The organism is Limosilactobacillus mucosae (genome assembly GCF_013423865.1).
Classification (GTDB): domain Bacteria; phylum Bacillota; class Bacilli; order Lactobacillales; family Lactobacillaceae; genus Limosilactobacillus; species Limosilactobacillus mucosae.
The window spans coordinates 1,153,432-2,049,443 of the sequence record NZ_CP058954.1 but is presented as its reverse complement, the minus strand read 5'-3'; the positions used below and the strand labels follow the sequence as shown (position 1 = coordinate 2,049,443).

Annotated in this window: 888 protein-coding genes, 34 tRNA genes, 6 rRNA genes, 1 other RNA gene, 10 pseudogenes, 5 riboswitches and 3 other annotated features (1 of these 947 running past the window's edge); of the genes and pseudogenes, 684 read left to right on the top strand and 255 right to left on the bottom strand. The window is 46.1% G+C overall.

Annotation, left to right across the window (positions count from 1 at the left end):
• Positions 1–506: 506 nt before the first annotated feature.
• The 12 genes from rpmH (at position 507) to H0G69_RS10075 (ending at position 14,951) form a co-directional block, all read left to right on the top strand.
• Positions 507–641: a 50S ribosomal protein L34 gene (gene rpmH / locus H0G69_RS10130; protein ID WP_003665227.1), complete on the top strand. Its 135-nt coding sequence runs from the start codon at positions 507–509 to the stop codon at positions 639–641.
• 116 nt (positions 642–757) lie between these two features.
• Entirely contained in the window at positions 758–1,102 is a 345-nt protein-coding gene (gene rnpA, locus H0G69_RS10125; RefSeq protein WP_180304863.1) for a ribonuclease P protein component, read from the top strand.
• A gap of 14 nt (positions 1,103–1,116) precedes the next feature.
• Positions 1,117–1,950, top strand: coding sequence for a YidC/Oxa1 family membrane protein insertase (locus H0G69_RS10120; RefSeq protein ID WP_033934551.1), 834 nt, complete (start codon positions 1,117–1,119; stop codon positions 1,948–1,950).
• A 57-nt stretch (positions 1,951–2,007) separates the two neighbouring features.
• Complete coding sequence (gene jag, locus H0G69_RS10115; protein WP_180304862.1) at positions 2,008–2,814, top strand: RNA-binding cell elongation regulator Jag/EloR; 807 nt, start codon at positions 2,008–2,010, stop codon at positions 2,812–2,814.
• A 153-nt stretch (positions 2,815–2,967) separates the two neighbouring features.
• Complete coding sequence (gene mnmE / locus H0G69_RS10110; protein ID WP_180304861.1) at positions 2,968–4,359, top strand: tRNA uridine-5-carboxymethylaminomethyl(34) synthesis GTPase MnmE; 1,392 nt, start codon at positions 2,968–2,970, stop codon at positions 4,357–4,359.
• Between the two features lie 11 nt (positions 4,360–4,370).
• Positions 4,371–6,293 carry a tRNA uridine-5-carboxymethylaminomethyl(34) synthesis enzyme MnmG gene (gene mnmG / locus H0G69_RS10105; RefSeq protein WP_180304860.1) on the top strand — a complete coding sequence of 641 codons (1,923 nt, stop codon included), beginning with the start codon at positions 4,371–4,373 and terminating at the stop codon, positions 6,291–6,293.
• Between the two features lie 109 nt (positions 6,294–6,402).
• Positions 6,403–7,629, top strand: coding sequence for a carboxylate--amine ligase (locus H0G69_RS10100; protein WP_006500867.1), 1,227 nt, complete (start codon positions 6,403–6,405; stop codon positions 7,627–7,629).
• Between the two features lie 27 nt (positions 7,630–7,656).
• Positions 7,657–9,573 carry an asparagine synthase (glutamine-hydrolyzing) gene (gene asnB, locus H0G69_RS10095; RefSeq protein ID WP_048345673.1) on the top strand — a complete coding sequence of 639 codons (1,917 nt, stop codon included), beginning with the start codon at positions 7,657–7,659 and terminating at the stop codon, positions 9,571–9,573.
• The gene (murE, locus tag H0G69_RS10090) at positions 9,574–11,103 is read left to right on the top strand and encodes a UDP-N-acetylmuramyl-tripeptide synthetase (RefSeq protein ID WP_180304859.1); all 1,530 of its coding nucleotides are present in this window, start codon (positions 9,574–9,576) and stop codon (positions 11,101–11,103) included. It abuts the gene before it with no gap.
• A 221-nt stretch (positions 11,104–11,324) separates the two neighbouring features.
• Positions 11,325–12,854, top strand: coding sequence for a UDP-N-acetylmuramyl-tripeptide synthetase (murE, locus tag H0G69_RS10085; RefSeq protein WP_180304858.1), 1,530 nt, complete (start codon positions 11,325–11,327; stop codon positions 12,852–12,854).
• 64 nt (positions 12,855–12,918) lie between these two features.
• Positions 12,919–13,527 (top strand): signal peptidase I, encoded by a 609-nt coding sequence (gene lepB / locus H0G69_RS10080; protein WP_006500863.1) that lies wholly within the window; start codon positions 12,919–12,921, stop codon positions 13,525–13,527.
• Between the two features lie 98 nt (positions 13,528–13,625).
• Positions 13,626–14,951 carry a C1 family peptidase gene (locus H0G69_RS10075; RefSeq protein ID WP_180304857.1) on the top strand — a complete coding sequence of 442 codons (1,326 nt, stop codon included), beginning with the start codon at positions 13,626–13,628 and terminating at the stop codon, positions 14,949–14,951.
• Positions 14,952–15,003: 52 nt separating this feature from the next.
• On the opposite strand, the gene H0G69_RS10070 is transcribed toward H0G69_RS10075, so the two are convergent.
• The 4 genes from H0G69_RS10070 to H0G69_RS10055 form a co-directional block, all read right to left on the bottom strand.
• A complete protein-coding gene (locus H0G69_RS10070) occupies positions 15,004–16,443 on the bottom strand; it encodes a C69 family dipeptidase (protein ID WP_143112527.1) in 1,440 nt (479 codons plus the stop codon).
• Between the two features lie 162 nt (positions 16,444–16,605).
• Entirely contained in the window at positions 16,606–18,411 is a 1,806-nt protein-coding gene (thrS, locus tag H0G69_RS10065; RefSeq protein WP_034541113.1) for a threonine--tRNA ligase, read from the bottom strand.
• A 337-nt stretch (positions 18,412–18,748) separates the two neighbouring features.
• Positions 18,749–19,570 carry a hypothetical protein gene (locus H0G69_RS10060; protein WP_180304856.1) on the bottom strand — a complete coding sequence of 274 codons (822 nt, stop codon included), beginning with the start codon at positions 19,568–19,570 and terminating at the stop codon, positions 18,749–18,751.
• Positions 19,571–19,719: 149 nt separating this feature from the next.
• Entirely contained in the window at positions 19,720–21,348 is a 1,629-nt protein-coding gene (locus H0G69_RS10055) for an Nramp family divalent metal transporter (protein ID WP_180304855.1), read from the bottom strand.
• A 353-nt stretch (positions 21,349–21,701) separates the two neighbouring features.
• Between H0G69_RS10055 and H0G69_RS10050 the strand changes: the two genes are divergently transcribed.
• The 6 genes from H0G69_RS10050 (at position 21,702) to H0G69_RS10025 (ending at position 27,849) form a co-directional block, all read left to right on the top strand.
• Positions 21,702–22,712, top strand: a complete 1,011-nt coding sequence (locus H0G69_RS10050; RefSeq protein WP_006500856.1) for a zinc-dependent alcohol dehydrogenase family protein — start codon at positions 21,702–21,704, stop codon at positions 22,710–22,712.
• A gap of 140 nt (positions 22,713–22,852) precedes the next feature.
• A complete protein-coding gene (locus tag H0G69_RS10045) occupies positions 22,853–23,371 on the top strand; it encodes a TetR/AcrR family transcriptional regulator (protein WP_180304854.1) in 519 nt (172 codons plus the stop codon).
• Between the two features lies 1 nt (position 23,372).
• Positions 23,373–24,431 (top strand): ABC transporter permease, encoded by a 1,059-nt coding sequence (locus tag H0G69_RS10040; protein ID WP_180304853.1) that lies wholly within the window; start codon positions 23,373–23,375, stop codon positions 24,429–24,431.
• Between the two features lie 11 nt (positions 24,432–24,442).
• Entirely contained in the window at positions 24,443–25,123 is a 681-nt protein-coding gene (locus H0G69_RS10035; protein ID WP_180304852.1) for an ABC transporter ATP-binding protein, read from the top strand.
• 159 nt (positions 25,124–25,282) lie between these two features.
• Positions 25,283–27,265: an ABC transporter ATP-binding protein/permease gene (locus tag H0G69_RS10030; RefSeq protein WP_180304851.1), complete on the top strand. Its 1,983-nt coding sequence runs from the start codon at positions 25,283–25,285 to the stop codon at positions 27,263–27,265.
• A 122-nt stretch (positions 27,266–27,387) separates the two neighbouring features.
• Positions 27,388–27,849, top strand: coding sequence for an arginine repressor (locus H0G69_RS10025; protein WP_006500851.1), 462 nt, complete (start codon positions 27,388–27,390; stop codon positions 27,847–27,849).
• A 33-nt stretch (positions 27,850–27,882) separates the two neighbouring features.
• Here H0G69_RS10025 and H0G69_RS10020 read toward each other — a convergent pair whose 3' ends face one another.
• Both H0G69_RS10020 and H0G69_RS10015 read right to left on the bottom strand, forming a co-directional pair.
• The gene (locus tag H0G69_RS10020; RefSeq protein ID WP_045025473.1) at positions 27,883–28,179 is read right to left on the bottom strand and encodes an ArsR/SmtB family transcription factor; all 297 of its coding nucleotides are present in this window, start codon (positions 28,177–28,179) and stop codon (positions 27,883–27,885) included.
• Positions 28,180–28,371: 192 nt separating this feature from the next.
• A complete protein-coding gene (locus H0G69_RS10015) occupies positions 28,372–30,405 on the bottom strand; it encodes a LysM peptidoglycan-binding domain-containing protein (protein ID WP_180304850.1) in 2,034 nt (677 codons plus the stop codon).
• Positions 30,406–30,815: 410 nt separating this feature from the next.
• On the opposite strand from H0G69_RS10015, the gene H0G69_RS10010 reads away from it, so the two are divergent.
• From H0G69_RS10010 to H0G69_RS10000, 3 genes are all read left to right on the top strand, one after another.
• The gene (locus H0G69_RS10010; RefSeq protein ID WP_180304849.1) at positions 30,816–32,045 is read left to right on the top strand and encodes an MFS transporter; all 1,230 of its coding nucleotides are present in this window, start codon (positions 30,816–30,818) and stop codon (positions 32,043–32,045) included.
• A 23-nt stretch (positions 32,046–32,068) separates the two neighbouring features.
• The gene (gene gtfA, locus H0G69_RS10005; protein WP_180304848.1) at positions 32,069–33,526 is read left to right on the top strand and encodes a sucrose phosphorylase; all 1,458 of its coding nucleotides are present in this window, start codon (positions 32,069–32,071) and stop codon (positions 33,524–33,526) included.
• 145 nt (positions 33,527–33,671) lie between these two features.
• Positions 33,672–34,622 (top strand): LacI family DNA-binding transcriptional regulator, encoded by a 951-nt coding sequence (locus tag H0G69_RS10000; RefSeq protein ID WP_180304847.1) that lies wholly within the window; start codon positions 33,672–33,674, stop codon positions 34,620–34,622.
• 114 nt (positions 34,623–34,736) lie between these two features.
• Here the strand turns inward: H0G69_RS10000 and H0G69_RS09995 are convergent, their stop codons facing one another.
• Both H0G69_RS09995 and H0G69_RS09990 read right to left on the bottom strand, forming a co-directional pair.
• Positions 34,737–34,928: an LBP_cg2779 family protein gene (locus H0G69_RS09995; protein WP_033934534.1), complete on the bottom strand. Its 192-nt coding sequence runs from the start codon at positions 34,926–34,928 to the stop codon at positions 34,737–34,739.
• A 96-nt stretch (positions 34,929–35,024) separates the two neighbouring features.
• Entirely contained in the window at positions 35,025–35,558 is a 534-nt protein-coding gene (locus H0G69_RS09990; RefSeq protein WP_180304846.1) for an HdeD family acid-resistance protein, read from the bottom strand.
• A 264-nt stretch (positions 35,559–35,822) separates the two neighbouring features.
• On the opposite strand from H0G69_RS09990, the gene H0G69_RS09985 reads away from it, so the two are divergent.
• On the top strand, positions 35,823–36,446 hold the full coding sequence (locus tag H0G69_RS09985; RefSeq protein ID WP_180304845.1) for an LVIS_2131 family protein: 624 nt from the start codon (positions 35,823–35,825) through the stop codon (positions 36,444–36,446).
• Between the two features lie 198 nt (positions 36,447–36,644).
• Positions 36,645–37,202, top strand: a complete 558-nt coding sequence (gene efp / locus H0G69_RS09980; protein ID WP_006500841.1) for an elongation factor P — start codon at positions 36,645–36,647, stop codon at positions 37,200–37,202.
• An 86-nt stretch (positions 37,203–37,288) separates the two neighbouring features.
• Here efp and H0G69_RS09975 read toward each other — a convergent pair whose 3' ends face one another.
• Positions 37,289–37,954 carry an NAD(P)H-hydrate epimerase gene (locus H0G69_RS09975; RefSeq protein ID WP_180304844.1) on the bottom strand — a complete coding sequence of 222 codons (666 nt, stop codon included), beginning with the start codon at positions 37,952–37,954 and terminating at the stop codon, positions 37,289–37,291.
• 100 nt (positions 37,955–38,054) lie between these two features.
• On the opposite strand from H0G69_RS09975, the gene H0G69_RS09970 reads away from it, so the two are divergent.
• A complete protein-coding gene (locus H0G69_RS09970) occupies positions 38,055–38,459 on the top strand; it encodes a DUF6508 domain-containing protein (RefSeq protein WP_180304843.1) in 405 nt (134 codons plus the stop codon).
• Positions 38,460–38,469: 10 nt separating this feature from the next.
• Positions 38,470–38,796, top strand: coding sequence for a DUF7671 family protein (locus H0G69_RS09965; RefSeq protein ID WP_180304842.1), 327 nt, complete (start codon positions 38,470–38,472; stop codon positions 38,794–38,796).
• A gap of 60 nt (positions 38,797–38,856) precedes the next feature.
• Here the strand turns inward: H0G69_RS09965 and H0G69_RS09960 are convergent, their stop codons facing one another.
• Entirely contained in the window at positions 38,857–39,222 is a 366-nt protein-coding gene (locus H0G69_RS09960) for a DUF488 domain-containing protein (protein ID WP_180304841.1), read from the bottom strand.
• 67 nt (positions 39,223–39,289) lie between these two features.
• On the opposite strand from H0G69_RS09960, the gene H0G69_RS09955 reads away from it, so the two are divergent.
• From H0G69_RS09955 to H0G69_RS09930, 6 genes are all read left to right on the top strand, one after another.
• On the top strand, positions 39,290–39,922 hold the full coding sequence (locus H0G69_RS09955; protein WP_180304840.1) for a DNA-3-methyladenine glycosylase: 633 nt from the start codon (positions 39,290–39,292) through the stop codon (positions 39,920–39,922).
• Positions 39,923–39,927: 5 nt separating this feature from the next.
• Positions 39,928–41,088, top strand: coding sequence for an ATP-binding protein (locus H0G69_RS09950; protein ID WP_180304839.1), 1,161 nt, complete (start codon positions 39,928–39,930; stop codon positions 41,086–41,088).
• A complete protein-coding gene (locus H0G69_RS09945; RefSeq protein WP_180304838.1) occupies positions 41,089–42,351 on the top strand; it encodes a vWA domain-containing protein in 1,263 nt (420 codons plus the stop codon).
• A 2-nt stretch (positions 42,352–42,353) separates the two neighbouring features.
• The gene (locus H0G69_RS09940) at positions 42,354–42,650 is read left to right on the top strand and encodes a hypothetical protein (protein ID WP_006500833.1); all 297 of its coding nucleotides are present in this window, start codon (positions 42,354–42,356) and stop codon (positions 42,648–42,650) included.
• An 87-nt stretch (positions 42,651–42,737) separates the two neighbouring features.
• Positions 42,738–44,639 carry a M13 family metallopeptidase gene (locus H0G69_RS09935; protein ID WP_420890836.1) on the top strand — a complete coding sequence of 634 codons (1,902 nt, stop codon included), beginning with the start codon at positions 42,738–42,740 and terminating at the stop codon, positions 44,637–44,639.
• 21 nt (positions 44,640–44,660) lie between these two features.
• Positions 44,661–45,164: an O-acetyl-ADP-ribose deacetylase gene (locus H0G69_RS09930; protein ID WP_180304836.1), complete on the top strand. Its 504-nt coding sequence runs from the start codon at positions 44,661–44,663 to the stop codon at positions 45,162–45,164.
• Positions 45,165–45,491: 327 nt separating this feature from the next.
• Here the strand turns inward: H0G69_RS09930 and greA (H0G69_RS09925) are convergent, their stop codons facing one another.
• Positions 45,492–46,001, bottom strand: coding sequence for a transcription elongation factor GreA (gene greA / locus H0G69_RS09925; RefSeq protein ID WP_180304835.1), 510 nt, complete (start codon positions 45,999–46,001; stop codon positions 45,492–45,494).
• Between the two features lie 105 nt (positions 46,002–46,106).
• Here greA (H0G69_RS09925) and H0G69_RS09920 point away from each other — a divergent pair, with 105 nt between their 5' ends.
• On the top strand, positions 46,107–47,177 hold the full coding sequence (locus H0G69_RS09920) for a hypothetical protein (RefSeq protein ID WP_180304834.1): 1,071 nt from the start codon (positions 46,107–46,109) through the stop codon (positions 47,175–47,177).
• A 17-nt stretch (positions 47,178–47,194) separates the two neighbouring features.
• Entirely contained in the window at positions 47,195–47,521 is a 327-nt protein-coding gene (locus H0G69_RS09915) for a hypothetical protein (protein ID WP_006500828.1), read from the top strand.
• Between the two features lie 139 nt (positions 47,522–47,660).
• Here H0G69_RS09915 and H0G69_RS09910 read toward each other — a convergent pair whose 3' ends face one another.
• Genes H0G69_RS09910 through H0G69_RS09900 form a run of 3 tightly spaced genes read right to left on the bottom strand, consistent with a single transcriptional unit; the run spans position 47,661 to position 49,757 of the window.
• Positions 47,661–47,885 (bottom strand): hypothetical protein, encoded by a 225-nt coding sequence (locus H0G69_RS09910; RefSeq protein WP_006500827.1) that lies wholly within the window; start codon positions 47,883–47,885, stop codon positions 47,661–47,663.
• A 59-nt stretch (positions 47,886–47,944) separates the two neighbouring features.
• The gene (locus H0G69_RS09905; protein ID WP_143112537.1) at positions 47,945–48,736 is read right to left on the bottom strand and encodes a tyrosine-protein phosphatase; all 792 of its coding nucleotides are present in this window, start codon (positions 48,734–48,736) and stop codon (positions 47,945–47,947) included.
• A gap of 52 nt (positions 48,737–48,788) precedes the next feature.
• Complete coding sequence (locus H0G69_RS09900) at positions 48,789–49,757, bottom strand: SGNH/GDSL hydrolase family protein (RefSeq protein WP_180304833.1); 969 nt, start codon at positions 49,755–49,757, stop codon at positions 48,789–48,791.
• Positions 49,758–49,963: 206 nt separating this feature from the next.
• Between H0G69_RS09900 and H0G69_RS09895 the strand changes: the two genes are divergently transcribed.
• The 5 genes from H0G69_RS09895 to msrB all read left to right on the top strand — a co-directional run bounded on the left by H0G69_RS09895 (position 49,964) and on the right by msrB (position 54,982).
• A complete protein-coding gene (locus H0G69_RS09895) occupies positions 49,964–51,133 on the top strand; it encodes a galactokinase (protein WP_006500824.1) in 1,170 nt (389 codons plus the stop codon).
• 35 nt (positions 51,134–51,168) lie between these two features.
• Positions 51,169–52,623 (top strand): UDP-glucose--hexose-1-phosphate uridylyltransferase, encoded by a 1,455-nt coding sequence (locus H0G69_RS09890; RefSeq protein WP_180304832.1) that lies wholly within the window; start codon positions 51,169–51,171, stop codon positions 52,621–52,623.
• 31 nt (positions 52,624–52,654) lie between these two features.
• Positions 52,655–53,641 carry a LacI family DNA-binding transcriptional regulator gene (locus H0G69_RS09885; protein ID WP_180304831.1) on the top strand — a complete coding sequence of 329 codons (987 nt, stop codon included), beginning with the start codon at positions 52,655–52,657 and terminating at the stop codon, positions 53,639–53,641.
• Positions 53,642–53,812: 171 nt separating this feature from the next.
• Positions 53,813–54,415 (top strand): nitroreductase family protein, encoded by a 603-nt coding sequence (locus H0G69_RS09880; protein WP_180304830.1) that lies wholly within the window; start codon positions 53,813–53,815, stop codon positions 54,413–54,415.
• A 150-nt stretch (positions 54,416–54,565) separates the two neighbouring features.
• A complete protein-coding gene (msrB, locus tag H0G69_RS09875; RefSeq protein WP_180304829.1) occupies positions 54,566–54,982 on the top strand; it encodes a peptide-methionine (R)-S-oxide reductase MsrB in 417 nt (138 codons plus the stop codon).
• Between the two features lie 68 nt (positions 54,983–55,050).
• Here the strand turns inward: msrB and H0G69_RS09870 are convergent, their stop codons facing one another.
• Positions 55,051–57,264, bottom strand: coding sequence for an alpha-galactosidase (locus H0G69_RS09870; protein WP_180304828.1), 2,214 nt, complete (start codon positions 57,262–57,264; stop codon positions 55,051–55,053).
• A gap of 99 nt (positions 57,265–57,363) precedes the next feature.
• Positions 57,364–59,322, bottom strand: a complete 1,959-nt coding sequence (locus tag H0G69_RS09865) for a sugar MFS transporter (RefSeq protein ID WP_033934520.1) — start codon at positions 59,320–59,322, stop codon at positions 57,364–57,366.
• A gap of 600 nt (positions 59,323–59,922) precedes the next feature.
• On the opposite strand from H0G69_RS09865, the gene H0G69_RS09860 reads away from it, so the two are divergent.
• Both H0G69_RS09860 and pepF read left to right on the top strand, forming a co-directional pair.
• The gene (locus H0G69_RS09860) at positions 59,923–61,200 is read left to right on the top strand and encodes a dicarboxylate/amino acid:cation symporter (RefSeq protein ID WP_180304827.1); all 1,278 of its coding nucleotides are present in this window, start codon (positions 59,923–59,925) and stop codon (positions 61,198–61,200) included.
• Positions 61,201–61,275: 75 nt separating this feature from the next.
• Entirely contained in the window at positions 61,276–63,072 is a 1,797-nt protein-coding gene (gene pepF / locus H0G69_RS09855) for an oligoendopeptidase F (RefSeq protein WP_180304826.1), read from the top strand.
• Positions 63,073–63,128: 56 nt separating this feature from the next.
• Here the strand turns inward: pepF and H0G69_RS09850 are convergent, their stop codons facing one another.
• Positions 63,129–63,587 (bottom strand): Lrp/AsnC family transcriptional regulator, encoded by a 459-nt coding sequence (locus tag H0G69_RS09850; protein WP_006500815.1) that lies wholly within the window; start codon positions 63,585–63,587, stop codon positions 63,129–63,131.
• A gap of 189 nt (positions 63,588–63,776) precedes the next feature.
• Here H0G69_RS09850 and H0G69_RS09845 point away from each other — a divergent pair, with 189 nt between their 5' ends.
• Positions 63,777–64,271, top strand: a complete 495-nt coding sequence (locus H0G69_RS09845) for a universal stress protein (RefSeq protein ID WP_006500814.1) — start codon at positions 63,777–63,779, stop codon at positions 64,269–64,271.
• 198 nt (positions 64,272–64,469) lie between these two features.
• Here H0G69_RS09845 and H0G69_RS09840 read toward each other — a convergent pair whose 3' ends face one another.
• Entirely contained in the window at positions 64,470–65,609 is a 1,140-nt protein-coding gene (locus tag H0G69_RS09840) for a tyrosine-type recombinase/integrase (RefSeq protein WP_180304825.1), read from the bottom strand.
• 246 nt (positions 65,610–65,855) lie between these two features.
• On the opposite strand from H0G69_RS09840, the gene H0G69_RS09835 reads away from it, so the two are divergent.
• The 8 genes from H0G69_RS09835 to H0G69_RS09800 all read left to right on the top strand — a co-directional run bounded on the left by H0G69_RS09835 (position 65,856) and on the right by H0G69_RS09800 (position 72,773).
• The gene (locus H0G69_RS09835; protein ID WP_180304824.1) at positions 65,856–66,044 is read left to right on the top strand and encodes a helix-turn-helix domain-containing protein; all 189 of its coding nucleotides are present in this window, start codon (positions 65,856–65,858) and stop codon (positions 66,042–66,044) included.
• Positions 66,045–66,129: 85 nt separating this feature from the next.
• Entirely contained in the window at positions 66,130–67,746 is a 1,617-nt protein-coding gene (locus H0G69_RS09830) for a DNA primase family protein (protein ID WP_180304823.1), read from the top strand.
• 490 nt (positions 67,747–68,236) lie between these two features.
• Positions 68,237–68,566: a MobC family plasmid mobilization relaxosome protein gene (locus H0G69_RS09825; protein ID WP_180304822.1), complete on the top strand. Its 330-nt coding sequence runs from the start codon at positions 68,237–68,239 to the stop codon at positions 68,564–68,566.
• Positions 68,548–70,116 (top strand): relaxase/mobilization nuclease domain-containing protein, encoded by a 1,569-nt coding sequence (locus H0G69_RS09820; protein ID WP_180304821.1) that lies wholly within the window; start codon positions 68,548–68,550, stop codon positions 70,114–70,116. The genes H0G69_RS09825 and H0G69_RS09820 overlap by 19 nt, the downstream gene beginning before the upstream one ends.
• A complete protein-coding gene (locus H0G69_RS09815) occupies positions 70,113–70,412 on the top strand; it encodes a hypothetical protein (RefSeq protein WP_048345704.1) in 300 nt (99 codons plus the stop codon). The genes H0G69_RS09820 and H0G69_RS09815 overlap by 4 nt, the downstream gene beginning before the upstream one ends.
• A gap of 104 nt (positions 70,413–70,516) precedes the next feature.
• Positions 70,517–70,693, top strand: a complete 177-nt coding sequence (locus H0G69_RS09810; RefSeq protein WP_180304820.1) for a hypothetical protein — start codon at positions 70,517–70,519, stop codon at positions 70,691–70,693.
• A 3-nt stretch (positions 70,694–70,696) separates the two neighbouring features.
• Positions 70,697–71,182 (top strand): GtrA family protein, encoded by a 486-nt coding sequence (locus H0G69_RS11175; RefSeq protein WP_053069130.1) that lies wholly within the window; start codon positions 70,697–70,699, stop codon positions 71,180–71,182.
• A 1,054-nt stretch (positions 71,183–72,236) separates the two neighbouring features.
• Positions 72,237–72,773, top strand: coding sequence for a GNAT family N-acetyltransferase (locus H0G69_RS09800; protein ID WP_052088953.1), 537 nt, complete (start codon positions 72,237–72,239; stop codon positions 72,771–72,773).
• A 118-nt stretch (positions 72,774–72,891) separates the two neighbouring features.
• On the opposite strand, the gene gndA is transcribed toward H0G69_RS09800, so the two are convergent.
• The 3 genes from gndA to H0G69_RS09785 all read right to left on the bottom strand — a co-directional run bounded on the left by gndA (position 72,892) and on the right by H0G69_RS09785 (position 77,599).
• Entirely contained in the window at positions 72,892–74,331 is a 1,440-nt protein-coding gene (gene gndA, locus H0G69_RS09795; RefSeq protein WP_006500812.1) for an NADP-dependent phosphogluconate dehydrogenase, read from the bottom strand.
• A gap of 320 nt (positions 74,332–74,651) precedes the next feature.
• Positions 74,652–76,130 (bottom strand): glucose-6-phosphate dehydrogenase, encoded by a 1,479-nt coding sequence (zwf, locus tag H0G69_RS09790; RefSeq protein WP_033934973.1) that lies wholly within the window; start codon positions 76,128–76,130, stop codon positions 74,652–74,654.
• Between the two features lie 302 nt (positions 76,131–76,432).
• Positions 76,433–77,599 (bottom strand): CynX/NimT family MFS transporter, encoded by a 1,167-nt coding sequence (locus tag H0G69_RS09785; protein ID WP_006500810.1) that lies wholly within the window; start codon positions 77,597–77,599, stop codon positions 76,433–76,435.
• Positions 77,600–77,857: 258 nt separating this feature from the next.
• On the opposite strand from H0G69_RS09785, the gene H0G69_RS09780 reads away from it, so the two are divergent.
• Complete coding sequence (locus H0G69_RS09780; RefSeq protein WP_006500809.1) at positions 77,858–78,289, top strand: VOC family protein; 432 nt, start codon at positions 77,858–77,860, stop codon at positions 78,287–78,289.
• A gap of 53 nt (positions 78,290–78,342) precedes the next feature.
• Here H0G69_RS09780 and H0G69_RS09775 read toward each other — a convergent pair whose 3' ends face one another.
• Both H0G69_RS09775 and nrdI read right to left on the bottom strand, forming a co-directional pair.
• Positions 78,343–79,272 carry an aldo/keto reductase gene (locus H0G69_RS09775; RefSeq protein WP_074503716.1) on the bottom strand — a complete coding sequence of 310 codons (930 nt, stop codon included), beginning with the start codon at positions 79,270–79,272 and terminating at the stop codon, positions 78,343–78,345.
• 92 nt (positions 79,273–79,364) lie between these two features.
• The gene (gene nrdI / locus H0G69_RS09770) at positions 79,365–79,823 is read right to left on the bottom strand and encodes a class Ib ribonucleoside-diphosphate reductase assembly flavoprotein NrdI (protein ID WP_033934976.1); all 459 of its coding nucleotides are present in this window, start codon (positions 79,821–79,823) and stop codon (positions 79,365–79,367) included.
• Positions 79,824–79,978: 155 nt separating this feature from the next.
• On the opposite strand from nrdI, the gene H0G69_RS09765 reads away from it, so the two are divergent.
• From H0G69_RS09765 to H0G69_RS09755, 3 genes are all read left to right on the top strand, one after another.
• Positions 79,979–80,842 carry an ATP-binding cassette domain-containing protein gene (locus H0G69_RS09765; RefSeq protein ID WP_180304819.1) on the top strand — a complete coding sequence of 288 codons (864 nt, stop codon included), beginning with the start codon at positions 79,979–79,981 and terminating at the stop codon, positions 80,840–80,842.
• Between the two features lie 17 nt (positions 80,843–80,859).
• The gene (locus H0G69_RS09760; RefSeq protein WP_180304818.1) at positions 80,860–81,384 is read left to right on the top strand and encodes a saccharopine dehydrogenase related protein; all 525 of its coding nucleotides are present in this window, start codon (positions 80,860–80,862) and stop codon (positions 81,382–81,384) included.
• Positions 81,385–81,473: 89 nt separating this feature from the next.
• Positions 81,474–81,992 (top strand): DUF1836 domain-containing protein, encoded by a 519-nt coding sequence (locus H0G69_RS09755; protein ID WP_006500804.1) that lies wholly within the window; start codon positions 81,474–81,476, stop codon positions 81,990–81,992.
• Here H0G69_RS09755 and H0G69_RS09750 read toward each other — a convergent pair.
• Positions 81,989–82,810, bottom strand: coding sequence for a sugar phosphate isomerase/epimerase family protein (locus H0G69_RS09750; protein WP_180304817.1), 822 nt, complete (start codon positions 82,808–82,810; stop codon positions 81,989–81,991). The two genes, H0G69_RS09755 and H0G69_RS09750, sit on opposite strands and share 4 nt — an antisense overlap.
• A 401-nt stretch (positions 82,811–83,211) precedes the next feature.
• On the opposite strand from H0G69_RS09750, the gene H0G69_RS09745 reads away from it, so the two are divergent.
• Positions 83,212–84,585: a Na+/H+ antiporter NhaC family protein gene (locus tag H0G69_RS09745; RefSeq protein ID WP_034541159.1), complete on the top strand. Its 1,374-nt coding sequence runs from the start codon at positions 83,212–83,214 to the stop codon at positions 84,583–84,585.
• A 54-nt stretch (positions 84,586–84,639) separates the two neighbouring features.
• On the opposite strand, the gene H0G69_RS09740 is transcribed toward H0G69_RS09745, so the two are convergent.
• The 3 genes from H0G69_RS09740 to ybaK form a co-directional block, all read right to left on the bottom strand.
• Positions 84,640–86,073, bottom strand: coding sequence for a C69 family dipeptidase (locus H0G69_RS09740; RefSeq protein WP_034541160.1), 1,434 nt, complete (start codon positions 86,071–86,073; stop codon positions 84,640–84,642).
• 80 nt (positions 86,074–86,153) lie between these two features.
• Positions 86,154–86,894, bottom strand: a complete 741-nt coding sequence (locus tag H0G69_RS09735; protein WP_180304816.1) for a hypothetical protein — start codon at positions 86,892–86,894, stop codon at positions 86,154–86,156.
• A gap of 6 nt (positions 86,895–86,900) precedes the next feature.
• A complete protein-coding gene (ybaK, locus tag H0G69_RS09730) occupies positions 86,901–87,401 on the bottom strand; it encodes a Cys-tRNA(Pro) deacylase (protein ID WP_006500799.1) in 501 nt (166 codons plus the stop codon).
• Between the two features lie 269 nt (positions 87,402–87,670).
• Between ybaK and H0G69_RS09725 the strand changes: the two genes are divergently transcribed.
• From H0G69_RS09725 to ptsP (H0G69_RS09705), 5 genes are all read left to right on the top strand, one after another.
• Complete coding sequence (locus H0G69_RS09725; protein ID WP_033934983.1) at positions 87,671–88,399, top strand: GntR family transcriptional regulator; 729 nt, start codon at positions 87,671–87,673, stop codon at positions 88,397–88,399.
• Positions 88,400–88,409: 10 nt separating this feature from the next.
• The gene (locus tag H0G69_RS09720) at positions 88,410–89,213 is read left to right on the top strand and encodes a Cof-type HAD-IIB family hydrolase (protein WP_180304815.1); all 804 of its coding nucleotides are present in this window, start codon (positions 88,410–88,412) and stop codon (positions 89,211–89,213) included.
• Positions 89,214–89,507: 294 nt separating this feature from the next.
• On the top strand, positions 89,508–91,907 hold the full coding sequence (locus tag H0G69_RS09715) for a phosphoketolase family protein (RefSeq protein ID WP_034541162.1): 2,400 nt from the start codon (positions 89,508–89,510) through the stop codon (positions 91,905–91,907).
• Between the two features lie 181 nt (positions 91,908–92,088).
• Positions 92,089–92,751 (top strand): Crp/Fnr family transcriptional regulator, encoded by a 663-nt coding sequence (locus H0G69_RS09710; protein ID WP_056968711.1) that lies wholly within the window; start codon positions 92,089–92,091, stop codon positions 92,749–92,751.
• Between the two features lie 135 nt (positions 92,752–92,886).
• The gene (gene ptsP / locus H0G69_RS09705) at positions 92,887–94,614 is read left to right on the top strand and encodes a phosphoenolpyruvate--protein phosphotransferase (RefSeq protein WP_180304814.1); all 1,728 of its coding nucleotides are present in this window, start codon (positions 92,887–92,889) and stop codon (positions 94,612–94,614) included.
• A gap of 88 nt (positions 94,615–94,702) precedes the next feature.
• Here ptsP (H0G69_RS09705) and H0G69_RS09700 read toward each other — a convergent pair whose 3' ends face one another.
• Positions 94,703–95,161 (bottom strand): universal stress protein, encoded by a 459-nt coding sequence (locus tag H0G69_RS09700; protein ID WP_006500793.1) that lies wholly within the window; start codon positions 95,159–95,161, stop codon positions 94,703–94,705.
• A gap of 135 nt (positions 95,162–95,296) precedes the next feature.
• Here H0G69_RS09700 and H0G69_RS09695 point away from each other — a divergent pair, with 135 nt between their 5' ends.
• Complete coding sequence (locus tag H0G69_RS09695; RefSeq protein WP_052133617.1) at positions 95,297–95,704, top strand: hypothetical protein; 408 nt, start codon at positions 95,297–95,299, stop codon at positions 95,702–95,704.
• Between the two features lie 3 nt (positions 95,705–95,707).
• Positions 95,708–96,175, top strand: a complete 468-nt coding sequence (locus H0G69_RS09690) for a hypothetical protein (protein ID WP_006500791.1) — start codon at positions 95,708–95,710, stop codon at positions 96,173–96,175.
• A gap of 236 nt (positions 96,176–96,411) precedes the next feature.
• Here H0G69_RS09690 and H0G69_RS09685 read toward each other — a convergent pair whose 3' ends face one another.
• Positions 96,412–97,269, bottom strand: coding sequence for an SAM-dependent methyltransferase (locus tag H0G69_RS09685; protein WP_180304813.1), 858 nt, complete (start codon positions 97,267–97,269; stop codon positions 96,412–96,414).
• Between the two features lie 3 nt (positions 97,270–97,272).
• Positions 97,273–97,689: a helix-turn-helix domain-containing protein gene (locus H0G69_RS09680; RefSeq protein WP_033934985.1), complete on the bottom strand. Its 417-nt coding sequence runs from the start codon at positions 97,687–97,689 to the stop codon at positions 97,273–97,275.
• 139 nt (positions 97,690–97,828) lie between these two features.
• Between H0G69_RS09680 and H0G69_RS09675 the strand changes: the two genes are divergently transcribed.
• Positions 97,829–98,788: an alpha/beta hydrolase gene (locus H0G69_RS09675; protein WP_180304812.1), complete on the top strand. Its 960-nt coding sequence runs from the start codon at positions 97,829–97,831 to the stop codon at positions 98,786–98,788.
• A gap of 77 nt (positions 98,789–98,865) precedes the next feature.
• On the opposite strand, the gene hxlB is transcribed toward H0G69_RS09675, so the two are convergent.
• Genes hxlB through H0G69_RS09645 form a run of 6 tightly spaced genes read right to left on the bottom strand, consistent with a single transcriptional unit; the run spans position 98,866 to position 103,368 of the window.
• Positions 98,866–99,408 carry a 6-phospho-3-hexuloisomerase gene (gene hxlB / locus H0G69_RS09670; RefSeq protein ID WP_056968582.1) on the bottom strand — a complete coding sequence of 181 codons (543 nt, stop codon included), beginning with the start codon at positions 99,406–99,408 and terminating at the stop codon, positions 98,866–98,868.
• Position 99,409: 1 nt separating this feature from the next.
• Positions 99,410–100,033: an orotidine 5'-phosphate decarboxylase / HUMPS family protein gene (locus H0G69_RS09665; RefSeq protein ID WP_180304811.1), complete on the bottom strand. Its 624-nt coding sequence runs from the start codon at positions 100,031–100,033 to the stop codon at positions 99,410–99,412.
• The gene (locus H0G69_RS09660; RefSeq protein ID WP_006500784.1) at positions 100,033–100,992 is read right to left on the bottom strand and encodes a sugar kinase; all 960 of its coding nucleotides are present in this window, start codon (positions 100,990–100,992) and stop codon (positions 100,033–100,035) included. Before H0G69_RS09660 ends, H0G69_RS09665 begins: the two co-directional genes overlap by 1 nt.
• Positions 100,993–101,019: 27 nt before the next feature.
• The gene (locus H0G69_RS09655; RefSeq protein WP_006500783.1) at positions 101,020–102,309 is read right to left on the bottom strand and encodes a transporter permease; all 1,290 of its coding nucleotides are present in this window, start codon (positions 102,307–102,309) and stop codon (positions 101,020–101,022) included.
• A 28-nt stretch (positions 102,310–102,337) separates the two neighbouring features.
• The gene (locus tag H0G69_RS09650; RefSeq protein ID WP_033934987.1) at positions 102,338–103,084 is read right to left on the bottom strand and encodes a sugar phosphate isomerase/epimerase family protein; all 747 of its coding nucleotides are present in this window, start codon (positions 103,082–103,084) and stop codon (positions 102,338–102,340) included.
• A 26-nt stretch (positions 103,085–103,110) separates the two neighbouring features.
• Positions 103,111–103,368 (bottom strand): hypothetical protein, encoded by a 258-nt coding sequence (locus H0G69_RS09645; RefSeq protein WP_006500781.1) that lies wholly within the window; start codon positions 103,366–103,368, stop codon positions 103,111–103,113.
• 281 nt (positions 103,369–103,649) lie between these two features.
• On the opposite strand from H0G69_RS09645, the gene H0G69_RS09640 reads away from it, so the two are divergent.
• Positions 103,650–104,645, top strand: coding sequence for a LacI family DNA-binding transcriptional regulator (locus H0G69_RS09640; RefSeq protein WP_180304810.1), 996 nt, complete (start codon positions 103,650–103,652; stop codon positions 104,643–104,645).
• A gap of 157 nt (positions 104,646–104,802) precedes the next feature.
• Here H0G69_RS09640 and H0G69_RS09635 read toward each other — a convergent pair whose 3' ends face one another.
• The 4 genes from H0G69_RS09635 to H0G69_RS09620 are packed head-to-tail and all read right to left on the bottom strand — an operon-like array spanning position 104,803 to position 107,824.
• Entirely contained in the window at positions 104,803–105,162 is a 360-nt protein-coding gene (locus H0G69_RS09635) for a magnetosome magnetite crystal formation protein family (protein ID WP_180304809.1), read from the bottom strand.
• A 44-nt stretch (positions 105,163–105,206) separates the two neighbouring features.
• Positions 105,207–105,860 carry an energy-coupling factor transporter transmembrane component T family protein gene (locus H0G69_RS09630; protein ID WP_006500778.1) on the bottom strand — a complete coding sequence of 218 codons (654 nt, stop codon included), beginning with the start codon at positions 105,858–105,860 and terminating at the stop codon, positions 105,207–105,209.
• A complete protein-coding gene (locus tag H0G69_RS09625) occupies positions 105,861–107,246 on the bottom strand; it encodes an ABC transporter ATP-binding protein (protein WP_180304808.1) in 1,386 nt (461 codons plus the stop codon). It abuts the gene before it with no gap.
• Positions 107,246–107,824 carry an ECF transporter S component gene (locus H0G69_RS09620; protein WP_074503748.1) on the bottom strand — a complete coding sequence of 193 codons (579 nt, stop codon included), beginning with the start codon at positions 107,822–107,824 and terminating at the stop codon, positions 107,246–107,248. Before H0G69_RS09620 ends, H0G69_RS09625 begins: the two co-directional genes overlap by 1 nt.
• 89 nt (positions 107,825–107,913) lie before the next feature.
• Positions 107,914–108,003: riboswitch (TPP riboswitch) on the bottom strand.
• Positions 108,004–108,260: 257 nt separating this feature from the next.
• Between H0G69_RS09620 and hemH the strand changes: the two genes are divergently transcribed.
• Positions 108,261–109,277, top strand: coding sequence for a ferrochelatase (gene hemH, locus H0G69_RS09615; RefSeq protein WP_180304807.1), 1,017 nt, complete (start codon positions 108,261–108,263; stop codon positions 109,275–109,277).
• A gap of 49 nt (positions 109,278–109,326) precedes the next feature.
• Here hemH and H0G69_RS09610 read toward each other — a convergent pair whose 3' ends face one another.
• Complete coding sequence (locus H0G69_RS09610) at positions 109,327–110,286, bottom strand: nucleoside hydrolase (protein ID WP_006500774.1); 960 nt, start codon at positions 110,284–110,286, stop codon at positions 109,327–109,329.
• A 180-nt stretch (positions 110,287–110,466) separates the two neighbouring features.
• Here H0G69_RS09610 and H0G69_RS09605 point away from each other — a divergent pair, with 180 nt between their 5' ends.
• Entirely contained in the window at positions 110,467–111,474 is a 1,008-nt protein-coding gene (locus H0G69_RS09605) for an NAD(P)/FAD-dependent oxidoreductase (RefSeq protein WP_180304806.1), read from the top strand.
• Positions 111,475–111,515: 41 nt separating this feature from the next.
• Here the strand turns inward: H0G69_RS09605 and H0G69_RS09600 are convergent, their stop codons facing one another.
• The 4 genes from H0G69_RS09600 to H0G69_RS09585 all read right to left on the bottom strand — a co-directional run bounded on the left by H0G69_RS09600 (position 111,516) and on the right by H0G69_RS09585 (position 115,191).
• Complete coding sequence (locus tag H0G69_RS09600; RefSeq protein WP_006500772.1) at positions 111,516–111,842, bottom strand: heavy metal-binding domain-containing protein; 327 nt, start codon at positions 111,840–111,842, stop codon at positions 111,516–111,518.
• Positions 111,843–111,857: 15 nt separating this feature from the next.
• Positions 111,858–112,526, bottom strand: a complete 669-nt coding sequence (locus H0G69_RS09595) for an NAD(P)H-dependent oxidoreductase (protein WP_180304805.1) — start codon at positions 112,524–112,526, stop codon at positions 111,858–111,860.
• A gap of 142 nt (positions 112,527–112,668) precedes the next feature.
• Complete coding sequence (locus tag H0G69_RS09590) at positions 112,669–114,801, bottom strand: LTA synthase family protein (protein ID WP_039946140.1); 2,133 nt, start codon at positions 114,799–114,801, stop codon at positions 112,669–112,671.
• A gap of 129 nt (positions 114,802–114,930) precedes the next feature.
• Positions 114,931–115,191 (bottom strand): hypothetical protein, encoded by a 261-nt coding sequence (locus H0G69_RS09585; protein ID WP_048345733.1) that lies wholly within the window; start codon positions 115,189–115,191, stop codon positions 114,931–114,933.
• 129 nt (positions 115,192–115,320) lie between these two features.
• On the opposite strand from H0G69_RS09585, the gene H0G69_RS09580 reads away from it, so the two are divergent.
• Positions 115,321–115,977, top strand: coding sequence for a histidine phosphatase family protein (locus H0G69_RS09580; RefSeq protein WP_180304804.1), 657 nt, complete (start codon positions 115,321–115,323; stop codon positions 115,975–115,977).
• Positions 115,978–116,052: 75 nt separating this feature from the next.
• Here H0G69_RS09580 and H0G69_RS09575 read toward each other — a convergent pair whose 3' ends face one another.
• The 3 genes from H0G69_RS09575 to H0G69_RS09565 all read right to left on the bottom strand — a co-directional run bounded on the left by H0G69_RS09575 (position 116,053) and on the right by H0G69_RS09565 (position 120,087).
• The gene (locus tag H0G69_RS09575; protein WP_006500767.1) at positions 116,053–117,495 is read right to left on the bottom strand and encodes a C69 family dipeptidase; all 1,443 of its coding nucleotides are present in this window, start codon (positions 117,493–117,495) and stop codon (positions 116,053–116,055) included.
• Between the two features lie 85 nt (positions 117,496–117,580).
• On the bottom strand, positions 117,581–118,936 hold the full coding sequence (locus tag H0G69_RS09570; RefSeq protein ID WP_048345736.1) for a nucleobase:cation symporter-2 family protein: 1,356 nt from the start codon (positions 118,934–118,936) through the stop codon (positions 117,581–117,583).
• 61 nt (positions 118,937–118,997) lie between these two features.
• A riboswitch (purine riboswitch) is annotated at positions 118,998–119,095 on the bottom strand.
• Positions 119,096–119,166: 71 nt separating this feature from the next.
• Complete coding sequence (locus H0G69_RS09565) at positions 119,167–120,087, bottom strand: magnesium transporter CorA family protein (RefSeq protein ID WP_048345737.1); 921 nt, start codon at positions 120,085–120,087, stop codon at positions 119,167–119,169.
• Positions 120,088–120,212: 125 nt separating this feature from the next.
• Here H0G69_RS09565 and H0G69_RS09560 point away from each other — a divergent pair, with 125 nt between their 5' ends.
• From H0G69_RS09560 to fucP, 6 genes are all read left to right on the top strand, one after another.
• Positions 120,213–121,115, top strand: coding sequence for an RluA family pseudouridine synthase (locus H0G69_RS09560; protein WP_180304803.1), 903 nt, complete (start codon positions 120,213–120,215; stop codon positions 121,113–121,115).
• A gap of 30 nt (positions 121,116–121,145) precedes the next feature.
• On the top strand, positions 121,146–121,925 hold the full coding sequence (locus tag H0G69_RS09555) for a TerC family protein (RefSeq protein WP_180304802.1): 780 nt from the start codon (positions 121,146–121,148) through the stop codon (positions 121,923–121,925).
• A 4-nt stretch (positions 121,926–121,929) separates the two neighbouring features.
• Positions 121,930–122,247: a thioredoxin gene (trxA, locus tag H0G69_RS09550; protein WP_006500762.1), complete on the top strand. Its 318-nt coding sequence runs from the start codon at positions 121,930–121,932 to the stop codon at positions 122,245–122,247.
• Between the two features lie 244 nt (positions 122,248–122,491).
• A complete protein-coding gene (rbsK, locus tag H0G69_RS09545) occupies positions 122,492–123,412 on the top strand; it encodes a ribokinase (protein WP_180304801.1) in 921 nt (306 codons plus the stop codon).
• A 51-nt stretch (positions 123,413–123,463) separates the two neighbouring features.
• Positions 123,464–123,859 carry a D-ribose pyranase gene (gene rbsD / locus H0G69_RS09540; RefSeq protein WP_033934837.1) on the top strand — a complete coding sequence of 132 codons (396 nt, stop codon included), beginning with the start codon at positions 123,464–123,466 and terminating at the stop codon, positions 123,857–123,859.
• A 13-nt stretch (positions 123,860–123,872) separates the two neighbouring features.
• Positions 123,873–125,231, top strand: a complete 1,359-nt coding sequence (fucP, locus tag H0G69_RS09535; protein WP_109588085.1) for an L-fucose:H+ symporter permease — start codon at positions 123,873–123,875, stop codon at positions 125,229–125,231.
• A 112-nt stretch (positions 125,232–125,343) separates the two neighbouring features.
• On the opposite strand, the gene H0G69_RS09530 is transcribed toward fucP, so the two are convergent.
• Positions 125,344–126,573 carry an ammonium transporter gene (locus tag H0G69_RS09530; RefSeq protein ID WP_180304800.1) on the bottom strand — a complete coding sequence of 410 codons (1,230 nt, stop codon included), beginning with the start codon at positions 126,571–126,573 and terminating at the stop codon, positions 125,344–125,346.
• A gap of 268 nt (positions 126,574–126,841) precedes the next feature.
• Here H0G69_RS09530 and H0G69_RS09525 point away from each other — a divergent pair, with 268 nt between their 5' ends.
• The gene (locus H0G69_RS09525) at positions 126,842–128,170 is read left to right on the top strand and encodes an MATE family efflux transporter (RefSeq protein ID WP_180304799.1); all 1,329 of its coding nucleotides are present in this window, start codon (positions 126,842–126,844) and stop codon (positions 128,168–128,170) included.
• A gap of 60 nt (positions 128,171–128,230) precedes the next feature.
• Here H0G69_RS09525 and H0G69_RS09520 read toward each other — a convergent pair whose 3' ends face one another.
• Entirely contained in the window at positions 128,231–128,617 is a 387-nt protein-coding gene (locus H0G69_RS09520; RefSeq protein WP_033935003.1) for a winged helix-turn-helix transcriptional regulator, read from the bottom strand.
• 108 nt (positions 128,618–128,725) lie between these two features.
• On the opposite strand from H0G69_RS09520, the gene H0G69_RS09515 reads away from it, so the two are divergent.
• Positions 128,726–129,595, top strand: coding sequence for an aldo/keto reductase (locus tag H0G69_RS09515; protein ID WP_240164352.1), 870 nt, complete (start codon positions 128,726–128,728; stop codon positions 129,593–129,595).
• 59 nt (positions 129,596–129,654) lie between these two features.
• Here the strand turns inward: H0G69_RS09515 and H0G69_RS09510 are convergent, their stop codons facing one another.
• The 3 genes from H0G69_RS09510 to trpX are packed head-to-tail and all read right to left on the bottom strand — an operon-like array spanning position 129,655 to position 132,300.
• A complete protein-coding gene (locus tag H0G69_RS09510; protein ID WP_033935004.1) occupies positions 129,655–130,419 on the bottom strand; it encodes an ABC transporter ATP-binding protein in 765 nt (254 codons plus the stop codon).
• Positions 130,412–131,311, bottom strand: coding sequence for an ABC transporter permease (locus tag H0G69_RS09505; protein WP_006500753.1), 900 nt, complete (start codon positions 131,309–131,311; stop codon positions 130,412–130,414). Before H0G69_RS09505 ends, H0G69_RS09510 begins: the two co-directional genes overlap by 8 nt.
• Positions 131,308–132,300, bottom strand: coding sequence for a tryptophan ABC transporter substrate-binding protein (gene trpX / locus H0G69_RS09500; RefSeq protein WP_033935005.1), 993 nt, complete (start codon positions 132,298–132,300; stop codon positions 131,308–131,310). Before trpX ends, H0G69_RS09505 begins: the two co-directional genes overlap by 4 nt.
• Positions 132,301–132,650: 350 nt before the next feature.
• On the opposite strand from trpX, the gene H0G69_RS09495 reads away from it, so the two are divergent.
• Positions 132,651–133,880 carry an aminotransferase class V-fold PLP-dependent enzyme gene (locus H0G69_RS09495; protein ID WP_180304798.1) on the top strand — a complete coding sequence of 410 codons (1,230 nt, stop codon included), beginning with the start codon at positions 132,651–132,653 and terminating at the stop codon, positions 133,878–133,880.
• The gene (gene sufU / locus H0G69_RS09490; protein ID WP_180304797.1) at positions 133,861–134,298 is read left to right on the top strand and encodes a Fe-S cluster assembly sulfur transfer protein SufU; all 438 of its coding nucleotides are present in this window, start codon (positions 133,861–133,863) and stop codon (positions 134,296–134,298) included. The genes H0G69_RS09495 and sufU overlap by 20 nt, the downstream gene beginning before the upstream one ends.
• Before the next feature lie 94 nt (positions 134,299–134,392).
• On the opposite strand, the gene H0G69_RS11095 is transcribed toward sufU, so the two are convergent.
• Both H0G69_RS11095 and H0G69_RS09480 read right to left on the bottom strand, forming a co-directional pair.
• A complete protein-coding gene (locus H0G69_RS11095; RefSeq protein ID WP_275691263.1) occupies positions 134,393–135,478 on the bottom strand; it encodes a C40 family peptidase in 1,086 nt (361 codons plus the stop codon).
• A gap of 194 nt (positions 135,479–135,672) precedes the next feature.
• Positions 135,673–136,182 carry a flavodoxin family protein gene (locus H0G69_RS09480; protein WP_006500748.1) on the bottom strand — a complete coding sequence of 170 codons (510 nt, stop codon included), beginning with the start codon at positions 136,180–136,182 and terminating at the stop codon, positions 135,673–135,675.
• Positions 136,183–136,350: 168 nt separating this feature from the next.
• Between H0G69_RS09480 and H0G69_RS09475 the strand changes: the two genes are divergently transcribed.
• Positions 136,351–137,898 (top strand): ABC-F family ATP-binding cassette domain-containing protein, encoded by a 1,548-nt coding sequence (locus tag H0G69_RS09475; protein WP_180304796.1) that lies wholly within the window; start codon positions 136,351–136,353, stop codon positions 137,896–137,898.
• Between the two features lie 197 nt (positions 137,899–138,095).
• Positions 138,096–139,040 carry an L-lactate dehydrogenase gene (locus tag H0G69_RS09470; RefSeq protein WP_180304795.1) on the top strand — a complete coding sequence of 315 codons (945 nt, stop codon included), beginning with the start codon at positions 138,096–138,098 and terminating at the stop codon, positions 139,038–139,040.
• A 75-nt stretch (positions 139,041–139,115) separates the two neighbouring features.
• Here H0G69_RS09470 and H0G69_RS09465 read toward each other — a convergent pair whose 3' ends face one another.
• Entirely contained in the window at positions 139,116–140,447 is a 1,332-nt protein-coding gene (locus tag H0G69_RS09465) for a DUF2325 domain-containing protein (RefSeq protein ID WP_180304794.1), read from the bottom strand.
• 199 nt (positions 140,448–140,646) lie between these two features.
• Here H0G69_RS09465 and H0G69_RS09460 point away from each other — a divergent pair, with 199 nt between their 5' ends.
• Complete coding sequence (locus H0G69_RS09460; protein WP_180304793.1) at positions 140,647–141,732, top strand: DHHA1 domain-containing protein; 1,086 nt, start codon at positions 140,647–140,649, stop codon at positions 141,730–141,732.
• Between the two features lie 32 nt (positions 141,733–141,764).
• Here the strand turns inward: H0G69_RS09460 and H0G69_RS09455 are convergent, their stop codons facing one another.
• Complete coding sequence (locus H0G69_RS09455; protein ID WP_180304792.1) at positions 141,765–142,757, bottom strand: LacI family DNA-binding transcriptional regulator; 993 nt, start codon at positions 142,755–142,757, stop codon at positions 141,765–141,767.
• A 415-nt stretch (positions 142,758–143,172) separates the two neighbouring features.
• On the opposite strand from H0G69_RS09455, the gene H0G69_RS09450 reads away from it, so the two are divergent.
• Positions 143,173–144,051, top strand: coding sequence for an L-ribulose-5-phosphate 3-epimerase (locus H0G69_RS09450; protein ID WP_205311113.1), 879 nt, complete (start codon positions 143,173–143,175; stop codon positions 144,049–144,051).
• 12 nt (positions 144,052–144,063) lie between these two features.
• Positions 144,064–144,795 (top strand): L-ribulose-5-phosphate 4-epimerase, encoded by a 732-nt coding sequence (locus tag H0G69_RS09445; RefSeq protein ID WP_180304790.1) that lies wholly within the window; start codon positions 144,064–144,066, stop codon positions 144,793–144,795.
• A 139-nt stretch (positions 144,796–144,934) separates the two neighbouring features.
• Here the strand turns inward: H0G69_RS09445 and H0G69_RS09440 are convergent, their stop codons facing one another.
• Positions 144,935–145,942: a LacI family DNA-binding transcriptional regulator gene (locus H0G69_RS09440; RefSeq protein WP_180304789.1), complete on the bottom strand. Its 1,008-nt coding sequence runs from the start codon at positions 145,940–145,942 to the stop codon at positions 144,935–144,937.
• Positions 145,943–146,361: 419 nt separating this feature from the next.
• Between H0G69_RS09440 and H0G69_RS09435 the strand changes: the two genes are divergently transcribed.
• The 8 genes from H0G69_RS09435 (at position 146,362) to H0G69_RS09400 (ending at position 154,921) form a co-directional block, all read left to right on the top strand.
• Positions 146,362–147,105, top strand: a complete 744-nt coding sequence (locus tag H0G69_RS09435; protein WP_180304788.1) for a sugar phosphate isomerase/epimerase family protein — start codon at positions 146,362–146,364, stop codon at positions 147,103–147,105.
• Between the two features lie 37 nt (positions 147,106–147,142).
• Positions 147,143–148,597, top strand: coding sequence for a PTS galactitol transporter subunit IIC (locus H0G69_RS09430; RefSeq protein WP_034540588.1), 1,455 nt, complete (start codon positions 147,143–147,145; stop codon positions 148,595–148,597).
• A gap of 30 nt (positions 148,598–148,627) precedes the next feature.
• A complete protein-coding gene (locus H0G69_RS09425; protein WP_048345750.1) occupies positions 148,628–149,617 on the top strand; it encodes an amidohydrolase family protein in 990 nt (329 codons plus the stop codon).
• Positions 149,618–149,638: 21 nt separating this feature from the next.
• Positions 149,639–150,595, top strand: coding sequence for an NAD(P)-dependent oxidoreductase (locus H0G69_RS09420; protein WP_006500737.1), 957 nt, complete (start codon positions 149,639–149,641; stop codon positions 150,593–150,595).
• An 83-nt stretch (positions 150,596–150,678) separates the two neighbouring features.
• Positions 150,679–151,686: a hypothetical protein gene (locus tag H0G69_RS09415; protein WP_180304787.1), complete on the top strand. Its 1,008-nt coding sequence runs from the start codon at positions 150,679–150,681 to the stop codon at positions 151,684–151,686.
• Positions 151,687–151,698: 12 nt separating this feature from the next.
• A complete protein-coding gene (locus H0G69_RS09410) occupies positions 151,699–153,234 on the top strand; it encodes an FGGY-family carbohydrate kinase (RefSeq protein WP_180304786.1) in 1,536 nt (511 codons plus the stop codon).
• Between the two features lie 55 nt (positions 153,235–153,289).
• Positions 153,290–154,174, top strand: a complete 885-nt coding sequence (locus tag H0G69_RS09405; RefSeq protein ID WP_006500734.1) for an L-ribulose-5-phosphate 3-epimerase — start codon at positions 153,290–153,292, stop codon at positions 154,172–154,174.
• 18 nt (positions 154,175–154,192) lie between these two features.
• Positions 154,193–154,921: an L-ribulose-5-phosphate 4-epimerase gene (locus H0G69_RS09400; protein ID WP_006500733.1), complete on the top strand. Its 729-nt coding sequence runs from the start codon at positions 154,193–154,195 to the stop codon at positions 154,919–154,921.
• A gap of 133 nt (positions 154,922–155,054) precedes the next feature.
• Here the strand turns inward: H0G69_RS09400 and H0G69_RS09395 are convergent, their stop codons facing one another.
• Positions 155,055–155,822 carry a DeoR/GlpR family DNA-binding transcription regulator gene (locus tag H0G69_RS09395; RefSeq protein ID WP_180304785.1) on the bottom strand — a complete coding sequence of 256 codons (768 nt, stop codon included), beginning with the start codon at positions 155,820–155,822 and terminating at the stop codon, positions 155,055–155,057.
• A 252-nt stretch (positions 155,823–156,074) separates the two neighbouring features.
• Between H0G69_RS09395 and ulaG the strand changes: the two genes are divergently transcribed.
• The 6 genes from ulaG to ptsP (H0G69_RS09365) all read left to right on the top strand — a co-directional run bounded on the left by ulaG (position 156,075) and on the right by ptsP (H0G69_RS09365) (position 162,107).
• Positions 156,075–157,148 carry an L-ascorbate 6-phosphate lactonase gene (ulaG, locus tag H0G69_RS09390; protein WP_034540598.1) on the top strand — a complete coding sequence of 358 codons (1,074 nt, stop codon included), beginning with the start codon at positions 156,075–156,077 and terminating at the stop codon, positions 157,146–157,148.
• 91 nt (positions 157,149–157,239) lie between these two features.
• Entirely contained in the window at positions 157,240–157,698 is a 459-nt protein-coding gene (locus H0G69_RS09385; RefSeq protein WP_034540600.1) for a PTS sugar transporter subunit IIA, read from the top strand.
• 11 nt (positions 157,699–157,709) lie between these two features.
• Entirely contained in the window at positions 157,710–159,212 is a 1,503-nt protein-coding gene (locus tag H0G69_RS09380; RefSeq protein ID WP_034540601.1) for a PTS ascorbate transporter subunit IIC, read from the top strand.
• 65 nt (positions 159,213–159,277) lie between these two features.
• Positions 159,278–159,583, top strand: a complete 306-nt coding sequence (locus H0G69_RS09375) for a PTS sugar transporter subunit IIB (RefSeq protein WP_034540603.1) — start codon at positions 159,278–159,280, stop codon at positions 159,581–159,583.
• Between the two features lie 26 nt (positions 159,584–159,609).
• The gene (locus tag H0G69_RS09370; protein ID WP_034540605.1) at positions 159,610–160,245 is read left to right on the top strand and encodes a 3-keto-L-gulonate-6-phosphate decarboxylase UlaD; all 636 of its coding nucleotides are present in this window, start codon (positions 159,610–159,612) and stop codon (positions 160,243–160,245) included.
• Positions 160,246–160,379: 134 nt separating this feature from the next.
• Positions 160,380–162,107, top strand: a complete 1,728-nt coding sequence (ptsP, locus tag H0G69_RS09365) for a phosphoenolpyruvate--protein phosphotransferase (RefSeq protein WP_180304784.1) — start codon at positions 160,380–160,382, stop codon at positions 162,105–162,107.
• Between the two features lie 138 nt (positions 162,108–162,245).
• Here the strand turns inward: ptsP (H0G69_RS09365) and H0G69_RS09360 are convergent, their stop codons facing one another.
• Together H0G69_RS09360 and H0G69_RS09355 are read right to left on the bottom strand one after the other, a co-directional pair.
• Positions 162,246–162,887, bottom strand: coding sequence for an HAD family hydrolase (locus tag H0G69_RS09360; protein ID WP_048345752.1), 642 nt, complete (start codon positions 162,885–162,887; stop codon positions 162,246–162,248).
• A gap of 135 nt (positions 162,888–163,022) precedes the next feature.
• The gene (locus H0G69_RS09355) at positions 163,023–163,601 is read right to left on the bottom strand and encodes an NADPH-dependent F420 reductase (protein WP_180304783.1); all 579 of its coding nucleotides are present in this window, start codon (positions 163,599–163,601) and stop codon (positions 163,023–163,025) included.
• A 153-nt stretch (positions 163,602–163,754) separates the two neighbouring features.
• Here H0G69_RS09355 and H0G69_RS09350 point away from each other — a divergent pair, with 153 nt between their 5' ends.
• Positions 163,755–164,141, top strand: a complete 387-nt coding sequence (locus tag H0G69_RS09350) for a winged helix-turn-helix transcriptional regulator (protein ID WP_180304782.1) — start codon at positions 163,755–163,757, stop codon at positions 164,139–164,141.
• Between the two features lie 142 nt (positions 164,142–164,283).
• Here the strand turns inward: H0G69_RS09350 and H0G69_RS09345 are convergent, their stop codons facing one another.
• The 3 genes from H0G69_RS09345 to H0G69_RS09335 form a co-directional block, all read right to left on the bottom strand.
• The gene (locus tag H0G69_RS09345) at positions 164,284–165,195 is read right to left on the bottom strand and encodes a proline-specific peptidase family protein (RefSeq protein WP_056967656.1); all 912 of its coding nucleotides are present in this window, start codon (positions 165,193–165,195) and stop codon (positions 164,284–164,286) included.
• Positions 165,196–165,317: 122 nt separating this feature from the next.
• Positions 165,318–167,729 carry a Xaa-Pro dipeptidyl-peptidase gene (locus H0G69_RS09340; protein WP_180304781.1) on the bottom strand — a complete coding sequence of 804 codons (2,412 nt, stop codon included), beginning with the start codon at positions 167,727–167,729 and terminating at the stop codon, positions 165,318–165,320.
• Between the two features lie 160 nt (positions 167,730–167,889).
• Positions 167,890–168,255: an RDD family protein gene (locus H0G69_RS09335; RefSeq protein WP_180304780.1), complete on the bottom strand. Its 366-nt coding sequence runs from the start codon at positions 168,253–168,255 to the stop codon at positions 167,890–167,892.
• 270 nt (positions 168,256–168,525) lie between these two features.
• Between H0G69_RS09335 and H0G69_RS09330 the strand changes: the two genes are divergently transcribed.
• Positions 168,526–169,320, top strand: coding sequence for an SDR family NAD(P)-dependent oxidoreductase (locus H0G69_RS09330; protein WP_180304779.1), 795 nt, complete (start codon positions 168,526–168,528; stop codon positions 169,318–169,320).
• Between the two features lie 111 nt (positions 169,321–169,431).
• Here the strand turns inward: H0G69_RS09330 and H0G69_RS09325 are convergent, their stop codons facing one another.
• Entirely contained in the window at positions 169,432–170,040 is a 609-nt protein-coding gene (locus tag H0G69_RS09325) for an Lreu_0056 family protein (protein WP_240164351.1), read from the bottom strand.
• Positions 170,041–170,335: 295 nt separating this feature from the next.
• On the opposite strand from H0G69_RS09325, the gene H0G69_RS09320 reads away from it, so the two are divergent.
• From H0G69_RS09320 to H0G69_RS09305, 4 genes are read left to right on the top strand one after another with little or no spacing between them, the layout of a single operon-like run.
• Positions 170,336–171,442 (top strand): ABC transporter ATP-binding protein, encoded by a 1,107-nt coding sequence (locus tag H0G69_RS09320; RefSeq protein ID WP_006500558.1) that lies wholly within the window; start codon positions 170,336–170,338, stop codon positions 171,440–171,442.
• Positions 171,439–172,254 (top strand): ABC transporter permease, encoded by an 816-nt coding sequence (locus H0G69_RS09315; RefSeq protein WP_006500557.1) that lies wholly within the window; start codon positions 171,439–171,441, stop codon positions 172,252–172,254. The genes H0G69_RS09320 and H0G69_RS09315 overlap by 4 nt, the downstream gene beginning before the upstream one ends.
• Entirely contained in the window at positions 172,251–173,069 is an 819-nt protein-coding gene (locus tag H0G69_RS09310; protein WP_034540649.1) for an ABC transporter permease, read from the top strand. The genes H0G69_RS09315 and H0G69_RS09310 overlap by 4 nt, the downstream gene beginning before the upstream one ends.
• Positions 173,066–174,139 (top strand): ABC transporter substrate-binding protein, encoded by a 1,074-nt coding sequence (locus H0G69_RS09305; protein ID WP_056967571.1) that lies wholly within the window; start codon positions 173,066–173,068, stop codon positions 174,137–174,139. The genes H0G69_RS09310 and H0G69_RS09305 overlap by 4 nt, the downstream gene beginning before the upstream one ends.
• A 49-nt stretch (positions 174,140–174,188) precedes the next feature.
• Here H0G69_RS09305 and H0G69_RS09300 read toward each other — a convergent pair whose 3' ends face one another.
• Entirely contained in the window at positions 174,189–175,577 is a 1,389-nt protein-coding gene (locus tag H0G69_RS09300; protein WP_180304778.1) for an amino acid permease, read from the bottom strand.
• A 198-nt stretch (positions 175,578–175,775) separates the two neighbouring features.
• Between H0G69_RS09300 and H0G69_RS09295 the strand changes: the two genes are divergently transcribed.
• From H0G69_RS09295 to H0G69_RS09275, 5 genes are all read left to right on the top strand, one after another.
• The gene (locus tag H0G69_RS09295; protein ID WP_180304777.1) at positions 175,776–176,192 is read left to right on the top strand and encodes a bis(5'-nucleosyl)-tetraphosphatase; all 417 of its coding nucleotides are present in this window, start codon (positions 175,776–175,778) and stop codon (positions 176,190–176,192) included.
• On the top strand, positions 176,192–176,752 hold the full coding sequence (locus tag H0G69_RS09290) for a guanylate kinase (protein WP_048345838.1): 561 nt from the start codon (positions 176,192–176,194) through the stop codon (positions 176,750–176,752). Before H0G69_RS09295 ends, H0G69_RS09290 begins: the two co-directional genes overlap by 1 nt.
• A gap of 38 nt (positions 176,753–176,790) precedes the next feature.
• Positions 176,791–177,237, top strand: coding sequence for a Fur family transcriptional regulator (locus H0G69_RS09285; protein WP_180304776.1), 447 nt, complete (start codon positions 176,791–176,793; stop codon positions 177,235–177,237).
• Positions 177,238–177,326: 89 nt separating this feature from the next.
• Positions 177,327–177,770 carry a hypothetical protein gene (locus H0G69_RS09280; protein ID WP_180304775.1) on the top strand — a complete coding sequence of 148 codons (444 nt, stop codon included), beginning with the start codon at positions 177,327–177,329 and terminating at the stop codon, positions 177,768–177,770.
• A 14-nt stretch (positions 177,771–177,784) separates the two neighbouring features.
• Positions 177,785–178,606, top strand: a complete 822-nt coding sequence (locus tag H0G69_RS09275) for a DUF6681 family protein (protein ID WP_180304774.1) — start codon at positions 177,785–177,787, stop codon at positions 178,604–178,606.
• 79 nt (positions 178,607–178,685) lie between these two features.
• Here H0G69_RS09275 and H0G69_RS09270 read toward each other — a convergent pair whose 3' ends face one another.
• The gene (locus tag H0G69_RS09270) at positions 178,686–179,351 is read right to left on the bottom strand and encodes a type 1 glutamine amidotransferase (RefSeq protein ID WP_180304773.1); all 666 of its coding nucleotides are present in this window, start codon (positions 179,349–179,351) and stop codon (positions 178,686–178,688) included.
• 89 nt (positions 179,352–179,440) lie between these two features.
• Complete coding sequence (locus H0G69_RS09265; RefSeq protein WP_180304772.1) at positions 179,441–180,484, bottom strand: aldose epimerase family protein; 1,044 nt, start codon at positions 180,482–180,484, stop codon at positions 179,441–179,443.
• 216 nt (positions 180,485–180,700) lie between these two features.
• Here H0G69_RS09265 and H0G69_RS09260 point away from each other — a divergent pair, with 216 nt between their 5' ends.
• Positions 180,701–181,267 (top strand): TetR/AcrR family transcriptional regulator, encoded by a 567-nt coding sequence (locus H0G69_RS09260; protein WP_109588098.1) that lies wholly within the window; start codon positions 180,701–180,703, stop codon positions 181,265–181,267.
• Between the two features lie 49 nt (positions 181,268–181,316).
• Here the strand turns inward: H0G69_RS09260 and hflX are convergent, their stop codons facing one another.
• The 3 genes from hflX to H0G69_RS09245 form a co-directional block, all read right to left on the bottom strand.
• On the bottom strand, positions 181,317–182,597 hold the full coding sequence (gene hflX / locus H0G69_RS09255) for a GTPase HflX (protein WP_180304771.1): 1,281 nt from the start codon (positions 182,595–182,597) through the stop codon (positions 181,317–181,319).
• 30 nt (positions 182,598–182,627) lie between these two features.
• Complete coding sequence (locus H0G69_RS09250; RefSeq protein WP_034540672.1) at positions 182,628–183,275, bottom strand: histidine phosphatase family protein; 648 nt, start codon at positions 183,273–183,275, stop codon at positions 182,628–182,630.
• A 79-nt stretch (positions 183,276–183,354) separates the two neighbouring features.
• Entirely contained in the window at positions 183,355–184,002 is a 648-nt protein-coding gene (locus tag H0G69_RS09245; protein WP_180304770.1) for a VTT domain-containing protein, read from the bottom strand.
• 177 nt (positions 184,003–184,179) lie between these two features.
• Between H0G69_RS09245 and helD the strand changes: the two genes are divergently transcribed.
• From helD to coaA, 3 genes are all read left to right on the top strand, one after another.
• On the top strand, positions 184,180–186,483 hold the full coding sequence (helD, locus tag H0G69_RS09240; protein WP_180304769.1) for an RNA polymerase recycling motor HelD: 2,304 nt from the start codon (positions 184,180–184,182) through the stop codon (positions 186,481–186,483).
• 186 nt (positions 186,484–186,669) lie between these two features.
• Positions 186,670–188,763, top strand: a complete 2,094-nt coding sequence (locus tag H0G69_RS09235; RefSeq protein WP_033934721.1) for an LTA synthase family protein — start codon at positions 186,670–186,672, stop codon at positions 188,761–188,763.
• A gap of 287 nt (positions 188,764–189,050) precedes the next feature.
• Positions 189,051–189,974 (top strand): type I pantothenate kinase, encoded by a 924-nt coding sequence (gene coaA, locus H0G69_RS09230; protein ID WP_180304768.1) that lies wholly within the window; start codon positions 189,051–189,053, stop codon positions 189,972–189,974.
• 399 nt (positions 189,975–190,373) lie between these two features.
• On the opposite strand, the gene H0G69_RS09225 is transcribed toward coaA, so the two are convergent.
• Positions 190,374–190,643 carry an ATP-binding protein gene (locus H0G69_RS09225; protein ID WP_180305441.1) on the bottom strand — a complete coding sequence of 90 codons (270 nt, stop codon included), beginning with the start codon at positions 190,641–190,643 and terminating at the stop codon, positions 190,374–190,376.
• 370 nt (positions 190,644–191,013) lie between these two features.
• On the opposite strand from H0G69_RS09225, the gene guaA reads away from it, so the two are divergent.
• Positions 191,014–192,567, top strand: a complete 1,554-nt coding sequence (gene guaA / locus H0G69_RS09220; protein WP_006500536.1) for a glutamine-hydrolyzing GMP synthase — start codon at positions 191,014–191,016, stop codon at positions 192,565–192,567.
• 147 nt (positions 192,568–192,714) lie between these two features.
• Here the strand turns inward: guaA and H0G69_RS09215 are convergent, their stop codons facing one another.
• Positions 192,715–193,209 (bottom strand): hypothetical protein, encoded by a 495-nt coding sequence (locus H0G69_RS09215; RefSeq protein WP_180304767.1) that lies wholly within the window; start codon positions 193,207–193,209, stop codon positions 192,715–192,717.
• A gap of 183 nt (positions 193,210–193,392) precedes the next feature.
• Between H0G69_RS09215 and H0G69_RS09210 the strand changes: the two genes are divergently transcribed.
• Positions 193,393–194,259 (top strand): TrmH family RNA methyltransferase, encoded by an 867-nt coding sequence (locus tag H0G69_RS09210; protein ID WP_033934716.1) that lies wholly within the window; start codon positions 193,393–193,395, stop codon positions 194,257–194,259.
• A gap of 42 nt (positions 194,260–194,301) precedes the next feature.
• Here the strand turns inward: H0G69_RS09210 and H0G69_RS09205 are convergent, their stop codons facing one another.
• The 3 genes from H0G69_RS09205 to thiW all read right to left on the bottom strand — a co-directional run bounded on the left by H0G69_RS09205 (position 194,302) and on the right by thiW (position 195,757).
• Complete coding sequence (locus tag H0G69_RS09205; protein WP_180304766.1) at positions 194,302–194,805, bottom strand: prolyl-tRNA synthetase associated domain-containing protein; 504 nt, start codon at positions 194,803–194,805, stop codon at positions 194,302–194,304.
• A 125-nt stretch (positions 194,806–194,930) separates the two neighbouring features.
• Positions 194,931–195,164, bottom strand: coding sequence for a cytochrome b5 domain-containing protein (locus tag H0G69_RS09200; protein ID WP_006500721.1), 234 nt, complete (start codon positions 195,162–195,164; stop codon positions 194,931–194,933).
• Positions 195,165–195,262: 98 nt separating this feature from the next.
• Positions 195,263–195,757 carry an energy coupling factor transporter S component ThiW gene (thiW, locus tag H0G69_RS09195; protein WP_180304765.1) on the bottom strand — a complete coding sequence of 165 codons (495 nt, stop codon included), beginning with the start codon at positions 195,755–195,757 and terminating at the stop codon, positions 195,263–195,265.
• 112 nt (positions 195,758–195,869) lie between these two features.
• Positions 195,870–195,962, bottom strand: a riboswitch (TPP riboswitch).
• A 236-nt stretch (positions 195,963–196,198) separates the two neighbouring features.
• Between thiW and H0G69_RS09190 the strand changes: the two genes are divergently transcribed.
• Genes H0G69_RS09190 through H0G69_RS09180 form a run of 3 tightly spaced genes read left to right on the top strand, consistent with a single transcriptional unit; the run spans position 196,199 to position 199,144 of the window.
• Positions 196,199–197,263: an efflux RND transporter periplasmic adaptor subunit gene (locus H0G69_RS09190; RefSeq protein WP_180304764.1), complete on the top strand. Its 1,065-nt coding sequence runs from the start codon at positions 196,199–196,201 to the stop codon at positions 197,261–197,263.
• Complete coding sequence (locus H0G69_RS09185) at positions 197,256–197,942, top strand: ABC transporter ATP-binding protein (RefSeq protein ID WP_034540751.1); 687 nt, start codon at positions 197,256–197,258, stop codon at positions 197,940–197,942. Before H0G69_RS09190 ends, H0G69_RS09185 begins: the two co-directional genes overlap by 8 nt.
• The gene (locus H0G69_RS09180; protein ID WP_180304763.1) at positions 197,939–199,144 is read left to right on the top strand and encodes an ABC transporter permease; all 1,206 of its coding nucleotides are present in this window, start codon (positions 197,939–197,941) and stop codon (positions 199,142–199,144) included. Before H0G69_RS09185 ends, H0G69_RS09180 begins: the two co-directional genes overlap by 4 nt.
• A 99-nt stretch (positions 199,145–199,243) precedes the next feature.
• Here H0G69_RS09180 and H0G69_RS09175 read toward each other — a convergent pair whose 3' ends face one another.
• On the bottom strand, positions 199,244–200,083 hold the full coding sequence (locus H0G69_RS09175) for a prephenate dehydratase (protein ID WP_180304762.1): 840 nt from the start codon (positions 200,081–200,083) through the stop codon (positions 199,244–199,246).
• 136 nt (positions 200,084–200,219) lie between these two features.
• Here H0G69_RS09175 and yaaA point away from each other — a divergent pair, with 136 nt between their 5' ends.
• The 4 genes from yaaA to H0G69_RS09155 all read left to right on the top strand — a co-directional run bounded on the left by yaaA (position 200,220) and on the right by H0G69_RS09155 (position 204,050).
• Complete coding sequence (gene yaaA / locus H0G69_RS09170; protein ID WP_180304761.1) at positions 200,220–200,963, top strand: peroxide stress protein YaaA; 744 nt, start codon at positions 200,220–200,222, stop codon at positions 200,961–200,963.
• A 21-nt stretch (positions 200,964–200,984) separates the two neighbouring features.
• Positions 200,985–202,235, top strand: coding sequence for a chloride channel protein (locus H0G69_RS09165; protein WP_240164390.1), 1,251 nt, complete (start codon positions 200,985–200,987; stop codon positions 202,233–202,235).
• A 22-nt stretch (positions 202,236–202,257) separates the two neighbouring features.
• Entirely contained in the window at positions 202,258–202,956 is a 699-nt protein-coding gene (locus tag H0G69_RS09160; RefSeq protein ID WP_180304760.1) for a class I SAM-dependent methyltransferase, read from the top strand.
• A gap of 182 nt (positions 202,957–203,138) precedes the next feature.
• Entirely contained in the window at positions 203,139–204,050 is a 912-nt protein-coding gene (locus H0G69_RS09155; RefSeq protein ID WP_180304759.1) for a DMT family transporter, read from the top strand.
• A 60-nt stretch (positions 204,051–204,110) separates the two neighbouring features.
• Here the strand turns inward: H0G69_RS09155 and H0G69_RS09150 are convergent, their stop codons facing one another.
• Positions 204,111–205,511: an amino acid permease gene (locus H0G69_RS09150; RefSeq protein ID WP_180304758.1), complete on the bottom strand. Its 1,401-nt coding sequence runs from the start codon at positions 205,509–205,511 to the stop codon at positions 204,111–204,113.
• A 296-nt stretch (positions 205,512–205,807) separates the two neighbouring features.
• On the opposite strand from H0G69_RS09150, the gene H0G69_RS09145 reads away from it, so the two are divergent.
• Positions 205,808–208,345 (top strand): M1 family metallopeptidase, encoded by a 2,538-nt coding sequence (locus H0G69_RS09145; RefSeq protein WP_180304757.1) that lies wholly within the window; start codon positions 205,808–205,810, stop codon positions 208,343–208,345.
• A gap of 663 nt (positions 208,346–209,008) precedes the next feature.
• Here the strand turns inward: H0G69_RS09145 and H0G69_RS09140 are convergent.
• The gene (locus tag H0G69_RS09140; RefSeq protein ID WP_006500707.1) at positions 209,009–209,374 is read right to left on the bottom strand and encodes a HesB/YadR/YfhF family protein; all 366 of its coding nucleotides are present in this window, start codon (positions 209,372–209,374) and stop codon (positions 209,009–209,011) included.
• A gap of 431 nt (positions 209,375–209,805) precedes the next feature.
• Between H0G69_RS09140 and H0G69_RS09135 the strand changes: the two genes are divergently transcribed.
• Positions 209,806–210,924 carry a D-alanyl-D-alanine carboxypeptidase family protein gene (locus H0G69_RS09135; RefSeq protein WP_180305440.1) on the top strand — a complete coding sequence of 373 codons (1,119 nt, stop codon included), beginning with the start codon at positions 209,806–209,808 and terminating at the stop codon, positions 210,922–210,924.
• A gap of 90 nt (positions 210,925–211,014) precedes the next feature.
• Here the strand turns inward: H0G69_RS09135 and H0G69_RS10960 are convergent, their stop codons facing one another.
• Entirely contained in the window at positions 211,015–211,398 is a 384-nt protein-coding gene (locus H0G69_RS10960; RefSeq protein ID WP_240164349.1) for a serine hydrolase, read from the bottom strand.
• Positions 211,399–211,935 (bottom strand): serine hydrolase, encoded by a 537-nt coding sequence (locus H0G69_RS10955; RefSeq protein WP_240164348.1) that lies wholly within the window; start codon positions 211,933–211,935, stop codon positions 211,399–211,401.
• 197 nt (positions 211,936–212,132) lie between these two features.
• On the opposite strand from H0G69_RS10955, the gene H0G69_RS09125 reads away from it, so the two are divergent.
• A complete protein-coding gene (locus H0G69_RS09125) occupies positions 212,133–214,991 on the top strand; it encodes a DEAD/DEAH box helicase (protein WP_180304756.1) in 2,859 nt (952 codons plus the stop codon).
• A gap of 61 nt (positions 214,992–215,052) precedes the next feature.
• Here the strand turns inward: H0G69_RS09125 and H0G69_RS09120 are convergent, their stop codons facing one another.
• Positions 215,053–215,706, bottom strand: coding sequence for a hypothetical protein (locus H0G69_RS09120; protein ID WP_034540710.1), 654 nt, complete (start codon positions 215,704–215,706; stop codon positions 215,053–215,055).
• Positions 215,707–215,914: 208 nt separating this feature from the next.
• Between H0G69_RS09120 and H0G69_RS09115 the strand changes: the two genes are divergently transcribed.
• From H0G69_RS09115 to H0G69_RS09105, 3 genes are all read left to right on the top strand, one after another.
• Entirely contained in the window at positions 215,915–216,805 is an 891-nt protein-coding gene (locus tag H0G69_RS09115) for a PPK2 family polyphosphate kinase (RefSeq protein WP_180304755.1), read from the top strand.
• Between the two features lie 15 nt (positions 216,806–216,820).
• Positions 216,821–217,438 carry a hypothetical protein gene (locus H0G69_RS09110; protein WP_180304754.1) on the top strand — a complete coding sequence of 206 codons (618 nt, stop codon included), beginning with the start codon at positions 216,821–216,823 and terminating at the stop codon, positions 217,436–217,438.
• Positions 217,439–217,705: 267 nt separating this feature from the next.
• The gene (locus H0G69_RS09105; RefSeq protein ID WP_109588112.1) at positions 217,706–218,380 is read left to right on the top strand and encodes a TVP38/TMEM64 family protein; all 675 of its coding nucleotides are present in this window, start codon (positions 217,706–217,708) and stop codon (positions 218,378–218,380) included.
• Positions 218,381–218,441: 61 nt separating this feature from the next.
• On the opposite strand, the gene H0G69_RS09100 is transcribed toward H0G69_RS09105, so the two are convergent.
• The 3 genes from H0G69_RS09100 to H0G69_RS09090 form a co-directional block, all read right to left on the bottom strand.
• On the bottom strand, positions 218,442–219,827 hold the full coding sequence (locus tag H0G69_RS09100) for a DUF2252 domain-containing protein (protein ID WP_180304753.1): 1,386 nt from the start codon (positions 219,825–219,827) through the stop codon (positions 218,442–218,444).
• Between the two features lie 17 nt (positions 219,828–219,844).
• Complete coding sequence (locus H0G69_RS09095; RefSeq protein ID WP_180304752.1) at positions 219,845–221,308, bottom strand: sucrose-6-phosphate hydrolase; 1,464 nt, start codon at positions 221,306–221,308, stop codon at positions 219,845–219,847.
• 81 nt (positions 221,309–221,389) lie between these two features.
• Entirely contained in the window at positions 221,390–221,836 is a 447-nt protein-coding gene (locus H0G69_RS09090) for a GNAT family N-acetyltransferase (protein WP_180304751.1), read from the bottom strand.
• 87 nt (positions 221,837–221,923) lie between these two features.
• Here H0G69_RS09090 and H0G69_RS09085 point away from each other — a divergent pair, with 87 nt between their 5' ends.
• From H0G69_RS09085 to H0G69_RS09050, 8 genes are all read left to right on the top strand, one after another.
• A complete protein-coding gene (locus H0G69_RS09085) occupies positions 221,924–222,970 on the top strand; it encodes a zinc-dependent alcohol dehydrogenase family protein (RefSeq protein WP_180304750.1) in 1,047 nt (348 codons plus the stop codon).
• Between the two features lie 216 nt (positions 222,971–223,186).
• Entirely contained in the window at positions 223,187–225,121 is a 1,935-nt protein-coding gene (locus H0G69_RS09080; protein WP_180304749.1) for a sucrose-specific PTS transporter subunit IIBC, read from the top strand.
• A 983-nt stretch (positions 225,122–226,104) separates the two neighbouring features.
• Positions 226,105–226,695: a peptidylprolyl isomerase gene (locus H0G69_RS09075; protein ID WP_034540716.1), complete on the top strand. Its 591-nt coding sequence runs from the start codon at positions 226,105–226,107 to the stop codon at positions 226,693–226,695.
• Positions 226,696–227,026: 331 nt separating this feature from the next.
• Positions 227,027–228,424: a class II fumarate hydratase gene (locus tag H0G69_RS09070; RefSeq protein WP_056967594.1), complete on the top strand. Its 1,398-nt coding sequence runs from the start codon at positions 227,027–227,029 to the stop codon at positions 228,422–228,424.
• A gap of 16 nt (positions 228,425–228,440) precedes the next feature.
• Positions 228,441–229,829: a flavocytochrome c gene (locus tag H0G69_RS09065; protein ID WP_180304748.1), complete on the top strand. Its 1,389-nt coding sequence runs from the start codon at positions 228,441–228,443 to the stop codon at positions 229,827–229,829.
• 198 nt (positions 229,830–230,027) lie between these two features.
• A complete protein-coding gene (locus H0G69_RS09060; RefSeq protein ID WP_180304747.1) occupies positions 230,028–230,948 on the top strand; it encodes an L-lactate dehydrogenase in 921 nt (306 codons plus the stop codon).
• 40 nt (positions 230,949–230,988) lie between these two features.
• Entirely contained in the window at positions 230,989–232,407 is a 1,419-nt protein-coding gene (locus tag H0G69_RS09055; protein WP_180304746.1) for a DASS family sodium-coupled anion symporter, read from the top strand.
• 56 nt (positions 232,408–232,463) lie between these two features.
• Positions 232,464–233,252 carry an alpha/beta fold hydrolase gene (locus tag H0G69_RS09050; protein ID WP_180304745.1) on the top strand — a complete coding sequence of 263 codons (789 nt, stop codon included), beginning with the start codon at positions 232,464–232,466 and terminating at the stop codon, positions 233,250–233,252.
• Positions 233,253–233,287: 35 nt separating this feature from the next.
• Here H0G69_RS09050 and H0G69_RS09045 read toward each other — a convergent pair whose 3' ends face one another.
• The gene (locus H0G69_RS09045) at positions 233,288–234,238 is read right to left on the bottom strand and encodes a sugar-binding transcriptional regulator (protein WP_180304744.1); all 951 of its coding nucleotides are present in this window, start codon (positions 234,236–234,238) and stop codon (positions 233,288–233,290) included.
• 178 nt (positions 234,239–234,416) lie between these two features.
• On the opposite strand from H0G69_RS09045, the gene H0G69_RS09040 reads away from it, so the two are divergent.
• From H0G69_RS09040 to H0G69_RS08990, 11 genes are all read left to right on the top strand, one after another.
• Positions 234,417–235,580: an NAD(P)-dependent malic enzyme gene (locus H0G69_RS09040; RefSeq protein ID WP_180304743.1), complete on the top strand. Its 1,164-nt coding sequence runs from the start codon at positions 234,417–234,419 to the stop codon at positions 235,578–235,580.
• A gap of 14 nt (positions 235,581–235,594) precedes the next feature.
• A complete protein-coding gene (citC, locus tag H0G69_RS09035) occupies positions 235,595–236,656 on the top strand; it encodes a [citrate (pro-3S)-lyase] ligase (RefSeq protein WP_180304742.1) in 1,062 nt (353 codons plus the stop codon).
• Positions 236,646–236,939 carry a citrate lyase acyl carrier protein gene (citD, locus tag H0G69_RS09030; protein WP_006500680.1) on the top strand — a complete coding sequence of 98 codons (294 nt, stop codon included), beginning with the start codon at positions 236,646–236,648 and terminating at the stop codon, positions 236,937–236,939. Before citC ends, citD begins: the two co-directional genes overlap by 11 nt.
• A 2-nt stretch (positions 236,940–236,941) precedes the next feature.
• Positions 236,942–237,856, top strand: a complete 915-nt coding sequence (gene citE, locus H0G69_RS09025) for a citrate (pro-3S)-lyase subunit beta (protein WP_006500679.1) — start codon at positions 236,942–236,944, stop codon at positions 237,854–237,856.
• Positions 237,846–239,384: a citrate lyase subunit alpha gene (gene citF, locus H0G69_RS09020; RefSeq protein ID WP_006500678.1), complete on the top strand. Its 1,539-nt coding sequence runs from the start codon at positions 237,846–237,848 to the stop codon at positions 239,382–239,384. Before citE ends, citF begins: the two co-directional genes overlap by 11 nt.
• An 86-nt stretch (positions 239,385–239,470) precedes the next feature.
• On the top strand, positions 239,471–240,355 hold the full coding sequence (locus H0G69_RS09015) for a triphosphoribosyl-dephospho-CoA synthase (RefSeq protein WP_006500677.1): 885 nt from the start codon (positions 239,471–239,473) through the stop codon (positions 240,353–240,355).
• Positions 240,355–241,245, top strand: a complete 891-nt coding sequence (locus H0G69_RS09010) for a LysR family transcriptional regulator (RefSeq protein WP_180304741.1) — start codon at positions 240,355–240,357, stop codon at positions 241,243–241,245. Before H0G69_RS09015 ends, H0G69_RS09010 begins: the two co-directional genes overlap by 1 nt.
• 160 nt (positions 241,246–241,405) lie before the next feature.
• Positions 241,406–242,776: a threonine/serine exporter family protein gene (locus tag H0G69_RS09005; RefSeq protein WP_180304740.1), complete on the top strand. Its 1,371-nt coding sequence runs from the start codon at positions 241,406–241,408 to the stop codon at positions 242,774–242,776.
• A 66-nt stretch (positions 242,777–242,842) separates the two neighbouring features.
• Complete coding sequence (locus H0G69_RS09000; protein ID WP_180304739.1) at positions 242,843–243,508, top strand: uracil-DNA glycosylase; 666 nt, start codon at positions 242,843–242,845, stop codon at positions 243,506–243,508.
• A gap of 76 nt (positions 243,509–243,584) precedes the next feature.
• Complete coding sequence (locus H0G69_RS08995) at positions 243,585–244,571, top strand: alpha/beta hydrolase (RefSeq protein ID WP_180304738.1); 987 nt, start codon at positions 243,585–243,587, stop codon at positions 244,569–244,571.
• Between the two features lie 36 nt (positions 244,572–244,607).
• Positions 244,608–245,183: a DJ-1 family glyoxalase III gene (locus tag H0G69_RS08990; protein ID WP_180304737.1), complete on the top strand. Its 576-nt coding sequence runs from the start codon at positions 244,608–244,610 to the stop codon at positions 245,181–245,183.
• Positions 245,184–245,224: 41 nt separating this feature from the next.
• Here H0G69_RS08990 and H0G69_RS08985 read toward each other — a convergent pair whose 3' ends face one another.
• The 3 genes from H0G69_RS08985 to mprF form a co-directional block, all read right to left on the bottom strand.
• Positions 245,225–246,571 carry an aspartate aminotransferase family protein gene (locus tag H0G69_RS08985; protein WP_006500671.1) on the bottom strand — a complete coding sequence of 449 codons (1,347 nt, stop codon included), beginning with the start codon at positions 246,569–246,571 and terminating at the stop codon, positions 245,225–245,227.
• A gap of 31 nt (positions 246,572–246,602) precedes the next feature.
• Positions 246,603–248,036, bottom strand: a complete 1,434-nt coding sequence (locus H0G69_RS08980; RefSeq protein ID WP_039946083.1) for an APC family permease — start codon at positions 248,034–248,036, stop codon at positions 246,603–246,605.
• 363 nt (positions 248,037–248,399) lie between these two features.
• A complete protein-coding gene (gene mprF, locus H0G69_RS08975; RefSeq protein ID WP_180304736.1) occupies positions 248,400–251,006 on the bottom strand; it encodes a bifunctional lysylphosphatidylglycerol flippase/synthetase MprF in 2,607 nt (868 codons plus the stop codon).
• 192 nt (positions 251,007–251,198) lie between these two features.
• On the opposite strand from mprF, the gene H0G69_RS08970 reads away from it, so the two are divergent.
• The 3 genes from H0G69_RS08970 (at position 251,199) to H0G69_RS08960 (ending at position 252,761) form a co-directional block, all read left to right on the top strand.
• Positions 251,199–251,274, top strand: a tRNA-Asp gene (locus H0G69_RS08970).
• Positions 251,275–251,338: 64 nt separating this feature from the next.
• Complete coding sequence (locus tag H0G69_RS08965) at positions 251,339–252,214, top strand: RluA family pseudouridine synthase (protein ID WP_180304735.1); 876 nt, start codon at positions 251,339–251,341, stop codon at positions 252,212–252,214.
• Positions 252,215–252,284: 70 nt separating this feature from the next.
• Positions 252,285–252,761: an S-ribosylhomocysteine lyase gene (locus H0G69_RS08960; protein WP_180304734.1), complete on the top strand. Its 477-nt coding sequence runs from the start codon at positions 252,285–252,287 to the stop codon at positions 252,759–252,761.
• Positions 252,762–252,850: 89 nt separating this feature from the next.
• Here the strand turns inward: H0G69_RS08960 and H0G69_RS08955 are convergent, their stop codons facing one another.
• Positions 252,851–253,573 carry a DUF4811 domain-containing protein gene (locus tag H0G69_RS08955; RefSeq protein WP_180304733.1) on the bottom strand — a complete coding sequence of 241 codons (723 nt, stop codon included), beginning with the start codon at positions 253,571–253,573 and terminating at the stop codon, positions 252,851–252,853.
• Positions 253,573–255,003 (bottom strand): MDR family MFS transporter, encoded by a 1,431-nt coding sequence (locus tag H0G69_RS08950; RefSeq protein WP_240164389.1) that lies wholly within the window; start codon positions 255,001–255,003, stop codon positions 253,573–253,575. Before H0G69_RS08950 ends, H0G69_RS08955 begins: the two co-directional genes overlap by 1 nt.
• A gap of 266 nt (positions 255,004–255,269) precedes the next feature.
• Between H0G69_RS08950 and H0G69_RS08945 the strand changes: the two genes are divergently transcribed.
• The 6 genes from H0G69_RS08945 (at position 255,270) to H0G69_RS08920 (ending at position 261,880) form a co-directional block, all read left to right on the top strand.
• A complete protein-coding gene (locus tag H0G69_RS08945; RefSeq protein WP_034539119.1) occupies positions 255,270–256,460 on the top strand; it encodes an IS256 family transposase in 1,191 nt (396 codons plus the stop codon).
• Positions 256,461–256,599: 139 nt separating this feature from the next.
• Positions 256,600–257,046 (top strand): MerR family transcriptional regulator, encoded by a 447-nt coding sequence (locus tag H0G69_RS08940; protein ID WP_180304731.1) that lies wholly within the window; start codon positions 256,600–256,602, stop codon positions 257,044–257,046.
• A 73-nt stretch (positions 257,047–257,119) separates the two neighbouring features.
• Positions 257,120–257,467, top strand: coding sequence for a hypothetical protein (locus H0G69_RS08935; RefSeq protein ID WP_006500663.1), 348 nt, complete (start codon positions 257,120–257,122; stop codon positions 257,465–257,467).
• Positions 257,468–257,706: 239 nt separating this feature from the next.
• Complete coding sequence (rnjA, locus tag H0G69_RS08930; RefSeq protein WP_006500662.1) at positions 257,707–259,584, top strand: ribonuclease J1; 1,878 nt, start codon at positions 257,707–257,709, stop codon at positions 259,582–259,584.
• Positions 259,585–259,732: 148 nt separating this feature from the next.
• Positions 259,733–260,944, top strand: a complete 1,212-nt coding sequence (locus H0G69_RS08925; protein WP_034540738.1) for a CPBP family intramembrane glutamic endopeptidase — start codon at positions 259,733–259,735, stop codon at positions 260,942–260,944.
• 81 nt (positions 260,945–261,025) lie between these two features.
• Positions 261,026–261,880, top strand: coding sequence for an undecaprenyl-diphosphate phosphatase (locus H0G69_RS08920; RefSeq protein WP_080890455.1), 855 nt, complete (start codon positions 261,026–261,028; stop codon positions 261,878–261,880).
• Between the two features lie 168 nt (positions 261,881–262,048).
• Here H0G69_RS08920 and H0G69_RS08915 read toward each other — a convergent pair whose 3' ends face one another.
• Positions 262,049–263,587, bottom strand: a complete 1,539-nt coding sequence (locus tag H0G69_RS08915) for a multicopper oxidase family protein (RefSeq protein WP_180304730.1) — start codon at positions 263,585–263,587, stop codon at positions 262,049–262,051.
• 237 nt (positions 263,588–263,824) lie between these two features.
• Here H0G69_RS08915 and H0G69_RS08910 point away from each other — a divergent pair, with 237 nt between their 5' ends.
• The 3 genes from H0G69_RS08910 to H0G69_RS08900 all read left to right on the top strand — a co-directional run bounded on the left by H0G69_RS08910 (position 263,825) and on the right by H0G69_RS08900 (position 265,845).
• A complete protein-coding gene (locus tag H0G69_RS08910; protein WP_006500657.1) occupies positions 263,825–264,301 on the top strand; it encodes a universal stress protein in 477 nt (158 codons plus the stop codon).
• 161 nt (positions 264,302–264,462) lie between these two features.
• Entirely contained in the window at positions 264,463–265,143 is a 681-nt protein-coding gene (locus H0G69_RS08905; protein ID WP_006500656.1) for a VIT1/CCC1 transporter family protein, read from the top strand.
• A 15-nt stretch (positions 265,144–265,158) separates the two neighbouring features.
• The gene (locus H0G69_RS08900; protein ID WP_034540744.1) at positions 265,159–265,845 is read left to right on the top strand and encodes a VIT1/CCC1 transporter family protein; all 687 of its coding nucleotides are present in this window, start codon (positions 265,159–265,161) and stop codon (positions 265,843–265,845) included.
• A gap of 93 nt (positions 265,846–265,938) precedes the next feature.
• Here the strand turns inward: H0G69_RS08900 and H0G69_RS08895 are convergent, their stop codons facing one another.
• Positions 265,939–266,652, bottom strand: coding sequence for a glycerophosphodiester phosphodiesterase (locus H0G69_RS08895; RefSeq protein WP_056967621.1), 714 nt, complete (start codon positions 266,650–266,652; stop codon positions 265,939–265,941).
• Between the two features lie 123 nt (positions 266,653–266,775).
• Positions 266,776–267,678, bottom strand: a complete 903-nt coding sequence (locus H0G69_RS08890) for a cation diffusion facilitator family transporter (RefSeq protein WP_180304729.1) — start codon at positions 267,676–267,678, stop codon at positions 266,776–266,778.
• A gap of 169 nt (positions 267,679–267,847) precedes the next feature.
• Between H0G69_RS08890 and H0G69_RS08885 the strand changes: the two genes are divergently transcribed.
• From H0G69_RS08885 to H0G69_RS08870, 4 genes are all read left to right on the top strand, one after another.
• Entirely contained in the window at positions 267,848–268,513 is a 666-nt protein-coding gene (locus H0G69_RS08885; RefSeq protein ID WP_033934673.1) for a metal-dependent transcriptional regulator, read from the top strand.
• A gap of 107 nt (positions 268,514–268,620) precedes the next feature.
• A complete protein-coding gene (locus tag H0G69_RS08880) occupies positions 268,621–269,373 on the top strand; it encodes a threonine/serine exporter family protein (RefSeq protein ID WP_034539447.1) in 753 nt (250 codons plus the stop codon).
• Between the two features lie 12 nt (positions 269,374–269,385).
• A complete protein-coding gene (locus tag H0G69_RS08875) occupies positions 269,386–269,847 on the top strand; it encodes a threonine/serine exporter family protein (protein ID WP_180304728.1) in 462 nt (153 codons plus the stop codon).
• Positions 269,848–269,914: 67 nt separating this feature from the next.
• Positions 269,915–270,592 carry a phosphatase PAP2 family protein gene (locus H0G69_RS08870; protein ID WP_180304727.1) on the top strand — a complete coding sequence of 226 codons (678 nt, stop codon included), beginning with the start codon at positions 269,915–269,917 and terminating at the stop codon, positions 270,590–270,592.
• 62 nt (positions 270,593–270,654) lie between these two features.
• Here the strand turns inward: H0G69_RS08870 and H0G69_RS08865 are convergent, their stop codons facing one another.
• Positions 270,655–271,467, bottom strand: a complete 813-nt coding sequence (locus H0G69_RS08865; protein ID WP_180304726.1) for a lp_1002 family arylesterase — start codon at positions 271,465–271,467, stop codon at positions 270,655–270,657.
• 42 nt (positions 271,468–271,509) lie between these two features.
• Between H0G69_RS08865 and H0G69_RS08860 the strand changes: the two genes are divergently transcribed.
• The 8 genes from H0G69_RS08860 (at position 271,510) to H0G69_RS08825 (ending at position 278,834) form a co-directional block, all read left to right on the top strand.
• On the top strand, positions 271,510–272,013 hold the full coding sequence (locus H0G69_RS08860; RefSeq protein ID WP_180304725.1) for a GNAT family N-acetyltransferase: 504 nt from the start codon (positions 271,510–271,512) through the stop codon (positions 272,011–272,013).
• 216 nt (positions 272,014–272,229) lie between these two features.
• Positions 272,230–273,753, top strand: a complete 1,524-nt coding sequence (locus H0G69_RS08855) for an amino acid permease (protein ID WP_045025299.1) — start codon at positions 272,230–272,232, stop codon at positions 273,751–273,753.
• Positions 273,754–273,803: 50 nt separating this feature from the next.
• A riboswitch (Lysine riboswitch) is annotated at positions 273,804–273,978 on the top strand.
• A gap of 106 nt (positions 273,979–274,084) precedes the next feature.
• Complete coding sequence (locus H0G69_RS08850) at positions 274,085–275,581, top strand: amino acid permease (protein ID WP_180304724.1); 1,497 nt, start codon at positions 274,085–274,087, stop codon at positions 275,579–275,581.
• Between the two features lie 255 nt (positions 275,582–275,836).
• Positions 275,837–276,478 carry a deoxynucleoside kinase gene (locus H0G69_RS08845; protein ID WP_180304723.1) on the top strand — a complete coding sequence of 214 codons (642 nt, stop codon included), beginning with the start codon at positions 275,837–275,839 and terminating at the stop codon, positions 276,476–276,478.
• Between the two features lie 64 nt (positions 276,479–276,542).
• Positions 276,543–276,615, top strand: a tRNA-Val gene (locus H0G69_RS08840).
• An 18-nt stretch (positions 276,616–276,633) separates the two neighbouring features.
• A tRNA-Leu gene (locus tag H0G69_RS08835) sits at positions 276,634–276,715 on the top strand.
• 114 nt (positions 276,716–276,829) lie between these two features.
• Positions 276,830–278,173 carry a TrkH family potassium uptake protein gene (locus H0G69_RS08830; RefSeq protein WP_180304722.1) on the top strand — a complete coding sequence of 448 codons (1,344 nt, stop codon included), beginning with the start codon at positions 276,830–276,832 and terminating at the stop codon, positions 278,171–278,173.
• Entirely contained in the window at positions 278,166–278,834 is a 669-nt protein-coding gene (locus tag H0G69_RS08825) for a potassium channel family protein (protein ID WP_006500641.1), read from the top strand. The genes H0G69_RS08830 and H0G69_RS08825 overlap by 8 nt, the downstream gene beginning before the upstream one ends.
• Positions 278,835–278,901: 67 nt before the next feature.
• On the opposite strand, the gene H0G69_RS08820 is transcribed toward H0G69_RS08825, so the two are convergent.
• A complete protein-coding gene (locus tag H0G69_RS08820; protein WP_180304721.1) occupies positions 278,902–280,722 on the bottom strand; it encodes a heavy metal translocating P-type ATPase in 1,821 nt (606 codons plus the stop codon).
• A gap of 224 nt (positions 280,723–280,946) precedes the next feature.
• Between H0G69_RS08820 and H0G69_RS08815 the strand changes: the two genes are divergently transcribed.
• The 6 genes from H0G69_RS08815 to H0G69_RS08790 all read left to right on the top strand — a co-directional run bounded on the left by H0G69_RS08815 (position 280,947) and on the right by H0G69_RS08790 (position 281,449).
• A tRNA-Gly gene (locus H0G69_RS08815) sits at positions 280,947–281,018 on the top strand.
• Between the two features lie 17 nt (positions 281,019–281,035).
• Positions 281,036–281,109 (top strand) — tRNA-Arg (locus H0G69_RS08810).
• 5 nt (positions 281,110–281,114) lie between these two features.
• A tRNA-Pro gene (locus H0G69_RS08805) sits at positions 281,115–281,188 on the top strand.
• Between the two features lie 18 nt (positions 281,189–281,206).
• Positions 281,207–281,278, top strand: a tRNA-Gly gene (locus tag H0G69_RS08800).
• Between the two features lie 19 nt (positions 281,279–281,297).
• A tRNA-Arg gene (locus tag H0G69_RS08795) sits at positions 281,298–281,371 on the top strand.
• Between the two features lie 6 nt (positions 281,372–281,377).
• Positions 281,378–281,449, top strand: a tRNA-Gly gene (locus H0G69_RS08790).
• A gap of 93 nt (positions 281,450–281,542) precedes the next feature.
• Here H0G69_RS08790 and H0G69_RS08785 read toward each other — a convergent pair.
• Complete coding sequence (locus H0G69_RS08785; protein WP_180304720.1) at positions 281,543–283,315, bottom strand: oleate hydratase; 1,773 nt, start codon at positions 283,313–283,315, stop codon at positions 281,543–281,545.
• Between the two features lie 112 nt (positions 283,316–283,427).
• Here H0G69_RS08785 and H0G69_RS08780 point away from each other — a divergent pair, with 112 nt between their 5' ends.
• Positions 283,428–283,946 carry a TetR/AcrR family transcriptional regulator gene (locus tag H0G69_RS08780; protein ID WP_006500638.1) on the top strand — a complete coding sequence of 173 codons (519 nt, stop codon included), beginning with the start codon at positions 283,428–283,430 and terminating at the stop codon, positions 283,944–283,946.
• 64 nt (positions 283,947–284,010) lie between these two features.
• Here the strand turns inward: H0G69_RS08780 and H0G69_RS08775 are convergent, their stop codons facing one another.
• Positions 284,011–285,597 (bottom strand): amidohydrolase, encoded by a 1,587-nt coding sequence (locus H0G69_RS08775; protein ID WP_006500637.1) that lies wholly within the window; start codon positions 285,595–285,597, stop codon positions 284,011–284,013.
• Positions 285,598–285,975: 378 nt separating this feature from the next.
• Here H0G69_RS08775 and adhP point away from each other — a divergent pair, with 378 nt between their 5' ends.
• From adhP to H0G69_RS08740, 7 genes are all read left to right on the top strand, one after another.
• Complete coding sequence (gene adhP, locus H0G69_RS08770) at positions 285,976–286,998, top strand: alcohol dehydrogenase AdhP (RefSeq protein WP_006500636.1); 1,023 nt, start codon at positions 285,976–285,978, stop codon at positions 286,996–286,998.
• Between the two features lie 162 nt (positions 286,999–287,160).
• On the top strand, positions 287,161–287,628 hold the full coding sequence (locus H0G69_RS08765; protein WP_006500635.1) for a CtsR family transcriptional regulator: 468 nt from the start codon (positions 287,161–287,163) through the stop codon (positions 287,626–287,628).
• Between the two features lie 22 nt (positions 287,629–287,650).
• Positions 287,651–290,149 carry an ATP-dependent Clp protease ATP-binding subunit gene (locus H0G69_RS08760; RefSeq protein ID WP_180304719.1) on the top strand — a complete coding sequence of 833 codons (2,499 nt, stop codon included), beginning with the start codon at positions 287,651–287,653 and terminating at the stop codon, positions 290,147–290,149.
• A 189-nt stretch (positions 290,150–290,338) separates the two neighbouring features.
• Positions 290,339–290,947 carry a TetR/AcrR family transcriptional regulator gene (locus H0G69_RS08755; protein WP_006500633.1) on the top strand — a complete coding sequence of 203 codons (609 nt, stop codon included), beginning with the start codon at positions 290,339–290,341 and terminating at the stop codon, positions 290,945–290,947.
• Between the two features lie 226 nt (positions 290,948–291,173).
• Positions 291,174–294,734, top strand: a complete 3,561-nt coding sequence (gene rpoB / locus H0G69_RS08750; protein WP_180304718.1) for a DNA-directed RNA polymerase subunit beta — start codon at positions 291,174–291,176, stop codon at positions 294,732–294,734.
• Positions 294,735–294,766: 32 nt separating this feature from the next.
• Complete coding sequence (rpoC, locus tag H0G69_RS08745; RefSeq protein ID WP_180304717.1) at positions 294,767–298,405, top strand: DNA-directed RNA polymerase subunit beta'; 3,639 nt, start codon at positions 294,767–294,769, stop codon at positions 298,403–298,405.
• A 96-nt stretch (positions 298,406–298,501) separates the two neighbouring features.
• Complete coding sequence (locus H0G69_RS08740) at positions 298,502–299,668, top strand: ABC transporter permease (RefSeq protein ID WP_180304716.1); 1,167 nt, start codon at positions 298,502–298,504, stop codon at positions 299,666–299,668.
• A gap of 26 nt (positions 299,669–299,694) precedes the next feature.
• On the opposite strand, the gene H0G69_RS08735 is transcribed toward H0G69_RS08740, so the two are convergent.
• Positions 299,695–300,378 (bottom strand): prepilin peptidase, encoded by a 684-nt coding sequence (locus H0G69_RS08735; RefSeq protein WP_180304715.1) that lies wholly within the window; start codon positions 300,376–300,378, stop codon positions 299,695–299,697.
• A 263-nt stretch (positions 300,379–300,641) separates the two neighbouring features.
• On the opposite strand from H0G69_RS08735, the gene rpsL reads away from it, so the two are divergent.
• The 50 genes from rpsL (at position 300,642) to H0G69_RS08485 (ending at position 337,783) form a co-directional block, all read left to right on the top strand.
• Complete coding sequence (gene rpsL / locus H0G69_RS08730) at positions 300,642–301,055, top strand: 30S ribosomal protein S12 (RefSeq protein ID WP_006500627.1); 414 nt, start codon at positions 300,642–300,644, stop codon at positions 301,053–301,055.
• Positions 301,056–301,074: 19 nt separating this feature from the next.
• On the top strand, positions 301,075–301,545 hold the full coding sequence (gene rpsG, locus H0G69_RS08725) for a 30S ribosomal protein S7 (protein WP_006500626.1): 471 nt from the start codon (positions 301,075–301,077) through the stop codon (positions 301,543–301,545).
• 136 nt (positions 301,546–301,681) lie between these two features.
• Positions 301,682–303,766: an elongation factor G gene (gene fusA / locus H0G69_RS08720; RefSeq protein WP_033934656.1), complete on the top strand. Its 2,085-nt coding sequence runs from the start codon at positions 301,682–301,684 to the stop codon at positions 303,764–303,766.
• Between the two features lie 525 nt (positions 303,767–304,291).
• Positions 304,292–304,600: a 30S ribosomal protein S10 gene (gene rpsJ, locus H0G69_RS08715; RefSeq protein ID WP_033934655.1), complete on the top strand. Its 309-nt coding sequence runs from the start codon at positions 304,292–304,294 to the stop codon at positions 304,598–304,600.
• Between the two features lie 37 nt (positions 304,601–304,637).
• Positions 304,638–305,297 (top strand): 50S ribosomal protein L3, encoded by a 660-nt coding sequence (gene rplC, locus H0G69_RS08710; protein ID WP_006500623.1) that lies wholly within the window; start codon positions 304,638–304,640, stop codon positions 305,295–305,297.
• Positions 305,298–305,319: 22 nt separating this feature from the next.
• Positions 305,320–305,943, top strand: coding sequence for a 50S ribosomal protein L4 (gene rplD / locus H0G69_RS08705; RefSeq protein WP_033934653.1), 624 nt, complete (start codon positions 305,320–305,322; stop codon positions 305,941–305,943).
• On the top strand, positions 305,943–306,236 hold the full coding sequence (gene rplW / locus H0G69_RS08700) for a 50S ribosomal protein L23 (RefSeq protein WP_006500620.1): 294 nt from the start codon (positions 305,943–305,945) through the stop codon (positions 306,234–306,236). Before rplD ends, rplW begins: the two co-directional genes overlap by 1 nt.
• A gap of 23 nt (positions 306,237–306,259) precedes the next feature.
• A complete protein-coding gene (gene rplB / locus H0G69_RS08695) occupies positions 306,260–307,108 on the top strand; it encodes a 50S ribosomal protein L2 (protein WP_033934652.1) in 849 nt (282 codons plus the stop codon).
• A gap of 40 nt (positions 307,109–307,148) precedes the next feature.
• Entirely contained in the window at positions 307,149–307,430 is a 282-nt protein-coding gene (gene rpsS / locus H0G69_RS08690; protein WP_033934651.1) for a 30S ribosomal protein S19, read from the top strand.
• Between the two features lie 16 nt (positions 307,431–307,446).
• Positions 307,447–307,794 (top strand): 50S ribosomal protein L22, encoded by a 348-nt coding sequence (gene rplV / locus H0G69_RS08685; RefSeq protein ID WP_006500617.1) that lies wholly within the window; start codon positions 307,447–307,449, stop codon positions 307,792–307,794.
• A gap of 11 nt (positions 307,795–307,805) precedes the next feature.
• On the top strand, positions 307,806–308,459 hold the full coding sequence (gene rpsC / locus H0G69_RS08680) for a 30S ribosomal protein S3 (protein WP_006500616.1): 654 nt from the start codon (positions 307,806–307,808) through the stop codon (positions 308,457–308,459).
• Positions 308,460–308,475: 16 nt separating this feature from the next.
• A complete protein-coding gene (gene rplP, locus H0G69_RS08675) occupies positions 308,476–308,907 on the top strand; it encodes a 50S ribosomal protein L16 (RefSeq protein ID WP_033934650.1) in 432 nt (143 codons plus the stop codon).
• A complete protein-coding gene (gene rpmC / locus H0G69_RS08670) occupies positions 308,897–309,103 on the top strand; it encodes a 50S ribosomal protein L29 (protein WP_006500614.1) in 207 nt (68 codons plus the stop codon). Before rplP ends, rpmC begins: the two co-directional genes overlap by 11 nt.
• Before the next feature lie 24 nt (positions 309,104–309,127).
• Complete coding sequence (gene rpsQ, locus H0G69_RS08665) at positions 309,128–309,388, top strand: 30S ribosomal protein S17 (protein WP_006500613.1); 261 nt, start codon at positions 309,128–309,130, stop codon at positions 309,386–309,388.
• Positions 309,389–309,454: 66 nt separating this feature from the next.
• Positions 309,455–309,823, top strand: coding sequence for a 50S ribosomal protein L14 (rplN, locus tag H0G69_RS08660; protein ID WP_006500612.1), 369 nt, complete (start codon positions 309,455–309,457; stop codon positions 309,821–309,823).
• Between the two features lie 31 nt (positions 309,824–309,854).
• Complete coding sequence (gene rplX / locus H0G69_RS08655) at positions 309,855–310,163, top strand: 50S ribosomal protein L24 (protein ID WP_006500611.1); 309 nt, start codon at positions 309,855–309,857, stop codon at positions 310,161–310,163.
• Positions 310,164–310,191: 28 nt separating this feature from the next.
• The gene (gene rplE, locus H0G69_RS08650; protein WP_006500610.1) at positions 310,192–310,734 is read left to right on the top strand and encodes a 50S ribosomal protein L5; all 543 of its coding nucleotides are present in this window, start codon (positions 310,192–310,194) and stop codon (positions 310,732–310,734) included.
• A gap of 17 nt (positions 310,735–310,751) precedes the next feature.
• On the top strand, positions 310,752–310,937 hold the full coding sequence (locus H0G69_RS08645; RefSeq protein WP_074504970.1) for a type Z 30S ribosomal protein S14: 186 nt from the start codon (positions 310,752–310,754) through the stop codon (positions 310,935–310,937).
• A gap of 30 nt (positions 310,938–310,967) precedes the next feature.
• Positions 310,968–311,366, top strand: a complete 399-nt coding sequence (gene rpsH, locus H0G69_RS08640; RefSeq protein WP_033934649.1) for a 30S ribosomal protein S8 — start codon at positions 310,968–310,970, stop codon at positions 311,364–311,366.
• A gap of 28 nt (positions 311,367–311,394) precedes the next feature.
• Complete coding sequence (gene rplF / locus H0G69_RS08635; protein ID WP_034539406.1) at positions 311,395–311,931, top strand: 50S ribosomal protein L6; 537 nt, start codon at positions 311,395–311,397, stop codon at positions 311,929–311,931.
• 57 nt (positions 311,932–311,988) lie between these two features.
• Positions 311,989–312,354: a 50S ribosomal protein L18 gene (gene rplR, locus H0G69_RS08630; RefSeq protein ID WP_033934647.1), complete on the top strand. Its 366-nt coding sequence runs from the start codon at positions 311,989–311,991 to the stop codon at positions 312,352–312,354.
• A 21-nt stretch (positions 312,355–312,375) separates the two neighbouring features.
• Positions 312,376–312,885, top strand: a complete 510-nt coding sequence (gene rpsE, locus H0G69_RS08625; RefSeq protein WP_033934646.1) for a 30S ribosomal protein S5 — start codon at positions 312,376–312,378, stop codon at positions 312,883–312,885.
• Positions 312,886–312,899: 14 nt separating this feature from the next.
• Positions 312,900–313,082 (top strand): 50S ribosomal protein L30, encoded by a 183-nt coding sequence (rpmD, locus tag H0G69_RS08620; protein ID WP_006500605.1) that lies wholly within the window; start codon positions 312,900–312,902, stop codon positions 313,080–313,082.
• Between the two features lie 32 nt (positions 313,083–313,114).
• On the top strand, positions 313,115–313,549 hold the full coding sequence (rplO, locus tag H0G69_RS08615; RefSeq protein ID WP_006500604.1) for a 50S ribosomal protein L15: 435 nt from the start codon (positions 313,115–313,117) through the stop codon (positions 313,547–313,549).
• Complete coding sequence (secY, locus tag H0G69_RS08610) at positions 313,550–314,848, top strand: preprotein translocase subunit SecY (RefSeq protein WP_180304714.1); 1,299 nt, start codon at positions 313,550–313,552, stop codon at positions 314,846–314,848.
• Between the two features lie 27 nt (positions 314,849–314,875).
• Positions 314,876–315,526: an adenylate kinase gene (locus tag H0G69_RS08605; protein ID WP_278499236.1), complete on the top strand. Its 651-nt coding sequence runs from the start codon at positions 314,876–314,878 to the stop codon at positions 315,524–315,526.
• A 137-nt stretch (positions 315,527–315,663) separates the two neighbouring features.
• On the top strand, positions 315,664–315,882 hold the full coding sequence (infA, locus tag H0G69_RS08600; protein WP_006500601.1) for a translation initiation factor IF-1: 219 nt from the start codon (positions 315,664–315,666) through the stop codon (positions 315,880–315,882).
• Between the two features lie 39 nt (positions 315,883–315,921).
• Positions 315,922–316,038, top strand: a complete 117-nt coding sequence (gene rpmJ, locus H0G69_RS08595) for a 50S ribosomal protein L36 (RefSeq protein WP_006500600.1) — start codon at positions 315,922–315,924, stop codon at positions 316,036–316,038.
• A 29-nt stretch (positions 316,039–316,067) separates the two neighbouring features.
• Entirely contained in the window at positions 316,068–316,433 is a 366-nt protein-coding gene (gene rpsM, locus H0G69_RS08590; RefSeq protein WP_006500599.1) for a 30S ribosomal protein S13, read from the top strand.
• 30 nt (positions 316,434–316,463) lie between these two features.
• Complete coding sequence (gene rpsK / locus H0G69_RS08585; RefSeq protein ID WP_006500598.1) at positions 316,464–316,853, top strand: 30S ribosomal protein S11; 390 nt, start codon at positions 316,464–316,466, stop codon at positions 316,851–316,853.
• Positions 316,854–316,935: 82 nt separating this feature from the next.
• Complete coding sequence (locus H0G69_RS08580; RefSeq protein ID WP_006500597.1) at positions 316,936–317,880, top strand: DNA-directed RNA polymerase subunit alpha; 945 nt, start codon at positions 316,936–316,938, stop codon at positions 317,878–317,880.
• A 30-nt stretch (positions 317,881–317,910) separates the two neighbouring features.
• Positions 317,911–318,294, top strand: coding sequence for a 50S ribosomal protein L17 (rplQ, locus tag H0G69_RS08575; RefSeq protein ID WP_033934643.1), 384 nt, complete (start codon positions 317,911–317,913; stop codon positions 318,292–318,294).
• Between the two features lie 213 nt (positions 318,295–318,507).
• Entirely contained in the window at positions 318,508–319,332 is an 825-nt protein-coding gene (locus tag H0G69_RS08570; protein WP_180304713.1) for an energy-coupling factor transporter ATPase, read from the top strand.
• A complete protein-coding gene (locus H0G69_RS08565) occupies positions 319,311–320,186 on the top strand; it encodes an energy-coupling factor transporter ATPase (protein WP_180304712.1) in 876 nt (291 codons plus the stop codon). The genes H0G69_RS08570 and H0G69_RS08565 overlap by 22 nt, the downstream gene beginning before the upstream one ends.
• Positions 320,179–321,000, top strand: a complete 822-nt coding sequence (locus H0G69_RS08560; protein ID WP_180304711.1) for an energy-coupling factor transporter transmembrane component T family protein — start codon at positions 320,179–320,181, stop codon at positions 320,998–321,000. Before H0G69_RS08565 ends, H0G69_RS08560 begins: the two co-directional genes overlap by 8 nt.
• 18 nt (positions 321,001–321,018) lie before the next feature.
• The gene (gene truA, locus H0G69_RS08555) at positions 321,019–321,813 is read left to right on the top strand and encodes a tRNA pseudouridine(38-40) synthase TruA (protein WP_180304710.1); all 795 of its coding nucleotides are present in this window, start codon (positions 321,019–321,021) and stop codon (positions 321,811–321,813) included.
• Positions 321,814–321,897: 84 nt separating this feature from the next.
• On the top strand, positions 321,898–322,341 hold the full coding sequence (gene rplM / locus H0G69_RS08550) for a 50S ribosomal protein L13 (RefSeq protein ID WP_039946059.1): 444 nt from the start codon (positions 321,898–321,900) through the stop codon (positions 322,339–322,341).
• Between the two features lie 13 nt (positions 322,342–322,354).
• Positions 322,355–322,750, top strand: a complete 396-nt coding sequence (gene rpsI, locus H0G69_RS08545; RefSeq protein WP_006500590.1) for a 30S ribosomal protein S9 — start codon at positions 322,355–322,357, stop codon at positions 322,748–322,750.
• A 214-nt stretch (positions 322,751–322,964) separates the two neighbouring features.
• Positions 322,965–323,588 (top strand): glycoside hydrolase family 73 protein, encoded by a 624-nt coding sequence (locus H0G69_RS08540; protein WP_180304709.1) that lies wholly within the window; start codon positions 322,965–322,967, stop codon positions 323,586–323,588.
• An 18-nt stretch (positions 323,589–323,606) separates the two neighbouring features.
• Positions 323,607–324,179, top strand: a complete 573-nt coding sequence (locus tag H0G69_RS08535; RefSeq protein WP_033934636.1) for a xanthine phosphoribosyltransferase — start codon at positions 323,607–323,609, stop codon at positions 324,177–324,179.
• 20 nt (positions 324,180–324,199) lie between these two features.
• Positions 324,200–325,369, top strand: coding sequence for an ATP-grasp domain-containing protein (locus H0G69_RS08530; RefSeq protein ID WP_180304708.1), 1,170 nt, complete (start codon positions 324,200–324,202; stop codon positions 325,367–325,369).
• A 130-nt stretch (positions 325,370–325,499) separates the two neighbouring features.
• Complete coding sequence (pcrA, locus tag H0G69_RS08525) at positions 325,500–327,740, top strand: DNA helicase PcrA (protein ID WP_180305439.1); 2,241 nt, start codon at positions 325,500–325,502, stop codon at positions 327,738–327,740.
• 14 nt (positions 327,741–327,754) lie between these two features.
• A complete protein-coding gene (gene ligA / locus H0G69_RS08520; protein ID WP_006500585.1) occupies positions 327,755–329,800 on the top strand; it encodes an NAD-dependent DNA ligase LigA in 2,046 nt (681 codons plus the stop codon).
• Between the two features lie 49 nt (positions 329,801–329,849).
• Entirely contained in the window at positions 329,850–330,929 is a 1,080-nt protein-coding gene (locus tag H0G69_RS08515; RefSeq protein ID WP_052133594.1) for a CamS family sex pheromone protein, read from the top strand.
• 114 nt (positions 330,930–331,043) lie between these two features.
• Positions 331,044–331,358: an Asp-tRNA(Asn)/Glu-tRNA(Gln) amidotransferase subunit GatC gene (gatC, locus tag H0G69_RS08510; protein WP_006500583.1), complete on the top strand. Its 315-nt coding sequence runs from the start codon at positions 331,044–331,046 to the stop codon at positions 331,356–331,358.
• Positions 331,358–332,830, top strand: coding sequence for an Asp-tRNA(Asn)/Glu-tRNA(Gln) amidotransferase subunit GatA (gene gatA / locus H0G69_RS08505; RefSeq protein ID WP_128512834.1), 1,473 nt, complete (start codon positions 331,358–331,360; stop codon positions 332,828–332,830). The genes gatC and gatA overlap by 1 nt, the downstream gene beginning before the upstream one ends.
• Position 332,831: 1 nt before the next feature.
• A complete protein-coding gene (gene gatB, locus H0G69_RS08500; protein ID WP_056967646.1) occupies positions 332,832–334,256 on the top strand; it encodes an Asp-tRNA(Asn)/Glu-tRNA(Gln) amidotransferase subunit GatB in 1,425 nt (474 codons plus the stop codon).
• Between the two features lie 24 nt (positions 334,257–334,280).
• Positions 334,281–335,294 (top strand): diacylglycerol kinase, encoded by a 1,014-nt coding sequence (locus H0G69_RS08495; protein ID WP_180304707.1) that lies wholly within the window; start codon positions 334,281–334,283, stop codon positions 335,292–335,294.
• Positions 335,295–335,360: 66 nt separating this feature from the next.
• The gene (gene rlmD / locus H0G69_RS08490; RefSeq protein WP_180304706.1) at positions 335,361–336,743 is read left to right on the top strand and encodes a 23S rRNA (uracil(1939)-C(5))-methyltransferase RlmD; all 1,383 of its coding nucleotides are present in this window, start codon (positions 335,361–335,363) and stop codon (positions 336,741–336,743) included.
• Between the two features lie 182 nt (positions 336,744–336,925).
• On the top strand, positions 336,926–337,783 hold the full coding sequence (locus tag H0G69_RS08485; protein WP_100184016.1) for a restriction endonuclease: 858 nt from the start codon (positions 336,926–336,928) through the stop codon (positions 337,781–337,783).
• Between the two features lie 49 nt (positions 337,784–337,832).
• Here the strand turns inward: H0G69_RS08485 and H0G69_RS08480 are convergent, their stop codons facing one another.
• From H0G69_RS08480 to H0G69_RS08350, 27 genes are all read right to left on the bottom strand, one after another.
• Positions 337,833–339,413: a recombinase family protein gene (locus H0G69_RS08480; protein ID WP_180304705.1), complete on the bottom strand. Its 1,581-nt coding sequence runs from the start codon at positions 339,411–339,413 to the stop codon at positions 337,833–337,835.
• A complete protein-coding gene (locus H0G69_RS08475) occupies positions 339,414–339,827 on the bottom strand; it encodes a serine integrase family protein (RefSeq protein ID WP_180304704.1) in 414 nt (137 codons plus the stop codon).
• A gap of 5 nt (positions 339,828–339,832) precedes the next feature.
• Complete coding sequence (locus tag H0G69_RS08470) at positions 339,833–341,350, bottom strand: recombinase family protein (RefSeq protein WP_180304703.1); 1,518 nt, start codon at positions 341,348–341,350, stop codon at positions 339,833–339,835.
• Between the two features lie 62 nt (positions 341,351–341,412).
• Positions 341,413–341,580, bottom strand: a complete 168-nt coding sequence (locus H0G69_RS08465; RefSeq protein ID WP_180304702.1) for an SHOCT domain-containing protein — start codon at positions 341,578–341,580, stop codon at positions 341,413–341,415.
• Positions 341,581–341,680: 100 nt separating this feature from the next.
• Positions 341,681–342,583, bottom strand: coding sequence for a GH25 family lysozyme (locus tag H0G69_RS08460; protein WP_180304701.1), 903 nt, complete (start codon positions 342,581–342,583; stop codon positions 341,681–341,683).
• Between the two features lie 5 nt (positions 342,584–342,588).
• A complete protein-coding gene (locus H0G69_RS08455; protein WP_180304700.1) occupies positions 342,589–342,996 on the bottom strand; it encodes a phage holin family protein in 408 nt (135 codons plus the stop codon).
• Between the two features lie 4 nt (positions 342,997–343,000).
• Positions 343,001–343,390, bottom strand: a complete 390-nt coding sequence (locus tag H0G69_RS08450; protein WP_180304699.1) for a phage head closure protein — start codon at positions 343,388–343,390, stop codon at positions 343,001–343,003.
• Positions 343,390–343,686: a head-tail connector protein gene (locus H0G69_RS08445; RefSeq protein ID WP_180304698.1), complete on the bottom strand. Its 297-nt coding sequence runs from the start codon at positions 343,684–343,686 to the stop codon at positions 343,390–343,392. The genes H0G69_RS08450 and H0G69_RS08445 overlap by 1 nt, the downstream gene beginning before the upstream one ends.
• A 10-nt stretch (positions 343,687–343,696) precedes the next feature.
• A complete protein-coding gene (locus H0G69_RS08440) occupies positions 343,697–344,887 on the bottom strand; it encodes a phage major capsid protein (protein ID WP_180304697.1) in 1,191 nt (396 codons plus the stop codon).
• 19 nt (positions 344,888–344,906) lie between these two features.
• Positions 344,907–345,581 carry a head maturation protease, ClpP-related gene (locus H0G69_RS08435; protein WP_180304696.1) on the bottom strand — a complete coding sequence of 225 codons (675 nt, stop codon included), beginning with the start codon at positions 345,579–345,581 and terminating at the stop codon, positions 344,907–344,909.
• Positions 345,578–346,837, bottom strand: a complete 1,260-nt coding sequence (locus tag H0G69_RS08430) for a phage portal protein (RefSeq protein WP_180304695.1) — start codon at positions 346,835–346,837, stop codon at positions 345,578–345,580. The genes H0G69_RS08435 and H0G69_RS08430 overlap by 4 nt, the downstream gene beginning before the upstream one ends.
• Entirely contained in the window at positions 346,834–348,399 is a 1,566-nt protein-coding gene (locus H0G69_RS08425; protein WP_083213904.1) for a terminase large subunit, read from the bottom strand. Before H0G69_RS08425 ends, H0G69_RS08430 begins: the two co-directional genes overlap by 4 nt.
• A gap of 101 nt (positions 348,400–348,500) precedes the next feature.
• Positions 348,501–348,707, bottom strand: a complete 207-nt coding sequence (locus tag H0G69_RS08420) for a DUF5049 domain-containing protein (protein ID WP_066024067.1) — start codon at positions 348,705–348,707, stop codon at positions 348,501–348,503.
• Between the two features lie 20 nt (positions 348,708–348,727).
• Positions 348,728–349,378 carry a hypothetical protein gene (locus H0G69_RS08415; RefSeq protein WP_066024066.1) on the bottom strand — a complete coding sequence of 217 codons (651 nt, stop codon included), beginning with the start codon at positions 349,376–349,378 and terminating at the stop codon, positions 348,728–348,730.
• A 62-nt stretch (positions 349,379–349,440) separates the two neighbouring features.
• Positions 349,441–350,682 carry a site-specific DNA-methyltransferase gene (locus tag H0G69_RS08410; protein ID WP_180304694.1) on the bottom strand — a complete coding sequence of 414 codons (1,242 nt, stop codon included), beginning with the start codon at positions 350,680–350,682 and terminating at the stop codon, positions 349,441–349,443.
• A complete protein-coding gene (locus H0G69_RS08405) occupies positions 350,682–351,224 on the bottom strand; it encodes a P27 family phage terminase small subunit (protein ID WP_180304693.1) in 543 nt (180 codons plus the stop codon). The genes H0G69_RS08410 and H0G69_RS08405 overlap by 1 nt, the downstream gene beginning before the upstream one ends.
• A 142-nt stretch (positions 351,225–351,366) precedes the next feature.
• Complete coding sequence (locus H0G69_RS11200) at positions 351,367–351,546, bottom strand: HNH endonuclease (RefSeq protein ID WP_478219583.1); 180 nt, start codon at positions 351,544–351,546, stop codon at positions 351,367–351,369.
• A 340-nt stretch (positions 351,547–351,886) separates the two neighbouring features.
• Complete coding sequence (locus tag H0G69_RS08395; protein ID WP_180304691.1) at positions 351,887–352,357, bottom strand: restriction endonuclease; 471 nt, start codon at positions 352,355–352,357, stop codon at positions 351,887–351,889.
• A complete protein-coding gene (locus H0G69_RS08390) occupies positions 352,354–353,712 on the bottom strand; it encodes an SNF2-related protein (RefSeq protein WP_180304690.1) in 1,359 nt (452 codons plus the stop codon). The genes H0G69_RS08395 and H0G69_RS08390 overlap by 4 nt, the downstream gene beginning before the upstream one ends.
• The gene (locus tag H0G69_RS08385; RefSeq protein WP_066024061.1) at positions 353,693–353,974 is read right to left on the bottom strand and encodes a VRR-NUC domain-containing protein; all 282 of its coding nucleotides are present in this window, start codon (positions 353,972–353,974) and stop codon (positions 353,693–353,695) included. The genes H0G69_RS08390 and H0G69_RS08385 overlap by 20 nt, the downstream gene beginning before the upstream one ends.
• A 244-nt stretch (positions 353,975–354,218) precedes the next feature.
• Positions 354,219–356,477, bottom strand: a complete 2,259-nt coding sequence (locus tag H0G69_RS08380; protein ID WP_180304689.1) for a phage/plasmid primase, P4 family — start codon at positions 356,475–356,477, stop codon at positions 354,219–354,221.
• Positions 356,474–356,902, bottom strand: a complete 429-nt coding sequence (locus H0G69_RS08375) for a DUF7768 domain-containing protein (protein ID WP_180304688.1) — start codon at positions 356,900–356,902, stop codon at positions 356,474–356,476. The genes H0G69_RS08380 and H0G69_RS08375 overlap by 4 nt, the downstream gene beginning before the upstream one ends.
• Before the next feature lie 100 nt (positions 356,903–357,002).
• Entirely contained in the window at positions 357,003–358,937 is a 1,935-nt protein-coding gene (locus H0G69_RS08370; protein WP_180304687.1) for a DNA polymerase, read from the bottom strand.
• Between the two features lie 53 nt (positions 358,938–358,990).
• Entirely contained in the window at positions 358,991–359,575 is a 585-nt protein-coding gene (locus H0G69_RS08365) for a DUF2815 family protein (RefSeq protein ID WP_180305438.1), read from the bottom strand.
• Complete coding sequence (locus H0G69_RS08360) at positions 359,556–360,695, bottom strand: DUF2800 domain-containing protein (RefSeq protein ID WP_180304686.1); 1,140 nt, start codon at positions 360,693–360,695, stop codon at positions 359,556–359,558. The genes H0G69_RS08365 and H0G69_RS08360 overlap by 20 nt, the downstream gene beginning before the upstream one ends.
• The gene (locus tag H0G69_RS08355; RefSeq protein WP_180304685.1) at positions 360,695–361,003 is read right to left on the bottom strand and encodes a hypothetical protein; all 309 of its coding nucleotides are present in this window, start codon (positions 361,001–361,003) and stop codon (positions 360,695–360,697) included. Before H0G69_RS08355 ends, H0G69_RS08360 begins: the two co-directional genes overlap by 1 nt.
• 262 nt (positions 361,004–361,265) lie before the next feature.
• On the bottom strand, positions 361,266–361,796 hold the full coding sequence (locus H0G69_RS08350) for a hypothetical protein (RefSeq protein WP_180304684.1): 531 nt from the start codon (positions 361,794–361,796) through the stop codon (positions 361,266–361,268).
• A 383-nt stretch (positions 361,797–362,179) separates the two neighbouring features.
• On the opposite strand from H0G69_RS08350, the gene H0G69_RS08345 reads away from it, so the two are divergent.
• From H0G69_RS08345 to H0G69_RS08315, 7 genes are all read left to right on the top strand, one after another.
• Positions 362,180–363,499, top strand: coding sequence for a HamA C-terminal domain-containing protein (locus H0G69_RS08345; RefSeq protein ID WP_240164347.1), 1,320 nt, complete (start codon positions 362,180–362,182; stop codon positions 363,497–363,499).
• A gap of 4 nt (positions 363,500–363,503) precedes the next feature.
• Positions 363,504–366,116, top strand: a complete 2,613-nt coding sequence (locus tag H0G69_RS08340; RefSeq protein ID WP_180304683.1) for a DEAD/DEAH box helicase — start codon at positions 363,504–363,506, stop codon at positions 366,114–366,116.
• Positions 366,117–366,127: 11 nt separating this feature from the next.
• A complete protein-coding gene (locus tag H0G69_RS08335) occupies positions 366,128–366,349 on the top strand; it encodes a helix-turn-helix domain-containing protein (RefSeq protein ID WP_180304682.1) in 222 nt (73 codons plus the stop codon).
• A gap of 2 nt (positions 366,350–366,351) precedes the next feature.
• Positions 366,352–367,884 carry a class I SAM-dependent DNA methyltransferase gene (locus tag H0G69_RS08330; protein ID WP_180304681.1) on the top strand — a complete coding sequence of 511 codons (1,533 nt, stop codon included), beginning with the start codon at positions 366,352–366,354 and terminating at the stop codon, positions 367,882–367,884.
• On the top strand, positions 367,874–368,968 hold the full coding sequence (locus H0G69_RS08325) for a restriction endonuclease subunit S (RefSeq protein ID WP_180304680.1): 1,095 nt from the start codon (positions 367,874–367,876) through the stop codon (positions 368,966–368,968). Before H0G69_RS08330 ends, H0G69_RS08325 begins: the two co-directional genes overlap by 11 nt.
• A gap of 71 nt (positions 368,969–369,039) precedes the next feature.
• Positions 369,040–370,008 (top strand): site-specific tyrosine recombinase/integron integrase, encoded by a 969-nt coding sequence (gene xerA, locus H0G69_RS08320; RefSeq protein WP_180304679.1) that lies wholly within the window; start codon positions 369,040–369,042, stop codon positions 370,006–370,008.
• A 5-nt stretch (positions 370,009–370,013) separates the two neighbouring features.
• Positions 370,014–370,526, top strand: coding sequence for a restriction endonuclease subunit S (locus H0G69_RS08315; RefSeq protein ID WP_180304678.1), 513 nt, complete (start codon positions 370,014–370,016; stop codon positions 370,524–370,526).
• On the opposite strand, the gene H0G69_RS08310 is transcribed toward H0G69_RS08315, so the two are convergent.
• On the bottom strand, positions 370,523–371,152 hold the full coding sequence (locus H0G69_RS08310) for a restriction endonuclease subunit S (protein ID WP_180304677.1): 630 nt from the start codon (positions 371,150–371,152) through the stop codon (positions 370,523–370,525). The two genes, H0G69_RS08315 and H0G69_RS08310, sit on opposite strands and share 4 nt — an antisense overlap.
• A 31-nt stretch (positions 371,153–371,183) precedes the next feature.
• Here H0G69_RS08310 and H0G69_RS08305 point away from each other — a divergent pair, with 31 nt between their 5' ends.
• Both H0G69_RS08305 and H0G69_RS08300 read left to right on the top strand, forming a co-directional pair.
• Positions 371,184–374,303: a type I restriction endonuclease subunit R gene (locus H0G69_RS08305; protein WP_180304676.1), complete on the top strand. Its 3,120-nt coding sequence runs from the start codon at positions 371,184–371,186 to the stop codon at positions 374,301–374,303.
• A gap of 17 nt (positions 374,304–374,320) precedes the next feature.
• Complete coding sequence (locus H0G69_RS08300; RefSeq protein WP_180304675.1) at positions 374,321–374,551, top strand: hypothetical protein; 231 nt, start codon at positions 374,321–374,323, stop codon at positions 374,549–374,551.
• 393 nt (positions 374,552–374,944) lie between these two features.
• On the opposite strand, the gene H0G69_RS08295 is transcribed toward H0G69_RS08300, so the two are convergent.
• Entirely contained in the window at positions 374,945–375,754 is an 810-nt protein-coding gene (locus tag H0G69_RS08295; RefSeq protein ID WP_240164388.1) for an IS3 family transposase, read from the bottom strand.
• Between the two features lie 38 nt (positions 375,755–375,792).
• Positions 375,793–376,506, bottom strand: a complete 714-nt coding sequence (locus H0G69_RS08290) for a helix-turn-helix domain-containing protein (RefSeq protein WP_180304674.1) — start codon at positions 376,504–376,506, stop codon at positions 375,793–375,795.
• A gap of 93 nt (positions 376,507–376,599) precedes the next feature.
• Here H0G69_RS08290 and H0G69_RS08285 point away from each other — a divergent pair.
• Positions 376,600–377,181 (top strand): annotated as a pseudogene (locus tag H0G69_RS08285) (transposase); the annotation flags it as partial.
• A 94-nt stretch (positions 377,182–377,275) separates the two neighbouring features.
• Here the strand turns inward: H0G69_RS08285 and H0G69_RS08280 are convergent.
• Entirely contained in the window at positions 377,276–377,476 is a 201-nt protein-coding gene (locus tag H0G69_RS08280; RefSeq protein ID WP_180304673.1) for a cold-shock protein, read from the bottom strand.
• Positions 377,477–377,686: 210 nt separating this feature from the next.
• On the opposite strand from H0G69_RS08280, the gene H0G69_RS08275 reads away from it, so the two are divergent.
• The 12 genes from H0G69_RS08275 to H0G69_RS08220 all read left to right on the top strand — a co-directional run bounded on the left by H0G69_RS08275 (position 377,687) and on the right by H0G69_RS08220 (position 385,934).
• Positions 377,687–378,136 carry a HEPN domain-containing protein gene (locus H0G69_RS08275; RefSeq protein ID WP_180304672.1) on the top strand — a complete coding sequence of 150 codons (450 nt, stop codon included), beginning with the start codon at positions 377,687–377,689 and terminating at the stop codon, positions 378,134–378,136.
• A gap of 301 nt (positions 378,137–378,437) precedes the next feature.
• Entirely contained in the window at positions 378,438–379,016 is a 579-nt protein-coding gene (locus tag H0G69_RS08270) for a DUF6933 domain-containing protein (protein ID WP_180304671.1), read from the top strand.
• Between the two features lie 27 nt (positions 379,017–379,043).
• Positions 379,044–379,622: a DJ-1/PfpI family protein gene (locus H0G69_RS08265; protein ID WP_180304670.1), complete on the top strand. Its 579-nt coding sequence runs from the start codon at positions 379,044–379,046 to the stop codon at positions 379,620–379,622.
• Positions 379,623–379,814: 192 nt separating this feature from the next.
• Positions 379,815–380,327, top strand: a complete 513-nt coding sequence (locus H0G69_RS08260) for a GNAT family N-acetyltransferase (RefSeq protein ID WP_180304669.1) — start codon at positions 379,815–379,817, stop codon at positions 380,325–380,327.
• Positions 380,328–380,380: 53 nt separating this feature from the next.
• Positions 380,381–381,550 carry an MFS transporter gene (locus H0G69_RS08255; protein WP_180304668.1) on the top strand — a complete coding sequence of 390 codons (1,170 nt, stop codon included), beginning with the start codon at positions 380,381–380,383 and terminating at the stop codon, positions 381,548–381,550.
• Between the two features lie 152 nt (positions 381,551–381,702).
• Positions 381,703–382,716 (top strand): NAD(P)-dependent oxidoreductase, encoded by a 1,014-nt coding sequence (locus tag H0G69_RS08250; protein ID WP_180304667.1) that lies wholly within the window; start codon positions 381,703–381,705, stop codon positions 382,714–382,716.
• Between the two features lie 201 nt (positions 382,717–382,917).
• Positions 382,918–383,325, top strand: coding sequence for a MerR family transcriptional regulator (locus H0G69_RS08245; RefSeq protein ID WP_180304666.1), 408 nt, complete (start codon positions 382,918–382,920; stop codon positions 383,323–383,325).
• 157 nt (positions 383,326–383,482) lie between these two features.
• Positions 383,483–383,656: a hypothetical protein gene (locus H0G69_RS08240; RefSeq protein WP_180304665.1), complete on the top strand. Its 174-nt coding sequence runs from the start codon at positions 383,483–383,485 to the stop codon at positions 383,654–383,656.
• Positions 383,646–384,002 (top strand): IS66 family insertion sequence element accessory protein TnpB, encoded by a 357-nt coding sequence (tnpB, locus tag H0G69_RS08235; RefSeq protein ID WP_180304664.1) that lies wholly within the window; start codon positions 383,646–383,648, stop codon positions 384,000–384,002. Before H0G69_RS08240 ends, tnpB begins: the two co-directional genes overlap by 11 nt.
• 72 nt (positions 384,003–384,074) lie before the next feature.
• On the top strand, positions 384,075–384,413 hold the full coding sequence (locus H0G69_RS08230; protein WP_109588161.1) for an IS66 family transposase: 339 nt from the start codon (positions 384,075–384,077) through the stop codon (positions 384,411–384,413).
• Positions 384,414–384,418: 5 nt separating this feature from the next.
• Positions 384,419–384,808, top strand: coding sequence for an IS66 family transposase (locus H0G69_RS08225; RefSeq protein WP_180304663.1), 390 nt, complete (start codon positions 384,419–384,421; stop codon positions 384,806–384,808).
• A 172-nt stretch (positions 384,809–384,980) separates the two neighbouring features.
• Positions 384,981–385,934, top strand: a complete 954-nt coding sequence (locus tag H0G69_RS08220) for a hypothetical protein (protein ID WP_180304662.1) — start codon at positions 384,981–384,983, stop codon at positions 385,932–385,934.
• A 111-nt stretch (positions 385,935–386,045) separates the two neighbouring features.
• Here H0G69_RS08220 and H0G69_RS08215 read toward each other — a convergent pair whose 3' ends face one another.
• From H0G69_RS08215 to H0G69_RS08170, 11 genes and pseudogenes are all read right to left on the bottom strand, one after another.
• Positions 386,046–386,906, bottom strand: a complete 861-nt coding sequence (locus tag H0G69_RS08215) for an ABC transporter permease (protein ID WP_180304661.1) — start codon at positions 386,904–386,906, stop codon at positions 386,046–386,048.
• Complete coding sequence (locus H0G69_RS08210; RefSeq protein ID WP_180305436.1) at positions 386,903–387,817, bottom strand: ABC transporter ATP-binding protein; 915 nt, start codon at positions 387,815–387,817, stop codon at positions 386,903–386,905. Before H0G69_RS08210 ends, H0G69_RS08215 begins: the two co-directional genes overlap by 4 nt.
• Positions 387,818–387,920: 103 nt before the next feature.
• Entirely contained in the window at positions 387,921–388,370 is a 450-nt protein-coding gene (locus tag H0G69_RS08205; protein ID WP_180304660.1) for a hypothetical protein, read from the bottom strand.
• Between the two features lie 613 nt (positions 388,371–388,983).
• Entirely contained in the window at positions 388,984–389,271 is a 288-nt protein-coding gene (locus H0G69_RS08200) for a PTS sugar transporter subunit IIB (protein ID WP_033934801.1), read from the bottom strand.
• 31 nt (positions 389,272–389,302) lie between these two features.
• Positions 389,303–390,609, bottom strand: a pseudogene (locus H0G69_RS08195) (PTS galactitol transporter subunit IIC).
• A gap of 73 nt (positions 390,610–390,682) precedes the next feature.
• Complete coding sequence (locus H0G69_RS08190) at positions 390,683–391,138, bottom strand: PTS sugar transporter subunit IIA (RefSeq protein ID WP_034539478.1); 456 nt, start codon at positions 391,136–391,138, stop codon at positions 390,683–390,685.
• A 10-nt stretch (positions 391,139–391,148) separates the two neighbouring features.
• Entirely contained in the window at positions 391,149–391,559 is a 411-nt protein-coding gene (locus H0G69_RS08185; RefSeq protein ID WP_180304659.1) for a PTS sugar transporter subunit IIA, read from the bottom strand.
• A complete protein-coding gene (locus H0G69_RS10950) occupies positions 391,546–392,121 on the bottom strand; it encodes a BglG family transcription antiterminator (protein ID WP_240164344.1) in 576 nt (191 codons plus the stop codon). Before H0G69_RS10950 ends, H0G69_RS08185 begins: the two co-directional genes overlap by 14 nt.
• Positions 392,082–393,026, bottom strand: a complete 945-nt coding sequence (locus tag H0G69_RS10945) for a BglG family transcription antiterminator (RefSeq protein ID WP_240164343.1) — start codon at positions 393,024–393,026, stop codon at positions 392,082–392,084. Before H0G69_RS10945 ends, H0G69_RS10950 begins: the two co-directional genes overlap by 40 nt.
• 233 nt (positions 393,027–393,259) lie before the next feature.
• The gene (locus tag H0G69_RS08175; protein ID WP_006499444.1) at positions 393,260–394,597 is read right to left on the bottom strand and encodes an SLC45 family MFS transporter; all 1,338 of its coding nucleotides are present in this window, start codon (positions 394,595–394,597) and stop codon (positions 393,260–393,262) included.
• Positions 394,598–394,605: 8 nt separating this feature from the next.
• Positions 394,606–396,300, bottom strand: a complete 1,695-nt coding sequence (locus H0G69_RS08170) for a glycoside hydrolase family 13 protein (RefSeq protein WP_180304658.1) — start codon at positions 396,298–396,300, stop codon at positions 394,606–394,608.
• Between the two features lie 155 nt (positions 396,301–396,455).
• Here H0G69_RS08170 and H0G69_RS08165 point away from each other — a divergent pair, with 155 nt between their 5' ends.
• From H0G69_RS08165 to H0G69_RS08155, 3 genes and pseudogenes are all read left to right on the top strand, one after another.
• Positions 396,456–397,442, top strand: coding sequence for a LacI family DNA-binding transcriptional regulator (locus tag H0G69_RS08165; protein ID WP_180304657.1), 987 nt, complete (start codon positions 396,456–396,458; stop codon positions 397,440–397,442).
• 155 nt (positions 397,443–397,597) lie between these two features.
• A pseudogene (locus H0G69_RS08160) lies at positions 397,598–398,158 on the top strand (Y-family DNA polymerase); the annotation flags it as partial.
• Positions 398,159–398,310: 152 nt separating this feature from the next.
• A complete protein-coding gene (locus H0G69_RS08155) occupies positions 398,311–399,483 on the top strand; it encodes an iron-containing alcohol dehydrogenase (protein WP_180304656.1) in 1,173 nt (390 codons plus the stop codon).
• Between the two features lie 178 nt (positions 399,484–399,661).
• Here the strand turns inward: H0G69_RS08155 and H0G69_RS08150 are convergent, their stop codons facing one another.
• Together H0G69_RS08150 and H0G69_RS08145 are read right to left on the bottom strand one after the other, a co-directional pair.
• Positions 399,662–400,384 (bottom strand): IS66 family transposase, encoded by a 723-nt coding sequence (locus tag H0G69_RS08150; protein ID WP_240164342.1) that lies wholly within the window; start codon positions 400,382–400,384, stop codon positions 399,662–399,664.
• A gap of 17 nt (positions 400,385–400,401) precedes the next feature.
• A complete protein-coding gene (locus tag H0G69_RS08145; RefSeq protein ID WP_180304655.1) occupies positions 400,402–400,575 on the bottom strand; it encodes a hypothetical protein in 174 nt (57 codons plus the stop codon).
• 74 nt (positions 400,576–400,649) lie between these two features.
• On the opposite strand from H0G69_RS08145, the gene H0G69_RS08140 reads away from it, so the two are divergent.
• Entirely contained in the window at positions 400,650–401,021 is a 372-nt protein-coding gene (locus H0G69_RS08140) for a hypothetical protein (RefSeq protein ID WP_180304654.1), read from the top strand.
• Positions 401,022–401,264: 243 nt separating this feature from the next.
• Here H0G69_RS08140 and proC read toward each other — a convergent pair whose 3' ends face one another.
• Both proC and H0G69_RS08130 read right to left on the bottom strand, forming a co-directional pair.
• A complete protein-coding gene (gene proC / locus H0G69_RS08135) occupies positions 401,265–402,038 on the bottom strand; it encodes a pyrroline-5-carboxylate reductase (protein ID WP_180304653.1) in 774 nt (257 codons plus the stop codon).
• A 46-nt stretch (positions 402,039–402,084) separates the two neighbouring features.
• Positions 402,085–402,795, bottom strand: a complete 711-nt coding sequence (locus tag H0G69_RS08130) for a MucBP domain-containing protein (protein ID WP_048345818.1) — start codon at positions 402,793–402,795, stop codon at positions 402,085–402,087.
• A 162-nt stretch (positions 402,796–402,957) separates the two neighbouring features.
• Between H0G69_RS08130 and H0G69_RS08125 the strand changes: the two genes are divergently transcribed.
• Complete coding sequence (locus H0G69_RS08125) at positions 402,958–403,560, top strand: ECF transporter S component (protein ID WP_039945899.1); 603 nt, start codon at positions 402,958–402,960, stop codon at positions 403,558–403,560.
• A gap of 76 nt (positions 403,561–403,636) precedes the next feature.
• Here H0G69_RS08125 and H0G69_RS08120 read toward each other — a convergent pair whose 3' ends face one another.
• The gene (locus tag H0G69_RS08120) at positions 403,637–405,892 is read right to left on the bottom strand and encodes an ATP-dependent Clp protease ATP-binding subunit (RefSeq protein WP_240164341.1); all 2,256 of its coding nucleotides are present in this window, start codon (positions 405,890–405,892) and stop codon (positions 403,637–403,639) included.
• 281 nt (positions 405,893–406,173) lie between these two features.
• On the opposite strand from H0G69_RS08120, the gene H0G69_RS08115 reads away from it, so the two are divergent.
• The 23 genes and pseudogenes from H0G69_RS08115 to H0G69_RS08010 all read left to right on the top strand — a co-directional run bounded on the left by H0G69_RS08115 (position 406,174) and on the right by H0G69_RS08010 (position 419,406).
• Positions 406,174–406,362, top strand: coding sequence for a protein YkzS (locus tag H0G69_RS08115; protein ID WP_006500175.1), 189 nt, complete (start codon positions 406,174–406,176; stop codon positions 406,360–406,362).
• 130 nt (positions 406,363–406,492) lie between these two features.
• On the top strand, positions 406,493–406,759 hold the full coding sequence (locus H0G69_RS08110) for a phosphocarrier protein HPr (RefSeq protein ID WP_033935213.1): 267 nt from the start codon (positions 406,493–406,495) through the stop codon (positions 406,757–406,759).
• A gap of 1 nt (position 406,760) precedes the next feature.
• On the top strand, positions 406,761–408,494 hold the full coding sequence (gene ptsP, locus H0G69_RS08105) for a phosphoenolpyruvate--protein phosphotransferase (protein WP_143112774.1): 1,734 nt from the start codon (positions 406,761–406,763) through the stop codon (positions 408,492–408,494).
• Positions 408,495–408,655: 161 nt separating this feature from the next.
• Positions 408,656–409,864 (top strand): glycosyltransferase family 4 protein, encoded by a 1,209-nt coding sequence (locus tag H0G69_RS08100; RefSeq protein ID WP_180304652.1) that lies wholly within the window; start codon positions 408,656–408,658, stop codon positions 409,862–409,864.
• Positions 409,865–409,866: 2 nt separating this feature from the next.
• Complete coding sequence (locus H0G69_RS08095) at positions 409,867–410,889, top strand: glycosyltransferase family 4 protein (RefSeq protein WP_039945896.1); 1,023 nt, start codon at positions 409,867–409,869, stop codon at positions 410,887–410,889.
• A 4-nt stretch (positions 410,890–410,893) separates the two neighbouring features.
• Positions 410,894–411,913: a lysylphosphatidylglycerol synthase transmembrane domain-containing protein gene (locus tag H0G69_RS08090; RefSeq protein WP_180304651.1), complete on the top strand. Its 1,020-nt coding sequence runs from the start codon at positions 410,894–410,896 to the stop codon at positions 411,911–411,913.
• 79 nt (positions 411,914–411,992) lie between these two features.
• Positions 411,993–412,241 carry a DUF1797 family protein gene (locus H0G69_RS08085; protein WP_006500168.1) on the top strand — a complete coding sequence of 83 codons (249 nt, stop codon included), beginning with the start codon at positions 411,993–411,995 and terminating at the stop codon, positions 412,239–412,241.
• A gap of 506 nt (positions 412,242–412,747) precedes the next feature.
• Positions 412,748–414,324: ribosomal RNA gene (locus H0G69_RS08080) — 16S ribosomal RNA — on the top strand.
• A gap of 91 nt (positions 414,325–414,415) precedes the next feature.
• Positions 414,416–414,489: transfer RNA gene (locus tag H0G69_RS08075), tRNA-Ile, on the top strand.
• Between the two features lie 5 nt (positions 414,490–414,494).
• Positions 414,495–414,567 (top strand) — tRNA-Ala (locus tag H0G69_RS08070).
• A gap of 150 nt (positions 414,568–414,717) precedes the next feature.
• A 23S ribosomal RNA gene (locus H0G69_RS08065) occupies positions 414,718–417,639 on the top strand.
• 85 nt (positions 417,640–417,724) lie between these two features.
• Positions 417,725–417,841: ribosomal RNA gene (gene rrf / locus H0G69_RS08060) — 5S ribosomal RNA — on the top strand.
• Together the 16S, 23S and 5S rRNA genes with 11 tRNA genes alongside form the textbook arrangement of a ribosomal RNA operon.
• 51 nt (positions 417,842–417,892) lie before the next feature.
• Positions 417,893–417,983, top strand: a tRNA-Ser gene (locus H0G69_RS08055).
• An 8-nt stretch (positions 417,984–417,991) separates the two neighbouring features.
• A tRNA-Glu gene (locus H0G69_RS08050) sits at positions 417,992–418,063 on the top strand.
• A 5-nt stretch (positions 418,064–418,068) separates the two neighbouring features.
• Positions 418,069–418,141 (top strand) — tRNA-Val (locus H0G69_RS08045).
• A gap of 30 nt (positions 418,142–418,171) precedes the next feature.
• Positions 418,172–418,244: transfer RNA gene (locus tag H0G69_RS08040), tRNA-Phe, on the top strand.
• Positions 418,245–418,250: 6 nt separating this feature from the next.
• Positions 418,251–418,331: transfer RNA gene (locus H0G69_RS08035), tRNA-Tyr, on the top strand.
• Between the two features lie 7 nt (positions 418,332–418,338).
• Positions 418,339–418,409: transfer RNA gene (locus tag H0G69_RS08030), tRNA-Trp, on the top strand.
• A 17-nt stretch (positions 418,410–418,426) separates the two neighbouring features.
• Positions 418,427–418,501, top strand: a tRNA-His gene (locus H0G69_RS08025).
• Between the two features lie 60 nt (positions 418,502–418,561).
• A tRNA-Cys gene (locus tag H0G69_RS08020) sits at positions 418,562–418,632 on the top strand.
• Between the two features lie 16 nt (positions 418,633–418,648).
• A tRNA-Leu gene (locus H0G69_RS08015) sits at positions 418,649–418,733 on the top strand.
• 103 nt (positions 418,734–418,836) lie between these two features.
• Positions 418,837–419,016 (top strand): annotated as a pseudogene (locus H0G69_RS11170) (CapA family protein); the annotation flags it as partial.
• Positions 419,017–419,025: 9 nt separating this feature from the next.
• Positions 419,026–419,406 (top strand): hypothetical protein, encoded by a 381-nt coding sequence (locus H0G69_RS08010; protein WP_240164340.1) that lies wholly within the window; start codon positions 419,026–419,028, stop codon positions 419,404–419,406.
• A gap of 893 nt (positions 419,407–420,299) precedes the next feature.
• On the opposite strand, the gene H0G69_RS08005 is transcribed toward H0G69_RS08010, so the two are convergent.
• On the bottom strand, positions 420,300–421,454 hold the full coding sequence (locus tag H0G69_RS08005; protein ID WP_180304650.1) for a tyrosine-type recombinase/integrase: 1,155 nt from the start codon (positions 421,452–421,454) through the stop codon (positions 420,300–420,302).
• A 346-nt stretch (positions 421,455–421,800) separates the two neighbouring features.
• Positions 421,801–422,532, bottom strand: coding sequence for a helix-turn-helix domain-containing protein (locus tag H0G69_RS08000; protein WP_180304649.1), 732 nt, complete (start codon positions 422,530–422,532; stop codon positions 421,801–421,803).
• A gap of 166 nt (positions 422,533–422,698) precedes the next feature.
• On the opposite strand from H0G69_RS08000, the gene H0G69_RS07995 reads away from it, so the two are divergent.
• The 15 genes from H0G69_RS07995 to H0G69_RS07925 all read left to right on the top strand — a co-directional run bounded on the left by H0G69_RS07995 (position 422,699) and on the right by H0G69_RS07925 (position 432,898).
• Entirely contained in the window at positions 422,699–422,902 is a 204-nt protein-coding gene (locus H0G69_RS07995) for a helix-turn-helix domain-containing protein (RefSeq protein WP_180304648.1), read from the top strand.
• Between the two features lie 2 nt (positions 422,903–422,904).
• Positions 422,905–423,165 (top strand): helix-turn-helix domain-containing protein, encoded by a 261-nt coding sequence (locus H0G69_RS07990; protein WP_180304647.1) that lies wholly within the window; start codon positions 422,905–422,907, stop codon positions 423,163–423,165.
• Positions 423,166–423,216: 51 nt separating this feature from the next.
• Positions 423,217–423,402, top strand: coding sequence for a hypothetical protein (locus tag H0G69_RS07985; RefSeq protein ID WP_180304646.1), 186 nt, complete (start codon positions 423,217–423,219; stop codon positions 423,400–423,402).
• Between the two features lie 69 nt (positions 423,403–423,471).
• Positions 423,472–424,170: a Rha family transcriptional regulator gene (locus H0G69_RS07980; protein ID WP_180304645.1), complete on the top strand. Its 699-nt coding sequence runs from the start codon at positions 423,472–423,474 to the stop codon at positions 424,168–424,170.
• 187 nt (positions 424,171–424,357) lie between these two features.
• Positions 424,358–424,618, top strand: a complete 261-nt coding sequence (locus H0G69_RS07975; RefSeq protein WP_180304644.1) for a hypothetical protein — start codon at positions 424,358–424,360, stop codon at positions 424,616–424,618.
• On the top strand, positions 424,569–424,904 hold the full coding sequence (locus tag H0G69_RS07970; protein ID WP_180304643.1) for a hypothetical protein: 336 nt from the start codon (positions 424,569–424,571) through the stop codon (positions 424,902–424,904). The genes H0G69_RS07975 and H0G69_RS07970 overlap by 50 nt, the downstream gene beginning before the upstream one ends.
• Positions 424,905–425,112: 208 nt before the next feature.
• Positions 425,113–425,388, top strand: a complete 276-nt coding sequence (locus tag H0G69_RS07965) for a helix-turn-helix domain-containing protein (RefSeq protein ID WP_180304642.1) — start codon at positions 425,113–425,115, stop codon at positions 425,386–425,388.
• A 110-nt stretch (positions 425,389–425,498) separates the two neighbouring features.
• Positions 425,499–426,848 (top strand): helix-turn-helix domain-containing protein, encoded by a 1,350-nt coding sequence (locus tag H0G69_RS07960; protein WP_180304641.1) that lies wholly within the window; start codon positions 425,499–425,501, stop codon positions 426,846–426,848.
• Positions 426,849–427,006: 158 nt separating this feature from the next.
• On the top strand, positions 427,007–427,345 hold the full coding sequence (locus tag H0G69_RS07955; protein WP_180304640.1) for a hypothetical protein: 339 nt from the start codon (positions 427,007–427,009) through the stop codon (positions 427,343–427,345).
• Positions 427,346–427,433: 88 nt separating this feature from the next.
• Positions 427,434–427,898 carry a hypothetical protein gene (locus tag H0G69_RS07950; RefSeq protein ID WP_180304639.1) on the top strand — a complete coding sequence of 155 codons (465 nt, stop codon included), beginning with the start codon at positions 427,434–427,436 and terminating at the stop codon, positions 427,896–427,898.
• 64 nt (positions 427,899–427,962) lie between these two features.
• On the top strand, positions 427,963–428,490 hold the full coding sequence (locus H0G69_RS07945) for a hypothetical protein (protein ID WP_180304638.1): 528 nt from the start codon (positions 427,963–427,965) through the stop codon (positions 428,488–428,490).
• 86 nt (positions 428,491–428,576) lie between these two features.
• Positions 428,577–429,011 carry an ArpU family phage packaging/lysis transcriptional regulator gene (locus tag H0G69_RS07940; RefSeq protein ID WP_180304637.1) on the top strand — a complete coding sequence of 145 codons (435 nt, stop codon included), beginning with the start codon at positions 428,577–428,579 and terminating at the stop codon, positions 429,009–429,011.
• Positions 429,012–430,138: 1,127 nt separating this feature from the next.
• Complete coding sequence (locus H0G69_RS07935) at positions 430,139–430,636, top strand: prolyl-tRNA synthetase associated domain-containing protein (protein ID WP_180304636.1); 498 nt, start codon at positions 430,139–430,141, stop codon at positions 430,634–430,636.
• Positions 430,637–430,988: 352 nt separating this feature from the next.
• Complete coding sequence (locus H0G69_RS07930) at positions 430,989–431,675, top strand: hypothetical protein (RefSeq protein WP_048345232.1); 687 nt, start codon at positions 430,989–430,991, stop codon at positions 431,673–431,675.
• A gap of 449 nt (positions 431,676–432,124) precedes the next feature.
• Positions 432,125–432,898 (top strand): (S)-acetoin forming diacetyl reductase, encoded by a 774-nt coding sequence (locus H0G69_RS07925; RefSeq protein ID WP_109588286.1) that lies wholly within the window; start codon positions 432,125–432,127, stop codon positions 432,896–432,898.
• Positions 432,899–433,139: 241 nt separating this feature from the next.
• Here H0G69_RS07925 and H0G69_RS07920 read toward each other — a convergent pair whose 3' ends face one another.
• Positions 433,140–433,679 (bottom strand): methylated-DNA--[protein]-cysteine S-methyltransferase, encoded by a 540-nt coding sequence (locus tag H0G69_RS07920; RefSeq protein WP_240164339.1) that lies wholly within the window; start codon positions 433,677–433,679, stop codon positions 433,140–433,142.
• A 271-nt stretch (positions 433,680–433,950) separates the two neighbouring features.
• On the opposite strand from H0G69_RS07920, the gene asnB (H0G69_RS07915) reads away from it, so the two are divergent.
• Positions 433,951–435,537, top strand: coding sequence for an asparagine synthase B (asnB, locus tag H0G69_RS07915; RefSeq protein WP_006499918.1), 1,587 nt, complete (start codon positions 433,951–433,953; stop codon positions 435,535–435,537).
• A 340-nt stretch (positions 435,538–435,877) separates the two neighbouring features.
• Positions 435,878–436,126, top strand: coding sequence for a hypothetical protein (locus H0G69_RS07910; protein WP_180304635.1), 249 nt, complete (start codon positions 435,878–435,880; stop codon positions 436,124–436,126).
• Positions 436,127–436,218: 92 nt separating this feature from the next.
• Here the strand turns inward: H0G69_RS07910 and H0G69_RS07905 are convergent, their stop codons facing one another.
• Positions 436,219–437,655 carry an MFS transporter gene (locus tag H0G69_RS07905; RefSeq protein ID WP_180304634.1) on the bottom strand — a complete coding sequence of 479 codons (1,437 nt, stop codon included), beginning with the start codon at positions 437,653–437,655 and terminating at the stop codon, positions 436,219–436,221.
• Positions 437,656–437,982: 327 nt separating this feature from the next.
• On the bottom strand, positions 437,983–438,342 hold the full coding sequence (locus H0G69_RS07900) for a HesB/YadR/YfhF family protein (protein ID WP_180304633.1): 360 nt from the start codon (positions 438,340–438,342) through the stop codon (positions 437,983–437,985).
• A 323-nt stretch (positions 438,343–438,665) separates the two neighbouring features.
• Between H0G69_RS07900 and H0G69_RS07895 the strand changes: the two genes are divergently transcribed.
• Positions 438,666–440,189, top strand: a complete 1,524-nt coding sequence (locus H0G69_RS07895; protein WP_180304632.1) for a glutamate--cysteine ligase — start codon at positions 438,666–438,668, stop codon at positions 440,187–440,189.
• 92 nt (positions 440,190–440,281) lie between these two features.
• Positions 440,282–441,208: a lactate/malate family dehydrogenase gene (locus tag H0G69_RS07890; RefSeq protein ID WP_180304631.1), complete on the top strand. Its 927-nt coding sequence runs from the start codon at positions 440,282–440,284 to the stop codon at positions 441,206–441,208.
• A 224-nt stretch (positions 441,209–441,432) separates the two neighbouring features.
• Here H0G69_RS07890 and H0G69_RS07885 read toward each other — a convergent pair whose 3' ends face one another.
• Positions 441,433–442,002 (bottom strand): LOG family protein, encoded by a 570-nt coding sequence (locus tag H0G69_RS07885; protein ID WP_180304630.1) that lies wholly within the window; start codon positions 442,000–442,002, stop codon positions 441,433–441,435.
• Positions 442,003–442,415: 413 nt separating this feature from the next.
• The gene (locus tag H0G69_RS07880; protein WP_006499909.1) at positions 442,416–442,784 is read right to left on the bottom strand and encodes a DUF4828 domain-containing protein; all 369 of its coding nucleotides are present in this window, start codon (positions 442,782–442,784) and stop codon (positions 442,416–442,418) included.
• Positions 442,785–442,942: 158 nt separating this feature from the next.
• Between H0G69_RS07880 and H0G69_RS07875 the strand changes: the two genes are divergently transcribed.
• The 3 genes from H0G69_RS07875 to H0G69_RS07865 all read left to right on the top strand — a co-directional run bounded on the left by H0G69_RS07875 (position 442,943) and on the right by H0G69_RS07865 (position 445,562).
• Positions 442,943–443,953 carry a Gfo/Idh/MocA family protein gene (locus H0G69_RS07875; RefSeq protein WP_033934960.1) on the top strand — a complete coding sequence of 337 codons (1,011 nt, stop codon included), beginning with the start codon at positions 442,943–442,945 and terminating at the stop codon, positions 443,951–443,953.
• 34 nt (positions 443,954–443,987) lie between these two features.
• Positions 443,988–445,313: a DEAD/DEAH box helicase gene (locus H0G69_RS07870; protein WP_180304629.1), complete on the top strand. Its 1,326-nt coding sequence runs from the start codon at positions 443,988–443,990 to the stop codon at positions 445,311–445,313.
• 176 nt (positions 445,314–445,489) lie between these two features.
• Positions 445,490–445,562: transfer RNA gene (locus H0G69_RS07865), tRNA-Arg, on the top strand.
• A gap of 873 nt (positions 445,563–446,435) precedes the next feature.
• Here the strand turns inward: H0G69_RS07865 and H0G69_RS07860 are convergent.
• Together H0G69_RS07860 and H0G69_RS07855 are read right to left on the bottom strand one after the other, a co-directional pair.
• A complete protein-coding gene (locus H0G69_RS07860; RefSeq protein ID WP_006499906.1) occupies positions 446,436–446,870 on the bottom strand; it encodes a GtrA family protein in 435 nt (144 codons plus the stop codon).
• A complete protein-coding gene (locus tag H0G69_RS07855; protein ID WP_033934958.1) occupies positions 446,870–447,322 on the bottom strand; it encodes a flavodoxin in 453 nt (150 codons plus the stop codon). The genes H0G69_RS07860 and H0G69_RS07855 overlap by 1 nt, the downstream gene beginning before the upstream one ends.
• Positions 447,323–447,452: 130 nt before the next feature.
• Between H0G69_RS07855 and map the strand changes: the two genes are divergently transcribed.
• The 24 genes from map (at position 447,453) to H0G69_RS07735 (ending at position 477,948) form a co-directional block, all read left to right on the top strand.
• Positions 447,453–448,310, top strand: coding sequence for a type I methionyl aminopeptidase (gene map / locus H0G69_RS07850; RefSeq protein ID WP_033934957.1), 858 nt, complete (start codon positions 447,453–447,455; stop codon positions 448,308–448,310).
• Between the two features lie 88 nt (positions 448,311–448,398).
• Positions 448,399–451,368 carry an LTA synthase family protein gene (locus H0G69_RS07845; protein WP_180304628.1) on the top strand — a complete coding sequence of 990 codons (2,970 nt, stop codon included), beginning with the start codon at positions 448,399–448,401 and terminating at the stop codon, positions 451,366–451,368.
• Positions 451,369–451,526: 158 nt separating this feature from the next.
• The gene (locus H0G69_RS07840) at positions 451,527–452,447 is read left to right on the top strand and encodes a YihY/virulence factor BrkB family protein (protein ID WP_056968661.1); all 921 of its coding nucleotides are present in this window, start codon (positions 451,527–451,529) and stop codon (positions 452,445–452,447) included.
• 82 nt (positions 452,448–452,529) lie between these two features.
• Positions 452,530–453,330 (top strand): recombination regulator RecX, encoded by an 801-nt coding sequence (gene recX, locus H0G69_RS07835; RefSeq protein WP_180304627.1) that lies wholly within the window; start codon positions 452,530–452,532, stop codon positions 453,328–453,330.
• Positions 453,331–453,484: 154 nt separating this feature from the next.
• Complete coding sequence (locus H0G69_RS07830) at positions 453,485–454,132, top strand: sugar transferase (RefSeq protein ID WP_205311112.1); 648 nt, start codon at positions 453,485–453,487, stop codon at positions 454,130–454,132.
• A gap of 17 nt (positions 454,133–454,149) precedes the next feature.
• Positions 454,150–454,920 carry a DUF4422 domain-containing protein gene (locus H0G69_RS07825; protein WP_033934954.1) on the top strand — a complete coding sequence of 257 codons (771 nt, stop codon included), beginning with the start codon at positions 454,150–454,152 and terminating at the stop codon, positions 454,918–454,920.
• 160 nt (positions 454,921–455,080) lie between these two features.
• Positions 455,081–455,950, top strand: a complete 870-nt coding sequence (rfbA, locus tag H0G69_RS07820) for a glucose-1-phosphate thymidylyltransferase RfbA (RefSeq protein ID WP_180304625.1) — start codon at positions 455,081–455,083, stop codon at positions 455,948–455,950.
• An 11-nt stretch (positions 455,951–455,961) separates the two neighbouring features.
• A complete protein-coding gene (rfbC, locus tag H0G69_RS07815; RefSeq protein ID WP_006499898.1) occupies positions 455,962–456,543 on the top strand; it encodes a dTDP-4-dehydrorhamnose 3,5-epimerase in 582 nt (193 codons plus the stop codon).
• An 11-nt stretch (positions 456,544–456,554) separates the two neighbouring features.
• Positions 456,555–457,595, top strand: a complete 1,041-nt coding sequence (gene rfbB, locus H0G69_RS07810) for a dTDP-glucose 4,6-dehydratase (protein WP_006499897.1) — start codon at positions 456,555–456,557, stop codon at positions 457,593–457,595.
• 73 nt (positions 457,596–457,668) lie between these two features.
• Positions 457,669–458,514 (top strand): dTDP-4-dehydrorhamnose reductase, encoded by an 846-nt coding sequence (rfbD, locus tag H0G69_RS07805; protein ID WP_180304624.1) that lies wholly within the window; start codon positions 457,669–457,671, stop codon positions 458,512–458,514.
• A 90-nt stretch (positions 458,515–458,604) separates the two neighbouring features.
• The gene (locus H0G69_RS07800; RefSeq protein ID WP_180304623.1) at positions 458,605–459,816 is read left to right on the top strand and encodes a hypothetical protein; all 1,212 of its coding nucleotides are present in this window, start codon (positions 458,605–458,607) and stop codon (positions 459,814–459,816) included.
• A 2-nt stretch (positions 459,817–459,818) separates the two neighbouring features.
• Positions 459,819–460,454: a YveK family protein gene (locus H0G69_RS07795; RefSeq protein WP_180304622.1), complete on the top strand. Its 636-nt coding sequence runs from the start codon at positions 459,819–459,821 to the stop codon at positions 460,452–460,454.
• Between the two features lie 115 nt (positions 460,455–460,569).
• Positions 460,570–461,322 carry a glycosyltransferase gene (locus H0G69_RS07790; protein WP_240164338.1) on the top strand — a complete coding sequence of 251 codons (753 nt, stop codon included), beginning with the start codon at positions 460,570–460,572 and terminating at the stop codon, positions 461,320–461,322.
• A 14-nt stretch (positions 461,323–461,336) separates the two neighbouring features.
• A complete protein-coding gene (locus tag H0G69_RS07785) occupies positions 461,337–462,332 on the top strand; it encodes a glycosyltransferase family 2 protein (protein ID WP_240164337.1) in 996 nt (331 codons plus the stop codon).
• A gap of 8 nt (positions 462,333–462,340) precedes the next feature.
• Positions 462,341–463,264 (top strand): glycosyltransferase, encoded by a 924-nt coding sequence (locus tag H0G69_RS07780; protein ID WP_180304619.1) that lies wholly within the window; start codon positions 462,341–462,343, stop codon positions 463,262–463,264.
• Positions 463,265–463,278: 14 nt separating this feature from the next.
• Entirely contained in the window at positions 463,279–464,049 is a 771-nt protein-coding gene (locus H0G69_RS07775) for a DUF4422 domain-containing protein (RefSeq protein WP_143113407.1), read from the top strand.
• 110 nt (positions 464,050–464,159) lie between these two features.
• Complete coding sequence (gene glf, locus H0G69_RS07770) at positions 464,160–465,281, top strand: UDP-galactopyranose mutase (RefSeq protein WP_180304618.1); 1,122 nt, start codon at positions 464,160–464,162, stop codon at positions 465,279–465,281.
• 3 nt (positions 465,282–465,284) lie between these two features.
• Positions 465,285–466,706, top strand: coding sequence for a flippase (locus H0G69_RS07765; RefSeq protein ID WP_180304617.1), 1,422 nt, complete (start codon positions 465,285–465,287; stop codon positions 466,704–466,706).
• Between the two features lie 267 nt (positions 466,707–466,973).
• Positions 466,974–467,843 (top strand): hypothetical protein, encoded by an 870-nt coding sequence (locus tag H0G69_RS07760; RefSeq protein WP_180304616.1) that lies wholly within the window; start codon positions 466,974–466,976, stop codon positions 467,841–467,843.
• Between the two features lie 233 nt (positions 467,844–468,076).
• Positions 468,077–470,821, top strand: coding sequence for a peptidoglycan DD-metalloendopeptidase family protein (locus H0G69_RS07755; protein ID WP_180304615.1), 2,745 nt, complete (start codon positions 468,077–468,079; stop codon positions 470,819–470,821).
• Between the two features lie 489 nt (positions 470,822–471,310).
• Positions 471,311–474,310, top strand: coding sequence for a GH25 family lysozyme (locus H0G69_RS07750; protein ID WP_180304614.1), 3,000 nt, complete (start codon positions 471,311–471,313; stop codon positions 474,308–474,310).
• 111 nt (positions 474,311–474,421) lie between these two features.
• Positions 474,422–474,907 (top strand): hypothetical protein, encoded by a 486-nt coding sequence (locus tag H0G69_RS07745; RefSeq protein ID WP_143113569.1) that lies wholly within the window; start codon positions 474,422–474,424, stop codon positions 474,905–474,907.
• A 259-nt stretch (positions 474,908–475,166) separates the two neighbouring features.
• Entirely contained in the window at positions 475,167–476,141 is a 975-nt protein-coding gene (locus H0G69_RS07740) for a glycosyltransferase family 2 protein (RefSeq protein ID WP_180304613.1), read from the top strand.
• A 112-nt stretch (positions 476,142–476,253) separates the two neighbouring features.
• Positions 476,254–477,948, top strand: coding sequence for a 6-pyruvoyl-tetrahydropterin synthase-related protein (locus H0G69_RS07735; protein ID WP_180304612.1), 1,695 nt, complete (start codon positions 476,254–476,256; stop codon positions 477,946–477,948).
• A gap of 66 nt (positions 477,949–478,014) precedes the next feature.
• Here H0G69_RS07735 and H0G69_RS07730 read toward each other — a convergent pair whose 3' ends face one another.
• From H0G69_RS07730 to H0G69_RS07700, 7 genes are all read right to left on the bottom strand, one after another.
• On the bottom strand, positions 478,015–478,686 hold the full coding sequence (locus H0G69_RS07730; RefSeq protein WP_240164336.1) for an IS3 family transposase: 672 nt from the start codon (positions 478,684–478,686) through the stop codon (positions 478,015–478,017).
• 175 nt (positions 478,687–478,861) lie between these two features.
• A complete protein-coding gene (locus H0G69_RS07725) occupies positions 478,862–479,575 on the bottom strand; it encodes a helix-turn-helix domain-containing protein (RefSeq protein WP_180304611.1) in 714 nt (237 codons plus the stop codon).
• Positions 479,576–479,934: 359 nt separating this feature from the next.
• Positions 479,935–481,464: a glycosyltransferase-like membrane protein gene (locus H0G69_RS07720; RefSeq protein ID WP_180304610.1), complete on the bottom strand. Its 1,530-nt coding sequence runs from the start codon at positions 481,462–481,464 to the stop codon at positions 479,935–479,937.
• A gap of 482 nt (positions 481,465–481,946) precedes the next feature.
• Positions 481,947–483,695 (bottom strand): 6-pyruvoyl-tetrahydropterin synthase-related protein, encoded by a 1,749-nt coding sequence (locus H0G69_RS07715; RefSeq protein ID WP_180304609.1) that lies wholly within the window; start codon positions 483,693–483,695, stop codon positions 481,947–481,949.
• Between the two features lie 9 nt (positions 483,696–483,704).
• Positions 483,705–485,285 (bottom strand): peptide chain release factor 3, encoded by a 1,581-nt coding sequence (locus tag H0G69_RS07710; protein ID WP_006500570.1) that lies wholly within the window; start codon positions 485,283–485,285, stop codon positions 483,705–483,707.
• A gap of 116 nt (positions 485,286–485,401) precedes the next feature.
• Positions 485,402–486,505, bottom strand: a complete 1,104-nt coding sequence (locus tag H0G69_RS07705; protein ID WP_180304608.1) for an AI-2E family transporter — start codon at positions 486,503–486,505, stop codon at positions 485,402–485,404.
• Positions 486,505–487,437, bottom strand: a complete 933-nt coding sequence (locus tag H0G69_RS07700) for a glycosyltransferase family 2 protein (RefSeq protein ID WP_180304607.1) — start codon at positions 487,435–487,437, stop codon at positions 486,505–486,507. The genes H0G69_RS07705 and H0G69_RS07700 overlap by 1 nt, the downstream gene beginning before the upstream one ends.
• A gap of 217 nt (positions 487,438–487,654) precedes the next feature.
• Here H0G69_RS07700 and H0G69_RS07695 point away from each other — a divergent pair, with 217 nt between their 5' ends.
• Entirely contained in the window at positions 487,655–488,902 is a 1,248-nt protein-coding gene (locus H0G69_RS07695) for an LCP family protein (protein ID WP_180304606.1), read from the top strand.
• A gap of 172 nt (positions 488,903–489,074) precedes the next feature.
• Here the strand turns inward: H0G69_RS07695 and H0G69_RS07690 are convergent, their stop codons facing one another.
• A complete protein-coding gene (locus H0G69_RS07690; protein WP_034539119.1) occupies positions 489,075–490,265 on the bottom strand; it encodes an IS256 family transposase in 1,191 nt (396 codons plus the stop codon).
• Positions 490,266–490,434: 169 nt separating this feature from the next.
• Between H0G69_RS07690 and H0G69_RS07685 the strand changes: the two genes are divergently transcribed.
• From H0G69_RS07685 to H0G69_RS07595, 19 genes are all read left to right on the top strand, one after another.
• On the top strand, positions 490,435–495,330 hold the full coding sequence (locus H0G69_RS07685; protein WP_180305432.1) for a pectinesterase family protein: 4,896 nt from the start codon (positions 490,435–490,437) through the stop codon (positions 495,328–495,330).
• 91 nt (positions 495,331–495,421) lie between these two features.
• Entirely contained in the window at positions 495,422–496,369 is a 948-nt protein-coding gene (gene rfbB, locus H0G69_RS07680; RefSeq protein ID WP_205311107.1) for a dTDP-glucose 4,6-dehydratase, read from the top strand.
• Positions 496,370–497,408: 1,039 nt separating this feature from the next.
• Entirely contained in the window at positions 497,409–499,640 is a 2,232-nt protein-coding gene (nrdD, locus tag H0G69_RS07675; RefSeq protein ID WP_180304605.1) for an anaerobic ribonucleoside-triphosphate reductase, read from the top strand.
• A gap of 316 nt (positions 499,641–499,956) precedes the next feature.
• Complete coding sequence (gene nrdG, locus H0G69_RS07670; RefSeq protein ID WP_006500163.1) at positions 499,957–500,544, top strand: anaerobic ribonucleoside-triphosphate reductase activating protein; 588 nt, start codon at positions 499,957–499,959, stop codon at positions 500,542–500,544.
• A gap of 10 nt (positions 500,545–500,554) precedes the next feature.
• Entirely contained in the window at positions 500,555–501,325 is a 771-nt protein-coding gene (gene sufC / locus H0G69_RS07665; RefSeq protein WP_205311111.1) for a Fe-S cluster assembly ATPase SufC, read from the top strand.
• Positions 501,322–502,515, top strand: coding sequence for a SufB/SufD family protein (locus H0G69_RS07660; protein WP_240164335.1), 1,194 nt, complete (start codon positions 501,322–501,324; stop codon positions 502,513–502,515). The genes sufC and H0G69_RS07660 overlap by 4 nt, the downstream gene beginning before the upstream one ends.
• A complete protein-coding gene (gene sufB / locus H0G69_RS07655) occupies positions 502,508–503,941 on the top strand; it encodes a Fe-S cluster assembly protein SufB (RefSeq protein WP_180304603.1) in 1,434 nt (477 codons plus the stop codon). Before H0G69_RS07660 ends, sufB begins: the two co-directional genes overlap by 8 nt.
• A gap of 654 nt (positions 503,942–504,595) precedes the next feature.
• Positions 504,596–505,519 (top strand): IS30 family transposase, encoded by a 924-nt coding sequence (locus tag H0G69_RS07650; RefSeq protein ID WP_180304602.1) that lies wholly within the window; start codon positions 504,596–504,598, stop codon positions 505,517–505,519.
• A gap of 35 nt (positions 505,520–505,554) precedes the next feature.
• Positions 505,555–506,376, top strand: a complete 822-nt coding sequence (gene apf, locus H0G69_RS07645; protein ID WP_180304601.1) for an aggregation-promoting factor — start codon at positions 505,555–505,557, stop codon at positions 506,374–506,376.
• Positions 506,377–506,823: 447 nt separating this feature from the next.
• A complete protein-coding gene (locus H0G69_RS07640; RefSeq protein ID WP_180304600.1) occupies positions 506,824–507,321 on the top strand; it encodes an acyl-CoA thioesterase in 498 nt (165 codons plus the stop codon).
• 1,309 nt (positions 507,322–508,630) lie between these two features.
• Positions 508,631–509,254 (top strand): aggregation-promoting factor, encoded by a 624-nt coding sequence (gene apf, locus H0G69_RS07635; RefSeq protein WP_180304599.1) that lies wholly within the window; start codon positions 508,631–508,633, stop codon positions 509,252–509,254.
• A gap of 433 nt (positions 509,255–509,687) precedes the next feature.
• Positions 509,688–510,497: a Cof-type HAD-IIB family hydrolase gene (locus H0G69_RS07630; protein WP_180304598.1), complete on the top strand. Its 810-nt coding sequence runs from the start codon at positions 509,688–509,690 to the stop codon at positions 510,495–510,497.
• A gap of 489 nt (positions 510,498–510,986) precedes the next feature.
• Positions 510,987–512,015, top strand: coding sequence for an N-acetyl-gamma-glutamyl-phosphate reductase (argC, locus tag H0G69_RS07625; protein ID WP_074504998.1), 1,029 nt, complete (start codon positions 510,987–510,989; stop codon positions 512,013–512,015).
• Positions 512,016–512,033: 18 nt separating this feature from the next.
• The gene (gene argJ / locus H0G69_RS07620; protein WP_155519156.1) at positions 512,034–513,260 is read left to right on the top strand and encodes a bifunctional glutamate N-acetyltransferase/amino-acid acetyltransferase ArgJ; all 1,227 of its coding nucleotides are present in this window, start codon (positions 512,034–512,036) and stop codon (positions 513,258–513,260) included.
• Between the two features lie 9 nt (positions 513,261–513,269).
• Positions 513,270–514,007 carry an acetylglutamate kinase gene (argB, locus tag H0G69_RS07615; RefSeq protein WP_180304597.1) on the top strand — a complete coding sequence of 246 codons (738 nt, stop codon included), beginning with the start codon at positions 513,270–513,272 and terminating at the stop codon, positions 514,005–514,007.
• A 4-nt stretch (positions 514,008–514,011) separates the two neighbouring features.
• Positions 514,012–515,172 carry an acetylornithine transaminase gene (locus H0G69_RS07610; RefSeq protein WP_180304596.1) on the top strand — a complete coding sequence of 387 codons (1,161 nt, stop codon included), beginning with the start codon at positions 514,012–514,014 and terminating at the stop codon, positions 515,170–515,172.
• A gap of 358 nt (positions 515,173–515,530) precedes the next feature.
• Complete coding sequence (locus H0G69_RS07605; RefSeq protein WP_006500148.1) at positions 515,531–515,968, top strand: Hsp20/alpha crystallin family protein; 438 nt, start codon at positions 515,531–515,533, stop codon at positions 515,966–515,968.
• A 200-nt stretch (positions 515,969–516,168) separates the two neighbouring features.
• Positions 516,169–517,647, top strand: a complete 1,479-nt coding sequence (locus H0G69_RS07600; RefSeq protein ID WP_180305429.1) for a YfcC family protein — start codon at positions 516,169–516,171, stop codon at positions 517,645–517,647.
• Between the two features lie 30 nt (positions 517,648–517,677).
• Positions 517,678–519,021 carry a M20 family metallopeptidase gene (locus H0G69_RS07595; protein WP_180304595.1) on the top strand — a complete coding sequence of 448 codons (1,344 nt, stop codon included), beginning with the start codon at positions 517,678–517,680 and terminating at the stop codon, positions 519,019–519,021.
• A gap of 63 nt (positions 519,022–519,084) precedes the next feature.
• On the opposite strand, the gene H0G69_RS07590 is transcribed toward H0G69_RS07595, so the two are convergent.
• Together H0G69_RS07590 and H0G69_RS07585 are read right to left on the bottom strand one after the other, a co-directional pair.
• The gene (locus tag H0G69_RS07590) at positions 519,085–519,252 is read right to left on the bottom strand and encodes a hypothetical protein (RefSeq protein WP_006500145.1); all 168 of its coding nucleotides are present in this window, start codon (positions 519,250–519,252) and stop codon (positions 519,085–519,087) included.
• Between the two features lie 16 nt (positions 519,253–519,268).
• Positions 519,269–519,805 carry a VanZ family protein gene (locus H0G69_RS07585; RefSeq protein WP_180304594.1) on the bottom strand — a complete coding sequence of 179 codons (537 nt, stop codon included), beginning with the start codon at positions 519,803–519,805 and terminating at the stop codon, positions 519,269–519,271.
• 123 nt (positions 519,806–519,928) lie between these two features.
• Here H0G69_RS07585 and H0G69_RS07580 point away from each other — a divergent pair, with 123 nt between their 5' ends.
• Entirely contained in the window at positions 519,929–521,296 is a 1,368-nt protein-coding gene (locus tag H0G69_RS07580) for an amino acid permease (RefSeq protein ID WP_180304593.1), read from the top strand.
• A 52-nt stretch (positions 521,297–521,348) separates the two neighbouring features.
• On the opposite strand, the gene H0G69_RS07575 is transcribed toward H0G69_RS07580, so the two are convergent.
• Positions 521,349–521,489 (bottom strand): hypothetical protein, encoded by a 141-nt coding sequence (locus tag H0G69_RS07575; protein WP_180304592.1) that lies wholly within the window; start codon positions 521,487–521,489, stop codon positions 521,349–521,351.
• 168 nt (positions 521,490–521,657) lie between these two features.
• Here H0G69_RS07575 and H0G69_RS07570 point away from each other — a divergent pair, with 168 nt between their 5' ends.
• The 3 genes from H0G69_RS07570 to H0G69_RS07560 all read left to right on the top strand — a co-directional run bounded on the left by H0G69_RS07570 (position 521,658) and on the right by H0G69_RS07560 (position 524,333).
• Positions 521,658–523,475: a heavy metal translocating P-type ATPase gene (locus H0G69_RS07570; RefSeq protein ID WP_180304591.1), complete on the top strand. Its 1,818-nt coding sequence runs from the start codon at positions 521,658–521,660 to the stop codon at positions 523,473–523,475.
• A gap of 70 nt (positions 523,476–523,545) precedes the next feature.
• The gene (locus H0G69_RS07565) at positions 523,546–523,773 is read left to right on the top strand and encodes a heavy-metal-associated domain-containing protein (protein ID WP_039945889.1); all 228 of its coding nucleotides are present in this window, start codon (positions 523,546–523,548) and stop codon (positions 523,771–523,773) included.
• Between the two features lie 2 nt (positions 523,774–523,775).
• Positions 523,776–524,333, top strand: coding sequence for a DNA-binding protein (locus H0G69_RS07560; RefSeq protein WP_074505006.1), 558 nt, complete (start codon positions 523,776–523,778; stop codon positions 524,331–524,333).
• A gap of 430 nt (positions 524,334–524,763) precedes the next feature.
• Here the strand turns inward: H0G69_RS07560 and H0G69_RS07555 are convergent, their stop codons facing one another.
• Together H0G69_RS07555 and H0G69_RS07550 are read right to left on the bottom strand one after the other, a co-directional pair.
• A complete protein-coding gene (locus H0G69_RS07555) occupies positions 524,764–525,216 on the bottom strand; it encodes a Fur family transcriptional regulator (protein WP_074505020.1) in 453 nt (150 codons plus the stop codon).
• A gap of 153 nt (positions 525,217–525,369) precedes the next feature.
• Positions 525,370–526,107 carry a hypothetical protein gene (locus H0G69_RS07550; protein WP_180304590.1) on the bottom strand — a complete coding sequence of 246 codons (738 nt, stop codon included), beginning with the start codon at positions 526,105–526,107 and terminating at the stop codon, positions 525,370–525,372.
• 98 nt (positions 526,108–526,205) lie between these two features.
• Positions 526,206–526,311: riboswitch (SMK box riboswitch) on the top strand.
• On the opposite strand from H0G69_RS07550, the gene metK reads away from it, so the two are divergent.
• Entirely contained in the window at positions 526,309–527,496 is a 1,188-nt protein-coding gene (gene metK, locus H0G69_RS07545) for a methionine adenosyltransferase (RefSeq protein ID WP_180304589.1), read from the top strand. Its footprint overlaps the riboswitch before it by 3 nt.
• A 143-nt stretch (positions 527,497–527,639) precedes the next feature.
• On the opposite strand, the gene H0G69_RS07540 is transcribed toward metK, so the two are convergent.
• The gene (locus H0G69_RS07540) at positions 527,640–528,665 is read right to left on the bottom strand and encodes an FAD:protein FMN transferase (RefSeq protein ID WP_180304588.1); all 1,026 of its coding nucleotides are present in this window, start codon (positions 528,663–528,665) and stop codon (positions 527,640–527,642) included.
• A 282-nt stretch (positions 528,666–528,947) separates the two neighbouring features.
• Between H0G69_RS07540 and H0G69_RS07535 the strand changes: the two genes are divergently transcribed.
• The 11 genes from H0G69_RS07535 (at position 528,948) to H0G69_RS07485 (ending at position 541,278) form a co-directional block, all read left to right on the top strand.
• The gene (locus H0G69_RS07535; RefSeq protein WP_180304587.1) at positions 528,948–529,862 is read left to right on the top strand and encodes an ROK family protein; all 915 of its coding nucleotides are present in this window, start codon (positions 528,948–528,950) and stop codon (positions 529,860–529,862) included.
• 55 nt (positions 529,863–529,917) lie between these two features.
• Positions 529,918–530,131 (top strand) — a binding site (T-box leader).
• A gap of 68 nt (positions 530,132–530,199) precedes the next feature.
• Positions 530,200–532,617 carry a leucine--tRNA ligase gene (leuS, locus tag H0G69_RS07530; RefSeq protein ID WP_180304586.1) on the top strand — a complete coding sequence of 806 codons (2,418 nt, stop codon included), beginning with the start codon at positions 530,200–530,202 and terminating at the stop codon, positions 532,615–532,617.
• A gap of 75 nt (positions 532,618–532,692) precedes the next feature.
• Positions 532,693–532,956, top strand: coding sequence for a type II toxin-antitoxin system HicB family antitoxin (locus H0G69_RS07525; RefSeq protein WP_034539212.1), 264 nt, complete (start codon positions 532,693–532,695; stop codon positions 532,954–532,956).
• A 396-nt stretch (positions 532,957–533,352) separates the two neighbouring features.
• Positions 533,353–534,012: an amino acid ABC transporter permease gene (locus H0G69_RS07520; RefSeq protein ID WP_033934504.1), complete on the top strand. Its 660-nt coding sequence runs from the start codon at positions 533,353–533,355 to the stop codon at positions 534,010–534,012.
• Entirely contained in the window at positions 533,993–534,673 is a 681-nt protein-coding gene (locus H0G69_RS07515; RefSeq protein WP_039945886.1) for an amino acid ABC transporter permease, read from the top strand. Before H0G69_RS07520 ends, H0G69_RS07515 begins: the two co-directional genes overlap by 20 nt.
• 12 nt (positions 534,674–534,685) lie before the next feature.
• Complete coding sequence (locus tag H0G69_RS07510) at positions 534,686–535,426, top strand: amino acid ABC transporter ATP-binding protein (RefSeq protein ID WP_270359624.1); 741 nt, start codon at positions 534,686–534,688, stop codon at positions 535,424–535,426.
• Between the two features lie 27 nt (positions 535,427–535,453).
• Positions 535,454–536,311 (top strand): transporter substrate-binding domain-containing protein, encoded by an 858-nt coding sequence (locus tag H0G69_RS07505; RefSeq protein ID WP_180304585.1) that lies wholly within the window; start codon positions 535,454–535,456, stop codon positions 536,309–536,311.
• 470 nt (positions 536,312–536,781) lie between these two features.
• A complete protein-coding gene (locus tag H0G69_RS07500) occupies positions 536,782–537,927 on the top strand; it encodes a trans-sulfuration enzyme family protein (RefSeq protein WP_180304584.1) in 1,146 nt (381 codons plus the stop codon).
• A 108-nt stretch (positions 537,928–538,035) separates the two neighbouring features.
• Positions 538,036–539,181: a trans-sulfuration enzyme family protein gene (locus H0G69_RS07495; RefSeq protein ID WP_180304583.1), complete on the top strand. Its 1,146-nt coding sequence runs from the start codon at positions 538,036–538,038 to the stop codon at positions 539,179–539,181.
• A 112-nt stretch (positions 539,182–539,293) separates the two neighbouring features.
• On the top strand, positions 539,294–540,934 hold the full coding sequence (locus tag H0G69_RS07490; protein WP_180304582.1) for a putative polysaccharide biosynthesis protein: 1,641 nt from the start codon (positions 539,294–539,296) through the stop codon (positions 540,932–540,934).
• Between the two features lie 137 nt (positions 540,935–541,071).
• On the top strand, positions 541,072–541,278 hold the full coding sequence (locus H0G69_RS07485) for a hypothetical protein (protein ID WP_006500124.1): 207 nt from the start codon (positions 541,072–541,074) through the stop codon (positions 541,276–541,278).
• Between the two features lie 59 nt (positions 541,279–541,337).
• Here the strand turns inward: H0G69_RS07485 and H0G69_RS07480 are convergent, their stop codons facing one another.
• Positions 541,338–542,204 carry an NAD(P)H-hydrate dehydratase gene (locus H0G69_RS07480; RefSeq protein WP_180304581.1) on the bottom strand — a complete coding sequence of 289 codons (867 nt, stop codon included), beginning with the start codon at positions 542,202–542,204 and terminating at the stop codon, positions 541,338–541,340.
• Between the two features lie 115 nt (positions 542,205–542,319).
• Between H0G69_RS07480 and pepV the strand changes: the two genes are divergently transcribed.
• From pepV to H0G69_RS07460, 4 genes are all read left to right on the top strand, one after another.
• Positions 542,320–543,720 (top strand): dipeptidase PepV, encoded by a 1,401-nt coding sequence (gene pepV / locus H0G69_RS07475; protein WP_180304580.1) that lies wholly within the window; start codon positions 542,320–542,322, stop codon positions 543,718–543,720.
• Between the two features lie 100 nt (positions 543,721–543,820).
• Positions 543,821–544,321, top strand: coding sequence for a universal stress protein (locus tag H0G69_RS07470; protein ID WP_180304579.1), 501 nt, complete (start codon positions 543,821–543,823; stop codon positions 544,319–544,321).
• A 455-nt stretch (positions 544,322–544,776) separates the two neighbouring features.
• Positions 544,777–546,162, top strand: a complete 1,386-nt coding sequence (locus tag H0G69_RS07465) for a L,D-transpeptidase family protein (RefSeq protein ID WP_180304578.1) — start codon at positions 544,777–544,779, stop codon at positions 546,160–546,162.
• A 219-nt stretch (positions 546,163–546,381) separates the two neighbouring features.
• Positions 546,382–547,581 carry a glycoside hydrolase family 73 protein gene (locus H0G69_RS07460; protein ID WP_180304577.1) on the top strand — a complete coding sequence of 400 codons (1,200 nt, stop codon included), beginning with the start codon at positions 546,382–546,384 and terminating at the stop codon, positions 547,579–547,581.
• A gap of 99 nt (positions 547,582–547,680) precedes the next feature.
• Here the strand turns inward: H0G69_RS07460 and H0G69_RS07455 are convergent, their stop codons facing one another.
• Positions 547,681–548,313: a deoxynucleoside kinase gene (locus H0G69_RS07455; protein WP_006500118.1), complete on the bottom strand. Its 633-nt coding sequence runs from the start codon at positions 548,311–548,313 to the stop codon at positions 547,681–547,683.
• A 210-nt stretch (positions 548,314–548,523) separates the two neighbouring features.
• Between H0G69_RS07455 and H0G69_RS07450 the strand changes: the two genes are divergently transcribed.
• The 9 genes and pseudogenes from H0G69_RS07450 (at position 548,524) to H0G69_RS07410 (ending at position 559,479) form a co-directional block, all read left to right on the top strand.
• Positions 548,524–549,132, top strand: a complete 609-nt coding sequence (locus H0G69_RS07450) for a hypothetical protein (RefSeq protein ID WP_006500117.1) — start codon at positions 548,524–548,526, stop codon at positions 549,130–549,132.
• Between the two features lie 104 nt (positions 549,133–549,236).
• Positions 549,237–550,244, top strand: coding sequence for a ribose utilization transcriptional repressor RbsR (gene rbsR / locus H0G69_RS07445; protein WP_180304576.1), 1,008 nt, complete (start codon positions 549,237–549,239; stop codon positions 550,242–550,244).
• Between the two features lie 118 nt (positions 550,245–550,362).
• Positions 550,363–551,283 (top strand): ribokinase, encoded by a 921-nt coding sequence (rbsK, locus tag H0G69_RS07440; protein ID WP_034539192.1) that lies wholly within the window; start codon positions 550,363–550,365, stop codon positions 551,281–551,283.
• A 105-nt stretch (positions 551,284–551,388) separates the two neighbouring features.
• Positions 551,389–552,925 (top strand): annotated as a pseudogene (gtfA, locus tag H0G69_RS07435) (accessory Sec system glycosyltransferase GtfA).
• Complete coding sequence (gene gtfB, locus H0G69_RS07430; RefSeq protein WP_180304575.1) at positions 552,922–554,250, top strand: accessory Sec system glycosylation chaperone GtfB; 1,329 nt, start codon at positions 552,922–552,924, stop codon at positions 554,248–554,250. The pseudogene gtfA (H0G69_RS07435) and the gene gtfB overlap by 4 nt, the downstream one beginning before the upstream one ends.
• Before the next feature lie 23 nt (positions 554,251–554,273).
• Positions 554,274–554,954: a CPBP family intramembrane glutamic endopeptidase gene (locus H0G69_RS07425; protein WP_180304574.1), complete on the top strand. Its 681-nt coding sequence runs from the start codon at positions 554,274–554,276 to the stop codon at positions 554,952–554,954.
• 909 nt (positions 554,955–555,863) lie between these two features.
• Entirely contained in the window at positions 555,864–557,036 is a 1,173-nt protein-coding gene (locus H0G69_RS07420) for an MFS transporter (protein WP_006500111.1), read from the top strand.
• A gap of 422 nt (positions 557,037–557,458) precedes the next feature.
• On the top strand, positions 557,459–558,775 hold the full coding sequence (locus H0G69_RS07415) for an MFS transporter (protein ID WP_180304573.1): 1,317 nt from the start codon (positions 557,459–557,461) through the stop codon (positions 558,773–558,775).
• A 98-nt stretch (positions 558,776–558,873) separates the two neighbouring features.
• Positions 558,874–559,479, top strand: a complete 606-nt coding sequence (locus H0G69_RS07410) for a hypothetical protein (protein ID WP_180304572.1) — start codon at positions 558,874–558,876, stop codon at positions 559,477–559,479.
• Between the two features lie 63 nt (positions 559,480–559,542).
• On the opposite strand, the gene H0G69_RS07405 is transcribed toward H0G69_RS07410, so the two are convergent.
• Positions 559,543–560,151: a cadmium resistance transporter gene (locus H0G69_RS07405; RefSeq protein ID WP_180304571.1), complete on the bottom strand. Its 609-nt coding sequence runs from the start codon at positions 560,149–560,151 to the stop codon at positions 559,543–559,545.
• A 125-nt stretch (positions 560,152–560,276) separates the two neighbouring features.
• Positions 560,277–560,777, bottom strand: a complete 501-nt coding sequence (locus tag H0G69_RS07400) for a TetR/AcrR family transcriptional regulator (RefSeq protein ID WP_180304570.1) — start codon at positions 560,775–560,777, stop codon at positions 560,277–560,279.
• 150 nt (positions 560,778–560,927) lie between these two features.
• On the opposite strand from H0G69_RS07400, the gene H0G69_RS07395 reads away from it, so the two are divergent.
• Together H0G69_RS07395 and H0G69_RS07390 are read left to right on the top strand one after the other, a co-directional pair.
• Complete coding sequence (locus H0G69_RS07395; RefSeq protein ID WP_180304569.1) at positions 560,928–561,068, top strand: hypothetical protein; 141 nt, start codon at positions 560,928–560,930, stop codon at positions 561,066–561,068.
• Between the two features lie 225 nt (positions 561,069–561,293).
• On the top strand, positions 561,294–562,049 hold the full coding sequence (locus H0G69_RS07390) for an NADPH-dependent oxidoreductase (protein WP_180304568.1): 756 nt from the start codon (positions 561,294–561,296) through the stop codon (positions 562,047–562,049).
• 270 nt (positions 562,050–562,319) lie between these two features.
• On the opposite strand, the gene H0G69_RS07385 is transcribed toward H0G69_RS07390, so the two are convergent.
• The 5 genes from H0G69_RS07385 to H0G69_RS07365 form a co-directional block, all read right to left on the bottom strand.
• Positions 562,320–562,403 (bottom strand) — tRNA-Leu (locus H0G69_RS07385).
• 33 nt (positions 562,404–562,436) lie between these two features.
• A tRNA-Leu gene (locus H0G69_RS07380) sits at positions 562,437–562,520 on the bottom strand.
• Between the two features lie 33 nt (positions 562,521–562,553).
• Positions 562,554–562,637, bottom strand: a tRNA-Leu gene (locus H0G69_RS07375).
• A 33-nt stretch (positions 562,638–562,670) separates the two neighbouring features.
• Positions 562,671–562,754, bottom strand: a tRNA-Leu gene (locus tag H0G69_RS07370).
• Between the two features lie 93 nt (positions 562,755–562,847).
• A complete protein-coding gene (locus H0G69_RS07365) occupies positions 562,848–563,135 on the bottom strand; it encodes a heavy metal-binding domain-containing protein (protein WP_006500104.1) in 288 nt (95 codons plus the stop codon).
• Positions 563,136–563,251: 116 nt separating this feature from the next.
• On the opposite strand from H0G69_RS07365, the gene folB reads away from it, so the two are divergent.
• From folB to folP, 6 genes are read left to right on the top strand one after another with little or no spacing between them, the layout of a single operon-like run.
• On the top strand, positions 563,252–563,617 hold the full coding sequence (folB, locus tag H0G69_RS07360) for a dihydroneopterin aldolase (protein WP_180305427.1): 366 nt from the start codon (positions 563,252–563,254) through the stop codon (positions 563,615–563,617).
• Positions 563,610–564,092: a 2-amino-4-hydroxy-6-hydroxymethyldihydropteridine diphosphokinase gene (folK, locus tag H0G69_RS07355; RefSeq protein ID WP_180304567.1), complete on the top strand. Its 483-nt coding sequence runs from the start codon at positions 563,610–563,612 to the stop codon at positions 564,090–564,092. The genes folB and folK overlap by 8 nt, the downstream gene beginning before the upstream one ends.
• Positions 564,093–564,100: 8 nt before the next feature.
• Complete coding sequence (folE, locus tag H0G69_RS07350) at positions 564,101–564,673, top strand: GTP cyclohydrolase I FolE (protein ID WP_180304566.1); 573 nt, start codon at positions 564,101–564,103, stop codon at positions 564,671–564,673.
• Positions 564,670–565,944, top strand: coding sequence for a bifunctional folylpolyglutamate synthase/dihydrofolate synthase (locus H0G69_RS07345; RefSeq protein ID WP_180304565.1), 1,275 nt, complete (start codon positions 564,670–564,672; stop codon positions 565,942–565,944). The genes folE and H0G69_RS07345 overlap by 4 nt, the downstream gene beginning before the upstream one ends.
• Position 565,945: 1 nt before the next feature.
• Positions 565,946–566,548, top strand: coding sequence for a non-canonical purine NTP pyrophosphatase (locus tag H0G69_RS07340; RefSeq protein WP_006500099.1), 603 nt, complete (start codon positions 565,946–565,948; stop codon positions 566,546–566,548).
• Complete coding sequence (gene folP, locus H0G69_RS07335) at positions 566,545–567,684, top strand: dihydropteroate synthase (RefSeq protein WP_180304564.1); 1,140 nt, start codon at positions 566,545–566,547, stop codon at positions 567,682–567,684. Before H0G69_RS07340 ends, folP begins: the two co-directional genes overlap by 4 nt.
• Before the next feature lie 89 nt (positions 567,685–567,773).
• Here the strand turns inward: folP and H0G69_RS07330 are convergent, their stop codons facing one another.
• Entirely contained in the window at positions 567,774–568,112 is a 339-nt protein-coding gene (locus H0G69_RS07330; protein ID WP_180304563.1) for a hypothetical protein, read from the bottom strand.
• Positions 568,113–568,266: 154 nt separating this feature from the next.
• On the opposite strand from H0G69_RS07330, the gene H0G69_RS07325 reads away from it, so the two are divergent.
• The 8 genes from H0G69_RS07325 (at position 568,267) to H0G69_RS07290 (ending at position 577,091) form a co-directional block, all read left to right on the top strand.
• Positions 568,267–568,617 carry a hypothetical protein gene (locus H0G69_RS07325; RefSeq protein ID WP_180304562.1) on the top strand — a complete coding sequence of 117 codons (351 nt, stop codon included), beginning with the start codon at positions 568,267–568,269 and terminating at the stop codon, positions 568,615–568,617.
• A gap of 81 nt (positions 568,618–568,698) precedes the next feature.
• Positions 568,699–568,769: transfer RNA gene (locus H0G69_RS07320), tRNA-Gly, on the top strand.
• Between the two features lie 508 nt (positions 568,770–569,277).
• Entirely contained in the window at positions 569,278–570,174 is an 897-nt protein-coding gene (locus H0G69_RS07315) for a M48 family metalloprotease (RefSeq protein WP_180304561.1), read from the top strand.
• Positions 570,175–570,494: 320 nt separating this feature from the next.
• Complete coding sequence (argS, locus tag H0G69_RS07310; RefSeq protein ID WP_074505204.1) at positions 570,495–572,183, top strand: arginine--tRNA ligase; 1,689 nt, start codon at positions 570,495–570,497, stop codon at positions 572,181–572,183.
• A 284-nt stretch (positions 572,184–572,467) separates the two neighbouring features.
• Positions 572,468–574,567 (top strand): PBP1A family penicillin-binding protein, encoded by a 2,100-nt coding sequence (locus tag H0G69_RS07305; protein WP_180304560.1) that lies wholly within the window; start codon positions 572,468–572,470, stop codon positions 574,565–574,567.
• 66 nt (positions 574,568–574,633) lie between these two features.
• Complete coding sequence (locus H0G69_RS07300) at positions 574,634–575,011, top strand: YlbF family regulator (protein ID WP_006500091.1); 378 nt, start codon at positions 574,634–574,636, stop codon at positions 575,009–575,011.
• A gap of 53 nt (positions 575,012–575,064) precedes the next feature.
• A complete protein-coding gene (locus tag H0G69_RS07295) occupies positions 575,065–576,030 on the top strand; it encodes a 3'-5' exoribonuclease YhaM family protein (protein WP_180304559.1) in 966 nt (321 codons plus the stop codon).
• 101 nt (positions 576,031–576,131) lie between these two features.
• Complete coding sequence (locus H0G69_RS07290; RefSeq protein WP_338124761.1) at positions 576,132–577,091, top strand: peptidylprolyl isomerase; 960 nt, start codon at positions 576,132–576,134, stop codon at positions 577,089–577,091.
• A 96-nt stretch (positions 577,092–577,187) separates the two neighbouring features.
• On the opposite strand, the gene H0G69_RS07285 is transcribed toward H0G69_RS07290, so the two are convergent.
• Both H0G69_RS07285 and H0G69_RS07280 read right to left on the bottom strand, forming a co-directional pair.
• Entirely contained in the window at positions 577,188–577,412 is a 225-nt protein-coding gene (locus H0G69_RS07285; RefSeq protein WP_180304557.1) for a hypothetical protein, read from the bottom strand.
• A gap of 2 nt (positions 577,413–577,414) precedes the next feature.
• Positions 577,415–577,843 carry an HIT family protein gene (locus H0G69_RS07280; protein WP_033935318.1) on the bottom strand — a complete coding sequence of 143 codons (429 nt, stop codon included), beginning with the start codon at positions 577,841–577,843 and terminating at the stop codon, positions 577,415–577,417.
• Positions 577,844–577,974: 131 nt separating this feature from the next.
• Between H0G69_RS07280 and H0G69_RS07275 the strand changes: the two genes are divergently transcribed.
• The 9 genes from H0G69_RS07275 to H0G69_RS07235 all read left to right on the top strand — a co-directional run bounded on the left by H0G69_RS07275 (position 577,975) and on the right by H0G69_RS07235 (position 587,519).
• The gene (locus H0G69_RS07275) at positions 577,975–578,712 is read left to right on the top strand and encodes an ABC transporter ATP-binding protein (protein ID WP_270362035.1); all 738 of its coding nucleotides are present in this window, start codon (positions 577,975–577,977) and stop codon (positions 578,710–578,712) included.
• Positions 578,705–579,898: an ABC transporter permease gene (locus H0G69_RS07270; RefSeq protein WP_180304555.1), complete on the top strand. Its 1,194-nt coding sequence runs from the start codon at positions 578,705–578,707 to the stop codon at positions 579,896–579,898. Before H0G69_RS07275 ends, H0G69_RS07270 begins: the two co-directional genes overlap by 8 nt.
• Positions 579,899–579,907: 9 nt before the next feature.
• Entirely contained in the window at positions 579,908–580,552 is a 645-nt protein-coding gene (trmB, locus tag H0G69_RS07265; protein ID WP_006500083.1) for a tRNA (guanosine(46)-N7)-methyltransferase TrmB, read from the top strand.
• Between the two features lie 386 nt (positions 580,553–580,938).
• Positions 580,939–581,613 (top strand): deoxyribose-phosphate aldolase, encoded by a 675-nt coding sequence (gene deoC, locus H0G69_RS07260; protein WP_033935315.1) that lies wholly within the window; start codon positions 580,939–580,941, stop codon positions 581,611–581,613.
• 47 nt (positions 581,614–581,660) lie between these two features.
• The gene (locus H0G69_RS07255) at positions 581,661–582,857 is read left to right on the top strand and encodes a phosphopentomutase (RefSeq protein ID WP_180304554.1); all 1,197 of its coding nucleotides are present in this window, start codon (positions 581,661–581,663) and stop codon (positions 582,855–582,857) included.
• A gap of 23 nt (positions 582,858–582,880) precedes the next feature.
• Positions 582,881–584,179, top strand: a complete 1,299-nt coding sequence (locus H0G69_RS07250) for a pyrimidine-nucleoside phosphorylase (protein ID WP_048345306.1) — start codon at positions 582,881–582,883, stop codon at positions 584,177–584,179.
• Positions 584,180–584,211: 32 nt separating this feature from the next.
• Positions 584,212–584,931, top strand: a complete 720-nt coding sequence (deoD, locus tag H0G69_RS07245) for a purine-nucleoside phosphorylase (RefSeq protein ID WP_006500078.1) — start codon at positions 584,212–584,214, stop codon at positions 584,929–584,931.
• Between the two features lie 102 nt (positions 584,932–585,033).
• A complete protein-coding gene (locus H0G69_RS07240; protein ID WP_420890829.1) occupies positions 585,034–585,999 on the top strand; it encodes a DNA-binding transcriptional repressor DeoR in 966 nt (321 codons plus the stop codon).
• On the top strand, positions 585,999–587,519 hold the full coding sequence (locus H0G69_RS07235) for a helix-turn-helix domain-containing protein (RefSeq protein ID WP_180304553.1): 1,521 nt from the start codon (positions 585,999–586,001) through the stop codon (positions 587,517–587,519). The genes H0G69_RS07240 and H0G69_RS07235 overlap by 1 nt, the downstream gene beginning before the upstream one ends.
• Positions 587,520–588,064: 545 nt before the next feature.
• On the opposite strand, the gene H0G69_RS07230 is transcribed toward H0G69_RS07235, so the two are convergent.
• Entirely contained in the window at positions 588,065–588,400 is a 336-nt protein-coding gene (locus tag H0G69_RS07230; RefSeq protein WP_033935312.1) for a hypothetical protein, read from the bottom strand.
• 153 nt (positions 588,401–588,553) lie between these two features.
• On the opposite strand from H0G69_RS07230, the gene H0G69_RS07225 reads away from it, so the two are divergent.
• The 25 genes from H0G69_RS07225 to H0G69_RS07105 all read left to right on the top strand — a co-directional run bounded on the left by H0G69_RS07225 (position 588,554) and on the right by H0G69_RS07105 (position 609,334).
• Positions 588,554–588,871 (top strand): thioredoxin family protein, encoded by a 318-nt coding sequence (locus tag H0G69_RS07225; protein ID WP_006500073.1) that lies wholly within the window; start codon positions 588,554–588,556, stop codon positions 588,869–588,871.
• Between the two features lie 156 nt (positions 588,872–589,027).
• Entirely contained in the window at positions 589,028–589,663 is a 636-nt protein-coding gene (ytpR, locus tag H0G69_RS07220) for a YtpR family tRNA-binding protein (RefSeq protein WP_180304552.1), read from the top strand.
• A 26-nt stretch (positions 589,664–589,689) separates the two neighbouring features.
• A complete protein-coding gene (gene murC / locus H0G69_RS07215; RefSeq protein WP_275691272.1) occupies positions 589,690–591,000 on the top strand; it encodes a UDP-N-acetylmuramate--L-alanine ligase in 1,311 nt (436 codons plus the stop codon).
• A gap of 103 nt (positions 591,001–591,103) precedes the next feature.
• On the top strand, positions 591,104–591,826 hold the full coding sequence (locus H0G69_RS07210) for a Bax inhibitor-1/YccA family protein (protein ID WP_180304550.1): 723 nt from the start codon (positions 591,104–591,106) through the stop codon (positions 591,824–591,826).
• Positions 591,827–591,974: 148 nt separating this feature from the next.
• Positions 591,975–594,638, top strand: coding sequence for a DNA polymerase I (polA, locus tag H0G69_RS07205; protein WP_180304549.1), 2,664 nt, complete (start codon positions 591,975–591,977; stop codon positions 594,636–594,638).
• 133 nt (positions 594,639–594,771) lie between these two features.
• Positions 594,772–595,611 (top strand): DNA-formamidopyrimidine glycosylase, encoded by an 840-nt coding sequence (mutM, locus tag H0G69_RS07200; protein ID WP_039945839.1) that lies wholly within the window; start codon positions 594,772–594,774, stop codon positions 595,609–595,611.
• Positions 595,608–596,210, top strand: a complete 603-nt coding sequence (coaE, locus tag H0G69_RS07195; protein ID WP_180304548.1) for a dephospho-CoA kinase — start codon at positions 595,608–595,610, stop codon at positions 596,208–596,210. Before mutM ends, coaE begins: the two co-directional genes overlap by 4 nt.
• Positions 596,211–596,261: 51 nt before the next feature.
• Entirely contained in the window at positions 596,262–596,735 is a 474-nt protein-coding gene (nrdR, locus tag H0G69_RS07190) for a transcriptional regulator NrdR (RefSeq protein ID WP_033935305.1), read from the top strand.
• Positions 596,736–596,751: 16 nt separating this feature from the next.
• A complete protein-coding gene (locus H0G69_RS07185) occupies positions 596,752–598,140 on the top strand; it encodes a DnaD domain protein (RefSeq protein ID WP_180304547.1) in 1,389 nt (462 codons plus the stop codon).
• A 15-nt stretch (positions 598,141–598,155) separates the two neighbouring features.
• Positions 598,156–599,082: a primosomal protein DnaI gene (gene dnaI, locus H0G69_RS07180; protein WP_180304546.1), complete on the top strand. Its 927-nt coding sequence runs from the start codon at positions 598,156–598,158 to the stop codon at positions 599,080–599,082.
• A 49-nt stretch (positions 599,083–599,131) separates the two neighbouring features.
• Positions 599,132–599,266, top strand: a sequence feature (ribosomal protein L20 leader region).
• A 44-nt stretch (positions 599,267–599,310) separates the two neighbouring features.
• Positions 599,311–599,823, top strand: coding sequence for a translation initiation factor IF-3 (gene infC / locus H0G69_RS07175; protein ID WP_006500063.1), 513 nt, complete (start codon positions 599,311–599,313; stop codon positions 599,821–599,823).
• Positions 599,824–599,847: 24 nt separating this feature from the next.
• Positions 599,848–600,045, top strand: coding sequence for a 50S ribosomal protein L35 (rpmI, locus tag H0G69_RS07170; RefSeq protein WP_033935301.1), 198 nt, complete (start codon positions 599,848–599,850; stop codon positions 600,043–600,045).
• Positions 600,046–600,097: 52 nt separating this feature from the next.
• Positions 600,098–600,451, top strand: a complete 354-nt coding sequence (gene rplT, locus H0G69_RS07165) for a 50S ribosomal protein L20 (RefSeq protein WP_006500061.1) — start codon at positions 600,098–600,100, stop codon at positions 600,449–600,451.
• Between the two features lie 142 nt (positions 600,452–600,593).
• Positions 600,594–601,121: a YqeG family HAD IIIA-type phosphatase gene (locus H0G69_RS07160; protein WP_033935300.1), complete on the top strand. Its 528-nt coding sequence runs from the start codon at positions 600,594–600,596 to the stop codon at positions 601,119–601,121.
• Positions 601,122–602,246, top strand: coding sequence for a ribosome biogenesis GTPase YqeH (gene yqeH, locus H0G69_RS07155; RefSeq protein WP_039945837.1), 1,125 nt, complete (start codon positions 601,122–601,124; stop codon positions 602,244–602,246). It begins immediately after the preceding gene.
• 26 nt (positions 602,247–602,272) lie between these two features.
• Positions 602,273–602,584, top strand: coding sequence for a ribosome assembly RNA-binding protein YhbY (yhbY, locus tag H0G69_RS07150; RefSeq protein ID WP_006500058.1), 312 nt, complete (start codon positions 602,273–602,275; stop codon positions 602,582–602,584).
• Between the two features lie 37 nt (positions 602,585–602,621).
• Positions 602,622–603,236 (top strand): nicotinate-nucleotide adenylyltransferase, encoded by a 615-nt coding sequence (locus H0G69_RS07145; RefSeq protein ID WP_045025495.1) that lies wholly within the window; start codon positions 602,622–602,624, stop codon positions 603,234–603,236.
• The gene (gene yqeK / locus H0G69_RS07140) at positions 603,229–603,843 is read left to right on the top strand and encodes a bis(5'-nucleosyl)-tetraphosphatase (symmetrical) YqeK (protein WP_180304545.1); all 615 of its coding nucleotides are present in this window, start codon (positions 603,229–603,231) and stop codon (positions 603,841–603,843) included. Before H0G69_RS07145 ends, yqeK begins: the two co-directional genes overlap by 8 nt.
• Complete coding sequence (gene rsfS, locus H0G69_RS07135) at positions 603,843–604,199, top strand: ribosome silencing factor (protein ID WP_006500055.1); 357 nt, start codon at positions 603,843–603,845, stop codon at positions 604,197–604,199. The genes yqeK and rsfS overlap by 1 nt, the downstream gene beginning before the upstream one ends.
• Before the next feature lie 2 nt (positions 604,200–604,201).
• Positions 604,202–604,951, top strand: a complete 750-nt coding sequence (locus H0G69_RS07130) for a class I SAM-dependent methyltransferase (protein WP_180304544.1) — start codon at positions 604,202–604,204, stop codon at positions 604,949–604,951.
• A complete protein-coding gene (locus H0G69_RS07125) occupies positions 604,951–606,096 on the top strand; it encodes a nucleotidyltransferase (protein WP_180304543.1) in 1,146 nt (381 codons plus the stop codon). The genes H0G69_RS07130 and H0G69_RS07125 overlap by 1 nt, the downstream gene beginning before the upstream one ends.
• A 61-nt stretch (positions 606,097–606,157) precedes the next feature.
• Positions 606,158–606,712 (top strand): YceD family protein, encoded by a 555-nt coding sequence (locus H0G69_RS07120; RefSeq protein ID WP_180304542.1) that lies wholly within the window; start codon positions 606,158–606,160, stop codon positions 606,710–606,712.
• A 51-nt stretch (positions 606,713–606,763) separates the two neighbouring features.
• Positions 606,764–606,940: a 50S ribosomal protein L32 gene (gene rpmF, locus H0G69_RS07115; RefSeq protein WP_006500051.1), complete on the top strand. Its 177-nt coding sequence runs from the start codon at positions 606,764–606,766 to the stop codon at positions 606,938–606,940.
• A gap of 203 nt (positions 606,941–607,143) precedes the next feature.
• Entirely contained in the window at positions 607,144–607,830 is a 687-nt protein-coding gene (locus H0G69_RS07110) for a response regulator transcription factor (protein WP_006499995.1), read from the top strand.
• A 19-nt stretch (positions 607,831–607,849) separates the two neighbouring features.
• Positions 607,850–609,334 carry a HAMP domain-containing sensor histidine kinase gene (locus H0G69_RS07105; RefSeq protein WP_180304541.1) on the top strand — a complete coding sequence of 495 codons (1,485 nt, stop codon included), beginning with the start codon at positions 607,850–607,852 and terminating at the stop codon, positions 609,332–609,334.
• A 68-nt stretch (positions 609,335–609,402) separates the two neighbouring features.
• On the opposite strand, the gene H0G69_RS07100 is transcribed toward H0G69_RS07105, so the two are convergent.
• From H0G69_RS07100 to H0G69_RS07085, 4 genes are all read right to left on the bottom strand, one after another.
• Complete coding sequence (locus H0G69_RS07100; protein WP_180304540.1) at positions 609,403–610,761, bottom strand: MATE family efflux transporter; 1,359 nt, start codon at positions 610,759–610,761, stop codon at positions 609,403–609,405.
• Positions 610,762–610,920: 159 nt separating this feature from the next.
• On the bottom strand, positions 610,921–611,331 hold the full coding sequence (locus tag H0G69_RS07095; RefSeq protein WP_180304539.1) for a peptide deformylase: 411 nt from the start codon (positions 611,329–611,331) through the stop codon (positions 610,921–610,923).
• Between the two features lie 85 nt (positions 611,332–611,416).
• Positions 611,417–612,367, bottom strand: coding sequence for a membrane protein insertase YidC (yidC, locus tag H0G69_RS07090; protein WP_180304538.1), 951 nt, complete (start codon positions 612,365–612,367; stop codon positions 611,417–611,419).
• A gap of 89 nt (positions 612,368–612,456) precedes the next feature.
• Positions 612,457–612,729, bottom strand: a complete 273-nt coding sequence (locus H0G69_RS07085; protein ID WP_180304537.1) for an acylphosphatase — start codon at positions 612,727–612,729, stop codon at positions 612,457–612,459.
• Between the two features lie 94 nt (positions 612,730–612,823).
• On the opposite strand from H0G69_RS07085, the gene H0G69_RS07080 reads away from it, so the two are divergent.
• The 10 genes from H0G69_RS07080 to H0G69_RS07035 all read left to right on the top strand — a co-directional run bounded on the left by H0G69_RS07080 (position 612,824) and on the right by H0G69_RS07035 (position 622,613).
• A complete protein-coding gene (locus tag H0G69_RS07080) occupies positions 612,824–613,597 on the top strand; it encodes a TrmH family RNA methyltransferase (protein ID WP_048345322.1) in 774 nt (257 codons plus the stop codon).
• A gap of 128 nt (positions 613,598–613,725) precedes the next feature.
• Entirely contained in the window at positions 613,726–614,253 is a 528-nt protein-coding gene (locus tag H0G69_RS07075) for an HD domain-containing protein (protein ID WP_006499988.1), read from the top strand.
• Between the two features lie 21 nt (positions 614,254–614,274).
• Positions 614,275–614,613 (top strand): winged helix-turn-helix transcriptional regulator, encoded by a 339-nt coding sequence (locus tag H0G69_RS07070; protein ID WP_006499987.1) that lies wholly within the window; start codon positions 614,275–614,277, stop codon positions 614,611–614,613.
• Between the two features lie 306 nt (positions 614,614–614,919).
• Positions 614,920–615,966, top strand: coding sequence for a phenylalanine--tRNA ligase subunit alpha (gene pheS / locus H0G69_RS07065; RefSeq protein ID WP_006499986.1), 1,047 nt, complete (start codon positions 614,920–614,922; stop codon positions 615,964–615,966).
• Positions 615,967–615,971: 5 nt separating this feature from the next.
• Positions 615,972–618,404 carry a phenylalanine--tRNA ligase subunit beta gene (gene pheT / locus H0G69_RS07060; protein WP_180304536.1) on the top strand — a complete coding sequence of 811 codons (2,433 nt, stop codon included), beginning with the start codon at positions 615,972–615,974 and terminating at the stop codon, positions 618,402–618,404.
• Between the two features lie 69 nt (positions 618,405–618,473).
• Positions 618,474–618,842, top strand: coding sequence for an endolytic transglycosylase MltG (locus H0G69_RS07055; protein WP_033935284.1), 369 nt, complete (start codon positions 618,474–618,476; stop codon positions 618,840–618,842).
• Between the two features lie 66 nt (positions 618,843–618,908).
• Complete coding sequence (gene udk / locus H0G69_RS07050) at positions 618,909–619,562, top strand: uridine kinase (RefSeq protein ID WP_033935283.1); 654 nt, start codon at positions 618,909–618,911, stop codon at positions 619,560–619,562.
• A gap of 96 nt (positions 619,563–619,658) precedes the next feature.
• On the top strand, positions 619,659–620,135 hold the full coding sequence (gene greA, locus H0G69_RS07045; protein WP_033935282.1) for a transcription elongation factor GreA: 477 nt from the start codon (positions 619,659–619,661) through the stop codon (positions 620,133–620,135).
• Between the two features lie 190 nt (positions 620,136–620,325).
• Complete coding sequence (locus H0G69_RS07040) at positions 620,326–620,703, top strand: cupredoxin domain-containing protein (RefSeq protein WP_180304535.1); 378 nt, start codon at positions 620,326–620,328, stop codon at positions 620,701–620,703.
• Positions 620,703–622,613: a copper-translocating P-type ATPase gene (locus H0G69_RS07035; RefSeq protein ID WP_180305425.1), complete on the top strand. Its 1,911-nt coding sequence runs from the start codon at positions 620,703–620,705 to the stop codon at positions 622,611–622,613. Before H0G69_RS07040 ends, H0G69_RS07035 begins: the two co-directional genes overlap by 1 nt.
• A 66-nt stretch (positions 622,614–622,679) precedes the next feature.
• Here H0G69_RS07035 and H0G69_RS07030 read toward each other — a convergent pair whose 3' ends face one another.
• A complete protein-coding gene (locus tag H0G69_RS07030; RefSeq protein ID WP_180304534.1) occupies positions 622,680–625,307 on the bottom strand; it encodes a YfhO family protein in 2,628 nt (875 codons plus the stop codon).
• Positions 625,308–625,541: 234 nt separating this feature from the next.
• On the opposite strand from H0G69_RS07030, the gene H0G69_RS07025 reads away from it, so the two are divergent.
• Positions 625,542–627,608 (top strand): peptidoglycan D,D-transpeptidase FtsI family protein, encoded by a 2,067-nt coding sequence (locus H0G69_RS07025; protein ID WP_048345328.1) that lies wholly within the window; start codon positions 625,542–625,544, stop codon positions 627,606–627,608.
• Positions 627,609–627,752: 144 nt separating this feature from the next.
• On the top strand, positions 627,753–627,902 hold the full coding sequence (rpmG, locus tag H0G69_RS07020) for a 50S ribosomal protein L33 (RefSeq protein WP_033935278.1): 150 nt from the start codon (positions 627,753–627,755) through the stop codon (positions 627,900–627,902).
• A gap of 7 nt (positions 627,903–627,909) precedes the next feature.
• Here the strand turns inward: rpmG and H0G69_RS07015 are convergent, their stop codons facing one another.
• Positions 627,910–628,077 (bottom strand): hypothetical protein, encoded by a 168-nt coding sequence (locus H0G69_RS07015; protein ID WP_006499977.1) that lies wholly within the window; start codon positions 628,075–628,077, stop codon positions 627,910–627,912.
• A 179-nt stretch (positions 628,078–628,256) separates the two neighbouring features.
• Here H0G69_RS07015 and H0G69_RS07010 point away from each other — a divergent pair, with 179 nt between their 5' ends.
• From H0G69_RS07010 to H0G69_RS06990, 5 genes are all read left to right on the top strand, one after another.
• Positions 628,257–628,811 carry a 5-formyltetrahydrofolate cyclo-ligase gene (locus tag H0G69_RS07010; protein ID WP_180304533.1) on the top strand — a complete coding sequence of 185 codons (555 nt, stop codon included), beginning with the start codon at positions 628,257–628,259 and terminating at the stop codon, positions 628,809–628,811.
• Positions 628,812–628,813: 2 nt separating this feature from the next.
• Positions 628,814–629,476: a rhomboid family intramembrane serine protease gene (locus tag H0G69_RS07005; protein WP_006499975.1), complete on the top strand. Its 663-nt coding sequence runs from the start codon at positions 628,814–628,816 to the stop codon at positions 629,474–629,476.
• Positions 629,473–629,712, top strand: a complete 240-nt coding sequence (locus H0G69_RS07000) for a YqgQ family protein (RefSeq protein ID WP_006499974.1) — start codon at positions 629,473–629,475, stop codon at positions 629,710–629,712. The genes H0G69_RS07005 and H0G69_RS07000 overlap by 4 nt, the downstream gene beginning before the upstream one ends.
• Positions 629,713–629,750: 38 nt before the next feature.
• The gene (locus H0G69_RS06995) at positions 629,751–630,725 is read left to right on the top strand and encodes an ROK family glucokinase (protein ID WP_006499973.1); all 975 of its coding nucleotides are present in this window, start codon (positions 629,751–629,753) and stop codon (positions 630,723–630,725) included.
• A 93-nt stretch (positions 630,726–630,818) separates the two neighbouring features.
• Positions 630,819–631,244, top strand: a complete 426-nt coding sequence (locus H0G69_RS06990) for a rhodanese-like domain-containing protein (RefSeq protein WP_225431384.1) — start codon at positions 630,819–630,821, stop codon at positions 631,242–631,244.
• Positions 631,245–631,298: 54 nt separating this feature from the next.
• Here H0G69_RS06990 and H0G69_RS06985 read toward each other — a convergent pair whose 3' ends face one another.
• The gene (locus tag H0G69_RS06985; protein ID WP_006499971.1) at positions 631,299–631,475 is read right to left on the bottom strand and encodes a DUF3042 family protein; all 177 of its coding nucleotides are present in this window, start codon (positions 631,473–631,475) and stop codon (positions 631,299–631,301) included.
• 87 nt (positions 631,476–631,562) lie between these two features.
• Between H0G69_RS06985 and miaA the strand changes: the two genes are divergently transcribed.
• Both miaA and glnA read left to right on the top strand, forming a co-directional pair.
• The gene (gene miaA / locus H0G69_RS06980; protein WP_039945797.1) at positions 631,563–632,486 is read left to right on the top strand and encodes a tRNA (adenosine(37)-N6)-dimethylallyltransferase MiaA; all 924 of its coding nucleotides are present in this window, start codon (positions 631,563–631,565) and stop codon (positions 632,484–632,486) included.
• 204 nt (positions 632,487–632,690) lie between these two features.
• A complete protein-coding gene (glnA, locus tag H0G69_RS06975; RefSeq protein WP_006499969.1) occupies positions 632,691–634,034 on the top strand; it encodes a type I glutamate--ammonia ligase in 1,344 nt (447 codons plus the stop codon).
• A gap of 113 nt (positions 634,035–634,147) precedes the next feature.
• Here glnA and H0G69_RS11090 read toward each other — a convergent pair whose 3' ends face one another.
• Entirely contained in the window at positions 634,148–634,279 is a 132-nt protein-coding gene (locus H0G69_RS11090) for a hypothetical protein (RefSeq protein WP_006499968.1), read from the bottom strand.
• Between the two features lie 199 nt (positions 634,280–634,478).
• Between H0G69_RS11090 and H0G69_RS06970 the strand changes: the two genes are divergently transcribed.
• Genes H0G69_RS06970 through H0G69_RS06960 form a run of 3 tightly spaced genes read left to right on the top strand, consistent with a single transcriptional unit; the run spans position 634,479 to position 636,946 of the window.
• Positions 634,479–635,363 (top strand): hypothetical protein, encoded by an 885-nt coding sequence (locus tag H0G69_RS06970; protein ID WP_006499967.1) that lies wholly within the window; start codon positions 634,479–634,481, stop codon positions 635,361–635,363.
• Complete coding sequence (locus H0G69_RS06965; RefSeq protein ID WP_034540496.1) at positions 635,353–636,393, top strand: hypothetical protein; 1,041 nt, start codon at positions 635,353–635,355, stop codon at positions 636,391–636,393. The genes H0G69_RS06970 and H0G69_RS06965 overlap by 11 nt, the downstream gene beginning before the upstream one ends.
• 1 nt (position 636,394) lies before the next feature.
• A complete protein-coding gene (locus H0G69_RS06960; RefSeq protein ID WP_033935194.1) occupies positions 636,395–636,946 on the top strand; it encodes a dUTP diphosphatase in 552 nt (183 codons plus the stop codon).
• Positions 636,947–637,606: 660 nt separating this feature from the next.
• Here the strand turns inward: H0G69_RS06960 and H0G69_RS06955 are convergent.
• Positions 637,607–637,680, bottom strand: a tRNA-Arg gene (locus H0G69_RS06955).
• 200 nt (positions 637,681–637,880) lie between these two features.
• On the opposite strand from H0G69_RS06955, the gene H0G69_RS06950 reads away from it, so the two are divergent.
• The 5 genes from H0G69_RS06950 (at position 637,881) to citX (ending at position 640,303) form a co-directional block, all read left to right on the top strand.
• Positions 637,881–638,516 carry a TetR/AcrR family transcriptional regulator gene (locus tag H0G69_RS06950; RefSeq protein ID WP_033935193.1) on the top strand — a complete coding sequence of 212 codons (636 nt, stop codon included), beginning with the start codon at positions 637,881–637,883 and terminating at the stop codon, positions 638,514–638,516.
• A 110-nt stretch (positions 638,517–638,626) separates the two neighbouring features.
• Positions 638,627–638,697, top strand: a sequence feature (ribosomal protein L21 leader region).
• A gap of 16 nt (positions 638,698–638,713) precedes the next feature.
• A complete protein-coding gene (rplU, locus tag H0G69_RS06945) occupies positions 638,714–639,022 on the top strand; it encodes a 50S ribosomal protein L21 (RefSeq protein WP_006499564.1) in 309 nt (102 codons plus the stop codon).
• 12 nt (positions 639,023–639,034) lie between these two features.
• Positions 639,035–639,355, top strand: a complete 321-nt coding sequence (locus H0G69_RS06940; protein WP_006499565.1) for a ribosomal-processing cysteine protease Prp — start codon at positions 639,035–639,037, stop codon at positions 639,353–639,355.
• 29 nt (positions 639,356–639,384) lie between these two features.
• Positions 639,385–639,666 (top strand): 50S ribosomal protein L27, encoded by a 282-nt coding sequence (rpmA, locus tag H0G69_RS06935; RefSeq protein ID WP_006499566.1) that lies wholly within the window; start codon positions 639,385–639,387, stop codon positions 639,664–639,666.
• 97 nt (positions 639,667–639,763) lie between these two features.
• A complete protein-coding gene (citX, locus tag H0G69_RS06930) occupies positions 639,764–640,303 on the top strand; it encodes a citrate lyase holo-[acyl-carrier protein] synthase (RefSeq protein ID WP_048345333.1) in 540 nt (179 codons plus the stop codon).
• Between the two features lie 57 nt (positions 640,304–640,360).
• Here citX and cysK read toward each other — a convergent pair whose 3' ends face one another.
• From cysK to H0G69_RS06900, 6 genes are all read right to left on the bottom strand, one after another.
• The gene (cysK, locus tag H0G69_RS06925; protein ID WP_180304532.1) at positions 640,361–641,287 is read right to left on the bottom strand and encodes a cysteine synthase A; all 927 of its coding nucleotides are present in this window, start codon (positions 641,285–641,287) and stop codon (positions 640,361–640,363) included.
• Positions 641,288–641,300: 13 nt separating this feature from the next.
• A complete protein-coding gene (locus H0G69_RS06920; protein ID WP_180304531.1) occupies positions 641,301–642,122 on the bottom strand; it encodes a homoserine O-acetyltransferase/O-succinyltransferase family protein in 822 nt (273 codons plus the stop codon).
• A 350-nt stretch (positions 642,123–642,472) separates the two neighbouring features.
• Positions 642,473–643,336: a 1-acyl-sn-glycerol-3-phosphate acyltransferase gene (locus tag H0G69_RS06915; protein WP_006499570.1), complete on the bottom strand. Its 864-nt coding sequence runs from the start codon at positions 643,334–643,336 to the stop codon at positions 642,473–642,475.
• Positions 643,333–644,301 carry a glycosyltransferase family 8 protein gene (locus tag H0G69_RS06910; RefSeq protein WP_180304530.1) on the bottom strand — a complete coding sequence of 323 codons (969 nt, stop codon included), beginning with the start codon at positions 644,299–644,301 and terminating at the stop codon, positions 643,333–643,335. Before H0G69_RS06910 ends, H0G69_RS06915 begins: the two co-directional genes overlap by 4 nt.
• A gap of 11 nt (positions 644,302–644,312) precedes the next feature.
• On the bottom strand, positions 644,313–645,173 hold the full coding sequence (locus H0G69_RS06905; protein WP_180304529.1) for a glycosyltransferase: 861 nt from the start codon (positions 645,171–645,173) through the stop codon (positions 644,313–644,315).
• The gene (locus H0G69_RS06900; protein WP_180304528.1) at positions 645,139–645,912 is read right to left on the bottom strand and encodes a lysophospholipid acyltransferase family protein; all 774 of its coding nucleotides are present in this window, start codon (positions 645,910–645,912) and stop codon (positions 645,139–645,141) included. Before H0G69_RS06900 ends, H0G69_RS06905 begins: the two co-directional genes overlap by 35 nt.
• A 124-nt stretch (positions 645,913–646,036) precedes the next feature.
• Between H0G69_RS06900 and H0G69_RS06895 the strand changes: the two genes are divergently transcribed.
• From H0G69_RS06895 to H0G69_RS06805, 19 genes are all read left to right on the top strand, one after another.
• Positions 646,037–646,627, top strand: a complete 591-nt coding sequence (locus H0G69_RS06895) for a TetR/AcrR family transcriptional regulator (protein ID WP_180304527.1) — start codon at positions 646,037–646,039, stop codon at positions 646,625–646,627.
• Between the two features lie 48 nt (positions 646,628–646,675).
• The gene (locus tag H0G69_RS06890; RefSeq protein ID WP_180304526.1) at positions 646,676–647,755 is read left to right on the top strand and encodes a M24 family metallopeptidase; all 1,080 of its coding nucleotides are present in this window, start codon (positions 646,676–646,678) and stop codon (positions 647,753–647,755) included.
• A 1-nt stretch (position 647,756) separates the two neighbouring features.
• Positions 647,757–648,437: a 2'-5' RNA ligase family protein gene (locus tag H0G69_RS06885; RefSeq protein ID WP_180304525.1), complete on the top strand. Its 681-nt coding sequence runs from the start codon at positions 647,757–647,759 to the stop codon at positions 648,435–648,437.
• A 76-nt stretch (positions 648,438–648,513) separates the two neighbouring features.
• The gene (locus H0G69_RS06880) at positions 648,514–648,951 is read left to right on the top strand and encodes an Asp23/Gls24 family envelope stress response protein (protein WP_006499577.1); all 438 of its coding nucleotides are present in this window, start codon (positions 648,514–648,516) and stop codon (positions 648,949–648,951) included.
• Positions 648,951–649,358 carry a transcription antitermination factor NusB gene (gene nusB / locus H0G69_RS06875; RefSeq protein ID WP_006499578.1) on the top strand — a complete coding sequence of 136 codons (408 nt, stop codon included), beginning with the start codon at positions 648,951–648,953 and terminating at the stop codon, positions 649,356–649,358. The genes H0G69_RS06880 and nusB overlap by 1 nt, the downstream gene beginning before the upstream one ends.
• 105 nt (positions 649,359–649,463) lie before the next feature.
• On the top strand, positions 649,464–650,327 hold the full coding sequence (locus H0G69_RS06870; RefSeq protein WP_006499579.1) for a bifunctional methylenetetrahydrofolate dehydrogenase/methenyltetrahydrofolate cyclohydrolase: 864 nt from the start codon (positions 649,464–649,466) through the stop codon (positions 650,325–650,327).
• Positions 650,320–651,687, top strand: coding sequence for an exodeoxyribonuclease VII large subunit (gene xseA, locus H0G69_RS06865; protein ID WP_180304524.1), 1,368 nt, complete (start codon positions 650,320–650,322; stop codon positions 651,685–651,687). Before H0G69_RS06870 ends, xseA begins: the two co-directional genes overlap by 8 nt.
• A 3-nt stretch (positions 651,688–651,690) precedes the next feature.
• Positions 651,691–652,005, top strand: coding sequence for an exodeoxyribonuclease VII small subunit (locus tag H0G69_RS06860; RefSeq protein ID WP_006499581.1), 315 nt, complete (start codon positions 651,691–651,693; stop codon positions 652,003–652,005).
• Positions 652,006–652,032: 27 nt separating this feature from the next.
• The gene (locus tag H0G69_RS06855; protein ID WP_180304523.1) at positions 652,033–652,908 is read left to right on the top strand and encodes a polyprenyl synthetase family protein; all 876 of its coding nucleotides are present in this window, start codon (positions 652,033–652,035) and stop codon (positions 652,906–652,908) included.
• 12 nt (positions 652,909–652,920) lie between these two features.
• The gene (locus H0G69_RS06850; protein WP_033935204.1) at positions 652,921–653,742 is read left to right on the top strand and encodes a TlyA family RNA methyltransferase; all 822 of its coding nucleotides are present in this window, start codon (positions 652,921–652,923) and stop codon (positions 653,740–653,742) included.
• A gap of 17 nt (positions 653,743–653,759) precedes the next feature.
• Positions 653,760–654,209, top strand: a complete 450-nt coding sequence (locus tag H0G69_RS06845; protein ID WP_006499584.1) for an arginine repressor — start codon at positions 653,760–653,762, stop codon at positions 654,207–654,209.
• Positions 654,210–654,224: 15 nt separating this feature from the next.
• Positions 654,225–655,904, top strand: a complete 1,680-nt coding sequence (recN, locus tag H0G69_RS06840) for a DNA repair protein RecN (protein ID WP_180304522.1) — start codon at positions 654,225–654,227, stop codon at positions 655,902–655,904.
• Between the two features lie 734 nt (positions 655,905–656,638).
• Complete coding sequence (locus H0G69_RS06835) at positions 656,639–656,983, top strand: PadR family transcriptional regulator (protein WP_180304521.1); 345 nt, start codon at positions 656,639–656,641, stop codon at positions 656,981–656,983.
• Positions 656,973–657,578, top strand: a complete 606-nt coding sequence (locus tag H0G69_RS06830; protein ID WP_180304520.1) for a DUF1700 domain-containing protein — start codon at positions 656,973–656,975, stop codon at positions 657,576–657,578. Before H0G69_RS06835 ends, H0G69_RS06830 begins: the two co-directional genes overlap by 11 nt.
• Positions 657,575–658,546: a DUF4097 family beta strand repeat-containing protein gene (locus tag H0G69_RS06825; RefSeq protein ID WP_180304519.1), complete on the top strand. Its 972-nt coding sequence runs from the start codon at positions 657,575–657,577 to the stop codon at positions 658,544–658,546. Before H0G69_RS06830 ends, H0G69_RS06825 begins: the two co-directional genes overlap by 4 nt.
• 10 nt (positions 658,547–658,556) lie before the next feature.
• Positions 658,557–658,793: a PspC domain-containing protein gene (locus H0G69_RS06820; protein WP_006499589.1), complete on the top strand. Its 237-nt coding sequence runs from the start codon at positions 658,557–658,559 to the stop codon at positions 658,791–658,793.
• 349 nt (positions 658,794–659,142) lie between these two features.
• Positions 659,143–660,573 (top strand): amino acid permease, encoded by a 1,431-nt coding sequence (locus H0G69_RS06815; RefSeq protein WP_006499590.1) that lies wholly within the window; start codon positions 659,143–659,145, stop codon positions 660,571–660,573.
• 1 nt (position 660,574) lies between these two features.
• On the top strand, positions 660,575–661,003 hold the full coding sequence (locus H0G69_RS06810) for a universal stress protein (protein WP_006499591.1): 429 nt from the start codon (positions 660,575–660,577) through the stop codon (positions 661,001–661,003).
• Positions 661,004–661,043: 40 nt separating this feature from the next.
• Positions 661,044–662,228, top strand: coding sequence for an aminotransferase class I/II-fold pyridoxal phosphate-dependent enzyme (locus H0G69_RS06805; protein WP_048345345.1), 1,185 nt, complete (start codon positions 661,044–661,046; stop codon positions 662,226–662,228).
• Positions 662,229–662,390: 162 nt separating this feature from the next.
• On the opposite strand, the gene H0G69_RS06800 is transcribed toward H0G69_RS06805, so the two are convergent.
• The 4 genes from H0G69_RS06800 to H0G69_RS06785 form a co-directional block, all read right to left on the bottom strand.
• On the bottom strand, positions 662,391–662,693 hold the full coding sequence (locus H0G69_RS06800) for a hypothetical protein (RefSeq protein ID WP_180304518.1): 303 nt from the start codon (positions 662,691–662,693) through the stop codon (positions 662,391–662,393).
• 376 nt (positions 662,694–663,069) lie between these two features.
• Positions 663,070–666,483: an MMPL/RND family transporter gene (locus tag H0G69_RS06795; protein ID WP_180304517.1), complete on the bottom strand. Its 3,414-nt coding sequence runs from the start codon at positions 666,481–666,483 to the stop codon at positions 663,070–663,072.
• A gap of 63 nt (positions 666,484–666,546) precedes the next feature.
• Positions 666,547–667,107 carry a TetR/AcrR family transcriptional regulator gene (locus H0G69_RS06790; RefSeq protein WP_074504609.1) on the bottom strand — a complete coding sequence of 187 codons (561 nt, stop codon included), beginning with the start codon at positions 667,105–667,107 and terminating at the stop codon, positions 666,547–666,549.
• A 162-nt stretch (positions 667,108–667,269) separates the two neighbouring features.
• Positions 667,270–667,602: a hypothetical protein gene (locus H0G69_RS06785; RefSeq protein ID WP_074504608.1), complete on the bottom strand. Its 333-nt coding sequence runs from the start codon at positions 667,600–667,602 to the stop codon at positions 667,270–667,272.
• A gap of 419 nt (positions 667,603–668,021) precedes the next feature.
• Here H0G69_RS06785 and gmk point away from each other — a divergent pair, with 419 nt between their 5' ends.
• From gmk to rplS, 31 genes are all read left to right on the top strand, one after another.
• Complete coding sequence (gene gmk, locus H0G69_RS06780; RefSeq protein WP_006499602.1) at positions 668,022–668,642, top strand: guanylate kinase; 621 nt, start codon at positions 668,022–668,024, stop codon at positions 668,640–668,642.
• A complete protein-coding gene (gene rpoZ / locus H0G69_RS06775; protein ID WP_006499603.1) occupies positions 668,639–668,932 on the top strand; it encodes a DNA-directed RNA polymerase subunit omega in 294 nt (97 codons plus the stop codon). Before gmk ends, rpoZ begins: the two co-directional genes overlap by 4 nt.
• A 74-nt stretch (positions 668,933–669,006) precedes the next feature.
• A complete protein-coding gene (gene coaBC, locus H0G69_RS06770) occupies positions 669,007–670,209 on the top strand; it encodes a bifunctional phosphopantothenoylcysteine decarboxylase/phosphopantothenate--cysteine ligase CoaBC (protein ID WP_180304516.1) in 1,203 nt (400 codons plus the stop codon).
• Positions 670,210–672,633 carry a primosomal protein N' gene (priA, locus tag H0G69_RS06765; RefSeq protein ID WP_180304515.1) on the top strand — a complete coding sequence of 808 codons (2,424 nt, stop codon included), beginning with the start codon at positions 670,210–670,212 and terminating at the stop codon, positions 672,631–672,633.
• Positions 672,634–672,653: 20 nt separating this feature from the next.
• Complete coding sequence (gene fmt / locus H0G69_RS06760; RefSeq protein ID WP_180304514.1) at positions 672,654–673,610, top strand: methionyl-tRNA formyltransferase; 957 nt, start codon at positions 672,654–672,656, stop codon at positions 673,608–673,610.
• The gene (gene rsmB, locus H0G69_RS06755) at positions 673,600–674,946 is read left to right on the top strand and encodes a 16S rRNA (cytosine(967)-C(5))-methyltransferase RsmB (protein ID WP_180304513.1); all 1,347 of its coding nucleotides are present in this window, start codon (positions 673,600–673,602) and stop codon (positions 674,944–674,946) included. Before fmt ends, rsmB begins: the two co-directional genes overlap by 11 nt.
• Before the next feature lie 16 nt (positions 674,947–674,962).
• Positions 674,963–675,706, top strand: coding sequence for a Stp1/IreP family PP2C-type Ser/Thr phosphatase (locus H0G69_RS06750; RefSeq protein ID WP_180304512.1), 744 nt, complete (start codon positions 674,963–674,965; stop codon positions 675,704–675,706).
• A gap of 5 nt (positions 675,707–675,711) precedes the next feature.
• Positions 675,712–677,649, top strand: coding sequence for a Stk1 family PASTA domain-containing Ser/Thr kinase (gene pknB / locus H0G69_RS06745; RefSeq protein WP_180304511.1), 1,938 nt, complete (start codon positions 675,712–675,714; stop codon positions 677,647–677,649).
• 13 nt (positions 677,650–677,662) lie between these two features.
• Entirely contained in the window at positions 677,663–678,532 is an 870-nt protein-coding gene (gene rsgA, locus H0G69_RS06740) for a ribosome small subunit-dependent GTPase A (protein WP_033935165.1), read from the top strand.
• Between the two features lie 22 nt (positions 678,533–678,554).
• On the top strand, positions 678,555–679,208 hold the full coding sequence (rpe, locus tag H0G69_RS06735) for a ribulose-phosphate 3-epimerase (RefSeq protein ID WP_034540451.1): 654 nt from the start codon (positions 678,555–678,557) through the stop codon (positions 679,206–679,208).
• A gap of 61 nt (positions 679,209–679,269) precedes the next feature.
• Positions 679,270–679,953, top strand: a complete 684-nt coding sequence (locus H0G69_RS06730; protein ID WP_143112673.1) for a thiamine diphosphokinase — start codon at positions 679,270–679,272, stop codon at positions 679,951–679,953.
• 116 nt (positions 679,954–680,069) lie between these two features.
• Entirely contained in the window at positions 680,070–680,255 is a 186-nt protein-coding gene (gene rpmB / locus H0G69_RS06725) for a 50S ribosomal protein L28 (RefSeq protein WP_006499613.1), read from the top strand.
• Between the two features lie 154 nt (positions 680,256–680,409).
• Positions 680,410–680,775, top strand: coding sequence for an Asp23/Gls24 family envelope stress response protein (locus H0G69_RS06720; RefSeq protein WP_006499614.1), 366 nt, complete (start codon positions 680,410–680,412; stop codon positions 680,773–680,775).
• A gap of 24 nt (positions 680,776–680,799) precedes the next feature.
• A complete protein-coding gene (locus H0G69_RS06715) occupies positions 680,800–682,497 on the top strand; it encodes a DAK2 domain-containing protein (RefSeq protein ID WP_180304510.1) in 1,698 nt (565 codons plus the stop codon).
• An 87-nt stretch (positions 682,498–682,584) separates the two neighbouring features.
• Positions 682,585–684,615, top strand: coding sequence for an ATP-dependent DNA helicase RecG (gene recG / locus H0G69_RS06710; protein WP_180304509.1), 2,031 nt, complete (start codon positions 682,585–682,587; stop codon positions 684,613–684,615).
• Positions 684,616–684,629: 14 nt separating this feature from the next.
• Entirely contained in the window at positions 684,630–685,658 is a 1,029-nt protein-coding gene (gene plsX / locus H0G69_RS06705; protein WP_180305424.1) for a phosphate acyltransferase PlsX, read from the top strand.
• Positions 685,659–685,707: 49 nt separating this feature from the next.
• Positions 685,708–685,959, top strand: a complete 252-nt coding sequence (gene acpP / locus H0G69_RS06700; RefSeq protein ID WP_006499618.1) for an acyl carrier protein — start codon at positions 685,708–685,710, stop codon at positions 685,957–685,959.
• A 54-nt stretch (positions 685,960–686,013) separates the two neighbouring features.
• Positions 686,014–686,739, top strand: a complete 726-nt coding sequence (gene rnc, locus H0G69_RS06695; RefSeq protein ID WP_034540448.1) for a ribonuclease III — start codon at positions 686,014–686,016, stop codon at positions 686,737–686,739.
• 16 nt (positions 686,740–686,755) lie between these two features.
• The gene (gene smc / locus H0G69_RS06690; RefSeq protein WP_180304508.1) at positions 686,756–690,319 is read left to right on the top strand and encodes a chromosome segregation protein SMC; all 3,564 of its coding nucleotides are present in this window, start codon (positions 686,756–686,758) and stop codon (positions 690,317–690,319) included.
• Positions 690,320–690,339: 20 nt separating this feature from the next.
• A complete protein-coding gene (gene ftsY, locus H0G69_RS06685) occupies positions 690,340–692,181 on the top strand; it encodes a signal recognition particle-docking protein FtsY (RefSeq protein WP_180304507.1) in 1,842 nt (613 codons plus the stop codon).
• 12 nt (positions 692,182–692,193) lie between these two features.
• A complete protein-coding gene (locus H0G69_RS06680) occupies positions 692,194–692,535 on the top strand; it encodes a putative DNA-binding protein (protein WP_033935160.1) in 342 nt (113 codons plus the stop codon).
• A 124-nt stretch (positions 692,536–692,659) separates the two neighbouring features.
• Complete coding sequence (ffh, locus tag H0G69_RS06675) at positions 692,660–694,111, top strand: signal recognition particle protein (RefSeq protein ID WP_006499623.1); 1,452 nt, start codon at positions 692,660–692,662, stop codon at positions 694,109–694,111.
• Between the two features lie 315 nt (positions 694,112–694,426).
• Positions 694,427–694,810 (top strand): GntR family transcriptional regulator, encoded by a 384-nt coding sequence (locus H0G69_RS06670; RefSeq protein WP_006499624.1) that lies wholly within the window; start codon positions 694,427–694,429, stop codon positions 694,808–694,810.
• The gene (locus H0G69_RS06665) at positions 694,791–695,648 is read left to right on the top strand and encodes an ATP-binding cassette domain-containing protein (protein WP_180304506.1); all 858 of its coding nucleotides are present in this window, start codon (positions 694,791–694,793) and stop codon (positions 695,646–695,648) included. The genes H0G69_RS06670 and H0G69_RS06665 overlap by 20 nt, the downstream gene beginning before the upstream one ends.
• Positions 695,649–695,658: 10 nt before the next feature.
• A complete protein-coding gene (locus H0G69_RS06660) occupies positions 695,659–696,405 on the top strand; it encodes a hypothetical protein (protein WP_180304505.1) in 747 nt (248 codons plus the stop codon).
• 288 nt (positions 696,406–696,693) lie between these two features.
• A complete protein-coding gene (rpsP, locus tag H0G69_RS06655; RefSeq protein WP_033935155.1) occupies positions 696,694–696,972 on the top strand; it encodes a 30S ribosomal protein S16 in 279 nt (92 codons plus the stop codon).
• A gap of 12 nt (positions 696,973–696,984) precedes the next feature.
• A complete protein-coding gene (locus tag H0G69_RS06650) occupies positions 696,985–697,245 on the top strand; it encodes a KH domain-containing protein (protein WP_033935154.1) in 261 nt (86 codons plus the stop codon).
• Positions 697,246–697,302: 57 nt separating this feature from the next.
• On the top strand, positions 697,303–697,812 hold the full coding sequence (gene rimM, locus H0G69_RS06645; RefSeq protein WP_034540435.1) for a ribosome maturation factor RimM: 510 nt from the start codon (positions 697,303–697,305) through the stop codon (positions 697,810–697,812).
• Positions 697,812–698,570, top strand: a complete 759-nt coding sequence (gene trmD, locus H0G69_RS06640; protein WP_180304504.1) for a tRNA (guanosine(37)-N1)-methyltransferase TrmD — start codon at positions 697,812–697,814, stop codon at positions 698,568–698,570. Before rimM ends, trmD begins: the two co-directional genes overlap by 1 nt.
• Positions 698,571–698,579: 9 nt before the next feature.
• Positions 698,580–700,028 (top strand): APC family permease, encoded by a 1,449-nt coding sequence (locus H0G69_RS06635; protein ID WP_056968542.1) that lies wholly within the window; start codon positions 698,580–698,582, stop codon positions 700,026–700,028.
• A 117-nt stretch (positions 700,029–700,145) separates the two neighbouring features.
• A complete protein-coding gene (gene rplS, locus H0G69_RS06630; RefSeq protein WP_074504589.1) occupies positions 700,146–700,508 on the top strand; it encodes a 50S ribosomal protein L19 in 363 nt (120 codons plus the stop codon).
• Between the two features lie 126 nt (positions 700,509–700,634).
• Here rplS and H0G69_RS06625 read toward each other — a convergent pair whose 3' ends face one another.
• The 9 genes and pseudogenes from H0G69_RS06625 to H0G69_RS06585 form a co-directional block, all read right to left on the bottom strand.
• Entirely contained in the window at positions 700,635–701,765 is a 1,131-nt protein-coding gene (locus tag H0G69_RS06625; RefSeq protein ID WP_180304503.1) for a tyrosine-type recombinase/integrase, read from the bottom strand.
• A 71-nt stretch (positions 701,766–701,836) separates the two neighbouring features.
• On the bottom strand, positions 701,837–702,820 hold the full coding sequence (locus H0G69_RS06620; protein ID WP_180304502.1) for an Abi family protein: 984 nt from the start codon (positions 702,818–702,820) through the stop codon (positions 701,837–701,839).
• Positions 702,821–703,189: 369 nt separating this feature from the next.
• Positions 703,190–703,360: pseudogene (locus tag H0G69_RS11165) on the bottom strand (sunset domain-containing protein); the annotation flags it as partial.
• A 389-nt stretch (positions 703,361–703,749) separates the two neighbouring features.
• Positions 703,750–704,145, bottom strand: a complete 396-nt coding sequence (locus H0G69_RS06610; protein WP_180304268.1) for a hypothetical protein — start codon at positions 704,143–704,145, stop codon at positions 703,750–703,752.
• Between the two features lie 235 nt (positions 704,146–704,380).
• Positions 704,381–705,172, bottom strand: coding sequence for a DUF4393 domain-containing protein (locus tag H0G69_RS06605; RefSeq protein ID WP_180304501.1), 792 nt, complete (start codon positions 705,170–705,172; stop codon positions 704,381–704,383).
• A 45-nt stretch (positions 705,173–705,217) separates the two neighbouring features.
• Positions 705,218–705,778, bottom strand: coding sequence for a hypothetical protein (locus tag H0G69_RS06600; RefSeq protein WP_180304500.1), 561 nt, complete (start codon positions 705,776–705,778; stop codon positions 705,218–705,220).
• A gap of 50 nt (positions 705,779–705,828) precedes the next feature.
• Positions 705,829–706,254 carry an ImmA/IrrE family metallo-endopeptidase gene (locus tag H0G69_RS06595; RefSeq protein WP_240164332.1) on the bottom strand — a complete coding sequence of 142 codons (426 nt, stop codon included), beginning with the start codon at positions 706,252–706,254 and terminating at the stop codon, positions 705,829–705,831.
• 264 nt (positions 706,255–706,518) lie between these two features.
• Complete coding sequence (locus tag H0G69_RS06590) at positions 706,519–707,379, bottom strand: DUF6414 family protein (RefSeq protein WP_180304499.1); 861 nt, start codon at positions 707,377–707,379, stop codon at positions 706,519–706,521.
• A gap of 31 nt (positions 707,380–707,410) precedes the next feature.
• Positions 707,411–707,767 (bottom strand): helix-turn-helix domain-containing protein, encoded by a 357-nt coding sequence (locus tag H0G69_RS06585; RefSeq protein WP_240164331.1) that lies wholly within the window; start codon positions 707,765–707,767, stop codon positions 707,411–707,413.
• Between the two features lie 181 nt (positions 707,768–707,948).
• Here H0G69_RS06585 and H0G69_RS06580 point away from each other — a divergent pair, with 181 nt between their 5' ends.
• Positions 707,949–708,128 (top strand): helix-turn-helix domain-containing protein, encoded by a 180-nt coding sequence (locus H0G69_RS06580; RefSeq protein ID WP_033935094.1) that lies wholly within the window; start codon positions 707,949–707,951, stop codon positions 708,126–708,128.
• A 38-nt stretch (positions 708,129–708,166) separates the two neighbouring features.
• The gene (locus H0G69_RS06575; protein ID WP_240164330.1) at positions 708,167–708,994 is read left to right on the top strand and encodes a phage antirepressor KilAC domain-containing protein; all 828 of its coding nucleotides are present in this window, start codon (positions 708,167–708,169) and stop codon (positions 708,992–708,994) included.
• Positions 708,995–709,121: 127 nt separating this feature from the next.
• On the opposite strand, the gene H0G69_RS06570 is transcribed toward H0G69_RS06575, so the two are convergent.
• Complete coding sequence (locus H0G69_RS06570; protein WP_034540198.1) at positions 709,122–709,367, bottom strand: hypothetical protein; 246 nt, start codon at positions 709,365–709,367, stop codon at positions 709,122–709,124.
• A 58-nt stretch (positions 709,368–709,425) separates the two neighbouring features.
• Here H0G69_RS06570 and H0G69_RS06565 point away from each other — a divergent pair, with 58 nt between their 5' ends.
• The 14 genes from H0G69_RS06565 (at position 709,426) to H0G69_RS06505 (ending at position 715,526) form a co-directional block, all read left to right on the top strand.
• A complete protein-coding gene (locus H0G69_RS06565; protein WP_180304498.1) occupies positions 709,426–709,680 on the top strand; it encodes a hypothetical protein in 255 nt (84 codons plus the stop codon).
• A gap of 10 nt (positions 709,681–709,690) precedes the next feature.
• Positions 709,691–709,822: a hypothetical protein gene (locus H0G69_RS11085; RefSeq protein WP_270631398.1), complete on the top strand. Its 132-nt coding sequence runs from the start codon at positions 709,691–709,693 to the stop codon at positions 709,820–709,822.
• Positions 709,800–710,018 (top strand): hypothetical protein, encoded by a 219-nt coding sequence (locus tag H0G69_RS06560; RefSeq protein ID WP_180304497.1) that lies wholly within the window; start codon positions 709,800–709,802, stop codon positions 710,016–710,018. Before H0G69_RS11085 ends, H0G69_RS06560 begins: the two co-directional genes overlap by 23 nt.
• A 36-nt stretch (positions 710,019–710,054) precedes the next feature.
• Positions 710,055–710,273 carry a hypothetical protein gene (locus H0G69_RS06555; RefSeq protein WP_180304496.1) on the top strand — a complete coding sequence of 73 codons (219 nt, stop codon included), beginning with the start codon at positions 710,055–710,057 and terminating at the stop codon, positions 710,271–710,273.
• Positions 710,266–711,237, top strand: a complete 972-nt coding sequence (locus H0G69_RS06550) for a recombinase RecT (protein WP_180304495.1) — start codon at positions 710,266–710,268, stop codon at positions 711,235–711,237. Before H0G69_RS06555 ends, H0G69_RS06550 begins: the two co-directional genes overlap by 8 nt.
• Positions 711,170–712,042: a PD-(D/E)XK nuclease-like domain-containing protein gene (locus tag H0G69_RS06545; protein WP_240164329.1), complete on the top strand. Its 873-nt coding sequence runs from the start codon at positions 711,170–711,172 to the stop codon at positions 712,040–712,042. Before H0G69_RS06550 ends, H0G69_RS06545 begins: the two co-directional genes overlap by 68 nt.
• A gap of 13 nt (positions 712,043–712,055) precedes the next feature.
• On the top strand, positions 712,056–712,808 hold the full coding sequence (locus tag H0G69_RS06540; protein ID WP_180304494.1) for a DnaD domain protein: 753 nt from the start codon (positions 712,056–712,058) through the stop codon (positions 712,806–712,808).
• A 9-nt stretch (positions 712,809–712,817) separates the two neighbouring features.
• Positions 712,818–713,189 carry a hypothetical protein gene (locus tag H0G69_RS06535; protein WP_180304493.1) on the top strand — a complete coding sequence of 124 codons (372 nt, stop codon included), beginning with the start codon at positions 712,818–712,820 and terminating at the stop codon, positions 713,187–713,189.
• A 2-nt stretch (positions 713,190–713,191) separates the two neighbouring features.
• Positions 713,192–713,377: a hypothetical protein gene (locus H0G69_RS06530; RefSeq protein ID WP_180304492.1), complete on the top strand. Its 186-nt coding sequence runs from the start codon at positions 713,192–713,194 to the stop codon at positions 713,375–713,377.
• Positions 713,370–713,684, top strand: a complete 315-nt coding sequence (locus H0G69_RS06525) for a DUF6275 family protein (RefSeq protein ID WP_205311106.1) — start codon at positions 713,370–713,372, stop codon at positions 713,682–713,684. The genes H0G69_RS06530 and H0G69_RS06525 overlap by 8 nt, the downstream gene beginning before the upstream one ends.
• The gene (locus H0G69_RS06520) at positions 713,641–713,829 is read left to right on the top strand and encodes a sporulation protein Cse60 (protein ID WP_180304490.1); all 189 of its coding nucleotides are present in this window, start codon (positions 713,641–713,643) and stop codon (positions 713,827–713,829) included. Before H0G69_RS06525 ends, H0G69_RS06520 begins: the two co-directional genes overlap by 44 nt.
• Before the next feature lie 183 nt (positions 713,830–714,012).
• Positions 714,013–714,525, top strand: coding sequence for a DUF1064 domain-containing protein (locus H0G69_RS06515; protein WP_240164328.1), 513 nt, complete (start codon positions 714,013–714,015; stop codon positions 714,523–714,525).
• A 110-nt stretch (positions 714,526–714,635) separates the two neighbouring features.
• Positions 714,636–714,968, top strand: a complete 333-nt coding sequence (locus H0G69_RS06510; protein ID WP_180304489.1) for a hypothetical protein — start codon at positions 714,636–714,638, stop codon at positions 714,966–714,968.
• 9 nt (positions 714,969–714,977) lie between these two features.
• Positions 714,978–715,526, top strand: coding sequence for an ArpU family phage packaging/lysis transcriptional regulator (locus H0G69_RS06505; protein ID WP_180304488.1), 549 nt, complete (start codon positions 714,978–714,980; stop codon positions 715,524–715,526).
• 234 nt (positions 715,527–715,760) lie between these two features.
• Here H0G69_RS06505 and H0G69_RS06500 read toward each other — a convergent pair whose 3' ends face one another.
• On the bottom strand, positions 715,761–716,639 hold the full coding sequence (locus H0G69_RS06500) for an IS3 family transposase (protein ID WP_180304329.1): 879 nt from the start codon (positions 716,637–716,639) through the stop codon (positions 715,761–715,763).
• A gap of 23 nt (positions 716,640–716,662) precedes the next feature.
• On the bottom strand, positions 716,663–716,950 hold the full coding sequence (locus H0G69_RS06495) for a transposase (protein WP_003688751.1): 288 nt from the start codon (positions 716,948–716,950) through the stop codon (positions 716,663–716,665).
• 562 nt (positions 716,951–717,512) lie between these two features.
• On the opposite strand from H0G69_RS06495, the gene H0G69_RS06490 reads away from it, so the two are divergent.
• The 31 genes from H0G69_RS06490 to H0G69_RS06340 all read left to right on the top strand — a co-directional run bounded on the left by H0G69_RS06490 (position 717,513) and on the right by H0G69_RS06340 (position 741,824).
• Positions 717,513–717,603 (top strand) — tRNA-Ser (locus H0G69_RS06490).
• Positions 717,604–717,816: 213 nt separating this feature from the next.
• Positions 717,817–718,641 carry a hypothetical protein gene (locus tag H0G69_RS06485; RefSeq protein WP_180304487.1) on the top strand — a complete coding sequence of 275 codons (825 nt, stop codon included), beginning with the start codon at positions 717,817–717,819 and terminating at the stop codon, positions 718,639–718,641.
• A gap of 222 nt (positions 718,642–718,863) precedes the next feature.
• Positions 718,864–719,346, top strand: coding sequence for a hypothetical protein (locus tag H0G69_RS06480; protein WP_180304486.1), 483 nt, complete (start codon positions 718,864–718,866; stop codon positions 719,344–719,346).
• A 184-nt stretch (positions 719,347–719,530) separates the two neighbouring features.
• Positions 719,531–719,710: a hypothetical protein gene (locus H0G69_RS06475; protein WP_180304485.1), complete on the top strand. Its 180-nt coding sequence runs from the start codon at positions 719,531–719,533 to the stop codon at positions 719,708–719,710.
• Positions 719,697–720,197: an HNH endonuclease gene (locus H0G69_RS06470; protein ID WP_180304484.1), complete on the top strand. Its 501-nt coding sequence runs from the start codon at positions 719,697–719,699 to the stop codon at positions 720,195–720,197. Before H0G69_RS06475 ends, H0G69_RS06470 begins: the two co-directional genes overlap by 14 nt.
• A 203-nt stretch (positions 720,198–720,400) precedes the next feature.
• The gene (locus tag H0G69_RS06465) at positions 720,401–720,856 is read left to right on the top strand and encodes a phage terminase small subunit P27 family (RefSeq protein WP_074504334.1); all 456 of its coding nucleotides are present in this window, start codon (positions 720,401–720,403) and stop codon (positions 720,854–720,856) included.
• The gene (locus H0G69_RS06460) at positions 720,857–722,722 is read left to right on the top strand and encodes a terminase large subunit (RefSeq protein ID WP_180304483.1); all 1,866 of its coding nucleotides are present in this window, start codon (positions 720,857–720,859) and stop codon (positions 722,720–722,722) included.
• 12 nt (positions 722,723–722,734) lie between these two features.
• Positions 722,735–722,896: a DUF1056 family protein gene (locus H0G69_RS06455; protein WP_081345172.1), complete on the top strand. Its 162-nt coding sequence runs from the start codon at positions 722,735–722,737 to the stop codon at positions 722,894–722,896.
• 14 nt (positions 722,897–722,910) lie between these two features.
• Complete coding sequence (locus H0G69_RS06450) at positions 722,911–724,056, top strand: phage portal protein (protein ID WP_180304482.1); 1,146 nt, start codon at positions 722,911–722,913, stop codon at positions 724,054–724,056.
• Positions 724,043–724,750, top strand: a complete 708-nt coding sequence (locus H0G69_RS06445) for a head maturation protease, ClpP-related (RefSeq protein WP_240164327.1) — start codon at positions 724,043–724,045, stop codon at positions 724,748–724,750. The genes H0G69_RS06450 and H0G69_RS06445 overlap by 14 nt, the downstream gene beginning before the upstream one ends.
• Complete coding sequence (locus tag H0G69_RS06440) at positions 724,737–725,909, top strand: phage major capsid protein (RefSeq protein WP_180304480.1); 1,173 nt, start codon at positions 724,737–724,739, stop codon at positions 725,907–725,909. The genes H0G69_RS06445 and H0G69_RS06440 overlap by 14 nt, the downstream gene beginning before the upstream one ends.
• Before the next feature lie 9 nt (positions 725,910–725,918).
• The gene (locus tag H0G69_RS06435) at positions 725,919–726,263 is read left to right on the top strand and encodes a head-tail connector protein (protein ID WP_180304479.1); all 345 of its coding nucleotides are present in this window, start codon (positions 725,919–725,921) and stop codon (positions 726,261–726,263) included.
• The gene (locus H0G69_RS06430; protein ID WP_180304478.1) at positions 726,226–726,585 is read left to right on the top strand and encodes a phage head closure protein; all 360 of its coding nucleotides are present in this window, start codon (positions 726,226–726,228) and stop codon (positions 726,583–726,585) included. The genes H0G69_RS06435 and H0G69_RS06430 overlap by 38 nt, the downstream gene beginning before the upstream one ends.
• Complete coding sequence (locus tag H0G69_RS06425) at positions 726,578–726,973, top strand: HK97-gp10 family putative phage morphogenesis protein (protein WP_180304477.1); 396 nt, start codon at positions 726,578–726,580, stop codon at positions 726,971–726,973. The genes H0G69_RS06430 and H0G69_RS06425 overlap by 8 nt, the downstream gene beginning before the upstream one ends.
• On the top strand, positions 726,970–727,356 hold the full coding sequence (locus H0G69_RS06420) for a DUF806 family protein (protein WP_240164326.1): 387 nt from the start codon (positions 726,970–726,972) through the stop codon (positions 727,354–727,356). The genes H0G69_RS06425 and H0G69_RS06420 overlap by 4 nt, the downstream gene beginning before the upstream one ends.
• Positions 727,357–728,037, top strand: coding sequence for a phage tail protein (locus H0G69_RS06415; RefSeq protein WP_180304476.1), 681 nt, complete (start codon positions 727,357–727,359; stop codon positions 728,035–728,037).
• Between the two features lie 63 nt (positions 728,038–728,100).
• A complete protein-coding gene (locus H0G69_RS06410; RefSeq protein ID WP_180304475.1) occupies positions 728,101–728,526 on the top strand; it encodes a hypothetical protein in 426 nt (141 codons plus the stop codon).
• A 180-nt stretch (positions 728,527–728,706) separates the two neighbouring features.
• A complete protein-coding gene (locus H0G69_RS06405; protein ID WP_180304474.1) occupies positions 728,707–732,657 on the top strand; it encodes a phage tail tape measure protein in 3,951 nt (1,316 codons plus the stop codon).
• Positions 732,658–732,672: 15 nt separating this feature from the next.
• Entirely contained in the window at positions 732,673–733,515 is an 843-nt protein-coding gene (locus H0G69_RS06400) for a phage tail domain-containing protein (protein WP_180304473.1), read from the top strand.
• Positions 733,512–734,771, top strand: coding sequence for a phage tail protein (locus H0G69_RS06395; RefSeq protein WP_180304472.1), 1,260 nt, complete (start codon positions 733,512–733,514; stop codon positions 734,769–734,771). The genes H0G69_RS06400 and H0G69_RS06395 overlap by 4 nt, the downstream gene beginning before the upstream one ends.
• Positions 734,749–735,915, top strand: a complete 1,167-nt coding sequence (locus tag H0G69_RS06390; protein WP_180304471.1) for a GH25 family lysozyme — start codon at positions 734,749–734,751, stop codon at positions 735,913–735,915. Before H0G69_RS06395 ends, H0G69_RS06390 begins: the two co-directional genes overlap by 23 nt.
• Before the next feature lie 14 nt (positions 735,916–735,929).
• Positions 735,930–736,337, top strand: a complete 408-nt coding sequence (locus H0G69_RS06385; protein WP_180304470.1) for a hypothetical protein — start codon at positions 735,930–735,932, stop codon at positions 736,335–736,337.
• A 2-nt stretch (positions 736,338–736,339) separates the two neighbouring features.
• Entirely contained in the window at positions 736,340–737,206 is an 867-nt protein-coding gene (locus H0G69_RS06380; RefSeq protein WP_180304469.1) for a BppU family phage baseplate upper protein, read from the top strand.
• Positions 737,207–737,298: 92 nt separating this feature from the next.
• Positions 737,299–737,712, top strand: a complete 414-nt coding sequence (locus H0G69_RS06375) for a hypothetical protein (protein ID WP_180304468.1) — start codon at positions 737,299–737,301, stop codon at positions 737,710–737,712.
• Positions 737,713–737,739: 27 nt separating this feature from the next.
• On the top strand, positions 737,740–738,156 hold the full coding sequence (locus H0G69_RS06370; RefSeq protein WP_180304467.1) for a hypothetical protein: 417 nt from the start codon (positions 737,740–737,742) through the stop codon (positions 738,154–738,156).
• A gap of 14 nt (positions 738,157–738,170) precedes the next feature.
• A complete protein-coding gene (locus tag H0G69_RS06365; RefSeq protein WP_180304466.1) occupies positions 738,171–738,722 on the top strand; it encodes a YomQ N-terminal domain-containing protein in 552 nt (183 codons plus the stop codon).
• 17 nt (positions 738,723–738,739) lie between these two features.
• Positions 738,740–738,934 carry an XkdX family protein gene (locus tag H0G69_RS06360; RefSeq protein WP_240164325.1) on the top strand — a complete coding sequence of 65 codons (195 nt, stop codon included), beginning with the start codon at positions 738,740–738,742 and terminating at the stop codon, positions 738,932–738,934.
• Between the two features lie 74 nt (positions 738,935–739,008).
• Complete coding sequence (locus H0G69_RS06355) at positions 739,009–739,335, top strand: hypothetical protein (protein ID WP_180304465.1); 327 nt, start codon at positions 739,009–739,011, stop codon at positions 739,333–739,335.
• Positions 739,332–739,685: a phage holin, LLH family gene (locus H0G69_RS06350; RefSeq protein ID WP_180304464.1), complete on the top strand. Its 354-nt coding sequence runs from the start codon at positions 739,332–739,334 to the stop codon at positions 739,683–739,685. Before H0G69_RS06355 ends, H0G69_RS06350 begins: the two co-directional genes overlap by 4 nt.
• A 1-nt stretch (position 739,686) precedes the next feature.
• Positions 739,687–740,601 carry a GH25 family lysozyme gene (locus tag H0G69_RS06345; RefSeq protein ID WP_180304463.1) on the top strand — a complete coding sequence of 305 codons (915 nt, stop codon included), beginning with the start codon at positions 739,687–739,689 and terminating at the stop codon, positions 740,599–740,601.
• Positions 740,602–740,612: 11 nt separating this feature from the next.
• Positions 740,613–741,824 (top strand): hypothetical protein, encoded by a 1,212-nt coding sequence (locus H0G69_RS06340; RefSeq protein WP_180304462.1) that lies wholly within the window; start codon positions 740,613–740,615, stop codon positions 741,822–741,824.
• Positions 741,825–741,928: 104 nt separating this feature from the next.
• On the opposite strand, the gene H0G69_RS06335 is transcribed toward H0G69_RS06340, so the two are convergent.
• Complete coding sequence (locus tag H0G69_RS06335; RefSeq protein WP_180304461.1) at positions 741,929–742,435, bottom strand: Ltp family lipoprotein; 507 nt, start codon at positions 742,433–742,435, stop codon at positions 741,929–741,931.
• A gap of 34 nt (positions 742,436–742,469) precedes the next feature.
• The gene (locus tag H0G69_RS06330) at positions 742,470–742,784 is read right to left on the bottom strand and encodes a hypothetical protein (protein WP_180304460.1); all 315 of its coding nucleotides are present in this window, start codon (positions 742,782–742,784) and stop codon (positions 742,470–742,472) included.
• A 644-nt stretch (positions 742,785–743,428) separates the two neighbouring features.
• Between H0G69_RS06330 and H0G69_RS06325 the strand changes: the two genes are divergently transcribed.
• Together H0G69_RS06325 and H0G69_RS06320 are read left to right on the top strand one after the other, a co-directional pair.
• On the top strand, positions 743,429–743,581 hold the full coding sequence (locus tag H0G69_RS06325; protein ID WP_160248879.1) for a hypothetical protein: 153 nt from the start codon (positions 743,429–743,431) through the stop codon (positions 743,579–743,581).
• A gap of 561 nt (positions 743,582–744,142) precedes the next feature.
• A complete protein-coding gene (locus tag H0G69_RS06320; protein ID WP_180304459.1) occupies positions 744,143–744,577 on the top strand; it encodes a DUF2325 domain-containing protein in 435 nt (144 codons plus the stop codon).
• A gap of 272 nt (positions 744,578–744,849) precedes the next feature.
• On the opposite strand, the gene H0G69_RS06315 is transcribed toward H0G69_RS06320, so the two are convergent.
• On the bottom strand, positions 744,850–745,317 hold the full coding sequence (locus H0G69_RS06315; protein WP_180304458.1) for a pyridoxamine 5'-phosphate oxidase family protein: 468 nt from the start codon (positions 745,315–745,317) through the stop codon (positions 744,850–744,852).
• A 294-nt stretch (positions 745,318–745,611) separates the two neighbouring features.
• Between H0G69_RS06315 and H0G69_RS06310 the strand changes: the two genes are divergently transcribed.
• The 4 genes from H0G69_RS06310 to H0G69_RS06295 all read left to right on the top strand — a co-directional run bounded on the left by H0G69_RS06310 (position 745,612) and on the right by H0G69_RS06295 (position 749,063).
• The gene (locus H0G69_RS06310; RefSeq protein ID WP_048345364.1) at positions 745,612–747,012 is read left to right on the top strand and encodes a DHA2 family efflux MFS transporter permease subunit; all 1,401 of its coding nucleotides are present in this window, start codon (positions 745,612–745,614) and stop codon (positions 747,010–747,012) included.
• A gap of 193 nt (positions 747,013–747,205) precedes the next feature.
• Complete coding sequence (locus H0G69_RS06305; protein ID WP_034540553.1) at positions 747,206–747,742, top strand: phenolic acid decarboxylase; 537 nt, start codon at positions 747,206–747,208, stop codon at positions 747,740–747,742.
• A gap of 48 nt (positions 747,743–747,790) precedes the next feature.
• Entirely contained in the window at positions 747,791–748,324 is a 534-nt protein-coding gene (locus tag H0G69_RS06300) for a PadR family transcriptional regulator (protein ID WP_180304457.1), read from the top strand.
• A 178-nt stretch (positions 748,325–748,502) separates the two neighbouring features.
• Positions 748,503–749,063 carry a hypothetical protein gene (locus H0G69_RS06295; RefSeq protein WP_180304456.1) on the top strand — a complete coding sequence of 187 codons (561 nt, stop codon included), beginning with the start codon at positions 748,503–748,505 and terminating at the stop codon, positions 749,061–749,063.
• Positions 749,064–749,112: 49 nt separating this feature from the next.
• Here H0G69_RS06295 and H0G69_RS06290 read toward each other — a convergent pair whose 3' ends face one another.
• Positions 749,113–750,759: a phosphoenolpyruvate carboxykinase (ATP) gene (locus H0G69_RS06290; protein ID WP_180304455.1), complete on the bottom strand. Its 1,647-nt coding sequence runs from the start codon at positions 750,757–750,759 to the stop codon at positions 749,113–749,115.
• A gap of 169 nt (positions 750,760–750,928) precedes the next feature.
• On the opposite strand from H0G69_RS06290, the pseudogene H0G69_RS06285 reads away from it, so the two are divergent.
• The 10 genes and pseudogenes from H0G69_RS06285 to H0G69_RS06240 form a co-directional block, all read left to right on the top strand.
• Positions 750,929–751,453 (top strand): annotated as a pseudogene (locus H0G69_RS06285) (aryl-sulfate sulfotransferase); the annotation flags it as partial.
• Positions 751,454–752,340: 887 nt separating this feature from the next.
• A 16S ribosomal RNA gene (locus H0G69_RS06280) occupies positions 752,341–753,917 on the top strand.
• Between the two features lie 91 nt (positions 753,918–754,008).
• Positions 754,009–754,082 (top strand) — tRNA-Ile (locus H0G69_RS06275).
• A gap of 5 nt (positions 754,083–754,087) precedes the next feature.
• A tRNA-Ala gene (locus tag H0G69_RS06270) sits at positions 754,088–754,160 on the top strand.
• Between the two features lie 150 nt (positions 754,161–754,310).
• Positions 754,311–757,232: ribosomal RNA gene (locus tag H0G69_RS06265) — 23S ribosomal RNA — on the top strand.
• A gap of 84 nt (positions 757,233–757,316) precedes the next feature.
• Positions 757,317–757,433 (top strand): 5S ribosomal RNA (gene rrf, locus H0G69_RS06260).
• 5 nt (positions 757,434–757,438) lie between these two features.
• Positions 757,439–757,511, top strand: a tRNA-Val gene (locus H0G69_RS06255).
• Between the two features lie 11 nt (positions 757,512–757,522).
• Positions 757,523–757,594: transfer RNA gene (locus H0G69_RS06250), tRNA-Gln, on the top strand.
• A 724-nt stretch (positions 757,595–758,318) separates the two neighbouring features.
• Positions 758,319–759,141, top strand: a pseudogene (locus H0G69_RS06245) (oxidoreductase).
• A gap of 467 nt (positions 759,142–759,608) precedes the next feature.
• Entirely contained in the window at positions 759,609–760,763 is a 1,155-nt protein-coding gene (locus H0G69_RS06240; protein WP_006499119.1) for a 5-methyltetrahydropteroyltriglutamate--homocysteine S-methyltransferase, read from the top strand.
• Positions 760,764–760,963: 200 nt separating this feature from the next.
• On the opposite strand, the gene ribB is transcribed toward H0G69_RS06240, so the two are convergent.
• Positions 760,964–761,632: a 3,4-dihydroxy-2-butanone-4-phosphate synthase gene (gene ribB, locus H0G69_RS06235; RefSeq protein ID WP_148313130.1), complete on the bottom strand. Its 669-nt coding sequence runs from the start codon at positions 761,630–761,632 to the stop codon at positions 760,964–760,966.
• 407 nt (positions 761,633–762,039) lie between these two features.
• Positions 762,040–763,410, bottom strand: coding sequence for a ClC family H(+)/Cl(-) exchange transporter (locus H0G69_RS06230; protein WP_412138302.1), 1,371 nt, complete (start codon positions 763,408–763,410; stop codon positions 762,040–762,042).
• Between the two features lie 377 nt (positions 763,411–763,787).
• Here H0G69_RS06230 and hdhA point away from each other — a divergent pair, with 377 nt between their 5' ends.
• Positions 763,788–764,600 (top strand): 7alpha-hydroxysteroid dehydrogenase, encoded by an 813-nt coding sequence (gene hdhA / locus H0G69_RS06225; RefSeq protein ID WP_240164324.1) that lies wholly within the window; start codon positions 763,788–763,790, stop codon positions 764,598–764,600.
• Between the two features lie 71 nt (positions 764,601–764,671).
• Here the strand turns inward: hdhA and H0G69_RS06220 are convergent, their stop codons facing one another.
• Both H0G69_RS06220 and H0G69_RS06215 read right to left on the bottom strand, forming a co-directional pair.
• Entirely contained in the window at positions 764,672–764,866 is a 195-nt protein-coding gene (locus tag H0G69_RS06220; protein WP_180304454.1) for a hypothetical protein, read from the bottom strand.
• Positions 764,867–765,062: 196 nt separating this feature from the next.
• A pseudogene (locus tag H0G69_RS06215) lies at positions 765,063–766,309 on the bottom strand (RNA-guided endonuclease InsQ/TnpB family protein).
• 110 nt (positions 766,310–766,419) lie between these two features.
• Between H0G69_RS06215 and tnpA the strand changes: the two are divergent.
• Positions 766,420–766,830 (top strand): IS200/IS605 family transposase, encoded by a 411-nt coding sequence (gene tnpA / locus H0G69_RS06210; RefSeq protein WP_240164387.1) that lies wholly within the window; start codon positions 766,420–766,422, stop codon positions 766,828–766,830.
• A 46-nt stretch (positions 766,831–766,876) separates the two neighbouring features.
• Here the strand turns inward: tnpA and H0G69_RS06205 are convergent, their stop codons facing one another.
• A complete protein-coding gene (locus H0G69_RS06205; RefSeq protein WP_180304453.1) occupies positions 766,877–767,947 on the bottom strand; it encodes a helix-turn-helix transcriptional regulator in 1,071 nt (356 codons plus the stop codon).
• Positions 767,948–768,076: 129 nt separating this feature from the next.
• Here H0G69_RS06205 and H0G69_RS06200 point away from each other — a divergent pair, with 129 nt between their 5' ends.
• The gene (locus H0G69_RS06200) at positions 768,077–769,591 is read left to right on the top strand and encodes an alpha-N-arabinofuranosidase (protein ID WP_180304452.1); all 1,515 of its coding nucleotides are present in this window, start codon (positions 768,077–768,079) and stop codon (positions 769,589–769,591) included.
• A gap of 405 nt (positions 769,592–769,996) precedes the next feature.
• On the top strand, positions 769,997–770,731 hold the full coding sequence (gene pnuC / locus H0G69_RS06195; protein WP_033935703.1) for a nicotinamide riboside transporter PnuC: 735 nt from the start codon (positions 769,997–769,999) through the stop codon (positions 770,729–770,731).
• Between the two features lie 566 nt (positions 770,732–771,297).
• Here the strand turns inward: pnuC and H0G69_RS06190 are convergent.
• Both H0G69_RS06190 and H0G69_RS06185 read right to left on the bottom strand, forming a co-directional pair.
• Positions 771,298–771,768 carry an LPXTG cell wall anchor domain-containing protein gene (locus H0G69_RS06190; protein WP_180304451.1) on the bottom strand — a complete coding sequence of 157 codons (471 nt, stop codon included), beginning with the start codon at positions 771,766–771,768 and terminating at the stop codon, positions 771,298–771,300.
• Positions 771,769–771,801: 33 nt separating this feature from the next.
• A complete protein-coding gene (locus tag H0G69_RS06185; protein ID WP_180304450.1) occupies positions 771,802–772,098 on the bottom strand; it encodes a YSIRK-type signal peptide-containing protein in 297 nt (98 codons plus the stop codon).
• Between the two features lie 629 nt (positions 772,099–772,727).
• Here H0G69_RS06185 and H0G69_RS06180 point away from each other — a divergent pair.
• From H0G69_RS06180 to glpK, 3 genes are all read left to right on the top strand, one after another.
• Positions 772,728–772,877, top strand: a complete 150-nt coding sequence (locus H0G69_RS06180; RefSeq protein ID WP_155403341.1) for a hypothetical protein — start codon at positions 772,728–772,730, stop codon at positions 772,875–772,877.
• A gap of 269 nt (positions 772,878–773,146) precedes the next feature.
• Positions 773,147–773,332, top strand: coding sequence for a 2-hydroxymuconate tautomerase (locus H0G69_RS06175; RefSeq protein ID WP_006499107.1), 186 nt, complete (start codon positions 773,147–773,149; stop codon positions 773,330–773,332).
• Between the two features lie 222 nt (positions 773,333–773,554).
• A complete protein-coding gene (glpK, locus tag H0G69_RS06170) occupies positions 773,555–775,060 on the top strand; it encodes a glycerol kinase GlpK (RefSeq protein WP_180304449.1) in 1,506 nt (501 codons plus the stop codon).
• 317 nt (positions 775,061–775,377) lie between these two features.
• Here the strand turns inward: glpK and H0G69_RS06165 are convergent, their stop codons facing one another.
• Positions 775,378–775,542, bottom strand: coding sequence for a hypothetical protein (locus H0G69_RS06165; protein ID WP_180304448.1), 165 nt, complete (start codon positions 775,540–775,542; stop codon positions 775,378–775,380).
• Between the two features lie 341 nt (positions 775,543–775,883).
• Between H0G69_RS06165 and H0G69_RS06160 the strand changes: the two genes are divergently transcribed.
• Positions 775,884–776,744, top strand: a complete 861-nt coding sequence (locus H0G69_RS06160; RefSeq protein ID WP_180304447.1) for an SPFH domain-containing protein — start codon at positions 775,884–775,886, stop codon at positions 776,742–776,744.
• 348 nt (positions 776,745–777,092) lie between these two features.
• On the opposite strand, the gene H0G69_RS06155 is transcribed toward H0G69_RS06160, so the two are convergent.
• Both H0G69_RS06155 and H0G69_RS06150 read right to left on the bottom strand, forming a co-directional pair.
• Positions 777,093–777,374: a hypothetical protein gene (locus tag H0G69_RS06155; RefSeq protein WP_180304446.1), complete on the bottom strand. Its 282-nt coding sequence runs from the start codon at positions 777,372–777,374 to the stop codon at positions 777,093–777,095.
• A 60-nt stretch (positions 777,375–777,434) separates the two neighbouring features.
• Entirely contained in the window at positions 777,435–778,487 is a 1,053-nt protein-coding gene (locus tag H0G69_RS06150) for a nuclease-related domain-containing protein (protein WP_180304445.1), read from the bottom strand.
• A gap of 230 nt (positions 778,488–778,717) precedes the next feature.
• Here H0G69_RS06150 and H0G69_RS06145 point away from each other — a divergent pair, with 230 nt between their 5' ends.
• The gene (locus H0G69_RS06145) at positions 778,718–778,900 is read left to right on the top strand and encodes a hypothetical protein (RefSeq protein ID WP_180304444.1); all 183 of its coding nucleotides are present in this window, start codon (positions 778,718–778,720) and stop codon (positions 778,898–778,900) included.
• A 193-nt stretch (positions 778,901–779,093) separates the two neighbouring features.
• Here H0G69_RS06145 and H0G69_RS06140 read toward each other — a convergent pair whose 3' ends face one another.
• Positions 779,094–780,485, bottom strand: a complete 1,392-nt coding sequence (locus H0G69_RS06140) for an amino acid permease (RefSeq protein WP_420890835.1) — start codon at positions 780,483–780,485, stop codon at positions 779,094–779,096.
• Between the two features lie 91 nt (positions 780,486–780,576).
• On the opposite strand from H0G69_RS06140, the gene mmuM reads away from it, so the two are divergent.
• Positions 780,577–781,494: a homocysteine S-methyltransferase gene (gene mmuM, locus H0G69_RS06135; protein ID WP_180304442.1), complete on the top strand. Its 918-nt coding sequence runs from the start codon at positions 780,577–780,579 to the stop codon at positions 781,492–781,494.
• Between the two features lie 163 nt (positions 781,495–781,657).
• Here mmuM and H0G69_RS06130 read toward each other — a convergent pair whose 3' ends face one another.
• The 4 genes from H0G69_RS06130 to H0G69_RS06115 form a co-directional block, all read right to left on the bottom strand.
• Positions 781,658–782,302, bottom strand: a complete 645-nt coding sequence (locus tag H0G69_RS06130) for an HAD hydrolase-like protein (protein WP_180304441.1) — start codon at positions 782,300–782,302, stop codon at positions 781,658–781,660.
• 228 nt (positions 782,303–782,530) lie between these two features.
• A complete protein-coding gene (locus tag H0G69_RS06125; protein ID WP_180304440.1) occupies positions 782,531–784,441 on the bottom strand; it encodes a SpaA isopeptide-forming pilin-related protein in 1,911 nt (636 codons plus the stop codon).
• Positions 784,442–784,799: 358 nt separating this feature from the next.
• Positions 784,800–785,309, bottom strand: coding sequence for an ECF transporter S component (locus H0G69_RS06120; RefSeq protein ID WP_180304439.1), 510 nt, complete (start codon positions 785,307–785,309; stop codon positions 784,800–784,802).
• On the bottom strand, positions 785,287–786,288 hold the full coding sequence (locus tag H0G69_RS06115; protein WP_180304438.1) for a bifunctional hydroxymethylpyrimidine kinase/phosphomethylpyrimidine kinase: 1,002 nt from the start codon (positions 786,286–786,288) through the stop codon (positions 785,287–785,289). Before H0G69_RS06115 ends, H0G69_RS06120 begins: the two co-directional genes overlap by 23 nt.
• 205 nt (positions 786,289–786,493) lie before the next feature.
• Between H0G69_RS06115 and H0G69_RS06110 the strand changes: the two genes are divergently transcribed.
• From H0G69_RS06110 to H0G69_RS06095, 4 genes are all read left to right on the top strand, one after another.
• Positions 786,494–786,567 (top strand) — tRNA-Pro (locus tag H0G69_RS06110).
• Between the two features lie 898 nt (positions 786,568–787,465).
• Positions 787,466–787,936, top strand: a complete 471-nt coding sequence (locus H0G69_RS06105) for a hypothetical protein (protein WP_180304437.1) — start codon at positions 787,466–787,468, stop codon at positions 787,934–787,936.
• 255 nt (positions 787,937–788,191) lie between these two features.
• On the top strand, positions 788,192–790,018 hold the full coding sequence (locus H0G69_RS06100; protein ID WP_180304436.1) for an FAD-binding protein: 1,827 nt from the start codon (positions 788,192–788,194) through the stop codon (positions 790,016–790,018).
• A 654-nt stretch (positions 790,019–790,672) separates the two neighbouring features.
• Positions 790,673–790,861 (top strand): DUF2116 family Zn-ribbon domain-containing protein, encoded by a 189-nt coding sequence (locus H0G69_RS06095; protein WP_180304435.1) that lies wholly within the window; start codon positions 790,673–790,675, stop codon positions 790,859–790,861.
• 71 nt (positions 790,862–790,932) lie between these two features.
• Here the strand turns inward: H0G69_RS06095 and H0G69_RS06090 are convergent, their stop codons facing one another.
• A complete protein-coding gene (locus tag H0G69_RS06090; protein WP_180304434.1) occupies positions 790,933–791,346 on the bottom strand; it encodes a hypothetical protein in 414 nt (137 codons plus the stop codon).
• A gap of 132 nt (positions 791,347–791,478) precedes the next feature.
• Here H0G69_RS06090 and H0G69_RS06085 point away from each other — a divergent pair, with 132 nt between their 5' ends.
• From H0G69_RS06085 to H0G69_RS06060, 6 genes are all read left to right on the top strand, one after another.
• On the top strand, positions 791,479–792,048 hold the full coding sequence (locus tag H0G69_RS06085; RefSeq protein WP_180304433.1) for a hypothetical protein: 570 nt from the start codon (positions 791,479–791,481) through the stop codon (positions 792,046–792,048).
• A gap of 401 nt (positions 792,049–792,449) precedes the next feature.
• Positions 792,450–793,391, top strand: coding sequence for a LacI family DNA-binding transcriptional regulator (locus H0G69_RS06080; protein WP_006499231.1), 942 nt, complete (start codon positions 792,450–792,452; stop codon positions 793,389–793,391).
• Between the two features lie 277 nt (positions 793,392–793,668).
• Positions 793,669–795,021 carry an SLC45 family MFS transporter gene (locus H0G69_RS06075; protein WP_180304432.1) on the top strand — a complete coding sequence of 451 codons (1,353 nt, stop codon included), beginning with the start codon at positions 793,669–793,671 and terminating at the stop codon, positions 795,019–795,021.
• 57 nt (positions 795,022–795,078) lie between these two features.
• The gene (locus H0G69_RS06070; protein ID WP_180304431.1) at positions 795,079–797,331 is read left to right on the top strand and encodes a glycoside hydrolase family 65 protein; all 2,253 of its coding nucleotides are present in this window, start codon (positions 795,079–795,081) and stop codon (positions 797,329–797,331) included.
• Positions 797,332–797,343: 12 nt separating this feature from the next.
• Positions 797,344–798,006 carry a beta-phosphoglucomutase gene (pgmB, locus tag H0G69_RS06065; RefSeq protein ID WP_006499227.1) on the top strand — a complete coding sequence of 221 codons (663 nt, stop codon included), beginning with the start codon at positions 797,344–797,346 and terminating at the stop codon, positions 798,004–798,006.
• 296 nt (positions 798,007–798,302) lie between these two features.
• Positions 798,303–798,770: a nitroreductase family protein gene (locus tag H0G69_RS06060; RefSeq protein WP_180304430.1), complete on the top strand. Its 468-nt coding sequence runs from the start codon at positions 798,303–798,305 to the stop codon at positions 798,768–798,770.
• 129 nt (positions 798,771–798,899) lie between these two features.
• Here the strand turns inward: H0G69_RS06060 and H0G69_RS06055 are convergent, their stop codons facing one another.
• From H0G69_RS06055 to H0G69_RS06035, 5 genes are all read right to left on the bottom strand, one after another.
• Complete coding sequence (locus H0G69_RS06055; protein WP_143113511.1) at positions 798,900–799,733, bottom strand: Cof-type HAD-IIB family hydrolase; 834 nt, start codon at positions 799,731–799,733, stop codon at positions 798,900–798,902.
• 171 nt (positions 799,734–799,904) lie between these two features.
• Positions 799,905–800,999: a tyrosine-type recombinase/integrase gene (locus H0G69_RS06050; RefSeq protein WP_180304429.1), complete on the bottom strand. Its 1,095-nt coding sequence runs from the start codon at positions 800,997–800,999 to the stop codon at positions 799,905–799,907.
• Positions 801,000–801,083: 84 nt separating this feature from the next.
• The gene (locus tag H0G69_RS06045) at positions 801,084–801,947 is read right to left on the bottom strand and encodes a DUF5067 domain-containing protein (RefSeq protein ID WP_180304428.1); all 864 of its coding nucleotides are present in this window, start codon (positions 801,945–801,947) and stop codon (positions 801,084–801,086) included.
• Between the two features lie 138 nt (positions 801,948–802,085).
• Positions 802,086–802,355: an ImmA/IrrE family metallo-endopeptidase gene (locus H0G69_RS06040; RefSeq protein WP_180304427.1), complete on the bottom strand. Its 270-nt coding sequence runs from the start codon at positions 802,353–802,355 to the stop codon at positions 802,086–802,088.
• A gap of 2 nt (positions 802,356–802,357) precedes the next feature.
• On the bottom strand, positions 802,358–802,696 hold the full coding sequence (locus H0G69_RS06035; protein ID WP_180304426.1) for a helix-turn-helix domain-containing protein: 339 nt from the start codon (positions 802,694–802,696) through the stop codon (positions 802,358–802,360).
• A 154-nt stretch (positions 802,697–802,850) separates the two neighbouring features.
• Here H0G69_RS06035 and H0G69_RS06030 point away from each other — a divergent pair, with 154 nt between their 5' ends.
• The 65 genes and pseudogenes from H0G69_RS06030 (at position 802,851) to H0G69_RS05720 (ending at position 841,468) form a co-directional block, all read left to right on the top strand.
• On the top strand, positions 802,851–803,081 hold the full coding sequence (locus H0G69_RS06030; RefSeq protein ID WP_180304425.1) for a helix-turn-helix transcriptional regulator: 231 nt from the start codon (positions 802,851–802,853) through the stop codon (positions 803,079–803,081).
• Between the two features lie 29 nt (positions 803,082–803,110).
• Complete coding sequence (locus H0G69_RS06025; RefSeq protein WP_180304424.1) at positions 803,111–803,941, top strand: ORF6N domain-containing protein; 831 nt, start codon at positions 803,111–803,113, stop codon at positions 803,939–803,941.
• Between the two features lie 74 nt (positions 803,942–804,015).
• The gene (locus H0G69_RS06020; RefSeq protein ID WP_180304423.1) at positions 804,016–804,171 is read left to right on the top strand and encodes a hypothetical protein; all 156 of its coding nucleotides are present in this window, start codon (positions 804,016–804,018) and stop codon (positions 804,169–804,171) included.
• Positions 804,172–804,183: 12 nt separating this feature from the next.
• Positions 804,184–804,375 carry a hypothetical protein gene (locus H0G69_RS06015; RefSeq protein WP_180304422.1) on the top strand — a complete coding sequence of 64 codons (192 nt, stop codon included), beginning with the start codon at positions 804,184–804,186 and terminating at the stop codon, positions 804,373–804,375.
• Between the two features lie 8 nt (positions 804,376–804,383).
• Positions 804,384–804,710: a DUF771 domain-containing protein gene (locus H0G69_RS06010; protein WP_180304421.1), complete on the top strand. Its 327-nt coding sequence runs from the start codon at positions 804,384–804,386 to the stop codon at positions 804,708–804,710.
• Between the two features lie 3 nt (positions 804,711–804,713).
• Positions 804,714–804,848 carry a hypothetical protein gene (locus H0G69_RS11080; RefSeq protein ID WP_275691261.1) on the top strand — a complete coding sequence of 45 codons (135 nt, stop codon included), beginning with the start codon at positions 804,714–804,716 and terminating at the stop codon, positions 804,846–804,848.
• Positions 804,835–805,005 (top strand): hypothetical protein, encoded by a 171-nt coding sequence (locus H0G69_RS06005; RefSeq protein ID WP_180304420.1) that lies wholly within the window; start codon positions 804,835–804,837, stop codon positions 805,003–805,005. Before H0G69_RS11080 ends, H0G69_RS06005 begins: the two co-directional genes overlap by 14 nt.
• Positions 805,006–805,041: 36 nt before the next feature.
• The gene (locus tag H0G69_RS06000) at positions 805,042–805,488 is read left to right on the top strand and encodes a hypothetical protein (RefSeq protein ID WP_180304419.1); all 447 of its coding nucleotides are present in this window, start codon (positions 805,042–805,044) and stop codon (positions 805,486–805,488) included.
• A gap of 137 nt (positions 805,489–805,625) precedes the next feature.
• Positions 805,626–806,126, top strand: a complete 501-nt coding sequence (locus H0G69_RS05995) for a siphovirus Gp157 family protein (protein ID WP_180304418.1) — start codon at positions 805,626–805,628, stop codon at positions 806,124–806,126.
• Positions 806,127–806,825, top strand: coding sequence for a Sak single strand annealing protein (locus tag H0G69_RS05990; protein ID WP_180304417.1), 699 nt, complete (start codon positions 806,127–806,129; stop codon positions 806,823–806,825). It begins immediately after the preceding gene.
• The gene (gene ssb / locus H0G69_RS05985; protein ID WP_180304416.1) at positions 806,825–807,268 is read left to right on the top strand and encodes a single-stranded DNA-binding protein; all 444 of its coding nucleotides are present in this window, start codon (positions 806,825–806,827) and stop codon (positions 807,266–807,268) included. The genes H0G69_RS05990 and ssb overlap by 1 nt, the downstream gene beginning before the upstream one ends.
• Entirely contained in the window at positions 807,268–807,951 is a 684-nt protein-coding gene (locus H0G69_RS05980; protein WP_240164323.1) for a putative HNHc nuclease, read from the top strand. The genes ssb and H0G69_RS05980 overlap by 1 nt, the downstream gene beginning before the upstream one ends.
• A complete protein-coding gene (locus tag H0G69_RS05975; RefSeq protein WP_180304415.1) occupies positions 807,944–808,168 on the top strand; it encodes a hypothetical protein in 225 nt (74 codons plus the stop codon). The genes H0G69_RS05980 and H0G69_RS05975 overlap by 8 nt, the downstream gene beginning before the upstream one ends.
• Positions 808,168–808,962, top strand: coding sequence for a conserved phage C-terminal domain-containing protein (locus H0G69_RS05970; RefSeq protein ID WP_180304414.1), 795 nt, complete (start codon positions 808,168–808,170; stop codon positions 808,960–808,962). Before H0G69_RS05975 ends, H0G69_RS05970 begins: the two co-directional genes overlap by 1 nt.
• A 41-nt stretch (positions 808,963–809,003) precedes the next feature.
• Positions 809,004–809,834: an ATP-binding protein gene (locus H0G69_RS05965; RefSeq protein WP_180304413.1), complete on the top strand. Its 831-nt coding sequence runs from the start codon at positions 809,004–809,006 to the stop codon at positions 809,832–809,834.
• Positions 809,835–809,847: 13 nt separating this feature from the next.
• Positions 809,848–810,279 carry a hypothetical protein gene (locus tag H0G69_RS05960; protein ID WP_180304412.1) on the top strand — a complete coding sequence of 144 codons (432 nt, stop codon included), beginning with the start codon at positions 809,848–809,850 and terminating at the stop codon, positions 810,277–810,279.
• 11 nt (positions 810,280–810,290) lie between these two features.
• Complete coding sequence (locus H0G69_RS05955) at positions 810,291–810,515, top strand: hypothetical protein (RefSeq protein ID WP_180304411.1); 225 nt, start codon at positions 810,291–810,293, stop codon at positions 810,513–810,515.
• Positions 810,516–810,519: 4 nt separating this feature from the next.
• Entirely contained in the window at positions 810,520–810,693 is a 174-nt protein-coding gene (locus H0G69_RS05950; RefSeq protein ID WP_180304410.1) for a hypothetical protein, read from the top strand.
• Entirely contained in the window at positions 810,693–811,112 is a 420-nt protein-coding gene (locus tag H0G69_RS05945) for a RusA family crossover junction endodeoxyribonuclease (protein WP_240164322.1), read from the top strand. The genes H0G69_RS05950 and H0G69_RS05945 overlap by 1 nt, the downstream gene beginning before the upstream one ends.
• A gap of 17 nt (positions 811,113–811,129) precedes the next feature.
• Positions 811,130–811,630 carry a hypothetical protein gene (locus tag H0G69_RS05940; protein WP_180304409.1) on the top strand — a complete coding sequence of 167 codons (501 nt, stop codon included), beginning with the start codon at positions 811,130–811,132 and terminating at the stop codon, positions 811,628–811,630.
• Between the two features lie 2 nt (positions 811,631–811,632).
• Positions 811,633–811,911, top strand: a complete 279-nt coding sequence (locus H0G69_RS05935; protein ID WP_180304408.1) for a hypothetical protein — start codon at positions 811,633–811,635, stop codon at positions 811,909–811,911.
• Positions 811,895–812,164 carry a hypothetical protein gene (locus H0G69_RS05930; RefSeq protein ID WP_180304407.1) on the top strand — a complete coding sequence of 90 codons (270 nt, stop codon included), beginning with the start codon at positions 811,895–811,897 and terminating at the stop codon, positions 812,162–812,164. Before H0G69_RS05935 ends, H0G69_RS05930 begins: the two co-directional genes overlap by 17 nt.
• Before the next feature lie 146 nt (positions 812,165–812,310).
• The gene (locus H0G69_RS05925; RefSeq protein ID WP_180304406.1) at positions 812,311–812,490 is read left to right on the top strand and encodes a hypothetical protein; all 180 of its coding nucleotides are present in this window, start codon (positions 812,311–812,313) and stop codon (positions 812,488–812,490) included.
• Positions 812,491–812,503: 13 nt separating this feature from the next.
• Complete coding sequence (locus H0G69_RS05920; RefSeq protein ID WP_180304405.1) at positions 812,504–812,791, top strand: helix-turn-helix domain-containing protein; 288 nt, start codon at positions 812,504–812,506, stop codon at positions 812,789–812,791.
• A 2-nt stretch (positions 812,792–812,793) separates the two neighbouring features.
• Positions 812,794–813,102: a helix-turn-helix domain-containing protein gene (locus H0G69_RS05915; RefSeq protein WP_180304404.1), complete on the top strand. Its 309-nt coding sequence runs from the start codon at positions 812,794–812,796 to the stop codon at positions 813,100–813,102.
• A gap of 13 nt (positions 813,103–813,115) precedes the next feature.
• Positions 813,116–813,484 carry a hypothetical protein gene (locus tag H0G69_RS05910; protein ID WP_180304403.1) on the top strand — a complete coding sequence of 123 codons (369 nt, stop codon included), beginning with the start codon at positions 813,116–813,118 and terminating at the stop codon, positions 813,482–813,484.
• Positions 813,477–813,716: a hypothetical protein gene (locus H0G69_RS05905; protein WP_180304402.1), complete on the top strand. Its 240-nt coding sequence runs from the start codon at positions 813,477–813,479 to the stop codon at positions 813,714–813,716. Before H0G69_RS05910 ends, H0G69_RS05905 begins: the two co-directional genes overlap by 8 nt.
• Positions 813,706–813,876 carry a hypothetical protein gene (locus H0G69_RS05900; protein WP_180304401.1) on the top strand — a complete coding sequence of 57 codons (171 nt, stop codon included), beginning with the start codon at positions 813,706–813,708 and terminating at the stop codon, positions 813,874–813,876. Before H0G69_RS05905 ends, H0G69_RS05900 begins: the two co-directional genes overlap by 11 nt.
• 88 nt (positions 813,877–813,964) lie before the next feature.
• Positions 813,965–814,504 carry a hypothetical protein gene (locus H0G69_RS05895; protein WP_180304400.1) on the top strand — a complete coding sequence of 180 codons (540 nt, stop codon included), beginning with the start codon at positions 813,965–813,967 and terminating at the stop codon, positions 814,502–814,504.
• A 2-nt stretch (positions 814,505–814,506) separates the two neighbouring features.
• A complete protein-coding gene (locus tag H0G69_RS05890; protein WP_180304399.1) occupies positions 814,507–814,998 on the top strand; it encodes an ArpU family phage packaging/lysis transcriptional regulator in 492 nt (163 codons plus the stop codon).
• A 575-nt stretch (positions 814,999–815,573) separates the two neighbouring features.
• Positions 815,574–815,641 (top strand) — tRNA-OTHER (locus H0G69_RS05885).
• A gap of 342 nt (positions 815,642–815,983) precedes the next feature.
• Entirely contained in the window at positions 815,984–816,481 is a 498-nt protein-coding gene (locus H0G69_RS05880) for a ParB N-terminal domain-containing protein (RefSeq protein ID WP_180304398.1), read from the top strand.
• Positions 816,478–817,374, top strand: a complete 897-nt coding sequence (locus H0G69_RS05875; protein ID WP_180304397.1) for a hypothetical protein — start codon at positions 816,478–816,480, stop codon at positions 817,372–817,374. The genes H0G69_RS05880 and H0G69_RS05875 overlap by 4 nt, the downstream gene beginning before the upstream one ends.
• A complete protein-coding gene (locus H0G69_RS05870) occupies positions 817,329–817,817 on the top strand; it encodes a QueT transporter family protein (RefSeq protein ID WP_180304396.1) in 489 nt (162 codons plus the stop codon). The genes H0G69_RS05875 and H0G69_RS05870 overlap by 46 nt, the downstream gene beginning before the upstream one ends.
• Positions 817,818–817,827: 10 nt before the next feature.
• A complete protein-coding gene (locus H0G69_RS10940) occupies positions 817,828–818,001 on the top strand; it encodes a hypothetical protein (RefSeq protein WP_240164321.1) in 174 nt (57 codons plus the stop codon).
• Between the two features lie 35 nt (positions 818,002–818,036).
• Positions 818,037–818,327 carry a hypothetical protein gene (locus tag H0G69_RS10935; RefSeq protein WP_240164320.1) on the top strand — a complete coding sequence of 97 codons (291 nt, stop codon included), beginning with the start codon at positions 818,037–818,039 and terminating at the stop codon, positions 818,325–818,327.
• The gene (locus H0G69_RS05860; RefSeq protein WP_180304395.1) at positions 818,290–819,519 is read left to right on the top strand and encodes a PBSX family phage terminase large subunit; all 1,230 of its coding nucleotides are present in this window, start codon (positions 818,290–818,292) and stop codon (positions 819,517–819,519) included. Before H0G69_RS10935 ends, H0G69_RS05860 begins: the two co-directional genes overlap by 38 nt.
• Positions 819,520–819,569: 50 nt before the next feature.
• Positions 819,570–820,973: a phage portal protein gene (locus H0G69_RS05855; RefSeq protein WP_180304394.1), complete on the top strand. Its 1,404-nt coding sequence runs from the start codon at positions 819,570–819,572 to the stop codon at positions 820,971–820,973.
• Positions 820,963–821,982 carry a phage head morphogenesis protein gene (locus tag H0G69_RS05850; protein WP_338124759.1) on the top strand — a complete coding sequence of 340 codons (1,020 nt, stop codon included), beginning with the start codon at positions 820,963–820,965 and terminating at the stop codon, positions 821,980–821,982. Before H0G69_RS05855 ends, H0G69_RS05850 begins: the two co-directional genes overlap by 11 nt.
• A gap of 161 nt (positions 821,983–822,143) precedes the next feature.
• Positions 822,144–822,785 (top strand): DUF4355 domain-containing protein, encoded by a 642-nt coding sequence (locus H0G69_RS05845; protein WP_180304393.1) that lies wholly within the window; start codon positions 822,144–822,146, stop codon positions 822,783–822,785.
• A 2-nt stretch (positions 822,786–822,787) separates the two neighbouring features.
• On the top strand, positions 822,788–823,621 hold the full coding sequence (locus tag H0G69_RS05840; RefSeq protein ID WP_180304392.1) for a N4-gp56 family major capsid protein: 834 nt from the start codon (positions 822,788–822,790) through the stop codon (positions 823,619–823,621).
• A gap of 13 nt (positions 823,622–823,634) precedes the next feature.
• Positions 823,635–823,994, top strand: coding sequence for a phage head-tail connector protein (locus H0G69_RS05835; protein ID WP_180304391.1), 360 nt, complete (start codon positions 823,635–823,637; stop codon positions 823,992–823,994).
• Positions 823,995–824,303: a hypothetical protein gene (locus H0G69_RS05830; RefSeq protein ID WP_180304390.1), complete on the top strand. Its 309-nt coding sequence runs from the start codon at positions 823,995–823,997 to the stop codon at positions 824,301–824,303.
• Positions 824,296–824,667 (top strand): HK97-gp10 family putative phage morphogenesis protein, encoded by a 372-nt coding sequence (locus tag H0G69_RS05825; protein ID WP_240164319.1) that lies wholly within the window; start codon positions 824,296–824,298, stop codon positions 824,665–824,667. The genes H0G69_RS05830 and H0G69_RS05825 overlap by 8 nt, the downstream gene beginning before the upstream one ends.
• A gap of 12 nt (positions 824,668–824,679) precedes the next feature.
• Entirely contained in the window at positions 824,680–825,072 is a 393-nt protein-coding gene (locus tag H0G69_RS05820; RefSeq protein WP_180304389.1) for a gp17 family tail completion protein, read from the top strand.
• A gap of 10 nt (positions 825,073–825,082) precedes the next feature.
• Positions 825,083–825,670, top strand: coding sequence for a phage tail protein (locus H0G69_RS05815; RefSeq protein ID WP_180304388.1), 588 nt, complete (start codon positions 825,083–825,085; stop codon positions 825,668–825,670).
• A gap of 130 nt (positions 825,671–825,800) precedes the next feature.
• Positions 825,801–826,028 carry a tail assembly chaperone gene (locus tag H0G69_RS05810; RefSeq protein WP_240164318.1) on the top strand — a complete coding sequence of 76 codons (228 nt, stop codon included), beginning with the start codon at positions 825,801–825,803 and terminating at the stop codon, positions 826,026–826,028.
• A 41-nt stretch (positions 826,029–826,069) separates the two neighbouring features.
• Positions 826,070–826,462, top strand: coding sequence for a hypothetical protein (locus tag H0G69_RS05805; protein WP_180304387.1), 393 nt, complete (start codon positions 826,070–826,072; stop codon positions 826,460–826,462).
• 1 nt (position 826,463) lies between these two features.
• Positions 826,464–829,181, top strand: coding sequence for a tape measure protein (locus H0G69_RS05800; protein ID WP_180304386.1), 2,718 nt, complete (start codon positions 826,464–826,466; stop codon positions 829,179–829,181).
• Positions 829,181–829,783, top strand: a complete 603-nt coding sequence (locus H0G69_RS05795) for a phage tail family protein (RefSeq protein WP_240164317.1) — start codon at positions 829,181–829,183, stop codon at positions 829,781–829,783. Before H0G69_RS05800 ends, H0G69_RS05795 begins: the two co-directional genes overlap by 1 nt.
• 157 nt (positions 829,784–829,940) lie before the next feature.
• Positions 829,941–832,231, top strand: a pseudogene (locus H0G69_RS05790) (phage tail protein).
• A complete protein-coding gene (locus tag H0G69_RS05785) occupies positions 832,231–832,407 on the top strand; it encodes a hypothetical protein (RefSeq protein WP_006500007.1) in 177 nt (58 codons plus the stop codon). The pseudogene H0G69_RS05790 and the gene H0G69_RS05785 overlap by 1 nt, the downstream one beginning before the upstream one ends.
• A gap of 14 nt (positions 832,408–832,421) precedes the next feature.
• The gene (locus tag H0G69_RS05780; protein ID WP_180304385.1) at positions 832,422–833,783 is read left to right on the top strand and encodes a BppU family phage baseplate upper protein; all 1,362 of its coding nucleotides are present in this window, start codon (positions 832,422–832,424) and stop codon (positions 833,781–833,783) included.
• A gap of 20 nt (positions 833,784–833,803) precedes the next feature.
• Entirely contained in the window at positions 833,804–834,313 is a 510-nt protein-coding gene (locus H0G69_RS05775; RefSeq protein WP_180304384.1) for an Ig-like domain-containing protein, read from the top strand.
• Between the two features lie 15 nt (positions 834,314–834,328).
• Positions 834,329–834,778, top strand: a complete 450-nt coding sequence (locus tag H0G69_RS05770) for a fibronectin type III domain-containing protein (protein WP_240164316.1) — start codon at positions 834,329–834,331, stop codon at positions 834,776–834,778.
• Between the two features lie 11 nt (positions 834,779–834,789).
• Positions 834,790–835,233: a hypothetical protein gene (locus H0G69_RS05765; RefSeq protein ID WP_180304383.1), complete on the top strand. Its 444-nt coding sequence runs from the start codon at positions 834,790–834,792 to the stop codon at positions 835,231–835,233.
• Positions 835,234–835,249: 16 nt separating this feature from the next.
• Complete coding sequence (locus H0G69_RS05760) at positions 835,250–835,624, top strand: hypothetical protein (protein ID WP_180304382.1); 375 nt, start codon at positions 835,250–835,252, stop codon at positions 835,622–835,624.
• Positions 835,625–835,692: 68 nt separating this feature from the next.
• Complete coding sequence (locus H0G69_RS11160; protein WP_420890834.1) at positions 835,693–835,773, top strand: XkdX family protein; 81 nt, start codon at positions 835,693–835,695, stop codon at positions 835,771–835,773.
• A 70-nt stretch (positions 835,774–835,843) separates the two neighbouring features.
• A complete protein-coding gene (locus H0G69_RS05750) occupies positions 835,844–836,293 on the top strand; it encodes a phage holin family protein (protein ID WP_240164315.1) in 450 nt (149 codons plus the stop codon).
• Positions 836,271–837,206 carry a GH25 family lysozyme gene (locus H0G69_RS05745; RefSeq protein WP_240164314.1) on the top strand — a complete coding sequence of 312 codons (936 nt, stop codon included), beginning with the start codon at positions 836,271–836,273 and terminating at the stop codon, positions 837,204–837,206. Before H0G69_RS05750 ends, H0G69_RS05745 begins: the two co-directional genes overlap by 23 nt.
• Before the next feature lie 135 nt (positions 837,207–837,341).
• Positions 837,342–837,686, top strand: coding sequence for a hypothetical protein (locus H0G69_RS05740; RefSeq protein ID WP_180304381.1), 345 nt, complete (start codon positions 837,342–837,344; stop codon positions 837,684–837,686).
• A gap of 12 nt (positions 837,687–837,698) precedes the next feature.
• Positions 837,699–838,265, top strand: a complete 567-nt coding sequence (locus H0G69_RS05735; protein ID WP_180304380.1) for a hypothetical protein — start codon at positions 837,699–837,701, stop codon at positions 838,263–838,265.
• A gap of 12 nt (positions 838,266–838,277) precedes the next feature.
• Positions 838,278–838,859: a hypothetical protein gene (locus tag H0G69_RS05730; RefSeq protein WP_180304379.1), complete on the top strand. Its 582-nt coding sequence runs from the start codon at positions 838,278–838,280 to the stop codon at positions 838,857–838,859.
• 401 nt (positions 838,860–839,260) lie between these two features.
• On the top strand, positions 839,261–840,058 hold the full coding sequence (locus H0G69_RS05725; RefSeq protein WP_180304378.1) for a Fic/DOC family protein: 798 nt from the start codon (positions 839,261–839,263) through the stop codon (positions 840,056–840,058).
• 42 nt (positions 840,059–840,100) lie between these two features.
• Positions 840,101–841,468, top strand: coding sequence for an RsmB/NOP family class I SAM-dependent RNA methyltransferase (locus tag H0G69_RS05720; protein WP_180304377.1), 1,368 nt, complete (start codon positions 840,101–840,103; stop codon positions 841,466–841,468).
• Between the two features lie 138 nt (positions 841,469–841,606).
• Here the strand turns inward: H0G69_RS05720 and H0G69_RS05715 are convergent, their stop codons facing one another.
• Positions 841,607–842,041, bottom strand: coding sequence for a Spx/MgsR family RNA polymerase-binding regulatory protein (locus tag H0G69_RS05715; RefSeq protein WP_006499222.1), 435 nt, complete (start codon positions 842,039–842,041; stop codon positions 841,607–841,609).
• Between the two features lie 13 nt (positions 842,042–842,054).
• Positions 842,055–842,666, bottom strand: a complete 612-nt coding sequence (locus H0G69_RS05710; protein ID WP_180304376.1) for a TetR/AcrR family transcriptional regulator — start codon at positions 842,664–842,666, stop codon at positions 842,055–842,057.
• A 136-nt stretch (positions 842,667–842,802) separates the two neighbouring features.
• Between H0G69_RS05710 and scrK the strand changes: the two genes are divergently transcribed.
• The gene (scrK, locus tag H0G69_RS05705; RefSeq protein WP_180304375.1) at positions 842,803–843,681 is read left to right on the top strand and encodes a fructokinase ScrK; all 879 of its coding nucleotides are present in this window, start codon (positions 842,803–842,805) and stop codon (positions 843,679–843,681) included.
• A 648-nt stretch (positions 843,682–844,329) separates the two neighbouring features.
• Here the strand turns inward: scrK and H0G69_RS05700 are convergent.
• The 8 genes from H0G69_RS05700 to mvk form a co-directional block, all read right to left on the bottom strand.
• Positions 844,330–844,995 carry an ABC transporter permease gene (locus tag H0G69_RS05700; protein ID WP_180304374.1) on the bottom strand — a complete coding sequence of 222 codons (666 nt, stop codon included), beginning with the start codon at positions 844,993–844,995 and terminating at the stop codon, positions 844,330–844,332.
• Positions 844,995–845,936: an osmoprotectant ABC transporter substrate-binding protein gene (locus tag H0G69_RS05695; protein WP_180304373.1), complete on the bottom strand. Its 942-nt coding sequence runs from the start codon at positions 845,934–845,936 to the stop codon at positions 844,995–844,997. Before H0G69_RS05695 ends, H0G69_RS05700 begins: the two co-directional genes overlap by 1 nt.
• A complete protein-coding gene (locus H0G69_RS05690) occupies positions 845,923–846,573 on the bottom strand; it encodes an ABC transporter permease (RefSeq protein WP_006499217.1) in 651 nt (216 codons plus the stop codon). The genes H0G69_RS05695 and H0G69_RS05690 overlap by 14 nt, the downstream gene beginning before the upstream one ends.
• Positions 846,573–847,769, bottom strand: a complete 1,197-nt coding sequence (locus H0G69_RS05685) for an ABC transporter ATP-binding protein (protein ID WP_033934877.1) — start codon at positions 847,767–847,769, stop codon at positions 846,573–846,575. Before H0G69_RS05685 ends, H0G69_RS05690 begins: the two co-directional genes overlap by 1 nt.
• A 221-nt stretch (positions 847,770–847,990) precedes the next feature.
• Positions 847,991–849,031, bottom strand: coding sequence for a type 2 isopentenyl-diphosphate Delta-isomerase (fni, locus tag H0G69_RS05680; RefSeq protein ID WP_180305406.1), 1,041 nt, complete (start codon positions 849,029–849,031; stop codon positions 847,991–847,993).
• A gap of 60 nt (positions 849,032–849,091) precedes the next feature.
• Complete coding sequence (locus H0G69_RS05675) at positions 849,092–850,195, bottom strand: phosphomevalonate kinase (protein WP_180304372.1); 1,104 nt, start codon at positions 850,193–850,195, stop codon at positions 849,092–849,094.
• A 26-nt stretch (positions 850,196–850,221) separates the two neighbouring features.
• The gene (gene mvaD / locus H0G69_RS05670) at positions 850,222–851,202 is read right to left on the bottom strand and encodes a diphosphomevalonate decarboxylase (protein ID WP_180304371.1); all 981 of its coding nucleotides are present in this window, start codon (positions 851,200–851,202) and stop codon (positions 850,222–850,224) included.
• Complete coding sequence (gene mvk, locus H0G69_RS05665; RefSeq protein ID WP_180304370.1) at positions 851,202–852,149, bottom strand: mevalonate kinase; 948 nt, start codon at positions 852,147–852,149, stop codon at positions 851,202–851,204. The genes mvaD and mvk overlap by 1 nt, the downstream gene beginning before the upstream one ends.
• Before the next feature lie 182 nt (positions 852,150–852,331).
• Between mvk and H0G69_RS05660 the strand changes: the two genes are divergently transcribed.
• The 6 genes from H0G69_RS05660 to H0G69_RS05635 all read left to right on the top strand — a co-directional run bounded on the left by H0G69_RS05660 (position 852,332) and on the right by H0G69_RS05635 (position 860,245).
• Positions 852,332–855,175: a helicase C-terminal domain-containing protein gene (locus H0G69_RS05660; RefSeq protein ID WP_180304369.1), complete on the top strand. Its 2,844-nt coding sequence runs from the start codon at positions 852,332–852,334 to the stop codon at positions 855,173–855,175.
• A 51-nt stretch (positions 855,176–855,226) separates the two neighbouring features.
• Positions 855,227–855,745 carry a cell wall elongation regulator TseB-like domain-containing protein gene (locus tag H0G69_RS05655; protein ID WP_039944952.1) on the top strand — a complete coding sequence of 173 codons (519 nt, stop codon included), beginning with the start codon at positions 855,227–855,229 and terminating at the stop codon, positions 855,743–855,745.
• Positions 855,746–855,769: 24 nt separating this feature from the next.
• Positions 855,770–857,068 (top strand): asparagine--tRNA ligase, encoded by a 1,299-nt coding sequence (gene asnS, locus H0G69_RS05650; RefSeq protein WP_180304368.1) that lies wholly within the window; start codon positions 855,770–855,772, stop codon positions 857,066–857,068.
• A 235-nt stretch (positions 857,069–857,303) separates the two neighbouring features.
• Positions 857,304–858,008 (top strand): DnaD domain protein, encoded by a 705-nt coding sequence (locus H0G69_RS05645; protein ID WP_180304367.1) that lies wholly within the window; start codon positions 857,304–857,306, stop codon positions 858,006–858,008.
• A 163-nt stretch (positions 858,009–858,171) separates the two neighbouring features.
• Positions 858,172–859,179, top strand: a complete 1,008-nt coding sequence (locus H0G69_RS05640) for a DUF1002 domain-containing protein (protein WP_180304366.1) — start codon at positions 858,172–858,174, stop codon at positions 859,177–859,179.
• A 145-nt stretch (positions 859,180–859,324) separates the two neighbouring features.
• Positions 859,325–860,245: a DMT family transporter gene (locus H0G69_RS05635; protein WP_180304365.1), complete on the top strand. Its 921-nt coding sequence runs from the start codon at positions 859,325–859,327 to the stop codon at positions 860,243–860,245.
• 669 nt (positions 860,246–860,914) lie between these two features.
• On the opposite strand, the gene H0G69_RS05630 is transcribed toward H0G69_RS05635, so the two are convergent.
• Positions 860,915–863,167, bottom strand: a complete 2,253-nt coding sequence (locus tag H0G69_RS05630; protein ID WP_180304364.1) for a PBP1A family penicillin-binding protein — start codon at positions 863,165–863,167, stop codon at positions 860,915–860,917.
• Between the two features lie 17 nt (positions 863,168–863,184).
• Positions 863,185–863,802, bottom strand: coding sequence for a Holliday junction resolvase RecU (gene recU / locus H0G69_RS05625; protein ID WP_033934870.1), 618 nt, complete (start codon positions 863,800–863,802; stop codon positions 863,185–863,187).
• Positions 863,803–863,912: 110 nt separating this feature from the next.
• Between recU and H0G69_RS05620 the strand changes: the two genes are divergently transcribed.
• The 11 genes from H0G69_RS05620 to msrA all read left to right on the top strand — a co-directional run bounded on the left by H0G69_RS05620 (position 863,913) and on the right by msrA (position 878,536).
• Positions 863,913–864,488, top strand: a complete 576-nt coding sequence (locus H0G69_RS05620) for an SLOG family protein (RefSeq protein WP_143113528.1) — start codon at positions 863,913–863,915, stop codon at positions 864,486–864,488.
• A gap of 87 nt (positions 864,489–864,575) precedes the next feature.
• Entirely contained in the window at positions 864,576–864,935 is a 360-nt protein-coding gene (gene gpsB / locus H0G69_RS05615) for a cell division regulator GpsB (RefSeq protein ID WP_179944428.1), read from the top strand.
• Between the two features lie 30 nt (positions 864,936–864,965).
• Positions 864,966–865,342, top strand: an RNA gene (gene rnpB / locus H0G69_RS05610) — RNase P RNA component class B.
• Between the two features lie 633 nt (positions 865,343–865,975).
• Positions 865,976–867,949, top strand: a complete 1,974-nt coding sequence (gene glgB, locus H0G69_RS05605) for a 1,4-alpha-glucan branching protein GlgB (RefSeq protein WP_180304363.1) — start codon at positions 865,976–865,978, stop codon at positions 867,947–867,949.
• A 35-nt stretch (positions 867,950–867,984) separates the two neighbouring features.
• Positions 867,985–869,130 carry a glucose-1-phosphate adenylyltransferase gene (locus tag H0G69_RS05600; RefSeq protein WP_039945028.1) on the top strand — a complete coding sequence of 382 codons (1,146 nt, stop codon included), beginning with the start codon at positions 867,985–867,987 and terminating at the stop codon, positions 869,128–869,130.
• Positions 869,120–870,283: a glucose-1-phosphate adenylyltransferase subunit GlgD gene (gene glgD, locus H0G69_RS05595; RefSeq protein WP_240164313.1), complete on the top strand. Its 1,164-nt coding sequence runs from the start codon at positions 869,120–869,122 to the stop codon at positions 870,281–870,283. The genes H0G69_RS05600 and glgD overlap by 11 nt, the downstream gene beginning before the upstream one ends.
• A gap of 2 nt (positions 870,284–870,285) precedes the next feature.
• The gene (glgA, locus tag H0G69_RS05590) at positions 870,286–871,713 is read left to right on the top strand and encodes a glycogen synthase GlgA (protein ID WP_180304362.1); all 1,428 of its coding nucleotides are present in this window, start codon (positions 870,286–870,288) and stop codon (positions 871,711–871,713) included.
• Between the two features lie 35 nt (positions 871,714–871,748).
• On the top strand, positions 871,749–874,148 hold the full coding sequence (locus H0G69_RS05585) for a glycogen/starch/alpha-glucan phosphorylase (RefSeq protein WP_180304361.1): 2,400 nt from the start codon (positions 871,749–871,751) through the stop codon (positions 874,146–874,148).
• A gap of 12 nt (positions 874,149–874,160) precedes the next feature.
• Positions 874,161–875,996: a glycoside hydrolase family 13 protein gene (locus H0G69_RS05580; RefSeq protein ID WP_180304360.1), complete on the top strand. Its 1,836-nt coding sequence runs from the start codon at positions 874,161–874,163 to the stop codon at positions 875,994–875,996.
• Between the two features lie 1,131 nt (positions 875,997–877,127).
• On the top strand, positions 877,128–877,979 hold the full coding sequence (locus H0G69_RS05575) for a MetQ/NlpA family ABC transporter substrate-binding protein (RefSeq protein ID WP_180304359.1): 852 nt from the start codon (positions 877,128–877,130) through the stop codon (positions 877,977–877,979).
• 35 nt (positions 877,980–878,014) lie between these two features.
• Complete coding sequence (gene msrA, locus H0G69_RS05570) at positions 878,015–878,536, top strand: peptide-methionine (S)-S-oxide reductase MsrA (RefSeq protein ID WP_033935574.1); 522 nt, start codon at positions 878,015–878,017, stop codon at positions 878,534–878,536.
• An 84-nt stretch (positions 878,537–878,620) separates the two neighbouring features.
• Here the strand turns inward: msrA and H0G69_RS05565 are convergent, their stop codons facing one another.
• Together H0G69_RS05565 and H0G69_RS05560 are read right to left on the bottom strand one after the other, a co-directional pair.
• Positions 878,621–880,114, bottom strand: a complete 1,494-nt coding sequence (locus H0G69_RS05565) for a glycosyltransferase (RefSeq protein WP_180304358.1) — start codon at positions 880,112–880,114, stop codon at positions 878,621–878,623.
• 20 nt (positions 880,115–880,134) lie between these two features.
• On the bottom strand, positions 880,135–881,958 hold the full coding sequence (locus tag H0G69_RS05560) for a collagen-binding domain-containing protein (protein ID WP_180304357.1): 1,824 nt from the start codon (positions 881,956–881,958) through the stop codon (positions 880,135–880,137).
• Between the two features lie 205 nt (positions 881,959–882,163).
• Here H0G69_RS05560 and H0G69_RS05555 point away from each other — a divergent pair, with 205 nt between their 5' ends.
• From H0G69_RS05555 to H0G69_RS05545, 3 genes are all read left to right on the top strand, one after another.
• The gene (locus tag H0G69_RS05555; protein ID WP_180304356.1) at positions 882,164–882,640 is read left to right on the top strand and encodes an NUDIX hydrolase; all 477 of its coding nucleotides are present in this window, start codon (positions 882,164–882,166) and stop codon (positions 882,638–882,640) included.
• 127 nt (positions 882,641–882,767) lie between these two features.
• Complete coding sequence (locus tag H0G69_RS05550) at positions 882,768–883,943, top strand: MFS transporter (protein ID WP_180304355.1); 1,176 nt, start codon at positions 882,768–882,770, stop codon at positions 883,941–883,943.
• 93 nt (positions 883,944–884,036) lie between these two features.
• A complete protein-coding gene (locus H0G69_RS05545) occupies positions 884,037–885,170 on the top strand; it encodes a THUMP domain-containing class I SAM-dependent RNA methyltransferase (protein ID WP_180304354.1) in 1,134 nt (377 codons plus the stop codon).
• Positions 885,171–885,271: 101 nt separating this feature from the next.
• Here the strand turns inward: H0G69_RS05545 and H0G69_RS05540 are convergent, their stop codons facing one another.
• The gene (locus H0G69_RS05540) at positions 885,272–885,928 is read right to left on the bottom strand and encodes an HD domain-containing protein (protein ID WP_034539260.1); all 657 of its coding nucleotides are present in this window, start codon (positions 885,926–885,928) and stop codon (positions 885,272–885,274) included.
• Between the two features lie 212 nt (positions 885,929–886,140).
• On the opposite strand from H0G69_RS05540, the gene H0G69_RS05535 reads away from it, so the two are divergent.
• Positions 886,141–887,007: a glycosyltransferase family 8 protein gene (locus H0G69_RS05535; protein ID WP_180304353.1), complete on the top strand. Its 867-nt coding sequence runs from the start codon at positions 886,141–886,143 to the stop codon at positions 887,005–887,007.
• A 185-nt stretch (positions 887,008–887,192) separates the two neighbouring features.
• On the top strand, positions 887,193–887,831 hold the full coding sequence (locus H0G69_RS05530) for an NAD(P)H-binding protein (protein ID WP_180304352.1): 639 nt from the start codon (positions 887,193–887,195) through the stop codon (positions 887,829–887,831).
• Between the two features lie 859 nt (positions 887,832–888,690).
• Here H0G69_RS05530 and H0G69_RS05525 read toward each other — a convergent pair.
• The gene (locus H0G69_RS05525; protein WP_420890833.1) at positions 888,691–889,500 is read right to left on the bottom strand and encodes an alpha/beta hydrolase; all 810 of its coding nucleotides are present in this window, start codon (positions 889,498–889,500) and stop codon (positions 888,691–888,693) included.
• A 161-nt stretch (positions 889,501–889,661) separates the two neighbouring features.
• On the opposite strand from H0G69_RS05525, the gene H0G69_RS05520 reads away from it, so the two are divergent.
• The 4 genes from H0G69_RS05520 to H0G69_RS05505 all read left to right on the top strand — a co-directional run bounded on the left by H0G69_RS05520 (position 889,662) and on the right by H0G69_RS05505 (position 892,449).
• Entirely contained in the window at positions 889,662–890,183 is a 522-nt protein-coding gene (locus H0G69_RS05520; protein ID WP_006499181.1) for a GNAT family N-acetyltransferase, read from the top strand.
• A gap of 80 nt (positions 890,184–890,263) precedes the next feature.
• A complete protein-coding gene (locus H0G69_RS05515) occupies positions 890,264–891,115 on the top strand; it encodes an alpha/beta hydrolase family protein (RefSeq protein ID WP_006499180.1) in 852 nt (283 codons plus the stop codon).
• 295 nt (positions 891,116–891,410) lie between these two features.
• Positions 891,411–892,136 (top strand): AzlC family ABC transporter permease, encoded by a 726-nt coding sequence (locus tag H0G69_RS05510; RefSeq protein WP_180304350.1) that lies wholly within the window; start codon positions 891,411–891,413, stop codon positions 892,134–892,136.
• Positions 892,123–892,449 (top strand): branched-chain amino acid transporter permease, encoded by a 327-nt coding sequence (locus tag H0G69_RS05505; RefSeq protein WP_180304349.1) that lies wholly within the window; start codon positions 892,123–892,125, stop codon positions 892,447–892,449. Before H0G69_RS05510 ends, H0G69_RS05505 begins: the two co-directional genes overlap by 14 nt.
• Positions 892,450–892,532: 83 nt before the next feature.
• On the opposite strand, the gene H0G69_RS05500 is transcribed toward H0G69_RS05505, so the two are convergent.
• The gene (locus H0G69_RS05500) at positions 892,533–893,009 is read right to left on the bottom strand and encodes a flavodoxin family protein (protein ID WP_048344837.1); all 477 of its coding nucleotides are present in this window, start codon (positions 893,007–893,009) and stop codon (positions 892,533–892,535) included.
• Positions 893,010–893,086: 77 nt separating this feature from the next.
• Between H0G69_RS05500 and H0G69_RS05495 the strand changes: the two genes are divergently transcribed.
• From H0G69_RS05495 to ylqF, 5 genes are all read left to right on the top strand, one after another.
• The gene (locus tag H0G69_RS05495; protein ID WP_180304348.1) at positions 893,087–893,776 is read left to right on the top strand and encodes a DUF2238 domain-containing protein; all 690 of its coding nucleotides are present in this window, start codon (positions 893,087–893,089) and stop codon (positions 893,774–893,776) included.
• Positions 893,777–893,973: 197 nt separating this feature from the next.
• Positions 893,974–894,903 carry an SGNH/GDSL hydrolase family protein gene (locus H0G69_RS05490; protein ID WP_045025318.1) on the top strand — a complete coding sequence of 310 codons (930 nt, stop codon included), beginning with the start codon at positions 893,974–893,976 and terminating at the stop codon, positions 894,901–894,903.
• A gap of 16 nt (positions 894,904–894,919) precedes the next feature.
• Entirely contained in the window at positions 894,920–895,522 is a 603-nt protein-coding gene (locus H0G69_RS05485) for a YpmS family protein (protein ID WP_180305404.1), read from the top strand.
• 14 nt (positions 895,523–895,536) lie between these two features.
• Entirely contained in the window at positions 895,537–895,761 is a 225-nt protein-coding gene (locus tag H0G69_RS05480; protein ID WP_006499170.1) for a YozE family protein, read from the top strand.
• 18 nt (positions 895,762–895,779) lie between these two features.
• Positions 895,780–896,012: the 5' portion of a ribosome biogenesis GTPase YlqF gene (gene ylqF / locus H0G69_RS05475; protein WP_048344839.1), read on the top strand. Its footprint extends 640 nt past the window's final position; only the first 233 of its 873 coding nucleotides appear in the window; the start codon lies at positions 895,780–895,782; the stop codon falls past the right edge of the window.

Here is an 896,012-nt window from a genome sequence, read left to right as displayed (position 1 = left end):
GTAAATTCCTCCTCATGCTAATTAAAAATCCAAAGAATATTTTAGCATTGTCTGGTAGTTTTCCACAAGGCTGTGTAAAAACTATTAACAAAATCCACAGACATGTTGATAAGTTTTCCACAAGGCTGTGGATTTGTGGAAAAAGAAAAGACAAAATCAAGTTAATCACTGGTGATCTGTGGATAACTTTAGCGAATTAAAAGCGTACTAGTCATGTTTTCATAATTATCCACAGATATGTTGATAACTTTTTCCACAACCTGTGGGGAACTCTTTTTGCTTTGGATAACTCTGTGGATAAATATAAAAGTCCCCAGTTTTGTTTTGGTACTTGTGGAAAAAACTGGGGATAACTGGCCGCTTCTGTGCAGTAAAAAACGCTAAAATAACGCAAGATAATCATTTATTCTTGGCGTAGGATGTGTTATACTTCAAAAGTATGTTTGAAGAGATTGTCTTTTTGGACTGTAAATAAAATAATAAATACAAGCGAGGAGGTGCACTCAATGAAGCGCACATTTCAACCAAAGAAGCGTCACCGCGCACGCGTTCACGGCTTCCGCAAGCGTATGAGCACGAGCAACGGCCGTAAGGTATTGGCTCGTCGTCGTCAAAAGGGCCGCAAAGTATTATCTGCATAAAATCGGCCACTATTTAATTAGTGGCTTTTTTTCTAAAAGGGGCCGGGGCATTCATCCACTGCATTATGTGCGGTTGTGCCTCAGTCCTTTTTGTATTTTTAAAGGTTGGAGCGAACATGCGAAAGTCATACCGAATAAAAAAGGAAAGTGAATTTCAGCGGGTCTTTGAAACTCATGATTCCGTAGCCAATCGAAAATTTATCATCTATCAAATGCAAAAACCAGGTCAGAAACATTTTCGGGTCGGCATCTCAGTCGGCAAGAAAATCGGTAATGCCGTACACCGCAATTGGCTGAAGCGGCGGATCCGCCAAACGCTGCTGGAGGTTAAGCCGGCAATCAAGCCTGACGTTGACTTCTTGATTATTGCGCGGCCAGCTGCTGATGGCTTGGAAATGGCAGAAGTTAAAAAGAATCTGGTTCATGCACTGAAATTGGCCCATCTGTTAAAAGAAGATTAAGAGAGGATCGCACTTTGAGAAAAGGACACAAGAAAATCCTAAGCCTGGCGGGGATTATGAGTCTGGCAGTCTTTTTGGCTGCTTGTTCCAATTCACCAATTACCAGCCACAGTACCGGCTTTTGGGATCATTACATCATCTATAACTGCTCACGGTTCATAATCTGGCTGTCCAACAATTTTGGCGGCTATGGAATGGGGATCATCATCTTTACGATTATCGTGCGGATTATCATTCTGCCATTGATGGTGTACCAGACCAAGATGTCGGTCAAGATGCAGGAATTAACGCCGCAGCTTAAGGAGATTCAAAAGAAGTATCCTGGACGCGATCGTGAATCACTGGAAAAGATGCAGGCAGCGCAACAAAAGCTTTATAAGGATGCTGGCGTGCACCCGTTTGCTTCGATGCTGCCTCTGCTGGTTCAGCTGCCAGTTATGTGGGCATTGTATCAAGCCATCTGGCGGACGCACGTTTTGCGCAGTGGGAGCTTCTTATGGCTGCAGCTGGGCCACAATGACCCATACTACGTGCTGCCGATTTTGGCGGCCCTGTTTACGTTTATCAGTTCCTGGCTGTCAATGGCTTCAATGCCGGAACAAAATGCCATGACCAAATCAATGACCTGGTTTATGCCGATCATGGTCTTTTTCATGGCACTGGGCTTTAGTTCGGCAATTACGCTTTACTGGGTAGTATCCAACGCTTTCCAGGTTCTGCAGGTACTGATCTTCCAAAATCCGTTCAAGATTCGTCGCGAACGTGAAGAAAAACAGGCTGCTGAACGTCGCCACCGCAACAAGATTGCCAAGGCTAAGCGCAAGGCCTACCGCAGCAAGCGGAAATAATTGAGCAACGAGGGCGGCTTGACCGCTCTTTTTTGATAATGATTGAGGGGGAGCTTTATGGAAACTTTTGAGGCGCAGACAATTGATGAAGCAATCGCAGCCGCATCAGCTGCCTTTAAAGCCGATCGTGATCAATTAGATATTCAGGTTTTGGAGCAGCCGCGGCATGGCTTTCTTGGATTTGGCCGTCGGAACGCCAAAATTCAGGCTGAATTAAAACGGCCGGTGCAGCCGCAAAAGCCAATCGTAAAAAATTCGGCCGTTAAGTCCCAGCCAGCTAAAAAAACGGTCGTGGTCAAAACTGCCAAGCCGACAGACAAAAAACAAAACGTCAAACCGGCAGCAAATGATTCAAATGAGCCAGATGCCTTGGAAATGGAGCATCGTCATCAAGCCAACGTGCAGAAGATGAATCAAGCGGCCCAGGCACTTTGCGGCTATCTGAAAGACGTGCTGGCAGCGCTTGGGGTAACGGCTAAGCCTAAAATCGTCAAGCTGCGGACTCATGAATTGGTCGTTGATCTGCAGGCCGACAATTCAGGACGAGTCATCGGCTTTCATGGGCGACGGATCAATGCCTTGGAACAGTTGGGAACGGCCTTTTTAAGCTATCATGGCGTCGATGATCCGGGGCTGATCCTGGATACGTCGAATTACCGTCAGAAACGGCAGCAGTCATTGGAAAAACTGGCTGCTCGCTGCTTCACCGAGGTAATTGCTACTGGTCAAGCCGTCTTTTTGGACCCAATGCCGGCTCGTGAACGCAAATATCTGCACCATGTCTTGGAAGACAATCCGCGGGTCAAGACCTATTCACATGGTCGTGATCCGTATCGCAGCGTCGTGGTAGCACCAAAGAATTAATTGATTGACAACCAAACGCTGAAAAACTAAAATAGCGATGTTAATTGAATTTACCGTTAGTTAGAGTAGTGAAAGTGCTTTGACCATGTTGATCCCAAAGCGGGGAGAGCGTGGACTCGGCACTTTTTTTATTGCGGCGGAAAGGAGCAGAAAATGGCAAATTCAGAATTTGATACAATTGCAGCCATCTCGACCCCAGTTGGCGAAGGGGGCATCTCGATTATTCGGATCAGCGGCGAGGAGGCCGTTGCCGTTGCCAAAAAGCTGTACCATGGCAGCAAGGATCTGGCAAAGGTGGCAACCAATACCATTAACTATGGGCATATCGTTGATCCCGACAGTGGTGCGGAAGTTGATGAGGTCATGGTTTCAATCATGCGGGCACCTCATACCTACACTAGAGAAGACGTTGTCGAAATCAACTGTCATGGCGGACTGCTGGCTACCAATCGGATTCTGCAGCTGACGCTTAGTCATGGCGCCCGACTGGCAGAACCGGGTGAGTTTACCAAACGAGCCTTTTTAAACGGTCGGCTGGATCTTTCACAGTCGGAAGCCGTGATGGATCTGATCCGCGCCAAAACCGACAAATCAATGAAGGTGGCGCTAAACCAGCTGGATGGCGATCTGTCTCGCTTGATCAAGGCTTTGCGCAAGGATATTCTGGACGTCTTGGCGCAGGTTGAGGTCAACATTGACTACCCAGAATATGACGCGGTTGAAGAAATGACGACCAAGATGCTGAAAGAAAAGGCCCAAGAGGTTCAGCAGCGCATTCAGGCACTTTTAAAAACCGCCAAGCAGGGCAAGGTGTTAAGAGATGGTCTGGCAACGGCAATCATTGGGCGGCCAAACGTCGGCAAGTCCAGCCTGCTCAACACGCTTTTGCATGAGGACAAGGCAATCGTAACCAACGTGGCCGGAACCACGCGTGACGTGATTGAGGAATACGTCAACGTAGAAGGCGTGCCTTTAAAACTGATCGACACGGCTGGGATTCGCCATACTGAGGATACGGTCGAAAAAATCGGCGTTGAGCGCAGTCGTCAGGCGATCGATACGGCTGACTTGGTGCTGCTTTTGATTGACAGTTCCAATGCATTGACCGATGAGGACCGAGAACTGATCAAGCTGACGGCTGGCAAGCCACGCATCGTCATCTTAAACAAAACCGACCTGCCGAACCGAATCGATCTAAATGAGCTGCGTCAGCTGACGGCTGGCGATCGCGTCATCAAGACCTCGATCGTTGAGCATGAGGGAATGGAAGAATTGGGCCGGACGATCAGCCATATGTTCTTTGATGAAGGAATCGAAAGCTCGCAAAGTACCGTTATGGTTACCAACGCCCGGCATATTGGACTGCTTCATCAAGCCAATGACGCCTTGAATGACGTTTTGAGCGGGATTGCAGCTGGAATGCCAGTCGACTTGGTCCAGATCGACATGACGCGGTGCTGGGAACTGTTGGGTGAGATTACCGGCGACAGCTATCAAGATGAGCTGTTGGATCAATTGTTCAGCCAGTTCTGTCTAGGAAAGTAAAGGAGATAAAAATGCAGATTTCACAAGGTAAGCCGTTTGATGCCGGCAGCTTTGACGTAATCATCGTTGGAGCTGGTCATGCGGGATCAGAAGCGGCATTGGCGGCAGCACGCATGGGCAACAAGACGCTGCTTTTGACGATCAGTCTGGAAATGGTTGCCTTTATGCCATGCAATCCATCAGTGGGGGGACCGGCTAAGGGAATCGTAGTTCGTGAGATTGATGCCTTAGGCGGTGAAATGGGCCACAATATCGACAAGACCTATGTTCAGATGCGGATGCTCAACACGGGGAAAGGTCCAGCCGTCCGTGCGTTGCGGGCTCAGGCTGACAAGCACGCCTATCACCGAGCCATGAAGCAGACGATGGAAGAAACGCCTAATCTGACGCTGCGGCAGGCCACCGTTGATCAGCTGGTGGTTGAAGATGGCGTCTGCAAAGGAGTCATTACCAATACCGGGGCCCGCTATTTTGCCAAGGCCGTAGTATTGGCAACGGGAACGGCAGCCCGCGGCAAGATCATTATTGGCGAATTGATGTATGAATCTGGTCCAAACAATACGCAGTCAGCCACTAAGCTGTCTGAGAATCTAGAAGAGCTGGACTTTGATCTGCAGCGATTCAAGACCGGGACGCCGCCACGCATCAACGGCAATACGATTGATTATTCAGTTACCGAAGAGCAGCCTGGTGACGAAAAACCGCATCATTTCAGTTTTGATACGCCGGACAGTCAATATATCGCAGTCACTGATCAGATTTCCTGCTGGCTGACCTACACCAACCCAACCACGCATCAGATCATTCGCGACAACCTTGATCGGGCGCCAATGTTTACTGGGGTGATTGAAGGGGTTGGTCCGCGCTACTGTCCTTCAATTGAAGACAAGATCGTGCGGTTTGCCGATAAGGATCGCCACCAGGTCTTCTTGGAACCAGAAGGCCGCGATACTGACGAATGGTACGTGGACGGTATGTCAACCTCGATGCCTGAAGAAATTCAAGAAAAGATGCTGCATTCTGTAAAAGGGCTGGAAAAAGCCAAGCTGATGCGGCCAGGCTATGCAATCGAGTATGACGTGGTGGCGCCATATCAGCTGCATCCAACCCTGGAAACCAAGCTGGTCAAGAATCTGTTTACGGCTGGCCAGACCAATGGCACCTCGGGTTATGAAGAGGCAGCTGGTCAAGGACTGATCGCGGGCATCAATGCCGGGCTGCGTGCTCAAGGCAAGGGGCCGTTCGTGTTGAAACGCTCGGATGCTTACATTGGCGTAATGATCGATGACTTGGTAACCAAGGGAACCAAAGAACCATATCGGCTGTTGACCAGTCGTGCCGAATACCGGCTGATCCTGCGTCATGACAATGCCGATCTGCGCTTGATGGAAAAAGGACACGCGATTGGATTGGTTTCTGATGAGCGCTTGGCTAAAATGGAGCATAAAAAGGCCTTGGTTGAAGCTGAGATTGCTCGACTCAAGAAGATTCGCATCAAGCCAACCAATGAGGCAGCCAACAACCTGATTGAGGCTCACGGCGACAATCCTTTGAAAGATGCCATCGCGGCCGCTGATTTCTTAAAACGACCATATGTTGACTATCAGACGCTGATGAACCTGATTCCTGATCCAGATGAACCGCTCAGTCGAGAAGTGATCGAACAGGTCGAGATTCAATTGAAGTACGAGGGCTACATTAAAAAAGAAGAGGTCAAGGTTGAACGGCTGAAGCGCATGGAAGCCAAGAAGATCCCGGCTGACCTGGACTATTCGGCAATTGATGGTCTGGCTACTGAAGGCCGTCAGAAGCTGGAGAAGATTCGGCCTGAAACTTTGGCGCAGGCATCGCGGATCAGTGGGGTCAATCCAGCTGACCTGGCGATTTTGAGCGTTTATCTGCGTCAAGGACGTTTAGCTAAGCTTAAGGATTAGAGAATATCTTGAAGGTGCCTTGGGTTTGGATTATCATTAAGGTTTCAGAGGGCGTTTTTTATAATCGCCGTTGACAGTATCACTAGGAAAATATGAGGATGATTTTAAAGTGAATGATCAAATTGATTTCCAGCCAATTCTGCTGGGAACGGACTTTAACTGCTATGGCATGGCACGTTCTTTTTATGAAGCCTATGGAATCAAAAGCATTGCCTATGGAGTTACGCACATGGCGCCAACTCGCTACACCAAGCTGGCTGATGTGCATGTAATTGAAGGCTTTAACGAAGATCCAGGCTTTATCAAGTCGATGCGTGAGATTGCCAAGAACTTAAAGCCGGATAAAAAATACCTGCTGCTGTCCTGTGGGGATGGCTACACGGAACTGATCGCCAAGCACTTAGACGAGCTGAAGCAATGGTTTGTCTGCCCATATGTTGACTATGACATGTTCCAAAAACTGGGGACCAAAGAAACTTTTTACGCTGCTGCGGAAAAGTATGGCCTGCCTTATCCAAAGACCAAGCTGATTGAAGCGGCTGAATTTACGAAGCCAAAAGAAATTGAGCTGCCATTTGATTTTCCGATTGCCTTGAAGCCTTCCGACAGTATCGCCTGGCTGGACATTCATTTTGCTGATCGTAAAAAGGCCTATGTCTTGGACACGCGGGCTCAGTTTGATAAGCTGCTGCCTGAGATTGCTCAAGCTGGCTATACCGGAAAGCTGATCGCCCAGGACTTCATTCCCGGCGATGATTCCAACATGCGCGTGGTAAATGCCTATGTTGGTCAAGATCACAAGGTACGCATGATCTGCCTTGGTCATCCCCTGCTGGAAGATCCATCGCCAGTGGCAGTCGGCAACTATATGGTGATCATTCCAGAAAAGAACATGGAAATCTACCAAACGATTCAAAAGTTCTTGGAAGAAATCAATTACGTCGGGTTTGCGGACTTTGACATGAAGTACGACCGGCGCGATGGCAAATTCAAGATTTTTGAGATCAATCTGCGTCAGGGCCGCAGCAGCTACTACTGCACTTTAAACGGCTACAATCTGGCTAAGTACGTGGTTGATGATGCCATCTACCATCGTCCATATGACCATACCGATTATGCAGACGGCAACAAGCTGTGGCTGAGCGTTCCTAAGAAAGTCTTCTACAAGTACGCTAAGGAAGGCCCAGATAAGGAGCGTGCCAAGCAGATGCTTGAATCAGGCAACTGGGGTACGACGGCCTTTGACAAGCATGATACGCTCAAGCAGCGGCTGCTGATGCACTACGCCTTTTCGTTAATGCCTAAGAAGTACAAGGAATACTTCGTGCAGCGCTAATTTAGTCAAGAACATAGGAGAGTCATTATGTGTGGAATTGTTGCATTTGTGGATAATGAAAAGCCACAAGTCAAAGAAAGCCTGATTCAAAAAATGATGGACCGGATCATCCACCGTGGTCCCGATGATGCCGGCCAATTCGTCGATGAACACGCGGCTTTGGGACATAGGCGTCTAAGTTTCGTTGACGTTAAGAGCGGTAAGCAGCCGATCTTTAATGAAAACGAAAACCTGGCCATTTTATTTAATGGTGAAATCTACAACTTCCAGCCGCTGCGCGAGGAATTGATTGCTGCTGGGCACCATTTCTCAACCAAGACGGACACGGAAGTCATTCTGCATGGCTATGAGCAATGGGGCGATGACGTCTGCAAGAAGCTGCGGGGGATGTTTGCCTTTGTCATCTGGAACCGACAAACCCAAGAAATGTTTGGGGCCCGCGATCACTTCGGCATTAAGCCGCTGTATTACGCCAAGATGAATGGGACGTTCTTTGTCGGCTCAGAAATCAAGGCCTTCTTGGAACACCCGAACTTCGACAAGCAGCTGAACAAAGAAGCCCTCAAGCCATATCTGACGTTCCAATATCCAATTACCCGGGAAACGTTCTTTAAGGGCGTCTACAAACTGCCAGAAGGTCATTCGTTCCACTACACCAAGGATGGTCAGTTCTCAATGACTGAATACTGGGATGAAGACTTTGAACCAGCCGATGAAACCTTTGATCAAGCCGTTGATCGGATCGAGGCTGCCGTTACCGAATCAGTCAAGGCGCACTCTTTTGCTGACCAAGGCATTAAAGTCGGTTCGTTTCTTTCGGCTGGGGTTGACTCCAGCTACGTTACGGCGATGATGCGGCCTGACAACACGTTCTCAATCGGCTTTGACAGCACCTACGATGAAACCAAGGAAGCACGGGAACTGGCAGCTAAGCTGAATCTTAAGAATACGGATGCCAAGCTGACCAACGAGGAAGCCTTCCATACCTTCCCATTGATTCAATACTATCTGGACGAGCCCGACTCCAACCCATCCGTCGTGCCATTGTACTTCTTGACCAAGCTGGCTAAGGACAATGGCTACAAGGCAATGCTTTCTGGTGAAGGCGCCGATGAGCTGTTTGCCGGCTACATTGATTATGGCTTCTACACCAAGTCAAAGCTGATTCGCTGGATTACCGATCAGCTGAAGAAAAAGCCGCGGCAAAAGCGCTATGAGATTGCCGAAAAGATCAAGAACAAGCATTTCCATGGCCAGGCGCATATGTATGCCAACCTGGCGCCAGCTCGCGATACTTTTATCGGTGAGGCCTACATCTTCAGTCCAGAACAGGCTCAAAGCATTCTGCAGCCTGAATTTGACTGTGGTCCAACGGTTAAGCAGATCGTTGACCCATACTACGACAAGGTTGAAGACAAAGATATTGATGAGGTTGCCAAAAAGCAGTACCTGGATCTGCACTGCTTTATGCCAGGCGATATTCTGCTGAAGGCCGATAAGATGAGTATGGCCAACTCGCTGGAACTGCGGGTGCCTTTATTGGATCGGGAAATGATGAAGGTTGCTCAGACCACGCCAACCAAGTACCTGTTCAACGCTAAGGGTACCAAGTGGGCTTTCCGGATGGCGGCCAACCGTCACCTGCCAGAAGAATGGGCAACGCGGCCTAAGATGGGCTTCCCTACGCCAATTCGGGCCTGGCTGCGTGAAGACAAGTATTACCAAGAAGTTCGTGAATTATTCAGCCAGGATTTTGTCAAAGAGTTCTTTGATCAAGACAAGATCCTGAAGATGGCTGAAGACAACTTCCAAGGCAAGACTGACGACCGGCGCAAGATCTGGACCGTCTACACGTTCTTGGTCTGGTACAAGCTGTACTTTATCGACAACTTCAAGCCGGATGAATCTGCAATTGATCAAACCAAGCAAAAGGCGGCGAACTAAATGCTGACGGTTAAACAGACGGTAGCCGCTCTCAAGGAACGGGACCTGTTTAAGGAAATCATCGTTGACGGTCAGTGGCTGTATGATGTACCGGAAAAAATTGCCGATTTGGAGTTCAGACAGCTTTCGTATGACTCGCGTGTAATTGAGCCGCAGACGCTTTTTATCTGCAAGGGACAGCGCTTTAATCCGCAGTATCTGGTGGATGCAGTCAAAAAAGGCGCCACGGCTTGTCTGACTCAGCAGGTGTATGATGAGGAGCTGGCTGGTCAGACCGTCTGGCAGCTTGTCGTTACTGATGTCCAAAAAGCCATGGCGACAGTCGCACGGGCATTTTATGGCGATCCGGAAAAAGAACTGACACTGATCGGCTTTACCGGTACCAAGGGCAAGACGACCTCAGTCTACTTTACGCGGCATATTTTAGCGCATGTCTTTGACAATCAGGTGGCGCAGCTGTCATCGATTGCCGAATGTCTGGATGGTAAAAACTTTATTGAATCGCACCTGACTACGCCCGAATCATTGGATCTGTACCGGATGATGCGTCAAGCCGTTGATAACGGCATGAAGTATCTGGTGATGGAGGTTTCCAGTCAGGCTTATAAGAAGTCGCGCGTTGATGGGCTGCATTTTGACATTGGCGTCTTCTTGAATATTTCGCGTGATCATATCAGTCCCGTTGAGCATCCAAGTTTTGACGACTATCTTTGGTGCAAGAGCCAGCTGGTAAAAAATGCCGATAAAGTAATCATCAACCGCGAGATCCCTTACTTTGAGCTGCTGGCCCAAAAGACGCGTGCATTCGGCAACCAGCTGATTACCTATGGCAGTGATCAATCAGATGCCGATTATCGCTTTACTTTAGGCGAGCATGGTCATTTCCAGGTTGCTTCGTTTAATGACCAGCTGCCGACAGTTGCAGGCGATTTTCGGGTCATGCTGCCGGGATCGTTTAACTGCAGCAATGCAACGGCGGCTTTGGCAGTCGCCGCGCAGCTAAGCGATAAAACCAGTGAGTTTGCGGCGGGACTTTTAGAAACTAAGGTACCGGGCCGCATGGAGATCTTAAAGAACGAAAAAGGCTATGTGGCTTGTGTTGACTATGCTCATAACTACCTGAGCATGAGTGAGAGCTTCAAGTTCTTAAAGCATGAGTATCCAGACGGCCGCTTGATCGTGGTTACCGGTTCAGTGGGCAGCAAAGCTGAGTCACGGCGCCAGGATATCGGTCGCGCACTGTCAGAGTATGCCGACGTGGCCATCCTGACTGAAGATGACAACTACTTTGAGGATCCCAAAAAGATTATTCAGGCAATTCACGATCATATCGTGGATCCCCACGTTGAGGTTCATGAGATTCTTAACCGTGAAGAGGCCATTAAAACAGCCTTTCAGATGGCGCGGCCGGGCGATGTCATGTTTATGGCTGCCAAGGGGCGGGAGCAGTTCCTGCGCGAAAATGGCCATGACAAGCCTTATGTCGGCGATTACCAGCTGACAGAGCAGTTGATGAAAGCGTATAATTAAATATGACTGTTAGGGAAGTCGATACCTTGACAGTTAATTGAAGATAAGGTCCAGTCTGCGGTGCGTTTGCAGACTGGACCTTATTGTCGCTTTTTTAAGACATCTTAAAAGCAAGTTCTTGATGCTTTCGTTGGGATTTCGCATTTTTTTCATAATCTTGTGTCAGAATACGAAACATGATCGAAAGACAATGAACGTTTAAATGAAAGGTGGGGGGAGAAATGCTGACGCTTAATCAAGCTGCCAACATTTTAAAACAGGATCAATTGCTGCGTGAAATCGTAATCGGTGATGATTGGCGCTTCAAGGTTCCAGCCAATCTCAAAGATCGCAGGCTCCAATTCTTATCTTATGATTCGCGCCGTATTGCACCTGATACGCTGTTTATGTGCAAGGGACTGCATTTTAACGAAAAATATCTGGAGGACGCAATTGATAAGGGAGCCGTTGCCTGTGTGACTGAAAACGTCTATGCCGGCAAAGACCAGCATCAAGTCGTGCAGCTGGTGGTCAATGACGTTCAAAAGGCAATGGCTCTATTGGCGCGCGAGTTTTACAACAACCCGCAACAGGAACTGAAAGTGATTGGGTTTACTGGGACCAAGGGAAAAACGACTTCGGTATACTTTGCCCGCCATTTGATGAATGAGGTTTTTGATCATAAGGTAGCCCAATTATCCTCAATTGCTGAATGTCTTGATGGCGAGCATTTTGAAGAAGCTCATTTAACGACGCCAGAGTCACTGGACCTGTTCCGGATGATGCGTCAGGCTGCCGATAATGGCATGAAGTATCTGATTATGGAGGTTTCCAGTCAGGCCTATAAGAAGTCAAGAGTCTATGGTCTGCATTTTGATATTGGTGTCTTTTTAAATATTGCTGCCGACCACATTAGTCCGGTAGAACACCCAAGTTTTGAAGACTATCTGTACTGTAAGAGTCAGCTGATGCTTAACTCATCCAAGGTGATCATCAATCGTGAGTGTCCTTATTATGATCTGCTGGCTCAAAAAGCGCTGGCTGCTGGCAATCAGGTAATCTCATTTGGCAACAGTCAGTCCAATGCCGACTATCGCTATGTAGTTGATTCGCCGCATGAGTTTCACGTAGCTACGTTCAGCAGTCAGCAGCCGCAGTTGACTGGCCGCTTTAAGATCAATATCCCAGGTACGTTCAATGACAGCAATGCCTTGGCCGCGCTGGTCGTAGAACGGCAGTTCAGTGATGATACGGCGGCTTTTGCCAAGGGACTGGAAGAAACCACCGTTCCTGGCCGCATGGAAATGCTGAGCAATCAGCGGGGACTATTGGCCTGCGTTGACTATGCTCATAACTATCTGAGCCTGAATGAAAGCTTCAAATACATGAAAAACACTTATCCCAATGGCCGTTTGATCGTAGTGATCGGTGCGGCTGGCGGTAAGGCTGAGTCGCGCCGTAAGGATATTGGCGAGGCGCTGGCCAAATATGCTGACGTGGCCATTCTAACCAGTGAAGACAATTTCTTTGAGGATCCGTACAAGATCGATGAAGAAATCAAATCACACATTGATAATCCTGATGTTGAGGTACATATCAACGTTGATCGCGCCAAAGCCATTCAAGATGCATTTAACATGGCGCGGCCCGGCGACGTCATGTTTATGGCTGCCAAGGGACGCGAGCAGTTTATGCATGAAAAAGGCCATGACATTCCATATGTTGGCGATTATCAGCTGACCAAAAAATTGATGCGCGAATATGATGAATAAGTTGTTAGTTGCTGGCAAAGTGTATTAAAATTGCCGTTAGAAATCTAATCTGGGAGCAATTTTGATGAAAGCTTTTAAAGAATTAATGAGTTGGATCGTGCCGATTGCGATTGGTCTGCTGCTGGCATTGCTGATCAAGCAGTTTGCTTTTCAGTTTGTCCGAGTTGATGGTCCATCCATGCAGCCTAATCTGCAAAACAACGAGCGCGTGGTCTGCTTAAAGCAAGCCAAGATTCATCGCGGCAGCGTAGTGGTTTTTGATGCCAATGGCGTTGATCCGCAAGTTTCAGTAAAGACTGAGTACGTAAAGCGGGTTATTGGTCTGCCAGGCGATACGGTTGAGGCTAAAAACGGCAATCTTTACGTTAACGGTAAAAAGGTTGATCAAAGCTACATCAGCAAGAGCGAGCGTTCCAGCGGTACCGGAACCTGGACTTTGCACAGTATTTCCCAGGAAAACAGCTGGGTGCTGCATAATGGGGCCTACAAGGTACCAAAAGGCGAGTACTTTGTCTTGGGTGATCACCGCAGCGTCTCTAACGACAGCCGCTACTGGGGATTCGTACCTAAGAGCAAGATCGTCGGCGTCGTCAAGGTAGGTTTCTGGAATCGTACGCAGCCGGCTAAAAACAATATCAATCAGCAATGGAAGCATTTCTTTGCCGATAACTAACAATGAGCAGCGTTCTTTAGCAAGGGCGCTGCTTTTGAGTTGTTGATGATTTTGCTTTAGAATGATTCACAAAAGACTGTAAGTGAGGAAGATTCAACATGTCAGAGTTTGAAAAGTTAACGTCGCAGCAGCTGCAGGGCTACGAAGCCGATTTCAAAAAGCGGCCAGATGCTGCCGTAATCGCGCGGGCCGTGATGAAAAATGGCATCAAGGCAACCAGCGAGGACCAAAACGTCAGTCAGCGCAATCACCGCGTTTTTTCGTATGAAGTCAAGACGGGCAAGGTATCCAATCAGCGGCATAGCGGTCGCTGCTGGTCGTTTGCCACGCTGAACACGCTGCGGCATCTTTTTGCCAGCCAGTACAACTTCAAGGATTTTGAATTATCGCAGAATTATTTGTTTTTCTGGGATCGTGTTGAACGGGCCAATATGTTTTTGCAAAATATCATTGCTACGGCCGCACTGCCATTTCATGATCGGCTGGTCGATTTTTATGTGGCATTTGCGGAAAATGATGGCGGGCAGTGGGCCAATGCTGCCTCGATCATTGAAAAATATGGCGTCGTACCGGAATATGTAATGCCTGACACCTACAATACCAAGAATACTGACGATATTGCCGGGGTAATGAAGGATCTGATGCATAAAGACGCGTTGGTACTGCGGAAGATGATCAATGAGCAGCATGCTGATCGGGCTGCGGTTCAGCAGGTTAAAGAAAAGATGGTCAGTGAGGTCTATCGATTGGCCGTTTATGCTTTTGGGATGCCGCCTAAGCAGTTTGATCTGGAATATCAGGATGACGATCATCAGCTGCATCGGCAGGCCAATCTGTCGCCACTGGAATTCTTTCATCAATATTGGCAGCTGAATCTGCGTGACTATGTAGTTTTGACCAACGCGCCGGATCATAAGCTCAATCAGGTCTACTCAATGCCGCAGCAGGAAAATGTCGTTGGTGGAATCCCGCTGCAATTCGTCAACGTGCCGTTTGAAGAACTGCAGAACAGCGCGGTCAAGCAGCTGAAAGCAGGAGAAACCGTGTGGGTCGGCAATGACGTCTTACAGCAGATGGATCGCAAGCGGGGCATTATGGATGCTGAGCTGTACAAAACAGAAGCGCTTTTGGGCATTGACTACGTTATGAACAAAAAAGAACGGCTGGAAACCAGACAGGCCTGCGTTTCTCATGCCATGACGCTGACTGGATTTAATGAGGCTGACGGTCAGATTGATCGCTGGAAGATTGAGAATTCATGGGGTGAAGAAAATGGCGAAAAAGGCTATTTCGTCATGACGCAAAAATGGTTTGAAGACTATACCTATGAAGCCGTGATCAACAAGCGCTACCTTAGTTCCGAACTGTTGCAGCTGACTAAGCAGCGGCCGGTTCAACTGACGGCTTGGGATTCGCTGCAGTAAAAAACAGCCCTGATCAGAATTTGATCAGGGCTGTTTGCGTGTCAAGAAATGCCTAAAGATTAGGATCCATCTTGAAGGTCAGCTTGGACAGTTCAGCTCCCTTGGTCAGCAGGTCAAACAGGTGCTGCTGTGCACGGGTGTTAAAATGCTTGGCGATATCATGATTCTGCGAGGTCAGATAGCTGGTCAGTCGTTGCCCGTCAAGCTGACTGATCTGGTCATCGACAGCTTTGATCTTGCGTCTTGCCCAGGCCTGCAGCTCATCTTGAAAGTCCAGATTGTCCTTGGCAAATTCAGCATAATGGCTTTCAACGACGCTTGCCAGGGCCTCATTTAGCCAATAGGCATTGTTCAGATCCATTTTTTCTGGAAACTCGCGGTATGAGGCATCGGTATCATCGGCGTTGGCAAAGAAGGGCACATAGGCGCAAAAAGTCGGGACGCCGAACTCAACCCATTGAATGGCTTGAGCGGCACCATATGAATCATTGCGCGCCTGCAGAATATGCGACTGTGCCGTGCGGGAAAGCGCGATGGAACGGTAGCGCCGCCGCTGCTCTAAAGTACCGCTGCCCAAGGGATCATAAGGCGTTTCATTATAGTGTGATTTTAAAACGTACTGGATGTCTTCAACGCTGATTTTATGATCGGGCTTGCGAATAAAAGGCATATCAGCTGACTCGGGCGTTTGATCCTTGGTCAGACTGGGACTCAGATAGTGCTGGGCAAACCAGACGCGGGGCGTATTGTAGTGGTGGTCCTGTTTGGTATTGGTGCCGAAGATATGCCGAAAGTTCCAGCGCTCATCATCGGGATTGAGGTGGTTCTTTTCCACAAATGGTCGAATGCCATCTGCCCAGGCAAAATTCTGGCTGTCGCCAAAGTCAATGTCTTCAATGGCAATCTGATTGGCCGCCACGGCATAGCAGTCATCAGGAATACGCACGGCAACCCAGTAGTGGCCAGTAGCAATTTCCATGTACCAGACCTCATCTTGATCAATGAACTGAATGCCGTTGCCTTCCGCTGAACCGTATTTGGCAATCAATCGTCCCAAATAGTCAACTCCTTCGCGTGCCGAATGGATATAGGGCAAAACCAGGGTTGTCAGTGAATCTTCGGCCAGACCGTTTTTGACGTATGGATCATAGGCCAGCACCTTTGGATTGGCATAGACGGATTCCGTGGCACTTTCGCCAACGCCAGCCTCGTTAAAGCCGTCCTCTTCGTTGGGTCCCTGCGTCTGATCAACGCTTGGCGTAGCCGTATAGCGCATACTGTCAGCTGGCAGCGGCACGGTCAATTGATTATAAGCTGAGACATAGGCTGCCTGGCGATTCTTGACGGCCGGCCGAACCAGGAAGCGTTTGGGCTCAATTGCCTTGACGCGGTCCTCATTGCGCGAGATAAAAGTAGAGCCATCAGTTGAAGCATGCTTGCCGACCATCATTGACGTGCAGGCTGAATTTTTGAAACGATTCCATGGAGACATTTGATTCGCGACCTTTCTGATTTGAAATTTTCCCTATTATAACGCGTTTGATTCTAAAATGATGAAAGATCCATTTTATCATCCAAACGGCGAAAAAAAGCGCTTAATGAGGCTGAGAAGATAATAAAAAGCTGTCTGGCATCTGCCAAACAGCTTTTTTGATTAGTCTTCGCGTGAGTAGGTAGCAATATCGTGCAGAATTTCATCCATGAAGGCATCCACAGTCATGCCGTTTTGATCCTTTTCACCATACTTACGAACGGAAACTGAGTCGTTGGCCATTTCATCTTCACCGACAACCAGCGTGTATGGAACTTTTTGCGTTTGAGCTTCCCGAATCTTGTAGCCCATCTTTTCATTGCGGTGGTCAACCTTAGCCCGAATCTGAGCGGCCTTGAACTTCTTAGCCAGTTCGTCAGCGTAGGCACCGTGCTTTTCATCAGAAACTGGGATGATTACGACTTGTTCAGGTGACAGCCAGGTTGGGAAGGCACCCTTGTAGATTTCCGTCAGGTAGGCTACGAAACGTTCCATCGTGCCGACAACCCCACGGTGAATCATGACTGGCCGGTGCTGCTTGCCGTCTTCACCAACGTAGTGCAGATCAAACTTTTCAGGCAGCATGAAGTCCAGTTGAATCGTGGACATCGTTTCTTCGTTGCCCAGGGCCGTCTTGGTTTGAATATCCAGCTTTGGACCGTAGAAGGCAGCTTCACCCTCAGCTTCGTAGTAGTCCAGACCCAGTGAGTCCATGGCAGCCTTCAGCATGGATTGCGAACGTTCCCACATTTCATCGTTGGCAAAGTACTTTTCCGTGTTCTTAGGGTCACGGTATGACAAACGGAACGTGTAGTCGGTAATGTCAAAGTCTTTGTAGACGTCCATGATCAGTTTCAGAATCTTGGCAAATTCGTCTTGAATCTGTTCCAGAGCAACGAACGTGTGGCCATCATTCAGCGTCATTTCCCGTACCCGCTGCAGACCGGAAAGTGCGCCAGACTTTTCGTAGCGGTGCATCATACCCAGTTCGGCAATCCGCAGTGGCAGTTCACGGTAGGAGCGAATGTGGTGCTTGTAGACTTGAATGTGGCTTGGGCAGTTCATTGGCCGCAGTTCAAGCATTTCGCCATCACCCATGTCCATTGGCGGGAACATGTCTTCGCGGTAGTGAGCCCAGTGACCAGAAGTCTTGTAGGCATCCAGGTTCATCAAGACTGGCGTGTAGACGTGCTCATAGCCGTCAGCCAGTTCCTTGTCAATGATGTAGCGTTCAATCGTCCGGCGAATCGTTGCCCCTTTAGGCATCCAGTATGGCAGACCAGCACCAACCTTAGGATCAACGAAGAACAGGTCCAGTTGGTTCCCAATGACGCGGTGGTCGCGTTCCTTGGCTTCTTGACGAGCCTTCAGATCAGCTTCCAGATCGTCTTTTTTGTAGAAGACCGTTCCATAGATCCGTTGCAGCATTGGGTTGGATGACATACCCTTCCAGTAGGCGCCAGCCACGCTGAGCAGCTTGTAGTTCTTAACCAGGTTGGCATATACCAGAACCGGTGCATTGGCAACAGCCAGCACGCCATCCAGATCGTACATGGCTACCTTGCCGTCCTTAGCGTTTTCGTTGATCAGTTCGGTTGAGAATGGGTCGTCCTTGACGCTGGCCAGGGCTTCTTCAACGCTGAGCTCTTTAAACTCAACCTTGGCTTCGGACTTGGCAATTGCCTTGATGGCAGCTTCCAGTTGTGGCAGTTCGTCAGCGGAAACCTGCTGTTCGTCTTTGTCAGAGTCAACGTAAAAACCGTCTTCTTCAGCAACGTCGGCACCCAGACGAATACCGGCAAATTCCTTTTGCAGAGCCGCTTTCAGCATCAGAGCGGACAGTTGACGCAGGGCGTCCAAACTTTCTTTTGAGTCGCGGTCAATCTTGTTGACTGAGCCATCGACGTTCATAACAGCAACTTGAGCCATGTAAAATCTCTCCTTTGTGGTAATAAAAAAACGTCCCTTTGATTGCCAAAAGCAATCAAAGGGACGTTGGTTGATAACATAATCAGCGTGGTTCCACCCTAATTTACGGCGCACTAATGGCGTCGCCTCATAAGTGTGGTAACGGGCACGACCCGACTGACCTTATCTCGGCCAGTGACAATTCAAAAAGGTGGTACGCTGATGTGCTTGGTCAACGGTACTTCCAGCCAAGGTACCGACTCCCTGGATAACCAGCCGCATCAGGCATGTCCTTTGTCATTAGTTTGAATTATATGCACCTGACAAGAGCGTGTCAAGACCGTTTTATAAATCCTGGCTACTGTGCAGCACTGGATTGAGTCGGGGCACCGGTATTGCTGCTGACAGATTCTGAAGACGTATTGTTGTTGGCAGTAGATGAACCGCCGTTGCCGCTGCCGGTATTGTCAGCGTTGCCGCCTTGATAGCTGCTGTTGCCATTGCCAGCCGTCTGATTATTGTTGTTGATAGTCGTCTGGCTGGATGAGCTGGCTGCTGGAGCAGATGATGAATTCGTCGTAGTGTTTGGTACGTAATAGGAATCCTGATCATTGGTGTCGTAATTGGCTTCATAAGATGAGCTGGAAGAAGAATGCTTCTTTTTGTGACTGCTGGACTTCTTTGAGCTGCTGGATTTTTTCTTAGAAGACGTGGAGACGGTCGTATCACTGGAATTATCGGTTACGGGGTCCTGCTGCTTGACGGCAAAGACGATGACCATGACGACCAAGACTGCCAAAAGGATTCCTAGGGCAATTTTAAATGGGCGATGGCTAGGCTTTTTGTTTTTTGGCTGTTTGTTTTTGCCGGATTTAGCACCTAAGCCAGTTATTTTAGCGGCACTTGCCTGACCATTGCGAGCGCTCAGCCGTTCCTGACTGCGGCTGGAACGCGTACCATTAGTGGTTAGCTGAGCTTTGATATTCGGATCGGCATTGCTCTGTGATGAGCGCTTGGCTTGCTTATCAAGCTTAAACGTTGGCGCAGCTTCTTTTTTAGCCGTACGGTCAGCTTTTTTATCGAAGAAGAAATGCGTCTTTTTTTCTGGGCGCTTGTTTGGTTGATCATATAGTTCAACTCGGGTTGGGCGCCGCTTTTCTTTATTATCGTGGTTGTCCAAAATATTCACCTCAAAGTTATTTTGGCCGCGCAGTCAGCATAACGCGGCTGATGCCTAAACACAGGCTATTATACACCAAAAATATCAAAAACCGCTCGAACCAAGGCGTTCAAACGGTTTTTTATTGATAAATTAAAATATTTGTTTTATTAATCTTGACTGGCTGGTTTTTGACCATCCTTATGTTCCCAAGGATGATGGATACCTTCTGCGATCAAGCGCTGGTTACCCTTGTACATGTCGTAGATCGTCCAGGCCAGTAGCATGATAATGACTACAATGGCAATCCAGGCCAGCAGATCAGACGTACTCTTTTGCCAGATGCCAAAGCTTTCAAAAGTATTTGGCAGGTTGTAGAGGTTTAAGAATGCCAGCGAAATAACTGACAGCCAGCCGCAGACTTTGACCCAGCCGGTATTTCTGAACTCGCCCATCTCGTCTTTACTGTCAGTCATCAAAAGCAGTGGCAGCATTGAGAATGGCAAAGCGAAGGCCAAGAAGACCTGGGAGTTTTCCATCAGCATGTTTAAGGCCGCGTGTTGTTGAATAGCATTGTCTTTTGCAGTAAAGGCCACGCACAGCAGCACGGGAACGACTGAGATCAGACGCGTGACCAGCCGCCGAGCCCACAATGGCATCTTCATGTGCACAAAGCCTTCCATGATAACTTGACCAGTCAAGGTACCGGTAATCGTAGAGTTTTGACCAGAAGCCAGCAGCGCAACCGCGAACAGCGTTGACAGCAGACCGGACTTGGCTACTGAGATCAGAATCGGGTTGCTCAGCATTGACGTGTTGCTCAATGCCTCGTATAGGCCAAAGAAAGAAGTATCCTTAACCGTACCAGACTTAAATACGGCAACCCCCATGATCAAAAGCAGACAGTTGACCAAGAAGGCCGCTGACAGCTGAATGTTGGAGTCCCAAGCCGTAAAGCGAATCGTCTGCTTGATGTCTTCAGCATTGGTGTGGTCGATCTTGCGCGTTTGTGAAATAGCTGAGTGCAGGTAGAGATTGTGAGGCATTACAGTTGCCCCGATGATCCCCAAAGAACCTGACAAAGGAGTAATGCCTAAGCGTTCCGGACTGGTAGCAACGGCCTGAGATGAAGGAAGCAGACCAGCAAAAGCAGCACCCCAGTTTGGATCGGACAAGGCAACCTCATAAACAAAGACGAACAGGATAACCAGGATCAAACAGACGACAATGGCCTCGATCTTGCGGAACCCAATCTTAGTTAAGAGCAGCAGCACCAGAACGTCCAACACCGTGATGAAAACGGCAACGGTCAGTGAAATATGGAATAAAAGATTTAAGGCGATGGCTGCCCCAATAACTTCAGCAATATCGGTTGCCATAATTGCAAGCTCGGTCATAATCCATAAGACAATCCCGAGCGCCTTCCCTGTACGAGCTCGAATGGCTTGCGCCAAGTCCATTTCACTCACGATCCCAAGTTTAGCAGCCATGTATTGAAGCAGCATCGCAATCAAACTTGAAATCAGGATGGTCGTCATTAAAGTATAACCGAATGCCTGACCACCAGTGATCGAAGTAGACCAGTTGCCGGGATCCATATAGCCGACAGCCACTAATGCGCCAGGTCCAGAATAGGCTAAAAGAGTCTTCCAGAAACCTTTACCTTTTGGAACTTCAACGGTGCCGTTGATTTCTTCAAGTGATTTGCCGTTAGCATACTCAATCAGTTTGTGCTTGCGGCGTTGGTCATTCGTGTTGTTATCCACGGTAAACCCACCTTTCTTAATTAAACTTTGCATTACCCAATAAAAAACGTTTAATGCAATAAAACACCTTTGTTAGGCTAACATAAAAATTAAAGTCCCGCAATGTAAGAATGCCTATCTAACGGTATTTTACAGCATTTTTACATTGATAATCAAATGATAGCAGTCTTGATATGCTTAATATTGAAACGCTTACGTTTTTTTGTCGCGAAAACTTCAAAAAAAATTAACCACTGAAAATCAAGCGTTATCATATGGTTAAACGATTGCTGAATGTCAAACGATTATCAAAAAAGATGATAACCGGTTGACACATACTTGAGATCTGGATTATACTATTGGCAAAATTTAAATTAATGTTTTCACAAAGAAAGAGGTATAAATCGATGAAGGCACTTGTATTACAAGGTATTAAAGATCTTGCCGTTCAAGAATATGACGTTCCTGAAATCAAGCCAGATGAAGTTTTGATTCACACGGCCTACGCTGGTATCTGTGGTACTGACAAGGCACTGTACGCTGGTCTGCCAGGCTCTGCTTCAGCCGTTCCACCAATCGTACTAGGTCACGAAAACTCTGGTGTTGTAGCCAAGGTTGGGGATGCCGTTACCAATGTCAAGGTTGGCGACCGTGTGACCGTTGACCCTAACATCTACTGTGGTCAATGCAAGTACTGCCGCACCTCACGTCCAGAACTGTGTGAACACCTGGATGCCGTTGGGGTTACCCGTGACGGTGGTTTTGAGGAATACTTTACTGCTCCTGCCAAGGTTGTCTACCAAGTTCCTGACAACGTTTCTTTAAAGGCCGCTGCCGTTGTTGAACCAATTTCTTGTGCAATGCATGGTGTTGACCTGCTGACGACGCACCCATACCAAAAAGCACTGGTTCTGGGTGATGGCTTTGAAGGTCAGCTGTTTGCACAGATCCTGAAGGCGCGTGGAATTCATGAGGTAACGCTGGCTGGCCGCTCTGATGAAAAGCTGGCTAACAACCGTGAACACTTTGGCGTTAAGACGATCAACACGACCAAGGAAGAAATTCCAGCCGATGCGTTTGACATTGTCGTTGAAGCCGTTGGTCTGCCACAAACGCAGGAACAATGTCTGGCAGCCGCTGCTAAGGGTGCTCAAGTACTGATGTTTGGTGTTGGTAACCCTGACGCTAAGTTCTCCGTCAACACTTATGATGTCTTCAAGAAGCAACTGACGATTCAAGGTGCCTTCATCAACCCATACACGTTTGAAGACTCAATTGCTCTGCTGGCTAGCGGCAAGGTTGATCCATTGCCACTGTTCTCTCACGAACTGGCATTTAATGAAGTTGAAGACTTTGTCAGCGGCAAGTTGGGCAAGGTTTCCAAAGCCGTTGTCAAGGTTGGTGGCGAAGAAGCCTAACTCCTTTAGATAAAATGTTCAAAACGGTCGTCAAAATGACGGCTGTTTTTTTTTGTTCCTCAAAGTTGACACGGTGTCACTATCGCGGTATGATCACATGGTAGATGACACGGTGTCACTCAATAGGGAGGGAAATTCAGATGCCAACCAGTACTTTTGAAAATTTAAATCATGAAAAACGGCAAAAAATTGAGCAGGCGCTGCTGCATGAGTTCAGTGAGCATTCACTGGCAACGGCACAGGTAGCACGGATCGTTAAAGAGGCTGAAATTGCTCGTGGTGCATTCTATAAGTATTTTTCCGATTTAAAAGATGCCTATCAGTATCTGTATGCCAAGGCAATGCGAGATATTCACCAAAACGTGGCAACTACGCCGCATCAGTTGATGAGTGCCCAGGATTATTTTGAACAGACGCGTGAATTCGTCCAAAAGGTCCATGGTAGTCGCTATTATGATCTGATCAAGCTTCATCTGCGGTGCAATGAAGGAATGCTGCCGCTGCGCCCGGTCTCAAGGATTCCGGCTTTGCAGTGGACCATCATGACGATCAATCATGAGGCAATCAAGGAGTGTCTGAATTTTCCCGCTGAACAGACAATGATTTTACAGCGTTTGTTGCAGGCTCTGCAGCGCTTATTAGAAAACGAAGGTGATTAAAATGTTTCTGGCCGTTAAGGAAATTCGTCATGAGAAGTTAAGATATGGTCTGATTATTGGCATGATCGTCTTGATCGGTTATTTGATGTTTATGCTGATGGGCATGATGCTGGGGCTGGCCAATGAAAATACGGCCGCAATCGATTCATGGGATGCCAAGAGCGTGGTTTTAAACAAAAATTCTAATATCAGCCTGAGCCAGTCGCTGATCGCCAAGCAGGATCTGCCTAAGCCGAATAATCACCAGGCATTAGTCGGCCAGACGCCGGCAGTGATTGAAAGAGCCAAGGGAGCGACTGACAAGCAGACGATTCAGTTTGTTGGTCTGGACAGCTCGCAGTTTATCTACCAAAAGAAAATGAAGCTCAGCAGCGGTCACAAGCCGCATGGTAAAAATCAGGTCGTCCTCGATGAAGGATTAAAGAGTAAAGGCTATCGGTTAGGCGATCAGATCACGCTTAACGGCAGCACGCAAAAATATCGGGTCGTGGGTTTTGCCAAAGATGCCAAGCTGAATATCGCCTCAATCGTCTATGGCAGCCTGACAACCTGGCAAACGCTTAAAGGAACGGGTGATCAGTTCGCGGCCAGCGGAATTTTTTCTGATCAGAAGCAGACGGTCGAAAATAAGAATCTCAAGCAATACTCCATCGGTACCTTTATTGAAAAACTGCCCGGCTATGCAGCGCAGAATATGACCTTTGAGTTTATGATCGCCTTTTTGATGGTGATCTCGCTGATCGTTATCACCGTTTTCCTATATATTCTGACGATGCAAAAGATTCCTAACTATGCAGTCTTAAGAGCACAGGGAATTCCGGCAGCTTATCTGATCGGGGCAACGATTGGTCAGGCGGTGATCTTGATGGTCAGCGGTACGCTTGGCGCATTGCTGCTGATGATCGTTTCCAAGGCAGCAATGCCAAGTTCGGTGCCAATGCTGATCAATTGGCCGCTGACTGGGATCTTGAGCCTGGCATTGGTTGTATTAGGCGTTGCCGGTTCATTGCTGCCGGTCCGCATGATCAGTCGAATTGACCCCTTAGATGCAATGAGATAGAGGTGAGCAGGATGACGGCAATTGAATTAAAAAACATTAACAAAGACTATGGAACGGGCATCAGTAAGGTTCAGGTGCTTTCAGACGTCAGCTTCAAGGCGCACAGCGGCGAACTAAGCTTGGTTTTAGGACCTTCTGGATCAGGCAAGAGTACTTTTTTGACGATTGCTGGTGGCTTGCAGCGGCCAACCAGCGGGCAGGTGCTGATTGATGGTCAAGACATCAGTCGATTTTCTGAAAAGCAGCGAGACGAGATTCGCTTAAATCAAATCGGGTTTGTACTGCAGTCTTATAATCTGCTTTCCTACCTGAGCGTTGCGGATCAGTTTGCCCTGGTTGATCGCGTTCACAAAGGAAACCTTAGTCCGGATCGGCTTGAGAAGCTGCTGCAGGAACTGGGGATCGATCAGCTGGTCAACAAATTCCCCGATGAGCTTTCAGGCGGACAGAATCAGCGGGTCGCCATTGCCCGTGCGCTGTATACCGATCCGGCAATTATCCTGGCTGATGAACCAACGGCTGCCTTGGATAGTGAGCGGGTCAAGGTTGTAGGACGCTTGATGAAAGAAATGGCCAAGCAGTATGACAAGGCAGTGGTCGTTGTTACTCACGATTTGCGGTTAAAGGATTTTGCTGATCGCATCTATCAGATTATGGATGGCAAGATGATCGAGCAGCCGTTGAATGCTTAGATAACTGCAGATTTTATATTAAAGCGCATTATACCGGTCAATGACTGGAGTAATGCGCTTTTGACTTTACAGGCTGACAAGAATAATTGCCCGAATAGACTGGATCTTTTACAATTTGAGAGACAGTTTTTGAAGACAGCAGAATGTAAGGAGTTTGTTATGGCATATTTGGAGCTTCATGATATCCATAAGTCATATTTCCTGGGAAAAGAAGAGTTTCCGGTTCTAAAAGGGATCAATCTTGAATTTGAACGGGGAGAATTTGTCTCAATCCTTGGAGAATCTGGGGGCGGAAAATCGACGCTGATGAACATCATTGGCGGACTAGATCGTGAATTTGATGGTGAAGTCATTGTTGATGGTCAAAAGCTGGATCATCGGCAGGAAAAACAGATGGATAACTATCGGCGGGCAACGATTGGCTATATCTACCAAGCCTATAACCTGATCGCGCATCTGACGGTTTTAGAAAACGTACTGATTTCTTTGGATATGACGGACCTAACGGCAGAAGACCGCAAAAAGCGTGCAGTATCGCTGTTAGAAAAAGTTGGCCTGAAAGATCAGCTGCGTAAATATCCGCATCAGCTATCCGGCGGTCAAAAACAGCGCGTTGCCATTGCCCGAGCCTTAGCCAGCGATCCACAGGTCATTATCGCTGATGAGCCGACTGGAGCCCTGGATCGGCAGAATACGCAGGAAGTATTGGAATTGCTGGACAGCATTGCTAAAGACGGCAAGCTCGTGATTGCGGTAACCCACTCTCAAGACGTTGCCAACCACGGGACACGGATCGTTCATTTGGCAGATGGCGTTATTGATGGCGATCAGCGCTTGCGGCCAGCCTATGATCTGCCGCAGGACCCCACGCAGCTTAATTCGCGTCCGTTACCGGCATTGGCCAGCTTTAAGACGGCTTTTAAGCATTTTAAATATAATTTTTGGCGCAACTCGCTGATTATGCTGGGAACGGCGATCGGTTTGTTTGCCGTGCTGCTGTTCAGTGGTCTGGGCAATGGCGTCAACGGCTACATTGAAAATCAGATCAATTCGCTGGCTAATCCACAGGTTATTACGGTTCTGCGCAATACCAACGGCAAAAAGATGAATCAGGATCAGCTGCAGGCTTCAATGCAGAACATGGCAGCCAATCCACAGGCAATGTTTTTGAAAAATCAAGACTTAAACCGCTTGAAAAATATTGCCGACGTAGCAAAGGTTCAGCCGGGGTACTCGATTGCGGCTTATAAGATAAACTATCAAGACAAGGTGCAAAGCGGTACCAACCTTAACAGCTGGAGCAAGGCCTATACCACGAACTCAATCAAAAAAGGCCACGTACCGCATGCCAATCAGATTGTTTTAAATAAGCAGCAGGCGATTCAGCTGGCCGGCGCAAAACATTATCAGCGCTTGTTGAATCAAACCGTGACGATCACGTTTAACTGGGTCAATGCTGACGGCCAACCAACGCAGTCAACGCGGGCCGTGAAGGTAGTCGGCTTTACTTCGGGAGTTTCGGCAACCACGGCGATGAGCTATCAGACAATCAAGAGCATGCTCAATGAAAGCGGCGCGTCAACGCAGCCCAACTATGCTGCCGTCAGTGTGAAATCGCTGGACCGGGTTGATAAGACGGCGACTAAGATCAATAATCTGCGGGATATAAAGACCAACAAGCGAATTTTAGGCGCCATTACGGTTGGTTCGATGCTTAAGACGGTCAACACCTACGTTCAGCTGGCAACGATCGTCTTGGCAGCAATTGCCGGGATCTCCTTATTGGTATCGGCTTTGATGATTATCGTAACCATGTACATGTCGGTTTCAGAACGAACCAAGGAGATCGGCGTGCTGCGGGCATTAGGTGAACGCAAGGTGGACATTAGGCGTCTGTTTACCGCTGAATCACTGTTTATCGGCTTTTTCGCAGCGATTTTGGCTTTGGTCCTGGCGTATGGCGCGCAGCTGATCTTGAATCATGAGCTGTACCACTTGATCAAGTACGATATCGTTCAGATTTCACTGGGCAACGTCTTGTTTGCTTTGGTCAGCGCCTTGCTGATTGCTTTTCTGGCGGCCCTATTGCCAGCCCGGCGTGCCGCAAGATTAAATCCAATCAAGGCTTTGGCGGCTGATTGATTGCATAATATTCAAGCACCAGCTGAAAAAAAGCCGGATAAAAACGGCAGACTGGCTTTTAAGTGCTTTCAATTCATAGTATTATAAAAGCAGTGAATTATTATGCATATTGGAGGGGTACAATGGATCGTAAAGAAAGACGTCAATTGATTCAAGAACTGGTAACGCAGCAGCGGATCAACACGCAGCATGATTTGTTGGCAATGTTGGCTGAGCATGGCATTGATGCTACCCAAGCCACGATTTCTCGCGATATTCACGCTCTGAACATCGTCAAGGTTAGTGATCAGCATGGACATACCTACTATTCAATCCTGCATACCCATGCGGATGAATATCAGCGGCTGTTTGATGGCATCAGTCACAACGTTGAGAAGGTCACCAACGTTCAATTCATCAATGTTATTCAAACGACATTGAACTCCAATTATGCAACCGTACTGGCGGGCCTGTTCGATAATGCGCAGCTTCCGGAAGTCGTTGGTACGCTTGCCGGTAATGATACGCTTTTGACCATCAGCAAAAATAATGAGGATGCTCAGGCAATCAATCGTTTGATTAAAGAGCACATGACCGAAGACTAAAAAAGCGCACTGGATTTTTTCCAGTGCGTTTTTTTATGATGATTTAACGATTTTTTCAGCATGACTGACGACATCGGCAATCAAAGTCATGACTTTAGGATCCTGTAAATGATAGATGATGGTCTTGCCATGCCGAATCTGCTTAACCAGCCCATATTTGCGCAGCAGCTGCAGTTGATGAGAAACAGCTGACTGTTCCCAGTTTAAGGCTTTGCTGATTTCGGAAACGCTCATTGAATGCTGAATCAGCAGATACAGCAGCTGCAGTCGTTTGGGATGTCCTAAGAGCTTGAACAAACGGCTGATTTCATCCAGGTCTTCGATTTCCATTGAACGGTAATTGATCACAACACCACTTACTTTCTTGGTAACGATGTACTAAATGTTATGCTTTCAATAATAGGTCGCTGCCATTTAAAATTCAAGCAGCGTAAACGGCGTGCCAAACGTTAGACATGATTTTGGTAAAACAGCCAGACGGAAGCGAATCCGACTGGCTGTTAAGCTTCAAATACGATGAATTTACAGGCTCAGCTTCTGACCAACGAATATGACGTTTGGATCGCTGATGCCGTTTTGCTTGGCCAACGTCTGCCAGTTTAAGCCATTAGCCAAAGCGATGCCGTAAAGCGTGTCGCCGGACTTGACCGTGTAGCTGCCGTTGCTGCTGGTTGAAGAAGCAGCTTGAGAACTGGCGGCAGTTGCCGTTGCGCTGACCTTGATTACCTGACCCACGTAAATGTCATTCGGGTTGCTGATGCTGTTGGCTGAGGCCAGTGCCTGATAGGTCGTCCCGTATTTGGCAGCGATGGCAGACAATGTGTCGCCAGCCTTGACCGTGTAGGAAGCGGCAGTCGTTACAGTACTGTTTGCTGAAGAACTGGTTGAGCTGTTGGTCGAGGCATTTGAGCTGACTTTAAGGACTTGCCCGACATAAATCAAGTTGGGATTGCTCAATGAGTTCAGTGAAGCCAGCGTGCTGCTGGAGGTACTGTAGCGAGATGCAATGGCAGACAGCGTATCGCCAGCCTTAACGGTATACGTATCGGCAGTCGTTGCAGCAGTCGACGATGATGATGACGATGACAAGTTGGTTGTCTGGCTGTTTTTAAGCTTCAAGACCTGACCAACATAGATCAGATTTGGATTGCTCAGCTGGTTAAGCGAAACGATCTGGTTAACCGTCGTATTATACTGGCTGGCAATTCCAGACAGCGTGTCGCCTGATTTAACGGTGTAGCTGGCAGCTGATGCTTCCGTATTCGTCGTAGTAGAACTGGACTGACCAGAGGAGCTGGAGTTTGAGTTGCTGCTCTGGTTGACCAGCAGGCGCTGTCCGACATAAATCAGGTTCGGATTAGAAATGCTGTTCAACTGTGCCAGCTTGCTGGAAGTCGTGGAGAACTTCAAGGCAATTCCAGACAGCGTGTCGCCGCTTTGAACGGTGTAGTAGCCGTTGGAGCTGTCGGCATTGCCACTGTTGGAGTAGTTGTAGTCATTCTTGTTGTTGATAACGGGCTGCTTGCCAGAAAAGGCGATGTTGTCAAGCTGAGTCAGATTGTACATCTCTACCAGCTTGATCAAAGATGAGGCATATGATGGATCGGTAGCATAGCCGTCTGCCTGCAGCTTGCGCGCTACGCTGGCATAGGACTGATCGCCCAACAGATTGGCGTAGCGGCTGTTGCTGTAAAGGAAGTTGCCGTGATCTTCAACGGATTCAGAGTTGTTGGCGTATTTACGGAAGTTGTCATAGATGTAGTAGCTTTGACCATTGTAGACTTCCCGCGTCTGCATCGTAACATACTGACCGTTATAGCTGCCCTTGATCCCAAACAGGTTGTGAGCTTGAGTGGAAAGTGCTGATTGTCCCCAGCCGCTTTCCAAGATAGCCTGGGCAACGGTAACTGAAGGCAGAACGCCATACTTGGTCCAGCCGTTGATGGCACCTTGCGCTACGCTTTCGATGAAGTTTTGCGACTTGGCATTGCTGCTGAAGTAAAGCGAGCTCAAGTCGACCTGATTGCTGGCAGTGTCGGTATTGGCAGCCGCTACAGTCGTAGTTGCGGCTGCTGCTTGGCTGGCACTGGATGCAGCATCACTGGTCTGAGTGGCAGCCAAGCTTTGAACCGCACTGCTGGAACTAGCAGCGCTGACGCTGGATGCAGCAGCCGTAGCTGATTCAGCAGCTGAGCTGGCTTGAATGGCGGTGCTGGCAACGGCGCTGGCAGCTGAAGCAGAACTTTCAGAAGTCGCTTGAGCACTAGCGGTACTTTCGGCACTGGCCTGGCTGGTGCTGGATGCGGCAGCGCTGGTCTGACTGGCTGCTGAGCTGTCAGCTGCAGAACTGCTGTCAGAATCTTGACTGGCATTCGAGCCATTGGCACTGCCAGAGACCGTAATCTGATGAGTGGTTTGATCAGTCTGATCGGCGTGGGCAACTGAGCCGGCCGCCGTCAGCATGGTTAAAGCGGCGATGCTGGCAAAGACCCATTGCCGGCCGCTCTTGTACATCTTATAATGCTGATGCGTTTCGTCGATGATTGGATTTTTCATACGTGAGCATACTCCTTTAAAAACTAGCTGATCAGTGGTTAAGTCGGCTATATATTTAGAATTTATATTTTTTAATAATTCGTTAAGAATAGCAGCTAATTAAAAAGTAGCATTCACAACGGGTTACGTCAATTGATTTTTAAATGAAAACGACCAAAATCTACTATAAATTAATAGACTTTTATGCTTGAGAAATTTCTTCACTGATCGAACTATTAAACAAAGAATTACTTTTTGACTATTAAAAGTGTGAAAATAAGATTTAAGAGCCGCGAAAGCAATTCAAATCTTTTTGATAAACGATTGACAAAAGAAACTAAAACAAGTTAAAATAATCCTCGATGAAATTGATAAACGTTTATCAAAATGTCTGTTGAGAACGTTAAATACAACTTTTAGGGGAAAACAACATGGACAACAAAAAGTCGATTGTGACGAAACTGGCTTTTCTGTCGGTTTCTTTCATGGTGACCAGTGCATACGCGATTCAGGGATCGCTGCCACAGTTGAAGGCGGCTTTGCATATCACGCAAACGCAGTCTGAATACCTGGTTACCACGCCATCTTTTGCCGTTATGATCTTTGTGGTGCTTTCACCGCTGCTGCAGTCTTGGTTCCACATTTCTGATAAGAAGATCATCATGCTGGGGGTCTTCATCGTTGGCCTGGCTGGGCTGGTACCAATGTTTGTCAACAACTATGGCATCGTCTTGGCATCGCGATTGGTCTTAGGGGCTGGTTATGGTCTCTATAACTCGCAGGCCATTTCAATGATCTCAGTTTGGTATGAAGGCAATGAGCGAGCTCAAATGCTGGGCTGGCGGGCAGCTGCTGAACAGATCGGTCAAGCCACGACCCTGTTTATTGCCGGCCTGCTGCTGAGCTCATTTGGCTGGCGGCAGTCATTCTTGGTCTACGCACTGGCCTTCTTGGTTCTGCTTTTCTTTGCTGCCCGCGTTCCAGACGACAGCAAGGTAGAAGCAGCTGAGAAAAAGGAAGAAAAACAGGAAGCAGAATTGAAAGAAGCTGTTGAAGGCGAAGACAAGGGCAAGATCAGTCCAGTCGTCTATCTGCTCATCTTATTTGCCTTCCTGCTGGTTGTTGACTATGTCGGCATGGAAAATCGTTTCTCTGGGGTAGCGGTTGCCATTAAAGGTGCCAGCTACACTGGATCTTCCAACTTCTTGTCGTTGATGCTGATTGGAGCAACGCTGGGTGGTTTGTTCTACGGCTCAATCAAGAAGGTCATGGGATTTGGGACGGTTTACTTTGGTCTGATTCTGATGGCCATCTCGAACTTCTTGTTTGCCTATGGTGCCAGTCACCGCAGCTTCGTGATGCTGGTCATTGGTCTGCTTTTGATTGGGTTCCCATTACAGCTGGTCTCTCCTTTGATTTTTAACCTGCTGCCTGATCTTGCGCCTGCTAATCGGCAACCGCTGATTACCTCGATGGTTCTGATCGGTTTTAACTTTGGGGCCTTCTTCTCGCCAACGATTGCTGAATGGACCAACCACATTATGGGACAGCCGCAAGCTGGGTTGAGCCTGGCAGCGCCTTTCGTACCATACGGAATCGGCCTGCTGGTGATTGCCTTGGTTATCTTTATTGCTACTCGTCGTCAAGCTAAGAAAAACTAATTTACATTTTTGGAGGATTAAACATGCCAATTAAAAACAAAGCCATGCTGATCACCTACTCTGACTCGCTGGCTAAAAACATCAAGGAAACGCATGAAGTCTTGAACGAATACATCGGTTCAGCAATCGGGGGCGTTCACTTGCTGCCATTCTTCCCATCAACTGGTGACCGTGGCTTTGCACCTTATGACTACACGGTTGTTGATCCAGCTTTTGGTAACTGGGCTGACGTTGAAGCATTGGGTGAAGAATACTACCTGATGTTTGACTTCATGATCAACCACATTTCCAAGAAGTCGGTTATGTACCAAGACTTCAAGAAGAACCATGACGACTCCAAGTACAACGACTTCTTCATTCGTTGGGAAAAGTTCTGGGCAGCTGCTGGTCCAGATCATCCTACCAAGGAAGACGTTGACTTGATCTACAAGCGTAAGGACAAGGCACCAATGCAGGAAATCAAGTTTGACGATGGTTCCGTTGAACACCTGTGGAACACGTTTGGTGAAGAACAGATCGACATCAACGTTAAGAGTAAGGTAGCCCAAGAATTCTTCAAGCAGACGCTGACTGACATGGTTAAGCATGGGGCTGACCTGATTCGTCTGGACGCCTTTGCCTACGCCGTTAAGAAGATCGGTACCAATGACTTCTTCGTTGAACCAGAAATCTGGGATCTGTTGAATGAAGTACGTGAGATCCTGGCTCCTTACAATGCAGAAATTCTGCCAGAAATTCACGAACACTACACGATTCCTGAAAAGATCTCTCAACACGGCTACTTTGTATATGACTTCGCTCTGCCAATGACGACGCTGTACACGCTGTACTCTGGCAAGACCAACCGCCTGGCTAAGTGGCTGAAGATGAGTCCAATGAAGCAGTTCACGACGCTGGACACTCATGATGGGATCGGGGTCGTTGACGCGCGCGACATCTTGACTGATGAAGAAATCGACTACGCTTCCAACGAACTTTACAAGGTTGGTGCCAACGTTAAGCGCAAGTACTCTTCAGCTGCCTACAACAACCTGGACATCTACCAGATCAACTCAACGTACTACTCCGCATTGGGCGATGACGACCGTGCATACCTGCTGGCACGTGCCTTCCAAGTATTTGCCCCAGGTATCCCAATGGTTTACTACGTTGGTCTGTTGGCTGGCTCCAATGACCTGGAACTGTTGGAAAAGACTAAGGAAGGCCGGAACATCAACCGTCACTACTACACTAAAGAAGAAGTGGCCAAGGAAGTTCAGCGTCCAGTCGTTGCCAACCTGCTGAAGCTGCTGAGCTGGCGCAATGAATTTGCTGCCTTTGATCTGGATGGTTCGATCGACATTCAAACACCGACCGAAACGACGATTACGATTACTCGTAAGGACAAGGAAGGCCAAAACGTAGCAGTTCTGGAAGCCGACGCAGCCAACAAGACGTTTACGATTACGGCTAATGGCGAAAAGGTCATGGAACAAAACTAATTAAAGGTCTGTTTCAGCTGATCTGCCGAATAGTTCACAAAAATCGCATGAGCTTAAAGCTGATGCGATTTTTTATTTTAAAAATGACGAATTGTCGTAAATTGGTCTATAATAGTGTGACAATCATTTCAACGAGGTCAAGAATATGGTAGCTAAACTAAAAGATGTCGCCAAGCTGGCGGGCGTTTCAGTCACGACGGTTTCCCGCGTCATCAACAACTATGGATCGCTAAGCGAAAAAACCATTAACAAGGTGCATGAGGCAATGCGTGAGCTGAACTATCAGCCCAATGCTCTGGCGCGAGCGATGCAGGGGAAGCCATCCAAATTTATCGGCCTGATCTTCCCGAACATTATTAACCCGTTCTATGCGGAATTGGTAAATGATCTGGAATATCGTCTGTTTGCTAAGGGCTATAAAACGATTATTGCCTCATCAGCCCAAAATCCAGATATCGAGCATGATTACCTGGCGATGCTGATGGCGAACCAGGTCGATGGCATTATTTCGGGCTCGCATAATCTTGGAATTGAGGAATATCAGCGAATCAAGGCCCCAATCGTATCGTTTGACCGCTATCTGGCCGACAATATTCCAATCGTGTCGGCTGACAGCTATCGTGGCGGAAAGATGGCTGCTGAGTACCTGATTGCTAAAAACGTCAGCCATCCAGCAATTCTGATTGATGAGGATACCTCGGTCTCGCCAACGCTTAATCGAGTCCAAGGGGCAATTGACTGTTTTTCTGCCCACCAAATTGAGTATGTGCCGCTGGATGCCAAGGAAACGAATCTTGAAACGACATTTCCTGGAGAATATGATGGCGTGATGGCAACCAATGACGTTGATGCCTTGAAGATCATGCGCCTAGCGATACGAGCCGGCAAACGAATCAATGAGGACTTCCACGTTACAGGGTATGATGGCTCCAAGATGATTTGCGAGCTGACGCCAGAATTGCCAACGGTTCAGCAGCCGACTGCCGAGTTGGCGGACCTGCTGATCGATACATTGATGGAACGCATCAAGAATCCAGATGCCAAGCTGACGCCTGCGCCATTAGCGGTGGCTTTTCACTATCCAGAAGACCGATAAACGAAAATCAAGGTATAATTGCTCGATTTTGACGTTTTACGGCCGTTCAATGAAGAATTTGATAAATTTATACGCAAATAAAAAACGCGCCTGTTAAGACGCGTTTTTTGTTTGCTAGTGCTTGGCCTGCATGAAACGCCGCAAGAGACTGGCTTCCTCATCAGTAGCGAGATCGCTTTGTGACTTGATATCATGCACGCGCTCAACCGACAATTGGCTGCCAAATGCGACTTGGTTGTCGGTCATTGCATGGACCCGTTCGAATTCGATGATTTCTGCTGCAAGACTGTTGACTGGTTCGCTCATTAAAACTTTCTCCCTTCCTGGTCATCATTCATAATGACGATGGCTGCATACGTACGATATTACAATATTTATTGTAAACTTTTCTTTTCGTAGATGCTAGAAGGCTTGAATAATCTTTACGATTCCAATCACGATCAAGTAGAAAGAAATCAGCCAAACCATGGTGATTGCCGAAAGCACCGGCGAGAAGAGCAGAACTACGCCGATGATCAGTCCCAGAATGTCGAGAATGAACAAAAGCCAGTAGTAACCAACGTTTAGCTGATGGAAGAAACCGGCAATCGTTAATTCATTGGCTGAGCTGATAATGAACCAGAGTGCGAAGATGACGGCAATTACGGTTGTACCAAAGTTTTGATATACCAAAAAGACGATCCCCAAAACAATGTCTAGAATACCGGTACCGAGCAGCCAGCCGGAACGATAGCCGAGCCATTCCTGCATCTTGCTGCGGGCCCAAAGCTCATAGATCCCTAACAGCAGTAAGCCAACGCCAACTAAGATACAGAGCAGGTGCAGCGATTTGTCTGGGTGCATGATTGAAACGCAGCCCAGTACCACCAATACGATTCCCAAAATCAAACTGGCCCAGTCAAAACGCTTTTTGTATCCGTCCATTTCCATAATCATTACCCCCTTAGCGATCGGAATGCAAACACATCATGGATAATTGCAAAAATATAAAGAGACAATAACTAATCAAATGTTAACTACACTAGCCACATCACCACTTTTATGGGTGAAAGCGTTTTTATTTATACTTCTATTGTAACTTATTTTATTAATAACGGCATGAGAAATAAGGAACAATTGCCGCGATGTGTTACAATTTATGTATAGATTTTTATGTTGTCTGACGCACGAATACGGTCATTGATTTAGGAGCAAAAAATTATGAATTGGAACTGGTTGGGATGGCTGCTTTGGATCGCGGCCATTGTTTTTATGATCTGGGTTACTCACTACATCCGCGTCAAGCAACTGATGCTGATTGCCAAGACGAAGCGCCGTTTTGACAAAAAATTGTTTGCACGTTATGTAGTGCTGGTCGTCTTGGCGATTGGATGGCTGGTCGGAATGGCATATCTGTCGTTTTTCCGGCGCGTTTCCTACGACGATACCCAAGCCGTTAAGATAACGACTGAATATGAGGCATTGCAGCTGAACAGTCAAGACAATGATTACTACTATGTGATTGCCAAACATGCTCAGGGTGGTACGCGGCCGATCGTTTCCTACACCTACTGGACGGATAATGCCAAAATGACGACTGACGCGCGGGGCACCACGATCGTTGACAGTGATCGCCTGGTTACTGGTCAGGCAGCCGGCTATCCTTGGAATATGAAAAAGCTGAAGTCCTATGACTCAAAAACGGGTCATGCTTTCGTTGCCGTAATGACGATCAAATATCGCAATACGGTCTTAAACGGGATGGGCGTTCGCTGCGGCAAGCTGGCTGATACGCATACGCTGATCAGAATTCCGGCCGCCAACATGGTTGATCAAAAAAAGTAAATAAATAAGTGGGTTTGTCAAGGCAAATCAACTGATTACATGATATAGTAAAAGGTGGATGCTAAAATTGCGACAGTGCAATGGCGAGCACACGATAAAAGGCGATGAACGACGCCTCGATCGCGAAGATTTGAACGATCAAAAGCTCACGGTACGCGTGGCCAAGTTCAGTAATTAATAAAAGGAGTACTTAGTACAATGATTCAAACGATTGATTTGAAAAAGGGCATGGTTTTTGAACGTGGCGGCAAGCTGCTGAAAGTTTTGCAAATCAACCACCACAAGCCAGGCAAGGGTAACACGTTGATGCAAATGGACATCCAAGACGTTCGGACTGGCTCCATTGTGCACACGACGATGCGTCCTTCCGAAAAGGTTGAACAAGTCAACGTGGACAAGAAGAATGCTCAATACCTGTACGATGAAGGCAACACGGCGGTCTTCATGGACATGGAAACCTACGAACAATACGAAATCAGTGATGAACAGCTGACTGAAGAAAAGAAGTACTTGGTTGAAAACATGCAAGTGCAAATGGACTTTGTTGGCAGCGAACTGGTTGGTATTGAACTGCCAACGACGGTCGTTCTGACGGTTGAACACACGGAACCAATGATCAAGGGTGCAACGATTGATGGCGGTGGCAAGCCTGCTACGATGAGCACTGGTCTGGTTGTCAACGTGCCAGCCTTCATCAAGAACGGTGACCAAATCATCGTCAACACGATGGATGGCAGCTACAAGTCACGGGCCTAACTAATAAAAAACGATTCGTCAAAACGGCGAATCGTTTTTTTTATTGGGCAAAAAAGCGCGGTTAATGACCTTGGCCGCGATTAAAACTAATCCTGATTATCAGCCGGCGCATGCTCATCAATCCAATAAGTTCCCATATCATCGGCAATGACGACGCGACCGGCATGCTGGCGACCTTCGTTTTGGGTAAGCCCGATTTTGTTGAAGGCAAACGTAACGGTTAGATGGGCTTTGACGGCAATTCCCATGACCGCGCCAGTATCAGTGTTGATTCCAGAAGGCATATCAACGGCGACGCGAAAAGCCTTTGTATCATTCATGGCTTTGATAACGTCGACGTAGTGTCCAGCAACCGGCCGATCAATGCCAATACCAAAGATTGCATCCACGATCAGTGAGGCCTCATCCAAAATGCTCAAGTCGCTGGTTTGAGGGATACGATAGTATTGGCAGATATGGGCTTGAACCTGGTGCTCTTGGGAGGCATGATCAGGATTGCCAACGTTGAGAATCGTCACTCGGGCACCGGCAATCTTCAGCAAGCGGGCAACGGCCAGACCATCGCCACCGTTATTGCCGCTGCCGGCGACAACGACAACATGGCTTAAATAGATCGGCAGGGCATTGAGAATCTCATCGCGAACGGCCAGCGCAGCTCGTTCCATCAAAACTAATGAAGGAATGCCGATGTGATTGATGGTGTAGCTGTCGCAGCGTTTCATCTGGGCTGCGGTAACGATTGGTTTTTCCATAAAAACTACCTCCAAAATTGGTTTTCTTTTAGCCTACCACTTTATTGAACCAACCTAAAAGCGGTACACTAAACATACTTAGACAAAAGAGGGTGAGCCTATGGATTTAAATGCATACCTGCCATATTTCAAAAGCATGATTGATCGTAAAATTGGCTGGACCATCAGCAATCCAGAAGATGGTATCGTACGTGTTGGCTATCCGCTGTATGACAAACCGATGCTGGAATTTACGCGCAAGTTCCGTGCCAGTGCGGAATATGACCCCCATTACCGCAAGACTTTAAAGGATAATCGAATTAAGCCACGCGTTGATGAAGCAACGATTGCGCAAGTCTTAAAGTCAGATGATGTCAGCTTGATTGGCGCGATGATTTCTTTAATCGTGGACTGGGAAGAAGTTGAGGAAGGAACCTGGGCTCAGGCGCTGCAGTCCGGTGAATTGTATCGTTTGACCAAGCGTTTGGCAGAACTGACCAGTCAGCGTCCACAGCTAGAAAAGTAGAGGGAATTTGATGAGCAAAAAAGATCAATATCCGGTCAGTCGCTATACGGGGCTGTCGGTTGAAGATGATGGCAATGGCGGCTATCAGCTGCATTATGATGCCAATGGTCAGATCAGGCTGCATACCTGGCGGACGGGGAAACACACCAAAGGAAGATTTCGGCGGATTGGTCAATTGATGCTGACGGAAAACGGCTTGATGGTCATGATCGTTAAAAGCGAACCGATGGCATTCAAGGATCGTCACAGCGAGGTACCGCTGGGACGATTCCTTTCAGCGAATGTTGATTCAGCAACACTAGCCAAGGGACTGGCCATTTTGGATCAGCAGTCATAAGACAAGGCGCAATCGTAACGGCAACGATTGCGCCTTTTATGGTAAACAGCGTTAAAATAGTTATAAATTCAGCTCTTGTTTGATAAGCTCAGCTAAGATGATTCCTTGGTTATGCCGCCGATCTTTTGCGCCATAAAGCAGAATCACGTTATCGGTCGGCAGATGTTTTTTGACGCTTGCCAATAAGTCTAAATAAGCAGGATTGCTGGCTAGTTCCTGCAAGTAGCGTTCCTTGAATTCGGCAAATCTAGCGGGATCATGATTGAACCATTTGCGCAGCTCTTCGCTGGGGGCGGCTTCTTTAGCCCATTCATCCAAGTGGGCGTTAACTTTAGAGATGCCGCGGGGCCAGCGCCGATCGATCAGAATGCGCCAGCCATCCAGATCAGCGGGCTTATCATAGATGCGTTCTAGTTTTAATTTCAATTCCTGTCACCTCTTGGAAAAATAAATCATAAGACTATTAAAGCACTTTTCAAAAGGATGGTTTCGAATGCTTTCAGAATATCAAAAATTTTTTACGGCCCGCCCAACCCCACAGATCGCCAAGGACCTTTTAGGACGGCTTTTGGTTTTCCATGGTCGCAAAGGCGATGTTGGCGGCTGGATCGTTGAAACCGAAGCTTATGTCGGCGAGCAGGATTCGGCATCGCATGCTTTTGGGGGACGGCGAACTGACTATTCAGAGTCGCTTTACGGCATGCCTGGTAATCTTTATATTTATCAGATTCGCTCGCATTACTGTGTCGATATTGTAGTTCAAGACCCAGAAGAGCCGCAGGGCATCTTGATTCGCGCGCTGGAGCCGGCGTTGGGCATTGAGCAGATGGTTGAGAATCGTGGCCGGGATGGCTTTGACTTAACCAATGGACCAGGCAAGCTGATGCAGGCGCTTGGCGTGCAGTCGCGGTCAATGGATGGTCAGCCGATGGAGCATGCCGCGCTGCAGATTGACTTACGCACTGAACGGCGGATTCCTGCAAAAATCATTGCTGGACCACGAATTGGGGTTAATGCGCAAGGAAAGGATGCCTTGAAAGACTACCGCTTTATCGTGGCCGGCAATCCATATGTCTCAAAGATGAAACGCCGTGATGCAGATGATTTAACGCATGGTTGGAGATGATTTGAATGTCGCTTAGCTATCAGCAAATGAAGATTGCAGTACCATTGGTGATCAAGGCTGGCAACGTGCCCAGTATCGTTGGTGAAGCCGGCATCGGCAAGTCGGCGCTGGTTCAGGAAATTGCCGCGTCAATGGGGGCGAAGCTTTATACGACGGTTGTCAGTCTATCAGAAAAAGGGGACCTGGCAATTCCGGTGCCACCGTTGACGGAGCGCTCATTTGTGACCACTCAGCATTATGGCACGCTGGCTAATGTTCAGTTTGGCTATTCAGAGACGCTGGTGGCAATCGTCAAGCAGGCTGAAGCGCACCCTGACCAGCCGATTATCTGGTTTTTGGATGAGTTTAATCGTGGTACGCAGGCCGTGCAAAGCGAATTGATGAACCTGGTTCTGCAGCGACAGGTCAACTCGCTGAAATTGCCGGATCAGGTCCATATCGTTATTGCCGAAAATCCGGACAGTACGATGGAAAATTTTGCTGACAGCGACTATGGCGTAACAGCTGGGGATGCTGCCATTCGCGACCGAACCGTGCGCTTGGTCATGAAAGCCGCGGTTGATGACTGGCTTTTGTGGGCCCGGCAGCTTCAATCAGATGGTCAGCCGCGGATTCATGAATTGGTTGCCAAGTATATTCGGCTGCACCCTAATCTTTTGGCGCCAGTCGATCATGAAAAGGACCTTTATCCAACACCGCGCGCCTGGGCCCGGGTTTCTGGCAATCTACGGCAGCTGGAACAATTAGATGAGGAAACGCAGACAACGCTAGCGGCTGATCTGTTCAGTGGTGATCTGGGATCGGAAGTCGGGGCTGCTTTTGCCAAATTTGTTGCGCAGCATGGTCAGCAGCTATCGGTTGCTGATTTGATCGATCATTCAACGCAGCTGCAGTTTGTTGCCGAAGTGGATCGATTAACAGCAGTAAGACAGTGGGTTAAGGAATTGACCAAGTATCCAATCACGCAGTATCCGGCTCAGTTTAAGAACTGTCTGTACGCACTGAGTCCAGATGGCCGGTTTGCCGTAGTTCAGGATCTGGGGGAACAAGCAGCTGCTGCTGAACAGATTAAGGCACTCTATCAGGCTGCCAATGAAAATCCTGGCGGCGACCAAGAACAGCTGTATCGGCTCTTGGAACAGATTACGGTTGAAGCTGGTGATTAGATGACTGATTTGAATGAAACAGCAAGACAGCGGCTGACTAAGGCCGTCGTCAGTCTGTTGACAACGCAGCGGCTAAGCGGTGAGGTGCTGCTTGAGATGCCGCGGACCAGAAATCAGGATCTGGATGCACCAATTGGCTTGGCATGGCAGCATAATCAGCTGGTCTTGGAATATAATGACCGCCAGTTGAATGAGCTGACAGCCGATCAATTAGGCGTCAGACTGCAGCATGAGGTTCTGCATGCAATCTGGCAGCACCCATTACGATACGTCAGCAGTACGCATCCGCGTAGAGTGGCCTTAGCAACGGATATTGCCGTCAATCAATATTTAAAAACGCCGCCCCAGGGAACCATGACGCTGGCTGACCTGGAAAAACTGCTGCAGCGGCCTTTAGCAGCGCATCGTGATTCCAGGTACTATCTGCGGATCTTGACGCATCTGACGCCGGCTGAGCAGGGACGGATTGAAAAAGTCTGGGGAAAGCTGGATGACAATGATCAAAGCAAACCGCAGCGCAGTGAAAAAAAGGCTGGCAAAGCGCAAAAAGCTGCCGCGAGTCACCAAGGCTGGCAGACAGATCAGTCGGTTGACAATCCAGACCTGCAAAAGGCGCGATTAAAGGCGCTGCTGTCTAAAGCATGGAAAAGTCTCAGTCAGAAGAATCGTGGCCGGTTACCGGGTGAGATTCAAGAAGAGCTTGAGCGTCTAAGCAATCCTGAGCCGTTAAACTGGCGTCAGCTTTTGGTGCGGCTGCTGGGTAGGATCCCAAGCGGCAAACAGGATACCCGCGCCAGGTTTAATCGTCGTCAGCCACTAAGAATGGAGCTGCCAGGACAGATTGATCGCTTAAATGCTGATATCTATGCATTTGTTGATAATTCTGGTTCAATGAGCGATCAAGAAATTGCGGGTGTATTAACCGAACTGCAGTATTTGACTGTTCAGCTGAATTCTCAGGTTGAGATCATTCCTTTTGATGCCAAGGTGCACAGTGAGCAGGCAACCCGTCTGCAGCCCGGAAAAAACGTGTCATACCAGCGAACTGGCGGTGGCGGGACTTGTTTTCAGGCTGTTTTTGACTGGCTGCAAAAACAGCACGTCAGTCGACAGCAGGCAACGGTTGTGATTCTAACGGATGGCTGGGGCGAAAGCGAGCTTGCAGTGCATGGCTATCGCAACGTCTTGTGGCTGCTGAGTACGGAAAGCGAATTATCGGTAAAGAGTCCGGTGATGCGTTCCGTTAAGATTGGAGGAATTTAAAGATGAACGAGTATCCATTGCTTTCGCCAAGCTATCTAATGGCAGCGATGCGACATGATCAAACTTTCCAGCATGCAGCAGCAATGCTTCATGATGACTGGGATCCCAATGAAGGTGGCCTGTTTCGAGAAATGCTGCAGGCACCTGACATTGAAATGGCACGGGCACTGCAGCAAGCCGGCATGGTTAAGGGAAGGTGGCAATTAGATGACTACGGACAGGTAAAAGATCTATTGGCGCTGCATGCTGAGTGGTTCTCGCCAACGGCCCGCAATGCGCTGCTGGCCCCATTTGAGTAGCCAGAATTCTGCCTGGTGATTTTGTTTCACGTGGAACTTAAAAATTGTTATGATTGTTTTCATAAAAACGATGGATGGAGTGATATGATGACGATTGATTTGGCAAAGGCTAAAGATGACCTTTATGAAGCCGTCAATGGCGAATGGCTAAAAACAGCCAAGATTCCTGCAGATCGGTCAGCAACTGGCGGATTTAACAGTTTGGTTGATGATATTGACAAGACGCTGATGGATGATTTTGATGCGTTTTTGAACAACCAAAAAAACAGTTCGGATGCTCGCTTTAACGAGATGATCAAACTGTATGGCTTAGCCAAGGATTTTAAGCGCCGTGATCAAGAAGGCACGGCCCCATTAAAAAAGGCCCTGCTGCCAATTGAGAATCTGCAGAGTTATGCTGACTATCAAGCTCACTGGGCCGAGTTGATGCTTAATGGCGTGGCTTCTCCCGTGACTTTTGATATTGATGCTGATATGAAAAATGCACAGGTTTATGCTTTGTTTGCCGGCGCTCCCAGTTTGATTTTGCCAGAAAAGAACTACTATGATCCTAAAAATCCCCAAGGCCCACAATTAATGCAGCTTTGGACGGCGATGATGACCACGCTGCTGGCTAAGCTGGGCTATGAAACGGCAGCGGCTCAAAAGCTGATTGAAGAGGCCAAGCGGTTTGATGCACTGCTGGTTCCCCATGTCAAGAGCGCGGAAGAATCAGCTGACTACAGCAAGATGTACAATCCACAAACGCTGGCAGAATTTGCCGATCATACCAGTCAATTGAACCTGGCCGCGGTAGTTGAGGAATTGATTGGCGCCAAGCCAGAACAGGTTATCGTAATGGAGCCGCGATATCTGGCCGCGCTTGATGAAATCCTGGCTGGTCATTTTGAATGGTTCAAGAGCTGGCTTTTGGTTAATGAAATCAGTTCAATGGCTGGCCTTTTGACTGATGAGCTGCGTGAGATCAGCGGTCGCTTTAGCCGAGCACTTTCAGGAGCCAAGCAGCCTGCCGACCAGCGTAAATTTGCCTATCGCCTGGCGCGGGGCACGTTTGATCAGGTAGTTGGCGACTATTACGGCAAAACTTATTTTGGACCTCAAGCCAAGGCTGACGTTCATCATATGGTTGAACAGATGGTGAAAATCTATCAGCAGCGACTGGCCCAAAACGACTGGCTTGGCGAAAAAACGCGTGCCAAGGCAATTCTTAAGCTTGATCGGCTGGGAATTCAGGTCGGCTATCCTGATCAGATTCCAGCGCTTTATGATCAATTAAAGGTTGACGAGCAGGCCACGCTTTTGGAAAACATGATTAAATTGGGCAAAACGGCCGCTAAGGAAATGTTCAGTCGTTGGAATCAGCCGGTTGACCGCCTGCGTTGGGAAATGAGCGCCGCTACGGTTAACGCATACTACCACCCGTTTAAGAATATTATCGTTTTTCCAGCGGCGATTCTGCAGGCGCCATTCTACAGCTTAAAGCAGACCAGCAGCGAAAACTATGGCGGGATCGGCGCGGTAATTGCACATGAGATCTCGCATGCCTTTGACAATAACGGGGCTTTGTTTGATGAATATGGCAATCTGAATAATTGGTGGACGGAAGCCGATTTGGCGCACTTTAAACAGCTGGCGCAAAAAATGATTGCTGAGTTTGATGGCCTGCCGTTTGCTGGGCAAAAGGTAAACGGCAAGCTGACTGTTTCGGAAAATATTGCTGATGCGGGTGGCTTGAGCTGTGCCCTGGCCGCTGCCAAAGAAGAAGATAGCTTTGATGCTCGGCAGTTCTTCATCAACTGGGCCCGAATCTGGCGAATGAAGGCAACCGACCAATACATGCAGCTGCTGCTTTCAATTGACGTTCATTCGCCAAACAAGCTGCGTGCCAACGTTCAAGCGCAAAACCAAGCTGAGTTCTACCAAGCCTTTAACGTTCAAGCAGGCGATGGCATGTACCTGGCTCCAGAAAAGCGGGTCAATATCTGGTAGCAGCTTTGAAAGGCGGATAAAATGGCTAAAACGATTAAAGTAGAGCGCGGTGATATTACCAAATATCAGGTTGACGCCATCGTTAATGCTGCTAATACGACACTGATGGGTGGTGGCGGTGTTGATGGCGCTATTCATCGGGCGGCTGGTCCAGCTCTCTATGCAGCCTGTGAAAAATTTTATGGCTGTCCAACGGGGGAGGCTCGGATCACGCCAGGTTTTCAGCTGCCGGCTAAATACATTATCCATACGCCTGGGCCGATTTGGCGTGGTGGTGAGCATGGTGAGGCTGATCTATTGAAAAACTCATACCGCAATAGTCTGCAGCTGGCGGAGCACTATCATTGCCAGACGGTCGCCTTTCCGTCAATCAGCACGGGTGTCTATGGCTTTCCCGTTGAGCAGGCGGCAGTCATTGCGATTAAAACGATTCGTGAATTTTTGACAGCCAGTCGCTGGGTTCAAGAAGTCATTATGGTGGCTTTTGATCCCAAAACCGAGGCTGCCTATCAAAAAGCACTTTAAAAAGACCCCTGGTTGGACAAGCCAGGGGTCTTTTGAAACAGAGTAGAAATCAGATGGTGTAAGTTAGGCAGACTGAATCTGAGCGGACAATTCAGACTCAGTTTGCCACTTATCCACAATATCTTGTGGATAAGTGGCGATATCTGTGGAAAACCCACAATATCTTGTGCTGCCAACCTGCAACGTCATTTAGTATAACGGTATCAAAATCAATTCGCAAGCAGCAAGAATTCAAATTGATCAAGCGACCAACGCAATTCAAGCTATCGTTTAAACCTTTATGCCGATTGAAGAATTTTTGGATTTGGTCAATCTGGCTGGTTTGGCTTAATCGACTTCATCTTGATTTACCCTGACGGAAACGACTTTAACCTGATATTCTCCCTGCGGCGCGGCAACCAAGGCAGAATCTCCCGCACTGAGCCCGGTAATTGCTTTGCCCAGTGGCGAGTCAAATGCCAGCTTGCCTTGCAGAATATCGGCTTCTTGACGACCAACCAGCGTATAGGTCTCAGTTTCATCGTCATCGTCATACTGCAGCTCAACCGTGGACCCCATGCCAACTTTACCAGTATCCTGCGGTGTGATGATTTTGGCATAGGTCAGCTGTTTGTTCAGATAGCGCAGTCGGCTTTCCAAATGTCTTAGATCCCGTTTGGCAGTACTGTATTCAGTATTTTCGGAAAGATCGCCCAAAGCTCGAGCAGCCTTGAGCCGTGCAATCTTTTCAGGCCGTTGTTTCTTGAGGGCCTCAATCTGGTCTTCAATTTGCCGGTAGCCGGCTGCCGTCATTTCTTGATAATAGAAGTCAGGGACTTTGATTTTTTTGGATGGCATTTAAATTCCTCCAATTTTATAGATCGTAAGCGAACGTGTGTACTAAGTAATTATGTTATGATAGTTATTGAAATTCAAGTTGAAGCAACAGGAGTGAAAGTTTTAATGGAGTATCAACAGAATCAAGCCCACGTACAAGCATTCTTAGTCGACGCGGCGTTTGATCGGTTGTCAAAAAATCAGCAGGAACATGCACAAAAAATCTTGCAGCAGGTCAATCAATTGATGGCCGATCGTCATCAGCTTGATGATTGTCACTGGACTGGTGCGGCATTGGCAGCCGTTTTGGATCACGAGCTCTATCAGGATGGGCAGGCGCCATATCGTCAGGTGATTTCGACCATTCCAGTTTTAAAGGCCTATCAAAAGTTTTTAAAAGTTGAGCATGTTAAAGAGCTGGCTCAGGTAATGGATGAGCACCGCAAGACCATGCAGGCAAACTGGAAAGCGGCTGCCGACCAACCAGCTGCTGGAAAGGCACCGCGAGAATGGACGCCAGAAAACTACCTGGCCTGGCAAAAAACAATGGTCGCTGTGGCCCCTAAAGCTGCCCTGCTTAAAAATATCGAGGGCCTTGATGAAACTGATGAGCAGTACCTGATCGATGAGTTTTTGACTCTGATGAACCAAGAAGCGCACCAGTGGCCTGATGGCTGGACTTTTGAGGCGCTGCAGCAGGTGCTGGGGATGACGATGCCATTGGACCCGCACATCAAGCCGTATCAAATCATCAAGATCGTGGCTTTATTTGATGCCTTTTTTGACTATCTGCATCAGCAAGGCGATCTTAACGATGATCAATATGCCATCGCTAAGCGGACGCTGTTGCACATGCAGCCAGCTCAAGAAGCACTGGCCTCGCTTGATCGCAAGGATCGTTTGACGCAGCTGGTATTGTCACTGGCTCAGGCAGAAGGCGTTGATATTAATGATCGTGAAACTGCGCAAAAATGGATGGCAACCCATCGGACGCTTTTGACCAGTTTTGTTGGGACGATCATGCATCCATGGCGTGACTATGATGCTCGTGAACAAAACAACGAGATGGCTAAGCGCGTTGCTGAAAAAAGAACGGCTTCCCAAACGCCAGCGGCTAAAACCGTTAAGGGCAAAAAGCACCCGCCAGTTGGCATTTCATTTCGGAATCGTCGGCAGAAAAGTCGTCGCAAACACTAGAAACCGAGGGGATTTTTATGAGTATTCAAATTCCAGAAAATATGGAAGAAGTTGCAATGAAGATCGCACAGTATCAAGTTCATGGCCAGCATTTGGAAATGGATGACGTCATTAAGGATGCCGTGCGTGATACCTTGCAGGAATTTATGGACGAAGCCTTGGAAGGTCATTATGACGACGTTGCCTGGGTAGGCGAAGATCTAGTGGTAACCGATATCATGGGTGAAAAAGTTGGCTCAGCCTCACCGATTCATGCCAGCTTTATTGAAGATTTTAAGGCTGATGCCGATGAATTGGTGCTGCGCTTAGAACAACAGGCAGCGCAGATTGTCGGCGGCCGCTAAGCTGTTGGAGTCGACCATATCTTGACATGACCTTAAATAATGACGAGGGACCTTGCCAAGCAACGGGGCACTCATTATTAATCGTGACTATTCAATAAAAAACGTCGAATCAGCTTGCTGACTCGGCGTTTTTATTTGACTAGAGATGCTCTTTGACGTCATAAGGCTGGGCTTTGGCGTGATCGGCCGGCAAGGCGTCCTTGGCATAAAAGATGGCATATTCTTCATCATCAGGACCTTTGGCAATGACCAGGTCGTCGATTTTACGCTCTTTTTTAAAAATCTGTCCCTTGCGTACGGCTTCATTGTAGTCATGAATATTGGCAATCGAGTCGCCGGGATTAAAGAAGATTCTTGTCTCCATATTGACACCTCCATCAGCATTAGTTTCCAGAAAACGCTTGCTTTTGGTTTATTATACCATTAGTCGCGGTACTTATGACGCAATGCCTGCAGATCAGAATCAGAAAGCTGCATGACTTCTTTAAGATACTGGTCAACGGAGCCACTGATTTTTTGAATGGCATCCTGGGCCGTCTGCAGGTATTCCCGCTTAACGCTGGCCATATCAAGCGAATTTTGGATGTAGTTTGACGAAAAATGACCAGCAGTCAGTTTCTGCTTGATGTCTTGCTGAACGTCTTTAACGAGCTCATTGGTCAGCAGGTAGTCTTTGATGATGACATCAGGCTGCACTTCTAGGGCGTTTAACAGCAGATAGGCGCCAATACCGGTTCGATCCTTGCCAGCAGTACAGTGAAACAGAACGGGGCGATCAGCCGGCGCGCTTAGCAGCTGTTGGAAAAAGTCGCGGTAGGCCTGTTGTGGACCAGGCTCAGCGACCATTTCATGATAGACGGTGCGCATATGCTGGCGGCCACGGTTCGGATCAGCATTCAATTCATCGCTAAAAGATGAGATTGGCTGCGAGGCTCTGGTTTCGTCGGTTGAAAAGATTGGATTGGCGATGTATTCAGTGGCACCTGGGACTTGGTCAGGCTCTTTTTTGGTTTCTCGCGGTGAGCGCAGATCAATGTCTTTAGCCAGCTTCATATCAGAAAAGTATTGCAGATCCTGACTGGTCAGGCGGTGCAGACTGCCAGACCGCAGCAGTCGGCGCCACTTGATGGTATGGCCGTCAAGTGTTGGATAGCCGCCAAGATCGCGATAGTTGTAACCGCCATTGATTGGCAGCCGACGAGTAGGAATTGGCATGAAAATCTCTCCTTTGTTTGGCTTGGCAGAAGCGTGCTGAAGTGCCCAGATGCTATTGCCGGTTTTGGTTCAGCAGCTCTGCCAAAACCGGCGTTAAATGCTGGGCAATCTGTAAAGAACCTTGCTGATCGGGGTGCAGACCATCAGTAAATGACTGACACCAGTTTTTGGTAGGAACGAATTCAGTATGACATTCCAAAGCGGTTTCTTCAATGATATCGGCATAGGTCTGAGCAAAAGGCACCATTAAGGCCAGTGGAACGTTTGGATAGGCGGCTTTTACCTGTTTGACAAACGCTGAGTAGGCTTTTTGAAACTGCTGGCTGGCAAAACGCCGATCATTGACGCCCAGATTGATCAAAACCAGTTTAGGCATGACGCTGGGGTGCCATGGCGTTTGGGCGTCCAGATGGCTCAAGAACTGGGCGGCCGGGGGGACGTTGCCTACCGCGGCTCTTAAAACGCCGCCTGCTGAATAGGCGATCCGATCGACATCGATTCCCAAGGCGTCACTAACAAGGCCGATATAGCAGCTTTCTGGGCGATAGTCGGTGCTGGGCCGTTTGCCATTTACCCAACAGCCAGCCGTAATTGAATCGCCAATGACAGTCACGCGTTTTTGCGGCTTAGGCGGGGTCATGACGGCTTGATCAGCAATCGAAATCGCGGCCACAGCCAGTCCCTGATTGCTAAGCCAGACATCATCAAGGTCGGTATTGCCAGCCGCGATGATCTCAACTTCAGCATTATCAGGCAGCGACAGCTCAAAAGGAGCATTGCGGGTTGAACAGCGCTGCCAATTTCCATGATTGACTCGCACGGCCCAGTATTGTGGCGGCATTTGCGGATTGCCGTTATCTAAGGCCTCAATTTTCAAAACTGGACTGGCTTGCAGATGGAATTTGATCAGACTGCCAAGATTGGTCGTGTATAAGACGCTTTTCCCATGCAGCTGTTTAATGGTCCAGCGACCGAGCAGCAGAGTCTGTTTTTTTAACTGAGCTGGGAGAATTTTTTTCATAGACGGCCATCCTTTCTCAGATTCTTTTGTTAAGTAAAATTTATTTTAGCATAAAAAATGGCGCAAACAGTTGCTAAATAAGGATTGTTAAAAAAACTACAAACCCCTTAAAAATAATAATGAAAGCGCTTATTGACAAATCGGTAAGGTGAGCGTAAGCTAATATTTAGTAAAAGTTTACTAACCGTTTATGGAGGTAGCTAGAGATGGATAAGCAAGAATTACTGAAAGAATATCAAGATGTTTTTAAGGGTGAAGCTAAGGATGTCTTCTTCTCACCTGGTCGAATCAATGTAATTGGCGAACACACCGATTACAATGGCGGTCATGTTTTCCCATGTGCCATCAGTCTGGGTACGTTTGGCGTCTACGGTCCGCGTGATGATGACAAGGTTCAGCTCTACTCAGCCAACATGGAAGGCAGCACGGTCGTTGAATTCAGTATCAACGACGAAAAGCCAGAAACGGATGCCGACAAGACCTGGACCAACTACTTTAAGGGGATGCTGGTCTACTTAAAGCAGGCTGGCTACCAGATCGACCATGGCTTCAATCTGCTGGTACACGGCAATCTGCCATACGGCGCGGGGCTTTCTTCATCAGCTTCCATTGAACTTTTGATGGGTAATCTGCTGAAGGATGAATTCAATCTGGATATTGACGAAATCTCGCTGGTTAAGCTTGGTCAAAAGACGGAAAACGATTTTGTCGGCCTGAACTCCGGAATTATGGACCAATTTGCCGTTGGGATGGGTAAGAAAGACAACGCCATCTTCTTGGACTGCAGTACTTTGGAATATCAATACCTGCCATTGAAGCTGGGCGACTACGAAATCGTGATCATGAGTACCAACAAGAAGCACTCGCTGGCTGGCTCCAAGTATAACGAACGCGTTGAACAATGTGAAGAAGCCGTTAAGCGCCTGAACCAAAAGCTGAACATCAAGAAACTGGGCGAACTGGACGAAAACACGTTTGACGAATACTCCTATTTGATCAATGACGATGTTTTGATTCGTCGGGCTCGTCATGCAGTTGCCGAAAATCAACGGACGCTGCGGGCGATTGAAGCTATGAAGGCAGGCGACCTTGAAAAGCTGGGCCGTCTGATCAATGCTTCTCACGTTTCGCTGCATTTTGACTACGAGGTAACTGGCAAGGAGCTGGACACGCTGGCAGAAACGGCATGGGAACAACCAGGCTGCCTGGGTGCGCGGATGGTCGGCGGCGGTTTTGCCGGCAGTGCCATCGCAATCGTTAAGAAGGACCAAGCCGATGCATTTAAGGAAAACGTCGGCAAGGTCTACCGGGAAACGATTGGCTACGACGCCAGCTTCTATGATGCCGAAATCGTTGATGGTCCCCACAAGATCTAGTCTTAAGGTCAGTTTTTGAGAAAGAGGTTTGCGACATGGAACTCATTGAAGGATTTGCAGAAAAGGCGATTGCCAGCGGTGCTTTTCAGCCAATGGACAAGATCTATGTGATGAACAAGATTCGGGCGCTGGTGGGTGATGAAGATGCTGAGGCCCAACCGGATACGCCACTGGCCAGTCAGTTGGTGGAACTGGCAGTTCAGCGCGGCAAGATTGAAGATGGCCAGACAGCGCGTGAAATCTTAAACGATCAGCTGTATGATCTGCTGACGCCAACACCGGCCAAGGTTAATGGGACGTTCTGGCAAAAGCATGAACAATCCCCCCAACAAGCTACGGACTGGTTTTATGATCTGTGTACCAGCAATGACTATGTAAAGGTATCCGCAATCAAGAAAAATATTGAGTTTACTAAAAAAGTCAATGATGGCAACGAGCTGGAGATTACGATCAACCTTTCCAAGCCCGAAAAAGATCCTAAGGCGATTGCTGCTGCTGCCCATGATACTCAAAAGAAGTATCCGCAGTGCGCGCTTTGTATGGAAAATGAAGGATATCTGGGACGCTTGGGGCATGCTGCCCGCAGCAACCACCGCATCGTTCGCATGACGATCGGCGGCAAGCAGTGGGGCTTCCAATACTCGCCATATGCCTACTTCCATGAACACTGCATTTTCTTGGATGCCAAGCACGAACCAATGGAGATCAATCAACAGACACTGATCAACTTGATTGAGATCGAAAAGCAGCTGCCACACTACTTTGTGGGCAGCAATGCCGATCTGCCAATCGTTGGCGGCTCCATGCTGGCTCATGAGCACTATCAAGGCGGTCGGCACACCTTCCCAATGATGAAGGCGCCAATCAAACAAGAACTGGACTTTAAAGACTATCCAGACGTCAAGGCCGGCATTGTTGACTGGCCAATGAGCGATCTGCGTTTGATCAGCAAGAACGATCAAGCTTTGATTCAACTAGGGACGCATATCATCAACGTCTGGGACCATTATGACGACCCAGAACTTTCATTGAAAGCTTTCGACGGCAATATCAGACACCACACCGTTACGCCAATTATGCACCGTAATGGCGATGAATTTGTTCTTGACTTGGTTTTGCGAGACAATAATACTAGTAAGGAGTACCCATTGGGCATCTTCCATCCTCATGAAAAGCTCTGGCACATTAAAAAGGAAAACATCGGTCTGATTGAAGTGATGGGCCGGGCCATTCTGCCAGCTCGTTTAAAGAGTGAATTGGAAGAAGTTAAGAAGTACTGGCTCAATGAACCAAACAAGATTGCCGACAGTCATCTGCCATGGGCTAAAGAAGTTCAGGCACGGCATGATGACATTAATGCCGACAACGTTGAAGAGATTTTAGAACAAGAAGTTGCTCAGGTCTTCGGCGATGTTTTGGCGGATGCCGGCGTCTTTAAGCGCGATGCTCAGGGTCAAGCTGGCTGGCAGCGGTTCGTTGAACGACTGTAACCTATTTTGACCAAGGAAAGGATGGTTTTTGATGGCAGTAACGCTAAAGGACATTGCAGATCGTGCGGGGGTTTCACTGGCAACGGTATCGAGAGTTTTAAACAATGACCCTCAGCTGTCGGTTGGTGAAGAGACACGGCGCAAGATTCTAACGATTGCCGAAGAGCTGTCCTATACCAAAAAACATCGACGCAGCGCAGCCACCGGTCACAAGATTGCCGTTATTCAGTGGTATTCGCCAGCTCGCGAACTGGATGATCTTTACTATATGAACATTCGCCTGGGCGTTGAAAAAGAGGCCCAGCAGGTTGGCTATACAACGGCGACAGTTTTTGACACGCATTTGGAACAGATTCCTAATGACGTCAGCGGGATCGTTGCGATCGGCAAGTACAGTCAAAAACAGATCGATCAGCTGCAGCGTTTCAACAAGCCGATCGTGGTGATTGACTATGATGAATTGTCCAATGGCTGTGACTCGGTTTTGCCAGACTTTGATGGCGGCATTAAGCAGGCTGCTGATTTTCTGGCTGCCAGATATGCCAAGATCGGCATGATTGCTGGTCAGGAAAAAACGACTGACCAAAAACCGGTTAGCGATTCACGGCGCGATACTTTCGCCAAGACTTTAAAAGCTAAAAATCTTTACCACTCAGAATGGTTTATGATGGGTGATTACTCAGAAAAGAGCGGCTTTGACCAGATGCAGCGCCTTTTGCAGCTCGATGATCGTCCTCAAGCCGTTTTGGTTGCCAATGATGCGATGGCAGTCGGTGCTTTGCGTGCCCTACACGAAAAACAGATCGACGTGCCACATGAAATGGCGCTGATCAGTTTTGACGACACGTCAATTACTCACTATACCTATCCAACGCTGACCTCAATTCACGTCCCGACCGATCAAATGGCGGCAATGGGACTTGAATTGCTGGGACGCCGCCTGCAGAACCCGGATCTGGCTCCGCAGCGCGTAGTAGTCGGTACTAAGCTGGTTTTGCGGCAAAGTACCGAAAAATGATCAAAAAATCCTAAGTTACACATCAATAATTGCCGACTCCTGCCGTGCCGTTTTGGCCAGCAGGAGTTTTTGTTTGGCTAATACTTACTTTTTATAAGATAAAATCATTTACAAAAAGTAAGTAACAAGTTATAATACAAATAACAAATCTTCAGAAAAAGAGGAACGACTATGACAAATCAATTTAATCAACTTCAAGAAAAACGCCGCTCCATTTATGCATTAGGCAAAAACGTCAAGGAAGACAAGCAGACGTTGGTTGACCTGATCGAAAAGACGATCGAACTGTCGCCATCTGCTTTTAACAGTCAGACGGTACGTGCGGTGATTGCTTTTGGCCAAGATTCCGATCGAATTTGGGATATCGTATTGGCTGAGCTGCGCAAAGTCGTAAAAGATGATGAAGCTTTTGCCAAGACGCAAGCTAAGGTCAACAGCTTTAAGGCGTACGGAACGATTCTGTACTTTACTGAAACGGCGACCGTAAAGCAGTTGGAGGCTGACTTCCCAACGTATGCCGCCAACTTTGCTGGCTGGGCTGAACAGGCAATTGGCGGTGCTCAGCAGGCGGTCTGGGAAGCCTTGGCCGTTCAAGGACTGGGTGCATCGCTGCAGCACTACAACCCGCTGATCGATGAAGCAATTGCCAAGGCGTTTAACATTCCTGAAACTTGGCAGCTGCGGGCTGAAATGCCGTTTGGATCCGTTGAGGCACCAGCTGGCGAAAAAGACGTCCTGCCTGCTGAAAAGCGGTTTAAGGTATTTGGTGCTTAATAATCGAGCGATCCGCGCAATACGGGTCGCTTTTTTGATAGCGTAGGCATATTTTTACGTCAAAACGATGCCAGATGATACAATGACCAAAATCAAAATGCTGAATGACAAGCAATCAATCGTTCAGCAGGTATGAAATGAGGGATTGCGATGACTGATAAAAACAAGCTGACTGAAATGCAGTACCGCGTTACGCAAGAGGCTGCTACCGAACCGCCATTTACCGGCAAATATGATCAGTTTTTCGAAAAAGGCATCTATGTCGATGTTGTGAGTGGCGAGCCGCTGTTTTCTTCACTGGACAAGTTTGATTCGGGCTGCGGCTGGCCGGCATTTACCAAACCAATTACCAAGCTGAAAGAAAAGCGCGACCAGTCATTTGGCATGGAAAGAACCGAGGTGCGCAGTCTGAAGGCTGATTCGCATCTAGGACATGTTTTTTGCGATGGACCGCTGGATCGCGGCGGTCTGCGCTACTGCATCAATTCGGCCGCCCTGCGTTTTATTCCGTTTGATCAGTTGGCAGAAGCTGGTTATGGCGAGTACCGAAAGCTGTTTGTCGACTAATTAACACTGACACTAAATCAAAAACCGCACTGTCATTAGACGGTGCGGTTTATTTGTTTGATGCGGAATCAGTCAACGGCTTTAACGATAAACATGTCAGCGTGGAAATCAGATGGTACCTTTGGCGATTGCAGGCGGTTCATGACGCGTGGCACGAAATACCCAGCATTCATCAATTCAGCGCCCGAGAAGACTTCTGAGCCATCATTGACCGTGTAGCGCCGTTCTGGATCCAGGCCTTTGAAGTAGTAGCGGATGTAGGCGGGGTTGGCTCCGTTTAGAATCTGATAGCGCATGCCAATGGCAGTCTTTTGATCTGGGCTGACGGTTTCCCAGGCGTAGACGTTATCGCTGGTATCCGGAGTTTCCAGCCGGTAGAACGTTCCAAACTGGAAGAGCTTGCGGTATTGCTTATAGAAGGCCACCTGCTGCTTGATGGTAGCCTGTTCTTCATCGCTGAGCTCAGTGACGTCCAGTTCATAGCCGAATGCACCGAAGTAGGCCACTTTAGCCCGTGTGTCGATTGAGGTCAGTCGGCCGACTTGATCGTTTGGCACGGCTGAAACGTGGGCGCCCCACATAGAAGGCGTGTAGCCATATGAGGTGCCGTCTTGAATCTTGATGCGTTCAATAGCATCGGTATCATCGCTGCACCAGGCCTGTGGCGCATAGTACATCATTCCCAGATCGAAGCGGCCGCCACCAGAGGCACATGATTCAAACAAGACGTCTGGGAAGGCTTTGGTCAAGCGGTCATAGAGATCGTATACGCCTAAGATATAGCGGTGCGAGAATTCCAGCTGCTGATCGGCAGGCAGGTCGGCGCCGTACATTTCGGTGATATTCCGATTCATGTCCCATTTGATGTAGTCCAGCTTGGCATCTTGAATAATGTGACTCATCAATTCAAACAGATAGTCAACGACTTCCTTACGGCTCATGTCCAAGACGAATTGATGGCGCCCCGGTGTCTGACCACGATCTGGCGTCTTGATCATCCATTCTGGGTGGGTCTGATAGAGCTTGCTGTCAATTGAGATCATTTCCGGTTCAAACCAGAGCCCAAACTTCATGTCGAGATCGTGAACGCGCTTGGCAAATCCAGCAATGCCATGATTGAACTTCTTTTCGTCAACAAACCAATCACCCAAGCTGGAGCGGTCGTCATCGCGATGTCCAAACCAACCATCGTCAAGCACGAACATTTCAATTCCCAGTTCCTTAGCACGCTTAACGATTGGCATTAACTTGTCTTCGGTAAAGTCCATGAACGTGGCTTCCCAGTTGTTGATCAGAATTGGCCGTTCCTGGTGGGCAAAATGAGGGTTAATCAAGTGCTGAGCATAAAAAGCGCCCAACTGCTGAGAAAGTGCGTTGAAGCCATTGTCGGTATAGCTGAAGATGGCTTCTGGAGTTTGGAAAGAGTCGCCTTTATTAAGCTTCCAGCCGAATTCATCCGGGTTGATGCCAATCAGGACACGCGTGGTATCAAACTGGTCGACCTCGACGGAATCCAAAAAGTTGCCTGAGTAGACAAAGTTAAAGCCGAAAACCGCCCCTTGGTTATTGTCGGTGTGTGGCCGGGCCAGCATAAAGAATGGATTTTCCTGATGACTGGAAGCCGTTCGCAGACTCGAAATACTTTGTGTGCCGGGACGCAGGCGATTGCGGTGCAGGTGCCGTTCCCGCGACCAAGAGCCGGCAAATTGAATGAAGTCGTAATCCGCATCCGGCAGATCCAGCTGCGCGCTCAAGGCTCGGTTTAAAAAGACAGTTTTGCCATGGTTGACAAACGTTGTACTGCGGACAATCACGTCTTCATCAGCAAAAATAGTGTAGTGCAGCTGCAGCTCTAAATCGCCATCCGCCAGTTTAACGGTCAGCGTCTGAGAATCATTGCTGTCATCGGCAAATGTTGAAGGCAGGCCAGTCAGCCGCTCTTTACCGTCCTTAAGCTCATAGTCGCGGTATTGGAATTCAGAGGTCCGTGAGCCGTTTGGATAGGTAATCTGGAAGGCTGGATAACGGTAGTCGCCCTTACCCAGTCCGGCATATTCCTGTTTTAGCAGCTCAGCTTGAAACTCAACGTCTTCATCAGTGCGCGTGTTGGTACAGTCGTGTTCTTCACGTGTGTTGAGGTTGGTGTAGTCGTCTTTGAATGGAATCTTAGGACCATAGTAGAGCTGACCTAGCGAGCCGTCCTCAATAACGTGGAAGACGTAGCTGGTATGCTTGGTCTGCAGGTGAAATAATCGATTGCTGGCATTAACTTGGATATTCATGTTCAAATTCCTCCATGATTAAATGACAAACAAAAAGCCCGACTGCTGCAGCCGAGCTTTTTTAGGCCAACAGACTTTTTGATCATTCAATTAGTCTAATTAGTCTTTCTTGACTTCGATTTGCATAATGGTGTCGCCAACTTTGACTTCACCATCCTGCTTGACATAGGTCAAAGTGTAATCAGGTGCCTTTTCAGACTTGGTAAAGGCAATCATGACCGTATCATCGTGACCCGCCTTCTTGATTGCTGGGGCCCAGAATTCCATCAGCTTTTCGCCGGCTGCCACGTGCTGACCTTTGACGACATAGTTGATGAAGCCAGTCCCGCGCATCTGAACGGTATCAACACCAACGTGAATCAAGACCGGAACGCCATTGTCGGTTTCCAGACCAATTGCGTGACGAGTGGTTGGGAAGTCAGCAACAACGGTCCCGGAGAATGGTGCAAAGACTTGGCCGTCAGATGGCTTGATGGCAATACCTAAGCCCATGGTACCATCAGCAAATGGCTTGGAGCCTACTTGAGACAATGGCATCAAAGTACCACTGACTGGTGCCTTGAAATCGATAACCAGATCCTTGGCCAGGCTGGCGTCTTCAGCCAGTTCTTCACGAACGCTGTCATTGCCTTCCAGGTGTTGGTGCCAGGATTGTTCCAGTTCGTCAACGATTTGAGCGTGCATCTTTTCATCCAGCTTAACCTTGCTCTTAAAGCACAGGACACCCAAAAGAATCAGAATTGCAGGAACGACGAACATCATGAGCTTAAAGATCCCCGCACCGTGAGCAGTAATGTCGGATGCCGTAGCACCAGAGATCATGCCGGCAGCCGTAGCCGTCATCCCAACGACACCACCAGCAACGGCACCACCGAACTTGTCCAGCAGTGGACGAACGGAAAGCGTAACGGCTTCGTCACGGTGACCAAGCTTCAATTGACCATATTCAACCGAGTCAGTGATGATCATCAAAACAACCATGAAAATCAGTGGCTGTGGCAGCATGTAAATGGCACCACCAAGAATAACCATTGGCAGAGATTGACCAGCAAAGGCGAAGATTGCCAAACCGATCAACAGAACCAGGATTGAGTAATAGAAGACCTTCATCCGACTGAACTTCTTAGCCAGAGCAGGGAACAGAGCAACCGTAACGGCACCGATAACGCCGTTGATCAGTGCATACAGCGTGTAGGTGCTTGCCCGACCAAGAATGTAGGTGAAGTAGTACAGTTGGAAGGAATTAACGATCTGAATCCCAGTCGTGTAAACCAGGTAGGTAACAGCAATTGCCATTAATTGGTCATTGTGAAGCAGAACCCCAAAGACCTTCTTGAAAGTCGTGTTTTCCTTGTTTTCACGCAGTTCGTTCTTCTTTTCATGAGTGAAGAGACCAACCCCGCAGGACGTAATTGCTGAAATAGCAGCTACGATTGCGGCAAATGCGAACCAACCGCGACTGTCACCAGAGCCACCGTTTGAACTGATAGAAAATGCCAAGACGATTGGCATTACGACAACACCGACCAGCTGACCGCCAAGCGTTGAACCAACCCTGGCGAAGGTAGCCGTCTTTTCACGTTCTGCCGAGTCAAATGAGATTGCAGGAATCATTGACCAGAAAGCCACGTCGTTAAAGGAATAGAAAATATCCATCGTAATATATAAAATTGCAAATACGACGAGGTACAAAACTGGATTCTTGTAGGTCAGACCCCACAGATTAGTGAACAGCAGGGCAATTGCAACGGCAGAAACGATCCCACCAGCAACGACCCATGGCTTAAAGTGACCCCATTTGGTATCGGTCTTATCGATAACGTTACCGATAAATGGGTCAATTACCAATTCAACGATCCGCAGCACCATGATGGTAATCGTAATGAAAGAAACCATGTGGGCTGCTTGGCCACCACTGTTGCTGTTGAACAGGTGGCCGGTAACAAACATCATAAAGTAAGTCGACAGCATCCCATAGAACATATCATGCCCGAAAGCACCAAATGAATATGCAATCCGAGAAGCCATTGATTGTGACTTAGAACTCGCCTCATTCATAATCTAGCCTTCCTCCTTAGAAAAGACATTTACTTAAAACTCTCTGGAATTATATTAAGCGCTTTCAAAAATTAAATCAATAAAAAATAGTAAAAAATTTAGTTAAAAATACTTGTTAAAAAATGATCAAAACGTTTCCAAGGCGTCCTAATAGCTTTTATACCCTGGATAAAAAATAATAAAAAATTTTGCGAACCTTATTATTTTAAAGTTAAATAATTTTCGGAAATTCTTAAGAAACGGTTTTTAGAAATCGTTTACAATAAACGCAAAATCCGGACTCTATACAACTTGTTACCGAACAAATCGACTTAATCTAAAATTAATTGTTCACTTTTTATAAATAACAGTGTAAAATAAGCTTTCGGATACAGATGAACTTAATTTGTGAGCGAAATAACGATACGAAAACCAAAACTTTTACGTACTTTTGCGACCGCATGCTTTTAATAATTCGTACAAGATGGGATGGGCTTTGCTGGAATTGATTCTGGTACGGCCCATTAATTGGAAATAATTTAAACGCGGCCGGTTATTCAACCATAAACTTATGAATGCATCGTTATGACAATCCAAATAAGCGGAAGGATGGAACATCATATGAAACGTTATCGCTTTGGCCGGCTGTCGCTAGGCTGGCAGATTATGATCGGACTGATTTTAGGGATTATCGTTGGGGCCATGACCTATCAAAATACTGGCGCCATCAAGGTAATGCAAAGCCTCGGTACGATCTTTCTGCGGCTGATCCAGATGATTGTAATGCCGATCGTAATCTCTTGCTTGACGGTAGGGATTGCCAATATCGGCGACATTAAGAAGCTTGGCCGAATCGGGGTTAAGACCTTGATCTACTTTGAGGTTTTGACGACGATTGCGCTGTTGTTGGGGATGATCGTGGGCAATATTTTGCATCCTGGTACCTACATCAACATCCATGATCTGCATGCCTCAGACATCTCTCAATATCTGACCACGGCAAAATCGGCTTCCAAGCACAGCGGTATCTGGGACCTGCTGATCTCAATCGTGCCGACCAACATCTTTAAGTCGATTGCAGACGGCGATATGCTGCCGGTAATCTTCTTCTCAGTCTTCTTTGGGCTGGGGGTTGCCTCGCTGGGTGAAAGCGGCAAGATCATCATCGACTTTATGAATGCCGTTTCGGAAACCATGTTCAAGGTAACCAACTGGGTAATGAAGTTCTCGCCAATTGGGGTCTTTGGCCTGATTGGGATGACGATTGCCGAAATGGGTCTGAAAGCATTGCTGCCATTGGGACTGTTTGTGGTGATCGCCTATGCAACGATGATTATTTTCGTGGTGGTCGTCTTGGGAATCGTCGCCAAGATTTTCCATCTGCGCTATTGGAAGACGATGCACGTAGTAATGGAAGAAATTGCGATTGCCTTTTCAACGGCCAGTTCTGAAGCAACCTTGCCGCGTCTGATGGCTAAAACGCAGAAGATGGGGGTCGACAAAGGGATTGCCTCATTCGTTATTCCAACCGGCTACACGTTCAACCTGGATGGCTCGGCAATCTACCAAGCACTGGCTGCCTTGTTCTTGGCGCAGGCTTATGGCATTCATCTGACGATTGCCCACCAGATTACGCTACTGGTGGTCTTGATGATTACTTCCAAAGGGATGGCTGGGGTGCCAGGGGCTTCGTTTGTCGTGCTGCTGGCTTCGGTCTCAACGATTGGCGTACCGGTTGCCGGGCTGACGTTTATTGCCGGAATTGATCGGTTTGTCGACATGGGCCGGACAGCGGTCAACGTGGTCGGCAACACGATTGCAACTTTGGTAATCGGTCAATCCGAAAAATCATTGGATCACGAAAAATACAACCAATACCTGGATAGCTATCAAGGCTAAAAATAAAGCATCGCTGAGAAACTTAGCGATGCTTTTTTTGTATAATTAAGTTAAATGAGGAAAGGACGGAAGACAATGGAAAAACAGCTTAAACGCAGCGAAGTACCTGAAGCGCTCAAATGGGATCTGACGCTGCTGTATGAATCAGATGAGGCAATGGAACAAGCACTTGCCAAAACGCAGCAGAAGGCCTCTGAACTTGCCAAGACGGCAGGGCATTTTGCCAGTGATGGTCAGACCTTTTTAAGGAATCTCAACGAAAACAAAGCGATTAGCGAGGAACTGGAACGTGAATTTGTCTATGGTATGCTGCGGCGAGACAGTGATACGACGGATTCGACGGCAGTCACGCTCTATGGTCAAGTCGTCAATGCCGCGACGACGATTGAAGCTGAGCTGGCCTTTATTCAACCAGAACTGACAGCCATTGACGATGCGGACTTTGCCAAGCTGATGCAAAGCGAGCCGGGACTGGCCGAGTATCAATATGAGATGACCAAGCTGCGGCGGCAGAAAAAGCACGTGCTCTCTAAAGCCGAAGAAACGCTGCTGGGCCATTTGAACAAGTCGCTGGACAGTGCTGAAGAAATCTACAATACGCTTAACGATGCGGATCTGAAATTCGGCAAGGTTCATGATGAAAAGGGGCAGTTAGTTGAACTGACGCATGGCAATCGCAGCCAGTTCAATGAATCGCAAAATCGTTCCGTGCGCAAGGAAGCCGTTTTGGCATATGAAAAACCGTACCATGAGCTGCGCAATACCTTTGCTCAAACGCTGAACAGCTTTATCGGCACAGAAAATGCACTGGCTAGGATTCGTCACTATCCAAGTGCGCGCGCGGCCGCTTTAGGAGCCAATAATATTCCAGAAAGCGTCTATGATACGCTGGTGGCAACCGTCAATCAGCATCTTGATCTGGTTTATCGCTGGTATGAGCTGAAGAAACGGGTTCTGGGCCTGGACAAGATGTATAAATATGATGTTAATGTCCCATTGGCTGGCGAGGATATGCTGAAGACGACTTTTGAACAAGGTAAGCAGCTGACGTGGGATGCATTGCAGGTGATGGGTCCAGAGTATCTGAAAGGCCTGAAAAACGAGTTTGAGCATCGCTGGATCGACGCGGCTGAAAATCTAGGCAAGCGCTCTGGTGGCTATCAAATAGGCGTCTATACGGCAAATCCATTCATTTTACTTAACTGGACTGATAAACTTTACAGTACGTTTGTTTTGGCACATGAATCTGGTCATGCCATGCACAGTTGGTTTGCTCAACAGGCTCAGCCATCGGAATATGCTGATGCACCGATTTTTTTGGCAGAAGTGGCATCAACGTTTAATGAAAACATCTTAACCGACTATCTGCTGGAAAAATACCAGGATGATCCTAAAAAGCTGATCTTTATCCTGGAACAATATATTACCGGCTTCATTGGTACGATCTATCGGCAGACGCAATTTGCTGAATTTGAAGATGCCGCCTACAAAGCAGAGCAAAAAGGACAGACGCTGACGGCCGACTATCTGGATCAATTAAGCGGTGAGCTGGTTAATAAATACTATGGTCCCGCAGTTGAGGAAACCGGCACGCGAACGCAGAGCTGGGCCTATGTACCGCATTTTTACATGAACTACTATGTCTATCAGTACGCAACTTCCTGGGCGGTCTCAACGGCGCTTTCCGAGGCAGTCTGGCAGCATGAGCCGGGTGCTCTGGAACGCTACCTGGATCTATTGCGGGCAGGGGGCAGTGATGATCCGGTAACACTGTTAAAGCATGCGGGAGTTGACGTTACCGACAGCCAATATCTGGAACGGGCTTTTGCGCTGTTTGAAAAGCGTCTGAATCAGATCGAAAAGCTGCTTTAATTATCATTATCGGTTTTGAAAAACGCCTGCGATCGTCTATGACCGCAGGCGTTTTCTTAGTCTTTAACTTCTTCGGGCTGTGGCAGTTTGACGCCTCGGTGATCGACACTGGTTGAAAAGACGATCTGAGTACTGGTTTTGCCAAAGCGCTGCTGAATTTCATTGATAAAATCATCGAGATCTGAAGTGGAAGGGAAAACAACTTCCATGACCTCGGAAAAATCGCCGGTGACGCAATTGCATTCAATGACGTTGGGAACCTGGGCAATGTAAGGATAAAATTCCTTCTTTTGGCGTGGTTCCAGTTGCAGCTGAACGAAGGCCTTAACGTGATAATCCAGTTTTTCTAGATTTACGCTGGTGTGGAAGCCGGTGATGATGCCAGACTTTTCCAGTTTGTTGATCCGAGCGGCAATAGCTGGTGAAGAGATGTAGCAGGCTGCTGAAAGCTCCTTTAATGATACCCGAGCGTTTTCCTGCAGCATGTTGATAATTTGACGATCGATCTTGTCCAATGAAATCCACTCCTTTTAACTAATCACAAAATAATGTCTTTAAATTGTGAAAAAATACAATGTAAATGGTTTATTGTCAAAATAATTTAACTAATTATTGCTTTTTCACCCATAAAAATCAAATGATTCCGCTGTCATTATGGTACAATAAGAATAACAATTAAGTCGTGTGAATTGGAGGTCATAACTATGAATCAAGAATATCAAAACATTCTCGTCCCTGTTGATGGTTCCAAGCAGGCAGAACGGGCACTGAACAAGGCAATTGCCGTTGCTAAGCGTAACGATGCACACATTGACATCCTTAATGTTATCGACACGCGAGCAATGGCTTACAACTTTGCCGGTATGTCAGACAGCAGTATTGCTTACCAGTTGGTCGACAAGTCAAAGGACTATCTGGATGAACTGTACGACAACGCTAAGCAAAAGCAGGGCTTTGACAACATTGACATTCACATCCGGCTGGGGAACCCGAAGACGGTTATTTCCTTTGATTTCCCACGCGATCACCAAAACGATCTGATCATGATGGGTGCTTGCGGGCTGACTCGTCTGCAGCGGGCAATGGTTGGTTCAGTTACGTCCTTTGTTAAGCGGAATGCTCCCGTTGACGTTTTGGTAGTGCGGACCGACTTAAACAACGAGGTACCAGCTGACGAAAAGGACGCTAAGAAGAAATAAGCTTAATTAAATAAACCATTCAAAGGTCGTAATCCAAGCAATTGGGTTACGGCTTTTTGATATTTTAACACTCATTTTAAAAACTGACGATTAACTTTCTTATAAAACTCTAATTTTTGTTTCATAAGTGCTGTAATATCAATGCTTTCAGCGGTTACAGATCTGTTAAAAAACTGCGAGAGACATTGAAGGGGAAAATCATACGTCAAAACTATTAATCAGACCGCTGTATCGTTCAGCGGTCTTTTTTGTGACATGGAGATAAATCTGGCGCGTAATGGCGGAATCTTTATGACCCAACCGCTTTGAGATCAGCTCAATTGGAACACCTAGCTCAGCTAATTTAGAAGCGTGGGTATGGCGAAAAATATGGGTTGATAACGGTTTGGGCAAATCTAATGCTTTTTGAATTTTTTTAAGCTGATTGTCCATTGAAAGGGGGTGAAGAAAAGCACCGGTTTTGGTTTCAATGCTAAACAAAACGTCATCAGGCTGCTTGTTTAGAGAATACTGGCGATAAATTTTGACTGCCTTATCTGGCAGAAGAATAGTACGGTTGCTGCTTTGAGTTTTGGGGGTATTGCTAATTGTAAACTCGCTTTTGCGTTTGTAAGAGTACTCCAATGTACAGTCAATTTTAACAAACCACTTGCCATTTTCGAGAAATACATTCTTGACTTGTAGAGCAAGAACCTCACCGATCCGCATACCAGTAAGATATTGCCACATGAGGACGTCAGCATGTACTGGATTGATGGCTCGAACAGCTTCTAGCACCTGTTTAACCTCATCATCATCAAGATACTTATCTTCAATGCTTTTCGCTGAGTTATTGCGTTTCCAATTGATCTCAAGCTGACCAATTGGGGCTGCGGTATAGTCATGCCGGTACGCATGGCGCATCAGCTGATTAATCTTAGACTTGATTTGACTAACATAAGCGTTGTTGTATCCGCGCTGATAGATCATGGCTTCTAACGTATTGGTCAGATATTTATTAGTGATTTTGGAAACAAGAATATTTGAATCAAAATTTTTCAGAATACAAGCTTTGAGTCTTTTCCAAGACGCAAACGTTGAAGGCTTAACCGTTTGCTGATAGTAATTATCAAATTCTTCAATCAGCTCACCGAATGTAACACCTTCTTTGATTTGACCGTCTTCAAGATGACGAAGCTTTTCTTCAATCCGCTTATTCAGGGTCTGCTGCGCCAGCTTGCGCGTGGTATTGGTTTCCTTGTCCATCGTGATTGATACGCGCATGTACTTAAGCGTCAGAGGGTTTTTGAATTGTTCGACAAACTTAACTTTGCCGGTTTTTGTGGGTTCAGTCCACATGATTGATCCTTCTTTCTATGAATTTACGGCTGCCGGGCACGCGCATAGCTAAAGGATCAATCAAAATTCTAACGATTTAATCTAATAATACTACTTTTGCCTCAACCTCGTTCCACATTTGGAACGAGGTTAAAGTAAAACAACTTCAGTCCAAATTTGGACCGAAGTTGATCGATGTAATGTGGCGAAACTTGTCTAATGCCAAAATTTATTTAATTTTGAAGAAAAGAAAGGAGGCGTGAAAACATGACACCTGAATATATGAGTTTGACTGATGCTGCGAAGTACCTGGGTTACGGGTCAAAGCACGTTGTTTATGACCTGATTAAAGCAGGCCTTCCTGTAATTAAGGTTGGAAAAACAATGAGAGTTAGCAAGACAGCTATTGATAGCTTTATGAAAGCCCATGAAGAAGTAATTACTGACGAAAAGTAAGTAAAAAGGGCAATAAAAAAAGCCGAGTATGCAAGCACTCGACCAGACATCTAATTATTATCGCCCAGAAAGGAAGGACAACAATATGCAAAGTAATTATAAACAATTTGCTAATGAATTAAAAGAGGATTCAACATTTTTAGGAGGAGTTGATAAAGAACCATACACTGTTAATCAATTAATTGGATTGCTGAAAAAGGCGAAGAAGCAGTATCTGACCGAAAAAAACAGTATGAGTAGCTCGAAAAAGAAAATTTATCGTTTAAGCACGCTTGAGACAGCTTATATATTGTCCAAATACTGCCATTTTTGCTGGTACGACAATAATGATGACGAACGGTTGCACATGTCAACATATGACCCAGAAGCTGGAATCTTTCGTGATGGTGAACGACAACTACGCCAATTTATCTTTGCGGTTGAACCGTCGTTTAATAAAAACCGCGCATCAGACGTTATCTATCAGTTAAACCAAATTCATGGTAGAAAAAAACCAGTAGATCCACTCAGCAATCCGCGTTATGTACCAGTTGGCAACGGTATTGTTGACTTGGAAACAAAGCAGATCCTACCCTACACGCCCGATGCTCACGTTAAAACCAAAATCGAAACACCACTACCAACAGCAGAATATGGTACTGGCCGCGTTTTAAAACCCGTACCATTGATTGAGCCAAAAGAACCAGTATTTAACAATGCTGATGGAACGACTTGGACTTTTGACGAATGGCTTAATTCAATCGCTTGCGGTGATGGCGAGATTGTCGAATTGTTATGGCAAGTATTGCATGCAGCGTGCAATACAAACAAGGCAGTTGCGCTGCACAAAGCTATCTTTTTGCTTGGAAATGCCGCCGGAAACAATGGCAAAGGGACGTTCCAAACCGTCCTGCAAAACCTGGTAGGCCGTCATAATTATGGCCTTAAAAAAGTGGCAGAATTCGAAGAACGCTTCGCCATGGAATCACTGGTCAATAAGTCAGTCGTTATTGGCGACGACAATCCGGCTAACACGGTGATTGCTGACAAGTCAAACTTCAACAGCATCATTACCGGTGATCCAGTGATCGTTGAACAAAAACACCATACAGAATACCCGGCACAGATTCGTGCATTAGTGATTCAATCATGTAACAAAATGCCACGCTTCAGCGACGATGGCGGGGTTTACCGGCGACTGCTGATCGTGCCATTCAATGCTGATTTCAACGGCACGAAAGAAAATCCAGCGATTAAGAACCGTTATCTGGCAGATCCAAAACTGCTGCAATACGTTCTTTACAAAGCGTTGATCGAAAAAGGCAGTTTCAACCATTATCTGAATACTGCTGCTTCAGCAACAGCACTTAATCAATATGAACACACTAACAACAGCGTATGGACGTTCATTGACGACGTGTTCGTTGATGGCGACATTGCATCATGGTTGAAAGATATGGACACCATTCCAACAGCCTACCTATATCAAATTTGGTGTCAGTATGCCAAACAGTACGGCTATCAACCAGGTAGTCAAAATACCTTCAACGAAAAAGCTGTTAATAGGCTGCAGAAAGTTTACCATAAGTGCGAACTGAAAAAATGCTGGTTGCCAAAAGCAGATCGTGAGATTATTGAAAATCACCAAAATACTAATTATGGATATATGCCGAACGAAATCAGTAATACAAACCAATCGATTAAATTTAAAAAAAATCCGTAAAAAGCGGTGAAGCGGTGAGGTTTTCGCCAAAAGCCTTGGGAGAGTAAGCGCTAGGTACATTACCGGCGCGGTGAGGTTTGGTGAGGTAGTGTATTGTTTTGGTGAGGCTTTTCGCCAAAAGCCTTGGGAGAGTAAGTGTTAGGCACATTACTGGAGCGGTGAGGTTGAACATAAAACCTCACCGAATCTTATCAAACATTACCGAACCTCACCGGTAACGGAATGCTTGAAACCCTTGGTGCTGTAAGCATAGAGCCAAAACCTCACCGCATTACCATATTTATCTAGAATTTTTTCAAATATTTACCTACCAAGAGATATTTGGAATCAAAAAAGTTACCTTCTGTAATAAAAATAGTGTCTGATCCGGCGTAGTCGCCGGAATACCACTAAATGAGACCGGTGTTGCATGTTGCAAACCTAACCTCATTTAGTGGTGAGTGATAAGAAAGATAGCACATTATGCTATCCAGAGAGAGGAGGCAGGAAGATGCGAACTGACAATCACCAGGTCAACATACGTGTGAATGAAGCCGAATATGCTAAAATCCAGGCTTCAGCGCGTATTATGGGCTTGTCTGTGCCTAAATACTGCAAGCACTTAGTAATGCAATCCAAATTGAAAGAACCGAAACTTGCTGATGATGAATATCATCATATAATCGTTGATCTGTCACGCATTGGTAACAACATTAATCAGATTGCTAGGCGGCTCAACCAGGCTCAAGACGAATTGGCTGAGGAGGAATGGTTAGCTGTTAAAGACCAGTTGGAAGCACTAGACAAGGAGGTGGCTCATGTTTGGGAACGATTAAAATGAATCGCGCCAAGAGTGCAGCAGCAGCTATCAGTTATGCCTTAGGTCGAAATCGCATGAAGTCAGAGACAAAAGAATGGCTAATAGAGCATGGCTGCCCGCCTGGAGCGTTGAAAAACAATGATCGGGCGGTTGTCAGAAGCGGAATTAACATCAGTCCAACCTATGCCAATGCTGAAATGAAAGCAGTGAGACAGCATGCCAACGGGGACACCATCAAAAATCAGGCTATCAGAATCATACAATCATTCGCAGCTGATGATCTGGACATTACCAACCCAGAGAATTGGCAGATATGCAATGAGATCGGCTATGAATTTGCCCGTCGTGCTTTCGGTGGGCTTGATGATGAAAACCAAGACGGCTATTACCCACCATACCAAATTGCCGTATATACGCACGTTGACGGTAAGGGCCACAAACTGCATAACCATATTATTGTAAACAAGACCAATCTTAATGACGGTAAGCAGTGGATTGTTGACAATCTAAACGAAGAATGGCGTAGTTTTCGAGAGATTAACGATGCTGTCTGTCGTGAATACGGGCTTGAGATCACTCAGGAGCGTTCAAAGAAGGTTAAAAAAACTATTAGCGAGCGTGAGTTGGAGCTAAAGGGCCAATATGTTTGGAAGAATGATCTGAGAGCTAGGATTGACGACGCGTTGGCCGAGATCAAGAAGAAGAATATTAATCTGGAAGATTCGCTAAAAGCAAGAGGTGTTGACGTTAGAAGGCGTGGGCAGAATGGGATAAGCTATGCTTTTGTGGACAAGGAAGGTAAAAAGCGGATCAGCCGTGGGAAGCGGTTGGGCACAATATACGAAAGGAAGAGTGTTGATGAATATGAAGAAGGAATCAAACAACAACGAGCAGAGCGAGCAAGAGAAGCTGCTAGATCAGTTCGTTTTGAGTATAGACAACAAGCAATTACTGCAGTTCGAACACATCAGCAGCAATTGGAACAGAGTATTGGAGCATCAAGAGGAAGAATTGAAAGAGCTGGAGCAAGAAAACAGTCGCTTACTACGCTTGTTAGAAGCCTTCAACAGGCAATTAACCGATCAATTGCCTTAATAAAGCGTCTGAGAGCTGATTTTGAGCGTCGAAAAGCTGAAATGAAACGCTTCCAAGTCAAAATGAGGAAGTTTGACGTGAAAAGCTATCAGGATCTGGTACAACAAATGCGTCTGGTTGCTGAGCATGAGCAAAAATCGAAAAAGACTGCTCCTGAAGCAATCGTGGCGGTAACGCTGAGGGACAAGTTGCCGGAGAACAGTAGTAATCAGCTAATAGCTGCTACGGCCGACATGACGCGATACCTGGTTATGATTGATCAAGGTACATGGTCAGGAGGGCAGTTTGAATTTTCAGCTAAAGAGAAAGAGACCCTGGCGAATGCAACACCTGAGCAATTGAAGAAAATCAACGGTATTGCCAAAAGACAGGCCAGGAGACTATCTGGCGTTGTTGATAAGGCTGTTGAACAACAGAAGAAGAACGCTGAACGGCTTAGAGCTATTAATCAAGGAAAAAAGAGGTACAGAAGATGACATCAAGATATGACATTGCTGCGATCAAAAAGCAATTGGTGGCTGCAGAAAAGCACGATAAAGAAATCTACGGCGAAAAGGTGCGGAAGCTGCTGTTGGAGAAGACGAATCTAGACAGCTTGAAGGACGTTTTGCATGACTATGATATTATTGTTCGACCAAAAAAGAAAAATGACGTACCAGTAAAAACAGAGAAGCCCCATTTGAAGTCTAAAAATGTTCCATCTGTTGATGAATGGAATAATAGGGAAGATATTTCAAAAACAGATTTTGGAACAGAGGAAAGACTTTTCTAACTTTTTAAAAGTACACAATTGTAGTCATTTGTTAAAAATAGGACTTTTAATAATTATTTTGGTCATTATGTGGTACACTTTCGGAATTAAGGAGGTGAGTAATCTTGAAACTGAATAAAATGAGTAAGGCTTGCATTGTTGCCGTTATGGTTGCTGTTTTTGCAGTTGTCCCATTAGTGCAACTTAATGCTGGACAAAACGCTAACTATGCTAGTGCTTCTTCTAAAAAAGTAATGAAGCATTACTGGGACGCAGGTTGGCAATGGTTTCATGGTATTTAGATCTTGTCAGTAAATAAATCTGTACTTAAGCTTATCAAGAATGAAAAGATAAAGTATTTATTCTGGGGAATTGTAACAACAGTATTTTATTTTGTCGTCAGATTATTATTAGATACATTTGTAACACCTGTTCTTTCAGCAACAATCACTGAAATTTTGACTATTTTCTTTGCTTTTTATGTAAATAGGAGATTTGTTTTTACTAAACAAAAATCAAAATCTCTAGTTTACCAGCTAATTACATTTTTTAGCGGACGAATAGTTGTTATGTTTGCTGATATGTTAATTACCTTTTTAGCAATAGAAAAGTACTATGCTTTTTTTATCGCTGTGTTTAAATTAAATACGTTGGCTTATGCTTTGGATTCTATTATAGGTATTAATTATTTGACAGGTTATAGATTGAATAATTTATTTTGGATATGCATAATCCAGATCTTTGCAATAGTGTTCAACTTTATAGTATCAAAATATTTATCATTTAAATGATGACAGAACATAAGAGGCTGAGAAACAGTCTCAAAACAAAAAATGTTAGAAATTACGTTGCTGAAAACGTTGATTTCTAGCGTTTTTTTTTATTCAACTGAAATTATGACGAAACTTTGACGCTAGAATCTCTTTATTCGGGATCATAACACTTCTAATTATCTATTGATTTAAAAGAATACGACGCCTGAACGCTCATTACGCAATCGCGTTCCTGCTTAGCGTTCTAAGCCCTCAGCACTCGCTTTTCGCTCATGCTGCTGGCAAGAACGAAGCACCTTAACGCTCATTATTCAATCGCGTTCTTGTGCTAGTGTTCTTAATCTCCAAGCTTCGCTAACCGCTCGCTTGTCAATAAAGAACACTATATTGAAGGCAAGCACCCTCTTTTGTAGACTATATTACATATAGCTACAAAGATGCTTGCAAGGAGACTGCTTCGCTCCCCTTGACCCCTTAGACAAACTTTTTAACAAAAAGTTTGATCAAAAAGCTCGGCCTAATTGACTCTTCAAGTCAATTACTAGCCTCGCTAACGACAACAATTTGCGCGAAATGATAAAATCATTTCAGCAAAAAAGTTGTCGTTTTTGCCCTGCAACCATGAGCGACTATGCTATACTGGTTGCAGCTGATCAACGAATATCATTGATCAGCAGGACAAAAAAACCGTTACCTGAAATGAAGGTAACGGCCGTGCCCGACAGTTTGATCCATCAATTAAAATTTTTCCTAATAAACTGCCAAGTTTGGCCGTGATCTCTTCAATTTTCTTCATAAGGAATACCGAAGGGGGAAAAAGGGGAAATTTTTGATAAATTATTACATCATTTGATGATTTGGGTGGTTATTAAAAGCCCATAATATCAGCGTTTTGATGATTTTTGATAGTATATGATATTCCCTCTTAAAATACTTATAAATTTTTAATCTTTCCTTGCCAAAAAGTTGGCTTTTCCCATATAATGAGCTTGCATCAAACAAATTTGGAGGGATATTTATTTATACGATTCGCAAGGCCGAGCCTGAAGACGCCGGCCAGATAGTACCGTTAATGTCTTTGATTTATGATGAAATGGAACTGGAGGAATTTGAGTCGGTTCCCGACGAAGACCCCCAGAGGATGATTTATAATGCTTACCGCGACCGAGCCTTACTTGGCTATGTGGCAACCACGTTTGTTGCTGAGGCTGATGGGCAGGTCGTGGGGGTAGCGTTTGGCTATCCAGACAACAACGAAAATGCGGTCAACCGAGTATATCAAGAAGCTGCAGCGCCAATTCCGTCGATTCGCGATGTCGATTTCTTCGCGGACCCCGAATCATTTGCCAATGAGTTTTACCTAGACTCATTGGCGGTTGATGCTGATTATCGCGGAATGGGGATTGCAACGGCTCTGATTGATGCGATTATAAAACATGCTGCTTCCTTGGAATACGAGACGATTGGCTTAAATGTCGATGTCGCCAACCCCAAGGCAGAACGGCTGTATCGTCGCTTAGGATTTGATGACGCGGGTCAGATCATGATAGGCGATCACTGGTATCGTCACCTCCAGCGTTCAACTTCCCAAGTACTGTTAACTGAATAATAAATAAAGCGTCCTGCCAGCCGCGGGACGCTTTTTGAGTTCTTAGATTACGATAATAGTATAAAAAAAAGCGCCGAACACTAAGGATCGACGCTTTGAAATCAAGTCTAACTGATTTTTATTGTTCAACGTACCAGCTGTAGTGGAAGTTGCCTGGGCGGTCAACACGTTCGTACGTGTGAGCACCGAAGTAGTCACGTTGTGCTTGCAGCAGGTTAGCAGGCAGAACTTCAGCACGGTAGGAGTCGTAGTAGTTGATGGCAGCAGCCAGGGATGGTACAGGAATACCAGCGTTGATGGCCATGGATACGACTTCACGCGTAGCCTTTTGGTACTTCTTGGCAATGTCCTTGAAGTAGTCGTCCAACAGCAGGTTCTTCAGTTCAGGATCCTTTTCAAAGGCATCCGTGATCTTTTGCAGGAATTGAGCACGAATAATGCATCCTTCACGCCAGATTTGAGCCAGTTCACCGAACTTCAGGTTCCAGTCGTAGCGTTCGGAGTCGATCCGCATTTGTTCGAAGCCTTGTGCGTAGCTCATAACCTTACCGAAGTAGAGGGCTTCACGAACCTTTTCAACCAGTTCCTTCTTTTGGTCTTCAGAAACAGTTGGCTTTTCAACGTCTTCTGGCAGAACCTTGCTTGCAGCAACACGTTCGTCCTTCAGCATGGAGATGTAACGAGCATAAACGGCTTCCGTGATAACGGATTGTGGAGCACCACCGTCAAGGGCAGTTTCAGAACTCCACTTACCAGTACCCTTGTTGGCACCACGGTCAAGGATCATGTCAACGATTGGCTTGGACTTGTCTTCGCCCAGGTCATCCTTGCGAGTCAGAATGTCGGCAGTGATTTCAACCAGGTAGCTGTCCAGTTCGCCCTTGTTCCATTCAGCAAAGATGTCAGCCATTTCGTCAACGGAAAGACCCAGAACATTACGCATAATGTTGTAGCTTTCGTCGATCAGTTCTTCGTCACCGTATTCGATACCGTTGTGAACCATCTTTACGTAGTGGCCGGCACCGTTAGGACCGATGTAGGAAACACATGGCTTGCCGTCTTCAGCCTTGGCAGCGATTTGCGTCAGGATAGGTTCAACCAGGTCGTAAGCTTCCTTTTGGCCACCAGGCATCAGGGAAGGACCTTGCAGGGCACCCAGTTCACCACCGGAAACACCCATGCCGATGAAGTTGATGCCGGATTCGTCCAGCTTAGCGTTCCGTGCCATCGTGTCGTGGAAGTTGGTGTTACCACCGTCGATCAGCACGTCACCCTTGTCCAGCAATGGCAGGAGTTCTTCAATAACAGCGTCAGTTGGCTTGCCGGCCTTAACCATCATCAGGATTCGACGAGGCTTTTCCAGAGAGTTGACGAATTCTTCAACCGTGTAGCTAGGAATCAGCTTCTTGTCGCTGTGGTCACGCATCATTTCATCGGTACGTGAACGACTACGGTTGTATACACCAACAGTAAAGCCGCGGCTTTCAATGTTCAGTGCCAGGTTCTTGCCCATAACGGCCAAACCAACAACACCAATTTGCGCTTTTTGATCTGACATTGTGTTGTCACACTCCTTAAAAACTTAATTACATCATTTACAGAAACTATTATACCAGAAAGCGCTAAAAGTTGAAGAAATATTTGCTAAGGTTTGCACAATCTTTACAGTAATCTAACTAGTTTAATTCCTAAGAAAATATAAAAATTAACTAAATTTTAGTAATTTAGAAGTAGTTTAACGAAACAGATTTAAGAATGTTAAGAAAAAACTTAATCCACTAAAGATAATTGAGAGGGCTAAAAAATTAAAGCCCCCTCGCTTCAGGATTCTGAAACGAGGGGGCTATCCTTTACCAGATTGGCAAAGGTTTTAAAATTTTAGTGATTCAGATGGTAAACCCATTGACGGCCATCGCGAGCCAGCAGTTCGTCAGAAGCAGCTGGGCCCATTGAACCAGGCGTGTAGTTAGGGAATTGAGGTTCTTCAATGTCCCAAAGCTTGCGAATAACGTCAACGAACTTCCATGCGTAGGCAATTTCAGCCCATGATGCAAAGTTGGTGTGGTTGCCTTCCAGTGCATCGTGGAAGAGACGTTCGTATGGTTCTGGTGATTCATTCTTGGCTTCGTCGCTTTGCAGGTACTTCAGGTCAACTGGTTCAGTCGTGAAGCCTTGGCCGGCGCGCTTAGCGTTCAGACGCAGTGAGAAGCCGGAGTTTGGTTCAACGAAGATCGTCAGAACGTTGGAGTTCAATGATTGTTCGCTCTTCATCCGTGGGTTGGCAAAGATGTCGATCAGCGGCTTCTTGAAGACAACGTCGATACGGGTAAACTTGTCAGCCAGCTTCTTACCAGTCCGTACGTAGAATGGCACGCCAGACCAGCGATAGTTGTCAAACATCAGCTTGGCAGCAACAAAAGTTTCCGTAATGGAGTTTGGATCAACACCGTCTTCATTGCGGTAGGCATGCGTGTCATCGCCAGCACCGTATTGGCCACGAACAAAGTTGGCAGCTGCTTCGGATGGGGTGTAGACTCGCAGTGAACGCAGTGCTTTAATCTTTTCAACCCGAACGTCGGTGTCGGTAAAGGCAACTGGTTGTTCCATTGCCAGTTGAGCAACGATCTGCATGATGTGGTTTTGCAACATGTCACGCAGCGCACCGGATTGGTCGTAGTAGCCGGCACGTTCTTCAACACCCAGTTTTTCACTCAGCGTTACTTGGATGTTGTCGATGTAGCGGTTGTTCCACAGCGATTCGATAATCGTGTTGCCAAAACGCAGTGCTTGAATGTTTTGAACCATTTCCTTACCCAGGTAGTGGTCAATCCGGAAGATTTGGTTTTCGTTGAACGTTTGTGACAGTTCATCGTTCAGCTTCTTAGCGGATTCGTAGTCACGACCAAATGGCTTTTCGATCACCAGACGGTTGAAGCCATCCTTGGTCAGCAGGTCCTGCTTCTTCAAGTTCAAGGCAATCGTGCCAAAGAATTGAGGAGCCATGGACATGTAGAACAGGCGATTGCCTTCAGCACCAAATTGCTTGTCCAGTTCTTCCAGGCGTTGCTTAAGCACAGTGTAGTGTTCAGGCTTGGTAACGTCATGGGATTGGAAGAAGAAGTGCTTGGCAAATGCCTGAGCTTGCCCTTCTTCGTTTTCCATACCGTTGACAGACTTCAAAACCATTTGTTGGAAGTCCTCATCGCTCAGCGGACGCCGAGAAGTACCGAGCAGAGCAAAGTGTTCTGCCAGGTAGCCTTTCTTGTAAAGGTTGAATAATGATGGGTACAGCTTGCGTTGTGCAAGGTCGCCGGCTGCCCCGAACAGCGTAATTAAAGCTTTATTTTCCTTAGCCAAAATGTTCACTCCTTCTGAAAATATCAGAAAATCACTCTAACGCTTAAATTATATACTTTTATGTTCAAAACTGCACTAGAAAGCGTCCCCACTTTTTGCGGAATTCTCAAATGGACCACGCCGAAAAAAAGCGCGTTCTGGGGTTTTGTTAAACGCTTATCAGACAATGGTATAGGCCGAAAATAAAATTTTATTTTAGCGTTTAGCGTTGATCTAACGTTAAAGCAATCGCTTGCACATATCTGATTTTTTAGTAAAAAAACACGCCTGCTTCAAGCACGCGTGTTTTTGATGATCAGTAATTAGTCGACGTAAGGCTTGCGTTCGCTCAAAACGCCAAAAATGGTGAAGACAACGGCAACCAGCATGGTAGTCAGTTCACCGGCAAACCATGAACCGCTGGCAGCCTTAAGATTACCGACGAGCATCGGACCAAATGCGGCCAGCAGATAGCCCAATGATTGAGCCATGCCGGACAGTTTTCCCGTGTTAACCGGCGTCTTGGTCTTTAAACTGAACAGCGTCATGATCAGGGCAAACGTTGCCGAGGTTCCGATTGCCAAGATCAAACTGACAAAGACAAACCAGCCAAAGCTATGAAATGGCATCATCAAGCCAAGATACCCCAGAATCGTGAAGATACCGGCACCGAGAATCAGCGGTGTTCGATTGCTTAGCTTGGTTGCCCATAATGGCGCCAAAAAGGCTCCTGGCATGGAGAACAGCTGGAACAGCCCCGCGATCAGACTTGACTGATTGCTGCTTAAACCGGCACTGATTGCAATTGATGGCAGCCAGGCAACCGTTGTATAAAAGACGAATGATGACAGACCAAAGTAGACCAAAATCAGCCAAGCCGTCTTGTTTTTCCACATGTTGATGCCAGTACTGGTGGCTTCGCTGGTTCCACGCTGGTTGAAACGCAGATTTGGCAGCCATAATACCAATGTCGCCAACACCAGCATGCTGAGGAGCATTACTGAGAACTGCCAGCTGCTGTTTTGCGCAACTGGGGTAATGGCATAAGCACCAATTGCTGAGAAGAGCGCTAATGAAACATTATAAAGACTGGTCATTGAACCGATCTTGTCAGGCAGGTTTTCAGTGATGATGGCAGGCAGGAGCACATTCAAAAAAGTAATCCCAATGCCGACCAGCAGCGTGCCGATCATTAATGAAGCATAGTTGAGAACCCGCAGCCAAGAGCCGGCAAATAAGATCAGCAGGGCAATGGCAATCGTCAATTCATTGCCAAGCTTTTGTCCGATCATTGGTACTACGACCGCGACCAAACCAAAACAGATTAAAGGAATCGTAGTTAAAATCCCCAGACTGGTAGTGGCAACGTGAAATGAGGCGGCAATCTCGCCAACGATTGAAGGGATCGAGGTTACCGGCGTCCGCATGCAGGCGCCCAGCAGGAAAATGCCTAAAACCAGAAAGGCGCTGTGTTTGCGCGTGTTGTTCAAAATATCATTCCTTTCTTGATTAATGAATAGTTGGTTATTTATTTCCGCTTTTTTCTAAGACCACGTCATTGTAACATGAATCTGCACAAAGTTTAACGATTTACATGCAACAAAATCTATATGAACGTCAAAATGCAGTATTCGTCGCAATAAACGACCATTAGCGCTTACCTAGCTCTTTTTTGAATCGAAGTCGTGATTTGACGAATGACCCATGGCTCCCTATAATTTAAAAGAACACTTTATCGGAGGAAAATTATGACGGCAAAAATCTATCCGTATTTGACTTTTGAAAATGCGCGCGAAGCCATGCATTATTACGTGGAACAATTTGGCGCCGAGATCATTTACCGTCAGCCGCTTTCAGCAGAACAAGCTGAAAATCTTGGCTTGGCATTGGATGATCTGGATGCCACGACAGCGCACGGTGAATTTTCAATTGTCGGACAGAAAATCGTCTGTGCCGATGCAACGATGGGCAATCCCCAGACTTCTTCGCTGATTTCCCTGCTTTTGGATTTTGGCGGTGATGAAGCAGGTGCCAAGGAATTATTTGATCGTTTGGCTGCCAGCGACGCACAGCGCGTAACCCTGCCTTTTGGACCGCATGAACTGGGCGGCAATCTGGGACAAATCGTTGATCAGTACGGCATTACCTGGCTGATCAGCGCAGGAATCCCACAAGAATAAATTGACGAAGCAAAAAAGCGAATCTGGTCATTGACGACTGGATTCGCTTTTTACTATTCAAAGCTGGCGGGATCGGCAATCACGTTATCGATGCCATTAGGATTGCCTGACCATTTGAATTTATCGTACCAGATGGCATGTTCTTCGGTATCCAAAGTATCGATCTGCATGCATTCGGCTGGTGACAGTTCAAAATCAAAAAGATCGGCATTTTCCCGCATGCGTTGTGGGTGCGTGGTTTTAGGGATTACGATCAGATCATGCTGCAAAGCCCAGCGCAGTTCAACTTGAGCTGGCGTTTTTTGATGACTTTGCGCAATCTTTTCGATAATCGGTTCGTGAAGGAGCGTACCATTCCCCAGTGGCGACCAGGCTTCCATTTGGATATCATGCTGCTGGCAGAAATTGACGATGGCTGGCTGATGAATCTTGGGATTGAACTCGATTTGATTAATGGCGGGCGTGATTTGGGCATGGTCCAATAGATCACGCATGCGCTCAACATCGAAATTGCAGACACCGATTGCCTTGGCCTGACCATCGGCATAGATTCGTTCCATTGCCTGCCAGGTCTGGTTGTATAAGTCGTTGACCGGCCAGTGCATCAGTAACAGATCAACGTAATCGGTCTGCAGAGCTTGCAGCTGGCCTTCAAATCCTTTGCGTACGCGGTCGTAGTCGCCTTGATCGCCATTGTAGATCTTGGTAGTCAAGAAAACGCTGGCTCGGGTACGCCCGGTAGATTGAAAGGCATCCTGCATTCCTTGACCAACCGCGCTTTCATTGCCATACTGCTTGGCCGTGTCCAGCAGCACATAGTCGTTTGCTAGGGCATCGCAAACCATCTGCCGGGTCGTTTCAAGCGGGGTCTTCCAAACGCCCAGGCCAATCTGCGGCATTAAAAGACCATTGTTTAGCCGAACTTTTGGCTGCAAATTTTGATTCAAAAAATCATCTCCATTACTGCATGAAATCGATACCATTACTAATGCTATTATAAAACTATTTGTTAACGTGAAATATTAAGAATTAAAAAAAGCATGGCTAAAGACTGCCATGCCGAAAATATTGTTGATTAGGCGTTGACCTGTTGCCAGCGCTTGGTCAGAATAGCGTAGATCTGCTCAACATCCTGACTAGTACCACGCAGCTCGTAGTCAGCCAAGAATGGTACCTTGAATTCATAGGCATACTTGCGGGCTGTCAGACAGTACTGTTCGTTGAAATTGCGATTGCCGCTGCCAACCACGCCTAAGCACTTTTTGGCATTATCGTTTTCTGCGATGTATTCACCCAAAGCATTGGTCATCAGTTCTTTAACGCCAGAGTCAAAGCCATTGCCACCGTCCAGATAAGTTGGCACGAAAGCAAAAAATGGTTCGCTTTCGGCTGCCGGCAGTGTTTGATCGGTGATTTCCTTTAGATTGATGGTGGGCAACTGTGGGTTGAAACTGTGCTGCTGTTGGGCGTATGCCTGCAAGCGGGTCAGAAATGAGCGGGTGTTGCCCTCGATAGAGATAAAAAGGATGTTCATGTCGTTTGATTTCCTCTTTCTTATTAATTAATAGTCGATAACTTATATTTTAGCCGATTTTTAGAGCAGTTGACACTGTCTTTTTAGTTTAAAAATGGTTTGGTGCCGCAACCACGTTATAATAAAAGCAAACGACTTAGAAAGGATGATTTTCCATGGTCGAAATAGTCACGCATAATTTGACGATTGAAGCCGATAATGGCAGTCGGTTGTCAAATATCGACCTGACGCTGCAGTCGCCTAACGTAGTAGCTTTTTGCAGTGATGATCCGCTGTTTGGTGAGACGCTGTTTTCATTGCTGCGCAAACATGGTCAGCCAACCAGTGGTATGATTCAGATCAACGACCAGCCTTTAAAGACTTTTCGCCATCCAGAAAAGTCGCTGGTGATGCTGGATGATCTTAGATTTAAGGATCGTTGGACGATTCAGCGTGCGATTCGTCAAGCGCAAAAAGGCAGTGCCAATTCAATTGATGATGAACAGGCCCGTCAGATTCTAAGCCAGTTTGATCTGGATTGGCAGCTTGTAATCAGAGACCTCAATCGAAACCAAAAAATTGAGCTGAGCATAATTCTGCTGCTGGTCAAACAGCCGTCTGTTCTTTTGCTTGACCACGCAACGGATGGCTTGACACCGCGGGAAGCAAAGGCAGTTTGGCAGCTGTTGCGCAGTTATGCTCAAAAGACTGATGCATTGATCTTGATGACCAGCAGCAATATGACGACCATGATGAGCTGCGCTGATGACATTTATTATTTCAGCCGCGGCTATTTGACCTCGACACGCCATTTGCATCCCCAAAGCGGCGTTGACTGCGTAGTCACGGTTTTCGGCACTGGATTTCCGATTGAGACGGCCCAGAAGCTGGGAGCCAGAATTCTGGAAGAAGCGCCGCAAGAAACCCGTTTTTTATACGCGGGCAATATTCAAGCAATTCTGCCGCTGCTGGAGCAAAGCACGATTGCTGACGTTCGGATTGAGGATGCCACGGTAGCAGACGAACTGATGACCTACTAGTAAAATGAGGTGAGATTATGAATCGAATCGTATTGATTGGGCGGCGTAATGATGGTTTGCGCGAGCGCCTGCTGTCATTGCTGCCGGATGCTGTGGTAGAGCCAAGTTTTCATTTTAAGCTGCAAAGCCAAGACGTCTTGTGCTGGCTGCCTAAGCCTGACGATCCGGTTGACCAGGATGTCTATGACCTGGTTGACCTGATTGATGACAGTAACGTAACGCCAGCAAAGATCGTAATGCTCTCAATTGCCGGCACAGCCGATGATGCCACTGATGAACAGCTGCAGAAATGGTATGGCAAATCGGCTTTGGATATGGTATTGGCTCATCAATATGCGATTAAGATGATTGACGAGCTGGAGTTTCCATATGTGATCGTGCGGGCGCTGCCAATTGTTCCACGCGAAACAGCCTTAAAGATTATTGGCGAGGGCCAGCCGCTAACGGGACAGACAGTTGGTTTAGCTCAGGCTGCCAATGTATTGAAGATGGCATTGACGACTGATCAATACCGCAATCAATCTGTGGGCATCGAAGACTAAATTATGAATGCTTTAACGACCAATCAAATGTAGTAATGCTGTATACTGGTTTCAAAGACTATCTAATTACTCGAAATGGAGGAACCAAAATGACGAGTTTTGAACGCTGGCAGGCTAACCTGGGCAAGATTCAGCTGCCACACTGGGATGAGCTGCCAGACTTGGATCTTTATGTCGACCAGGTTGTTGCCTTGGTTAATGATCGCGCTATGGGAATGGGCATCGCGCCGATTACCAAGTCGATGATCAACAACTATGTTAAAAAAGGCATCATCATGGCGCCAGTAAAAAAGAAGTACTCGCGCTACCAGCTGGCCGCGGTGATTATGATTGCCATGCTTAAGGGCAGCTTTTCGATTCCTTCAATTCATGAGGGCATCAAACAGGTTACGATCAATAATTATCCGCAGCAGGCCTATGATCGCTTCGTCGACTTGATGAATGCCCGGCTGCATAATGAATCAGCAGCGGTCGACAATCAGCTTGACCCGGTGAATGACCAGCTGATCAATTACGTTGTGGAAACGCTGTTCAACCGGATGCAGGCTGCCGAGCTGCTAAAGACCATGCAGGAAACTCAACAGCCGCGCGACGTCAAGAAGGGCTAATCAAGTGCTTGAGCCAGTCTGGTTAGATAAGCATGACTCTGCAGCTGTTCTTGGCAGTCTTCCTGGTTGGAGAGATTGATCTCGTAAATGCTGGTAGCATCAGGATTCAAGCATGGCAAGACACCGCGCCAGTCAATCTTGCCGGTTCCCAGTGGCAGACTGTCATGGGTTTGCCCCATTGAATCGACCAAATGATAATGAACGATCTGGTCCTTTAAATGCCGCAGCGATTTTTGCAGGCCTTGATTATTGCCGTGCAGCCAGATGAAGCAATGCGAGGTATCAAAGGCCAGCCGATAATGATGACTTAAAATCTCGTCTTCCATTGCTGGATCGCCATAGGCAAATACCGGCGCGATGGAGTTTTCAAACATGATGTGACTGCCGCCAGCTTTGGCAAAACGATCCAGGCGATCAAATGCAGCTTGCTGGGCGGCCGTCAGATTAGGGTAGCAGTCGATGTATTTGGTGGTTTCCTGAGCATAGGCGCCGTGAATCAGACATTGAACGTCAAGATCCTTAGCCAAATCGATCAGCTGCATTGTGGTTTCTTCAACAAAACGATACAGTTCAGGAAACTGTTTTTCAGGGGCTACGATCTCAGCGTGGGTAGCGCCAAACTTCATTGGATGGTGCAGAACGATCCTGCTGACGCCACGGCTCTGCACGTATTGAACGGCTTCATATAAGTGCTGATAGCCATTGGGCGTGAAGTCGCTTGCGTCGGTGTAGAATTCATAGACGTCGGGATGATGCTGCAGCCGGTCGTCGATCTGAGCGCGTTGGCTGCTGCCCTTTAGTCCAAGCAGTATTTTCATTTTTTAATCGCCATCCTCTAAAACAGATTATCTTAATTATTATAGGGCAATCAGCGTGGAATACACGAGCTGATTGTTTTGCCAAGCCAAAGCACCATTACTAAAATTAAAAAAGTCTAATTTTATATTGAATTTCTAATTTAATGGTTTTATAATGATGCCAATAACTTGGAAAACGGAGATGAAATCATGGTTCAAGCATTTGCTAAGTCAACGTCTTATCAACGCTATCTGTAAATGATAGTGGTTGTGTTCGTTATGGATGCAGGCACGCAACAGCTTGTATCCGCGGAAGCTTGACATGATGCCGCCGCGGGCCGTCCCGTGGCGATTGATGATTCATCAAATTTGCCGTCACGGAGCAGCGTGGCGGTTTTTATTTTGGAAAGGATGAATGGTCAATGGAACAGCGGCATTTGAAAATGACAGAAAGTTTCGGCGTAATCGTCGTTATGTTTTTGATTTTGGGAACTTTAATCATCAAATACAAAATGAGCCCGCAGATTCCGATTCTCTGCGTCTTTACGCTGCTTTTATTTTACGGCAGGTTGCGCGGCTTTACCTGGGAGCAGGTTATCGATGGGATTGCTGAAGGGATCAAACCAGGAATTATTCCGATGATGATCTTTATGATGATTGGGCTGTTGATCAGTACCTGGCTGGCCTCAGGAACGATTGCGACGATCATGGTTATTGGCTTTGATTTGGTTTCGGTCAAATTTTTTATCCCTACTGTCTTTTTGGCTTGCGGCATCGTTGGCATCATCGTGGGTAATGCATTTACGACGATTTCAACGCTGGGCCTGGCCTTTATGGGAATTGGCCACGTTCTAGGCTTTAGCGATGCAATGACGGCTGGGGCCATCGTCGCGGGCGGCTTTTTGGGCAATAATCTATCACCGCTGTCCGATACTTCCAATCTAACCACGAGTCTGATCGGTAATCGCGTTCCGGAACATTTGAAAAACACCGCTAAATCCGCGATCCCCGCAGCAATTGCGGCTGCCGTGATCTACGCGGTAATCGGCTTTAAAAATATCAATGCGGACCTTTCACGTGTTGACGTTATCAGCAGCGCGCTCAAATCCAGTTTTCATGTTGGCGCTTGGTCGCTGCTGCCGATTCTGGTACTTTTGGTTATGTCGTTAAGACAGGTGCCGGCAATTCCTACTTTATTGGCTGGCTCGTTTACGGCCCTGGTCTTGACCAAGATCTGGACGCCATCGCTCTCGTTTGCTCAGATCAGCAGTTTGTTGATGAATGGCTTTCAGATGCATGGGAGTAAGCTACTTGACTCGTTGATGTCTGGTGGCGGCATTACTCATATGCTGAACTCGATTGCGCTGATCCTTTGTGCCTTGTCGATGGGCGGGCTTTTGATGAAGTACGGAGTCGTCGATCAATTGCTGATTGCCTTGCAGAAACTGGTCAATACGCCATTTAAGCTGGTTTTGGCAACGATCGTCAGTGGGGTCGCCGTCAACGTGATGATTGGCGAGGAATACCTTTCTGAAATTCTGCCAGGCACGGCTTTCAAATCAGCTTACGAAGAACAGCAGCTTTCCCAAAACATGCTGACGCGCTCATTAGTAGCTGGCGGGGCCGACATCAATCCACTGGTACCCTGGAGCGTCAGTGGCATCTTCATTGCTGGAACCTTAAGCCTGCATGACTACGGCTACGTTGCCTTTACGCTCTACCCGCTGCTTAATCCATTGGTGACTCTGCTTTTAGCAGCATTGCCAAAATCGAAAAAACAGCAGGCAACGGCTTGATCAAAAACAGTCAAAACCCCCGCATCTCGGCTGAAATGCGGGGGTTTAGTAATGTTAGAGGTTCTTATCCATAATGAAGGTCAGTTTTGAAAGTTCCAGACCGTGCATGATCAGCTGGCTCATCAGCTCTTTGGTGCGTTTAGCCATTTCAGCAACCATTTCATGCGTCTTCTCGCTTAAAACGTCACTAGCTTCATTGTTGTCCATTCCTTCAGCAAGTGGGGCAGTTTCATCGATCCACTTGTAGAAGTATTGGCGGGCGTCTTTGAGGTAGTCAAGATCAGCCTGCAAAAACTCTGCATGATGGCTTTCAACGATCATAGAAAGTGCCCGGTACATCCAGTAGGCGCTCTTCAGATTCATGTTGAGCTCTTTAGGCGTGTTCTTGTAGCTGGCATCGACATCCGCGGCATTGCCAAAGAATGGAACGTATGGCGTGAACGTTGGAATCCCAAAGCTCATCCACATGATCGTTGAGGCCGCTTCTGGCAGATCAGGGCGAACCTGCAGAATGTGCGAGTTTTGGGTTCGATTCAAAGAAATTGGCCGGAACATGTGCTTTTCTTCATCCGTACCGTGGCCCAGCGGATCGTAAGGCGTGTTTTGGTAGTGACTGCTCAAAACTTCTTCAACGTCTTCCAGAGTAATCTTGTGGTCGGCTTTCATAACAAATGGCAGGTCAAAGTCCAGGGGATCCATCTCAACGTCTGGGCTCAGAACCTTGTGACCATACCATTGCCGAGGCGTGTTGTAGTGCTGGTCAAAAACGGTCGCCGTACCAAAAATGTGGCGGAAGTTCCAGCCATCGCGATCCGGATTCAGATGATGTTCTGCCACGAACTCGCGAATCGTGTCATCCCACATAAAGTTATCAGGATCATTGAAATCAACTTCTTGAATGGCGATGCGGTTGCCGGTTACCGCGTAGCAGTCATCAGGAATTCGCTGGGCAACCCAGTGATGACCAGTAATGATTTCCATATACCAGACATCGTTTTTGTCACTGAAGATTACGCCATTGCCTTCTGCAGAGCCGTATTTTTTGATCAATTGTCCCAGGTACTGAACCCCTTCGCGCGCGCTGTTGATAAACGGCAGAGTAGCAGCAACGATCAGATCTTCGTTGATGCCGGTATCTTCAACCAAAGGATCAAAGGCCAGCACCCGTTCATTAGAATAGGTGCTTTCCGTGGCGCTCATGCCAACGTTCTTTTCGTTAAAGCCGCTTTCATCAAAGACGCCTTCCGTTTTGTAGTTGACGTTGGGCGTTCCTTGGTAGCGATAGCCGTTGGCAGGACGATCAACCACGCATTTGTTAAGGTAGGCCTTAACCTGGTTGGGCTGATTATGGTATGCCGGGTAGGTAACGAAGCGCTGTGGAGTCAGGGGACCAAACGTATCATCGTTACGGGCAGCCATGGTTGAGCCATCAATGGTAGCATTTTTACCGACCAAAACCGTGGTGCAGGCAGACAGATTTTTCTTCATTCTTTAGACCTTCTTTTTTCTACAAAGATTCCTAATTGCATTATAAAAACAATTCTAAGCGTATCTGAATAGCAGGTCAATTATCCCAAACGGCTCAGCAGACTCAAAATTCCCAGCATCAGCAGATTGATCAACAGGGCAAATGCCAATGACCAATAAAAAGGAGCCAGCCAGGCTCGCAAAGTCTGGGCAACGACTGGTCCCGTCGTAAACTGACGAAGAATCAATGCCGCTGCCAAAAAGGCAATAAGCAAAGTCATCAGACCAGTGGCGGAGTTTTCCAGATCGGCACTGCTAAGATCAAAACCGCCAATGGCAATGTTGCCGATCAAAATCAGCCATAGAATCGTGCGGCCAGCCGCCAGATGAATCTGCGGCGCCTCAGTCTGAGTAATCAGGGCATGCCAAAGCGTAAAGATTCCAGGAACCAGCCATTGGGTCAGACCAATGATTGCCAGCGTACAGCCAACAACTGGAGCAATCCCGATAAAGACATTGCCAACACGCTGATAAAAACTGCGCTCGTTCCAGGCGTGATTGACATAGCCAAGAGCGTTGTCAGCTGGATTATGCGGATCAGGCACATGCAGCAGCCGAAAACTGACGATCTGATGGCCGAAAAACAATGCCGTCAGCAGATGACTCAGCTCATGAATGACAACGCCAATGCCGCCAAGAAGGATCTGAGCATAAAAGCCGCCGATGACAACAGACAGGGCCTTGTTGCGGCGACTGATCATAACGGTTAATGTCCCTAAGAGTACTGGGATCATTACCAAAAAGAGTCCCAGCGCGCCTAAGACTTTAAAATAGCCGTTCATGATCTTTTAATGCTGCTGCAGGTCGGCAAACTGGGCATGAACCAATTCAGCCAGTGCTTCGGCATTGACGGCGACAGAACGACCAATCTGACCAGATGAGACGTATATCTGCTCGCTGGCTTTGGCATCATTATCGATAAAGATCGGGTACTTATGCTTTTCCCAGATGCCAACGGGGGTATTGGCGCCGTGAACGTAGCCGGTCGTCTTAAGCAGATTTTTCAGCGGCACCATGTCGACTTTTTTGTTGCCGGAAACCCGCGCTAAGGCCTTTTCATCAAGGTGGCTGTCAATTGGCACTACGCCGACTAATGGTCCGGTGGTTGGCCCTTCCAGTACCAGCGTCTTATAGATCAGATGCTCATCGATGCCCAGGTGATCAACTTGCAATGACCGGACATCGCCATCTTCAAATGTTGGAAAGACTATTTGCTGATAGGGGATGTGGTGCTTATCAAGAATCTGTTCGACTTGAGTTTTTTTAATGCGTTGTTTTTTCTTACTCATAAAGGGTCTCCTTAAATAAATTGAAATATCAGCCAGGTAATTAATCAAAAACCGCAAGCCCATTATGACATGAGTTGCCAGAATTGATAAGGCGATGATTAGGTGTCCAATTAAAGATTGGGTATTAAATTTCAAGTTTTTGTCAAATCTGGGACGGACCAATTAACGTAAAAATGGTAACCAATTATCATGAGATTTGATATACTATGAACTGATTTAGATACTACAAGTTAAGACAGGGGTCGATGGACCGACCGAGGGGTAATTACATGGCAGACTTAGTATACCGCTCAGTAATGCGCGATATAAAACATAAGATACTCAATGGCGACTATGCGAATATGAAGCTTCCCGATGAACGCAGCCTTAGCAGCGACTACGGGGTCAGCCGCAGTTCCATCAAGCGGGCATTGGGAATCTTGGCGCAGCAGGGCATCATTTTTAAGAAACGTGGTTCGGGGACCTTTATCAACCCGCTCTATTTAAAAAATCAAGCGATGTTTCGCTATGAGGGCAGTAATCTAGGGATTACCGACAGTTTCAAGCTTGATGGCAAGAAACAGGGCATCAAGCTTTTGAACTATCAAGTCGTGCCGGCCAGCCAAGAAATTCAACAGGATCTTTTTTTAAACGACAATGATTTTGTCTATCAAATCAAACGGCTGCGCTTGATTGACGATCAGCCGTTCATGATTGAAACGGGTTATATTCCAATTAAAATCATGCCGACGCTTTCGCCAGCCATTGTCGAAGGATCGATCTTCAACTATTTGGAAGAATCACAGAATAAAACCGTTACGCGCTCATTTATGACGATTTCGGTTTCGCCTTCCAATGATGAGGACCAAAAAGAGCTGCATCTGAAACCTACCGAGCCAGTCGGTATTATGGAAGGTGTTTTTTTCCTGGATGATGGAACGCCATTTGAAGTCTCAAACATGCGCGTGCATTATCAATACATGAAATACAATACGTTTGTTAATCTAAACCAGGATTAGGGGGATCAATTTGATTAAGGCAATTGCCGTTGATATGGACGGTACTTTTTTAAATTCACAAAGCACGTTTGATCGACCACTGTTTGAAAAAGTCTATGCTAAGCTGCAGGCAAAAGACGTTGAATTTGTCGTCGCCAGCGGCAATCCAATCTATCAGCTGGTTGAAAAACGCTTTCCCAAAGAAGCAGATGGCATGGCTTTCGTTGCTGAAAACGGGGTTGAGCTGATTGATCGTGGTCAAGAGATCTACTGTGGTCAGTTTACTAAAGAACAGGTTGAGACGCTGGTTGCGTTTTTCCGCTCTATCCCAGGCGGCCATTTGATTATTTCGGGACGGCATCATGCCTTTGCATTTGCCGATGAAGACCCATTATTTGTAAAACGCGTTCAGCCGCATTATATCCACATGCAGCAAATCAATTCATTGGCTGATATTGATGATCCGGTAGTTAAGTTTATGATGGATGTGCCACCAAAAGAAACCAGATTTTGGATGGATGAGGTCATCAAGCGGTTTGGCAAGATCGTTCATCCCGTATCAAGCGGCTATGGCAACATGGACTTGATCATTCCTGGGATGGATAAGGCAACCGGCTTGAAGCGGCTTTTGGCAGCTCGTGGTTGGCAGCCCAGTCAGCTGATGGCGTTTGGGGATGGACAAAACGATGCCACCATGCTGAAATTAGCCGGCGAGAGCTATGCCATGGCGCAAAGTGCTCCTGAAGCCATTGCGGCCGCCAAATTCCGCTGCGGCAGCAATGATGAGAACGGCGTGTTAAATAAGATCATTGAACGTTTTGATTTGAACGTTTAAAAGCCGGCCCGATTTGAGGCGGGCTTTTTTGGTTTCTTAGCAAAAATTTAGAGTGAAAAACACGCCTTTTTCGCAGAAATTCTGCTAAAATTTGGGTGTTCAATCAATCGGAGCAGCTTTGGTAAAGCCTTTTATAATAAAGGCTGAAATGGATTTTTGATAATTGGACCGTATCAATTTTCAAAAAGGTTGACTTTTAGAAAAAATCCTATATCATAGATAGCGTAAATTGATTGAGGTTTACGAGACGTTATAGTCAGAACGTAGTTATTTTATTTAAGGAGTGTAATATCGATGGCAGTAAATTACGATTCCAAGGAATACTTGGAAACTGTTGACGCTTACTGGCGGGCAGCCAACTACCTTTCTGTTGGTACGCTGTTCCTGATGCACAACCCACTGCTGCGTCGCGAACTGAAGCCTTCCGACGTTAAGCCAAAGCCAATTGGTCACTGGGGTACGATTGTTCCTCAAAACTTCATTTATGCACACTTGAACCGTGTTATCAAGAAGTACAATGTAAACATGTTCTACATTGAAGGTTCAGGTCACGGTGGCCAAGTTATGGTCAACAACTCTTACCTGGACGGTTCCTACACGGAAATCTACCCAGAAATCACCCAAGACGAAGCTGGTATGGCTAAGCTGTTCAAGCACTTCTCCTTCCCAGGTGGTACTGCTTCACACGCTGCTCCTGAAACGCCAGGTTCACTGCACGAAGGTGGGGAACTGGGTTACTCCCTGTCCCACGGTGTAGGTGCAATTCTGGACAACCCAGACCAAATCGCAGCTGTTGAAATCGGTGACGGTGAAGCCGAAACTGGTCCTCTGGCTGCTTCCTGGTTCTCTGACAAGTTCATCAACCCAATCAAGGATGGTGCCGTTCTGCCTATCCTGCAAATCAACGGTTTCAAGATCTCCAACCCAACGATCCTGGCTCGGATGAGCGATGAAGAACTTACTAAGTACTTCGAAGGTATGGGCTGGAAGCCATACTTCGTTTCCGCTTACAACGGCGAAGGCTTTGATGGCTACAAGGACACCATGGAAGTTCACGAAGAAATGGCTAAGACGATGGATGCTGCTATTGAAGACATCCTGGCTATCCAAAAGCACGCTCGTGAAACTGGTGACGACTCTATGCCACAATGGCCAATGGTAATCCTGCGCGCACCTAAGGGTTGGACTGGTCCTAAGAAGGACTTGGATGGCAATCCAATCGAAAACTCATTCCGTGCTCACCAAATTCCAATTCCAGTCGCACAAGACGACATGGAACACAAGGACATGCTGATCAACTGGCTGAAGTCCTACAAGCCAGAAGAACTGTTCGACGAAAACGGTGCTCCAGTTGCCAAGGTTACGGCTAACACGCCAGAAGGCAACAAGCGGATGGCTATGAACCCAATCACTAACGGTGGTTTGGATCCTAAGCCACTGGTTATGCCAGACTACCGCAAGTACGCTGTTGACGTACAAGGCCATGGTGTTGTTAAGAAGCAAGACATGATCGAATGGGGCAAGTACCTGGACGAAATGTTCAAGCTGAACCCAGACAACTTCCGCGGCTTTGGTCCTGACGAATCCAAGTCCAACCGTCTGTACGCTGTTCTGGACAACGACAAGCGTCAATGGATGGAAGACATTCACGAACCAAACGATGAAGACTTGGCACGTCAAGGTCGGATGATCGACTCACAACTTTCCGAACACCAAGCAGAAGGTTGGCTGGAAGGTTACACGCTGACTGGTCGTCACGGTTTCTTCGCTACTTACGAATCATTCGGTCGTGTCGTTGACTCCATGCTGACTCAACACCTGAAGTGGATGCGTAAGGCTAAGGAACAATACTGGCGTCATGACTACCCAGCATTGAACTTTGTTGACACTTCTACGGTATTCCAACAAGACCACAACGGTTACACTCACCAAGATCCAGGTCTGTTGACTCACCTGTACGAAAAGGAACGTGCTGACCTGGTTAAGGAATACCTGCCAGCCGACACTAACGAACTGCTGGCCGTATCCGACAAGGCCTTCAACGACCGCGAATGCATCAACGTCTTCGTTACGTCCAAGCACCCACGTCTGCAATGGTTCTCCATCGACGAAGCTACTAACATCGTTAACCACGGTCTGGGCTACGTTGACTGGGCATCTACTGACCAAGGCGCAGAACCAGATGTTGTCTTCGTATCTGCTGGTACGGAACCAACTGAAGAAGCTCTGGCAGCTATCGACATTCTGCACGACAACTTCCCAGAACTGAAGATTCGTTACATCAACGTTGTTGAAATCATGAAGCTGATGACGCCTGACAAGAACGCTGAAGGTCTGACTGACGAAGAATTCGACCGTTACTTCACGGCTGACAAGCCAGTTATCTTCGCATGGCACGGTTTCCGTGACATGATCCAAAGCCTGTTCTTTGACCGTCACAACCACAACGTTCACATCCACAGCTACCAAGAAAATGGTGACATCACGACGCCATTTGACATGCGTGTGCTGAACGAACTTGACCGGTTCCACCTGGCTAAGGACGCTATCCTGAGCGTACCTGGCTACGAACAAAAGGCTGCTGCCTTCGTAAACGAAATGGACAACATGGTTGACAAGCACAACCACTACATCCGTACTGAAGGTAAGGACCTGCCAGAAGTTGAAGACTGGACTTGGAAGGGTCTGAAGTAATTTAACTTCGCTCGACTAAAACCTTAATATGAAAGCCGCTCGATTCATTTGAATCGGGCGGCTTTTGTTTTGCGATTTTTTAGGTCGATATCAGTGCAAAGAATGTTTATTGATCTAAATCAATTTTTTGTCGAATCAGCTTCGTTTATACTTGGGATACCAACTTTAAGGGGCGACAATTATGACAAATCACATTCATCATCATCAACAGCATCTTTGTGTTGCGACCGTACCGTTGTTTAATCAGCTGGCTTTATCTGATCAGCAGAAAGTCGAAAGTCTGGTGCGTCATCATCGGTTTAGTCGTGGTGACCAGATTTTAACGCCGGCTCAAGCAGGGAAAATGATTATTGTAGAAAGCGGCGCGGTCAAGATCTATCAACTTTCGCCATCTGGACAGGAACAGATGCAAAGAATGCTGGCAGCCGGTGAACACGACGGCGAGGCCTGGCTGTTTGGAATTGAGAATACCGATACCTTTGCCCAGGCAGAGCAAACTTCTGAGATCTGTACAATATCCTATGAAGACTTTGCTAAGTTACTGAACCAGTACCCTTCGATTGCCATGCGGCTGCTGCAGCTGACTTTAAAAAGGAATCGGCAGCTGGCGATGCAAAATCATCTGTTGGGGATGGATTCGGTTGAAGAACGGCTTAAGGATTATTTGAAAGAACAGATGCAGGCAAAACATTCAAGCGAGTTTATGCTGTCAATGAAGCTAAAAGACCTGGCGACCTATCTTGGTACAACGCCAGAAACGATTTCGCGCAAGCTTAAGGTTCTTGAGCGTCAAGGATTGATCAGGCATTCAGCCCGTAAGATTGAAATCTTGACCGAGTTTTAAGATTCGGTGCTGCAGTAACGCCTATGCAAACGCTTAAATAATGGTGGAAATGAAAATGATAACGGTTTATAATATACGAAGTTAATATATGTCAAACGGTTGACATTTAGAGAATTGATGAGGGGGACAAAAATTATGCCACAAATCATTAAAGGAATTGCCGCCAGTGACGGTATTGGAATTGCTAAAGCATATCTGCTGATTGATCCGGATCTGAGCTTTGAAAAGAAAACGATTGATGATCCGGCTGCGGAATATGAGCGAGTTGAAAAAGCCTTCAGCGCCTCGATTGCTGATTTGGCGACCATCAAGCAGAACGCCAAGAGCCGCTTGAGCGATGAGGAATTGGAAGTCTTTGACGCGCACATTGCCATTTTGTCCGACCCGGAAATGAAGAGTCAGATCAAAGATGAAATCGAAAGCCAGCACGTTTCCGCCGAAGAAGCCATGACGGACGTAACGACCAATTTTGCCAATGTTCTGGCCGCCATGACCGACAACAAGTACATGCAGGAGCGGGCCGCTGACGTTAAAGACGTTGCCAAGCGGGCGCTGAGCCATCTGCTGGGCAAGCAGCTGCCAGACATCGCCTCCATCAGTGAGCCAGTCGTAATCATTGCTAAGGAGATCACGCCATCCGATACCTCACAGATGGATGCCAAGTTCGTCAAGGGGCTGGCAACCGATCTGGGCGGCCGGACCAGCCACGCGGCAATCATGGCGCGGACATTGCGGATCCCAGCCGTGGTTGGTGCCGAAGACGTTACGAGCACGATCAAGAACGGCGATATGGTCATCGTAGATGGGCTGCACGGCGATATCATCGTTGATCCAAGCCAGGCTCAGATCGATGAGTATCAAGCCAAGGCGGACTCATTTGAAAAAGAGCGGGCTGAATGGGCCAAACTGGTGGACGCGCCATCTGTTTCCAAGGACGGCCAGCATTTTGAGATTGCGGCCAATATCGGCACGCCCGATGACGTAGCTGATGCCCTCAAGCAGGGGGCTGATGGCGTCGGCCTGTTTAGGTCTGAATTCCTGTACATGAGCAGCGATCACCTGCCAACCGAAGACGAGCAGTTTGAAGCCTACAAAAAAGCAGTCGTGGGCATGCAGGGCAAGCCGGTCGTCGTGCGGACGCTGGACATCGGTGGCGACAAACCGCTGAACTACCTGCCGCTGCCCGAAGAGATGAACCCGTTCTTGGGCTACCGGGCGATTCGAATCTGCCTGCACCGGCCTGACATCTTCAAGACGCAGCTGCGCGCCTTGATTCGGGCCTCTGAATTTGGTCCCGTTGAGATCATGTTCCCAATGATCGCGACCCTGGCTGAGCTGCGTCAGGCCAAGGCAATCTACCAGGAATGCAAGGATGAGCTGCAAAAGGATCACCCGGGTCTAGGCGACAACGTCAAGATCGGAATGATGATCGAAGTACCGCTGGCGGCGCTGTATGCTGATCAATTAGCTAAGGAGGTCGACTTCTTCAGTATCGGGACCAATGACCTGATTCAGTACTGCTTTGCGGCCGACCGGGGCAATGACGCGGTTTCCTACCTGTATCAGCCGCTCAACCCAGCCTTTTTGCGGCTGATCAAGCACGTGATTGACGCCGCTCATGCCAACAACACCAAGGCGGCCATGTGTGGCGAAATGGCCGGTGATCAGCTGGCTATGCCATTATTGCTGGGCATGGGACTGGACGAGTATTCCATGAGTGCCAGCTCGATTCTGCGGACGCGGAGCATGATGAAGAATCTGGATACCAAGGAATGTGCCAAGTGGGCCAGCGATGCCATCAACCTGTGCTACACGGCTGATGAAGTGGAAAAGATGGTTAAGACACGGCTGGGCTTAGACTAAGCGCCTGTTTTCCGCTAAAATGCAAAAAAGAAGGACATGCATCCAATTCCAAATGGGGCATGTCCTTTTATGATTAATTGAATAATTGCTATTTTTGCGTCCGAGCAACCATGACGTCGGGTTTGGCAACACGAATTACATAGCCGGTTACTGAGCCTAAGACGATGCGTTCAAAAGCTGATAAGCCCGTTGAGCCGATTACGATCAAATCGTTGTTGTGGTCTTTGGGAAAGTCGCGGCCGATAACCTGCTTAGGATTGCCAAACCGCACGTGAATGTCGACTTTGGCAACGCCAGCATCGATTGCCCTTTGCTTAAGGTCTTCCAGGCGTTCTTGAGTCGTCTTAACCAAGTCATAGGTTTGGTCGGGTGAAAGCGAGCTGGCAGGCGCGTAACCATCGGAAAGCTGCGTAACCTGAACGACATTTAAAATATCCAGGTGAGCATCGCAAGCCTTAGCCATCGCAATGCCTTTTTCCAAAACCTGAGCCGTGACCTTTGATCCATCGACTGGTACTAAAATGTTGTGATATTGTCCATCTGCCATTGTTGATCCCTCCCGATTTCTATAAATTTAGTATACAATATTTTTGGCCAGCAATCGGCAGAGTAATTGAGGTTTACAGCGCTTTCTAGTAGAATGGTGATGTTGCCAAGCAAATTATGAGGAGATTTTTTTAAAATGAAGAAAGTGTCGAACAACGTCATCAAAGTGATTGCCATTTCCACGGTTACGATGCTGATTGCACTGACTTTGGAACTGCTGATGTATCATCAACACGGCACGTCGCTGGTCAGCAGCACGGTTTTATGGCGTGCCGGACTGATCGTTGCGCTTTCAGTAGTCGTTGATTTTTTGGCGGCACTGGACTGGCGTTTTGATGGTTATGTAACGGTATTGGTAATGCTGTATTATGCCGCCGCAGATTGGGGAGCTTTTGAGGTGGTGCGGCCTAAAGCTTCCGTCTACGGGATGTTCGTACAGGTGCTGGCAATCCTGGGGATCATTCTTTGTATTGCCGGAATCTGGTATGGCATAAAACAGCGTCACTATTACTCAATCCAGGAAATCAACAAAATGGGGCGATAAGCGATGGAATTAACGGTTAATGATTATCTGACCCAGCTGGATAAGGCAAAAACGCAGACGGATACTGCCGATGCAGCTCAGATTCAACAAGCTGCGACTTTGACAAAAGGGCTGCAGTTCGTAATCGATCAGCTGGATGCCGGCTATCTGGCTCGTTATGTGTGGCAAGTCGCCATGCCAAGCGGTGATTCGCTTGAAGTAGCTCTAGAAACGAACTTGATCAATATTCCAATGCAGGAGGCCATGCGTCTTGACCCTAAGCTATTAGAAGGTGCCGATGCCAAACCAGTTAATCTGTATCTGGTGGCTACAGGAACCGATTTGAATGCTTCGGGCTTACGAATTGATGAGTTGGCTGCTGCTGACGAGCTAAACGGCTCAACCACGGCCCTGACTGAAAAAATGCAGGCCTGGGTGACGAAGCAGCTGGCACAGACTAATGAGAATCGCGCGGCCAAGGCGGCTGAATAGTTTGCATGAAAGCTTTAAGTGTGCTATTCTAGCCATTGCGATGAGTCGAGAGGTCAGGCAGCCGACCCTTGTTTGGCTGCCCCGCGCGAGCGGAAATGACATTTCGAGCGGGGCCCGTTAACTTGCCGGATTGCAAGGGGCCTGGCAATGGCGAAAGTGGACGTTCGTCACTAGCCTGAGATAATATCAATACGCAGAAAGACCACCGGAGGATTTTTCCTCCGGTGGTCTTTTGTTTACTGAGCCAAATAGATCTGTTCGTCAATCAAGTCAAATGAGTGGAGCTGTTCATTAACTTTTTTCAGCTCGTCATCCTGGGTTAGATGAGCATTTTGCCAGAATTTAGCTGAATCAGTAGCACCGTTTTTCTCACCAATGACCAATAATTTGACTTCTGGATAGTCTTTACGCAGCAGCTGCAAGACTTCCCAATCAATTTCCAGCTTGTCGGGCGACCATGACATGATGACATAATCGACTTGACTGCCATACTTTTTAATTGCGGCCAAGGCATCCAGAGGCTCAATCGTGGTGACGGGATGCTTGCCGGTCTCGTTTTCCTTGGTCCAATCGGTACTGTCGGTGGCAAAGATCGTCTGTGCTGGCCGCAGATTCCGCAAGCCGCTGGAAATATAGCCATTGCCAGCCATGATCTCAAGCGTTGGCCGTCCATGCAGGTATTCTGAAAGGGCCTTGATGTAAGGCGCGTTGACGTAGGACCACATGCCATAGGTCGCTTCCAGATAGTCGCGATAATTACGCAGAAGCCGGTCCAGTTTTGGCAAGGTATCCACGTAGCGATTCCAGAGCCGGTCGCCTTCTGGGTTGCCTTGTGGGTACTGCTCGTTGACTTTTTTAAAGATGATGTCTTGAATATTGTCGGGCAGCAGCAGTTTAGGTAATGGCTGCGGTAAAAGACCATTTTTGATCAGCCGATCGCTTTCCAAGACGTTATTGATCAGAAATTTAATCTGCGGAAAATCGTCGAATAGATCACGATAGGTCATCAATTGCTCGATATATGGCTGCTTTTTAACGACTTGATGGGCTTTTTTAACTTGTTTTTTGAGTTTCTTTAACTGCTTGGGGTTCATCGTTTACTCCTTAAAATCAAGATTCAGTTCTTCCTGCTTGCCATAAAAGGTGTCAGTTTCACTGCGCTGGCTGCGTCCCTTTAAGTAGCCATTGATTAATTGAAAAATTTCATAGCGATCCTGGCTGGTTAGGACGGTACCTTCAAACAGCAGGTCTTGATTTGAGAAGAAAAGTTTTGCCAAGTCGTGACCATCACGTTCGGTTCGGCCGCATAGATAATCCATGCTGACGTCAAAAAATTCGGCTACTTTACGAACCTCAACGAATGAGGGATTGCGGATGCCACGTTCCCAGTTGCCGATCTGAGTTGGCGTGTTGGGTCTTTCGCCAGGTCCCAGATGCTCGTTCAACGCTTGGGCAAGTTCATTTAGGGTGAGGTTTTGGCCTTTTCTTAAAGCACGCAGACGTTCTGGAAACATACGCTCACTTCCTTAATTAGTTTGTTACGATTATTTTATCATTATTTGAGCAACAGAGCGTGTAAAAAGAATTTCGACAATCAAAATAAAATCTGCTAAACTGGTAGTCATTGTGAATTTGAGAAAAAGAGGGATAATTTTGCATAATCAATCTAGGAAGCATCGGTGGCTGCGCTGGCTGATCGGCGTGGCGGCAACGCTTTTGATCATGATTTTTGCTGCTGGCGGCTACTTTTTTCACGTGGCAATGGTACCGGGGCACAAAGACTTTATCAATAACAATACGAAAATCGTTAAGAGCGATCCCTTGTATCAGCAGAAAAAGTGGTATCAAGACGTTCATAAAACGCGCTGGACGATCAAATCCGCAACCGGCAACTATCGGCTGGATGCCTGGTACGTCCCAGCCGCAAAAAAGACTAATAAGAGCGTCTTGATCGCGCATGGCTTTATGGGCAATAAGGATCAGATGGGGGCCTATGCCGCGCTGTTTCATCAGCTGGGCTATAACGTTCTGGTTCCCGATGCCCGCGCGCAGGGACAAAGCGAGGGTAAATATATTGGCTACGGCTGGCCGGAACGTTATGACGAGCGCAAATGGATCAACAAGCTGATCAAGTATAATGGTCAAGACAGCCAGATCGTGATGTTTGGCGTCAGTATGGGTGGAGCAACGACCATGATGACCAGCGGCATTCAGCTTCCGCGTCAGGTTAAGGCTTTTGTTGAAGACTGCGGCTATTCCAGTCTGGCTGCTGAGATCGACTATGAGGCACAGAATCTCTATCATCTGCCATGGCTGGTCCGTAAGCCGCTGGAAGGATCATTGAGCATCATCAACCGCATTGCCAATGGCTTTTATCTGCATGATGCCAGCTCAACGGCAATGCTGAAGCAAAATCATCGCCCAATGCTGTTTATTCATGGAGCTGATGATGATTTCGTGCCAACGCGGATGGTATATCAAAACTATCAAGCAACTCGTGGTCCCAAGCAGCTTTGGGTCGTTAAAGGCGCAGCCCATGCCAAGTCGTTTGCTACGAATCCTAAAGCCTATCAAAAACACGTCCAGAAATTCTTGGACCAATACGTAAAATAGGAAAACCCTAATGATCATCAACGATCATTGGGGTTTTTGGGAGTTTGAGGATAGGGAGTTGGTTGCAGGTTGAACGATTATTCCATGTTGCTGTGTTCTTTGGCTGCCTGATCATTAGAGGTATGGTCGCGGCGGCTTAGTTTCAGGCACAAAACATCTAAAACGATATGGACGGTCTGGTCAAAAAGGGTGCTTAAGAGTTGGATGGATTTAACCCCATCGCCAGCTTTGGTAGCACCTGGAACGACGATGACGCCATCGCCAAGTTCACTTAGTTTTGAGTTGGCGTTGCTGGTAACGGCGATGATTTCAGCACCGTTTTGCTTGGCTTTTTCTGCCAGTTCAACGATGCTCTTGGTATTGCCAGAACCTGATACGGCAACTAAGACATCCCCAGCCTGCACAGAAGGAGTGATGGTTTCACCGATGACATAGGGCGTATAGCCGATGTGCATCAGCCGCATGGCAAAGGCACGCGCCATTAAACCAGACCGGCCAGCACCCAGGACAAAGATGCGCTTTTCTTTGGTCAGCAAAGGTGCAACGGCATCCAGCTGAGTTTCGTCAACTAAATCTAAAACGGTATCGATTTCTTGTTTGACTTGTGCAATTAAGCTCATGTTATTTAACCTCTTTCATAAATTCCTTAGCAGCGGCCACCGGATCAGCAGCCTTGACGATCTTAGAGCCAACGATTACGGTTTCCGCAATTCCCTGTGCCTTGAGTTTTCGTGCCTGATTCAGGTCAATGCCGCCAGCCACGTTGATGCGCTTGATCTGCGGATATTTTTGATGGAAGCTGGCAACTGAGTCAGCGGCATCAAAGGCACCGGTATCATCTTTGGCATGATGCAGGCCATAGATTGCATTTTCAAATTGATCAATGGCTGCCAGTTTTTGATCATTGACTTCCATTAGGTCGATAAACATTTGCCGACCGTACCGTTCGGCAACCTTATAAGTAGTTTCCAGCGTTCCTTGCGAAGCCGCGCCCATAACGGTTAGAATGTCGGCTCCGGTTTCAAAGCCCTTTTCAAACTCGTACTGTCCCTCATCAATCGTTTTGGCGTCCAACAGCAGCTCGGCATGCTGCAGTCCTAATGCTTCTTTATTCAATGCGTAAAAGTCGTAATCCTTGATCAATGACGTTCCCATTTCAATGATGTCAACGATTGGATCAAGCTGACGCGCTAAATCCTTAGCCTGTTCTAAGGTAACGCGGTCAATTGCTGCCTGTAGTTTCATTAGTCTTCAGCAACTCCTTCCTGAGTATAAAATGCTTTTAGCTCATCAGGAGTTGGGTAGCCATCGTTGTCGCCGGGCGTTTGAATCTGGAGTGCGCCAACGGCATTGCCCCGCATTACTGCAGAGCGGAGCGATTTGCCTTCAAGCAGGGCAGTAATGACACCCAGGGCGAAACCATCACCAGCGCCAACCGTGTCGACGATATGGTCAACGTGGAAGCCCTTGACCGTGTACTTGTCGCCATTGCTGGTTTTTACGAACGCGCCTTCTGCACCGATCTTAACGATCACCGTATTGGTTCGTTCTCCCTTGAGGTAGAAGTCGGCAATTGCTTCTGGATCATCAGAGCCCATCAAGATCTTGCCTTCCTCGACGCCAGGCAGCACGATATCAGCGTAGCCGGCCAGTTCATTGATCGTCTTGACCATATAGTCGTGACTCTTCCAAAGCGGCCGCAGATTAGGATCAAAGGTAGTAAGAATATTGTTTTCATTCAGTCGTTTAAACAGCGCGCGGAACGTTTCTTCTGCGGTGTCAGAGATGCCGGGGAAAATTCCTGACATGTGGGCGATTTTGACGTCGCTTAAGTCAACTTTTTCAATGACTTCCTTGCTGAGATGGCAGGCTGCGGAGTTCTTCCGGTAGTTGAAGGTTTTAGGGTCGCCCTTGGTAACGAGCTCTTTTAGCTGATGACCGGTCCAGTAGTCGGGGTCAGAAGAAACGTAGCGGGTACCGACCTGATGACTGGCAATCGTCTTTTTGGTGTATTCGCCAAATGGATCCTCGCCGACACGCGAGATGTATTCAACCGAATGGCCAAGACGCTTGACGCCAATTGCTACGTTAAGCTCAGCACCGCCAAGGATTTTGTGCCATTCTAAGGCATCAGCCATTGAAACATCGGGTTCTTTGGAACAAAAAGTGACGATTGGTTCACCGATAGTAATTACTTCACTCATGATTCATATACCTCTTTTTAAATTAGTTTAGCCGAAGAAATGGAATACCAGCAGCTCATTAATGATACTTACAATCCACATAACGGGTACGCCATTCTTCAAGAATTTCTTAGAATCAACCTTCATGTAGTCCAGGCCCCAGACGTTCCATGACTGAGTAATATCAGTTGAAACGGCTAATAACGTTGGCACGTACATTAAAGGCAGCAACAATGCATCCGAGAACAGACCGATTCCTGAAAGAACGGCTGCGGTTGCGGCGCCGGCACCCCAGACATGGAGCGGACCACGGAACAATGCTAATGGTGCCAGGATTCCCATTGCCAGACACAGAATTAAGGTGTTGTGCGGCAGAATGGCAGCAAAGATTGGACGGAAACGAACGGCATTCATTGAAGCGGCACCGCTAAACATGGTCAGTGCCATCAAGAACATAATCAATCCGGCAATATCGCTGATAGCAGTTTTGATCGTGTCATTCATAAATTGAATCGAGTGCTTGTAATCTTTAAACTGTCCCGTCAGCAGCATTGCAATTAAAGTACCAAGCGTTAGGGCCGGAACCGCATCCCATTTGAAAAGCATGTTCATGACAACTGGGATGATCGGCACAAGATATGAAATCACCGGTACCGACTTGACTTCATCAGCGTTGTCAGCCGCGCCGATAATTGCCAGATTTTCATCTGCTTTGGCAGGGTCAATCTGTTTGCGATGAACGAATAAAAAGATCAATACAGCAACCATCTGAACGATCATGGCAGCAATGCCGAATTCAAGGTATTTGCCACCGTAGACCGCCTTTGGGAAGAATGCTTTCATTTGGTTGTACAAGACAACGTTCAGATACATAGGAGCACCGATCGACAAAACGAATACCGAGAGGGCCAGATCACGGGGTAAACCGACCGACAGCAGGATTGGCAACAGGATAACGCCGATTGCGATTACCGAGCCAACCCCATAGGCACTGACAAAAATCAGGCATGTGACCAAGGCAACCAACACCGCGGCCAAAAGCGGCTTTTTCTTACCGACTTTATTGGTAGCGGCTGAGATGGCTGGTGCGATGCCACTGTCAACCAAGACGCGTCCGAACCAAGAACCAAAAACAATGTAGATGATCGTTGGGCCGTAGTTTAGGGCTGGCTCAGCGAAGATTTTTTTAATGGCAACATTGAATGGCACTAATCCAATCACGGCCCATAAAATAGCCATGATGAAAAAACCAATCATCAAATTGCCGCCTTTAAGAATATAGACAATAAAACCAATAAATGTGATCAAAAGCAAGATCGCAATGATAGTAGAAGACATAATTGCTCACCCTAGACTTTCTGATGAATTAAATATTTTCTTGAAACAGTTTGATTTGTGCGGCAACGTCTTGGTCGGAAGCCATTGGGAATTCCAAAGCAAATTGAACGTCATGCGGCAGATAGCTGCAGATGATCTTCCAATTGAACATGCCCTTATCCAAATCATCGGTGGTGATCATATGACCTTCGCTGTCCAGCATGGAGTTTTTAAGATGGATGTAGTCGCAATAAGGTGCAAGCTGCTTGGCGGCCAAAACGGCATCGAAGCCGGTAAAGGCCCAGTTGCCAAGATCGTAAACGTAGCCGATGCTGTTGAGGCCAGCGTTTCTTGCTGCAGTCAGGAATTTAATGATTGCATCAGGAGTTCCTGAGACTGGTGTTTGGTCATTTTCAACATTCATTTTGATTTCAGCCAATGGCAGTTTGCTTAAATCTTTTGCCAGGTCGCCATGGTAGCTTGAGAAGTTGCCAGTGTTGAACTTGATTTTGGCGATGCCCATCTGCTTGCCTTCCGCAAAGTATTGTGGCAGCTTAGGATTGATCGTGCCATCAGCTTCAAAGATCACATCCGGCACACTGTAGTTGACGATCAAATCATTTTCGCGGGCGGCTTTGGCAACGGCGGCTAATTCAACATCAAAGTCTTTGAAGTATTCGCGACGAACTTCGATGCCATCTGCACCCAAAGCGGCAACCCGCTTAACCAGGTCAACTTGACTGACACCTTTCTTAACATCATTTTCAAAAATCCAAGTGTTTAAGATTAAAGTCATTTTTTTCGTCCCCTTTTTAAAATGTCTCAGTACTTGTTTAATGATTTGACTCGATTCAGCAATTCTTCAAAAGTCAGATCTTGAAATTTTTTCTCATCAACCCGCTTGAAATTGGTTCTTTCAATGGCGTTAAAATCGTCAACCAGATAATAGGCGGTTAGATAGCTCAGTAGAAACTTCTTAGCGGCAATGGCCAGGTCTTTGTCTGCGATTGCTTCCGTTTGGGCGGTTTGGGCAAACTTCAAGGCAAAGGCTTCTGGATCGATTAGTGTTCTTTCGTTCAAGATCGCACCTCCAAAAATGATTTCGCTTTCAACGATTTATAGTGTAACCTGTTAACCTAAAATATTCAATACTATTTTTAGCTTGCAAATCCCTTTTGCTTCATGTGGTTAACCTGTTACCTGTTGATATTAAAGGGTTTATAAAGGTTAACCCGTTACCTTAAATTTATCAAAAAAATTTAAGGGCTTACAAAAAGAGAGATGAATTAGGGCTAAATTGTCATCAACAGTCGCCATTGTTATAATTAAGTGTTTAGAGGATTAGCGAAAGAGTGAATTTTATGTCGATAAAAGATGCAAGTAAAAAACGCCCTACGATTAGAGATGTTGCTAAAGTTGCTGATGTTTCAGTGGCAACGGTTTCGCGATTTTTAAATGGCAAAACGCAAAAAATGTCAGACCAGACTGCTGAGCGAATTCGGGTTGCCATTAAAAAAATGAATTACGTTCCCAACTCAGCAGCACGAGAGATGGCGCGCAATAGCAGTCGAATTATTGCGGTTCTGGCGGCTAATATTGCAGATTATTTTTCAGTTGAAATCTATCGTGGCATATCAAGTCGGGTTGAAGAGGCAGGATACATATCGGTCCTTTTAAATTCCGGCTCAAGTCTGACTCATGAACGTCAGCTGCTGCATTCAATCAACCAGCATGGCTTTGATGGCTTGGTTTTTCAGCCATTAACCAGCGATACGGAGCAGGTCGCTGGTGAGCTAACGCGTGATTTTCCAGTCGTAGTTGTGGATCGTGACTTACCACGCTCAACATGGCCCAAAGTAGTAACTGACAACTATGAGGCTGCGCGCAGTACGACGGAATATTTCGCTGATCAAGGCTTTCAAAGGGTTGTAGTTTTGACTTCGACGATTGAGTTGGCTTCAACGCGAATTCAGCGTTTTCAAGGAATCAGTCAAGCAGCGTCGACCATTGAGACGATTGAAATTGATGAGAACAACTTTCAGCCGGATGCAGTCTATGGTGCACTCAAAAAAGCCTTGAGTCGACCAGGTAAATGTCTTTTGTTTGCCCTCAAAGAACGCTGGTTGCTGGAATTTCTGCCGCGATTGATGAAAGAGCATGTCATTGACGAAGCAAGAACCGCGGTAACTGGCTTTGCCGATACTGCGTTGATTGGCAGTATCTGTCCTTATGCCAAGGTAGTTTCGCAAAATCCTTTTTTGATGGGGCAGCGTGCCGGTGAGATTTTGCTGCAGATGCTGAAGGGTGAAAAGAACATTCCAGAAGAATCAGTCATCAAAGCTCAATTCAAGCACTAAATAAACGTAATCAAAAAAACAGCACTATGCTAAGCACGACAAAGCTTGGCATAGTGCTGTTTTTGCTTAATTAGTATGCTAATAATCTGTTTTTACAAATATGCCAAAATAAAAAATCCCTGCCTCAGTGCTGAGACAAGGATTACTGACTTGTAAACTAGAATTCCTGGTGATGATCTTGTGGCTTGCGTCCCAACAAAACCGCGATTCCCATCGCAACGTTGTAGATCAAAAGTATTAAGGCCAGCAGCAATGCAAAAGCTGCCAGAATGCTGAACAAGCCGCCTAAATGAGCCAGATTCTGCATGTTGGCTGCGCCAATGATTACAAAGATGGCAATCATGTACAGCAAGGGGAAAATCTGGCTCCAGAAGGCCTTAACAGCGTTTTTACGCACCTCGTTGAAGCCTTGGTATTTTGCGATAATCCAGACGATCAATGGGAAGATGACCGGTAAAAAGAAAATGCTGAAGTAGGCTAGCGCGCTAACGATTCGCTGACCGAATTTGTTATCCATGAATTGGAATCCTCCAAATATTTTCTTTAATTATATCGAATCTGCTATGGTAGGGCAAATGTGATAATCTGTATTAAAATAATACTTATTATCAATATCGACCAATCGCGAGCCGTTAATGTAATCTGATGAACGCTGGTCCGCGCGCGATCCTCAACGTAGCCGTGTGATTCCATAGCCTGCGCCAGTTGGTCCGACCAGGTGATGGCATGCAGGATTGCCTTGAAATAAAGCGTTGGTGACCACCAAGACAGATTGATGCCTCGCATTTGACCAGCCGCGCGAATCGTTTTAACCGCCATTTTAATCCGTGGAATCAGATTGACGGCCGCCAGCGTTCCATAAGCAAACTTGCTGGGCAGATGCAGATTTTGTTCCAAAGAGCGGGTGAGCTCCAGTGGACTGGTAGTCTGCGTAATAGCCGCGCCGGTAAAAACGTAGACATAGATTCGTGAAAACAGCACCCAGGCATAAAAATAGTCATGGCCGGGACTGAACCAGGCAATCGTGATAAATACCGCGACTGCTGGAAATAGCGGCATTAAAAACAGCCAGCCAAACAAGCGGGGCCGAATGCGCTTAGTCAAAAGATAGATTATGGCAACGGCAACTAAGACCAGATTGATCGTTAAATGGCGCGTAAACGAGACTTCTAAGGCAATGATCAGCACCAACAACAGTTTAAAACTTGGATTCATTTAAAATTCCTCCCGATAGCTGAGCTGACAGTCTGTCAGTTTTACGTGCCGATCAATCAGCTTTTCCAGGCCCTCCAACTGATGGCTGATAATGATCATTGTTTGCGGGTAGACTTTTTGGCTGGCCTTGATCAGATCAACGACATTGTGCAGCGAATGAAGGTCAAGGCCGCTAAAAGGCTCATCCAACAGCAGAACCGGCTGCCCCATAATCAGCATTAAAAGCAGCTGCAGCTTTTTTTGCTGACCGCCAGAAAGCGAGTAGACTACGCGATCCTGCAATTTATTCAAATCAAGCAGCTTAAGTGCCGCGGCTAGGTGATCCTCGTCAAAGTAGGGATTACGGCCTTTTTTAAGACTCAGCGCCAACTCCTCTTTAACCGTTACGCTAAGAAACTGGTCGACGGCATGCTGGAAGACGTAGCCGACCTGTTGAGCATAACGGCGCGGTTTGATTTTTTGGGTGTCCTGGTCATTATAGATGATCGTTCCCTGGTAGGCCGCCAAGTGTGTAATAGCCTTAAACAATGAGGATTTCCCGGTTCCCGTGGCGCCGGTCAGCAGCGTCGTTTGATTTTTGAAAAATGAAAAGTCATTTGCCATGATCAGCTTTTGATCCCCATGTTCAATCACTACTTTTTTGAGCGTTAGAATCGGCTGGTCGCTGGCAGTCGGCAGTTTGACATGGTGGACTGTGGCGGCCAGCTGATCGGCAGACTGAAGCAGTGCATCACTGGCAGCGGCATCAAGCAATTGGGCCCGCTGATTTTCAAAGTGAATGATCTGTTTAGCCAAACCGCGATAGCCATGCAGATCATGATCAGCAACGATAATCGTTTTGTGATACTTTTGCTGCAGTAAGGTCAGCTGCTGAATCAACAAAGTCCGATTATGGTTGTCGATGCTGGCAAATGGCTCGTCCAACAGCAGAATATCAGTATCCATCGCGACTAAAACGGCCAAGGCGGCCCGCTGCTGCTCGCCACCTGACATCGTGGCCAGCTGACGATCGCGCAGGTGCTCAATGCCGCAGAATTTTAAGGCATGCTCAATGCGGGCGGGCATCTCGTTGGCAGGCAGCTGCAGGTTTTCCAAGGCAAATTCCAATTCATGCTGCGGCGTATCAAGCGCGAACTGCATCCCGGGATCCTGAAACATCATCGCAACGGTTAAAACATTCGGCAGCTCGATGTTTCCCTGCAGAATCCGGCCGCCGTATTTAGGCAGCAGACCGGCTAAAAGGCGCATCAGCGTGGACTTGCCACTGCCGGAAGCACCATAAAAGAGCGTCCAGGAATCAACCGGAATTTTCAGCGCAACGTCTTTTAACGTCGGGTGCTTTGGCGTATATGCAAAAGTCAGATTGTCAATTGCCAAATGATTCATTAGTCGTTAAATTCCTCGCGTTTCATGACGTGCGAGCGTTCCAGCAGCCGTTCGATCAGCATTACCAAAACGCCGCAGAAGAAGAACATTGAAAGCAGCCGGCCGCTAAAGTAGTAAACGTTTTTGAAGCCAAACTTGTTATAGCCATTGCGGAACCAATCCCAGGCAAACGTTACGATCGTCGTGGTAATGGTTGTTGAAACGGCCCCTAGCCAGTCGTAGTGCTTGTAGCCGGTGAATGTAAAACCCAGTTCGCTGGCAATCCCTTGAACGGCACCAGAAATCAGATTGGCCGCGCCCCATTGATCACCAATCAAGGCTTCACCAGCGGCACCTAAAAACTCGCCAAGGAAAGGTGCACCAGGTTTTTTCAGCATAAATCCCGCCATCGGACCGGCCATGCACCAAAGCCCCATGGTTAGATCGTTACCCATCATTGGCAGTTTGAGCGGTGTAAAGACAATGGTCAGCGCGTTGTACATAAAGGCAGCTGCCCAGTAGATCACCCCAAAGATAATGCCGACCAGTGCCAGCAGGATGATGTCGCGCAGATGAAACTTGTTATTTTTTTTGGCCATGAAAGACCCTCCTAATGATTGAAATTTTCAATCACCTGTCCAAAAGAAAACCCACTATGGAAAAGATCCACAGTGGGGCTGATTACAACAGATTATTTACCGTATCTCCCTTCGCTGGAATTATCCAGAGCAGGTTCAATGGGTATTATCTCAGCCGTATGGCACCCCAGACATGAATGATTGATCGTTTTCATCTTACAAAATAACTTGGCATAGTGCAAGCCAGCAGAAATTTTATCGAAGTTTAATTTGAAATAAAAAAGAATTTAAGCAGAGAAATTGATTTGAATCAAGCTGGGTTTAAATTTATTGAGATTCACTGATAATCATTTGATCAGCCTGGACACAATATATGGCGTTTAATCTCTAAAATATCTACTAGATGTCGTGGTAGAATGGTCCTATTGAATTTCAAACAAGAGTAAGAGGCAAGACCATGAAGAAAAATCAAAAAGGCATCCTGCTGGTTAATCTTGGAACGCCAAGTGATCCCAGCGTTCCAGCGGTTATCAGATTTTTACGGCGGTTCTTAAGCAATCGGCGGGTCATTCATATGCCGCCATTGATCTGGCAGCCAATTCTAAACATGATGGTGCTGCCTAAACATGCTCCCAAGTCGGCCGCCAATTATGAGCAGCTGTGGTCATCAGAGATTGGCTCGCCTTTGCTGCATTATACCCAGCGCCAAGCCCAGCTGCTGCAAAAGCGACTGCCGGATTATACGGTTCGCTATGCCATGAGCTACAGTCAGCCGCTGATTGGTGCGGTCTTAAAAGAATTTGAGTTTCAAGGAATCACCGATTTAACGATCATTCCAATGTATCCGCAGTATTCAACTACAACCACGGCTTCGGTTCAAGATGACGTCGCTCGGTTTTACCAGGATCGCAAAACGGTTCCAGAAATTAGATTCGTCAGTGACTACAGCAGTTTTTGGCCGTATGTCAAAGCATTATCGAATAAACTGCAAAAAGCGGTTGCTAAAATGAATCCAGATGCAATCGTCTTTTCATATCATGGCATTCCGCTCAGTTATCAAAAGGCCGGTGATCCTTACGCCCAGTGCTGCCGGCAAACGACCATGGCGGTAATTGAGCGTTTGGGGCTGCAGATTCCCTGTTTTCAAGCCTATCAGTCGCGCTTTGGACCGGCAAAGTGGCTGACGCCGGCCACCAAAGATCTTTTGACCGCGCTGCCTAAGCAAGGCTATCGCAAGGTACTGGTCATCGCGCCTAGTTTTACCGCTGACTGTCTGGAGACGATTCAAGAATTGGGCGAGGAGAACCGGGATGTCTTTTTAGCTGCTGGCGGAAATGAATATCAATTGCTGCCAGCTTTAAATGATGATGCTGAGTGGGTTGAGGCCTTAGCGCAATTAACGCTTCTAAACGCTGTTATGCCGGCTCAGAACGCAGCTATGGATCTGCCGTCAGCCAATCTGCAGACTGAATAGGATCAAAAAACCTCATCGGCAAGCACCGATGAGGTTTTTTGATTAGTAATTAGTGTTCTTTCAAGACGCTGTTCAAACGTTCCATGAATACCTTCAAGTAACGTTCCTTGTCAACGTTAACGGCAACCTTAACGTTTGGATTAGGATCGTTCAAGCGTGAGTTGTCACCAATCGTCCGGCCGTAGTTGTGTTCTTCGTAGTTAACCTTCATAAACAGGCTGATCGTTTGAACAAAGGTAGGGTCGATGGAGACACCGACTGCCAGTGGGTCGTGCAGGGCACAGCCGTTCTTGTCGATATCCAGGTTGTAGTAGGCATCGATGTAGAAGTCGGTAATGTCAGCGTAGGCCTTACCAGCTTTCGTACCCAGGTCGCGCCATTGCTGCGTTTCCTTCTTAGTCAAAAGCGTGCGCAGCGTAACGTCCAGGCCAACCATCGTCAATGGCAGGTCGCTTTGCAGAACCGTGTTGGCAGCCTTGGCGTCTTGGTTGATGTTGGCTTCAGCAACGTCAGTAACGTTACCTTCAACCGTCAATGCACCACCCATGAACGTAACGTTGCCGATCAGGTGAGCAATTTCAGGATCCTTTTCCAGGGCAGCGGCCAGGTTGGTCATTGGGCCAGTAGGAATGATGATCAGATCCTTGCCATACTTGTGAGCTGCTTCGATATAGAAGTCGACACCGGATTCAGCTTCAACGGCACGCTTAGGGGTTGGCAGCTCAACATCGCCGATCCCGTTGTTACCGTGAATGTCTTTAGAAACCTGCATAACTTCAAAGCTGTCGGTCGTGCTGGAGTGTGGCAGACCTTTGTAGACAGGCACATCGGTTTGGCCGAGCAGTTCCAAAAGCTTCAGACTGTTTTCAGCACAAACGTCCAGCAGGTTGTTACCGTATGAAGCCACGATCCCAATCAAATCGACTTCTGGATCAGCAACCGCGTAAGCCAGAGCCAAAGCGTCGTCAACACCAGTGTCCAAGTCTAAAATCATTTTCTTTTTAGCCATTGATTGATTTCCTCCGAATGAATATTGTTAGATAACGTTTACAATTACATAATAACCAAAAACCAATTAAAACTCAAACATTGTTTTGACAACAATTAAACCGTTTTATCAAAATTAAGGCGCCAAGCCGTGGTACAATGGCTTTTGTCGTAGAAAAGATTTTTTTAAAACGAGGTAAAGATGATGGAACAGACATATGACGTAACGATTGTTGGTGGCGGTCCCGCCGGAATGTTTGCTGCTTTTTACGCTGGTCTGCATGAATTAAAGGCGCAGCTGATTGAAAGCCTGCCTCAGCTGGGAGGACAGGTTGCCACACTCTATCCGGAAAAACAAATCTGGGACGTAGCTGGTGAGGCTGGCGTGCAGGGGCGCGAGTTGATTGCTGATCTCAAAAAACAGATGGCCATTGCGCCGGTTGATCAATTTTTAGGCGAGCAGGTTACCAACGTCGTCAAGCTGGCTGATGGGACCTTTAAGATTGAATCAGCACAGCGAACGTCTTATTCCAAAGCCGTGGTGATTGCATTGGGCAACGGCGCCTTTTCACCACGCAGACTGGCATTGGATGGCGCAGACCAGCTGGAGGGACGACAGGTGCGCTATTTTGTCAGTGATCAGTCTGATTTTGCCGATCAGCGCGTGGCAGTGCTGGGCGGCGGTGATTCGGCGATTGATATGGCACTGATGCTGGAGCCGATTGCCAAAGAGGTTCACTTGATTCATCGCCGGGATGCCTTTCGTGCTTTGGAGCATACCGTCTCCCAGCTGAAAAAATCTCAGGTTCAGGTTGAAACGCCATACCTGCCTAAGGAACTGCAAGTGAACGAAGATGATTCGATTGATTTGACGCTTAAAAAGATGCGCTCAGATGAAGAAAAACATCTGGCAGTAGACAAAATCTTGGTTAACTATGGCTTTACCTCCAACAACGCCGCGCTTAATGAGTGGGAACTGCCATTGGCAAGCGAGCGGGGGTTGATCAAGGTTGACTCCAAAATGGAAACCAGCGTCCCTGGCGTCTATGCAATTGGTGATGGCGTTACCTACCCAGGCAAGGCCGCGCTGATTGCAGTTGGCTTTGGCGAGGCGCCGATTGCGATTACGGCTTTGGCCAAGGCGCTTTACCCTCAAAAACGAATGGCCACGCACAGCTCATCGATGCACATCGATTCGCGGCATAAGTAAAAATAAAAGATCCAGGCGATATGTTCAGCCTGGATCTTTTTTTATTCAGTAAATTTTACGGCCGTGCCATAAGCAACCACTGACTGCATGTCGGTTCCGATTGAGCCGGAGTCAAAGCGCATCATGACCACGGCATCAGCACCTTTGGCCTCGGCATCCTCGCGCAGTCTGGCAATTGCGACCTCACGCGATTCATGCAGCATTTTGGTATAGGCTTTGATCTCGCCGCCAACCACGTTTTTCAGTCCAGCGCCGATATTGGAAAAAACGTTTTTGGATTGGGTGGTAACGCCAAAGACCTCGCCTAAAACTTCATAGTTATGGCCCGGAATCTTTTCAGTCGTCGTAACCAGCATTTCTTTAGCCATGTTCTTGCTCCTTATCTATTTGATCGTGCGGTAGATGTCAGAAATAGCCTGCCGTGATTTGGGCTTGATTGGCTCATCGCGATAGCCGAAACTTACCATCACGGCCAATCCCCAGTGCTGACGGTCTAAGACGCCTTTTTCAGCTAGATAGGATTCGACTTTTTCACGATTAAAGCCTTCGATTGGACAAGAATCAATCTTTAGCGCAGCTGCTGCCGTCATCATATTAGCCATGGCAATGTAGCACTGCTTGGCTGCCCAGTCGAAACGGGTGCGCTCGTCGTTGATGTCCATGTCGGTTTCTTGAAAATGCTTAAAGGCCTGTGATGATTTGGAATTGGGATCGTATTCGCGGCGCTTGACGTCTTGGACCATGTATTTTACGTAGTCGCTGTCGTAGGTGATGTCTTTTCTGGCAAAAATCAAGAGCAGCTTGTCAGCGCCATTGATGCTGTTGACGGCTCCCCAGGCGATTGGCTTAAGGTCTTGACGCATCTGCGGATTATCAAGCTCAACGAACTGCCACGGCTCATAGCCAAACGAACTGGGCGACAGGCGGCCGACTTCTAGAATCGTGCGCCAGTCATCGTCATCGACTTTGCGGTCAGGATCAAACTTTTTGGTAGCATAGCGGCGGTTGGCAACTTCAATCAGTTTTTCTTGAATCTCTTCATGTTCTCGCATAATGCAGCTCACGCCTTTCTAAATCAATTTTCTTTAATTTTATCACGAATTTTGGGACCAATTAAGCAGGGAACTGAGCGAAATAGTAAAAGCCCCAGAACTGACTTAACAGCCCTGGGACTTAAATTAGATTAACGAAACATTAATTGCCATTGCCATCAGGATTGGTGATCTTGATTCGGTTGGAACTCGTAGCAGAATGTCCCTGTTCTGGGGCATTGGTGCTATAGCTGTCGGTAGTGGTCTTGTCGTTATTCTTGGAGAAGATGCTGGTTGATTGAATGCCCTTGGACTTTTCAATCTTCTTTTCCTTCTTTAATCCGTTAGCATAGTTGTAGTCTTTTGGATTGACGGTCTTAAAGCCTTTTGGATGATAGAAGCGCAGCAGATTCTTTTCGTTAAGCGAATCTGACAGGGCCAGTTCTTCAGAGACCTTCTTTTGATCGGCCCGCAGCTGTTTTTTCTCCTGCTTGGTCAGCTTGGCCAGCTTGCCGGTCGAGTTGAGGTAGATCTTGCCGCTGATACTGGTGTACTTTGGTGTCACAAAGTCTTGATTGCGCAGGGCAACGACTTGATCATGCTGTGAGCTGAACAGATCAGTTCCAAACTGGATATAGCGTTTGGTGCTGATTCCCAACAGATGCAGCAGCGTTGGCAAGACGTCGATCTCGCCGCCATAAGTACTGTAGATGCCGCCGTGACCACCAGATCCTGGAATAACGAACATCAGCGGCACCCGCTGCATCTGAACGTTGTCAAAATCGGTCCAGTCGTCAGCATTCTTGCCTAAGACGCTGGCCAGGTTCTTGTTTTCTGAATTAGAGATTCCATAATGGTCACCATAGATCATGATAATTGATTTCTTGGCCAGCCCCGTCTTATCAAGATAGCTAAAGAACTCCTGCAGCGACTGATCAAGATAGTGCGCGGTAACGAAGTAGTTGTCGACAGTTGATGATCCAGTATTCGTCGTCGTGAAATTGGAGTCTTTATCCTCATCGTCAAGATCAAATGGGAAGTGGTTGGTAACCGTTAAGTACTTGACATAGAACGGCTGCTGCAGGTGCTGCAGATACTTGATCGAATCAGCAAACAGCAGCTTGTCCTTTAAGCCATAGCCGGTTGCCTTGTCGCCGGACGTGTCGAAATAGCTGGCGTCAAAGAAGTATTGATAGCCGAGGTTCTTGTAGACGTTGTTGCGGTTCCAGAAGCTGGCGACGTTGCCATGGAAAACAGCTGAGGTATAGCCAGCCCGCTGCTTCAAAATAGCGGGAGCAGCCTGGAAGGTATTGTCATTGCCCAGCGTTGCAAACAGTGAACCCTGCGAAAGTCCATACGTGCTGGTTTCCAACATGTTTTCCGCGTCTGAGGTCTTGCCTTGGCCAACCTGATTAAAGAAATTAGAGAAGGCATAGGTGTCTTGACCGTGATACAGCGAATTTAAAAATGGCGTAACTTCTTGACCATTGATTTTTTTATCGATCAAGAACTGTTGGAAGCTTTCCAGGTGAATAACGATTACGTTGCGGCCCTTGGCAATCCCAAACAGCTTTTTGTTCGGCGCGGCATAATGCTCCTTGGTAAACTTCTCAACGGTCTTGAGCTGTGATTTGGTGGCACTCTTACGCATTTGACTGACGTGCTCTGATTTAACCAGGTCGTAACCGGTAAAGGCATCCAGCCCCAGGTACTTAACGATGTAGACGCGGTCAAACGTCCGCCCTAAAAGCTGTGGCCGATCCATTTCTGCCACCATCAGATTCAAGCCGCAGACGACCAATGAAACTGAGGTGAAGGCAAATGCCAGCCGGTGCGAAAAAGCGCGGGGATCAAACTTAATCTTTCTAAAAAGCATCAAGAGCAGGATGACGACAATATCGAGCCAATAAAAAACGTCATGCAGATTGGTCAATGCCAAAGAACTGCCGCTAAGCCCCTGGTTGACTTTAGAATAGCCGGTCATGGTGGCAATCGTCATAAAGTCCGTAAACTCACGGTAGTAGATAACGTTTAAATATAATAGCAGCGTATTGGCAATGTCGATTCCCATTAAAACGGGATAGAAAAAGCGCGATCGCTTAAAGTAAAATGCCAGACCAAACAATAGCAGGGTGGTTCCCAGTGGATTGATCAGGACGATTAGATATTGAACCAAGCCTTGAGCGCCTAATTTAAAGTCAGTGAAGTAGGCAATCAAGGTTTTAATCCAAAAAAGGAACACCAAGAGTGCAAAAAAGCCAATCCTGGTGTTCACGAGTTTGCTTAATCGTTTCATGTCGAAAAATATCCTCGCAGTTATATGATTCTTAACGTACTCATAAAAGAGCTTAACGTCAATCATTCTAGCACAAATTCAGCCTGTGTAAGTGTATTGTGGAAAAACGTTGAGGAAACTTAATCAGATTTATGCTTTGACTGGAGCTGGATCGAGCAGCCAATCATAATGGAACAGTCTTTTGAGCTGGCGGTTGACAGGGATCCAGATTTGCGCGTGCCAGATGTCTTTTAATGATGCCAAAAAGATCTGGTCATGCTGATGCTTAGCAGTTAATGGCAGCCGCAGAATCTGGCCGGTTTCGGTTTTGACGGTAACGGTCTTGCCATTCATCCCAACGATCTGGGCAGCGACGATATCTTGTTCAGAATGTGGATTACGTAGTTTCAAGCAACATCCCTTCTTTCGATGCTTTTAATATTAAAGGGAATGTTTGAAGAATCTATGATGGGCGCCTTATGTTATCCTTAAGTTCAAGAAAGCATTACAATCGTTTTAGATTCAAAGGGGGTAACGAGATTGAAAAAATTGAATGTCTATCTGGTACGGCATGGTCAGACGTACTACAACATCTATAACAAGCTGCAGGGCTGGAGCAATTCGCCGTTGACGCAAAAAGGGATGCAGGATGCGCACAATGCCGGAGAAAAGCTGGCTAAGATTCATTTTGATGCAGCTTTTTGCAGTGACACCACCCGCGCCGAAGCAACGATCCAGACGATCCTGGATATGAATCAGGCTGACTCGGTCAAGCAGCCAATAACGGCACCATTCTTTAGAGAAGAGTTCTATGGCTATTTTGAAGGTGCCAATATGGATGAGGCCTGGTATCTGGCAGGAGCGCCGCATGGTCTGCCAACTTTTAAGGCAATCGTTGAAAAATATAGTATCGGTCAGGCCAAAGACTGGCTAAAGGATGCCGATCCATTCCACCATGCCGAAAACAATGCTGAATACTGGGCCCGCGTTGATCAGGGAATTGACCTGATTCGGCACTCAGAGGTACCAGATGACGCCAATATTCTCTGGGTCAGTCATGGCAATACGCTGCTTAGCTTGATGGAGCGTTTTGGCCAGGGTAAGTACGATCTGACGGTGCGTCCGGAAAACGGCAGTCTGACTAAGCTGATTCTGACTGACGATGATGTTGAGGTTGAATACTATAACCGCAAATAACTGCAGACAAATGAAAAAATCGCGTGTAATCGGACTTAATGCTGACGGCACGCGATTATTTGTTTTAGTAGCTCTTTATAGATTATCGCCAAGCTCAAACTGATACTTGGAGTCAAGCAGCGATTGTTTGATCAGACTGCTGAGCAGCGAGTGGGTTCGCTTGGTAACCTCGGCGGCCGTTTGCAGATTGGCTTTGGTAAGGAAGTTGTTCAGCTCATCTACTTCAAGTTCAGCCGCCTGTTGGTCAATCTGGTCAATTCGCTGCAGGCCAAAGCTTTGACAGCCATCGCGATATTCGTTGACCTCATTGATAAATTTGTGATAGCGCGGTTCAACGACAACGGCCAGCGTTTTGTACATCCAATAGGCACTGTTGGTATCGACCTCGGCGCCAGCTTTTTGGTAGTTGGCTGGCGTGTCGGAAATGTTGGTATAAAACGGTACGTATGGACTGTAGCAGTAGAAACCGAAATTGATCCATTGAATGGCAGCAAATTCTTTTGGTACGTGATTGCGAATCTGTAGAATGCAGGAGCTTTGATTGCGATCAAGTGAGATTGAGCGGAATTTGCGCTGCTCTTCCTTGGTTCCCGAGGCAAAAGTTCCCATCGGATCATATGGCGTGCCATTGTAATGAGAAGAAAGAAAGGCTTCCACGTCTTCAATCGCGATCTTCTTTTCTGGCCGCCGCAGGAATGGCATGTTTTGACTGGTTGGATCCTGTTCAATGGATGGATTGAACAGCTTTTGTCCATACCAGGTTCGAGGCGTGTTATAGTAGCTGTCAGCCTCGCTTTGCGTCCCGAAGATGTTGCGATAGTTAAAGGTCGTTGGGTCAGGATTCAGATGATTTTTTTCAACGAATGACTTTAAAGATGATGCAAACATGAAATTGTCGGGATCGTTAAAGTCGATTTCCTCAATCACCATGATGTTGGGACAGATGGCATAACAGTCATCTGGAATGCGTTGAGCGGCCCATTGATGACCAGCACCGGTTTCAAAGTACCAGACCTCATCTTGATCGGCAAAGGCAATACCATTGCACTCGCCGGTTCCATATTGTTCGATCAGCTTACCAAGCCGGGCCACGCCTTCTCTGGCAGTTTTGATAAATGGCAGTACCAGATACAGCATGGAATCCTCGTCGATGCCGTTTTTAACCAACGGATCGTGGCCTAGGCAGCGAGCGTTGGTACCTTCAGTTTCGGTAGCACTCATTGCCACGTTGTATTCATTGATGCCCTGTTCGTCCCAGCGCCCTTTGATCTCATTTTCCTGAGCGTTTGGTGTAGCAGTAAAGCGACAGCCATGACCATGGAGCGGGATTCTAACGCCTGAGTATTCAGAAATGAACTCCTCATCATAGTCGCGAGCCGGAAAGACTTTGAAAGTTTTTTGGTTAATGCCGCTTTCGCCGTCTTCATCGCGGGCAATTATGGTTGAGCCGTCAATCGTTGCCTTTTTGCCAACCAGCATTGCCGTGCATGAAGAATGAAATGAACCAAAATGTTCCATATGAAACAAAACCCCTTTCAAGTTAGATCTGGCTTTATTTTACAACTAAAAAGGCACCAGTGAAGCGATCACCGATGCCTTAATTTTAATTTTCATTCATAATTGGATCAGCAGTTCTTGGGTTGTTCTTAATTTTGCTTTGAACCGGCTTTTTGAAGTCCTGCCAGTTAAAGATCAGATTTAAGATTACGGCTGCCAGACTGCCAACGACCACCCCGTTGCCCAGAATGATCTGTGCTTCGGTTGCCAGATGCTGGAAAATCTGTGGATAAACAGTTACGCCAAGCCCCAGTCCAATTGACATCGAGGCAACCAGTAGATTGCTGTTCTTGTTCAGATCCGCTTTTTGCAGAATCTGAATTCCCTGTACGCCGACCATGCCAAACATTACGATCATGGCCCCACCGAGAACCGGCGTAGGAATTACGGTTGCCAGTGCGCCGGCTTTAGGCAGCAGTCCCAGTGCCAAAAGCAGGAAAGCAGCATAGTAGACCGGTTTGCGGGTTTTAACGCCGGACATGCGTAGAACGCCGACATTTTGCGAGAACGTTGAGTAGGGGAAGGTATTGAAGATCCCGCCTAAAATGGCAGCAATCCCTTCAGCACGATAGCCGCGTTTCATGTCGTCTTCAGTAATCTTCTGACCAGTAACGTCGCTTAGGGCAAAGTAGACCCCAGTCGATTCGATCATCGTCGTTAAAGAAACCAGCATCATGGTAACGATCGCGCTGCCGTTATACTTAGGAACCCCAAAGTAGAAGATCTGCGGCAGATGGAACCAGGAAGCTTGGGCAACCGGTGTTAATGAGACCATGCCAAATGCGCCGGCAATAAAGGAAGCAATCAAAATCCCCAGTAGAATTGCGATTGACTTAACAAACCCCTTGGCAAATGCATTGATTGCTAAAATGATGACAATCGTTAAAAAGCCGATTGCTAAGTTGGCTGGCGCACCGAATGACTTGGCAGCTGCTGAGCCACCGCCGAGATTTTGAAAACCGACTGGAACCAGCGTAAAACCGATAATGGTAATCAAGGATCCAGTTACGACTGGTGGAAACAGTTTTTTCATCTTAGCAAACAGGCCGGCAATCAAAAAGACAAAGATTCCGGCACAGATGATGGCACCATACATGTAGGCAATGCCCAGTTTGCCGCCAATCGATTCCAAAGGGGCAACTGATTGTACCGCACAACCCAGAACGACCGGCAGACCGATCCCAGTCAGCGGCGTCTTGCGCAGCTGTAGCAGTGTGGCGATCCCGCACATGAAGATGTCGATTGAAACCAGATAGGTCATCTGTGCTGCGTTGAAATGCAGAAAGTTTCCAATCAAAAGCGGGACCAAGACGTCGCCTGAGTACATGGCCAGCAGATGCTGAAAGCCAAGCACCAGATTTTTGCCAAAGTCGTTTAATTTTCCCTGTGATGCACTATTCAAGATCTTTCCTCCTGAGTCAGCCCATACAGATAAGCAAAAAGTCGCCATGGCAGGCAACCATGACGACTTTTTGGCTGCTTATAGTCCTGAATTTACGGTTCAGGGTAGAGACTCTCGCCCGTATTGCGAGAATATATAGGCTTAACTTTAATTTAACAGGATTCATCTTAACATAATCCGAACCTTTTGACAATCAAAAGGTTAATCAATCATAAAATTACGAACTTATTTCAATGCCACCAGTGTCGATTGAATAAAAACCAGATTGAGAGCAGAATCATAATTAAAGTAATCGCGATCGTGATCTGCCAGGCCCATTCGCTTTGGGCAAACGGCAGCGACCTGACGTTTTCGCCATAAAAGCCGGAAACGATTGGCGGAATTGCCAAGACGATTGAATAGATGGTCAGAAATTTCATGGTCTGGTTCAGATTACTGTCCAGGACCTTGCTATAGGCGTCAGAAACGCGAGCCGAGACGTCAGATGTCATCTGGGCCATTTCTAAACCTTGCTGAGCTTCGATAATAATATCGTCCAGATCATTAAGCTGGCGATGCGACATTCGGTTGCCAAAGCGTCGTTTGAATTCTTCAAGCAGGGAAACGTTGCCTTTTAGTGAAGTCAGAATATAGACTAGCCCCGTTTCGATTTCCATAAATTCGGTAATTGCCTTGCGTTCCGTATGGTTCTGCAGGTTGCGCTGAATCTGCTGGCGCTGTTGATCGGCACGCCGAATTGGTCCAAAATAGCTGGTTGAGAGTTTGTAAAGAGTTGGCAGGATGAAATCAAAGCGATCATTAACCGGACCGCGTTTTTTCATGGTTTTAAGCTGCTTGGCCAGGATTCCGTTAACAAAATTGGTTTGAGCGTTGGTAAAGGTTAAAACGTTGTTGGCCGTCAGCATAATGCCGATTGGCGCGGTTTGGGGTGCCGAGACCTCATGCGTGGGCACATAGACGTCAAAGATCAGCAAAGTGACACCAGCATCACGATCAACCTCAACCCGAGCTTTTTCATAAGGGTCGATGGCGTAATCCAAAAGCTCTTTGGTAACCTCGTACTTGTTGATCAAATCTTCGCGTTCATGAGGCAGGGGCTCAAACACGCTGATCCAATAGCTTTGTTCATTGATTAGTTCGGCACTCAACATGATTTTATCCTCCGCGAAAATTGGTCTTTAAGTATAATTCAACTATTTAATGCGCTAAAATTCAACCCAGGTAACCATAAGAACTGAAAAAAAGTATCAAATAATCATCAATTAAGGGGATTATGATGGAAAAAAACTGGAAAATCATCGAGACGCTGTCAAAAGATCAGCCGTCCCAAACGCTGCGTGATCTGCTGCAAAAGCAATGGCTGCTGCCGCGGCGCTTTGTATATTATCTTAGAACGCGTCATAACGTCTTGGTCAATGGTCAATATTATCCCGTTAATCATCAAGTGCAGCCGGCAGATATAATTGAGCTGAATTTTAATGGCGATGAGTTTCGGACGCCGCAAACGCACTATCAACCAACCCCACATCCCAGGCTGAACGTGCTGTTTGAAAATCGCGACGTCTTGGTAGTCAACAAACCAGCAGGCCAAAAAATGCATCCCAATCAGCCGCTTGAAACTGGGACGCTGCTCAACGATGCGGCCGGTTATTTAAAGACTTCATCAGCTGATGCCTTTATGGTTCATCGCTTGGATCAAGCAACCAGCGGCGCCGTGGCAATCGCTAAGAATCCAATTGTCGTACCGATTTTGGATCGCCGCATCAGTCAAGGGCAGATGCATCGCCAATATCTTGCGCTGGTGGCAGGGACCATCACGTCGGATGCTGGAAAATTTGATTGGCCAATTGGCAGAGATCTGCTTGATCAGCGCAAGCGACGAGTCAACGGCTTTGCCAGTCAGCCAGCACTGACCTACTACCAGGTTGCCTGGCGCGGTAAAAACGCCACGCTGGTCAGACTGCAATTGGCAACCGGTCGGACTCACCAGTTAAGAGTTCACCTGGCTTACAGCGGCCATCCAATCATCGGAGATCCGCTGTATGGCACGATTGATGCTTCGCGAATGATGCTGCATGGCATTAAGCAGCAGCTGGTTTTACCATTTACTGAAAAAATTCAAACAATTCAGGCACCAATAGATGACGAATTCAAACAAATTTTGTTAAAATACAAATAAAGAGACAACAAATAGATAAGGAGGAGTTCATTGTCACTTTTAACTAAGCTTTACGGACCGTTCTTCGACTTGCACAACTGGGAAGCTGTGATAACTTCAAGTCAGGATTGGCTGATCATCCTTTCACTGGTATTGATCGAATGTCTGTTATCCGTGGACAACGCGGTGGTCTTAGCAGCTCAGACACGGGTTTTGCCGACGCTTAAAGAACAAGAGGAATCTCTGTTTTACGGGATTTGGGGATCTTATATCTTCCGCTTCTTGATTATTGGACTTGGCGTCTACCTGATCCATTTCTGGGAAATCAAGGTCATCGGGGCTGCCTACCTGGTATATCTGGTTTACCGCTTCTTCCGCTACAAGTTTCAGGGCAACCCGAAACGGCGCAGCAAGCAGGCCAGTCCTAAGGCTAACCGTAAAGGCCTGACTGGTCGGAAGCGGTTCTGGTGGGTCGTTGCTCAAATCGAGTTCATGGACATCATATTTTCCGTTGATTCTGTGTTGGCTTCACTTGCAATTTCAAGCAACCCAGTGATCGTTTTGATCGGTGGCTTGATTGGTATCATCTGTATGCGGGGAATTGCCGAAGTGATTATGCGCTTGATGAACAAGATTCCAGAATTGGAGCCAATGGCGTATATCTTGATTTTGTTCGTGGCCATTAAATTGTTCTTATCGATTCCTGCAATTGATATTGAGATTCCTTCAAGTGCTTTTGGGATCTTTGTCCTGGCCGTTTTCGTCATTACGATTATCGTGCACTTGGTACGGCGCAAAAAGCATGCGCAGGCAACCGATAAAAAGGAGTAGTCTGATGGCACAAGAAGCAACCATTGAAAACTTTGACGAAATGATTCAAGGCCCGCTGACGGTAGTCGATTTCTGGGCGCCATGGTGTGGACCATGCAAAATGATGGAACCGATCATGGCAGAGTTGGAAAAGGAATTTGCCGGGCAGATCAAATTCGTTAAGTTTAACGTTGATCATCAACAAGCAATCGCGGAACGCTATAAAGTGATGAGTGTTCCTAGCCTGGTGCTTTTTCGCGATGGCGTAGCCAAGGAAAAAGTAACGGGTATCTATCCAAAAGATCGGCTGGCACATTATTTCGCGCGTAAAACAGCTGAATAAGACCAGCGATTATAAAAAAGATCTGATTCGTTTGAGCGAGTCGGATCTTTTTTTTACTAAAAAGTTAATTTAGGAAATCGTTTGCCATGGCGCCATTTTCATCGCTTACATTAGTAAAACTTTTGAATTAAATTTTTAAAGAGGGGTTGCAAACGATTTCAAATCATGTTAAATTAACAACGTTGAATTTTTCGTAAAACGATTTACAAAAACGTTTTACAGTGGAGATCATAGGAGGAAGCAAATGGCTAAGAAAATTGCGGTTTTAGGTAGTATCAACGTTGATACTACCTACCACGTACAGCGTTTCCCAATGCCTGGTGAGACGATCTCGGCAGGTTCCAAGAGTTCCGCTCCTGGCGGTAAGGGTGCCAACCAAGCAGTTGCGGCTGCTCGGTCTGGTGCCAAGACCTGGTTTATCGGGATGGTTGGCGCTGACAACGAAGGTAAGTTCATGCGTGAGGCCTTGCAAGAAGACCATATCGATACCAAGCTGATTGGAATTGATGAGCTGCATGGTACGGGAACGGCTTTGATTACGCTTGATGCCGAAGGACAAAACGACATCATGGTTTATGGTGGTGCCAACCAAGCAATGACGACTGAGGTTTTGAAAAATGCCGATTCAGTCTTTGAAGAAATCGACTTTCTGATCAGTCAGTTTGAAACGCCGCAAGCAGTTACCGTAGAAGCATTCAAGCAAGCCAAGGAACACGGCGTAACGACGATTTTGAACCCAGCGCCAGCTCATGAAATTTTACCAGAGCTGCTGCAATACACGGACGTCGTAATTCCTAACGACAGCGAAAGCTTTGTTTTGACGGGAATCAAGATTACTGATGAAGATTCCATGCTTAAATCCGCGGAATGGTTTAAACAACAAGGCGTTAAGAATCTGTTGATCACGTTGGGCTCAAAAGGGGTCTTCTACTGCACGCCACACGGTCACGGAATGGTGCCAGCATTCAAGGTCAAGGCCGTTGATACGACGGCTGCCGGTGATACGTTCATCGGTGCTTTGGCCTCACAGCTGGACGATGACTTGAGCAATGTTGCCGATGCTCTGGTCTACGCGCAGCGTGCTTCCAGTCTGACCGTTCAAAAGATGGGCGCCATGCCATCAATTCCAACGGGTGAAGAAGTCAAAGCCGCACTTGCCGAATAATCGCGGCTGAACGTTCGCAGCAATAAAAATAGGAATTAGGAGATTTTGATCATGAAAAAAACTGGAATTATCAACTCTGAAGTGTCCGCCGTCGTTGCCAACATGGGTCACATGGACTGGCTGTCGATTGGCGATGCCGGCATGCCGGTGCCAATGGGAACCAAGAAGATCGATCTGGCGCTCGATAAGCAGCTGCCAAGCTTTATGGATGTTTTGAACAACGTCTTGAAGGAAATGAAGGTTGAAAAGATCTTCCTTGCCGATGAGATCAAGGACCAAAATCCAGAACAGCTGGAAAACATCAAAAAGGCGCTGCCTGATGTTGAGATCGAATTCATGCCTCACAGTGATTTGAAGAAGAACCTGGCCAAGACGCACGCCTTCATCCGCACGGGTGAGATGACGCCTTACTCCAACATTATTCTTGAATCCGGCGTTACGTTCTAGTGAGGTATGAGCCATGCAAAACAGTAAGAATTCTGACAAGGGCCAAAGCTGGCTGCAGCTGCCGGACGGCTACCTTGACAAGACGCCAATGTTTCAGTTCCTGCTGGTCTGCCTGATCTTCCCGCTCTGGGGCGCGGCAGCCAGTCTGAACGACATTCTGATCACACAGTTCAAGACGGTCTTTACGCTGAACGACACGGCTACGGCCTTCGTTCAGTCAGCCTTCTACGGCGGCTACTTCCTGATGGCCATCCCCGCCTCGCGGATCGTTAAGAAGGCCAGCTACAAGGTGGCCATTCTGGTCGGCCTGATGTTCTACATCATCGGCTGCTCGCTGTTCTTCCCGGCATCCCGAATTGCCACCTACAGCGTGTTCCTGGTAGCCATCTTTGCTATTGCCGTTGGGCTGAGCTTCTTGGAAACGTCCTGTGACACCTACGCCTCAATGATGGGTCCTCGCAACACGGCCAACCAGCGGCTGAACTTTGCGCAAACGCTGACGCCGCTGGGTGACATCTTGGGGATCGTCTTAGGCAAGTACCTGATCTTTGGTGAAGGCGGCAACCTGGCTGACAAGGTCGCTCACATGAGCAAGGCCGAAGCCCACGCCTACAACCTGCACATGCTTCAACTGACGCTGCGTCCATACAAATTCATCCTTGCAATTTTAATCGTGATCTTCATCGTCCTGCTGCTGACCAAGATGCCACGCGCCAAGGCCACGGCAGGAACGGGCGCAGAAGGCCAGGAAGCACAGCCATCCTTGGGCGAGACGATTCACTACCTGACGCACAACAAGCGCTTTATGATGGGTGTCGGTGCACAGTTCGTCTACGCCGGCATGCAGACGACGGTTTGGTCATTTACCATCCGGCTGGCACTGAAGGTTATGCACGGCATTTCCGACTCTGAAGCCTCAACGTTTATGATCTACAGCTACGTTGCCTGGTTCGTCGGCAAGCTGGTTGCCAACTGGTTCATGAACCGCTACTCGATTACCAAGGTGCTGACCTGGTTCTCTGCTCTTGGGATGGTCTGCCTGGTAATTGCCTTTACGGTTCCAAATGCAACGGCCGTTTACGCAGCCATTGCCACGAGCTTCTTCTTCGGTCCTGAATGGCCAACGATCTACGCTCACACGCTGGACCAGATTCACGAAAAGAAGTACACGGAAACTGGTGGTGCCTTCATCGTTATGTCCCTGATCGGTGGTGCCATCGTGCCAGCCATTCAAGGACGGGTATCCGACCTTTCCGGCTCCATGCAGTTCTCCTTCATCGTGCCAGCCATCTGCTTTGCGATCATCACGATCTACTTCTGGAATGAACATCGCTACGAAAAGGCACACCCTGAAGAAGTTCAAGAACACTAGCATTGAATTTTCAGTTAACGCATAACGTAAAAGGACAATCTCGCCAACGCGGGATTGCCCTTTTTATATTTATATTATCGAGTGCAGCAGATTTAATTATTCAGATAAGTGGTTAGAGCTGAGGATTCGCCAATGAGCCGATCAGTTCATGGTGTTCGCTGATGTCTAAGCCGCGTCCTTCTTCGCGAGCAGAAACTCGAATCGTCATAAAGCGACCTAAGACCTTAACGATAGCCCAGACCATAGCAGCAGTAGCGATAATCGTAACCAGGGTTGCCAGTATTTGAATGCCAAACTGCGTGAAGCCACCACCCATCAGCAGACCATCGTGAGTAACGGCAGGGTTGACCGTGTGAGTAGCAAAAAGGCCAGTTGCGATGCTTCCCCAGATACCGCTGACTCCGTGACAGCCAAAGGCATCCAGCGTGTCATCGACTTTTAGCCGCGGCTTGATCTTGGTGATGAACCAGCCGCTGATCAAGCTCGAACCGATTCCGATAATCAAGGCTCCGGTCAAGGTAACGTAGCCACAGGCTGGTGTGATGCCAACGAGCCCACACAATACGCCGGTACAGGTACCAACCAAAGTTGTGTGTCCTTCAGTATAGATTTCCAGTAATTGCCAAGTAACCATGGCCGCGGCGGCAGCAACTGTCGTCGTTAAGAAAGCCTGCATGGCAATGCTGTTGACGGCCAGTGCAGAACCCGCGTTGAAACCATCCCAGCCAATCCAAAGCAGGGTCGTACCCAACAGAACCCAGGACCGATCAGCAGGACCATCCGAATCTTTGGTGTGCAGACGCGGCCCAATCATAGCAGAAAGTACCAGGGCCGTGACGCCAGCATTGATATGAACGACAGTCCCACCAGCAAAGTCAAGCGTGCCCAGCTTGGACAGCAGACCGCCGCCCCAGACCAGGTGTACCAATGGGTAGTAGATCAGAATCGACCAGCAGATGATAAAGAAGGTTAAAAACTTAAAGCGCACCCGGCCAACGATCGCGCCCACAAACAAAGCTGGTGTGATCAATGCAAACATCATTTCAAAGATTGAGAAGATGCCGACCGGAATCTTGCCAGTCGTCAGCTGCTTTAGGTTGGTGCCGTGCATCATCAAATGGTGCAGGTTGCCGACAATGGCGCCGTTACCGCTGAATGAAAGTGACCAGCCAACTGCTACCCAAAGCAGAACGGATAGACCACAGACGAAAAAGACCGACATAAACGTGTTGACGATGTTGCGCCGACTTACCAAGCCGCCATAGAAAAACGCCAGTCCTGGTGTCATTAAGAACACCAGAATACTGGCAATCATTACGAATAAAGTGTTTGCTGTACTCATTATTGCCATCTCCAATTCTCAAAACTCTAATCATTTTCTTAATGGCAACTAATTTAGACCAATTCTTTTTCAAAAACAATAGCCTGAGTTTGATTCCGAAAAATTAAACAAATTTATTAGACCAGACAAAATTGAAAAATGATGAAAACGTTTCATTCTTGTGATTTGAAACTAAAATATGGAATAGACCAATAATTGAATGATTGTTGATCAAGAGGTGATCGTCTAAAATAATCAAGATTGTTTAATTAATGAAGGGAGTAGAAAAATGGATCAGCTTTTCGAGCGTTCTTCCATTAAAAAGGCTTATTTTACGCTGGCAATGCCAGTGGTTTTAAGCTCAGCCGTTATTATTATCTATAACCTGGTAGATACGTTCTTTGTTTCTAAGACCCAAAATCCTGATCTGGTAGCGGGCGTATCGCAAGGCGCACCAGTTTTCAGTCTGCTGATTGCAATTGGCGATATCTTTGGCTTGGGGGGCAGCTCATTGATTTCGCGGCTGTTTGGTGAAAAGCGCGATCATGAGGCACGCCTGGCTTCAGGTTATTGTTTTTACGTATCGATTATTGTAGGAATCTTGATGACGATCATCATGGTGGCCTTTCAGACGCCGATTCTTCATCTATTGGGGGCGACCACGGCAACTTGGCAGTACGTGCGTGAATACTACCTGGTGATTGCGTTTGGCGCGCCGTTTATTGTTTTTGGCCTGACACCAACCAATATTTTAAGAACTGAGGGATTGGCCGTTCAGTCTATGACGGCCAGCATGGTGGGAACGATTTTTAACATCATTTTGAATCCGATCTTTATCTTCCCTTGTGGACTAGGGGCTGCGGGTTCGGCATTGGCCACTGTCGTCAGCAATATCATTGGCGATGTCTTGATGATTTATTATTTGAATACCAAAAGCCAAAAACTGACGACCTCGATTCATGAAACCAGATTAAGTCCAACGCTGCAAAAAGAAATCTACTCAATTGGGATTCCGGCCTCGATCACCAATATCATGGTTATGTTCTCAATGGCACTGACGAATCGCTATCTGATTGCGTATGGCTCAACCAGTGTGGCGGCGATGGGAATTGCCAACAAGATCAATACTATTATCTTTATGGTGATGGTCGGCTTTGCGTTTGGGGCCCAGCCGCTGATTGGCTATGCTTACGGTGCCAAAAATCAAAAGCGGTTTAATGAAACCGTGCGTTTTGATATTTTGGTCGTCGTTGTTTTTGGGGTCGTGGCAACACTTTTGATGATGTTGGCAGCTCCTTTGATCATTCGTTTGTTTATGCAGGATCAAACCGTGATCAGTGAAGGTACGACCATGATTCGCTGGCTGGCCAGTTCAACGACGCTGGGCGGCTGTATTTTGGTATTTACGACGATGTTTCAGTCAATGGGTAAGGCAGTCCCGGCATTTTGGCTGTCAGTATCACGGCAAGGCTTGATTTTTTTAGTCTGCATCGTAGTTCTGCATCATCTGTTTGGTTATTGGGGAATCGTTTCAGCTCAGGCCGCGTCTGATGTTTTGACGTTGCTGCTGGCTGTTTTGATGTGGCAAAAGAATCGACCGCATTTCAAAAAACAGTAAGAATCAATGCTTTAATAGTTTAAAACAGCCGCTGCTCAATATTGAGCAGCGGCTGTTGGATTAGTCTGAGCAAAATTCAATATCTAATTTTAGATCCTGCAGACGCTTTTCACCCCATTGGCACATGGCATCGATAATTGGCATCAAGCTTTCGCCAGTATTCGTAAGCTGGTAAAAGACTGCTTTGCGATGGCTGATCAGCTGTTCATGACGTGAGATCAGCCCATCCTTGATCATCTCTTTTAGCTGTTGCGTCATCATCTTGTGCGTAGCGTGTTCAGAAAGCCGCTGCAGCTCATTAAAACGCATTGCGCCATTATGATAAAGACTGCAGATGATCAACAGCTTGTATTTGCCGGAAAACATGGCCAAAGTGTATTCTTTGGCACAGTCAAAATCCTTTTGGCGCAATTTTTTAAGGGTATATTCTCTGATTGTATCAGTCATTCAAAATCTCCTGTTGACGGTCACAAAAAGGTGCGTTATTGTGTATTGCCTAGTTCTGATTTTATAATATGCTTACAATTGTTAGATAAAAAAGAAAGAAGGATCATAATGGACAATCATTTCACAAGCGTTACTTCGATGCGGCGCTTAAACAATGATGTTGAAATTCCATGTGTCGGTTATGGGACGTTTAGAACGCCGGAATCAGTGGCTAAACAGTCAGTTATGGATGCAATTGAATTGGGCTATCGGCACATTGATACGGCTGCGGTCTATGAAAATGAAGTTGGCGTAGGCCAAGGAATTGCTGCTTCAGGCGTTGCACGGGAAGAGCTTTTCGTTACCAGCAAGCTTTGGAATACCGAGCGTGGCTATGAAAAAACGAAAGCCGCCTTTCAAGCCACCCTGGATCGGTTAAAACTTGATTATCTGGATCTTTATTTGATTCATTGGCCAGCCAACGAAAAACAGTTTGGTCAGGATGCCGAAAAGCTGAATGCTGAAACCTGGCGGGCGATGGAAGATCTTTACAATGAAGGCAGAATTCGGGCAATTGGTGTTTCGAATTTTTTGCCACATCACATTAAGGCTTTGATGAAAACAGCTAAAATCAAGCCAATGGTCGACCAGATTGAGGTTCATCCCGGCTGGCCGCAGACAGAAGCAGTTCAGTGGCTGCAGGAACAGGATATTCTGGTTGAAGGCTGGGGTCCATTAGGCGGTCAGGGAGCTAAAGTCTTAGTTAACGATACGATGAAAGAAATTGCCAAAGCTCATGGCAAGTCAACGGCTCAGGTTGCGTTGCGCTGGGAATTGCAGCAAGGCGTTTTGCCACTACCAAAGTCGGTTCATCGTGAACGCTCGGCACAAAATATGGAAATCTTTGACTTTGCGCTTTCAGAGTCTGAAATGCAGATGATTCAGGCGTTGCCAAATCTTGGTGGGCAATGTGCCAAACCTGATGAGGTGGATTTTTAATGATGCTGACTAAAAGACATTCCGTAGTGGTACGGAATGTCTTTTTGAATGTTGTTGTTTTACATCTCAAAGTAGGCATACAGATCGTCAACCGTTAATTGAGCTTTTTCAGCTGCGTTATAATCGGCTTTGATCTGGCCATCTTTTAAAACGATCAGCCGGTTGCCGTATTTGAGCGCATCTTCCATATGATGAGTAATCATCAATGCCGTCAGATGATCTTCAGTGATGCGCTGATTGGTAGCGTGCAGCAGGTTGCGTGCCGTGTGTGGATCCAAGGCGGCAGTATGCTCATCAAGCAGCAGAATGTCTGGTCGCTTGAGCGTAGCCATCAAAAAGCTCAAGGCCTGCCTTTGCCCGCCGGAAAGTGCTCCGGTTGGCGTAGTCATACGATTTTCCAAGCCATTGTTCATTTGCGCGGCCAGCTTGGTAAATTCTGCCATTCGCTGCTTCAAGCGGCGCGGCATAAGGTGACGTTTTTCGCCGCGCTTGGAAGCCAGCAGCATATTTTCAGCAACCGTCATCCGGGGTGCCGTTCCTAGCTTAGGATCTTGAAAAACGCGGGCTAAAAAAGTAGTGCGCTGTTCTTCGGTTGTTTTGGTAATATCAGCGCCGGCATGAAAAATCTGCCCGGTGTCGGCTTTAAGATTGCCGCCGATAACATTGAAAAGGGTTGATTTACCAGCACCGTTCGTCCCAACGATGGTAATGAAGTCGCCGTCGTTGATGGTTAGATTGATGCCCTTTAAAATCGTGGTTTCGTTGGCAGTTCCTGGATTGACGATTGTTTTGACGTTTTTTAGCTCAAGCATTGGTTCAGTCATTGGTTTGGACCCCCTTAAAGAACGGCTTACGAATGTGGAATAGCTTGTCCAGCTGTGGCAGCATCATGCACAATGCCAAGACGATTGAAGAGATCAGGTTGAGATCGTTGGCACTGAATCCCAGCTGCAAGACTGCCAGCAGAATCAAGCGGTAGATGATGCTTCCCAAGGTTACGGCAACCAGTCGCTGCGACAGTGTCAGCTCACCAAAGGCAACTTCGCCGATGATGATTGAAGCCAGGGCGATTACGATGGTTCCAATCCCCATGTTGACATCGGCATAGCCATTGCTTTGAGCAACCAGCGCGCCGCAAAGTCCAACCAGTCCATTAGAAATCATAAGACCAACGTTGATCGTGGCATCGGTATGGATCCCCAGTGATTTAGCCATTACGGGATTGTCGCCGGTTGCAATAAATGACTGGCCATAGTCGGTGTCCAAGAAAAAGATCAGCAGGAGCGTGATAATGACGATTACGACCATGCCCAAGACGACGCTGTCAAAATACTGCGGCAGCGAGGTCATAAACGATCCAGAAAAAAGCGTCTTTTGGCCCAGCAGTGAGATGTTCGACTTACCCATAATGCGCAGGTTAACAGAATAGGTGGCCGTCATCGTCAGAATCCCAGCCAGCAGGAATGGAATCTTTCCTTTAGTGTACAGCAGCCCGGTTACCAGCCCAGCCAGCATACCGGCGCCAAATGCCAAAAGGGTTGCGGCCAATGGTGAAAAACCATGCGTGATTGCGGTAACGGCTACGGCAGCCCCTAATGGAAACGTGCCTTCAACCGTCATATCGGCGAGATTCAAGATGCGGAAGGTTAGGTAAAGGCCCAATCCCAGCAGTGCCCATAACAGACCCTGGCCAATTGCGGATACGATCAGATTCATTTGATTACCTCCCCATATTTTTCGGCTTCACGCTGGAAACTGGCTGGAACGTGCAAGCCCAATTTGCGTGCCTGCTTTAGATTCAAGACCGGCTCGCCATGACGGATGTACTTAATGGCAGTCGTGGATGGCTTCTTCTTGCCCTTTAGAATATCGGCCGTCAACTTACCGCCTTCAACGCCCAGCTTGTATTGATTGATGCTGTAGGTAGCGACCCCGCCTTGCTTAACCATCGTGTCGACAGCTGGGAAAACGGGCTTATTGACGGCATTGGCATTTTTGACCAGTGTCTGCATCGCGCCGGCAATCGTGTTGTCAGTTGGTACGATTACAGCGTCAACTTCACTCAGCATTTGTTGTGAGACTTGATTTAAGTCATTGCTGTTGGAAATCGAGTAAGCCTTCAGATTTAAATGCATCTGCTTGGCATATTTCATGAATTCCTTATATTCAGTGACGGCGGAACTGTCGCTGGAAGTGTAGATGATCCCTAACGTCTTGGCGTGCGGCATAAATTTGTGGACCAGCTGCAGTTGTTCCTTGACCGGTGCCTGATCGGAAATCCCGGTGACGTTGCCGCCAGGACGCTTGTTGTTCTTAACGAGACCGGCTCCTTGTGGATTGGTTACGGCACCTAAGACGATTGGAATCTTTTTGGTTGAGTTGGCCAGTGCTTGGGAAGCTGGCGTGGTAATCCCAAAAAGGACAGTTGAGTTTTCATTGACCAGCTTGTTGGCCATGGTTTTTAAGTTGCTTTGATCACCATTGGCATTTTGATAGTCGATCGTAATGTTTTTGCCATTGTGATAGCCTTCTTCGGCCAGACCATGGACAAAGCCTTTGTAGATCTGATCCAATGCGGGATGATGCATCAAGGTTAAGACCCCGACTTTGGGCTTGGCCTGTTTGACGATGCCGCCATTTTCCTTGAAGTAGGCGACCCCAAGAAAGGCAAGTAAAATGGCGATTACGGTATACATTCTTTTCATGGCTTTTTGCCACCTTTCCGAAACCTTTTGAATAATTGCTGCTTGATAAAATAAAAAGAGGAAGCCAGTCTGCAGGCCTCCTCTTGGGAAATTAAAAAGCCCGCATGTGGTTCCATGCAGGCTTGCATTATGAAATAAGCCGGCACAGAATGGATCTGACTTCCCAGACCGCATTCCGTGCGATCTGAGCTACCGGCTTTGCCAACGAATATTAAGTTGGATGCGGTTGTAACTCATTTGCTTATCTCCTTTCGCGTGTTTGATTGTTTTAAAGTATAATCAGTGTCACGATCTTTTGTCAACTAAAAGTTAGATTTTTATGAGTTTTTTCTTAGAAGAAGGCGAGCCAAGTGGATATTGAAAGTATTAAACAAGATTTTCCCATTCTTAAGCAGCGAGTTAACGATGAGCCATTGACCTATCTGGACAGCGCGGCGACGGCTCAGATGCCGACACCGGTTTTAAAGGCGATTGAGCACTACTACCAGCATGATCATGCCAACGTTCATCGGGGCACGCATACGCTGGCGCAGCGGGCAACTGCAGCCTATGAGACGGCTCGGAAAAAAACCGCCGCCTTTATCAATGCCAAGCAAGCTGAAGAAATCGTTTTTACGCGTTCAACAACGGAAAGCATTAATTGGATCGCGCAGGGACTGAGTGAGCTGATTAAGCCAAATGACGCGATCATAGTGACGATAATGGAGCATCACAGCAATCTGGTTCCCTGGCAGCAGCTGGCTAAGCGAACCGGGGCTGAGCTGAGGCTGATCGACTTAAATGATCGTCAAGAGCTGGATCTTAACGATGCTGCGCGCAAAATCGATTCACGAACCAAAGTAGTAGCCATAGCCCATGTTTCAAACGTTTTGGGCGTAGTAAATCCTATTTTAAAAATCAGTGCCATGGCGCATCAAGTCGGGGCCTGCCTGGTCGTTGACGGAGCCCAGGCCGCGCCGCATCTGCCGGTTGACGTACAAGCACTGGACGCGGATTTTTATGCTTTTTCTGGTCACAAGATGATGGCGCCAACCGGAATCGGCGTCTTATATGGAAAAATGGCTTGGCTGAATCGGCTCTGCCCCAGTCAGTTTGGCGGTGAGATGATTGATCAGGTTGTTCAGCAGACGGCCACTTTTAAACCGGTTCCCTGGCGCTTTGAGGCTGGTACGCCCAACATCAGCGGTGCGATTGCCTTAGGCGCGGCGATTGATTATTTAAGCCAGTTTGGCATGCGAGCGATTGCGGAACATGAACAAGAACTGGCTGCTTACGCGATTCCTAAACTGTTGGCAATTGATGGCTTGACGCTTTATGGCCCACAAGATCGGCATACTGGCGTCTTGGCGTTTAATCTGGCTGGCATTCACCCTCATGACGCGGCGACGGCTCTTGATCTGGAAGGGGTAGCCATTCGTGCCGGTCATCACTGCGCACAGCCTTTGATGGATTATCTGGGGGTCAATGCGACTCTGCGGGCCAGTTTTTACCTGTATAATGATCAAAAAGACGTTGACCGCTTGATTGATGCGATTAAGGCTACAAAGGAGTTTTTTGAAAATGGGTTTGAGCAAGCTTAATTATTTATATCGCACGTTGGTTTTAGCACATGCCAGCCACCCGCATCACCAAGGAAAACTACCGGACGCAACCGCGCAGACCACACTGCATAATCCAACCTGCGGCGATACCATCAATCTGACAGTCAGGATCGATGACGACAAGATCAGCGACCTTAAGTTTACCGGCAGCGGGTGTACGATCTCGCAAGCCTCAGCCAGTATGATGGGCGATGTTTTGATTGGCAAATCGGTGTCAGACGCCCAACAGCTGATTCAGGCTTTTTCGAATCTGGTTATCGGTCAAAAAATCAGTGCCCAGGCGCAAGAACAGCTCCAGGATGCCGCAATTCTGGGCAGCGTGGCACAGTTTCCGGCTCGAATCAAATGTGCGGCACTGGCCTGGCACGCGGCCCAAGCAATTCTAAAAGAAAACTAAAAGACGCCCGTTCGCGGATGATGCGATCGAGCGCCTTTTGCTTAAGAGCTTGTCTTAAGCGTTAAGTTGATAAGAATGTTGATAAGTTTTAAAACTATTGCATAACGATGTAGTAGTTAGGACGGTAATATTGAATATTGCCTTCTTGCACGTTTTGACCAGGAGTTGGCGCTTGAATGTAGTTGCCATTTCCTTCTGCAATTGCAACGTGGTATGGTGCTGAATCGGTTCCCCAGAAGTAGAGAGCTCCCGCGGGTGCGTTTTCAACATCATAGTAGTGAGTTCCCAGCGTTGCCTGTTGGGTCGTCGTGCGATAGCTGCTGGACAGACCATAGGAGTACTGAACCAGTCCGGAACAGTCAAAACCGCTTGGCGTATTGCCGCCCCAGACGTAAGGAACGCCAATCATTGACTGCGCGGTTGCCAGTCCCTGACCAGCTGCCACGTGGCTGGTTGATGCCGTTGAAGTGGTGCTTACACTGGCGGCATCCGTTAAGCCATAGGTAATCGTGTAGTTGGCCATTGCGGCATTGGCAGCGGCTGAGTTGGACTCATAGGTGGCTGAAGATGCCGTGCTGGCTGCTGATTCGGTTGTTGCGGCTGCCGGCGTTGCAGTAGTTGTTGCGGAAGTCGTTGCTTCAGTTGAGCCGGTCGCGGCAGCAGTATTCTCATTAGCAGACGAAGCTGATTGAACGGATTCTGAATCAGCAGACTGAGCTGATACTGTATTGGTCGTTTGGGTATCAGTTGCAGCATCACTCGAAGCCGTCGTTGAGGCAACGGCTTGACTGGCAGTATCTAAAGCACTGGAAACAATTGCCGCTGAACTTGAGCTGGTGCTTGAATCAGCAAAAACGCTGGCGCTGACGGAACCAGCCGTGGAACTGGCCGTCGTAGTCTTAGTCGTCTGACGCTGGCTGTTCTTTTGTCGATTGATGGTCGTTTCTGGAATCGTAATCCGCTGACCAGGGAAGATCAGATCCGGATTGGAAAGTGAGTTTGCCGAAACGATTGAAGAAACCGTGGTCTTGTATTGCTGTGCATAGGCCCAGATCGTGTCGCCCGAAGCTACGGTAACCGTAGTATCAGCATGGGCAGTCGTCTGCGCGGCGGTCATGGCTCCGGCAGCACCCACGGCAGCAATTAAGGCCTTAGCTGCTTTTTTCTTGATAGTAATCACTCCATGTTTTTGTTTTTTGCTCAGTTGTGCGAAATTCCGCACGGTTTTTAATTTAACAAGACAAAATGATGGGACAGTGAAGACTATTTGAAAAAAATATGAAGTCATTTTGAACCTGGCAGAGACAAAAGACCGTTATCAATTGACTTAACGGCTGGAATGACTGACAGAACTGCTGCAAGCCTACTTGCGATTTAGTTAAGACTTTTGCCCAACTCGTAGGCCAGGTCGGGATAAAATCTTAGATGATGTGGTGTGGTTTCCTTGCCAGCTAAGACCTGTCCAGCAAACTTCCAGCCCAGGTGATCAAAAATCGCCTTGAATTCAGACTTTAGCGGGTCAAAATCATTGTGCGGCGCGCTGGCAACCAAAATGGCCTGTTTGTCATCATGCAGCTGCTCATCACGCTCGCCCATATGATCAATGACGGCCTTCATCTGTGAGGACATGCCATAATAAAACATTGGCGTGGCAAAAACGATCAGATCAGCGGCTACCATTTGATCAAGCAGTCGTTCAGTTACGGCATCACCTGGCAATAAGTGATTGTCGGCATCCATTTTAACGGGAGCCAAAGGGTGATGGCCGGCGTCAAAAATCGTAACGTGGTTGGCTGCTGCCTGGGCTCCTTTGATCAATTGATGTGCTAAGATCGTTGAAACGGCAGGGTCGTGGGGACTGCCTAAGATTGTCAAAATTTCCATGAAATGCCTTCTTTTTAGATTCTGCAACAATACAACAACTCTATCTTAGCACTGATAAATATTTTCAATGTCTCAGAAGCCTACCGCTGCCAATTGAAGGGCAAGCAAAGTCTGTGCTAACATGAAAAGCACGTTGTTTATTTTTGAAATTAGATGAGGAGAGAGAAAATGGCGGTTTTGGATGTTAGAAACCTGACGATGAGCTTTGCCGATAAGAAGCTTTATGAAGATGCCAGCTTTCAATTGGAAAAACATGAGCATATGGGGATCGTTGGTCAAAACGGGGCCGGCAAGTCAACTTTGATTAAAATCCTGATTGGCAAGGAGCTGCCGGTCGAGGGCGATATCAAGTGGCAGAAAAACACCAAGATCGGCTATTTGGATCAATACGTCGATATTCCACATGGGATGACGCTGATTCAGTTTCTGCATACGGCTTTTCAAGAGCTTTATGACATCAATGAGCAGATGAATGAGCTTTATGCAAGATATGCCACGGAAATGGATGATCGCCTTTTGGAACGAGCTGGCCGGCTGCAGGAACGTTTGGACGCGGCTGACTTTTACGAGGTCGAAACCAAAATTGAGCGCGTTATGAATGGGCTGGGGCTAAATGACATTGGCAAGGACCATGTCGTTGCCGAAATGAGTGGCGGCCAGCGCTCAAAAATCATTTTGGCCAAAATGCTGCTGGAAAATCCAGACGTGATCCTGCTTGACGAACCAACCAACTATCTGGACACCGCGCACATCGAATGGCTGATTGAATATCTGAATGATTTTGACGGCGCAGCCATGATTATTTCACATGACTACGATTTTTTGGAACGCGTGACCAACACGATCTGTGACGTTGCGTTTGGCAAGATTACCAAGTACCGTGGCAGTTTTATGCAGGCAATGCGGCAAAAGGCTGAGCGCAAGGAGACCCAGGAGCGCGAATACGAAAAGCAGCAGGAGGTCATTGAAAAGGCAGAGCGGTTTATTCGCAAAAACAAGGCGGGTTCCAAATCAACCATGGCCAAATCCCGTGAAAAGATGCTGGCCCGGATGAAGCGGATTGATCCGCCAACTGATAATCTAAAGGCGACGTTTCACTTTCCTTATGAAAATACCGGTTCTGCCAATGCCTTAAAGGTCAATCAGCTGTCAGTCGGTTATGGTCATCCGCTGCTCGCACCCGTGACGTTTTCGATGACGATGGGTGAAAAGCTGCTGTTTACCGGGTTTAACGGTGTCGGTAAGTCAACTTTGATCAAGTCGATTCTGGGCAAGATCCCAGCACTGCAGGGGACGGCTGCTTTTTCGCCTTCAGCACGGATTAACTACTTTGATCAGGATCTGGTGTGGGATGAACCTAATCTGACGCCACTGGAAACGATTCAAAATCTTTTTCCAACCATGCAGCCAAAAACGATTCGACAAAAGCTGGCCAAAGCAGGGATCAATGCCGCTAATACGCAAAAGCCGCTGTCGTTGTTGTCTGGTGGTGAGCAGACTAAGGTTAAGCTGGCCATTTTGGAACTGACGCCATCAAACTTTTTAATCATGGACGAGCTAACCAATCATTTGGATGATGAAACCAAGGAAGGACTCAAAAAAGCCCTGCAAGAATATCCCGGGAACCTGATCCTGGTCAGCCACGAGCAAAGTTTTTATCAAGGCTGGCTGGATAAGGTCTTAAACGTCGAGAAACTGAGCTTGCGCAAATCATAGTCAAATAAGCAGTCAGCTATAATTAAGCCGGCTGCTTATTTTTATTAAATAAATTAATTGAAAGCCGGCTGTCTAAAAGGATTAATCTTATTTTAATTTAGTTTTTTTAAAATGAGTTGACTTTGAATCTAAAAATGTTAAATTCTTAGTCATAAATTAAAAAGATTAAAAAAAGATTAGAAAGGTCGTGCGTAATTATGACGCGAAAAGTTGGTGTTATTGGTTCAGGAAATGTTGGTTCAACGCTGGCTAACAATATGCTGGTAGCAGGGACGGCGGATACGCTGGTATTGATTGATACCAACGAACTAAAGCTGAATTCGGATGCAACCGATTTTGAAGACGCGGCGGCCAATCTGCCAACTCATACCACAGTGGTGCGCAACGACTATGAAGCCCTGGCCGATGCGGATGTCGTCGTGATCGCTGTCGGCAGTATCGGCGTGCAGAATGACGATGCCAAGCATGATCGATTTGTTGAATTGAAGGTTACCAGCAAGGCCGCTAAAGAAGTCGGTACTAAACTAAAAGAAGTCGGGTTCCATGGCGTGCTGGTCTCAATCAGTAATCCTTGTGACGTGATTGCCGCGCTGTTCCAAAAGTACACTGGTCTGCCAAAGACTCGGGTAATCGGGACGGGGACGCTGCTTGATACTTCACGCATGAAAAAAGTCGTTGGTCAAAAGTTTGACGTTGATCCGCGCTCGGTATCTGGCTACAACCTGGGTGAACACGGCAACTCGCAATTCTCTGCTTGGTCACAGGTACGGGTCATGGGTCATCCTGTAACCGAATTGGCTAAGGATCGTGACGATGTTGATCTGGATCAATTGGCTGAAGACGTGCGGGCAGGCGGCTATGTCGTCTTCCATGGCAAGAAGCACACCAACTTTGGGATTGCGGCAGCGGCTCTGCGTCTGGTTACGGCCGTTTTGAATGACGCGCACGCTGAATTGCCAGTCTCCAACTTCCGCGAAGAATACGGCACCTATGTCGGCTACCCTGCCATCATTGGTCGCCAAGGACTGGTTCGGCAGCTACAGCTTGATCTGACTGATGAAGAAAAAGACAAGCTGGCTGCTTCGGCTAAATATATCAAGGATCGCTTTGATGACGTATCTGCCAAGCTAGACAACGAATAAAAACTACAGAAAATGAAAAAGGATGCGTCAGGTTTTGGCGCATCCTTTTTGGCTTTTAAAATAAGCAGCTGCTGATTAATCGGCGCTGACGTATTTTGCCATGTCCTGACCGCTGCTTTCGTAGGCATTGTTACCATTGAGAGCCCGGAAAATGGCGCGTTCGACAGCGGTATTGCTGGTCGTGGCGGCAATCGCAAATGGCCGGTCGTTACGCTTGGCATGGTGCGTGGTCAGCTGACTGATACGATGATGAATGCGGTCGATGCAGACGACAATCAGATCGGCATCCTTAACGGCCCGTTTGATCTTGCTGCTGGAGACGTTTTCTTCCATTGAGGCATCCAGACTGTAGAAGACGCCATGATGCTTGGCAACGACGGCTTTAAGATCCTGTACGCGGTCACGGGCCCCAGTTACCACTAAGACGCGTTTTTGATTTAAGTCGTAATCAAGCTTGTCGCTGTATTCGTGGCGTGTCTTTTTAACTTTTTTGGGCTGCTGCAGCTTGCGTGGCGCTTTGGTCGTATCAAACTCGTGCTCACTGTGAATCCAGCGAATCTCGCCAGCCTTGGCATCGCGCATTCCGTTGCCGTGATCATAGTAGGCAAAGTCGATGATCATGCCAGGCTTGAGATTCCGACTGGCATATTTGTATGGATCGATCACGATGGTATTGGCATGCGACTCATCCAGAATCGAATTGCCCTTGAGCGTCTTTTTGATCTGCAGGACATCTGAGCCGGCAACTGGTTCCAAAGTGGCATATTCAATAACTTTGGTTGGCGTCGTGCTGATTGCCAGATGGTCATTGGTAACACGATTGATGACGGGCAGTTTGCCATGGATCAAGCGCTGACGGTCCAGCTGCACGACATCACCATCATTGATTGGAAATGGCAGCTTGTGCAGAATGCTTTCTGAATAGAAACGATGATCGATTTCCGCGCCGCTTAACAGACGGTGGACGGGATAGCAGTTGTCGCGTGCCAGTAGTTCGACTTCCGAAAGCTCAGGTGCAGCTGCTGGTTCAGCCGGTGCTTCGTTTTTAGCAGTAACGGGGATGTCTCTTAAATAAGCCTGGTTGGCAGCTGCTTTAGCCGTTGACCGCTCAGGCTGCTTGTTGAGTTGCGGTTTTGCAGGCGTTTCATGCGGCTTGGGCGTTGGTGCCGCGGTCTGATTGATCAGCTGGCCTAGCGAGATCTTTGGGGCAGTGACGTTACGCCGAATCTGATAGCCTGGCTTGGCAGACTGTTTTTCAGTAGACGTCGGCTCTTTAACCGGCTGTAGCTGATTAAGCAGGTCGACGATGATCGTAAGACTGCGTTGGGTCTGCAGCAGACTTTCCGGGTCGCTGGCAGTATGGTTCAAAAGTTCGATTAGTTCATGACGATAATCATAGACCATCACAAGTACCTCTTTTCTAAAAGTTGACTGATTCCATCTTAGCAAAGCCAAGCGGACATGTCAGTTGCCAAGCATGAGATTATGGATGTTAAATCAGCTCAAGGGATGCTGAAATCAAAAAGCAGGTCGGTTTTGCTGGCGAAACGCTTATTTAGCTGTTGAATCGGTTATAATAAAGTCAAAATCACAAAGGAAGTTAGTTATGGCTAAGCGCAATATTAAAATTTTTTCGCATAACGATCTGGATGGCTTTGGGGCCCCAGTATTGGTCAAGACGGTCCAAGACGTTATGTTTCCCGATGCTGAGTTTGACTTGACCAGTATCGGTGCCGGTAGAATCGACAGTGAGCTGGACTACTGGTTCAAAAGTCCCGAAGCAGCCACGGCAACGGATGTCTGGATTATGGATATGACGCCAGACAGCGAGCATACGATGCAGGAGCTCAATCAGCAGTTTGCCAATCACTGGCTGGTTTTTGACCACCATGAGACTGAAGCGGCATTGCGGCAAAAGTTTGCGGCCAATACGGTTAAGCCTGCTGATGCAAAAATCAGTCCCAGCGCGACCAGCCTGGTATGGGATTGGCTTAAGACGCTGCCTGGCTTTGTTAAGCTGAATCAAGATCGGCAGCAGCAGTTGGCAGAACTGGTGGAGCTGATTCGTGCCTATGATACGTGGGATTGGCAAAATGATCCCGATATGAGCGAAAAAGAGCGTCAGGCAGCTGATGACTTCAATCAGTTGTTCTGGTTTTATCCGCTTGATTATTCTGAAGCCTTTGTGCAAAGTGTTTTTGACAAAGGCTGGACGGCGTATCGTCAAGACAATGACCTGCTAATTCAAACCTTGAACGAACGACGGGCTAAGTACTTAAAGTCGCACTTAAAAGACGTGGTTGAGGCAACGGCAGATGGGCACCGCTTTGGAATCGTCTATGCCAGCGACTATAAATCAGAGATCGCGCATGAGCTATTGGTACAGCAGCCGGATCTGGATGCCGCGCTGGTAATCAGTCCTAAAAGCGTTTCTTTGCGCAGCAATGGCAAAGTCGACGTGGCAAAGTTTGCGGAAACTTATTATCAAGGCGGCGGTCATGCCGATGCAGCCGGCGGACGATTGGACATTAACCCAATTCGCTTAGGTGAGCAGGCGGTTGCTGATGAGCTTGAACAGATGACAAGCGTCAAAAAAGAAGAAAAAGCAGAGACTGAAAGCACGTTGGCAGATAATCTCGATCCGGACATGGCAGCCAAACTAGCAGCCTTGTTTGGTAAAAAAGAAGACTAAAAAATCGGGTTCGTCAATTGGCGAATCCGATTTTATTTTGGCTGTTCTGCTACGCTGCCACGCTCAACCAGCTTGAACGGTACCAGTTCAGAAGGAGCATTGCCGAGCAGGTCTAAGACGCTGTTAACGCCGATTTGATAAAAGTCCTGGGTAACGCTGGTCAGTTGTGGATCTGTAACCTCGCAAAGAAAGGTACCATCAATGCTGACGATGGAAAGATCTTGCGGTATCTTGATTCCCATCTGTGCGGCCTGACGCATGATGCCCATTGCAACCAGATCACTGGCAGCAACGACCGCGCTCAGTTTGAGGTCAGCCCAGTATTGCATGATGGTCTGGCCAGCCTCATAGCTGTAATCGCCATATTGAATCCAATCCTGTTCAATTGGCAGGTGGTGTTCATACATGGCCTTTTGATAGCCGGCGCGGCGCTGGAGACCGGTATGTGAATGATCAATGCCAAAAAGGCCAATGCGGCGGTGGCCTTTTTTAATTAAGTATTCAACGCTTTGAGCAGCCAATTCAGTATTATCAGAACTGATAAACTGTAGCGGTAATTCATAAGAGTAGTTGGAAACCAGCCTAACCGGCAGCTGTGAATCCTGCAGCATTTTAAGGCTTTGCGGATCAATCTGGCTGCCAATCAGCAGAATACCGGCGCGCGGACCGGCCGTGGCATCTTTAATCGCTTGGTGGAGCAGCTGGGGACTGTGATTGCCGGCATAAAGGATAATAATATGATGATTATGGGCCAGGGCTGTCTGCTGCATGCCATCCAAGATTCCAGTCGAAAAATTGGTTGGTGGATTGCTGACGATTACGGCAATCTTGTCACTGGAGCGCGTCGCCAGTTCTGCGGCCGCGCTGTTTTTCTGATAGCCCAGTTTGGCAGCTGCATCCCAGACGCGTTGGGCAGTCTGAGGAGTATAGGTATTGGCTTTTTTGGCCATTACTCGTGAAACCGTCGCAATTGAAACCCCGGCTTGACGAGCAACGTCTTTGATAGTGGGTTTATTGGCGACCATTTTAATCAGCCTTCTTTCATAGCGCAATTTATATATACATTATATCATGCAAGTATTTTCTGTAAACGCTTACTTTAATGGTCAGCCTTTGGTAAGCAGATCTATTGTAAAAGATGGTATTGGTACATTGTTTGATCAAAATTAACAAATAATCAGTAAAATTAACAAAAATCGTTATTGATTAATCATTTATGTGTTCCATACTTTAAGTTAAGTGGAATCTCAATCAATTCATAGAAAGCGGCTGGTTGGTAGTCGCTTTTTTATGTTAAAACGTCCGACTTAAAAAGTTTTGAGATCGTATAATTAACTAAAAAACAACAAAAATAACATAAAACTAGATTGAATAAGTGAATCGCTTTCATTAATATGAAAATGTAACATAATTCCTCGAGGGAGGGACATTTTTATGACAATTAATGCTTTGGGAATTTATGAAAAAGCGCTGCCTCAAGATCTGTCTTGGGAAGAAAAGTTTAATCTGACCCACGAACTAGGTTTTAACTTTTTAGAATTCTCAATTGATGAGAGTGATGAGCGGTTGGCGCGGCTGGATTGGACGGCTCAGCAGCGAGAAGACTTTCGCAATGCAATGTGGCGGACGCACAGTCGAATCAACACATTGATGCTTTCTGGTCATCGCCGCTATCCGTTGGGTTCAAAGGATCCAGCAGTTCGCAAACAGTCGCTTGAGATGATGCAAAAAGCGATCGATCTGGCCGTAGATCTTGGAATTCATAATATTCAAATGGCCGGTTATGATGTTTTTTATGAAAATAAAACAATGCTTTCACGTGAACTATATATTGAAAATCTTGCTCAATGCGTTCATATGGCGGCCGAAAAGATGGTTATGCTTTCAATTGAAACGATGGATGATCCCTTTATTAACTCTTTGACCAAAATCAAGCATTGTAAAACACAGGTGCACAGTCCCTGGCTGCAGGCTTACCCAGATCTTGGCAATCTAAGTGCCTGGCCTGAAAATGACGTTCCTTCGCAGCTGGAAAACTGCATCGATAATATTGCGGCAGTCCATTTAAAGGATACGCGTGCTGTTACGCCAACCTTTAAAGGGCAGTTTAAAAACGTGCCATTTGGCGAAGGCTGTGTTGATTTTGAGGGATTATTAAGAACCCTGGTGCGGCTTCAATACAACGGCGGCTACACGATCGAGATGTGGACTGGCGACAATCAAGACGCGGATCCAGTTTCAGAGATCAAAACTGCTAAAGCCTACTTTGATGATTTGTTTAAAAAGGTTGGGATAGAACAGGAACCGATTAGTAAATAAGGAGGTAGAGCCATGCTTGAAGAATTAAAACAAGAAGTCTATGAGGCCAACATGCAGCTGCCTAAGCTGGGACTGGTTTCGTTTACGTGGGGCAACGTTTCAGGAATCGATCGTGAAAAGGGGCTGTACGTCATCAAGCCATCTGGAGTGCCATACGATGAATTGAAGCCAGAAGACATGGTTGTCGTCAACTTGAAAGGCGAGGTCGTAGAAGGCGATATGAACCCATCTTCTGACACGCCAACGCACACTTATCTGTACAACCACTTCCCAAAGATTGGCGGGATCGTCCATACGCATTCGCCATGGGCCGTTTCGTTTGCGGCGGCCAACATGGATGTCCCAGCCTTAAACACGACGCATGCCGATACTTTCTACACCGACGTGCCAGCCGCCGATGCTCTGACCAAAGAAGAGATCGAAGAAGACTACGAAGGCAACACGGGCAAGACGATCGTGCGGACGTTTAAAGAACGCGGCTTGGACTATGAAGCAACGCCAGCCGCATTGGTTTCCCAGCACGGGCCATTTACCTGGGGACCAACGCCAGACAAGGCTGTCTACAATGCCAAGGTGCTGGAAGTCGTAGCTGAAGAGGACTATCATGCCATGCAATTGACGCGTCAAAACCTGGAGCTGCCGCAGTATCTATTGGACAAGCACTACTACCGCAAGCACGGTGCTAATGCCTATTATGGTCAAAACAACGCACACTCCAAGGATCATGCCAAGCGTGAAAACTAATTAGCCATAATTTGAATGTTTGGTACTGCAAATTGTCTAACCCTTAAATTCACACTTAAACTGCATTACAAATTCACACTTAAACTGCATTACCAATAAAACGTCATCAATGGTTAAAAACCAGCGATGACGTTTTATTTTAAAAACTTTCTCGAATGATTAATTTAGTTGGGATAATTGTTACTTTGGGTTCAGAGATAGATTTTCCAGTTAGCTTTTTATTAAGTAGTTCAGCAGCTTGTTCACCGATTTTTCTAGAGTCTTGTTGAATGCAGCTAATTCCAGGATTTAAAACTTTCATCCAGTCTAATTCTTCATAGGTTGCTACTCCATAATCAGTTGGATAAGCAAAACCGTACTGTTGAGCAGCTTGTAATAGTCGTAAAAAAACACGACCGTTCATTGTAAAAAAGCCCACTTTTTTGCTGCCTTTGTTTTCAATGATTTCTTTTACTCGATTGTTAAAAGCAATGTATTCTTCCTGCTTTCCGTGATGAGGGACGATCAGCAAATGGCTGTCATCATCCTTATAATTGGTTGCTTTTAAGAAGCCTTGGTAACGCTGCAGACGTGTACTTACGTCTTTTAAAGGCCAGCTAACAAAATATAAATCATCATATTTTTTAGCAATCATTTTTTGGGTCATTTCAAAGACGGATTTTTCGTTGTCAGTAACGATCGTATCCATTTTTAACTGTTTTGCCTGCAAATCGACCATGACCGAAGATTTATTTGAAAATGCTTTGTAGATTGGTCCGTTTGGGCTAACAGGATCGAGAATGAATCCTGCAACGTTTTCAGAGCGCAGCCGAATAATATTATTGACTTCCGTTTCGGGATCCTGATCAGCATTGGTAAATACGACTTTATATCCATAATGGCTGCAGAAATCAGAAATGCCGGACAAAACTGCTGAGGTAAAGGGATTGGTGATGTCCGCAATTGAAACACCGATCGTTTTGCTTTCGTTTTTTGCTAAATCGCGTGCAGTACTGTTAGGACGATAGTTGGTTTGGCTGATGATTTCCTCCAGATGGCGTCTGGTCTTGATTGACATTTTATTAAAATTACCATTCAAGTAGTTTGATACCGTGGCGGTAGAAACTTTTGCCAATGCCGCAATATCGCTAATTGTTAATTTTTCCATTTATGCATACCGATCCAGTTTTTTCTTAATATATTATCACATTTTTGTCGGAGCAACTTTGTGCGTAATAAGGTAATACTTAATCACGATTAGTAATGCGGTTAACAAAAAATCGTTAAATGATCAATGACAAAAGTAAGGGCTTGTGTTTTGAAAAAATAAAAATAATTTATTTTTATTTTGTGAAATTGTTGAAACTAGAATCCTATAATTCTTTTTGATTTTGTTATTTTAAAGGATTTTATTCCAAATTACAAGTTATAGATTGTGAAAAAATAGAGCTCAATCGCTTATGTAAGAAAGCGCTACCGGTTGACAAAAAAGATACTTGGAATTAGAATCTAATTCGTAAATTTAGTTAAGCGCTTAACGGATTTTCAGTGTGTTTTTAGACGCGAGGCGGAAGGTGGTTTTCCGAGATGAGTACCTATGTTTTGAATACCATTGCCTTCAAAAAGGATCTGGACAATGGAGTTTCTCAAAGCAGATTGGTTGAAAAAGTAAAACAGCTTGGCTTTGATGCGATTGAAATCAGAAATGAATTCTTGAACGGATCAAAAAATGAACGATTAGCGATTGCAAAAGAAGCGCAAAAGCTTGGATTGGAAGTCTTTTACAGTGTCAATGATGTGCTGGTTACGGGCGATCATTTAAATAATAAGGCTCTTGATTATGTGACTGAGATGAGGGAATTGAATTCATCGCACTTGAAGCTGAACATTGGGAGCTTGTCTGATATCAGCAAGGAAGAATTGTTAAAGGGATTGGCAGCAATTTTGGATGGTCAATTTGAGATTGCCTTAGAGAATAATCAGACGTTGGCTGACAGTTCATTAGCAATAACGAAGAAATTTTTTGAAATTATTCAAGATGCTGGGATTAAAGACATTCATTACTGCTTCGATATTGCTAACTGGATTTGGTTGGATACTGACGTTGATCAGGCCGCTGATGACTTGAAACAGTTTACGACATATCTGCACTTGAAAAATGCTGTCAGAGACCAAGGCGAATTGAAGACGGTTCCCCTAGAAGACGGCGATCTAAACTGGCGTGCATTGATTAAGAAGTTTCCATTCGCACATGACTTTGGATTGGAGTATGCGGGCAATGCGGAAACGATTGCTAATGAGCTTGGTTTGGTAAAGGAAGCGACTAAATAAGTACTGACTTTGAAAAGGAAAGGAGATGCTTTCTAATATGTTAAACGCTGTTAATAATTTCTTCTCCGCGTTTGGTGCTACTGTTGTGGTTCCCATAATGATTTTCATCATCGCGCTTTTCTTAAAGGTTCGTCCTAAAGTAGCAATGATGAGTGCATTCTATGCCGGGGTTGGTTTAACTGGATTTGGCTGGATTATCACAGAATTTACTCCAGTCGTTACTAAGATCATTCGTCAAATGGTTAAGACGACTGGAATCAATCTTCCGGTCGTTGATATTGGCTGGCAGGCAGGTTCGCTGGCTTCATTTGGCTCTTCAGTCGGTTTGACTTTCTTTGTATTCGGACTGATCGTTGAATTGATTTTATTTGCTCTTGGCATCACTAAGGTATTTATGGCTTCAAACCTTTGGAACAACTTCGGCTTCATGGTTTGGGGCGCGATGGCCTACTATGTAACGCATAACTTCTGGCTGTCGCTGGGGCTGTCATTCTTCATGTTGCTGTACACTCTGATCTTGGCAGAAATTCAAGCCGATCGTTGGTCTGACTACTATGGCGTTAAGAATGCAACGGTCTGCTCACTGCACAACATTGAGCAGACGATTCCAGCAATTCTGCTGGATCCGCTTTGGAATCTGCTTGGCTTGAACAAGGTTAAGATGACGCCATCAGCCTTTAAGGACAAGCTGGGTGTGTTTGGTGAACCAACTACCCTGGGGATTCTCTTAGGATTTATCATCGGGGTGCTCGGTAATCTAAAAGACTTAGGGACTCTGCAAGCATGGGGACAGATTTTACAGTTCTCGATTCAACTGGCGGCCGTTATGACGATCTTTCCATTGGTTACCAATGTCTTTGCTAAGGCCTTTACGCCACTGGCAGATGAGATCGATAAGAACCGTAAGCAAGAATCACAAGCTGAAGGTAAGGAAATTGATAAGATCAATGATAAAAAGCGTTGGTTCTTGGCAGTTGATGATGGGGTTGGCTACGGTGAACCAGCAACGATTATTGCCGGCGTTATCTTAATTCCAATCATGGTTTTGATTGCATTCCTTTTGCCTGGCAACAAGACCTTGCCAATCGTCGACTTGATCTCGTTACCATTTATGGTTGAGTCAATCGTTGCAATTACTCGCGGCAATATCTTAAAGGTCATTGCTAATGGGATTGTATGGTTCAGCTTGGGTCTGTACGCTTCCAGCTGGCTGGGGACGATCTACACCGGTGCGGTTTCTCACTACGGTGCCGCAATTCCAGCTGGTGTGGTTTTGATCACTAGTTTTAACTTGATTGCACGGCCGATGAATGCATTGGTATTTGCTGCATTTATTTCTCAGAACCCGGTTTGGATTGGTGTCTGCGTTGTAGTTTACCTGGTAATGCTGTTTGGTCTGCGCAAGTACCGTCCTCAAATCTGGACTTACTTGAACAAGATGGCTGACAAGAATGCTGGTTACTCTGGCAGCAGCGAAAAGATTGAGTACTAATTTAGAAAATAGAATTTGGAGGGTTTTATCATGAAAAAGATTGAAGGACACATTCATTTGGTACGTGCACTGGCCGGTTCTAAGAGTCAAGGACGTTTGAGCCCACTTGGCAATGGTTATGCAATCTGGGATAATGGTGAAATCATTCATTTAATTCCAGAAGGCTGGGGAGATGACAACTTTTTAGCTGAAAAATACCTTCCAGTAATGGAACAAGAAGATATTGAAAAAGCAGTTATTCTGCAAGGTACACTGAATGGCTACCAAAACTACTACACTTATCAAGTAGTTAAGCAATATCCGGGTAAGTTTATCGGTGCCTTTGCCGTAGATCCATATGATGACTTCGCGATGGATATCGTTAAGCGTCATGTTGAGGATCTGGGTTTCCGGGCATTGAAGTTTGAAATCAGCCAAGGGGGCGGTCTGCATGGGTTCCATAAGCCATTCCGTTTGGATACTGACAACAATGTAAGCAAGATCATGCATTATCTCGCTGATTACCCTGGCTTTGTCATTACTACTGACTACGGTGACTATACTCAAACCAGCTACCAGCCAGAAGCAATCGTTAACTTGGCTAAGCGTTATCCTAAGCTTGATTTTGTAGTATGTCACCTGTCATTCCCTAATGCAGACCATTTGAATCGCTTAGAAAATGCCCTTGAACAGTTTGCGCCATATGAAAATATCTATGTTGATATTTCAGCCATCCAAGACATTGATGGTGAAACTACTGAAGCCTTTCCATATCCACGCTGCCAAAAGACGGTTGGTCTGGCTAAAAAGATTCTTGGTGCTAAGCGAATCATTTGGGGAACTGACTCTCCATGGTCTTCAACTTTCAACACTTATCACCAATTAGCTACGTGGTTGGAAAATACTGATATCTTCTCACAGGCAGAGCTGGAAGACGTGATGTACAATAACGCTAATCGCATTTACTTTAAGCCTGCCAACGTAGAAGCAGCAGCTAAGGCTGAAGATCCAGTCTACAAGAAGTTTAAGGAAACTCACTAATTCTGATTAAGGAGAATAGGCATGAGCAAACCAAAAGTATTAGTTACTGGTATTATTCCAGAACAAGGATTGAAGGAACTGAAAGCAACTTTTGATGTTTTCTACGACCCTGAAGTTGAAACTCGAGCATGGATTCTTGAACATTTGAGTGAATATGATGGGCTTTTGCTGATGGGCACCAAGGCTGATAAAGAATTAATTGATGCAGGTACCAACTTGAAGATCATTACTGCCAATGGGGTCGGCTTTGATCATATTGATATTGAGTATGCCAAGAGTAAAGGGATTGTGGTTTCAAACTGTCCTAAGGGCGTGCGCGTACCAACTGCAGAAATGACCTTTACGCTGCTGCTGGCTACGGTTCGACGCTTACACATGTATGACAAGATCGTTCGTGAAGGCAAATGGGTCGATGTTTCCGAACAGCAATACATGGGGATGAGTCTGCAAGGTAAGAAGCTGGGTGTCTTTGGCATGGGACGCATTGGCTCAGAGGTTGCCAAGTTTGCTCAAGTATTTGGTATGGATGTGATTTATAATGATCCGCATCCGCTGCCTGATGAACTGGAACAGCAATTGAAAGTGAAATATGTTGACTTTGAGACACTGGTCAAAGAATCAGATGTAATCACTCTGCATGCACCGGCACTGCCTTCAACTGCTGGAAAGTTTAATAAAGACGTCTTTGCTAAGATGAAAAACACGGCATATATCGTTAATGCCGCACGAGGCGTTTTGATTAAGCAAGATGATCTGATTGATGCATTAAAGAATCATCAGATTGCTGGAGCAGGGCTTGATGTTTTTGAAACCGAGCCTACTGTTCCAGAAGCCTTACGGGAACTTGATAATGTCGTAATGTCTCCACACGCTGGTACGGGTACCTTAGAAGCACGGACGGCAATTGCCGAAGAAGCATCGAATAATCTGATTTCGTACTTACGTGATGGAAAGGCAGTTAATCAAGTTAATAAATAGCTAAATCCAAATACAGAAGCTATTGGAAAACACCAATAGCTTTTGTTGGTATAGACTGCAAAAAGATCAAGAAAGTGATAATCATGAAGTTTTCGAAAATTTTTAAAGATCAACTCGATCATTGCTATGCGATTATGCGTATGAATGCTAAAGGACGGGATTTTTTGGTTGTAGCATCAGAAGAAGCCCAGCCATGCTATGCATATGATCTGGACAATGATTTTGCACGAACTACAGTATGGCCAAATGTAGGTGGGACAATGACGATGGTTCAGATCCCTGACACCCTGAATTTTTTGGCAACGCAACGCTTTTATCCTGGCTTTAATTCGCCTAACTGTCGGATTGTCAAGGAAACTTGGAATGGTAAGGATTGGGACCAAAAGATAATTGGCGAATTTCCATACGTGCATCGTTTCGATATCATTCCAAAGCAATCAGGAAAAGGATACTGGTATGTAGGATGTTCAATTGCCAACAGCAAGAAGGACGTTGATGATTGGTCTGATCCGGGAAAAGTATGGGTTGGCGAATATGATGATGAACAGGAAAAAATCATCAATCAGCATGCCTTGGATATCCGAATCACTAAAAATCATGGATACAAGCGAATGAATGGTTATTCCTTTATTACGGGCGTTGAAGGGATTTTTAAACTTAATTGGCCGGTTGATGGTAAAGATTGGAAAATTGAACAATTAACCGATTATGAAACGTCAGACATCTTCAGTGCTGATGTCAATCAAGATGGTAAAAACGAGTACTTAACGATTGAAGGTTTCCATGGTCCGTATCTTCGGATTTCTGACAGTGAGTTCAATCAGATTTCTCGCAGTGATGCTAAGACGCCATTTGGCCACGCAATTTGGGGTGGCAGGATTGGCAATCGAGAATACTTTATTTTTGGTTGGCGTGCTGGAAAACAGGACCTTGAATTGATTACCAGTGACCACCTCGATTCGCAATTAATTGATGAAAAAGTTGGTCCAAGCAACGTCCTTGTTTATGAAAAGAATGGTCATCAGTATCTTTTTTCTGCAAACCGTGAAGTAAGTGAAGTAGCAGTATATGCGATTGATACCGAGGGTTAGGATGATAGCGATATGGTCAAAAACTTTTTAACTATTGATAATGGTGGTACAAACACCAAAGTAATTATCTTTAACCAACATGGACAGCAGCTGGCGGCAGAGGCTTTCCCCACGCAAGGGCTTGAACCGCAGTCTGGTTTTCATGAAATAGATCTTGTTAAACTGCGCAATGATCTTGCGGCGGCTATAAGAGCAGTACTTGGAAAGGCTAATCTGACGGGAAAAGAAATTGCTGGGATCGCAACGGTTGGTCATGGTAAAGGATTATATGTGCTGGATAATGAATACCATATCTTTATGAATGGTATTTTATCAGCGGATAGTCGGGCCGAAGAATATGCTGAGGAATTTGAAAAACGAGTCAGTAAAATCTACTCAATCAGCAGACAGCATGTGATGCCAAGCCAGGCCCCAGTTCTTTTGAAATGGATTAAAGATAATCGACCAGAAGAGTATGAGAAGATTGGTGCGGTTTTATCAAATAAGGATTTTGTCGGTTTTCTCCTCACTGGTGTAGTAAAGCAGGAGATTGGCGACGCTTCGGGAAATAACTTTTTAAACTTAGCAACGCAGCAATATGACGCAAAGCTTTTCGACTTTTTTGATATTCCAGAAATGTTTGATAAAATGCCGGAATTGATTAAAGCAACTGATCTAAGAGGAACGATCACGCAAGCAGCGGCTGCTCAAACGAACCTTCAAGAAGGAACGCCGGTGTTTGGCGGGATGTTTGATATTGATGCCTGTTCAATTGCAACTGGAGTGTTGGATGATTCTAAATTCAGTGTAATTGCTGGTACTTGGAATATGAATATTTTTCCTAGTGATAAAACGGCACCCCAAGAAAGCGGCTTAATGAATTCGATTTTTCCAACTGGGAAGAATCTGATTGAGGCTTCCAGTCCGACTTCGGCCGGGAACCTGGCGATCATATTGAAAATGCTGATGACGGCTGAGATGCGAGACGCAAAGGATGCGGGTCATTCGATTTATGATGACCTTGAAGCATTTTTGGAAAATACGGATGCTACTTTTAGTAAGGTTCTCTTCTTCCCGTTTTTGTACGGAAGCAATGCAGCACCAGATGCCGAGGGAAGCTTTATTGGACTGCGCAGTAATACAACCAAATCAGAGATGATTCGTGCTGTATATGAGGGAATTGCATTTGCGCATAAATATCACATTGAAGCGTTGCAAAAAGTCAGTCATAAGCCGGAAGTGATTAGAATGTCTGGCGGCGCATGCAATTCATCCAGTTGGGTACAGATGTTTGCGAATGTTCTTAACGTACCGGTTGAACTGGTTAATGCTACAGAATTAGGCGGCTTAGGGGGAGCAATTGCTTCTGCCGTGGGAACTGGGGTATATAGCTCACTGGAAGAGGCATCTAGATCGATGTCCAGCGTTAAGCGCCATTATGATCCACAACCTGACCAGGTGAAAATTTATAATGCCAAGTATCAAGCCTATTTAAGTTTCTTAAAGGCAATGGATAGCTGTTGGCGTGATTTTAAACAATTACAGGATGGTCTTGAATATAGTCTTTAATTTACCCATTTTGTTAAGCGGTTAACTAATAAAAAATAACAAGGGAGAAAAACCAATGACAACTAATGCAGTTGGAATCTACGAAAAAGCGCTGCCTCAAGATCTGTCTTGGGAAGAAAAGTTTAATCTGACCCATGAGCTGGGTTTTAACTTTTTAGAATTCTCAATTGATGAGAGTGATGAGCGGTTGGCGCGGCTGGATTGGACGGCTCAGCAGCGAGAAGACTTTCGCAATGCAATGTGGCGAACGCACAGTCGAATCAACACATTGATGCTTTCTGGTCATCGCCGCTATCCGCTGGGTTCAAAGGATCCAGCAGTTCGCAAGCAGTCGCTTGAAATGATGCAAAAAGCGATCGATCTGGCCGTGGATCTTGGAATCCGCAACATTCAGCTGGCTGGCTACGATGTTTTTTATGAAGATAAAACCATGGAATCACGCGAAATGTTTGTTGAGGATTTAGCTAAATGTGTCAGTATGGCAGCAAAAAAGATGGTCATGCTTTCAATTGAAACGATGGATGATCCATTTATCAATTCATTAACGAAGATTGCGCACTACAAGACTCAGATTAAAAGTCCCTGGCTACAGGCTTATCCAGACCTTGGCAATCTAAGTGCCTGGCCTGAAAATGATGTGCCGGCACAATTTGAAGATGATATCGACACGGTTGCGGCAGTCCATTTAAAGGATACGCGTGCCGTTACGCCAACCTTTAAAGGACAGTTTAAAAACGTGCCGTTTGGCGAAGGCTGCGTTGATTTTGAAGGCTTACTGCGGATGCTGGTGCGGCTTCAATACAATGGCAGCTACACGATTGAGATGTGGACCGGCGATAATCAAGATGCGGATCCAGTTTCAGAGATTAAAGCTGCTAAAGCCTACTTTGATGCTTTGTTTAATAAAGTAGGAATTCAACAAGAAGAAGTAATTAAATAAAAAGTGAGGATATCTAACATGCTCGAAGAATTAAAACAAGAAGTCTATGAAGCCAACATGCAGCTGCCCAAGCTGGGACTGGTTTCGTTTACGTGGGGCAACGTTTCAGGAATCGATCGTGAAAAGGGTCTGTACGTTATCAAGCCATCTGGAGTGCCATACGATGAGCTGAAGCCAGAAGACATGGTCGTTGTCAACTTGAAAGGCGAAGTTGTAGAAGGGGACATGAATCCATCTTCTGACACGCCGACGCACACTTATCTGTACAACCACTTCCCAAAGATTGGCGGGATCGTCCACACGCATTCACCATGGGCCGTTTCGTTTGCGGCGGCCAACATGGATGTTCCGGCCTTAAACACGACGCATGCCGATACTTTCTACACCGACGTACCAGCTGCCGATGCTCTGACCAAAGAAGAAATCGAAGAAGACTACGAAGGCAACACGGGCAAGACGATCGTGCGGACGTTTAAAGAACGCGGTTTGGACTATGAAGCAACGCCAGCCGCATTGGTTTCCCAGCACGGACCATTTACCTGGGGACCAACGCCAGACAAGGCTGTCTACAATGCCAAGGTGCTGGAAGTCGTAGCTGAAGAGGACTATCATGCCATGCAATTGACGCGTCAAAACCTGGAGCTGCCGCAGTATCTATTGGACAAGCACTACTACCGCAAGCACGGTGCTAATGCCTATTATGGCCAAAATAATGCGCACTCCAAGGATCATGCCAAACATGAATAATAATACTTTATAATTAAAAATGTATTTTAAATTATAATAAATTTACTAAAATATCAAAAATATATTCAAAAATAATGATATTATAAAAAGATGAAACCCTTTTCTAGGATTTCATCTTTTTTTGCTAGGGTTGTTATAACTGGGGAACTTGGATAACTTGAATGCCTTCTTGACGAATAGCTGCAATAAGCTCTCCAGAGGCAAATGTATCGGTAATCAATACATCGATATCTTTAATATTCCCAATGGTAAAGTTGGAAAAACTATTGAATTTACTGTAGTTGGCAACCAGAATCAATCTGCGAGAATTTTTAATGATGGTTTTATTGATTGCGGCTTCTCTAAGATAGGGCGTCGAGATGCCATGTTCTAGACTAAGTCCAGCGCAGCCAATAATTCCCCAGTCGGATCTCATACTGGAAAATGATTGCTTTGCGATATCGCCACTCATAATTAGATGATCATTAACGATATCACCACCACTCATTAGCAAAGTAGCTTTGTCATTTTCTGAAATGTAATCAGCAGCATGGAGATTGTTAGTCATAATATAGATTTTTTTTTGCAGCAGTTTGGGCAATGACTTCAAAGCGGTTGAGCTTGAATTCATAAATACGATCTCACCATCTTTAACGAATTTGGCGGCCTCACTTCCGAGGCTAGCATTGATTCGTTCAAGTGAGCTTTGGTTATCTTTTGATTTGGGCTCGATATACGTGATGATGCCCTTCTTTTGATTTATTTGTCCCCGTAGAGAAAGGGTTGAGCAATCACGACGAATGGTCATCTCTGAGACGTTTAATGCTTGGCTGAGTTCGCTAATCGACATTTCTTTTTTTTCGCAAAGAAAAGAGAGGATTTTTTCTTGCCGTTCTTGAATGTTCTTGGTTGAATTCTTCATCTTTATCAGCATCCTATGATATAAAATCGTATCTTAATGTGATTATAACATATAAAGTGTTTCTGCTATGGCTTATTTTAGCTAAAAATGAATTATTCATTTGAATATATGCGATTTTTATCTAATATAAAGGAAAATTAACTTAAAAAATAAGAAATTAACATAAAATCGTATTGTAAACGCTTTAACGGAGACTTAGGATAAAAGTGTAAAGAAATTAGAACTTTAGCTTTTCCAAGGAGGAATTTAATTATGGCTTCAGCAAAGAACGTTAATGATGTAACTCCAGAAGCATTCGCTAAAGATAACTTCCCTGAATGGGGATCCTACCTTAACGAAACGATTGCCAACAAGCAGGTGCCAGAAGGATCATTTGCAACTTGGTGGTTAGGATGCATGGGATTTTGGCTTAAGACGCATGAAGGCACGAATATTGTTGTAGATATGTGGAATGGTACTGGCAAGCATACTCATGGCGATGGCAAGATGCGCAAAGGCCACCAAATGATGCGGATGGCAGGTGTTGAGGCACAGCAGCCAAACCTGCGTAACCGTCCTTACGTAATCGATCCATTTTCTGTTAAGGATGTTGATGCACTTTGCGTAACGCACACGCACCATGATCACTTGGATATCTATACGGCAGCCTGTGTCAACAAGAATTGTCCAAACGCTAAATTCATTGGTCCTCAAGGCGTAGTTGATGAATGGCTGAGTTGGGGCATTCCCGAAGAAAAGACCATCGTCGTTAAGCCTGGTGATGAGGTTAAGGTTGGTGCCGTAACGATCAAAGCATTGGAATCATTTGACCGTACTGAACTTGTTACGGAAGACGATCCTAACGTTAAGTTGGCCGGTACGATGCCTAAAGATATGAGCAAAATTGCCGTTAACTACCTGTTTGAAACTTCCGGTGGCAACCTATACGATGCCGGTGACTCTCACTTCTCCAACACTTTTGTAAAACATGGTAACGAAAACAAGATTGACGTTGCCTTTTGTGCTTATGGTGAAAATCCACGCGGCATCACTGATAAGCTGGATGACTCTCAAGTGCTTCGGATGGCTGAAGACCTTAACACTAAAGTCGTAATTCCAATGCACTGGGATATCTGGTCAAACTTCTTTACGGATCCTAAAGACATCATTGCACTTTGGGACCGTAAGAAGTACCGCCTGCAATACAAGTTCAAGCCATACATTCTTCAGGTCGGTGGTGAATTCAACTATCCACAAGACAAGGACAAGTTTGAATACATGTACGACCGTGGCTTCCATGATGCATTCAAGAACAGCCCTGATCTGCCATTCCCAGAACTGCTCTAATTCATTTTAGCCAAAGCGTGGATGAATGATTTCAAAACCTAAGAGAAGAATTAGTTAGCCCATTGCAAGGGTGGGTTGAGGAGGAATAAAAATGCTTCGTTATTTTTTGGAAAATGGGTTGATTAACATCACTGATAAACATCCCCAAAACTGGGAAGAAGCGATTCGTATCAGTGGTGAGATCATGAAAAAGAACAACTTGGTAACAGATGAATATATCGACCAAGTGATTGCAGACGTTAAGAAGTATGGCCCATACATTGTAATCGTACCTGGTGTTGCAATGCCACACTCCTCAGCAGAAAACAGCGGCGTCTTAGGAACGGGAATTGGTTTTACGATTATGCCAAATACCGTTTCGTTTGAAGAAGGCAACCCCGAAAAAGATGCTCGTCTGTTCTTTATGCTGGCGGCTAAGGACCATGACACCCATGTTAAAAATATTTCCAAATTGGCAGACATGCTGATGGAAGATGGAATGGTAGAAGACTTGAAGAAAGTCAAAAACATGGATGATTACCATGAAGTCATGGCAAAGCACAACATGTGAGGTGAACAGGTATGGATGCGGTATTAAAGTTCCTGATGGCAATTTGGACCTACTTCGCCCAAAATATCCTCCAACAGCCAGCATTTATGATCGGTCTGATCGTTCTGGTTGGTTATCTTTTGGAAAAGAAAAAGTGGTATGAAGTTATTTCCGGCTTTTTGAAGGCCACGGTCGGATACTTCATCTTGGTAGCGGGTTCTAATGGTTTGGTTCAATCGTTTCGACCAATCATTGTTGGCTTAAAAGATCGTTTTCACCTTCACGCAATGGTTATCGACCCTTACTTCGGGCAAAATGCGGTAACTGTTGGGATTATGAAGCGATTTGGTCGCTCCTTTGCCGACACGATGCTCCTGTTGTTGTTTGCCTACATTATTAATATCTTGCTGGTTCGTTTCCAAAAATATACGAAGCTGCGTTCAGTTTTCACAACTGGTAACGTCCAAGTACAACAAGCTGCGACGGCATTCTGGCTGTTCCTCTTCTGTTTTCCTCACATGGGACGGCTGCCAATCCTGATCGTAATGAGTATTGTTTTGGGACTGTACTGGGCAGTTGGTTCGAACTTGACGGTTGGAATTACCCAAGAATTGACGGATGGTGCTGACTTTGCAATTGCTCACCAACAAATGTTTGGGATTTTCTTCTTTGCAAAATTATCTGAATGGCTGTCCAAACGAGCAGCTAAGAAGGGTAAGAAAGTTGAGAATAAACGTTTGGAAGACATCGAACTTCCTGGATTCCTCTCGATGTTTAACGACAATATGGTTTCAACTTCAATCTTGATGCTGTTCTTCTTTGGAATTATTTTGGTAGTTCTGGGACCAACCTATTTGATTCACGCAGGGTTTATGGAAAAGGGACAAAGCTTCTTCTTCTACATTCTGCAGACTTCGCTGATGTTTGCTGTTTACCTTGCTATCCTGCAGCTTGGGGTTCGGACTTTCGTTAATGAGTTGACGGAATCCTTTACTGGTATTTCGGATCGCTGGCTGCCGGGTTCTGTTCCAGGTATCGACGTAGCTGCTGTGCTTGGGTTCGGCTCACCAAATGCAGCAACGATTGGTTTTATGTTCGGGGCACTGGGACAATTCTTAATGATCGGATTGCTGCTGATTATGCATTCGCCAACGATCGTGGTAGCTGGATTCATACCACTGTTCTTTGACAATGCTGCCATTGGGGTTTACTGCAACAACCGTGGCGGTTACAAGTATGCAATGATCTGTCCATTTATCAGTGGTCTGGTTCAAGTTGCTGGTTCAGCTTTCATTGCAACTTGGGTCGGAATGGCTTCTTACGGTGGCTACCTTGGCATGTTCGACTGGGCAACGGTATGGCCATTCTTCACAGTAATTATGAAGTACCTTGGCTACGTAGGTATTGCGGTAGTTGCCTTGATCCTGATCATCATTCCTCAGCTTCAATACCGTGCAGACCCAGAAGGATATTTCTTGGTTACGAAAGACTATGAAGCATGGAAGAAGCTGCATGGTAAAAGCGATGCCGAATAGCTAAATACAATAATATTAAAGACTAACTGAATGATTACAAGCTTGATTGCTTGAGGAGGAAAATTATGAAAGTTTTGACTGCATGTGCTAACGGTTCTGGTACTAGTTTGATGCTGATGCGTACTGCTAAGAAGACATTGGAAAAGATGGGCTTTAACATTACTCAGTGCGACCATACCTCTGTTTCTGAGGCAAAAGGAACTGCTCGCAACTATGATGTTGTATTCACATCCTTGCCGTTTGTAAAGATGTTCAAGGATGTTACAGATCGTGGCGGTGAGGTCATTGGGATTAAGAATGTTATGTCACAACAAGAAGTCGAAGAAAAGGTCAAGGCTTCTGATCTGGAAAAGAAATTCCTCAACAAGTAGTCAACGGTTAAAAGGAGTATTAAGATATGTCAATGCCAAAACTGCAAGTAGCATTAGATACTGATGATTTGCCAACTGCTATCAATGTAGCGCGTCAGGTTGTAGATGTTGTCGATGTTGTCGAAGCAGGTACGTTGCTGATCTATCAAGAAGGGATGAAGGCAGTTAAGTCACTTAGAGCCCTGGCTCCTGACAAGATTCTGCTCGCGGACTGTAAGACGGCAGACGCGGGCGGTCATGTCGGCCATGTCTGCAAAGAAGCAGGCGCGGACTGGATGACCTGCATCTGTGCTGCAACGACGCCAACAATGGCCAATGCACAAAAAGAAATTGAGGTTCAAGTTGAGCTGTATGGAAACTGGACTGAAGAACAGGCGCAAGAGTGGTTGGACAATGGTATTCATCAAGTTGTCTATCATCAAAGTCGTGATGCCAAGTTTGCTGGTCAAACCTGGGGTGAGCATGATCTGAATGAAGTCAAGAAGTTGATTGATATGGGCTTTAAGGTTTCCGTAACTGGTGGCGTTAAACCAGATGTCTTGAAGCTTTTCAATGGAGTTGACGTATATACTTTCATCGCGGGTCGTGCGATTACCCAAGCTAAGGATCCACACGCAGCGGCACAAGAATTTAAAGACGAGATCAACTGCATCTGGAGCTAATTACATCTAAACACTTCTTGGGCTGGCATTGCCCAGGTTCACTCTCTTTTGCATGAAAAGCGATGGATGGCACACGAGATGTGTAAATCCATCGCTTTTTGCTATCTAGAAACTGATTGAATGGAGAAATCGATATGTTACGTACTGTTAAAGGAATTGCCGCCAGTGACGGTATTGGAATTGCTAAAGCATACACCCTTATTGAACCTGACTTAAGCTTTGAAAAGAAAACGATTGATGATCCAGCTGCGGAATATCAGCGCATTGAAGCTGCTTTTGACCAGTCAATCTCGGAATTGGCGACCATCAAGCAGAACGCCAAGAGCCGCTTGAGCGATGAGGAATTGGAAGTATTTGACGCGCACATCGCCATTTTGTCCGACCCGGAAATGAAGAGTCAGATCAAAGATGAAATCGAAAGCCAGCACGTTTCCGCCGAAGAAGCCATGACGGACGTAACGACCAATTTTGCCAATGTTCTGGCCGCCATGACCGACAACAAGTACATGCAGGAGCGGGCCGCTGACGTTAAAGACGTTGCCAAGCGGGCGCTGAGCCATCTGCTGGGCAAGCAGCTGCCAGACATTGCCTCCATCAGTGAGCCAGTCGTAATCATTGCTAAGGAGATCACGCCATCCGATACCTCGCAGATGGATGCCAAGTTCGTCAAGGGGCTGGCAACCGATCTGGGCGGCCGGACCAGCCACGCGGCAATCATGGCGCGGACATTGCGGATCCCAGCCGTGGTCGGTGCCGAAGACGTTACGAGCACGATCAAGAGCGGCGATATGGTCATCGTAGATGGGCTGCACGGCGACATCATCGTTGATCCAAGCCAGGCTCAGATCGATGAGTATCAAGCCAAGGCGGACTCATTTGAAAAAGAGCGGGCTGAATGGGCCCAACTGGTGGACGCGCCATCTGTTTCCAAGGACGGCCAGCACTTTGAGATTGCGGCCAATATCGGCACGCCCGATGACGTGGCTGATGCCGTCAAGCAGGGGGCCGATGGAGTCGGTCTGTTCCGGTCCGAATTCCTGTACATGAGCAGCGATCACCTGCCAACCGAAGACGAGCAGTTTGAAGCCTACAAAAAAGCAGTCGTGGGCATGCAGGGCAAGCCGGTCGTCGTGCGGACGCTGGACATTGGTGGCGACAAGCCGCTGAACTACCTGCCGCTGCCCGAAGAGATGAACCCGTTCTTGGGCTACCGGGCAATTCGAATCTGCCTGCACCGGCCTGACATCTTCAAGACGCAGCTGCGCGCCTTGATTCGGGCCTCCGAATTTGGTCCCGTTGAGATCATGTTCCCAATGATCGCGACCCTGGCTGAGCTGCGTCAGGCCAAGGCAATCTACCAGGAATGCAAGGATGAGCTGCAAAAGGATCACCCGGGTCTAGGCGACAACGTCAAGATCGGAATGATGATCGAAGTACCGCTGGCGGCGCTGTATGCTGATCAATTAGCTAAGGAGGTCGACTTCTTCAGTATCGGGACCAATGACCTGATTCAGTACTGCTTTGCGGCCGACCGGGGCAATGACGCGGTCTCCTACCTGTATCAGCCACTCAATCCAGCTTTTCTGCGGCTGATCAAGCATGTGATTGACTCTGCTCACGCCAACAACACCAAGGCAGCTATGTGCGGCGAAATGGCGGGCGATCAGCTGGCCATGCCGCTGCTGCTAGGCATGGGGCTGGACGAGTACTCCATGAGTGCCAGCTCGATTCTGCGGACGCGGAGCATGATGAAGGATCTGGATACCAAGGAATGTGCCAAGTGGGCCAACGATGCCATCAACCTGTGCTACACGGCCGATGAAGTAGAAAAGATGGTTAAGACACGGCTCGGAATGAACTGATCATCGTTAAATTAAATTGAAAATATATCGCTAAAATCATTAGGCAGCCAGTCTTTGTAAGCTGATACAGGGACTGGCTGCCTATTTTGGTATAAAAAAGCACCGTTTTGGCATGTGCCGAAAACAGTGCAGTTATGATTAAATGTTCAACAAATCAGTCGGCTGGTGAAGCAAAAAGTCACCGTCCATGATCTTTTCAGGGGTAGCGGCGCCGTATAGTGCTGCGGCAAATTTAACCCCAGCGGCGTGTGCGGCCTTTTCATCATTTATCGTATCACCAACATAGACGGCAGTTTCAGGTGCGGCATGCATTTGATCTAATGCTGCCAAAACCGGCTCTGGGTCAGGTTTATGGCGATCGGTATCATTGGAGGTGATGACAATGTCAAACAGCTTGGCAAAGGCAAATAGATTGGCAAAATGATGATCGTACTCATCACGCAGTTTGGAAGTGGCAATTGCGATTTGAATGTCGGGACTTTGCGACAATTTTAGCAAAGTTTCTGGAATGCCATCAAAAACCTGGATACGATCCTCTCGTTGATAAGCCAGCTTAAACCATTCCTGTTGCATTTGGCGACGCAATTTGTCATCGGCTACGCCAGCAATTTTTAAGGCATCCATCCCGGTAATACCAAACAGATCATGCTTTTTTTGCTCAACATCGGCCGGATCAGTATGGTAGCCGTGCTTCTCCAAGATTTCGATCATTGCCGGCATATACATGTCAATCGTATTGATTAAGGTGCCATCAATGTCGAAAATATAGTTCTTAATCATAAAATCCTCCTGTGTACGATCATACCCTCAACGTTCAACGTTTCAATTGTACCGCAAAACATTTTATGACAAAATATTGAAAAACGCGCTACCTGACTTTGCCGAGATAACGCGCGGAACCGTTATAAGAAATTTTTATTTATTAGTGCCAACAACGCCGAAACCGCCGTCCCAGCCAATCTGTTCGCTAGCAGCCAGAGTCATCTGTAGAAAGCTGGTTGCTTCCATCTCCCGAGCCCGCTTGAGCTTACCAGCATTTAATACTTGCAGTGCACTGGATGCCAATGCTGATTTAAAAGTTTCCTTAGCATCTTCATCATCGCCGGCAACTAGGACCGTTGTCGGCAGCTCGCCGATTTTGCCGCTCTGCAAAGTAGCCGCGAAATTAGTGTTAAAAGCCTTTAAAACCTTGCTTTCAGGCAGCAACTCCTGCAATTGCTGGGCAGCTGAGCTATCAGCGGGAACGACTAATTCATCCCAGGTTTCAAAATTCAATGGATTGGTGATATCAACAACGATTTTACCAGCCAGTTCAGCTTGGTACTGCTTGGCAAGGGCCGCCAGTGCTGGATAGGGTACGGCCATAACTACGATGTCGCCGAGTTGCTGAGCGGTATCTTTTGAGCCATAGTATTGAACGTTGTTGCCAGCTTCAGCAAAGTTCTTGCCGATTGCCTGACCCATGTTGCCTTTACCAAAGATTGTAATTTCCATATTCTTCATCCTCCTGGTTCCAAAGTCTGTTTTCTTGTATCGTTGTAGTTTATAATAAGACTAAACCTTACTTTTAGTAAGTACAGACTTTTAAGTTCGCTACGCACTAAACGGTAAGAATAGTGAGATGTCAAAGGAAAAGGAGAAATTATTTTGGCGAAAAAATTAGTTCAGGATGGCAGCTGCCCAGTTGCAACCACGATTTCGCTGCTGAACAGTCAATGGAAGATTCTGATCATGCGTGAACTGCTGTTGCATCCAAGTGAAAGATACAGTGAGCTGCAGCATAGCGTTGCCGGCATCAGCCAAAAGATGCTTACCCAAAGCCTGCATGAGATGGCGGCTGATGGAATCGTGCAGCGCCAAGCTTTTCCAGAAGTACCGCCACGTGTTGAGTATCGTCTGACCGAGCTAGGCCAAAGCATGGATCCAATCTTAAAAACCATGCATAACTGGGGCAATCAGTATCTGGCCAGTCATCCCGAAAAACGCAGGACGAATAAACAGCCGGAAACTGATTTTGCACAAAAACGACCATAGTCAAAAAGAGGCTGGGAAAAAACTATATTTTCAGATGAATTTTAGAGAATAGTAATATTAAAAATCGCTAGAAATCAACGTTTTCAGCAACGTGGTTCCTAGCGATTCTTTTGTTTTGAGACTTTTTTCCCAGTCTCTTTGATTATTTGTTAAAAGTGTCAGATTCGACTTCACGGATAAAGTCAGCCAAATGCTTGTAGTAGACGTCAGGGTTGTCGATCATATGGTGATGACCCCCATTTGGCGTGGTAACCAGTTTAGCATTTGGAATTTCTTTTTCCATGGTCTTGGCAGTATCCAAAGGCATGGTTTCATGTTCCCCAAACGTCAGCAGGGTTGGCACTTTAATGTTCTTTAATTGATCGCGGAAGTGCCAATCTTTGAGCTTGCCGGTAATCACGAACTCGTTATCGCCCTGGAAGACGTTGTAGACAGCCGTGCCGCCAAGGTCTTTGACGTGGTAGAGCTTGGATGGCTGTTTGCGGTCGACAAAGTTTTCGTTAAGGACCTGCACGTCGGCTTGGTAGCGATCGTTGTCATAGTCGTTGTTCTTTTCGCATTCCTTCATGAAGGCAACTTCTTCAGCTGGCAGGACGTCTTCGCGAACCTTGTTGACATGAGCAACGTATTCATCGATTTCATCAACCATTGAGGAGATGATGGCACCCTTCAAGTGTTGACCGTATTTAACGGCATATTCTTGAACCAGCAGTCCGCCCCAACTTTGGCCAATCAAGTAGAAATTATCGATCCCCAGCTTTTGACGTACTTCTTCGACCTCATCCAAGAAGTATTCGTAAGTCAGGTACTTGTCGGCAATCTTAGGATCAGAATAGTCTGGCTGATCAGAATACAAAGAGCCTAATTGGTCATACATGTGAACCTGAACGTTAAGTCCCTGCTTTTTTAATTGATCGGCGGCATCTTCCCAGTATTCATGATTGCCGCCAGGGCCACCATGCAGTGCAAGCAGATGAATGTCACCTTCACCTTGCGTGTTGGTCCATAAATGATAACCGTTATCAAGGGTTAAAATCGTTGTACCTTGTTTCAAAATCGTCAACTCCCATTCTCTCAGATATAAACGCTAAATAAATGGTTTAAAAACTATTTTACGTTTTTTATTAGATGACGTAAACCAAAAACACTGCCGCTTTGGATAATATGACAGAAAAACTATGATAATTTTTCAAAATCAGGCAAAAAAAGGGCTGAATTTTCGGTCATGATCTGATAATTGATCTTTTCATTGCCGCGCAGAGTCATTTCATAGTCGGTACCGCAGATTACCAGCCGCAATTGATGGCCTTTTAACAGTCGATGGAAAACGGGCTGCAGCGGCAAGGTGAGATCCACGAACTCATTTGGATAGAGCGGCTCCGTGATGGCCGGATCATGGGGGTTCTGCAGATTGATATGACCATAGGAGATCACTTTGTAAGGCGTAGGCTCATTTTGCAGCCTGAATTCGCGCAGATCATCATATTTCCAGTGATAGCCCAGTGAAAGACTATTACGGCTTAATAAGACAGGATTCTCGGTCAGACGCTTGGCCGATCCCTGGTCGATCAGAAACACGGAAAGCACGCCATGATCATGATCACTAGCAGCTCTCAATTTTACAGTTGGCGTGCCGCGCAGTAGATAATCATCAGTCAGCGGTGCGGTCTGATAGCTGAGACTGAAACGATTCTTCTCGCTTAACAATGCCTCTTTCCAATGAGCAGGATGAGCACACCAATCTTGATAAATCTCAGTCTGCCATTGATAGTCGGTAAAATCGCGAGTTGGCGTTACCAATGGCTCTTTTTCACTCAGTTTTTGGTGGACATTGAGATAAAATTTGACACTGTGATCTTCATCCCAGTTTTGGTAGGCTGTCCAGGTTTCAGGGGTGGCATTATCTTGAACTAATACGGCTGGCAGCAGATCATCGGCATGGTTATCGATTTCCCAAAGTTTATTAGAAAGCCAGAGATTCACCATATCGGTAAAGTCTAGCGAGCGAAAAGCATTAATGTAGATATGCTTGCCTTGATGCAGGATCAGCTTGCTGTTGGCTGCATTTTTCTTCAAACCGTCATAAAGAGCTTTGACGTTGCTTGGCTTAACGTTGTCGTCGTTGAGCCCATGGACCATCATAACGCTGGCTTTGATTTGATCGATCTGTTTCCGATAATTACGTCGTTCCCAAAAATCATTGTAGTTGCCGGTTTGACGATCCATTGCCAGATTCATCTGGGCCAGATAGCGATTATTGATCTGCTCAACTCGCCGATAGTCGCCAGGCCGCTTGGTACGGCTAAAGCATTCGGCTGCCAGCGTATCGGCATCCTCGCCTTGAAAACCACCGGCTGCTCTGACCAGGCCATTTTCACGATAATAGTCATACCAACTGGAAATGGCGGCTTCACTAATGATAGCTTTAAGTCCTTTAACACCAGTTGTAGCAACGGCTGTTGAAAGTGTCCCCAGATAAGAACGGCCTGTCATGGCTACATTGCCATTGCACCAATCTGCCTTGACAGCCAATCCGCTGGTGCGATCGGAAAAAGCCGTTCGGTCGCCGTGCAGCCACTCAACTACAGCCTGCATCGATTCAACCTGTTCTGGCGAGCCGCATGTCTGCAGACCATCAGAATCTCTGGTTCCAATTCCGGCACAGTAGACAGAGGCGAAACCGCGGGGAGCCAGATAGTCGTTTAGCGTATAGGCTGGCGTCTGACTAAAGGTTTCAGTAGCTTTTGCGGACCCCTTAATCATCTGATGACGTGGATGGACATTAAACGTTGGCTCAGCAGGTGAGACCTGATCTGGTTCTTTATGACTCAAAGCTTGATTAACATTATGGGTTGCTTTTACGCCCCATTCATCATTGGTTCCCTGGTTGTATGGACTGGCGGTAAAGACGGCGGGGACTTTTAACCCTTGATTGGATTCAGCAGGTCGCATGATTTCAACTTTTACCAAATCGGCTTGATCGTCAAAGTCAGTATCAACATCGGTCTCCACGTAGACGACCTCATAGATGAAATCGTGCGGATCAAAAACGGCGAGCGACTTGCCATTAAAAAAGATTGGCTTTTGATTGGCTGACAGCTTGTGAGTCCATTTCAGCAAACCTTGAGCCGTCAGCGCATCCAGCAGCGTTTGGCCATTTTTGGTATGAGTATTCAAAAGATCATAGAATGCGGCAATCACGTCTGCGGTCGTCCATTGTTCAAAATGACGGTGCAAAAGCTGCATCTGATCCATCGCCGCCAATGGATCAGTAATTGAAAAGTCAATTGCTGGTTCAAATTCTAACAGCTGCAGGCCGACAAGATAGAAAACCTCGTCATTAAGCGGCTGCTTGCTTGCCAACCAGTCATCCAGGCTCAGCTCAGGCGTTGCCAAAACGTCTTGGCGCCAACGCTTCAATGCCGGTTCAGAAGTGCAGCTGCAGTTGATTCTTTCCAACAGCGTCTGCCACATTTGATTAGGCGTAAGCGTGCTGCTCTCGCTTGCTTTTAGAAGATGAATGGTCTGGAGTTCATGGCATTGCTGCTCAAAAGGCAGACTCATCATGGCAAATTGATTGTTTTTCATTGGCAAAACCTCCCCAAATCACGCTAAGCACTTATGCTTATTAATTAGTGAATATTTTATAACATTCTCACGTTTTCTGGGATGTGGCTCAGCAATTATTTGACACTAGCTGAATAATCGCTAGCTTATATGGAAAGATTGATGTGGCAAACATCAAAGTTTAGTATCTATCATCGTTGTCATCATAATCGTCATGATGATGGTGGGATAGCTGATCTGCAGTATAGATGTCCCATAGCGTATCAGATACATCATCATGATCGTCCATCTCTTCATCTTGATAATGGGCTGGCGGCAATCCTTCTTCTTTACGTTTTTTATTCATCTCGTCAACGTTATGGCTGTCAAGATCTGCGCCGGTAATCCATTCAAAGAACCAAAAAATAAGAACAATTACCAGAAACATAAAAAAGATGGCAAAGACAATCGACCATAACTCCATAGCAGTGATAAAGATGACAGCGATGAACGCCGTAATTGCCCAGCGCCGATGCAAAATTTTTTTCTTTTCATCATTGCTAATCACCAGCACTGCCCCCTTACTTATAAAATTTGAATTCAACCAAATTATATCTCATTTCATTAGGAGGAGTTGGTTGATTTATGTGCAAATATTCATTAATGATATCCGTGAACGTCCCATTTGTCGTTTTGCAAGTTGAAAAATCAAGGAAATACACGGCATTTATAAAGGTTATCGCTTGTGATTTTGTATACAAATTAATTGATCAAGCGCTTTCTTTAGTGATAAGATGAACTTGTTACATATTTGGTTTGTAAAAATGGAGGTAATGATATGACTGAAGAAAAACGCGTTGCGGTCGTTACTGGTGGAGACCGTGGGATTGGCCGCGGAATTACGGATCAGCTGCTTAAGGACGGTTATTATGTCGTAATCGCCAACCGCAATGAAGGAGCCGGCAAGAAAGCCGTTGAAGAACTGAACGCTCAAGGGTACGAAGGCAAGGTCGTATCTGTAGCCGGCGATGCATCCAAGAAAGAAAGCCACGAACGTTTCGTTAAGGCTGCTGTTGACAACTTCGGCCGTCTGGACACGTACGTAAATAATGCCGGAATTGCTCAGATCAAGCTGCTCAAGGATGAAACCGAAGCTGACATGGACGAGATCTTCCATGTCAACGTCTACTCAGTACTGTTTGGGATGCAGGCCGCCGCTGCTCAATTCCGCAAGCAGGACGATGGCGACAAGATCCGCAAGGTTATCAACGCCTCCAGTATCGCCGGTCACATTGCCTTTGACATGCTGGGTGCCTACTCTGCATCCAAGTTTGCCATTCGTGGCTTGACGCAGGCTGCTGCTAAGGAACTTGGTCGTGAGCACATTACGGTCAACGCCTACTGCCCAGGTATCGTTGGCACTGACATGTGGGACTACATCGATGAAAAGATGGTTGAAGCATGGGGTGGTAACAAGGGCGACTACCTTAAGAAGTACTCTGGCTCCATTACGCTGGGTCGAGTGGAAACGCCTGCTGACGTGGCCAACTATGTATCCTGGTTGGCATCAACCAAGTCCGACTACATGACTGGTCAAGCCGTTCAAATCGATGGCGGGATTCAATTCATCTAATTTTTGCCATTTCAAACTGAATATCTAGAGTAAAGGCCGCGATCCTAACTGGGTCACGGCTTTTTGCGTACTCAAAAAGCGCGTCATATAAGCTGCCGCGCTGATTGAAGACTATTGATTCTGATTCAGATAGTCGGCTTCGCTTCTCAACTGGCTAACATAGCTGTTGACCTCATCTTTTTGACTCTGGGTGACATAGTAGTCTTTTTCCAGATTTGAGAGGGAAACGGTCTTAGTTTCAAAATGACCATCCGCTACGTTTTCCGAATCACTGACTTCCCACATTTTGTAGGTAACGGTATCGCCATCAACCTTGTAGTAAAGAAAACTGGTTGGATCGCCGTTTGCGGTAAGGTAGCTGTAGTCGGCAACCGCGTCATTGATTGGATTCTCGCCGGCTGGACTGTAGCAGAAGAAATCATTGCCAATATATTCTTTGAACCAGTCAGGCTCAACCAAGAGTGCCAGCATGACACCGGTCGTTTTATCATCTACTTTGGCTGTTTTGGCAGTACTGGAAGCTGTGGTGGAACTGTCTGAGCTACTACTCGCTTTTTGAATCTGGCTGTCAGAATGACTAGACTTTTTGGATGATGACTTGGCGGTGCTGCTTTGGGCTGCCGTACTGCTTGATTCTTTACTGGATGACGATTGACTGCCGCACGCGGTCAGCAGAAAGCATGATATTAAGGCGGAGGTGATAACAATGGATTTTTTCAATTCTCTTCTCTCCCTAAAATAAAATTCTTACCGAAAAATTATTTATTTATAATCAGCTTTTATAGGATAACTCATCTTGAATGAAAAGTTATAAAAATAATAAAAACTTTTAAAAACATAAATCAACACTAAAATAATCAGTCAGCGGATGATTTACCAAACCAGCATGTTCCACGTGAAACCTAATCGAATTAATTTGCTCTGAAAGGCGACAGATAAGTATCTTTCGGCGTATAATTGAGTTTGCTGTAATCGTGAAAAATTCGCGGAAATAAAAGATGAAAAGGAGAACATCGTGACCAATCAAGTAATTGAATTTCGGCATGTCAGTAAGCAGTATGATGATAACCTTGTGCTGCGCGACATCAACTTTACGATTGAGGCCGGTAAGTTCTACACGCTGCTAGGCCCTTCAGGATCAGGAAAGACTACGATCCTGCGAATTATTGCTGGTTTTGACGATGCTACCAGTGGCGACGTTATTTTTGACGGCCAGCGAATCAATGATATTCCTGCTAATCAACGACAAGTAAACACGGTCTTTCAAGACTATGCGCTTTTTCCACATATGAACGTTGCTGAAAACGTAGCGTTTGGCTTAAAAATCAAACGAATCCCCAAAGAAGAGATTGCCAAGCGGGTACAGGATGCTTTGCATATGGTGCAGCTGGACGGCTATGGCGAGCGTGAAATCACAGAAATGTCTGGTGGTCAGCGGCAGCGGGTTGCAATTGCTCGCGCGATCGTCAATCGTCCTAAAGTGCTGCTGTTGGATGAGGCGCTCTCTGCCCTTGACCATAAGCTGCGAGTGGAGATGCAGGCTGAACTGCGGGCTTTGCAGCGCCGCTTGGGAATCACCTTTATCTTTGTCACGCATGACCAAGGTGAAGCACTGGCAATGAGCGACCAGATCTTTATTATCAATGATGGTATGATTCAGCAGAGCGGTACGCCGGTTGATATCTACGATGAGCCGTTGAATCATTTTGTGGCTGATTTTATTGGCGAGAGCAACATTGTCCCTGGGATTATGAAAAAAGACTTTTTGGTCAATATCAATGGTCATGATTTCGAATGCGTTGATGCCGGCATGAAGCCAAATGAAAAGGTCGAAGCCGTCTTGCGCCCCGAGGATCTGGATATTACGACCGTTGATCAGGGAAAGCTGGTTGCAACGGTCGATACGCAGCTATTCCGGGGTGTTGACTATCAGATCATGGTTCATGACGAGGAAGGACACGAATGGAAGATCAATTCGATTCATAAAACGAAAGTGGGTGAAAAAGTCGGCATCACGTTTGATCCCGAAGACATCCACATCATGCGCTATCATGAAACCGAAGCGGCCTTTGATGCACGGTTGGACAGTTACGAAGGTGATGATGAGGAGGATGAACGTTGAAACAGCAAAAAATCTGGTTTGTCGTTCCCTATGCATTGTGGATTGTACTGTTTGTCGTGGCGCCGTTGGTCTTGATTCTTTATCAATCCTTTTTTAACATCAACGGCCAGTTCACGTTTGGCAACTATCAGAGCTACCTGACTTCCAATGTTTATTTAAGGATGACGTTCAATTCGGTCTGGTACGCGTTTTTGATCACGCTGATCACGCTTTTGATCAGCTATCCGGCAGCGTATGTGATCAACCGGCTACCGAATCGTCAGTTTTGGCTGCTGCTGGTCATTTTGCCAACTTGGATCAACCTGCTTTTGAAGACCTATGCCTTTATCGGACTGTTTAGTCAAAACGGTTCGATCAATCAGTTTTTGCGGTTTGTCGGTCTGGGCAGCCACCAGATTCTGTTTACTGATGCCAGCTTTATTTTTGTCGCGGCCTACATTGAGATCCCGTTTATGATTCTGCCAATCTTTAACTCACTGGCCGAGATCGATTCTTCGTTGATCAATGCCAGTCGTGACCTGGGCGCCAGCTCTTGGCAGACGTTTATGCACGTTGAGCTGCCATTGACGATGCCTGGGGTTAAGGCTGGGGTACAGGCAGTCTTTATTCCATCGCTTTCCTTGTTCATGATTACGCGTCTGATTGGCGGCAATCGTGTAATTACTCTAGGGACGGCAATTGAAGAGCATTTCTTGACAACGCAGAACTGGGGCATGGGTTCAACGATCGGTGTGGTATTGATCATTGCCATGTTCATCGTGATGTTTGCAACTGGTGATCGGCAAAAGAAAAAGGGGGGTCGTGCTAAATGAAGCATAAAATTAACTGGGGCGCGATCTATTTAGTAATCGTTTTTATTATTTTATATTTGCCGATTCTTTATCTGGTTGGCTTTTCATTCAGTTCTGGCAAAACGATGGAAAAGTATCAAGGCTTTTCATGGACGCACTATCAGACGCTGTTGCAAGATACACGAATGATTACCATTGTGATCAATACGCTGATCGTTGCCTTGCTGTCAGCGCTTTTGGCTACGATTATCGGAACGATGGGGGCGCTGGCGATTAAGCGAACCAAGAATGCCATGCGGAACACCCTGCTTTCGTTTAATAATGTTTTGATGGTTTCACCAGACGTTATTATTGGGGCCAGTTTCTTGATTCTGTTTACGGTGATTGGTATGAAGCTTGGTTTTTGGTCCGTTTTGCTCAGCCATATTGCTTTTTCGATTCCGATTGTGGTTTTGATGGTTCTGCCCAAAATCGATGAACTTTCGCCCACTCTGCTGGATGCAGCCGCGGATCTAGGGGCCAGTCCATGGCAGTCATTGACGCGAGTAATGCTGCCGGCGATTGCTCCAGGGATCATGTCGGGATACTTTATGGCCTTTACCTACTCACTGGACGACTTTGCGGTAACTTTTTTTGTAACTGGCAATGGTTTTTCGACGCTGTCAGTTGAAATCTATTCCAGGGCGCGACAAGGCATTGACTTGGAGATCAACGCGCTTTCGACTTTGATGTTCTTGGTATCATTGGCGCTGGTAATCGGCTACTACTTTATCAGCAAGCATGGCAGCAGCCGCAAAAATCAGATCGTAACGGTTAAAGAAGGTGATGTCCAATGAAAAAACTGCTGAGCTTTGCCATTGGCATCCTGCTGCTGTGCGGTGCGCTGTTTGGGTGCAATAAGCTGCTAAACCAAAAAGCAAACGATGGCGGCAATAAAACCTTGACGATCTATAACTGGGGCGACTACATTGATCCCCAGCTGATTACCAAGTTCGAGCATGAGACCGGCTATCATGTCGATTATGAGACTTTTGACAGCAATGAGGCGATGCTGACCAAGATTCGCCAGGGCGGTACGCATTATGATATTGCCGTTCCAAGTGAATACACCATTCAGCGAATGAAAAAAGAGCATCTGTTAGAGCCGATTGATCATCGCAAGCTGCCGAACCTCAAATATATCGATCCGCAGTTTTTAAATCTGTCGTTCGATCGGCATAATCGCTATTCAATTCCATATTTCTGGGGGACGTTGGGGATAGTCTATAATGATCAAAAGGTGAGTCGTAAAGATGTCTCACATTGGCGCCAGCTTTGGTCACCTAAGCTCAAAAACAATATCATGATGATCGACAGTGCCCGTGATGCGATGGCAGTGGCACTGATCACTCAGCATCATTCCGTCAACACGACCAACGCCAAGGAATTACGTGAAGCCGCTGATAAGCTTGATCAGCTGACGCCCAACATCAAGGCCGTAATTGCCGATGAAATGAAGATGTACATGGAACAAAACGAAGCGGCAGTCGGCATTACCTATTCTGGGGAAGCCAGTGAAATGATCAGTGTCAATTCACATCTCCACTACCTCGTACCAAGCGAGGGCAGCAACATCTGGTTTGACAACATGGTGATTCCCAAAACGGCTAAAAACAAAAAAGCAGCCTATGCATTCTTGAATTTCATGCTGGATCCCAAGAATGCCGCGCAAAATGCTGAATATATCGGCTATGCAACGCCAAATAAGGCTGCCAAAAAGTATCTGCCAAAGAGCGTTACCAGCAACCAGGCTTTCTATCCGCCAAAACAAACAATGAAGCATCTGCAGGTTTATCATGACTTGCCATTAAAAGACATTGGCACCTATAATGACCTGTTCTTGGAATTTAAGATGTTTAAAAAGTAACTAAAAAGCTGACCGAAAAATTTCGATCAGCTTTTTTGATTGACGTTTATTATTCAGTGGCCAGCTTGCTATGACGATAGCCGTAGCCAAAGTAAAGTGCCAAACCAATTAAGAACCAGATGCCGGCCCCAATCCAAGTATCAAGGGAAAGGAACGACATCATGAACAGGCAGGCACAGCCAGAAATGATTGGCAAAACGGGGAACCAAGGAACGCGGAAGCCGCCTTGGTTGCCGATGTCCTTGCGCTTACGCAATGGAATGATCCCAAATGAAACCAGCGTAAATGCCAGCAATGTACCGATATTAACCAGATCAGTCAGCCGATCCAGGGAAACCAGCCCACCCATCACGGCGATAATCGCTGCGACGATCCAAAGTGAGATCTTCGGCGTGCTGGTCTTAGCATCCAGCTTGTTCAAAAATGATGGCAAGAGACCGTCACGACTGATAGAGTAGATCAAACGGGATGAAGAGTAGATCATGGTAAACATCATGGTTGCCATCCCAATCAGTGCCCCAATTGAAAGCAGGGCAGCCAGCCAGTCTTGGTGAACGGCCTGCAGCGCAAAGGCAACCGGATTGGCAACGTCAAGCTTGGTATACTTAACCATCCCAGTCAAGACGATTGAAACGCCCATGTAAAGCACGGCAGCGACCAAAAGTGTCCCGATAATTCCGATTGGCATGTTCTTTTGCGGATTCTTGACTTCGGCAGCTGAGCTTGAGATACAGTCAAAGCCCAAAAAGGCAAAGAAGACTGTCGTTGCCCCCTTGAAGACCCCATGCATACCATATGGAAGGAATGGCTGGTAGTTGGCTTTCTTGATGAAGAAGGCCCCAACAACGATGAAGGCAACGATGATTGCAATCTTGATCGCGATGGCAATGTTGTTGACCCGAACCGATGAAGTCATTCCAAATGAAAGCATCCAGGTAATCAGTAAAACGATGATGATTGCTACAATGTTGACATAGGTGCCATGTGCAGGATCAAAAGGACCAGACAGTGCTTTGGGGATATTGATTCCACAGCTGGCCAGCAGTGAATTGAAGTAGGCTGCCCAGCCAGTTGAAACCGAGGCGACTGCCAGCATGTATTCCAATACCAGCGCCCAGCCCATGATCCAACCGATAAATTCACCGTAGACCACGTTACCATAAGAATAGGCGCTACCGGCAACCGGCATGGCAGAAGAAAACTCAGCATAGCACATTCCCGCTAAAGCACAGACAACCGCTGCCGCCAGAAACGACAGTGAGACGCCAGGCCCTGCATCGTTGGCTGCCACGGTCCCAGGTAAAATAAAGATCCCCGTCCCAATGACCGCACCGATCCCCATGGCCATCAAATCGCCAGCCGACAGCGACTTGACGAATTTGTTATCGGCTTTGAGGTAGCGTGAGAGGCTTTCTTTACGAAAAAGATTTAAACTCATCCGACCTTAACCACCTTTGTTATAATATCCAATAGCTTAATAAATTTAAGTGATAGCTTATCATAGGCAAAGATAATGAGCAATAATTGCGAAATAATTATTGGATTTACCGAACAAAATAAGCCATAATGACAGTAATAATCATAATGTCATAATCATTAAAAGTCAATTAGAAAAGTATTAAGGAGGAGCTTGGAAATGGCGATTGAAAAGACTGCAGGTGCCGTAGTTTATCGAAATAACGATCAAGAAATTGAATACCTGCTGCTGCAAAGCACAAACGAAGGTAATTTTTGGGGCTTCCCCAAAGGTCACGTTGAGGGCGATGAAACGCTCCTAGAAACGGCGCAGCGTGAGATTAAAGAAGAAACCAGTCTGGTCCTGCCAATTGATACCAGCTTTTCTGTCTACACTGAATATGACCTGCCCAACGGCAACCGGAAGCAAATGACGCTTTACACGGCCGCACTGCCTAAGGATGAGAATCTGCATCTGCAGGCTGAAGAAATTAAGAATGCCGGTTGGTTCAACTATCAAGATGCTCGCCAACGCTTAACCTATGACAACTTAAAAGAATTGCTGGATCAGGTTAATGCTCATTTAACACAGGCATGATGGATCAGCAGCATAAGGTTTTTGTAATTACTGGCGCGGCGGGAACCGGTAAAACGACGGTGGCCAACTATCTAAGAAAAAAATACGATATGGCCAAGGTAATTACGCATACGACACGCTTGCCGCGAGCCAATGAAAAAGATGGCGTCGACTATTATTTTGAGACGCGTTCCTCAATGCAAAAGCGGCATTTATTAGAACAGGTTGAATATGATCATCATCTATATGGCTCTTCAATTGAGGGGCTGGAAAACGGCTGGCGGCATCATCAATTTGACGTGATCGTTTTGGATACCAAAGGAGCGTTGACGTACCGAGCCAAGTTGGGCGATCAGGCCGTCATAATCTTTTTGACGGTCAGCCATCCGCAACAGCTTTTTGAGCGTCTGCATATCAGAGGCGATCACCCAGATGCAATTGAGTCGCGGATCAACAGCTGCGAATATCAGCGTGATCTGTCGCTGCCGCAAGAATTGAAAGGTCAGGCAATTGAGCTTGTCAATGATGATTGGGCAATGACGCAGCAAAAACTGGATCAATTGCTCAGCCGATACATTTGAAGATAAATGTGCTAAAATCATAATTTCAAAAAGGACGGATGAAAAAAATGACGGATCCTAAAGCACAAGCCATGGCAGTCTTGCAGAAGAATCATCTGCGCGTCACCAAGCAGCGAAAAACGCTGATTGATTTGTTGGTTGCCAATCCGGATCGCTATGTCAGTGTTACTGAGGTTGACAAGCATATGCGCCAGGCATTTCCTGGTGCCAGCCATAACACGGTCTATCGCAATCTGGAAGAGTTTCAAGAGATCGGCCTGGTTGAATTGAGTTCGCAGTCTGGCGGCATGGTGGTTAAGTATCGCTGTGACGAATCGCATCACCATCACTTTATCTGTCAGCGCTGCGGTCGGGTGCAGGAGATTCAGCTGCCAACGATTGATTGGGACTTTTTGACTCAGCAGCTGCCTGGCGCCGAGATTACGGGACATAGCTTTGAGCTGTATGGATTATGTGCTCAGTGTCGTCAGCTGGCTTCGCATTAAATTCATCAATTCTTATTTTTTTCGCAAACTCTCACTGGCAATTTTTGCGCTAAGATAGAGAGCAGACGACAAAAGGAGAGAAAAAAGCAATGAAAACACCACCGTTTGTGACGCCATTTGCGCTGGTTTCATTGGTTTTGGCGTTAGGTGCTACCAACGTGGTGGTCAACAAAGCCACCAATACCAGTGAAGGGGCTAAAATCGTCAGCACTTCATCGACTAGTCAGAGCACCAGTCAAAAAGACGATCAAGACAGCAGTCATAGCAGTGATCGCAAAAAGCCAAGCAGTGAAAGCGATCCGGATGTGCAAAGCAGTCATCAGACCAACAGTGTTGATGAGGAGTCAACGACTAAGACCTCATCAGCTAAAACGACCGACAATACTACGGATAATGGTACGACTGCTGGTACCGGCACTACCAGCTCATCGGCCAATACCACCAGTCAGACTACCGGCACGACGACTGATAACTCGACTGGTACCAACTCGACGACTGGCACGACGACAACCACGACTGACACCAATCAATAAGGGGGATCGCGACAGTGCTTAGTTTTCTAGACATGATCAATCATTGGCTGGGATATTTTAATATCAATGCCAAGCTGAAAAATCGAATCTACATTATCATTGCCTTTTTGGGTGATCTGTACCTGATCTACGTTACCACGCGCCTTTTGATCAACCATGCATGGTTGCGGGGGCTGCTATACTGCCTCGCCGTGATTCTGATCACCTATTGTCTGTACATCAACGCGGTCTACTACTATCTAGACCGCAACTCACGGTTTGACTTTTTGTCGCCTTGGCTTTCAAAGATTACCGGGGTCGTTCCCACTGCTGAGGATGCCAAGCCAAAACGCAATGCTCGCGTCATCAACAATGCGCCAAATGGCTACTTTACTCATCAGGATATCATTCCAGCTCAAGTGGAGGTTGATGAGCACGAGCAGCATAATCTGCAGCGCGTCGTTCGAGAACTGCTGGATGACGGGATTTTTACTGCGGATTATGATGGCTTAAGCGACAGTCAGATCGTAGCAGAAACTGCAACGGGTGAGTCGGTCTATGCGCTTGACTCGCAACAGACGCCGCCTTATTTTGAGCTCTACCATGACAAGCATCTGCGGCGAATTGAGATATACATGGGCTTGAATCAAATGGAAAAACTGGCGGTCGGTCATATTGCCAAGGTCGGTTTGACGGACATTCATACTGCCCACGAGCAATACGAGCTCTATTTAGCCAATCTGTTCGTGACGGGTGGACCGCATAAGATTGCCGGTCGCAATGGCTCAACGATCTTAATGGATGGTCAGTATGGCCTGGTTGCCAACGTTGCCTATCGCGATCGAGAAAAACGCTAAAAGCAAAAGCTGTTGATTAGTTTATGCTAACCAACAGCTTTTTTGATGCATTGATGATTTTGATAAGACAGACAGTGAGCTATTCGTTGATCCAGTCCAAAATCTTAAACATGGTCGCGGTATTTTCTTTAGGCACGGGATGAGTAATGATTTCAGCCGGGGTCTGATTAAGAATTGATCCTGCTGCATAGTCGCCATCATTGACTACGATCTCGCGGACGTTATCGGCCAGCGGCTCAAAGTGAAACTGCAGCCCAACAACGCGATGGCCATAAACAAAGCCCTGTTCTTTTAAGCCGGCTGATGAGTAGAGCAGCTGGGCACCATTGGGAATGGTAAACATCTGCTGATGCCAGTGCAGAACGGTAGATGTCTCAGGCAGGTCAGGAATTACATCGCTCTTTAAGAAGACAGGAGCCCAGCCAACTTCTTTAACGGGCGCGTCTTTAACCGTGGCTCCCAAAGTCATTGCCAGCTGCTGTCCGCCAAAGCAGGCGCCAAACATTGGCTTGTCCTGGGCCAGCAGTTCTTTGATTAATTGCCGCTCTTTTGCAATCCAGGGCAGATCATCGTTAGGACTCATCGGACCGCCTAAGATGACCAGCATATCGGTTTCATCAGCCGTGGGCAGCTTGTTGAACTGGGCAGGATGATAGACGTAGATCTCGTGGCCGCGCTGGTGGGCCCATTCACTGATTACGCCAGGTCCTTCGTTGGGGGTGTGCTGCAAAACGTTGATTCTCATTAATCGATCAACTCCTTGTTTTAGAACTTATTCTATATCAAAACCGACAGCCTGTCTTGCTGGCTGCCGGTTTTTAATATCAGCTTTGATTAAAATTCAATTGCGTAAACGATGCGGTGGTGAGCTGGTTTGCCAGGACGCAGGGTAATATCGCCAAATTCTGGATGGTGAGGCGTGTCAGAAAGCGTTTGGGCTTCCATTGCCAGCGCACACCATGAGGCACTTGGCCGGTTGAATTGGAGCGACTTGTCCATACCATTGGCAGTGTACATTACCAGACCATTGCGATCTGAGTACAGCTTCATCTTGCGGCCACTGGCAGGGTCAGACAGCGTGGCAACTGGTTCGTGGTTGACGTTCGTGCTTGGTTCAACCTGCCAGATGTCATCAAAACCGCCTTCTTTAGTACTCTTCATTTCATTGAGCGCATCGCCCAAACGACGAGGAGTCTGGAAATCAAATGGCGTGCCGGCATTTACGAGCTTTTTGCCAGTTGGAATCTTTTCATCGTCAACGTCTAAGTGGAACTTGGAGTTAACCTGTAATACTTGATCTTCAACGGTTGCCACGTCAGAATCGCCAAGGTTGAAGTAGGTGTGAACGGTTGGGTTGAACAGCGTGTTGGCATCCGTTTCGCCATCCAGATCGATTACGACACGGTTGTCATTGCTCAGTGAGTAGGTAACCGTAACTTTCTCATTGCCTGGGAAAGAGTCGATTTCAGGCGTCATGGTCTTGGTTAAGACAACTTTAACGGTATTTGGCGTCGTAACGGTTTCGGCTTCAAAGAACTGGTTGCCTAAACCATTCGGGCCACCATGAAGTGTATTACCGTTTTCATTAGTGTCGACGTGATACTCCTGACCATCGATCGTAAACTCGCCCTTAGCCAGACGTCCGGCAACACGGCCAATCACTCGGTTGTTGCACATGCCGTTGTCAGTAAAGTGCTCAATGTCGGCTGCGCTTAAAACCAGGTTGACGCGCTTGCCGTCTTTGCCTGGAACCGAGATTTCCTGTAACAGACCGGCATAGTTTAAAACGCTGACCTGCATGTCCTGATCGTTGATAAGCGTGTATTTTTTGACTTCTTGTCCTTCAAAAGTACCGAAACTGCTTTCTTTAATTTCCATAATTAAATCCACCTCTTAAAAAGCAAACGTTTTCATAAAAAGATTGTACCATATTACGCTAGTTTGTGATTAAAAATACCAAAAATAAGACAAATCAAGAAAACATATTAATTGAACTGTCTTTTAAAAGAACTATAATACTAAGAAAGATGTTTTGTGTCATAAAGCAACGTTTTATAATCTAAGTATAATCTCAAAATAGAAAGGCCGATTTTAATGAAAATGAATCGAACAGTTCGAGATTTCCAAAATGCTCTGGAAAGCTTATTAAAGACTCACCAGTTTGGACATTTGACAATCGATCAAATTTGTAATGAGGCACTGTTGCATCGAAGCAGCTTTTATCGTTACTTTCATGATAAGTATGATCTGCTGGAACAGACGATCAGTACGCGCTTGAACATCTTGATTGATCAGTCAGATCGCAATGAGGATGAATTTGTTGAAATCTTGATCAAGTATGTCAGCGACAATCGTGACATCTTCCGCAATCTAGCCGATAGCAGCTCGCAAAGCTCTTTGTACGGCGAGATTATGAAGATCGTCAGTGAGATTCTGCTGCGGCAGCGTCATGATCCTGAAAATCAGGACACGATCGTTACGGCTTTGCGAAACTCAAAGAACCCAGAAATGCTGGCTTATATTTTGAGTGGTTCGATTCTGGGGGCCTTTTATTGGTGGCGGCAAAATAACTATGAGGTTCCGCAGCAAGACGTTATTGATTTTGTTAAGCAGTCAATGCACAATCTTTCGGATCGATTGGAACACGATGGTTTAAACTAAATGTTTCAAGAAAAAAATCTGACATCGATGCAGTCGATGCCAGATTTTTTTAATTTTTAATGACGTAGCGTTCAAAGCGGGCAAAATCTTGCGGTGACATCTCGACTTTGAGCCGCGTACCGTTGTTGAGATATTCCGTCTCTAAGATATTGCAGTTTTCATTGATGTAGGAAACCGTTCGTCCATCGGCAAATGGAATCAGCAGCTCGGTCTGTACGTAGTCTTTGAAAAGATGACGACGCAAGGCCTGGACCAAGAGCTGAATAGATTCATCATCCTTGGCTGAGATAATAATCCGGTTATCGCCTTCCATGACTGGATATTCAAACTTGGTCTGGTCAGCTTTATTAAAGACATACAGCATTGGAATGTTTTCAATGCCAATCTGTTTGAGCGTCTTTTCGGTCGTGCGCATCATAGCTTCATAGTTAGGGTCAGAATAGTCGATTACCTGAATTAAAAGATCAGCACTGGCAGCTTCTGCCAAGGTTGATTTAAAGGCTTCGATCAGATGAGTAGGCAATTTGCTGACAAAACCAACCGTATCACTGAGCAAAAAGCGTTTTTGATCGGGCAGCGTTAATTGACGCACGCTGGTATCCAGAGTGGCAAAAAGCATGTTCTTTTCAAAAACCTGCTTTTCTTCAGAAACCCCGAAACGACTGACCAGCTGATTCATAATGGTCGATTTGCCGGCATTGGTATAGCCAACCAAGGCAGCTGTTGGCGTATCGCTTTTTTCTCGCTTAGCCCTTTTAACGTCCTCAGATTTGGCGATTTCTTTGAGTTCAGCCCGCAAATGACTGATTTTATGGTTGATGGTCCGCCGATTCATTTCCAGCTTGGTTTCACCGGCACCACGGTTGGTAAAGCCAGATCCGCCACCAGTCTGCTGGTCAAGCCGCTGATTGGCAGCCGTCTGCAGACGCGGCAATTGGTACTGAAGCTGGGCAATCTCGACTTGAATCTTGGCTTCACGACTTTGCGCGCGCTTGGCAAAGATTTCCAGAATCAAGGCAGTCCGGTCCAAAATCCGGACACCGGTTTGATCAGCTAGGTTCTGCAGTTGACTTGGCGTCAGTTCGTCATTGGCGATTACCGTAGCGACTTCTTCAGCCTCGGCCAGGTGACGCAGCTCTTCTACTTTACCGGAGCCAAAGTAGGTCGCTGGATTAGGCCGATCCAAGGCTTGGTCTAAACGATCAATGACTTCCATTTGGTTGGCTTCGGCCAGGGCTGCCAATTCTTCCATGGAATACTCATAATCTTCCTGGTCCATGTTGAGGCCAATGATAATTACTGGTTCCGCACTTTGTATATTAGTGTCCATTAACAGAAAGTTCCCCCTTTTAGCAAGGTTTTATTCAGGCAAGCTCAGTTGATTGTAAAAGACGATCTCGGTTTGATCTGGGGTCAAGGAAAGTTTTGTGATACTGCCATTGACGGGGGCATCGTTGGCCAAGGTCTTGTCTTTGGCATAGCGGCTGACGATTGAGCGAATGGCTGCACCATGAGAAACAACGACGGCGGTACTGCCATCGGGAAGATTGCGCAGCCGGTCCAAACCTTTGTCCATGCGCTGCCAGAATTCGGCATCGTTTTCAGCCAGATGGAATGGGTCAGCAGCTTTGGTGATATCGCGCGCCTTTTCAACAGAATACTTGCTGACCAGCTCGTCATAGGAACGGCAAAGACCAATGTTCATGGAAGCCGCAGCCGTGTCCTCGCCTTCAAAAAAGCCGAAAAAGACTTCCCGAAAGGCTGGATCTGGCTCTGGATGAACGATCTTGGTAGGATGGCTGGCTGCCAGCAGTTCTGCGGTTTTAACTGTCCGTCGCATATCGCTGCAGAAAAGATAGTCAAAGTCTATCTTGGCCAAAGCCTTGCCCACGCGCTTGCCGTCTGCAATGCCTTTTTCGGTCAGTGGTGCATCTGACCAGCCTTGATATTTGTGGAACAGGTTCAAGTAGGTCTGACCGTGTCGAACGAAATAAACATTTACTGCCAAGGGAAAAAACCTCCATTATTCTGTACGTTGTTTAGTATTCAGTTTACCATTATTCCACGGTAAATTGTACGAAATTGCGTTAGAGGTTGCGTTCAATAATATGCCGGCGGATCCGTTTAATGAGATTGAAAAAGACGGCTGGCAAAGATCCGCAGATGACCAGACCCAGCAGCAGCGTTGAAAAATGGGCCTGTACAAATGGAATGCTGCCAAGATAATATCCCGCCAGCGCGCCGGAGACTACCCAGATGGCCACGCCTAAGACATTGCCAAGCATGAAGCGGCCAAAGCGGTATTTGGCGATGCCGGAAATCAGCGGGACAAAGGTGCGGATCAGCGGGACGAAACGCCCAAAAATGATCGCACGCAAACCATATCTGCTGAAAAACAGCTGGGCTTTCGCCATAGTCGGACCAGCCAGCTGCCGCTTGAGCCAGGGCCATTTAATCAAGCGAGTACCGATCAGATAGTTAAGCGTGTCGCCCAGCACGGCCGCGATAAAAAAGCCGGGTACTAAAATGCTCATCTTGACCTCGGCACCGTGCAAAGCAGCAAACGAAGACGTGACAAAAATCAGCGACTGTCCTGGCAGCCAAGGAAAAACAACCAGACCAGTTTCCATAAAGATCAGGCTAAATAATATGACGTAGGTCCAGCTGCCCAGTGAATTGAACAAAGGGAGGACCACTTGAGGAATATGCGTCAAAGCATACAAGAGCTTAGCCATTGCTTCCACCTTCAAATCAGCTTTTGAGATTATTCTAGTATTTTGTGACCATCTAAACCAGACTGATGGCGATAAGTTAAGCAAACCTTATGCGGACAAGTCTTGATAACGGAATCGCGGCGCAAAAAATGTTATAATTCTAAGATTAGATTTTCAAGACAGGAAGGATGTTCGAGTTTGACAGAATCAATCCAACAATACGAACAGCATCATTTGGAGCAGGTCGTTAAAGAAGTTCGCAAGGCTGAGGAAAAAGCCAGCGGTACGATTGAAAACGCCAAACGGGATGTGAAGGGCCTGAGCAAGCAGTTCAATGATATCCACATGAATACCACGACTTATTCGGGGATGATGGATACGGCCATGTCGGTTCGCGCCCAGCAGCAGATGCTTGACGAGCGGGAAAACAGCTGGCAGCATGCCGCCGATCGTTTGAGTACGCTGAAACGCTTGGAAGCCAAACCGTATTTTGCCCGTATCGATTTTTTGGAAAAAGGTGCGCAAAAACCTGAAACCATTTATATTGGCCTGGCCTCGTTCTCTGATCGTCCGGACCATTTTCTGGTATATGACTGGCGGGCACCGATCTCTTCAATCTATTATGATGGCAAGCTGGGACCGGTCACTTATGAAACCCCCGTTGGCAAGCAGGAGGTCGATGTCAGACTCAAGCGCCAGTTCCAGATCGAGGATGGCACGATCGTCACGCTTTATGATACCGATGAGGCCGTAACCGATCAGATGCTGCTGAGTGCCTTGGGAACCCATTCCAGCACCAAGATGAAGAGTATCGTAACGACGATTCAAAAAACGCAAAACGAAATCATTCGGGATGCCAAAGATGAGTTGCTGTTTGTTCAAGGAGCGGCTGGTTCTGGTAAGACGGCTGCCGTTTTACAGCGCGTGGCTTGGCTGCTGTATCGTTATCGCGGCAATCTAACGGCCAGCCAGGTAGTTTTGTTCAGCCCCAACCAACTGTTCAACGACTATATTGATCAGGTGCTGCCAGAACTGGGCGAGCACAATATGGTTCAAATGACCTACTTCCAGTACGTTAATCGGCGGGTGCCAAGACTGCACGTTCAGACGCTCCAGCAGCGCTTTGAAAGCAGTCAGGCAGCAGTCGATCAAAACATCAATCGCCTATTGACGAGCTTAAGCAGCTTTAAAGCAGTTGGTGCCTATGCCAAGGCGCTTGGACAGCGGGGCCTGCGCTTTCGGAATCTGATGTTTCATGGCAAGCCGTTTTTTACCAAGGAACAAATCAAGACGATCTATTACTCATTCAATCGCAACTATAACCTGGGCAATCGTCTGGATGCGACCAAAGATGCGCTGGATCATCAGCTGAGAAGCCGAGTTGGCGGGGCCATACGCTCAAAATGGGCAGAAGCAGCCGTCCAAAGTCTCAGCAAAGAGCAGATGGACGCGATGATGAACAATCGGCCGCGCGAGTTTGAATCAGACAAGCAGGAATACAACTTCTATGCCAAGCAGATCGTTTTAAAGGAGTTCGCGCCGATTCATCGAGCAATTCGTCATAACATGTGGATCAACATCAATGCACAGTATCTGCTGTTTTTAAAGGCCTTGCCAAAGATGGTTGATCTGCAGAAGTTTGATTTGACCGAGCAGCAGTGGGCGGCATTTATCGAAAGAACCACACAGGATCTGAAAGAGCGGCAGATCAGTGCTGCCGGCATCTCAATCTATCTCTATTTGTATGATCTGCTGACGGGTAAGCGCGGCGAACGTGATATCCGCTATGTCTTTGTCGATGAGGTTCAAGACTATGATGCGTTCCAGCTGGCCTATCTCAAGTTTAGTTTCCCCAATGCTCGCTTTACGCTGCTGGGCGACCTTAACCAGGCAATCTTTACGGGCGCCAACAGTCGGCAATTGCTGCGGCAGCTGGGTACGATGTTTGATCCCGAAAAGACGAAAGTGGTTCAGCTGACCAAGTCATATCGCTCAACTAAACAGATTACCGATTTTACCAAGCATATTCTCAAAGATGGCGAAAAAATCGAGGCCTTTGAGCGTCAAGGCAAGCGGCCAAGCATCTACCAGCTGACAAATCTAAACGATGCCGTCGCACAGGTCGTCGCGGTTCTAAAAGACTATCAAAAACAGCATGATGCAGTTGCCATTATCGGTAAGACCCTGGCTGACAGTGAACAGATCTATCAGCTGCTGGCTGAGCAGGGCGTTAAGGTAACCTTGATCCGGACTGAAAATCAGCGGCTGGTTGATGGCGTGCTGGTCGTACCTTCATACCTGGCAAAAGGGCTTGAGTTTGACGCGGTGATCGTCTGGGATGCCAACGACCAGAAGTATCATGGCGACGGTGAGCGGCAGCTGCTCTACACGATCTGTTCGCGGGCGATGCATGATTTGACGATCGTCAGCGTGGGGCAGGCCAGTCAGCTGTTTGCCGATGTGCCGAGTCAAGAGTATGAACTGACGGATCGTTTATCATAGAATCTTCAAATTTAATGATGGTCAGGCGGGCTTGTAAACACCAATCAGTTAAGTCGGCTGCAGTCAATCAAGCTGAGATGCAAAAAAATTCCAAACATTTGTTAAAAAACGTTGAATAATCGTAACGACTAGGGATCTTTTATTGTATGATACCTAATGTTGATATTTTTTGATGGAGGAAAGATTATGAAAACAGCGTTGCAGAAGGTAAGGCGTGGCTTGAACACCAAGCTGGGCTTCTTTCTTCTCACGGTGCTCTTGTTTGCGATTAAGAGTTACTGGGCTTATAAAACCAAGTTCAACTTGGGGATTTCCGACAGTATGCAGCAGTTTTTGCTGGCGTTTAACACCTTGCCTGGGGCTCTGGTCTTTTTAGGCATCGCGCTTTATTTCCGCGGTCGGCTTTCATACTGGCTGATGATCTTAATTAATTTTCTGCTTTCGACCTGGCTGTTTGCCAATATTCTCTATTACCGAGAATTTTCCGACTTTATTACCTTTAACATCATCAAAGGTTCTGGAGCGGCATCAAACAACCTGGGCAAGAGTCTGATGGGTATCATTAAGCCAACCGACTTTTTGGTTTACGCTGATGTGATCATCTTGATCGTTCTGCTGGCTGCGCATTTTATTCGGATTGATATGCGTTACTTTAAGGTTCGCTATGCAATGACGATTACGATGATTGGCTTCGTGCTGTTTGGTGCTAACCTGGCCATGGCAGAAAAGGATCGCCCGCAACTGTTGACGCGGACTTTTGACAACAACTACATCGTCAAATACTTGGGACTGCAGGCTTATACGATCTATGATGGCGTCAAGACTACCCATAACAGTGCGGTTAAGGCTAAGGCCAACAGCAATGACATCAAGCCAGTCTTGAAGTTCTTAAAGAAAAACTATGCTTCGCCAAATATTGAATATTATGGGCAGGCAAAAGGTAAAAACATCATCATCATCCACTTGGAAAGCTTCCAGCAGTTTATGATCGATTACAAGTGGAAAGGTGAAGAGGTTACGCCAAACTTAAACAAGCTTTACCATGCCAGCGATACGATTTCGTTTGACAACTTCTTCAACCAAGTTGGCCAAGGGAAGACAGCCGATGCGGAATTGATGCTGGAAAATTCGCTGTATGGTCTGCCAGAAGGTTCGGCCATGGTTACTGACGGGACGACCAACACGTTCCAGTCGGCGCCAGCTCTGTTGGAACAAAAGCTGGGCTACACAACGGCCTCATTCCATGGCGACGTCCCTAGCTTCTGGAACCGTGACAATGCCTACAAGAGCTTTGGCTACCAGTACTTCTTTAGCAAAGACTATCTGCCAAAGGTTAAGGATGAGAACATGGGTTATGGGGTCAAAGACAAGCTGTTCTTAAAGGAATCCGCATACTATCTGGAACAGCTGCCACAGCCATTCTATGCTAAGCTGATTACGGTCTCGAACCACTATCCTTACATCATTGACAAGAAGAACACTTCAATCAAGTCATGGAATACCGGTGACAGTACGGTTGATCATTATGTTCAGACTGCGCGCTACCTGGATGAATCAGTTGGCGAACTGCTCAACTACCTGGATTCAACCGGCCTGCGCAAGAATACGATGCTGGTTCTGTATGGTGACCATTATGGAATCTCCAACAACCACAAGGCAGCTATTGCTCAGATCTTGGGCAAGAAGTCAGTTGACAACTATGACCTGGCAATGTTCCAGAAAGTACCGTTTATGATCAACATGGAAGGCTTAAAGGGTGGCGTCAACCATACTTATGGTGGTGAAATCGACGTTCTGCCAACCATTGAGGATCTATTGGGCATCAGTTCCAATAAATACGTTCAGTTTGGTCAAGACCTGCTTTCTAAGAACCGCAACCAGATCGTGCCATTTAGAAATGGTGACTGGGTAACCAACAAGTACACCAAGTACAATGGGGATTACTACTACACCAGCAGCGGCAAGGAGATCAAGTCGCCAACCAAGGCCCAGAAAGCCGAGTTTGCCAAGATTCAAAAGTATGTCACGACGGATCTTGGTCTGTCTGATAAAGTCGTCAATGGCGACCTGCTGCGTTTCTACAAACTGAAAGGCTTTAAGACAGTCAACAAGAAGAGCTACTCGTACACGCTGAAGAATGGCTTGAAACAGCTTAAACAGGCGCAAAAGAAGAGCAAGACCAGCTTGAAGAGTCAAAACAACAACCAATCAACGCTGGATCAATACACGACCGATGCACCTGAATTAAAAGGCGTCACGCTGAAGTTCCCGACTAAATAATCCAAAAGCTCAGTCGCTTAAACGGCTGAGCTTTTTTAGTGAGCATCTTTCAATATGGCTGATATGCTGGTAAAGCGATGACTGCAGCAGAACCGGTTATTACGATAGGCGCGATACACCATTTATCAAAAGCTTGATGTTGGAACAGGGACCGCACTGTAATATTAGTTACACCGTGCCAAACGCGAAAGGATTACGATTTATTTTGCATTTGCGAACGTTTTCACCCATGGCAATCGTTTGTGATAAAATTAAAAAAGAAATTTGACAAAAAGGATTTAAAGAACATGGATGAATGGCTGAATTATGATCGCTTTGATCGTGAAACCTGGCATAGTTTTTTCCCCTATGGCAAAACTTTCTTAACCCAGGAAAATCTTGAGGATATTAAGTCGCTCAATGACCAGATTTCGCTAACGGACGTACGCGAGGTCTATCTGCCTTTAATTAAGCTGATCCAATTGCAGTATCAAAACTACTTGCAGATGCAGCTGCAGAAGATGACTTTTTTGCGTAAGCCGATGCGGCGAATTCCCTATATTATCGGCATTGCTGGTTCAGTGGCAGTCGGCAAGAGTACTTCCGCGCGCCTGCTGCAGATTCTGCTAAAGCGTCTGATGCCAGATAAACAGGTTGAGCTGATTACAACTGATGGCTTTATCTATCCCAATCGTGAGTTGGAAAAGCGAGGAATCATGGCGCGCAAGGGATTTCCGGAAAGTTATGATATGGAAAAGCTATTGACCTTTTTAAATGACGTCAATGCCGGCAAGGATTACGTACAGGCACCGATTTATTCGCACAGTGTCTATGATATTGTTCCGGACGAGTACCAGGTAATTGAGAAACCAGACGTCTTAATCGTTGAAGGAATTAACGTCTTGCAGTTGCCGACTACGCAGCGAATCTACGTCAGCGACTTTTTTGATTTTGCGGTTTATATTGATGCCGAACCCGAATTGATTGAACAATGGTACTTAGAACGATTCGGCATGCTTCTGGATACGGCTTTTCAAGATCCAAGCAACTACTACTATCCTTACACCAAGGGCAGTCGTCAACAAGCTTTTGCGATGGCTCGGAAAGTGTGGGATACGGTCGACTTGCCAAATCTGCGCGACTATATCCTGCCAACGCGCAATCGGGCCGATGTGATTCTGCATAAAGCCGAAAATCACCATATTGATCGGATTTATCTGCGAGAAGACTAAGGAACGTTACCCAAGTCATGATGGCAATTGTCAGCAGTATTGCTTAGTGATGTTGGGATCTTGCTGACAAAGCTTTCTGGCGGGGAATAGCGATGACTTTTTGGAAACCTGGCAATGTGAGACGGTTAAGGTAAGCCGGTCTTGTGAAGAAAATGGTCCCCTAAGCTGCTATGGGGCTTGAAACTACCTACTATTCCTTGATTTTTCGCATAATTTGGTCCAATCAATGCTTAGCAACGATTTTTACGCTCATTGTCAGCTGAATCTACAATAAAAAGCGCTCCAACAAGCCTGCTTGCTGGGGCGCTGTGTTTTGGTCGGGGATTTTGCGATACCGTGACTGGTTATCAAGAGTACGGCCGTAGTAGTCTATTGTGTTTTTGCAATGCCGCGACTGGATTACTTAAGACTTTTAAAGCTGGCAGTAAAATAGATGGTGTCGTCTTTCCAGTTAACGCTTAGGCTGCCTTTGAAGTTTTTGACCAGGTTTTGGGCGATTGAAAGACCAATCCCAAACCCAGATCTTTTTTCATTGTTATGCGAGGTGTCATTACGGTAGAATCGTTCAAAGAACTTATTGTAGTCAACGTTTTTGCCCTCTGCATAATTGTTGCCGACTTTGAGCAGCACGTTTTTGCCATGTTTGTCGGCACTGACGTCAACGAAGATTGTACCATTCTATAAAACGTATTGCTGATATTAATTAATGTTAACTCAAAATCGGTCTTAACTTAAGAAATAAGACTGAAGAATAATTAAAATAAAGTTTAAGAAATTATTCACTTAGCCTCAGTCAGTTTGCATCAACTGAAGCTTGATTAACGATTGCCAGTTCGGATATTAAGCGTTTGCTGACTTAACAGCCGGCTGATTTTAAATTAATCGTCCGTAAATATGGTATGAGAATTCTAATTTAACGAAATATGTTAGGTAAACCAGGGTATAAAATCATCTTGAGGATTGACCTTGTTCGGTTTTACCCGTAAAATAGCCTTTAGATTTAAAAACAATGATCTTTTACAAAAGGAGTGGAAACTAAGTGGCTAACGTCAATCTTGATGCATTCGACAAGATCCTCGTGCTCGACTTCGGTAGTCAGTACAACCAGCTGATTACGCGCCGGATTCGTGATTTTGGCATCTATTCCGAATTGCTCTCCCACAAGCTGAGCGCTGAAGAAATCAAAGAAATGCATCCCAAAGGCATCATTTTCTCTGGGGGCCCCAACAGTGTCTACGCAAAGGACGCCTTTAAGGTCGATCCAGAAATCTACAAGCTGGGTATTCCAATTTTGGGGATCTGCTACGGCATGCAGCTGATGTCTTATGATCTGGGCGGCAAAGTTGAGCCAGCCGACGATTCTGAATATGGCCGAGCTGATATTGAAGTTATCGATGACGACGCGGTAATGTTCAAGGGCCTGCCAAAGAAGCAGTATGTCTGGATGAGCCATGGCGATCGCGTCGTTGAGGCACCAGAAGGCTTTAAGGTCGTTGCTACCAGCAAGAACTGCCCAATCTCAGCCATCGCCAACGACGAAAAGAAGCTTTATGGCATTCAGTTCCATGCCGAGGTCCGCAACAGTCAATATGGTCTGGATATTCTGAAGAAGTTTGCCTTTGACGTTTGTGGGGCAAAAGCAAACTGGTCAATGGACGACTTTATCGACATGCAGGTTGAAAGCATCCGTAAAGAAGTAGGCGACAAAAAGGTTATCCTGGGCCTTTCCGGCGGGGTTGACTCCAGTGTTACGGCTGTTTTGATCCACAAGGCAATTGGCGATCAATTAACCTGCATCTTTGTTGATCACGGCCTGCTGCGCAAGAACGAGGCTGATGAGGTAATGAACGCCTTGAGCCGCGACCTGGGTGTTAAAATCGTCAAGGTTGATGCCGCTGATCGTTTCTTGGGCAAGCTGAAGGGCGTTTCTGATCCAGAACAAAAGCGGAAGATCATTGGCAAAGAATTCGTGGAAGTCTTTAACGAAGAAGCCAAGAAGATGAAGGATGCCGAATACCTGGCCCAAGGTACGCTCTACACCGACGTTATCGAATCCGGGACCGACACGGCGCAAACCATCAAGTCGCATCATAATGTCGGCGGCCTGCCAAAGAAGCTCGGCTTTAAGCTGATCGAGCCATTGCGCAGCCTGTTTAAGGATGAGACTCGTGAACTGGGCGAAAAGCTTGGTATTCCACATGATCTGGTTTGGCGTCAGCCATTCCCAGGTCCTGGTCTGGGGATTCGGGTCTTGGGCGAGATCACGCCTGAAAAGCTGGAAATCGTGCGGGAAAGTGACGCGATCCTGCGTGAAGAGATCAAGAAGGCTGGTCTGGATGAAGAAATCTGGCAATACTTTACGGTGCTGCCTGGCATTCGTTCCGTCGGCGTAATGGGTGACGGTCGGACCTATGACTACGCGGTTGGTATCCGCGCCGTAACCAGTATCGATGGGATGACGGCTGACTTTGCCAAGATTCCATGGGATGTCTTGCAAAAGATTTCGGTTCGCATCGTAAATGAGGTTGATCACGTTAACCGGATTCTTTACGATGTCACGAGTAAGCCGCCTTCGACAATTGAATGGGAATAGGGATTGATTAAAGAGAAAAGCCGATATAACGGTATTTCTGGTAACCAACCCTAACCAAAATCAAAGCCCCGTGATTCACTAAAACGTGGATCATGGGGCTTTTTCTGTTGACTTTTTAGTAGGGAAGCAGATAAAACGATTCCAAAATTATGGATAAGATCTTATGGCCAGCTCGTCTTTTGAAACAAAATGATCATTGGCTTGGGGATGGCGATGATTAAAAACCATCCTGAGCGCCCAAGCCAGCCAGCTCAGCAGTGAAATAACGATTAAGAAATTGAGCCATAATGGAGCAGCATAGCTTAAATAGGCAGTGTTTTGCCCCGGCTGCTGAATGACTGTCGGTGAGCCAACCAAAGAACGCTTAAAACGGGTCAGCTTTTTGCCGTTGATGATCAGCCGCGATTGACGGTAGGTAACGATTGGCAGCTGAATTCTGCCGCTTTTATCAGCCTGCCAAGTCAGCTTTAAGCGCCCATGACTGACAGCTTGGATCTTGATACTTGATTTTTGGTCGACGACTGAAGCGCCATAGCTGTAAGCGGCCTGCATAGCGTCAACGTTGGCTTTGGCAGTGGCCAGATAGTCGGGAACGCGTTTTTGCAGCTGTTTTAAAAATGTTTGGTAGTTGCCGGTATGCATGGCTTTTAAGACGTTTTGCCGGGCCTTTTGATGATGGTTGACTCTGCAATTATAGCTGGAAATTTTGAAACAAATGCGAACGTTGTCGGGCTTTTCGATTAACTTTGACGCAAACTGCCTAACTAAAGGTGTTGGCTGGTTATGCTAAAATGGTTTTAGATCTTTAAGGACAGGTAGATAAAAATGCATAACTTAATTTTTCTGGATGACCTGAATGGCGCGGATTTGGATCCATATGTACGGTTGAATGAAGCCCAGCTGTTTCACGCATTGGAGCCTGACCCGGGACTTTTTATCGCAGAAAGTCCCAAGGTAATCGAGCGGGCCCTGCGCGCTGGCTATCAACCGGCTTCGCTTTTAGTGGAAGAAAAGGCCTTGACGCGTGATTTAGCAGATCTGGATCATGAAATGGCGGCTAATCAGACCAGCGGCTTAGGACAGACGCCAATTTACGTTGCCAATAGCAAACTGCTTCGTCAGCTGCCGGGCTATAATCTTTTGCGGGGCGCACTGGCAGCGATGCATCGCGTCAAGCGTCTGGAGCTGGCTGATTTTTTAGCGACCATGCCGGCTGAGCATCCCCGTATTGCCGTGCTCGAGAGCGTGGTCAATCCAGCCAATATTGGTGCGATTTTCCGGTCAGCGGCGGCGTTGGGCATTGATGGCGTCATCGTGACCAGCGACTCGGCGGATCCTTTTTATCGCCGGTCTTCGCGCGTGGCGATGGGAACCGTTTTTCAAGTACCTTGGACTTATGTTGACGCCAAAACCTGGCAGCATGCTGGTATTGATCTGCTTCATCAAGCTGGCTATCAGACGGCAGCCATGGCATTGCGGCATAATACCGTCAGCATTGACGATCCCAAGCTGACTGCAGTGGACCGCCTGGCGATTATCATGGGTTCAGAAGGTCCAGGACTAAAAGAGGCAACGATCGAGCAAAGCGACTTCACGATCAAGATTCCAATGGCTCCCGGAGTCGATTCTTTAAACGTTGCGGCCGCCTCAGCCCTGGCATTTTGGGAACTGGGCAATCGGGTTGCCGAATAGCAGCATTCAAAAAACGCCCATTCACGAATGGGCGTTTTGAGTTTACAGATCAATAATTTGATAGTCGAATCCTTGAGCTTTGATGAATTTCATCAGATCGGCCGCTGAAAGAAAGATCGTATGCGTATTGATATTGGGATGGAACGTTAATGGAATGTTTTCAGCCAGCATGTCTTGATCAAAGTAGATCTGAATGTTGTGAGCCGTGTTGTTCATAATGCCAAATGGCGAAACGATGCCGGCCTCAAGCCCCAGCTGATCTTCAATGTCACTGTCATGAGCCATTGAGATGCGCTTAGTGCCGGTAAGCTCTTGAAACTCCTTAAAGTCCATGCGCTTGGCATCGTCCATGATCACCAGGTAGAAGTTTTTCTTCTTATCCTTGAGAAACATCGATTTGGTGCGGACGCCGATTTTACCAGCGATATAGGCATCGGCTTCTGCAGTGGTCTTAGCGGCGGGATGGTCTACCATTTCGTATTTGATGTCCAGTTTTTGCAGCTCGTCAAGCAGTTTTTGGTAGGCGATTGCAGAACCTTTAGTCATTTGATTCACCTCTTGAATATTTATTACCATCATAATCAAATCAAGAAAGCGTTTCAACAAAAAACAGTCACGGTTGAGGACCATGACTGTTTTTCTGTTTAGATGATGTCGATGAATCGTGGCAGCTAGTCAGCCAGCTTACCGACTACTTTCAGCTTGCCCAAGACGCTTTCGCCATGAGGAGCATGAGCAATAGCCGCGGTGGCATCAGTGCCGGCCGTAACGCCATGGTGCTTGCCGCCTTGCCATGCTGACACTTCAGTTACGTCGTAGACCGTGCCCTTAACGGCAACATAGGCCGGCTGACCGTTTTGACCATTAAACTGTTTTAATTCGGCTAAAGTAAATGTTTTTTCCATTTGCTGATTCCTCCTTAATGAGAAAACGATTGTAGCTTGATAACTGAATTGTACAAGAGCTGATGGAAAAAAGCCAAATAACTGCCCCTAAATAAATATTAAATTTTGGCAAAGCGACTGATTGGCTGCCAGGCGGCTTTTAAGATCACCCAGGCTAACAGGCCGCCAACGATGGCACTGACTGCAAAGCTGGGGACGAATAAGAAAAGTGATCCCTTGGCACTCATCAGCAAAGCAGCGATTGGATAGGAAACTAGCGCGCCAATCAAACCCGTACCGATCAATTCGCCCAAAGCTGCCAGCCATATCTTGCCAAACCGCTTAAACAGCCAGCCGCTCAGCCAGGCGCCAAAGATGCTGCCGGGATAGGCTAAAAGCGTCCCCGTGCCTAAAAGATTGCGCACGGTTGAGGTCAAAAGCGCCTGCGCGACTGCCCATTCCGGCCCCAAGACCACGCCAGCAACAATATTGACCAGACTTTGTGTTGGCGCGCATTTGGCCACGCCAATGGGAAATGAGAACATGCTGCCGCCACAAACGGCCAGTGCCGACAAGACAGCGGTCAGTACCAGCTGATAGGTCCGTTTTTTCATAAGATTCCTCCTAAAAACGTTTTAAAATCATCTCAAACCAATAAAAAAACTCTTTCCCAGTGCCGAGAAAGAGTGCTTAATCATTAATCAAAAGAACGTGACGATGCGGCCACGCCAAATTAAGCTGTCTCCCTCCGCTAGTCCTAACTAGATCAGGTTATGTGGGTATCTCTCAGCCAAATCAATGGCACCCCAGACAGAGTCATTTTATTTCAACTACCATTTAACCACTGCATCACCGGGATTGACAAGCGATGATGATACTAAATTCATTGGTCGCTAGATAAAGTATTTAAGTAATTTTTTAAATAAGGATTGCCTTTTAAGAAAAATTTGGTATTATCTAGTTAATCACTTAAGTAACTAACTAAAATATCTGTTGCTTTTAGTACATTTGTCGCATTCAAACGGATTTTTGAGAAGTAGAAACTGGGGAAGATTATGCAAAAAATAAAACATTGGGTAAAAAATCACCGCAAGACAACGATCGGCACGGCAATCGTTTTGGTTTTGCTGATTGGGATGGGGATCATCAATAAAATCAAGCAGAACAAGGCCGCGCAGTCTTCACGCTATGTCGTTGCCAAGGTTGCCAAAACGACTCCTTTGACGCTGACCGGGACCGTTGCCGCCCAACAGCAGCAGGTCTTGAGTCTGCCATCTGGCAAGGTGCAGTCGATCGGGGTTGCCAACGGACAAAAGGTCAGTGAGGGCGATCCTTTGGTAACGACCTACAGCGAGAGTGCCAATGAAGAACTGACCGATGCCAAGCAGGAACTGGCCAAGGCACAGCGCAACGTAACGGCACAGCAAAACAATGTCAGTGCGGCGCAAAAGGATGCGGCGGCGCAAAGCGAGGATGGCACGGCTTCTGGATCGGCCAGCAGCGTTGCCCAGGCCCAAGCCAGTCTGGCCGATGCGCAAAGCGACGTTACGGCAGCTCAAAATAAGGTCAACACGCTGAGTCAAAAGGTCACCCAGACTTTAACGGCACCATTTGATGGTACGGTCACGGTAGACGACACTAAGCAGGACGCACCGGTAATCACGATCTATTCCAACGATCTGAAGTTTAAGAGCAAGGTATCGGAATATAACTACAGCAAGCTTAAAACCGGTCAGGAGATTCATGTGCGGGCACTGGCAACGGGCAAACAGGCCGATACGACGATCAGCTACCTGGCCACGGTGCCGACCACGAACTCGCAAAGCAACGGTGCCAGCTACGAGGTCGATGCCGATCTAAGCAGCAAAGACTTTATGGATGGGCAGACGGTCAAGGCTTCAGTTGCGCAAAACCAGCTGCGGATTCCAAAGTCCAGCGTTAAAAATGGGCAGGCCTACGTCGTTAAAAACGGTAAGGCCAAAGCAGTTGCCGTTAGCGGTAAGCGGGTCAATGAATACTTTGAAGTCAAAAGCGGCGTCAAGGCTGGTCAGCAGATCGTTACCAACCCAGACAGCAAGCTGCATAACGGGACCAAGGTGAGCGCTGATGGCAATGATTAGACTGGAACACGTTAACAAGTACTATGGTCAGGGTGCGACTCGATTTCACGTGCTGCATGATATCAATCTGCAGGTTGCGGCCGGTGAACTGATGGCGATTATCGGGGAATCCGGGTCTGGCAAGTCGACCTTGATCAATATCATCGGTTTTTTGGATGATGATTTTGAAGGAAACTATTTTTACAATGACCAGGCGATCCATGACTATACGCGGGCGGATTTTGCCAAGCTGCGCAACCAGCACGTGGGGTTTGTCTTTCAAAACTTTAAGCTGATTCGCGACATCAGTATTGCCGAAAACGTCATTTTGCCCCTGCTGTATGCGGGAGTGGGTCGGCGGCAGGCCAAAAAGACAGCGGCCCGAGTTTTGAGTCGCGTTGGTTTAGGAGGCTATGATGATAAGCTGCCCACTGAGCTTTCGGGTGGTCAGCAGCAGCGAGTCTCAATCGCGCGGGCCATCATTGCCAACCCCGATTTCTTGATTGCCGATGAGCCAACGGGGGCTTTGGACACGAAGACCAGTCAGGAAATCATGGACCTGTTTAAGCAGCTCAACCAGACTCAGCATACGACCATCATCATGGTAACGCATGATCCACGGGTTGCCGAACAGTGCGAGCGCGTTGTCAAGATCATTGATGGCCGAATTGTCGACGATCGAAAGGTGGGAGGAAATTGAGAAATGCCGAACTCTTGCGCAGTGCTCTGCAATCGCTAAGAGCCAACCCCAAGCGTAGTTTTCTGACGACGATTGGGATTACGATTGGGATCGCGGCGGTAATTACGATTCTGGCACTGGGAAATGGGGTCAAGAAAAGGCTCAGCGACGAGTTTAATACGACTCAAAACGGCGAGCAGTATACCTATCTTTACTTTACGCCCAACGATTCGCAGTCGGCAGCTTCCGGATTTACCGAAACGGACTTAAACGCGATTGAGGAACGATTTGGCGCTAAGGTGAAAAAAGCCGCAATCTCGCATGAAACCAACAATGCTTCCGTCTCGCCGCTGGTTGGCAATGAGCGGGTCAACAACGCCACGATTTCGCTGTTTAAGCGGCCAACCAGCAAGATTTCCATTATAGCGGGCCGCAATCTTACGACCAATGAGCTTTTGACTGAAGAACCGGTTATTCTGATGAAAGAGTCGCTGGCTAAAAAGCAGTATCAGACGGTTCAAAATGCAGTCGGCACTTCTGTTTCAATTGGGGATCACGACTATCGCGTGGTCGGGGTGTATCGCTCACAGGCCAACACCTATAATGACAACAAGTACGGCGCCGATCTGATTGGCGGTACCAAGCTGTTTTATTCGGGGACTACGGCGACAACCGGCTATGGCATTAAGCTGATCTTTTATCAAGGCGCCAATGCCGGCAAGGTTACCAAAAAGATCAAGAAGTACATGGAAAAGAAGGGAACCAGCGCACACGATGGTACCTACATGGCAGTCGATGCCGGTGCGGAACTGACCAAAGTCAACAACATGATCACCGGTTTGACGGCCTTTATCAGTGCCATTGCGGGGATCTCGCTGTTTATCGCTGGGATTGGGGTCATGAACATGATGTACATCTCAGTTTCTGAGCGAACGCAGGAAATCGGGATTCGGCTGGCAGTTGGGGCCGCGCCGCAAAACGTGATGGCCCAGTTCTTGTTAGAAGCCATTGTCTTAACGGTCGGCGGTGGGTTGCTGGGCTTTGTCATCGGCTGGCTGCTGGCGGGCATAATCAGTAATTTCATGCCTTACCACATTCATGCCGTCATAACCTTGAATTCGTTCCTGCTGGCATTTGGGGTCTCAGCTTCAGTCGGGATCATCTTTGGGATCTTGCCGGCTAAACAGGCTGCCAACAAAAACCTGATCGAGATTCTGCGTTAGTCAATCTTCATTAAAAAGCGGCAGTTTAAAGAAAATATTTAAGGCACGTTGTCAAGCTTGAACTTGAACAGCGTGCCTTTTTGGTTTGAGTTGATGGAATTAATTTTCTTGACGATGGTAATTGCCAAGCAGCCGCAGTGAGGTCGTATAGTTTTTCAGTTCGGCCAAAGTTTCGGTAATCCGCGGGTCAGCCAGATTCCCATCTAGGTCAACATAGAAATAGTATTCCCAGGGGTTGCCCAGCAAAGGCCGCGATTCGATCCGCACCATGTTGATAGCATGCTCTTTAATGACGCGCATGACTTCATAGAGCGTGCCAACCTCATTTTTCAAGGTAAAGATCAATGAAATCCGATCAGCATCCGGCAAGACTTCTGGTGCGCGACCAAAAATGATAAAACGCGTATGATTAGACTTATCGTTTTCGATGCTGGGTGCCAAAACGTCCAGATCATATAATTTGGCTGCTTCAGTCGAGGCAATCGCGCCAACTGCCGGATCCTGCCTTTCAGCGGCCATTTTAGCTGCCAGTGCCGTATTGAGGCATTCTTTACCTTGAATCTGGTGCGCGGCTAAAAACTGGCTGGTCTGCAAAAGGCCCTGGGGATGCGAATAGACTTCCTTGATGTCATTGAGTTTGGCTCCTTTAACGCCCAATAGGTTTTGGGCAATGTAGATGGACTGCTCGCCAACGATAAAGAAATGATACTTGTTGATCAGATCGTAGTTGTCATTGATGGCGCCGGTTGAGGAATTTTCCATTGGGACGACGCCATAGTCGATTGCGCCGTTTTGCAGTGCCAAAAAAACGTCTTCAAACTTAAGATAGTTGCGACTTTCGACCTGGCCAAACCATTGATGCATGGCCTGAGAAGAGAATGATCCTGGGACGCCTTGATAGCCAACGGTAACCCCGGTTCGCTGCGGTTGTGCAATCATAGATAATTCCTCCGTAATCTAAAAATTTCTTCTAATCTTAGCTGATTGTCTAAATTATGACAACCATTACCGGATTAGTTAGTGGTGCTTGTTTGGGAACATGCTAAAATAGACGGGTCGATAAAAGGAGATTTTTATGAAGATTATCATTGCTCCGGCTCGGAATATGAAAGCTGATCCGGATTCATTGCCGATTCAAGGCTTACCGCAGTTTTTGCCGCAAACGGAAACGATTTTAGATTATCTGCGCAGTTTAAGCTACGACCAGCTTCATCATCTTTGGTGGGACTGCAGCGAAAAAATTGCCATTTCCAACTATCAATGGGTGCAGCAGATGGATCTTTACCATCAGCTGACCCCGGCATTGCTGGCATTTACCGGCCTGCAGTACCAGCGGATGGCTCCGGGAGTTTTTGATGAGAAAGCACTTGGCTATGTTCAAGACCACTTGCGCATCTTATCGGGCTTTTATGGCTTATTGAGGCCGTTTGACGGAATCGTTTCCTATCGCTTGGGTATGGGTGATCGAGCTAAAGTTGCGGGGACCAGGAATCTATATGAGTTTTGGGGCAGCAGACTGGCCAATGAGCTTTATTCAGAATACGAGCTGGTTTTGAATCTGGCATCAAAAGAATATGCCAAAGCAGTCATTCCTTACGTCAAAGGCAAGCGTCAACTGGTCAGCTGCACGTTTGTCAAAGCAGAGCATGGCCGCTTCAAGACTCAAGCCACACGGGCCAAGATCGCACGGGGTAATCTGGTGCGCTATCTGGCTGAGCGTCAGGCTGATGATCTGGCAGTCGTAAAGCAGTTTGATCTTGGCTATCATTATGATGAGCAGGCATCGACAAATGATAACTTGGTTTTTGTAGCAGATTAGGATGGGAAGAGAGAATTGAGAATAGAGAAGTCAAGTGACAGTCGTGCGCTGGCAATTGCAACGATTGTCATGGGAATTATTGCCGGAGCCAGTTCCGGTTTGTTAAGCATTGTCCTGGACGCAACGGAAAGAGTATTTTTTCATTTTACCGAAACCAACGCGATTCCGGTCGCGTTTTCAGCCACGCCATTAAACCGGCTGCTGGCGCCGATTATTGGGGCTTTGATCGTATCAGTCGTCTGGTACTTTATGCAGCTGCACTATCGACCGGTTAAATTGGGCAAGGCCGTTGATGGCGAAAAAATGCCAATGGGGGCCACGATCATGCATGTCACGGCTCAGGTATTCTATGTCGGGACTGGGGGATCTATTGGTCGGGAACTGGCCCCAAGAGAAGCTGGCGCAATGTGGGCTCAGTCGTGGATCCGATTGGGTGATCGGATTGGCTGGCTTAAGCTGGCTCCAGAAGACCGCCGCCTGCTGATTGCCGCAGCAGCTGGGGCCGGTTTTGCCGGTGTCTACATTGCACCGATTACAGGAGCGATGTTTTGCCTGGAGATCCTCTATAAAAAGATTGATAAAAAAGCCGTGATCGTCAGTCTGACCATGGCTGCGATTGCAACGATGGTCGGTGCGATCGTCAAAGGCTGGCAGCCGTATTATCTGGTGGCGTCACGTCAGTTTTCGCTGCGCTTGATTCCCTTTGTAGTGATCGTGGCACCGCTGATGGGCTTTTTGGGTACTTGGTACAAACGGTTGATTGGCCGCGCCAGTGCACTGCGCGTTAAGGATCGGCGGATTTTTATTACGATGCCGCTGGCTGGGGCGCTGACGGGTGCCGTTGCCTGTTTTTTCCCAGAAATCATGGGGAATGGCCGAGGTGTGGCCCAGATGGCAATCAATGTGACCAGTGTTTCTCATTCGGCAGTTGCTTTACTGCTGTTCGGCTTTTTTGCCAAAGGGCTGGTTACTTTAGCAACGATTAGTGGTGGCGGCTATGGTGGGACACTGACGCCATCAATTGCCATGGGTTCGTCTTTAGGCGTACTGTTAGGGATGATTTTTATTCAGGCAATGCCTGGCGAACCGTTAATGCAGTTTGCCGTCTTAGGCGCGGCCTTTTTCCTGGCAGCTACTCAGCAGGCACCATTAATGGCAATGTTTATGCTGTTTGAAGTCTGCCATTTGAATTTTTCGGCTCTTTTGCCATTGGGGCTGGGCGTGGCACTAAGCATGGCAATCTCCAGCTGGATGCAGGCTAAAAAAGCATAAGATAGAAGAAAGGACGGTGCTGATGAAGTCTAAGCGAGTAGATGCGCCGCTGGTACCTTTGGCAATCGCGCTGGCAGCGATGTTATCGATTGGGGCGGCCGTTGTCTGGCATCAATGGCTGTTTTGGCTGGTGACGGTTTTGTTATTGATCTGTTTAGGGCTGTATTTAAATGCATCATGGCGCGGCAAGGAGCAGATAATTGATGAAACAATCACATATCTGCATCTGTCTTCTGACGCGCAGGTGCTTGATCTCGGCACTGATCAAGGGAATGTGCTGGTAAAGCTGGCCAAGCGCTTAACGATCCCAGGACATGCAACAGGGGTCGAAGTCGGGCGCAAATCTGCACAGTCGCATAATTCGCTTGCCCGCGCCAAGGACAGTCTTCAGGCTGCGGCAATGGCAGATCGCGCTTCAGTGCAGGCAGCGGACATATTGAATCTGCCATTTAAAGATCACCAGTTTGATGGGATTTTGATTTGGATGACGCTGCATCAGGTCAAGCCAACGATCAATCGCGCGCGTGCCGTTCAAGAAGCAGCTCGGACCTTAAAAAGCGATGGTACGCTGGCAATTATTGATTTTAGGCATTTTGATGAGTACCAAAAGATTTTGGCAGGGCTGGGCTTTCATGATATTACGGTTCACCAGTGCGGCGTCAACGGCTGGTGGGGTGTTCCATGGTTAAGTACTAAAATCTTATTGGCCAAGCGTTTCTAGCCGCAAGCAGGCTGGCAGTTGCGCTGATGATTAAAAACGATTGAAAATAAAGCGTTCAGCGGTTTTGAGAGGCGATTGCCGACTGCTGAGCGTTTTTTATGAGCTTTTTTTAAATGCTGGTTGTTCTTTGGTAATGAAAAGCTTATCCTTATTCAGTATGCATTCGACAGGGAGGAAAGATTTTGAACAAGAGAACGAAAGGCATTCTGCTGGCCGTTACGGGAGCTTCTTTTTGGGGAACTTCAGGCGTTGCCGTGCAATATCTGTTTGGCGAAACGACGGTCAGTGAGGTTTGGCTGGTCGGGCTGCGGCTTTTAGGAGCTGGAATGCTGCTGCTCATCTTGGCCAAGCTGACTGGAAGATCGTCAACCAAGGCATTGTTTAGCAATCGCCATGATGTCCTGCAGCTGGTTTTATTTGCCTTTTTTGGGATGGGCATGTCGCAGCTGACTTATTTTGCGGCCGTTAAGTACAGCAATGCCCCGACAGCCACGGTGATTCAATACTTGGCGCCAGTTATCATTATTGGTTATACGGCAGCTGCCCAGAAAATGATGCCGCGCCGAATCGATGTGGTATCGATCATCGTAGCCTTGGTTGGAACGTTTTTATTGGTGACCAACGGCAATCTCAATCATCTGGCGTTGTCGCCGCAAGCATGCTTTTGGGCGCTTTTGGCTGCGCTGGCCAATGCAATCAGCACGATGGCACCCGGGCGACTGTTTGCCCGCTATGGCACGCTTAATGTTACGGCCTGGTCGATGCTGATCTGTGGCATTTGTTTTATCCCGCTGTACTTTATTATGCCAATGCCGGCCCTGCGACCGTTAGACGTGGCCTTGATTGGCTGGATTGTTATTGGCGGTACGCTTTTGGCCTATACGCTCTACCTGGCCAGCGTACAATATATCGATCCTAGTACGACAGGGATGCTGGGAGCTTTTGAGCCTTTGGTGGCAACGATTCTGGCGGTGGCGCTTTTGCACACTCAATTTGGTCCGGTCAATATCTTGGCCAGCTGCCTGATTATTTTGGCAACTTTCTTGCAGATGATGCCGCTGCAGATCTTTTCGCATCGTCGATCATTAAACTAACCAGGTTGTGTCAATATGAAAAGCCAAGCGTGGTGGGGATCCACCAGCTTGGCTTTTTGATTATTTGACAGCTTGTTTTTTGCCATTTAAGCCGTTACGGCAAAGATAGACGATCGCGGCCAGAACTAAGACGCCCGCGCCAACGATTACTGAGATGCGCGTATCAGGGTTGATAAACATGAAGACAACGATCATGATCAGCATTGCAAACGCAAAGTAGTTTGAGAATGGATAAAGCGGCAGTTTAAACGGATGATCCTGCATCAGTTCAGGATTATGCTGCCGGAATCGCAGTTCAGCCAGCAAGATCACAAACCAAGGAATCATCCCTGGCAAAACGGATGAACTGAAGACAACGACAAAGAGATCGGCAGTTGACTTGCTGAAGTATTCGGCGAAGATGTCTAAGACAAAGCCGATCAGAATCCCGCCAGAAATTCCCAGAATTGCTGCATCGGGAACCACGTGCTTGGAAAGTCTGCCAAACAGGCGTGGAGCATTGCCTTCATGCGCCAAGCGGAAAAGCATCCGGCTAGAACTGTAGATCCCTGAGTTGGCACCAGATAAAGCAGCTGTCAAAACCACAAAGTTGATAATCGAAGCCGCTGCAGTAATGCCGACTTTGGCAAACGTTTCAACAAATGGCGAGCCGACGCTGTCCAATTGATTCCATGGGTAGATCGTAACAATGACGAAAATCGCGCCGACATAAAAGATCAGAATTCTAAACAAAACGGATTTAACTGATTTGACCACGGCTTTTTGCGGATTGGCAACCTCACCGGCCGAGATTCCCAATAGCTCGATTCCTTCATATGACCCAACGATGATCGACATTGAGAACATAAAGCCCTTAAAGCCGCCGGTGAAAAAGCCGCCATGAGACCAAAGATTGCTAAAGCCAATGGGATGACCGCCATTGCCAAATCCCAGCAGAATCACCAAAAAGCCTAGAATAATCATTAAAACAATCGTTACGACCTTGATCATGGCAAACCAGAACTCCAAGGTACCATAAGCTTTGGCACTGGCCAGGTTGGCGATGGCTAAAAAGAAGATGATGATCAGACCTGCAGCCCAGGTTTGAGTATGCGGCCACCAGTACTTGAGATATTCAGTTGAAGCAATAACTTCTGACATCCCGACCACGATATATTCAAAAACGTTGGCCCATTCTGCTATGTAGCCGGCCATTGGGTGCACGTAATGGGTGGCATAGTCAGCAAACGACCCCGTGCTGGGATTGACGTAGATCATCTCGCCCAAAGCCCGCATTACGATATACAGAATCAAACCGACAAAGGCATAGGCCAAAAGTACGGAAGGCCCGGTCCATTTGATGGTTGATTTTGATCCCATAAACAGTCCAACGCCAATCGCGCCGCCCAAAGAGATCATTTCCATTTGTCCCGCCGTCATTGTGCGTTTTAACTTTGGCGCGACGTGGTTTTTCTCACTCATGCTGTGTCCTCCAAAAATAAAAGAGCGATTCAAATTATGAACCGCTCATCATTACCGTTAAGCTTAATCAGATGTTGCAGCAGCCGACCATAATCAGATGGATATTTAATTGGTTATGGAAAAACTGCATAAAAACTCCTTAAAAATAACTAGCTACCATTATACCGATTCTGGCAAAGAATACCATTTAAAATTAAAAAATTATAAGAATTGAAGGCTGATGAGGTACTCGGTTTCAATCTTTTTAGCAATTGGCGTTATAATGTTCAATAAATTTAACGAAATGAGGAAAGAACATGGCAGACTCAACGCGTTTTTATGAAAAATTTCAACCAGTCCACTACGACATCTACCTGGATATCGATCGCGCCGCCAAGCATTTTAAAGGCATTACGACGATCAAAGGCAATGCTGTGGACACTAAGATTGCACTGCATCAAAAGTTTCTAAACGTTGCCAGCGTTCAGGCTGATGGACAGGACGTACCATTCAGCTTCAGCGACCGTCAAGAAGCCATTCAGCTTGAACTACCGCATTCTGGTGACGTGGAGTTAAAAGTAGTTTATGATGCCAAGCTGACTGATACAATGATGGGGATCTATCCGTCATACTACACGGTTGCCGGTCAAAAAAAGCAGCTGATTGGTACGCAATTTGAAACCACGGCGGCGCGGCAGGCTTTTCCTGGGATTGATGAGCCAGAAGCCAAGGCGACGTTTTCGTTAGCCATCAAGTATGACGAGCAGCCAGGCGAAACCATCATTGCCAACATGCCAGAAGATCATGTTGAAAATGGCGTGCACTACTTCCAAGAAACGGTCAAGATGTCTACTTATCTGGTTGCATTTGCATTTGGCGAGCTGCAGAGCAAGTTTGCCAAAACCAAGAGCGGCGTTGAGATCGGTGTCTTTTCTACGAAGGCCCATCAGCCAAAAGAACTTGATTTCTCATTGGATATTGCCAAACGTGCGATTGAGTTTTATGAAGACTTTTACCAGACGCCATATCCACTGCCACAGTCATATCAATTAGCCTTGCCAGACTTTTCAGCCGGCGCGATGGAGAACTGGGGCCTGGTTACCTATCGTGAGGCTTACATGCTTTTGGATCCGGACAATACGACGCTCAATCAAAAACGGCTGATTGCCACGGTCATCACGCATGAGCTGGCACATCAATGGTTTGGTGATCTGGTTACGATGAAGTGGTGGGATGATCTTTGGCTGAACGAGTCATTTGCCAACATGATGGAATATGTGGCCGTCGATGCTCTGGAGCCGGAATGGAACGTTTGGGAGATGTTTCAGACTTCTGAGGTTCCAATGGCGCTGCAGCGGGATGCTACGGATGGCGTGCAGTCGGTTCACGTTGCCGTTGATGACCCCGCGGAGATCGATACGCTGTTTGATGGAGCAATCGTTTATGCCAAAGGCGCGCGGATGCTGGTGATGGTGCGGGCACTTTTGGGTGATGATGCGATGCGCAAGGGCTTGAAAAACTACTTTGCTGCCCATCAATATGGCAATGCTACGGGAGCCGATCTTTGGCAGGCACTGGGCGAGGCTTCAGGAATGAATGTTGGCCAGATCATGGAGTCGTGGCTGGAGCATCCGGGCTATCCGGTAGTCGAGGTCAAGGTTGAGGATGGCAAGCTTATGCTCAGTCAGCAGCAGTTTTTTATTGGTGATGGCGAGGAAAAGAGCCGTCTCTGGCAGATTCCATTAAATGCCAATTATAATCAGGCACCAGCGATCTTTAGCGAACAAAGCCTGGTTTTAGGCGATTATGCCCAGCTGCGAAAACAAAATGGTCGGCCGTTCCGCGTTAATGTAGGCGATAATTCGCATGTCATCGTTAAATATGATGAGACGCTGCTAAATGATATTTTGGATCACCTTGATGAACTGGGAGCCATCGATCAGCTGCAGCTGCTGCAGGATCTGCGTCTGTTGGCAGAAGGACGGCAGATTTCCTATGCTCAGATCGTCCCGCTGCTGAGTCGCTTTAAAGACAGTCGTTCTGGAATCGTTAATGAAATGCTGTACCATGTGGCTAACAGTCTCAAAAACTTTGTCCAGCCGGCTGCCAAGACAGAGCGTCAACTGCAGCAGCTGTTTGATCAACTTAGCGTCAAGCAGGTGCAGCGGCTTGGCTGGCTTTCACAAAAAGATGAGTCCAATGATGATCAATTAACGCGGCCAATCGTATTGAGCGCGGCCTTGTATGCGCAAAACCGTGACACAATCAAGCAGGCGCAGGCATTGTTTGATCAGTATCAGGACCATCTGGCGGATCTGCCGGCTGATGTACGGGGACTGGTGCTGGCCAACGAGGTTAAAAACTATGGCAGCCAGGAACTGTTTGATACGCTGCTGGCGGACTATCAAAAGACTGCCGATGCCGGCTTTAAGCAGGATATCTGTGCAGCATTGACCAAGACGCAGGATGATCAATTGATTGCCCAGCTGATTGATCGGTTTGAAGATGCCGATACCATCAAGCCACAGGATCTGCGGGCTTGGTTTAGAGGCGTTTTGACTAATGATCATGGTCAACAGGCAGCCTGGGACTGGATCCAGCAAGAATGGTCATGGCTGGAAAAGACCGTTGGCGGCGACATGGAATTTCCAACCTATATTACCGTAATCTCCCGTATCTTTAAGACTTCGCAGCGATTGGCCGAATTCAAGCGTTTCTTTACGCCTAAGGAAAATGACCCAATGCTGAAACGCGAAATTCAAATGGATGAAAAGGTGATTGCCAGTCGCGTAGAATTGATTGAAAGCGAGCAGGCCGCGGTTAATGCTGCAATTGCTAAGACGGTTGCCGAATAACGAAACAGAAACTAAAAAACTGGTAGTGGCGGATGTCATTACCAGTTTTTCAGTAAAAATGAAGTATTTTTGGTTAGCAGTCGGAAAGAACGTTTACAATATCAAAATCATCGAACAGCCAAAGCTTATGGTAGAATCATGACGGCTTTAACGGGACTGGATTGGCTTAAAACTGGCAGCTTTTGGCGGCTGGCTGATAATCCTGAAAGTATGCAGGAACCCGACTTTTATGATTGCTTGACTGCATGCCTTGTGAAGAAAGTATGGCTTGAGGGCTTGGGCGGCTTGAAATTACCTACTATCGACAGATTTTTTACCAAAAGTAGGTACATGCATAGCCGATTTATTTTGCTTTACCTACTTTTGCCATTTTTTCTGTGAATCGTAGGTAAATCTGTATATTCTAAGGCTGATAGGGTTAGACCGACTTTGTGAATTACCTCCGATTACGTGTTTTTATCAACATAGTAGGTAATGTTAGGGATCCCTAACTCGATATACATTAGTTTTTTCCTACTTATACATTGATTTTTTCGAAAAGTAGGTAATGATGGTTTCGTCATATGTTTTATACAAAAATTTCTGCATAAGAGCCGCTATTTAAGCTGTTAATGACGGACCTAACCTGATCCAGATTGCAGCAGTGTCATAACTATGGCGAAATCAGTCCCACAGCCCCTCAAAGCGGGTATTGCCTTTAGAAGCTGCGGTGTTGGCATCGACCGGCTCGCCATTGCCATTAAAGAAATGAAACGTCAGGCCATTTTGCGGATCATAGTCGATCAGCGTGGTCTTGCCTGAAAAGAACCAGCTGTCTTGATCATCGATATGATAGTTGATCTCATCGATAATAACCTGCAAAACCGGCTGCTTGGGCTGATCTTCTCTTTGATAGGACTGCTTGGGGCCATAATTGACGTGTCCATTGCGGCCACCAGTTGGAGTAAAGAAGCGCACGCCGCTGCCAGGCTGCAGATCCAGCTGCTTGATCAGCCATTGTTGAGCGGTCTTTGAAATTTTTAGCTGCATTAAATCACCTGCTTTTGTTTGCTAGAAAATAATTGTTTTAAGATATTTGAGCAAGATTTATTCGATTCGCTGGCGTCATTAAAATCTAAGCTTAACCGATGACCTTAGAATATCGATGTTTGGGCCGTTATGCAAATAATCAGCGCTTGAAGCAAGCTTTGGATTCAGCAGTATCGAAACGCTGACTTTGCCAATAATTAACTGGCAATCAAACCAATGAGTCAAACCAGCAGCTAAAAATCGATAAGGGATTTTTGGTTTTTGCTGATAATCAGAAAGAATTTTGCGTTAAGATAGAAAAGACAGTGTAAAGAAAGAATTATTAATAAGGATTGATACTAAAGATGAATAGACATAGCTGGAAGAAACGCCTGCAGAGTCTGGTTCTGGTGCTGCTCAGCCTTAATCTCAGCCTGCTGGGTCTCTCCTCGATTGTTTTGGCTGATAGCGAGGCAACTGAAGAATCAACGGTTGTCGCACAGGACAGCTCATCAGACAGCAATGGCCACCAATCGGGACAAAACGTAGGCACGAGCCATGATGTTGCTGCCAAGGCTGCGATTGCCATGGATGCTAAGACTGGGCAGATTCTGTACCAAAAGAACGCGCAAAAACGGTATCCGGTTGCTTCCACCATTAAGATTCTCACGCTGGCCGTAATTGAAAAAGATATTCAGGCTCATAAGCTAAGCTGGGATCAAAAAGTAACGATCTCGCATCCAGTGGCGGTAATGGCCAACGATTGGCGCTTTTCCAACGTGCCGCTGAATGAAGGCGAGAGCTATACGATTAAGTCATTGGTTGATTCAATGATGCTGGTTTCAGCTGATGGCAGTGCCGAAGCGCTAGCCTTAGCTGATGCCGGCAGCGTGGCCAAGTTCAATGCCAAGATGCAGCAGGTGGCTAAAGAAGCTGGCGTGACCGATGCCAAGATCTATAACATGATCGGACTCTCAAACGGGGATCTGGGGACTTTGCGCTTAAAGAACGTCTCCAAAAACGCCGAAAATCAGATTTCTGCCGTTGATCTGGCTAAGATTGCCAGCTGGCTTTTAAACCATTATCCTGATGTCGTCAATATTACCAAGACGGCTCAAGAAGACTTCCCAGTCAGTGATTCACAGACCTACCACATGCAAAACATCAATCTGATGATCAAGGGAGCGGCTCTGGATCGAGCAGATGGTGAGATCGATGGCCTAAAGACCGGGACGACTGATTCAGCCGGCAACTGCTTTGTCAGCACCGGAACGTTTAACAATCGCCGCCTGGTTACGGTAGTCTTAAACGTTCCTGGCGACTTCAACAATCAGTTCCAACAGACCAATAACCTCTATAATCGCGTATTAGGTCGCTTTGCACCACAGACGATCAAAAAAGGTGCGCTGATCAAAGTCGGTCAAAAGAAGGCACGAGCAGCTAAAACAACGACGCTGTGGCTGCCTAAAGATACCAAGCTTGAAAAAAAGACGATTAAGATAAAGGGAACACTGAAAGGCAGCAAGCTAACGCCTAACGACATGCCACAGGTTGCCCTAAAACTAAAGTAAAAGCAAAAGCGCTGATTCAGACTGTTCAAAGTCTAAATCAGCGCTTTTATGCTGAATCGGTAAAGCAGTGCCGATCTTAAACTGCTGGACCTATTTGTTTAAGATCTTGCTGGTTGATTTTGCCAGCTTTTCAATCGTATTTTCACCATTTTGCATTGAAGAGTTGTCATCAGTGTAGACGGCGATCGTATAGCTGTCGCTGGCGCCATTGTTACCGGGTATGTAGCCGATACTGTTGATGATCCAGCCATCGTCTTCGTCCAGCCAGCCGTTTTTAAGGTAGAAGTTGGTGCTGCCGGCTGAAATTCCCCACTGTTGGTCGCTTTCTACATTTTGCATCAGATTGCGCACGTATGACTGCTGACTGGTGCTCAAGAGGTTGGATGAGTAGAAAATGGCGTTGAGCAGTTTAAGCTGATCGCTAGGAGTAGTAGTTGAAAGTCCCCATTCTTCATGGGCCTTAGAGTCAGTCATTCACAGTTTGTCAAAAGTCTCCTGCAGGCCGCTTTTTTCGCCCAGCTCAACAAACAGAGCCGAAGCGGCGGTATTGCTGCTGTTTTCAATCATGGCCTGGGCATTGGCCTGCTCGCTGCTGTTTAATGTGCCCTGTTTCATCAAGAGACCGACCAAAATTGAGACCTTGACTGTGCTGGCCATGCGATATGAATGATTTGTAGCGTTGGATGCCGTGTAGGTCTTTTTGGTTTGATTCGAGTAGACGGCAATGGCCACGTGCCCATCAGCCTGCTGCAGAGTTGATTTCCAGGCGTCCTGCAGCTGAGTGTTGGTACTGTCGGCAGTTGATGAGGAGCTGTTGGAGACTACCTTTTGGACGATTTTTAAGGGTGATGACAGTTTAACGCTGGCGTTGCGAGAACTATTCAGACCAGGAATCAGCAAACCGGCCGTACATCCTAAGGTGACAAATATCAGGATGATCGTCAGCCATTTAAACAGACGGCGCCTTCGATTGGGTTTAAACTGAGTTTTTCGTGCTGGTCGCTGGTTCATTACAATTTCCTTCCATGATTTTTTTATTTAGAATATAAAAACTTTTGTAAAGACTAAAATAGTTTAACACCTCAAATTGAAGAATTCATGAATTTTGAAGCAGTTATGCCATGTTTGTAGGCAAAAGCTTTGTCACAGATTTTGAATTAACCTAAAGTAGATATCGTGATCAACATTGTTAGCTTAAGGAGAGGTTTATGACGTGGATAGATGATCAGCTGCGAGCTGACTTACAAAATGGCTTTATCGATGGCAGTCTGCCGGCTGGCGCACTGGGACCAGCAATCTTAACCAATCGACAAGGCAATACGATCTTTAACGAAATCAAAAATGAACTGCGCACCTGCACGAATTTTAAGATGGCAGTTGCCTTTATTACACCGGCCGTTTTAGTGCCAATCAAGTCGATTATGATGGACCTGGCGCAAAAAGGAGTTGGCGGTGAGCTTTTGACGGGAACCTATCTGCAGTTCAATTCTCCCCAGGTCTTTGCCGAATTGATGAAGATTCCTAATTTGAAGGTGCGCTTGACTGGAGAGGTCGGCTTTCACCAAAAAGGCTACTGGTTTGACCATCAAGACTATGAGACGTTGATCATCGGCAGTGCCAACCTAACGATGGAAGCGCTTTTAAAAAATGCCGAATGGTGTCTTAAAGTCAGCTCTAAGCATCAAGGAGCCGTTATTCAGCAGTTTGCAGCTGAGTTTGGCAATCAATGGCAGACGGGGGTTCAATTAAACGCGGCATGGCTGACGGCATATCAAAAAGGCTGGCAGGCACCAGTCTTAAGCTCAGCATCGCAAACGAGTCAGTCTGATCTGATTACGCCCAATGCTATGCAAAAAGCTGCCTGCAAACGAATTGAGGCGCTGCGCCAGGCTGGTGAAAAGCGGGCTTTGGTGATTTCAGCAACGGGGACAGGGAAAACGTATTTGGCCGCGTTTGCCGTTCAAAGCGCCCAACCTAACCGCGTCCTGGTGGTTGCCCATCGTGAGCAGCTGCTTTTAAAGGCGCGGGCCAGTTTTCAAAAGATTATTGGCGGTCAAGATCAAGACTATGGCTTTTTTACCAGTCAGCAGACGCCTGGGACCGCGCGATACGTGTTTGCCACGGTTCAGACGCTGGCAAGGCACTTGGATCAGATTGGACCGGCTGATTTTGACTATGTGATTATTGATGAGGTCCATCATGCCGGTGCGGCCAGCTATCAAAAAATCATCAACTGGCTGCAGCCGCGCTTTTTATTGGGACTGACGGCTACTCCGGATCGAACCGATGATTTCAACGTCTATGCCTTGTTCAACTACCAGCTGGCCTATGAGATTCGACTTCAAGAGGCGTTAAGCGAGCGGATGCTGTGCCCATTTCAGTTTGTCGGCGTCAGTGACTATGTCTGGCAGGGGCAGACCGTTAGCGAAAAAACGCCGCTCAAACATTTGATTCAGCCTGAACGGGTGGACTGGATAATCAAAGTGGCTGACTATTATGGACATGACGGGGATGTCTTGCATGGCTTGATTTTTTGCTCGCGAACCAAAGAAGCTCAAGAACTGGCCGCCCTTTTGACGCAGAAGGGGTATCCGGCGCAGGCGCTAACGGGACAGGATTCGGCAGCCAAAAGAGAGCAGGCAGTTGCCAGACTGCAAGCCGGTGAGCTGGTTTATCTGATCACGGTTGATGTTTTTAACGAAGGGATCGATATTCCCTGCGTCAATCAAGTGATCATGCTGCGCGATACGCAATCGGCAATCGTTTTTCTGCAGCAGCTGGGACGCGGCCTGCGTAAAGCGCCAGGCAAGCATTTTTTGACAGTGATTGATTTTATCGGTAACTATCAGCACAACTATTTGATTCCCCAGGCACTGACTGATGATCATTCCCACCAGCGCAGTCGGGCGCTTCAGACGCTGCATGCTGAGCCAACCCTGGGAGTTTCAACGATCTCATTTACGCGGCTGGCCTATGAGCGGATCCTGGCGTCAGTTGAAAAGGCGCAGCTGACCGGGATGAGTCTGCTCAAAAGCGAGTTTAGTCAGCTTAAGCAGCGGCTAGGAAGAACACCATTGATGGCTGATTTTCAAAGAGCAGGAATCCTTGATGAAAGCATCTTTGCCGAAAAGTTTAAGACCTATCCGCGCTTCCTGCAAAAAATGGGAGCAACGGTCAATCTCAATCCTCAAACGGAACCGGTTTTACAGTTTCTGACTGAGGAATTGGCCAATGGCAAGCGCCAGCATGAACTGATCTTATTGGCAATGCTGACCAAGCAGTCAACGATTACAGTCGCTGATTATCAAGCGCAACTGCATCAGAATGGCTGTTGGGTTGACGACGCGACTTTGGCATCGGTTAAACGAGTCTTGACGCTGGAATATTATCTGACTAAAGGCAAGATTGGCAGTCGGATCCGCTATGGCAATCAGCCCTTGATTATTACGACTGGTCAGCAGATTCAGCTGCACCCCCAGATTCAAAACTATCTGAGAGACGCTGAGTTCGGGCTGTTTTGGAATGATGCCATTGAAACCGGAAGACTACAAGCTAAAAAGTATGATCAGAAACAGCCGCTGACGCTCAACCAGCGCTATACCCGCATGGATGCCGTCAAGCTCTTGAACAACGCTCAATACATGGTGCCTAATGGAATTGGCGGCTATTATTTCATGGGTGAGACGGGGATTTTGTTTGTTACCTACCACCATTCAAACACGCGGGCTGCGATTGACTTTGACAATCAGTTTCGCAGCCGGACGCAGCTTTCTTTTTATTCCAAGACCAACCGCACGCTGAACAGCCGCGATGCTGAAAAGCTGTTGAATCCAAACGCCAGCCTGCATCTATTTGTTAAAAACTCGGATGAGCAGGACCAGTCGCAGTTTGTCTACCTTGGTCTTTGCCAGGTTATGCCGGGATCTGCTCATGAGTTTTTGCAAAAGGGTACCAATAAGCCGATTTTTGGCGTGGAACTGTTGTTAAAACATCCTGTTGATCAAGCACTTTATCTGGCCTGGCAAAATGAAGGAGCGACTCATCAGTTCTATCAAGAGAATTCATAAATAAAATAGCAAACGCGCGACTCAGGCTTCAGCAGGGCTTGAGTTGCGCGTTTAAAGGTATTTAATGGCGTTTGGCATGGCGGACAGGGGGCTTGATGTTGTTGAGCTGCCAAGTCAGTTCATCAATCGTCATGATCCGCGGGTTATCATCCCACTGGCGGCTGTCAGAAAAGTCGGCAACATCCCAGTAATGATTGAGCAGGTTAAGGCCGTCTTTGCTGATGGCAAGGTAGGCGTCTTCATGAACCGCGATTGCCAGGCCAAAGTTGATCAATGCCCGCAAGCGATGCAGAGCCGCCGGATTGCTGAGCAGCTGATGATTGATCAAAACGCCATCGTTATTAAAACGCAGCGGCTCATTGCCAGTCTGGCCCAGCTTTTCCAGCATGGCCAGCCAGACAAAATGCCAATAGCCAAGCTTGATGCTGCCAAATTGCGGCTGCTGGAAATTCTTTCTAAGACTTGCAACCAGCTCACGATGACTGCCATAGCGGCGCAGATCAAAAGAAGCATCGGCAAAGCGGCGCGAGCGTTCATTCTCATGCCAGGAAAAACGCAGATAAAACAGCCGCTGACCATGCAAAACGTTGGCGTAGATGCTTTCGGTCGACTTGGCCTGATTAAAGGCAATCAGTTCATAGTCGCGGTTGGGCAATGCGGCAATAATGGCATGGTGAATCTCATGCTGCCAATCGAGGGTTGCTTGCGCGGTCATTTAAAAACTCCTCCTCTAATGATGCTGACTTAATTATAAGCCAGGTTTTTATTCATTCTCAAACCTAAGCACTGCTGCAATGGTATGTTTTAGGACCGTCTTTTGCACAATTAGTTAAGAATGCCTGCTGACTCGATTGATTGGCGGAATAGTTGCCGTCCAATGCGGTATAATAATTTTTAATGATGTTTTGAAGGGAGTTTTTGCAATGGATACCAAACAGTATAAATTTGTTGGCAAGGACTTTGATATTGAAGCGGCCCCAACCAAAATCGATGGCTATAACGATGAAGACATGGCCATGATTGAAAACGTGAAGGGTCAGATCGAAGCCAATCTAAAAAAACTGAAGAAATTTCAAAAGAAGATGTATTCAAGATCGCGCTATGGCGTCGTCTTGGTCTTTCAAGCACTGGATGCTGCCGGCAAGGATAGTATGATTGCCCACATCTTTTCTGGAATTGATCCGGTTGGGTTTACGGTCAATAACTTCAAGCAGCCCAGCAAGACTGATCTGAGTCACGACTATTTGTGGCGGATCCACCAGAAACTTCCTGAACGCGGGGCAATCGGCATTTTGAATCGTTCCTACTATGAAGACGTTTTGGTTTCCCGGGTGCATCCTGAACTGATTCTTAATGCCAACCTGCCAAACGTCCTATCGATTGCTGATGTCAACGATGCCTTTTGGGATGGCCGCTACGAAGACATTCGCCAGTTTGAGAAATACTTGACGCGCAACGGTTATGTCGTTTTGAAGTTCTTCTTGCACGTTTCAAAAGGCGAGCAGAAGAAGCGGTTTGAACGGCGCATCACTATGCCGGAAAAGAACTGGAAATTCTCCGCTTCAGACATCAAGGAGCGTCAATACTGGGATGAATACCAGCTGGCCTATGAAAAAGCCATCAACGAAACTGCTACCAAAAATAATCCTTGGTACGTAATTCCTAGCGACAGCAAGTGGTACTCGCGGCTGGTCGTCTCGGATATTTTGACCAAGCGGCTGGGCAAGCTGGATCTTTCCTTCCCCGAAGTTACTGCTGAGCAAAAGGCTGCCATGGATGATGCGCTGCACCGCTTGGAAAACGAAAAAGATTAATCAGTGAGGAAAAATATGGGCCTGGTAAATTCATTTGATCAATGGCAGAAAATAACCGTGCCGCTTGACAGCTATCTTAGTCTCAAACAGCTTAACGATGGTCAGTGTCAATGGGAGCTGATTGAAAAAAAGCATGCGGTACCAGTAATTGCAGACTGGCAGCACCGGCCGGCAAATGAGTTCAGCCATTTGCAGACCAAGCGACTGTACCAGAGCCTGGCACCGTTGATTCAAGATCAAACGGCGCGCCGTTGGTTTGTAGGTGAGCATCCTTGGTGGGACTGGTCGTTTAATCTAAGGTTTCTAGAAGACCTGACGCCAGACGATCCGCTGAACCAGTGGATTGAAGAAATGGCCGACAAGCTGGATGGCTATTTGGAAAAGCAGCGTTATCAGCAGGCATCTGCAATGATGGCCGGAGTGTTAGTTAAAAAGCTGCAGATTTCGCCAGCCCTGATCGAACCATACGCGGTCTATCTAAAAGCCAGCGCGCATCAATTTGCCAAGCGCGGTTTGACGAGCGATCGCCATGTCACGGCAGCTCAGTTAAAAACAGCTGCTCATCATCTCTTAAACCGGCAGTGGGATCGGCTGCAGCTGGATCTCCAGAATATCAATACCTGGTGGGACTGAGTCTTGTAGAGCGGCTGGTGAAAGGAAATGCTTAGGCGTGAAATTGATGGGTTATTGGCCAGACAAGTGATCTTGATTAGAAAGCTTTGTTGGAGGATTGAAAAACAGCGCTGGTGTCATGCTGACTATCAATGAATTGATGAATTTAGTTGCACTTGGCGGTAAAGTTTCATACAATAAACCCGTATACTATATACACACCTATTGCGCGACCCCTGCCTGGCTGATCAGTTGGACAGGGGTCGTCTTAGTCTAGGGGAGATTGCAATGAAAAAACGCAGAATTGTTTTGACGGTTGGGGGTATTTTAGCGCTGATTGGGCTGATTTTATTGGTCTGGGATTTTCGGTGCGAACTGATGCTGGTGGTTGACCCAACCGTGGCGCATCGGCATCAATTGATGAAGCTGATTCGTTCGCATGGGGCAGCTGATATCGTGCTGTTAACCATTGTGATTGGCCTTTTGAATGCGATTCCAGGAATGTCCAATTCGCTGCTCTGCATCCTGGCTGGTCTATGCTATGGACCATGGATCGGTTTTGCAATGAACTGGGTCGGCAACGTCTTGGGCAGCTGTCTGGTCGTTGGGCTGATCAAGCACGTCGACGTTTCAAAAAAAATCAAGACCAGTCGCCTGCTGACGGCACTGACCGATCAGCAGCATCCTTTGATTGGTTTGACGATTGGCTACATGATTCCCGTAATTCCCAGCGTTTTGGTTGATTATGCCGGGGTTAGAATGAAGCTTGATCGCGGGCATTTTCTGCTGATGATTGCCGGTGGAATGCTGCCAACCTCTTTTTTGTATGCATTTGGCGGTGATGCACTGTTTAATGCTGATTTCAAGCGCTGCAGCGGGGCATTGGTCGCGCTGCTGATTCTGATCGCTATGTATTTCTTGGTTCGACGCCGGATGAAGAAACCGACCAGTCCAGCGGTCTAACTATTCATGAAGCTAAAAACACCCCGCTTGGCAGTTGCCAGACGAGGTGTTTTTATAATTGCTATTGATTCAGGTAAGCTAAAAAGCGCTGATAGTCTTGATCGACCTGTTTGGAATATTGAACTGCCCAGTTGGCCAAGCCTTCATCCAGCTGTTTTTGCTTGCGCAGATAGCCGGCAATGCGAGGAGCGGTAGGACTTTGGAAATGCGCCATGGCTAATAAAAAACTGCAGATCTCGGCATAAACGCTCAGACTTTCAAAATCCAAGCGGGTCGTGTCAATTGATTCCTTCATGTCCCGGAATTGGCGCAGGTAGTAGCCGCGACCATCAAAATGCGTACTGCCGAGAAAAGGATCAGAAGCCGACTGCAGAACCTTTTGTGCCGTAACGATCCGCCGTCCAGCATTCAGACTGCTTTTGATGGATTCAGCAACCGGCATGGCCAGCAGATTATAGCGCAGCGGCAAGGCTTCTTTCATCTGCAGGACCAGGTGACTGCCATCAATCCCGGTCAGCAGCAATAAAAAGCAGCGCGTACCAAAGCTGCCAACGCCGACGCTGTAGCGAATCACATCGGAAAGATGGTAGCTGGCCAGCAAAACGCGGATGTCTTCTCTGACGTAGTTGCGATAGCTGTTATAGGCAGCTTGAATCTGTCTGAAAGTGTGGTCGCTGACGTGGCGGGCGCGGGGCGGATTCTCACGGAAGATCAGATGACCACGCGAATTGAGCGTCGTGAATTTTTTGATGACCGTTTCTGAGTTGTTCTTATGGCTCTTTTTGAGAATTCGATCGACGATGCGGCTCATTTCGGCACGATCGTTATCCTCCAGCGAGTTCAGCGTTTGAATCATATCATGAATCTCGTATGAAAAATAAAAGCGCTGCAGCAGAGTGAGCGTCTCGGCATGCTTGACGCCGCGTCGATAAACCTTGCACATGCTGCTTAAGAGCGTCTGCAGTCGATCTGGCTCAAAATTATTCTGCAGGCCAACCAAATAGGTGCTGACCAAAAGGCGCTTTAAGTCGCTTTCCCAATTGCCGATCCGAGATTCATCAAAATCATTGAGATCAAACAGCAATTTGCGTTCTGGCGAGGCATAGAAGCCATAGTTTCCTAAATGGGCATCGCCATTGATAATGATTGAGATGCCGCTTTGATACTGCTGCTTAAGGTCTTGTTCCATTAATTCCGCGGTGCCGCGAAAAAAGGCGAAGCGGCTGGCGGCCATGCGTTGATGACGCAATGGCAGCAGCTCAGGGATCATCTTGGCTTCGGTCAGCTTGATCAAATTGATTGGATCGCGCTGAACGGGAACGTATTCACCGAGCTTTTCGACTGGGACTTGGCGGCGCTGCAGCTTGCCATCGGTTTCCAGTTCGGCTTTCGTGGCGTTGACCTGGATTTTTTTTAAGTCAAAAACATCCAGAGGCTGATTGAGCATCACTGACAAAACTTCCTTCACATGTTTTTCAGCTGCCATACCGTTCCGTGAGCATTGATCCGTTCATTAAAGCCTGCCCAGACCTGACAAGGATCATTGAAGAAGCGCAGAGTCAAGACGTGCTCGCCATCATTGACGAAAATCTCGGCTAGCGAATGATCGATAAAAACGTCAAGCTTTAGAGGCTGATCGGCTGGCAGCTTTACGCTTCTTACCGTGCCAAAGTCGGGAGCGACAGGTTGGCCGGCATGACTGCGATCTACGCTTAGTTTACCAGTCCGCGTGTCAAAACGCACCTGTAAACCGGCAGAAAGATCCTGGGCAGCTGCTAAAAAGAGCGTGCCAGCTTGGTCGGCGGCGATGTCAACGGTCATCTCAAACTGGCGGCCGGTCTTGATGTGGCTGACGTTGCCATTAAACGATTCAGCCTGGCCGCGCAGTTCTTTCATTGCCGCAACGGGTTTTTGAAGCAGGCGGCCGTTTTGATAGTGCAGTTCTTTAACCTGGCTCAGACAGTTGGCCCAGTTTTCCGTGTCGGTAGGATAGGAAAGATCTGGCAAGCCTACCCAACTGATGGCATAAGCCTTGCCATCTGGCGCATTGAAGGCCTGCGTGGCATAGACGTCAAAACCATCATCCAGGTTGACGGGAATCTGTGAGCTGTTGATCAGTTTAGCCTTTTCATAGTCGAAATCATCACCGGTCAGATACATGTTCGGGTAGATGTTTTCATAGTCGGCGACCTTTTTATCCAAGCCCTGCGGACAAAAAATCAAAACGGGATGGCCGTCAACGTCGATCAGATTGGGACATTCGCACATATAGCCCATTGAATCGTCCATACAATCAACATAGCCGACTTCTTGCCAGCCAGTCGTAAGCTCATCGCTGACCCATAGATCAATGTGTCCTTCTTGAGTGTCTTTTTCTTGTGCACCAATGATGGCGTAGTATTTACCATTATGTTTCAACAACTGTGGGTCTCTAAAATGCTCGCTGATGTGATCGGGATTGACAAACAGTGGCTGGTCCAGCTTGGTTACCTGGTTTTGTTTGTCCAGCCAGGCTCCCAGCTGATAAGGCGTTCTTTGCCAGTCAGCATCACGATGATTGCCGGTATACATTAAGAACAGCCGATCATCAATTACACGGGCTGATCCTGAATAAGCGCCATGACTGTCATATTCAGTGTCCGGTGCCAGGGCCAGGCCATGATTCTGCCAATGTACCAGGTCCGGTGACATCATGTGCATCCATGACTTTAGACCATGAGCGGCACCAAATGGGAACGACTGGTAAAAAACGTGCCATTCATTATTGTAATAGGAAAAGCCATTTGGATCGTTCAGCAAGCCAGAGCTCGGCCGCACATGATAATGCATCTGATAAGACGAATTGGCGGCCTGTGCCTGCAGTTTCAGCAGTTCCAAGGCGCTGTGCTTTTCATAAGGTAAGTAGCGTTGCTCGCGAGTCCATTCCATAATTTCAACCCCTCTGTCAATTTGAAAGCGCTGTTTTACATTTTAATTTTAAGGAGTTGACGGCTTGATGTCAAACGTTTATCAATCAATGCTTGCGGCCAGTTTCATCTGACAATGAGGAATATTATCCAGTAGATAGATTTCGGATGTCTGTTTAAAGCCAAAGCTGCCATAAAACTTGGTTAGATAGGCCTGCGCTTCAATCTCAACGTCCAGACCAGGAAAGTGCGTTGAGATATAGTCCAAGACGGCTTTGAGCAGCTGATTGCCCAGCCCCTGCCTGCGGAATTTTTCAACGACCAGCACGCGGCCAAAAGTTACGGAGTCTTTTTTAGGCATGATGCGCGCGTAGGCCATCAGCTCATTGGTCTGATCGTCTAAAATCCGCACGTGAAAACATTGGTAGTCTTCGTCATCGACTTCTTGATAATAGCAGGTCTGTTCAACGACAAAAACGCTGGTCCGTTCCTTAAAGATCGTAACCAGTTCTTGAGGCGTCAGTTCATTGGTCTGTCTTACGTCAATCATGATAAAACCTCCTGTAATGTCAGTTTGAATTAGCGTTATTATTTACTTGTAGTCTAAGTATAGGTTTTTAGCAAGCGAGGTGGCAATATGGAGAAAAAAGAATCAATTCCTGAAATGATGCATGCCTGGGCGGTTGTCAAGCCGGGACCAATCGATGGCGAACAATCACCGCTTCAATTTGTCTTAAAGCCAGTGCCGAAGCCAAAACGAGGCGAGGTTCTGGTTAAGGTGCTGGCCTGTGGCGTCTGTCATACTGATCTGCACGTCAGCGAAGGTGATCTGCCGGTTCATCAGCCCAATGTCACGCCTGGTCATGAGATCGTGGGGCAGGTTGTGGCGTTTGGCGAAGATACACAGCGCTTTAAGCTTGGCGAGCGGATCGGGATTCCCTGGTTTCGGCATGCGTGCGGAGTCTGCCGCTTCTGTCGCTCGGGTCGCGAAAATCTTTGCCCCCATTCATGCTACACAGGCTGGGATCACGATGGCGGCTATGCAGAGTACGTTACGGTACCAGAAGGATTTGCCTATCGAATCCCCGCGCGTTTCGATGACTTGACGGCGGCCCCGCTGCTCTGTGCCGGGATCATCGGCTATCGAGCCTATCTGCGTGCCAACGTTCCGGCAGGCGGTCGCTTGGGTCTGTACGGCTTCGGCGGTTCAGCGCACATCACGGCGCAGATTGCGATTAAGCAGGGAATTGAGGTTCATGTCTTTACAAGGGGGAAAGACGCGCAGCAGTTTGCTCGTCAGCTGGGATGTGCCTCCGCGCAGGGTGCTTATGATCAAACGCCGGTACCGCTTGATTCGGCAATCATGTTTGCACCAGCCGGCCAGATGATTCCCCAGGCGCTGGAGAATCTGGTACCTGGGGGAACGCTGGCTTTGGCAGGTATTCATATGAGCGACGTGCCGCAAATGGCCTACCAGGATCATCTCTTTCATGAAAAAGTACTGACCAGTGTTGAGAGCAATACGCGGCGTGACGGTGAAGAGTTTTTGACGCTGGCTGATCGTCTGGATATTCATCCCAGCGTTGCCGAATATCCGCTGGCCAAAGCTGATGAGGCATTGCGGCGGGTTAAGCAGGGCGATATTGACGGTGCCTGCGTCTTAAGAGTCGGGACACGCGAATAAGTTAAAAATTTTTTAAATTCCACCAGACGGTTAAAATGCCTTTAAAACGGGATTATGTGTCAACCCATTGTCATTTTGTTGGTAAAAATAATTGTTAAACGATTGACATTTTGCGAAAAGCAGGTATGATAAATAACAGTAAAAGCGCTTACAGATGTTTTTAACATTTATTTTTATTTGGTTAGCAATGCAATTATTTATCTGGGGAGAGCAATTATGGATCATAAACGAGTCGCCCAAACCGTTGTCAAAGCGGTGGGCAAAGATAACATCGTGGCTGCTGCGCACTGTGCCACGCGGCTTCGTTTGGTGGTCAAGGATGATTCCAAGATCAATCAAAAAATGTTGGATAGCGATGCCGACATCAAAGGGACGTTTGAAACGAACGGTCAATACCAGATCATCATTGGCCCTGGTGACGTCAACAATGTCTATGATGAAATGGTTAAGATTACCGGTTTAAAGGAAATGTCAACCGATGACCTGAAACAGGTTGCGGCTAAGAACCAAAAGACGAATCCGGTGATGGCATTCATCAAGCTGCTGTCTGACATCTTCGTACCGTTGATTCCAGCCTTGGTTGCCGGCGGTCTTTTGATGGCTTTGGACAACGTGCTGGCTTCACCTGGTCTGTTTGGGCCAAAGTCAGTCATTCAGATGTACCCTTCGCTCAAGGGCATTGAGTCAATGGTCAACGTAATGTCGGCAGCGCCGTTTACGTTCCTGCCAATTCTGGTTGGGATTTCTGGTGCCAAGCGGTTTGGTGCCAACCCATTTTTGGGCGCGGTTGTCGGTATGATGATGACCTCACCGCTGCTGCAGGCGGGTCACTTCTGGAACGTCTTTGGACTGCACGTTTCAATGCAGCCTTACACGGGCCAGGTTATTCCGGCATTGGCTGCAGTTTGGCTGTTGTCGATCTTTGAAAAATGGTTCCACAAGAAGCTGCCAAGCGCGGTTGACTTCACGTTTACGCCGCTGCTGTCGATTCTGTTGACTGGTTTTCTGACGTTTACCATTGTGGGTCCGGTTATGCGGGATCTTTCCGACTGGATCACGGCTGCGATTGTTTGGATCTACAACACGCTTGGCTGGGTCGGAACTGGTATCTTTGGTGCCTTCTACTCACCAATCGTTTTGACGGGTTTGCACCAAAGCTTCCCAGCCATCGAAACGCAATTAATCTCGGCCTTTAAGTCGGGAACTGGCTACGGTGACTTCATCTTTGTCGTTGCTTCCATGGCTAACGTTGCGCAAGGGGCTGCGACGACGGCGGTCTACTTCCTGACCAAGAACAAGAAGATGAAGGGTCTTTCCAGCTCAGCCGCTGTTTCAGCACTGCTGGGGATTACTGAACCGGCAATCTTCGGGGTTAACCTGAAATTGAAGTTCCCATTCTTCTGTGCTTTGATTGGCTCATGTGTTGCCAGTGCATTGGCCGGTATGTTCCACGTTATTGCCGTATCGCTTGGCTCGGCTGGTTTCATTGGCTTCCTTTCGATCAATGCCAAGTCGATTCCGCTTTACGTCCTTTGTGAGCTGATCAGTTTTGCCATTGCATTCTGTGTCACGTTCTTCTATGGCAAGGCCCACCGCAACCTGATCGATCCAGTTACCGAAGCTGAGGCTGATGCTGAAGCCAAGGCAGTTGAGGTTCAGGCTGAGGCAACGGCTGCTGAGCCTGCTGGTGCCGTTAAGAGTGAAGAAGTGCTGAGCCCAGTTGATGGCAAGGTAGAAGATCTGTCCAAGGTTAAAGATGAGGTCTTCTCCCAAAAGATGATGGGTGATGGCGCGGCTGTCGTACCAAGCGATGGCACCATCTACTCACCGGTTGATGGTAAGATTACCGTTGCTTATGCTACTAAGCATGCATATGGCATTACGTCTGATGATGGGGCCGAAATTTTGATCCACGTTGGTTTGGACACGGTTAATCTGAAAGGCGAACACTTCACCAGTGCAGTTGAGCAAGGCCAAACCGTTAAGCGCGGTGACAAGCTGGGGACGGTTGACCTCAAGGCTGTTGAAGCGGCTGGCTACGATACTACGGTAATGGTCGTTGTAACCAATACGGCCAGCTACGCCAAGGTTCAACACGTTGCAGAAGGCGAGATCAAGCACGGTGAAAAGCTGATTGAAGTTGCCAAATAACGACTAAACATCTTTGCATTAATGCTAAAACCGCTCGATGACTGGGAATCGGGCGGTTTTTGATTTGCTTGGCAGCTTTGGCAATTGGGATCAGCATCGCGGCGATCCAGAATGTCTGGTGGCATAATCCTGGTCACGGCTAAGAATCTAAGCAAGGCAGATAATTCGGAGTCGCGTAGTCAGTCAAGCATCTGATCTTCATCAAGAAGCGCTCGTCCGTCAGTTGTAAAAGTCGTCATCAAACGATAGTGGTGGCATTATACAAAAATTCCTGCATGGTTTTAGATGATCAAAGACGATTACCTACTATTGGTGAAAAAGCGATGCATAGTAGGTAAAAATTAATGTATATCAAGTTAGGGGAGCTTAACATTACCTACTATTAACTAAAAATCCCCTAATCGTAGGTAATTCACAAAGTTGGTCTGACCCAATCAACCCTAGAATATACATTGTTACCTACGATTTGAAGAAAAACTGTCAAAAGTAGGTAAAGTTGGATTGGTCGAATATACAGCTGCCTATTATGGGTGAAAAAACAAGATAAAGTAGGTAAGCTCAGTATGATCAGCAGTTCAAAGATCCAATTCTTTCACGAAGTTGGTCGTCTGACAGTCGCGATAAGCCAGTAAGCTGTCATTTTGATCCTAACGATAAAATATCGGCGGTTTTAATTATGTTTGGTTGATGTTGGTTGACTACTGCTGCGTCAATGGACTTGAACTTCTAGTTTGCAAAATGGTTTTGGGAATCCAGCTGCTGTTGAAATTATCGTTGAGGTTAATGGAGCTTGGCTGCCGGAGCTGTTTTTTCGTTTCCGATTTCTGCGGAGCGTACGGCATATCAATAGATGTCAAGCAGACCAGCTGTTGTCTCAAAATTTTTCATCGTGATAAAAACGTTGATCAATATAAGATCGTGTTAATCCAAAATAATGATAGAATTAGATATAAATTGATTTTCTATATTAGCAGGAGGAAAACATGACCTATCCACAATTGAACCTGGCAGATGCCAAGGGACCTAAAGCAACCATCAAGACCAATCATGGTGACGTAACCATTCAGCTGTTCCCAGATCAGGCACCCAAGACGGTTGAGAACTTCATTACGCTGGCCAAGCAGGGCTACTATGATGGGGTAACGTTCCATCGGGTGATTCCCGAATTCATGATTCAAGGCGGTGATCCAACCGGGACTGGAGCTGGCGGGCAAAGCAGCTTCGGCGCACCGTTTGAAGATGAATTCAGCCGGGAGCTTTTTAACTTCAATGGCGCGCTGTCAATGGCCAATGCTGGTCCTAATACCAACGGCAGCCAATTCTTTATTGTCAGTGCTACACAGGTACCTGGCAATATGATTGGTCAAATGAAGCAGCTGGGCTGGCCAGCCGAAGTCATCGCCAATTACGAAAAGAATGGTGGCACGCCATGGCTTGATGGGCACCACACCGTCTTTGGCCAGGTAGTCAGCGGCATGGACGTGGTTGATGAGATCAGCCGGGTTGCTCGTGATGCTGCTGACAAGCCGAAAGAAGACGTTGTAATGACGACGGTTGAAATTACTGAAGAATAATATAAATACGATACTGCTAACAGCTTGCTTGAGCTGATTAGCGGTATTTTTTATTGCTGCTGATTGACTTTTAAATAAAAAATGCCTAATTGATCAATCAAGCGAAAAATTTTTAGCTTTTTTGAAATTAATTAAAGATTGTGCAAAAGTTTCAAAAAGATTAAAACAGCTTAGGAAAGGCATTTTAATGGGGGATTATAAGGAATTCTTATAAGCTCTATTTGTTTTGACTATATCTAATTATGCAGAGTAAAGTTGGAATCGTAAAAAAGCAACAACGCTTACATCACTTTGTTTATATCGCATGTTGAATTCAATTGGAGGTTTTAATATGCCAGAATTTCGTACTGAAGAAGATACTCTAGGTCCAGTTCAAATCCCTGCCGATGCTTTGTGGGGCCCTCAAACTGAACGGAGCCGTCACAACTTCCCAACTGGCCAATACATGCCAATCGCCATCATTCGTGCACTGCTGAACATTAAAAAGGCAGCTGCTCAAGCCAACATGGAAACCAATGCTATTTCAGAAGAAAAGGGCAGCCTGATCGTTAAAGCCGTTGACGAACTGCTTGCCTTAAGCGATGAAGATCTGCGCAAGGACTTCCCATTGAAGGTCTACCAAACCGGTTCTGGTACGCAGACCAATATGAATACTAATGAAGTCGTTGCTCACAAGGCTATGCAGATCAACCCTGACGTAGAGATCCTGCCTAACGATGACGTCAACAAGGGTCAAAGCTCAAACGACACGTTCCCAACGGCAATGAACGTCGTAGCCTTGGAAGCTTTGGATAAGCTGAAGCCAGCCGTACAGCACCTGATTGACGAACTGAAGATCAAGCAGGACAAGTACTGGGAAACGGTTAAGGTTGGCCGGACCCACCTGCAGGATGCCGTTCCATTGACTTTTGGCCAAGAAGTCTCTGGCTATGTGGCTGCGCTTGAACATGACCTGAAGTACATTGAACAGCTCGAACCAACGCTGGAAGAACTGGCAATTGGTGGTACGGCTGTTGGTACTGGTCTGAACGCCGCTGAAGGCATGCCTGAAAAGATCGCTGAAAAGCTCAGCCAGGCATATGGTCTGAAGCTGACTGCCAAGAGCAACAAGTTCTACGGCCTGTCGCACCACTCTGGTCTTAACGTGGTTCACGGGGCCTTGAAGACGCTGGCAGCTGACATGTTCAAGATTGCCCAAGACATCCGGTTCCTGGCTTCTGGTCCACGGGCTGGCTATGGCGAACTGCACATTCCTGCCAACGAACCAGGCTCTTCAATCATGCCCGGCAAGGTTAACCCAACTCAAGCTGAAGCCGTTACGATGGCTGCTCTGCGGGTCTTTGGCAATGATGTGGTCGTTTCAACTGCCTCCTCACAAGGCAACTTTGAAATGAACGTCTTCAAGCCGGTTATGATCGATGCATTCTTGGAATCTGCCGACCTGCTGACGGGTACGACGATGGGCTTTGCCGACAAGATGATTCATGGCTTAACGGTTAACGAAAAGCGGATGAAGGAACTGCTGGACAACTCGCTGATGACGGTGACGGCACTTTCTCCACACATTGGCTACCATGACAGTGCCAAGATTGCTCAAGCCGCTGACAAGGCCGGCAGCACGCTGAAGGAAGCTGCCTTGAAGTCTGGCAAGGTTACTGAAGAACAATATGACGAATGGATGGATCCGCTGAAGATGACCAACGCTGATCGTCATGACTACGAAGACTAAACAAAGGAGCTGCAAAATGGCACAATTTCAAACCACGCCAGTCAGTCAACTGGCAGACAGCTATGATGCGGTAATCGTTGGTTCTGGCGGTACTGGTCTGGCAGCTGCAATTCAAGCCCATGAACTGGGAATGAACGTAGCCGTACTGGAAAAAGAAGAACAGCTTGGCGGTAATACCAACCGAGCATCTTCTGGGATGAACGCCGCCGAGACCAACGTTCAGCTCAAGCATGGCATTATTGACAACATCAATGACTTCTACCGGGAAACCTACAAAGACGGTGGCAAGCTCAATGATAAGGATATGCTGGGATTCTTCGTCGTTCACTCGCCACTGGCAATCGACTGGCTGGCTGATCATGGCATCAAGCTGGAAGACGTTACGATTACTGGCGGGATGTCTAAAAAACGGACGCACCGCCCAGCTTCCATGGCGCCAATTGGTGGATTCCTGGTTAAGAGCCTGTTGGATGTAGCGGCTCAAGAGAAGATTCCGGTCTTCAACAAGGTTAAGGTCGAAAAGCTGGTCAAAAACGATCAAGGCGCAGTTGCCGGCGTAGTTGCCAGTGTTGATGGTCAAACCAAGCAGATCAATGCCAAGGCCGTCTTACTGGCAACTGGTGGCTTTGGGGCCTCCAAGGAATACATCAAGCGCTACCGTCCAGATCTGGCCGACTACAAGACGACTAATCAGCCAGGTGCAACCGGTGACGGCTTGAAGCTGGCTGAAGAGGTGGGCGCTCAGCTGACGCAGATGAATTTCGTTCAGGTTCACCCAACCGTTCAACAAGACAATCCACATGTCTACCTGATTGGTGAGGCCGTTCGTGGTGAAGGGGCAATCCTGGTTAACTTCCAAGGCAAACGTTTCGTCAACGAGCTGAATACGCGTAAGATCGTCTCAGAAACGATTACCGCTCTGCCGGAACACAGCGCCTATCTGATCTTTGACCAAGGCGTGCGCGATCATGCCAAGGCCATTGAGTTCTACGACAAGGTTGGTCTGGTCGTTCATGGCGACACGATTGAGGATCTGGCTAAGAACCTGAAGATGGATCCAGCTGTCTTGAAGAACACGGTTGAAACTTGGAACCAGGCTGTCAAAGCTGGCAACGACAAGGAATTTGGCCGGACGACGGGGATGGATCGCGATCTGTCCAAGCCAGGCTACTTTGCCATTCATATCGCACCTGCCATTCACTACACGATGGGTGGAATTCACATCAATACCAAGACGCAGGTACTTGATGGCAATGGTGACGTTATTCCTGGCCTGTATGCAGCTGGTGAGGTTTCTGGCGGCCTGCACGGCAACAACCGGGTCGGTGGTAACTCAATCGCTGAAACGATCATCTTTGGTCGTCAGGCTGGTCAACAAGTAACGGTTTATGCTCGCGAACATTAATTTTCTGCTTTGAGTAGCGTACGCGGGTCTGAATAAATTAATATGCGACAGGGTTGGTAGGACGCTGCTCTGTCGTATTCTTAGCCATTATTTTGTTGAAATTATCACAAGAAGCGTGTACAATACTAAAATTTGTTGGAAAATTTTGAAAATAGTGCTGTAAGTGCTTTTTCAGTCGAGTAGAGAGGAAAATCAGATATGTCAAAAGTTATGCTGGTTGGCGATGGTGCAGTTGGTTCTGCTTTTGCCAACGATTTACTGCAACACGTTAGTTTAGATGAATTGATCATTGTTGATCGTAAGACGCAAAAAGCGGCCGGCGATGCAATGGATCTGGAAGACCTGGCCATGTTCGATGGGACGACGGTGGTTCGTGCTGGCAAGTATGAAGATGCAGCCGATACCGACGTTGTAGTCATCACGGCGGGTATTCCGCGCAAGCCCGGCGAGAGTCGTTTAGACCTGGTCAACAAAAACGTTGGCATTTTAAAGACGATCATCGACCCAATCGTTAACAGCGGCTTTAAGGGAATCTTTGTCGTTGCTTCCAACCCAGTTGATATTTTGACGACGCTGACGCAGCGGATCTCTGGTTTTCCAAAGAACCGGGTTATCGGTACGGGGACCTCGCTTGATACGGCCAGACTGCGAGTAGCGCTTGCCAAACGCTGTCATGTGCCTGTACGCGAAATCAGCGTTGACGTATTAGGCGAGCATGGTGATACGTCGTTTGCCAACTTTGATGAAGCGACGATTGCCGGCAAGCCTTTAAAAGAGTTTGCTGATGTCAGCGATGAAGAGCTTGAAGAGATGCAGTCTGGGGTCAAGAAAAAAGGTGGCGCGATTATTCGTTCCAAGGGTGCGACCTATTATGGCGTTGCCCGCTGTCTGTCTTTGATTTGCGAGGCCATCATCTTCAATCGTTCAATCGTTTTGCCATTATCGGCGCCTTTGAATGGTCAGTATGGCATCAATGATCTGTACTTAGGGACACCGGCTTCCGTTAACCGGACTGGAATTCGTTATGTTATTGAAACGCCGCTTTCAAAACGCGAGGTAGCGGCAATGCAGTATTCTGCCGCCAAGATGAAAGAAGTCTTGGATGGCGTTGAGCTTTAGATTAAGATTTTGAGACAACTTTTTTGGAGGAAATATCACAATGGGTTTAGCAAAAGTTAAGTATAAGGGCTTTATTGCCCCATTAATTATCGGGCTGCTGATCTGGTTCACGGCTCCGGTTCGACCAGCTGGCGTTTCAGTCGCTGCCTGGCATATGATGGCGATCTTTATTGCGACAATTGCCGCCTGCATTACGCAGCCGCTGCCAATTGCTGCCGTAACGCTGATCGGCTTTACTGTCATGGTACTGACCAAGCTGGTACCAATGGACGATGCATTGACGGCCTTCAGCAATTCTTCTTCCTGGCTGATTGCCATGGCCTTTATGTTGGCACGGGGGATCATTAAGACTGGTCTGGGTCACCGGATTGCCCTGTATCTGATCAAAGCCTTTGGTAAAAAGACGCTTGGTCTGGCTTATGCCGTTGGGGGAATCGATCTGATCACGGCGCCAGCTACGCCTTCCAACACGGCCCGTGCCGGTGGGATCGTTTACCCACTGGTTGAATCCTTGGCCAAGACGTTTGGTTCCGAACCAAATGACGATTCACGCAAAAAAATCGGGGCGTTCCTGACGTTCTCTGAATTTAACAGCAACATCATCACTTCGGCTATGTTTATGACGGCCCTGGCACCTAACCTGGTTATCGTTGCCTTGGCTAAGACGATGAAGATTCACATTACCTGGCTGGGTTGGTTTACGGCTAGTGTCGTACCTTGTTTGCTGCTGTTTATCCTGGTGCCATTCGTGATCTACAAGATGTATCCGCCTGAGATCAAAGAAACGCCAAATGCTCGTGAATGGGCTGACAAGAGCCTGCGCGAAATGGGACCAATGAAAGTTTCTGAAAAGATCATGGCAGGCGTCTTCATCTTAACGATCGTTTTGTGGATGATGTCCAACACCTTGGGCATTGAAGCTTCATTCGTTGCTTTCTTGGCAATCTCACTGCTGCTGATCTTTGGGGTGTTGACTACTAAGGATCTGCTGAGTGAAACAGGTGCCTGGAACGTTTTGATTTGGCTTTCAATTCTGGTCTTCATGGCAGGCGAGCTTTCTGAAATGGGTCTGATCAAGTGGCTGTCGAAATCGATTGCTAGCGGTCTGCACGGTATGAACTGGGTTGCAGTGCTGGCAATTCTGATGATCATCTATTTCTACGCTCACTATCTGTTTGCTAGTGCCACGGCGCATGTTACGGCTTTGTACGCACCATTTGTTGGTGTGGCAATCTCAGCCGGTGCTCCAGCTATGCTTGCGGCAATGCTGTTGGCATTCTGTTCGGCAATCATGGCTTCGACTACTCACTATGCCAACGGTCCAGCTTCTATTTTGGCAAGTTCCGGTTATGTTAAGCAGGGTGAATGGTGGCGCATGAGCTTTGTCTTGGGGCTGCTGTATCTGGTAGTCTTCTTGACGGTAGCGCCACTTTGGATGAAAGTTATCGGCATGTGGTAGACATGCAAAAAAGCGATCCGGTTGGGGTCGCTTTTTTTGCATCGAAAGGAAAGATTATGAAATTTATTACATCAGATCACGTACGTCTGGATTATGAGGATGAAGGAACTGGCTATCCGGTTATATTGGTCAGTGGATTGGGAATGTGCAAGGAAATCTGGCGGCCGACCAAGGAATTTTTGCTGCAAAACGGCTATCGGGTGGTTACTTTTGATGCACGCAATCAAGGCGCCTCTGAACATACTTTTAAGGGTGCGCGCATCTCGCGGCATGCAATCGATGTTTATGAATTGCTGCAGAGTCTGTCGATTGAGCATTGCTTAGCAGTGGGGCATTCAATGGGCGCTTCGACGATGTTTGGCTATGTCTCATTGTTTGGCCGTGGTCAGTTGGATGGCCTGATTGATATTGACCAAAGCCCTAAGATGATTAATGACGAGACGTGGCATTATGGCTTTAAGGACCTGACCTGGGATGAATTCCCGGCAGCACTGAAAATGCCGCTTGGCCGCGCTACTGCCGTCAAGATTGACGAGGCTACGGTTAATGCCGTTCGTCAGGCCAATACCCTGCATCCGTATGACCAAAGCGCCAATTTTAATTTTGCGATTGACCATGCCTTCCAGGACTGGCGCGATATCGTTGCTTTGATGCCGGTACCATTTTTGGCGGTTGCTGGTGAAAAGTCGCCATACTTTAATCCTGATTTTCTGCAGGCCATTCAGATCCTAAATGAAAAAGCGCAGACACAGGTTGTTGCCAATGCCGGTCATGCCGTAATGGCAGAACAGCCAGCTGCATTCAACCAGATTTTAGATCGTTTTGCGATGAGCGTTCAGTCATAAAAAAAACGTCGCCTACAGCAGACGACGCATAAAGATCAGTTGTTGTCCAATTCCAGCAGGACTCGGTTGGCTACGGCCTCATTGGTAATAATGTCGGTTAAGAGACTGCCGCGTAAGGCTCCCAGCATGGCGCGGGCCTTAAACTTGCTTTTAACGACGCCAATCCGGCAAGGTACCTCTAAAAGTGCGGCTACGGAGGCACCAAATAGTTTGTCGCTCTTTGGCGTTAGAATCTGACCATCAATGTTGTAGGGGCGACCGTAAAGCATACCGACGATTTCTTGACGATCAACGTTTTCGAAAATTTCGTTAAGACTTTGATGCCAGACCCGAATGCTGTTGACTGAGTCAATCGTGCCAATACCGGTAAAAAGCATGTCCATCTTACCGCACTGTTCAAAGACGTTAGCCATGGCTAGTTCATTTTTAAGCTGTTCTCTGACGGTGTCGTTGAGAATGTAAAGTGGAGCTGGAATGGTCAGGTAACTGGATCCATACTTGGCAGCAGCGCGCTGAACCAATGGCGTTGCACCGATTGCTGAGCTGTACTTGAGATTGTCGCCCATAAACTGGGTAAAGATCAGGTCATCACGGACGTCGGTTTGGAAACGATTGATGATGTTCATCAGCGTTCCGCCCCAGCTGACGCCAACGATTTCGCTGCCTTTAATATGGCGCTGAATCTCCGCCGCGGCAAAGTCGATGATATTTTCGATATCAGCGTTGGTCGTGGCGGCGTCTTTGATGATCATCGTGCTGGTATGCGGAAAGAGCTCCGCAAAACGAGTCTCTAATTCAGTGTTGCGATCGATTGGTGAATTGATGGTGATTCTAACGATGCCAGCCGCGCGTGCCTCATTTAAAGCCTTGGTAATCAGATAACGGCTTAATTGGTATTTTTCCGACAGTTGGGTGATGGTCAGCTGGCTGAGATAATAGTCGCGGGCAATATCAGCCAGTTGACCTTGTTGAGTGATGTCATTCATACAAATGAGCCTTCTTTCTAAAAATCGATATAAGTCCCTTTTAATAATATCAAACTTTTTTAATTTTGAAAAAATATTATAACTGTTTGAAAAAGTTAAAAAGAGAGTGTAAAATTATCAACGAGAGATTTGAAATTTAGATGAGTTTGAGAATTTGATAACCTGAAGGGATGATTAGATGACTTCAGAAGAAGATGCTATTCTTCGCTTGCATCAAGCCCATACCGGGATGTTGGACATTAAATCTGATTTTGACATTGAGGACCGAGCAGACCTGCAAAAGGCTTATACGCCCGGAGTTGCGGTCTTATCGAGAATGATTGCCGAAAAGCCGGAACTCAAAGACAAGTTTACGGTCAGCGGCAAGCTGGTTGCCTTGATTACTGATGGGACGGCCGTACTGGGACTGGGTAACGTCGGCCCGGCTGCCGGTCTGCCGGTTATTGAAGGGAAAGCCTTGCTGTACAAGGATCTGGCCAATATCAACGCCATTCCGCTGGCAGTTGATCAGGTCAGCCCAAAAGAAATCATCAAGACGATCAAAAACATCTCGCTATCGTTTGCTGGCATTCATCTTGAAGACATTGCCGCACCACGCTGTTTTGAAATTGAAAATGCCCTGAGCGAAGAGCTGGACATACCAGTCTATCATGACGATCAAGAAGGCAGTGCCATTGTGGTTTTAGCTGGTTTGATCAACGCTGCCAAGGTCGTTGGCAAAAAGCTGACGGATCTGCGCGTCGTGATCAATGGCGTTGGTGCCTCTGGACTGGCAACGGCGCGCCTGCTGTATGCGGCCGGCATCAAGCACTTAACGCTGGTTGACGTTCACGGCGTTATTACCAGTGAGGATTACCGTGCCAATGATTATCAGCGTGTGTTTGCCGCTAAGCTGGGAACGCCGCAAAATATGGAAAATCAAAATATTCATGATGCCATCAAGGGACAGGATGCCTTTATCGGACTGTCAACCGGTAATGTCATCAATCGTCATGACGTCAAGCAGATGAATGAGCAGCCAATCATCTTTGCTCTGGCAAATCCGCATCAGGAAATCGCGCCTGAAAAAGCTAAGGAAGCCGGAGCAGCCGTAATTGCTACTGGATCCAGCCAATACCCTAATCAGGTCAATAACATTCTGGCTTTTCCCGGACTGTTCAAAGGCTTATTGGCTAGCGGCTTGAAAAAGGTTGACATGGATCTGCAAAAAGCGGTTGCTCAGGCGCTGGCCAGCGTAGTTGCGGAACCGACTGCTGAAAATATCGTTCCCAGCGTCTTTGATGAGCGCGTCGTCCCAACCGTAGCAAAAGCGGTTGTTGATTATGCCAGTCAATCAAAATAAAAAGGAGTCGTCCTATGGAAAATCACATTGTTGATCTGCATCTGAGTGATCGAGCTACCCGGCAGAAATGGCAGCAGTTTTTGGAATCGTTGGGAATTCATAACTTTTCGGATGCTGAGGTCGACAAGATCGATTTTACTCTGGGACTGCTTGATGAACAAGGCCAGTTGGTTGGTACGGGATCAGCTGCCGGCAATGTCTTGAAATACATTGGCGTCTGCAACAAAGAAGCCGTGCCGGGAGCCAGGTTCAATGCTATTGTCAGTGCCTTGACGAATCGACTCTTTCAAGAACATCGCTTTCATTTGTTTGTCTTTACCAAGGCCAGATATTCCGCAAGCTTTCAGCACCTCGGCTTTAAGGAACTGGCTCATTCGGATGTTGCCGCCTTTTTGGAAACCGGCGACCCGAACGTTGATGATTATTTAGCCGCTGTTCCGCGTGTGGACGGACAAGCGACTAAAAAAGTAGCGGGCATCGTTATGAATGCCAACCCCTTTACCAATGGTCATCGCTACTTGGTCGAGCAGGCAGCTAAAGAAAACGATCTGGTCTATGTCTTTGTAGTCAATACGGATCTGTCGCTGTTTAAGACCAGTGAACGATTCGAACTGGTAAAAGCGGGGACGGCTGATCTAAAAAACGTTATTGTCGTTGACGGTGGCGATTATATGGTCAGTTATGCCACTTTCCCAGCCTACTTTTTGGAATCAGCCGACCAGACGATTCGCTACCAGACAACCTTAGATGCCCGCGTCTTTCGCGATACGATCGCACCGGCACTCAATATAAAGACGCGTTATGTTGGCAGCGAGCCGTTATCACGGACGACTGGAATCTATAATCAAGTTTTGCAGCAGGAACTGCCGCCTAAAGTTGCGTTAAAGATTATTGAGCGCAAGACGGCAACTAATGGAAATTATATTACCGCGACCGAGGTACGCAAATGCATCAAGGATGACAATCTCGATGCCATCGTGGGGCTCGTCCCAGCAACGACGCAGAAGTTCGTTGAAGACCATGTTGCGATACTTCAAGAGCGGATCAAGGAAGGAATGAACATCAATGGAAATTAAGGAAACCGCAGTAGCTGGTACCTTGGAATCATCTGATATTCAAATCATGCTGTCCAAGGGTACGGATGGCATTGCGATTGATTTGGAATCAGACGTTGCCAAGCAGTTTGGCACCCAGATCAAGAAGGTCATCACTGAAACGCTGACGGCAATGGGAATTCAAAACGCTAAGGTTAAGGCCGTTGACAAGGGTGCCTTGGATTGTGTAATCAAGGCCCGCACGATTGCCGCTGCGCAACGTGCTGCCAAGACGACTGATGAACCTGCATGGGAGGTATTGTAAGCATGGCTGAAATTAAAGAACGCTTGCGCCGGACGATGATGTTCGTACCTGGCAACAACCCAGCAATGGTTAAGGATGCTGGTATCTATGGTGCCGACTCCATCATGTTCGACTTGGAAGATGCCGTTTCAATGGCTGAAAAAGATGCTGCTCGTGACCTGGTTTACGAAGCTTTGCAAACGCAGGACTATGGCGACGCGGAACTGGTTGTCCGGGTCAATGGTCAAGACACGCCATACTATGCTAATGACGTTCGGGCCATGGTTAAGGCTGGGATCGACGTTGTCCGGCTGCCAAAAGCTGAAGATGCCGAAATGGTTAAGAAGCTGGATGCTGACATCACGGCTGCCGAAAAAGAATTTGGCCGTGAAGAAGGCTCAACGATGTTGATGGCTGCCATTGAAAGCGCCAAGGGGGTTATCAACGCCTACCAAATCGCTTCGGCATCTGATCGAATGATGGGAATTGCGCTGTCTGCCGAAGACTACACGACTGACATGAAGACGCACCGCTACCCAGATGGTGCCGAACTTGAATTTGCCCGCAACATGGTTCTGCATGCTGCCCGGGCGGCTGGTGTAGCTGCCTTTGACACGGTCTTCACCAACATGAACGACACGGAAGGCTTCTACCGTGAAACTGAATACATTCACCAGCTTGGCTTTGACGGCAAGTCGTTGGTTAACCCACGTCAAATTCCAATGGTTAACAAGGTTTACGAACCAACCAAGAAGGAAATCGAAAACGCCAAGAACGTTGAAAATGCCATCAAGGAAGCCAAACTCAAGGGTTCTGGCGTTATTTCCATGAACGGTCAAATGGTCGACCGTCCAGTTGTGCTGCGTGCTGAACGGGTGATGCGCCTGGCTAAGGCATCCAACCTGATTGACGAGGAGGGAAACTACATTGAAAAATAATGTAAATCGCGAACTGCCAGAAGATCTGATGAAGCAGCTCGACTACAAGCCATTTGAAACTACCGAAATCGGCCATCCCGAGGTTCAACGGGTTGCGCCTAAGGTTACTGTAACGACTGGTGACGATAAGGTTGTTGAATCACTGGAAGACGTTGTTAAAAAGACCGTTAAAGACGGCATGACGATTTCTTTCCACCACCACTTCCGTAACGGTGACTTTGTCTTCAATCAAGTAATGGACATCATCTTGAAGCTGGGGATCAAGGACCTGACGCTGGCACCATCCTCGTTGACTGGTGTCATGAATGACAAGGTGATTGAAGCCATCAAGGCCGGTACGATTACCAACATTACCAGTTCAGGGATGCGTGGCTCTTTGGGCGACTTTGTATCTCATGGTGGCTTAAAGAACCCTGTTATCTTCCGTTCGCACGGTAACCGGGCGCGTTCAATCGAAAACGGCAACATCAAGATCGACGTTGCCTTTCTTGGGGTACCAAACTCAGATGCGCTGGGTAACGCTAATGGGATGAATGGTGATGCCGTCTTTGGCTCATTGGGCTATGCTTTGATGGATGCTCAATATGCTGACAAGGTCGTCTTGCTGACTGACAACATTGTCGACTACCCTAACACGCCAGCTTCAATCAAGCAGACGCAGGTTGACTACGTTGTTAAGGTTGACAAGGTGGGTGACCCTGACAAGATCGGTTCTGGAGCTACTCGTTTCACTAAGGACCCTAAGGAATTGAAGATCGCCTCAATGGTAAACGACGTGATCGTCAACTCACCATACTTCAAGGATGGCTTCTCCTTCCAAACTGGTTCTGGTGGTGCAGCCCTGGCCGTTACGCGGTTCCTGCGTCAATCCATGATCGATGCCGGCATCACGGCTTCATTTGCTCTGGGTGGGATTACCTCGCCAACGGTTAAGCTGCTTGAAGAAGGCCTGGTCAAGAAGGTAATGGACGTTCAAGACTTTGACAAGGGTGCGGCTGCTTCCATGAAGAACAACCAAAACCAACAAGAAATTGATGCTTCCTGGTATGCTGATCCTGACAACAAGGGGGCCATGGTTGACCAGCTTGACGTTGCCATTTTATCTGCTCTGGAAATCGACACCAACTTCAACGTTAACGTTATGACGGGTTCTGATGGCGTGATTCGTGGGGCGATTGGTGGTCACCAGGATGCTGCTACCTCTAAGCTGACGATTATTTCGGCTCCATTGGTTCGTGGTCGGATTGCTACGGTTGTTCCAGATGTAACGACGGTAGTTACGCCAGGCGAATCCGTTGACGTACTGGTTACTGAATACGGGATTGCCATCAACCCTCGTCGCAAGGACCTGCAGGATGCCCTGAGCAATGTTCCTGGTCTGCCAGTCTACGATATTCATGATCTGCAAAAGCTGGCTGAATCCAAGGTTGGCAAGCCAGAACCACTGCAGTTTACTGATCGGACGGTGGCACTGGTTGAATACCGTGATGGAACGATTATTGACACGATCAAGCAGGTTAAGGACTAATTAGTCTAAACTGATTAAAATTTTAAAAACCGCGGCTGGCATTTAAAATCAGTCGCGGTTTTTTACCAAAATTGAGGATATGATTTATGGAACAGACAAGCGCTAAGCTGGTTAATGATGCAATTAGAGCAATGATTTATGAAGTCTCCGTCAACCCCAAGCCTGGACTGGTGGATCCGGTATCTTCTGGCCCACACCCTGATATGGATGTATTCTTATTTATTGACAGTGCCCTTAGTTTGCATCATTATTTTGAACAAAGCGTTGATTTGGGAATGAATTTTACAGCGACTGATCTGACGCTTATGTTTAAAAAACTGCGAACTTTTGGGATTGAAGCCGAAAAGACGATGTTTAAGGCAACCAATGGCGTTAATACGCATAAGGGTGCGGTTTTTTCGCTCGGTGTCCTGACGTGTGCCGAAGCTTACCGCATCAAGCATCCCCAGTTGGATCTGACCACGATCGTTAAACGGATGCTTAAAGGATTGACAGCCAGTGATTACGATATTGAAAAGCTGCATGCCAAGCCCGTTGAACAGCTGACGGCCGGTGAAAAAGAATTTCTGCGTTATGGCATCAAAGGTATTCGTGGTGAGGCTGAGGCTGGCTATCCAACCGTCATGCAGATTGGCGTGCCAGCACTGAAAAAAAGCCAGGGAACAACGATGCAGCGCTTGTTGGATACGTTTATGCATATCGTCGCGCAGACTGAGGACACCAATCTGATCAAACGGGCTGGTCGTCATGACGTTGTTGAAGAGGCTCATCAACAGGCAAAAAGATATTTAGAGCTGGGCGGCACGCAGACGCAGGCCGGCCGCGACTATCTGGCACGGCTCAATCAAGAATATCTGCTCAACAACTACAGTCTGGGCGGTTCGGCCGATCTGCTGATATTAACGATTTTTATTGGTCTGCGTCAAGGAATCTTACGGCCAGAAGCCATGCAATCTGAAGGGATGATTTGATGAATACGCGGGATCTGCAGTATTTTCAAGCATTGGTCAAGTATAAAAACTACACGCGCGTCGCCAAGGAATTCGGCGTCTCGCAGCCAACCGTTACTCAGGCAATCAAACGATTAGAAAAAGAATTTGATGCTCAATTAGTCTATACGGATCGTGCTCACCGGCAAAACATGATTACGCGCAGCGGTCAGCTTTTGGCGGCCAGTGCTAAGGCTATCAATGAACAGATCTCGCTGGCCCATCATTCGATCGATCTGGTTCAAGAACGGCAGATTCGCTTTGGCCTGCCGCCGATTATCGGCAAGCTTTTGGTAGCCAAGATTGCCAAGAAAGTACCGGGATCCATCATGCGGCGCGTTCGGATCTGTGAAGCCGGCTCCCAGGAACTGCTGTCCAAGCTGCTTAAAGGTGAGATTGACGTTGCCATGCTGGGGTCAGTGGCACCGCTGGATGAAGAAAAGGTCTATGTACAGCTCCTAACCAAACGTCCATACAGTATTATGGTCAGTGCCAAAAGTCCCTTGGCACAGCGAAAAAAGATCAGTTTTAAGGAACTGGCCAATCAGCATTTCATTACCTATGACAAGCAGTACGTTCATGTGGCCGCAATGCGTTCCTACTTTGCCTATGCGCATATCAAGCCAACTGTAGCCGTCTACAAGGTACCTGATATTTCATGGGTTAAGGAATTGGTCAGAGAAAACGTGGGGATTGCCTTAATGGTCCGGGATGCCGCTAAAAATGAGACGGGCATCGTGCCCTTGGAGATTGACGACCCATTGCCAGAATGGTTCTATATCTCACTGGCAATTCGCAATGGCTACGTCCTTAGTGATGAAGAGCAGCACTTTGTAAAACTGTTGGGCCAAGTTGCTAAAGAAGACGAATAGTAAAGCTGAATGAGGCTTGGTATCTGAAATCGGATACTAGGCCTTTTTGCATGACTTGTGACCATTAAAATAATTTTTTCGTTCAGGCAGCTCTGATCGTTTTATAATGATAAGAAGTTTGACAATTTTTAAAAAGTCAGATTAAGGAGCGATTTGAACAATGAGAAAACTGCCGATCGAACAAGGCCAGCCCAAAAGCGATAATGAGGATCTCAGCAACTATCGTCATCATATGGCGATTCACTGGCATGACTTCTACAGCAGCGACAATGTAACCCCCGCCCAAAAAGCCAATCTGGTTGAGCGTTCGACAATTGTTGGGCGCATTGGCATCATGATGCTGGCTTGTGGCACGGGAGCCTGGCGAGTACGCGACTCGATGAACGTGGTCTCTCAAAAGCTCAATATGACCTGTTCGGCTGATATTGGTCTGGTTTCAATCGAATATACCTGTATGGACGCCAATAACAGCTATACCCAGGCGTTATCGCTGCCTAATACTGGAGTCAATACGACTAAGCTGAATGCGTTGGAAAGCTTTGTCAAGGAGTTTGACCAACGAGGTGATCACTGGACCGTTGGCGAGATTCACAAACGCTTGGACGTCATACACCGGATGAAAGGCAACTATTCACCGCTGCAGGTTGGTCTGGCGGCTGCTTTAGCCTGCAGTGCCTTTGTCTTTTTGCTGGGCGGTGGACCAATTGAAATGATCTGTTCATTTTTTGGCGCTGGTATTGGCAATTATGTCCGGCGCAAGATGATTGACCGTAAGCTGACGCTGTTTGCCTGTCTTGCGACTTCGGTAGCCGTGGCCTGTGTAATCTATGTGATGGCCCTAAGGCTTTTAAACATGGGAATTTCGCTTAATCCGCGTCATGAAGCCGGCTATATTGGGGCCATGCTGTTTGTGATTCCTGGTTTTCCATTCATTACCAGCGGCTTGGATCTTTCTAAGCTTGACATGCGTTCTGGTTTGGAAAGACTGGCCTATGCTGTGATGATCATTATCGTGGCTACCTTAGTCGGTTGGCTGGTTGCCATGCTGGTGCATCTCAAGCCGGAAAACTTTGAACCCTTGGCACTTTCGCCACTGATGCTCTTTTTACTGCGGCTGCCGGCCAGCTTTTGCGGAGTTTTCGGCTTTTCGATCATGTTTAATTCCACGCCTAAAATGGCGGCCACAGCAGGTGTAATTGGCGCAATTGCCAATACGCTGCGGCTCGAACTGGTTGACTATAACGTAATGCCGGCAGGTGCGGCCGCGTTCTTAGGGGCGTTGACGGCGGGAATCCTGGCCTCGTTTGTTCGTGATCGGCTTGGCTATCCGCGAATTTCTTTAACGGTACCGGCAATCGTGATCATGGTGCCTGGACTTTACCTTTATCGGGCCATGTATAATATGGGGCTCACGTCGATCAGCGTTGGTGCCTTATGGATTACCAAAGCACTTTTGATTATCGTTTTCTTACCGCTGGGGCTGATCGCAGCACGGATTTTGGGTGATCCAAAGTGGCGTCATACCAGTTAGTAATACCAAAGATTTCTGTTATTATAATTGATAACCGAAATCTTTTTTATTTATGAAGGTGAAAGCATGCTTATTGAGTATCCGCCGTCACTGCTGCAGCAGGCTGAGGATTCATTAAAAGGTCATCATCTAACCGGATTTGTAGCCGGGCAGGGTCCCAAACATCCTAAGATTATGCTGATTGGCGAGGCGCCTGGAAGAGAGGAAGCCAAAACCGGCGTACCGTTCGTTGGTGCCTCTGGTAAAGAATTGATGAAGCTGATTGAAGAATATCTTCACATGACCAGAGAAGACGTCTATATTACCAGCGTGGTCAGAAGACGGCCTTATTCAATCAAACGGGTCAAAGATAAGAAAACCGGTGCAATCGTTGAAAAAACGCCCAATCGAACCCCAACCAAGGCTGAGGTCTATGCCTATGCGCGTCTGTTTGACTGGGAGCTGGACCAAGTGAGACCAAAGATTTTAATGCCGCTGGGAAACACCAGCCTGCAGCGCTTATTAGGGCCAAGTGCGAAAATTGGCAGTCTGCATGGTCAGATCCTGCATTGCTCGATTCAAAGAGCAGCCAGTGATCATCAAGGCTATGTCATGAGCGATCAGAGCTATACGGTGATTCCAATGTATCATCCCGCGGCCTTTTTATATGCACGCAAGCTGGAGCCGATCGTTCGCCATGATTGGGAAGTAATTGCGCAAAAGCTAGATCAGTTGGAAACCGATAAAATTTAAAGAAATCAAGTAAAAGCTAGCGGCTGATTCGTGATAGGATTAAAGGCAAAGACAATAAGAAAGTGAATTTCAGTCTATGGATAGAAAAAATTTTGATCATCATATTTTAGCCGCGATGGCCGATAACCTGGGCAACAGCCTGCGCGAAATGGCACGTTGCGGACATTCGCGATCCAAAAGGGCAACCTTAACCGAGATGAGTATTCAGCTGTCAGGCTTCAAGCAGACTTTGGCTGATCCTCAAAAACGTCAGGAGCTGGTGACAAGCTGCCGGCGAGCCAATCGAGAGCCTTTAAAGATCCCAGCCGACGTTCAATTCAGCGTTCCCGTGAAACTGGTGACAGCGCCTTATCCACTGATTTGGCTCAATCAGAATGCTCAAGCACGCAATCTGATCGTTTATCTTGCCGGGGGTGCGTTTGTTCAGCGGCCGTTAAAAGAACACTGGCAGTTTTTGAATCGTTTGGCAAAAGCAGCTGATGCCGAGATCGTGGTACCTGATTACCCATTGGCACCTGATCATGACTTTAAGGATGCCTATCAAGAGCTGCTTGGTCTTTATAAATGGCTGTATGATCAGCGGCCAGTCAGCAGCATTATCTTAATGGGCGACTCATCGGGAGCAGGACTGGCAGCTGGTTTCTGTGAAAATCTGGCACAGCAGGGGTTGCCGCAACCAGGTCGGTTGGTGCTGATTTCACCATGGCTGGATCTGCAGCTGGGAAACCCATTGATCAAAAAGTACGCGGCCAAGGATCGCCTGCTTGATCAAGAAGGTTTACGGGCGTTAGGAAAGCTGTGGGCTGGGCAGACCGATCCCCGCGATGCACGTCTCAGTCCTCTGTATGGCCCCGTGGATCAGCTGCGCAACGTTACGATCTACATTGGCACGCATGAGATCATGTATCCAGACGCCATTCACTTTACGCGGCGGCTAAAGGCAGCTGGCGTCAACACTAATACCGTGATTGGGCGTGGGATGTTTCATTCCTATCCATTGTATCCAATTCCAGAATCAGAGCACGTGATTATGGAGATGGCTCATGATTTTGATCAACAATAGGCTTATTTGGACTATCATAACTATGAGGTGATAAAAATGACAAAGACGGCAGCAGTAGTTTTTGCAGATGGCTGTGAAGAGATTGAAGGCTTAACGGTAGTCGACGTTTTGCGCCGTATGGGGGTAAAATGCGATATCGTAGGCGTCTTAGGATCGGAAATTCACGGAGCTCATCAGATTGATTTCAAAGCTGACAAGCTAATCAGTGATCAACTGTTGAATTATGATATCGTGGCCTTTCCTGGCGGGTATGGCAATGCGCAGACCTTACGCGATAATGACCAGTTGATGGCAATCATGCAGAAGCGTCAGTCGCTTGGCAAATGGTGTGCGGCAATGTGCGCAGCGCCGATTGCACTGGCACGCTATGGATTGCTGGATGGTCATGACTATACCTGCTATCCGGGAATTGAAAAAGAAACGCAGCAGTTGGCACCAAACGGTCATTTTAAAGAAGAACTTACGGTTACTGATCAAGCAGGCCACCTGGTTACCAGTCGTGGTCCGGCAACGGCATGGGCCTATGCATTTGCAATTGCTGAGGCACTGGGACTTGATACCAAGACAATTAAGCAGGATACGCTGTACGACTACCTTAAAGAAAACATCTAACAAAAAAGATCCGGAGATTAATTCTCCGGATCTTTTTATTATTACCAGCCCATTTCAGCAGCCTTAGCCGGCAGCGTCAGCTTACCAGCAGCAAGTTCACTGAAGGCTTGATCAATCATCGTAAAGGCCTGATCAAGCTGGGCCTCGGTAATTACCAAAGGCGGCTGGAAGCGCAGAATATTGCCGCGCAGACTGATGATGATCGCACCCAGTTCAAAGATTCGATACATCAATTTAACTGTGGCATTAGTGTCGCCTTGACCAGTTGCCGGATCAATGATATCGATCCCACCGTCAAGACCATACATCCGCACATCGCCAATGAAGTCGAATTTTTCTTTTTCGGCCTCAAAGAATGCCTTGGCTTTTTGCCCCAGCTTAGCTGAGCGTTCCAACAGATGCTCTTCTTCAAAAACATCCAGCGTTGCGTTGGCAGCTGCCGTCGTAACTGGATTGCCGGCCGTCGTAAACAGATGCGCTGGCGCACCAAGCGATTCCATGATTTCTTTGCGCCCAACCACGGCACTTAAAGGCAGGCCGGATGCCAGCGACTTGCCGACTGACATCAGATCAGGCTCAATTCCGTCAAAGTTTTGAATCGACCACCATTTGCCGGTACGGCCCATGCCTTGGTTGATTTCATCAACCGCGAACAAGATGCCATGAGCCTTGGCAAAGTCATAGACCTTCTTCATAAAGGCAGGAGGTGTCTTGCAGATCCCACCGTCGCCTTGAATGGCTTCCATCAAGATAACCGCGGTTTCTTCAGCCGGCAGGTAGGTTTCAAATGGCCGCATGAACTCACGGAAGAAACGGTCAACGAAATGTTCTTCGCTTTCGTCGGGCTCGCGTTCCCAAGGAGAAGGGAAGGGAACCTTGACAACGCCCGGCAGCAGCGGCGCCATTTTGCGGCTCATGTTCATGCTGATGCTGGAAAGCGACATTGAGCCATAGGTAGACCCATGATAGGCACCAGTAAAGGCCACCAGATACTGACGGCCAGTATAGGCACGTGCAAACTTGATGATGGCATCGTTGGCATCGGAGCCGGACAGTCCCCATGAAACCTCAACCGGACCGCTCATTGGTGCCAGTTTTGCCAGACGTGGTGCCAGACGGGCTTCTTGAGTATTAGCGAAGTAGGCTGGCGTATACTGGATCAGCTTGGCCGCTTGATCCTGAATTGCCTTAACGACTTTAGGGTGGGCATGACCGGTATTGGTTGAACTGGCACTGGCCAAAAGATCAATATAGTCATTGCCGTCAGCATCGGTGATCACCGCGCCCTTGCCATGATCGATAACGATATCGTAATAGTTGATCCGGCCAGAAGAAGCAAACGCTTTGGCTTCTTCTTCCAACAGATGCTTGTTGTTACTGTCTGTCATTTTGACAGCCGCCCCCTTTTAAAGCTTACAACTAGTCCTTTTCCGTCTTGTTTAAGTAAGAATGACGAACGCCATAAGTAAAGTAGATTACCAGACCAAGCAAGAACCATACACCGGCATAGATCTTGGCATCAATGTCAAGTCCCCAGAACACGAACAGAGAAGCCAAGAAGGCCAAACATGGCATTACAGGGTAGAATGGCATCTTAAAGGCTGGCGTTGGAATATCTTTACCTTCACGAGGGCGCAATGCATAGATCCCTAATGAAACAAACATAAAGGCGATCAGCGTCCCCGCAGAGATCAACTGTGATAAGAATGCGAATGGGAACATGGCACCAATCAGGATGGCAATGATTGCCAAGGTCCAAAGAGCATGGTTGGGACGGTTCTTTTCATCCAGCGTCCCCAAGAACTTAGGCAGCATGCCGTCACGACCGAATGAGTAGATCAAACGAGAACCGGCCATGGTCATCCCAATCAAAGCAGTGAACATCCCGACAACGGCAACGATTTGGACAACCGAAGCAACGACTGGGTGACCAATTGAACGCAGAGCCAGACCAACTGGTTCAGCAGAGTTGGCGTACTTTTGGTAAGGCAAAACCCCAACCAGAACCAAGGCTACGGCAACGAACAGAACCACGGCAATTGCCAGTGAGCCCAAGATCCCGCGTGGCATCGTCTTGCCAGGGTTGATGGCTTCGGCAGAGTTGGCGGCAATGGAGTCAAATCCGATGTAGGAAAGGAAGATCATCGAAACCCCAGCATAGATACCTTGCCAGCCACCAAAAGCACCATTAGAAGTCATCCGGTACTTAGGAATAAATGGAACGAAATTACTGTGCTTAACTGCAGTTGCACCAACGACGATGAACAGCAGAATTGCCAGCACCTTCAGCGTAACCAGTACGTTTTCAACACGGGCAGCATCCTTAACCCCTTGAGAAACCAGGATGGCAACCAATGCGATCACAATCAAAGAGATCAAGTCAACGACCCCGCCACTGGTACCAAAAGCATTGGAAAGTGAAGCCGGCAGCTTGATACCGATGTTGGCAAGCAGTGGCCGCAGGTTGGCAGAAAGACCAGAGCCGACAAAGGCCAAGGCAATAAAGTATTCAGCCAGCAGTGCCCAACCGGCAATCCAGCCGAAGAATTCGCCGAATACGACGGTGATCCATGAATAGGCCGAACCAGCAAATGGCATGGCAGCCGACATTTCAGCATAAGCGAAGGCAACCAGACCAGCAACGACGGCCGCGATCACAAACGAGATGGCAACGGCTGGACCGGTATGCATGGCAGCAACCTCACCAGGTAAAGTAAAGATCGAAGTGGACACAATCGTCCCAACCCCTAAGGCCAAAAAGTCCCGTACGCGTAATGAGCGAATAAGGTGACTGTCCTTATCTTGGTAGACACTGGGGTCTTCTTTTCGAGTGATAGTTTTCCAAAATCCCATAAATCTTCCTCCTGAACTAAGTGAGACAATCCTAATTCTGCAAAAAGTTCCAATATGATTGCAACGCATCCAGACTTGGCGGGAAAAACCAAGCGATAAATAATTATATTTAAATTAGAATTCTCTAATGTTTTAAATTATAACTATAATTTAAACAGCTTGCAAGAACTTTTTGTGCATTCTAACAATCTGCCTAAAACGTGTAAGCGTAAACTTATCAAGTGTGACGCGCTGAATTAAGTTTAGCAATGTTTGATTAAAAATTAATTTTTTTAATTCTTATCAAAGAACTGCCCCCAAATACTGATTAAAAATTGGTCAACTAACAAAAAAGCCGCCTCATCTTAAGAGACGACCTTTTAATTAATGTTTGAGAATATCTTCAATTAGCTGCGGTTTCAGCCGCCGACTGTGATCGGGGTTTGAACGCTGATTGACGACACTGACCAGGGCCAGCATTGAACCGACCAACGAGCTCTTTTTACGGTAGACGGTGTAGCGTGACAGCCAGATATCGGCATATTTTTCTTTATAGTTGCGCAGTCCTTGGAAGCCATAGAGCCGATAGCCGTACTCGTAAATAAAGTGCGCGGCCTTTTCTTCGATGAAACTAAACTGTGATTCGCCCACGTTACTCAATGGGGCCATTCCCAGATCAAAATATTCATAGCCGACTTTTTGACCATACAGGAATAGATTGACGAAAATCATATCCATGATGCCTGATGGTGCCAGATCGCGATCGTGACGCATCAAATCGATCGTCAGAATCTGTTTGCCCCCGGTAGGCATCAGCGTTGCAAAGGCCACGATCTGCTGGTCTTGATTTTTAACGATGGCAATTGGGGCCTGCTGCAGGTAATATTCATCAAAAAAGCCCAATGAAAAGCCCTTTTCAACCTGCTTACCCAGCCAGCTGTCGGAAACGTGCTTCAATTCTTTTAACAGATCTTGATTAAATGGCGGTTCTACCACATCAAACGTGTAGCCTTCACGCTCAAACTTGTGCATCAAGGCGCGCTGTGAACGCTGACGCTTACCGGCAAGCGTGAAGTCAGCCAGTTTAACCAGACCGTCCTCACCGGTTTTAAGAAAGTCAAAGCCAAATTCGTGCAGCAGCATGGTTGTCGACTGTCCGACCTCATAAAATACCAGCTGATAGCCATAGCGGTCAGCTTCAACGATGAACTGTCTCAGGGCATCGTGCAGTACGCTTTGGTCGCCGACTGGTTCGCCCATGATGATCAGCTTATCATATTTGCGTCGATACATGAAAAAGAGCCGGTCTTCTTTTTCAACTTGATAATAGTAGAGATTCTTATCGCGCAAAAAAGCCAGGTGACTGGTCTCATTGCCGCCAAAACGCTCAATCAGCTGTCGACAGCGTTGGGCATCGAATGAATGATAGCCGTTAAATGGATCGTAGCCGCTGGTGAAGTAGCGCAGAATGGCCAGCATGACCAAAATTCCTAAGATCAAGCCGATGAAACCGGAGAACCAGAGACTTTCACCAGGGAAGAACATGAACTGAGGAATCTTATGATGGTGATAGTAGTTTGGTTCATTTACAATCCCAATAATAATATAAAGTATAAAAATACCGACAAAGACGATCCCATCACTAAATGCCTTTCCTAGCGAATAAGCCATTTTTTCTCGATACAGGGCATGCCGCATGGTCAAAACGAGCAACAGCAGGATCAGCAGGTAGATGGTCAGTCCCCAGGTTCCCAGATTCCATAGCGTGTTGACCATACCGATCAGCAACAGAATCAAAGACGGCCAATATGCTTTTTTGAGCTTGGCCTGCACGCCGCGCGCACATGCCAGCATCGCAATGGCAAATAAAACGGTGCTTAACTGATGCAAAAAGAAGAAAGTGAAAGGATAGAAACGCTGCAGAAAGCGGCTGTTTTCAGTCAGATCAGGCAAGGAGGCATCGATCAGCATGAGGATACCGGAAAAGTACATAAAGACCGTGATCAAGACATGCGCGCTTTGATGCCAGATTAAGTTGGGCAGCCCCTTGAAAAAGCGATTAATCTTCTGGCAGAAATGGTATACAAACAATAACGCCCCAAAAGTCAACGGAACCAAATAGTAAAAGACGCGGAAGAAAACCAGCCAGACCAGAGCCGTTGAGCGATCAACGCCCAGCATACTCAACTCCATCAGCATGATGATGTCAAAGGAGCCGATTGCCCCAGGCAGCATGGAGATAACGCCTAAGAGCTGGGCGACGACATACATCGGCAGGACCAACAACAAATTGATCTTAACGTCCAACAGCCAGCCAATCATCAAGAAAAAGAGTGCCACCAGCAGCCACTCGCCAGTTGAGCTGGCCACGATGAACAACTCAAGCTTGGGCGTTAGATCCTTAAAAAAGCTGGAATTTTGTAGACGCGTGAAAATAAAGACGATAGGGAAATAAAGGCCGCCGCCGACCAGCCAGACGATGTAGCGATCAAAATGATGACCGTTCGGCACTAAAAGCAGTACTGCCAGCGCCAGCCAACAAAGAATCGAAAGGCCAGACAGTAAAAAGATGGCAATTTTTGAGATGGCAAACAGGACCTGTTTTTTACTGGAATGCTTGCCATAAAAATAGGCTCTTAAGGTTGCGCCCAGCAGTCCGCCAAAACCGGCGACGTTGGTCAGGGTATTGGTGATCCAGCCGCTTCTGATAATGTAGTGCTTAGAAAAACGGCCAGACAAAAAATGAGTAATGGCAAAGTCATAGCCAAGCATAGGCACGATGGAGATGCAGCCGCCTATCAGCATCATCAAAACGTGAATGGGCGACTGACTGGCAAGGCCAATACCGACACGGTGCCAGTCAACATCTTTTAAAAAGCTGCCCAGCGCCGTGATTACAAAAATAATCACTGAAGCAATGAACAGCAGCTTCAGCAGTTTGGCATAATGCTGCCACCAATTTTTAATGCGTGTAGCTAGGGATGAGTTCATGTTTCAGAATCCTCACTTTTTTATTATGTCAGCCTGACAAACAAAATGGTCTGCCAATTTGCAATTCAATATCAATAATAGTAGATTGCATCTGACGTGGCAAAAAATTTTTCAATTTAAAACGGCTTAATTTTGGTCGCTGCTATTGACGCTGAGCAAATCTTTTCGTATACTATCAATTGTTGTGAAATTGGTCCGTTGGTCTAGTTTTGGTTAGGACGCATCCCTGTCACGGATGAGATCACGAGTTCGAGTCTCGTACGGACCGCTATAGTTTTTGAAAGTTGGGATTTCGGTCTCAACTTTTTTTGTATGCTCTTTTGGAGGGAAAAATGGAAAATACTTGGATCTATCGTGGTCAAGAACCGATTAAGATTAAAAAATATCTACAGACTTTAGGCATGGGACATCGGATGTTTAACGACATTAAAAATGGTGCTGGTGAATTTCAGGTTGATCATCGAACGGTGCGACCAACGACTAAGATTTTACCCAATCAGCCACTGACAATCAAAGTCGTGCCAGAGTTTCCCAATCCAGACGTTCAGCCAAGCCACGGTACCCTGGAGATCGTGTATGAAGATGCCAACTGGCTGGTTGTCAATAAGCCGGCTGGTCTGGCATCGATTCCAGGACCGACGACTGGCGACGACACGCTGCTTAACCGCGTGACCGGATACTTGATGGATCAAGACTCGCCAGATCAGCGGCCGCATCTGATTACGCGCCTGGATCGCTTTACCAGTGGTCTGCTGCTGACAGCCAAGCATCAAGTAGCCGTCAGCATGATCAGTCAACAGGTTCAGCAGCATCGAATGGTTAAGGAATACCAAGCGATCGTTGAAGGCGTCTTGGAACACGATCATGGCATAATTGAAGAACCAATCGCGCGCGTAGCAGGACAGGCGCGACGCGAGGTCAGTGCCGATGGTCAGTTTGCCAGAACCGAATACTGGGTTGAAGAGCGCGGTGATGACTGGACATTGGTCAGGGTACGACTGCATACGGGACGGACGCATCAGATTCGGGTACATTTCAGCTACCTTGGTCATCCGCTGCTGGGAGATCATCTGTATGGCGGTCAGACCGCACAGTTTGATCATCAGCTGCTCTGCGCCTCGCATATCGCGTTTGACGATCCATTCACGCTGCAGCATCGCGACTTTACGATTGAATTGCCGGCAACGTTTGCCCAGGCCATGGTTTGATAATTTTATTCATACAGAGCTGATTAAAAGTTCTATAATAAGACTAATTAAGTTTTAGGAGGAATTTTTCATGGCTAAAGTTGAAAGTTTCACACTGGATCATACAAAGGTAAAGGCGCCATACGTTCGCTTGATTACGGTTGAAGAAGGACCTAAAGGCGATAAGATCAGCAATTACGATCTGCGTTTGGTTCAGCCAAACGAAAATGCCATTCCGACGGCTGGTCTGCACACGATTGAACACCTGTTGGCCGGCTTGCTGCGGGACCGCTTGACGGGCGTGATTGATTGTTCGCCATTCGGTTGCCGAACTGGCTTTCATTTAATTACCTGGGGCGAGCACAGCACGATTGAAGTTGCTAAAGCCTTGAAGTCCTCATTGGAAGAAATTGCCTACCAGACCAAGTGGGAAGACGTCCAAGGAACTACGGAAAAAAGCTGTGGGAACTATCGCGATCACTCACTGTTTTCTGCCAAGGAATGGTGCAAGAAGATTCTGGCACAAGGCATCAGCGACCAGCCGTTTGAGCGCCACGTCGTTGATTAGGCTTTTTGCGATATTAACAAAAAACGACAGCATTACATCGAATATGATGTGACGCTGTCGTTTTAATATTGATTAAGCGATGACTGCTTTTATTTGGCAGCCATCATTTTTTTGATCATCTGTGCTTGATATTCCTGTTGTGCCTGTTGGGTGAGCTTTTGCAGCTGAGCTTCCGTCAGATCAGGATTTTGCTGCTTGGCTGCCTGAACTCTAGCTGTAACGTAGGCGGCCGCTTGTGTTTTTAACTGAGCTTGAACTGCGGGGGATTTCAGTGCCTGGGCCTGCTTTTTTAGCGCCTGTGCCTGTTTGACTGAAATCTTAACAAACGTTTTTGGATATCTAAACGTATTGGTCCGCGAAACTAGATTCCCATCCATTTTGGAACCGGCAAACAGTACTTTATAAAAGTCGTTTTTAAAGCGCCAGCGAGTCTCTTTGACGGTTAAGGTCGCCTGATCTGAATCAGTCCAAACTAGGCGATTGGTCGTAAACTCATTGGCCTGCGTATGCTGGGGCGTTTTTTGCCGGGGCTTGGTCTGGTAGATGTATACGTTGTCTTTACCGGAAGTGCCAACTGGCTGGTAGAGCGCCAACTGCATCTGCGAGCTGGTTGAATAGATCTTTTGCGTCTTGGTCGTTGTGACTTGTTTCATTCCCCAATGCTCATGGAAGTTGGCCGTAATCATTAAAGTCGATCCCACAAAGATCAAGCCGGAGATCATTCCCAACAGCCAACGGGTACGATTGCTAGGTGAGAACATGATTGCGGCAAAGAAGGCAATGGCGCCGAGAAACATGATAATGGTAATCATTATGCATTGCCTCCTTTCTTGGCATTTGAGTCGTATTTGGCGTGAATCTTATTGCCATTCCCCAGTCGCGAAGTGGCCAAAAGACCGATTACGGCAAAGGCGATCGCAATCCAAAAGGCAGCATGATAGCCGTTGAGCGTAGCATCGATCATCTGCGACTTGTACTGCAACGGTGAGGCTTTAAGCAGTGAATGTACCGGTTTTTGCGAATTCGTCACGTTGGTCAAGACTGAGATCAGGATTGCTGAACCCATTGAAGAGGCTACTTGACGAATCGTGTTGTTAACGGCAGTTCCGTGTGAGATCATGCTGAATGGCAAAGCGTTCATACCGGAAGTAGTGACTGGCATCATGACCATTGAGATCCCAAACATGCGCACGGCATAAAGAAAAACAACGTCGAGGATTGGCGTTTCGCGGGTCAAGAATGCAAAGGGCAGCGTGCCGATCGTCAAGATAAACATCCCGGTCATTGCTAAGCGACGGGCACCATAGCGGTCGAAAAGATTTCCGGTAATTGGGCTCATTACCCCCATCATGATGGCTCCAAACAGCAGCGTCAATCCAGAATGGAAAGCCGACATGCCATGGACGATCTGCAGATAAAGCGGCAGGACCAATTCAACGCCGACCATGGCAATCATTACAACGGAGCTGAGCAGCGTGGCCAGGGCAAATTCCGGTGTTTTAAAGACCTTGAAGTTCAAGAACGGATGCTCCAAACGATTCTGGCGCCATACCAAAATGGCAATCAGAATGACGCCGATCAAAATGGTGCCCCAGACGATGGCATCAGTCCAGCCTTTGTCGCCGACTGATGAGAAACCATACAAGACACTGCCGAAACCAACCGTGGAAATAAGCAGTGAAAGCCAGTCCAAAGTAGGATCGGTAGTCTTGATAACGTTTTGCATCAAGAAGAAGCTGGCAAAGATCACGATGGCAACGATTGGAATGATCATGCCAAAGAGTACCCGCCATGAGTAGTTGTCAACTACCCAGCCGGAAAGCGAAGGACCCAGAGCTGGTGCCAACGCGATTACCAGACCGTTGATTCCCATGGCAGCACCACGTTTTTCAGGCGGGAAGATCGTCAGCATGATATTTTGCATCAGCGGCATCGTGATTCCGACCCCGGTTGCCTGAATCAGACGGCCGCATAGCAGAGTGCCGAAATTAGGCGCTGCAAAAGCCGTAATGGTACCCAGCTCAAAGATCGTCATCGCTGAGATATAGAGCCATTTTGAATTGAATTTATTGCTGAGATATGCCGAAACGGGAATCATAATCCCATTAACCATCATAAAACCGGTTGTCAGCCATTGAACGGTTGCCGTACTGATGTCGAAGGCCTTCATTAAAGTTGGAAAAGCCGTGGCCAGAATCGTCTGGTTTAAAACCGTACAAAAGCTCCCGATCAGCATTACCATTACCAACAGATTCCGATGGTATGGCTTGCCATTGATGTCGACTGCTGTATTTGCAGACACGTAAAGCCCTCCTTTGAAGTTACTGATTTTTTAAAAGCGATTATAAATATATGATAATTAAATATCTTTGTCAAATTTCTTGATAAAGATATTTAAAAATAGGGAGTGTAAAATATTTTGTGTAAATTTTCAAATTAAATTGAAAAAGGGAAAGCCTTCCCCGTATGATTAAATCGCTAAACACAATCAAAACGGAGGCTTTCCCTATGAACCAGTTTAACAAAGAAATTCTTGACGCGCTATCTTCTGACTCTAAAACATCATTAAAAGATGTCTTTCGCAATCAGTTGGAACAAACCGTCAATACATTACTTCAAGAAGAATTGTCGGCAGTCTTAGGCTACCAACCCTATGAGCGTAACGACAGTTCCGCTCATGGGGACAACGCCAGAAACGGATCGTATCAGCGAACCATCGATACTGAATTTGGACCAATCAATATTACGGTTCCGCGCGATCGTAAGAATAAATTTCGTAACGCTTTATTCGAACCATATTCACGGCGGACAGATACTCTGGAATCGATGATTATTAAAATGTATTCCAAAGGCATCACAACTCGTGAAATCGCTGATTTAGTTGAGCGCATGTATGGCGACTACTATTCACCAACTACCGTTTCAAATATTACTAAGCAAGTTGGCAACTTGGTTGAAGAGTTTCATGACAGGACCTTTAAGCACTCACAGTATGTTTGCGTGTTCTTAGACGCCACTTATATTCCGCTCAAGCGCGGAACTGTTGAGCGCGAAGCGGTTAATATCGCGATTGGAATTCGTAGTGACGGCGGTAAAGAAGTCTTAGACTTCTCGGTAGCACCAAACGAAAATGGTGAAGCATGGCGTGAACTACTTGAAAGTTTACGCAATCGAGGAATTGAACAGGTTCAGTTATTCATCGCCGATGGTTTTATTGGGCTCGAAAATGTGATTGCAGAAATTTATCCAAATGCTAAGTTTCAGCGCTGCTTAGTCCATGTGCTTCGTAATCTCACATCACATGTGCGAAAAAGCGATATGCGAGATTTGATGAGCGAATTTAAAGAAATTCGCCAATCTGAATCAATTGAAGAAGCAAAACAAGCTTTAGATAACTTCATTTTGAAATGGAAAAGCAAATATAGCAACCAGATGCGAAAATTGGGTAAGTTAAGTAACTTATTCACCTTCTACGAATTTCCGCCAAGCATTCGGGCATCAATTTACTCAACAAATTTGATTGAAGCTTTCAACAAAAAGTTGAAGAAGAAAATTCGCCAGAAGGAGCAGTTTCCAAATGAGGATGCCCTTCAACGATTCGTGACAACTCAAATTCTAGAATACAATGACAAGTTCGAAGAACGAGCACATCGTGGATTTCGAGGAAGCAAGGATACCTTGGATTCCATGTTTATTTAAGTAAGCATTTCATACAGAGAAGGATTTTCAAAAGTACACAAAATTATTGACACTCTCTAAAAATATTATATTGATTAGTGTTTTTAGGTTACAATGTAAAATGGTTATAATTGATAGAAAATAGGAAAGGAATCAGAAAATGAGTCCCATTACGGAAGAGTTCCGCAAGATGTTCGTTCATGAAAAACTGCGCATCAGCATGAGCGAGCTTTCGCAAGCAGCCAACGTTTCACCAAGCCAGATCAGATATTGGGAGCGCAAAGGCTATATTGCTTCAGAGCAGGATCAGCAAAACAAAAGCCATAAGTATACGTTGATGACGCTGGTGCAGGTGACCGGTATCAAGTATTTTTTAGATGAGGGCTTTACGCTGCCAGTTGCCGTCAAAAAACAAAAAGAGCATCGGACCATGGTTAAGTCGTTTAAGCATTTTGTTGGTGATCGGCTGCTGGATTTTGAAACTGATGAAATGACTGGTGCGACGCTGATCAATCTTGGAAAACTGGATGATGTGCCAGATAAGGAAGTCGTTGCAATCGTTCAAGGACCCGGACACGTTAAATTAACGCTGCGAAACCGTCAATAGGTTGGCAACTGCAGAAGTCGTAAAAAGTGTTAAGCTAGTAATGTACAAATTATTTTTAAAGGGGACGACTTCCATGAGCGAAGATACTTTTGGCTTTAATGAGCTGACCGATGCAGCACAGGACAATGCTTTAGAAACATTTGCCAAGTACTACGTCCGCCAGTACAAGCAGGACAATCTGGAAATTATTGACGCGCTGGCCGGTGACGATGAGGCAGTGGCGATGATCAATCAGATTCTGGAAGAAAACAACTATCTGACCGTTGCCAAACTGGCTGCAATGAGCATTTCGATGGTTAAGTCTTGCTACGTTAAGATCTTAAATGAGCTGTCGGCGCGCTTTGATGCCGATGGTGAACCAGTTAAGACCTGGGCAGAATGGATGCAGTCAGAGCATGCCAAGCTGCCCCAAGAAGATTAAATCAATCATGGCGCGGTACTCAGCCGTGCTTTTTATTTTTCCAAAAACGACTTACTACTAATGCCTTCTAGGATGTGTTAGAATAAACTAAGTTTTATTTGAACGGATAAATAATACGAGTTGCTCATTTTCAAATTCAGACGTGACGTCAGCTGTTTGACGGCGCTATTTTTACTTGCATTGATTTCTGGATTGCGAAAATTGACGAAATTTAATAACACAAAGGAAAGAAAGGTATTATGCGCAAATTAAAAATCAAAAATAATGAAGTCGCTTTTTATGCGATGGGTGGCTTGGGCGAGATCGGCAAGAACATGTACTGTGTTCAATTCCAAGATGAGATCATCATCATTGACTGTGGGGTCTTGTTCCCAGAAGACGAGCTGCTGGGGGTCGACTACGTTATTCAAAACTACGACTACCTGGTTGAAAACAAAGACAAGATTAAAGGGATCTTTATTACGCACGGTCACGAAGACCACATTGGCGGACTGCCATTCTTTTTGCAGAAGGTCAATGCACCAATCTATGCCGGTCCGTTTGCCATGTCTTTGATTCGTGGCAAGCTGGAGGAAAAACATCTGTTAAAGAATGCCGAGCTGCATGAAATCAATGAGTTTGATACGGTGCACTTTAAAAAGCTGTGGGTCTCCTTCTTCCGGACGACGCACTCGATTCCGGATACCTTGGGAGTTGCCGTTCATACTCCACAAGGCACGATCGTTCAAACCGGTGACTTTAAATTTGACTTAACGCCGGTTGGTCATCTGCCGGGACCAAACTTCCAACAAATGGCCAAGCTTGGTGAAGAAGGCGTTTTGCTTTTGACTTCGGATTCAACCAATGCGGAACGACCAGAATTTACCAAATCTGAACGCTGGGTTGATATTCATATTCGCCGGATCTTTGAGCGAATTAAGGGCCGCATCATCTTTGCCTCATTTGCCTCCAACGTCTACCGGCTTCGCGAGGCCAGTGATGCTGCCTTGAAGCAGGGCCGTAAGATTGCCGTGTTTGGCCGCAGCATGGAGAATGCAATTACGGCTGGACAAGAGCTGGGCTATCTGCACATTCCAGAAGATGCCCTGATTGATCAAAATGACATCAACAGCTACCCGCCAGAAAAGGTCATGATCATGTGTACCGGTTCGCAGGGTGAGCCAATGGCCGCGCTGAGTCGCATTGCCAATGGCACGCACCGGCAGATTGCCATTCAGCCTGGCGATACGGTTGTCTTTTCTTCCAATCCGATTCCAGGCAACACCACCAGCGTCAATGCTCTGATCAATAAGCTGGAAGAAGACGGTGCCGAGGTAATTCATGGCTATGTCAACAATATTCATACATCCGGTCATGGTGGTCAGGTTGATGAAGAACTGATGCTGCGCTTGATGAAGCCAAAGTTCTTTGCACCGGTCCATGGCGAATATCGGATGCAGAAGATTCATACCAAGCTGGCTGAACTAACTGGCGTACCAATGGATCACAGCTTCGTTTTGGCTAATGGCGATGTTTTAGCCCTGACCAAGGATACCTGCCGCGTTGCCGACCATATCGAAACGGCCAGTGATGTCTATATTGATGGTCGCGATGCTGGCGACACGGTTGGTAACCCAGAGATCCGCGAACGACGGATGCTTTCTGAAGAAGGGGTAGTTACCGCGATTGCCGTCGTTGACTTAAAAGACTACCAGATCGTGGCTGGGCCTGACATCGTTTCGCGAGGCTTCGTCTACATGCATGAATCACAAGAGCTGATCAAGGCGGCTAACCATGAAGTCTTCTGGGCAATTCTGAATACGTTTAAGAACCATCAGCACGTTGATCGGCGGGCAATCAACCGCACCATCGTCAGCCGACTGCAAAAGCTTTTGTTTGAATGGACGGGGCGGCGGCCAGTTATTATTCCGATGGTTACTATTTTGAATGCCGATGAGGAAGGGCAGGGCAGCGATCTGCAGCGTGACGTTCACCATAACGCACGACGGACTAATTCGCGTTCCAAGCACAAGGCCAAAAACGGTGCTGCCAATAATGAAAGCGACAAGCCACGGCCGCGTCGGCGTAGTCGTCCGGCGGCCAAGAAAAACGCGCAGCCAGTCGTAACTGAAAAATAGCAATTAACCAAAGCTCGTCTAAATGGCGAGCTTTTTTGATTATAATAAATTGACTTTTTCGATTCCGGACTTAATCAATTGTCTGCCCTCTGGTATCATGAAAACTGTAATTATTTTTGTTTTTTTCATTATTTAAGGAGGCTTTTTGATGTCAGGGAGAGACTATCTTCACATCTGGTATCAAGCCCAGCTGGTCGGCGCTTTGATTTTCTTGATTGCCGTTGCTTGGTGGAACGTCTTGATTATGGGGCGCGGGATCCGGTTGCTGGTATTCATTTTGGCGCTGGTTGCCTTAGAGGGGCTGATGATCACGATTGTCACGCATGTACCGCGCTGGCTGCAGGTTGTCGACGTGTTCTTACAGACTATGCTGCAGCCGATCATGCTGATCATGCTGTGGGGAACCGTCACCAGAGAGATCATCGTGCGGCTGCATCTGCCGGCACGAGGCGTAATTGCCGTAACGCTGCTATACTACCTAATCATGTTTGCACCGTTTACCAGTGAGATTGGCGGTCAATTGGAAAACGTGATTGCCCGCATCGTCTTTTTGGTTTATCTGTTTATGACAACGGTGATGATGATGCAGTACTTTTTGCCAGATAAGTTTATTCAGCCACAGTTGTTTAAGGAGTTTATTGGGACCGGCTTTTGGGGTGCCCTGGCATTTTTTGTTTCGGTAACGGTTTTGATGCGAGCCTGGCATCTGTCATGGCCTGGGCTGGTACCAACGTTTGGCACTGGCTGGAGCTGGTGGGTAATGAGCGTTCTGCTGGCTGTTTATGTAATTTATGTGGCATTTGACATTTTCCAAACTGGCTGGCTGCAGTTTGATTTTCACGTTCAATGGAACCGGCGCTTGGTCTTGACGGCTCTGGAAGCAGGAATTGCTGAAGAGACGCTTTGCCGATTTGGGATTTTAGGCGCGCTGCTTTATGCCTGCCGTAATCTGACGCAGCGCGTACCAATTGCGGTGGGCCTGAGTGCGCTCTGTTTTGGTCTGCTGCACCTGCCAAATGCTGCCGTGCAGAAATGGGACGTCACGCTTCTGCAGGCGATTTTTGCGATTGGTCTGGGTCTATACCTGGCCGTCGTCTATCTATACACGGGACAATTATGGCTGACGATGCTGATGCATTTCTTTATCGATGCAGCAATCTTTTGCTTAACGCATCATGAAACGATCGTCGGCAGCACCAGTCTGGCTGATTGGATTGCCCTGACGATTGAGTTTCTCTACTTTGTTGCGGTTACGCTTTGGATGATGTTTGGCAACCGCCGCTTGGTTATGGAGCGGCATGCCGATCGTTTTACTGGCGATCACCAGCATTTCGACTTCTCATTTGACTTTAGAATGTGAAATTTTGGTAAAGGCCCTATATTATCTTGAAAAAAAAGCTTATCATTATAAACAGCGATTTTTGAAAGGATGTTTAACTTAATGATAATTGAACTAATCAAGTCCTTTTTCTTTGGGCTTGTAGAAGGGATCACTGAATGGCTGCCAATCAGCAGTACCGGCCATATGATTCTGTTGGACCAGTTCGTTAAATTGGATGTGTCCAAATCGTTTTACAGCATGTTTGAAGTCGTCATCCAATTAGGGGCGATCATGGCCGTCGTTGTAATCTACTGGAAGCGCATCTGGCCGTTCCATCACAGTCAAGCCGTGGGGATTGCTGCACCTAAAGGCATCTGGCGCTATGTTGATAAAGACATCATGATCATGTGGCTGAAGATCTTTATCTCGTGTCTGCCGGCTGGGATCATCGGGGTAGCCTTCAATGATACTTTCGAACGGCTTTTCTACAACCCAGTCAGTGTCGCAATCGCCTTAATCGTTTTTGGGGTGGCCTTTATTTGGATTGAAACGGCGCACAAGGGTAAAAAAGCCAAGGTTAATTCAATTGCCGAAATTTCATATAACATGGCAGTTATGATCGGCTTCTTTCAGCTGATTGCCGCTGTCTTCCCTGGAACCAGCCGTTCTGGGGCAACGATTGTCGGTGCGCTGCTTTTGGGGGTATCACGGACGGTAGCGGCCGAATATACTTTCTTCTTAGCCATTCCAGTCATGTTTGGGGCAGCATTGTTTAAGCTGCTTAAATTCGGTCTGGCGTTTACCTCAATGGAATTTTGGATCATGATGGTTGGCTTGCTTACGGCATTTGTCTCATCGATTATCGTTATCAAATTCTTGATGCGCTACATCAAAAAGCATGACTTTAAGGTATTCGGCTGGTACCGGATTGCCCTTGGTCTGCTTGTGCTGCTGTACTTTTTGGTCTTGAAGTAGTCAAAGCAGATGGAAAATCAGACAGTCGTAGCCTGAACTTCTATTTTTCCTAAAATAAAATGGTGCTTACTCAAGTTTTAGCGGCTTGAGCAAGCACCATTATTTGTTTCCGGCAATTTTATAGCTGGCTGATCAGCAGGAAAAAAACAAAATTTCCCGGGAAATACGCTACATTTCTTCACCCATTTTGCGATAGGAATCCATCCCGCCCAGCCAGAGCTCATTTAATGGCACATGGCGTTCTTCGGCAAAGGCACGCATTAGGGTCATATGATCCATCAACTGATATTGTTTGTTGGGATTTTTGGGATCAACGACTTTTAATTGTGCCATCATGCCGCCGTCTTCATGCTCAAGAATGTGGCAGTGATACATAAAGACGCCGGGCACGTCAAACCAGACTTTAAGCAGGACGTGTTCGCCTGGATTGATGGCAATCGTATCTTTAAGCCCCAGCTCGTTTGGATTTGGCGCATGCCCATCCCGAGCTACCGTGACAAAGCCGGTTCCGTGCATGTGATATGGATGAATCATACCAGGTGCGTGATTGGTGTTTTCAATATCCCAAAGCTGAACCTTATGCATTGGCATCTGATAGTCGATACGATCCATCTTAAACTTCTTGCCGTTCATTGCAACTGCTTCGTCCATTCCATCCAAGGTTACGTAGTGAATCGGCATTTCAGAAGCTACAGCCGGATTAGGCGTTTCAAATAAGACATTAGGCAGTGCAGCGTGATCTGGTTTGAATTCGTGAATCTTAAAGCGCAGCAGCGGCGTATCGTCTGAATAGAGCACGACCTCATCACCAGGGCGATAACTGCCAAAGTCAACGATGATTTCGGCTCGTTCGGCGCACGTCAGCATTAGTTTGGTCATTTTCAACGGTTTAGGGAGCAGTGAAAGGTCACCGGCAATTTGGGTAAATGGCAGATCATCGCTAAAATGCAGCCGCCATTCACGTCGGTTGGCACCGTTTAAGAAACGCAGCCTTACTTTTTGCGTGGTAACGTCGAAGTAGGGGTTAATCGTCCCATTGATCATTGGCGTGGGGCCTAAAATACCATCTGGATCGTAGTCTTGGCGATAGTCCCATTGGTTGTCCTCGTGAAAACGGCGATCCTGCAGAATAACCGGAATGTCATCGACGCCATAGTTACGCGGCAAAGGCAGCTGAGCTTCGTGCTGGTCTTGAACGATGGCGCCACCAGCTAGTCCATGCCAGACTTGTTCGGCAGTGGCCGGACATGGATGAGCGTGCAGCCAGACAAAGGCAGCTGGTTGATGAATCGTAAATTCAACGTCGCGCGTCTGTCCAGGATAGACGGGAGCGTGACAGCCGCCATCCTCGATCGGTCCCGGAATTGCCAGGCCATGCCAGTGAAAAGTCGTTACTTCGGGCAGGTCGTTGATATAGTGAATGTGCACGGTTTGTCCATCTTTAAAGATGACGGTTTTGCCAAGCAGCGGTCCGTTATATCCCCAGGTTGCGGTCTTTTTGCCTGGCAGGAGCTGAACGGCGCCGGTTTGCGCGGTGATCGTATAGTAAACATCAGTAGCAGTTTCTTGATCGGGTTTTAAAATTTCTGGAATCCGCAGAGGCTGTTCTGGTGCGTCTGCCACCTGCAGCGGAATGTATGCACGATCATGGTAGTCAAAGGCGGCTTCATCATAACAATAGTCTTGAATCGTTTCTTGGTCGTTCATGTCAATAACCTCCCTTAAATGAATACGTTTACAAAACTATTATAACGCTAATAATCATTAATTGAACTAAATAGCCTGCAAACATTTTATGATTCATTAAATAATATTTAGGCTTGTCTAAAAAATTGAGTTTACAAAGTCGGTAAATGTAGTAACATAGACATAGATGAGTTAAATGAACATCAGTCAGTACCGGCGAGTGGCGTCGGTTTGCTATCTAAGAGAGGAGTCGTTAGTTTGTTCGACATTAAGCCAAAGAAATTTAAAAAGATTCTCGTCGGCGTTGATGATGCGCCTGACGCTCGGGCTGCCTTTTCCTACGCCGTTGATAAGGCCAAGCGCGATGGGTCTGAGATTGGAATCGTTTCGATCTTGGAGACTAACCGAGTCAACATTTATCAAGCACTGGACAAAGACTACGTTCACAGTACGGAAGATGATTTACGCAAACGCTTGAACGACTACGTGCAGGCTGCGATTGATTATGGCGTGGATCCTAAAAAAATCACGGCGATCGTTGACCAAGGCGATCGTCCCGCTGAACGAATCTGCAATCATGTGATTCCTGAATTTAAGCCAGATCTGCTGATTATTGGCTCGATTGGTAAAAACGGCAATCGTAATACGGTTGGTTCACAGGCTTCATACATGGTTAAGCATTCGGGAACTTCGGTTTTCGTGATTCGTACGGATGAGGTTACTCACTACGAATAGTCAGCTGATCAAAAATATTTTGGCAATCAAAAAGGCAAGCCGAATGCTGGTGGCGGCATCGGGCTTGCCTTTTAGTTTTAGTTGATAAAATAAAAAGCTTGTCGGTTCTCAGTTCTATGTTATAATGATTCTAAACTAGGAGAAGAAAAGAGGACTGGCTTATGAAAAAGAAAATGTCGCTGGCACAAAAAATCAATGTGCTGCGAGCCAGTGTAATGGGGGCCAATGATGGGATCATTTCGGTTGCCGGAATTGTTATTGGGGTGGCAGCCGCGACCAGCAATCCACATGCAATCTTGATTTCTGGGCTTTCCGGCAGTTTGGCTGGCACGATTTCAATGTGTATGGGTGAGTACGTTTCCGTTTCTACTGAAAAAGACTCGCAGAAGATGGCATTGATTGAAGAAAAGGAACGATTGTCAGAAGACTATGATCGTGAATTCAACTATGTCAAAAATAAGTTCTTAGCGCAAGATATTGATCCAAAATTAGCTCACCAAGCCACTAAAGAGCTGATGGATGAAGATCCGCTGGTTACGACCGTTCAAGAGCGCTATGGCTTCAATCCCAAGGAATTTACCAGTCCTTATGCAGCAGCAATTGCTTCATTGATCGCGTTTCCTCTGGGCTCGATTTTGCCGATGGTTGCTGTGATGAGCTTTCCGCATGAGATCGCGATTGCCGCTACGATTATTGCCGTTTTGATTGCCTTGATCATTACTGGCTATCTGGCAGCCGTTTTGGGTAAGTCAAACCGGTGGAAGTCAGTGATTCGCAATGTAGCATCCGGTTTTTTGACGATGCTGGTAACGTACTTGATTGGTCAGCTTTTTGCACGTTGAAAGGGGTAAGTGAAAATGGATCAAAATAAAAAGCCCAAGCAGACGATGCAAGAAAAGCTCAATACGCTGCGTGCGGGTGTCTTAGGAGCCAATGACGGAATCTTGACGGTCGTTGGCGTGCTGGTTTCGGTAGCCGCGGCAACAACGGATCAATTTACGATTTTTATCGCTGGTCTGTCGGATCTGCTGGCCTGCGCTTTTTCAATGGCATCTGGCGAATATGCATCAGTCTCTACGCAAAAGGATACGGAAAAATCAGCCGTTGCTCATGAGGAATATCTGCTCAAGCATGACTTTGAAAGCGAAGTTGTCGCAGTTCGCGATCACTACATGGAAAAAGGGGTCAGCGAGGCAACCGCAACGGCAATTGCCAAGGATCTACTGAACAAAAAGCCGCTGCAGACGGTGGTACGCGTTAAATACGATATTGAGCTGGGACATTATCTCAACCCATGGAATGCGGCCTTCTCATCCCTGGCAGCGGCGGCGGCAGGAGGATTGTTGCCGCTTTTGGCAATGGTCTTGGCACCGTTGGCCTGGCGCTGGGAAGCCGTAATTTTGGCAGTTATCCTTACCAGTGCGCTGACCGGATATATCAGTTCCAAATTAGGCAATGGCTTGGTTAAGGTAGCGATCGTCCGTAATATTATCGTTGGTATTATTACCGTTATTATTCACTACTGTGTTGGTAAGATGTTCTGATAGATCAATTTATACTAATCCGAGATGTTTATCATCTCGGATTTTTTTGTGTCAAAAAATCCTCGTCTCAGGTTTTGAAACGAGGATTTGAGACTATTGAGCGATTTGAACGTTTTTTCTTAATTGAACCATGTCTTCAAAGCGATTGGTAAAAATACCGGCAACGTTTTTTTCAAACAGCTGCTGGGCCTCTTGATCATCATTAACGGTCCAGACGCGCTGTGTAGCGGTGGTTGCTTGGTAATGATGCGGGTGAATGCCATGCAGGTGCTCTTTTTTTACGAATTCCTGGGCTTTGGGCACGTCATTTTCAGTCAGCCAGTTATAGTCCTGCGTTGCGTCAAGCTGCATGCAGTTTTTTAACGTCTGCAGATTAAATGATGAGTAGATAACCGTATGCAGCAATTGGTGTTGGTTGACCATTGGCATAACGATTTTTTCAATGTCTTGGTAGGCAATGTTGTCGGTCTTGAATTCCAGATTGATCCAGACGTCTTTGTTTTCAAATACGTCCAGCAGCTCATCCAGGGTTGGAATGGATTCACCATTGCTCAGCTTGAACTGACGCAGCTCAGCCAGCGTGTAGTCAACGATGCGACCAGTGCCATCTGTCGTGCGGTCAATGGTTTCATCGTGCATGATAACCGGAATGCGATCCGAAGTCAGATGAACGTCAAATTCAACGCCATCGATCTGGTGGGCAACCACATAGCGAAAACCGGCTAATGAATTCTCCGGAAACTTGGCAGGGTAGCCGCGGTGCCCAAAAATCTTGGTTTGGATGGCTTGATTTGATTGAGTATTCATTTTTTTACCTCTTAAAGATTGTCTTTGCTTATTTCTCGAACCGAATTATAGACGCTTGGTATGATAAAGCAATAGCAATTTGGTAAAAAACGTGTAAATTATTGATCGGACCGCTCAAACTCATTAGCACAGCTTGTCATGATCAACCGGTGGATTAAAGAGCTCTTCGTCACGTCCACGCTGGCATTCGGCCTGCAAAGTTACGTGTTTGATGTCATATTTGTCGTTTAGGATTTTTTCAACCTGCAGATAGATTTTTTCGACTTCGCTCAGCATCATATCATGGCAGTTGAGGTGTGCTGAAAAGACGATGCGGTGTTCGTCAATCGTCCAGGCATGAACATGGTGGACGCCTACGACTCCTGGTACCTGCATCAGATCATGCTTGATGGCTTCATAGTCCAGATCAGGCGACGACTGCATCAGAATGCTTAAAGTCTGCTTGATGATTGGCAAGGCTTCCTTGGCGATGTAGAGTGCAACCAGAATCGTCAGGGTTGGGTCAAGCCAGGTGATGTTGAAAAACATTAAGATCACACCGCCAAAAATTACGGCAATTGAAGACAGTGCATCGCTTAAGACGTGCAAGTAGGTAGCTTTGACGTTCAGACTGTCATGGCTGCCGCTGTGTAAAAGCTGCGCAGAAACCAGGTTGGCAATCAGCCCGATAATCGCTACGATCAGCATGATCCGACCGTTGATGTGTTCGGGATGGCTGAATCGTTTAATGGCTTCAATGATCAGCGCGATTGAAACGACAATCAAAAAGATACTGTTAGCCATTGCTGAAAGAATCTCAGCTCGCCGGTAGCCATAAGTACGTCGCCGATTTTCCGGCCGCCCCGAAATGACTTGGGCAAAGTAGCCTAAAACAATCGAAATCGAGTCCCCTAAGTTGTGAAAGGCATCGGAAAGCAGTGCCAGACTGCCGGATACCAATCCCCCAATAATCTCGACAACGGTAATCAAAACATTAAGCAGCGTCACGATTAAGAAACGCTGTTTGGAAACGTTGGACCGTTCCATAAAATCACTCCCCGCCTTAAAATAAATAAGCTAAAAATAGATTTAGGTATTCCAAATTACATTTTTATGATATGTTATAATCTGATTAGTTTCAATATGGAAAAATACATGGTTAAAAGCTCGACGACACTTACTGCCGCTGATATTTTAGGAGGAAGTTGTACAAAACATGACCCCAATGAAAGAAGACTATTTAAAGATAATTTTTGAGCTAGGCGGTGGCTATAAAAAGGTTTCTAATAAAGAAATTTCACTGGGATTGGGCATCGCAGCCGGTTCAGTAACAGAAATGATCACCAAGCTGACGGAGGAAGGCTTGGTATCTCATGAGCCATATGATGGGATCGCTCTGACACCAGAGGGAATCAAGCATGCTGCTGAATTAGTCAGAAAGCATCGTCTGTGGGAGACTTTTTTAGTTGATGATCTGCACTACAGCATGACTGATGTTCATCCAGAAGCTGAGATCTTGGAACATAATACCAGCGATCGTTTGGCAACTGCTCTGGATGCCTTTTTGAATCATCCCAAGTACTGTCCTCATGGTGGCGTTATTCCGGCTGCTAATGGCAAGTTTGACAGCGTCAGTCATCGTCTGCTGGCCGATGCAGAGGATGGTGAAACGGTCGTCATTGAACGCTTCTTGGACAATCATGAGCTGCTGACCTATTTAAATGAGGTTGGTCTTCAGCTGCATGCCAAGGTTAAGGTAATCAAACACGAACCATTTGAGGGACCGATCTTGGTTGAATGTCTGGATAATGATCAGCAGCTCAGCATTTCCTATAAGGCTTCGCATAATATTTTCGTTAATCAAGAGCCTTTGCAGGACTAGACAATTAAATCTTAAGGCTCGGGTTTAATGCATGATGCATTGAACCCTTTTGTTGTTTTAGCTGCTGCCTGGATAAATTCACCAATAATAAGGATGGATGATTGAAAGTGGAAAGCAAGGATAAAAAGAATCTTGCCATTACCGCGTGTCTACTAGCGGGGCGCTTACTGATCGAAAACGGCTCAAACATGGAACGCGTCAATGACACGATGCGACGAATGGCACTGAGCGCGCAGCTGCAAAACTTTGAGGCATTTACAACGATGACGGCGATCGTTGCCAGCGCCGAACACCTGCCAAACGCTCAGGTAATTGATATTCATCAGCGAAAATTGAATCTTAACAAGGTTGCAGCTGTCAATAGTCTTTCGCGGCAGTTTGCTGCTCATGAAATCGATGTTGAGACACTGTATGCAAAACTGCAAAAAGTTGACCAGCAGCCGCAGCAGACCTCAGATTTTGTTCAGTGCGTGGCAGCCGGCGTGCTTAGCTGGGCATTAACGATCGTTTATACTGGCAATGTCCATGATTCATTGTTTGCAGCCGTGATTGCCCTGGTGAGCTATCAAGTCTATCTGACTTTAGGAAAGCATTCCAAAGCGCGTTTTGTTAATGAGTTTTGTGCTTCTTTAGTGATTGCGCTTTTGACCGTGGGATTTGTTAGGCTGCATTGGGCCAACGACGTTAATGACATTATCATTGGCTGCGTGATGCCGTTGGTTCCAGGGGTTCCTTTGACCAATGCGGCTCGTGATCTGATGTCTGGTGATCTGATCAGTGGCACGTCACGCGCGGTTGAAGCCACGCTGACGGCAATTGCCATTGGCTGCGCAATCGTTTTTGTGTTGCGATACGTTTGAGCGAGGTAGAGCATGGAAAACTTTTGGGTTAGATTAATCTTTGAATTTGTGCTGGCTGACCTTTCGACAATTTGTTTTGGAATTTTACTGAACATACCGCGCCGGGCCTATCATTGTGCAGGTGCAATCGGTGGTACCAGCTGGGCGTTTTACTGGGCAGTCTATTATCAGCTGCATCTGGGGCTGGCTTTAAGCAATCTGCTGGCTGCCATTATGATTGGCGTCTTGAGTATGGCGGCCGCCCGCTGGCAAAAAATGCCGATGATCATCTTTAACGTTCCCGCGCTGGTGCCACTGGTTCCTGGTGGACAAGCCTATAAGATGGTGCGCAGTTTTGTTTTGGGCAGCAACGGTGCGGCATTGGTATATCTTTATCAGATTTTGGTAATTGCTGGTGCGATTACGCTGGGCTTTGGTCTGGGTGATCTGATTAATCGACTGTTATTCTCTGAACACCACTTTAGGAACCGGTAGGGTGTGATATAATTAAATTTATTGTGGCTGATGTCATGACAAGATCCAACAAAGGAGCAATTTTAACATGCTGATAGGACAAGATCCGAATCGTTGGAAGCGGTTCATGGTAAGCTTTGTATTGTTTTTGATTGTCGCTGGTATGGTAATGAGCAACTCAATGATCCTGCAGGTTTTGGATTCGGTTTTCCAGGCGCTGCTGGCACCAAATCCTAACCATACGCCCAATGCAACCTATCATATAATGGTAGTCGTTTCGTTTTTGGGCAGCCCTAAGATGGCCCTTGTCTGGATGCTGATCATCACCTTTTTTCTCTGGGGCTTCAAATATAAGGTACCGGCACTCTGGGCTTGGCTAACGCTGATTGTCGGTGACCTTTTAGATGAGATCGTCAAGTACCTGGCTAAGCGGGATCGGCCCCTGCAGCATCCGACTGGCGACCATGGCTACAGTTTTCCCAGTGGACATGTGATGGGGACGTTTCTGGTGGCTGCCGTGCTGTTTTTGATCGTGGTGCCATTGATTAAAAATGCTGCAGTGCGGGTGATTTGCCAGCTGCTGTTGATCATGGCCGTTTTCTTGGTAGCCGTTTCGCGCATCTATCTTTATGCTCACTATCCGTTTGATACGGTCGGAGCGATGCTGCTGGCCTATGCCTGGCTGCAGATTTCCGAGACGCTTTACCTAACGTTTGCCAATGATATAAAAAGACGTTGGCGCAAGACCGCTAATTCGAAACTTTGAATCAAAATACCCAGTGTCTCTTTTAAAATCGACACCGGGTATTTTATATTTCCTGGGTAATTTTATTTAAATAGATCGTCAAGCCACTCACATGCCAGTTCAACCCAGTGGGCAACGTGGGGCTGATCAACATCATCATGATGGGCAACCAAGGCATTGGCAATGTCCATTCCATGCGGGCCATGCGCAAAAACGTGCAATTCTTGGGGAATCTGATGGGCCAGCAAAGCTTGGCTGTAGCTAAGCGTATTTTGCACTGGTACAACCTGATCGGTAAAAGTCGTCCACATAAAGGTTGGCGCGTTTAAGTCGTTGACATGTGCCGCGGCATTATAACGAGTTGGATCATCGGCCCACTTGGCACGCGTTGTAGCGTCTTTAGGAAAGCCAAGGTTAAGGTCGATGACGGGATAGCCTAGGATAACCGCATTGGGGCGGAGCTGATCGCTGGCAGCGCCACTGAGTCTGCTGAGCCACTCTTCATGCCAGTAGTCATTATACAGCGCGGTAACCTGACCGCCAGCTGAAAAGCCTATGATCGTCAGCTGATCAGTTTTTAAATGCCAGGCTGCGGTTTGTTTTCTAAGCAGCGCAACGGCTAATGCCAGATCGATCAGTGGATTTGGATAAACCGGCTGACGCTCGCTGGTGAAGGTATAGCGCAGCACGAAAACCTGAAAGCCACGAGCTGAAAAACTGAGCGCAGTCTTCTCAGTTTGTTCGACTGGAATATGCGTCATTGAGCCGCCAGGGACAAAAATCAGTGGACGGAACTGCTGCACCGGCGATTTGGGAACAGGTGTCTGCAGATAGCCAGTCAGCACAGCTTTGGTTTGATAGCTTGCGGTACTTAAATTTTTTTGAATGATTTCCATTAAAAACACTCCTGAAAAAAGATCCTGGTAGGTGAAATTATAATGCACAAACAATTGCTTTGGCCAATCAAGACTGCCCGTCTCGTAATTAAAATGGGCTGTCAAGATGATCTTCAGGCTGTCTTGAAGCTATTAAGCGATGGTGAACTGGTTAGATTAAGCGGACTGCAGCTGCCAGATGATCAAATGATGCGCGGCTGGGCGGTCAATAACTGGCTTGGGCAGCAGCAGCTTTTATTAATTACTGATCCAGCTGGGCAGCTGGTCGGTTTGATCAGCTTATTCCCAATATATGCAAGTGATGGAAACTATCAGGCCCACGCTATGGAGCTGGGATATTTACTGAGACGCGATCGTTGGGGAAGAGGAATTATGAGTGAGGCGCTCGCAGCTTTTTTGCAAGCGTTGGCAAAAAATAGTGATATTAAGCGGCTGCAGGCGTATGTGGCCATTGATAACCTACGTTCGAGATCTTTATTGAAAAAGTTTAAATTTGATCAGATCGGTAATGAAAACGGTTATTTGAAAATGGTTAAAGCTTTATAATTACATGCATAAACTTGTTTAAATATTTATTTTATTGTATAATCTTTTTTGTTGTCGCAGATAAGCCAATTTGGGCAGATAGTCCAATTGATATGGCTTTTTTGCTGAAATTGCGCTAAAATGTTTAATCATATTAAGTATGCACACCTTATACTTTATCCATGAGAAATGTATAACTGGCGCTCGAAATTGTCATAGAGGAGGAATCCATTTACGATGAGTGGAGAGGCAAAGAATGGTGGTACGGAAGGTCAGACAATAACTGGCAATTCCGGCCATATGAAACGGACGCTGCAGACGCGGCACCTGTCGATGATTGCTTTGGGCGGTTCAATTGGTACCGGGATGATGATTGCCAGTGGTTCGGCAATTTCAACGGCTGGGCCTGGTGGGGCTTTGGTCGCCTACAGCATGATGGGAATCATGGTTTACTTTTTGATGACCAGCCTGGGTGAGATGGCAACCTATATTCCATTGACGGGATCGTTTGCTACCTACTGTACCAAGTTTGTTGACCCAGCATTGGGTTTTGCCATGGGTTGGAACTACTGGCTGAACTGGGTGATTACGATTGCCGTTGACGCGGTTACCTCTGGAGTTATCATTCAATTCTGGTGGCCCCAGTTTCCTGAATGGATTTTTAGTGGCTTTGTTTTGCTGGTAATCTTTTTGATCAATTATCTGTCAGTACGCTCATATGGTGAGACTGAATACTGGCTGTCAATCATTAAAGTCGTGACGATCATTGTCTTCTTGATTGTTGGTTTTATGATTATTTTTGGGATTATGGGTGGTCAAGGACCAATCGGCTTAAAAAACTTCCATTACAAAAAAGCACCGTTTGTTGGCGGCTTTCCCAGCATCCTGACCGTTTTCTTGGTAGCCGGGATGTCATTTCAGGGTACTGAACTGGTCGGCATTACGGCTGGTGAATCCGCCACGCCGGAAAAATCCGTTCCAAAGGCCATTCATTCAACCTTCTGGCGGATCTTGCTGTTCTACATTCTTTCAATCTTTGTCATGGCCTGCATTTTGCCATATACCGACAAAAACCTTTTGAGCAGCAACGTTCAAGACGTGGCGATGTCGCCATTTACGATTGTCTTTAAGCGAGCCGGCCTGGCAGCGGCAGCCAGTGTGATGAACGCGGTAATCTTGACGGCCGTGATTTCTTCAGCCAACTCAGGACTTTATGCCTCAACGCGGATGCTGTTCTCGCAAGCACGAGAAGGCTATGCATGGCGAGGGTTTGGCTACGTTAATAAGCGGGGGATTCCAATCTACGCGCTGCTGGGGACGATGGCCGTCTCGCTGGCGATCTACCTGCTGCATTTTGTCAGTGCCAACGCCTACAACTACCTGATTGATGCATCCGGGTTGTCTGGCTTTATCGCCTGGCTAGGGATTGCAATGGCTCACTACCGGTTCCGGCGGGCCTTTGTTGCACAGGGACATCAGCTGAGCGAGCTGAAGTATCATGCGACCATGTTCCCATTTGGTCCAATTTTTGCTTTTGTCTTCTGTATGATTGTGATTGTTGGTCAAAACATTCCAGCATTCATTCACTTAGATTGGGACAACATCTTGATTACCTACATGGCAGTGCCGATCTTCTTGATCCTGTTCTGCTACTACAAGTTCCGCTATAAGACGCACCTGCTTTCGCTGCAGGAAGCCGATTTATCGCGCAGCTCGCGTGGTGAGAAGTACATTACTGCTGATGGTAAAGAAATCAAGTAGAAAATTAAAACTTGCTTAAAATCAAAAGTGAGTTATAATCAAATAATGTGTAAAAGAGAAGAGGTGCGAGTCTCATCAGTAGACCAGGCTGGATGCTTCAGAATCAATGCCTGGCTGAAAGGGATGCTCGCCGAAACGCGTATCGACTGAAGGCTTTACGCGTTGGGCCGTAGTTAAATAAATTACGGACTGTCGCAGAAGCTTCTGCGGGGCGCTTCCATGATTGATTCAACAATTACGAAGTTAAGTTGAGTCGACAAGCAGGGAAGTCCTGGCTTGCCGGCTCTTTTTGTTTGCCTTTCTCGCCAATAAATTTGAGGAGGATTTTTTCATGAGCGAAAACAGTCATGAAGGCAGTGAGGGTCATATTCAACGGACATTGAAAACGCGCCATCTGTCAATGATTGCTCTTGGCGGTACGATTGGGACGGGACTGTTTATTGCCAGCGGTTCGGCAATCTCAACGGCCGGCCCGGGTGGTGCTTTAGCAGCTTATGCCATCATGGGGATCATGGTTTATTTCTTGATGACCAGTCTGGGTGAGATGGCCACCTATATTCCAGTCTCGGGTTCTTTTGCCACCTATTCAACAAAGTTTGTTGATCCGGCATTAGGTTTTGCCATGGGTTGGAATTATTGGTTTAACTGGGCCATTACGATTCCAGTTGACGTAACGACGGCGGGGCTGGTTTTCCAATATTGGCTGCCGCATTTTCCAAGCTGGCTGTTTAGTACGTTTGTCTTGCTTGCGATTTTTCTGATCAATTATCTTTCAGTTCGTTCATATGGTGAAACGGAATATTGGTTATCTTTGATCAAGGTCGTAACGGTCGTCATCTTTTTGGTCGTTGGGGTCTGCATCATCTTTGGAATCATGGGTGGTCAAGGACCGGTTGGCATGAAGAATTTCCACTACAAGGACGCACCGTTCGTTCATGGCTGGTCAGGGATTTTGAGTGTGTTCTTAGTTGCTGGGTTCTCATTCCAAGGTACTGAATTGATTGGAATTACGGCTGGTGAAGCTGCTACGCCGGAAGAATCGGTTTCCAAGGCTATTCATTCAACTTTTTGGCGGATTTTGCTGTTCTACATTTTTGCAATCTTTGTCATTGCCTGCGTTCTGCCATATACCAACAAAAACTTGTTGAATTCAAACGTGCAGAACATTACGATGAGTCCATTTACGATTGTCTTTAAGCGGGCAGGGATGGCAGCAGCGGCCAGTGTCATGAACGCGGTTATCTTAACGGCCGTGATTTCGGCAGCCAACTCTGGCCTGTACGCCTCGACGCGGATGCTGTTCTCACAGGCGCGGGAAGGCTATGCCTGGAAGATCTTTGGCTATGTCAACAAACGTGGGATTCCAATCTATGCATTGTTGGGCACCATGGTTGTCTCGTGTCTGGCTTATTTGACACAGTTTATCGGTCCCGAAGCATATAATTACCTGATTGGGGCATCTGGTCTGTGCGGTTTTATTGCTTGGCTGGGAATTGCCGTTTCGCATCTGCGCTTCCGGCGAGCCTTTATTGCGCAGGGACATCAGGTTGGCGAATTAAAGTATCATGCTACGCTGTTTCCGTTTGGCCCAATCTTTGCCTTGATCTTGTGTGTCGTCGTAATGTGTGGTCAAAACATTGATGCCTTTATCAAGATGGATTGGTCAAATATCGCCATCACCTACATGGCCGTACCATTGTTCTTGATTTTATTCATCTACTATAAGGTTCGTTACAAGACGCACTTGATTCCTCTCAAGGACGTTGATCTGTCACGGAGCAACAATAGTGAGTCATTCGTTTCTGAATCGGAAAAAGAAGCTGAATAATTATCGAATCCTCGCCGGTTTTGGCGGGGATTTTATTGTGGGGGCTGTTGATGATGATGCAGACTGTAAAAATGCGATCAGCCAAAAGCCATTTAGTGCTAAGCAGTAAAATATTAAAAAAAAGGACGGCTCGTTGATTAGTTGAGACTTTATGATGTTGACTGATAAATGAAAAACATTTTACTCACGGTGGCGGATCAAAGATGATACAATATAGCTCGTGTCTTTTTAGAAAATGGAAAAAGGGGAAAAGCAATGATTGTACTAGCAGGAACTATTGGTGCGGGAAAAACCAGTTTAACGCGGATGCTGGCTGATCATTTGGACAGTCAGGCTTTCTATGAATCGGTTGATGACAATGAAATCCTGCCGCTGTTTTATCAAGATCCTAAGAAATACGGCTTTTTGCTGCAGATCTACTTTTTAAACAAACGCTTGGCCGAGATCAAGAATTCATTTGATAATGATCTGAACGTTTTAGACCGCTCAATTTTTGAAGATGCCCTGCTTTTTCGGCTGAATGCCGATTTGGGGCGAGCTACACAGACTGAAGCTGACATCTATTCCTCGCTTTTGGGCAATATGATGGAAGAATTGCCTCAGCAGGCACATACTAAAGCACCAAGTCTTTTGATCAGTATTCAGGTCTCATTTGAAACGATGCTGAAGCGAATCAAGAAACGCGGCCGTTCGTTTGAACAGATTGAAAATGACCCAAGTCTTTATGAATACTATCGCGAGTTGAATCAGCGCTATGTTGACTGGTATGCCAGCTATGATGAAAGTCCTAAAATGCTGATTGATGGAGACAAATATGATTTTGTCGAAGATCCCTATGCAGCTGATCAGGTTTTGCAATTGGTTGATGATAAGCTGACGGAACTGAACCTAAAGTAGTTGAGTTCTTGACAGAGTTTATTCAGATATGTATAATTAAACTGTTGATTTTCATATCTGATACGGAGGATTAGCTCAGTTGGGAGAGCATCTGCCTTACAAGCAGAGGGTCACAGGTTCGAGCCCTGTATCCTCCATTTTTTAATGCTTTACTTGCGGATGTGGCGGAATTGGCAGACGCGCAAGATTTAGGTTCTTGTATCTTATGATGTAAGGGTTCGAGTCCCTTCATCCGCATTATTATTAAACGGCTGTCCTGAAGTAAGGTACAGTCGTTTTTTGATTTATTTTGCGTTTGATCGCTGATATAGTTGTTCTTAGAAGTTTTAATCGGGAAAGGAAGCCATAAAAATGATCACGTTTGGTCGTTATCGCCTTTCATTCTCAAAAGCCTTGACGTTTGGGTTCTTGATCGTGATTGCAATCGGTACGCTGCTTTTAATGCTGCCGATTGCAATCAAGCCTGGCGAGGACCCATCATTTATGACGGCATTTTTTACCGCGACCAGTGCAACCTGCGTGACTGGACTGACGCTGGTTGATACGGCGACTCACTGGTCTTTGTTTGGTCAGCTGGTAATTACGGCTTTGATTGAGATTGGCGGACTGGGTTTTATGACGTTTGCAATCATGATGTTTTTGTTTGCGCGTCAAAAGATCAGGCTTTCAGCACGTCTGTTAGCCCAAGAATCATTGAACCTGCAGTCGCCAGCACAGATTACTATTGTCAATCTAATCGTTGGTCTGTCACTGATCATTCAAGCTTTAGGCGCCTTGCTGCTGTGGCCTGATTTTGGCCACCGGTTTGGTTTGATCAAGGGGCTATGGTACAGTATCTTTCACTCGATCTCAGCTTTTTGTAATGCCGGTTTTGATCTGTTTGGCAACAGTCTGGCGTCATTTGCCGATGATACATATGTCTTGTTTATCATGGCGGTTTTGATTATTGCTGGTTCATTTGGTTTTTTGGTTTGGCGTGATCTATTGCTTTATCGAAAAAAGCATCGGTTGTCGCTGCATACCTCACTGGCGCTGTCGACTGGCGCCATTATCCTGCTGTTATCACTGATGAGCTATTTTTTGACTGAAAATAATCTAGCTGCTCAGTTTCCACATATGTCAGTCGAGCATCGTTTCATCAATACTGTTTTTATGGCTATTACGCCACGGACAGCCGGTCTGACGACTTTTTCCTATCAAAATCTTTCACCGGCTGGCATCGCGGTAACGGTAATCTTGATGTTTATTGGTGGGACGCCAGGATCAACGGCTGGTGGGATCAAAACGACTACGGTTGGGCTGTTGACGCTGCAGAGTATTGCCACTTTAAAAGGTCAGCGCGATACGGTTTTTGGCAGACGCCGCTTTAAAGAAGAAAATATTTTTCGGGCGCTGACGCTGGTTTTTGTTGCCTTTGCAATTCTTGCCGCGGCAATCCTGCTGTTGTGTCTGACACAGCATTTGCCAGCCAATTTTACTTTGGAAGATATTATTTTTGAAGTTATGGCTGCTTTTGGGACGACGGGTATCAGCATGGGGGTTACGTCGCATTTGAATCTGTTTGGCAAACTGATCATTATGGCATTGATGTTTATCGGTCGGGTTGGCATCTACACCGTAATGTTTACGGTTTTAAATGCTCATCCAAAGCAAAAGAACTATCGCTATCCGGAAGAAGGGGTTTTGATTGGCTAATAAAAACAACTATGCAGTAATTGGTATCGGTCAGTTTGGCAGCTCGGTCTGTGAAACTTTGGCCGAGGCGCATCAAGATATTTTGGCCATTGATAAGAATGAAGATGTCGTCAATGAATATGCCAATATGGTAACGCGAGCAGTCATTGCCGATGCTCAAGATGAAGAAGCGATGCGCGAGCTGGATCTAGGGAGCTTTGACAATGTCTATATTTCGGTGGGCAATATTCAGGCCAGTATCATGGCAACCCTGATCGTTAAAGAGTTGGGCGCTAAAAACATTATCTGTAAGGCAGAAAACGAAAATCATGCCCGGGTGCTGGAAAAAATTGGGGCTGACTATGTCGTGCGTCCGGAACGTGACATGGCCAGACGAATGGTATTTCATCAGCTGCATTTAAATATTGCCAACTATTTGATCTTGAATCATGAACTGACGCTGGCCGAAATCGAGGTTAAGAGTCCAGATTTCTGTGAGCATACGCTAAAAGAGCTTAATCTGCGCGATACTTATCAAGTCAATGTGATTGCCATTGTCAGCGGAGAGCAGGTTAACAAGCTGCCACAAGCCGACGACATGCTTCATTATGGCGATCATATCTCAGTTGTTGGGGATGTCGGATCGATTCAAAAGCTCAGTTCGGTAATCGCTAATGAATAAATGATCTAATCATAAAAACAGCGCTGTGCAGACTTTAGTGTCCAACACAACGCTGTTTTAAGTTGGGTCAGTCATCAATATCAGACGTCCCGTGACGAGCTCTTAATGCCCAAAGAATCGAGACGGTATCAATTACTTCCTGCAGCATTGCCCCGATAAATGCAGGGATGATGCCAAATGCGGCAATCAGCATTAAAACCGTACAGATACCGATACCGATCAAGACGGCCTGTTGAGCAATGCGCATGGTTTCTTGTGAGATCGTAACGGCAATGGCAACCCGGTGCAGGTCATCTTTAACGATTACCAGATCGGCAGACTCACTGGCTGCCGTTGATCCATGAGCACCCATGGCGATTCCGACATCGGCAGTTGCCAATGCGGGTGCATCATTGACGCCATCACCAACCATTACGACAGGACGGCGATTTTCCGGAACGTTTTTTAAGGCCGCAATCTTTTGTTCGGGCAATAGGTCAGCTTTTACCTCATGGATGCCGACCAGTTTAGCAACGTGCTGCGCAATGGCTTTTTGATCGCCAGTCAGCATAACCAGGTGCTCGACGCCCAGCTGACGCAGCTGCTCCATAGTACGTGGCGCTTCAGGACGAATCTGATCTTGAAAAATCACGCAGCCCCAATACTGATCATCCACGCTGACATAGATTGCAGTCTGAGACAGCGGCTTTTGGGTCGTATCTGGATCAGCAAAGATCAGCTTGCCGACCTTGACTTGTCGACCATCAACGATTGCTAAGATCCCGTTGCCGACAACCTCTTTTAATTCACTGGCAGAACTAAGCGGAATCTGGTGTGCTTGCGCATAGGCGACGGTTGAACGGGCAAGGATATGTGGCGACTGGTCCTCGGCACTGGCAGCAAAGTGCAGCAGTTCCTTAATGTCGATTCCCTTGGCCGGTTCAAGATGATCAACGGTCAACCGGCCGCTGGTAATCGTACCGGTTTTGTCAAAGGCCATGGTTTTCGGATGCGCCATTTTTTCCAGGACGCTGCCAGTCTTAACGATGATCCCGCTGCGTGAGGCCCGACTCATCCCCGAAACGATGGCAACTGGCGCCGCTAAAATCAGTGGACATGGTGAAGCGACAACCATTACTTGAGCGAAACGACTGGGATCTTTGCTGACGATCCAAGCGATGCCACCAATTACAAGGGCAGCCGCAGTAAAGGGAACGGCATAGCGGTCTGCCAAACGGACAAAGTGAGCCGGGGTGTTCTCCGCCTCTTTAACCAGGGCCACCAGTTTTTGATACTGACTGTCACGCGCTAATTTGACTGCTTTAATGACGATTGCCTGATCGCCGTTCAGCGAGCCTGACATTACCTGATCGCCAACCTGCTTATCGATTGGCTTTGATTCACCGGTCAGCGATGATTCGTTGACCTGCGTATTGCCTTTAATGATTTCGCCATCAATTGGTACCAGCTCGCCAGGCTTAACGACGATCGTATCGCCAACCTTAACCTGGTCGACATGAACGTCTTCAATCCGATCGTTCATCAGCCGGTGTGCAGACTGCGGCGAGTTGTCAAGCAATGCCTTAAGCTCAGAGTTGGCCTTACGAGAGGCATAGTCTTCCAAAGCGTCGCCACCGACCAGCATTACTAAAATCACCATAGCGGCCCAATACTCACCGACGCTTAGAGTGGAGACAACGGCGATGATTGCCAGCAGGTCAACGCCATAGCGACCGCTTTTAAGAGTATGGATCATCTCAATCAGCATTGAAAGCGCGATACCGGCTCCCACGATGGTTACCAGAATCTGGGCAGCCAGTGCCTGCTTAAAAGCGTATTGCAGGAGCACGGCTACTAAGGCGACAGCTAAAATCATGAACAATTTTTGCCGATGCGAGAATTTTTTCATAATTTTCAGCTCCTTTCCCCAAATTTTGTCTTAATTATAACGCTATTCAGCAACCGCTTCCAGATGTCGGCTTGAGGCAATCTGCCAAGTTGGTTTCATTCAGGTCAAAATTAATAAATATCGGAATAATTGACGAAAATATAAAATTAGTATTGACATTAAACGTTTTTATCGGTAATATATATAACTGTTGATACGTTATCAGCGAATTTAAATAAACATTTGCGGAAGTAGTTCAGTGGTAGAACATCACCTTGCCATGGTGGGGGTCGCGGGTTCGAATCCCGTCTTCCGCTTGATTCCATTATTTCATGCACCCATAGCGCAATTGGATAGAGTGTCTGACTACGAATCAGAAGGTTGAAGGTTCGACTCCTTCTGGGTGCATTAATCGGGAATTAGCTCAGCTTGGTAGAGCGCTTCGTTCGGGACGAAGAGGTCGCAAGTTCAAATCTTGTATTCCCGATTCATTAATAAACATTATGCGGAAGTAGTTCAGTGGTAGAACATCACCTTGCCATGGTGGGGGTCGCGGGTTCGAATCCCGTCTTCCGCTTGAATTGAATATTTATTATGCACCCATAGCGCAATTGGATAGAGTGTCTGACTACGAATCAGAAGGTTGAAGGTTCGACTCCTTCTGGGTGCATTTCTTGCGGAAGTAGTTCAGTGGTAGAACATCACCTTGCCATGGTGGGGGTCGCGGGTTCGAATCCCGTCTTCCGCTTTTTGTATGCCGATGATTTTTCATCGGTTTTTTTGTTGAAAAAGATCCGGTCATTACCATTTTGGTACTGACCGGATCTGATTGTTACTAGGCTTAAATCAGCCGATATTCTTTTAAGAGTTCTTCGATATAGGTTCCCTTGACTTTTTTGAGTCCCTCTTTAACTAATAGTTTCTGAGACAATGGCAAGTCCAGTTCAGTTAATTTCTTTTGATCATTAAGATAATACATGGCATTCATCATCAAACGAACGTCAAAGGCTGAGGCAAATACTTCTGGAACGCCCCGGTCAATGTCAAGCAGCGTATAGACGGCTTCCATGGCAGTGCGAACGGAGTATTCAGTTGTAAAGACCGTATCACGTGGCGTTTCAGCAAAGTTGCCGATAAAGGCTAGATTCTTGGAATGCTTTGGTACGACTAATGGACGGTCACCCAAGGATCGCGGCATAAAGTAGGATGTGATATACGGCATGTGAGCAGGAATCGTTGTTGCTGCTTTTGCCATGGCTGGAATATCATTTTCTGGTACACCCATATGATATAGCCACTCCTCACATAGCTCGATACCGGTACATTCGGGCATCGTTTTTTTAACATAGTTGCCGGCTTTATCAGAGAAGAGACCGTACAGCCAGACGATCAGTTCATTAGGCTTCTGTTGATGAAAATGAGGCTGCCGACTGATCGAATAGCCTAGGAGCCAGTTGGAGTCCTTGATTGTTGTAGGGCCGCTGGTTACGATCGAGCCACTGTGCGGATCTTTCTTATTTACTTTTTCAATAAATGGTACGATATCATTGTTTTTAAAAGTAATTGTAGCCGACATGGTCCAGTTTGCATTTGGAATCTGCTCGCAGAACTTTTCTGGATGACCAAAATCACTGTCTTGGGCTGCCAGGTTCTTCCATAGCTGCCAGCTAGCGCCAAGCGGATGATCGGTTGGTGCAGGGTGATCATTGTCGCCGTACGTGGTGCTTTCGGTGATCGAACCATTTGTTACAAAGACCAGATCATTTGGTGTCAGTTCGATATTTTGCGGCTCACCAGCAACTGTCATCTCGATCTTAGTGGCAAGCTTGTCATCACCAGAGCGGTTAACGATGATGTTGTCGACGATGGTTTCTTGATGGAATTGAACCTCATGATCCTTTAAGAATTTAACCATTGGGAGAATCAATGACTCATATTGGTTGAATTTGGTAAAACGCAGTGATGAAAGATTTTTGAGCGTACCGACGTGTTGGATAAACCGCATCAGATAACGACGCATTTCCATGGCGCTGGCCCATGGCTCAAAGGCAAACATCGTACACCAGTAGAGCCAGAAATTGGATTGGAAGAACTCTTTGTCAAAGACCTCATTGATTTTGACGTCCTGAAGTTTTTCTTCTGGCGTTAAAACCAAGTCAACGATCTCTTTGACTGCTTTTGGCGTCAGCAGCAGCTGTCCATCGGTTGGCAAAGCTTCACCGCGATTCTGAATGACACGAGTTTTAGCATAGCAAGGGTCTTTACGGTTTAGACGATAGAACTCATCCAATACTGAAGCACCGGGGACTTCCAGTGACGGAATCGAACGAAACAGATCCCAAAGCGTCTCAAAATGCGGTTCCATTTCACGGCCGCCGCGAATAATATAGGAATTGCGCTGAACGCTGTAAATTCCATCCATGCTGCCGCCTGGAACTGATAATTCTTCAAGAATATGGATCTTTTTACCTGGCATCTGTCCGTCACGAATCAAAAAGACGGCTGTAGCTAATCCAGCCAGACCTGCTCCAATGATATATGCCGATTTTTTTTCGATATCGGCTGGCTTGTCAGCATTAACGAACGCCTCGTAGTTTCCATTTGTATAATGCATCATGCTCGCTCCTTTCAATACTAAAAATCGTTACACCTGTAACTATGCTTTTATAATATTGTTGACGCTTTCATTTGTCAATCGTTTTTAGGAAAGCGAGGAATTAACATTAATGAATAAAAAGAGTCAAAAAACACAACTGAAAATTGAGCAAGCAATGTTCGAGCTGCTTAAGGAAAAGCCTTATGCTGAACTAACGGTAGCTGAAATCGCACAACGAGCCATGGTGTCGCGAATGGCTTTTTACCGTAATTTCGGTGGCAAGGATGCAATCTTGACGCATTTTTTGCAACAGGAATTTGCTGCTTTTATTCAAGATATCAAAGAACATGACCTGAATTCATTGGAACAGCAGCTTACGGCCTATCTTAGCCACTTCAAGAATCATCCGGATTTGATGCGTGTTTTGTTGAAAGCAGGTTTTGAAGGTGAACTGCTCAATCAGCAAACAGCTTACCTGCATCGTTTGCTGATTGAGTATCATCCAGAACTTGATCTTTCAGACTATGCAATCAGCTACCAGTCTGGCGGAATCTATATGCTGCTGGTTTGGTGGGTTAATGATGATTTTACTACGCCGGTTGAGCTGCTGGTCGATTATGCACGACGCCATATCATGCTGAATAAATAAAAACTGACCGTCATCAATCAAATGGATTGGTGACGGTCAGACTGATTATAATCAATTTGAATGCTTATTTCGATGCCTTTTGGTAGACGCGCTGGCCCTTAAACCAGGTTTCGTTTGCATTTACGGTTGCCAGTTCATCTTTTGCGGCGCTGAAGATATCTTTGTTTAAAATTACAAAGTCAGCTGATTTACCAACCTCTAGCGTTCCGTTATGTGTAAACCCGCCAATTTCTGCTGCCCATTTGGTATAGCCTAAGATGGCCTGCGGAACGGTAATGGCTTCTTCAATGTTTACAACGTCATTATTGGCAGCTTGGCGCGTTACGGCTGCATAGATACTGTAGAAAGGACTGTCAGGCTCGGCCCAGGGAGTGCATGGCGCATCAGAGCTTAAAGTCGTCAGTGCCTTTGATTTAAGCATTGATTTAACACGGTAGGCCAGTTTGAACTGTTCCGGCGTCAAATAGCTGCGATAGGATTCATCTTCTGCAAAGAAAAAGATTGGCTGGGTGGAGAGACCGTACCACATTTTGGCGTGATTGATCTGATCAAGCATCTGGTCGCTAAGCAGCGAAGCGTGTTCGATACGGATTGAAGGCATATCATCCAGCCAAGGATCTAAATCACAGGTCGTATCTAAAACCAGCTGAATTGCCGCATCACCCATTGCGTGAATGGCGGCCTGCAGCTGATGTTTTTGGGCAAATTCGATGGCCGTCTTCAGCTTGGTCTGGTCAGTAAGCAAAACACCACGTTTGCCAGAGGGATAAGGCAATGAGTTGTCAGCGGTCTCGCCAGAAATACTGCCGTCCATGAAAATCTTGATGCCGGCTACCCGCAGCTGATCATCGCCCACTGGATCAAGGTCTTGACCAGGCTTCAGCTCATCATAGACATAATAGATGGAGGCTCGTGGCTTAAAGCCCTGCTTGACGGCATCCTGATAAAGGCGCAGCGTAGGGTAGGGATTGAGCCGACCCATCATTTCGCCAATTGCAACGATGCCGTTTTCAAGGTAATGATCGGAGCTGTTGACCATGTTTTGCACGTCATTTTCATAGCTTTGCGCCGACTTGGCTCGAATCAGCAGCTGACTGGCGGCTACCTCACGCATAAAGCCAGTGGGACGACCATCTGGAAAACGTTCGATATGGCCGCCTTTTGGATCTGGGGTGTTTTGATCGATACCGGCCAGTGCCAAGGCTTTTGAGTTGCCAACTGATGAATGACAGTCGGAACGGTAGATAAAGATCGGCTGTTCGGTAGTAACTTGGTCCAGATCGTCAACGGTTGGCGCGCGATGTTCTGCCAGCTTGGTTTCGTCAAAGCCCCAGCCCTCGATCCAGACATCCGGGCCTTGACCATACTGCGGGGATGCCTTGAGGGCGGCGATCATTTCTTGAATGCTGTTGACGTTAGGGGGCGTACAGGCCGTCCCGTGGAGAGCATCCGCGATATATTTGGGATGGGTATGGCAATCGATCAGTCCAGGCAAAACCGTTTGCTGATGCAGATCAATCGCTTGGGGATCGTCAACCTGTTCAGTCTGACCAATCCAGCTGATGCGGCCATCTTTAACTTTAAAGGCAGAGACAAAATCAGTTTCGCTGGTACCGACGAATACCTTGCCGTTGACAAAAGTTTGTTCCATAGTTAATTCCTCCGTGATACTTTGGTAGCGGTAACATTATGATAATCCGCCAACCGTACTGAGACAACCTTGGAAAAATAAAACTGAACATTATATTCATTACTATCTAAAAAATCAAAATTAGCATTTTAATCAGGCGTGAGCTATCCAAACAATGAAAGCCTTCACTTATTTTTGATAAGTTTAAATCTGCACAAGCTAAAAATAATTTTGAAAGTGCTTTAGATGGCTGTGAAGCCCTTTACATCGGTAGGAAACCGTTTTTTAAATTCAGTGGTCTAGGATAAATGTGCAAACGTTCACTTTCCAAATCGATATGAATCTGCTAAGATAGGGGCTGTAAAGGAAATCTAATGATTGCAAAGGAGATTTTGCTCTATGAAAGCTGCTGTTATTCGTGAAAATTGTGATGGCTTCGTGGACGTTAAGGACGTTACGCTGCGTGATCTGAAGCCAGGTGAAGCGCTGGTCGACATGGAATACTGTGGTCTTTGCCACACTGACCTGCACGTTGCTGCCGGCGATTTTGGCAAGAAGCCTGGTACGATTATTGGTCACGAAGGTGTTGGCCGCGTATCTAAGGTTGCTCCTGGCGTTACCAGCCTGAAAGTTGGCGACCGAGTATCAATTGCTTGGTTCTTTAAGGGCTGTGGCCATTGTGAGTACTGTCTGACGGGTCGTGAAACGCTTTGCCGCAACGTTTTGAACGCTGGCTACACTGCTGATGGCGCTATGGCTCAACAATGCATCGTTCCTGCTGACTATGCAGTTAAAGTACCAGAAGGCCTGGACCCAGTTGAGGCAACTTCTCTGACCTGTGCCGGCGTTACGATGTACAAGGCACTGAAGGTTTCCGGCATCAAGCCAGGTCAATGGGTATCAATCGTTGGTGCTGGTGGTCTGGGTAACCTGGGGATTCAATTTGCCCACAACGTATTTGGTGCTCACGTTGTTGCCGTTGATGGTAACCCTGACAAACTGGAAGCTGCCAAGAAGGAAGGCGCTGAAGTTCTGATCAACCGTCATGACGGCAATGTTGACGAACAGATCCAAGAAAAGGTTGGCGGCGTTCATGCAGCTGTTGTTACGGCCGTTACGCCAGCTGCCTTTGACCAAGCTGTTGGTTCCCTGCGTCCAGATGGCAAGCTGGTTGCCGTTGCTCTGCCAAAGGGTGACATGCAGCTGAACATCGCCAAGACGGTTCTGGATGGGATCGTTGTTGCTGGTTCACTGGTTGGTACTCGTCAAGACCTGGCTGAATGTTTCCAATTCGGTGCTGAAGGCAAGGTTCACCCAATCGTCAAGACCCGCAAGCTGGAAGAAATCAACGACATGATTCAAGAACTTAAGGACAACAAAGTGGTTGGCCGGAACGTCGTTGACTTTGTACACAACAAATAATTGAATAACGGCTAAGGCAAGCTGATCTTAGCAATCTAAAATTTAAGGCTCATCGTTGTTTTTGCAGCGATGAGTTTTTTTAATTTAAAATCGGAATTTTATGGATATATATGATAAAATGAAGGTCAACATTAGTCAGATAAAGAAAGAGGGGGCGAAATTTTGGAAGACCGCAGTATTTCAGATATTATTGAAGCCTATCTTAAAGAGATTCTTGGCAACTCAGAGCAGATCGAGATACGTCGTTCAGAAGTGGCCAACCATTTCGATGTGGTACCATCACAGATCAATTATGTAATTAAAACTCGCTTCACCCTGCAAAATGGCTACCTGGTTCAAAGTAAACGTGGCGGTGGCGGCTATATCCGCATTGAACGCATCAATCTATTGGATGATGTCGATGTCTTGGACATGCTGATCAATGCAATTGGCGACTCAATCAGTGAACGAGATGCCTTTGACGTGATTCGAACTTTATATGAAGAAAAAGTTATTACACGGCGAGAAGGCGATTTAATGATGGTGATGGTCGCCAAACAAACCTTGAAACTGGATAGTCGAGTTAAAGAAAATCAGCTGCGGGCCCGGGTTTTGACTTCACTGTTGAACCGGCTGCGTTTTGAAAGCTAAGAGAGAAAGAGACGGTGATTTAATGGACAATAATTCATACACCCGAAGCGCGCAAAACGTTTTGCAAATTGCTCAAGAACAGGCACACTACTTTAAGCATCAGGCCGTGGGTACCGAGCATCTGCTGCTGGCGTTGAGCATGGTTTCTAATAGTATTGCGGGCCGTGTCTTGAATCAGTTTAACGTCACCAGCGATGATATTCGCGAAGAAATCGAAAGCCTAACCGGTTATGGTACGATGCAAGAGGCTGATCGCGATACCTATCTGCCTGATTCGCCCAAGCTGCGCAGTATTTTATTGTTGGCTAAGCAGATGGCCCAGCGTCTGCAGGCCCCTCAAATTGGCACCGAGCATCTGCTGTTAGCCCTGCTGAGTGATGATGCAATTCTATCATCACGAATCTTAAGCAATCTGGACGTTAATCCCAAACAGGCGCGTCGGATTTTGCTGCGGCGCCTAGGAATTGCTGAAAATCAGCAGCGGCGGGCACCACGGCGACGTCCTGGTGAAAATGATGGCAGCGATGGTGAGGTTCAGGGAACGCCAACGTTAGACAAGCTGGCTCGTGATCTGACACAGATTGCGCGCAGTGATGGCATGGATCCTGTAGTTGGCCGCGATCGTGAAATCAAGCGGGTAGTTCAGATCCTCAGTCGTCGGACTAAAAACAATCCGGTGCTGATTGGTGAGCCAGGGGTCGGCAAAACCGCGATCGCAGAAGGACTGGCCGAACGGATCGTAGCTGGTCGGGTTCCTGAAGAACTGGCTGATAAGCGACTGATGATGCTGAATATGGGGTCGCTGGTTGCGGGCACCAAGTATCGCGGTGAGTTTGAGGACCGCTTGAAAAAAATCATCAATGAAATCTATCATGACGGCCATGTGATTCTTTTTATCGATGAGCTGCACACTCTGGTTGGAGCTGGTGGTGCAGAAGGGGCAATTGATGCCTCAAATATCTTAAAGCCAGCGCTGGCCCGTGGTGAACTGCAGACGATTGGCGCAACGACACTGGATGAGTATCAAAAATACATTGAATCAGACGCAGCTTTGGAACGGCGCTTTGCAACGGTTCAAGTTGAAGAGCCGACTGCTGAGGATGCGCTGGCGATTCTAAAAGGATTGCGGCCCAAATATGAAGAGCATCATCACGTCAAAATCGATGATGAAGCCTTGGAAGCTGCCGTTAAGCTGTCAACGCGTTATTTGACGAGCCGTTTTCTGCCAGATAAGGCCATTGATTTGATGGACGAGGCAGCGGCCATGGTGCGCATCGAAGCTGAAGAACAGTCCTCACCACTGGCAAACGAACAGGCTCAGCTGCGCAAATTAGGCGAGGAAAAAGAACAGGCCATTGAACAGCAGGACTTTGATCGCGCGGCCCAGCTCAGGCAGGCTGAACTGACCATCAAGGCGCGGCTGACGCAAGAAGAAGAGCAGCGACGAAAGCAGGCTGATCAGTATCAGCTGCACGTTACCGGCGAAGACATTGCTAAAGTGGTGGCTGAGTGGACGGGGGTGCCGCTGACCCAGCTGCAGAAGACGGAAAGCGAACGGCTGATCAATCTGGAACGAGTCCTGCATCAGCGCGTGATTGGTCAGGATGAGGCGGTTTCGGCAATTGCCCGTTCAATTCGTCGAGCGCGCAGTGGTCTTAAGGATCCTAATCGGCCAATTGGCTCATTTATGTTTCTGGGGCCAACCGGCGTCGGGAAGACTGAACTGGCTAAGGCCCTGGCTGAAGCAATGTTTGGCTCTGAAAACAATATGATCCGTGTTGATATGTCTGAGTATATGGAAAAATACAGCGTCAGTCGTTTGATTGGGGCGGCTCCTGGCTATGTCGGCTATGATGAGGGCGGTCAGTTGACGGAAAAGGTTCGTCAGCATCCATATAGCGTCGTGCTGCTTGATGAAGCCGAGAAAGCGCACCCCGACGTATTTAACTTGTTGCTGCAGGTACTGGACGATGGCTATCTGACGGATTCAAAAGGTCGGCGCGTTGATTTCCGCAATACGATCTTGATTATGACTTCTAATCTTGGGGCCACCCAGCTGCAGGATGAAAAAACGGTTGGCTTTGGGGCTGCCGACATGACGGCGGATTATCAGGCCATGTCAGCCGCCATTAAGCAGCAGCTGAAACTGCACTTCCGGCCAGAATTTCTAAATCGGATTGATGAAACGATCATCTTCCACTCTTTGAATCAAAAAGAGCTGCATCAGATCGTTAAGCTCCTGGCTGACAAGGTAAAACAACGGATGGCTGAACGTGATATCAAGGTACGCTTTACGCCAGGTGCAATTGATGTGATTGCCAAAGCCGGCTATGATCCTGAATATGGAGCACGACCATTGCGGCGCTCACTGCAGAATCTGGTTGAGGATCCATTGAGCGAGGCATTGCTGGCCGGGGCAGTCCAAACTGGTGATGAAGTCGTGATTGGTTCGCATCAGGGCAAGATTACGCTAAAGGACAAGCGCGGGGATGCCAAGCCTGAATTGATTGCGCTACCTTAAAATTCTGTTGGTTTCGATAAATAACCTGATAGATAAATTTTATTAGTCATTGAATCATCATTTAATGAAATGAGATTTAATGACTTTTATTTTTGGCGAATTGGTAACCCAAGCTTGCAAGAACTGGGTTTTCGTGTGAGAATTATTTTTGACTAATATGGGAAACCGATAAGGGAGAATCGATAGAACATGAAACGAGCAGAACAATTGGCAAAAACTCGCCAAGCAATTTTGAAAACCGCTACGACACTGTTTTTGCAAAAAGGCTTTTCTGGTGCCTCCACCAGAGATATTGCCAAGCAGATCGGCATCACTCAGCCAGCTTTGTACCACCATTTTAATGATAAGGAAGTTTTATACCTGGCTGTTTTGACCAATCTATGCGGTAAGGTTCGCCAGGATATCAACAAGGTTATGCGCAAGCAGCAGATTGATCCAGAAGAACGACTGTATGGAATTACTGAAGTATTGAGAAAACATCATCCGCTCAACGTTTACGATCAGTATCAAGAAGCCAAAAGAGAGCTTTCCGAAAGTGCTCAGCGCAAACTGGACATGCTGTTTACAATGGATTACCTTGAACCGATTGCTGATTTTTTTAAACTTCCTGAAGTGCATCTGCGGCCGGATCTGTTGCCTAAAGAAGCGGCGGAGTTGTTTATTGCTGATCTGTCGCCGATCTTTAAATCATTTCAACCAATTGGCGGCCATGCCATCTCTGAAGAGCAGCGTACCAAACTGATTTTGAGCTGCATTTTGCGCGGCCTGACGGTTCCGGCAACGGCCAGTGAAAAATAAAAACTAAATATTGACAATGAATTTGCAAACGCGTATGATAACTGGTGTATGTAATTGCGAGTTCATTTGAGTTCCGTGATCTCTTGTCCATGGGATTCTTTATAAAAACCAAAGACAGCACCTAGCTGTTTTTGGATTTTTTTTGCCCAAAAGCAGGAATTTTGATGATTTGTAATCAAAATGTAATATTACAAATTTGAATGAACTTGCCCAACAAATTTGAGAGGTGAATAGTTTGGCCGGACATTTAGTAAAATACGGTAAGCACCGTACGCGTCGCAGTTACTCCCGTATCAAGGAAGTACTGGACCTGCCTAACTTGATTGAAATCCAGACCGATTCCTATAACTGGTTTATGGAAAAAGGTCTGCGGGAAATGTTTAACGACATCATGCCAATCGATGACTTCCAAGGCAAACTGTCGCTGGAATTCGTCGACTACCAACTGCTTGAACCTAAGTATACGGTTGATGAAGCCCGGGAACACGATGCAAACTACTCTGCACCGCTGCACGTTACCCTGCGCTTGACGAACCACGAAACTGGCGAAATCAAGTCCCAAGACGTGTTCTTCGGCGACTTCCCACTGATGACGGACCAAGGTACCTTTATTATCAATGGTGCGGAACGAGTAATCGTTTCTCAACTGGTTCGTTCACCTGGCGTTTACTACAATGAAGAAGATGACAAAAACGGCCGGCCAAGCTATGGCGCTACTTTTATTCCCAACCGTGGTGCCTGGCTGGAATACGAAACCGATGCGAAGGGCATCTCTTACGTACGGGTTGACCGGACACGGAAGCTGCCTTTGACTGAAATGGTGCGTGCGCTGGGCTTTGGCTCTGACGATGAGATCATTGACATGCTGGGTGGCAACAGTGAAGGCCTGTCTGCTACGATTGATAAAGACGTGCACAAGAACCCTGAAGACTCACGAGTTGAAGAAGCCTTAAAGGACATCTACGAACGCTTGCGTCCAGGTGAGCCTAAGACGGCTGACTCAGCACGGAATCTGCTGACGGCTCGCTTCTTTGATCCAAAGCGCTACGATATGGCACCAGTTGGCCGTTACAAGACCAACAAGAAACTGATGATGAAGTACCGGCTGCTGGGTCAAACGCTGGCTGAAACGCTGGCTGATCCGGAAACTGGCGAAATCCTGGCTAACAAGGGTGATGTAGTTACCAAAGAAGTATTGAAGACTTTGGAACCGGCCCTGGACAACGATGACTTCAAGATGGTTACCTATACGCCATCTGATGAAGCTGTTGTTACGGCACCGGTTAAGCTGCAAAAGATCCTGGTTTACTCCAAGAACGATCCTGACCGCGTTGTGCCTATCGTAGCCAACGGTCACATTCCTTTGGAGCTTAAGCACATTCAGCCAGCCGACATCATTGCGTCCATCAACTACTTCTTCAACCTGCAAGAAGGCATTGGCACAACTGATGACATCGACCACTTGGGTAACCGGCGGATTCGTTCCGTAGGTGAGCTGCTGCAGAACCAATTCCGGATCGGCTTGGCTCGGATGGAACGTGTGGTTCGTGAACGGATGTCGATTCAAGACGTTAACACGGTTACGCCACAGCAGCTGATCAACATTCGGCCAGTAGTTGCCTCAATTAAGGAATTCTTTGGTTCTTCACAGCTTTCTCAGTTCATGGACCAAACCAACCCACTGGGCGAACTTTCCCACAAGCGGCGTCTGTCTGCCCTTGGTCCTGGTGGTTTGACTCGTGACCGGGCCGGCTATGAAGTTCGTGACGTTCACTATACTCACTACGGCCGGATGTGCCCAATTGAAACGCCTGAAGGTCCTAACATCGGTCTGATCAACTCACTGTCATCCTATGCTCGGATCAATGAATATGGCTTTATCGAAACGCCATACCACCGTGTTTCATGGGATACGCACAAGGTTACCGACAAGATCGACTATCTGACTGCCGATGAAGAAGATAACTACATCATTGCTCAGGCTAACACCAAACTTAATGATGACGGCTCATTTGCTGATGAAGAAATCATGTGCCGGCATAAGGATGACTATGTTGAAACGACTCCTGAAAACGTCGACTACATGGATATCTCGCCTAAGCAGGTTGTTTCCGTTGCCTCAGCATGTATTCCTTTCTTGGAAAACGATGACTCCAACCGTGCCTTGATGGGTGCCAACATGCAGCGTCAGGCGGTTCCTTTGATCGACCCTCATGCACCGCTGATTGGTACTGGGATTGAATACAAAGCCGCTCATGACTCTGGGGTTGCCTTGGTTGCCAAGAAGGCTGGTACGGTTGAATACGTCGATGCTCGTGAAATTCGCGTTCGTGAAGAAGACGGCACGCTTGACACCTACAAGCTGATGAAATTCCGTCGTTCCAACGGTGGTAAGAACTACAACCAGCGTCCAATCGTCAAGGTCGGTGAACATATCGATGCTGATGACGTTTTGGCTGATGGTCCATCAATGGAACAAGGTGAACTGGCGCTGGGTCAAAACCCATTGATTGCCTTTATGACTTGGCAAGGCTACAACTTTGAAGATGCCATTGCCATCAATGAACGCTTGATTAAAGAAGACGTCTACACTTCAATTCATATCGAATCATATGAATCTGAAGCTCGTGAAACCAAGCTCGGACCAGAAGAAATGACCAGCGAGATCCCTAACGTTGGTGCCGATGCCTTGAAGAACCTGGACGAAACCGGTGTTATTCGTGTTGGTGCTGAGGTTAACGACGGTGACATTCTGGTTGGTAAGGTTACGCCAAAGGGAATGACTGAGCTGTCAGCTGAAGAACGGCTGCTGCACGCCATCTTTGGTGAAAAGTCGCGTGAGGTTCGTGATACGTCGCTGCGGGTACCACACGGCGGTGGCGGTATCGTTCAAGACGTTAAGGTATTTACGCGTGAAAACGGTGATGAGCTGGCTCCTGGTGTCAACAAGATGGTTCGGGTCTACATTGCTCAAAAGCGTAAGATCCAAGTCGGTGACAAGATGGCCGGCCGTCACGGTAACAAGGGTACGGTTTCAATCGTGGTACCGGAAGAAGACATGCCATACATGCCAGATGGTACGCCAATCGATATCATGCTGAGTCCAATGGGTGTGCCTTCCCGTATGAACATTGGTCAGGTTATCGAACTGCACCTGGGGATGGCTGCTCGCAAGCTGGGTATCCACATTGCTACGCCAGTCTTTGATGGGGCAACCGATGAAGACGTTTGGGAAGCAGTTAAGGAAGCCGGACTGCCATCTGATGGCAAGACGATTCTTTATGATGGCCGCACGGGTGAACCATTTGAACAACGAGTTTCCGTTGGTGTCATGCACTATCTGAAGCTGGCACACATGGTTGACGACAAGATTCACGCTCGTTCAATTGGACCTTACTCACTGGTTACGCAACAGCCATTGGGTGGTAAGGCACAATTTGGTGGTCAGCGTTTCGGTGAAATGGAAGTCTGGGCCCTCGAAGCCTATGGTGCTGCCTACACGCTGCAAGAAATCTTGACTTACAAGTCTGATGACGTTGTTGGTCGTGTCAACACCTATGAAGCCATCATCAATGGTGACCCAATTCCAAAGCCAGGTGTTCCTGAATCCTTCCGCGTGCTGGTTAAGGAACTGCAATCCCTTGGTCTGGATATGAAGGTGCTTGACAGTCAAAACGAAGAAGTTCAACTCAAGAACATGGATGAAGGCGTGGCCGACATCCGCAAGCTGGCTCGCGATGGCAGCGACAAGCACGAAGAAGTCAAAGACGAAGCAAAACAAGACTAGTTTGCCTGAATTGAAATAAGGAGGATCATCCTTTGATTGACGTCAATAAATTTGAAAGCATGCAGATCGGTCTGGCCTCACCACAAAAGATCCGCAGCTGGTCGTACGGGGAAGTTAAAAAGCCGGAAACGATCAACTACCGGACGCTGAAGCCGGAAAAAGACGGTCTGTTTGACGAACGAATCTTTGGTCCAACCAAGGATTACGAATGTGCTTGTGGCAAATACAAGCGGATTCGTTTCAAGGGCCGCGTTTGTGACCGCTGTGGAGTTGAGGTTACCAGCTCCAAGGTACGTCGCGAACGGATGGGGCACATTGAGCTGGCCGCCCCTGTTTCTCACATTTGGTACTTCAAGGGTATCCCTAGTCGAATGGGCCTGGTCTTGGACATGAGCCCACGTGCCCTGGAAGAAGTTATCTACTTTGCTTCTTACGTTGTTTTGGATGCCGGTGACACGCCACTGGAAGAGAAACAATTGCTCTCTGAAGCAGAATATCGTGAAAAGAAGGAAGAGTACGGCGATCGCTTTACTGCTGAAATGGGTGCTGAAGCCATTCAAAAATTGTTGGCTGACGTTGACCTGGAAAAGGAAGCTACCGAATTAAAAGCCGTCTTGAAAGAAGCTACTGGCCAAAAGCGGACGCGCGCCGTTCGTCGTCTGGACATTCTGGAAGCCTTCTTAAAATCTGGCAACAAGCCAGAATGGATGGTTATGGACGTTATTCCAGTTATGCCGCCTGATTTGCGGCCAATGGTACAACTGGAAGGTGGCCGTTTCGCAACTTCTGATTTGAACGATCTGTACCGGCGGGTTATCAACCGTAACAATCGTCTGAAGCGGCTGTTGGAATTGAACGCGCCTGGCATCATTGTTCAAAACGAAAAACGGATGCTGCAGGAAGCTGTTGATGCCCTGATCGATAACGGTCGTCGTGGTCGTCCGGTTGCTGGTCCTGGTAACCGTCCATTGAAGTCGCTGTCGCACCTGTTGAAAGGTAAGCAAGGGCGTTTCCGTCAAAACCTGCTGGGTAAGCGTGTTGACTACTCTGGTCGTTCGGTTATCGATGTTGGCCCTAACCTGAAGATGAACCAGATGGGGCTGCCAGTACCAATGGCAATGGAACTGTTCAAGCCATTTATCATGCATGAATTGACCAAACGGGGCCTGGCTACCAACGTTAAGGCTGCTAAGCGCTTGATCGATAAGCGCGACAACAAGGTCTTCGATGTCTTGGAAGACGTTATCAGTGAACACCCAGTTCTGCTTAACCGGGCACCTACTCTGCACCGTTTGGGTATTCAAGCCTTTGAACCGGTATTGGTATCTGGTAAGGCAATGCGGCTGCACCCACTGGTTTGTGCCGCCTACAACGCCGACTTTGACGGTGACCAAATGGCTATTCACGTTCCGCTGTCTGATGAGGCACAAGCTGAAGCCCGTCTGCTGATGCTGGCTGCTCACCATATCCTGTCGCCTCGTGACGGTGAACCAATCGTGGCACCTTCTCAAGATATGGTTATCGGTAACTACTACATGACGACCGAAGATAAGGCTCGTGAAGGCGAAGGCATGATCTTTAAGGATGCAAATGAAGCCTACATGGCCTACAAGGATGGCTTTGTTGCCCTGCAGACGCGGGTTGGGGTTCAGGTTTCTTCAATGCCAAAGAAGCCATTTACTGATGAACAGCGCAGTCAGATCATGGTTACCAGTGTTGGTAAGCTGATCTTTAACGGCATCATGCCAGAAGACTACTACTACATCAATGAGCCAACCAATGACAATCTGCTGAATGGTGTTCCTGACAAGTACTTCCTGGATAAGGGTGAAGATATTCACGCCTACTTGGAAAATGCGCCACTGGTTCCGCCATTTAAGAAGGGCTTCTTGTCCGATATCATTGCCGAAGTCTACAAGAAGTACAAGGTTACCAAGACCTCGCAATTCCTTGACCGCATCAAGGATCTGGGTTACTACGAATCCACGATTTCTGGTGTTACCGTGGGGATTGCCGATATTACTGACTTGAAGGAAAAGCCGGCAATCATCGAAAATGCTCATAAGCAGGTTGCTTTGGTTACCAAGCAGTTCCGTCGTGGTCTGATTACTGATGATGAACGTTATGAACGAGTTATTGGCATTTGGAATGATGCTAAAGATGAAGTTCAAAACAAGCTGATTGAACACATGGACATTCACAACCCAATCAACATGATGTCTGACTCGGGTGCTCGTGGTAACATCTCCAACTTTACTCAGCTGGCCGGGATGCGTGGTCTGATGGCCGCTCCTAACGGTAAGATCATGGAACTGCCAGTCCTTTCAAACTTCCGTGAAGGTCTTTCAGTTCTGGAAATGTTCTTGTCATCTCACGGTGCTCGTAAAGGTATGACTGATACGGCCCTTAAGACTGCCAACTCAGGTTACTTGACTCGTCGTCTGGTTGATGTTGCCCAAGACGTGGTCGTTCGTGAAAAAGACTGTGGTACTGATCGTGGTCTGGATGTTGCCGCAATTACTGAAGGCAATGAAATGATCGAGCCGCTTTACGATCGGATTCTGGGTCGTTACACGATGAAGTCCGTCTTTGATCCAGAAACTGGCGAGAAGATCTGTGACAAGAACGTCTTGGTTGACGAAGAGATGGCTCAAAAGATCGTTGATGCTGGAGTTAAGAAGGTAACGATCCGCTCAGCCTTCACTTGCAACACTGAACACGGTGTCTGCGAACGCTGCTACGGTCGCAACGCTGCTACTGGCGACAAGGTTGAGGCCGGTGAAGCCGTTGGTACGGTTGCTGCTCAATCAATCGGTGAACCAGGTACTCAATTGACGCTGCGGAACTTCCACACTGGTGGGGTTGCTGGCAACGACGATATCACGCAAGGTCTTCCTCGTGTGCAAGAAATCGTGGAAGCACGGAATCCTAAAGGTAAGGCAACGATTTCTGAAGTTACCGGTGAAGTTCAATCAATCGAAGAAAACCCAGCTGAACGAACGAAAGACGTTACGATTGCTGGTGAGAACGACACGCGGACTTACACGCTGCCAATCACGGCTCGTCTTAAGGTTGAAGAAGGCGACTACATTCACCGTGGGATGCAATTGAATGAAGGTTCGATTGATCCTAAGGAACTGATCCGCGTTCGCGACGTTCTGTCTACGGAAACCTACCTGTTGGCTGAAGTTCAAAAGGTTTACCGGATGCAGGGTATTGATCTGCTCGACAAGCACGTTGAAATTATGATTCGCCAAATGATGCGCAAGGTTCGTGTCATGGATCCTGGTGATACTGATCTTTTGCCAGGTGAATTGATGGATATCAGTCAATTCCGCGATGCCAACCGTGATACGTTGGTTGCCGGCAACATTCCGGCAACGTCACGTCCGGTTATCTTGGGAATTACCAAGGCTGCCTTGGAGACCAACAGTTTCCTGTCAGCAGCCTCCTTCCAAGAAACAACTCGTGTCTTGACGGATGCTGCTATTCGTGGCAAGAACGATCCACTGGTTGGTTTGAAGGAAAACGTTATTATCGGGAAGCTGATTCCTGCTGGTACTGGTATGAGCAACTACCGCAACATCAAGCCAAAAGAAGTTGCTGTAGCTGCCGATGCACCAATGAAATCAACCAGCGATATCGAAGCCGAAATGAAAAAGCAAAAGTAGGCTAAAGCTTTTGTGATTAAATAGTGCTATTCGTGGGGCCTAGTATTTGGTTTGATTCCAAATGCTGGGCCCCATTGTTATTTTTGGGAATTTGCTATGAAAAAATATCGAATTGATTTACCAGCCAAAGCAGTAGAAAATCTAGAGCTGGAGAAAAATACCTCTTTAGTATTGATGGTTGACAATAAGACATTGACAATTCGGCCGAGTCGCACTGTTGAAATGCTGCCTCAGATTATGATGCGCTGGTATCTGATCCCCGCGGTGCTGGCAGCAGTTATCTTTTTCTGCCTTAGCTGGTCCAATCATCATTGGGTTATTTCATTAACTGGTAACTGGTCAATTGGCTTTGCGTCACTTTATCTTGGGACGTTTAGCGGCGTCGTGGCTTTTGCGACTGCGTTTATCAGACAAAAAAGACATCGCAGCGGGCCGGCGATGGAGCTGCATTGGCGAAATCTGCCGACGCTGCTGATTGCTTTTGGAACGATTTTGGCGATCTCGATCATGATTGTTTTTTGGCTCGCGGAGAAGATGTTTGCAGGGGCCAGTTTTGACATCTACACCTCAACTTTATTCGTCTTTTTATTTGTTGCGGCAATCACCTATGGAATGCTTAATCTGGCGATGACGATTTCCGAAGCGATTATTACCAATTCAATGATGATTATGATTATTGGTGGAATGCTGTTCTCAATGCTGACCAATTCAAATCGTGACTGGTGGCACTATAATTTCAGCTACTTGGGGACGCAGCAGAATGCTACCTATTGGCGATTTAACATTACCTTGATTTTTTCAGCCCTATTGATGGCGACTTTAGTTGATTACCTGTTCTTTAATCTGCAGAAAAAATATCCTGATCGTGGTGTTAAGGTCCTGCGAATTCTCCTGTATGCTGAGGCAGCATGCTTAGGTGGGATCGGCTGTTTTCCAAATGATCCGCAATATCACGTCTTGCATGATCGGATCTCAATGTGGCTGGTTTATATTATGATTTTGATCATCGGCCTGTTAAGGTGGCTGATGCCAGGGTTGTCCAGACAGTTTTTAAAGATTTCCTATATTATTGGCGGCATCATGGCACTTGACTGGTTGGTATTTAAAGCTACCAGCTATCTTTCTTTAACTGCCTTTGAACTGTTGGAATTCGGTCTATCGTTTTCGTGGCTGCTTTTACTTTTTCAAAACCTGGAGTATCTTGCTCGGATTGGTGATCAGATTTTTCCGGTTCGAATCGAAAAAAATGACGATTATCAATAGCGACAATGATTAGATTCAAAGTTGATCTAGCTCGGTGTTAATATCAAAGTGATAACGATACCGAGGCTTAAGTAGGGAACAAAAGGCAAAGCCTGATACCGAGAATGAAGGCTTAATATTCCCAGCCCAGCTGCAATTAAAACGGTAGTGGCAACAAATTTTATTGAAGTACAGAGCTGCAGGATAAAGATCAACTCAATATCGCCAATGCCGATGCCGTTACTGGTCAAAAAACTCATAATCAATAAACCGACTAAGATGGCAATGGCCGCCGACAAACGCAGCCATTGCCATCTTTGATTTAAAAGCCAAAATAGACTAAACAGACCAATTAGCCAGATTGGCCAGATCCACTGGGCAAAATAATCGGTTGCTGAACACACCAGCAGGCTGGTTGACAGTATCAATAATGCCGTTATGATTTTAGGATCAAGGATAAACAGTTCATACCAAAGCCAGCCATTTATGAGCTCACTAAATGTTGAGTAACAGCCGATAGATGCATGACAAAAATGACACCGACCTTTTTGAATCAGCCAGCCGATGACCGGAATCAGCTGCCACCAGGTTAGCTGCTGGTGGCAACTATTACAATAGGATCTTTGGGGATCAAACAGTGAGATCTGATTAAGCAGACGCCAGATAACTGTATTGATGAAAGAAGCCAGACAAGCGCCCCAGACAGCAGCCAATAATTTTAAGACAATCATTTTAAGTTTCCCCTTTCTAATATTGCTATATGCAAAAAGTTGAATTTAGCACTAAAAGAAAAATCGACTGTCCGTTGACATTTTAGAGGATGCATGATAGGGTATTTAAGGTGCTTTTTTTAGCAACGGATTGTGTCTGTCGTTGGGGCAGATGACATGCGTCGGCGAAGGCACATAAAAGAATAGCATTCGGGAATTTTTTTATACTCAAAAAAGAATCACCTGGATGTGTGGACTTAAAAACAAGAAAGGGGTATAACTACATGCCAACCATTAACCAATTGGTACGTAAGGGCCGTAAGAGCCACAAGGGCAAGTCAAAGTCACCTGCCCTGGGTTACGTTTACAACAGTTTCAAGAAGGAAGAAATCGCTGCACCATCTCCACAAAAGCGTGGGGTTGCAACTCGTGTCGGTACGATGACGCCTAAGAAGCCTAACTCTGCTTTGCGGAAGTACGCTCGTGTTCGTCTGTCCAACCTGATCGAAGTTACTGCCTATATTCCAGGTGTTGGTCACAACCTTCAAGAACACTCAGTTGTTTTGATCCGTGGTGGTCGTGTAAAGGACCTTCCTGGGGTTCGTTACCACATCATCCGTGGTACTCTTGATACTGCCGGTGTGGAAGGCCGTATGCAAGGTCGTTCCAAGTACGGTGCCAAGAAGCCTAAGAAATAATTAAAGGAGGGGTAAATCAATGCCACGTAAAGGACATGTTGTAAAGCCAGAAGTATTGCCAGATCCAATTTACAACTCAAAGCTGGTTACTAGTCTGATCAACCACCTGATGATCGACGGTAAGCGGGGTACTGCTACTAAGATTCTGTACGCTGCTTTTGACCGCATCAAGGAACAAACTGGCAACGATCCAGTAGAAGTTTTCCAACAAGCTATGGACAACGTTGAACCAGTTCTGGAAGTTAAGGCACGCCGTATCGGTGGTTCCAACTACCAAGTTCCAATCGAAGTTCGTCCAGAACGTCGAGTAACGCTGGGCCTGCGTTGGATTGTTCAATACGCTCGTCTTCGTGGTGAACACACCATGGTTGAACGTCTGGCAGGCGAAATCATTGATGCATCCAACAACACTGGTGCTTCAATCAAGAAGAAGGAAGATACTCACCGCATGGCCGAAGCCAACCGTGCTTTTGCTCACTACCGGTGGTAAGCTTCATCAATTGTTGATAGCTGCTTAGCTGTCGACTATGATGTGAGGGGTGACGCAGATATTTAATCGAACGTCACCCCTTTTTCTAAAACTAATTTAAATTGATTTTTTTAACTGGAAGGAGAAAACTTTTAAGATGGCTAACAAACGTGAATACCCTCTTGAAAAGACCCGTAACATTGGGATCATGGCCCACATCGATGCTGGTAAGACCACGGCCACTGAACGGATTCTTTACTACACTGGTAAGATTCACAAGATTGGTGAAACCCATGATGGTGCTTCCCAAATGGACTGGATGGATGAAGAAAAGGAACGTGGTATCACGATCACGTCCGCTGCCACTACGGCCGTTTGGAAAGACTACCGTATCAACATCATCGACACCCCAGGTCACGTTGACTTCACTGTCGAAGTTGAACGTTCGCTGCGTGTTCTTGATGGTGCCGTAACGGTTTTGGACGCTCAAGCCGGTGTTGAACCACAAACCGAAACTGTTTGGCGTCAAGCTGACGACTTCGATGTTCCTCGAATCGTCTTTGCCAACAAGATGGACAAGATGGGTGCCGACTTTGACTACTCTGTTCAAACGATCAAGGACCGTCTGAACGTTACGCCACTGCCAATTCAAATGCCAATTGGTGCTGAAGATGACTTCATCGGTGTTATCGACCTGGTTAAGATGGTTGCCTACGTTTATGATGAAGATGCTGAAGGTAAGAACTGGGATACTGTTGAAATCCCTGCTGACCTGAAGGACGAAGCTGAATCTCGTCACGATGCACTGCTGGAAACGCTGGCTGACGTTGATGACAACATCATGGAAAAGTACCTTGGCGGTGAAGAACTTTCTGTTGAAGAAATCAAAGCTGCTATCCGTAAGGCTACTCTGTCTGAAGAGCTGTTCCCAGTTCTGGCAGGTTCGGCCTACAAGGATAAGGGTATCCAAATGATGCTGGACGCCGTTATCGACTACCTGCCATCTCCACTGGATGTTAAGCCATTCGAAGCAACTGATGAAAATGGTGAAAAGGTTGAACTGACTGCCGGTGACGACAAGCCATTTGCCGCTTTGGCATTTAAGATCGCTACTGACCCATTCGTTGGTCGTTTGACGTTCCTGCGTGTCTACACTGGTTCTCTGCAATCAGGTTCCTACGTTCTGAACGCAACCAAGGGCAAGCGTGAACGTGTTGGTCGTCTGCTGCAAATGCACTCCAACCAACAACACGAAATTCCAGAAGTGTTCTCTGGGGACATTGCTGCTGCTATCGGTCTGAAGAACACCACTACCGGTGACTCCCTGACTGATCCAGATCACCCATTGCAACTGGAATCGATGGACTTCCCAGAACCAGTTATCCAAGTTTCTGTTGAACCTAAGTCTAAGGCTGACCAAGACAAGATGGACAAAGGTCTGCAAAAGCTGGCTGAAGAAGACCCTACCTTCAAGGCTGAAACTAACCCTGAAACTGGTGAAACTCTGATCGCCGGGATGGGTGAGCTGCACCTGGACATCATCGTTGAACGTCTGCGTCGTGAATTCCACGCCGAAGTTACTGTTGGTAAGCCACAAGTTTCCTACCGTGAAGCATTTACGACGGCTGCCTCTGCACAAGGTAAGTTCGTTCGTCAATCCGGTGGTAAGGGTCAATACGGTGACGTTTGGATCGAATTTACGCCGCTTGAAGAAGGTGCCGGTTTCGAATTCGAAGATGCCATTGTCGGTGGTGTCGTTCCTCGTGAATACATTCCAGCCGTTGAACAAGGTCTGAAGGAAGCTATGCAAAATGGTGTCCTGGCCGGTTACCCACTGGTTGACTTGAAGGCTAAGCTCTACGATGGTAGCTACCACGAAGTCGACTCTTCTGAAGCCGCATTTAAGGTTGCTGCTTCTCTGGCATTGAAGAACGCTGCTAAGAAGGCTAACCCAGTTATTCTTGAACCAATCATGAAGGTTGACATTGTTGTTCCTCAAGACAACATGGGTGACGTTATGGGTCAAGTAACTGCTCGTCGTGGTACGATCGATGGTATGGAAGAACGTGGCAATGCTCAAGAAATCCACTCCTTCGTTCCACTGTCTGAAATGTTTGGTTACGCAACGGCTCTGCGTTCTGCTACGCAAGGTCGTGGTACCTTCACGATGACGTTTGATCACTACTCTGCTGTTCCAAAGAGCGTGCAAGAAGACATCATCAAGAAAAACGGCAAAGAATAGTTAATCTTGTTCTTTGCTTCAAAGCTCGTCTGCTGTTATGCAGGCGAGCTTTTTTATTTTCTACTATAATAAAAAATAGATCGTACCAGATTTGCATCAGCAAAATTGAAGATTGATTTATAAAAAATATTCAGCTTTTTTTGAGAAAAGACTCGACAAGCTTAAAAAGACGTGGGATAATACTCGGCAGACTGTTGCCATTCAGTCGTTCACTGGCTGCCGTTAATTTAAAAACATTTCGACTGATTTTTTTGCGCCGCATCTGCGTCAAAAAATTTTCAAGAATGTTACAAATTAAATCATCAAGAATTAATTCAAAAAAAACCTTGATACGACGGCAATTCTTTAGTATTATGGATAAGTGCTTGAGCTTAGAAACGGGGATTTTAAAGGCCCCGGGGTTCAGCCAAACAGTGAAAGCTGTGATGTGGAAGGTTGCGACACACCCGGCCGCTTTGCCATAGGGCGTGGCGGTAATTTCCACGGAGCTAGTCAAATTTTAAATCTGACGAAGGAGGGAATAAAATGGCAAAACAAAAGATTCGCATTCGTTTAAAGGCTTACGAACACCGCGTACTTGACGAATCCGCAGACAAGATCGTTAACACCGCTAAGCGGACCGGTGCTCAAGTTTCAGGCCCAATTCCGTTGCCAACTGAACGGACTCTGTACACGGTGATTCGTTCACCACACAAGTTCAAGAAGTCTCGGGAACAATTTGAAATGCGTACCCACAAGCGCCTGATCGACATCATCGACCCAACCCCTAAGACGGTTGACTCCTTGATGAAACTTGATCTGCCAAGTGGCGTTGACATTGAAATTAAACTGTAATTAAAAAACTAATAACAAATAAATTGGAGGTGTACTCATGACCAAAGGAATCTTAGGCAAGAAGGTCGGGATGACGCAAGTTTTCGCTGACAACGGTGAATTGGTTCCAGTTACGGTAATCGACGTAACGCCAAACGTTGTTATGCAGGTTAAGACGGTTGAAAACGACGGCTACAGTGCTGTTCAACTTGGTTTTGACGACAAGCGCGAAATCTTAAGCAACAAGCCCGAACAAGGTCATGCAGCAAAAGCAAACACGACCCCTAAGCGCTTCATCGGTGAAATCCGCGACGCTGAACTGGGGGACGACATTAAAGTCGGTGACGAAGTTAAGGCAGACATTTTCGCGGAAGGCGAAACTGTTGATGTAACGGGTATCACTAAGGGTCATGGTTACCAAGGTAACATCCACAAGGACGGCCAACGTCGTGGCCCTATGGCTCACGGTTCTCGTTACCACCGTCGTCCAGGTTCGTTGGGTGCCATCATCAACCACGTATTCAAGGGTAAGGCATTGCCAGGTCGCATGGGTGGCAACACTGTTACCATGCAACACTTGAAGGTTGTAAAGGTTGATCTGGAAAACAACGTACTGCTGATCAAGGGTAACGTTCCAGGTGCTAACAAGTCCTACGTTACGATTAAGAACTCTGTGAAGGCCAACACTAAGAAGAGCCTGAGCAAGCAACACAACTAATCAGAAGGGAGGAAGAAAGTAAATGACAAGCGTTGCATTATTTAAGCAAGACGGTAGCCAAAACGGCACCATCGAATTGAACGCAGACATCTTTGGTATTGAACCAAACGAAAACGCTGAATACGAAGCCATCCTGCGTCAACGCGCATCCATGCGTCAAGGTACGCACGCCGTTAAGAACCGCTCCGCAGTTCGCGGTGGTGGTAAGAAGCCATGGCGTCAAAAGGGTACGGGTCGTGCTCGTCAAGGCTCCATCCGTGCACCACAATTCCGTGGTGGTGGTATCGTCTTCGGACCTACTCCACGTTCATACAACTTCAACCTGCCACGCAAGGTTCGTCAACTGGCTATCAAGTCAGCTCTGTCCCAAAAGGTTGCTGATGAAAAGTTTGTTGTAGTTGAATCCATCAACTTCGACGCACCAAAGACGAAGGAATTTGCCGGCGTTATGAACAACCTGAAGGTTTCTGAAAAGGTCCTGGTCGTTGTTTCTGACGAAGACAAGAACGCTGCTCTGTCTGGTCGCAACCTGGTTAACACCACGGTCGTAACTCCAGCTGGCGTTAACATTCTGAACGTCGTTGACAGTCAAAAGATTGTCATCACGAAGTCAGCCCTTTCTCAAGTAGAGGAGGTGCTCGCATAATGGAAGCACGCGATATCATTTTGCGCCCAGTTATCACTGAAGCATCAACTGCAGTGATGGACGAAAAGCGCTACACGTTTGACGTTGACTTGCGCGCTACTAAGACGCAAGTTAAGAACGCCGTAGAAGAAATCTTTGACGTTAAGGTCGTTAAGGTTAACATCATGAACCTGAAGGGCAAGAAGAAGCGTCAAGGCCGTTACGTTGGCTACACTAAGCGCCGTCGCAAGGCCATCGTTACTCTGTCAGCTGATTCTAAAGAAATCAAGCTGTTCGGTGACGACAACGAATAAATTCTAGATAGGAGGAAAACACAGTGGGAATTCGCAAATACAAGGGTACCACTAATGGTCGCCGTAATATGACCGGATTCGACTTCGCTGAAATCACGAAGACGACCCCGGAAAAGTCTTTGCTGGCACCATTAAAGCACACCGCTGGTCGTAACAACTACGGTCATATGACTGTTCGTCACCGTGGTGGCGGTACGAAGCGTCAATACCGGATCATCGACTTCAAGCGGATCAAGGACAACGTTCCTGCAACCGTTAAGGCTATCGAATACGATCCAAACCGTACTGCTAACATCGCTCTGCTGGTTTACGCAGATGGTGTTAAGTCATACATCCTGGCTCCTAAGGGCCTGAAGGTTGGTATGCAAGTTCAATCCGGTCCAGATGCCGACATCAAGGTTGGTAACGCACTGCCATTGAAGAACATTCCAGTTGGTACTGTTATTCACAACATCGAACTGAAGCCAGGCAAGGGTGGTCAAATTGCTCGTTCTGCCGGTGCTTCTGCACAGCTGCTTGGTAAGGAAAGTGACAAGTACGTTCTGGTTCGTCTGGCTTCTGGTGAAGTTCGGATGATTCTGGCTGCTTGCCGTGCTACGATCGGTGTTGTCGGCAACGACGAACATGCCCTGATCATCAAAGGTAAGGCTGGTCGTACTCGTTACGCAGGTCAACGTCCACACGTTCGTGGTTCTGTAATGAACCCTAACGATCACCCACATGGTGGTGGTGAAGGTAAGGCTCCAGTTGGTTTGCCATCTCCTCTGTCTCCATGGGGTAAGAAGACTGTTGGTAAGAAGACTCGCTCACACAAGGCACGTTCGAACAAGTTCATCGTTCGTGGTCGCAAGCGTGGTCCACACACTCGTTAATGAGTAACAAATAGCTAATTACCCGAGAGGAGGTACAACAATGGGTCGTAGTTTAAAGAAGGGACCTTTCGCCGACGCTTCTCTGTTGAAGAAGGTTGACGCACAAAAGGATAACGAAAAGAAGACGGTTATTAAGACCTGGTCACGCCGTTCCACGATTTACCCAAGCTTCATTGGTTACACTTTCGCCGTTTACGATGGTCGTAAGCACGTGCCAGTTTACGTACAAGAAGACATGGTAGGCCACAAGCTGGGTGAATTCGTACCAACGCGGACTTTCCGTGGTCACGCCGGTGATGACAAGAAGACGGGCAAGAAGTAAGGAGGAAATTTGATCAATGGCTGAAAACATTACGTCAGCTAAGGCAACGGCCAAGATGGTCCGGGTTTCCGCTCGCAAGGTTCGTCTGGTTCTTGACACCATTCGCAACAAGAGCGTTGCCGAAGCATTTGCTATTCTGAAGTTCACTCCCAATGGTGCTGCTTCAGACGTCGAAAAAGTATTAAAATCTGCAGTTGCTAACGCCGAAAACAACTTTGACTTGGATCGGGCTTCATTGGTAGTTAGCGAAGCCTTTGCCAACGAAGGACCAACCCTGAAGCGGTTCCGTCCACGTGCCAAAGGTTCAGCTTCTCCAATCAACAAGCGGACCAGCCACATTACGGTTGTTGTAACTGAAAAGTAGGAGGGATAATAGTGGGTCAAAAGATTAATCCTAATGGTTTCCGTGTTGGGGTCATTCGCGACTGGACTGCTAAGTGGTACGCCGAAAAAGACTACGCCGCTTACCTGAGCGAAGACCTTCGGATCCGTAAGTACATTGAAAAGCGACTTGCTGACGCCTCTGTTTCAACTATCGAAATTGAACGGGCTGCTAACCGCGTAAACGTTTCAATTCACACTGCCAAGCCAGGTATGGTTATCGGTAAGGGTGGCTCTGAAGTTGAAGCACTCCGCAAGGAACTTAACGCCTTGACTGGCAAGCGCGTCCACATTAACGTGGTTGAAATTAAGAAGCCAGACTTAGACGCACACCTGGTAGGTGTAAGCGTTGCTGAACAACTTGAAGCACGTGTTGCTTTCCGTCGTGCTATGCGTGGTGCCATCCAACGTGCTATGCGTGCCGGTGCTAAGGGTATCAAGATTCAAGTTGCCGGTCGTCTGAACGGTGCCGACATGTCTCGGATTGAATCATACTCCGAAGGCACTGTTCCACTGCACACTCTGCGTGCCGACATCGACTACTCATGGGATGAAGCACGGACTACGTACGGTGCACTGGGTATCAAGACCTGGATCTACCGTGGCGAAGTTTTGCCAGAGAAGCAAGCAAACAAAAACACTAAGTAAGGAGGGGAAATAAAACATGCTAGTACCTAAGCGAGTAAAGCACCGCAAGGTTCAACGTGGCCACATGCGTGGTGAAGCCAAGGGTGGCAAGAACGTAACGTTTGGTGAATTTGGTCTGAAGGCTCTGGATTCCCACTGGATCTCCAACCGTCAAATCGAAGCCGGCCGTATTGCTATTACGCGTCACATGAAGCGTGGTGGTAAGGTCTGGATCAAGATTTTCCCTCACCTTTCCTACACTAGCAAGGGTGTTGGTGTCCGGATGGGTAATGGTAAGGGTGCTCCTGAAGGCTGGGTAGCCCCAGTTAAGCGCGGCAAGATTCTGTACGAAGTTGCCGGCGTGCCTGAAGACGTTGCCCGCGAAGCCCTGCGCTTGGCCGGCAGCAAGATGCCAGTTCGCACTAAGATCGTAAAGCGTGAGGAAGGTGGACAATCTAATGAAGACTAAAGATTATGTTCAAGAACTGAATGGATTAACCACTGAGCAATTGCTTGACCGTGAAAAGGAATTGAAGGAACAATTGTTTAACTTACGTTTCCAATTAGCAACCGGCCAGTTGGAAAACACTGCAAGCCTTAAGAGCGTTCGCAAGAACATTGCACGGGTTAAGACAGTTCTTCGTCAACAAGAATTAAACAAATAAGAATACGAAAAGGAGGATTAGCGCATGAGTGATGAACGTAATGCACGTAAGGTCTACCAAGGCCGCGTTGTTTCCGACAAGATGGACAAGACCATCACTGTCGTAATCGACACTTACAAGAGTGCCCCAGTTTACGGCAAGCGTGTACGGTACTCAAAGAAGTACTACGCTCACGATGAAAACAACGAAGCAAAGTCCGGCGATACGGTTGAAATCATGGAAACTCGGCCTCTGTCTGCTAAGAAGCGTTTCCGTCTGGTTAAGATCGTTAAGAAAGCTGATTAATCCCGCTTTGTGATGATTTCGTATTCTTAATTATTCTTACTTACTGATGGAAGGAGGACACTAACAGTGATTCAACAGGAAAGTCGGTTGAAGGTCGCTGACAACTCAGGTGCCCGCGAAATCTTGGTAATCAAGATCTTGGGTGGTTCCCGTGTTAAGACCGGTAATATTGGTGACATTATTGTCGCTACTGTAAAACAAGCAACACCAGGTGGCGTTGTCAAAAAGGGTGACGTTGTAAAGGCCGTCGTTGTACGGACGAAGCATGGTCTGCACCGTAAGGACGGTTCATACATCAAGTTTGACGAAAACGCTGCTGTCCTGATCAACAACGACAAGAGCCCTAAGGGTACCCGTATTTTTGGCCCAATCGCTCGTGAGCTGCGTGATGATGACTTTATGAAGATCATCTCCCTGGCTCCAGAAGTTCTGTAAGATTAACCGAAAATAAGGAGGTGCACACCACATGTTTTTAAAGACAGGTGACAAGGTTCGCGTCATCGCCGGTAAGGACAAGGGCAAGGAAGGTACCATCAAGAAGGTCCTGGTCAAGGAAAACCGTGTGATCGTTGAAGGCGTTAACCAAATCAAGAAACATCAAAAGCCAAACAACGCTAACCCAAACGGTGGGATTATTGATGCAGAAGCACCAATCCAAGCATCTAACGTTATGCTGATTGACCCATCTACCAACGAACCTACTCGTGTTGGTTTCAAGGTCGTTGACGGTAAAAAAGTTCGTGTTGCCAAGAAGTCTGGCAAGACGATCGACTAAAAATTAGGGGAAGGAGGAATTATTGCTCATGGAAAACCGTTTAAAAGCAAAGTACGAAAGTGAAGTACGTCCAGCTTTGACTGACAAGTTCAACTACACTTCTGTAATGGCTGTTCCTAAGATCGACAAGATCGTTTTGAACATGGGTGTCGGTGACGCTACTCAAAACTCCAAGCTGTTGGATGAAGCTGTTGAAGAACTGGGTCTGATTGCTGGTCAAAAGCCACTGATCACTAAGGCTAAGAAGTCCATCGCCGGCTTCCGTCTGCGTGAAGGTATGTCCATCGGTGCCAAGGTTACGCTGCGCGGTACTCGTATGTACGACTTCCTGGACAAGCTGATCAACGTTTCACTGCCACGTGTTCGTGACTTCCATGGTGTATCAAACAAGTCATTTGATGGTCACGGTAACTACACGTTGGGTGTTCGCGAACAACTGATCTTCCCAGAAATCGACTACGACAAGGTTAACCACGTTCGCGGTCTGGACATTGTTATCGTTACGACTGCCAACTCTGATGAAGAAGGTCATGAATTGCTTGCTCAAATGGGCATGCCATTCGCTAAGTAATTAAGGAGGTCCACAAATTGGCTAAAAAATCAATGATCGCTAAGTGCAACCGCCCAGCCAAGTACTCCACGCGTGCCTACACGCGTTGTGTTCGTTGTGGCCGTCCGCACTCCGTTTACCGTAAGTTCCACCTATGCCGGATTTGCTTGCGTCAACTTGCCCATGAAGGACAAATTCCTGGTATGAAGAAGGCTAGCTGGTAAACAAATCACCGACAAAGGAGGAAAATATCGATGTCTATGAGTGATCCAATTGCAGATTTTCTGACTCGGATTCGCAATGCCAACATGGCACACCACGATTCTGTAGAAGTACCTGCATCAAAGATGAAGAAGGACATCGCTGAAATCTTGAAGCAAGAAGGTTTCATTCGCGATGTTGAATACGTTGAAGACAACAAGCAAGGCATCATCCGCGTATTCCTGAAGTACGGCAAGGATGGCGAACGTGTCATTTCTGGTCTGAAGCGGATTTCAAAGCCTGGCCTGCGTTCTTACGTTAAGGCTGACGCTGTGCCAAAGGTTCTCAATGGTTTGGGTATTGCCATCATCTCAACTTCTGAAGGGGTTGTGACTGACAAGGTTGCCCGTGCTAAGAAAATCGGTGGCGAAGTTATCGCCTACATTTGGTAATTAATAAAATAAGATCGGAGGTGTACACATGAGTCGTATTGGTTACAAGGCAATCGAACTGCCACAAGGCGTAGAGGTTTCTCAATCAGGCAACGTCGTAACTGTTAAGGGGCCTAAGGGTACTCTGAGTCGCGAAATCTCCCCATTGATCAAGATGAACGTTACTGACAGCGAAGTAACGTTTGAACGGGAAAATGACGACAAGAAGGCTAAGATGGTCCACGGTACTACGCGTGCTAATGTTAACAACATGATCGAAGGTGTTGTCAACGGGTTTAAGAAGACTCTGAAGCTGGTCGGTGTTGGTTACCGTGCTCAAGCCAAGGGTAGCAAGCTGATCCTGACTGTTGGTTACTCCAACCCAGTTGAAATGGAAAAGCCAGAAGATCTGGAAGTTAACGTTCCAGACAACACGACGATTGAAATCAGCGGTATCAACAAAGAACACGTTGGCCAATTTGCTGCCGAAGTTCGTGCCGTTCGTTCACCAGAACCTTACAAGGGTAAGGGTATTCGTTACGAAGATGAATACATCCTGCGTAAGGAAGGTAAGACTGGTAAGTAATCGTCTAGCAGCTTAGCTGCATAAATAATTTAAAACCAAAATTAAAAGAATCAAGAGGTGACAGTTGTGATTTCTAAACCAGATAAGAACAAGATCCGTCAACGCCGTCACATGCGCGTTCGCGGTAAGATCTCTGGTACTGCAGAGCGCCCACGTTTAAGTGTTTACCGTTCTAACAAAAACATTTACGCTCAATTGATTGATGACGTAAAGGGTGTGACGCTCGCAAGTGCCTCAACTCTCGACAGTGAAGTCAGTGGCAACACTAAGACGGAACAAGCTGCCGGTGTTGGTGCTCTGATCGCTAAGCGCGGTGTAGAAAAGAACATCAGCAGCGTTGTTTTTGACCGTGGTGGTTACCTGTACCATGGTCGTGTACAAGCCCTGGCTGAAGCAGCTCGTGAAAACGGTCTGCAATTCTAAGGAAAAGGAGGAATAACCTGTATGGCATCACAATCTTACATTGACCCATCCAAGTTGGATCTGGAAGATCAAGTCGTTTCGATCAACCGGGTTACCAAGGTTGTTAAGGGTGGTCGTCGTCTGCGCTTTGCCGCTTTGGTAATTGTCGGCGACAAGAAGGGTCACGTTGGTTTTGGTACTGGTAAGGCTCAAGAAGTTCCAGAAGCTATCCGTAAGGCTTCTGCAGCTGCTCAAAAGAACCTGATTGAAGTTCCAATCGTTGGTACGACCATTCCTCACGAAGTTATTGGTACTTTCGGTGGTGGCAAGATCATGCTCAAGCCAGCCGTTGAAGGTTCTGGGGTTGCTGCCGGTGGTGCAGTTCGTAACGTTATGGAACTGGCCGGCGTTGCCGACGTTACTTCCAAGCGTTTGGGCTCCAACACGCCAATCAACGTTGTTCGCGCAACGTTTGAAGGTCTGAAGGCTCTGAAGAGTGCCGAAGAAGTTTCTCAACTTCGTGGCGTCTCCGTTGATCACCTGGCAGAATAAGGAGGACATAGATCATGGCTAAAGTTAAAGTTACTTTGATCCACAGTGTTGCCCACCGTAAGCCAACTCAACGTCGTACGGTTAAGGCATTGGGTCTGGGCAAGATCGGCAGCTCCAATGTCCTGCCAGACAACGCGGCAACGCGTGGTGCAATCTTTAAGGTTGCTCACTTGGTTTCCATTGAAGAAGTCAAGTAATTAAAAATCTACAATAAGGAGGTGCCTACCTAATGAAATTAAACGAATTGAAGCCAGCTGCTGGTTCCCGTTTCAAGCGTCTGCGTAAGGGTCGTGGTCTGTCATCTGGTCACGGTTTCACTTCTGGTCGTGGTACTAAGGGTCAAAAGGCTCATGGTAAGACTCGTCTGGGCTTTGAAGGGGGCCAAATGCCTCTGTACCGTCAAATGCCAAAGCGTGGTTTCAGCAACATCAACCGTAAGGAATACGCTATTGTAAACCTGACGACGCTGAACCGTTTTGATGATGGTGCCGAAGTTACGCCAGCTGTTCTGCTGGAAAACGGCGTGATCAAGAACGTTAAGAGCGGTGTTAAGATTCTGGGCAATGGTAAGTTGACCAAGAAGCTGACCGTTAAAGCCAACAAGTTTTCTGCTTCAGCTGTTAAGGCAATTGAAGCTGCTGGTGGTAAAACTGAGGTGATGTAATTGTTCACAACCGTCAAAAATGCATTCAAGGTTAAGGATATTCGTAAGAAGATTCTATTCACCTTGTTTGTACTGATTGTTTACCGGTTAGGTGCCTCTATTACAGTACCCGGTGTAAATGCTGCTGCCTTAGAGCAGATCTCTAGTACCGGCTTGGCATCAATCTTGAACACTTTCAGTGGTGGCGGTTTGGATAACTACTCATTATTTGCGATGGGGGTTTCCCCGTACATCACGGCTCAAATCGTAGTCCAACTTCTTCAAATGGATATCGTTCCTAAGTTTGTCGAATGGAGCAAACAAGGGGAAGTTGGTCGACGGAAGCTTAATCAGGCTACGCGATGGTTAACGATCGTTCTTGGTTTTATCCAATCGATTGGGATCACCGCGGGCTTTAACGCATTAAGCACGATTAAACTGGTTAACAATCCGGGGGTGGAAACCTATATCACGATTGGTCTGATCTTAACTGCCGGAACCATGTTTGCTACTTGGTTAGGGGACATAATTACCGAGCGCGGTCTCGGTAATGGTGTTTCAATGCTGATCTTTGCTGGGATCATCGCTGAAATGCCAAGTGGGATCAAGCAGTTATGGAACGATCAGATCACTGGTGAATCTGGCGCAAACCTCTGGATGGGAATTGGCTTTATTGCCCTAGTTGTGGTTGCGATATTGGCAATCGTGACGTTCGTTACCTGGTTTCAACAGGCTGAACGGCGTTTGCCGATTCAATACACGCGGCGAACAACTACTTCGCCGTCAAACAGTTATCTTCCATTAAAGATCAACGTTTCTGGGGTGATTCCGGTGATCTTTGCCGGCTCGTTTATCTCGACGCCGCAAACGATCTTAATGGCCTTTCAGCAAAATCATAGTCAAGATACCTGGTATCAGGTTATGACAACGATTTTTAATATGCAGTCTGGTCCAGGCATTGCGCTGTATGTATTTTTGATTGTTGTATTTACCTTTTTCTACGCCTTTGTTCAAGTTAATCCAGAAAAACTCGCGGAAAACTTGCAAAAGCAAGGCAGCTACATCTCTGGCGTTTGGCCGGGCAAAGGCACGCAGGACTTTGTTTCAGGACTGTTGATGCGTTTGTCGACGGTTGGATCGTTATTCTTGGGATTGATTTCATTGATTCCACTGCTGGCCAGCAACATCTGGAACCTTAGCCAATCAATTGGTTTAGGTGGTACCAGTTTGTTGATTGTCGTTCAAATTGCCTTGGACGTTGTTCGGCAGATGCGTAGTTTAACGATGAAGCGTGAGTATATTGGATTTATCCGCGAATAAAATAGGAGGAATTGGCAAATGAGTACGATGAACCTCGTTTTGATGGGTCTGCCTGGTGCCGGTAAAGGTACGCAAGCCCAAGAAATCGTCAAGGACTTTGATATCCCACATATTTCAACCGGTGATATCTTCCGGGCAGCAATCAAGAACGAAACGCCAATGGGTCTGGAAGCCAAAAAATATATCGATAAAGGCGAATTGGTCCCTGACGAAGTTACGAATGGCATTGTGAAGGAACGTTTGGCTCAAGATGACACCAAACAAGGTTTCATGTTGGATGGCTTCCCTCGCAACTTGGCGCAAGCCGAAGCCCTCAACAAGATGTTGGCTGATGATGGCCGTAAGTTGGATGCAGTAATCGACATTGATGTTAACCCTGAAGTGCTGGTTAAGCGTCTGAGCAGCCGAATCATTTGCCGGAAGTGTGGTACGACCTACAACACGCTTTCCAACCCGCCAAAGGTTGAAGGTACTTGTGATGTCTGTGGTTCCCACGACTTCTACCAACGTGATGATGATAAGCCCGCAACCGTTAAGAACCGGTTAGACGTCAACATTAAACTGAACACGCCACTGATCGACTTTTACAAGCAAATGGGGATTCTCCATGAGATCGATGGTGAACAAGACATCGATAAGGTTTATCAAGCCGTTAAGGAAGTTCTGACTAGCCTTTAAGACTCATTGTTAGTTGAATCCTTGCGTAATTGTGTACTCTATGGTATACTACGCAAGGTTTATCTAGCTTGCAGTGGAAGGCGCCTGCCGCTTTCCACCGTTTTTACGTAATTTTACCGGCAAGGAGGAACCGTTCAGTGGCAAAGGCCGATGTTATCGAAGTCGAAGGTAAGGTTACCGAAACCCTGCCTAACGCAATGTTTAAAGTTGAATTGGAAAATGGGGTTGAAATCCTGGCACATGTCTCAGGCAAGATCCGGATGCACTACATCAAGATCCTGCCTGGTGATCGTGTAAAGGTTGAAATGTCCCCATATGATCTGACCAAAGGCCGGATTACTTTCCGCTTCAAATAAGTCTTTAGTCTAAAATCATTTTTAGGAGGATTATTTACAATGAAAGTACGACCATCAGTAAAGCGGATGTGCGAAAAGTGCAAGATCGTCAAGCGCAATGGTCGGGTAATGGTAATTTGCCCTAACCCAAAGCACAAACAACGTCAAGGCAAGTAATTATATTTTAGAATTGGAGGTGTAACTCAATGGCTCGTATCGCAGGTGTCGACTTACCTCGTGACAAGCGAATCGTAATCGGCTTAACTTACATTTATGGTATTGGTAACACGACTGCTAAGAAGGTTCTGGCTGCTGCCGGTGTTTCTGAAGACATTCGTGTCAAGGACCTGACGCCAGAACAAGAAGAAAAGATCCGTGGTCAAGTAGACCAACTCAAGGTTGAAGGTGACCTTCGTCGTGAAGTTTCCCTGAACATCAAGCGTCTGCAAGAAATCGGCTCTTACCGTGGCATGCGTCACCGTCGTGGTCTGCCAGTTCGTGGTCAACACACTAAGAACAACGCACGGACTCGCAAGGGCAAGGCTGTCGCTATCGCCAACAAGAAGAAGTAATCAATACTATAAAGGAGGTTAGTTAGTTTTATGGCAACCAAAAAAGGTTCACGCAAGCGTCGTGCAAAAAAGAATGTTGAAACTGGTGTTGCACACATTCACTCAACTTTCAACAACACGTTGATCATGATCACTGATGTGCAAGGCAATGCCGTTGCTTGGTCCTCAGCCGGTGTGCTGGGCTTCAAGGGCTCTCGTAAGTCTACGCCATTTGCTGCTCAAATGGCTTCTGAAGCTGCTGCCAAGCAAGCAATGGAACACGGTATGAAGACGGTTGAAGTTGAAGTTAAGGGCCCTGGTTCGGGTCGTGAATCAGCTATCCGTGCTCTGCAAGCAACTGGTCTTGAAGTTACTGCCATCCGGGACGTAACTCCAGTGCCACACAATGGTTCTCGTCCTCCAAAGCGTCGTCGTGTCTAATCGCATCAACGGCGAAATTATCATTGGCCAGGTGCTTTTAAACAATCTACGGACCACGTTTTGAAAGGGGAAACAGAGTAGAATGATCGAATTTGAAAAACCAAACATTCACAAAGTCGAAGAAACTGACAACTACGGTAAGTTTGTTGTCGAACCACTAGAGCGTGGCTATGGGACCACTCTGGGGAATTCTCTTCGTCGTGTAATGATGGCTTCTCTGCCAGGTGCCGCAATTACCAGTATCCAAATCGACGGTGTGCTTCATGAGTTCAGTACCGTTCAAGGCGTTACGGAAGACGTTACGCAGATCATCTTGAATCTCAAGAAGGTTTCTTTGAAGATTGAATCTGAAGATGCCAAAGATTTGGAATTGGATGTCAAGGGTCCTGCAGAAGTAACTGCCGGTGACATCCAAGGCGATGGCGACGTTACGATCTTGAACCCTGACTTGCATATTGCAACGGTCGCCGATGGGGCTGAACTGCACATCATGATGACGGCTGATAAGGGTCGTGGCTATGTACCAGCCGATCAAAACAAGCTGCGTTTGAGCGGTCTTGAAATTGGAACTTTGCCAATTGACTCCATCTACACCCCTATCGAACGGGTCAACTACACCGTAGAAAACACGCGGGTCGGCCAAAGCAACGACTTTGACAAGTTGACGTTGGATGTCTGGACGGATGGTTCATTGACCCCAACGGCTGCTATTAGTCTTGCTGCCAAGATCTTGACTGAACACTTGGAGATGTTTGTCAACCTGACTGAAGAAGCAAAAGATGCCAAAGTGATGGTTGAACGCGAAGAAACTCACCAAGAAAAGGTACTCGACAAGACGATTGAAGAACTGGATCTGTCGGTTCGTTCTTACAACTGCTTGAAGCGTGCTGATATTCAAACTGTTAAGGACCTGACTGAACGGACTGAAGCTGATATGATGAAGGTCCGCAACCTGGGTCAAAAGTCCTTAGAAGAAATCAAGCTGAAGCTGGCCGACTTGGGCGTAGGCTTCCGCCAAGAAGACTAATTAAAACAATTAAAAGGAGGGAACCACTTCATGAGTTACCGTAAATTAGGACGTACTAGTTCACAACGTAAGGCTTTATTACGTGATTTGACCACTGACCTGATCGTCAACGGCAGCATCAAGACTACCGAAGCTCGCGCTAAGGAAGTTCGCAAGACTGCTGATAAGATGATTACGCTGGCAAAGCGTGGCGACTTGGCTTCTCGTCGTCAAGCAGCTGCTTTCCTGCGCAATGTCGTTGCTGACGTTAAGGAAGATGGCGACAACGTTCGCGTACAATCAGCTCTGCAATACCTGTTTGAAGAGCTGGCACCAAAGTTTGCCGACCGTAAGGGTGGTTACACGCGGATTCTGAAGACCATGCCTCGCCGTGGTGACGGTGCACAAATGGTTGTTCTGGAATTTGTCGACTAATCATTTTCGTCAATTCAATACGTAATAAAGAATCACTACAGCTGGTGGTATAGAGCGCTACGATGGTGGAATCATAATTCCTAGTCTAGCTCGAATGCGGGACGTTTATGTCTTCGTGCACCCCAGTTGTAAGCGATTTTTTTGTATATTTTTAAATCAGCTGCTTCACTGTTAAAATAAGATAATGAGTTCAAAAAGAAATGGGTGACGTGATTGATTGATATTCAACACCTTTCGTTTAAATATCCGGATCGCACACAGGCGGCGTTAAATGATGTAACCTTACAGCTGCCCATGAAAAAATGGACGGCAGTGATCGGACATAACGGCAGCGGCAAAAGTACTCTGGCACGACTGATTGATGGGCTTTTAATACCAAGCAGCGGTACGATTAAGATTGATGAGCTGTTGGTAGATGAAAAAAATCTTCAGCAGCTGCGACAGCAAATTGGTTTGGTGTTTCAAAATCCTGACAATCAGTTTGTTGGGACTACGGTTGCCGATGATGTTGCATTTGGTCTTGAGAACCATCAGATACCACATGACCAGATGCAGGCTCGCATTGATGAATCTCTAAAGGCCGTTGGAATGCAGGACTTTGCTGACAGTGAGCCAGCAATGCTTTCTGGTGGGCAAAAGCAGCGGGTTGCTTTGGCTGGGATTTTAGCAATCGGTCCACGAGTCATCATTTTAGATGAAGCTACCAGCATGCTGGATCCAAAAGGGCGGCATGACTTGTTGAAACTGTTGAAAAAATTGATTGCTGAGCGTGATATGACTGTAATTTCAATTACGCATGACCCAGTGGAGCTTTCTCTTAGCGATTACGCAGTGGTCTTGGATCATGGCAAGGTCGCAATGCAGGGCGAAACAGCGACTTTACTGCAAGATCCGGCTAAACTGGCTGATCTGCATCTGGCATTGCCGTTTGCTCAACAACTGCAGCTGCTGTTGAAAAAACGGGGGATCAATGTGCCAGCACAATATTTAGATTCAGAACGGATGGTGGAGTGGCTATGTCAGCAATTGAATTCTTAAACGTTGATTATATCTACCAAGCTGATACGCCAATGGCTGCCTGGGCAATCAAGGATTTTTCCTTAAAGCTTGAAACTGGCAGTTTTACGGCAATTGTCGGGCATACTGGCAGCGGCAAGTCAACGCTGATGGCCATGCTGGATGGATTATTGGTGCCAACGCATGGCCAGCTGCGCGTAGGCGAGGTCGTAATTGACAATCAGGCTGACAAGAAGGCGTTGGCAAGACTGCGGCGAGGGGTCGGCTATGTGTTTCAGTTTCCCGAAAGCCAACTGTTTGCTGAAACGGTTTTAAAAGACGTTATGTTTGGTCCGCTGAATCTGGGTGTTTCACCTGCTCAAGCTAAAGAACAGGCACTGACAGCTTTAGAAGCTTTAAAACTGCCTAGTGACATCAATGAACGATCACCGTTTGAACTTTCGGGCGGGCAAATGCGGCGAGTGGCAATTGCTGGTGTTTTGGCCATGCATCCAAGCGTCTTGATCTTGGATGAGCCGACTGCAGGGTTAGATCCTCAAGCCAGTACCGACTTGCTAGATCTGGTTGATGAGCTTCATCAAAAAGGCACGACCATTTTGATGATTACACACCAGATGGAACAGGCAGCTCGTTTTGCCGATCATGTTTTGGTAATGAACCATGGGCAAAAAGCTGCTTTTATGACGCCACATGAACTGTTCAGTAATGCAGCTCTGCTTAATGAAGCTGGCATCATGCCACCAGCCAGCGTTGCGTTTGCTCAACAGCTGCAAAGTCATGGTCTGCGCTTAGCGGATAGCGTACCGCTGACGATTGAAAAACTGGCGGATCAATTAACGATTAGACTTAAGCAAGGGGGACGAGCAAATGGGTAATGCCAAGGTAATACTGGGCGCGTACGTACCTGGAAGCTCGTGGCTGCATCATCTTGATCCGCGCGTTAAGCTTTTCAGCTGTTTTTGGTACGTGGTGATTGTCTTTTTGGCAAGCAACTGGCTGGGATATCTGTGGCTGTTTATCGTGCTGGGGGCCTTGATTGCATTGAGCAGACTGCCGTTGAAGCTTTATTGGCGCGGAATTAAGCCGTTATTTTGGATCATTTTGTTTACAGTGGCAATTCAACTGCTGTTCAGCAGCGGTGGGCACGTTTATTGGCAGTGGGGCTGGTTGGCAATTACCAGTGGCGGTTTTTATCAGTCGGCAATTATTTTGGCGCGGTTTATTCTGATCATCACCATCTCAACCGTTTTGACCGCCACTACGCCAACGCTTCAATTAGCGTCGGCCATGGAAGCATTTATGAAGCCGTTGCGTTATCTGCACGTGCCAGTTAATCAGATTGCCGTCATGCTGATGATCGTTTTGCGCTTTATCCCAACCATCATGGATGAAACAACCAAAGTGATGAATGCTCAGAAATCAAGAGGCGTTAACTTTGACGAAGGCAGTTTGATTGAGCGTGCCAGACGACTGGAGCCGCTTTTGATTCCATTGTTTGTCGGCTCATTTAAACGAGCTGAGGAGCTGGCAACTGCAATGGAGGCCCGGGGCTATGATCCAGATGCGCCACGGACCAAATATCGGGTGCTGCATTGGCATCGAAATGACACGTTGGCGATGATTGGCCTGACATTAGCCACCGTTATTCTCCTGGCGACGCGGCTGATGTCAACAGGAATGCTATTTTAATTTGAAAGGAATTATCAAGTGTATCGCTACAAAATAACTTTTGCTTACGATGGAACCAATTTTTCCGGTTTTCAGATTCAGCCTAATAAACGTACGGTTGAGCAGACCTTGAAAAATGCCGTCAACAAGATTGCCAAGAATCCAGAGCCACCATTGTCCGTAATTGGTTCCGGTCGTACGGATGCGGGGGTACATGCGCTCAATCAAGTGGCGCATTTTGATTGCCCATACAAGCTGGGGAATGATTCAATGCGTAAAGCCTTAAACAGTCTTTTGCCGCTGGATATCATTGTTAAAAAAGCAGAATTGGTCAGCCCGGACTTTCACGCTCGCTTTAATGCCCATTCAAAGCATTATCGCTATCGAGTTGATCAGAGTGATTTCGTTAATCCGTTTAAACGCAACTATACGGCTCATTTCAAATATCCGGTCGACGTGGCTAAAATGCAAAAAGCTGCACAAGACCTGGTTGGTGAGCATGATTTTACCAGTTTCGTGGCATCAGGAAGTCAGGCTCTAAGCAATGTCAGAACGATCTATCAGGTAGATGTGCATCGTGATGAGGCCAATAATGAGATCGTCTTTGACTTTGTTGGGAATGGCTTCTTATATAATCAGGTTCGCATTATGGTGGCCTTTTTATTAGAGATCGGCAGCAATCAACGACCGGTCGATGACGTTATCAGGGTTTTGGCTGCTAAGGATCGCAATCAGGCCCGCATGACAGCGCCAGCCAGCGGCCTTTATCTGGTCAGCGTTGATTATGGTGATCAGAATAACAAAACCATTGACGAATCGGAATCTATCAAGTAAAATAACGAATGGTATTTCTTTTCCATCTAATTACTCGGTACACAATTATTTGTAAAAGAAAGACAAAAATTGGAGGACTTAATCGTGAGAACGACATACATGGCAAAACCTGGTGAAGTTGACCGCAAATGGTACATTGTCGACGCCAAGGGTATCTCCCTGGGTCGTCTGGCATCCGTTGTTGCTTCCATTCTGAAGGGCAAGAACAAGCCAACCTACACCCCACACGTTGACACTGGTGACAATGTCATCGTTATCAACGCTGCCGAAGTTAAGTTGACTGGTAAGAAGGCTGCTGACAAGATCTACTACCGTCACTCTGACTACCCTGGTGGTCTGAAGCAAAAGACGGCGGGCGAACGTCGCGCCAACGAACCAGAAAAGCTGGTGGAAGATTCCATCAAGGGCATGCTGCCACACACCCCTCTTGGTCGCAAGATGGGTATGAAGCTGCATGTTTATGCTGGTGAAGATCACAAGCACGCTGCTCAACAACCAGAAGTGCTTGACATCACGAACTTAATCTAAGGAGGGAACGGAATTGGCTCAACAAGTTCAATACAGTGGTACTGGTCGCCGCAAGGATGCTACCGCACGGGTTCGTCTGGTACCAGGTTCTGGTAACATTACGATGAACGGCAAGGCAATCGAAGAATACATTCCGTTTGCCAACCTGCGTGCTATCGTCAACCAACCATTTGCTGCAACGAAGACGGAAGGTCAATACGACGTTCTGGTCAACGTTCGCGGTGGTGGCTTCTCTGGTCAAGCCGGCGCAGTTCGTCACGGGATTGCTCGTGCCCTGCTGAGCGTCGACCCAGATTTCCGGGATGCTCTGAAGAAGGCCGGTCTGTTGACTCGTGACCCTCGGATGAAGGAACGGAAGAAGCCAGGTCTGAAGAAGGCTCGTAAGGCTTCACAATTCTCCAAGCGTTAATATTTTTTACCGGAAACGGCTTAATATCAACACTTCAGAGATTTGGAATGGTCACAAATCATTTGCGATCAAAAAAATCAAGCATCAGCATCCAGCTGGTGCTTTTTTTTATATTTTTGCAAATTTAGCATTTCACAGTTTTTTAAATGATTTTAGTCTGGTAAAATGCAAAATAGAACTTTAAATTACGTTAAACAAACAGGGGGAATTATTTGTGGCAAAGAAACGCCGCTCAAAAATGCGGCACTCAAAAAAGCTGTTTCAACATCGCTGGCTGATTGGTATTTTAACGGTCATTGTGCTCTTTTTGGGTGCCTACGTTGGTCATCATTTCTATCAACGCTACCAGCAGCAGCAGATTATCGAACGTCAACAAAATGCCAAGCGTCTGTTTATCAAGCAGGTTGCTCCTGAAGCTCAGGCAATGCAGAAAAAATACAACGTTCCAGCTTCAATTACCATTGCCCAGGCAATCCTGGAATCCGACTGGGGCAGCAGCAAGTTGGCGGCTAAATACCACAACCTGTTTGGCATCAAAGGAACCGGCGAAAACTCCCAGGTTCTGACGACCAAAGAATACGTAAATGGTAAATGGATCACGACTAAGGGCCGTTTTAAGGTTTATTCCAGCTGGAGCGAGTCAATCAAGGATCACACCAAGCTGATGATTAATGGGACGGACTACAACAGTCAAAATTATCAAGCCGTTACCCAAGCTTCCGACTACAAAGAAGCTGCTAAGGCGCTGCAAGAGGCCCATTATGCAACCGATCCGGATTACGCCCAAAAATTAATTTCAGTAATTCAGACCTATAAGTTGTACAATTATGATAAATAAGCCGTTAAGGAGGACTCCATGAAAGAACTGCAGGAAAAAATTAAAGAGTATGGTACGGTTTTACCTGGCAATGTTTTAAAAGTTGATGCCTTTTTGAATCATCAGGTTGACCCAGTCCTAATGAAACATATGGGTGAAGAATTTGCCAAGCTTTATAAGGACGCGGGCGTTACCAAGATTTGGACGGTTGAGTCTTCTGGAATTGCACCGGCCGTAATGACTGGGCTGGCAATGAATGTTCCGGTGATTTTTGCCCGTAAGCATAAAAGTCTGACTTTAAAAGATGATCTGTATACGGCCAGCGTTTATTCATACACTAAGGAAACGACCAATCAGATCTCAATCTCCAAAAAATACGTCAGCCCAACTGACAAGGTTTTGCTGATTGACGACTTTTTGGCAAATGGTCAGGCACTGGAAGGAATGCTCCAGATTGCTCAAGCAGCAGGCGTTGAAGTTGCTGGTGCTGGCATCGTAATTGAAAAGACGTTCCAAAAAGGCGGTCAGGAACTGCGGAAACAGGGACTGCGCATCGAATCATTGGCTAAGGTCAGCTCATTAGCCAATGGCAAAGCTGAATTTGAAGACTAACTGCTAATGGGGGTGGGCTAATGAGCAGTACAAATGCATTATATCCAGGAGCGACGCTGGGCATTATCGGCTTGGACCGCAACGGCAGCACCCTGATTACTGCTGCTAAGCGGGCTGGCTTTAACGTTGGCGTTTATGTCGATCATGCACAGCCCAGTTTAACCAAACAGGCAGATTTTACGATCAGTGGGGCCTACAATAACCAGGAAAAACTGACGATGTTTGCCCAGACGTGTGATGCTATTATCTATGCCAACGACTTGATCGACTCCAGCGTCTTGCGCTATCTAAGCCGTGATGCCTATCTGCCACAAGGAGTCAGCGCGTTGGAAATTGTCCAGGACCGTTTGATGGAGCGGGCATTTTTAGACCAGATCAACGTCAATGTAGCGCCATACGTTACGGTAATCAGCTTGGATGACGTCTATCAGTCCATCGACTCAATCGGCTATCCAGCAATCTTAAAACCAATTCAAAGAGGGATTGGCGAACAGTCGATGAGAATCGTTAAACAGTCTGATATTACCCGTGCAGCTGATTTTATCAATGCGGGAACCTATCTTTTGGAATCCTGGATTGATCACACTGCTGAATATACGATGCTGGCAGCTACCGATGGCGAAAACGTTCAGGTATTTCCTGCGATTGAACTGATGCTGAATACCGATGAGGAGCTGTTGGGAGTCAAGACGCCGGCTAATCTGAGCGCGGATATTTCCCAGGAAATGGAGCGGATCGTAACCAGTGTAGCTGAAAACCTGCAGTATCGTGGCGTCTTTCGTGTCGACTTCTACGTAACGGCAACCGGTAACCTGTATGTTCATGGAATTGAGCCGGGGCTGTCGACTTATGGCAGTGTTTTTGACTATGCCACTAATGTTTCGCAAACTGAGCAGCTTTTGCGGGCAATTGCCGGAATGCCGCTTTTTGAGGTTCAGACGCTGCAGCCGACCGTGATGATGCTGGCACGGGTAGCACAACGCGCAGCCTTGCAGCGGCAATGGCTGTTAAAAGACAATTGGCACTATCGTTTCTTTACCGAAGTGCGGGAGGATCCGCAAGCAGTAGCTGGATTCGTCTGGGCAGTCGGTAAGTCCAGCCTGGAAGAACTACAGCATCAAATCGAGGATACCGAGGTTTGGAATGAAAAAGCATCAACTGATTCCAACCCGGCTCCTGATCAGCAATAACTTTTATGCGAGCAGCGCTGAGCAATCGTTGCTCGTTTTTTAATGAGCCGCGGGAATTTGCTATAATAAAGTCTACGATAATTTTAAGAGAGGATGGAAATACGGCGTGACAAGTCAATTACTGCAAGGAATGAATGATAAGCAGGCAGAAGCCGTTTTAACTACGGAAGGACCGCTTTTGGTCATGGCTGGTGCCGGTTCAGGTAAAACCCGAGTTCTGACGCATCGAGTAGCCTACTTAATTGAAGAGCAGGGGGTCAACCCTTGGAATATCCTGGCAATTACTTTTACCAACAAGGCTGCTCGTGAAATGCAGGAGCGGGTGGGCAAGCTGTTAGGTGAAAGCGCTCGTGATATCTGGGTTTCGACTTTTCATGCGCTGTGTGTGCGAATTCTGCGGCGCGACATTGATAAGCTGGGCTATAACCGTGCCTTTACGATTGCCGATACCAGCGAGCAGCGAACCTTGATGAAGCGGATCTGCAGTGAGCTGAACGTTGATACTAAAAAATATGATCCACGGGCAATTCTGAGTGCAATCTCCAACGCCAAAAACGCAATGCAGACGGCAACAGACTATGCAGCGCTTAACAGTCATGCCAATAATCCGCTCAATCAAATCGTGGCCAAGGCTTACGTGCTTTATCAAAAGGAACTGGAAGACAGTCAGGCGCTGGATTTTGATGATTTGATCATGAAAACTATTGAGCTGTTTGAAAAGGATCCAGAAACGCTGGAATATTATCAAAATAAGTTCCACTATATTCACGTTGACGAGTATCAAGACACCAATGACGCACAGTATCAACTGGTTACGCTGCTGGCGGCTAAATACAAGAATCTGTGCGTAGTCGGGGATGCGGACCAGTCAATCTACGGCTGGCGGGGTGCCAACATGAACAACATTCTGAATTTTGAACGCGATTATCCAGAAGCACATACAGTCATGTTGGAGCAAAACTACCGCTCAACCCAGACGATTCTAAAAGCAGCCAACGAAGTGATTGCCAACAACCTGGTTCGTAAGGAAAAGAATCTGTGGACAGAAAACGGTACTGGCGACAAGATTTCTTATTATCGGGCCCAAAATGAACATGATGAGTCCCAGTTTGTCGTCAGCAAGATTCAAGCCGAGATTAAAGAGCACGGCTACCACTATAACGATTTTGCCGTTTTATACCGGACCAACGCCCAGTCACGGATGATCGAAGAAACGTTTATGAAGTCAACCGTACCATATACCATGGTTGGTGGCCATAAGTTCTATGATCGTAAAGAAATTCGTGACATTCTGGCTTATCTGACCTTGATTGTCAACCCTCGCGATGCCATGAGCTTTGAGCGGGTCGTCAATACGCCTAAACGTGGGATTGGCCCAGGCAGTATCGACAAATTGCGGCAGTTTGCCAATGAAAATGGCTGGTCGCTATTAGAAGCCGCCCAAAACGTCACGCTGGCCAATGCGATCAGCGCGCGGATTCGAGCTAAAATAGAAGACTTTGGCCGTTTGATGGCTGATCTGACCAAAGAGGCCGATTATCTGACCATTACTGAACTGACCGATGAGATTTTGACCAAGAGCGGCTATCTGCAGATGCTGAAAGCCGAAAATGATCTGCAGGCGCAAACCCGGCAGGAAAACCTGGAAGAATTCAAATCGGTAACTCAAGAATATGATCAAAAGCATGCCGAAGATGAAGGCGATAATCGACAAAAGCTTATGAACTTCCTGTCTGATCTGGCACTGGTTTCTGATCAGGATGACGTTGATGAAGCAGCGCCTAAGGTAACCTTGATGACCTTGCACGCTGCTAAGGGTCTGGAATTTCCGGTGATCTTTTTGGTTGGAATGGAAGAAGGCATTTTCCCGCTCTATCGTTCCTTGAGCAATGAAAAGGAATTGGAAGAAGAACGTCGGCTGGCATATGTCGGCATTACGCGGGCCAAACGCAAGCTGTATCTGACCAATGCCTACTCACGGATGCTCTATGGTCGCGTGCAGCGCAACCAGCCTTCGCAGTTCGTCGAAGAAATCAATGATGATCTGATCAAATTTGAAAACGCGGACGGCTCGGGCAAGGCTAAGAGTATGAACACGCCGTTTGCCAAGGCAGCTGCTCAGGCAACAACCTTTACGGCTCAGCGGCGTGCACATGGCCTAAAGCACTCAGCTAAGCAGGAAAGTACGGGAACCGGGGCTGATAAGCAGGCCTGGAAAGTCGGCGACAAGGTTCAGCATAAGAAATGGGGACAAGGCATGGTCGTTTCCGTTAATGGCTCAGGCAACGACATGGAATTGGATATTGCCTTTCCAAACGAGGGCGTTAAACGCTTGCTAGCTCAGTTTGCGCCAATTACCAAGGTTAATTAAAAGCGAGGTCTGCAATGACAGAACAAAAATCAGTCAATGACTTGACGCTCAAAGAAGCCACGGCAGAAATCGGTCCGTTGAAAGCCCAGCTGCTGCAGTGGGGCAAGGAATATTATGAACAGGATGCGCCTACCGTTGAGGACTATGTTTATGACCGTAATTATCAGCGGCTGGTTGACATTGAGAATCGTTTCCCTGAACTGATCACGCCTGATTCGCCAACGCAAAAAGTCGGGGGTGCGGCGGAAACCGTCTTGACCAAAGTCGAACATGCCATTCCAATGCTTTCGATGGGGGATGTCTTTTCCGTCGCCGAATTAATGGACTTTAATGCTCGCCAGCAGGATAACCCTAATTTTACCGGGACGACAGAATATAATCTGGAACTGAAGATTGACGGCCTTTCTTTGTCACTGGTTTATGAAAATGGTCGTCTCGTGCAGGGTTCAACACGGGGTAACGGGATGATTGGCGAGGACGTCACCGAAAACGTCAAAACCATCAAATCGATTCCGCAAAAGCTTGCCGAGCCCTTGTCACTGGAATTTCGTGGTGAGTGCTTCATGCCCAAAGCCGCGTTTGCTAAATTAAACGAGGAACGCGAAGCCAATGGACTGCCAACGTTTGCCAACCCAAGAAACGCAGCGGCTGGCAGTCTGCGGCAGCTGGATGCCAAAGTTACCGCCAAACGAGAACTAGATACTTTCATGTACTACATTCCCGAATATGAAAAACTGGGCGTCAAGACTCAGGCCCAGGCTTTGGATAAGATGCGGCAATTAGGATTTCACGTCAATGAATTCAATCGTGTCGTGCATAATGAAGCAGAAATCAAGGCCTATATCGATGAGTACACGGCCAAGCGCGATGATCTGCCATATGGAATTGACGGGATTGTCGAAAAAGTCAACGATCTCGCCGTTGAAGAGGCACTGGGCGCGACGGTTAAAGTACCGCGCTGGGAGATTGCCTATAAGTTCCCACCTGAAGAGCAGGCTACCGTAGTCAGAGATATTGAGTGGACGGTTGGTCGAACGGGCAACGTCACGCCGACTGCAGTGATGGATCCGGTTCAGCTGGCTGGGACGACGGTTAGCCGGGCTTCTCTGCATAATCCCGACTATCTAAAAGACAAGGACATTCGCCTGGGTGATACGGTTCTATTGCATAAGGCCGGTGATATCATTCCTGAGATCTCACGTGTTATCTTAAATAAGCGTCCGGTTGACAGTCAGCCATATGAGATTCCAACGCTTTGTCCGGTCTGTCAATCCAAACTGGTTCACCTGGATGATGAGGTAGCGCTGCGTTGCATCAATCCAATGTGTCCGGCACAGGTAAAAGAAGGTCTGGTTCATTTTGCTTCACGCAATGCCATGAACATCGACCATCTGGGACCAAGAGTAATTGAGCAGCTCTGGGATCGTCATTTGGTTCATGATGTTGCCGATCTGTATCGTTTAACCTATGACCAATTATTAACATTAGATAAATTTGGACCCAAATCGGCTAATAACCTATTGACATCGATTGCCAACAGTCGCAATAATTCTGTTGAGCGTCTATTGTTTGGCTTGGGCATTCGTCATGTCGGTGCCAAGGCGGCTCGCATCTTAGCCCAGCATTTTGGCTCTCTGGCAGCAATAATAGCAGCCGATGAGGAATCGATTGCCGAGATCAACACGATTGGGCCAACGATTGCCGACAGTCTGAAAAACTATTTTGCCAACGAGCAGGTGCAGGAATTGATTCAAGAGCTGCAGGCGGCCGGGGTCAATCTGGAATACCATGGACCAGCGCCGATCGCTCAAGACAGCGCGGCGGCCAAAGAATGGCAGGGCAAGCGCGTGGTCTTGACGGGCAAGCTCAATGAAATGACGCGCGATCAAGCAAAGCAATGGTTGGAAGAACGCGGTGCCAGCGTAACCGGCAGCGTGTCGAAAAAAACAGATTTGGTCATCGCTGGAGAAAAGGCTGGCTCCAAGCTTACCAAGGCCCAGGATCTGGGAGTCGAGGTCTGGAATGAGAGCCGATTTGCTCAAGCGATGAAGGAGGATTAACGTGAAACTACAGAAGCTAAAAAAGCTGACGCTGACGGTAGTCGTGTTGATGAGCACGGTACTTTTGGCCTCATGCAGCATTGGAAAGAAAACCTCTTCGTCATCCAGCAAGCTTACGACGACGGGGACTGCCAGTGGTCAGTATCAAGGCGTCATTCAAAATGGCCATTACAAGGTCAGCAAGGCGCGTGGTGTCAATATCAACCAAAATGACAACAGCTACAACCTAAAGAGTTTTGAAACCGGCTTGACGGAAGTTTCCAAAAAGGTCTTTTCGACTAAGAGCTATATTTTCCAAGAAGGCCAGTATCTGAGTACGGATACGATTGAAAACTGGCTGGGACGCAAAACCAAGAGCAATCCAACCGGTTTAAACGCCGCCCAGGGTAAAAAGAGCGATCCGAACCCAGAATACGTTCAGCAGATTGAAGAACAAGACTTCATGCAGCAAAACGGCAATTCGCTGACCTTAAAGGGGATTACCATTGGGATTGGGATCAACTCGGTCTACTACTACCAAAAGACGACGGACGGTCCTACCTACCAAAAGAAACTTTCGGATGCTGAAATTCAAAAGCAGGGTAAGATTGCTGCTCAAAAGATCTTAACGCGGCTGCGCAAAAAGTCCGCGCTTAAAAACGTGCCGATCGTTATTGCATTGTACAAGCAGGCGCCAAATGACAGCCTGGTGGGGGGCAGCTTCTTTGCCTATAGCAAGAACAACGGCAATACCATCAAGAGCTGGAAGAAATTGAACTACTCAACCAAGGTGCTGCCAAAAGCCAGTGACGCTACTTCAACCAACAGCGACAATGAGACTGACAACACGAGCTTCTCCAACTTCAAGAGTCAGATTCAAAGCTTCTTCCCGAACCTTAGCGGCGTGACGGCTCAGGCCCAATATCAGAATGGCACGCTTTCGGGGATGCATATTACGGTTACGACGCAGTTCTACAGCCAGTCTGAAGTGCAGAGCTTTACGCAATATATTGCACGCGCGGCCAAGAAGTATCTGCCAAACGGAATTCCAATCGATATCAAGATTCAATCGTCTTCCGAAATGCAGGCGGTCGTCTACCGTGATTCTGGTTCAAATACTTTCCGAACCCACGTCTTCAGCTCATATTAATAAAATTTAAACGTCATCGCGCTTGCGGTGGCGTTTTTGCTAAAAACAGCGGGCTTTGTGTGATAAAATAGATGAACGTATGCAATACCTAACTTAAGGAAAAGAGGAGAAAGAATGGCTAGTCAGATCGATCAGCAGCAGGTTAAGCACGTTGCCGAATTGGCCAAACTAGAATTCAATGATGCCGAGCTTGCTAAGTTCACCCCACAACTGGGCAGCATCATCGATATGTTTGAAGAACTGCAGGCGCAGAATACTGATGGCGTAGAACCAATGTATTCGCCAACGGATCGCGTCAACGTTATGCGTGAAGACGTTGCAGTCAAGAGCAACGAGCGAGAAGCCCTGCTTAAAAATGCTCCCGACACGGAAGGCGGCTTGATTAAGGTGCCAGCAATCATGGATGATGAAAGTGAGGACGGCGAATAATGAAGTTCAATGAAACCGACTTGACTCAGCTGCATGAAGACCTGCAGACCAAAAAAATCAGCGCCAAGGAACTGACCAAGGCAGCCTTTGACCGGATCAAGGAAACTGATGATGACGTCAAGGCCTTTATCACGCTGAATGAAGATGAAGCTTTAAAGCGTGCCGAAGCAATCGACAATGAAGGAATCGCGGCGGACAAGCTGCTGGCTGGGGTGCCACTGGCAGTCAAGGACAACATCGTAACCAAGGGCTTAAAGACGACAGCGGCCTCCAAGATGCTGGAAAACTTTACGCCAATCTATGATGCCACGGTAATTGAAAAGCTGAATGCCCAAGACTTCATTAATGTTGGTAAGACCAACCTGGATGAGTTTGCCATGGGTGGCTCAACGGAAAACTCGGCCTTCTTTACGACCCACAACCCTTGGGATCTGACGCGGGTTCCTGGTGGTTCTTCAGGTGGTTCGGCGGCTGCCGTTGCGGCGGGTGATGTCATTGGTGCTTTGGGGACTGATACGGGTGGCTCAATTCGAATGCCATCATCATATAATAACGTGGTCGGCTTGAAGCCAACTTATGGTCGGGTCTCACGCTGGGGGGCAATTGCATTTGGCTCCAGCTTTGACCAGATTGGCTGGATCACCAACAGCGTTAAGAACAACGCGCTGCTGACGGAAATCATCAGTGGACAAGACGATCACGATATGACTTCTTCAGATCGTCAAGTGCCAAACTGGGCTGCCAGCCTGAACGAAAACACGAATGTTAAGGGGCTTAGAATTGCCGTGCCAAAAGAATATCTGGACGAAGGAATTCAGCCAGGCGTGCGTGCGGTAATCAATAACGCCTTAAAGCACTTTGAAGAACTGGGTGCCATCATTGATACGGATGTTTCGATGCCGCATACCAAATACGGCGTGCCAGCCTACTACATCCTGGCCTCATCAGAAGCTTCATCCAACCTGCAGCGTTATGACGGAATTCGCTATGGTTTCCGAGCTCCAGATGCCAAAACGCTGGAAGAAGTCTACGTCAAGTCACGGACGCAGGGCTTTGGTGATGAAGTCAAGCGTCGGATCATGCTGGGGACGTTCTCGCTTTCCGCTGGTTTCTACGATGCCTACTTCAACAAGGCTGCTAAGATTCGGACGCTGATTGCGCAAGACTTTGCCAACGTTTTGAAGGACCATGATCTGATCATGGGACCAACCGGCGCTAACCCAGCCTTTGAGATTGGTTCTGAGATTGCTGATCCAAAGACGATGTACATGAACGATATTCTGACCGTTCCCGTTAACATGGCTGGGCTGCCGGCAATGTCTCTGCCAGCCGGTTTTGACAATGGTCTGCCAGTTGGTCTGCACATTATCGGCAAGGCCTTTGATGAACAAACGATCTACAATGCCGGTTATGTCTTTGAACAGACGACCGACTTCCACAAACAAATGCCAAAGTTAGGGGGTCAAGACTAAGATGAACTTTGAAACGACCATTGGGCTTGAAGTCCACGTGGAATTGAAGACCCACTCTAAAATCTACAGTCCAACGCCAGTAGAATTTGGTGACGAGCCCAACGCCAACACCAACGTTATCGACTGGGCCTACCCAGGTACGCTGCCAACGTTGAACAAAGGCGTCGTGCGGGATGGGATTATGGCTGGTCTGGCACTGCACGCTCAAATCTCAAAGCACATGCACTTTGACCGGAAGAACTACTTCTATCCTGACAACCCTAAGGCCTACCAGGTAACCCAATCCGAAACGCCAATCGCACATGATGGCTGGATTGAAATTGAGGTTAATGGCAAGAAGAAAAAAATCGGGATCAAGGAAATGCACATTGAAGAAGATGCCGGCAAGAACACCCACACGAGCAACTACTCTTACGTGGACTTGAACCGGCAGGGCACGCCTTTGATCGAAATCGTCTCCAAGCCAGACATTGCCTCGCCAGAAGAAGCGGTGGCCTACTTGGAAGCTTTGCGGCAGCGGATTCAGTTTACTGGGATCTCTGACGTTAAGATGGAAGAAGGTTCGATGCGGGTCGACACCAACATCTCGATTCGTCCAATCGGCTCCGACAAGTATGGTACCAAGACGGAAATGAAGAACATCAACAGTTTCAATTTCGTCAAGAAGGCGCTGAACTTTGAACAGCAGCGGCATGAAAAGGTCATCATGGCTGGTGGCACGATTGCCCAGGAAACGCGGCGCTTTGATGAGGCAACCGGCGAAACGATCTCAATGCGGACCAAGGAAGGAAGCGACGACTATCGTTACTTCCCAGAACCTGATATTCCACCTCTGGAAGTCAGCGATGAATGGATCCAAGAAATTGAAGATGCCATGCCAGAAATGCCTGGTGAACGGCGCGCTCGCTACACCAACGATCTGGGCTTGAGCGAATACGACGCCATGGTATTAACGCAGACCAAGGAAATGTCTGACTTCTTTGAGGCTACGATTGCCTTGGGAGCTGATCCAAAGAAAGCTGCCAACTATCTGATGAACGACGTCAACAGCTACTTAAACGACAAGCAGGTTGATCTGCAGGATACCAAGCTGACGCCGGCCAACCTGGCAGGGATGATCAAGCTGATCGATGACGGCACGATTTCTTCTAAGATGGCCAAGAAAGTCTTTAAAGGAATTCTGGATGGTCAAGAACCAGCTGCCTACGCGGAAAAGAATGGTCTGGTACAGCTTTCCGACCCAGCCAAGCTGCAGCCAATCGTTGATGAAGTCTTGGCCAACAACCAACAGTCGATTGAAGATTACAAGAATGGTAAGGATCGGGCTGTCGGCTTCTTAGTTGGTCAGATTATGAAGCAGACGCGCGGTAAGGCTAACCCAGGCGTGGTCAACAAGCTTTTGATGAAGGCCTTGAACGAAAAGTAAACTGATTTGATGGCGGAGGAAACTATGCGAAAACGAGCACGAATTATCTATAACCCGACGTCGGGGCGTGAAGCCATGCGCAACGACCTGGTTGACATTTTAGCGGTCTATGAACAGGCTGGCTATGAAACCAGTGCGTTTGCCACGACGCCGGCGCCTAATTCGGCTAAGAACGAAGCAACGCGCGCGGCTAAGGAAGGCTTTGACCTGATCGTAGCTGCAGGCGGCGATGGGACGTTAAGCGAGGTCGTCAACGGAATTGCCGGACTTGAGCATCGTCCTGCCCTGGCGATTATTCCGGCGGGGACGACCAACGACTATGCGCGTGCCCTGCGGATTCCGCGTGATGATCCGATCGCTGCGGCCAAGCTGATCTTGCGCAAAAACAAAAAGTTCAAGATCGATATTGGTCAAGCTGGCGACAACTACTTTATGAACATCGCGGCTGGGGGGACCTTGACGGAACTGACCTATGAGGTGCCTTCACAGATGAAGTCGCTGTTTGGCTATTTGGCATATCTGGCTAAAGGAGCTGAACTGCTGCCAAGAATTAAGCCGGTTGAAATGGATATCAAGTACGATGGTCAAGAATACCGTGGCCAGGTCTCCACGATTCTGATCGCGCTGACCAATTCCGTCGGCGGCTTTGAACAGATCGTACCGGACGCCGCGCTTGATGATGGCAAGTTCACGATGATCATTGTCAAGGAGAGCAGTCTGATCGGCATGATGCGCTTGATGGCCAAGGCACTGCAAGGTAAGCATATTGGCGATCCTGGCATTATTTACGCCAAGGCCAGCGAGATCGACATAACGCCCGTCAATTCAGAAGATCGCGTGATGATCAATCTGGATGGCGAGTATGGTGGCGACGCGCCGATGCATTTCCGCAACCTCAAGCAGCACTTGGAAGTAGTTGCCAACCTTGATGAGATTCCGGATGATGCAATTACCGTGTCACCGGATATGAAGCGCGTGGAAGATGACTTTGTACGTGAAGTCGACAATATTCACGATGATGAAGCATCTCAAAAATAATTGAAACCAAACAGGGGCTGCGGGCAATCTTGTCAGCAGTCCCTGTGTTTGCTAAAGGAGAAAAACATGGCAAAAATCACTGTACCGGTTCATAAAGGCGAGGTCTTGACGGCAACGGTAGCTGATCTGACCTATGAAGGCAATGGCGTCGTCAAGGTTGATAATTATCCGGTTTTCGTGCCGTACGTCTTGCCCGGCGAACAGGCCGAAATCAAGATTACCAAAGTGACGGCTAAATTTGCCTGGGGAGAGCTGCAGCGGCTGTTGACCAAAAGTCCGGACCGCGTTGAGATCAATGATGCCCGTTATTTGAAAACCGGCATCGCTCCCTTGGGAATTCTCAGCTATCCGGCGCAGCTGAAATTTAAGCAGCATCAGATTGAAGAACTGCTCAAAAAGGCTCACTTGGATGAATTGAAGGTGGCGCCAACAATGGGGATGGACCAGCCATATCACTACCGCAACAAGGCGCAGGTACCGGTCAAGTATATGCGGGGCCAGCTGCAGACCGGGTTTTATAAGCGGGGCAGCCATGATCTGGTACCGATTGAGGATTTCTATATTCAAGATCCGAAAATCGATCAGGCGATTCTGGTCGTCCGTGATCTGCTGCGGAAATACAACATTCGTGCCTATGATGAAAGAACTGGCCGCGGCTGCATTCGAACGGTCATGGTCCGGCGCGGCTACTACAGTCATGAGATCATGGTGGTGCTGGTTACCAATACCAAACAGCTGCCGCATGCCGAAGAAATCGCAGCCGGGATCGTCAGCGGGGTGCCAGAGGTCAAGAGCATCGTGCAAAATGTTAACACCAAGCGGACGAACAAGCTCTTAGGATTGGAGAATCATACGCTTTGGGGCAGCGATACGATTCATGACCAGCTCCTGGGCATTGACTTTACGATTTCGCCGCTGTCGTTTTACCAAGTTAATCCGCAACAGACCGAAAAGCTTTATCAAATGGCAATTGAAGCAGCTGGACTGGATGGTACGCAGACTGTGATTGACGCCTATTGTGGCATTGGCACTATTTCTTTGGCGGTGGCCAAGCATGCCAAAAAGGTCTACGGAGTTGAAATCGTTCCAGCCGCGATTGAAGATGCCAAGCAAAATGCCAAGGCCAACCAGATCGATAATGCCGAATTTGTAGTGGGTAAGGCCGAAGAACAGATGGCGAAATGGCAAAAAGAAGGCTTGAAGCCCGATGTCTTGATCGTTGACCCACCACGTAAAGGTCTTGACGAATCCTTGATCGATGCTGCCGGCAAGATGGCGCCAGCTAAGATTATCTATGTCAGCTGCAATCCAGCCACTTTGGTCCGCGATCTGCAGCGTTTTGCCTCTGTCGGCTATCATGTCGTCAAGCCAATCCAGCCAGTTGATCAGTTCCCTCAGACCCCGCATGTTGAGTCCGTAACCGTCCTAGAACGCACACAAAACGATTAAAATTTGCTGAAGGGTTGGCTGGCCCGCTGGCCTCGGATTGCGCTATCCTTTGACCGGTGCGGGATAGGGGAATAGTGTTCAAACGAGGATAGTGAGTGATTTCTAATAAATTGAGTGGACGAAATCCAAAACTATGACAGTTAAAAAGTTAGAGTGCAACTTTTAGGCAGGGGTAATTGGGAATGGCCATAAACAGAATGGAAAAATTTGAAAACCTGATTATGATTGAAGTGCTAAAAGCGATGCAGGCACTTGGCGGTCGGGTAACGCGCAAGGAAGTTAAACGTGAGATTCGCGACCACTCAGAAGCAATTTCAGAGGAGCAGGTCGATAAAGTCAAAAAATCAAAGAAAACAGGCGCCACATACCGTCCGTTTGATTATCGTTTTAACTTTGCGGTTAAACACTTGATTGATGCCGATTTCATTGACACAGAAGATAACCGCAATCTCGAATTATCAGAAAAGGGGCGGACGGTTAAGCTTGAAGATTTTGATCCGATCCGTGACGTGCGGGCAGTGCTATCCGAAAACTCAGCCGATGACTCTGACGTAGAGGAAGAGACTGAGACTGAAGAAGAACCCTGGAAAGCTGAATTATTAGCGGCCTTAGCCAAGATGTCACCACAGAAGTTTGAAATGTTTAGTCGTGGCTTGCTGCTTCACATGGGCGTTGATCTTGACGACAATATCGGTGTCCGTTATGTAGGTGACGGTGGATTAGATGGCTTTGGTTACATCACTTCAGATGACTTTCGGACAACCCGGGTAGCCTTGCAAGCCAAGCGTTGGGATGGTAAAGTTTCAGCGCCAGAAATTGACAAGTTCCGTGGGGCAATGGATAAGTATAATGCCGAATACGGGATCTTCATCACAACTTCCGACTTTACCCGTGAAGCCATGAAAACCGCTAAAGCAGGTACGCGGATAATTACGCTTATCAATGGGGACAAGATTTGTGACTTAGTGGCTAAGTACCATTACTATGTAGAGCCCGTGACAACTTACAAGCTGAAGAGCTTTTTCACGGACAACGAATAAAACCCTGATAATAGCTAAGCTATTACCAGGGCATTGTGTTAGAATTTATTTACAGGTTAATTTTTATTGAATCGCCATTTTGGAATTCTACTTCGCAGTAGGTTTCCTGAATGGTGATTTTTTTGATTAGTTGCCGGACAAGGTGTTCATCGAATTCATTGAGTTGCTTACTATTGGTATCAATAAAATTTTGTAGGTTAACATTTTTCTGAACGACTTCATTTTGCCGGTCAAGGGTTAATTGAAGTTCATCGCGTTGTTGCTGAACCTTGTTGAACTCACCCGCAATTTTGTCATAGTCCTTGGAGTGGGGTGTTTGGTTGATTAAAAGAATTTGTAGGCGGTCCAGTTCACGGTCTAATTTGGTTGCTTGTTCTTCATTTAATTGGCTAATCGCATGACGGATATTATTTTGAAGCTTGGCCCGGAAGGCTTTGTTAGGTTCAATAATTTTATTAAAGGCTTTTAGGCAAACTTCTTTTAATTGTCGTTCAGAGATAGCGCGTCCATGGCAAGTCACAAGATCATGGTCATGGCCAGTCATACAAAGCCATTTTACAACTTGCCCATGCTCATCAGAGTAGTTGTAGGCAACACGGTGATAAATATCTCCACAGCGGCCGCAGAATACTTTTAGGGAAAAGCAGGTGCGGTTATTGTAGTGCCTCGTTTTACCACAGGGAACCTTGATTCCTGCCCGACGGCGTTTTCTTTCTTCTTGCACCCGGCGGAAGAGCTCTTTAGGAATGATTGCCTCATGGTCATCTTTGATGTAGTACTGGGGCATAATCCCTTGGTTGCGAATCCGCTTTTTGGTTAAAAAGTCGATAGTGTATGACTTCTGTAAAAGAGCATCGCCGATATACTTTTCATTTTTGAGAATTGAAGCGATGTTGGAATCGCCCCATTTAGTATTGCCGGCGCCATTGGGGATGCCATCATCAGTTAGACGCCGCGCAATTTGTTTGCAAGAATAGCCTTCCAAATATTCGTAGTAGATGCGTTTCACTATTTTGGCCTGTTCGGGGTCAACAATTAGATGGCCGTCCTCATCTTTGGTGTAGCCAAGGAACCAATTATGGTTAACCATGACTTTTCCTTGTTGGTAGCGATATTGCAGGCCAAGCTTAACGTTTTGTGATAAAGATTGGCTTTCTTGCTGGGCTAGGGAAGCCATAATTGTTAAAAGAACTTCACCCTTGGCGTCAGTGGTTTTGATGTTTTCTTTTTCAAAGTAGACGGCGATATTCTTTTCTTTTAGTTGCCGGATGTAGTGGAGACAATCGAGAGTATTCCGGGCAAAACGGCTAATTGACTTGGTAATGATAAGGTCAATTTTACCGGCCATGCAGTCTTCAATCATTTGGTTGAATTGTTCCCGCTTTTTAGTGTTAGTCCCAGAAATCCCATCATCGGCATAAACCTTGACTAGATCCCAACCGTCATGGTTTAGGATGTAGTTGGTGTAGTGGCTAACTTGGGTTTGGTAACTAGAGTTTTGTTCTTCGTATTCGGTACTTACCCGGCAATAGGCAGCTACCCTTAATTTGGGTATATCTTCTTCGAAGGGAAACGGCTTGCTCCCGATATGGCGGCGGGCCGGAATGATTTTCATTTTTTTGTTGGGCATTTAAGATTCCTCACTTTCGATTAGCTGGTACAAGTATTCGGCTTGTTTAGCGGGAATATTGTACCGGTGATGTGATCGGTTCATTTTGAACTTAGTTTGGGGATAAAACTTCACTTGCTGTGTTGGTAAGTTTGTACGTCCTAAGTTTAGAGCTCGTTGATGAAGTTCAGCTTGGACGCGGTTAAAAATTTCCGGTGTTATCAACAGCGGATAGTACTTATCCCCAAGGTAGGTTTGATTGATTAGGATCCGTTTGATGGCACCGTGGAATTTAAAACCATTTTTTAAGGCAACATCCGTCAGGGAGTCACCATTCAGATAGTCCCTAAAAATACTTTGAACGCGGGGGCCATTAACTGGGTCAATTTCAATCGTGCCATCTTTGATGTGGTAGCCAAAAGTAACGGTACTCATTGGCTTCAAATCCTTTCTGGTAGATTTAATCCACAGAACATGTGGAAAACTAGGTGTGAATCATCTTCAATCGTGACTTTTTCCACAGTTTCTTTAAATAATTGTGGATTAAACTTAGTCTGAACTGGGTGGTTATCTACGTAATTTAGGAGTTCACGGGTGGCAATAATCAGACCGTCATTTTTACCAATTGTAGAACGGAGTTTACTCAGCTCTTGCCGATATTGATTGGACTGGTCGATTAGTTTGGTCGTCTTGGTCATCATTTCTTTGGGCTCGATCAAGTCTTGAGATAGCATCGTCATCAAGGTATCACGCTTTTCAGTATTGCTTAAAATAGCTGATTCCAATTCTTTAATCCGCTTATACTTCCGGTTTGCTGGCTGGTTTCGCAGTGCTTGAAGATAAGGCTGTAAAAGTTTTGTTCTACTGAAGATAAGCTTATTTATCATGGTCACAAAGGCGACTTCAATTTGGCGTTCATCAACCGGCTTAACTGGGCAAGACTTCTTGTCCTTGATATGAATTTGGCAAGACCAAGTTATTCGCTTAGCCTTCTTTTGGCGCTTAAATGCACCACCGCACTGGCAGTTAAGTTTACCGGATAAAAGATAATTTTGTCGGTACTTTTTGCTGCGGGATTTTGTATTACGTTGCTTAGCTCTTTGTATCAGTAAAGCCTGGGTTCGTTCAAATTCATCAAGGCTAATAATAGGTTCATGGTGGTCTTGATACCAGGTCATGGTCTCTTCATCGTAGTTGATGTGCCGGTTGAAAGCATCGTCGGTATAAGTCTTTTGCAAGCGCAGGTTGCCGGTATAAGACTCATTACGAAGCATAGTTCGAATTGTGCTATCGCTCCATTTACCAACGGATGGTGCCGGAACGGTCAAGTTTTTAGCGATTGTTAGGCTACTTTGACCATTTAAAAAGTCGACAAAGATTTTTCTAACTACTTTGGCTTGGTCCGGGATAATTTCAAAGTTTCGGTCATAGCCATAGGGAGGGGTCGAAACCTTAAAATAGCCATTGGCCATCCGAGTTTGAATTGACCAGCGGTTGTTAGCGGCAATTGATTTTGATTCACTTTCCGCCATGCTACTAAGGACGGTTAAGATAAATTCATCGTCCATATTGCTGGTGTTCAGATTTTCCCGTTCAAAGATAATGGGGATATTGAGGTCCTTTAGCTGACGGACAATATCCAAACAATCGGCAGCATTGCGAGCAAGTCGGCTAATTGACTTAGTAATAACTAGATCAATTTGGTGGGCGGCACAGTCCCTTAACAGGTGAAGCAACTCTGGCCGTTTATTCTTCTTAGTTCCGGAAATACCTTCATCGTAGTAGATTCCTGCAAGTTCCCAGCCGGGGTGGTTGCTAATGTAATGTTGATAGTGTTCACGTTGGGCTTTAAGACTTTTTAACTGCTCGTCGGAACCGGTCGAAACCCGGCAATAAGCAGCAACCCGTTTTAGCTCTCGGCTGGGAATGAAATTTTGCATGATTTTTGTAGTTTCCATTGTTTTTTTCCTCCTTTCATCAGTCATGCATGTTAGCTCTGAGTTTTAGACACATCAACGAATTAAGGCAGTAATGAACCCAGTAATGGCGGGAAAGTTTGCCGATTTTCTTGTTCGATTCGTTGGGCAATTTCAGATGTGATTAGTCCTTTTTCTAATAGTTCTTTGGTGATTTCCTGTGACTTTTGAAAAAGTAGTTCATTTTGAATTTGTTGGTTAGTAAGGGTCATAGTTTTACCTCCTCACTGTTAGGACAGTTAGAGGCAAAAAATACATTGGTTTTGACAAAAAAATAAGGTCCACAGGCAAATGAGCCCATGGACCTTATATTTATAGCAGTTGATTGACGCGTCTTTGAACCGCAGTTGGATCGTAGCCAGCCGCACGCAATTTTTGACTACGTTGGGGGTCGTTGCCCCATTTGCCTTGAATTACTTCACGGGCTAAGGTGTCAATTGATTTTTGATTTAGCCTTTGATTAACGGATGCTTGAATAGAAGAATAGCTGTATCCAGCCGCAGAGAGACGGTTCTTACGATCGGTACCATTACCCCATTTACCAGCTAAAACTTCATCAACTATTTCATCCGTTGGTTTTAAGGTGGGAGTAGTACCGTAGCCATTTAGGCCCTTTTGCTTAATGATTGTCGGATAGTCGATGTAAGAGTAATCTAGATCAACGTTACCACTAATCCCGGCGATTGAACCATTAGAAGAGTATTGCCAAATCCCGTAGTTTCCGCTGTAGTTGAGGCGGGGATTATATTCGGCAATCCATAGAGCATAACGACTAGCAACATCAGGTGAGATATAGTTTTGCAACGGTGATCGTGAAATATAGAGCCCGGCATAGTAGCCATGGCTTTCAATCTCTGAGCAAAAAGCCCTAACTAACCCGGAACAAAAGGCAGACCCTCGCTTAAATTGGCTCTTTTCTTCAAGGTCAAAGTAAATCGGGTAATCAAATTGTTTTCCGGCAATGGTAGTTAAGCAGGTATCGGCTTCTAATTTTGCGTCGTTAGCGGAGTCCGCATATGAGTACCAATAGGCCCCAACCTTGAGACCTGCAGCTTTGGCCCGGCTGTAGTTTTGTTCAAAGTAGGGATCCTTTTGAGAAATCGAATGGCCATAGCCGGCATTAATAATCACGAAGTCAATCCCACTTGCTTTAACGGCATTAAAATCAATGTTTTTTTGCCAAAGTGAGATATCAATTCCTTTATAAATTCCCATTTTCATCAATCCTTTTTGTCCTTATTGTTTTGGAGTTGTTCTAAGACATCTTTGAGTTGTTTTGGGAAGGGGAGTCCTAAGCGGCCAGCATTTTCTAAAAGGGAAATCCCTTCGTTGGAGATGTAGAAACAGATAGTGGCAGTTCGCAGTGGGGTGCCATGCTTGAGCAAGTGCATATCGATGATATTTGCGAGGCCAACTAAAATGAAAATAAGGACTTTCCGATTTACGCCACGCAGGCCCACTTCACTGGAAAGTTTACGCTCACTAATCGCACATAGAATTCCCGTTGTATAATCGGCAATTACAAAGGTGAGAAGGGCATACAATAAGTCGTCCAACCCTCCGAGAAACCAGCCAATAAAGCCACCCAGGACTGCCCAATACATACTAATAATTTTTGTTTTGATCATACTGTCACTTCTTTTTTAAATCGTCTGGTGGAGTGGTCGAAGTTTCCATTGCTACCTTGCATTGGAGATAGCGGTGCCGGTACTTCACATCATCTATGAACTTGATATTGTACCAGTGACCGTTAAACCAAATTTCGGTTGATTCTTTAACACCTTCGATATAGCGGAAGGTCATGGAGACTTCTCTTTCAACTTTAACCATAGCAGCGGTGTAGTATTCTGTCCCGTGAAGGTTTGATACATAGGCCCAGACTTCTGCTAACAAAACAGTCTTAGTCATTGGTTGGTAGGTATTAGGATTACGTCCGTAAGTAACTTTGTTATAGAGTCGGATGCGGTCGCGCATCTCACCAATATTTACAAGTTTTGAATTATCTTCACCAGCTTTTTCCATCAAAAAGCCTCCTTCCGATAAGGTGTTAAGATTGCCCGCAAAAATTTGATCATGGCATCAAAATCGGCAGTTTCCCGGTATTCATATAGGTAAGCCACGGTGTATAAAATAGCGGTGTGAATATCATCGGGGACCGCATCGTAGTCACTAATTGGATGTCGCAGGATGTTTTCAATTGTGGAAACTGCTGCTGAAATGAAATGGTTAATTAGATCATCCTCGGTAGAGCCATCAACCCGGAGATAAGTTTTAACTTCGGTTAAGGTGGGTGTTTTGGTATTTGCTTCATTTTCCATTTACTCACTCCTACTTACCAGCGCCCATCTTCAAAGTTGTTAAGGCTTCTGGAAGAATGGTCTTGGCATCGACACGTTGGGAACCTAAAAAGCCGACTTGGCCATTTACGGCGTACAATTCGTTTAGTCGTTTGAAGGTCCGTCCTTGGCGATCAGCAATCCAATAGTAGGAAAAGTCACCAAATAGGACGGCTTTGTTCCCAGTGGTCAAGTTAGGCATATATTGGCTTGTGTAAACTGGACAATTCAGAATCATATCTGGTGCTCCGGCTTGGACAGAAGGTTGCCAGATATATTGATCGTTCTTGTCCTTTAACTTGCGAATGGCCTTAACTGTGTCATCGTTCATCAAGAAAGCGGCATTTTTGCGGTAAGGTTCTTTAAGTGAGTAGTAAAGGTCGATTAACTCATCAAAGGTAATTGCCGTTGCTGAAGCAGTAGTAATACCATCTTTGGCACCGTTAGTATCGTTAAGGACCCCAGTTGGGCGTCCTGTACCATTACCTGTGAGGAAGGCCTCTTCTTCGGCATCGCCCAAACGACGGGCAAACTCAGAAGAAATGTAGTTAGTTAAATCAAAAGCTGAGTCGTTCAGTAATTCTTCAGAAACTTTGATTAAAGTTCCCAGCTTGTGTGCACCAAGGGTTACTTGGCTGAAAGTAGCATTACTTTCGGTGTAGGCTGCTTCTTCATCTAACCAAGCAGCAGTTCCTTCACTAGCAACAACTGGAATCTTGTGGTCACCACTAGAAGTTTGGATAACGTGGGAAATAGAGCGGAGGACATTTTCTTGGTGGAGTTTTTGAACGAGTTGCTTTTCAAATTCATCAGGAACTAAGTAACCGCCGTCTGCATCTGAACCTTCTTTTAAAGCATTCATGACATTGGCGGAGACATTTCCTCGCATCATGTTCCAGAATGATTGGTTGTATTGGTCTTTAGTATTTGGTACTTTTCCAATAGTTGGGGTATTAACAATGGCGTTAGTGGTAGGTTGATTGAGTTCGTTGTCGATGGCTGCTTGCTTGGTAAGGCGATCGATTTCTTTACCAAGATCAACCACTTCTTTTTCCATTCGTTCGTATTGGGCATTATCTTCAGCTGACAAAATATCTGACTTAGCCTGCTTTTCATCCAGAAAGTCCTTTGCTTGTTTCCAAACTTTAGCCCGCTTTTCTTGTAATTCGATAATTTTGTTCATAGGTTTGTCCTCCTGAAATTTAGTGTCCTAATAAAGAAAGCCGCCTTTGCAGCGACTTTACAGAGAAATTCGATTTTGTTTTGGGTTTAAGCTTATTGAGTAAAACTAGATCAGCTTGGTGGTCTGAGTAGGTGTAACAATTAGTTGGTGGTTCATCGGGATTACCGAGCATTTCATCGGCAAATCCTAATTGAATTGCCTTGTTGACGTTCATCCAAGTTTGATCATCCATCATTGCCGAGATTTTTTCACGTGGCAGACCAGTTTTAAGTTCATAGGCATTGATGATGCTTTCTTTAGTTTCATTGAGCAGTTGGATTGCTTTTTGCATATCTCCAGCTTCTCCTTTGGCTAGCGTAAGGGGATTATGAATCATCAACATCGCAGTTGGAGCCATTGAGACCGTTGTTCCAGCCATCGCAATTACCGAAGCTGCCGAAGCCGCAACGCCATCAATCTTAACGTTCACATCATCTTCATAGTTCATCAGCATGGTGTAAATTTGACTAGCAGCAATGCAGTCACCGCCGGGCGAATTGATCCATAGTTCAATTGGACCTTCACTTTCGTTGAGTTCATCTTGAAAGAGTTGTGGGGTGATTTCATCGTCTAACCAGCTTTCTTGGGCAATTGTACCATTAATGGTTAATACCCGTTGGTTAGTCGGACCACTCCAGTTCCAAAAATATTTCATTGATTTGTTTCCTCACTTTCATTTTCCTTGTTATAGAAACTACCTGCTTTATCCAAGGGCAGCATGTTCCCGTTAACTAAGTACATGTCACCGCCTTGTTCGCTAGGAATTTTATTCAAATCTTCAAGCTCTCGGATATCGTTGGCAGAAAGCCAGCCGTTTTGGCGCCCAATCGCATAACCGTTCATGCGACTTTCATAATCGCCTCGTAAAAGCCCGTCAACGTTGAATTTGACGAAGACCTTACCTTGTTCTTTAGGTGAGAGTAGTTGTTGATTCATGGCTTGTTCCCAACGGACGCACCAAGGATTTAAGGTGTATTCAACAAATTCTAGCGATTGCTGTTCAATGTTTGAAAAGGTAGACCGGTCTAAGTCTCCGATTAGGTGGGGTGGGATTCGAAAAATACGGGCAATTTCATCAATTTGAAACTTCCGGGTGTCCAAGAATTGGGCTTGATCAGGCGGAATCGACAGTTGCTGGAAGGTCATGCCTTCTTCAAGGACAGCAATGTTATGCTGGTTGCTTCCTTGAAATTGGGCATTCCAACTTTTACGTAATCGTTCCGGATCCTTGACCACATTTGGATGCTGCAAGATTCCGCTTGGGGTGGCATCGTTTTTAAAGAAAGTTTCTCCATATTGTTCGGCGGCCATTGATAAGCCAATTGCGTTTTTAGCCATGGCAATTGGGCTATAGCCAATCAAACCGTCAAAGCCTAGTCCCGAGATATGCAAAACTTCATCTTTTAGGAGAATGATTTGTTTGGCTTGGTTTTTAGCACCATATTCATCAAAGTCCTTTGTGTAGGTATAATACAGTTCACCATTTTGTGCCCGGTTGACGTCCATTTTGTTAGGCATCAACGGGTAGAGACCAGTAATCTCACCGCGTCCGTTGCGGATGATTTGGGCATAGGCATTGCCCCATAAAAGCAAATGGCTCATTAGTGTTTCACGAAAAACAAAACTGGTCATTTCTGGATTAGGGGAGTCATGCAATAAGAAATAGAGGGGATGCTTTAAATCCCTTTGCTTGCTACCTTCATCCCCATAGCGATAAACATGAAGGGGCAGTTGGGCCAAACTTTCTGCTAACACCCTGACGCAGGCATAAACGGTAGTATTTTGCATGGCGGTTCGTTCGGTGACATTTTGCCCGGACAAGGTACCGCCAAACAAAAACGACCAAGTACTGGATAGGGAGTTAGCTGGTGAAGCCTTATTTTTGTTGAATAGTTTGTTAAAGATACTCATAGGAATAATAACCCTCTTTCATCATAAATTGAGTCTTCCGTTTCGCCTTCATTGCGAATGGCCCGGTCAAGCGCCATAATGGTTGCTACCACGCCATCAATCTTTTCAGTTGATTTAGCTTTATCGGGTTTAATGTTGCCCGCCGGGTCGGTGCGGATGTAGATGTTATCCATCATCCAGCGCAAAACAGGGTGGCCACCGTGGGCAATTTTCTTTTCTAAGGTCAACTTCATCAATTCTTTAGTGGTTGGCGACATATCTTTAAATCCCTGGCCGAATGGGACAACTGTAAAGCCCATCCCTTCTAGGTTTTGGACCATTTGCACGGCCCCCCAGCGGTCAAAGGCGATTTCTTGGATATTGTATTTTTTGCCAAGATTATTTATGAATTGTTCAATATAGCCGTAGTGAATGACGTTACCCTCGGTTGTTTCAAGATAACCTTGCTGCTTCCAAATATCGTAGGGAACATGGTCGCGCCGGACACGTAGGTTAACATTATCTTCCGGAATCCAAAAGTGAGGGAGAATAGTGTAGCCTTCTGACTCATCTTCAGGCGGAAAGACTAAAACAAAGGCAGTAATATCAGTTGAAGAAGAAAGGTCTAAACCGCCGTAACAAACTCTGCCTTCAAGCGCTTGTTCATCAACAGGAAAAGCACAGGCATCCCATTTGTCCATTGGCATCCACCGGACTGATTGCTTAACCCACTGATTAAGTCGGAGCTGGCGAAAGGTATTTTCTTCAGCGGGGTTTTCCTTAGCGGAATTGAAAGCCGCCTTGACCTTATCGATTGAAACAGTAATCCCAAGTGAAGGATTGGCTTTCTTCCAAACACTAGGGTCGGTCCAATCATCACTTTCTTTGGAGCCGTAAATAACAGGATAAAAAGTCGGATCATGCTTGCGACCGTTCATAATATCGAGGGCCTTTTGGTGGACTTCATAACAGATCGAGTGGGTATCCGTTCCGGCGGTTGTGATTAAAAAGTAGAGGGGTTGCGTGCGGGCGTCTCCTGATCCTTTTGTCATCACGTCATAGAGTTTACGGTTAGGCTGGGTATGCAGCTCATCAAAAATCACGCCTGAAACGTTAAAGCCATGCTTGGAATAGGCATCGGCAGAAAGGACCTGATAGAAACTATTGGTTGGCTGATAGATAATCCGCTTTTGGGAAGCTAAGATTTTAACCCGTTTCTTCAAGGCTGGGTTCATTCGGACCATGTCAGCTGCCACATCAAAGACAATCGCGGCTTGTTGCCGGTCGGCCGCACAACCATAAACTTCGGCCCGTTCTTCTCCGTCAGCGCAACAAAGTAAAAGAGAAACGGCTGCGGCCAATTCCGACTTACCTTGTTTCTTAGGAATTTCAATATAGGCGGTGTTAAACTGCCGATAGCCATTAGGTTTTAAGGTGCCAAAGATGTCACGGATAATTTTTTCTTGCCAATCAATTAGTTCAAAGGGCTTGCCCGCCCAAGTTCCTTTGGTATGACAGAGACATTCGATAAAGGACACGGCAAAATCGGCAGCATCTTTGTTATAAGTGGAGTCTTTATCCATATATTTGGTGGGTTGGTAGTTTTCTAACTTGCGCAAATGATAATCACATCCTTTCTACGTAAAAAGGCACCAGTCCCTAAATAGGTCAGTGCCTTTGGTTATTATTCGAAGTTGCCGGTTAAGATGAAGTTAATGTAGTCGGCACGTCTTTCTTCTAAGAAGCACACCAGGTAGTGGCAGTTGTAGTAGTAGGCCAGGCGTTTAACGTTTGGAACATCAAACATATTAACTTCGCCGGTGTTGCGAATTTTATCAATTTCATTTCTGAGTTGGTCGCGTAATGCTAGTTCTCTTTTGATGCGGTCCATTTGATTACCTCCCTTAATATTTAGGCTTCTGTGTCTTTATCATTGTTCTTCTTAGGATCATGGAGGAAGGAGGCATTCCCGGAGAGATTCTTCAAAAGAATACGTCGGTCCGTTTTGTATTCCTTACCGATAAAGCCGAGTTTTAATAAGAACCCGCGGAAGGAGTATCTTTCATTGCTGTATTCGCGGGGCCGGGAAGTCACTCTTTGCAACTTCATTGACAGTTTTACCAGTTTATCAAGGAAATGAGCGTAGGCTTTAGCTTCTTCCGGGGTGACCTTGCCAAACCAAGGGAAGCTAATTGTTTCATCGGTGATTTCAATCGGCAGGTCGTTAACTCCAAGTGCGTGTTTAATCAAGGTTGCCTTGGCTCTGACCAAGCGTTGAAGGTTGAGCAGGGCTAGTTCAGTAAATTTATTAACCGGGTAAGAAATAACCAGGTCACTTTCAGCTGTGGTTTGTTCAAAGCCCGCATTTTTAAGGGCAGTAATTAAGTCCTCGGGAACCGAGTAGCCACAAATTAGTTCGCCGTTGCGAGTCACCCGATATGGGCCAATTTGATAGGCAAAAGTTGGGGTGCCTTCATATTCAGCGGTCAAACCAGTGAATGCTTCAATTTCTCTAACTAGGGCTTTACGGCCATTACCTTGAACATTGTATTGTAGTAACATTTTAAATTTCCTCCTGTTCTTTGGTTACTACATACATCACTCTAAAGCCCTGTAATAGCAAGTTATTTCGCACTTTCTTCATCAGAAAGATTGAGTTGAGAATAAGGGATAGTTTGGCCGCCACGTTCAACGGTTACACCATCAGAAGTACCGGCTTGTTCCAAATACCGCTTAACAATCACATCGCAGAATTTTGGGTCAAGTTCAATCATGTAGCAAATCCGGTCGGTTTGTTCGCAAGCAATCAAGGTGGATCCTGAACCACCAAACGGATCGAGCACAGTACAATTACTCATGGTTGAATTGGTAATTGGATAGGCCAAGAGTGGAACTGGCTTCATGGTTGGGTGATCAGCATTTTGCTTGGGCCGGTCAAACTCCCAAATCGTTGATTCCTTACGGCCGGTGTACCACTCATGTTTACCTGACTTTTTCCAGCCATAAAGAATAGGCTCGTGTTGCCATTGGTAAGGTGAGCGGCCTAAAACTAGTGATTGCTTTTTCCAAATGCAACAGCCGGATAAATAAAAACCAGCATCTTGAAATGCTTTCCGGAAGTTTAAGCCTTCTGTATCGGCATGGAAAACATAGATGCTGGCATCATCGGCCATTGAATCATACATACAACGAAATGAATCTAGAAGAAATTGGTAAAAGTGATTATCATCTTGGTGGTCGTTTTTAATCTTACCGGCATTGCCCTGATAGTTAACATTATAGGGTGGGTCAGTTAAGACCAGGTTAACTTTATGATTACCGAGCAGTTTTTGGTAAGATTCAGGTTTAGTTGAATCACCGCATAGTAAGGTGTGCTTACCTAGGTGCCAAAGATCGCCTGTTTTACAGAAGGTCGGCTTTTCTAATTCACTGTCGATGTCAAAGTCATCGTCTTTGGCTTCCTCATCAGTTCCGAGTAAGTCGGTAATTTCATTTTCATCAAAACCGGTTAGTGACACATCAAAGTCGGCAGCTTGCAGGTCAGTGATTAAGAGCCCTAATTTTTTATTATCCCAATCACCACTGATTTTATTAAGGGCAACATTAAGGGCTTTTTCCTTTTCTTCATCAAAGTCAATTACCACGCAGTCGACTTCCTTGATACCGTCTGCTTTAAGCACCTTTAAACGTTGATGGCCGCCGACAACATTACCGGTTCGCTTATTCCAAATAATCGGCTCAACGTAACCAAATTCATCAAGCGAACGTTTTAGTTTTTCGTATTCAGGGTCACCGGGTTTTAAATCCTTCCGAGGATTATATGTGGCAGGAATTAAATCCGTGAGTTTCTTTTTTGCAAATTCCATTAGTTCATTCCTTTCCGGGAGCGCAAGAGGCGTTCCATCACATCATCTTGGGGCGTGTTACCTTGATAAGTTGTCGCATTGTTTTCTTTAACAACCTGAAAGATTTGAAACCAAAGTTGGCTTGATTGCTTCATATAGTCCCGGCTCATTGAGACGTAAGGTGAAGCAATCGCATTCCCAGTTGTCGGGTGACGAGCGAGAAAACCGTATTCTGAAATGCATTCCTCGCATTGAATCCACCGACTAACGCTCATGGCATATTGTTCGATTAACTGGGTATTAACGAGATTTTCACAGCCCCGTTCCATCAACCACTTCCAGGTGTCTTCAAAAATCTCTGCGGCCTCCAGGTCTCTGCCATTTTTTTGTTTTGCTTTTAAATAATCCTTGACTGGTGGCATTTCTCGTCCCTCAATAGGAGTTGGGGTAGGCAAGTCGAGGACCTTACCAGTTTTGCCTTCCGCTAATTTATCGGCTAAGGCTTTAGGTTTTCGACCGGCACCAACCCGCGCGCCACCACGATTAGTTCCGTCCTTAGCCACGGTTAAAAATCATCTCCTTATTACATATATGCTAGCTGTCGGGGTAGGGGGTAATACCCTGTTTGAATTCGATTTTTTGTACGCGAAGGCCCACCCCCGTTCCCTTGGCGCTTGCCAAAAGTGATTTAGACCGCCCCTCCCGTCAGTAATGATAGGTTTGGGGTCGGTGGTGCCAGCGGTCGTCCATTTCAGCTGTGATCCTAGAGTGGCATGGCTTGCAAAGTGACATCAGGTTGTCTTGAGCGTGGGTGCCACCTTGGGAGATAGGCAAGACATGGTGGACTTCAGTCGCTTGGGTGTAGCGTCCTGACCGCAGGCACATTTCACAAAAGGGATGGAGTTGGATGTAATGGTTGCGTGCCCGTTGCCAAGCGCGACCATAGCTTTTCTTGGTACGAGCTGGGCGTTGGTACTTGTCGTAGTTTCTTGCAACCAACTTTGCATGTTCTTCGCAGTAAGTTTGATGGGTTAACTTGCAACATCCGGGATAGCGACAGGGTTTCTTGGGTGAGTAGGGCATGGTGGTTCTCCTTTCTGAGTCCATAACAAAAGCCCAGCGGTTAGAAACCACCAGGCTTAGTTAGGAAATTCAATTTGTTTTACTACTCTACACTATCAGTATAGCACTGGGAATTAATAAGTGTGTTCACGTTTTTACCTTCTTAATGGTGGCTACCATAGAGTAGGAGGGTCAAATGTTCCAGAGCTTTGTTCTTCTTGTTGTAGGCAGTGGTCTTAGCAATGAAGTACTTGTCCATTAAGACGGTAAGGCCGTGGTTGAGTGACTGGTTGGGGATGCGGTAACAGGAATCTAGAACAAAGCGTTCCTCGTCAGTGAGCTGCTGCCAAGCCGGTTCAAACCAATCAAAGTAGTCGCGAGCAACTTGGTAGCGTTCGTTGACCTTATCTAGTTTAGTGATACCAGAGATTAGGCGGGTCTCAGTTGCATTGTCATTACCACTTCCACTAGGGATGCCACCAAGTTTTGGAGATTGTAGGTGGAGCATCTTTTCTTTAATTTTATGAACTTGGTTTTGATAGTCATTGATGATGAACTGCATGTCATTATAGTCTTTGAGCGCGGCGACAGTAGCTTCACGCTTGTCGAGATAGTTCCACATGATATTAGTCATTGGTTGACCACTCCTTTTAAGTTAGCTTTGACGGCATTGATTAAAGCCGTTTGCGTTTTATCTTTGCGCTTCAAGGCAGCAAGGATATCTTCATCAATCGTGCCTTGGGTGATGATGTGGTGGATGACGACCGGATTAGTTTGTCCTTGGCGCCAGAGCCGAGCGTTGGTTTGTTGGTAAAGCTCAAGACTCCAAGTTAAGCCATACCAGATTAGCGTAGAGCCACCAGCTTGTAAGTTTAAGCCATGCCCAGCCGCTACGGGATGAATTACACCGACCGTAATCTTTCCTTGGTTCCAGTCGGCAATGTCTTGGTTGGTTTTAATTTCTCGTACTTCAAAGCGCTGCTTGATTTTTTCCAAATCATGTTTGAACCAATAAGCAATCAATACTGGTTTACCGTTAGCAGCCTCAATTAAATCTTCCAGCGCATCAAGTTTTCGTTCATGAATTACAACTTGATTCTTATCACTGTCATAAACAACTCCGTTAGCCATTTGCGAAAGCTTATTAGAAAGGGAAGCTGCATTTAAAGCATCGATTTGTTTACCTTGGGTAGAAACGACTAACTGTGCGCGCATAGTATTGTAGACGACAGCTTCTTTATCAGAAAGTTGAACTTTGACGGTGTTTAACGTGAGTGGTGGCAACTTCAGGTAATCTTTGGACTTCATGGAGATGGTGATATCACTAATTTGTTGGTAGATTTGTTGTTCTGCTCCAAGTTTAGGTTTGTAGGTAAAAATCATATGCTGGTTACGTTTGTCGGGGTCAAAGTAGGTAGTGCGATATTGACTGATGTAGCGCCCTAAACGTTGCCCCATATCAAGAACCCGGAATTCAGCCCAGAGGTCCATCAAGCCATTTGATGAGGGGGTTCCAGTTAAACCAACGATCCGGTTTACCCGTGGCCGAACTTTCTTGAGACATTTAAACCGTTGGGACTGATGGGATTTAAAACTGGATAGCTCATCAATGACAATCATGTCGTAGCAAAATGGGAAGCCGGAATCTTCAACTAACCATTTTAAGTTTTCACGATTAATGATGTGGATATTAACGTCTTTTTGAAGAGCAGCTAGACGTTGTTGCTTAGTTCCCGTTATTACTGAATAGGTAAGCTGTTTTAAGTGGTCCCATTTCTTAATTTCAGTAGGCCAAGTATTTTTAGCCACCCGCAACGGGGCTACGACTAAAACTCGATTAACCTCAAAAAGATTATAGATGAGTTCGTTGATGGCGGTCAGGGTAATCACGCTCTTACCTAGACCCATATCAAGTAAAATCGCCGCAACAGGGTGGTCAATGATAAAGTTAGTCGCATATTGCTGATATTCATGAGGATTGTATTTCATCCAGGATTCCTCCAATTTGATTTAAGTTGTCACAGCAATAGACTAGAAAACCTAGTTGCTGGAGTTGGTTGATTCGGTTGATTTGTAAAGGGCGGGGATGCTTGCCGGGTGCTTTCATCTCAACAAAGGCCAAGTGACCACCGGGTAAAAGGACAAGCCGGTCAGGAACACCGGCCATTGAAGGTGAGACAAACTTCAAGCATAGTCCGCCCCGTTTTTTACAGGCTTTCACAAAGGAAGCTTCAATTTTGTTTTCACGCATACTTTTCTCCAAGTTAGGGAGGTGACATTAGGGCGACTGCCAGTAGTGATTATCACATCAAGGATTTAGCGGTGTTTATGACACCCCTGTCAGCCGTTTACCTATCCTTCCCTATACTATTTTTTTACTTTTTTCTCTTTATATACTTATTAGTAAAGAGGTGACAGAGGTGTCATAGAAAAGAAGAATGACCGTTGTTATCGGCTTTTTCACGTCTGATGAATGACACCTCAATGACGCCTCCTTAGGCTAGAAAATCAAAATCAGTGTTTTTCAAACGGACGCCAGTGATGAATCGTCCGTTGGTAGACCGCTTCCGCCCAAAGCCAGCAAACTTTAAGGCAGTATAAAAGTCGGCACTGTTTCGGATGTATTCACCTTGACGTTGGCAATAAAGGCGGTATTCGTTGTAAAACTCACCCGATTTTTCAGAATAGTTTGGGTCAATTTCGCAACATTCTTCAAGAAAGTTTCCGAGCCAGTCATTTTCTGCGTGGTAAGCTTTAATGGCATCTTTGACGACTGGAGGTACGGTAGGTTGGAAGTTGGCGGCAATAATCTTTTGGGCGCCTTCGATGATCCATTGCATGACTGCTTCCCCGGCATTTTTGGTTAAGTAGTCGGTGTAGTTTTTGATATCACTTTTACCAGCAATTTTGGCCTTAAAGGGGATGACAATCAGCCGGCGCCAGATACCATCGTCGTTGCCCCCAACCTTAGGTAGGTAATTGGTGTAAAGGACCAGAGTGTGGCTGGGGACAAAGGAGAAAGGTTTCATATATTTCTTTTCTGCGTAGATTTCATCGGTTGAGCAGAGCTGTTTAATGGTTGAGGTGTTGAGCCGTTTACCTTCTTCTAGTTCGGCTGAAATGATGAGTCGCTTACCCTTAACTTCAGCCATTTCGGGTTTGATATTACGGCGAACGCCAACGGTCAAGGCATCTGCGGACAGGTGGCCGGTATAAGAACCCATAACGTTAGCGATAGTATTCCAGAAGGTGGACTTCCCGTTACGCCCATCTCCATAAGCGATAATCAGGGCTTCTAAGAAAACTTGTCCGATTGCCACTAGACCAACTATTTCTTGGACATAATCAATCAATGCTTGGTCATTACAAAAGAATGTTTGCAAGGCCTCTTGCCAAAGGTCGGCTCCTTTGTTACTTGGGGAGAAGTCGGTCATCTTAGTAATCAGTTCTGAGGATTTGATGTCTTGTTTACCGGTGAGACCTTTTTTCAAGTTGTAGGGTCCAGCCGGGGTATTGAGTAGGAAAGGATCGGCGTCAAAGTCATTAATCTCACGGACAAGTTTAGGGCGCGAGTTACTCAAACAGCCGGCGATACCGCGCACGCTGCGTTCCTTAATCACAAAGTCACGAAATTGCTTAGCTGCTTCGTATTCTTCGTAGCTTTTGATCTGTTCCTCGCTAAAGGCTTGGTAAGCTTTGGCTTTACTCATGACCTTTAACATTTGGGCGACACCATTCTTTTTGGTTTGGGTAGCTGCAGTGGCAACCAAACTATCCGCATAGGCCAGTTGTTTATCGGTGAAGCGTTGGACTTCGCCTAGGGCTAGGGCTTCCGATTCTTGCCAAACTTTACCATCAAACCACATGAAACCAGTTTGGTTGGTGTAAGTTACCCGATCCTGGCAGTAATTAGCAAAAGCATAGGTTTGACCAGTATCGGAGTAATCAGCTGGTTTGAGTTTTTCATCTTGTTGTCCGTATTGGGATGGTGGGATATAGCCGGGTTGCTTGGCTATGCGTGTCCCAAACTTAATGGCGCTTTGCCAAATGGTGCTAAGTTCCTGGTCAGCTAAAGGCGGATCACATTTAGCGGCTTCATCCATAAAAGCCTGGTAAGCTTCATCAGTATTTCCAAGTCGCATAATGACCCGTCCGGCGAAATGGGAAAGGGTTGAGTTTCGGTTACCTTGGCTGATTGTAGTAGCGTGGTTAGCTTGACTAAAGAAGCGCTGGCTCATGATAAATTGGTCGACAGTTTCATTTTCTTCAACCCAGACAATTTCTTGGTTCGTTACGCCAAAAACAAAACGGGCAGCGTCTAAAGCATTCCCGTCAAAGTAAGGGAAGAAGCTTTGAATTTCATGTTTAAGCTCAGCATAGCTTTGAGCATTAGTCATTTCCTTAATCGGAAAGTAAACATGGAACTTTGGTCGGGGATCTTTACCATGCTTGGCTTTCATATGGTTGCGACTAAAGGTAATTGCATGGGCAACGCCATCAAAGTACTTTTGAATATCTTCTGGCCTTATCCAAGCAGTGGTATCATCCGAGTGGTCATTGTCGCAATCCATGACGAGGCAGTCAGCTTTGATAAAACTAGCAATGTTACGCTTATAGTCTTTAAATTCAGCACAGGTATTGTCGGCTTTAATGGCAGCCAGTAGATCTTGCTTTGATGAAATTATGACTTGGTTTGGATAGAGGGTGTTGGCTTGCTTACCGGTAGTGTTAGCAGTAAATAGAGTGAACTTCATTTAATAACCTCCAAAGATTCAGTAAAATAGCGCACGGGTTGATGTTTCTTTTGGGCTTTTTTGATTTCCCATTTCATATCGCCAGTTAACTTACCAAAGGCCCAGATTTCAGAGCACTTGCGCATCCAGACAATATCCATAAAAACGGCGGCGTTTAGCTCGTTATAATTGCGTAAGTTGAGGAAACGGGGCAGGTAAAGTTGCGGGCAAATGGGGATGCCACCACATTCATAAACAAAGCGACAGTAGTTTTCAACTTGTCGGATGACCTTGCGATTGTTCATGACAACGGCAGTATAAGGAGCACAGATGTAAATCATCGGACGATAATTGGGATTAGCTTGGTCTTTTTGCAGATTTGCAATGACTTCCTTAGCGGGTGCTAATAAGTCATGCGGGATTTCAAGCGATAGTTCTGTTTTCATCAAAATCAGATCCTTTCATTTTTAATTGCGAGAACGTAAAAAACCTCCTCACTGTTAGGACAGTCAGGAGGGAAAAATAAAGTACTTTTGAAAAAAATTCCTAATCTTTTTTGTAAAAGTCGGTGACAAAACCAGCGGCATTTAGTTTTAGGTCATTAGCCCAGGTCGGAACCGTGGCCATTAGCTTTTCAATCTTTGAAAGTGAGGTACCTTTAGGGGCTTCAATTACGACTTCATCATGGATGTGCATAACAATCTGATAGCCGGCTTGAGTTAGATTTTGCATGGCATTGGCTAGCAGGTCACGACTGGTGGCTTGAACGATATTTTCTACAAGCTTAGCGCCGTAAGTTTCTAGGCGCTCCCATTTTTTAGTGGCGCCGATTCCTTCATAGGTAATTGATTCATTCCCAAAACGATTAGTTCCAATTTTGGGTTTGACATAGCAAATCCGGCGACCGGATGGCAGGAAGATAAAGAGGCATCCCGACTGGCATTTAAACTTAATGCCATGGGTCTCAGTATCCAATCTTTGTTTGATACAAGTCGTCGCGGCTTTATCAACGTCCCACCAAAACTGGACAATATTAGGACTAGCCTGACGCCACATGTTAACTAGGGGTTGGAGTTCATCTTCTTTAACTCCCATTTTCAGAGCCCCCATTGCTTTTAAGGCACCAACAGAGCCTCCATAACCTAGGGCGAGTTCAGCAATTTTACCTTTTTGGCGCAGGTGGCCATTTATCCCATGTTTAACCACCGGAACATGGAACATTTGGGTAGCCGATTCACAATAAATATCGCCATTCTTGGCAAAGACCTCTTGGCGCCATTGTTCTTTAGCCAGCCAAGCAATTACCCGGGCTTCAACAGCTGAAAAGTCAGCAACATAAAATTGACAGCCCGGTTTAGGAATAAAGGCAGTGCGGATCAGTTGGGATAAGACGTCTGGAACTGAATCGTAAAGTAGATTTAGCGATGCCTGATTATTAGAACGGACGAGATCGCGAGCTTCTTTGAGGTCGGACATAGAATTACGGGGAAGATTTTGAACTTGGACCAAGCGACCTGCCCAACGTCCGGTGCGGTTGGCGCCATAGAATTGTAGTAGTCCATGGACTCGGCCATCGGAACAAAGCGCCGTTTGCATGGCCGTGTATTTCTTGACACTGGACTTGGAAAGTTGCTGGCGTAGTAACAGGACTTTACGGACGTCACCAGTTGCCGATTGAAGAGCGGAATCAACATCAGCTTTAGACAGTGAGGGAATGTCTAATCCTTGTTCGTGTAGCCAAGCCTTTAGTTGGGTCGGTGAATTAGGATTATCAAGGCCAGTTAGTTTCTGAGCTTCATCTAGGTATTGTTGGCGGAAACTTTGGTCGCAAGCAATTGCATTTTTGACAAGTACCTGGTCTAACATAATTCCGCAGTCATTGATTTCTTGGTCGAGCCAATAATTATGCCATTCTGATTCTTGGACCGGAAAGCGGGCGAGTTTTTGATTAATCTCAACTTCGACCTCAACGTCGCGTTGGTTATATTGCTTGAATTGTTGCCACTTAGCTGGATCGTGATAGGGCAAATTTCGCGTTCGTTGATGGTTAGCTTGTGTTGGTTTACAGGGAGTGCAGAAGTAGCGGACGAGATCTTTACCCGCTTTAAACTTTTGCTTTTCCAAGCCTAGAACAGCTCCGACGCCTTTTAGCGAAAGGGGCAGTCCCAAAGTAGCAGCCCAGACCATGGAGCAATGCCAACCTTTTGGCTTTAGTCGTTTCCCCAGAAAGGAGGACAAGCAAACTCGTTCAAACTGAGCGTTGAAGGCTGACTTGATGATTTCGGGATTGGACAAGGCAGCGATAATTTCTTGGGGGATAGTTTCATTCTGGGTAAGGTCGACCACTTTAACCGGGCCTTCATCGATGGCGTAGGAAAGCAGGAGAAGCTGAAAGTCATCGCTAGTGGCGTACCGATAAACGCCAGCTTTGGCTAGATTGACCGATGAGTAGGTTTCAATATCAATGGAGATTAATTGCATAAGTGCTCCTTTTAAAAAATGGGCAGGGCTAAAGAACCCCACCCATTAAAGTCTTAGGCTAAGAAATCATTATCGTCGTCTAAAGAGGTAAAGTCGTCACTGGCTGAAGACTTACCACCAAAACGTTCACCATCGCGGACCTTTTGGACATTACCCAATCCACAAGCTACGCCCCGGTTACCGTTTACGTTGAAGGCATAGAAGTTCAAAGATACCCGAGCGTACATGCCACTGTAAATTTCTTCAGGATCAAGAATTGGTTGCAGATGGCGATCAACAATTTGGGGCTTGGAAATGGAGTTAGCATTTAAGAAGTAGCTGTCTTGGTAGGCAGCATCATCACGTTCAACATCACCATCGCGTAAAGGCGTTTTGATAGCTTTCATGTTTGGCATCTTGCCACCAAACTTTTCTAAGCTGTTCTTTACAGCGTTTTGGATGGCTGCTTCAATTTGAGCGAGAGTCTTGGTGTCGGACTTGGGGATAATAATACTTGCTGAGTACTTTTCCTTTCCGCCACCAAGCGGAGCAGCCGGTTCCAGTAGGTGGACATAAGAAAGCCGGGTGTTTAAACCAGTAACAACTTTAGTTCCGTTAAAATTAGTATTTGCCATAATGCTATACCTCCGTAAATTCATCTTGTGCATTAGTTGTGTCAACCGCTGGCCGCTTGTCGGAATTAGGGACAAGGGTTAGTTTGCCAGCCGGTCTGTAAATGTAGGGTCCCAGTAGTTCATCAAATTTCTTCTTTCCCATGACCTTTTCAAGTTTAGTAATAGGGAGTAGGGACTGCAGGTAAATATCAGTGAAGCCATTAGCTTCTGCTACTTGAGCCACTTTAGCTTCATCTTTGTATTTTCGAATCGAACGACCTTCGACGACTTTAAAACCAGCCCATTGTTTACCGTGATTGATAGTTAAATCTTGAGCGTAGGCTTTAACTTGGTTGGCCCATTTGATTAGGTCGTCAATGTTAGCGAGAACTTCTTCAATTTCTTCGTTGCTCATCAAATGGGGAGATTTTAGTTGCAGGGCTTGGAGTTTCTTATATTGATTATAGCGAACCCGTAAGACCGCATTGCAATTTGAGAACTGAAGCCAAGGACCATACTTGACGACACCTTGACCATTAAGAGCTAATTCCGCCTTTTCTTTAAGTTCGGTCTTGGCCCAGTGAAGCAGGGCGTCTGTTTCAAGCGACCAGGTCGATACGTTACCAATCCGCGGCTGAAAGATGGTCATATCAATTGTGGCGGGGTGGTTGTAAAGCATGGAATAGTTGTTTAATGCTCCCAACGCGTAAAGCTTCATTTGCGGATTGTTTTCCGCTGCTACTCGGACACCTTTACCATACTTAAAGTCGATGATGTGCATTAGTCCATCGGCGATGATGATACAGTCGCCGGTCCCAAAACCATCAGGAACATATTTTGAAAAATCTAACTGCTGTTCAATTAGGACTGTTGCACCAGGGTGGCTTAACTTGACCTTTTGGAATTCCTCCATTACATAAGAACAGTAGTCGTCGGTATAAGCTTCCATATCGTCATTATCAAAATCAGACGTCGGTCGTTTAACCTTTTGTCCCAGGACCTTACGGAGTTTGTATTCGCCTAAGGCATGGGCTGCGGTTCCTTCCGCTGCCATGGGACTAGCATCTTTAGGAAAGAACTTTTCTAATTGCGGTAGTGGTGGAGCACTTAGCCATCGGTGGGCGCTAGAAGCTGAAAGAGTCGCATGAACTTTAGGGGATGCCATTATTGACCGACCCCCTGTGCTTCTAAGAAGAGGTCTTCATAATCTTTAGGGTCAACATCAGACAGCTTTTCAGCACCATAAGTCTTGAGTAATTTGCGGATTTCATCTGAGTGACCTTCACTAGCCTTTTTGGCTAATTCTTTACGAACATCTTCAAGCTTGATCTTTGGCTTTGCTGGTAGTTCGAAGTCAGGTTCTTCATTTTGAGGAGATTGCCCTTGTTCTAAAGTGATAATTAGCTCTTCAATCGTGTTATTCAAGTTTTTTAAATCACCTTTGAGGTTGACTAGTTGTTTAGTTAGACTCATGATCGTTGTCCTCCTTTAAAGGTTGAATTTGTAGTCGCTTTACGCTGTCGTCAGGAGCAATAACCAACAAATGAGCTGGTGCACCTAATAGCCAACGTAGCAGGCGTTCTCTGATAGTCAGGCGTTTCAAGCTGACGGTTCCAGTTTGCGGGCGTTTAGAAACGGAAATGGAAACTTGGTGTTCCATTTAAATCAGTCCTTTCAAGTAAAATCAGTGGTAAGGTTTCATACCTCCCACAGATAGGCCACTAGCGTCTAAAAATTAAACGAGTTTTGACCAAAATTTTTTGATTTTTTTGAAGATAGCTTGCTTATGATTACTGAAGTTTTGAACTGACATATTGAGTTGGGCTGCTAATTCCTTGTCCTTAAGCCGTTCTTCATTATTAGCGAGAGCATCGTAGACAAGTTGTTGGGGCTTAGTTAATTTGGGGTAGATTGCCATTAACTTTTGGTGATCTGATTTTTGCTTTGATGACCGTTCTTGTTCGTCAAACTTATCTAAGTAGATGGTTTCTGGAGTTTTCACTTCAGCCGTCAGTTGTTGAAGTGGGTCCCCACCAGCAGAAATCAGTTTGTTGTCAGGGTCATAAGCATCCAGGGACACCTTGCGTCGGGTATTTTTGTGGTCGGCGTTATATTGGTCATGTTTAAGATCAAGGACCACCACAGCTTGGTCTGCCGTCAGGGTTATGATTTGCTTGCCCATATTTTTGAGGCCAACCACTACGGAACCATCTCCGTTTTTAGAAATGATTTCGACATCTGGATTATTGTATGAGTTATTGAACATTTAAAAATTCCTCCTCTTGGATCTCCCAAGCGAAGGAATCTAAGGCATACAAAAAGCCACTAGTAGGGTGTGCTAAACAGACCTAAACGATTTCTCGCTTGGGTACTGCAACGACACCTTACTAGTGGCTTGGTTACAGAAAGTGTTATGAAATTAGGTGGCATGCTAGTAAAGGATGGTGATCAATCATTCCATGCCCATCAGCTAAAAAAATGTGCGAATGCAAAAATAATTATCTGAGAAAACGGTGTCAGTCTGGTATAATTATTATTGTTAAGCACTAATCTCTAGCTGATATTTGAATAATAACAAGATGGGCATAAATCAACCTCCGAGTTTTTATATGAAACTCCGGGAAATTCCGAGAAAAGTTGGAATGTAAAATGGTAAAAAAAGCTAATTTTATTTATTTAATAGATTTGATTAATCCGTATTTACCGGATGCCACGGGTACTTCAAAAGAAGAAACTGTTAGATTAATAATTACTCATGCATCTAATGGAAAATACGCCCCTATGCCAGCCCCATCGACATTGAATGGTTTTGCTGCAACAGGGATTTCTAGGGCTGCCGCAAAAAAGATACTTAAACTTACAAATAAAGAAACATCTTCATTGGAAGAATATTTCAGCCAAATAGGTGAAGATCAATTAACTAGGATTGCTAATAAACTGAAGAAAGACGGAATCTCAACAGATGTGTATCGTGGTAGAGTGCCGGCATTATTAGTCAAACTTTTTAATGATGTGTTTGACAAAGCGGCCAGCAGAAAAAATAAACGAAAACAAAAAATCCCCACTCAAAAAAGTGAGGATAGGATTGCTTCTGTAAAGAGTGTCTCAGACGAAATGTTTGCTAGTGTTTTTCATCAGGTAAACGTTAGTGAGATGAATGTGGTAAAAAATAGGAACTTAATCCACGCATTTGTTTTGAAACCTGAATTGCTTCCATTCAGCTATAAGAACCTAAGAGAATTGGTACTATCTAACATTACTAACTATGCGGTTGCACGTGGCGTTGAAAAGACGGATGTTTCCGGACTAAAAGCGGGTAGGGTACTTCGTAACTATGAAAAAAGTGGTGTTCCAAGTAATTTACTGGGCGAGTTGTTGACATATGTTTTTCTGGAGCACGAAGAAAATGCTCTGAAATTGTATACTCGGGCTGAAATTTCTGAAACTAGTCGGACAATTGATAGTGAAGGAATATATTTAAAGAGTGATGGAGAAAAAACTCAATTGATTCTGGGTGCCTCGCAATTAAACAACAATCTTAAAAATGCGGTTGATAATGTAGTAGATAAATTATCAAAATTTAGGAACAATCAGTCGGACGAAATGGTATTAGCAACGGATATAGTTGATACGACCATTCTTAACGCACAACCTGGCGAAGAAAAAAGTCAGGCTATTATTCAATCGATGATTCCAAATGAATCAGACTTGGAAGAAGTAGTATCGTATGGCCTTTTTATAGGATATCAATTTAAAACTGAACAAGATTTAGATAACTGTACCCAAGAAGAAGCTAAGGAGAGATGTCGGCAAGTTGTTAATAACGATTTACAGCAAGCTATTAGCCAATTAGGCCGTGCCATCCAGCAGCATCATTGGCAAAAATCGTCATTCTACGTATACTTGCTACCTTTTACAAAGGCAGAAGAAGATAGTCATAGTATTATGGAGGACTTGATAGGGGTGTAGGGAGATGGAAAAGAATGGGAAAAAACTAGGTGAGTATTTATATGAGCACCTAGAAAATAATGAATATCTACGTAAGTTAATGGAAATTCTATCTTTGCAATATGCTTTTTGGCTATTTAATGGTGATTGGAAACTCACTAATAAGAAAAAATATGACTTACTGAAATTTGCAGACTTATTGTCAAAATCTATCAGCGGTCAGGAAAACAACCATCAAAAAAATATAGCATTAAGAATAGTTGCAATACTTTCAAAGATGTACCCTAACGATCCTAGGGTGGGACTTATAACCAATGAAGTGCTGACTCGTTTTAATAACTTTCTGCCACGAAAAAAGCAAGGATACAGTGTCATTCCAACAATTGATTATTTGTGGAATGATGTACTAAAAGAGTATCAGAAAGATAAACGTCAGATTCCAGGACAAAAGAATCAATCTTTTATTGGTAAACAAGATGTCATCTTTAAATCTTTAGCAAGCCAGCTTAATAGTTTCTCGGCTCCCACCTCAATGGGAAAAACTTTTCTAATAGAGAAATATATTGAGTTTAAAGTAATGACTGATTCAGTAGAGAACTTTGCTATTACGGTGCCTAGTAAAGCCTTAATTACTGAAGTAAAGAGTCGGCTGATTGATGACTTAGGTACAAAGCTAAGTGAAAATCACTATCGGGTGATTTCACATCCAGAAGAGTTTCAATCAGATTACGAAGGTAACTTTATTTTTGTGATGACTCCTGAACGTTTATCGGCATTGATATTCCAAAAACCTGAAGTAAGATTAGCTTACCTATTTATTGATGAGTCACAAAAAGCTACTGAGATGAGTTCACGAAGTATTTTCTACTATGAGATTTTCGATCAAATTAAGGAATGGAATAATCTACCTAAGATTACCCTTGCTTCTCCATTAGTACCCAATCCTGGAGTGTTTAAACAGCTTGTTGAAGCGAATAAAAAAGACGAAGGGCTTCAAATAACTGAGTCTCCAGTAACACAAGTGAAAATTATTTTTGATCGGTATGATAAAGAAATTCTGATATATGATGATTTGAATAAGAAAGCTACTACAATAGATAAATTTACAGGAACTCCTTCAGTATCGGAAATTGTTTTAGGGATGCTCAAGATACAAAAAGGTAGTAAATGTAACTTGATTTATTACGGTTCAAAAAAGAATGCTATTTCTGACGCTGTCGTTGTTGGCCGGCAATTACCTGAACTTAATGATGCAAAGTTAAATGAGTTGGCCGATTATATTTCCCGAAAAATACACCCAAAATATATATTGGTTGATTTGATTAGAAAAGGGATTGCTTTTCATACTGGTGAACTGCCGATTAATGTTCGAATAAGAATAGAGGAAGCTTGTCGAGAAGGACTTTTAAAACTAGTTTTTTGCACCAGTACATTATTAGAGGGTGTTAACTTACCTGCCGATAATATTTTTGTCACTACGTTGCATAATGGCAAAGGAAAACTTAGCCGATTGGATTTCTTAAACCTAATTGGTAGGGTTGGTCGATTAGGCCATTCAATGATAGGAAATGTTTTTTTGATTACTGGAGAAAGTAAGAAATCGCATAGTAACCGTGAAGCTTACTTATCTATGCTAGCTGGAAAACTTAATAAAGCTAAATTATCAGTTACAGTCATTAAGCCTAAGCAAGCGGCAGCAATTAAGAAGAGCCTAGAGAAAGGCGATGTGCGTTTAGATAACATTGAAAAAGATAAGAACTATGATTTAATTCGTAAATTATCATTACTTTATGTCAAGGAATTACGGAATGATCATCATGGAGTAGTTAGAACCCATTTAGCAAAACATATAACCTACAAAGAAGAACGAAAAATTTTACAATCCTTACAAGAACGATATGTTGACGAATTAGAGGATGATATTAACTTCTCTTCTGATCAGTCTGAAAGTCTTAGAAACAAGATTAGTCAGGAAAATATTAAAGGATATCCTAATATTCATGATGGGGAAAAATTGAGGTGGCCGGAAGCCAAAGCTTTTTTACTCAAACTATCAGAAATATTTAACTGGGCTATTTATGAATCCGACTTTGTTAAGTCAAAACAAGACAAGGAAACTCAAGATAAGGTCATCGAGGATGACGCTAAAATGGCCTTACTTTGGATGAGCGGGTACAGCCTGCAACGGATTTGCGACTTTGCAATTCAAATCCGTGATCCTGAGCGTGGAGATACAAGATTTCTTAATAGGGTAAGGCAATACCATGAGAATACCCCTAATATTGACTGGGAGACTATAACCATTAATTTAGTGATGAAAAGATTGCAAAATCTTCAGTTTGTATTAGGTAAATATTTCTTGAAAGTTACCCAGGAGTTAACTAAGAGTGGAATGCCACCTCAGAATGACTGGTATCGTTTCATGGAGTATGGAACAGATAGTGACTTACGGATTTGGTTACAGCAGAATGGTTATTCCAGAGAATCCTCAGAATATATAGAAGACAATAAAGATGAATTTATCATTCAAACCGATAATAATTACTTTGTCTCCAAGAATATTTTAAAAGCGAACGATCTTGATGCTGTTAGTGAGACTAAGGAAATTGAAATAAACGTTCCAGAAATTTTTATTTAGAGGAAGTAATCATGAATAACGAAAACTTAAGCATCAGTTATAACAAATTATGGAAGCTGTTAATTGATCGTGGCATGAAAAAGAAAGATCTACAACAGGCTAGTGGAGTTAGTGCCGCTTCAATTGCTAAGTTAGGTAGGAATGGTAATGTTACGACTGAGGTATTACTAAAGGTTTGTAAGGCCTTAGACTGTGATATCAGTGACATTATGGAAATAGTAAAGGAGTCGTGAAAATGGCAACCAAGTCTAAGGAATTAAGTATTGAGGACAAATTATGGAAAACAGCTGATGCGTTGCGTGGCAGCATGGATGCTTCAGAATATCGTAATGTTGTACTGGGGTTAATTTTCCTTAAGTATGTATCAGATTCATTTGAAACCAGGCATAATGAATTGTTGAAATCAGATTATCCTGAAGATGCTGAAGATCCTGATATGTATCTTTCGGAAAATATTTTTTGGGTACCGAAAGAAGCACGTTGGGAATTAATTCAACGATCAGCGAAAACACCTCAAATTGGTGAAATTATCGATAGCGCAATGGATGCAATTGAAAAAAGCAATGATTCATTGCGTGGAGTTTTAAGTAAGAACTATGCATCTCCAGATCTTGATAAAACTCGTCTAGGTGAAGTGGTTGATTTAATTTCAGATATCAGTCTAGGCGACAAACATGCCAAGCAATCTGATATTTTGGGGCGTGTATATGAGTACTTCCTCAATGAATTTGCTTCTCAGGAAGGGAAAAAGGGTGGTGAATTTTACACGCCACGGTCTATCGTTCGTACACTGGTAGAAATGATTGAACCTTATAAGGGACGTATTTATGATCCATGTTGCGGATCTGGTGGGATGTTTGTTCAATCTGACAAGTTCGTCCAAGAGCACCAAGGTAAAATAGGAGATTTATCAGTTTATGGTGAAGAGTCTAACCCAACTACTTGGAAATTGGCAAAGATGAATCTTGCCATTCGTGGTATTGATAATAATCTTGGACCACATCAAGGCGATACTTTTACCAATGACTTACATAAAGGTGAAAGATTTGATTTTATCTTAGCTAATCCACCATTTAATGTAAAAAATTGGAATGGTGACAAATTAAGAGAAGATGCTCGCTGGCAATATGGTGTTCCACCTGTTGGTAATGCCAACTATGCTTGGATTGAACATATTATTAGTAAATTAGCACCTGACGGGAAAGCTGGATTCGTATTAGCTAACGGCGCTTTGTCGACATCTACGAAGGAAGAGTATGCTATCCGGAAAGCCATTCTCGAAGATGACAAGATTGATGCGATCGTTGCCTTACCGGATAAAATGTTCTATTCCACTGGCATCCCGGTTTCACTTTGGTTTATTGATATGAATAAGAAATCTGAGGATGAAAGAAATCGAAAAGGTGAAACTTTATTTATCGATGCACGTGATCTTGGTGAAATGATTGATCGCACTCACCGGGCATTCTCTAAGGAAGATATTAAAAAGGTAGCTGACACATACCATGCATATCGTGGTACCAATGATCAAGAGTACAAGAATGTTCCCGGATTTTGTAAGGTAGCCAAACTAGATGAAATTGCAAAAAATGATTACGTATTAACCCCTGGTAGGTACGTTGGCTTGGCAAAGCAACAAGATGATGGGGAACCATATGAAGTCAAGATGGCTCGTCTGACTGGAGAATTGAAAAAACAGTTTGAGGAGAGTAATAAGCTCCAAGCTGAAATCAAAGATGTATTGAAGGAGCTTGGTTATGAAATATAAAGAAACTCCACTTAAAGATATAACGGCATATATTTCCAAAGGAATAGTACCTAAATATGCAAGCCAAAATGATACAAATATTATAAGGGTATTAAACCAACGCTGTAACAGAAATAATTTAATTTCTTTGTCTAATTCAAGATTTAATAATCTTGATAAAAGAAATGTTCCTAATGAAAAAGTTTTGAAAGAAAATGATGTGCTTATTAACTCTACCGGAGTTGGGACCGCAGGACGGGTAGCTCAAGTTAATGATCTAAAGGAAAAAATGACAGTTGATGGGCACATGATAATTATTCGCCCTACAAAAACTGTAAATCCAGTGTTTTATGGGTACGCTGTAATCGCAAACCAATATAAAATTGAGCAGCTGGCAGAAGGATCAACGGGGCAAACTGAGATAAATAGAGACAGGCTTTTAAAGGATATATATATTAAATTACCTTCTTTGGATATTCAAAATAAAATTGCGAATAATCTTCGTATTCTTGATAATAAGATTAGTCTTAATAATCAAATAAATGCTAATTTAGATGAAATAAAAACAGCATACTTCGATAAATCTTTCAATCAACAAATGCAATCTAATTTAAATGGCAAACTCAAAAATATTACTAAAATAACATCAGGGAAACGTCCAAATAAGAAATCGGATACTAAATCTTCGAAAGATAAATATCCTATTGTTGGCGCAAGCAAAGTTATGGGCTACACAGATAACTATTTATATAATGAGCTGATTTTAACAACTGGCCGGGTTGGAACTCACGGAATCATTCAAAGATTTCGAGAGCCTGTATGGGTATCTGATAATAGTTTTGTCTTTAAAACAGATCATGAAGACTATTTATTTGAAATACTAAATCATTGGATAAATTATAGTGCCCTTAATAGAGGTTCTACACAACCCCTAATAACTCAAACTGATTTGAAAAATATAGATATTTACGTACCCACAGAATCTGAGCTTAAAAAATTTGAAAGGGTATCTAGAATATTAACTAATCTGCAGTTCAGCCTCATTAAACAGAACCGTAGGCTTGATCAAATTAAGAAAACTTTACTTAATAAATTGTTACTTTAGGCAGCTAAATTAGCATTTAGTGACTTGTAGAATGTGTAGTATCATTTCATCAAAAACGGGGTAGATGACAGATGAACTCAGTAATTGATGAAATCGTACAAGAAATGTTAAAAGTTTTGGACAACAGTCAACTAATACAACTGAAACGAGTACTAAAGAAAAAACTTGGGAATAATAAAGATAGCGGTCCTAAAAGAAGCAATGAATCTTACATTGCAGATTATTTAGCCGCCAAGCAGGTTGAAGGATGTTCGGAAAAAACAATTAACTATTATCATGCAACATTAAAGATGATGTTTGCACATTTAGGGAAGCATGTTCAAAGGGTCACTACTGAGGATTTACGTGATTATTTAGGTGATTATCAACATTCTAGAAATTCCAGTCGAGTAACTATTGATAATATTAGACGAATCTTTTCTAGTTTCTTTAGTTGGCTGGAAGATGAAGACATTATTATCAAAAGTCCGGTAAGACGAATTCATAAGGTTAAATCTTCAGCTAAAGTTAAAGATACTTATAGTGATGAAGATTTAGAAAGGCTGAGGGATTATTGTAATAACGATCGTGATATTGCAATGATTGACCTACTTGCTTCAACGGGTATGCGTATCGGTGAATTAGTTCATCTTAACCAGAATGATATAAATTTTGATGAGCGTGAGTGTGTGGTATTGGGAAAGGGTAATAAGCAACGAATAGTATATTTTGACGCTAGAAGCAAAATACATTTACAGAATTACTTAGCAAAGAGAAAAGATACCAATTCTGCGTTGTTTGTTTCTCTACATTCACCACATCAACGAATGAGTATTAATGGAATTGAAAATCGGCTTAAAAATTTGGGGAAGAAAGCAGGAATAGCAGAAGTTTATCCTCACAAATTTAGAAGAACACTAGCGACAAATGCTATTGATAAGGGAATGCCGATTGAACAGGTTCAAAAACTGCTTGGACATGAAAGAATAGACACAACACTGCACTACGCGATGGTAAAACAGAGTAATGTGAAAATAGCACATAGAAAGTATATTGGGTGATTCTTATGAAAAGAAAACTAGGTGATTTGGCGATCATAGTTAAATCCAAAGATTCAGTAGAAAAAATAGATAGAAATAAATATGTCACCACAGAAAACATGATTAGCAATAGAGGCGGAGTTAGTTTTCCTTCTTCTACTGTACCTAAGCAAAAGAAATTGGATATGTTCGATAAGGACGATGTGTTAGTGTCCAATATAAGGCCATACTTCAAAAAAATATGGAAAGCATCTTTTAGCGGTTACAAGTCTGGTGATGTATTAGCGTTCAGAACTAAAGATCGTGATATCTTATCTCAAGAATATTTGTATATATTATTAGAAAGTGATCGCTTTTTTGAGTATATGACTACAACTGCTAAGGGAACAAAAATGCCTAGAGGAGACAAGAAGGCTATTGCGGAGTTTCCTTTTGATTTACCATCAATAGATATACAGAAGAAGCGTAGTCATCAAATAGAAGTTATTGAACAGAAAATTCGCTTAAATCAGCAAATAAATGCTAATTTAGCAGCTTAAAATAATTTTGTTAGTAAAGTTTCTTTTAACTTTTGTAAGTGAGCATTTTCAGATTCATTTTGTTGAATTTGTTGAAGTAATGGCTTTAAGCAAACACCTAAATTTTTCATTTCACTTGTGTTAAATGGAATTTTATATGAATTAGCAATTTGTGGTTTCACTCTTTGCCTACTGTTAGTACTTCCAGTTGCATTTGATATAAGAAACCTGCTGTAATCTTCACTATTAAGAACGGCAAAAGCTACTGCTTGTTGTTCAGCATTACTGCCGGTTACTTGTATAAATTCTGGAGAAGCTACGGATTTGTATTTTTTATAAGAGTCTAAATTAGGCGCCCATATTCTTTTGAATTTTGGATTGAGTTTAGAAATCAGCACCGAAAAACTATTTACTACTTTTTTGTTGCTTTTTATTTCGGATGTGTTTTCAAGCTTCACAACTTTACCGTTATCAAAGTTAGGAATACTAAAATGCCAAACCTTGGTACTCTTATTTTCTGCAATTTTATATGTTTCAGCCCTAGTGTAAAAAATATCTTTGATAGTTTTGCGTTTAGTAGCAGGAAAACCGTTACAAAACTTGTCATAAATAGTACTAATTAAATCCAGTAAATTAGCATTTAGCACAATAAATCCAGTGAAAGGAAGGTGATTCGTCGTGTCAAAAGGATACTTATTAGAATCTGATGTCGAAAATGTGGCATTAGATACCCTGCAAAAAGTAGGCTATGATGTTTATAAAAGTCCAAGTCCAACTTCTCCTAATCCAGGAATTGACAAGATGCGAAATAATGACCATGCGGTAGCCGTTTTAACTGAAAAACTGCAGTCGTCCCTAAAAAAACTTAACCCAGGTTATCCAGAAGAAATATATAAAGAGGCTTTGCGCCAGTTAACTCGCTTAGCCGATAATCCAGATATGATGGTGAACAATCACTATTTCCACAAATTATTAATTGAGGGAATTCGGGTTAAAACAACAGTGAATGGTGAAAATCGAACTGAAGTACTTTATCCGATTGACTTTGACCATGTGGAAAATAACAAATTTGTGGCAACAAACCAGTTTACTTTTAAAGGTAGCCGTGAACGGCGCCCTGACACTACTATCTTTGTCAATGGGTTACCAGTGGTGACATTTGAATTTAAGGATGCTAGCAATCCTAACGTCAGCATTGAAAATGCCTACCGACAACTGCAAACTTATAAAGCTGAGATTCCTGAATACCTGAAATATAATGAAATTTTAATTGCATCGGATGGTATTAATTCTCGAGCTGGATCTTTAACTGCTGGTTTTGATCGCTTTATGCGCTGGCGAGCACCCAAAAATGTTAACGATGGTGATGATCTTGAATTAGAGACAATGATTAAGTATATGCTGACACCTAAGGCTTTACTTAATTTAATTGAAAACTTCATTATTTTTGAAACTGATGGAGATAACACAGTTAAGATCCTGGCGGCTTACCACCAGTACTACATGGTCAACAAGGCCGTTAAAGCCGCTAAACGGACGCTTGCTGACCCTAATGACAAGCGTATCGGTGTGGTTTGGCATACTACTGGATCAGGCAAAAGTTTATCGATGGTGTTCTTTGCCAGCATTGTGGCTAGAAAACTTAATAATCCAACAATGTTGGTAATCAACGATCGGAATGATTTAGATGATCAGTTATTTGATACGTTTGCCGCCGCACATGAATTTTTACGACAAACTCCAGAACATGCAGAATCTCGTGATGAACTTCGTAAATTTATGGATAAGCAATCGGGGGGAATCGTTTTTTCAACCATTCAAAAATTTTCACCAGATTTTGACAGTTGGGAAACAGAGATGCCGGTTTTAACAAACCGCTGTGATGTAATTGTTATTGCTGATGAGGCCCATCGATCTCAATATGGGTTAAAGTCTAAATTTACTAATAATGGGTTACGATATGGCTTTGCTAAATACTTACGTGACGCTTTACCTAATGCATCATTCATTGGTTTTACTGGAACCCCAATTTCTACTGCTGATAAATCAACTGTTGCAGTCTTCGGTAATTATATTGACGTTTATGATATTACTCAGGCTGTTAATGACCATGCCACAGTCAAAATTTATTATGAGAGCCATGTATTTCCTCTAAAATTGAAGTCCGATGCACAGGCTAAGTATCAACAACTGCTAAAAGAGGCCAACTTAGATGATGATCCTAACTTAGAAGAAAATGCTCGACGTAACCGAGAATTCTCCCGTTTGGAGGCATTAGCTGGTGCTCAGCCGCGACTAGAAAGTATTGCTAAGCATTTTGTTAATCATTTCGAAGCACGACAAAAAGAGACTTTTGGCAAGGCAATGATTGTTGAAATGTCACGTCGAAATGCTGTACGTCTTTATAATGAGATTGTAAAGCTTCGCCCTGAATGGGATAGTGATGACCTAGACAAAGGGAAGATCAAAGTCGTTATGACTTCTTCGGCTGCCGATGGTCCAGAAATGGCAAAATTCCAAACTAGTAAGTCTGAACGCCGGATTCTTCAAAAACGTATGAAGGATAATAATGACGAGTTACAGATTGTGATTGTAGTTGATATGTGGTTAACCGGATTTGATGTGCCATCGATGAACACAATGTATATTGATAAGCCAATGAAGGGGCACAATTTAATTCAAGCAATAGCACGGGTTAATCGTGTTTTCAAAGATAAGGACAGTGCGCTTATTGTTGACTACATTGGAATTGCTGAAAATCTAAAGGATGCCTTAAACATTTATTCTACAGAGGACCAAGGCCAAGTTGGAGTTAACATGAAAAAGGCACTGGCTCTTTTAAAAGAAAAGTACGATATCATTACAAATGACTTTTTGTATGGTGTTGACTATTCAGACTTTGACTCTGAAGATGGAACAGTACGGATGAAGGTAACTCGTCGAGTAGCTAATGAAATTCTGCATGAGGATGAAGAAGCTCAAAAGAAGTTTCTAGATGTCGTTACAGAACTGCAAAAGGCGTATGCTTTAACCTCGACTCAACCAGAAGCTCAAGCTTATGGGAAAGAAATCGCATTTTTTAAGACAGTTAAAGTGTTCATTCAAAAGCTAAAGCAACCAGACGATCAACAGGCTGGAGATAGTGGTCATACTGATGTGGATTACCGAATGCAACAGTTGCTAGATCAATCTATCATTTCGGAGCCAAACGTTGATATTTATAATCAGTTAGGTATTGAAAGACAAAGCATTGATTTGATTTCGGATGAATTCTTGCGGAATGTGAACAATATGCAAGAAAAAGATGTGGCAATTGTCTTATTAGAAAAATTGCTTAAAGGTAAAATTAAAGCAATGACTCGAACTAATAAAGTGACATCACAGAAATTTGAAGAGATGCTTAAGAAGTCAATTGATGAATATAACAAACGTGGAATTACTAGTGAATTTGTTATCCGTAAATTAATTGAAATGGCCAAAAACATTAATAAAGAGCAAGATAAGGGGAAAGACCTCGGTTTAACCCCTGAGGAAGTTGCTTTCTATGATGCTTTAGCTGATCATGAAAAAGCGGTTCAAGTATTAGGGGAAGAAAAGCTTCACTTAATTGCACAAGAGTTAGTGAAATTGGTTAAAGAAGAATCTGGTGTGGACTGGGAAAAGCGTCGTAATATTCAGGCAAAGATGAGAGTTGCTGTTAAACACCTATTACGGAAATATGGCTATCCGCCTGATATTGCTCCTCAAGCTATTAATACCGTAGTTGAACAAGCAGAATTGATGGCATCAAATGACTAAATAATAGGAGAAGCGTAATGATAGATGAGTTTCATAAGGTGGATGACGGCACCACGCTCTGGAGTAATGATAAAAATTATTACTATGACAACGATTACTATCCTAATGTTAGATTAGTTCGCAGTGGTAATTTTTTAAAAGATGAGGATCACAATAAGATTTATGAAATAGTAAATGACAAATTCATATATTTAAGGGAAGATAATTTTCGGCATATCGAAGATGGTTCATATGTTTGGTATAAGTAGTTACCTAACTAGGATTTCTTCAAATGCACATAAAATGATTAAGGCTTGTTGAAGTACTGGAATCAAAGCAGTGTTGTAAAGCATAGTCGACTATTTCCCACAAACACCCATAAACCAAATTGGCCTATCAGACACAAGTGTGTTCATGATGGGCCAATTGTGGATATTAGCGATGGAAAGTTGGGAGATTGTAGAAACGTTGATTTTGTAGCTTTTAAGCATGTCTTAGGCTAGACAGAAAGGTTGCCGGGACACGTTGAGAGTATTACTGTGCTTGAACGTACAGAAAAATAGCCTACAAATCGCGTTATAATGGCATTTATAAGTGATGGAAAGTGTACCAATTCTAGGCACTATTGCCTGTCAAGTATACAGTTTAAATAGAAAAATTATTTATGCGGCTTGAGCGCGGAACTTTTCTGCGCTCAAGCCGTTTTTTGATGCATAAGCTCGTTCGGTATTGAAATATTTAATGGCCTGCTGGATAGATTGTTCCAATTCTGCCATGCTTTTTGGACGAACCCGTTTAGCTAACCAAACCAGTTTGAAATCATTCCACCAACGCTCCATTGGTGAATTCTCCCATGGATGACCGGGGTGAGACATACTATGGATGCAGTTTTGCTCAGCTAAGTAATCATTGAAAGCCATTGAGCAGTAAGCTGCGCCACGATCCGTATGGATCATTGGCTGAGCGTCTGGTTCTACTTTGAAGGCACGCTTAAAGGCTTCGATCGCTGATGCAGCCGTTTCAGTAGCCGAAATGTTGTAGATCAAAACATAGCGACCATATAGATCCATCACTACATGCACGCGCGCCTTCCTTACCTGCTCATTACCATACACAACTTCGGTAGTATCAGTCACCCAAACCTCATTCTTACTCTGACGATCAAATTGCTCATTAAGTAAGTTGTCATTGATGTATTCCTCGTGACGTTTAATCCGATTATGCTTCTTCTTACGGATATTTGCCTTGATCCCGTGATTTCGCATGCAGTTAGTAACTCGCTTTAAGCCGGCCTTGAAATCCAATTTATTTTCAAAAGCTAGTTGCGTCGTCATGCCTAAATAACCCAAGGTCCACTTATGCTTTTTTTTCAATTCCAAAATGGCTTTAAGTAATTCTGCTTGTTCATCATCATGGATATTGGCCTTTCGATGAATCCACTTGTAGTAAGCATCTCGAGTAATACCTGCGATCTCGCTTAAAGTGCTGATTGGCCACCCGTACTCTTCATTTAGTTCTTTGATGGCTTGTTGTTTGAAGAACTTTTCGCCTCCCGATTGCGAATTTCTATTAATTTTTTTGCGAAAGCGACCTCCATCTCATTCCGTTTCACTTCGGCCTTCAATAGCCGATTCTCCGCTCTTAATTTATCTAGTTCTGTCCACTCGGCTTTGGGCTTAGCCTTACCCCGCCGATCACGAAGTGATTGCGGGTCATTACCACTCTTACGATATTTCTGATACCAGCCATAGACTTGTTGGTAACTCACGTGATACTTATCTACAGCCCAACTGTAATTAACATCGTGCTTGATTAAGTCTTCAATAATCGATAATCGTTCTTCAAAAGTAGTTTTGCGTCCTGGCATAATTGAATCTCGCTTTCTCGGCGTATAAGCCTTCAGTTTTGATTCATTATACTGGATAATCCATTGTGATAATTGCCAATCGGATTTTAAACCATGCTTTAAAGCAAATTTTTCTAAGGTATCCGTTGAATGCTCAAATTCCACAACTAATTTGCGCTTAAACTCAACGGAATAAACTTTATTATGGTGAGCACTTTCAAGTCCTCTCATTCCCTGGTATTTGTACATTCTCTTCCATCTTCTGATGGTGTGTGCGTTGACGCAATATTCTTGAGCTAATCTTTCAATAGATTCTGTTTGAGCTTTCTTGATAATAATTAATTTTTGCTGAACTAAAAATTTGGCTCGTCTTCCCATAATTAAAAACACCCTCCAAGTATCAGACGAATTTTCTATTTCATCTGTATACTTAGAGGGCATTATAGCCCTAATTTTTACGATTGGAATTAGTACACTGCTTTGAATAAAATTCGGGTTAAAGCTATGAACCAAGCTGGCAATGGGAGCCATCAATGGTGGGCACTCAAGCATTTCTGGAAATTAATCCTAACCCCAGCGGGGGTACTCAAATATGATAAATATTGGTCACGTCGTAATTTTGGCTATACTCAGTTTCAGTTGACCGACGTTGAAGTTATTCAACGCTTACTGGCTTTCAATGATGATCTTAAACAAGCTTATCGTTATTATCAGGACCTTATTCTCGCGATCAATCATCGTAGTAAGGATGAACTCAATCATTTACTCGCGATTAAATGGACCCAGCTTCCCCAATCACTTCAAAAAGTTCAACGGACTCTCCGGAGGCATCGTAAAGAGATTATCACCAGCTTTAAATATGGTGACTACACGAATGGTCCAGTCGAAGGAACTAACAATAAGATCAAAGTTATTAAACGAACTGCTTATGGCTTTCGTAACTTCTTTAATTTTCGGGCTCGAATCCTGCTTGCCCTTCCTAACTCATACTTTGCCATCAACTGGAAGAATAAAAGAGCAGCTCATGTCCAATCTCAGACACGAGCTGTTTGAAAAGTTATTCAAATTTTTCTATCAGTACTTCTTGACGAAAAGCCATAAAAAAGAACTGCTCCATCAAAAGCAGTTCTTCATAATATTAGACAAATTATTGTGGAACAACATTAGTCGCTTGAGGTCCTCGATCGCCTTGTTCAACATCGTAACTAACTTTTTGCCCTTCCTCAAGACTCTTAAAACCGTTAGTTTTAATTGATGAAAAGTGTACGAATACATCTTTATCATCTGAACCAGTGATAAACCCAAAGCCCTTATCAGCATTAAACCATTTTACAGTACCATTTTGCATATATATATCCTCCTAGGAATCAAACCAAAGTAACCAAATTGAATTAACATCTAAGAAAATAATAGATAGCAAAGATGAATGATACTTATAACTTCCGTATATGTCAATTTGACTAATTCTAACACTTTAATTTGCTGTATGCAACCCTAAATAATTCAAGCGCACAGTTTTTCATATGACTATAATGATGTCCAATCGGAGTTGCTCAGTGTGATAAATAATTGGGTAAGTTCCTCAAAAGAGTTACAGTTACTGGTGGATGACTATTTGTTAACGGTTAACTACAGGTCGGTAATTGAAAATGATCTTGTCAATTATACACAAGGCATTGAATCGTATTTTAGAAATGAACGTCTTACTTTGAGGGATAAAATAAACAAATTTATTGAGGAATTGCCTGAATCCTATAGAGAACTATTATCTGAACACGTTGGAAATACAGATGATTGGATTGGAAAGCTTGTAAGCACAAGGGTATTCCTAACACACGGAGATAGAGAAAATATGGCGGTATCTAATCCTTATAAGTTAGTGCAGATGACAAAAATATTCGGCTTTATGGTTAGAATCTTTATTTTACAAAAATTAGGGATAACCATTGATAAACCAAAGATACTTAATAAATTTAAGGTTTTAGGGAGTGTAAAATATTTTGTGTAAAAAGGGATCTTCCTGTGCGTATGATGAAGTCTGATTTTTAAAACATTGCGTCAAGCGTGTCTTTACAGTTGGTAAATCCAGTGCTGGTCCGGCGTATTCTGGACAGATTCTGATCATAGGTCGCTAATAAGCGGTTGGCTGCAGTAAAAAAGTTATCGGCGCGTTATTTGCCACAGACAATAAAAACAGCCGCAGTATACTAAAAATTAAGCGTGACGGATGGCTGATTCATATGGCAAAATTATTAAAAAGATTAGTGTAGTCAGAATTGCCGACCAATGCAGAGATATGGGGGATTGCCATGATTATTTACGGAACTAAAGAAACAAGAAAAGTCTACCATATGCCATTGCCTGATCAGATTGTCAGTCCACTTTTGCGTCTAACGATTGCCAATACTAAGCAAAAGGAAGCAGGCGATCGGCTCTTTGAATGGGGCGCTAAAGTCTTTTACTTTGAAGGATCGCGTTGCCTGCAGCTTTGTAATTTTGCCAGTAAGTTTACAATTGTGATGGCGCTTGTAACCGATGACATGATTAAACGTTTGCCAGAATACATTTTTGAATATCTCTATGATGTTTATGCTGGTGATCCTCAGATGAAAAAACTGATTGATCGTTATCTAGCCGACAATACTATCATGTTTTTCGATAAGCTGACTGATCGTGTAACCATCAGCAGCATGAATCATTTTCAGGTTTATTTCATGGACGATGGCGACCGCTTTTATGACTTTGCGGAAGGCAATCTGATTCGCACGCGGGCATTGAACAAGAAAGTCAATTGCGACTATTTGATGGGGATGACGATTGATGGCAAAAAGACCTACATCTATCCTGCCGAAAAATTTGCGGAATTGCTGAAAGCCAGATACAGCTGATTTTGCCAGTCAAAAGGAGGGCGCGGCATGAACTTCTACTTTCTTTTATTCGATAAATTTGAAACTTTGGATCTCTTTGGACCGGTTGAAATCTTTGGAAGAATTCCCGATGCACGGCTTGACTATATCTCAATGAAGGGCGGGATCATTACCAGCGCACAGTGTACTCAGATTTTGACGCAAAAAGCAGCCAAACTGCCAGATGACGCGGTACTGGTGGTTCCTGGCGGTCGGGGCACGCGGCCATTGGTGAAGGATGCTGACTTTTTGGCGAGACTAAAGGACCTTGCCGATTCAGCTGCCAATGTTTTGTCAATCTGCACGGGATCGGCATTGCTGGCTGCGGCCGGGGTTTTGGTAAATGTCAAGGCGACATCCAACAAGTATGCTTTTGAATGGGTAACGAGTACGGGGGATGCAGTCTGGATCAGAAAAGCACGTTGGGTTCATGATGGCCGTTTTTACATGTCATCGGGAGTTTCAGCGGGAATTGACATGGCACTGGGATTCGTTGCTGATCATTACGGTCTGGATGCTGCTAAAGCCAATGCACAGAAGGTCGAATATATTTGGAATGAAGATTCAGAAGTTGATCCGTTTGCTTAAAATTTTAAAATGAAATCTTTTTTCGTTATACTATAAACAATAACAGTCACCGGAGGATAGTGTGCCGCAGCACAGGGGATCGCAGTTATCTGCAGGCCGCCTATCAGATAAGGTGTCGGGTGAGCCCGGTTAGATGTTTTGGCATCGCTGGGCTTTTTTAGTACCGGCATTGATTTAAGGAGGCTTTTAATTATGGTAGAACTGATTTTGCTGCAGCCAAAGGATCGTGAACAATTTATCAAAGATAATCAATGGGTCTTTAAATATGGCGCGTTGGAAGAATTTGGCAAGCGCAATGACCAATTTGAAGAGGGCGACGAGATAATCGCGCGCCAAACGATTGAGAACTGTATTGATCAAGGCACGGCCTATCGTATCTGGCAAAATGGTCAAAAAGCAGGCGGGGCCGTCGTAAACATTAATGGTGATCATGGCAGTCTGGAACTGCTGTTTGTCAATCCAACCATGCATAGTCACGGGATTGGCAAAGCTGCCTGGCGAGCAATTGAGCAGATGTATCCAAAAGTCAAAGTCTGGGAAACGATCACGCCTTATTTTGAAACGCGCAACATCCATTTTTACGTTAACAAGTGCGGCTTTAAGATCGTTGAATTTTATAATCCGCATCATCCTGATCCCAGCTGGTCGGCTGCTGATAATCAAGTTGGTTGGCTGGATTTTCGCTTTGAAAAAAGAATGGAATAGGCGTTATCATTAATTAATTCCTAAACACGACTATTTATTTAAAGGATGATGAAATGGCTTCTTTACTATTAGGGGTAATTTATTTGATCTTTGTCAGTCTGGGACTGCCTGATTCGCTGTTGGGGTCGGGGTGGCCACAGATGCAGGCTGCATTTAACGTTCCTTCATCATATGCCGGCTACGTCTCAATGACGATTGCTTTTATGACCATCATTTCGGCATTGCTGAGTCCTAAATTGATTCAGAGATTTCATACTAAATGGATCGTTATTTGCTCAATTTTATTAACGATTGTGGGACTGTTTGGCTTTTCACTTTGTACTGAGTATTGGATGCTGCTGATTTTCGCGGTTCCCTATGGCTTAGGGGCTGGCGCAATTGATGCCGCGATGAATCATTATGTCGCCAGCTGTTATTCAGGCGCCGTGATGAATTTTTTGCACTGCTTTTATGGACTGGGGGCCGTGGTCAGTCCGTATATCATGGCATTGGCTCTAAAGACGGCGCGTTGGAATGAGGGCTATCGCTGGACGGCTTTTTTGCAGACGGGGATTCTGCTAGTCGTATTATGTTCATTGCCACTCTGGCATCAAAACGAGCAGCCTGATGAAAAGCAAGCCAAGGCGGCCAGTGCGGGAATCAAAGAAGCAATCAGACAGCGGGGCGTGATTACGACGCTGCTGGCCTTTTTTGCCTACTGTGCTGGAGAAGCCACTTGCTTTTTATGGACGCCAAGCTACTTTGCCGGGACGAGAAGCGGTTTGAGCGAGGAGACGATTGCCTCATTTGGCTCGCTGATCTTTGGGGGACTAATGCTGGGGCGCTTGTTGGCGGGAATGGCTGCCAACCGCTTTGGTGATCGCCTGATGATCAGAATTGGCGCAGCAGTTGAGCTGGTTGGCATTGTGCTGGTTATGCTGCCGACTGCTGGCTACCAGATTGCAGCAGTTGGCTTTGTCGTTATCGGTACGGGGATGGGACCAATCTATCCGTCGATTCAGCACATGGCACCTGCTAACTTTGGCCAGCGCTACAGTGCCGCCGTAATTGGTCTGCAGATGGCGGCAGCCTATACTGGCACTACTTTTATGCCGACGATTTTTGGCCTTTTGCAGCAGCAATTTGGTATTTGGATCATGCCATACTATCTGATGGTGTTTGCGGTGCTTAATATCGGCCTTTTGGAGCTGACGTATCAAAAGTTTCGCAATCAAGTTCGGTGAGCATCACAAGTTCGATGAATCAATCCGCTTAATGCAGTTACGAAATTGGACTGGTTGGAGTAAACTGTGAATCAATCGCTAGGTGATGAACTGTTGATAAGATCAGCGGTTTCTGCTTCGGCGTCAACTTAACCAGCTATGGGGTGATCTAGATGAAAATATTGCATATTGGTAAGCAGGGAAATTTACAGCGGTTCGCAGCTGCTGACGGCTTTTTGAATTCGTTGGATCTGGTTGATTTAAAACCAGATCTGCCAGTTGAAGAATACCTTAATCAAGCTGGCGACGCGGACTTTATCGTTGCTGACGCGATTGCAGCGGTACCAGGAGCCTTGATTCGACAAATGCCTAATCTGTTGGCAATCCATTCTGAAGGCGTTGCTTTTAATGCAATTGATCTAAAAGCTGCAGATGAATGTGGTGTCTATGTCTGCAACGCGCAGGGCATGAATGCAATGGCAGTAGCTGAGCAGACGATTTTATTGATGGTCGGGATGCTGCGCAATGTTGTCGTAAATGATGCGGCAGTAAGAGCTGGTCATCAGATTGAAGCCAAGGGAGCCTATATCCAAAATGCCAACCTGCTTGAACTGGCTGACTGCAGTGTGGGGCTGATTGGCTTTGGTGATATTGCCCGGCAAACTGCTCGCTTGTTAAAAGCCTACCAGGTTAAGAATATTTACTACTACAAGCGTCATCGACTGGATCCAGTACAAGAGCAGCAATATGGCGTACAGTATCGTGAATTGGATGACTTATTGGCACAGAGTCGGATCGTCAGTCTGCATTTGCCAGTAACCAAAGCAACGCGGCATATGGCAGATCAGACCTTTTTTGCCAAAATGCAGCCAGGTAGCTACCTGGTTAATACGGCCCGTGGCGAACTGGTTGATGATGCGGCACTGATTGAAGTGCTCAAGTCTGGACATTTAGCGATGGCTGGTCTTGATACGCTGGATCATGAGCCGGTCTTAAAAGATCATCCGCTGTTGAATCAGCCGCGATCGATTGCCAGTCGCCTGCTGCTTAGTCCGCATATCGGCGGTATTACCGCAGCCAGTTTTTATCGCGGCTATGCCATGATTGATGAGGATCTGTGGCTGGCTGCTCAAGGTCAAGAGCCTAAGCGCGTTGTCAATCATCCCCAGATTCCTAAAGCAGATTAAGCCGCTTAACAAGATTACAGATTTCAACCTAAAGCGCTGCGCTGGCCTAAAGTCAGAGTGGCGTTTTATTACATTGACGACCTACTCAAAATGGCTGCTGTCGGTGGTGGTTGACTTAGGCAACAGCTCAAGAATCTTTTATTTACCATTGACTTATAGTTAACTTTAAGTAGTAGGGTTAGTCATAAAGGGGGATTCGGAATGTCTGATATGACGATCACTGAAGTAAGTCGGAAGTATCATATCAATGCGGCGACGCTTCGCTATTACGAACAGATTGGCCTGCTTCCCAAAGTGCCGCGGCGTGCAAATGGCAATCGCTACTATGATGATCACTTGCAGTCTTGGCTTGAGATGATCATCTGTTTGCGGCATTCAGGCGTGCCAGTGGAAGAATTGGTGAAATATGACCAGTTGCTTGAGCAGGGCGATTCGACGCTTGATGCCAGAGAACAGCTGCTAAAAGAACAATTGGCCATGCTGATTCAAAAGCGCAAAAATCTTGATCGCTCAATTGAACGTCTGCAGCATAAGATCTCGCTTTATGAAAGTGGTGAGATCAGGCAGAACCGCTCCTATTTTGATGAGTATGACATTTTAGATGATTAAGGAAGCGTGTGATATGAAAACAATAATTAATCTTTTTCATCCTGATTTTAAACAGTCGCGGGTTAACAAAAAGGTAAGCACACTATAACCAACCGTATATGATTAAATCCCAAGTTCTCCTATACTTGAAGACATATTCAAGGAGGAGGACTTTTTTATGAAGCAAGATTTTGTCGAAGTTGATATACCGCAAACAAAGAAGCCGGTTGCTAAGCGCTCACTCCTGGCAGCTATCGTTTCACTGCATCAAGTAAAAATTAATGTCTACCAAGAAGCAGATCCCGTTCTGGTTAGTGAGATCATTAAAGCAGTAGCCGCTTATGCTGGTTAACTGGAGTGCTCCTCGGCACGTCTACATAGTTTGTGGCAAGACCGATCTGCGGAAGGGCATTGACGGTTTGGCCATGGTGATCGCAGAGAATTATGACTTGGAATTAGATAATGATTCGCTATTTCTATTTTGTGGCAATCGTAATGACCGCTTCAAAGGCTTATACTGGGACGGTGAAGGATTCATCTTACTTTATAAACGCTTTGAAAATGGCGGATTACGATGGCCGCGACATCGAGAAGACGCAGTGGCATTAACCAAGAGTCAGATTAAGGCATTGTTAGAAGGTATCTCGCCACTGCCTCAGAAACGAATCAGGCCAGCTATTAAAGGACCAGGGTATTAACAAGTTCCTCTTTTATTTGCCTCCATTATCTGATAACCTATGGTCATCAGATAATGGAGGAGGTGATTGGTAATGGCTGAGAAGATCACTCTAGAAGAAGCTTTGCGTGAGAACAAAGAACTAAAGGCTAAGATTGCGGAACTGACCGAGATGGTAAACTATCTGCAAAAGCAACTTTTTGGAAAAAAAACTGAAAAATTAAGTGTTGGCCAGCTGGATCTGTTTGATGATAAAGAACAGGAAACCGCGCCAACGAATGATTCAACAGTCGAAAAGTTGACCACTACCGTTACCAGTCATCAGAGAAAATGCAAATCAAAGGAATCACGTAAACAATTGCTTGATTGCCTAGAACAAGTTGAAGAACTTCATCAGCAAGTGAGAAGGCAGCCCAAAGGCGTCAACATTTAAAAGCGATGATTGATGATTTCTATCAGCTGATTGAAGAAGCCTTGACGAAATCGCCACTCAAACCGCTACGCAATGCGATCAAAAATGCCTTCAAATTGAAGAAGTGGGTTTACCAGATGTTCAGGCATGGAGAGCTGCCATTGCATAATAATCACAATGAGCAACTGATTCGTCCCACCGCGCTGGTCAGAAAGAACAGTCTGTTTGCGAAGTCCACGGTTGGGGCCAAAGCTAATGCAATCTGGTATAGCATCGTGCAAACCGCAAGACTAAACCATTTGGATGTCTTTAAATATTTAGAGACCCTGCTTAGCGCCTTTGCAAAACGCGAAACGTCAGAAATAGAGGCTTATTTGCCATGGGCTCATAAAATTCAAGAAAGCTGCAAAGCCTAGTTGATAAATGAACAGCGGTCGACCACGCAGAAATGCGCCGGTCGACCGCTGCTTTTTTATTCTTTAATTTTTGAAATTGCCCACTGCTTAGCAGACAACACGGTTCAATATGGTGTGCTTACTTTAAAATAGATAGTCACTAAAGAAATTCAATTATTGGGAGTTGATTGTAATGACTTTTAAGCAGCTTTTAGAACCTCCGAATGAATATTATTTACTGGACTGCGAATTTGCCACTGAGCTGAATCTCCAGTCTAAAGAGATCCGAACTGTTCCTTTAGAGATTGCAATTGGCCATTATCTTAATGGAAAACGGATAAGCTGCCTATCCGAGTATCTCTATTGGCCCAATATGCTGGCACGCGACCTAAAAAGAGGGATCAGCCACAGCAGCTTTCAATTTTCTGAATACATGAAAAAAGGGCAGCTATCACTTGTTGTTGATGAGTTGAATTCATTCACGAAAAAACCGCTGCCGTTCGTGGGATGGAATGTAAGGCACGACTTGGATGTTCTTTGCAGCTGTTTGGATTCACTGTCCTGTCTAAACAGCAATGCCATTCAATTCTTCTCAATCGATCATTATTTAATGAAGAAACATAATCTGGCCAATCTTCCCAGTCTAAGAGATACCGTTAATCGATTTCATCTCCCTTTGGCAAAGATGAAAGATGTCGCCATTACCGATGTCGAGATGACCGCGGAAGTGTATGCCTACCTTTTTAATAGTAATGAACTCAGTGCCGCGATGAATCAATTGACTAAAAAGACTGTGAGTCAAAATATCACCTCGCGAACAGAGATACTCATACCCGCTCAGCTGAAACTAATGAATGGCAGAGCACTACCGACCAATCGCTTACCTAGAACAATATGCTATATCGTCTGTACAGGCAAAGACCAAAAGATAACCTCAAAACAAGCGGAACGGTTAAGAAAATGGCTGACCAACATGTCCACAAACCATCTCTTGATTCAACGCACGAAACCAGCACAGGCCAACATTGGAATCTATGTAGGAAACGCCAAATCATTTGCTGAACTTCCAGAAGAACTGGTTACTACTAAGCTCAGAAAGCTGCAACGGGCGGGGAAACCAATAATATCACTGACGGCAAGCTCTTAACCAGAAGCGGCTTGAACACGGAAAAATTCCGCGATCAAGCCACATAATCAAATTTTATCTATTTATCTTGTACACTTGACAGGACTATAGCCTAGCGCTATGTCTGTTTTTCTAAATCTCGTTCTCTTTCCGAATCAACACTAAAACTGCCAGCAAATAGAAAACCACACCGGTAATCAACAAAGCTACTACGGACATCCATGCTGACGCGGTATGCCCGTTATACACAAATACAACTCCTAGAATCTCCTTAGTTTCTTTTAAAACTGCTGTCGGTTGATTTGCAAAATTCTCTTTGATAGAACCTTTCATTAATAGTTGCCGATAGAGGACGGCTGAATGAGCACACGGAAAATACTTTACCAGCCATTGAACGTTTTCTGGCAGATTACCGATTGGAATATATGCCCCTACCAAAAAGCCGATTAAAGTCCCGACTATCATACTGGCAGCTGAGTAGGCACTGTTAGTCTTCAAAAAAGAAATTATGAAGGAAGCAATTGCTGATGAAGCAAAGGCTGACAAGACGATTACACCAAATAGCTTGAGTAAAATATCCATATCCAGTACTGCTCCGCCAATCATACCCATGTAGATTTCTCCAAAAATCAAGGTGAAAATCGACATGATGATACTTATGATAAAGCCAGTAATGATATAGCCTCCTGCAATCTGTCGTCGACTGACTGGGGATGAATAAAAGTCCTTGATAGTTTTATTCTCTCGGTCGCTGATCATTACCCCGTAAGCTCCCAAACTAGTAGTGATCGATGCCGAAGCCAACATCCCCGCCAACATCCAAGCCCTCATCAGCCGGTTAGGATGTGGCAAAAACTTTAAACCACTGCTTATCGAGTCGCCAATAAAAAAGATGTACAAGGCAAAAATAATGATTACACTCAGCATTGAGAAGAAAACAGCAGCTTTGTCTTGAAAGTAAATCTTGAGGTTTCTCTTGACCATTATTTTCATTCTCGTAGGCTCCTCCCTGTAATGTTCAAAAACACGTCATCCATCGTTCCGTGCAACACTTCAAAACTCTGTAGCTGGTTCCGTGCTTTTTGGACAATATCAATGGCATCCAGTGTGTCTGTTAACTCAACCTCATAGTAGTCTTCCATCTTGCTCCAGGTAAACGAAAAGCTTCCCAGTAAACTATCCAGATGCTGCTCTTTCTTTGGGTACAGTCTCAATCGATCATAGCTGTAGCGCTCTTTTAGACTGATTGGACTTCCCTTTGCGACAATTTCCCCGTGATCTAGAATTATTACATAGTCTGCCATAGCGGCTTCTGCCATATAGTGGGTCGTCAGAAAAATTGTCATCCCATGCTCTTTCTGCAAGCATTGGATTGTCTTCCATATATGCTGCCTTGTTTGCGGATCAAGCCCTGTTGTTGGTTCGTCTAAGAAGAGAATCTTTGGCGTGTTTAAAAGGGCTCTTGCGATATCCACTCGTCGCCTTTGTCCGCCTGACAGTTTCCCATACTGACGCTTAAGTAGGTCCTTAATCTCTGTGTATTCGACTGCACGATCCACGGCTTCTTTAACTTCTGCCTTGTTGGGGTAATAAAAACCGGCTCTAAGCGTTAAGTTGTCAGCAACCGTGAGTTTCTTATCCAAAAGTCCCTCTTGAAACACAATCCCAATCTTCTGTTTGATAGTTTGAGCTTGCGTCTTTATATCAAAGCCTGCCAACTTAATCTCTCCTGAATCAAATTTGGTCAAAGTCGATAAGCAGTCCACCGTCGTTGATTTACCAGCTCCATTAGGGCCAAGAAAAGCTAAAAGTTCACCTTCACGGACATCAAAAGAAATATCATTGACAACTTTCAAGTCACCATAAGATTTGGAAAGATGCCTGACTTCAATTGCATTTTCGATTGTTCTACAGCTCCTTTCTTTTTATTCTCACAAGAATCTATAGTACCCCTAAAGGTAACCGAAAATAATAAATAGTTTCACAACAATCGCATGTTCATTTATTCTAATCGTCCTTCTTAGATCCGTCATCATTTTGTGAGTTTTTCTTCGCCCCGTCATCAAAGAACTCTTTGATGATCCTGGCTGCTGAACTACTAAGAATGACTGGCCTGCTCTCGCGCGTAATCCTTTTCCAAACAAAGAATGAACGCACAAAAACAATCACGCTGACGCCGCCGCCAATCATAAAGAAATACTCATTCGCGTAGGCGCGCATCGTTAGGAAGCCAACCAAAAAAGCTAGTACCATCTGACTCAAAGCGCGTCTTCCCTGCTTAAGCTTTCTTCTCGACCCTAGGATCTTCATTTTCCATCTCAATCGACTGCGTTTATCGAATCTGGACTTGTTTTCTAAATTACGAGACAACTGTTCTCTTTCATTTAAAAGTCGAATTGCCAATGCCGCCATCATCAATATAACCGCAATCCCCAAAGCTCTTACCACAATACTCATCATACCGCCCCTAACGTCTTACTTCGCGTTCCCAATCAGATTAGGAATGTTTTTGGTATATTAAGGATAACTCAATTTAGAGATATATTCTGCACGATCATAAGGAATGTTGGTGCAAATTATATACTCGCTATAAAGTTCAAAGACACTAACTGATGAGCATCGCCTTGACCGATTTTTTGAACGGCTTAAAAAAAATCTCCTTTTTCGGTTTTCAGTAATTTAAAGAGCATAAGGGGAAATCTACCACCGACTAGTCTGTGGCCCGCCAGTGACGGGGATTTGACGTGGATACTAATTTTCTCGGTTCGCGCCTATAATGCACCCTCAACGAGTACGTTTCGCTGCCCAAAATGACTCCGCAATGCGTCCATCAGCGATTTACGAATTCTGCATGGCACGTGGGGCATTGTACATTTTGAAATTGCCATTCTTGTACAATTTCACGCTGCCATTTTTGGGCATTTTTAGACTGCCATCTTATTAATTTTTACGACAGCAGAGGGATATAAATATGCCTTAGCAGCTCAGCAATTTTTGTTCAACACACTCCATCAGCAATCAAAAAAACAGGCTCGCGGAATTTCCACGGGCCTGCTTTTCGTAGGTTAATCTAGTCTTCACCCAGCTTTGCCAGGATTTGATCGTATACCTTATCTACACCGATACCAGTCAGCAGCGGAAGGCCATTGATAACCTTGTCGCGAACGTCTTCTGGAACGACCGTCGTGCTGACAAACACATCGTAGTCATCAATGTTGTTGATCTGTTCGGCAATGTTACTCTTGTAGATCTTGACCTTGTCCAGCAATCCTTTTGAGTCCAAAAAGTCGCGAATCTTTCCTTCAGCAACAGTGGAAGTAGCAACACCGCTACCGCAAACAACCATTAACGTCTTCATAGTAATAATCTCCTTCCAAATTTAAACAAATCTAGGCAGCAGGTTTAGCCTTCTTAGCTTGGTTCTTCTTGTGGAACTTGTTGTACCAGATCATCAATGCCAAGGTAACGACACCGATCAAACCGATACCGCCCCAAGTCATAATCTTGCCAAGGCCAACGACGACCCAGGTAGTCCAGACACCACCGTCACTAAGAACGGAAATTGAGGTGTTGCCTTGAAGGCTGAAGTTGGCAGCTTTTGCGGAAGCCGTAACCAGTGGAGCAACCCAAGAAGCAATGTACAGGCTCAAGATGATGTCCACGATCCCACCAACCAGCGTCCGGAAAATGTCGCCGCGGAATACGGCAGCCATGATGGCAATCATGTAAGGGATGGTTGCCAAGTCACCAAATGGCAGCACGTGGTTACCTGGCAGGATTACGGCAATCAGCAGCGTAATTGGAACCAGCAGCAGTGAGGCGGACAGAACCGTTTCGTTACCTACAGCAAGCGCACTGTCCATCCCGATGTAAAGGTTCCGGCCTGGGAAGTGCTTTTGAACCAGTTCGTTGGCACCTTCAGAAATAGGAGTCAGACCTTCCATCAGCAGTGAAACCATCCGCGGCATCAAGACCAGAACGGCAGCCGTTGAGACACCAAGCTGCAACGTCTTGGTAACGGAGTACTTAGCCAAAATACCGATTACGATACCAATCAGCAGACCCATCACGCCAGAGTCGCCGAAGATTCCCATACGCTTTTGAATCGTCTTTGGCGTCAGCTTGATCTTGTTGATGCCAGGGATGCGGTCCATCAGCCAGTTCAACGGCAGAGCCAATACGTAGCCTGGTGCCGAGGCGCCTTGTGGGAATGAAATACCATCCAAACCGTACTGTTTCTGAATGTATGGAGCGGACATGTCAGCAAGCAGGTAGATAACCATTACGTGAACGATCATCGTAAAATCCCAAGCGAGAAACTGTGTGAAACCGCGTAGACGAGGGAACCAGTAAAGGCAATGTGCCAGTAGTTCCAAACGTCAACATCCAGCGTCTGCGTCAATCCCAACAGCAGCAGTACAACGTTGGTGATAACGCCAACCGGAATAGCCAGACTCCCCAGAACGGTACCGTAAGCAATGGCAGAAGCAGCCGGCCAACCAATGTCAATCGTGCCAAGGTGCATCCCAAAGTTTCTAACCATGGCATGCGAGGCAGGGCCAAGATTCTTGGTTAACAGACTAATGACCAGGTTCAAGCCAATAAACCCGATCCCAACCATCAAACCAGCTTTGAAGGCCTTGCTTGGCTTGATCCGTAAAATCAAAGCAAAGATAAACAGCAGTATTGGAAGCATAACGCTTGCCCCAAGGTTAACGAACCATTGGAGTCCTGATGCTATAGCACTCATATCTTTATCCCCTTTAGCTCTATTCAATTATTTCGTTCTTCTTCATCAAATCGAGAAAATCATTCTTCTGATCAATTTTTTGCAAAGCGTCCATGGCTTCTTGGTTTTGGAAGAGCGCCATCAGCTTCTGCAACATGCTCAATTGGTCGTCTGACTTTTTGAGTGCAAGCATGAAGATCAGTTTTACTTGAATCTCGGCATTATCGCCCATTTGATGAAAAGTCACTGGATGCTTCAGACTCATGAATCCAATCTGCGGCTCAATCACCTTATCTGGATCCGTATGAGGAATCGCAACCCCAATCGTTTGAGTCATCAGTCCGGTGGGAAAACTTTCTTCACGCTTCAGTAAGGCATCCCTGTACTCGCTGGTTACTACTCCTTTGGCATACATACTGTCAGCCAGCCGAGTTAAGGCGCTTACGTTGTCAGAAGCATCTTGGTTAAATAAAATAACCTCTTTATCAAACAACATGCGTTTCCCTCTATTCTTCTAAAAGACTTTCAATAGTTTTCTTCTCTATGCCTCGTTCACACAGCCGTTCTACAAAAGAATCATCTGCCATATGAACCACAAAATTACTTATCGCTTCATCGTTGCCTTTTACGACCAGAAACGTTCCGGTATCCACTGAATGATTATCAAACCATTCAACTGGGGATCCCAATTGGCTAACGATGATATAGCTATCGGCAATTCCAGGCATTACGACATGCGGCATTACCAACTTTTCCGCAAGCCTTGTGCTCCCGATTTCTTCTCGCTCTCTTAACGTCTGAATGAGCAGCGTTGGATCATTCGAGAAATCGGGGATGATGCCCGCAACGTGTTTAAGCCATTTATCGCGGTTAGGCACGATTACGTTTTTGTCCAGAATTAGCTTAGTCTTCATCATTCAATAACCTGCTCAATCGATTCCTATCCTGTTCGTTAAACATTGCGCTTGAAAGGATCACCTTAGCGTCCTTTCGCGGCACGACCGGTACTGTTGAGACAATCACGTCAACGTCATCGTACTTGTCGGGATTCTCAACGTAGTCGGTCTTTGAAGTGACTCCCACGATATTCAGATCCGGAAATGCCTTATGAATCTTTACGTACAGGAGTTTTGAAGTTCCAATCCCGCTGGCGCACATGATCAGTACTCGCTTTGGCAGGCTTGATTCTTCAATATATTTAGCAAAGTAAAGCGTAAGGAATCCAATCTCATCATCATTGATCTTCCAAGGCAGCTGTAATTCGTTTTCCGCCTTTTTGGTAATTGCCGCGACTTTCTTAAAAAGCTGACCGTATTCTAGCTTGATATCAGCAAGTACCTTATTGGCAACTACGATATGATTGTTCAGACGGTTGATCATGGGCCGAATATGACTGACCAGATCATTCTGAAGCGAGATAACGCGCGATGACCCTGGATTCAATCCAAACTGCTTGATATAGAATTCAGCCAGCTCCATCGATTCAGATGAAGTCTTTTGTCGTATACGTAATTGTTGTTGTAACGCATCGAAATCAGATATTCCAATAAATAATAGCTTTCAATGGCTGGTATATCGCAGTTAAGATAATCGGCCACGTTCTTGATCACGTCATTGCTTACCTTATAGAATTTTGGATTGGCCTGAATGATCTTCTCATATCGCTTGTTTTTGATCTGCCCGTCCTTAGAGTCGATCATCTTTCCTTGACGAATTCTCTTCATAAGAATGTAGAGATGGGAAAAGATGTTTACGTTATAAGGATAGGGGATCGTTGTATTAAGCAGGCGCTGAATCAATTCCAACTGCGTGGTTATGAATTGATTGTCAAAGCGGCTCAGATCATGAAACTCACTGACGAAATCGTTGATGCTCTCTTGGTTCATGGCATTGCTCTGCATCAAGACTGCGTTGATGGCTCGCCGGATGTTCCGCTCATCACCAACTACCGAAACAAAGCTGCCATCCCGCTTTAAGCTGAGATCATATTTTTGAAGCTGCTTGCTGATAATCGTCAAATCTTGATGAATCAGCTCAATGCTTACGAAGAAGTCCTCATACATCTCTGACACTCGATTGGCCAAAGGCGCGTTGAACAGCAGCTTGGTAAGAATCTGGTTCCGTCGCTCCAATGGCGTACTGTCCAGCTTGTCGTTTTCAGAACCAGTCTGCTTCGTCAATTCGAGATACCGATCGTAATTCAACTTCAACCCTTTGCCACGCTCGGAGACAATGATTGGTTCGTCATAGTGGTCATTGATCCCATTGACGGCTCGATAAATCGTCTTTGTCGAGATGCCAATAGACTTTGCCAACTCATCGGCTGTGACAAAACGATCGCTTTTCGACAGAATCTTTATTATTTTGTCACGATTTCCACTCATCTTCCTCCCTCCTTATCTAAACTATATCAGTCAATGTAAGCGCTAAAAATAAATTAATGTCCATTGTTGTGGACACTCTTTTAAAAATCGTATCAAAGTATAAACGATTATCAGTGCAATTGCATTTATATTCTGATACCTCACAAAAGCAAAATCCCTGCCTCGATTTTGAGACAGGGATTTCATTTTTTAAGATTTTTAGGATAGATATGAGTAAGTAATAAATGTTTCAATTAAGCATTCGGCTGTTCTTGAATTCGACCAACAAACAGCGCGCCACTGGCAAAAACGATACCAGCCAACAAGAGCATCCCCGGCATGGATTTGCCAATCAATGGGAAGATGGCAAAGCTGGCAACGGAAGCAATGATTTGCGGCAAGCAGATGCTGCAGTTGAACAGTCCCAGATATGCCCCTTCATGCTTACCAGCCAGCGCAGTCGTCAGCAAGGCAAATGGAATCGAGTTCATTGAAATCCAGCCAATACCGATCAGAGCGAAAGAAAGAATCAAAAGTATCTTGTCGTGGATGAAGAACACTGACATGAAGCCAAGTCCGCCAAGAACCAGGCCTAAACGATACATCGTCTTACGTTGGTTTGGCTTGGTCTTCGACAGAACCATTCCCCACAATACAGCCGCAATCGACTGAACAGCGGACAGAACACCGAACCAGTTACCGGCAGCCTGATAGCCAGCCGTTGATGGATCAGTTACGTTCCAGACATTCTTTGCAACAGCGCCAGTACCATAAGTCCAAAGGTATTGGAACGCAAACCAGCAGAACATCTGAACGAGAGAGATCTGCCAAAATGCCTTAGGTGCGTTCTTCAGCAAAGTTGCGAAACTAAGCTTTTCTTGATTGGCTGCAATATCAACGCCATGGTACTTGGCATAGTCTTGAGGGTTGTATTCATGAACCTTGGCCAGTGTGAAGATACTGGTTAAGAGCAGTACAGCCGCGCCAAGGTAGAAGGTCCAGATGACTGAGTGAGGCAGAGAACCTTTCTTAGCAGTATTGGAAACCCCTAAAAGCGTCATGATAAACGGCATCAGGGTCGCGAGAATTCCGCCCATGTTGGAGAAAATCTGCTGCCAGGACCAGGCAAAGTCTTTTTGGTCTTCGTTAACCATATCACCAATAATCATCTTGAATGGTTGCATGCAGACGTTTGAAGAAAGGTCCATGAACAGAACCGCAATCGCTCCAAACCAAAGAGCGGCCAGTGAACCGTAACCGAACCCAAACGATCCCGCATTGGGCAAAAGAATCAGAACCAGAGCCGCGATTGGCGCACCAACTAAAAGATAAGGCATACGCCGGCCAAATCGATTCCACGTTAAATCAGAATATTTGCCAACTAATGGTTGAACAATCATCCCCATCAGTGGTGGCAGAATAAAGAAGAAACCCAACTTGGTAGGATCGGCACCAATTGTTTGAAAGATTCTTCCCATCTGTGAGCTTTGCAGCGAGAATGCCATGTTAACGCCAAAGAAACCAAAAGTCATGGCAAACAGGGTACTTATTGGCAGACTCGGTAGTCCAGTAGTTGTTTCTTGATTTTCCATATTACTTGTTACCTCTTTGAACTGAATTCATATACTTTAGCTTCATATGGACGCAGAGTTTCTCCCATGTCATCCTCGTAGTTGCTTAATAAGAGCTTGCCTTGACCAGCGGCGTATTCTCGCGTGATCGTTTCCTTGGTAAAGTTGGTTACTACGAGCAGTGTCGTTTCACCATCATCCCGCGTGTAGGCAAAGACCTGATCATCCGATTCGTTGCCGTTAACCAGTGCAAACTTTCCTTCAGTCATTACTGGCAGGTCATGGCGCATTTGAATGAGTTTCTGGTAGTGATAGAAGACGGATGATGGATCCGCCAGTGCCGCCTTTGCGTTGATCTCTGAATAGTTGGGATTGACCGCGATCCAAGGTTCAGCATCCGAAAAACCGGCATTCTTGCTGTCATCCCATTGCATTGGCGTTCTGGCATTGTCCCGAGAATGAATTGCCAGATATCTGCTCATTGTCTTTCCATCAACCAGATGCTCTTCGTCAACCAGCTGATGGTAGGCATTAATGCTCTCTAAATCACGATAGTCAGACAAAGAATTAAAGGTCGTGTTGGTCATTCCCAGTTCCTCACCTGCGTAGATATAAGGAGTCCCTTGCAGACAGTGCAGCATTGTCGCCAACATTTTAGCCGAAACGACACGATATTTTGGATCATCATTGCCAAAACGGGATACGACGCGTGGCTGATCATGGTTGTTCCAGTAAAGCGAGTTCCAGGCCTTACCACTCAGCTGAGTCTGCCATTTCACCAGGTTATCTCGCAATTCTGGCAGACTGACTTTTTTGTCGCTCCATTTTCCTAAAGCTGGGTTGTCGTTACCGTCTAAACCAACATGCTCAAACTCAAAAACCATGTTCAGTTCAGTCTGTTCAAGGTTGGCATACTTTTTGGCATCATCAGTTGTCGCGCCAGGAGTTTCGCCAACCGTTACCAAATCATGCTTAGCCATTACTGACTGATGCATTTCTTGAAGGAATTCGTGCATCCGATGACCATTGGCAACAACCGGCTCAACATCACCATACTTCATTCCTGGCGCGGTCGGAATGTCTTTATAAACAGCTGGCTTTGAGATCAAATTGATGACGTCCATTCGAAAGCCGTCAACGCCAAGGTCAGCCCACCAATTCATAATGTCGTATACCGAATGACGAACTGCTTCGTTTTCCCAATTCAAATCGGGCTGCTTTACTGCGAAAAGGTGCAGGTAGTACTGACCGCTTGCTTCATCGTACTGCCAAGCTGAACCAGAGAAGTATGATCCCCAATTAGTTGGTTCATGACCATCGACTGGATCACGCCAGATGTAATAGTCACGATATGGATTTTCTTTTCCTTGGCGACTTTGCTTAAACCATTCATTTTCATCTGATGAGTGATTAACCACCAGATCCATCATTATTTTCAGACCAAGTTCATGAGCTTTCGTCAGCAGCTCCTTAAAGTCGGTCAATGATCCAAAAGTTGGATCGATTGCCCGATAATCACTGATATCATACCCATTATCAACGTTTGGCGAACGGTAGATTGGATTGAGCCAGATAATGTCAGCACCTAGTTTTTTTATATAGTCAAGCCTACTGATGATACCTTTTAAATCACCAATACCATCATGATTGCTGTCTTGAAAACTCCGTGGATAGACTTGATAGACAACTGAATTTTGCCACCACCATTTTGGGGTATATGCCATTATTATCATTCCTCGTAAAAAATTTAAAAATAAAAGTTACGCAAACGTTTGAGTAAATGTCAAAATAATAAAAACGGTATTAGTAACCGTTTTCACGGAGTATTATATATACAGCTAACTTAAAAAGTCAACTACTTTTTGAAAGAAGGATCCCGATGGCCACGATTAAAGACATAGCCAGACTAGCAAAAGTAACTCCATCAACCGTCTCTCGCGTATTAAACCATAGTGGGGGATACAGCGAAAAAACTCGCCGTCGGGTTGAGAAAATTGCAGATGAGCTACACTATCAAAAAAATGAAGCTGCCGTTAATCTGGTTGCACAGACCTCAAATCTGATTGGGGTAATCGTAACCAATGCCACAACGAGCTTTGCCGCCCCAATTATCGACAGCATTGAAGACTGGGCCTACCAAAATGGTGGACGAATCCTTTTGGCTCACTGCGGTTTGAATGATTCAAAACGACTAAAGGCATGCCTAAATCTAATGGCTGGCCGTAAAGTCAACGGAATCATATCGGTTTCGGTTCAATTTGATGAGAACAATCTGAAACTACTTGATCAACTGCAACTGCCATTAATTTCTCTAGGCGTCAAAGTTTCCAATCAGCCAATGATTTCTATTGATAATCTTAAAGCTACCATGGCAGGGACTAACTACCTAATTAGTCATGGATACCAACGAATTGCTTTGGTTGCCGTTGATACTAACGACCCGCAAACTGGTAGGACGCGTTGCGCAGGATATCAAAAGGCAATGGAGTCAGCTAGACTTACACCATCCATCATTCCCGGCGACTATTCGTTTGCAGCAGGAAAGCAGGCCGCAGAACTTCTTTTAGCAAAAGGAGAACTTCCCGAGGCAATTTTTGCAGCCAGTGACGATGCCGCAGCCGGGGTTATCTATGCCGCTCAGGAACATGGCATAAAGGTACCTGAGCAACTGGCAGTTTTGGGCTTTGACAACTCATCAGTAGCCAGTATGATCTATCCGGGAATCACAACGATTGATCAGCCATTCAAGCAGATGGGACAGTTGGCAATTGAACATTTGACCAACCAGAATGTTTCTTCAGTTGAGCTGCCGTATCAAATAAAGGAACGTGGCTCGGTTGCCAAATACAATTCAGCTCAGTCGTAGTGCAGTTCTGGCAATCAAAAAAAGGCTCGCGGAATTTCCACGGGCCTATTTGCCGTATTATTACCCTTAAACCCTTTATCTTGGTTTTCGCCTTTGCGAACACTTATTCGCATATTATAATATTATGCAAATAGAAGTTCGAGAATGACAACAAGATGGACAGTTCAGAAGAGCCACGCGGGATTTTCCTGGTCATTGACAACAAATCATTCTACGCTACGATTGAGTGCACGATGCGCGGGCTGGATCCGCTCACCACGCCGCTCGTAGTCATGTCCGAAGCCGAAAATACCAATGGCGGGCTGGTACTGGCTTCATCCCCAATGGCCAAAAAGCTTTACGGCATCTCCAACGTCAACCGCCAGCGAGATTTGCCGCGCGACAACCATCTGATTGTGGTGCCGCCACGGATGAATACGTACATCGAAAAGAACATTGAGGTCAACAACATCTATCGCGAGTTCGTGGCGGATGAGGACCTGCTGCCGTATTCGATTGACGAGTCGATTCTGGACATCACCCATTCATGGAAACTGTTCGGGGATGATCCAATTGCGGTCGTTAAAAAGATCCAAAAGACCGTTCATGACCGTCTGAAGCTGGTTACCACGGTAGGCGTGGGCGAGAATCCGCTGCAGGCCAAGATCGCGTTGGACGTCTACGCCAAGCATGATCTGCGTTTCATTGGCGAGATTACCTATGACACGGTCAAAGATTGGAATCGATTTCTTTATGGTAAAATTAAATAAATGAAACAATTATTAAAGATTGTTCAATTACGAGCAAAAATAGCCGTTTTTCCTTGAATTTGTTGAAAAGCTATGTGATTATGGAAACGTATTCAAATGTCATGAGGAGGCTACTATTTATGAATAGACAATTTGATTTCTTAATGCCAAGTGTTAACTTCTTTGGTCCTGGTGTTATCGCCAAGATCGGTGACCGTGCTAAGATGCTTAACATGCACAAGCCACTGGTCGTTACCCAAGAGAGCTTGGAAAAGATCGAAAACGGCCCCGTTGTTCAAACGATTGAATCACTGAAGAAGGCTGGCGTGGACTACGCCATCTTCACCGGTGTTGAACCTAACCCAAAGATTCGTAACATCAAGGCTGGTAAGAAGATGTACGAAGAAGAGAAGTGTGACTCCATCATCACTGTTGGTGGGGGCTCTGCTCACGACTGTGGTAAGGGAATCGGCATTATCCTGACTAACGGTGATGACATCACCAAGTTGGCCGGAATTGAAACGCTGGATAACCCACTGCCACCTCTGATGGCTGTTAACACCACCGCCGGGACTGGTTCAGAATTGACCCGGCACGCGGTTATCACGAACGAAGAAGACCACCTGAAGTTCGTTGTTGTTTCCTGGCGTAACATTCCATTGGTATCCTTCAACGACCCAATGCTGATGCTCGGCGTTCCACAATCAGTTACTGCTGCTACTGGTTGCGATGCCTTCGTTCAGGCCATCGAACCATACGTTTCCGTTGACCACAACCCAATCACGGACAGTCAATGTAAGGAAGCCATTCAACTGATTCAAGAAGCATTGCCAGAAGCTGTTGCCAATGGTCAAAACGTTGAGGCCCGGACCAAGATGGTTGAAGCCGAAATGCTGGCCGGGATGGCCTTCAACAATGCCAACCTGGGTTACGTTCACGCCATGGCTCACCAACTTGGTGGTCAATACGACGCCCCACACGGTGTTTGCTGTGCATTGCTGCTGACCACGGTTGAAGAGTACAACCTGATCGCTTGCCCAGACCGGTTCGCTGAACTGGCACAAATCATGGGCTACGACACCACTGGCCTGACTACCATGCAAGCCGCTCAAAAGTCCATTGACGGCATGCGCGAGATGTGCAAGGCCGTTGGTATTCCGGCTTCCATCAAGGAAATCGGTGCTAAGCCAGAAGACTTCCCATTGATGGCTGAAAATGCCCTTAAGGATGGGAACGCCTTCTCCAACCCTCGTAAGGGTACCAAGCAAGAAATCATCGACCTTTACCAAAAGGCATACGATGGTATTTACTAATTAACGGTGTGGACACATTTAATTAGCAACGAAAAAGTCACCCGCAGGTGAAAACCTCATCTGCGGGTGACTTTTTTAGTATTGTAAGCACACCATAATGGTACGGGTTGAAAAATACACGAAAAAATGAGGCATCTCGCGGCTTGGCGAGATGCCCCATTTCATTATCCTAGTGATTTTATTTGACACCAATCTGCTGAACGGTTGGATTCCATGGCAAATAAGCCTTCAGATCCAGGTTCTGAGAGCGTGTGTAGGCTTCAAAGATCAATTCCAGATATTTGAAGATATCCAGATTATTTAGTTTGGCCGTCTGAACGATCGTATAGAAGATCGCATTGGCTTCCGCACCGGCTGTAGATTTCGCAAACAGGCTGTTTTTGCGAATGATGGTCGACGGTCGGATGCTCTGCTCAACCGAGTTATTGCTTAACGGCAGCTCGCCAATCTTAAAGATCTGATATACACGATCCTTAAGTTTCAAGGCGTTTTTGACTGCGTCTTTCAGCTTATGCATCGGATAAGCAATCCCTTCAATAAAGCGATAGAAGGCATCCAACAGTGGCTTGACCAGTTTTCGTCGCTGCGCTTTTTTCTCAATCGGCGTTTTATACCTCAAGTTATTTTCCTTATGAAATACTCGGCTAAGCAGCTTTACGGCCTGCGTTGCCTGGGCATTATTCTTTAACGTGAGGCCTTTGACCAATTCAATAAAAGGTCGTCGAATATGTATGAGACAGCTGCCAAACGTTGCTTTCGGCAGCTGCTCTTGGCCGTAGCCACGATAGCCGTCACACATAACCGCTCCCGTATAGTCAGGAGTCAGTATGTCAATGATGACTTTTTCTGAACGAGTCGGCGCATATGTGCAGGTCGGTTTTGCCGCAGACGATGAAAACATGCTTCGGCTGAGTCCAATTAACTAGCATGATCAACGAGGAGTTTAATCAGATTTTCGATCATTGCAGGATCAGCGTCCTGGTAGATGTTAAGCCGCACCTTCTGAATCGAAAGTGAGGCTACCAGCACGCGCCGGTTAGTCTTGCGGTCGTTTGAAGTGGCGCTGACTTCAACGATTTCATTTTGAGCCATCAAAAAGACCTCCCATATGAGTTTCCTCAAGTATAGAAGGTCCGTGTGGCGGTTAGAATACGTGTTGTTATGGTGTGCTTACATTAATCCAACTCAAAATCAAAGGTGCAGGCATTAATATCAACCAGAAAAATCGAGAAGTGCCTAAAGAAGAAATGATCTACTTGGCATGCGCATTGAAAAAATGTCTTTCACAAACCAACTATCACTGGCAACATGGCGATTCAGTTAATGGTCACTATGGTATTTTTCTGGAAAGTGAGGAAGGAGATAAGTATAGTGAATTTATTTACTACCTGGAAGCTCACTCGGCCAGCCGCGTCGTAATTGATTTTAATGAGCAAAATATGCGCTTCTTAATGGAATATATTGAAATGGTATTAGGTAAGATTGATTTTGATGGCGAGCTTGCCCAACAGCTGTATTCTAGTGGTAATTTATATTAATAATGTTTTCATGTATCTAAGTCGTCGAGTTTTTCGGATGCAGTGCATTCTGATCGTTGACTGGGTAAAGCAGAGCTGGTATTGATCAGCACTGCGATTGGGATTTGCCAAGTTAAAAATTGAATCACGATGCCAAATTAAAACCCCGGCCAGCGTTAAGCTGAGCAGGGGTTTATCAGTTAATTCGAATGGTGTCTGAAAAGTAAATCAATTTAAATGACGCCGGTCGGGAAAACTCGCCAGTTAGTCTTCATCGCTGGCCTTGTCGATGGCATCAATCACGCCATAACGAAAGCCGTGCTTTTCCAGGGCAGCCAGTCCCCGAATCGTCGTGCCGGCAGGAGAGGCGACTTGATCACGCAGAGCGGCTGGTGATTGTCGCGTTTCATAAGCGAGGGCGCCTGAACCCTTAACCATGCTGGCAATCAAACGGTAGGTAGTCTGGCGATTCAATCCGTGCTTTACGGCTGCATCGCTCATGGCATCCATAAAGACATCCACGAATGCCGGACCACAGCCGCCAATCACGCCCACGATGTCCAACTGTTCTTCAGGCACCAGAACCACGTCGCCAAGGTCATTCAGCAGTTGAACGATGGTATCTTTGATGGTCTTGTCAAACGTTGGATTCAATGACAGGCCAATCGTACCGGCATTTACAGAAACCGGTGTATTGGGAATCATTGTTGCGACTGGATTATTGATCAGAGCTTTTTGCAGATCGACGCGCTTAACGCCAGCGGCTGCAGAGATAACAATCGTATGAGGATCCAGGGCTTGCAGCTGTTCAGCCACGGTTACGGTCACAGGAGCCGGGGTCGTTAAGATAACGACATCGGGCTGCAGCTCGACCAAGCTTTGCGGATCAAAAACCAGCTTAAACTTATATTCATGGGCCAGCTTTTCAACGCGTGGATTTTTGGGGTTCAAAGCGATCAGATCGTACTTGGTCAGGTTGTTCAATCCCTGCATAATGGCGCCGCCCATGCTGCCAACGCCGACAATAGCAACTTTCATAATCAATGCTTCCTTTCGTTTAGTGCTGTTTTAATTATAACAAAACCTATTGGATCAGATTGACGTAAGAGCCGTTGATAAAGCCAAGATCTTTTGCTTGATACCAAACGACGCCATTATTGTCATTGAGCTTGCCGATAATATCTAACCGCTCGCCGTCAATAACCTTGCCGATGGTTTGCCCATACGGCTGATCGTAGACGTCCAGTTTCTTTCCCTGTACATAGTCAACGACGGCTTTGAGATGATTCAGCGGCAAGATTGCCAGCTGAGTGCCAGGTTTTGGTGCCAGGGAGTCGTCGTTAGGCAGCTCCTTGAAGTCCTTCATGGTATTGCTGTCATATTTCAGCCAGCGATCCGCATTCACCTCGTACCAGAACTCGCCTTTTTGGGTGGCAATGCGCTGGAACGTCTTGACGAAAATTCCGCCGGGCAGCGGCGTATCGACCGGCATGCCATCAACGTCGTCAAACAGCTGCGTTGGCGTTGATAATTTTAGATACATAGCCACGGTTTGAACCTCGCCCCATGAATTGCGACGATAGTACAGGTGAACGCTGTGTGGCTGCATATCAAAGCTGCCGTTCAATTGACCATCGGCTTTAATGAATCGGTAGTTGGGAAACTTTAACTCGACAATATGAAAAGGCGTACCAACAAAGCCCCGCAGCAGCTGCGGAACGCGCAGATTGGCACCAGTATCGATATCGGTATAGTAGACCCAGATTGGGTTTCCGGTTTTAAATGAATCAGCCATAAAAATCGCTCCATAACTCTAAACGCTTGTTAATCACATTATAACGCTTTCGAACGCTAAAAGGTCTTGAATTATCGAGCAAAATTACTAATTCGCGTCTAAAATTCAAAGCATGTTATAATTGACTGGATATTTAGGCATAGTGCGAGAAAGGGGATATCAATGACAAGTGCTTCGGTGAGAACAAAACGCTTAACGGCTCAGACACTGCTGTTGGCGATTTTGATACTGCAGGATTTTATTCCAGCGCTAGGGAACATCCCAATTGGTCCATTGTCGCTGACGACGCTGCAGATTACGGTAATGATTGGCGCGGTAGTCATGGGGCCAAACACGGGAATGCTTTTGGGCGGTACCTGGGGCGTGATTACCTGGCTTAGGGCCTTCTTTTATCCCAGCAGTCCACTGGCGCCGCTGATCTTTACCAATCCGCTGATCGCGATCGTTCCACGGCTGCTGGTCGGTTTGGTGGCTGGCTATCTGTTTTTGTGGCTGCGCAAGGTAATGAAGCAGCGCTGGGCATTGACGATCGTGGGGGCGGCCGGTGCCATGACCAATACGCTGCTGGTTTTGGGCGGTATCTATCTGTTCGCGCATACGCCAGCAGTTGCTAAGGGCTACCATACCGATGTTGCTCATTTAGGGACGGTCTTGGGGACGGTTTTGGCAACGAATGGCCTGGCAGAAATGGTTTTGTCGATGATTCTGGTGCCGGCAATCGCCATTCCGCTGCTGCGCTATACGCATTTCAATGATCAAAAATAGACAAAAAGGCGCGACTGCCAGGCTCATAAGCTTGACAGCGCGCCTTTTATATTCAGACTAAACAGACTTTTTTGAGTTACTCAGCGTCGGAATCGTCTTTGGCTGCATCGGTTACGCTGGGAGTCTGCGTGTTGGTTGGAACTGGCGTATCAGCGGCCACGACTTCAATCTTGCCGTCGCCATCGAGTTTGGCAGCCAGCTTGTTGACTTGATCGTGATCCAAAACGTAATCAGCGATGCGGTCTTCAATCTGTTCTTCAATGACCCGGCGTAATGGACGTGCCCCCATCTTAGGATCGTAGCCCAGATCAACCAGTTTTTCTTTAACGTCGGTTGGAACTTCGATGTGCAGGTTCTTGTCAGCCAGCATGGCATTGACGTCATCGAGCATCAGTGAAACGATCTTCATCAAATCAGGCTTGGTCAATGGGTTGAACTGAACGATGGCATCGAAACGGTTCAAGAATTCAGGCTTGAAGTAGTCGGTCAGCTTGTCGATAATCGAGTGCGTTGAGCCGCTTGCTTCTGGGCCAAAACCGATCGAAGCCTCGGAGTCGCCAGTACCGGCATTGGAAGTCATGATGATGATGGTGTCCTTAAATGAAACCGTGCGTCCCTGCGAGTCAGTTAAGCGGCCATCGTCCAGAATCTGCAGGAACATGTGCATTACGTCAGGGTGCGCTTTTTCAACCTCATCCAGCAGAATCAGGCTGTAAGGGTGGCGCCGAACCTGTTCCGTCAGTTGACCAGCTTCCTCGTAGCCAACATAGCCTGGGGCAGCCCCAATCAGCTTGGAAGTCGAGGTCTTATCCATGTATTCGGACATATCGAATCGAATCATGGCATCTTTGGAACCAAACAGCAGTTTAGCCAGCTGCTTAGCCATTTCCGTCTTACCAACCCCCGTCGGCCCCACGAACAGGAAACTGCCGATTGGGCGGCCAGACTTGTTAAGCCCGATCCGATTACGCCGAATTGCCCGAGCAACCTTGTCAACGGCCTCGTTTTGACCAATCACGTGCTTTTCGAGCTGCTTGTCGAGATCACGCAGCTTGTTTTCTTCTTGTTTTTGCAAGTCGCCAACCGGGATGTGCGTCTTTTCTTCGACGATCTTTTCCATATCTTGAACGGTTACCGTTGCGGCTTGATCAGTATGATTTTCTTCGGCATCCTGCTTAGCCTTGGTCAGCTTGGAAACTTGATCGCGGTAGTAGGCGGCCTTTTCATAATCTTGGCTTTCAACGGCTTGCTGCTTGTGAGCCTCGGCCGTGTGAATCTGATTTTCGATCGTTGCCGGGTCGGCGGTCTTCAAGGTCAGGTTCTTGCGGGATCCGGCTTCGTCCAGCAGGTCAATCGCCTTGTCGGGCAGGAACCGATCTTGAATATAGCGATCGGACAACTTAGCCGCGGCTTGGATGGCATCATCGGTGTACTTGACGTGGTGGAAGTCTTCATAGCGGCCCTTGATGCCGTTTAAAATTTTGATCGTTTCTTCAACGGATGGCTCATTGACCTCAACTGGCTGGAACCGCCGAGCCAACGCCGCGTCCTTTTCAATCTTGCGGTATTCGTTCATGGTCGTGGCGCCAATCAGCTGCAGATCGCCACGGGCCAGGGCCGGCTTTAAGATGTTGCCTGCGTCCATGCCGCCTTCAGCATTGCCGGCACCCATGATTTCGTGAATCTCATCAATAAACAGGATGATGTTCTTATTCTTCTGAACTTCCTTCATTAACTGCTGCATCCGCTGTTCGAACTGACCACGAATGCCAGTTCCTTGAACCAGGGAAACAACGTCTAAGCGGATGATTTCTTTAGAAGCGATCTTTTCCGGAACCTGACCAGAAACGATTGCCTGGGCAAGACCTTCAACGACTGCAGTTTTACCAACCCCGGCTTCACCGATCAAAACTGGGTTGTTCTTAGTCCGCCGATTAAGAATCTCGATTACACGCGCTATCTCATCGTCACGGCCGATTACGGGATCGATCTTGCCTTGGCGGGCCAGGTCGGTCATGTTGACGCCATATTGCCCCAACAGACCTTTGTTACGCTTGCCGCCGCCATTGCTGCTGGATTGAGCATTAAAGTTGGCGCTGCCTTGGTTGTTGGCGTCTTGGCCCTGCATGTTGTTCATGGCATTCATAAAATCTTCGAGACTGCCGAAGCCAAAGTTGTTGTTCATTCCATTACCCCCATTCATCAGGTTCATTTGTGCCTGCTGCATGTTTTGGTAGCAGTTTTGGCACAGGTCAATCTGCATGCGTTGACCGTTAAAATTCATTTGTAGGTGAATCGTTGCGGGATTTTGATGGCATACTTGACAAAGCATTTATTTTTACCCCCTCAGAAGTCAAAAATATATTTGACCTTTTTTGACCATAATGCAATTATACTTACTTTTAGTAATATATCAAGCGGTTTATTCGATAAAAGTCAAATTAATCAATACTTGATACAATGCGCTTTATCAACAAAGGTCAAAAAGCAGATAAACTTTCTACCTTTGATTTTAGCACTGGTTGAATTAGAATGCTAAAAACCCCGCCATTTAAAAAAATCCGTTATAATATAAATAGGTGAAGAGCAATCAAGAAAAGAGGTGGGGAATTCGTGGCTGCCAAAGATTACCGTCAACTGCTTGAAGATCTGCGCGCCGGTAAGATTGAGGAATTTGTCGTGACGCCCGCAGAATTTATGGACTTCCAACCGATTTATCATGATTATGAGTATCGGACCCAGATTGAAGGGAAAGCCGAACGGGGCGGAGAATTGCACTATCATTTGATAAAACGAGATTAAATCCGCATTTTGGCGTCATTTGCCAAGAAATCGTCTTGTATTTACCGCTTACAATTGCTACAATGGTGATATTGAAAGCGTTGGTTGCCAATTGCCAATGCCCAACAAAGCCTTAAGGAGAATGATTACAATGGAAAAACGCGATTTTACGATTACTGCTGAAACTGGTATCCACGCTCGTCCAGCTACGATTCTGGTACAAACTGCATCCAAGTACACTTCTGACGTATCTCTGTCATACAACGGCAAGAGCGTTAACTTGAAGTCCATCATGGGTGTTATGAGCCTGGGTGTTGGTCAAAACGCTAACGTTACGATTACTGCAGAAGGCGATGACGAAAAGGAAGCTATCGAAGCCATCGCTGAAACGATGAAGAAAGAAGGCTTGGCGGACTAATATGTCAAGACAGCTCAATGGCATCGCGGCTGGCGGTGGGATTGCCATCGCGCCGGCCTATTTGCTGGGAGTTCCTGACTTATCCGTTAAGCAGCAACATACCGATAATGTGAATCATGAAGTCGCCCGGCTTCATGATTCTTTTGCTATTACGGCCAATGAACTGCGGGAGATTTGTCAGCGAGCCCATGCTCAACTCAACAAACAGGCGGCGGTGGTCGTCGATATGCAGCTGCAGCTGGTGCTGGCTGATGATTTTCAACAGACCATTGAGCACCAGATCGTTGCCAATAAATATACGGCGGGCTATGCGGTCAAAAAAGAAACCGATCGCTGGCTAGCCGAAAATGCATCTTCTGAACAGGGCCTGCATCAAAGAAGAATCGCCATGCAGGACCTTTTTAAGCGTTTAATGAGTCATATCTTGGGGATCGAGCTGCCGGATCCAAGCCGGCTCAAACATCAGGCGATTATCGTCGCTCACAGCCTGACGCCGACCGATATTGCCCGCTTTGACCGGCGCTATGTTGTAGGGATCGTCTCTGATCTAGGCGGCAGCACCTCGCATTTTTCCATCATGACCAAAGAAAAGGCGATTCCAGGCGTGGTTGGTACCAAAACGGCGACCCGTGAGATTCTGGATGGCACCTCGCTGATCGTTGACGGTATTCATGGCCGCGTTTTGCTGAGTCCAACGCCGGCTGAGATCGATGAATACGAGAAAAAAGCTGGCGACTATGCGCGGGAAATGGAGTCGCTCGGTGTTTTGAAGCATCAGCGAACCGTCAGTGCCGATGGTCGTCATTTCGAGATCGGTGCCAATCTGTTTATGCCCGATGAGATAGAAAGTGCCAAAAACAGTGGCGCGGAAGGAATTGGCCTGATGCGCAGCGAGGCTTTGTTTATGGGACGCGATACGCTGCCAAGCGAAGAAGAGCAGTTTTTGGCCTATAAAAAAATCGTCGCCGATATGACGCCAGAACGCGTGATTATCCGCACGCTGGATATTGGCGGCGACAAACCAATCGCAGCCATCCAGACGCCGACAGAAGATAATCCATTTTTGGGGATGCGCTCATTGCGTTTTTCACTGGCGCACCCAGAAATTATGCGACCGCAGATGCGAGCCCTGCTTAGAGCATCGGTTTATGGCCGCTTAGCAGTCATGTTTCCGATGGTCAGCACGCTGGATGAGTTTTTGGCGGCACGCAAGGTATTAGAAGAAGAACGTCAAAAGCTGCAGGCGAAAGGAATCGGCTGCGCGAATCAGATTGAGGTCGGCATGATGGTTGAAGTCCCAGCCGCCGTGGAAATGGCTGATCAACTGGCACAGTATGCTGACTTTTTCAGTATTGGCTCCAATGATCTGACGCAGTATATGTTTGCGGCCGATCGCGGCAACAGCCAAGTCGCGCATCTTTACCAAACGCTGCACCCAGCCGTCTTAAGAGCCATTAAGCATACGGTTGACGCGGCGCATGCGGAAGGCAAATGGGTCGGCATCTGTGGTGAGATGGCCAATAACTCGCTGGCCACGCCGCTTCTTTTAGGAATGGGTATCGATGAGTTTTCGATGAACAGTACCAGTATTTTGCCGATTCGCTCGCTGATTGGCGAACTGCACGTGCGGCAGCTGCAGCCATTGGTTCACCAGGCCATGAATGCTCGTAATGCCAAAGAGGTGCGACAGATGATCATTGGTCGCGTTCCGGCCTTAAAAAACTTCAATTTCTAAAATTTAATCAAGGTCGCTTCAAATGTCTTGAAGCGACTTTTTTGTAGGGTTAAAATCAGTTATCTGATGATGAAGAATCAGTTAAAATGGAAAGTGCTGAATCTGAATCGTAATTGACCGTTCGCCGTTATTGGCGATTGAAAATTAAAGGGGATTGCATTGTGAATATTGGGTTGTTTACAGATACTTATTTTCCACAAGTCAGTGGCGTTGCGACGTCGATCAAGACTTTGCGTGATGAATTGACTGAACAGGGGCATCACGTTTACATCTTCACTACGACCGATCCAGCCGCCAAGCATGATGAGCCGGAAAATGGCATCTATCGCTTTCCCAGCGTTCCGTTTGTATCGTTTACCGATCGGCGCATTGCCGTGCGTGGCTGGATAAGGGCTTTGAGATTGGCCCGTAAGCTGCAGCTGGATATCGTTCATAACCAGACCGAGTTTTCCTTAGGGATGATGGGCAAGATGGTGGCCAAGGAGATGAACATTCCGTGCCTGCATACGTACCATACAATGTATCAAGACTATCTGCACTATATTGCCAATGGTCATATCATCAAGCCGCATGATGTTGCCAGATTAGCGCATCTGTACCTAAAAAATATGACGGGGATCATTGCGCCTAGTGAACGAGTATTGGATACGCTGCAGGCATATGACGTGACCGCACCAATCAGAATTATTCCAACCGGGGTTAATCTGCGCGTGTATTCAAAGCCAGACACGCCTGCGCAAAAACATGAGCTGCGGCAAAAACTGGGTTATGAAGATACTGTGCCGGTATTGCTGTCGCTTAGTCGCCTGGCTTATGAAAAAAACATTCAGGCCCTAATTGAAGCGCTGCCGGATATTTTGCAGCATCGTCCTGACGCGCAGCTTTTGATCGTTGGTGATGGTCCAGCCAGAGAAACCTTGGAGCGGCAAGTTGTTAAGATGGGACTTAGCGATCACGTTCAGTTTACCGGCGAGATTAAAAATGAGGACGTTCATCACTTTTATCAAATGGCCGATGTCTTTGTCTCAGCATCGGACTCGGAATCACAGGGGCTGACCTATGATGAGGCATTGGCATCCAACTTGCCGATTGTCGTGATGCGCAGTGAATATACCGACGAGCTGATTGATGATCCAGCTATTGGAATGAGTTTTCAAAAGCGCGGTGATCTGGTCAAGGGCGTTTTGTACTACCTTGATCATCCTGACACGCAGGAAACGATTACCAAGCGTCAGCAAAAGCTTCATGATATTTCCTCAGAAGTCTTTGGTCAGCGCGTGATGGACTTTTATCTGGAATGTCAGCAGCGCCTGCAAGATGAGCAGGACGAAAAGAAACGACAGCATCATCTTTTTGGTAAACGAGGTTGAGCATGTTAAAAATAACTATGTATTCTTCAGCGGATAAAGTAGCTGGTCAAGGGGTGGGCAGCGCTTATCTGGAGCTGATGCATCTGTTGAAAACGAATTTTAAAGGCGAGTTTGATATCGCGGTTAATCAGTACCGAACCAGTGATATCAGCCACTATCACACGATTGACCTGCCATTTTGGTTTTCCACTTTTTCAAAGAAACGCGGGCGTAAAATCGGCTACGTGCACTTTTTGCCAGAGACTTTAGAAGGCAGCCTCAAGATTCCGCAGCCTTTTCGCGGAATCTTTTATCGCTATGTGATTGCTTTTTATAAACGCATGGATCATTTGGTAGTGGTCAACCCGTCGTTTATCGATAAACTTGTTGCCTATGGGATTCCACGGAGCAAGATTACCTATATTCCTAACTTTGTTGATGATGCCAAGTTTCATCCCGTTGACGAACTTGAAAAAAGAAGGCTGAAAACTAAATGGGGGATCGCTCAGCAACGGTTTGTCGTGGTGGGCAGTGGTCAGATTCAAGAGCGCAAGGGCGTTTTTGATTTTATCCAATTAGCCGAGCAGAATCCTGACGTTCAGTTTATCTGGGCGGGCGGTTTTTCATTTGGGCGGATTACGGATGGCTACGCGGCGCTTAAAAAGATCGTTGACAATCCGCCGGCAAACCTTAAATTTCCAGGGATCGTCAGTCGCCAAGAGATTGCTGAGCTGGATAACATTGCCGATCTGTTTTTACTGCCGTCTTATAACGAGCTGTTTCCGATGTCGGTTTTAGAGGCTTTTAGCTGTGGGACACCGGTCATGCTGCGTGATCTGGATCTTTATCATTCAATTATTCAAGGATATTACGAGCCAGCCAAAGATGTTGATGAAATGCAGCAAAAGCTTGATTGGCTGCAGAAGACACCGGCTCGTTTGGCTGAGCTTAAAATGGCGGCGCATACCGCATCGCGTCAATACTCCAAGTCGCACCTTGCCAAAGTCTGGCATCAATTCTATCTGGAGCAGGCAAAGGAGGGCTAGGTAAATGTCGCGAAAAAATTGGGTTATTTTTGTTTTGATGCTGGCATGCGGAATCGGCATTTTTGCTTATTCGCTGCGTGACATAAAGCTGTCTTCGATTATCGTGGATTTGGTGCATCTAAACTGGAGCTGGTTTGGGGCAGCCTTGTTGTGCATCTGCCTGTATTTGTTTTTGGAAGCCGTGGTCGTTAAGATTTTTATGAATGATCGTCATGACGGCTTTACCTGGAAGGATGCAATCCGGATTCCATTGGTTGAGCAATTGGGGAATGGTCTAACGCCTTTTTCAACTGGGGGGCAGCCGGCACAGCTGTTAGCAATGATGCAGGCGGGCGTTGATGCTGGTCAGGCCAGTTCGGTGCTGTTGATGAAGTTTGTCGTTTTTCAGTCGATGATCGTGATCAACTTCATCATCAGTCTTTTGGTTGGTTTCCACTATATTGCTGCTAAAATGCACGTTTTGTCGCTGCTGGTTCTCTTTGGCTTTTTGGTTCATCTTAGCGTCATCATTGGCTTGCTGTTGGTGATGTATTGGTACAATTTCACCAAAAAAGCGGCTAACATCGTGATTCGCCCTGCTCATTGGTTTATGAAGCCTGATAAGTACGAAAAGATGCAGGCAACGCTGAATGAAAAAATCGATACGTTCTATCAAGAAAGTCTAAAGATCAAAAGTGAATACGGCAAAATGGCTAAAGTCAGTTTAATTACCCTGCTGCAGCTGGGATTTTATTATCTGATTCCTTATTTCATCATGCTGTCGCTGGGTATCGATGGCTTGAACGTGCTGATGGTAGTCAGTCTAAACGTTTTGATCTTTATGGTAATCTCGCTGTTTCCGATTCCTGGTGGGACAGGGGGAGCAGAATACAGCTTTTCGGTACTGTTCTCAAGCTTTATTGCCTCAGGAAGCAAATTGGTGCTGGCGATGCTGCTCTGGCGGATTCTGACCTACTATTTCGGGATGTTTGCTGGGATGTTTGCCTTAATGATCAAGCCAGATCGAGTGCATGAACCTGATTAATAACGATATAATAGATATAGTGCAGAACCTGGTCGTTTGGATTAGGTTCTTTTATTTTAGTAGTTAGTGAGGCTAGATCATGATTCATTCAGAACTGCAGCGGATTTTGCGTCGTTTGGATGCAATGGCAGAAGATACGCATGGGGATCTTCAGCAGCGTACTTTTTCTGCTTATGGCATTCAAGTCTGTACGGTAACGTATCGACAAAGCACCGGTGAGTTTACTTTAGAACAGTTTCAGCCGGCTGCTCAGCTGACTTTTGACAGCTTGGATCTAACGGCAATCGAAGTCTATCGCTGTTTGTATGAGTTTAAGAATTCTTTTTGAGTGTCACTCGAATGTTAAAATGTAGTTTAGTTTATAACCATCGAGTTTCTTGTTTGGTTAAAACTATTATAGACGAATTTGTTCGTCCTTTTGAAATTAGCAGAAAAACTTTTAAAATATAGTTGACGATTAGCCACAATCTCGGTATAGTAGTTATCGTTGTCGATGAGGCAGACGCTGATGACAGTCGGATTTGCTTCTAACAGTAATCAACGACTTTAAAAATGTTGTTGACAGCTGCATGACTTCATGATATATTATTCTAGTCGCTTGTTTGAAAAGTTTGAAAAAAGAATTAAAAAAGTTCTTGACAAATAACTAACAAGTGTTAAAATAATAAACGTTGTAACTGATCGATTAAATCGGTTGCATGGTAGACCTTTGAAAACTGAATACAGTTTCGACGAACACAAATGTGCAGGGTCATCAATCACTACGATTGATGCAAAAACATTTGCGAAGTCAATTCGCTTAATTTAAATTTGAGCTTTTCAAGTTCTTATATTTTATATGAGAGTTTGATCCTGGCTCAGGATGAACGCCGGCGGTGTGCCTAATACATGCAAGTCGAACGCGTTGGCCCAACTGATTGGACGTGCTTGCACGGACTTGACGTTGGTTTACCAGCGAGTGGCGGACGGGTGAGTAACACGTAGGTAACCTGCCCCAAAGCGGGGGATAACATTTGGAAACAGATGCTAATACCGCATAACAATTTGAATCGCATGATTCAAATTTAAAAGATGGCTTCGGCTATCACTTTGGGATGGACCTGCGGCGCATTAGCTTGTTGGTAGGGTAACGGCCTACCAAGGCTGTGATGCGTAGCCGAGTTGAGAGACTGATCGGCCACAATGGAACTGAGACACGGTCCATACTCCTACGGGAGGCAGCAGTAGGGAATCTTCCACAATGGGCGCAAGCCTGATGGAGCAACACCGCGTGAGTGAAGAAGGGTTTCGGCTCGTAAAGCTCTGTTGTTAGAGAAGAATGTGCGTGAGAGCAACTGTTCACGCAGTGACGGTATCTAACCAGAAAGTCACGGCTAACTACGTGCCAGCAGCCGCGGTAATACGTAGGTGGCAAGCGTTATCCGGATTTATTGGGCGTAAAGCGAGCGCAGGCGGTTTGATAAGTCTGATGTGAAAGCCTTTGGCTTAACCAAAGAAGTGCATCGGAAACTGTCAGACTTGAGTGCAGAAGAGGACAGTGGAACTCCATGTGTAGCGGTGGAATGCGTAGATATATGGAAGAACACCAGTGGCGAAGGCGGCTGTCTGGTCTGCAACTGACGCTGAGGCTCGAAAGCATGGGTAGCGAACAGGATTAGATACCCTGGTAGTCCATGCCGTAAACGATGAGTGCTAGGTGTTGGAGGGTTTCCGCCCTTCAGTGCCGCAGCTAACGCATTAAGCACTCCGCCTGGGGAGTACGACCGCAAGGTTGAAACTCAAAGGAATTGACGGGGGCCCGCACAAGCGGTGGAGCATGTGGTTTAATTCGAAGCTACGCGAAGAACCTTACCAGGTCTTGACATCTTGCGCCAACCCTAGAGATAGGGCGTTTCCTTCGGGAACGCAATGACAGGTGGTGCATGGTCGTCGTCAGCTCGTGTCGTGAGATGTTGGGTTAAGTCCCGCAACGAGCGCAACCCTTGTTACTAGTTGCCAGCATTCAGTTGGGCACTCTAGTGAGACTGCCGGTGACAAACCGGAGGAAGGTGGGGACGACGTCAGATCATCATGCCCCTTATGACCTGGGCTACACACGTGCTACAATGGACGGTACAACGAGTCGCGAACTCGCGAGGGCAAGCTAATCTCTTAAAACCGTTCTCAGTTCGGACTGCAGGCTGCAACTCGCCTGCACGAAGTCGGAATCGCTAGTAATCGCGGATCAGCATGCCGCGGTGAATACGTTCCCGGGCCTTGTACACACCGCCCGTCACACCATGAGAGTTTGCAACACCCAAAGTCGGTGGGGTAACCCTTCGGGGAGCTAGCCGCCTAAGGTGGGGCAGATGATTAGGGTGAAGTCGTAACAAGGTAGCCGTAGGAGAACCTGCGGCTGGATCACCTCCTTTCTAAGGAATTAATCGGAAACCTGCACATTCGTTGAAACTGCGTTCAGTTTTGAGGGGTTTACCACCTCATCTCAATAATCGTTCGCTTGTTGGGTCTATAGCTCAGTTGGTTAGAGCGCACGCCTGATAAGCGTGAGGTCGGTGGTTCGAGTCCACTTAGACCCATATATGGGGAATTAGCTCAGCTGGGAGAGCACCTGCTTTGCAAGCAGGAGGTCATCGGTTCGATCCCGTTATTCTCCATTACCAGTCGTTTGACTGGTGCTTGTACTTTGAAAACTAAATAATATTTATTTCTTTATTCACAATTAAACCGAGAACACCGCGTTATTTGAGTTTTATTAACGAAATTAATCGCATACTCAATAACTGAGGTGATCGTAAGATCATCAAGGTTAAGTTATGAAGGGCGCATGGTGAATGCCTTGGTACTAGGAGCCGATGAAGGACGGGACTAACACCGATATGCTTCGGGGAGCGGTAAGTACGCTTTGATCCGGAGATTTCCGAATGGGGAAACCCAATCATCTTAGTCGATGATTGCCTGAGCAGTGAATACATAGCTGTCAGGCGGTAGACGCAGTGAACTGAAACATCTAAGTAGCTGCAGGAAGAGAAAGAAAATTCGATTCCCTGAGTAGCGGCGAGCGAAACGGGAAGAGCCCAAACCAACGAGCTTGCTTGTTGGGGTTGTAGGACTGAACATTTGAGTTACCAAAGTGCGACGTAGTTGAAGTCGTTGGGAAGCGACGCCAAAGATGGTGATAGCCCAGTAAACGAAACGTCACACTCTCAGTTCAGGATCCTGAGTACGGCGGGACACGTGAAACCCCGTCGGAATCCGCGAGGACCATCTCGCAAGGCTAAATACTCCCTAGTGACCGATAGTGAACCAGTACCGTGAGGGAAAGGTGAAAAGCACCCCGGGAGGGGAGTGAAACAGTTCTTGAAACCATGTGCCTACAAGCTGTCGGAGCACATTTACGTGTGACGGCGTGCCTCTTGCAGAATGAACCGGCGAGTCATGATTGCGTGCAAGGTTAAGGTGGAAAAACCGGAGCCGCAGCGAAAGCGAGTCTGAAATGGGCGTACGAAGTACGCAGTTATGTACCCGAAACCAGGTGACCTACCCATGTCCAGGTTGAAGGTGCGGTAAAACGCACTGGAGGACCGAACCCGTATCAGTTGAAAATGGTTGGGATGAGGTGTGGGTAGCGGTGAAATTCCAAACGAACTTGGAGATAGCTGGTTCTCTCCGAAATCTCTTTAGGGGGAGCCTCGAGGTTTAGAATCATGGAGGTAGAGCACTGTTTGGACTAGGGGCCCGTCATGGGTTACTGACTTCAGATAAACTCCGAATGCCATTGATTTTTACTCGGGAGTCACACGGTGAGTGATAAGATCCATCGTGGAAAGGGGAACAGCCCAGATCATCAGCTAAGGTCCCTAAATATATGCTAAGTGGAAAAGGATGTGGAATTGCACAGACAACTAGGATGTTGGCTCAGAAGCAGCCATCATTTAAAGAGTGCGTAATAGCTCACTAGTCGAGTGACTCTGCGCCGAAAATGTACCGGGGCTAAGCATATTACCGAAGCTATGGATGCATCCATCAGGATGCGTGGTAGGAGAGCGTTCCAAGGGCGATGAAGTCAGACCGTAAGGACTGGTGGAGCGCTTGGAAGTGAGAATGCCGGTATGAGTAGCGAAAGACAGGTGAGAATCCTGTCCACCGAATGACTAAGGTTTCCTGGGGAAGGCTCGTCCTCCCAGGGTTAGTCGGGACCTAAGTCGAGGCCGAGAGGCGTAGACGATGGACAACAGGTTGATATTCCTGTACCAGTTGATTGTGCTTGAGTGATGGAGTGACGCAGAAGGCTAAGCGATCCGGACGATTGGAAGTGTCCGGCCAAGCAGCAAGTCAGTTGATGAGTCAAATGCTTATCAGCGGGTTGACAAGCTGTGACGGGGAGCGAAATTATAGTAGCGAAGTCGTTGATGTCACGCTGCCGAGAAAAGCTTCTAGCGAATAATCAACTGCCCGTACCGCAAACCGACACAGGTAGTCGAGGAGAGTATCCTAAGGTGAGCGAGCGAACTCTCGTTAAGGAACTCGGCAAAATGACCCCGTAACTTCGGGAGAAGGGGTGCTGATCGCAAGATCAGCCGCAGTGAAAAGGCCCAGGCGACTGTTTATCAAAAACACAGGTTTCTGCAAAATCGTAAGATGAAGTATAGGGGCTGACGCCTGCCCGGTGCTGGAAGGTTAAAAGGAAGAGTTAGCTTCGGCGAAGCCCTGAATTGAAGCCCCAGTAAACGGCGGCCGTAACTATAACGGTCCTAAGGTAGCGAAATTCCTTGTCGGGTAAGTTCCGACCCGCACGAAAGGCGTAACGATCTGGGCACTGTCTCAACGAGAGACTCGGTGAAATTGAATTGCCTGTGAAGATGCAGGCTACCCGCGACAGGACGGAAAGACCCCATGGAGCTTTACTGTAGCTTGATATTGAGTGCTTGTACTGCTTGTACAGGATAGGTAGGAGCCATAGAAGCCAGGACGCTAGTTTTGGCAGAGGCGTTGGTGGGATACTACCCTTGCATTATGATCACTCTAACCCGCACCACTGATCGTGGTGGGAGACAGTGTCAGGTGGGCAGTTTGACTGGGGCGGTCGCCTCCCAAAAGATAACGGAGGCGCCCAAAGGTTCGCTCAGAATGGTTGGAAATCATTCGCAGAGTGTAAAGGCACAAGCGAGCTTGACTGCGAGACAGACAGGTCGAGCAGGGACGAAAGTCGGGCTTAGTGATCCGGTGGTTCCGCATGGAAGGGCCATCGCTCAACGGATAAAAGCTACCCTGGGGATAACAGGCTTATCTCCCCCAAGAGTCCACATCGACGGGGAGGTTTGGCACCTCGATGTCGGCTCATCGCATCCTGGGGCTGTAGTCGGTCCCAAGGGTTGGGCTGTTCGCCCATTAAAGCGGTACGCGAGCTGGGTTCAGAACGTCGTGAGACAGTTCGGTCCCTATCCGTCGCGGGCGTAGGAAATTTGAGAGGACCTGTCCTTAGTACGAGAGGACCGGGATGGACATACCGCTGGTGTACCAGTTGTTCCGCCAGGAGCATCGCTGGGTAGCTATGTATGGATGAGATAAACGCTGAAAGCATCTAAGCGTGAAACTCGCCTCAAGATGAGATTTCCCATTCCTTATGGAAGTAAGACCCCTCAGAGATGATGAGGTAGATAGGATGGAAGTGGAAGTGCCGCGAGGCATGGAGCGGACCATTACTAATCGGTCGAGGACTTAACCAAGTTTAAGGGTGTTTCGATTGAACGTGAGAAGAATAGATATTGTTTAGTTTTGAGAGTGCAAGCTCTCAATCCTGAAAAGGATTAGTGTGGTGATGATGGCTTGAAGGATACACCTGTTCCCATGCCGAACACAGAAGTTAAGCTTCAACACGCCGAAAGTAGTTGGGGGATCGCTCCCTGCGAGGATAGGGCATTGCCATGCACATCTAAACGAACTTTGGCACCTGGCATTGTGTGTCAGGGTTCGGATATTGGAGAGTTGTCCGAGAGGCCGAAGGAGCAGCATTGGAAATGCTGTATACGGGTTAAAGCCTGTATCAAGGGTTCGAATCCCTTACTCTCCGTTTCTTATGACCCATTAGTCAAGCGGTTAAGACACCAGCCTTTCACGCTGGTATCGTGGGTTCGAATCCCGCATGGGTCACTTATGGAGGATTAGCTCAGTTGGGAGAGCATCTGCCTTACAAGCAGAGGGTCACAGGTTCGAGCCCTGTATCCTCCATTGCAACTGAATAGTTGCATCCACAAGGATGGCTCGGTAGCTCAGTTGGTAGAGCAACGGATTGAAGCTCCGTGTGTCGGCGGTTCGATTCCGTCCCGCGCCACTTTATGGAGGAGTAGCGAAGTGGTTAAACGCGACGGTCTGTAAAACCGTTCCTTCGGGTTCGGCGGTTCGAATCCACCCTCCTCCATTATTATAGGGATATAGTTAAACGGTATAACTACGGTCTCCAAAACCGTCATTGTGGGTTCGATTCCTACTATCCCTGCTCAACTGAATATTTTGGCGGTATTGGTGAAGTTTGGTTAACACATCGGTTTGTGGGTCCGACATGCGTGGGTTCGAATCCCACATACCGCCCTTTTATCCAACAGTCTACCAAATGTTGGATAGTTTGGACGAAACGTTCAGGCACTATTTGGTGGTATAGCCAAGTGGTAAGGCACAGGTCTGCAAAACCTCGATCACCGGTTCAAATCCGGTTACCACCTTTTAGTAAAGACTTATGCCTCTGTGGCGGAATTGGCAGACGCGCTGGACTCAAAATCCAGTTCCCGTTGAGGGAGTGTGGGTTCGACCCCCACCGGAGGCATTAAATATTCGGTTATATATCTTTACTAAGCAGTCATCAGTTTTTACTGATGACTGTTTTTTTGATTTTTAGGGTCTTTGTCAAATCGTGTTGGTGAAGATCAATTTTCTGCTTCAAAAAAGGTATCAATGAAGACTGGTATGCGGATCAGCCGGCTGACTTTATCGTTGAAACGGCACATGCGGTCATCGATGCCGGAACTGATATCGTTGTTGGGCATGGGGCTCATTTTCTGCGCGGCGTTGAACGCTATCGAGGAAAAGTTATCTTCTATAATCTAGGGAGTTTCTTGATGGAGTTTGAAACTGGTGAATCGATTATCCTGCCCGAAATGAATGCTGCCTATGACCACGATGAACACGCGCTGTCATCAGTTCTCCACCGTCAACGAGCCAAGGAGCATGGAGAATGGGTCGGGTTCAATGCCAATACCGTCTTTAACGATGGTTTGATGGTTAAACTGCTGGTTAATGACGGTCAGGTTCAATTCAAGGCCTTACCACTGGATTTGCGAGAACAGGATGCACGTGTTTTAAATCACGGCGTGCCAGTGCCAGCTTCTCCAGCAATTGCGGATCGTATTGTTACTCGTCTCAACAAAATCAGTGCGCCATTTAATACTCGGCTTGTTTTTAATCCAGTAACCTATGCTTTGACAATTGAAGAAGCATGATCACGCATTTCACGTAATTAAGTCAACTGAATTAGCCCCGGAGTCGTGAAAAGTGATTCTGGGGTCTTTTGATGTCCTATTGTAATCAGCATAATATCCGGGATAAATTCTGTTGTCGCTCCCCAGATCTGATCCTTGCTATTTTGGGCTTTACCGATAATTGGAAAGGCCTTTGTTGCTTGCAGCGAAGAGTGATTAATCAGTAATCATCCATGGTGCGGCAATTATTTGGGCAATCCGATATGGCGAAAATTCTTTTTTCTGCAAATTGGGCTGGCTGATCACCGAAAAAGTCGTGGTTAGGCCTGCTTAGACTGAATTATGCAAAAAATCCTGCATAATAACATATGACGAAAATCTCATTACCTACTTTTTTCAAAAAAAGCGATGTATAGTAGGTAAAAATCAATGTATATCAAGTTAGGCATCCCTAATACTACCTACTATTTCAACAAAAGGCGTCATAAGTAGGCAAAGTTAGGCTGAACAAATATGCAACTACCTACTTTTGGCGCCAAATCAACCAATAGTAGGTAATTTTGGCGCCCTTAGCCTCTGTAATCCGTTTTCCTTTCACAAAGCCAAGCCGTTTATTAAGCAAATGGCGCAACTAAATACATTTGCTGGATTGGATAAGGTTGATGGCTTACTGTAGCAGGCTCGCTGCTGCCGAGAAATCGGTCAGAATATAATCGCTCCCAATCAAGCGAGTTGGTAACTAGGGTAATTTTATCAAGGTTTTCAACCGCATCCTAAAAAGGAACTAGTCAATCGTCAGCCTGCTTTTGATCGAAATTTACCAAAATCCGAGAGTAGCTAGAGAAAACCTTGATATAAAGGCTTTCCGGCTACTCTTTTATTTTGGTCAACAGAAAAAGTCAACAGAAAACAGATTATGCTTGCATGAATTGGCTGAATTTATCAGCGGTTTCCTTTTGCTGCTGCTTAGTAACATGAGCATAAATGTTTAACGTTGTCTGAATATTGGCATGGCCTAACCGGTCTTTTACATCATTAACCGGCACACCGGCGGCGAGCAATAAAGAACAATGAGTATGACGCAAGCCATGAACGGTTATCTCTTTAAGATCATGTTTAGTCTGAACGTTTCTCATGACATACCCAAGAATAGAGGAGCTTAAAATTTTATTGCGTTTGCCATTAAATACCAATTGGCAGCCGTTTAGAGCATTATAACCAAGTCTGAATAGGTCTTTGCGCTGCCTAGCCTGCCATTCTTTGAGAATTGCCATTGTCTGACTATCCATTGAGATAACCCGCGTTGAATTTTTGGTTTTAGTTGACTGAATGATATTGCCATGATTATAACCGACTGTTTTATTAATGCTTATTTGTCTTTTGCTGAAACTAACATCAGCCCAAGTCAGCGCCAAAAGTTCACCCTTGCGCATACCTGAATAAGCCAACAGACGAAAAGCAGCATAATATTTAAATTTGCAATCAGCACGGCAGCAATCTAAAAACTGATTTAGTTCCTGCTTGGTGTAGTAGTTGTCGTTCGTAGCTGCTTGCTTTTTACGCGGTACTATTACGCGTTGCATTGGATTGTTGTCGATAATATCAAGCCGGTAAGCATAATCAAAAATTAGGCGAGTATAATTTATCAATGATTTATAAGATTTAGGCCGCTGCTTAGTCCATTTATTAACGGCTTGCTGGCAAATAGCAGGCGTTACCTTGTCAATGAACCGGCTGCCTAACTCTGGTAGAATATGGTTATTAAATAATAATTGAGTTGCATAAGCAGACGAGGGTTTAATACTCTGCTTATGTTGGCTAAACCATTGATCATAAATATCTTTGAATGTATAGCGTTTTGAACGCGGTTTTAATTGGCCGTTTTCAAACGCTTTTTTTGTATCCAGATAAGCAGCAATAGCTGAATCATAATCTTTGAAACCCCGCTTTTGAATCGTACGCGAATAATTCTTATCGGTATTCTGACCAGCGTAAAAGCTGAACATATAGCGCATACCATGTTTAGTTTTGTAAACCTTAATCGGTAGTTCATTCTTTGCTTTTTTCATAGTGTATCAATCCTTTTGTAATGCTAATTGGGTAGACGGCAGCACGCAAAAGGACACCATTTTTTAGTTTCGACACAATTGCCGAAAATCATTAAAGCGAAAAATAAGCAGCATTATAGCCCAGTCCAAAACTGGATTGGGCTGCCTTAAAAATAAGGAAACCCAACAAGCGGCGGGGATGAACCAAGCCAAAAATGGATTGGTTGAAACCGACTCAAAATTGAGCCCGTTAAAAGTTGGCCACAATTGGACAACTCAAAAACCAAAACTGGATTTTGATTGTTTGCATGAATTTGTGGCCACAACTGGACACAAAAGCAATCCTGCCAAAAGAGGCAGAAAATTATTATTTTGATTTAGGAAACGCATGATTAGTTAGTACTGATTGTTCTTGTTCAAATGGATACATTGAATCGTTTATCCAAAAAGAGGTTAAAATTTTATTTTTCCCATCATTTAAAAAAGAATCAGAAACATTATATTTATTTGGGTTGAAGATCGTAAGACATTGTTGAATGATTTTGTTTTTTACATCACGTTTGAATTGTATAGGTAAACCATTATAGAAATCTGACAAACTCATACAATTAACCGTTAATACTAAATCATATTTTTGAGGATCAACCCCTATGAATTCAAAAAAGCCCTTATTCTTAAGGCCACTTGGGAAAGCTGGCACTAATTGATCGTTCCCATCATCAACTAATCCATTATTAAATTGACCAAAGAAATTTAAATCATCCATTTTTAAGCTGCTAACAGCTTTGAGATCAAATGAAATATAGTTTGTGTTTGAAGAGCTGCCCCTTGTTATATAACAGTTGAATTTGTAACCATTAATAAAGTCTTCAAGTTCAATATCACTAAATGAGAGCAAAGCAGGAACATATTCAAAAAAATCGTTTGGTGTTACATCCAGATAATTACAAAGTCTGTCAAGAGTTTCAAACTGAATTCCTTTACTGTTATTGTTAGCGATAGCCATCAACGTTGTTTTTGAAATACCAGTAGCATTATATAAATCAGCTATTTTTAAGCCACGTTCAGCCATTAGAACGGACAAATTATTCTTTAACATATAGACACTTCCTTTTTAAGCAAAAGGTTATCATTATTGTTAAATATTAGCAACTACAATAAATAATTAGCGTTTATTGACATATGAAAAATAGTAGCGTACTATCTAAACAGTTAGCGAGTACGCTACTATTTTTTTGAATACAATAAAAAGGCGGTGAAAAAGTATGACTGAATACATGACTTTAAAAACAGCAATGAAATATTTGGGAATTTGTAATTACAGCACTTTGCGCGAATACATCAAGCAGGGGCTGCCAGTAATCAAAGTTGGCCGGTCAAAGCGAATCAGTAAGACCGCAATTGACAAGTTCATGGCAGAACATCAGACGGCAGCCAAAAGCGAATCAGTCCAGAGCAAGGGGGCTTAATCATGGACAATGACGACCAGAAAAACATTGCGCTGCTGGTTGAATCAGCCGTTAACAGCGGCATTCAACGGGCTTTACATCCCCGCTATGAGTGGATGAATAACAAGCAAGTTTGCGAATGGCTGACAATCAGCAGAACCACGCTTTACAAATGGCGCAAGCTAGGCCTGCCATTTAGCAGCGTTGAGGGGATGAACGTTTACAACAAAGAACAGGTTAATCAATGGCTGTTGGAGCATAAGCAGCCAAAAGCGCGCAGCTAGTCAACGGGTAGACGGCAGCACACCAAAGAACATCATACGAGGTAATTAACCATGATCACGCAGATTAAAAATGATATGGCTGGCCTGATTGATACTCACGGCGAGCCAATGAGCAAACAGCAAGCTGCCTTTTGGTACGTGCATTTGAACGTGCTAATTTTCGCAGTCTTGGGATTGTATGGAGTAGCAGCGTTAAATCTTTTTGAATTATATCGATACGGCAAAACTTGCTTTTAGGGGGTACTAAATCAGTACCCCCAGCAGTCGCAACTTGCGACCCCAGTTTATTTTTAGAGGTGAAAGACTTTGAAAACTGAAAAAATTTTGAATGCTGCCGGTAACAAGAATTTGGCCAAAGAGTTTGGCAACCTTGTATTTTTGGGCAACGTTACAGAAGAACCATATACAACAGATGAAATTGTTGCGGCCTATTCAGGCAACAGCGTACACGCAATTAAGAACATCATTTACAACCATAAACGCGACTTTGAAGAATTTGGGGTTTTGTCATTTGAAATGACTAAACCTAATAAGGGAACGCAAGGTGGACGGCCTACAAAAACATATAAATTCAACGAGCAGCAGGCTACTTTGCTAATGACCTATCTAGGAAATACGCCAAAAGTTAGGGCCTTTAAAAAAGCGTTGGTTAAATCTTTCTTTGCTATGAGAGATGAAAAACTGGAGCAAATTAAGAACCGCGCTAGGTCAATACCAGAGCGCCGGACGCTTACAGACGCAATTAAGAATTGGCCTTATTGCAATAAATGGACTTACAAGGCAATTACTGACCTGATATTAAAGGCGTCAACAGGGATGAACGCGCAACAGCTTAAAAGAAAACGCAGCGTATCCAATGCAATGGACGGGCTAACACTGAAAGAGCAGCAGACTTACAACGCAATTCAGAATGTAGTAATTGGCCTGCTTGACTTGAAACAGTCATATCAGCAGATTAAGACGCTGCTTAATGCAATGGCTGCTGGCAATCAACCGGCAGCATAGTACATCCCCAATAAACAAAAAATAAAAGGCCATACCCGCAAGCGAGCATGACCAGAACATCAAAACGATTATCCAAAAAAGGGCCAAAAACGGAAATTTTTGGAAATGTTGAGGTATTTAAGGCATGACCCGTTAAATTGACGGGGCAGCCCAAGCTAGGAACGCAAATGCAAGGGAGTAAACGAAAATGCAAGAACAAGGATATACATTCTATTTAGCAGACGACCGCAACGGGAATAAAGCATTAGTTGCCGTTAAGGGGCATCCTACCAGCAACATGACAAATGGCATTATGAGCGACCCGCGTTTTTTCGCTAATTACAGCGAAACCATTAACGGCATTAAGGAAATTTTAGATCATGCTACCGTTGCGCTGCCAACGAAAGAGGAGCGTAAAAATGATAACGAAAATTCAAGCACTAACCAAAGAGGAACAGCGGCTGATTAGTTTTTTGCCAGCTGGAGCTGAGCGGCCACGATCACAAAGCGAGCTGGCAGCCTTGTTATATGGCAATGCAAGCAATGAGAACAAGCGCAAAGTTCGCAAGCTGGTTAATCAGTCAATTCTAGACGGCGCGCCGGTAGGATCACTACACCGCAGTTACAACGCGGGCTATTTTCTAATCACTAATGAGGATGAACGGCTGGCCGCCTTGCAAACATTAAGAACGCAATCAAGCAGCCTGATTAAACGGGCTGACAAATTACGCAGAACGGCATTATGGACTAATTAAGCAACAAAAAAACCGGCTATCAGACAAACTGACAACCGGCACTTGCTTTAGAGGTAAAAGCAAATGTTTTTTGAACATCAAAATCCAGAATTAAGGCCGCCGCCTTGTCTGGATTGAGGTATTAACCGCGTACGGGTAGGAACGCGGGCAAAGTTTTTTGTAAGAACCTTACGAATGAAATTATATGACAATTAAGGGGATGAACGCAATGGAATCACCGCAGTTAGACAACTTTTTAAGTATTTTGCACGATAGCAATATTAGCAAAACAGCCCGCCTTGTATATCTAGACATCAAGGCAGAAAGCCAATTATCACACGGCGAATTTTACATCAGTGATAAATTATTAGCCGCAAAGTCTGGAGAAAGTGAGCGAACAATTGCTAGGGCCTTGCATGAGCTAGAGAAACACAATTACATCTACCGCAGAACAGTAAGAAAAGGGCTTGATATATCATCCAGAACGATCATACCGCTTAAATAAGCAGCGAGCGCAAGCCCTGCCATATTCTGGATTGTTGTTTGCACAAAATAAAAAGGGCATGACCACTTTAAGCCCTTTTGTCTTAATCAAATTAGATAGAGGGGCTTATTATGAGCAGAAATGAAGAATCAGATAAAACAGTAAAGCGCAGCAATTGGGATAGCCTGCTGCCTGCTGCCGTTCGTTATGATAGCCGGTTAAAAGGGGACGCTAAAATCTTATATAGCGAAATCCTTTTGTTATCAAATAAAGCAGGTTATTGTTACGCTACTGACCAACATTTAGCTGCCTTATTCAGCAAGACGCGAGTAACTATTAATGGCTATGTTAAATCACTAGAAAAGCATGGCTATATCAAAATTGAAACAACGCGACAAGGCAAGCGAGTTACTGAACGCAGGATATACCCGCTTGAATTGCCGAAAACATCCATTTTCCAAAATGACAAATCGGTCATATCAAGGGATAGCGCAACAGGTAGTAAAGAAACTTTAACTACCTATGGAGGTAGTAAAGAAAACTTAACTAGGGGTAGTAAAGAAACTTTAACAACGGGTAGTAAAAAAATCTTTACAGTAAATGACTCTAACTCTAATGACTCTAAAAAAGAATTAGAGAGAGAGCAAGAGGGGCAACAGCCCGCAGCTGGCATTTTATATAACGGCTTAACTTGGTATGAGAGTTTAGGCAACTTAGACGGCAGATTGAAATTGCTAATGGATAAGTATTTAACATCCCTGCCAGTTAATGTTATTCAGTATGCAATCGACAAGGCAGCCAACAAAGACAACGTTAAATCAAGTTACGCGTATCTTAGCAGAGTGTTAGCTGACTATCAGGAAAACAACATCAACACGCTTGACGAGCTGGAGAAACTGAACGCTGATAGATATAAGCAGTTGGGGATGAACCAACTTAAAGAATCAGATAAAAAACAGCTTGCTGCCAACGATTTAGAGGAAAGATCAAAATTGAGCCTTGCTAATGAAAAACCTAAAACCCAGTCAATCAGTGAATGGCAGAAAGAGCAACGATTAAAAGATCAGCAACGCGCTATCAGTCAAAGCGAAACAGATAACCGCTTGCCTGACGAAACAGATAACCGCTTGCCTGAATGGTTAGACCCTAAATTAAAGGCAGCAGAGCTTAAAGGAAAAGGCGATCAATCAAGCAGCCTTGACGATAAGACCAACAATGACAATCAGCAAACGGGAACGCAACCACAGCAAGAACAGATCAAAGTTAAGGACGATCAGCCCGCTAAACCAAATAGAGAGCCTAGAATGAATCAGCAAGAACAGATTAACGTTGCTTTGGGCCTTGCTGCTTTAAGAAAAGGCAAGCAATTGAGCAGCTATCAAATTAGTTTGATTGAACGTTTTGACGATAACGAAAAGGACTTAACGCTGCTTAAAGCATACAAAGCAAAAAATACATCCCCAACAACTAATCAGGGATGAACGACACCATGCAATTTTAGCCGTGTAAAAAGCCCGTACAGACGTTTTACATGAATTAGGTATTAAATACCCTACTAGGCAATTACGTTTTGAGTTTTGCCAGTACGGGCTGAGCGCAGATAAAAATAAGAGCAAATCACAAGGGAGTGAATGACATCATGGCAGTTAAAAATGAATCATGGACGACTAGTATTTTTGAAGAACGCGAAACGATAATCAGTTATGACCGGTTATTAGACCGCTGGCATATCTGGACGGACGAGCCAAAACACGCGCGCAAATATGAAAAATATATTGACGAGCAGCAGCCAACACGCAAAGGATACAATCCCAAAACCGGCCAGCTAGTAATGTTAGAGGGAGATTTAATAAACGTGAATGTAATTATCACGAAAAAGAGGACTTACAAAATGACACCAGAGCAGAAAGCAGAGAAAGCCAAAATTTTGTCAGAAATCAGACAACGAAATCAGAAAAAAGAAACTCAAATGATTTAGCGGGTAATTATACCCGAAACAAAAACAAGGCGCTTAGAACGCAATTATGGACGATATACGAGGAGCAAGAGGAAAGGGAGCTAACACAATGCAAAAGAAAATTGAATATCCATCCCTAGTTGAACAAGCATATGGAATCCTAGCCAGTAGAGGAATAACAGGCGTTAGCAAGCTGGCATTGTTTAATAACATGGTCAATCAAGGGCTGCTAAACAAGAACGGCCAGCCAACAGCAAAAGCATTAGAAAATGGATTGATTGAGGCGGCAGACTATAACGACTTAAACCCAATTCAGCAGTTCAAAGCAGACTATCCACAATTTAGTGCAGTACCTGATCAATTCTTTCAGATTGACGATCAAAATAACGTGCTAATTGGCTTTAAGGGCTTTGCATTTTATACAACCGAATTGATTGATAGCAGAACCGCAACTATAAAAGAGCTGGTCAGTGCTAAACAGGTATTGGCAGGATTTAAAGAACATGGCTTAACTGATCAGCAGTTGCAACTGGCCGACAAGCTAATTAAATTAATCGACCGCATAACTATTTAGCAGTGCAAAAAACAAGCAGAATTACACCGCAAAAGAACATCAAAATCAAAAGAGGTAAAACATTATGAGGTTAGTAAAAATTAGTGATCAGCATGGCCACGCTTTGCGATACGACTATCACACGGCACTAAAAGGCATTAAGAGCCTATATAATTACGAGCTTACGCAAGGCGACAAGCGTTTGAATGATATTGCTAAAACCATGCTGCCGCTGCTAGGCCATGACCTGAATAACATCAAAGCCTGCTATTGGCTTGTATTGAGTCTAAATAGTGGCGTATATCAGAAAGTAATGGACTTGCTGGCATTAAATGGTGATACGTTCAAAACATTGTCAGCAGTTGAAAGACTGGACACGATTTACAGAAATACAAAGAGCAAAAAGCGAACCGTTAGCGGTAAAAGTCTAGCAGCCTTACAGCTAACAAAACATCAATCAATAGCAGTTCAGAGAGCCAATGACCTTTTAGCCAATACGGACGAAACAAATATCGCTGCTAATCTATTGCGGGCTATGGTCAGCGGTCAGCTGGACAAAATAAAAACCCCGCTGCCAGTAGGCAACAGGGAAAAACTTAAAATTAAAGCATAGTAAGCAAAAAGCACGCCTAATTATAACACTTGTAGCAGCCTATAAGTGTAGCCGTGCTTTTTGTTTTGAATTAAGGGGATGAAACTTTGGGAGTATTGTTTAAATCAAAATCAGTAGACAAAGTAAAGACCGGCGCAAATGTTAGAGCATTTTTTAAAAAGGACGTGCAAGAATTGCAAGCAATGGCTGGCAGAAAACTAACCGGCTTTATTACATCCCCAAACTTAACCAAGACTGGCAGCAGCAACCACGCAATCAATGGCATTGAATCATGCTATTTAGAGGCGGTTAATGCTGACCAAGAATTAGAAACCATAGCGGCAGCCGTTAACACGTGTAGCGAAAAAACTAAAAAGATAATTATCATGAGGTGCATTGAAGAACGGCCATGCCGACAAATGGAGGAATATTTTTGCGTTAGTCCATCGCAGTATTACTTATATCAACAAAAGGCCCTTTGCGAGTTTGCCACAAATTATGCTAGATACGGCAGAGAATTAAGAGCATTTACTGAGAATTAAATTAAAGGGGGTTGGAAAATGTGGGAATTTTTTAGCTGCTGAAAATAAACATCCCCCGCCCCCTAGTTATTCAAAAAAGGAGCGCACACAGTTCAATCACTTTAAACAACGACAAAGTTTTAAAAAAAATAGGGGTAGGGGGGTAACGACAGCTAAAAATCAATGAGAAGAGATCAAAATTGAGCCTATCTTTGTTAACTAATGTTAACCTTAAACGCTAAAAGCTAAGAAATGCTAAGGTTAAACGCAATGAAAAGCAGTAGCTGCTTATAGTTGACCATTCATGTTTGCTAAAGTCGAACATAGACAAGCGAGCGAAAATGAATCCAGTATTGGTTTTATCTATTTGCCATGATTGACTTGGACAAAATTGGACAAAACGGCCCTTTTTACAAATTTGATGAAAGGCATCAAGGCTTGGCAGAGCGATCATTTTCTCAACATATTGGGAAAAACGCCGCTTAAATGAGTCCAATGTTAATTCGACAGTCGAAAATTCGACAGCCGAGAAAATGGAGAGCCCAAAAATGGACTCTCAAAAGCCCAGATCAAAATTGAGCGCGGTTAAATAAGAGTTTTGAAAAATAACGTTTCGTTATTATCCAGTAACAACCGTATAAGCTTTTACGCTTGTTCAAATGGCTATTCGCTGCCTGATTGAACCTTAAAAAACCTAACATAATCAGCGCCTAGAATTAGACAATATCAAGCAGCAAATGGCCGTTTTCAAGGGATGAATAACAGCTAACAATTCCTTGCTATGTTTGAGCTTGCGAATGGTATTCCTAAAAAATAAATTGCTTTGGTCTGGCAGCTTTACACAAAATAAAAAAGGCTGCTGCCGGCAACCTTGAAATGATATTCTTTTGAGTGCTGCCGTCAAAGAGTCAACAGAAAAAGTCAACAGAACGTCAACAGAAAGTTAAGTCCGTATCAGCAAACTTAAAATCAAGAATGCTGATATATCAACGCTTGCGAACGATAATAGATCATTGGAAACATGGCATTATGATTTTACCAAAATCGGCAATAAAAACTGGCAATTTTGAGAAAATAAAAATTCTAACTCTTGAAAATGATTAGCTGCCTTATAATCAATGCTAAAACTCAAAAGGCGATGAATTGATATGGAAGAAAACGAAAAGAAAATTCAGGATGTATTAGCCAAGCTGGATGAAAAGCAGATCAACTATGAAATGCAGCGACATCCGGCAGTTGATCGCATTGACCAGATTGCAGATTTGAATCTGATCCATCCAGAAACGGCAGCCAAAAATCTTTTCCTGCGCGATGATAAGCATCAACACTATCACCTGGTGTCGATCATGCCGCAAAAGCGAGTGGATCTGAAAGCCTTTCGTAAAGAAATCGGAGCGCGGCATCTGAGTTTTGCCTCAGCTGAAGACATGGAGAAATATTTGGCTTTACGTCCAGGATCAGTGACGCCAATGGGAGCGCTGAATGATACTGAACATCAAGTGCAGGTTTACTTGGATCAAGATTTTCAAGGCGGCTTGATTGGGGTTCATGCCAATGCCAATACGGCGACCGTCTGGCTGGATGCGGACGTATTGAGCGCATTTTTAACCGAGTATGGCTGTCGGGTCGCTTATGCTGCCATCTAACAATGCAAATTAATCAAGAAGCATCATGGCTGAGTCTGGTATGAATGAAATAGCATCTGCGGCAAGCTGGCTTTGGGCATCTAGATTTAGCAATGATAAGACGGCATTGTTCAACGGTTCGGCTTGGTATGTTTGGTCTTATGCAAATAACCAGCTTTAGTGCGGTAATCTGAGCCATTATAATTAGGCATGACGCGGATGAACATAGCGACTTGGCAGTTACTGTCAATTATTTACCGAAATGTCAGACAGCCAAACGCGATGGCGATCAGCAGTTTGAGAGATTAGGGGATTTTTTGCTTGAATTACGGTATCATTAGACTAAAGCCTTTTACGAAAGAAGGTTGTCGTTATGCCGCATAAAGCTGCTGATCCAGAAATCATTAAAGTTCTGTTGAAGCAAGAAATCATCCGTTTGGGGATTCAAAATAATCCCAGCCGCACCGTTTATCAAGATCGCTATCATCGTGGCGAGGCACCTTCGCCAAACAGTGCCATGCAGATCACCAAAATGTCTTGGAGCGATTTGATGCATGACCTGGGATTTAGTTATGATGCCAAGAAAAACATTGCGCAAAATGGTAAAAAGGGAGCCAGCAAGCATCTCGGTGCCAAGCAGTCCATTCGCTTAGCAGACCCGCAGACATGTGAGCAGGTCGTAAATGAGGCCTTAGAACTTATGCGTCGCGAAAAGCTCTATAATGTAAAGGATTTTCGTCTGCGCTGCCGACCGGTTCTGGGCGTCAGCTACGATTCGCTGATGCGCTATGGCTTTTCTTTTGAGGAACTCAAGAAACGCTATGCTGCCAAATACGGTGAAAGCATTCGCAAAACCAGTCGTTGGAGCCGGTATTCCAATGCCGATCTGACGTTTTTGGTAATCGACTATATGAAGGCGCATGAACTGAATGGACTTCATCAATACTCGACTTATCTAAACTTGCATAATGATGCCATGCCCGCGACGGAAACCTTAAAAAAACGTCTGCAGCTGTCTTATTCTGAGTTGAATCGACTTTTGAAGATTCTGCTGCAGTAACGCTGCCTGGTATAAATTACGGATACTATGCATTGGCTGCGTAAATCGTAAATATGTTCAGCAATCTTCATGTTGATGAATCATGAGGATTGTTTTTATTTTTAAATGCGGATATCTGAATAAAAAACTTGCCAAAACCGCAACTTGAAATTCTATGATTGCAGCAGCATAATAATAACTTTTATGAAAATCAACTCGTCTGCAAAATCGTTCACGAATTTTAACAGGGTGAAAGTCTAAAATAGCAAACGATTGCACAATTGCTGACTGATCCGCTGTAAATAGATTTAGTTAGGGAAACCTTGCTCATAATTTAACTTTTTTGTTGGTTAAGCCAAAAATCGTTTTCATTGTGTTTACATTAGTGAAATTAATTTACTTTTCGATCATGTTCGTTTAGAATTATCTCAACAATTTGATGGTTAATTCACAATCTTTAGGAGGCAATAATTATGGCAAAAGTTGCATTAGTTACCGGTGCAGGTCAAGGGATTGGTAAGGCAATCGCTGAACGTTTGGCTAAAGATGGTTTTTCAGTCGTCGTTGTTGCTCGCCACATGGACGCACTGCAAAAAGTAGTTGAAGGCATCAAGGCAAATGGCGGTGAAGCTTTTGCCGTCACGGCCGATGTTGCCAAGCGCGATGAAGTCTTTGCTGCCGTTGACCAGGCTGTTGAACACTACGGCGACTTCAATGTTATGGTTAACAATGCCGGGGTTGCTCCAACGACGCCAATTGACACTGTAACGCCTGAAGATCTGCAAAAGGTTTACAGCATCAACGTTGGTGGTACGATCTGGGGCGTTCAGGCTGCTCATGCCGCATTTAAGAAGCTTGGCCACCCAGGCAAGATCATCAACGCTACTTCCCAAGCTGGGGTCGTTGGTAACCCTAACCTGACCGTATACTCCAGCTCCAAGTTTGCCATTCGTGGGATCACGCAGGTTACGGCTCGTGAACTGGCTGAAGAAGGCACGACGGTTAACGCATACGCACCTGGGATTGTGAAGACGCCAATGATGATGGACATTGCTCACCAAGTCGGCAAGAATGCAGGCAAGAGCGATGAATGGGGCATGCAGACGTTTGCTAAGGACATCGCGCTGAAACGCCTGTCTGAACCTGAAGACGTTGCTAATGCCGTTGCCTTCCTGGCTGGTCCAGACTCTGACTACATTACTGGTCAAACTCTGGAAGTCGATGGCGGGATGCAGTTCCACTAAAATAAGTTCATATAAAAAAGATCTCATCGCGAGTTTCGGTGAGATCTTTTTTATTTAGTGCGGTTTCGGCTTTGGACTGCGGGGTGTGTCTTTGATTAAGGATTTTGGAGATTATGGTCGTTTGCAATCGTTCCTTGGCGTTAGGCGATTGTGGCTTCCTTAATTATTGATTCATTGATTTGGTCTGAATTGCGCCCTTTCTTGTTGATTCGTGCTTTGGCTTGCAATCAATGTGGCGCTTTTATTTGCAATCACCGTCTCGTTGCGGGTGGCGCTGCTCTTTGCAATTAACGCCCTCCAATTGCAGCAGAGCTAATTTGCGTGCAGTGCCGCCAGCATAGCCAGTCAGGCGACCGTCACTGCCAATAACGCGATGACAGGGCACCAAAATTAAAATCGGGTTGTGGGCAACGGCGCCACCGACTGCCCGCGCGGCTCCCTTTGAAATATTTTGATTTGGCGCGGCTTTTTGTCCCAGTTCCTGATAGGTGATGGTGCTGCCAGCGGGGACCTCCTGCAATCCGCTTAGAATGCGCTGCCGATAAGGGGTAGTTTCTAAGGCTAGCGGAATGGCATGCGGGTCGGGATCCTGTTTTGCGAAATACTGATCGAGCCAAGCCGTTGTGCGTTTAATGATGGAATTTTCACCAACGGCAATTTCGTCTAATGCGTAGTCGGCACCAAAGTATTTTTGGTCGTTGAACCAGAGACCATGCAAGGCTGCGTCATCGGCTAGCATAGTCATGGTACCTAATGGGGAATGATATTCGTACTTCAGCATTTTTGAGTGCTCCTTTTGAAATTGGTAGCGGCAGCCGTAAATTTATGGATATTTATAAATATTTGTTGAAAACGGTTTTAACGTCAATTAATTAGAAAAAATAACATCAGACTTAATAATCTTTAACAATCAGCGCAGCAAAAACAATTAAATAATAAGTGCCAGCGAGTTTAGAATGTCTTCTTTTTAAAATTAAAAGTTTATTAAAATCAAACTGTGCGATATACTATATTTTAATATTTAATGTTTTAAGAGGAAAGAGGAGAACAAGATGTGTGGATTTTTAGCCGCTGGTTCCAGTGAGTTTGCACCAAAGGCTTTTGCGGATGCCTTGGCTAAGCTGAACGATCGTGGACCTGATATGACCCGGACGATTTCAATGGATGACAAGGTCTTTGGCTTTAATCGCCTGGCCATCATGGACCTGTCTGAGCGAGGGATGCAGCCTTTCGTAAGTGATGACTGCATCTTGGTCTGCAATGGCGAAATATACAACTATTATGCATTGGAAAAGAACTTGGCCCCAGAGTATGAGTTTGTCAGCAACAGTGACTGTGAAGTCTTGATTCCACTCTATAAGAAATATGGCCTGGATACAATGTGCAAGATGCTGGACGCGGAATTTGCCTTTGTCTTATACGACCAAACCACTAAGCGCGTTGTTGCTGCCCGCGACCCAGTTGGTATTCGACCAATGTTTTATGGTTATACCAAAGGCGAGCATAAGATGTCATTTGCCTCAACTGCCAAGGCTCTGATGGATCTTTGCGATGAGATCTATCCATTCCCGCCAGGATACTACTATGATGGCGAAAAGTTCGTCTGCTACCATGACGCTACGACGGTTCAGAAGATGCGGACCGATGACTTTGCTACGGCAGCCAGCACGCTGCGCGAAAAATTGGTTGAAGCCGTTCGCAAGCGCCTAAACTCTGATGCGCCAGTTGGCTACCTGCTGTCTGGTGGCCTGGACTCATCCTTGGTCTGCTCGATTGCTACCAAGCTTTTGGGCAAGCCGATTCGGACCTTTGCAATTGGGATGGACCGCAACCCGATCGACCTCAAGTACGCGCGTGAGGTTGCCGACTATCTGGGAACTGACCATACCGAATTTATCATGACGCGAGAAGACGTGCTCAACGCTTTGCATGAGGTTATCTACCAGCTGGAAACTTGGGATATTACGACGATTCGGGCCTCAATCGGGATGTACCTGCTTTGCAAGAACATTCATGAAAACACTGATTTGAAGGTAATCTTAACCGGTGAATGTTCTGATGAGCTGTTTGGCTACAAGTACACGGACTTTGCTCCCAACGCGGAAGAATTCCAAAAAGAATCATTGAAGCGGGTGCACGAGCTGTATATGTACGATGTTTTGCGGGCTGACCGCTGCATTTCTTCCAACTCTTTGGAAGGCCGGGTACCATTTGCGGACCTTGACTTTGTCGAATATGCGCTGTCAACTGATCCAGAACTGAAGATGAACCACTATCACAAGGGCAAGTATCTGCTGCGGCAAGCATTTGCTGGGCAAGGATATCTGCCAGACGACATCATCATGCGGGAAAAGGCGGCCTTTAGCGATGCGGTTGGTCACTCATTGGTTGACGACTTGAAGGACTACGCCGAAACGCTCTACACTGATGAAGATGTGGCCAACGCCAAGGAAAAGTATCCATACTGCACGCCATTTACCAAAGAGTCGTTGCTGTATCGTGATATTTTTGAGGAATATTTCCCGGGAAAAGCAAAATGGATCAAGGACTTCTGGATGCCAAACAAGGAATGGGAGAACTGTGACGTTGATGATCCAAGCGCACGGGTTCTCAAGAACTATGGTGCCAGTGGTGAATAAAGCAGATTGCCGTAATAGATAAAAGCGTCATCTCAGACGAGGCTTGTTGTAACAGCCTTGCATCTTGAGGTGGCGCTTTTAGCTTACGATTAAGATTTTGGTTGGCCTGGCTTGGGAAGTTTGGCTATTAAAGCAAAGGAATTCTTCCATCGATTAACCTTCAGCAGCGGAATATCTAGGATTTAATCGAAGAATTGGGCTTCTTGCCAAAATTGATGTCGTTAAACAGCAGCCGCATCTCTGCTGGGATGAAATCAGTGACTTTGGCCGCCAGCTGTTGAGGACTTGTCTGCATCTGCTCGTCAAACCAGGTCAGCAGTCCATTGTAGATGCCGCCAATATGGTAGGCCGCCTGCCAGCAAATGACGCTACCTTGATCGTGATGCTGGTGGGGATTTCTTCTGGGATCGGCTTGCTGGGCAATATCTGGCTGGCCGGAATCTTCATGATGCTGTTCTTCCCAATGAATCTGTGGCTGGTTGCAATTCTGCTCATGCTGATTTGGCTGGCTGGACAACAGATCAGCAACCGCTTTGAAAAAATACGCCAGCCAATGAAAGCAGGTGGGGTGGCTGATGATCGTGATTAGTAATTGGCTGTTGGTGCGTCAGCTCTGAGAATAATATATGAAAATAGCGCTATAGCAGATGTAAGACTTGCTATAGCGCTATTTGTCTTATTTTACTTATCTTGGTCAAGCAGCTCGAATGAATGCTTTTCCTTACCGATCTGCTTCCAGATATCAACGATCAAAACGTCCATAATCAAGGCGCCAATGATAAACAAAACATATGAATACTTGGTCCCCATGGCAGTCTGAACAATGGTGCTTTGGTGAGGCATCTGCGCAGCAGTGATTGCCAGAATCGTGGAGACACAGGCGGTTCCGATTGAGCCGGCATACTGCTGCAGTGTACTGAACAAGGCATTGCCGTCACCAACCAGCTGCGGTTTTAGATGCTGCAGTCCATAGGTCATGACGTTGTTGAATAAGAAGCCGAAACCGACCATGTAGACTGCGTAAAAGATCGTCAACGACCACATTGAGAGATGGCTGCTGAATGCATACATCAAGATCACGGCCAGGTTGGTAAAAAGCGCGCCAAAGATCAGCGGCTTCTTGATTCCTGATTGATCCAGCAGGCGGCCAGTCAGCGGTAGCAGGACAGCTGAGATCAGTGCCCCGAGCAAGAGCATCAGACCAGCGACAAAAGAATTCTGGTGCAGCGTTAATTGAGCACAGTTTGGCAAAAGGAACGTCATCCCGATTTGAATGAATTGAACCATGAAATAAAGCAATAGACATGGCAGATAGATCGGGTCAGCAAAGACATTGGTATTGACCAGCGGGTGTTTGCGATGCGAGGTCAGGTAGCCGAACATAATCAAGGCAGCCAGCGCGACAATGACGTTTCCGTAAAAGGCCGGTGAGCCAAAGCCGCTGGTACCAACGCTGTTTAGCCCCATTTCCAGGCAGATGAAGCCAATGGCAACCAGCAGATACTGCAGAAACTGGAAATGGATGGTGGTTGGTTGATCGATCTGCTGAATGTTGGCAATCCCGATCAGGCCAAAAATGATCCCAATTGGCAGGACAATCCAAAAAATCACGCGCCAGTTGATGAATTGATTAACCAGGCCGCCATAAGTTGGTCCTAAAGAAGGTGCCAGCCCGATTACCATTCCACCCAAGCCGGCGTAGGTTCCCTGCATGGCAAATGGAATCTGCTGCATAATGACGAAAAACAGCAGCGGCATTGCCAGCCCAGTGCTGATCCCTTGAATCAAACGGCCTAACAACAGCATCCACAGCTGAGGCGCCAGGGCACAAAGCAGACCGCCAGTGATAAATGCCAGACTAGATGCAACAATCAAGCCGTGCAGTTTAAAGCGACGCTGCAGAAAGGCTGCCAAGACAACGGTTAGAGCGACGGTCAGCAGATAGCCAGTTGTGACCCATTGAACGGCATTTAGACTTTGGTGAAAATCACGCATCAAAGTTGGAAACGTAACATTCATTGAGGTTTCAACCAAGACACCGCAAAATGCCAGGCCAGCAATGCCAATAATTGACAGATTGGTTTTCTTGGTAACCTGATGTTCGTTCGTTTGCTCCATAAAAATCAAATTCCCCTTTCTCAAATAAAAAAACTGACACTGGGAAGGCAAAAATGCTTTTCCTAGTGTCAGTCTGACTTACGGATATACAAGCGAAAGTTATATCTTAACTATACCACTTTCGAAAATTTTTCGTAAATTAAAAAATCATGATAATTAGGATTCAAAACGGTCAAATGTCTTGCCTAAGCAGGTTATGAGTGAATGGGACATAACGCCTGGCTGGATTGACAATAACCTCGTAAAGATTTGCTAGACGTGTCGCTCAAACACGCTGATCGGATCTTGAACGGCAAATATTGTGGGACGATTTCAAACAGTCGTTGCCTAGCAGCGTTGGGAGGCTCCGGTTGTCGCGTCCAGTCTTGAGCCATCATTCGGGGTAAAGTGCATCAATGGGCCATCAATCTGCGCGTCATAGTCGATCGCGACGTCCAGACCATTGAAAAACCAGTAGTCAAAGGCTTGAATATAGTAATGAATACCATCGACAACCTGATCGACGACGGGGTCAACGGGATGATCACAGCGACCGATGCCTTGTGAAAAACCTTGATGGGCATTGGTTTCGCCATAGCCTTTGCCAAACAGTTTGATGCCGTTGCCAGGCTTAAGATGCATTTCGGTTTGAAACCATTTGCTGGCTTGCGGGGTCATGGTAATCTTGGTTAATTTCTTTTCAGTCATAAGAAAACGCCTTCCTTAAAATATTTGCCTTTAGCCTAACATGATATCGACGGTTTGTCGCCTGGCTTGCTTGTTAACTAGTAAATTTGGTTAAAAAGTTGGTTGCTTGGATTTTACAGCAGTAATTTTTTAATAACCGACCCCATTTTTTTAAAGTTTTGCTAAAATAGGGTGTTGAAGAAACAACCACCGAGATCTGCATTCCTGAACAGGCGGCTGATCTTTTTTGATTGCGTGCTATTTTAATTCCACTGACTGGCAGCGCGCGATCGATGTCTAAGTGATGAGTCAGCATCAAGACATTGGTTGAAGGGGGAAAAATTATGGCTGAAAAACAAGCCAAACTATTCAAGCTGCTGAGTGAAGGGACATTAAACGAATGGATGTTTAACGCCAGCTTTGGTCTGCGTCTCGAGGAACACCGGATTTTAACGAATGGCCGGGCCAGTCGTTATGAATATCCCAAGAACCTCAGCTCACGCAAAACTAATCCATATCTTTTGAGTGGCTTTTCTGATAATCTGATGGAATTTACCACGCCGATCGTCGGAGGGAGCAAGGCCACTTGTCAGCAGTTAAAGGTCTTAGAACAGATCGTTGACAGTCAGCTGCATGAAGACGAACGGATCTGGCCATTGAGTCTGGCACCAGCGCCGGAGTATCAGCACGATCTGGAATTTGTCGGCAACAATTGCTCACAGCCATGGAACAAGGAATACACCAACTACCTGCGCGAAAAATATGGCATTAAGCGGATGATACTAGGGGGCGCGCACATTGGCTTTAACCTGGACCAGGAGCTGCTTGACGCATTATACGATCAAAGCTTTAAGGATGATTTTGCTACTCAGGCTGATTTCCAAAACGCGGTCTACTTTAAGATGGCCCAGTGCTTCTGTCTATGGCGGTGGCTGTTTACCTATCTGTATGGTGCCAGTCCGGTTTCAGAAGCCGTTGAACACGATATGCCAGAACACATTAACCTACCAGTGCGCAGTTTCCGTAACAGCACCTATGGCTATGACAATCTGCCAGATGAGCGGCCTAGTTATGAAAGCCTGGACAGTTTTGTTGATCAGGTCTCGAAATTTTTGGAAGATGGCACTTACTATGGTCCGCAAGAATTCTTTGGTCCGGTTCGGCTGCACGGTAAGCATGATGATGACAGTCTGCGCCAGATCGTTAAGGACGGCATTCAATTCATCAGTTTTCGTTCGTTTGATCTGGATCCATTTGCTAAAGGCGGGATCAGTGAAGATACGCTGAATTTCTTAGAGCTGTTAATGATCTACACGTTGGTTTCGCCAATGCCGGAAAATCTTAGTGAAAAACTGGACCAGGCAATTGAGCGCAACAATGAGGTCGCTTTGCAGGCACCAGATGAACAAACCGACTGGATGCGCAATGAGGCTATGGATTTGATTGAGCGCTTGAGTCAATTCTGCGATCAATTTAATGCACCGCGCGAATACAAGCTGGCCTTGAGCTTCGTTAAGCGGCGGGTAGAAGATCCAACGCTGACGATCGGTGGCCAGGTAGCGGAAAAACTGGCGAAGGGCGACCTGTTGAGTTTCGGCCTCAAGATTGCCAATGATCGCTATACCAGTTTCGTACGCTCGCCACATCCATTGCAGGCGCTGGCTGGCCAGTATTCCGACAGTGTTCAAAAATTGATTAAGATTGCCATCATGAGCGGGGTCCACGTTGATTTTGAAAATCCCTTAAAGCTCAGTGTCGGCAATCGGGTTGAGACTTTTGACGCGCAGGCTGATCTTGATCTTTCCCGCGGTGCTTTGGATTACTTGTTGAATCTGTTCCCAGAATTAGAAGGCAATTTGGCTGAATAGCAAAAAAACGATTGGGAGGCGCGCCCTGTATGGGAAGCGCCTTTTTGTCATGGTGGCTGTATTGATTCTTAATGATGAAAGGACGATGGATTTTGCGTAAGCTTGGAATTATTGGACTTGGCAATGTTGGCGCGCTGCTGGCCAATTTGCTGGTGGCACGGCAGATTGTTGATGAGCTGGTTTTGATTGACACCAACAGTGATCTGGCAGTCGGGTTGCAAAATGATCTGCTTGATGGTATGTCGGCACTGGCAGTTCAGCCAACGATTAAAGTACAGGATTACGCGGCGCTCAAGGATGCAGATGCCGTTGTCTTGGCAATTGGTAATGCGGAATTGTTAAAAGAGCAACGATTTGCCGAATTGACCGATGTCGGGAAGATGATGCGCCAGATTGCACCGCAGATCAAGCAGAGCGGCTTTAGCGGGGTACTGCTCAACCTGGCTAATCCCAACGAGGCAGCCACGGCCTATCTGCAATATTTAACGGAACTGCCGCGGCCAAAAGTAATCGGGCTGGGAACGGTTCTGGATACCGCGCGCCTGCATCGAGCAATCGCCGATCAGGTCCATGTCGCGCCCAGTGCGGTGACTGGCTTTGTCTATGGTCAGCATGATGGTGAGGCCGTGCCAATCTGGTCAACGTTTCGCATCAATGGCCAACCATTGGAAAAGCCGGTAATGGGACAAAAAATCGATCCGCACCAAAGCGAGATTCAGGCTAAACTGAATGGCTGGTATGCAATCAAAGGTCAAGGCCAAGACGTCAGTGGGATGGCATTATGGACGATGCGGATTTTGCAGGCAGTCTTGTCAGATGAACAGGTCAGTTTTCCCGTGGCGCTTTATCAGCCGCAGTATCAAAGTTATCTGAGTTTTGCCGCGCAGCTTGGTCGACAGGGCGTTGGCAACTATACGCTTTTGCCATTGCGGCCATTGGAGGAAGATCAGCTCAAAGTCGCGGCCCAAAACATTCAAGATCAGCTGAACGTCCTGCTGGAACTGCCAACTGAAGACTAGGTTAGGGCGTTTCGTTAATACGGGCATAAAGTCAGGCTGTCGCTTTTGCTGATGAAAATCGATCCAGTATTTTAGCTGGTCGCATCAATCAAAAAAGATCATCACGGTCGCGTTAGGCTCGGGATGATCTTTTTAGTTTGCAGGCATAATTGAAGATTGGCGCAGACAGTAAATACGCATACTGGCGTGGTTGTTTGAGGTGAGTTTGCCAGAGTGTGTCTAATTTAGCGGTACTGTCGGCGAGCTGGTGCATGGTAATGGTTCATAAACTTCATCAAGTCGTCAAATGAATGGGCGAAATGGATCGCGTCCAGGTATGACTGTTCCAAAAAGCCAGTGTCGTGCATGCGTCGCAACATATTACGTAGGGGGTCATAAAAACCGTTGACGTTATAAAGCGCGGTTGGTTTAGCGTTATCGCCTAAGGACATCCATGAAAAGGCCTCGCTGATTTCTTCCAACGTGCCGATTCCACCGGGCAGCGCCACCAGTCCGTCCGCAAGATCCATCATCAAGTCCTTGCGCACGTCCATGTTAGAAACGATTTTAAGATCCTCAACGCGATCCAGTGCGGTTTGGCGTTCGTATAGCTGTCTGGTGATGACGCCATGGACTTTGCCACCATTATCCAGTACGGCATTGGCAATCACGCCCATGGTTCCGTATTTGCCACCGCCATAGACCAGTTCAATGCCATTTTGCGCCATCTTTTTGCTAAACGCCGCGGCCCTTGCTTGGTAGATGGGATCATTGCCTAGATGCGCGCCACAGTAAACGGCTAAACTCTTAATCATCAAATCGCTTCTTTCCATTTGGTTTTACCTTAATTGTAAACCGATTGATCCTTTGCGGCTTATGTTTTATCAAGGATGAGAATCGGTCAGCAGTTTTAACTGCATCGCACCGGTTGTCGACGAACAGACACTGGTGGAAACAACTGCTTTGAGGACTCCTTATCATGTGTCGAACACTCGTCAGCCACATTTGCCATTAAAATCGCCACAGCCTTTGGAAAATCAGGAGGCCCACCGAACTCATCTGTACCATCAAACCAGCTTAAGTTAAATCGTTCCAAACTTATTTCAATGGCGACCCGCAAACCAATCTCAAATAATCTAACCAGTGCCATCGCTAAGACTGAAGGCAATAAAAAAACGGCGTCCGTCGCGGAACGTCGTGAATGTGAATGAGTCATAACGTAATTAAATTAATTATTGCACGGTTGAATATAGTATACTTGGTCATCGGCTTCATCGATCAGCTTGGCGGGGCGCTGTTCATTGGCTTGGATCGTAATGTGGTAGCCAAACTTGTCCAAGTAGACGAGCTGTTCGGCGCTGACCTGCTGAACGGTAGCCGGAATCAATTGGTTGTCGATTCCCAGCTTGAGTTCTGGTGAGATCGTAATAATGTGCGAACGGTCACGCTCTTCATCATAGTATTTCCAGGTACCGGCATAGAAAACGGGCAAGGCCGCGACGGGATGATTCTGTTTCTTAGATCGGCTGAAACCAAACGAACTGGTGATTCCAGCCATTAGTCCCGCACCGAAAAGCAACATTCCTTTTTTCTTCATTCTGCTCAATCCCCTTCAATTTAACTTGATTTTTCATTTGATCATAAATTTACGATTTTAATTATACACAGCTTTGTGTTATAGAAAGATTTCATTTCTGTTAAAAACTGAAAATAATTGTTAGAATGAAACGTAGCAATTGTAAAGGAGTGATCGAATTGCTAAAATTGGGGATTATTGGAACTAACATTATTACTGATCAAATGCTTGACGCGGCTAAAACCACGGGCAAGTACGAACTGACGGCGGTTTACTCGCGAACTGAGGAACATGCTGAAAAGTTCGGCAAGCCATATGGAGCCACGCAGTTTTTTGACAGTTTGGAAGATTTCTTTGATGAAGGCGACTTTGACGTGGTCTACGTTGCCTCACCAAACAGCCTGCACTATGAACAGGTTCGCTTAGCAATCGAAAATGACAAATTCGTAATTGTTGAAAAGCCTGCCTTTGTCAACCCAAACGAATTTGAGGGCATTGAATCGCTTTTGGCAGCCCACCCAAAGGCCCGTGTCGTTGAAGCTGCTCGTCACATTCACACGGGTCTTTTCCATGCGGCTGAAGAACAACTCAAGCAGATGCCGGTTATTCAAGGTGCCAACATTACGGTAATGAAGTATTCTTCTCGCTATGACAAGGTAATTGCCGGCGACAAGCCATATCCAAACATCTTCACGGCTGAATTTGCCGGTGGGGCATTGATGGACCTGGGTGTTTACGCTGTTTATGGTGCCGTTACTCTGTTTGGCGTTCCGGACAGTGTCGTGCTGTTCCCAACGATGGTCGCAAGCGGTGTTGATGGGATGGACACCGCCATTTTGAAGTATGACAAGTTTGCCGTAACGCTGAACTTTGGTAAGACGGCCAACTCGCATCTGGTTTCTGAAGTGTACGGTCTTAAGGATACGCTGGTCTTTGACTCAATCTTTGACACGACCAAAGTAACCTACTATGACAGTGAAAAGCAGGCCCACCCACTGGAAGCCAAATTTTATGAAAACTCAATGGTTGATGAGCTTAACGATTTTGCTGATCTGTTCAATGATCCGGAAAATCCAGAACAACAGGCTAAATATCGTCGCTGGTTCGATCTGGCGCGCAAGGTCAACACGGTAATGTATGATCTGCGTCGCTCGGCTGAATTGACTTTCCCAGCTGACGATAATCGCTAGACATCAACTGACTAAATTAAAGGATGGATATCTGTTGATCGAACAATTTCAACAACTTTTTGATGAAAAAGGTTTCCAGCAGCCAACGCAGATTCAGACCGCGGTTGCTGAAACCCTAGCTTCTGGAAAATCAGTCTTAGGAATCGCGCCAACTGGTTCTGGTAAGACGCTGGCCTTTGCCTGGCCGCTTTTGCCTAAAGTTGAGCCCGGTGCCGGCGTTCAGATTTTGATTTTGGAACCATCGCAGGAACTGGCAATTCAAACGACGGCAGTTTTACGCGAATGGGCCAATCTGATCGGGGTCAAGGTGCGCTCGCTGACTGGTGGCGCCAATCTGCGGCGGCAAGTGGCAATGCTTAAAAAACAGCACCCAGATGTCGTAGTCGGGACGCCGGGACGCGTGCTGCATATGCTGGACAATCGCGATTTGAGGCTTGACCGGCTGAAGACGCTGGTGATTGATGAAGCCGATGATCTGTTGCGCGATGATACGCAGGCGGTGGTCGAAGATATTGAACGCGCCACACCGCTCAACGCGCAATTGGCCTTTTTCTCGGCAACGAGTTCGGCAGCCTTTGATCAGCTCAGCGTCATGTTTGGCCGCGACATCATCACTTATGACGTTCGTGAAACGGATCAAAGCCGTGGACCGGTTCGGCATGGCTTGGTCTATGCACGAACGATGAGTCAAAAAACGGCAATGCTTAATCGGTTGAGTCACACCAAGGATTTTCGGGCGTTGGTCTTCTTTGACAGTATCAAGACGCTGCACTACGCGGCCAGTCGCTTGAAGCATGAGCACGTCGCTTCGGCAACTCTAGGCGGCAAGCAGCGGCAAACAGAACGTGAAACGGCACTGCGTCAATTCCGCAAGCGTCAGTTAAAGCTGCTTTTGACCACTGATGTCGCCGCGCGGGGGTTGGACATTCCCAAACTGCCAGCCGTGATCAATTTCGAACTGCCTACCACTGTCGATCAGTACGTGCATCGAACTGGCCGAACGGGACGGCAGGGGGAGCCCGGCTTGGTAATCAACCTGGGCAGTGATCATGATTTTCGTGATCTGAAAAAGCTGCTGGCCGATACCGACTATCAGTTTACGGAATTGACTGTTGGTGAAAAAGCCGTCACCGATGAAAAACCGGCCGATGGAGCAGCCAAAATGCCGGTGCGTAAAGAAGCCAGCCGTGCGATTCAAAAAGAACAGCGGGAAAGCAAGCGTGAGGTTAAAAAGAGCATTCACAATACGCTGGATGGCTTTTCGATGCCGGCTAAGCGCAAAAACCGCAAGAAGAATCGCAAAAATAAGGGAATTCGTCTCAAGCACCGTCGCATGGCGGAAAAACAATCTGATCAATAGTCTTGGCGCTGATGGATATTGATTAAGTAAGTGAAATCTCGGTTCCGCCTAGCTATCTCTGTCTGATAGGGGTGGCATCGTTTCAAATACAAGGCATGCCTGATTCAGATTCAACATTAAAGAGATATTGTTGACTTTACGATTGAACATAAATGTGCGACAATATTTCTTGTTGCGGTCCCATAGCATAATTGGATAGTGCATCCGCCTCCTAAGCGGTCGATTCCGGTTCGAATCCGGATGGGATCATTTAATTTAACTTAATGTAGTTCTTCAGCAAGTCGTCATCCTTAATTGGGTAGCGGCTTGTTTTGGTAGTAGGCTAAATTTTTCGTTAAAGCCAACCAGTGCCAGCCCATTCGCTCAGTTAATCTTGTCTTTGGTAAACTGAGCGGTCACACAACACGGCTGCCGGCAATCTCTGGCGTCATTTAATGGCCAAAGACTGAGGAATGACTTGTTTGCTGCCTGCTCCTGTACTGAAACTGGTAATGGAATTTACCAGTCGCTGCTCGTTGCCCAATTTGGAAAGTGTCGCGGATGATATTTGACGGGGACTTTGATCATGACAGGCCATGGCTCGCTGACATTTGACTGAGGTCGATGATGCTTGGCGGCGATTGAGTGACGGTTAACTATGATTCAGTGGTGTCTGATCGGCGGATTGTGAAGGGAATCAGGCGTTGACCCGTTGCGCCCTTTGAAATTACCTAGCTGTCGAGTAGATGCCCACATTTATGGAGAAGATTGCTTTTGGACCGTTGCAAGTTTTTCGATTACAACGTTTGCTTCATTTTCGGCGCATGGCAGATAAATGACCACAGCAATTTTTGAAGTCTTATCTATTTGAACAATATTTCCGTTAAATGCAGGTAATGAACGAGCTGGATTGGGGCCGCATCATAAATGAATGGACAAAAATAGCGTGATAGCAGATCTGGTAAAATCTGGGATCACGCGATGCTGTTTGGTTTAGGAGCCGAATCTTCTCTTTGGAATTCGGAATCCCGGCTTCAAAGTCAGTAAATTTAAGTTTTAGAGCTTATCTTTCGAGTCAGCGCTCTGACAATCGGGCTTAGCTTGCGGTTGCCAGTCAGATTAATCTCGTAAGTCTGGCAATACCTAGCGATTGGCGATTTTGTCGTTGGACTTAAAGATCAGCCACTTGGAAAAGATATAGTTGGCAATCACGACGACGACATTGTCCAAAATCTTAACGACCAACTGCTGGATGGCGGAGTCAAAGCCTAAAAGCGTCACCCCGACGTACATGAAGACGATATCGATCAAAAGCGTCAAGGCACGATAGAAGTAGAACTTGATAAACTCCACGATAAAAGCGCGGAACGTCGTATAGTGTGAGCCAAAGACCCAGACCTTGTTCGTTAAATAAGCGACCAGAACGGAAACAAACCAGGCAATAATGTTGGCAAGTTGGTAGTTCCAGTGAATGCCGGAACTGAGCCATTGGAACACGCCGATATTGACGATGGTTGTCACCACGCCCCAAAACAGGTAGGCAATGACGCTTTTATATTTATTCCATAATTCAGTCATTAGTCTTGAGCTGCCTTTTCTACCAACTGTTTGGCAAATGCGTCCAGCTTGGTGATATCGTCTTGATCTGGCTCCAGGTTGATGTGAACGTTGTCAGCACCCTTAACGGCACCAGTTTGTTCAAAGGCCTCGCCAAACTTGTCAACAGCCAGGCAGAAGAAGTCTTCATAAAAAGTATCGCCTGAGCCGGCCACGCCATAAACCTTGCCGCTCAGATCTTCTTCTTTTAAGTCATCGAAAAAGTCCAGGCCTTCATCAGGCAGGGCACCTTCGTCATAAGTGTATGGGCAGACGACGCAGATGTCGACGTCTTCAAAATCAGCCGCGTCGGCCATCGTCATTTCGGTTTCTTCAACTTCAACGCCTTGGTTTTCCAAAGCTTCGGTAATAATATCGGCAACGTCTTCATTGTTACCAGTAATCGTGGCATATACGACCAATGCTTTTGCCATTGTTTTTCCCTCCACGTAAATAGATTCGTAAATAAATTCGCAACGGATAGTATAACACAGAATTATTTTGCGGCCTTGAGTGATATACTAAATAAGATATTAAAATTTATAAACTAAGGAGACTTTCTGGATGATTAGTTTAAAGTCACCACGCGAAATTGAAGCGATGGAAAAGTCCGGTGCCGTTTTAGCCGGGATGCACATTGGGGTGCGCGAAATCATTCGGCCTGGCATTTCCAGCTGGGTAATTGAAGAATTTGCCCGTGAATATTTCAAAAAGGCGCATGCAATTGCCGCTCAGATTGGTTTTGAAGGCTACCAGTACGCAACCTGCATCAGCGTTAACGATGAGATCTGTCACGGTTTCCCTCGCAAGAAGCTGATTTTTAAGGATAACGATCTGGTCAAGGTTGATACGGTCGTGAACCTGGATGGCGCCTACAGTGATTCCTGCTGGTCATACGCGGTTGGCAAGGCCAGTGATGAGGTCAAGCGCTTGATGGACGTTACCTACAAGTCATTATATCTGGGGATTGATCAATGCAAGGTCGGCAACCGGATTGGGGACATTGGCGCGGCCATTCAGCACTACACGGAAGATGAGAACGGCTATGGCGACGTGCGCGAATTTGTCGGCCACGGTATTGGACCAACGATGCACGAAGATCCAATGGTGCCTCACTATGGCAAGGCGGGACAGGGAACGCGGCTGCGCAATGGAATGACCATTACCGTAGAGCCCATGATCAACACTGGTACCTGGGAAGCTGATACCAGTGATCCAAGCGGCTGGCTGGCTAAAACGGCAGATGGTGGCCTGAGCTGTCAATACGAACACTCGCTGGTAGTTACCGACAAAGGCCCTAAGATCTTGACTTCCCAAGATCCAGAAGCCGATGCCGCCTACCTGTATGATGACAACTACGCTGAATACTTGGCGCACTACGCTAAGCTGGCTAAAGAAGTTGCCAAAAAGTACATGAAATAGTCCATAAGATAATTACGCGTTACTAAAGACGTGATGCCTTGGTTTGCTGCCAAGATCCACCACGTCTTTTATTTATGATGGGTGCAAGATGAGTAGAACGTTACGAAGAACTTTAATTGGCTTAGCCAGTATTTTATTAGTGATGAATCTGTGGATGTGGGATGGTCGGCTGCCATTTGTCGGTTATCAGGAAAATAATGCCCACTTGATGATTCTGCAGCTGATTCACATTATTTTGATCGTTAGTGAACTTTTGATTTTGATGCTGCTGGGCAAGATGATGACGCGGCTGCGATTGGCTAAAGTCCGCGTCGTCAGCAGCTGGCTGTTGATGGTAACCATTGGCATCTTGGCAGTCTTGCTGGATTTGTTTTGGAAGAAAAGCTTTCAGTTCAGCAGTCTTTTAGATGCCGTCATGCCGATTACGCGCAACGCCATGCCACTGGCAACCGCTTTCGTTCTAGGGGGGATAAGCAGTCGCTGGCTGGCTGACCTCAAGTTAAATCAGCGAATGGGCCTGATTTTGGCGATTCTGCTGCTGTTTTTGACGACGACAGTTTATAATCGCGACCTTTGGGGATTGGGCAGCGGCAATACGATTTTAAGCACGCTGCTGATTTTATCATTAGGCGCGCTGACTGCCGAGTGGCGACCACAGTCAAAGCGGAGGCTGCTCTTGGCTGCTGGTGGTCTGTTGGCGGCAACCGGTGTGATGGCGATGATCATGCCTAAGATCTCAATCATACTGCATAATGACATGTCAACGGCCAGCCGGATTGCCAGTTTAAACAATTTCTGCCTGATCATCGTGGCGCTGCTGCTGAGTCTGGCTTTGAGCATGCCTGGCCGCTTGGCTGATCAGGTTGAGGGAGTGGTCAGCGATCGGCATAACGAGGCATACTGGATTATGCTGGGAACGGTGGCGATTGCCCAACAGCCGCTGCTTGAACAGCATTTTATCGGTTTGGCAGCTGGGCATTTTGAAAATCTGATTGCCAAAATGGGACTCCTGTTGGCAAGCGCAGTCATCGTTATTATCGCGGGCGTGCTGTTGCGCTGGCTTGGCAAATGGCTACTTGAACGAACCGGCTTGATGCGGCGCTTGAACAACTGGATCGCGACTCTGCCAACCAGTCTTGGTCAATGCTGGCCATGGCTTAAGCAGTGGTGGCAGCGAAACTGGAGCACGGTCCTGTTATGGGGCAGCTGTTATGTTCTGGCGGTCGTTTCATTTATATTGATGAACAGCGGTTGGCAGTTGGCCCCAAATACGGGAAGTTCGTATAATGTCTTCCTTTATACGGTTTTTGCCTGCCAAAACATGCTGCTTTTGACAACGATTCTGTACGGTTTGATCGCCAAGACGCTGCAGGCATTGTTCAATCGCTACTGGGCAGCTTTGGGAACGACCACAGCCCTGGTGATGCTGATGATCGTTGCCAACCGAATTAAGATTGCCGCTCGCAATGAGCCGATTCTGCCATCTGAGGTCAGAATGTATCAGGCATATGGCAGTCTGTTTAAGATGGTCAAGGGCTGGATCTGGGTCGTGGCTGCGATTGTGGTGCTGCTTTTGGTCATGATCGTCGTTCGCCTGGAAAAACGTTATCCCGTTGCTAAAATCAAGCTGCCGGCAAAAATCGGCTGGCTGGCCGTGACCGTGATGGCATTTGGCAGCAGTTTGTTTTGGAACAATCAAGGATCAGCAGTTAATGCCTTTATGACTGGGATGGGCGATCAGGCAATGTTTTACAATCAATTGACCGGTGCCCGCATTAATGGTCCGCTGATTCAGTTTATGAATAATCTTGACGTTAAGGTGATGAATCAGCCCAACGGATATTCAAAGGCTAAGATGGCTGCAATTGCCAAGCGCTATCAAAAAGAGGCGCGGCGGATCAATCAAACCCGGCAAAACGATCTGGCTAAACAAAACATTATCTTTAATCTAAGTGAGAGTTTTTCTGATCCGCGTCGCGTGCCAGGCATCAAGCTGGCCCATGATCCAATGCCTAACATTGAGCGATTGAAGAAAAACAACACCAGCGGCTTGATGATCAGTTCGGGCTATGGCGGCGGGACGGCCAATATGGAATACATGACCTTGACTGGCCTGGCGCTTTGCAATTTTTCGCCAACCCTGCCAACGCCTTATACCCAGTTGGTACCGTTTCAGAATCAGGCCTGGTCGATCAACCAGCTGTTTAAAACGTCGATGGCCATTCATCCATACGTCGGCGTCTTTTACAGTCGGATCGCGGTCTATCAGAAGTTCGGTTTTGATCGCTTTATGTACCTGGGCAGCAAGTATTCGATTAAGCATCAGTCCCGAATTGGCCGCAGTCAGTATCTTTCGGACGCGACCTCATATGCCAATACGCTGGATCAGCTAAAGCGCGGCGGCAATGGCTTGTTTGTCAATCTTGTAACGATGCAGAATCATTTTCCTTATGATCAGCATTATTACGATGGCGCTGACTATTATCATGCCAGTGCCAAAAACGGGACATCGACCGACCAAGTAGAGCAGTTTGCAATGGGCGTTCACTATACCGATCAAGCAGTCGCCAAGTTCATTAAGCAGATTGATCGGTTGAATAAGCCCGTCACGGTAGTCTTTTATGGCGATCATCTGCCTGGCATCTACCAAAACGACATGGCTAAGGATGGATTAAAGATGCATGAGACCGACTACTTTATCTACTCCAACCGCGCCGCTAGAAAACAGGGCGCCAAGAATCTGACCAAGAGTACCGGCTATGTCGTGCCAAACGACTTTATTGCCATGGCCGCGGCCCAGACCAACTCAAAGGTGACGCCTTATCTGGCATTATTGACGGATGTCTGGCAAAAACTGCCGGCTGCCGCGATGGATACCAGTCAAAGTACTACCAATACTTATAATTCCACCGCGCAGTTTATCAACCAGCAAGGAAAAGTCGTTGCCAAAGCCAAGCTGACTAAAAAACAACGGCAGCTCTGGCACGACTATCAGTTGGTTCAATACGATTTGACGACTGGTCATCAGTACCTGTTGAAAAATGGTATGATGAAATAGTTAGACAATACCCGCGTAAACCGGGTGAACGCACGCTCCTCAAGATAAGAGGGGCGTTTTTATTTCGTGATATAATATTTTTTGATATTGCATTGTCGCTCCGTGCTGATAATCTGATAAAATTAAAAACATTATTTCTGAGATAAGGCAGGTTAACCATGGACAAAAAGCCGAATAAAATAAAAAATTTCGTGCTGCTTTTTATTAAGCATTTCACCATGGCACAGGTTTCAGCGTCAGCGGCGGTCTTGGCCTACTACTCGCTGCTGTCGGTTTTTCCGGCGATCATCGTGGTCGGTAACCTGCTGCCAATGTTGGGGCTGAATGCCAAAACCGTCTTGGACTATCTGCAGACGGCGATTCCAGAATCAGTGTATGACTTTTTAAGACCGATCATCTATGACTTCCTGCAGCATGGGAACGGCGGCACATTGACTTTGGGTGCGATCGTGGCATTATGGTCCACCAGCTTGGGAATCGCGGCTTTTCAGCGCAGCGTCAATCATGCCTATGGGGTCGCGGAAAACCAAAATCCGATCATCAACCGTGCCGTGTCGTTTCTTTGGATGCTGGTCATCTTACTTATCGTGACGACGCTGGTGATTTTATATGGGCTTGGCGAACAGACCTTGAGCAGCCTGCAGCCGATCTTGGGTTTTAGTACCAAATACGTCACGTTCTTTAGGTCGATCAAGTGGCCGGTTACTTTCTGGGCGCTGTTTGTGTTCTTAACGCTGCTGTATTATTTTGTTCCCAACGCTTTGGTCAAGCTGCGCTACGTGATTCCGGGTGCCTTGATTGCGGATCTTTTATGGATGGGACTTTCCCGGGTCTTTTCCTATTACACGATGATTTTTGCCCATAACATTACGTCTTATAAAACGATTGGGGCGTTTATCGTGCTGATGATCTGGCTGGATCTGTCCGGGATGGTGATCATGATCGGGGCCACCATCAATGCCACGCTGCAGGATGCCCATGACGGCGAGATCAAGGAAAAGAAGCATCTTTGGCAGTACGTGCGCAAGATGCGGCATCGCGAGTTTAACGACCGCTACCATTATGATGAGCATAAATAAAAATAAAAACGCCAGGGAAGGATCTGCTGGCGCTTTGAACAGTTGGACTTATATTTGGTTAAAGTGAGGAAGTTTTTAAGAAATGGCGAAAATTTCAAAAATTGAAGCACAAAAACGTCCTGGCCGCTATAATATCTATCTTGATGGCAAGTATGCGTTTGCCGTAGCTGAAAGCGTCTTGATCAAGTACCGGCTCATGAAGGGGATGGAACTCGATCAAGCACAGCTGGCCCAGATTTCTAATGATGATGAGATTGCCAAGACCTATAATAAAATGCTGGACTATCTGGCTCACCAGCTGCGAACGGAACATGACGTCTATGAGAAGATGCGTCAGCTCAAGACCCCGGCTGAAGATATTGAACCGGTGATGCAAAAGCTGCGCGGGCTCCATCTTTTAGATGATCACGAGTACGCGGCCAGCTACGTACGCACGGTGATGAATACTGAACTGAAAGGGCCCCAGGTGATTCGGCAGAAACTGCGGCAAAAGCAGATCGGCGAATTGGATATCGACAGTGCCCTGGCGCAGTTCACCCCGGAGCGGCAGCTGGAGAACGCGACCAAGCTGGCCAAAAAGCTGTTTAAACGCTATGGCAAGCTGCCGGCGCGTCGCCAAGCTGAAAAGGTGCGGCAGGGATTGGCAACGAATGGATATGCGGCTGATCTGTTCAATGAGATCAAGGACACTGTGACGCCGCAGCCTGATCTTGAGCAGGAAGACGAACTGTTGGCCAAAGAAGCGGCAAAGGCTTGGCGGCGCTATGAAAAACGCGCGCCGACGGATTATGAAAGACGGCTTAAAGTTAAGCAGGCTCTGTATCGAAAGGGTTTTGACCTGGATGAGATTGAACATTGGCTGAATGAGCATGAGAACGCTTGAAAACGGCAGTAGTTTTAAAATGTCTTTTTAAATTCATAATTTACTGGTATTATGTAGAAAGTATTGTTTTGATAAGGAATTGCTTTCAAAAATCTTAACTAGAGTTTTAAGTGATATTATGCAAAATCAAATTGAAGAAACAGAGTCAACGGAAATCATGGAAAAAAGTCAAATAAAAAAACAATCACTGACCTATCTTTTCTTTAAGCGATTGACCGACATCGTTTTGTCGCTGCTCGCTTTGATTTGTTTTAGTCCAGTGTTTTTAGGCGTTTGGATTGCCAACCGCTTTGGCGACAATAAGGGACCGCTGTTTTTTAAGCAGACCCGAATCGGTAAAAACGGCAAGCCTTTTAAAATGTACAAGTTTCGCTCAATGATCGTTAATGCTGACGAGATCCTGCATTCCAACATCCAGCTTTATGAAAAATACGTTGAAAACAACTATAAGCTTGAGCCAGATGAGGACCCACGCATTACCAAACTGGGACGCTGGCTGCGGCGGACTTCGATTGACGAGATCCCACAGTTCATCAACATCTTAAAGGGTGACATGAGCATTGTCGGACCACGGCCAGTCGTTAAAGAAGAACTCAAGGAATATGGCGATCGCGTCGATAAGTTCCTGTCGGTCAAGCCGGGTGCCATGGGACTTTGGCAGGCTAGCGGCCGCAGCAATATCGGCTATCCCGAGCGTTGTGATCTGGAATTAAGCTATGTTGATCATGCGTCATATTGGTATGATGTAAAGATTATGTTTAAGAATATTATCAGCATCTTTAAAAATACTGGTGCTTACTGAGTCGGAGGGAAAGATTAGTGAACATTAAAGTCTTAGTAGCGGTGCACAAAAACTACGCAATGCCTAGTGATCCAATGTATCTGCCGGTATTTGTCGGCAAGGATCTGCATCCAGACGTTAACGATACTTTCCAAGGCGACAATACTGGTGACAATATCTCTAAGAAGAACGCGCACTATAACGAACTGACCGCGCTTTACTGGGGCTGGAAAAACCTGCCAGATGTTGATGCACTGGGCCTGGTTCACTATCGTCGCTACTTCTCTTTGCATCATGACAAGGATTTAAGCAAGGTCTTGAGTACGGCTGAAGCGGAGAATCTGTTAAAGGATTATGACGTTGTTTTGCCAAAGCAGCGCAACTACTTTATTGAGACCAACGAATCGCACTACCTGCACGTTCATGAACATGAGCCGCTGGAAGTTACGCGCGAGGTTATCAACAAAAAGTATCCTGCCTATGCCAAATCATTTGAAACCGTAATGAAGCGGACCAAGGCACACTATTTCAACATGATGATTATGAAAAAACAGCCGCTCGATGAGTACTGCACTTGGCTGTTTGACGTCTTAGGCGAAGTAGAAAAGCGTATCGACTATTCCAACTACACGCCATATGAGCAGCGGGTCTTTGGATTTTTGAGTGAATTGCTGTTGGACACCTGGCTGGGATGCCATCCAGAGTATCGGACGGTTGACGTTAACTATGTCTTTATGGAAAAGCAGAACTGGCTGCTAAAAGGCGGTAAGTTCTTGAAACGTAAAATCATGGGACATGGTGAACACTAATAATATCAATTAAAAATAATACATGTATAGCCAATTTTAAATTGATGATTTAAGATAAGAATTGTTATGAGTTTGGTTTACAAACGAATTAAGTGTACTAAATATGTTAAAATAACACTTGATTTAACTTAATTATATTAGTTTGGAGGCTGTCTGTATTATGAAAGGAATTATACTTGCTGGTGGATCTGGTACACGCTTGTATCCGATTACACGTGGTATTTCCAAACAATTAATTCCGGTTTATGATAAGCCAATGATTTATTATCCCCTCTCAACTTTGATGTTATCTGGGATTCGTGATGTCTTAATAATCTCTACACCTGAATATATGCCATTATTCCAAAAGTTATTGGGAGATGGTTCTGAACTTGGAATGAATTTTAGTTATAAAGTTCAAGAACGGCCTAATGGATTGGCGGAAGCTTTTATTCTAGGCGAGGAGTTTATTGGCAATGACAGTGTTTGCCTAATTCTTGGTGATAATATCTTTTATGGTGCCGGCTTATCGCAGTTATTACAATCTGCGGCGGCCAAGAGTGAGGGCGCAACTGTTTTTGGTTATCATGTTAACGACCCAGAACGTTTTGGCGTCGTTGAATTTGACGAGAATATGCACGCATTATCAATTGAAGAAAAACCTAAACATCCGAAGAGCAACTATGCGGTCACTGGTCTTTACTTCTATGATAATGATGTTGTTGATATTGCCAAGAATATTCAACCTTCTGCCCGAGGCGAATTGGAAATTACGGATGTAAATACTGAATATCTTCGTAATGGTAAATTAGATGTAAAGTTAATGGGGCGTGGCTATGCCTGGCTTGATACCGGTACGCATGATGCAATGTTGGAAGCATCGAATTTTATTGCAACTATTGAAAAACGCCAAAATTTAAAAGTTGCAAGCCTAGAAGAAATTGCTTATCGAATGGGGTATGTTGATGCCAATCAGCTGTACCAATTAGCTCAACCATTAAAAAAGAATGATTATGGACAGTACTTGTTACGATTATTAGATCAGAAATAAGAGGAACACTAATGGGTAAATTAAACGTTCAAACGACAAAATTACAAGACGTTAAGATTATCACGCCAGCCGTCTTTGGCGATCACCGTGGCTTCTTTGAGGAAACTTACTCTGATCGTGACTTTAAAGCTGCGGGTATTGATTTTGACTTTGTTCAGGACAACCAGTCGCTGTCCACTCAAGCCGGTGTTTTACGCGGCTTGCATTTCCAGCGTGGTCAGGCCGCGCAAACCAAACTGATCCGCGTGGTTACCGGGGCAGTTTTGGATGTCATTGTTGACCTGCGGAAGGGTTCGCCAACGTACAAGCAGTGGGAAGGCTACATTCTTTCTGCCAGCAACCATCGTCAGCTGTTGGTACCACGCGGTTTTGCGCATGGCTTCCTGACGCTGACTGACAATGTCAACTTTGTCTACAAGTGCGATAACTACTATGATGCTGAAGCTGATGGCGGGATCTCGTTTAAGACGCCTGAACTCAACATTGACTGGCCAATTGAATTTGACAAGGCGATTACTTCCGAAAAAGATGCCAAGCAGCCAACCCTGACGGAATTCGAAAAGGACAATCCGTTTGTCTACGGTGAAATCTAGGAGACGTGAGCATGACGGAATTTAAGAATATTATCGTAACGGGTGGCTGTGGCTTTATTGGCTCCAACTTCGTTCACTACGTCGTTAACAATCATCCGGAAGTAGAACACATCACGGTATTGGACAAGCTGACTTATGCCGGCAATAAGGCCAATCTGGCAGGACTGCCAACTGATCGGGTGGAACTGGTAGTCGGCGACATTTGTGACAAAGAACTGGTTGATCAGTTGGTTTCAAAAGCTGATGCCGTGGTTCACTACGCGGCTGAAAGCCATAATGACAATTCACTGCAGAATCCGGATCCATTTATTCAAACCAATATTGTCGGCACCTACACGTTGATTCAAGCTTGCCACAAATATGATGTCCGTTTCCACCATATCTCGACTGATGAGGTCTATGGTGATCTGCCATTGCGGGAAGACTTGCCTGGTCACGGTGAAGGTCCGGGTGAAAAATTTACGCCTGATTCACCATATCGTCCATCCAGCCCCTACTCATCATCCAAGGCCAGCTCTGATTTGCTGGTACGGGCATGGGTTCGTTCCTTTGGATTAAAGGCGACGATTTCCAATTGTTCAAACAACTATGGTCCTTACCAACATATTGAAAAGTTCATTCCGCGGCAGATTACCAATATCTTGAGTGGTATTCGGCCAAAGCTTTATGGCTCAGGTAAGAACGTGCGTGACTGGATTCATACCAATGATCATTCACGAGCAGTTTGGACGATTTTGACCAAGGGCAAGATTGGCGAGACTTACTTGATTGGTGCCGATGGCGAAAAGAACAATAAAGAGGTTCTGGAATTGATTCTGGAACTGATGGGTCAGCCTAAAGACGCCTATGATCACGTTAAGGACCGTCCTGGCCATGACCTGCGCTATGCGATTGATGCTACTAAGCTGCGGACAGAGCTGGGATGGGAGCCTAAGTACACGGACTTCCGTGAAGGCTTGAAGGACACGATCAAGTGGTATACCGAACACCGTGATTGGTGGGAAGCGGAAAAAGCCGCTGTGGAAGCCAAGTACGCTAAGAATGGTCAATAAATAGCTAAAATCGTCGAATTGCAAGTGATTCGGCGATTTTTTAAGATTAAGAAAGACTTGTGAGGAAATACTAATGTCAAAAATCTTAATTACTGGCGCGAATGGTCAACTAGGGACGGAATTACGCCATTTACTGGATGAACGCGGAATTGCTTATGATGCACGTGATGCCAAGGATATGGACATTACGGACCGTCAAGCAGTTGAAGAACAGGTAACGGCTCTTAAGCCAGCAGTAATCTATCATTGTGCGGCCTATACGGCAGTCGACAAGGCTGAAGACGAAGGTAAAGAAATCAACTGGCGGGTAAATGAAGATGGTACTCGCAACCTGGCTGAAGTAGCAGCCAAAGTTGGTGCCAAGCTGGTTTACCTTAGCACGGATTATGTATTTGATGGTACTAAGACGGGCGAGTATGAAGTTGACGATCCTACCAATCCTAAAAATGAGTACGGCAAAGCCAAGCTGGCTGGAGAAAAGGCTATTCAAGCTGCCATGACTGATTATTACATCATTCGGACTTCATGGGTCTTTGGCGAATATGGCAAGAACTTTGTCTACACAATGCTGCGCCTGGCAAAGGATCATGATCGCTTGACAGTAGTTAATGATCAAGTTGGTCGCCCAACCTGGACTCGGACGTTGGCAGAATTTATGACATATCTGGTTGATCATCATTGTGAATATGGCGTTTATCAATTGTCGAATGAAGATAGTTGCTCTTGGTATGAATTTGCCTGTGAAATTTTGAAAGATAAGGACGTAGAAGTTGCTCCAGTTACCTCTGAAGAATATCCGCAAAAGGCATATCGACCACGTCATTCCATTATGAGCTTGAAAAAAGCGGAAGCCACTGGTTTTGAAATTATCGATTGGCATGAAGCATTATCTAAATTCTTAAGTTCTATAAATCTTTAAGTTGATGACTAATAGCTTGTCAGATGAAAACATTTACTATATAGTATATTAGCTATAATTATTGCTTAATGGTTATGGAAGAATTTAGAGATGAATGTGAGTAAGATAACGAATAAAATTAAAAATATAAAAATTACCGGTAGAGGAATATACTTCTTTTCGTTTATTATGTATTTTGTGATCTCTTTTTTAAGAACATCTACATATACAGAAGTTGTTTCTTCTAATCAATTAGTCAGGATAACTTACTTAATCGCTTTATTGTTGATCTTTAAAGTATATTTTTTTGATCAACAAACAGTCAAAAGTTTTTTAATAAATAGTTTAGTTATTCTTGTTGGGGTAGTTATTTGGCGTAGCACTCATGCAATCGATATATTTCTTTATATGTTGTTTGTTATCAGCGCTAGGGATATAAATTATCATGCATTAATCGATTTTTATCTTAAAATAGGGATATTGATGCTGGTCTTCATGGTTATCTCATCTGGACTAGGCATTATTAAAGATTTAGTTTTTATTCGAAATGGTGTTAGAAGACACTCATTAGGTATTTTATATCCAACAGACTTTGCAGCACATGCATTCTTTTTAGTATTGGCATATTGTTATGTATATTTTCGAAAGTTGGATTGGAAAGCATATCTTTCCTTCATACTGTTGGCAGTTTTTTTAACTGTTGAAACTCAGGCTCGTCTTGACATTATTTCTATTTTGCTAACGATTCCAGTCATATGGATTGCCAAGAGAGCCTCTGAAGGGAAGGTTTTTTCCAAGTTTATGGCATCTTTTTACTGGATGATTGCACCAATTTTGGCGTACATTACTGTCCTGGCGGCTTATTTCTATAGTCATTCTAAGCCATATATATTTGCTGATAAGATTGTTTCGGGAAGATTGGCATTATCGCACACGGCTTTTCAGAAATATGGAGTATCCGTTTTTGGAAATCTGGTTCAAGAGCATGGTTTTGGTGGTAATGCTGGTTCAAAAGCCTTTTATCAGTCAGGAATGGGTGGTAAGTATTTCTTTATTGACTCATCATTTATGCGCTTAATGATTATCTATGGTGTAATTACATTTGTAGCTGTTATTGCTGTGATGACCATTATTGGCTTAAAATCAGTCTTAACAAGCGATTATCGCTTGGCTGCAATTATGGTAATGTTAGCAATAAGCTGTGTGATTGAACAGCATTTATTGGATATGTCATATGATCCATTTTTAATTGCATTGTTTGCTAGTGAGATAACAGGGCACGATCGTCATGAAAATCACGATTTAGCTACCTTGGAGGTTTAGTTTTGAAGGAATACAGTGTTAAAGATTTAAAAGCACCATTTGTAAAGGCCTTTATATTTACTGTTATTATGGCCGTTCTTGGTGGAGTTGCAATGATTGGCGTGGCGAAGCATAAAAAACATACAACTTACACAGCTGAGCGTTATGTTTTGATTTCACATAAAATGAATTCAGAAAATAATTCATCAACTGGAAATACAAATTCTGTAACGAATGATGACATTAATATGATGACTACCTATGAGGAAATTGCTCAAAATGAGGAAATTTCCCAAGCAGCTCGTAAGCATCTATCTAAGCAATTAAGAAAAGAATACACTGCTGCTGGACTGAGTGATAATGTTAAGGCAAAAACGCGTCCTCAATCACTGGTAATGTCTTTGAGCGTGACAACCGATAATCCAAAAGATGCAGTTAAGCTGGTTAATGCTGTTGCTGAAGGGCTAAAAGAAAAGCTTCCTGAAATTCAACCTGGTGCCGGTAGCGTTAAGTTGATGGCTAAAGCAAGTAAGGACGATGTAAAGAGCATTACTACGCCTCATACCAAAAAGTATGCCGTTGTTGGTTTGGCGCTAGGTGGCTTGTTAGGGATGATTATTTCTTTTGTAGCCATTACTTGGAAGAAAATTATTGATTAATTGTACGAGCGACTTTAAAAGAGTCGCTTTTATTTAGTTATGAAGAGAAAAAGTATAAATGTTTGCTATACTGTTTACTGAGTCTAGATTAAGCAAAATAAAGGAAGATATACAATTGAAATACACTCGTCAATTTTCACTAATCACGATTGTAAATAAAGAACCAGTCTATCAAGAATTCAAAAAGAATCTTGATACTCAAGTAAATGTAGACTATGAACTTATAAAAATCGACAATTCTGATAATCAATTTAATTCAGCGCGAGCAGCTTATAATGATGCTGCAAAAAAAGCCAATGGGGAATACTTAGTTTTTTTGCATCCCGATATTCGTTTTTTAGATGAAAATGCATTATCGGATATTCTAAATGAAATCAAAAAATTGCCTAATTTAGGGGTAGCAGGAATTGCCGGAAGCCCGCAAAAATTGGTAAATAATGATCGCCAAATCTTAACAACAATTGTCCAAGGAGCTGATAAAGAATCTGTTGGTACGCTGATTAGTAAAACTGAAAAAGTTCAGACCTTAGATGAATGCTTTTTTGTGGTTAAACATGAGTGGTTAGACAAACATCCTTTTACTGAATGTAAAGGTTGGCATTTTTATGCAGTTGAGCAAAGTTTAATTGCGCTTTTAGATCATAAAGATAATTATGTTGTACCGGCAAGAGTATGGCATACTTCAGCAGGAGCATCTGAAGACTATCGTTATGTTCTAATTGGCAGACAAATGGTGAAACGATACGGCGAATACTTCCCAAGTATCAATACTACGGTTAGAAAATGGGATACCAAGGGGATAAAGGCCAATATCAATTCATCGTTATATCTTGCTAAACGTGTAATTACAACATATCTGAGAAAATGAAATTGGAGAAACACATGCAAAATACGCAACCACTAATATCAGTTATAATTCCAATTTATAATGTAGAGAAATATCTGGAGCGCTGTTTGGATTCAGTGATTTCACAGGACTATGATAATCTAGAAATTATTCTGGTTGATGATGGGGCAACGGATGATTCTGGCAAAATAGCTGAGAATTATGCAGCCAAAGATGACCGAATTATAGTAATTCATCAAAAAAATGGTGGGTTGTCAAATGCTAGAAATAATGGATTGGCCAAAGCACACGGCGAATATGTTACGTTTATTGATTCTGATGATTATGTAACCAATGATTATGTCTCATATATGCTTGGTTTACTTGCAGATGATGATTTTGAGGCTCCGATGGCTATGTGCTCATTAATGAATGTATTTAGCAGTACTGGACGAAGAGAAGATTGTGGTAATGGTGAGAAGGTAGTTTTGACAGGCAAGAAATGCATTGAGATGATGTGCTATCATGACCTGGTAGATACTTGTGCCTATGCCAAACTAACTAAAAGAGAATTATATGATAATGTAAAATTTCCAGAAGGTAAACTTTTTGAAGATATTGGCACTACGTATAAACTTTTTCTTCAGTCACCCAAAGTTGCTTGCGGATTTTCGCCAAAATATTTCTATGTCATTCGTTCTGGTTCAATTGTGACCTCTGGCTTTAAAGCAAACAAACTGGAATTGTTAGAGATGACGGATAAAATGGCAATGGATGTTAAGAAAGAATATCCTGATTTGGAAAAAGCGGTGTTAAGAAGGCAAGTATATGCGCGATTTAGTACCTTAAACCAAACTTTGAACTCGGGTGATCCTGCTGTTGTAGAGGTTAGGAAAGAATTACTTGACTATCTAAAGAAAAATAAGCGAGCAGTCTTGTCAGATCCCAAGACACCTAAACGAGATCGAATTGCATATTTTATTCTAGATTTTGGTTTTCCAGTTTACAGAGTGGCTTGGAAACAATATGAAAAGCGCAAGGGCAACAAATAGGAGACAAAATGATAATTTCAGTAGTTGTTTCAACGTATAATGGCCATGATTACCTTATTGAACAATTGGATTCCTTAAGAAACCAAACTATTAAGATCGACCAAGTACTGATTGCAGATGATCAATCTAGTGATGATACGGTAAAATTAGCTCAAGCTTACATTGATAAATATAAGCTTGATGGTTGGTCAGTTAAGGTTAACGCTAAGAACAAAGGATGGCGTCGAAATTTCATGGAGGCAATGTGGGCAAGTCATGGTGACTTGATTTTTCCATGTGATCAAGATGATATCTGGCGTAATGACAAAGTAGAGATTATGACCAAAATTATGGATCAAAATCCTCAGATTAATATCTTAAGCTCTGATTATTGTGAGTTTTTTGAAGATGGCAAGGAAAAAATTGGACCGTGGCCAAAAGAAAATAAATTAATCGAGGTTCCTTTAACCGACAACTATCTGCTTGTAAAATCACCAGGTTGTACATATTGTGTACGCAGAGAGCTTTTGGAGTTAAGCAAGAAGTATTGGCTGCCTGAATATCCTCATGACGCTTTGTTATGGCGTTTGGGACTTTTTTCTAACACACTATACGCAGTCACTGATGATTTAATTAAGTGGCGAAACCATTCAACTAGTGCTTTTGCAAAAGAAAGTCGTGATTTGAAATCTGTTTCAGCTAAAAAGCAGTGGATAAATACTGCAAAAAGCTTTGATGAAACAATGCGTAGATATGTAGAAGAAGACGTTAGCGGAGATAGGCAGAAGCAGTTTGAAGTTTTAGCTCAAAATGATCGTTGGTTAACGATCAGAGAAAGATTTTACAATAAGAAGAGTGTTATCGATGGACTTAAATTAGCTAGATATTGGGGATGCTATCCTCGGAAACGCCAGTATTTAGGCGATTGGTACTTAGTATATATTAAAAAATAGGATGGTTGATTAATATGACAATGTATGTAATTACGCATAAGGCTTTTGACTATCCTTTACCAACAGGATATACGCCAATTTTGGTTGGCGCTGATAAAAATGCTAATCCAAATCATTATCAGCCAGATAATGAAGGTGAGAATATTTCTGATAAGAACCCATCTTATTGCGAACTTACGGGACTCTATTGGTTATGGAAAAATGCCAATGACGAATATATTGGACTTTCCCACTATCGTCGGTATTTTTCGAAATATCCGACAAGAGGTCGTATGTATCTTGCTACAATTATCAAAGGGAAAGTTGCACCGGTCAGCCTAAAAAAACTGGATGAGATAATGCAAACTACTGAGTGGATTCTATCAGAGCCTGAGCAAGGCGGTGAGGGGAATGTTAAACAGCAATTTGAAAATTTTCATAATGCAAATGATTTAGCAATTACTCGCCAAGTAATCTCTGAGTTTAGTCCTAAGGTTTTATCGGCCTTCGATCAGGTTATGCAGCAGTCACAGATATCTTTTTATAATATGTTTTATACCAGTAAATCAGAAATGGATGCATATTGTGAATGGCTGTTTAAAATACTATTTGAAGTTGAAAAGCGGACCGATATTACTAATTATGATCAATATCAACAACGACTGTATGGTTTCTTGAGTGAGCGTTTGCTAAATGTTTGGATTAAATATCGGCAAGTATCAGTTACCTACTTGGCAGAATATCAAACTGACGAGCTTGATCGAAGCTATGCTATTGATCGATTTAAGCAAAAATTAAAGTCTTAGATACAAGGAATAAATTTTAAAGACAATATTAAGTTAGTTATTTTTATTGTAGTTTGGAAAAATTTGCCCTATCATTTAAAGATAGCAATTTAAAAATGTGAGGAATTGTAATGGTACAATATGATTATTTAGTAGTAGGCGCCGGCTTATTTGGAGCCACTTTTGCCTACGAAGCAGCTAAGCGTGGCAAGCGCGTTAAGGTAATTGAAAAGCGCAGCCATATTGCTGGCAACATCTACACTAAGAAAGTTGATGGCATCCAAGTACATGAATATGGTGCTCACATTTTCCATACTTCGGATAAAGCAATCTGGGAATACGTTAATCAGTTTGCGGAATTCAACCGCTACACGAATTCTCCAGTGGCCAACTACAAAGGGGAAATGTACAACCTGCCATTCAACATGAACACCTTTAATAAGATGTGGGGAGTTCGAACGCCTAAAGAAGCAATGGCTAAGATCAATGAGCAGCGAGCTGAAATGGATGACAAAGAGCCTCAGAACTTAGAAGAACAGGCTATTTCTCTGATCGGTCGCGATATCTATGAAAAACTGATCAAGGGCTATACCGAAAAACAATGGGGGCAAAAGGCAACTGAACTGCCGGCCTTTATCATTCGGCGGCTGCCAGTTCGATTGACTTACGACAACAACTACTTCAATGATCTGTACCAAGGCATTCCAATGGGCGGCTACACACAGATCGTTGAAAAGATGCTGGCCAGCGATTTGATCGATGTTGAACTGGGGGTTGACTTCTTTGATCAACAAGATGAATATCTGGCAAACTTCCCTAAGATCGTCTTTACCGGGATGATCGATCAATTCTTCAACTATGAATTGGGTGAGTTGGAATACCGCAGCTTACACTTTGAGACTGAAGAACTTGATGAAGACAACTATCAAGGCAATGCCGTGGTTAATTACACTGATGCCGAAACGCCGTACACGCGAATTATTGAGCACAAGCACTTTGAATTCGGTAAGGGCGATGAAGGCAAGACTATCATTACGCGCGAATATCCAGCTGACTGGAAACGAGGCGATGAACCATACTATCCAGTTAACAACCAACGTAATAATGCTCTTTACCAACAATACACGGAATTGGCCGGACAAAAGGCACCAAACGTTATTTTTGGTGGTCGTTTGGGTCAGTACAAGTACTACAACATGGATCAAGTAATCAAGGCGGCCTTAACGACCGTGGCTGAGGAGTTTGACAAGTAGATCATGAAGGTTATCAAAAACTATCTGTATAATGCGGGCTACCAAATTTTATTGATGTTTGCTCCTTTGATTACGACACCATATGTTTCACGGGTTTTGGGAGCACATGCATATGGTATCAATACTTATACAAATGGTTGGGTTACTTTCTTTTATTTGATGGGTCAAATGGGGATAACCCTCTACGGTAACCGTGAAGTAGCCTATCATCGTGATGATAAATATAAGCGTTCGCAAACTTTCTGGGGCATTGAGCTTCTTCAATTAGGTACGATTACCATTGCCTTGATAGCCTATTTGGCAGCTGTTTTTCTCTTTAGTACGACGTTTAAGGAATATTACCTGCTGCAAACATTATGGATTGTGGCTGCAGGACTTGATGTTTCTTGGTACTTTATGGGAATGGAAGACTTTAAAAAGACGGTTACGAGAAATACGATCGTCAAGTTGATTTCAATTGCGTTGATCTTTATACTTGTCCGAACGGAAGCCGATCTTTGGAAGTACGTGCTGCTTTTGGGATTGGCGCAGGTTGGTGGTAACGTTACTTTATGGCCTTATCTGCGCAACAGTATTCAATGGGTACCAATCAAAGAATGGCATCCGCTTAAGCATTTCTACCCATCTCTGTTGCTGTTTATCCCAACAATTACCACGCAGATCTATTTAGTTGTCAACAAATTAATGCTTGGTAAGATTGGGCAGCCAACTGCCTTGGGACAATTCGATTTTGCTGATAAAATCGTTAAGTTGGTCTTAGCAGTCGTAACGGCTACAGGGACGGTTATGTTGCCTCATGTCGCCAATAAATATGCTAATGGCGACGTTAAAGGGATTCGAACAAGTTTATATTCTTCATTTGATTTTGTAACAGCAATGTCCGTTCCAATGATGTTTGGCTTAATGGCAATTTCATCTAAATTCGCTCCCTGGTTCTTAGGAGCAGAATATGTTGATACTGGCCGAATCATCTTCTTGGAGGCGCCGGTAATTCTGTTTATTGCCTGGAGTAACGTCACAGGAACGCAATATCTAATGCCGGTTAATCGGGTCAAAGAATATACGCTTTCGGTAACGGCAGGTGCAGTGGTCAACATTATTGGAAATCTGTTTTTGATTGAACCTTATTCCGCAAATGGGGCAGCGATAGCAACCGTTATTTCTGAGTTTGCGGTAACGGCAGTGCAGCTGTATTTTGTTCGAACCACCATCAGTCGGCGAATGTTGTTTAAAGATCTCTGGCGGTACTTATTGAGCGGTCTTATCATGTACTTCGTAGTTTTACGTCTAGATGAAATTATGAAGATGAACATTATTAATTTAGCAGCTCAAGTAATTATTGGGGCGGTAGTTTATCTGCTTTGCATTCTTGTATTTAGAGCCCCAATCGTTAAACGGGCCAAGCAGATTTTGGCAGATAGATAATAAAGAGGCTTTTGTTTTTACAGCAAAAGCCTCTTTATTTGTAACAATCGTAATATAGTTTTGATAATTAACGTTAAACGCTTACAACGCTTTGCTGTTGGACTTATTAAATATTTTGTTTTGCAAAAAGGTTACGAAAAAATAAAGAGTATGCTATAATAATGTTACAAGGATGTTACATAAATGATATTTAAGTAACAAACTTAATTTAGTTAATAAGCAAAAACTTCAAGGCATAATTCAAAAGAGAGTAAGGGGGATAAGCTTATGAAGAAGAACATGAACATCTTGCTTAGCAGCTTGGTAATTGCAGGTCTGTTGGCTGGTTGTGGGGCCAAGACAACGACCACGTCTACTAAGAGCAACGCTGACAGCACACGGACTGAACAAAGTACTTCTCACAAGCACAAGACCTCTGCAAAAGCAACTGCTAGTGAAAAGAAGACTACTGATCAAAAGAATGAATCACAAAACGCTGCTAGTCAAACTGCTGCAAATGAAACTTTAACCGCAGCTTCAAGCAGTGCTGCATCGGCTGGCCAAGCTTTAAGCTCTGCTAATACATTAAAAGTCGGCAGTGCAATGGTTACCTTGCCTGAAACGCAATCATCAAAGACAGCTACAAACTCTCAAGCAGTGGCGGCAACCACTGAAACTATCCAAAAAGCTCAAGCTTCTGGTACTACTGCAACTACGCAGCAACCAGCAATTGCTCAAAATAATGAAACACAAGCCGCTCAGCTGAATGAAGATCAGATGACTGATCAGCAAAAGGCTGGTTTGCTGGCATGGTACACGAGCCACTACGTAACTAACGAAGCAGCTCCTCAAGCAAATCGTCCGCTGGTTGTAACTGCAATGAACGAAAGTTCTGTTTTGGCACCTCTGCCAAATGGTACCAACAACACTTACTACCAAATCTACGGCGCAAAGCCTGACGAAAGTGAATGGGTAAACTACTACGCTCAAGGCAAAGATGTAGACGGTTCGCCAATTGCTGACACGGTTTACATTTACAATAACCAACAGTGGAACCCTTACCAGGTTTCCGACATGGTTAACACAGCTAACCAAAACAATGGTACTGACTATGTAAATCAAGTTGCCAACAACGTTCAAATGTACGACGAACGTTAACATATAGTTGTAATATTAAAAAATTATCAAAAACGCTAATCTTGCCTCAGTATGTGGTGATTAGCGTTTTTTTGTATTATCAAAATGTAACCAATATATGACATTTATGTATCATATTTTCAATCACGTTGATTGAAAAGGACAGCAATGATAAACTTTTAAATAGTTTTAAGAATCAAGAAATTAACTAAGAAATAAAATTTAAAAACCGAGTAATTAGCAGCGAGGAGAAAATGATGGCGAAACCTAGTCCTGAAGTTAAGACACGCTTTAAAATGTATAAAAAAGGCAAGCTGTGGTTGGTTGCAGCTGCTGCAACTGCTGGTTTGATGGCTGGCGGTAATGTTGCTCAAGCTGACAACAGCACGGCAACTAGCAATAGTGATCAAGCAGTTGTTGCTAATACCAATACTGGTACAAGCAGCAATAATAATAGTGATGATAACAGTACGGTTGCTTTGACCACTACGACTGCAGTATCCAATGATTCACAAGTTGCTACTGCATCTGAGGATGCTGTTTCTACTACTGCCAATGAATCAACTTCAGCTGCGAATACGACTCAGAAGGCAACGTCATCAACTGATCAAGCAATTGATTCTGCTAGTCAAGCTTCAACTGAAGCTTCGAAGGCGGCTGAAACTGTTGAACAAAGTACTGCATCGGCAACTCAAGACAGCCAAAGCAATGCTAAAACTGAAACTAGTTCTAATGTAGAAGCTGACACGGTTTCAATGACAACCGCAGCAGCATCCGTCTCCACTACGGACCAGTCGCCAACTTCTACCACTAAGACCACAGAAGTTTACTCAAATGGCCACTGGTACTTAAAAGACCAAAATGGCAATAACTTAACGGGTTGGCAAAAACTTAGTGGTAATCGTACTGTTTACTATAATACAGCTGGTGAGATGCTTTATGGTGAACAAAACATCAGTAGTAAATGGTACTTCTTTAATACTACTGATGGTAATGTTGCTAAGGGTTGGTATAAGTTACCTGATGGACGTACTGTTTACTATGATGTTGATAATGATGGCAATGGTCAAGGTATGCTGCATGGCATGCAAAAAGTCGGAGACAATTACTACTATTTCAATATAGGTTACGGTACGGAAGAAAGCGGCTTGAAGAATGTCAATGGCAAGTACTACTACTTCAGCCCAACGATGGTTAAAAATACTGAAAAAGAGGTCAATGGTTCATGGTACTACTTTGGTGCGGATGGTACGGCCCAAATTGGTTGGTACGCTTTGGCTGATGGCCGTTTAGTAAACTATGACAGCCAAGGTCAGATGTACCATGGCGAGGCTAAGATCAATGGTAAATGGTATTACTTTGATACCCGCTACGGAACGACAGCTCAAGGCTGGTACAAGCTGCCTGACGGACGCCAAGTCTACTATGATGTTGACAGTGATGGCAATGGTCAAGGTATGCTGCATGGCATGCAAAAGGTGGGAGACAATTACTACTACTTCAACGTGGGCTATGGTACGGAAGAAAGTGGCTTGAAGAACGTTAATGGTAAATACTACTACTTCAGCCCAACGATGGTTAAAAATACTGAAAAAGAGGTCAATGGTTCCTGGTACTACTTTGGTACGGATGGTACTGCAAAAACCGGTTGGTACACACTGGCTGATGGCCGTTTAGTAAACTATGACAGCCAAGGTAAGATGTACCATGATGAAGCAAAGATCAATGGCAAGTGGTACTACTTTGATGCCCGCTACGGGACGACAGCCCGAGGCTGGTACAAGCTGCCTGATGGACGGCAAGTCTACTATGATGTTGACAACAGTGGTAATGGTCGGGGGATGCTGCATGGTATGCAAAAAGTAGCTAACGACTATTATTACTTTAATAGTGACAATGGTACTAAAGAAACAGGAATTGTTTATAATTCAGCTACTCAAAAATTACAATATTATGGCACTGTCAGTGGCGCACTAAGTACTAATACTACAATTAAATCAGATAATAATACTTATACTGTTGATGAAAACGGTAATATCGTTTTAAAAAATGGTGAAAATAAGATTAATGGTAACTGGTATTACTATAATGGATCAACCGGTAAAGTTGTCACTGGTTGGTATAAATTGTCTGATGGGCGAGAGATTTACTATGATCTTTCTACTGCTCAAATGAGTCATGGTGAAAAGAAGATTAACAGTTATTGGTATTACTTTGATAAAGATAGCGGATTTGAGGCAATTTCCCAGTTTGTTAAATTAAATGATGGCCGTGTGGTTTATTATGATGAACAAGGTCATATGTCTTATGGAGAAAAACAAATTGGTGGGTATTGGTTCTACTTCGATAAAAATAATGGTAATGAGGCTATTTCTCAATTTGTAAAACTAAGTGATGGCCGGACGGTTTATTATAATAGTGATGGTCATATGGTAAAGGGATGGCAAACTATTAATAATAATACGTATTATTTTGATTTGAATAGTGGTTTTATGTATACCGGTACGCACTATATTGATGGGACTAAGCATACTTTTGACTCTGACGGTGTAGAGGATACATGGGGTTGGCCATTCCCAGCTGACGGTCGCGGCTATTTCACGGGAGCACAATTATTTGGTGTAAATGCTGGTGGTGAATTCCGATTGAACGGTTTCCATGACGGTCTCGACTTTGGCTCAATCGACCACCCAGGTTATGAAGTCCATGCGGTTCACAAGGGTACGGTTACTGGAATTGGTTATGCTTCAGGGCTAGACTGGTACGTATTGATTGATACTGGCGAATATTTGACCGTTTACCAAGAAGCTTTCAGTAGTCGTTCTAATATTTGGGTAAGCGTTGGTCAACAAGTTAACGTTGGTGACGTAATTGGTGGACGAACGACGGCTCACCTGCATTTGGGAATTACTCGCCAAAAGAATTTTAATGTTGCCTTGGCAAATTCATTTAACAATAATGGGACTTGGATTAATCCATTGACTTTGTTGGGTAACTAAACAGGAAAAGGGGAGCTTTTAAGGAAGCCCCCTTTTTTTAAGAAAATTTGAATTTTTTGTGGATTTTTAATTTGGAGGAAAGATTTGAATAACGAACGTCAGAAGGTACAAGCATACCAAAGTGCACAACAGAAAACCTTAAAAAAATGGACGCTTTTTTCTGGAATTACGCTAACGGCACTTAGTTTTGGATTAATTTTACATTCTAGTACTGCACAAGCTGATGCTACAACAACTAATAGCAGTAGTGTGTCACAAGCTACTGCTAACGATGCTAATACCGAATCTGTGGTACTGACTCCAACTTCCGTATCAACTAACAATGCGGATGACGCCTCATCATCGCAAGTTGCAAACAGCAGTAGTGAAAATGACGCATCAGCAATAGTGGCAAATGAATCCTCATCAGCTTCTTCAACACAAGCCAGTACCACTGCACGACAGACCACATCATCACAAGACTTAAGTAAAAGCAGTTCAGAAAGTACAGTGACTGCTACTACAGATGAAGGTCAGAGTAGCAGTTCGGTAACTGATAATAGTGATCCTTCAGCAGTGGCAGCATCTTCCACAGCAGTGGTTGTTGCCAACACTGATCAAGAAATTGCCTTACAAGCTTTGGCTGCATACAGTACTTCAGCTGATGCAATTGACGTTTCTTCATATCAAGGTGCCATGAGTGTGGAAACTTACTCCTGGCTTAAGAGCCTTGGTGTTAAATATGTTATCGTTAAGCTGACTCAAGGTACTACATATACAAATCCATGTGCACAGACGCAGATTAACAATGCCAAAGAAGCTGGCTTGATAGTTGCAACCTATGATTATGCAGTTTTCACTGATTCAGCATCAGCCATTGCCGAGGCCGATCATTATGCCAATGTTGCCAGTTCTTATGGCTTAGATGGTAGTACGCTGATGATTGCTGATATGGAAGACAATGTAACTAAACGCTCCAACATTGCTGCGCTTTTAAATGAATTTTGGAATGAATTGAGCCGTCGAGGTTATACCAACCATGGTGTTTATGCAAGTTATAGCTATGATCAAACGTACAATGTTAGTTCAACAGTTGGTCATAGCAAGACCTGGATTGCTGCTTACTACTATAATTATTGGAAAAATACCATGTTGAACTCGGACTACGGTGCTTGGCAGTATACTGACAGTTTTAATGGCTATGATGGCTCCATTGATATGGGAATGTTTAGCACTTACATGATTTTAAATGGTGAAAAGCAAGAAAATGGCTATTGGTACCTATACAAAAATGGGGTTCGTCAAACCGGTTTTCAGAACCTTTCGGATGGCCGAACTGTTTATTACAACAGTCAAGGCCAAATGCAGTATGGTGAACAAAATATTAATGGTTATTGGTATTACTTTAATACTAGTACAGGCGCCATGACTACTGGCTTTACTAAACTATCAGATGGCCGTACAGTGTACTATAATTCGCAAGGCCAGATGCAATATGGTAATCAAACAATCAATGATAGTAAATATTACTTTGATACAGATACTGGTGCAATGGCGCTTGGCGAAACAACTATTAATGGACGTAACTATTACTACAATATCAATACGGGGGTTCAAGAAAAAGGATTAGTTTATAACCAAAATACTAAGAAATTACAATATTATGATTCAGCAACTGGCGCGCTGAAAACAGGCGTAAATAGTGTTACGGATGGTAATACTACCATTCAGTTAAATTCTGATGGGTCAGTTAATGCTCATGGATATACTACTGGTATTTATAAGATTGGTAGTAGTTCATACTATTATGATGCGACTAAAGATGTGTTCTTAATTGGATGGCAAACAATATCTGGCAAGAAATATTATTTTGATACAGATACCGCTCAAATGGCTATCGGTGAGAAGCAGATTAATAACTACTGGTATGATTTTGATGATAGTGGTGTTATGCAAATTGGATTTGTCAAATTATCAGATGGTCGGCTAGTCAATTACAACAATCAAGGTCAGATGTACCATGGTGAAGCCAAGATTAATGACAAATGGTACTATTTTGATGCTCGTTACGGAACGACGGCCCAGGGGTGGTACAAGCTGCCTGACGGACGCCAAGTCTATTATGACGTTGACAACAATGGCAATGGTCAAGGTATGTTGCATGGGATGCAAAAGGTTGGCAATGAGTACTACTACTTCAATGTTGGTTATGGAACGGAAGAAAGCGGCTTGAAGAATGTCAATGGCAAGTACTACTACTTCAGTCCAACGATGATAAAAAATACTGAAAAAGAAGTCGATGGTTCATGGTATTACTTTGGATCAGATGGGGCTGCTAAAACTGGTTGGTATACATTGTCAGATGGTCGCTTGGTTAATTACAACAATCAAGGTCAGATGTACCATGGTGAAGCCAAGATTAACGACAAATGGTACTATTTTGATGCTCGTTACGGAACGACGGCCCAGGGGTGGTACAAGCTGCCTGACGGACGCCAAGTCTATTATGACGTTGACAACAATGGCAATGGTCAAGGTATGTTGCATGGGATGCAAAAGGTTGGCAATGAGTACTACTACTTCAATGTTGGTTATGGAACGGAAGAAAGCGGCTTGAAGAATGTCAATGGCAAGTACTACTACTTCAGTCCAACGATGATAAAAAATACTGAAAAAGAAGTCGATGGTTCATGGTATTACTTTGGATCAGATGGGGCTGCTAAAACTGGTTGGTATACATTGTCAGATGGTCGCTTGGTTAATTACAACAATCAAGGTCAGATGTACCATGGTGAAGCCAAGATTAATGACAAATGGTACTATTTTGATGCTCGTTACGGAACGACGGCCCAGGGGTGGTACAAGCTGCCTGACGGACGCCAAGTCTATTATGACGTTGACAACAATGGCAATGGTCAAGGTATGTTGCATGGGATGCAAAAGGTTGGCAATGAGTACTACTACTTCAATGTTGGTTATGGAACGGAAGAAAGCGGCTTGAAGAATGTCAATGGCAAGTACTACTACTTCAGTCCAACGATGATAAAAAATACTGAAAAAGAAGTCGATGGTTCATGGTATTACTTTGGATCAGATGGGGCTGCTAAAACTGGTTGGTATACATTGTCAGATGGTCGCTTGGTTAATTACAACAATCAAGGTCAGATGTACCATGGTGAAGCCAAGATTAACGACAAATGGTACTATTTTGATGCTCGTTACGGAACGACGGCCCAGGGGTGGTACAAGCTGCCTGACGGACGCCAAGTCTATTATGACGTTGACAACAATGGCAATGGTCAAGGTATGTTGCATGGGATGCAAAAGGTTGGCAATGAGTACTACTACTTCAATGTTGGTTATGGAACGGAAGAAAGCGGCTTGAAGAATGTTAATGGTAAATATTACTATTTTGATCCAGAAATGATTACAAATACACATAAATTAATTAATGGTGTCCTATACTACTTTGATAAAAATGGTGAGGGAACTATTTCGTCAACAAACTAAGTTCACTTAAATATATTTAATAAATCAAATATATTCCTTATGTGCTTTTGGTTTGCTATAATATAGCCCATATGATTAACTGAAATAATAAAATTTAGGAGCATACACATAATGAAAAAAGTAAAAAATAGTTTAATGGCTATTTTGATGATTTTTAGTATGACGTTTTTAATGGCAGGATGTGGAAATAGTTCTAAATCTGCGCAAAGCTCATCTAAAAGTGAGACTACTTCAAGCAAAGTAGTTAAAAAGAAGAATGCAACTAAAGCAAAAAAGGTCTCAAGCTCGTCTTCCAAGAGTAAAACCTCGTCTAGTAAAGCTGAAAGTGAATATTCCAGTAGTAGTGCTGTGGTAGATAATGAGAGCCAAAGTAGTAACTCATCCAGTAGCTCAGCTCAAAGTAGCAGTAACATCCAATTAGGTTTGAATGATGTTGCTACTTGGACTGACAGTAATGGTGTTGTTCACAACGTTGATAGTGATGGTATGGATCGTCAAGTTAAGAATGGGCAGACTACTTATGCTGACTGGAGTGGCCCACTACCAAGCAACGCACAAGTTGTTACTTCCAGTAGTTCTAGCTCGGTAAGTAATTAAATAAGAAATATAGAAAGAGGCTGGGAAAAAAGTCTCAAAACTAAAGAATCGCTAGAAACCACGTTGCTGAAAACGTTGATTTCTAGCGATTTTTAATATTACTATTCTCTAAAATTCATCTGAAAATATAGTTTTTTCCCAGCCTCATTATTTTTAAATTGGTTTTAAAATGCAATGAGCATGTAGTTTAGGATTTTTATTTTCAATAATTATGATACCATTATATAGACAGTCTTTTTAATATATGAAGGGAAATCAAATGGCTAATAATTTATTAACAATTGTAGTTCCTTGTTATAACGAGGAAGAAGTTTTACCGGAGACAGTCAAAGAACTTGGTAAGATTTTAAACGATTTAATTGAGCAACAAAAAATTAATGCAAATAGCAAGTTGCTGTTTGTAAATGACGGCAGTAAAGATAAAACATGGCAGTTGATAAAACAATATAGTCAAGAATCTCAATATATTACTGGGATTAAGTTTACTCGTAACTACGGGCACCAGAATGCATTATTAGCGGGGATGAGTCTCGCAGTGAAGTATTCTGATATGATTATTACAATTGATGCAGATTTACAAGATGACGTTAATGCAATTTATAAAATGGTTGATAAATACCATGAAGGATTCGATGTTGTTTATGGAGTTAGAAATAGCCGAGAAACAGATACGTTTTTTAAAAAGCATACTGCATTGATGTACTATAAACTAATGCAGAAAATGGGCGTTAATTTAGTTCCAGACTCTGCCGATTACAGGCTATTGAGTAAGCGTGCTACAGAATCATTACTTTCGTACAAGGAAAGAAATCTTTTCTTACGAGGAATGGTTCCGCTGATAGGCTATAAATCGGCTAAAGTTTACTATCCTAGAAAAGAACGATATGCAGGAACTTCTAAATATCCACTTAAGAAAATGATTCATTTTGCTTTAGATGGTATTACATCATTTTCAATTGCACCTATCCATTTAATTCTCTCGCTAGGCATTATTACAACTATCGTAAGTATTGTCTTAATGATTTATACATTAGTGCAAAAAGTAATGGGACATGTTGTGTCAGGCTGGTCTTCACTAATGATATCAATTTGGTTACTTGGTGGAATTCAATTAATATCTATTAGTACAATAGGTGAGTATGTGGGAAAAGTTTTTACAGAGGTAAAGCATAGACCTCGATTTAACATTGAGGAAGAAAATTATTCAATCCGAATGGAGAGTAAGAAAAAATAGAAATTATACTAAGAAAGATTATATTTTACTTTTCTATAGCGTTTCTTCTTAGTAAAGACAGCCATAAATAATTAAATTGTTGATTACTGTATTTTGGAGAAGAATAAAGATAATGAACATAGGATTTAAAAAGAGATGGATAAAATTAATTGTCCAAATAGTGTTTTTTATTGTATTGAGTATCGTATTTGTTTATCCCTTTCAGAAAAATGGAATTATTTATTTTGGGGATGATATGAAATATCATGTAAATAGGATTCTTGAACTAATTAATAATCTAAAAAATGGAAATATATATCCTTACATTTATACGTATACCTTTGATAAAATTGGATATCCTCTAGGTGTCTTTTATCCTTGGATAACATTACTTCCTTTTGCTTTGTTTTCCATTCTTTTAAAGAACACAGTAAATGGTATATATGCAGGATTTGCATTCTATACTTTTTTGACACTAATTTTTATGTATGTCTGTGTCAGAAAGATGAATAAAAGTAAATTTCAATCAAATATTGCTGCAATATTGTACACTTTTTGTGCTTATAGGACGATTGATGCTTTTTCAAGATTTGCTCTTGGTGAATTTCTTGGGATGGTATTCTTACCGCTATGTTTATATGGAATGTATGCAATTTTGTTTGGCAATAAGAAGGATTGGCCATTTCTTGCATTTGGTATGTCGTTTACATTGCTATCACATGTATTAAGTACATTTATTTTTACTTTAGCCTTACTAACCATTTTTCTTATATTTATCTGGTTCGTAGAAAATAAGATCGCAACTATTGTATCGTTGCTTAAGTCAGGTATGCTTGCGATTACAAGTTCAGCAATATTCTTATTTCCTTTTATAGAACAAGAACTATTTCAAAAATTTAGTCCGCCATCTCCAATGGATATATCTAGCACTGCCAATTACATGGATCAGATAGTTCAATCATCACTAAGAAACTCTGTACTGAGAGATTCATCGGGAACAGTTTATGGAATCGGGATCACTTTATTAGCAGTTATAATAATTGGAATTGTATTTTTTGAAAAATTTGATTTGACTTCGAAGATAATATATTTACTTGGCATTATTTCATTTGTAATTACAAGTACCATATTTCCTTGGAACTTATTTAAAGATACTCCAGTTTCATTAATTCAATTTCCGATGCGAATTTTAATGCTTACTTCTGTCTTTTTGTCATATTCAGGGAGTGATATTCTTGAATCAATGATGAGCTCAATTAACTCTGTTACTGGAAAGAAGCTTTTTAAAGTTAGTATGATACTACTAATTATAATTCCTTGGTTTAGCAGTATAAGCCAATTAAAAAAAGATCCGCAGAGTAACATAGATATTTATAAGGGATCATTAAAAGAATATAGAAATGGAACTGCATGGTATTTAGATCAATACACTCCTAAAAAAAGTATGCCGTTTTATAAGGAAATTGAGCATCATTTAGCAATTATCGATGGAAAAAAAGAAAAAATTATTTCTATAGACTCAAAGCCAAACGAACTAATCTATAGTAGCTTAAAAGTTAAAGCAGGAGAAAAGATAGATCTTCCTGTTTCAATATATAAAAATTTGCATGTTTACCAAGCTGGTAAAGAGCTTAGTTTGATAAATAGTAAGCGCAATACCGTTACATTTAGAGCTAATAGTAATAAAAATGTGGTTGTTAAGTATGTACCTTCAATTATAGATCGTTTAGGAATTTTATTAACTTCTATGACTTGGATCATTTTCTTAGCAGTAGTAATTTATAAAAGAGTAAAATATAAAGTAAGGCACGGTACTATATCTTATTAAGGTAACACCTTGTCGATGGCAAGGCACTATTGCCTGTTAAGTATACAGTTTAAATAGAAAAATTATCTATGCGGCTTGAGCGCGGAACTTTTCTGCGCTCAAGCCGTTTTTTGATGCATAAGCTCGTTCGGTATTGAAATATTTAATGGCCTGCTGGACAGATTGTTCCAATTCTGCCATGCTTTTTGGACGAACCCGTTTAGCTAACCAAACCAGTTTGAAATCATTCCACCAACGCTCCATTGGTGAATTCTCCCATGGATGACCGGGGTGAGACATACTATGGATGCAGTTTTGCTCAGCTAAGAAATCATTGAAAGCCATTGAGCAGTAAGCTGCGCCACGATCCGCATGGATCATTGGCTGAGCGTCTGGTTCTACTTTGAAGGCACGCTTAAAGGCTTCGATCGCTGATGCGGCCGTTTCAGTAGCCGAAATGTTGTAGCTCAAAACATAGCGACCATATAGATCCATCACTACATGCACGCGCGCCTTCCTTACCTGCTCATTACCATACACAACTTCGGTAGTATCAGTCACCCAAACCTCATTCTTACTCTGACGATCAAATTGCTCATTAAGTAAGTTGTCATTGATGTATTCCTCGTGACGTTTAATCCGATTATGCTTCTTCTTACGGATATTTGCCTTGATCCCGTGATTTCGCATGCAGTTAGTAACTCGCTTTAAGCCGGCCTTGAAATCCAATTTATTTTCAAAAGCTAGTTGCGTCGTCATGCCTAAATAACCCAAGGTCCACTTATGCTTTTTTCCAATTCCAAAATGGCTTTAAGTAATTCTGCTTGTTCATCATCATGGATATTGGCCTTTCGATGAATCCACTTGTAGTAAGCATCTCGAGTAATACCTGCGATCTCGCTTAAAGTGCTGATTGGCCACCCGTACTCTTCATTTAGTTCTTTGATGGCTTGTTGTTTGAAGAACTTTTCGCCTCCCGATTGCGAATTTCTATTAATTTTTTTGCGAAAGCGACCTCCATCTCATTCCGTTTCACTTCGGCCTTCAATAGCCGATTCTCCGCTCTTAATTTATCTAGTTCTGTCCACTCGGCTTTGGGCTTAGCCTTACCCCGCCGATCACGAAGTGATTGCGGGTCATTACCACTCTTACGATATTTTTGATACCAGCCATAGACTTGTTGGTAACTCACGTGATACTTATCTACAGCCCAACTGTAATTAACATCGTGCTTGATTAAGTCTTCAATAATCGATAATCGTTCTTCAAAAGTAGTTTTGCGTCCTGGCATAATTGAATCTCGCTTTCTCGGCGTATAAGCCTTCAGTTTTGATTCATTATACTGGATAATCCATTGTGATAATTGCCAATCGGATTTTAAACCATGCTTTAAAGCAAATTTTTCTAAGGTATCCGTTGAATGCTCAAATTCCACAACTAATTTGCGCTTAAACTCAACGGAATAAACTTTATTATGGTGAGCACTTACAAGTCCTCTCATTCCCTTGTATTTGTACATTCTCTTCCATCTTCTGATGGTGTGTGCGTTGACGCAATATTCTTGAGCTAATCTTTCAATAGATTCTGTTTGAGCTTTCTTGATAATAATTAATTTTTGCTGAACTGAAAATTTGGCTCGTCTTCCCATAATTAAAAACACCCTCCAAGTATCAGACGAATTTTCTATTTCATCTGTATACCATCTGTATACTTAGAGGGCATTATAGCCCCCCGCCGATTTCCTACATTTTATAACCGCCCTTTACAACATCCGCAAACTTTGGCAGAACTGAAAGATTTGGTTAAGCAGGGTGTTGAATACTTCAACACAGTCGAGATTTCCAGCAAACGAAACAACCTCACCGCGGAGGACTTCCGCAATGAGGCCGTATAGACTAATTTTTTATTTTTTTAAGTGTTACCTTGACAGGGTATAGTACTATCTCGCCAAGCCGCGAGATGCCTCATTTTTTCGTGTATTTTTCAACCCGCACCATTATGGTATGCTTACTTTTTAACTTTAGATTTTAAAATTATTAATTTATTCAATCCCACCCCTGCTAATGTAAACAGATATGGTAAAAATTGAATAAGGTATCTACTACGACCGCCTTCAAACAATAATAAAAACACAAAACCACCAACAATAGTATATTTTAGTAATTGGAGTGTTTCAACACTGTCCCCTATTGATGCCAAGAATATGAAGAGTAACGCAACAACCCATATTATCTGTGGAAAAAATTTATAACCACTCATATTTGCATCAGCTATTAGATAACCTTGATTAACATCTATATGCATAAACAAAGCTCTTATATGGTTTTCTATCTTGTTTATATTTCTTATAAACGGTTCATATAAATAATTTCCTTCAGCAGCCCAGCCAAATGATCCATCAGCTGTATCATTAATCTGTTTCTGACCTAGGAACTTTAGGTAGCCGCCCAATCCCATTTGCGAAAGCCTTTCTCGAATTAATTTAACATTGTACTTATTTCTTTTTTGGGGACTTTTAATATTAATATTTTCAGTTACATCATTAGAATTATAACCACCGTTACCGGACATCCCCATGGCAATAAAGTGAGTAACCGGCATCTTTCTGACATTTTCAATATCTACTATATTATTATGTTGCTGATAGATTTTTACTGGTGAATATAGAACAATAAAACCTAATCCCAAACTAGCAAACAACTCAATAATTTTCTTAATCTCTACTTTAGGCTTTCGTTGCAAGTTAAAAACGATTTTTACTATTACCATTGCAATTACAAAAATCACCGTACTTGGCTTCATAAGTAGAGCAAATGCAGTAACTATTCCAAAACAAAAATTAAAAGAAAAGTTCTTAAAATTTTGATTTCTTGAATAGATAAAAAGAAACAGAGCACTTACTAAAATTGACCAATTATCAGTATATGGGATTACTACAAATGGCCACATCATATATAAAATCCAATATAGAAAGATTGTATAATAAGCTACTCTTTTACTAAATAATTTTTTAACCGCTCCAAAAAGTAAAATGGCTGAAACATCAATTATGATAATATTCAAAAAATTAAGTTTTAATATTAAGCCATTAGGAGTTTTAATGCTAAAAATACTCTGGAAAAATTTCTCAATGACTAAAAGCAGAAAATTATTAGGATATAATGAAAAATAAATCTTATCATTACTAATCTTACTAGAAATCCTATATATATATTCTATAAAAATGCGTGGATCCCAACCAAATTTACCGGATAATGCCCTAACTAACATGAGCTGCCAAATCAAAGTCATACAAATAAGTATAACTAGCAAGGGCTTTTTTATTTTATTTAGGATTCTAAAAAATTTCTCTTTTACTCTTAACAAACTATATCCAACATAAGCTAAAATCAGTAATCCAATAAAACAAAGAATAGCCTTATTAGGAATTAATTGTAACAATGTTGGCAATAATGAGATACTGCCACAAATACTTATTACCAATAATGGCATTAGAAAAAAGTCAACTAATTTATTACTAATCTTTTCAAATTTCATTTTATCTCCTACTTATCATTCATATTGAATAATTTTCTTCTTTAAATGTTAAATCAAGGTCTGTATTTCACTCTTCAGAATACTGTGTGGCCACTAATAAAGTATTTTAATGTCTATAGTTACAGGCAAATTTAATCTCTGTAACATATTGAAATTCTAGATTGTATTGTTTTATCAACTATCATCATTTACAAATAGTAGCTTGCTATTTATATTAACTGTTTCTGGTAAAAATTATTCCTCGTTATGGTAAGAAACTACAATTGTTAATGAATTATTAGCTATTCGCTTTCTCTTCATATACTTAAAAAAGCCTATTTATGATAATGGTATCATAATTGTTGAGAATAGAAATCCTAAACTACATACTCTTATGTTTTTAGAACGGTTTAAAAGTTGCTTACATTTTACTATCTAAAAACCTCCTATAGATGAGTTTCCTCAAGTATAGAAGGTTTGCGTAGTTGGTGGCATACGTGTTGTTAGTGTGTATTTATGAAATTCGTACTATTTCTGCTTTTAAAATTGAAGATAGACTTTTTATATAATGTAATAATTAATAAACATCCCCAAGTTAATAAACAAATTGTAAAACATACATAGTAGATAATAGGAGGCTGATAGGAGACAGTAAGCTGATATTTACCTTTTTTTAGGTTAACTACAATAGTTCCTCGTTTTGAAATATGATATTTTGTTCTTTCCCCATTAATTTTAAGAGTAGTATGTTTAAATGCAAGTGCCGGTATGTCTACAGTTGCATTATTATTTAATGATAGTTTATAGGTTAGTTTATTACTAGAAGCGATTGGAGTTATTTGCTTTTTAGAATTGTTTATATAAATAATATGGTTTACAATGCTTTCTTTCTGATAATAAGCCTGCATTGGAAAATAGTCTGTTTCTCCAAATAAAGCGGCATAGCTAAATTGATAATTATAGTTATGATTATTTAAAATGACGGGTGAATCATTATCTGGACGTAATGTTTTATACGACTTGGTAGGGTGATCTAATACCTCAACACTGTTATTGTGATTAGCATTACGTTCATATATATTGGTGATACTCCCAGCATAGAGTAACAATATAGATAGCAATAATAAGGAAAATTTCAAGACTGTGAATTTTGTGTCAGAGTTTATATATTTGTATAATCCTTCGGCACAAATAATACTTAGAAAGACAATCGCAAAATCAGTATATCTGTACGTAAATTGAATTACATTAAATATTGTATTTTTAAATAAGTTATGTGGAAAAACATTTGTAATTAATATAGTGAGAGCAATTCCGGATAACCAAACTGTCTTATCAATGGAATCTTTTTTAACCCAGTTCCATCCAAAAAAGAGAGTTAGAATTAGCAAGATGCCGAGCCCGCCTTGATTAGAGACTTGATTGTTAAAGGAATTAATAATCAAGTTTGTCATGGATGGAATAATAATAAATCCGGATAGTGGGGTAAATAATCCTTGTTTCCAACAATCAGTGAGAAGCGGAATGAATTGCCAAATAGTTAATAGTCCAAACAATAAGACTGCTTTAATTAATAACAACAATACTTTTTTGAAGTTGCATTTCATTACAAAAAAATAAACCAATACAATAGCAAAAAGGACTTCTCCTGCGATAAACAATGACACATAATGACAGTATGCTACCAATGACATTCCGATTGCTAATGTTATAAATTCATCTTTGTATAAAAGTTTGTAAATGCCTAAAAATACGATTGGTAAAAAAGTATAGGCTTGGGCTTCTCCTAATACATAATTTTGGAAAATGAGGTACAAATGATAAGGAGCAATTGTGTAAACAATTGCAAAAAAGATAGATTGAAGATTGTTACCTTCGCTATATGAAAACATACAGAAGTAGCTTACCAACATAGTTACAAATAATAATAACCATGCGTATACTAAATATGCTTCAATAGGTTTAAGTATGAATTCAAGCAACGCCCAAGGATAAAGAAAAACGGTTGGGTAGAATAAAAAGTTCCCATTGCCGACATTGTGAAATGTATTGGTTCCGATGAATGTAAAGAATTCACCATGTTTTAAATTCAAATAAATCTGTTGAACTCTTGCTGCGTGAAAGCTCCAGTCAGAATGTACACCTAATTGACCTACAACAAAAAAGGGAAATATTAGGATTATAGAAAATAACAATAACCCTAATATAATCATGAATTTGCTAATATTTACGTGCTCTTTGATCTTTACCATGGAGTTCCCCTACAGTTTAGCCGTCAGTTTAACATCTGGATACTTCTGCTTGAACCAGTTTTCCGCAAATTGGTTTTCAAACAAGAATAGTGGAGCGCCATAACGATCTTTAACCAGCATATTCCGTGAAGAAGCCATCTTAGGATCAAGCTGTTCTGGATCAACCCAGCGTGCTGTCTTACTACCCAGTGGTTCCATAATAACTTCGGAATTGTATTCGTTTTGCATCCGGAACTTGAACACTTCAAACTGCAATTGACCTACAGCTCCCAAAATGTAGTCGTTGGAGTTATAGCCAGTGTAGAGCTGAACGGCCCCTTCTTGTACCAATTGGTTGATCCCTTTGTGGAATGATTTTTGCTTCATAACGTTCTTTGGCGTTACGCGGACAAATAGTTCTGGCGTAAATTGAGGCAGCTTCTCAAACTTGATGTCTTGTTTACCAGTGTAGATTGAATCACCAATTTGGAAGTTTCCGGTATCGTAAAGCCCGATAATATCACCGGCAACGGCATTCTCAACGTTTTCACGCGTATTGGCCATGAACTCGGTCACGTTTGATAGACGAATTGGCTTTTTAGTCCGCTCCAAGGTAACATCCATGCCCCGGGTAAATTCACCAGAACAAATCCGTACGAAAGCAATCCGGTCACGGTGCTTAGGATTCATGTTAGCTTGAATTTTAAAGATGAAGCCAGAAAACTCGGGTGCCAGTGGATCGATTGATTTACCGTCTTCTGTCTTGTGTGCTGAAGGGGCTGGAGCAAATTTTAAGTAGGTTTCCAGGAAAGTCTTAACCCCAAAGTTGGTCAGCGCTGAACCGAAGAAGACAGGTGTTTGGTCCCCCTTGGCGATCTTTTCTTCATCAAGCTCGCTACCAGCCATTTCAATCAGTTCCATTCCATCTAAGGCGTCTTTCCATTCACCTTCACCAGCCAATGGGTTTTCACCAATTACCTGACCATCTTCATCTAATGGCAAATAAGGGTTGGCAGGATCCTGTGGGTGGGAAAGGGCAACTCGATGATTATAACGATCATAAACACCCATAAATTGCCGTCCCATCCCAATTGGCCAGTCCATTGGGTAGGTTTCGATTCCCAGAACGTCTTCAATTTCGTTTAACAGATCCAACGGTTCGCGGGCATCGCGGTCAAACTTGTTGATGAACGTGAAAATTGGAATTCCCCGCATCTTACAGATTTGAAACAGCTTTTTTGTTTGTGGTTCGATACCCTTGGCACCATCAATTACCATGACGGCAGAGTCAACGGCCATCAAAGTCCGGTAAGTATCTTCAGAGAAGTCTTCGTGCCCTGGGGTATCCAGAATATTAATGCGCTTGCCCTGGTAGTCAAACTGCATTACAGAACTGGTAACGGAAATCCCACGCTTTTTTTCAATTTCCATCCAGTCAGACTTGGCAAAATTGCTGCTGCCGCGTCCTTTAACAGTCCCAGCTTCGCGGACGACGCCCCCAAATAAAAGCAGCTGTTCAGTAATCGTCGTTTTACCAGCATCGGGGTGCGAGATAATCGCAAACGTCCGGCGCTTATTAACGGCTTCTGCCAATTTTTTTGAATCAGTCATTTTTATGTTCCTTTCGAGAATTATCCTATCTATAGTATTACAAATATGGTGTAAAGTCTATCAGCCACGGCATTTAAAAAGGATTAGGAGCTTGCTGAAAACAAGCTTTCTAATCCTTATTTTGCGTCATTTTTTTCCAAGCGATAAATCGTCATGCAGTAATCAACCATCGTTTTAACTACCGCGTACAGTGGCACGCATAAGATCATCCCCAGCAAACCAGCGATGTTACCAGCGGCCAACAGAAGAATGATAATCGTCAATGGATGAATTTGCAGGCTCTTGCCAATAATATTTGGGTAGATGATATTACCATCAATTTGTTGAACGACAATCACTACCACAATAACCCAGATGATTTTCTGCGGGTCAACTGCCAAAGCAACGATTAAAGCTGGTGCAATACCAATATATGGCCCAATGTAAGGAATGATATTGGTGATCCCAGCTACCATACCTAAAACGATTGCCATTGGTTCGCCAATAATCAGATAGCCAATGCAGGTACCAATTCCAACACAGATACATTCGATCATCTGTCCAGAGATGTATGAAGAAAGCGTCTTATTCATTTGATGCAGCAGTTCCGTAACCTCTTTGGCGTGTTTTTCAGAAAAGAATCGCTGAATGTTTGGTACAAAACGATCGCCATCTTTCAGCATATAAAAGAGCATGACTGGCACGGTTACGACCACGACAACTGCACTGGTAATCGTGCTGATGATTGAGCCAACGCTGCTGGTTAGCCCCGCCAACAGCTTTTCAGCGTATTTGGTAATCTGCTTGTTGAATTGTTGATAATAATCTGCCAGGTCGATCTTGCGAATCCATTCATGTTTTTGAGAAGCTTGCGCGAGCCAATGCTGCATGTCGTTGGTAGCACTTGGCAGCCAGTGAATCATTTGATTAAGTTCTTTAATCATTGGTGGAATCAAGACTGCGAGACTACCAACTATCAGCAGCAAGAGTCCCAAGACGATCACCATGCTGGCAATCCCACGTTTCATCTGCCATTTACCTAAGCGAATTTTCATTAACAAACGAAAGGCCGGGCTCGTCATGTAATATAAAAAGATTGAAACAATCAGTGGTACAAAGATTACTGATATGAAGACGATGATGGGATGAAACAGAAAGTCCAGTTTAGTGCAAACCCAAATTAAAGTCGCGACAATTAATAGTTCTGCTGACCAAAACAGCAGGCTTTTTCGTTTTATCATTATTTCTTTTCCTTAATAATATAGATTGGTCGCTGCTTGACCTGCATATAGATACGTCCAATGTACTTGCCAACGATCCCAATGCATAATAATTGGAGTCCTCCGAATAACAGGATGATACAGATCAATGAAGCCCAACCAAAGACACTGCTGCCTGGTTCAACAATCCGCCGAATAATAACAAACAACAGGCCAATAATTGAAAGTATAAATGAAGTCGTTCCTAACCATACCGCAATCGAAAGCGGTGCCTGTGAAAAGTCGGTAATCCCGTCCATTGCATATTTGAACAATTTCCAAGTTGACCAGTCAGTCTTACCGGCCACTCGTTCAACGTTATGGTAGTCCAGATATTTGGTCTTAAATCCGACCCAGCTAAAGATGCCTTTTGAAAAGCGATTATATTCTTTTAATGATAGAACGGCATCAACCATCTGTCGCGTCATCATCCGGTAGTCACGTGCGCCGGGAACAATGTTGGTTTGTGAGATACGGTTAATAACGTGGTAAAACTGATCGCTTAAAAATGACTTGAATTTGGCTTCGCCAGTACGATCGACACGACGCGTTCCGATACAGTCATATTCGCCCGCTTGGAGCAATTCATACATTTGTGGCAAAAATTCTGGCGGATCTTGTAAATCAACGTCCATTACCACGACGTAATCGCCAGTAGTTGCTTGTAATCCAGCGTATAATCCGGCTTCTTTACCAAAGTTGCGCGAAAAAGAAACGTAATGGACACGCTCAGGATTTTGTTCATGTAGTTTGCGCATTTCGACTAGTGAGTTATCTGACGAACCGTCATTGACAAACCAATATTCAATTTGTAAATCGTTCATTTGGCGAACGACTTTTTCCACGGCTGGGTAGAATAATGGAATCGACTCTTCTTCGTTGTAGCAAGGAACTACAATTGATAGTTTTGACATTTTAAATTCCAACCTTACTTTATCTTTCAACGATTATATAATATATCATTATAGCCTATAAATATGAGTTAACATGGCGGATTTTACAATTTGTCAATAATTAGTCTTTACGGATTCTTTAAATCTTTTAACAAAATTTGACGATAGCGCTTTACATCTGCTAAAGTTAGAGGGTTAGTTATGATAAAAAATTGGTTTATTGGAGTATAGCAAGACAATGAATGGCGACTATCAAACACGTGCCGAATATCGACACGATCATAATCAAAATAATCAGTCACAAAACAGTCCTAAAAAGCCGCGTAACAAGCTGCGCTGGGTCTATCGCTTTATTGGTTTGATCATAGTATTGCTCTGCCTCGGTGGTGCTTATGAGTATCATAAAATTCATAGTACCGCTCAAGGTATCTTTTCTGATGGTTCAGGCAAGATCAGCAAGAAGCTGAAAGAAGGCAAGCCGGTATCGGTTCTGGCAATGGGGACTGACGTTGGTGCCATGAATCGTGGGAATAAGGGTGGTAATACCGATACGCTTGAATTGATTACTATTAATCCCAAAAAAGAAACGGTTACTATGACCAGTATTCCACGCGATATCTTGATCAAGGTTGATACTGACGAAGGTGCAGACTATGTTAAGCTGAATGCCGCTTACCAGATCGGTGGCGCTAAGCAGACTGTCAAGCAGGTTAAAGAGCTCTTGGGCGTGCCAATTGATTACTATGCCGTTGTCAACATGGGCGTTTTGAAGAAAGTCGTTAACGCGGTTGGCGGGGTCGATGTCAACAATCCATTTGCCTTTGATTATGAAGGTCAGCATTTTGCCAAGGGTAAGCTGCACTTGAATGGTCATGACGCCTTGCAGTATTCCCGGATGCGCTATGATGATCCTAAAGGTGACTATGGCCGTCAAAACCGGCAGCAGCAGGTTATGAAGAGTGTTATGAAGAAATTTAAGGAGTCGGGTTCCATTTCGGCTGCCAACAAGATTATGGACGCTGTCAAGGATGGGGTTAAGACCAATATTCCAATTGACAACGTGGCAACTTTATACACCAACTATCATGTTGCGCTGAAGAACATTAAGACTGAACATTTCCAAGGCTTGGATGCGACAATTGAGGGCGTTTCTTTCCAGATCGCCTCGCCAAAGGAAATCAACCGGGTTTCGAAGCTGATTCGGAATCAATTAGGTTTGAAGGCTAAGAAAGTCGTTAACAATGAAACCAAGATGTACAATCTGCAGACGACTTATGATGGCTACACCAACACCAATTTTGTCTTGCCAAACGGCGCTTCTTACAATACGCCTGGCAGTGGTACCAGCAATACGATCAGCTCATCCTCTAAAAAATCGAGCTCTTCGCTAAGCGGCAGTTCAACTTATGGAACGACGTATAGTGCTGATACGACTTATGGTTCGTACTCCACTGGCGATTCAACCAGCTATAGTACTGGATATTAAACTAAAAGAAGTCTTACTACGGTATTACCGTGGCAAGACTTCTTTTTTATAAAAACATTTATTTATATGACAATATATAACAACTGCATTAGTTGTTATATATTGTCATATAAAGGAGAGTGTCAATAATTTTGTGTACTTTTGAAAATCCTTCTCTGTATGAAATGCTTACTTAAATAAACATGGAATCCAAGGTATCCTTGCTTCCTCGAAATCCACGATGTGCTCGTTCTTCGAACTTGTCATTGTATTCTAGAATTTGAGTTGTCACGAATCGTTGAAGGGCATCCTCATTTGGAAACTGCTCCTTCTGGCGAATTTTCTTCTTCAACTTTTTGTTGAAAGCTTCAATCAAATTTGTTGAGTAAATTGATGCCCGAATGCTTGGCGGAAATTCGTAGAAGGTGAATAAGTTACTTAACTTACCCAATTTTCGCATCTGGTTGCTATATTTGCTTTTCCATTTCAAAATGAAGTTATCTAAAGCTTGTTTTGCTTCTTCAATTGATTCAGATTGGCGAATTTCTTTAAATTCGCTCATCAAATCTCGCATATCGCTTTTTCGCACATGTGATGTGAGATTACGAAGCACATGGACTAAGCAGCGCTGAAACTTAGCATTTGGATAAATTTCTGCAATCACATTTTCGAGCCCAATAAAACCATCGGCGATGAATAACTGAACCTGTTCAATTCCTCGATTGCGTAAACTTTCAAGTAGTTCACGCCATGCTTCACCATTTTCGTTTGGTGCTACCGAGAAGTCTAAGACTTCTTTACCGCCGTCACTACGAATTCCAATCGCGATATTAACCGCTTCGCGCTCAACAGTTCCGCGCTTGAGCGGAATATAAGTGGCGTCTAAGAACACGCAAACATACTGTGAGTGCTTAAAGGTCCTGTCATGAAACTCTTCAACCAAGTTGCCAACTTGCTTAGTAATATTTGAAACGGTAGTTGGTGAATAGTAGTCGCCATACATGCGCTCAACTAAATCAGCGATTTCACGAGTTGTGATGCCTTTGGAATACATTTTAATAATCATCGATTCCAGAGTATCTGTCCGCCGTGAATATGGTTCGAATAAAGCGTTACGAAATTTATTCTTACGATCGCGCGGAACCGTAATATTGATTGGTCCAAATTCAGTATCGATGGTTCGCTGATACGATCCGTTTCTGGCGTTGTCCCCATGAGCGGAACTGTCGTTACGCTCATAGGGTTGGTAGCCTAAGACTGCCGACAATTCTTCTTGAAGTAATGTATTGACGGTTTGTTCCAACTGATTGCGAAAGACATCTTTTAATGATGTTTTAGAGTCAGAAGATAGCGCGTCAAGAATTTCTTTGTTAAACTGGTTCATAGGGAAAGCCTCCGTTTTGATTGTGTTTAGCGATTTAATCATACGGGGAAGGCTTTCCCTTTTTCAATTTAATTTGAAAATTTACACAAAATATTTTACACTCCCATATAAAGTGTTAAACTATAAATTAATTTACATTTAATAATTAGTTTATGGGAGATATTGGGAAATGTCTGATTATAAAATGCACTTTAAGATGTATAAAAGCGGTAAGCTCTGGATTGTTGCCGGAATTGTATCCCTTAGCTTACTAGGCGGGGGTGTTAAGGCTTACGCTGATACGGAAACCAACAGTCAAACCGCGACGCAAAACGCAACAACGATACCGGTTTCTTCGGCACAGATCCAACAAACTGCAGAGACAAGTACGGTTGATTCAAGCAGCAGTTCAGTCAAAGACGAGCAAGCATCAACAATGAGTGAATCGGCTACGGTGGTGGCAAAGCAAGAACAGTCATTAGCTAGTCAGCAAACAACGACCGATGCTCAAAATAACAATGCGGTTCCAAATAATAATGTCCAGAACACGACTGTTGCAAAAGATACTCAATCAGCAACTACAAATGCATCAGATTCTAATACAACGGTCCAAGGTCAAACCGGTACGCTGCCAGTAAACCAGGTCTCAGGAACAACTGAAGTCCACCAAGATGGTCACTGGTATTTAAAAGATTTCCAGGGAAATTATTTGAATGGCTGGCAAAAGCTGACGGACAACCGAATCGTTTACTATGATCCGCAGACTAGCCAAATGCAGTATGGCGAACATCAAATCAATAATCAATGGTACTATTTTGATACTAATTGCGGTGCAGTCGTGCAGGGCTGGTATGTATTAGCAGATGGCCGCAAAGTATACTATGACGTTGCTAACGATGGAACTGGTCGTGGCATGCTGCATGGTATTCAAACGATTGATGGTCAAACATACGACTTTAACATTTACACTGGCGCGCAGACAAGTGGTTGGAAAATAATTGACGGACAAAAATATTATTTCGCTCCTGCCATGGTTCATGGAATGGAAAAGCAGATTGATGGCCATTGGTACTGCTTTGATGACATGGGAAGGATGCTGACCGGCTTTGTACGCTTAAATGACGGTCGTGAGGTTTACTATAATGCAGATGGTCAGATGCAATATGGTGAACAAAAGATCAATGATAAGTGGTATCATTTCCAAACTAACAATGGGAACATGGCCCGTGGCTGGTATACTCTGGAAGATGGTCGGCGGGTTTATTATGATGTTGATGCTGATGGTAATGGCACAGGCATGCTGCATGGCCTTAATCAAATTAACAATCAATCATATTATTTTGATGCTTCAGATGGTGATGAAAAGATCGGCTTACAGGTTGTTGATAATCAAACCTACTATTTTAATCCAATTATGGTGAAAAATGGTGAAGCTAAGATTGGCAATTATTGGTATTACTTTAATGCTGCCGGTCAAATGCAGACTGGTTTTGTAACCTTAAAGGATGGTCGTTTGGTTTACTACAATGCAGACGGTCAGATGCAGTACGGCGAACAAAAGATCAATAATAAATGGTACCATTTCCAAACCGATAATGGCGATACCGCTCGTGGCTGGTATACCTTAGAAGATGGTCGGCGCGTCTACTATGACGTTGATGATTCAGGAGCCGGTCAGGGGATGCTTCACGGAATGCAGAAAGTCGGCAATGACTATTATTATTTCAATCCTGGTTATGGTACAGAAGAAACCGGCCTAAAAACGGTCAATGGTCAGCAATACTACTTCGCGCCGATGATGGTTGTTAATCAAGAAGAACACTTGGCTGATCATTGGTACTATTTTGGTGCTAATGGCCAAATGCAGACTGGCTTTGTAACTTTAAAAGATGGCCGTCTGGTTTACTACAATGCAGATGGTCAGATGCAGTATGGTGAACAAAAGATCAATGGCAAGTGGTATTATTTCCAGACTAATGATGGTAACGCGGTTCGCGGTTGGTATACCCTAAAAGATGGTCGGCAGGTCTACTATGATGTTGATGACACCGGCAATGGGCAAGGCATGCTGCATGGCCTAGGAAAAGTTGGCAATGATTACTATTACTTCAACGATGCAACTGGTGCTAAAGAAACGGGCCTTAAAACGTTGAACGGTCAGACCTATAATTTTGCCGGCAATAATGGGCAGGCATTACTTAATCAATTCTGGACCAATGACAATCAAACGTATTATTTTGATCAGCAGGGACAGATGGTCAAAAATCAGCAGTTGACAATTGCTGGTGAGCAATGGCAATTTGATGTAAATGGCATTGGTACCAAAGTTGCTGTGAAGATTGCTGATAACTGGAACTTTGATAAAAAGAGCAGCGCAGAATTAAATAGCCTTGGAAATATTGAAGGAACAACTGGGGAATATAATGGGCTGTTAATTGATGCTTCGAAACCAGGGGCAAAATTCAGTCCTCGTGACGCTGGCGATACACAGGTCAACGCCAATACCGTAATCAGCGTACCGGTTAAGGCTAATCAATATGGTGCCAAGATTACGATTGAGCTTTCAGGTGGCACGGTTGATCTGACGACTAATCAAGGATCACAAACCGGCTTGAAGGGCACGTTTACGTTGGCAGTACCTGCAATGGCTGCGGATGGTACGTTTGATATTACCTTTAATTCCCCAGCTTATCTCAAAAACTTAAAGATTGACTATCTGACCCAAGCTCCTGAAGAATACCCGGGCACGCCAAGTAACGTTAAGGCTGAAGATGCTGATTGGAACCTGGCGGCTGGCAGCAAGCAGATTATGGCAGCTCAAAACAGTCGGGCTGAGTATCTTGGTCTTAAGATCGATGCTTCAACGGCTGGTGCCAAGTTTGCGCCTCGCGATAACAATGATGGTACCGGTCTTGATACTCAAATCAATAGTGGCACGATTATCTATGTTCCAATCGCGGCTAATCAAAATGGCGTAACGCTCAAACTAGCAGGGCAAAAGTCAGCTGGTTTGACGATTATGGTAAACAACCAAGAAGTTACGTTGGGAAATGAAATTAAAATTGATGCGGTATCAACGCCAACCTATTTGAAGATTCAGTTTGCTGGCACGGGCAGCGCTTATCTAACTGACATTGCAGTACGCTACAATGTCGCTTATCCAGGTACGCCAACGGTTTCGGCCAAGGATACTGACTGGAATCTCAGCAATGACAATAGCCGACCAACCGTGCAAAACAATCAAGGCGAATACAACGGCTTAAAGATTGACGGGACGAATGGTAAATTCGCACCGCGGGCAACGGACACGCAGGTTAATGGCGGTACGATTATCTACATTCCAATCGCTAGTGATCCAAATGGTGCCAAAGTGACGATTTCTGGAACGGCTAATGGCCAGACGCTGACACTGGATGGTCAAGCAGTCACTTTGGGCCAGGCCATTAATGTTGACAGTACGTCAGCGCATTATCTGAAACTGCTGGTCAGCGGCACGGGCAGCGCCTATCTGACTGACATTGCCGTTGACTATGGCAGTGATCAGACGAATGATTTCCCTGGGACGCTGCCAACTGGCAAGTCAGAGGATATCAGCTGGGATCTGGCTCAAGCTGGGGATCGGCCAAGTGCAGAAAAGTCAACGACGTCATATAATGGCTTGCAGATTGATGCTCGCAATGGTAAATTCAGTCCGCGCGCAACCGGTGATACGCAGGTTAATAACGGTACTATTATTTACATTCCACTTTATCAAGATGCTAAGGGAGCAATGTTAAAAGTATCTGGGAACGCCAATGGTCAGACGCTGACACTGGATGGTCAAAGTATTACATTGGGAACGCCGATCATGCTTGATGCAACGACAGCTCGTTATTTGAAACTAACAGTTACCGGAACAGGCAGCACTTATCTGACCGGTATTGATTTGGATTATCTTAGTGATGACTCGTACCAGACCCATGTAGTTAAAGTTGGTGCCAATGAACAATACCAAACGATTCAAAGTGCGTTGGATGCTAATCAATCCAGTTTAAAGGATCGGTTGGTCTTAGAAATTGATCCAGGCACCTATACGGAAGCGGTTCAGGTAAACAAACCTGGCGTCATCTTTAAGAATGCCGATTTAACTGGTCAAAAAGCCGTTGTCATTACGTACAACAACTATTCTTCCAATACGTTTGATGTCAATGGAAACTTTGTGCCGCAAGACAATCATGATCTTGGTACTTCTAAATGTGGTACTGTAATCGTTACGGCTGCGGCAACAGGATTTAGCGCGGAAAATATCACGTTTGAAAACAGCTATAACGTTACTGATCATACGAAAGAAGGCGAACAGACGCCGGCAGTTGCTTTTGACTCCTTAGCTGATCAGGTTTATTTAAAGAATTGCAATTTGATTGGTCGGCAAGATACAGTTTATCTGCAAGGCAAGGGCAATCGGGTCTACATTAATGGCGGCAAGATTGAAGGAACGGTCGACTTTGTCTTTGGTGATGCGAATGCTTTGATTGAGAATGCTACTATTAATATGGCCTACTATAATGGACGCAAGACAGGTTACTTTACAGCTCCAAATACTGCTAAAGGACAAACTGGCTTGGTATTTAACAATTGCCAGCTGACGGTTGACGGTCAATATGGCAGTAACGCGGCCATCTATTTGGCTCGGCCATGGCAAACGACTATCCAAACGACCAGCAAAGTAGTTAACGGTAAAATGATTATAACGGCTTACGATCCAAATACTAAGGATTCCAGATATACGGATACGTCTTCAGCAGTCACGTTTATTAATTGTCAGATACCGACTAACCTTGCGCAAAACGTGTTCGGTGTTTGGACAGGCAAGTATGAAGATGCTAGTGGCAAGCAAAGCACGGTTGACATTACCTATCATCCCGACGTGCGGTTTGTTGAATTTAATAATAGTACGACGACTGATAAAAAGAATCTGACGGATGAAAAAGGCAATGTGTTGGGAACGGTTCAGACCGGGGATGCCAATGCCTATCTTAAGCAGGTAATGTCTGAAATGAAGATTGGCACGACGCCTGGTGCTTGGCAGCCTGCTGATAAGCTTTAAAATATAATTAGAATGTTCTAAACTAAAAGAGCTAGCTCGGTTAAATCCAAGGCAGCTCTTTTTTAATTGGAATTTTTTGGAGATGATGTTTTTGCAGCTATTGGTAACTGGTGGGGCCGGCTTTATTGGCAGTCACTTTATTGATTATGAACTTGCACACGATCAAAGCATTGAGATCGTAAACCTGGATGCTTTGACCTATGCCGGCAACGTTGCCAACAACGCGCAGGCAGCTGGCAATGCTCGCTATCATTTCGTTCATGGCAGCATCAACAATCGGGAGCTGGTTGACTGGCTGCTGCAGGAATTTGCCATTGATCATATCGTTAATTTTGCGGCCGAGTCACACGTTGACAATTCACTGAAAAATCCGGAGCTCTTTACCAAAACCAACGTCTTAGGCACGCAGGTTTTATTGGATGCTGCTTATCAAGCCAATATTCAAAAATTCGTTCAGATTTCAACTGACGAGGTCTATGGTACGATGGCGCCTGGGCAAGCGGCTAAGGAAACCGATCCGCTGCATCCCAGTTCGCCATACGCTGCCAGCAAAGCAGGGGCGGATATGCTGGCGATGGCGATGGTGCACACGTTTGGCATGCCAATCTGCATTACGCGCAGCACGAACAACTTTGGCCCGCGTCAGCATCATGAAAAACTATTGCCAATGCTGATTCAAAATGCGCTGCGCAATCGATCGCTTACCATTTATGGCCAAGGTACCGACCGGCGTGACTGGCTGTACGTCAAAGACAACTGCGCGGCCATTGATTTGGTTTTGCGTCATGGTCAGTTGGGCCAGATCTTTAATATCGGTGCGCATCAAGAAAAGAGCAACAATGAGGTTACGAAAATGGTGCAGACGGAATTGGGCTTTTCCGATCAGTTGATTCGTCACGTTGCTGAACGGCCTGGCCATGATCTGCGTTATTCGCTTGATACCAGCCAGATTGAAACCCAACTGCATTGGAAGAGTCAGACAGATTTTGCGCTTGGCCTGCAGGAGACGATTGCCTGGTATCGCAAGCATCAGCGTTAAGTTCCAGCGCGGAAGTCCTTGTATTAATCGATTGGTCAAAGTGTGGTCCAGTTTCAGCGCGGAAATTCCCATGTTAATTGACTGACGGCAGCCTTAAATCTGTTTTGCGGTCGTTATTATGATGGTTCCCTACTTTCGATAAGTTAATCGTTGTTCATCAAGAACTGTTAGTGGTTTGAGAATTTGGCTGTTGCAAATAAAGTCAGGCTATGCTGAAAATATGATTGTTCCAAGACAATAATTTCAAGTACTAAAGCGCCGGACCACCTTTACAATCGTTCGACGTTTTTATAATGTAATGATTTCTCATCGGGAATTATTGCAGTGCATTTTAACGAATTAGATGACTGCCTGGCTTTTATGCTGGACGGTTTTTTGATTATTAGGAAGTTGCTGCTGAACAATATTCTTATGATAAAGTTCTAAAAGAAAAAGCAACTTCTAAAAAGATCTAAAAGCGGTTCAAGATCCAAATTCCGTTTACTATGACTATCTCGAGTTTTAGAGGATTGGTTTCGTTTGTCGGCGTTGAAAAATTAAAACAGCTCGATCGTAATGGTCGGGCTGTTATTTATAATAGTAGAAAAATTTAAAAGTCGTGGCGGCAGCTGGCTCGCAAAAAATTTTTTAAAGCTTGATCCAATCATAACTGTCACGTTTTACTCGGTGCAAAATTCTTGTCAAGCCTTGATATATCAATGATTAGCAACTAAGATAGTCTTTGGCTCTTTTTGGAAGTGATGGGATTTTTATCATATATCCAGAAAAAATTAGGGCGATTTTTGAGCGTATCAAACGATAAATTAGCGTTAAATTATACATTGAATTCAGTTCGATATGCGATTCATGTCAAATCAAGAATTGAGTTTTAACATGCTTTTGATCGCCTTAACGTACGATTATGAAATCTATTTTATAACCTTGATCTGCAATAACAAATCACTGACTACAACATATAGTGATGTAAAAGTCAAGGGTTAACTAGATGTTGTGTTTTGCGTTAATATAGATCATGTTAATTAAGAGGGGGACGATGGCTATGAAGCTGCAGACGGAGAAAAATACCGGCCTCAAGAACTTGGCCGATTTGAAAGTTGTAAAACGCGACGGGACAAAAACGCCTTTTTATGCATATAAGCTTAACTTAGTATTTAAGGCCCTTGACGCGGATTGGGCAACGCAACAATCCGTCTGCCAAGCTTTGTCACAGGCCTTTAAGGATCAGGCAAGCGCCACGACCGTTGATATCGCTGAAACTTTTGTTGATGGACTGCGCCAGGCGGGCCATGATGATCTGGCAACGCGCTACATTGAATACCGCAAACAGGATGAAGAAGCCTTTGCCGAGGCCACTAATCCGATGAACAAGCTCCATCAGCTGTTTGGTCGCGATTCCCATATCGTGCACGAAAATGCCAACAAGGATTCGCGCGTCTTTAACACGCAGCGGGACTTGGAAGCCGGCGTGGTCAGTCGGGCACTGGGCTTGAAGATGCTGCCGGAAGTCGTTGCCAAGGCTCATCTGCGCGGCGACATCCACTGGCACGACCTTGACTACTCGCCAGTAATGCCAGAAACCAACTGCTGTCTGATCGACTTTGACGAAATGTTTAAAAACGGCTTTAAGATTGGCAATGCCTGGGTTTCATCGCCACGTTCCATTCAAACGGCGACGGCTCAGATGTCACAGATCATTGCCAACGTGGCCTCACTGCAGTATGGTGGCTGTTCAGCCAACCGCATCGACCAGCTGTTGGAGCCATACGCCAAGCTTAACTATGAAAAGCACATGAAAGATGCCAAGGAATGGGTTGCACCAGACAAGCAGGAAGCCTACGCCAAGGCCAAAACCAAAAAAGACATCTATGACGCGATGCAGGCTCTGGAATATGAGATCAACACGCTCTACTCCAGTCAGGGGCAGACGCCATTTACGACGATCAACTTTGGTTTGGGAACTTCCTGGATCTGCCGAGAGATTCAAAAAGCAATTTTACAGATTCGCATCAAGGGGCTGGGCAAGGAACATCGGACAGCGATCTTCCCAAAGCTGATCTTTACTTTAAAGCGCGGTCTGAACCTCAAGCCAGGCGATCCCAACTACGATATCAAACAGTTGGCGCTGGAATGCTCGACTAAGCGGATGTACCCTGACCTGCTGATGTATGACAAGATCAAGGAGATTACGGGCTCATTCAAGACGCCAATGGGTTGCCGGTCGTTTTTACAGGGCTGGAAAGATGAAAATGGCAAAGAGGTCAACTCTGGCCGGATGAATCTGGGCGTGGTTACGGTCAACCTGCCCCGAATCGCCTTGGAGGCCCATGGCGACAAGCAGCTGTTCTGGCAGATCTTTGATGAAAAGATGAATATTGCCAAGATCGCGCTGGACTACCGGATCAAGCGGACTAAGGAAGCTAAGCCGGAAAACGCGCCGCTGCTTTACATGTATGGTGCGTTTGGCAAGCGGCTGAAGAAAGACGACAGCGTTGATGAGGTCTTCAAGAACAGCCGTGCGACCGTATCATTGGGCTACATTGGTCTGTATGAGGTCTGCTCAACGTTCTACGGTCCAAAGTGGGAACACAACAAAGAAGCTCACGACTTTGCGGTTTCGATCGTCAAACAGATGCATGACCTTTGCGCGCAATGGGAAAAAGAAGAAGGCTACCACTTCAGCGTCTACTCCACGCCAGCCGAATCGTTGACGGACACGTTCTGCCGGGATGATGAAAAGAAGTTTGGCCTGGTTGAAGACGTCACTGATAAGGAATACTACACCAACAGCTTCCACTATGACGTCCGCAAGCATCCGACGCCGTTTGAAAAGCTGACGTTTGAAGAAGACTTCCCTCAGTATGCGGCGGGCGGTTTCATTCACTACTGCGAATATCCAAACCTGCGTCAGAATCCAAAAGCATTGGAAGCCGTTTGGGACTGGGCATACGATCATGTCGGCTATCTGGGTACCAACACTTCAATTGACCAATGCTTCAAGTGCGGCTTTAAAGGCGAGTTCAAGGCCACGGCGCGCGGCTTTAAGTGTCCACAATGCGGCAACACCGATCCCGCAACCTGTGACGTGGTTAAGCGGACTTGCGGCTACCTTGGCAATCCTCAAGCACGGCCAATGGTTCATGGTCGTCACGAAGAAATCATTCACCGGGCTAAGCACATGGATCCCGGGATGATCAAGACGGCCGCTGAATTCCAACGGAGCCGGCAGCTGGATGACAAGGCGCACGCCAACATCACCGGCGATCAGATCTAGCAGGCTGCCAGCGTCTGGTTCAGCATCTTAGGCAGCCGGCAAAATGCTCAGCTCAGCTTTAGCCAAAGTGCTGCGTCTGCATTTTAGAAAACCAAAGTGCTGAATCCTTGTCTTGGAAAATTCGGTGCCCGCAATTTAAAGACCACGCGGCGACTAGGGCAATGATCAGCACGTCTAAAATATGGCTGACTTAAAATGAAGCCACATTAAGCATCGGCGTTTCAATCAAAATTAAACAACTCGTGAATACCGCTAAGGGTCCGCATTCGGCTAGACCGAACGTCGGGCCTTTATTGCTTTAGAAAGGAAGATATACATGGCAAAAGAACGTCCAATCAGACTCCCCAAGAATCCTAAACCCAAGGAATGGCTGGCTGAGGATCATTCCTTACAATACATTGCTGACTACAAGCCATTTAACTTTGTCGATGGTGAAGGGGTGCGCTGCAGTCTTTACGTCAGCGGCTGCCTGTTCAACTGTCCTGGCTGCTACAACAAGGCTGCGCAAAATTTTCACTATGGTCAGCCCTATTCACAGGAACTGGAAGATCAGATTATTGAAGACTTGGATCATGACTATGTTCAAGGACTGACGCTGTTGGGCGGGGAACCATTCTTGAACACCCAGGTCTGCTTAAAGATCATCAAGCGCGTGCGCAAGGAGTTTGGCCATACCAAAGACATCTGGTCATGGTCGGGCTACACCTGGGAAGAGCTGCAGCAGGAATCATATGACAAACTGGAAATGCTGAGCCTGATCGATATTTTGGTTGACGGCCGCTTTTTAGAAGGGCAAAAGGATTTGACGCTGCAGTTTCGAGGTAGTGCCAACCAGCGCATCATTGACGTGCAGAAATCATTAAAAGCCAACCAAGTCGTTATCTGGGATAAGCTGGTTCACTAGAAAAGAGGCCATCATGACACTAAAAATCAATCATCTGCATGCCATTATCAAAGAAACCGGCGAAGAAATCTTAAAAGGCGTTGATCTAACGGTGCCAACCGGTGAGATTCATGCCATCATGGGTCCCAATGGCACGGGAAAGTCAACGCTGTCAGAAACGATCATGGGCTATCCGGCCTATGAGGTTACGCAAGGTACGGTAGAGTTTGATGGTCAAGACGTCTTGAGTCTGCCAGTCAACGAACGCGCCAGACTGGGAATGTTTTTGGGGATGCAGTATCCGGCCGAGATTCAAGGAGTCAACAATGCTGATTTTATCCGCACGGCAATCAATGCTCAGCGTCCTGAAGATGATCCATTGCCAGTGCTACAGTTTATTCAACGCCTGCAGGAAAACATGGCGCTGCTGGAAATGCCCGATGATATTACCGATCGTTATTTAAACGTGGGCTTTTCCGGTGGGGAGAAGAAGCGCAATGAAGTTTTGCAGATGCTGATGCTGCAGCCTAAACTGGCGATTTTAGATGAGATTGACTCGGGGCTGGATATTGATGCGCTGCGAATCGTGGCCAAAGGGATCAATCATCTGCGCGGTCCTGAATTCAGTGCGTTATTGATCACTCATTATGAGCGGCTGCTGGAGTACGTTACGCCAGACAAGATTCACGTCATGGTGGATGGTCAGATCGTCAAGACGGCGGGACCGGAACTGGCTGACGAACTGGAAGCAGACGGCTATGCCAAGTATGAACAAATCAGAAGAAATGGCGTGAGCGAATGAATCAACAACTTTTAAGTCAAGTGATGGCCAGCTGTGTGAATGCACCAGACTGGCTGATGAAAAAAAGACAGTTGGCGGTTTTGCTGCAAGAACGGTTCAAAAGCACGCCAGCCGCGGAAAAAATCATGGCTGCCTGGCTGGAAAATCCCAGTCTCGCCCAGCTTGAGCAAGCAGCTGATGAGCAGGCAGATGCTGATCAAGTTAAAGCTGTCGTCCCGTCCACGACTGGCTGGGTTAATCTGCCTTTGTTTACCGCTGCAAATGCCTATCCCGAATTGCTGCAGGAAAATCTGATGGAAAAGGCGATCTCATGGCAGGACAGTCAGCTCAATGCCATGCACCTGGCCTTGCTGAATGGCGGCCGCTTCATCTATATTCCAGATGGCACGATCGTCAAAGAGCCCATTGAACTGACCGTTGACTGTCCATTGCCGAACTATCATAATCTGGTGATCGTCGGTGCCGGCGCTCAAGCAACCATTGTCGAGCACCAAACCACCACGAGCAGACAGCCGGCTTATTTTGGTACGGAACTGCTTTTAGGCGATGGCGCACGGGTTGACTATTATCAGTCCAATCGTTTTTCGGCCGCGCAGAATCACCAGACAGTCAGAGCCTATCAAGCACAGCATTCAGTTTTGAATATGTATCTGGCCTTGTTTGATGAGCATGATTTGACGACTGACTTTTATGCCAATCTGGATGGTCAAGGCGGAGCAGCCGAGATCAAAATGGTCACGATTGCCAGTGGTCGGCAGGTTCAAGACGTTCAGACGCAGATTCTTAATCATGGTCCGCATACGGTCGGTAATATCGTCCAAAACGGCGTGGCTAAGGACAAGGCGGTTTTAAATTTTCATGCGGTTGGCAAAACCGAGCGCGGGGCATATGGCGCCAACTCGCAACAGCAGAGTCGCATTCTGACGCTTTCTGATGAGTGCAAAGGCGAGGCGGATCCCGTGCTGCTGATTGAAGAAAATGACGTTAATGCCGGGCACGCTGCCAGTATCGGCAAGGTTGACGCGGATGATCTCTATTATCTGGAATCACGCGGTCTCAGTGAGCATGACGCGCAGGTATTGCTGACGCGGGGCTTTTTACTGCCGGTTTTAAATCAGTTCCCCGATCAAAAGCTGCGGGAAAATCTGGTTGATGAGCTGGCGCAAAGATTGGAGGAAAAGCATGAGTGATCAAGCAAGCCAACAGGCAGCAGACAAGGCAGCGATTCATGAATTTGCCAGCCAGCACTATCAGTTTGGCTTTCATGATGACGTCAAGCCGATCTTTTCAACTGGGGTCGGGCTGACGGAAGAAACGGTTCGGGAAATCTCGCGCCGCAAGCATGAGCCGGACTGGATGCTGAAGATTCGTCTGGATGCCTACCATCAATATCGTCAAATGAAGCTGCCGACTTTTGGACCTGATCTGAGTCAGCTGAATCTGGATGAGCTGCGCTATTTCCAACGGCCAACCGATCACGTAGCGCGCAGCTGGGATGACGTGCCCCAAGCGATGAAAACGACTTTTGAAAAGATGGGCGTTCCCGAAGCCGAGCGTAAATATCTGGCGGGGGCAACGGCACAATATGAATCGGAGGTTGTTTATGCCAATCTAAAGCGGGATCTTTCCCGTCAAGGAATCATTTTCATGGATACGGATACGGCCGTTCAAAAACATCCCGAAATCGTCAAACAGTATTTCGCGACGCTGGTTCATCCCGATGATAATATTTTTGCGGCACTGAATACGGCGGTCTGGTCGGGCGGTACGTTTATCTATGTACCAAAAGGCGTGCATGCAGACGCGCCGCTGCAGAGCTTTTTTAGAATCAATGCCGAAAATACGGGGCAGTTTGAGCGGACGCTGATCGTGGTTGAGGATGGCGCGAGCGTTAACTATGTCGAAGGCTGCACGGCACCAGTCTATTCTGAAGACAGTCTGCACGCGGCCGTGGTTGAGGTGTTTGTACATCCCAATGCCTTTTGCCGCTATACGACGATTCAAAACTGGTCCAGCAATGTCTACAGCCTGGAAACCAAACGTGCTGAAGCTGAAGCCGGGGCTACGATGGAATGGGTTGACGGTAATCTGGGTTCCAAAGTCACGATGAAGTATCCCAGCGTCTATCTGCGGGGGCGTGAAGCTAAAGGAACCATGCTGTCGATTGCATTTGCCAATGGTCCGATTGATCAGGATACCGGTGCCCGCATGATTCATCAGGCTCCGCACACGCATTCAACGATAATTTCCAAATCACTGTGTCGGGCAGGCGGCATCTGTGACTATCGCGGCGAGGTCAAGATGGATGAAAACGCGCACGGCTCAAGCTCGCATGTTGAATGTGACACGATTATCATGGATGACGATTCAAGTTCAGATACGATTCCATATAATAAAGTCGCAGTCGGGGACGTAACGATGGAGCACGAGGCCAAGGTATCCAAAGTTTCTGAAGAAGAACTCTACTATTTAATGTCGCGTGGACTGAGCGAAGAAGAAGCAACCAAAATGATCGTCATGGGTTTTATTGAACCGTTCACCAAGCAGCTGCCGATGGAATATGCGGTGGAATTGAATCGTTTGATTGATTTTCAAATGGAAGGCTCGGTCGGCTGATTTTTGGAACGGAAGCATTTTGCGTAGCCGAAATTTCAACCTGGCTTGCCAAGTTATGCTGCATCAGCAAAAAAACGCGAAGCTTGGTCACCCAGGTTCTAAGATTAAAGCGATAATTTGAGCTTGGCGAGGTAGTCTTTGAATTATCAGTTAAGCTGTTTGATGGGAAATAACAGTGAATTAGCACCGAAAATGCCGATCAAAGATTACAAAACTGTCACAAAAAGGGTCATAAATTCCTAAATTTTAGGATTTATGACCCTTTTTTATGAAAAATAAAAATTTTTTTACTCTAAAATATTACAAAATCAGCTATTTTTTGGTCGCGATGAAAACAAAGTGATACAAGACTATTATAATGCGATTTATAACAAGTTTAGGCCAACCTAAAACACTAAATGAAAGCGGATTACATTACACGCTTTTACAGAATTCACGATTTTTGAGATATTCCGGTAATTGCACGGTAAAGCTGAGGGGTTATAGTATTCACCGTTGATAAAGATAAAGAGCAAAAAACCTGAACTACAGATAAAAAGGGATGAATCTATTTGGCAGATTGTAAAATTTAAGTTGAACATTTAAGTGGACAGAAAAACCCATCAAGGTCTTTAATGGTGTTACCACAACATTCCATTAGAAAGAAGGACCTTAATGGGCACCACTATTTTATCATTCCAGAACCGCGTTGTCATTGAAACGCTTCATAATGAAGGACGTTCCTTACGATACATCGCTAACTACTTAGGCTTTAGTAAAACCACAGTCTTTAACGAACTTCACCGGCTCAACGGTGAGTATCAAGCTGAACTAGCGCAAACTGACTTTGAACGCAAGGTTAGTCAACGGGGGCGGAAGTCTTCGCTCACTAAAAGCCTTAAGCACTTGATTGAGGAAAAGATTCAAGTCCAGAAGTGGTCCCCTGAACAAGTTGCCCATGTAGTTGGGATTGCCTACAAGACGGTCTATAACTGGATTGATCAAGGATGGCTTGATGTACAGTTACCCGATTTGCCTGATCATGGAATTCGTCGTCATCGTGCTAAAGAAAAGCGTGGTACGTTCAGTCACGGCCGCTCCATTGAGGAGCGGCCTCATAAAGTCGAAACTCGCCAAGAATTCGGCCACTTTGAAGCTGATACCGTACTTTCTGGCAAACGTAAAGGTCAAGCTGTGGCTACTTTTGTGGAGCGTAAGAGTCGCCTTACAATTGTTAAACGGCTCCATGGTCGCGACAGTCAGTCCATGACTCAAGCCGTACTTGAACTAGCTAGTCAACTTCAAGACAAGCTCAAGACGCTTACCGTGGATCATGGGAAAGAGTTCGCTAACTATCAGGCAATTGAACAGCTAACGGGTACTCAGGTTTACTTTGCCCATGCCTATTCACCGCACGAACGCGGTAGTAATGAGAACCGTAATCGAGTTTTGCGACGGTTTATTCCCAAGGGACAAGCCATTGAAGAGCTGAGCGATCGCCAGCTGGTTCAAATCAATTGGTATCTGAATTCCCGACCACTTAAATGTCTTAACTGGCACACACCAATCGAGATCTTCTTGCTTAATCTACGTCACTAAATTCGTTCAAGTTATTTCTTGCAATCTGCCATTTTATGAAAATTTCAAAGAAAGCTGTTAAAATCTCTGCTGCCGTTGCTGGTGCCGTAGCTTTGGGCACGGTTGGCACGGCAATCACTGCCAATGCCGACACGGTTTACACGGTTCAGTCCGGCGACACGCTGTCTGGAATTTCCGCTAAGCTGGGTCACAACTTAGACTTTGTAGACCAATTGGCATCCAAGAATAACATTGCTAACAAGAACTTGATCTATGTTGGTCAAAAACTGGTTATCTCTGACGATGGCGAAGTATCCTCAGCAACTTCAGAACAAGCTGCTACGTTGCCAAGTGCTACGGCTGAAAACACGGCTACGGCACAAGACAGCACGGCGCAATCTGCTGACAGTGCCGCTCAATCAACGGCTGCTGATACCAGTGCTGAACAAGCTGCCAGTGATGCTGCCGCTGCTCAGGCTGCCAGTGACGCTGCTGCTTCTCAAGCTGCCGCATCCCAAGCCGCTGCTTCTCAAGCTGCTGCTGCCCAGGCCCAAGCCGCTCAACAACAAAGTGCGCAAGTTCAAGCAACTACTTACAGTGCCAACACTTACAGCACCAATACGACGACCACGACCTACACTTCTACGGTTAGTGGCGACGAAGCAGCTGCTAAGGCTTGGATTGCCAACAAAGAATCTGGCGGCAGCTACACCGCACAAAATGGTCAATACTACGGTAAGTACCAATTGAGTTCTTCTTACTTGAATGGCGACTACTCAGCTGCTAACCAAGAACAGGTTGCTGACAATTACGTTGCCAATCGTTACGGTTCATGGACGGCTGCCCAACAATTCTGGCAGACTCATGGCTGGTACTAAAAATCAGCTTAACTAAATAATATGAAAGGCAATGGCGATTTTCGGCCATTGACCCATACCCTCAAAGTTGGAAATACAACTTTGAGGGTATTTTTATGATATATGAGAGAAATGGGACGGTTTGATAAATGAGGCGACAGATGACAGTGAGTTGGGCGCTGCTGCAAAAAGATAGGGAATTGATCTAGGGGTGGATGCCGCTTTGAAGCGAGTTGATTTGACATAGGGCTGGGCACTGTTTTGAATCGGCAAGGCGGTTTTAGCTTTGAAATGGCAAGCGGGTTTGATTTTGAATCTACAGGCGGGTTAGCTAGGACAGATTTAGATAGCCAAAATGCTTGAATGGTTTGTTACATTATAAGGAAGCAATTATTCAAAGCAGATGTGCGGGCAATTTCTAGTAGTGTTAGAATAAGACGCAGATAAAATTGAGAAGAGGGATTTGTGATGACTGCAATCAACTGTCAACAAACACGAATTGAAACAACGCATCGGATTTTGAATGGTGACTTGAATGAGCATGGGACGCTGTTTGGCGGTCGCCTGTTGGAAGCCGTGGATGCAGAGGCTTCAGTCGCGGCAATGAGGGTTGCAAGGGCTACTTTGGTCACGGCAGCCATGGATCACGTTCAATTCGTCAAGCCGTTTCACCTGCAGGATGCCATGATTGTCAGAGCAGTGGTTACTGGACTGGGGCATCGGTCAGTTGAGGTATTCGTAAAAGTTTTGGGCGAGCACTTGATGACTGGCGAACGTTTTGTTGGCTTTACCTGCTTTTTGACCTATGTAGTGCCAGGAGCAGAGTCGGGGTTGGCCTACGATGAATTGATTGCTGATAATGATGAAACCAAATATCTGCTGGCTGGCTATCAGGATCGTCGTGCGCAGCGGGGCGCGGTTCGTCAGCAGGAACGCGATTTGTTGGCTCATTTGAGTTGCGAATAGGAGGGCACGTTTACTAGCGGTCTGGGAATCGTTGAGACGTCGGCGGATTTACTAGCGGTTTGGAAACTATTAAGATGTTGGCGTCGCTATCTCGCGCAAAAACATCATAGCTGCGGTTGTGATATTGTCGTGCGATCGATTGCGGTAATGGACGGTCAGCTCATTAGTGATGATAGATGCCCCAGATGAAACTTTGGGGAAAGCCTCCGTATTCTGATTGGTTAAGCAGTTCAATCATACGGGGAGGGCTTTAACACCGCCTTTAAATTTACACAAACAATTTTACACTCCCAACTTTTATGCAAAAAAACTTGTATAAAACGCCCAATGAAAAACTGATTACCTACTTTTAGCAAAAATCGATGTATAAGTAGGTAAAAATTAATGTATATCGAGTTAGGGCTCCCTAACATTACCTACTATTGAACGAAAATGCCATAATAGTAGGTAGTTCACGAAGGCGGTCTAACCCAATCAGCCCCAAAATATACATTTTTACCTACTATTTAGCAAAAAGCTGCCATAAGTAGGTAAAGTTAGCGCGATCGAATATGCAGCTACCTACTGTTGGCTAAAAAACAGCGAATAGTAGGTAGTTTTAGGACTCATAGCCAGTTCAAGCCCGATTTTCTTCACAAAGTCAGCTGCTTAGCGGTGAAAAAATGGTCGCCGCCGGAATCCGTAGCAGCTGGCAGTGGGGAATGCTTATTCTGTCAGCTCGGAATATTGAGCGTCAACCTTAATTGGCTCATTAACGCTCCTGACGCAGATCTAAATCAGCTGCATCCGCTTGTTTGGCGATTCAAAAGCAGTACGCGGATTGGGTGAATGTAAAGGAGGCCAGCTGCTGAATTGACTGGGAATATAAGATTCAGTCGGTCTTGCCGATATTAACGCACTTGATGATCAGTTGAGCGATGGTGGTGTTGCGTCGCTTGACTAAGACGAAATCGGCTGCCAATTATGACATCAATAATGGGTGCCATTCAGCAATAAATTAATCAAAAATTCAAGAAAAAACCGTAATTTGAGGGCTAAAATCTTCAAATTTACGGTTTTTTTATTACAGATTGCGGGATCCCTAACTTTTTGAGTGAAACATTGATGAAAACAAAGCCAGACGCTGACGATAACGTTTTCGACACACATTGTTTAGAATTGATGAAACCGGCTTACATTACGAAACATTACGAAAATAGCGGAATTTGATATTTGCGATTAACCCGCGTGTAACGTTGAACCTGTATAGTAGTCACCGTTGATAAACAAGCAAGATCAAAACAAACGAAAAAGGATGGATTTAACAAATATGAATTTTAACAAGAAAGCTATGAAGATTACCGCAGCCGTTGCTGGTGCCGTTGCATTGGGCACGGTGGGAGCAGCAACTACGGCCAACGCCGACACGACCTACACGGTACAAGCCGGCGACACGCTTTCCAGCATTTCATACAAGTTGGGTCGCAACCTGGACTTTGTTGACCAACTTGCCCAAAACAACAACATCGCCGACAAGAACCTGATCTTCGTTGGTCAACAGTTGACGATCAAAGACGATGGTGAAGTCGTAGTCAACGATCAAAATGGTCAACAGACTGCGGTCGCCCAGGTCCAAACTCAGCCAGCTGCTCAAACGACTGCTGCTGCGCAATCAGCTGCCAGCCAAGCACCAGCAAGTACGCAATCAACGTACACTTCCGCTGTTGCTGGTAGCGATGCCGCTGCTAAGGCTTGGATCGCTGCTCGTGAATCTGGTGGCAGCTACACCGCGCAAAACGGTCAGTACTACGGTAAGTACCAACTGAGTTCTTCTTACCTGAATGGCGACTACTCAGCTGCCAACCAAGAACGCGTGGCTGATAATTACGTTGCCAGTCGTTACGGTTCTTGGACGGCTGCTCAACAATTCTGGCAAGGTCACGGCTGGTACTAAAATCCAGCTTGGTAATGCCAAATCATCCCTGATCATTTGATTTCCCAAAAAAACGATCTCAAACAATAAACATATTTCCTTACCAAAAGAAGCGGCCGCGTTTTGCGCGTCGCTTTTTTTGTGGCGAGAGCGAATGCCTAAATGAATTTATCGAAGACTGGAGCTTTTAGCAGTTGCCCAAGATACCAGCAGCTAAAACGAAATCAACCCAACCTTGCTTGGTTTTGGTACAATCTAAGAAAACGATTATTAATGAGGAAACCATGCTAACCATTTATGACCTAAAAAACAAACCATGCTGACACAGCCGAATTCTTTGATCTGACGATGGCTTATGATACCTTAAGCGGCGTATCGTTTATCAGTTCGTTTAAGATTATTGAACAAGAGCTGTTGCCGCGCTTTAAGCAGATCTTGGGAATGGAGGATCAAAATGATAAAACTAATCGCGGTTGATATTGATGGCACGCTGCTTAATGATCAAGGCCAAATTCTGCCGGGAACGATTCAAGCTGTTCACCAGGCAGCCACAGCCGGGCAAAAGATCGTGCTGTGTACCGGCCGCCCGCTTTGTGGAGTGACGGATTATCTTAAGCAGCTCGGATTTTGGCAGTACGCGGATCAGTACGTAATCAGCTATAATGGCTCGCTGATTCAGACGACGACCCAAACAACCCTGATGAGTCACCAGCTACAGTTTAGCGACTATCTTGATCTGCTAGAATTTGCTCACCAAAATCAAGCCGCGTTCAGTCTGTTGACGCCTGCGTGCATGTACGTCACGCCTGGCGATCAAAACCGCGTCATCTTAAAAGAAGCGGCAACGGTTAAGATTGAGCTGCAGACGCGTACGCTGGCAGAAATGCGTGCTTTGCCAAATCTAATACCAGTCAAGGGCATGATCTTGGATGAACCGGCCAAGCTCGATTACCTGCAAACAGTCATGCCAAAAGCCTTTAAGCAGCGCTTTACGGTTCTGCGCAGTCAAAAAGACCACCTGGAGTTCACGCATCCTTTAGCCAGTAAGGAATCCGCGCTGAGGCAGCTGGCTGATCTGCTAAAGATTGAGCCGACTGCGACGATGGCAATTGGTGATGAGCAAAATGATCTGGGAATGATAAAAGCAGCTGGAATTGGGGTGGCAATGGGCAATGCGGTACCGCAGCTGCGGGCGATTGCTGACCAGGTTACGGCCGACAACAATCATAATGGGGTTGGCGAGGCAATCTTGAAATGGCGTTAAGGGCGGCCGATTGGTAAATCATATCATTGGCAGCGGCGTTTGACCGTGAACAGCACCGTGTTAAAAGCGGCTTAGTTGATTGTCAACCGCGGATCATCGTGGCAGCTTAAAGTAATGGTTGATCAGTGAAAAAACTGGCGGTTGGTCATTGGCATTCTGACGGGTCGGTAAAAATAAGACCGTAAAAAATCTGAAAATGGGTTTGATCTAGATGGATCGGATCCATTTTTTATTTTGCATACAGTGGTATATTTTTAGAATATTATACAATTATCTGAAGGAAGAAGTTTATAGTCAGTTAGTTAATTTTGTTTATTTATTAAAATTATATTCCCTTTAAAAGCGCTTAAATAGGGATATAAGAATTATTATTCAAGGAATATGAGAAAATAGCCAATAAAAGGTTGTCGAATTCTAATTCATGGGTTATATTATCACCAATGATTTTATTAATTTTTTATGCAATCACAAACAAGGAGGTCACAGATTATGAACGCAGCCATTATCGGGGTGACTGGTTATAGCGGCACGGTCTTGTACCAGCTGCTCAGTCAGCATCCAGCGGTTGAAAACATTCACCTGTATGGTCATCAAGCTACTGCCGCACCACGTTTTTTAAATGATGAAATCGAGGCTTTCTGTGACCGACGAATCATGATTGAGTCTTATGATGTCCGAAAAATTATGGCCGAAAATGACGTTGTGTTTTTCGCCACGCCGGCGGGAGTCACTGCCAAATTGGCCCAGCCTTATTTAGACGCAGATTTTCCCGTAATCGATCTTTCCGGCGATATGCGCTTAAAGGATCCCAAAGAGTATGCCAAGTGGTACCACAAAGATCCGGCTCCAGCTGATCAATTGGCAAAAGCACAATATGGTCTGGCTGAATTCAATACCGTGCATGCCGGCTATGTTGCCAATCCCGGCTGTTACGCGACGGCCACGCTGTTAGGACTGGCGCCGCTGGTCAAAAAACATTTGATCGATCCGGACTCGATTATCGTTGATGCCAAGTCGGGACTTTCCGGCGCGGGCAAGAAACTGACGACCAGCTCGCATTTTGCCTGGATCAACGAAAACTCGCAGCCTTATAAGGTCAATCAGCACCAGCACATCCCGGAGATTCTGCAGCAGCTGCAACAGTGGGATGCAAGCGTTAAAGCTCTGCAGTTTACGACGACGCTGATTCCAGTGACGCGCGGCATTATGGCTTCGATTTATGCCAAGCCGTTGCCGGGCGTTGATGAAGAAAAACTGACCGCGGCTTTTGAAGAATGCTACGGCAAGCGACGATTTGTCCGCTTGATTAAAAACGGCTGGCCAAGCATCAAAGAAGTCAGTCATTCAAATTTCTGCGACCTGGGCTGGGCACTGGATCCTAATAGTCACACGATCCTGGTCGTTTCCGTAATTGATAATCTGATGAAAGGGGCTGCGGGACAAGCAGTCCAAAATCTGAACCATATGTTTGAACTGGACGAGACGCTGGGATTGCCAATGATTCCCAGCTGGCCATAATGAAAGGATGTCTTTAATATGATGGAACCACAAACTACGCCAAACGTTGCTTCAATTGTCGAAACTGCCTTTACCTGGCCTAAGGGTTTTTACAGTGATGGGCTGCATGCCGGACTCAAGGCTGAAAAACCAGATCTGGGCTGGCTGTTTTCCAAAGTACCAGCCAGTGCCGCAGGGGTTTATACGACCAACCAGTTCTGTGCGGCGCCAACTGCCTTGACCAAAGAAACGATCAATCATGATCATCAGCTGCAGGGAATCATCGTCAACAGTGCGATCGCCAATTCCTGCACGGGTCCCCAAGGTAAGCTGGATGCTTTAAAAGAACAGGCGCTGATGGCTAAAAAACTGGGTGTCAGCCAAAACCTGATCGGGGTGGCCTCAACTGGGGTAATCGGCGAAATGCTGCCAATGGACAAGATCAAGGCCGGGATTGCCAAGCTGAAGCAAACTAAGTCGGCTAAAGTTACCGAAGCCGTCTTGACCACGGATACTCATACCAAGACGATTGCCGTTAAGTTTGAAATCGCGGGTCATCAATGCACGATGGCAGGTTTTTGCAAGGGCTCAGGAATGATTCACCCAAAGATGGCCACCATGCTGGGCTTTGTGACGACCGATGCCAAGATCAGCGGGGCCTGCCTGCAGGATCTGTTAAGCGAGGAGGTTGACACGACTTTCAATCAGATCACGGTTGATGGCGACAACTCCACTAATGATATGGTCGTTACCATGGCAAATGGGCTGGCAATGGCGGATGAGGAATCATTGACGCCGGACCACCCCGATTATCCAGTCTTTGCCCAGGCCTACCATCAAGTGCTGAGCGCGCTGGCCAAAGAGATTGCCCGTGATGGCGAGGGGGCAACTAAGCTGGTTGAAGCCAACGTCAAGGGCGCGGCTAATGATCTGGATGCTCAGCACGTCGCTAAGGCAATCGTAGGCTCCAACCTGGTCAAGGCTGCCTTGTTTGGTCAGGATGCCAACTGGGGCCGGATCATGGGAGCAATTGGCGCAACGGATGCTGATTTGGACGTCAATCGCGTTGACATCAAGCTTAATGGCATCAACATCGTCTTGAGCAGTCATGGCGTTGACTATGACGAATGGCTGCTGCGGCAGAAACTGGCTGAAGATCAGATCAAAATCGATGTCGATCTGCATCATGGCTTTGGCAAGGGACAGGCATGGGGATGCGATCTGACCTATAAATACGTGCAGATCAATGCCTCGTACCGGAGCTAGGAGGCATTCATGAAGGATCTGATTATTATTAAAATCGGTGGTCAAGCCATCAGCGAGCTAACGGATGATTTTTTCGAACAGCTGGCAGTCTGGCGCACGCAGGGTAAAAAGATTCTGCTGCTGCATGGCGGCGGCCCTTTGATTACCAAGCTTTGCCAACAGCTGCAGGTGCCGGTCGTTAAAAAAGCCGGCGTGCGAGTAACTGATGCCCAGACATTGGCATTGACCAAACTGGTACTGTTGGGGCAGGCTCAGCCATTATTGCTGCAGAAGCTCAGCGATCATCAGCTGCCAGTCGTCGGTTTGAATGCGGCGGACAATCAGATGCTGGTGGGCAAGTATTTGGATCAAAGCATCTACGGCGAAGTGGGCACCGTCGTCAGCGTTAATCAAGATAAGCTTTTGCCGCTGTTGGACAGCTATATCGGCGTTTTGGCACCATTAGCGATGACACCGGCTGGCAATTGGCTTAATGTCAATGCCGATCAGGCCGCGGCTGACGTAGCCAGTCTATTGGGTGCTAAAAAGCTTTATCTGATGACGGATGTAGCCGGCGTTTTGAATCAGCACCATTTGATACCGCGCTTAACGAAGCTGGTTTCACAAAAACTGGTCGCTGAAAAAATCATCAGCAGCGGAATGCAGCCAAAGATCAGAGCTGCCTTTGCAGCCTGTACCGCGGGAGTTGAGCAGGTAGCCATCACCAATTGTCTGCAAAATCCCGGCACGATTATTACCAAGGAGTGATTCAATGAGCCATTTATTTCCAACTTATACTCGTTTCCCATTTGAAATCGTAAAAGGAACCGGAGCCCATCTATTTGATGAACAGGGCAATGAATACCTCGACTTGACCAGTGGCATCGGTGTCTGCGGCCTGGGCTACAACGTCAAGGCACTCAATGACGCCGTTGAACATCAGCTGCATCAAGTTTGGCACACATCCAATCTGTATGAGAGCTCGCTGCAGGAAAGCGTGGCGGCACAGCTGGGCGTTCATCAAGACATGCTGGTCAGTTTTGCCAATTCCGGTACCGAGGCCAATGAAGCGGCATTGAAACTGGCGCGCAAGGCAACGGGCCGGCTTGATTTCCTGGCATTTGATCACTCGTTTCATGGACGTTCGGCTGGCTCACTGACGGTAACGGGCAACGAGGGCATCAAGGAAGGCTTTCTTCCCCTGGTTCCTGGCGCGCGGTTTGCCAAGTACAATGACTTCGCGGCCATCGATGAGATCAAGCCGGATCTGGCTGGGGTAATCCTAGAAGTCGTACAGGGCGAAGGCGGCGTGATTGCTGGTGATGCCAAGTGGCTAAAGGCCGTTCAAGACAAATGTCACGAGGTTGGCGCGCTGCTTTTGATCGATGAGGTGCAGACTGGGATGGGCAGAACCGGCTCGCTGTTTGCCTTTGAGCAGTTTGGCCTGGATCCAGACATCTATACGGTTGCTAAGGGGCTGGCCAATGGGATTCCGGTTGGCGCGATGATCGGCAAAAAGGAGCTTGGTCAATACTTTGGTCCCGGCAGCCATGGTTCGACGTTTGCAGGCAATCCGCTGGCAATGGCGGCCGCTCAGCAGGTACTAAAGACGCTGGATCAAGAATTTTTGAGCACGGTTCAGCAAAAAGCCGCGGCAATGCATCAAGCTATGGAAAAAGAGCTGCTGCCAATGGATATGGTTGATTCAATCAGTGGCCTGGGTTTGATGATCGGCATTCATCTTAATCAAGCCGTTTCCGTGGGTCAGGTCTTGGCTCAGCTCCATTCTCAGCATGTTCTGGCACTTTCGGCTCGTGACAATACGCTGCGTCTTTTGCCACCATTGATTGCCAGTCAAGACGAGCTGCTGGCTGGTGTCGATGAGATCAAAAAAGCACTGAATGCAGTTGAATTGGCGACCGCTACCGCATAAATAAAATCCGTCAAGCCCAAACTGGTTTGACGGATTTTTGGTGTCGGGGCCAACTCAATCTGCCGGCCTGGTCTGGTGACAGATAACGGCATTTTTTCGAATGATACTGACTTATCAAATGAAAGAAAAATCATATAATACAAAAATATTTTATTTGACAAGACGTTTAAACGTGATTGTTCCAACGATGAAAGCCCTTACGAGAGTAGGAGTTCGATCGTTAAGGTCAGCAAAGGTCAAATGATTTTTGCCGAGGAGCAGAGAATTTCGCAAAGTGAAGGGTTGTATTTTTTAATATACAAACTAAGATGAAAGTGTACAAATGATATGAGTTATTATAGGAAAGGAAGTTTTGGATATGGCTAATGAAATTCAACGTCATAACAACATGTTTGACGACGTAATGAGCGCGGGCATGCGCAACTTGCTGAACGACAATTTCTTCTCTGGCTTCAACGCTAAGGCAGATCACATGAAGACCGACATTGCAGAAACCGATAAGAACTATGTCGTTAAAGTCGACATGCCTGGCTTTGACAAGAAGGACATCCACATCAACTATGAGAACAACATCCTGACGATCACGGGCCGCCGTGACACGTTTGACGACCTTTCTGACAAGGATGGCAACATTTTGCACAGTGAACGCAACTATGGTCAAATGAGCCGTTCATTCCGTCTGCCAGAAGTTGACCTGAAGAAGGCCGTTGCTCACTACAGCGATGGGGTTCTGGTTCTGACGCTGCCTAAGCTGGCACCAGAAGCCGGCACTGGCACTCACATCGAAATCGAATAATTTAATTGACAAATAGTCTTTAAATGAGTAGCAGTTTTAAATTGCTACTCATTTTTTATTTTGTCTATGTAAATGCTTTCATGAATTTGGTATAATTAATTTGTGCAATCTAACAACTTTGCAATTATTTTATTGTCTTAACAGCTAAAGGAGGGAACGTTTTGGAAAACGCAAAGCCAACCAAAAAGCACCGTTTTAAGATGCCATCCGCGTTTACGATTTTATTCTTCATTATCGTCGTCTTGGCAGTCTTAACTTGGTTTATTCCAGCCGGTAAGTACGCTACTGATTCAGCCGGCAACATTATTGCTCATACCTACCATACCGTTTCGCCGCATCCACAAGGTATCTGGGATGTCTTCATGGCAATGGTTATTGGGATGATCGGTGACAGCAAGACTGAAGGGGCAATTCAGATCGCTTTGTTCATCCTGGTAATCGGTGGGTTCTTAGGCGTCGTTAACAAAACCGGGGCCTTAAACAATGGGATTTCCGCCGTTGTTCATCGCTATGAGGGACGCGAACGGACTTTGATTCCAATTTTGATGATCCTGTTTGCTCTGGGTGGTACGACCTATGGCATGGGTGAAGAAACGCTGGCCTTTTACCCATTGCTGATTCCAGTGATGATCGGCTGCGGCTTTGATTCAATCGTCGCGGTTGCCGTAGCTTTGGTCGGCACGCAGCTGGGGTGTCTGGCATCAACGGTCAATCCATTTGCCACTGGGGTTGCCTCAGCTACATTGAAGATCTCGCCAGGTGAAGGTTTGATTCCACGGCTGATCCTGCTGGTGATCGTCACGGCGCTTGGTATCTGGTACACGATGCACTATGCCGACCAGGTCAAAAAAGATCCAACCAAATCATTGGTCTACGCTCAGCGGGCTGAAGACGAAAAACGGTTTGATATTTCTGAAAAGACGCAGGACACGCAGCCATTAACCAAGGTACAAAAACGCGTACTGTGGCTGTTTGGGATCACGTTTATCATTATGATCATGGGGCTGGTGCCATGGACTGATCTGAACAAGCACTGGACGGCCTTTGACACGTTTACCAACTGGCTGCATGGCATTCCGTTCCTGGGCGTTTTGATCGGTAAAGACATTCCAGCCTTGGGGACTTGGTACTTTAACGAAATTACGCTGCTGTTCATCTTTATGTCGGTAGTAATTATGTTTGTTGCTCATATGAAGGAAAGCGAATTTATCGATGCCTTCTTAAAGGGAATGGGCGACCTGCTCAGCGTTGCGATTATCGTGGCCGTTGCGCGTGGGATTCAGGTTATCATGAACAATGGTATGATTACGGCGACCGTTTTGCATTGGGGTGAAGTCGGACTGGGCGGCCTGTCGCGCAGTGCCTTCATCATTTTGACCTACATCTTCTACATTCCAATGTCATTCCTGATTCCATCAACTTCTGGTTTGGCTGCCGCTACGATGGGAATCATGGGACCACTGGGACACTTCTGTCATGTTTCCGGCAGTCTGGTTATCACGGCTTATCAAGCAGCTTCTGGCTGGATCAACCTGATTACGCCAACTTCCGGAATCGTAATGGGGGCCTTGGCAATTGCGCACGTCAACATCAGTATCTGGTGGAAGTGGATGGCCAAGTTCATGGTGATCCTGTTCCTGGTTACCTGCGTCTTCTTAGGTATTGCCGCGGTACTTTAGCTTTTTTCAATCATATCAGGGGGAATTAATATGGTAGCAGAATTGGTTCAAGAAAATGAGCGGCAAGCAGCACTGGCAGCTTTAAAGCGTTTGGTTGCCAAGCCATCGTATAATGAGGCTCCAGCACCAGGCGCGCCGTTTGGACCCAAGATTCGTCAGACCCTAGATGAGCTGATGCGGATCTGTGATGAGCTGGGCTATCAAACCTATGAGGATCCAGATGGCTACTATGGCTATGCTGAAACTGGAACCGGCAGCGAGACGTTTGGCATTATTGGCCATGTTGATACGGTGCCGGCTGGTGATTTGAGTACTTGGGAACATGATCCTTATTCTGGCGAGGTCTTTGGCGATGTGGTCTATGGGCGCGGCGTACAAGACGACAAAGGTCCCGTGATTGCGGCTCTGTTCGCGGTCAAGGCGTTGGAGAATCGCGGCTATCATTTTAATAAAAAGATCCGCTTTATCTTCGGTACTGATGAAGAAACGCTGTGGCGCGGGATTGCCAAGTACAATCAAAAAGAAGCGCCGATTGATCTGGGATTTTCACCAGACGCTGAATTTCCGGTTACCTATGCTGAAAAAGGGCTGCAGCAGTCATACCTGGTTGGGCCGGGAACCGAGCTGCTGAACGTTGAAACTGGCGGTGCATTCAACGCGGTCCCAGATCGGGCAGAATATGCTGGTCCAAAGCAAGATGAGGTCAAGGCTGCTCTTGAAAAGCATGGCTTCAAGTATCATGAAGAAGCCGGCAAGCTGGTCGTAGAAGGCAAAGCGATTCATGCCATGCTGGCTCCCCAAGGCGTCAACGCGGTCTTAAGACTGGCAATTGCTTTGGATGACGTCTTTAAAGGCTTTGGACCGCTGGACTTTATCGGTCAATGCTTTAAAGAGGATGCGACGGGAACCAATCTGCTGGGTGACGTCAAGGACGAAGCATCCGGCCATTTGACGTTTAATATTTCCAGCCTCAAGATCACGCCGAAAGAAACGCGGATGCAGATTGATCTGCGAATTCCGGTTACCGTTGACCGTGATGCGCTGCTTGAAAAACTGAGCCAAAACGTCGCCAAATACGATCTGCAATATAAGCATTTTGACTACGTAGCGCCACTGTACGTTCCTAAAGACACTGAATTGGTTAAGACCTTGATGACAGTCTATCAGGATCAAACCGGTGACGTTGCTTCTCAGCCACAGGTCAGCGGTGGGGCAACCTTTGCGCGGACGATGCATAACTGCGTGGCCTTTGGGGCGATGCTGCCAACTACGCCTGATTTTATGCACCAGGCTAATGAACAATGGCCGCTTCAAGACATGTTTAAGGCAATGGATATCTTTGCTGAGGCAGTCAAGCGGTTATGTGTGGACTGATGATTGAATAAAAAGAGCAGCTGCGAGAACTCGCGGCTGCTTTTTTTACGGTTTCAAACCGATTTAGATGTGTTCCTTGATGCCATTAGGGAAGTCTTTATCGATTTCCTTTAAGATTGGCAGCAAGGTGTTGATGTATTCATGATATGCTTCGATTGGCTTGCGATCCTTGCCGTTTGCCTGAAGCAGCGCGATGGCAATGTCATGCGCGCGTTGTTCATTACTGATCATATTATTCACCTCATTCCTACAGTTTAACAAATTTTATCGATAGTTGCGCGATCCAATCACCCAAGGCAGTCGCTTTTAAAAGCACCATGATATAAAAACCGGCTAAGACGCCAGCTGCATTCGTGATGACGTCATCAATATCGACGAAGCGTTCAACATGGAAAAACAGATCGCATAAAAATTGCGTGCTTTCGATTGAGATTCCCAGTAAGATGCCAAACAGCAATACCGACTTGAGATCATGCCGCGCGCTAAGCAGATACCAGTAGATGCCAGCCGGAACCGTCATGACGATATTTAAGAAAAAATCAGGCGACAAGGCTTGAAATGGAATGGCGTTGCAGGGAACACCTAAGACGTGATAAAAAATCTTGTGTGGGCCGCCCCAATTATACTGGGTTGGCGTAAAGCAGAGATAGGCAATGGCCAAAGTATAGATCAAGGCGCTCAGCATCGTAAACCATTGCCAGCCATGAAGCGGAAGATGCAAGGCTCGGTTAAACATGGTGCCCCAGATGATTAATAGTATTATAAATGGAATCCAAGAACGCAAAATTAAAAATCTCCCCAATAACTCTAACGAAAATTTAAAAACGTGGTACAATAAAGATTCTAGGTTTTACCCTCCAGTCTAGCAAAAAATGTTGGGCAGGTTAAGAGAAGGAGGAAATTAAATATGGCGGAAAAGCAACCGGATCAGCAAACACTGTCGCGGGGCTTAAAGGATCGCCACGTACAGCTGATTGCCCTTGGTGGTGCGATCGGTACGGGGCTGTTCTTGGGTTCCGGGAAATCCATTCACGTTGCTGGTCCTTCCATTCTGCTGGCATATCTGATTACGGGGATCATGTGCTTCTTGTTGATGCGGGCGCTGGGCGAACTCTTGCTGGCTGACCTGCATTACAATTCATTTGTAGATGCGATTCGTGACTACTTAGGCTCACGGGCTGCATTTATCACTGGTTGGACGTACTGGCTCTGCTGGGTCGCAATCGCAATGGCTGAGATTACTGCGATCGGCATGTACGTTCAATTATGGCTGCCGAATTGTCCACAATGGATCCCCGGTTTAATTACGCTGGCGGTGCTCTTATGTGTCAACTTGATTACGGTTGGTGCATTTGGCGAGGTCGAATCTTGGTTTGCACTGATCAAGATTTTTGCGATCCTGCTGCTGATTGCAATCGGGGTCGGGATGATGCTGGTGCGCTTCAAGAGTCCCAACGGCATCGTTACCTCACCAAGCAACCTGATATCACATGGCGGATTTTTCGCAACCGGCCTGGATGGCTTTTTGAAGTCTTTCCAAATGGTCATCTTCTCATTTGCCGGAATTGAAATGGTTGGGATGACGGCGGCCGAAACGGCTAACCCCCGCAAGGTCATTCCCAAGGCCATCAATGACATTCCAGTCCGGATTTTGTTGTTCTACATTGGCGCACTGTTTGTGATCATGAGCATCTATCCATGGAATCGTCTTGATCCAAATTCGAGTCCGTTTGTCATGGTCTTTAAGGATATTGGCATTTCTTCAGCGGCCTCAATCATCAACTTTGTAGTTTTAACGGCGGCCGCTTCATCTTGCAACAGCGCCCTGTACACGACTGGACGCATGTTGGCTGAATTGACCTCAACTTCACGTCGGCCTTCAATTCGTAAGATCAGCCGCATTTCTAAGAATTCGGTTCCAGCTACGGCGATCATCATCTCAGCTCTCTTGATGGGGATGTCGTCACTGCTGAACTACTTGATTCCTTCCGAAGTCTTTACCCTGGTTTCAAGTGTGGCCACGACCAGTTTCCTGTTTATCTGGGGAACGATTGTGTTGGCTCACCTGCGCTACCGTAAGCTGCATCCGGAAGGCAGTGGCTTTAAGATGCCGGGAGCGCCGGTTACTGATTGGATGGTCTTGATTTTCCTGTTTGCCGTGGGCGTGATCTTGATGTTCAGCCCTGACACCAGAATTGCCTTGATAATCGCGGTAGTTTGGCTGGCATTCATGACGGTTCTGTCTATGACGTTTAAAGAATATAAATATAACTAACTAAAAAACTTCTCGATTTTTGGTCGGGAAGTTTCTTTTTTGCTTCTTAAGTTTAATCACGCTGGCTTTGGCAGTGACTGTTGCAATAGCAGCGTTTCTCATCCATCATATCGCAGTGACAGATGCCATCTGTACTGGCACAAGGACAGCCTTTTTGGCAGGTCATACCAGCCTTGCAGTATTCTTTTTCCATTTTCATCCCCCCATATTTGAAATTATCAATATAATACGCTGTTTAATCGGGGTTGGCTCATTGTCTGCTCAAATCTTTAGATATTTTTAGCAAACTTGATGATTGTCAATTACCAAACGGCAAAATCTCCTTAAACTGTGATTAAACATTTGGAGAGGAGAAAGAATCATGTTTTTTGCCAAGCATAAAAAAGAAAGCGTCGTTTTAATGACGGCTTTGCTGATTATTGCTTACATTGGCCGCTTCACCAATCTAATCTGGCTATTTGATGTCTCGATGATCGCAATTGCCATTATCGGTGGCCTGCCATTGGTCTTTCGAGCAGTCGGGGCCTTGAAATTCAAAATTATCTCAATTGAGCTTTTGGTTTCAATTGCCGTAATCAGTGCCCTGGCAATTGGTGAATACAGCGAGGCCGGCATCGTGGTCTGGCTGTTTTCGGTTGGGGATTTGCTGGAAGAGATTACGCTAAAAAAAACCCGCAAGTCGATTCAAGATCTGGTTGATATGGCACCCAAGACGGCACTGAAGATTGAAAGTCCCAGTGATCGTTCGTTTGAAGAAGTTGACATTGACGAGATTGAAAAAGGCGATTATCTATTGGTCAAAACTGGTTCGCAGATTCCAGTCGATGGCCAAGTCGTCGCTGGCAATGGTCATGTTGATCAGGCCAGCATTACCGGCGAATCCAAACCCAGCCACAAAGAAATCGGCAGCAGTGTATTTGCCGGTACGATTCTTTCCAGCGGAGCGTTGGTTGTACGAGCTGAAAAGGTGGGCGAAGATACCACGTTTGGTCGGCTGATTGAATTGGTTGAAGAAGCTCAAGATAGTCAAACCAAGACCCAGCGTTTTATTGACCGCTTTTCACAATACTACACGCCATTGGTATTACTGTTGTCAATTATCGTAGGCCTGATTACCAAAGACTTACGCTTGTCAATTACCATTCTGGTCCTTGGCTGCCCAGGTGCTCTGGTAATCGGGGTGCCAATCTCGACGGTTGCTGGCATCGGCAGTGCAGCCAAACGAGGCATGATTGCAAAGGGTAGCGCTGCATTGGATGAGTTAACCAAGATTGATACGTTTGTTTTTGACAAGACCGGTACGCTGACGACGGGTCAGCCGAGTGCGGGAAAGGTTGTCAATGTTAATGGCGATCAGAATGAAAATCTAAAGATTCTGGCCAGCATTGAGCATGAGTCCAATCATCCGTTGGCCAAAGCCATTTTGGACTACTGGCAAAAAGATGACGTCTACCCGGTTAGCGACAGCCAGATTATTGATGGACGCGGCATTCAGGCTGTCGTTAACCAGCACTCGGTTTTGGTTGGTAATGAAAGATTGTTAAACGAAGCCGGAATCGAAACGACCACCGATCAGCTTTCAAAGACCAGCTCACACGTTTTGCTGGCTGTTGATCACGAGCTGCGGCTGGTACTGGAGGTCAGTGATCAACTGCGTCCTGGGGCCAAAGCAGCATTGGACAATCTGAGAAAAATCAAGGACTATCGCCTCATCCTGCTTTCTGGCGATAACCAGGCAGCTGCTGAAAACATGGTGGCCGACCTGAACTTTAATGAAGTGCGTGGTGATCTTTTGCCAGTCGACAAGGCAGCAGTCATCAAACAGCTGCAATCAGATGGCCATCAAGTGGCTTTTGTAGGGGACGGAATCAATGACGGTCCGGCATTAAGTGTGGCTGATCTAGGGATTGCTATGGGCAGTGGTACCGAAGCCGCCATTGACGTGGCCGATATTATCCTGGTCAACTCCAGTCCGGCTCAATTACCGATTGCCGTTCGTCATGCGCAAAAGACGATACGCAACATGTATGAAAACATTGCAATTGCACTTTTGACGGTATTACTGTTGTTCATCGGTCTGTTTACCGGCTACATCTACATGGCGTCAGGGATGCTGGTTCATGAATTGAGTATTTTGATCGTCATCTTAAATGGTATGCGATTAATTCGTCGTAATTGACCGTAATCAATTATTTATTAGAGTAAATCGACTAAGCTATATTCATAAATAAGCAAAGGGGAAATGAATCATGAAAAAAGTAACGTTAAAACTCAATGATCTGTCTTGTCCATCATGCATGAGCAAGATTCAAAAAGCCGTCAGCCAACAGCCTGGCGTATCCAATGCCGTGGTAATGTTTAATGCCGGCAAGGTCAAGGCTGAAGTTGATGAAAGCCAACTTGCACCAGAAGCATTGGGCGATGTTGTCAGCCAGCTTGGCTATCAAGTCGAAAAGATCATCGTTAAGGAGGCTTAATCATGAGTGAAATTGAAATTCGTTATGCAAAAGAACAAGAACGCAGCGACCATGAGCACCATGTTCCAACTGCTGGTGCCATGATCGGTCACATTACCTCCAACCTGGCAGTGCATGCTTTAAAGATTGAGCAGGCAGCTTTATTTGCCAAAGGGCCGGCCGCACTGTTTTTAGATCAGTATGGGCGGGCCTGGATTCAAAAAGAACTGGCTTTTTGGGATGATATCAATCGTGCCTTGCATGCCGAAGCAGATTTGGTGCCAACGACCAGCGAGGAGCTGCTTAAGTACAGCATGCTGACCGAAAATGGTGCTACTAAGTATGCTGATGGTAAAGATCAGCTGTTTGAGCTGGTTAAAGATTTTGATATGCAGCTATTGTTTATTACACGGGCCATTAAGCTGACCGAAAAAGAAGGGCATGAGGCGCAGAATCAACTGATGAAAGAGCTGTATGCCTGGATTAAGGAACAGATTGGGTTGACACAAAGCTTCTTGGGCCACGAACCAACCGAGGGATTGCCATCTGCTGCAGAAGATGATGGCGATGATGCAGAATAAAATGTCTGATTTATAAAAGAGTAGAAACAACTGGACGAAACTAAAAACTTTTCCTCTCAATATGAAAACTCGGATGATTCGCTAAGCAATGATGGATCATCCGAGTTTTATTATGTAGGTATTGTCGGTCGCAAGTTAGCATTACAATTACGTTTGAATTATTCTAAAGCTGATTTTTAATTGACAGATTTCTCCAATCTGTTAGTGCTATCTGGCACTTCATAATGGGTTTTTCAAAATTAATTTATACAGAGTGATTGTATATGGATGACGGGCTGCTCAAAATCAATTAAACAAATTTACTATAAATGTCTTAAATACAATCGTAAAAAGATGCTGAAAAATACAGATGGCGTCATTTCAAACTCAAAAGTCTGAGATGACGCCATATTTTTAGTTAAGTAGAAAGTCGTTTTTTCAGCTGTTTAGCCTATGCCAGGCCCAGTTTTTTTTGACAGTTGGGACAGATGCCATGAACTTCAATATCGCTTTGGTTTACCATGAAATTGGTCTTTTCGCGGGTAATCTGCTGCAGATCCTTGGTCAGGGCCGCAAAATGATCATCAAAAACGTCTTGGATCAAACCGCAGTTGTCACAGACGACATGGTAGTGGGGATGCCCAAAGTAGTCATAGTGGGAGCTGCCATCACCATTTTTCAGTTCAATGACCAGCTGATCTTCAACCAAGAGATTAATGGTGTTGTAGATCGTTGCCATGCTGATGTTGTCGGCTTCTTGTTTTAAATCGGCGTAGATCATCTCAACGCTGGGGTGCGTGTGGTGATTGATCAGATAGTGCAGAATCAGTTTACGCTGCGGGGTGAGCCGGACGTGTTTTTCGCGCAGATGCTGCAGTGCGTGTTCATATTCTGAATTGGCCATTGCAACGATCATCCTCCTTTCACAGACGAGTGATTAGACAAGTCATTATTATAGCATTGTCAAGGTCGATAATGCATCAGGAAATAAAATGTTTCTTTTTAGATAATAATAATTCTAATTTAGCGAAAAGAAAAGCATTCTGCCTGGTAAAATTTAAACCCAGAAAGTCAGAATCGTTGTCAACAACTGTAACAGAGTATAAAAAATTTGATTATGCGGGTTTGCGACCAAGCGCTGCAACAGCCACCAGCTTAAGATCACCAATGCGATGGCTAACAGCAGCGTCGCCTTGATTGGCCGCGTCAGCATCGTTAAAATCAAGATCACGCCCAGACCGCCCTCAATCATTGGAAAACGCGGGTCATCAGATAAAAAAAGCGGGGCGTAGTAAAAACAGTAGATCATCAATAACGGAATCAGTTTTAGCAGATAGCTCCACGACAAAAACTTAACCGAGATGAAGGTAAACGCCACTGGAATGCTGAGGGTCATTAAAAGGCCGAAAACCAGCAGACCAACTGGATTTTGAAATTCGTGCAGATAAAGCTCAAAAATCAGCAGATAGCAGGGCGGCAGCAAAAGCAGGATAAACAAAAAAACGTTGCCATGCAAAAAACCGCTGATGGCAAATAAAAAGCTGATCAGCAGCGGAATAATCGAAGTCAGCGAGCCGCCTTGCTGGTCAAAAATAATGGTGGCGGCCAGGGCAATGCAGACCTGATAGGCAAACAGACTGTACAGATCATGAGAAAAGACGGTGGTTTTGATCTGAATGGCATAGGCAAAGGGCACGTAAGACCAGCAGCACATCATTAAAAAAGCATTGGGCAGCAGACTGCGCCAGTCGATATCTTGGATTTGCAGCTTAAAATGCGATAACGGTTTTTGCAAAAAAATTCCTCCTGAGCGGTCAAAAATTAAGTTTTCCTTATTGTAACAAATTCCATCATAAAAAATTGCTTATTATCACGAGAATATGTTAGGATGGTGAACGTTATAAAGCAAATTCCCGATAGGATTCACAGATTGTGAAGATGCCTTGTAACCGCAATAACCGAACTTTTTAGTTTAGAAAATGGGGGAATTAACAAAATGACTGAACGACACTTATTTACATCCGAATCGGTTTCGGAAGGACATCCTGACAAGATTGCTGACCAGATCAGCGACGCAATTTTGGATGCCATGCTGGAACAAGACCCAGATGCCCGGGTAGCGGTTGAAACCTCGGTTACGACCGGCCTGGTGCTGGTATTTGGCGAAGTCTCGACGACGGCTTATGTCAACATCCAGCAGATCGTTCGTGATACGATTCGTGAAATTGGCTACACGGATGGCCAATATGGCTTTGATGCCGACAACTGTGCGGTGATTACAGCGATTGACGAACAGTCGCCAGACATCGCGCAAGGGGTTGACGACTCGCTGGAAACGCGGGGCGGCAACGTTGATCCATTAGACAAGATTGGTGCCGGCGACCAAGGGCTGATGTTTGGCTATGCTACTGATGAAACGCCGGAATATATGCCGCTGACGCTGATGCTTAGTCACAAGCTGATGCAGAAGATTGCTAAGCTGCGCAAGGATGGTACGATTCCATATCTGCGCCCTGACGCCAAGGCTGAAGTAACGGTCGAATACGATGAAAATGATAAGCCATTGCGTGTCGATACGGTTGTTTTGAGTACGCAGCATGACCCAGAGATTGCTTTGGATCAGATTCGTCACGACGTTATTGAGCAAGTTATCAAAGCCGTGATTCCAGCCGAACTGTTGGATGATGATACCAAGTATTTCATCAATCCAACCGGCCGTTTTGTCATTGGTGGTCCACAAGGCGATGCCGGGTTAACGGGCCGCAAGATCATCGTGGACACTTATGGCGGGGCTGCTCACCATGGCGGGGGCGCCTTCTCTGGCAAGGATGCAACGAAGGTTGACCGTTCTGCCAGCTATGCGGCCCGCTATATTGCCAAGAACCTGGTAGCGGCCGGCTATGCCAAGCGCCTGGAGATTCAGGTTGCCTACGCAATTGGGGTGGCTCAGCCAGTCTCAATCTCAATCAATACGTTTGGGACGGGGACGCGTTCGGAAGCTGAACTGATCGCGGCGGTACGCAAGACGTTTGATCTGCGGCCAGCCGGAATCATTAAGATGCTTGACTTGAAGCGCCCAATCTACAAAAAGACGGCTGCTTATGGTCACTTTGGCCGGACTGATATCGACCTGCCTTGGGAACACCTGGACAAGGTTGACGAACTGAAAGCCGTTTTAGGATAAAAAACAAAAGAAAAGCCAAGTGCCCAGATGCGGCAGCTTGGCTTTTTTGCTGGCGATTATTTGACTGGCCGGCATTTTGACTCATGATCATCAAGACTTAGTCAAACAAGCCCGCTAATGCCAGATCACGATGCAGTTCAGAATCAGTCATTGATAAACTGAACGTCGTAGCTATGGTCAATAATTCGAACCTGATCTGGTTTGAGACCGACAACTTGAACATGGCGTGCCTGATCGACAAAAACGGCCCCCATGACGTCAGGATGATCATTGATCCAGTTTGGCAGCGGCTGACCGGCAAAGAAAAGGCGGCCGGTTTCGATCTCGCCGGTAATCGATTCACCAGAAAAGACGGTCACGCCGGCCAGGGCAGTTTTTCTAGGGTGACCAGTGGCCGGATCGATGATGTGGTGGTAGTCTTGCCCATTTTCTTCTAGATGACGCTCGTAGATTCCGCTGGTAACGGCTGAACATTCCGGCAGAGTGGCTACCAGAATCGATTGACCACGCTTGGCACTAGGATCCTGAACGCCGATTCGCCATAAGCCGTCCTGGTGCTTGGGTGCCGTGCCGTGCATCAGAATGTTGCCGCCCAGATCAATGATGCCGGCGCGAAGATCACGCGAGCGCCATAAGTCACGAATGCGATCGGCGATATATCCTTTGGCAATGGCGCCCAGATCAATCTCCATTCCCGGCTTTTTCAAAAAGATCGTCATGTCGTGGTCATTTAGCTCAACGTCATGCGGATCGATCAGTTTAAGGCGTTCTTGAATCTCCGCCTCACTTGGTACATGAGCATCGTCAAAGCCAATGTGCCACAGTTTTACCAAAGGACCGATCAAGGCATCAAAGCCGTTGTCTTCCAGGCTGATGGCAATGGCTTTTTTGGCAAGATGGTAGCTGGCATGAGAAACCTGTACGGGATGCTGGCCGGCTGCCTGATTAACGGCCATCAGCTCTGAATGATCGCGATTGACAGTCAGAATGTCTTCATAGCGGGCAATCAGTGCATAGGCATCGTCCAAATCGCGCTGCTCGGCACTTCCAAACGCCGTTAAAACGATGTTGGTGCCAAGACCATAATAGCTTTTGGAGATGGTATGCTGGGCCAGATTGCTGATGATTTGGGGATGATCGTTTGACCAAAGAGGGGTTTTGTTTTCCATTGAGGTCGTCCTTTCTACGCTTGCGGTTTATTAATGTCATTATAACCTTGCGGGGCTTTTAGAAACGAGCAAAATTAAGTTAATTATCGAACAAATACAGCTAAAAAATCAGGCAGCAATTTAAAAACAGTTTTTTAAAATCAATTGATGAAACACCGATGAATTCGTTTACGCGACTTTTGTCAAATAATTGCGAAAATATTCACAATATCTCTAGTAAAAATCATTTAAAACGAGTAAGATGGACCCGTAAAGGTTAAATCAAGGAAGGGGTCTTGAGTCATGCATTCATTCTTAAGTATCGATGTCGGTGGGACAGCGATTAAGTATGCCTTGCTGAACAACGCCGGTCAGATTACCAAAAAAGACAAGGTACCGACGCCTACCAGCAGCCTGACTGAATTTATGAAGTCGCTTTATGCAATTATTGATCAGTACCAAGCTCAGATTAGCGGATTGGCGGTCTGCGTTCCCGGCAAGGTTGATCCGCAAAAGCAGGTGGTCGTTTTTAGCGATACGCTGCCGTTTTTGAAGAACTGGGATCTGCCAAAACTGTTTAAGGAACATTACCGTAAGATTCTGCCGATTGCCGTTGAAAACGAAGGACGCGCGGCAGCTTTGGCGGAATCATGGCTGGGCAATCTGCATGGTGAAACCGATGCGGCAGCCATTTTGCTGGGAACCGACATCAGCTCTGGCATCATCACCAATGGCAAACTGAACTATGGCGCGCATGCCGGTGCCGGAATGCTGAATTTTGTGCCAACCAACTTTAAGGCGGAAGGTACGGATCGCTTGGCAGGCTTTAACGGCTCTTCAGTCAAAATGATTCAGGACGTAATTGAGGCATCTGGCCTGCCGGAAGGTGCAGATGGCTTAGCGGCCTTTCGGATGATTGAAGCTGGCAATCCAGATGCCGCCAAGGTCTTTAACGAATACTGCTATCAGATTGCGTGCTTGATCTTGAGCATGCAGGCGATCGTTGATTTAAACAAGGTCGTCATTGGTGGTGGGATCTCCGCGCAGCCGATATTGATCAAGACAATCAATGATCAATATGACCAGCTGGTAGAGTCAATGCCGATCGTGAAAAAAGAAATGGTCAAGCCAAAGATCGAACCAGCTAAATTCAAAAACGACGCCAACCTGTATGGAGCTTTAGATGCCTTGCTGCTGAAACTCGACGAACAAAATTAGAAACATATTAGAAAAGAGACTTGCACTTAGCGGCGGTCCTTGCTAGAATAGTTTGTAATCTTTGATCGTAGAGGAGTTAGTAGCCAACTCAGCTGTTTACAGAGACCAGGCGGCGGTGCAAGCCTGGAGCAGTCATTGGTGAACTGGCCTCAAAAAATTGCTGCTGAATCAACAGTAGGCGGCAACGTGAAATTCGCGTTAAGAATCTCAAGGGCCATGCATAAAGCGTGGAATTCAGGTGGTACCGCGGATTTTGATTCGTCCTGCATTTAGTTGCAGGGCGTTTTTTTATACGATCAACTTACTGACAATCAGAATTTTAAAAGGAGCAGGGCTAATGGCTTACGATCACAAAACGATTGAAAAGAAATGGCAGCGCTATTGGAAGAAGAACAAGACCTTTAAGGCGGAAATCAACAAGGACCAAAAGAAGTACTATGCTTTGGACATGTTCCCATACCCATCTGGACAAGGGCTGCACGTTGGTCACCCAGAAGGCTACACGGCAACGGATGTGGTTTCGCGGATGAAGCGGATGCAGGGCTACAACGTGCTGCATCCAATGGGCTGGGATGCGTTTGGTCTGCCGGCTGAACAGTACGCTTTAAAGACGGGCCACAATCCAAAGGGCTTCACCAACCAAAACATCGATCACTTTAGAGACCAGATTCAATCGCTTGGCTTCTCTTATGACTGGGATCGCGAAGTCAACACGACTGATCCAAACTACTACAAGTGGACGCAGTGGATCTTTGAACAGCTGTACAAGAAGGGGCTGGCCTATGAAGATGAGATCATGGTCAACTGGGCTCCTGACTTCATGGGTGGTACGGTTGTCTCCAATGAAGAAGTCGTTGACGGCAAGACGGAGCGGGGCGGCTACCCAGTCTACCGCAAGCCGATGAAGCAATGGGTCTTGAAGATCACGGCTTATGCCGATCGTCTGATTGATGATCTGGACCTGGTTGACTGGCCAGAAAGCGTTAAGGAAATGCAGCGCAACTGGATTGGTCGTTCAGAAGGGGCTTCCGTCTTCTTCGACATTGCTGATCATGATGGCAGAATCGAAGTCTTCACCACGCGTCCCGATACGCTGTTTGGGGCTTCCTACGTTGTTTTGGCCCCTGAACTGGATCTGGTTAACGAACTGACGACGCCTGAACACAAGGCCGAAGTCGAAGGCTACAAGGAAACGACTTCCCGCCGCTCTGATCTGGAACGGACCGATCTGAACAAGGACAAGACGGGTGTATTTACGGGGGCTTACGCCATCAACCCAGTCAACGGCGAAAAGCTGCCAATCTGGATCTCAGATTACGTTCTGGCTTCATACGGTACTGGTGCGGTGATGGCCGTGCCTGCCGGTGACCAGCGTGACTGGGACTTTGCCAAGAAGTTTGATCTGCCAATCAAGCCAATCATCAAGGATGCCGACATCTCAGAAGCAGCCTATGCTGGCGATGGCGAACACATCAATTCTGGTTTTGTTGATGGCATGAAGATCAAGGAAGCCAAAACGGCCATGATCGACTGGCTGGAAGAACACGATGCCGGGCACAAGAAGGTCAACTACCGGCTGCGCGACTGGATCTTCTCACGTCAGCGCTACTGGGGTGAACCAATTCCGGTTATTCACTGGGATGATGGTACGACCTCATTGGTGCCTGAAGACGAACTGCCTTTGAAACTGCCTGATATGAAGAACATTGAGCCATCTGGTACCGGTGAGAGTCCACTGGCCAACGCTACCGACTGGATCAACGTTTATGACGAAAATGGCCGGCATGGGCTGCGGGAAACCAACACGATGCCGCAATGGGCTGGTTCTTCTTGGTACTGGCTGCGCTACACGGATCCGCACAACGAAAAGGAATTTGCCTCGAAAGAAGCGCTGGACTACTGGTCACCAGTCGATCTGTACGTCGGGGGGGCTGAACATGCCGTCCTGCACCTGCTGTATGCCCGCTTCTGGCACAAGGTTCTGTACGATCTGGGCTACGTGCCAACACCGGAACCATTCATGAAGCTGGTTAACCAAGGGATGATTCTGGGTTCCAACCACGAAAAGATGTCCAAGTCCAAGGGCAATGTCGTTAACCCAGATGACATCGTTGAGCAATATGGTGCCGACACGCTGCGTCTGTACGAAATGTTCATGGGTCCGCTAACTGAATCCGTACCTTGGGATACTAAGGGGCTGCACGGTGCCTACAAGTGGATCAACCGGGTATGGCGCTTGATGATGGATGACAACAACCATCTGCGTGATCGGGTTTCGAACTTCAATGATGGCAAACTTACGCGCATCTACAACCAAACCGTCAAGAAGGTTACGGAAGACTTTGAGCGGATGCACTTTAACACGGCTATTTCGCAACTGATGGTCTTTGTCAATGAAGCGTACAAGGTTGACGATCTGCCGGTTGAGTACATGGAAGGCCTGATTAAGATGATCTCGCCGGTAATTCCACACGTTGCCGAAGAGCTTTGGAGCCAATTCCACGTTTCTGATACGATTGCCTACCAGCCATGGCCAACCTACGATCCAAAAGCCTTGGAGGAATCAACGGTTGAAATGATCGTACAGGTTAACGGCAAAGTACGGGCCCGAATTGAGATGCCAAAGGATGCCGATCAAGAAACGGCTCAAGCTAAGGCCCTTGCCAACGAACACGTCCAAAAGTTCATGGATGGCAAGGAAATCAAGAAGGTCATCGTCGTACCAAACCACATTGTCAACATTGTCGTTAAATAGTCTAACGTAATTTAAAGGTCAGCATTCGGCAGCGTCGAGGCTGGCCTTTTTGGATTTTAAAGAAAGGAAACAGCAATGGAACTGGTTAGCTATGGGGCAGTCTTTACCCCAACCGAAAAAGAGATTCAGGTTGATTTTCCGGATGTCCCTGAGGCATTTACGCAGGGGCAGACCATGGATGAGGCAATCGAAAATGCCAAGCTGGGGCTGGCAATCGTAATCAATGACAAGCTGGGCCATTTTGAATCGGCGCCAGCAGCAACGCCCATCGACCAGCTGAAAACGGCCTTTCCGGATCGTGAAGTACGGTTGATCGAAGTTGATCTGGAAAAATATTAAACGCGTTAATCGTTGTTGGGGTGGGCTTTTGAAGCACTCACGGGGATTAGGTAAAACAGCTTACTATAAATAAGACGTTGACAATTGAAAACCTGATCGCTATAATAAACTCATTAAATTTTTAAGAGATTTTTAATTATTGAATTTCATTGCGAAAGGAGGAATTTCTATGTTGAAGCATCAATTTAAAACATTGGAGATTTCTGCCTTTTCGTCAATGATGGCCTGTTGTTAATCTATTCCTCAATCGGTTTTTCGATCTGAGGCCTTTTTGGGTTACTGTTTTTGCGGTTCCCAAAGGCTGATTAAAGGAATGGAAAGACAATGGGCCTTTTTTCATGCAATTTTTTGATTAGACATTATTTGGATATTTGTCTAAAAGGGGAGTGAGAAATTTTGAGTTGGACGATCATTCAGCAGAGTCTGCCTGAATTTGCCAAGGGCTTTCGACTGACGCTGTGGCTGTCGTTGGTTGGAATTCTAGGCGCCATGGTCGTGGGCATCATCGTCAGTCTGGTGCGGTATTTCAAGGTCCCGTATCTGGCTGGCATCCTGGGCGCTTATGTTGAGCTGGCCCGCAATACGCCGCTTTTGATTCAGCTGTTCTTTTTGTACTACGCCTTTCCGGTAATTGGCTGGAAAATGAGCGCGGCTACCTGTGGGATCGTTGGTCTGATCTTTTTAGGGGGCGCCTACATGGCAGAAGGATTCAGCGGCGGCTTTAACGGCGTGGCCAAGACGCAGCTTGAATCCGGCAGGGCCCTGGGAATGAGCCGCTGGCAGCTGGCCCGTTATGTAGTCTTTCCGCAGGGATTTGCACTGTCGGTACCTGCTCTGGCTGCCAACGTGATCTTTTTGATTAAGGAAACCTCGATTTTTTCTGTAATTGCCATTCCAGAACTAACGAACACGGCCCTGGATCTGATCGGTCTTTACTATCGTTCTAACGAATATCTTTTCGTTTTAGTGATCGCCTACGCAATTATCTTGATTCCTCTGTCCTTGATTTTGACCTGGCTGGAAAGGAAGGTTCGCTATGGCACATTCGGGAATTAACGTTTTGTTGGAAGGACATAATTTTGTCCGACTGCTAGGTGGATTATGGACCACGGTTTGGATCGCGGCGCTGTCCTTGCTGATTGGATTGGCATTCGGTGCGGTACTGGGAATCTTGCGAACGTTTAAGAATCGGCTGCTGCGCTTGATTCTGCGGCTTTACCTCGAGTTTTTCCGGATCGTGCCCACGGTTGTGCTGCTGTTTTTGGCCTATTACATCCTGCCAAGAATGATGCATGTGGCCAACCTCCCTGGCTCATTGATGGCCGTTGTCGCGTTTGCCTTATGGGTGGCCGCGGAATTCAGCGATATCGTTCGAGGAGCTTTGATCTCGGTTCCTAAGCATCAGCGGGAATCGGGTATGGCGTTGGGTTTGAACCGCCACCAGCTGTTTTACTACGTCTTATTGCCCCAAGCGTTTCGATTGGAGCTGCCGGCAACGATCAATCTGGCAACGCGGGTGATTAAAACGACCTCGCTTTTGATGATGATCAGCGTGATGGATGTCATCAACATTGGCCAGCAGATTATCGAGGCCAATAATCATCTTTATCGAACAGGGGTCTTTTGGGTCTATGGTCTGATTTTCGTGTTTTACTTCCTGGTGGATTATCCACTGTCGCGCTGGGCAAAAAAGATGGATGCCAAGCAAGCAGATTAAGGGGGATGTCTTTTGACTGAAGAAATTTTAAAAGTAGCGCATTTAAACAAGTTTTACGGTGAACGCCAAGTCTTGTTCGATATCAACTTTGAGCTCAAAAAAGGCGAGGTACTGGCACTGCTGGGACCTTCCGGATCGGGCAAGAGTACGACGATTCGTACGCTGAACGGCTTAGAGGACTTTCAAAGCGGTCAGATCACTTTTGCAGGCCAGAATGTGATTCCAGATGAAAAGCATTGGCAAAAGCTGCGGCAAAAGATCGGCATGGTTTTTCAAAGCTACGATCTGTTCCCAAATATGACGGTTTTGGAAAACATCATCCTGGCACCGACCAAAGTTCAGCAGCGCGAACAAAAAGAAGCGACGGCAGAAGCCAAAAAACTGCTGGCTATGGTTGGCTTGAGCGATTATGAGCAGGCCTACCCGCGCCAGCTGTCAGGTGGGCAAAAGCAGCGGATCGCCATTATCAGAGCGCTGGCCATGCATCCGGATCTGATGCTGTTTGATGAGGTCACGGCCTCATTGGACCCTGAGATGGTCAGAGGGGTCTTGGAGATCATCAAGAAGCTGAGTGACGAAGAGGACATGACAATGCTGATCGTAACTCATGAGATGAACTTTGCGGCCCAGATTGCCGATCGGGTGCTGTTTTTAGAGGATGGTCATATTTTAGAGGATACGCCGGGTCAGCAGTTCTTTAAGCAGCCGCAGACTGAGCGGGCCCAACAGTTTTTGGAGAGTATGGATTTTTAGTGTTTTTTGAGAAAAGGGGAATTGATTATGAAAAAGCAGAGTTTAAAAAAATTGATTCAGACGCTGGTATTGGCCCTAGGCGCTTTTCTACTGGCATTTGCACCACTGGCAGGTACTGTGACGGCCCATGCCGCTGATAATCAGAGTTCGGTTTCGGCAATCAAGAAGCGCGGCTACATTAAAATTGCCGTGTTTGGCGACTTGCCGCCATATGGCTGGGTCAACAAGGATGGCAAGCGCGTGGGATATGATCTGTACCTGGCACGGCGGATTGCCAAGGATTTAGGCGTTAAGGCCAAGTTCGTGCAGGTTAACGCCAACAACCGGGTTGACACGCTGAACTCCAACAAAGCTGATCTGGTTTTGGCCAACTTTACGGTGACGTCGGAACGCAAGCAGACGGTTGATTTTGCCAAGCCATACATGAAGGTTTCCGTTGGGGTCGTTTCTAAAAAGAGCGATCCAATTACTAAGGTCAGTCAATTGAAGGGCCAAAAACTGATCGTCAACAAGGGAACGACGGCTGAACAATACTTTACTCAACACCAGACCGGCGCCAGCCTTTTGAAGTTCGACTCCAAGACGCAGCAGTTCAACGCGCTTAAAAACGGTCGCGCCAAGGCATTGGCCGATGACAACTCCTACCTGTACGCCTGGGTCAAGAACAATCCTAAGTACACGGTTGGTATCAAGCAGCTGGGTAAGAGCTCATACATCGCCCCAGCCGTCAAAAAGGGAAACAAGTCGCTTTTGAACTGGACCAACAAGGAAATCACCAAGCTTAACGGTGAAAACTTCTTTGAAAAGGACTATAACCAGGAACTGAAGCCTTACTTTGGCTCCGAAGTCAAGGCTAGCGACATCATTTTGACTAATCAAAAATAGTCATTGATGAATGCTCTAAAATATGAACTGTAAAAACGTCGTCGGTTAATTGCCGCGGCGTTTTATTAATTGATAGATGAAAGTGATCTACTTTAGTACTGAGTAAAAAATTTAGTTGACATGAGGAAATCACGTGACTATAATGAGTGAAAATTAAGAAATTCATTAAATAATAATTATAAAAGCGTTGAAGAGAAGAGTAGGTCGCTTTATTAGTGTTTCAGCGACTGCCGTCAGTGAAAGGGCAGCACGAACCAGCAGCTGAAGATGAGCTCAGAGCAAGGTATTTGGTCAGTTTGGCTGAATTCCCGGCAGGATCCGTTACCATCCCAGACATCAATTGGTGTTGTTGAGGCCGCTGTGGGCAATCCAGCGGTAAAATCGGGTGGTACCACGTCGGATCAGCTGCGTCGTCCTGAATCTATCAATAGGTTCAGGGCTTTTTTATTGCCTTGAGAAAGGGGAAAGACATGACAGAATTTAATACCAGACTGGTGCACGGGCCAGCCCAAAATGACAATCAGACGGGAGCCGTCAACGTTCCAATCTATACTTCAACGACCTATCGCTATCCAAAAATCGGTGCGGCAGTACAGTATGACTACGGCCGCTCGGGCAATCCAACGCGGCAGTATCTTGAGGATCAGTTGGCTGCTTTAGAGCATGGTACGCGGGGATTGGCGCTTTCTTCCGGGATGGCGGCGATTCATACGGCGCTGGCGATTTTTAAGGCCGGCGATCATATCATCGTTGGCGATCAGATCTATGGTGGCACGTTTCGGCTGCTCAATCAGTTCTTTGAACGCTGGGGGCTGAGCACGACACCGGTTGACACCAGAGATCCGGCGGCCATTGAACGTGCGATCCAGCCCAATACCAAGGCCGTTTATTTTGAACCGGTTACCAATCCGCTGCTGCAGGTGACTTCAATTGCCGCTGTGGCTAAGGTTGCTAAAAAACACGACTTGCTGACGATCGTCGATAACACTTTCTTAAGTCCCTATCTTTGTCAGCCATTGACTTTAGGTGCCGATATCGTAATTCACAGTGCAACTAAATACCTGGCTGGGCACTCTGATGTCAGTGCGGGCGCGGTGATTACCAATGATGAAAAATTAGGCGACCGGCTCTACTTTGTGCAAAACGCGCTGGGGGCCGTGCTTTCACCAGAAGACAGCAATCTGGTTCGGCGCGGGCTGCAGACTTTAAGCGTCAGAATGGATCGCCAGCAGGCCAACGTCAAGGCAATCATTGCTCATCTGCAGCCGCTGCCAGCCGTCAAAAAAATCTATTATCCCGGTCTGTTCGGCCAGCCAGGCTATGAAACGCTCAGCAGCCAGGCCAAGGGTGCGGGCGGCGTGCTTTCGATCGAGCTGGCTGACAATGTGGACGCAGTTAAGTTCGTTGATTCGCTGCAGCTGTTTCAACTGGCAGTCAGCCTAGGCTCAGTGGAAAGTCTGGTTGAGCTGCCAAGCAAGATGAGCCACGCGGAGCTTTCGCCAGCTGAGCAGCTTAAAGCCGGAATTACGCCGGGGCTGATCAGATTAGCGGTTGGCATCGAGGATCAGCGCGACTTGATCGCAGACCTTGATCAGGCATTAGCCAAGGCAGTTTGATTCTCAGCAGGTCTTTATAGCGCTGGCATGCAGCATTAGACCGCATGGATCAAAACAGTCGATCACCAGTTGAATGAATCAGAAAATACCAGAAAGAGGGAGTTATTTATGTGTGAATGTCAAAATAAGGAAACTGAACTGTCACTGGCAACCATCGCGGCTCAGGCCGGTAATCATGAAGATGAGCGTGGCGCGGTGGCCCTGCCGATCTATCTGTCGTCTAATTATCGCCACCCAACCTTAAAAGAGGCCATCAATTTTGATGCGACCAAAGACTATACCTACTCGCGCCTTTCAACGCCCAATCGCCGTGCCGTTGAAAAGACGCTGGCCAAATTGGAGGGCGGGACGGCAGCTTTTGCAGTCAGCTCTGGGATGGCGGCCGTTCAGCTCGCATTAAGCATCCTTGAAACCGGCGATCGTTTGATTTCACTGGATGATCTGTATGGCGGCGACTTTCGCTACTTTGATTATCTGAAGCAGCATGCCGGGATTGAGTTTGATCAATGGGATGGCCGGTCGATTGCTGAACTGGTTGCCAAGCTGACGCCAAAAACCAGAATCGTCTGGCTGGAGACGCCTTCTAATCCAACCATGAAAGAAATTGACATTCAAGCAGTGGCAGCGGCCGTTCATGAATATGATCCGCAAATCAAGGTGATCGTTGACAATACCTTTTACACGCCAATCTATCAGCGGCCACTGCTAAAGGGAGCTGACGTGGTTATTCACAGCGCGACTAAGTATCTGTCCGGGCATAATGATTTGCTGGGCGGGGCCGTGGTCGTTAAGGATGAAAAACTGGCTCAGGAGTACTACGACTACTACATTACGACTGGCGATACCTTGGATTCATTTGACTCTTGGCTGCTTTTGCGAAGTCTTAAGACGCTTAAGGTGCGCATGGCTCAGCACACTAAAAATGCCCAGGCCGTCGTTGAGTATCTCAAGCAGGCGCCGGAAGTCGAAAAAGTGCTTTATCCAGGTAAAGGCGGTATGATCAGCTTTTATCTAAAAGAGGCTGATCAGGTTGAAAGACTGCTTGATCACGTTAAGGTAATCACCTTTGCCGAGAGTCTGGGCGGGATCGAAAGTCTGATTACGATTCCCTACTATCAGACACACGCGGACGTTTCAGTCGAGCAGCGGCAGCGATTGGGGATTACTCCTAAGCTGTTGCGGCTGTCGGTTGGTCTTGAAGATGCGGCTGATCTGATTGCCGATATCAAACAGGCTTTAGCAGCGACCCGTTAAGGTTTTCTTAACAAATTGTGAATTGATTTGCGCTGACTGCCAATTCAAGCTAGAATAGTTAGGATTATTTTTTGAAATTTTAACAATTAAAAAGGTAGGAAAGCAGCAAATTATGGATGCACAACAAAAAACGGCCCCGAGCAAGCAGGCTGCAGCCAAGGCAAAAATGCTCAGTGGGTCGGCCTGGATGACGGCAGGGAGTGTATTGTCGCGAGTTCTGGGTGCACTTTATATCATTCCTTGGGTAACTTGGATGGGGGCCTACAGTGATCAGGCCAACGCGCTTTATGCCAAGGGATACAACATCTACAACCTGTTTTTGGTGATCGCTACGGCGGGGATCCCATCCGCAATGTCGAAGCTGGTCGCCCATTATAATGGGATCAATCAGACCAACATCAGCAAAAAGCTATATCATACCGGGATGTACGTTTCAATGGCAACTGGAGTGATTGCGGCCTTGATCATGATGTTTGGCGCTTCACTGCTGGATGGCGGGGACCCCAATGAGATTCCAGTCATCCGTTCTTTGGCCTGGGCCGTACTATTGATTCCCAGCATCAGCATCTCGCGGGGGTATCTGCAAGGGTACAGCTGGATGGCGCCATCTGCCATCTCACAGCTGATTGAACAGCTCTTAAGAATCATCTACATGCTGGGGGCCACTTATCTGGTCATGAAGATCCAAAAAGGGAGTTGGGTCTTGGCGGTTACCCAGTCTACGTTTGCTGCCTTTATCGGGGCCTTGGGAGCAGCCGCGGTCTTGATCATGGCGCGGATTCACTACCGGCGGCCAATGGAGGCGATGCTGGAAAACAGTCTGGCAACACCAGAAATCTCGACGATACAGCTGATTGTCAAGATCGTTTATCAAGCCATCCCGTTTATCGTGATTGAATCAGGGATCACGATCTTCCAACTGATTGACCAATATACCTTCTTTAAGATGATGCCATTGGTTGGCCACTTTACCTACTATCAAATGAATACGGTCTATGCCATGTTCAGCTTTAATGCCAACAAGCTTTACATGATCATCATTGCGGTGGCTACGGCCATGGCAACGACGGTGATTCCGCTGTTGGCTCATGCACGTGCTAAAAATGATCAGGAAGGCATGCGTACGCAGATTGAAAACGCACTGGAGCTGTTCTACTTTATCATGGTGCCGGCTTCACTTGGCCTAGTTGCCGTAGCACCGCAAGTCTACACGGTTTTTTATCGCTATAATCAAGCCGGGATCGTAATTTTGGAATTTGCGGCGTTTGCTTCGATTGCCATGGGACTTTACAGTGTGGCGGCCGCGATGATGCAGGGAATTTCGGAAAACCGCAAGATGATGAAAATTTTGGGAGTCGGCATGATCATCAAGCTGATTTTGCAGTTCCCATGCATCTGGCTTTTAAAAGGCATGGGCCCGCTATTGGCAACAGCCCTGGCTATGGTGATGATGAACTACCTGATTCTGCATTCGTTTAATATGGAATTTGGTCTGCACTTTGAAGAAATGGCCAAGCCAACTAATCAGATTCTGGCCTTTTCTCTGGTCATGTTTGTGGTTACCAAGCTGGTGATGTTCGGCCTGGGGTATCTGGTTAATCCGCATGGCCGCTATGCCGCGTTTTTCCTTTTGATCCTTGGCGTGGCCATTGGTGGTGTCATTTATGCTTATCTGGCACTGAAGTCACGACTGGCTGATCATTTGCTGGGCGCGCGGGCTGATCTTTTGCGCGAACGGCTGCATATGAATTAAATCAATCTGCTCGTCTCAGTTTTGGGACGGGCTTTTTACTGCCAAGATTGTTGGTCAAAAAAGGTCAAAATATTTAACAAGATGATTGAGACGTGCTAAAACGTAGTCGTAAACAAGAAAGGAAGGCTGATTTTATTATGGAAATCAAAGAAACTACGATTAACCAGATGAAGAAGTCTCATTTCGACGTTACGGACACTGACAACCATGAAGTCGATCTAACCAAACTGGCTGAACAGCCGCAAGACGCCAAGCTGGAACTGCGCGCCAAGGGTCAGATCGTTCAGGATAATCTGACGCCCAAGCAGATTAGTATAGCGGTCAATGACTTATTTGCCGCTTAAGCAATCAAATTCGACCATCAAAAAACCATGACGCTCAGGAGACGTCATGGTTTTATTGTTTAGTCCATAAATCCAATATGCGTTTTGGAATCCTGCGCGGCAACCTTTTTCATAAAGGCAGGCAGGGCATGACTGATTTGGTGAGGCAAAACGATGTATTGATTTTCCGCGATCTGATCAGCCACGGCACTATGCGCGTAAACGGCGGCCAATATCGCGTCCAAACCGGCATCCTTGAATTCAGCCGTAAACGAGCCGACCATTCCGGCCAGCGTATCGCCCATCCCACCGACAGCCTGCGCGGCAGAACCGATTGGCAGCTTAAAGACCTGGTCATCATGATAGATTTCGGTATGGTGCTTTTTCAAGACAACGGTCGCAGTCAGCTTCTGAACGGCTTTTTGATTGTTTTCAACGGACTGATCGGCAATCTTGATTCCTGAAAGCCGCTGCCATTCCATCTGATGTGGCGTGTAGATGACACTGATCTGGCAGGCTGGCTGTTTCAGATTTTCCCGGGCCATCAAGGTGATTGCTGAGCCGTCAATTACCAAGGTCTGACCATCGTGCACGTATTCAAAAACGTTTTTAAGAATGTGCAGGCTTTGCGCGTTATCGCCTAGACCAGGGCCAACGACCACCGTATCGGCCGCTACGATCAGGTCGCCAACCAGCTGATCGTCATTAAAATCGGCAAACATGGCTTCTGGCAGCTGAGCATGCAGAGCTGCCGAGTTGGCTGGGTCGGTCGCAGCCGTAACCAAACCAGTCCCGCCATAGACTGCTGCGGTTGCGGCCATGATGATGGCACCACCGAAATTCTCGTTGCCGCCGACCAGCACGATCTTGCCAAAAGTTCCTTTAAAGCTTTCCTGTGGGCGGGCTTTAATGACTTTTTGCAGAATTGACTCATCCAAGTTTTGCATATTTGATACTCCCTTTATTTAATCCAATAAAATCCACTGACGATTGATCCGTAAATCAACCTCAAATAATGTTATCATTAAATCTAGGAATTTGACTAACATTGGAGGTTTTTTTATGACTGATTGGTTAAAAGCCGCACAATCTCAAAAAGAAGAATATCTTAACGATTTGACCACGCTGATCAAGATTCCCAGCGTGCGCAATGATGATGAAGCCACACCGGAATATCCGCTTGGCCCAGCCCCAGCCCAGGCATTGAAAGCTTTCTTGGAAATGGCTGAGCAGGATGGCTTCCGCGTTAAAAACATCGATAACGTGGCTGGCTTTGCCGAATGGGGTGAAGGCGACGAGACCTTGGCAATCCTGGCCCACCTGGATGTCATGCCGGCAGGAAAAGGCTGGGAGACCGATCCATTTAACCCAGTGATCAAGGACGGCAATCTATATGGCCGCGGCGTTTCCGATGACAAGGGCCCGGGAATGGCTGCCTATTATGCTTTAAAGTACTTAAAGGATCATGGTGCCGTCTTTAAGCAGAAGGTACGCTTTATCGTTGGTACCGATGAAGAAAACGACTGGACAGGAATGAAGCGCTACTTTGAAGTGGAGCCGGCGCCGACCTATGGCTTCTCGCCAGACGCTGAATTTCCGCTGATCAATGGTGAAAAAGGACAGGTTTCACTGCTCTTGGATATTGATGGCGGCAATGAAGGCGAGGTAGTCTTAAAGCACTTTGATTCTGGCCTGCGCTTTAACATGGTGCCGCGCGATGCCGAAGCCACGATTGAAGCCGGAGACAATGAGGCCGTGGCGACTGCGTTTACCGATTTCTTGGATGAGAATCCGATTACCGGGAGCATTGAAAGCGACGCTGACGGAATTAAATTAACCGTGGTTGGCAAGGCTGCTCATGGGATGGAACCTGAAAAAGGCATCAATGCCGGAACCTATCTGGCAACATTTTTAAAGCAGCTTGACATTCGGGGGCACGCAGGCGACTTTATCGACTTTTTGGCCAGCTATCTGCATCTGGATACGCGCGTCAATCATTTCAATGCTGCCTTTACGACGGATAAAATGGGTGAGATGACGATGAATGCCGGCATCTTGAAGTTTGATCAGCAGGCTGGCGGGCACATTGATATGAACTTCCGCTATCCAGAGGGAATCACGGCTGACGAGATCTTAAACCGCATCAAGCCGGTCGCAGCTGATCACAATTTTGCCATTTCACGCACTCAAGGCGAGGTGCCCCATTATGTTGATGTCAATGATCCAATCGTTACCACGCTCCTCAAGGCCTACGTTGACCAGACTGGCGATCAGACTGCCCAAGCTGAAGTCGTTGGCGGTGGTACTTACGGTCGCTTGATGAGTCGTGGGGTAGCATTTGGTGCTTTGATGCCGGATACGCCAAACACGATGCATCAGCCAAATGAATTTCAGCCGGTTGATGATCTGATCAAGTCAATGGCCATCTATATGCAGGCAATCCACGACTTAGTAGTTGAATAAAGAAAACATATTGTTCAAGAAACCGTTTTCGTGGTAAAATAATAACAAGGAAAACCAATGTAGATTTTCTTAATAAGGTTGTTTTCTGGAGGTGGCAATAATGAGTGAATACAAGAACTTGTTAGTTGGTGTTGATGGCTCCGAACAATCCAAGATGGCGGTTCAAAAAGCTATCGACATTGCTAAGCGCAATAACGCCAAGCTGCATCTGTTGAGCATCGTCAACGGTGAACGCTATCCAAACACGAGCACGGTTGGCTATGGATTCGTTGATCGTGACATCTACAAGAAAGCTACGGATGAAATGACCAAGGAACTGGCCGAGATGAAGAAGAAGGCCGAAGCTGTCGGGGTCAGTGATGTCGTAACTGATGTCAAGATCGGCAACGCCAAGATGGAACTGACGGAAGGATATGCCAAAGAACATGATGTTGACCTGATCCTGGTTGGGGCCACGGGTCTGAACATGATTGGTCGGATGATCGTTGGTTCTACGGCTGCTTACGTAATTCGTCAAGCCGACTGTGACGTCATGGTTATTAAGACCGATGAAAACAATAAGAAACTCAACGTTAAAATGGAAAGCTATCCAGAAATCTAATAGCTGACCATTTGAAAGCTGATCTTTCAAAATATCTAGGATCTGGCAGCTGATCTGCCAGGTCCTTTTTTATTTGCATTATAAAACCGGACTGCCCCTGGCTGCGATAAGGTTCTCAGTAACTGTGGCTGCCTTAGTGAACAAGTGCCAAGGCGTCTGCTCACCAGCCATCGACTTTAGCTGCTGGTAGCTGACAGGCCATAGTCAGGTGAGCTTCGGTGACTGTGTAGTGAATACTGATGGGATTAATGAATCCGATCGTATCAAAACACTATTTAGGCAACTGCAAAAATTAACAGACGGCTGTTGGTTGATGGCATCCAGACGTTTTAGACTACTGGGGTTGCCACTGTTTATCAATGAATGATTGGCTGGCTGAAATTATAATATCTTTCAATTTGGGAATGTTATATAATTGGCGTTGCACAAGGTTAAGGGTAAGGGAGTTGAGGAATATGAACTCGCGCACGAAAATGTCTTTGGGCATTATCGCAACGCTGCTGGTCATCGTGATTGGCGTGATGACCTGGCATCAAAGAACTCATTTTAATAAGAATACAACCATTAATGGCGTGGCCGTAGGGGGCTTGACCGCACAACAGGCTTATGACAAGGTAGCAAAGACCAAACTGACCAACGAAGTAAAGCTGGATGGCAAGGTGATCTATCAAGGCCAAGCCAGCAGTGCCGGCTTTACTAAGAATGATCTGAGCAAATTCCAAACGGCTCTCAAAAAACAAGTCACGTTCTTTCCTTCCAGCAAGGCCAAGAACATCAAGGTTGTCCCAAGTCATGTCGATAAGACGCGCATTGCAGCGATGCGGGCAGCTTTAAAGGCCAATATCGAAAAAGAAAATGCTGGTCGCAAGGCGCCGATTGATGCCAAAGCGGTTTTGGCAAATGGCAAGGTTACGATCAAACCAGCCCAAAAAGGCAATCGTTACGATACCGAAGCGCTTTTAAAAGACTTTGATCAAAATGCGGCCAACGTTAAGATCGTGCTGCATAAGCAATACCAACACCCGCTGGCAGCCAGCAGCAAAACGGTTAAGCAGGAAGCCGTCAAGTTGAAGGCGTTGCTTAATCAAAAGCTGACGTATCAAGTCGAAAACAAAACCTATACTTTAACGACCAATGACATCATTACCAAAGCCACGTATTTGAATCACCAATATCAATTTGATACCACGGCTCTAGACAAGCTGGTCAAAAAGGTCAACAAGAATCAGTCGACTCTGGACAAGAGCTTTACGTTTACCACGCACAGCGGCAAGCAGATCAAGACGGCAACGGGCGGTTCATATGGCTGGCGGCTCAGTGAAACCAAGGCTGCGGCTACTTTAACCAAGGCCCTGATCAGCCACCAGACCAGCGTCAATGCCAAAAATGACGTCTATGGTGTTGGCTATAATACTGGCGGCATTGGCTATGGCACGACATCAAATCATGGTATCGGCAATACCTATGCAGAAGTCTCCATTTCTGATCAGCATGTTTGGTTCTACAAGGATGGCAAATGCGTTTTTGATGCCAGCGTGGTTACTGGTAAACATAGCAGTGGCGATGATACGCCTAAGGGAGTCTGGTACATTATGTATAAGCAGCGAAACACTACTTTACGTGGTACCAGCGACAACGGTTCAGCCTATGCCTCGCCAGTCAGCTACTGGGCACCGTTTACCGATAGCGGCTGTGGATTCCATGATGCCAGCTGGCGAACGAACTGGTCAAGCACGGCTTATCTGAACGACGGCTCAAATGGCTGTGTCAATATGCATACCAGCGACGCGGGAACGGCTTACGATTCATTAACTCAATATGAACCGGTAATCGTTTATTAGCTTTGATGATACCGTGTCCAATTAAAATAACAGACTTTAGGAGTCAATTTAATTAAAAACCGTACTGTCTCAAGCTTTTTCTGAGCCTAAGACAGTGCGGTTGTTTTATTTTGCTAATTAATTTCAGCCTGGCTCAAGCAATTGAGGCAGGTTTTTTAGTGCCAATCAGTGTTTTTTGACATATGGAATATCAGGAGCAAAAGAAAGGATGATTTAACTATGATCAAAAAACAAATCTGGCTGACGAGTCTGATAACGATGACGATGGTTTTACAGCTGATGGCACCGGTTTTGGCAGCCCAGACAGCAGTAGGCAATGAGCCGAATGGAGCTGATTTTAAGGCTCAGCTGCCTGCGGTCATTAATTCTTCAAGTGATGGCAGCATGGGGGATGACTTTAAAAACAACTGGCTGGCAAAATGTCAAACTGCCTATCAGCAGGGATTACAGGATGCCATGGCCGACAAGCCGCAGCTGCCGCCTGATCAAGAACCGATTAAAACGGCTTATTGTCAAGGCTTTAAAGATGGCAGCCAGCTGGCCTTGGAGCACGCTGATTGGCTAAAGCGCGTGCAGGAATCGCAGCAAAATGTCGTACCAGTCTTGAATGATCAGACAGCTGCGGACCACGGTGCTGATAACAATGAATCAGCAGGCAATGAACAGGAAGCTGATCAAGACAATGCTCAGCTGTCATCTGATCAGACAACCAGTGAAGTGCCAAGCGCAAATCAGCATTACGCGCCGCTTTGTCCGACCAGGGATCAGGCTCGGTTTATCGCGCATCTGGGACCAATCGCGCAAAAAGTTGGCCAAAAGCATGATCTTTATGCTTCGGTTCTGATTGCACAGGCTGCCTTGGAAAGCAATTGGGGAACCAGCGAGTTAAGCCGAGTTCATCATAATCTATTCGGCATCAAGGGAACCTGGCATGGTCATGGCGTTTCAATGATGACGCAGGAATGCCTCAGTGGTAAGCTAGCCATCGTTGCAGGGACCTTTAAGAGCTATACCGATGAAAAAGCATCGTTAAGCGATTATGCTGCCGTTTTGGACCAGCCGATGTATGCTGGTGCTCATCGCAGCAATGCACCTACCTATCGATCGGCAACCAGTTTTTTAAAGGGTCGCTATGCTACGGATCCTAAGTATGACCAAAAGCTGAATCAACTGATTGAAGCCTATCAGCTGACGCGTTTTGATCGTCCAGTCAATCAAGCAGCCAATTCGTCTCTTAGTCGGCCAAGAACGGATCAACGTCATCAGCAGCATCAAACGGCTGCCTTGGTTGAATCAAGGAGACCCACGCAAAAAAAGCAGCCGCAAAAAGCCGTTCGTCAGCATACCTGGCTGCCGGTTGCCAGCGGGATCGGCAGTGTCGGCATTTTAGAGGTGCTGCGGCGAATGTATCTAAAATAAAAACCACCGTGTAGTCAGGCGACCTAAACGATGGTTTCACTATTCTGCTGGCTGATCGGTAATGCCGAGTCAATCAGCGGTTTAAATGCAGCGATTGATTTAGCGAATCTGGGCCAGCCGCTCGTCAATCATCCCCAGAACCGTGGCAACGTTTTGCGGATCTTCCAGGTCGTATTTATCCAGATCGATCTTCATCTTAGGACTGGCATCGTATTCTTGATACCAGTCTTGATAGGCGCTCCACATTTTGTAGTAGTAGTCCTTAAGCTCAGGGTTGTTGTCGATCTGTTCATAGTCGCGGCCCCGTTTTTTGATTCGGTAGAGAATGGTCTCAAAAGAAGTTTCTGAATAAACCATCAAATCAGGCGCTTTTTTAGGCAGCTTGTTCAAATCGCTCATCATATTGTCAAGCAGCTTTAGGTAAACATCCAGCTCCGTATCAGAGATGTTGCCTTCCGCGTTGTTTTCCTTGGTAAACAGCGCGTCTTCATAGATTGAGCGATCCAGCACGTTGTTGTCATCGCTTAATGCCTGCTTGATCATGGAAAACCGCTTGTTTAAAAAGTAGATCTGCAACAGGAAGCCATACTGTTTCGGATCCTTGTAGTAAAGCGGCAATACCGGATTTTCGCCCACCGGTTCAAAAAAGGCTTTCGTGTGTAGGTGATCGGCAATCTTAGCTGTAAGCGTTGTTTTTCCGACCCCAATCATTCCTGCTGTAATAATCACCATGTTGGCCCCTCTTTACATAAAAATTCAACTTGACCATCTTACTACAAAATATAGTGTCTGCCCATAAAATAAATCCATATTTTGTGGATAAGTGACAGACAAGGCGGGTCAACAAGGCATAATCTGGGCAATTGAGCGCATCAAAAAAATTTGCCGTTTACATTTGAAACAGGCAAAATAAAAATAGCAATTTTTGAGAGGACGTTAAAAATGATTGAACACATGAATGAGCCACAGATTCGCGAGCAATTGACAATCAGCCAGCAGCAGGGAACCTTAGTTGAGGTATATAACTTTGCCGATGACGATACCTTTAACGTTGGATTCGTGATTGCCATGGATCCGCTGTTCGTTTTACTGATGACTTTGGATTGGGACTGCAAGATCAATGGCTTGACGCTGGTCCGCATTAAAAGCATTCATGCCGTTAGAAGCCAGACTGACTATTTGACGACCTGTTCTTATAAAAGCAAGGTAGCTCAAGAATATGGGTATTTTGATATTTTTGGCCTGCAGCGTTTTTTGCGTGAGCATGATTTTAGCCACGTCAACTTGCTGAACACGCTTTTGAAAGATTCCATTGACCATGAGCTGCCGGTGGTGATTGGTACGCAAAAATACAAGGGCCGCGATGACTTTGAGGGAATGGTGCATGAATTGACGCACATCGGCTTGACGCTGCATTATTATAACGAGCATGACCTTTCATCGCTTTGGACCTATGATATTTTACTGGCCCAGATTGACTATCTGCGGGTACGTGGTTTTCAGGCTATGCAGACCAAGGCGATTATGGAAGGCGTTTTTCACCAAAATTAAAAAAATTATTGGTTTATTACAATTATTTAAAGGTCAGCAGGTAAATATGTGGTAAACTGATCCGTAAATAGGTTTACTAATGAAACAAGAGGAAAGCACACATTATGAAACACAAAGTAACAATTCGCGATCTGGCAAAGGCTGCTGGGGTTTCGGTCACGACGGTATCGCAGATTTTAAACGGCAAGGGGCAGCGCTTCAGCCAAGCTACACAGCAGCGAGTCTTGGAACTGCGCGATCAGATGAATTACGTTCCTGATTTTAATGCGCGCAATCTGATCATGCGCTCTTCTAAAACGATTGGCGTCTTGGTACCTAACATTGGCAATCCATTTTTTAGTACGTTTATTCGCGGTGTGCAGGAAGCAGCTCGTCAAGCCGAGTTTATGCCGCTGATTTTTAGTGCCAACCATGAGGAAAAACTGGAACGCTACTATCTTGGCCGCTTGATTGAACGGGCTGTTGATGGCTTGATTATTGCCAGTTCTTCGATTACGACCGACACGATTGAACAGCTGTTAAAGCCAAATGATATTCCGTATCTGTTGTTCGACCAAAACGAGGCCAATGGTGGGGACCGACTTTTGATCGACGACTATCAAGGCGGCTATCTGGCAGCTGAGCATCTGGCTGGTCTGGGACATCAGCATGTGGTCAGCATCATGCCGGAAAACATGACCGACAACTTGAATCACCGGCTGCGGGGCTTGATTGACGGCCTGCGTAAGCACCATGTTGATTTTAACGAGCAGACCGACGTGATTTATGGCGAGCTGACCAAGCATGGCGGCTATTCGTGTACTAAGGGCGTGTTGGAAAAGCATCCGACGGCAGTCTTTGCGGCCAACGATGAAATGGCGATCGGGCTTTACCGTGGCTTGGCCGAAAATGGCGTCAGCGTGCCAGATGATATTTCGGTAGTGGGTTTTGACGACATTGACCTGGCTGAATACGTCACGCCAAAACTAACAACGATTCAGCAGCCCATTCGTGAAATCGGCGAACAGGCTACCAAGATGCTGTTTAATCGGATTCAAAACCCAGATACGGCCATTCAGACTTCCTACTTTGGCGTTAAGCTGGTTGTCAGAGATAGTACCAAGCAGGCATAGACTTGTTTGCGCATAAGCTGATATGCTAAAATAGTGTAGTTAAGAAATACTGATTTAATCACACATAAAAGCATTTACTAATTTGCTGATTGCATCAAAACGCAAAGGAGACTTTGAAATGACGAATAAAATTACGGTCGTTGGTAGTCTGAACGTTGATACGACGCTGCGAATCAAGCGGATGCCATTGCCTGGCGAAACGCTGTCATCCGAAAGCAAGAGCAGTGCCGCTGGTGGCAAGGGGGCCAATCAGGCAGTTGCTGCGGCGCGTGCTGGTGCAGATACCAAGTTTGTTGGCCGGGTTGGCAATGATCAAGCAGGTCAGTTTATGATTGACTCATTAAGCGAAAATCATATCGACACGCGCTACATTACCAAAGATGAGCATGCCGGAACCGGCTCGGCCACGATTCTGCTCGATGACAATGGCCAAAACAGTATTTTGGTTTATGGTGGGGCCAACCAGTGCGTTTCCCCAGCTGATGTTGATAATGCCCAAGCTGCCATTGCAAACGCCGATTTTGTGATCGCGCAGTTTGAAACGCCGCAGGAAACGACTCTGGAAGCATTCAAACTGGCTAAGCAGCATGGCGTTAAGACGATTTTGAATCCGGCACCGGCAGCCAAGATCGACCCTGAAATCTTGAAGGTTACGGATCTGATTATTCCAAACGAAACCGAATGTGCCACGCTGACCAACGTTATCATTGCAGACGAGACTTCAATGCTTGAAGCAGCTGGTCACTTTGCACAGATGGGGGTCAAGAACCTGATCATTACGGTCGGCAGCAAGGGTGCTTTCTACTGTACGCAAAACGGCTATGACTTTGTGCCAGCCTTTAAGGTACACGCGGTTGACACGACGGCAGCTGGCGATACGTTTATTGGTGCCTTGAGTTCTCAATTAAAGCCTGACATGAGCAACATCAAAGAAGCATTGATCTTTGCTCAGCGGGCCAGCTCAATTACGGTTCAGCGGATGGGAGCTTTACCATCAATCCCAACGCTGGCAGAAATTGAAGCCGCCAGTCAAAACTAGTCAAAAATCAGTTTTTTTGGCGTTACCGATGATAAAAAGCGAGATCAACGTCTTTGATGACTTGATCTCGCTTTTATTAAGCTTTTGGAAAAGAAGGTCTTAAAAATGACGGTCTATAATGTAAATCTGGGGATTGGCTGGGCCAGCAGTGGGGTTGAGTACGCACAGGCCTACCGATCTAAAGTGTTTTCCCGCATGCAGATTCCAACAAAGTTTATTTTTTCTGATTTGATTTTAGCTGATAATATTGCTGAATTGACGCACAATCTGGGTTTTCATGATCAAGACGTAATCTGGCTCTATAATTTTTTTACCGATATCAAGATCGCGCCCACGACCTATCCGCTAAACGAGTTTAAGCGCGCACAGCATTTTGCGGAGCGCAATGTTGAAGCTACCGTACAGAATTTCGCGGATGGCAAGCAGGTAGTCCACTACTGGCTGCCCGACGAAAACCTAAGAATCAATGTCCGTATCTATGATCTGGCAACGCAGGCCATTGACTACGCCGAATACGTGGTTGACTCCCAGATGGTGCGGCGAGAATTTTATTCATACATAAGATACGTAACTGAATACCTTAGCGCCGGCAATCATGTCTATGCTCGCGACTTTTATAATGAGGATGGCTCGATTGCCTATCATCAATATGTTAATGGCACCAACGAGGTCTTTGAGCTGAAAGACCAGATCTTTTATTCTAAGACGGCTCTGTATGCTGAAATGATTCGCCGTTTAAAGCTTACTGCTCAGGATCTGGTTATCTTGGATCGTGAAGACGGGCGCGGACTGGTCAGCGGTCAGCTGTGGTATCAGATGCATTCGCCGGCAAAACTTGGCGTTGTAGTGCATGCCGAGCATTATGATGAGCACTATACCAACCAGACGAATATTTTATGGAACAACTATTACGAGTACCAGTTTACGCATGCCGATCAGACCGACTGTTTTATCGTCTCAACGCCAGCGCAAAAACGCGTCCTGGCTGCTCAGATGAAAAAGTATCAGCATCAAGTACCGCAAATTGCCGCGATTCCGGTGGGCAGTCTGACGAAACTGATGCCGATGCCATACGAGAAACGGCGCCGGCATTCGTTGATCACAGCTTCGCGCCTGGCCAGCGAAAAGCATGTTGACTGGCTGATCAAGGCTGTCGTGCAGGCTAAACGAACAATTCAAGACGTTTCTTTGGATATTTATGGTCAAGGCGCACAAGCACATCAATCTGCAGCGCTTGATTGATGAGCTGCAGGCCAATGAATACGTTCACTTAAAAGGACAGCAGAATCTAACCGCAATCTATCAGCACTATGTTGGCTATATTGCGGCTTCAACCAGCGAGGGATTTGGCTTGAGCTTGATGGAAGCCGTGGGATCGGGTCTGCCGATGATTGGCTTTGACGTTCCATATGGCAATCAGACGTTTATTGATCCAAATCAAAACGGCTATCGGCTGCCATATCAAGCAGATTGGTCAGAGGAACGCAAGGTAAGGGAACTGGCAAACGCGATTGTCAGTCTCTTTAGCGATGATCAGCGGGCGGCTGGTTTTAGTCAGCACTCTTATGAACTGGCCCAGCCATATCTGGATGAAAAGATTGCTCAAAAATGGCGTGTACTGGTAAACGAGGTGGCAAAATGATAAATCTGTTTGATAAATGGGATCAGGCCGCGCGCGATTTCAGACTGGCCCAGCTGATTGCGCAATTAAAGCTTCCCACGGTGGTAATTCATGATGATGGCTTTTTACCGCGCAATGTTCAATCGCCGCTTCAGTACTATTGTCCGCGTTCAGACGAAGGTCAGCCGCTTTATTTTGATCAGATTCCGGTGCCTCGTTTTTGGCGAATCGTTGGCAGCAGCAGGGGCGCGCAGATTTATGATCTGAATCATAAACGTGCGGACGTTGTTTTTACCAAAAACGATAATACGCGGCAGGTTAAGCAGGTACGCTGGCTAAATGAGAGCGGTCAGCTGCAGTGGGTCGATGAGTATGATCGCTTTGGTCATTTGTTTGCCAAAACCAGCTGGGCAGATAATCGGGCCTGGCTGAAGCAATTTTTTGACGAGCAGGGCCAGGTAGTAATCGAATCGCACCTGGACAATGGCAGCCTGTTTTTGAATACTCGTCAGGAACGTCGTCATTTTAAGAGTCTGCCGGATTTTGTCAGCAGCTATCTGCAAAAGAGCGGCCTGAATCTGGACCGGATTTTTTATAATACGCTAAGCACCAGTTTTCTAACGACATTAAAGCTGCCTAAATCGGGTCATGATACGCTGTTTTGGCATGAACCGGTGCAAAATAAACTACCGGGCAATCTTGACTACATCTATCAAAATCAAACGCGGACGCGGCATGTGATTGTTCAGGACTATCGCGTCTGGCAGAATCGGCAAAAGCTTTTTAAAACCAATCAGCATGTGGCGACCGACTATTTAGGCATCGTCTATCCGCATCCACGGGGAAACTCGCTGCGGCCCGCAATTCTGATCTTGACCAATTCAGACCAGATCATGCAGCTAGAAAACCTGGTAAAGATTTTGCCGCAGTTTGAGTTTCATATTGCAGCTATAACTGAGATGTCCGATCGCTTAATGGGGATGCAAAAGTACGAAAACGTCTATCTATATCCAGTCGTTAAGATGGATACGGCCCGCAATCTGATAAGAAAATGCGATATTTATCTTGATATCAACCAAGGCGATGAGATCTTGGATGCCGTGCGGGCGGCGTTTGAAAATAACATGCTGATTCTGGGATTTAATGAGACAATGCATGAGCCGCGCCTGATTGCGGATGAAAATCGCTATGCCGCGGCTGAATTTGATAAAATGGCTATTAAGATCGTCCAGGCAGTCTCGCAGGCCGATGAAATGCAGCGCTTGATCGACACGCAGCGCCAGCAAGCCGGTGATGAGCCGGTTGCCCGTTTTCAAGCTGGGATCGAGGCCCTGATCAACGATTGAAAAACCAATAAGGAAGTGACAGCATGCCGACTGACAGACGACCAAGCTTTCCCCGCGCTCTACTGATTTTTTCGGCGTTTTGTATTTTGATTCTGATGCCCCCAGAAGCCGCGCGCAATATTACCGAGCATCCCCGACTGACGATTCTTTGGGTGATTTTGTATCTAGGATTTTTTGGACTGATTATTGCCTGGGGACAAAGACTGTATCGTCGCTATGACCATTTTAATCATCGCTCGCAAAGTTTTTTTGCCCATGCCAAAACGATTCTTGGCGGCTATATGGCAATTGTAGCTGGTGAGATCGTTTTGGGTAATCTCAACCGGCTGATCTATCATCAAGTGCAGACGGCCAATAATCAAGCCATCATTGACACCATGAGCGGCAGCCCGATCGTCAGTATCCTGGTCTGTTTTTCAGCCGTTTGCTTGACGCCGTTTGCCGAAGAACTGATTTTTCGCGGTCTGTTTATGAATCTGTTTTTTAACGCTCGCGATTTTTGGTTGCCAATTCTGCTGTCGGGGCTGGTTTTTACGCTGGTCCATGCCAGTAGCAACATTATCAGTTATCTGATCTATTTTTATATGGGCTGCGTACTGGCTTACGTTTACCGTTCTACGGGTAATCTGACCAATTCAATCGGGATTCATCTAATCAATAATCTGGTGTCCATCTTTTTGATTTTGCCAGCGGTGATCAAATAGCAGTTTGATTATGATCGGCAGATAAAATAATTTTTAATGAATTCTTGCAACCGCTTACAGAATGTGGTATATTATAGGCGTGGAAGGATAAGAGATATATTCAGCGAAGCGCGTGATGCGGTTTCGACTGAAGCTGGTGGCTGAAGTCATCGAGTAGGCCTAGAAGCAGCGTAAGAGTGACCAGAAGCATCGGATTGTAATTGTGTGGTTACCAGCGTGCGCCAGTACTAAATAAAAATAATGCAGCTTTGCGGAAGATTGAATCAAAAATGTGTTTAAGTTAAGTATGAAAATTGTATGCTTGGCGCAAAGTAGCAGATTCCTTCCCAAAGTGGCTCGTCTCAATTAAGAGGCGGGCCTTTTTGGTTGGAGTTAAATATCAGTTGTTTTAGCAAGTCACTGGGACCGATGTGCAGATCAGTCAACCAAAATTTCAGTGAAAAATGGTCGGCTGATCTTTAGTGGAAGATTGCTGAACCATCATTACGGCAAAGTGCTCAACGGGAAGCATTATTCATAAAAATCTGGATAAAATATTTGAAAAAAACTCATTAACTACTTTTAGAAAAAAGCGATGCATAGTAGGTAAAGTTCGGTTAACTGAATATACAATTACCTATTTCTTATTAAAATTCAAAAAATAGTAGGTAAATTTGCATCTTCCAGCGAACTCAACTTAATTTTCTTCACAAGATCCGCCAGCTGATGCGATAGGACCCATCATCATGTGAACCTTAGCAGTCAACGAAGCAGAGCGGCTGCGTTCAAGGCCTTGATTTTATTAAAATTATCCTGATGCAAAATATAGTTGGCTTTTTTGAAAACAGTTCTTGAAAATCATTATGAAAGCAAGTAAACTAGCCATTGCTGTGTTTTTTTTAGAATACCGAAGTCGGTGAAGGGGGTCAAATGACTAAATATCGCTTACAATCGCTGCTGTTTGTCTTTGTAGCATTTATGCTGGGCTGTAATGAATATATGATTGTCGGGGTCTTGCCCGATATTGCAAAAGAATTTCATGCCTCGCTTTCATCACTTGGCTATACCGTTACTCTGTTTGCACTGATCTATGCCATCTCGACACCAATCGTCACGACATTAGCGAGCCGCTTTAATCGCTATCATGTGCTCTTGGTCTTACTGCTGATCTTTTTTATCGGCAATACCTGGACGGCGCTGGCAACGGGATTCTGGTCATTGATGGGTTCGAGAGTGCTTACGGCGACGGTAGCAGGGGCTATTATCTCGTTAGTACTGGTCATGGCCAACTATATTGCACCGCGCGATAAACGGGCCAGCCTGGTCTCGTGGGTATTTGCTGGCTTTAGCATTGCTTCGATTATCGGGGTGCCGATTGGAACGACGATCAGCACGACTTTTTCGTGGCATGACAGTTTTTGGATGATTACCTGGCTGACGATTCTGACCTTTGTTATGCTGGCTTGGCTGGCCCCCCGCGATACGCCACAGGTTCGAGGCAGTCTGCGCTCACAGTTCAGTCTGTTTCGCGATTCGCGGGTTTTGATGGGAGTTGCGTTTATCGTTTTGGTATGTGCTGCTGACTATACTTTTTACACCTATGTACGACCGCTGTTTACCAATATGATGGACTTTGATAATACTTGGCTGAACTGGCTTTTATTTGGTATGGGGATCTTCTTTATGTTTGGCAACAAGTTTGGCGGCTACTTGGCTGATCATCGTGGCATCCAGTCATTACCTAAGATCTATGTTTTAATGACGCTTTGTCTGGCAGGGTTGGCACCAAGTTTTCAGTATCGCTGGCTGGGCGTGGCTCTGATTGCCATGCTTTGCGTGATGGTGGCCTGTTATGGATCGTCAACGCAGCTGATGTTTTTAGACATTGCCGAAAAAGACTATCCACAGTCGCTTGATCTGGCATCTTCTTTAAACTCGATCTTTGCCAATATCGGCATCTCGCTGGGATCGTTTACGGCTGCTGAAACGGTGCATTATCTGTCTTTAGGAAGCGTTGGCTACGTGGCTGCCGTCTATGGCTTGCTGACGGTACTGGTGATTACTGGTTTGAGTCGGCGCTATCGCAATGCGTATCCATATTGAAGTTGAATATGAAGGCCGGCATGAGAAATCAGTCGGCTTTTTATTTTATCGGAGTTTAGATTAAAATTATCACATTATTTTTTTAATTTTATAATTGACATCTAATAAAGTGCGTGGTAAATTTAGAACATCAAAACAGAGGAGGCAGAAAATGATGTTTGCTGAAAAGACCAGTCAATTGTCCAATATTATTATTATTCGCATTATTAGCTAGGTGATGCGGATCTTTTGACGTGTTCGCATCACCGCCCTCGATGATGCGAACGGTTCAGCAAATGGTTGTCTGCCAGCAGCTGACTGTTCATGAAACAGTCAGCTGCTTTTCATTTAGGGGTGATTTTTATGGAAAGCGACATTAGCGACATTAAGAAGCCAAGCTGCAGAAATACGATCTTGCAAATTAAAAACACAGGAGGATGGCTATGGAAAACGCAACAGAACGAATGACAGTGAATAATGAAAAACTGGAACGCGACCCGGTTAAAACGGTAATTTTGGCATCTATGATGGGGACAGCCATTGAATTTTTTGATTTTTATGCATATGGGACGGCTTCGGCAGCCTATTTTCCTAAGGTATTCTTTCCCCAGATGACGCCATTATTAGCCACGCTGCTGAGTCTCTTGACGTTTGGGGTTGCTTTTGTCGCGCGTCCGGTTGGCTCATTTGTCTTTGGTCATTTTGGTGATCGCTTAGGCCGGAAAAAGACGCTGGTCGTATCGCTTTTGGTAATGGGGGTTGCCACGGTGGCGATCGGCTTTATTCCCGGCTATCAAAGCATCGGGGTTGGCGGCGCGTTGCTGCTTTGCCTTTGCCGCTTTGTTCAAGGAATCGGCCTGGGCGGCGAATGGTCCGGTGCCGTTTTGGTTGCTACGGAAAACGCGCCGGCTGACAAACGGGCCCTTTACGGTGCTTTCCCAGAAGTTGGGGCGCCAATCGGTTTCTTTATCTGTAATGGTTTGTTCTATGTCTTGGAAAAAATGCTGACCCCAGCCCAGATGATGAGCTTTGGCTGGCGGGTACCTTTCTGGGCCTCGTCCGTCTTGGTCGTAATCGGTCTTTACGTTCGGCATCGTCTGCAGGAAACGCCATTGTTTAAGCTGGCCCAGGAACGCGACAACACGACGCGTTCGCCTTTAAAAGTAGTCTTTAAGGAAAACTGGCGTGAGATCTTAAAAGGGACCTTCTTGATGGGGGCTACCTACGCAATGTTCTTTACGCTGACGACCTGGTCACTTTCATTTGCCACGACGGCACTGGGCTTTAGTCATTCTGAGTTCTTACTGCTGTTGATGGCAGCTATCGTTGAATTTGCCGTATTGATCATGACAACTTCGGTTCTGGCGGACAAGGTTGGACGCAAGAAAGTTTTGATGACGGCTTCGGTTGCACTGGTTGTCTTCTCATTGGTCTTTCCATACTTCTTGGAAGGTCAGCATAATATGGTTGGTATGCTGCTGTTCTTAGGCCTTGGCTTTGTGGTAATGGGTACGCTGTATGGCCCGGTTGGCGCGGTTTTGCCAGAGCTTTTCCCAACAAAGGTTCGGTATTCTGGTGCCGGGATCACCTATAACCTGGCTGCAGTTGTTGGGGCAGCCGTTGCACCAACAATCACGACTTGGCTGATCGCTACGTTTGGCCTGCACTATGCCGGGATGTACATGTTTGTCTTGGCAGTGGTTTCAGTGGTTGCCTGGGCACTGACGCCAGAAACCAAAGATGTTGACTACACGAAATAATGCTTTAATTAAGTGTGAAATGAAAAATGCATCGTCGAAAATGACGGTGCATTTTTATGTTAAGCTAAAAGAATCAAATCTAGTTAAGGAAGCATTTCATGAACAACTGGCAGACATTTTATTCGGCAGGCGAGCAGGCCATTATTTTAGCAAAGCATCAGCGCGGGATCGGTTTCCCGGCAGAACTGTACCAACGGGCGCTCAAGGCTGGTAAATCAATTCCTCACTATCAGCGCATCGTAGCTTGTCAACAGGCACAGCTGCCGCTTTTAACTGAAGATATTCAGAATCTAACGGCTGTGATCAATCACCAGCCGCTTTCAAATCCAGTTTCTGGTTCAGCTAAGCAGCATCAGCGCGCCAAGTCGAAAAAGCAGCAGCCCATGACTACAAGACCACATGAAAAAAATTGGTCAAAAATGCGCACCAAGTCTAAAAAACAGCGGCCAGTGAATGCCAATACAGATACAAAAACCAGCGCTAAAAAACAGCTGCAGACTATGCTGAAGCGTTACGATGGTCTGGTGGCCAGCGCAGAAGAAATCGGCGTAATGCAGTTTGAAAAACACCGCCGCTACCGCAATCGCGCCTTTGAGGTACTTAATGATCCGGATGCAACGATGGCAGCGATGCATGGTCAGGCAAATTATCTGGAAGGACAGATTCAACGCTTAGAAGAACGCATGCAGCAGCGAATGTTTTAGCTCTAGTTATCTATTAAAAATGAAAGGCATGCTACCGATTTCAAATCGGGGCATGCCTTTTAGTCAGCTAAAATATGCTAATAAATGAGTTAACGTGCCGCATTCATAAAGAAGATAGCCGCCAAGGCCAAGATAGACCAGTGCGCTGAGTTGATTGCCATGTTTTTCTAAAATGTCAGCTACTACTGGAAGATGAACCAAACTCATCGCAAAGCAAAATACAATAATCAGCATTAAAGCAAAGATCAGTAGGGTAACGTAGATTTCTTCAAGAGTTGTCATGGCAGCAAATAGTGGTGTATAGATACCAAGATTATCGGCACTGCATGACGTAACCGTAAGCAGAGCCACGTAACTGCTTAGTTTGAAGCCAGTTAAGTCAGCTTGAATGTTTTGATCGTCGTCCTCATTGGAAAAGAGCAGTCGGCAGCCAAAATACAGCGGAATGATGCCTAAAAAGCCCAACATCCATTCTGCAGGTACGGTATGCAGAATTAGTCCTAAAATCAAAGAACAGCTTACCAAAATGATAATCCCAATCACATTGCCAATCAGGATATAGCGGTATTTTTTAGGCGCCTTGCTTTGCGCAAAAAAAGCCATTAAGAAGCCAAGATAGTCCAGGTTAGTCGAAAGATAGGCAGTTACAGCCGAAATAATCGTGTTAAGCATGAAAAACTTCCTTGTAGATTAATAAATTAAGTTGGTTGACCAATGTGGCAAATTTGTTAACTGTTACAGCAAAAAAGTTGACGATGTAGTTATTGAAGTCTGCCAAGCTTAATTAAGCTTTTGAGCTAGTTTGGATACAAGACAGCGGGATTTTTATATTCAGTGCGGATGATTTCCAACATTGTTTTAGGACTTTCTTGACAACCGCTGTTTAGCCATTTTTTGATCACGGCAGTAATACCAGCCCGAAAGAACTCGCCGTGATAATCGATGAACTGATTGTCATAGAGCTTAGCTACCAGTTCTTGATCGTAGTGGATGATCTGGTAGTCAATATCAAAGCCAAGCTTAAAGTAGGTCTTATAAAACGTCTGATTGGCCTGAATACTTTGAAACAGCTGCAGATAGTTTTCTTGTGAAGCTCCGCGCTGATCGTCAAATAAACTGACATATTCAGCCATCATGCGCTCGCGAACCTGGTCTTTAAGATTATAAATATCCAGATAATTGGCGTAAAAAGTCGTGCGGTTGACCTTAGCCAGCTTACAGATCTGAGTAACCGTGATGCGTTCTACAGGCTGGTCTTGAGCCAGTTTTAAACTGTGATGTTTTTTAGCTGGTTTCATATCGTTTGCTCCATTCAGTCGACAAATCGTCCTTGATTGATGACTTTTTTCATTTATCAATATTATATTAAAAATCACCGATAATCACCGATATCAGTTAAGAATTTAAAGAAGAAGGATAATATGAAAAAAGAGACACTTTAGGAAATTATGATTGGCACGGTTGATGGGATTTGGCATGAGCAAGACCATGCGGGGAAGCGTCAGTGCAGAGATGATCATTGGGCTGGTTTGCTGCTGATCTGCGTGCTGGATTATCCAGTCTATCTTTACGTCAGCAAGAAGCAGTAAATTTAGCCAATGATTTTGGTACATGGGGATGTTATCCAGAAGGCTGATTAGCGATTCAACATGAGAACTGAACTCTATGTTGATGAAGAACAAGGCGGCGAAAAGTTTACGACTTTATAAGTTAAGGTTAAAAATGTGATTGAGTTAGGCGAAAATTGCTGCTTGAACAATGACTGGATTGGCGTTAAAGTGTAAAGAATCTCTTACAAAAAGGAAGTCGAAAGCATGCTTCACAACTTTACTATCGATCATCAATTAAATCACCGCACGATTCGTAAATTCAAAGATCAGCCGCTTACGGAGGAACAGTTGACAACGCTGTTTGAAGTTGCACGGCAGACCTCCAGCAGCGAGTTTCTACAGCAGATGACGATCATTCGCGTAACCGATCCGCAAAAACGGGCCGCGATTCGTGCCGTCAGTGCCCAGCCATATGTTGGGGCGGAAGGCGAATTGCTGATGTTTATCACTGATCTGCATCGTAATGAGCTGATCCGGCACCATCAAGGAAATCTTGACGATCGTCGCATTGAAAAAACCGAGATGTTTCTGCAGGCCTATGAAGATACCGTCCTAGCCGTGCAAAACGTTTTGAATGCCGCGGAAAGCATGGGGTTGGGCGGTGTGATTCTGGGGTCGATTCAAAATGAGCCTGCTAAGATCATCAAGACGCTGCATCTGCCTAAGCATACTTTTCCAACCTTGGGGCTGCAGCTGGGCGTACCGGATCAAAAACCGCAGCTGAAACCTCGATTGCCATTGGACAAGATCGTTTTTGAAAATGAGTATCAAGATATTGATCCGGCCAGCTTAAAAGACTATGACCAAATCGTAAATACCTATTATGATCTGCGGGATGCCAATCGACGCATCGACACGTTTACTGATCAGGTCAACGGTCCCAAGCTCAATGGCACGCCTCAGGTTCGCGATCAGATTGCTCAAGTCCTCCACGATCAAAAACTGTGCCTGGACTTATAAAATATCCTGGCTTCGTTGAAAATGACTGATTAATTCGCTATGATCAAACTATAAGGTGGTGGTCAGATGCCTGAATGGTTTGAAAAGACAATGCGGATTATCGTTTTAGGAATCTTTGTTTTTGGCATTATCTGGTTTGGCTATCTGATTTTACTGAAAGTCAGTGGTCAATGACCAGCACGCTTAAAAAGCGACCGGCAGCAGTGCTGATCGCTTTTTTGACGACTATATAATAAAAAAACAGCCGTATATCAACGACTGTTTAAGCAATGCCCCAGACAGGATTCGAACCTGTACATGGTTACCCATACAACGACCTGAACGTTGCGCGTCTGCCAGTTCCGCCACTGGGGCATTTAAAATGTTAAGTTAAGGCTAAAAAGCCAATGCCCCAGACAGGATTCGAACCTGTACATGGTCACCCATACAACGACCTGAACGTTGCGCGTCTGCCAGTTCCGCCACTGGGGCATTTAAAATGTTAAGTTAAGGCTAAAAAGCCAATGCCCCAGACAGGATTCGAACCTGTACATGGTCACCCATACAACGACCTGAACGTTGCGCGTCTGCCAGTTCCGCCACTGGGGCATTTAAAATGTTAAGTTAAGGCTAAAAAGCCAATGCCCCAGACAGGATTCGAACCTGTACATGGTCACCCATACAACGACCTGAACGTTGCGCGTCTGCCAGTTCCGCCACTGGGGCATCTCAAATTTAATTGATTAATTGTTGCCTAAGACAACGATATTAACTATACCGTTAATATTAAAATATTGCAAGCGAATTTACCAAAAAAAATCAACTTTTTTGATTTAGCAGCTGCACCATCGTTCCATAACCGGTTAAGACCAGAAATTTAGGTGCGACTTGGACGTTGGCGACATTGGTGGTAAAACGGACGCCAACGATTCCATCAGCACCTTTTTCACTTGCTTTTTGCTTCAGCTTCTCTTCAACGGCTGGAAAAAGCTGATCAAAGGCCTCAAATTCATCGATAGCCTCGCTGGGCAGCATCAGGTGACTGGTTGCATTAACGATGCCAAGCGATTTATGCGGTGATGGCAGATTTTCGGTCATTAAGAACATGGCTTCACTTCCTTAAAATTTATCAATATTTATTTTAGCATAAAGATTTTGCATCGGGCACGGGTGCGGTATAGTGGTTGTATTGAATTTTGAAACCAGGTAAGGAGAGGATTATCATCGGGCGCATCAGGATCAATAATATGAAGTTTCATACCTATAACGGCGTATTTGCCGAAGAAAAGAAACTCGGACAAAAGCTGGAGATTGACGTCGACATGCAGTATCCAATTGAAGAACGGGTTCAGCATGATGATTTGAACGAAACCGTCAGCTATGCGGATGTCTATGATACTATTCAGGATTTTGTTACGACGCATTCTTTTGACTTGATCGAAAGCGTGGCCAATCAGCTTTTAAAAAAGATTTTAGCAGACTACCCAAGCTTGCAGCAGGTTACTTTAAGAATTCGCAAATACAGTGTGCCGATTGATGGTGTTTTTGACAATGTGGAAATTGAAGTAGCGGGGGTTAACAATGACTAAGCGGGCCTATTTAAGTATCGGTACCAATCTGGGCGACCGTTTTGACAATCTGGCACGCGCGTTGGACCTGTTGATGCGCAATCCGGCCAATCAAAATTTGAAGGTCTCGCCAATCTATGAAACCGAACCAGTTGGCGGCGTCAAGCAGGATGATTTTTTAAATATCGCTGTTGCGCTAGATACCAATCTAACACCGCTTGAGCTGCTTCATTGGCTGCAGATCATTGAAAAGTCACTGCATCGACGGCGGCTGATTCACTGGGGACCACGGACGATCGATCTGGATATCGTTCTTTACGAAGATGAAGAATGGCAGACGGCGAATTTAAAGATTCCGCATCCTGAAATGGGCAATCGTCGGTTCGTCCTGCAGCCGTTATTAGACGTGATGGATGATGATCCGGTACACCAAGCTTGGATCAAGCGGCTGCTGCAAAACACCACGGATCATAACTGGATTCGTCCAGTAGAATAGGGGAAATTATGGATCAAGAAAAAATCAAGCACGCGGTCAGTGAGCTTTTAGAGGCATTTGGCGAGGATCCGCAGCGTGAGGGCCTTAAAGAGACGCCAGAGCGGGTTGCCAAGATGTATGCTGAAATTTTTGCCTCTTTGAACCACCAGCCAGAAGACTTCAGCAATTATAAGACTTTTCATGTTGATGATCAGCCAGAAATGGTCCTGATCCAGCAGATTCCGTTTTACTCAATGTGTGAGCATCATCTGCTGCCGTTCTTTGGCAATGTCAGTGTGGCTTACGTGCCACGCGACGGCAAAGTCATCGGCCTAAGCAAGATTCCGCGGCTGGTCGATTTTGTCGCTAAAAAGCCTGGAATGCAGGAGCGGCTGACCACTGAGCTGGCTAATGAGCTGCAGCGGATCTTAAACCCTAAAGGAATTGCAATCAAGGTCGCAGCTCGGCATATGTGCATGGAGATGCGGGGAATCAATAAGACCGGTCAGTTTACCTATACTTCTAAATTTACCGGTGAGTTTAAAGATGACCTGGCACTGCGCAAAGAGTTTTTAATGCAGACTAAGGACCTGGTCAAATGAGCTATGAACGAATCATTGCCAGTCTAAATCCACAGATGCGTGGTGGCGACAACGATCGGGTAGGCATGCTCAGGCGGGTGTTGGCAAAGCTGAATCATCCTGAGCGTCAGTACCGAATCATTCATATTGCTGGGACCAACGGCAAGGGATCGACTGGCAGTCTGATCGTTAATTTTTTGCGGGCCGCGAATTTAAAAGTCGGTCATTTCAGCAGTCCAGTAATGGTTGATCAGCGTGAACAGATTCAAGTCAATGGTCAAATGATTACACGCGCGGATTATGTTGCGGTTTATGAAAAAATCAAACGGCAGCTGCCTGATGATCTATCAACGGCTGATCTAACCGTTTTTGAATGGTGGACGCTGATTATGCTGCAGTATTTTGCCGACCAGAAAGTTGACTGGGCCGTCATCGAGTGCGGCTTGGGCGGTCAAAATGATGCCACCAATGCGATTGAGGCTCCCGAACTGGCGATCATTACGCACATTGCGCTTGATCACACGCGAATTTTAGGACCCGCCATCAAAGACATCGCACAGGCTAAAGCTGGCATCATCAAACCGGGCAGTCAAGCGGTTATTTTAGCGCCACACCAAGAACCGGCTGCTTTTCAAGAGATTTTAAAAAAGGCGCAGGCATGCCAGGTGAGCTTTTTGGACAGTGAAAAGCAGGCTGCAATCAAGGTGTTGGATCAAAGCTGGTCGAAAACACAGCTGCAGATCAAGACGGCAGCCATTGACTCAGTATGCAGTTTTAGGCTTTTAGGCGCTTTTCAGCTGGATAATCTCAAAACTGCATTGATGGCTGTTGATTGGCTGAATCAAACCGGTACAGAGATCACAGCAGAACAGATCAAGAAAGTGTTGGCGCAGATTACGATTCCCGGGCGTCTGCAGCAGATCGGTACGCATCCTTTATGTTTTTTGGATGGCGCGCATAATCCTGACGCGGCATCACGGCTGATTCAAACACTCAATCAATTGGGATACCCCAAAAAACTAGTCTTGGTACTGGGATTTTTAAAGGACAAAAACGTTGCTCAAATGGCTCGGCAATACGCGCAGCTGGATGCCCAGATTATTTTGGCAACACCAGATCAGCCAAAACGCGCTCTGCCAGCTGAAGAGCTGCATCGGTATCTGCCGACTGCCATGGTGATTGATGATGCCTGGACTGCCTATCAAAAAGCCGTTGCATTGGCAGACCCGAGCGGTATGGTGCTGGTAACAGGATCGTTTTATCTGATCAAAGAAATTGAGGCGAGAATTTAAGATGACGACACAGAGTTTTGTAATTGCAACTCATAATCCAGCCAAGCAGCGCGAAATCGGTCAAATTCTGGAATTTTACGGCACCCGTGGAATTGCCTATGATCAATTGACGGTGCGGCAAGAATTTCCAGCAGAAGGCAAGCGCAGCTACGAAGAAAACGCCACAAAAAAAGCCCAGTTCATCAGCCGGCTGCTGCCTGATCAAAACGTGATTGCCGATGACTCTGGACTTGAATTGAAAGCTTTTCCGCAAAAGTTTGGAATTGAGACTGCGCGTCAGCTAACCCCGCATTTTGCCACCAAAAGCGATATGAATGATGGTATTATTCAATTGGTTAATGGTCATGACCGACATTTTGTCATGAAAACCGTAATTGCACTGGCAAGAAACGGTCAAGTCGTTCAAATTGCTCATGGAGAATTGAGCGGAACGATTGCCACAGCTCAGCATGGTAATGAGGGTTCAGGATTCGACCGCATTCTGATTCCAAATGGTCTTGATCATACGCTGGCCGAGATGGATTTTGCCAGTTGGGTTGCCTATTGTCATCGCAGCCGTGCCGTTAAGAATCTTTTAGACCTAATGGAGGAAACATCGAAATGAAAATTGTTGAAAATACAAACATTGCTAACCTGTCTCCGCTGGCCTCAGCAATTTATGACAAGCTGGCTCATAATCAGCAGATGCTTTTTTTAACCTGGGAATGCAAAGATGATGAACTGACCAATCAAGTTGCCCATTTTTTGAATCATTTTGATGCTGCCATTGCGCATTTAAAAGGCAAGGTTGAGTTCATGCTGCCACTGACGGCCTTTCATTTAATGGCTCACCGTGCAACCAGTAAATGGCCGGCTGATGAGGAGCTGTGCCGCTCGCTAGCTAAGATTGCGGCCAATCATACCGTATATTGGCGGGCGGGCCGGTTTGACTTTAACGTTTCGGCCAAGCCAATCATTTATGGCATTATGAACATTACGCCCGACTCGTTTTATGATGGCGGACGCTACAATACTCCAGAAGCCATGCGTGAACATATTCGGCAAATGGTTGCGGCAGGTGCCGATGTGATCGAGGTTAACGGTCAAACCACCAAGCCGGGGGGCTTTAAAGAAGTCTCGCCAGAAGAGGAATTGGCGCGGATCGTTCCTGGAATCAAAATGCTGCAGGAAGAATTCCCCAATGTAGCCATTGCCGTTGATACCTATAAGCTGCCGGTGATGGAAAGAGTTCTGGAAATGGGTGTTGATATCATCAACGACGTGCAGGCCTTTGACGATCAGCGGAAACTGCTGCTGTTAAAGAACAGTCGCGCTGGCTTGGTAACGATGCACAGCAGCCGGGACCGCGAGTATGGCAATCTGACCGTTGAAATGAAGCACTTCTTTGAGCATAACCTGGCTAAGATCTCAGAAGCCGGCATTAACCTGGATCGGGTAATTATTGATGAGGGAATCGGCTATTCTAAGGTTGCCGATGGTGAGCAGGACTATGCAATGATGCGCAATATTGATGAATTCCGCTACCTTAACCGGCCGATCATGGTTGCCATCTCACGCAAGGGCTTTGGCAAGAAATTGTTTGATCTGCCAAAAGATGAGCGGCTGCCGGTTACGCTGATTGCGGAAACCTACATGTATCTGCATGGTGGTCGGGTCTTGCGTGTTCATGACATCGAAGAAACGCGTCAGCTGGTAAAAATGATCGATACGATTACGGCTGGATATTGGCAGCGCGGCTGATCAACAGTATCGGCACTGACTAAGATCGGTCGCATCGTTAGGTCATTCTTGCGGCGTTGGACGGATAAAACCTGATTAATTGGCTTTGATTACCAAATATTGATAATGACGTTGATGATTAAGATCAGGTAGGTAGCCCCAAACAGCCAGGGACTGCCAAAGGTTTCGCGTTTTTGTCGAAAGGCGGCCTCAATTGCAAGCAGCACGACCAGCAACCAAATGATACGGCCGACAAACAGCAGCGGATGCAGACGGAAAAACATTAGCGTCGTTGCCAGAGCCGTAATGGCCGCGACAATCAATGCCAAGCGCGTGAGGACGAACCAGTCACTGACGCGCTTTTCCATTTTGGCATGCAGTCCCATAAAAGCAGTGACGAAAAGAGCAATTGCACAGATGGCATCGATTAAAGTTAGGGTTTTGATCATTTGAAAGGCCTCTTTTTTAAAGTTTTAGTTGTTTAAATTTTATCATTTTTTACCTGATAAAACCGGGTTTGATACGTGATGCTTGAATTTTGCCGCAAAAAGAGTAAACTATCATGTATTGCTATCAATCGGGAAAATTGACGAGGTGAATTGCATGCTTTACAAGATTGGCGATGTTGTCAAAGGCAAGAAGTTTGGCCCCATGGATCATGACTTTTCCGGGGAAGTCGAAAAGGTTTATGAAAACTCGATTATGATTGCCATTCAAGACTACGATCCGTCTGACCAGAGCGGTGTCAACGAATTGAACGGTCGCGCAATCATTCGCAAAGATGAGGCCAAGATGTTAAAGGCGGTTCCACGGACGACAGAAGACAAGGAAGCCGAAGTGGAAGCAGAGAAAGAAGAAGCCGAAAAAGAGGCTAAAAAGACGACTGGTAAGAAGGCGACGCGGGCACGACGCTCTTCAAAGGTACGCATTGAAAAGCCAGCCGACAAGAATTAGTTTGAAAAAATCAAATTACTTGATGACATTTTTAAATTAATGAGGTATACTTGCTAAGTAAGTTATTTTTACTTAGCTTTTGCGGGTATAGTTCAGTGGTAAAACCCAACCTTCCCAAGGTTGTGTCGCGAGTTCGATTCTCGTTACCCGCTTAGTTGAAAGGGATGAGCAGACTGCTCATCCCTTTTTTATTTATCCGATAATTTTAATGACATCAAAAACTGCCATCATGACGATTATTATGCAGAAAATCTTGTATAAAACATCTGACGAAAATCTCATTACCTACTTTTTTCAAAAAAGCGATGTAATAGTAGGTAAAAATCAATGTATATCGAGTTAGGGTATCCTAACATTCATTACCTACTATTGATCAAAAAGCCCCCAATAGTAGGTAATCTCTTGGCCAATAGCCGATTAAGTCCTTATTTTCTTCACAAAGGCAGTTCGCTGATGATCATAAAAGCAGCTGACGACTGAATTTATGGTGGCAGCCCCATCCATCAACTGAAAAGACTTGATGAGGACCACGGCTTTCCCATCAGCATGCAGATTGCAGACAAGTTTGGGCAAACGCACCTATCTGCACATTTTGAAATAATGCTGGGCGTAAGATCGTTTCCTTTTTGGATTATAATTAATGCATAGGGGGAAGCAAAAATGCTGTTTGAACAGATTGCTCGTAATCGCCGGCATACGATTTGGCTGCTGATTTTTATGGCAATTATCGTTTTGGCGGTTGGCTTAGTGTTTGCTTGGGCATTTGGTACCGATTGGATGTGGATCTTTTGGCTGGCTGGTTTTGGTTATCTGGCTTGGTTTTACTGGCATTCGGCGACGGTTTTGATGAAAATCAATGGTGGTCGGCAGGTCGATGAAAAGTCTGCCCCGCGTCTTTATGAGCTGGTGACGGAACTTTGCTTGGCCAGTGGATTGCCAATGCCCAAAATCTATCTATTGCCGATTGACTGTCCCAATGCGTTTGCGACCGGCTGCGACCCTGAGCATGCTAGTTTAGCGGTAACCAGCGGACTGCTTGAAATGATGAATGACGAAGAACTGCGCGGTGTTTTGGGACATGAGCTGGCGCATATCAAAAACTATGATATCCGAGTTACCACGATTGCGATGTCGCTGCTTGAGCTGGTTCGCTATTCAGGATGGGGGCTGCTGATTGCTGGTCTGGGATTGCTGACCGTCAAAACCAGGGCCGGGATCATCAAGCTGATCTTTTGGATGATCGGGGCCAGCCTGGCAGTAGTTGGCGGTTTGATTGCCATTGTTGGGATTCCATTGGCTAAGATCGCGTTTTTTGCCATCTCAAGAGAGCGCGAATATCTGGCTGATGCCGGGTCAGTAGAAATAACGCGTGATCCTAGTGGCTTGATCAGTGCACTTGAGAAATTGAAAAATGATGATCACCAGATGCCAACTGACGATGCGGCCACCAATGCCATCTGCTTTAATGCCAAGCAAGGAAATTGGCTGATGAAGCTGTTTGATACGCACCCGCCATTGGAAAAACGGATCGCCCGACTAAAAGATTCGGCATCTTAAAAACGCACGAGCTGAGAAGATGAATCGCGTGAAAAAATTCATTCTCGTAACAAACATGTAACTTGCCTTTTTTAATTGAACTGGTATAATCTGAAATTGTATAAAAAGCTGAAGAATATTAGAGAGGTAGCCGCTGGCAAGCGAGCCTGCGTTGCTGGAAGGCAGGTGCAGCTGGTCTCTTGAACGCGCTTTGGTAAGACATTTAAATATCATTTGAGTGGAATGTTGCACATTCAACTAGAGTGGTACCGCGGGAAATTTCTCGTCTCTAATGGACTTTGGGGTTCGTTGGAGACGTTTTTTTATTTAGGAGGTTAAACATGGACGAAAAGACACAGGTTGCTACGGCGCTGCAGACTGCATTGCCAGATATGAGCATTGAAGACATCAAAAATAAGTTGGAACGGCCAAAAACCAGCAAGAACGGGGACTACGCTTTCCCAACCTTCTTTTTGGCTAAGGAGCTGCACAAGGCACCACAAATGATTGCTGGTGAATTGATTGAAAAGATCGACCAAACTGGTTTTGAAAAAGTCGTTGCAGCTGGTCCATACATCAACTTCTTCTTGGACAAGGCCAATGTCGGCGCAGGGATCTTAAAGGAAATTTTGGCTGACCCAGAACATTACGGTGACTTGGATCTTGGTCACCAAGCCAACGTTACGATCGACATGTCTTCACCAAACATTGCCAAGCCAATGAGTATGGGTCACCTGCGTTCGACGGTTATCGGTAACGCAATTGCCAACATCATGAAGAAGGTCAACTACAACCCAATCAAGATTGACCACCTTGGCGACTGGGGGACCCAATTTGGTAAGCTGATGGCCGCCTACGAAATGTGGGGCGATGAAGAAGCTGTCAAGGCTGACCCAATCAATACGCTGCAAAAATACTACGTTAAGATCAACACGGAAGCCGACGAACACCCAGAATATGCCGAAGCTGGTCGTGAATGGTTCCGGAAGCTGGAAGATGGCGATGAAGAAGCCGTTCGTCTGTGGAAGTGGTTCCGGGCTGAATCCTTGAAGCGTTTCATGAAGGTCTACGATATGCTGGACGTTCAATTCGACTCCTACAATGGTGAAGCCTTCTACAACGACAAGATGGATGAAATCCTGCAGCTGCTCAACGACAAGCATTTGCTGCAAAAGAGTCGTGGTGCCGGCATCGTTGACCTGTCCAAGTACGACTTGAATCCAGCCATGGTTCAAAAGTCAGACGGCTCAACGCTGTACATGACGCGTGACCTGGCTACGGCCCTGTTCAGAAAGCGGATGTACGGTTTTGAACAGTCGCTTTATGTTGTTGGGGCTGAACAAAGCTACTACTTCCAACAATTAAAGGCTACGCTGGCGACGATGGGCTTTACCTGGTCTAAGCAGATTCACCATATTCCATTTGGTCTGATGACGCTGAATGGTAAGAAGATGTCAACGCGGAAGGGTAATGTCGTTCAACTGGAAGAAGTGCTGGACGAATCCATCAAGCTGGCTCGTCAACAAATTGCCGAAAAGAACCCTGACCTGGCAAATGCCGATCAAGTTGCTCAAGAAGTCGGCGTCGGCGCAATCGTCTTCCATGATTTGAAGAACGAACGGACCAACTCAATTAACTTCAAGCTGGAAGATGCCGTTAAGTTTGAAGGTGAAACCGGTCCTTACGTTCAATATGCGCATGCTCGGGCTGAGAGTCTGCTGCGCAAGGCGGGCAACCCAGATCTTGCTGGTGCCGACTTGAAGCTTAATGATGAAGAATCATGGAACATCATCAAGCTTTTGGGACAATACCAAGAAACGATCAAGCGGGCAGCTGTTAAGTACGACCCATCCCTGATCGGCAAGTACGCTCTGTCACTGGCCAAAGCCTTCAACCAATACTACGCTCATACGCGGATCCTGGTTGACGACGACCAAAAGCTGGCGCGGCTGGCACTGGTTCAAGCAGTCAGTGATGTTTTGAAGTCTGCTCTGGCATTGCTGGGCGTTAAGGCTCCAGACGAAATGTAGTCAATCTCAATGGCTTAAGGGCTGACAACTGCTGGCAATTGAAACCAGACGATTATCGATTCTGACCAGATCAAATCAATCAAGAAGGCTCCTTGCTTCAATGACTGAAGTGAGGAGCTTTTTTGATAAATTGACGATACCGGCAGCTGATCTTCAATGATGAGTTTCAAGCATGATTGTTTGCGTTTTGGATAAGTTTTAATGGACTGACTTGGCGACTGATCCCAAAAAGGACTGATTGTGATAAAATTACGTGGTGAATTTCAAGCATGAGGAAAATTTAAATGAAACAACCAATATCTGATTGGAAAGTACGTTTTAAAGCCTGGCTGGGCAAGACCTGGCATGCTTTTTGGACGCGTTTTAAGTATTTATGGCATCGTTTTCAGCTGACGCGCTGGATTATCGTTGTCCTAATGTCGCTGTTTTTGGTGATCAGCATCTATTTGACGTTTGTTGCCAAGACAGCCAATGTTAAGGATCTTGAGCGACGATTGGAACAGCCGACCATGATCTACGACAGCAAGGGTAAATCGGCCGGCAGTCTTTATTCGCAAAAGGGAACCTACGTCAAGCTTAGCAAGATCTCTGCAAACGTACCTGACGCAGTGCTGTCAACTGAGGATCGTCGTTTTTATCAAGAGCACGGCTTCTCGGTTCGCGGCTTGGGACGGGCGGCACTGCTGCTGGTCAAAAACAAGCTATTGGGTCGTGACTATATTTCAGGCGGGGGTTCGACTTTGACCCAGCAATTGGTAAAAAATGCCTTTTTGAGTCAGGAACAGACCTTTTCGCGGAAAGCCAAGGAAATTTTCATTGCGATTGAGGTTGAGAATCAATACTCCAAAAAACAGATTCTCACTATGTATCTCAATAATGCCTACTTTGGCAATGGCGTCTGGGGCGTGCAGGACGCGGCCAAGCGTTATTTTAACGAAGACGCCAGCGAATTAACGGTTCCCCAGGCGGCCACGCTAGCAGGGATGCTGACCTCGCCAGGAATTTATGATCCCGTCAAGCACCCGGCGGCCACCAAGTCACGGCGGAATGTGGTCTTGCAGCTGATGGTCGAAAACAAGAAATTGACCCAGTCGCAGGCTGATGCCTATAAAAAGACACCGCTAACGATTACCAATGGCTATACCAGTCCTGACACTTATAAGTATCCATACTACTTTGACGCCGTAATCAGCGAGGCCGTCAATACCTACCATCTGTCAGAAAAAGACATTATGAACAATGGCTACAAGATCTACACAACGCTGAATCAAAATCAGCAAAAGGCCATGCAGGATACCTATGATGACGACAGCAACTTCCCAGACAGCTCCACCGGCTCAACGATGGTTCAATCAGCCTCAATTGCCATGGATCCCAAGACTGGCGGAGTAACGGCAGTCGTTGGCGGTCGCGGCAAGCACGTCTTTAGAGGCTACAACCGGGCAACCCAAATGCGGCGGCAGCCTGGATCAACCATTAAGCCGATCGTCGTCTACACACCGGCACTGGAAAAAGGATATTTCTATGACTCAACGCTGCAGGACAAAAAGACGTCTTATGGCAGCAATCACTATACGCCGAAAAACTATGACAACACATACAGCGGCAGCGTGCCAATGTACAAAGCACTGTATGAGAGTCTCAATGCTCCAGCAGTCTGGCTTTTGAACAAGATTGGCGTCAATGCCGGCTACCAGATGGCTGAGAAGTTTGGACTACCGGTTGAAAAGAGCGACAAGAATCTGGCTTTAGCGCTGGGTGGGATGTCAAACGGCGTGTCGCCTCAGCAGATGGCCCGTGCCTACTCGGTCTTTGCCAATGGCGGTAAATTGCCAACTGCGCACTATATCGTCAAGATCGAGGATGCAAACGGCAAAGTGATCAAGCGTTATCGAGCCAAACCCGCTAAGCAGATCATCTCTAAAAAGATCAGCAACGAGATGACCAGCATGCTGTTGGGCGTCTTCAAGCATGGAACCGGGGTATCGGCAAAACCAGACGGCTATGAGCTGGCCGGCAAGACTGGGACGACTGACTCGGGAATTGGCGATGGTGATCGCGACAAATGGATCGTTGGCTACACGCCAGACATTGTCGTTGCAACCTGGGAAGGCTATGACAGTACGACTGAGTCTCAGCAGTTGGCCGATGTTACCAGCAAAAATATCAGTGTGCTCTACAAGGCTGAAATGAGCGCGATTCTGCCAGAAACAGCCGACACGCAGTTTACGGTCAAGGATGCGCAGGCTAAGGCTACGGCTAAGCAAAATAAGACCAGCAGCAGTTGGTGGAGCAGTTTTGCCAACAACTTAAACGACAGCGGCAGCACGCTCAAGCAAAAGGCCAGCGATTGGTGGAGCTCTTTGCAGTCGATGTTTCAGTAGCTTTGCCTTAAGCGGTGCATAATGTTACAATCTAAAAAGCAATGAATTATAGGGGGTAGGCCGATTATGGTTGTCAATATCTACGACACGGCAAACGAAATGGAGCGCCAAATGCGGGAAACGCAGGAATTCCAAGCATTGAAGGAAGCTTTTGCAGAACTTAAAAAGGATGAGGATGCATTTGGTACTTTCCAAAAATTCCAAGAAAAGCAGATGCAGGCTCAACAAAAGCAAATGCAAGGCGTTCAGCTGACGGAAGAAGAAATCAAGGAAGTTCAAGACTTGGCTAAAGAAGTTGGTCAAAAAGACGCCATTAAAAATCTGATGGTTAAAGAACGCCAGCTTGACGACATGATTCAACAGATCAGCAAGACGATTACGGCACCAATTGCGGAACTGTATCGCGAAGCTATGCCGGAACAAAACGGCGGCGCGGAAAAATAGTTTTTAAAACGGAATCGTAGCTTGCGGTTCCGTTTTTTAAAGGCGGTGAAAAAATGGCCAAATTGATTGCTCAATACCAAGATGGCGAGGAAATGCAGCTTTTTGCCCTGATCAAAGAAGCAGCAGCTAAGACTACCAGTGCCGGTAAGCCTTACCTGGCACTGACTTTGGCTGATGCTTCCGGTGAGATTGGCGGAATGCGCTGGGATGCGTCACCAAAAGACATTGCCGAACTGCAGGCTGGCAAAGTCGTCAGCGTTAAAGGCCAGCGCGAAACGTATCGCGACCGGCCCCAGATCAAGATTGAAACAATTCGTTTGGCTGGTGACGATGAGCCGCATGATCCGCTGCTGTTCGTTCCGCGGGCTCCAGAAACGACGGCCCAGCTAAAAGCAGGCTTTCGCGAGTTTTTTGATCTGATCGATGAACCGGTTTGGAAAAAGATTGCCGGGCACCTGTTTAGCAAGCACGGCGACAAACTATTCTCTTATCCAGCAGCCAAGAGCAATCATCATGCTTTTGTAGGCGGTCTGGCCTTTCACACGCTGTCAATTCTACGGCTGGCGCGCTCGGTTGAGGCTCAGTATCCGGGAATCAATGCTGCCTTGCTTTATACTGGGGCAATGCTGCATGATCTGGGCAAGACCATTGAACTGAGCGGACCGATCGCGACCCAATATACCGTGATGGGGAACCTGATTGGTCATATCTCGCTTCTGGACGGCGAGATCGTGCAGGCCTGTGACGAGCTGGACCTTGATCCCGAGGCACCCAAGGTAATTCTGCTGCGGCATATGATTCTTTCTCACCATGGTTTGCTGGAATATGGCTCACCGGCGCGGCCCCAGCTTTTGGAAGCCGAGATTCTGCATCAGCTAGATGAATTGGATGCCTCAATCATGACGATTCAGACGGCCTTGAGGCAAACCGCGCCTGGCGAGTATACGGATCGTTTGTTCAGCTTGGATAATCGCCGCTTTTATCGACCGACCAATGAAGAAACTTTGAAGAAAAGCTAAACATTGTCTAAGCCGGGTTTAATCTGGGATCGGTTGTGTTATATTAGATTGGTAAATTTATCACGAGTAAATTCTTAACAAACTAAAGGATGTGTAATTTAGTGAACGCAAAGAAAAAAGCTTTGGCAATTTTAGCCGGAATTTCTTTAATGCTGCCATTGGCTGCCTGTGGCAATAAGGCTGTTGCAACGACTAGCGGTGGCAAGATTACCGAAAGCGAATACTACAGCAGCATGAAGCAGACTTCTGCTGGTAAGCAGGTGCTGCAGCAGATGATCTTGGATAAGGTACTGGAAAAGCAGTATGGCTCGCAAGTCTCCAAGAGCAAGGTCAACAGTGAATACAATGCCTACAAGAAGCAATACGGTTCATCATTCTCAACCGTTCTGCAGCAAAATGGCCTGACTACCAAGACGCTTAAGCAGCAGATTCGCTCCAATCTGCTTTTGCAAGCGGCCGTTCGCCACTACTCCAACTTCTCCAACAAGGCTTTGAACAAGCAATGGAAGAAGTACCAGCCAAAGGTTCAGACAGCAGAGATCCTGGTTGGCTCAAAGTCTGATGCTCAGGCAATCATTGACGAGCTGAACAACACTTCCGGCGACAAGTACAAGGCATTCAAGAAACTGGCCAAGGAAAAGTCAACGGATACTTCAAACAAGAGCAATGGTGGTAAGGTAGCAGCCTTTGACAACACTGATACCTCGCTTGACTCAGCTTACAAGAAGGCAGCCTTTAAGCTTAAGACTGGCGAATACACGACGACGCCGGTCAAAACCGACAGCGGCTACCAAGTCATCTACATGATCAAGCACCCAGCCAAGGGTAAGAAGAGCAACCACATCGCTCAATTGAAGCAGCAGATCGTCGAAGAAAACATGAATGATTCGACTTTCCTGCAAAACGTTGTCTCCAAGGTTCTGAAGAAGGGCAATGTTTCAATCAAGGACAGCGACTTGAAGAACATCTTGGATGAATACTTGATGACCAGCTCCAGTTCAACCAGCTCGACTTCCAGCTCCAGCAAGAGTTCGAGCTCGGCTTCCAGCTCCAGCAATTAATCAAAAAGGATTGCATCTGATATGCAATCCTTTTTTGGCAGCATTGGAAAAATTAAAATGGGACTCCTTGTCTAAAGGCAGGGGGTCCCATTTTGGCTATGCTTGATATTTTGACAACAGTTTTTGGATCTTGATCAGTCGCGGCTCATTTTTAAACTGCCAAAGATCAATGGCATGCTGGGCAGCGCGGGTAAACTCACTGACGCCATCCATTGCCTGATTCAGCTTGATTACGCTCTGATTAAGCTTAACCAGCTGCGTCTGTAGATTCTTAGCGGCGCTTAAAGTATCGCGACCAGCGTTTTTGAAGTCGTCGAACATGACTAGTCACCGAATTGATCGATAATCGCCTGTTGAACAGCTTGATACTTCTGCTCATCATATTGGCCCGAGTTGTCCGAAAACGTAATGCCAAAATCATCTTGGTCGCTGTAGCGCGGAATCAGGTGAATGTGGGAATGGAAAACGGACTGGTAGGCTACGGCGCCATTGTTGTTTAAAATATTCATGCCCTTGATGTCAGGGTTGGAGTCGCGAATGGCCCGGGCAATCTTTGGCAGCCGGCTAAATACGGCAGCTGCCAAGTCGGAGTCATATTCAAAGATGTCTTGAACGTGCTTTTTGGGTACGACCAGCGTGTGGCCAGGCGTGTTTTGCGAAATGTCCAAAAAGGCTTTGACGACATCATCTTCGTAGACCGTGTAGCTAGGAATCTCACCATTGATAATCTTGCAAAAAATACAATCTTCCATTCTGAGAATACCTCTTTTCAATTTTTTTTAAGTATAAACGAATTTTCCAAAAACTGCACCCTTAGTCGATTATAATCAGTATGGTATAATTACTCGGTTAGGCAAGCAAGAAAGACAAAGAAGGGATGACAATGGCGCTGGAAGTTGAACATTTAACGGGTGGCTATTCTCAGCTGCCGGTTTTAAAAGACGTTTCTTTTAACGTGCAGCCAGGCGAACTGGTCGGCCTGATCGGTTTAAACGGGGCCGGCAAGTCAACGACGATCAATCATGTTATCGGCTTGCTACGGCCGTTTTCAGGATCAATTATTTTAAATGGTCAAAATCTGCAGGAAAACGCCGCGGCTTATAAGCGTCAAATCGCCTATGTGCCGGAAACGCCGATCCTGTATGATGAGCTGACGCTAAAAGAGCATTTGGAACTGACGATGCTGGCATATGGCCTGGATCGAGATCTGACTTGGCAAAACGCCCATCAGCTGCTGAAAATCTTTCGCTTGGACAATAAGCTGGACTGGTTTCCGGCCAACTTTTCCAAGGGGATGAAGCAAAAAGTCATGATCGTCAGTGCTTTTATGACGGACGCCAAGCTGTTCATTGTCGATGAGCCGTTTTATGGCCTGGATCCACTGGCAGTTCATGACCTGTTGAATCTGATTGAGGAAAAAAAGGCACAGGGAGCAGGTATCTTGATGTCGACGCACGTTTTGGACACGGCACAGCGCTACTGTGATCGCTTTATTCTGCTGGCACATGGTCAGGTAAAGGCGCATGGTACGCTAAAGGAACTGCAGCAAAAAGCCGCTGGCGCCGGAGAAACGCTGGATGACATTTATCTGCGCTTGGCAAGGGATGAGAGCGATGAATAGTCTTTTTAAGAAACGGCGGCAAGCCCATCTGCTGCGGCTGATGAAGTATTGGCGGCTGGTATTTAATGACCAATTCACGATTGCGCTGTTCTTTATGATTGGCGCACTGGCCTATACCTATGCGCAATGGCTCAAGACGCTCAGCCCTGGCATATGGTGGATTCGCTGGCTTTTGATTTTATGGTTCGTCTTGGTAATGCAGGTCGGCCGCTTTGCTACTTTGCTGAAACCAGCCGATCCCGTATTTTTGCTGCCGCAGTCTGATGGCATCAAGAAATACCTCAACCAGGCGTTTTTATACAGTCTAATATTGGGCGAGCTGATGTCGCTGGGGCTTTTGATTATCGCGCTGCCCTTAGCTCTGATTGACATCAGACTGACCGCGCTAACCATTTTGGAATTGCTCTTGGCAGGCTTTGTTGCTAAGCTTTCCTGGATGGAGTTGGCCAAAGCCCAGTTGAGTCTGCAATGGTCGCGGTATGCCAAGCAATTACGGCTGGGACAATGGATCGCACCGCTTTTAATCGGTATGCTCAGCTGGCTGATTGCGCCGGTCTGGGGCTGCGGGAGTGCGGTGTTGATCTATCTGGTCATTAAGATTGGGTTGCAAAAGCAGGATCTGGACTGGCGAGCGGCCGTTGATGCCGAGCAGAAGCGGATGTATGACGTTTATCGTTTCTTTAATCTGTTTACCGACGTGCCTAGCGTTAAAGGTGGGATCAAGCGGCGAACTTGGGCCAATGGCTTGATTCACTGGCTGACGATTCCTGATCATGCCTGGTCTTACCTATACGCACGCGGCTTTTTGCGGGATACGGAAACCAGCAGCCTGGTAGGCAGATTGACGATCGTCGGGATGCTGATCGTATTCTTCGTGCCATTGGGCTGGCTGCGCTGCTTACTGGCACTGCTGTTTATTTATTTGATTGCCATGCAGCTGATGCCATTTGCACAGCATTACCAAAACAATGTCTTTACCCATCTCTACCCGATTGAGCAAACAACGCAGCTGACTGATTTCCAGGCGCTTTTAAAAAAGGTCATGATCAGCTTGGGTCTGCTGCTGATCTTGGCCAGTCTTGGTACTGAATTTGACTGGATGAGTCTATTGAGCTGTCTGATTCTAGGCGGTCTGGAGCTGTACTGGCTGATTAATTTTTATTTCAAAAAGAAAATGCAAAAGTGAGGATAACCAATGCGAGTAAAACACAAAAAATGGGCAGAACCACTGATTGAGGCCCATCCTGAAAAAATCACCACTGATCCGGCTCAATTTAAAGGCAAGTGGCAGAGCCGTTTTGCCAAAGAGCAGCCAATCTGGCTTGAAGTCGGCATGGGCAAGGGGCAGTTTGCAATCGGCATGGCCAAGGCGCATCCGGAAGTTAATTTTATCGGTTTAGACGTGGTTTCCACCGTGGCTGGGATTGCCTTGAAAAAGTCGCTGGAAGATGAAGAACTGCCAAACCTGCAGTTTATCTGTGCCAATGGAGCGGGTTTGGATGAGTTTTTTGCGGACGGTGAGATCGATCGGCTGTTTTTGAACTTTTCCGATCCTTGGCCTAAATCGCGACATGCCAAGCGTCGATTAACCTACAAGACCTTTTTGGCAAACTATGAAAAGGTTTTGGTGCCAAAGGGAACGATTGAGTTAAAGACTGACAACATGGGCTTTTTTGAGTTTTCACTGGTCAGCATGAATAATTATGGCATGCAGTATGATGGTGTCTGGCTGGATCTGCATCATAGTGATGAAAATGAAAATAACGTTGAAACGGAATATGAACAAAAATTTGCGGCAAAAGGGCAGCCAATCTACAAACTGAAGGCTCACTTTGCTTAAATATTGAAACGGTACAGTCTGGCATTGATTCAACATCACTGCCAGATTTTTGGTTTGGTCATTTTGCGGAGCTGCCTGGCAGATTTAACGATACCAATCGTTTGCGGGAAAGCAGGTAATGATGATTTTATCGTATATCATTATGCAGAATTTATTGAATAAAAGATGTGGCTGAATTTTTATCAACTGCAGAAAGCGTTGGATGCCAATCAAAGAAGATTATATTTTAAGCGGCTTTGTCACGGGATAACTCCCATGGCAGAGCCGTTTTTAATTGCTTTTAAAAATTGTTCATGCAATTTAGGAAAATAATTTCTATAAAAGTATGGAATTTATTTCAAAACGTGGTATAGTAAAAGCGTTCACTAATGAAAGGGGTTACAAAAATGAAACTTACAGTAGCACAACTAGCCAAATACATGGACCACACGATGCTCAAGCCAAACGCCACTCAAGCAATGATCGACCAATGCATTGACGAAGCTATCAAATACAACACGGCTTCAGTCTGCATCAATCCATATTGGGTCAAGCACACTGCTGATCGCTTGAAGGATACGGATGTCAACACCTGCACGGTCATTGGTTTTCCGCTGGGGGCTTCCACGACTAAGATCAAGGTTGCCGAAGCAGTTGATGCCATCGAAAACGGTGCTGATGAGATTGATATGGTCATCAACATTGGTGAATTGAAATCTGGTCACCAAGAAATCGTTGAGCAGGATATTCGCGAGGTTGCCCAAGCTGTCCACGCTCACCACAAGCTTTTGAAGGTAATCATTGAAACCTGCCTGTTGACTGATGAGGAAAAAACGATTGCCTCTAAGCTGACGGTAGCTGGCGGAGCCGATTTTGTTAAGACTTCAACCGGCTTTTCAACTGGCGGTGCCAAAGCTGAAGATGTGGCATTGATGCGCAAGGCAGTTGGTCCCGACTTTAAGATCAAGGCTTCGGGTGGTATTCATCATTTAGATGAAGCCTATGCAATGATCGAAGCAGGAGCAAACCGCTTGGGAGTTTCCGCTTCGGTCCAAATTCTAGAAGAAGCTGCTCGGCAATAAAATTGGTTTGAAACGTCGCTTAAGATCGATTCAGGGGAGGAAAGATTATGACGTATCAACGAGTATTTGGCATTGTTTTGGATTCTGTAGGGATTGGCGAGGCACCTGATGCATTGAAGTTTGGTGATGATGGTGCCGATACCTTAGGCCACATTGGCAAATGGTATCAAGGCAAGCTGGCATTGCCTAACTTAGCCAAACTGGGACTAAGCAACATTCGCCCGGCCGATCCGATTCAAGGCGTGCCGACAGCTGATCCAGCAATGGGCTGCTTTGGCAAGATGGCTGAGATTTCGGCCGGTAAGGACAGTATGGATGGTCACTGGGAAATGATGGAGCTGCCGGTTAAAAAGCCGTTGTCAACGTTCCCAAACGGTTTTCCTGACAGCATCATTCAAAAACTGGAAGCCTTTTCTGGTCGTAAGGTGATTGTCAACAAGCCATATTCAGGGACGGAGGTTATCCATGACTACGGCGAGCAGCAGATGAAAACCGGTGATTTGATCGTCTACACTTCGGGCGACTCGGTGCTGCAGATTGCGGCGCATGAAGACGTGATTCCGGTTGAAGAACTCTACCGCATCTGCCGTTATGCGCGGACACTGGTCAATGGTCCTGAATACACGGTTGGCCGGATTATTGCACGACCATACGTTGGCCCAGACAAGGATCATTTTGTCAGAACGGCTAACCGGCATGACTTCAGCCTAGAGCCAACTGGTGAGACTGATCTGGATCATTTGAAGGCAGCTGGTCTGGACGTCATTGGAATCGGTAAGATCAATGACATTTTCTCTGGTCATGGCATTACGGAAGGCTATCACAATGAAAGCAATATGGATGGCATGGACCATGTTGACCATGTAATGAAAGAAGATTTTCATGGCTTCTGCTTTGTTAATTTAGTCGATTTTGATGCTATGTATGGTCACCGGCGCAATCCAGAAGGTTTTGGCAAGGCTTTGATGGACTTCGACCAACGCTTGGGAACGGTGCTTGAAAACATGCGGGAAGACGATCTGCTTTTGATCACGGCTGACCATGGCAATGATCCTTGCTTCCGCGGTACGGACCATACCAGAGAAGTGACGCCGCTGCTAGCTTACTCGCCGTCAATGAGGCACCCAGGCCAGTCGTTGGGAACGCGTGGGACGTTTGCTGATTTGGGGGCAACGATCATGGAAAACTTTGGTGTTACCGGCAATCAAGTTGGCACGAGCTTTTTATCAACGATTGAAAACTAGCTAATTATAAAGGGGGATTCATCATGCGAATGGTGGATGTAATTGACCAAAAGCGCAATGGCGGCGTTTTGAGCGATGAGCAGCTGCAATTCTTTGTTGATGGCGTGGTCGACGGCTCGCTGCCTGACTATCAAATCAGTGCTTTGCTGATGGCGATCTATTTTCAGGGGATGACGGATCGTGAACAGACGCAGCTGACAATGAAAATGATGCATTCTGGTGAGCGGCTTGATTTGTCTAAGATTCCTGGGATTAAAGTTGACAAGCATTCAACTGGCGGCGTGGGCGATAAAACCAGTTTGCCACTAGCTGCGATGGTCGCCGCACTGGGAATTCCGGTACCAATGATCTCAGGTCGCGGACTTGGCCATACAGGTGGAACATTAGACAAGCTGGAGGCTATTCCAGGTTTTCAAGTTGAATTAAGCGAGCAGGATTTCATCAAGCAGGTTGCTGAAGAAAAATTGGCAATCGTTGGGGCAACGCGTGACGTCGCGCCAGCTGATAAAAAGATCTATGCTCTGCGTGACGTTACCGATACGGTTGATTCCATTCCATTGATTGCCAGTTCAATTATGAGCAAAAAACTGGCTTCCGGAACCGATGCTTTGGTAATTGACGTTAAGACCGGTGCCGGGGCCTTTATGAAGACTGAGGACTCCGCCGTGAAACTGGCTAAAGCATTGGTAGCAATCGGCAAACAGGCTGGATTGAAGTGTGAAGCCGTGATCTCAGATATGAATCAGCCTTTAGGATCCAAAATCGGCAACACGCTGGAAATTGAAGAGACGCTGGATCTTTTAAAGGGCAAAGGACCAAAAGATCTGCTGGAGCTGGTCTTGGAACTGGGTAGCCGGATGGTCGTGATGGGACAGCAGGCGGCCAGTCTGGCAGAAGCCCGCGCCAAATTGGAACAGACGATTGCTGATGGTTCGGCACTGGCTCGCTTTAAGGCAATGATCAAGGCTCAGCATGGTGATCCAAACGTGGTTGATGACTACTCGCTGATGCCGCATGCCAAGTATCAAATTGAATATCCTGCTCAAAAAGGCGGCGTAATTGCCAAGCTGACCGCAGATGAGATTGGAATGGCCAGCATGCTGATGGGCGGCGGTCGTCAAAAAGCCGATGATCAGCTGGACTATGCGGTTGGGATTGAGCTGCATAAAAAGATTGGCGATTCGGTTCAAAAAGGCGAATCAATCATGACGATCTGGAGCAACCGTGAAGATATTGATGACGTCAAAGAACTGCTGGATCAAGCCGTTGCGATTAAAGAGTCAGCTCAGCAGCCAACTTTGATTCACGAGACGATCGAATAGGAATTATTTATAAAATACGAGGAGGAATTCCAATGAGTACGCCACATATTGAAGCACAAAATGGTGATTATGCTGAAACGGTTCTGCTGCCAGGGGATCCGCTGCGGGCTAAATATATTGCCGAAAATTTCCTGACCAACGTTAAACAGGTCAACAGCGTGCGCAACGCGTTTGGCTACACAGGCGAATACAAGGGCCATCGCATCTCGGTTCAAGGATCGGGGATGGGAATTCCTTCCATGTCGATCTATATCAATGAACTGGTACGTTTTTATGGCGTCAAGACGATTATCCGGGTCGGATCCTGTGGTGGGATGGCTCCCGGCGTCAAGCTGCGGGATGTCTGTTTAGCCTCGGGATCTTCAACTGATTCGGCAGTCGTTGCCAACTCGTTTGCAGCTGGCGTTCACTTTGCCCCGTTAGCTGATTTTAAGCTGCTTGACACGGCTTATCACGTGGCTAAGAACATGGGGATTGAGCCTAAGGTTGGCGATATCTTTGCTGCCGACCGTTTCTACAATGATGATATTGATATGAAGAAGCTGGCTGATTATGGCGTGATCGGTACAGAAATGGAATCAGCAGGACTTTATCTGTTGGCAGCCAAACTGCATTTTAGAGCGCTCTCGGTTTTGACGGTCAGTGATCTGCTGTTTGGCAGTCAAGAAAAAACAACGGCCGCTGAACGTGAAAAGACCTTTAACGACATGATCAAAATCAGTCTGGAAACGGCGATTGCCCAAGCTGATTGATATATGATCGATTACTAAAAAAGACGGTCCGTTACTGACGGGCCGTCTTTTCTTTAGTAGAATTGATATAAACAGCACAAAATCAGAAAGTGGATGGGAATAATGATTGATGAAACTGATAAGCGGGCTTTAAGCGTTAAAGTCGCGCAGCTCTATTATCAAAATGACTGGCGGCAGAGTAGAATCGCAGCCGAGTTGAATCTTTCACGGCCCACGGTATCAAGATTGCTGCAATACGCACGAGAAAGCGGGATTGTCCAGATTAAGATCAGCAATCCGCTGGTTTCGACTCAGCAGCTGGCCGCGGAGCTAAAGGACTATTATCATTTAGACCAAGTCATTGTTGTACCTTCAGAGATGACGGCCAGTGGCGAGCTGTTGGAACTGGTTGGCGCGGCTGCTGCCGAATACATCGAGACAATCGTTAAGGATGATGACACAATTGGGCTGGCCTGGGGAAAAACGATCCATGCCATTGCCCAGCATCTATCGCCTGAAGACGTGCATGGGGTCACGGTGGTTCAGTTAAAGGGCAGCGTTGCCAATACCAAGCAGAAAAACTATGCCTTTGAAAGCGTCAATGCTTTTGCCAGTGCTTTTCACACGCTGCCACAGTATCTGCCGCTGCCAGTTATTTTTGATCACCAAGAAACTAAAGAGCTGGTTGAGCAGGATACGCATATCAAATACATCATGGATCTTGGTCGACAAGCCGATATCGCGGTCTTTACGGTCGGAACGGTACGAGATTCGGCACTGCTGTTTCATTTAGGGTACTTCAGTCAAGCTGAGCAGGAGTATCTGCAGCAGCATGCGGTTGGTGACGTTTTTTCGCGTTTTATCGATCAAAATGGCAGCATTGTAGCACCACAGATCGATCAGCGGACGATCGGCATTGACCTGGAACAGCTGAAAAAAATTCCGCAGCGCGTGCTGGTAATTGCCAATCCAGCTAAGACGCAGGCCGCCGCGGGAGCACTGAAAGCGGGCTATGCCAACGTTTTGGTAATTGATCAGGGCAGTGCTGCCAGCTTGGTTAAGAAACTGCGTGAAAAAGGTGCCAACTGATGCTGGAACGTTTTTTGGAAGATGACGTTGTGGTGAGCGTTCATCTGCTGACCTTGCTGTTTGATCGTTCAGGGCTAACGCTGCATCATCTGGCAGAGCTGATCAGAATTCCCGAGCCCCGGCTTAGAAAGGAACTGAATACATTAAATCAAGAACTGCAGCCGAAAGCATGCATTCAGATCAATGATGCGGTTGTCTCGCTTTCTTTAACCAGCCCGGGTCAGCTGTTTGAGCTAAAAAAACAGCTCTACCAAAAGTCTGAGGTACTGCAGGTGATGGCCTATCTGCTCAATCACCGGGGACGCTCGGTGACGACGTTTTGTCAGGAGCACTACTTTTCTGAGCCGACTTTTTACCGGCTGCAGCGGCAATGCAAGGATTTTTTGCAGACGGTTGGTCTGACGATTCGACGCGGTCAGATCTGCGGTCAAGAATATCGCAAGCGTTACTTGATTGCGGCATTAAGCTGTCATTATGGTATTGACTGCGTAGATTTCGGTTCAGCCAGTCAGCAGATCGTAAAAAATTTCGTCATTGCAGCCAACCCCGGCGTAAAACCGCTACTGGATAAGATGCCGCAAGCATTTGCCATGTTTGATCATCTAATCGCTTTGGCCTGGCTGCGACATGATCAGTCTTTGGAATTGCCAACCGATAATTTCTGGCGGGCGGTCTGTCAAGAAAAGGCGCATCAGCAGCTGGAACGCATGGTTGATGAATATCTGCAGCCGCAATTGTCATTTGAACTGACGCCGCTTGATCATGACTATTTATACCTGGTCTATCTGACGGTTGCCAACGAGCTGTTTCGTGATGATGCCTGGAGCCTGCAGCGAGCAACGTTTCGCGAGATCCTGCAGCAGCTTCCGGAGATTCGACAGCTGACGGATGCTTTTGCCGCGTTATGGGGAGAGCCGCTGATCAAAACGGCAGCCTTTAAAGAAACGGTTAATGGATTTGGCCTGCACTTTATGGGCGGTCTGCAGAATCTGGTAATTGAACGTCAGCTGGACTATCAAACGGAAAACAAGTCGCAGAGATTGACCGATCAGCTGGTGAAAATGATCGTTATGAGGTGGTGCCGGCAAAATCATTGGTCAGATCTGGTTGATGATAATCAGGTCAAGTATTTTTCGCGACAGTTGCTGCCACTGATTGAAGAACAGCTTCCTGCCACGCCGTTATATATCTTTACCAAGTCGCGGGCTGATTATGAAGTAGTGGCTCAAATGGTGCGTCAAGAATTTGGCAATCGCCTTCAAATCAGCAGCTGCAGTTATTTTAGCGCCGAGCAGCTTAAGCAGATCAAGCAAGTACCGCAAAGCATGATTTTAGCTGACCATGAATTTTGGGAGCTTTTGGCTGATACCAATTCAAACAACCAGCGTTTTTTAATTACCTTGGATAGTCCTTTTTTAGGAATCGAACGCTTGCGGACCAGCCTATATCGCCTGCGCACGACTGCTTATGCAGAAAACCTTACGGAGAAACTATCAATTTTGCATGCTCAAGAGGGTTAGATTTTGATAGGAGCAAAACGTTTTTAACCGCTATACTTTAATTGTCATTCAGGGGGGAACCCGAAGATGACTGCTGATTATGTCCGGGTACATTAGAAAAGCAAAGATAAATAGTTGATAATTTGTCAGATCAAGTATGCTGCATCACGAAAAATCGCTTAGTGCACGATGTTTTCGGCGGGACCCCATTCAACCGCTGATGCAGATGCTGACTCCATTAATAGCGATAAACGCATTAAATAATGTTAAGCTTCAATACGACAAATCATTGCTTGGTCAAGATAGTGTGCAGCTTGGCTGATTAAGTGGTTGTCGTGCCAAATGATAAATCTAGATCATCAATGCGATGCCCATCCACTCCGCCATTGATGTTTCCAATCTCAGTAAAAATTGATTGCTTTGACCGCAGTTTATAGTGCAATTACATCAAAAGATTCCAATTAAATCATAATCGGCAGTTATGAATGACAATCGGCCATGCATCATGTTCAGATAGATGGTGCAAAAAAAGGCTGTTGGAGAAATCCAACAGCCTTTTGTGTTGCTTAATTGTCAATGCGCTTTAGTTTCAGCAGCGTACCAGTACTGGCATCTGCCAAGAATTCGTAGCTGACCAGCTGATCGTCTTCAAAGCGCCGGATGCCACCGCGATATACCAAAGTTCGCACGGCAAACTGACGATAAGGAATCGGCTGATGATCAATCCAGCTGCCCTCAACCGTGCCTTCACGTTTAAAATCATTGGTAATCATTTTTAAGATCGTGTTTGCGGAACGCCGTCGGTTGCCCACCAGCTTGCCGGCAAAGAAGCCCGCAATACCGGAAGCACCTAAGGTAAGCGGGATCATCCATGGGCTAAGTGAACCATTTGAATCATTCATTTCAATCGCTTCTTTCGTTTAGCCTATGCCATATTTTGACCCAAAGTAGATTGGATGTAACAATTTTAACACAAAGGCAGATCATTATGCATTGTCTTTCAACTTGTAGTAGACTATACTTACATAAAATAAGTAAAAGGATGGTGTTCTGTGATGGAAGCTTTGCCTAAAGTTAATGCTGAACAGCTGCAAAAATATTTGAAAGGGCAGGTCGTCTTGATGTTTACTGCTGACTGGTGCCCTGACTGCCAGTTTATCAAGCCTGCCATGCCAGAAGTCGAAAAGGATTTTGCCGATTTTAAGTTTTATGCCGTTGATCGTGATGAAAATCTGGATTTGGCAACCGAACTAAACGTCATGGGCATTCCAAGCTTTATTGCCTACCGTGATGGTCAAGAAATTGGCCGGTTCGTCAACAAGGACCGCAAGACCAAGCAGCAGGTCGAGGATTTCTTGAGTAATTTAAAATAAGCAAAAATGGCGGCCGGCAAGTCGCCATTTTTTGATGGACTGGGGCCATGAGCACGGGTTGTGTGGTACAATTTAGTCTGGTTGTCAAAAGTTTTTGACGAAGCGAAAAAGAATTTTTAGCACCGTTGCAAAGCGATGCCAAGGGAAGGATTTTTGATGTTAATTTCAAGCTATAACCCAAATGAGATGGGTGATGTTTTGGTAGTCGTAACTGGTCAGGCCGCTGATCAAAACGTCAAGCAAAATCAAGGCGTAGTTCAGATCGTCAGTGCTCAGGATGGCAGTCTGCTGGGCTACAATTTTCTGAAAGCCAGTGAGGTATTGCCAGAACTCAAGGAGCAAAACGGTCAGGTCTTTTTGAGCGAGGATCAGGTCGAAAAGCTGAATGAAAAGATTCAAGCAGCTGGTTTTGATGAAAAATTAACGGCTGATGAAACGCCAAAGTTTGTTATCGGCTATGTTGAATCCATGACCAAGCATCCAAAATCGGATCATCTGCACATTACGCAAGTTGACTTGGGCGATCAGAAGGCCCAGATTGTCTGCGGCTCGCCTAACATTGCCGAACACGTTAAGGTCGTTGTTGCCAAGGTTGGCGCCATGATGCCAAGCGGTCAGATTATCTGGCCAGGTGCATTGGTTGGCGTGCCAAGTAATGGGATGATCTGTGCAGCTCGTGAACTGAACTTGAAAAATGCTCCGCAAAAGCCTGGCTGTTTGATTCTGCCTGATGATTTTGGTCAAGCTGGCGATGCTTTTGACTTTGCGCGCGGCAATCAGCTGTTTGCCTAGTTGGTGGCAAGGAAAGGAAAAACGGCATTATGGAAAAGAATTATTATTTTGTAGGCATCAAGGGAACCGGGATGGCTGCTTTGGCACGCGTGCTGCATGATCGCGGCTGCCATGTTGAAGGCTCAGATATTGAAAAAGAAACCTTTACGCAGGCACCATTGGAACAAGCCGGCATTCAGATTCACGATTTTGATCCAGCCAACATCAAGCCAGGGATGACGATCGTGCAAGGAAACGCCTTTAGCGATGACCAGCCTGAAATCGTGCGGGCCAAGGAACTGGGCGACAAGGTTCAAAGCTATCCCGCCACGGTTGAAGAATTAGTTGAGCAGTATACCAGCATTGGCGTTGCCGGAGCCCATGGCAAGACCAGTACGACGGCGCTGCTTTCCCATGTGTTAAGCTCAGTTGCGCCAACGACCTATCTGATCGGAGACGGTGAAGGAGTTGGCACGCCTGACTCGCGGTTCTTTGTCTTTGAAGCTGACGAATACCGGGATCACTTCTTGGCCTATCATCCAGACTATGCCATCATGACCAATATTGACTTTGATCATCCCGATTTCTTTAAGGATATTGATGACGTGCGCGATTCGTTTGAAACGTATGGCAAACAGGTCAAAAAAGCCGTCTTTGCCTGGGGTGATGATGAAAATCTGCGCAAGCTGCAGTTGGATGTACCGATCTATTACTACGGCACCAGTGAAAAAGATGACTTCCGTGCGGTTAATATTCAACGGACGCCGCAAGGATCCACTTTTGAAGCCTGGTTTAAAGATGAGAAGCTGGGCGAGTTTGAAATTCATCTTTATGGTGAGCACAGCGTCTTGAACAGTCTGGCCGTAATTGCGGTTGCCTACATGGAAAAAGTTGACCTGACTGACATTGCTAACGGGCTGGCCAGCTTTTCCGGCGTTAAGCGGCGGTTTGCCGAAAGTCGGGTTGGCGATATGACGCTGATTGATGACTATGCTCATCATCCAAGCGAAATCAAGGCGACGATTGATGCAGCACGGCAAAAATATCCTGATAAGCAGGTACTGGCCGTTTTCCAGCCGCATACCTACAGTCGCCTGCAGGCCTACCTTAAAGAATTTGGTCAGTCTTTGAGCGCCGCTGACAAGACGTTTGTCACGCCAATCTTTGGCTCGATTCGTGAAAATGCCGGTCATGTCTCCAGCCAGGACCTGGAAGACTTGATTCCACAAAGCGAGGGCATTGACATGGACTCCATGGACAAGCTTTTAGCGTACCATGATGCCGTTGTTGTCTTCATGGGAGCCGGCGACATTGAAAAATACGAGGACAAGTATAAGAGTTTGTTAGCAAATGATTAAATCACTTGTCGAAAATGGTGGCATTTGCTACCATTTTTTATATAAAAGACAATATTGGTCAAATTAGTTTGACTGCTTAACTCAATTGAAAGAAGGGGAGTTTATGTTCAACTCTACACCAGAGCCCGAGCAAAGAAGACGCGTCGTCAATGCAGCCGGCTTAAATGGCTTTTTGACCAAGATGTACGGCTTTGTCGGCCTGTCAGTTTTTGTTTCGGCCATCAGTTCGTTTTTGGTAATGACGACTTTTAGAACCGCCGTGTTTGGCTACTTTTCTCAGCACACGGGGATGATGTGGCTGCTGTTGCTGCTGCCAATTGCCCTGTCAATGGGAATCAGTGCTAGTGCCACGCGCAATCCAACTGGCAGCTTTATCATGCTGATGGTCCTGTCGATTATGTATGGAGTCGAGTTTGCCCTGCTGGCTGGTTTCTATACTGGCACTGATATTACGGCAGCCTTTGTTTCGTCGGCAACGATCTTTGTAGTAATGGCACTGTATGGGACGGTTACCAAACGCTCGCTGGATCGCTTTGGGGCTCATGCTACGGCGGCCTTGATTGCTTTGATTCTGGCCTCTTTGATCAACATGTTCTTAAACAGTCCGGCCATTACCTACATCTTTTCCTACATTGCCGTAATCATCTTCGTAATTTTGACGGCTTACGATGCGCAAAAGATGAAAAACATCTACCTTAACTACCAAGATCAGGTTTCCGTTACCGGTCTGGCAATTATGGGGGCCTTGCAGCTGTATCTGGACTTTATCAACCTGTTCATCCAGCTGCTGCAGATTTTCGGCATGGGCAGCGATCGTCGCGACTAACTAATTAAATAAAATTTAGATTGGCTCTGCATCCTTAAATGGTGCGGAGCTTTAGTTTTTATTAGGATAGATTTGGCTTCTAAAAAATGTCAGGGGTGGTGAAAGTCTGTTACAATCAAGAAAGAAAACAAAGGACGAGGTAGTTTAAATGGCAGAAAAACTGTTGTTGATTGATGGCAATAGCATTGCGTTTCGGGCTTTTTTTGCAATGCATAATCAAATCGACAAATTTACCAACCAAAACGGTCTTCATACTGCGGCAATCTATGGCTTTAAACTGATGCTGGATCACGTGCTGACCAACTATCAGCCGGATAAGGCCCTGGTAGCGTTTGATGCTGGCAAGCAGACCTTTCGTACGGAAATGTATGCTGACTACAAGGGTGGTCGGGCCAAAACGCCAACTGAGCTGACTGAACAGCTGCCGTATCTGCACGAGATGATGCATGCCTGTGGGATCAAGACCTATCAATTAGCCAACTATGAAGCCGACGACATTATCGGTACCCTGGCCAGACTCGGCGATCAGGCTGGTGATGAGACCCTGATCGTAACTGGCGACCGGGATCTGACACAGCTGGTAACCGATAAGACAACGGTTGCCGTAACGATTAAAGGCGTGACGCAGACCGAAATGTACACGCCGGCTCATTTTCAAGAAAAATTCGGCGTGACGCCAACTCAGTTTATCGATATGAAGGCGCTGATGGGTGACAGTTCCGACAATTATCCAGGGGTCACGGGCATCGGCGAAAAAACCGCGCAGAAGCTGATTCAAGAATATGGCTCGCTGGATGGGCTTTACGAAAATATCGATCAGATGCGCAAGTCAAAGCGGAAAGAAAATCTGGTCAATGAAGAAAAAATTGCCCGTGAATGTAAGGATCTGGCCACGATACGCCGTGACGCTCCACTGACGATAGGTCTGGATGATTTGAAGTATCAAGGCGTGCAGACTGAAGAACTGATCAAGTTTTATCAAGAAATGAACTTTAAGTCGTTTCTAAGCAAGATGAACGTTGCGCCAAGTACTGAAGAAGCCACGGATGCAAAAGAAATCGCATATACTGAACTGACGGCTGACAATCTGGATCTTTTAGCAGATTTAGATCATCACGTAACCTTCCAGCTGGAAATGCCGAATGAAAATTATCATCTTTCAACGTTTGCCGGCTTTGTAATCGGGGATGGTCAAAAATGGCTCGTCAGTCGTGACGAAACTCTGCTGCAGACCGCGCCAGTCAAAAAGATTTTAACCAGCGATCAATATACGAAAGACGTTTTTAATGCCAAAGCACAGATCGTCGGCCTTCACCGATTGGGAATCGAGCTGAACTATGTGGCGTTTGATCTGCTGCTGGCTTCTTATCTGGTTGATCCGAGCGATAACAGCAATGATCTTGGCGAGCTGGCCCATGCCCATGACTATTATGACGTCAAAAGCGATGAAGAGGTTTATGGCAAGGGCGTCAAACGAGCAATTCCAACTGACGATCAGGTCTTCTTTACTCATTTAGCGCAAAAAGCCCGGGCCATTCACGAGCTGCGCGCCCCAGTCTATGACCAGCTTAAGGAACATGAGCAGATGCCGCTTTATGAAGACATCGAGCTGCCTTTAACCTATGTCTTGGCTAAAATGGAGATTGCTGGTATCAAGGTCAACGCACAGACGCTTAAAGAGATGGGCAGCAAGTTAAAGGAGCGCTTAGCCGAAATCGAGCAGGTTATCTATCAAGAAGCGGGTACGGAGTTTAACATTAACTCCACCAAACAGCTGGGCGAGATTTTGTTTGACAAGATGAAACTGCCGGTTATTAAAAAGACGCGTACTGGGTATTCCACGGCTGTTGCGGTTTTAGAAAAGCTGCAGGGTTATTCGCCGATTATTGGTCATATCTTAGAGTATCGGCAGATCGCCAAGCTGCAGTCGACTTATATCGAAGGACTGCTGAAAGTTATTCACAGCAGCGACCAAAAGATCCATACCCGCTATCTGCAGACGCTGACGGCAACCGGCCGCCTGTCTTCAGTTGATCCGAACCTGCAGAATATTCCGGTGCGCTTGGAAGAAGGTCGTCAGATTCGGCGGGCGTTCGTGCCAAGCGAGCCTGGCTGGAAGATTTTCTCTTCTGACTACTCACAGATTGAGCTGCGGGTCTTGGCTCATATTACCGGCGACAAGAACCTGCAGCAGGATTTTATTGATGGCAAGGATATTCACGAAAGTACGGCACGACGTATTTTCCATCTGCTGCCGGGCGAAGCGGTTACGCCTGATATGCGTCGTCATGCCAAAGCGGTCAATTTCGGGATCGTTTACGGCATCAGCGACTATGGCCTCTCACAAAGTATTCACGTTACGCGCAAGCAGGCCCATGAATTTATCGAAAGCTACTTTGAGGAATTTCCTGGCGTCAAGAAATACGTCACGGAAATCGTCAAATCGGCTCACGAAAAAGGCTATGTCGAAACGCTGACGCATCGGCGGCGCTATTTGGATGATATCCATTCCAAGAATTTTGCCAAGCGCTCATTTGCCGAACGAACCGCGATGAACACGCCAATTCAAGGCAGCGCGGCCGACATCATCAAGATTGCCATGATCAATATGGACAAGATGCTGCGGGCTCATAATCTTAAAGCACGGATGCTTTTACAGATTCATGACGAACTGGTCTTTGAGGCGCCGGCTGCAGAGATTCCGACTTTGGAAAAACTGGTGCCGCAGGTCATGGATTCAGCCTTCAAGCTGGACGTACCGCTAAAGGTTGAAAGCAAGTATGGCGACACCTGGTACGATCTGAAAAAATAAATAAAGCTTTAGGCCGTGGCAGTCAAGGCTAGCCGCGGCTTTTGCTTTGAAATGCATTTTGAGCAAAAAATTGGTTGAAAACTGAAAATCAACTATAATCGATAATGATTCTAAAAGAAACGAGGACGATCAAATGCCAGAGATGCCAGAAGTAGAGACCGTACGCCGAGGGTTGATGAATATTGCCGCGGGCCGTAAGATTCAAGGAATTGACGTTTACTATGGGAAAACGATTGAAAACGACATCGAGAAGTTTCGGCAAGCCTTGATTGGTCAGACGATTGAACGGATTGATCGGCGGGGCAAGTATTTGCTGTTTCGCTTTACCAATAATCTGACCATGGTTTCGCATTTGCGGATGGAAGGCAGCTATTATCGCCAGCTCAATGATGGTCCAATCGACAAGCATACGCATGTAGTTTTCCATTTTACGGATGGTACGGAGCTTTGCTATCGTGACACGCGCAAGTTTGGCCGCATGCGCTTGGTTAAAACCGGTGAGGAGATGCAGGTCGGCGGCTTAAAGACTATGGGACCGGAACCAACCACCAAAGACTTTAAGGTTGACTATTTTAAACGAATCTTGAAAAAGAGCCGCAGCAAAATTAAGCCGTTTTTACTAAATCAAGATCACGTTGCCGGGCTGGGTAATATTTATTGCGACGAAGTTCTTTGGCAGAGCCGCATCAATCCTGAACAGCCGGCTAATACGCTGACTGACGAGCAGATTCAGATTCTGCATGACAACATCATCAAAGAAATTGCCAAAGCGACTAAATACAAGGGAACGACCGTGCATACGTTTATGAATGCCTTTGGCGAAGCCGGCGCCTTTCAAAATCAACTGGAAGTTTATGGCCGCGGCGGCGAGAAATGCGAACGGTGCGGTCATAAACTGGTTAAGATCAAGGTAGCGCAGCGCGGCACGACTTTTTGTCCGCGTTGTCAGGCTTGGGCAGGTGATCAGAAATGACTAAGGTAATCGGTCTGACGGGCGGGATTGCAAGCGGCAAGTCAACCATCAGCAATATCTTTAAAGAAGTCGGTTGGCCGGTAATCGATGCCGATCAGGTAGCTCGTCAAGTCGTCATGCCTGGCAGTCTTGGCCTAGCGCAGATCGTAAGCCGTTTTGGCAGCCAGGTGCTTCAGCCTGATGGCACGCTTGATCGTGCAGCGCTGGGCAGCATGGTCTTTGATGATCCCCAAAACCTCAGCGATCTGGATCAAATCGAGCATCCCTTGATTATGGCTGCGATTGATAAACAGCTGGCTGGCTTTAAAAAACAAGGGCTGCCCGTGGTGGTTTTAGATGTGCCATTGCTGTTTGAAACCGGGATGGATCAGGAATGTGATCTGACCGTTTTGGCAGTCGTTGATCGCAAAACGCAGCTTGAGCGGTTGATGAAACGAGATCATTGCAGTAAAGCCGCTGCTTTGAAAAGAATCAATGCTCAGATGCCTTTGGAAGAAAAAATGCGGCGTGCCGATGTGACGATCGACAATAACGGTTCACTTGCACAAACGCGACTTCAAGTGGCAAAACTGGTTGAACGAGTAAGTCAGCAAAAATGATCGCAAGTGTGATAAGATAAATGCATAACCTATTGACAGGAGGAATTCGGTATGCAATGTCCACACTGCCATCATAACGGATCACGCGTGGTTGACAGTCGTCCCAGTGAAGATGGTACCTGTATTCGTCGCCGCCGCGAATGTGCAACCTGTGGCTTTCGCTTTACTACTTTTGAGCGCTATGAGGAAACGCCGCTGTTGGTAATCAAAAAAGATGGCACGCGGCAGGAATTCAATCGCCAAAAAGTCTTAAACGGGTTGGTCCGCTCGGCTGAAAAGCGTCCCGTCAGCATGGAAAAACTTACCAGCATCGCCAATGATGTTGAAAGACGCGTCCGCTCACGTGGAGAAAATGAGGTTTCCAGTCAAGTGATCGGCGAATACGTTATGAATGCGCTCAAAGACGTTGATGAGATCTCCTACATTCGCTTTGCCAGCGTCTATCGGCAGTTTAAAGACGTCGACGCATTTATGAATGAGCTGGAGGCCATGATCAACCAGAATCATCAAAAGCATCAAGACTGATTAAGGAGGAGTCGTTATGGCTGAAGTGCAAGGGCGCTTGACGCCGCAAACCGGCTTTATCGTGGCCACTGCGTCAGACTTTGTACGGTTTGACCAAGCGACTTTTATTGATTTTTACCAACCATTGCTAAGTCCCACCGCGCTGGGGCTTTTTTATGCTTTGCAAAGTCAGCTGGTCCCCGAACCAATGCTGGCCAAGCGCCAGGCTCACAGCATCATGCTGGATCGCTTGAATCTGGGAGTTGCTCAATTTGCTGAGGCCCGTAATAGTTTAGAGGGCGTTGAAATGCTGCAGACCTTTTATCAGCAAGATGAGATCGGCGGCGTCTATGTCTATGTTCTGCAGCCCACAATGACGCCTGAAGAATTTATTAATGATGACCTTTTAAGCGTTCGGCTGCTCCAACAGATTGGCGAGCAGCGGTTTGACGAACTGGTCGCCCGCTCAAGACGCTATCAGTTCGATACCAGCCGTATGCATAATCTGACCCATGACTACTTTGAGGTTTTTCGACCGGATCGTGCGGCCTGGGATGCTGAACGGCCAATTTTAAATAATGCCAGAGCGACGGCGGTTCCTAAAAGCCAGGCAATCCAAAAACTACCGTCTAACAGCTTTGACTTTAACTTTCTGCTTGATCAGCTGAGAAATCGCGGCATTGATCTGCAAAGCGTTAAAGAGCAGCGAAAACTGATCATCTCAGAAAGCGTCCTGTATAGTATTGATGAGAGCAGCATGGCCGGCTTGGTCTACGATGCAACGGATTTTAGAAGCGGTATTCTGCAGCCCCAGGCTCTGAAGCGCGGCATTGCAGCCCATTATGCCGGCACGTTGCGCAGGTCAGACGATCCAGCCCCGACAATTCCGGCTGCTGCTGAAGATCTAACCGACTTGGGCGAGGTTGAGCGCAGCTTGATTCAAATGGCACGCCAGTACGCACCTTATGACTACCTGGCTGGAATCAAGCAGTCAAGCGGCTCTGGCTATGTCTCGCCAAATGAGCGCAACACCCTGACGCGTCTGGTTGAGCAGGGACAGCTGCCTGGCGAGGTTGTCAACATACTGATCTATCATATAATCGTCCAAAAAGAAAATACTACCTTAAAGGCCAGCCTGGCAGATGGGATCGCCAATGCCTGGATCAAGGCGGGAGTAAAGACGGCAGCTGACGCCATTCGTGAAATCAAGAATCATAAAAAGGACAATGATAGGCAGGTTTCATCAAAGTCCAAGCGCCGCTATTACTCAACTGGCCGCAACAATATCAACGAAGAACTGCCGGAATGGGCAAAACATCCAGAAAAAGTTAAAAATAAAAAGCCATCTGCTGAAAAACTTGCTAAGATTGACCAAATGCTGGCTGAACTTGATCAGCAAAAAAACAGTTCAGATAAAAAACAATGATTGGAGGGATTGCCAATGCGTCCTATCATAGAAACCATTAACTCAATTATCGGCGGGCAAAGCGGCTCACCTCAGTATCAGGAACTGATTAAAAAGGCCTACCAAGATCCTGAGGTGCAGAGCTTTTTGCGTCAGCACCGCGCTGAACTGACTGATGAGCAGATCAAGCGGGGCGGGTCAAAACTTTATGAGTTCTACCACGAAAAGATGCTGCTCCAAAATCATCAGACCAGCATTGCCCCAGGCTATACTCCTCAGCTGGTCGTCAGTGCTGGCCGAATCGACGTGGTTTATGTGCCGACTGCCCAGCTTAAGGCACAACAGCAGGCTGCCGAGTTAAGACAGCGCGTAACGACCGTGCGGATGCCTAAATTTATTCGTCAGGCCGATTTTAAACATGTAATTCGTGATAATGACGATCGCGTCAATGCTCTGCAGGCAGCGATGAGCTTTGTAGGGAGTTATCAACTAGGCCAGTTTCAACCCGGAATGTATCTCTCTGGGAACTTTGGGGTTGGCAAGACCTACCTATTAGGCGCTACTGCCAATGCTTTGGCTGAACGCGGTATTATCTCAACTATGGTACATTTTCCAAGCTTTGCCGTTGAGATGAAAGGCGCAATCAAGGATGGTACGGTTGATGAACGGCGGGATGCCATCAAAAAAGCACCGATTTTGATGCTGGACGATATTGGTGCCGATTCAATGTCGGCATGGGTTCGTGACGATGTCTTGGGCGTAATTTTGGAATACCGAATGCAAGAAGAGCTGCCAACGTTTTTTAGTTCCAACTTCACCATGCAGCAGCTGGAAGACCAGCATTTGGCCATTGATGCGCAAGGCGCGCGTGAGCCTTTGAAAGCCAAGCGGATCATGCAGCGGATTCGTTTCTTGTCGCGTGAGTATTATATTGAAGGCGAAAACATGCGGGCTGGGAATTAAATTGCTGCTTGACATTGTTAAAGTGGTTTAGTATATTAGTATCTGTTGAAAGAAAAAGCAGAAGCACCCGCTTCTCGCCTTGGTGACCAGAGTTGCCGGGCTGACGAGTTTAAATGACCGTTGACATTCCTTTGTCAATGGAGTTTAGCGGGGTGCAGTATGCATTCCGCTTTTTTTGCTTGATCTTTCTGCTAGTAAAATTGGAGGTGTGTTGCCATAGCTCAAGGAATGATTGTCAATGACGGTATTCGTGCACGGGAAGTTCGTCTGATCGACCAAAATGGTGAACAACTGGGCATCAAGTCCAAACGTGAAGCTTTGCAGCTGGCTGAGGAGGCCGGTCTTGATCTGGTGCTGGTTGCGCCCAAGGCCCGTCCTGCAGTCGCACGGATTATGGACTACGGGAAGTACCGTTTTGAGATGCAAAAGAAAGAACGGGAAGCCCGCAAGAATCAAAAGACGGTCACGGTTAAGGAAATCCGCCTGAGTCCTTCGATCGATACCAACGACTTCAACGTTAAGCTGAAGCGTGTACGGACGTTTATCGAAAAGGGCGACAAGGTGCGAGTTTCAATTCGTTTCCGTGGTCGGGCAATTACCCATAAGGATATCGGACGTGACATGATTGAAAAGATGGCCGAAGAAACTAAGGACATCGCAACGGTTGTGCAACGGCCAAAGATGGAAGGGCGCAGCATGTTCTTAACGCTGGCCCCTGCTGCTGATAAGGCAAAAAAATAATTATTAAGAAGGTAGGAAATAGTTATGCCAAAGATGAAGACTAATCGCGCTGCTGCTAAGCGTTTCAAGCGTACTGCCAAGGGTGGCTTCAAGAGTGCCCAAGCTTTCACCAGCCACCGTTTCCACGGTAAGACGAAGAAGCAACGTCGTCAACTGCGTGGCCTTTCCATGATGGACAAGTCCAACGTAAAACGTTACAAGAAGATGCTTCCTGCCAAGTAATCAGGGCATTTTACGATTAAATAATTTTTAAACAATCTAGGAGGATACCACTATGCGAGTTAAGGGTGGAACTGTTACGCGCGCACGTCGTAAGCGCATCATGAAGTTGGCTAAGGGTTACACTGGTTCCAAGCACCGTCTGTTCAAGACTGCTAAGGACCAAGTTATGAAGAGCGGTCTGTACGCATTCCGTGACCGCAAGGCTAACAAGCGCAACTTCCGTGAATTGTGGATTGCCCGGATTAACGCGGGTGCCCGTCAAAACGGTATCAGCTACAGCAAGCTGATGCATGGTTTGAAGCTGGCTAACATCGACATGAACCGTAAGATGCTGGCTGACTTGGCTGTTAACGACGCTGAAGCCTTTAAGGCCGTAGTTGACGAAGCTAAGAAGGCCCTCAACTAATTTGCGTTTAATACATTGATAAGGTTGGAGCAGTTAATGTTCTGACCTTATTTTTTTACCGCTGCCTTTGGATGGCACGTTAATTGAACCCTTACCGGTTAGTCGGTATAATTAAAATTAGAAATTTTTTACGAGGTGGAAAATGCTCGAAATGTTTAAACCGACTTGGATGGTTGAACGCGCTTATGAGATCTCACCAGCGGCTCTCAAGCGTCAAGGTATCCGAGCCGTCTTCAGTGATTTGGACAATACGTTGATTGCCTGGAACAATCCAAACGGGACGCCTGAACTGCGGGCCTGGATGGAGGAACTGCATCAGGCAGGAATTCCATTGATCGTTGTCTCTAATAACAGTCGGGCGCGAATCGGCAAGGCGGTTCAAAAGCTGGATCTGCCATACGTTGCGCGGTCGCTTAAGCCGCTTAGCTTTGGCATTACAAGGGCACGTAAGAAGCTGGGCCTGGCAACGTCTGAGGTCGTAATGGTTGGTGATCAGCTGCTGACCGACGTGGCTGCTGCCAATCATGCTCATATTCGCAGTATCTTGGTTAAGCCGCTGATTGAAACCGATAAGTGGGTGACGCGGCCAAATCGTTTTATGGAAAAATTCGTTATGCAGGATTTGCAAAAACAGTATCCAGATATGGACTGGCAGGAGGAACTTAAATAGATGACAGAAATGCATGATGAAGAATTGCGCTGCATTGGCTGTGGCGCGATAATTCAGACAACGGATCCGGATGGCTTGGGATATACGCCCAATTCAGCACTGAAAAAAGGACTGGAAACAGGTGAGCTTTACTGTCAGCGCTGCTTTAGACTGCGTCATTACAACGAGATCGCGCCAGTCTCTTTGACTGATGATGATTTTTTGCGTCTGTTAAATCATATTCGTGATGCACACGCCCTAATCGTTTATGTCGTGGACATCTTTGACTTTAATGGCAGTCTGATTCCGGGACTGCACCGCTTTGTGGGTAATGACAATCCAGTCCTGCTGGTTGGAAATAAAGAAGACGTACTGCCTCGTTCGCTGCGCCGGCGCAAATTGACGGACTGGCTGCGGCAACAGGCTAATCTGGCTGGTTTGCGGCCAATCGATACGCTGCTTGTCTCGGCCAAAAAGAACCATCAGATTGATCAGCTGCTGGCTGAGATTGAAAAGCATCGTGCCGATCGTGACGTCTATGTAGTTGGGGTAACCAACGTCGGCAAGTCGACCTTGATCAATGCCATCATCAAGCAGCAGACAGGAGTTCAAGACCTGATCACGACTTCGCGTTTTCCTGGCACGACGCTGGATAAGATTGAGATTCCGCTGGATGATGGTCATAAGCTGGTTGACACGCCAGGGATCATTCATCAAGAACAGATGGCGCATGTCTTATCGGCTAAGGACCTGAAAATCGTGGCCCCACAAAAGGAAATCAAGCCAAGGACCTTCCAGCTTAATGATTCACAGACCATCTTTTTAGGCGGCGTGGCTCGTTTTGATTACGTCAAGGGACCGCATGCCGGCATCGTGGCCTATTTTGAAAACAGTCTGCCGCTGCACCGAACCAAACTGGTCAATGCGGATGAATTTTATGCAAAACACTGTGGCGATTTACTGACGCCGCCAACCAGTGATGAAATGGCAGACTTTCCGCCGCTTGAACGGCATGAGTTTGCCATTAAGGAAAAAAGCGATCTAGTCTTTGAGGGCTTGGGCTGGATCACGGTACCGGCTGGCACGACGGTAGCCGGCTGGGCGCCTAAAGGAGTCGATGTCTTGGTACGTCGCGCAATGATCTGATTTAATTACAGAAAGGAAAATAATCTATGAATCTTCGCGGAAAGCAGAAGCGTTTTTTGCGTGCACAGGCTAACCATCTCCAGCCATTGTTTGCAGTCGGTAAGAATGGTCTAACCCAGGCTTGGCTCGCGCAATTGGATGGTGCTTTGGACAAGCGTGAGCTGATCAAGGTCAGCATTTTGCAGAATGCCGATGAAACGACTGGCGATGTCAAAGAGTTCATCGAACAAAACAGTGATATCCAGGTCGTCCAAGAGATCGGCCGGGTGCTGGTTTTGTTTAAGGTATCAAGCAATCCCAAGCTGCGGGAACTCTCACAGCGTGTTGAACGCATCTAGAAACGAGGTGTGATTCTTGCAGCAGGCTAAAGCAACGATCGCGATCCCTAAGCCGCAAGTTCAGCGTACCAGCTTTCAGCATCGCAAGCGAATCGGCATTTATGGCGGTACCTTTAATCCTGTGCATAATGCTCATTTACTGGCAGCGGATCAAGTTGGCAAAACGCTCCTATTGAACAAGGTGCTTTTCATGCCTGATATGATTCCACCGCATGTTGATCATAAAGAGGCCATTGATGCTGAAGACCGCGTCAATATGCTGCAGCTGGCAATTGAGGATAATCCTTTGTTTGGTATTGAAATGGCTGAAATTGAGCGAGGCGGCATCAGCTATACCTACGATACGATGAAATATCTGAAAGAAAAGCACCCCGATACCGATTATTACTTCATTATTGGTGGCGATATGGTGGACTATCTGCCAAAATGGCACGAGATCGATAAGTTGGTTAAATTGGTAAACTTTGTCGGTGTACGGCGTCCTGGAGCGCAAAATGACTCGCAGTATCCGGTGATCTGGGTTGATGTACCAGGCGTCGACTTCAGCTCAACCGATATTCGCGATCGGATCAAGCAGGGCCGTTCGATCCGCTATATGGTTCCCGATAAGGTTGCCGAATATATTAAGGAGCATCAGCTATATCATGAATGATGAATTGATTTATCAAGAGCATTTGATTCCAATGACGCGCCAAGAGCTGATTGAGCATCTGCGGGCCGCCTTGCGTGATAAGCGTTTTGAGCATGTGCTGCGTGTTGAGAAAACCGCAATTGAATTGGCAAAACAATATGGCGTTGATGTAGAAGCGGCCAGCATTGCCGGACTGTGTCATGATTATGCCAAGCAGCGTGCTGATGAGGACTTTATCAAGGTAATCAAAGCCAAGAAGCTGGATCCCGATCTATTAAACTATGGCAACGCGATCTGGCATGGTTTTGTCGGTGCTGAGATGGTTAAAGACGAACTGGGCGTGCATGATGAAGATATTTTGAACGCCATTCGCTTCCATACAACGGGGGCAGCCTATATGACCAAGCTGGCACAGATCATCTATATGGCAGATTATATTGAACCAGGTCGTGACTTTCCGGCCGTTAAAAAAGCACGCAAGCTTACCAGGCAGGATTTGGGAGCTGGCGTTGCCTATCAGACCAAGCATACGCTGCTTTACCTGATCAAAAACAACGCCCCGATTCATCCACAGACTCTGGCAACCTTTAATGCATGGGTGCCGCAATATGGAAAGGAAATTGATTAATGGACAGCAAAGAATTATTAAAAATGGCCGTACAGGCAGCTGATGGTCGGCGTGCCGAAGACATTACGGCCTTAAAAGTCGATGCGATTACGCCAATGGCTGATTATTTCGTTATTATGACCGGGGGATCCAATCGTCAGGTCCAAGCCATTGCCAACGCGATTATCGAAGCCGCGCATGAAAACGGCGTCGATATTAAGAGCGTCGAAGGCAAGCAGGAGGCACAGTGGGTCTTGATTGATCTTGGCGATGTGGTTGTACACGTCTTTCGTGAAGAAACGCGTCATTACTATAATCTGGAAAAGCTTTGGTCCGACGCGCCGCTGGTTGACTTGGGCGAATGGGTTAAAGAATAGTCATGATCTACGGAACGTTTGCCCAGCTGTACGATGAATTGTTTGAAAGCGATATGTATCAGCAATGGCGTGAATTTGTCGAGAGCCGGCTGCCAAAAAGCGCGCGAACGATTTTGGACGTTGCTGGGGGCGCGGGACGACTGGGCGTTTTATTGGCACAAGACGGCTATCAGGTCGTGGACTTTGACTTTTCAGAAGAGATGCTGAGTCTGGCCTTTAAGCATGCCCAAGAAGCGCAGGTGCCAATGACGCTGGTACAAGGCGATATGCGCGATCTGAACGGCTTGGAACAGTATGATGCGATTACCTGTTTTGCCGACTCGCTTTGCTATCTGGATGATTTTAACGATGTCCAGGCAACGCTCAAACAGATGGCGGCGCATTTAAAAGATGATGGCTGGCTGCTGTTTAACGTCATTACGCCGTATCAGACCGATGAAATCTACCCTGGCTATATGTACAACTATGAAGATCTTGATGAGCAGCGGGCCTTTTTATGGCGCAGCTATGCCGATGATGACGTTGAGCATGGCGTGATCCATGAATTAACCTTTTTTAACCGCCTGCCCGATGATCACTACCAGCGGCTGCATGAAACGCATTTTGAGCGAGCCTATGAGTTAAAGGACTGGCGAGAGGCGCTTTTAAAGGCTGGCTTTAATCAGGTTGAGGTTAAAGCTGATTTTGGCAGTCAAGCGATTGATGAAAAAACAACGCGCTGGTTCTTTATTTGTCGAAAGCAGGTGGATTAATGCATGCCGTGGGGTTGGTAACCGAGTATAATCCTTTTCATAACGGTCATCGCTATCACCTCAGCCAAGCGCGGGAGCTAACCCATGCTGAGGTTGTCGTTGCCGTAATGAGTGGCAATTTTACGCAGCGCGGCGAACCAACGCTGCTTGATAAATGGCAGCGCGCACAGGCGGCACTGACCAACGGCGTCGACCTGGTCGTTGAACTGCCGATCTTTATGGCCGTACAGCCAGCCCATCGTTTTGCGGCCGGAGCCTTGGAACTGTTAGCAGCCTTAGGAGTTGATGACGTGGTCTTTGGCGCTGAACATCCAAAATGGGATTTTAAACAGCTGGTAGCCGCGGAGCAAAACTTTACGGCTAGCGGCTTTAGTCAGTACAACGCGACTTTTGCCACGCAGTTCAATAAACAGCTGAAAGATCAGACCGGTTTGTCATTGACTGACCCTAACGATATCCTGTCATTTGGCTATTATAAGGCACAGATCAATGAACGACTGCCGCTTCGTCTCCACCCGATTCAGCGGCGTGGCAGTCAGTACCATGATGAGCGCATTGAGGGAAAGATTGCCAGTGCCAGTGCGATTCGGCAGGCTGTTTTAGAGCATGGCGATTTTAAGCAGGCGGTTCCCGTCCAGACGGCCCAGCAGCTGCAAAAGCTTCAGCAGGTGCCAAGCTGGGACGCAATGTATCCGATGCTGCGCAATCAGTTGATTCAGGCCCCCGTCGAGCAGCTGGCCCAGATCTATCAGATGGCAGAAGGGCTGGAATATCGCATGAAAGACGCAGCTCAGCGTAATCTGAGCTTTGCTGGCTTTATGAAGGCAGTCAAAACAAAGCGCTATACCTATGCGCATCTGTTAAGAGTCTATCTGTATACGATCCTGCAGCTTACCGAGTCGCAGGTGAGTGATCATCTTAAACGGCCCTATCTGCATGTTTTGGGCTTTAACGAACGCGGCAGAGACTATCTGCATTCGATTAAGAAGCAGGTTGAATTACCGCTTTTAACCAAGATTGATCAAAATCTGCGTGACGATCTGCTCAATCTTGACTATCGCGCAGGTAAGCTTTACCAGACTTTTACGCCGGTTGAGCAGGATTTAAAGCATGCGCCGGTGATTGTTAAGGGTGTCAAGGAATAAACATTGACAAGCAAACTTGGGACTAGTATAATAACGCTTGTTGCATTAGGAGGTTAGTACCGTGAAATGGACGTTGGCTGAACTTCATCGCTATCATGATGAGCCGCTGCATATTCAAAGTACTTTTGATCTAAACGCATCACTGACAGAACGGTTCCCTAATCAAGTCCTTAACTGTCAGCCTGTTGAGGTTGACGGCTACGTGGTCTATGATCAGGGTGATGCTACTTTAAGCGTCAACGTTAAGACAACGCTGACCGTACCATCCAGCCGTTCGCTGAAACCGGTCGAATTGCCATTGGATTTTGCTTTTGCCGAAACCTATGTCAATGATGAGACGCATGCTGGTCGCTATGAAGACGATGCCTTGGTTTTCGTCTTGCCTGATCCGCATGATACGATTGATTTTGACAATGTTTTGGCGGAAAATATCATTGAGCAGATTCCAATGCAGGTATTGTCCGAAGATGAAAAAAACAGCTCGCAGATGCCAAATGGCAAGGGCTGGGAAGTCATTGCCGAGGACAATATCAATCAGGCACCGGATAAGGAACATGTTGATCCACGTTTCGCTAAGCTAAAAAACTTATTTCCTGATCAGGATAACCAAAATTAGCGAACGGTTAAAAACCACTAGTGGATAGATTATTTGAAGGAGGTGTCACACATGGCTGTACCAGCACGGAAGACATCCAAGACGCGTAAGCGCAATCGTCGTGGTCACATCAAGCTGACTGTGCCTGGCTTGGCTCCATGTCCAAACTGTGGTGAACTGCGCAAGTCACACATGGTTTGCCCAAGCTGTGGTTACTACAACGGCAAGCAAGCTGTTGAAAACAACTAATCACGTCGATTTTATTCGATTAAAGACCTTTCTCGAGGCGCCGGACCTGGGAAGGTCTTTTTTTATGTAAAGATTGAAAAAATTTTAATTTTAACACAGTTTAATTAATCTCAAAGGTAGGGTAGATTAATTTTCTGTGATAAAATTGGTGTGGTTATTATGTGGGAGTAAGACCCACCAATTTAAACGAGGAGCGTTTTAATATGAGTCGGATTTTAATTATTGAAGATGAAGAAAACCTGGCACGATTCGTAGAACTAGAATTAAAGCATGAAGGATACGAAACCGATGTTGAGCTGGATGGCCGCGCCGGACTGGATGCTGCCTTAAATCAAGACTTTGACGTAATTCTGCTTGATTTGATGCTGCCAGAACTGAACGGGATTGAAGTTGCCCGTCGCGTGCGGGAAGTCAAGGACACGCCAATTATCATCATGACAGCGCGCGATTCAGTTATTGACCGGGTTTCTGGCCTGGATCATGGTGCCGATGACTATATCGTCAAGCCATTTGCCATCGAAGAGCTGCTGGCCCGCGTACGGGCACTGCTGCGTCGAATCAGCATTGAAGGCGGTAATGCCAAGAGTCATCAGACAACGGTTACGTATAAGGACCTGACGATTGAAAAGGAAAATCGCGTCGTTCGTCGTGGCGATGAGATCATCAACCTTACCAAGCGTGAATATGAACTGCTTTTAATCCTGATGGAAAACATCAATGTCGTCATGTCGCGTAAGGAACTGCTCAGCAAGGTCTGGGGATATGACTCCAAGGTTGAGACCAACGTTGTGGATGTCTATATCCGTTATCTGCGTAATAAGATCGACCGCCCTGGCGAAAAGAGCTACATTCAAACCGTGCGGGGTACTGGCTACGTAATTCGTTCCTAGTCGATAAAGAAGGGTCTTTATGAGCGAAAAGCAATCAAAATCATCTCGCTTCGTTTCGCTCAAGGTAAAGTGGGCCATTGGTACGGCCATCGGATCTTTAATCATTTCAATGATCGTGGTGATTTCGCTGTTCAGTGCCTTCACGCAAAACCTACTACAGCAAGAACGCAGCGAGCTTAATCATAATATGTCCGTCGTGGTGCGTCAGCTGGGGAATGCTGGCGAAAGTTCTCTGACCAAGGGCAAGGTGCGGTCGATTTTTGAGCATGAGACCAATCTCAGCAGCACGACCGAATTTTATCGTCAGCCTTTGGTTCAGGGCTTAAGCAATTCACGAGTGACGGTTACCGTGATGAACAGTAATGGGAAAAAGATTTTCCAAACTGCCAAGGCCACGCTGCCGCTTAAAACGTCCAAACAAGCTAAAACTGAAATGATCAAAGGCGGCCATCATCAAATCATGGTTGGCCGACAGCCGATCCTATCGCGTGACGGCACGATCATTGGCTATGTTCAGGTCGAAAATGATCTCAAGCAGTACTATCAAGTTTTTAAACGCTTGATTTTGATTTCGGCGCTGGCCCTTTGTCTGGTCGTGATTGCCAGCGGCCTGCTGGGCTATTTCCTGTCTTATTACTGGCTGAGTCCATTAAACGATATTCATGATACCTTGACGGTGGTACGAGATGATCCAACCAGCGATGCGCGCGTGCCAAAAGACGTTACTGAACTAAATGACGAGCTGGGCGAATTATCGCGCATGTTTAATCAAATGCTTGATCAGACTCAGCGCTATATTGATCAGCAGACGCAATTTGTCAGTGACGTTTCACACGAGCTCAGAACGCCGGTTGCCATTATTCAAGGACACATGGAAATGCTGCAGCGCTGGGGCAAGGATGATCCCCAGGTATTGGATGAGTCAATTGCCGCTGCCTTAAAAGAAACGACACGGATGAACAGTCTGATCAAAGAAATGCTTGATCTGACCCGTGCCGAACAAGTTGACGTTAAGTTTCACGATGCCGTCACTGAGGTTAAAGACGTGGTTGAACAGGTCTTTAACAATTTCAAGATGCTGTACCCTGACTACGTTTTCCGTTTTGATGACGATCTGCATGAAGACGTTCCAGTACACATCTATCGTGATCATCTTGAACAGATTCTGATCATCTTGTTTGACAATGCCGTGAAATATTCTAAGGATCGCAAGGAAGTTCATCTCTCCTTATCGCGCAACCTGAATTCCGTTGAAATCGGCGTCCAGGACTTTGGCGAGGGGATTCCGCAAGAAGACGTGCTGCATGTCTTTGACCGCTTCTATCGTGTTGATAAGGCTCGCAGCCGCAAAAAAGGCGGCAACGGTCTCGGACTGGCAATTGCCAAGCGGCTGGTAGAAGGCTATCATGGTCATATTGCCGTTGAAAGTACGGTCGGCTCTGGATCGCTGTTTCGGATTACTTTACCGATCGTGAAGGAAAAACCGATTGAAAAAGACAAATAAGCGTAATATTCAATTACCGCAAACAAAATAAAAACCTCGTTTCAAATGCTGAAGCGAGGTTTTTATATTTAGGCTGATTTAGTCAGATTTGCTTTTCTCTGGGCGTCTTCCATCAGTTTGAGCCGGTGATCCTGCTGATGAACCAGGAAAAAGCCAACCAGCGTTATCAAAAGCTCCGTTACTGGTACGGCAGCCCAAACGCCATTAATGCCGAACAGCCAACCCATTAGGATGATGGCTGGCAGCAAGACAACGTAGCCTCTTAAAAGTGATAGTGAAAACGAAAGCGTAGCGCAGTTAATGGCGGTCAGGAAAATAATCATCAACAGATTGATCGCTGAAAATAAAGTGCTGGTAAAGTAGATCGGCATTCCCGCCATGGCATAGCGAGTCAGCTGCAGAGAATGATCATGATTGAACAGGGTAATGATCGGATGACGGAACGCAACCAGGGCGACAAATGCCAAAACTGCAATTGCCGCTGTAATCTTTATACCATGTCTTAAAGCCAGCCGGACGTTGCGAAAATGCCGAGTCCCATATTCGCGACTGGCCAGCGGCTGAACCCCTAAAGCGACCCCATTAGCGATTGCAACGGTGACGATGGCAATATTTGAGATCACGCCATAAGCTGCCACGGCGTAGTTGCCGCTGAGCTTTAGCAAAACCATGTTGAAAACATAGATTGAAACGCCGGTGCTCAATTCGTTTAAGCATGCTGAAACGCCAAGCTTGGCAGCCGTTTTAAGCGTTTTAAGCCTTGGCCAGACCCAATGCCATTCCAGCTGCCGATATGGAAAACGCTTATGAAAAGAAAGCACGATCAGACTGGTTGCTGGCGAAACGACTGCTGCCAAGGCGGCCCCTTCAATCTGAAGATGCAGGCCAAAAATAAAGAACCAGTCAAAGATGATAACGACAAAACTTTCAATCAGAGCAGCACGCATGGTTAAACCAGGGTGATTGTCATTGCGGACGAAATTAACGGTGATGTAGTTGGCCATGGTAACCGGCGCGTCAATTGACATCAGCCGCAGATACTTGATTGCCATGCCCATGGTCTGATCATTGGCCCCCAGAATCGTTGCCAGCGGCCGTGTAAACAGATTGATTAAAATAATGACTGCGGTCCCCAGCAAAACGGCAAAAATAACCAGTTCACTGTAGAGCGTCTTAACGCGTTCCGGATGGTCAATCTTGTTCAATGAAAAATAGGCAGCACCGCCCACGCCTAAAAGCAGGCCGGTACAGCTGAAAAGACTATAGATGGGCAGCGCCAGATTTAAGACGGTCAAGCCCATTGCTCCGGCAGCCATTGAGATAAAAAGCGTATCAACCAGAATATAGATTGAAAGGCCGACTGAAGCGGTAACGTTGCGGACGATGTAGTTGTTTAACTCGCCGATGATCGATTCATGATGTTTCAATTTTCACCATCCCTTTGCTTTAGGATCGCTGATTAGACAAACCTTGCTCATATTATAAAATAAAAACCAGTCAGCGTAATGGTTAAGCTGCATCAGATCAAAAAGAAAAAGCCGATTCGTCTCAAAAAAGAATCCTTGAGATAAATCGGCTCTGATGATTTAGATGATAATGCCATTGCAATGATCGAGCTCATGCTGGACGGCCTCGGCAGCAAAACCAGTTAATGAAAGCGACTGTTTTTGCCAGTTAAGGTCAAAATATTCAACGACGATCTGCTGGTAGCGAGTTGCTGGGCGCTGACCATCAAGACTGAGGCAGCCTTCCTTGGTCTGGTAAGGCTCTTTTTTGCTCGTCAGTTTTGGATTCAGCATGGCTACGCTGACTGGTCCTAAAGATACGGCAATTATCGCAACTGGCGCGCCGATCATATTGGCTGCCATCCCAACGCAATCCGCGGAATTGGCCGCGAGCGTCTCTAAAAGGTCTTTAGCTAAAGGGATGTCTTGTTTGGTGGCAGGGCGAGCTTTTTGGGCTAGAATCTGCAGGTTGCGACAGATTGGCTTGATCATAATTACGAGCTTCCTTTCTAATGATTTTGGTCTGAATTTATAAAAAGCACCGGGTCATGATCAGACCGCGATGCTTTAGGATCAACTACTTGGATGAATGATGATGCTGCTTGCCGGCATTGCGACGCCGATTCTTATTGGCAGCCGGCTTGGTTTTGACCGGGGACTTTTTAAGCTGTTCGATCGTATCAGTCGTCGGCTTGGTGGCAGCTGGCTGGGCTGGAATCGGGTCTGGCATCTTAACTGGGTGATCCTTCATTTCTTGTTTGATGTTTTCACGCAGCTTTGGTCGCCAGGCATTTACCAGCCAGGTCTGCAGAATAGCAAACAGGGCGCTGACCACAAAATACAGTCCCAATCCGGCAGAAGAAGACCAGGCAATAAACAGGATCATAACGGGGCTCATCAGCATCGCGGCGCCCATCTGCTTGCGCTGTTCTTTAGGTACGCCGATCATGGAAAGCCATCCCTGGACCATGTAGGCCAAAAACGCCAGAATTGCCAAAATTGCGCTTGGCTTCCCTAAAGGCATTCCCATGAACGTAGCATGGTAAAGATCTGGCGAGTAGCGGATGGCTGCGTACAGGGCAGCAAAGATTGGCAGCTGAATCAGCAATGGCAGGCAGCCGATTCCGCCAGTCATCGAGATATTGTTGTCACGATAGAGCTGCATCATCTGTTGGCTGACCGCGGCTTGTTCCTGTGGCGTCTTGGCGTCTTTTTGCCGCTGCTGCAGCTCACGCAGTTGCGGCTGCACCATTGCCATTTTTTCCTGCATCAATGTTGATTTTTTCATTTGGCTCATCATGACCGGCAAAAGAATCAAGCGGACGATCACAACGATCACGACGATTGCCCAACCATAGTTGTTTCCCATGTGCTGAGCCAGCCAAGTCATCAGGTGCTGCATGGGTTTGGCCATGTAGTTGTAGACCCAGCCGATTGGATGTCCATGCTTGTCGGTACGTACGCAGCCGCTTAAGATCAGCAGCATGGCGCCTAAAAGCGTGGCCACGGTGAGACGTTTTTTCTTCATTTTAAATAGCTCATTCCTTTGACTTCAATAAATTTAACATTTTGTATCTTACCTTAAAAAGGGCTTAAAATCTAGCAACTTCAACAAGATCACTGCATTTTAAAGTCCTGCCAGTCGCTTTGAGTGGCGCGTGGCTCGATCTGCATGCCAGTGACTTTGGCATATGGATTGGGACCAGCCTGAACTTCTTTGACAAACATCTTGACTGCTTTGGCCGGACCTTGAACATCGATCGTCACGCTGCCGTCCCATTTATTTTTGACTTGGCCGACCAGACCGTATTGTAAAGCCAGTTCGTGAGTAGACCAGCGGAAACCAACGCCTTGGACGCGGCCAGTGACGACAATATGATAATTAAGCATAAAAACCCCTCCCATAAGCGGTTGACGATTATCAAGGATCATTAGGATAATGGTATAATTAAGTTAACGATAAACTGAGGTGAAAAATTAGACTATGGAAGAATTAACTTCAATTCACAATCAACGCGTCAAAAACTGGAAAAAGCTGCAGACGCGCAAGTACCGTCGGCAAACCGGCCAATACATGCTGGATGGCTGGCATCTGGTTCAAGAAGCCATTCAAAGCGGACTGACGATTCATGAGCTGATCGGCACCAAGGCAGCGCTGGCTGAACATAGTGATATTGTATCACGGGTCAACGCGGTCTATCAGGTCACGCCTGAAATCATGCGTCATATTACAGAGACGATTACGCCCCAAGGGATCGTGGCAATCGTTGACATGCCGAATCTCAAGCGCAAGCCAGCTTTACCATTAAAGGGGGCCTGGCTGCTGCTGGATCGGGTGCAGGACCCGGGTAACGTAGGAACGATGGTCAGAACTGCTGATGCGGCCGGGTTTGCGGGAGTAGTTGCTGGCGATCGGACCGCTGACTTCTACAGCCCGAAAGTCGTCCGTTCCATGCAGGGCAGCCAGTTCCACCTGCAGCTGTTTGAAGGCGATCTAAACAAGTGGATTGCCGATTTTAAACAGCAGCAGTCGCCAGTCTATGGCACGCAGCTTAATCCAGCCGCCAAGAATTTCCGCGATGTGCATCCTGGGACTGATTTTGCCTTGATTATGGGCAACGAGGGTCAAGGAATGAGCGATGAGCTTTTAAAGCAGACGACGGATAATCTGTATATTCCAATGCGTGGTCAGGCAGAGTCACTCAACGTCGCAGTTTCAGCCGGCATCTTAATGTTTCAGCTGAATGCCCAAAACTAAATCCTCAGTTGTCGTCAATCCTGCTGAGTTGCTTACTATTAATACTTACATTTTATAAGAGCTTATTAATTTATTTTTGATGGCAAATCATGTATGATATTGACAAATAAAGGAAGGGGCCAGTTACTATGAAAACCGAAAACGAATGGCGTCAAGACCCAGAATATGTATCCTTGGTCAAAGATCTGCTGGAACAGCCGGCCGTTAAAAGGCTTGCGCACTATAAGCAGCATCATCATTCCAATCGCCTGCAGCATTCGATTGCCGTTTCTTTCGACAGCTACAAGCTGGCAAAGAAAATGCATCTGGACTACAAGAGTACTGCTCGCGCCGGACTCTTGCATGATCTGTTTTATTATGACTGGCGAACTACCAAATTCAATCTGGGATCGCATGCCTTTATTCATCCACGGGTTGCTTTGCGCAATGCCGAAAAGATTACGCATCTGAACAAAAAAGAGCGTGATATCATCTTAAAGCACATGTTTGGCGCTACGATGGCCGTGCCACGCTATATGGAGAGCCTGATCGTTTCGATGGTTGACAACTACGAAGCTGAGCATGAGTTTTTCGGCCCGCTGCGCAAAAAACTTGAACAGCAAAAAAAGGTTGTGGATTGGCATGCGACTCCTTCCAAAAACAGTAAAAAGATTTAGTTTTGAAGAGGGGAAGATTACATGGATCAAGTAAAGGTCAAACAAGATGATTTTACGCTGTGTCCAAAGTTCACTGAAACGTTTGCCATGCTGGGCAAAAAATGGAACGGACTGATCATTGAAGTCTTGCTGCATGAACATACACAGCGTTTCAAGGATCTGGCCGCGCACGTTGATAAATGCAGCGATCGGGTGCTTTGCGAGCGTTTAAAGGAGCTGGAAGAAGACGGGATTGTTTCACGCAATACCTATCCTGGCGAGAGTCGGGTCGATTATTCGCTGACTGAACGAGGTCGTGATCTGGCGCCAGTTATGGAGGCCGTGCACGAATGGAGCAATCAGTGGTGCGGCAAAGACTAAAATTAGGACTTGACCGCGTTGCCATGATTGCCTAAAATAGCCTTATATTTAACTAAAACGACTTTGATGGAAATTAGTAGCTGAACCGACGGCACCTAGGGAGAAATGATCATCGACTGCAAGTCATTTCTGCTTTCATCAGTGAATTTCACTTCCGGAGTCGGTACCTTGTATCCCGGTTGACGACCGTTATCAAGTCATTTGAGCGTATGACATTGTCATAAACCAGGGTGGTACCGCGAACAACTCGTCCCTCGATTCGTCGAAGGACGAGTTTTTTTGTGGCCACGCTAAGGAGGAAAATTGATGGGTTTAAGAGAAAAACTTGAAGAATTGCGTCAACAAGGTCTCAATGAAATTGCAAACAGTGATGACCTAAAGAACGTCAACGATATCCGGGTCAAGCTGCTGGGCAAAAAGGGGCCAATCACCAACGTTTTACGCGGCATGCGTGATCTGAGCGCTGAAGAACGGCCAAAAGTCGGTAAGTTTGCCAATGAGGTTCGCGATGAGCTGCAGCAGGCTTTAGAAGACAAAAAGTCCAGTCTGGAACAGGCATTGATGAATGCTAAGCTGCAAAGCGAGTCAATTGACGTGACCTTGCCGGGAACCCCGGTTGCACAAGGCCAGCCACACGTGATTCAGCAGATCATTGATCAATTGGTTGATCTGTTCATCGGGATGGGTTATGAAGTCGCAGTCGGCGATGAAGTTGAACAAGAAGAATACAACTTTGAAAAGCTGAACCTGCCCAAGGATCACCCGGCCCGCGACATGCAGGATACTTTCTACATCACGCCATCAGTTCTGATGCGGACGCAGACTTCGCCAATGCAGGCGCGGATGATGGAAACACACGACTTTTCTAAGGGACCGCTGAAGATGATCTCGCCAGGCAAGGTCTACCGGCGCGATACTGATGATGCCACGCACAGTCATCAGTTCCACCAAGTAGAAGGACTGGTTGTCGGTGAGCACGTGACGATGGCTGATTTGAAAGGGACGCTGGAAGTAGTTGCCCAAAACCTGTTTGGCGATCAGCTGAAGGTTCGCTTGCGACCAAGCTACTTCCCATTTACCGAGCCGAGCGTTGAAGCCGACGTTACCTGCTTCAACTGTCTGGGCAAGGGCTGTGCAATCTGTAAGGGCAATGGCTGGATTGAAGTCTTGGGTGCCGGGATGGTTCATCCAAACGTCTTGAAGATGTCAGGCGTTGATCCTGACGTATATGGCGGCTTTGCCTTTGGACTGGGGCCGGACCGTTTTGCCATGATTAAATACGGTGTTGAAGACATTCGTGATTTCTACCAAAACGACATGCGCTTCTTGACGCAATTTGATCAGAAAGGATAATTTCAATGAAAGTTTCATACCAATGGTTAAATGAATATCTGCCGCTTGAAAAGAACCAGATTGAACCCAGCGCGCTGGCTGAAAAACTGGCTCTGACCTCGGTTGACATTAATGAGGTCTACTCGCCAAGCGATGGCCTGAGCAATATCGTCGTGGGCCAGATCGAATCGGTCACGCCGCATCCAGACTCTGATCATCTCAATCTGTGCCAGGTCAAGATCAGCGAAGGAGCGGTCGTTCAAATTGTCTGTGGTGCACCCAATGTCAGTCAGGCAGCCGGTAAGAAGGTTATCGTTGCCTTAGCTGGTGCCAAGCTTAAAGACGGCACCAAGATCAAGCGCGGCAAGATTCGTGGCGAAGAATCAAACGGCATGCTGTGTGCGCTGCAGGAAATCGGCTTTAGTGACAAAATTGCACCAAAGGCTTATGAAGAAGGCATCTGGTTCTTGCCAGACGATGCCAAGGTAGGCGATGCCGTCTTTGGCTACCTGGGAATGGATGACACGATCATTGATACCGATCTGACGCCTAACCGGGGTGATATGCTGAGTATGTATGGCAATGTCAATGATCTGAGCGCGATTTATGATCTGCCGAATAATTTCGTTTCACATGACGTTAAGGAAAACGGTGCGCAAAAAGCTGCTGATCTGCTGAAGATTACGATCCCTGATCCACAGATTGCACCAGCCTACAAAGCCCGGGTGATCAAGAACGTTAAGCTGGGCGAGAGTCCAATGTGGCTGCAGATTCGCCTGTGGAATGCGGGCATTCGGCCAATCAACAATGTCGTGGACGTTACCAACTATATTCTGCTCAAGTATGGTCAGCCAATGCACAGCTATGACTATGATCGGCTGCCAGCGCATGAGCTCAGCGTTCGCCATGCGCATGAGGGCGAAAAGTTCGTAACGCTTGATGAGGCTGAACAAACACTGCAAAAAGAAGACATCGTGGTAACCTCAAACGACGAGCCAGTCTGCCTGGCCGGAACGATGGGGGGACTGAATACGGCAGTCAGCGATCAGACGCAAAACGTGGTCTTAGAAGCGGCGATCTTTGACTCAGTCATGGTTCGCAAGCAGGCTCGACGCTTAGATCTGCACAGCGAAAGCTCAATGCGGTTTGAACGGGGCGTTAATCCAGAAACGGTTGAAACGGCTCTGAACGAAGCTGCTTACTGGCTGCAACAGCTGGCTGGCGGTGAGGTTGAACAGGGAATCGTTACTGGCAGTGAGGCGCCAATCAAGTCAACGCCAATCACGATGTCTTTGACTAAGATCAATGCCGTGCTGGGTACGGATCTGAAACTGGCTCAGGTTGAAAACATCTTTGATCGCCTAAAGTTTGCCTACACGCAATCGGATGACGATACGCTGGTCGTAAGCGTACCGGCACGGCGCTGGGATATCAGCATTGCAGCCGATCTGAACGAAGAAATCGCTCGTCTGTACGGCTTCAACAACATTCCTTCAACCTTGCCAACCATGACGCGGACGCTGGGCGGATTAAACGAGCGCCAAAAGTTCTTGAAGGCCACACGCCATTCATTACAGAGCATGGGATTGAACCAGGCGATCAGCTATTCTTTGATGAATGAAAAGCAGGCTCAGCAGTTTACGATTGAACCAGCTGTTGAACCAATGCAGCTTGACTATCCAATGAGCTCTGATCACACGACGGCTCGTGAAAGCATCATCAGTGGTCTTTTGGTTGACGTAGCCTACAATACCACGCGTCAGGTAGAAGACATCGCGCTTTATGAACAAGGCCGCGTCTTCATTCCCAAAGGCGGCGAGCGTCCTGAAGAACAAGAACACGTTGCTGGGGCCATAGCAGGCAGTCTGTTGGCTGACAGCTGGAATCTAAAGCGGCGTCCAGTTGACTTTTATCAGATCAAGGGAATCGTCGAACGCTACCTGCACAACATGGCGATTGCTGGCACGATCGAATACGTGGCTGACAGCACTCGTCCTGAGATGCACCCTGGTCGGACGGCCAATATTTTGTTAAACGGCAAGCTGATCGGCTTTGTTGGTCAGGTTCACCCCCAAATGGCCAAGGACTTGAAGATTCCAGCAACCTATGTCTTTGAACTGAACGTCGAAGCACTGCTGGCTGCCGACAAGCTGCCAAAACAGTACCGTCATATCAGCAAGTACCCAGCCGTAACGCGTGATATTGCGCTGCTGATCGATGAAGATGTGACGAATGAAGAAATCGTTGATCTGATCTACCAAAAAGGCGGTCAATACCTCAAAGACGTTCATCTGTTTGACGTCTACACGGGGGCTAAGCTGCCAGACGGCAAGAAGTCGCTGGCCTACACGCTGACTTATCAAGCCGATGATACCACGCTGACAGAAGATCAGGTCAATGAAGCCTTTGCCAGAGTTGAAAAACACCTGCAAAACGTTTTGAATGCAGAAATTCGTTAATTGCAGTCACTGATTAGGGAACGTCTAAAAAGGCGGTCCCTTTTTGCTATTTTGTTTGAGGAACTTAAAATGCCCCATTTTACCAAACAACAGATTCGGCGCCAAAACATCGTGACCCTGCTTGTCATTGTCATTCTGATCGTTAGTGGCCTAATTGCACATGGCTGGTTTAATCATGAGCTGCTGCCGGTAGATGCTGATGACCAGACCAGACGTGTGGTTGTGATTCCTAAAGGTACGACCGATAAACAGGCCGGTACGCTGCTTAAAAAACAGAAACTGGTTCGCAATGCCTATGTATTCGACTATTATCTGCAGACGCACAAGACGCAGGGCATTAAGGCAGGGCGCTTTTATTTGAAACGAAGCCAGTCAACGCCTCAGATTGTTGAAAAACTGCAGCAAAAACCCACGGCAGCGACAAATCCTGCTGAATAAACTTGTCGCTGCTATCTGGCTGCGCTATACTAAGTTTCGTATTGATAAATAAAGGAGAATTTTAGCGTGAACAATGATGACAAACGTCCAATCATTATTGGCGTAACGGGTGGCTCCGGCAGTGGCAAGACCACGGTTAGCCGAGCCATCTACAATCAGCTGCATGGACAATCCATCCAGATTATTACTCAAGATACCTATTACAATGATCAGGCTGACATGACGATGGAACAGCGTAAGGCCGTCAACTATGATCATCCCCTGGCTTTTGATACGGATCTTTTGGTCGAGCAGCTGGATCAACTGCGGCACAATCAAGCCGTTGAAATGCCGGTCTATGACTACAAAGCCTACACGCGGGCTAAGGAGACCGTGCATGTTGAACCACAAGACGTAATTATCCTGGAAGGCATTTTGATCCTGGATGATGAACGGCTCCGTGATCTGATGGATATCAAGGTGTATGTTGATACCGATGACGATATTCGTATCATCCGCCGTATTCAGCGTGATATGGAAGAGCGCGGGCGTTCTTTGGACTCGATTATTGGTCAGTATCTGGCAACGGTTAAGCCGATGTATCACCAATTTATCGAACCAACCAAGCGCTATGCTGATCTGATCGTGCCAGAAGGTGGTGAGAACCAGGTCGCAATCGATCTTTTATCGACCAAGGTTCGCGATATTCTGGTTAAGCGCGGTCATACTGAACTAAAGTAAGCATAATGATGGTTTACAATTAATGTTGAGCATGTTAACGTTGCAAAAGACGAAATTCAAAAAAGAAATCTAGGAAAATTTAAAGGAGTTGTTGAAATGGCTGAAGAAAAAAGCTACCCAATGACGGCTGAAGGTAAGCAGAAACTGGAAGAAGAACTGGAAAACCTGCGCTTGGTACGGCGTCCAGAAGTAATCAAGCGAATCAAGATTGCCCGCAGCTATGGTGACCTTTCGGAAAACTCTGAATACGAATCTGCCAAAGATGAACAGTCATTCGTTGAAAGCCGGATCTCACAGATCGAACACATGCTGCAATACTCAGTGATCATTGACAACAATGACGTGGCTGCCGACGAGGTTTCGATGGGACGTCAGGTAACGTTTAAGGAACTGCCAGATGAAGAGCCAGAAACCTACCAAATCGTTGGCGAATCCGAATCTGACCCGCTGAACGGCAAGATCTCCAATGAATCGCCAATGGCTAAGGGTCTGATTGGCCACAAGGTCGGCGAGGAAGTTGAAATCGAGATTCCAAACGGGACGATGAATGTCAAGATTCTGGAAGTTAAATAATCTGTAAACCTTTGCCATCTGATCGGCGAGATTGATTGGGTCTTTGTCAGATTGGATTGGTGAAGATCAATTCCCTGCTTCAAAATGAAGTGGGGATTTTTTTATTGCTTTATTGTTGACAAATGTAATTTAAAAGTGCAGACTGATTATATTAATAATTACATGTGTAAACAAAAAGGAGGCTCAACCAATGCTTAAAATTTTGATTTTATTGATAGCTGTAATTTTGATTGCTGCAATTGGCTGGTGGTTCTTTGGCCATCATCAAGAAAAGGCCATGACGGCGCGGCTTAACGACAACGATCAAGATCAAAAAATCCGGATCGAGGTCAATGGCGGCTACTCGCCAAGTACAATCGTCTTAAAAAAGGGCGTGCCGGCCGAATTGGATTTTTATCGCAAGGACCCTTCATCCTGTCTGGAAAGAGTGGTTTTTCCAGAACAGGGAATCAATGAGCAGCTGCCGCAAAATCAGCTGCACCAGATTGAGTTTGATACCAGTAAAGCCGGCGAGTATGAGTTTGCCTGTGGGATGAATATGTTTCATGGCAAGGTGATCGTCAAATGATGAGCATCAAAAAACGTTTCTGGCTGGCACTTTTGCTTTCTTTGCCAATGCTTTATGACATGCTGGCCATGCTGTTTGCCTGGCCGATGCTGCCAAACGGTGATTGGATTGCGCTGGTACTGACGACTTTGATTATGCTGATATCAGGACGGGCATTTATGCAAAGTGCCTGGGCTGCCTTTTTGCATCATCATGCTAACATGGACACGCTGGTTGCGGTAGGGACGCTGACGGCATATCTTTACAGTATCGGTGCCCTGATGCATCATCAAGGCGTGTTTTTTGAAAGTGCTGCTTATATTATCGTCTTTGTCTTATTAGGGCAGTATCTGGAAGACAAGATGCGCACACAGGCTTCGCAGGCAACGACTAAGCTGCTGGAACTGCAGGCAAGACAGGCCACGGTAATCAGAAACGGTCAAACCAGTGAGATTCCGATTGAAGAAGTCGCGATTGGCGATCGGCTGCTGGCCAGGCCAGGAGAAAAGATTGCTGCGGATGGCAGAATCGTTAAGGGGCATTCAACGATCAATGAGTCAATGATTACTGGCGAAAGCATGCCGATTGAAAAACAGACTGGTGATCTGGTAATCGGCGGGACGCTTAATCAGACCGGTATTTTAGAGTACACGGCTGAAAAGGTCGGCAAGGATACCATGCTGGCTCAGATCGTCGAAATTGTCAGACATGCCCAATCCAGCCATGCCCCGATTCAAAAAATGGCTGATCGGATCGCTGATGTTTTTGTTCCCATTGTATTGATGATTGCGATTGCGGTGTTTGCCATTTGGAGCGTCTTTTTGAATGCCACGCTGACCAGATCGCTGACCTTTGCCGTTTCAACGATCGTAATTGCCTGTCCATGCGCGCTGGGGATTGCCACGCCGACTGCTTTGATGGTTGGGACAGGACGGGCGGCCAAAATGGGGATTCTGATCAAAAATGGCGAAGTCTTGGAAACTGCCAGTCATATTAAAAATATTGCCTTTGATAAAACCGGTACGCTTACACAGGGACAACCGACCGTTACGGATGTGATCGGCGACCCAAAGCAAGTCTTAACGCTGGCAGCTGCCTTAGAGTCGCTGTCAGAGCATCCACTGGCTGAAGCGATCGTAAAAGCGGCGCAAAAGCAAGCAATCACCTTGCCAAACGTGACCGAATTTTTAAATCGAACCGGGCAGGGCGTTACCGGTCAAATCAATGGGCATCAGGTTTTTGTTGGGAAGCCTCAGCTGGCCAGTCAGCCGCTTGATAAAGAATGGCAGGATCAAATCAAACGGCTCCAGGAAGTCGGCAAGACAACGGCAGCGGTTGGGCAAGATGGACTGATCATTGGCCTGATCGCGATTCAAGATGCACCGAAGCCGTTTGCCAAGTCAGCCATCGCAAGACTAAGGCAGCAGGGGATGCACACGGTGATGATTACCGGTGATAATAAACGGGCAGCCAAAGCAGTTGCCAAACAGGTCGGTATCGATGAGGTGATTGCCGAGGTAATGCCTGGCGACAAGGCTCAACAGGTCAAAAAGCTGCAGCAGTCTGGGGTGACGGCATTTGTCGGTGACGGGATCAATGACGCACCGGCCCTGGCAGTCGCAGACGTTGGGATTGCTATGGGATCGGGAACCGATGTCGCAATTGAAACGGGTGGCATCGTCTTGGTTAAAAACAGTCTCAAGGATGTCGTCAAGGCGCTGACGATTGCTAAAAAAACTTTTGCGCGTATCAAGCTGAATCTGTTTTGGGCGCTGATCTACAACTTGATCGGCATTCCGATTGCAGCCGGCGTCTTTGCGCGTTGGGGACTGGTTCTCAGCCCGGCACTGGCTGGTCTGGCAATGGCCTTCAGCTCGGCTTCGGTAGTTGCCAGCTCATTGATGCTCAACGCTGCTAAAATCGATGACTAAAATCAAAACCATCAAAAAAGGATGACGTCAGCTGCGTCATCCTTTTGTTGTTAAATAAATAAAACATTAGCGCTTTTGTCGGCCTTTCTTAAGCCACCAGATGCTGCCGCTAATTGCCAACAGGCTGATTGTAGTTCCTAAGATCAGATATGGTGGAATGTAGTACATGGAAACCTTATGCTTGCCAGTCGACATTGGAATTGCCATAAAAGTACTTAAGGCTTTTTTAGGCGTAACGGTTTTGCCATCAACCTTGACGTGCCAGCCCTGATCATAAGGGATGGTAGTCATTAAAAGATCCTGGCCAGCTTTGAGATTGACCGTGCCCGAGATTCGGTTGGCGGCATAGCTGGAGACCTTTAATGGCGATTGCTTTAAGGTCTTGAGACTGGCATTGAAGGCTTTTTGATTAAGCATGTAGAGACTGACGTTTTGCATCCAAAGCGTTGAGTTCTTGAGACTAAAGACGATCTTGATGGTTTTACCCTTAGCGTGGTTGGCGACGTTGACCGTTACCGTATTACGATAGGTATCGTATTGAGTCAAGGCCTTGCCGTTGATCGTAATCGTGGCATTGTTCTTGACGTTGGCGCCTAAAGTCAGGTAATAAGAATTATTGGTCGTCGGGGTAAACTCAAGCTCAATGCTTGCTGGCGTCAGCAGATTGCGTTTTTTAAACGTGGTTCCGGTAATCTGAACGGCGGATTGGACATTGCCAAACGTGACGTGGTTAAAGTTCTGGACCTGGAACAGCAACTGATTGACGCCGCGACCCGCCAGCGACTGGAAGATCTGCGACTGATAGGCCAATGGATCCAGCGTGTTATGCGTCAGATTCAAGACTTGGCTGCTGGCACCAAACGCAATCGGCAGTGCAGCTTGATTGGACTTGATATTGACCATTGAAGTCTGAGCAATCGTTTTTTGCTGCTTGAGATCGGGTCTGAGACTGGTCGACGGCAAAACGGTACTGCCATTCTGCTTGCCATTATGCCGTTCCTGTAAGAAGTATTTAAAGCCCAGCAGTGAATCGGTAACCTGTGTGCCATCCGTGTAGGTGATAAAGCCATCGCCATCGGGCTGCCCAATTGCTCCCATGAATGCTGGCTGAGCGGGTTCCAGCGTTGAGCCAAAGTGATCGCCGCTGTTGAAGTCAGCTTGGAATGGGTCATCCTTGGTCCGCATAAAGGTCTTGCCGGTTCGATAAAGGCCGCTGTCTAGCGATTTGAGCTTGGTAACGGCTTTATCCAGCTCTTTGGTATAATTGCCGAACTCAGCCTGTGAGACATAAGAAATGTTGTTTAGCGCCGTAAATGCGCTGGTGCTGACGTCACAGACCGCCAACAGAATCAGCAGCAGGTCATAGAGTCGTGAATTGCCGTAACGCGGGATCAACAGCGCCAAAATGGCAATCGCTGCAAAGCCAAGCCCGATCAGCAGCTGATTGCGATTGATATACGAAAGATGACTGACCTGTTTTAGCATCAGATAGGCAAAAATACTGCCGACTAAAACCGCTAAGCCAAGCGCGACCGGCCATTTGATTCGAAAGTCAGGCTGCAGAGTGCGCGCGGCCAGCCAGATGCACCAAAATGAAAACAGGTAGGAAAAGCGATACGGATACCAAACTGGGAACTGACCAGCGTGCCAGAACAGATCCAGTGCCTCAATACAAAAAGAGGCCAGTAAAAACAAAGTAATCAGACCGGCTGTCAGACGACCGGCAATTTTTTCGCGCCGATTGAAAAAGTAAAGGACGGCGCCCAGCATAATCAGCATGCCAACATAAATATTTGGCTGACCGCTTGGCATCTGATTGAAATTGAATGATCCGGGCACCAGTTTGGCCAGCATCTTTAATGGATTATACTCAAGCTTCCAGTTCCATGACGTGGTCGTATAAGTGCCCTTGCTCTGCGTTAAGGCATAGGCAGTCGGCAGCAGAACGAACGCGCTGATGGCTCCGGCAAGCAGTGAGCTGCCCAGATAGCGTCCCAGGGTATAGCCGGCTGCATGCCATTGCCATTGCCAAGTCGTTTTCTCACTGGCAATCGTCCAAATTCCAAATAAAATGGTGAAGATGGCAACCATCCAGGCCATATAGTAGTTGTCGATCAAAGCCACTGCCAGCCACAGCGTATAGGTCCAGGGACTGCGGCCGGACAATAATTTGCGCTCACCATAAATGATCAGCGGCAGCAGAAACAAGACGTCCAGCCAGAGCAGATTGAACTGGTTGGCCACCATCCAACCCATTAAGGCGTAGGGGGTCGAAAAAATCCAAATGCGTGGCCCCTGCTGAATCTTTTCACGGTCAAGCACCCAGGCCATCGCCAAACCAGCCAGTCCGTATTTAAGCAGCGTTAGAATGGCAATGCCGCTGGCCAGATGCTGTGCGGGGAAAAAGAGCAATAGCAGATTTAACGGGCTCCAAAGGTAGTAGGCGTTGGTACCCCACATCTCACCGCCCAGTCCCTTACTAAAGGAATAAAGCAGGCTGCTGGGATGATGCAGAAGCGATGAGCGCAGATAGGCAAAAAAGTCGACATACTGCTGACCAAGATCTACAGTCAAGACAGTACTGCTGCCAAATGGTGCCATGCCGCGATAAACAAAGTAGCCGCCCATAATCAAGACGGGCAGCAAAAAACTGATCAGCAAAACCAAACGGCGCTGACGAACGGTATGTGTCATATCAAAACAGATCCTTATCTTTAGGAATGAAAATTACGTTTTTCATTATAGCCATAAAGTGTGAAAACTTCGTGGTTTCCTTGCTTAAAATTCGTTAAATCATCTCATAATAGGTTTAATCTTGCAAATAAAAGTGTATAGTTAAACTCTTGAGGACAATCTTGCAGTTCGATTCGGTCGTGCTGCAAAAAATTTGTTAAAATAGACTTATTCTGTCTAAGGAGATTATTAAAATTGAAGTTCTTAAATCGCTTTAAGGGCATCTTCGATCAACGCAAAAAGAGCAAAAAAACCGCGCAATCCGTGATTCCATCGCGATTGAACTTTTTGCTATGGGTCGTAGCGCTCCTTTTACTGGCCTTGGTTGCCCGCTTGTTTTATCTGCAGGTGCTGAATGGATCATCTTTTAAGGCTGAGGTTAAAAGCTCGGATACGACCGTGCAGACCAACAATGTTCAGCGGGGGATGATCTATGACTCATCTGGCAAGGTTTTAGTCGGCAATCAGGTCCATCAGGCAATTACCTATACTAAAGGCGCTGACGTTACCAGTGCGGATCTGTATAAGATCGCCAATCGCCTCGGTAATTACGTCAACGTTGGCACTAAGACCAAGCTGACGCAGCGTCAGGCAGAAGACTACTATCTGGCCGACAGCGATAATCTAAAGGCGATTGTCAAGAAGCTGCACCTGTCCAGTCAGGTTACCAGCAATGGTCAATACAACAAGGCATTGGCCTACTTGAACAAGCATCCAGAAGTCTACAAGCTGACCAAGCTGCAGCAGAATAAGGCGCGGATCTATGCTGCGATGAGCGGCGCCTACTCGCTGTCGACGACCTATATCAAGTCAACCGGCGTTACCGCTAAGGAATTGGCTGAAGTCGGCGAGCATCTGAGCGAAATGCCAGGGGTTAAGATTGGGAAGGCCTGGACGCGAAATTATCCACAGGGTAAAGACATTCAAACCTTAACCGGGACGCTTTCATCTGGGCTGCCAAGTGATGAGCTGAACTCCATGCTTGCTCAAGGATACTCACGAAACGATGACGTTGGGCAAAGCTATCTGGAAAAGCTCTATCAATCGACTTTAGCCGGCTCGAAATCGCAGACTGAGGTTATGACGACTGGCAATACCACCAAAGAAAAGGTTAAGTATGCCGGCAAGAAGGGTGACAACCTGGTCTTGACGATTAATTCCAAGTTCCAAAAGCAGGTTCAAAGCATTCTGGAAAAGAACTACTCATCAGCTGGGATCGCTTATTCAACCGGGGTCTATGCCGTCGTAATGAATCCAAATACCGGCGAGATCTATGCAATGGCTGGGATTGACCGGGACCCAACGACTGGCAAGCAGACTACCGATGAGATCGGGGCCATCAACCATCCGATTACAATGGGATCGGTTGTTAAAGGGGCCATGATCATGGGTGGCTTTATGAGCGGTGTCATCACGCCAAGCAACAATACCTTGACCGATATGCCGATCAAGCTGGCCGGGACCAGTGCCAAGACTTCTTGGTTCAACAAGACTGGTAGTGCCAACATTGCCTTGAATGCGGCCACGGCTTTGGAAGTTTCATCCAACTCGTACATGATGCAGCTGGCCATGAAAGAAGGGGGCATGAAATATGTCTCTGGTGGTGCGATTGACCTTGACCCATCGATCTTTACCAAGCTGCGCTACTACTTCAAGATGTTCGGCTTAGGGGTTAAGACAGGGATTGACTTGCCAGGCGAAAGCTCGGGCTATGAGGGTCCTTCCAAACAGTCCAACATCGGTTCGGCACTTGACCTTTCGTATGGTAACTACGATGGCTATACAACGATTCAGCTGGCTCAGTACATGTCCACGATTGCCAATGGCGGCTATCGGATGCGGCCGTACATCGTTAAGCAGGTGCGGGGAACCAACAAGGATGGTTCGCTGGGAGCCATTGAATATACTACTAAGCCGGAAGTCTTGGGAACCATCCCAGCCACTGCTGCCGAATGGAAGATCGTCAAAGAAGGTCTCTATGATGTGGTTCACGGCTCAAGTACCTACATTACTGGTAAGAAGCTGGCTAGCGATACGCCATCGATCTCGGGTAAGACTGGTACGGCCGAAACGTTCTACAAGAACAACAGCACGGTTACGCTCAGCTTTGCCGGCTATGCACCATCTGATAATCCACAGGTCGTAGTTGCCCTGGCTATTCCAGGCGCAAGCAACTCTGATGGCGGGGCCAACCTGACGATGGCTTCGCAGATCTTTAAGGCCTTTTGGAAAGATGTTAAGAGCTCGAAAGATTATCAATAGAGCTGTAAATAATAGCTGTCAAGGGAATTTCCTTAACAATCTTGGACAAAACTCTGGTCAAAGCAGCGAATTGATGATATAGTTGTACGAGTTAGGGTTACGAATAACCAATTAAATCTGAAAAAAGTTTGGAGGTTGCCACCAATGCGTGTAAACATTACTCTTGAATGTACTTCATGCCACGAACGGACTTACTTGACCAGCAAGAACCGTCGTAACAACCCGGACCGTCTTGAACTGAACAAGTACTGCCCACGGGAACGCAAGGTTACGCTGCACCGCGAAACCAAGTAATTCAAAGCTAACCAAGACTCAGCTGCTGACTGGCAGTTGAGTCTTTTTTCTTTTCAAAAAGAAGCATGTCTGGCTGCTGATGCATCTTCTTAGCTTGATGATGACCTCTGATTATGATGCTGATCTGAAACGCTTGGTTGTTGAAGAAGGCGTTTGGCAGATCAATCGTTGGCATAGCTGGCCTTTAAGCTGAAGACTGCTTTTATGGATTGGGGGAAGCAATTTGGTATTTTGGTGCAAATTATGCGAACGGTTGCAATTTTTGCGCAAAAACGCTTGCATAAATTGCCATTAGCGGTGATAATTACTTTTTGTAAACGTCTGTCAATACGTTTTACGGAGGGAGAGAGAAAATTGACACATTCAAAAAAGGAAATGCGCAAGGCGTATCTTGCCCGGCTGCAGCAGCTGGATCAAAATACGCGGCTGCGCGAACAGCATCGCCTAGCGCAAAAGCTTTATGATCTGCCGCAGTGGACCAATGCCAAGACGGTTGCACTGACCATGAGCCAGTCGTTTGAGCTGGACACGGCACCGCTGATTCTGCATGCCAGGCATGAGGGAAAAAGAGTGCTGGTTCCGCGCACGTTGCCGAAAAGACAAATGGAGTTTGTTCAAATTGATGAGGATACCGAATTTGAAGAAACTGGATTTGGCGTCTTGGAACCATTGGCAGGGAAGGCCTTGCAACCACAGGAGATCGATCTGATCGTTGTACCAGGAGTGGCCTTTACTGCTGATGGCAAGCGGCTGGGCTTTGGCGGCGGCTATTACGACCGTTACTTGGCAAACTATTTAGGCCAGACGGTTTCTTTGGCCTTGACTACACAGTTGGCTGATGCAGCTGAGTGGCCGGTTGAGGACCATGACGTTATGATTGGTCAGGTCGTTAATCTAGAGCAGGAATAAACATGAAAGAAGCATGGCAAAAAGCACCGCTTACCAGTCTGATCATTTTGATTCAAGTCATTATATTCATCTTGATGACATTGGCGGGCGGCTCGACTAATTCCCAAGTGCTGATTGAATTTGGCGCGCGCTATACGCCGCTGATCAAGGCAGGAGAATGGTGGCGCTTGATTACGCCAGGATTCGTGCACATTGGACTCACGCATCTGGTAGTCAACAGCGTAACGCTTTATTTTATCGGCATGTATATTGAAAATCTGTTTGGGCACTGGCGGTTTTTGGCGATTTATCTAGTAAGTACGCTGATGGGTAATCTGGCCAGTGCGGTCTTTTTGCCACAGTCAATTTCTGCTGGTGCCAGCACTGGTATTTTTGGCCTGTTTGGCGCCTTTTTGATGCTGGGACTGGCCTTTTGGGATGAGCCGGCAATTCATTCGCTGGCCCATCAGTTTTTAATTTTGGTGCTGCTTAACCTGGGAACCGACATCTTGGTACCGGGAATCGATCTGGCCGGTCATCTAGGCGGCCTTTTAGGTGGCTTCTTTATGGCGGCTGTGGTTGGCGCACCGCGTTTGGGCAGGATGGACTTGCTAAAACGCTTTCTAAGTGGCACTATATTGATTGTAACGATTACAGTTTTTTTGGAAATGGGATTGCTAAAATGAAACCAATTCGTGAGATTCGCACGCTATATGATGTTCAACAGCTTTTAAAACGTTTCAACGTCTTCGTCTACGTTGGCAAAAGGCTTTGGGATATTGAGCTGATGGCTATCGAAGTTGACAATCTTTATCAAGCAGGTGTCTTGGACAAGGATTTGTACATGCAGGCTAAACTGGTTTTAAGAAAAGAGCATCGCATTGAAGAAGAACTGAATCAAAAAAACAAATCGCCTTATTGAGGCAAGGGATTTATTGAGGTTAAAGGAGAAATTAGAGCATGAACAAGAAGTTAATCGGTGTTGACCTTGGTGGGACTACGATCAAGTTTGCTATTTTGACGGATCAAGGCGAAATCCAACAAAAGTGGTCGCTGCGGACTAACATTTTGGATGAAGGTTCTCACATCGTTCCCGATATTATTGAATCCATCAACCATCACATTGATCTGTACAAGATGGACCGCAGCCAGTTTATCGGGATCGGCATGGGGACGCCAGGAACGGTTAACCGCGAAGAAGGAACGGTCATTGGCGCCTACAACCTGAACTGGAAGACGCTGCAGCCAGTCAAGGAACAAATCGAAAAAGGTACTGGCCTGAAGTTTGCTCTGGACAACGATGCCAACTGTGCCGGCCTGGGCGAACGTTGGAAGGGTGCTGGCCATGAGGGTGACGATGTGGTATTCATTACGCTGGGAACTGGCGTCGGCGGTGGGATCATCGCTAACGGCAAGCTGGTTCATGGTGTCAATGGTGCTGGTGGTGAAGTTGGCCACATTATCGTTGAACCAAACGGCTATGAATGTACCTGCGGCAACCACGGCTGTCTGGAACAATACGCTTCGGCTACCGGGATCGTTCACCTGGCTCAGGATGCTGCTGAAGAATACGAAGGCAACAGCCGTTTGAAGGCCATGATCGACAATGGCGACGAGATTACGGCCAAGATCGTCTTTGACCTGGCTAAGGAAAACGACTTTTTGGCAAACGAAGTCGTTAAGAAGGTTACGTACTACCTGGGGCTGGCATGTGCCAACATCAGCAACACGCTGAACCCTGAAACGGTGGTGATCGGCGGTGGGGTTTCCGCAGCTGGTGAATTCCTGCTTAAGCGCGTTCAGCAAAACTTCCAAAAGTTCGCCTTCCCAACGGTACGGACTTCCACGCAGCTTAAACTGGCTCAGCTGGGCAACGATGCCGGCGTGATCGGGGCTGCTTCATTGGCGCTTGACTTTATCGCTGATGAAAAATAAACTATTTATTTGAAAGCTATTAAAAGGCAAGGAAGCACGTTTAATACGTGATGAATTGCCTTTCTTAAATTAAAACAAGCATGTTTGGAGGAAATTGTTGTGGTACTGGGAATGAGTTCGGGATGGTTGATTTTTGACATCATCGTATTGGCAATTTTGATTGGCTGGGGAGTAAGTGCTGGGATCAGTGCTTATCGGCGCAAGCATTATGCCACGGTGCTGGATGAAGATGCCTTCCGTGAGGGCATGCGTAAGGCGCAGGTGATTGATCTGCGGCAAAAGGATGCTTTTGATAAAGGGCACATTTTGGGCGCCCGCAGTCTTCCATACATCTATCTCAAGCAGCAGTATGGCGAACTGCGGCCGGATCTGCCGGTTTATCTTTATGATGACGGCATGCAGCTGAGTACGCAGGCCGTGACTTTCTTGGCCAAAAAAGGCTACCGTAAGCTCTACATCTTAAAGGGCGGCTACGCGGAATGGCACGGCAAGACGAAGAAAGCCAAATACGCTGACTAGATAACAAAAGGCTGTTGCAAGCTTGCAACAGCCTTTTTTATAATCTTAAGAGAATTACAGTTGGTGAGAAGAGCGTCCCTTGCGAGTAGCAGCGCGACGGTTCTCATCAAAACGATTTTCTTCTTCTTCGATGGGCTTAACGACCGTCTTGTGGAAAGCTGCTACGCTGCCTGCTACGGCACCGAGCGTCGTTAAGGTTCCCAGGATAAAACCACGTGTAAATTTTTTCAAAAGAGTAGCCCCCTTTATGTCATTTGGCTTTATTATGACCGATTTTTGATTGATTTACCAGTAATTTAAGACAAGGAAGTGTTAAATTTGACTAAAGCAATTGCGATCGTTGGTCCTACTGCAGTCGGCAAGACCGCGCTGTCGATTCAATTAGCTCATCATTTAAACGGCGAGGTGATTTCAGGCGATTCGATGCAGATCTATCGCCATTTGGATATCGGCACGGCCAAGATTACGCCAGCGGAAATGGAGGGCGTACCGCATCATTTGATCAATATTCGCGACCTCAACCAAAGATTCTCGGCTGCTGAGTTTCAAAAACTGGCCAACGAACAGATTGAACAGATTGAACATAAAGGGCATTTGCCGATGATCGTTGGCGGAACCGGATTTTACCTGCAGACGCTGACGGAAAATCTGGCATTGGGCGCGGATCATTTTGATGAAGAATCACAAAGAATCCGTGACTACTGGCATAAAATTGCAGAGCAGAATGGTTCTGAATACGTTTGGCAGCAGCTGCAGCAGAAAGATCCTCAGGCGGCTGCTCAGATTCCAACGGGTAATTTGCGACGCATCATTCGAGCTTTAGAGGTCATTGAAAAAACCGGTCATCTTTTTTCGCAGCAGACTCAGACTAAAACGGCAAATGATTTTTTGCTGATCGGCTTGACGACAGAACGTTCGGTTTTATATGAACGAATCAATCAGCGGGTCGACTTGATGATTAAAAATGGTCTGATAGATGAGGCACGCTGGCTGTATGAACAGGGCGGCGAAAACTATCAGTCTGGCAAGGGAATCGGCTATCGTGAGCTGTTTTCGTACTTTAAGGGTGAGACAACGCTTGACGATGCGGTAGCTAAAATTAAGCAGGATTCCCGTCACTATGCCAAGCGTCAACTGACCTGGTTTAGAAATAAGATGAACATTCAATGGTATGATCTGGTTAGCGGTCGGAATACGACTAATGAAATTGAAGCCGTCGTTAAAAACTGGTTAAAAAATTAAAGTTAAACGTTAGTCAAACTAATTAATCAACGCGATCGACTGTGAAAGCCCTATCAAAAATTGACTTATTCTCCTTCAATTGGTAGGCTATTAAAGTAATCAGAGGGAAGGCTGAACATAAGCATTAGCAATGACCAATCCCTTAATTGGTCTAGCCATCTGAAACTAGTTGTGAAGTAGCAATCGTGGAAGGAATGGAATAAAATGGCAAAACACGTATTCACTAAAGAAGAAGTTCATGAATTGGTTGAAAAGGAAAACGTTCATTTTCTGCGGGTAATGTTCTCAGATCTGTTTGGTACGACTAAGAGCGTGGACCTGCCTGTCAGCCAATTAGACAAGCTGATGAACAACAAGATGATGTTTGATGGCTCTTCAATTGACGGCTTTGTCCGCATCAATGAAAGTGACATGTACCTCTACCCTGACATGTCAACTTGGCTGGTCTTTCCTTGGGGTGAGGAACACGGCAAGGTAGCCCGCGTGATCTGCAGCGTGCACATGACTGATGGTACGCCATTTGCTGGTGACCCACGCAACAACTTGATCCGCGTTTTAGACGACATGAAGAAGGCAGGCTTTACTTCATTCAACATTGGTCCGGAACCAGAATTCTTCTTGTTCAAGACTGATGAAAAGGGCAATCCAACGACTGAAGTAAACGACAACGAAAACTACTTTGACATGGAGCCTGCCGATGCTGGTGAAAACTGCCGTCGCGACATCGTTTTGGCACTGGAAAAGATGGGCTTCGACGTTGAGGCTGCGCACCATGAAGTTGCTCCTGGCCAACACGAAGTCGACTTTAAGTACGCTAATGCTCTGGAAGCTGCCGACAACATTCAAACGTTCAAGTTTGTTGTTAAGTCAGTTGCTAAAAAGCATGGTCTGCACGCTACGTTTATGCCAAAGCCATTGTCCGGCATCAACGGCTCTGGGATGCACACCAACATGTCACTGTTTGACAAGGACGGCAACAACGCCTTCTACGATGAAAAAGGCGAACTGCAATTGTCTGACACGGCCTACCACTTCCTGGCTGGTATCTTGAAGCACGCGCGCGCACTGACGGCAATCTGCAACCCAACCGTTAACTCTTACAAGCGTCTGGTACCAGGCTATGAAGCACCGGTTTACGTTGCATGGTCTGCATCTAACCGTTCACCATTGATTCGGATTCCAGACGACCGCAAGATGGGAACGCGAGTTGAAATGCGTTCCGTTGACTGCACGGCTAACCCATACCTGGCAATTGCTGCTATTTTGGAAGCCGGTCTGGACGGTCTGCGCAACAACCTGACGCCAATGAAGGAAGTTACGGAAAACATCTACATGATGACGCCAGAAGAACGTGAAGCCAAGGGCATTGAGGATCTGCCATCCAACCTGCACAACGCTTTGAAGAGCCTGCGTGCTGATGAAGTCGTTCGTGAATCGATGGGCGAACACCTCTACAAGAACTTCTTTGAAGCCAAGACGCGTGAATACGACGGTTACCGTCAACACGTTTCTGACTGGGAACGTGACAAGTACATGCTCCAATACTAATTTGTGTTTTGCCAAAAAGGCCTGCCAAGCTGCAGGTCTTTTTATTTTAGCGATGAAAAAAACGCAGCGTTGCAAGTGACGCTGCGTTTTTTAAATCAGAATCGTGACAAAAACTATTCACTGAGCTTTTTGGCATCTGCATCCAGCTTAGCGAAGCCTGAACCACTAGGCTTTTTGTTGCCACGCTTTTCCATAGCCTTGCGGGCCATTTCTTTTCGTTCTTGCTTACTCAACTTACGTGCCATAATAGTTTCGCCTCTTTTCTTGACATTCAAGTAGTCCACATATGTGTAATACTCGAACAACTATATTATAGTCATTCTGGATAAATTTGCAACCGTTATCGCCAATGGTAAAGATTTTGCAACTACCTGGATTAATCGCTTTAAAAGTTGTCAAAAATCCGCTAAGATTAAATCAGTATTAAATTAAGGAGTTAAAGCTATGGCAAATGTTGAACAGACAAATGGTGCGCTTGATGTAAGCCAAGCAATCAATAAACAAATTGCTACTAAGATCAAGTATCTGCAAGAATTGGAAACCGCGGTCGATCATCATGATGACTGCAAGGTATATCAATTGCTGGACAATCAACGCTATGCTGCTGAAATCGAGCATCGCGAGCAGCAGCCGAATGAACAGGGCGTAATGAACCTGGTCGATGATCTGGCTGATCAGTTGAGCAATTTTTTGAGTGCCAACCTGATTCAATATTTGGGCAAGGCCTATCCATTCTTTTACTACGAGGAATACCAGACTGGTCACTACCGCATCTATTTTGGGAATTGGTGGGATCGGCGGCGGTTTGGCGAATTAGACGTGCTGAATATCCGCTTTGCCTTTGATCAGGAAGAATACCAAAAGCTGGCGCGCGCGTTTGAGCTGAGCAAGCAAAACAAGCGCTATAACAGCGATCGCATCGAACAGATCTCCAGTGAAAACGATCGTCTGCAAAAACTGATCGATAATCGTCAGGAACGTGAGCAAAAGCGAGCCGAACTGCAGAGTCAGCTTAAGGATGCCAGTGCGCACAGCGGTTTGTTTGAATCCAATAAAAACCGTGAAGCACGGCAGGTAATCGTTGAACAGATCAGCAAGTTGGAAGATGAAGAACAAGAATCGCGAACTGCTGCTGATACGATCAAAGAAAATGAGCGCGTAGTCCTGGATCTGTCCAAGGAAAACACAATCTTGAGCTACGAACAAAAGAGTATTGTTGATACGTTTGGCACGTTTGAGGACTTTGAACTGGCCAATCGGAATCTGTATGCCAGCTATCTTAAGAGCCTAGGCGGCAAGCAAGCGGGGGTGAGCGCAGATGAGCAATAATCAAATGATCTCAACGGCGGCCGATCGCGTTCGCTCGCTCAGTGATTCGATCGCCCAAGGCCTGGAAGTTGGTCAACGCTATGTGGCTCTGCTTAATCAGCTGACTTCGACTAAGGATCCGAAAGAACTGCTTGCGGCAACGGAAAAATTGGAAGGGCTCAGCCTGGAAAATGCATTTGTCAAGTTCCCACAGCACTATCAGCTGGCCGACTACTATCTGCTTTTAATGGCGCGGATGCTGGAATTAAACAATGAGTCTGGCTTGACAATCGAAGAAAATGATATTCACCATCAGCTGTTGGCCAAGATTTCGCCAATGGAAGATCAAGAGCGATTTACTTTTGAGATTGATCCGCGTAATGGCGGGGCCTTCTTTGCCGAGCAGCATCATCATGAGCCACTGTTTTATCTGAATTTGAAGCACCAGATTCTGAAGTTCAGCAATCGGGCACTGGTTGACTTTTTCATCGTGCGTCAGACGCAGAAATTTAGTGATCTGGATCTGCAAGCCGTGGTGCAGCCAATGATCAAGTTTGCTCTGCTGCTGGAAAAACAGCTGGACTTCGTGATTGACCTGGGCATCTTAGAAACTGGCAATGGCGCACGGTTCCGTCTGCAAAAACCAGATCTGCCGCTGACGATTATCGATCGCTTGTTTGTCAAGACCACGGATACCGACTATATGCTGCTGAGCCTGCCGCAAAACAATGGTGCCGAATTGCGGCTGGATCAAAACGTCCGTCTGCAATTGGCTTTTGATCCGGATGACTACAGCCAGGAATGGAGCTTTCGGGTATTAGACAGCGAGGAGCGCGTTTCATTTTTTGATGTCTTGCTGCACTATCCGCTGGTTCGCGAATGGTATCTTGACAACCGTGAATTTTTAGCAGTCCGGACCGATGCAATGATTTTTGCTGCTGATGAGCCGGAAAATCTGACGATGACGACGCCTGATCAGCCAGCCAGTCAAATCGAACAGCCGACTGCTGATTTGGTTGAAACAAAAGAAGCAGAAGAAAAGGAAGATTAGTTTGTTAGATATTACTAAGTTGCTGCACGAATCAATTGAATTTGACTGGCAGCTGGATGAGGATCATGATATTCAACTTGGCGCCGAAGCTCGCGTACAAAACGTTTTTACTGCCTTGGACGTTGAGCTGGCAGAGATTGCCAATGCCGCGGAATGGTTCAAAGTGTGGAAGGAACATCAAGGAAAGCAGCTTCCCGGCCGGACGCATCATCAGACGGTATTAGAAGAATACGTTGACGCGCTGAATTTCTTTTTGCTGTTTAGTGCCAAGAAGCAGTGGACGCATCTGATCGTGTTGGATGAGCAAATGCTGACCCGGATCAAAAATGGCAAACCGGCTGAAAAGGTACCAGATTGGAATAAGGAATATCTGGCAATTAAAAACTTCTTATATGGCAGCTACTTCAATCATCGGCAAGAAGATTTCCGTCATGCCTGGCATCTGTTCTTAAAGCTGGGGCTGGTTGATTTTGGCTTTACTGAAGATGAAATCATGGCAGCCTATGAAGAAAAGCTGAAGATCAATATTCAGCGTCAAGAAGACAACTATTAAGTCAATCAAGCTCGCTAAAGCCGTACGTCATGCTTTTGCGAGCTTTTTTGCAGGATCGCAAAAGAAAGGCAGCGCTGATTATAATGCTTTAAGAACCGGTTTGTCAGGGACCAGCTGTTTCTTCAGATAATAAAAACGACATTCGCCATTTGACGGATGCCGTTTTTGTTGATAAGGAAAGGCGATGCTTCTTGCCGTTAAGCTATGGGACTTAGCGGCGGGGATTTTATTGCCAAAAGATTTGACCAACTACAGATAAAGAAAGAATCAACGAAATGATAAAGAGTGGCAACGTTTTGTGATCCCATCAAAAGCATTGTCTATATGTTTCATTATTGTTACTTTTATTAAAAAATGCAATAGTTTTGTAACACAAAACTATATCTTAATAAAATCTTAAACTTTTTTGCTAAATAGACTAAAAAGAGATTTTTTAGATGAACGTTTATGAGACAAAAAACATCGCTAATCAAATTAATTAATGATTAGCGATGTTTTCTTTAAATGAGATATATAACCAATACCGTTTAAGATAATTGTAAGGGTAACATAAAGGCAACAAAAGATTTTATTTACCAACAGGCAGGCTATGAAATGGTAATTCAAAAGGCTGACATAACAGTATTTTGAGTGGTAATGATGCCTTATGATTTTTACTAATGGGGCAAGTGGGAATCGAACCCACAACCTTTGGTTTAGAAGACCAATGCTCTATCCAGTTGAGCTATTGCCCCAGACCTAATTAAGTATATTATATTCCACGAAAATGTCAATAATACAGTTGATTAGACCATTGCAAAACCTTTTATGTTAATGGAAGTCTAATTTATTGACAAAGCGCTTACATCGTTTTAATCTAACGGTAGAACAAGTTTGTAGACCAGCTACATGTTTTAACCTAAAGAGCGTTTTTTAGATTGGAGGCGTAGTGTCAATGACGGGCAGCAAGGTTGATCCTCGTGTAGTTAAGACCCGCAGTAGTCTCCGCAAGGCACTTGTATATCTGATGAAGCATGAGAAGCTTGAAAACATCAGCGTCCAAAAGATTACTGAAACGGCAAATATTACTCGAGGTACATTTTATCTACATTATAAGGACAAACGCGACTTTATCAAATCAGCAATGAATGAGATTCTGGATGATCTGTTTGCACAAATTATGGTTGAGCGCCAGATCTCAACTTCTGGCAACTCAGTTCAGGTGCTGTCTTTAAATGAAGCCTTTCAATGCATCGAAAACAGTGCAGAAGTCTTTGATGTCTTATTGAATAATGAACGCAATGATTTCTTCTATGCACAGCTCTACGATCGCCTTTGCCAGGAATTAACGAAATATGCCAAACAGTTGGATAGTGAATTTGACGATTTCGATGTTCCAGTCAAAATGCAGGTTTCATTTTTGGCATCCGCCGTGCTGGGCGTAATCAAAAGCTGGTTGCAGGATGGAATGATCTATACGCCACGCTATATGACGCAAAGCATGATGAAGATGCTGCAGCAGTTCAGCGGTGAGGGAATGCTTTTAACCTCGTTTTTTGATGGTAAGGTCAAGTCAGCCTTAGAAATCTAGTAAAAAATCACCGAGCTTTTTGGACTTGGTGATTTTTATTTTGTTGTGGCTTGATTTTTATTGACGCAATCAAAATGTTTTGATATGATATTAGCGTTGTATTTGTGAACCAACAACTACAACCGCACGCAACCGAGTTTTAAAAGCTTCGGCTGCTCGGCCGGCGAGTCTTAGAAATTAAGGAGGTGCACAAACTGATGTACGCAATTATCGTTACTGGCGGCAAGCAATACAAGGTAGAAGCAGGTCAAGCTATCTACGTTGAAAAGCTGGACGCAAAAGAAGGCGAAAAGGTAACTTTTGACAAGGTTATCTTTGTAGGCGGCGACGACGTTAAGGTCGGCACGCCATTTGTTGACGGTGCTACTGTTGAAGGTACTGTTGACAAGCAAGGCAAGGAAAAGAAGGTTGTTACCTTCAAGTACAAGCCAAAGAAGCACACCCACACCAAGAAGGGTCACCGTCAACCATACACTAAGGTTACGATTGACACGATCAACGCTTAATGGGGTGATTCAATGATTCGCGCGGTTTTTCATACCAATCAGGATCATGGAATAGCTTCGTTTGAGATGACTGGGCATGCCGATCATGGCGATTATGGACAAGACATTGTCTGTGCTGCGGTTTCTGCTTTGGCAATCGCAACGGTCAATGGCTTGGAAAGAGTCGTCAAGCAGCCTGCTACGATTACGGCAGATCATGCGAATGGCGGTTTGCTTAAGGTCAGCTCAATTGATCCGGGACACGATTCCCAGATTTTAATGCAGACATTCTTGGAAGCCATGCTTGACATTCAAGAACAGTATGCTGAAAATATTGACATAAAAATGTCTTAAAAACAAATTTCAAGCTGGAGGTGAAAACTATGATTATGGATCTTCAATTCTTCTCCCACCACAAAGGGGGCGGTTCGACTGCCAACGGTCGTAACTCTGCTGGTCGTCGTCTGGGAACTAAGGCTGCTGACGGTTCTGTCGTAACGGCCGGTTCTATCATCTACCGTCAACGTGGTACCCACATTCACCCAGGTGAAAACGTAGGTCGCGGTGGTGACGACACTTTGTTTGCTAAGATCGACGGCGTTGTTAAGTTTGAACGCATGGGTCGCAGCAACCGTAAAGTTTCGGTTTACCCAGTTGCCGAATAATAAAATTAAGCTCAAAGCATTTGATATTTTTATCAGCTGCCTTGAGCTTTTTTATTTGGTTGGCGCTGTCAAAGCAATTCAGATGAGGAATAATAAAATGAATCATTTATTTGAAAACGGAAAGCCGCAATCAATTCCGGCCGTCTTGGCAAACCGTGATCGACGCGTGGCCCTGCAGAATCAGCTGACGGCAAAACATCCGGATCAGACTGTGATTGCTGCTAAGCTGAATATTCCTGGACCAATCAAGAACAATCAAACGATTAGAGACTTTTTTGCGGCTGGCTTGGCAGTTTTTGAAAAACAGCTGGCCGCTAAATTTCAGTTTAGGATGGCTGAGCAATGGCTAGGGGAGTCGACAGGGCCAGAACGTTTCTATCTGGTTGATGGCCCAGCTGCGCAGGTCAAACGACTGACAACAGAATTTGAAGAGGCTCAGGCTGCTCATCGGCTATTTGATCTTGATGTTTTGAGTCGTCAAAACAATCAGACCGTTTCGATATCGCGAACTGAACTGGGACTGCCTAAGCGCCAATGCCTGATCTGTGGCCAGCCAGCCAAGGAATGTGCTCGCTCGCGACGACATTCGGTTGCTGAGCTGCAGGATCGCGTGGCAGCATTGATCGAAAATTATTGATGCAATAATAAAAGCTCCAACTTTTGAGAAATCTCAAGTTGGAGCTTTTGCTGATTTTTAGTAGTTGAACAGATCAGTGGACAGGTAGCGGTCGCCGCCATCTGGAGATACCGTTACGACCTTCTTGCCTTTGCCCAGCTGCTTAGCTAATTCAATTGCGCCATAAATGTTGGCACCGGCTGAGATACCTGGCAAGAAGCCTTCCAGACGACCGACTGCTTGACCGGTCTTAATAGCATCATCGCTGGAAACTTCAATAATGCCGTCGTAGACTTCTTGATCCAGCGTCTTAGGAATGAAACCGGCACTGATACCTTGGATCTTGTGCTTGCCAGCCTTGCCTTCTTTAAGCAGTGGTGACTCAGCAGGCTCCAAGGCGTAGACCTTAATGTTTGGATCGGCTTTTTTCAAGGCGTGGCCGATACCGCTCAGCGTGCCGCCAGTACCAACCCCGGCAACAAAAGCGTCAGGCAGATCGTCCTTGCCAAAAGCATCAATGATTTCTTGACCAGTCGTCGCTTCATGAATTGCTGGGTTGGCTGGGTTTTCAAACTGCATTGGCATAAAGTAGCCTTTGGTGTCAACCAGTTCTTGGGCTTTGGCAATTGAGCCCTTCATTCCATCGGCACCAGGCGTCAGAATCAGTTCCGCACCATAACCCTGCATCAGCTTGCGACGCTCAACGCTCATCGTTTCTGGCATGACGATAATCAGGTGGTAGCCCTTGGCAGCTGCTACGCTGGCCAGCCCAATCCCTGTGTTGCCTGAAGTTGGTTCGATGATCGTGTCGCCAGGTTTGAGCTTGCCTTCTGCTTCGGCTTTTTCAATCATTGCCAGCGCGATCCGGTCTTTGATGGAGCCAGCAGGATTGAAGAATTCCAGCTTTACGTAGACGTCGGCGGCATCTTCAGGAACAATACGGTTAAGCTTTAAAAGAGGCGTGTTGCCGATCAGCTGGTCGATTGAAGTGTAGATTTTTGACATAATTTTTTCTCCTTTAGGCAATGGTTAGTGCGTTTTGTGAATATTCAGCTGTTTTTTGCAGCCAGTTCTTAAAATACAGCTGCTGGACTTTTTCCCACTTGAATTGGGGATCAGTCAGCGTATTAATGTCTTTAAAATAATTCTTAGGCAATGCGTAGTGACGATCAGGATGGGCAGCTGTTTCCCGTTGGTATTCGGCTAATAGTGCCAGACGATCGTATTCAAGGTGGGCAAACAAAAAGTCTTGATTGTCGCTACCGGTTAGCGAAAGCAGGTAGTCATCACTAGACACGGCGTTGATCGTCAGTCCAGGCGTTTGGCGAATCTGGTCATGGTCCAGCTCGGCATAGCGTGCATGCGGTGCCGGGAAGGGAATGGTCAGGCCATTTAAAACGGGGGTTTCAACCAAAACCTCATTGTCAAAGACGCCGAAGTATTTTTTGGTCAATTGCCGTTTTTCAATGCCATACAGATAGTTGGCGGCAGCCATGGCACCCCAGCAGATGTAGAGCTGCGGGATGTTTAGGTCGACCAGCGTATCAATCAGGCGCGTGACCTCATCATGATATTCGACCTGTGCAAACGGAATCTGCTCGATCGGGGCACCCGTAATGATGAATCCTTGCAGCTGACTTACTTTGTTAAGGTCCAGCGGTTCAGAGATTTGTTGAACCAGTTTTGGGACCGGCCGATTGCGGTAGTGGTCAACGGGATAGAAAAAAGTAAGTTCAACCGTGGGATCAAGGGCCTTAAAGATTGATGAAAAACGCTGCTGAGTGGCAACTTTGTCATGCATCAAGTTTAAGATGCCGATTTTAAGACGCGGATTAGTCATCAGGTGCTCCTTTCCTAACGATTGCGATAGTTAAACAATCAGACTTTCACCGGTGAGTTTGTCATAATTTAAAGTGCGATGGATACAAAAAGCCCCACAAACTATTGCTAGTCTGCGGGGCTTTACAATCGACTGGGTTGTCGATCAGGCTGTTTATACGAATGTAAAACAAGCCTTTTCCGCAGAAAGAAAAAGGCAGCAACAAGTCATGTTCATAGCAAAGTTAGACTTAATCATGATGCACCTCTCCTTTCTGGTTATTTATCAACGCATCTTTAAACATGCCCTTATTTTACATGACATCTTACAAAATGCAAGTAGATTATCAAAAAATTATTAAAAAACGGTGATTAACCGCGCCAGCCCGCGATATCGTGCGGAGTAAAGCGATAGTCAAGTTTTTTCTGATAGGCCTTTTCATAAGCAGCCTTTTTTTGAGCATAGTCTTTTTCCATCATCAACTTGGCGTTTTCGTTGACCGAAAGCTGGGGATCTGGCCAAATCAGCGGCAGAACGTGCAACCGATAGCGGGTCTGATAAAAATCGTCGTTATTTTTTTCGGCTTTGGGCAGGTCGATGATTTCCGTAAAACAAGATATGATCGGCGCGTTGGCCCTGGCAGCGTAGTAGTAGGCACCACGCTTGACGGGACGAGGCTTGCGGTAGTTGAACCACATCTCTTGTTCTGGATAGATCAGAACCCAGTGCCCATGCCTAGTCTGCTGCGCGATTTTTTGCGGCAGCGTGCGGCCAAGATAGTTGACGTTTTTAGCCAGCGGTAAGACATCGAGATGATTCATCAAAAAGCCGATCAAGCCGCCCATTTTGAGATTGGTTTCTTGAATGACGATAAACAGGCGACGATGATTTTTTTGGGCCAGCTTGCGGATGACGGTATTATCCAGCTGATTAAAGTGATTGCTGGTAATTACTGCGCCTTGAGTTGGCGAAAGCGGCTTAAGATTTTCTAGTCCACAAAACGTGGTATCGTGGTTGAACCAGTCCGTGATTCCACGCATTGTGGTTCTGGCAATCAAGTTGTCAAAGCGAGCGCGCCAATGAGTCTGATCCTGCCAAAATTGATTAATGATATCTAGGCTTTCTGCTGAGGTCATCTGCGGGTCGTCAATTTCGACTTTTTCGTTAAAGAGGCCCTGCTGCGCGTGATCGGCAATATTGTTGATCACTTGATCGCGATGGTCGCCAATAATCATGAAAGCCGCACCTGCTCTCCTTGGTCCTGCAGCTTCTTAAACGTAACTGGATTTTTCGGCAGCTCGTCAGCGTGATTGAGCATGCTCATTAATTTTTCCCGGTCAAGCTGCTGCATGGCTGGCGTATAGTTGGCCCGCACTGTTTTGAGCTGCTGGGCGTAAGGCGTTTTTTGAGCGGCTTGCCAGAAGTACTGATCATACATCACTTGATCAAAATGCCATGGCTTGAAAAAGAGGTTGTAGTGAATCAGTTTGGGATCGTCAACACGTTCAGCAGCAAATTCATCATCTTTAGGCATGGCATTCCATTTTTCGTTCAGGTAGGTAATGCGGCCGCTGCACATGACGTTTAGATAATCTTGATCGGGAGCGATGCAGTCGACATGATATTTTTGCAGCAGATACAAGAAGTGCTGAGTAAAATCATCTTGACGCAGCTGTTTAAAATTCATCAGTAAAACGCCAGAGTTGATGTATTCAGCTGCCGGTACGCCGACTGCATTTTTGATGTAGGTCTGCATTGGAGCAACGTGTTCTACAGAATGGTCGGGGGCTGCCCCGATCAGATCGTCATTGAGTGCGATGGCAAACATTTCTGCCGGGTCGCCGTTCCAGACCGTATCGCTGTCGACATAGATTGCCTTATCGTATTGCGGGAAAAGATCCGCTAAAAACAGTCGATAAAAGATGCTGGGCGTGAAGAAATCGGCCCGCAAAAAGTTTTCTTTACGATTTTGAATGGCCCCCAGCTTGGCATCATTGATTTCATAAAAAATAATTTCAACGTTATCGCGCGTCAGACTTTTAAGATTTTGCCGCGTAGCCTGCCGCAAGCCCTGATGAACGATGATGATCTGATATTGGCGATCTGATGAGACGTAAGGCAGGAGTGATTCAATCGCTACGGCGGCATAGGGTGCAAAGTCATCGCTGATCGTATAGAAAATTGGAATTGGTTGAGACATATTGACCTTCCTTATAGTTCAGATTTAAGCTGCTGATATTCTTCCAACAGACCATCATATTCATGCAGCCGCAAATCTTTATGGACGTTGCTGATCTGCCATGGCTTAACGGTCAGAATGTGGAACCACGGGAAGAAACGGAAACTGGTGGTAAAGTGCTGAAAAACGGTGTCGTGATGAAGGCGTCGTTGATCATTGAACCGCCGCGGCGCGATCTTTTTGGCGTGCGAAAGACGGTTGATCGCGGCTTGATCCGGCATGAACATATGGCGCGTGGCAATCATACGGCGTGCCTTGACGAATAGATTGGTTGCCTTGATCTCTGGCAGATTCAAAAGCAGAATTCCTGAATTGATATAGTCGGCCATGCGCATTTGATGGTGGAAGAACCATTTGCCATAGTGATCCAGTACGCCGACGACCTGCACGCCAGTCAGATCTTGATAGTAAAAATCGTCAAAAGGCTCGCGGCAGATAACGTCATTGTCTAGATAAAGCAGGCGATCTGGCATGTCGGGAATCAAGTCGACATAAAGGCGCAGCATGGAATAGGGCGTAAAGCGGGAATTCATGTTGGCTGACGGCTGCGATTCATTGAATAATTCAGTGCAGTTGATCAGATGCAGCGTATTTTGTGGATTATAGGACTGAAGCTGCTGGGTCAAAAGATCGGCGGCTTTTTGGCTGAACGGTTCGTATTCGCGGGTTTCAGTAGCTGTTTTCATGGTAAGAACATAGATGTTTAACGGCTCTTTGACATGGTGAAGCAGAGAAAGCGTAACGATCAAGACGCCATCTTCAGCGCGGTGATCGCCACAAAATAAAATATTCACGGTTTCATCTTCTTTCTTGAACGTATTTGATGGATTCATAGCTGCTGCAGTGGGCGCGCTGGTTCATTGTGGCTTGGATCTGATCGTGCAGCCAGACCTGCTGTTTTTTAGCCGATTGGTTTTTAGCAGGGATGAACGGTCCATCAATAAAAACAGTTAGACGCGGCTTTTTCCCAAAACGCGGCTTTTGATAGGTAGTCGTCATGCAAAATGCCGGGCTTTGCGTTTTAACTGGAAAGCGAAAACTGGTGTCGGGAAAAGGGCGGATCTCAGTATAGGCAGGCCAGACGTGAGCTTCAGGATAGATGAAGACATGTCCTTGATGCTGAACGACTTTTTGGACGGCTTTTAAGAGCTGTGCAGTTTGGTGAAGCGAATTGCCAACCGGCAGCGCGCCGCCAAAAGAAAGCAGTGGGCCGATCACAGGAATCCCCCAGTTGGCTGGAGCTGCCAACGCGTAGAAATGCCGGGCCTGACCGACTAAAAACGGCATGAATACGTCGTTGATCGGCTGCGTATGATTGCCGTAGACAAAGTATCCCTGTTTTTGGTAGGGTCTCAGCTTTTCCAGGCCGATGATTCGAGTTTGCCGATAGCCATAAGTATACAGATAGGCAAACGCTTTGGCACTGCTGCGCACCATCAAAGACCAGCAGCGTTCAGCCGGCTTAGTGCGCAGCCAGCAAAAATCATCAGGCAGCTGAAAGTCTTGATGCGCGCTTTGAACTACGTCATCAGTTGGTTCGGTATAATAAATGGTTTTTACCAAACTTTTCACCTTCTAAAATTGTAGCAGTTAATTTAAAATTAACAGAAATTAGTCTAGAAGTTATTATACTCAAAAAATATTGCAAGTAAATACTTGCAATGTAGTAAAATTAAGCAGGAAAGGAGATGGGCCAATGAAAAGCAAGTCAGCCACCGATGAAAAAATCATGCAGGCGTTTGCTCAATTGGTTGAACAGCAAGGGTACAGCGCAACGACAACCGTACAGCTGGCCCAGACCGCTGGCGTTAATGAAAGTACGATCTTTCGTCATTTTGGCGATAAGCTTGGCTTGGCAACCGGGTTGATCGTCAGATATCGCAAGAGTCTGATGGACATCATAGCTGATTTTAAGCCGGTTTGGGATCTGGAAACCGATCTGATTGATTTTTCCAGATGTTTTCGAAAGCAGTGGCCTAAGCAGCATGTGATGGTAATGCTGATGAGCACGGTCAAGGACCCAGCGCAAAAGCAGAAGCTGCATGCTGCGACTCACCAGATTAAAAATGGCATTCAAGAACAGATCACGCAATATTTAGAGCAGATGCAAAACCGCGGCCGGATTCGGGAGGACGTGAATCCAGAGCAGATTGCACTAAATTTTATTTGGCTCAATATCGGCCAGTTTTGGACCAGCCGCTTTTGGGAAAACGAGCAGCACCAGCTATCAGATGAGCGCTTTTATGAACTGTCAATACGTCCATTCGTTCATCTCTTGACGACTTAATGGCTTAAAATAATGATTGATAAAGATGAAAAAGAAAGGTTGTTGAATATGGCTTCACGAATTGAACGACTGCGGAAAAGATTTGATGCTTTATATATTGACGCGTTTATGGTTACCAATGAGGCAAATATTTTCTATCTTACCGGCTTTGACTTGATGCAGGGGGATGGCGAGCTTTTGATTACCAAGGATGCCGCCATTTTGATTACCGATGATCGCTATGCTACTGAGCTGCAGGAATTTGACAGCGATGAGGTCGTGGCTACGATCACGCGGGACTACTGGGGAGCTTTAAATCAGATCTGTCAGGGCATGCAGATTGAGGTCATTGGGTTTGAAAATACGATTGACTACCGAATCTATGATGTCTTAGATGAAATCATGACTGCCGACATCGTACCTTTTGATGGGCTGATTGAGTCGATGCGGGCAATCAAGGACCCCGATGAGATTGAAAAGATCCGCTTGGCTGCCCGGCTGCAGTCAGCTGGCTATGAATACGTCTTGAGTTTTATTAAACCAGGAATGACCGAAAGACAGGTTGCCAACCGGCTTGATTTGTGGATGAAGGAGCATGGTGCCGAGTCCGCCTCGTTTCCGACCATCTGTGCCAGTGGTGCCAACGCTGCCATGCCGCACGCAACAGCCGGCGATAAGGAAATTGAAGAAGGCGATATCGTTACGCTGGACTTTGGCTACTTTGTTGAAGGTTATACGGCGGACATGACGCGGACGTTTGGAATTGGCGATATTGATCCAGAGCTAAAGGACGTCTATAAAATCGTCAATGAAGCTCGCCAGGCTGTGATTGAAGCTGCCAGGGTCGGAATCCACGGTGATCAGTTGGATGCTGCCGGCCGCCAGATCATTGAAACTGCTGGCTATGGCGATGAGTTCAATCATGGCATGGGTCACGGCATTGGCTTGAGCGTTCATGAACTGCCAAGCAGCTATGGTCCCAATGCCAGCGATGTGATCGTACAAAACAACCAGGTCATTACCGTGGAGCCGGGGATCTATATTCCAGAAATCGGCGGGGTGCGCATTGAAGACGATATTTTGGTAACGCATGGCGGAGTTGAAGTGCTGACGACGGCGCCAACCGAGCTGGAAATCGTTAAATGTTAAGATGAAAAAAGAGCTAGACAGTTTATATAAGTCAATTGATCAAAAAGGCAACGCAGCCATCTTAAAAAATCAGTTTGCCGATCCGTATTTATGTCAAGTTAAGGCAGATTCGCGACGTGGCTTGACGCTGCTTGCTCGGCTGCCGGTTCATGTCGGCAGAAACATCGGCTATGCTCAGCAGAAACTGCGAATCACCAATCCCAATCTCTACTGTTATCCATTGGCGGATCTGCATCTGACCGTTTTGGATCTGATTAGGGCACGGGCTGATTTTTCGCTGGCACCGGCTGACTTAGCGGCCTATCAAAACAGTATCAAAGAACTGCTGGCAAGTTGCCGCCCGTTTTCAGTCACGCTGCAAGGCTTGATTGCCAGTCCCAGCGGTATTTTGGCAACGGGATATTATTCTGATGAGCTGTTTGAGCTGCGGGAGGCGCTGCGCTTAAAGCTGGCTAAAGAATTACCGCTTGCTGAGCGTTATCAGACAGCATCCGGTCATGTTACGATTGCCCGTTTTAAAGCGCCACTGAACGATTCTAACGGGCTACTTTTTGACTTGGCCAAGATGGATCAACTGCGATTTGGCAGCTTTGTCGTCAAGCAGGTAGACTTGGTAATTCACGATTGGTACAATCATGATGTAAAAGTAATTGACGAATTTGCACTGACCGCGCTAAGCTAGCATGGTTGCCAATTTTGGCGGAATAGTGCATAATTAAAAGGATGTCTTAATGACGAAAAAACTGGAGGGCTGACAAATGGCAGAAGATTCCAACATTATCTTAAACAGCGAAGATCAATCGTTGGGTACGATTCAAATCGCTCCACGTGTCTTAGAAATCATTGCAGGGATTGCCGCTGGTCAAATTGAGGGCGTTTCACGCATGCATGGCTCGATTGCCAACAGCGTCAGTGAATTACTGGGGCGTTCTGACCATCGTCGCGGCGTTAAGCTTTCCAACAGTGATGACGAACTGTCGATTGACGTTGACGTTTACTTGGAATATGGCGTTTCCGTTCCTAAGGTTGCTGCTGAGATTCAAGATAAAATCAAGCAGCAGGTTACGCTGATGACTGATCTGAGCGTTAAGGAAGTCAACGTTCACGTACAGGGCGTGATTACGGAAAAAGAAGAGCAACAGGTTGACCCCAATGATATTTTTGGGGAACACGAAAACAAAGATGGTGAAGAATAGTGGAAATTAGTCGTCATGCGATCCGTGAATGCGCCTTTCAAACGCTTTTTGCATTGGCTTCGGATCCGGAAATCGATCGCGAGGCAATCTACGCAGAACGCTTGGGGCTCAAGCCGGATGAAGAGGTGCCGGCCTACTTGCCAGAGCTGGTCAATGGCGTCTTGGCTCACCAAGATGAACTGGACGCTCAGATCGAATCCAAGCTGGCTCCAGGCTGGACCTTATCACGCTTGGCTCGCCCTGATCTGGTGATTCTGCGCCTGGCATTGTACGAGCTGGAATACACGCAGGTACCAAATGCCGTGGCTATTAACGAAGCCTTACGCTTGGCACACGACTTCAGCGATGAAAAGTCGTACCGCTTTATCAATGGTGTTTTAGGCAGCATTGAAAGCGAACAAAATTAATCAAAAAACTCATCTCCAAAGCGGGGATGAGTTTTTTTGTTGCGGCTTTAATGCTAGAATATAAACATATGCAATTTTTATGCAGTCTGATAAGGAGAGATTTTAGTGGCAACATTGATCGACGGTCGGGCATTGGCTAAAGAAGTCAACGCCCACACTAAGCAGCGTATTGAGAAGCTAAAGGAAAAAGGCGTTACGCCGGGGATTGCAACGATTTTGGTTGGTGATGATCCAGCCAGCCAGATCTACACGCGCAGCAAGGAAAAAAAGGCGCACAGTCTGGGGATGAAGTCGGTACGAGAACAATTGCCGGCCTCAACCACGCAAGCTGAACTGGTACAGGCGGTTGAGCACTTAAACAGCGATCCATCGATTCACGCAATCCTGGTACAAGAGCCGCTGCCTAATCATCTTGACGACACGGCAATCGTTAATCTGATTGATCCGCTCAAAGACGTTGATGGTTTTCATCCCATCAATGTCGGTAAGCTCTATAACAACGTTCAAGGCAATTATCCAGTTGCCTGCACGCCACGGGGAATTATGACGATGCTGCGCCATTACCACGTTCCATTGGCCAGCCAGGACGTTGTGATCGTTGGCCGCAGCACGCTGGTCAGTCGGCCGCTGCAGGCGCTGCTGATCAATGAGGATGCCACGGTAACGATTACCGGACGGCGCACTAAGGATTTAGCTAAGCGAACGCGTGAAGCCGATATTCTGGTCGTAGCAGCCGGCGTGCCTAATTTGATCAAGGCCGATGCCGTTAAGCCGGGAGCCACGGTGATCGATGTCGGCATCAATCGGCTGGATGACGGGACGATCGTTGGCGACGTTGACTTTGAATCAGTCAAAGAGGTCGCGGGAATGATTACGCCCGTTCCAGGTGGGGTTGGTCCAATGACGATTGCCTCTTTAATGGAACAAACGGTTGATCTGGCAGAATGGAGCGCGGAAATTAATGGATAAAAAGGATTGCCTGACGGTTAATCAACTGACTCGCTATATCAAACGCAAATTTGATTTTGATCCTTATCTGCAAAAAAATCTTTGGATCGTTGGCAAGCTGACCAACTTTAAGCAAAGAGCACGCCATCAGTATTTTTCGCTTAAAGATGATGACGCGCCCGAAGATCAGCAGGCCGTAATCGATGCCGTCATGTTTAGCAGCGACTGGGAAAAAGTCGACTTCACACCGGAAAACGGCATGGAGGTTATCTTGGGCGGCAAGGTGACGGTCTATGAAAGAAACGGCCGCTATCAGTTTTATGTCAATCGGATGCTGCCGGTTGGCGTCAGTGCAGCCCAGCTGGCATTTCAAGAAACCTATAAAAAACTGAAGGCCAGTGGGGTATTTTCGCATGCGCAAAATCCGCGGCCGCTGAATCGGTTTCCTAAGCGGATTGCGATTGTAACCAGCAATGATGGGGCCGTTAAGCATGATATGATTACGCGGATTCGCAACAACAATCCCTTGGCTCAAGTGGTTTTTTATCCAGCGCAGGTACAAGGCGAGCGGGCTGCTGAGGATCTGGCCCGCCAGATACAGCGCGCTGGCATCAATGGCACGTTTGATACGCTGATCGTGGCGCGGGGTGGTGGCTCAGAAGAAGATCTGATGCCGTTCAACTCAGAAATCGTGGCGCGAGCAGTAGCGGCCAGCCCGATTCCCGTAATCTCAGGGGTTGGTCATGAAACTGATACGACCATCTGTGATCTGGCGGCTGATTATCGGGCTCAGGTACCGGGACTGGCAGCGGAAATGGCGACCCAGCTGCATTTGCTGGACATTCTGACTGAACTGCAGCGGGCCCGTACGCAGATGGCTAATACGATTCAGAACCAACTGCAGCAGGCCCAGCAGCAGCTGCAGGTCTTGACCAGCAGCTATGTATTTTCTCAGCCTGCTCGTCTGTATGAAGGCGAACAGCAGCATGTTGACCAGCTGACTGAAAAGCTGCAGCAGTCCATGCAGTGGCGCCTTTCGCAAACCAGTCACGCCTGGCAGCGCTTGTTGGATTCGCTTTTATTGAATGCGCCAGCCAATCGACTGCAGCAGAATCGACAACAGCTCACACAACTGCAGCAGGCAATGGTTCATGCCATGGATAAGCAGCTGCTGTCGGCAGGCGACCGCTTCAAGAATCTGCTCAGTCAGCTGGATTCACTGAGTCCGCTGAAAGTGATGGCGCGCGGCTACAGCTATGTGACCAAAGAAGATAATAAAGTCGTTGCCAGCACCAGTCAGCTGCAGCCTGATGAGCAAGTGGCGCTGCATTTTAGTGATGGCACGGCTGAAGCAGTAATCAAAAAAATCAATAAGAGGTAAAAAATGGCAAAACAACCTAGCTTTGAAGAACAGATGAGTCAGCTGCAGCAAATCGTCAACGAGCTGCAGCAGGGCAATCTGTCTTTGGAAGAATCATTGAATGAATTCAAAACCGGTATGGAATTGGCAAACGGTCTGCAAAAACAGCTGCAAAACGCGGAGGCCACGGTTGCCCATCTGATGAAAGACGATGGCAAGGAAGTCGAGGATCCAACCGACAGCCGCAGCGATGATGGCTCAGGACACCAGGGATACCGTTCACAGTTTAGCGGCCAGGGATTTGAAGACGGTCAGGACGATAACGTTGATCTTTTCTAATTTGCGATTAATGAAAGGAATGAGCAAATGGTCAGCACGATAACGGAACTTAAAACACGGATCGATGCCTATCTGGACCAGGCTCTGCCAATGGACATCGACCAGCCGACTTTAAAAGAATCAATGTGCTACTCGGTTGAAGCGGGCGGCAAACGCTTACGGCCGGCACTGACATTGGCAACGATTGAGATGTTGGGCAAAAAGATCGACCAGAATGCGCTGCGGGCTGCCTGTGCCTTAGAGCTGCTGCACACCTACTCGCTGATTCATGATGATCTGCCAGCAATGGACAATGATGATCTGCGGCGGGGCGAGCCAACCAATCACGTCAAGTTTGGCGCAGGGATGGCGACGCTGGCTGGTGACGGCTTGCTGACGCTGGCTTTTCAATGGCTGACGGACAATCAGCTGCCAGTTGACGTTCAGGTGAATCTAACGCTGGCTTTGGCTAAGGCGGCCGGTCCCAGCGGTATGGTTGCTGGACAGGCACGCGATATCGAGGGCGAGGGTCAGCATCTGAAGCTAACCGAGCTGCAGTATCTGCATCGCCAAAAAACGGGAGCACTGCTCAAATACGCGGTTCAGGCAGGTGGCATCATCACTGAGCAGCCGGTTACAGTCATTGACCTTTTAGGAACGTTTGGCGCGCAGTTTGGCTTAGCTTTTCAGATCTATGACGACATCATGGACGTGGTAGCCACGCCAGCACAGATGGGCAAGGCAACTCAAAAAGACGCCGCTGAGCAAAAAAACACTTATCCAGGACTGTTGGGACTTGATGGTGCTAAAGAACAGCTGCAAAAAGCCCTTGTTCAGGCAAAAAATGCTCAACAGCAGCTGGCAGAACTGACAGGACGATCAATGGCTGGTTTTGATCAATTTTTGGCATACTTTAAACTATAGGACGAGATTATGATTGAAAAAGAACGCGTTGATATTTTACTAGTCAAGCAGGGCCTGTTCGATTCCAGAGAACAAGCCAAGCGTGCCGTAATGGCTGGCGAGATCCTAGGCAAGAACAATGAGCGCCTTGATAAGCCAGGGCAAAAGATTCCCGTTACGACAACGCTGCACATGAAGGGCAAGAAGATGCCGTACGTCAGCCGAGGTGGTCTGAAACTGGCCAAGGCACTCAAGGTATTTGACATCTCGGTTAAAGACAAAGTGGTACTGGATATTGGCAGCTCGACCGGTGGCTTTACCGACGTGATGCTGCAAAACGGCGCCAAGCTCAGCTATGCCTTAGATGTTGGTACCAATCAACTGGTTTGGCAGCTGCGGGACGATCCGCGCGTCGTGGTAATGGAGCAGACCAACTTCCGCTACAGCAAGCTGGCTGATTTTACGCATGGTCAGCCGGAGTTTGCCTCGATTGACGTATCGTTTATTTCTTTGAGTCTGATTCTGCCGCCACTGGCCCAGATTCTGAAAATGGGCGGCTCGGTCGTGGCCCTGATCAAGCCGCAGTTTGAAGCCGGCAAGGAACACGTTGGCAAGCATGGCATCGTTCGTGATCGTAAGGTGCATGAAGAAGTGCTGCAGCATGTTCTGGGCTTTGCGACCGCTGATCATTTTGATGTTTTAGGACTGGATTTCTCGCCGATTAAAGGTGGTCAGGGGAATATTGAATTTTTGGCGCACCTGCAGCTGGTTGATCGGGAGGGCCGCATCGCACCAGAAGTTGACATTGACCAGACGATCAGCGCGGCTTATGCAGAACTGAACAAGCAGGATTAGTTTTGGAGGTTTTGTCAATGAAAAAATCAGAACGTCAGCGACACATTCAAGAAATTATTTCCAATCAATACGTCGAACGTCAAGAAGATCTGGTCAAGCTACTGGCCAAATCCGGCATTCGCGTCACGCAGGCTACGATTTCACGCGACATCAAGGATATGCAGCTGCTCAAGGTGCCAAGCGTAGGCGGCGGCTATCACTACAGCCTGCCAGCCCGGCGTCAGGACAATAAAGAAGAACGGCTGGCAAACGTGATGGGTAATGAGCTGCAGGAAATGAAGCGCAGCGATCGTTTCGTATCCTTATCAATGCGGCCAGGCAACGGCCCGGTAGCCGCCATGCTGATCAATCAGATGAAATATCCCACGGTGTTTACCGCGATTGGCGATGACGCTACGGTTTTGATCGTCTGTCACTCTGCCGGGGCCGCCGTTGAATTTGAACGCACGCTGCAGGCACTGCGCTAGACTGGGTGATCAGCTATGCTACAGGAACTGACAATTGATAATTTAGCGATTATCGAGCATTTAACGCTGGATTTTAGCGATCAGATGACGGTTTTGACTGGTGAGACCGGGGCCGGCAAGTCCATTATTATCGATGCGGTGGGTTTATTGGCTGGCAATCGCGGCTCACAGGAGTTTATTCGGCATGGCGAAGAAAAGCTTCATCTGCAGGGCCAGTTCACATTACCGGATGATCAGCGCGTTTTTGCATTACTGGATGATCTGGGAATTGAACGTGATGATGGCACGCTGATTATTTCGCGTGAGATTCATCGCAATGGCCGCAACGTGATCCGGGTCAATGGCGCGCTGATCAATACTGCCACGCTGCGTAGAATCGGTGCTCATCTGGTTGATATTCAAGGGCAAAACGATCATCAGCAGCTGATGCAGCCAGAAAACCATCTGCACATGCTCGATCAGTTTGCTGCCGACCAGGTTAAGCCGCTGTTGTCTAAATATCAAGAGGCCTATCAGCGCTATGCCAAATTGAAGGCAACGCTAAGCCGCAAGCAGGCTGACTCGCAGCAGTGGGCCCAGCGTCTGGACATGCTGCGCTACCAGGTTAAAGAAATCAGTGCTGCCGATCTGCACGCCAATGAAGAAGATGAGCTGACCAGCGAGCGCGACCGCTTAGAGCATTTTCAACAGATCAACAATGCGCTGCAACTGGTCGTCGGGGTTTTAAATGAAGACGAGGCACCGGTTTTGGATCAGGTTGCCCAGGCAATGAATGAGGTTCAAGAAATCGCACCGTTTGACTCAGCCTATGATGAGTTGAGCAAGTCGCTCGGGGATGCCTACTATTCGCTTCAGGATGCTGCCAATGCCGCCAGTCGTCAATTAGACATGCTCGAATTTGATGACGGTCGTCTGGAACAGATCAATGAGCGGCTGACCATTATTGGTGATTTGGAACGTAAGTATGGCGATACGGTTGAAGACGTCTTGGCATACTATGAAAAGATTCATAAGGAACTGTCGACGATGGAGCAGACCGCTGATTCAGATGATGAGCTTAAGCAGCAGCTGGCCACGGTGACTGGTGAGCTGCAAAAACTGGGCGGTGAATTGAGCCAGGTTCGTCAAAAAGCCGCTCATCAGCTCAATGGCCAGGTTCATCAGCAGCTAAAAGAACTCTATATGGACAAAGCCGTTTTTGAGGTTAAGTTTCATCAAAATGAGTCGATGACCTTTTATCCGGATGGGGTTGACAATGTTGAGTTCTATATTCAAACCAACCCTGGCGAAAGCATGGGGCCATTGGTAAAGATTGCCTCTGGCGGGGAGCTTTCGCGGGTCATGCTGGCCTTAAAGACGATTTTTGCGCAGCATGAGGGCGTTACCTCAATTATTTTTGACGAGGTTGATACGGGGGTCAGCGGTCGCGTTGCCCAGGCCATTGCCGATAAGATCAAGCTGATTGCCCAGCACTCACAGGTTTTGTGCATTACGCATCTGCCGCAGGTTGCCGCCGTTGCTCAGCATCATTTTCTGATTCAAAAAACCGTGCAGAACAACCGTACGACGACGCACGTTACGATTCTGCATCCCGAAGAACGAATTAATGAATTGGCTCGGATGATCTCAGGTGAAGAAATTACCAAGCTGAGTCGCGAGCATGCTAAAGAATTATTGCAGATGGCGCATTCATAATCCACGCTAGGTTTAGCATTTGCGGGTGCGTCACGTTAAGCTGCTAGGTGCTTTACATCCGTGAACGTGCAGAAGTTGGATTGAAATATATGGATGTGATTAGCCAGCTGCTGCCGCTAAGATTACGGAATTTTCGGTTAAGAACAGATCAAAGAAACTTTATCAAATTTGATTGATGAAGATCAAAATGGGACGCCTTGTCAAGTGACAGGAGTCCCATTTTTTATTGGCTTGCTATCCAATCAGTGTAAAAACTGCTTAAAATCAAGCTTTGATCATTGAATTAACTTGTTGGTCAAAGAAGCAAACGATGAATATCGAAATTGAATTACGATTATCGAGTCAGTCATCGGATAGTCGCAAAAGCTGTAAGCAAGCATCTTGTTGAAATCAGGTCGGTTATTAGATTTTGGCAGTATCGATCATTAAGCAGAGATGTTTGAGTACATCGCAATGTTTATGGAGCGATTTGATTTTCAGCTGACCGTGAAGCTTAGTTCTATTGGCGGTGAACCAGAAGAAAACGGTGGCTATTATAGACGGAAAATGGTAATCACGTGCTATCCTTTCTTGCTGAATGATTCTTAGAATATTGGTGAACTAAACGATAAAAGATCAAGTGTTATCGGAAAAGTTAGGAATCAACTGATTAAAATTCAGCGGTATCTATTTGCCTCGATATATTATATACGATATAATATTATAAAATAAAACTGAAAGAGGCGAAACGAGAGATGAAAATTCAAGTTTCAGCTGATCTTTTGGATGGATTGGTGCTGGCGCTGCTTGAACGCAAAGATTACTACGGCTACGCGCTGACTCAAGACATGCAAAAAGCGATTACGATTTCAGAATCCACTCTTTATCCGGTATTGCGCCGGCTAAAAAGAGATCAGTTCGTTGAAACGTATGATCAGCCATATCATGGACGCAATCGCCGCTATTATCGCATTACGTCTGCTGGTGAATCACATCTGGCACGCGTTAAGCAGGTATGGAAAGACTATAAGGAAAGCCTCGATTCGATTTTTGAAGCCAGCAAATATCCTGTAAAGGAGAATCAGACACATGACTTCTGAAACTGCAAAGTACATGCAGATGTTAAGACGTTACCTTCGCAAGCTGCCAGATGATGAGATTGATGACATCGTTGAATTCTACAGTGAGTATTTGGCAGATGCCGGCATTGATACCAAAGCAGAAATTGAACAGGAACTAGGAACGCCGCGTCAGCTTGCATTAAAGATACTTGCTGATCATTCCATCAAAGAAGAGGCTGAAGATCAGCGGGTTGTCTCAAAAACCAAGATTAAGACGACATGGCTGATCATTCTTGCGCTGTTGGCCACTCCGGCAACCTTGATTATCGGCTTGATTCTGCTGAGCGTGCTGATTGCCATCTTTGCAGTCGTCTTTAGTGGCGTGGTGGTAGTTATATCGCTTGCCGGGGGTGGCATCTTCTTAACGGCGGCGGCTATCTTTACCGGTCTGAGTCTTTTGTTTACCAACCTGGGGACAGGACTTTTCTACCTAGGGATTGGCTTGCTCGGATTAGGACTGTTGCTAGTCGTGATTCCCCTCGTCTGGGGCTGTTCTGTCTGGATCGTTAAGGCATGCACGCGTCTCGTTCAGCACGTCTACTACAGGTACATCAAAAAGGAGGCGGCAAAATGAAAAAGACCATTGTAGGCGGCCTGGTCATCACGGTGATTGGCGCTGTTGTGCTGGCGTTTGGCATTGGAATGCATGGTCAGCGAGCAGTAATCTTTGACGGCTTGACTCCGCATGTAGTATCAAAAGCCAAGACAACACGGACCCAGACCTATGCCAAAGCTGAGCGGATTAAGGCAGACGTAAGCGATATGAATGTTGTTGTCAAATCGGGCAAGACCTTTTCTGTTAAGTATGCCGGTGAAAAGATCAATCAGCCAACCATTCAAAAGAAAAGCGGTACGGTGATCATCAATTCTAAGAGTCATAAGCATGGCTTTAGCTTTAATGGCTTCAGTTTTTCTTCAACTGGCTTTTATCATGGCGCGGCAAATGACAAGCTGACGATTACGGTACCAGAGAACGTAAATCTCAAGCATTTGGCGCTGCGGGCTAGTGATGGCAAGGTCATTCAAGAACCAGCTGCCAAGATGAAAATCGAAAAATATGATTTACGGGTAAACGATGCCAGTCAAGTCAGCTTGAGCAATCTGGAAATTGAGCAGGCCGACTTCCAACTCAACGATACGGATACTTTTTTTAATGGCGTAACGATCAACAATGGCCAGCTGCACCTTAACGACAATGATCTTGCCGTTAACGATTCTGCTTTAACCAAGATGCTGATTCAGACGGCTGATTCAGATATTACGATGAATTCCGTTGCCTTGGATGGCGGCAGTCTCAGTACCCAGGATGGCGACGTTCATTTTAACGCCATCACGATTGCCAATGGCTACTCGATTACAGCCAAGGATGGCGACGTGGAAGCACTGAACACTAAAGCGGATGGCTACTCGACTTCGGTCAGCGACGGCGACAATCGCTTATTCAATCAGTCCAATGACAATGGCGGTACGCTTACTCAAAACGATGCCGCGCCAAATCGCCTGCAGGTCACTGCTTCCGATGGTGACGTGACGATTAGATAGGGGGATCATTATGAAAAAGCTGACGAAATCAAACGATCGGATTATTGCCGGTGTTTGTGGCGGAATTGCAGAGTATTTTGGCTTTGACGCAACGATCGTACGACTGGTGACTGCCGCCCTGGCTCTTTTCACCGCGATTGTGCCATCAGTCATTCTTTACCTGATTGCGGCAATGATTATTCCAGACGCATCGCCAAAGAAACCTGAAGATGATGGTCCAGTTTTCTACGAGTCAGATAAAAAATAATAACTAAAAATGCCCGGTGATTGTCAGCGGAAATAAGCTGATGATGGCAGGGTATTTTTGATTGAATCGATTAGGTAAAATTCAATTATGAAATTTGAAAAAGGCGGTCTATTTGAATAGATCGCCTTTTAATCATCATTCAATGTAATTTTTTGACAACGCTTTCTTTTGTGAAACGTGATCATACGAAGACTTTATTAAAAAAATTCAAACTAGCGGGAAGCTTAACGTTATTCACCATAAAACGGCTCCAGTCCAAAGATTGATACATTTTTGGCCGATCATCTTTACTCTTAGATTAAAAGTAAATAAACTTTGTATTAACTTTTGATTAGAAGGGAGCCTGCTTATGACATCTTTACTACGCAAAAAAGATATCAATGCCTTGATTAGTCACGCATCGCCATTAAAGCGAACGCTGCGTACCTGGGATCTGACTTTCCTGGGAATTGGTGCCATCATCGGTACGGGGATTTTTGTTTTAACTGGGAAAGGGGCCCTTACTGCAGGACCAGCCCTTTCCATTTCATTTTTGATCGCGGCACTTTGCTGTGGCTTTGCTGGCCTTTGTTATGCTGAATTTGCATCAATGGCACCAATTGCTGGTTCGGCCTACACTTATTCTTACATTGCATTTGGTGAAATCATCGCTTTTATTATTGGCTGGGATCTGATCCTGGAATACGCGCTTAGTGCTGCAACGGTGGCCGTTGGGTGGTCGGGTTATTTTGTCAACCTGCTTGATAATTTTGGGATTCATATTCCAACGGCCCTAACAACCGCGGCTGGGACTACGCCTGGTGTTACTAGTTACTTCAACTTACCGGCTTTCTTGGTCGTTTTGATCATTACCTGGGTCATCTCGATGGGAATCACGCAAACTAAGCGGGTCAACGATACAATGGTAATTGTCAAATTGCTGGTCATTATTCTCTTTATTGCCTGCACGGTTTGGTTCATCAAGCCGCAAAACTGGCATCCTTTCAGCCCATATGGATGGTATTCGCATCATAATGGTACGGCGACCGGAATTATTCCGGGGGCTTCGATCGTCTTCTTCTCGTTTATCGGTTTTGATTCGGTCTCATCCAGTGCCGAAGAAACGATCAATCCTAGCAAGACTTTACCGCGTGGGATTCTGCTCTCGCTGATTATCTCAACGATTCTGTACTTCTGCATGACGCTTACGATGACTGGCGTCGTTCGCTACCCAGTTTTCCGGAAATATATCAATGCGCCGGTGCTGGCGGTTTTGGCGAAGACTGGTCAAAGCTGGCTGTCGATTATCGTGTCGATTGGTGCTATTCTTGGGATGACCACCGTTATTCTGGTTCAGCTGTATGGACAGTCAAGAATCAGCTATTCAATGTCACGGGATGGCCTTTTTCCGAAGTTCTTCGGTCAAGTTGATGAAAAACACCAAACGCCTTTTAAAGGGACTTGGTTTTTCGGCATCATTACTTCGCTTGGAGCCGGCTTGATCAACTTAAACATTCTATCTGAATTGGTTAACATTGGGACACTGACTGCCTTCATCCTGGTTTCGGCGGGAATCTTGATCATGCGCTATACGCAGCCCGATCTGCATCGTGGTTTTAAAGCGCCGGGCGTTCCGTTTACCCCGATCATTTCGATTATTTTCTGCTTAACGCTGGTGGCAGGACTTAACTGGGAAACCTGGGTTCGATTCTTTGTCTGGCTGGCTCTTGGAATGGCGCTTTACTTTGGCTATGGTCGGCGACATTCGCATTTAAATCCAAACTACAAAGGAGCTGATTAACATGGCCTACAAAAATATTTTAGTCGGGATTGATGGTTCTAAACGTGCTGAACGAGCTTTTGAAACAGCGGTTGATCTGGCCAAGGTTTTTTCGGCCAAGCTGTACTTGGTCTGGGTAGTCAATCGTGACCGCGGGATGGATTCATCATTTGGAGTCAATGAGGATTTCTACCAGGATTTTGCCAAACGTACCAAAAAACAGCTGCAGATCTATTTGAAAAAAGCACAGGATAAAGGAGCAGATGCCAGTGCCACGGTGATTATCGGCAGCATTAAAACCGTGCTTGCCTATGATTTTCCTGATCAGCATGATATTGATCTGATTGTCCTTGGCAGTACCGGGATCAATGCCGTTGAAAAAATGCTGCAGGGGTCGCATACCGATTATGTCGTTCGTCATGCCAAGGCCGATGTGCTGGTAGTCAAGTAGATAGATTTTTTATCGACACGTCATTAAGGAGGAAGTTTCCATGAGTAAAATTGCATCACTGGTTCCAGAAAGTTTAAAGTCATCCAAGCCATCACTGATTCGAGTGCTTAACAATAAATACGGCAGTGATCCAGAAGTCGTTAATCTGACAGTTGGCGAGCCGGATTTTAAAACGGCCGATCATGTTAAGCTGGCGGCAATCAAAAGTATTCTTGACGATCATACGCACTATCCGCACAACTGGGGGACACTAGGTCTGCGTAAGGCAATCAGCGAATATCTGGCAGACGACTTGGACCTTCACTATGATCCAGAAGGCGAAATCTTCGTTACAGAAGGTGCCAGTGGAGCCATCAGTACGATTATTGCCGGTTTATGTCAGCCAGGTGACGTCGTATTGATCCCTTGCCCTGCCTACACGCTTTATCGAATCAATGCCGAGCTGCGTGATGCCAAAGCGGTTGAACTGGAAACTGCCGAGCCTGACTTTAAGGTGACGCCGGAATTATTGAAAAAGGCGTTGGACAAATATGGTGAAAAGGTAAAGGTGCTGGTTCTCAACTATCCAGTCAATCCAACTGGTGTCACCTATACTCCTGATGAGGTCCGGGCACTGGCTGATCTCCTCAAGGACTACAACGTTGCCATTTTGGATGATGAGATCTATGCCGACCTGCTTTATGAAGGTGAGCATCTGCCAATGGCTAAGCTGCTGCCAGACCAGACCCTTTATGTCAGTGGGGTGTCTAAAAATGCCGCAATGACTGGCTGGCGGGTTGGTTATATCTGCGGACCGCGTGATGTTTTAGGAGCACTGGCCAAGGTACATCAAGCCGCAATCTCGACCAATGCCACGATGAACATGGATGCCGCTGAAGAAGCCCTCCGTCATGGCAAGGCTGATACTGCTCAAATGAAAGCAGAATATGATCGGCGGCGGCAGTTCTTAATGACCGCTATGGATAAGATTGGTTTCCAATACACTAAGCCAATGGGGGCCTTTTATCTGTGGGTCAAGATTCCAGACAGCTTTGATGGCGATTCGATGGCCTATGCAGAGCACCTGGCAGAAAAAGCTAAAGTAGCCATTGTTCCGGCAGCGGCCTTCACCAAGCTTCCCGTGCGCTACTTTAGAATCTCATATGCGGCTTCAATGGAAAAACTTAAGCGGGCAGTTGATGGACTGGCCAAAGTTTTTGCAGAAGACGGTTCATTCTACAACTAGTGATGCTGAATTACCGGCAGTTAAGCCAGGAATGTCGGCAGCTGAATAACAAAACAATTGGACAAAAGCAAAAACAGGCTCGAGAAATTTTCTCAAGCCTGTTTTTATATATATAAATTAGTATGATAAGAAATGTCGATATATTTATGATATTGATTGTGTTTAAAGAATTTGGCGCCAGTTCTCCCCATAACGTCTTCTCAGTTCTCTTTCGGCTGAGCCGCTAAGCATTAGATCATTGGATTGAGTTGCCCAATATACGAGATCTTCTTTTGTGGCATTATGAGTTTTTTCGAAGTTATTGCTGACCTTTTTATCGAGGTCTGTATCTACCTTAAATGCCCAGTAAATGATAGATACGATCCCTAAACCAATCGCTCCTAGCATATGACCCCACTTAATGCCTTTTTTAGCGTGAAGATACCAACAAATACCTAATACAATTATAAGAATAATAAGAAACATAATAGCTCTCCCCTAAGATCTATTGCTTGATAAAAAACAATTGCTAATTAATATTATTAAGTTAAATAACATTATATATATCTATATATGGTCAATGCTTTAATTTTATTAACTGATAAATACATATAATTTGGCTTTCTAATGTTGCTAAAAAAGACTGCTTTTTCTTCACAAAGTCAGCAATCTTGAAACCGTTGAATCAATCATCAGTTGGTCGCCGAAGAAATGCAATGAACAAACGATTCTGAAGTCGGCACCAATCAATATCAGGGTTGTGTCAACTGCCAACGATTAAGAAGCGGTGGTGGAATGCATAGTATTTGAAGATATAAGAAAAGAGCCCGCCAGTCAGCGAGCTCTTTTGATTTAGACTTGATTAATCTTTGCGCTTGTTTTGATTATCCTTGACGTGATTACGGATTGGATAGCTCAAGTAGATCGTGCTGGTCATGACGATTGGCAAGATGATTACCAAGATGATCAGACCAACGATTACCGTCATCGCAACTTCAATCAGTGTTGGAATGCCAGATGGAATCAAAGCAGCAAACGTACCACTCAAGATGATAGCGGCACTGATAACGACGGTCCCGATGATTGCGCAGGCATAGTAGATTCGCTCGCCTGGCAGGTACTTGTTCTCGTCGATTTCACGATAACGCGTCATCAAGAAGATACTGTAGTCAACCCCTAAGGCAATCAGCATAATGAAGCTAAAGAATGGTGTATTCCAAGCCAGCATGCTGCGGTGCATGAAGATGCCGACCAGCCAGTGGTTGATTGACAGTGAGGAAATGTAGGCCAACAACAGCGAACCCAGAATGTAGACTGGCTGCAGCAGTGAATGCGTGATCAGCATCAGCGCAATGCCAATCCCGATCAGCATGATGGCTGCGGTCCGGACAAAGTCGCCGCTGGCCGTGTTCTTAATGTCGTTGATCCGTGAAGACTGACCGCCCATGGCAACCGTGGCATTGCTAAGGGCAGTGCCTTTCAATGACTTACGAGCCATGTTGGAGATGTTTTCGGCATCTTTTGTGGCTTTTTCATCACTAGGGTTGGTGTCAAAGACAATCGTAATCTTGGTGATCTTACGGTTGGATGACATGTAGTTGTCGATTGCTGGCTTAAAGGTCTTGCTGTGCAGAACTGACTTAGGAATGTAGAAGGTTTCAGCAGCGGCCGACTTCTGCAGACCCGTCAGATAGCTTTGACCCTCGCCAAGTCCAGAGTTCAGCTGGTTTAGGCCGTTGGTGATCTGTGGTGAGCTTTGCGCCAGCTTGTTGATGCCGGTGTTAAGCTGCAGACTGCCGGCACTAAGCTGTCCCATCCCGGCACTTAACTGTTGACTGCCAGAGTAGGCAGAGTTGATGCCGTTGCTTAACTGTGGCGATGCGGCTGCCAGCTTGTTGATGCCAGTGTTAAGCTGACCCAGAGCATTGGTGCCTTGACCAAGTGCGCTTTGAATCTGGTTGAGGCCGCTGGTTAACTGCTGCAGGGCTGAAACGGCACCAGGCAGAGCAACATTAGAGGCTTGAGCCAATTGAGCAACCTGGGCCTTCAGCGTTGCGACCTGCGTATTAAGGTTCTGCAGACTGGAAGCCGAACCGGCAACGTTTTGTAGATTGATTCTAATTTGTTGATCGGCATCGCCAGCTTTCTGCAGGTTTTGGGCTACGCTTTGCAGCTGATTGGCCAGCGCGCTGGTTTGACTGTTGGTCTGAGAAGCAATCTGGCTTTGAATGCCGCTAAGAATCTGCTGCATAGCTCCTTCCATCACGGCCTTTTGCTGATCATTCAGGTTGGCTTGACTTTCAGCAGCCTTAAACTGAGTCATGACAGAATCAAGACTGGCTGAGCTGGAAGAACCGGCAGATCCTTGAATGCTCTTTAAGGTATTGCCTGCCTGTTCCAGCTGACTGCCAATGATTTGAGCCTGACTGGCAACGTTTTGCAGGTTGGATTGAATGCCAGTCGTGTCAATCGAGGTACCAGCACTCTGCAGGGCACTGTTCAGCTGTTGGATTCCGTTATTGATCTGTGGCAGACCGCTTTCCAGCTGTTGAAGCTGTGAGGCATTGGCACCGGTCAATTGGGAACTGAGCTGCTGACTCATCTGGTTCATGCCGTTGACCAGCTGCTGACTACCGGCACTAAGCTGGTTTAAGCCGCTGGTCATTTGATTGCCGCCAGAACTGAGCTGTGCCAGACCAGAAGTCAGTCGGTTGGCACCAGTAGCCGCGGAATTGATCCCGCTGTTCAGCTGGTTGGTACCAGTTGCGGCGGAGTTAAGGCCATTTGTCATCTGTTGACTGCCGGCGCTTAGTTTGCCAAGCCCGTTGCGAGCCGTTGAAACGCCGTTGTTAACCGTCTTCATCTGACTGTTGACGTAAAGCTTCTTGATCTTAGAACCAGATGGCTGAGTAACGGAAGCCACGGTCTTAACGCCTTTAGTATGCTTGATCTGTTCCGTCAACTGGTCGATCAGCTTTAAGTCTTTTTCATTGTCCAGCGTGTGGTTGGACTTGATATAAAGCGTGGCGGGCTCAGCCGTTCCTTTGGAGAAGTGCTTCTGAACGATCAGGAACCCTTGCTTGGATGGCGTTGAGTCAGCGATTTCGGCCGTGTCGTCATAATTCAGCTTGTTTTGATAAGTGAAGTAGAATGGTGACAGAGCAGCCAGAACCAAGACCAGCGCAATGATTGGATGGGCCAGGGAATGCTTGGAAAGAAAACGCCAGAACGGACTTTCCGATTCACCGTTGAAGGTCTTAACCGGCCAGAACATGGTCTTACCCATCGTGGTCATAAAGAACATGTTCAGCGTCAGCAAGACAATCAGCAAAACGGCAACCCCAACGGCAACCCCAGCTGCGGATTTGTAAACTGAGAAACGGGCCAGACCCAGTGCTGAGAAACCGATCAAGATAGAAGAACCTGACATCAGGATCGTCTTGCCGGCATTCCACTGGGCGTTTTTGGCCGCCTCGAACTTATCCATGCCGTTTCCTAGATTAGCCTTGAAACGGTCATAAAGCAGAATGTTGTAGTCGGTACCGATCCCAAACAAAACGATCACCATAAAGACTTGGGTAAAGTTACTGAATGGGAAATTAAAGTTCTTAACCAGGTTGGTAACGATTGAAAAGGCGGTAATGAACGAAACCCCAACCGTCAGCAGCGAGATCAATGGAACGATCGGTGACCGGAAGACCAGTACCAAGACGATGAAGATAAAGATAACCGAGATGACCTCAGTCTTCTTGATTCCTTCTTGGATGGCTCCCGAAAAGTCGTCCTGCAAGATGTCGGCGCCAGTAATATAGGTTCTGATGCCATCCGTTTTAACGGCTTTAGTAAGCTGCTTGTTGATATTGGAAACTGATTTCTTTTTAGAAACGTTTAACTGAACTAATTCGGTAGTCTTGTCTTTTGAGATCAGGTTCTTCTTGGTAGCCGAGTTTTCATATGGGGTCAACATACTCTTGATGCCCAGTTCGGATTTGTGACGCTTCAGATAGCGAATCGTCTGGTTAACGTTTTTTTGATCCGATTTGGACATTGCACCGTCTTGATTGTTAAAAACGGCGACAACCTGATAGGTATTGTTTTGATGATGTCCCCAATGATTGCCAATCGTGCTGGCAACCTCACTTTGAACGTTGGCAGGCAGTGAGATTGTCGAGTGCTCACGCGTTAATTGATTGACGTTAGGCAGCATGAAGATCGAGATCACAACAATGAGAATCCACGCGATCAAGGATCCAACGTGGTTTTTAATAAATCGCATCTCAAAATTTCTCCTTACCTATTTATATAAAAAATAATGCACCAAAATTGCGGCTTGCATGTCCTAGGCTTTTTCAACGGGGTCAATCAGTCGAAAAAGCATTTGATGGTAGTTGACAGTCGCAACATTTTCATCTTCAGCTTGGTAGAGTGGTGTCGTTTCAAGAAAAATATAGCCTAAAACCGCACCAATCAAGACATGTGAAGAAATCAGCCGGTTACCATCTACATCAACGACTTGATCGACCAGCTTGATCATTCGCTTGATTTCTTGATACATTGCCGAGTCGGTTGAAAAACGCTGGGCATGGTACAGGATCGCTGATAAAGAAGCATGGGCCAGTAAAAAATCACGAACGATATCCGCGAATTTTAAATAGGCCTTGGAACCGGAAAGACCGATAATGCCATCAACGACCTGCTGATACATTTGCTGCATCAATCGAGCACCAGTCAGCGATACCATTTCTTCACGGTTGGCGACATAGTTGTAAAGCGATTGTGAGCGAATGTCGAGTGCTTTAGCCAGATTGGGCATGGTTAAAGCTTCAAGCCCTTGTTCATCGGCTAATTTTTCAGCAGTAGCAAGTACCTTTTCCCGATCAAGGGTTCGTCGCTTGGTCATGAAATCCCTCCTTTACTTTTTTAACCAGAATAATATAACATTACTAAATGTAGATAACAATCTACACTCTGTAGTTTATTTGAGCGAGACGTTCTATTATAAGATATATGTCGTAAATTATTCCATGGCGGCATAAAAAAGACCTGCAACATTTGGCAAGTCTTAGGATAAAGGATGGGCAATGTAGCGTAATTGATCGAAATCAAAGAAGTAGGAAAGATTTTTTGATTGAACCAAATAGCGATCCTGACCAAGCGATTTTAAATAGCCGCGTACCTCAACCGGCTGGCCCGCAGCAGTTTTAGGCATCAGCTGCAGATAGACCAGCAGCTGATCAGCCAATGCTTTTTGGATAAACATTTTCCTTTGAAAAGCGGGCTGGGGATTCAATAAATCTGGAATAGGAGCGAACTCAATCGGCTCAAACAAATGGTGCAGACTTTGGGAGATAATTTTGGTACTACGATTAATAATTGACTGCCGCTGATTTTGCATGATCATTCCTCCGAACACTCGTTTGTGACTATAGTATACGAACAAGCGTTCAAAAATGCAAGCAATAATTTTAATACAGCTTTTTATTTATTGAGATGAACGGGCCGAATGCCGGTAAATAAGGAATTGGTCACCTTAGTTAATGTTGAGATGACCATTGCTGAAACGAGATGATCGACAGCCATATTAATAAAAAAATCGCCGTAAGCATGGTCAGAAAAGATCATTTCATCATCAGGTGATATTTTTGCAAGGGCAGCGGATGTTTTCAAGCTGTGATTCAAGTAAGAGCAAAATCAGAATCCAGCTGCTGATTAGGCGGATCTTGAAATTTCCATTGAATTATGACCGAATTTATTGCAGAATATGGTATTATTAAACATTAAAAGAGCTATGAGAAAAGAAGGTATGGAAGCAATATGAGCAAGCGAGGAATGCTGATTGTTTTGTCTGGTCCATCAGGCGTAGGTAAAGGAACGGTTAGAAAAGCGCTGTTTAGTCAGCCTGGCAATGATTTTCAATACTCGGTCTCAATGACGACGCGGCAGCCCCGGCCCGGCGAAGTCAACGGCAAGGACTATTTCTTTGTTTCAAAAGAAGAGTTTGAGCAGCACATTCGCGAAGGACAGATGCTGGAATATGCCAAGTATGTTGACAACTATTACGGCACTCCTTTAAAATATATAAATGATACGCTAGACGAAGGTAAAGATGTCTTCTTGGAAATTGAAGTCAATGGTGCCATGCAGGTTCGCTCAAAATGTCCTGATGGCGTCTTCATCTTTCTTACGCCGCCGGATCTGATGGAGCTGCGCCAACGCTTGATCCATCGTGGTACCGACAGCATGGAAGTCATCAACAAACGAATCCACAAAGCTTTCGGCGAGATTCAAATGATGCAGAACTACGACTATGCCGTGGTTAATGATCAAGTTGACAATGCAGTCACTAAGATCAAAGACATTATTCGTTCCGAACGCTTGCGGGTACCTCGCGTAATGCCGGATTACCTTGAAATGTTAGGAGATTCAGAAAAATGATTCTTTTTCCATCAGTCGATGAATTGCTCAAGCGCGTTGACTCTCGCTACTCTCTGATTATGCTGGCAAGCAAGCGGGCTCACGAAATCGATAAGTACCGTGCTGACAAATGGCGTGCCGAAAACGCTGATCAGTCAAAGGACAATTACGCAGCCGAAGCATTGGCACAAGATCATCCATTGCTGCTGGATCATTACTACTCAACCAAGTCAGTCGGGATGGCGCTGGAAGAAATCGAAGCCGGCAAGGTAACGATTGATACTGATCATACGGAAGACTTGCAAGACTAGTTGCAGCTGCCAAAGAGCGACACCAGACAAAAGTTTTGGTGCTGCTCTTTTTATTTTTCATCAAGGAGGCAAACATGACGAAGATTGCGGTACATATGACAGGTGGGATTGCTGTCTATAAGGCAGTTGAAGTTGTTCGCGGCTTGCAGAAGCAGGGGCACGAGGTTCGCGTGGCGATGACTCAAAATGCAGCCCGCTTTGTCGGCCCGGCAACTCTGGCGGCGCTAACCAAGCATCCCGTTTTAATCGATCAGTGGGCGGCGACTTTAAACGGTCAGGTGCCGCATATTGAATTGGCAGACTGGAGCGAGCTGGCCTTAGTGGTTCCGGCAACGGCCAATCTGTTGGCAAAAATGGCAGCAGGTCTGGCTGATGACGCTGTTTCAGCCACGCTTTTGGCAACCAGCGCGCCAAAGATCGTGGTCCCAGCCATGAATGTTCACATGTGGAACAATCCGGCTACGCAAAGAAACATTGCCCAGCTCAGACAGGATAACGTCATGGTAATGGATCCGGCAACAGGCATGCTTGCAGAAGGGTATGCCGGTAAGGGACGCATGCCAGAGCCAGCTGCGATCGTAAAACAGGTGCAGGATTACTTAACCAATGGCCCGCTGAAAGGTAAAACGCTGGTAGTGACTGCTGGTGGTACCAGAGAGGCGCTTGATCCGGTTCGCTATCTAGGTAATCGTTCCTCTGGCAAAATGGGAATTGCAATTGCAAAAGCAGCGGCCAATGCAGGTGCGCGGGTCGAATTGATTGTCGGCAGCGTTTCGGTGGCACTGCCACATTCTGATCGCATTACGGTGACCCAAGCTCTTTCAACGAGCGCGATGGCGGCTGCCGTATCCGACAAGTTTCAAACTGCTGATGCCTTGATCATGGCGGCAGCAGTTGCGGATTTTCGGCCAGCCGTTTTGGCGGATCAAAAAATCAAAAAGCATGGTGATGGCACCTTGACTCTGCATTTGGTACCAACTGAAGATATTTTGGCAAAGATGGGCGCGCAAAAACGCTCAGATCAAGTAGTAATCGGCTTTGCGGCTGAGACCAATGACCTTTTGCAAAATGCCAATGCCAAGCTGAAAAAGAAAAATGCCGATGCAATCGTGGCTAATGACGTTTCTGAGCCGGGAATCGGGTTTGGAACGGATGACAATGCCGTTACGATTCTGCGGCCAAATCAGGCACCGTTGAGATGGTCGCGCCAGTCTAAGATGATGATTGCCGAAAAAATCGTTGCTTTGACGGCCAACCTGCTGAAAGTGGGTGATTAAATGGCTGAACTGGCCCAGGTAATCGTTGACGTACCGACGATGCAGACTGACCAGCCGTATACCTACGCGATTCCCAAACGCCTGGAAAGCCAGATTCAGGTCGGCATGCGCGTAATCGTACCATTTGGGCGGGGCAAGCGCGAGGTTCAGGGCTTTGTCGTTGGCATTGATCAGCCGACGGAATATGATGGCACGCTCAAATCGATTATTGGACTGATGGATCTGGTACCGGTCGTCAATACCGAACTGCTGCAACTGAGCCGCTGGATGGCCGATCAAACCTATGCATTCTGGATCTCGTGTTTGTACACGATGCTGCCCAATGCCTTAAAAGCCAAGAGTCATCGAGTGGTGCGCATAGTCGACGAGGTTGATGAGCAGACGGCCCTGGATCTTTTTCAAGGAGCTGATGAGCTGGATTTTGAACGGTATCAAAATGATCCGCAAATCGTCAGCCAGCTGCTTAAACTTAAGCGGCAGGGTAAGGTCTCGTTTGAGTATCAAGTTGAGGATCGGGCCCGTGTCAAAAAAGAAATTGCCATTCAGCCATTGATGTCGTTTGAACAATATGAAGATGAGCGAGTCGGCGTTCGGGCCAACGCGCATGCTCAACAGCAGCTGCTTTCCTATCTGCAGCAGATTGACGGCCAAAAAGTCAAGCTTAAGCAGGCCGAACAGCAGTCGGGGTTGAAAGCTGGAACGTTTAACGTTGGCGAAAAGCGCGGCTGGCTCAAAAAAATCGCAGTGGAGACCTATCGAACGCCGGCTGGCATGATACCTGATGATCAGCATCTGGATTCACCATTGAAATTGAATCCGGATCAGCAGGCGGCCGTTGCCCAAATCGATCAGGCCATCGATCAAGCCCAAAATCAAACCTTTTTGCTGCAGGGGGTTACCGGATCAGGCAAAACCGAAGTCTACCTGCAGGCAATGGCTGAAACTTTAAGGCAGGGGAAAACGGCCTTGATGCTGGTACCAGAAATCTCTTTGACGCCGCAGATGGTCAATCGGGTCCGGCGGCGATTTGGTCAGCGCGTGGCCGTTTTACACAGCAGTCTTTCAGATGGCGAGCGCTATGATGAATGGCGCCGAATCGAGCGGGGTGAGGCTCAGGTAGTAGTCGGCGCACGATCGGCGGTGTTTGCTCCGCTTGAAAATCTGGGGCTGATTATTATGGATGAAGAACACGAAACCAGCTATAAGCAAGACGAAACGCCGCGCTATCATGCTCGTGACGTTGCCGCCTGGCGTGCTGAGTATCATCATGCACCGCTGGTATTGGGATCGGCCACCCCTAGTCTGGAAAGCCGGGCGCGGGCACTGGCTGGCGTTTATCAGCTTTTGAGAATGCCGATGCGGGTCAATCAGCGGCCGTTGCCACCAGTAGAAGTCGTTGACATGCGGCCGGAAATGCAGCGCAACGGCGAGACCAACTTTTCAGACCGGCTGTTGAATCTGTTGAACGAGCGGCTGCAAAAAGGCGAACAGAGTATTTTGATGCTGAATCGGCGCGGTTTTTCTTCATTTATTATGTGCCGAGACTGCGGCTTTGTTTTGAAGTGTCCCAACTGTGATATCTCGCTGACGCTGCACATGGACTCGAGAACGATGAAATGTCATTATTGCGGCCATGAGGAGCCGATTCCTTCAATCTGTCCGCAATGCCAAGGTCGCCACATTCGCTACTATGGCACGGGAACCGAAAAAGTTGCGGCCGAGCTGCAGCAGCTGATGCCAAGCGCGCGTGTGATTCGCATGGATGTTGATACAACACGGCGCAAAGGGATGCATGCCAAGCTGCTGAAAGAATTTGGCGAGCATCAAGCCGATATTTTGCTGGGCACGCAGATGATTGCCAAAGGACTGGACTTTCCCAACGTGACTCTGGTGGGGGTCTTGAATGCCGATACGGGATTGGACCTGCCAGACTTTCGGGCCAGTGAGCGGACGTTTGATCTGCTCAGTCAGGTCAGCGGTCGTGCTGGTCGTGCCGATAAGCCGGGAAACGTCGTGATTCAGACCTTTAATCCAGATAACTACGCGATTCGCTATGCGCAGCTGCATGATTATGAAGACTTCTTCAAGGCCGAAATGAACATTCGCTACCAGGCTGGCTATCCGCCTTATTACTACACCGTTCGCATCATGGCCAGTAATGAAGACGAACGTGCGGCTGCCAAGGCCATCTATGAAATCAGAAACCAGCTCAGTGTCAATCTAAGCAAAGAGACGGTCGTTTTAGGGCCTACGCCGCGGCCGATTGCTCGAATGAAAAACCGATACTATTATCAGATAATCGTTAAGTATAAGCATGATTCCAAGCTGCACGCGCTTTTAAAGGACATCATGCGTCAAACGCAGGCCAAGAGCCGTCAAGACACCTTGGTCAGCATTGATCCGGAACCACAGTATTTTATGTAATCAAGAAAGGATTTGTTGTTATGTCAGTATCAGTTGTATTTATGGGAACGCCTCAGTTTGCCGTACCGATTCTGCAGGCTTTGATTGATGATGAGGCCTATGACGTAAAAGCGGTCGTTACGCAGCCGGATCGCCGGGTTGGCCGTAAGCATGAACTGCGCGCGACACCAGTTAAGGAATTGGCCGTTAAGTATGGAATCGAGGTTCTGCAGCCCGAAAAGCTGAGCGGCAGTCCGGAAATGCAGCGTGTGATCGACTTGGCGCCTGATTTTGAGATTACCGCGGCGTTTGGTCAGTTTTTGCCCGTCAAGATGCTTGAAGCGGCTAAGATTGCGGCCATCAACGTCCACGGCTCGCTGCTGCCTAAATACCGTGGCGGCGCGCCGATTCAATACTCAATCATCAATGGCGATCAAGAAACCGGCGTCACGATCATGTACATGGTCAAAGCAATGGATGCCGGCGATATTATTGCGCAAAAGGCAATTCCGATTACCAAACAGGACGACAGCGGCACGATGTTTGAAAAATTGAGCCTGCTGGGCCGCGACCTTTTGATGGAGACGCTGCCCAAAATGATTACCGGCGACGTACAGCCAGTCAAGCAGGATCCGGAAAAAGTCGTCTTCTCACCGAATATTACCAGTGAGCAGGAACGCATTGACTATCGCTTGCCAGCTGACCGGATTGATGACAAAGTACGCGGCTTGCGGCCATTCCCAATTGGCAACATGATTATTGACGGTCTGCAGACTAAGATCTACGACGTCACGCCATTGGACGAAAAAACGGATCTGGCACCGGGACAGGTCGTACGCGTTGAAAAGCATGCCTTGATTCTGGCGGCTGGCGATCATACGACTTATCGGATCAATCGGCTCAAGCCTAAGGGCAAACGCGAAATGGACATCACTTCTTATCTGAATGGTCATCAAAATCTAAAGCAAGGAGTTCAGGCAATCACCGATGAAGAATAAGCAAATCAATACTGCACGCGGCGCTGCCTTAAAAACGCTTGATCAGGTATTGCAGAATGGCGCCTATTCCAATCTGCAGCTGAATCAGAATCTCAAGAGCAGCCAGCTGAGCGAAGTCGACAAACGCTTGGCTACCAATCTGGTCTATGGGGTCTTACAGCACAAGCTAACCCTGGAATACTGGCTGGCGCCTTTTATTAAGGGTAAAAAGATCGAAAGCTGGGTCAAGACGCTGCTTTTAATGTCGATCTATCAATATCGCTACCTGGATCGCGTGCCTGACTGGGCAGTAACCAATGAGTCGATCGAACTGGCTAAGCAGCTTGGCAATCCGGGAACCCGTCGTTTTGTGACCGGCGTTTTGCATGCCGTTTTGCGTCAAGGGCTGAGGGATGTTAACGCCATCGAGGATCCAATCAAGCGGCGTTCAGTGGAGTTCAGTCTGCCGCAATGGCTGGTTGATGAATTGATCAAACAATATGGTCAGTCGACTGCCGATGCAATTTTTAAGGCCGTCAACGAACCAGCCCGCGTGTCACTGCGGGTAAATGAGGCCAAGACGACTATTCCCCAGGCAATTGCCATTTTAAAAGAGCAGGGCGTTGAAGTTGAGCCTAGCCAGGTTGCCAAGGCCGGTCTGGTGGTTAAAAGCGGCGATGTCGTCAATACAGACGTGTTTATGCAGGGATTGGTCACGATTCAAGACGAAAGCGCCATGCTGGCCGTAGAAAGTATGACGATTAACCCAGCAGATCAGGTTTTGGATGCCTGTGCCGCGCCGGGAGGGAAAACCGTCCAGATTGCGGCTGCCTTGGATGAAAAACAGGGTGGCAGCGTTACGGCCTTAGACATTCATGCCCACAAGATCAAATTAATTGAAAAAAATGCTCAGCGGCTTGGCGTGGCTGAGCGCGTCCATGCTTGTCAACTGGATGCACGCAAGGTGGATGAAAAGTTTGAGGATGGCCAGTTTGACAAAATCTTAGTTGACGCGCCCTGCAGCGGAATTGGCCTTTTGCGCCGCAAGCCCGAGATTCGCTATGATAAAAAACTTAGTGACAGTCAAAATCTGCATGAAATTCAGCTGGCAATTTTAAATGCAGTTGCCCCAAAACTAAAAAAAGGCGGTATAATAACATATAGTACGTGCACGATTTTGCAGCAGGAAAATGATGGTACTGTGCAGGCCTTTTTAGCCGCACATCCCGAATTCAGACTGCTAAAGACGCAAACGGCGCGTACCTTGAAAAACGCGCGAACGGGGGCAACCTTGACGATTTTGCCAAGCGATTATGGTTCTGATGGATTCTTTATCAGTAACCTCCAACGTTTGTAGAAGGGAACATAGACCCATGGAAACAGCCTATCAATCAGATATTGGACAACAACGATCTGAAAATCAAGATCGCGTCGATAGTTTTGCCACGGATGCCGGAATGCAGCTGGATTTGGTTGCAGATGGCATTGGTGGCAATCGTGGCGGGGATGTTGCCGCTCAAACAACCGTTCAGACTCTCGGTCAGCGCTTCTTAAAGTCTGCGCCCAATGATGAGGCAGCTGCTAAACAGTGGCTTGCCGATCAGGTGCAGCAGATCAATGATCAAATCATTGACGAATCACGCAAGAATGAAAATTATCAGGGAATGGGGACCACTTTGGTAGCCGCCATTTTCTTTAATGATCGGCAAAAAATCGTAATTGCCAATATCGGCGACAGTCGTGGCTATATCATGCATCAAAACGTCTTGACACAGGTCACGGTTGATCATTCCTTGGTAAATGAGTTAGTCAAGAACGGCGATCTAACCGAACAGGAAGCCGCCGTGTCACCACAGAACAATATTATAACCCGGGCAATTGGAATCTCGCATGATGCGCAGATTGATGTTAACGTTTTTCCATTTGAACCGGGAGATCAATTGCTAATGTGCTCGGATGGCCTGTCCAAAACTGTTGATAAGCAGGAATTGACCCAAGTGCTACAAAGCGATGCACCGCTGAAGGACAAGTGCAGCGTTTTGGTTGAAAAAGCCAATGCAGCTGGTGGCCCGGACAATATCACCGTTCTGATCAGCCAAAATGATCAGGAGAGATAAAATCAATGAAACCCGGATATGAGCTTAATCACCGGTATAAAATAATCGAATCGCTGGGTGAGGGCGGCATGGCCAATGTCTACCTGGCTCACGATCTGGTGCTGGATCGCGATGTTTCGGTCAAGCTGCTGCGCTTGGACCTGCGCGATGATCCGAGTACCAAACGTCGCTTTGAACGAGAAGCCATGGCGGCCACTCAGCTTAACGATCCTCATATCGTTGGCGTTTATGATGTTGGCGAAGAGCATGGCATTCAATACATGGTAATGGAATACGTTAAGGGTACCGACCTGAAAAACTATATTCATGATCACTATCCAATTCCCTTGCCGCAAGTCATCGACATTATGGAACAGGTTTTGTCAGCAGTGCAGACCGCCCATGCTAACGGCATTATTCACCGCGACTTAAAGCCACAGAATATTTTGATCGATGAGAATAAAAATATTAAGATTACGGATTTTGGGATTGCCATGGCGGCTTCGCAAAATTCAATGACGCAAACCAATAGTCTGTTGGGATCGGTTCACTACCTTTCTCCCGAACAGGCGCGCGGCAGCATTGCAACGCCGCAGTCTGATATCTACTCTTTAGGAATCATCCTATTTGAATTGCTGACTGGTCAAGTGCCTTTTGAAGGTGAGACAGCGGTTTCGATTGCCTTAAAACACTTTCGCGATGAGATTCCGTCAGTGCGCAAATTCAATCCGCAGATTCCGCAGCCGTTGGAAAACGTGGTCTATCGGGCCACTGCCAAGCACCCTTGTGACCGATATCACGATGTTGAGGCAATGGCGGCTGATCTGCAGACCTCGTTGGATCCATCACGGGCTGATGAACCAAAATTCGTAGTTGGTCAACATTCCAGCAACGAAGAAACCAAAGTATTGGATCTGGATGCAATTAAAGAGGCCACCAATCTTGATGAGACCAGCGATGAAAAGGTTGACGACGACACCAAACAACTGACGGCAACGCGACAAAGCCGTATGAAACGCTCCATTCAGCGCCACCCAATTCGCAAATGGGCGGTTATTTTAGTGCTGCTGATCGCGGCAATCGGAATTGGTACCGGTCTTTACATGCATCGATCGGTCAGCGTTCCTGACGTCGAGGGACTGACGACGGCACAGGCGGAAAAGAAACTGCAGGCAAATCATCTGCGCTTAGGCAACGTTACCGAAAAAAGCAGTCAGACCGTGGCTAAAAATCATGTCGTCAAAGTTGCTGGCAGCCAGCGCCACGCCCATGCTGGCCAGTCGATCGATCTGGTTGTCAGCCGCGGCGTTAAGACATGGAAGATGGCTGATTACGTTGGCGACAGCTATTCCGACACGGCTGATGAGCTGCGCGATAAAGGCTTTGTCGTTAAGCAGGCCAAAAAATATTCCGATACCGTTGCAACGGGGAAAATCATTAAACAAAGCGTCAATGCCGGCACGACGATCAATCCCAGCCAGCAGACGGTCACGCTGACGGTTAGCGCCGGCAAGAAGCAGGTCACGATTCCAAGCTTTAAAGGCAAGGATGTCAGTGAAGTGCAGGATTTTGCCAATAAGCACCAGCTGCAGCTGACGACGACGCAGAAAAATTCAACAACCGTTGCTACCAACCATGTGATCCAGCAAACGCCTAAAGCAGGCAGCAAGCTGACGCATGGTGATACCTTGACCGTTCAGATTGCCAGCAATTCCAACGAGTTAAGGACGACCAATATTCAAATCAACATTCCGTTTGATGGTAATGGCGGCAAGAAGGAAAACCGAGTACAGGTATATATTCGCGATGCCTATCATAACCTGACGATGGAATATGAGGATATTACCATCAATCAAGAAACGACGATTAACGTACCATTTACGCTGCGTAATGGTCAGACTGGCGCCTACCGAGTAATTCGCAATGGTCAGACTATTATGAGCGCGACGAATATTACAGGATAAGTTGAGGTGTAAAGTGCAACAAGGAATCATCCAGCAATCGCTCAGCGGCTTTTTTGACGTGCTTTGTGACGGTGCAGTTTATCGTACGCGTGGCCGAGGCAACTTCCGTAAGCGCGGCATTAAGCCAATCGTTGGCGATCAAGTAGAATTTGCAGACGGCTATCTGCTTAAGGTGCTGCCCCGTAAGAACCAGCTGCGGCGGCCGCCAGTAGCCAATGTCGATCAGGCAGTCGTCGTTACGGCCGCTAAACAGCCCAAGTTTTCCAGCAATTTATTGGATCGTCAGCTGATTGCTCTGGAAAAACAAACCATTGAACCAATCATTTATTTTTCTAAGACGGATCTGCTAAATGATGACGAATGGCAGGATCTGCAGCCGATCTTAGCTGGCTATCGGGCAATCGGCTACGCAGTAATTGCGCAGCGGCCGCCGTTTGGCCAAACAACACTGGATCAGCTTCAACAGCTGCTCAGTCATCATATCGTTACGATGATGGGGCAGACTGGGGCGGGCAAGTCAACGCTGCTGAATCACCTGGCGCCTGAATTAAATCTGGCAACTGGTGAGGTCTCGCAGGCTTTAAAACGCGGGCGGCATACCACGCGTAAAGTCAGTCTGATGACGATTGGCGAGGCCTTGATTGCTGATACGCCTGGTTTTTCGTCATATGAGGATTTTGATATGGACGTGACGGAGCTTTCAAAATTATTTCCAGAAATGCGTCAGTTGGCCCCAGAATGCAAATTTCGCGGCTGTCTGCATCTAAAAGAACCTGGCTGTGCCGTGAAGAACGCCGTCGAGCATGGTACAATAATGAAGAGCCGGTATGACAATTATGTTCAGTTTAATGAACTAATTGTCAGCCAAAAACCAAACTATTGAATTGAAACGAGGGAAAAAGATTATGATTAAAGTAGCTCCATCGATTTTGAGCGCAGACTACATGAATCTTGAAAAGGACATCAAGCTGGTTGACCAGGCTGGTGCTGAAGAACTGCACATTGACGTGATGGATGGCACGTTTGTTCCAAGCATTTCCTATGGCCCAGGCTTTGTAAAGGCAATTCGTCAAATCACTGACATGTACCTGGACGTTCACATGATGGTTCAAAATCCTGAACACCTGATTCCAGCAATGGCAGAAGCTGGTGCTGACAACATTGGCGTTCACGTTGAAGCAACGCCGCACATTCACCGTGCCTTGCAGCTGATCAAGAACGCAGGCAAGGATGCTGAAGTCGTGATCAACCCAGGGACGCCGGTTGAGATGATCAAGCCGGTTCTGCACATGGTTGACCAAGTATTGGTAATGACTGTTAACCCTGGCTTTGGCGGTCAAAAGTTCCTGCCAGAAACGGTTGCCAAGATTGCTGAATTGGATGCAATTAAGAAAGCTAACGGCTATGACTTTGACATTGAAATCGATGGTGGGATCAACAATGAAACGGTTGTTGACTGCTACAAGGCTGGCGCCACGGTTGCGGTTGCCGGTTCATACGTCTACAATGCCGAAGACCCACTGGCCCGCATTCAAGCACTGCGCGACGCTACTAAGTAATCAGGTTAATTAGGTTAAAAACGTGACGAAGCGATTCGTCGCGTTTTTTGAGAGGCTGCTTATGAATGAAAAAATCAACATTATGGTTGGCGGGCCGGAAGCGCTGATTCCTTATGATCAAGTCGCTGATCATCGCTCTGAGACTTGGCTGGGCGTTGATTTAGGAGCAACCAGACTGCTTGAGCATGGTATTGTTCCCGAATATGCTGCTGGCGACTTTGATTCCAGCACGCCTGAGCAATTAGCACGAGTCAAAGCGGCGGTCCCAAAAGTAGATATCTATCCACCGGAAAAAGACTATACCGATACTCAGATCGGTATTTTACTGGCAATGAAATATTACCAGCCAGCTTCAATCACGATCTGGGGGACAACGGGAGGCCGCCTGGATCAGCTGCTGGCCAACCTGTACACGCCATTGATGGAGCCATATCGTAAGTACCTAGCAAAGATTCATCTGGTTGATCGTCAGAATACGGTTGATTTTTATGAACCGGGCAGCTATGAGATTTATAAAGTGCCTGAGATGCCGTATCTGGCTTTTGTCAATCTGACGCCGGTAACCGGTTTGACGCTGCCTGATGAAAAGTATAATCTGGATCATTTTGACAGCCCGCTGCCCATTTCCTGGTCCAGCAATGAGTTTGTCGGGACGATCAATCATTTTTCTTTTGACAGTGGAATCGTGGCCGTTATTCAAAGCCGTGATGTCCATTCACAGGGGCCTTTCAAAGGTGTCAAGTGAAAATACTTGAAAGAAAACTATTGCATTGAAAGCCCCCCTATGGTAAATTATTTAGGTGAGTTACAGCGCGCATCTCAGCGCGGAGAAAATAACTGATGAGGAGAGGAGGGTTCCACATGGCTAAGGATTTCATGACCGGTAAGCGGACGCGCTTCGGCAACAAGCGTTCACACGCCCTTAACTCAAGTCGTCGTACCTGGAAGCCAAACCTGCAAAAGGTTACCATTTTGGTAAATGGCAAGCCAAAGAAGGTTTACGTTTCAGCACGTACCCTGAAGTCGGGTAAAGTGACTCGGGTTTAGTCCAAAAACATAGGCTGTCCGCCTTGCGGGCGGCTTATTTTTTTGTTGATTGGTTTAAGCAATGCGGGCTAATTTGCTTTTTGACATTGCTGTGCTATGGTAAGATGATAGAGATATCAACTTGATGACAAACGATTAAGGGAGGCCATTGAAGATGGCAGTTAAGATTAAAACAAAGTCTGGCACGATCGATATTGCTAATGATGTGATCTCAACGGTCGTAGGCGGCGCCGCTACCGATAACTATGGCGTAGTAGGGATGGCCAGTCGCAATCCATTAAAGGATGGCGTCAACCAGATTCTGCGGCATGACAGCTACAGCAAGGGCGTTGTTGTTCGTCAGCAAGACAATGGCGTTTCCGTTGACGTTAATATCATTGTTGGCTATGGCACGAAGATTTCAGAAGTGTCTAAGAGCGTCCAAGAAAAGGTCAAGTACAACCTCGAATCCATGCTGGGCGTCACGGCCAATGCCGTCAATGTATACGTTCAAGGCGTTCGCGTTTTGGGCGATGATTAAGACGTGCCACGGGAGGAATTGATTTTGACAGTTACCAAGATTACTAATCTCGAATTCGGCAAGATGGTTCAGGCGGCAGCCGCCAAACTGAACGCTCAAGCCGAATTCATTAATTCGTTAAATGTATTCCCGGTTCCAGATGGTGACACGGGAACCAACATGAGTATGTCAATGACCAGCGGTGCCAAATATGAGCGTGAAGCTACCAGCACCAACGTTGGCGACTTGGCGCAGGCACTGGCTAAAGGTCTTTTAATGGGTGCCCGGGGCAATTCCGGCGTTATCCTGTCGCAGATTTTCCGTGGCTTTGCCAAAGGCTGTGCCGATAAGCAGGAATTATCAGCCAAAGATTTTGTTGACGCCTATGCCAATGGTGCCCAAACGGCCTACAAGGCAGTTATGAAGCCAACGGAAGGGACGATTCTGACAGTTGTTCGCGAATCAGCTCAAGCCGGTTTAAATGAGGTCAAGGCTGGGAATGATGATCTGGTTGACATTATGGAAAAAATCTATGATGCCAGTGAAGAAGCCTTGAAAAAGACGCCGGATCTGTTGCCGGTGCTCAAGGAAGTCGGGGTAGTTGATTCTGGTGGTCAAGGGCTGGTGTTTGTTTTGCAGGCCTTTTATGAATCATTAAGCGGCAAGGTTGCAGAAAACGACCTGGTTAAGCCGGATAATGCTCAAATTGATGAAATGATCAATGCCAAGCATCATCAAAGCGCACAGGGTAAGCTGGATCCGAATGACATCAAGTACGGCTACTGTACACAGATGATGGTTCGGATTGGCCGTGGCAAGCAGGTAACGCAAAAATTTGACTACGACACCTTCTATAACTACCTGGCCAAGCTGGGCGACAGCCTGTTGGTCATTAATGACGATGAGGTTGTTAAGGTTCACGTTCATACTGAATTCCCAGGCAAGGTACTTTCCTGGGGTCAGCAGTTTGGTGATCTGCAGACGGTCAAGGTTGACAATATGCGTTGGCAGCAAGAAGAGATCATGGAAAAAGACGAAGGCGAGCCGACACCGCTTGAAAAGGCCAAGGAAGCTGAAAAGCCGGCGCTGGACACAGCAGTAATTGCCGTAGCCTCTGGCGATGGGATTGCCAAGCTGCTGGAAAGTCTTGGCGTAACCCATGTGATCAACGGCGGTCAGACCATGAATCCAAGCATTCAAGAAATTGCCGAAGCTATCAACGAAAGCGGTGCTAAGCAGGCCTTGGTATTGCCTGACAATGGCAACATCTTTATGGCTGCCGATCAAGCTGCCGAAGTTGCCGATATTCCAACTAAGGTCGTTCATGCCAAGACGATTGCGCAGGGCATGAGTGCAATGCTGGAATTCAATCCAGAAGCTGACCTGGCAGAAAACCAAGCCAACATGGAAGGCAACCTGGATATGGTTAAGAGCGGCGAGGTTACCAACGCGGTTCGCGATACGACGATTGATGGTCAAACGATCAAGAAAGATGACTTCATGGGAATCGTGGATGGCAAGATCGTCAATACGGCGGCTGATGTCAAAACGGCAGCAATCGAAATGGTTAAGCAGATGCTGGATGAAGACAGCGAGATCGTTACGATTCTTTATGGGGTCGATGGCAATAAAGAAACTGCTGAAGCCATCAAGGAAGCCATTTTGGCCGTTGATGACGAATTAGACGTTCAGATCTATGATGGTGGTCAGCCAGTCTATCCATATCTGATTTCGGTTGAATAATTATCAGCGCTGAATTGGCGTAATCAAGTCGTGTCGTCAGCAGGCGATGCGGCTTTTTTATTACCAGCAATAAAAGGGGGCGTTTGTTTGAAAAGTCTGCAGGATCCAGTTGGCTGCCTAAAAGGGGTTGGCCCGAAAACGGTTGAGGCACTGGCGACTTTAGACATTAAAACGGTTGAGGATCTATTGACGTACTTTCCTTCACGCTATGATGACTTTGCCCCGACTGATCTGAGCACTGCCAAGGATCGTCAAAAAGTAACGGTGCATGGTACGGTGAGCTCGGAGCCGGTTTTGACGCGGTACGGCTATCGACGCAATCGTTTGAGTTTTCGGCTGTTGGTTGATCGCAACGTTGTCTTGACGACTTTTTTCAATCAGCCATATTTAAAAAACAGTATTATCCTAAATACCCATGTTACCGTGCAGGGAAAATGGGATGCCGCGCGTCAGCAGATTCTGGGAAGCAAATTGTTTACGCAGAACCAAGAGCGTGAATTAGGCGCGATCTACCCAGCCAACAAGCATGTTTCACAAAAAACACTGCGTAAGTTGATCAAACAGGCCTATGATCAATATAAAGACGTCATTGCAACGCTGCTGCCGATTTCGCTGCGCCAGCGCTATCAGCTGATGGAGCGCCGCGAAATGATCAAGCAGATGCATTGGCCAACCACGCCTTTTGTTGCCAAGCAGGCGCAAAAAACAGCTGCCTATGAAGAATTCTTCTTGTTTCAGCTGAGACTGCAGGCAATTCGACGGGCGCACCGGCAAGACGATGGCAATCAGATTCTGTATAACAATCAGGAACTCAAGGAATTTATCAAAACGATTCCCTTTGAGCTGACTGACGCGCAGAAACGCTCGGTCAATGAGATCTGTCGCGACCTGCGCGCGCCTTACCAGATGAACCGTCTCTTACAAGGGGACGTGGGGTCAGGCAAAACAATCGTCGCTGCGCTGGCAATTGCGGCCACGGTCAATGCTGGCTACCAGGCTGCTTTGATGGCGCCGACCGAAATTTTGGCGGCCCAGCATGCTGCCAAACTGGCTGATATTTTTGAAGGCACGCATGTCAGCGTCGGTCTTTTAACCGGGTCAATGACTGCTAAGCAGCATAAGCAGCTGCTTAATGAGATTAAAGCGGGAACCATTAATCTGGTTGTTGGCACGCATGCTTTGATTCAAGACAAGGTTGATTATGCCAATCTAGGGCTGGCGATTATTGATGAGCAGCATCGGTTTGGGGTTCGTCAACGGCAGCTGCTGCGCGAAAAAGGCGAGAATCCGGATGTCTTGGCGATGACGGCCACGCCGATTCCGCGGACGCTGGCAATTACAACCTATGGCGAGATGGACGTTTCGATCATTGACCAGTTGCCAGCTGGCCGCAAGCCGATTGAAACGCGTTGGCTGCGAGAAAATCAGAGCGGAGCCGCGCTGTCGTTTTTAAAAGAACAGCTGGCAGACGGCGCGCAGGTTTATGTAGTCAGTCCCCTGATTGAACAGTCGGAATCAATCGATGTAAAAAATGCAACCGACCTCTATGAAAAGTTTGCCGAGTATTTCGCGCCCGACTACCGAGTTGGACTGCTGCATGGTCGGATGAGCAGTGATGAAAAAGCGGCGGTTATGCAGCAGTTTAAGGACAATCAGCTGCAGGTACTGGTGGCAACGACCGTAATTGAAGTCGGTGTCGACAATCCAAATGCCACGGTCATGCTGATCTATGACGCGGATCGCTTTGGGCTGGCCCAGCTGCATCAATTGCGCGGTCGTGTCGGGCGTGGACAGCGCCAGAGCTATTGTCTACTGATTGCCGATCCAAAAACTGAGGATGGTCAGGCCCGGATGCAGACCATGACTGAAACGACAGATGGATTTGCCGTTGCGCAGCGCGACTTGGAGCTTAGAGGTTCAGGTGACGTCTTAGGAACCAACCAGTCAGGCCTGCCGCAGTTTAAAGTCGGCGATCCAATTGGAGATTTGAAGATGCTGCAGACGGCGCGGGCTGACGCAGGCGCGCTCTTGGCTGCACCGCATTGGGATGAAAAAGATGAGAATCAGCCGCTGGTACTGTATTTAAAACGTCATCAGCTGGAAACGCACTTTGATTAAGGAGAGAAAAAATGATTAAAATTGCTGTAGATGCCATGGGCGGCGACCACGCACCCCAGGCAATCGTTGCTGGAGTTGAAGCATCCCGTGATCAGTATGCCGATTTGGAATTTGATCTGTACGGAGATCCGCAAAAAGTTGAACCGCTGATTAAGGATCAGACGCGGCTGCACTTGGTAAAAACCACCGAAGAAATCGAAATGGGCGAAGAACCAGTCAAGGCCATTCGCCGCAAGAAGGATTCCTCGATCGTGCGGGCCGCGCAAGCCGTTAAGGAAGGACAGGCCGATGCCTTCTTTTCGGCTGGTAATACTGGCGCGATTCTGGCAGCGGGCCTGCTGATCGTTGGCCGCATTAAGGGAATCGATCGGCCGGGTCTGACCAGCGTTCTGCCAATTGCGGAGCCAGGCAGCTCACGGCACAGTTTCGTCTACCTGGATTGTGGCGCCAATGCTGAGGCCAAGGAGCGCAATCTGGTTCAGTATGCTCATTTGGGCCGTTTCTATGCCGAAAGCGTGCTGGGAATCGAAAATCCGCGGGTGGCGCTGCTCAACAATGGTGCTGAAGAAGATAAAGGCGACCGGCTGCATAAAGAAGTTCACCAGCAGCTTAAGGCCGAAGACAATCTGAATTTTATCGGCAACGTGGAAGCTGGCGACTTGCTGGTTGGCAAGGCAGATGTCGTAGTCAGCGACGGCTGGACGGCCAACGCGGCACTGAAGGCTACTGAAGGCACTGCCAAGATGTTTTTGAAGCTGATCAAAAGCGGGATCTTAAATGGCGGTCTGCGGGCCAAGATCGGCTACCTGTTCTTAAAGCCCGTCTTTAAAAACATTGCCAAGCAGATGAGCACTTCGACTTATGGCGGGGCCGTACTGCTTGGCTTGAAGGCGCCAGTTGTTAAGACGCATGGCTCTGCTGATGCGGTTGCAGTCAAGAATACGATTGGCCAGATTCGCACCATGATCCAGACCGGCATTATAAAAGAAGCCGTTGACTACTTCAGTCCCGAGGAAAACATGGACAATCAGCCTAAAAACTAATACAATAGGAAAAGTTAGTTCAAAATAAAATTGTGAGGTAGAACAGACGATGGATAAAAAGGAAATCTTTGACAAGGTCTCATCAATCGTAGCCGATCACTTTGACATTGACCGGGCTAAGATTACGGAAGACCTGAACTTAAAGACCGACCTGGATGCCGATTCCATCGACTTTGTAGAATTCGTTCTGGAAGTCGAAGATACTTTTGGTGCTGAAATCGAAGACAGCGAAGCCGAAAAGCTCAGCACGATCGGTGAAGTGGTTGATTACATCGCTGCCCATCAACAGGACAAAAAATAAGCAAAATCACCGGGACCGCGATGAAGCATTACTTTGTCGGCGGTCTTTTTTTCAATGGAAATTACACGAAAGGAAGTTTTTCTCATTAAAGAACTAGAAGACTATCTTGCCAAAGAGTTTGGCATTCATTTCAATAATCCGGATCTTTTAGCAGAGGCCTTTACGCAGGCATCATACGTTAATGAGCATCCGCATCAGGGACTGAAATACTATGAGCGAATCGAGTTTTTGGGTGATGCGGTTTTGCAGCTGTTTGTTTCGGAATATATCTACAAGCGGTTTCCTGAGCTGCCGCAGGGTAAATTGACGCGGTTGCGGGCAGCGATGGTGTGCGAGGACAGTTTTTCCAAGTTTGCCAAGGAATGTCACTTTGATCAATATATTCGTTTGGGGCATGGCGAGGAAATGGCCGGCGCTCGGCAGCGGGCCAGTCTGCTGTGTGACATTTTCGAAGCTTTTATTGGCGCTTTGTACTTGGATCAAGGCCGCGATGCCGTGGAAAAGTTTATTCACCGCGTCATCTTTCCGAAACTGGATATGGGCTGGTTTGACCACGCCGTTGATGCCAAGACCAGTCTGCAGGAATTCTTGCAACGCAACGGGGATGTTGATATTGAATACCATCTCCTCAGTGAAGCCGGTACTGAAAATGATCCGCAGTTTAAAGTCAGCGTCAGCGTAAATGGCAAACCGATTGCTCAAGGGATCGGCAGCTCAAAGAAGCACGCTGAAATGCAGGCGGCACAGGCAGCTTTGAATCAGCTGCGCAAAAATAACTAAAAGGCAGGGAATCCCGATGCGCTTATTGTCGCTTACGTTGGATGGCTTTAAGTCATTTGCCCAACCAACAACAATTGAATTTCGTCCGGGAATGACCGGGATCATTGGCCCCAATGGCAGTGGGAAGTCAAATATCATCGAGGCCATTCGCTGGGTTTTGGGTGAGCAGTCGGCCAAAACTCTGCGTGGTAATAAAATGGCGGATGTCATCTTTAATGGTTCTGAAGACCGTGCGCCATTAAATCGGGCACTGGTTTCGATTGCCTTTGACAACAGTGATCATTATCTGAACAGTGATTTTTCCGAGCTCAAGATCACGCGCAAGCTGTATCGAAATGGCGACAGCGAATATTTGATCAACAGTCAGCAGGTTCGCTTAAGAGATATTGTTGATCTGTTTGTTGACTCCGGCGTTGGTCGCGAGTCGTTCTCCGTGATCTCACAAGGCCGGATTGCTGAGATTTTTAATGGCAAGCCCGCTGATCGCCGTGCCATTATTGAAACGGCTGCTGGAGTATCAAAATATAAACAAAATAAGGCAACCGCTGAAAAACGCCTGGATACGACGCGAGAAAACCTCAACCGGGTCAATGATATCGTTGCCGAGCTGGAAGATCAGCTGGAGCCTTTAGCCGAGCAGAGTGCGTTGGCTCAAGACTACCTGGAGCAAAAAGGCAAGTTCGATCTGCTTGACAAGACCAGGACCGTCCGTGAGCTGGATTCGAACCAAGCCGCGCTGAAACAAATCGTCGCCAAGCAGGAAAAAGCACAGACCATGGCGGCTGAATATGACGAACAGGCCAAGGCGGCTGCTCAAGCGCTGGCCCAGCAGCAGGCGCAGCAAAAACGGCTGTTAGTCGTCAAAGATGAGCTGCAGCAAAAGATTCTGGATGCCACGACGATCATTGGCAAGCTTAACAGTAAACAGTCGCTGTCCTCTGTCAGACTTGAACAGCGCGAAAATGAAAAACAGCGCCTGCTTGCCCGGCAAAATGAGCTTAAACAGCAGCTGACAGCAACTGAACAGGCACTTCTGCAGCAGGATCAGGCAATTGCCGATCAGCAGCAGGCGATTAAGGAACATCAAACAGCGCTTAATGAGGCCAAATCGCAAAGTGCGGAACAGCGCGCGCAGCAGCTGGCTCAGCAACTGGAATCAATGCGTGATCAGCAGGTTGATCTGATGCAGAAACAAGCTGCGACCCATAACCAGCAGACGTTTTTGCAGCGCAGCCATGAACAGGCCCTCAATCAGTATCAGCAGCACAGCGATGAACTGAAAAACGTACAGGAACGCTTGGAAAATGCCCAGCAGAATGCTGATCAGCAGGTCCAGCTTGTAATTGCCGCTCAAAAGGAACAGCAAGCCAAAGCCCAGCAGCTCGATCAGGAAAAAGCTCAGCAGGCTCAGCTGCAAACGCAGTATGAGCAGGTTCAACAGAGCTGGTATCAAGCGCTGGGGGATGTGCGTTCGTGTCAAAACCGCGTGAAAAACTATCAGGCAATGGCTGCCGACTATACCGGCTATTACAGCGGCGTGCAGAACGTCTTAAAGCAGCGGCGCCAGTTTAACGGTTTGTACGGTCCGGTCAGTGAGCTGATCAAAGTACCGCAAGCCTATACGACGGCACTGGAAACGGTTCTGGGCGGTCAGCTCCAGCATTTGGTGGTGGCCACTCAAAACGATGGTAAGCAGATTATCAACTATCTGGTTCGTCAGCGCGGCGGTCGGGCAACGATTCTGCCATTGGATACGCTGCGCGGCGGTTATCAGCCTCGCAATCTGGCACGCCTGCGCACGCTGCCTGGCTTTGTCGGTCGTGCCAGTGAGCTGATTCAGTATGATCCACGCTTTCAAGTCGTAATCGATCATCTGCTGAGCAATACGATCGTGGCCGATAATCTTGATCATGCCACGCTGCTCGCTAAAGAAGGCCAGCACCAGGTTCGCGTCATTACGCTGGATGGTCAGCTGATCAATACCAGCGGGGCAATGACTGGTGGGGCCAGCCGCAGTCAGCGGATTGGTCTGTTAAGCCAGCAGCAGATGGTTGAAAAGATGAAACAAGAGCTGCAGGTACAACAGCAGCGATCCAGTGAGCTGGAACAAAAAGTATCGCAGCTGGAACAGGCAAGGCGGAGCAATCAGCAAACGCTGGCCGCTTTGCAGAATGAAACTGCCCAGGCCAATCAAAAACTCAGTGAAGCCAAGGCCAATCAGCAGCTCGCTGACAGTCAGCTGGCTGAGCTTAAGCGTCAGTTGAAAGCTTTGGACTACCAAGCCAATGCAGCCGGCAACCCAGATCAGTTTGCCCAAGAGATGGCCGCAGCCAAGCAAAACGAACAACAGCTCGCTGATGAACTGACGCAGCTTAAGGTCACCATGGAGAAGATCAAGCAGCAGCAAAATGATCTGCAGAACAACGCCAGTGCCCAGCTTGAACAGCTTCATGAAATGCAGCAGTGGCTGGCCGTGGCGCGTGAACGGCTGCGTCAGGCTAAAGAGCAGCGCGCGGAACTGCAGACGCGTCAAGAGAATGCCAATGAGCAGCTAGCCAGTCTGGAACAGCAATTACAGGCGCTTGACCATGATGATCAGCTGCAGGCCGATGATCGCCAGACAACGGCCGCCGCATTGGCTGAGGCTCAACAGCAGCTTCACGACGCGCAGGATCAGTTGAAAGCCAGTGATGAAAAACTGACGACGCTGAATGATCAGCTGCAGGATGCCAATGAGCAGAACGATCGGCTGCAGGCATTACAGCGCGCGGCTATCGAAGATCTTTCTGGGATCAAGTCGCAGCGGGCCCGTTTGGAGATGCTGATCGATCAAGGACTGAATCGTTTAAGCGAAACCTATTCAATGACGCTTGCCGATGCCAGACAAGAGCTCAGTCCACTGTCTGATGATGAATTGAACCGGCAGCTGAAGCTTTTGAAGCGCGGCCTGGATGAGCTGGGGCCGGTCAATACTGGTGCCATTCAGGAATATGAACGTATTTCGGAGCGCTATGACTTTTTGTCTGGCCAAAAAGCCGATTTGGAAAAAGCCAGAGATCAGCTTAAGGAAACCATGGATGCGATGGATGAACAGGTTAAGACGCGCTTTATCAAGACTTTTAAAGAAGTATCGGCCGCCTTTACCGAAACGTTTGCCACGATTTTTGAAGGTGGTCAGGCTAAACTGGTGCTGACTGATCCGGATGATGTTTTGACTAGTGGGGTCGACATCATGGCCCAACCGCCTGGCAAACGCAATCAACAGCTGAGCCTGCTTTCTGGTGGGGAAAAGGCGCTGACGGCAATCGCGTTGCTATTTGCCATCTTGAAGGTGCGGCCGGTACCATTTGCCATTTTGGATGAACCCGAAGCTGCCTTGGATGAGGTCAACGTTGATCGATTTGCCAAGTACCTGAGTCGTTTCGGCGAGGATGGCCCACAGTTTATCGTAATTACGCACCGGAAAGGAACCATGATGAATGCCAACGTCTTGTATGGGGTCACCATGCAGGAATCCGGGGTTTCCAAGATGGTTTCCGTCGATGTTGAAGAAGCACTCAATAGCGATGATCGCAATTAGGTTAGAAAGAAGGCGTAAAAATGGGATTATTTGATATTTTCCGTCGTAAGTCCAAGCAGAAAAAAGAAGAAGCCCCTGAATCAGCGGCCAGTGAAAATGCTGAAAGCCAGGCCGCTGCCAGCGAAAATACAGCCAGTCAAAGCACGGCTGCTGAATCTGAGGTAGGTGAAGGCACGGCTAGCCAAAGCACGGCTGGCCAAAGTACGGTCGCTGAATCTGAGGTAAGTGAAGGCACGGCCGGTCAAAGCACGGCTGCTGAATCTGAGGTAAGTGAAGACACTGCCGGTCAAGGTACCGCAGTTGAATCCGAAGCAGCCAGTGCGGCAAATGATCAAAAAGAAGCAGCTGCTGAAATTGATGAAGCAACGGCAGCAGCCATGCAGGAATCTGCCGCAGCTGCTGAGGAACAAGCCGCCCAATCTGATGCCGCACGTCAAGCAGAACAGGCAGCCATTGAAAAAGCACAGTCCGAAGCCGCCAAGCAAAGCGCCGCGGCCGCCGAGAAACAAGCCGCTCAATCCGATGCCGCGCGTCAAGCAGAACAGGCTGCCATTGAAAAAGCACAGTCTGAGGCCGCCGAGCAAAGCGCCGCGGCAGCTGAAGAACAAGCCGCTCAGGTTAAATCAGCTCAGTCACAAGCCGCATCAGAAGCCATCAGCGATGAAAGATCAGCTGAACAGGCTGATTCTCAGTCTGCCGGTACTGAAGCTGCTTCGGCCGGATCTGATGAGAGTGCGGTCACAGCGACAGTCAAAGCATCAGTTGCAGCTGAAGAAACGGTTGAAGAACCAACTAAAGCAGCTGAGCCGCAGTCAGACGCTGACCACGATTCGGCTGCAGCAGTGCAAGCCGAAACGGAAGCCACGGTTGAACAAAATGATGAAAATGATGATGAGGCTGCTTCGGAATCCCAGGCCGAAGAATCGACGACTGAAAAATATGATCGCGGTCTGAAAAAGTCACGGACCGGCTTTGGGGCCAAACTGAATCACTTCTTAGCCAATTTCCGCCACGTTGACGAGGATTTCTTTGAAGACTTGGAAGACCTGTTGATCGAATCAGACGTCGGCTATGACATGGCGATGAAGATCTCTGATGAGCTGCGCGAAGAAGTTAAGCTGCAAAATGCCAAGAGCAAGCAGGATGTCTCCAACGTCATCATTGAAAAGATGGTGGATCTGTATGAAGATGCTGGCAAGGATGAAAACCCTGATCTGAATTTTGCCAAGGAAGGCCCAACCGTGATTATGTTCGTCGGGGTTAATGGTGCCGGTAAGACGACTACGATCGGTAAAATGGCCAAGCGCTTTAAGGATGAAGGCAAGCGCGTCCTGCTGGCAGCTGGTGACACGTTTAGAGCCGGGGCCGTTGAGCAGCTGGATGTCTGGGCTAAGCGTGATGGCGTTGATATCGTCATGGGACCTGCCAACGGTGATCCAGCAGCCGTTGTTTTTGACGGGGTGAAGAAAGCCAAGGAAGAAAACTACGACATTCTGCTGGTTGATACGGCAGGACGGCTGCAAAACAAGGTCAACCTGATGAACGAGCTGGCTAAGATGAAACGGATCATGGCACGTGAGATTCCAGATGCGCCACATGAGGTTCTGCTGGTATTAGATGCAACGACTGGTCAAAACGCGCTGAATCAAGCCAAGCTGTTTAAGGAAAGCACGGATGTTTCCGGAATCGTGCTGACCAAACTGGATGGCACGGCGCGTGGTGGGATTGTTCTGGCCATTCGCAATGAGCTGCATCTGCCGGTTAAGTACGTTGGGCTGGGCGAAAAGGTTACCGATCTGGAGAAATTCGATGCCAGCGATTTTGTCTACGGACTGTTCAAGGGCCTGGTTGTCGAAAAATAAGAGGTGGCGGCCGTGGATATCGAAAAAAACGAGCGGATCAACGCGCTGTTTGAGTTTTATCAGCCATTGCTGACCAAAAAGCAGAACGAATATATTCAGCTTTACTATGCCGATGACTATTCGCTTGGCGAGATTGCTGAAGAATTTGAAGTTTCGCGGCAGGCGGTCTATGACAACATCAAGCGGACCGAAAAGATTCTGGAAAGCTACGAGGACAAGCTGCATCTGTATGCCGATTTTGAGATGCGCAATCGCCAGGCAGATCGAATTCAGCGCTATGTCAAGGAGCATTATCCTGATGACGCCGAGCTGAATAATCTGATTGCCAACATGGAAAACATGGAAGAAGAATAAAATAAGCTGGCCGGTTCATTTTGAGTTGGCCGGCTTTTTGGTATAATAAGAAATGTTTGAACTATAAATTAAATTAACCTCATCGATTGCGATTGACCAAGCACGATGAAAAGAGGAGAAAAAAATGGCATTTGAAGGATTGACCGATCGCCTGCAAAAAGCGATGGAAAAACTGCGGCGTAAGCCTAAAGTTACGGAAGCCGATCTGCGCGAAACCATGCGTGAGATTCGCCTGGCACTTTTGGAAGCCGACGTTAACTTTGCTGTAGTTAAGGATTTTGTTAAAACGGTACGGGAAAAAGCAGCTGGGGCTGAGGTTCTAAAAGGCTTAAATCCAGCACAGCAGATCGTTAAAATCGTTAATGAAGAATTAACCAAGCTGATGGGTGAGGAAGCCGTCCCGCTGAATAAAGCACCGCACATTCCAACCGTAATTATGATGGTCGGGCTGCAGGGTGCCGGTAAAACGACGACGGCCGGTAAGCTGGCACTGCGTCTGAAAAATGAAGAAAACGCCCGACCAATGTTTATCGCGGCCGATGTTTACCGACCAGCCGCAATTACGCAGCTGCAGCAGGTTGCTGACCAGATTGGCGTGCCGGTATTTGAAGAAGGAACCGAAAAAGATCCCGTTGATATCGTTAGAGACGGGATGGAACAGGCCAAGCAGAATCATAACGACTATGTAATCATCGATACGGCTGGACGGCTGCAGATTGACGAGCAGTTGATGGATGAGCTGGTCAACATCAAGAACCTGACACAGCCAAATGAAATTCTGCTGGTCGTTGATGCCATGACTGGTCAAAACGCGGTTAAAACGGCGCAAGGCTTTAACGACAAGCTGGACATCACGGGGGTCGTCTTGACCAAGTTGGATGGCGATACTCGTGGTGGGGCGGCCATGTCGATTCGAGCCGTTACTGGCAAGCCAATCAAGTTTGTCGGTGAAGGTGAAAAGATGGAGGATCTCGACGTCTTCCATCCCGATCGTATGGCTTCACGAATTCTGGGCATGGGGGACATGATGACCCTGATTGAAAAGGCCCAGAAGAATTTCGATGAAGAAAAAGCCCAGGAAACCATGGACAAGATGCGGGCCAATGAGTTTGACTATAATGACTTTTTGGAGCAGATGGACCAGGTTACCAAAATGGGCCCACTGGAGAATATCTTAAAGATGATGCCTGGGATGGCCAATAATCCCGCATTAAAGAATATCAACATTGATCCAAAACAGTTTGCCCACATCAAGGCCATCATTTTGTCAATGACGCCTGAAGAACGGGAAAATCCTGATCTGATGAACCCGAGTCGTCGTCGTCGGCTGGCAGCAGGTTCTGGGCGGCCAATCGTTGAGGTCAACCGGATGATCAAGCAGTTCAATCAGATGCGCAAAATGATGAAGCAGGTTACCAATGGCAATTTTGGCGGTCTGCAGAACATGATGGGCGGACAGATGCCTGGCATGGGCGGCAAAATGGGTCAAATGGCGATGAATCGCATGGCGCGGCAGGCTAAGAAGCGTCAGCAGCAAAAACTGCGGAAACTGCGCAACAAGCATAAGCGCCGCTAAAATCAACCGATCAAAAGCTTGGTTGGCAATATAATTCAATCCTGAGCAGTTTTCTGTTCAGTCAATCCCCTGTCTCGATAATGAGGCGGGGTTTTTTATTTTGGTAATAAGGTATTTAGTGTTCACAGACCGGCAAAAGAGCTCACCAAATCAATTCACTAAAAAATCTGTATCAGAAAACTCCTTGTGTACCAAGGCTTTAGGCGGCTCGACGAAATTATTTTATTTTTAGAGCTTGCAAAAAACAAAAGCTTTGGTATTATTTAGTTAGTTACTTATGTAATTAACTAAGAGGATAAATAGGGAGGGTTGGTCATGCAATTTGAATTTGACCAAACGGAACCAATCTATCAACAGATTGCCGATCAGCTGGAAGACATGATCTTTACTGGTCTGTTGAAGGAAGGTGAACAGGCGCCTTCAACCACGCAGCTTTCTCAAGAACTGCACATCAATCCGGCGACCGTGCTCAAAGGAATGCGGCAGCTGGTTGATCGGGGACTGTTGGAAAAGCATCGCGGCTTGGGAATGTTTGTAGCAGCGGGGGCCCAAGCCAAGATAGTCGAAACGCGTAAGGACGCATTTTATGAAAACTATATTAAAAGCCTGCTGGAAGAAGCCGGCAAGCTGGGAATCACTGAAGAGCATCTAATCGAATTGATCAAACGGGGGTATCAAGATGGAAACATTAAAGGTTAGTCAAATTACCAAAAAATATGGTCGGCAGACGATTTTAGACGACATCAGTCTGACGATTCAGCCGGGCAAGATTTACGGGCTGTTGGGACGCAATGGAGCTGGCAAGTCAACGCTATTGAATCTGATCGTTAATCGAATTCTGCCAACTAATGGCACGATTAAGCTGGGCAATGATGAGATCAATGACAATGACGCGGCCTTAACGCAGTTTTATCTGATGAGCGAGGTCAGTCTCTATCCTAAACACGTGACTTTAAAGCAGATGTGGGAAATGGCAGACCTTTCTTATGGCAGCTTTAACTTTAATCGGGCACGGCGGCTGCTAAAGGAGTTTGATATTCAAGACGAGAACGTAAGGCTGAGCAATCTTTCGACAGGTCTGCAGACGGCGGCCAAGCTCATCGTGGCATTATCGGTCAACGCTAATTATATTTTCCTGGATGAACCGATCTTGGGGCTGGATGCCAATCACCGCGATGTTTTTTATCAAGAACTGCTCAAGGCCTATGAAGAAAACGTCAAGACCTATGTGCTGTCAACACACCTGATTGAAGAGATTCAGCAGCTGGTTGAACATGTCTTTATTTTGGATAATAAAAAGATTGCCGTTGATGCTGACGTTGAAGATCTGTTAGGCGAGATGTTTGTAATCAGCGGTCCGGCAATGCTGGTTGAAGAGTATGTTAAGGATCAAAACGTATTGGGAACGCGCAGCCTGGCCGGCATCAAGACCGCGTTCGTACGTGGGGCGCTGAATGAAGAAAAGGAGATTCCGGATCAGATTCAAATCAAGCATCCAGATCTGCAGCAGGCATTTATCTATCTAACGAACAAATAGGGGGAGAATTATGATTTCATCAAAACAAAAAACCGTGGTGCAGACAGATCTGTACCGCTGCGGCAAGGGCTTTGTCATTGCTGCAATCTGGCTGGCGGCAATTCAGGCATTTTTTGCCATCTTGAACCTGATTTTAGGACACATTGACTGGAGCAGCTTTGGCAGTGATCTGCGCGGCATCTTCAGTTCTTGGAGCTTTATCCTTAGTTTGGTGCCATTCTTCTATTTTTTGATTATGCCATACAGCACTTTTAAATGGACGATTCAAAACGGCATCTCACGTAAGACCATGTGGCGTTCTCAGATGCTCAGCGCGGTTATCATTACGCTGGTTCAAGAAGTTCTGATCGTGCTGTTTGAAGTCTTGGCAGATGGTCATCCGGCAGAGGCGTTTATCGTTAACAGCAGCGTGTCGACTTGGCAGGGAATCTTGTTTGAGTTGCTGCTGTTGTTTGAAGCAACCATGACGGCAATGGCAATCGGCTACTTCTTTAGTCTATTGAATCGTAAGTGGAAAGTAATCGTTGCGATTGGCGGCCCGATTCTGGCAGCATTCTGCATCTATTACCTGACGCTGCTATTGATCAAACTGGGCGTCTTCCAGTTTATTGGATCAAACTGGTCAATCGATTTGAGCGGTCAGGCAGCTAAAACGGCAATCATCGTTACGCTGGTTGTCTCAGCAATCGTTTGGACGCTTTTAATGATGCTGGTCTCACGCATCAGTGCCAAACACATGCAGCTGCGGCGCGACTAATCATTAAACGATCCCTGCCGATCAATCAGGCGGGGATTTTTTGATTGATAGTAAATAAAAATCGGATCGTGCTGCCTGGATAAAACTTGAATTGCTTGGCGTGAAATACCGTGATTTCAACGGTTTTGATTGGCTGAGGACTTATGGATTCAAGGAAAAGAAGACGAAGATATGCTTAAAAAGGATTTTTTTGAAAAAAGTTTAGCCTGTCAAGAAAAAATACTTTACATTCACTTGAATGACTGGTATATTATTAGCTGTTAGAAAAAATCAAGGAGGTGTGAATCAATGTCAGTAAAGATCCGTTTAAAGCGTATGGGTTCTAAGAAGCGCCCATTCTACCGTATCGTGGTTGCCGACTCACGTTCACCACGTGATGGCCGCTTCATCACGACGCTGGGTACTTACAACCCACTGACCACTCCAAAGGAAGTTAAGTTCGACGAAGACGCCGTTATGGACTGGCTGCAAAAGGGTGCCCAACCTTCAGATACTGTTCGCAATATGTTCCAAAAAGCAGGTATCATGAAGAAGCTCCACGAAGCCAAGTACGCTTCCAAGAAGTAGTGGTAAATAGTCATGACTGAGACAAATCTAGAGACACTGATTCGTACCCTGGTCACGCCGTTGGTCAAGCATCCGGATGCAGTTCGCATCACCGAATCAGAGACTGATCGGTATCACCGGTACGTCCTCGACGTTCATCCGGCTGACGTCGGTCGCGTGATTGGTCGGCAGGGACACGTTGCTTCCGCGCTGCGTACCGTAGTCGAAGGCATGCGTTCTAAGCGGCCCAACTCTAAGAAAGTCCGGTTGGTGATTAATGACCATCGACATTAAATAAAAACTCCCACACCAACCCTGTGGGAGTTTTTCTATTATTCGGAGGATTTTTAAATGCAATATTATAATGTTGGTAAAATCGTCAATACGCATGGTATTCGCGGCGAGGTTCGCGTGATTGCCACGACTGATTTTCCTCAAGAGCGTTTCCAAAATGGCGCCATCCTTTACCTAAAGCAGTCTGCCGGTGAGCCATTACGCCTGGAAGTTGCCGGCGCGCGTCAGCATAAGGGAATGTGGCTGGTTAAGTTTAAAGGCTACGACAACATCAATGACGTGCAGAGTTTCCGTGACCACGAGCTGATGGTGACTGAAGACGAGCAGCAGCCTTTAGAAGAAGGTCAGTACTACTATCATCAGATCATTGGTTTGACGGTTAAGACGCTGGAAGGACGCGAATTAGGCGTGATCAAAGAGATTCTTTCGCCAGGTGCCAATGATGTCTGGGTCGTCAAACGAGCCGGTCAAAGCGATCTTTTATTGCCGGTAATTGATGATGTGGTCAAAAACGTTGATCTGGACAAGGGTGAAGTTGACGTTGAATTAATGGAAGGACTGGAATAATGCGAATCGATGTTTTAAGTCTGTTTCCGGACATGTTTAAGCCGACGCTGGGTCAGTCGATCGTGGGGCGGGCCCAAGACGATGGCTTTTTGGATATTCATGTAACTGATTTTCGTCATTTTACGACTGACAAGCACAATCATGTCGATGACGCGCCGTTTGGTGGTGGTGCCGGCATGCTGCTGCAGGCTCAGCCGATTTTTGATGCGATGGCGGCCATTGACGAAGAAGCACAAAAGGAAAACTATCCGAAAGGCCGTGTCATCTTAATGGATCCGGCAGGGCGCAAGTTTGATCAGGACTATGCTCAGGAATTGGCCCAAGAAGAACATTTGACGTTTATCTGCGGTCACTATGAGGGCTATGATGAACGCATTCGCCAGCTGGTAACCGATGAAGCCTCATTAGGTGACTACGTGCTGACGGGCGGCGAATTGGCGGCTATGGTTATGATTGATGCCACGGTTCGATTCGTGCCGGGCGTTTTGGGCAATATGTCTTCTTCAATGGGCGACTCGTTCAGCAATGGTTTGCTGGAATATCCCCAATACACACGGCCAGCTGAGTTTCGCGGGATGAAGGTGCCAGAAGTGCTGACCAGCGGCAACCATGAAAAAATTCGGCAGTGGCGGATGTATCAATCGTTAAAACGCACCTGGGAACGCCGCCCAGATCTGATTGAACAGGCCAAACTGTCCCACGAGCAGCAGATCATGCTTCAAGACATTAAATTGGGTGAAGACCCAACGATGCAGTAGGCGACGCGCATGATTAAGAATAAGTTTTTAAAACGACTGCTGGCCAAAGAAGATCCAACAGTCTATCAGCTCAAGGATGCATCGCTGGAACCTTCATTGACGACTTTGGATCTGATCGGTCTGGGGACGGGGATGGTCGTAGGCACGGCGATCTTTACCTTGCCAGGGATCGTAGCTGCTGAGCATACCGGACCAGCCGTACCATTGGCGTTTATCGTGGCGGCAATCGGAGCGGGACTTTCTGCCTTGGCCTACGCAGAAACAGCCTCAGTGCTGCCGTTTGCCGGTTCGGCGTTTTCTTGGATGAACGTCTTGTTTGGCGAGTTTTTTGGCTGGATCGCGGGCTGGGCACTGCTGGCGGAATATTTTATCTCCGTAGCGTTCGTTGCCTCGGGCTGGTCGGCGTATATGCAGGGCTTTTTGGGCAGCTTCGGCGTAAAATTGCCAGTTGCTCTGACTGGTGGATTTAATCCGGCTAAGGGCTCGTATGTCGATATTTTGGCGGCAATTGCGATATTGATCGTCGGCTGCTTGATCGCACGTGGCATTCATCAGGTCAGCCGCGTCGAGAATACGATCGTGGCCGTTAAGCTGATCGTGATTATCATGTTTGTTGTGATTGGCGCGACTGCCATTCATCCGCAAAACTATGTGCCGTTTATTCCCGCGCACCGACCAGGAACGACTTTTGGGGGCTGGCAGGGGATCTTGGCCGGCTCTTCGCAGATTTTTATTGCCTATGTTGGCTTTGATGCAATTGCGGCCAATACTGCTGAAACCAAGGATCCTCAGCACACGATGCCCAAAGGATTGATTGGTACGCTGCTGTTGGGGACCGGCTTTTTCATCGCTGTCTCACTGGTTTTGGTAGGGATGTTTAAATACAGCCGCTATGCTAATAACGCCGAACCGGCTGCCTGGGCGCTGCGGCATTCAGGTCATTATTTAACGGCCAATCTGCTTTCGGTAGTAGCCTTGATTGGGATCTTTTCAGCCTTGATCGCAATTCTGCTGGCCTCATCGCGTCTGATCTATGCGTTTGGGCGGGATGGTCTGCTGCCAAGCCGGCTGGGTCATATTGATGATAAGCACGTTCCTGATCACGCATTATGGCTGATCACGGTGCTGGCGATGATTCTTGGTTCTGTATTCCCATTTACGTTTTTAGCGACGCTGGTTTCGGCCGGGACCTTGATTGCCTTTATCTTTGTCTCGTTGGGGATCTACGCGTTAAGGAAACGGGAAGGCGTCGACCTGCCGGAAGCCAAGTTTAAGATGCCGGGCTATCCGGTTTTGCCAGCCATCTCGGTTGTCTATTCGATCGTTATTTTTGCTGGTTTGAATATTGATGCCAAATTACTGATGATCGGCTGGTTCGTTATTGGTTTGATAATCTACTTTGCTTATGGAATCAAGCATTCAAACCTGAATCAGCAGCTCAAAAAGGTTGTCAAGTAATTTACCCTTGCAGTCGCCAGGGGAATATGTTATATTATGTCTTGGCTTTTTATGGCCATAACAACGGTATTCCGCTGCTGAAATCGGGCAAGAATATCGACGAAAGGAAAAAATATTATGCGTCAAAACCAATTGATTGAAAAGATCACCGCCAGCCAACTGCGCGATGACATTCCAGAATTCCGCGCTGGTGACACGATTCGCGTCCACGCCAAGATCGTTGAAGGTACTCGTGAACGTATCCAGATCTTCCAAGGTGTCGTTATCAAGCGTCACGGTGCAGGCATTTCTGCTACTTACACTGTTCGTAAGATTAGTAACGGTGTTGGTGTTGAACGTACTTTCCCAGTTCACTCCCCACGTGTTGCTAAGATCGAAGTTGTTCGTTACGGTCGTGTTCGTCGTGCTAAGCTGTACTACCTGCGTGAACGTACTGGTAAGTCCGCTCGTATTCCTGAACGTCGTCGCGACGTTAAGTAGTCGAGTGTCGACCAAAACCCTTGCTGTGCAAGGGTTTTTCTTTTTGCCTAATTTTTAAAATGTCGATTGAGTTTGTGAATTTTTGCCCTGCTTGCAGTTCTAAGTAGCCAATAAGTAGCCAACTTGTCACAAATTTTCCAATTGATTACGATTTTTCACAAGTGCTTCGTGAGTAACATGAGTGTAGATTTCTTGAGTAACCCGGCTGTTAGAGTGACCAACCCGTTGCTGGATGACATACATCGGCACGCCTAGCTCAGCCAACTTTGAGATGTGCGTGTGGCGAAAGATGTGAGAGCTGACTGGCTTGTCAATTTTTAGCTTTTTAGCTGCATTACGCAAAAAAGTATTGAACGCTGATATTTGAATTGGTGTATGATTCTTAGTAGTGAACAAATAGCCGTGCCCATCAGCATAGGCGTACCGATCACGATATATTTCGACTGCCCGCCTGGAGAGCGCAACATCGCGCATTCCGGCGGGCGTTTTTGTTTGATTGGTTTTATGCCATTCATTCATTTTAAGCTTAGTATATTCCATTGTTCCGTTGACATGCGCTACCCAGCCATCACTCGTGTTCTCAATATCTTTAACATCAAGCGCTAGAGCTTCGCCACAGCGCATTCCAGTCTGATATAGCCATTCGCAAAGCGTGGCATAGTTATGATTGTGGGAATACGCATATTCAAGCAGCTTGTTAAGTTCGTCAGTTTCCAAAAACTTGTTGCGAGTTGAGCTGCCACCTTCACTAGGACGATAGGCGATTTCCAGCTTTTCTGCAGGATTATCGCTTAGATATGATTCCTTAACCGCAAAAGCAAATAGCTGATGCAAAAAGATTTTAAATTTAGACGCATAAGCATTTGAGATGTGTCGTGGGCCATAGATCATGTCTTCAATGGTCCGCGTTAAGATTAGCGGGGTGATTTTTTCAATCAGCGCGTCCTTATCTAATGATTTGACTAGCGATCTGCACATCATTTCGGCATTTGCGTAGGTGGAACGGCGGACACGAGGCTTGTAATTGGTTAAATAGTCATCAACTAGTTTTTGCAAGGTAATCCCATGAATCGTTTCAATATGATTAACCTGGCTCATTATCTTAGCAATCTTAGCCTGTAAGATCATTCGAGCTCTATTCTTGGATTGGAGAGTATTTCTATCTAATGAGACCGAAACTAGTCGACGTTTATTGGTTAATGGGTCGCGGTAGGTTTCTGTAAATCTATATTTTTTTCCTCGCTTGACAACATACATAATATCCTTCCTTTGTTTTTAAACATATGTTCGATTGATGTGCAAAAATTAAGCTCGGCGCTGTGCCGGACCTATTTCATATCAGCAATATCTAGATTGCCAATTTCCATTGATTCTTTTAAATAACTAGCATCATCAGGATACTTTTTTATATATTGTGCTACCCACACTTTCAGCCATGTGAAGAGGTGCGTATAGGGATCGTTGTTTTCCATGATTGCCAGGCATAGTAGTAAAGCATTGATACTACTACGAGAGTATCCATTTTTAAATTTGGTTCGTGAAATTGAACTAGCATATAAAAGCTGTGAGTAGACGGAAATTTGATGTTTGTCAGAACGGTGGTTGTATACACGACCGCCATGTGCCGCTAAATTACGGTAATCAAGAATTAGTGTAAGAGAGTCACTAAACACTTGTTTAATTTTAAATAGATCATCTAGTCCTGAGATGATCGATGGGTCAAACCCCATCATTCTCCCAATTACTGCTTCTTTGATATTTTTATCTTTTAGAAGGCTAAACAGATACATAGAGCTTCCTAAACTTAAGCCTTTAACAAGAATCCAAGGTGGGACATTGTTATATTTGGTGCGGTAGTGCTTATAAGGCTCAATGTCTAATGCTTGTACATTATTTAATTTTTTTAGCAAAAAATCACGATCGGATTTACCATACTGATTAATATGACCGGGTGAGTAGTTTTTTTTATTGGAGTAAACTGAGAAATCATCAGAAATATATTTTGAAATATTATAAGCCAATGATTGCTTAAATGAATTTTCAAAAATCTCAATCGCGCTCATAACCGAAGATCGGATATTGGAATCTAATTGATATAGCTCGAAGATATGTTCAAAAGTTGCTAACGGCTTATACCCTATATCATCATTTGATGAATCCTTTAAGAAAGGATATTTATATCCATTGATTATTTCATAATATCCATAATCTTGAAGTGTCTTCTTTGCAGCAGTTTCATTCAAGATTATTAAATTTCGATCTTTCAAAATGTTTATTTGATCATCAATAGTTTTAAAAGGTTTTTTACTCATTTTTTACCTCCGAAAACAAAAAGGCAGGTACAAAAAAATGTACCCGCCTAGTCGGTCTTAAGCTGACCATCTAAATTGATTGGTACTATTTTCTAATAGATCTTTAAATTTGTCAATGCTTTAATATGGGTTCTAACATCTGACCAAATCAATCCCATGCCTAAGATCGAACAAATAGCCATAATATTTAGATATTGAGCCAAGCTTACGTTACTAGCAGCTAATTGCCTGCCGAAATGATTTTTAGTATCCTTGATTAACGGCATTTTGGTATTCCTGCTGAGGATCCTTTCCTTGCTCGTACATGTACTGGTCTTGCATTTCACCAGACGTTTTCATGTTATTTCTCCCAATAATAATTTTATATAATTAGCGAAGAGCTTTGCGGTAACCTGCTGCTTGTGCTTCAGCCTCAGAGTTGAAATAAACAGCGTTAGCGGAATTCATACGGTAACCAGCTTGCTCAGGCGTGTGGTAAATCATTGTTTTAGAATTACCCACAATAGTGCCTTGCTGATCAGTCATCAGATCGCCTTTGTTTGAAGGAGAAGTAGTACTTGATTCAGAATCATTTTCTGAAGCGACAGATGAATCAGTTGAAGAAATGCTATTGTTGGATGAGCTTACTGAACTGTTGTCATAATCGTCGTTGCTTGACGATTCACTTGATGCTTTAGATTCGCTGGAGGAATTGCTAGACGTCTTTTTTTGCTTTCTTTCGGAATGATGCTTCTTTACAACTTTGGAAGAAGTCTGCTGCTTTGTTGATGAGTGACTGTTAGAGTTTCCCACAGCAAACATAACTACGCCCAAAAATACTAGAGAAACAATTCCGACAATCAATTTCTTTGAGTCTTTAATATTATGCCGATGATTAAGTAATAGGTATGCTGCCCAAAGAATAAATATCCAACCTAGAAAAATCATTTTTATTTGTCCTCCTGTTTTTCCCTGTTAATTACATGCCATCCAATCAAAAAAATAAACATAATTGCAAAAAAGATATGGCAGGTAGTAAGTAAAATTGCAGTGATAATGATCATCAAAACATCCCAAAAACCAGATGGCAATTTTTTATCTGAAGTATTGGTAGAAACGTTTTGTCTCTTTTTGCCAGTTAATGCTTTAGCAAAAGCTTTTCTGGTATCTATAGAAGTGCGGTAATAAGCCTTGTTGTACAGCTTTCGTTTAGGGTGCAACCATCCTGCGGTTTTCGTTCCATATCCAGGAATAAGACTTTTCTTTATTTTTCTGGTATAGGATCCTTTGTATTTTGCGGCTAAAGACTTCTTGATTGATGGTTTACGAAATACGCTTCGTGACATTTTTCCTCCCAATGGTAGCTTTTAACGTCAATCACGCTTGGACGTAATTCTATAAATAACGCGCATGGTCAGCTGATTTTAAATGCTATAATTAAAGAAACTAATGTTCGAGGTGTAAAAATGTCTGAGAAAAATCCGTTTGAAATTGTTGATGGGCAGGTTATATTACATAACGAATTTCAAGGAATCGATGAGGTAATTCTGAATTATGAGCAGGTAGCTGCGATTAAGCTGCTCATTCAAAAATGCATTTGCAAAGACCATGGCCAAAATCAGTCAAACTAATATACGAATGTACTAAATTTAATTCGTTAGATTCATATTCTATGGGCTTGTTGTCGTTAGATTCATATTCTATGGGCTTGTTAATAGCCATTCTGAGAATTTTTTCTATTGTTGCATATTTGTCATCACTTTTTGCCAGTATTTTAGATTGATTATCATTAACAACGCCCAAAGAAACAAGAATATCAAGAGATGAGTTAAAGTTGTTAACTATATTTGAATTATCATCAATGGCAATTTTAGTTGGAAACGTATATCCGTAACTGTTGCCAAGATCTAACCTTAATTGGCCATATGGCAGTTGTTGACCGCCTTGCTGATAGATTATTTTAAGAAACTTAGCTTCACTAGGGCCAAATTGAGAAACAACAGTAGCTAGTCTGGGACTAACAACATTATTTTTGCGATTGTCTACAGTAGAAGCAATAAGGTTAACGTATAATTTGCGAATATCATCTTCGTTAAGCTGATAACGAGCTTCTTCAATGGCCTTAACTGCCAAGCCTACCTTTGATGAGTCACGATTCTCTACTGGTATTTGTTTGTTCTTTTCTCGAATCTCTTTTGTAAATTGTTCGAGTTTTGCCTTTTGGATAATTCTAAGTTTTAATAGTGGCCAACAAAGAGCCGTAGCAACGCCATCTAACGCCTGGCCGATTGTTCTTGCTGTTGGGTTGACTAAATACTCAATAGTGCTTTGAGGCAGAAAATTCTTCCATGCTTCTATTTGATTTGGATCCATATTTCATCACGTCCTTTCTTCGGAGAGGGCTTTTTTTATTTTCAATCAGTTTAGATCGTCGTATGTCATATGGATAATGGCTTGGCTGTTTTTGCCACTATCATCTTTGGTTTCGGATGACCAGTAATGCTTGCCAGTCTTTTTAGAAGCGTAATGATCTTTTGATGTTTCTTTGAGATCTGATGCGGTCACTTTACGATAGTCCTTCAGTACCTTTTTGTTTGAGACTGATGCGCTGTCAGTCTCGAAATAGTTGAACTTAACGGCTGACACAACTTTTTTGCCGTCAGCATTGGTAGCTGGATAATACCGCACGTATGATCTGCCTTTGACGGTATAGTAGGCTCCGTCAGAATGGCTCTTTGCATTCTTGGCCACTTTTGAAATCGGCGTGCCCAATTTGTAGTAGGCAGCGGGCTGTTTCTTGCTGTGGCCGCCAAACAGCCCTGAGCATAGAAAAATGACAGCTAAAAGCCCAGAAACGACAACAACTGCCTTTTTACCAAACGAACTGTACTTGGCATATTTATCCGGCTTGGTTGTGTATTCGTGCCATGATCCCCAGGCTAGGCAGCCAAAAACAATTGCTAAGAGAGTATCGAACATTTTTATTGCCTCCCAATAGCTTTTAACGTCAATCACGCTTGGACGTATTATTAGTATCTGTTTGAAATATAATAGTTGTGCACTTCTTCCTTGACTACATTGTCAAGGTAGCTCGGCACTTCGTATGATTCCATAAAATCGTATACGTTTATGGTTTCTTTTGGTACGCCTTGGCAATAAAAGGGAACCATAAGCTTAACTGCGCCGGTGTTTGCTTTATATTCAACGGAGTGTTTGCCAGTAAAAGTAGCGTGGTAGAAGCAAATATCAGTTTCATCACCATTTAAGATGTGTGAAATTTCGTGAGCAAGCTGAAACGAAATTTCAGCAGGGCGATGCCAGTTAAGGTTCATGACGATGCTGCGGTAATGGAGCGAACAGCCAGGCGGAGTTTCAGGGGCCAACTTATCGGTCCAGACAATATTAATATTATGGTTAAGGGCTACCTTTTCCAAGTAGCTGCTGATCTCGGTCAATTTGGGCACCTCGATTCTGATGAAAAATGGTGATAATAAGTTTTGCTTTTATTTATTTATAGATTTGTATTATTATTGGGTTATCTTTAGAGAAGAAAAGGGGGTAAAGTCAGTGAGTTTAAAAGACGTTGAAAGAATGAAATTTAAATTCGACTCCTTTTCAAAAAAAGTTGAAAGAAAACAAAAACTTCTTTCGTCTAGACATCAAATAATGGATAATGAGCATGCTCAATTTAGGGATAAAATAAATAAACATATGAATTACTACTCGAAATAGATGGCGATAGGTTTGACTAACCTGTCGTCTTTTTTTATTAGCCCAAATGATGATAATAAAAAGAAACTGAACTTAGGCATCAATGTGGTAAGAGCCACTGGGTTGTTTAATAGCCCTTCGCTGATCAGACCGGAATTTAAATCGTTTTCACTAATGATTGATTCTATTTTTCCTAAAATAGTAATTTTTCTATTAGCGAGAACTAATGATTTTAACTGTGATTCATTCATTCTAAAATTATCCTTCTCAGCGATAGTAAGAGCATTATTGGTTGAGAGTAAAATACTGTTAGGGAAAAGATTGTTAAGTAATTTTCCAAAGTTGGTAATAAGATTAAAGCCCTTTTTAGCATTGGAAAGGTCATCATTAGTAGTATCAAAGCTTAACAAAAATGAAACCATTTCATCACCAATGTTTGAACTAATGGTCATAGGGTCGATGATGTTGAATGATGATGTAAGTTGAACAAATGCTCCCTCGGGCTGTTTAGTAGTAGTTTTAAGTAAGCTTGCATCATCTAATTCTTTCGTCATGATGTTGACAGCGTAATCATGATAAACGGTGGAGATGGCTTCTTGGTACATTTCACTATTAGTATCGGAATTATTCGCCTCGTATTCCCCGTTAAAACTAGCTTCACCTTTAGCACCAAGGTTTACTCCTCCAGAAACCCCGTTTGACATTTTGTGAGCAGTCCCCACAGCATTCGTTTCCGTTGATTGCTTTATTTCTTCTATAACTTTAGGAATGCCATCTTCAAACTGTGCAAGTATCGAATTAACTTCAATATTGTCTAGATAGATATACTCTTTAATATGTTTCACATTTTTATGGTTGTGTTTGTTCAAGGCTAACGATCTCCTTAATTCGTCTGTAATTTTATTTTCTCCCACCGCGCAGTAGCCGTTTCATATACTCCAGATCCTGCTCAGGGATAGGCTTGCCCTCGAAGGTGAAGATGGTGTCATCATCAGCGAGATCTGCGGTCTTGAGATCGTCTTCCTTGGTGTCGCGGTGAGGTTCTATTAAATCCGCTTTGTCAACGCCAAAGAAATTAGCCATTTTTTCAATTTTATCTATGCGAGGATATGTTTTTGCATGAATCCAATCTAGGACAGTAGTGTATTTAAAACCTAATTTCTCGGAAAATTCTTTAGCGGTCATGCCATTCTGGTTTAATTTTTCCTTAATGTGTTCGGCCATAATCTGCTTATTATAATTAGCATTATTAGTCATATTCATAACCACCTTTTTAGGCTAATTATAACTGGTTAAACCGTGTTTTTGTTGAATTTTAATAAGAAAAGTAAAATAAAATGATAAAAAGTATTGCTAACACGGTTAAACCGTGTTAATATATGACTCGTAAGGTTGATCAAGGCCTTAACAAGAAAGGAGCATAGATAATAAGTTGACAATGACACTGAGAGCTGCACGCGTTAATGCCAAATTAACGCAGAAAGAGGCTGCTAAAAAGGTAGGAGTATCACCTGCCGCCTGGAGCAAATGGGAGCGTGGGATGACGTATCCTAATGCTTTACAGATTCGAAAAATTGAAAAAATTCTAAATATCGGATTTTCCGATATTATTTTTTAAACAAAAACACGGTTTAACCGTAGTGCGGAGGAAACATAATGCAAAACGTAAATGCTGAAGTTGCCATTGAGAACACAGCAAATGTGCAGATGTTCAAATATGGTGACGTTGAATTGCCGGTCAAGGCTTATGCAGACGGCTCAATTGAATTTGATGCTGAACAATCAGCCTTTGGATTTGGGCTTACTAAAATTTCAAAGGGCAAAGAGTATGTCCGTTGGGAGCGAGTTAACGAATATTTAGGGTTGTCCAGAAGTGGACAACAGATTAAGCGCGGTGATTTTATCACTGAGCCACAGTTCTACAAGTTGGCAATCAAGGCCAACAACCAGGTCGCAGAGAAATTCCAGAATTGGGTAACATCTGAAGTCCTCCCATCTATCCGCAAGCACGGAGCATACATGACGGACGAGAAGATTGAGGAAGTATTACTTAACCCAGACACGATTATCAAGCTGGCAACGGAGCTTAAGACTGAGCGGGAGCGTCGATCAATTGCTGAACAGCGGGTCAATGAGCTGACGCCTAAAGCCAGCTACTACGATCTGGTGCTGAGCAATAAATCGTTGGTCACAATCACTCAGATTGCCAAAGATTATGGTATGAGTGGTCAGGCAATGAATCATAAGCTGCATGATCTAGGCGTCATTTACAAGCAGGGCGACACTTGGCTGTTATACAGCAAGTATCAACGGACTGGTTGGACGCATTCAGAGACGATCATGGTGACTAAATCAGACGGCACTCAGAAAGCCGTCATGCATACCAAATGGACGCAGAAAGGACGGCTTGGGCTGTATGAACTGCTCAAACGGCATGGCATCCTTCCACTAATCGAAACCGCAGACGAAAAGAAGGGAGCATAGGTATGGATTCATCTGATCGTCAAAGGCTTAAATCACAGCTCGAAAATGAGTTGCTGATTAAGGCTGTAAAAGCAAAAAGCCTGATTAAGAAGGCACTCTTAATCAAGCTTATGCAATGGCTTAAAAATTAATCATCTTGGGTCATGTCGATATAAACGATGTCATCTGCATTAAAGACAACTGTCCCTAATTGTTTCTTAGGATTGTCCCCAAATGTAAGACGGTGGTAGTTAAAAGTGATGGTTTTGGCTTCACTCAATTTCAAATCTTTTGGCTGTATTTGTACGCCATCAACTAGCAACGCAAATACATTGCCTAGCTCAAATTCGTTTGTATCACTGACAGGCCGAAAGTGGACACTAATTCGGAACATTTGATTCACCTCCTTTCATTAGGAGATGAGTCAATTGTAGCAGAAAGGAGATGTAGGAATGAGCCCGTATCGGTATCAGCTGAACAAAGCAGAGTTCATGTCTGAATGGCATGACAGCAATGGTCAGCCAATGTCTGAGTCAACGTATCAGCGAAGGCGGCGGGAAGCCACTGACTATCCAGACGGATGGCGTGTTTTCCTGCCAGATGGTCGCGTTGATATTCAAGAGTATCAACGTTTTATGACCTGGTTGGCAAAGAAGAAGCACGATAAGAAGCAAGACCCTCGCTTAGTCGCATATCAAAAGTATTAGGAGGAACAGCATGGACTTATTTGGACCTATTTTTGGGATCCTACTGGTGGCATTGCTGCTAGTAGACCACAGCATCTTGAACGCAAAAATTGAAAAGCTTGGGAAGGAGTTGAAGCGCTATGAACAACGTTACCCGAATTAACTGGATTGTGCTTGCCTACCTGGCTATCTGGAGCTGGGTAGACGGCTTCACTATGACAGCCTTTGTGCTGACTGTACTGGTCAGCTTCGAAGCGCTTTGGAAACCATTTGTTAACTCTAGTCTGGCCGTTAAGCTGTTCGGCACAGAAACGATGGCTATGTTGCAACAAAAAAACGTTACTGGCCGCCACCAGTAACGCTCACAGAAAAATATTCTACAGGAGAAATTATATATGAGTTTGTCGCCAAACGAAAGGGCATTGACAGATGAAGCGCTCCAACAACTATCGGTTGCTACTAAGTGGCTGTTGCGAGCCTACAGAGCTGAGGAAGACAACGATGCATTAACCGATCTGTCAATTGCGACAAGAATGTTGGAATTGGCTCAGGAACCATTGCTGAACGCAAAACGAATGATTAAAACTCGGAAGGAGCAAGATAACAATGACTAATCAAATGGCGATCCTGCAGAAGGACATTACAGACACAGTATCGAAAAAAATCGATCAGTTGACGGACGAAGGGCTGGCATTGCCGGCAAACTACAAATGGCAGAACGCTTTAAAATCGGCTTTCTTTACGCTCCAAAACGTCAAAGGACGTGACGGTCGGCCGGCTCTGCAGTGTGTTCCCGCCTCAATCGCTAACTCTTTGCTGGATATGGTCGAGCAAGGGCTTAGCCCGGCTAAGAATCAGTGCTATTTCATCGTCTATGGCAATCAGCTGCAGATGCAACGGTCTTACTTTGGCACTATCACGGCACTCAAACGGCTGAAAGGGGTTAAGGATATTGATGCTCAAGTAGTTCATCAGGGCGACGAGTTCGTGATTGGTGCTGACGAGCTTGGCCGAATCAAGGTCACCAAGTTCGTGCCTAAGTTCGAGAACCTGGACAAGCCGATCAAAGCGGTTTTTGCGTTCATCCAGATGACTGACGGTCGTGTTAACTACACGGTTATGACACAGAAACAGATCCAAGCCAGTTGGTCACAGTCACGTCAGCACAACGTTCAGAATAAGTTCCCTGAGGAGATGGCTAAGCGGACGGTTATCAATCGGGCTGCCAAGATGGTCATCAATACGAGCGACGATAGCGACCTGCTGACCGGCTCAATCAACAGCGTTACGGCAAACGAGTACGAGGACGATTCTGAACGCAAAGACGTAACACCAGAAACACCAAAATCAGCCGCAGATAAGCTCGTGGAAGGCTTTAAGCAAGAGCAAGAACAAAACCACGAAGAGGAAAAAGAAACGGCTGAGGAACCCCAAGAACAGCCAGAACAAGAGCAAGAAAAACCGGTAAAAGAGTCAGAACAAGAACCAGCAAAAGAGGAGGCAGAACACGATGACAACCAAGAGGCAGACGGCCAAACCGACATCTTCGACTACATCGATGAAGTTGACGAAAAGTAACTACTACAGTCATGATACGGACTTCCAGTACATGTCTTTTTCAGTGTTCAAGGATTTTGAAAAGTGCGAGGCGGCTACCTTAGCCAAGCTGAAAGGCGACTGGGAGCCGACCAGTGATCCTAAGGCGTTGCTGATTGGGAACTATGTACATTCTTACTTTGAGTCGGAACAAGCGCACGCGGACTTTATCAGTGCCAACCATAAAGCTATGATGACCAATCCCAACAAGAAGGAACCCGACGGCCATCTGCGAGCCGACTATAAGATCGCTGACAAGATGATCGAAGCACTTAGCGAGGACGATTTCTTCAATTACGTTTACGCGCCAGGCGATAAAGAGGTCATTGTCACTGGTGAGCTGTTCGGCCACCAGTGGAAAGGTAAGATCGACAGTCTCTGCCTGGATCGTGGCTACTTCTGCGATCTAAAGACGGTTGATGATTTCCACAAAGGGCACTGGAACCCAGTACTGCGGCAGAAAACCAATTTTGTCGAGGATCGTGGCTATCACATGCAGATGGCCATCTATCAGGAACTGATCAAGCAGACGTTTGGTATTGACTGCCAACCATATATCTTTGGCGTGTCAAAACAGGTGCCACCAGACAAGATCGCAATCAGCTTTGACGGAGATGGACAGTTTTTGATGCAGTCAGCACTTGAAAAAATCAAGGCTGACCAAGACCGTTTCTGGCGAGTCTTGATGGGTGAGGAGCCACCTAAGGCGTGCGGCAAATGCGAATACTGTCGGCAGGGCAAACAGCTGGCAGGATTTACAGAGGTTAGCAGCATCGAGATCTCATAAGGAGGCGAGAAAGATGGTCAGAATCAGAAAGGAGTACAGCAAAGGGTTTACCACCACCAGCAACACAATCATCCGTGACGAGCGCCTGACATGGAAAGCACGTGGAATCTTCAACTATCTCTGGTCAATGCCTGATGATTGGGACTTCTATGCTAAAGAAGTAGCCAAGCATGCCAAAGACGGTATCCATTCTCTAGATAGTGGATTGGAGGAATTGGCAAAATACGGCTACCTTGAGCGGACAAGATTGCGTGATAAGAAAGGCAGATTCGGCGCGCCAGTATGGATTCTGCATGATGACCCTGTCGATGCCCAGAAACCTAAATGCGATTTTCCTATCTTGGATAATCCTATCTTGGAAAAACCTATCTTGGAAAATCGCACACTACTAAATAAATACCTTACTAAAGAAACATCTACTAATGAAATACAAGAAGAGAGAGATGTATATAAGGCACCTCTCAACAAAAACGAAAAACTGTCTTTTATCCGCTGGCCAGACAGCTTAGGCGTGATGACTGATCAGATCACACGGCTACTGCTGTCCGCTCAGGAACAAGGGATGTCAGATGCCGTTATCCAAATGATCATCGACAAAACGCGTATGGCAAAGCCAAACACGACGTACGGCTACCTGAAGAAGGTGATCGATGATTATCTCGGTCAAGGCATCTATACAACAGCCGATTTTAGACGCAAGCAGGATCGAAGACGACAGGCGGAGCATCGGGAGATTCCCAACATCCCTGTTTTCAAGATTGATTAGGAGGACATCATGAGTCTAACCGTTGAAGAGCACAAGTATTATCGCGGTGACAAGCTGCAGAGCATCGAGTACGTGACCGAGTTCATCGACAATAACAACGATGGGGTCATGTACTACATGGATGCCGAAACCGGCATGTACACGGACTACGGCTACTGTATTGACGAATTGCAGTGCTACACCAACGACTGGCGGAAAGTGGCTGAGGACTGCTGCAAGCGGTACGGATGTGAACTGGCCGGTGAGAAGTTGGAAGCAGAGACAGAAGATGCTCTGGTACAGACAATGCTCGCCATCTACGCGTGGATCGAGTTCAAGGACTGGCTGTACTACGACCAGATCGAAGAAAAACATGGAATTATGCATGACAAAGGGGAATAACCATGACTAAAGAAGAGTATCAAGGAAAACTTAGCCAATTGCTTAAAGAGATGGACGAACTGGATGTCGAATACTACGATGACGATCAATTCGCCTTCGACGGCGACTGCATTATGCGACTACACGACGTTGCGGATGCTGCATTGGAACTGGCAGAAAAAGCAAAGGATGTGTTTAACAATGACTAATCAAGAATTTATCAACAAGTGCAAATGGCGCGTATCTGACTATCTCAACAAGCTGGTCGGAAAGGAAACGGCCTGCAAGCCGGAAAACGTGTTTGTCGTGTGGCAAGCTAAGGCTCTGCAGAATCACAAGGCCATGCTTGCAGCACCGGGCAGATACAACGACAAGGACTACTACTTCGAGTTTACCTATAATGGCAATCTCAACGAAACATACATGGACGTGTACACGAAAGACGAAAACGTTCTGTTTAAGGAGGCACGCGATGGTCAAGACAAAAATGTTTACCGATCTGGTCAACGATATTGATCCCAGCGTGCAGATCAATCGTTGGCTAGACAAACATCCCGACTATATCATTGTGGACGTCAAGCTGTCGACTGATTTCATCGAGGAAGACAATCAGTTATGCTGCACGGCATTGGTCATTTACAGGGAGTATGAAAATGTGTGAATTTTGTGAGCAACATAAGCCGTTGCTGATCTGCAAGTTTAACGGCATCGGCATAACAGTTAAGGTTGTCAACCATACGCAGTTAGACGCAATGGCGAAGGTCAAGCGAAACGAAAGTGTGATCAGTGTCGGGCAGTCAAACCGTATCAAGTACTGTCCGATGTGCGGGAGGGAACTGAAAGATTGAAAAACTACTATGGCAAAAAGGTTAAGCTGGACGGTTACACGTTTGACTCAAGAAAAGAGGCGTCTTTTTACGCAGCTTATATCAAGAGCTGTGGCAAGAAGTACCAGGTACATCCCCAGTGCGAGTTGTTGCCAATCTATAATGCCGGCGAAGTCCGTGTTGGCGGAATCTACTATCGACCCGACTTTGTTGTGTATGGTGTTGACGGGGCCATAGAGCACGTTTACGACGTTAAAACGGGAATTGCCTATCGAGCAACCGACGCAAGCGCACAGCTAAGATTTAAGCTGTTCTGGCGCAAGTATGGCATCCCGGTTGAGGTGGTGACGCCGTTCAGGAGCTACTTTAAAGTCAAGATCTTAGGCACGACCACCAAAACACAGCCGATGCATCAGCGCATCAAGCGTGACGGGACGATCGTCAAGGACTACTACGACATCAAAACTTCAATTGATTACAAAGTAGAAGAATTACTGGAAGGAGAAAGAGATGGAAAGCAAAGAGGTTGAGCGGGCATTCCGTAACAGCAGAGCAGTGACACTTGGTGACTCAAAACTGTACCTGATCATTGAAGCTAATCACATTAACGAAACGGTCATGCTAGATGAGGTATACCAGGATGGGCAGAGCTACGTATCAAAGAAGCTGCCGAGAATCGGGGCAAGGTTTGATACGCTGCGAAAGCCAACGTTATACAGGTGACCACAATGAAAAGAAAGTGGAATGGATTAGGGATGACGGTAATGGTTTGCCTGCTGTTTTGGGCAGTCGTGATTGTGTTGCTAGCACACGTGTTGGGAGGATAGATATGCGTAAGGAAACGGTATTGGGAACACTGGTGGTTGGATTTAAGTATACGGCGATCGCATCAATTACTATTGCGGTGATCATGACGGTTAAAAGTGCATGGATTAAGTTCCTATGCTTCTGGCTTAGCCTTTGCTTTCTATGAGGCAGTCTGATGGCAGTAAAAAAGAGCCGCACCGCGATGGCACGACCCTCTAATGAATCAACACCATCAATTATAGCAGAGGAGAGTGGTGTCGTGGTGCAAATGGATTTAGGCTTGGAAATCGACAGCAAGGAGACCGCTGCTAATGTGCGACGATTCTGGACGCATGGGATTAATCGGTATCTATATCAAGCTGGTCTGCATCGCAATCAGCTCAAATCACCGACACTCAGCCTAGCAGGTGGCGGTGGGGCAAATGGCAATCACGCTGAGGACAGACTCATTAGCGGGATGCAGGCACAACGCATGTGCGACTGCATCAGGGATACGCTGGAGAACTGCGAGCCGTTGACTTATCAAATCATCTCAGCCGTCTATATCGAAGGCCTAAAAGACTGGCAGATGGCCGATAAACTTTGCTATTCACCGTCACAATATCAGAACATCAAGCGATCGTGTATGTGTGAGTTTGCTGAGCGGTTTGAAGGCTTTGAGAAGCGATACGGTTTTGACGGTCTAGATTATATCAAGCTGGTTCAAAAAATCGGAGCATCGTAAGAGCACAAGGCGAGCATTTACGGACTACAATGGTATCGTGATAGAAATATCACGAAGCCCAATTACTCGGCTTTCTCAAAGGGTGTCTTTCCTACTGGAATTGATTAGAACTTCTTCCAAAACAGGCGCTACGGCGTCTGCTTATGCATCATCACCGGGAACGCAGCTTTTATGCCAATTATGCCATGGTCCCCTGTCAATAAAATAGACAATTTAAATAGAGACTTTTTTGTCCTATGCCACGACTAAATTTTGAATTTGAGTTTGATACTCATCTTCAAGTTGCTTTGGTGATTTGAATCCACAGTGACTGTGAATTCTAACTGTGTTGTAAAACGTTTCAATGTACTGAAAAACTAGTCGTTTAGCTTCGGAGTATGAATGGATTTTAAACCGATTTATCCATTCACGCTTAATCAAGGCGTGAAACGACTCAATGCAGGCATTATCCCAAGGATAAGCTTTCTTTGAATAGCTTAATGTCATGCTAGCTGTAACTTGATTGTAAGCTTCAGACGTAAACTGACTACCACGATCACTGTGCATGATTAATGGCTTGCTAATATGGCGACTGTGCTTAGTCTTTTCAATAAGTGGGATGACATTCGATACCTCCAAGGTTTCAGATAAGTCCCAACCAATGATCCGTCGGGAGTACAAGTCCATAATACTGGTTAAATAAACGAATCCGTCATGAACTGGAATATAAGTGGTGTCAATGCACCAAACGGCGTTTGGTCGCAATGGATTGAACTGCTCGTCTAAAATATTTATTAGCTGTTTATCAAACTTAGAATTGCGAGTGGTAGTCGTCCAAGGGGTTAGGTAAACGGCGTGAATGCCAAGTTCACGCATATACTTACCAACAGTTCGTTCAGCGATCTTATATCCTTTTGAGCGAAGTTCTTGGGTGATTTTGCCGGCACCGTAAATACAAAGGCTTTTGAGCCAAATTGCTTTAATTTCACCTTGAATAAACTTCTTCCGAAGCTTTCGCGGTGATTGGTGATTATGACGCTTTTCTCGTTGATAGTAACCACTTCTTGAGATTCCAACATAATCACACATACCATTGATGGAAGGGTGGGATTCCAAAGCGTGCTGAACGTCCATTTCTTGGTATACCTTTTCGGTAGTTACTTGCTCAGAATCCCGATTGATTTTTTTAATACTTCGATCGCTCCTTCAGCGTCACGAAGTTGACGCTTTAGTCGTGCAATCTCCTTGTCCTTATCGCTGGCAAAATTACCAGAGCCACGGCCAAACTCCCCAGTCTCAGTAAACAGCTTAATCCATTTATGTAATGTACTAGCCCCAATACCTAGATTCTTACTTATTTCATTCATGGTCATGTGATCCTTGTTATCTAAGTAATACTGAACGGCCTGTTCCTTAAATTCCTTGTCATAACTGTGCTTCGTCATTATTTGATCCTCCAATTTACTTCCTTAATTATACTAAATCAGAGTCTCTATTTAACTTGTACACTTTTTATTCTAGGCCCACCAAGACGATATTACATCAGTGAAACAACTGCGATGAAGACTAACAATTAGTTCAATTCAATCCATATGTTCGTATGGAACCTCCTTTCATATTGTGGGAACAAACGAGTGAATGATTAATGTGCGTTTCAAATACGGCTGCGCGTGGGTTCGACTCCCACATGGTGCTTTCCCGCATCAACGGGAATTTTATTTTTATTTATTTTTTCCAACCCATAAACTAGGCACCGCATACGGTTAGCTGCTCACACGGCTAGGCGGTTCGACTCCGCCGTGCGGTATTGCGCTGACACACAGCAGCGCATTGTCAGTGTTTAGAGTTTCACTGGCTGGAAGGTCCCAGGCGGGCACTGCGTTTCTAACCATCATGTCGCAGCGCAAAAAAGGGTGCGAGTCCCTTACCTATCCTTTTCCTGGCTTTAATTTCTATCAACGACAATATACCTGCCAGGACAACGTGGCGGGCGAATCCCGTCAGCGTGGAAGTATGGCTGAGTGGCTTAAAGCGCCAGTTTGCTAAATTGGTAAAGTCCTTTTATAGACTTTCGCAGGTTCGAATCCTGCTGCTTCCATTGAGAGTAGCGCAATTCACTCTCTTGTCTTTCGATCGATTTAGGCTTTAGATGAAAGGCAGACGGTACGGTCATCTCCATACTTCAGAGGGGGATGCTATGGTTCAACTCCACAGGCCGTCATTGTCCGAAATGACGTTAAACTACATATCACCCATTCAGAGTCTAGCTATAATGGCTAGGCTTTTGTATTATGTTTTTGGGTGATGTATAATGTCTGATAAAATTCGTAAATTTTGTAGTAAACATTCAAATGTAGTGGCATTTGTTTTAGGGATGATTACAATTGCATTAATTCTCTCAATAGTTAGGCAAGCCGCTTCTTTGAATACAAAGCCATTTTTTCAATGGATTGCTAATGATCATGGTGATGTTGCTGATTGGGTAAGTGGAATTGGAACATTCTTGGCGTTCTTGGCAATATTTTGGCAGGTGAATAAGCAGACTAATATTCAGAGAGGACTTGATGCTGAGCATCAACGTCCAAGATTCTCGCTTGTCTTTATTCCAGTAGTGAGAACTGGTGTGACAACCATAGTTTTCGGTGAAGAACAAGATGGCAGCAAAGCAAAACAATTGGCGACTAATCATTCTGGATACAGGAAAATATGTATTAATAATATGTCGCCAAATACGATCTATGAAATTGAAGTTCGCTTAAAATACCATTTGAGCTCAGATCCTCAAGGAATACGAGAAGAATACTTTCTGTATTCCGGGTTAAGGCCTAATCACGATTTAGTCCTTTTGCCAGATTTTAAATTTAATGAAAGCGATGAACAAATTAGATATGATCATCTAACGATTAGATTTGATACCTCAGCTAATGAAATAGGATTTTGTGACTATCCAGGATCGCATAGTAAATCACATGATAGTGCTTTTAGTAGTGAAAAATATTATTTTGTACGTTCCAAAAATAAAAGTATTTCAGCAACGGCACCTGACATAATGATAAAAAAGGAGTCAAAAACGTATATGGACTTGAATGATGGCATGGATGCTGCTAATAAACATACAAGTTATGAACATATTTGAGTGATTAATTATGGAGTATTTCATAAAACTAATAACAATTGCTGCAGTTGTTGCTTTTTTAATTTTGCTTATAACGAGTATAGTAATTAATCTGTAAATATAGTCAGCTTAACGGCTGGCTTTTTATTTAGCTAGAGACTATATGGACATGGACTAAATCACCCCGAAAGAAGCCTGGTTATTATGACCGGGCTTTTGTATTATATGGATGAGGTGATTAATATGATAAAAATATTAGAAAATATCTTTAATTCGTGGCTCAAACGTAGAGAATCAAAGTATGATGCTGGGTTAAAAAGAGAAGCTAGCAACATAGAACATATTAAAAACAGTAAAGATATAGAAAAACTATATGATTTTACACTTTATTGTGCAAAGTCACTTTACGGGAATGCCTTTAGAGACGTCAAAGAATTATTCTATAGCAACAAATTTGACGAAATGAAAGAAAAATTAGATGAATTTGAATTTCAAACTCATCTTAGTAAAAAGACATTACAAATATGGAATGCTGTTTTTGAAGATATGGAAAATGTTTTCGAAAATTATGAAAATTGGCAATGTTGGAAACGATATGTAAATAGTAACTCTGAAAAATTTAGTTATCATAGAGAAGATGACCTTCATAACAAAGAAAATGAGGATAAAGCTAAGCTTAAGGAAGATATTCAAAGGCTGAAAAAATGTGGGGACTTACGTGCTTAGAAATCAAATATTAAAAGGAGGTGAGTAGCATTACTCAAAAATTAACACAAAAGCAACAACGCTTCATTATTTCGGGTAATGCCACTCAAGCAGCAATCAACTCTCTTGTCTGTCGATTTAGGCTTTAGATGGACGCAAGCTCAGCTTTGGCTGGGCTTTTTATTTTGGTTTAGGTGGTGACAACATGAGAGCGTATAAGGATTGGAGCGTCTGCTCGAACGAAGAACATAAGATGCTAGTACTAGCCGACAAGATTTATCGTAAACAGCACCCAGAACGAGTGAAAGACAAGCCGGCAGAATACACGATCAAGCCACCAGTTCTACATACTAGGAAAGGAGGTGGCCACAATGCCAAGGGTTAGACGATGCAGATATCCGGGATGTCATGCCATGTGCCAGCTACCTGATCACTACTGCAAGCAGCACTATGAGCATGAGGCTGAGTACCTAGCCAGTCGCCAGAAGTGGGCACGATCTCACAACGCTGAGTATCAGCGCAAGTACAACAACGTCACAAGATATCGTGACGATACCAAGTCAGCACAGTACCACTTCTACAAGTCCAGGCAATGGCAGTCACTGCGTAAGCAAGTACTCGAGCGTGACCACTATGTCTGCCAGTACTGTGGCAAGCCAAACTCCAAGACCGTTGACCACGTCATACCAATCGAGTTTGACAACAAGCTGCAGGCAGACACTGACAACCTGGCAACCATCTGTCGGGACTGCCATAGACTCAAGACAGCTTGGGAGCAACGGCACTATGGCACCGGCAAAGACAACCAGTTGATAGCTGGTGCTGAGCCAATCCATGACGTGGACGTTATAGCCAAACTCATAACGCTGTGAGAGGCTCATATTTGCTCTCTCGCGCGTTTTAAAAATTTTTGATTAATTTATCGAATTCGATTTTAAAATTTACCCCCGCCCCCTATTCGCTTGCCAAAAGGAGCGCACACAGTTCAGCCGTCTCTTACAGAAATGCGATTTTAAAAATTTTTACCCCAGGGGGGCTCCGGAACGTTCCGAATCTGCAGAAAGGAGAGCCAAAAATGCCAAAACAGGTGTTTTTTAAGCAAAATCACGGTCATTTGCCACCAAATCCGCCTAATTATTTCGGGCCGATTGCCGCTGCATGCTGGCGAAAAATAGTGCCATATCTCGAGAGCACCGAGCGGGTCCAGCGAATTGATGCCGGCATGGTCGAACAGTACTGCACTCAGTACGAGATCTACCGTCAGGCGTATGCTGACGTACAGGAAAACGGCATCCAAACCAAGCTGTTTACGTCATTGCAGAATGCAGCCGGCGAGATTATCGGCAAGGATTTCACCGGGTATCGAAAGAATCCAGCGGTCGGAATCATGACCGATGCAAACAAGCAGCTTAACTCGATTGGCATTCAACTTGGCCTGACGCCTAAGGGCAGACAGGACCTTATGCAGATTGCAAGTCAGAAGAAAGAGAAGTCGATCAGCGATCAGATGAAAGAAGCGGGGTTGGTATAGTTGAAGATTGATTTGACACAAACACATGACGTGCTTGGGGCTTATCACAGCATCAACTTTGATGATATCCGCAAACAGTATCAAGATTCTGGCACACGGTACGCCTTTGACGTGCTCGATGAAAAGATTTTGACTGGCTATCTGATCAAACTAGCCGCTTTTAGACATCTGCGAGACCTGCAACGTATAGGGGATGCTGATTTCCATTATCACTACAGCACTAAAGAGTGCCATAAGATCCTTAAATTCGCATCGATTGCACCGAACGTTGATACCGGCGTGCCTGTTCCGCTAATGGACTGGCAGAAGTTCATTTTTTGCATGCTATTCGGCTGGCGGGATGAGTCAAATTTAAAACGGTTTGACCGCTGCATACTTTCGGTGGCACGTGGTCAAGGCAAGACCTATCTCATGGCTATCTACATGTGCTATACGTATCTGATTGAGTCAATGGGGCTATCCAACCAAGACTACCTTGTTACTGCCGAAAATGCAGACCAGACCGGTAAGCTTTTTGGCTATATCAGCAGCATGATTCCAAGAATCATCGAGCAGCAGCCTGTTTTTGGCAAGCTTGCCAAGGAAGTTGAACTGGCCGTACTGCACAACAAGATTACGATGCGCAAAGTCAACAATGTTATCCGGCCAATCACGTTTAACTCAGGGAAGTACGACTCGTACCACTTCAAAACGGCGGTATTTGACGAAATCGGTAATATTCACACCGACGAAGGCTCAGCAAAGATCACTTCTGGTCAAGTAAAAGTTCCTAATCATCAGTACATAGAGATTTCAACGGCCTATCCAGACCCGACAGTGCCGTATCATGCCGATGAGAAGCTGGCTCAAACGATCATGGAGCAGGACTATAAGCGTGATGGTGACAACTATCTGGGGCTGATTTGGTGCCAAGACAGTCTTGATGAAACCTTTAAGCCTGAAACCTGGTATAAGTCAAACCCGCTGCTTTACTTGGATGGCCAAAAAGAAGTGCTGTTCAAAGGCTTGACTAACAGCCGAAACAACGAGGCAATGGCCGGCCATATCGACCGTTTTCAAAACAAGAACCTGAACATGTGGCTCCAGGAAGCTACTAACTCATTTCTAAAGCTGGCCGACATTGAGCGAGCGGTTAAAAATGATTTTAGTTTTCGTGGCCAACAGGTCTATATCGGCTTTGACTACTCTATGTTTTCAGACAACACAGCTATTGCCTTTGTATTCCCGTACACTGACGCTGACGGCAACCAGAAATGGCATGTCAAGCAGCACAGCTTTATCCCGTGGCAAAAAGCCGGCTCAATCGAGGCCAAGGAAAAGCAAGACGGGATTGAGTATCGGGAATTAGCAAGAAAAGGCTACTGTACAATCACCAGCCATCCGCAAGGCTTGATCAATGACGACCAAGTCTATCAATGGTTGCTTGATTTTGTCGCTGACAATGATCTCAAGGTCCTGTTTTTTGGCTATGACGCATGGGGAGCAACCAATGCGATCAAACAGATGGAAATCAACACTGAATGGCCGTTGAACCCGATTCGGCAGCGTACCAGTGAGCTGAAAGACCCGACTAAGTTCCTGCAGAAGGGCTTTGTTGAGTCGTCAATCACGCGTGATGATGATGAAATCATGGAAAAAGCACTTGTTAACGCCGAAATTATCCAGGACAAGATTGGCATCCAGGTCGACAAAGCCAAGGCAACGCTGAAAATCGATGTTGTGGACGCAATTATTGACGCTCTCTATCAAGCTATGTATCACTTTGAGGACTTCGGGATTGCTAACGACAAATCAAAACAGGTCGAACTGATGACAAGTGAGCAAGTCAAAGCCTGGTTTGAGAACGAAGACTCCGGCTTGCTGTAATGGAGGTGGCCTATGCTGAAATTTATCTGGAAATACATTGATGTTTTATGTTTTTTAGCCGCAGCGTTTTTTATCGTCTGGGGCTTTTTTAGATTAAGCATTACGGCCGGCATTTTTGCGGTCGGTATTGCGCTGATTATGGTTGGGCTAATTACCGAGATGATTGCGAGCTGAAAGGAGGTGATTGAATGCCGATTTTTAAACTGAGAAATAAAGCTAACTCTGTTTTATCGATCGCGGATGATCAAAGCATTATCAATTTCCTCAATCCAAACGGCACTAGCGATTATGTGGATGCATCAACTGCTCTGCATAATTCTGACGTCTACTCGCTGATCTTTCAGCTGAGTTCGGATTTGGCAAATGGCCGGTTTGTTACCGAAAAGTCGCGGACGCAAGGGATGCTTGACAATCCTACCGTCACCAGCAACGCTCATGCTTTCTGGCAGTCAATGTTTGCTCAACTGCTGCTTGGCGGTGAGTGTTTTGCCTACCGTTGGCGCAATAACAATGGCATTGATAGTTATTGGGAGTATCTAAGGCCATCTCAGGTATCGCCATATTTGCTTGAAGACGGCTCTGGGCTGATCTATACGGTTACGTTTGATGAGCCAAGCGTTGGCGTTGTTGAGGCCATACCACAGTCCGACATGATCCATATTCGGCTTTTGTCCAAAAATGGCGGTAAGACTGGCATCAGTCCACTGTCAGCTCTGGCTAATGAGCTGAGTATCAGCAAGGCAAGTAATCGACTGACTCTCTCAGCACTTGCGCAGTCTATTTCTGCGCCTGGGATTTTAAAGATCCAGAAAGGCGGGTTGCTCAACGCTAAGGAAAAAGCTCAACGCTCGCAGAAGTTTATGCAGCAGATGCAGGCGTCAGGGAGCGGGCCAATCGTGCTTGACGATTTGGAAGACTACCAGCCTTTGGAAATCCAGGGAAACGTTGCTCAACTGCTGAATCAAGCCAATTGGACTGGCGCACAGATTGCCAAGGTATACGGTGTATCCGACTCGGTTATCAATGGGCAAGGTGACCAACAGTCATCGTTGGCCATGATGGGTAATGACTATGCCAAGTCGCTGAGCCGTTTTGCCAAAGCGATTGACAGCGAGCTCAGCAACAAGCTGACTGGCAATGTCAAACTGGACCTGCGACCGGCCGTTGATCCGCTTGGTGATACGTTTGCCGGCACGATTGCATCGATGGTTAAATCGGGGGCTCTGGCAGGCAATCAGGCTGCTTACGTGCTTGAACAATCCGGGTATTTACCGGAAAGGCTTCCACGAGCTGATAATGCAAAGAAGGGAGGTGAGAACGATGACCAAGATTAACATTAAAGGCGACGTTGTCGACAACATGACCGGCAAATTTTACAGCTGGTTTGATCTGGATTCCGCCTATCCTCAGGCGGTTGAACGAATGTTAGCCGATGCCGATGATGATCTGGTGGTAGACATTGCATCGCCAGGTGGGGACGTACACGCAGCGTCTGAAATCTATACGATGCTGCGTGACTATCCCGGCAAAGTTACGGTTAACGTGCTGGGCCTAGCTGCTAGTGCAGCATCGGTTATCGCGATGGCTGGGGATGAGATCAACATGTCGCCAACCGCACAGATGATGATCCATAAGGCATGGACCGTAACGCAAGGCAACGCCGACGATCTCGACCATGATTCCAAGATGATGGATACCGTTGACCAAACGATTATCAACGCTTACGAAGCCAAAACAGGCTTAAAGCGGGATGAAATCGAAAAGCTGATGTCTGACGAAACTTGGATGACGGCTAAAGATGCCGTTGATAAGGGCTTTGCCGACAAAATCATGTTCGCCGATGAAAGTCAGCCACAAGTGGTCAATGCTGTCCACAGTATCCCTTCGCACGCCGCAATCAACAAATTCATGACGCTTATGGCCAAGGCCGAACAGCCAAAGCCAGAAGAAAAGCCGGCTCCGTCTGTTTATGACGAGAAGCTGGCTATTTTATTGGACAAAAAGGAGGCCCAACATGGGAATCAATGAACTGAACAACGCTTGGATTGAAGCCGGCCAAAAGGTTTCTGATCTGAACGATAAGCTTAACGTCGCTCTGATGGACGACTCTTTCGATCAAGCAGCTTTTGCAGATTTGAAGGAACAACGCGACCATGCCAAGGAACGTCGCGATGCTCTGAAAGACCAGCTTAACGAAGCTCGCGCAGCAGAAGTAGTTAAGATGCACGACAGCGACAAGGAGCCGCTGAATGACAACCAACTGTCGCTGAAAGACAAGTTTGTTAAGGACTTCAAGGATATGGTTACTACGGGAACGTCTGGAACTGGTAACGGTGGTCTGACGATTCCAGACGACATCCGCACGACTATTAATACTCTGGTGCGTCAATACGCATCTCTGCAGAACCTGGTTCGTGTGGAATCTGTAACGACCGAATCCGGTTCGCGGGTTTATGAAAAGTTATCCGACATCAAGCCATTAGCATCACTGGATGATGAAACGGCTGCAATTGGTGACAACGACGATCCAGAACTGACCACGATCAAGTACCTGATCAAGCGTTACGCTGGTATCACGACCGTTACTAACACGCTGCTGAAAGACACGGCTGAAAACATTATTGCATGGCTGTCTACTTGGATTGCTCGTAAAGTCGTCGTTACTCGTAACCAAGCTATTCTGGCAGTTATGAATACGGCATCCAAAAAGCCAACGATTGCTAAGTTTGATGACATCAAGGACTTGGAACTGACCGCACTTGACCCTGCAATCAACGCTACGTCATCGTTCTTGACCAACCAATCTGGTTTTGCCGTTCTGGCCAAGGTTAAGAACGCAATGGGCGACTACCTGGTACAACGTGACCCAACCAGTCCCGAAATCTATCGTATTGGCGGTAAGCCAGTCACGGTAGTTGCTGACCGTTGGCTCCCAGACGTATCTAGTGCTCATCCACTGTACTACGGCGACTTTAAGCAGGCTATCACGCTGTTTGACCGCGAGAACATGAGTCTGCTGACGACCAACGTTGGTGCTGGCGCCTTTGAACATGATGAAACCAAGATTCGTGTCATTGACCGGTTCGACGTTGAACAAGTCGATGGTGATGCATACGCAGTTGGCTCGTTTACGACGGTTGCTGATCAGACGGCTAACTTCCAAGCTTCCGCAGGCGCTGGTAAGTAGGCGATTTAAATGGCTGTATCAGTAGACGATGTAAAAAAGGTACTATACCTTGACGGCACGGACGATGACGTACTGCTGCAAGCCTACATTGGTGCAGCCGAGCAGTATGTTAAAGGTGCAATTGGTGATGGGGATGCATTTTACACGCAAAGCAATGTCTCGCCATTGTTTGATATGGCGGTAAAGTCGCTTGCAGCTACTTATTACCAATACCGCCTGAGCATGTCAGATGTCCAGACATACGAGATTGATCTGACCGTCAACAGCATTATTGGTCAGCTGCGTGGACGATACGACGTTTGGGAGGCGAGCCAAGATGAAACTACCAATCAGCCGTCTGAACCACATAATTGAAATCGGTACGGTATCAACTGTTCCGAGCAGGACATTAGGCGGTTCGCATCAAAAGTTTGTGCCGACTCAAACTCTGCACTGCGCAATCTATCAGCGGTCTCAATCACAGCAGTATGCTCTGGTTGGGACGGCATTAGCAGATACAACGGTAGTAGCTGTCCGCTCTCAGTATCACGTTGACAAACAGCTCAAGGTGAGATTCAAGGGCGACAGTACGATCTATGACATCTTGACCATATCCAGGGATGAGAGCCATACGACTACGCGTTATGATCTGTTGACGCTTAAGGATACTAAGAAAGCTGGTGCTACCAATGGATGATCTCGGTAAAATGTTAGAGGTATTTGGCAAGAACGCCGAAAAATTCGCCATTCCTGATCATGCTACGAGGAAAGCGATGACTGCTGCTGGAGCAAAAGTTTTAGCAGACGAGTTGCGCAAAGCAACCCCGCGCTCGACAAAGAAAAATCCAAAGTATGGCCACCTGCAAGACAATGTTGGTTTTCAAAATACTGACATTGACGGTGAAGATGACGGCAATTCCGTTGTCGGCTTTGGTCAAAAAGCCTATATCGCCAGATTCCTAAATGATGGAACCGTTAAGATGAAGGCTACTCACTTTGCTGACAACGCGCGTCGCGATTCGGCTGACAAGGTTTTTGCAGCAGAGAAAAAGGTTCTTGATGCAAGAAATGGCGGTGTTAAATGATGGAACTGCCAGTTTTTCAAGCACTAGATCTGATCAATGGCAAATTTGACTGGATTGATGAGATTTATACCGATTCGATCCCAGAAGAAGAGTCCGATTATGAAGGCAAGACGATCTGCTTGATTACAGAATGGCTGAACGAGCCCACCTACTATGCCAACCACACTTTCAAGGGATGGACGGTCGGTGTGGAAGTTCAGATATTCTACAAACTCGACAACGATGTCAGCACGCTAGATGGCGAGCAGGCACTGGCACGGCTGTTTGTTGATAATAATTGGACTGTCGAACAATCGAAGAATCACATAAAAGACCCCGACACTAAACAAGTGACGAAGGTCTTTTATTTTGCAAAAAATGAAATTATCAAGGAGGGGAATTAAATGTCCGCAGGTATTTCTACTTCCGGTATCAATTGGATCGCGTTAGGGATGATCGACGATACCGGGAAGCTTATTGCTGACGCTACAAAAGGGCTCTCTGAGTCCGGCGTAGTATTGCTGGACGGTGATGGCGAAGGTGCCACGACTGCCAACATTACTAACATCGAAGAAGCAGGCACGCAACAATACGCTAACAACAAAGTTAAGCGTAACGCTCATGGTACGCCAACTCCACAGGTTGCCGTTACGTACCTCGATTTGCCATATGAAATTGGCATGAAGTGCACCGGCTATGAACTTGATACAACTGGTGGTGCTACGTTGGGCAAAAAGCCACACTTGGCAATGCTGATTTGCTCTGACGATTTCAAGGGCAACAAGTACTTTGACGGGTTTGCCAATGGCGAAATGATTATGCCAACTCGTAATCATGGTACCAACAACAAAAACGAAACTGACGCCAACGCTGCATTTACCTACCAAGCTTTGACGCCAATTGATGACACTGTCTTTGTCAACTCCAAGGGCACGCAACAGCCTTACAAACAATGGAACAGTGGCGCAACTGGATTTAGTGCTGCAGCTATGCTTAAGGAAGTATTCGGCGGCTATGTCGGCGATGACATTACCAAGCATGGTCAAGCTACCACTACCACCAGCAACACTGTTACTCACAGCTAAAAAATTTAAAGTCGCCTAGTAAATACACAGTACCAATGGGGCGGCTGATATGAGGTGTCAAAAATGGAAAAAATTAAAGTAGATGCATCCCTGTTTGGCATTAAGCAGCCAATTGTGATTAAGCCAACCGTACGGGTAACGTACAAGCTTAACCAGTTTATGAAGCAGGCGTTAGAGGCTTCCCTGGCTACTGATGAGTCTGTTAACGATGAGGATGCACAAGGGAAATTTGTTGAAGTCATTGATCAAGAAGCCGAATTTATTGATGGTGCAATCAAGTTTATCGCGCAATTGCTGCATATTGACGAAGACCGTATTTGGGACAACGCTACCGAAACAGAAATTGGGGCTTATCTATCCTATCTGCGCAGTCGTACATCTGGCGTTAGCGAAAAAGAGGCACAAGAAGCACTTAAATCTACGGATGAATCCCCAAAATCGGAAGCGGAGAAATCCGCAAAAGAATCTGGGAGATCAATCAAGAAATAGAAGACATCAATTACCTTAAGCAGCAGTTGATGCTTAATAGTGGTGTTTTGCCAGATGATTTAGACAATCAAAATTATTTGGAACTGTTGGAAACTTTGAATGCGCGGTCAAGGGATGACAGGCCAATGAGCCCAGAAGACGCGCACGCACAATTATCTAAGATGTTTGGAGGTGGATAGCTTGAAAGTACAGAATGAAATGGCCACACGGATTTCGGTTGATACGATTTCTGCCGTTGGGAGCATGTCCGCCTTCCGAAACGCAATCACGGCCACAACCAATGCCTGGAAGGCTCAAGAAATAGCCTTAAAAAACAGCGGCGACTATACGCAGGCGGCTAAGGTGAAACTTGATGGCCTTACTCAGGCGATGGAACTGCAGCGTGCCAAGATTGAAGAACTGCGCAGTCGTCAAGATGGTCTTGATCAGTCAAACGAGAAACAGGCCAACCAATGGCTAAAACTTGAAAAGCAGATCAATCAAGCCAATCGTCAATTAGCCAGCTACGAAGCTCAAGCTCAGCGTGCTAAAGCAGCCTATGAGTATCAAGCATCCGGCTTATCAGACCTGCAGTCCAAGTACAAGTTGACGCAATCGGCATCACAAGCCTACGTTGACCGTATGGCGGCCGAACATCGCACCGCTTCTGAAACCGTTGCACGCTATCATCAACTGGCTTCTGGCCTGGAAAACTTGCAACAGCAGTATAAGATCCAGTCCAGAATGCTTGAGGAAATCAAGAGCCGTTCTGGCGAAACGTCTGACGCTTATCTCAAGCAGAAACAACGGTTAGACGAAACTGCAACGTCGATTGCTAAAACGCAAGATGAACTTAAACAGCTTCGTGTACAGGAGGCATCCCTTGAGCCGACTGGTATTGCTCGTGTTGACAATGCGATCATCAAGATGCGCGACCACACTGAGCAGATTCAGCCAAGGCTGGACCGGCTTAAAGGCCAGGTAAACAATTTCTGGGATTCTGTTAAAAGCGGGGTTATGGCTGCCGGAATTGCCGTTAGTGCATTTACTGCATATACGGTTGATGGTGCCAAGAAGGCTGAAGACATACAACATACGTACGTCACCAACACCAACCTGATGACGACTGCCGGCGAAAAGCACAAGGATGTCCAGAAGGCAATCAATCAGATGTATGCCGATGGTTCCAGCCTGTCGGTCAAATACGGTGTATCACAACAGCAAATTGCCGAAGGTTACCAGACGCTGATCAAGCGTGGGTATGACAGTCAGATGGCTTTGGGTGCCATGCCACAACTTCTTAAAGCAGCTAAGGCTTCCGGGGATGACTTTAACGATGCTATGGAAGTCACGACCTCAACTTTGGAAGCCTTCGGGATGAAGTCCGACAATGCTAACAAGATGATGCAGGCCACGTCTTATACAGCAAACACTCTGGCTAAGGCAGCTGACGTTACGTCTACCGACTTTTCTAAGCTTGGTATTGGTATGCAGTATGCCGGCGGTACGGCCAAAGGTGCTGGTATCTCGATGAGAGATGCTGCATCAGCGCTGGGTGAGTTGTCCAACAACGGTTTGGAAGCATCTCAAGCCGGTACAAGTCTGCAGCGGATTATCGTACGTCTGTCCAGTGGCTCTCAAAGTGCGACAAAAGCATTTAAAGAGTATGGATTGTCAATGGATGACTTCAAGACTAAGTCTGGGAAACTTAAATCGATTCCAGAAATCTTTGACCAGATCAACAAGAAGGTTCCTAAGGCAGACCGGCTGAAAGTCTTTAACCAGGCATTCGGCCAGTCGGCACAATCCGCCGCTGTTATCTTGTCTAACAACCTCAAGGACCTTGATGAAGTCGAAGGCAAGGTTAAGACTGCGTACAACGAAGACTATGTCGGCAAGCTGGCTCTGCGCAACATGAAGTCTGCTAAGAGCGCGCAAGACCGGTTCAAGTACGCATCGCAAGCAATTCAAATTGAGGTTGGTCAGGCACTTCTGCCGGCAATTTCTAAAGCTTCGGTTGCTTTGGCGGAAGCATTCAGCAAAAAGTCTACTAAAAAGGCATTTGCAGACCTAGCCAAGGACCTTGGTAAACTCTCGATGGCGGTTGTCAACTTTGCTGTGTACTGTTCCAAGCATAAGACAATGGTAGTTGGCTTTGCTAAAGCTGTTGCGGCGGCATTTGTCTTTACCAAAGCAATGACCGGCCTTAATGCTCTGATTAAAGGAATTGGGCTTTTTGCTCGTGTGCTCAAGGTGGCCACGCTTGGGTTCAACCCTTGGATGATTGCAATCGAAATCGCACTTGCACTGATCATTAAGTACCATAAACAGATTGGCAAGTTCGCCAAAGATTTTGGCAAAGCCTTTAAGGACCTGGGCACGCTTATTGTCAAACGAACCAAGGAAACCAACAAAGAAATCGGCAACTGGTGGAACTCGACTAAAAAGAGCTTTGCGGACGGCTGGAAAGATCTGAAGAAAAAGACCGGTGATGGAATTGATGCCGTAGAACGTGGCTGGGACAGATTGAGCAGCGATACTGCCCGCTCGGCTCAGCAGATGTTTAACAAGCATAAGTCAACATTCCAAGCGGGCTATAAAGTTATCGAGGACCGGACTACTACTTGGCATGATCTTGTTTCGGGACGTTGGGATCGCTTAGGCGAAGACACCGAACGTACTGCACAGGACATGTTTAAGTTCAACCGCAAGATTTTTTCTGATATGTACAACAAGCTAAATGATATGACGGGCGGTCGTTTAGGAGACATGCTCAAGATTTGGCAGGACATTTTTGGCAAGATCCAAGATGCGGTTAGCAATGCAGTTGGCAGTGTACATCGCCATTTCGTTGATTTGGTAAATGGTGTACTTAAGCCATTTAAGACCATGATCGATGACGTCAAAGGCGGTATCAACTGGATTCTTGATAAAGTCGGTGGATCTAAGATTGGTGGAGATTTCAGCATTTCGATGCCAAGCTACGCCAACGGTACCAACGACACTCATCCCGGTGGCTTTGCCAAAGTCAATGACGGCTTGACGGCACACTATCGTGAGATGTTTATGACCAAAGATGGCCAAGTTGGGATGTTCCCAGCTAAGCGCAACTTGATTCTGCCATTGCCAAAGGGTACCAGTGTGCTTGACGGTGAACGGAGCTATCAGCTGTCGCGTATGTTCGGGATGATTCCGCATTATGCAGACGGTGTGGGCAATGCTTTCAGCTCACTGCTCAGCAAAGTCGGAGATGCAACTGATGATGTTTTAGGCATGGTCGACAAAATCATGTCAAAGCCGGTCGAGTTTATGGAATCCGTATTCCAAAAATTTGTCCACGTCAGCACGCCGGTTAAGTTTGCTGCAGAGTTAGTCAAGGACGTACCGGTTTATATCGCTAAGCAGATGGGCAACTGGATCAAAAAGCAGTTTGAGACGCTTGCCAACCCAGGCGGTGCCGGGGTCGAACGTTGGCGGCCTTACATCATCAAAGCCTTCAAGACTTTGGGTGTTGAAGCTACTGCTACGAAGGTTTCTAAACTGTTAAAACAGATCCAGACCGAATCTGGCGGTAATCCAACCGTACCGCAAAAGGTCTGGGACATTAACATGGCGAACGGCAATCCCGCACAAGGGTTGCTGCAGTTCATCCCAAGTACTTTTAACCATTGGGCAATTCCTGGCCACAAACAAATCCTTAATGGATATGACCAGATCTTAGCTGCTATCAACGCTCTGGAACATGGCGGTGAAGGTGGCTGGGGCAATGTCGGTCAAGGCCACGGCTGGGCTAATGGTGGTCTGATCTCTAACCATGGCGTTTATGAGATTGCAGAAAAGAACATGCCAGAATATGTCATCCCGACCGACATCAGCAGACGGTCACGTGCATATCAGCTGCTTGGCGAGATCGTTACAAGATTCCGCAACGATGATCCTACTTTGAGCCATAATGCTCAATTTGTCGGCGAAAATAATCGCCAGTCAGACGCTCTGAGTCGCAAGTTAGACGAGTTACTGTCCAAGTTTGATATTTTGTTGCGTCTGAGCGGCGATCAGGTAGACGCGATTAAAGCACAAGGCAGTCTTGATATGCAACAGTTGTACAAAAAGGAAGCAAAAGACGCGCGCATGCGTCAATTAGGATTCTAGGAAGGGGATGAGCAGATGTCGGATCCATATATCATGATCAAGGTTGGCGATCAGCAGGAAATCAATCTCTGCGATCAGATAACCGGACTGCGTTATCTCGGATTGGACGACGCCAGCTCGTCGCCACAATTTACCAATCAGTACCAAGATACGACTGGCACTGATGGCTCGCCATTTGCCGGTCAGATCTTTGCTAAAAGGACATTTAGCGAGAAATTCTGGCTTAGCTTTGGCGGATATGATGATTTAGTGTTGGCCAAACATGAGCTTTATCGATTGTTTGGCTCACGCAAGTTGGTTCGGGTACGGACTGACACCAGTCCAGGCAAGGTATACTTTGGCATCCCAACGCCATTTGATATCGCGCCGATTACCCCAGGGTCTAATGACGCCAACTTTTCAATTCCGTTTGACGTACCGAACGGTTATCGTTATTCGCTGTATCGGAGTGATTCGTTGCCTAGCGTGGCTGACGGCTGGCAGTTTGGCATGAATCTGCCTAAGAATCTGCCGAGCTATCATTTTACGTCAACGAGTTTTGACGTCTACAACGCCAGCGATATTGCGATTGACCCGTACTATCAGCGCCATGATCTCAAAATCTCATGCAGGTTTAATGGCAACTCCATTAAGCTTACCAACAAGACCAATGGCGCCAGCTGGCAGTACACGCAGTCTAACGATGGCAGTCATACGGTCGTACTCAACGGGATTAACACCTATCTGGACGGCAACCTTGCCAACACTAAGACTGACTACGGGACAATATCGTTGGAGCCCGGATGGAACAGCTTTACTGCCGAAGGAGCCGGCAGTGTGGACATCACGTTCAGCTTTCCGTTCGTTTATCTGTCATGAGCGTAGTCTTAAAGGTAGCTGCTACCAAAGATCATGCTCTGAAGGTGCCTAATGGTGATGATCAGATCGCCATGCTCCACTCGGCACTGGAAGACAGCATCTATATCAGTTGGGAAGTCAATAACACGTACCAAGCGTACTTTACGGCTTGGGATGACGAGTCCGTTGCCTATCAAATGCTGACCGTGCAGAACATGGTCGAGATTGACGGGCAGTGGTTTGTCATCAAACAGTGCGAGCCGGACTACTCTGGCGGTATTGGTACGACAGCTGTTACTCTGCAGCATATCTCCGGCGAAATCAGCCGAATGCACATCTACGGTAGTGATCCAGTTGATTGGGGACAGTACTCGCATACTGGCAACAGCAATGTATCCTTGGACGTGCCGAATAATACTGACACGGTCGCTCAGTCGGTGTCTCCAAGCGATATCCTTAATGCCTTTTTTGGCGGTGATAACGGTAAGAACTGGAACATCACCTACCAGGTAATCGGCAGCTTTAACAATGCAATGGTTGAAAACCCTTATGCAGCCGGTTCTGGCAAGGACGCTATCAGCCGGATTCTGGAAGCATGGACGTCAGCGGTCTTTTGGCCGGACAATCTTAATCTGCGTATCTACTCGCATGATGAGTTCTACAAAGACTATGGCCACCGCTATGACTATCTGCGTGATACTTCAGAAGTCCAGCTGCAGTATGACACCACCGATATGACAAACGCTGCCCGTCTGGTTGGCGCGACACAGGAAATCCAGACTACCACTGATTCTAAGGAGCAGTACTACTTTGCTCCTTTTTATTTTGTCGATGAAGCCAGCCATCAGCGTTGGGGATTGTTCGTTGGGGATGACATCACCAGTGACACCATCACTGACAAGGAGCAAATGAAAGCTTATGCCGAGTCGCAATTTAAAGCTAATCCAGACTTTACTCTGCAGCTTACGGTTGATCCAGGTAAAGAGATTATCGAAGGTGATATGGTACGGCTGGAGATTCGGCCGGCTGACTACGTCACCAAAGTTGGATTGGTTGGGTATCAGAAATATCCATACAGCCATACGCAGTCGTCTACGGCTACGCTAAACAGCAATGCTGCTAACATCCTTGATTTTCAACGGTCACAGCAGACTAATCTGTCCAGACTGCAAGAGCAGACTAAATCACTGATCATTAGCAGCAATAACAGGGATGATTCAAACAACGCCTGGAACGAAACGGAGGTGAAGGCATTTGACGACAGCAAACGTAGTTGACGTATCGGAATGGCAGCCGACCAGTATCGACTGGGCCAATATGAAAGCTAACGGCGTCAAAGCAGTAGTCGTGCGTATCGGTCATGGCGTGACGCGTGATGAGCGCGCAGCAGACCATATCGCCAACGCAACTAAAGCCGGGCTGATTGTTCATGCCTATCACTACTACGAAGGCGTGGACGGAGAACTGCAATACTCGGTCAACAACGCTAAGAGCCTAAACATCCAGCCTAACGTGTACTACTTTCTCGACATGGAAGGCACGATTGCCGGCTCATGGCCGAGCATCTTTGAATCGTTCCGCAAACAGTGGTCAGCGTACGGCTGGAATACCGGTCTGTACTGCTCATTAAGCAACTACGCCAAGTTTGACGACGCCACGCTTGTTAAGCAGGGCGTGTACCGTTGGATTGCGGCGTGGGGCAGTGATCAGCCAAGCAATGCCGACATGTGGCAGTACGACAGCAAGACAGGTCTAGGCAACTATACAAGTGCACTAGACAAGGACGTTGATATTGCCGGCAAGCTGATCAAAGCGCCGGACAGCACGGTTGTTGAACCAACCGATCCGAACGGCAACTACACGATCAAGCCTGGCGCTTTTGTCGGGTTTGACCATTCAACCACTGAGCTACAAGGCGGCGAGATGCTGGTTGCCAGTCCGGACGGCCAAAATAAAATCCCCAAGCTGTCGCCAGACGGCCAGTTCCTGTTCAACAACAACGACGGGGACAATATGTGGACACTTATCAAGCCTAAGATACAGATGCCTAAGCTTGACTGGTCCGCGATAACCAACAAGCCAGATGTTGCACTTAAGTCCGACCTGACGTGGGCTAACATCTCGGGCAAGCCAAGCATACCTGATGTCGACGCTACGACAACTGTATCAAGCGGCGACCTTAATGACTACACGACAACGGGCAAGTACTACATGCCTAATGCGTTGTCTAACTACACTAATCATCCGGCCACCGGTACTGATATGGGCGACTGGTTCGTCATGAAAGTCGATGCATATCACAGTGGTGACATGATAGTGCAGACAATCTATCAGACTAATTCTGGTGATGTTTGGATACGGCAGCGATGGAGCAACGCCTGGAAATCATGGCGTCAAGTAACGTTCTGGCCACACAGTTAAGGGAGGTGATCTTAATGGATTTAATCGGCTATGTGACAAACAGTATCACTGCTGTATATCAAAAGATTGCCTACCTATATCAGCTGGAGATAGAAGTTAATGACGACTATGAGCTTAGCGTTCCAACGCTAACCGTAGAAGAGTGTAATGAAACTGCGCTTAATCGCAATTCCAGACTATGGATATTTCGAGTGTTAAAGTGCATGGCCTATGACATCAACAATCTGGTTACGCTATACAACAAGCAGCAGCTGATTGATTGGGATGCTGATGGCGAGCCGTTAACGCCGCCATATAGCGTGGTCATGCCAACGTCGTTAGCTTTCAGCGAGGCCAAGACCGTTTTAGATGATGACTTTAAACGAGCGCTTGAGCTGTTAGGACAGCTTGAACGCTATGCAAATAACATGAAAGGAGACTGATTATGGCAGCGATTAATACGCGAGTTGTCTTGGACTTGGTCCGGGACGCGCAACCGAACGCAAGCTCGATTGTCGATTTAACGCCGTATTTTCAAGGGCGGGTTGGCGACAGCCAAGCACCAATGCCACTAGCGTTGAAAATGGACGGTCGACCACAGGATATGACCGGCTACGGCTTTCAGATCGAAGCAACTGATAGCGCAGGACACACCTTTGTGCTTTCCAACTGTGCTAAAGAAGTTGCGCAGTCTGATAGCTTTAAACGTGGATTCTTCACGGTAATCTGGGCAGCAGAAATGTTTCAGAATCCCGGCATTATGACAGGTGCCTTTGTGATAACCAATCCAGACACCAATGAACGAATTTCCACGTTGGACTTTAACCTGAATGTCTTAGGGCAAGCAGTTAGCTTTAACACACTAAATGACAGCTACAGCAACCGACTCGAAGACGTTATCAACGACTTAAAGTCAAAAGCAGATGAAATGATCAATGGTACATCCATTGCAACGTTGACTGCACAACTTAAGTCTGCTCAATCGGCTTTGGAGACTGCAACAAGCTTGATCAACACAAAGGGTATCCCAACAACGGTTGATATGCAGAATTATGTGAAGAGCTATATGGTGGCTCAGAATACTGGCGACGATCTCAACACGTTGACCACGCCTGGTATGAGCTACTATGTAACAACGACTTCTGCTGGCAATTTGCCAAATGGCAAGCTGGGACTGCTCAGCATTCATGGTAATACATCACACTTGCTGCAGGTTTTCACGGACGCTGACCAGAACGCTTTTGTGCGGGGATATGAGAACAATGTTTGGTCTAATTGGCGTCAAGTAACATTCTGGCCAAAGGAGGCATAGAAATGATTACGTTTGTAAATATTTCTGGGGGGGGGCGCAGCTGCGCTCCTGATTAGCAATAGTGGCACTGCCAAGATTGGAGGTGCCTACTAATGTCAATCAAATTAATCAACAACGGACAAGAGGACTGGCTTAATACTCTTAACGCAAACTCCGCATTGATCAACAAACTGCCTGTTGATGGCGCTATTCATGTCAACTCACCAGCTACCTTTTTAAGTGGCGCATCTGGCTACTCTAATTGCTGGTATCTGCCGTTTAATGGTGGAAAATTAGTTGTCTTATCTCTCTGGCAGATTGCAACTACAACAAGCATAGTGCGCCATGACTTGTTTAGTTTGCCAGATGCGTTAGCTCCTTCATACGCAGTAGGAGCAATTTTAAACGAAGTCAGTTATATCACCAATCGCCATGCTAGCCAGAATGCTTTCACGTTCTGGTCTTCAAACACTACTGATAATCTGATGGATATGGATACTACGCTGGTTTATCTGCACTTCGACTAACTAAGCCAGTCCTGGAAAGGACAAAAAATGGCTTTAACACAATTAACCCCAGTTGAGAACTGGACAAAAATCATCAACGATAACTTTGGGAAGACAGATCTTGCAAACCTAAACTGGCATCGAGTTAATTTTGCTTGCACAGTGCTTAATGGCGCAACGTTAGTTGCTAATGACCTTTTCTACGCTAACATTGGGCAAGCAAAACTATGCTTACTAGAAATTTCTGGATTAAAAATTAGCAATTTGACACAAGGCGCTGAGTATTTCAGTGTACCTACCAATTACGCCCCAAGCCATGTGGTTAGTGCATCACTTGATCAATGTTCTTACACTGCTGAGACTTCGTTCGGCGGGGGGAATACTTTCCAGGTATGGAGTACCAATAACGCAATCGGCTATGGCAATGCATCAATGGTATGGCTTCACGTTGATGGCGGGCTGTAGAAAGGAGCAATGAAATGAACGATACAATTGTAGTCTATGAGTTTGACACAAAAGACCGTACGCACCATTATCTTGATGCAGTACAGGTCAGTGCAGATGCCAAACTTCAAGACAATCAAACTACTGTGGCTCCAAATGGGTCACAGTTTTTTAATGGGAAAGAATGGGTAGACGAACTGGTCAGTGCCTATCATTATGATGACAATGGCTACTTCAACTATTTCTCAAGCGTGCCAAAAGGATCAGATTTGGAGGCAAATGAGACACTGATTGTGCCATATGACGCTAATGGTGCGGGGATGTATAAGCCGAAGTGGGATGCTACGCAAGGCAAGTGGATTGAGACGCTAAGTAAAGAGGAGATTGAAGAACTCAACAAGCCAGCAACGCCAGAACCAACCGCTGAGCAACAGATGATCAGCCTGCTGGGCCAACAGGTAGCCAAAACTAACGCCGAAAACGTACAGATCAAGCAGGACAACGCGCAACTTAAGCAGATGGTGTCCATGCTTGGCCAAACGGTTGCTCAGCTTAAGGCACAATCTACGACTACGACGACTAACTAAGGGGAGAGTGAGAGACTATGATGACTGAATTTGACTTTGTCAAGACGATTTACTCTTGGGGGTTCCCGATTGAGTGCTACGTACAGTACAACACGATCACTAAAGATCAGTACAAGGAAATCACTGGCAAGGACTACGTGGACGCAAGTACGTCTACGTCAGATGCCGGTGCCAGCGAATCCACGAGCACGGATACAGTCAAGCCTAGTTAACTAAAACATAGTCGCCAGAGAAAGATAACAGTACCATGTGGGGCGGCTTTTAGATCAGGAAAGCGAGGCGAGACATGGATATGCATAGACCTTTTGGCTTTGATTGGGGGGAGCTAGTCAGCATTGTGACGCTGATTGGGGTTGTCATGACGTACTTCAAGACGTCAATCACACACACGGCTCATGACTCGAACAAGGCCGAATTTGACCGGCTGGGCGACTCAATCGCTCAGTTAAATCAAACGATGATTAAAGTTAACATGGCTCTGGACAGTCTCAAAGCTGACCGTGAGTCAACTAACCGACGGCTCAATAAGTTGGAAGCAACTACTGACAAACATGATGTTCAGCTGGCACGGATTGAGGAACATGTAATCGTCAAGGGGGATGACAAGCGATGAAAGTAGCAAATGATATTGTAGAATGGCTGATCCAATCTGGCACACTAGCCGTACTGGTGGCCTTTCTTTGGACATACGCAAAGCCGTTGTTGACCGCTAAGGCTAAGACTGCCAAAACGGAGCAATCGCGTCAGCTTTGGACGTTGGCCGAACAGGTAGCAGAAGCAGCCGTCAACACGATGGCTAGTCGCAACATGAGCGGAGCTGACAAATACGCTACGGCGGTTGAAATGGTACAAACATCATTGGCTAAGTCTGGACACCATATCGCGCCAGAAGACGCCGAATCGGTTGTACAGTCCGCTTATGAAAAGTCGGGTTTGGCAGAAAGCAAGAAAGGGGAAAACTAACATGACTATGTACAGTGTGGACGTATACAGTGGCTCGTCTGACAGCATCATCCAAGACAGCCACGCACAGGCAGTCATCGTTAAGGCTACACAGGGCACGGGCTACGTCAACCCTAAGTGCAATCACCAGGTGGAGCTGGCTAAATCGCTGGGCAAGAAGCTTGGCTACTACCACTACGCCGGCGGTGGTGATCCGGTAGCAGAGGCTGACTACTTTATCAACAATATCAGCGGTTATGTCGGTACGGGTATGCTAATTATTGACTGGGAGGGATACCAGAACAGCGCCTTTGGCAACACAACTTGGGTCCGCCGGTTTGTCGACCGTGTGCACGACCGGACCGGTGTCTGGTGTGTTATCTATGTGTCCGAGTCAGCTCTGGCTCAGGTAGCCAACTGTGCCAACGACTGTGGCGTGTGGGTCGCTAAGTACGCATCTATGACGTGGGGCAGTTGGACGGTGCCTAACATGGCAGTATCCAGCGGTGCGTTCAAGTTCATCACCGGTTGGCAGTACACCGGTGGCGACATGGACCGGTCTATCTGGTACCTAGACGCAGCGGCTTGGGACAAGTTTGCCAAAGCTAACGTATCCAACCCTGCACCGGCACCGCAGCCTAAGGTTGACCAGGCTAAGCCGGTCGTCAAACCGCAGACCACGTGGACGGACAACTTGGGTGCGGTATGGCACGCCGAAGACGGCAAGTTTATCAGCAACACGGCTTTACATCTGCGGTGGGGCGCTCTGCCAAGCGCATCTACGATTGCAGTCCTGCCGGCTGGCAGTGTTATCAAGTACGACGCCTGGTCGCGGGGCCGTGAATTCGTCTATGTGCGTCAACCACGTGGCAACGGCTATGGCTATGTAGCTGTCCGCAACGCTCGCACGGGCGAAGCGTATGGTAAGTTTGAATAGGAGTGATTAGGATGACACAGTTCGACATCACATATACTGACTTTAAGCGTGAAGATACGACTAACGATATCACCATCAAACTATATGCTGATAACAAACGGCCAATCATACCTGATGCCAGCCACACATGGAAAGCTAAGGTGGCTAAGGGAGATAAGTACGTTGGCGAATACCCGGTTACGATTTTCGGCAATGTTATCAAACTTTCGTCAAGTAACTTAACTAGACTGCCAGACGGTATCTATGCTCTAGAGCTGTGGGAAACCTATGACGGATCTACTGCTATCTATCCATCAACCGGAGTGATGGAGTTTAGGGTCCACGAAAATATCGATGATACACTGGGGACGATTGACCCGACTACCGATATCAACGCTATTATCGACGATCTGCATAAAGCCGGGCAGAACATCAAAGTAGTTGCCACCAACACTTTGCCTGCCGGTAGCAAAGCGTCAGTAACGCAGTCCATCACCAATGGTGAAAACCAGTTGACGTTTTACATTCCACAAGGCGACAAGGGTGAAAAAGGTGATGTAGGGCCTGCACCTACGTTAAAAATTGGGACAGTGACAAAACTGGACCCTGATCAGACACCAACAGCTAGTTTTAGTGGTGGTAATGGCTCCTACACGCTTGATCTGGGAATCCCGCAAGGCGTTCAAGGCGAAACAAATCCCACAGCTACACAGGCTTTGGATATCGCAAAAAGTGTGGATAGCAAGGTTAACGATATCACCAGCAATGGTGGTGGGCGTAACTTAATTGCAAATACTGGTACAGATATTGTGGTTGACGCTACGAGTGACTCTGCTGGCAATTGGGAGCTTACTAAATTGTACTTTACCGAACAACCTAAACAGGGTGATTTGATTACCGTATCAGCGGAAGGCACCTTGACGGGAACGGGTACACTAAGTGAGTATGAAGTCATTCTGTTCGATAACAGTACCTTGAATCCGAGAAGCCAAGCACAATATCTAAAGGCTGGCAAACGTGATAGTGTAACGCTTAGCCTTGATAACTTAAACGGTAGTGGCAATACCACCTTGCTCATTTATGCTGGCAAGGGTGGCGAAACACAAGGCAAGAAAAATGTCGTCCATCATCTTATGGTTGAAAAAGGAACGGTAGCTCACGACTGGCAACCAGCGCCAGAAGACATCCAGTCCGAGATTGACGCATTGAAGGAAGCTGTTAAAAAATTGGGAGGGACAATCTAGCCCCACTAGCTCCAGCAATGCGTAATACATTAATAGATGTAACCGAATAATAAAAGACAGTCCTGGCTCATAGGCTAGGACTGTCTTTTTGTTTACATATATAATTATTGTGGTAAGTGGCTAACAGCGTAGTCGGCTTGGTCTTGTGTGAACTTGTCGCCGGCATCAGAAGTAAGCTGATCGCGAATTGCTTCCGGTGACATATTTTGATCTTTCTGGTAGCTTTCTGCAGCTTTCAGAGCATTCTTGTTCCAGTCAGCTTTAACATGGTCAACTGCGTATTGAGCTGAAGCATCGTCAAACTTATCACCAGCATCAGAAGTAAGCTGATCATAAATTCCTTGCTTAGACATGTGCATGGTGTCAGAATAAGTTTGAGCGGATTTTAACGCTGCTACTTTGGTTGCAGAAACATGAGATGATGAAGAACTAGAGCTGGACTTAGCAGAAGATGAAGAGCTGCTTGATGATGAGCTGTTACTCCCACCGCTCACCGCTGCAGAGCCGATAAAGATAACCAGTACAACGAGGATCCAGAACCAAACTCGCTTGTAGATCGGTTTCTTTTCCACGTAAACCTTACCGTCTTCGCCTTTAATTTGCTTTGCCATTATGTATGACCTCCCAATAGTTCAGCTTTTAACGTCATTCAGATTTTGGACGATTTAATTTCCTGAGCTCTTTAATGATTTCATCGTTTTGGCGAATCAGAATAGTATTCTGCATCTTAATCACATCCAACTCATGATATAGGGTCTTGGTATCATTGCTAGTGAAAGATGGTGCAGACATGATGAAGTTTTCACTGAAGCCGATCTGGTTAAGCATGTCGCGATACTTTGGGTCAACATCTTGAAGAAAGTTTTCGTTAATATACTTTTCACCATACTTCTCAAAGCCATTCTGCTTAGGCTTATCTGGGTCTGGTTTGTTCCAAAAAGCCAAATTAATCATCTCCATATTTAGAAACTTTACTAATTTTAATTATAAATGATTGTATATGATTAGATAGGCTTATTTTAAAATACGTATCTAGGTACGATCAAAATAAAGAATGCCTTTATATCAGTATTTTTCTGTCTGCAAAAGATAGACTTGTGAAGTAGTCACTGGGTAGCCATTAGGTAGCAAAAATGTGAAAGTATAGTGATACAATATTGAATGTATTTACTAACTTAGATAAAAATGAAATAGGTAGTGACATGGTATTAACACCATTATGGGATGTTAGTGAATGCCACCATTAATTCCGTGAACGTACTGGTAAGTCCGCTCGTATTCCTGAACGTCGTCGCGACGTTAAGTAGTCGAGTGTCGACCAAAACCCTTGCTGTGCAAGGGTTTTTCTTTTTGCCTAATTTTTAAAATGCCAATTGAGTTTGTGAATTTTTGCCAATTATTTGCTTGTGGTAGCAAAATGGTAGCAAACTGGTCACAAATTTTCCAATTGATCACGATTTTTCACAATTGCTTCGTGAGTAACGTGTGTGTAGATTTCCTGAGTAACTCGACTATTAGAGTGTAAGCACACAGTAACAACACGTATTCCAACCGCCATACGGACCTCCTATACTTGAGGAAACTCATATAGGAGGCCTTTTTGGATGGCTCAAAATGAAATCGTTGAAGTCAGCGCCGCTTCAAACGATCGCAAGACTAATCGGCGCGTATTAGTAGCATCACTTTCAATTCAGAAGGTACGGCTCAACATCTATCAAGATGCTGGGTCTGCTAATACGGCTGTCAGCCAAGCTTAAGAGCAAACAAAAAAGCCCACAGCATGATACTGTGAGCTAATAAAAGAGCGCCCTTTTGAGGAGCGCCCAGCCGGCTTGTAAGTTAGGAAGCACTCACTGCACACGGCTTAGTATTTATCACAAAGTCATTATAACATACTCTGATTACGTTACATTAATAAAGCACACATGAGCAGGCTTAGGAAACCTAACTTGTGCTGAAAGGAGACAACTCCCAATGTGGCATTTGTGCTTAGTATTTATCATCGTGCCTAATAAGCACGTTAAAAATTAATTAAGCGACTGTCCAAGTAGCAGTCACCAGCGCTCATCAGTTTGGATACTGATTGGGCGCTTTTTGCTTATCAAAATTCTGGTAATGTAAATGACAAGCAACCGGTACTCAACGATTAGAGGTAGTGATATTATGACGATATCTGCGACTACTCATAAATCGCCATCTTAAACTGCCATAATTGTACATTTTCAAATTGCCATTTCTATACAATTTTTAACTGTCCCTGACATCTTTCACTTGATGGTAAGTATGATGTTCATATTCATATTTCCCAGATGAAAGAAATGCAAGCAAATATTTGGACGGAAAATCGTACTAAGAAGCATCATGCCTTTGACAATCTGATTCAGCAAAAGCTCAAACTGGATCTGCATGGTCAAAAGGTCGGCGTCGCGATTGGCAATGGTCAAAACGGTGAGATGCTCAAAGAAGTCGTGAAAAGCTACCATGGGAATCCCAAGCTCATCGACGCCTTCTCTGGCAAACGCAAGACGCTGCGCAAACAGACCAAGAATCTGGACATGTTGATTTTGGTAACGGCCTATGCCTCGCATCCATCTTCTTGGGTTTTGAATGAAGCCTGCAAGGACTATGGCATTAAGTTTGCCGTCAGTCCCAAGCTGGCCGTTCAATCATTCAGCAAGGCGCTTTACCGGGCTGAGCATCATCTGACGGTCTTTGAGCAGGGAAATCAAGAAGTTGCGTATCCAGTTGCTTAAGCAAAATAGTGCAAAATGAAAATGGCTCCGTCACGAAAATCGTGGTTGAGCCATTTTCTGTCTTTGATGTTCTCGAAGTATTCATGAGCGATGTGAAATGGCAGAGGTAATTTTTACTGGGTTTGAAGTTTTTTGAATATTGCATAATGAGCTGCTAAGACATCTAACCACCCTCCATAATGACATATCTAAATTAAGCATACCAAAACGGCCCTGACGCAAAACTTGCGGCAGGGTCGTGCTGTTTTAGATGAATTTTGAGACAGCCAGCTTTAAAATTCAATTCGCTTCTGGAAAATCGGCTGTTGGCGCAGGTCGTAAATCGAACCGGCAATTGGCGTAATGGCAAATGGTCTTAAAATGCTGCGCCGTTCAGAATGGTTTGCCGAAATCTGCTGCATTTCCGGTCGTGCGGCAAAAATCTGCTCCAGATACTGCTGATCGACTTCAGCTGCCGTGCCGGTTAAGGTGAAGCCAACACTGTCCAGAGTTTCGCTGCCTTTTAAAGCCGTGATCGAGATGCGGGGATGAGCCTTTAAACGCTGATAAAATGGTTTTTGATAGGTCGTTGCAAAAATCAGCCGGTTGCCGTCTAAAACCTCGATATCAGCGACGTTGGTGTGGGGATCGCCATTTTGATCAACCGTGCCAAACACAACGGACTGAAAACTATCGACAATCAGTTTGAGAAATTCATCGCCTGACAGATGGCTGTCTAACATCGGAACTGGTTTGCGCATTGTGATACCTGCTTTCTTTTATATTTTTGTGTTAATTGTAATTAAAAACATTACATTTGTATATGATCAACTGCAGCAAATCGTATCAAAGTTTCTTGATAAAAGCGCAAGACAGGTGATTTTAGAAAAAATTTGCCATTTACAAAAAAAGTACTTACGAAACCGAGGCAATTTTTGCTAGAATGGCAAACATGCTGATTAAGATTAAGAGTTAGCGTTAATTGAATACATCAAATTAAGTCTGCTTGCTGTTTGGTCTTTAATCAAGTCAATTTGATTAAAGGAGCAAAATATATGCAAAATTTTTCTGAACCTGCTTTTCGCGTCAAACACCCTGGCTTGACGATGGCCAGTTTGCTTTTGGGGGCTTTTGTCGGCATGTTTAGTGAAACTTCATTAAACATCGCGCTGCCAAAGCTGATGATTGTCTTTCATACCAGTACGGCCGTTTTACAATGGCTGGTAACTGGCTACATGCTGGTTATTGGGATTGTCTTGCCGCTGTCCAGTTTGATTGCCAAGTGGTTTACAACTCGCCAGATTGTGATTTTTGCCCTGCTGGATTTTATTATCGGTGCGGCAATTTCAGCACTGGCGCCTAACTTTGCGGTTCTGTTGGCGGGTCGAATGATTCAAGGGATTGGAACCGGTCTGATTCTGCCACTGATGTTTACGATTGTGATGCAGATTTTCCCGCCTAAAAAGATTGGCAGTATTATGGGCATCTGTGCTTTGGTAATCATGTTTGCCCCGGCAATTGGGCCAACTTTGACTGGTTTGATTCTGGCCAAGCTTTCCTGGCGCTGGATCTTTTGGTCATTTGAAATTTTCTTGGTCATCGCCTTATGCCTGGCCGTAACTGCTTTGGAAAATATTGGTCAGCCAACGCGTCCTCACATTGATCTGCTTTCAATCATTGAATCCGTGCTTGGCTTTTCTGGTCTGGTAATTGGCGCGAGCCTGTCCAGTCTGGATGGCTGGGGTTCTTGGCCAGTCTTAGGCTCGTTTGCGGTTGGGATTTTGGTATTGATTGCCTATGTGATTCGTCAGCTGAAACTAGAAACACCGATCTTAAATCTGCGCGTTTTCAAAGTTAAGGCATTTACAATTGGCGCTGTATTGGTCATGCTTGATTTTGGTATTATTCTTTCGGCCATGTATCTGATGCCAATGTATCTGCAAAATGGCTTACTGTTGGCCGTTGCCTTAACTGGGATCGTCATGTTGCCAGGTGGTCTGGTAAATGCTTTGGTTTCCGCGTTTGCTGGACGGATGTATGATTCAATTGGGGCCAAGCGTCCAGTCATGATTGGTTTTGTGATTGCCATCGTCGGGATCGTCATGCTGCTTTTGACGACTGATCATTCTGCAGTTGCATACGTAATTGCGGCTCACGTGATCTTGATGATTGGCTGTCCATTAGCAATGTCACCAGCGCAGACTAGTGCTCTAAACGCATTGCGGGGACCAGCCTCCAGTGATGGCAGTACGATTTTGAATACGATGCAGCAAATCGTTGGGGCATTGGCAACTGCTCTGGCTACCAGTTTCTTGGAATTAGGCCGGCATGCGGCAGCTGGCAGTCAAGCGATGCGTTTTACGTCCGGGGTACACACGGGACTTTACTTTACGCTGGCTTTGGCAATTATCGCGCTGATCGTATCGTTTGCCTTGCCCAAACAAAGTGAGGATTAATCGTGTTATTAAGCCTTTAAAATAAATCCCAAAAATTTTTAATAGACCCTCATTCTCAAAATTATCTTTGGGAATGGGGGTCAAATTATTTTAACCATCAATATTTGACGATAACGACATAAAGTGATATTCTATTTTATGTTGATAACGACATTTATGAAAGGCGGAAATAATTATGGCAAACTTAAATCATATGGACAAACAATTCAAAACGCTGGATGACTTCTTGGGAACGCATTTCATCTATACGTATGACAATGGCTGGGAATACGAATGGTATGCTAAAAATGATCACACGGTTGACTATCGGATTCATGGCGGAATGGTTGCCGGACGTTGGGTTAAGGATCAGCCAGCGCACATTCATCAATTAACTGAAGGAATTTACAAGATTGCGTGGACCGAGCCAACGGGAACTGATGTCGCATTGGATTTCGTTCCTAATGAACATAAGCTTAACGGTACGATTTTCTTTCCAAAATGGGTACAGGAACATCCAGAAATTACGGTTTGCTTCCAAAATGAACACATTGATTTAATGCATGAATCGCGTGAAAAGTATGAAACCTATCCAAAATTAGTGGTTCCAGAGTTTGCAACGATTACCTACATGGGTGATGCTGGTCAGGATAATGAAGAAGTCATCAATGAAGCCCCTTATGCTGGCATGACTGATGATATTCGCAATGGCCGCTTCTTTGATGAAAATTACCATCGTCTGGCTAAGTAGCTTGTTATATAATGTTTTGCAGAATCAGATAAGGAAGGATGCTGCAAAATGCCGCAAAAAAGGATACTGCCCTACGTTATTATGGGGATCCTGCTCAATAAAGACTGTACTGGAAAGCAGATTATGGATGAGTTTCGTTTTGATATTGGGGAATTTTGGCAATCATCACATAGTCAGGTTTATCCAGAGCTAAAGCGTATGGAACAAGATCGTTGGATTGAAAGCTACTCAAAAGAAGATAATGATAAAGAGATACACTACCATTTAACGGCTTATGGTCATGAAATTATTAATGACTGGTTGATGGAACCCGTTGATAAGCTGCCGGTATCCAAAGACCTATTTTCTTTAAAGACTTTTTTCATTAATGATCGTAATGATCCAAGACTGAAAAAATTGTTTAGGCACCAAATCCAACTGGTTAGCAACAGCCTTAATCATCTGCGCGAGCGTCGACAAGCATTATTCAGCAGTCAAAAACAGATTGATCAGCATTATGGCCATTACTTGATTTTAGCCCGGGCGATCAGTCGCCAAGAAAATCAATTGGCCTGGCTGGAAGATAAAATTAATAATCGATAACGACTTTGAGAAAAGCAATCCCGCTATACCAGCTTTTGGGAAACTGGTGGCGTGCGATTGCTTTTTATATTATGCTACGTAAATTCGGAACTTTTCTCCCTAAAAATGCATTTCCGCTTAAACCGTCTAAAGCATTTATAAGGACACTGATAGATGATTTGAGAAAGGAAGCCGGAAAATGAGAAAAAAGCTCCAACAACTTGGTCCCCAAATGCGACACGTGTTCATCGGCCGGTTTGAGCGCGTTGGCTATAAAAAAAGCTACCGTTACTGTCGGCCAACGCTTTTGCTCACCCACGTTGCTTTAGCCGAAACTGGAGAACTGATTACTGATCATTTATGGCTCAATTATACGAAAGGCTTTTTAGATTTAGGCGAACTGTTAACTGGTGACCTGCTGCGATTCAACGGTCGAGTTGCCAGCTACGTCAAAGGTTATTTTGGCACGTCGCAAAAACTTGACTACAAGGTAGAGCGGCCCTCGCAAGTTGCGCTGCAGGCCAAAATTGAGGGACCACGCCGCTTGCTGCCTGACACTGCTACCAAATTCGGTCGTCAAGCACTGATTGGCTACATTATGGAACGGGAGCGCGCGTTTTACGAGGCCAGCTGTCGTCCGATTGATCCGTACTATATTGAGCAGTATCGAGTCTGGCTGGCCAATCATGTTATGAAAAATGCGCAAAACTATGATAGTGTCTTGCAAAAACAACTTACTGTAGCATCTAAAAAGCACTGAGCCGCATTAAGCAGTTCAGCGCTTGGAGATCAAGGTTGTCAGTATTTGATTAGTTTAGGGCGTTGATTAAGTTGTCCAGACTGGTCAGAATTTCAGCTGGCAGTTTTTCGCCCGTGTGCTGAGCTTCATAGTTCTTAACCCAGTCGCGCCGGATTTCAAAACGCGTCTTGAGCTTGGTTACGTATTCAGCATCATTAAAGTCAACTGGATAGCCGTCGTAAGCAATGTATTCCATGTTGGCCAGCTCGCCAAATGGCTTAAAGGCGGCCTGGTTTTGGGCAATGTCTTCCAAAGCCTTCAAGGTCAGTTCTTTAGGGATGTCCAAGCCGTTAAAGTTGGCGGTATTGACGATGTAGCAGTCAACGTGGCGTTCTTCAAACAGCGCCTTAAAGTCTTGATAGTCCTCGCTTAATGGGTAGGCGCGGAATGGGTCGGCAAATGGTTCGATAACCAAAGCGTTGCGGTCAGCGCCCACCACGTTTTCAGCTGTGGAGCGCTTGGTAGCCAGCGTCAGACCAAACGTAGCCGCGGTAACGGGATCGGTCAGTTTAACGACTGGTGGCAGACTGTCATCTTTCATAATCCAAAAGACGGCATTGATTGGGGCAATTTCGCGATCCACCCGGTTGGTAGAAGCATAGCGCGTCTTAATGGTCCGTCCATTGCCGTTACGCAGATCCTGGGTTACCAGTACTTTTTGGCCGGCTTCGTTAAGCGTGACGCCAACGTTCATCACCGTAGTAAAGTACTGCATTTCGCGGCTGCCCGGCAGATAGTCGTTGGTCTTGTCAAAGTAGGCCGGTTCAAGAGCCGTGGAGCTGCCGTCTTCACGATTGATTACAAACGCATCGTCATGCAGCACGGTAATATCAAACTTGCCACCATGCTTGGCGTGCGTCAGCGTAGACTTGCCCGAACCAGAAAGTCCATAGAAGGCAAACGTCTGATCATCACGGTCGCTGAAGTGGAAAGTCTTTTCGCCGCCGTGACAAGCAGTAAAACCATGCCGGTGCGCGGTTGCCCAGGCCAGCGTCAAAGTGGACTTCTTAAGCTCGCCAAAGTAGCGCAGACCCAAGACTGCCGCTGCATTGTGCTGAGCATCGATGACAACCAGCCCATGTGGATAGTCGGGACTGCTCCAGTATGGGTCGCAGTACAGATAGATGTCGCCTTCATCATAGGCCCGTGAATCGGCATAGCGCTTCAGCCAGTTTTCGGTAGCTGTTTGGAAGTTGAGCATGTAAGAAAGCAGATTAACCTCAAATCCTTCTGCTAGTGCCAGATGCGCCTTTACCATAAAGTCTTCATCCAGCCCCACGATCACGTCCGTCGTGTAAAAGTCGCGTTCGTGGCCTTCATAGATAGCTTCACGCAGGACGCCATCGATTTTTTCGGCATCAACGTCTGGAGAACCGATCAAACGCCGTGCTGCCGCGGTCCGGCCCACGATCTGACCATGGTTGTCGACCAGCATCTTGGCATCGGCTGGCAGTCCCAGTTCTTCGGTATGCTTGATTGGCAGGTCGGTAACGATGGTGTTGGGGTTGCCGGCCGCCAAACGATAAGCAGTCGCGGTATCAGCAATATGCGTCATGTTGTTGGCGTAGAATGCCGATTCAATCGTAGTCCGCGTCCGTGAGAAGATCGGATTGGTCTTAACGATGTCTTTTTCAGAAAATTTTGTTTGAGTACTCATTGAACAGCCACCTTTCTGATAAACTATCGTGATTAAAGTGCTTACATTCCTATTATAATGCAAATATCAGCCAATAATAGATTTAAATTTTGATATTTGTCGAAAAGTTTGATAAATGTCAAAAAACTCTGGAATTGACTATTTTATGAATTTTTTAAAGTTATTGATTAAGATTAACTGGATTTACTCTGGCAAGAGGAAGAGCTCCTGGCCTAAGAAGTACCGCAGCAAACTGCTGACGCCAACCAAGGGTACTAAGATTACTGGTGGTCAGCATGACTTGACGCTGCTCAGTGATAAGAACGGCAAGCTCAAGGTCCTGCTTTATGACAACAATATTGACGTTACGAATGGTGATTCCAAGACGTCTGGCAAGTACTCGCAGGCGGTTCAATACACGATCGACACCAAGAAGATGACGATCAAGCAGACCTGGTCATATGGTAAGAGTCTAGGAAAGGCCAACTTCACGCGGGTAATCGGTTCAGCGCAGCGTTTGAGCAATGGCAATACCTTGATTGACTTTGGCTACAAGAACGATGGCAGCCAAAGCAACATTATCGAAGTTGACAGTAACAATAATCAGGTATTCAATTTGACGATCAGTTCGTCCAAGACAGATTGGACATATGTCTACCGTGCATTACGCGTCAAATTTACGCCATCTAATTTTGTATTTGATGCAACTAAATAGTTTTACGCTCAGTTACAAAGAAGCGTTGGCATTTTTGTCGGCGCTTTTTCTATTTTTAGTTTAAGAGTTATCAGTGATTTTGGTGACAATAAGCAGACTGATTAGTTAAAAGGATGGATGGCTGATTTTGGGAATAGCAAATCGAGCCTGCACTCGGAAAATTTTTAAAATGGATTGTTATCATGATTATTCGCAAAAGTCGTTGATTGGCTTGGACTGCGTCATGACTATGTAGTCGCTTGTAATAGTTTATGAATTGATGTAATAACGGTTTCCTTAGGCTGCGTTGTTTTGGAAGTCTCGCGAGATAGTGGAGATTTTAGCTATCATAATCTGATTAATCGCTAAAAATAAAACTTTTCTGCTGTTTGGTGCTCTATCAGATGCTTGCTTGCGTGTCAAAGCCGACAATGGTATTTAATCTGTTGAGATAATCGCAAATTTTGCGGTTAATAAACTAACGATCAATATGGATTAACTTTACTGCTAAAATTCGTATTTTTATGAACGATAATTAAGTCAGGAGATCCAATATTCATAGTTTGAAAAATAATTGAAAAACTTTTGATAAGCCGTTGACATATGATCGTAATCTTTGTATATTAGATAACGTTGTCGCGGCGATGAGTTGCTGATTGCTTGAAATCACAGGTTTTTCGCTAGAACGTCAAGAAATGTTTTAAAAAAGTTCTTGACTTTAAAACGACGATTTGTTAAACTAATAAAGTTGCTTGCTTAAAACGAGCGGGCAACGGTAGACCTTTGAAAACTGAATACAGTTTCGACGAACACAAATGTGCAGGGTCATCAATCATTACGATTGGTGCAAAAACATTTGCGAAGTCAATTCGCTTAATTTAAATTTGAGCTTTTCAAGTTCTTATATTTTATATGAGAGTTTGATCCTGGCTCAGGATGAACGCCGGCGGTGTGCCTAATACATGCAAGTCGAACGCGTTGGCCCAACTGATTGAACGTGCTTGCACGGACTTGACGTTGGTTTACCAGCGAGTGGCGGACGGGTGAGTAACACGTAGGTAACCTGCCCCAAAGTGGGGGATAACATTTGGAAACAGATGCTAATACCGCATAACAGTTTGAATCGCATGATTCAAATTTAAAAGATGGCTTCGGCTATCACTTTGGGATGGACCTGCGGCGCATTAGCTTGTTGGTAGGGTAACGGCCTACCAAGGCTGTGATGCGTAGCCGAGTTGAGAGACTGATCGGCCACAATGGAACTGAGACACGGTCCATACTCCTACGGGAGGCAGCAGTAGGGAATCTTCCACAATGGGCGCAAGCCTGATGGAGCAACACCGCGTGAGTGAAGAAGGGTTTCGGCTCGTAAAGCTCTGTTGTTAGAGAAGAACGTGCGTGAGAGTAACTGTTCACGCAGTGACGGTATCTAACCAGAAAGTCACGGCTAACTACGTGCCAGCAGCCGCGGTAATACGTAGGTGGCAAGCGTTATCCGGATTTATTGGGCGTAAAGCGAGCGCAGGCGGTTTGATAAGTCTGATGTGAAAGCCTTTGGCTTAACCAAAGAAGTGCATCGGAAACTGTCAGACTTGAGTGCAGAAGAGGACAGTGGAACTCCATGTGTAGCGGTGGAATGCGTAGATATATGGAAGAACACCAGTGGCGAAGGCGGCTGTCTGGTCTGCAACTGACGCTGAGGCTCGAAAGCATGGGTAGCGAACAGGATTAGATACCCTGGTAGTCCATGCCGTAAACGATGAGTGCTAGGTGTTGGAGGGTTTCCGCCCTTCAGTGCCGCAGCTAACGCATTAAGCACTCCGCCTGGGGAGTACGACCGCAAGGTTGAAACTCAAAGGAATTGACGGGGGCCCGCACAAGCGGTGGAGCATGTGGTTTAATTCGAAGCTACGCGAAGAACCTTACCAGGTCTTGACATCTTGCGCCAACCCTAGAGATAGGGCGTTTCCTTCGGGAACGCAATGACAGGTGGTGCATGGTCGTCGTCAGCTCGTGTCGTGAGATGTTGGGTTAAGTCCCGCAACGAGCGCAACCCTTGTTACTAGTTGCCAGCATTCAGTTGGGCACTCTAGTGAGACTGCCGGTGACAAACCGGAGGAAGGTGGGGACGACGTCAGATCATCATGCCCCTTATGACCTGGGCTACACACGTGCTACAATGGACGGTACAACGAGTCGCGAACTCGCGAGGGCAAGCTAATCTCTTAAAACCGTTCTCAGTTCGGACTGCAGGCTGCAACTCGCCTGCACGAAGTCGGAATCGCTAGTAATCGCGGATCAGCATGCCGCGGTGAATACGTTCCCGGGCCTTGTACACACCGCCCGTCACACCATGAGAGTTTGCAACACCCAAAGTCGGTGGGGTAACCCTTCGGGGAGCTAGCCGCCTAAGGTGGGGCAGATGATTAGGGTGAAGTCGTAACAAGGTAGCCGTAGGAGAACCTGCGGCTGGATCACCTCCTTTCTAAGGAATTAATCGGAAACCTGCACATTCGTTGAAACTGCGTTCAGTTTTGAGGGGTTTACCACCTCATCTCAATAATCGTTCGCTTGTTGGGTCTATAGCTCAGTTGGTTAGAGCGCACGCCTGATAAGCGTGAGGTCGGTGGTTCGAGTCCACTTAGACCCATATATGGGGAATTAGCTCAGCTGGGAGAGCACCTGCTTTGCAAGCAGGAGGTCATCGGTTCGATCCCGTTATTCTCCATTGCCAGTCGTTTGACTGGTGCTTGTACTTTGAAAACTAAATAATATTTATTTCTTTATTCACAATTAAACCGAGAACACCGCGTTATTTGAGTTTTATTAACGAAATTAATCGCATACTCAATAACTGAGGTGATCGTAAGATCATCAAGGTTAAGTTATGAAGGGCGCATGGTGAATGCCTTGGTACTAGGAGCCGATGAAGGACGGGACTAACACCGATATGCTTCGGGGAGCGGTAAGTACGCTTTGATCCGGAGATTTCCGAATGGGGAAACCCAATCATCTTAGTCGATGATTGCCTGAGCAGTGAATACATAGCTGTCAGGCGGTAGACGCAGTGAACTGAAACATCTAAGTAGCTGCAGGAAGAGAAAGAAAATTCGATTCCCTGAGTAGCGGCGAGCGAAACGGGAAGAGCCCAAACCAACGAGCTTGCTTGTTGGGGTTGTAGGACTGAACATTTGAGTTACCAAAGTGCGACGTAGTTGAAGTCGTTGGGAAGCGACGCCAAAGATGGTGATAGCCCAGTAAGCGAAACGTCACACTCTCAGTTCAGGATCCTGAGTACGGCGGGACACGTGAAACCCCGTCGGAATCCGCGAGGACCATCTCGCAAGGCTAAATACTCCCTAGTGACCGATAGTGAACCAGTACCGTGAGGGAAAGGTGAAAAGCACCCCGGGAGGGGAGTGAAACAGTTCCTGAAACCATGTGCCTACAAGCTGTCGGAGCACATTTACGTGTGACGGCGTGCCTCTTGCAGAATGAACCGGCGAGTCATGATTGCGTGCAAGGTTAAGGTGGAAAAACCGGAGCCGCAGCGAAAGCGAGTCTGAAATGGGCGTACGAAGTACGCAGTTATGTACCCGAAACCAGGTGACCTACCCATGTCCAGGTTGAAGGTGCGGTAAAACGCACTGGAGGACCGAACCCGTATCAGTTGAAAATGGTTGGGATGAGGTGTGGGTAGCGGTGAAATTCCAAACGAACTTGGAGATAGCTGGTTCTCTCCGAAATCTCTTTAGGGGGAGCCTCGAGGTTTAGAATCATGGAGGTAGAGCACTGTTTGGACTAGGGGCCCGTCATGGGTTACTGACTTCAGATAAACTCCGAATGCCATTGATTTTTACTCGGGAGTCACACGGTGAGTGATAAGATCCATCGTGGAAAGGGGAACAGCCCAGATCATCAGCTAAGGTCCCTAAATATATGCTAAGTGGAAAAGGATGTGGAATTGCACAGACAACTAGGATGTTGGCTCAGAAGCAGCCATCATTTAAAGAGTGCGTAATAGCTCACTAGTCGAGTGACTCTGCGCCGAAAATGTACCGGGGCTAAGCATATTACCGAAGCTATGGATGCATCCATTAGGATGCGTGGTAGGAGAGCGTTCCAAGGGCGATGAAGTCAGACCGTAAGGACTGGTGGAGCGCTTGGAAGTGAGAATGCCGGTATGAGTAGCGAAAGACAGGTGAGAATCCTGTCCACCGAATGACTAAGGTTTCCTGGGGAAGGCTCGTCCTCCCAGGGTTAGTCGGGACCTAAGTCGAGGCCGAGAGGCGTAGACGATGGACAACAGGTTGATATTCCTGTACCAGTTGATTGTGCTTGAGTGATGGAGTGACGCAGAAGGCTAAGCGATCCGGACGATTGGAAGTGTCCGGCCAAGCAGCAAGTCAGTTGATGAGTCAAATGCTTATCAGCGGGTTGACAAGCTGTGACGGGGAGCGAAATTATAGTAGCGAAGTCGTTGATGTCACGCTGCCGAGAAAAGCTTCTAGCGAATAATCAACTGCCCGTACCGCAAACCGACACAGGTAGTCGAGGAGAGTATCCTAAGGTGAGCGAGCGAACTCTCGTTAAGGAACTCGGCAAAATGACCCCGTAACTTAGGGAGAAGGGGTGCTGATCGCAAGATCAGCCGCAGTGAAAAGGCCCAGGCGACTGTTTATCAAAAACACAGGTTTCTGCAAAATCGTAAGATGAAGTATAGGGGCTGACGCCTGCCCGGTGCTGGAAGGTTAAAAGGAAGAGTTAGCTTCGGCGAAGCCCTGAATTGAAGCCCCAGTAAACGGCGGCCGTAACTATAACGGTCCTAAGGTAGCGAAATTCCTTGTCGGGTAAGTTCCGACCCGCACGAAAGGCGTAACGATCTGGGCACTGTCTCAACGAGAGACTCGGTGAAATTGAATTGCCTGTGAAGATGCAGGCTACCCGCGACAGGACGGAAAGACCCCATGGAGCTTTACTGTAGCTTGATATTGAGTGCTTGTACTGCTTGTACAGGATAGGTAGGAGCCATAGAAGCCAGGACGCTAGTTTTGGCAGAGGCGTTGGTGGGATACTACCCTTGCATTATGATCACTCTAACCCGCACCACTGATCGTGGTGGGAGACAGTGTCAGGTGGGCAGTTTGACTGGGGCGGTCGCCTCCCAAAAGATAACGGAGGCGCCCAAAGGTTCGCTCAGAATGGTTGGAAATCATTCGCAGAGTGTAAAGGCACAAGCGAGCTTGACTGCGAGACAGACAGGTCGAGCAGGGACGAAAGTCGGGCTTAGTGATCCGGTGGTTCCGCATGGAAGGGCCATCGCTCAACGGATAAAAGCTACCCTGGGGATAACAGGCTTATCTCCCCCAAGAGTCCACATCGACGGGGAGGTTTGGCACCTCGATGTCGGCTCATCGCATCCTGGGGCTGTAGTCGGTCCCAAGGGTTGGGCTGTTCGCCCATTAAAGCGGTACGCGAGCTGGGTTCAGAACGTCGTGAGACAGTTCGGTCCCTATCCGTCGCGGGCGTAGGAAATTTGAGAGGACCTGTCCTTAGTACGAGAGGACCGGGATGGACATACCGCTGGTGTACCAGTTGTTCCGCCAGGAGCATCGCTGGGTAGCTATGTATGGATGAGATAAACGCTGAAAGCATCTAAGCGTGAAACTCGCCTCAAGATGAGATTTCCCATTCCTTATGGAAGTAAGACCCCTCAGAGATGATGAGGTAGATAGGATGGAAGTGGAAGTGCCGCGAGGCATGGAGCGGACCATTACTAATCGGTCGAGGACTTAACCAAGTTTAGGGTGTTTCGATTGAACGTGAGAAGAATAGATATTGTTTAGTTTTGAGAGTGCAAGCTCTCAATCCTGAAAAGGATTAGTGTGGTGATGATGGCTTGAAGGATACACCTGTTCCCATACCGAACACAGAAGTTAAGCTTCAACGCGCCGAAAGTAGTTGGGGGATCGCTCCCTGCGAGGATAGGGCATTGCCATGCATTATGGAGGATTAGCTCAGTTGGGAGAGCATCTGCCTTACAAGCAGAGGGTCACAGGTTCGAGCCCTGTATCCTCCATTTTTATTTATTGGGCTATAGCCAAGTGGTAAGGCAACGGTTTTTGGTACCGTCATGCGCTGGTTCGAACCCAGCTAGCCCAACTGATTAACCGTCAGATGACATTACGTCGTCTGGCGGTTTTTTGTATTATTCACGATAATTGGGTGTGCTTGGCGTGATCTTAATAGAATAGAAAAAATCCTATTTAGTAAAAATACATTCTAAAATAAAAAATTTAAATTATTTTTCTCCAGACGGACTATAGACGGACTATAAAGACGGTAGCGTTTCCTATAATTAAAATAGGCATTCAGAAATGGGAAATAAAGACAATCAAAGAGAATTAAAATCAGATAGTCTTTATTAGGTATGGACCAGAAGTAAATATGTTATTCCTAAAGATTTGTACTACTTTTTTAGTTGATTAATTTAAATTTGTTTTATTATGAGAGATATATTTTATTCTTCATTAAAATTTTTAGCCCAACACATAGAAGAAAATCATTTTTCTATATATTGCGGTCGCACTTTCTCGTAGGGTGCGTGGATTGAAATATTATTGGCTGTCACAATCGTATTTTCATCTGATGTCGCACTCTTTTGCAGGGTGCGTGGATAAAAATTGCTCCCAAGCATTCTGACCCATTAAACAATGTCGATGGCGACTTCAAAATGTACAAAAACGGCAATCTCAAATTGTACAATTATGGCAAAATGAATTGGCACATATTGATAAACTAATGGCGTCTTATGATGTTCATCAATCTAGCCATTTTGGATATACTAAGATCATCAAATACGAGTTAAACAAATGGAGGTTTAATTATGAGCAATAAAGTGATCTTGGTAACGGGTGCTAGCAGCGGAATGGGTTTTGAGACGGCAAAGACTTTAGCACAGCAAGGCAATAAAGTTTATGGTGCCGCGCGTCGGGTTGAAAAAATGGCCGCTTTAAAAGAATATGGGGTAACGCCACTGAAGCTGGATATTACTGATGAGGCATCGAATAAGGCTGCCATTGCAGAAATTAATTATTGCCAAGGAAGGCCGAATTGATGTCTTGATTAACAATGCAGGTTATGGCAGTTACGGCGCGATTGAGGACGTTGATCTGGCAGAGGCCAAGCGCCAATTTGACGTCAACTTGTTTGGCTTGGCAGCTCTGACAAAAAACGTTTTGCCTTACATGCGCGCGCAACACTCAGGTAAAATCATCAATGTATCATCGATGGGTGGCCGCTTGGTATCGTTTATGGGTGGCTGGTATCACGCGACTAAATATGCCGTTGAAGCTTTTAGCGATGCCCTGCGAATGGAAGTAAAGCAGTTTGGCATCGATGTAATTTTGATCGAACCAGGCGGCATCAAGACTGACTGGGGACACATTGCGGCTGATCATCTCGCTGACTCGGCTAAGGGCGGTGCTTATGAAAAGACTGCGCTAAAGGTCGCTGAAGGGATGCACAAGCAATACAATGGCAACATGATGAGCAAGCCTCAGGTAGTCGTTAAGGCAACCGTTAAGGCAGTTAATGCGCGACGCCCTAAGCCACGCTATCTGATTGGGTTCGGGGCTAAGCCATTGGTATTTGCCCACGCCATTTTGCCAACGCGAGTGTTCGAATTTATCATGATGCACGCTTCTTAAATCAAGAAACGTCGCTTCTAAATTAAAGCTTCTTAATCTTGTCTTGATGGAATCTAATAATTTTTAGAATAATGGTTGACATTTATCGTTATGACAAGTATGATGATTACATCAAAATTAGAAATTGCTTAGAAGAGATGAGTAGTCGCGGGCAGCCTTTAAAGAGAACCGGGGTAGGTGAGAGCCGGGATCGTGAAACGCGATGAAGATGGTCTTGGAGCAAGTCGGCGGGCGAGCCGTTTGGTAAGCCGGCCGCGGGGTGACGTCCGATATCACGGTCCGGGTCTTCTAATTTTTAGAGTACTCAGTAAGGGCTAGATTGTGAGGTCTAGCTGAATCAGGGTGGTAACACGTTGAATAAGCAGTCAACGTCCCTGGGAGAAAGTGCAGGATGTGCTTTTCCCAGGGATTTTTAATTTCCTGAGAAGTCCTGCCAAACAAGCATTTTCGAAAGGAAGTTATCACATATGACGCAAGCACAAACTTTAACTTTTACCAACCGCACGACTTCACCATTCCGTTATGATATTGTGGGCAGTTTCCTGCGTCCAGCCGAACTGAAAGCGGCTCGGGAAAAATTTGCCAACCATGAAATTGACCATGACGAACTGAAAAACGTTGAAGACAAGTGTATCAAGGAACTGGTCGAAAAAGAGGCGCAAGCAGGCCTGCACGCGGTTACTGATGGCGAGTTTCGGCGTTCTTGGTGGCATCTGGACACGTTCTGGGGCTTTGAAGGGATCGCACACACGAATCCAGAGCATGGCTACTTTTTCCATGGTGAAGAAACCCGTGCAGATTCAGCAGCTGTGACAGGCAAGGTTCGCTTTAACGGTACGCACCCCGACCTGGAAGCCTTCAAGTACCTTAAGCGCTTAACGGATGGCACGGACCTGATCCCACGCCAAAGCATTCCGGCACCGGCACAATGTTATGAAGAATTAGTACTGGGTGAGGGGAAGAACGAGGCCATCGCTGAATTTTACTCATCCAAGGCAGAATTGGCCAAAGACGTTTCGCAAGCTTACCATGATCTGATTTTGGCTTTATATGATGCCGGCTGTCGTGACTTGAAACTGGATGACTGTACCTGGGGATCAATTGCTGATGACGAATTCTGGCATGTGTTTGCAGAAGATGGTCAAAGCCGTGAACTGTTGCAAGAACAACTCTTAAAGATCAACAATGATGCCTTGGTAAACCTGCCAGCTGATTTGGTCGTGACTACGCATGTCTGCCGTGGCAACTACCACTCCACTTGGGCAACCAAAGGCGGTTATGGTCCCGTTGCTGACTATGTACTGGCGAAAGAAAACGTGGCAGCCTTTTATCTGGAATACGATTCAGAGCGGGCAGGCGGTTTTGAACCCTTGGCGAAGGTCCCAGCCGACAAATACGTGGTGCTGGGTCTGCTAACCTCTAAATCTGGTGAATTGGAAGATCGGCAGGTTATCTTGGACCGGATTCAAGAAGCGGCACAGTATCATGATCTGGACAAACTATGCCTGAGTACGCAATGTGGCTTCTCTTCAACTGAAGAAGGCAATATCCTGACTGAAGAACAACAGTGGGCTAAGATTGCCTTGGTCAAAAGCATTGCCGAAGAAGTCTGGGGCGCTTAAAACATTCTTTATTAATCTCCTTAAATGACATTTTTCCTAAAAAAAGCAGCACATGCCAAAGGATCAACAATCGTGGGCTGAGATCATTTAGCTCAAATATGCTGAAATACTATAAATATCTCCTCAAATAAAATAAAACTCCTCGCAGCCAAGCGGGGAGTTTTATTTTAATAACGAGACCTAGTCAGTAGCGAGTCAGATTAGCCTTGGACCGTGGCAGCTTGCAGGTCGCTGGCTTCCTTGATGTTGTGAGCGTCCATGTATTCGATGATTTGATTGATGGTAATGTAAGGAACGTTGACGCGCTTGGCCATTTCTGCCAGATCGTCGCGGCGAGCCATGTGGCCATCTTCTTTAAGCACTTCAATGATTACCGCAGCCGGTTCAGCGCCCGCCAGATATGCCAGGTCAACAGAAGCTTCAGTATGACCGATCCGTTTGCGCAGCCCGCCATCCAAAGCATAAAGTGGTTGAATGTGGCCAGGGTGGTTAAAGTCGGTTGGCTTAGCAGCGGGGTTGGCAATACGCTTGATCGTAGCAGCACGGTCAAATGCGGAAACGCCAGTCGTGACACCGGTTGCTTCAAAAGTACCATCCGCGGTCGTCATAAATGGCGTTTGGTTTGGATCAGTACTGTGTTCAACCATCTTGGTAAAGCCCAGTTCATGTGCCCGTTGGATGGTGATTGGCACGCACATCAGACCATTGGCTTCGTGCAGCATTTCGTAGACCGTTTCGGGAGTGATGCGGTCAGCTAAAGCCACCAGATCGCCTTCGTTTTCGCGATCCTCATTGTCAGAAAGAATTACGTAGCCACCATTTTGCAGTTGTTGCAGTGCAGTTTCGATCGTGTCAAATTGAACCATAATTTTAGCCTCTTTCTCTGTTTGCCAAATGTAAAATCAACTCTCCGTTCGAACGTGGCCTTATCATATCCTGTTATCGTTAGTTTGTAAACCGTACTATCTGCTTGAAACAGCTTTGTTTATCGAATGAATCACGAACAATAACGTTAAAATGCAACGAACGTTCGAGAATTGCCAACTGAGCAATTGAACAAGAATTTGATTATCCAGGCAGACGAACGTTCGTAAAGCTTTTCGATTACTTTAGGCGCTTGCTCTTTGAAACAAGTGTCGTTTTTGTTTAGTGGTGAACTAGAAAATGAACAAAAAATGCCATCAAAAACTTTTTCAAAAAATTTCTGATGACTTTCATTTATTAAATATCTAAAGTCGATTGGTTGATTATTTGCAATGAAACCAATCGAATTAATTCAATAATTAAGGTTGCCGGTTTTGGCATTCCGTTCTTGTGCAGCCTGGGGAGCCATCTGTTCACGCAGCGCGCCATAGATTGGCCGTCCCCCTAACAGATCGTTGACTGTGTAGGCAATGAACGTAACCAGCAGCATTGGCAGAATCTGCTGAATCGTGCCGACCATTTCAGTCAAAAGACAGATGGCGGTAAACGGGGCCATTTCAATTGCGCCAAAATAAGCAGCCATACCAATGACCACCAGATTGATGTAGGCTTTGGCAGGAATGAGACCAAAGCGGATCATCAAGCAGCCAGCAAAGCCACCCAAGATCGCACCCAGTACCAGAATCGGCATGAAAATCCCGCCTGGTACTGCGGCACCATAAGAAATCATCGAAAAAACGAAGCGAATTACAAAATAGATCCCCAAAAGCACCATCATCGCTTGAAACCCGTGTACATGACGTGGCAGCTGGGCGATAACCTCGACGAAAACGTGACTGCCTCCCAGCATGTTGGCATCCCACAAGCCGATTGGAACTACCAGCAGCAAGGGGATGATCGCGCGCCGATTTCTTGGCAGCCAGGTAATCTTGCCATACCAACAATGAATGTTAATCAGACAATATTGGTAAAACCAAGCCAGAATACCCAGCAAGATGCCAAACAAAGCCAAGGGAAGATAGGTAGCCGGTGGCAGGCGATAGGTAACGGGCAGCCACATGCATGGTCGCGTGCCAAAAAAGAGCAGGGTGACGAGATCGGAAGCGATGGCTGCGGTTAATGCCGTCAGCCAGGTTTGCGACTCAAACGTATAGGTAATCTCTTCAAGCAGGAAAAGCGCACCGGCCAATGGAGCTGAAAAAGCAGCGGAAAGTCCGGCGGCAATCCCACAGGCAATCATGATCTTGGTTTCGTCCTTGGATGATTTAAAGCATTTTTCAGACAGTCCTTGACCAATCGCTGCCCCCATCTGAATACAAGGACCCTCGCGACCTAGGAACAGCCCTGGACAGATTGCCATTAGGCCGATTATGTATTTGCGCCAGAGTACCGACCACCAAGACATCCAGTGTTCATCATGTAAAACGTCTTCAACTTGTGGCACGCCGGAACCAACGATGTCAAAAAGATGATTTTTCAACAGACGTGACATGATCAGCCATAAGATAACCGTGCCGATCAGATATGCGCCCAGCATCAGATAATGAGTTCGCATATAAGGATAGATAACGTTGAGTCCCTGCAGCGTTGTGTCAATGATTTTGCGAAACGTGGTTACGATCAGACCAGTTGCCATTCCGACAGCGGTGCCGCGTCCAATCCTTTTTAAAAAGTTTGAGGCAAAGGGCCGGTGCAGAATTTCGCTTGCGTCAATTTCTTTCAAGATACAATCCCCTTTTCGAATTTCTGTCTTTGTTATTGTGGCATTCTGATTGGTTGCCATTTTGATAACAGCTATCAATCAATCGTTAAATAATGAATTACTTAATAATCAACTTATGGCGAAAAAACAAAATGCAGTCTGTCTAACCACGAAAAATATAGCACAAATGAAATCGCTTTTTAAGAAACATTCATTAAAATTAGTTAATCTAAAGTATCTTTTTATCGAATTTTACAAAAATTAAGTTGTTATTTTATTAAAGATGTTATACTTTTCTCCAATATCAAAAAGACGGTTTATTTGACGAGGAGTCGCTCAATGCCGTCCTAGGATATCCTTAAAAGTTGTTGTTGATTACCTGTCTGAAGGAGGAATTTATGATGACTAAAGACTTGGAAAATAAAACGGCGATCGTTACGGCAGCCAGTCGCGGCATCGGCCTGGCAATTGCTGAAAAGCTGGTTGAGCAGGGGGCCATTGTCTATATGGCTGTGCGGGACAGTGAAAAGAACCGTCAGTTGACGGCACGCCTGCACGAGCAAAATGAAAACTTCCGCAGCGTTTTTTATGATGCGTTTGACTTTGCAACCTATACGCCCATGATTCAAGAAGTAGTGCAAGACGCGAGTCATTTGGACATTCTGGTCAATAATTTTGGCACGACGGATGTTAAAAAAGATACGACTTTGGTTGATGGCGACAGTCAGACCTTCTTTGATATCGTTGACAAAAACATCGCAAGCGTTTATTACACTTCCAAATATGCCGTTAAAGTAATGCGCGAGCAGGAAAGCGGCGGCAACATTATCAATATTTCATCAGTTGCCGGTACGACGCCAGATATCAGTCGCTTGGCATATGGCGTCTCAAAAGCAGCCATCAACTCGCTGACCAAACAGACAGCTGTTGAGTATGCGCGTGATAAGATTCGGGCCAACGCGGTACTGCCTGGTTTTGTCGGTACGGATGGCGCCTTGCAGAACATGTCAAAGAGCTTCTTGGATGGCTTTTTGAAACACGTGCCATTAAATGAGGTCGTTAAGCCAGTGGATATCGCCAATATGGTTGCTTTCCTGGCCAGCGATAAGGCACGTTATGTCACGGGTGAGCTGATTACGGTTGCCGGTGGCTTTGGCCTGCCAACGCCAATCTATGGGGATGCCATGAGCGGCAGCATTAAAAAAGGCTGATAATAATTAACCAGATAAAAAGGACTCGTCGATTTTGGCGGGTCCTTTTATATATTATTTAAATCATTAGCTTAGTTGGCTTGATTCAGCAAGGTCCGCATCGCTTGGATCGGAATGCGGCTGTAATTGACGTCTAAGCGACTGACATAGTTCAAATCAGCCAGCCATTTTTCGATTGCTCGCCTAAACTTGCGATTAAAACAGTGGTCAAACTGTTTTTTATTCAAGCTTTTGGTGCAGCTGACGGTAGCGTCGCGGACTGACACCGCAGATTTTCGTCAACCACCATCGGCTAAAGTCGATGGCTTGTGGGCAAACACCCCAGTATTGAGTATCCGAGCCACAATTTGCATAGATACGGACGATTTACTCAAACAGCCGCAGTTGCTTGAGCAGTGATCATCTAATTACCAATGCCTTTTACATTCCCAGGTTGCCATAGGAATGATCCCAGCTTTTTGACTAGGCTTTTTGTTGTTTCTGGAGTCCTTTTTCTAAAATATTTAGTGCTGCATTGTAATCACGGATATGATGAACATGGCACTGTGGACATATCCATTCACGATCTGCCAGTGTCAGCTTTTCGGTCCCGTCACTTCCCATTACAAAGCCACAGTCATGACAGGTTTGGGTAGTGTTTTTAGGACTGACAGTGATAAATTGACGGTCATAGAGGTCGGCTTTGTATGACAACATACCCAAGAAAGACCGCCAGCCAACATCACTGATGTTCATTGCCAGGGCATGATTTTTTAGCAGATTCTTACTCCTCAATTCTTCGGCTACAACGAGATCTTGGTTCTTGATCAGTGCTGTAGACGTGCGTTGAAGAAAATCACGGCGTCGGTCAAATACTCGTGCATGGATCTTAGCGACTAACAAACGCTGCTTCTGGTAGTTTTTGCTTTCCCGCAAAGAACGCTGCTCTTTTTTAGCCCGGCGCTGGCGGCGTGAAAGAGTACGCTGTGCTTTAGCTAATTTTCCCTTGATTGTTCGATAGTAGCGTGGGTTAGCGATGGTTCGACCATCACTGGCAGTCAGAAAGTTTTCTGTGTTTAGGTCAATGCCAATTTGCCGATTAGTGCGGCTAAGCTTAGGAACAAACGGTATATCGGAACCTAATTGCAGCGACAAAAAGAATCGATCGGCAGCATCTTTGGAAATGGTTACCGTACCAATGCGTGTTTCGCCTTGACGATCCAATAGTCGCTGCTGAGCACCTTTGATCCGCAAACGTCCTAGTTTATATGTTTGCGGTCTTCAAAGCAGACGGTACCGTTGTCTAGCTGGGCCGTCTTTTGTTTTGGATATTGACAGTTGGTCTGGTATCGCCAGGCATAGCTTTTACGATGAAATTTTGGCACACCGGCTTCATGAACCTTGCGAAAAGCGTTCCAAGCCTTGTGATAGTTTTGAATGGCATTAGCCTTAGCAAGACTGTCAATACGCTTATCTTCTAAAAACTGGAAATGATTTGACATCTGCTTAGCGTTTTGACGAAGCTTTAGCTGTTGGATCCGATCCTGAACCGTATCAATCGACAGTTTTACTCGGTTTAATTGCCAAAGTTCTTTACCGATTGCAACCATCTCATTATAGATGAAACGACTCGCATCGCTGTTAACCTTGATTATTTGTTTCTGGTGATCGCTTGGATAGATGCGAACCTTCAATCCATAATGATATTCTAGCTGTGCCATTGACTTCATTTTTTCACCTCCTTTAATTGGATTATATCATCAGCTAATGACTATAACGATTGAGGTTGTTCTTAATGACTAAAGAAAAAATTCAAGACGCAGTTTATACTCGTTGATATATCTATAATTTTCATTATCACTTAATCTGGGTAACCAAGTATCGTCACCAGACTTTTTCAACTAAGGAACTGGTAGACGAAATGAAAGACATACTGCGAATGGTCGCAAAAGATAACGATATTGTGATGGAAAAGCTGGAAGTCATCCTGGATCATGTTCATGTACTGATCAGTTTTCCACCTAGCAAGGCGCTAACCAGCGCTATCAAAGCACTAAAGGGGCGTAGTGCATTCATCTTTCTCAAACGACATCCAGAAATTCGACAATCACAATATTGGGGTGGTCATTTATGTTCTCACAGCTACTATATGAGTACGCTTGGCAATATGAGTAAAGATGTAGTGGAAAACTATATCAACAATCAAAAATACAATGCACTCCAAAAGAAAAAGTGTCCAAATGGACGTTGAGTGAGCCTAGCCGAAAATCCCATGACTAAAGTCACGGGATTTTCGGCTAGGCATAATTAAAAGTCTGATCGTAATGACTGGCGGAGGCAAAGGCGTAGTTTACTGCAATTTGGCTGATTGGCAGTGAGGAATACACCAACTCATTTTGCGAGGCGTTGATTTTACACAGATTGAGATAGGATTTAAGCGGCATCTCGGTCGTCGTTTTGAAGAGTGCCGATAAGTAGTTGGGAGTCACGTGCAGATGACTGGCGAGAGCGGCTACCGTTAACGGCTCGTGCAAATGAACGGCAACCTCGGCCTTGACGCGCTGAACTAAGGGATGATCGCTGGCCAGTGACTGCTGCTGAATCTTTTTAACCAGCCGTAGATATTCAAACTTGCCGTTAACCGTAATTGAATAAACCTTATCAGCCGTCCGAGCATTTTCGATGGACTGAATATAGGCATCATTAAGCAAAAAAGAATCTTCATAGTTCATCCCGCCTTTAATTGCTGCCCTGGCGATGAGGCCCAAATCGACAATGGCCAGGCTCTTAAACGAGCGGAGCGGATTTTTCGCAAGAGTGCCATATGAGCCGGTGAAGCTTTCATTTAATGCCTTTTTCAGCTGTTCTTCGTTGCCCGCTGCAATGGCACTGAGTTCACGCTGCTCTTCATCATAGGGATTATGGCGAAAGCTGGCTTCATGCGCGTTAAACAGGTGCTGAGCTGCACTTTTTTGCTGGGTTTGCCGCAATTCTTGAAAATAGCGGGTTTGACTGATCAGATCGCTGGCATGCAGATCAGTCGCTGAAATCAGATTCTGAATCAGGCACACGCCCTCCAGAAAAGTCTGATGCGGTTCACTGATTTGGTCAGCGCTGACGGGCCCGATTAAGATTAGCCTTTGCCGATTTAACTTGATCAGGACGATGATTTTGCCGTGCGCGCCCGTAATCAGTGGGATATCAGTGTGGCATTGACTGCCAAGCTGATTGACGTCAAAATCGCTGTTCAGCGGAGTGGCAGGATTTTTGATTTCCGGGGCCCAGCAGTGATTGCTTTTTTGCCAGTTTGAGATTGGGCAGTGATGGACTCTTTGAAAATAGTCGAGCGTTAATTGCAATGGCCGCATAAGATCACCTTACTTTTTTGATAGCTTGCGTTGTTTTTTGATATTAAAAACCATATTGATAGCTTATGCTGAAACCGTTATCAAAAGCAAGCATTTCTTGACAGCTTAGAAAGGATAGGTAAGTCGCTTATGGAACTATCAATTGACATCGATCAAACGCTGGGAATCGTTGACCCTAAGCTACACGGGCAGTTTATCGAGTTTTTGGGTGAATGTATTGATCAGGGAATCTGGGTTGGGCCGGATTCAAAGATTCCTAATATTCATGGCTTTCGCAAGACGATCGTCGAAAAGATGCAGGCGCTGCACCCAGCAGTGATTCGCTGGCCAGGCGGCTGTTATGCAGACTCATATCATTGGCGGGATGGCATTGGTCCACGCAAGCAGCGGCCAATCACCTTTAATGAAAATTTTGGTACGTTTACCAGGGATGATCATCAATTCGGCACGGACGAGTTTATGGAATTTTGCGAACTGGTTGGCGCAGAACCGTGGATCAATATCAATCTGATGAGCGGCACGGTTCAGGAAATGAAGGACTGGATGGAGTACTGCAATCGAGAGTCGGGTACCGATCTGGCAAGACTGCGTGCTCAAAATGGACATCCGGCACCTTATCACGTTAAATACTGGGGGATTGGCAATGAGGTCTGGGCAGGCGGCGGCTTTATGACTCCCGCGGCCTATGCAGCCAAGTATCGTGAGTTTGCGACCGCTATGCCGAGCTTTAAGCATGATCTCTTTGATAAGGAAAAGATCTATCGAATTGCTTCCGGACCCGATGGCAACAAACCGATCGAACGCGTGAACTGGACGCGCGATCTGCTGAATGAGCTGGCAAAGTATCGACAGCCATCGATTCAAGGCCTCGACCTGCATTACTATAATTGGAATCTGGCTGACGACGACACACCAACTGAATTTGATAAGCAGAGCTGGGATCGAGTAGTTAAAGGGGCTGGTGAGATTGAAGAAGTAATCGTTCAACAAGGAGAACTGATTAATCAAGGGCTTGCGAAAATGCCAACGCCGGAGTCAAGTATGGATCAGCGTCTGAGCAAACTGGAACTGATCGTCGGTGAATGGGGAGTCTGGCACCGGGATGCTTTTACCGCCAAACCGGCATTAAAACAGCAGGTAACAATGCGGGATGCAGTGGCAACTGCGATCACGCTCAATGTCTTGCAGTGTCACTGTGATCTGGTGAAAATGGCTACGGTAGCACAGTCGGTCAACGTGCTGAATGCATTGTTTTTGACTGAAGATGAAAAGACGATCATGACGCCAAACTATGACGTCTTTGTCATGTATCAGCGGCATCAAAATGGGCGACTGATCCAACTGCCGGCAATGAACAGTGAAAAACTTGATGTCATGGCAACCATCAAGCAGGGCCAATTGACGGTAACTATCATTAATAAAGACTATGCCCAATCCCATCAGCTGAATTTAAGATTGGGCGCTCCAGCCACGATGACGCGTCACGAAGAACTCAGCGCGGCCTCGCCTAATGAATATAATTCGGCAGCCGCACCGGATCGTGTCCGGACGCGTACTAAAGCGCCAGCGCCATTTACAGCTGATGTTTTCGCGCTCGAATTGCCGAATGCTTCCGTCAGTCAATTCCAGTTTCAGATGAACTAGACTGCAGCAATGACCGACCAGTCGAATTTGGCTGATTAATAAAAGCGGGGGGCTAGATTGCTGGTCACCTTATCGATCCTTTAATCAAACGACGCAAAACGGCCAGTCAAAAATTTTTTATTTATTTTTAGTAAGCGCAGTCGTTACGGTTAAATAGATACTTTAGCGTGATTTTGTTTAAGATAGATGAAGAAATTTGCATTGGCAAGTGAATCGATCTTTTGGTAGGATATACAAGTTGCTCAAAGCCAAAACGGCTGATTTGTTTTATTTTATGGGCCCGTAAAATAAGACAGCTGGCGAGAAAACGAGCACTTCTCGTCAACCGAGGTGGGGGTCGCCCCACGGATAAGCAGCCGCGCAGTTCGCGTGGTAAAAGCTACTGAGAAAAAGGAGAATCGATTCATGGAACGTAATGAAAATTACTTTGTCTGGCTGTTCAATCAACTGAAAGGGTGGCCAATGCAGAACTATCTGCTGTTTTTCTTTGCCCTGGGCTTTCAGCTGGCTTTGTTGATCAGCAGCAAGGTTACGTCGGTCACGCTGATTACGTTTATCGGCACGATCTTGGGGACGCTGTGCGTGTTGGCCATCAATGCTACCAAGGCAATCAATGGCTGGCTGGGGCTGATCTCGGCTGCCTGCTTTATTTACGCGGGTTTGGCAGCAAAAAACTACCTGTCGATTTTTGAACAGATTGCCTATGTATTGACGCTTGATCTGCCGGTAATCTTTGCCGTCCGCAGCTGGAACGACGATACCAAAAATCATCTGCGCCGTTTCGGAACCAAACAATGGATCATAGCCATTATTGGTACGCTGCTGGTCTACGCTATCAGTGGTTATCTGATTGGCAGTTTCACTAATGATCCGCGGCCATGGATCGATGCCATCAGTTTTGCTATCAGTCTGACTGCAGGGATCATGTGCTTTATGCGCTACAATAACCAATACTACTGGTGGCTGGCTTCTGGGATCTTCCAGCTGATTCTTTGGGGCGTGACCTTTGCGCAAGGGGATGCTACGCTGGCAATGGCAATCAACAGTTTGATCTACGTGGTCAATGACATTCTGGCTTTTACGGTTTCGCCATGGTTTAATCGCGGCCGTCGTCAAGCTGGTTTAACGGAAATGGAATAAATCAGGCCGGATGTTATCGGCACCAACTGATTTCAGAGCGATCTGAAGGCAGTTTTTTTGTGAATAAATTCCGCATGAGCAGCCATTGATTCCTGTAAATACCTACTATTCGCCGATTTTAGGCCAGAAGTAGGTAGTTGCATATTCGAACGGATCAACTTTACCTACTTTTGACGGTTTTTCTTCAAATCGTAGGTAATAATGCATATTTTAGGGTTGATTGGGTCAGACCGACTTTGTGAATTACCTACGATTGCGTGTTTTTTATGAAATAGTAGGTAATATTAGGGACCCCTAACTCAATATACACTGATTTTTACCTACTTATACATCGATTTTGGCAAAAAGCAGGTAATGATGGTTTCGTCATATGTTTTATGCAGGATTTTTTGCATAACAGCCACTAATCAGCAGTTCAGGAACGGCTGCTCATTGTTGCAAACATGATCCAAGCAGCAGTACTTAAGGCTTCCAGGAACGATTGCATCAATCAAATCAAAAACTTCACCACGGAGCATTTCCACGATGAGGTTTAAGAAGTCTATGTGGATCAACAAGCAGGCAGATTAGTTATGACGTTTTTTGAAGGCCCCCGTTAAGGAAAGCGCCAGACTGGACAAGCCAAGTCCTAAGGCAGCCAGTAAACCAGTCTGTTCATTACCAGCTTGTGGCAGCGTCTTTTGGCTGGTCTTGGCAGTGTTTTGGCGGTTGTTCATTGATGAAGCCGTGACTGTAACAACCGGCGTATTCGAATCGGTTGAATTGTTGGCGGTAAACGTTGGCAGCAGGACGATTTCTTCAACTTTGCGGCTGTCAGAATTGTTGTTGGTAACGACCGTGTTGACATCGAAAGTACCATCGGATTGATTGGCATTTAAAATCGAGCTGCCGTTGTATCCAGTCGTCTGGTTGTTGACCGTGATGTTAATGCCGTGTTGAATGTTATCCGTTGCAGGCGCCTGGGCACTGTTTTGCTTGGAGTTGATAATCGTTTGATCAGCCTCAGTGCTTTGATCAGTCGAACTGTTCGTACTCATCGCGGTGTTGGCGGAATCAGTCGCGGTTGATGCCTAATCCTTGGCATTGTTAGCAGTAGTTGACTGAGCAGCGGAATCAGAGGTGGCTACTGAATGAGTCAAAGCGTCGGCAGCAGTAGTTGATTGATCCGTTGAATTGGCTGTCAAGACAGTCGTTGTCGTGGATCCATCACTGGTATCGGCGTGGACCGTCATGGCACTGCTGCCGATAAAGAACAGGCTGGCGATGGCTACCGAGGCAATTTCGGTACCAAATTTACGCAGTGAAAACCGCAATTGGCGATCGCTGGCTTGTTTGATTTTCAGATTGTGATTGTTTTTACTAAGCATGGTGTAATCATCCACTTACGTTTGGTAAAAATTATCATTCGTGTGATAACTAGGCCAAGAAGAAAATTACTTTTATAGGAACGATTTGCATTGTCACAAGCAGTGGTAATCAATTATTTATAATTAGATATGATAATTTTGTCATAGCTTACAAATGCTAATATACCAACGTTTGTTAGATAAACTAAACAAACAAGTGATTTAATAAATGAAATATATTTTTGCTTATCTAACGAATCGCCAAGTGTGAATTTATTGACATAATAATGACTTTGGAGCGGATGTGGGGCTGCTAAGAGGCGATTGGTGCGATAAAAATTATCAGCGACCAATAAATACAGTGATGGGCTTGGTTGCATCAATGATCGAGAATAGCATAAGCAAGCTCACGATGGCATTCAGCTTGGAAAAGATCATAAACGTTTGATTAATCGGTTCTTTGGCTCAGCTAATCAAAAAGTTTACCCGAAAAGATCAGCGATAAGTGCATATTTGAAGATGGAAGATTGCATCGTTTGGCCTATCAATAAGAAGGTTTAACGCAATTGTTGCTCGTCATGACTTGTAATGCGGAGTAGAATAGAGACAAAGCATGAATCAAAAGCCAATTGAAAAGGGAAGTGTCGATTATGAAAAAGACATTGTATGACGGCGAACATTTTCAAGTAGTTCTGGAAAGTAAAAAGCCGCTGGTTAAAGGCGTTAAGACTGACCTTCATAAAATGGCCGGCGTCATGCTGGCAGCCGGGGCGGCATGGCTGTTGATCAAGAAGCATTAAATAGAAGAACCGTTCGACTGGCTGAGACTGGTTGAGCGGTTTTTGAGTTCAGCGGATTTTTAAAGGGGCAGGGGTGGCTGAGCGGCAACCTTTAAGGAAATTAGCTGTTGAACGCCAGCTGACAAATTGTTGACGGCCAGCAGTTGCGTTATTAAAGAATAGTTTTGAAAATTAATTAAGTAGTTTTTAAGACTATGTAAAGCGTTGCCAAATCAGTGTTAATTGTGGTATGATTGCCCCAAGTTATTGGATTAAAGGAGAGATTTTTCATGCCATTGGTACACATTGATCTGTTGGAAGGTCGCACTGAAGAACAATTAAAGGCCCTGGTTAAGGACGTTACGGCAGCCATTTCTAAGGATGCCAATGTTCCTGAAGAACGCATCCACATCGTTTTAAACGAAATGCGCAAGGATCGCTACAGTGTGGCTGGCAAGATGGTCAGCGATAAGTAAACGATTAGCCGCTGAATGGCCTTGGGTCGCCAGCGGTTTTTTTGCGTCATGAAGCGGTGCTGAAATTGAGTTGGGGAGTTTTCCAACCAGCATATCCAGACAGGCTGGGCAGTTTAATGGTTTGGCGAACGCTTGGGAATGACTGGTATGCTGGGGCAGCTTACTAACTGGCGAACAACCAGGCAAGCCGCGCAGTGCTCATAACGGAAAGGATTGAAATTCATGAGTGACGAACAATATATAATGGCAATTGATCAAGGAACGACCAGCTCGCGGGCAATCATCTTTGATCACCAAGGACATGAAATTGCAATGGCTCAGCAGGAGTTTCCGCAATACTTCCCGAATCCAGGCTGGGTTGAACATGATGCCACGGAAATCTGGGATAGCGTTCAATCAGTAATTTCTGATGTTATGATCAAATCACAGATCAAGCCGTACCGTATTGCCGCGATTGGGATTACCAACCAGCGGGAAACGACGGTCATCTGGGATCGCCACACTGGCAAGCCAATCTACCATGCGATCGTTTGGCAGTCTAAGCAGACCAGTGACATTGCCGAACAGCTGATCAAGGATGGCTATAAAGATCTGATTCACGAAAAAACCGGTCTGGTAGTCGACTCTTACTTCTCCGCAACTAAAATCAAGTGGATTTTGGATCACGTGCCGGGCGCGCGGGAAAAAGCAGCCAATGGCGATCTGCTGTTTGGGACGATTGATACTTGGCTGCTGTGGAATCTGACGGGCGGCCGCGTGCATGCCACGGACGTTACCAATGCCAGTCGGACGATGCTGTTTAACATTCACACGCGTCAATGGGATCAAGATATTTTACAGCTGCTGGACATCCCAAGCCAAATGCTGCCGGCCGTGCGCTCAAATTCAGAAGTGTACGGCTATACGGGCGATTACCACTTCTTTGGGGTCGAGATTCCGATTGCGGGGATGGCTGGTGATCAGCAGGCAGCTTTGTTTGGTCAGGCTGCCTATGAAAAGGGATCCGTTAAGAATACTTACGGTACTGGCGCCTTTATCGTGATGAATACTGGTACCGAGGCCACGCTGTCGAAAAATGGTCTGCTGACGACGATTGCCTATGAGCTGAACGGACAATTGAACTATGCTTTGGAAGGCTCGATCTTTGTAGCGGGATCGGCAATTCAATGGCTGCGCGATGGGCTGCAGTTCTTTACCAAGGCCAGCGAGTCAGAAAAAATGGCCGTTGAAGCCGGTTCAACTGGCGGCGTTTATGTGGTACCGTCATTTACCGGGCTGGGCGCGCCATACTGGGATCAAGAAGTGCGTGGCGCGATGTTTGGCTTGACGCGGGGATCCAATCGCCAAAGCATTACGCGGGCTACGTTGGAATCGATCGCCTACCAGACGAGGGATGTCGTTGATACGATGGTCAAAGACACCGACTTGCCGTTAAAGGCACTGACGGTCAACGGCGGGGCTTGTCGCAACGACTTTTTGATGCAGTTCCAGGCTGATATTCTGCAAACGCCGATTGAACGAGCACAAATGGAAGAAACTACGGCACTGGGCGCGGCTTTCCTGGCTGGTTTGGCAGTTGGCTTTTGGAATGATCAAGAGGAGCTCAAGGAACTTTCCAAACTGGGCGATGAGTTTATGCCGGTGATGAAGCGTGAAGATGCCGAACAGCTTTACCACGGCTGGCAGCGAGCAATCAAAGCCGCTCAGTTCTTCAGCCACGGAGAATAAAGCCTTGGGAACGATTAAGCTGCGCCCTAGGAGAAATGCTACGCTTTGGGGCAGTGATTTGCTTGAACGGCGGCACATTGATTATGCTTAGCGGCAAAATAATAATTGGCAAAACGCCTTGCCTGGTCTGGCAAGGCGTTTTCAAATTGCAATGCCGATTGAAATCAGCTATAATTATGGCGTAAACAAAAAGGCTAACGTGCTGGAACATGTTAGCCCGAATGTCCTTGAAAATCGACAGTGCTTACACTCATAAAACATGAATTTGTCACACCATCTTAGAGCTGCCACTCATAAAGATGGTTTTTTCTTTTTGGTCAGAAATGACTGACCATGTAGCAACCGGCTATGAGGGAAGCAATCACAATGATTACGACCGTGGCCAAAGCTGCATGTTGAACGCCGATCGGTAAGCCATGCAGTTCGTGAAGAACAGCGGCAAGACCTTTTAAGTCGGCGCCATCTTGATGTCGGTTTGACACTTATGGATCCCTTTCATAATGATGGGAAGCGTCGTGTGTTTTTTCAACTCCTTCATTGGCATCGCTCCCTTCGAAAAGCGAAGCACCACCAATGTTCCTGGACAAAAATATTATAACATAATCGAGTCAGTTGCTAACTGGCTCGATTTTTTAGTAAACTTTCTCAAATTGATTTGGTAAAGTTCATCAGATTGAATCGCTATTTAGTTAAGAATAGCAGCGAATTATTCAGTGGATCGTCGTGCCGGGCAAGCAATCATCCAGCGTTGTGTTTGCTATTTTGTTGGAAATCGTTTCTAGGTTATAATTGTTCTAGAATCGATCTGAAAGAAGGGATGACGATGCAAGAGAAAAAAGCATTCCACGTTAATGGCTATCTGGGATTGATTGCTGCCATTGCGGTCGCGGTTTTAGGAGTTTGGCTGTGCTATCGCGGTTACGCTGATCAGCAGCATGGTGAGCTGGCAGTCGGGGTCATTTTGATTTTGCTGGCTGCACTGTGCGCTTCAGCATTGACGATCGTACAGCCAAATGAAGCTAAGGTGCTGACTTTTTTCGGCAACTATATTGGCACGATTCGCGATGCCGGCCTGTTTATGACGGTGCCGTTAACGGACAAGCAGAGCATTTCCCTACGAGTACGCAACTTTAACTCTCAGATTTTGAAGGTTAATGACTCAAAAGGGAATCCAGTTGAAATCGCGGCCGTAGTAGTCTTTAAAGTCATTGATACGGCGCAGGCTCTGTTTAATGTTGATGACTATGAGGAATTCGTTGAGATTCAAAGCGAGTCTGCTGTGCGTCACGTTGCCAGCGAATATCCGTACGACACATTTGATGAGCAGGATAAGCTGACGCTGCGTGGGAATCCGACTGAAGTTTCTGACCGCTTGACACAAGAACTGCAGGAACGGCTTAACGTGGCTGGCGTGCAGATTTTGGAAACGCGGCTGACGCACTTGGCATATGCCACGGAAATTGCCAGTGCGATGCTGCAAAGACAACAGTCCGCGGCGATTCTGTCAGCACGTAAGATTATCGTTGAAGGTGCCGTCTCAATCACGGAAGATGCTATGGAGCGGCTGGCCAAGGAAACGGATTTAAATCTGACTGATGAGCAGCGTTTACAGGTCATTAACAATATAATGGTAGCAATTATTAGTGAACGCGGCACGCAGCCAGTAATCAATACTGGAAAATAACTGAATTTATCTTTAAATGCTTAATCGCACGTTCTAGCTGTCAAAGGCAGGGCGGGCGATTTTTTATCAATTGGTTCAAGCATTAGAGTATAGTAGCGTTGGGGTGGGGTGATTGCCCGATAGATTGTTTTTTCAAAGTCCAGGGAGGTTCGTGAGGCTGGTAGAAGTGCTGTGATGGATTATGGGATCAATCTATCAGTAGGTTGCAGGATGGATGCTGATTTGTGATTTCCGCGGAAAATGATGCTAACCATGGCGTTGGCTGGTTTGAAGGGTTTAAAATTAGCAAACCCATTAAAAACTAAAATGCCTTGCCGCCTGGATTGGGCGACAGGGCATTTTACGCTCCTAAGCTTGGTCGCATGAGTCTGCTTCGTGTGATGACGGAGACTTTTGTTGGTCATTCAGCCAAGCGCTTAAATATTTCTGCAAGGCCTTAACGTCAGCTTGATCAAGTGAAAAAGTTGCGTCATGCGGCTCGTTATTAAAGCCATGGTTGCTCAAAATCAGGTTTAAGCGGTACTCATCATTAGCAGGCTGCAGACTCAATTCGTTAGCACAGCCGTCATCACGTTCTTCACCTTGATAAAAAAGATGCAGCCATTGACCATCTGTATTGATTTGATGCAAGAAGATTATCCTTTCTAGAAATAAGTTCGCAAAGTCAGCGCTCCCAGTTTCAGGCTTGATCTAGCGCAGCCGGCAATGATCATCAATGAAATTACCGCGATGCAGACTGGTCAGCATGTCACTGTCAACGTAACGAGTCAGTGGACTGTTGTCATTAAGATACTGATCATTCAAAGCTGCCATCGCAAGCAGCTGACGTTCCAGTTTGGCCAGATTGATGATGAAAGGCTGCTCGTATTCGCGTTCGCCGGTTTCGCGACTGGCCAGCAGTTCTTTGAGATAGCGCTGTTCGAGACCGGTTAATGGACGCTTGGCCTTAAATTTAGCAAATTGATCAAGCTGCGACAGTGAGTAGAGTCGATTTCGCATTCCAGGGGCGGGCATGGTTGCTTGATCGGGGTTGGCCGCCACGAACATGGAATGAATGACGGGTTGCGCGTTCATTAAAATCTGGCGTGCGTTGGCATCCTCAAATAACAGGCGTGAGACCGCATGCTCGTGGTTGCTGAGCTGCTCAGCGGCATTTTTAATCTGTTCACAGTAGCCGTTGGGGTAGGCAATGATGAAATCGCCATCCTTGGTTAGCTGCAGCGCCAGGCCTTGATAGTTTTTAACTTCTGGAATCAAGACCCCGTTGCGAGTGATCAATATAATGTCGATCTGATTAACGGCAGCGGTATTTTGCTTTTTGTAGTAGTCAAAAGGCAGGTTGAGCGAGTCCAGCAGTTCTTCATGAGGATAAAGCTCCTGCAGCAGTTGATAGACGCGGCGCTCTCCGATATCTCCCTGCAAAAGCTGCGTGGCGCGCTCATGCAGCTGAATGATTCCTTTAAGGTGGTCTTTAGAGAGCATGGCCAGTTCATGTGGGGAGCGATCCGTACCATGGCTGTACCAAGAATAGGTTTTGGCCATCTCATAAGCTAAAAAGCGCAGGCCGGGGAATGGATCATGGAAAAAGGCGTTCTTCTGGGCGTCAGAAAAGTTTTGCCGGGCCTGGGTCGCAATCTCATCATGATCCGCGACCATACTGAGATGCCGGTCCCACTGCTGCAGCTGCTCTAAGTAGGCGGCATTGCTGATCGGCTTGGTTGTGAGCAGATTTGACCAGTTCAACGGTTGCGCTGCCGTTGACCAATTAACTGGGCGTTTGAAGCTAAACCATGATATAAAAGGTGATCGTTTTGATTTAGCTCGCGGCCTGGATGAGAAATCATCATCATGGGGGGCCTTTGATTCGGTTTTAGGTGGCACGCTAGTTTGATCTTGAAGCTTTGCCGCTGGATTTGCCAGCATTTCAGTGTTGCCAAGATTCGGTTGGCTTTTGTGATCGTATTGAGCAGCCAATGTCGGCTTATGCTCGTCTGGTATCAAATGAGCAGCCACTGCCGGTTTATGCTCGTCTGGTATCGATTGACCATGCTCATTTGGCACTGATTGAGCGATTATTGTTGGTTGATGAACATTTGACGTCGATGGAGGAATTGTTTCTGGTTCATGCTCAGATGTGGCATTCGGCTGGTGAGTAGCTTTTTGACGAGGCGGATGTTTTCGGCTGATCCCAAGCCAGTCCTTAAAGATCAAAAGCAGAATGCCGCCAATCAGAATGCTGATTAGATAGCGCAGCAAGGGCCTGCCTCCTTTCGATTTTGAATACTGCCTTTATTTTATCATAACTAATAAAAGCATCCCCCTGATTGATCAAGTGGATGCTAAACAAAACTACTTATTCGTATCGGCAGTCTCCGGATGGCGCTTTTGCCACCACCAATAGCCGAGATAACAAATTAAAACAAACGGCAGCGTCCAATACAACGCGATTCGCTGCTGAGGATCAAACCAGATCAAAAGACACGATAAACCGCTTGAGATTAAAGCAAATAATGGAACAAACGGATAGCCGGGCGTGCGGTACAAAAGCTCATCGATTTGATGTCCCTGTGCTAGGAATGCCTTTCTGAAATTTAGCTGCGCCAGGGCGATTGCCATCCAGACAAAAACAACGGCCAATCCAGAAATTGAAACAAGCACCAAGTAGACGGTATCAGCGGCGATCACGCTGGAAAGCAGAGCCAAGATACCGCCCAGCATACTGAATGCCAAGGCTACCGTGGGGATGCTGCGTCGGTTGGTTTTAGTAAAGAATTTCGGCAGCATTCCTTCATTGCTAAGCGACCACAGCATTCGAGTCGAGGCATAAAGACCGGAATTAGCCGCAGAAATAATAGCCGATAAGACAACAAAATTCATAATGTCACCGGCAAATGGAATGCCCATCATCTTAAAGACATAGACGAATGGACTTTGAGTAACGCCAGCTTTTTGGTATGGAATCAAGGCGGCCATTACGATCATGGAACCAATGAAAAAGATTATAAGACGCCAAAGGGTAGTGTGGATGGCCTTGGGCAGTGTTTTTTCAGGCTGTTTGGCTTCACCGGCCGTTACCCCGATCAATTCAGTGCCAGAAAAAGCGAAGTTTACCGTCAGCATGGTTGTGAAGACACCACCAAAGCCAGTTGGAAATAAGCCATCCTTGACGAAATTCTGCAATCCTGGAGCATGCGAATAGCCCTTGAGCGGAATCACGCCAATAATTGCCAGCGATCCCAAGACGATAAAAGCAATTATTGCAAACACCTTGATTGCGGCCAGCCAAAACTCGCTTTCCGCAAAAATCCGTACCGAATAAATATTGCTTATCACAATGCCAATCATAAACAATAGGCTCCAGATCCAGACTGGCGTATGTGGGAACCAATTGCGCATGATCAGTCCAGCAGCTGTAAATTCAGAACCTAGCGCAATCGTCCAAGTCAGCCAATAAAGAATGGCGACGACAAAGCCGGTTGCTGGGTTGATATAGCGCTTGGCATACACGTGAAACGAACCGGTATAAGGCATTGCTACCGAAAGCTCGCCCAGACAAAGCATGACGCTGTAGACGATCAGTGCGCCAACGAAATAGGCCAGCACTGTTCCTAAAGGGCCTGCTTGATGGATCGTATAGCCAGAGCTCAAGAAAAGCCCGGTACCAATTACGCCGCCCAATGAGATTATCTGGATATGACGCGATTCCATTTTACGTGCTAAGTGTTCAGTTTGTTTGGCAATTGCCATTTTTTCACTTCCCAAGCTAAAATAATTGTTAATATTAATTAATTAGAATATCATTAGAGAATAATAACACAAAAAGGTGAAAGTAATGGTAAAAAAATCAATTTTCTCAAATCCATTGGTAATTGATGGCTCAATGAGTACTAGTCTTGAGCGGCTGGGCTGTGATACGGACAATGAGTTGTGGACAGCCGCGGCTTTGATTAACCAGCCAGAACTCGTTTATCAAGTACACAAAGAGTATTTTGAAGCTGGGGCGCGGTTGGCGATTACTGATACCTACCAAGCCAATCTTCCAGCACTTAAAAAAGCGGGACTGACTGAAAAACAAGCTCGACAAGTTATTGAAAAGGCCGTTGAATTAGCCAAGCAGGCACGAGATGATTACGAAACAGAAACGGGAGCGCACGGGTATGTGGCTGGCTCGCTTGGACCTTATGGCGCTTATCTGGCAAATGGGAGCGAATATCGTGGCGATTATGAATTAACGTCGGCTGAGTATCAAGAATTCTACCGCCCTCGTTTGGAAGCAATCGTCAATGCTGGCGTAGACTGTCTGGCATTGGAGACGCAACCGAAATTGAGTGAGGTTAAAGCGGTTTTGGATCTGTTAAAAAATGAGTATCCTGACCAAAAAGTATATGTTTCCTTTACTTTGCAAAATGCCAAGACCATCAGTGAGGGGACTAAACTGGTCGATGCTGCCAAAGCCGTTGCGCAGTATGATCAGGTAATTAGCGTTGGGGTCAACTGTATTCCGCCGCGCCTGGTAACGCCAGCGATTAAGAAACTAAAAGAAGCTACAGCACTGCCAATAATCGTCTATCCAAATTCGGGAGCAAGCTATGATGCAACGACTAAAACCTGGTCAGCAGCACCTGCCGAAGATGATTTTGGCAAATTGACGAAAGAGTGGCTGCTCGCCGGGGCCAGCGCGATTGGTGGCTGCTGTACGACTACGCCCACTGATATTGCGAAGATTGCGGCAGTTTTAAATGATCAATAATATTAATAAAAACAGCGTCATCGCGAGGGGAAAAAGCCCAGGCATGACGCTGTTTTATGCTAGCCAAAAATCTCTTGCGCTTAACTATGGATAAATTGGCTTATTTAAGGCTAGGATAAATGTTCTTTAATTAATTGCTGACTAATTGAACTAAGCAGCCGTTTTATTTATTTTCGTGGTGATCTTCCCAGACCTTGCGCAGCATTGGGTACCGCAGATCACCAGTTTGAGCTACCTGATAGTCGGCCGCACTCAAAAGTTCTGCATCGCCAATACCAATTGAGATCAGGTGAGCCTGATTGATAGCATCAATATCAGCTGGAGTAGTAGCCAGAGCAATGCATTCGTTTGGCGCTGCCGATAGCTGTTGGGCAAAGGCGGAGTAAGGATCGCCCTCATTAGGGATGATGGCGGTGAAGTAGTCGGCAATCTGCAGCTGTTTTAAAATGAGTTCGGCATGACCACCATTATCAACGACCCCCATGTTGACGTAGTGATCGTCCAGGTTGATCAAAAGACGTTCGATCCCAGGCATTACTGAAGATTCATCCAGCGAGTCCAGCGCTTTTTGATACATCTGTTCTTGTTCAGAAAGCAAGGCGGCCTGTTCTGCTTCATCGGCCGTTTGGTGCAGCTGGTTCAAAACGATTGGCAAAGCTGCGGTGGCACTGAGGTTTTTGAGCTGCGGGGCCAGTTTGCCAGGCAGTCCCAGCCCATACTCATACATTGCCAGTTCGCGCCAGGCATCAAACTGCTGCTGATTTGTGTCGACGATTAGATTGTTGACGTTAAAGATTGCACCCTTCATAAAAATATTCCTTTCAATAAATACGATAATTTTATTTTAACCCAAAGCTTGGAAAATAAAAACGCCGCCATAACATAAGGGGATTCATTTCCTTAATTTAGCCAGTTGATCAAAAAACATTTTAAAGCCAGAAGCTGTTTCAAAATAAAAATCGCACTATCGCGAGCGAGAAGCTGTGACAGTGCGATATCAAATTTAACAGAAGTTTCCTTGCATTATTGTCTTTGCTTAATTGTTTTTCTTTTTAGATACTACAACCCAACCGGCTGCACTAACACAAAGCATGACTCCCAGCCAGCAGATTGCGTTGGAAGCATGGTTACCAGTCTTTGGCAGCAGCTTCTGAGCCTGAGCGATCACGCCATTATCAGCAGCTGGCTTGGCAACCGGCTGTGGCTGTGATGAGTAATTATTGTCTGCCACTGCATTTGGCTTGTTGGTATGAGCAGCCGAAGTTGAAGGTGTTGCCGTTGCTTCAGAATCAGCATGCTTATCAGCAGGTTTAATAATTGCAGCTGGCATTGAGTGGTCATCTGAGTTGCCATCTTTTGCCGGTGTCAACGGTGTCCAAGGTTTCACTTCCTTAGCGGGTGTCAACGGTGTCCACGGCTTAACTTCCTTAGCCGGTGTTAATGGTGTCCATGGTTTGACTTCCTTAGCGGGTGTCAGCGGTGTCCACGGCTTCACGTCCTTCGCCGGAGTCAACGGTACCCAGGGCTTTACATCCTTAGAAGGCGTGAGCGGCGTCCACGGAATCGACTTTTTCACATCATTATAGACAATCAACGGCGTACCATTTGCATTGTCTGAGATCTCAATTGTCCAAGTTTGGTCTTTAGCTTTCGAGAAATCAATCCAGTCAGGAACCGTGATTTGTTTAATCGTGTACTTTCCCGCTGGCAGGTCCTTGATGTCAATCACACCATTTTCGTCCGTCGTGTAGGTCATTGATTCGTCATCTGGTTTGATGACCTCAAAAGTTGCATCGGGCAAAATCTTAATTTTACCTTCATCATCAGTGTACTTGTTGATGATCTTCATTTCACCAGGCTTGGTTCCCGTGACGTTGGCATCAAATGAAACGTTTTTCACAGAGTATGAATATTCAACGGTGGTAGGCTGACTGTCTTCTTTTAATTGATAGGAGACATTGGCCGTATTGTTGAAGACCGCTAAATCATTATCAGTGATTTTCGTTCCGTAGCCAACCAAAATTGTTTTACCGGAAAATTCGTCTTTATTGAAACGGAAAGTAAGAGTCTTGCCGTTGATTTCAATTGAAGAATTAGGGTAGGCGGCTTTGAATTGATCAAAAGACAATGACTGCCCATTAACGGTAATTCGATTATATGCTGAATCAGGATCAAACTGCTGACCGCCCTGAATAGTATCGGAACAGATAATGTCACTGCCAAGTGCGGCCGCATTGCTGTTCAGATAGATTCCCCAGGCCAATGCATTATGATCGCCTCGATTAAGCATCATTCCAACTTTATCGCCACGCCATCCTTTACCGCTTGGCTGTTCACTGCTACCTTTGGTGATTCCTTTGACTGGAATGGATGCAACAGTACTGCCGGCTGTAATCTGGATTGTCTGGTTCTGTTCGTCAGTGTTGCGAACTTCAATGTCAAATGAAAAATTGCCGCTGACATTTTGCAAGTCATTGATTTTGTCATTAAACGTCAAGGTTGCGCCAGTTTGATCGACGGTGTAGTGGCCAATCATCGCTCCATTGACGTAAAGATCCTTACCGCCAACGTAACTGTTGACGTAGGCTTGACCACTGTTGGGCCAGTTGACATGAATCGTGTCGCCGCCTTGAATTTTACCGCGCGCATCGCTAAAAGTTCCGCTGACCGTGACATAAGCGCCATCGTTATAGATTGACTGCGACTTTTTGGAATCACGTTCGACAACAGTCAGATTAGTAATACGGTCACTGACGTCTTGCGGCTGATGATTGCTGCTGACGGCCGACACCGCGGTATGTTCAGCGGTAGTGCTGTTTTGATCTTGTTTAGATTGATTATTGACAGAAGTGCTATTAACAATTGATTGTGAACTGTTGCTCGATGTTGTGGACAGTTCACTAGCAAAGACATAGCTGCCGGTCATCGCAAAGCTGACCAGCAGCATTAAAGAAAATGCAAGGGAAACGCAGAATAATGCTCCCCTTTTTATCATGCGATTAAAAAATACCCCCTTAGTAACTTAAAACAGCACGGGAGCGATTATATTGCGGTTGAATAGATTTAGTCAATCGTTAATTTAAAACGTTTTACATAAGAAGGACTTAAATATTCATATTTATTCGATTAATCTGTTTAAAAATTCAGATGAGAACGATACACCAAGCAGTCAAAATAATATTTTTTCGTTGTGATTACTTGAACAAAAAATCATATTTATCAAAAGCAAAGGGGACAAAAAAGGCGCCAGCTCCAAACACTTATCGTCTGGATGCAGCGCCATGCTTATAATTAATGGGTTATTGCTATTTACTGGAGAGGGCTGGGTGAACGGCTTTTTCAACTGGTGAGGCAATCAAAAGCGCGATTACCGAGCCGACAATGCCTTGAATCAGGTTCGGGAGAACGCCGGCTGCACCAGTTGCCCAGGTGTACAGAATGGCATCTGAGAAGAAGTAGCCGATTACCATTACGATCGTTCCCGCGGTTACACCAGCAACGCGGCCCCATTTGCCACGAACGTATTTAAAGACCAATCCGGCAACGATGCCTTCCAAACCGTGTGAGATGAACGAAAATGGTGCATATTGGGCAAAGCCGGAAATCAAGTCCAGAAACATGGCGCCAAAGCCCCCGATAAAGCCGCCTGCCCATGGTCCCAGCAGCATGGCACCGATAAAGATGCCGACATCGCAGAGATTGATGTTACCATGTGTCCAAGGCAGCGGAATCAAGAAGAAACGACCAAAGATCAAAGTCAGCGCCGTCAAAAGCGCCGTGAATACCAAATGTCTAACCGTTGCAGATTTTTGCATTAAAATCACTCCTCTTATGCTTGCTTACATAGTGAATCAAATGATCGAGACGCAGACCAAATCGCCGCTCGTTGTCGGGGAGGGGAGCGGTCTGCTGGATTGCGAGCTCCATGGCATTCGTCGCATTCTCAACTGCTGTCTCCAGCGACCAGCCTTGCAGCAGCCGACCGTAAAGCAGTGCCGAGAAGATATCGCCAGTACCATAGAAATGACCGGCCTGAACATCATTACCGCAAAAATTCATTGGCTGCTTATGATAACAATCGCTGTTGCTTTGCAGACTCTGGTGTGAATCGGAACCGTTTTGAAGATTCTGACCTTCATCATTACCGTGCTGATAGTCGTGATGTTGACGGCTGATTTGCGGTTGGGGCTTAAATCCGGTTTGTTCATCCTGACGCCAGCAGCAGCCAATCTGTCCATTCAAATGAACACCGGTGATAATGACCGTGGCGTTGATTCCCGCTACCTTTAGCTGATCAATCCCTTGAATTAGTGTCTCAGCAGTTGGCAACGAATATGGCAGACCAGCCAGGAAACAAAGCTCAGTCCAGTTAGGCGTAATCAAATCAGCGTGGCGGCACAGTTTTTTGACCGCCTCGACATAATCGTGATCAAATCCAGGATATAGTCGGCCTTGATCACCCATCACCGGATCGACGATTTTTAAGCAGTCAGTCAGGTTTTGCTGTTCAAGCCAGCTGCCTAGCTGTTCGGCGAGGGTGCATTGACCAAGGTAGCCAATTAAAACGCCGCTAGGTTCAATGTCTTGTGCCTGCCAATGTCTAAGCGAAGCCTGAATCCATTGCTTGGTGTCTAAAACGGCAGGCTGACCGAATCCCTCCGTTTGACTGGATAGAATGGTTGCAGGCAGGGATGCGGTTGTAACTCCCATTGCTTGCAAGACGCTTAGGGCACCAATTAATGAAATTTGACCTAACGCCGAAAAATCCTCAATCAACAGGGCGGGCTTGATCATATCAACAATCCTCTCTAATCATTTTTTAATTTGATGATCTTACTATACGGCGACTGCCACTTACTGACAAGACGTAGCCAGATATTAGTCTGAATTGTATTGATACAATTATTGGACTAACGATGATTATAAAATCTGCTTGACGATTTAAATAAAACGCGGTAGTATTTACAACTGTTGGTAATATTAATTACTGATTTAATTTCGGGAAATAGCTCAGCTTGGTAGAGCACCTGGTTTGGGACCAGGGGGTCGCAGGTTCGAATCCTGTTTTCCCGACTTGATAAAAAGTCCCTGCTCAGATTTGAGTAGGGATTTTTTTTGAGCTTTATTGATTATAAAAAATGATGCTGTGATGTACGATTGAAATTTATGGATTTTAGAAGCGGTACCTCGATGCGGATCTGGTTATCGCATTAAATTTTATAAGCTGCCGAAACATTTGCCTTAGCCGCTATCGAGTCAGAACACTGGTCATAGCATTAAACTTTATTGGCTGACGAAACAGTCTTCTGATGTGCGTCTGGTCAGAGCTCGCTGTGTTGCATGGCAAAAGATTGGTACGCTTTTTTCTACTCCAAGTTAAGTGTTATCAATGATTTTAAATAATTTAATTTTGAAATACGCACCTAGTTGAAAAATAGCTGTTGTAGAATCGGATCAAATGTTTGATTTCGATGGTGAATCTTGGTATCAATCAGTCAGAAAAGCTGATCCAAGCCGCTCGATCATGATCAATGCAATGAATGACTGGACTCATTGATTGTCAGAATTTAATGATCGTCATGGTCCGGAAAAAATCAAAAATAATGCTGGCAGCTTGAAGCAATCGTAAAATTCCAAGCTCTGCCAGCTTCCATCGCACTAACAACATTCTTTGGTGGTATTAAGTTTTTGGCAGGGTATTTAACTATACTGACGATCATCAATGGGTTCGGATCCAGCAGCGTCTCTGCGCATAGCTGCAGTTGAGAATGAGCCTGGATGCAGCCGTGTTTTCGTTAATGAGAACTGTCTGGAACAGATTTTGCAAAATATGAAAATGTTTGCAATAATAAAAAACATGCATGAACCACCAAATGCGTTTAATTATTGAGCAAATTAAATAAAAAACAATTTATTAATCGTGTCAGATGGAGGGGTGAGTCTGGCAGCGATTGTTAAAGTGGGGATAACAATGCTTACGTATGAGTTGATGGTTTACCATTGTTCAAAGGGCTACTGTGCAGTTTTGCCGCCAGAGCTTAAAATGCTGGAAAGCCACTATCAGCAGCAGGTGTGTTTTTCTGATGGTCTGCCAGGCGAGCTATTAAGCGGAACGGAGCGCGATAACGTTATTTTTCGGGGGCGCGTGGTCTTGGAACAAGTATTGAACTGCGCACGCTTTGACGACTTTGAGCTGCCGGAGCCGATTAAGTGGTCGGAATGCCGCAATGCACAGTCGCAGGTCGAATTCATACCGGTCGCTTACCTGCAGAAAGGAGCGATTCAGATTTATGAAGGCCGTCACGTTCGGTTTTATCATAACAGCTTAAAATCGCCGCTGGTCAATTGGCAAGGGCAGGGTATTAAGCCGGTTGAAAGGCCATGTCACGTTGCTGTCGTTGGAAATGCTTTTTTCGGGCTCTGCTATGATTGGACAGACTAATGCGTTTAGCGGCGGCTGATTTATGTGTCAAAACGGTTCTGCTACGACAAAACGACTGATAATTTTAGTATAGACGATTGATACTGAGGCAAATAACGGATCAGATTCAACGATCGGTTTTGCAATTGAATCAATGTTGATCAGCAAATATTCAATCAATTAAGTCGCTTACGGGCGGCTTTTTATAGTTGGCATTGGCTGCTGGCTTCAGTTAGACTAAAAGAGTAATTAAATAGAACAAAGGAATGAAAACTAATGCAAGCCAATGATGTTCAATGGAATGCCCAATATGACGTGGTTGTCGTGGGCTTTGGCGGTGCTGGTGCTACGGCAGCTCGGTTTGCGGCTGACGCGGGAGCATACGTCTTATTGGTTGATACGGCACCCCTGGGAAGAGAAGGCGGCAATACGCGCTATGCCTCACAGCACGTTGCAATGGGCAAAGGAATCGGCCAGCTGACCAAGTACTATCAGCAGCTCAATGACGATTATATGGTACCGGCTAAGCTGATGCAGACATATCTGCACGGACTGGTAAATATGCCGGACTATTTTGAAAAGTACCTGGGCGTTAAGGCAGTTAGCTGGAAAGACGACATCCGCCTAGGCGATCCAGTCGTTCCCAAGCACTCGCCGGCTGAGTATCCAGAACTGGCCGACAGCGAGTCAGTCGACATTGCCCTGGTTCACCGACGCGATAAGGATGCGGCGCTATGGAAGATACTGCGGCAAAACGTGGTTGAGCGTGCGGACCGGATCGATGTCTGGCTCAACACGCGGGCGCGGCATCTATACCAGGATGAACGAACCGGCGTGGTAAAGGGCGTTCAGCTGCGTCGGCGCGGTAAGGATTATCGGATTGCCGTTAAGAATGGTCTGGTTTTGGCAACGGGCGGTTTTGAAAACAATCGGGAAATGATTCAAAACTATCTGCAAAAACCGGCGCTAATGCCAATGGGAACACTGTTTAACCGTGGCGATGGCATTAAAATGGCCCAAGAAGTTCAGGCTAAGCTTTGGCACATGGGAAACTACGAAAGCTATGGCACGCTGGCCGGACTGACATTTGCTGAAGAGGGAACGCAGCATCGGGGCCGGGTAATTCAAAGCTGGTCGCAGTTGAATCATGGCAGTATTTTTGTGATTGGCGATGATGGGACGCGCTTTTTTGCGGAGAACCAGCCCGCGCGTCATGGCCATCTATATTCACATGGCCATTGGGTTCTGCCGCACTATCAAAAACATCCTTATCTGGTATTTGACCAGGCGCAGTACGAGGTTTTTGCTCAGCAGGAAAAAGATGACCGGCGCCTGCCCTATCCAAAGTTTATGCAAAAGCTGCTCAGCGCGGATTCATTGCCAGAACTGGCTAAACAGCTGCACGTGCCGGCAATCAGCCTGACGCAGACGGTTACTGACTTCAATCATTTTAAAGAGATTGGCCGTGACTATCAGACCGGTCGCGATACGGATACCATGCGTAAGTTCGGGGCGGGGCCATACTATGCAATTAAATTGGCCAGCAACGTGTTGAATACGCAGGGCGGACCGCAGCATGATGAAAAAGCGCGCGTCTTAAACGTTGATGACCAGCCGATCCCGCATTTATACAGCGCCGGTGAATTGGGCGGAATTGCCGCTAACTATTATCAGAGTGGCGGTAACCTGGCTGAATGTCTGATTTTTGGCAAGATCGCGGGCGAAAATGCCGCTAAGCCAAAAAAGGATGCCGCCAACGTTGCGCGACTGCATAATGCGGTTACGGTGCATATTAATGATCTGCTGGATCTGTCGGCGCAGCATTATATGGTAGGGCCGGATCAGTATCTGGGCGTTTCGGATGATGGCATGGGCGGCCGAATCGTTGTCCGTGTAACCTATCAAAATCAAAAGCTGCGTCAAATTGAGATTTTGGAGAATCATGAAAACGAAGAGATCGGTCAGGCAGCTTTTGATCAGCTTGAAAAGAACATGATCAGTGCCAATACGCCAGCCGTTGACGCCATCTCGGGAGCAACGACGACCAGCCGCGCGCTGAGTGAAGCAGTTGCTGATGCACTGAGCAAAGTCAAATCAAAGTAATAAAAAACCGTCACCGAATTTTGCGTTCGATGACGGTTTTTTTAGTTGTCTGCAGGCTCATGGATGTAATGTGGATTAAATTTTTAATGATTAGAGTGAACAAGAGTCAGTCATAAGAGATGAGCCTGCCAAACAAGGATGATCAGACGTGAAGCCTTAAAGTGGATTTAAAGGGATTGAGAGTCCGGCACTGGGGATTGGCATACCAGTACCGGCAGCTTCACGATTTTGAGGAAAGACGAAGGATCGCCTTGAGGTTAAATGAACATCTGACCGCTGGAGTTGGCGTACTACAACGGTCGAAGGAAGGGTCGGTCAAACGTTGGCGGCAGATCGATGGATTGACGGTGACAGTCATCAGCAAACTTGGCGTAGTTAGAGGATGGCTATCGTCGACTGCCTGCACGAACGGTTTCACGATAAAACAAGTTATGAAAGAAAAGCAGGATTGAAAACACTTTCCTTACGACCCATAAATATAATAGTATAACGGTTTACTAAGTGCAAGCCTTTTTCGGAAATTTCTGAATAAAAAATCAAAAAGAGCTTAAAAAGTCTGTTTTAATAACACTTGGAAATTTATCGAAAAGAACGCTCAGTAAGGTTGAATCGGCGTAAAATAAAGACAGCTAAACTAGAAAGGACGTGTTGTCAATGAAATGTCCACACTGCAAAACTCCACTTAAGGCTCACGAAAAAATCTGTGCAAAATGCGGCCACACAGTCAAGACGGCGCGCCAAAAACAGCGGCGTGATCTGATTTTGGCTGGTCTATTGTTGATGCGCCTGCTGCTGACGATTGGGCTGACTTTTAAGATGCTCAAGCAGCACCAGAAAAACTGATCTTAAATACAAAAACAGTGCTGTCTCAAGCTTTAGTGGGGCTTGAAACAGCACTGCCTGTTTTTTGGATGTTAATGCCGGTGCAGCTTAAAATGGCCGGGTTCCTCATGGCCATCCAGATAATGATTGACGTACCAGATAAGCAGATAGTGCAGCTTAACCATGACCTGATAGGCAAAAGCCGCGTCGATTCGTTTGGGATGGCGGCCGGCCGCGCGTAATTGAGTCAGCAGCATGATCAATTCGTCATTGAGCAGTTGCGTGGTCTGCAGCATGATCAAGCCATCCTCGCTGTTGAAGGGGTGATTCAGATTGGGCAATTCTTGTTTTACCAGCTTGCGAATCAAACGACCGCTGATCTCGCTGATCAACAGGGCTTCGGTAGCAAACTGCCCATTACGATAGGCTTTTTCGGCCATATGAGAAAGATGATGCAGTTTATGCATGCCATGATAAGATTTTAAAAAGGCAAAATTGCTGGCCAAGATGACATCCTCATTTCATTTGAAGTACTACGACTATTTTACCATTAATCAATCGGCATGATGACGGCGGTATAATCAGATCATGCTGATATTGAAACTTGACAAACCAAATTAAGGTTACGGGAGGCAATTATGAAAAAATCTTTAGAGATGCTCGGTATTATTGGCTTGAGCAGTCTGATGCTAGCGGGGTGCGGTCATCAGAGCCAGGAAAACCATTCGTCAGCAAAACTGGAAACATCTTCAAAAACGACGCATCATAAGAAAAAGACGGCCAAAAAAGCGACCCGGCAAGCGGCCAGTTCCAAAAATTCTGCTTCCAGTGCGAGCGTTTCGAGCAGTCAAACGGCGCAGAGCTCATCATCAGAGACATCGAGCAGTTCCAGTCAAGCAGCTGACCAAGCGACAGGTACAAATCAAAACGCCAGTCAGACCGCGGGGAGCTCGACTGGTCAATCCGCTGCCATCAATTCGGTTCAAGAAGCAATTGCCGCGGTTGACGCCAAATATGGCAATGGCGATATTCAATGGTCCTACATGTCGGAAGGAAACGGCACGATGGCTACCGATACGAATGGTCAGCCGGTTTATTGGATTCGGGGCCAGGATTCGGCATATCGCAACGCGCATAATACGGCTGGCAGCTATGATGGTCATGACTATTACGTCTACCCGGATGGCCGCATCGTACCGCGTGAGTAAAAAACTATTTTAACGCGAGTACGGTGCGGGGATGATCCAGGCCCAAAAATGAAATGCACTCAAAACTGAAGCAACAGACTGGACGTTAGAAGGGTTCGTTGTCGGAACGATTTTCAACTAGGAATTGCGCTTTTAAAATGGTTAATCCTTTTACCTAAACGACTATTGACCCTTTTGCCATGATACGACTAAAATTAAGTTATTCACTTCAAAATTAAATCAGTACTTTTGGCATATGGCAAATTTTTGAAATTCAAGCATATGCTTAGCTGCAGTCTGATTTTTATCAATGAGCCATCCATTGGTTCAAACTATCTATTAATAATGAAAGGAGAGTCATGCCTGTTTTGCCAGTTCAATAATCTTGAACTACTTGAATCGGCATGATGCTTTGTCAGTTCATGGCAACAATTAAAGATATCGCGGCACGCGCGGGAGTCTCGGTTTCTACGGCTTCAAGAGCTTTAAATGATAACCCACGAATCAGCGAGGCAACGCGCGAAAAAATCAAGAAGATTGCCGTTGAGATCGGCTATCATCCAAACTATGCCGCCCGCAATCTAACCCGGGGCGAGGCCAATATGGTTGGACTGGTTTTTCCAGTAACCACCGATGAAGCGCCAGCCAACCCATTTCATATCGACTTGATGCGGGGAATTGCTTCAGCGTTGGAATCACGCGACTACTCAATGGTCGTTGCATTGGCGCCCACGCAGGAAAAATTGCTGCGCGCGGTTAAATCCATGGCGCTGCAGTCAAAAATTCATAACTTCTTATTGTTCTATACGTTGGAACATGATCCAGTAGCGGCCTATCTGCGCGAGCATGGCTATAATTTTGTGGTAATCGGTCATCCCGAGCGGCACCAAAACGATCGCTATGTTGATAACGATAACGTCGCGGCAGGCTATGCGGCTACCAAACAGCTGCTGATCAATCATGACGTCACTAATCTGGCCTATGTCAGCTCGCCATATCATTGGCAATATGAGGAGGATCGGCGCCTGGGCTACGAAAACTGTCTGGCGGAGCGGCATCTGCCGGAGCTGGACTGGTATTATGACACGCAATCGGCCAGTGAATTCTTTAGTCAGCATCCAAAGGTCGATGGACTGGTTTGTGCCGATGACCTGCTGTTTTTGAAACTGAATCATGAGCTGCAGGAAATGCATCTGCTGGATCGGCTTTCCGTGATCTGCTTTAACAACAGCAAATTACTGGGGATGCTGCTGCCAACCGTCGAAAAAGTTGATTTGCAGCCGCATGAGCTGGGCAAAAAGGCGGTTGAGCTGCTGTTCAATCCTAATCTGCAGCATGCCTTTGTTGCCTTTAAGGTTGACTAGCTGCCAGTCAGACTGCCGAAATACTAAAAAACATGATTGATTTCAAAGCGTAGGAATTAATCGTCAAAAAAATAAAAAATTTTTAAGTCGGTCCATTCCTTGCTGGGCCGGCTTTTCTTTAAGATTTTTGCGCAATCGGTTGCATTAAATTTTGTGCAAACGGTTGCGGAAAACGAATTCATTTGATATATTATTAATTGTTAAAAAAGTCATGAAGCGCTTACACGACTTGGCAATTATTTATTGAGTGGATTTTTTAGGATAGGAGTTTTAAGTCATGAGTGAAGTAGAACAAAAGAAACAGACCTCTGGCTTGCCATATTTGTCCAAGAAAACGATTTGGATGATTAACTTCGGTTTTCTTGGCGTACAGACGGCCTTTACTTTACAAAGTTCTCAAATGAGTCGGATCTTCCAAACGATTGGTGCCGACCCTAACAGTCTTGGGTGGTTCTTCATTTTGCCACCATTGATGGGTATGATCGTGCAGCCGATCGTTGGTTACTACTCTGACCGGACCTGGGCACCAAAACTTGGCGGTCGCCGGCTGCCATACCTGATGCTTGGTACGATCGTTGCCGTTATCGTTATGCTCCTCTTGCCAAACTCAGGTAGTCTTGGCTTTGGGTATGGATCATTTGCGGCATTGATGTTCGGTGCAATTACCGTTGCCTTCTTGGACCTGTCTTCTAACGTCGCCATGCAGCCATTCAAGATGATGGTTGGTGACATGGTCAACGATGATCAAAAGAGTTATGCTTATGGTATTCAGAGTCTGCTGAACAACATTGGTTCCGTTCTGGCAGCCGTCTTCCCATTCCTGCTGACTTGGTTTGGTCTGCAGAACACGGCTCCTAAGGGTGTCGTTCCTCCTTCGGTTCGCTGGGCCTTCTACATTGGTGCTATTCTGCTGATTTGTACCAGTGCTTTGACGATGACTCACGTTAAGGAATATGACCCTGAAACCTACGCTAAGTACCACGGCATCAAGGAATCCGACAACAAGGAAGGCGGTAACTGGGTTGAACTGCTCAAGCACGCTCCAAAGGCCTTCTGGACGGTTTCTTTGGTACAATTCTTCTGCTGGTTTGCTTTCCAATACCTGTGGACTTACTCCGCTGGTGCAATTGCTCAAAACGTATGGCACACGACCAACGCAAGTTCTGCCGCTTACCAGGCTGCTGGTAACTGGTACGGTGTGATGGCTGCCGTTCAGTCAATCGCCGCTGTTGTATGGTCCTACGTATTGGCTAAGCTGCCTAACAAGTACCACAAGGCTGGCTACATGGGCTCGCTTCTGCTGGGTGCGGTTGGTTTCGCAACGGTCTGCTTCTTCTCCAACCAATACGCTTTGATTCTGTCTTACGCACTGGTTGGCATTGGCTGGGCCGGTATCAACACTTACCCACTGACGATCGTTACCAACGCATTGTCTGGTAAGCACATGGGTACCTACCTTGGTCTGTTCAACTGCTCGATCTGTCTGCCACAGATTGTTGCCTCACTTTGCAGCTTCTTCCTTTACCCAATGCTGGGCAACTCCCAACCACACATGCTGTTGCTGGGTGGGATCGTAATGGCAATCGGTGCATTCTCCGTTAACGCCATCAAGGAAACGTTCGCTGCTTAGTTTTGACTGATTTTGCAACTTTAGAAATTAATTGAGATTGAGAAAGGATAATATCTTATGAAACGAACTTTTGACGTTGCTCCTTGGAATATCGTAACTACCAAGTGGGCTCCTGAAGACAAGCGCCTGCAAGAATCAATGACCAGTCTGGCCAACGAAAACCTCGGGATGCGTGGTTTCTTTGAAGAAGGCTACTCTGGCGACAAGATGGAAGGTGTCTACTACGGTGGCGTTTGGTTCCCAGACAAGACACGGGTCGGCTGGTGGAAGATCGGCTATCCAAAGTACTTTGGCAAGATGATCAACGGTACCAACTTTCTGCAGCTGACGATCAAGGTTAATGGCGAACAGCTGGATCTGGCTAAGCAGGAACCAACTGACTTCAAACTGGACCTTGACTTGAAGAAGGGGATCTTTACCCGTGAATTTACGGCCGAAGTTGGCGGTGCTAAGCTGCACTTTACGTTTGAACGTTTTGTCAGCGTAGCCCAAAAGGAACTGGTTGGTCAGCGTCTGCACGTCAAGAACCTGGGCGATGCTGAAGCTAAGCTGGAAGTTGCCAGTGTTATCAATGGTGACGTCTACAACGAAGACTCCAACTATGATGAACAGTTCTGGGATGTACTGGAACAAAAGGCAGCTGGCGAACATGCACTGCTGGTTTCCAAGACGAAGCCAAATCCATTCGGCACGCCTCAATTTACGGTTGGGGTAAAGACGACTACCAAGACGACGCTGGAACACGTTGGCGACGGCACGACTGCCAAGACGGCTGAAAACGACTTTGCCGGCACGCTGGCTGCTGGTGCAGAAGTTGAACTGGAAAAGCGTTCCGTAGTAGCAACTTCACGTGATTTTGACACGCAAGAAGCACTGGTTGCACGTCTGGACGAATTGGCTGGTCAACTGGATGGTCAAAGCTTTGATGATCTGCTGGCTCCCCACGTTGCTGGCTGGACAGAACGCTGGAACAAGGCCGATGTTGAAATCAATGGCGATGACGAAGCTCAACAAGGGATTCGCTTCAACCTGTTCCAACTCTTCTCAACTTACTACGGCAACGACTCACGCCTGAACATCAGTCCTAAAGGGTTCACTGGTGAAAAGTACGGTGGTGCTACCTACTGGGATACTGAAGCATACTGTCTGCCAGTCTACCTGGGTGTTGCCGACCCTGAGATTTCCCGCAACCTGCTGATGTACCGTTACGACCAATTGGATGGCGCTTACGTCAACGCTCAAGAACAAGGCTTGAAGGGTGCTCTGTTCCCAATGGTTACGTTCAACGGGATTGAATGCCACAACGAATGGGAAATCACGTTTGAAGAAATCCACCGTAATGGTGACATTGCCTACGCAATCTACAACTACACCAACTACACGGGCGACAAGAGCTACGTGCTGCATGAAGGTGCCAAGGTTCTGACTGAAATTTCTCGTTTCTGGGCCGACCGGGTTCACTACTCACAACGTCAAAACAAGTACATGCTGCATGCCGTAACCGGTCCTGACGAATACGACAACAACGTCAACAACGACTGGTATACGAACCTGCTTTGCCAATGGACGCTGAAGTACACGCTGCAAGTGCTGAAGGAAGTTGACGCTGACGTAGCTGCCAAGCTCAACGTTACTGAAGATGAAAAGCGCAAGTGGCAGGCAATCGTTGACAACATGTACCTGCCATACGACAAGGAACGTGACATCTTCCCTGAAAACGATGGCTTCTTGGACAAGGATCTGAAGCCGGTTGCCGACATTCCAAGCGACCAGCTGCCAATCAACCAACACTGGTCATGGGACAAGATCCTGCGTTCGCCATACGTTAAGCAAGGTGACGTTATCCAAGGTATCTGGGACTTCATCGACGACTTTACGCCAGAAGAAAAGAAGCACAACTTTGACTTCTACGAACAATACACGGTTCACGAATCAAGCCTGTCGCCATCGATCTACTCCATCATCGCTGCTGACCTGGGTTACGAAGACAAGGCCGTTGAACTGTACGACCGTTCTGCTCGTCTTGACCTGGACAACTACAACAATGACACTTCCGATGGTCTGCACATTACTTCGATGACTGGTAGCTGGCTGGATATCGTGCAAGGCTTTGCAGGCATGCGGATTCGTGAAGGCAAGCTGCACTACGCACCATTCCTGCCTAAGAAGTGGGATTCATACCAATTCACGCAGGTCTTCCGTGGCCGCGTCATCAAGGTGCTGGTTGACAAGGAAGGCACGCACGTATCACTGGTATCCGGTGAACCACTGACCATTGACTTGGCTGGTAAGGACCTGGAACTGAAGTAGGAGGCATTTTACATGAAGTTTGAAGATCTGAAGGGTTTTGCCTTTGACCTGGACGGCGTTATTGCCGACACGGCCCGTTTCCACACGCAAGCCTGGCATCAATTAGCCGACAAGGTAGGAACGACTTGGACGCCAGAACTGCAGGAAAGTCTGAAGGGCGTCGGCCGGATGGATTCGCTGGAGCTGATCTTAAAGGCGGGTGGTCACGAAAACGACTACACGCAAGCTGAAAAGGAAGCCCTGGCTGCTGAAAAGAACGACAACTACCTGCGTTTGGTTGAAACCTTGACGCCAGCTGATGTTCTGCCCGGCATGCAGGCTTTCTTGGACGATATTCGTGCCAAGGGCTATCAAATGGTACTGGCATCAGCTTCCAAGAACGCGCCTAAGGTATTGAAGTACTTGAAGTTAAGCGACTACTTTGATGGGATCGTCAACCCAGCTTCGGTAAAGCATGGTAAACCAGCTCCTGACATCTACATCGCAGCTGCTGAAATGATGAACCTGCCTGTTGCCAACGTGGCAGGTCTGGAAGATGCTCAAGCCGGTGTTCAAGCCATTAACGATGCTGGCGAGCTCTCAATCGGTATTGGTGCCGGACTTGATGATGCCGACATTCGCTTTGACGCAACCAAGGACGTTACGTTAGAAGCAATCAAGGCTCAACTCGACTAATTAAAAGTTCGTTTTGAATCAAAATTCTCTCTCTCAACATGGTCTGCGAATTCATTTCGCGGGCCATTTTTATTGGATTATTTTGGCTGTCGGCTGAAATAAAGCAATGATCAAATTGAAACGGAAGTACTGACGTGATGGACCAACTGCTTAATTAAGCCAGGCAAACAGATTCTGCCAATGTAGCATTAACGAATATAATTGTCCAAATGTTTCGGTCTTGATATCAATCAGCCAGCAAAATCGGTGCTAAACTAAACGTAGACAATCAAGAGCTTAGCAAGGGGATGAATTAAATGGAATTGATGGACTTATTACAGTCGCGGCGGGCCTTTCGCGAATATGATGATCAGCCGCTGACCAGTGAAGAGCTGCAGCCGATTCTACTGGCCGCGGAAACCAGTCCAGTCGGCTTGGGGAAATACCGCAATCATCGGCTGACGGTGATTCAAGATCCCAAGGTACTAAAGCAGATTCAAAATATCTATCAGGCGCCGACCTTGATCGTTGTTTCATCACCAGACCCGGGTCAGCTGGAGTTTATCGATGCTGGGATTATCGTGCATAACATGGAGCTGGCTGCTGAAAATGAAGGTTTGGCCGCTAACTATAACATGGCCTGCCTGGCATCGCTGCCGAAAGCGGTAATTCCAGCGGGGATGACGCCTTGTTTTGCGATTACTTTGGGTCATACCAAGGAAAAACTGACGCCGCGCGATCTTGATATCAAGCGGATTCCCATTAATTGGATCAAGAAAGACTAGTATTTTATTACAACCGTCTGATTCGATTTCCCGGGAAATAAGATTGGCATTCAAAATAAAACAGCGTTGCCGCAAGCTTTGATAGCTTAAAGCAACGCTGTTTTTACGTGTACGCATTGGAATGATTGTTTATTCTGCCAGCTGTAGTTTAGCCGCATCGAGATGGAAATAATCCTGCAGATATTTAGCCAAGCCATCATGATCGTTGTCAAGCGGCGTTACGTCATCAGCAATCTGCTTGATATCGTCAACGGCATTTTTCATGGCAACCCCACGACCGGCATAGCTGAGCATTTCGGCATCATTGTGCTCATCGCCGAATGCAATGATCTGATCAGGACTGAGCTGATATTCCTTGACTAGGTGACGCAGCCCAGCTTCTTTGTGCGTCCCGCGCCGAATCAGCTCCATAATCGAATAGGGGCCGCCCCAAACGCGTGGTTCAACGAAATCGCCATATTTTTGATCCACGGCATTTAAAATCGCATCTTTTTTGGCGGGATCAAACTGAATCGTTAAGGCGATTGGATCGTTGTTTAGGTTATGCTCATTAAGAATCTGTTCGGGAGCCAGTTTAGCAGGCAGAAATTCGGGCAGATCGCTGCTGGGATGGTCAGCCCAGACGTGATATTTATCCTCGGCAATCACCATTTTGATTCCCAATTCCTGTTTATGCGCTAACAGATCGAGCGTCATCTCGCGAGTAACGTTGACCGCGTATTCGCCGGCCCACTTGCGATGCGGAATATGACCCAAGGCGCCGTTGAAGTTGATCATTGGCGTTTTGAGTCCAATCTGATCGTAGAGATGACCAGAAATCAAATATGGTCGGCCAGTAACGATTGAGACCAGATGACCCTGCCGGCTGAGTGTCTGCAGAGTTTTGATCGTTGTCGGCGTCAGTTTCGACTGGTTGTTGAGCGTGGTTCCATCCAGATCGATGGCAATAAGATGCTGCTTCATTAAAAAATTCCTTTCGTAAAAAGTATCTGCTTAAATTATATCGATGATCGGCTATGAAAGGCAAATTATTCAACAGCAGTAAGACAATTAGCCTTTAATTTAATATATAACGCACAAACGCTTATATAACAGCATTTGTGGCAATTAAGTGCAATAACGGTGCAATGATAGCTATAATTGCGCTAATTTCTGCTCAATTTCATCGTCTAGCTTATGTTTATATTCATCTATTAGATAAGCATATACATTAATTGTCGTTGTCATATTCGAGTGCCCTAATCGTTTGCTAATGGCGTAAATGTCGATTCCTTGGCTCAAAAGAAACGCAACATGGCTGTGGCGGAGCGCATGGAATGTGTAATCACGCTTTTTGATTCCGATTCGTTCCAAAGTTGATTTAAGATATGAATTCACGTCTTGCAACAAACTATTCTTAAAAGATTGCGGAGTTTTGGCGAATAGAAGCGGCGTTCGATTAACTTTTAGCTGTGCCAAAATCTTAAGCAGTTCGCCATTGACTCGAATCGTTCTGTTTGAGCTTTCATTTTTGGTCGGCTTGAATCCAATATTATATTTATAATCAACAGATTTATTAATCGTAATCGTTCGGCGCAGGTAGTCAACGTCTTTCCAAGTCAAGGCGAGAATTTCTGAAAATCGTGCACCAGTATAAATGGCAGTCAGAACGATATAAGGCTTAACGTTATCTGGTCTTAAATCGTCATTGAGAGCCGATATCAGCTGTTTAAGCTCGCTGATAGATAAATATTCAGGTTTCCGTGTTAAAGCTTTGTTGTAGGTTATATTTGCGTTATAGGTAAAGTCTTTTGAAATAATGCCGTCTGCAATTGCTGATTTAACACAGGCTTTAATTTTTGAAGTCAATTCTTTCATCGTCCCAAACGAGTGATCTTTTCCATAGTCGTTTAAAAATTTCTGATAGGTGCTGCGCTTGATCTGCTTGATTCTGATATCACCAAAATATTTCGTGATAACTCGACTAGAGATGATATAGTTTTCAGCCGTTGCCTTTGATATTTTTGGCAAACGGTAAGTTTCATACCATGTCTTGAAATAGTCGGCAAAAACCGGGTCTGCTGCAATGTCAACGCCATTGATCAACTCATTTTCCATTTTGGTTGCGTAGTCTTTCGCCTGTGCTTTGGTAGCAAATCCAGACTTTGCTTTTTGATGGAGTTTGCCATTTTCATCATGCCAGCTGATACGAGCTTGCCATTTCCCATTTCGTTTTGTAAAAGAAGCCATAGTAAATCCTTTCGTACATATGTTCGATTTAAGTCTATTTTTAAACCCTAGCCGTAACAGCTAGGGCTATTTTTGTTTAAGTTGCTATTCCCAACCATTCGCTTTGGCAAGACTTTCTTGTATCTGCTGCGTGTCTGCAATGACATCTGGGTCGCCTGCAAAACTGCCAGTGTCGTTGCCAGTCTGATAAATAGTACCGCCTTGCGATGGTTGAGCGGTGTAAGTTTGATCGTTGCTGCTTGAACTTGAAGTCTGGGTAGTGCTGCTACCGCTATTGTTCTGAGTAACGGTTTTACTTTGCGAAACTGCGTTTGTTTGCGTTGTAGAAGATGAAGAAGAGTTAGACTGATTAAGTTTCTTTCTTTCCGCTTTGCTTAATTTCTTGCTAATTTTGTAAGTCTTGGTCCCAATCGTTTCAAAATTAGGATTTTCAAATTCCAAACGAACCGGTTTGTCGTTGTTGATAGTGAACGTCATAACCGCTTTAACGGTCTTTCCAGGAAGTAACTTGTTGTATAACCCGTCTTCATATTGTTGTAATGGATTGTTCCCATTTTCATCTAATGCTGCCATTCCCGGTGTGAGCTGCACGTCAGAAGTTTCGTTTTTCTGATAGGCACCAACTACCATATATACGTTTGACGGGTCCATTTCCTTTGTCGAGTTGTTAGTAACATCACAGTAAAGGACAAGAATCTTTTTGCCTTGATCTGCTGAATCCATAACGTCCCACTTGGTAAATCGGTAAGTTTCATTACCAGCGTCAAAAACGTTGTTCTTGTAAGTCCAAGTCCGCTCAGATGCGTTAGGGTCAGGCTTAACCGATGATGATCTTGAAACGCTTGATGAACTGGAAGAACTTGAAGATTTAGCTTTGTCTGTATTCGTGCTGCAACCGGCTAAGGCAATCCCACATGCCATTATCAAGAAAGCAATACTTTTTCTCATATTATTTACCCCATTTGTAACCTTTGATCGTTTCTTTGACGACCGATTCATAGTCTGCCGATATATCGTTAAACTGCATAAAATCTATATAGTTGATGTTTTCCGGTTCGATTCCGGTATGTTTGATATAGTCGTCTATTAGCTCATAGACAACGCAACGGTTGATTTCGCTTTCCATTTTAATCGAGCTGAAACGGTAGCGTTGTAAAGTGCTGTTTGGCCTGACTGTTTAGCGATATGTTCTAGTTCGTGGATTAGCGTAACTTTCTGTACTCGCGCTGGGTAGCGGTTAGAAATGAACACAAACTTTAGCTGCTTGTCTGCACTGATCGTTGCATAGCCAGGCTTTTCCATATCTATATAGTACACGTTGATATTCAGTTGTTTGACAATGTTGCGAACGTCCATAGCTAGTCCCGATTGTCTAAGTACGCCTTTATAATGCTTTCCATTAGCTTCCTATCATGTTCGGTCGGTTCTTTGCCGTCTGCTGACATGATAGTGTCCATTGCTTCATCAATGGTCATTTTTCTACTATTAATATTCTCTATATTAGTCCTGCCGAGAATGTAATCGGCTGAAACATCGAAGAAATCAGCTAGTTTATTAAGTGCGCTGCTAGAAGGTTCAGCTTTTCCAGTTTCCCATGCTGTAACGGTCGCTTGCGAAACATTAACGAACTTTGATAACTCGGTCTGCGACATTCTATGACGTTTTCTTAAATCTTTAATTCGTTGGGCGGTGGTCATTGTACAAGCTCCTTTCATACTACAATATAGTTATATTGTTATTATACTTGATATAAAGTTTTTTCGTTTATTTTAAAAAGTTTTATATTATCGTGTTGCATTTTATAAAGTTTTATTGTAGTATATAAACATACCAATTAAAGGAGTTGAAAACATGACTGATAGCATTAAGTTCTTACGTATTCGCAAAGGACTTACGCAAGTTGAATTAGCGAAAGAAGTAGGAGTTAGTTTCCCGACTGTTTCTTCTTGGGAAACAGGGAAGTCAATTCCTAGCCCGCGTCATTTGAAGAAACTGGCAACGGTTTTGGATTGTAGCGTGGAGCAAATTTTTTTGCTGTTAAATACCAAAAAACTTGATAAAAATAAACAGAAACAAGGCTAATTACAAAGTTTTATTTTAGGAGGAACAATATGGAAAACATCAATACAGAAAAAGTTCTGGAAAACGTTCCAGAAATCAAAGTAATTGGTGAAAAACATATCGCCGGTTTTGAATTTTTGGGAATCGAAGGCGGTTTTGGGGAAGGCAAAAAGTCAATGCTTGCCAGAGATATTGCAAACATTCACGAACGCCCGCTGTTTAAGATCAACCAATTAATCAACGACAACATTAAGCACTTTAAAACCGGCATCGATTTAATCGACTTAAAACAGATACTTTCAAAGTATATGTTTTCTGACTATGGGTTCACCAAAGCACAATGGGGCAACGCAAAGCACGTTTATCTGCTTTCTGAGCGAGGCTACGCAAAACTTTTAAAAGTGCTTGATGATGATAAAGCGTGGGACATTTACGACGAGTTGGTAGACAACTACTTCAATATGCGAGTAGCAATCAAGAAAAACAGCCCTTCATTGGTACAGCAACGACGATTGTCAATCATGGAAGACAACGCTGCTACTCGTAAAGCCAACATGATGTACAAAATCGCAATGGCTACCAGTTCAGAAACAGCCCGTCAATCGCTACTAGCTCATGCTGCTAAAGAGTTGACTGGTGAAATGACAGTGCCAGTCATGAAACACAAAGAGTACACGGCAACACAAATTGGGCAAAAGCTAGGCATCACTTCTAACAAAGTTGGTCGTATCGCTAACCAGTTGGGGTTGAAAGCTGAACAGCCTGGACAAAACGAATACGGTCGTTGGGCTAACAGCAAGTCGCGTAGCTCAGACAAAGAAGTGCCACAGTGGCTTTACTTTGACAAAGGTGTAAAAGCTATCGAATCAGCAATCAAATAAACACAAACGTTGATATATAAGGCTTCTAACGTTTCGTTATAAGCCTAATGCAAAACAAAAACGGAGGACTAATCATGAACACGAAGATTATCAAGCGTCGAGAAGGCGAAACCCAAGAAGATTTTGAACTGCGAGTTGATGTGCTGCTTGCAGACGTTGATTTTCTATCAGTCAGCTTTCAAACAGACGAGAATGGCGAATCGAAAGAGGCCAAAGTTTTGTATTTCTAGGAGGTGTCAACGATGTACGAACCAGATAACTTGCGTGAAGCGCTCAAAACGCTGATTGAATACAACACCGCTACTTTAACTACAACCCGTGATGGTAACGGTAATGAACGTGAAGCACGAATTGAAGACCTACAAGACATGAATCTTGATGTTCTATATGCAGTATGTGATCTGCTTGGCATGGACGACTTAATTAAGGGGTAAGTGATCGAATGGAACTTGACGATTTTAATCGTGGGCTGGTCGCTTTAATCAAAAAGATTGTCCGCAAGGTGATTGGCGAGTTTGATTTGGTGCCACGTGAAAGTCTAAAAGGCAAAACATGGGACGTTGAAGAGTTCCGCAAACAATGCTTAGGCGGTAAAGGCCGGGCATGGGTCAAGCGTGAAATCTTTGATCGTTACCCAGAAACTCATATCGAGAACGGCGGGTTCGTTGTTGACCCGTTTCCAGGCACTGGGCATAAAACAATCATTTATGCCTACGATGCCAGCCTTTGGGTCAACGAGCATTACCGCGAGTTCAATTGGAGGAGTTAGCGAATGGGAATTGCAATTGCATTGTTGGGCTTGCTAGTAGTGATTTTATTTGTCGGTCTTGCTGATCTGACTAACAAGGTTGCTGCGCTTGAAAGGCAAGTGGGAATCAATCGAGGTGGTAAACATGGCAAGTATTAAAGCTGCGGTTTGGTCGTTGTTGAGTGGTGGTTTTGTCTACCTATACATGACTAACCACTTTATCAAGGCAAACTGGGTAGCACTGATCTGGATTGTGTTGTTTGCTTTGCAGACAACGATTAGCGCAACAAAAAAAGGCACTACCGATCGCAGGTAATGCCGATAAAAAAACAATTTACAAGGAGATTATATCATGCTGCAACTCAAATTTGACAGCTTAAAAGAAATGGCAAGCAAAAAAAGCGAGTCAACCTATAATGGGCGCTTTAATTTTCCAGTACTCACTTTGTACTGGTCAACCCACAGAATCGGTATCAACAAGCCATTTAACGAAAAAATCAAAAACGCCAAGTATGCAACGTTTGATGTTTTTAAGCAAGACAAGGTTATGGTCATGAGCTTTTTCAATCAGAAAGTTGACGGTGTGCACACGTTGTCGTTATCGACATCTTCACACGGGCTGAACAACAAGCAAATGCCTGTTAACAAAAAGTTGGACTACATCATGAAAAAGCAACACCACAACTACAAATTTAAAGCTGATATTTACAACAAAGATTTCCCTACCGTGATTGATTCTGGGGTAAAGCCAGTGGCTGTGGCGATTATCCACTTAGATAAAGACTTGGAGGTAGATTGATGCCAACAAAACATATACACAAAAGATTTAGTCAAAGCTTGGCAGTCTGGCTATGAAGAAGGCTACCAAGACGCACTGATCGACAACTATCTGGAAGACGAACCGGAAGATGAACCGAAGCACGACTAGGAGGAAACATGAACACGAGTGAGATTATCACGGCTATCGCAACCGTTGACCAGAAACGGGCCGACGGCGAAATCGATAAGCAGTCATACACGGACACTATCGATGCCTTGCAGCTTGAGCTGGCTGACAAGCTAGACGCCATTGCTTGGCTGATTAACGACACCGAAAAAGATTTAGCTATCTACAACCACGAGCTGGAAAAGCTGACAGAAATCAAAAAAGAACGGGACAAGGCAAAAGCCCGTATTGATCGCTTGCAAGAGTATATCGGTTATATCGTTGCTAACTCAGGAACAACGAAAGTTCGCACTGATAAGCACGTTTATAGCAAGCGTAAGTCGCAAACAGTCGAATTTAGCGATGAAAGCTTAATTCCGGCTGACTATTGGAAAGAAACGGTCAAAGTTGATCGAAAGCCCGTTAAGGCGGAAATCAAGAAGGCAATCAAAGACGGCAAGGAAGTTCCTGGTGCTTATCTAGCAACAAACTACAAGGGGGTCATTAAGTAAATGGCAGACGAAAAGAAGAAATCAGTCTTTGAAACGTTATCTGCGGTTGATGTTTCAAAGCACGTTGAAGTTATCAGTATGCGAAAAGGCCCGGCACTGAAGTATGTTTCGTGGGCTTGGGCTTGGAACATGGTTAAGAGTATTTATCCAAGCGCTAACCGTGTTATCGAGGAGTTTCCAGAGTACCGGTTCAACGAAAAAACAGGTGCATGGTATGCAACTGGTCAAATGCTAGATTATCGAATTACGCCGGAAGGCTGCGAAGTCAAGGTAACGGTAACGATCGAAGATGAAACATATTCTGAACGGCTGTACGTCATGGATATGCGAAACCAACCGGTCGCAAAGCCTAACATCGCACAGATCAACAAAACGCAACAACGTTGCTTGGTCAAGGCGCTAGCAATGGCAGGACTAGGGCTTAACTTATATGCCGGTGAAGACTTGCCGATGGCGGACATCAACGAAGCTGACAAAGAGCAAGCAGAGCAGCGCAAGGAACAAGTTAATCAGCAACGCAAAATGAACGCATTACAAGCCGAATATCGGCGCTTAATGATGGAGTTGATTAATCGGCTTAACGGTGATGCAAAACGCGCTGAAGAGCTCGTAAAGGGCACTCTCGGCGAAGGCAAACATAACGGGCAAGAATATGTAAATGCGGTAAAAGCATTATTAGAAAGCGAGGAACAGAAATAATGATCAATAACGTAACGCTCACGGGCCGTATCACGAAAGGCCTTGAAAAGCACCAAACGAACAAAGGCACGTCCGTTGTCAACTTCTCGTTAGCAGTTGACCGCCGGTTCAAGGATTCAAACGGCAATCGTGAAGCTGATTTCATCAGCATTCAAGCGTGGGGCATGACCGCTGACTTACTCTGTAAGTATTGCGGTAAAGGCTCATTGATCGGAATTGAAGGACGTATTCAAACCCGCAACTACGAAAACAATCAAGGCCAGCGAGTTTATGTAACCGAAGTTGTAGCTGAGAACGTAACCTTTCTTGATTCCAAGAAGAACAACGATCAAGGCCAACAAGGCGGTTATCAACAGTCTAACGGCTATCAGAACGATAGCTATCAACAAACGTTCGACAGCGCTTTGCCATTTGACAACAGCGCCGATGATGTTCCGTTCTAATGCTGCGAAGCGGTAAAGCCTACTGGGAGCAGGGCGGGTGGTGGATTGCACCGGACGAAACGCCTAACTTGTCGCATATCGAAACGATGTACGGCAAAACAAGCGGTGTACCGGTGCAATATGAAATCCCAGATAGGCGAAAAGCAAGACCACGTCAGAGAAGACTATTCTTTGCGCTGTTAAGCGATATTCACAGATGGTCAGGCGAACCGGCGGAGTGGTTGAAGGAATACTTTTACCTTCAATACACAATCAAGACGGCTGGCAAAGAGATTAGCTTGGCAAACGATACTGTTAGCACGGTATCAGACGCAACGGAACTGATAAACCTGGTGATCGATTTCATCTTTGATTATCAAGTCCCGATCAACGATGGTTATCCGTTGTTGCCAAGAGACGAAAGTTATTTCCAATTCAAGTGCATACAACACCGGCGTTGCTTGATCTGCGGTCGTGCTGCTGACATCAACCATATCGATGAGGTCGGCATGGGTCGCAATCGTAACAAGCTAGACCATACGCAAGCGAGATTATCAGCGCTTTGTAGGGTTCATCACGGCGAATTCCATCAAATCGGTTATAAAGCGTTCTGCAAGAAGTATCGCTTAACTAACTTAGGCGTGAAGGTAAACGCTGAAACGTTGAAACGAATCGGCATGAAGGGAGCTTATGACAATGACTAACAGACTTATGGACGACAGTCCCTTTGGCGGAGTTGCTATTTTGTGTTTACAAAGTGATCACACTTTAAGGGACAATATGGGGCTTATGTTTACGCAAGAAGAAATTGATGAAATTCGTTTCTTCCTTGACTATACGGAAATGAAAATTAATAAAAACGGTGTAGACGTTGATGCTTATAACAAGCAACGTATTAAGGAATTGAACGGTGGTCATTAATGGTACGGATTAAGAAGAAATACACCAAGGGTTTCACAACCATTAACAATGACATCTTAAATGATACGGAACTTAGCTTTAAAGCGAAAGGACTATTCTCGTATCTTTGGTCGTTGCCAGATGATTGGGTTTACTACGAAACGGAAGTAGCCAAGCATTCAACTGATGGCAGAGGCTCAGTAAGGAGTGGCCTTAAAGAGCTGGAAGAGAAAGGCTATCTAAAACGTGGACGTGAGCGAAACGAGAAGGGCCAACTGGTTAACGCTGATTGGCAATTAGCAGATACGCCTATGTTTAAAAAACGTACATTGGATAAGCGTACATTGGAAAAACGTACATTGGAAAATTGCACACTACTAAATACTAACCTTACAAATGAAACATTAACTAAAGAAGAACATACAAATAATAGTCGGGCAAAGCCCGACAGCATAGCTGGCGAAGTTAAAACAATCGTTGGCTATCTGAACGAAAAGACAAAGAGCACTTACCGAACAACAACTAGAGAAACCAAGCGCTTGATCAAAGCACGATTAAACGAAGGTTTCACAGTTGATGACTTTAAAACTGTTATCGACAAAAAAACTGCTGCTTGGTTCAACGATACAAAGATGAAGAACTATCTGCGACCAACAACACTGTTTGGCCCAAAGTTTGAAGAGTATCTGAACGAAAAGGTTAAGGGAGTTCCTGACCATAACGATCCTTACTACACCGAGAAGATTAATCCGATGACTGGTCAGCCAGACCCTAACGGATTGACGCGGTATCAGATGGACAACGAATACTGGTAGTTTACGGATTTCAAATCCGAAAACCTAATGGAGGTGAAAACATGTTAAGCGTAAAAGATAGCGCTAAAGAAGGCGTTAGGAGTCTAAAGAAAATTTTTGACAAAGAAGGCTGGAACCTTCCAGACGTTGATCTGACAGATAAGCAAGCAATGGCTGACTATCTTAAAAAGAAAGCTGAGCCGTTGCATGACGAATGGAGGAAAGAGAACGCACGGCACAACTTTAATCGGGTTTATCGCAAGAGCTTATGGACTGGCAATCAGCCGGTAAAGTTCACGTTTGACGATTGGAAAGTCGACAAACAGGCGGACAAGAAACAGGCTGCTGAAATTGGCAACCGTGCTTGGACGCTGGCAAAGATGATTGCCAACGGTCAGAACATGAACGTGTATCTGGCAGGGAATCCCGGCACTGGCAAGACAAGCCTAGCACTAGCGATGGTTGACAAGATTCGCAACGAAAGCGGAAAGACGGCACTGTTTGTTTCAACGGACGCGCTGGCCGAGCTATACAGCCGGCGATTCGATGATAAGACGGTTCAGAATCGCTTGTACGGTCTGATTGATCTAATGCAAGGCAACCGCCAACTGAAAATCGAACCGGTTGATGTTCTGGTGCTTGATGATTTCGGCACAGAAGGCGGTATGCGAACCGACACAAAAAGTCAAGTTCGCGTTGATATGCAAAAGGGACTGTTCAGCGTTGCGGACGCACGGTTTGGCAAGTTTACAACGATCGTTACCACGAACAACAAGACAAGCGAACTACAAGAAATGTATAACGAAAAGCTATTAAGTCGCTTGATTACACGTAACCCAGAGCACCGCTTGACGTTTAACGGCATGGTAGATGTTCGAGCAAGCATGATTTAAAGGAGCGTTAACTATGAGCCCAGAATGGTTTGAAAAACAAAATGAAAGATATCGTTATGTCACGGAGTACAACCGTGACAATGCGATTGATTGGCTTGACAGCTACTACGAGTATGACCATGACGACAGAAGATTGGTGGAAGATGCTGCAGATGTGATTCAAGCGCTGCTTGATGAGGCTAATCGCAACAGCCAAGAACGTTTCAGCCGTGAACAACCGGTTTACATCGTTTTCGTTCCTCACACCCCAGATTGCTATTATTTGCGATATGAGTACGGACTAATGATTTCTAAAGATAAGCAGCTTGCAGGGCTTGCGTATAGCGATTTTATCGACGTCAAAAATATTGATCACCGAGAAAACCTAGTCGATTGCTTATTCACAATGGCAGAAATCAAATATTGGGGTTTGGAAGACTGCAATCGAGTTCAAATTGAATGGTAGGAGGGCTGAAAATGCTGAAAGTAACGAAAGACAAGATGATCTTAGACACTGAGCAATGCTGCGCTTGGTGTGAAGGTTCAGGCTACCTGGACACAATCGAACGCAAGTGCCCGTTCTGTGAAGGCGATGGCATGCTGCGTATTGACCCAGCAATCGTAAAAATCATGAAGAGTTCCGGGCATTGGGACAGCAACAACGATGTAGACGCAAGCTTAATGCATGATATGGGGGTATAAGAGCTTGAAAGTTTTAGCAAAGCTATTCTATTTACTAGCGATTAGCGCAATGTTGGCAACAGCGGTTGGTTTTTTCTGGGCACTATGGATTAACGCCATTGTAGGCGTAAAAGCAACGGTAACTGCTATTTTTAGCGCTTTGATTTTCGCCTGCATCGGTACGTCATTAGACCATTGATGATCAAACTGATTTTGCCGATTGAACCGGTAGCACAAGCAAGACCACGAGCAAGAAGGTTCGGCAAAGGCATTCGGCTGTATGACCCACCTAAAACTGCCACGTTTAAGCGCAAGCTGCACAAGCTGGCAACAGAGATGTATCACGATGCACCAGTCGAGGGTGAAATCTATCTCAAGGTAGCCTTTTATCGAAAGATTCAAAAGAGTATATCGAAAAAAGAACACGATAGACGGGCATCAGGAGCGCATAGACCGATTGTAAAAGCCGACTTGTCTAATTACCTTAAATCATTCGAAGATGCCTTAAACGGCGTTTTATGGAAAGATGACGCAATGATTGTTCACGAAGAAATCGACAAGTATTACTCGGACAAGCCAAGAATAGAGATTGAAATTTATGCAAAAGAAACTTATTGAAGTTAGGAGTATGACAAATGCTGACTAAAGAAAAGTTATCAAAAATTGTTGAGGAAGCAATCGGGACGTTGCATTACACCTGTTCCGTTGCAAATTTGGATTCGCAAAACAGCTTTGCGATTTATCTGTATGACCAATTGAACGATGAACTAGCAGCGAATTTATTCATTCATGAAGGCAATAAACCGGGTTGGTTCAGAGTTGATTCCATTCCGGATCTAAAGAACAAAACTGATCGTGAAGTGCTGCGTTTGATCAACAGCCAGCTGTTCGATTATTTCAATGAACAGCTTGAGCAGAAATACTATATCAAGCTGCTTAATACTGATTACGGCTATCTAGCAAGGGTAGAAGGCACTGATTCGTGGAGCGTAACATCACTCAAGATTGCCAAGATGAGCAATCAGAAAGTGGCATTCACGGCTGATGAGATCCACGAAATGGCTAATGATGAAGTGTTCGCAAACTTGAGCGCAACGGACCTATTACGAGCTGCGGAAGAAGTCAAGGAGGATTAAACATGGCATCGAGCTACAAAGGGACTGAAAACAACGAACAGCCAAAGCGCTTGTTGTTGACGTTTGACACGAGTGAAGGACTTCAAAGGGTTCCCATCAAAGGTGTATTTCGCACCGAAACCGCGCTGATTGATCAAGCAATGCGCAAGGGTACGTTGTATCGCACTACTGGTGAACTGGGCGATATGATCGCTATCGTACCGAACAAAATCATTAGTTTGTGTGAAATTCATGACTTGGAACGAGTTAAGGAGCTGATTAAAGATGAAGATCAAGATTGATGATAGCTATTACATCACTAGCGATAGCTACAACCCTGCTATCTTGGTTAAGTTTGGCATTAACAAGGAAAATGGCGAAGTCGTTGAGCTGCGGCGTTGGTACTGTGGACGCAAACTAAGTGCTGCGTTTGACGAGTATATCAAGCAGACGGCAAACAACGACGATGAAATTAAGACCATGCAGGCATATGCCGCACTGGTTGATAGCACAGAAAAGCGTATCGCGAAGATGTTGAAGGAAGGGACTATCTAGATGACGAAACGGGCACGGGAACATGCGGGGCTTGTACTTGCGTTGAAAGCATTCAAGCGCTGCTATCGTGCCAACGGGCCAGGTGTTTCTGGTCCACGTTGGCGAGCATATCGGACGGAGCGAGAAAAGGAAATGAGGCGTTGGCAATGAAACTGTTTTTAAACGTAGCAATTGTAGTTAGCTTTTTCGGATTAGTTGCAGCCGCTATCTGGTTGGTCTGGGATCAGGAAGGATTTTCTAATGCTGAGAAGGCCGTTATATCAGCTTTATTCGTATTCGTAGCCTTAATGCTGCTCGCTTTAGGCCTGTGTTTGTATAAGTTGTAAAGGAGCTGTGGCAATGAAGAACAAACTAGCTGTTTTGATGGCTGAACGAGGATTGAAGATTACTGATCTGTATAAAGATACCGGCATTTCAAAAACAACTTTAATGCAAATTGCTAACAATACGGGAAAAGGCATTCAGTACGAAACACTTGAAAAGCTGTTAGATTATTTTGATATTTCGCCAAATGATTTTTTTGGATACAAAAGCAAAGCAACGATTACTAGCTTTGAAAATTTAGGCCAACTATTCATTGATCTGGGTAAAAACTTTAATGAGTTAGCTAACAAAAGAAAGGGATAATCATGAACAGATTAAAAGTGCTGCGTAAAAAGCGTGGGTTGACGTTAAAGGAAATGTCGAAAGAGCTAAAAGAACGGGTAGGCCTTGATATTACGCCGGACGCGTTATCCAAATATGAACGCCAAGAACGAAAAATGAGAAATTATGAAGTAGTGGAAAAGATTGCATGCTTTTTCTGCGTTTCAATTGATTATTTATTAGGCAACGTAAGCAACATGTGTCGTGAAGAACTAGAAGAACCGGAAGAAGTCAAGCAGTTAACGGATTGGTACGATTTCAAGTATTGCCCATACTGTGGGCGGAAATTGTAAGAGAGGTTAAAACATGAGTACTAAACGAGCACGACAACACCAGTGGATTGTATTTAGGCGGAAAGCATCCCGACGTTTAAAGCGCCAACGTGGCATTTACCGCACGGAACCGCTCGGACTGTTGCAGTTTAAACCGGCTAGTTGGCAAGGTCATGAAACAATGCTGTACCGTCTGTCAGAAACCCATAACAACCGGTCGCAAAAGGCTCGCTGCATTAACATACGACGAGCACGAGCTGCTGAGTCAGCTTATGAATGGCGGAAACCCAAGCAGTATTCCGAAATTGCAGAGAATCTGTATAAAACCGGTCCAGTGTCAGTTGAGTTTAGCACAAACCCTGAGTTTGCAAGAAAACTGTGGGAGGCTTTAAAAGATGATTAACGATGTAGAACGAGCATTTCGTAATAACGAGCTGGTAACGCTGATTGACGGTTTTAGACTGTATCAAATCGTCGAGCTAAACAAGCTGAATAAAACCGTGCTGCTTGATGAAATGTACAACGACGAAGGAAACTATTACTCAAAGCATTTTCCAAAGATTCTCACTGGCTGGGAAAGCGTATATACGACTGGCAAGCATGTTATCGAAAGCGAGGGACATTATGAAGGTTGAGTTTTTCTGCGATTCCAACATCGCAATCTTACAAGACAAGATGAACGAATGGCTAACTAAGAACAAAGTAGCAGTAGTTGATATTAAGCTTGCACCAACCGCTTATGGCGTTCACGGCTCATACAACTACTACACGGCAATGGTGATCTACAATGCGTAATTGGAACGGGTTAGGCTTTGTCTTTGCTGCATGCTTAGTGTTCTGGGCATTAGTAGCAATAGCGGTTTTGAAAATGGTAGGTGGTTAAATGGTTGACATGAAAGAGTTCTGTTATCTCGAAAACTGGTATCGAACAACGTACCCCGATTTATATCTGGAGTATGATTTTCTGGACGATGATGGTTGCCCAGACGGCGAAACGGCAACAGCGAAGTATAAGAAGCTGCAAGCGATGATTAAGGAAATGCGGGCAAGCTATCACAAGCCAGGACAAAGCGTTGACAACTTTGCCATTGAAGCTGAAATTTACGAAAAGCAAAAGGAAGCGCTAGAACGAGGCGAAAACTGGCATTGGGTTATCGAGAACGTGCCGATTTCTAGAAGCAGCTACCTTTACCACGTTCGCAGGAACGGAGCATTGAAGGTTATGCACCAAAAGTTGCCGTCATTTAAAAGGCCTGGCGTGGAAATCACCATTAAAGATTTAAAGCTAGGTAAGGTCATGCACTATATCAGCATTCAAGCAGCAGAACGGGCGTTAGGCTTTAAAGCTCATGCGCTACACAACTATTTGAAACGCCGGCAAGAAAAGCCATATCTGGGTCGCTATGAAGTCGAAAGGGGTTAGGCATGTCAGTTAAACAAGCAGAATTATTTGACGAAATCGATGAGCAGGCAACCCGCCAAGCGGTGCGCGATTTCTTCTTCGATGATGGATTCAACAAGCGGACGTTTAGCCATATTCTACGCAAGGCGGGGTCAGGCGATATTAAAAGCCCGTCATTGTCTGCTGACGGCGGTTTCGGTGGTAGTAGTGGAAATCATAACGAAGATGCTTTTATCGCTCACACGGAGTACTCACGGGCATTAAAAGCGGTGTATGACGCAATCAACAATTGTTTGAGTGAAGAAAGCCGTGTTATTCTGAAAAACCGGTTCGTCAAGCGGGAACAAGTAGAAGACGTCAAAGAGCTGCTGCATATCAGTAGCAACAAGAGCTGGCATAAGTTGGAAAAGTTTGCATGCTATGAGTTTTCTGAAACAATAGAAACAGCGATTGCAAAGTACCAAGTTGAAGAGCTGTTCCCTACGTTTACAATCATGAAGAAAGCGACTGCTTAAAAAGTGGTATATAAGGTAGTACCAACTGGGGTACTAAAAGGGGATTAAACAAACCTTGAAAATGCGGTATATTGGTATTGTGCCAGAGATGGCATAGAACCTTTGTTCCGATGGTCTTTCAAATTTGTTGGAAATGAAATCCTTTCAAGACGATTGTTTAGATTAGTCATACTTTGATTTTCTAGGCTTGCATGCGCAAGAAAAAATATTCGCGATTGCAAAGCGACTTTATACCTACTAAGCAAGGAAACTTGCTTTTTCATACCGTATAAGATGGCAAATGATTACTTCCGTAAACCTTAAACCTAATCGCTCCAATATTGATCATTTGCGAGGCGGTGCGATTCCGCCTTACGGTGTTACTACTCGAAAGACACGACGAGTAGTTGGAAGGTCCCAGGTGGGCTTGCTGCTAACTTTGATTCGAACGATCCACCGGCGTTGGCAGCATGCAAAAAGTGGTGCGAGTCCACTACCTATCCTTTGCCAGAGATGGCATAATTTGAAACGGGTTGCATAATCCTTTGCATATAATCCTTCCGGCATGGTGTTCTTTATCAACGCCGGCGGGTTTGGTATCCTTAGCTCAATGGGCGAGCAGCCGCCTACGCGGAAGATGCGGGTTCGATTCCTGCGGGATACGTTGCCTACGGGCAAAAATAAAACTATTTTTCGTTGAGTTACACAAAATAGTTTTAGTGTGTACGTTGACAGTGGTCGTTGGCGTGCTGCTTACGCATCAGTTTCAATTGACGGGTTTCGGCCCGTCTTTTTTATTTAGTCGGAGAGCGAACGAATGTTTATTACAAAGAAATACGGGCTAGTCAGTAGCCGGTCTGAGTATATCATGTTGGCTTATGCTGACCGGATATGCAGAGCACGACACAAGGCCGAGAATGAACGACACGAGCCCGTTAAGACAAAGAATGATAAAAAGGTTAGGTATAGCATTAAACCGCCGAGAATGAAGTTGTGAGGTGTGATTATGGAACAAATTCGAGAAGTGCCAATCGACAGTGTTAAACCATACGAAAACAACCCACGTGATAACGATGGAGCAGTTGAAGCGACGGCAAACAGTATTAAAGAGTTCGGATGGCAACAACCGATTGTAGTTGATAAAGATATGGTTGTTATTGCTGGCCATACAAGATTGAAGGCAGCTAAACAGTTAGGACTAAAACATGTGCCGATTGTGGTAGCCGATTTATCTGAGGAACAAGCTAAAGCATACCGTTTGGCAGACAATAAAACGGGTGAACTGGCAGACTGGATTTTTTCTGATATGAATGCTGAATTGTCGGAAATCACCACTATTGACATGAGCACTTTAGGTTTTGATGAAACGGATATGTCCATCGCTGAATCATGGGACGACGATGGTTCACTTGACGATTATGTCGAACCGGAAAAAGAAACAGACGATACATTTGTCTGCCCAGAATGTGGTCATGAAGGGCCGAAGAAGGAATTCAAGAAATGAAAATCTTTTTATCAGCCCTTGAAGGTAGCGAAGTAGAGTATCTACTCGATCAGTTCATAGCAGAAGGCAAGCGAATTCCATTCGGACTTGTGTCGTACTATTACATTCAGAAAAGTAAGAAGGCATATAGTAATTTCAAAAAATGCCTACAAATTTGCGATTATGTATTAGTTGATAGTGGGGCGCACTCATTCCAAGAAGGGGCAAGAGTTCCTTGGAAAGAGTATACAGAAAGTTACGCAAAATTTATCAAAGAAAATGATCACCCTAAGATTCTCGGATTCTTTGAAATGGACGTTGACGCTGTTATAGGCTACGAGAAAGTTTTAGAGCTGAGAAAAATTCTTGAAAATGTTAGCGACAAAATTATTCCAGTGTGGCACAAAAACCGTGGCGTTTCAGAGTTTAAAAAGATGTGCCAAACCGCTAAAAGTGAAATCGTTGCAGTTACTGGATTCAGAAATGAAGATATTTCAGATAATCAGTATGCAGCATTCCTTAAATACGCCTGGAAGTGTGGTAAAAAAATCCATTGTCTAGGCATGACACGCAAGAAAGTTCTTGACAAGGTGCCGTTTGATTTAGTTGATAGCAGCAGTTGGAAGATGGCGGCTAGATACGGGCAAGTTAAACAATGGAGTAATCGCAAGCATTCGTTAGTTAATATTCCGAACACGAAAGGAAAATTTGCGACTAAACAGATATTCCGAGCTAATTTGATTGCTTACATTGAGCTGGTCAAATACTACAACGTTAAATGGCACAAGATAAACCATGATTTACATTTTAAATTCGGTGTTCGTGATATCCACCGGTTAATAAAACTACTGAAAGAGAGATTTAAAACATGGGTAATGGAAAACTTAAAGAAATCGCTAAAGGCGGAGTTTTAGCTGCGCTTTATGTGGCACTTACAATGCTAATTACTCCCTTGGCTTATGGCCCTTTTCAAATTCGCATTAGTGAAATGTTTAATCATATGATTGATTTTAACAAACGTTATATCTGGGCATTAACTTTAGGCTGCTTTATTAGCAATCTGCAAAGCCCATTAGGACCAATTGACATGATTGTAGGAACGCTTGGAACGCTTGTATCAGGACTTATGATTTACGCCATTAACAAGAACGTTCATTCAATTAAAATGAAATTGTTAGTTAGTACGTTGATACCGTCATTCATTGGCATGCTACCAGTTGCAGTGGAATTATATTATTTGCAACACGTTCCGTTCTGGGCAACGTATGCAAGCACGGTAGTTGGCGAACTTATTTCACTTTTAATTGGTGCTTTTCTTGTTTTAGCGTTGTCTAAGCGAATGGATTTGACTAAATAGAGGTGTGAAAATGGCAAGAGCGAGATATCCAGACTGGCTTACGCCGGAAAAATTATTGTTGATTCAAGGGTGGAAAAGAAATGGACTTACAGACGATCAAGTGGCTGGCAACATGGGCATTTCTCGGCGCACTCTCAATACATGGAAAACAGAGCATAAGCCCATTTTTCAAGCATTAAAATAGGCCGTGAGCAGGCTAACTTCGCAGTTGAAAATCAGTTGTTTAATAAGGCTATTAAAGGCAATACAACCGCGATGATCTTTTGGTTAAAGAACAATTGGCGTGATAAGTACAACGACAGCGCTTTGTCGCCTGAAGAACGCGAAATGACGAAGGCGCGTAAAGAGAACGTTATCCAAGATACCCGTATCAAGAAACTTAAGGCGGACGTTATGGAACGCCTGGGAGCTGAGAGCAACGAACAGCTTGATATGTTAATGGACAAGTTAATCAAAGAGGCGGACAAAGAACATGACGCTGAAGAACATACTGACAAGCAAACAGATTGAGGTGCTGCAATCCTATCTGCATGACGATTGGAAGTATCTTATCTTGTCTGGAGCAGTTCGGAGTGGCAAAACGTATATCGATAACTACTTGTTCATTCTTGAATTGCGAAGAGTTGCAAAACTTGCTGCGTCCCTTCATGACCCGAAACCCCAATTTATCCTTGCGGGCTTTAGTTCTAACACTATCTATAACAACGTCATTAGTTCGTTAAGCTCACAGTTTGGCATTGATCTAACACCGGACAAGCACGGACACTATCATTTGTTTGGCGTTGATATAGTGCCAGCTTATACGGGTAGCATACGGGGCATGAGTGGCATTCGTGGTATGACTAGCTATGGAGCCTACATCAATGAATGTAGTTTAGCAGTGCATGAAGTGTTTCAAGAAATTCTTGACCGTTGCTCAGTAGAAGGCGCACGGGTTATCTGCGACACAAACCCCGACAACCCACAGCATTTCTTGAAAACTGATTATATCGATAATCACGATCCGGAAGCGCGTATTAAAACGTTCTCGTTTGTGCTAGATGATAACCCCACTTTGTCGCGCGATTACGTCGATGCTTTAAAGGCTGCTATGCCTAGTGGGGTCTTTTATGATCGGCGTATTTTAGGCCAGTGGGTCAGTGGGGACGGTATTGTTTATCGTGATTTTGATAAGCGAACCATGATGATAGACAAGCAAGACTTACCGGACGATTTAAGCTACTATTGCGGTGTTGACTGGGGTTTTGAGCACGCCGGTGTTATCACGGTCTTTGGTGATGATAGGCAAGGCAACGTTTATCTTATTGAAGAGCACACGAAACAGTTTAAATTTATTGATTATTGGAAAAGTATTGCGAAGGATATTCAAGCTAAGTACGGCCGGAATATCCTTTTTTGGTGTGATTCGGCACGACCAGACAACGTTAGCGAGTTTCAGCAAGCTGGTATTCAAGCCCGCAATGCTAACAAGGCGAAAATGGCGGGTATTGAAAAGGTTAGCGAGTACATGAAACAAGGCAAGTTCTTTGTCGTTAAAGAAGGCGTTAACCAGTTTCTAGATGAAGTCTATCAGTACGTCTGGGACGACAAGACCGGCGAGCCTGTCAAAGAGAACGACCACGTGATGGATTCCATGCGTTATGCAGTATTTAACCAGCACCGCGACAATCAAGCACGGACGATTCGTTCAAGATATTTCTGATTTTACGCACACGATATGCGTTTAATGGCTAACGAAAAAGAGGTGAGAGAATGGCAATTCAAAAAACGATTAGCGAAAACTGTTATGTAACCAAAGAAGGCGTATATCTGTTCGCCGGTGAAGAGCTGGACACGACTAGCTTAATGCAGTTCATTAACGAAAACCGTCAACGGTCTACGAAGTATAACCATTACTACGATCTGTATAGCGGTAATCATGACATTCTGCGTAAGCCACATGATCGATCTTTTAGACCTGACAACCGTATCATTAGCAACTGGGCTAACTATGTCGTTGATACGTATGTAGGCTATTTCATCGGCAAGCCACCTAAGATTGCGTTAGATGATGATAGCACCAATGAACGACTGCAAGACTGGTTGAACGTCAACTCGTTTCAAGACAAGCTAAGCGAAGTTGCCAAGCAAGTTGCTATCTATGGCCGGTCGTACATGATGGCCTATCAGAACGAGAACAGCGAAACTGAAATTGCGGTTGCTGCGCCCGACAGTAGCTTTATGATCTATGACACGACGATTAAACGGAATCCCGTTGCATTCGTGCGGTATTCAAGCTACAACAACCAGTTGAGTGGTGAAGCTTATACCGACAAAGAAATTACTTATTTCGGCAACGATGGCAAGACAATGGAACAGATCAACCACTTATTCGGTTATGTTCCTGCTGCTGAATTTTATGCCAACGATGAGCGCCTTTCGCTGATTGGCAAGATTGATACGTTGGTTGAAGAGTACGATAGGGCAATCAGTCAGAAAGCTAACCAGGTCGCTTACTTTGATAATGCGTACCTTAAGATTCTGGGCATTCCTTTGCCAACGGATGAAGACGGCGAAACGGTTCTCAACTTGGAACAAGACCACGTGCTTTACTCGCCGAGCGCAGATGCTGCACAAGGTGAAGTCGATTTCATCACCAAACCTGATGGCGACAACATGCAAGAAAACCTGCTTAGTCGCTTGAAAGATGATATTTTTCAAACGGCAATGGTTGCCAACCTTAACGATGAAGCATTTAGCGGTAACGCAAGCGGGGTTGCGATTCGCTATAAGCTGTTATCAATGCAAAACCAGGCTGCGTTTGAAGACCGCAAGTTTGCCATTAGTCTGCGTCAACTGCTGGGCACTGCGTTAGGTCTGGGCAAGGCAATTGGCACGGTTAGCCGAGTTGACGTTATGAAAGACTTGCAAATCGTTCCAGCGCGTAACATTCCGCTTGACGTTGAGAACGAGGCACAAACTGCGTCTACGTTATCAGGTATCGTATCGAAGGAAACCCAGTTAAGCACGTTGTCAATCGTTGACGATCCGAAGAAGGAAATCGAACGTATGCGGGAAGAACAAGCCGAAGACGTGCGAAACAACTTGCAGGCGATGCCGTCCATGACTGATCAGCAAAAGCAAGACACCGAAAGCGATGATGTAAATGCCGAGTAGTTACTGGGAAGAGCGAGCCAAGCAAGAGAAAGCCTGGCAACTCAAACAGCTTGAAAATGATGCTGAGTTTGGTAAGTTACTTGAAACCTACTACAACCAAGCAATCGAAGACATTAACGACAGTATCGAAAAAGAGCTTAACCGAGTAGGGAAAGACCAAGTAACGCAAATGGACGTCAAAACGTACGAAACCAAAGCTAAATCAATCGTGGCTGAGGCGGAGAAAATGCGGGCTAATGGTCAAAAGGTAACGTATGCTGATTTTAGCGACCAGGTGAACCAGCGCTTGAAGGTCTACAACGCTACAATGCGAATCAACCGCCTTGAGCATTTAAAGTCCGAAGTTGGTCTTGATATGCTGCGAGCCAGTGTCAAAGTCGATTCTAGTCTGCGAGACAAATTAAGTGGCGATTATCAAAAAGAAGTCATTAGGCAAGCCGGTATCATGATGGACAGCGCGCAACGTTCACCTTGGACAGGAAAAGATGCTGCTAAAATCTTAATGGCGCAAACCAACGGGGCAACGTTTAGCCAACGTTTGTGGGCTGACCAAGACGCCCTTAAAGCCAAGCTAGACCAAGTTTTAAGTGTAGGCATGATACAGGGTCAAAACCCACGTAAAATGGCTACACGGCTACGTGAACAGGTCAAAACAGCGGTTGGCAATCAGAGATATGTAACCGAGCGATTAGCACGGACTGAGAGTGCGAGAATTCAAACGAACGTGCAGTTAGAATCGATTAAAAGCACGGCTATAACTATGTTCAATGGATTGCCGAACCGAAAGCGTGCCCTGCTTGTCGAGCAATTGCAAGTCGTGATAGTGGGTACGGCGAAGGTGTCTACAAAGTCGCTAAAGTGCCAAAGATTCCAGATTCTACCCACCCAAATTGTCGTTGCAGCATATCTGAAACGTGGGTTGATGGCAGAGATGATAACCTTGTCGGTGGCAAACGTTCAAAGGCGCTTGAAAAGGCTATTGGCGCAAAGAAAGTTTAGCTGCGGCTAGGCCTTTTTTACTTTCCAAATTAAAAACAAAATCGAGAGAACTCATGCATAGCAAGGGTTATCTTTTTTCATGCTTAAATTTTGGCCTTTTTGACTTGCTTGCAGGCCTTAAAGAACAAGTTCGGACTATATAGCCGACCGGGCTTAAAACGAGGTGTATTTATGAGTTTTGATGAACAACAACATGGGTTGCCTATGAACTTGCAATTTTTCGCTGAACAGGGCGAAGGTTCGAACAGTGCACCAAATACCGAATCAGGACAGCCAAACGAAGGCGAAGAAGAGCAAGGCGAACAACAGCCCAAGACTTTTACTCAAGACGAAGTTAACAAGATTGTTAGTCAACGTTTGGAACGTCAAAAGGAACAGCTTAAGGCCAAGGAAGACGAGGCCAAGAAGTTTTCGCGTATGAATGCCGAACAAAAGGCTAACTACGAATTGGAGAAAGCAAACAAGCGGGCTGAAGAAGCTGCTGCAAAGCTGGCACGCTATGAAATGCGCGACAGTGCCAAGCAAATGTTGGCAGACGGCGGTTTTAACAACGCCGACAACGGTCTGCTTGATCTGGTTGTAACTGAAACCGCCGAAAGCACTCAAGCAAACGTGAACGTGCTGCTGAATGCGATTGAGGCGATTCGAGAAGATGAACGAAACAAACTTTTAGCGGGGAAGACGCCTAAGGTAGGCGGGAATGAAATCAAACCGGTATCAGCTCAAAAGCTTCTAAAGATGAGCACGGCTGAACGAGTAAAATTCCAACGCGAAAACCCCGCTGAGTACGCACGTATTTTAGGAGGTAACTAACTATGGCAGATAACATGACTATGATTGCGGACCTGGTAAATCCAGAAGTCAATGCACCGATTGTCCAATACACGATGAAACATGCAATGCGGTTTACCCCACTTGCACAAGTCGATTCTACTTTGGTAGGCAACGCAGGCGACACGCTGAAGTTCCCTAAGTTCACCTACATTGGCGACGCTAAAAACATCGCCGAAGGTCAGCCAATCCCACTGGACAAGCTGGGCACTAAGACGGCTAGCGTTAAGGTACAAAAGGCTGCTAAGGGTACGCGAATCACTGATGAAGCTGTTTTGTCTGGCTATGGCGATGTAATGGGTGAAACTAACCGTCAACTTGGTATGAGCATTGCTGATTTTGTTGATACCCAACTGCTGACTGCTGCTAAGGGTGGCACGCAAAAGGTTACGATTACGCCAACGGTTGAAGGCTTGCAGACGGCCCTTGATATGTTCAACGATGAAGACGATTCTACGGTTGTAGCTGTTATGAGTCCAAAGACAGCATCTAAGCTGCGCATGGACGCAATCAACAAGAAGGCAGGTAGTGAGGCCGGTGCAAACCAAGTGATCAACGGCACTTACTACGATGTTCTGGGCGCTCAAATCGTACGGAGCAAGAAGATGGCTGATACGGATATGATTCTGATCAAGGCTAATGCAACGTCGCCAGCACTTAAGTTGGTTATGAAGCGCAATGTCGCTGTTGAAACTCAACGTGATATCGTTACTAAGTCAACGATTATGACGGCCGATGAACATTTTGCTGCTTATCTATATGACGACACGAAGGTAGTTGTCGCAACGGTTCAAGATGCAACTGGCGTTGGCAAGTAAAGGGTGATCTATCATGGCAAGTCTTGACGATCTGAAAACAATGCTAGGGCTTGCGACTGATGACACAAGCCAAGATTCTGTTTTGGCGCTGATTCTTAAAAACACTGACTTACAACTGCGGTTTAAGTTAGCCTTAGACACTGGCAAGGAAGTGCCTGATGAATTATCCTACATTCCGATTGAAGTTGCTGTACGGCGCTATAATCGCCTAAAAAACGAAGGTATGACGTCATACAGTCAAGAAGGCGAAAGCATTACGTTTAACAGTAACGATTTTGATGATTTTCAGGCTGATATCGACGACTGGCGCAAACGTCATAGTCATGGCATACTAACTACGGTTGACCCGTTCTATCGAAAGCGGGGCGATTAAATGCGTTTTGACCACATTATTAAGTTCTATGATAAGTCGGAACGGCACTATGACCCGAAAATGCACGGCTATGTAGGCGGTGAAAAGCTAGTTTCAACCCTGCATGGCAATATAACTGACGTTGGCACGGTTAAGTCGGTGCAATTGTTCGGCGACTATAAACAGAACAGTCTAGTGATACGGCTTTATGCTGCACCGCCTAAGTGGTCCTATCTGACCATTGACGATGGAACACAGAAGTATGTATTGCAGACAATGCGAAAACCGTTAAAATTGTTTACTTTGATTGTAGGTGAAAGCAATGGCTAAAGTAACGTTCCAACTTAAGGGCGCTAGAGAGTTGCAACAAGCAATTGCCAAGCGACCCATGATGATGGCGACACAAACGAAAACGATTGTAGCCAAACATGGTGCACTTCTTAAGACAAAAACGGTACAAAACATGGCTGCTGCGTATACAGCAGGCTATTCAACCGGTGAAGCTGGTATTAGGGGGACAGTTGACACTGTATTCTCGAATGCTGGTATGACTGCGACGGTTGCGCCGCATAAAGAGTATTTTCCTTACTTGGAATTTGGCACTCGGTTCATGTCGGCACGGCCTACACTTAATCCGGCATTTGCATATCAAAGCGTTCAGTTTGTTAACGATTTAAAGAAAATGATGAAGTAAGGAGGCGATGGCATGATACCTGAACAGGAACTATTCGACACGGTATTTTCCAAAGCACAAGAGCTAGGCTATACCGTGTATGATCATTTGCCGTTGGAGAGCGAGAATGCGCCATACCCGTTTGTTAACGTTGGCGATGTAAATTCCACCATTAGTCCGTATAAGGACGCCTACGGGGCTAGAATCGATATCACGCTTAACGTGTGGGACACTGGAGAGAATCGCTACAACGTGGCAAAGATGATGAACGCCTTGTCTGCAATTGGACAGGGCGTTTTACTTTCAGAAAATTTCCGGTTCGTTGGTCGGCCGTCGCTTAACAGCAATCAAATAATCACTGATACAAGCGTGCAGGATACCGTGTTAATACATGGCATTGTGTCGCTTGTTTTTCAATTGAGTTAGGAGTGAGAGAATGGCAAATACTGATTTAGAGCAAATCCAAGGCGTTAACGTCGTTGTCTATGCCCGCAAATTGTCAGAGGCTGCTAAAGTAGCCGGTCAGCTTATCCCGTATCAAACGAGCTTGAGCATTGACCCACAGCGTGATTCTGACAAAAAGAAAACTAAGTCTGGCACGGTAACTACGACGTCGAGCTTGGAAACTGATTTCAAATTTGAGTTCGTGAACAACTGGTCCAAGATTGCCGACCAGCTGCTTGATTCCATTTTTGACAACGAAGAAATGGAATTTTGGGCAGTTAACCGGCAACGTAAGAATTCGGACGGTCAATACTATGCCCTGTATCTGCGCGGTAAGGTTACCGAAGACAGCAACGACAACGACCCGGACGATGTTTCTAGCCGTGAAACGACTATCACGGTTGACTATGGCCCAGTTCGTGGTTGGGTAACGCTGAGCGAAGAGCAAGAAGCCGAATTGGCTTACATTTTCCGCGGTGTTGGCGCAATTGAAGGTTCGCCAAAGAACGATGGCACTGACGGCGCCGGTAAGGCTTGGAGCAAAGACACTGACGCCGGACAAGGCGTTGGCAACAACTAGGAGGGCTTTTAATGCAAATTAAAGTTAACGGCAAGGACGTCAACCTTAATTTTGGCGTTCGTTTCATTCGTGAACTTGACCAAAAGCCGGTTTAACGCTGACTGTACAAGGCATTAAGCAGAATTTCGGCATGGCGCTGACTAAGGTTATCCCTGCGCTGCAAAGCTATGATGTCGCTGTTTTGGCCGACTTGCTTTACTGCGCTGCATGGGACAATCAAAAGCGACCATCTTTGAGTGATATTGACGCTTACCTTGACGACACGAACACTGACATTGACAAGCTGTTTGATGATGTTCAACGTGAACTCAAGTCAAGTAATGCTGCACGCACTGCAACAAAAAATCTGAAAGCCTAGATAGTCAAGAGAACGACCAGACAAGCGAAGAAACATATCGCATGATCTTGGTCAACTGCCTGGCATATCTAGGCTTTAATGATCTAAAACAGGCAGAGCGTATCACGTTGGCTGAGTATCAACTACGGCTTGAAGCGTACGAACTGCGAGCGATTCGCAAGCGTGAAGACCAGGCATATCAAGCGTGGTACAACTATGCCGTTCAGGCAACCACTGGCGGTAAAAATCCAAAATGGAAATACGCGTCTGTTCAAAAGTTCCTTAAAGATGTCGGTATAACCAAGTCATTATCGGCGATTAACGCCCAGTATGGACGTTCTAACGACAATAACAAGGAAAACACCACGAAACTGTTTCAACAGCGCTACAAGGAATTCAGAGAGCTTAAAAAGCGCGGTCTGATTGATATGCAAGCATGGAAAGGTGGCGGTTAGAATGGCACAAGAAATGAGTATCGAGGCGATTCTTTCCGCCGTCGATCAAAATTTCACCAAAACGATGGAATCGGCTGTTGATAGCCTTAGCAAAGTCGTTAGTCAAAGTAACCAAACGGCAAGCGCTACAACATCTGCAACCAGTTCTGTTAAAAATCTTGCAACTTCGTTAGGGCTTGTTGCGGTTGCAAGCAAAGCATTTAACGTTGTTAAAGATTCAATCGGTGGGGCAATTGATCGTTTCGATACGCTTAACAAGTATCCAGTCGTCATGGACGCGTTAGGATATTCGGCACGAGATGTTGCCAAATCAAGCAAGTTAATGCAAAAAGGCATTGATGGATTGCCAACGTCATTGCAAGATATCACTTCGGTTGCCCAGCAGTTAGCACCGTTGACGGGTAGCGCAACAAAGGCTAGCAAGTCAGCGTTAGCCCTTAACAACGCCTTTCTGGCGAGCGGAGCAAGCGTTGCTGATACCAGCCGAGGTCTGCAACAGTACACTCAAATGCTGTCAACCGGTAAAGTCGACATGATGAGTTACAGGACGTTAATGGAAACTATGCCTATCGCGCTGCGTAAAGTCGCAAATGCGTTTGGTTTCACTGGCAAATCTGCCGAACAGGATCTTTTTAACGCGTTGCAAAGCGGGAAAATTTCAGTTGACCAGTTGAACGATAAATTTATCGAACTTAACAAGGGTCAGAATGGTTTTGCGCAACTTGCGAAGAAAAACAGTGCCGGGATTGCAACCAGTTTTGCAAACTTGAAAGCTAGTGTCGTGAAGAACCTTGGAAACATGCTAACTGCCATTAACAATGGTTTTAGCAAAGCTGGTTTTGGTTCTATCGCGCAAGTGCTTGATAACATGAAAGTTGGTATTAACGGAGCTTTTACCGCTATAACGCCAATTGTTACGCAAGCAACCACCGTTATTTTGAACTCATTGAAATCAATGTTTGATTTCATCAACGCTAACAAGGATTGGCTTACACCACTAGTTATCGGAATTGGTGCATTTGTTGGACAAATGATTTTATTGAAGAAGACTGTATCATTCGTTAATAGTGCAAAGACTGCTATTGCAGAATTCCAAGCGATTATGAATACCATGTCGTTTGATAATGTCTTTAAATCTTTTGGTGGGTTAAAGATGGTTGCGATTGCAGCTATTATTGCAATTGTTGCTGCATTAGTCTATTTCTTCACTCAAACTGAAAAAGGACGCCAAATGTGGCAATCTTTTGTTTCGTGGCTATCAAATGCATGGCAAACACTATCGACAATCGCTACATCTGTTTGGGGGAAAATTAGTGATGTTGTTAGCGTTGCTTGTAACACGGTAAAAAATGTATTGGGTGGTGTTAGCCAAACTATTCAAGGCTTTATAACCAAAATGGGCGGCATTGGCGGTATTGCTTCCATGATTGTTAGCACCTTAACCAAAATAGGATTAGCTGCATTAGGGATTTCTGGCCCTTGGGGGCTTGCTGCGGGGGCTGTCATTAGTTTTGTAACAGCTTGGCTGCAAACTGGACAACTAAATGCCGATGGTATTACTCAAGTTTTCGATCAGTTAAGCAATACTATCACGAACGTAACTAACGCTATTGTCGCAAACATTCCGCTGATTGTCGGAATGATAACTAATGTCATTGTAGGTATTGCTAACAGTATTTCTGAGAACCTTCCACAAATCATTGCGATTGGTACACAAATCATCACGTCGTTGACCACAGCGATTACAGCTGCGTTGCCACTACTGATAGTTGCGGGCGTACAGATTCTGATTGCGCTTATCAATACCATAGTTGCAAGTTTGCCAATGATCATTACGGCTGGTCTGCAAATTATCATGGCACTTGCTAACGCCATTGTTACCGTATTGCCAATGCTTATTACGGCCGGCGTGCAAATTATCATGGCACTTGCTAACGCCATTATTAGCAATTTGCCACAAATTATTGAAGCTGGGGTAGAGATTCTTACAGCGTTAATTAATGGTATTGCACAAGTGCTGCCATTGCTTGTGGTTAGTGCGTTACGAATTATCGTTGTATTAGCAGAAGCCATCATTAGCAACTTACCGCAGATTATAGCAGCAGGGGTACAAATTATAGCTGCTTTGATAAAAGGCATTCTGCAAATGATTGGCAGCTTAGGCAGCGCAATGGCACAGGTTGGACGCGAGATCATTAATTCGGTTGCTCACATTGATTTATCGGCTAACGGTAAGGCAATCATGAACAGTTTGCTTGGCGGTCTTAAATCGGCTTGGGAAAGTGTTAAGTCATTTGTCGGTGGCATTGGCAAGTGGATTAAAGCCCACAAAGGGCCTATCAGTGTTGACCGGCGTTTGCTGATTCCGGCCGGGCATGCAATCATGAACGGTCTGGGCAACGGGTTAGTCGATGGCTTTAGCGATGTTCAGAAGTCTGTTCTGGCAATGAATAAGCAAATCGCCGACGCAATGCAGCCTGATGTATCTGGTTTCGCCAACCGTTTGAACGGCATGGCGAGCGATGTACAATCGCGATTCGCCGGTTCGTTGACCATGCAAGACAGCACTTTGCAAATGCAGAATAACGCACTGCTGCGACAGATTGCAGGCAAAGATACAACGATGATTCTTGATTCCGGTGTGCTTGTTGGTGCAACGGCTGGCAGTTATGATCAACGTTTAGGACAGCGAACGGCATTAAAGGATAGGTGGAGTTAATGGAGTATATATTCAGCGATTTACCGCCAACCGAAGTTGACGTTGACACATTGCCAAACGTTGAAGGCTTTGCTTTTGCTGATTTCGATAGCATTAAATCCGGTTGGTGGTTGACCGAACGGACGGCACCGACACCGGAAGAACAAGAAATCACCGAAAGTGTTCCGTATCGTCAAGGTAGCTACGATTTCTCGATGATTGATAACGAACGTTTCTTCAACAACCGAGAAATCACCTACAAGCTGTTATATGTCGGCGAAGAGTATCACAACCGCAAAGGTTTTGAACAAGAGCTGAAACGGCAACTAATGCCCCACAACTGGGGCAAGTTGGTTGATACTCACGAACCGGTTTACTACTGGTGGGCCAAGTGCAAGAGCGTTGAAGTTGACGATAGCAGCGACAATGAAACGCTTGAAGCGTCAATAGTGTTTACGGCTTATCCTTATGCTTACACTAACCACAATGAAGGTGCTGATTACTGGGACGATGTTTTCTTCCCGCACTGGATATGGCAACAAGTTAAGTTCAGCGTCAACGGCAGTCAGGACGTCAATGTTAAAACATTGGCTCACGGCCGGTTTTATCGTCTTTCGTGGTAACAGGTAACGTCAAGGCAAAAGGAAGTTTCGGCGAAGTATCGCTTAATGACGGCAACTACAAGCAAACGCAAGTGGTGCTTGACATTGGCGATAACAAAATTAATTTGTCTGGCAACGGCACGATTGAGTTTGTCTTTAAACGTGAGGAGATGGTTTAATGTATCGAATTATCGGATATAACGAACCTACCGACAAAAACGGCTTTATCGTGCTTGACCAACGCGTTAATCGTACGGTCAGCGAAGGCAAGTTGACGATCAAAGAAACTGATATTGATGATCTGGAGTTAACAGTTAACCGCGATAACTTGTTGTTTGATAACGTTCGACCGATGCACACGCACGTTGAAGTCTACGATGACGATAAACTGCTGTTTCGTGGCCGGGCAATCAAGCCGAAAAAGGAAATGCAATCAAGCGGGCGGTTTATCAGAACTTACACGTTTGAAGATATTGAAGCTTATTTGCTTGATAGTGTTCAACGATTCTATGAAGCGGTGGGGCTAACCCCGAAAGAGTTTCTGCAATCGCTGCTTGATGTTCACAACAGCCAAGTGCCACAGTATAAGCAATTCAAGCTGCGTAACTGTAACGTTACCAACAACAAAGATGATGCTTATCGGCAAATCGACTACCCGAAAACACGGGACGCAATCAAAGATAAGCTGATTAACGAGCTAGGCGGGTATCTGGTAACTGAGTACAAGCCGGACGGCCCGAACATGCTTGACTATGTAACTGATATTGGCAACGATCATAAAAACGACACGCCGATTCAGTTAGCCATTAATATGAAGTCAGCGAGCCTTACGATTGACCCTACAAAAGTCATTACCCGTGTGGTTCCGCTTGGCAAACAGTTAGAACCTCAAAAAGTCGAGGTTGACGGCGAAAACTCAACAATAGCGACTGGCGGTGGGGCTACAACCGCTATTAATGGCGATTGGACAGAAGCCATTAAGCATGCTGCAAAGATGATGAATATTAACCTTGATCAGAACGGGTTGAACGCTGTTTTAAGGCGTATCAACCAGGAATCCGGTGGGAGCGAAACGGTAACGAACAACTGGGACAGCAACGCACGAGCTGGCCACCCGTCAACAGGGCTGTTGCAGTATATTCAACCAACGTTCGACACGTGGAAGGTGCAAGGCTATGAAGATATTCACAAGGGCTTTCATCAGCTTTTGGCGTTGTTCAACGATTCTAACTGGTTGGCTGATATTTCACACGCCGGCGGTTGGGGTCCAACTGGTACACGGCGGGTTAATGGCCCAGTTGCTGATACCACGACCGAAACACTCACAAACGGTTGGGGCTGGCCGTTCCTAGTGTCGGCGAAGGCAGTTTTAGCCAAGCACAACGATTCGGCTATGATGGCGGTTATCGTACTAACAGTTTTCATGATGGCTTGGATTTCGGTTCGGTTGACCACCCGGGTAGCGAAGTTCACGCCATTCACGGTGGCACGGTAGTTTTCAAAGGCTACATGGGTGGGCTTGGCAATTACGTTGTAACGCATAGTACAGACGGTTTTAACATCGTCTATCAAGAGGCGTTCAGCAGTGCCAGTCAAATTCGCGTCAACATTGGCGACAAGGTCAAAACCGGCGATGTTATCGGTTGGCGAAACACCGACCATTTGCACGTTGGGGTTACCAAAGCCGATTTCTATGATGCGGTCAAGAAGTCGTTTACCAATGACGGCACGTGGCTAGACCCGCAAGCGTTGATCAAAAACGGTGGTGATGGTTCACAGTCCGAAGACGAAAGCAAGAAAGAAGAGGTCAGCAACTCAAACGCTGCTAGGCCAAAGCTAACGATTACTAGTGTCAACGAAGGGCGAGATTATATTGATATACCAGAATTGCAAAAAGAGTTCGGCATTATCAACGGCACAATCGAGTTCAACGAAGTAACCGACGCTAACGACTTGATGAACCAAGCGAAAGCATGGATTGACGCACAACGAGTGCCAGAAAGCTGGGAAGTTAGCGCGGTTGAGTTGAACTTGCCTAACTTTGATCATTTCAAAGTTTCCGACCGGTATATGTTTGTCAATCCGTATGTAGCACAAACGCAACTGCTGCGAGTGGTGCAGAAAGAAGTTGACCTGTTGCAACCGCACAAGTCAACGCTGACTATCGGCGACAAATCGTTAGGGCTGACCGATTATCAGTTGGAAACGAGCCGTCAAGCGCAAGACTTTGAGCGGGTTAAGGTTATCGTTAGCCATGTAGCTGAGGTTCAAGCGAGTGGCCAGGCTCACACGTCAAGCACGACTACGATTATTCAAAACGATGCAAGCAGCGAAGACGTAACTCAACTTAAATTTGATATGCGACAGCTACAATCGATCATTAACGATAAGATACCGGCGGGCTATGTATCGCAAGCTGACTTTAACAAACTGAAAGCCGAAGTTGATAAGCTGAAAGGGGCAAGCTAATGGCAACCACTGATGATATGAAAAGCATTGCTGAAACGATTCGTAAGGCCCAGTATGGCAAAGACGTTCGGGAAGCTATCGCAAAGGGCTTTGAGCTGTTAGCTGCAAAGCAGGATAAAGTCGATGGCTTTTTGGATTCATACGGGCTTGATGAAGACACTTTGAATGAACGATGAAAGAAGGTGAATGAATGGCATTACGAGAAAAGGCACGGCTAACGCTTGATCTAACCCGCTATCAAGACCAAATCCTTGATATTAGCGGTTATTTCAAAGGCCGTGTAGGCGATACTGACGACTACTTGCCGGTATATATCACTAGCAATAGCCTTCCCGTTGATATGCGGGGTTGGCAATACGAATATGGCGGTGTTGACAGTCAAGGGTACGTGCACAAGCATATCTACCCAGTAGAAGCTAATGATCGCAACGATCAAATCGCTTTGGGACGGGTAACGCTGCACTTTGATGAGCGCACTTTCAACGTGCCTGGACACTGGCAACAGTTCTTTGTTCGTTTCATAGGCCGAGATGGTCAGACGGTATCAACCGTTGACATGGACTTTGATGTTATCGACGACCAGTTTTTCGCTCACGTTGGCAATGCTGGCCGAGATTATATCGAAGAGTTTGAACAAATCCTTAAGCAAGTAACCGATGAAGGGAACACGATTAAGGGCAAGCTTGATCAGGCCGGCGAAACGTACAGTCAGGAATTTAACGATTGGCTGACCAAGTACAAGCAGTCATTAAGCGACGCAATGGCAGCAGTGAACGATCCTAAGGACGGTTTGTTCGCACGGTATAACTCACTGCTGCTCATGACGCAACAAATCCAGGAAACGCTGAAACAAGCCCAGTTCCACGACCGAGCATGGCAATTCAGCGATGTTCCGACCATGCAAAGTTATGCTGCGTTAGCTGCGAACGACCTTGCAATAACAAAAGGTTGGGACAACTACGATGACGGGCATGGCGCTGTTTGGCAAATCCGCGTTAAACACAAGGACGAAACCCCAGACGGTACTAACGTCATTGAGTTAGCTAACGGCATGGTTGCTGAGCGTAACGCAAGCATGGTTACGGCTGATAGCCTGGAAGACCTGCTTTACGGCTACGAAATCACAATCGTACACAATCAAGCTGACTATCCAGAGCCAAAAGTCATGTATTACGAATATGCAATTGGCACTGAACCTAACGGGCTAGGGAGTGGTCCAAGTGGGTTTGGTCAAACTAACACAAAGCTAGTCCCTTGCATGGCTACGTATCCAGACGCTAACACGATTAAAGTTCGGTTACCGCGTAATTTCTATTTAGATGATGCGCCGAACTTTGAATCGAGCGCCGGTGCATGGTATGTTCGCGACGGCTACAAGACAATTAAAGTCAGTCTGGGTAACGTTAACGCGCAACTGGCACTGACTGGTGAAGGAAAAGGCAAGAGCGCACTTGCAGGCGGTTCGGGCTATTTCAGCAAGCCTACAAGCCCAAGTGATCTGCGAGCTATCTATATTGATGAACACACGCAACGGCTAGAATGGCGCAACTAAACTAAGGGGGTATAGTTAAGTTGAAGTATTACATCTATCAAGGTGTAGGCGCTAGTGGGGAACTTACTAAGATTGCGGAAGTTACCGACCAGAAAACCTACACGGTTACGGGTCTGCAAGCGAAAACGACCTATCGTTTTGCCGTAAGTAGTTACAACGGTCTGCGGGAAAGTGCCAAGTCGAACATCGTAACGGTAACGACTAGCGAAATCCCAGTACAATCCATCACGATTGCAATCGATAAGACTGCACTTGAAGTCGGCGGTACTGCTAAGGCCAGCGTAACGGTAACGCCAACTAACGAAACGGACGGGGACTACACGCTGACCAGCACCACGCCGACGGTTGCAACAGTTGATCAGTCTGGCAATATCAAGGCGATTGCGCCTGGTACAACCACGATTAAGGCAACTATTGGCACTAAGACGTCAAACGTGGTAACAATCACGGTCTATGAAGCACTGGTCGACGTATCTAACCTTACGTCAAGCGATGTAACGACTAACAGCGTTGATTTAAGCTGGACTTAAAAAGCAGGTGATGTCATGCAGTATCGAGTACGCAACGGCACCGCTTTAATCGCAACGACAAGTAGTAAGAACTACACGGTAACGGGGTTATCGCCTAACACGGCGTACACCTTAAGTGTAACGGCTTATAATGGCTTGCGAGAAAGCGAATCAAAAAGTATTAGCGTACTGACACGAGGCATTCGCATTCGTGTTCCTACGACCTTAACTGTCGGTTCAACTGCCAACGTAACCTATCTGGAGTATCCACTCGGTATCGTACCAATCGGCACTGAGCCTAGCGGTTTCTTTGGTGGTGGCAATCGACAAACGTTGCCGGTTAAAGTTGTCAGTGTATCTAACGGCATTAGCACGTTAGAAATCACGAGCAAATTCAGCAACTTTTCCGACAACCAACTAATGCAAAAATTAGATGATGGTAGCTTTGGCGTATTCGATGGCGTCAAGGCTATTTATTTTAAATGAGAGGTGAAAAAATGGACCTTACTAAGATTTTTAGTGGAATGGATAAAGGGCCTGAAGCTATCCAAGCCAACTTTGAAACGCTCAAAAATACGTTCAAAGCAACATATCTTAATGGCGCTGATATGACTAATGTCAACGGGACGAACGAGAAAGGTATTAACTTTGGTTGGCGTTTAGATTTTGACAAAGTTTCGCTGCTATTCATCAACTTGTGGATTAACGATTTCAGCGGTAACGAAGCATGGAAATCATACAAGAACGTTGCGATTCCCAAGTCGTTTCTTAACGGTGCTACGAAAATTAAAACTATTCCAGAACAGGAAACTCAAGATAATGGAGCAATCGTTAACTGGACGTTAGATACCAATGGCCAGTTGTCAGTTGCCACACGTGGTACTGCAATCGGTGAACATGTCGGGATTGGGTTCGTTGGCATGTTTCTATTGTTTCAATAATCGGAGGTGATTATTAATGTCAAAAAAGATTTATTTTTTCGAGCCAACTAACAAGAACGCATTTAGCTACTTCGACATCATCGAAGATGATGCACAAGTTCCTGCAAATGCAACGACTGTCGCACCATTTGACGGTGAAGGAAAGCCGTTGCTTAACCCTACCTGGAACGGTTTGGCTTGGACCGGTGTAGACGAAGAAACTTGGCGAAAGAGCTTGCCAGAAGTTCCACACGAAGAAGCCAAAAAAGAACCAAGCTCTGATGATCAAGATATCATTGTGCTTACTGCTCAACTGCTGCAAACGCAAATGACAGTTAAGCAGCAAGGCACGCAAATCGCTAGTCTAACTGGCGCACTACTGGCAAACGCAAAGGCAAAGGCAACTAACTAAAGAGAGGTAAAAACTATGTATTCCATTTTCAAAATGTATTACCCAATGGGCCTGTTTACTGTACAACAATGCAAGGACGCGGTTTTGTCGGTTGGCTGACCGCTGAACAATTTAAGGAAATCACCGGACAAGATTACGTGGCTGCGTAATCTTTTTTATTTTGTCGCCTATGAAAGATAACAGTATTGCATAGCAAGGCGGCAGTTAGGAGTTGGGAAATTGGACGTTATTAAGTATCTTGCTGACGGTCCAGGCGTACCATACCATATGCAATACATGGAGCACTTGCATATGTTAGTCGATAACAAAATCGTGTGGCTTTTTGTCTGGATTGTCGTTGCTGATATTATCACGGGCTTTTTGAAGTCTTTGGTTACTAAGAAAACAAGCAGTCGTAAAGGCACTGATGGCTTGATTCGGCACGGGGTATTGCTGCTAATCATTATCACGCTTTACCCTATGTTAGACATCAACGGCTTTCGGAGTGCTGGCGACACGCTGATTATCTTTTATGTACTTTTCTATGCTGTTTCAATCATTGAAAATCTGGGGCAAATGGGCGTACCCGTTCCAGATTTCGTCAAGCAGTATATCTACAAGTTAAGCGATGAGTATGTTCACGAAGACAAGAACGAGGAGGTCAAAAATGGCACGCGAAATCATGATTGATCTGGCTAGTTATCAAGCTAACCTGACCGCTAACGATTACCGCGCAATTGGCGCTACTAAGGCAATCGTTAAGGCTACGGAAAGCACTAACTACGTCAACCCTTACATTCAAAGCGAAGTAAATAACGCTGCTGCGGGTGGTGTTAACGGCTTTGCATTCTACCATTTCGGACGTTTCACCAACGATGCCGGAGCAAAGGCGGAAGCCGAGTTCTTCATCGCCAACGCTAAGGCAAAGGCAAACGTCAAGCCTGGCACGCTGTTAGTCCTTGACGCTGAAATCAATAACATGCCAACGTCAAGCGTTATCGTGTTCTTAGACACACTGCGCAACGCTGGTTATCACACCGGTTTCTATACCTACAAATATTTGTTGCCTAAGTTTGATCTGGAAGCAATCCACCCACACTGCGATTTCTTCTGGTTGGCTGCATACGTGCTGGCAAACGGCAAAGCGGACGGTAAAGAGCCTAACTTTAACTACTTCCCAAGTGCCAACTATGTTGACGCATGGCAGTACACTGATAACCTGTTAGGCTACAAGGTTGACGGGTCTATCACGCTGACTGACAACGCTTTGGCGCTGTTTAATCCAACCGAAGTTAAGCAACCGGAACAGCCTGCACAACCGGCTAACAAGCCCGCTGAAACGGTCTGGAAGGACGCACTGGGCGATGAGTGGCACGCTGAAAGTGGTACGTTCACGAGTACAACTGCACTTCATCTGCGGTGGGGTGCTAAAGTAACCGCAACGTCAATCGCAGTCTTGCCAGCTGGTAGCGTGATTAAGTATGACGCATGGAGCCGTCATAACGGGTTCGTTTGGCTGCGTCAACCACGTGGCAACGGTCAATACGGCTATCTAGTATGCCGAAATGCTAACACTGGTGAGCCTTACGGAACTTTCAAATAACGATTAGACCTAGCTTAACGGCTAGGTCTTTTTTTATTTTAACTTTTTTGTTAATAGATATTTACAAACGTAATGGAAGAGTGTATTATAATAGTTGTAAAGAGACATTAACAAAATAGAAAGAAGGAACTTAAAATGAAGATTGAAGAAACAAAGATTTTTAAAAACTGGCAAAAATACGGGCTGATCAGCTTGGAAGACTTCACCGAAAACTGGAACTGGGTAAATCAAGACCCACTCGACGAAACGGGACACTTAACCCGTTCAATGGGTTTGGAAGTAACTAAGGATATGGAAACCAAAGCCATTAACGAAAACAATCCAATGGCTAACTTGCTATATGATGAGAACAACCTGCAAGGCAAGATTGTTCGACTTGAACGCAAGTGGGTTCCAGGCCTTGACCGGTATTATTTCTACAAAGACGGCAAGCGCTGGAACGGAGATATTATCTTAAGCAAGCGGGACCATTTGAACTAGGGGGGCTGCTAAATGATTATTGATACAACAGCAATAAAAAAGTTGATATGTGATTCGGGCATACCAACAACTAAGCTAGAAAAGGGCACGGGCGTCAACCGCGTAACCATTTCTAACTTGCGGGCTGGCCGGTCAGACTGGAGTAAGGTTTGGCTGACCACGCTTGAAAAGTTTCAAACATTCATCAACGATAACGAGGAGGAAATTAAAATGATGAAGAAAGAACAACTGGAATTGAACGAACTGGTAGAACTGCAAGGATTAGCAAAGGAAGGCGTAACTGTTGGCCTTCCAGAAGATATCATTAGCATCTACAATGATGAAGCGGAAGAAGAAAAGATGACCACCGCTGAATTTGTCGAAAACTTTGTTGATGATCTGAGCGGTATTATCGAGCTGCACGAAGACGGTTCAATCGATATTAAAGGCGAAGGTTTGGTCGTCATTGATAATAGCAATCTTTGTGGCAATGATTTATTAGATTGGTTAGGAAACAATTCCAATTTCAAGGAATTGTTCACCGATTCCGTTAAAGCTAAAGAACTTGTTGAAAATGTTTATGATACGTATTTTGATTAGGAGGTCTTAAAGATGATTTCAATCCGTACTGAAGCCGATAAAGCATACATTAGTAGCCCATATAATCCAGAGTTTGTAAAAGAAATCCATAGCATTGGCAGTGCCAAGTGGCATGCTGCTACAAAAGAATGGCAAGTACCTGTTGAAAGTCTTGAAGACGCAAAGCAGGTGCTGCGTGATGTCTATGGTACTGACGGTTCAGAAAATAACGAACCGAAAGTAACCGTTAAGCTTACGATTGATGATGATGTCGATTTAGGCGATATTCAATCAATCGACAACGAGCTGGTAATGACGTTGTTCGGCCGTGAAATCATGTCGGCACGTGGTCGTGATTCCGGCGTAAAAGTTGCCGATGGCGTAACCGTCAAAGGCAAATACAAGTCAGGCGGTTCGATGAAGTACCCAACAATCGAGTTTGGCAAAGGGACAGAAATTATTGTATATAACGTCCCAGAAAGCTTGGCAAAGAAAACTAAGGTTAAACATGCAACTGTTGAAGTTGTCAGCAAACCAAAGATTGATCGCCAAGCGCTGCTTGACGAAAAAGAGCGACTATTGAAACGCATTGCCGAAATTGACAAACTGCTATAAAATAAAAACAGCCAGTAGCGATACCGGCTGTTTCGTGCTTTCAGCACGCGGATTGAAATCTATAATTAAATTAGGCATTAGCTTATTTAGTACCCGCCCAAAGCGGGTGTGATCCAGATATAGATATTAGAATACCTTGGGTCTTAATTTGTTATCCCCATATCAAGTGGGGCTGCGGTCGTCATTATGATGGCCGCTTTTTTGTGCAACGAAAAGTGCAATGATTAGAAAATTTATATATCACTATATATCACTAAATTAAGCTAATATGCATATTTGCGCATTATAAAAAACTATATAACATTATACCGACCTTAGCCTTTAATGTTTGAAAGCATTGTTTGATGGCCAACGAGCGCGCTACAATTGGCTTAATTAGATTCAGAAGGGGAGATGGTGATATGACAGCTTTGATTAATCGCAAGACGCATCATATTGGCGGCGTTGAGTTTCGCAATCCGCGCAAATTTCAGCTGCTGGCAGTGACGGTTGCCAACAGTGCCATGGAAGGCTGGCAACCAACCGATGAGCAGATACGGGCACTGGCTGATGCATATGATCACCCGCAGCCTGAATTAGACGCACAATTGAATCAGCTGCGGCATTGGCGGGTTCCGGTTGCTAAGCCGGCGATCACGGATGAGCAGGCCTTAGCTCATACTTTTTTAAATCCAAACGGTACCTTAAAAAATAAGCTGGGCATTCATGATAAAGCGGATCTTGATGAGCATGAGTTTATTCAAGGTTCATTGGTAGGGCTGAGAATGCTGCAGCGCGGTTTTAAGATAGCCAGTGTTGACGATCTATGCCGGATCAACCGGGCCTTGTTTGGCGATCTATACGACTGGGCCGGCGAGCTGCGCAACTATAATCTGACCAAGCAGCAGACGTTGTTTTTGCCACCGAACGTTTTTGACAATGGCATTCGCTCGGTCAATGCTGAGATTACCGCTTTAAAGCAGCAGTCACGACCACAGACAGCCGCATACGCCAAGCTTTTGGACGAGCTGAACTACCTGCATCCATTTCGCGAGGGCAATGGGCGGGCCATTCGTGTTCTGATTGAATTATTGGCAAACGAAAAAGGTCAGTATCTTTATTATGACGCTGAGGATGATGAGTTTATCCAAGCGCTGTATGACTCAAAGGTTGACGTTCTAACCCGTAAGCTCCATCTAACGGCTTTGGCGATAGAATAATGCTATAATAATAAGGATATTTTATGACGAGGAGCTTTTTTTGTGAAACTACCAACTGCTTTTATTGAAAAATACCGTCAGCTGTTAGGTAATGAGGCCGATGCGTTTTTGGCCGCGTTTGATCAGCCAAGCTGCAGCGGCTTTCGTACCAATCCTTTAAAAAACGGCCAGCCGGATGCCACGTTGAAAACAGCGTCAGGCAAGATTGAATATGTTGAAAATGGCTGGTTTGGCAAGGTTGATGGCAAGTCGCTGGATCACGTTACCGGTTGGGTATACAGCCAGGAACCTAGCGCCATGTACGTTGGCGAGGTTGTGGATCCGCAGCCGGGTGAGCGTGTGCTGGATCTATGCGCGGCCCCAGGTGGTAAAAGTACGCATTTAATCGCCAAAATGCATGATGAGGGTCTGCTGGTTGCCAATGAGATCTTTCGCAAGCGGGCCAATATCCTAGCTGAAAATCTTGAACGCTGGGGGACTCGGCATGCAGTCGTGATGAATGAGAGCCCAGCTGACCTTGAAAAACAGTTTCCGCAGTTTTTTGATCGAATTTTAGTGGATGCGCCTTGTTCTGGTGAGGGAATGTTTCGCAAAGAGCCGGCTGGAATTGAGTATTGGACGCCGGATTATCCAAGTGAATGTGCCAATCGTCAGCGCAAGATTTTAAGCTCAGCTATGAAAATGCTGAAACCGGGGGGCACGCTGGTTTATTCCACCTGCACGTTTGCTCCGGAAGAAGATGAGCAAAACGCGGCCTGGCTGTTGGACAACTATGATCTGACTATGGAGCCGATTAAGAAGTATGTCGGCATGGATGATGGCCGACCAGAATGGGCAGACGGCAATCCTGAATTAAGTCGTGCCGTGCGTCTGTTCCCGCATCATATCCAAGGCGAGGGCCATTTTATTGCTAAATTCCGTTTGCAGGGCACCTTACTGACGTCGGTATCTGCCAAAAAGAAAAGCAAGAAAAAGGGCAAGCAGCGCGCTAACCATAATTCGATTACCAAAGAGCAGCGAACCTTATTTGAAAAGTTTGCTGCTCAGACAATGCCCAGCTATCAAGCTAATCAGCTGCTGACTTATGGTGACCAGCTTTATGATCTGCCAAAGGGAATCGATGAGATCGCGCAGATGACCATTCTGCGGCCGGGACTGCATTTGGGAACGTTTAAAAAGAATCGATTTGAACCCGCGCTGGCCTGGGCCTTAGCCAGTCAGCCCACTGATACCGACCATGTCTTGTCGATTACGCTTGATCAGTGGCGCCAATACGTGCATGGCGATACGCTGCAGCTGAGTGGCGAGCCTGGCTGGCAGCTGCTGGTTTGTCAGGGGCATGTCTGCGGCTGGGGCAAGCTGGTTGGTCAAACGCTTAAAAACTTTTATCCAAAAGGGCTTCGATTCTAGATCGCTTTATTTACTTGAACGATCATGCAATCAGCCTAACGAGAGTCGTAAATAAAAGCGGTGCTGTCCCGAGGTGAGGACGGCACCGCTTTTTAAGATTAAAAAACCTCATCTCATCGGTTGAGACAAGGTTGGAGGCTAATTGTAGGCCAGCTGCATGGCTTGACTTGAGCCGCGACCGTTAAGCTTGCCCAAGAGTTGCGACAGTTCCAGGCGCCGCTGCTGATGAGGAACCAAAACCCCCATCTTATCAGCATTGAAACCCGTCAGCATTTTGTGGCCACTGACGATTAGCGGACTTTTAAGGATCTGTGGTGTTTCTTGAATGGCATCAATCAGCTGATTCATCGTTGGCGCGGGATGTTTGGCGTAAAGTTCTTTGGTTGCCTTGGAACGTTCGGATACCAGCGTTTCAGTGCCATCGGGCGAGAGTTCCAGTAATTGGAGAACTTCATCGCGCGTTAAAGGATCTTTATTCAGGTTGCGGGATTGGAAGTCAAGGCCATGCTTGGTCAGCCATTTTTCCGCGCGCCGTTTGGCAGGATTATTTGTGTGAAAGTAAAATTTAATCATTGGCAATTTCCTTTCATAAACTAGTTTCGTGTTTTTCTTCTTCAAACAAGCCATTAACCGAAATGCGGACGACTCTTTTGATCTGTGCATCGTCGACTTGCGTATTGTTGAGCTTTGCCTGACGCAAAAGCCACATGATTGGTCCCAGCAGCAGGGCACCAACCAGAAACTGGTCGCCGACGACTGCTGCTTGACTTTCTTTGCACAGACGGCAGTATAGTCCGCTCAGACTGTTGGTAAACGAGGCGCCTTCCTGCCTGGCAGTTGGCGTAATCAATTCGGGAGCGGCATGAATGGCCATGATGTAGTTGGCCTGCAGAGGATATTTTATATACTGCCGAGCAAAATACTCCAGGCAGGTGATTAGTTGTTCTTTAGTTGAGTCGGTTTGGGCCAGCTGTTCGTCTAGCCCGGATTCCAGCTGCTGTTTAGCAGCAACATAGATCTGTGAGAGCATGTCCGTTTTATCGCGGTAGTACACATAAGGGGTGCCGGAACTGATGCCGGCCCATTTGGCGATTTTACCAAATGACAGCCCCGCGAGACCGTCACGATCCACGATTTCAAAAACGGCTTGGATAATTTTAGCTTTTTTAGATTGGTCTTTTTCTCTCATGTTAATCATACTAAATGATCATTTAGTTAAAGTCAATGAAATCTTGAAAAAAACCGGAAAAACTTGTTGATTAATTAAGAAAGCGTTATTATTGATAAACGAATAACAATAATAGGACAATTTTAACGAGCGAGGGATTAATTTTATGATACTTGGTAGTATTGAAGCCGGCGGGACCAAATTTGTCTGTGCAGTTGGCAATGAAAATTATGAGGTAATCGATAAGGCAATCTTCCCCACGATTGACCCAGCAACCACGATTGGCAACTGTATTGCATTCTTCAAAAAATATCCGGAAATGCAGGCGATGAGCGTTGCCAGCTTTGGACCGATCGATATCGACAAGCATTCGGCTAAATATGGCTACATTACTGATACGCCAAAGATCAAGTGGTCAAACTGTGATTTTATCGGAATGCTGAAGCGCGGGCTGGGACAAAACCTGCCAATCTACTTTACAACCGACGTTAATGGCTCGGTTTATGGCGAATACGTCAATCTAAAGGATCAGCTGCCTAAAGCCGACCTGGTCTACTATACGATTGGGACTGGCGTTGGGGCCGGAGCAATTCAAGATGGTCACTTTATTGGCGGCGTTGGGGCACCGGAAATGGGGCATGTCTTGGTAAAGCGGCATCCTGACGATCTGAACTTTACGGGGATCTGTCCTTATCATGGCGACTGTCTGGAAGGCCTGCTGTGCGGTCCGACCTTTAAAGCACGTCTTGGTAAGCGAGGAGAAGACGTAAGTGACGATGATCATGTCTGGGACATTATGGCTTACTATGCTGCTCAGGCAGTGATGCAGGCAACGTCAATTCTGCGGCCCGCTCGCGTGATTTTTGGTGGCAGCGTTTCACGACCACACTTTATGGAAAGGGTTCGCGATCAGTTCAGACAGCTCTACAATGGCTATCTGGAAGTCGGCGATCTGGAAGAATACATCACGAATCCAAGCGTTCCTGGCAATGGTTCGGCAACGCTGGGTAACTTTGCTTTGGCAGAAAAGATGCTTCATCAATAAAAATGAGATCACGGTGCTTGAACGGGCATGCGTGATCTTTTTGGTAACGGGCTTTGGTTTTCCCAGGAAATAATCAAAGTAAGCCGGTCGCATTACATCGAAAACGAAAACTGCACGGGTAATTGACGCGTTGTTGGCAAGTGCAGTCTGGGATTTGGCTAGGGCTTAACGTGGCTTGGCTGTCATTTGATGATAAAGTAAATTTGATCGGGCGTTGATGCTTTCAAGCAGGCTTGTTTGTGAAGAAAATCGAATCTTGAGCAGCTTACAGGACTGGATTTACCTACTATTCTTCGTTTTTGGACCGGAAGTAGGTAAGTGAATATTCAATTCGCCAAACATTACCTACTTGAGACGAATTTTTCCGAATCGTAGGTTTAGAAACTGGTAGGGGTTGATTGGATCAGACCGACTTTGTGAATTTACTATGCATTGATTTTTGATGAAAAGTAGGTAATGAGGTTTTTGTCATATGTTTATACAAGATTTTTTGCATATCTGCTGGGCATCAATTAACTATTGGCAAAACATTTGAAGAATACATAATCAAAAAGACCTTTAAGAACCAATAGCGCCACCTCAAGCCGGAAAAACTTGAGATGACGCTATTTTTACTTGACAGTTGCCATAAATGAAGCAGTTTTGGCTTTATTGCGCTTTTTTCGCGGTGTGCGGTGCCAGTTTATGCTGAACCCAGCCCAGTAGCCAGTCAGTAATGATCGCCATTAAAGCAGTTGGCAGGGCACCGGCAAGGATGATGGCCCCGCCGTTGGTTGCGTTGGTCCCACGAATGATAATATCACCTAGACCGCCGGCACCAACAAAAGAGCCAATTGCCGTAATTCCGATGGCAACGACCAGGGCATTCCGAATCCCGGCCATGATAACGGATACGGAAAGTGGCATTTCAACCATGACCAAAAGCTGCCACTTCGTCATGCCCAGCCCACGACCGGCATCCAGCGAAACAGGACTGACGCTGTCCAGGCCGGCTGCCGTGTTTTTAATGATCGGCAGCAGCGAATACAGAAAGTTGGCAACGATAACGGTCTGGGTCCCCAGTCCTAAGACCAGCATCAGCATTGAAACCATGGCCAAAGAAGGAATCGTTTGAATAATGTTGGCGATACTGATGATCGGCCCATTTAAGTGATGGTGACGAGAAATCAGGATTCCAAGTGGGATTCCAACTAATGCTGCCAGTAAGACGCCATAGACAGAGATGGCAAAATGATGGTTAAACTGCTGCAGAACATAGGTGCCATTATGACCGAGGTAGTACCAGAACTGCTGCCATAGACTCAAACCCTTCATTAATTGTCGCCTCCTTCAAAGTAGTGGTGCTTAACTAAGAAACGGTGCGCAACCGTAGCGGGCTCCAACAGTTCGTCATCAGCCTGATAGTTAAGCTCCTGCATGGTTGATAGACTGATTTTGCCATCCAAGCGGTGCAGGACTTTTTTAAGATGCGGATCATGACGAATGATTGCGCCTCTGACGACTAGTGAGCAGTTATATGGCGGGAAAAAGTGCAGATTGTCCTTTAAGATCTTCAGGTTATAGCTGCGGATTCGTCCGTCAGTTGAGTAGCCTAAAATAACCTGCATTTTGCCTTGTTCGGCCGCATCATAGACCAACCCGATCTGCATTGGGTAGACGCGCTTGAACTTAAATCCATATACCTTGGCAAAGTCGTTGTAGCCATCGCCTTTACGGTTCATCCAGGAACTGTCGACCCCAGCCGTTAATTGACTGGCAACCGGCTTCAAGTCACCGACCGTGGTTAGATTGTACTTTTTGGCATTGGCCTGGGTTACCATGAAGGCATAGGTATCGGCAAAACCGTACGAAGGATAGCGAATCTCATCGTAACGCTGCTTTAAAAGGCGATCAACGGTTTTAGTAGCTTTTTTGGGGTCTTTTTGAGCGGGCATGCCCAAAGTCCCAGTCAAATCAGTTCCCGTGTAGCTGGTCGCCATAATATCAGCATCATTGTTTTGCAGCGCCTTGTGTGAAACCGATGAGCTCCCCAGGTTGCTGACCATCTTGACCTTATAGTTGGTGTCGTGTTCGATCAGATCCTTAAGCATGTAGCCCATGATCTGAGATTCAGTTGAGCTTTGAGTAGCAATCCGCAGCGTCTTAGGCTGATGATAGGTGGTTTCAGTAGAAGAACTGCAGCCGCTGACGCCTAAAACGAGGACAAAAATGCTAAAAAGCAGCGCCCCGATCTTTAAATTTCTATGCCTGATCATTAGCCGCACCTCCCCGACTCGTAGTAGGTGTGAGTTTGCGTTCCACAATGCCCAGCAGCCAGTCAGCAACCAAGGCCAGGATGGTAACTGGGATCGTACCGCCGATGATCAAATCCGGTTCGTAAAGGTCCAAACCATTGAAGATGAAGTCACCCAAGCCGCCAGCCCCAATGTAGGAAGCCAGCGTTGACCAGGCAATAACATAGACGGCCGCCAGACGAATCCCGGCCATGATTACGGGCAGGGCTAATGGCAGTTCAACCATCTTGATTGATTCCCAATTGGTCATGCCCATTCCCTTGGCGCTGTCAATCAAGGTTGGATCAACGTCTTCCATGCCGGCATAGGTATTGCGTAGAATCGGCAGCAGGGAATAGATAAACAGTGCTACGATTGCCGGCGTTTTGCCAATTCCTAAGATTGGAATCATCAAGGCCAGCAGTGCCAATGAAGGGATGGTCTGCAGCATGCTGGCCAGCCCAATTACGAATCTGGCAATTTTTTTACAACGCGTTAAAGCAATTCCAAGAGGTACCGCAACAATGATTCCCAAAGCAAGCGAAACAGCAGAAATATAGATCTGCTCCCATGTTTTGACGATCAGTTCGGTCCCATGTGCTTGCAAGAATGCCATCATTATTGCTCACCTGCCTCTTTTAGATCCTTAGCTTGGTCTTTGGCTGGATGGGGATTTTCAGTGGTTCCCCAAACGGCATCATAGATTACGTCAACCAGTGCTGATCGGGTAATGATGCCTTTTAAGTGATTTTGCTCATCAACTACGGGAACGTACTCCCAATTCCGTTCCAAAAGCGGTTCCGTAATCATCTGCAGGCGTTCGTCTTCCTTGATCTTAACCGGTACCGCATGCTTCATGTCATCAATAATCAACTGCGGTTGCTGCTGGTTGCGCAGCGTCTTTAAGTCAAGAATCCCGGTCAGATGATCTTCATCGTCGACGACCATCAGACTGTCGACGTGGTATTGGTGCATTTGGTTCAAGGCATCGCCGAGATTTTGCTGAGCGTGAATCTTGATTGGATTTGGCCGCATGATCTCGGCTGCCGTCAAGTGGTTGACCTTGGCCTGGCGGAGACGTTCTGGACCAATCAGATTGGCAACGAACTCATTAGCAGGGTGAGTCAGTACATCGTCAGGCGAGGCATTTTGAATGATATGTCCCTGATCCATAATCACGATTCGATCGGCCAGCCGAATTGCTTCATCCATGTCGTGGGTAACCATGATGATGGTCCGGCCCATCTGCTGCTGCAATCGCTTAACCAGCCGCTGCAGTGCTTCACGCGTCAACGGGTCCAGGGCACCAAACGGCTCATCCATCAAGATGATCTGCTGATCGGCAGCCAAGGCCCGAATAACCCCGATCCGCTGCTGCTGACCGCCGGAAAGCTCAGAAGGGTAGCGATCCAGAAATTCTTCGGGCAGTTCGACCATTTTGATCAGTTCCTTGGCACGGGCATCACGTTTTTCTTTAGGCCATTTCAAAAGCTTGGGAACCAGCGTGATGTTATCGCGAATCGTCATATGCGGCATCAGCCCGATGTTTTGAATCACATAGCCAATGCTGCGGCGCAATTCGATTGGATCAATATCATGGATGTTTTTACCATCGACAGTGATATCGCCGCCAGTTGGAATCAGCATACCGTTGATCATTCGCAGGGTCGTCGTCTTGCCACCGCCAGAGGTCCCGATAAAACAAACGAATTCTCCACGCTCAATGCGCAGATTGATATTTTCAACAGCTACCTTGCCTCCCGGATAAATCTTGGAGACGTTCTTAAATTCGACCATTGGTGGTTTAGCAGCCATATGCATCCTCCTCCTTACAGTCAAAAATTAAAATTTCCCAGTGCAAAAAATTAGAAATCCCTCACTAACTTTAGTATAAGATTGACCAGCCAAATTGTCATTACTTAAAAAACGTTCACCTGTCGCGCAAGTGAACGTTTTCAAAAAAATATCCAAGTAAAATAGTTTATTAAATATAAAATGTTATTCTAATTATCCGAAATAGTATTTTGAATTATGGCTTATAAGCCACGTTGGGTTGCATAGCTGATCAGTTCAGGACTTAAGACTACTTCGGCCTGCTTCAGCTCGGCAAAATCATGACAGCCCAAAAGCGTCAGCAAGCGCAGGATTGCTTCTTGCCAAGTGTCCAGCTCGCGATCTAAGGCGTCGTTGCCCTCATCAAGCAGCGTGTGCAGAAAATGGCCAGCCACGCCGACTGCACTTGCGCCCAAAGCACCAGCCTTAATGACGTCGAGTGGGGAAGTAATGCCGCCCGAAGCAATAATACTGACATTGGGATTTTTAACGGCGCGGGCCTCCAACAATGATTCTGGCGTCGTCTGTCCCCAGTCATTGAGCATTGACAGGTCGAAATTATGATTGCGCCGATTTTCGATGGCCGCGAAGTTGGTACCGCCGCGGCCGCTGACGTTGATGTATCTAACGCCCAGCTTCTGCAGCCTGGCAATGGTTTTTTTATCCATGCCGAAGCCGACTTCCTTAACGATGACGGGGATGTTTAGCTGACTGACCAGTTTTTTGATGCGTTCCTGCCAGAAAAACTCACGATCTCCTTCCGGCATTACCAGTTCCTGGGCAGCATTGAGATGAATCTCAATAGCATCGGCTTTTAGAATCTCAATTGCCTTTTGGGCCTGCTTTGGATCGACGCTGGCGCCAAGATTGGCAATGACTGGTTCAGTCGGCATCTTTTCGCGAACGATGGCAAAAGATGCCTGGGCCTGGGGATCTTTTAAGGCAACGCTTAAAGATCCGGTTGCCATTGCCAGCCCATGCTGATGAGCAAGTATTGCCAGTTGGGCGTTGATTTTGGCCGTCTGCATGCTGCCACCAGTCATCGCCTCAATATAAAAAGGCGATTTGAAGGTCAATTTGCCCAGCTTAACGCATGGATCCGCCTGGCTGAGTGCCATTTCCGGCAGGCTGTTGTGAATCAGGCGGACCTGATCGAACGGATGATTGGCATGGGATTGCGAGTAGAGCTTTTCGGCCAGCGAAACATGTTCATTTTTACGGTGAGCTTGCAGCGATTCCATAATACCTCCTTGAATAGGGTACATAAAATTCGCGCGTCACGAAATAGCGGCGCGCGAACGGATTTATTTGATCTTGAGCTTGTAGCGGCGAATCGAGTTAACAAAATGAACCGCTAACGGCAGCTGTTCGATTTTCTTAGTCTGCCAAGCCGCTAAAAGGCTATCCAGATCAGCATGACCATCAATTGCTACGATGCCGCAGTCGCCGCCGCCAGCACCGGAAGTCTTGGCCGCGCCGCCGAAATCTTCGGCAATGCGACATAGTTCATGCAGAATCGGCGTTTCAATCTGGACTCCGGAATTGGCACCCAGATTTTTCAGCAGCTCGCGGTTTTTGCGAATCTCACGCTTGATCACGTCCAGATCAGCCTGGTGAAAGCCTTCAATCATGCGCTGAATGCAGGCCTTGCTTTCTTCCAGGAAATGATGATACTTATCCTGCTGACGGGCCTTAAACAAAGAGATCTTGTCGACCAGCCGCGAAGTTGAAGCCGGGCTGCCGGTCCAGCCGATCAAAAGCTGCAGGTTGGCTGGGGCGGTCAGTGATTCGATTTTTAGATCAGGCCATGGCAGGTCCAGCAGAGTCGGCAGATCCAGGTATTGGCGCTGTTCAGCCAGCCATTGCCGATCAAACGAGTGGTACGCGATCCAACCGCCATATACCGAAGCTGCCACATCCCCCAATGAACCGTTGCCTTGGACGGCGAAATGGGCGATGGCAGCCAGCTTAAAGAGCTTGTCCTTGTCAACCGGCAGATCATAAAAAAGACACAGCGCCTTGACCGTGGCAACGGTAACCGCGGCGGAAGAACCCAGACCATATTTTTTGCCATTGGCTGAGTCAAGCTGACTGTCAATATAGATGTCGTAGATCTGCAGCTGACGATCCAGGCTGCGGGCATATTCTTCGGTCACGCTGATGGCAGAAAGAATGTAGGCGAATGGGTTGTCGCGCTGATCAACGACCATTTTATCGCCTTGCCGCCGCCAGAGCAGGGAATTTTCGTGGTACTGCTCACTGATGATGCGTCCCGTGTCGGCAGGACTGACTTTGATTGAACAGGTAACGAACTGGTTTAGCGCAACCAGAATTGCCGGGTAGCCATTTTCAACTACGGCATATTCACCGGCAATATAAAGCTTGCCAGGAGCTTTTGCAGTAATCAATTTTCCATATTCCTCTCAATATTGGTTTATTTTTGATCCAATAAGACTGTTCCTGGTCCGGGCTGGGACACGACCAGATTGTCGGCGCCGAACAGTGGGGTCAGGGCAGCTTGAATTTTACTACGGTCAGCCCGATCGTAAATGACTTTTACGTTCGGACCCGCATCCATCGTATAATAACAGTTTGTACCACTGGCGCGCAAGTTATCGATCGCGTGCATGGCTTGGAGCGTGGCGGCATTAAAGTATGTAAAGCCAGGATCGGCGGCCAGATTCAGGGCATGCATGCGCAGGGCATTTGTCTGAGCAATGTGGCCAATTTCATTGATATCGCGTTTTTCAATGGCCAGCTTGATTTTCTGCATGTCGGCTTGAACGACCTCGCGCCAGGCTGGGTAATAAGGCGAGGTCTCAACGACGTGCTGCATGCCCAGCGTGCTGGAAACCTTTTTTTGCTCCGTATTGAGCAAGATGGCCATCATTTCAAGCGGAAAATCCACCTTTTCCATAATTGGCTCCGCATACGAGGTGAGGTCATCAACACCGCGATGCCATTCAACCAGGCCACCATAGATTGAGCGGGTGGCCGAGCCTGAACCACGGCGCGCCAGTCTTGAAAGATCACGGCGCGCCAGCTTCAACCCTGCAGCCGTGCTGGCGGCCATTGCCAACGCAGCAAAGGCTGAAGCTGAGCTGGCCAGACCGGCTGCCATGGGAACATGGTTGATTGATTCGACCCGGGCAAACTGATTGGTCTGACTCATCTGACGCACGATCGACAAGACTTTTTGAACTTTTTTAAAGCCCTTGCCGCTCACCGGTTGACCATCAATAATCAGCTCATCGGCGGTCAGCTGGGTGGAAAACTCAACTTTGGTGTCGGCATAGAACTCATTCAGCGTTAAGGAAAGACTGTCAGTTTGCGGCAGCATCAGCTCACTGTCGCGTTTTCCCCAGTATTTGACCAATGCGATGTTGGTATGCGCCCGCGCGACTGCACTTGTCATTATTCATCCCCCTTTGCCAATGGCTGAATCCAGGTTTCAACCGCACCATGCTGTTTTAAAATTCCGGCCAGCTTGCGAGCACCCAGGGCAGTTTTGGCAAGTGCAAACATGCAGCCGCCGCGTCCGCCGCCAGTCAGTTTGGCACCTAAAGCTCCATTTTGCCGGGCAACTTGGATCAAGCGTTCAAGTGCCGCGTCGCTGACGTTAAGCTCAGTCAGTTCGTCTTGAGCCAGATTTAAGACGCGTCCCAGCTCATTAGGATCATCGTGGCTTAAAATCGTCCGCGCACGCTCAGTCAGCTTACCCAGATGTGCCAAACGCTGCTGGGTAGTCTGCGGATCAGTGGCCAGCAGCTCTCTGACGGCCATGATGGCTTCTTTAGTAGCTCCTTTGACGCCGGTATCGGCAATCACCATTGTAGCGTGCAGGTTGAGCTCAATTGGCTGGCCAGGCTGTCCCTTGATGAAGTAAATTGGCTGATCAGAGCTGGTCGTAGCCGCATCCAAGCCGCTGGGACTGCGATGCGTGATCTGTTCTTCAACATCGGCCAGCTTTAATAGCGTTTCACGGTCCAATGGCGTTTCATATAAATCAAAAAAGGCCCGTACAATGGCAATCGCGGTGGCGGCTGAAGATCCCATGCCGCGCTCGGATGGCAGCATGCTGTCGATTTCCAGTGTCCAACCGTCATCTTGACCGTTGAAACGTTCCATCAGGGTGTTGATGAGTTTTTGAATGCCTGCCATGGATTCGGGCAGACTGGTTAAATTTCCTTGGGCCCAGCTGCATTTGACAACGTGACTGGCAGATGTCGTGTCAGCCGTGAGCGTTGCCTTAAGCTTGACGTTTGGCAGCGGCAGGGCAATTGCCGGCTGACCATAGACAACGCTGTGCTCGCCAATTAGAATAATCTTGGCGTGACTTTGCCCAATACCTTGTTGTTTCAATCTGAAACCTACTTTCTTCAAAAATGTTTCTCTAATTATCTTAACCTAATCTGGGGATGTCTGAAAGATTTTTATGTTTTTTAGCGCTTTTTGCTGCCAAACATCCAGATGCAACAATGGTCAAGATGACAAATGAATAGTATCATGGTGGTGAGAAATATAACGAAGTACGGTGAAGACAAGTGAAAAAACAGTCAAAAAAGCGCGAGCCGATTTATGCGATCGTTGACTTGGAAACTACCGGTACCAGCGTTAAGCATGGCGATCGGATCATTCAGATTGGCTGCGTTTTGGTTCAGGCAGGCCAGATTATCAATCAGTTTGAAACCAAAATCAATCCGCGCACCAAGATTCCTCACAGTATTGAGCAGCTGACGGGAATCACCAACTCAGACGTTCATGACGCGCCTTGGTTTGATGACGTAGCGGATACGCTGGAAAGCCTGCTTAGCGATACGATTTTTGTCGCGCATAACGTTAATTTTGATTTTCCGTTTTTAAATGCAGAGTTAGAGCGGGCAGGGCATCAATCCTTGGCAATTCCAGCGATTGATACGGTGACGCTGGCCCAGATTCTGCTGCCCACGGCTAAGAGCTTTCGATTGCGTGATCTGAGCTCTTATCTGGCAATCGAGCATGATCAGCCGCACAGTGCCGCCAGTGATGCTGAGGCAACGGCTGTGTTGCTGATTGATCTTTTAAAAAAGGTTCATCAGCTGCCCACGCTGACCCTGGCAAGCCTGGTTAAGATGAAGCTGCAGCTGCCAAAACAGACGGCAGACGTGTTCAGCCAGGAGCTGGAAAAACGCCGCCATCATCCGCAGAATCTAAGCGCTGATCTCTACGTCAGCAATGGTCTTGTACTGCATAAGTCGCGTCCTTTGGCAACCCCAATGGCCCATGACAAGAATGCCTACCCAGCCACCAAAAAGGCCAAGGAGAAACTGTTTGGCGATCAACTGGAGTTCCGTGCCACGCAGTCTAAGATGATGAACAGCATCTATAATCACTATGCTCATGATGCTGAAAAGCCAATGATCATTGAGGCCGGAACCGGGGTCGGCAAGACTTTGGGCTATCTTTTGCCAATGGTCTATCAAGCTTATCCAGATCGGCAAATCGTGGTTTCAACGGCGACCAACCTGCAGCTGCAGCAGATTGAGCAAAAAACGATGCCGCAGCTTAATGCAATGCTGCCATTTGAGGTTGCCAGCGTGGTTGTAAAGGGCAACGATCATTATCTGGATCTTGCCAAATTTGCACACTCGCTGAGCATCGTGGAGGATTCTAAGCTCGTGCAGCTGCTTAAGGCGCGTATCTTGGTATGGCTTTTGCAGACGACCAGCGGCGATATGGATGAATTGAATCTGAATGCTCAGCAGTCGCCTTATTTTACCGAGATCCGTCATCATGGGCTCAGAACGCTAAGTCGCGACAACCCGTTTATCAAAGATGATTTTTTGATGCGGCGCAACCGTCAGCTTCAGCATGCTACGGTCGTGATTACCAATCATGCCTATCTGGCTGCCCACGCGGCTGAGTTTGGCCACGATGCGCTGCGGCCGTATCTGGTGGTTGACGAGGCACAGCACCTAAGCGACAGTATTTTGAAAAAAGCGCGGCAGACCGTGGACTTTCAACGCTTGACGACGGCAGCTCACGTTTTGGAGGGCCTGGTTAAGGAAGGCAGCGAGCGCAATCTGATTGATGTCTTCGCGCATCTGCCGCTGGGAATCTACAACGTTGAGCTGCTGCAGGGTGATCTGCAGCAGCTGGATCAGGCATTCTTAGATTTTCAAGGAGCGCTTTACCGCAGCTTTATGCTGAACGCAGCGGGCGAAGACGATCAGATCATCGAACAGGTCGTTGATAATGATCGGCTTTATGCACTCCTGGATACGTCAGGACCGGTCATGATGAATCTTGAACAGTCATTAGCCAGCGTCCAGCTGCATTTTTCCGCGCTTGATCATCTATTTGCCTCGCGCAGTGACAGCTGGCTGGCCAGTGATCGCTACCTGATGAGCCAGTTTGCGACCCAATTGGCAGCATTGAACGGGGCTGACGAGGTGCTTCACGAGTTTGTGGCGGCCTTGGATCAGCATGATGAGGCCGCGGTTTTCTGGCTGACGGTTCAGCAGTCGCATGAGCGCAGCACGATGAAATTGAGCGGGGGACTCTTAAACGCCAGTCATTACCTCAGCGAACAGGTCTATCCATTCTTTCAGCCGGCACTGTTTGTCGGGGCGACGCTGTTTACCTCTAAGCGCTCCAACTATCTGTACCAGCAGCTGGATCTGAATCGTGATAACGTCAAGGTCAAGCATTTCAAGTCGCCGTTCAACTACCAGCAAAACAGCCGGCTTTTGATTGCCAAGGACGCGCCGATGCCAGCCGATGCCGATAATGGCGACTACATCCGCTATCTTAGCCAAACCATCTACCGCCTGGCCAACGAGACTCAGTGTCAGACAATGGTGCTGTTCAATTCACTCGTGACGGTTGAACAGGTCTACAGTCAGCTGCGCAGTACCGATCTGTTTAATCAGCGTGATATTTTGGCTCAGGGAATCACGGGCAATCGCGAAAAGCTGCTGAAACAGTTTGCGACGGGCGAAAATTCGGTTTTACTGGGCGCGGCCAGCTTTTGGGAGGGAATCGATCTACCCAACAGCCAGCTGCAGCTTTTGATCATTACGCGGCTGCCGTTTGACTCACCGCAAGAGATTCTTAACCGCGCGCAAAGCAGCCTGCTTAAATCAAAGGGCATCAACCCGTTTTATCATTTAGAGCTGCCTAAAGCGACGATGCGGATGCGGCAAGGAATCGGGCGTCTTTTAAGAACACCGGATGATTACGGCGTGGCCGTTGTTTTGGATCCGCGGCTGAGCGATCGGCGCTACGGGAAAACGATCCTGAATGCCTTGCCGGAAATGATGCCGGTAGCAGCAGCGGCAACTGCCAATGTGATTGAAGAGACAAAAAAATTCTTAAAAAACCATGAACGATCCACGCAGCGCCAATAGATTTTGTTATAATGCAAGAGATACTGAATTGAATTAGGAAGGAAGGCCGCTATGCAAAGTCGCCGCGAGGTACAAAGAGAACGCAGTCGTGGAACATCGAAGCGGATGATTCGTGATCTGCTGATTCTGATCATCCTAATTTTTTTGGTTGGCTGGAGCATCTATGCTGTCGGCAATCATCCCAAAGCAGAAGCGGAACGTCAGGCAACCACAATTGCCAAGCGTTATGCCAATTTAAAGACGCGCACTGATTTTTACATCTACAACCGAGAAAATACTTATTACACGGTTGCAGGCAAAAACAACAAAGGCCAGCGGATTCTGGTCATCGTGCCGCAGAAAAACGGCTCAGTGCGGGTTGTCAAGCAAAGTACGGGATTAACCGAACAACAGGCGCTTGCCCAGGTTAAGAGCAATGAGCATCCGAAAAGGGTACTCAAGGCCGTGCCGGGGATCTTTAATGACAAGGTAGTCTGGGAAGTTACCTACCTTAACAGCAAAGGCAATCTCTGTTATGACCTGATCAACTTCAAGACGGGCAGCTATGTGCAACAGATCAACAACTTATAGTTACATTGTTTGGAGGAATTTTTTGTGGAAACCATCAACATTATTGATGCGCCAAAGCACGTCAACGAACGCGTGCGGATTGGCGTTTGGCTGACTGACAAGCGTTCCAGTGGCAAGATCGCTTTCTTGCAGTTGCGTGACGGGACAGCATTTTTCCAAGGCATTCTGCGGAAAAATGACGTAACGCCAGAAGTATTTGAAATGGCACGGCATGAACTGCGTCAAGAAAGCAGTTTTTGGGTAACGGGCGAGATTCATGAAGATGCTCGTTCCAAGTTTGGCTACGAAATTCAGATTGAAGACATCGAACTGATCGGCGAAAGCGTTGACTACCCAATCGGCAACAAGGAACACGGAATCGACTTTTTGCTTGATCACCGTCATCTGTGGCTGCGTTCCAGCAAGCCACACGCGCTGATGCGGATTCGCGATCGCGTCATTCGGGCCAACTACGAGTTCTTTGGCGAACATGGCTTTACCAAGATTGACGCGCCGATCTTGACGGCCAATGCACCAGAAGGAACGACCGACCTGTTTAAGACTAAGTACTTTGACCGGGATGCCTACCTTTCTCAGTCCGGTCAGCTTTACGAAGAAGCCGGCGCGCTGGCATTTGACAAGGTCTACAGCTTTGGTCCGGTTTTCCGTGCTGAAAAGTCTAAGACGCGTCGTCACTTGATTGAATTCTGGATGATCGAACCAGAAATGGCCTTTATGCACCAAGAAGAAAGTCTGCAGCTGCAGGAAGAATACGTGGCCTACCTGATCAAGGCCGTAATCAAGGACTGCAGCCGGGAACTGGAAGTGGTTGGTCGTGATCCAAAGACGCTGGAACCATTCACGCAGACGCCATACCCACGCATCAGCTATGATGAAGCAATTAAGCTTTTGCAGGATGCCGGCATGGACGTCAAGTGGGGCGACGACTTTGGTTCACCAGAAGAAACCTACCTGGCCAACCACTTCAGCAAGCCGGTATTTGTATTGAACTATCCTAAGTCAATCAAGCCATTCTACATGAAGGGACACCCAACGCGCGATGACGTCTATGTCTGCGCCGATCTGCTGGCTCCAGAAGGCTATGGCGAGATCATTGGCGGCTCAGAGCGTGAAACCGACTACGACACACTGGTAGCATCAGCTAAAGAGGCAGGGCTGAACATCGATGACTATCAATGGTACTTTGACCTGCGCAAGTATGGCACGGTGCCACACAGCGGTTTTGGTCTGGGGCTGGAACGTTTCCTGACCTGGATCTGCCTGCAGGATCACCTGCGCGAAGTCATCCCATTCCCACGTCTGTTAAACCGGATCTACCCATAATCGGTATTAGCCGCAATAATGTGGCTTAAAATATAAATTAAAGGACCGATGGCAGCGAGTCATCGGTCCTTTTGCTTGACCTGGATTGGTTAAGTTAATGATCGAACCTGCTTTAAGCAACATTGCCATGAAGAAGATGTTTGAATGAATTGCTGATTGAATGGCTTTGAGACTTGTATAAGTACAGGCCGTTATTTTAAAATGATTGGTGCACGAATGAAAAAGGGGGATGCTTATGGCGAAGCAGGATTTTTTGTTTTCCTATCTGCAGGCCGGTGAAACTTCAATCAGTAATCTTTTGCTTCATCATTACCGAGAAATCGGGATGACCAGTGGTGAGCTGCTGGTCTATCTGGAATTAAAGTCCTACATCGATCGGGGAATTGAAAACCCCAGCATCACCTGGATTGCGGAAAATCTGCAGACTGATGAGCGGACCGTCTATGAGCAGATTCATCAGATGACTGAGCATCAATTGCTGGTGCAGCGAATGAAACGCGATGCTGAGGGAAAAGAAACGGCCTACTATGACTTTTCGCCACTGATCAGTCGTTTGGTTGGTCGTGAGGGACAGATTCAGTCGCAGCAAAAAAACGTCAAACAGACCACGGCTCGTGAAAAACTGTTTGCCGAGATTGAAAGCGAGTTTGGCCGCCCGTTGACGCCAATGGAGATTACCTATGTCAATGACTGGCTGGATAAGGATCATTATGAGATTGAAATGATTCGGCTGGCCTTAAAAGAAGCAGTCGTCAATGGCTCACTGCGGTTCCGCTATATGGATTCAATCCTGATGAACTGGCGCAAGAACAACCTTAAGACGCCCCAAGAAGTCGAACAGGATAAGCAACGCTATCAGAGTCGCATGGCACAGCAGGGCGGACAGCTGGGCAACCGGCCGATCCCCAACATCCCAATCCTTAAGCTGCCTGATGATTAAGACTCAGCTGACTGCTTGGTGATCATGGCCACGGGAATCAACCGTCTGCTCAAATTCTAATGAGTGCTTGATCTAATCTTTAAGTTTTGGTCAAGACAGCGCTTTTAAAACGAATTCAAGGTATAATTAAGAGGCAAATAATCAGAAAGGCGGTTTGCTAAAGATGAACAAACCAATCAAAATGCTGGCTGGATTGATGCTGGCAGTAACGCTTGCTGGTGCGGCAGCAGTAGCGACTCCAGCGGTCGTATCTGCTGACACTGCAACCGAGCAGTCAAGCTCATCGTCTTCTACGGCTACGCATACCTTAAGCAGCTCTTACGTGGTTTATGGTGCCGGTGCGCCACAAAGCGTCTATGATCAGCTGAACTCGGTAATGGGCGTGGATTCGTCTTTTAAGAAATTAACGGCCACGGCCAGCGACTACGCTAAATACATCGGCAATGGCACGACTACCGATGCCGCCATGATCAGTTCGGTGGCAATTGCACCAACCGATCCAGGCAGCGGGGTCAAGGTCAATATCAAAAAATACAACGGTCAAAGCAACATTACTGAGGTTACGGCTCAGCAGTACGCAATGGTTGCTCAGATGGCAGGGGTAACCGATATTACGATCGTGGTCACTGCCAATCGCGCCGTGTCAGGTGAATCTGCTTTAACTGGGGTCTACAAGGCCTTTGAAGAAGATGGTCACCAGCTGAACAGTCAAAACACGGCGGCAGCCAACTCGGTTCTGGATGCTACTCAAGATGCCATTGATGCCAATAAGGACGACTCATCCTACCCAGGTAAGCTGATGGCGGCAGTTGGCGATACGTCCAAGCAGATCGCTCAGCAAAAACAGAGCAGTGGCGAGCTGGCAACCAAGGCAGATATTCAGGAAATGCTGAACAAGGCCCTGGAAAAACGCGGTATTGCTGATCAAACGACTACGACGCAGCAGGAAAAGATTGCTGGCGCGTTGGTCAACTTCCAAAACTCACCAATTTCTTCCAGCAAGACCTATATCAATAATGTAACCAATACGATCAATAACGTTAAGAATTCAACCGGCAACTTGATGAATAAGGCGAAGAACTGGGCCAACAGTGAAGCCGGCAAGGAAACGGTCAAACAGGCGCAAAACTGGCTGACTAGATTTATTAATTGGGTCAAGAGCTGGTTCTAAACTTAATATAATTAAGCAAACCGTTCGTGAAACTTTCATGAACGGTTTTTTTGCTGAAAAAAAGCATTTTGCCAGAAGAATTTATCCAAAAATGTTAGAATATTTTCTATTGTGATTTGAAATAATTTATGGGTAGGATTTTAAGATGAATAAACAAAAAAATATCGTTAAAGGGATGCTGTGGGCAGGAACCGCCTCAATCAGCTGGGGTGTTTCCGGCACGGTTCTGCAGCTGATCTCACAGAATCTGGCTATCCCTGCACATTGGATGCTTTCAATGCGTACCTCGGCTGCGGGGGCAATTTTATTGATAATCAGCGCGATTTTATACCGCGGTAAGATCTTTAACGTTTTTAAGTCATGGCCATCCGTAATCTCACTGTTCAGTTATGCGGTTTTTGGCTTGATGGCTAATCTCTATACTTTCTATTACGCGGTTCAGACCGGGAATGCGTCCATGGCGACCATTCTGCAGTATCTGTCACCATTGTTTATTGTTTTTGGCGGCTGGTTTTTCCAGCATAGCCGTCCGCTGAAAAGCGATCTCTTATCATTTGTGATTGCCATGGCTGGGGTTTTTCTCTGCTTGACTAAGGGGAATTTTGGTCATTTGGCGATTCCGCTGAATTCATTCTTATGGGGGCTGGGTTCTGGTATTACGGCAGCTTTCTACGTTGTTTTACCGCAAAAGGCTGCTGAAGAAAATTCGCCGCTGGTTGTGTTGGGTTGGGGGACCGCGATTGCTGGGGTCTTGTTTAATCTATACCAGCCATTTTGGGTCAACCCGCCGCACATTACCGGAACACTGGTTGCATCCGTTTCAACAGTGGTCTTATTTGGGACGATTATTCCGTTTGGGATGTTGATGCACGCGACCAAGTTTGCCCCTTCAGACGTGGTCAGCATTATGGACGCGCTGCAGCCAATCGTGACGGCAATCCTGAGTGTGATTTTCTTTAAGGAATGGATGAACTGGATCGAAATCTTAGGCATTGTGCTCGTGATTCTGGCTATCTATATTCTGCAAAATGGTCGTCGGAAGGGTCATCTTGAAACTATTGATTAAAATGTTATGAGTTGTCGAAATAGGTATCTGGCTTTTTAAGCAGGATGCCTATTTTTGTCGGTTTTAGATAAAAAAACGATGCTGGCGAGTTATCTGACGGTCCTTGATTATTAGATTGTGATTCCTAGGCTGGCTTGGCAAATTAATTTAATTGCATCAGCAGCGTGTCTGCCAATGAAAGCGACTGTGGTTGACGCATGGTGATTATTTTCAAGAGGCGTCATCTGCTGACCATTGTCGATCGTGTAGCTGCTGAAATGTTTGGTAAGCGCGAAAAACCGTTCACCTGGGAATTTATGAAGAAAGTCAGGATCTAACTGGCCGAGGATCCGAAAACTACCTACGATTCCTTGATTTTTAGCCAGATGTAGGTAACTGCATACGCGGCTTACCGAACTTTACCTACTTATGGTAGTTTTTTCCGAATCGTAGGTAAAATTGGATATTTTTAAGCCGATTATGCAGGATTTTCTGAATAATAGACGCGACCAATACTTTGACATCTAATAAACTGGTATCAACTTTGACAGTCACATTTGAGCTGCTTGCTGCCTGATGTTCTTGATAGGGTAAGTAGCAATGTACTGGTAATTTAATAAATGCATACAGAAAAAACGATCGGTTCCGCTCTTAAACGGGATCGATCGTCTTCTTTTTTGAGATATTGAATTATTGACCAACGGCTGGCTGTGGCTGCTGAGCCGGCTGTTGCGTTGAGCTGGAAGCTGCTGGAGCCGAGCTGACTGCGCTGGATGCACTTGATGAGCTTTCGCTAGAAGAACTGGCAGCGCTGGAACTGGAGCTGGAAGAGCTGGATTCCGAACTCGAATCAGATGCTGAGGATTCAGATTTGGAATGAGAACTGGAACTAGCTGAGCTGCTGGAGCTGGATGACAGTGCCGAGCTGCTGGTTACGCCTAGAGCCCATTTAGAATCTTTAATAACCAACTGACGAGTACCGTTTACCGTAACGGCTTCAACCGTGCTTGGCATAGACCAGTTCGTAGCGTGATTCTTGTTGTCAAGATACTGCATCAGATCCTTATACAGCAATTGCGCCGTTGTCTGGTAGGCTTTGGTAATTCCGCTGCCGGCCTGCATTGGATGATCATAGCCAGTCCAGATGGCAATTGAGTAGTTCTTAGTGTAGCCGGCCATCCAGGAATCCATTTCACCATCGGGATGGCTAGAGGTTGGATAATCCGTCGAACCAGTCTTGCCGGCTTGGTAGACGCCAGAAAGGTTGGCCTTAGTGGCGCTTCCTTGACCGGTAAAGACGCCCTTGAGCATATCAGTGATCATGTAGGCCGTTGCCTTGCTCATGGCCCGCTTGCCACTTGGTGAGTAGGTAAGCGTCTTGCCATCCTGCGTCGTGATCGAACTGATGTAGTAAGGCTTGTAGTAGGTACCGCCATTAGCAAAAGCCGCGTAGGCAGCCGCAATCTGCAGCGGCGATACGTAGATGCCAATCCCGTTTTGCAGCGTGTATGCCTTGGATTGGGAAATACCCAGGCCCTTTAAGAACTTGGTAGCCCGTGAAATGCCAACGGTCTGCAGCGTTCGGATGGCTGGAACGTTTCTGGATTGAACCAAAGCTTCGCGCATCGTCATCGTACCCTTGTATTGGTTGTCAAAGTCATGCAGAACCTTGTTAGTACCAGGGTAGACGAACTTGGTATCTTGAACGGACTTATAGGTTGGCCATTGGAGGTATTGAATAGCTGGGCCATAGTCCATCAAAGGCTTAACGGTCGAACCAGATGAGCGGTCAGTCTGAACGGCACGGTTAAGGCCATAGACAACGTTGCCAGTCTTGCGGCCACCAAGCATGGCAACAATTTGACCATTATTAGGATCAACGACGGCGACCCCAGTCTGCATCTTATCGCTTTGGAAAGCTACCGAATTGTTGGCAGCATTGTACAGGTGCTTTTGGGCGCTCAAGTCAAGATTGGTGTGCACTTTTAAGCCGTCCGTGTAAGGGTTGTATCCTTTAGCCACCAGCTGCGACAGAACTTCCTTGACGTAGGAGTCAACCACTTTTTCCTTAACTTGGACGGAATTATCGGAAGTGTTGCCATGGTTAGGATCAAGTCCTTCTTTGATGCTGACTTTTTTAGCAGCATTGGCCTGACTTTGTGAGATGTACTTGCTGCGTACCATGGCATCAAGTACCTGGTTGCGTCGTTGGGTTGCATATTTGGCATTGCCAGTTGTCGGGTTGTAGTAGGTTGGCGATTGGGGAATCCCAGCCAGCATTGCCAACTGAGCCAGACTAAGTTCTTTTAGATCCTTGCCGTAGTAGTATTGGGCGGCCGTCTTCATCCCATAGACCCCGTTACCCATGTAGACCTTATTGATATAAAAGCCGAGGATCTGCGACTTGGAAAAATGCCTTTCAACGTTAATAGCCAGCCATGCTTCTTGAGCCTTGCGCTTAAGCGTGCGGTCGGCATCAGAAGTTGAGAAGACGGAAAGCTTGACCAACTGCTGAGTCAGGGTGCTGCCCCCTTGCATGCCGCTTGAGCGATGGGTAATGTCGGCGACGGCAGCGCCCATGATTCGGACGGGATCAACCCCATGATGCTTGTAGAAACGCCGGTCTTCAATCGCAACGACCGCATTTTTCAAGGTACTTGGAATCTCGCTGCTGCTTGCGTATTCACGCTTTTGTGCGCCCAAGCGTGAGATGACGTTATTATCAGCGTCATAAATCGTGGTAGTAGTCTGACTGGCTAATTCATTGCGACTGATCTTGGGCGCGCTGGATGCATAATAGAAAAATACGCATGCTCCGGCAACGACCATTAAAACAAACAGTCCCAAGATCCACAACAGCACGCGCTTGACAATGCTGCCGCGACCAGTCTTTTTCTTACCGGACCGTTGACTGGAACGGCTCGGCCTTGATTGGTTGTTCATTGCTTACTCCTTTAAAATTAGTGCTTTTTGGCGGCAATCAGCTGGTCAACCGCTGTCAGATAGTGCAAGCGCGGATTTAGGCCATACTGAACTGGATAGCCGTCTTGAATAATAGCGGTCAAGGGAATTGATTTACGTCCGCCATGCAGCTGTCGTTGCCAATATTCAAACAGGCTGGTGGCTGGAAAGACATACATTTGATCGAGTTCGACAAATCTGATCAAGGCAAAACAAATCCCACCTTGATCAACACACTCACGCATATGACGAATCTGATGCTCATGAAAGTTCTTTAATGGAAAAGAGGCCTTATTGCGGGTTTCCTTGGCGTCAAAATCAATGTACCATCCTTTATAGATGCCATTGTAGTCAGTGGTTGAAGGCTGTTTAAAGTAGGCCTCGCGAATAACGGCGGCACTTCTTTTAGGATAATCAACCTTTACCAACTGAACTGGAGTTGGTTTTTTATGAATTACGGCAATATGATTTGCCAGGTAATACTGATTGCTGGCATTGATCTCAGCTTCCAATGACATTCCGCGCTGAGCATAGGATGAACGCAGCGCAACGGATCGAGACTGCGGTCGTTCGTGAACAGCGAGTGGCTTTTGACCACTTGGATAATGAATGCTCATCAGTTTTTCCTCCCTTAACTAGGTGTTATTATACCAGAGTACGAAAAAAACCGGTTAAATCCATACAATAAAATTAATTGCAAACTAAATTCGGAAAGGAACATGATTAAATGAAAAGACTGTGGACGACGGGCTATCGGGCATATGAACTGGGCGTCTTTGATGAGAAGGATCCCAAAGTCGCGGTAATTAAAGAGGTACTGCAAAAGGAGCTTTGCTATCAATTGGACAGTACGTCTGAGGAGTTTTGGCTGATTACGGGACCGCAAATGGGTGTTGAGCGTTGGAGCATCGAAAGCGCGCTGGCAATCAAAGACGACTATCCGCAGCTAAAGATTGCCTTAATGGAGCCGTATGCCGATTTTGCCGCGCGCTGGAATGAAAACAACCAGGCCCGTTTGGCAGCAGTTAAGGCCCAGGTTGATTTTGCCGGCCGAGTCAGCGAGAAAAAATATGAGTCGCCGGAACAATTGCGCGCCTATCAAAACTTCATGCTCCATTACACGGACGGTGCGCTTTTAATCTATGATCCCGAGCGTGAGGGCAAAACGGTTTGGGATTGGCGTGCTATTAATCGCTATCGTGAGCAGAACAGTGATTATTCAATGAGAATGATTGATTTTGATGAGCTCCAGGAAGCGGCTGAAGAATACAGTGAGCGTCTGCGAGAAACAGATGAAGAATAAAATTCAAAATTGACTCTTGCAATAATTTTTGAGTCTGGTAAAATTAGTTAATGTATTACGGATTAAACAAGCAATGAGGTGTTTAAGTTGGATGGCATTAAGTTTACACCGCAAGATATTTTGCAAAAACAGTTCAAAGAAAAAAGCATCGGTAAAGGTTACGACGTTTCTGATGTAGATTCTTTCCTCGATGATGTTATCAAGGACTATGACACTTTTAATAAAGAAATTACGCGGCTGCAAGATGAGAATGCTCGCTTGCGGTCCAAGGTTGATGAGCTTAATCGGCAGGTGGAGGTTGGTTCTTCCATTCCACGTTCAGCAAGCTCGCAGCCTGTTTCAAATGCAACCAATATGGACATTTTGAAACGACTTTCGAATCTGGAACGGCGGGTTTTCGGCTCACAGCTGAACAGCAGCGACCGTGACGATTCTCATTTGCTCTAGTCCGCAAATAAAATTGAAAAAAATAATGCAGGTCTTGGGCGATCGGGCATGATCATGCATCATGTCAGGAAGGTCCATGCTCGCACAGACTGCGATGTCTGTAGTGTTTGTGCTCGCTGAAAAAATAAGGCGGGGCACCGAGTGAACTCGGTGACGGCGGGAAAACCGGCTAAGGCGCAAGCTATGCCCTAGTATCCCTGAAAAGTGCCACAGTGACGAAGCAGGATTGGAAACAGTACTGGTGGAACGCGGTAAACCCCTCAAGCGGTAAACCCAAACTACGGTAGGGGAGCTTTGGATAGCGAATTGAAGTGATTCCAGGGGAGAGTTTTTACTCTGAGATAGATGATTGCCTCGATGTTGTCATGACCTGGTGACAGCATTACGACAAAACATGGCCTACAGAGATCTGCATTACAGGTGCCCGAGTTTATGCTCGGGTTTTTTGTTGCCATTAAATGTAAACGCTTTCCAAAAAGGCTGCGACTGAATTACAGGATGGTTTGATGTTTGATCTCATGCTTGCTGATTTATGATGATCAATCTAATCGTGGCTTGGCTAGACCTTAAATTAAAGACGCAGCAACTGCTTGTCTGTTTGAATAATTGCCAGGCCTATTAATTGATCATATCCAAAATAAAATTATGGAACGATGCATTTTTATAAATGGAACGAACCAAATAAATTAAAGAATATTCATTTAATGCTGATTAAATCCTAAGCGATGTTGTCAAAATTACAATTCAAAGGGCATATGTTGCAAAAAAAATTGAGAAAAAACACTTTTTTGAAACAATTCGTCAAATCTGTATTAAATTACTAATAATATATTACATATTTAACTAAGTTCGTGTTGTTGAAAGTATGGAATCGTTTTATACTTTAGATAGTTAAAAGCAGTAAACGAAATTTCTTTTAGAAAAGATAGTTGGCTGATTTTATTAATTATTTTCTAATAATTAATAAAAGTTGCTTTTAGCTAATAATTAGCTATTTTTATGCATGAAATTTACATTCGATTTTGTAAAGGGGTGATCAAATGCTGAGTGAAAAAGATTTGTCAGCCTCGCTGCAGGCCTTTGTCGATGGCTCTAATTATCGTGCCCAAGATGTTTTAGGCGTTCATCGCGAAAAGCGTGCGGAAGGTGAGGGATTCGTTTTTCGGGTCTGGGCACCGCATGCTCAGCAGGTTTGGCTGGTCGGTGACTTCAATCAGTGGGATGAGCATTCGCTGCCGATGCAAAAGGATCAATATGGCGTCTGGAGTATTTTTACTGACCAGGCACAGGCCGGCCAGCTTTATAAGTTTAATATCAAGCAGAGTACCGGCCGCGAAATCATGAAGATTGATCCATTCGCGGTCTGTTTTGAACAGCGACCTGGCGTGGCGGCCCGCATCATTGATTTTCCCAACCGAAAATGGAAAGACGGCTTATGGCGGGGGCGGCAAAAACGCGAGCATCATTTTAATCGTCCGCTTAATATTTATGAGGTGCACGCTGGCTCATGGCGCTTTCATGAAGACGGTACTCCCTATGATTTTAGTGATCTAACGCGCGAACTGATTCCTTATTTAAAAAAGATGCATTACAGTCACGTTGAGTTTATGCCGTTGATGGAACATCCGCTGCCGGCATCCTGGGGCTATCAAATTATTGGCTTTTATGCGCTTTGCTCCAGCTATGGCACTCCCGAACAGTTTCAAGAATTTGTCGAGAGCTGTCATCAAGCCAACATTGGCGTAATCGTTGATTGGGTGCCTGGTCATTTTAATATCAATGATGACGCGCTGGCTTATTACGATGGCACGGCGACGTTTGAATATGAGGATGCCGATCGGGCTAAAAACATCGGCTGGGGGGCCTTGAACTTTGATCTGGGCAAACCACAGGTACAGTCATTTTTGATCTCCAGCGCGCTGTTTTGGCTGAACGCCTATCATGTTGATGGGATTCGGGCTGATGCAATTTCCAGCATCATCTACCTTGACTACGATTTCGGTCCTTGGAAGCCGAATAAGTATGGCGACACGCGCAACCTGGAAGGCTATGATTTTTTGCATAAGGCAACCAAAGCCATCAAGCTTGAGCATCCCGAGTCGTTATGGATCGCGGAGGAAAGCTCAGCTGGCGTGCAGGTTTCCGGTCGAATCGAGGATGGTGCGTTGGGCTTTGACTACAAGTGGAACATGGGTTGGATGAACGATACGCTGGACTTTTACAGCGAGGATCCAATCTATCGCAGCTTTGACTTCCACAAGCTGACCTTCTCATTTATGTATCGCTTGGCAGAAAACTTTATCCTGCCGCTGTCGCATGATGAGGTGGTTCATGGCAAGCGCAGTCTGATGAACAAGATGTGGGGCGATCGCTATAAGCAGTTTGCCCAGCTGCGGAATCTGTATGTCTGGCAGATGACGCATCCAGGCAAGAAGCTGCTGTTTATGGGCGGCGAGTTTGGCCAGTATCTCGAATGGAAATATGATGCGCCACTGGAATGGGTTGATCTAAAAGACCCGTTGAACCAGTCGATGCAGCACTTTACCGCGGTTTTAAACGGCCTGTATCATGACAACCCATCGCTTTGGGAACTGGATACTAAAGACAGCGGTTTAGAGATCATTGATGCCGATAATAAGGATCAGACGGTCTTGAGCTATATTCGGCATGGTAAGCGCAAGCGTGATTTTTTGATCGTGATTCTGAACTACACGCCGGTTGAAAGACGCGGCTTTAAGATCGGCGTTCCTTACGCGGGTACCTATCATGAGATTCTCAATACTGAAATGAAGGAGTTTGGCGGCACCTGGACTCGAAATAATCCTGCCTGTCATACCAAGTCGGATTCATTTAAGGAATATGAGTATACGATTGAAACCACGGTACCGGCATTGGGGGCCTTGATTCTGAAACCTGGCAAAGATGTCAAGATCGCGCGTCGCAAGCCACAGCCACGACCAAGAAAGCAAGTTAAGCCAACCAACAAACAACAGCAGCAAGCGGGGAGCAAATAGAAAGGGGTGTTGGATGGAGCCCACCATCCATGATTATGAATGATGAAATGTTAGGGATTGTATTGGCCGGCGGTAAGGGAACTCGTCTGGGCAAGCTGACGCAGAATCAAGCCAAGCCTGCCGTACCATTTGGCGGCCGCTATCGAATTATTGACTTTACGATGAGCAACTGTGTCAATTCAGGCATTCGCAATATTGGCGTAATCACGCAGTATCAGCCCCTGGTTTTGGATCGGCACATTGGTAATGGGGCCAGCTGGGGATTGGATCGTTTGGACTCTGGCGTGACGATCCTGCAGCCATACTCCAGTCCAGATGGCAGCAAGTGGTTTGCAGGAACGGCGCATGCCATCTATCAAAACATCGACTATATCGACAGTATCAATCCAAAGTATCTGCTGGTCTTGTCCGGTGACCACATCTATAAGATGGACTACAGCGACATGCTGCAGCAGCATATTGACAATGGTGCCTCTTTGACGGTAGCCGTAATCGACGTGCCGTGGGAAGATGCTTCGCGGTTTGGCATCATGAACACTGATGAGCATGATCGGATTACCGAGTTTGTGGAAAAGCCGGCTGAGCCAAAGAGCAACCACGCCTCAATGGGAATCTACATCTTTAACTGGGCCCGGCTTCGTGAGGTCTTGGTCAACAACTTTACCAAAAACGACAATATGCTCGATTTTGGCAAGAACGTGATTCCATACTATCTGGACAGCGGCGAGCCGGTCTATGCCTACCGCTTCTCGGGCTACTGGCGGGATGTTGGGACGATTATGTCGCTTTGGCAGGCCAACATGGAATTTCTAGAACCAAACAACGGCCTTAACATGCAGGATCGTAGCTGGCGGATCAATTCCCGCAGTCCACTGGCGCCACCACAGATGCTGACTGATACGGCGGAAGTTTCACAGTCGATGATCGTTGATGGCTGCTACGTGGCTGGTAAGATTCAGCACAGTATTCTGTCAGCCAATGTTCGGGTCAAAGAAGGCAGTCAGGTGATCGACAGTATGATCATGCCAGGTGCCAGCATTGGTCGTGACGTTACGATTCGGCGGGCGATTATTGGCGAGAATGCCGTAATTGGCGATGGCGTAACGATCGATGGCGGAGATGATGACATTGCGGTAGTCGGCAATGGCGAAACGTTAGGGGGAACCTCAAATGAAGAATAATCAAATGTGTGCAATCATTGTCGACGAGCTCAATGATGATGCCTTAAAGCCATTAACCAACGAACGACCACTGGGAACGCTGTTTTTTGACTGCAAGTACCGCTTGATCGACTTTGAGCTGTCCAGTGTCGTCAATGCCGGGATCCGTAACGTTCAGCTGATTGAAGACGAAGACAAGGTGCGGTCCGTCTTTGATCACCTGGGTGGCGGTCGTGAATGGGGACTGGATGCGATTGGCTCCTATCAATACGTCAACTATTTCCAGGACAGTGAAAACAAAAAGGCCGCTGGCGAAAAATATTTCAACAACACGATTGAGTTTTTGGAAAAATCGCACACCGCCTATACGGTCATCATGGGGACGCGGATGCTTTGCAATCTCAATCTGCGGGCAGCTTTAAAGATTCACAAGCAGACCGATAAACCGCTGACGGTAATCTACAGTCGAACCGATGCCGATGAAATTGCCGCTTACGACAACATCTTGAGTTTTGACAGCCTGGGCAACGTGATTACCTGCGATGAGTTTGCCAAGCTGTCTGATCAAACAGGAATCTTCAACCTGTCGATGAACGTCTACATTGCTGATACGCGTTGGCTGATCGATGCCCTGCGCAAGGGTCAGCAGCTGGATGCGCCGGCTCAGCTGGATGACTTTTTAAAAGCGCAACTGCCTAAGCCGGGGTTGGCGGGCGGTTATGAATACGTTGGCTATCTGCGGAACATTTATGATCTGACGAGTTACTATCAAGCCAATCGCGACATGCTTGATTCCAACAAAATGAACGAGCTACTCTACACCAATCAGCGCATCATCACCCGGACGCGCAATGAGGTTGCCACCTACTACGACAGGCACGCCAAGGTTAAGAACAGTCATCTGGCAACCGGCTGCGATATTTACGGTACGGTTACCGACAGCTTGATCTCGCGGCGCTCAGTCGTTGATCCAAAGGCTGTCGTAACCAACTCGATCGTGATGCCAAATGCAAGAATCGGTCATGATGCCGAGGTTCACTGGGCAATTCTTGATAAAAACGTGGTCGTCAAACCGGGCGTCAAAATCGTCGGGACCCCTGACAACATTTTGGTAGTGCCCAAAGATACCCGAGTTGAGGCTAATTTGAGCAGTACGGAAGAAGAGGCGAATTAATCATGAAAATTATGTTTGCAGCCGCGGAATGTGCCCCGTTCTTTAAGAGCGGTGGTCTGGGTGACGTGGTCGGCGCGCTGCCTAAAGCCCTTGCTAAAAAAGGTCATGAGGTGCGGGTGGTTTTGCCGCTGTGGCGCTGGATGCCAGGCAAGTTTCAAGAAAAAATGGAAAGCTGGGGCTCATTTGAGGTCAAAGTCGGTTGGCGAACCGAGTACTGTGGCGTTGAGACGCTTTATCAAGACGGCGTGCGCTACATGTTTTTGGACAACCGCTACTATTTTGATCGGCCTAAGCTTTACGGCTACTATGACGATGGTGAGCGGTTTGCCTGGTTTCAGCAGGCAGCCTGTGAATTAATGGGCCGCTACAATTGGGTGCCGGATGTTTTGAACTGCAACGACTACCATACCGCGTTTATGCCGTTTCTGCTTAAGGAAAAATATGGCTGGGTTGGACCATATCATCACATCAAGACGGTTTTGACGATTCATAATCTGGAATTCCAGGGTGAATATGGCCGCGAAGTCATGACCGAACTGTTTGGCATGTCGCCGGAACGCTATGACGATGGCACGGTTCGCTATGGCACGGCCGTTAACTTTATGAAGGCCGGGATCCTGTATGCTGATCGGGTCAACACGGTCAGTCCAAGCTATGCGGCCGAGATTCAGACGCCTGAATTCGGCTGCCATCTGGATGAGGTGCTGCGCATGGAAAACTTTAAGCTGTGCGGCATTCTAAATGGGATCGACTATGACGTCAATAACCCGGTAACCGACCATAATCTGGCTGCCAATTACTCAATTAAGGATCTAAAAGGCAAGGCCAAGGATAAGGCAGACCTGCAAAAAGAGTTTGGTCTGCCGCAGCGTCCAGACGTTCCATTGATCGGGATAGTCAGCCGCCTGACCTATCAAAAGGGTTTTCAGCTGGTCGTCAATGAAATGGAAAATCTGATGAAATTTGATGTGCAAGTCGTGCTGCTGGGAACGGGCTATGCCAATTTTGAACACGACTTCCGCTGGTTCAACGGCGTTCATCATGATAAGTTTGGCGCCAAGATTGAGTTTGATGTTGGTCTGGCCCAGCGCATCTACGCAGGAGCCGATATGTTCTTGATGCCATCTGGTTTTGAGCCATGCGGACTTTCGCAGATGATTTCAATGCGCTATGGCACGCTGCCAATCGTTCACCAAATCGGGGGACTAAAAGACAGTGTCGAGCCATATAATCCGATCACCAATACTGGTACGGGCTTTGGCTTTGAGCAGTTTAGCGGCTTTTACATGATGGAGACCATTAAAGAAGCCATGGCAACCTATCAACAGCCGAAAATCTGGCGTCATCTGATGCAAAACGCGATGGCTAAGGACTTTAGCTGGGACAAGCAGAGCCAGGCCTATTTGGATATGTATAAGTCACTGTTTTAGTTTTTGATTGCGAAAAACTGAGAGGGGATAGAAATTTGAGTTTAACAAAATCACAGTTTAAGCAGGATTTTAAGCGGCGTTTAAAAGACGATCTGGCCTTGGATATTGATGAGGCCTCCTATTTTGACATGTACAAGGTCTTGGCAGGCATGGTCAAGTCAGCCTACAACCAAAACTGGCATCACACCTGGCGCAGCTATGATCAGCAGCACAAAAAGCAGCTGTACTATTTCTCGATTGAATTTCTGCCAGGCCGCATGCTGCAAAGCAATCTGTTCAATATGGGCTGGCTGGAGATCGTCAAGGATGGCATGAAGGAACTGGGCGTTGATTTTGAAAAGGTCGTGGAACAGGAAAACGACATGGCGCTTGGCAATGGTGGCCTGGGACGCTTGGCCTCATCGTTTATGGATGCACTGGCCAGTGATGGCTATGCCGGCAATGGGAACGGGATTCGCTACAAGTACGGCTTGTTTAAGCAGAAGTTCATTGATGGCTATCAAGTTGAACTGCCAAACAACTGGCTGAACGAAGGCAATGTCTGGGAAGAACGCCGGGAAACGCATTCCGTGCTGGTTCGGTTTGGCGGTCAGGTCTACCTGCAGCCAAAAAATGGTCAGCTGAAGCCGGTATACGAAGGTTCGCAGCTGGTTAAGGCCGTGCCATACGATACTGGGATGGTCGGCTATGAGAATGGCGTGGTCAATACGCTGCGGCTTTGGGATGCAGAGATTCCTGAAGATGAGGAAAGCAAGTATCGGACGATTGACGATCTGCGGCGGGTTGAGGATCTGACCAGCGTGCTCTATCCTGACGATTCAACGGAAGATGGCCGGCGCATGCGGATCCGTCAAGAATACTTCTTCGTTTCGGCTGGCCTGCAAAGCATTCTCAATCACTATCTGGAAAAATACGATCAGCCTTTGACCAAGCTTGATCAATACGTTGCCGTTCACATCAATGATACGCATCCATCCATGGCAATCGCCGAATTGATGCGGCTTTTGATGGATGAGCATGGTCTGGGCTGGGAGGATGCCTGGCAAGTTACGGTCAACGTTATGAGCTACACCAACCATACGATTATGGCTGAGGCGATGGAACGCTGGGACATTAACATGATGCAGCAGGAAGTACCGCGGATTCTGCAGATCATTCAAGAAATCGATCGGCGTTTCGTGCTGTCTTTGGAAGGCAAATATGATCAAAACTTCATTAACCGCACGCGCATCATCGCCAATAACCAGGTTCACATGGCACACCTGGCAATCATTGGCTCACACAGCATCAACGGGGTTGCCAAGCTGCATACCGAGCTGCTGAAAAAAGAAGTGCTGCATGATTTCTATCGGCTTTATCCCGAACGCTTCAACAATAAGACTAATGGGGTAACGTTGCGTCGCTGGATGGCGATCGACAATCCGCGGCTGGCTGCCATTTTGGATCAGGAAATCGGCTCTGGCTGGCGCAAGAACCCGCTTGAATTGGAAAAGCTGCTGAAGTACCGGAGCAACAACAAGGTCTTGGATCAGCTGATTGCCGCCAAGCAGGCCAACAAGCGCGATCTGGCCAAGTTTATCAAGCAGCAGACGGGGATCGAGGTTTCATCAAAAGCTATCTTTGACGTTCAGATCAAGCGGCTGCATGCCTACAAGCGCCAATTGCTGAACCTGCTGCGGATCGTCAAGCTTTATCAAGATTTAAAGGCCAATCCAAATGCCGACATCTACCCACGCGTCTTCATCTTTGGCGCCAAGGCAGCACCAAGCTATCAATACGCTAAGGCCGTGATCAAGTGCATCAATGAGGTTGCCAACCTGGTCAACAACGATCCTGACATCCATGATAAGCTTAAGGTCGTCTTCTTGGAAAACTACAACGTATCATTAGCCGATCGGATTATCCCGGCTGCCGATGTTTCTGAGCAGATCTCACTGGCCTCAAAGGAAGCATCGGGAACCAGCAACATGAAGCTCATGGCCAATGGTGCGTTGACGGTGGCTACGATGGATGGCGCCAACATTGAGATTCATGACTATGTTGGTGATGACAACATCTTTACGTTTGGTCTCTCATCCAAGGAAGTCTACCGATACTACGCCGATAATTCATATCACGCCAGCGAGTACTATGAAAACGACCCGGTTATTCATCGTGTCGTGGATGCCTTTGTTGATGGCACGATTCCAAATATCAGCATGGAAGGCCGCGAGATTTTTGATTCGCTGGTTCAGTATAACGGCGATCAGTTCTTTGTGCTGCGCGACTTTGAATCCTACCTCAAGGCGCAGGATAAGGTTGATCAGGCCTACCGCAACCCTAAGCACTGGGCCCAGATGAGTCTGATCAATACTGCCAATGCCGGTCACTTCTCATCTGACTTGACGATTGATCGCTACGTTGACGATGTCTGGAAACTGACGCCAAACAAGTAAGGGGGGACTGCTTTGGGGCAGATCCATTACAATGCCTGGCAGCTGGAGTTTAAACGGCCTTTTGGAGCACTGCAGGCGGGCAACAACGTTCAATTCAGCGTTAAGGTTGATTGCCAGAGCGTTACGCAGGTCGCGGTCGGTGTTACCAAGCTGGATGAGAATACGGTTTTTTATCCGCTGACTCAAGATGAAAATGAGCCCGGCAGGTATACCGGCGAGATCAAGATCACGACTTCCGGCTTGTATCACTACTATTTCCGGGTGCGTCGCGAAAACGATACCGCGCTCTACTTGGGGCATCTGCATGGCGGTACGGGGAAAGAGACTACGGACATCAGCAAGGTTGAGCCGTTTCAGCTGACCTGTTACGATCGACAGGTGCCGCGGCCGGAATGGTATCGCAATGCGGTTTTTTATCAGATTTTTCCGGATCGCTTTGCAAATGGCAATCCGCATGGTGAGATTGATGGCAAGAAGCCAAATACGTTTTTATATGCAACCACTGCTGATCGACCAATGTATATCTATGATGAGAACCATAAGATTGCACGCTGGGACTTTTACGGCGGCAACCTGCGTGGCATCATTGCCAAACTTCCCTATCTTAAGCGCTTGGGCGTGACGGCACTTTATCTGAACCCGATATTTGAAGCCTCCAGCAATCATCGCTACGATACCAATGATTACTTAAAGATCGATCCAATGCTGGGAACTGAAGAAGACTTTAAGACTTTAATCACGATGCTGCATGAAAACGATATGCATCTGATCTTGGATGGCGTCTTCAATCACGTAGGCAAAAACAGTCGCTATTTCAACGCTGGTCATCTCTACGGCGAGCAGACCGGTGCGGCTAATGACAAAAACAGCTCTTATTATGAATGGTTCAATTTTAAGCATTACCCGGATCAATATGACTGCTGGTGGGGAGTTGATGATCTGCCAACGGTCAATAAGGACAATCCCAGCTATCAGCAGTTCATCTATGGTGAGCGGGGCAGTGTCTTGACGAAATGGAATGATCTGGGAATTGATGGCTGGCGGCTGGACGTGGCCGATGAGCTGCCGGATGATTTTCTGCGGGCCATTCGTCATAATCTGGACCGCTATGATGATCGCATTCTGATTGGCGAAGTCTGGGAAGACGCATCTAATAAAATCAGCTATGGTCATCGACGTCCCTATGTCAGTGGCGACAATCTGTACGGTACAATGAACTACCCATTACGGCAGTGGGTGATCAGTCTTTTGCATCGTCATGAGGAATTGACCAAAGTTGGCGAAGATTTGTTAACGTTGGTGGAAAACTATCCGCGCAATTTCCTGCTTGATTGTCTGAATAACCTGGGAACGCATGATACCGAGCGCATCCTGACCGTTTTGAATCAAAGTGTGCCAATGGTAAAGATCGCGTTTGCCCTACTATTTAACCTGCCGGGAATCCCCTGCGTCTATTACGGGGATGAAGCTGGCGTGGAAGGTGGCAAGGATCCCGATAATCGCCGCTATTTTCCATGGGGGCATGAAAATACCGAATTGCAAAAAACGGTACACTACTGGTCGGATATCCGCCAAGAATGCGAAGCGCTTAAAGAAGGGCAGACTGGAGTCATGGTTGCCGGCAATGAGGTTTTGGGCTTGATTCGCTACACCGAAGACAGCGCGACTCTGCTGCTGGTTAATCGAGAAAATCAGTACGCGCTGGTGCGGGATCTGCAGTTCATGCATGTTCCAGCCAGTCTGCAGCAGGCTATTGAAAAACGAGTGGCTGGGCTGCGAATGGCGCCATTTACCACCAGATTCACTGAGCTGAACGTGATCTCGGTGATGGCCGATGAAGACAGCTAATAAGCATTAAAGCATCGCTGCAGTTTTGCGGCGGTGTTTTTTAGTTGCAGTCAAAGCAGAACTGCAGGGGAGCTGGGGAGAGGGACAGATCCGGGGCGACTAAAGGCTTTTAACGAATCTCGGTGAGGGGACGGCGATGCAATCATAATGTTGATTTGGCAATGACAACAGCTTGCGGATGCGACCAATTACTGGGAGGAAGAGTTGCCGTCAAACGTCATCGGCACGTATTATGCAAAAAATTCTGCATAATAACATATGAGAAATTTATCATTACCTACTTTTCTTAAAAAACGCTGTATAAGTAGGTAAAAATCAATGTATATCGAGTTAGGTATCCCTAACATTACCTACTATTAATCGAAAATCCATAAATAGTAGGTAATTCACAAAGTTGGTCTGGCCCAATCAACTTCAAAATATCCAATTTTACCTACGATTCGGAAAAAAGCTGCCGCAAGTAGGTAAAGTTAAGCAGGACGAGTATGCACTTACCTACATCCAGCTAAAAATTGAGGAATAGTAGGTAATTTGAGAATGTCAGCTGGTCAACGTTCAATTTTCTTCACATAGTCAGTGTTTTAAAATCATTAATTCCTAATTAGTGATCGGTTTTTGGAAACTAAGGATGTCAACTGGCCTAAAGTTAGTGATGTCAAGCTGAGCCGGTAATTACTGGTAAATTTGACTGCGTGGTACTGCCGCTTTCCGAGTGCTGATGAAGGTTTTTGCTGAGCAGATTAAAATTTTTTGAGATTCTTGTTGACAGTCGTCGTCGATTCAGTTAAGATACTTTATGAAAAATAAATTAAAAAGTGCTGAGAAAAGATGAGTATCCAATGAAGACCGCTTAGAGAGTCGTTAATGGTGGAAAGCGATCGGTCAAAGTTGGTGAAGATGGTCTTGGAGCGGTTTGCTGCGTGAGCCTTTGGTGAGCGCAGCACGGGGCGATGCCGTTATCAAAGTTGGGGTTTTCGAATAATCGAGAACTTGCTGAGGAGAATGCTGCAATGCGTTCTTGAAGATGGGTGGTAACACGCTGATCATGACTGTCAGACGTCCCTGAAAAATGGCTGAAGAGCCGTTTTTTAGGGGCGTTTTTTAATTTTCAACAGCACTGAGGAGGATCTTATGAGAAGAAAGCGACGTCGAAACTGGATTATTGCCATCGTTGCCTTATTAATCGTTGCAGCAGGAGCGATTGGCCTAATCTATAAACGGACGGCCAAGCCAAAGACGACCACGGTGCGATTAGGGTTGGTCGGGACTGACTCGCAGCCGGTTTGGAATAACGTCAAGGCGCGGCTCAAAAAGCAGGGGATCAATATTGAATATGTGGTCTTTGATGATTACGTTCAGCCAGACAAGGCCTTGAAGGATGGCAAGATTGACATGCACTCCTGCTTGACCAAGTACTACTTTGAATCTTACAACAAGTCACAAAACGCGCATCTGGTAAGCATTGGTAATACGGTGATCTCGCCATTGGGACTGTACTCCAAGAAATACAGCTCACTTAAAGATCTGCCGGACGGAGCTACGATTGCGATTCCAAACGAACCAACGACTTTGGGCCGCGGACTGAACATGCTGCAGTCGGCAGGGCTGATCAAGGTTAAGAAGAGCAGCGGCATCAAGCCATCATTAAACGACATTACCAGCAACCCTAAGAATCTGAAATTTAAAGAAGTTGATCCAGCAACGGCAGCCCGGGCCTTAAGCTCTGTCGATGCATCTGTAATCAACGGTAACTACGCGGTGGCTGCTAAGCTTAAGCCAGGCAAGGATTCGCTTTACATGGAACCAATCAACAAAAAGGCTAAGCCATACGTAAACATCATTGCCGTACAGGAAAAGGACAAGGATAACCCAGTCTACAAGAAGGTCGTAAAGGCTTACCAGACTGAAGAAACCAAAAAGGCAATCCAAAAGACTTACAAGGGTGCCCAAAAAGCTGCTTGGGATATCTATGGCACGAAGTAATAGTTAGTGACGATTAAACGAAAGGGGCAGTTAAGATGAGTTTTGAAACGGCAATTTTCGCAGGAGGATGCTTCTGGTGCATGGTTGAGCCATTCGATACCTATCCGGGCATTGAAAAGGTTGAATCTGGCTATACGGGCGGGCACGTTGAGAACCCAACCTATGAACAGGTCAAGACGGGGACGACCGGTCATACGGAGGCAGTCCGCATTACGTTTGATCCCGCCAAGGTTTCTTATGAACAGCTGGTTGAGATCTACTGGCACCAGACTGATCCAACCGATGCCATGGGCCAGTTTCAAGATCGTGGCGACAACTACCGCCCCGTGATTTTCGTTAAGGATGAGCAGCAGCGGCAGATCGCATTGGCGTCACGGCAAAAACTGGCCGACAGCGGAATTTTCGATGATCCGATCGTAACCAAGATTGAAGACGCCCAGCCATTTTATCTGGCAGAAGACTATCACCAGGATTTCTACAAGAAAGATCCGGAACGCTATGCCAAAGAGGAGGCTGGCGGACGAGAACAGTTCAAACAGGAACACTGGCACGCCTAATTTTTGAGAATCTAGAGTAACTTAAAACCCGACTGGTTTGCGAAAAATCGCGAATCAATCGGGTTTTTTAATTGCATTTACTGATTAATCAGCATTAATTTGGCTGATAAAAGTTGACCAATCCTTGGCTACGCTTGTTTGAGAGTAGGGGAGCATAGTTTTTGATATATTTTGATTATACCTTTTTAAAATTTCACGGTGGATTAGCAGGTTTGATAAAGTTCGCTGCAGACTCCAAGTATCACCAGCAGGGATCAGGTTGCCGGTCTTGTTGTTTTTAATCAGCTCATTTGGTCCATAGTTGATATCATAACTTACGACCGGACATCCATGCCCCAAAGCTTCTAGAGTGGCCATGGAAAAGCCTTCATAAGCGCTGGTAACGACTTCGATATCGGCAGATTGGTAAACCTGAGTTAAATCTTTTAAATAGCCGCAAAAATGAATATAATTGGCAGCATCTGCATTTTTTACCAGATGATGCAAAGCAGTTGAGGTCTCATAATTTTGCCAATCGTCATCATAGCCATAAATTTTTAAATCAATGAAAGGCAATTTTTGATGAAGTAAGATTACCGCATTGATTAGCTGGTCTAGTTGCTTGACTGGAGTGAGGCGAGCTACGGCAATTAACTGACCAGGAATCCGGCTTTCAAAGGGAACTTGTTTTTCCAATAGCGAATCAGGTAGAAAACTGACTGGGATTGCATAGCATGGTATTTTTACCTCAGGGCGTTTTTTTAAATCATTTGCTTCATGGCTAGTGGAGACGATAATGCCACTGAGCTGATTGCCAAGGTCAAAAATTTCTTTGATATAGGGAAATGGTTCGCCATCTGCTTGAGCATTTTGTGTAAATGCTGAATGAAGAATGATGAATTTTTTAGCCGATATATTCATCAGTTTAAAAATCGGCACGACATAGTCTTCTCGATCCGAATATAAGACAGCTGCTGAATCCTGCTTAACGATTAAAGTTAAAAAGTAGGCCCAAAAATTGATTTCTTGATCAAATTGAATCCAGCTGTTTGAATGTCTTAGCTGAATTAAGGTGAGCACTGGCACGTTACCAGGTCCGCCGCGATAATGATAGGTTAAAAAAGCAATGCCTTGATAATCGAAATACGTTCGCGTTATCAATTTACCTTTGTCATCGAAGTATTCAGAAAAGCTGAGTTGGTTATTGACGTAAAAGTCGCGACGATCAGTAAATCCCCAACGATCAAGATACGTAACGTAATCTATCTCATCGCCATACATATTGATTTCAATGCGGAGTCGGTCATTGATAAAGCCACGATTTTCTTGAATTACTAACTGATCGCCACTTAACAGTTCTTTTCTTAATTCAGCAGTTGAATTTTTATGATCAGATAATCTTTGAAAATAGGCAATTGGATTAATAACATCGTGCTCGATACCTAGTTCACGCCAAACATGCTGTTGATAACGTGAATAGACCAACGTGATGATTTTAGCCGGAATCTGAAGCGACTTAAAGATTTTTAGTCTTTTAATTTCGGCCAACTCAATTGCCGAAGTGAGCTTATCGATTCGCGATGTAATAAAATAATGCATTTAATCACTTCTTTTAATCTTTAGTCTTTGCGTTTATTACGATGAGTCAAGAGACTAATTAAACCACTTAAAATGATGGCAAGATAGCCTAAAATTGATAATGAGTGTTCATGTTCAGATTGATTGCCAGTCTTTGGTAACGATTGATTCTTTTGAGGATCGGACGCCTTAGTTGCTGGGTAATTGAGACTAAGATTAACTAGCTGAGTCGGTTGGGTCGGCTGAGTTGGCTGAGTCGGCTGGGTTGGCTGAGTTGGTTGGGTTGGCTGAGTTGGTTGAGTCGGCTGAGTTGGTTGGGTCGGCTGCGTTGGTTGGGTCGGCTGCGTTGGTTGAGTCGGTTGGGTTGGCTGAGTTGGTTGAGTTGGTTGAGTTGGTTGAGTCGGCTGCGTTGGTTGGGTCGGCTGCGTTGGTTGAGTCGGTTGGGTCGGCTGCGTTGGTTGCGTTGGCTGAGTTGGCTGCGTTGGTTGAGTTGGTTGCGTTGGTTGAGTCGGCTGGGTCGGTTGAGTCGGCTGCGTTGGTTGAGTCGGTTGAGTTGGCTGCGTTGGTTGAGTCGGTTGGGTTGGCTGAGTTGGTTGAGTCGGCTGAGTTGGTTGAGTTGGTTGCGTTGGTTGAGTCGGCTGAGTCGGCTGGGTTGGCTGAGTCGGCTGCGTTGGTTGAGTCGGTTGGGTTGGCTGAGTCGGCTGGGTTGGTTGCGTTGGTTGAGTCGGCTGAGTCGGCTGGATTAGCTGAGTGCAAAGGTCCCAACGATGAGACTCGCCACCGATGATGTTGACGGAATTAGCGACGATATTGCCATCAATATTTACATTTGCATTAACAGTTGCGTTCGGCGCCAGAATGCTACCCATAAAACGGCCACTATTGAAATTAAGTGTCAATTTATCATTGCCGAAATTCCAAACGATATGATTTGGCTTGGTATGTGATTCACTATTGGCTAGAATGTTGCCATCCTCATATTTTAGTTGAATCTGGGTTGAGATATTTTGATTGTCGTTGGGAATATCAGTTACATTTACTACGATGGTTGGTGCAACCAATGAGTTTGATAAACCTTTGATAGTAAGAGGCTGAGGCGCACTTAGATATTCAAATGGAATATTCAAATAGATGTAGCCATTTTCTGCCTTGGCATTTGAGACATCTACGTATCGATTATTCATGTCAGTAAAATTGGCGACCACATTTTCTGAATTGGCAGAGTGATTTGAAGCGGTGCTTGAGTTTAGCTTTAGCTTATTGAAAACTTGATCAAAGTTAATAAATGGTTTATCCACATCGCTTTGAACATCGGCCGGTTTTAAATTATTAATTGTGGTGTCATTGATCAAAACCCGGTCAGCTTGCTTGTCAACTTTAATTTTCTTGCCAAGAATAACGTGATTAAAGGATGTATTTCTAAAGGCATTTCCAGGGAGATTTTGGGCCAACTGTTGAATGTAGTTAATGTCGCCGCTTGTTAAATTAGGAGATTCGCCACGGGTACCAAAGTCGTTTGCTTTGTTTAGTATTTTGACTGCTAAATTGCCGTTTGTATCTGCAGTTAAACTAGCTTGATTAGCAAAAATATGGAAAAGAGAGGCAATGCTAAGAAAATTCTGAGAATCCAAATCATTGACATTGATGCCAAGTTTCTTAAGGTAATCATCATTGCCTATCCATCCCAACTTGTTACTGATGGTATCGACAGCTGTTGAACTGGATTGATTAGACTTTTGGGCTACGACTGGAGTGATGCTGCTTGCATGAACTTGTTTAGGAGACAGACTGGCAGTTGATAGCATTCCTAGAGATGCTGCAATCATACCAGCGCTGAATTCCTTGGTCAAACTATGCTTTTTCATAAATGTCTACCTTCTTTACAAAAAAATATCAAAAAATTTACGCTTCTATCAATATCTCTTAATAAAATGGATATTCAATATGTATGAAGAATTTAAAAAATACAATATGAATTATTTATTTTTTATAAAACAAACGTTGATAAATAGACATAATGATAGAACGAGGATGTTAGAATTGATCAAAAAGATGTGAGGAAGGATCAATATGGCCTATATTAAAGACTTGCGCGCCAAAGTCGGCCATCAGCCATTGATCATGACCAGTGCCTCGGGAGCTTTAGTTAACGAAAAGCAACAGGTATTGCTGCAGGAGCGGGCTGATACTGGTGATTGGGGATTTCCGGGCGGTTATATGGAATTTGGCGAGTCATTTCAGGACACGGTTAAGCGCGAGTTTAAAGAAGATGCCGGAATTGAGATTGAGCCAGTTAAACTGCTGAAGATTTCAGATCAGGAATTCTACACCTATCCAAACGGCGATCGGGTTCAGCCAATCAATGCCTTCTTTTTGGTTAAGCAAGTCGGCAGTCGGCAAACGGCTTTTAAACCAGCCGAAACATTGCGGATTCGCTATTTTTCTCTGGATGAGGCGCCTAAGTTCTTCAACCATCAGCACGCAATGATGTGGCAGACGATCAAGGATGAACTGCAATCATCATCCGTGCTTGACACCGGCTGCTGAAGTTTCTAAAATAATTTAACAAATAAGTCACCTGAAAGCAAATTTCAGATAAATAAAAAATAATGGCTTGCTGACTATGTTTTTCCATAGTCGGCAGGTCATTTTTGATTTAGAGGGGAAATTATTGATGAATAAACTAAAGTTACAGACGAGTATCTTTGTGTTAACAGCTTTTTTATTAGGCTGTAATGAATTTATGATTGTTGGAATTATTTCTGATCTGGCTCAAAGTTTTAATGGCTCATTATCTTTGCTGGGCCTGCTGGTTACACTATTTGGGATCGTTTATGCGGGGACAACACCGGTTTTAACGGCTTGGACCAATCGTTGGCCACGGTACCATGTCTTAATGTGGCTGATGGGAATTTTCTGTATTGGCAATACGTTAACGGCAATGGCGCCCAACTTGTTTTGGCTGTTTGTCTCGCGTGTGATTACGGCTGCGGTTGCTGGGACAATTATTTCATTAGTTTTAGCGTTCGTGAGTCTGCTTACGCCAATGGAGAAGCGGGGAATGACCGTGGCGGCCGTCTTTGCCGGGTTTAGCATTGCCACGATTATTGGCGTGCCGGTTGGAACCATGGTCAGTGCGGCTTTTTCGTGGCGAGTAAGCTTTGGTGTTATCTCGATTTTGTCGATGCTGGTTTGGTTTTTGCTGGCTAAGATATTGCCGCGCTATTCGGAACAGATGGCTGGAAATTTAAATGGCCAGCTCAGTATGTTTAAGGATGCGCGAATTGTTTGGGGAATCGTAGTCATGATTGCATTAATGGCTGCCGAATACGCGTTTTATACGTACATCCGTCCTTTAATCGTTAAGCAGCTGGGCTTCTCCGTTAATCAGTTGAGTCTGTTGCTGGGATTGATTGGCATCATGTTTATTTTAGGAAATCTGACGGCAGGCCAGCTGATTGAGCGTTATGGCACGCAAAAGATTGGTTGGGTCAGCGGCATGGTTTTGGTTTTGCTGCTGATGCTTACATTGACTGTAAATAATTCTTGGAGCGGTTTACTTAATCTTGACCTGCTTTGTTTTGTGTTGGGAATGCCAGGATCGATGCTGCAGGTAATGTTTTTGAATACGGCTGAACGGGATTTTCCCATGGCACTGAATCTGGCATCATCATTGAATCCAATCTGTACGAATATTGGGGTGACGATTGGCTCATTGACGGCCTCGATTGGTATTCGGTACATCAAATTGACACAGATTGGCTGGCTAGGGTGCGGTTATGCTCTAATAGGCGTTTTGGGTTCACTGAGCTTGCTAAAGGCATTGAAACGATCGAAGGCCAAAAGCTAGAATACGCTTTGATGAAACATTCATCCAGCAAGCCGTTGATTGATAGTTTATGGTAAAATGATGTCAGCAAAATTTTCATGAGGAGTTTTTATATTGCAAAAATTTCATTTGATAGCTACTGCGGCAGCCGGGATTGAAGCCTTGGTAGGCAAGGAGCTGCGGGCACTGGGCTATGAAACGCAGGTCGAAAATGGCCGGGTGCGTTTTAAAGGCGATCTGCGTGATATCATGGTGGCCAATCTCTGGCTGCGGACGGCTGATCGGGTCAAGATTATCGTAGGTGAGTTTGACGCGACTGATTTTGACAGCCTGTTTGAACAGACCAAGGCATTGCCATGGGAAGACCTGCTGCCAATTGACGCGGCTTTTCCAGTTGAGGGCAAGAGTCATCGCTCACAGCTGCATAACGTTCCCAGCGTACAGGCAATCGTCAAAAAAGCAATCGTTGACCGTTTGAGCACCGTTTATCATCGACGGACGCGGCTGAGCGAAACTGGGGCGACCTATCCGCTGGAAGTTGCCATTAACAAAGATCACGTACTGCTGACGCTTGATACGACTGGCCCCAGCCTGTTCAAGCGCGGCTATCGCAAGGGCAAGGGGGGCGCGCCATTAAAAGAAAACATGGCCGCGGCTTTGGTGATGCTTGCCCACTGGTTCCCTGACAATCCATTCGTGGATCCCGTTTGTGGTTCGGGAACGATTCCAATTGAGGCCGCCTTGATTGGTCATAATATTGCTCCTGGCATTAATCGCGACTTTCAATGCGAGCGCTGGATCAATCTGATGCCAGAAAACCTGAGTGATGACGTGCGTGATGAAGCTGATGCCAAAGCTGACTATGACATCGAATTAGATATTCATGGCTACGACATTGACCAGAATATGATCGATATTGCTCAGCGGAACTGTCAGGCAGCCGGCTTGACGCATGACATCACGTTTAAGCAGCTGGCAGTCAAGGATTGGCACACTGACAAGCTCAATGGGGTCATCGTAGCCAACCCGCCATATGGTGAGCGTTTAAGCGATCAAGAGTCGGTGCGTGAGCTGTATCGGCAAATGGGCGAGATCTACCGGCCAATGACGACTTGGAGCAAGTATATCTTGACGGCCGATTTAGAGTTTGAAACCTACTATGGCCAAAAAGCCACTAAACGCCGTAAGCTTTACAATGGTGCCTTAAGAACGGATCTATTCCAGTACTGGGGCAAGAAGCAAAGGTAACGGATCAAAAAGTTGACTGTTGATAAATAGAGACGGGAAAATTACTTGCCCAATCAAAAAGCCAAGCACCGCATCCGGCAGCTTGGCTTTTAGTTTGCAAACTAGGCTTTGGCATCCCATTCCAAGAAAAACTCGTTTAAAAAGTCTTCCATGATCTGCTGACGATGAGCGGCTATTTTGCGTGCTGTTTCCGTATTCAGCATGTCTTTGATCTTCAACAGCTTTTCGTAAAAATGATTAATGACGGTCTCATCGCGTTCCGTGCGGTATTCCTCACGATTCATGTGCTCACGCGGCTTGATCAGTGGGTCATAGATGCGCTCGCCGTGGCTGCCACCGTAATAGACGGCCCGAGTGATGCCGATGCTGCCCAAACCGTCCAGCCAGTCAGCATCCTGGACGATCTGGCCCTCGCGCGATAAGGTTGGTCGTGCATCGCCCAGCGTATCGGCAAATGACATGTTGGAAATGATATCCATGATTGCTTGGATCTGCTCATTGGTCAGGTCAATGCGCCGCAAGAAATCTTCCAATTCTTCCTCGGCTTCTTTTACGCTGATTACCAGCTTCTCGTCAATCGTATCGTGCAGATAGGCCGCGGCAACGGCAATAAACTCATTGGCAGCTTCGGTTTCAATCAGTTTTTTGGTCATCCGTACGACGCGCATGATGTGGTCGAGACCGTGTCCAGTACTGTCACTGCCAAGTTTTTGGATGGTGTAGCGTTTGATGGCCTCCAATTGTGCTGCTTGTTCCATAAATCTTTCCCTCTTAATAATTGTAGTCGTAAATGTCACCACTCGATCGTAAGCCAATTTAAGCGGTTTGACAAGTAGAAAACCATAAATTAGGGCAATGAGATCGCTTGGCAGATGAATTGGTCTAAGAAACGTTTTGCAACATTTGCTTCGTGCAAAATCGGTCTGGTCATCTAAAATAGAATTAACAGCAGCTATGAGAGGTGAAAATTTTGAATCTATTATTTTCAATTGACGATCGTTTTTGGCGCCAGATGCTGACGGTTCTAAACTCGATCCGACTTAATTCCCAACCGCGCCTGCTTGACGTATACGTGATCCAATCACAAGAACTGGTGCACACGCCAGAGATCCGCAAAACTTGTGAACTCTGGGGGATGAACTATCATCCGATTATTATCAGAGACGATGAATTCGATCAGGCACCGGTTACCGATCGTTATCCCAAGACCATCTATTATCGCTTGCTGGCTCATCAATACTTGCCAAAACAGCTGCATCGCATTCTATATCTGGATGCTGACGTATTGTGCATTAATGATATTGGAACGCTTTATGATACGGATTTGGATGGCTGTCTGTATGCTTCAGCAATTCATACCGGCTTGACTGGTACCACGGAAGTCATCAATAAGATTCGCCTGCAGAACTTTGACGCGGATGGCTATTATAATTCCGGCGTGTTGTTGATGAATCTTGATCTGATCCGGCAGCGGGTTCATGCGGAAGACATCTACGAATATATCCGAGAACACGTCTTGCTGCTGCCAGACCAGGACGTGCTGAATGCCTTATACGGTAAAGATATTAAGACGGTTCCCGATCAGCTCTATAATTTTGATGCCCGCAAAGGCCAGACCTATGAGACGATCAGCTTTGGCGAGTGGACGCTGGATTGGGTCATCAAACATACGGTAATTCTGCACTATTGCGGTCGTCATAAGCCGTGGCTCGTCGATAAGAACACGGGACGCTATACGGCGCTTTATAAGAATTACTTTCAAATGACACAGCGGGCGCTTAAACAGGTCGCCGTCAGTCAAGCTGCTCCGACGGCTACTGCCCTGCAGCCAGATTAGCGATTGTTTATGACTATTCCTGCATTTCAGTATCGATGAAAGTCCAATCACTGGCATCTTTATGGATGGTAAAACGGAAGGCATACGATTTTAGCTGCCGGAAGACTAAAAATTTGTCTTTTAGCTTACAAAAAGTTAGTATAAAGCAAATAGTAAATTACTAGTGCAGCTGAAAGGAGATTGCAATGAAAGTTTTTGTCGCCGGAGCTACGGGACGAGTGGGGCAAGCCGTAGTCACTGAACTCCAAAAAGCAGGTCATGAAGTAGTTGCGGGTGCTCGTCATCCAGAAAAGATCAGTCAACCAGGCGTGTTAAAAGTTAAGCTTGATCTGCATGCTTCCATTACTGAACTGCAAAAAGCACTGGGTCAAGTTGACGCGGTAATCTTTGCAGCAGGATCACGTGGTAAAGATCTGCTGCAGGTTGATTTAAATGGCAGCGTTAAACTGGCAGAAGCAAGCCGGCAAAATGGCATCAAACGTTTCATTCAGCTGAGCTCTGCCTTCGCGCTTGAGCAGGATAAATGGGCTGAGATCCCGGCCTTAAAAGCCATTACCGATTACAATATTGCCAAGTTCTATGCGGATCGCTGGCTGATTGATCATCCGGGGTTGGATTGGACGATTATCCAGGCAGGAGTCTTGGATGAGCGGCCAGCTACGGGGATGGTTGCCTTGAATGATGGCAGTTCAGGACATAACGCGATTCCTGACGTTGCCGCCGTATTGGTAAAAACCCTTGAACATCCAAATACGATTGGCAAGGTCATCATGATGCACGACGGTAGCCAGTCAATCGATGCCGCATTGAGCAGCCTAAAGTAGTCTGATCGCCAGAGCTGTTTTTACGAGCGCGATATTGCCTAAGCAATCTGATTATGGATGTACATTTGTCTGAGCAGCTGATGGGATTTTTGATCGAACAGTGATTCATTCCAGATCGTGCATCGACTTTATAGCGAACTGCTGCTTAGATTTAAGGTCATTAACGTGCGGCTTGGTTTTGGTCGGTTTTGCTGGCTCGGTTAAGCGGATAATTGACAGATTATGTGCCTGTATCAATACCGTTGATGAATTGAAGCAGGATTCACGACTATTTTACCTACGATTTTGAATTTTTTAGCCGAAAGTAGGCAGTTGTATAATCAGTTTCGTGAAAATTACCTACTTTAGCGAATTTTGAGGTTGATAGTAGGTAATCTCGCATATTTTACGGCTGAACGGTCTAAACCAGAACCGTAATTTACCTACAATTTTTGATTTTTCAGCCGTTCGTAGGTAATGGTATTTTTTCAGATGTTTTATTCGCCCCGATTTGAATAATTTGGTGGGGGCATTTTTTCTGCTAGCCAATAATATCTAATTTGTCTAAAACTGCTTGTTGGCTTTAGGCAGGCTGCCAGCTGGTGATCGATTGTAGGCTCGATGTTGCTTGCTTTTCACCTTGGGAGGCTGTCATAAACGGTTGCAAGAAGCTTCCCGTTTGGCTGCCAGTCATCAAGGGCCGTTGAATCCCTTGACCGCATCCCAACAGGCGTTTAGAGAATACCGTCATGACTGTTTGAGAAAAGTTCAAATTGGGACGTATCCATACATTGATGTGACCAGATCGTTGCTAAAGACATTCAAAACTTAATTTGCATGATCAAAGGCCGCGTCATGATTTCCGGTTAGGTCGTGTTGCTTATTTGCCCCATAAGAACTTGATCAAGATCGCGTCGACCTGTGGATTCCGGTGCAAAAGCTCATGTTTGGCATTGGCCCCTGTGATGCGCTGTTCTTGATATGATTTGGCGCGGCCAACAACCAGGTACTTTAAGGCTTTGGATGATTTATTGTCCACCTGGCTGTCGGTACCATTGCCCAGATCGCCATAAATATTTAAGACGCGGGCAGTGGTTGGGTAGGTGTGGCGCAGTTTTTTGAGTTTTTGATATGATTTGGTAGCTGGCGTGGCTTCACCGGTCCGTTCGTTATACTGCAGGTTGGCGGGTTGATTCCAGCCGATTACGCCATCAAAGGTACCAGCCAGCGCGACGTCTTTTTGCAGCTTGGGAAACTTAGAATTGTTGGCGTTTTGCAGCAGGCAGTAAAGAAAAGCCATGTTGCCCATCGAATGCGCCTCAACCTGATATTTTTTGAAATGATAGGTTTGGCAGACTTTTTGAATCGCCGCGGCAACGTAATGACCATCCGTAGTATAGTTTGAGTTTTCATTATCGATCAGGTTGACTTCAATGATTGGGTTGATCGCGCCGTGGGGAATCTTGCCTTCCAGCTCGACGGTACCGTTTTGCGCAACGTTGGCTACGATGACGGTTTTGGTGACGCCGGCATCAATCGCCGCCTGAGCCATGTGTCGTTCGGCATGCGCCCCGCTGCCCCAGCCATGAAAGAAAAAGGTTGGCGTGGTTGACTGAACGTATTTTTGAGAATTCAATGCAGCTGCTTTAGCGGACGAAGTCATGGTCATCATCAAACAAATCGTCAGCATAATTTTAAGCCAGAATTTATATTTCAAGATTTTCGCCTCGTATCATTGTTGATGATGTTATTCTAAGTCTGTTTGTTAAAATTGACCATTTTATTGTCAATTTTTGGCAGAATGTGTTAAATTGATAAACGCTTGATACTTTAAGGAAAGAAGGTTATGCTATGCATATTGAAAAAGCCGAAATGAAGGATCTGGATCGAGTTGTCGAAATTCTACGTGATGGCCGCAATCAGCTGGCGGAAAGCGGGATTGATCAATGGCAAGGCGATTATCCGAATGTTGAACATATCCAAGAAGATATTGAACATGGCTTTGCATACCTGGTACATTCCGACGATCATGAAACGGTGGGAGCTTTTGCAATCGTAGCAGCGCCGGACCACTCTTACGATGAATTGGATGGCAAATGGCTCGTTGATACTGACAACTATCTGGTTATTCACCGGGTTGCCATTCACTCTGACCATGCCGGCAATGGCTATGCTTCTGGTTTGTTTACGAGCGTTATCGACTACGTTAAGGAAAATCCCAACGGTGTCAAGTCATTACGGATCGACACCCATGAGGACAACAAGCCAATGCAGCATTTAATTGAAAAGTATGGCTTTACGCGTGTGGGGACTCTGCATGGCGTCTACCGTCCTGAAGAAACCTCATACGTCTACGAAATGCCGATTCAATAAAAGCAAATAAATAATGTGATAAAATCGACTCAATAGATCATATCGATCATTGAAGTCGTTTTTTATTTTGGGGTGAAAAAATGGATGTAAATGCTCAGCTAACCGATCAGCAGCGAGTCGAGCTGGCAGGTTTGGAATATCAGCCGTTGGGGGTTGGCGATCACGTCAGATTATCCAATGGCAAGCGAGTCGGTCGCGTCAAACGAGCTTTCTATAAACAAGATGGCCTGCGGGGCACCATCATTGTCAATCACCATCAGGATCATAAAGAGATTACGGTGCTGTTTCGCGGCTCATCCGGCTTGAGACATGGCAATCCAACGACATGGTCCAATGAATGGCTGGCAACCAATCTGCCCATTGGCCGTTCGATCGTTGAACATCGAGTTGGTGAGATTCCTTCTCAGCTCAAGTCGGCGGCCAGTTTGTTGAATCGGCTGATGCAGCAGGACTTAACGGCACATTACTATATCTACGGCCATTCACTGGGAGCAATCAACGCCCAGTATGCTCTTGCCAACTGCGATTATCCGGCATGCCTGAGTGAGGCTTGGCTTTATGAGGGGCCAAACGTCTACTGGCTGCTGAATGACCAACAGAAAGCCCAAGCCGCGATTTTGCGCAATAAGATCAATAATTATATTGACTCACTGGACATCGTGACCCTGGGCTATACTGACCTGCATCATGCAATCGGCCGGGTGCGCTACGTTCAGTCAATTCTGCTTGATCCAATCAGTCAGCATATGTGGGGCGGCTATCAGTTCGATCAAAACGGTCGGTTGTATACCAAACCAGTTGCTGAGTATCGGGAAAAAATCGATCGTGAATTGATTGAACATGTCAGTCAAGCCAGCAGCAGTTGGCGTCAATGGCGTCAGGAACAGGTAAAAAAGCGCCAGGAATTGAATCGCTGGCTGCCCTATCGCTAGTTCGTTTCCATGATGGTGTCAATCTGATCATATCGCAACATCAGAATTATAGGTATTGGGTCTTGCAAACGCTGGCCGACTGCGGATTGGCGGCTTGTTTAGTCAAGATCGGCTGACGGCTGGATCTCACCGGCATCATTGCAGTGACCGTCGCGATGATGCGCTTGTTGCAGAGCAGCATGTATCTGAATGATAATGCATAAAATATCTTGCTGGCAAAAAGGCTCTGTTAATCAATAGTGGCTTGCGTTAAAATTAATCTCTGTAATCATTTATTCACAGGGGAGAGGAAAATATGCAAGCATCACCACCGGCAACGCGCCAGGAAACCGTGCGCTTTGCTTTTAACAGTTCGTTACCGATTTTTTTCGGTTATGTTATCTTAGGAACCGGCTATGGGCTATACATGCATAACCTGGGCTTTGGCTTCTGGTTTCCCACGATAATGGCAGCGGTAGTTTATGGGGGATCCGTTGAATTTATCCTGGCTTCCATGCTGGTTCAGAGCTTTTTGCCGGGCAACGTTGTCTTGATAACGCTGGTCGTTGGCTTTCGGCAGTTTTTTTATGGCCTTTCAATGCTGAAAAAATATCGCGGTGCGGGCTGGCGCAAGTTCTTTTTGATTTATGGCTTAACCGATGAAACCTTTGTCGTCAACTATAGTCTGTCGATTCCTAAAGAATATGATCGTTACTCAGTCTATACGCTGATTTCGCTTTTTGATCACAGCTACTGGGTCTTGGGCGCATTTTTAGGCGGCGCACTGGGGAGTCTGATTGGCAAAGAGATTCCCGGCATGGATTTTGTCATGACGGCTCTGTTTATTGCCTTGGCCGTTGACCAGTTTCAAAAAGAAAAGGATCATCTTAGCTCAACCAGCGGCGTGATCGTTACGATTGCCTGTCTGCTGCTGTTTGGCAAGACGTATTTTTTGGTAGCGACGCTGTTGATCCTGGTGGCTGAATACGCCATTATCTACTGGCGTCAAGCAAAGAGGGGGGACCAAAATGACGCTGACTGATCAGATTATCTGCATTGCCTTAGCCGCGCTGGCAAACTTTGCCACCCGGGTAACGCCATTTCTGCTTTTTAGAACGGAAGCGGTCACGCCTGATTTCGTAACGGGGCTGGGCAGGTTTTTACCGGCCGCGATCATGGGGATGCTGGTCGTATACTGCTATCGCAACGTTAATTGGCTTGGCGGCACGCATGGACTGCCAGAAGTCATTGCCGGCGTGGTGACGGTAATCGCGCATTTATGGAAGCACAGCCTGTTTTTAACCTTGATCGTCGGGACGCTTTGCTACATGCTGCTAATCAATTTTATTTTTTAAGAGACAAGAATGGTTGAAAACGCCAAGCTTAGAAAAATGCTGTCGTGGACTTTTGATGAGTCGGCGACAGCATTTTTGCTTTATCATAGTTTGCGCAGCCAGGCGGCCAGATTGTTTGCTTTGAACTGATGAGAGCCGTGAGTCGTGACGTGGAATCCATCAGTGACCTGCAGTCGGCCAGCCCATTTAATGAAATTTGCTTGATAATCATCAGAATCACTCCAGGCAGTTGAGAATGGCGCAATCAAGCCTTGGTATCCTTGAATGGTTTTCAAAAACTCAATCACTGGTGCTGCCACGTTGCCATTCCAGACGGGGCCGCCGACCAAAATAACATCATATTGATTCAGTTGTGGCATGGAATTGATAAGTATCGGCAGCTGGCGTTGTTTTAGCTGCTGTTGATAGATGCGACCAGTAGCTTCCATGTTATTTGGATAGACGCTGTCGGCCACGCGCAGACGCAACGCGGGAGCTTTGGTCGCATCTTGAATTAATTTGGCAAGTTTAGTGGTATTATTAAATTGTGAATAATAAACAATGAGTGCTTGCTGGGCCATTATCTACAGCTCCTTTAATCAGTTTTTGACTTTGATTATAGCAATGAATGCTCAGCACGCTCAAATTAAAGGATGTGATGATGATGAAAAACGGCTCAAGCACCAGTGAAAAAGCCCTTAACGTTTTTTTGTGGTTTATTGTAATTTCGATGATGGTTTCACTGATTTTAACTACCAAAACGGCTTTGACGGCTGCGACAGCCAAAGCAGCAGGGGCCGCCTGGTTTTTGGATCTGGAAATCGTGGCCGGCCTGCTGATTGTTATGCTGCCTAAGTTTTTGGCGATCAAGCTAAAGGTTTATCTGCCGCCGCTGCTTTACGGTCTGTTTTTAATGTTTATCTATGGAGCCATTTATTTGGGCACGATCTATCACTTCTACAGCATTCCATACTGGGACAAAGGTCTGCATCTGATTAGCGGTGCTTTGCTGGCTGGTTTTGCGCTGTCGGCATTTGGCGGCTTGATTCCTGATGAGGGGATCAAACACGTGCCGCCATTTTTTATCAGTATGTATGCCACGGCGTTTGCGGTTTTTTGCGGCGTTTTATGGGAATTTTATGAATTTACCTGTGACTCGTTTGGCATGAATCTGCAGCGGTACATGAAGAACGGTCACTTGCTGTTGGGACGGGCGGCTTTAATGGATACGATGGGTGATCTGTTTGCTGACTTCTTTGGCGCTCTCATTTTTGCAGTGATTGCCTACTTTAAGCTGCGCAAGGACAGTCGCTGGATTGAGAAGTTCTTCTTCCATCGTAATCTGTAATCGAATTAAGCAGTTGCTGAGCATGCGGTTGAGGCTTGATTAAGTCATCAACCGTTTTTTACTTAGTGAACGATCCAATCCATAAATTATTGGCAATTGGATCCGCTTCCGAATTTGCCGTGGCATGATAAAATGCACTATAATATTTCTTATGTATCTTAATTGACTTTAAGAATTTTTTAGTGAGAGGTAATTTTATGCTGCGCGGCAAAAAAGGCTTGCTGTTGTTGATCGGTGCCGTTTTAGCGGTGGCTGGCGGGAGTGGATACTGGTATCACCAGCAGCAGTCAGCATCGACAACGGTTCAACAGACTTCACAAAAAGATCGGGTTTTAAAGAAAAAAATAACGCTGGTCGCGATTGGTGATTCGCTGACGCATGGTCAAGGCGACGATAAAAACGAGCAGGGTTATGTCGGACGGATTAGGAAAAAACTGCAAAAACACTACCATAATCGCGTAACTACGTATAATTATGGGGTAACTGGCGACCGGTCCGATCAGATGCTCAAGCGGCTTAATGAACAGCCAGAAATGCGGGCGAATCTAAAAAAAGCCGATGTGATCGTGATGACGGTTGGCGGCAATGACTTGATGCAGAAACTGGAGAGCAACCTGTTGAGCAATTCAACCAATAAGATCGAGAGCAATATCGAACAAGCAGGCACGACCTATCAGCAAAAGCTAAATGAATTGCTGACCGCGGTTCGCAAACAGAATGCCACTGCGCCGATTTTTATGTACAGCATTTATGATCCGGTTTACACTTATTTTCCTGATGTGTCGATTATCAACGAGTCCGTTGCCAAGTGGAATCAAATCACAAAACAGACCGTGGCTCAGTATGGCCCGTCCTATTTCGTTGATATCAATCATTTAATGTCATATGGCCAGTATAAAACGCCCAAGCAGCGGCAAAAACTCTCACAGCAGGCTCAAAAAGCCAATAGCGATCAGATTACCCAAAAGCAGGTCATTGCGATTATGAACAATGATACGCACAACCTAAACAACTACATCTCAACTGAAGATAATTTTCACCCTAACAGCAAGGGCTATGATCAGATGACCAATGCTTTATACAAGGTGATGCTGCAGCACGATGACTGGGAATATCAGCAAGAGTAGGATGATTTGAATGAATATGGAAGATAAGCTAAAGAAACAATATAATGGCTGGAAGGCAGCTTTTTGGGTTTTGGTAATCGTCTTAATTGGCTCGCTGCTAACGGTAGTTCATCTAGCCAGCGCACCAGTTAAGACGCCAGCTGAAACCACGGCTCCCAAAGCCAGCGATACGTCATTGGAACTGGTTTTGAATCAAAAACAGGTCAATGCCTTAGCCAACAGCTACATTAAAAAAATTCAGAAAAAGTCCAAAAAGCCGCAATATCGTTTTATCGTAGGCAATCAGTATGCAACGGTGATCGGCCACGCCAAGTTTTTGGGGGTCAACGTGCAATACGCGATGAACTGCATTCCGGTTAAAACCAGTGAAGGCAATATTATGCTGAAAGCTAAAGGACTGGCGGTTGGCCGGCTTAACCTGCCGATTGGGTTCGTGATGGGCTATATCAAAAAGAACTATCAGCTGCCAAACTGGGTCTACATTAACCAAAAGAAAAAGACGATTCTACTGGATCTGAATAAATACACCAAAAATAAGGCAGTGCATGCCCAAGCTGATGAGATCAACCTGACAGATGGTCAGTTTAAGTTCTTGATTACCGTGCCGCAGGATAACTAACAGGGGGTCGGCAGATGTTTCGTGAAAGCTTCTATCATTTTTTGATGACCTTAAGGCAGCCCAATCAGCCAACTGAGATTGAGCAGTTTGCCAATAATGCTTTTTTGGACTCGTCGTTTCCTAAGCAATCCCAAGATTTTGATGAAATATCTCACTACTTGGAAGAAAATGCCGAATATCTGCCAGGAATGACGATTTTTGATGACGCCTGGCAGCTGTATCTAGAAAAAATGAATTAGAATTTAGGAGGAACTAAAATGGCAACAATTCAATGGTTCCCTGGTCACATGGCCAAAGCATTGCGCCAGATCAGAGAGCAGATGCCTTTAGTCGATATCGTATTTGAATTGGTTGACGCGCGGGTGCCATACTCCTCGCAAAACCCAGAAGTTGATCTGGCAGCTGGCGACAAGCCGCGTCTTTTGATCTTAACCAAAACCGATTTAGCGGATCCAGAAGTCACCAAAGAATGGCTGCAGTACTTTAAGGA

Bases quoted from the DNA above. Each gene is read 5' to 3' on its own strand.
- H0G69_RS09905 (WP_143112537.1), bottom strand. From the start codon at position 48,736: ATGCCAATTCCTACTCGTCGGCTGCCAATCAATGGCGGTTACAACTAT.
- H0G69_RS09895 (WP_006500824.1), top strand. From the start codon at position 49,964: ATGGATAAGCAAGAATTACTGAAAGAATATCAAGATGTTTTTAAGGGT.
- H0G69_RS05490 (WP_045025318.1), top strand. From the start codon at position 893,974: ATGCTGCGCGGCAAAAAAGGCTTGCTGTTGTTGATCGGTGCCGTTTTA.
- H0G69_RS09740 (WP_034541160.1), bottom strand. From the start codon at position 86,073: ATGAAGAAAAATCTGTCTGCCTGCACCACGGTTTTGGTCGGTAAAAAT.
- rplT (WP_006500061.1), top strand. From the start codon at position 600,098: ATGCGAGTTAAGGGTGGAACTGTTACGCGCGCACGTCGTAAGCGCATC.
- H0G69_RS09440 (WP_180304789.1), bottom strand. From the start codon at position 145,942: ATGGAAAAATTAACAATTAGCGATATTGCGGCATTGGCAAAAGTTTCT.
- H0G69_RS05960 (WP_180304412.1), top strand. From the start codon at position 809,848: ATGAGCCCAGAATGGTTTGAAAAACAAAATGAAAGATATCGTTATGTC.
- H0G69_RS06315 (WP_180304458.1), bottom strand. From the start codon at position 745,317: ATGCGCAAACCAGTTCCGATGTTAGACAGCCATCTGTCAGGCGATGAA.
- H0G69_RS09715 (WP_034541162.1), top strand. From the start codon at position 89,508: ATGGCAGTAAATTACGATTCCAAGGAATACTTGGAAACTGTTGACGCT.
- H0G69_RS06060 (WP_180304430.1), top strand. From the start codon at position 798,303: ATGGAATTGATGGACTTATTACAGTCGCGGCGGGCCTTTCGCGAATAT.
- H0G69_RS06910 (WP_180304530.1), bottom strand. From the start codon at position 644,301: ATGTCTCAACCAATTCCAATTTTCTATACGATCAGCGATGACTTTGCA.
- H0G69_RS07725 (WP_180304611.1), bottom strand. From the start codon at position 479,575: ATGGGAAGACGAGCCAAATTTTCAGTTCAGCAAAAATTAATTATTATC.
- H0G69_RS07040 (WP_180304535.1), top strand. From the start codon at position 620,326: ATGCTTAAAATTTTGATTTTATTGATAGCTGTAATTTTGATTGCTGCA.
- H0G69_RS07105 (WP_180304541.1), top strand. From the start codon at position 607,850: ATGAGCGAAAAGCAATCAAAATCATCTCGCTTCGTTTCGCTCAAGGTA.
- H0G69_RS07280 (WP_033935318.1), bottom strand. From the start codon at position 577,843: ATGGAAGATTGTATTTTTTGCAAGATTATCAATGGTGAGATTCCTAGC.
- H0G69_RS06000 (WP_180304419.1), top strand. From the start codon at position 805,042: ATGCTGCAACTCAAATTTGACAGCTTAAAAGAAATGGCAAGCAAAAAA.
- H0G69_RS08740 (WP_180304716.1), top strand. From the start codon at position 298,502: ATGAAAAAATATCGAATTGATTTACCAGCCAAAGCAGTAGAAAATCTA.
- rplS (WP_074504589.1), top strand. From the start codon at position 700,146: ATGCGTCAAAACCAATTGATTGAAAAGATCACCGCCAGCCAACTGCGC.
- H0G69_RS08945 (WP_034539119.1), top strand. From the start codon at position 255,270: ATGAACCAGTTTAACAAAGAAATTCTTGACGCGCTATCTTCTGACTCT.
- H0G69_RS08185 (WP_180304659.1), bottom strand. From the start codon at position 391,559: ATGATGAAGACTAAGCTAATTCTGGACAAAAACGTAATCGTGCCTAAC.
- H0G69_RS07270 (WP_180304555.1), top strand. From the start codon at position 578,705: ATGAATAGTCTTTTTAAGAAACGGCGGCAAGCCCATCTGCTGCGGCTG.
- yhbY (WP_006500058.1), top strand. From the start codon at position 602,273: ATGAATCTTCGCGGAAAGCAGAAGCGTTTTTTGCGTGCACAGGCTAAC.
- H0G69_RS09945 (WP_180304838.1), top strand. From the start codon at position 41,089: ATGACTGATTTGAATGAAACAGCAAGACAGCGGCTGACTAAGGCCGTC.
- H0G69_RS05890 (WP_180304399.1), top strand. From the start codon at position 814,507: ATGTCAGTTAAACAAGCAGAATTATTTGACGAAATCGATGAGCAGGCA.
- H0G69_RS05630 (WP_180304364.1), bottom strand. From the start codon at position 863,167: ATGAACAACCAATCAAGGCCGAGCCGTTCCAGTCAACGGTCCGGTAAG.
- fmt (WP_180304514.1), top strand. From the start codon at position 672,654: ATGTCAGTATCAGTTGTATTTATGGGAACGCCTCAGTTTGCCGTACCG.
- H0G69_RS05480 (WP_006499170.1), top strand. From the start codon at position 895,537: ATGTTTCGTGAAAGCTTCTATCATTTTTTGATGACCTTAAGGCAGCCC.
- H0G69_RS09815 (WP_048345704.1), top strand. From the start codon at position 70,113: ATGACATCAAGATATGACATTGCTGCGATCAAAAAGCAATTGGTGGCT.
- H0G69_RS05770 (WP_240164316.1), top strand. From the start codon at position 834,329: ATGCAGTATCGAGTACGCAACGGCACCGCTTTAATCGCAACGACAAGT.
- H0G69_RS09470 (WP_180304795.1), top strand. From the start codon at position 138,096: ATGACGCGAAAAGTTGGTGTTATTGGTTCAGGAAATGTTGGTTCAACG.
- H0G69_RS06855 (WP_180304523.1), top strand. From the start codon at position 652,033: ATGGTCAGCACGATAACGGAACTTAAAACACGGATCGATGCCTATCTG.
- mnmG (WP_180304860.1), top strand. From the start codon at position 4,371: ATGCAGATTTCACAAGGTAAGCCGTTTGATGCCGGCAGCTTTGACGTA.
- H0G69_RS07780 (WP_180304619.1), top strand. From the start codon at position 462,341: ATGATAATTTCAGTAGTTGTTTCAACGTATAATGGCCATGATTACCTT.
- H0G69_RS06510 (WP_180304489.1), top strand. From the start codon at position 714,636: ATGGGCAGAGCTACGTATCAAAGAAGCTGCCGAGAATCGGGGCAAGGT.
- H0G69_RS07160 (WP_033935300.1), top strand. From the start codon at position 600,594: ATGCTCGAAATGTTTAAACCGACTTGGATGGTTGAACGCGCTTATGAG.
- H0G69_RS05940 (WP_180304409.1), top strand. From the start codon at position 811,130: ATGCTGACTAAAGAAAAGTTATCAAAAATTGTTGAGGAAGCAATCGGG.
- H0G69_RS06070 (WP_180304431.1), top strand. From the start codon at position 795,079: ATGAAACGAACTTTTGACGTTGCTCCTTGGAATATCGTAACTACCAAG.
- H0G69_RS06520 (WP_180304490.1), top strand. From the start codon at position 713,641: ATGGTCAAGACAAAAATGTTTACCGATCTGGTCAACGATATTGATCCC.
- H0G69_RS07590 (WP_006500145.1), bottom strand. From the start codon at position 519,252: ATGATCAGTAATGAACAACGCGCGCATGACATTGCCATCGCGCTGCTT.
- H0G69_RS07885 (WP_180304630.1), bottom strand. From the start codon at position 442,002: ATGATTAAGAGTTTAGCCGTTTACTGTGGCGCGCATCTAGGCAATGAT.
- H0G69_RS10955 (WP_240164348.1), bottom strand. From the start codon at position 211,935: ATGAACCAGCGACCAGCACGAAAAACTCAGTTTAAACCCAATCGAAGG.
- H0G69_RS09835 (WP_180304824.1), top strand. From the start codon at position 65,856: ATGACACCTGAATATATGAGTTTGACTGATGCTGCGAAGTACCTGGGT.
- fusA (WP_033934656.1), top strand. From the start codon at position 301,682: ATGGCTAACAAACGTGAATACCCTCTTGAAAAGACCCGTAACATTGGG.
- rsfS (WP_006500055.1), top strand. From the start codon at position 603,843: ATGGACAGCAAAGAATTATTAAAAATGGCCGTACAGGCAGCTGATGGT.
- H0G69_RS05530 (WP_180304352.1), top strand. From the start codon at position 887,193: ATGAAAGTTTTTGTCGCCGGAGCTACGGGACGAGTGGGGCAAGCCGTA.
- H0G69_RS08125 (WP_039945899.1), top strand. From the start codon at position 402,958: ATGACAAGTGCTTCGGTGAGAACAAAACGCTTAACGGCTCAGACACTG.
- H0G69_RS07400 (WP_180304570.1), bottom strand. From the start codon at position 560,777: ATGAAACCAGCTAAAAAACATCACAGTTTAAAACTGGCTCAAGACCAG.
- H0G69_RS07465 (WP_180304578.1), top strand. From the start codon at position 544,777: ATGAACTCGCGCACGAAAATGTCTTTGGGCATTATCGCAACGCTGCTG.
- H0G69_RS07410 (WP_180304572.1), top strand. From the start codon at position 558,874: ATGAACAACTGGCAGACATTTTATTCGGCAGGCGAGCAGGCCATTATT.
- tnpB (WP_180304664.1), top strand. From the start codon at position 383,646: ATGCTGGTTAACTGGAGTGCTCCTCGGCACGTCTACATAGTTTGTGGC.
- H0G69_RS09610 (WP_006500774.1), bottom strand. From the start codon at position 110,286: ATGGCTAAAAAGAAAATGATTTTAGACTTGGACACTGGTGTTGACGAC.
- rpsP (WP_033935155.1), top strand. From the start codon at position 696,694: ATGTCAGTAAAGATCCGTTTAAAGCGTATGGGTTCTAAGAAGCGCCCA.
- H0G69_RS05780 (WP_180304385.1), top strand. From the start codon at position 832,422: ATGGCATTACGAGAAAAGGCACGGCTAACGCTTGATCTAACCCGCTAT.
- H0G69_RS08445 (WP_180304698.1), bottom strand. From the start codon at position 343,686: ATGGAAAATGAAGCAAATACCAAAACACCCACCTTAACCGAAGTTAAA.
- H0G69_RS08850 (WP_180304724.1), top strand. From the start codon at position 274,085: ATGAGCGAAAACAGTCATGAAGGCAGTGAGGGTCATATTCAACGGACA.
- H0G69_RS10035 (WP_180304852.1), top strand. From the start codon at position 24,443: ATGACGGCAATTGAATTAAAAAACATTAACAAAGACTATGGAACGGGC.
- H0G69_RS09935 (WP_420890836.1), top strand. From the start codon at position 42,738: ATGACGATTGATTTGGCAAAGGCTAAAGATGACCTTTATGAAGCCGTC.
- rpmB (WP_006499613.1), top strand. From the start codon at position 680,070: ATGGCTAAGGATTTCATGACCGGTAAGCGGACGCGCTTCGGCAACAAG.
- H0G69_RS09295 (WP_180304777.1), top strand. From the start codon at position 175,776: ATGGCGATTGAAAAGACTGCAGGTGCCGTAGTTTATCGAAATAACGAT.
- H0G69_RS06300 (WP_180304457.1), top strand. From the start codon at position 747,791: ATGCCGCAAAAAAGGATACTGCCCTACGTTATTATGGGGATCCTGCTC.
- H0G69_RS07935 (WP_180304636.1), top strand. From the start codon at position 430,139: ATGGAAGAAAACGAAAAGAAAATTCAGGATGTATTAGCCAAGCTGGAT.
- H0G69_RS09010 (WP_180304741.1), top strand. From the start codon at position 240,355: ATGAATACGCGGGATCTGCAGTATTTTCAAGCATTGGTCAAGTATAAA.
- rpsG (WP_006500626.1), top strand. From the start codon at position 301,075: ATGCCACGTAAAGGACATGTTGTAAAGCCAGAAGTATTGCCAGATCCA.
- H0G69_RS09700 (WP_006500793.1), bottom strand. From the start codon at position 95,161: ATGGCAGATGGACAATATCACAACATTTTAGTACCAGTCGATGGATCA.
- H0G69_RS09590 (WP_039946140.1), bottom strand. From the start codon at position 114,801: ATGAAACGATTAAGCAAACTCGTGAACACCAGGATTGGCTTTTTTGCA.
- H0G69_RS09210 (WP_033934716.1), top strand. From the start codon at position 193,393: ATGCATAACTTAATTTTTCTGGATGACCTGAATGGCGCGGATTTGGAT.
- H0G69_RS07425 (WP_180304574.1), top strand. From the start codon at position 554,274: ATGCCGACTGACAGACGACCAAGCTTTCCCCGCGCTCTACTGATTTTT.
- H0G69_RS08860 (WP_180304725.1), top strand. From the start codon at position 271,510: ATGCACAAACAATTGCTTTGGCCAATCAAGACTGCCCGTCTCGTAATT.
- H0G69_RS09090 (WP_180304751.1), bottom strand. From the start codon at position 221,836: ATGATTGACGTAAGACAGACCAATGAACTGACGCCTCAAGAACTGGTT.
- H0G69_RS08450 (WP_180304699.1), bottom strand. From the start codon at position 343,390: ATGGAAAAAGCTGGTGAAGATAATTCAAAACTTGTAAATATTGGTGAG.
- thiW (WP_180304765.1), bottom strand. From the start codon at position 195,757: ATGAAAAAACGGACCTATCAGCTGGTACTGACCGCTGTCTTGTCGGCA.
- rpmF (WP_006500051.1), top strand. From the start codon at position 606,764: ATGGCTGTACCAGCACGGAAGACATCCAAGACGCGTAAGCGCAATCGT.
- H0G69_RS06880 (WP_006499577.1), top strand. From the start codon at position 648,514: ATGGCAGAAGATTCCAACATTATCTTAAACAGCGAAGATCAATCGTTG.
- H0G69_RS08470 (WP_180304703.1), bottom strand. From the start codon at position 341,350: ATGGAAACTACAAAAATCATGCAAAATTTCATTCCCAGCCGAGAGCTA.
- H0G69_RS05835 (WP_180304391.1), top strand. From the start codon at position 823,635: ATGGCAAGTCTTGACGATCTGAAAACAATGCTAGGGCTTGCGACTGAT.
- H0G69_RS09685 (WP_180304813.1), bottom strand. From the start codon at position 97,269: ATGAACCCCAAGCAGTTAAAGAAACTCAAAAAACAAGTTAAAAAAGCC.
- H0G69_RS09040 (WP_180304743.1), top strand. From the start codon at position 234,417: ATGACTTCAGAAGAAGATGCTATTCTTCGCTTGCATCAAGCCCATACC.
- scrK (WP_180304375.1), top strand. From the start codon at position 842,803: ATGATACTTGGTAGTATTGAAGCCGGCGGGACCAAATTTGTCTGTGCA.
- H0G69_RS08760 (WP_180304719.1), top strand. From the start codon at position 287,651: ATGGACAATAATTCATACACCCGAAGCGCGCAAAACGTTTTGCAAATT.
- H0G69_RS08380 (WP_180304689.1), bottom strand. From the start codon at position 356,477: ATGAAGTTCACTCTATTTACTGCTAACACTACCGGTAAGCAAGCCAAC.
- hxlB (WP_056968582.1), bottom strand. From the start codon at position 99,408: ATGAGCTTAATTGCACAAGTCAAACAAGAAATCGATACCGTTTTAGAT.
- H0G69_RS05830 (WP_180304390.1), top strand. From the start codon at position 823,995: ATGCGTTTTGACCACATTATTAAGTTCTATGATAAGTCGGAACGGCAC.
- H0G69_RS08455 (WP_180304700.1), bottom strand. From the start codon at position 342,996: ATGATCAAAACAAAAATTATTAGTATGTATTGGGCAGTCCTGGGTGGC.
- ulaG (WP_034540598.1), top strand. From the start codon at position 156,075: ATGGCTTCAGCAAAGAACGTTAATGATGTAACTCCAGAAGCATTCGCT.
- H0G69_RS08000 (WP_180304649.1), bottom strand. From the start codon at position 422,532: ATGTTAAAGAATAATTTGTCCGTTCTAATGGCTGAACGTGGCTTAAAA.
- H0G69_RS09425 (WP_048345750.1), top strand. From the start codon at position 148,628: ATGAAAAAGATTGAAGGACACATTCATTTGGTACGTGCACTGGCCGGT.
- coaBC (WP_180304516.1), top strand. From the start codon at position 669,007: ATGACGAAGATTGCGGTACATATGACAGGTGGGATTGCTGTCTATAAG.
- H0G69_RS11085 (WP_270631398.1), top strand. From the start codon at position 709,691: ATGGACTTATTTGGACCTATTTTTGGGATCCTACTGGTGGCATTGCTG.
- H0G69_RS09430 (WP_034540588.1), top strand. From the start codon at position 147,143: ATGTTAAACGCTGTTAATAATTTCTTCTCCGCGTTTGGTGCTACTGTT.
- H0G69_RS06550 (WP_180304495.1), top strand. From the start codon at position 710,266: ATGACTAATCAAATGGCGATCCTGCAGAAGGACATTACAGACACAGTA.
- H0G69_RS09310 (WP_034540649.1), top strand. From the start codon at position 172,251: ATGAAGCATAAAATTAACTGGGGCGCGATCTATTTAGTAATCGTTTTT.
- H0G69_RS06185 (WP_180304450.1), bottom strand. From the start codon at position 772,098: ATGCTTAGTAAAAACAATCACAATCTGAAAATCAAACAAGCCAGCGAT.
- nrdD (WP_180304605.1), top strand. From the start codon at position 497,409: ATGAAGCTGCAGACGGAGAAAAATACCGGCCTCAAGAACTTGGCCGAT.
- pheT (WP_180304536.1), top strand. From the start codon at position 615,972: ATGAAAGTTTCATACCAATGGTTAAATGAATATCTGCCGCTTGAAAAG.
- H0G69_RS10040 (WP_180304853.1), top strand. From the start codon at position 23,373: ATGTTTCTGGCCGTTAAGGAAATTCGTCATGAGAAGTTAAGATATGGT.
- H0G69_RS08485 (WP_100184016.1), top strand. From the start codon at position 336,926: ATGGCCATAAACAGAATGGAAAAATTTGAAAACCTGATTATGATTGAA.
- H0G69_RS08175 (WP_006499444.1), bottom strand. From the start codon at position 394,597: ATGGAAAATCAAGAAACAACTACTGGACTACCGAGTCTGCCAATAAGT.
- H0G69_RS07785 (WP_240164337.1), top strand. From the start codon at position 461,337: ATGCAAAATACGCAACCACTAATATCAGTTATAATTCCAATTTATAAT.
- msrB (WP_180304829.1), top strand. From the start codon at position 54,566: ATGACTGATAAAAACAAGCTGACTGAAATGCAGTACCGCGTTACGCAA.
- H0G69_RS07910 (WP_180304635.1), top strand. From the start codon at position 435,878: ATGGTAGGCCGCCTGCCAGCAAATGACGCTACCTTGATCGTGATGCTG.
- H0G69_RS06395 (WP_180304472.1), top strand. From the start codon at position 733,512: ATGAGCGTAGTCTTAAAGGTAGCTGCTACCAAAGATCATGCTCTGAAG.
- H0G69_RS08265 (WP_180304670.1), top strand. From the start codon at position 379,044: ATGAACTTCTACTTTCTTTTATTCGATAAATTTGAAACTTTGGATCTC.
- H0G69_RS09475 (WP_180304796.1), top strand. From the start codon at position 136,351: ATGGCGGTTTTGGATGTTAGAAACCTGACGATGAGCTTTGCCGATAAG.
- ytpR (WP_180304552.1), top strand. From the start codon at position 589,028: ATGTTAATTTCAAGCTATAACCCAAATGAGATGGGTGATGTTTTGGTA.
- H0G69_RS07605 (WP_006500148.1), top strand. From the start codon at position 515,531: ATGGCTAATGAAATTCAACGTCATAACAACATGTTTGACGACGTAATG.
- H0G69_RS05745 (WP_240164314.1), top strand. From the start codon at position 836,271: ATGGCACGCGAAATCATGATTGATCTGGCTAGTTATCAAGCTAACCTG.
- H0G69_RS05920 (WP_180304405.1), top strand. From the start codon at position 812,504: ATGAAGAACAAACTAGCTGTTTTGATGGCTGAACGAGGATTGAAGATT.
- H0G69_RS05995 (WP_180304418.1), top strand. From the start codon at position 805,626: ATGAACACGAGTGAGATTATCACGGCTATCGCAACCGTTGACCAGAAA.
- thrS (WP_034541113.1), bottom strand. From the start codon at position 18,411: ATGGCTCAAGTTGCTGTTATGAACGTCGATGGCTCAGTCAACAAGATT.
- H0G69_RS08775 (WP_006500637.1), bottom strand. From the start codon at position 285,597: ATGGAACAAACTTTTGTCAACGGCAAGGTATTCGTCGGTACCAGCGAA.
- glgB (WP_180304363.1), top strand. From the start codon at position 865,976: ATGCTGAGTGAAAAAGATTTGTCAGCCTCGCTGCAGGCCTTTGTCGAT.
- H0G69_RS09380 (WP_034540601.1), top strand. From the start codon at position 157,710: ATGGATGCGGTATTAAAGTTCCTGATGGCAATTTGGACCTACTTCGCC.
- H0G69_RS09000 (WP_180304739.1), top strand. From the start codon at position 242,843: ATGCTTATTGAGTATCCGCCGTCACTGCTGCAGCAGGCTGAGGATTCA.
- H0G69_RS05550 (WP_180304355.1), top strand. From the start codon at position 882,768: ATGAATAAACTAAAGTTACAGACGAGTATCTTTGTGTTAACAGCTTTT.
- H0G69_RS05855 (WP_180304394.1), top strand. From the start codon at position 819,570: ATGGCAATTCAAAAAACGATTAGCGAAAACTGTTATGTAACCAAAGAA.
- acpP (WP_006499618.1), top strand. From the start codon at position 685,708: ATGGATAAAAAGGAAATCTTTGACAAGGTCTCATCAATCGTAGCCGAT.
- H0G69_RS09735 (WP_180304816.1), bottom strand. From the start codon at position 86,894: ATGAACGGCTATTTTAAAGTCTTAGGCGCGCTGGGACTCTTTTTGGTA.
- H0G69_RS09890 (WP_180304832.1), top strand. From the start codon at position 51,169: ATGGAACTCATTGAAGGATTTGCAGAAAAGGCGATTGCCAGCGGTGCT.
- H0G69_RS07525 (WP_034539212.1), top strand. From the start codon at position 532,693: ATGGAACTGGTTAGCTATGGGGCAGTCTTTACCCCAACCGAAAAAGAG.
- H0G69_RS07395 (WP_180304569.1), top strand. From the start codon at position 560,928: ATGATTGGCACGGTTGATGGGATTTGGCATGAGCAAGACCATGCGGGG.
- H0G69_RS06665 (WP_180304506.1), top strand. From the start codon at position 694,791: ATGGAAACATTAAAGGTTAGTCAAATTACCAAAAAATATGGTCGGCAG.
- H0G69_RS06425 (WP_180304477.1), top strand. From the start codon at position 726,578: ATGGATGATCTCGGTAAAATGTTAGAGGTATTTGGCAAGAACGCCGAA.
- H0G69_RS06525 (WP_205311106.1), top strand. From the start codon at position 713,370: ATGACTAATCAAGAATTTATCAACAAGTGCAAATGGCGCGTATCTGAC.
- H0G69_RS05795 (WP_240164317.1), top strand. From the start codon at position 829,181: ATGGAGTATATATTCAGCGATTTACCGCCAACCGAAGTTGACGTTGAC.
- H0G69_RS08735 (WP_180304715.1), bottom strand. From the start codon at position 300,378: ATGATTGTCTTAAAATTATTGGCTGCTGTCTGGGGCGCTTGTCTGGCT.
- rfbC (WP_006499898.1), top strand. From the start codon at position 455,962: ATGGGTAAATTAAACGTTCAAACGACAAAATTACAAGACGTTAAGATT.
- H0G69_RS09605 (WP_180304806.1), top strand. From the start codon at position 110,467: ATGATGGAACAGACATATGACGTAACGATTGTTGGTGGCGGTCCCGCC.
- H0G69_RS05965 (WP_180304413.1), top strand. From the start codon at position 809,004: ATGTTAAGCGTAAAAGATAGCGCTAAAGAAGGCGTTAGGAGTCTAAAG.
- H0G69_RS09970 (WP_180304843.1), top strand. From the start codon at position 38,055: ATGGATTTAAATGCATACCTGCCATATTTCAAAAGCATGATTGATCGT.
- H0G69_RS08270 (WP_180304671.1), top strand. From the start codon at position 378,438: ATGATTATTTACGGAACTAAAGAAACAAGAAAAGTCTACCATATGCCA.
- H0G69_RS06025 (WP_180304424.1), top strand. From the start codon at position 803,111: ATGGAAAACATCAATACAGAAAAAGTTCTGGAAAACGTTCCAGAAATC.
- H0G69_RS06075 (WP_180304432.1), top strand. From the start codon at position 793,669: ATGAGTGAAGTAGAACAAAAGAAACAGACCTCTGGCTTGCCATATTTG.
- H0G69_RS05515 (WP_006499180.1), top strand. From the start codon at position 890,264: ATGGATGTAAATGCTCAGCTAACCGATCAGCAGCGAGTCGAGCTGGCA.
- H0G69_RS06890 (WP_180304526.1), top strand. From the start codon at position 646,676: ATGGCTTCACGAATTGAACGACTGCGGAAAAGATTTGATGCTTTATAT.
- H0G69_RS05935 (WP_180304408.1), top strand. From the start codon at position 811,633: ATGGCATCGAGCTACAAAGGGACTGAAAACAACGAACAGCCAAAGCGC.
- H0G69_RS08120 (WP_240164341.1), bottom strand. From the start codon at position 405,892: ATGCTTTGTCAAGTATGCCATCAAAATCCCGCAACGATTCACCTACAA.
- H0G69_RS06100 (WP_180304436.1), top strand. From the start codon at position 788,192: ATGCAAGCCAATGATGTTCAATGGAATGCCCAATATGACGTGGTTGTC.
- H0G69_RS06485 (WP_180304487.1), top strand. From the start codon at position 717,817: ATGTCTGATAAAATTCGTAAATTTTGTAGTAAACATTCAAATGTAGTG.
- H0G69_RS08425 (WP_083213904.1), bottom strand. From the start codon at position 348,399: ATGGATAAAGACTCCACTTATAACAAAGATGCTGCCGATTTTGCCGTG.
- H0G69_RS05895 (WP_180304400.1), top strand. From the start codon at position 813,965: ATGGTTGACATGAAAGAGTTCTGTTATCTCGAAAACTGGTATCGAACA.
- H0G69_RS09405 (WP_006500734.1), top strand. From the start codon at position 153,290: ATGACAACTAATGCAGTTGGAATCTACGAAAAAGCGCTGCCTCAAGAT.
- H0G69_RS09410 (WP_180304786.1), top strand. From the start codon at position 151,699: ATGGTCAAAAACTTTTTAACTATTGATAATGGTGGTACAAACACCAAA.
- H0G69_RS07900 (WP_180304633.1), bottom strand. From the start codon at position 438,342: ATGACTGAAAAGAAATTAACCAAGATTACCATGACCCCGCAAGCCAGC.
- metK (WP_180304589.1), top strand. From the start codon at position 526,309: ATGACTGAACGACACTTATTTACATCCGAATCGGTTTCGGAAGGACAT.
- H0G69_RS08090 (WP_180304651.1), top strand. From the start codon at position 410,894: ATGTCGCGAAAAAATTGGGTTATTTTTGTTTTGATGCTGGCATGCGGA.
- glnA (WP_006499969.1), top strand. From the start codon at position 632,691: ATGGCAAAACACGTATTCACTAAAGAAGAAGTTCATGAATTGGTTGAA.
- asnB (WP_048345673.1), top strand. From the start codon at position 7,657: ATGTGTGGAATTGTTGCATTTGTGGATAATGAAAAGCCACAAGTCAAA.
- H0G69_RS09120 (WP_034540710.1), bottom strand. From the start codon at position 215,706: ATGACCGCGCAAGCAACCCTCGATTGGCAGCATGAGATTCACCATGCC.
- H0G69_RS06320 (WP_180304459.1), top strand. From the start codon at position 744,143: ATGCAAGCAAATATTTGGACGGAAAATCGTACTAAGAAGCATCATGCC.
- H0G69_RS06455 (WP_081345172.1), top strand. From the start codon at position 722,735: ATGCTGAAATTTATCTGGAAATACATTGATGTTTTATGTTTTTTAGCC.
- H0G69_RS05975 (WP_180304415.1), top strand. From the start codon at position 807,944: ATGACTAACAGACTTATGGACGACAGTCCCTTTGGCGGAGTTGCTATT.
- H0G69_RS06440 (WP_180304480.1), top strand. From the start codon at position 724,737: ATGGGAATCAATGAACTGAACAACGCTTGGATTGAAGCCGGCCAAAAG.
- H0G69_RS07365 (WP_006500104.1), bottom strand. From the start codon at position 563,135: ATGTTCTTAATGACCGAAAATCTGCCATCACCGCATAAATCGCTTGGC.
- H0G69_RS05500 (WP_048344837.1), bottom strand. From the start codon at position 893,009: ATGGCCCAGCAAGCACTCATTGTTTATTATTCACAATTTAATAATACC.
- H0G69_RS07230 (WP_033935312.1), bottom strand. From the start codon at position 588,400: ATGAATGATTCAAATGGTTCACTTAGCCCATGGATGATCCCGCTTACC.
- coaE (WP_180304548.1), top strand. From the start codon at position 595,608: ATGACTAAGGTAATCGGTCTGACGGGCGGGATTGCAAGCGGCAAGTCA.
- H0G69_RS05575 (WP_180304359.1), top strand. From the start codon at position 877,128: ATGAGAAGAAAGCGACGTCGAAACTGGATTATTGCCATCGTTGCCTTA.
- H0G69_RS09865 (WP_033934520.1), bottom strand. From the start codon at position 59,322: ATGAATGAGGCGAGTTCTAAGTCACAATCAATGGCTTCTCGGATTGCA.
- H0G69_RS09290 (WP_048345838.1), top strand. From the start codon at position 176,192: ATGGATCAGCAGCATAAGGTTTTTGTAATTACTGGCGCGGCGGGAACC.
- H0G69_RS07285 (WP_180304557.1), bottom strand. From the start codon at position 577,412: ATGTTCGACGACTTCAAAAACGCTGGTCGCGATACTTTAAGCGCCGCT.
- H0G69_RS08350 (WP_180304684.1), bottom strand. From the start codon at position 361,796: ATGTTCAATAACTCATACAATAATCCAGATGTCGAAATCATTTCTAAA.
- H0G69_RS05945 (WP_240164322.1), top strand. From the start codon at position 810,693: ATGATCAAACTGATTTTGCCGATTGAACCGGTAGCACAAGCAAGACCA.
- H0G69_RS10015 (WP_180304850.1), bottom strand. From the start codon at position 30,405: ATGAAAAATCCAATCATCGACGAAACGCATCAGCATTATAAGATGTAC.
- H0G69_RS07500 (WP_180304584.1), top strand. From the start codon at position 536,782: ATGACAGAATTTAATACCAGACTGGTGCACGGGCCAGCCCAAAATGAC.
- H0G69_RS07390 (WP_180304568.1), top strand. From the start codon at position 561,294: ATGCTTCACAACTTTACTATCGATCATCAATTAAATCACCGCACGATT.
- H0G69_RS09045 (WP_180304744.1), bottom strand. From the start codon at position 234,238: ATGAATGACATCACTCAACAAGGTCAACTGGCTGATATTGCCCGCGAC.
- H0G69_RS08605 (WP_278499236.1), top strand. From the start codon at position 314,876: ATGAACCTCGTTTTGATGGGTCTGCCTGGTGCCGGTAAAGGTACGCAA.
- yaaA (WP_180304761.1), top strand. From the start codon at position 200,220: ATGAAGATTATCATTGCTCCGGCTCGGAATATGAAAGCTGATCCGGAT.
- H0G69_RS05925 (WP_180304406.1), top strand. From the start codon at position 812,311: ATGAAACTGTTTTTAAACGTAGCAATTGTAGTTAGCTTTTTCGGATTA.
- H0G69_RS09695 (WP_052133617.1), top strand. From the start codon at position 95,297: ATGAAGAAAGTGTCGAACAACGTCATCAAAGTGATTGCCATTTCCACG.
- recN (WP_180304522.1), top strand. From the start codon at position 654,225: ATGCTACAGGAACTGACAATTGATAATTTAGCGATTATCGAGCATTTA.
- H0G69_RS07315 (WP_180304561.1), top strand. From the start codon at position 569,278: ATGCTGTTTGAACAGATTGCTCGTAATCGCCGGCATACGATTTGGCTG.
- H0G69_RS06120 (WP_180304439.1), bottom strand. From the start codon at position 785,309: ATGCAAAAATCTGCAACGGTTAGACATTTGGTATTCACGGCGCTTTTG.
- H0G69_RS07210 (WP_180304550.1), top strand. From the start codon at position 591,104: ATGTTCAACTCTACACCAGAGCCCGAGCAAAGAAGACGCGTCGTCAAT.
- H0G69_RS08925 (WP_034540738.1), top strand. From the start codon at position 259,733: ATGTCAGGGAGAGACTATCTTCACATCTGGTATCAAGCCCAGCTGGTC.
- H0G69_RS06015 (WP_180304422.1), top strand. From the start codon at position 804,184: ATGTACGAACCAGATAACTTGCGTGAAGCGCTCAAAACGCTGATTGAA.
- H0G69_RS06820 (WP_006499589.1), top strand. From the start codon at position 658,557: ATGAAAAAGCTGACGAAATCAAACGATCGGATTATTGCCGGTGTTTGT.
- H0G69_RS05560 (WP_180304357.1), bottom strand. From the start codon at position 881,958: ATGAAAAAGCATAGTTTGACCAAGGAATTCAGCGCTGGTATGATTGCA.
- H0G69_RS06545 (WP_240164329.1), top strand. From the start codon at position 711,170: ATGACAACCAAGAGGCAGACGGCCAAACCGACATCTTCGACTACATCG.
- H0G69_RS07235 (WP_180304553.1), top strand. From the start codon at position 585,999: ATGCTGGAACGTTTTTTGGAAGATGACGTTGTGGTGAGCGTTCATCTG.
- H0G69_RS05690 (WP_006499217.1), bottom strand. From the start codon at position 846,573: ATGATGGCATTCTTGCAAGCACATGGGACCGAACTGATCGTCAAAACA.
- citD (WP_006500680.1), top strand. From the start codon at position 236,646: ATGGAAATTAAGGAAACCGCAGTAGCTGGTACCTTGGAATCATCTGAT.
- H0G69_RS06205 (WP_180304453.1), bottom strand. From the start codon at position 767,947: ATGCGGCCATTGCAATTAACGCTCGACTATTTTCAAAGAGTCCATCAC.
- H0G69_RS08315 (WP_180304678.1), top strand. From the start codon at position 370,014: ATGAAAAGAAAACTAGGTGATTTGGCGATCATAGTTAAATCCAAAGAT.
- ffh (WP_006499623.1), top strand. From the start codon at position 692,660: ATGGCATTTGAAGGATTGACCGATCGCCTGCAAAAAGCGATGGAAAAA.
- H0G69_RS06940 (WP_006499565.1), top strand. From the start codon at position 639,035: ATGATTCGCGCGGTTTTTCATACCAATCAGGATCATGGAATAGCTTCG.
- H0G69_RS09100 (WP_180304753.1), bottom strand. From the start codon at position 219,827: ATGCTCAATCAGCCTCTGGATGTTTTTGACTTAAAAAAAATCCAGGTC.
- H0G69_RS08130 (WP_048345818.1), bottom strand. From the start codon at position 402,795: ATGGCTGATTCATTTAAAACCGGAAACCCAATCTGGGTCTACTATACC.
- H0G69_RS09830 (WP_180304823.1), top strand. From the start codon at position 66,130: ATGCAAAGTAATTATAAACAATTTGCTAATGAATTAAAAGAGGATTCA.
- H0G69_RS08225 (WP_180304663.1), top strand. From the start codon at position 384,419: ATGATTGATGATTTCTATCAGCTGATTGAAGAAGCCTTGACGAAATCG.
- rpmC (WP_006500614.1), top strand. From the start codon at position 308,897: ATGAAGACTAAAGATTATGTTCAAGAACTGAATGGATTAACCACTGAG.
- rpsS (WP_033934651.1), top strand. From the start codon at position 307,149: ATGGGTCGTAGTTTAAAGAAGGGACCTTTCGCCGACGCTTCTCTGTTG.
- H0G69_RS08965 (WP_180304735.1), top strand. From the start codon at position 251,339: ATGGAAAATACTTGGATCTATCGTGGTCAAGAACCGATTAAGATTAAA.
- pnuC (WP_033935703.1), top strand. From the start codon at position 769,997: ATGGAACGTAATGAAAATTACTTTGTCTGGCTGTTCAATCAACTGAAA.
- H0G69_RS10000 (WP_180304847.1), top strand. From the start codon at position 33,672: ATGGTAGCTAAACTAAAAGATGTCGCCAAGCTGGCGGGCGTTTCAGTC.
- pheS (WP_006499986.1), top strand. From the start codon at position 614,920: ATGGGTTTAAGAGAAAAACTTGAAGAATTGCGTCAACAAGGTCTCAAT.
- rpmI (WP_033935301.1), top strand. From the start codon at position 599,848: ATGCCAAAGATGAAGACTAATCGCGCTGCTGCTAAGCGTTTCAAGCGT.
- H0G69_RS08280 (WP_180304673.1), bottom strand. From the start codon at position 377,476: ATGCAAAATGGTACTGTAAAATGGTTTAATGCTGATAAGGGCTTTGGG.
- H0G69_RS07345 (WP_180304565.1), top strand. From the start codon at position 564,670: ATGAGCTATGAACGAATCATTGCCAGTCTAAATCCACAGATGCGTGGT.
- nrdI (WP_033934976.1), bottom strand. From the start codon at position 79,823: ATGAACATCCTTTTTATCTCTATCGAGGGCAACACCCGCTCATTTCTG.
- H0G69_RS09395 (WP_180304785.1), bottom strand. From the start codon at position 155,822: ATGAAGAATTCAACCAAGAACATTCAAGAACGGCAAGAAAAAATCCTC.
- H0G69_RS08460 (WP_180304701.1), bottom strand. From the start codon at position 342,583: ATGGGAATTTATAAAGGAATTGATATCTCACTTTGGCAAAAAAACATT.
- H0G69_RS09750 (WP_180304817.1), bottom strand. From the start codon at position 82,810: ATGAAAATACTGCTTGGACTAAAGGGCAGCAGCCAACGCGCTCAGATC.
- H0G69_RS07715 (WP_180304609.1), bottom strand. From the start codon at position 483,695: ATGGTAAAGATCAAAGAGCACGTAAATATTAGCAAATTCATGATTATA.
- xseA (WP_180304524.1), top strand. From the start codon at position 650,320: ATGGATAAAAAGGATTGCCTGACGGTTAATCAACTGACTCGCTATATC.
- rlmD (WP_180304706.1), top strand. From the start codon at position 335,361: ATGGCAAAAATCACTGTACCGGTTCATAAAGGCGAGGTCTTGACGGCA.
- H0G69_RS10940 (WP_240164321.1), top strand. From the start codon at position 817,828: ATGGCAAGAGCGAGATATCCAGACTGGCTTACGCCGGAAAAATTATTG.
- H0G69_RS07055 (WP_033935284.1), top strand. From the start codon at position 618,474: ATGCCCCATTTTACCAAACAACAGATTCGGCGCCAAAACATCGTGACC.
- H0G69_RS09235 (WP_033934721.1), top strand. From the start codon at position 186,670: ATGAAAACAGCGTTGCAGAAGGTAAGGCGTGGCTTGAACACCAAGCTG.
- H0G69_RS09370 (WP_034540605.1), top strand. From the start codon at position 159,610: ATGTCAATGCCAAAACTGCAAGTAGCATTAGATACTGATGATTTGCCA.
- H0G69_RS05785 (WP_006500007.1), top strand. From the start codon at position 832,231: ATGGCAACCACTGATGATATGAAAAGCATTGCTGAAACGATTCGTAAG.
- xerA (WP_180304679.1), top strand. From the start codon at position 369,040: ATGAACTCAGTAATTGATGAAATCGTACAAGAAATGTTAAAAGTTTTG.
- H0G69_RS06860 (WP_006499581.1), top strand. From the start codon at position 651,691: ATGGCAAAACAACCTAGCTTTGAAGAACAGATGAGTCAGCTGCAGCAA.
- H0G69_RS08935 (WP_006500663.1), top strand. From the start codon at position 257,120: ATGAGCGAAGATACTTTTGGCTTTAATGAGCTGACCGATGCAGCACAG.
- H0G69_RS06180 (WP_155403341.1), top strand. From the start codon at position 772,728: ATGAAAAAGACATTGTATGACGGCGAACATTTTCAAGTAGTTCTGGAA.
- H0G69_RS08885 (WP_033934673.1), top strand. From the start codon at position 267,848: ATGACCCCAATGAAAGAAGACTATTTAAAGATAATTTTTGAGCTAGGC.
- H0G69_RS07920 (WP_240164339.1), bottom strand. From the start codon at position 433,679: ATGCTGAAGTACGAATATCATTCCCCATTAGGTACCATGACTATGCTA.
- H0G69_RS05880 (WP_180304398.1), top strand. From the start codon at position 815,984: ATGGAACAAATTCGAGAAGTGCCAATCGACAGTGTTAAACCATACGAA.
- adhP (WP_006500636.1), top strand. From the start codon at position 285,976: ATGAAAGCTGCTGTTATTCGTGAAAATTGTGATGGCTTCGTGGACGTT.
- H0G69_RS07300 (WP_006500091.1), top strand. From the start codon at position 574,634: ATGGTTGTCAATATCTACGACACGGCAAACGAAATGGAGCGCCAAATG.
- H0G69_RS07540 (WP_180304588.1), bottom strand. From the start codon at position 528,665: ATGGAAAACAAAACCCCTCTTTGGTCAAACGATCATCCCCAAATCATC.
- H0G69_RS06660 (WP_180304505.1), top strand. From the start codon at position 695,659: ATGATTTCATCAAAACAAAAAACCGTGGTGCAGACAGATCTGTACCGC.
- H0G69_RS07125 (WP_180304543.1), top strand. From the start codon at position 604,951: ATGCATGCCGTGGGGTTGGTAACCGAGTATAATCCTTTTCATAACGGT.
- H0G69_RS06730 (WP_143112673.1), top strand. From the start codon at position 679,270: ATGAATGAAAAAATCAACATTATGGTTGGCGGGCCGGAAGCGCTGATT.
- H0G69_RS06970 (WP_006499967.1), top strand. From the start codon at position 634,479: ATGGCAAATGTTGAACAGACAAATGGTGCGCTTGATGTAAGCCAAGCA.
- H0G69_RS05485 (WP_180305404.1), top strand. From the start codon at position 894,920: ATGGAAGATAAGCTAAAGAAACAATATAATGGCTGGAAGGCAGCTTTT.
- trpX (WP_033935005.1), bottom strand. From the start codon at position 132,300: ATGAAAAGAATGTATACCGTAATCGCCATTTTACTTGCCTTTCTTGGG.
- H0G69_RS09660 (WP_006500784.1), bottom strand. From the start codon at position 100,992: ATGAGTGAAGTAATTACTATCGGTGAACCAATCGTCACTTTTTGTTCC.
- H0G69_RS06495 (WP_003688751.1), bottom strand. From the start codon at position 716,950: ATGACGAAGCACAGTTATGACAAGGAATTTAAGGAACAGGCCGTTCAG.
- H0G69_RS08375 (WP_180304688.1), bottom strand. From the start codon at position 356,902: ATGAAAACAGAACTATCGCTTGAAATCCCGCATGACTTATTAGCACCC.
- H0G69_RS08085 (WP_006500168.1), top strand. From the start codon at position 411,993: ATGATTCATTCAGAACTGCAGCGGATTTTGCGTCGTTTGGATGCAATG.
- rfbD (WP_180304624.1), top strand. From the start codon at position 457,669: ATGTCAAAAATCTTAATTACTGGCGCGAATGGTCAACTAGGGACGGAA.
- pgmB (WP_006499227.1), top strand. From the start codon at position 797,344: ATGAAGTTTGAAGATCTGAAGGGTTTTGCCTTTGACCTGGACGGCGTT.
- rplW (WP_006500620.1), top strand. From the start codon at position 305,943: ATGGAAGCACGCGATATCATTTTGCGCCCAGTTATCACTGAAGCATCA.
- H0G69_RS09885 (WP_180304831.1), top strand. From the start codon at position 52,655: ATGGCAGTAACGCTAAAGGACATTGCAGATCGTGCGGGGGTTTCACTG.
- H0G69_RS07660 (WP_240164335.1), top strand. From the start codon at position 501,322: ATGAATCAACAACTTTTAAGTCAAGTGATGGCCAGCTGTGTGAATGCA.
- mmuM (WP_180304442.1), top strand. From the start codon at position 780,577: ATGGTAAAAAAATCAATTTTCTCAAATCCATTGGTAATTGATGGCTCA.
- H0G69_RS06475 (WP_180304485.1), top strand. From the start codon at position 719,531: ATGAGAGCGTATAAGGATTGGAGCGTCTGCTCGAACGAAGAACATAAG.
- H0G69_RS09910 (WP_006500827.1), bottom strand. From the start codon at position 47,885: ATGGAGACAAGAATCTTCTTTAATCCCGGCGACTCGATTGCCAATATT.
- H0G69_RS09600 (WP_006500772.1), bottom strand. From the start codon at position 111,842: ATGGCTAAAGAAATGCTGGTTACGACGACTGAAAAGATTCCGGGCCAT.
- H0G69_RS07460 (WP_180304577.1), top strand. From the start codon at position 546,382: ATGATCAAAAAACAAATCTGGCTGACGAGTCTGATAACGATGACGATG.
- gtfA (WP_180304848.1), top strand. From the start codon at position 32,069: ATGCCAATTAAAAACAAAGCCATGCTGATCACCTACTCTGACTCGCTG.
- H0G69_RS09455 (WP_180304792.1), bottom strand. From the start codon at position 142,757: ATGGTCGCCAATAAACCCACTATCAAAGACGTTGCTCGTCAAGCCGGG.
- H0G69_RS08095 (WP_039945896.1), top strand. From the start codon at position 409,867: ATGTTAAAAATAACTATGTATTCTTCAGCGGATAAAGTAGCTGGTCAA.
- rpsK (WP_006500598.1), top strand. From the start codon at position 316,464: ATGGCAACCAAAAAAGGTTCACGCAAGCGTCGTGCAAAAAAGAATGTT.
- H0G69_RS09950 (WP_180304839.1), top strand. From the start codon at position 39,928: ATGTCGCTTAGCTATCAGCAAATGAAGATTGCAGTACCATTGGTGATC.
- H0G69_RS06310 (WP_048345364.1), top strand. From the start codon at position 745,612: ATGCAAAATTTTTCTGAACCTGCTTTTCGCGTCAAACACCCTGGCTTG.
- H0G69_RS05525 (WP_420890833.1), bottom strand. From the start codon at position 889,500: ATGCTGACGATTTGTTTGATGATGACCATGACTTCGTCCGCTAAAGCA.
- H0G69_RS05840 (WP_180304392.1), top strand. From the start codon at position 822,788: ATGGCAGATAACATGACTATGATTGCGGACCTGGTAAATCCAGAAGTC.
- H0G69_RS05645 (WP_180304367.1), top strand. From the start codon at position 857,304: ATGGCGAAGCAGGATTTTTTGTTTTCCTATCTGCAGGCCGGTGAAACT.
- rplD (WP_033934653.1), top strand. From the start codon at position 305,320: ATGACAAGCGTTGCATTATTTAAGCAAGACGGTAGCCAAAACGGCACC.
- trmB (WP_006500083.1), top strand. From the start codon at position 579,908: ATGCGAGTAAAACACAAAAAATGGGCAGAACCACTGATTGAGGCCCAT.
- H0G69_RS10070 (WP_143112527.1), bottom strand. From the start codon at position 16,443: ATGTCTCCATGGAATCGTTTCAAAAATTCAGCCTGCACGTCAATGATG.
- H0G69_RS09415 (WP_180304787.1), top strand. From the start codon at position 150,679: ATGAAGTTTTCGAAAATTTTTAAAGATCAACTCGATCATTGCTATGCG.
- H0G69_RS07580 (WP_180304593.1), top strand. From the start codon at position 519,929: ATGGCGGAAAAGCAACCGGATCAGCAAACACTGTCGCGGGGCTTAAAG.
- H0G69_RS06720 (WP_006499614.1), top strand. From the start codon at position 680,410: ATGGCAGTTAAGATTAAAACAAAGTCTGGCACGATCGATATTGCTAAT.
- H0G69_RS06555 (WP_180304496.1), top strand. From the start codon at position 710,055: ATGAGTTTGTCGCCAAACGAAAGGGCATTGACAGATGAAGCGCTCCAA.
- H0G69_RS06800 (WP_180304518.1), bottom strand. From the start codon at position 662,693: ATGTTTCTTATTATTCTTATAATTGTATTAGGTATTTGTTGGTATCTT.
- H0G69_RS07730 (WP_240164336.1), bottom strand. From the start codon at position 478,686: ATGACGACGCAACTAGCTTTTGAAAATAAATTGGATTTCAAGGCCGGC.
- H0G69_RS08755 (WP_006500633.1), top strand. From the start codon at position 290,339: ATGAAACGAGCAGAACAATTGGCAAAAACTCGCCAAGCAATTTTGAAA.
- H0G69_RS05805 (WP_180304387.1), top strand. From the start codon at position 826,070: ATGATCTTGGTCAACTGCCTGGCATATCTAGGCTTTAATGATCTAAAA.
- H0G69_RS05685 (WP_033934877.1), bottom strand. From the start codon at position 847,769: ATGGCTGCTAAACCACCAATGGTCGAATTTAAGAACGTCTCCAAGATT.
- H0G69_RS07110 (WP_006499995.1), top strand. From the start codon at position 607,144: ATGAGTCGGATTTTAATTATTGAAGATGAAGAAAACCTGGCACGATTC.
- H0G69_RS10945 (WP_240164343.1), bottom strand. From the start codon at position 393,026: ATGAGTGGAAATCGTGACAAAATAATAAAGATTCTGTCGAAAAGCGAT.
- H0G69_RS07735 (WP_180304612.1), top strand. From the start codon at position 476,254: ATGAACATAGGATTTAAAAAGAGATGGATAAAATTAATTGTCCAAATA.
- trxA (WP_006500762.1), top strand. From the start codon at position 121,930: ATGGCACAAGAAGCAACCATTGAAAACTTTGACGAAATGATTCAAGGC.
- pknB (WP_180304511.1), top strand. From the start codon at position 675,712: ATGAAACCCGGATATGAGCTTAATCACCGGTATAAAATAATCGAATCG.
- H0G69_RS09915 (WP_006500828.1), top strand. From the start codon at position 47,195: ATGAGTATTCAAATTCCAGAAAATATGGAAGAAGTTGCAATGAAGATC.
- H0G69_RS06115 (WP_180304438.1), bottom strand. From the start codon at position 786,288: ATGATCAAGCCCGCCCTGTTGATTGAGGATTTTTCGGCGTTAGGTCAA.
- H0G69_RS08260 (WP_180304669.1), top strand. From the start codon at position 379,815: ATGGTAGAACTGATTTTGCTGCAGCCAAAGGATCGTGAACAATTTATC.
- H0G69_RS09985 (WP_180304845.1), top strand. From the start codon at position 35,823: ATGAATTGGAACTGGTTGGGATGGCTGCTTTGGATCGCGGCCATTGTT.
- H0G69_RS09620 (WP_074503748.1), bottom strand. From the start codon at position 107,824: ATGGCCAAAAAAAATAACAAGTTTCATCTGCGCGACATCATCCTGCTG.
- H0G69_RS06465 (WP_074504334.1), top strand. From the start codon at position 720,401: ATGCCAAAACAGGTGTTTTTTAAGCAAAATCACGGTCATTTGCCACCA.
- H0G69_RS09080 (WP_180304749.1), top strand. From the start codon at position 223,187: ATGGATCATAAACGAGTCGCCCAAACCGTTGTCAAAGCGGTGGGCAAA.
- H0G69_RS06605 (WP_180304501.1), bottom strand. From the start codon at position 705,172: ATGGATCCAAATCAAATAGAAGCATGGAAGAATTTTCTGCCTCAAAGC.
- smc (WP_180304508.1), top strand. From the start codon at position 686,756: ATGCGCTTATTGTCGCTTACGTTGGATGGCTTTAAGTCATTTGCCCAA.
- H0G69_RS06175 (WP_006499107.1), top strand. From the start codon at position 773,147: ATGCCATTGGTACACATTGATCTGTTGGAAGGTCGCACTGAAGAACAA.
- H0G69_RS07555 (WP_074505020.1), bottom strand. From the start codon at position 525,216: ATGGCCAATTCAGAATATGAACACGCACTGCAGCATCTGCGCGAAAAA.
- gatB (WP_056967646.1), top strand. From the start codon at position 332,832: ATGAACTTTGAAACGACCATTGGGCTTGAAGTCCACGTGGAATTGAAG.
- H0G69_RS06305 (WP_034540553.1), top strand. From the start codon at position 747,206: ATGGACAAACAATTCAAAACGCTGGATGACTTCTTGGGAACGCATTTC.
- ssb (WP_180304416.1), top strand. From the start codon at position 806,825: ATGATCAATAACGTAACGCTCACGGGCCGTATCACGAAAGGCCTTGAA.
- H0G69_RS06190 (WP_180304451.1), bottom strand. From the start codon at position 771,768: ATGAGTACGAACAGTTCGACTGATCAAAGCACTGAGGCTGATCAAACG.
- H0G69_RS06920 (WP_180304531.1), bottom strand. From the start codon at position 642,122: ATGACTAATCCGCGTCTTAAAATCGGCATCTTAAACTTGATGCATGAC.
- H0G69_RS07760 (WP_180304616.1), top strand. From the start codon at position 466,974: ATGAAGAAGAACATGAACATCTTGCTTAGCAGCTTGGTAATTGCAGGT.
- H0G69_RS07650 (WP_180304602.1), top strand. From the start codon at position 504,596: ATGGGCACCACTATTTTATCATTCCAGAACCGCGTTGTCATTGAAACG.
- H0G69_RS09065 (WP_180304748.1), top strand. From the start codon at position 228,441: ATGGCACAATTTCAAACCACGCCAGTCAGTCAACTGGCAGACAGCTAT.
- H0G69_RS06295 (WP_180304456.1), top strand. From the start codon at position 748,503: ATGAGAAAAAAGCTCCAACAACTTGGTCCCCAAATGCGACACGTGTTC.
- H0G69_RS07495 (WP_180304583.1), top strand. From the start codon at position 538,036: ATGTGTGAATGTCAAAATAAGGAAACTGAACTGTCACTGGCAACCATC.
- H0G69_RS09650 (WP_033934987.1), bottom strand. From the start codon at position 103,084: ATGACTTTAATCTTAAACACTTGGATTTTTGAAAATGATGTTAAGAAA.
- H0G69_RS08580 (WP_006500597.1), top strand. From the start codon at position 316,936: ATGATCGAATTTGAAAAACCAAACATTCACAAAGTCGAAGAAACTGAC.
- H0G69_RS09340 (WP_180304781.1), bottom strand. From the start codon at position 167,729: ATGAAAAACAATCAATTTGCCATGATGAGTCTGCCTTTTGAGCAGCAA.
- H0G69_RS07610 (WP_180304596.1), top strand. From the start codon at position 514,012: ATGAGCCATTTATTTCCAACTTATACTCGTTTCCCATTTGAAATCGTA.
- H0G69_RS09505 (WP_006500753.1), bottom strand. From the start codon at position 131,311: ATGAATCTGATCGTATCCGCAATTGGCCAGGGTCTGTTATGGGCACTG.
- H0G69_RS09150 (WP_180304758.1), bottom strand. From the start codon at position 205,511: ATGAGTGAGAAAAACCACGTCGCGCCAAAGTTAAAACGCACAATGACG.
- H0G69_RS07340 (WP_006500099.1), top strand. From the start codon at position 565,946: ATGACGACACAGAGTTTTGTAATTGCAACTCATAATCCAGCCAAGCAG.
- mnmE (WP_180304861.1), top strand. From the start codon at position 2,968: ATGGCAAATTCAGAATTTGATACAATTGCAGCCATCTCGACCCCAGTT.
- H0G69_RS06035 (WP_180304426.1), bottom strand. From the start codon at position 802,696: ATGACCACCGCCCAACGAATTAAAGATTTAAGAAAACGTCATAGAATG.
- H0G69_RS08145 (WP_180304655.1), bottom strand. From the start codon at position 400,575: ATGGCTCAAAATGAAATCGTTGAAGTCAGCGCCACTTCAAACGACCGC.
- H0G69_RS07720 (WP_180304610.1), bottom strand. From the start codon at position 481,464: ATGAAATTTGAAAAGATTAGTAATAAATTAGTTGACTTTTTTCTAATG.
- H0G69_RS09575 (WP_006500767.1), bottom strand. From the start codon at position 117,495: ATGGAACATTTTGGTTCATTTCATTCTTCATGCACGGCAATGCTGGTT.
- H0G69_RS06005 (WP_180304420.1), top strand. From the start codon at position 804,835: ATGGCAAGTATTAAAGCTGCGGTTTGGTCGTTGTTGAGTGGTGGTTTT.
- H0G69_RS05875 (WP_180304397.1), top strand. From the start codon at position 816,478: ATGAAAATCTTTTTATCAGCCCTTGAAGGTAGCGAAGTAGAGTATCTA.
- H0G69_RS06505 (WP_180304488.1), top strand. From the start codon at position 714,978: ATGGCAGTAAAAAAGAGCCGCACCGCGATGGCACGACCCTCTAATGAA.
- H0G69_RS08845 (WP_180304723.1), top strand. From the start codon at position 275,837: ATGATTGTACTAGCAGGAACTATTGGTGCGGGAAAAACCAGTTTAACG.
- H0G69_RS05565 (WP_180304358.1), bottom strand. From the start codon at position 880,114: ATGCATTATTTTATTACATCGCGAATCGATAAGCTCACTTCGGCAATT.
- rimM (WP_034540435.1), top strand. From the start codon at position 697,303: ATGCAATATTATAATGTTGGTAAAATCGTCAATACGCATGGTATTCGC.
- H0G69_RS06835 (WP_180304521.1), top strand. From the start codon at position 656,639: ATGAAAATTCAAGTTTCAGCTGATCTTTTGGATGGATTGGTGCTGGCG.
- H0G69_RS06905 (WP_180304529.1), bottom strand. From the start codon at position 645,173: ATGAATCCATCAAATACGTTCAAGAAAGAAGATGAAACCGTGAATATT.
- H0G69_RS07955 (WP_180304640.1), top strand. From the start codon at position 427,007: ATGGCAGTTAAAAATGAATCATGGACGACTAGTATTTTTGAAGAACGC.
- H0G69_RS06085 (WP_180304433.1), top strand. From the start codon at position 791,479: ATGAAAAAATCTTTAGAGATGCTCGGTATTATTGGCTTGAGCAGTCTG.
- H0G69_RS06290 (WP_180304455.1), bottom strand. From the start codon at position 750,759: ATGAGTACTCAAACAAAATTTTCTGAAAAAGACATCGTTAAGACCAAT.
- H0G69_RS10030 (WP_180304851.1), top strand. From the start codon at position 25,283: ATGGCATATTTGGAGCTTCATGATATCCATAAGTCATATTTCCTGGGA.
- H0G69_RS05850 (WP_338124759.1), top strand. From the start codon at position 820,963: ATGCCGAGTAGTTACTGGGAAGAGCGAGCCAAGCAAGAGAAAGCCTGG.
- H0G69_RS08410 (WP_180304694.1), bottom strand. From the start codon at position 350,682: ATGGAATTTGCAAAAAAGAAACTCACGGATTTAATTCCTGCCACATAT.
- H0G69_RS06530 (WP_180304492.1), top strand. From the start codon at position 713,192: ATGACTAAAGAAGAGTATCAAGGAAAACTTAGCCAATTGCTTAAAGAG.
- H0G69_RS06040 (WP_180304427.1), bottom strand. From the start codon at position 802,355: ATGGACGTTCGCAACATTGTCAAACAACTGAATATCAACGTGTACTAT.
- H0G69_RS05765 (WP_180304383.1), top strand. From the start codon at position 834,790: ATGGACCTTACTAAGATTTTTAGTGGAATGGATAAAGGGCCTGAAGCT.
- H0G69_RS07595 (WP_180304595.1), top strand. From the start codon at position 517,678: ATGGTAGCAGAATTGGTTCAAGAAAATGAGCGGCAAGCAGCACTGGCA.
- ybaK (WP_006500799.1), bottom strand. From the start codon at position 87,401: ATGAGTAAGAAAAAACAACGCATTAAAAAAACTCAAGTCGAACAGATT.
- H0G69_RS09125 (WP_180304756.1), top strand. From the start codon at position 212,133: ATGACGTGGATAGATGATCAGCTGCGAGCTGACTTACAAAATGGCTTT.
- H0G69_RS07880 (WP_006499909.1), bottom strand. From the start codon at position 442,784: ATGAAGAAAAAAGGAATGTTGCTTTTCGGTGCGGGACTAATGGCTGGA.
- gtfB (WP_180304575.1), top strand. From the start codon at position 552,922: ATGATAAATCTGTTTGATAAATGGGATCAGGCCGCGCGCGATTTCAGA.
- H0G69_RS05870 (WP_180304396.1), top strand. From the start codon at position 817,329: ATGGGTAATGGAAAACTTAAAGAAATCGCTAAAGGCGGAGTTTTAGCT.
- H0G69_RS06335 (WP_180304461.1), bottom strand. From the start codon at position 742,435: ATGGCAAAGCAAATTAAAGGCGAAGACGGTAAGGTTTACGTGGAAAAG.
- H0G69_RS06620 (WP_180304502.1), bottom strand. From the start codon at position 702,820: ATGAGTAAAAAACCTTTTAAAACTATTGATGATCAAATAAACATTTTG.
- H0G69_RS08995 (WP_180304738.1), top strand. From the start codon at position 243,585: ATGGATAGAAAAAATTTTGATCATCATATTTTAGCCGCGATGGCCGAT.
- H0G69_RS06380 (WP_180304469.1), top strand. From the start codon at position 736,340: ATGGCAGCGATTAATACGCGAGTTGTCTTGGACTTGGTCCGGGACGCG.
- H0G69_RS07800 (WP_180304623.1), top strand. From the start codon at position 458,605: ATGAATGTGAGTAAGATAACGAATAAAATTAAAAATATAAAAATTACC.
- H0G69_RS06420 (WP_240164326.1), top strand. From the start codon at position 726,970: ATGATGGAACTGCCAGTTTTTCAAGCACTAGATCTGATCAATGGCAAA.
- H0G69_RS07560 (WP_074505006.1), top strand. From the start codon at position 523,776: ATGAGTGAAATTGAAATTCGTTATGCAAAAGAACAAGAACGCAGCGAC.
- H0G69_RS08435 (WP_180304696.1), bottom strand. From the start codon at position 345,581: ATGAAATATTTTTGGAACTGGAGTGGTCCGACTAACCAACGGGTATTA.
- H0G69_RS06385 (WP_180304470.1), top strand. From the start codon at position 735,930: ATGGATTTAATCGGCTATGTGACAAACAGTATCACTGCTGTATATCAA.
- H0G69_RS08215 (WP_180304661.1), bottom strand. From the start codon at position 386,906: ATGAAAATAATGGTCAAGAGAAACCTCAAGATTTACTTTCAAGACAAA.
- H0G69_RS06430 (WP_180304478.1), top strand. From the start codon at position 726,226: ATGAAACTACCAATCAGCCGTCTGAACCACATAATTGAAATCGGTACG.
- H0G69_RS08010 (WP_240164340.1), top strand. From the start codon at position 419,026: ATGGAGTTTGAAACTGGTGAATCGATTATCCTGCCCGAAATGAATGCT.
- rfbA (WP_180304625.1), top strand. From the start codon at position 455,081: ATGAAAGGAATTATACTTGCTGGTGGATCTGGTACACGCTTGTATCCG.
- H0G69_RS08385 (WP_066024061.1), bottom strand. From the start codon at position 353,974: ATGCGTGAAAACAAAATTGAAGCTTCCTTTGTGAAAGCCTGTAAAAAA.
- glpK (WP_180304449.1), top strand. From the start codon at position 773,555: ATGAGTGACGAACAATATATAATGGCAATTGATCAAGGAACGACCAGC.
- H0G69_RS05990 (WP_180304417.1), top strand. From the start codon at position 806,127: ATGGCAGACGAAAAGAAGAAATCAGTCTTTGAAACGTTATCTGCGGTT.
- rpsL (WP_006500627.1), top strand. From the start codon at position 300,642: ATGCCAACCATTAACCAATTGGTACGTAAGGGCCGTAAGAGCCACAAG.
- H0G69_RS06365 (WP_180304466.1), top strand. From the start codon at position 738,171: ATGAACGATACAATTGTAGTCTATGAGTTTGACACAAAAGACCGTACG.
- H0G69_RS07255 (WP_180304554.1), top strand. From the start codon at position 581,661: ATGACGTATCAACGAGTATTTGGCATTGTTTTGGATTCTGTAGGGATT.
- H0G69_RS07075 (WP_006499988.1), top strand. From the start codon at position 613,726: ATGAAAACCGAAAACGAATGGCGTCAAGACCCAGAATATGTATCCTTG.
- H0G69_RS09510 (WP_033935004.1), bottom strand. From the start codon at position 130,419: ATGACTGAACCAATGCTTGAGCTAAAAAACGTCAAAACAATCGTCAAT.
- rplC (WP_006500623.1), top strand. From the start codon at position 304,638: ATGACCAAAGGAATCTTAGGCAAGAAGGTCGGGATGACGCAAGTTTTC.
- H0G69_RS05905 (WP_180304402.1), top strand. From the start codon at position 813,477: ATGATTAACGATGTAGAACGAGCATTTCGTAATAACGAGCTGGTAACG.
- H0G69_RS07485 (WP_006500124.1), top strand. From the start codon at position 541,072: ATGGAAATCAAAGAAACTACGATTAACCAGATGAAGAAGTCTCATTTC.
- glgD (WP_240164313.1), top strand. From the start codon at position 869,120: ATGAAGAATAATCAAATGTGTGCAATCATTGTCGACGAGCTCAATGAT.
- H0G69_RS10010 (WP_180304849.1), top strand. From the start codon at position 30,816: ATGGACAACAAAAAGTCGATTGTGACGAAACTGGCTTTTCTGTCGGTT.
- H0G69_RS09595 (WP_180304805.1), bottom strand. From the start codon at position 112,526: ATGCGAGAACATGAAGAGATTCAAGAAAAACTGATTGAAGTTGCCAAC.
- citX (WP_048345333.1), top strand. From the start codon at position 639,764: ATGAATCATTTATTTGAAAACGGAAAGCCGCAATCAATTCCGGCCGTC.
- H0G69_RS07415 (WP_180304573.1), top strand. From the start codon at position 557,459: ATGGAAAACGCAACAGAACGAATGACAGTGAATAATGAAAAACTGGAA.
- rplE (WP_006500610.1), top strand. From the start codon at position 310,192: ATGGAAAACCGTTTAAAAGCAAAGTACGAAAGTGAAGTACGTCCAGCT.
- H0G69_RS07990 (WP_180304647.1), top strand. From the start codon at position 422,905: ATGGACAATGACGACCAGAAAAACATTGCGCTGCTGGTTGAATCAGCC.
- sufB (WP_180304603.1), top strand. From the start codon at position 502,508: ATGAGTGATCAAGCAAGCCAACAGGCAGCAGACAAGGCAGCGATTCAT.
- H0G69_RS09005 (WP_180304740.1), top strand. From the start codon at position 241,406: ATGAGAAAACTGCCGATCGAACAAGGCCAGCCCAAAAGCGATAATGAG.
- H0G69_RS07450 (WP_006500117.1), top strand. From the start codon at position 548,524: ATGATTGAACACATGAATGAGCCACAGATTCGCGAGCAATTGACAATC.
- H0G69_RS06330 (WP_180304460.1), bottom strand. From the start codon at position 742,784: ATGGAGATGATTAATTTGGCTTTTTGGAACAAACCAGACCCAGATAAG.
- H0G69_RS08980 (WP_039946083.1), bottom strand. From the start codon at position 248,036: ATGGGATTTTGGAAAACTATCACTCGAAAAGAAGACCCCAGTGTCTAC.
- H0G69_RS08915 (WP_180304730.1), bottom strand. From the start codon at position 263,587: ATGAACGACCAAGAAACGATTCAAGACTATTGTTATGATGAAGCCGCC.
- proC (WP_180304653.1), bottom strand. From the start codon at position 402,038: ATGAAAGTTGCTATTGTCGGCGTTGGCAGCATGGGCGGCGCCATTATG.
- ptsP (WP_143112774.1), top strand. From the start codon at position 406,761: ATGTCAAGACAGCTCAATGGCATCGCGGCTGGCGGTGGGATTGCCATC.
- H0G69_RS05915 (WP_180304404.1), top strand. From the start codon at position 812,794: ATGAACAGATTAAAAGTGCTGCGTAAAAAGCGTGGGTTGACGTTAAAG.
- H0G69_RS06995 (WP_006499973.1), top strand. From the start codon at position 629,751: ATGAACAAGAAGTTAATCGGTGTTGACCTTGGTGGGACTACGATCAAG.
- H0G69_RS08110 (WP_033935213.1), top strand. From the start codon at position 406,493: ATGGAAAAACGCGATTTTACGATTACTGCTGAAACTGGTATCCACGCT.
- rfbB (WP_006499897.1), top strand. From the start codon at position 456,555: ATGACGGAATTTAAGAATATTATCGTAACGGGTGGCTGTGGCTTTATT.
- H0G69_RS07695 (WP_180304606.1), top strand. From the start codon at position 487,655: ATGAATGGCGACTATCAAACACGTGCCGAATATCGACACGATCATAAT.
- H0G69_RS06030 (WP_180304425.1), top strand. From the start codon at position 802,851: ATGACTGATAGCATTAAGTTCTTACGTATTCGCAAAGGACTTACGCAA.
- H0G69_RS07840 (WP_056968661.1), top strand. From the start codon at position 451,527: ATGGACAAAAAGCCGAATAAAATAAAAAATTTCGTGCTGCTTTTTATT.
- H0G69_RS08355 (WP_180304685.1), bottom strand. From the start codon at position 361,003: ATGAGTCTAACTAAACAACTAGTCAACCTCAAAGGTGATTTAAAAAAC.
- H0G69_RS08245 (WP_180304666.1), top strand. From the start codon at position 382,918: ATGTCTGATATGACGATCACTGAAGTAAGTCGGAAGTATCATATCAAT.
- H0G69_RS09975 (WP_180304844.1), bottom strand. From the start codon at position 37,954: ATGGAAAAACCAATCGTTACCGCAGCCCAGATGAAACGCTGCGACAGC.
- H0G69_RS08325 (WP_180304680.1), top strand. From the start codon at position 367,874: ATGAAATATAAAGAAACTCCACTTAAAGATATAACGGCATATATTTCC.
- rpe (WP_034540451.1), top strand. From the start codon at position 678,555: ATGATTAAAGTAGCTCCATCGATTTTGAGCGCAGACTACATGAATCTT.
- H0G69_RS05695 (WP_180304373.1), bottom strand. From the start codon at position 845,936: ATGATCAGGCATAGAAATTTAAAGATCGGGGCGCTGCTTTTTAGCATT.
- H0G69_RS06650 (WP_033935154.1), top strand. From the start codon at position 696,985: ATGACTGAGACAAATCTAGAGACACTGATTCGTACCCTGGTCACGCCG.
- rpmH (WP_003665227.1), top strand. From the start codon at position 507: ATGAAGCGCACATTTCAACCAAAGAAGCGTCACCGCGCACGCGTTCAC.
- citE (WP_006500679.1), top strand. From the start codon at position 236,942: ATGGCTGAAATTAAAGAACGCTTGCGCCGGACGATGATGTTCGTACCT.
- H0G69_RS08480 (WP_180304705.1), bottom strand. From the start codon at position 339,413: ATGCCCAACAAAAAAATGAAAATCATTCCGGCCCGCCGCCATATCGGG.
- H0G69_RS06340 (WP_180304462.1), top strand. From the start codon at position 740,613: ATGACACAGTTCGACATCACATATACTGACTTTAAGCGTGAAGATACG.
- H0G69_RS07505 (WP_180304585.1), top strand. From the start codon at position 535,454: ATGAAAAAGCAGAGTTTAAAAAAATTGATTCAGACGCTGGTATTGGCC.
- H0G69_RS06055 (WP_143113511.1), bottom strand. From the start codon at position 799,733: ATGAAGCAGCATCTTATTGCCATCGATCTGGATGGAACCACGCTCAAC.
- H0G69_RS09880 (WP_180304830.1), top strand. From the start codon at position 53,813: ATGACAAATCAATTTAATCAACTTCAAGAAAAACGCCGCTCCATTTAT.
- H0G69_RS05700 (WP_180304374.1), bottom strand. From the start codon at position 844,995: ATGAAGGGTTTGAGTCTATGGCAGCAGTTCTGGTACTACCTCGGTCAT.
- H0G69_RS05520 (WP_006499181.1), top strand. From the start codon at position 889,662: ATGCATATTGAAAAAGCCGAAATGAAGGATCTGGATCGAGTTGTCGAA.
- H0G69_RS09560 (WP_180304803.1), top strand. From the start codon at position 120,213: ATGGAAAAAAACTGGAAAATCATCGAGACGCTGTCAAAAGATCAGCCG.
- H0G69_RS08190 (WP_034539478.1), bottom strand. From the start codon at position 391,138: ATGTTGTTTGATAAAGAGGTTATTTTATTTAACCAAGATGCTTCTGAC.
- polA (WP_180304549.1), top strand. From the start codon at position 591,975: ATGGCAGAAAAACTGTTGTTGATTGATGGCAATAGCATTGCGTTTCGG.
- infC (WP_006500063.1), top strand. From the start codon at position 599,311: ATGATTGTCAATGACGGTATTCGTGCACGGGAAGTTCGTCTGATCGAC.
- msrA (WP_033935574.1), top strand. From the start codon at position 878,015: ATGAGTTTTGAAACGGCAATTTTCGCAGGAGGATGCTTCTGGTGCATG.
- H0G69_RS08205 (WP_180304660.1), bottom strand. From the start codon at position 388,370: ATGAGTATTGTGGTAAGAGCTTTGGGGATTGCGGTTATATTGATGATG.
- H0G69_RS09060 (WP_180304747.1), top strand. From the start codon at position 230,028: ATGTCAAAAGTTATGCTGGTTGGCGATGGTGCAGTTGGTTCTGCTTTT.
- H0G69_RS06635 (WP_056968542.1), top strand. From the start codon at position 698,580: ATGATTAAGAATAAGTTTTTAAAACGACTGCTGGCCAAAGAAGATCCA.
- H0G69_RS08330 (WP_180304681.1), top strand. From the start codon at position 366,352: ATGGCAACCAAGTCTAAGGAATTAAGTATTGAGGACAAATTATGGAAA.
- H0G69_RS06895 (WP_180304527.1), top strand. From the start codon at position 646,037: ATGAAAAGCAAGTCAGCCACCGATGAAAAAATCATGCAGGCGTTTGCT.
- H0G69_RS06815 (WP_006499590.1), top strand. From the start codon at position 659,143: ATGACATCTTTACTACGCAAAAAAGATATCAATGCCTTGATTAGTCAC.
- recX (WP_180304627.1), top strand. From the start codon at position 452,530: ATGGCGAAAATTTCAAAAATTGAAGCACAAAAACGTCCTGGCCGCTAT.
- H0G69_RS09145 (WP_180304757.1), top strand. From the start codon at position 205,808: ATGGCAGACTCAACGCGTTTTTATGAAAAATTTCAACCAGTCCACTAC.
- H0G69_RS05505 (WP_180304349.1), top strand. From the start codon at position 892,123: ATGACGCTGACTGATCAGATTATCTGCATTGCCTTAGCCGCGCTGGCA.
- H0G69_RS08960 (WP_180304734.1), top strand. From the start codon at position 252,285: ATGGCTAAAGTTGAAAGTTTCACACTGGATCATACAAAGGTAAAGGCG.
- H0G69_RS08290 (WP_180304674.1), bottom strand. From the start codon at position 376,506: ATGGGAAGACGAGCCAAATTTTTAGTTCAGCAAAAATTAATTATTATC.
- H0G69_RS09860 (WP_180304827.1), top strand. From the start codon at position 59,923: ATGAAACGTTATCGCTTTGGCCGGCTGTCGCTAGGCTGGCAGATTATG.
- H0G69_RS09330 (WP_180304779.1), top strand. From the start codon at position 168,526: ATGACTGAAGAAAAACGCGTTGCGGTCGTTACTGGTGGAGACCGTGGG.
- H0G69_RS06400 (WP_180304473.1), top strand. From the start codon at position 732,673: ATGTCGGATCCATATATCATGATCAAGGTTGGCGATCAGCAGGAAATC.
- H0G69_RS09280 (WP_180304775.1), top strand. From the start codon at position 177,327: ATGAAAACACCACCGTTTGTGACGCCATTTGCGCTGGTTTCATTGGTT.
- H0G69_RS05635 (WP_180304365.1), top strand. From the start codon at position 859,325: ATGAATAAACAAAAAAATATCGTTAAAGGGATGCTGTGGGCAGGAACC.
- H0G69_RS06915 (WP_006499570.1), bottom strand. From the start codon at position 643,336: ATGATTATTGGCGACCATCGCGATCAAGTGATCAACAATATTGCCGAT.
- H0G69_RS07515 (WP_039945886.1), top strand. From the start codon at position 533,993: ATGGCACATTCGGGAATTAACGTTTTGTTGGAAGGACATAATTTTGTC.
- H0G69_RS06450 (WP_180304482.1), top strand. From the start codon at position 722,911: ATGCCGATTTTTAAACTGAGAAATAAAGCTAACTCTGTTTTATCGATC.
- H0G69_RS09725 (WP_033934983.1), top strand. From the start codon at position 87,671: ATGGCAGACTTAGTATACCGCTCAGTAATGCGCGATATAAAACATAAG.
- H0G69_RS09110 (WP_180304754.1), top strand. From the start codon at position 216,821: ATGGGCCTGGTAAATTCATTTGATCAATGGCAGAAAATAACCGTGCCG.
- H0G69_RS06580 (WP_033935094.1), top strand. From the start codon at position 707,949: ATGACACTGAGAGCTGCACGCGTTAATGCCAAATTAACGCAGAAAGAG.
- H0G69_RS10050 (WP_006500856.1), top strand. From the start codon at position 21,702: ATGAAGGCACTTGTATTACAAGGTATTAAAGATCTTGCCGTTCAAGAA.
- H0G69_RS06080 (WP_006499231.1), top strand. From the start codon at position 792,450: ATGGCAACAATTAAAGATATCGCGGCACGCGCGGGAGTCTCGGTTTCT.
- H0G69_RS06825 (WP_180304519.1), top strand. From the start codon at position 657,575: ATGAAAAAGACCATTGTAGGCGGCCTGGTCATCACGGTGATTGGCGCT.
- H0G69_RS06575 (WP_240164330.1), top strand. From the start codon at position 708,167: ATGCAAAACGTAAATGCTGAAGTTGCCATTGAGAACACAGCAAATGTG.
- greA (WP_033935282.1), top strand. From the start codon at position 619,659: ATGGCTGAAGAAAAAAGCTACCCAATGACGGCTGAAGGTAAGCAGAAA.
- rpmA (WP_006499566.1), top strand. From the start codon at position 639,385: ATGATTATGGATCTTCAATTCTTCTCCCACCACAAAGGGGGCGGTTCG.
- H0G69_RS06130 (WP_180304441.1), bottom strand. From the start codon at position 782,302: ATGAAGGGTGCAATCTTTAACGTCAACAATCTAATCGTCGACACAAAT.
- H0G69_RS09780 (WP_006500809.1), top strand. From the start codon at position 77,858: ATGACGGCAAAAATCTATCCGTATTTGACTTTTGAAAATGCGCGCGAA.
- map (WP_033934957.1), top strand. From the start codon at position 447,453: ATGATTAGTTTAAAGTCACCACGCGAAATTGAAGCGATGGAAAAGTCC.
- rplV (WP_006500617.1), top strand. From the start codon at position 307,447: ATGGCTGAAAACATTACGTCAGCTAAGGCAACGGCCAAGATGGTCCGG.
- H0G69_RS09930 (WP_180304836.1), top strand. From the start codon at position 44,661: ATGGCTAAAACGATTAAAGTAGAGCGCGGTGATATTACCAAATATCAG.
- H0G69_RS08440 (WP_180304697.1), bottom strand. From the start codon at position 344,887: ATGAACAAAATTATCGAATTACAAGAAAAGCGGGCTAAAGTTTGGAAA.
- pepV (WP_180304580.1), top strand. From the start codon at position 542,320: ATGACTGATTGGTTAAAAGCCGCACAATCTCAAAAAGAAGAATATCTT.
- H0G69_RS10960 (WP_240164349.1), bottom strand. From the start codon at position 211,398: ATGACTGACTCTAAGGCCCATGAAGAATGGGGACTTTCAACTACTACT.
- gatC (WP_006500583.1), top strand. From the start codon at position 331,044: ATGGCTAGTCAGATCGATCAGCAGCAGGTTAAGCACGTTGCCGAATTG.
- H0G69_RS06145 (WP_180304444.1), top strand. From the start codon at position 778,718: ATGTCGGCTTATGCTCGTCTGGTATCAAATGAGCAGCCACTGCCGGTT.
- H0G69_RS06885 (WP_180304525.1), top strand. From the start codon at position 647,757: ATGAAAAAAGAGCTAGACAGTTTATATAAGTCAATTGATCAAAAAGGC.
- H0G69_RS08565 (WP_180304712.1), top strand. From the start codon at position 319,311: ATGTCAGCAATTGAATTCTTAAACGTTGATTATATCTACCAAGCTGAT.
- H0G69_RS09840 (WP_180304825.1), bottom strand. From the start codon at position 65,609: ATGTGGACTGAACCCACAAAAACCGGCAAAGTTAAGTTTGTCGAACAA.
- H0G69_RS08830 (WP_180304722.1), top strand. From the start codon at position 276,830: ATGATCACGTTTGGTCGTTATCGCCTTTCATTCTCAAAAGCCTTGACG.
- H0G69_RS06965 (WP_034540496.1), top strand. From the start codon at position 635,353: ATGAGCAATAATCAAATGATCTCAACGGCGGCCGATCGCGTTCGCTCG.
- H0G69_RS07250 (WP_048345306.1), top strand. From the start codon at position 582,881: ATGCGAATGGTGGATGTAATTGACCAAAAGCGCAATGGCGGCGTTTTG.
- murE (WP_180304858.1), top strand. From the start codon at position 11,325: ATGCTGACGCTTAATCAAGCTGCCAACATTTTAAAACAGGATCAATTG.
- H0G69_RS05820 (WP_180304389.1), top strand. From the start codon at position 824,680: ATGATACCTGAACAGGAACTATTCGACACGGTATTTTCCAAAGCACAA.
- H0G69_RS07185 (WP_180304547.1), top strand. From the start codon at position 596,752: ATGGCTGAAGTGCAAGGGCGCTTGACGCCGCAAACCGGCTTTATCGTG.
- H0G69_RS06585 (WP_240164331.1), bottom strand. From the start codon at position 707,767: ATGACTAATAATGCTAATTATAATAAGCAGATTATGGCCGAACACATT.
- H0G69_RS05495 (WP_180304348.1), top strand. From the start codon at position 893,087: ATGATGATGAAAAACGGCTCAAGCACCAGTGAAAAAGCCCTTAACGTT.
- rplO (WP_006500604.1), top strand. From the start codon at position 313,115: ATGAAATTAAACGAATTGAAGCCAGCTGCTGGTTCCCGTTTCAAGCGT.
- H0G69_RS05600 (WP_039945028.1), top strand. From the start codon at position 867,985: ATGAATGATGAAATGTTAGGGATTGTATTGGCCGGCGGTAAGGGAACT.
- H0G69_RS09520 (WP_033935003.1), bottom strand. From the start codon at position 128,617: ATGACTGATACAATCAGAGAATATACCCTTAAAAAATTGCGCCAAAAG.
- rpmJ (WP_006500600.1), top strand. From the start codon at position 315,922: ATGAAAGTACGACCATCAGTAAAGCGGATGTGCGAAAAGTGCAAGATC.
- H0G69_RS05735 (WP_180304380.1), top strand. From the start codon at position 837,699: ATGATTATTGATACAACAGCAATAAAAAAGTTGATATGTGATTCGGGC.
- hdhA (WP_240164324.1), top strand. From the start codon at position 763,788: ATGATGACTAAAGACTTGGAAAATAAAACGGCGATCGTTACGGCAGCC.
- H0G69_RS07640 (WP_180304600.1), top strand. From the start codon at position 506,824: ATGACTGCAATCAACTGTCAACAAACACGAATTGAAACAACGCATCGG.
- H0G69_RS08780 (WP_006500638.1), top strand. From the start codon at position 283,428: ATGAATAAAAAGAGTCAAAAAACACAACTGAAAATTGAGCAAGCAATG.
- H0G69_RS10075 (WP_180304857.1), top strand. From the start codon at position 13,626: ATGTCAGAGTTTGAAAAGTTAACGTCGCAGCAGCTGCAGGGCTACGAA.
- H0G69_RS06570 (WP_034540198.1), bottom strand. From the start codon at position 709,367: ATGTTCCGAATTAGTGTCCACTTTCGGCCTGTCAGTGATACAAACGAA.
- H0G69_RS05845 (WP_180304393.1), top strand. From the start codon at position 822,144: ATGAGTTTTGATGAACAACAACATGGGTTGCCTATGAACTTGCAATTT.
- H0G69_RS08150 (WP_240164342.1), bottom strand. From the start codon at position 400,384: ATGTTTTCATCGTCTGCGGCAAAACCGACCTGCACATATGCGCCGACT.
- gatA (WP_128512834.1), top strand. From the start codon at position 331,358: ATGAAGTTCAATGAAACCGACTTGACTCAGCTGCATGAAGACCTGCAG.
- H0G69_RS07080 (WP_048345322.1), top strand. From the start codon at position 612,824: ATGGAAGAATTAACTTCAATTCACAATCAACGCGTCAAAAACTGGAAA.
- H0G69_RS09965 (WP_180304842.1), top strand. From the start codon at position 38,470: ATGAGCAAAAAAGATCAATATCCGGTCAGTCGCTATACGGGGCTGTCG.
- H0G69_RS07960 (WP_180304641.1), top strand. From the start codon at position 425,499: ATGAGCAGAAATGAAGAATCAGATAAAACAGTAAAGCGCAGCAATTGG.
- H0G69_RS05620 (WP_143113528.1), top strand. From the start codon at position 863,913: ATGAAAAGACTGTGGACGACGGGCTATCGGGCATATGAACTGGGCGTC.
- argS (WP_074505204.1), top strand. From the start codon at position 570,495: ATGGACGAAAAGACACAGGTTGCTACGGCGCTGCAGACTGCATTGCCA.
- H0G69_RS06160 (WP_180304447.1), top strand. From the start codon at position 775,884: ATGCAAGAGAAAAAAGCATTCCACGTTAATGGCTATCTGGGATTGATT.
- H0G69_RS09630 (WP_006500778.1), bottom strand. From the start codon at position 105,860: ATGAATCCAAGTTTTAAACTGTTGTTGGTGCTGATCATTGCCTTAGAA.
- H0G69_RS06045 (WP_180304428.1), bottom strand. From the start codon at position 801,947: ATGAGAAAAAGTATTGCTTTCTTGATAATGGCATGTGGGATTGCCTTA.
- H0G69_RS10025 (WP_006500851.1), top strand. From the start codon at position 27,388: ATGGATCGTAAAGAAAGACGTCAATTGATTCAAGAACTGGTAACGCAG.
- rpsH (WP_033934649.1), top strand. From the start codon at position 310,968: ATGTCTATGAGTGATCCAATTGCAGATTTTCTGACTCGGATTCGCAAT.
- H0G69_RS09190 (WP_180304764.1), top strand. From the start codon at position 196,199: ATGCAAAAAATAAAACATTGGGTAAAAAATCACCGCAAGACAACGATC.
- ligA (WP_006500585.1), top strand. From the start codon at position 327,755: ATGACAGAACAAAAATCAGTCAATGACTTGACGCTCAAAGAAGCCACG.
- H0G69_RS07700 (WP_180304607.1), bottom strand. From the start codon at position 487,437: ATGTCAAAACTATCAATTGTAGTTCCTTGCTACAACGAAGAAGAGTCG.
- H0G69_RS07975 (WP_180304644.1), top strand. From the start codon at position 424,358: ATGCAAGAACAAGGATATACATTCTATTTAGCAGACGACCGCAACGGG.
- H0G69_RS09760 (WP_180304818.1), top strand. From the start codon at position 80,860: ATGAATCGAATCGTATTGATTGGGCGGCGTAATGATGGTTTGCGCGAG.
- H0G69_RS09115 (WP_180304755.1), top strand. From the start codon at position 215,915: ATGGATACCAAACAGTATAAATTTGTTGGCAAGGACTTTGATATTGAA.
- H0G69_RS09870 (WP_180304828.1), bottom strand. From the start codon at position 57,264: ATGAATATCCAAGTTAATGCCAGCAATCGATTATTTCACCTGCAGACC.
- H0G69_RS08240 (WP_180304665.1), top strand. From the start codon at position 383,483: ATGAAGCAAGATTTTGTCGAAGTTGATATACCGCAAACAAAGAAGCCG.
- rnc (WP_034540448.1), top strand. From the start codon at position 686,014: ATGGAAATTACACGAAAGGAAGTTTTTCTCATTAAAGAACTAGAAGAC.
- H0G69_RS09995 (WP_033934534.1), bottom strand. From the start codon at position 34,928: ATGAGCGAACCAGTCAACAGTCTTGCAGCAGAAATCATCGAATTCGAA.
- rpsE (WP_033934646.1), top strand. From the start codon at position 312,376: ATGGCATCACAATCTTACATTGACCCATCCAAGTTGGATCTGGAAGAT.
- H0G69_RS07405 (WP_180304571.1), bottom strand. From the start codon at position 560,151: ATGCTTAACACGATTATTTCGGCTGTAACTGCCTATCTTTCGACTAAC.
- H0G69_RS07755 (WP_180304615.1), top strand. From the start codon at position 468,077: ATGATGGCGAAACCTAGTCCTGAAGTTAAGACACGCTTTAAAATGTAT.
- H0G69_RS09245 (WP_180304770.1), bottom strand. From the start codon at position 184,002: ATGGCTAAGCTCTTGTATGCTTTGACGCATATTCCTCAAGTGGTCCTC.
- coaA (WP_180304768.1), top strand. From the start codon at position 189,051: ATGGATGAATGGCTGAATTATGATCGCTTTGATCGTGAAACCTGGCAT.
- H0G69_RS08990 (WP_180304737.1), top strand. From the start codon at position 244,608: ATGACAAAGACGGCAGCAGTAGTTTTTGCAGATGGCTGTGAAGAGATT.
- nrdG (WP_006500163.1), top strand. From the start codon at position 499,957: ATGGCAAAAGAACGTCCAATCAGACTCCCCAAGAATCCTAAACCCAAG.
- ftsY (WP_180304507.1), top strand. From the start codon at position 690,340: ATGGGATTATTTGATATTTTCCGTCGTAAGTCCAAGCAGAAAAAAGAA.
- H0G69_RS08335 (WP_180304682.1), top strand. From the start codon at position 366,128: ATGAATAACGAAAACTTAAGCATCAGTTATAACAAATTATGGAAGCTG.
- H0G69_RS07710 (WP_006500570.1), bottom strand. From the start codon at position 485,285: ATGACTGATTCAAAAAAATTGGCAGAAGCCGTTAATAAGCGCCGGACG.
- H0G69_RS06750 (WP_180304512.1), top strand. From the start codon at position 674,963: ATGGAAACAGCCTATCAATCAGATATTGGACAACAACGATCTGAAAAT.
- cysK (WP_180304532.1), bottom strand. From the start codon at position 641,287: ATGTCAAAAATCTACACTTCAATCGACCAGCTGATCGGCAACACGCCT.
- H0G69_RS06470 (WP_180304484.1), top strand. From the start codon at position 719,697: ATGCCAAGGGTTAGACGATGCAGATATCCGGGATGTCATGCCATGTGC.
- H0G69_RS09525 (WP_180304799.1), top strand. From the start codon at position 126,842: ATGGATCAGCTTTTCGAGCGTTCTTCCATTAAAAAGGCTTATTTTACG.
- rplQ (WP_033934643.1), top strand. From the start codon at position 317,911: ATGAGTTACCGTAAATTAGGACGTACTAGTTCACAACGTAAGGCTTTA.
- ptsP (WP_180304784.1), top strand. From the start codon at position 160,380: ATGTTACGTACTGTTAAAGGAATTGCCGCCAGTGACGGTATTGGAATT.
- H0G69_RS06810 (WP_006499591.1), top strand. From the start codon at position 660,575: ATGGCCTACAAAAATATTTTAGTCGGGATTGATGGTTCTAAACGTGCT.
- H0G69_RS07000 (WP_006499974.1), top strand. From the start codon at position 629,473: ATGAAACCAATTCGTGAGATTCGCACGCTATATGATGTTCAACAGCTT.
- H0G69_RS08985 (WP_006500671.1), bottom strand. From the start codon at position 246,571: ATGACAGACAGTAACAACAAGCATCTGTTGGAAGAAGAAGCCAAAGCG.
- H0G69_RS09400 (WP_006500733.1), top strand. From the start codon at position 154,193: ATGCTCGAAGAATTAAAACAAGAAGTCTATGAAGCCAACATGCAGCTG.
- H0G69_RS06050 (WP_180304429.1), bottom strand. From the start codon at position 800,999: ATGGCTTCTTTTACAAAACGAAATGGGAAATGGCAAGCTCGTATCAGC.
- H0G69_RS08165 (WP_180304657.1), top strand. From the start codon at position 396,456: ATGGCCACGATTAAAGACATAGCCAGACTAGCAAAAGTAACTCCATCA.
- glgA (WP_180304362.1), top strand. From the start codon at position 870,286: ATGAAAATTATGTTTGCAGCCGCGGAATGTGCCCCGTTCTTTAAGAGC.
- H0G69_RS05540 (WP_034539260.1), bottom strand. From the start codon at position 885,928: ATGGAACAAGCAGCACAATTGGAGGCCATCAAACGCTACACCATCCAA.
- rnpA (WP_180304863.1), top strand. From the start codon at position 758: ATGCGAAAGTCATACCGAATAAAAAAGGAAAGTGAATTTCAGCGGGTC.
- H0G69_RS07035 (WP_180305425.1), top strand. From the start codon at position 620,703: ATGAGCATCAAAAAACGTTTCTGGCTGGCACTTTTGCTTTCTTTGCCA.
- rsmB (WP_180304513.1), top strand. From the start codon at position 673,600: ATGAAGAATAAGCAAATCAATACTGCACGCGGCGCTGCCTTAAAAACG.
- H0G69_RS06410 (WP_180304475.1), top strand. From the start codon at position 728,101: ATGGAAAAAATTAAAGTAGATGCATCCCTGTTTGGCATTAAGCAGCCA.
- H0G69_RS08170 (WP_180304658.1), bottom strand. From the start codon at position 396,300: ATGGCATATACCCCAAAATGGTGGTGGCAAAATTCAGTTGTCTATCAA.
- H0G69_RS08230 (WP_109588161.1), top strand. From the start codon at position 384,075: ATGGCTGAGAAGATCACTCTAGAAGAAGCTTTGCGTGAGAACAAAGAA.
- rplX (WP_006500611.1), top strand. From the start codon at position 309,855: ATGTTTTTAAAGACAGGTGACAAGGTTCGCGTCATCGCCGGTAAGGAC.
- H0G69_RS07895 (WP_180304632.1), top strand. From the start codon at position 438,666: ATGGCTGAAAAACAAGCCAAACTATTCAAGCTGCTGAGTGAAGGGACA.
- H0G69_RS06435 (WP_180304479.1), top strand. From the start codon at position 725,919: ATGGCTGTATCAGTAGACGATGTAAAAAAGGTACTATACCTTGACGGC.
- H0G69_RS07240 (WP_420890829.1), top strand. From the start codon at position 585,034: ATGATTGATGAAACTGATAAGCGGGCTTTAAGCGTTAAAGTCGCGCAG.
- H0G69_RS07095 (WP_180304539.1), bottom strand. From the start codon at position 611,331: ATGATCAAGCCAATCTGTCGCAACCTGCAGATTCTAGCCCAAAAAGCT.
- rbsK (WP_180304801.1), top strand. From the start codon at position 122,492: ATGGCTAAGAAAATTGCGGTTTTAGGTAGTATCAACGTTGATACTACC.
- H0G69_RS06325 (WP_160248879.1), top strand. From the start codon at position 743,429: ATGGCTCAAAATGAAATCGTTGAAGTCAGCGCCGCTTCAAACGATCGC.
- H0G69_RS05510 (WP_180304350.1), top strand. From the start codon at position 891,411: ATGCAAGCATCACCACCGGCAACGCGCCAGGAAACCGTGCGCTTTGCT.
- H0G69_RS09990 (WP_180304846.1), bottom strand. From the start codon at position 35,558: ATGATTATGGAAATGGACGGATACAAAAAGCGTTTTGACTGGGCCAGT.
- H0G69_RS06600 (WP_180304500.1), bottom strand. From the start codon at position 705,778: ATGTTCGATACTCTCTTAGCAATTGTTTTTGGCTGCCTAGCCTGGGGA.
- pcrA (WP_180305439.1), top strand. From the start codon at position 325,500: ATGAATGATAAGCAGGCAGAAGCCGTTTTAACTACGGAAGGACCGCTT.
- H0G69_RS09655 (WP_006500783.1), bottom strand. From the start codon at position 102,309: ATGTCTTCTACTATCATTGCGATCTTGCTTTTGATCACATTTATTGGT.
- H0G69_RS08345 (WP_240164347.1), top strand. From the start codon at position 362,180: ATGGTAAAAAAAGCTAATTTTATTTATTTAATAGATTTGATTAATCCG.
- H0G69_RS06360 (WP_240164325.1), top strand. From the start codon at position 738,740: ATGATGACTGAATTTGACTTTGTCAAGACGATTTACTCTTGGGGGTTC.
- hflX (WP_180304771.1), bottom strand. From the start codon at position 182,597: ATGGACACTAATATACAAAGTGCGGAACCAGTAATTATCATTGGCCTC.
- H0G69_RS07860 (WP_006499906.1), bottom strand. From the start codon at position 446,870: ATGACTGAATTATGGAATAAATATAAAAGCGTCATTGCCTACCTGTTT.
- H0G69_RS07005 (WP_006499975.1), top strand. From the start codon at position 628,814: ATGAAAGAAGCATGGCAAAAAGCACCGCTTACCAGTCTGATCATTTTG.
- H0G69_RS09565 (WP_048345737.1), bottom strand. From the start codon at position 120,087: ATGTTGAGTGCCGAACTAATCAATGAACAAAGCTATTGGATCAGCGTG.
- H0G69_RS09480 (WP_006500748.1), bottom strand. From the start codon at position 136,182: ATGGAAATTTTGACAATCTTAGGCAGTCCCCACGACCCTGCCGTTTCA.
- H0G69_RS09800 (WP_052088953.1), top strand. From the start codon at position 72,237: ATGTCTTTGATTTATGATGAAATGGAACTGGAGGAATTTGAGTCGGTT.
- yidC (WP_180304538.1), bottom strand. From the start codon at position 612,367: ATGAAGAAAAAACGTCTCACCGTGGCCACGCTTTTAGGCGCCATGCTG.
- H0G69_RS08360 (WP_180304686.1), bottom strand. From the start codon at position 360,695: ATGGCATCCCCTAAAGTTCATGCGACTCTTTCAGCTTCTAGCGCCCAC.
- H0G69_RS05825 (WP_240164319.1), top strand. From the start codon at position 824,296: ATGGCTAAAGTAACGTTCCAACTTAAGGGCGCTAGAGAGTTGCAACAA.
- H0G69_RS09625 (WP_180304808.1), bottom strand. From the start codon at position 107,246: ATGAATCATTTGGCAATTGACAATCTGACTTTTGCATATACGCCAAAG.
- H0G69_RS09305 (WP_056967571.1), top strand. From the start codon at position 173,066: ATGAAAAAACTGCTGAGCTTTGCCATTGGCATCCTGCTGCTGTGCGGT.
- folP (WP_180304564.1), top strand. From the start codon at position 566,545: ATGAAAATTGTTGAAAATACAAACATTGCTAACCTGTCTCCGCTGGCC.
- ptsP (WP_180304814.1), top strand. From the start codon at position 92,887: ATGCCACAAATCATTAAAGGAATTGCCGCCAGTGACGGTATTGGAATT.
- H0G69_RS08255 (WP_180304668.1), top strand. From the start codon at position 380,381: ATGGCTTCTTTACTATTAGGGGTAATTTATTTGATCTTTGTCAGTCTG.
- H0G69_RS09420 (WP_006500737.1), top strand. From the start codon at position 149,639: ATGAGCAAACCAAAAGTATTAGTTACTGGTATTATTCCAGAACAAGGA.
- H0G69_RS05955 (WP_180304411.1), top strand. From the start codon at position 810,291: ATGCTGAAAGTAACGAAAGACAAGATGATCTTAGACACTGAGCAATGC.
- H0G69_RS07030 (WP_180304534.1), bottom strand. From the start codon at position 625,307: ATGACACATACCGTTCGTCAGCGCCGTTTGGTTTTGCTGATCAGTTTT.
- H0G69_RS09845 (WP_006500814.1), top strand. From the start codon at position 63,777: ATGAATCAAGAATATCAAAACATTCTCGTCCCTGTTGATGGTTCCAAG.
- H0G69_RS07480 (WP_180304581.1), bottom strand. From the start codon at position 542,204: ATGCAAAACTTGGATGAGTCAATTCTGCAAAAAGTCATTAAAGCCCGC.
- H0G69_RS07970 (WP_180304643.1), top strand. From the start codon at position 424,569: ATGATAACGAAAATTCAAGCACTAACCAAAGAGGAACAGCGGCTGATT.
- H0G69_RS06370 (WP_180304467.1), top strand. From the start codon at position 737,740: ATGGCTTTAACACAATTAACCCCAGTTGAGAACTGGACAAAAATCATC.
- H0G69_RS09095 (WP_180304752.1), bottom strand. From the start codon at position 221,308: ATGGAATGGACTCGCGAGCAACGCTACTTACCTTATGAAAAGCACAGC.
- H0G69_RS09955 (WP_180304840.1), top strand. From the start codon at position 39,290: ATGCTTTCAGAATATCAAAAATTTTTTACGGCCCGCCCAACCCCACAG.
- hemH (WP_180304807.1), top strand. From the start codon at position 108,261: ATGAAGAAAAATCAAAAAGGCATCCTGCTGGTTAATCTTGGAACGCCA.
- H0G69_RS05930 (WP_180304407.1), top strand. From the start codon at position 811,895: ATGAAGATCAAGATTGATGATAGCTATTACATCACTAGCGATAGCTAC.
- H0G69_RS10045 (WP_180304854.1), top strand. From the start codon at position 22,853: ATGCCAACCAGTACTTTTGAAAATTTAAATCATGAAAAACGGCAAAAA.
- H0G69_RS06785 (WP_074504608.1), bottom strand. From the start codon at position 667,602: ATGCAAAATCAGCGGCAGTCAATTATTAATCGTAGTACCAAAATTATC.
- H0G69_RS05710 (WP_180304376.1), bottom strand. From the start codon at position 842,666: ATGATTAACATGAGAGAAAAAGACCAATCTAAAAAAGCTAAAATTATC.
- H0G69_RS06565 (WP_180304498.1), top strand. From the start codon at position 709,426: ATGAGCCCGTATCGGTATCAGCTGAACAAAGCAGAGTTCATGTCTGAA.
- H0G69_RS08420 (WP_066024067.1), bottom strand. From the start codon at position 348,707: ATGGACCGCATCAAAAGAGAACTAGCATTACGCGACCAACTCAGAAAT.
- H0G69_RS07330 (WP_180304563.1), bottom strand. From the start codon at position 568,112: ATGATCAAAACCCTAACTTTAATCGATGCCATCTGTGCAATTGCTCTT.
- H0G69_RS09360 (WP_048345752.1), bottom strand. From the start codon at position 162,887: ATGATTAAGAACTATATTTTCGACATTGATGGCACCTTAATCAATACG.
- H0G69_RS07995 (WP_180304648.1), top strand. From the start codon at position 422,699: ATGACTGAATACATGACTTTAAAAACAGCAATGAAATATTTGGGAATT.
- rbsR (WP_180304576.1), top strand. From the start codon at position 549,237: ATGAAACACAAAGTAACAATTCGCGATCTGGCAAAGGCTGCTGGGGTT.
- argJ (WP_155519156.1), top strand. From the start codon at position 512,034: ATGATGGAACCACAAACTACGCCAAACGTTGCTTCAATTGTCGAAACT.
- H0G69_RS07765 (WP_180304617.1), top strand. From the start codon at position 465,285: ATGAAGGTTATCAAAAACTATCTGTATAATGCGGGCTACCAAATTTTA.
- H0G69_RS08870 (WP_180304727.1), top strand. From the start codon at position 269,915: ATGCTGATAGGACAAGATCCGAATCGTTGGAAGCGGTTCATGGTAAGC.
- H0G69_RS07130 (WP_180304544.1), top strand. From the start codon at position 604,202: ATGATCTACGGAACGTTTGCCCAGCTGTACGATGAATTGTTTGAAAGC.
- H0G69_RS09515 (WP_240164352.1), top strand. From the start codon at position 128,726: ATGGACAATCATTTCACAAGCGTTACTTCGATGCGGCGCTTAAACAAT.
- rpsJ (WP_033934655.1), top strand. From the start codon at position 304,292: ATGGCAAAACAAAAGATTCGCATTCGTTTAAAGGCTTACGAACACCGC.
- H0G69_RS05740 (WP_180304381.1), top strand. From the start codon at position 837,342: ATGAAGATTGAAGAAACAAAGATTTTTAAAAACTGGCAAAAATACGGG.
- H0G69_RS05715 (WP_006499222.1), bottom strand. From the start codon at position 842,041: ATGATTAAATTTTACTTTCACACAAATAATCCTGCCAAACGGCGCGCG.
- H0G69_RS08950 (WP_240164389.1), bottom strand. From the start codon at position 255,003: ATGGTAATGCTGATCGGGAGCTTTTGTACGGTTTTAAACCAGACGATT.
- H0G69_RS06445 (WP_240164327.1), top strand. From the start codon at position 724,043: ATGACCAAGATTAACATTAAAGGCGACGTTGTCGACAACATGACCGGC.
- H0G69_RS07985 (WP_180304646.1), top strand. From the start codon at position 423,217: ATGATCACGCAGATTAAAAATGATATGGCTGGCCTGATTGATACTCAC.
- H0G69_RS09460 (WP_180304793.1), top strand. From the start codon at position 140,647: ATGGCTAAGCGCAATATTAAAATTTTTTCGCATAACGATCTGGATGGC.
- rpoZ (WP_006499603.1), top strand. From the start codon at position 668,639: ATGATTCTTTTTCCATCAGTCGATGAATTGCTCAAGCGCGTTGACTCT.
- H0G69_RS09055 (WP_180304746.1), top strand. From the start codon at position 230,989: ATGGGTTTAGCAAAAGTTAAGTATAAGGGCTTTATTGCCCCATTAATT.
- H0G69_RS05910 (WP_180304403.1), top strand. From the start codon at position 813,116: ATGAGTACTAAACGAGCACGACAACACCAGTGGATTGTATTTAGGCGG.
- H0G69_RS07905 (WP_180304634.1), bottom strand. From the start codon at position 437,655: ATGGAGCAAACGAACGAACATCAGGTTACCAAGAAAACCAATCTGTCA.
- H0G69_RS08475 (WP_180304704.1), bottom strand. From the start codon at position 339,827: ATGAGTACCGTTACTTTTGGCTACCACATCAAAGATGGCACGATTGAA.
- murE (WP_180304859.1), top strand. From the start codon at position 9,574: ATGCTGACGGTTAAACAGACGGTAGCCGCTCTCAAGGAACGGGACCTG.
- H0G69_RS09050 (WP_180304745.1), top strand. From the start codon at position 232,464: ATGAAATTTATTACATCAGATCACGTACGTCTGGATTATGAGGATGAA.
- H0G69_RS08365 (WP_180305438.1), bottom strand. From the start codon at position 359,575: ATGAATTTACGGAGGTATAGCATTATGGCAAATACTAATTTTAACGGA.
- rbsD (WP_033934837.1), top strand. From the start codon at position 123,464: ATGAAAAAAACTGGAATTATCAACTCTGAAGTGTCCGCCGTCGTTGCC.
- trmD (WP_180304504.1), top strand. From the start codon at position 697,812: ATGCGAATCGATGTTTTAAGTCTGTTTCCGGACATGTTTAAGCCGACG.
- H0G69_RS09745 (WP_034541159.1), top strand. From the start codon at position 83,212: ATGGAACAGCGGCATTTGAAAATGACAGAAAGTTTCGGCGTAATCGTC.
- apf (WP_180304599.1), top strand. From the start codon at position 508,631: ATGAATTTTAACAAGAAAGCTATGAAGATTACCGCAGCCGTTGCTGGT.
- argB (WP_180304597.1), top strand. From the start codon at position 513,270: ATGAAGGATCTGATTATTATTAAAATCGGTGGTCAAGCCATCAGCGAG.
- H0G69_RS06610 (WP_180304268.1), bottom strand. From the start codon at position 704,145: ATGTCACGAAGCGTATTTCGTAAACCATCAATCAAGAAGTCTTTAGCC.
- H0G69_RS09680 (WP_033934985.1), bottom strand. From the start codon at position 97,689: ATGTTTCCAGAACGTCTGCGTGCTTTAAGAAAAGGCCAAAACCTCACC.
- H0G69_RS07275 (WP_270362035.1), top strand. From the start codon at position 577,975: ATGGCGCTGGAAGTTGAACATTTAACGGGTGGCTATTCTCAGCTGCCG.
- H0G69_RS07845 (WP_180304628.1), top strand. From the start codon at position 448,399: ATGAGTAGAACGTTACGAAGAACTTTAATTGGCTTAGCCAGTATTTTA.
- apf (WP_180304601.1), top strand. From the start codon at position 505,555: ATGAAAATTTCAAAGAAAGCTGTTAAAATCTCTGCTGCCGTTGCTGGT.
- H0G69_RS08515 (WP_052133594.1), top strand. From the start codon at position 329,850: ATGAGCACGGTACTTTTGGCCTCATGCAGCATTGGAAAGAAAACCTCT.
- H0G69_RS09200 (WP_006500721.1), bottom strand. From the start codon at position 195,164: ATGGAAAAAACATTTACTTTAGCCGAATTAAAACAGTTTAATGGTCAA.
- H0G69_RS09265 (WP_180304772.1), bottom strand. From the start codon at position 180,484: ATGGAAATTAAAGAAAGCAGTTTCGGTACTTTTGAAGGACAAGAAGTC.
- H0G69_RS09775 (WP_074503716.1), bottom strand. From the start codon at position 79,272: ATGGTATCGATTTCATGCAGTAATGGAGATGATTTTTTGAATCAAAAT.
- pepF (WP_180304826.1), top strand. From the start codon at position 61,276: ATGGAAAAACAGCTTAAACGCAGCGAAGTACCTGAAGCGCTCAAATGG.
- H0G69_RS07950 (WP_180304639.1), top strand. From the start codon at position 427,434: ATGCAAAAGAAAATTGAATATCCATCCCTAGTTGAACAAGCATATGGA.
- citC (WP_180304742.1), top strand. From the start codon at position 235,595: ATGGAAAATCACATTGTTGATCTGCATCTGAGTGATCGAGCTACCCGG.
- H0G69_RS07775 (WP_143113407.1), top strand. From the start codon at position 463,279: ATGACAATGTATGTAATTACGCATAAGGCTTTTGACTATCCTTTACCA.
- H0G69_RS08155 (WP_180304656.1), top strand. From the start codon at position 398,311: ATGAATAGACAATTTGATTTCTTAATGCCAAGTGTTAACTTCTTTGGT.
- H0G69_RS09015 (WP_006500677.1), top strand. From the start codon at position 239,471: ATGGAACAGACAAGCGCTAAGCTGGTTAATGATGCAATTAGAGCAATG.
- H0G69_RS09185 (WP_034540751.1), top strand. From the start codon at position 197,256: ATGATTAGACTGGAACACGTTAACAAGTACTATGGTCAGGGTGCGACT.
- H0G69_RS06535 (WP_180304493.1), top strand. From the start codon at position 712,818: ATGAGTCTAACCGTTGAAGAGCACAAGTATTATCGCGGTGACAAGCTG.
- jag (WP_180304862.1), top strand. From the start codon at position 2,008: ATGGAAACTTTTGAGGCGCAGACAATTGATGAAGCAATCGCAGCCGCA.
- H0G69_RS06950 (WP_033935193.1), top strand. From the start codon at position 637,881: ATGACGGGCAGCAAGGTTGATCCTCGTGTAGTTAAGACCCGCAGTAGT.
- H0G69_RS08895 (WP_056967621.1), bottom strand. From the start codon at position 266,652: ATGAATACTCAATCAAATCAAGCCATCCAAACCAAGATTTTTGGGCAC.
- H0G69_RS09270 (WP_180304773.1), bottom strand. From the start codon at position 179,351: ATGAGAATCAACGTTTTGCAGCACACCCCCAACGAAGGACCTGGCGTA.
- H0G69_RS09640 (WP_180304810.1), top strand. From the start codon at position 103,650: ATGTCGATAAAAGATGCAAGTAAAAAACGCCCTACGATTAGAGATGTT.
- H0G69_RS09710 (WP_056968711.1), top strand. From the start codon at position 92,089: ATGACAAATCACATTCATCATCATCAACAGCATCTTTGTGTTGCGACC.
- H0G69_RS09205 (WP_180304766.1), bottom strand. From the start codon at position 194,805: ATGACTAAAGGTTCTGCAATCGCCTACCAAAAACTGCTTGACGAGCTG.
- H0G69_RS07535 (WP_180304587.1), top strand. From the start codon at position 528,948: ATGCATTCATTCTTAAGTATCGATGTCGGTGGGACAGCGATTAAGTAT.
- H0G69_RS08415 (WP_066024066.1), bottom strand. From the start codon at position 349,378: ATGTTACTACAATACAATGTTCAAGGTAATGGCCGTAAAGCCCTAGTT.
- rplU (WP_006499564.1), top strand. From the start codon at position 638,714: ATGTACGCAATTATCGTTACTGGCGGCAAGCAATACAAGGTAGAAGCA.
- H0G69_RS06790 (WP_074504609.1), bottom strand. From the start codon at position 667,107: ATGACCAAGCGACGAACCCTTGATCGGGAAAAGGTACTTGCTACTGCT.
- efp (WP_006500841.1), top strand. From the start codon at position 36,645: ATGATTCAAACGATTGATTTGAAAAAGGGCATGGTTTTTGAACGTGGC.
- H0G69_RS09300 (WP_180304778.1), bottom strand. From the start codon at position 175,577: ATGAGTTTAAATCTTTTTCGTAAAGAAAGCCTCTCACGCTACCTCAAA.
- H0G69_RS07600 (WP_180305429.1), top strand. From the start codon at position 516,169: ATGCCATCCGCGTTTACGATTTTATTCTTCATTATCGTCGTCTTGGCA.
- H0G69_RS05730 (WP_180304379.1), top strand. From the start codon at position 838,278: ATGATTTCAATCCGTACTGAAGCCGATAAAGCATACATTAGTAGCCCA.
- H0G69_RS07470 (WP_180304579.1), top strand. From the start codon at position 543,821: ATGAGTGAATACAAGAACTTGTTAGTTGGTGTTGATGGCTCCGAACAA.
- H0G69_RS07630 (WP_180304598.1), top strand. From the start codon at position 509,688: ATGATAAAACTAATCGCGGTTGATATTGATGGCACGCTGCTTAATGAT.
- H0G69_RS06240 (WP_006499119.1), top strand. From the start codon at position 759,609: ATGACGCAAGCACAAACTTTAACTTTTACCAACCGCACGACTTCACCA.
- H0G69_RS07015 (WP_006499977.1), bottom strand. From the start codon at position 628,077: ATGCCAACGATTGATCTGCCAAACGCCTTCTTCAACAACCAAGCGTTT.
- H0G69_RS06415 (WP_180304476.1), top strand. From the start codon at position 727,357: ATGTCCGCAGGTATTTCTACTTCCGGTATCAATTGGATCGCGTTAGGG.
- H0G69_RS09075 (WP_034540716.1), top strand. From the start codon at position 226,105: ATGACCTATCCACAATTGAACCTGGCAGATGCCAAGGGACCTAAAGCA.
- greA (WP_180304835.1), bottom strand. From the start codon at position 46,001: ATGCCATCCAAAAAAATCAAAGTCCCTGACTTCTATTATCAAGAAATG.
- H0G69_RS05900 (WP_180304401.1), top strand. From the start codon at position 813,706: ATGAAGGTTGAGTTTTTCTGCGATTCCAACATCGCAATCTTACAAGAC.
- H0G69_RS07965 (WP_180304642.1), top strand. From the start codon at position 425,113: ATGGAATCACCGCAGTTAGACAACTTTTTAAGTATTTTGCACGATAGC.
- H0G69_RS09825 (WP_180304822.1), top strand. From the start codon at position 68,237: ATGCGAACTGACAATCACCAGGTCAACATACGTGTGAATGAAGCCGAA.
- H0G69_RS05800 (WP_180304386.1), top strand. From the start codon at position 826,464: ATGGCACAAGAAATGAGTATCGAGGCGATTCTTTCCGCCGTCGATCAA.
- H0G69_RS06350 (WP_180304464.1), top strand. From the start codon at position 739,332: ATGAAAGTAGCAAATGATATTGTAGAATGGCTGATCCAATCTGGCACA.
- H0G69_RS07420 (WP_006500111.1), top strand. From the start codon at position 555,864: ATGACTAAATATCGCTTACAATCGCTGCTGTTTGTCTTTGTAGCATTT.
- H0G69_RS06345 (WP_180304463.1), top strand. From the start codon at position 739,687: ATGACTATGTACAGTGTGGACGTATACAGTGGCTCGTCTGACAGCATC.
- priA (WP_180304515.1), top strand. From the start codon at position 670,210: ATGGCTGAACTGGCCCAGGTAATCGTTGACGTACCGACGATGCAGACT.
- H0G69_RS08955 (WP_180304733.1), bottom strand. From the start codon at position 253,573: ATGATTACCATTATCATGTTTCTCGGCGCCATTGCCTTCTTTGCCGCA.
- H0G69_RS07685 (WP_180305432.1), top strand. From the start codon at position 490,435: ATGTCTGATTATAAAATGCACTTTAAGATGTATAAAAGCGGTAAGCTC.
- H0G69_RS07565 (WP_039945889.1), top strand. From the start codon at position 523,546: ATGAAAAAAGTAACGTTAAAACTCAATGATCTGTCTTGTCCATCATGC.
- H0G69_RS08900 (WP_034540744.1), top strand. From the start codon at position 265,159: ATGGATCAAAATAAAAAGCCCAAGCAGACGATGCAAGAAAAGCTCAAT.
- rplP (WP_033934650.1), top strand. From the start codon at position 308,476: ATGCTAGTACCTAAGCGAGTAAAGCACCGCAAGGTTCAACGTGGCCAC.
- H0G69_RS06020 (WP_180304423.1), top strand. From the start codon at position 804,016: ATGAACACGAAGATTATCAAGCGTCGAGAAGGCGAAACCCAAGAAGAT.
- H0G69_RS09375 (WP_034540603.1), top strand. From the start codon at position 159,278: ATGAAAGTTTTGACTGCATGTGCTAACGGTTCTGGTACTAGTTTGATG.
- H0G69_RS06625 (WP_180304503.1), bottom strand. From the start codon at position 701,765: ATGTATGTTGTCAAGCGAGGAAAAAAATATAGATTTACAGAAACCTAC.
- H0G69_RS09355 (WP_180304783.1), bottom strand. From the start codon at position 163,601: ATGGAAATTACAATCTTTGGTAAAGGCAACATGGGTCAGGCAATCGGC.
- H0G69_RS09070 (WP_056967594.1), top strand. From the start codon at position 227,027: ATGCCAGAATTTCGTACTGAAGAAGATACTCTAGGTCCAGTTCAAATC.
- H0G69_RS07070 (WP_006499987.1), top strand. From the start codon at position 614,275: ATGGATCAAGTAAAGGTCAAACAAGATGATTTTACGCTGTGTCCAAAG.
- asnB (WP_006499918.1), top strand. From the start codon at position 433,951: ATGTGTGGATTTTTAGCCGCTGGTTCCAGTGAGTTTGCACCAAAGGCT.
- H0G69_RS06805 (WP_048345345.1), top strand. From the start codon at position 661,044: ATGAGTAAAATTGCATCACTGGTTCCAGAAAGTTTAAAGTCATCCAAG.
- H0G69_RS09105 (WP_109588112.1), top strand. From the start codon at position 217,706: ATGAAAAAACGCAGAATTGTTTTGACGGTTGGGGGTATTTTAGCGCTG.
- H0G69_RS05555 (WP_180304356.1), top strand. From the start codon at position 882,164: ATGGCCTATATTAAAGACTTGCGCGCCAAAGTCGGCCATCAGCCATTG.
- H0G69_RS07930 (WP_048345232.1), top strand. From the start codon at position 430,989: ATGCCGCATAAAGCTGCTGATCCAGAAATCATTAAAGTTCTGTTGAAG.
- H0G69_RS07740 (WP_180304613.1), top strand. From the start codon at position 475,167: ATGGCTAATAATTTATTAACAATTGTAGTTCCTTGTTATAACGAGGAA.
- H0G69_RS08855 (WP_045025299.1), top strand. From the start codon at position 272,230: ATGAGTGGAGAGGCAAAGAATGGTGGTACGGAAGGTCAGACAATAACT.
- rnjA (WP_006500662.1), top strand. From the start codon at position 257,707: ATGCGCAAATTAAAAATCAAAAATAATGAAGTCGCTTTTTATGCGATG.
- H0G69_RS07455 (WP_006500118.1), bottom strand. From the start codon at position 548,313: ATGGTGATTATTACAGCAGGAATGATTGGGGTCGGAAAAACAACGCTT.
- H0G69_RS10055 (WP_180304855.1), bottom strand. From the start codon at position 21,348: ATGCAAAGTTTAATTAAGAAAGGTGGGTTTACCGTGGATAACAACACG.
- H0G69_RS07305 (WP_180304560.1), top strand. From the start codon at position 572,468: ATGAAACAACCAATATCTGATTGGAAAGTACGTTTTAAAGCCTGGCTG.
- H0G69_RS08005 (WP_180304650.1), bottom strand. From the start codon at position 421,454: ATGAAAAAAGCAAAGAATGAACTACCGATTAAGGTTTACAAAACTAAA.
- H0G69_RS05970 (WP_180304414.1), top strand. From the start codon at position 808,168: ATGGTACGGATTAAGAAGAAATACACCAAGGGTTTCACAACCATTAAC.
- H0G69_RS08430 (WP_180304695.1), bottom strand. From the start codon at position 346,837: ATGAGTATCTTTAACAAACTATTCAACAAAAATAAGGCTTCACCAGCT.
- H0G69_RS07945 (WP_180304638.1), top strand. From the start codon at position 427,963: ATGAGGTTAGTAAAAATTAGTGATCAGCATGGCCACGCTTTGCGATAC.
- H0G69_RS09385 (WP_034540600.1), top strand. From the start codon at position 157,240: ATGCTTCGTTATTTTTTGGAAAATGGGTTGATTAACATCACTGATAAA.
- H0G69_RS09435 (WP_180304788.1), top strand. From the start codon at position 146,362: ATGAGTACCTATGTTTTGAATACCATTGCCTTCAAAAAGGATCTGGAC.
- H0G69_RS09445 (WP_180304790.1), top strand. From the start codon at position 144,064: ATGCTTGAAGAATTAAAACAAGAAGTCTATGAGGCCAACATGCAGCTG.
- H0G69_RS06500 (WP_180304329.1), bottom strand. From the start codon at position 716,639: ATGGACGTTCAGCACGCTTTGGAATCCCACCCTTCCATCAATGGTATG.
- H0G69_RS06560 (WP_180304497.1), top strand. From the start codon at position 709,800: ATGAACAACGTTACCCGAATTAACTGGATTGTGCTTGCCTACCTGGCT.
- H0G69_RS06830 (WP_180304520.1), top strand. From the start codon at position 656,973: ATGACTTCTGAAACTGCAAAGTACATGCAGATGTTAAGACGTTACCTT.
- H0G69_RS06095 (WP_180304435.1), top strand. From the start codon at position 790,673: ATGAAATGTCCACACTGCAAAACTCCACTTAAGGCTCACGAAAAAATC.
- dnaI (WP_180304546.1), top strand. From the start codon at position 598,156: ATGCGTCCTATCATAGAAACCATTAACTCAATTATCGGCGGGCAAAGC.
- H0G69_RS11080 (WP_275691261.1), top strand. From the start codon at position 804,714: ATGGGAATTGCAATTGCATTGTTGGGCTTGCTAGTAGTGATTTTATTT.
- H0G69_RS08465 (WP_180304702.1), bottom strand. From the start codon at position 341,580: ATGACCCTTACTAACCAACAAATTCAAAATGAACTACTTTTTCAAAAG.
- H0G69_RS07490 (WP_180304582.1), top strand. From the start codon at position 539,294: ATGGATGCACAACAAAAAACGGCCCCGAGCAAGCAGGCTGCAGCCAAG.
- mvaD (WP_180304371.1), bottom strand. From the start codon at position 851,202: ATGACAAGTGCAGTCGCGCGGGCGCATACCAACATCGCATTGGTCAAA.
- H0G69_RS06105 (WP_180304437.1), top strand. From the start codon at position 787,466: ATGCTTACGTATGAGTTGATGGTTTACCATTGTTCAAAGGGCTACTGT.
- H0G69_RS08535 (WP_033934636.1), top strand. From the start codon at position 323,607: ATGAAAGAACTGCAGGAAAAAATTAAAGAGTATGGTACGGTTTTACCT.
- H0G69_RS09755 (WP_006500804.1), top strand. From the start codon at position 81,474: ATGACGAGTTTTGAACGCTGGCAGGCTAACCTGGGCAAGATTCAGCTG.
- H0G69_RS08370 (WP_180304687.1), bottom strand. From the start codon at position 358,937: ATGCAATTAATCTCCATTGATATTGAAACCTACTCATCGGTCAATCTA.
- H0G69_RS10950 (WP_240164344.1), bottom strand. From the start codon at position 392,121: ATGGAGCTGGCTGAATTCTATATCAAGCAGTTTGGATTGAATCCAGGG.
- rplF (WP_034539406.1), top strand. From the start codon at position 311,395: ATGAGTCGTATTGGTTACAAGGCAATCGAACTGCCACAAGGCGTAGAG.
- H0G69_RS08200 (WP_033934801.1), bottom strand. From the start codon at position 389,271: ATGAAGACGTTAATGGTTGTTTGCGGTAGCGGTGTTGCTACTTCCACT.
- yqeH (WP_039945837.1), top strand. From the start codon at position 601,122: ATGACAGAAATGCATGATGAAGAATTGCGCTGCATTGGCTGTGGCGCG.
- H0G69_RS05860 (WP_180304395.1), top strand. From the start codon at position 818,290: ATGACGCTGAAGAACATACTGACAAGCAAACAGATTGAGGTGCTGCAA.
- H0G69_RS08940 (WP_180304731.1), top strand. From the start codon at position 256,600: ATGAGTCCCATTACGGAAGAGTTCCGCAAGATGTTCGTTCATGAAAAA.
- H0G69_RS06845 (WP_006499584.1), top strand. From the start codon at position 653,760: ATGAAAAAATCAGAACGTCAGCGACACATTCAAGAAATTATTTCCAAT.
- H0G69_RS11160 (WP_420890834.1), top strand. From the start codon at position 835,693: ATGCAAGGACGCGGTTTTGTCGGTTGGCTGACCGCTGAACAATTTAAG.
- H0G69_RS11200 (WP_478219583.1), bottom strand. From the start codon at position 351,546: ATGTGCCTGCGGTCAGGACGCTACACCCAAGCGACTGAAGTCCACCAT.
- gndA (WP_006500812.1), bottom strand. From the start codon at position 74,331: ATGTCAGATCAAAAAGCGCAAATTGGTGTTGTTGGTTTGGCCGTTATG.
- H0G69_RS05760 (WP_180304382.1), top strand. From the start codon at position 835,250: ATGTCAAAAAAGATTTATTTTTTCGAGCCAACTAACAAGAACGCATTT.
- leuS (WP_180304586.1), top strand. From the start codon at position 530,200: ATGGCTTACGATCACAAAACGATTGAAAAGAAATGGCAGCGCTATTGG.
- nrdR (WP_033935305.1), top strand. From the start codon at position 596,262: ATGCAATGTCCACACTGCCATCATAACGGATCACGCGTGGTTGACAGT.
- H0G69_RS09160 (WP_180304760.1), top strand. From the start codon at position 202,258: ATGAAGTCTAAGCGAGTAGATGCGCCGCTGGTACCTTTGGCAATCGCG.
- H0G69_RS09765 (WP_180304819.1), top strand. From the start codon at position 79,979: ATGGTCGAAATAGTCACGCATAATTTGACGATTGAAGCCGATAATGGC.
- H0G69_RS08820 (WP_180304721.1), bottom strand. From the start codon at position 280,722: ATGAAAAAATTCTCGCATCGGCAAAAATTGTTCATGATTTTAGCTGTC.
- H0G69_RS09690 (WP_006500791.1), top strand. From the start codon at position 95,708: ATGGAATTAACGGTTAATGATTATCTGACCCAGCTGGATAAGGCAAAA.
- recU (WP_033934870.1), bottom strand. From the start codon at position 863,802: ATGAGCATTCATTATCCAAGTGGTCAAAAGCCACTCGCTGTTCACGAA.
- gmk (WP_006499602.1), top strand. From the start codon at position 668,022: ATGAGCAAGCGAGGAATGCTGATTGTTTTGTCTGGTCCATCAGGCGTA.
- H0G69_RS06200 (WP_180304452.1), top strand. From the start codon at position 768,077: ATGGAACTATCAATTGACATCGATCAAACGCTGGGAATCGTTGACCCT.
- H0G69_RS08905 (WP_006500656.1), top strand. From the start codon at position 264,463: ATGAAAAAGAAAATGTCGCTGGCACAAAAAATCAATGTGCTGCGAGCC.
- mutM (WP_039945839.1), top strand. From the start codon at position 594,772: ATGCCAGAGATGCCAGAAGTAGAGACCGTACGCCGAGGGTTGATGAAT.
- H0G69_RS08390 (WP_180304690.1), bottom strand. From the start codon at position 353,712: ATGAAATACAATCCTCATGAATATCAGCAATATGCGACTAACTTTATC.
- H0G69_RS08250 (WP_180304667.1), top strand. From the start codon at position 381,703: ATGAAAATATTGCATATTGGTAAGCAGGGAAATTTACAGCGGTTCGCA.
- H0G69_RS05815 (WP_180304388.1), top strand. From the start codon at position 825,083: ATGGCAAATACTGATTTAGAGCAAATCCAAGGCGTTAACGTCGTTGTC.
- H0G69_RS07225 (WP_006500073.1), top strand. From the start codon at position 588,554: ATGGAAGCTTTGCCTAAAGTTAATGCTGAACAGCTGCAAAAATATTTG.
- H0G69_RS08865 (WP_180304726.1), bottom strand. From the start codon at position 271,467: ATGGAAATCATTCAAAAAAATTTAAGTACCGCAAGCTATCAAACCAAA.
- H0G69_RS09215 (WP_180304767.1), bottom strand. From the start codon at position 193,209: ATGCATACCGGCAACTACCAAACATTTTTAAAACAGCTGCAAAAACGC.
- H0G69_RS09900 (WP_180304833.1), bottom strand. From the start codon at position 49,757: ATGAAAAAAATTCTCCCAGCTCAGTTAAAAAAACAGACTCTGCTGCTC.
- H0G69_RS09920 (WP_180304834.1), top strand. From the start codon at position 46,107: ATGGAGTATCAACAGAATCAAGCCCACGTACAAGCATTCTTAGTCGAC.
- H0G69_RS08530 (WP_180304708.1), top strand. From the start codon at position 324,200: ATGAGCAGTACAAATGCATTATATCCAGGAGCGACGCTGGGCATTATC.
- H0G69_RS09530 (WP_180304800.1), bottom strand. From the start codon at position 126,573: ATGAGTACAGCAAACACTTTATTCGTAATGATTGCCAGTATTCTGGTG.
- H0G69_RS07325 (WP_180304562.1), top strand. From the start codon at position 568,267: ATGCTTTACAAGATTGGCGATGTTGTCAAAGGCAAGAAGTTTGGCCCC.
- H0G69_RS06480 (WP_180304486.1), top strand. From the start codon at position 718,864: ATGATAAAAATATTAGAAAATATCTTTAATTCGTGGCTCAAACGTAGA.
- H0G69_RS09635 (WP_180304809.1), bottom strand. From the start codon at position 105,162: ATGGATAACAAATTCGGTCAGCGAATCGTTAGCGCGCTAGCCTACTTC.
- H0G69_RS07295 (WP_180304559.1), top strand. From the start codon at position 575,065: ATGGCCAAATTGATTGCTCAATACCAAGATGGCGAGGAAATGCAGCTT.
- H0G69_RS06795 (WP_180304517.1), bottom strand. From the start codon at position 666,483: ATGCGATTTATTAAAAACCACGTTGGATCCTTGATCGCGTGGATTCTC.
- H0G69_RS08875 (WP_180304728.1), top strand. From the start codon at position 269,386: ATGGAAAACTTTTGGGTTAGATTAATCTTTGAATTTGTGCTGGCTGAC.
- H0G69_RS05655 (WP_039944952.1), top strand. From the start codon at position 855,227: ATGCAAAGTCGCCGCGAGGTACAAAGAGAACGCAGTCGTGGAACATCG.
- H0G69_RS07745 (WP_143113569.1), top strand. From the start codon at position 474,422: ATGAAAAAAGTAAAAAATAGTTTAATGGCTATTTTGATGATTTTTAGT.
- folK (WP_180304567.1), top strand. From the start codon at position 563,610: ATGACTAAGCGGGCCTATTTAAGTATCGGTACCAATCTGGGCGACCGT.
- H0G69_RS07690 (WP_034539119.1), bottom strand. From the start codon at position 490,265: ATGAACCAGTTTAACAAAGAAATTCTTGACGCGCTATCTTCTGACTCT.
- H0G69_RS08220 (WP_180304662.1), top strand. From the start codon at position 384,981: ATGACTTTTAAGCAGCTTTTAGAACCTCCGAATGAATATTATTTACTG.
- H0G69_RS08495 (WP_180304707.1), top strand. From the start codon at position 334,281: ATGCGAAAACGAGCACGAATTATCTATAACCCGACGTCGGGGCGTGAA.
- H0G69_RS10020 (WP_045025473.1), bottom strand. From the start codon at position 28,179: ATGGAAATCGAAGACCTGGATGAAATCAGCCGTTTGTTCAAGCTCTTA.
- H0G69_RS05725 (WP_180304378.1), top strand. From the start codon at position 839,261: ATGACAGCTTTGATTAATCGCAAGACGCATCATATTGGCGGCGTTGAG.
- sufU (WP_180304797.1), top strand. From the start codon at position 133,861: ATGGGTTTGAGCAAGCTTAATTATTTATATCGCACGTTGGTTTTAGCA.
- H0G69_RS08395 (WP_180304691.1), bottom strand. From the start codon at position 352,357: ATGACTAATATCATGTGGAACTATCTCGACAAGCGTGAAGCTACTGTC.
- H0G69_RS07855 (WP_033934958.1), bottom strand. From the start codon at position 447,322: ATGGCAAAAGCATTGGTCGTATATGCCACGATTACTGGTAACAATGAA.
- rpsQ (WP_006500613.1), top strand. From the start codon at position 309,128: ATGAGTGATGAACGTAATGCACGTAAGGTCTACCAAGGCCGCGTTGTT.
- H0G69_RS09175 (WP_180304762.1), bottom strand. From the start codon at position 200,083: ATGATTGCACAACCGCAGCGAACCGGGGTTACCGTTGGCTATCAAGGC.
- H0G69_RS06355 (WP_180304465.1), top strand. From the start codon at position 739,009: ATGGATATGCATAGACCTTTTGGCTTTGATTGGGGGGAGCTAGTCAGC.
- H0G69_RS07705 (WP_180304608.1), bottom strand. From the start codon at position 486,505: ATGATAAAACGAAAAAGCCTGCTGTTTTGGTCAGCAGAACTATTAATT.
- H0G69_RS07085 (WP_180304537.1), bottom strand. From the start codon at position 612,729: ATGCTTAATTATCATATTGTCGTCACTGGCCGCGTCCAAGGCGTTGGT.
- rpmD (WP_006500605.1), top strand. From the start codon at position 312,900: ATGGCTAAAGTTAAAGTTACTTTGATCCACAGTGTTGCCCACCGTAAG.
- H0G69_RS06540 (WP_180304494.1), top strand. From the start codon at position 712,056: ATGGTCAGAATCAGAAAGGAGTACAGCAAAGGGTTTACCACCACCAGC.
- yqeK (WP_180304545.1), top strand. From the start codon at position 603,229: ATGAATGATGAATTGATTTATCAAGAGCATTTGATTCCAATGACGCGC.
- H0G69_RS06125 (WP_180304440.1), bottom strand. From the start codon at position 784,441: ATGCTGCTGGTCAGCTTTGCGATGACCGGCAGCTATGTCTTTGCTAGT.
- rbsK (WP_034539192.1), top strand. From the start codon at position 550,363: ATGACGAATAAAATTACGGTCGTTGGTAGTCTGAACGTTGATACGACG.
- H0G69_RS05810 (WP_240164318.1), top strand. From the start codon at position 825,801: ATGGCGCTGACTAAGGTTATCCCTGCGCTGCAAAGCTATGATGTCGCT.
- H0G69_RS08560 (WP_180304711.1), top strand. From the start codon at position 320,179: ATGGGTAATGCCAAGGTAATACTGGGCGCGTACGTACCTGGAAGCTCG.
- H0G69_RS09260 (WP_109588098.1), top strand. From the start codon at position 180,701: ATGAAAATGAATCGAACAGTTCGAGATTTCCAAAATGCTCTGGAAAGC.
- argC (WP_074504998.1), top strand. From the start codon at position 510,987: ATGAACGCAGCCATTATCGGGGTGACTGGTTATAGCGGCACGGTCTTG.
- H0G69_RS08340 (WP_180304683.1), top strand. From the start codon at position 363,504: ATGGAAAAGAATGGGAAAAAACTAGGTGAGTATTTATATGAGCACCTA.
- rpsM (WP_006500599.1), top strand. From the start codon at position 316,068: ATGGCTCGTATCGCAGGTGTCGACTTACCTCGTGACAAGCGAATCGTA.
- H0G69_RS08890 (WP_180304729.1), bottom strand. From the start codon at position 267,678: ATGGAACGGTCCAACGTTTCCAAACAGCGTTTCTTAATCGTGACGCTG.
- glf (WP_180304618.1), top strand. From the start codon at position 464,160: ATGGTACAATATGATTATTTAGTAGTAGGCGCCGGCTTATTTGGAGCC.
- H0G69_RS07570 (WP_180304591.1), top strand. From the start codon at position 521,658: ATGTTTTTTGCCAAGCATAAAAAAGAAAGCGTCGTTTTAATGACGGCT.
- H0G69_RS09665 (WP_180304811.1), bottom strand. From the start codon at position 100,033: ATGAAACTACAGGCAGCAATTGACCGCGTTACCTTAGAACAGGCTAAG.
- folE (WP_180304566.1), top strand. From the start codon at position 564,101: ATGGATCAAGAAAAAATCAAGCACGCGGTCAGTGAGCTTTTAGAGGCA.
- H0G69_RS09140 (WP_006500707.1), bottom strand. From the start codon at position 209,374: ATGCAGCTAAAAATTTCAAAGACCGCTCAACAATGGCTGATCAAGCAG.
- H0G69_RS09285 (WP_180304776.1), top strand. From the start codon at position 176,791: ATGAAAAAAATGACGGATCCTAAAGCACAAGCCATGGCAGTCTTGCAG.
- H0G69_RS05640 (WP_180304366.1), top strand. From the start codon at position 858,172: ATGAACAAACCAATCAAAATGCTGGCTGGATTGATGCTGGCAGTAACG.
- H0G69_RS09940 (WP_006500833.1), top strand. From the start codon at position 42,354: ATGAACGAGTATCCATTGCTTTCGCCAAGCTATCTAATGGCAGCGATG.
- H0G69_RS06670 (WP_006499624.1), top strand. From the start codon at position 694,427: ATGCAATTTGAATTTGACCAAACGGAACCAATCTATCAACAGATTGCC.
- mprF (WP_180304736.1), bottom strand. From the start codon at position 251,006: ATGAACTCATCCCTAGCTACACGCATTAAAAATTGGTGGCAGCATTAT.
- H0G69_RS06375 (WP_180304468.1), top strand. From the start codon at position 737,299: ATGTCAATCAAATTAATCAACAACGGACAAGAGGACTGGCTTAATACT.
- rpmG (WP_033935278.1), top strand. From the start codon at position 627,753: ATGCGTGTAAACATTACTCTTGAATGTACTTCATGCCACGAACGGACT.
- H0G69_RS08785 (WP_180304720.1), bottom strand. From the start codon at position 283,315: ATGCATTATACAAATGGAAACTACGAGGCGTTCGTTAATGCTGACAAG.
- lepB (WP_006500863.1), top strand. From the start codon at position 12,919: ATGAAAGCTTTTAAAGAATTAATGAGTTGGATCGTGCCGATTGCGATT.
- H0G69_RS08920 (WP_080890455.1), top strand. From the start codon at position 261,026: ATGATAATTGAACTAATCAAGTCCTTTTTCTTTGGGCTTGTAGAAGGG.
- H0G69_RS09085 (WP_180304750.1), top strand. From the start codon at position 221,924: ATGGAGAAAAAAGAATCAATTCCTGAAATGATGCATGCCTGGGCGGTT.
- H0G69_RS05980 (WP_240164323.1), top strand. From the start codon at position 807,268: ATGCTGCGAAGCGGTAAAGCCTACTGGGAGCAGGGCGGGTGGTGGATT.
- H0G69_RS11090 (WP_006499968.1), bottom strand. From the start codon at position 634,279: ATGGCACGTAAGTTGAGTAAGCAAGAACGAAAAGAAATGGCCCGCAAG.
- H0G69_RS07575 (WP_180304592.1), bottom strand. From the start codon at position 521,489: ATGGAAAAAGAATACTGCAAGGCTGGTATGACCTGCCAAAAAGGCTGT.
- deoC (WP_033935315.1), top strand. From the start codon at position 580,939: ATGAAACTTACAGTAGCACAACTAGCCAAATACATGGACCACACGATG.
- H0G69_RS06010 (WP_180304421.1), top strand. From the start codon at position 804,384: ATGGAACTTGACGATTTTAATCGTGGGCTGGTCGCTTTAATCAAAAAG.
- fucP (WP_109588085.1), top strand. From the start codon at position 123,873: ATGCAAAACAGTAAGAATTCTGACAAGGGCCAAAGCTGGCTGCAGCTG.
- H0G69_RS08300 (WP_180304675.1), top strand. From the start codon at position 374,321: ATGATAGATGAGTTTCATAAGGTGGATGACGGCACCACGCTCTGGAGT.
- deoD (WP_006500078.1), top strand. From the start codon at position 584,212: ATGAGTACGCCACATATTGAAGCACAAAATGGTGATTATGCTGAAACG.